The 922,746-nt window shown below is 42.1% G+C and carries 866 protein-coding genes, 3 tRNA genes, 1 other RNA gene, 26 pseudogenes and 2 other annotated features (2 of these 898 only partly in view); of the genes and pseudogenes, 773 read left to right on the top strand and 123 right to left on the bottom strand.

Annotated elements, in window-relative coordinates; translation table 11 throughout:
- The 4 genes in view from RIL182_RS14560 to RIL182_RS14545 are tightly spaced (at most 15 nt apart) and all read left to right on the top strand, a layout consistent with a single transcriptional unit that may run on beyond the window.
- Positions 1-968, top strand: the final stretch of a protein-coding gene (locus tag RIL182_RS14560; protein ID WP_006857025.1) for a methyl-accepting chemotaxis protein. The gene continues 1,015 nt to the left of window position 1, outside the view; 968 of the gene's 1,983 nt are visible here — the last part of the coding sequence; its start codon lies beyond the left edge, outside the window; it ends in the stop codon at positions 966-968.
- Between the two features lie 15 nt (positions 969-983).
- Positions 984-1,958: a sugar ABC transporter substrate-binding protein gene (locus RIL182_RS14555; RefSeq protein WP_006857026.1), complete on the top strand. Its 975-nt coding sequence runs from the start codon at positions 984-986 to the stop codon at positions 1,956-1,958.
- Between the two features lie 14 nt (positions 1,959-1,972).
- Positions 1,973-2,521: a DNA-deoxyinosine glycosylase gene (locus tag RIL182_RS14550; protein ID WP_006857027.1), complete on the top strand. Its 549-nt coding sequence runs from the start codon at positions 1,973-1,975 to the stop codon at positions 2,519-2,521.
- Complete coding sequence (locus RIL182_RS14545) at positions 2,493-2,918, top strand: hypothetical protein (protein WP_044998977.1); 426 nt, start codon at positions 2,493-2,495, stop codon at positions 2,916-2,918. Before RIL182_RS14550 ends, RIL182_RS14545 begins: the two co-directional genes overlap by 29 nt.
- A 95-nt stretch (positions 2,919-3,013) precedes the next feature.
- Here RIL182_RS14545 and RIL182_RS14540 read toward each other — a convergent pair whose 3' ends face one another.
- Positions 3,014-3,217: a helix-turn-helix domain-containing protein gene (locus RIL182_RS14540; RefSeq protein WP_006857028.1), complete on the bottom strand. Its 204-nt coding sequence runs from the start codon at positions 3,215-3,217 to the stop codon at positions 3,014-3,016.
- A gap of 116 nt (positions 3,218-3,333) precedes the next feature.
- Here RIL182_RS14540 and RIL182_RS14535 point away from each other — a divergent pair, with 116 nt between their 5' ends.
- From RIL182_RS14535 to RIL182_RS14520, 4 genes are all read left to right on the top strand, one after another.
- On the top strand, positions 3,334-5,835 hold the full coding sequence (locus RIL182_RS14535) for a leucine-rich repeat domain-containing protein (protein ID WP_006857067.1): 2,502 nt from the start codon (positions 3,334-3,336) through the stop codon (positions 5,833-5,835).
- A gap of 12 nt (positions 5,836-5,847) precedes the next feature.
- Positions 5,848-8,907 (top strand): leucine-rich repeat protein, encoded by a 3,060-nt coding sequence (locus tag RIL182_RS14530; protein ID WP_134523389.1) that lies wholly within the window; start codon positions 5,848-5,850, stop codon positions 8,905-8,907.
- A 511-nt stretch (positions 8,908-9,418) separates the two neighbouring features.
- Positions 9,419-10,309: an RpnC/YadD family protein gene (locus RIL182_RS14525; protein WP_006857029.1), complete on the top strand. Its 891-nt coding sequence runs from the start codon at positions 9,419-9,421 to the stop codon at positions 10,307-10,309.
- A gap of 198 nt (positions 10,310-10,507) precedes the next feature.
- Entirely contained in the window at positions 10,508-11,224 is a 717-nt protein-coding gene (locus RIL182_RS14520) for an ABC transporter ATP-binding protein (protein ID WP_006857030.1), read from the top strand.
- 187 nt (positions 11,225-11,411) lie between these two features.
- Here the strand turns inward: RIL182_RS14520 and RIL182_RS14515 are convergent, their stop codons facing one another.
- Positions 11,412-12,581, bottom strand: coding sequence for an IS110 family RNA-guided transposase (locus tag RIL182_RS14515; protein WP_118592507.1), 1,170 nt, complete (start codon positions 12,579-12,581; stop codon positions 11,412-11,414).
- A 277-nt stretch (positions 12,582-12,858) separates the two neighbouring features.
- On the opposite strand from RIL182_RS14515, the gene RIL182_RS14510 reads away from it, so the two are divergent.
- The 8 genes from RIL182_RS14510 (at position 12,859) to RIL182_RS14480 (ending at position 23,321) form a co-directional block, all read left to right on the top strand.
- On the top strand, positions 12,859-15,660 hold the full coding sequence (locus RIL182_RS14510; RefSeq protein ID WP_006856862.1) for an ABC transporter permease: 2,802 nt from the start codon (positions 12,859-12,861) through the stop codon (positions 15,658-15,660).
- Between the two features lie 769 nt (positions 15,661-16,429).
- A complete protein-coding gene (locus RIL182_RS21765) occupies positions 16,430-16,939 on the top strand; it encodes an ATP-binding cassette domain-containing protein (RefSeq protein WP_006856919.1) in 510 nt (169 codons plus the stop codon).
- A gap of 12 nt (positions 16,940-16,951) precedes the next feature.
- Positions 16,952-17,338: an ATP-binding cassette domain-containing protein gene (locus tag RIL182_RS21760; RefSeq protein ID WP_006856863.1), complete on the top strand. Its 387-nt coding sequence runs from the start codon at positions 16,952-16,954 to the stop codon at positions 17,336-17,338.
- 45 nt (positions 17,339-17,383) lie between these two features.
- Positions 17,384-17,866, top strand: coding sequence for a GNAT family N-acetyltransferase (locus tag RIL182_RS14500; protein ID WP_006856864.1), 483 nt, complete (start codon positions 17,384-17,386; stop codon positions 17,864-17,866).
- An 86-nt stretch (positions 17,867-17,952) separates the two neighbouring features.
- The gene (locus tag RIL182_RS14495; RefSeq protein WP_006856865.1) at positions 17,953-18,843 is read left to right on the top strand and encodes a TrmH family RNA methyltransferase; all 891 of its coding nucleotides are present in this window, start codon (positions 17,953-17,955) and stop codon (positions 18,841-18,843) included.
- Positions 18,844-18,914: 71 nt separating this feature from the next.
- Positions 18,915-20,036 (top strand): glycerate kinase family protein, encoded by a 1,122-nt coding sequence (locus RIL182_RS14490; RefSeq protein WP_044998931.1) that lies wholly within the window; start codon positions 18,915-18,917, stop codon positions 20,034-20,036.
- A 332-nt stretch (positions 20,037-20,368) separates the two neighbouring features.
- Positions 20,369-22,399, top strand: a complete 2,031-nt coding sequence (locus tag RIL182_RS14485; RefSeq protein ID WP_044998933.1) for an ABC-F family ATP-binding cassette domain-containing protein — start codon at positions 20,369-20,371, stop codon at positions 22,397-22,399.
- 10 nt (positions 22,400-22,409) lie between these two features.
- Positions 22,410-23,321, top strand: a complete 912-nt coding sequence (locus RIL182_RS14480; protein WP_006856866.1) for a hypothetical protein — start codon at positions 22,410-22,412, stop codon at positions 23,319-23,321.
- Here RIL182_RS14480 and RIL182_RS14475 read toward each other — a convergent pair.
- Entirely contained in the window at positions 23,318-24,919 is a 1,602-nt protein-coding gene (locus RIL182_RS14475) for a sensor domain-containing diguanylate cyclase (protein WP_006856867.1), read from the bottom strand. The genes RIL182_RS14480 and RIL182_RS14475 overlap by 4 nt on opposite strands.
- A 270-nt stretch (positions 24,920-25,189) precedes the next feature.
- Here RIL182_RS14475 and RIL182_RS14470 point away from each other — a divergent pair, with 270 nt between their 5' ends.
- From RIL182_RS14470 to RIL182_RS14460, 3 genes are read left to right on the top strand one after another with little or no spacing between them, the layout of a single operon-like run.
- Entirely contained in the window at positions 25,190-26,314 is a 1,125-nt protein-coding gene (locus tag RIL182_RS14470; RefSeq protein WP_006856922.1) for an MFS transporter, read from the top strand.
- A 57-nt stretch (positions 26,315-26,371) separates the two neighbouring features.
- Positions 26,372-27,754, top strand: a complete 1,383-nt coding sequence (locus tag RIL182_RS14465; protein WP_330573271.1) for a sodium-dependent transporter — start codon at positions 26,372-26,374, stop codon at positions 27,752-27,754.
- A gap of 16 nt (positions 27,755-27,770) precedes the next feature.
- On the top strand, positions 27,771-29,759 hold the full coding sequence (locus RIL182_RS14460; RefSeq protein WP_044998935.1) for a RecQ family ATP-dependent DNA helicase: 1,989 nt from the start codon (positions 27,771-27,773) through the stop codon (positions 29,757-29,759).
- On the opposite strand, the gene RIL182_RS14455 is transcribed toward RIL182_RS14460, so the two are convergent.
- Positions 29,719-31,083, bottom strand: coding sequence for an MATE family efflux transporter (locus tag RIL182_RS14455; protein ID WP_044998937.1), 1,365 nt, complete (start codon positions 31,081-31,083; stop codon positions 29,719-29,721). The two genes, RIL182_RS14460 and RIL182_RS14455, sit on opposite strands and share 41 nt — an antisense overlap.
- A 137-nt stretch (positions 31,084-31,220) precedes the next feature.
- Here RIL182_RS14455 and RIL182_RS14450 point away from each other — a divergent pair, with 137 nt between their 5' ends.
- From RIL182_RS14450 to RIL182_RS14410, 8 genes are all read left to right on the top strand, one after another.
- Positions 31,221-32,090 carry a LysR family transcriptional regulator gene (locus tag RIL182_RS14450; protein WP_006856869.1) on the top strand — a complete coding sequence of 290 codons (870 nt, stop codon included), beginning with the start codon at positions 31,221-31,223 and terminating at the stop codon, positions 32,088-32,090.
- Position 32,091: 1 nt separating this feature from the next.
- The gene (locus RIL182_RS14445) at positions 32,092-32,358 is read left to right on the top strand and encodes an SGNH/GDSL hydrolase family protein (protein ID WP_006856870.1); all 267 of its coding nucleotides are present in this window, start codon (positions 32,092-32,094) and stop codon (positions 32,356-32,358) included.
- 260 nt (positions 32,359-32,618) lie between these two features.
- A complete protein-coding gene (locus tag RIL182_RS14440; protein WP_134523387.1) occupies positions 32,619-36,419 on the top strand; it encodes an HAD-IA family hydrolase in 3,801 nt (1,266 codons plus the stop codon).
- 253 nt (positions 36,420-36,672) lie between these two features.
- The gene (locus RIL182_RS14435; RefSeq protein ID WP_006859401.1) at positions 36,673-37,503 is read left to right on the top strand and encodes an AIM24 family protein; all 831 of its coding nucleotides are present in this window, start codon (positions 36,673-36,675) and stop codon (positions 37,501-37,503) included.
- Between the two features lie 17 nt (positions 37,504-37,520).
- On the top strand, positions 37,521-37,781 hold the full coding sequence (locus RIL182_RS14430; RefSeq protein ID WP_006859400.1) for a DUF3990 domain-containing protein: 261 nt from the start codon (positions 37,521-37,523) through the stop codon (positions 37,779-37,781).
- Entirely contained in the window at positions 37,741-38,178 is a 438-nt protein-coding gene (locus RIL182_RS14425; protein ID WP_006859399.1) for a hypothetical protein, read from the top strand. Before RIL182_RS14430 ends, RIL182_RS14425 begins: the two co-directional genes overlap by 41 nt.
- A 375-nt stretch (positions 38,179-38,553) precedes the next feature.
- The gene (locus tag RIL182_RS14415) at positions 38,554-38,997 is read left to right on the top strand and encodes a tyrosine-type recombinase/integrase (protein ID WP_006859397.1); all 444 of its coding nucleotides are present in this window, start codon (positions 38,554-38,556) and stop codon (positions 38,995-38,997) included.
- 24 nt (positions 38,998-39,021) lie between these two features.
- Positions 39,022-39,300 (top strand): hypothetical protein, encoded by a 279-nt coding sequence (locus RIL182_RS14410; RefSeq protein ID WP_006859396.1) that lies wholly within the window; start codon positions 39,022-39,024, stop codon positions 39,298-39,300.
- Between the two features lie 171 nt (positions 39,301-39,471).
- Here the strand turns inward: RIL182_RS14410 and RIL182_RS14405 are convergent.
- Positions 39,472-39,792: pseudogene (locus RIL182_RS14405) on the bottom strand (tyrosine-type recombinase/integrase); the annotation flags it as partial.
- 311 nt (positions 39,793-40,103) lie between these two features.
- Between RIL182_RS14405 and RIL182_RS14400 the strand changes: the two are divergent.
- Together RIL182_RS14400 and RIL182_RS14395 are read left to right on the top strand one after the other, a co-directional pair.
- On the top strand, positions 40,104-41,297 hold the full coding sequence (locus tag RIL182_RS14400; RefSeq protein ID WP_243128698.1) for a transposase: 1,194 nt from the start codon (positions 40,104-40,106) through the stop codon (positions 41,295-41,297).
- Between the two features lie 368 nt (positions 41,298-41,665).
- On the top strand, positions 41,666-42,430 hold the full coding sequence (locus RIL182_RS14395; RefSeq protein ID WP_015560288.1) for a class I SAM-dependent methyltransferase: 765 nt from the start codon (positions 41,666-41,668) through the stop codon (positions 42,428-42,430).
- 65 nt (positions 42,431-42,495) lie between these two features.
- Here the strand turns inward: RIL182_RS14395 and RIL182_RS14390 are convergent, their stop codons facing one another.
- Positions 42,496-42,873: a TnpV protein gene (locus tag RIL182_RS14390; protein ID WP_006859135.1), complete on the bottom strand. Its 378-nt coding sequence runs from the start codon at positions 42,871-42,873 to the stop codon at positions 42,496-42,498.
- Positions 42,874-43,585: 712 nt separating this feature from the next.
- On the opposite strand from RIL182_RS14390, the gene RIL182_RS14385 reads away from it, so the two are divergent.
- From RIL182_RS14385 to pdxR, 14 genes are all read left to right on the top strand, one after another.
- Complete coding sequence (locus tag RIL182_RS14385) at positions 43,586-46,294, top strand: M64 family metallopeptidase (protein WP_044999545.1); 2,709 nt, start codon at positions 43,586-43,588, stop codon at positions 46,292-46,294.
- A gap of 172 nt (positions 46,295-46,466) precedes the next feature.
- Positions 46,467-47,471, top strand: coding sequence for a helix-turn-helix domain-containing protein (locus tag RIL182_RS14380; protein WP_006859134.1), 1,005 nt, complete (start codon positions 46,467-46,469; stop codon positions 47,469-47,471).
- Positions 47,472-47,597: 126 nt separating this feature from the next.
- Positions 47,598-47,747, top strand: a complete 150-nt coding sequence (locus tag RIL182_RS21345) for a hypothetical protein (protein ID WP_172606719.1) — start codon at positions 47,598-47,600, stop codon at positions 47,745-47,747.
- Between the two features lie 102 nt (positions 47,748-47,849).
- Positions 47,850-49,355 carry a transcription termination factor Rho gene (rho, locus tag RIL182_RS14370; RefSeq protein ID WP_006859132.1) on the top strand — a complete coding sequence of 502 codons (1,506 nt, stop codon included), beginning with the start codon at positions 47,850-47,852 and terminating at the stop codon, positions 49,353-49,355.
- A 158-nt stretch (positions 49,356-49,513) separates the two neighbouring features.
- Positions 49,514-49,717 (top strand): 50S ribosomal protein L31, encoded by a 204-nt coding sequence (rpmE, locus tag RIL182_RS14365; protein ID WP_006859131.1) that lies wholly within the window; start codon positions 49,514-49,516, stop codon positions 49,715-49,717.
- 158 nt (positions 49,718-49,875) lie between these two features.
- Positions 49,876-50,856 carry a DUF1385 domain-containing protein gene (locus tag RIL182_RS14360; RefSeq protein WP_172606746.1) on the top strand — a complete coding sequence of 327 codons (981 nt, stop codon included), beginning with the start codon at positions 49,876-49,878 and terminating at the stop codon, positions 50,854-50,856.
- Entirely contained in the window at positions 50,834-51,679 is an 846-nt protein-coding gene (prmC, locus tag RIL182_RS14355) for a peptide chain release factor N(5)-glutamine methyltransferase (protein WP_006859130.1), read from the top strand. The genes RIL182_RS14360 and prmC overlap by 23 nt, the downstream gene beginning before the upstream one ends.
- Complete coding sequence (prfA, locus tag RIL182_RS14350) at positions 51,664-52,737, top strand: peptide chain release factor 1 (RefSeq protein ID WP_006859129.1); 1,074 nt, start codon at positions 51,664-51,666, stop codon at positions 52,735-52,737. Before prmC ends, prfA begins: the two co-directional genes overlap by 16 nt.
- Before the next feature lie 307 nt (positions 52,738-53,044).
- The gene (locus RIL182_RS14345; protein WP_015560294.1) at positions 53,045-53,422 is read left to right on the top strand and encodes a hypothetical protein; all 378 of its coding nucleotides are present in this window, start codon (positions 53,045-53,047) and stop codon (positions 53,420-53,422) included.
- Complete coding sequence (locus RIL182_RS14340; protein WP_006859128.1) at positions 53,407-53,754, top strand: hypothetical protein; 348 nt, start codon at positions 53,407-53,409, stop codon at positions 53,752-53,754. The genes RIL182_RS14345 and RIL182_RS14340 overlap by 16 nt, the downstream gene beginning before the upstream one ends.
- A 146-nt stretch (positions 53,755-53,900) precedes the next feature.
- Complete coding sequence (locus RIL182_RS14335) at positions 53,901-55,337, top strand: AlbA family DNA-binding domain-containing protein (RefSeq protein ID WP_044999543.1); 1,437 nt, start codon at positions 53,901-53,903, stop codon at positions 55,335-55,337.
- A gap of 151 nt (positions 55,338-55,488) precedes the next feature.
- Positions 55,489-57,177: a glutamine--tRNA ligase/YqeY domain fusion protein gene (locus RIL182_RS14330; protein ID WP_006859127.1), complete on the top strand. Its 1,689-nt coding sequence runs from the start codon at positions 55,489-55,491 to the stop codon at positions 57,175-57,177.
- Positions 57,178-57,239: 62 nt separating this feature from the next.
- Complete coding sequence (locus tag RIL182_RS14325) at positions 57,240-58,091, top strand: DUF2225 domain-containing protein (RefSeq protein ID WP_006859126.1); 852 nt, start codon at positions 57,240-57,242, stop codon at positions 58,089-58,091.
- A gap of 11 nt (positions 58,092-58,102) precedes the next feature.
- Positions 58,103-59,593: a MocR-like pyridoxine biosynthesis transcription factor PdxR gene (pdxR, locus tag RIL182_RS14320; protein WP_006859125.1), complete on the top strand. Its 1,491-nt coding sequence runs from the start codon at positions 58,103-58,105 to the stop codon at positions 59,591-59,593.
- On the opposite strand, the gene RIL182_RS14315 is transcribed toward pdxR, so the two are convergent.
- Positions 59,586-60,227, bottom strand: coding sequence for a peptidase C39 (locus RIL182_RS14315; protein ID WP_006859124.1), 642 nt, complete (start codon positions 60,225-60,227; stop codon positions 59,586-59,588). The two genes, pdxR and RIL182_RS14315, sit on opposite strands and share 8 nt — an antisense overlap.
- Before the next feature lie 210 nt (positions 60,228-60,437).
- Between RIL182_RS14315 and RIL182_RS14310 the strand changes: the two genes are divergently transcribed.
- The 6 genes from RIL182_RS14310 (at position 60,438) to RIL182_RS14285 (ending at position 67,252) form a co-directional block, all read left to right on the top strand.
- Complete coding sequence (locus RIL182_RS14310) at positions 60,438-62,099, top strand: ABC transporter substrate-binding protein (protein ID WP_134523385.1); 1,662 nt, start codon at positions 60,438-60,440, stop codon at positions 62,097-62,099.
- A gap of 15 nt (positions 62,100-62,114) precedes the next feature.
- Positions 62,115-63,083: an ABC transporter ATP-binding protein gene (locus tag RIL182_RS14305; RefSeq protein WP_015560300.1), complete on the top strand. Its 969-nt coding sequence runs from the start codon at positions 62,115-62,117 to the stop codon at positions 63,081-63,083.
- Between the two features lie 7 nt (positions 63,084-63,090).
- A complete protein-coding gene (locus tag RIL182_RS14300; RefSeq protein WP_006859120.1) occupies positions 63,091-64,098 on the top strand; it encodes an ABC transporter ATP-binding protein in 1,008 nt (335 codons plus the stop codon).
- A gap of 33 nt (positions 64,099-64,131) precedes the next feature.
- Positions 64,132-65,079, top strand: coding sequence for an ABC transporter permease (locus RIL182_RS14295; RefSeq protein WP_015520260.1), 948 nt, complete (start codon positions 64,132-64,134; stop codon positions 65,077-65,079).
- A 15-nt stretch (positions 65,080-65,094) separates the two neighbouring features.
- The gene (locus RIL182_RS14290; protein WP_015520261.1) at positions 65,095-65,970 is read left to right on the top strand and encodes an ABC transporter permease; all 876 of its coding nucleotides are present in this window, start codon (positions 65,095-65,097) and stop codon (positions 65,968-65,970) included.
- A 148-nt stretch (positions 65,971-66,118) separates the two neighbouring features.
- Positions 66,119-67,252 (top strand): amidohydrolase, encoded by a 1,134-nt coding sequence (locus tag RIL182_RS14285; protein ID WP_242655615.1) that lies wholly within the window; start codon positions 66,119-66,121, stop codon positions 67,250-67,252.
- A 158-nt stretch (positions 67,253-67,410) separates the two neighbouring features.
- On the opposite strand, the gene RIL182_RS14280 is transcribed toward RIL182_RS14285, so the two are convergent.
- Entirely contained in the window at positions 67,411-68,643 is a 1,233-nt protein-coding gene (locus RIL182_RS14280; RefSeq protein WP_006858406.1) for an argininosuccinate synthase, read from the bottom strand.
- Positions 68,644-69,032: 389 nt separating this feature from the next.
- On the opposite strand from RIL182_RS14280, the gene argC reads away from it, so the two are divergent.
- The 12 genes from argC (at position 69,033) to holA (ending at position 83,022) form a co-directional block, all read left to right on the top strand.
- A complete protein-coding gene (gene argC / locus RIL182_RS14275; protein ID WP_044999422.1) occupies positions 69,033-70,088 on the top strand; it encodes an N-acetyl-gamma-glutamyl-phosphate reductase in 1,056 nt (351 codons plus the stop codon).
- Between the two features lie 152 nt (positions 70,089-70,240).
- Entirely contained in the window at positions 70,241-70,702 is a 462-nt protein-coding gene (locus RIL182_RS14270) for a GNAT family N-acetyltransferase (RefSeq protein WP_006858405.1), read from the top strand.
- 123 nt (positions 70,703-70,825) lie between these two features.
- On the top strand, positions 70,826-72,049 hold the full coding sequence (gene argJ / locus RIL182_RS14265) for a bifunctional glutamate N-acetyltransferase/amino-acid acetyltransferase ArgJ (RefSeq protein ID WP_044999421.1): 1,224 nt from the start codon (positions 70,826-70,828) through the stop codon (positions 72,047-72,049).
- A 125-nt stretch (positions 72,050-72,174) separates the two neighbouring features.
- Positions 72,175-73,074, top strand: coding sequence for an acetylglutamate kinase (gene argB, locus RIL182_RS14260; RefSeq protein ID WP_006858404.1), 900 nt, complete (start codon positions 72,175-72,177; stop codon positions 73,072-73,074).
- Positions 73,067-74,260 carry an aspartate aminotransferase family protein gene (locus RIL182_RS14255; protein WP_006858403.1) on the top strand — a complete coding sequence of 398 codons (1,194 nt, stop codon included), beginning with the start codon at positions 73,067-73,069 and terminating at the stop codon, positions 74,258-74,260. The genes argB and RIL182_RS14255 overlap by 8 nt, the downstream gene beginning before the upstream one ends.
- Positions 74,261-74,328: 68 nt before the next feature.
- Complete coding sequence (locus tag RIL182_RS14250) at positions 74,329-75,534, top strand: type 2 periplasmic-binding domain-containing protein (protein ID WP_006858420.1); 1,206 nt, start codon at positions 74,329-74,331, stop codon at positions 75,532-75,534.
- A 119-nt stretch (positions 75,535-75,653) separates the two neighbouring features.
- Positions 75,654-76,295, top strand: coding sequence for a helix-hairpin-helix domain-containing protein (locus RIL182_RS14245; protein ID WP_015560308.1), 642 nt, complete (start codon positions 75,654-75,656; stop codon positions 76,293-76,295).
- Between the two features lies 1 nt (position 76,296).
- The gene (locus RIL182_RS14240; protein WP_006858401.1) at positions 76,297-76,989 is read left to right on the top strand and encodes a response regulator transcription factor; all 693 of its coding nucleotides are present in this window, start codon (positions 76,297-76,299) and stop codon (positions 76,987-76,989) included.
- A gap of 12 nt (positions 76,990-77,001) precedes the next feature.
- Positions 77,002-78,444 carry a sensor histidine kinase gene (locus RIL182_RS14235; protein WP_015520268.1) on the top strand — a complete coding sequence of 481 codons (1,443 nt, stop codon included), beginning with the start codon at positions 77,002-77,004 and terminating at the stop codon, positions 78,442-78,444.
- Between the two features lie 34 nt (positions 78,445-78,478).
- Positions 78,479-79,426, top strand: a complete 948-nt coding sequence (locus tag RIL182_RS14230) for a GerMN domain-containing protein (protein ID WP_242655614.1) — start codon at positions 78,479-78,481, stop codon at positions 79,424-79,426.
- Between the two features lies 1 nt (position 79,427).
- A complete protein-coding gene (locus RIL182_RS14225) occupies positions 79,428-81,893 on the top strand; it encodes a DNA internalization-related competence protein ComEC/Rec2 (protein ID WP_242655613.1) in 2,466 nt (821 codons plus the stop codon).
- A gap of 142 nt (positions 81,894-82,035) precedes the next feature.
- Entirely contained in the window at positions 82,036-83,022 is a 987-nt protein-coding gene (gene holA / locus RIL182_RS14220; RefSeq protein ID WP_022112070.1) for a DNA polymerase III subunit delta, read from the top strand.
- A 216-nt stretch (positions 83,023-83,238) separates the two neighbouring features.
- Here the strand turns inward: holA and rpsT are convergent, their stop codons facing one another.
- Positions 83,239-83,502, bottom strand: coding sequence for a 30S ribosomal protein S20 (rpsT, locus tag RIL182_RS14210; protein WP_022112069.1), 264 nt, complete (start codon positions 83,500-83,502; stop codon positions 83,239-83,241).
- Positions 83,503-83,732: 230 nt separating this feature from the next.
- Between rpsT and gpr the strand changes: the two genes are divergently transcribed.
- From gpr to RIL182_RS14195, 3 genes are all read left to right on the top strand, one after another.
- Positions 83,733-84,692, top strand: coding sequence for a GPR endopeptidase (gene gpr, locus RIL182_RS14205; RefSeq protein ID WP_006858398.1), 960 nt, complete (start codon positions 83,733-83,735; stop codon positions 84,690-84,692).
- A gap of 112 nt (positions 84,693-84,804) precedes the next feature.
- Positions 84,805-86,187, top strand: a complete 1,383-nt coding sequence (locus RIL182_RS14200; RefSeq protein WP_006858397.1) for a stage II sporulation protein P — start codon at positions 84,805-84,807, stop codon at positions 86,185-86,187.
- 48 nt (positions 86,188-86,235) lie between these two features.
- Complete coding sequence (locus RIL182_RS14195; protein ID WP_006858396.1) at positions 86,236-86,781, top strand: phosphatase PAP2 family protein; 546 nt, start codon at positions 86,236-86,238, stop codon at positions 86,779-86,781.
- Positions 86,782-86,832: 51 nt separating this feature from the next.
- Here RIL182_RS14195 and asnB read toward each other — a convergent pair whose 3' ends face one another.
- Positions 86,833-88,680: an asparagine synthase (glutamine-hydrolyzing) gene (asnB, locus tag RIL182_RS14190; RefSeq protein WP_044999414.1), complete on the bottom strand. Its 1,848-nt coding sequence runs from the start codon at positions 88,678-88,680 to the stop codon at positions 86,833-86,835.
- Positions 88,681-88,937: 257 nt separating this feature from the next.
- On the opposite strand from asnB, the gene RIL182_RS14185 reads away from it, so the two are divergent.
- From RIL182_RS14185 to RIL182_RS14045, 29 genes are all read left to right on the top strand, one after another.
- Positions 88,938-91,331, top strand: coding sequence for a histidine kinase N-terminal 7TM domain-containing diguanylate cyclase/phosphohydrolase (locus RIL182_RS14185; RefSeq protein WP_044999413.1), 2,394 nt, complete (start codon positions 88,938-88,940; stop codon positions 91,329-91,331).
- Between the two features lie 101 nt (positions 91,332-91,432).
- Positions 91,433-92,131: a DUF975 family protein gene (locus tag RIL182_RS14180; RefSeq protein ID WP_006858395.1), complete on the top strand. Its 699-nt coding sequence runs from the start codon at positions 91,433-91,435 to the stop codon at positions 92,129-92,131.
- 77 nt (positions 92,132-92,208) lie between these two features.
- Positions 92,209-94,038 carry a S8 family peptidase gene (locus RIL182_RS14175; RefSeq protein ID WP_134523380.1) on the top strand — a complete coding sequence of 610 codons (1,830 nt, stop codon included), beginning with the start codon at positions 92,209-92,211 and terminating at the stop codon, positions 94,036-94,038.
- Between the two features lie 411 nt (positions 94,039-94,449).
- A complete protein-coding gene (locus tag RIL182_RS14170) occupies positions 94,450-95,139 on the top strand; it encodes a ParA family protein (RefSeq protein ID WP_006858391.1) in 690 nt (229 codons plus the stop codon).
- Between the two features lie 249 nt (positions 95,140-95,388).
- Complete coding sequence (locus tag RIL182_RS14165; protein WP_006858390.1) at positions 95,389-95,730, top strand: helix-turn-helix domain-containing protein; 342 nt, start codon at positions 95,389-95,391, stop codon at positions 95,728-95,730.
- A 24-nt stretch (positions 95,731-95,754) separates the two neighbouring features.
- A complete protein-coding gene (locus RIL182_RS14160) occupies positions 95,755-96,471 on the top strand; it encodes a LytR/AlgR family response regulator transcription factor (protein WP_006858389.1) in 717 nt (238 codons plus the stop codon).
- Positions 96,472-96,738: 267 nt separating this feature from the next.
- On the top strand, positions 96,739-97,767 hold the full coding sequence (locus tag RIL182_RS14155; RefSeq protein WP_015520279.1) for an ATP-binding protein: 1,029 nt from the start codon (positions 96,739-96,741) through the stop codon (positions 97,765-97,767).
- 160 nt (positions 97,768-97,927) lie between these two features.
- A complete protein-coding gene (locus tag RIL182_RS14150) occupies positions 97,928-98,080 on the top strand; it encodes a cyclic lactone autoinducer peptide (RefSeq protein ID WP_241070752.1) in 153 nt (50 codons plus the stop codon).
- Positions 98,077-98,676, top strand: a complete 600-nt coding sequence (locus RIL182_RS14145; protein ID WP_006858386.1) for an accessory gene regulator B family protein — start codon at positions 98,077-98,079, stop codon at positions 98,674-98,676. The genes RIL182_RS14150 and RIL182_RS14145 overlap by 4 nt, the downstream gene beginning before the upstream one ends.
- Positions 98,648-100,405 (top strand): vWA domain-containing protein, encoded by a 1,758-nt coding sequence (locus tag RIL182_RS14140; RefSeq protein WP_006858385.1) that lies wholly within the window; start codon positions 98,648-98,650, stop codon positions 100,403-100,405. The genes RIL182_RS14145 and RIL182_RS14140 overlap by 29 nt, the downstream gene beginning before the upstream one ends.
- Before the next feature lie 11 nt (positions 100,406-100,416).
- Positions 100,417-102,597, top strand: coding sequence for a hypothetical protein (locus RIL182_RS14135; RefSeq protein WP_006858384.1), 2,181 nt, complete (start codon positions 100,417-100,419; stop codon positions 102,595-102,597).
- 34 nt (positions 102,598-102,631) lie between these two features.
- The gene (locus tag RIL182_RS14130; RefSeq protein WP_006858383.1) at positions 102,632-103,060 is read left to right on the top strand and encodes a hypothetical protein; all 429 of its coding nucleotides are present in this window, start codon (positions 102,632-102,634) and stop codon (positions 103,058-103,060) included.
- Positions 103,061-103,077: 17 nt separating this feature from the next.
- Positions 103,078-103,503, top strand: coding sequence for a hypothetical protein (locus RIL182_RS14125; RefSeq protein ID WP_006858382.1), 426 nt, complete (start codon positions 103,078-103,080; stop codon positions 103,501-103,503).
- Positions 103,504-103,611: 108 nt separating this feature from the next.
- A complete protein-coding gene (locus tag RIL182_RS14120) occupies positions 103,612-104,055 on the top strand; it encodes a J domain-containing protein (protein WP_006858381.1) in 444 nt (147 codons plus the stop codon).
- A 52-nt stretch (positions 104,056-104,107) separates the two neighbouring features.
- Positions 104,108-104,644 carry an FHA domain-containing protein gene (locus tag RIL182_RS14115; RefSeq protein ID WP_055193079.1) on the top strand — a complete coding sequence of 179 codons (537 nt, stop codon included), beginning with the start codon at positions 104,108-104,110 and terminating at the stop codon, positions 104,642-104,644.
- Between the two features lie 23 nt (positions 104,645-104,667).
- Positions 104,668-105,174 carry an FHA domain-containing protein gene (locus RIL182_RS14110; protein WP_006858377.1) on the top strand — a complete coding sequence of 169 codons (507 nt, stop codon included), beginning with the start codon at positions 104,668-104,670 and terminating at the stop codon, positions 105,172-105,174.
- A complete protein-coding gene (locus RIL182_RS14105) occupies positions 105,171-106,001 on the top strand; it encodes a PP2C family protein-serine/threonine phosphatase (protein ID WP_006858376.1) in 831 nt (276 codons plus the stop codon). Before RIL182_RS14110 ends, RIL182_RS14105 begins: the two co-directional genes overlap by 4 nt.
- The gene (locus tag RIL182_RS14100; protein WP_006858375.1) at positions 105,998-107,749 is read left to right on the top strand and encodes a hypothetical protein; all 1,752 of its coding nucleotides are present in this window, start codon (positions 105,998-106,000) and stop codon (positions 107,747-107,749) included. Before RIL182_RS14105 ends, RIL182_RS14100 begins: the two co-directional genes overlap by 4 nt.
- A gap of 5 nt (positions 107,750-107,754) precedes the next feature.
- Positions 107,755-108,999 (top strand): hypothetical protein, encoded by a 1,245-nt coding sequence (locus RIL182_RS14095; RefSeq protein WP_006858374.1) that lies wholly within the window; start codon positions 107,755-107,757, stop codon positions 108,997-108,999.
- 74 nt (positions 109,000-109,073) lie between these two features.
- Entirely contained in the window at positions 109,074-109,766 is a 693-nt protein-coding gene (locus RIL182_RS14090; RefSeq protein WP_006858373.1) for a hypothetical protein, read from the top strand.
- Between the two features lie 17 nt (positions 109,767-109,783).
- Complete coding sequence (locus tag RIL182_RS14085; protein WP_006858372.1) at positions 109,784-112,375, top strand: acetate and sugar kinases/Hsc70/actin family protein; 2,592 nt, start codon at positions 109,784-109,786, stop codon at positions 112,373-112,375.
- Between the two features lie 14 nt (positions 112,376-112,389).
- A complete protein-coding gene (locus RIL182_RS14080; protein WP_006858371.1) occupies positions 112,390-113,163 on the top strand; it encodes a hypothetical protein in 774 nt (257 codons plus the stop codon).
- A gap of 10 nt (positions 113,164-113,173) precedes the next feature.
- Positions 113,174-113,665, top strand: a complete 492-nt coding sequence (locus RIL182_RS14075; RefSeq protein WP_006858411.1) for a hypothetical protein — start codon at positions 113,174-113,176, stop codon at positions 113,663-113,665.
- Positions 113,662-115,053, top strand: coding sequence for a hypothetical protein (locus RIL182_RS14070; RefSeq protein WP_006858370.1), 1,392 nt, complete (start codon positions 113,662-113,664; stop codon positions 115,051-115,053). Before RIL182_RS14075 ends, RIL182_RS14070 begins: the two co-directional genes overlap by 4 nt.
- A 15-nt stretch (positions 115,054-115,068) precedes the next feature.
- On the top strand, positions 115,069-115,728 hold the full coding sequence (locus RIL182_RS14065; protein WP_006858369.1) for a hypothetical protein: 660 nt from the start codon (positions 115,069-115,071) through the stop codon (positions 115,726-115,728).
- Complete coding sequence (locus tag RIL182_RS14060; RefSeq protein ID WP_242655612.1) at positions 115,676-116,230, top strand: hypothetical protein; 555 nt, start codon at positions 115,676-115,678, stop codon at positions 116,228-116,230. Before RIL182_RS14065 ends, RIL182_RS14060 begins: the two co-directional genes overlap by 53 nt.
- The gene (locus RIL182_RS14055; RefSeq protein ID WP_006858368.1) at positions 116,227-116,763 is read left to right on the top strand and encodes a hypothetical protein; all 537 of its coding nucleotides are present in this window, start codon (positions 116,227-116,229) and stop codon (positions 116,761-116,763) included. The genes RIL182_RS14060 and RIL182_RS14055 overlap by 4 nt, the downstream gene beginning before the upstream one ends.
- Positions 116,764-116,773: 10 nt before the next feature.
- Complete coding sequence (locus RIL182_RS14050; RefSeq protein WP_006858367.1) at positions 116,774-117,436, top strand: DUF4280 domain-containing protein; 663 nt, start codon at positions 116,774-116,776, stop codon at positions 117,434-117,436.
- Between the two features lie 15 nt (positions 117,437-117,451).
- Positions 117,452-120,004 (top strand): hypothetical protein, encoded by a 2,553-nt coding sequence (locus RIL182_RS14045; RefSeq protein WP_330370604.1) that lies wholly within the window; start codon positions 117,452-117,454, stop codon positions 120,002-120,004.
- Between the two features lie 253 nt (positions 120,005-120,257).
- Here RIL182_RS14045 and RIL182_RS14040 read toward each other — a convergent pair.
- Positions 120,258-121,635, bottom strand: a pseudogene (locus tag RIL182_RS14040) (transposase).
- 167 nt (positions 121,636-121,802) lie between these two features.
- Between RIL182_RS14040 and RIL182_RS14035 the strand changes: the two are divergent.
- The 15 genes from RIL182_RS14035 (at position 121,803) to RIL182_RS13950 (ending at position 138,945) form a co-directional block, all read left to right on the top strand.
- A complete protein-coding gene (locus RIL182_RS14035) occupies positions 121,803-123,014 on the top strand; it encodes a PoNe immunity protein domain-containing protein (RefSeq protein WP_006858364.1) in 1,212 nt (403 codons plus the stop codon).
- Positions 123,015-123,032: 18 nt separating this feature from the next.
- Positions 123,033-123,590, top strand: coding sequence for a DUF4280 domain-containing protein (locus RIL182_RS14030; RefSeq protein ID WP_242655610.1), 558 nt, complete (start codon positions 123,033-123,035; stop codon positions 123,588-123,590).
- 9 nt (positions 123,591-123,599) lie between these two features.
- Positions 123,600-125,993, top strand: coding sequence for a hypothetical protein (locus tag RIL182_RS21340; RefSeq protein WP_009860919.1), 2,394 nt, complete (start codon positions 123,600-123,602; stop codon positions 125,991-125,993).
- 88 nt (positions 125,994-126,081) lie between these two features.
- Complete coding sequence (locus RIL182_RS14015) at positions 126,082-126,978, top strand: DUF7919 family protein (protein ID WP_009860918.1); 897 nt, start codon at positions 126,082-126,084, stop codon at positions 126,976-126,978.
- A 397-nt stretch (positions 126,979-127,375) separates the two neighbouring features.
- Positions 127,376-127,681, top strand: coding sequence for a hypothetical protein (locus RIL182_RS21335; RefSeq protein ID WP_055040063.1), 306 nt, complete (start codon positions 127,376-127,378; stop codon positions 127,679-127,681).
- A complete protein-coding gene (locus RIL182_RS14010) occupies positions 127,660-129,678 on the top strand; it encodes an HNH/ENDO VII family nuclease (protein ID WP_172606718.1) in 2,019 nt (672 codons plus the stop codon). Before RIL182_RS21335 ends, RIL182_RS14010 begins: the two co-directional genes overlap by 22 nt.
- Positions 129,679-129,689: 11 nt before the next feature.
- A complete protein-coding gene (locus RIL182_RS14005) occupies positions 129,690-130,160 on the top strand; it encodes an SMI1/KNR4 family protein (protein ID WP_157579726.1) in 471 nt (156 codons plus the stop codon).
- A 420-nt stretch (positions 130,161-130,580) separates the two neighbouring features.
- Positions 130,581-132,878 carry a hypothetical protein gene (locus tag RIL182_RS13995; RefSeq protein WP_243128696.1) on the top strand — a complete coding sequence of 766 codons (2,298 nt, stop codon included), beginning with the start codon at positions 130,581-130,583 and terminating at the stop codon, positions 132,876-132,878.
- A gap of 15 nt (positions 132,879-132,893) precedes the next feature.
- Positions 132,894-133,262, top strand: coding sequence for a DUF7674 family protein (locus tag RIL182_RS13990; protein WP_044999797.1), 369 nt, complete (start codon positions 132,894-132,896; stop codon positions 133,260-133,262).
- A gap of 373 nt (positions 133,263-133,635) precedes the next feature.
- Positions 133,636-135,150: an MFS transporter gene (locus tag RIL182_RS13980; RefSeq protein ID WP_243128695.1), complete on the top strand. Its 1,515-nt coding sequence runs from the start codon at positions 133,636-133,638 to the stop codon at positions 135,148-135,150.
- A 1-nt stretch (position 135,151) separates the two neighbouring features.
- Positions 135,152-135,502, top strand: a complete 351-nt coding sequence (locus RIL182_RS21755; protein ID WP_243096767.1) for a hypothetical protein — start codon at positions 135,152-135,154, stop codon at positions 135,500-135,502.
- A gap of 54 nt (positions 135,503-135,556) precedes the next feature.
- Positions 135,557-136,555 carry a hypothetical protein gene (locus RIL182_RS13970; RefSeq protein WP_134523371.1) on the top strand — a complete coding sequence of 333 codons (999 nt, stop codon included), beginning with the start codon at positions 135,557-135,559 and terminating at the stop codon, positions 136,553-136,555.
- Positions 136,556-136,563: 8 nt separating this feature from the next.
- Complete coding sequence (locus RIL182_RS13965; protein WP_006859652.1) at positions 136,564-136,941, top strand: hypothetical protein; 378 nt, start codon at positions 136,564-136,566, stop codon at positions 136,939-136,941.
- A 674-nt stretch (positions 136,942-137,615) separates the two neighbouring features.
- The gene (locus tag RIL182_RS13955) at positions 137,616-138,065 is read left to right on the top strand and encodes a hypothetical protein (protein WP_118592536.1); all 450 of its coding nucleotides are present in this window, start codon (positions 137,616-137,618) and stop codon (positions 138,063-138,065) included.
- 88 nt (positions 138,066-138,153) lie between these two features.
- Positions 138,154-138,945 (top strand): DUF7919 family protein, encoded by a 792-nt coding sequence (locus RIL182_RS13950; RefSeq protein WP_243128694.1) that lies wholly within the window; start codon positions 138,154-138,156, stop codon positions 138,943-138,945.
- Positions 138,946-139,046: 101 nt separating this feature from the next.
- On the opposite strand, the gene RIL182_RS13945 is transcribed toward RIL182_RS13950, so the two are convergent.
- Complete coding sequence (locus RIL182_RS13945; protein ID WP_055196078.1) at positions 139,047-140,216, bottom strand: IS110 family RNA-guided transposase; 1,170 nt, start codon at positions 140,214-140,216, stop codon at positions 139,047-139,049.
- 277 nt (positions 140,217-140,493) lie between these two features.
- On the opposite strand from RIL182_RS13945, the gene RIL182_RS13940 reads away from it, so the two are divergent.
- From RIL182_RS13940 to RIL182_RS13910, 6 genes and pseudogenes are all read left to right on the top strand, one after another.
- Positions 140,494-141,003 (top strand): ankyrin repeat domain-containing protein, encoded by a 510-nt coding sequence (locus RIL182_RS13940; RefSeq protein ID WP_006859443.1) that lies wholly within the window; start codon positions 140,494-140,496, stop codon positions 141,001-141,003.
- Entirely contained in the window at positions 140,996-141,328 is a 333-nt protein-coding gene (locus RIL182_RS13935; protein WP_006859444.1) for a DUF2185 domain-containing protein, read from the top strand. Before RIL182_RS13940 ends, RIL182_RS13935 begins: the two co-directional genes overlap by 8 nt.
- Before the next feature lie 62 nt (positions 141,329-141,390).
- Positions 141,391-143,889 (top strand): polymorphic toxin type 15 domain-containing protein, encoded by a 2,499-nt coding sequence (locus RIL182_RS21750; RefSeq protein WP_243128693.1) that lies wholly within the window; start codon positions 141,391-141,393, stop codon positions 143,887-143,889.
- Between the two features lies 1 nt (position 143,890).
- Positions 143,891-144,427: a T6SS immunity protein Tdi1 domain-containing protein gene (locus RIL182_RS13920; RefSeq protein WP_006859730.1), complete on the top strand. Its 537-nt coding sequence runs from the start codon at positions 143,891-143,893 to the stop codon at positions 144,425-144,427.
- A 224-nt stretch (positions 144,428-144,651) separates the two neighbouring features.
- Positions 144,652-145,059 (top strand): annotated as a pseudogene (locus RIL182_RS13915) (IS4 family transposase); the annotation flags it as partial.
- A 417-nt stretch (positions 145,060-145,476) separates the two neighbouring features.
- Positions 145,477-145,740, top strand: a pseudogene (locus tag RIL182_RS13910) (transposase); the annotation flags it as partial.
- 48 nt (positions 145,741-145,788) lie between these two features.
- On the opposite strand, the gene tnpC (RIL182_RS13905) reads toward RIL182_RS13910, so the two are convergent.
- From tnpC (RIL182_RS13905) to tnpA (RIL182_RS13895), 3 genes are all read right to left on the bottom strand, one after another.
- Positions 145,789-147,435 (bottom strand): IS66 family transposase, encoded by a 1,647-nt coding sequence (tnpC, locus tag RIL182_RS13905; protein ID WP_134523047.1) that lies wholly within the window; start codon positions 147,433-147,435, stop codon positions 145,789-145,791.
- A gap of 146 nt (positions 147,436-147,581) precedes the next feature.
- Entirely contained in the window at positions 147,582-147,935 is a 354-nt protein-coding gene (gene tnpB / locus RIL182_RS13900; RefSeq protein WP_006855325.1) for an IS66 family insertion sequence element accessory protein TnpB, read from the bottom strand.
- Positions 147,928-148,266, bottom strand: coding sequence for an IS66 family insertion sequence element accessory protein TnpA (gene tnpA, locus RIL182_RS13895; RefSeq protein ID WP_006855327.1), 339 nt, complete (start codon positions 148,264-148,266; stop codon positions 147,928-147,930). The genes tnpB (RIL182_RS13900) and tnpA (RIL182_RS13895) overlap by 8 nt, the downstream gene beginning before the upstream one ends.
- 91 nt (positions 148,267-148,357) lie before the next feature.
- Here tnpA (RIL182_RS13895) and RIL182_RS13890 point away from each other — a divergent pair.
- The 5 genes and pseudogenes from RIL182_RS13890 to RIL182_RS13860 form a co-directional block, all read left to right on the top strand.
- Positions 148,358-149,203, top strand: a pseudogene (locus RIL182_RS13890) (IS3 family transposase); the annotation flags it as partial.
- Between the two features lie 802 nt (positions 149,204-150,005).
- Positions 150,006-150,635: a DarT1-associated NADAR antitoxin family protein gene (locus tag RIL182_RS13875; protein ID WP_006859662.1), complete on the top strand. Its 630-nt coding sequence runs from the start codon at positions 150,006-150,008 to the stop codon at positions 150,633-150,635.
- Positions 150,636-150,754: 119 nt separating this feature from the next.
- Positions 150,755-151,087 (top strand): RHS repeat-associated core domain-containing protein, encoded by a 333-nt coding sequence (locus RIL182_RS13870; RefSeq protein ID WP_006859661.1) that lies wholly within the window; start codon positions 150,755-150,757, stop codon positions 151,085-151,087.
- A 92-nt stretch (positions 151,088-151,179) separates the two neighbouring features.
- Positions 151,180-151,344 (top strand): PDDEXK family nuclease, encoded by a 165-nt coding sequence (locus RIL182_RS13865; RefSeq protein WP_242655673.1) that lies wholly within the window; start codon positions 151,180-151,182, stop codon positions 151,342-151,344.
- Positions 151,345-151,550: 206 nt separating this feature from the next.
- Positions 151,551-153,977 (top strand): glycoside hydrolase family 3 protein, encoded by a 2,427-nt coding sequence (locus RIL182_RS13860; protein WP_006859659.1) that lies wholly within the window; start codon positions 151,551-151,553, stop codon positions 153,975-153,977.
- Here the strand turns inward: RIL182_RS13860 and RIL182_RS13855 are convergent.
- Positions 153,969-155,171 carry a helix-turn-helix domain-containing protein gene (locus tag RIL182_RS13855; RefSeq protein WP_006859658.1) on the bottom strand — a complete coding sequence of 401 codons (1,203 nt, stop codon included), beginning with the start codon at positions 155,169-155,171 and terminating at the stop codon, positions 153,969-153,971. The two genes, RIL182_RS13860 and RIL182_RS13855, sit on opposite strands and share 9 nt — an antisense overlap.
- A gap of 165 nt (positions 155,172-155,336) precedes the next feature.
- Between RIL182_RS13855 and RIL182_RS13850 the strand changes: the two genes are divergently transcribed.
- From RIL182_RS13850 to RIL182_RS13815, 11 genes are all read left to right on the top strand, one after another.
- Entirely contained in the window at positions 155,337-157,769 is a 2,433-nt protein-coding gene (locus RIL182_RS13850) for a hypothetical protein (RefSeq protein WP_243091609.1), read from the top strand.
- 62 nt (positions 157,770-157,831) lie between these two features.
- Positions 157,832-160,168: a GH36-type glycosyl hydrolase domain-containing protein gene (locus RIL182_RS13845; protein ID WP_015520309.1), complete on the top strand. Its 2,337-nt coding sequence runs from the start codon at positions 157,832-157,834 to the stop codon at positions 160,166-160,168.
- Between the two features lie 91 nt (positions 160,169-160,259).
- Entirely contained in the window at positions 160,260-161,690 is a 1,431-nt protein-coding gene (locus RIL182_RS13840) for an MFS transporter (protein ID WP_006859599.1), read from the top strand.
- A gap of 148 nt (positions 161,691-161,838) precedes the next feature.
- A complete protein-coding gene (locus RIL182_RS13835; RefSeq protein WP_006859598.1) occupies positions 161,839-164,580 on the top strand; it encodes a family 78 glycoside hydrolase catalytic domain in 2,742 nt (913 codons plus the stop codon).
- A 16-nt stretch (positions 164,581-164,596) separates the two neighbouring features.
- Positions 164,597-167,056: a glycoside hydrolase family 3 N-terminal domain-containing protein gene (locus RIL182_RS13830; RefSeq protein WP_015520310.1), complete on the top strand. Its 2,460-nt coding sequence runs from the start codon at positions 164,597-164,599 to the stop codon at positions 167,054-167,056.
- Positions 167,057-167,127: 71 nt separating this feature from the next.
- On the top strand, positions 167,128-169,638 hold the full coding sequence (locus RIL182_RS13825) for a glycoside hydrolase family 3 protein (protein WP_006859594.1): 2,511 nt from the start codon (positions 167,128-167,130) through the stop codon (positions 169,636-169,638).
- Between the two features lie 55 nt (positions 169,639-169,693).
- Complete coding sequence (locus RIL182_RS21330; protein WP_006859593.1) at positions 169,694-169,834, top strand: hypothetical protein; 141 nt, start codon at positions 169,694-169,696, stop codon at positions 169,832-169,834.
- A 27-nt stretch (positions 169,835-169,861) separates the two neighbouring features.
- The gene (locus tag RIL182_RS21325) at positions 169,862-170,326 is read left to right on the top strand and encodes a beta-galactosidase (RefSeq protein ID WP_015520311.1); all 465 of its coding nucleotides are present in this window, start codon (positions 169,862-169,864) and stop codon (positions 170,324-170,326) included.
- Positions 170,250-170,978 (top strand): DUF5597 domain-containing protein, encoded by a 729-nt coding sequence (locus RIL182_RS21320; protein ID WP_242655666.1) that lies wholly within the window; start codon positions 170,250-170,252, stop codon positions 170,976-170,978. Before RIL182_RS21325 ends, RIL182_RS21320 begins: the two co-directional genes overlap by 77 nt.
- A gap of 333 nt (positions 170,979-171,311) precedes the next feature.
- A complete protein-coding gene (locus RIL182_RS21315) occupies positions 171,312-171,449 on the top strand; it encodes a phospholipase D-like domain-containing protein (protein WP_006859590.1) in 138 nt (45 codons plus the stop codon).
- A gap of 167 nt (positions 171,450-171,616) precedes the next feature.
- A complete protein-coding gene (locus RIL182_RS13815) occupies positions 171,617-171,820 on the top strand; it encodes a hypothetical protein (protein ID WP_044999686.1) in 204 nt (67 codons plus the stop codon).
- A gap of 249 nt (positions 171,821-172,069) precedes the next feature.
- Here the strand turns inward: RIL182_RS13815 and RIL182_RS13810 are convergent, their stop codons facing one another.
- Entirely contained in the window at positions 172,070-173,068 is a 999-nt protein-coding gene (locus tag RIL182_RS13810) for an IS5 family transposase (RefSeq protein WP_006857367.1), read from the bottom strand.
- A 132-nt stretch (positions 173,069-173,200) separates the two neighbouring features.
- Here RIL182_RS13810 and RIL182_RS13805 point away from each other — a divergent pair, with 132 nt between their 5' ends.
- Positions 173,201-173,635 carry a hypothetical protein gene (locus RIL182_RS13805; protein WP_006857978.1) on the top strand — a complete coding sequence of 145 codons (435 nt, stop codon included), beginning with the start codon at positions 173,201-173,203 and terminating at the stop codon, positions 173,633-173,635.
- A gap of 89 nt (positions 173,636-173,724) precedes the next feature.
- On the opposite strand, the pseudogene RIL182_RS13800 reads toward RIL182_RS13805, so the two are convergent.
- Positions 173,725-174,096, bottom strand: a pseudogene (locus RIL182_RS13800) (IS4 family transposase); the annotation flags it as partial.
- Between the two features lie 379 nt (positions 174,097-174,475).
- On the opposite strand from RIL182_RS13800, the gene RIL182_RS13790 reads away from it, so the two are divergent.
- The 8 genes from RIL182_RS13790 (at position 174,476) to RIL182_RS13755 (ending at position 181,763) form a co-directional block, all read left to right on the top strand.
- Positions 174,476-174,802 carry a hypothetical protein gene (locus RIL182_RS13790; RefSeq protein WP_227970751.1) on the top strand — a complete coding sequence of 109 codons (327 nt, stop codon included), beginning with the start codon at positions 174,476-174,478 and terminating at the stop codon, positions 174,800-174,802.
- A 226-nt stretch (positions 174,803-175,028) separates the two neighbouring features.
- A complete protein-coding gene (locus RIL182_RS13785) occupies positions 175,029-175,448 on the top strand; it encodes a hypothetical protein (RefSeq protein ID WP_006857975.1) in 420 nt (139 codons plus the stop codon).
- 170 nt (positions 175,449-175,618) lie between these two features.
- Entirely contained in the window at positions 175,619-175,921 is a 303-nt protein-coding gene (locus RIL182_RS13780; protein ID WP_242655597.1) for a helix-turn-helix domain-containing protein, read from the top strand.
- Between the two features lie 63 nt (positions 175,922-175,984).
- Positions 175,985-176,584, top strand: a complete 600-nt coding sequence (locus RIL182_RS13775) for a LytR/AlgR family response regulator transcription factor (RefSeq protein ID WP_006857973.1) — start codon at positions 175,985-175,987, stop codon at positions 176,582-176,584.
- 128 nt (positions 176,585-176,712) lie between these two features.
- The gene (locus tag RIL182_RS13770) at positions 176,713-178,002 is read left to right on the top strand and encodes a GHKL domain-containing protein (RefSeq protein ID WP_006857971.1); all 1,290 of its coding nucleotides are present in this window, start codon (positions 176,713-176,715) and stop codon (positions 178,000-178,002) included.
- Positions 178,003-178,631: 629 nt separating this feature from the next.
- Entirely contained in the window at positions 178,632-178,862 is a 231-nt protein-coding gene (locus tag RIL182_RS13765) for an RNA polymerase sigma factor (RefSeq protein WP_243128692.1), read from the top strand.
- Positions 178,863-179,119: 257 nt separating this feature from the next.
- Positions 179,120-180,058: a tyrosine-type recombinase/integrase gene (locus tag RIL182_RS13760; protein ID WP_015560349.1), complete on the top strand. Its 939-nt coding sequence runs from the start codon at positions 179,120-179,122 to the stop codon at positions 180,056-180,058.
- A 226-nt stretch (positions 180,059-180,284) separates the two neighbouring features.
- Entirely contained in the window at positions 180,285-181,763 is a 1,479-nt protein-coding gene (locus tag RIL182_RS13755; RefSeq protein WP_006857968.1) for a toll/interleukin-1 receptor domain-containing protein, read from the top strand.
- Between the two features lie 89 nt (positions 181,764-181,852).
- On the opposite strand, the gene RIL182_RS13750 is transcribed toward RIL182_RS13755, so the two are convergent.
- Positions 181,853-182,938, bottom strand: coding sequence for a radical SAM protein (locus RIL182_RS13750; protein ID WP_134523521.1), 1,086 nt, complete (start codon positions 182,936-182,938; stop codon positions 181,853-181,855).
- 685 nt (positions 182,939-183,623) lie between these two features.
- On the opposite strand from RIL182_RS13750, the gene RIL182_RS13740 reads away from it, so the two are divergent.
- The 8 genes from RIL182_RS13740 to RIL182_RS13710 all read left to right on the top strand — a co-directional run bounded on the left by RIL182_RS13740 (position 183,624) and on the right by RIL182_RS13710 (position 192,562).
- Positions 183,624-185,633 (top strand): ATP-dependent DNA helicase, encoded by a 2,010-nt coding sequence (locus tag RIL182_RS13740; RefSeq protein ID WP_006857967.1) that lies wholly within the window; start codon positions 183,624-183,626, stop codon positions 185,631-185,633.
- Complete coding sequence (locus tag RIL182_RS21990; RefSeq protein WP_006857966.1) at positions 185,630-185,758, top strand: hypothetical protein; 129 nt, start codon at positions 185,630-185,632, stop codon at positions 185,756-185,758. Before RIL182_RS13740 ends, RIL182_RS21990 begins: the two co-directional genes overlap by 4 nt.
- A gap of 91 nt (positions 185,759-185,849) precedes the next feature.
- A complete protein-coding gene (locus RIL182_RS13735) occupies positions 185,850-186,119 on the top strand; it encodes a DUF6870 family protein (protein ID WP_006857965.1) in 270 nt (89 codons plus the stop codon).
- Positions 186,120-186,252: 133 nt separating this feature from the next.
- Positions 186,253-187,938 (top strand): recombinase family protein, encoded by a 1,686-nt coding sequence (locus RIL182_RS13730; protein WP_134523364.1) that lies wholly within the window; start codon positions 186,253-186,255, stop codon positions 187,936-187,938.
- Positions 187,939-187,940: 2 nt separating this feature from the next.
- Positions 187,941-189,677, top strand: a complete 1,737-nt coding sequence (locus tag RIL182_RS13725; protein ID WP_242655594.1) for a recombinase family protein — start codon at positions 187,941-187,943, stop codon at positions 189,675-189,677.
- Entirely contained in the window at positions 189,674-191,254 is a 1,581-nt protein-coding gene (locus RIL182_RS13720; protein WP_006857963.1) for a recombinase family protein, read from the top strand. The genes RIL182_RS13725 and RIL182_RS13720 overlap by 4 nt, the downstream gene beginning before the upstream one ends.
- Positions 191,255-191,464: 210 nt before the next feature.
- Complete coding sequence (locus tag RIL182_RS13715; RefSeq protein WP_022112018.1) at positions 191,465-191,884, top strand: hypothetical protein; 420 nt, start codon at positions 191,465-191,467, stop codon at positions 191,882-191,884.
- 165 nt (positions 191,885-192,049) lie between these two features.
- Positions 192,050-192,562 carry an NUDIX hydrolase gene (locus RIL182_RS13710; RefSeq protein WP_172606717.1) on the top strand — a complete coding sequence of 171 codons (513 nt, stop codon included), beginning with the start codon at positions 192,050-192,052 and terminating at the stop codon, positions 192,560-192,562.
- Here the strand turns inward: RIL182_RS13710 and RIL182_RS13705 are convergent.
- Positions 192,559-193,944 (bottom strand): MATE family efflux transporter, encoded by a 1,386-nt coding sequence (locus tag RIL182_RS13705; protein WP_015520320.1) that lies wholly within the window; start codon positions 193,942-193,944, stop codon positions 192,559-192,561. The genes RIL182_RS13710 and RIL182_RS13705 overlap by 4 nt on opposite strands.
- Before the next feature lie 172 nt (positions 193,945-194,116).
- On the opposite strand from RIL182_RS13705, the gene feoB (RIL182_RS13700) reads away from it, so the two are divergent.
- The 3 genes from feoB (RIL182_RS13700) to RIL182_RS13690 all read left to right on the top strand — a co-directional run bounded on the left by feoB (RIL182_RS13700) (position 194,117) and on the right by RIL182_RS13690 (position 198,353).
- A complete protein-coding gene (gene feoB, locus RIL182_RS13700) occupies positions 194,117-196,453 on the top strand; it encodes a ferrous iron transport protein B (protein WP_006857960.1) in 2,337 nt (778 codons plus the stop codon).
- 100 nt (positions 196,454-196,553) lie between these two features.
- Positions 196,554-197,192 (top strand): polysaccharide deacetylase family protein, encoded by a 639-nt coding sequence (locus RIL182_RS13695; protein WP_006857959.1) that lies wholly within the window; start codon positions 196,554-196,556, stop codon positions 197,190-197,192.
- Positions 197,193-197,399: 207 nt separating this feature from the next.
- Positions 197,400-198,353 (top strand): DnaJ C-terminal domain-containing protein, encoded by a 954-nt coding sequence (locus tag RIL182_RS13690; protein WP_015520323.1) that lies wholly within the window; start codon positions 197,400-197,402, stop codon positions 198,351-198,353.
- Positions 198,354-198,419: 66 nt separating this feature from the next.
- On the opposite strand, the gene RIL182_RS13685 is transcribed toward RIL182_RS13690, so the two are convergent.
- Positions 198,420-199,787 (bottom strand): polysaccharide biosynthesis protein, encoded by a 1,368-nt coding sequence (locus RIL182_RS13685; protein WP_006857957.1) that lies wholly within the window; start codon positions 199,785-199,787, stop codon positions 198,420-198,422.
- Positions 199,788-199,858: 71 nt separating this feature from the next.
- On the opposite strand from RIL182_RS13685, the gene RIL182_RS13680 reads away from it, so the two are divergent.
- The 3 genes from RIL182_RS13680 to RIL182_RS13670 all read left to right on the top strand — a co-directional run bounded on the left by RIL182_RS13680 (position 199,859) and on the right by RIL182_RS13670 (position 202,813).
- Positions 199,859-201,019 carry a cysteine desulfurase family protein gene (locus tag RIL182_RS13680; protein WP_006857956.1) on the top strand — a complete coding sequence of 387 codons (1,161 nt, stop codon included), beginning with the start codon at positions 199,859-199,861 and terminating at the stop codon, positions 201,017-201,019.
- Between the two features lie 113 nt (positions 201,020-201,132).
- Positions 201,133-201,810 carry an HAD family hydrolase gene (locus RIL182_RS13675; RefSeq protein ID WP_044999257.1) on the top strand — a complete coding sequence of 226 codons (678 nt, stop codon included), beginning with the start codon at positions 201,133-201,135 and terminating at the stop codon, positions 201,808-201,810.
- A 133-nt stretch (positions 201,811-201,943) separates the two neighbouring features.
- Positions 201,944-202,813, top strand: coding sequence for a hypothetical protein (locus tag RIL182_RS13670; RefSeq protein WP_015560359.1), 870 nt, complete (start codon positions 201,944-201,946; stop codon positions 202,811-202,813).
- Positions 202,814-202,864: 51 nt separating this feature from the next.
- Here RIL182_RS13670 and RIL182_RS13665 read toward each other — a convergent pair whose 3' ends face one another.
- Entirely contained in the window at positions 202,865-204,505 is a 1,641-nt protein-coding gene (locus tag RIL182_RS13665; RefSeq protein ID WP_006857955.1) for an ABC-F family ATP-binding cassette domain-containing protein, read from the bottom strand.
- A gap of 327 nt (positions 204,506-204,832) precedes the next feature.
- Between RIL182_RS13665 and RIL182_RS13660 the strand changes: the two genes are divergently transcribed.
- The 9 genes from RIL182_RS13660 (at position 204,833) to RIL182_RS13620 (ending at position 220,083) form a co-directional block, all read left to right on the top strand.
- Complete coding sequence (locus RIL182_RS13660) at positions 204,833-207,973, top strand: bifunctional diguanylate cyclase/phosphodiesterase (protein ID WP_006857954.1); 3,141 nt, start codon at positions 204,833-204,835, stop codon at positions 207,971-207,973.
- Between the two features lie 162 nt (positions 207,974-208,135).
- On the top strand, positions 208,136-211,681 hold the full coding sequence (gene nifJ / locus RIL182_RS13655; protein WP_006857953.1) for a pyruvate:ferredoxin (flavodoxin) oxidoreductase: 3,546 nt from the start codon (positions 208,136-208,138) through the stop codon (positions 211,679-211,681).
- Between the two features lie 415 nt (positions 211,682-212,096).
- Positions 212,097-213,710 carry a phosphoenolpyruvate--protein phosphotransferase gene (gene ptsP, locus RIL182_RS13650; RefSeq protein ID WP_006857952.1) on the top strand — a complete coding sequence of 538 codons (1,614 nt, stop codon included), beginning with the start codon at positions 212,097-212,099 and terminating at the stop codon, positions 213,708-213,710.
- A gap of 23 nt (positions 213,711-213,733) precedes the next feature.
- A complete protein-coding gene (locus tag RIL182_RS13645; protein WP_006857951.1) occupies positions 213,734-213,991 on the top strand; it encodes an HPr family phosphocarrier protein in 258 nt (85 codons plus the stop codon).
- Positions 213,992-214,229: 238 nt separating this feature from the next.
- Positions 214,230-215,063, top strand: a complete 834-nt coding sequence (licT, locus tag RIL182_RS13640; RefSeq protein WP_006857950.1) for a BglG family transcription antiterminator LicT — start codon at positions 214,230-214,232, stop codon at positions 215,061-215,063.
- 35 nt (positions 215,064-215,098) lie between these two features.
- Positions 215,099-215,581, top strand: coding sequence for a PTS sugar transporter subunit IIA (locus RIL182_RS13635; protein ID WP_022112008.1), 483 nt, complete (start codon positions 215,099-215,101; stop codon positions 215,579-215,581).
- Between the two features lie 138 nt (positions 215,582-215,719).
- Positions 215,720-217,189, top strand: a complete 1,470-nt coding sequence (gene nagE / locus RIL182_RS13630) for an N-acetylglucosamine-specific PTS transporter subunit IIBC (RefSeq protein ID WP_334295701.1) — start codon at positions 215,720-215,722, stop codon at positions 217,187-217,189.
- 325 nt (positions 217,190-217,514) lie between these two features.
- Positions 217,515-218,303, top strand: a complete 789-nt coding sequence (locus RIL182_RS13625; RefSeq protein ID WP_243128691.1) for a hypothetical protein — start codon at positions 217,515-217,517, stop codon at positions 218,301-218,303.
- A 121-nt stretch (positions 218,304-218,424) separates the two neighbouring features.
- Complete coding sequence (locus RIL182_RS13620) at positions 218,425-220,083, top strand: putative manganese-dependent inorganic diphosphatase (protein WP_006857948.1); 1,659 nt, start codon at positions 218,425-218,427, stop codon at positions 220,081-220,083.
- 48 nt (positions 220,084-220,131) lie between these two features.
- Here RIL182_RS13620 and RIL182_RS13615 read toward each other — a convergent pair whose 3' ends face one another.
- Positions 220,132-220,980: a helix-turn-helix domain-containing protein gene (locus RIL182_RS13615; RefSeq protein WP_006857947.1), complete on the bottom strand. Its 849-nt coding sequence runs from the start codon at positions 220,978-220,980 to the stop codon at positions 220,132-220,134.
- Positions 220,981-221,239: 259 nt separating this feature from the next.
- Here RIL182_RS13615 and RIL182_RS13610 point away from each other — a divergent pair, with 259 nt between their 5' ends.
- The 22 genes from RIL182_RS13610 to RIL182_RS13505 all read left to right on the top strand — a co-directional run bounded on the left by RIL182_RS13610 (position 221,240) and on the right by RIL182_RS13505 (position 253,564).
- Positions 221,240-222,424 carry a trans-sulfuration enzyme family protein gene (locus RIL182_RS13610; RefSeq protein WP_006857946.1) on the top strand — a complete coding sequence of 395 codons (1,185 nt, stop codon included), beginning with the start codon at positions 221,240-221,242 and terminating at the stop codon, positions 222,422-222,424.
- A gap of 27 nt (positions 222,425-222,451) precedes the next feature.
- Complete coding sequence (dapF, locus tag RIL182_RS13605) at positions 222,452-223,306, top strand: diaminopimelate epimerase (RefSeq protein ID WP_044999254.1); 855 nt, start codon at positions 222,452-222,454, stop codon at positions 223,304-223,306.
- Positions 223,307-223,547: 241 nt separating this feature from the next.
- Positions 223,548-225,068 carry a UDP-N-acetylmuramoyl-L-alanyl-D-glutamate--2,6-diaminopimelate ligase gene (locus RIL182_RS13600; RefSeq protein WP_006857945.1) on the top strand — a complete coding sequence of 507 codons (1,521 nt, stop codon included), beginning with the start codon at positions 223,548-223,550 and terminating at the stop codon, positions 225,066-225,068.
- Between the two features lie 123 nt (positions 225,069-225,191).
- Positions 225,192-226,343, top strand: coding sequence for an ATP-binding protein (locus tag RIL182_RS13595; protein WP_082241371.1), 1,152 nt, complete (start codon positions 225,192-225,194; stop codon positions 226,341-226,343).
- Positions 226,344-226,953: 610 nt separating this feature from the next.
- The gene (gene ltrA, locus RIL182_RS13590; RefSeq protein ID WP_157351184.1) at positions 226,954-228,237 is read left to right on the top strand and encodes a group II intron reverse transcriptase/maturase; all 1,284 of its coding nucleotides are present in this window, start codon (positions 226,954-226,956) and stop codon (positions 228,235-228,237) included.
- 232 nt (positions 228,238-228,469) lie between these two features.
- Positions 228,470-230,794, top strand: a complete 2,325-nt coding sequence (locus tag RIL182_RS13585) for a WD40/YVTN/BNR-like repeat-containing protein (RefSeq protein WP_044999431.1) — start codon at positions 228,470-228,472, stop codon at positions 230,792-230,794.
- A gap of 121 nt (positions 230,795-230,915) precedes the next feature.
- Positions 230,916-232,985 (top strand): glycoside hydrolase family 31 protein, encoded by a 2,070-nt coding sequence (locus RIL182_RS13580; protein ID WP_006858484.1) that lies wholly within the window; start codon positions 230,916-230,918, stop codon positions 232,983-232,985.
- Positions 232,986-233,368: 383 nt separating this feature from the next.
- Positions 233,369-235,180, top strand: coding sequence for a translation elongation factor 4 (gene lepA, locus RIL182_RS13575; protein WP_044999432.1), 1,812 nt, complete (start codon positions 233,369-233,371; stop codon positions 235,178-235,180).
- A gap of 2 nt (positions 235,181-235,182) precedes the next feature.
- Positions 235,183-236,412: a radical SAM family heme chaperone HemW gene (gene hemW / locus RIL182_RS13570; RefSeq protein ID WP_006858485.1), complete on the top strand. Its 1,230-nt coding sequence runs from the start codon at positions 235,183-235,185 to the stop codon at positions 236,410-236,412.
- A 317-nt stretch (positions 236,413-236,729) separates the two neighbouring features.
- Positions 236,730-238,262, top strand: coding sequence for an N-acetylmuramoyl-L-alanine amidase (locus RIL182_RS13565; RefSeq protein WP_242655619.1), 1,533 nt, complete (start codon positions 236,730-236,732; stop codon positions 238,260-238,262).
- A 269-nt stretch (positions 238,263-238,531) separates the two neighbouring features.
- On the top strand, positions 238,532-241,123 hold the full coding sequence (locus RIL182_RS13560; RefSeq protein ID WP_172606716.1) for a leucine-rich repeat domain-containing protein: 2,592 nt from the start codon (positions 238,532-238,534) through the stop codon (positions 241,121-241,123).
- 370 nt (positions 241,124-241,493) lie between these two features.
- A complete protein-coding gene (locus RIL182_RS13555; RefSeq protein ID WP_006858487.1) occupies positions 241,494-242,141 on the top strand; it encodes a DUF3990 domain-containing protein in 648 nt (215 codons plus the stop codon).
- The gene (locus RIL182_RS13550) at positions 242,119-242,568 is read left to right on the top strand and encodes a hypothetical protein (RefSeq protein WP_006858524.1); all 450 of its coding nucleotides are present in this window, start codon (positions 242,119-242,121) and stop codon (positions 242,566-242,568) included. Before RIL182_RS13555 ends, RIL182_RS13550 begins: the two co-directional genes overlap by 23 nt.
- 1 nt (position 242,569) lies before the next feature.
- Entirely contained in the window at positions 242,570-243,043 is a 474-nt protein-coding gene (locus RIL182_RS13545) for an NADAR family protein (protein WP_006858488.1), read from the top strand.
- Positions 243,044-243,415: 372 nt separating this feature from the next.
- Positions 243,416-244,096, top strand: a complete 681-nt coding sequence (gene hypB, locus RIL182_RS13540; protein ID WP_044999435.1) for a hydrogenase nickel incorporation protein HypB — start codon at positions 243,416-243,418, stop codon at positions 244,094-244,096.
- Entirely contained in the window at positions 244,093-246,822 is a 2,730-nt protein-coding gene (locus tag RIL182_RS13535; protein ID WP_006858489.1) for an FAD-dependent oxidoreductase, read from the top strand. The genes hypB and RIL182_RS13535 overlap by 4 nt, the downstream gene beginning before the upstream one ends.
- Before the next feature lie 5 nt (positions 246,823-246,827).
- The gene (locus tag RIL182_RS13530; RefSeq protein ID WP_006858490.1) at positions 246,828-247,190 is read left to right on the top strand and encodes a hydrogenase maturation nickel metallochaperone HypA; all 363 of its coding nucleotides are present in this window, start codon (positions 246,828-246,830) and stop codon (positions 247,188-247,190) included.
- A gap of 590 nt (positions 247,191-247,780) precedes the next feature.
- Positions 247,781-248,035 carry a TM1266 family iron-only hydrogenase system putative regulator gene (locus RIL182_RS13525; RefSeq protein ID WP_006858492.1) on the top strand — a complete coding sequence of 85 codons (255 nt, stop codon included), beginning with the start codon at positions 247,781-247,783 and terminating at the stop codon, positions 248,033-248,035.
- Between the two features lie 114 nt (positions 248,036-248,149).
- Entirely contained in the window at positions 248,150-249,253 is a 1,104-nt protein-coding gene (gene hydE / locus RIL182_RS13520) for a [FeFe] hydrogenase H-cluster radical SAM maturase HydE (protein ID WP_006858493.1), read from the top strand.
- 216 nt (positions 249,254-249,469) lie between these two features.
- On the top strand, positions 249,470-250,891 hold the full coding sequence (gene hydG / locus RIL182_RS13515) for a [FeFe] hydrogenase H-cluster radical SAM maturase HydG (RefSeq protein ID WP_134523360.1): 1,422 nt from the start codon (positions 249,470-249,472) through the stop codon (positions 250,889-250,891).
- Positions 250,892-250,908: 17 nt separating this feature from the next.
- A complete protein-coding gene (gene hydF, locus RIL182_RS13510; protein ID WP_006858497.1) occupies positions 250,909-252,192 on the top strand; it encodes a [FeFe] hydrogenase H-cluster maturation GTPase HydF in 1,284 nt (427 codons plus the stop codon).
- A 193-nt stretch (positions 252,193-252,385) separates the two neighbouring features.
- The gene (locus RIL182_RS13505) at positions 252,386-253,564 is read left to right on the top strand and encodes an iron-containing alcohol dehydrogenase (RefSeq protein ID WP_044999436.1); all 1,179 of its coding nucleotides are present in this window, start codon (positions 252,386-252,388) and stop codon (positions 253,562-253,564) included.
- 104 nt (positions 253,565-253,668) lie between these two features.
- Here the strand turns inward: RIL182_RS13505 and htpG are convergent, their stop codons facing one another.
- Complete coding sequence (htpG, locus tag RIL182_RS13500) at positions 253,669-255,771, bottom strand: molecular chaperone HtpG (protein WP_015520349.1); 2,103 nt, start codon at positions 255,769-255,771, stop codon at positions 253,669-253,671.
- A gap of 281 nt (positions 255,772-256,052) precedes the next feature.
- On the opposite strand from htpG, the gene RIL182_RS13495 reads away from it, so the two are divergent.
- The 50 genes and pseudogenes from RIL182_RS13495 to RIL182_RS13245 all read left to right on the top strand — a co-directional run.
- The gene (locus RIL182_RS13495; RefSeq protein WP_006858500.1) at positions 256,053-257,111 is read left to right on the top strand and encodes a Stealth CR1 domain-containing protein; all 1,059 of its coding nucleotides are present in this window, start codon (positions 256,053-256,055) and stop codon (positions 257,109-257,111) included.
- Between the two features lie 3 nt (positions 257,112-257,114).
- Positions 257,115-259,856, top strand: coding sequence for a hypothetical protein (locus tag RIL182_RS13490; protein ID WP_006858529.1), 2,742 nt, complete (start codon positions 257,115-257,117; stop codon positions 259,854-259,856).
- 202 nt (positions 259,857-260,058) lie between these two features.
- Positions 260,059-261,276 (top strand): iron-containing alcohol dehydrogenase, encoded by a 1,218-nt coding sequence (locus RIL182_RS13485; protein ID WP_006858501.1) that lies wholly within the window; start codon positions 260,059-260,061, stop codon positions 261,274-261,276.
- Between the two features lie 296 nt (positions 261,277-261,572).
- Positions 261,573-262,625: a transglutaminase-like domain-containing protein gene (locus RIL182_RS21745; protein WP_006858502.1), complete on the top strand. Its 1,053-nt coding sequence runs from the start codon at positions 261,573-261,575 to the stop codon at positions 262,623-262,625.
- A 52-nt stretch (positions 262,626-262,677) separates the two neighbouring features.
- On the top strand, positions 262,678-263,925 hold the full coding sequence (locus RIL182_RS21740; protein WP_243128690.1) for a leucine-rich repeat protein: 1,248 nt from the start codon (positions 262,678-262,680) through the stop codon (positions 263,923-263,925).
- A gap of 216 nt (positions 263,926-264,141) precedes the next feature.
- Complete coding sequence (ppdK, locus tag RIL182_RS13475; protein ID WP_134523355.1) at positions 264,142-266,784, top strand: pyruvate, phosphate dikinase; 2,643 nt, start codon at positions 264,142-264,144, stop codon at positions 266,782-266,784.
- Between the two features lie 261 nt (positions 266,785-267,045).
- Positions 267,046-267,519, top strand: a complete 474-nt coding sequence (locus tag RIL182_RS13470) for a DUF6075 family protein (RefSeq protein ID WP_006858504.1) — start codon at positions 267,046-267,048, stop codon at positions 267,517-267,519.
- The gene (locus tag RIL182_RS13465; protein WP_006858505.1) at positions 267,519-267,698 is read left to right on the top strand and encodes a hypothetical protein; all 180 of its coding nucleotides are present in this window, start codon (positions 267,519-267,521) and stop codon (positions 267,696-267,698) included. The genes RIL182_RS13470 and RIL182_RS13465 overlap by 1 nt, the downstream gene beginning before the upstream one ends.
- Before the next feature lie 32 nt (positions 267,699-267,730).
- Positions 267,731-268,513 carry a ParA family protein gene (locus RIL182_RS13460; protein WP_006858506.1) on the top strand — a complete coding sequence of 261 codons (783 nt, stop codon included), beginning with the start codon at positions 267,731-267,733 and terminating at the stop codon, positions 268,511-268,513.
- Complete coding sequence (locus RIL182_RS13455) at positions 268,506-269,393, top strand: ParB/RepB/Spo0J family partition protein (protein WP_006858508.1); 888 nt, start codon at positions 268,506-268,508, stop codon at positions 269,391-269,393. The genes RIL182_RS13460 and RIL182_RS13455 overlap by 8 nt, the downstream gene beginning before the upstream one ends.
- A gap of 22 nt (positions 269,394-269,415) precedes the next feature.
- Complete coding sequence (locus tag RIL182_RS13450; RefSeq protein WP_044999437.1) at positions 269,416-270,480, top strand: DUF6017 domain-containing protein; 1,065 nt, start codon at positions 269,416-269,418, stop codon at positions 270,478-270,480.
- Positions 270,461-270,808: a DUF6050 family protein gene (locus RIL182_RS13445; RefSeq protein ID WP_006858509.1), complete on the top strand. Its 348-nt coding sequence runs from the start codon at positions 270,461-270,463 to the stop codon at positions 270,806-270,808. Before RIL182_RS13450 ends, RIL182_RS13445 begins: the two co-directional genes overlap by 20 nt.
- A 137-nt stretch (positions 270,809-270,945) precedes the next feature.
- A complete protein-coding gene (locus tag RIL182_RS13440; RefSeq protein WP_006858510.1) occupies positions 270,946-271,596 on the top strand; it encodes a hypothetical protein in 651 nt (216 codons plus the stop codon).
- A 71-nt stretch (positions 271,597-271,667) separates the two neighbouring features.
- Positions 271,668-272,090 (top strand): hypothetical protein, encoded by a 423-nt coding sequence (locus RIL182_RS13435; RefSeq protein ID WP_006858511.1) that lies wholly within the window; start codon positions 271,668-271,670, stop codon positions 272,088-272,090.
- A gap of 36 nt (positions 272,091-272,126) precedes the next feature.
- A complete protein-coding gene (locus tag RIL182_RS13430) occupies positions 272,127-272,885 on the top strand; it encodes a hypothetical protein (RefSeq protein WP_006858512.1) in 759 nt (252 codons plus the stop codon).
- A gap of 114 nt (positions 272,886-272,999) precedes the next feature.
- Complete coding sequence (locus tag RIL182_RS13425) at positions 273,000-273,185, top strand: hypothetical protein (protein WP_006858513.1); 186 nt, start codon at positions 273,000-273,002, stop codon at positions 273,183-273,185.
- 80 nt (positions 273,186-273,265) lie between these two features.
- Positions 273,266-273,739, top strand: coding sequence for a PcfB family protein (locus tag RIL182_RS13420; RefSeq protein ID WP_006858514.1), 474 nt, complete (start codon positions 273,266-273,268; stop codon positions 273,737-273,739).
- A 146-nt stretch (positions 273,740-273,885) separates the two neighbouring features.
- The gene (locus tag RIL182_RS13415; protein WP_408638720.1) at positions 273,886-276,732 is read left to right on the top strand and encodes a DUF4368 domain-containing protein; all 2,847 of its coding nucleotides are present in this window, start codon (positions 273,886-273,888) and stop codon (positions 276,730-276,732) included.
- Positions 276,729-277,073 carry a TnpV protein gene (locus RIL182_RS13410; protein WP_004845299.1) on the top strand — a complete coding sequence of 115 codons (345 nt, stop codon included), beginning with the start codon at positions 276,729-276,731 and terminating at the stop codon, positions 277,071-277,073. Before RIL182_RS13415 ends, RIL182_RS13410 begins: the two co-directional genes overlap by 4 nt.
- A gap of 215 nt (positions 277,074-277,288) precedes the next feature.
- A complete protein-coding gene (locus RIL182_RS13400; protein WP_004845300.1) occupies positions 277,289-279,253 on the top strand; it encodes a bacteriocin-associated integral membrane family protein in 1,965 nt (654 codons plus the stop codon).
- Positions 279,250-279,858 (top strand): ATP-binding cassette domain-containing protein, encoded by a 609-nt coding sequence (locus RIL182_RS13395; RefSeq protein ID WP_002593328.1) that lies wholly within the window; start codon positions 279,250-279,252, stop codon positions 279,856-279,858. Before RIL182_RS13400 ends, RIL182_RS13395 begins: the two co-directional genes overlap by 4 nt.
- Positions 279,859-279,878: 20 nt before the next feature.
- Positions 279,879-280,196, top strand: coding sequence for a hypothetical protein (locus tag RIL182_RS13390; RefSeq protein WP_242886412.1), 318 nt, complete (start codon positions 279,879-279,881; stop codon positions 280,194-280,196).
- A 44-nt stretch (positions 280,197-280,240) separates the two neighbouring features.
- Positions 280,241-280,600 carry a DUF3847 domain-containing protein gene (locus RIL182_RS13385; RefSeq protein WP_003500140.1) on the top strand — a complete coding sequence of 120 codons (360 nt, stop codon included), beginning with the start codon at positions 280,241-280,243 and terminating at the stop codon, positions 280,598-280,600.
- Positions 280,566-282,062, top strand: a complete 1,497-nt coding sequence (gene mobQ, locus RIL182_RS13380; RefSeq protein WP_006858516.1) for a MobQ family relaxase — start codon at positions 280,566-280,568, stop codon at positions 282,060-282,062. Before RIL182_RS13385 ends, mobQ begins: the two co-directional genes overlap by 35 nt.
- A complete protein-coding gene (locus RIL182_RS13375; protein WP_004845308.1) occupies positions 282,059-283,930 on the top strand; it encodes an AAA family ATPase in 1,872 nt (623 codons plus the stop codon). The genes mobQ and RIL182_RS13375 overlap by 4 nt, the downstream gene beginning before the upstream one ends.
- Before the next feature lie 142 nt (positions 283,931-284,072).
- Entirely contained in the window at positions 284,073-284,231 is a 159-nt protein-coding gene (locus tag RIL182_RS13370; protein ID WP_004845310.1) for a transposon-encoded TnpW family protein, read from the top strand.
- A 41-nt stretch (positions 284,232-284,272) separates the two neighbouring features.
- Positions 284,273-285,127: pseudogene (locus tag RIL182_RS13365) on the top strand (VirD4-like conjugal transfer protein, CD1115 family); the annotation flags it as partial.
- A gap of 69 nt (positions 285,128-285,196) precedes the next feature.
- On the top strand, positions 285,197-285,334 hold the full coding sequence (locus RIL182_RS13360; RefSeq protein WP_006859708.1) for a Maff2 family mobile element protein: 138 nt from the start codon (positions 285,197-285,199) through the stop codon (positions 285,332-285,334).
- Positions 285,335-285,568: 234 nt separating this feature from the next.
- Positions 285,569-285,688 carry a helix-turn-helix transcriptional regulator gene (locus RIL182_RS13355; RefSeq protein ID WP_006859709.1) on the top strand — a complete coding sequence of 40 codons (120 nt, stop codon included), beginning with the start codon at positions 285,569-285,571 and terminating at the stop codon, positions 285,686-285,688.
- 289 nt (positions 285,689-285,977) lie between these two features.
- Positions 285,978-286,157: a hypothetical protein gene (locus RIL182_RS13350; RefSeq protein ID WP_005360223.1), complete on the top strand. Its 180-nt coding sequence runs from the start codon at positions 285,978-285,980 to the stop codon at positions 286,155-286,157.
- A gap of 58 nt (positions 286,158-286,215) precedes the next feature.
- Complete coding sequence (locus tag RIL182_RS13345; protein ID WP_085980129.1) at positions 286,216-287,136, top strand: ParM/StbA family protein; 921 nt, start codon at positions 286,216-286,218, stop codon at positions 287,134-287,136.
- Positions 287,137-287,147: 11 nt separating this feature from the next.
- Positions 287,148-287,594 (top strand): ATP-binding protein, encoded by a 447-nt coding sequence (locus tag RIL182_RS13340; protein WP_227701501.1) that lies wholly within the window; start codon positions 287,148-287,150, stop codon positions 287,592-287,594.
- A gap of 5 nt (positions 287,595-287,599) precedes the next feature.
- Positions 287,600-287,773, top strand: coding sequence for a hypothetical protein (locus RIL182_RS13335; protein WP_015516967.1), 174 nt, complete (start codon positions 287,600-287,602; stop codon positions 287,771-287,773).
- A 161-nt stretch (positions 287,774-287,934) separates the two neighbouring features.
- Complete coding sequence (locus RIL182_RS22335) at positions 287,935-288,162, top strand: LPXTG cell wall anchor domain-containing protein (RefSeq protein WP_081021251.1); 228 nt, start codon at positions 287,935-287,937, stop codon at positions 288,160-288,162.
- A gap of 73 nt (positions 288,163-288,235) precedes the next feature.
- Complete coding sequence (locus tag RIL182_RS13325; RefSeq protein WP_006859713.1) at positions 288,236-289,231, top strand: DUF5688 family protein; 996 nt, start codon at positions 288,236-288,238, stop codon at positions 289,229-289,231.
- Between the two features lie 109 nt (positions 289,232-289,340).
- The gene (locus RIL182_RS13320) at positions 289,341-289,880 is read left to right on the top strand and encodes a JAB domain-containing protein (RefSeq protein WP_004611525.1); all 540 of its coding nucleotides are present in this window, start codon (positions 289,341-289,343) and stop codon (positions 289,878-289,880) included.
- 4 nt (positions 289,881-289,884) lie between these two features.
- On the top strand, positions 289,885-290,862 hold the full coding sequence (locus RIL182_RS13315) for a DUF3991 and TOPRIM domain-containing protein (RefSeq protein ID WP_134523351.1): 978 nt from the start codon (positions 289,885-289,887) through the stop codon (positions 290,860-290,862).
- A 393-nt stretch (positions 290,863-291,255) separates the two neighbouring features.
- Entirely contained in the window at positions 291,256-291,777 is a 522-nt protein-coding gene (locus RIL182_RS13305; protein WP_006858863.1) for a hypothetical protein, read from the top strand.
- A gap of 4 nt (positions 291,778-291,781) precedes the next feature.
- The gene (locus RIL182_RS13300; protein WP_006858891.1) at positions 291,782-292,114 is read left to right on the top strand and encodes a plasmid mobilization protein; all 333 of its coding nucleotides are present in this window, start codon (positions 291,782-291,784) and stop codon (positions 292,112-292,114) included.
- A gap of 10 nt (positions 292,115-292,124) precedes the next feature.
- Entirely contained in the window at positions 292,125-293,543 is a 1,419-nt protein-coding gene (locus tag RIL182_RS13295) for a relaxase/mobilization nuclease domain-containing protein (RefSeq protein ID WP_006858892.1), read from the top strand.
- A gap of 29 nt (positions 293,544-293,572) precedes the next feature.
- A complete protein-coding gene (locus RIL182_RS13290) occupies positions 293,573-294,757 on the top strand; it encodes a hypothetical protein (protein ID WP_006858864.1) in 1,185 nt (394 codons plus the stop codon).
- 9 nt (positions 294,758-294,766) lie between these two features.
- Positions 294,767-295,171: a hypothetical protein gene (locus RIL182_RS13285; protein WP_006858865.1), complete on the top strand. Its 405-nt coding sequence runs from the start codon at positions 294,767-294,769 to the stop codon at positions 295,169-295,171.
- The gene (locus RIL182_RS13280; protein WP_015567849.1) at positions 295,171-296,289 is read left to right on the top strand and encodes a PcfB family protein; all 1,119 of its coding nucleotides are present in this window, start codon (positions 295,171-295,173) and stop codon (positions 296,287-296,289) included. Before RIL182_RS13285 ends, RIL182_RS13280 begins: the two co-directional genes overlap by 1 nt.
- Positions 296,290-296,295: 6 nt before the next feature.
- On the top strand, positions 296,296-298,488 hold the full coding sequence (locus tag RIL182_RS13275; protein WP_006858867.1) for a VirD4-like conjugal transfer protein, CD1115 family: 2,193 nt from the start codon (positions 296,296-296,298) through the stop codon (positions 298,486-298,488).
- A gap of 69 nt (positions 298,489-298,557) precedes the next feature.
- The gene (locus RIL182_RS13270) at positions 298,558-299,337 is read left to right on the top strand and encodes a hypothetical protein (RefSeq protein WP_006858868.1); all 780 of its coding nucleotides are present in this window, start codon (positions 298,558-298,560) and stop codon (positions 299,335-299,337) included.
- A gap of 197 nt (positions 299,338-299,534) precedes the next feature.
- Positions 299,535-299,912, top strand: a complete 378-nt coding sequence (locus tag RIL182_RS13265) for a hypothetical protein (RefSeq protein ID WP_006858869.1) — start codon at positions 299,535-299,537, stop codon at positions 299,910-299,912.
- A 54-nt stretch (positions 299,913-299,966) separates the two neighbouring features.
- A complete protein-coding gene (locus RIL182_RS13260; protein ID WP_006858870.1) occupies positions 299,967-300,809 on the top strand; it encodes a hypothetical protein in 843 nt (280 codons plus the stop codon).
- Between the two features lie 12 nt (positions 300,810-300,821).
- Positions 300,822-301,232: a DUF4313 domain-containing protein gene (locus tag RIL182_RS13255; protein WP_006858871.1), complete on the top strand. Its 411-nt coding sequence runs from the start codon at positions 300,822-300,824 to the stop codon at positions 301,230-301,232.
- A 12-nt stretch (positions 301,233-301,244) separates the two neighbouring features.
- Complete coding sequence (locus RIL182_RS13250; RefSeq protein ID WP_006858872.1) at positions 301,245-301,757, top strand: PrgI family protein; 513 nt, start codon at positions 301,245-301,247, stop codon at positions 301,755-301,757.
- A 198-nt stretch (positions 301,758-301,955) separates the two neighbouring features.
- A pseudogene (locus tag RIL182_RS13245) lies at positions 301,956-303,515 on the top strand (VirB4-like conjugal transfer ATPase, CD1110 family); the annotation flags it as partial.
- 18 nt (positions 303,516-303,533) lie between these two features.
- On the opposite strand, the gene RIL182_RS13240 reads toward RIL182_RS13245, so the two are convergent.
- Positions 303,534-304,666 (bottom strand): IS3 family transposase gene (locus RIL182_RS13240; protein WP_118772524.1). Its coding sequence is split into 2 segments (ribosomal slippage): positions 303,534-304,399 and positions 304,399-304,666, totalling 1,134 coding nucleotides; the frame shifts between segments, so codons are not numbered across the junction.
- Between RIL182_RS13240 and RIL182_RS13235 the strand changes: the two genes are divergently transcribed.
- From RIL182_RS13235 to RIL182_RS13180, 12 genes and pseudogenes are all read left to right on the top strand, one after another.
- A complete protein-coding gene (locus RIL182_RS13235) occupies positions 304,548-305,558 on the top strand; it encodes a VirB4-like conjugal transfer ATPase, CD1110 family (protein ID WP_408638644.1) in 1,011 nt (336 codons plus the stop codon). The two genes, RIL182_RS13240 and RIL182_RS13235, sit on opposite strands and share 119 nt — an antisense overlap.
- Before the next feature lie 252 nt (positions 305,559-305,810).
- Complete coding sequence (locus tag RIL182_RS13230) at positions 305,811-306,380, top strand: PBECR4 domain-containing protein (protein WP_006859616.1); 570 nt, start codon at positions 305,811-305,813, stop codon at positions 306,378-306,380.
- Between the two features lie 119 nt (positions 306,381-306,499).
- Positions 306,500-308,260, top strand: coding sequence for a hypothetical protein (locus RIL182_RS13225; protein WP_044999704.1), 1,761 nt, complete (start codon positions 306,500-306,502; stop codon positions 308,258-308,260).
- 58 nt (positions 308,261-308,318) lie between these two features.
- A protein-coding gene (locus RIL182_RS13220; RefSeq protein ID WP_118772524.1) for an IS3 family transposase occupies positions 308,319-309,451 on the top strand; the annotation gives its coding sequence in 2 pieces (ribosomal slippage) (positions 308,319-308,586 and positions 308,586-309,451; 1,134 coding nt in all).
- Between the two features lie 18 nt (positions 309,452-309,469).
- Positions 309,470-309,667: pseudogene (locus RIL182_RS13215) on the top strand (NlpC/P60 family protein); the annotation flags it as partial.
- A gap of 50 nt (positions 309,668-309,717) precedes the next feature.
- Positions 309,718-310,614, top strand: coding sequence for a hypothetical protein (locus RIL182_RS13210; RefSeq protein ID WP_006859704.1), 897 nt, complete (start codon positions 309,718-309,720; stop codon positions 310,612-310,614).
- A 27-nt stretch (positions 310,615-310,641) separates the two neighbouring features.
- On the top strand, positions 310,642-310,860 hold the full coding sequence (locus RIL182_RS13205) for a DpnD/PcfM family protein (RefSeq protein WP_015567852.1): 219 nt from the start codon (positions 310,642-310,644) through the stop codon (positions 310,858-310,860).
- Positions 310,857-311,225: a hypothetical protein gene (locus RIL182_RS13200; protein ID WP_015567853.1), complete on the top strand. Its 369-nt coding sequence runs from the start codon at positions 310,857-310,859 to the stop codon at positions 311,223-311,225. Before RIL182_RS13205 ends, RIL182_RS13200 begins: the two co-directional genes overlap by 4 nt.
- Positions 311,226-311,239: 14 nt before the next feature.
- Positions 311,240-311,524: pseudogene (locus RIL182_RS13195) on the top strand (hypothetical protein); the annotation flags it as partial.
- 76 nt (positions 311,525-311,600) lie between these two features.
- Positions 311,601-312,733 (top strand): IS3 family transposase gene (locus RIL182_RS13190; RefSeq protein WP_118772524.1). Its coding sequence is split into 2 segments (ribosomal slippage): positions 311,601-311,868 and positions 311,868-312,733, totalling 1,134 coding nucleotides; the frame shifts between segments, so codons are not numbered across the junction.
- Between the two features lie 520 nt (positions 312,734-313,253).
- Entirely contained in the window at positions 313,254-313,613 is a 360-nt protein-coding gene (locus tag RIL182_RS13185) for a TnpV protein (protein WP_044999767.1), read from the top strand.
- Complete coding sequence (locus RIL182_RS13180; protein WP_243128688.1) at positions 313,538-319,432, top strand: helicase-related protein; 5,895 nt, start codon at positions 313,538-313,540, stop codon at positions 319,430-319,432. The genes RIL182_RS13185 and RIL182_RS13180 overlap by 76 nt, the downstream gene beginning before the upstream one ends.
- Here the strand turns inward: RIL182_RS13180 and RIL182_RS13175 are convergent.
- A protein-coding gene (locus tag RIL182_RS13175) for an IS3 family transposase (protein ID WP_085980126.1) occupies positions 319,415-320,544 on the bottom strand; the annotation gives its coding sequence in 2 pieces (ribosomal slippage) (positions 319,415-320,277 and positions 320,277-320,544; 1,131 coding nt in all). The genes RIL182_RS13180 and RIL182_RS13175 overlap by 18 nt on opposite strands.
- A gap of 157 nt (positions 320,545-320,701) precedes the next feature.
- On the opposite strand from RIL182_RS13175, the gene RIL182_RS13170 reads away from it, so the two are divergent.
- From RIL182_RS13170 to ltrA (RIL182_RS13140), 7 genes and pseudogenes are all read left to right on the top strand, one after another.
- Positions 320,702-321,349, top strand: coding sequence for a hypothetical protein (locus RIL182_RS13170; RefSeq protein WP_044999593.1), 648 nt, complete (start codon positions 320,702-320,704; stop codon positions 321,347-321,349).
- A gap of 13 nt (positions 321,350-321,362) precedes the next feature.
- Positions 321,363-321,980: a class D sortase gene (locus RIL182_RS13165; protein ID WP_015567855.1), complete on the top strand. Its 618-nt coding sequence runs from the start codon at positions 321,363-321,365 to the stop codon at positions 321,978-321,980.
- Complete coding sequence (locus tag RIL182_RS13160) at positions 321,973-322,371, top strand: hypothetical protein (protein WP_015567856.1); 399 nt, start codon at positions 321,973-321,975, stop codon at positions 322,369-322,371. Before RIL182_RS13165 ends, RIL182_RS13160 begins: the two co-directional genes overlap by 8 nt.
- A 3-nt stretch (positions 322,372-322,374) precedes the next feature.
- A complete protein-coding gene (locus RIL182_RS13155; RefSeq protein WP_006859391.1) occupies positions 322,375-323,064 on the top strand; it encodes a SpoVG family protein in 690 nt (229 codons plus the stop codon).
- Between the two features lie 60 nt (positions 323,065-323,124).
- Positions 323,125-324,045 (top strand): DUF6674 family protein, encoded by a 921-nt coding sequence (locus tag RIL182_RS13150; protein ID WP_006859392.1) that lies wholly within the window; start codon positions 323,125-323,127, stop codon positions 324,043-324,045.
- Between the two features lie 116 nt (positions 324,046-324,161).
- Positions 324,162-325,814, top strand: a pseudogene (locus RIL182_RS13145) (recombinase family protein).
- Between the two features lie 533 nt (positions 325,815-326,347).
- A complete protein-coding gene (gene ltrA, locus RIL182_RS13140) occupies positions 326,348-327,631 on the top strand; it encodes a group II intron reverse transcriptase/maturase (protein WP_157579721.1) in 1,284 nt (427 codons plus the stop codon).
- 241 nt (positions 327,632-327,872) lie between these two features.
- Here the strand turns inward: ltrA (RIL182_RS13140) and RIL182_RS13135 are convergent, their stop codons facing one another.
- From RIL182_RS13135 to RIL182_RS13110, 6 genes are read right to left on the bottom strand one after another with little or no spacing between them, the layout of a single operon-like run.
- A complete protein-coding gene (locus RIL182_RS13135; RefSeq protein WP_015560923.1) occupies positions 327,873-329,060 on the bottom strand; it encodes an MFS transporter in 1,188 nt (395 codons plus the stop codon).
- Positions 329,061-329,081: 21 nt separating this feature from the next.
- Positions 329,082-329,984, bottom strand: coding sequence for a DUF1848 domain-containing protein (locus tag RIL182_RS13130; RefSeq protein ID WP_015560924.1), 903 nt, complete (start codon positions 329,982-329,984; stop codon positions 329,082-329,084).
- An 11-nt stretch (positions 329,985-329,995) separates the two neighbouring features.
- A complete protein-coding gene (locus tag RIL182_RS13125) occupies positions 329,996-330,514 on the bottom strand; it encodes an SLOG cluster 4 domain-containing protein (RefSeq protein ID WP_006859478.1) in 519 nt (172 codons plus the stop codon).
- The gene (locus tag RIL182_RS13120) at positions 330,511-330,831 is read right to left on the bottom strand and encodes a pyrophosphohydrolase domain-containing protein (protein WP_006859479.1); all 321 of its coding nucleotides are present in this window, start codon (positions 330,829-330,831) and stop codon (positions 330,511-330,513) included. Before RIL182_RS13120 ends, RIL182_RS13125 begins: the two co-directional genes overlap by 4 nt.
- 2 nt (positions 330,832-330,833) lie before the next feature.
- Positions 330,834-331,487, bottom strand: coding sequence for a class I SAM-dependent DNA methyltransferase (locus RIL182_RS13115; protein WP_006859480.1), 654 nt, complete (start codon positions 331,485-331,487; stop codon positions 330,834-330,836).
- A gap of 31 nt (positions 331,488-331,518) precedes the next feature.
- Positions 331,519-332,292 (bottom strand): class I SAM-dependent methyltransferase, encoded by a 774-nt coding sequence (locus RIL182_RS13110; protein WP_006859481.1) that lies wholly within the window; start codon positions 332,290-332,292, stop codon positions 331,519-331,521.
- Between the two features lie 263 nt (positions 332,293-332,555).
- Here RIL182_RS13110 and RIL182_RS22385 point away from each other — a divergent pair.
- From RIL182_RS22385 to RIL182_RS12925, 32 genes and pseudogenes are all read left to right on the top strand, one after another.
- Positions 332,556-332,807 (top strand): annotated as a pseudogene (locus RIL182_RS22385) (IS110 family transposase); the annotation flags it as partial.
- A 526-nt stretch (positions 332,808-333,333) separates the two neighbouring features.
- Positions 333,334-333,705 (top strand): annotated as a pseudogene (locus RIL182_RS13095) (methyl-accepting chemotaxis protein); the annotation flags it as partial.
- 346 nt (positions 333,706-334,051) lie between these two features.
- Positions 334,052-334,168, top strand: coding sequence for a cyclic lactone autoinducer peptide (locus tag RIL182_RS13090; RefSeq protein WP_015560929.1), 117 nt, complete (start codon positions 334,052-334,054; stop codon positions 334,166-334,168).
- A 112-nt stretch (positions 334,169-334,280) separates the two neighbouring features.
- The gene (locus tag RIL182_RS13085) at positions 334,281-335,054 is read left to right on the top strand and encodes a DUF6033 family protein (protein ID WP_006859485.1); all 774 of its coding nucleotides are present in this window, start codon (positions 334,281-334,283) and stop codon (positions 335,052-335,054) included.
- A gap of 69 nt (positions 335,055-335,123) precedes the next feature.
- Positions 335,124-335,306, top strand: a complete 183-nt coding sequence (locus RIL182_RS22330) for a CLI_3235 family bacteriocin precursor (protein WP_081021248.1) — start codon at positions 335,124-335,126, stop codon at positions 335,304-335,306.
- An 86-nt stretch (positions 335,307-335,392) separates the two neighbouring features.
- Positions 335,393-336,802 carry a Cys-rich peptide radical SAM maturase CcpM gene (gene ccpM, locus RIL182_RS13075; RefSeq protein ID WP_006859487.1) on the top strand — a complete coding sequence of 470 codons (1,410 nt, stop codon included), beginning with the start codon at positions 335,393-335,395 and terminating at the stop codon, positions 336,800-336,802.
- Positions 336,803-336,815: 13 nt separating this feature from the next.
- Positions 336,816-337,922, top strand: coding sequence for a TIGR04066 family peptide maturation system protein (locus tag RIL182_RS13070; protein WP_015567857.1), 1,107 nt, complete (start codon positions 336,816-336,818; stop codon positions 337,920-337,922).
- 17 nt (positions 337,923-337,939) lie between these two features.
- Entirely contained in the window at positions 337,940-338,212 is a 273-nt protein-coding gene (locus RIL182_RS13065) for a peptide maturation system acyl carrier-related protein (RefSeq protein WP_006859489.1), read from the top strand.
- A gap of 123 nt (positions 338,213-338,335) precedes the next feature.
- Positions 338,336-339,772, top strand: coding sequence for a S8 family serine peptidase (locus RIL182_RS13060; protein WP_006859490.1), 1,437 nt, complete (start codon positions 338,336-338,338; stop codon positions 339,770-339,772).
- On the top strand, positions 339,765-341,471 hold the full coding sequence (locus RIL182_RS13055) for an ABC transporter ATP-binding protein (RefSeq protein ID WP_006859491.1): 1,707 nt from the start codon (positions 339,765-339,767) through the stop codon (positions 341,469-341,471). Before RIL182_RS13060 ends, RIL182_RS13055 begins: the two co-directional genes overlap by 8 nt.
- A gap of 401 nt (positions 341,472-341,872) precedes the next feature.
- On the top strand, positions 341,873-342,247 hold the full coding sequence (locus RIL182_RS13050; protein WP_006859492.1) for an MmcQ/YjbR family DNA-binding protein: 375 nt from the start codon (positions 341,873-341,875) through the stop codon (positions 342,245-342,247).
- A 717-nt stretch (positions 342,248-342,964) separates the two neighbouring features.
- Positions 342,965-343,330 (top strand): helix-turn-helix domain-containing protein, encoded by a 366-nt coding sequence (locus RIL182_RS13040; RefSeq protein ID WP_006859493.1) that lies wholly within the window; start codon positions 342,965-342,967, stop codon positions 343,328-343,330.
- Positions 343,331-343,374: 44 nt separating this feature from the next.
- Entirely contained in the window at positions 343,375-344,082 is a 708-nt protein-coding gene (locus RIL182_RS13035; protein WP_005602856.1) for a LytR/AlgR family response regulator transcription factor, read from the top strand.
- A 2-nt stretch (positions 344,083-344,084) separates the two neighbouring features.
- Complete coding sequence (locus RIL182_RS13030) at positions 344,085-345,371, top strand: ATP-binding protein (RefSeq protein ID WP_015567859.1); 1,287 nt, start codon at positions 344,085-344,087, stop codon at positions 345,369-345,371.
- 103 nt (positions 345,372-345,474) lie between these two features.
- On the top strand, positions 345,475-345,639 hold the full coding sequence (locus RIL182_RS13025) for a cyclic lactone autoinducer peptide (protein ID WP_006859755.1): 165 nt from the start codon (positions 345,475-345,477) through the stop codon (positions 345,637-345,639).
- A gap of 14 nt (positions 345,640-345,653) precedes the next feature.
- Entirely contained in the window at positions 345,654-346,238 is a 585-nt protein-coding gene (locus RIL182_RS13020) for an accessory gene regulator B family protein (protein WP_015567860.1), read from the top strand.
- Positions 346,239-346,609: 371 nt separating this feature from the next.
- A complete protein-coding gene (locus RIL182_RS13015) occupies positions 346,610-347,344 on the top strand; it encodes a LytR/AlgR family response regulator transcription factor (protein ID WP_006859748.1) in 735 nt (244 codons plus the stop codon).
- Between the two features lie 284 nt (positions 347,345-347,628).
- Positions 347,629-348,138 (top strand): helix-turn-helix domain-containing protein, encoded by a 510-nt coding sequence (locus RIL182_RS13005; RefSeq protein ID WP_006855777.1) that lies wholly within the window; start codon positions 347,629-347,631, stop codon positions 348,136-348,138.
- Positions 348,108-348,779, top strand: coding sequence for an IS630 family transposase (locus RIL182_RS13000; protein ID WP_134523031.1), 672 nt, complete (start codon positions 348,108-348,110; stop codon positions 348,777-348,779). The genes RIL182_RS13005 and RIL182_RS13000 overlap by 31 nt, the downstream gene beginning before the upstream one ends.
- Positions 348,780-349,159: 380 nt before the next feature.
- Positions 349,160-349,924: an ATP-binding protein gene (locus RIL182_RS12995; RefSeq protein ID WP_243128687.1), complete on the top strand. Its 765-nt coding sequence runs from the start codon at positions 349,160-349,162 to the stop codon at positions 349,922-349,924.
- A 289-nt stretch (positions 349,925-350,213) separates the two neighbouring features.
- Positions 350,214-350,699 (top strand): hypothetical protein, encoded by a 486-nt coding sequence (locus tag RIL182_RS12990; RefSeq protein WP_006859568.1) that lies wholly within the window; start codon positions 350,214-350,216, stop codon positions 350,697-350,699.
- Between the two features lie 119 nt (positions 350,700-350,818).
- On the top strand, positions 350,819-351,403 hold the full coding sequence (locus RIL182_RS12985; protein ID WP_015517456.1) for a hypothetical protein: 585 nt from the start codon (positions 350,819-350,821) through the stop codon (positions 351,401-351,403).
- Between the two features lie 9 nt (positions 351,404-351,412).
- Positions 351,413-352,000: a hypothetical protein gene (locus RIL182_RS12980; protein ID WP_015567863.1), complete on the top strand. Its 588-nt coding sequence runs from the start codon at positions 351,413-351,415 to the stop codon at positions 351,998-352,000.
- 44 nt (positions 352,001-352,044) lie between these two features.
- Entirely contained in the window at positions 352,045-352,551 is a 507-nt protein-coding gene (locus RIL182_RS12975; protein ID WP_015559315.1) for a hypothetical protein, read from the top strand.
- Positions 352,552-352,957: 406 nt separating this feature from the next.
- Entirely contained in the window at positions 352,958-354,016 is a 1,059-nt protein-coding gene (locus RIL182_RS12970) for a hypothetical protein (RefSeq protein WP_006859574.1), read from the top strand.
- A 415-nt stretch (positions 354,017-354,431) separates the two neighbouring features.
- Positions 354,432-354,578, top strand: coding sequence for a cyclic lactone autoinducer peptide (locus RIL182_RS12960; RefSeq protein WP_006859576.1), 147 nt, complete (start codon positions 354,432-354,434; stop codon positions 354,576-354,578).
- 9 nt (positions 354,579-354,587) lie between these two features.
- A complete protein-coding gene (locus tag RIL182_RS12955; RefSeq protein WP_006859577.1) occupies positions 354,588-355,166 on the top strand; it encodes an accessory gene regulator ArgB-like protein in 579 nt (192 codons plus the stop codon).
- Between the two features lie 246 nt (positions 355,167-355,412).
- Complete coding sequence (locus RIL182_RS12945; RefSeq protein WP_006859579.1) at positions 355,413-355,553, top strand: cyclic lactone autoinducer peptide; 141 nt, start codon at positions 355,413-355,415, stop codon at positions 355,551-355,553.
- Positions 355,554-355,616: 63 nt separating this feature from the next.
- Positions 355,617-357,062 carry a hypothetical protein gene (locus tag RIL182_RS12940; protein WP_006859580.1) on the top strand — a complete coding sequence of 482 codons (1,446 nt, stop codon included), beginning with the start codon at positions 355,617-355,619 and terminating at the stop codon, positions 357,060-357,062.
- Between the two features lie 88 nt (positions 357,063-357,150).
- A complete protein-coding gene (locus RIL182_RS12935; RefSeq protein WP_006859581.1) occupies positions 357,151-358,083 on the top strand; it encodes a hypothetical protein in 933 nt (310 codons plus the stop codon).
- Positions 358,067-358,300 (top strand): hypothetical protein, encoded by a 234-nt coding sequence (locus tag RIL182_RS12930; protein ID WP_006859582.1) that lies wholly within the window; start codon positions 358,067-358,069, stop codon positions 358,298-358,300. Before RIL182_RS12935 ends, RIL182_RS12930 begins: the two co-directional genes overlap by 17 nt.
- Positions 358,301-358,404: 104 nt before the next feature.
- Positions 358,405-358,749, top strand: coding sequence for a helix-turn-helix domain-containing protein (locus RIL182_RS12925; RefSeq protein WP_006859583.1), 345 nt, complete (start codon positions 358,405-358,407; stop codon positions 358,747-358,749).
- Positions 358,750-358,773: 24 nt separating this feature from the next.
- Here RIL182_RS12925 and RIL182_RS12920 read toward each other — a convergent pair whose 3' ends face one another.
- Positions 358,774-359,007, bottom strand: a complete 234-nt coding sequence (locus tag RIL182_RS12920) for a hypothetical protein (RefSeq protein ID WP_044999568.1) — start codon at positions 359,005-359,007, stop codon at positions 358,774-358,776.
- 248 nt (positions 359,008-359,255) lie between these two features.
- Between RIL182_RS12920 and RIL182_RS12915 the strand changes: the two genes are divergently transcribed.
- From RIL182_RS12915 to RIL182_RS12740, 36 genes and pseudogenes are all read left to right on the top strand, one after another.
- Positions 359,256-359,468, top strand: a complete 213-nt coding sequence (locus tag RIL182_RS12915; protein WP_014081251.1) for a helix-turn-helix domain-containing protein — start codon at positions 359,256-359,258, stop codon at positions 359,466-359,468.
- Between the two features lie 193 nt (positions 359,469-359,661).
- Complete coding sequence (locus RIL182_RS12910; protein WP_006859334.1) at positions 359,662-359,985, top strand: helix-turn-helix domain-containing protein; 324 nt, start codon at positions 359,662-359,664, stop codon at positions 359,983-359,985.
- A gap of 651 nt (positions 359,986-360,636) precedes the next feature.
- Positions 360,637-361,059 (top strand): hypothetical protein, encoded by a 423-nt coding sequence (locus RIL182_RS12905; RefSeq protein ID WP_006859323.1) that lies wholly within the window; start codon positions 360,637-360,639, stop codon positions 361,057-361,059.
- A gap of 8 nt (positions 361,060-361,067) precedes the next feature.
- Positions 361,068-361,454 carry a hypothetical protein gene (locus RIL182_RS12900; RefSeq protein ID WP_006859322.1) on the top strand — a complete coding sequence of 129 codons (387 nt, stop codon included), beginning with the start codon at positions 361,068-361,070 and terminating at the stop codon, positions 361,452-361,454.
- A gap of 419 nt (positions 361,455-361,873) precedes the next feature.
- On the top strand, positions 361,874-363,157 hold the full coding sequence (gene ltrA, locus RIL182_RS12895) for a group II intron reverse transcriptase/maturase (RefSeq protein ID WP_015559317.1): 1,284 nt from the start codon (positions 361,874-361,876) through the stop codon (positions 363,155-363,157).
- 96 nt (positions 363,158-363,253) lie between these two features.
- Positions 363,254-363,391, top strand: a complete 138-nt coding sequence (locus tag RIL182_RS21310) for a hypothetical protein (RefSeq protein ID WP_006859332.1) — start codon at positions 363,254-363,256, stop codon at positions 363,389-363,391.
- Between the two features lie 5 nt (positions 363,392-363,396).
- Positions 363,397-363,783, top strand: coding sequence for a type II toxin-antitoxin system PemK/MazF family toxin (locus tag RIL182_RS12890; RefSeq protein ID WP_006859319.1), 387 nt, complete (start codon positions 363,397-363,399; stop codon positions 363,781-363,783).
- An 83-nt stretch (positions 363,784-363,866) separates the two neighbouring features.
- Complete coding sequence (locus tag RIL182_RS12885; RefSeq protein WP_015559318.1) at positions 363,867-364,115, top strand: DUF6870 family protein; 249 nt, start codon at positions 363,867-363,869, stop codon at positions 364,113-364,115.
- 139 nt (positions 364,116-364,254) lie between these two features.
- Positions 364,255-365,946, top strand: a complete 1,692-nt coding sequence (locus RIL182_RS12880; RefSeq protein WP_006859318.1) for a recombinase family protein — start codon at positions 364,255-364,257, stop codon at positions 365,944-365,946.
- Position 365,947: 1 nt separating this feature from the next.
- On the top strand, positions 365,948-367,630 hold the full coding sequence (locus RIL182_RS12875; RefSeq protein WP_006859317.1) for a recombinase family protein: 1,683 nt from the start codon (positions 365,948-365,950) through the stop codon (positions 367,628-367,630).
- Positions 367,623-369,173: a recombinase family protein gene (locus tag RIL182_RS12870; RefSeq protein WP_006859316.1), complete on the top strand. Its 1,551-nt coding sequence runs from the start codon at positions 367,623-367,625 to the stop codon at positions 369,171-369,173. Before RIL182_RS12875 ends, RIL182_RS12870 begins: the two co-directional genes overlap by 8 nt.
- Before the next feature lie 151 nt (positions 369,174-369,324).
- Positions 369,325-369,678 carry a hypothetical protein gene (locus RIL182_RS12865; RefSeq protein WP_006859315.1) on the top strand — a complete coding sequence of 118 codons (354 nt, stop codon included), beginning with the start codon at positions 369,325-369,327 and terminating at the stop codon, positions 369,676-369,678.
- Between the two features lie 163 nt (positions 369,679-369,841).
- Entirely contained in the window at positions 369,842-370,285 is a 444-nt protein-coding gene (locus RIL182_RS12855) for an RNA polymerase sigma factor (RefSeq protein WP_006859314.1), read from the top strand.
- Positions 370,278-370,478, top strand: a complete 201-nt coding sequence (locus tag RIL182_RS12850) for a helix-turn-helix domain-containing protein (RefSeq protein ID WP_006859313.1) — start codon at positions 370,278-370,280, stop codon at positions 370,476-370,478. The genes RIL182_RS12855 and RIL182_RS12850 overlap by 8 nt, the downstream gene beginning before the upstream one ends.
- Before the next feature lie 62 nt (positions 370,479-370,540).
- A complete protein-coding gene (locus RIL182_RS21305) occupies positions 370,541-370,705 on the top strand; it encodes a hypothetical protein (protein ID WP_167535107.1) in 165 nt (54 codons plus the stop codon).
- Between the two features lie 612 nt (positions 370,706-371,317).
- The gene (locus tag RIL182_RS12840) at positions 371,318-371,713 is read left to right on the top strand and encodes a plasmid mobilization protein (RefSeq protein WP_009255338.1); all 396 of its coding nucleotides are present in this window, start codon (positions 371,318-371,320) and stop codon (positions 371,711-371,713) included.
- Complete coding sequence (locus tag RIL182_RS12835) at positions 371,685-373,307, top strand: relaxase/mobilization nuclease domain-containing protein (protein WP_044983951.1); 1,623 nt, start codon at positions 371,685-371,687, stop codon at positions 373,305-373,307. Before RIL182_RS12840 ends, RIL182_RS12835 begins: the two co-directional genes overlap by 29 nt.
- A gap of 188 nt (positions 373,308-373,495) precedes the next feature.
- Positions 373,496-373,702, top strand: a complete 207-nt coding sequence (locus tag RIL182_RS21730; RefSeq protein ID WP_009255336.1) for a hypothetical protein — start codon at positions 373,496-373,498, stop codon at positions 373,700-373,702.
- Positions 373,692-374,066 (top strand): annotated as a pseudogene (locus RIL182_RS12825) (phage replisome organizer N-terminal domain-containing protein); the annotation flags it as partial. The gene RIL182_RS21730 and the pseudogene RIL182_RS12825, both read left to right, overlap by 11 nt.
- A 78-nt stretch (positions 374,067-374,144) precedes the next feature.
- Positions 374,145-375,274, top strand: a protein-coding gene (locus RIL182_RS12820; RefSeq protein WP_085980126.1) for an IS3 family transposase whose coding sequence is annotated in 2 segments (ribosomal slippage) — positions 374,145-374,412 and positions 374,412-375,274 — 1,131 coding nt in all. Because the reading frame shifts where the segments join, the coding sequence is not laid out codon by codon here.
- Between the two features lie 178 nt (positions 375,275-375,452).
- Complete coding sequence (locus tag RIL182_RS12815) at positions 375,453-376,451, top strand: DUF5688 family protein (RefSeq protein WP_005603529.1); 999 nt, start codon at positions 375,453-375,455, stop codon at positions 376,449-376,451.
- A gap of 9 nt (positions 376,452-376,460) precedes the next feature.
- A complete protein-coding gene (locus RIL182_RS21985) occupies positions 376,461-376,589 on the top strand; it encodes a hypothetical protein (RefSeq protein WP_005603527.1) in 129 nt (42 codons plus the stop codon).
- Positions 376,561-377,100, top strand: a complete 540-nt coding sequence (locus RIL182_RS12810) for a JAB domain-containing protein (RefSeq protein ID WP_005603525.1) — start codon at positions 376,561-376,563, stop codon at positions 377,098-377,100. The genes RIL182_RS21985 and RIL182_RS12810 overlap by 29 nt, the downstream gene beginning before the upstream one ends.
- A 4-nt stretch (positions 377,101-377,104) precedes the next feature.
- A complete protein-coding gene (locus RIL182_RS12805) occupies positions 377,105-378,088 on the top strand; it encodes a DUF3991 and TOPRIM domain-containing protein (RefSeq protein WP_005603523.1) in 984 nt (327 codons plus the stop codon).
- A gap of 370 nt (positions 378,089-378,458) precedes the next feature.
- Complete coding sequence (locus RIL182_RS12795; RefSeq protein WP_044999536.1) at positions 378,459-378,989, top strand: multidrug transporter; 531 nt, start codon at positions 378,459-378,461, stop codon at positions 378,987-378,989.
- 4 nt (positions 378,990-378,993) lie between these two features.
- Positions 378,994-379,326, top strand: a complete 333-nt coding sequence (locus RIL182_RS12790; RefSeq protein ID WP_005603517.1) for a plasmid mobilization protein — start codon at positions 378,994-378,996, stop codon at positions 379,324-379,326.
- A gap of 10 nt (positions 379,327-379,336) precedes the next feature.
- Complete coding sequence (locus tag RIL182_RS12785; protein WP_005603515.1) at positions 379,337-380,761, top strand: relaxase/mobilization nuclease domain-containing protein; 1,425 nt, start codon at positions 379,337-379,339, stop codon at positions 380,759-380,761.
- Between the two features lie 30 nt (positions 380,762-380,791).
- Positions 380,792-381,985 (top strand): hypothetical protein, encoded by a 1,194-nt coding sequence (locus tag RIL182_RS12780; protein ID WP_005603513.1) that lies wholly within the window; start codon positions 380,792-380,794, stop codon positions 381,983-381,985.
- A 9-nt stretch (positions 381,986-381,994) separates the two neighbouring features.
- A complete protein-coding gene (locus RIL182_RS12775; RefSeq protein ID WP_005603511.1) occupies positions 381,995-382,399 on the top strand; it encodes a hypothetical protein in 405 nt (134 codons plus the stop codon).
- Positions 382,399-383,517, top strand: a complete 1,119-nt coding sequence (locus RIL182_RS12770) for a PcfB family protein (RefSeq protein WP_005603509.1) — start codon at positions 382,399-382,401, stop codon at positions 383,515-383,517. Before RIL182_RS12775 ends, RIL182_RS12770 begins: the two co-directional genes overlap by 1 nt.
- 6 nt (positions 383,518-383,523) lie before the next feature.
- Positions 383,524-385,704: a VirD4-like conjugal transfer protein, CD1115 family gene (locus RIL182_RS12765; RefSeq protein WP_006859093.1), complete on the top strand. Its 2,181-nt coding sequence runs from the start codon at positions 383,524-383,526 to the stop codon at positions 385,702-385,704.
- Positions 385,705-385,800: 96 nt separating this feature from the next.
- Positions 385,801-386,457 carry a hypothetical protein gene (locus tag RIL182_RS12760; RefSeq protein ID WP_005603505.1) on the top strand — a complete coding sequence of 219 codons (657 nt, stop codon included), beginning with the start codon at positions 385,801-385,803 and terminating at the stop codon, positions 386,455-386,457.
- Between the two features lie 243 nt (positions 386,458-386,700).
- Positions 386,701-387,078: a hypothetical protein gene (locus tag RIL182_RS12755; RefSeq protein WP_005602927.1), complete on the top strand. Its 378-nt coding sequence runs from the start codon at positions 386,701-386,703 to the stop codon at positions 387,076-387,078.
- A gap of 54 nt (positions 387,079-387,132) precedes the next feature.
- Positions 387,133-387,975 (top strand): hypothetical protein, encoded by an 843-nt coding sequence (locus tag RIL182_RS12750; protein WP_015520989.1) that lies wholly within the window; start codon positions 387,133-387,135, stop codon positions 387,973-387,975.
- A gap of 12 nt (positions 387,976-387,987) precedes the next feature.
- A complete protein-coding gene (locus RIL182_RS12745) occupies positions 387,988-388,398 on the top strand; it encodes a DUF4313 domain-containing protein (RefSeq protein WP_005602919.1) in 411 nt (136 codons plus the stop codon).
- A gap of 13 nt (positions 388,399-388,411) precedes the next feature.
- A complete protein-coding gene (locus RIL182_RS12740) occupies positions 388,412-388,924 on the top strand; it encodes a PrgI family protein (protein ID WP_005602918.1) in 513 nt (170 codons plus the stop codon).
- A 27-nt stretch (positions 388,925-388,951) separates the two neighbouring features.
- Here RIL182_RS12740 and RIL182_RS12735 read toward each other — a convergent pair whose 3' ends face one another.
- Both RIL182_RS12735 and RIL182_RS12730 read right to left on the bottom strand, forming a co-directional pair.
- Positions 388,952-389,284, bottom strand: a complete 333-nt coding sequence (locus RIL182_RS12735; RefSeq protein ID WP_006859091.1) for a type II toxin-antitoxin system RelE/ParE family toxin — start codon at positions 389,282-389,284, stop codon at positions 388,952-388,954.
- Positions 389,281-389,544, bottom strand: a complete 264-nt coding sequence (locus tag RIL182_RS12730) for a type II toxin-antitoxin system prevent-host-death family antitoxin (protein ID WP_006859090.1) — start codon at positions 389,542-389,544, stop codon at positions 389,281-389,283. Before RIL182_RS12730 ends, RIL182_RS12735 begins: the two co-directional genes overlap by 4 nt.
- A gap of 185 nt (positions 389,545-389,729) precedes the next feature.
- On the opposite strand from RIL182_RS12730, the pseudogene RIL182_RS12725 reads away from it, so the two are divergent.
- Positions 389,730-390,236 (top strand): annotated as a pseudogene (locus RIL182_RS12725) (VirB4-like conjugal transfer ATPase, CD1110 family); the annotation flags it as partial.
- A gap of 11 nt (positions 390,237-390,247) precedes the next feature.
- Here RIL182_RS12725 and RIL182_RS12720 read toward each other — a convergent pair.
- Positions 390,248-391,377 (bottom strand): IS3 family transposase gene (locus tag RIL182_RS12720; RefSeq protein ID WP_085980126.1). Its coding sequence is split into 2 segments (ribosomal slippage): positions 390,248-391,110 and positions 391,110-391,377, totalling 1,131 coding nucleotides; the frame shifts between segments, so codons are not numbered across the junction.
- Positions 391,378-391,454: 77 nt separating this feature from the next.
- Here RIL182_RS12720 and RIL182_RS12715 point away from each other — a divergent pair.
- The 11 genes and pseudogenes from RIL182_RS12715 to RIL182_RS12670 all read left to right on the top strand — a co-directional run.
- Positions 391,455-393,335, top strand: a pseudogene (locus RIL182_RS12715) (VirB4-like conjugal transfer ATPase, CD1110 family); the annotation flags it as partial.
- A gap of 114 nt (positions 393,336-393,449) precedes the next feature.
- On the top strand, positions 393,450-395,381 hold the full coding sequence (locus RIL182_RS12710; protein WP_134523517.1) for a C40 family peptidase: 1,932 nt from the start codon (positions 393,450-393,452) through the stop codon (positions 395,379-395,381).
- A 47-nt stretch (positions 395,382-395,428) separates the two neighbouring features.
- A complete protein-coding gene (locus RIL182_RS12705; RefSeq protein WP_006859557.1) occupies positions 395,429-396,319 on the top strand; it encodes a hypothetical protein in 891 nt (296 codons plus the stop codon).
- Between the two features lie 29 nt (positions 396,320-396,348).
- A complete protein-coding gene (locus RIL182_RS12700) occupies positions 396,349-396,567 on the top strand; it encodes a DpnD/PcfM family protein (RefSeq protein ID WP_005602909.1) in 219 nt (72 codons plus the stop codon).
- A complete protein-coding gene (locus RIL182_RS12695) occupies positions 396,564-396,932 on the top strand; it encodes a hypothetical protein (protein ID WP_005602908.1) in 369 nt (122 codons plus the stop codon). The genes RIL182_RS12700 and RIL182_RS12695 overlap by 4 nt, the downstream gene beginning before the upstream one ends.
- Positions 396,933-397,658: 726 nt before the next feature.
- Positions 397,659-398,090 (top strand): TnpV protein, encoded by a 432-nt coding sequence (locus tag RIL182_RS22185; protein ID WP_306723541.1) that lies wholly within the window; start codon positions 397,659-397,661, stop codon positions 398,088-398,090.
- Between the two features lie 155 nt (positions 398,091-398,245).
- Entirely contained in the window at positions 398,246-404,392 is a 6,147-nt protein-coding gene (locus RIL182_RS22065) for a helicase-related protein (protein WP_334295700.1), read from the top strand.
- Between the two features lie 12 nt (positions 404,393-404,404).
- Positions 404,405-404,746, top strand: a complete 342-nt coding sequence (locus RIL182_RS12685) for a hypothetical protein (protein WP_006859551.1) — start codon at positions 404,405-404,407, stop codon at positions 404,744-404,746.
- Between the two features lie 11 nt (positions 404,747-404,757).
- Complete coding sequence (locus tag RIL182_RS12680; protein ID WP_006859550.1) at positions 404,758-405,147, top strand: hypothetical protein; 390 nt, start codon at positions 404,758-404,760, stop codon at positions 405,145-405,147.
- Between the two features lie 18 nt (positions 405,148-405,165).
- Complete coding sequence (locus tag RIL182_RS12675) at positions 405,166-405,849, top strand: SpoVG family protein (protein WP_006859549.1); 684 nt, start codon at positions 405,166-405,168, stop codon at positions 405,847-405,849.
- A gap of 51 nt (positions 405,850-405,900) precedes the next feature.
- Entirely contained in the window at positions 405,901-406,797 is an 897-nt protein-coding gene (locus RIL182_RS12670; protein WP_006859548.1) for a DUF6674 family protein, read from the top strand.
- A 196-nt stretch (positions 406,798-406,993) separates the two neighbouring features.
- On the opposite strand, the gene RIL182_RS12665 is transcribed toward RIL182_RS12670, so the two are convergent.
- On the bottom strand, positions 406,994-408,307 hold the full coding sequence (locus tag RIL182_RS12665) for an IS4 family transposase (RefSeq protein ID WP_022111922.1): 1,314 nt from the start codon (positions 408,305-408,307) through the stop codon (positions 406,994-406,996).
- A gap of 388 nt (positions 408,308-408,695) precedes the next feature.
- On the opposite strand from RIL182_RS12665, the gene RIL182_RS21455 reads away from it, so the two are divergent.
- The 4 genes and pseudogenes from RIL182_RS21455 to RIL182_RS22060 all read left to right on the top strand — a co-directional run bounded on the left by RIL182_RS21455 (position 408,696) and on the right by RIL182_RS22060 (position 411,633).
- Complete coding sequence (locus RIL182_RS21455) at positions 408,696-409,001, top strand: hypothetical protein (protein ID WP_197730447.1); 306 nt, start codon at positions 408,696-408,698, stop codon at positions 408,999-409,001.
- A gap of 117 nt (positions 409,002-409,118) precedes the next feature.
- A complete protein-coding gene (locus RIL182_RS12655) occupies positions 409,119-410,825 on the top strand; it encodes a methyl-accepting chemotaxis protein (protein WP_242655664.1) in 1,707 nt (568 codons plus the stop codon).
- A 37-nt stretch (positions 410,826-410,862) separates the two neighbouring features.
- On the top strand, positions 410,863-411,168 hold the full coding sequence (locus RIL182_RS12650; RefSeq protein WP_015568725.1) for a hypothetical protein: 306 nt from the start codon (positions 410,863-410,865) through the stop codon (positions 411,166-411,168).
- Positions 411,169-411,256: 88 nt separating this feature from the next.
- Positions 411,257-411,633 (top strand): annotated as a pseudogene (locus tag RIL182_RS22060) (DUF6483 family protein).
- Positions 411,634-411,738: 105 nt separating this feature from the next.
- Here the strand turns inward: RIL182_RS22060 and RIL182_RS12635 are convergent.
- The 6 genes from RIL182_RS12635 to RIL182_RS12610 all read right to left on the bottom strand — a co-directional run bounded on the left by RIL182_RS12635 (position 411,739) and on the right by RIL182_RS12610 (position 415,554).
- Complete coding sequence (locus RIL182_RS12635) at positions 411,739-412,023, bottom strand: hypothetical protein (protein ID WP_243128686.1); 285 nt, start codon at positions 412,021-412,023, stop codon at positions 411,739-411,741.
- 47 nt (positions 412,024-412,070) lie between these two features.
- Positions 412,071-412,595, bottom strand: a complete 525-nt coding sequence (locus RIL182_RS12630) for a hypothetical protein (protein ID WP_005602883.1) — start codon at positions 412,593-412,595, stop codon at positions 412,071-412,073.
- A 283-nt stretch (positions 412,596-412,878) separates the two neighbouring features.
- Entirely contained in the window at positions 412,879-413,310 is a 432-nt protein-coding gene (locus RIL182_RS12625; RefSeq protein ID WP_005602881.1) for a hypothetical protein, read from the bottom strand.
- 137 nt (positions 413,311-413,447) lie between these two features.
- Positions 413,448-414,059: a GNAT family N-acetyltransferase gene (locus RIL182_RS12620; RefSeq protein ID WP_005602880.1), complete on the bottom strand. Its 612-nt coding sequence runs from the start codon at positions 414,057-414,059 to the stop codon at positions 413,448-413,450.
- A 48-nt stretch (positions 414,060-414,107) separates the two neighbouring features.
- Positions 414,108-415,040: a DUF4367 domain-containing protein gene (locus tag RIL182_RS12615; RefSeq protein WP_015561001.1), complete on the bottom strand. Its 933-nt coding sequence runs from the start codon at positions 415,038-415,040 to the stop codon at positions 414,108-414,110.
- A gap of 4 nt (positions 415,041-415,044) precedes the next feature.
- Entirely contained in the window at positions 415,045-415,554 is a 510-nt protein-coding gene (locus RIL182_RS12610; RefSeq protein ID WP_243128684.1) for an RNA polymerase sigma factor, read from the bottom strand.
- Between the two features lie 465 nt (positions 415,555-416,019).
- Here RIL182_RS12610 and RIL182_RS12605 point away from each other — a divergent pair, with 465 nt between their 5' ends.
- Both RIL182_RS12605 and RIL182_RS12600 read left to right on the top strand, forming a co-directional pair.
- Complete coding sequence (locus RIL182_RS12605; RefSeq protein ID WP_005602877.1) at positions 416,020-417,129, top strand: hypothetical protein; 1,110 nt, start codon at positions 416,020-416,022, stop codon at positions 417,127-417,129.
- Positions 417,130-417,144: 15 nt separating this feature from the next.
- Complete coding sequence (locus tag RIL182_RS12600; RefSeq protein WP_005602876.1) at positions 417,145-417,570, top strand: LptM family lipoprotein; 426 nt, start codon at positions 417,145-417,147, stop codon at positions 417,568-417,570.
- Positions 417,571-417,652: 82 nt separating this feature from the next.
- Here the strand turns inward: RIL182_RS12600 and RIL182_RS12595 are convergent, their stop codons facing one another.
- Positions 417,653-417,901, bottom strand: coding sequence for a transposon-transfer assisting family protein (locus tag RIL182_RS12595; protein WP_005602875.1), 249 nt, complete (start codon positions 417,899-417,901; stop codon positions 417,653-417,655).
- 363 nt (positions 417,902-418,264) lie between these two features.
- Between RIL182_RS12595 and RIL182_RS22180 the strand changes: the two are divergent.
- The 22 genes and pseudogenes from RIL182_RS22180 to RIL182_RS12485 all read left to right on the top strand — a co-directional run.
- Positions 418,265-418,339 (top strand): annotated as a pseudogene (locus tag RIL182_RS22180) (MmcQ/YjbR family DNA-binding protein); the annotation flags it as partial.
- A 19-nt stretch (positions 418,340-418,358) separates the two neighbouring features.
- Positions 418,359-419,246, top strand: a pseudogene (locus RIL182_RS12585) (MFS transporter); the annotation flags it as partial.
- 66 nt (positions 419,247-419,312) lie between these two features.
- Positions 419,313-421,214: a glycoside hydrolase family 2 TIM barrel-domain containing protein gene (locus RIL182_RS12580; RefSeq protein ID WP_006859544.1), complete on the top strand. Its 1,902-nt coding sequence runs from the start codon at positions 419,313-419,315 to the stop codon at positions 421,212-421,214.
- Positions 421,198-422,151: a beta-galactosidase small subunit gene (locus RIL182_RS12575; RefSeq protein ID WP_005602861.1), complete on the top strand. Its 954-nt coding sequence runs from the start codon at positions 421,198-421,200 to the stop codon at positions 422,149-422,151. Before RIL182_RS12580 ends, RIL182_RS12575 begins: the two co-directional genes overlap by 17 nt.
- A gap of 24 nt (positions 422,152-422,175) precedes the next feature.
- Positions 422,176-422,997 carry an AraC family transcriptional regulator gene (locus tag RIL182_RS12570; RefSeq protein WP_006859543.1) on the top strand — a complete coding sequence of 274 codons (822 nt, stop codon included), beginning with the start codon at positions 422,176-422,178 and terminating at the stop codon, positions 422,995-422,997.
- Complete coding sequence (locus RIL182_RS12565; protein WP_005602859.1) at positions 422,994-423,464, top strand: methylglyoxal synthase; 471 nt, start codon at positions 422,994-422,996, stop codon at positions 423,462-423,464. The genes RIL182_RS12570 and RIL182_RS12565 overlap by 4 nt, the downstream gene beginning before the upstream one ends.
- A gap of 188 nt (positions 423,465-423,652) precedes the next feature.
- Positions 423,653-424,018: a helix-turn-helix domain-containing protein gene (locus tag RIL182_RS12560; RefSeq protein ID WP_006859493.1), complete on the top strand. Its 366-nt coding sequence runs from the start codon at positions 423,653-423,655 to the stop codon at positions 424,016-424,018.
- A gap of 44 nt (positions 424,019-424,062) precedes the next feature.
- Entirely contained in the window at positions 424,063-424,770 is a 708-nt protein-coding gene (locus RIL182_RS12555; RefSeq protein ID WP_134523343.1) for a LytR/AlgR family response regulator transcription factor, read from the top strand.
- Between the two features lie 2 nt (positions 424,771-424,772).
- Positions 424,773-426,059 (top strand): ATP-binding protein, encoded by a 1,287-nt coding sequence (locus tag RIL182_RS12550; protein ID WP_134523341.1) that lies wholly within the window; start codon positions 424,773-424,775, stop codon positions 426,057-426,059.
- 103 nt (positions 426,060-426,162) lie between these two features.
- Positions 426,163-426,327, top strand: a complete 165-nt coding sequence (locus tag RIL182_RS12545) for a cyclic lactone autoinducer peptide (RefSeq protein ID WP_006859328.1) — start codon at positions 426,163-426,165, stop codon at positions 426,325-426,327.
- Positions 426,328-426,341: 14 nt separating this feature from the next.
- A complete protein-coding gene (locus tag RIL182_RS12540; RefSeq protein ID WP_055039401.1) occupies positions 426,342-426,926 on the top strand; it encodes an accessory gene regulator B family protein in 585 nt (194 codons plus the stop codon).
- 171 nt (positions 426,927-427,097) lie between these two features.
- Positions 427,098-427,841, top strand: a complete 744-nt coding sequence (locus RIL182_RS12535; protein ID WP_330573266.1) for a LytTR family DNA-binding domain-containing protein — start codon at positions 427,098-427,100, stop codon at positions 427,839-427,841.
- Entirely contained in the window at positions 427,842-429,146 is a 1,305-nt protein-coding gene (locus RIL182_RS12530; RefSeq protein ID WP_006859325.1) for a sensor histidine kinase, read from the top strand.
- Positions 429,147-429,283: 137 nt separating this feature from the next.
- On the top strand, positions 429,284-429,865 hold the full coding sequence (locus RIL182_RS12525; protein WP_005602844.1) for an accessory gene regulator B family protein: 582 nt from the start codon (positions 429,284-429,286) through the stop codon (positions 429,863-429,865).
- Positions 429,862-430,011, top strand: a complete 150-nt coding sequence (locus RIL182_RS12520; RefSeq protein WP_005602841.1) for an AgrD family cyclic lactone autoinducer peptide — start codon at positions 429,862-429,864, stop codon at positions 430,009-430,011. The genes RIL182_RS12525 and RIL182_RS12520 overlap by 4 nt, the downstream gene beginning before the upstream one ends.
- A 150-nt stretch (positions 430,012-430,161) precedes the next feature.
- A complete protein-coding gene (locus RIL182_RS12515; RefSeq protein ID WP_015521441.1) occupies positions 430,162-430,644 on the top strand; it encodes a hypothetical protein in 483 nt (160 codons plus the stop codon).
- Between the two features lie 52 nt (positions 430,645-430,696).
- Positions 430,697-431,224 carry a hypothetical protein gene (locus tag RIL182_RS12510; protein WP_005602838.1) on the top strand — a complete coding sequence of 176 codons (528 nt, stop codon included), beginning with the start codon at positions 430,697-430,699 and terminating at the stop codon, positions 431,222-431,224.
- Between the two features lie 65 nt (positions 431,225-431,289).
- Complete coding sequence (locus tag RIL182_RS12505; protein WP_015521442.1) at positions 431,290-431,829, top strand: hypothetical protein; 540 nt, start codon at positions 431,290-431,292, stop codon at positions 431,827-431,829.
- Positions 431,830-431,881: 52 nt separating this feature from the next.
- A complete protein-coding gene (locus tag RIL182_RS12500; protein WP_005602834.1) occupies positions 431,882-432,655 on the top strand; it encodes a hypothetical protein in 774 nt (257 codons plus the stop codon).
- Positions 432,656-433,143: 488 nt separating this feature from the next.
- A complete protein-coding gene (locus tag RIL182_RS12495; RefSeq protein WP_005602830.1) occupies positions 433,144-433,407 on the top strand; it encodes a hypothetical protein in 264 nt (87 codons plus the stop codon).
- A 6-nt stretch (positions 433,408-433,413) separates the two neighbouring features.
- The gene (locus tag RIL182_RS12490) at positions 433,414-434,028 is read left to right on the top strand and encodes a hypothetical protein (protein WP_005602828.1); all 615 of its coding nucleotides are present in this window, start codon (positions 433,414-433,416) and stop codon (positions 434,026-434,028) included.
- Between the two features lie 260 nt (positions 434,029-434,288).
- On the top strand, positions 434,289-434,633 hold the full coding sequence (locus RIL182_RS12485) for a helix-turn-helix domain-containing protein (RefSeq protein WP_005602826.1): 345 nt from the start codon (positions 434,289-434,291) through the stop codon (positions 434,631-434,633).
- 24 nt (positions 434,634-434,657) lie between these two features.
- Here RIL182_RS12485 and RIL182_RS12480 read toward each other — a convergent pair whose 3' ends face one another.
- The gene (locus RIL182_RS12480; RefSeq protein WP_005602824.1) at positions 434,658-434,891 is read right to left on the bottom strand and encodes a hypothetical protein; all 234 of its coding nucleotides are present in this window, start codon (positions 434,889-434,891) and stop codon (positions 434,658-434,660) included.
- Between the two features lie 248 nt (positions 434,892-435,139).
- On the opposite strand from RIL182_RS12480, the gene RIL182_RS12475 reads away from it, so the two are divergent.
- The 8 genes and pseudogenes from RIL182_RS12475 to RIL182_RS12445 form a co-directional block, all read left to right on the top strand.
- Positions 435,140-435,352: a helix-turn-helix domain-containing protein gene (locus RIL182_RS12475; protein ID WP_014081251.1), complete on the top strand. Its 213-nt coding sequence runs from the start codon at positions 435,140-435,142 to the stop codon at positions 435,350-435,352.
- Positions 435,353-435,544: 192 nt separating this feature from the next.
- The gene (locus RIL182_RS12470) at positions 435,545-435,868 is read left to right on the top strand and encodes a helix-turn-helix domain-containing protein (protein WP_005602820.1); all 324 of its coding nucleotides are present in this window, start codon (positions 435,545-435,547) and stop codon (positions 435,866-435,868) included.
- 652 nt (positions 435,869-436,520) lie between these two features.
- Positions 436,521-436,943: a hypothetical protein gene (locus RIL182_RS12465; RefSeq protein ID WP_172606715.1), complete on the top strand. Its 423-nt coding sequence runs from the start codon at positions 436,521-436,523 to the stop codon at positions 436,941-436,943.
- A gap of 8 nt (positions 436,944-436,951) precedes the next feature.
- Positions 436,952-437,272: a hypothetical protein gene (locus RIL182_RS12460; RefSeq protein WP_005602809.1), complete on the top strand. Its 321-nt coding sequence runs from the start codon at positions 436,952-436,954 to the stop codon at positions 437,270-437,272.
- A complete protein-coding gene (locus RIL182_RS21705; RefSeq protein WP_005602807.1) occupies positions 437,262-437,429 on the top strand; it encodes a hypothetical protein in 168 nt (55 codons plus the stop codon). The genes RIL182_RS12460 and RIL182_RS21705 overlap by 11 nt, the downstream gene beginning before the upstream one ends.
- On the top strand, positions 437,422-437,808 hold the full coding sequence (locus RIL182_RS12455; RefSeq protein ID WP_005602806.1) for a type II toxin-antitoxin system PemK/MazF family toxin: 387 nt from the start codon (positions 437,422-437,424) through the stop codon (positions 437,806-437,808). Before RIL182_RS21705 ends, RIL182_RS12455 begins: the two co-directional genes overlap by 8 nt.
- 77 nt (positions 437,809-437,885) lie before the next feature.
- Entirely contained in the window at positions 437,886-438,134 is a 249-nt protein-coding gene (locus RIL182_RS12450) for a DUF6870 family protein (RefSeq protein ID WP_005602804.1), read from the top strand.
- 159 nt (positions 438,135-438,293) lie between these two features.
- Positions 438,294-438,494, top strand: a pseudogene (locus tag RIL182_RS12445) (recombinase family protein); the annotation flags it as partial.
- A 63-nt stretch (positions 438,495-438,557) separates the two neighbouring features.
- On the opposite strand, the gene RIL182_RS12440 reads toward RIL182_RS12445, so the two are convergent.
- The 6 genes from RIL182_RS12440 to RIL182_RS12400 all read right to left on the bottom strand — a co-directional run bounded on the left by RIL182_RS12440 (position 438,558) and on the right by RIL182_RS12400 (position 443,361).
- Positions 438,558-440,234, bottom strand: a complete 1,677-nt coding sequence (locus RIL182_RS12440) for a recombinase family protein (RefSeq protein ID WP_002569190.1) — start codon at positions 440,232-440,234, stop codon at positions 438,558-438,560.
- Positions 440,235-440,334: 100 nt separating this feature from the next.
- The gene (locus RIL182_RS12435) at positions 440,335-440,502 is read right to left on the bottom strand and encodes a transposon-encoded TnpW family protein (protein WP_022621154.1); all 168 of its coding nucleotides are present in this window, start codon (positions 440,500-440,502) and stop codon (positions 440,335-440,337) included.
- Between the two features lie 474 nt (positions 440,503-440,976).
- Complete coding sequence (locus RIL182_RS12420) at positions 440,977-441,237, bottom strand: helix-turn-helix domain-containing protein (RefSeq protein ID WP_002590583.1); 261 nt, start codon at positions 441,235-441,237, stop codon at positions 440,977-440,979.
- Positions 441,218-441,649: an RNA polymerase sigma factor gene (locus RIL182_RS12415; RefSeq protein ID WP_009255547.1), complete on the bottom strand. Its 432-nt coding sequence runs from the start codon at positions 441,647-441,649 to the stop codon at positions 441,218-441,220. The genes RIL182_RS12420 and RIL182_RS12415 overlap by 20 nt, the downstream gene beginning before the upstream one ends.
- Before the next feature lie 536 nt (positions 441,650-442,185).
- Positions 442,186-443,175, bottom strand: a complete 990-nt coding sequence (gene rlmN / locus RIL182_RS12405; protein ID WP_004607971.1) for a 23S rRNA (adenine(2503)-C(2))-methyltransferase RlmN — start codon at positions 443,173-443,175, stop codon at positions 442,186-442,188.
- On the bottom strand, positions 443,176-443,361 hold the full coding sequence (locus RIL182_RS12400) for a cysteine-rich KTR domain-containing protein (RefSeq protein WP_004607970.1): 186 nt from the start codon (positions 443,359-443,361) through the stop codon (positions 443,176-443,178).
- Between the two features lie 381 nt (positions 443,362-443,742).
- Between RIL182_RS12400 and RIL182_RS12395 the strand changes: the two genes are divergently transcribed.
- The 4 genes from RIL182_RS12395 (at position 443,743) to RIL182_RS12380 (ending at position 446,309) form a co-directional block, all read left to right on the top strand.
- Positions 443,743-444,096 carry a helix-turn-helix transcriptional regulator gene (locus RIL182_RS12395; RefSeq protein WP_004607969.1) on the top strand — a complete coding sequence of 118 codons (354 nt, stop codon included), beginning with the start codon at positions 443,743-443,745 and terminating at the stop codon, positions 444,094-444,096.
- A gap of 261 nt (positions 444,097-444,357) precedes the next feature.
- Positions 444,358-444,687 carry a plasmid mobilization protein gene (locus tag RIL182_RS12390; RefSeq protein WP_002585086.1) on the top strand — a complete coding sequence of 110 codons (330 nt, stop codon included), beginning with the start codon at positions 444,358-444,360 and terminating at the stop codon, positions 444,685-444,687.
- On the top strand, positions 444,648-445,994 hold the full coding sequence (locus tag RIL182_RS12385; RefSeq protein ID WP_002585087.1) for a relaxase/mobilization nuclease domain-containing protein: 1,347 nt from the start codon (positions 444,648-444,650) through the stop codon (positions 445,992-445,994). The genes RIL182_RS12390 and RIL182_RS12385 overlap by 40 nt, the downstream gene beginning before the upstream one ends.
- A gap of 63 nt (positions 445,995-446,057) precedes the next feature.
- Positions 446,058-446,309 (top strand): helix-turn-helix domain-containing protein, encoded by a 252-nt coding sequence (locus RIL182_RS12380; RefSeq protein ID WP_002585088.1) that lies wholly within the window; start codon positions 446,058-446,060, stop codon positions 446,307-446,309.
- Positions 446,310-446,486: 177 nt separating this feature from the next.
- On the opposite strand, the gene RIL182_RS12375 is transcribed toward RIL182_RS12380, so the two are convergent.
- The 18 genes from RIL182_RS12375 to RIL182_RS12290 form a co-directional block, all read right to left on the bottom strand.
- Positions 446,487-446,852 carry a cysteine-rich VLP domain-containing protein gene (locus RIL182_RS12375; RefSeq protein WP_002585089.1) on the bottom strand — a complete coding sequence of 122 codons (366 nt, stop codon included), beginning with the start codon at positions 446,850-446,852 and terminating at the stop codon, positions 446,487-446,489.
- Entirely contained in the window at positions 446,849-447,061 is a 213-nt protein-coding gene (locus tag RIL182_RS12370; protein WP_004607965.1) for a transposon-transfer assisting family protein, read from the bottom strand. Before RIL182_RS12370 ends, RIL182_RS12375 begins: the two co-directional genes overlap by 4 nt.
- Positions 447,058-448,011 (bottom strand): hypothetical protein, encoded by a 954-nt coding sequence (locus RIL182_RS12365; protein WP_002585090.1) that lies wholly within the window; start codon positions 448,009-448,011, stop codon positions 447,058-447,060. The genes RIL182_RS12370 and RIL182_RS12365 overlap by 4 nt, the downstream gene beginning before the upstream one ends.
- 3 nt (positions 448,012-448,014) lie before the next feature.
- Positions 448,015-451,341, bottom strand: coding sequence for an antirestriction protein ArdA (locus RIL182_RS12360; protein WP_006859298.1), 3,327 nt, complete (start codon positions 451,339-451,341; stop codon positions 448,015-448,017).
- 227 nt (positions 451,342-451,568) lie between these two features.
- Positions 451,569-453,665 carry a DNA topoisomerase 3 gene (locus RIL182_RS12355; protein ID WP_134523338.1) on the bottom strand — a complete coding sequence of 699 codons (2,097 nt, stop codon included), beginning with the start codon at positions 453,663-453,665 and terminating at the stop codon, positions 451,569-451,571.
- Positions 453,662-454,363, bottom strand: a complete 702-nt coding sequence (locus tag RIL182_RS12350; RefSeq protein ID WP_044999564.1) for a DUF4366 domain-containing protein — start codon at positions 454,361-454,363, stop codon at positions 453,662-453,664. Before RIL182_RS12350 ends, RIL182_RS12355 begins: the two co-directional genes overlap by 4 nt.
- Positions 454,353-454,610 (bottom strand): DUF4315 family protein, encoded by a 258-nt coding sequence (locus RIL182_RS12345; RefSeq protein ID WP_006859297.1) that lies wholly within the window; start codon positions 454,608-454,610, stop codon positions 454,353-454,355. The genes RIL182_RS12350 and RIL182_RS12345 overlap by 11 nt, the downstream gene beginning before the upstream one ends.
- A 43-nt stretch (positions 454,611-454,653) precedes the next feature.
- Positions 454,654-456,720 (bottom strand): C40 family peptidase, encoded by a 2,067-nt coding sequence (locus RIL182_RS12340; protein ID WP_134523515.1) that lies wholly within the window; start codon positions 456,718-456,720, stop codon positions 454,654-454,656.
- A 38-nt stretch (positions 456,721-456,758) separates the two neighbouring features.
- Complete coding sequence (locus RIL182_RS12335) at positions 456,759-457,640, bottom strand: DNA-methyltransferase (protein WP_134523336.1); 882 nt, start codon at positions 457,638-457,640, stop codon at positions 456,759-456,761.
- The gene (locus RIL182_RS12330; RefSeq protein ID WP_134523513.1) at positions 457,637-460,066 is read right to left on the bottom strand and encodes a VirB4-like conjugal transfer ATPase, CD1110 family; all 2,430 of its coding nucleotides are present in this window, start codon (positions 460,064-460,066) and stop codon (positions 457,637-457,639) included. Before RIL182_RS12330 ends, RIL182_RS12335 begins: the two co-directional genes overlap by 4 nt.
- Positions 460,014-460,424, bottom strand: a complete 411-nt coding sequence (locus RIL182_RS12325; protein WP_006859294.1) for a PrgI family protein — start codon at positions 460,422-460,424, stop codon at positions 460,014-460,016. Before RIL182_RS12325 ends, RIL182_RS12330 begins: the two co-directional genes overlap by 53 nt.
- A gap of 21 nt (positions 460,425-460,445) precedes the next feature.
- Positions 460,446-461,315: a VirB6/TrbL-like conjugal transfer protein, CD1112 family gene (locus RIL182_RS12320; RefSeq protein ID WP_006859293.1), complete on the bottom strand. Its 870-nt coding sequence runs from the start codon at positions 461,313-461,315 to the stop codon at positions 460,446-460,448.
- Between the two features lie 16 nt (positions 461,316-461,331).
- Positions 461,332-461,547 (bottom strand): Maff2 family mobile element protein, encoded by a 216-nt coding sequence (locus RIL182_RS12315; RefSeq protein WP_005928550.1) that lies wholly within the window; start codon positions 461,545-461,547, stop codon positions 461,332-461,334.
- Between the two features lie 209 nt (positions 461,548-461,756).
- Complete coding sequence (locus RIL182_RS12310) at positions 461,757-461,969, bottom strand: hypothetical protein (protein ID WP_006859292.1); 213 nt, start codon at positions 461,967-461,969, stop codon at positions 461,757-461,759.
- A complete protein-coding gene (locus RIL182_RS12305) occupies positions 461,966-463,747 on the bottom strand; it encodes a VirD4-like conjugal transfer protein, CD1115 family (protein ID WP_006859291.1) in 1,782 nt (593 codons plus the stop codon). Before RIL182_RS12305 ends, RIL182_RS12310 begins: the two co-directional genes overlap by 4 nt.
- Positions 463,744-464,220 (bottom strand): PcfB family protein, encoded by a 477-nt coding sequence (locus RIL182_RS12300; RefSeq protein WP_134523334.1) that lies wholly within the window; start codon positions 464,218-464,220, stop codon positions 463,744-463,746. Before RIL182_RS12300 ends, RIL182_RS12305 begins: the two co-directional genes overlap by 4 nt.
- 94 nt (positions 464,221-464,314) lie before the next feature.
- On the bottom strand, positions 464,315-464,533 hold the full coding sequence (locus RIL182_RS12295; RefSeq protein WP_005422968.1) for a DUF5348 domain-containing protein: 219 nt from the start codon (positions 464,531-464,533) through the stop codon (positions 464,315-464,317).
- Between the two features lie 23 nt (positions 464,534-464,556).
- Positions 464,557-465,540, bottom strand: a complete 984-nt coding sequence (locus tag RIL182_RS12290; RefSeq protein ID WP_006859289.1) for a DUF6017 domain-containing protein — start codon at positions 465,538-465,540, stop codon at positions 464,557-464,559.
- Positions 465,541-465,775: 235 nt separating this feature from the next.
- On the opposite strand from RIL182_RS12290, the gene RIL182_RS12285 reads away from it, so the two are divergent.
- The 55 genes and pseudogenes from RIL182_RS12285 (at position 465,776) to RIL182_RS12015 (ending at position 525,252) form a co-directional block, all read left to right on the top strand.
- Positions 465,776-467,305, top strand: coding sequence for a recombinase family protein (locus tag RIL182_RS12285; RefSeq protein ID WP_330369154.1), 1,530 nt, complete (start codon positions 465,776-465,778; stop codon positions 467,303-467,305).
- Positions 467,306-468,949: a recombinase family protein gene (locus tag RIL182_RS12280; protein ID WP_006859287.1), complete on the top strand. Its 1,644-nt coding sequence runs from the start codon at positions 467,306-467,308 to the stop codon at positions 468,947-468,949. It abuts the gene before it with no gap.
- The gene (locus tag RIL182_RS12275) at positions 468,949-470,223 is read left to right on the top strand and encodes a recombinase family protein (RefSeq protein ID WP_243128682.1); all 1,275 of its coding nucleotides are present in this window, start codon (positions 468,949-468,951) and stop codon (positions 470,221-470,223) included. The genes RIL182_RS12280 and RIL182_RS12275 overlap by 1 nt, the downstream gene beginning before the upstream one ends.
- Before the next feature lie 69 nt (positions 470,224-470,292).
- A protein-coding gene (locus RIL182_RS12270; RefSeq protein ID WP_118772524.1) for an IS3 family transposase occupies positions 470,293-471,425 on the top strand; the annotation gives its coding sequence in 2 pieces (ribosomal slippage) (positions 470,293-470,560 and positions 470,560-471,425; 1,134 coding nt in all).
- 85 nt (positions 471,426-471,510) lie between these two features.
- Positions 471,511-471,759 (top strand): hypothetical protein, encoded by a 249-nt coding sequence (locus RIL182_RS12265; RefSeq protein ID WP_242655674.1) that lies wholly within the window; start codon positions 471,511-471,513, stop codon positions 471,757-471,759.
- Between the two features lie 126 nt (positions 471,760-471,885).
- Positions 471,886-472,563: an EFR1 family ferrodoxin gene (locus tag RIL182_RS12260; RefSeq protein ID WP_044999750.1), complete on the top strand. Its 678-nt coding sequence runs from the start codon at positions 471,886-471,888 to the stop codon at positions 472,561-472,563.
- Positions 472,564-472,663: 100 nt separating this feature from the next.
- Positions 472,664-473,959 carry an erythromycin esterase family protein gene (locus tag RIL182_RS12255; RefSeq protein ID WP_242655675.1) on the top strand — a complete coding sequence of 432 codons (1,296 nt, stop codon included), beginning with the start codon at positions 472,664-472,666 and terminating at the stop codon, positions 473,957-473,959.
- Positions 473,956-474,366 carry a metal-sensing transcriptional repressor gene (locus RIL182_RS12250; protein WP_172606743.1) on the top strand — a complete coding sequence of 137 codons (411 nt, stop codon included), beginning with the start codon at positions 473,956-473,958 and terminating at the stop codon, positions 474,364-474,366. Before RIL182_RS12255 ends, RIL182_RS12250 begins: the two co-directional genes overlap by 4 nt.
- 149 nt (positions 474,367-474,515) lie before the next feature.
- Positions 474,516-475,715 carry an exonuclease SbcCD subunit D gene (locus RIL182_RS12245; protein ID WP_134523332.1) on the top strand — a complete coding sequence of 400 codons (1,200 nt, stop codon included), beginning with the start codon at positions 474,516-474,518 and terminating at the stop codon, positions 475,713-475,715.
- Between the two features lie 110 nt (positions 475,716-475,825).
- Entirely contained in the window at positions 475,826-479,728 is a 3,903-nt protein-coding gene (locus tag RIL182_RS12240; protein WP_134523330.1) for an AAA family ATPase, read from the top strand.
- 176 nt (positions 479,729-479,904) lie between these two features.
- A complete protein-coding gene (locus RIL182_RS12235) occupies positions 479,905-481,278 on the top strand; it encodes a TrpB-like pyridoxal phosphate-dependent enzyme (RefSeq protein WP_006856828.1) in 1,374 nt (457 codons plus the stop codon).
- Between the two features lie 41 nt (positions 481,279-481,319).
- On the top strand, positions 481,320-481,457 hold the full coding sequence (locus tag RIL182_RS21300) for a hypothetical protein (protein ID WP_006856829.1): 138 nt from the start codon (positions 481,320-481,322) through the stop codon (positions 481,455-481,457).
- A 191-nt stretch (positions 481,458-481,648) separates the two neighbouring features.
- Positions 481,649-482,149 carry a MarR family winged helix-turn-helix transcriptional regulator gene (locus RIL182_RS12230; RefSeq protein ID WP_015560390.1) on the top strand — a complete coding sequence of 167 codons (501 nt, stop codon included), beginning with the start codon at positions 481,649-481,651 and terminating at the stop codon, positions 482,147-482,149.
- Positions 482,142-483,971 (top strand): ABC transporter ATP-binding protein, encoded by a 1,830-nt coding sequence (locus RIL182_RS12225; protein ID WP_055195620.1) that lies wholly within the window; start codon positions 482,142-482,144, stop codon positions 483,969-483,971. Before RIL182_RS12230 ends, RIL182_RS12225 begins: the two co-directional genes overlap by 8 nt.
- Positions 483,971-485,644, top strand: a complete 1,674-nt coding sequence (locus RIL182_RS12220; protein ID WP_015520363.1) for an ABC transporter ATP-binding protein — start codon at positions 483,971-483,973, stop codon at positions 485,642-485,644. Before RIL182_RS12225 ends, RIL182_RS12220 begins: the two co-directional genes overlap by 1 nt.
- A 276-nt stretch (positions 485,645-485,920) precedes the next feature.
- Entirely contained in the window at positions 485,921-486,358 is a 438-nt protein-coding gene (locus RIL182_RS12215) for a MarR family winged helix-turn-helix transcriptional regulator (protein WP_006856831.1), read from the top strand.
- Position 486,359: 1 nt separating this feature from the next.
- Complete coding sequence (locus RIL182_RS12210) at positions 486,360-487,124, top strand: sulfite exporter TauE/SafE family protein (RefSeq protein ID WP_006856832.1); 765 nt, start codon at positions 486,360-486,362, stop codon at positions 487,122-487,124.
- Positions 487,117-487,263 (top strand): annotated as a pseudogene (locus RIL182_RS22325) (aldo/keto reductase); the annotation flags it as partial. The gene RIL182_RS12210 and the pseudogene RIL182_RS22325, both read left to right, overlap by 8 nt.
- A gap of 376 nt (positions 487,264-487,639) precedes the next feature.
- Positions 487,640-488,776, top strand: coding sequence for a TRAP transporter substrate-binding protein (locus RIL182_RS12195; RefSeq protein WP_006856833.1), 1,137 nt, complete (start codon positions 487,640-487,642; stop codon positions 488,774-488,776).
- Positions 488,777-488,868: 92 nt separating this feature from the next.
- Positions 488,869-489,390, top strand: coding sequence for a TRAP transporter small permease (locus tag RIL182_RS12190; protein WP_015520365.1), 522 nt, complete (start codon positions 488,869-488,871; stop codon positions 489,388-489,390).
- On the top strand, positions 489,390-490,694 hold the full coding sequence (locus tag RIL182_RS12185; RefSeq protein WP_006856836.1) for a TRAP transporter large permease: 1,305 nt from the start codon (positions 489,390-489,392) through the stop codon (positions 490,692-490,694). Before RIL182_RS12190 ends, RIL182_RS12185 begins: the two co-directional genes overlap by 1 nt.
- A 25-nt stretch (positions 490,695-490,719) precedes the next feature.
- Complete coding sequence (locus tag RIL182_RS12180; protein ID WP_044998923.1) at positions 490,720-491,193, top strand: YcxB family protein; 474 nt, start codon at positions 490,720-490,722, stop codon at positions 491,191-491,193.
- Between the two features lie 61 nt (positions 491,194-491,254).
- On the top strand, positions 491,255-492,772 hold the full coding sequence (locus RIL182_RS12175; protein ID WP_242655549.1) for a sensor histidine kinase: 1,518 nt from the start codon (positions 491,255-491,257) through the stop codon (positions 492,770-492,772).
- Entirely contained in the window at positions 492,744-493,571 is an 828-nt protein-coding gene (locus tag RIL182_RS12170; RefSeq protein WP_172606742.1) for a response regulator transcription factor, read from the top strand. The genes RIL182_RS12175 and RIL182_RS12170 overlap by 29 nt, the downstream gene beginning before the upstream one ends.
- Positions 493,572-494,579, top strand: a complete 1,008-nt coding sequence (locus RIL182_RS12165; RefSeq protein WP_006856837.1) for a TRAP transporter substrate-binding protein — start codon at positions 493,572-493,574, stop codon at positions 494,577-494,579.
- A gap of 10 nt (positions 494,580-494,589) precedes the next feature.
- Complete coding sequence (locus tag RIL182_RS12160; protein WP_242655550.1) at positions 494,590-495,759, top strand: MFS transporter; 1,170 nt, start codon at positions 494,590-494,592, stop codon at positions 495,757-495,759.
- Between the two features lie 22 nt (positions 495,760-495,781).
- A complete protein-coding gene (locus RIL182_RS12155) occupies positions 495,782-496,135 on the top strand; it encodes a cupin domain-containing protein (protein WP_006856839.1) in 354 nt (117 codons plus the stop codon).
- A 28-nt stretch (positions 496,136-496,163) separates the two neighbouring features.
- Positions 496,164-496,397 (top strand) — a binding site (T-box leader).
- Positions 496,398-496,514: 117 nt separating this feature from the next.
- Positions 496,515-498,218 (top strand): proline--tRNA ligase, encoded by a 1,704-nt coding sequence (locus tag RIL182_RS12150; protein ID WP_134523328.1) that lies wholly within the window; start codon positions 496,515-496,517, stop codon positions 498,216-498,218.
- Between the two features lie 173 nt (positions 498,219-498,391).
- The gene (locus RIL182_RS21295) at positions 498,392-498,949 is read left to right on the top strand and encodes an AlbA family DNA-binding domain-containing protein (protein WP_006856904.1); all 558 of its coding nucleotides are present in this window, start codon (positions 498,392-498,394) and stop codon (positions 498,947-498,949) included.
- Between the two features lie 240 nt (positions 498,950-499,189).
- Positions 499,190-499,657: an ATP-binding protein gene (locus RIL182_RS21290; RefSeq protein ID WP_022112052.1), complete on the top strand. Its 468-nt coding sequence runs from the start codon at positions 499,190-499,192 to the stop codon at positions 499,655-499,657.
- Positions 499,658-499,704: 47 nt separating this feature from the next.
- Positions 499,705-499,848: an HTH domain-containing protein gene (locus tag RIL182_RS22175; RefSeq protein ID WP_006856906.1), complete on the top strand. Its 144-nt coding sequence runs from the start codon at positions 499,705-499,707 to the stop codon at positions 499,846-499,848.
- Positions 499,849-499,871: 23 nt separating this feature from the next.
- The gene (locus RIL182_RS12135; RefSeq protein WP_015560399.1) at positions 499,872-500,096 is read left to right on the top strand and encodes a hypothetical protein; all 225 of its coding nucleotides are present in this window, start codon (positions 499,872-499,874) and stop codon (positions 500,094-500,096) included.
- A 7-nt stretch (positions 500,097-500,103) separates the two neighbouring features.
- Positions 500,104-500,298 carry a hypothetical protein gene (locus tag RIL182_RS12130; RefSeq protein ID WP_006856841.1) on the top strand — a complete coding sequence of 65 codons (195 nt, stop codon included), beginning with the start codon at positions 500,104-500,106 and terminating at the stop codon, positions 500,296-500,298.
- 130 nt (positions 500,299-500,428) lie between these two features.
- Positions 500,429-501,058 (top strand): hypothetical protein, encoded by a 630-nt coding sequence (locus RIL182_RS12125; RefSeq protein ID WP_006856842.1) that lies wholly within the window; start codon positions 500,429-500,431, stop codon positions 501,056-501,058.
- Positions 501,059-501,175: 117 nt separating this feature from the next.
- Positions 501,176-502,216 (top strand): hypothetical protein, encoded by a 1,041-nt coding sequence (locus RIL182_RS12120; RefSeq protein ID WP_006856843.1) that lies wholly within the window; start codon positions 501,176-501,178, stop codon positions 502,214-502,216.
- 227 nt (positions 502,217-502,443) lie between these two features.
- A complete protein-coding gene (locus RIL182_RS12115) occupies positions 502,444-503,214 on the top strand; it encodes a hypothetical protein (protein ID WP_006856844.1) in 771 nt (256 codons plus the stop codon).
- Positions 503,215-503,440: 226 nt separating this feature from the next.
- A complete protein-coding gene (locus RIL182_RS12110; RefSeq protein WP_022112054.1) occupies positions 503,441-505,204 on the top strand; it encodes an Ig-like domain-containing protein in 1,764 nt (587 codons plus the stop codon).
- A gap of 454 nt (positions 505,205-505,658) precedes the next feature.
- Positions 505,659-507,500 (top strand): precorrin-8X methylmutase, encoded by a 1,842-nt coding sequence (locus RIL182_RS22055; protein ID WP_330573265.1) that lies wholly within the window; start codon positions 505,659-505,661, stop codon positions 507,498-507,500.
- 9 nt (positions 507,501-507,509) lie between these two features.
- Positions 507,510-508,718 carry a cobalt-precorrin-5B (C(1))-methyltransferase CbiD gene (gene cbiD / locus RIL182_RS12095; RefSeq protein WP_118772546.1) on the top strand — a complete coding sequence of 403 codons (1,209 nt, stop codon included), beginning with the start codon at positions 507,510-507,512 and terminating at the stop codon, positions 508,716-508,718.
- Positions 508,715-509,473, top strand: coding sequence for a precorrin-4 C(11)-methyltransferase (cobM, locus tag RIL182_RS12090; RefSeq protein ID WP_006856846.1), 759 nt, complete (start codon positions 508,715-508,717; stop codon positions 509,471-509,473). Before cbiD ends, cobM begins: the two co-directional genes overlap by 4 nt.
- A 3-nt stretch (positions 509,474-509,476) precedes the next feature.
- Positions 509,477-510,817, top strand: coding sequence for a cobalt-precorrin 5A hydrolase (locus RIL182_RS12085; RefSeq protein WP_006856847.1), 1,341 nt, complete (start codon positions 509,477-509,479; stop codon positions 510,815-510,817).
- Complete coding sequence (cobJ, locus tag RIL182_RS12080) at positions 510,807-511,538, top strand: precorrin-3B C(17)-methyltransferase (RefSeq protein WP_006856848.1); 732 nt, start codon at positions 510,807-510,809, stop codon at positions 511,536-511,538. Before RIL182_RS12085 ends, cobJ begins: the two co-directional genes overlap by 11 nt.
- Positions 511,535-513,598 (top strand): bifunctional cobalt-precorrin-7 (C(5))-methyltransferase/cobalt-precorrin-6B (C(15))-methyltransferase, encoded by a 2,064-nt coding sequence (locus RIL182_RS12075; RefSeq protein WP_006856849.1) that lies wholly within the window; start codon positions 511,535-511,537, stop codon positions 513,596-513,598. The genes cobJ and RIL182_RS12075 overlap by 4 nt, the downstream gene beginning before the upstream one ends.
- Positions 513,595-515,001 carry a cobyrinate a,c-diamide synthase gene (locus RIL182_RS12070; protein WP_006856850.1) on the top strand — a complete coding sequence of 469 codons (1,407 nt, stop codon included), beginning with the start codon at positions 513,595-513,597 and terminating at the stop codon, positions 514,999-515,001. Before RIL182_RS12075 ends, RIL182_RS12070 begins: the two co-directional genes overlap by 4 nt.
- A gap of 104 nt (positions 515,002-515,105) precedes the next feature.
- The gene (gene cobI / locus RIL182_RS12065) at positions 515,106-515,816 is read left to right on the top strand and encodes a precorrin-2 C(20)-methyltransferase (RefSeq protein WP_006856851.1); all 711 of its coding nucleotides are present in this window, start codon (positions 515,106-515,108) and stop codon (positions 515,814-515,816) included.
- Positions 515,817-515,818: 2 nt separating this feature from the next.
- On the top strand, positions 515,819-516,076 hold the full coding sequence (locus RIL182_RS12060; protein ID WP_006856852.1) for a cysteine-rich small domain-containing protein: 258 nt from the start codon (positions 515,819-515,821) through the stop codon (positions 516,074-516,076).
- Complete coding sequence (locus tag RIL182_RS12055) at positions 516,077-516,784, top strand: hypothetical protein (protein ID WP_006856853.1); 708 nt, start codon at positions 516,077-516,079, stop codon at positions 516,782-516,784. It abuts the gene before it with no gap.
- A 322-nt stretch (positions 516,785-517,106) separates the two neighbouring features.
- Positions 517,107-517,862 carry a cell wall hydrolase gene (locus RIL182_RS12050; RefSeq protein WP_006856855.1) on the top strand — a complete coding sequence of 252 codons (756 nt, stop codon included), beginning with the start codon at positions 517,107-517,109 and terminating at the stop codon, positions 517,860-517,862.
- 229 nt (positions 517,863-518,091) lie between these two features.
- A complete protein-coding gene (locus tag RIL182_RS12045; RefSeq protein ID WP_055195576.1) occupies positions 518,092-518,802 on the top strand; it encodes a tRNA lysidine(34) synthetase in 711 nt (236 codons plus the stop codon).
- A gap of 131 nt (positions 518,803-518,933) precedes the next feature.
- On the top strand, positions 518,934-520,523 hold the full coding sequence (locus RIL182_RS12040; protein ID WP_006856857.1) for an ATP-binding protein: 1,590 nt from the start codon (positions 518,934-518,936) through the stop codon (positions 520,521-520,523).
- Positions 520,524-520,623: 100 nt separating this feature from the next.
- Complete coding sequence (locus RIL182_RS12035; RefSeq protein ID WP_015520385.1) at positions 520,624-520,809, top strand: hypothetical protein; 186 nt, start codon at positions 520,624-520,626, stop codon at positions 520,807-520,809.
- A 23-nt stretch (positions 520,810-520,832) separates the two neighbouring features.
- A complete protein-coding gene (locus RIL182_RS12030; RefSeq protein ID WP_006856858.1) occupies positions 520,833-521,105 on the top strand; it encodes a spore coat protein in 273 nt (90 codons plus the stop codon).
- A gap of 253 nt (positions 521,106-521,358) precedes the next feature.
- A complete protein-coding gene (locus RIL182_RS12025) occupies positions 521,359-521,712 on the top strand; it encodes a nitrous oxide-stimulated promoter family protein (RefSeq protein WP_006856859.1) in 354 nt (117 codons plus the stop codon).
- Between the two features lie 46 nt (positions 521,713-521,758).
- Entirely contained in the window at positions 521,759-523,504 is a 1,746-nt protein-coding gene (locus tag RIL182_RS12020; protein ID WP_044998930.1) for an ABC transporter ATP-binding protein/permease, read from the top strand.
- The gene (locus RIL182_RS12015; RefSeq protein ID WP_006856860.1) at positions 523,504-525,252 is read left to right on the top strand and encodes an amino acid ABC transporter ATP-binding/permease protein; all 1,749 of its coding nucleotides are present in this window, start codon (positions 523,504-523,506) and stop codon (positions 525,250-525,252) included. The genes RIL182_RS12020 and RIL182_RS12015 overlap by 1 nt, the downstream gene beginning before the upstream one ends.
- Before the next feature lie 454 nt (positions 525,253-525,706).
- Here RIL182_RS12015 and RIL182_RS12010 read toward each other — a convergent pair whose 3' ends face one another.
- Complete coding sequence (locus RIL182_RS12010) at positions 525,707-526,876, bottom strand: IS110 family RNA-guided transposase (protein ID WP_134523052.1); 1,170 nt, start codon at positions 526,874-526,876, stop codon at positions 525,707-525,709.
- Positions 526,877-527,154: 278 nt separating this feature from the next.
- Here RIL182_RS12010 and RIL182_RS12005 point away from each other — a divergent pair, with 278 nt between their 5' ends.
- From RIL182_RS12005 to RIL182_RS11990, 4 genes are all read left to right on the top strand, one after another.
- Entirely contained in the window at positions 527,155-528,807 is a 1,653-nt protein-coding gene (locus tag RIL182_RS12005; RefSeq protein ID WP_006858810.1) for a Na+/H+ antiporter NhaC family protein, read from the top strand.
- Positions 528,808-528,906: 99 nt separating this feature from the next.
- The gene (locus RIL182_RS12000) at positions 528,907-529,209 is read left to right on the top strand and encodes a Dabb family protein (RefSeq protein ID WP_006858809.1); all 303 of its coding nucleotides are present in this window, start codon (positions 528,907-528,909) and stop codon (positions 529,207-529,209) included.
- A gap of 22 nt (positions 529,210-529,231) precedes the next feature.
- Complete coding sequence (locus RIL182_RS11995) at positions 529,232-529,705, top strand: YbaK/EbsC family protein (RefSeq protein ID WP_044999494.1); 474 nt, start codon at positions 529,232-529,234, stop codon at positions 529,703-529,705.
- 73 nt (positions 529,706-529,778) lie between these two features.
- Positions 529,779-531,146: a GNAT family N-acetyltransferase gene (locus tag RIL182_RS11990; protein ID WP_006858807.1), complete on the top strand. Its 1,368-nt coding sequence runs from the start codon at positions 529,779-529,781 to the stop codon at positions 531,144-531,146.
- Positions 531,147-531,186: 40 nt separating this feature from the next.
- Here RIL182_RS11990 and RIL182_RS11985 read toward each other — a convergent pair whose 3' ends face one another.
- Positions 531,187-532,089 carry a DegV family protein gene (locus RIL182_RS11985; RefSeq protein WP_134523325.1) on the bottom strand — a complete coding sequence of 301 codons (903 nt, stop codon included), beginning with the start codon at positions 532,087-532,089 and terminating at the stop codon, positions 531,187-531,189.
- A 180-nt stretch (positions 532,090-532,269) separates the two neighbouring features.
- On the opposite strand from RIL182_RS11985, the gene RIL182_RS11980 reads away from it, so the two are divergent.
- From RIL182_RS11980 to RIL182_RS11970, 3 genes are read left to right on the top strand one after another with little or no spacing between them, the layout of a single operon-like run.
- Positions 532,270-532,896, top strand: a complete 627-nt coding sequence (locus RIL182_RS11980; RefSeq protein WP_006858804.1) for a hypothetical protein — start codon at positions 532,270-532,272, stop codon at positions 532,894-532,896.
- Positions 532,872-533,249 (top strand): SdpI family protein, encoded by a 378-nt coding sequence (locus RIL182_RS11975; RefSeq protein ID WP_006858803.1) that lies wholly within the window; start codon positions 532,872-532,874, stop codon positions 533,247-533,249. The genes RIL182_RS11980 and RIL182_RS11975 overlap by 25 nt, the downstream gene beginning before the upstream one ends.
- Positions 533,250-533,281: 32 nt before the next feature.
- Positions 533,282-534,151, top strand: coding sequence for an SPL family radical SAM protein (locus RIL182_RS11970; RefSeq protein WP_006858802.1), 870 nt, complete (start codon positions 533,282-533,284; stop codon positions 534,149-534,151).
- Here RIL182_RS11970 and RIL182_RS22320 read toward each other — a convergent pair.
- Positions 534,069-534,293, bottom strand: a complete 225-nt coding sequence (locus tag RIL182_RS22320; protein ID WP_157579714.1) for a helix-turn-helix domain-containing protein — start codon at positions 534,291-534,293, stop codon at positions 534,069-534,071. The genes RIL182_RS11970 and RIL182_RS22320 overlap by 83 nt on opposite strands.
- 92 nt (positions 534,294-534,385) lie before the next feature.
- On the opposite strand from RIL182_RS22320, the gene RIL182_RS22315 reads away from it, so the two are divergent.
- From RIL182_RS22315 to RIL182_RS11945, 4 genes are all read left to right on the top strand, one after another.
- A complete protein-coding gene (locus tag RIL182_RS22315; protein WP_118413090.1) occupies positions 534,386-534,520 on the top strand; it encodes a GNAT family N-acetyltransferase in 135 nt (44 codons plus the stop codon).
- A gap of 180 nt (positions 534,521-534,700) precedes the next feature.
- The gene (locus RIL182_RS11955; protein ID WP_006858801.1) at positions 534,701-535,405 is read left to right on the top strand and encodes a response regulator transcription factor; all 705 of its coding nucleotides are present in this window, start codon (positions 534,701-534,703) and stop codon (positions 535,403-535,405) included.
- Positions 535,374-537,731, top strand: a complete 2,358-nt coding sequence (locus RIL182_RS11950; RefSeq protein WP_006858800.1) for a sensor histidine kinase — start codon at positions 535,374-535,376, stop codon at positions 537,729-537,731. Before RIL182_RS11955 ends, RIL182_RS11950 begins: the two co-directional genes overlap by 32 nt.
- Before the next feature lie 66 nt (positions 537,732-537,797).
- Positions 537,798-539,795 carry an alpha-L-arabinofuranosidase C-terminal domain-containing protein gene (locus tag RIL182_RS11945; RefSeq protein WP_044999490.1) on the top strand — a complete coding sequence of 666 codons (1,998 nt, stop codon included), beginning with the start codon at positions 537,798-537,800 and terminating at the stop codon, positions 539,793-539,795.
- 48 nt (positions 539,796-539,843) lie between these two features.
- On the opposite strand, the gene RIL182_RS11940 is transcribed toward RIL182_RS11945, so the two are convergent.
- Both RIL182_RS11940 and RIL182_RS11935 read right to left on the bottom strand, forming a co-directional pair.
- Positions 539,844-541,670 carry a sensor histidine kinase gene (locus RIL182_RS11940; protein ID WP_015560417.1) on the bottom strand — a complete coding sequence of 609 codons (1,827 nt, stop codon included), beginning with the start codon at positions 541,668-541,670 and terminating at the stop codon, positions 539,844-539,846.
- A 12-nt stretch (positions 541,671-541,682) separates the two neighbouring features.
- A complete protein-coding gene (locus tag RIL182_RS11935) occupies positions 541,683-543,281 on the bottom strand; it encodes a response regulator (protein ID WP_006858797.1) in 1,599 nt (532 codons plus the stop codon).
- A gap of 253 nt (positions 543,282-543,534) precedes the next feature.
- Between RIL182_RS11935 and RIL182_RS11930 the strand changes: the two genes are divergently transcribed.
- From RIL182_RS11930 to RIL182_RS11865, 14 genes are all read left to right on the top strand, one after another.
- The gene (locus RIL182_RS11930; RefSeq protein WP_006858796.1) at positions 543,535-544,953 is read left to right on the top strand and encodes an ABC transporter substrate-binding protein; all 1,419 of its coding nucleotides are present in this window, start codon (positions 543,535-543,537) and stop codon (positions 544,951-544,953) included.
- Between the two features lie 171 nt (positions 544,954-545,124).
- Complete coding sequence (locus RIL182_RS11925; RefSeq protein WP_015520396.1) at positions 545,125-546,081, top strand: carbohydrate ABC transporter permease; 957 nt, start codon at positions 545,125-545,127, stop codon at positions 546,079-546,081.
- A gap of 13 nt (positions 546,082-546,094) precedes the next feature.
- Complete coding sequence (locus tag RIL182_RS11920; RefSeq protein ID WP_015560419.1) at positions 546,095-546,973, top strand: carbohydrate ABC transporter permease; 879 nt, start codon at positions 546,095-546,097, stop codon at positions 546,971-546,973.
- A gap of 2 nt (positions 546,974-546,975) precedes the next feature.
- Positions 546,976-547,224: a NifU family protein gene (locus RIL182_RS11915; protein ID WP_006858793.1), complete on the top strand. Its 249-nt coding sequence runs from the start codon at positions 546,976-546,978 to the stop codon at positions 547,222-547,224.
- Between the two features lie 13 nt (positions 547,225-547,237).
- Positions 547,238-550,324, top strand: coding sequence for an alpha-mannosidase (locus RIL182_RS11910; RefSeq protein ID WP_015520397.1), 3,087 nt, complete (start codon positions 547,238-547,240; stop codon positions 550,322-550,324).
- Positions 550,325-550,350: 26 nt separating this feature from the next.
- On the top strand, positions 550,351-553,431 hold the full coding sequence (locus RIL182_RS11905; protein ID WP_242655632.1) for a glycoside hydrolase family 2 TIM barrel-domain containing protein: 3,081 nt from the start codon (positions 550,351-550,353) through the stop codon (positions 553,429-553,431).
- A 268-nt stretch (positions 553,432-553,699) separates the two neighbouring features.
- A complete protein-coding gene (locus RIL182_RS11900) occupies positions 553,700-553,912 on the top strand; it encodes a FeoA family protein (RefSeq protein WP_006858789.1) in 213 nt (70 codons plus the stop codon).
- A 52-nt stretch (positions 553,913-553,964) separates the two neighbouring features.
- Positions 553,965-554,186, top strand: coding sequence for a FeoA family protein (locus RIL182_RS11895; RefSeq protein WP_015560421.1), 222 nt, complete (start codon positions 553,965-553,967; stop codon positions 554,184-554,186).
- 133 nt (positions 554,187-554,319) lie between these two features.
- Positions 554,320-556,512 (top strand): ferrous iron transport protein B, encoded by a 2,193-nt coding sequence (gene feoB / locus RIL182_RS11890; protein ID WP_006858787.1) that lies wholly within the window; start codon positions 554,320-554,322, stop codon positions 556,510-556,512.
- Positions 556,513-556,592: 80 nt separating this feature from the next.
- Positions 556,593-556,730 (top strand): FeoB-associated Cys-rich membrane protein, encoded by a 138-nt coding sequence (locus RIL182_RS11885; protein WP_006858786.1) that lies wholly within the window; start codon positions 556,593-556,595, stop codon positions 556,728-556,730.
- A gap of 14 nt (positions 556,731-556,744) precedes the next feature.
- Positions 556,745-557,227, top strand: coding sequence for a Fur family transcriptional regulator (locus RIL182_RS11880; protein ID WP_006858785.1), 483 nt, complete (start codon positions 556,745-556,747; stop codon positions 557,225-557,227).
- Positions 557,228-557,244: 17 nt separating this feature from the next.
- Positions 557,245-557,499: a heavy-metal-associated domain-containing protein gene (locus RIL182_RS11875; RefSeq protein WP_006858784.1), complete on the top strand. Its 255-nt coding sequence runs from the start codon at positions 557,245-557,247 to the stop codon at positions 557,497-557,499.
- 291 nt (positions 557,500-557,790) lie between these two features.
- The gene (locus RIL182_RS11870) at positions 557,791-560,205 is read left to right on the top strand and encodes a GH36-type glycosyl hydrolase domain-containing protein (protein WP_044999487.1); all 2,415 of its coding nucleotides are present in this window, start codon (positions 557,791-557,793) and stop codon (positions 560,203-560,205) included.
- 31 nt (positions 560,206-560,236) lie between these two features.
- On the top strand, positions 560,237-562,945 hold the full coding sequence (locus tag RIL182_RS11865; RefSeq protein ID WP_006858783.1) for a GH36-type glycosyl hydrolase domain-containing protein: 2,709 nt from the start codon (positions 560,237-560,239) through the stop codon (positions 562,943-562,945).
- Between the two features lie 74 nt (positions 562,946-563,019).
- Here RIL182_RS11865 and RIL182_RS11860 read toward each other — a convergent pair whose 3' ends face one another.
- A complete protein-coding gene (locus RIL182_RS11860; protein ID WP_006858782.1) occupies positions 563,020-563,760 on the bottom strand; it encodes a helix-turn-helix domain-containing protein in 741 nt (246 codons plus the stop codon).
- A 171-nt stretch (positions 563,761-563,931) separates the two neighbouring features.
- Between RIL182_RS11860 and RIL182_RS11855 the strand changes: the two genes are divergently transcribed.
- The 10 genes from RIL182_RS11855 to RIL182_RS11810 all read left to right on the top strand — a co-directional run bounded on the left by RIL182_RS11855 (position 563,932) and on the right by RIL182_RS11810 (position 575,443).
- Positions 563,932-565,344 (top strand): carbohydrate ABC transporter substrate-binding protein, encoded by a 1,413-nt coding sequence (locus tag RIL182_RS11855; protein WP_118599195.1) that lies wholly within the window; start codon positions 563,932-563,934, stop codon positions 565,342-565,344.
- A 229-nt stretch (positions 565,345-565,573) separates the two neighbouring features.
- Positions 565,574-566,488, top strand: coding sequence for a carbohydrate ABC transporter permease (locus tag RIL182_RS11850; protein WP_015560427.1), 915 nt, complete (start codon positions 565,574-565,576; stop codon positions 566,486-566,488).
- A gap of 5 nt (positions 566,489-566,493) precedes the next feature.
- Positions 566,494-567,354 (top strand): carbohydrate ABC transporter permease, encoded by an 861-nt coding sequence (locus tag RIL182_RS11845; protein WP_006858779.1) that lies wholly within the window; start codon positions 566,494-566,496, stop codon positions 567,352-567,354.
- Positions 567,355-567,515: 161 nt separating this feature from the next.
- Complete coding sequence (locus tag RIL182_RS11840) at positions 567,516-568,325, top strand: SDR family NAD(P)-dependent oxidoreductase (RefSeq protein WP_006858813.1); 810 nt, start codon at positions 567,516-567,518, stop codon at positions 568,323-568,325.
- Between the two features lie 264 nt (positions 568,326-568,589).
- Positions 568,590-568,949 (top strand): ArsR/SmtB family transcription factor, encoded by a 360-nt coding sequence (locus tag RIL182_RS11835; protein WP_006858778.1) that lies wholly within the window; start codon positions 568,590-568,592, stop codon positions 568,947-568,949.
- Positions 568,950-568,993: 44 nt separating this feature from the next.
- Positions 568,994-569,212, top strand: a complete 219-nt coding sequence (locus tag RIL182_RS11830; RefSeq protein ID WP_015560429.1) for a cation transporter — start codon at positions 568,994-568,996, stop codon at positions 569,210-569,212.
- Positions 569,213-569,447: 235 nt separating this feature from the next.
- The gene (locus RIL182_RS11825) at positions 569,448-571,331 is read left to right on the top strand and encodes a heavy metal translocating P-type ATPase (RefSeq protein WP_134523323.1); all 1,884 of its coding nucleotides are present in this window, start codon (positions 569,448-569,450) and stop codon (positions 571,329-571,331) included.
- A gap of 200 nt (positions 571,332-571,531) precedes the next feature.
- The gene (locus RIL182_RS11820; protein WP_006857815.1) at positions 571,532-571,855 is read left to right on the top strand and encodes a DUF6110 family protein; all 324 of its coding nucleotides are present in this window, start codon (positions 571,532-571,534) and stop codon (positions 571,853-571,855) included.
- 130 nt (positions 571,856-571,985) lie between these two features.
- Positions 571,986-574,061 (top strand): heavy metal translocating P-type ATPase, encoded by a 2,076-nt coding sequence (locus tag RIL182_RS11815; RefSeq protein ID WP_044999213.1) that lies wholly within the window; start codon positions 571,986-571,988, stop codon positions 574,059-574,061.
- Between the two features lie 239 nt (positions 574,062-574,300).
- A complete protein-coding gene (locus RIL182_RS11810; protein WP_006857816.1) occupies positions 574,301-575,443 on the top strand; it encodes a hypothetical protein in 1,143 nt (380 codons plus the stop codon).
- Here the strand turns inward: RIL182_RS11810 and RIL182_RS11805 are convergent.
- Positions 575,440-576,375: an alpha/beta hydrolase gene (locus RIL182_RS11805; protein WP_006857817.1), complete on the bottom strand. Its 936-nt coding sequence runs from the start codon at positions 576,373-576,375 to the stop codon at positions 575,440-575,442. The two genes, RIL182_RS11810 and RIL182_RS11805, sit on opposite strands and share 4 nt — an antisense overlap.
- Positions 576,372-577,496 (bottom strand): GGDEF domain-containing protein, encoded by a 1,125-nt coding sequence (locus tag RIL182_RS11800; RefSeq protein WP_006857818.1) that lies wholly within the window; start codon positions 577,494-577,496, stop codon positions 576,372-576,374. The genes RIL182_RS11805 and RIL182_RS11800 overlap by 4 nt, the downstream gene beginning before the upstream one ends.
- Before the next feature lie 237 nt (positions 577,497-577,733).
- Between RIL182_RS11800 and RIL182_RS11795 the strand changes: the two genes are divergently transcribed.
- The 5 genes from RIL182_RS11795 to groL all read left to right on the top strand — a co-directional run bounded on the left by RIL182_RS11795 (position 577,734) and on the right by groL (position 583,542).
- On the top strand, positions 577,734-579,182 hold the full coding sequence (locus RIL182_RS11795; protein WP_015560436.1) for a 4Fe-4S dicluster domain-containing protein: 1,449 nt from the start codon (positions 577,734-577,736) through the stop codon (positions 579,180-579,182).
- Between the two features lie 231 nt (positions 579,183-579,413).
- Complete coding sequence (locus tag RIL182_RS11790) at positions 579,414-580,196, top strand: Cof-type HAD-IIB family hydrolase (RefSeq protein WP_006857821.1); 783 nt, start codon at positions 579,414-579,416, stop codon at positions 580,194-580,196.
- Positions 580,197-580,217: 21 nt separating this feature from the next.
- Positions 580,218-581,363, top strand: a complete 1,146-nt coding sequence (locus RIL182_RS11785) for a DUF2974 domain-containing protein (protein ID WP_006857822.1) — start codon at positions 580,218-580,220, stop codon at positions 581,361-581,363.
- Between the two features lie 227 nt (positions 581,364-581,590).
- A complete protein-coding gene (gene groES, locus RIL182_RS11780) occupies positions 581,591-581,875 on the top strand; it encodes a co-chaperone GroES (RefSeq protein ID WP_006857823.1) in 285 nt (94 codons plus the stop codon).
- 44 nt (positions 581,876-581,919) lie between these two features.
- Positions 581,920-583,542 (top strand): chaperonin GroEL, encoded by a 1,623-nt coding sequence (gene groL / locus RIL182_RS11775; protein ID WP_015520416.1) that lies wholly within the window; start codon positions 581,920-581,922, stop codon positions 583,540-583,542.
- Positions 583,543-583,736: 194 nt separating this feature from the next.
- Here the strand turns inward: groL and RIL182_RS11770 are convergent, their stop codons facing one another.
- On the bottom strand, positions 583,737-584,825 hold the full coding sequence (locus RIL182_RS11770; RefSeq protein WP_006857824.1) for a pyridoxal phosphate-dependent aminotransferase: 1,089 nt from the start codon (positions 584,823-584,825) through the stop codon (positions 583,737-583,739).
- Between the two features lie 46 nt (positions 584,826-584,871).
- Here RIL182_RS11770 and RIL182_RS11765 point away from each other — a divergent pair, with 46 nt between their 5' ends.
- From RIL182_RS11765 to RIL182_RS11750, 4 genes are read left to right on the top strand one after another with little or no spacing between them, the layout of a single operon-like run.
- Positions 584,872-588,459 carry a DUF5717 family protein gene (locus RIL182_RS11765; RefSeq protein WP_243128681.1) on the top strand — a complete coding sequence of 1,196 codons (3,588 nt, stop codon included), beginning with the start codon at positions 584,872-584,874 and terminating at the stop codon, positions 588,457-588,459.
- 15 nt (positions 588,460-588,474) lie between these two features.
- Positions 588,475-589,722, top strand: a complete 1,248-nt coding sequence (locus RIL182_RS11760) for a DUF5716 family protein (RefSeq protein ID WP_022112332.1) — start codon at positions 588,475-588,477, stop codon at positions 589,720-589,722.
- Between the two features lie 24 nt (positions 589,723-589,746).
- Positions 589,747-590,556, top strand: coding sequence for a hypothetical protein (locus tag RIL182_RS11755; protein ID WP_006857827.1), 810 nt, complete (start codon positions 589,747-589,749; stop codon positions 590,554-590,556).
- On the top strand, positions 590,557-591,723 hold the full coding sequence (locus tag RIL182_RS11750) for a hypothetical protein (protein ID WP_006857828.1): 1,167 nt from the start codon (positions 590,557-590,559) through the stop codon (positions 591,721-591,723).
- A gap of 184 nt (positions 591,724-591,907) precedes the next feature.
- On the opposite strand, the pseudogene RIL182_RS22170 reads toward RIL182_RS11750, so the two are convergent.
- A pseudogene (locus tag RIL182_RS22170) lies at positions 591,908-592,123 on the bottom strand (manganese catalase family protein); the annotation flags it as partial.
- Positions 592,124-592,257: 134 nt separating this feature from the next.
- On the opposite strand from RIL182_RS22170, the gene RIL182_RS11740 reads away from it, so the two are divergent.
- From RIL182_RS11740 to RIL182_RS11720, 5 genes and pseudogenes are all read left to right on the top strand, one after another.
- Positions 592,258-595,311, top strand: coding sequence for a VaFE repeat-containing surface-anchored protein (locus RIL182_RS11740; RefSeq protein WP_006857830.1), 3,054 nt, complete (start codon positions 592,258-592,260; stop codon positions 595,309-595,311).
- Between the two features lie 177 nt (positions 595,312-595,488).
- On the top strand, positions 595,489-595,812 hold the full coding sequence (locus RIL182_RS11735) for a YdcP family protein (protein ID WP_006857831.1): 324 nt from the start codon (positions 595,489-595,491) through the stop codon (positions 595,810-595,812).
- A gap of 15 nt (positions 595,813-595,827) precedes the next feature.
- Positions 595,828-596,211, top strand: a complete 384-nt coding sequence (locus RIL182_RS11730) for a YdcP family protein (RefSeq protein WP_005423181.1) — start codon at positions 595,828-595,830, stop codon at positions 596,209-596,211.
- Between the two features lie 13 nt (positions 596,212-596,224).
- The gene (locus tag RIL182_RS11725; protein ID WP_006857893.1) at positions 596,225-597,616 is read left to right on the top strand and encodes an FtsK/SpoIIIE domain-containing protein; all 1,392 of its coding nucleotides are present in this window, start codon (positions 596,225-596,227) and stop codon (positions 597,614-597,616) included.
- 184 nt (positions 597,617-597,800) lie between these two features.
- Positions 597,801-598,511, top strand: a pseudogene (locus RIL182_RS11720) (replication initiation factor domain-containing protein); the annotation flags it as partial.
- 17 nt (positions 598,512-598,528) lie between these two features.
- Here the strand turns inward: RIL182_RS11720 and RIL182_RS11715 are convergent.
- Positions 598,529-599,661, bottom strand: a protein-coding gene (locus RIL182_RS11715) for an IS3 family transposase (RefSeq protein ID WP_118772524.1) whose coding sequence is annotated in 2 segments (ribosomal slippage) — positions 598,529-599,394 and positions 599,394-599,661 — 1,134 coding nt in all. Because the reading frame shifts where the segments join, the coding sequence is not laid out codon by codon here.
- Between the two features lie 48 nt (positions 599,662-599,709).
- Here RIL182_RS11715 and tcpF point away from each other — a divergent pair.
- The 13 genes from tcpF to RIL182_RS11650 all read left to right on the top strand — a co-directional run bounded on the left by tcpF (position 599,710) and on the right by RIL182_RS11650 (position 611,500).
- On the top strand, positions 599,710-602,169 hold the full coding sequence (gene tcpF / locus RIL182_RS11710; protein WP_044999719.1) for a conjugal transfer ATPase TcpF: 2,460 nt from the start codon (positions 599,710-599,712) through the stop codon (positions 602,167-602,169).
- Positions 602,166-604,304, top strand: a complete 2,139-nt coding sequence (locus RIL182_RS11705) for a CD3337/EF1877 family mobilome membrane protein (RefSeq protein WP_006859645.1) — start codon at positions 602,166-602,168, stop codon at positions 604,302-604,304. Before tcpF ends, RIL182_RS11705 begins: the two co-directional genes overlap by 4 nt.
- Positions 604,301-605,308, top strand: a complete 1,008-nt coding sequence (locus tag RIL182_RS11700; RefSeq protein ID WP_055158653.1) for a bifunctional lytic transglycosylase/C40 family peptidase — start codon at positions 604,301-604,303, stop codon at positions 605,306-605,308. The genes RIL182_RS11705 and RIL182_RS11700 overlap by 4 nt, the downstream gene beginning before the upstream one ends.
- Before the next feature lie 14 nt (positions 605,309-605,322).
- The gene (locus RIL182_RS11695; protein ID WP_006857581.1) at positions 605,323-606,225 is read left to right on the top strand and encodes a conjugal transfer protein; all 903 of its coding nucleotides are present in this window, start codon (positions 605,323-605,325) and stop codon (positions 606,223-606,225) included.
- Positions 606,226-606,337: 112 nt separating this feature from the next.
- Positions 606,338-606,562: a hypothetical protein gene (locus RIL182_RS11690; RefSeq protein ID WP_006857580.1), complete on the top strand. Its 225-nt coding sequence runs from the start codon at positions 606,338-606,340 to the stop codon at positions 606,560-606,562.
- A gap of 117 nt (positions 606,563-606,679) precedes the next feature.
- Positions 606,680-607,129: a LytTR family DNA-binding domain-containing protein gene (locus RIL182_RS11685; RefSeq protein WP_044999138.1), complete on the top strand. Its 450-nt coding sequence runs from the start codon at positions 606,680-606,682 to the stop codon at positions 607,127-607,129.
- Positions 607,122-607,535 (top strand): hypothetical protein, encoded by a 414-nt coding sequence (locus RIL182_RS11680; RefSeq protein ID WP_006857579.1) that lies wholly within the window; start codon positions 607,122-607,124, stop codon positions 607,533-607,535. Before RIL182_RS11685 ends, RIL182_RS11680 begins: the two co-directional genes overlap by 8 nt.
- A gap of 5 nt (positions 607,536-607,540) precedes the next feature.
- On the top strand, positions 607,541-608,152 hold the full coding sequence (locus RIL182_RS11675) for a methyltransferase family protein (protein WP_006857578.1): 612 nt from the start codon (positions 607,541-607,543) through the stop codon (positions 608,150-608,152).
- 115 nt (positions 608,153-608,267) lie between these two features.
- Positions 608,268-608,453, top strand: coding sequence for a cysteine-rich KTR domain-containing protein (locus RIL182_RS11670; protein ID WP_081021270.1), 186 nt, complete (start codon positions 608,268-608,270; stop codon positions 608,451-608,453).
- Positions 608,454-608,747: 294 nt separating this feature from the next.
- On the top strand, positions 608,748-609,422 hold the full coding sequence (locus tag RIL182_RS11665; RefSeq protein WP_020994080.1) for a response regulator transcription factor: 675 nt from the start codon (positions 608,748-608,750) through the stop codon (positions 609,420-609,422).
- Complete coding sequence (locus tag RIL182_RS11660) at positions 609,410-610,744, top strand: HAMP domain-containing sensor histidine kinase (protein ID WP_006857577.1); 1,335 nt, start codon at positions 609,410-609,412, stop codon at positions 610,742-610,744. Before RIL182_RS11665 ends, RIL182_RS11660 begins: the two co-directional genes overlap by 13 nt.
- Before the next feature lie 50 nt (positions 610,745-610,794).
- On the top strand, positions 610,795-611,307 hold the full coding sequence (locus RIL182_RS11655) for a membrane lipoprotein lipid attachment site-containing protein (RefSeq protein WP_006857576.1): 513 nt from the start codon (positions 610,795-610,797) through the stop codon (positions 611,305-611,307).
- 19 nt (positions 611,308-611,326) lie between these two features.
- Entirely contained in the window at positions 611,327-611,500 is a 174-nt protein-coding gene (locus RIL182_RS11650; RefSeq protein WP_008704154.1) for a cysteine-rich KTR domain-containing protein, read from the top strand.
- A 108-nt stretch (positions 611,501-611,608) separates the two neighbouring features.
- Here the strand turns inward: RIL182_RS11650 and RIL182_RS11645 are convergent, their stop codons facing one another.
- Complete coding sequence (locus tag RIL182_RS11645; protein WP_006857575.1) at positions 611,609-611,965, bottom strand: helix-turn-helix domain-containing protein; 357 nt, start codon at positions 611,963-611,965, stop codon at positions 611,609-611,611.
- A gap of 145 nt (positions 611,966-612,110) precedes the next feature.
- Between RIL182_RS11645 and RIL182_RS11640 the strand changes: the two genes are divergently transcribed.
- The 5 genes from RIL182_RS11640 to RIL182_RS11625 all read left to right on the top strand — a co-directional run bounded on the left by RIL182_RS11640 (position 612,111) and on the right by RIL182_RS11625 (position 616,935).
- Positions 612,111-613,412, top strand: coding sequence for a transposase (locus RIL182_RS11640; RefSeq protein ID WP_006857610.1), 1,302 nt, complete (start codon positions 612,111-612,113; stop codon positions 613,410-613,412).
- Between the two features lie 685 nt (positions 613,413-614,097).
- On the top strand, positions 614,098-614,517 hold the full coding sequence (locus RIL182_RS11635; protein ID WP_008704153.1) for an RNA polymerase sigma factor: 420 nt from the start codon (positions 614,098-614,100) through the stop codon (positions 614,515-614,517).
- 1 nt (position 614,518) lies between these two features.
- The gene (locus RIL182_RS11630) at positions 614,519-614,758 is read left to right on the top strand and encodes a helix-turn-helix domain-containing protein (RefSeq protein ID WP_006857574.1); all 240 of its coding nucleotides are present in this window, start codon (positions 614,519-614,521) and stop codon (positions 614,756-614,758) included.
- A 383-nt stretch (positions 614,759-615,141) separates the two neighbouring features.
- Positions 615,142-615,285: a hypothetical protein gene (locus RIL182_RS21285; RefSeq protein ID WP_006857573.1), complete on the top strand. Its 144-nt coding sequence runs from the start codon at positions 615,142-615,144 to the stop codon at positions 615,283-615,285.
- 81 nt (positions 615,286-615,366) lie between these two features.
- A complete protein-coding gene (locus RIL182_RS11625; RefSeq protein ID WP_006857572.1) occupies positions 615,367-616,935 on the top strand; it encodes a recombinase family protein in 1,569 nt (522 codons plus the stop codon).
- 83 nt (positions 616,936-617,018) lie between these two features.
- On the opposite strand, the pseudogene RIL182_RS11620 reads toward RIL182_RS11625, so the two are convergent.
- The 6 genes and pseudogenes from RIL182_RS11620 to RIL182_RS11595 all read right to left on the bottom strand — a co-directional run.
- A pseudogene (locus RIL182_RS11620) lies at positions 617,019-617,240 on the bottom strand (manganese catalase family protein); the annotation flags it as partial.
- A gap of 19 nt (positions 617,241-617,259) precedes the next feature.
- A complete protein-coding gene (locus RIL182_RS11615) occupies positions 617,260-618,831 on the bottom strand; it encodes a recombinase family protein (protein WP_044999116.1) in 1,572 nt (523 codons plus the stop codon).
- A gap of 367 nt (positions 618,832-619,198) precedes the next feature.
- A complete protein-coding gene (locus tag RIL182_RS11610) occupies positions 619,199-619,753 on the bottom strand; it encodes a hypothetical protein (RefSeq protein ID WP_006857570.1) in 555 nt (184 codons plus the stop codon).
- A 33-nt stretch (positions 619,754-619,786) separates the two neighbouring features.
- On the bottom strand, positions 619,787-620,629 hold the full coding sequence (locus tag RIL182_RS11605; protein WP_006857569.1) for a restriction endonuclease: 843 nt from the start codon (positions 620,627-620,629) through the stop codon (positions 619,787-619,789).
- An 18-nt stretch (positions 620,630-620,647) separates the two neighbouring features.
- Entirely contained in the window at positions 620,648-621,103 is a 456-nt protein-coding gene (locus tag RIL182_RS11600) for an ImmA/IrrE family metallo-endopeptidase (protein WP_006857568.1), read from the bottom strand.
- Positions 621,104-621,154: 51 nt separating this feature from the next.
- The gene (locus RIL182_RS11595) at positions 621,155-621,643 is read right to left on the bottom strand and encodes a helix-turn-helix domain-containing protein (protein WP_006857567.1); all 489 of its coding nucleotides are present in this window, start codon (positions 621,641-621,643) and stop codon (positions 621,155-621,157) included.
- Positions 621,644-621,819: 176 nt separating this feature from the next.
- Here RIL182_RS11595 and RIL182_RS11590 point away from each other — a divergent pair, with 176 nt between their 5' ends.
- Entirely contained in the window at positions 621,820-622,029 is a 210-nt protein-coding gene (locus RIL182_RS11590; protein ID WP_172606714.1) for a helix-turn-helix domain-containing protein, read from the top strand.
- A gap of 34 nt (positions 622,030-622,063) precedes the next feature.
- Here the strand turns inward: RIL182_RS11590 and RIL182_RS11585 are convergent, their stop codons facing one another.
- On the bottom strand, positions 622,064-622,270 hold the full coding sequence (locus RIL182_RS11585) for a hypothetical protein (protein ID WP_172606713.1): 207 nt from the start codon (positions 622,268-622,270) through the stop codon (positions 622,064-622,066).
- Between the two features lie 163 nt (positions 622,271-622,433).
- Between RIL182_RS11585 and RIL182_RS11580 the strand changes: the two genes are divergently transcribed.
- Positions 622,434-622,619, top strand: coding sequence for a hypothetical protein (locus RIL182_RS11580; protein ID WP_006857564.1), 186 nt, complete (start codon positions 622,434-622,436; stop codon positions 622,617-622,619).
- Here the strand turns inward: RIL182_RS11580 and RIL182_RS11575 are convergent.
- Both RIL182_RS11575 and RIL182_RS11570 read right to left on the bottom strand, forming a co-directional pair.
- Positions 622,616-622,798 (bottom strand): hypothetical protein, encoded by a 183-nt coding sequence (locus RIL182_RS11575; protein WP_006857563.1) that lies wholly within the window; start codon positions 622,796-622,798, stop codon positions 622,616-622,618. The genes RIL182_RS11580 and RIL182_RS11575 overlap by 4 nt on opposite strands.
- 235 nt (positions 622,799-623,033) lie before the next feature.
- The gene (locus RIL182_RS11570; protein WP_006857562.1) at positions 623,034-623,306 is read right to left on the bottom strand and encodes a hypothetical protein; all 273 of its coding nucleotides are present in this window, start codon (positions 623,304-623,306) and stop codon (positions 623,034-623,036) included.
- 375 nt (positions 623,307-623,681) lie between these two features.
- Between RIL182_RS11570 and RIL182_RS21280 the strand changes: the two genes are divergently transcribed.
- The 25 genes from RIL182_RS21280 (at position 623,682) to RIL182_RS11465 (ending at position 634,799) form a co-directional block, all read left to right on the top strand.
- Entirely contained in the window at positions 623,682-623,858 is a 177-nt protein-coding gene (locus RIL182_RS21280; protein WP_006857561.1) for a hypothetical protein, read from the top strand.
- An 11-nt stretch (positions 623,859-623,869) separates the two neighbouring features.
- Positions 623,870-624,166 (top strand): lectin-1, encoded by a 297-nt coding sequence (locus RIL182_RS11565; protein WP_242655575.1) that lies wholly within the window; start codon positions 623,870-623,872, stop codon positions 624,164-624,166.
- Positions 624,166-624,339 carry a hypothetical protein gene (locus RIL182_RS21275; protein ID WP_006857560.1) on the top strand — a complete coding sequence of 58 codons (174 nt, stop codon included), beginning with the start codon at positions 624,166-624,168 and terminating at the stop codon, positions 624,337-624,339. Before RIL182_RS11565 ends, RIL182_RS21275 begins: the two co-directional genes overlap by 1 nt.
- Positions 624,323-624,757 (top strand): hypothetical protein, encoded by a 435-nt coding sequence (locus tag RIL182_RS11560; RefSeq protein WP_006857559.1) that lies wholly within the window; start codon positions 624,323-624,325, stop codon positions 624,755-624,757. Before RIL182_RS21275 ends, RIL182_RS11560 begins: the two co-directional genes overlap by 17 nt.
- A complete protein-coding gene (locus RIL182_RS11555) occupies positions 624,750-624,989 on the top strand; it encodes a hypothetical protein (RefSeq protein WP_006857558.1) in 240 nt (79 codons plus the stop codon). The genes RIL182_RS11560 and RIL182_RS11555 overlap by 8 nt, the downstream gene beginning before the upstream one ends.
- Positions 624,989-625,147 carry a hypothetical protein gene (locus tag RIL182_RS21270; protein ID WP_006857557.1) on the top strand — a complete coding sequence of 53 codons (159 nt, stop codon included), beginning with the start codon at positions 624,989-624,991 and terminating at the stop codon, positions 625,145-625,147. Before RIL182_RS11555 ends, RIL182_RS21270 begins: the two co-directional genes overlap by 1 nt.
- A 2-nt stretch (positions 625,148-625,149) precedes the next feature.
- Positions 625,150-625,611 carry a siphovirus Gp157 family protein gene (locus RIL182_RS11550; protein WP_006857604.1) on the top strand — a complete coding sequence of 154 codons (462 nt, stop codon included), beginning with the start codon at positions 625,150-625,152 and terminating at the stop codon, positions 625,609-625,611.
- A gap of 51 nt (positions 625,612-625,662) precedes the next feature.
- Positions 625,663-625,878, top strand: coding sequence for a hypothetical protein (locus RIL182_RS11545; RefSeq protein WP_006857556.1), 216 nt, complete (start codon positions 625,663-625,665; stop codon positions 625,876-625,878).
- A complete protein-coding gene (locus RIL182_RS11540; protein ID WP_006857555.1) occupies positions 625,878-626,534 on the top strand; it encodes an AAA family ATPase in 657 nt (218 codons plus the stop codon). The genes RIL182_RS11545 and RIL182_RS11540 overlap by 1 nt, the downstream gene beginning before the upstream one ends.
- Positions 626,518-627,132 carry a hypothetical protein gene (locus tag RIL182_RS11535; protein WP_006857554.1) on the top strand — a complete coding sequence of 205 codons (615 nt, stop codon included), beginning with the start codon at positions 626,518-626,520 and terminating at the stop codon, positions 627,130-627,132. Before RIL182_RS11540 ends, RIL182_RS11535 begins: the two co-directional genes overlap by 17 nt.
- Before the next feature lie 14 nt (positions 627,133-627,146).
- Positions 627,147-627,653: an ERCC4 domain-containing protein gene (locus RIL182_RS11530; RefSeq protein WP_006857553.1), complete on the top strand. Its 507-nt coding sequence runs from the start codon at positions 627,147-627,149 to the stop codon at positions 627,651-627,653.
- Positions 627,640-628,140, top strand: a complete 501-nt coding sequence (locus tag RIL182_RS11525; RefSeq protein WP_006857552.1) for a CHC2 zinc finger domain-containing protein — start codon at positions 627,640-627,642, stop codon at positions 628,138-628,140. Before RIL182_RS11530 ends, RIL182_RS11525 begins: the two co-directional genes overlap by 14 nt.
- Entirely contained in the window at positions 628,137-630,020 is a 1,884-nt protein-coding gene (locus tag RIL182_RS11520; RefSeq protein ID WP_006857551.1) for a DUF927 domain-containing protein, read from the top strand. Before RIL182_RS11525 ends, RIL182_RS11520 begins: the two co-directional genes overlap by 4 nt.
- A 258-nt stretch (positions 630,021-630,278) precedes the next feature.
- Positions 630,279-630,479, top strand: a complete 201-nt coding sequence (locus RIL182_RS11515; RefSeq protein ID WP_134523321.1) for a hypothetical protein — start codon at positions 630,279-630,281, stop codon at positions 630,477-630,479.
- Positions 630,472-631,086: a hypothetical protein gene (locus RIL182_RS11510; RefSeq protein WP_006857550.1), complete on the top strand. Its 615-nt coding sequence runs from the start codon at positions 630,472-630,474 to the stop codon at positions 631,084-631,086. Before RIL182_RS11515 ends, RIL182_RS11510 begins: the two co-directional genes overlap by 8 nt.
- Positions 631,087-631,096: 10 nt before the next feature.
- A complete protein-coding gene (locus tag RIL182_RS21265; RefSeq protein WP_157579704.1) occupies positions 631,097-631,252 on the top strand; it encodes a hypothetical protein in 156 nt (51 codons plus the stop codon).
- A complete protein-coding gene (locus tag RIL182_RS11505) occupies positions 631,242-631,643 on the top strand; it encodes a hypothetical protein (protein ID WP_006857549.1) in 402 nt (133 codons plus the stop codon). The genes RIL182_RS21265 and RIL182_RS11505 overlap by 11 nt, the downstream gene beginning before the upstream one ends.
- Positions 631,624-632,148, top strand: coding sequence for a DUF551 domain-containing protein (locus tag RIL182_RS11500; RefSeq protein ID WP_006857548.1), 525 nt, complete (start codon positions 631,624-631,626; stop codon positions 632,146-632,148). The genes RIL182_RS11505 and RIL182_RS11500 overlap by 20 nt, the downstream gene beginning before the upstream one ends.
- A 1-nt stretch (position 632,149) precedes the next feature.
- Positions 632,150-632,623: a hypothetical protein gene (locus RIL182_RS11495; protein ID WP_006857547.1), complete on the top strand. Its 474-nt coding sequence runs from the start codon at positions 632,150-632,152 to the stop codon at positions 632,621-632,623.
- 143 nt (positions 632,624-632,766) lie between these two features.
- On the top strand, positions 632,767-633,018 hold the full coding sequence (locus RIL182_RS11490; protein ID WP_242655574.1) for a hypothetical protein: 252 nt from the start codon (positions 632,767-632,769) through the stop codon (positions 633,016-633,018).
- The gene (locus RIL182_RS11485) at positions 633,018-633,410 is read left to right on the top strand and encodes a YopX family protein (RefSeq protein ID WP_006857546.1); all 393 of its coding nucleotides are present in this window, start codon (positions 633,018-633,020) and stop codon (positions 633,408-633,410) included. Before RIL182_RS11490 ends, RIL182_RS11485 begins: the two co-directional genes overlap by 1 nt.
- A gap of 2 nt (positions 633,411-633,412) precedes the next feature.
- Positions 633,413-633,706 (top strand): hypothetical protein, encoded by a 294-nt coding sequence (locus RIL182_RS11480; RefSeq protein ID WP_006857545.1) that lies wholly within the window; start codon positions 633,413-633,415, stop codon positions 633,704-633,706.
- Complete coding sequence (locus tag RIL182_RS11475) at positions 633,703-633,954, top strand: Lar family restriction alleviation protein (RefSeq protein ID WP_006857544.1); 252 nt, start codon at positions 633,703-633,705, stop codon at positions 633,952-633,954. Before RIL182_RS11480 ends, RIL182_RS11475 begins: the two co-directional genes overlap by 4 nt.
- Positions 633,941-634,195, top strand: a complete 255-nt coding sequence (locus RIL182_RS11470; RefSeq protein WP_134523319.1) for a hypothetical protein — start codon at positions 633,941-633,943, stop codon at positions 634,193-634,195. Before RIL182_RS11475 ends, RIL182_RS11470 begins: the two co-directional genes overlap by 14 nt.
- The gene (locus RIL182_RS11465; RefSeq protein WP_006857543.1) at positions 634,185-634,799 is read left to right on the top strand and encodes a hypothetical protein; all 615 of its coding nucleotides are present in this window, start codon (positions 634,185-634,187) and stop codon (positions 634,797-634,799) included. Before RIL182_RS11470 ends, RIL182_RS11465 begins: the two co-directional genes overlap by 11 nt.
- A 133-nt stretch (positions 634,800-634,932) precedes the next feature.
- Here RIL182_RS11465 and RIL182_RS11460 read toward each other — a convergent pair whose 3' ends face one another.
- Positions 634,933-635,721, bottom strand: coding sequence for a DUF4393 domain-containing protein (locus tag RIL182_RS11460; RefSeq protein WP_006857542.1), 789 nt, complete (start codon positions 635,719-635,721; stop codon positions 634,933-634,935).
- A 121-nt stretch (positions 635,722-635,842) separates the two neighbouring features.
- On the opposite strand from RIL182_RS11460, the gene RIL182_RS11455 reads away from it, so the two are divergent.
- From RIL182_RS11455 to RIL182_RS11310, 31 genes are all read left to right on the top strand, one after another.
- The gene (locus tag RIL182_RS11455; protein WP_044999132.1) at positions 635,843-637,546 is read left to right on the top strand and encodes a DNA cytosine methyltransferase; all 1,704 of its coding nucleotides are present in this window, start codon (positions 635,843-635,845) and stop codon (positions 637,544-637,546) included.
- Positions 637,547-637,613: 67 nt separating this feature from the next.
- Entirely contained in the window at positions 637,614-637,862 is a 249-nt protein-coding gene (locus RIL182_RS11450) for a hypothetical protein (RefSeq protein ID WP_172606712.1), read from the top strand.
- 4 nt (positions 637,863-637,866) lie between these two features.
- Positions 637,867-638,115: a DUF6440 family protein gene (locus tag RIL182_RS21685; RefSeq protein ID WP_044999112.1), complete on the top strand. Its 249-nt coding sequence runs from the start codon at positions 637,867-637,869 to the stop codon at positions 638,113-638,115.
- A gap of 23 nt (positions 638,116-638,138) precedes the next feature.
- Positions 638,139-638,393 carry a hypothetical protein gene (locus tag RIL182_RS11440; RefSeq protein WP_006857600.1) on the top strand — a complete coding sequence of 85 codons (255 nt, stop codon included), beginning with the start codon at positions 638,139-638,141 and terminating at the stop codon, positions 638,391-638,393.
- A gap of 86 nt (positions 638,394-638,479) precedes the next feature.
- Entirely contained in the window at positions 638,480-639,112 is a 633-nt protein-coding gene (locus RIL182_RS11435; protein ID WP_006857539.1) for a DUF4417 domain-containing protein, read from the top strand.
- A complete protein-coding gene (locus tag RIL182_RS11430; protein WP_134523317.1) occupies positions 639,106-639,378 on the top strand; it encodes an ETC complex I subunit in 273 nt (90 codons plus the stop codon). Before RIL182_RS11435 ends, RIL182_RS11430 begins: the two co-directional genes overlap by 7 nt.
- Positions 639,379-639,389: 11 nt before the next feature.
- Positions 639,390-639,785, top strand: a complete 396-nt coding sequence (locus RIL182_RS11425) for a hypothetical protein (protein ID WP_006857538.1) — start codon at positions 639,390-639,392, stop codon at positions 639,783-639,785.
- A gap of 191 nt (positions 639,786-639,976) precedes the next feature.
- Positions 639,977-641,893: a phage terminase large subunit gene (locus RIL182_RS11420; RefSeq protein WP_049938251.1), complete on the top strand. Its 1,917-nt coding sequence runs from the start codon at positions 639,977-639,979 to the stop codon at positions 641,891-641,893.
- A complete protein-coding gene (locus RIL182_RS11415) occupies positions 641,874-642,233 on the top strand; it encodes a hypothetical protein (protein ID WP_006857537.1) in 360 nt (119 codons plus the stop codon). The genes RIL182_RS11420 and RIL182_RS11415 overlap by 20 nt, the downstream gene beginning before the upstream one ends.
- A 44-nt stretch (positions 642,234-642,277) precedes the next feature.
- Complete coding sequence (locus tag RIL182_RS11410; protein WP_134523315.1) at positions 642,278-643,714, top strand: phage portal protein; 1,437 nt, start codon at positions 642,278-642,280, stop codon at positions 643,712-643,714.
- Between the two features lie 2 nt (positions 643,715-643,716).
- Positions 643,717-643,860, top strand: coding sequence for a hypothetical protein (locus RIL182_RS21260; RefSeq protein WP_006857535.1), 144 nt, complete (start codon positions 643,717-643,719; stop codon positions 643,858-643,860).
- Positions 643,861-644,271, top strand: coding sequence for a minor capsid protein (locus RIL182_RS11405; RefSeq protein ID WP_006857534.1), 411 nt, complete (start codon positions 643,861-643,863; stop codon positions 644,269-644,271).
- Positions 644,271-646,118: a phage minor capsid protein gene (locus RIL182_RS11400; protein ID WP_006857533.1), complete on the top strand. Its 1,848-nt coding sequence runs from the start codon at positions 644,271-644,273 to the stop codon at positions 646,116-646,118. The genes RIL182_RS11405 and RIL182_RS11400 overlap by 1 nt, the downstream gene beginning before the upstream one ends.
- A complete protein-coding gene (locus RIL182_RS11395) occupies positions 646,105-646,371 on the top strand; it encodes a hypothetical protein (RefSeq protein ID WP_006857532.1) in 267 nt (88 codons plus the stop codon). The genes RIL182_RS11400 and RIL182_RS11395 overlap by 14 nt, the downstream gene beginning before the upstream one ends.
- 391 nt (positions 646,372-646,762) lie before the next feature.
- Complete coding sequence (locus RIL182_RS11390) at positions 646,763-647,413, top strand: hypothetical protein (RefSeq protein ID WP_006857531.1); 651 nt, start codon at positions 646,763-646,765, stop codon at positions 647,411-647,413.
- Complete coding sequence (locus tag RIL182_RS11385) at positions 647,414-648,466, top strand: major capsid protein (RefSeq protein WP_006857530.1); 1,053 nt, start codon at positions 647,414-647,416, stop codon at positions 648,464-648,466.
- A 19-nt stretch (positions 648,467-648,485) separates the two neighbouring features.
- The gene (locus RIL182_RS11380) at positions 648,486-648,893 is read left to right on the top strand and encodes a head-tail connector protein (RefSeq protein WP_006857529.1); all 408 of its coding nucleotides are present in this window, start codon (positions 648,486-648,488) and stop codon (positions 648,891-648,893) included.
- Entirely contained in the window at positions 648,890-649,318 is a 429-nt protein-coding gene (locus RIL182_RS11375; RefSeq protein WP_006857597.1) for a hypothetical protein, read from the top strand. Before RIL182_RS11380 ends, RIL182_RS11375 begins: the two co-directional genes overlap by 4 nt.
- Positions 649,319-649,774, top strand: a complete 456-nt coding sequence (locus RIL182_RS11370; RefSeq protein ID WP_134523313.1) for a hypothetical protein — start codon at positions 649,319-649,321, stop codon at positions 649,772-649,774.
- A 14-nt stretch (positions 649,775-649,788) separates the two neighbouring features.
- A complete protein-coding gene (locus RIL182_RS11365) occupies positions 649,789-650,316 on the top strand; it encodes a hypothetical protein (RefSeq protein ID WP_006857527.1) in 528 nt (175 codons plus the stop codon).
- Positions 650,317-650,395: 79 nt separating this feature from the next.
- Positions 650,396-650,863 (top strand): hypothetical protein, encoded by a 468-nt coding sequence (locus RIL182_RS11360; protein ID WP_006857526.1) that lies wholly within the window; start codon positions 650,396-650,398, stop codon positions 650,861-650,863.
- A complete protein-coding gene (locus RIL182_RS11355; protein ID WP_006857525.1) occupies positions 650,860-651,477 on the top strand; it encodes a Gp15 family bacteriophage protein in 618 nt (205 codons plus the stop codon). The genes RIL182_RS11360 and RIL182_RS11355 overlap by 4 nt, the downstream gene beginning before the upstream one ends.
- Before the next feature lie 16 nt (positions 651,478-651,493).
- Entirely contained in the window at positions 651,494-654,100 is a 2,607-nt protein-coding gene (locus tag RIL182_RS11350; RefSeq protein ID WP_006857524.1) for a phage tail protein, read from the top strand.
- A 15-nt stretch (positions 654,101-654,115) separates the two neighbouring features.
- Entirely contained in the window at positions 654,116-654,535 is a 420-nt protein-coding gene (locus RIL182_RS11345) for a DUF6711 family protein (RefSeq protein ID WP_006857523.1), read from the top strand.
- Complete coding sequence (locus tag RIL182_RS11340; RefSeq protein ID WP_006857522.1) at positions 654,532-657,039, top strand: tail fiber domain-containing protein; 2,508 nt, start codon at positions 654,532-654,534, stop codon at positions 657,037-657,039. Before RIL182_RS11345 ends, RIL182_RS11340 begins: the two co-directional genes overlap by 4 nt.
- Positions 657,036-657,236 carry a hypothetical protein gene (locus RIL182_RS11335; protein WP_006857521.1) on the top strand — a complete coding sequence of 67 codons (201 nt, stop codon included), beginning with the start codon at positions 657,036-657,038 and terminating at the stop codon, positions 657,234-657,236. Before RIL182_RS11340 ends, RIL182_RS11335 begins: the two co-directional genes overlap by 4 nt.
- Complete coding sequence (locus tag RIL182_RS11330) at positions 657,229-659,760, top strand: tail fiber domain-containing protein (RefSeq protein ID WP_134523311.1); 2,532 nt, start codon at positions 657,229-657,231, stop codon at positions 659,758-659,760. Before RIL182_RS11335 ends, RIL182_RS11330 begins: the two co-directional genes overlap by 8 nt.
- An 80-nt stretch (positions 659,761-659,840) precedes the next feature.
- Complete coding sequence (locus RIL182_RS11325) at positions 659,841-660,302, top strand: phage holin family protein (protein WP_006857518.1); 462 nt, start codon at positions 659,841-659,843, stop codon at positions 660,300-660,302.
- 2 nt (positions 660,303-660,304) lie between these two features.
- Positions 660,305-660,985 (top strand): glycoside hydrolase family protein, encoded by a 681-nt coding sequence (locus RIL182_RS11320; RefSeq protein WP_006857517.1) that lies wholly within the window; start codon positions 660,305-660,307, stop codon positions 660,983-660,985.
- A gap of 326 nt (positions 660,986-661,311) precedes the next feature.
- Positions 661,312-662,211: a hypothetical protein gene (locus tag RIL182_RS11315; protein ID WP_006857516.1), complete on the top strand. Its 900-nt coding sequence runs from the start codon at positions 661,312-661,314 to the stop codon at positions 662,209-662,211.
- Between the two features lie 8 nt (positions 662,212-662,219).
- On the top strand, positions 662,220-662,786 hold the full coding sequence (locus tag RIL182_RS11310; protein ID WP_006857515.1) for a hypothetical protein: 567 nt from the start codon (positions 662,220-662,222) through the stop codon (positions 662,784-662,786).
- Between the two features lie 66 nt (positions 662,787-662,852).
- On the opposite strand, the pseudogene RIL182_RS11305 reads toward RIL182_RS11310, so the two are convergent.
- The 3 genes and pseudogenes from RIL182_RS11305 to RIL182_RS21680 all read right to left on the bottom strand — a co-directional run.
- Positions 662,853-663,050, bottom strand: a pseudogene (locus RIL182_RS11305) (manganese catalase family protein); the annotation flags it as partial.
- On the bottom strand, positions 663,050-663,322 hold the full coding sequence (locus tag RIL182_RS11300) for a spore coat protein CotJB (RefSeq protein ID WP_006857595.1): 273 nt from the start codon (positions 663,320-663,322) through the stop codon (positions 663,050-663,052). The pseudogene RIL182_RS11305 and the gene RIL182_RS11300, both read right to left, overlap by 1 nt.
- Positions 663,313-663,438: a spore coat associated protein CotJA gene (locus tag RIL182_RS21680; protein WP_242655576.1), complete on the bottom strand. Its 126-nt coding sequence runs from the start codon at positions 663,436-663,438 to the stop codon at positions 663,313-663,315. The genes RIL182_RS11300 and RIL182_RS21680 overlap by 10 nt, the downstream gene beginning before the upstream one ends.
- Positions 663,439-663,813: 375 nt before the next feature.
- On the opposite strand from RIL182_RS21680, the gene RIL182_RS11290 reads away from it, so the two are divergent.
- From RIL182_RS11290 to RIL182_RS11275, 4 genes are all read left to right on the top strand, one after another.
- The gene (locus RIL182_RS11290; protein ID WP_006857512.1) at positions 663,814-665,130 is read left to right on the top strand and encodes an extracellular solute-binding protein; all 1,317 of its coding nucleotides are present in this window, start codon (positions 663,814-663,816) and stop codon (positions 665,128-665,130) included.
- Positions 665,131-665,152: 22 nt separating this feature from the next.
- A complete protein-coding gene (locus RIL182_RS11285) occupies positions 665,153-666,886 on the top strand; it encodes a methyl-accepting chemotaxis protein (protein WP_006857511.1) in 1,734 nt (577 codons plus the stop codon).
- Positions 666,887-667,074: 188 nt separating this feature from the next.
- On the top strand, positions 667,075-668,526 hold the full coding sequence (gltX, locus tag RIL182_RS11280; RefSeq protein WP_015520425.1) for a glutamate--tRNA ligase: 1,452 nt from the start codon (positions 667,075-667,077) through the stop codon (positions 668,524-668,526).
- Positions 668,527-668,594: 68 nt separating this feature from the next.
- Complete coding sequence (locus tag RIL182_RS11275; protein WP_006857509.1) at positions 668,595-670,436, top strand: ATP-dependent helicase; 1,842 nt, start codon at positions 668,595-668,597, stop codon at positions 670,434-670,436.
- On the opposite strand, the gene RIL182_RS11270 is transcribed toward RIL182_RS11275, so the two are convergent.
- Positions 670,433-670,744 carry a DUF1292 domain-containing protein gene (locus RIL182_RS11270; protein WP_044999111.1) on the bottom strand — a complete coding sequence of 104 codons (312 nt, stop codon included), beginning with the start codon at positions 670,742-670,744 and terminating at the stop codon, positions 670,433-670,435. The genes RIL182_RS11275 and RIL182_RS11270 overlap by 4 nt on opposite strands.
- 162 nt (positions 670,745-670,906) lie before the next feature.
- Between RIL182_RS11270 and RIL182_RS11265 the strand changes: the two genes are divergently transcribed.
- The gene (locus RIL182_RS11265) at positions 670,907-672,781 is read left to right on the top strand and encodes an alpha-amylase family glycosyl hydrolase (protein WP_006857508.1); all 1,875 of its coding nucleotides are present in this window, start codon (positions 670,907-670,909) and stop codon (positions 672,779-672,781) included.
- Positions 672,782-672,805: 24 nt separating this feature from the next.
- Positions 672,806-673,444, top strand: coding sequence for a DUF5662 family protein (locus tag RIL182_RS11260; protein ID WP_006857507.1), 639 nt, complete (start codon positions 672,806-672,808; stop codon positions 673,442-673,444).
- Here the strand turns inward: RIL182_RS11260 and RIL182_RS11255 are convergent.
- Positions 673,392-674,285, bottom strand: coding sequence for an RluA family pseudouridine synthase (locus tag RIL182_RS11255; protein ID WP_044999123.1), 894 nt, complete (start codon positions 674,283-674,285; stop codon positions 673,392-673,394). The two genes, RIL182_RS11260 and RIL182_RS11255, sit on opposite strands and share 53 nt — an antisense overlap.
- Positions 674,286-674,385: 100 nt before the next feature.
- On the opposite strand from RIL182_RS11255, the gene sigK reads away from it, so the two are divergent.
- From sigK to tsf, 46 genes are all read left to right on the top strand, one after another.
- Positions 674,386-675,009, top strand: a complete 624-nt coding sequence (gene sigK, locus RIL182_RS11250) for an RNA polymerase sporulation sigma factor SigK (protein ID WP_006857506.1) — start codon at positions 674,386-674,388, stop codon at positions 675,007-675,009.
- A 211-nt stretch (positions 675,010-675,220) separates the two neighbouring features.
- Complete coding sequence (locus RIL182_RS11245; RefSeq protein WP_022112324.1) at positions 675,221-676,750, top strand: YifB family Mg chelatase-like AAA ATPase; 1,530 nt, start codon at positions 675,221-675,223, stop codon at positions 676,748-676,750.
- On the top strand, positions 676,747-677,832 hold the full coding sequence (dprA, locus tag RIL182_RS11240; protein ID WP_006857505.1) for a DNA-processing protein DprA: 1,086 nt from the start codon (positions 676,747-676,749) through the stop codon (positions 677,830-677,832). The genes RIL182_RS11245 and dprA overlap by 4 nt, the downstream gene beginning before the upstream one ends.
- A gap of 115 nt (positions 677,833-677,947) precedes the next feature.
- Positions 677,948-680,035, top strand: coding sequence for a type I DNA topoisomerase (gene topA, locus RIL182_RS11235; RefSeq protein WP_006857504.1), 2,088 nt, complete (start codon positions 677,948-677,950; stop codon positions 680,033-680,035).
- Between the two features lie 106 nt (positions 680,036-680,141).
- Entirely contained in the window at positions 680,142-680,927 is a 786-nt protein-coding gene (codY, locus tag RIL182_RS11230) for a GTP-sensing pleiotropic transcriptional regulator CodY (protein WP_006857503.1), read from the top strand.
- Positions 680,928-681,349: 422 nt separating this feature from the next.
- Positions 681,350-681,745: a flagellar basal body rod protein FlgB gene (gene flgB / locus RIL182_RS11225; RefSeq protein ID WP_006857501.1), complete on the top strand. Its 396-nt coding sequence runs from the start codon at positions 681,350-681,352 to the stop codon at positions 681,743-681,745.
- A gap of 74 nt (positions 681,746-681,819) precedes the next feature.
- Positions 681,820-682,260, top strand: coding sequence for a flagellar basal body rod protein FlgC (gene flgC, locus RIL182_RS11220; protein ID WP_006857500.1), 441 nt, complete (start codon positions 681,820-681,822; stop codon positions 682,258-682,260).
- An 18-nt stretch (positions 682,261-682,278) separates the two neighbouring features.
- Entirely contained in the window at positions 682,279-682,590 is a 312-nt protein-coding gene (fliE, locus tag RIL182_RS11215; protein ID WP_006857499.1) for a flagellar hook-basal body complex protein FliE, read from the top strand.
- A gap of 3 nt (positions 682,591-682,593) precedes the next feature.
- Positions 682,594-684,207: a flagellar basal-body MS-ring/collar protein FliF gene (gene fliF, locus RIL182_RS11210; protein WP_006857589.1), complete on the top strand. Its 1,614-nt coding sequence runs from the start codon at positions 682,594-682,596 to the stop codon at positions 684,205-684,207.
- A gap of 3 nt (positions 684,208-684,210) precedes the next feature.
- On the top strand, positions 684,211-685,224 hold the full coding sequence (gene fliG / locus RIL182_RS11205) for a flagellar motor switch protein FliG (protein WP_006857498.1): 1,014 nt from the start codon (positions 684,211-684,213) through the stop codon (positions 685,222-685,224).
- A 91-nt stretch (positions 685,225-685,315) separates the two neighbouring features.
- A complete protein-coding gene (locus tag RIL182_RS11200) occupies positions 685,316-686,011 on the top strand; it encodes a FliH/SctL family protein (protein ID WP_243128679.1) in 696 nt (231 codons plus the stop codon).
- A gap of 15 nt (positions 686,012-686,026) precedes the next feature.
- Positions 686,027-687,334 carry a flagellar protein export ATPase FliI gene (fliI, locus tag RIL182_RS11195; RefSeq protein WP_006857495.1) on the top strand — a complete coding sequence of 436 codons (1,308 nt, stop codon included), beginning with the start codon at positions 686,027-686,029 and terminating at the stop codon, positions 687,332-687,334.
- Positions 687,335-687,348: 14 nt separating this feature from the next.
- Positions 687,349-687,801: a flagellar export protein FliJ gene (gene fliJ / locus RIL182_RS11190; protein WP_006857494.1), complete on the top strand. Its 453-nt coding sequence runs from the start codon at positions 687,349-687,351 to the stop codon at positions 687,799-687,801.
- A 26-nt stretch (positions 687,802-687,827) separates the two neighbouring features.
- The gene (locus tag RIL182_RS11185; RefSeq protein WP_006857493.1) at positions 687,828-688,661 is read left to right on the top strand and encodes a MotE family protein; all 834 of its coding nucleotides are present in this window, start codon (positions 687,828-687,830) and stop codon (positions 688,659-688,661) included.
- A 47-nt stretch (positions 688,662-688,708) separates the two neighbouring features.
- Positions 688,709-690,190, top strand: a complete 1,482-nt coding sequence (locus RIL182_RS11180) for a flagellar hook-length control protein FliK (RefSeq protein WP_006857492.1) — start codon at positions 688,709-688,711, stop codon at positions 690,188-690,190.
- A gap of 21 nt (positions 690,191-690,211) precedes the next feature.
- The gene (locus tag RIL182_RS11175) at positions 690,212-690,967 is read left to right on the top strand and encodes a flagellar hook assembly protein FlgD (protein ID WP_006857491.1); all 756 of its coding nucleotides are present in this window, start codon (positions 690,212-690,214) and stop codon (positions 690,965-690,967) included.
- Positions 690,968-690,992: 25 nt separating this feature from the next.
- Complete coding sequence (locus RIL182_RS11170) at positions 690,993-691,388, top strand: TIGR02530 family flagellar biosynthesis protein (RefSeq protein WP_006857490.1); 396 nt, start codon at positions 690,993-690,995, stop codon at positions 691,386-691,388.
- A gap of 80 nt (positions 691,389-691,468) precedes the next feature.
- On the top strand, positions 691,469-693,124 hold the full coding sequence (locus RIL182_RS11165; protein WP_006857489.1) for a flagellar hook protein FlgE: 1,656 nt from the start codon (positions 691,469-691,471) through the stop codon (positions 693,122-693,124).
- Between the two features lie 163 nt (positions 693,125-693,287).
- Positions 693,288-693,491: a flagellar FlbD family protein gene (locus RIL182_RS11160; protein WP_006857488.1), complete on the top strand. Its 204-nt coding sequence runs from the start codon at positions 693,288-693,290 to the stop codon at positions 693,489-693,491.
- A 54-nt stretch (positions 693,492-693,545) separates the two neighbouring features.
- Positions 693,546-694,340 carry a motility protein A gene (locus tag RIL182_RS11155; RefSeq protein ID WP_044999119.1) on the top strand — a complete coding sequence of 265 codons (795 nt, stop codon included), beginning with the start codon at positions 693,546-693,548 and terminating at the stop codon, positions 694,338-694,340.
- Positions 694,340-695,143, top strand: a complete 804-nt coding sequence (locus RIL182_RS11150; protein ID WP_006857486.1) for an OmpA/MotB family protein — start codon at positions 694,340-694,342, stop codon at positions 695,141-695,143. The genes RIL182_RS11155 and RIL182_RS11150 overlap by 1 nt, the downstream gene beginning before the upstream one ends.
- Positions 695,144-695,159: 16 nt before the next feature.
- Positions 695,160-695,687 (top strand): flagellar basal body-associated FliL family protein, encoded by a 528-nt coding sequence (locus RIL182_RS11145; protein ID WP_006857485.1) that lies wholly within the window; start codon positions 695,160-695,162, stop codon positions 695,685-695,687.
- A gap of 31 nt (positions 695,688-695,718) precedes the next feature.
- Entirely contained in the window at positions 695,719-696,699 is a 981-nt protein-coding gene (gene fliM / locus RIL182_RS11140; protein ID WP_006857484.1) for a flagellar motor switch protein FliM, read from the top strand.
- Between the two features lies 1 nt (position 696,700).
- Positions 696,701-697,879 carry a flagellar motor switch phosphatase FliY gene (fliY, locus tag RIL182_RS11135; RefSeq protein ID WP_006857483.1) on the top strand — a complete coding sequence of 393 codons (1,179 nt, stop codon included), beginning with the start codon at positions 696,701-696,703 and terminating at the stop codon, positions 697,877-697,879.
- 38 nt (positions 697,880-697,917) lie between these two features.
- Positions 697,918-698,277 carry a response regulator gene (locus RIL182_RS11130; protein WP_006857482.1) on the top strand — a complete coding sequence of 120 codons (360 nt, stop codon included), beginning with the start codon at positions 697,918-697,920 and terminating at the stop codon, positions 698,275-698,277.
- A 1-nt stretch (position 698,278) separates the two neighbouring features.
- Positions 698,279-698,650 carry a flagellar biosynthetic protein FliO gene (locus tag RIL182_RS11125; RefSeq protein ID WP_022112313.1) on the top strand — a complete coding sequence of 124 codons (372 nt, stop codon included), beginning with the start codon at positions 698,279-698,281 and terminating at the stop codon, positions 698,648-698,650.
- Between the two features lie 7 nt (positions 698,651-698,657).
- Entirely contained in the window at positions 698,658-699,557 is a 900-nt protein-coding gene (gene fliP, locus RIL182_RS11120) for a flagellar type III secretion system pore protein FliP (RefSeq protein ID WP_006857481.1), read from the top strand.
- An 83-nt stretch (positions 699,558-699,640) separates the two neighbouring features.
- Positions 699,641-699,910: a flagellar biosynthesis protein FliQ gene (gene fliQ, locus RIL182_RS11115; protein WP_006857480.1), complete on the top strand. Its 270-nt coding sequence runs from the start codon at positions 699,641-699,643 to the stop codon at positions 699,908-699,910.
- Between the two features lie 8 nt (positions 699,911-699,918).
- The gene (gene fliR, locus RIL182_RS11110) at positions 699,919-700,698 is read left to right on the top strand and encodes a flagellar biosynthetic protein FliR (RefSeq protein ID WP_006857479.1); all 780 of its coding nucleotides are present in this window, start codon (positions 699,919-699,921) and stop codon (positions 700,696-700,698) included.
- Between the two features lies 1 nt (position 700,699).
- Complete coding sequence (gene flhB / locus RIL182_RS11105) at positions 700,700-701,839, top strand: flagellar biosynthesis protein FlhB (protein WP_006857478.1); 1,140 nt, start codon at positions 700,700-700,702, stop codon at positions 701,837-701,839.
- On the top strand, positions 701,836-703,881 hold the full coding sequence (flhA, locus tag RIL182_RS11100) for a flagellar biosynthesis protein FlhA (RefSeq protein WP_015560458.1): 2,046 nt from the start codon (positions 701,836-701,838) through the stop codon (positions 703,879-703,881). Before flhB ends, flhA begins: the two co-directional genes overlap by 4 nt.
- 1 nt (position 703,882) lies before the next feature.
- Positions 703,883-705,133: a flagellar biosynthesis protein FlhF gene (gene flhF, locus RIL182_RS11095; RefSeq protein WP_006857475.1), complete on the top strand. Its 1,251-nt coding sequence runs from the start codon at positions 703,883-703,885 to the stop codon at positions 705,131-705,133.
- A 4-nt stretch (positions 705,134-705,137) separates the two neighbouring features.
- Positions 705,138-706,016: a MinD/ParA family protein gene (locus tag RIL182_RS11090; RefSeq protein ID WP_022112312.1), complete on the top strand. Its 879-nt coding sequence runs from the start codon at positions 705,138-705,140 to the stop codon at positions 706,014-706,016.
- A 12-nt stretch (positions 706,017-706,028) separates the two neighbouring features.
- Positions 706,029-706,790, top strand: a complete 762-nt coding sequence (locus RIL182_RS11085; protein ID WP_022112311.1) for a flagellar brake protein — start codon at positions 706,029-706,031, stop codon at positions 706,788-706,790.
- Positions 706,787-707,851 carry a protein-glutamate methylesterase/protein-glutamine glutaminase gene (locus RIL182_RS11080; protein WP_006857473.1) on the top strand — a complete coding sequence of 355 codons (1,065 nt, stop codon included), beginning with the start codon at positions 706,787-706,789 and terminating at the stop codon, positions 707,849-707,851. Before RIL182_RS11085 ends, RIL182_RS11080 begins: the two co-directional genes overlap by 4 nt.
- Before the next feature lies 1 nt (position 707,852).
- Entirely contained in the window at positions 707,853-709,967 is a 2,115-nt protein-coding gene (locus RIL182_RS11075; RefSeq protein ID WP_015520447.1) for a chemotaxis protein CheA, read from the top strand.
- Positions 709,968-709,982: 15 nt separating this feature from the next.
- Positions 709,983-710,429, top strand: a complete 447-nt coding sequence (locus RIL182_RS11070) for a chemotaxis protein CheW (RefSeq protein ID WP_006857472.1) — start codon at positions 709,983-709,985, stop codon at positions 710,427-710,429.
- A gap of 81 nt (positions 710,430-710,510) precedes the next feature.
- The gene (locus tag RIL182_RS11065; RefSeq protein ID WP_006857471.1) at positions 710,511-711,131 is read left to right on the top strand and encodes a chemotaxis protein CheC; all 621 of its coding nucleotides are present in this window, start codon (positions 710,511-710,513) and stop codon (positions 711,129-711,131) included.
- A gap of 12 nt (positions 711,132-711,143) precedes the next feature.
- A complete protein-coding gene (locus tag RIL182_RS11060; RefSeq protein ID WP_006857470.1) occupies positions 711,144-711,629 on the top strand; it encodes a chemotaxis protein CheD in 486 nt (161 codons plus the stop codon).
- Between the two features lie 20 nt (positions 711,630-711,649).
- A complete protein-coding gene (locus tag RIL182_RS11055; RefSeq protein WP_006857469.1) occupies positions 711,650-711,925 on the top strand; it encodes a hypothetical protein in 276 nt (91 codons plus the stop codon).
- Positions 711,926-711,945: 20 nt separating this feature from the next.
- Positions 711,946-712,710, top strand: coding sequence for a FliA/WhiG family RNA polymerase sigma factor (locus RIL182_RS11050; RefSeq protein ID WP_006857468.1), 765 nt, complete (start codon positions 711,946-711,948; stop codon positions 712,708-712,710).
- Between the two features lie 24 nt (positions 712,711-712,734).
- A complete protein-coding gene (locus RIL182_RS11045; RefSeq protein WP_006857467.1) occupies positions 712,735-713,058 on the top strand; it encodes a hypothetical protein in 324 nt (107 codons plus the stop codon).
- Positions 713,059-713,078: 20 nt separating this feature from the next.
- A complete protein-coding gene (locus tag RIL182_RS11040) occupies positions 713,079-713,753 on the top strand; it encodes a DUF6115 domain-containing protein (protein ID WP_243128678.1) in 675 nt (224 codons plus the stop codon).
- Positions 713,750-714,331, top strand: coding sequence for an MltG/YceG/YrrL family protein (locus RIL182_RS11035; RefSeq protein WP_006857465.1), 582 nt, complete (start codon positions 713,750-713,752; stop codon positions 714,329-714,331). The genes RIL182_RS11040 and RIL182_RS11035 overlap by 4 nt, the downstream gene beginning before the upstream one ends.
- A 235-nt stretch (positions 714,332-714,566) precedes the next feature.
- Positions 714,567-715,310, top strand: coding sequence for a 30S ribosomal protein S2 (gene rpsB / locus RIL182_RS11030; RefSeq protein WP_022112309.1), 744 nt, complete (start codon positions 714,567-714,569; stop codon positions 715,308-715,310).
- An 83-nt stretch (positions 715,311-715,393) separates the two neighbouring features.
- Positions 715,394-716,329, top strand: a complete 936-nt coding sequence (gene tsf, locus RIL182_RS11025) for a translation elongation factor Ts (RefSeq protein ID WP_006857464.1) — start codon at positions 715,394-715,396, stop codon at positions 716,327-716,329.
- 74 nt (positions 716,330-716,403) lie between these two features.
- On the opposite strand, the gene RIL182_RS22310 is transcribed toward tsf, so the two are convergent.
- Complete coding sequence (locus RIL182_RS22310) at positions 716,404-716,568, bottom strand: group II intron maturase-specific domain-containing protein (protein ID WP_154253351.1); 165 nt, start codon at positions 716,566-716,568, stop codon at positions 716,404-716,406.
- Between the two features lie 92 nt (positions 716,569-716,660).
- On the opposite strand from RIL182_RS22310, the gene RIL182_RS11015 reads away from it, so the two are divergent.
- Positions 716,661-717,131 (top strand): GNAT family N-acetyltransferase, encoded by a 471-nt coding sequence (locus RIL182_RS11015; protein WP_015554185.1) that lies wholly within the window; start codon positions 716,661-716,663, stop codon positions 717,129-717,131.
- A 49-nt stretch (positions 717,132-717,180) separates the two neighbouring features.
- A complete protein-coding gene (locus RIL182_RS11010; RefSeq protein ID WP_005335687.1) occupies positions 717,181-717,432 on the top strand; it encodes a hypothetical protein in 252 nt (83 codons plus the stop codon).
- A gap of 50 nt (positions 717,433-717,482) precedes the next feature.
- Here RIL182_RS11010 and RIL182_RS11005 read toward each other — a convergent pair whose 3' ends face one another.
- Positions 717,483-717,791, bottom strand: a complete 309-nt coding sequence (locus tag RIL182_RS11005; RefSeq protein ID WP_006426016.1) for a hypothetical protein — start codon at positions 717,789-717,791, stop codon at positions 717,483-717,485.
- A gap of 113 nt (positions 717,792-717,904) precedes the next feature.
- On the opposite strand from RIL182_RS11005, the gene RIL182_RS11000 reads away from it, so the two are divergent.
- Positions 717,905-718,120: a helix-turn-helix domain-containing protein gene (locus tag RIL182_RS11000; protein ID WP_005335690.1), complete on the top strand. Its 216-nt coding sequence runs from the start codon at positions 717,905-717,907 to the stop codon at positions 718,118-718,120.
- A gap of 192 nt (positions 718,121-718,312) precedes the next feature.
- On the opposite strand, the gene RIL182_RS10995 is transcribed toward RIL182_RS11000, so the two are convergent.
- On the bottom strand, positions 718,313-718,996 hold the full coding sequence (locus RIL182_RS10995) for a helix-turn-helix domain-containing protein (RefSeq protein ID WP_015554186.1): 684 nt from the start codon (positions 718,994-718,996) through the stop codon (positions 718,313-718,315).
- Positions 718,997-719,245: 249 nt separating this feature from the next.
- Here RIL182_RS10995 and RIL182_RS10990 point away from each other — a divergent pair, with 249 nt between their 5' ends.
- From RIL182_RS10990 to RIL182_RS10975, 4 genes are all read left to right on the top strand, one after another.
- Entirely contained in the window at positions 719,246-719,575 is a 330-nt protein-coding gene (locus tag RIL182_RS10990) for a hypothetical protein (RefSeq protein WP_005335695.1), read from the top strand.
- 58 nt (positions 719,576-719,633) lie between these two features.
- The gene (locus tag RIL182_RS10985; RefSeq protein WP_006857463.1) at positions 719,634-720,743 is read left to right on the top strand and encodes a replication initiation factor domain-containing protein; all 1,110 of its coding nucleotides are present in this window, start codon (positions 719,634-719,636) and stop codon (positions 720,741-720,743) included.
- Between the two features lie 4 nt (positions 720,744-720,747).
- A complete protein-coding gene (locus tag RIL182_RS22165; RefSeq protein ID WP_080543107.1) occupies positions 720,748-720,927 on the top strand; it encodes an excisionase in 180 nt (59 codons plus the stop codon).
- Positions 720,928-721,032: 105 nt separating this feature from the next.
- Positions 721,033-722,271 carry a tyrosine-type recombinase/integrase gene (locus RIL182_RS10975; RefSeq protein ID WP_005330087.1) on the top strand — a complete coding sequence of 413 codons (1,239 nt, stop codon included), beginning with the start codon at positions 721,033-721,035 and terminating at the stop codon, positions 722,269-722,271.
- A 296-nt stretch (positions 722,272-722,567) separates the two neighbouring features.
- Here RIL182_RS10975 and RIL182_RS10970 read toward each other — a convergent pair whose 3' ends face one another.
- Complete coding sequence (locus RIL182_RS10970) at positions 722,568-723,452, bottom strand: AraC family transcriptional regulator (RefSeq protein ID WP_006857462.1); 885 nt, start codon at positions 723,450-723,452, stop codon at positions 722,568-722,570.
- A gap of 1,094 nt (positions 723,453-724,546) precedes the next feature.
- Here RIL182_RS10970 and RIL182_RS10965 point away from each other — a divergent pair.
- The 13 genes from RIL182_RS10965 (at position 724,547) to RIL182_RS10905 (ending at position 741,902) form a co-directional block, all read left to right on the top strand.
- Entirely contained in the window at positions 724,547-726,229 is a 1,683-nt protein-coding gene (locus tag RIL182_RS10965; RefSeq protein ID WP_006858903.1) for a glycoside hydrolase family 13 protein, read from the top strand.
- A gap of 188 nt (positions 726,230-726,417) precedes the next feature.
- On the top strand, positions 726,418-728,055 hold the full coding sequence (locus tag RIL182_RS10960) for a Na/Pi cotransporter family protein (RefSeq protein WP_044999512.1): 1,638 nt from the start codon (positions 726,418-726,420) through the stop codon (positions 728,053-728,055).
- A gap of 19 nt (positions 728,056-728,074) precedes the next feature.
- Positions 728,075-728,920, top strand: coding sequence for a DUF368 domain-containing protein (locus RIL182_RS10955; protein ID WP_242655637.1), 846 nt, complete (start codon positions 728,075-728,077; stop codon positions 728,918-728,920).
- Positions 728,921-729,063: 143 nt separating this feature from the next.
- Positions 729,064-730,056 carry a polysaccharide deacetylase family protein gene (locus tag RIL182_RS10950; RefSeq protein WP_118412279.1) on the top strand — a complete coding sequence of 331 codons (993 nt, stop codon included), beginning with the start codon at positions 729,064-729,066 and terminating at the stop codon, positions 730,054-730,056.
- A 24-nt stretch (positions 730,057-730,080) separates the two neighbouring features.
- A complete protein-coding gene (locus RIL182_RS10945) occupies positions 730,081-730,950 on the top strand; it encodes a polymer-forming cytoskeletal protein (RefSeq protein WP_015520458.1) in 870 nt (289 codons plus the stop codon).
- A 6-nt stretch (positions 730,951-730,956) separates the two neighbouring features.
- Positions 730,957-731,652 carry a UMP kinase gene (pyrH, locus tag RIL182_RS10940; protein ID WP_006858906.1) on the top strand — a complete coding sequence of 232 codons (696 nt, stop codon included), beginning with the start codon at positions 730,957-730,959 and terminating at the stop codon, positions 731,650-731,652.
- Between the two features lie 31 nt (positions 731,653-731,683).
- Positions 731,684-732,238, top strand: coding sequence for a ribosome recycling factor (frr, locus tag RIL182_RS10935; RefSeq protein WP_006858907.1), 555 nt, complete (start codon positions 731,684-731,686; stop codon positions 732,236-732,238).
- Between the two features lie 115 nt (positions 732,239-732,353).
- On the top strand, positions 732,354-733,067 hold the full coding sequence (locus RIL182_RS10930) for an isoprenyl transferase (RefSeq protein ID WP_015560466.1): 714 nt from the start codon (positions 732,354-732,356) through the stop codon (positions 733,065-733,067).
- Positions 733,068-733,097: 30 nt separating this feature from the next.
- Positions 733,098-733,904 (top strand): phosphatidate cytidylyltransferase, encoded by an 807-nt coding sequence (locus RIL182_RS10925; RefSeq protein ID WP_006858908.1) that lies wholly within the window; start codon positions 733,098-733,100, stop codon positions 733,902-733,904.
- 168 nt (positions 733,905-734,072) lie between these two features.
- Complete coding sequence (locus tag RIL182_RS10920; protein ID WP_055193106.1) at positions 734,073-735,218, top strand: 1-deoxy-D-xylulose-5-phosphate reductoisomerase; 1,146 nt, start codon at positions 734,073-734,075, stop codon at positions 735,216-735,218.
- A gap of 28 nt (positions 735,219-735,246) precedes the next feature.
- Complete coding sequence (gene rseP / locus RIL182_RS10915; RefSeq protein WP_006858911.1) at positions 735,247-736,278, top strand: RIP metalloprotease RseP; 1,032 nt, start codon at positions 735,247-735,249, stop codon at positions 736,276-736,278.
- 13 nt (positions 736,279-736,291) lie between these two features.
- Positions 736,292-737,341, top strand: coding sequence for a flavodoxin-dependent (E)-4-hydroxy-3-methylbut-2-enyl-diphosphate synthase (ispG, locus tag RIL182_RS10910; protein ID WP_022112518.1), 1,050 nt, complete (start codon positions 736,292-736,294; stop codon positions 737,339-737,341).
- Positions 737,342-737,405: 64 nt separating this feature from the next.
- The gene (locus RIL182_RS10905) at positions 737,406-741,902 is read left to right on the top strand and encodes a PolC-type DNA polymerase III (RefSeq protein ID WP_134523308.1); all 4,497 of its coding nucleotides are present in this window, start codon (positions 737,406-737,408) and stop codon (positions 741,900-741,902) included.
- Positions 741,903-741,976: 74 nt separating this feature from the next.
- Here RIL182_RS10905 and RIL182_RS10900 read toward each other — a convergent pair whose 3' ends face one another.
- Positions 741,977-743,008 carry a DUF5050 domain-containing protein gene (locus RIL182_RS10900; protein ID WP_006858915.1) on the bottom strand — a complete coding sequence of 344 codons (1,032 nt, stop codon included), beginning with the start codon at positions 743,006-743,008 and terminating at the stop codon, positions 741,977-741,979.
- A gap of 191 nt (positions 743,009-743,199) precedes the next feature.
- On the opposite strand from RIL182_RS10900, the gene pheA reads away from it, so the two are divergent.
- The 5 genes from pheA to RIL182_RS10875 are packed head-to-tail and all read left to right on the top strand — an operon-like array spanning position 743,200 to position 750,237.
- Positions 743,200-744,330, top strand: a complete 1,131-nt coding sequence (pheA, locus tag RIL182_RS10895) for a prephenate dehydratase (protein ID WP_118597014.1) — start codon at positions 743,200-743,202, stop codon at positions 744,328-744,330.
- Between the two features lie 53 nt (positions 744,331-744,383).
- Complete coding sequence (locus tag RIL182_RS10890; protein WP_015520465.1) at positions 744,384-745,679, top strand: ATP-binding protein; 1,296 nt, start codon at positions 744,384-744,386, stop codon at positions 745,677-745,679.
- Between the two features lie 29 nt (positions 745,680-745,708).
- Positions 745,709-747,241 carry a Ppx/GppA phosphatase family protein gene (locus RIL182_RS10885; protein WP_006858918.1) on the top strand — a complete coding sequence of 511 codons (1,533 nt, stop codon included), beginning with the start codon at positions 745,709-745,711 and terminating at the stop codon, positions 747,239-747,241.
- Between the two features lie 12 nt (positions 747,242-747,253).
- Positions 747,254-749,392 (top strand): RNA degradosome polyphosphate kinase, encoded by a 2,139-nt coding sequence (locus RIL182_RS10880; protein ID WP_022113049.1) that lies wholly within the window; start codon positions 747,254-747,256, stop codon positions 749,390-749,392.
- A gap of 32 nt (positions 749,393-749,424) precedes the next feature.
- A complete protein-coding gene (locus RIL182_RS10875; protein ID WP_015520466.1) occupies positions 749,425-750,237 on the top strand; it encodes a Cof-type HAD-IIB family hydrolase in 813 nt (270 codons plus the stop codon).
- A 32-nt stretch (positions 750,238-750,269) separates the two neighbouring features.
- Here the strand turns inward: RIL182_RS10875 and RIL182_RS10870 are convergent, their stop codons facing one another.
- Positions 750,270-751,139 (bottom strand): PHP domain-containing protein, encoded by an 870-nt coding sequence (locus RIL182_RS10870; protein ID WP_134523305.1) that lies wholly within the window; start codon positions 751,137-751,139, stop codon positions 750,270-750,272.
- A gap of 197 nt (positions 751,140-751,336) precedes the next feature.
- On the opposite strand from RIL182_RS10870, the gene RIL182_RS10865 reads away from it, so the two are divergent.
- From RIL182_RS10865 to RIL182_RS10840, 6 genes are all read left to right on the top strand, one after another.
- A complete protein-coding gene (locus tag RIL182_RS10865) occupies positions 751,337-751,780 on the top strand; it encodes a chemotaxis protein CheW (RefSeq protein ID WP_015560470.1) in 444 nt (147 codons plus the stop codon).
- 41 nt (positions 751,781-751,821) lie between these two features.
- Positions 751,822-753,522, top strand: coding sequence for a methyl-accepting chemotaxis protein (locus RIL182_RS10860; protein ID WP_006858926.1), 1,701 nt, complete (start codon positions 751,822-751,824; stop codon positions 753,520-753,522).
- A gap of 313 nt (positions 753,523-753,835) precedes the next feature.
- Positions 753,836-754,333, top strand: coding sequence for a translation initiation factor IF-3 (infC, locus tag RIL182_RS10855; RefSeq protein ID WP_006858927.1), 498 nt, complete (start codon positions 753,836-753,838; stop codon positions 754,331-754,333).
- Between the two features lie 19 nt (positions 754,334-754,352).
- Positions 754,353-754,550: a 50S ribosomal protein L35 gene (gene rpmI / locus RIL182_RS10850; protein ID WP_006858928.1), complete on the top strand. Its 198-nt coding sequence runs from the start codon at positions 754,353-754,355 to the stop codon at positions 754,548-754,550.
- 25 nt (positions 754,551-754,575) lie between these two features.
- Entirely contained in the window at positions 754,576-754,932 is a 357-nt protein-coding gene (rplT, locus tag RIL182_RS10845) for a 50S ribosomal protein L20 (RefSeq protein ID WP_006858929.1), read from the top strand.
- A gap of 92 nt (positions 754,933-755,024) precedes the next feature.
- Positions 755,025-755,747, top strand: coding sequence for a PHP domain-containing protein (locus RIL182_RS10840; protein ID WP_006858930.1), 723 nt, complete (start codon positions 755,025-755,027; stop codon positions 755,745-755,747).
- Here the strand turns inward: RIL182_RS10840 and RIL182_RS10835 are convergent.
- Positions 755,744-756,577 carry an AraC family transcriptional regulator gene (locus tag RIL182_RS10835; protein ID WP_006858931.1) on the bottom strand — a complete coding sequence of 278 codons (834 nt, stop codon included), beginning with the start codon at positions 756,575-756,577 and terminating at the stop codon, positions 755,744-755,746. The two genes, RIL182_RS10840 and RIL182_RS10835, sit on opposite strands and share 4 nt — an antisense overlap.
- A 232-nt stretch (positions 756,578-756,809) precedes the next feature.
- On the opposite strand from RIL182_RS10835, the gene galE reads away from it, so the two are divergent.
- From galE to RIL182_RS10750, 17 genes are all read left to right on the top strand, one after another.
- On the top strand, positions 756,810-757,826 hold the full coding sequence (galE, locus tag RIL182_RS10830) for a UDP-glucose 4-epimerase GalE (RefSeq protein ID WP_015560473.1): 1,017 nt from the start codon (positions 756,810-756,812) through the stop codon (positions 757,824-757,826).
- Between the two features lie 257 nt (positions 757,827-758,083).
- Complete coding sequence (locus tag RIL182_RS10825; RefSeq protein ID WP_006858933.1) at positions 758,084-759,169, top strand: NAD(P)H-dependent flavin oxidoreductase; 1,086 nt, start codon at positions 758,084-758,086, stop codon at positions 759,167-759,169.
- A gap of 117 nt (positions 759,170-759,286) precedes the next feature.
- A tRNA-Glu gene (locus tag RIL182_RS10820) sits at positions 759,287-759,358 on the top strand.
- Between the two features lie 35 nt (positions 759,359-759,393).
- Positions 759,394-759,465, top strand: a tRNA-Glu gene (locus RIL182_RS10815).
- 35 nt (positions 759,466-759,500) lie between these two features.
- A tRNA-Glu gene (locus RIL182_RS10810) sits at positions 759,501-759,572 on the top strand.
- A 285-nt stretch (positions 759,573-759,857) separates the two neighbouring features.
- Positions 759,858-760,325, top strand: a complete 468-nt coding sequence (gene rimP, locus RIL182_RS10805; protein ID WP_134523303.1) for a ribosome maturation factor RimP — start codon at positions 759,858-759,860, stop codon at positions 760,323-760,325.
- Between the two features lie 120 nt (positions 760,326-760,445).
- Positions 760,446-761,669, top strand: a complete 1,224-nt coding sequence (nusA, locus tag RIL182_RS10800) for a transcription termination factor NusA (RefSeq protein ID WP_022113042.1) — start codon at positions 760,446-760,448, stop codon at positions 761,667-761,669.
- Positions 761,670-761,684: 15 nt separating this feature from the next.
- The gene (gene rnpM, locus RIL182_RS10795; protein ID WP_006858061.1) at positions 761,685-761,975 is read left to right on the top strand and encodes an RNase P modulator RnpM; all 291 of its coding nucleotides are present in this window, start codon (positions 761,685-761,687) and stop codon (positions 761,973-761,975) included.
- 10 nt (positions 761,976-761,985) lie between these two features.
- On the top strand, positions 761,986-762,294 hold the full coding sequence (locus tag RIL182_RS10790; protein ID WP_006858090.1) for a L7Ae/L30e/S12e/Gadd45 family ribosomal protein: 309 nt from the start codon (positions 761,986-761,988) through the stop codon (positions 762,292-762,294).
- A 5-nt stretch (positions 762,295-762,299) separates the two neighbouring features.
- Positions 762,300-765,260 carry a translation initiation factor IF-2 gene (infB, locus tag RIL182_RS10785; protein ID WP_006858060.1) on the top strand — a complete coding sequence of 987 codons (2,961 nt, stop codon included), beginning with the start codon at positions 762,300-762,302 and terminating at the stop codon, positions 765,258-765,260.
- Between the two features lie 11 nt (positions 765,261-765,271).
- On the top strand, positions 765,272-765,652 hold the full coding sequence (gene rbfA, locus RIL182_RS10780; protein WP_006858059.1) for a 30S ribosome-binding factor RbfA: 381 nt from the start codon (positions 765,272-765,274) through the stop codon (positions 765,650-765,652).
- Positions 765,653-765,690: 38 nt separating this feature from the next.
- Complete coding sequence (locus RIL182_RS10775; protein WP_015560477.1) at positions 765,691-766,644, top strand: DHH family phosphoesterase; 954 nt, start codon at positions 765,691-765,693, stop codon at positions 766,642-766,644.
- A gap of 66 nt (positions 766,645-766,710) precedes the next feature.
- Positions 766,711-767,646, top strand: coding sequence for a tRNA pseudouridine(55) synthase TruB (truB, locus tag RIL182_RS10770; protein ID WP_044999320.1), 936 nt, complete (start codon positions 766,711-766,713; stop codon positions 767,644-767,646).
- Positions 767,643-768,572 (top strand): bifunctional riboflavin kinase/FAD synthetase, encoded by a 930-nt coding sequence (locus tag RIL182_RS10765; protein ID WP_006858057.1) that lies wholly within the window; start codon positions 767,643-767,645, stop codon positions 768,570-768,572. The genes truB and RIL182_RS10765 overlap by 4 nt, the downstream gene beginning before the upstream one ends.
- Positions 768,573-768,679: 107 nt before the next feature.
- Positions 768,680-769,891: a C40 family peptidase gene (locus RIL182_RS10760; protein ID WP_044999303.1), complete on the top strand. Its 1,212-nt coding sequence runs from the start codon at positions 768,680-768,682 to the stop codon at positions 769,889-769,891.
- Between the two features lie 151 nt (positions 769,892-770,042).
- The gene (rpsO, locus tag RIL182_RS10755; RefSeq protein WP_006858056.1) at positions 770,043-770,309 is read left to right on the top strand and encodes a 30S ribosomal protein S15; all 267 of its coding nucleotides are present in this window, start codon (positions 770,043-770,045) and stop codon (positions 770,307-770,309) included.
- Between the two features lie 257 nt (positions 770,310-770,566).
- A complete protein-coding gene (locus RIL182_RS10750) occupies positions 770,567-772,660 on the top strand; it encodes a polyribonucleotide nucleotidyltransferase (RefSeq protein ID WP_015560481.1) in 2,094 nt (697 codons plus the stop codon).
- A 139-nt stretch (positions 772,661-772,799) separates the two neighbouring features.
- On the opposite strand, the gene RIL182_RS10745 is transcribed toward RIL182_RS10750, so the two are convergent.
- Together RIL182_RS10745 and RIL182_RS10740 are read right to left on the bottom strand one after the other, a co-directional pair.
- On the bottom strand, positions 772,800-773,495 hold the full coding sequence (locus RIL182_RS10745; protein WP_134523301.1) for a hypothetical protein: 696 nt from the start codon (positions 773,493-773,495) through the stop codon (positions 772,800-772,802).
- A 2-nt stretch (positions 773,496-773,497) separates the two neighbouring features.
- Complete coding sequence (locus RIL182_RS10740) at positions 773,498-775,021, bottom strand: DUF1538 domain-containing protein (RefSeq protein ID WP_006858053.1); 1,524 nt, start codon at positions 775,019-775,021, stop codon at positions 773,498-773,500.
- Positions 775,022-775,229: 208 nt separating this feature from the next.
- On the opposite strand from RIL182_RS10740, the gene RIL182_RS10735 reads away from it, so the two are divergent.
- Together RIL182_RS10735 and cls are read left to right on the top strand one after the other, a co-directional pair.
- Positions 775,230-776,150 (top strand): S8 family peptidase, encoded by a 921-nt coding sequence (locus RIL182_RS10735; protein WP_044999318.1) that lies wholly within the window; start codon positions 775,230-775,232, stop codon positions 776,148-776,150.
- A gap of 111 nt (positions 776,151-776,261) precedes the next feature.
- Positions 776,262-777,797, top strand: coding sequence for a cardiolipin synthase (gene cls, locus RIL182_RS10730; protein WP_015560483.1), 1,536 nt, complete (start codon positions 776,262-776,264; stop codon positions 777,795-777,797).
- Positions 777,798-777,891: 94 nt separating this feature from the next.
- On the opposite strand, the gene RIL182_RS10725 is transcribed toward cls, so the two are convergent.
- Positions 777,892-778,938, bottom strand: coding sequence for a D-alanyl-D-alanine carboxypeptidase family protein (locus RIL182_RS10725; protein WP_044999316.1), 1,047 nt, complete (start codon positions 778,936-778,938; stop codon positions 777,892-777,894).
- Positions 778,939-779,241: 303 nt separating this feature from the next.
- Here RIL182_RS10725 and RIL182_RS10720 point away from each other — a divergent pair, with 303 nt between their 5' ends.
- From RIL182_RS10720 to RIL182_RS10645, 16 genes are all read left to right on the top strand, one after another.
- Positions 779,242-779,991 carry a segregation and condensation protein A gene (locus RIL182_RS10720; protein WP_006858051.1) on the top strand — a complete coding sequence of 250 codons (750 nt, stop codon included), beginning with the start codon at positions 779,242-779,244 and terminating at the stop codon, positions 779,989-779,991.
- A gap of 66 nt (positions 779,992-780,057) precedes the next feature.
- Positions 780,058-780,627 (top strand): SMC-Scp complex subunit ScpB, encoded by a 570-nt coding sequence (scpB, locus tag RIL182_RS10715; protein WP_022113034.1) that lies wholly within the window; start codon positions 780,058-780,060, stop codon positions 780,625-780,627.
- A 94-nt stretch (positions 780,628-780,721) separates the two neighbouring features.
- Positions 780,722-781,966, top strand: coding sequence for a D-alanyl-D-alanine carboxypeptidase family protein (locus RIL182_RS10710; protein ID WP_006858050.1), 1,245 nt, complete (start codon positions 780,722-780,724; stop codon positions 781,964-781,966).
- A 177-nt stretch (positions 781,967-782,143) separates the two neighbouring features.
- Positions 782,144-783,577, top strand: coding sequence for an acyl-CoA carboxylase subunit beta (locus tag RIL182_RS10705; RefSeq protein WP_022113033.1), 1,434 nt, complete (start codon positions 782,144-782,146; stop codon positions 783,575-783,577).
- 12 nt (positions 783,578-783,589) lie between these two features.
- Positions 783,590-784,330 carry an OadG family transporter subunit gene (locus tag RIL182_RS10700; protein WP_006858049.1) on the top strand — a complete coding sequence of 247 codons (741 nt, stop codon included), beginning with the start codon at positions 783,590-783,592 and terminating at the stop codon, positions 784,328-784,330.
- Positions 784,331-784,395: 65 nt separating this feature from the next.
- A complete protein-coding gene (locus RIL182_RS10695) occupies positions 784,396-784,767 on the top strand; it encodes a biotin/lipoyl-containing protein (RefSeq protein ID WP_006858048.1) in 372 nt (123 codons plus the stop codon).
- Between the two features lie 16 nt (positions 784,768-784,783).
- Complete coding sequence (locus RIL182_RS10690) at positions 784,784-785,932, top strand: sodium ion-translocating decarboxylase subunit beta (protein ID WP_134523298.1); 1,149 nt, start codon at positions 784,784-784,786, stop codon at positions 785,930-785,932.
- Between the two features lie 45 nt (positions 785,933-785,977).
- Entirely contained in the window at positions 785,978-787,396 is a 1,419-nt protein-coding gene (locus RIL182_RS10685) for an oxaloacetate decarboxylase subunit alpha (RefSeq protein WP_006858046.1), read from the top strand.
- Positions 787,397-787,529: 133 nt separating this feature from the next.
- Complete coding sequence (locus tag RIL182_RS10680; RefSeq protein WP_006858045.1) at positions 787,530-789,335, top strand: ABC transporter ATP-binding protein; 1,806 nt, start codon at positions 787,530-787,532, stop codon at positions 789,333-789,335.
- Between the two features lie 95 nt (positions 789,336-789,430).
- Positions 789,431-790,363 (top strand): MurR/RpiR family transcriptional regulator, encoded by a 933-nt coding sequence (locus tag RIL182_RS10675; protein ID WP_006858044.1) that lies wholly within the window; start codon positions 789,431-789,433, stop codon positions 790,361-790,363.
- A complete protein-coding gene (locus RIL182_RS10670; protein WP_006858043.1) occupies positions 790,356-791,621 on the top strand; it encodes a BaiN/RdsA family NAD(P)/FAD-dependent oxidoreductase in 1,266 nt (421 codons plus the stop codon). The genes RIL182_RS10675 and RIL182_RS10670 overlap by 8 nt, the downstream gene beginning before the upstream one ends.
- Positions 791,622-791,711: 90 nt before the next feature.
- Positions 791,712-792,377, top strand: coding sequence for a (d)CMP kinase (cmk, locus tag RIL182_RS10665; RefSeq protein WP_006858042.1), 666 nt, complete (start codon positions 791,712-791,714; stop codon positions 792,375-792,377).
- Positions 792,378-792,390: 13 nt separating this feature from the next.
- Positions 792,391-793,260 carry a 4-hydroxy-3-methylbut-2-enyl diphosphate reductase gene (gene ispH, locus RIL182_RS10660; RefSeq protein WP_006858041.1) on the top strand — a complete coding sequence of 290 codons (870 nt, stop codon included), beginning with the start codon at positions 792,391-792,393 and terminating at the stop codon, positions 793,258-793,260.
- Entirely contained in the window at positions 793,241-794,365 is a 1,125-nt protein-coding gene (gene rpsA / locus RIL182_RS10655) for a 30S ribosomal protein S1 (protein ID WP_006858040.1), read from the top strand. The genes ispH and rpsA overlap by 20 nt, the downstream gene beginning before the upstream one ends.
- A 130-nt stretch (positions 794,366-794,495) precedes the next feature.
- Entirely contained in the window at positions 794,496-795,278 is a 783-nt protein-coding gene (locus RIL182_RS10650; protein ID WP_006858039.1) for a CheR family methyltransferase, read from the top strand.
- 64 nt (positions 795,279-795,342) lie between these two features.
- Complete coding sequence (locus RIL182_RS10645) at positions 795,343-798,090, top strand: fibronectin type III domain-containing protein (protein WP_134523296.1); 2,748 nt, start codon at positions 795,343-795,345, stop codon at positions 798,088-798,090.
- 17 nt (positions 798,091-798,107) lie between these two features.
- Here the strand turns inward: RIL182_RS10645 and RIL182_RS10640 are convergent, their stop codons facing one another.
- Positions 798,108-799,211 carry a ribonuclease H-like domain-containing protein gene (locus tag RIL182_RS10640; protein WP_006858038.1) on the bottom strand — a complete coding sequence of 368 codons (1,104 nt, stop codon included), beginning with the start codon at positions 799,209-799,211 and terminating at the stop codon, positions 798,108-798,110.
- A gap of 238 nt (positions 799,212-799,449) precedes the next feature.
- Between RIL182_RS10640 and rsxC the strand changes: the two genes are divergently transcribed.
- The 7 genes from rsxC to RIL182_RS10605 all read left to right on the top strand — a co-directional run bounded on the left by rsxC (position 799,450) and on the right by RIL182_RS10605 (position 806,641).
- Positions 799,450-800,775, top strand: a complete 1,326-nt coding sequence (gene rsxC, locus RIL182_RS10635) for an electron transport complex subunit RsxC (protein WP_006858037.1) — start codon at positions 799,450-799,452, stop codon at positions 800,773-800,775.
- 50 nt (positions 800,776-800,825) lie between these two features.
- Positions 800,826-801,776 carry an RnfABCDGE type electron transport complex subunit D gene (locus tag RIL182_RS10630; RefSeq protein WP_022113026.1) on the top strand — a complete coding sequence of 317 codons (951 nt, stop codon included), beginning with the start codon at positions 800,826-800,828 and terminating at the stop codon, positions 801,774-801,776.
- A gap of 1 nt (position 801,777) precedes the next feature.
- Positions 801,778-802,389, top strand: a complete 612-nt coding sequence (locus RIL182_RS10625) for an RnfABCDGE type electron transport complex subunit G (RefSeq protein ID WP_006858036.1) — start codon at positions 801,778-801,780, stop codon at positions 802,387-802,389.
- Positions 802,389-803,111, top strand: a complete 723-nt coding sequence (gene rsxE / locus RIL182_RS10620) for an electron transport complex subunit RsxE (RefSeq protein WP_006858035.1) — start codon at positions 802,389-802,391, stop codon at positions 803,109-803,111. The genes RIL182_RS10625 and rsxE overlap by 1 nt, the downstream gene beginning before the upstream one ends.
- Before the next feature lie 14 nt (positions 803,112-803,125).
- Complete coding sequence (locus RIL182_RS10615) at positions 803,126-803,722, top strand: electron transport complex protein RnfA (RefSeq protein ID WP_006858034.1); 597 nt, start codon at positions 803,126-803,128, stop codon at positions 803,720-803,722.
- A gap of 13 nt (positions 803,723-803,735) precedes the next feature.
- Positions 803,736-804,527, top strand: a complete 792-nt coding sequence (locus RIL182_RS10610; RefSeq protein ID WP_006858033.1) for an RnfABCDGE type electron transport complex subunit B — start codon at positions 803,736-803,738, stop codon at positions 804,525-804,527.
- Between the two features lie 185 nt (positions 804,528-804,712).
- The gene (locus RIL182_RS10605; RefSeq protein WP_006858032.1) at positions 804,713-806,641 is read left to right on the top strand and encodes a [Fe-Fe] hydrogenase large subunit C-terminal domain-containing protein; all 1,929 of its coding nucleotides are present in this window, start codon (positions 804,713-804,715) and stop codon (positions 806,639-806,641) included.
- A 126-nt stretch (positions 806,642-806,767) separates the two neighbouring features.
- Here RIL182_RS10605 and RIL182_RS10600 read toward each other — a convergent pair whose 3' ends face one another.
- Both RIL182_RS10600 and RIL182_RS10595 read right to left on the bottom strand, forming a co-directional pair.
- Positions 806,768-808,237 carry a methyl-accepting chemotaxis protein gene (locus tag RIL182_RS10600; RefSeq protein ID WP_006858031.1) on the bottom strand — a complete coding sequence of 490 codons (1,470 nt, stop codon included), beginning with the start codon at positions 808,235-808,237 and terminating at the stop codon, positions 806,768-806,770.
- 94 nt (positions 808,238-808,331) lie between these two features.
- The gene (locus RIL182_RS10595; protein ID WP_006858030.1) at positions 808,332-809,141 is read right to left on the bottom strand and encodes a hypothetical protein; all 810 of its coding nucleotides are present in this window, start codon (positions 809,139-809,141) and stop codon (positions 808,332-808,334) included.
- A gap of 261 nt (positions 809,142-809,402) precedes the next feature.
- On the opposite strand from RIL182_RS10595, the gene thrC reads away from it, so the two are divergent.
- Positions 809,403-810,893, top strand: coding sequence for a threonine synthase (gene thrC / locus RIL182_RS10590; RefSeq protein WP_006858029.1), 1,491 nt, complete (start codon positions 809,403-809,405; stop codon positions 810,891-810,893).
- 86 nt (positions 810,894-810,979) lie between these two features.
- Here thrC and RIL182_RS10585 read toward each other — a convergent pair whose 3' ends face one another.
- Both RIL182_RS10585 and RIL182_RS10580 read right to left on the bottom strand, forming a co-directional pair.
- A complete protein-coding gene (locus tag RIL182_RS10585) occupies positions 810,980-811,873 on the bottom strand; it encodes a chemotaxis protein CheX (protein ID WP_006858028.1) in 894 nt (297 codons plus the stop codon).
- A 2-nt stretch (positions 811,874-811,875) separates the two neighbouring features.
- Positions 811,876-812,253, bottom strand: coding sequence for a response regulator (locus RIL182_RS10580; protein WP_006858027.1), 378 nt, complete (start codon positions 812,251-812,253; stop codon positions 811,876-811,878).
- A gap of 205 nt (positions 812,254-812,458) precedes the next feature.
- Between RIL182_RS10580 and RIL182_RS10575 the strand changes: the two genes are divergently transcribed.
- The 3 genes from RIL182_RS10575 to RIL182_RS10565 all read left to right on the top strand — a co-directional run bounded on the left by RIL182_RS10575 (position 812,459) and on the right by RIL182_RS10565 (position 815,127).
- Positions 812,459-812,800 carry a hypothetical protein gene (locus RIL182_RS10575; RefSeq protein WP_006858025.1) on the top strand — a complete coding sequence of 114 codons (342 nt, stop codon included), beginning with the start codon at positions 812,459-812,461 and terminating at the stop codon, positions 812,798-812,800.
- A gap of 94 nt (positions 812,801-812,894) precedes the next feature.
- Positions 812,895-813,569 carry a response regulator transcription factor gene (locus tag RIL182_RS10570; protein WP_015560501.1) on the top strand — a complete coding sequence of 225 codons (675 nt, stop codon included), beginning with the start codon at positions 812,895-812,897 and terminating at the stop codon, positions 813,567-813,569.
- Positions 813,559-815,127 (top strand): sensor histidine kinase, encoded by a 1,569-nt coding sequence (locus RIL182_RS10565; RefSeq protein WP_134523294.1) that lies wholly within the window; start codon positions 813,559-813,561, stop codon positions 815,125-815,127. The genes RIL182_RS10570 and RIL182_RS10565 overlap by 11 nt, the downstream gene beginning before the upstream one ends.
- A 25-nt stretch (positions 815,128-815,152) precedes the next feature.
- On the opposite strand, the gene RIL182_RS10560 is transcribed toward RIL182_RS10565, so the two are convergent.
- Positions 815,153-816,517 carry a citrate/2-methylcitrate synthase gene (locus tag RIL182_RS10560; protein ID WP_006858023.1) on the bottom strand — a complete coding sequence of 455 codons (1,365 nt, stop codon included), beginning with the start codon at positions 816,515-816,517 and terminating at the stop codon, positions 815,153-815,155.
- Between the two features lie 179 nt (positions 816,518-816,696).
- Here RIL182_RS10560 and RIL182_RS10555 point away from each other — a divergent pair, with 179 nt between their 5' ends.
- The 12 genes from RIL182_RS10555 to RIL182_RS10500 all read left to right on the top strand — a co-directional run bounded on the left by RIL182_RS10555 (position 816,697) and on the right by RIL182_RS10500 (position 831,204).
- Positions 816,697-817,116, top strand: a complete 420-nt coding sequence (locus RIL182_RS10555) for a cytidine deaminase (RefSeq protein WP_006858022.1) — start codon at positions 816,697-816,699, stop codon at positions 817,114-817,116.
- Positions 817,117-817,215: 99 nt separating this feature from the next.
- Positions 817,216-818,268 carry an FIST signal transduction protein gene (locus tag RIL182_RS10550; protein WP_006858021.1) on the top strand — a complete coding sequence of 351 codons (1,053 nt, stop codon included), beginning with the start codon at positions 817,216-817,218 and terminating at the stop codon, positions 818,266-818,268.
- Positions 818,269-818,281: 13 nt separating this feature from the next.
- A complete protein-coding gene (locus RIL182_RS10545) occupies positions 818,282-819,238 on the top strand; it encodes a methyl-accepting chemotaxis protein (protein WP_044999298.1) in 957 nt (318 codons plus the stop codon).
- 113 nt (positions 819,239-819,351) lie between these two features.
- Positions 819,352-820,956, top strand: coding sequence for a phosphoenolpyruvate carboxykinase (ATP) (gene pckA / locus RIL182_RS10540; RefSeq protein WP_006858020.1), 1,605 nt, complete (start codon positions 819,352-819,354; stop codon positions 820,954-820,956).
- Between the two features lie 252 nt (positions 820,957-821,208).
- Positions 821,209-822,282 carry a 5' nucleotidase, NT5C type gene (locus tag RIL182_RS10535; protein ID WP_044999296.1) on the top strand — a complete coding sequence of 358 codons (1,074 nt, stop codon included), beginning with the start codon at positions 821,209-821,211 and terminating at the stop codon, positions 822,280-822,282.
- Positions 822,283-822,348: 66 nt separating this feature from the next.
- Positions 822,349-822,541: non-coding RNA, 6S RNA (ssrS, locus tag RIL182_RS10530), on the top strand.
- A gap of 224 nt (positions 822,542-822,765) precedes the next feature.
- The gene (locus tag RIL182_RS21675; RefSeq protein ID WP_243091392.1) at positions 822,766-825,021 is read left to right on the top strand and encodes a SpoIID/LytB domain-containing protein; all 2,256 of its coding nucleotides are present in this window, start codon (positions 822,766-822,768) and stop codon (positions 825,019-825,021) included.
- Positions 825,018-825,875 carry a YihY/virulence factor BrkB family protein gene (locus tag RIL182_RS10520; RefSeq protein WP_006858019.1) on the top strand — a complete coding sequence of 286 codons (858 nt, stop codon included), beginning with the start codon at positions 825,018-825,020 and terminating at the stop codon, positions 825,873-825,875. Before RIL182_RS21675 ends, RIL182_RS10520 begins: the two co-directional genes overlap by 4 nt.
- A 47-nt stretch (positions 825,876-825,922) precedes the next feature.
- Positions 825,923-826,152: a binding site (T-box leader), on the top strand.
- A gap of 112 nt (positions 826,153-826,264) precedes the next feature.
- On the top strand, positions 826,265-827,284 hold the full coding sequence (gene pheS / locus RIL182_RS10515) for a phenylalanine--tRNA ligase subunit alpha (RefSeq protein WP_015560506.1): 1,020 nt from the start codon (positions 826,265-826,267) through the stop codon (positions 827,282-827,284).
- Positions 827,285-827,309: 25 nt separating this feature from the next.
- The gene (gene pheT / locus RIL182_RS10510) at positions 827,310-829,727 is read left to right on the top strand and encodes a phenylalanine--tRNA ligase subunit beta (protein ID WP_118590119.1); all 2,418 of its coding nucleotides are present in this window, start codon (positions 827,310-827,312) and stop codon (positions 829,725-829,727) included.
- Positions 829,728-829,738: 11 nt separating this feature from the next.
- Positions 829,739-830,776: a tRNA preQ1(34) S-adenosylmethionine ribosyltransferase-isomerase QueA gene (gene queA / locus RIL182_RS10505; protein WP_006858017.1), complete on the top strand. Its 1,038-nt coding sequence runs from the start codon at positions 829,739-829,741 to the stop codon at positions 830,774-830,776.
- Positions 830,777-830,862: 86 nt separating this feature from the next.
- A complete protein-coding gene (locus tag RIL182_RS10500) occupies positions 830,863-831,204 on the top strand; it encodes a PilZ domain-containing protein (RefSeq protein WP_022113013.1) in 342 nt (113 codons plus the stop codon).
- Between the two features lie 189 nt (positions 831,205-831,393).
- Here RIL182_RS10500 and RIL182_RS10495 read toward each other — a convergent pair whose 3' ends face one another.
- Both RIL182_RS10495 and RIL182_RS10490 read right to left on the bottom strand, forming a co-directional pair.
- Positions 831,394-831,720 carry a hypothetical protein gene (locus RIL182_RS10495; RefSeq protein WP_022113012.1) on the bottom strand — a complete coding sequence of 109 codons (327 nt, stop codon included), beginning with the start codon at positions 831,718-831,720 and terminating at the stop codon, positions 831,394-831,396.
- A complete protein-coding gene (locus tag RIL182_RS10490) occupies positions 831,665-832,546 on the bottom strand; it encodes a hypothetical protein (RefSeq protein WP_006858015.1) in 882 nt (293 codons plus the stop codon). The genes RIL182_RS10495 and RIL182_RS10490 overlap by 56 nt, the downstream gene beginning before the upstream one ends.
- Before the next feature lie 439 nt (positions 832,547-832,985).
- Here RIL182_RS10490 and RIL182_RS21255 point away from each other — a divergent pair, with 439 nt between their 5' ends.
- From RIL182_RS21255 to RIL182_RS10260, 47 genes and pseudogenes are all read left to right on the top strand, one after another.
- Positions 832,986-833,147 carry a hypothetical protein gene (locus RIL182_RS21255; RefSeq protein ID WP_006858071.1) on the top strand — a complete coding sequence of 54 codons (162 nt, stop codon included), beginning with the start codon at positions 832,986-832,988 and terminating at the stop codon, positions 833,145-833,147.
- 229 nt (positions 833,148-833,376) lie between these two features.
- Positions 833,377-833,841, top strand: coding sequence for a DUF6075 family protein (locus RIL182_RS10485; protein WP_044999289.1), 465 nt, complete (start codon positions 833,377-833,379; stop codon positions 833,839-833,841).
- Positions 833,841-834,014, top strand: coding sequence for a hypothetical protein (locus RIL182_RS21250; RefSeq protein WP_006858014.1), 174 nt, complete (start codon positions 833,841-833,843; stop codon positions 834,012-834,014). The genes RIL182_RS10485 and RIL182_RS21250 overlap by 1 nt, the downstream gene beginning before the upstream one ends.
- 25 nt (positions 834,015-834,039) lie before the next feature.
- Entirely contained in the window at positions 834,040-834,822 is a 783-nt protein-coding gene (locus RIL182_RS10480) for a ParA family protein (protein WP_055237909.1), read from the top strand.
- Positions 834,815-835,693, top strand: a complete 879-nt coding sequence (locus RIL182_RS10475) for a ParB/RepB/Spo0J family partition protein (protein WP_006858011.1) — start codon at positions 834,815-834,817, stop codon at positions 835,691-835,693. The genes RIL182_RS10480 and RIL182_RS10475 overlap by 8 nt, the downstream gene beginning before the upstream one ends.
- Positions 835,694-835,709: 16 nt before the next feature.
- The gene (locus tag RIL182_RS10470; protein WP_006858010.1) at positions 835,710-836,798 is read left to right on the top strand and encodes a DUF6017 domain-containing protein; all 1,089 of its coding nucleotides are present in this window, start codon (positions 835,710-835,712) and stop codon (positions 836,796-836,798) included.
- Complete coding sequence (locus RIL182_RS10465) at positions 836,779-837,105, top strand: DUF6050 family protein (RefSeq protein ID WP_006858009.1); 327 nt, start codon at positions 836,779-836,781, stop codon at positions 837,103-837,105. Before RIL182_RS10470 ends, RIL182_RS10465 begins: the two co-directional genes overlap by 20 nt.
- Before the next feature lie 17 nt (positions 837,106-837,122).
- Positions 837,123-837,869, top strand: a complete 747-nt coding sequence (locus tag RIL182_RS10460) for a hypothetical protein (RefSeq protein WP_006858008.1) — start codon at positions 837,123-837,125, stop codon at positions 837,867-837,869.
- 35 nt (positions 837,870-837,904) lie between these two features.
- The gene (locus RIL182_RS10455) at positions 837,905-838,324 is read left to right on the top strand and encodes a methionyl-tRNA formyltransferase (RefSeq protein ID WP_085980127.1); all 420 of its coding nucleotides are present in this window, start codon (positions 837,905-837,907) and stop codon (positions 838,322-838,324) included.
- A 121-nt stretch (positions 838,325-838,445) separates the two neighbouring features.
- Positions 838,446-838,634: a hypothetical protein gene (locus RIL182_RS10450; RefSeq protein ID WP_044999310.1), complete on the top strand. Its 189-nt coding sequence runs from the start codon at positions 838,446-838,448 to the stop codon at positions 838,632-838,634.
- An 81-nt stretch (positions 838,635-838,715) separates the two neighbouring features.
- Entirely contained in the window at positions 838,716-839,189 is a 474-nt protein-coding gene (locus RIL182_RS10445; RefSeq protein WP_006858007.1) for a PcfB family protein, read from the top strand.
- Positions 839,190-839,281: 92 nt separating this feature from the next.
- Positions 839,282-841,027, top strand: a complete 1,746-nt coding sequence (locus RIL182_RS10440; protein ID WP_408638717.1) for a VirD4-like conjugal transfer protein, CD1115 family — start codon at positions 839,282-839,284, stop codon at positions 841,025-841,027.
- A gap of 134 nt (positions 841,028-841,161) precedes the next feature.
- Positions 841,162-841,302 (top strand): Maff2 family mobile element protein, encoded by a 141-nt coding sequence (locus RIL182_RS10435; protein ID WP_002594237.1) that lies wholly within the window; start codon positions 841,162-841,164, stop codon positions 841,300-841,302.
- Positions 841,303-841,925: 623 nt separating this feature from the next.
- The gene (gene tet(O), locus RIL182_RS10425) at positions 841,926-843,845 is read left to right on the top strand and encodes a tetracycline resistance ribosomal protection protein Tet(O) (protein ID WP_006858004.1); all 1,920 of its coding nucleotides are present in this window, start codon (positions 841,926-841,928) and stop codon (positions 843,843-843,845) included.
- Positions 843,846-843,914: 69 nt separating this feature from the next.
- Positions 843,915-845,135, top strand: a complete 1,221-nt coding sequence (gene tet(40) / locus RIL182_RS10420; RefSeq protein ID WP_044999308.1) for a tetracycline efflux MFS transporter Tet(40) — start codon at positions 843,915-843,917, stop codon at positions 845,133-845,135.
- 183 nt (positions 845,136-845,318) lie between these two features.
- Positions 845,319-845,483, top strand: a complete 165-nt coding sequence (locus RIL182_RS10415; protein ID WP_006858066.1) for an RNA polymerase sigma factor — start codon at positions 845,319-845,321, stop codon at positions 845,481-845,483.
- Positions 845,476-845,676 carry a helix-turn-helix domain-containing protein gene (locus RIL182_RS10410; protein WP_006858003.1) on the top strand — a complete coding sequence of 67 codons (201 nt, stop codon included), beginning with the start codon at positions 845,476-845,478 and terminating at the stop codon, positions 845,674-845,676. The genes RIL182_RS10415 and RIL182_RS10410 overlap by 8 nt, the downstream gene beginning before the upstream one ends.
- A 586-nt stretch (positions 845,677-846,262) precedes the next feature.
- Positions 846,263-846,658: a plasmid mobilization protein gene (locus RIL182_RS10405; RefSeq protein ID WP_109056364.1), complete on the top strand. Its 396-nt coding sequence runs from the start codon at positions 846,263-846,265 to the stop codon at positions 846,656-846,658.
- Positions 846,630-848,252, top strand: a complete 1,623-nt coding sequence (locus tag RIL182_RS10400) for a relaxase/mobilization nuclease domain-containing protein (RefSeq protein WP_117566072.1) — start codon at positions 846,630-846,632, stop codon at positions 848,250-848,252. The genes RIL182_RS10405 and RIL182_RS10400 overlap by 29 nt, the downstream gene beginning before the upstream one ends.
- Before the next feature lie 184 nt (positions 848,253-848,436).
- Entirely contained in the window at positions 848,437-848,649 is a 213-nt protein-coding gene (locus tag RIL182_RS10390) for a hypothetical protein (protein ID WP_005927784.1), read from the top strand.
- Positions 848,639-849,388 carry a phage replisome organizer N-terminal domain-containing protein gene (locus RIL182_RS10385; RefSeq protein ID WP_006859736.1) on the top strand — a complete coding sequence of 250 codons (750 nt, stop codon included), beginning with the start codon at positions 848,639-848,641 and terminating at the stop codon, positions 849,386-849,388. The genes RIL182_RS10390 and RIL182_RS10385 overlap by 11 nt, the downstream gene beginning before the upstream one ends.
- The gene (locus RIL182_RS10380) at positions 849,385-850,242 is read left to right on the top strand and encodes an ATP-binding protein (RefSeq protein WP_006859737.1); all 858 of its coding nucleotides are present in this window, start codon (positions 849,385-849,387) and stop codon (positions 850,240-850,242) included. The genes RIL182_RS10385 and RIL182_RS10380 overlap by 4 nt, the downstream gene beginning before the upstream one ends.
- Positions 850,239-850,436, top strand: coding sequence for a transposon-encoded TnpW family protein (locus tag RIL182_RS10375; protein WP_006859738.1), 198 nt, complete (start codon positions 850,239-850,241; stop codon positions 850,434-850,436). Before RIL182_RS10380 ends, RIL182_RS10375 begins: the two co-directional genes overlap by 4 nt.
- Positions 850,437-850,570: 134 nt before the next feature.
- On the top strand, positions 850,571-852,178 hold the full coding sequence (locus RIL182_RS10370; protein WP_134523290.1) for a recombinase family protein: 1,608 nt from the start codon (positions 850,571-850,573) through the stop codon (positions 852,176-852,178).
- A 36-nt stretch (positions 852,179-852,214) separates the two neighbouring features.
- Positions 852,215-852,361, top strand: a complete 147-nt coding sequence (locus tag RIL182_RS22305) for a Maff2 family mobile element protein (RefSeq protein WP_082241409.1) — start codon at positions 852,215-852,217, stop codon at positions 852,359-852,361.
- A 3-nt stretch (positions 852,362-852,364) separates the two neighbouring features.
- Entirely contained in the window at positions 852,365-853,237 is an 873-nt protein-coding gene (locus RIL182_RS10360; protein WP_117831473.1) for a VirB6/TrbL-like conjugal transfer protein, CD1112 family, read from the top strand.
- Between the two features lie 12 nt (positions 853,238-853,249).
- A complete protein-coding gene (locus RIL182_RS10355) occupies positions 853,250-853,657 on the top strand; it encodes a PrgI family protein (protein WP_134523288.1) in 408 nt (135 codons plus the stop codon).
- Positions 853,605-856,076, top strand: a complete 2,472-nt coding sequence (locus RIL182_RS10350; RefSeq protein WP_134523286.1) for a VirB4-like conjugal transfer ATPase, CD1110 family — start codon at positions 853,605-853,607, stop codon at positions 856,074-856,076. Before RIL182_RS10355 ends, RIL182_RS10350 begins: the two co-directional genes overlap by 53 nt.
- A 1-nt stretch (position 856,077) precedes the next feature.
- On the top strand, positions 856,078-858,768 hold the full coding sequence (locus tag RIL182_RS10345; RefSeq protein WP_006859506.1) for a CD1108 family mobile element protein: 2,691 nt from the start codon (positions 856,078-856,080) through the stop codon (positions 858,766-858,768).
- Positions 858,769-858,786: 18 nt separating this feature from the next.
- Positions 858,787-859,050 (top strand): DUF4315 family protein, encoded by a 264-nt coding sequence (locus RIL182_RS10340; RefSeq protein WP_006859507.1) that lies wholly within the window; start codon positions 858,787-858,789, stop codon positions 859,048-859,050.
- On the top strand, positions 859,025-860,779 hold the full coding sequence (locus RIL182_RS10335) for a CD1107 family mobile element protein (protein ID WP_134523284.1): 1,755 nt from the start codon (positions 859,025-859,027) through the stop codon (positions 860,777-860,779). The genes RIL182_RS10340 and RIL182_RS10335 overlap by 26 nt, the downstream gene beginning before the upstream one ends.
- Before the next feature lie 2 nt (positions 860,780-860,781).
- Entirely contained in the window at positions 860,782-862,899 is a 2,118-nt protein-coding gene (locus RIL182_RS10330) for a type IA DNA topoisomerase (RefSeq protein WP_134523282.1), read from the top strand.
- Between the two features lie 16 nt (positions 862,900-862,915).
- A complete protein-coding gene (locus RIL182_RS10325) occupies positions 862,916-863,182 on the top strand; it encodes a hypothetical protein (protein WP_006859511.1) in 267 nt (88 codons plus the stop codon).
- A gap of 14 nt (positions 863,183-863,196) precedes the next feature.
- A complete protein-coding gene (locus RIL182_RS21970) occupies positions 863,197-863,331 on the top strand; it encodes a hypothetical protein (protein WP_006859512.1) in 135 nt (44 codons plus the stop codon).
- Positions 863,331-864,434, top strand: coding sequence for a DUF5688 family protein (locus RIL182_RS10320; RefSeq protein ID WP_006859513.1), 1,104 nt, complete (start codon positions 863,331-863,333; stop codon positions 864,432-864,434). The genes RIL182_RS21970 and RIL182_RS10320 overlap by 1 nt, the downstream gene beginning before the upstream one ends.
- Before the next feature lie 12 nt (positions 864,435-864,446).
- A complete protein-coding gene (locus RIL182_RS10315; protein ID WP_006859514.1) occupies positions 864,447-864,782 on the top strand; it encodes a helix-turn-helix domain-containing protein in 336 nt (111 codons plus the stop codon).
- A 72-nt stretch (positions 864,783-864,854) separates the two neighbouring features.
- Positions 864,855-873,224, top strand: a complete 8,370-nt coding sequence (locus tag RIL182_RS21240; RefSeq protein ID WP_134523280.1) for a DEAD/DEAH box helicase family protein — start codon at positions 864,855-864,857, stop codon at positions 873,222-873,224.
- Between the two features lie 9 nt (positions 873,225-873,233).
- The gene (locus RIL182_RS10305; protein WP_006856820.1) at positions 873,234-874,067 is read left to right on the top strand and encodes a DUF6674 family protein; all 834 of its coding nucleotides are present in this window, start codon (positions 873,234-873,236) and stop codon (positions 874,065-874,067) included.
- Positions 874,068-874,396: 329 nt separating this feature from the next.
- A complete protein-coding gene (locus tag RIL182_RS10300) occupies positions 874,397-875,701 on the top strand; it encodes an IS30 family transposase (protein WP_015516100.1) in 1,305 nt (434 codons plus the stop codon).
- A gap of 387 nt (positions 875,702-876,088) precedes the next feature.
- Entirely contained in the window at positions 876,089-876,799 is a 711-nt protein-coding gene (locus RIL182_RS10295; protein ID WP_006856822.1) for a LytR/AlgR family response regulator transcription factor, read from the top strand.
- Positions 876,800-876,803: 4 nt separating this feature from the next.
- Positions 876,804-878,123 (top strand): sensor histidine kinase, encoded by a 1,320-nt coding sequence (locus tag RIL182_RS10290; RefSeq protein ID WP_006856823.1) that lies wholly within the window; start codon positions 876,804-876,806, stop codon positions 878,121-878,123.
- A gap of 72 nt (positions 878,124-878,195) precedes the next feature.
- Positions 878,196-878,702 carry a hypothetical protein gene (locus tag RIL182_RS10285; RefSeq protein ID WP_044998913.1) on the top strand — a complete coding sequence of 169 codons (507 nt, stop codon included), beginning with the start codon at positions 878,196-878,198 and terminating at the stop codon, positions 878,700-878,702.
- A gap of 125 nt (positions 878,703-878,827) precedes the next feature.
- Positions 878,828-878,941, top strand: a pseudogene (locus RIL182_RS22155) (ACT domain-containing protein); the annotation flags it as partial.
- 77 nt (positions 878,942-879,018) lie between these two features.
- Positions 879,019-879,360, top strand: a complete 342-nt coding sequence (locus tag RIL182_RS10275; protein ID WP_006856824.1) for a transposase — start codon at positions 879,019-879,021, stop codon at positions 879,358-879,360.
- Positions 879,360-880,265, top strand: coding sequence for an IS3 family transposase (locus RIL182_RS10270; RefSeq protein ID WP_006856825.1), 906 nt, complete (start codon positions 879,360-879,362; stop codon positions 880,263-880,265). Before RIL182_RS10275 ends, RIL182_RS10270 begins: the two co-directional genes overlap by 1 nt.
- Positions 880,266-880,301: 36 nt before the next feature.
- On the top strand, positions 880,302-880,418 hold the full coding sequence (locus RIL182_RS22295; RefSeq protein ID WP_197730454.1) for an ACT domain-containing protein: 117 nt from the start codon (positions 880,302-880,304) through the stop codon (positions 880,416-880,418).
- A 105-nt stretch (positions 880,419-880,523) separates the two neighbouring features.
- Positions 880,524-881,027 (top strand): winged helix-turn-helix domain-containing protein, encoded by a 504-nt coding sequence (locus tag RIL182_RS10260; RefSeq protein ID WP_006856826.1) that lies wholly within the window; start codon positions 880,524-880,526, stop codon positions 881,025-881,027.
- A gap of 339 nt (positions 881,028-881,366) precedes the next feature.
- On the opposite strand, the gene RIL182_RS10255 is transcribed toward RIL182_RS10260, so the two are convergent.
- Positions 881,367-882,536, bottom strand: a complete 1,170-nt coding sequence (locus RIL182_RS10255; protein WP_118592507.1) for an IS110 family RNA-guided transposase — start codon at positions 882,534-882,536, stop codon at positions 881,367-881,369.
- 279 nt (positions 882,537-882,815) lie between these two features.
- Here RIL182_RS10255 and RIL182_RS21665 point away from each other — a divergent pair, with 279 nt between their 5' ends.
- From RIL182_RS21665 to RIL182_RS10235, 3 genes are all read left to right on the top strand, one after another.
- On the top strand, positions 882,816-887,684 hold the full coding sequence (locus RIL182_RS21665) for a YodL domain-containing protein (protein WP_243128752.1): 4,869 nt from the start codon (positions 882,816-882,818) through the stop codon (positions 887,682-887,684).
- Between the two features lie 4 nt (positions 887,685-887,688).
- Positions 887,689-887,898 (top strand): transposon-transfer assisting family protein, encoded by a 210-nt coding sequence (locus tag RIL182_RS10240; RefSeq protein WP_006859244.1) that lies wholly within the window; start codon positions 887,689-887,691, stop codon positions 887,896-887,898.
- 182 nt (positions 887,899-888,080) lie between these two features.
- The gene (locus tag RIL182_RS10235) at positions 888,081-889,130 is read left to right on the top strand and encodes a PDDEXK nuclease domain-containing protein (RefSeq protein WP_044999559.1); all 1,050 of its coding nucleotides are present in this window, start codon (positions 888,081-888,083) and stop codon (positions 889,128-889,130) included.
- 42 nt (positions 889,131-889,172) lie between these two features.
- Here the strand turns inward: RIL182_RS10235 and RIL182_RS10230 are convergent, their stop codons facing one another.
- Positions 889,173-890,543, bottom strand: a complete 1,371-nt coding sequence (locus tag RIL182_RS10230; protein WP_044999558.1) for a relaxase/mobilization nuclease domain-containing protein — start codon at positions 890,541-890,543, stop codon at positions 889,173-889,175.
- Positions 890,492-890,833 carry a MobC family plasmid mobilization relaxosome protein gene (locus RIL182_RS10225; RefSeq protein WP_006859242.1) on the bottom strand — a complete coding sequence of 114 codons (342 nt, stop codon included), beginning with the start codon at positions 890,831-890,833 and terminating at the stop codon, positions 890,492-890,494. The genes RIL182_RS10230 and RIL182_RS10225 overlap by 52 nt, the downstream gene beginning before the upstream one ends.
- Positions 890,834-891,312: 479 nt before the next feature.
- Between RIL182_RS10225 and RIL182_RS10220 the strand changes: the two genes are divergently transcribed.
- The 10 genes from RIL182_RS10220 (at position 891,313) to RIL182_RS10175 (ending at position 898,243) form a co-directional block, all read left to right on the top strand.
- Positions 891,313-892,023 (top strand): LytR/AlgR family response regulator transcription factor, encoded by a 711-nt coding sequence (locus RIL182_RS10220; protein WP_006859240.1) that lies wholly within the window; start codon positions 891,313-891,315, stop codon positions 892,021-892,023.
- 11 nt (positions 892,024-892,034) lie between these two features.
- Positions 892,035-893,441 carry a sensor histidine kinase gene (locus RIL182_RS10215; protein WP_006859239.1) on the top strand — a complete coding sequence of 469 codons (1,407 nt, stop codon included), beginning with the start codon at positions 892,035-892,037 and terminating at the stop codon, positions 893,439-893,441.
- Entirely contained in the window at positions 893,431-894,264 is an 834-nt protein-coding gene (locus RIL182_RS10210; RefSeq protein WP_006859238.1) for a hypothetical protein, read from the top strand. The genes RIL182_RS10215 and RIL182_RS10210 overlap by 11 nt, the downstream gene beginning before the upstream one ends.
- A gap of 18 nt (positions 894,265-894,282) precedes the next feature.
- Complete coding sequence (locus RIL182_RS10205; RefSeq protein ID WP_006859237.1) at positions 894,283-894,843, top strand: hypothetical protein; 561 nt, start codon at positions 894,283-894,285, stop codon at positions 894,841-894,843.
- 132 nt (positions 894,844-894,975) lie between these two features.
- Positions 894,976-895,467, top strand: coding sequence for a hypothetical protein (locus RIL182_RS10200; protein WP_055306800.1), 492 nt, complete (start codon positions 894,976-894,978; stop codon positions 895,465-895,467).
- A 60-nt stretch (positions 895,468-895,527) separates the two neighbouring features.
- Entirely contained in the window at positions 895,528-896,145 is a 618-nt protein-coding gene (locus tag RIL182_RS10195; RefSeq protein WP_006859236.1) for a hypothetical protein, read from the top strand.
- Positions 896,146-896,164: 19 nt separating this feature from the next.
- Positions 896,165-896,611 (top strand): hypothetical protein, encoded by a 447-nt coding sequence (locus RIL182_RS10190; RefSeq protein ID WP_006859235.1) that lies wholly within the window; start codon positions 896,165-896,167, stop codon positions 896,609-896,611.
- A gap of 80 nt (positions 896,612-896,691) precedes the next feature.
- On the top strand, positions 896,692-897,375 hold the full coding sequence (locus RIL182_RS10185; protein WP_006859234.1) for a DUF3879 family protein: 684 nt from the start codon (positions 896,692-896,694) through the stop codon (positions 897,373-897,375).
- A gap of 50 nt (positions 897,376-897,425) precedes the next feature.
- Positions 897,426-897,704, top strand: coding sequence for a hypothetical protein (locus RIL182_RS10180; RefSeq protein WP_006859250.1), 279 nt, complete (start codon positions 897,426-897,428; stop codon positions 897,702-897,704).
- 116 nt (positions 897,705-897,820) lie between these two features.
- Positions 897,821-898,243: a winged helix-turn-helix domain-containing protein gene (locus RIL182_RS10175; protein ID WP_006859233.1), complete on the top strand. Its 423-nt coding sequence runs from the start codon at positions 897,821-897,823 to the stop codon at positions 898,241-898,243.
- Between the two features lie 21 nt (positions 898,244-898,264).
- Here RIL182_RS10175 and RIL182_RS10170 read toward each other — a convergent pair whose 3' ends face one another.
- Positions 898,265-898,522, bottom strand: coding sequence for a helix-turn-helix domain-containing protein (locus tag RIL182_RS10170; RefSeq protein ID WP_006859232.1), 258 nt, complete (start codon positions 898,520-898,522; stop codon positions 898,265-898,267).
- Between the two features lie 169 nt (positions 898,523-898,691).
- Between RIL182_RS10170 and RIL182_RS10165 the strand changes: the two genes are divergently transcribed.
- A complete protein-coding gene (locus RIL182_RS10165; RefSeq protein ID WP_006859231.1) occupies positions 898,692-899,027 on the top strand; it encodes a hypothetical protein in 336 nt (111 codons plus the stop codon).
- 93 nt (positions 899,028-899,120) lie between these two features.
- On the opposite strand, the gene RIL182_RS10160 is transcribed toward RIL182_RS10165, so the two are convergent.
- A complete protein-coding gene (locus RIL182_RS10160) occupies positions 899,121-899,471 on the bottom strand; it encodes a helix-turn-helix domain-containing protein (protein ID WP_002593580.1) in 351 nt (116 codons plus the stop codon).
- A 525-nt stretch (positions 899,472-899,996) separates the two neighbouring features.
- Here RIL182_RS10160 and RIL182_RS10155 point away from each other — a divergent pair.
- From RIL182_RS10155 to tnpC (RIL182_RS10105), 11 genes are all read left to right on the top strand, one after another.
- On the top strand, positions 899,997-900,437 hold the full coding sequence (locus RIL182_RS10155; RefSeq protein WP_006859230.1) for a sigma-70 family RNA polymerase sigma factor: 441 nt from the start codon (positions 899,997-899,999) through the stop codon (positions 900,435-900,437).
- Entirely contained in the window at positions 900,421-900,669 is a 249-nt protein-coding gene (locus tag RIL182_RS10150; RefSeq protein ID WP_006859229.1) for a helix-turn-helix domain-containing protein, read from the top strand. The genes RIL182_RS10155 and RIL182_RS10150 overlap by 17 nt, the downstream gene beginning before the upstream one ends.
- A 444-nt stretch (positions 900,670-901,113) precedes the next feature.
- Complete coding sequence (locus RIL182_RS10145; protein ID WP_006859228.1) at positions 901,114-901,308, top strand: DUF6462 family protein; 195 nt, start codon at positions 901,114-901,116, stop codon at positions 901,306-901,308.
- Positions 901,309-901,409: 101 nt separating this feature from the next.
- Positions 901,410-901,589 carry a hypothetical protein gene (locus RIL182_RS10140; RefSeq protein WP_227700698.1) on the top strand — a complete coding sequence of 60 codons (180 nt, stop codon included), beginning with the start codon at positions 901,410-901,412 and terminating at the stop codon, positions 901,587-901,589.
- Positions 901,590-901,626: 37 nt separating this feature from the next.
- Positions 901,627-902,868 carry a tyrosine-type recombinase/integrase gene (locus RIL182_RS10135; RefSeq protein WP_006859226.1) on the top strand — a complete coding sequence of 414 codons (1,242 nt, stop codon included), beginning with the start codon at positions 901,627-901,629 and terminating at the stop codon, positions 902,866-902,868.
- 381 nt (positions 902,869-903,249) lie between these two features.
- Positions 903,250-907,566 carry a fibronectin type III domain-containing protein gene (locus tag RIL182_RS10130; RefSeq protein WP_134523278.1) on the top strand — a complete coding sequence of 1,439 codons (4,317 nt, stop codon included), beginning with the start codon at positions 903,250-903,252 and terminating at the stop codon, positions 907,564-907,566.
- Between the two features lie 217 nt (positions 907,567-907,783).
- Positions 907,784-908,911: an AAA family ATPase gene (locus RIL182_RS10125; protein WP_006859224.1), complete on the top strand. Its 1,128-nt coding sequence runs from the start codon at positions 907,784-907,786 to the stop codon at positions 908,909-908,911.
- Positions 908,912-909,397, top strand: a complete 486-nt coding sequence (locus tag RIL182_RS10120; protein ID WP_134523276.1) for a hypothetical protein — start codon at positions 908,912-908,914, stop codon at positions 909,395-909,397. It abuts the gene before it with no gap.
- An 81-nt stretch (positions 909,398-909,478) separates the two neighbouring features.
- On the top strand, positions 909,479-909,817 hold the full coding sequence (gene tnpA, locus RIL182_RS10115) for an IS66 family insertion sequence element accessory protein TnpA (protein WP_022112634.1): 339 nt from the start codon (positions 909,479-909,481) through the stop codon (positions 909,815-909,817).
- Entirely contained in the window at positions 909,810-910,163 is a 354-nt protein-coding gene (gene tnpB, locus RIL182_RS10110; RefSeq protein WP_022112633.1) for an IS66 family insertion sequence element accessory protein TnpB, read from the top strand. Before tnpA (RIL182_RS10115) ends, tnpB (RIL182_RS10110) begins: the two co-directional genes overlap by 8 nt.
- Positions 910,164-910,309: 146 nt before the next feature.
- Positions 910,310-911,956, top strand: a complete 1,647-nt coding sequence (gene tnpC / locus RIL182_RS10105) for an IS66 family transposase (protein WP_055195231.1) — start codon at positions 910,310-910,312, stop codon at positions 911,954-911,956.
- A 334-nt stretch (positions 911,957-912,290) separates the two neighbouring features.
- Here the strand turns inward: tnpC (RIL182_RS10105) and RIL182_RS10095 are convergent, their stop codons facing one another.
- Entirely contained in the window at positions 912,291-913,388 is a 1,098-nt protein-coding gene (locus tag RIL182_RS10095) for a prephenate dehydrogenase (RefSeq protein ID WP_006859353.1), read from the bottom strand.
- 348 nt (positions 913,389-913,736) lie between these two features.
- Between RIL182_RS10095 and RIL182_RS10090 the strand changes: the two genes are divergently transcribed.
- Positions 913,737-915,830 carry an elongation factor G gene (locus RIL182_RS10090; protein ID WP_022113009.1) on the top strand — a complete coding sequence of 698 codons (2,094 nt, stop codon included), beginning with the start codon at positions 913,737-913,739 and terminating at the stop codon, positions 915,828-915,830.
- 107 nt (positions 915,831-915,937) lie between these two features.
- On the top strand, positions 915,938-917,263 hold the full coding sequence (locus tag RIL182_RS10085; RefSeq protein WP_242655649.1) for an InlB B-repeat-containing protein: 1,326 nt from the start codon (positions 915,938-915,940) through the stop codon (positions 917,261-917,263).
- A gap of 76 nt (positions 917,264-917,339) precedes the next feature.
- On the opposite strand, the gene RIL182_RS10080 is transcribed toward RIL182_RS10085, so the two are convergent.
- Positions 917,340-917,618, bottom strand: coding sequence for a hypothetical protein (locus RIL182_RS10080; RefSeq protein WP_006859351.1), 279 nt, complete (start codon positions 917,616-917,618; stop codon positions 917,340-917,342).
- Between the two features lie 58 nt (positions 917,619-917,676).
- Positions 917,677-918,003 carry a hypothetical protein gene (locus RIL182_RS10075; RefSeq protein WP_006859350.1) on the bottom strand — a complete coding sequence of 109 codons (327 nt, stop codon included), beginning with the start codon at positions 918,001-918,003 and terminating at the stop codon, positions 917,677-917,679.
- A gap of 131 nt (positions 918,004-918,134) precedes the next feature.
- Between RIL182_RS10075 and RIL182_RS10070 the strand changes: the two genes are divergently transcribed.
- Positions 918,135-918,299 (top strand): hypothetical protein, encoded by a 165-nt coding sequence (locus tag RIL182_RS10070; protein WP_015560517.1) that lies wholly within the window; start codon positions 918,135-918,137, stop codon positions 918,297-918,299.
- 112 nt (positions 918,300-918,411) lie between these two features.
- Here the strand turns inward: RIL182_RS10070 and RIL182_RS10065 are convergent, their stop codons facing one another.
- A complete protein-coding gene (locus tag RIL182_RS10065; RefSeq protein WP_006859349.1) occupies positions 918,412-918,636 on the bottom strand; it encodes a hypothetical protein in 225 nt (74 codons plus the stop codon).
- 291 nt (positions 918,637-918,927) lie between these two features.
- Between RIL182_RS10065 and RIL182_RS10060 the strand changes: the two genes are divergently transcribed.
- The 4 genes in view from RIL182_RS10060 to RIL182_RS10045 are tightly spaced (at most 14 nt apart) and all read left to right on the top strand, a layout consistent with a single transcriptional unit that may run on beyond the window.
- Positions 918,928-920,316 carry a beta/alpha barrel domain-containing protein gene (locus tag RIL182_RS10060; RefSeq protein ID WP_015560518.1) on the top strand — a complete coding sequence of 463 codons (1,389 nt, stop codon included), beginning with the start codon at positions 918,928-918,930 and terminating at the stop codon, positions 920,314-920,316.
- A gap of 10 nt (positions 920,317-920,326) precedes the next feature.
- On the top strand, positions 920,327-920,986 hold the full coding sequence (locus RIL182_RS10055) for a GntR family transcriptional regulator (protein WP_006859347.1): 660 nt from the start codon (positions 920,327-920,329) through the stop codon (positions 920,984-920,986).
- Between the two features lie 14 nt (positions 920,987-921,000).
- Complete coding sequence (locus tag RIL182_RS10050; protein ID WP_015560519.1) at positions 921,001-922,212, top strand: NADP-dependent isocitrate dehydrogenase; 1,212 nt, start codon at positions 921,001-921,003, stop codon at positions 922,210-922,212.
- Positions 922,209-922,746: the 5' portion of an ABC-F family ATP-binding cassette domain-containing protein gene (locus tag RIL182_RS10045; protein WP_134523274.1), read on the top strand. It continues 1,406 nt past the right edge of the window; 538 of the gene's 1,944 nt are visible here — the first part of the coding sequence; its start codon is at positions 922,209-922,211; its stop codon lies beyond the right edge, outside the window. Before RIL182_RS10050 ends, RIL182_RS10045 begins: the two co-directional genes overlap by 4 nt.

Below are 922,746 nucleotides of genomic sequence, written 5' to 3'. Positions count from 1 at the left end.
TGAGCCAAAGTGTGGAGAAGTTTATTGCTTCCATGAAACAGATGATCTCCGAAATGGGAAATGTTTCCGGCAAGTTGAAGAATCAGGCTGACTCAAGTAAGGGTGTTTCCGGTGAGATGAGTTCTGCAGCGGGAATCCAGTCACAGTCGATGAGCGAGCTGAATGCAACAGTCGACCAGTTATCGGTATCTGTAAATGAGATTGCACAGAATGCGACACAGCTTGCAGGTGTGGCAGCAGATACAAAGAGTGACAGTGACATTGTCGAGAGCAGGATGCAGGAGACAGTTGCTGTTTCTGAAAAAGGCAGAAAAGATATGGAGCGTGTCGGCGAGGCACTTTCTGATATTGAAGTCTCCATCCATAATTTAGAGGAAGCCGTTAATAAGGTAGGAACAGCTTCCGGCGAGATCGTGCAGATCATCCAACTGATTGGCGATATTGCTGACGAGACGAACCTGTTATCTTTAAATGCATCAATTGAGGCTGCACGCGCAGGCGAAGCAGGAAGAGGATTTGCAGTTGTTGCAGCTGAGATTGGTACACTTGCAAAGAACAGTGCGGATTCGGTAGCACATATCACAGAGCTGATCACTGAAATCAACAATCTGGTAGAAGATGCCGTCAGACAGGCAGGAAACAGTGCACAGGATATTTCCGGCAGTGCAGAGCTGATCCATACAGCAGTTGATACATTTGATACGATCTTTAAGAATATCCAGGAGACAAGCACACTGATCGGCAATGTGGTTGATAAGATCAATCAGGTAGATCAGGTTGCTACGAATGTTGCAGCTATTTCGGAAGAACAGGCGGCAAGTTCCGATGAGATCCTTGCAACATCAGAATCCATGTTACAGCAGGCAAAGAATATTTCAAAGAACAGTGACCAGGTAGAACAGGAAGCAGATAACCTTGCTGTTTCTGCAGATCAACTTGCAGAACAGGTAAAACAGTTCCGGATATAGAGAGGAGATCGTGCGATGAAGAAATTAATAAGTACTATCATGTGTCTGGCATTGCTTGTAGGATGCCTTGCCGGATGTGGTGGAAATACACAGACAGGCGCAGCTGATGGAAAAGGTTTAAAAATGCTGCTGTCGTTATCACAGGCGGATACCTTCCGAAATGTACTTGTGGCACAGGCACAGCAGACTGCGGAAGAGTGTGGGGCACAGCTGGATGTATTTGATGCAGAAAATTCCATTGAAAACCAGGTGGAACATATCAAAAAGGCGGTCAGTGAGAATTATGATGTGATTTTATGCGGACCGGTTGATGCCGACACAGCGCTGGAGTTAGAAGCACTTGCAGGTGATATACCAATCGTATTTTTTAACAGCTGCCCGGATGAGTCGAGACTTCAGGCTGGGAAATATATTTATGTTGGATCGGATGAATATGTGGCAGGACAGTATCAGGCAGAGTACATTCTAGATAAATTTGCTTCTGCGGATGAGATTAATGTGGTGTTGTTAAAAGGACCGAAAAAACATTCCGCGACAAAAGGAAGATCTGAGTCATTAAAGGATACTTTAAATGCATCAGGGAAAAAGATCAATTATGTCTTTGAAGATAACGCCGACTGGGAGCAGGATCGTGCGAAAGAGATGTTCAATATATTTTTAAAGACAGGACAGAAGTGTGACGTTGCTGTCTGCAACAACGACTCTATGGCACTTGGTATCATTGATGCCTGTGATGCAGCAGGAATCAGTGATGTGACGGTACTTGGAATCGATGCAACTGCAGACGGATGCAAAGCGATTGAAGATGGAAAGATGGACTTTACCGTATACCAGTCCGCAGTTGGACAGGGTGAGAGTGCTGTTTATGCAGCAATCGCACTTGCAACCGGAAAAGATGTCACGACCTTAGAGGGTGCTACGGAAGATGGTTTATATGTCTGGGTACCATTTGAAAAAGTAGACAGCTCCAATGTCAAAAATTATGAATAGAAAGCGGGTATAAAATGGAATATACACATGTAAAACATACGTTTTTACCTGTATACAATGAGGAATCCAGGATATTGATCCTGGGTTCCTTTCCGTCTGTAAAGTCGCGGGAAAACCAGTTCTATTACGGGCATCCGCAAAACCGGTTCTGGAAGGTGATTGCAGGGATTTTCAAGGAACCTCTGCCACAGACGATCGATGAAAAGAAGGATCTTCTGCTAAGACATCGCATAGCAGTGTGGGATGTGATCGATTCCTGTGATATCGTTGGATCTTCCGACAGCTCCATCAGAAATGTGGTGCCAAACGATATGGATCTGATCTTATCAAATGCAAAAATACAGGGAATTTTTGCAAATGGTGGAAAAGCACATCAGCTTTTTGTAAAATACTGTCATAAAGAGGGAATGCCGCCGCTTGGAAAACTGCCGTCCACAAGCCCCGCAAATGCGGCGTGGAATTTAGAGCGGCTGACGGAGGAATGGAAAACGGCATTTGAAACATATTTAGAAATAACAGAACAGGAGAAAACATTTGAAAAAAGAAGAAATGACAACGGTTGATTTCCTGCTTGAAGCAGTGGGAATCGTGGCTGCACTGGTCTATCTTGGACTGCAGATCTACTATGGAATCGTATATGGAGTATCATTTACCGGGATTATTTTAAATGCGGCAATCCTGATCCTTGTATATGTTGGACTGACGCTGCTTGCACGTTATCCGGAAAGGGTAAATAACCTGCCGAAAGAAATATGTAGTGGGAAAATAAGAAAATATACGATTCATATGGTGCGCGCAGTCAAGCTGATCTTCGTGCTCAGTCTTTTATTTACCAGTATCTGTGATGTCGCCGGAGTGCAGATCAATAAAGGGTATAGTCTGGTGACGGTTGCATTGATCGTTATTGTGACAGTGGTGTATGAGGGGAAGATCATTAAGCTGCTGCGTGGGAAAAAATAAGCATATATTATAAAGAAAAGACGATTCTGAGTGGAATCGTCTTTTCTTTATATATAGTGATCAATGTCTGCGGAGTAGGCATTTTGTGTATTATATTACTTCGTATCAACCCGTCCAACCAGATAATCAATTGAGCAGTGATAAATATCTGCTAACTTTATGAGAATGTCAATTGGAAAATCACGAAGCCCTTTTTCATAACGGGAATAAACATCCCGGTGCAGACCAAGCATGGCAGAGATTTCTTTTATAGTAAGATCGTTGTCTATTCTCAAGTCCTGAATTCTTTGAAACTTCACGTGAGTGTCTCCTCTAACTTAATAGACAAATTATAATCAAAATGCTATAATTTAATTCATAATAAGACCGTTTGGTCGTATTGTAAGGAATGAGATATCTGTGAAAGGAGAAAGTTATGAAAAAACGAATGATAGCATGGCTGCTTTGTGCCTGTATGACGTTTACGGCAGCACCGGAAATGCTGCTGGCGGATGTGGCAGGGAATGCACAGCAGACACAGGAAGAAAACAGTTTTAAAGAGAAAGGGACTGTGGAAACACAGACTGTAGAACAGGATGATGAAAAGTCAGCAGTGACAGAGAAAAAAGAAACAGACCAGGCAGATGAAGAAGATCATAATGCCGGACGTCTGGCAGAGGAAGAGTCCGGGGCGGCCGGGACGGAAATTGTCACGGAAGAGACAGAAGAGCCAGAGACGACGATCGTCACGGAAGAGACAGAAGAGCCAGAAACGAAGGTTGTTACAGAAGAAACAGAGGAGACTGAAACAAAGAATGTCACAGAAGAGCCAGAACAGGCTGAAACAGAGAACGTTACGGAAGAAACGGAGAGTACAGAGGAGATTTTAAAAAGGGCATTATCAGGTGATGAGATCAGCCGTATCGACTGGGTACAGGAACTGGTAACATTATTTGATCTTACGGTAGATGAGGATAATTATCCGGATAATTATTACAGTGACATATCAACGGATGATTCGTTTTATCGTGATGTGATGGTGGCATGCGAGTTCGGAATGATCGATCTTGAGGCAGGAGAAGAATTTCGACCGGAAGATGCAGTGACGCGTGAATTTGCAGCGCAGACCATGAATACGATGCTTGGCTTTGTGCCGGAAACAGACAGTTATACTTATCAGGATACAGCAGATGTTACATATAAGGAAGCAGCACAGATCGCAATCGACAGAGGATGGGTTACGGTTGCTGCCGGTAAATTTCTCCCGGAACAGTCACTTACCACGGAAGAGCATGATGCAATGATCGCGGATGCAAAAAAGGTTTTGGCAGATGCGCAGATAGAGACCGGAAAAGAAAATACCTGTACATTTGCGTCCGGAGTAGTTGTTGTACCAAAGGGAACAGCCGTATCTATTGATGTGGATGGAATAGTTATGATCGAAAACTGTCCGGTTACGATCAAACAGGGAACAACATTTGCCGTGTATGTTAACGATATTGTCATGGCATATAAGGCAGAAAGTGTACGGACAGACGGAACTACAACATATATTACAACCTCAGATGCGGATGATGGCGCGGTTTTAAATGTTGACCAGCAGGGCGAACTGGATGTTGATATGACGGAATTTATTCCGGCAGATGAAGAAACATATGTGGCAAATGGTGTTACAGTCACAGAAGGTATGACAAGGGGGATATCCTATAAAAACAATACCCTGCGTGCAGATAAAACGATTTCCGTCTCAGATGATGTCACAGCGACAGTAAGTGTTGTGATTTCAAACATGAAAGTAAATTACAGTCTGAATAATAATGACTATTATTTTTCAGTCAGCGGAGATATGGAATACTCCTGCAATGTAAAAGGGGATGCATTTAAAGATATTAACCACACACTGACGTTAGGGGCAGTGCCGCTCGGCGGTGTTGGTATGTTGACACTGGCAATGGAATATAATCTTTCCGGGGAAGCAACGCTTACCGTGGAAAAGGAATTTGAAGCCGGATTTGCGTATTCGGACGGATTCCGTATAGTTGGAAACAGTCATAAAAAAGGATTTTCCTTTTCAGCAGAAGCAGATTTGACCACAGGTATTGTACTCTCTGCAAAAGCAACGCTCGGAATTGTCAGCGGAGATATTTATGCAAAAACCGGTGCACGTATGAACATCAAATACGTAAGGTACAGTTCCGGAACACCGACATACTGCGCGTCACAGGCTGCATATCTGTATGCATCGGTGGGGGCAAGTGCAAAGATCGGAGTTGGTATTGCATCAAAGACCTTTAGCAAAAGTATAGAGATCTGGGGAAAGAATAACAGTCCGGTGCGCGTGTACTATCATATTGAGGACGGCGTACTTCGGACATCATGCACGCGTGGAAAAGAATTTGCCGCGCAGGGAGGCTGGACAAGTTATTGGACATCTCCAGGTTCGAGATATTTCAATCCGGCGGGCGCAGGAAGCTATTTTGATGCAGGAGCAGGTGCAGGCGGTGCAATCGTACCGATTTATACCTATACACTTGACGATGCAAACAGGGCTACGATCACAGGATATAGTGGAAATGCGACGGCACTTTATATTCCGGGGGAGATTGACGGGCATGAGGTTGTTGCAATCGGAGATAGGGCATTTGAGAACCGGACGGATTTGAGGACGGTGATGATACCGGATAGCGTGGAAAAAATAGAATTTGAAGCATTTTATAACTGCATAAATTTAAAAATTGTCGATTTGTCTTCAAACTTGACAACAATTGGTTACGACGTGTTTGGAAATTGCAAATCAATTAGTAAAATAGAGATACCTAAAAGCTTAAAGAAATTTGATGGTACGTGGGGAAGAGGCACAAATTTGTCATATGGGGCATTTGGTGGTTGTAGTAATTTAAAAACTGTTAATTTCGAAGCAGGAAGCACCATAGTATGAGCAGCGTTGTTTATGGGATGTGATGGCATTGAAGAAATAGAACTGCCAGATACTATTACGGAAATAGGAGACAGTGCCTTTAAAAGTTGTAAAAATCTGAATAAAGTTATAATTCCTGAAAGTGTGACAAAAATAGATGGTGACGCATTTGCTGAATGCAGTGGATTAGTAGATATAAAAATGCATGAGGGTATAAATACAATAGGTTCAAGAGCATTTTATAAATGTGACAGATTATTGGATATTGTTATACCAGATAGCGTGGAAAAAATAGAATTTGAAGCATTTCGCGGATGCGACAAACTGGAAAATATAAAGTTATCAGAGAATCTTACGATTGTTGGATATGGAGTATTTGGAGATTGCAAATCAATTAGTAAAATAGAGATGCCTAAAAGCTTAAAGAAATTTGATGGTACATGGGGAAGAGGCACAAATTTGTCATATGGGGCATTTGGTGGTTGTAGTAATTTAAAAACTGTTAATTTCGAAGCAGGAAGCACCATAGTATGTGCAGCGTTGTTTATGGGATGTGATGGTATTGAAGAAATAGAACTGCCAGATACTATTACGGAAATAGGAGACAGTGCCTTTAAAAGTTGTAAAAATCTGAATAAAGTTATAATTCCTGAAAGTGTGACAAAAATAGATGGTGACGCATTTGCTGAATGCAGTGGATTAATAGATATAAAAATGCATGAGGGTATAAATACAATAGGTTCAAGAGCATTTTATAAATGTGACAGATTATTGGATATTGTTATACCAGATAGCGTGGAAAAAATAGAATTTGAAGCATTTCGCGGATGCGACAAACTGGAAAATATAAAGTTATCAGAGAATCTTACGATTGTTGGATATGGAGTATTTGGAGATTGCAAATCAATTAGTAAAATAGAGATACCTAAAAGCTTAAAGAAATTTGATGGTACATGGGGAAGTGGCACAAATTTGTCATATGGGGCATTTGGTGGTTGTAGTAATTTAAAAACTGTTAATTTCGAAGCAGGAAGTACCATAGTATGTGCAGCGTTGTTTATGGGATGTGATGGCATTGAAGAAATAGAACTGTCAGATACTATTACGGAAATAGGAGATAGTGCGTTTAAAAATTGTAAAAATCTTGATAGGATTACAATGAATAACGGGATAGAAATACTGGAAAGTTCTGCATTTGAGGATTGTTTCTCATTAACAACGATAAATATTCCGAATACTGTTAAAGCAATTAGTAATTCAACTTTTCAAGATTGCACCAGTCTGACAGAGGTGCATTTGTCAAATATCCTTAAAGAAATACCAGCAAGCACGTTTTCCGGCTGCAAAAAGTTAACCACCATCAACTTCCCATCCACCCTGACCACGATCGGGAACTCCGCGTTTTCCGGCTGTGAATCTTTGCCGGAAGCAATACTTCCATCCGGGGTGGAAAAAATAGAAAGCAACGCATTTAAAAACTGTAAAGCCATGAAAAAGGCAGTGGTACCGGATACCGTTTCGTCCGTTGGAAGTTCTGCATTTTATGGCTGTGAAGCTCTGGCCGACATTACATTAGGCAGCAAATTAAAGAAAATTGAGAGCCAGACATTCTACGGCTGCACAGTTCTGCCATCCATCGTGCTTCCTTACAATGTGACCACGATCGGTGACAGTGCCTTTGTCAACTGCACGAAGCTGACGCAGATCACAGTCCCGCGCAACACAACTTCGATCGCATCAAATGCATTTTCCTATCCAAAGAAAATGACGATGTACGGTCCGTCTGATTGCTATGCCCAGACTTATGCAAGCGGAAAAGGAATCAAGTATGTCACACAGGATATTCATGCAATCTCAGTCAGTCTGGATATTACAGAAAAAACGACGGAGCGCTATGATGATTTCCAACTGACAGCGACGATCGCACCTTTGAATTTCACAGATGCAGTGGTATGGACAAGTTCCAATGAAGAGGTTGCTGCTGTTTCGGATACCGGATATGTGGAGATCTGTGGTGTTGGAACAGCAGTCATTACGGTAACGGCTGGAAATGTAAAAGCTGCCTGTAAGATAACCGTACCGCAGCTGATAGACTGGATCGAATTTGATGAGGATGAGATTGAATTAAAAGCTGGTGAAACCTATCAGTTGAAACCATATATTTCACCTTCGGATGCAACAAATAAGAAACTCAAATATACTTCTTCTGATACGAAAGTGGCAGAGGTTTCTGCAAGCGGACTTGTCACTGCAAAATCGGAGGGTGAAGCAAAAATCCGGGCGGCGGCAACGGATGGCAGTGATGAATATGCAGTCTGCTATGTGACTGTTACCGGAAAGGCGAAAGTAACAGGAATAACTTTAGACCGGACATCAGCAGAGGTAAAAAGAGGAGAGAAGCTCACCTTAAATGCAACCGTATCACCATCTTATGCCTCCAACAAAAAGGTAGTCTGGAAATCCGCAAATACAAAGATTGCCACCGTGGATGGCAACGGCAGTGTGACAGCAAAGGCACCGGGCAGAACGAAGATCACGGTGACTTCGTCTGAAAATAGTAGTTATCAGGCATCCTGTACGGTTACAGTACCATATAAAATTACCTACAAACTGAATAAAGGTAAAAACAATGCCTCGAATCCGTCAACTTATTATGGAAAGAAAGTAACACTGAAAAACCCGTCCCGCAAAGGATACGCATTTGCAGGCTGGTATACGGATGCAAAATTTAAAAAGAAGATCACAAGTATCAGCAGCAGCGCAAAATCCGATTACATTTTGTATGCAAAGTGGACAAAAGTAAAAGTGGCGAAGGCTTCTCTTACGTCTGCGAAAAACAGCAAGAGTAAACAGATCTTACTGAAATATAAGAAAGTATCCGGCGCAAAAGGTTACGAGATTTCTTACAGTACGGATAAAAAATTCAAAAAGGCGGTCACAAAGAAAAACACGGCGAAGACATCCTATACCATAAGTAAACTGAAAAAAGGAAAGATATACTATGTGCGCATCCGGGCTTATAAAATGGATTCCACGGGCAAAAAAGTGTATGGAAAACATTCATCCATGAAAAAAGTTAAGGTCAGTAAATAGAAAAATTTAAAGTGTGTAACTGTCAGAAAATGACAGGGAAGACAGTGTCCGGATTGATATTCAGCCGGACACTGTCTTTCTTTAAAAATAGCAGCTTGTTTTGTTACTGTTCACTCGGCACCTGAACACTTTGCTGTTCAGGTGCGTATGAACGTGATGTGGGGGTGAGCAGCCCCTTTTGCGAAGCAAAACTTTACATGGGGCTGCGAAGTTACAGTCCGCAGGGTAACCTGTGAACAGTAACTTTGTTTTTGTACAACCTGCACAAGAAATTTCAAATTGGTTGCATACTAAGGATGACGTATGATAAAATAACTCAAAGCATATTTCTACGATGCAGACATCTATCCGGTGCTATAATTACGAATCCGGCAATTCTGTCTGTATGACTATCAGGATGTATATATCCGTCTAAAATTCAAAAAAACATTTCAGAAATCTATGCTTTTTATCCACAGAAATGAAAAGCAGGAGATCTGGATGAGCCTCCTGCACACAGGAGGAACTGAATATGAAGAAGAGTGAGCAGGTATCAGAAAAGACGCCGACAGCCAACCGTCAGTACAAAGACACTGTATTCCGCATGCTGTTTTCAGAGAAAGAAAATCTCTTATCCCTGTACAACGCAGTGACCGGAAGCCATTATCAGAATGCGGAAGCCCTTAAGATCGTCACGTTGGAAAACGCAATCTATATGGGAATGAAAAATGATCTGGCATTTATGTTAGAGACGAATATTTATCTCTATGAGCATCAGTCGACGATCAATCCCAATATACCATTGCGGGATCTGATCTATATTGGAATCGAGTATCAGCAGTATCTGAATGATAAGTCACTGTATTCGTCAAAGTTGCAGAAGATTCCGGCACCGAAGTTTATGGTGTTTTACAATGGAACCGATGACGTAGAAGACCGTATGGAACTGAAACTTTCATCAGCATATGAGCATCTGGCTGGAGAGCCGGATTTAGAGTTAAAAGTTCTGATGTTAAATGTGAACGAAGGACACAACAAAGAACTGATGGAGCAGTGCCAGACATTGAAGGAATATGCCATTTATGTTGCGAGAGTCCGAAAATATGCATCAGAGCTGAATCTGAATGATGCAGTTGAAAGGGCGATCACGGAATGCATCAAAGAAGGAATTTTAGTGGAATTTCTTCGGAAGAATCGTTCGGAGGTAAAGATGGTGAGTATATTAGAGTATGATAAAGAGTGGGAAGAAAAGAAACTCCGAAAGGCAGAATATGAAGCTGGTAAAAGTGATGGGATCGAGATTGGCAGAGATAAAGCTATAGCAGAAATCATCTGTAATATGATCAAGTCCGGTTTCACAATAGAGAAAATCATAGAAGTGACAGGAAAGCCAGTTTCAGAAATAGAACAATATTTACAGTGAAACAGACAGTAAAGACATAATAGTAAGGCAAAAAGACGATTCTGACAAAAGGAATCGTCTTTTTGCTTGTAATCTGGAAAAGCTGTGATATAATACAAACAAAAGTTAGATAACACTAACAAAAGTAAGGAAAGACTTTAATACCATTCAGAATAGATAAGGATATAAGAACAATTCCGTAATGGGAAAGGGGAGCATATGTCAGAAGAAGAAAGAAAATTTTTGGAAATTGTTGATCTGAAAAAAGGGTTTGGAAGCGGGGAGACCCGTCAGGAGGTGTTGCGTGGAATGAATTTTTCCGTGGCAAAAGGAGAATTTTGTGTGCTGCTTGGACCATCCGGTTCCGGAAAGTCGACGCTTCTCAATATTATCGGTGGAATCGATAGTGCGGACTCCGGTTATATTTCCATCAACGGCGATAAGTTAGAAGAACTCGGAGAGAAGAAGCTGACACAGTACCGCAGAAAACATTTAGGTTATGTATTTCAGATGTATAACCTGATCGCAAATTTAAATGTCAAGGAAAATATTGAGGTTGGTGCATATTTATCAGACAGTCCGCTCGATATTGACGATCTGTTACATACGCTGGGACTTTATGAACACAGGCATAAACTGCCGAACCAGCTTTCCGGCGGCCAGCAGCAGAGGGTTTCCATCGGGCGAGCCATTGTGAAAAATCCGGATATCCTGCTTTGTGATGAGCCGACCGGAGCGCTCGATTACAATACCTCCAAGGAAATATTAAAGCTGATTGAGGATGTCAATGTCAAATATGGTAATACAGTTATCATGGTTACACATAACGAGGCAATCCGGCATATGGCAGACCATGTCATCAAACTCCGTGACGGGGCAGTGCGTCATAACGATATCAATGAACATAAAATTTCAGCGGCAGATCTGGAGTGGTAGGGAGCTGTACTGGCGCACAAACTTGTGATGCGCTTAAAAACAGCGCAAGAATGGAGACCAGCTATGAAAAGTCAACCATAAATTAGCAAAAAATTTCTTTTTCATATCGGTGGTAAAAAAGGGTAACTTTAATAGAGCTCCCTTAGGGTGCTTTTTCAAAATCTATCGATATTGGTATACAGACCTCTTATTCGAGGTTGAATTCTACTTCGCCAGTGAGCATCTTCCAGATGACTCTGACAAGCTTGCCGGCACAGTGCCCAAGTGCATTGTAGTGAGACCGGCCTTCAGCCCTCTTGGCATCATAATAAGCCTTGAAGGTTGCGTTGTTTCTGACAACGTTCCAAGCTGCATTTACAAGGGCATATCGTAAAACACGAGAGCCACGTTTGGACATCCTTGTTGTCTTAGCCTGAAAGTTACCAGACTGATAAACAGAAGGATCCAAACCGGCAAAAGCAAGCAGCTTGTTAGGATTGGAGAAACGGTGAATATCACCTATTTCACCAAGAATCATTCCACCATTGATATAACCGATACCAGGAATGGTCATGATGACAGAATCGTTGAATTTCATGATATCCGTCATCTCAGCTTCAATCTTTTCTAATTGGCTATCCAGTAACTCGATTTGTTGAATGGTTTGAGTTATCTGAATAGATATAGCGCTGTCGTTAGCACCGACAGACTTCTGTGCGAGAACTCTTAATTCTTTGGCCTGTTCTTTGGTAAAGTGTCCGTGTGAGTTCACTTTGAGCAGATTTGCCAGATGAGTCATATGCATGGAAGCAATCTCTTTTGGAGAAGGTGCTTCTTTTAATAAAGCATAGACAGCGTGTTGATGCAGACCGGATTTGAAAAAGTATTGAATCTCCGGAAAGACCTGATCAACATAGGTTGTCAGTTGAATTTTCAATCGGGTACGTTGCTTTATGGTTTTCTGACGGAAACGTCCCAATGCCTTAAGATCCATCATATCGAGATCGAAGAAGCTGACGAATCTGAGGTTGTCCTGCATCATAAGAGTTTTAGCAATCACGTAAGTGTCGACCTTATCTGTCTTAGTTTTGCGAACGTTATTTTTTCGCATTTGACAGGTTTTGATGGGGTTCAACACACACACTTGGTAAAGCTCAGTAACAAGGTATCGAACAAGGTTGTCACCGTAGTGTGCCGTTGACTCAAGACCGATGATGAGGCTGTTCTTATCGAATGATTCGAGTTTAGAGACCAGCAGTTGGAAGCCATCAGCGTCATTTGTGAATTTGAACGGCTCAATGATTATTTCACCGTCGGAAGAAATCGCAGCGGCGAAATGATTAAGTTTGGCAATATCAATGCCTACGTAAATTTTCATGAGGTTGTACCTCCCTTTCCTAAAGTCTGATACCATGATGTCCACCAACGATTATCATCGTAGACTTGATAGAAATAAGTACTCTGAGTGAAAAACACTCCGGCAACATCCAGCTAATAAACAATTCAGATAAAGGTAGTGGCAATACACTCCAGTTGAGTAGTCAAGCTACAGAAAACAAATCAAAAGTCCATAGTATCTGAATTGTATTGAACCACGATATTAAAAGAAAGGAAATATGTGATAATTAACTTCCTAATTATCATACAAGATTAGTATGAAAAAGAAAAGAATCAAAAATCCGCTTATCAGACGAATACCGAGAGAACTGACAGGAGACTGGAAAAAGTATCTTGTGGTAAGTCTGTTCCTGATTCTGATGATCGGTTTTGTGTCAGGCATGTATGTTGCAAACGAGAGTATGATGACAGCGGCTGATGAGGGTGTTGGCAGATACAAGCTGGAAGACGGACACTTTGAATTAAAAAAGAAAGCAGACGAAACACTGCTTGATGCAATTAAGACAGGCGATAAAGCAGATGTCAGACAGTATTACATTGATGAGGCAAAAAAGAAGCTGGATAAAAAGTTCGATAGTGAATTTGAAGAAAAGTTCAAAAAAGAATTTGATGAGAAGTTTGAAACAGAATTTAAGGAAAAATTTGATGCAGAGTTCCAGTCAGAATTTGATGTTTCTTTTAATGCACAGATAAAGCAGATGCTGATGGCGCAGGGACTTGATGAAACAACTGCGGGAGTTATGCTTGATACAGCAGTGGCACAGGCAAAACAGTCCGGGCAGTACAACAAAGCCTATGATACAGCATATGAAAAAGCATATCCTAAGGCACATGACGAGGCGTATGAGAAAGCGTTTGATGAGGCACATGACGAGGTATATGAGAAAGCATACGACGAAGCCTGGAACAAGGTTTTAGATGAGATCAATGAGAAATATGCGGATGCAGAAGAAAAATATGAATTGAACGATCCTGATTTTAAGGAAACTCCGGTTCATCTGTATGAAAATTTTTACAGGGATGAAGAGGAAGATCATGACAACGACGGAACTTCGGATGGAACAGTCCGTGTTTTTGCAAAGACAGATGATATCAATTTTGCATGCCTGATGGACGGAAGTTTCCCGGAAAAAGAGGATGAAATTGCCATTGACCGTATGCATGCTGACAATGTCGGGATAAAAGTCGGCGATGAGATCACAGTCGGAGAAGAAAAATATCAGGTCGTTGGTCTGATCGCATATGTCAACTATTCCACACTGCACGAAAAAAGCACGGATCTGATGTTTGATGCCTTAAAGTTTAACGTTGCAATGGTAACAGATGAGGGATTTGCAAAGTTACATAAGACGATTCATTACGATTATGCATGGAAGTATGAAAATGAGCCGTCAGATGAAAAAGATGAGAAAAACCAGTCGGATGATTTTATGCGGGCGTTGCTCACACAGACCGTGGTAAATGACAATGAGATTGAAGATTATGTGCCAAAATATGCGAATCCGGCGATTCATTTTGCAACCGACGACATGGGCTCTGATGAGGCAATGGGAGGTGTGCTGCTTGATATTCTGATTGTCATCATCGCATTTATTTTTGCAGTTACGATCAGCAATACGATCACAAAAGAGTCATCTGCAATCGGAACATTGCGTGCGTCCGGCTATACGAAAGGGGAGCTGGTACGCCATTATCTGTCTATGCCGGTTATCGTTACCCTGATTTCCGCATTAGTCGGAAATGTGCTTGGCTATACGGTATTTAAAGATGTTGTGGTATCCATGTATTATAACAGTTACAGCCTTCCGACCTATGAGACGATCTGGAATCCGGATGCATTTTTTAAGACAACCCTGATACCGGTCGTGCTGATGTTTATGGTCAATCTGATCGTCATTATTAAAATGATGCAGCATACACCGTTACAGTTTCTGAGGCATGATCTGAAAAAAACAAAACGCAAAAAAGCAATGCGGCTGCCACATTTTAAATTTTTTAACAGATTCCGTCTGCGCATCATGTTTCAGAATGTGGCAAATTATCTGATTCTGTTTGTGGGAATTTTCTTTATCATGGTGATGCTTGCAATGGCAGTGGGAATGCCGGATACGCTTTCTTATTACAAAGAAAATGCAAAAAATATGATGTTTGCAAAGTATCAGTATGTTCTGAAATCTTTTGAGGATGAAGATGGAAATGTACTGACGACGGACAATAAAGACGCAGAAAAATTCAGTATGTGTTCTTTGCAGAAAAAAAGCGATGTAATAGATGAGGAAGTCTCTGTTTACGGTATTTCAGACGATAGTAAGTATGTAGAAATAAAAGGTATGCAGTCCCTGCAGGAAGATGAAGTTTATATTTCCAGATCATTTTCAGAAAAATATGAACTTAATGTCGGGGATACCGTTTCACTGGATGAAAAATATGAAAACAAACAGTATACGTTTACGGTAGCCGGAATTTATGACCAGTGCGTAAACATTGCAGTATTTATGCCGATTGAAAATTACCGCATGGTATTTGAGCTGGATGAAGAGGCATTCAGTGGATATTTTTCAAATGAAGAGCTTACAGATCTGTCGGAAGATGATATTGCAACGGTGATCACCGAGCGTGATATCACAAAGATGTGTGACCAGTTAGATCATTCCATGGGATCTTATATGGATTATTTCCAGATACTTTGTATCCTGCTTTCCGCAGTTTTGATCTATCTTCTGACAAAGCTGATCATTGAGAAAAATGAGAATGCAATTTCAATGACAAAGATTCTTGGATATGAGAATAAAGAAATCGCCAGCCTGTATCTGCTTTCCACAACGATCATGGTTGTGATCGAAGATGCGGTCAGTGTTGTACTTGGAGCGTTTGTTATGAATCTGGCATGGAAGGCGATCTTGTTTAGTTACAGTGGATGGTTTGCATTTGTGATCCAGCCAGCCGGATATGTGAAAATGTTTGCATTTGTGCTGATCGGATATCTGTTTGTAATGATACTGGACTTTATGCGTATCAAAAAGATCCCGATGGATCAGGCATTAAAAAATGTGGAGTAGAGATTGCTGCTGTGCATATTTATTGTGTGACCGGTAACGAAAGATTTTTCGTAAAAATTTTTGGTTGCATTAAAAATGGCATTGTGCTACTATTGCAATAGAAATTTAAAGGAGAGGAACCAATGCGGAGATAATTTACTTTTGAAACATGAAAGAAAACAGAGTCAGCAAGAGAATGTGTGTCATATATGGCATACGTTTGTCTGCTGATTCGGGATGATACATGGCATATATTGCACCGGTATAAGGAATAAAGTGCATGATATGTTGTGTAAATCTGAAGTTACAGCAGTATTGCAGAGGTGCAGTACTGCATATCATGTTGCCAAAAGTGGATTTGATTCTTGTATCCTCTCTTTTTTGTGTTAAAAAATGGCGGAAACGGACATTTTGTTGTCCGGGACAATCGATTTTATCTTACAATGTGCAATCTATTGTCTGCCAGATGTGATCATAAAATATGTGAGGTGTAAGAAAAATCCCATGGCAGCATGGGATTTTTTTAATTCATAGGAAATTACGTCCTATGAATTAAAAGCCCTCCGGGCGGGATGCGCATCTCGCAGAGTAGAAGTTAGCTGTAAACAGCACCGCTCGAGCGCGAAAGAGTCGCAAGCGACTCTTTGTTCTAGGAGGAAAATCCTCTGCTCGCCAGTGGGTTCGCATTTTGCTCCGCAAAACTAGGAGGATAGTGCGAAAAATAAGATTTTTCACACGCAAGATTTGTGCTTACGCACAAACTTGAGATGCGCTTGAAAGCAGTGCAAGAATGGAGATTTTTATGTCACAGATTCAGGTAACAGATCTCACATATGGTTATGAGGGAAGTTTTGATACGGTTTTTGAAAACGTATCTTTTGGGATTGATACGGACTGGAAGTTAGGTCTGATCGGGAGAAATGGAAAAGGAAAAACAACTTTTTTAAATCTGCGCGGGAAAAAAGGGTTTATCCTGATATCGCATGACAGGGATATTTTAGATGCCTGCATTGATCATGTGCTGGTTTTAAACCGAAAGACGATCGAGGTACAGAGCGGCAATTTTTCAAGCTGGTGGGAAAACAAGACGCGGATGGATCATTTTGCGATGGAGGAAAATGAAAAACATTTGAAAGAAATCGCATCTTTAAAACAGGCGGCGGCAAGAAGCCGAAAGTGGGCAGATAAAAACGAGGCGACGAAAATAGGCTATGATCCTGTCAAAGAGCATGACCGCTCGGTTGCAACGAGAGCATATATCGGTGCGAAGACAAAAAAGATGCAGAGCCGCGTGACATAGTACGAACGCCGGATGGAACGGGAAATACAGGAAAAAGAGGGTCTTTTGCAGGATATCGAACAGCCTGTCAGTTTAAAAATTATGCCGCTTTCCTATCATAAGGAACGTCTGATTTCCTGCCAGGAACTTTCGGTGCGGTATGAAGGTGCAGAGGACAATGTATTGAAAAATCTGACCTTTGAACTGGTGCAGGGGGAGCGTGTCTTTTTACATGGAGAAAACGGATGTGGAAAATCGACGCTGATCAAGACGATTCTGCAGCAGGTAAATATCGGACAGGCAGGTTATGAGAGGAAAAATGTGCAGCAGATCAATACACAGCAGTTATGCAAAATTGCTTGTGACAGACGGAGAAATCCGAACAGCTTCAACGCGTGTCGTGGAACTGTAAAGCTGTGATCCGACCGTTTTTGTAATCTGGCGATCAGAAGAGGAGGATAAAAAATGTTAGAACGGATTGAAAATGTAAATGAACAGGTAATAAAAAAAATGTTTTTATTATATGCAGAATCCATGGCGGATATGGAGAGGGAATTTAAAGATCGTGATGAAATGGAGGCATCATATGCGGCATTTTTAAAGGAGTTTATCGAAAATCCAAAGCAGATGGTGTTTGTTGAAACCGCAGAAAAACAGTGGGTATGCGGACTCAGGGCAGTTGAGTCAGAGCCGGGGAAATGGTTTCTTGAGGCAGTTGAGACGATGCCGGGGCATAGAAACAGAGGATATGGTAAAAAACTGATACGTCATGTAACGGAGTTTTTGAAAGGCATAGGCGCAAAAAAGATAGATTGCATTATAGGAAAAAGTAATTTATCATCAATAAAAATACATTCGGATTGTGGATTTAAAGAAACGAAGGAGCCGCCGGTAAATTGTTGGGGAGAGCTTGAGGAGGGAAGAATTCTTTTCCGGCTTGAAATTTGATCATGTGCCATTTTGCACATGGTATAATCAATGAATTTATCTGCCATATGCTCAAGCGCTGATACAGGAGAGAAAAGAGGAACACAATGATAAATATTATAGAAATCAAAGATCTGGATGCCCCGGAGCTGCAGATTTATTACAATTTAAATGAAGCACAGCTTTTTCACTATTTTGAGCCGAAGCCGGGGATTTTCATTGCGGAAAGTCCGAAGGTGATCGAGCGTGCCTTAGATGCCGGCTGTGTGCCGATGTCATTTTTGATGGAAAAAAAACATGTGGAGACACAGGCAAAAGAAATCCTTGCGCGCTGTGATAAATTACAAAGCCGAGATCTTACACAGGAGTCTTTGGTTTATAGGGAGGATGAGCATGTAATCCCGGTTTATGTGGCAGAAGTTGAAATGCTTGCAAAAATCACAGGATATCAGCTGACACGCGGCATGCTCTGTGCCATGTACCGTCCGGCACTGTCTTCGGTGGAGCAGCTTTGCAAGAATGCAAGGCGTGTTGCAATTTTGGAAAATGTGGTAAATCCAACAAATGTCGGAGCAATTTTCCGTTCTGCGGCGGCACTTGGAATGGATGCAGTTCTTTTGACACCAGCCTGTGCAGATCCGCTGTACCGGAGAGCAAGCCGTGTCAGCATGGGAACAGTATTCCAGATACCGTGGACATATTTTGATAAAAATGCATGCTGGCCGGACGGTGCGATGGATGTGCTGCATAAGCTTGGATATAAAACGGCGGCAATGGCACTTCGGGATGACTCCGTGTGTATAGATGATGAAAAAATGATGTCGGAGGAAAAGTTAGCAATCGTTCTCGGAACGGAAGGTGACGGACTGGCAGATCACACGATCGCAGACTGTGACTATACGGTGAAAATTCCGATGACACATGGTGTGGATTCACTGAACGTGGCGGCTGCAAGTGCGGTGGCATTCTGGCAGCTTGGGATGAAGTGCGAACAGTAACAAACTAACTTCTTAGAGAAAGATGGAAGTGTGAAAAATAAGATTTTTCACACGCAAGAATGGAGATTTATATGAAAGTAGTAGCAGCAATCGATTCATTTAAGGGAAGCATGACGTCCATGGAGGCTGGAAATGCTGTAAAGAAAGGTATTCTGGCAGCAAAACCGGATGCAGAAGTAGTGGTAAATCCGCTCGCGGATGGCGGAGAAGGAACCGTGGATGCACTGATCGAAGGCTTGGGAGCAGAAAAAATACCGGTTACTGTGGCAGGACCGCTTGGAGAAAAAGTGTCGTGTTATTACGGTTTTTTAGAAGAGACAAAAACGGCTGTCATGGAAATGGCATCTGCTGCGGGAATCACGCTTGTGATAAAGAAAGATCCATTGCGTGCATCTACCTATGGAGTGGGGGAGATGATTGCAGATGCCCTGAAACGCGGCTGTAAAAATTTCATGATTGGAATTGGTGGAAGTGCAACCAACGATGGAGGCATCGGAATGTTAAAGGCACTTGGATTTGAATTTTTTGATGAAGATGGAAATGATGTGGGAGAGGGCGCGGCAGCGCTTGTAAAGATTGAGGTGATCCGGACTGAAAATAAAAATCCGCTGCTTTCCGGTGCAAAATTTCAGATTGCCTGTGATGTGAAAAATCCGCTTTGCGGCAAACAGGGTGCAACTTACATATTTGGGTCACAAAAAGGTGTGACGGAAGAGCAGAAAGATCAGATCGATGAAGCAATGAGACATTATGCGGATGTGACCAAAGAAAGTCTTGGATGTGACTTTGCGGACTGCGAGGGCGCCGGTGCAGCGGGAGGACTCGGATACGCGTTCCTTTCGTATCTTGCGGGAGAACTGATACCGGGTGTGGAACTGATTTTGCATGCAACCGGTCTGGAAGAAAAAATGAAAAATGCAGATGTTGTGGTGACCGGAGAGGGACGTCTGGATGCACAGACGGTCATGGGGAAAGCACCGGTTGGTGTTGCTGCGCTGGCAAAAAAATATAATGCGAAAGTCATTGCATTTGCAGGGAGCGTTGCACCGGAAGCGAAAGTCTGTAACCGGGCGGGAATCGATGCATTTTTCCCGATCGTAAGAGGCGTGGCAACATTAGAAGAAGCAATGAAAAAAGAAAATGCAATGGAAAATATAGCCGCCACGGCAGAGCAGGTATTTCGGCTGCTGTGAGGGAAAAGAATGGAGATTTGTGTGAAAATACATTTTTTCACACGCAAGAAAGGGGGTTAATATGATTCGTTTTGAAGAAATTACAACAAAAAATGTCTGGGATGTATGTATGATGATGGTCTTTTGATTGGTTTTGTGATGCTGGGCTATGGGAAGACCGGCCATGAAGATGATCCTGAAATAGCAGAGAATAACTACTGCCTGTGCCTCACTTTGAATTGACGGAGTACTGGGCAAATGAATTACTTCGGCTGGTGTTAGAAGGTAGGTAGTCTATCAAAGATAGAGGAGTTAGTGTAAAAGTAAGATTTTACGCAGGAATGGAGATAAATATGAGATATAAGATCAGTCATGCCCTCGTGCAGTTTGGCGGAGATGTGATCTTACGTGATGTCAATTTTGAGGTGCATGATAAAGAAAAAATCGCCATTGTAGGACGAAACGGCTGTGGAAAGACCACGCTGCTGCGTCTGATCGCGGGCGATATTTCGATGAATAATTTAGACAGCGATGAAGAATGTGGTATTACGATGGCAGGAAAACAGGAGATTGGTTTCCTGCGTCAGGTTAATTTTACGGAAAAAGATGTGACCGTGGAAGAGGAAATCAAGAAAGTATTTGAGCCGGTGTTTGCGTGTGAAAAGCGGATGAGGGAACTTGAAAATGAGATGAAAACTTCCGCGGACAAACAGCTTTTGCGCGAATATGACAACTTACAAAGCCGTATGGAGGCAATGCGGGGATATTCGTGGCAGCAGGATATGGAGACTATGTTTCAGCGGTTCGGGGTTGCGTTAGAAGATCTGAAACGCCCGATCGGAAGTTTTTCCGGTGGACAGCAGACGAAAGTGGCATTTATCAAACTGCTGTTAAAACGTCCGGATATCATGCTGCTCGATGAGCCGACCAACCATCTGGATCTTCCGACAATCGAGTGGTTAGAAGGATATTTAAAGACTTATGATAAGGCGGTCATCATTGTTTCACATGACCGTATGTTTTTAGACAAAGTGATCGATGTGACCTACGAGATCGAATATCATGAGATCAAGCGTTATACCGGCAATTACACGGCATTTATGAAGCAAAAAGAAGAGGCACTGATCAAACAGGAAAAAGACTATGAGGAGCAGCAAAAGGAGATCAAACGTCTGACGGACTGGATCGAAAAATGGAAAAATACGCCGACGAAAGTGGCGGCGACACGTTCAAAGCGCATGGCGATCGAACACATGGTAAAAATCGAAAAGCCGAGACATTTTGATACGAAAGCATTTCATGCGAGATATGTACCGCGCATGGAAAGCTACACGAATGTGATTCATGCCAAAAATCTTGAGATCGGTTACGATACCGTCTTAAGTAAAGTCTCATTTCTGCTTCAAAAGAAAGACAGACTTGCAATCATTGGGGAGAACGGTAAAGGAAAATCCACACTTTTGAAAACCTTAGTCGGCGAACTGCCTGCGTTAGGTGGTGAATTTTCATTTGGACAAAATGTAGAATGGAGTTATTTTGACCAGCAGAAAGCAGTGCAGGAGCATTTCCGGGAAGATCAGACCGTGCTTGAAAATTTCTGGGAGGAATATCCTTCCTATATGAGGGAGGAAGTCCGCAGTGCACTGGGGGGATTTTTATTTTCCGGAGAAGATGTAGAAAAGAAGATGGGACAGCTTTCCGGCGGAGAAAAAGTCCGTCTCGCACTCTGTAAAATGCTGCAGACCAAACCGAATCTTTTGATCTTAGATGAGCCGACGAACCATATGGATATTGTTGGAAAAGAGGCGTTAGAACAGATGTTAAGAGAGTACGAGGGAACAGTACTTTTCGTCTCACATGACCGTTATTTTATCAGCAGGATCGCAACCGGGATTTTGGAGTTTTCCGAGAGTGGTGTGAAACAATATACCATGAGCTATGAGGAGTATCTTGCAGAAAAACAAAAAGAGATAGAGATTTCCGGAAAAGGGCGAGGAATGTCACAGAGTGCGAGGTATGTGTCAGGAAATGATACACAAAATTCTGTGGGGAATGAGAAACACAATCAGCATCAGAGTGGCATAAAAACAGACGCAGATGTTCCTACTTTAACGGATGTGTTTGACAAAAAAACTTATTACAATCCGGGCAAAATCCGTTCAAGACTGCATCACCAGTTAGAAAAATATGAAAAAATGTTAGAGGAGAGCGAAGAAAAACTTGCTGAAATAAAAATGCAGTTCATGGATCCGGAGCTTGCCAGTGACTATCCGAAGCTGATGGAACTGCAGAATGCACTTGACGCAGAGGAAAAGAACCAGGAGAGTCTGTTAGAGCGGATGCTTGAGACGGAGACAGAACTTGCAGAATTTGAGGAGGATTGAGAATACAGACATGAATCAATTAAAAAAGAACACAGCATACTACCATCTTCCGGGTTTGTTTGAGTTTTATGAATTGTACCATGTGTTTCTGCCATTATTCCGGGAACACAGAGAATACTTTTACGACTGGTGTGAGATAGGCTCTGTCTATGGTGCTCCGTCAGATTGTATCTGGGGTGGAGGCCGTACTTCGTTCGGGGATCACGATCCGCAGGAGGTTTTTGCGTTGATGCAGGAATACGGAATCTCAGCGCGGCTTACATTCAGCAATTCCCTGCTTGGGCAGGAACATCTTTGGGATAAGAAATGCAATCATCTCTGCACTTTATTTGAGAAAAGTGAGGGTGTCAGAAATGGTGTCATTATCTATTCGGACCTGTTGCTGGAATATCTGAAAAAAAATTATCCGGGATTTTATTTTGTTTCCTCCACCACCAAGGTTCTGACGGATTTTGAGCAGTTCGTAAGGGAAGTAAACAGGGAAGAGTTTCTTTATGTCGTACCGGATTTCCGGTTGAATAAGGTTTTTGATAAATTAAGTACATTGACAGGGGCACAGAAAGACAAAGTGGAATTCTTATGTAATGAATGCTGCTGGTTTGGCTGCGGGGACAGGAAAATCTGTTATGAAGCTGTCAGCCGCAAAAACCTTGGAGAAAATGGTCCGGATCACCGCTGTGCAGCTGCGGATGCAGGGAATGGCTATCGTTTTTCGAAGGCAATGGAAAATCCCGGGTTTATTGGAGTGGATGATATGAAAAACAGCTATCTGCCGATGGGATTTTCCAATTTTAAAATCGAAGGCAGGGGACTTGGCAGCGCCCTGATTCTGGAGTTTCTGCTCTATTATATGACAAAACCTGAGTATCAGCTGCAGGTCAGAGAGGAGATATATCTGGATAATATGCTGGATCTTTTTTAAATAAGTCCCTTTAACACTTTCTTGTTATGGTACATCATCTCATCTGCACGTTCACGCACTTTTTCTATGTCGGCATCATCCGGTGTGGCTAACGCATATCCGCATGCGATTCCAACTTCGGTTGGAATGATATTTTTATTATTGAGTATCGCAATATCCTGCTGCATCTTTTGGATAAAACGTTCTATCTGGAATTCTGCCGCATCCGGGATGAGGCAGCAGAATTCGTCGCCTCCGATACGGTAACATTTGCCAAACCGATCAAAAGTGGTTTCTATGATATGTGCAGAATGAATGATATAGGCATCCCCCGAACTGTGACCGTAGTTGTCGTTGCACATCTTGAGATTGTTAAGATCAAACGTTACCACCATATAATTTTTAATATTCTTTTCATTATATATAAAGTAGTCATAGGCATTTCTGTTGTAAAATCCTGTCATGGAATCATTCAGTGCAAATTGTTCGAGTTCCTCTATCCTGCGCCCTTTTTTCAAACTGGCGACAGCCTGTCTTGCGGACTCTAAACCGAGGATTATAATAAATACAAGGAAAGATAATCTTCCCCAAATTCCGGAATTATTTCCTGTTTTGTAATAACCGGCAATATCCACAATAGTTGCAATGACGACGAAGGCAAGAGCTGCCATGCAGACTTTCAGTCTCTGGTCAGCCTGTTTTTTTATAATTTTATATATGATAACTGTGATCAGATAAATCAGCACTATACAAATGGAAAGGTGAGTGATCCAGACGCTTCTTCGAAACTCATAGAATCCGGTAAAGTGCAGCAAGCTGCAGACAACTGTCTGAAGCATACACAGATTGCAGAAGATCTTCCAGATTTTATCATCATTGATCTCAAGGAAGCTCTTTACAAACATCAAAAATGGGATAGGCATTATCGTCAGAAACATAAAAGCAGCAAAAGCAGATGATCTTCTGTTTAGGAGCATCAGAGAACAAACATCTGTCTCATTGGTGGCCCAGAGTCCAAGCAATATGGAGAATATCCCCAGATAAAAAAGAGTTCCGTCTATATGGCTGCTGTTGTGAATAAACACCCAGTAACACGTGATAAAAAAACCGGCTAACAGAATAAATACACTCGCTATAAAAGTGGGCATAGACTGACGCAATATGCCTGTATAGATTTCATTTCCGGTTCCTATATAATATTGTTCAATTTGACCGGCTGTTTCCGGATAACAGGGTTTCAGCCTGACTATGACTGTTTCTGTATATGCCGGCAGTTTTACAAAATTCCAGACATTTCCTGTTGTATGCCCCCATATTCCACCGGAATCATCCAAATTGTATATTACGTTGTTTTTAGTAAAAACGGTCACATGCTGATGTGAGGTAAAAAATACAAGTGAGCCTCTGCTGTTTTCATTGCGGTTAATGTTAAAACTAAGCAGTACCATTCCATCATCCAGGTATTGTATTTTGTCAGGCTGACGTGCTTTGAGTTTGCTTACAGAGGCTGCATCCTGATTTGTAAATATGGTACAAAGCAGGAGCATGATAAATAATGTCAAAATTACGCCTGTCAACATTTGCTGTGCGTTTTTTTCTTTATTTTGTCTTAAGTTCATCTATGATCAGATCTCCACAAATAATATTTTTACTTTATTTTACCATGTTATGGGATAATATTCTATAATATTGCGTGGATTTTTGATGGCGTTCAAGATATAATAAGACTGCCGGGCGAAGCTCGTGTAGATCATGATCATGAAGCATTGCTTCAAGATATAATAAGACTGCCGGGCGAAGCGAGTCAAGATACTTGTATAAGTGGCAAACGGCGAATTGGATAAATAAAGGAGCAAAAAATGTACACACTATTATTACTGTTAATTTACATGGCATTTATAAGTCTTGGCTTACCGGACTCTCTGCTTGGTTCGGCATGGCCGATCATGCATGAGGCATTTTCGGTGCCGCTGTCCTATGCGGGACTGGTCACAATGATCATCTCTGCAGGGACGATCTGTTCAAGTTTAATGTCGGAACGCCTGACAAAGAAATTTGGAACACAGATCGTTACGGTATGCAGTGTCCTGTTAACGGCAGCTGCCTTGTTTGGTTTTTCGACGTCGAGCGCATTTTACATGTTGTGCCTGTGGGCGATTCCGTATGGACTTGGCGCAGGAGCTATCGATGTGGCACTCAATAACTATGTTGCATTGCATTATTCATCAAAACATATGAGCTGGCTGCATTGTTTCTGGGGCGTGGGAACAATCATCAGCCCGTACATAATGAGCTATGCACTGACCACCTCATCCTGGCAGAACGGTTACCGCATGGTATCTTTTCTTCAGATGGGGATCACAATGATTCTGTTTGTGACACTTCCGGTCTGGAAAGTCAACAAAACGGCAGAACAGCAGGAAGAGCAGCACGAGGTGATTGGAATACGCGGTGCAGTGAAGATCAAAGGCGTACCACAGCTCTTGCTTGGATTTTTCTCTTACTGTGCATTGGAATCTACACTGATCCTCTGGTCAAGCAGTTATCTGGTCGGTGCAAAAGGTATCTCTGCGGAGCGTGCGGCGGCATATGCGGCATTGTTCTGCAGCGGTATCACGCTCGGAAGATTTTTGGCAGGATTTGTGACGGAAAAATTAGGTGATCATAAGATGATCAGGCTTGGCACAACTATTTTACTGGCTGGCTGTGCTGCAGTACTTCTGCCGATTCCGTCTGACACGGCAGCTCTGGCAGGACTTGTCGTGATGGGGATTGGATGTGCACCGGTCTACCCATCGATCATTCACGCAACACCGGCAAATTTTGGAGAGAAAAATTCCCAGGCAATCATCGGTATCCAGATGGCGAGTGCTTATGTCGGCTCTACATTTATGCCGCCGGTTTTTGGACTGATCGCAAATCATATTTCCATCACACTGCTGCCGGTCTATGTGCTGATTTTCATTGTGTTAATGTTTTTCATGGTGGAAAAGACATTCCGGCTGGTGCGGTAATAGAGAAGAAAACAAAAAATGAAGGGAGACTGTTTCACAAACCGTGAACAAAAAGATATGAGCAATTTACACACACACGACAACAAAAGAAGTTCTTTTTCCGGGAAACTGGGTTATGTACTGTCCGCCGCAGGTGCGTCCGTAGGACTTGGAAATATCTGGAGATTTCCATATCTGGCGGCAAAATACGGTGGAGGGATTTTTCTTCTGATCTATATTTTACTGGCACTGACGTTTGGATATACGATGATCATGGCTGAGTCGGCACTTGGACGCATGACAAGGAAAAGTCCGGTGGGAGCGTTTCAGGCATTTGGAAAAGCCGGATGGCTGTCAGCCGGTGGATGGATCAATGCGATCATCCCGGTATTGATCGTGCCGTATTATTCCGTGATCGGCGGCTGGGTGATCAAATACCTGATCGAGTATATCAGGGGAAATGGAAAAATGCTGGCGGCAGACGGATATTTTTCGGAGTTTATCTCAGATGGAGTATCCACGGAACTCTGTTTTATCCTGTTCTGTCTGTTCACTCTGACGATCATTTACGCAGGGGTGCGAAACGGAATCGAACGTGTATCGAAATTTATGATGCCGATACTGATCGTGTTATCCGTCCTGATTGCGGTGTATTCCGTGACAAGACCGGGCGCCATGGAGGGAGTAAAATATTTTCTTGTGCCAAATGTGAAAAACTTTTCCTGGATGACGGTGGTAGCGGCGATGGGACAGATGTTTTATTCGCTGTCGATTGCAATGGGAATCCTCATTACCTTTGGATCCTATATGAAAAAAGAAACATCACTGGAAGATTCCACAAGAAATGTGGAAGTGTTTGACACGGCGATTGCTATTATGGCGGGACTGATGATCATTCCGGCGGTGTTCTCATTTTCGGGCGGCGACCCGGATACTCTGCAGGCGGGACCGGCATTGATGTTTATTACGATTCCAAAAGTGTTTGAGAATATGGGATTTGGGACAGTAGTTGGAATCCTATTTTTCCTGCTAGTACTGTTTGCAGCAGTAACAAGTTCTATCGCATTGACTGAGAGCGCGGTTTCTACCTTTGAGGATGAGCTGGGATGGAGCAGAAGAAGAGCAACGGTTTTAGTCGGAGTGATCATGATCGCGCTTGGAAGTTTATCTTCACTGGGATATGGACCGTTAGTAGGCATTAAAATTATCGGCATGCAGTTTTTGGATTTCTTTGATTTTCTGACGAACTCTGTGATGATGCCGATTGCGGCAATGCTCACAAGCCTGTTTGTATCGAGAATCGTCGGAATGAAGCGGATGGAAGAGGAGATCATGCACGGAGAGAGCACATTCCGCAGGAAAAAGATTTTTATTGTGATGATCAAATATCTGTGCCCGGTCTTTGCACTGATCATACTGATCAGTTCCGTGGCAAATGCATTTGGCTGGATAGCAATGTAAAAAGGAGAAACAAATTTTGAATTTATATCAGACACTCAAACACTATTTTGGATACGACACCCTCCGGCCTGGTCAGCAGGACTTGATGGAAGGCATCTTAAATGGCAGCGACGTCCTCGGCATCATGCCGACCGGCGCCGGAAAATCACTCTGTTATCAGGTTCCGGCACTGATGCTGCCCGGTATCACGATCGTGATCTCACCGCTCATCTCCTTGATGTCTGACCAGGTCAAGGCACTGAACCAGGCAGGCGTACATGCGGCATACATCAACAGCTCACTGACGGAAAATCAGATCCGGGCGGCGCTTTTGTATGCGGCACAGGGACAGTACAAGATCATCTACGTCGCGCCGGAGCGGTTAAATACCATGCGTTTTTTAGATTTTGCATGCCGGGCAGACATTTCGATGGTGACAGTGGATGAGGCACACTGTATTTCCCAGTGGGGACAGGATTTCAGGCCAAGCTATTTAGAGATTGCAGATTTTCTTGCAAGACTGCCGAGACGCCCTGTGGTCAGCGCATTTACAGCGACAGCGACCGAGCGTGTCAAACAGGATATCACGGGAAGTCTGCACCTGCAGAATCCGGTGACTGTCGTGACCGGATTTGACCGGCCGAATCTTTTCTTCCGTGTCGTAAAGCGAAAAGGTGGAAAAGAGACGGACAACAGTATTTTAAATTATGTCAAAAGGCATGAGGATGAGAGCGGGATCATCTACTGTGCGACAAAAAAGAATGTGGATAGTGTCTGTGAACTTTTATTGCAGCACGGCATTCTGGCAGGGCGGTACCATGCGGGGCTTTCTTTGGAAGAACGGAAAGAGAGTCAGGATGATTTTACCTATGACAGGATCCGTGTGATGGTTGCAACCAACGCATTTGGAATGGGGATCGACAAATCCAATGTGCGTTATGTTCTCCATTATAATATGCCGCAAAGCCTTGAATATTATTACCAGGAGGCGGGAAGAGCCGGGCGCGACGGGGAGGAAGCGGAGTGTGTGCTTTTCTTTTCCAAACAGGATATCATGATCAACAAACGGCTGCTTGACTATAAGGCATCAGAGGGCGGTTATACGGCAGGAGATCCGGCAGTCCGGGCAAATGAACAGCGGAAACTGAATCAGATGATTCACTACTGTGAGACAGATGAGTGTCTGCGCCAGTATATCCTGAACTATTTTGGGGATCACAGTCCGTGCATCTGTGAAAAATGCAGTAACTGTGTTGTGACAGAGGACGAGGCGGAGGAAAATTATATCGAGACCGGACGTGCAAAGAAAAAGACAGCAGAACTTGCAGATTTAACGGAAGAAGGGCAGGAGCTGTTTGAGAAACTGCGCAAATGCCGGTCAGAACTTGCTGCAAAACAGGGTGTGCCGCCGTTTATCATCTGTTCCGATAAGACGTTGAAAGATATGTGTGCCAGATGTCCGGCAGATAAAACACAGATGGCGGATGTATACGGAATGGGTGCACAGAAGATTGCAAGCTACGGGGAAAGTTTTACAGAGATCATCCGGATGTTTTTACAGACACATGAAGTAAAAAATATGACGACAGGAAAGACAGAAGGAGCTGCGACAGTAGAGACTGTGTCGAAAGCTCCGGCGAGAAAAAAGAAACAGCCGTTTTATATTGCACCGGAAAAACTAGATCAGGTAACGTTATCCGATGCCTGCATGGTATCGGAACTGACCGACCGGATCAATGCGCTCTGTGAGGAAAAAGACCGCAAAAAGCTGACGGCTGCTTTTGTCAATGATCTGCTCGTACAAAAAGGCTATTTGAAGGAAGAGGAACAGGACGAAACCCGCATCAGACGTGTGACCGAAAAAGGCATTGCAGCGGGAATATGCGAAGAGGAAAGACGGTCAAAATTTGGCGGCGGGCATTATTATGCACTGATCCACACGAGGGAGAGTCAGGAAATGATCGTGGCGGAGCTGAAAGCATATTTTACTGATTTTCCATCCGGTTCAGTTCCGGCAGAACCGTAAACAGCATTGTGATAAAACACAGACTGCCACCGATCACATTTGATACGGGTTCTGCAAGAAATACGCCGTCCGTTCCCATGTGGAAAGTGTATGGCAGAAGATAGGTCAGCGGTACAACGATAAACACCTTGCGCAGCAGGGAAAAGAAGATCGCCTGTTTCCGTTTGTTTAAAGATTTGAAAACAGTCTGACCGATATACTGCAGATCCATAAAGATAAATGCAGCAAAATACAGTTTTAATGCGGGAACGGCATCTGCTGACAGTGCTGTATCCGAACTGAAAACACTAATTAAATATTCCGGGGCGAGAATGATCACGCTCCACATGAGGCCGGTATAGACGAGCGCCATAAGAGCCATCGTGATGCCGGCTTTTTTGACGCGCGCGGGGCGGAGGGCACCATAGTTGTAGCTTATGATTGGGGAGGAACCTTCCGTGATCGCATAGATCGGAGTTTCCACCATCTGGCGGACACTTGAGACAATTGTCATGACAGAGACGTACACATCGCCACCGGTGACGGAGAGTACATGATTGCAGCAGATGGAGACGAGACTGTTGGCGAGCTGCATGATAAAACCGGATGTACCGAGGCTGATGATACTTTTCGCGAGAGGAATGCAGGAGGAAAGTTCATTTTTTCGAAGCAGGCGGACTTTGATCTCCGCTTTGCGGCGCAGAAAATGAAACACAAACAGTGCAGATAAAATCTGTGACAATACAGTGGCGGCCGCTGCACCGTTTACGCCCAGATGGAAGGTAAAAATAAAGAGCGGATCCAGGAGAATGTTTGCGATTGCACCGATTGCCACGGAAAACATCCCGGTTGTGGAATAACCCTGTGCATTGATAAAAGGGTTCATGCCGGTAGCAATCATGGATGGAAGTGTACCGAGCAGATACAGCATCATATAAGGTCTGGCAAAAGTCAGAGCATTTTTTGAGGCACCAAAAAGAATGAGAAGCGGTTTTGCAAAGAGAAGACCGGTTCCCATCAGGAGGAGTGCACTGGCACATACCATGGAAAAAGAGGTATTTAAGATCCTGTTTGCCTGTTCTTTATCACCTTTTCCACGGTTGATCGAAAAAAGCGGTGCGCCGCCGCTCCCGAACAGATTGCTGCAAGCCGTGATGATCATAATAAGCGGAAAACAAAGTCCGACAGCACCAAGCGCTGTGGTCCCGATATTCGGGATACGACCAATATAAATGCGGTCTACAATGTTATAGAGCAGACTTAAAATCTGAGCTGCAAGCATAGGGAGGGCAGCGCTTAATATATTTTCAGTTACGGTTCCGTTTTCAAAATCAATGCGTTTCATGGTAATCCTCATTTTTGTGAAAAATTTAATTCTTGAAAACCAGTATAGCATAAATTATAATATATAAAAAATATTTATTTTATATCATAAAACAATATTTTTTATATATACTGACAAAAACAGGAGAAGAGGGAAACATGGAAATCAGACAGTTGGAATATTTTCGTGCAGTGGTGGAAGAGGGAACGGTGAGTGGTGCTGCGAAAGTTCTTAAAATGACACAGCCACCGGTCAGTTATCAGATGAAAATGCTTGAAGAAGAACTTAATGTACAGCTTTTTTTTCGTGGAACAAAGAAAATTACATTGACAGAAGCTGGAAAGGTGTTGTATGCAAGGTCTGGCAGCATTTTAAAAATGTTAGATGTTACAAAGCGTGAGGTGGTCAAGGCAAGCCAGTCTGCAACGATACATATTGGTATTACACCATCTACGGTTCTGATGATGTCAGAATATATTGAGAGGTTTTCAAAACAATATCCGGGGATTCATTTTGATATTCATGAGGGATCGACATTCAATTTAAAAGAACAATTAGAAAAGCACATGATAGATATCACAACACTGCGTACGCCGATCACGCTGAACGGTTGTAAGACAAAGAGGCTGATTCGGGAAAAACTGGCTGCCGTGGCAGCAGATGGATATGAGGGAATAGAGGGATTCAGGAAAAAGGATGGATCACAGATTAGTTTGAGAGAATTGTCAAAGGAACATCTGATATTATCACACCGGTATCGGAATTATATTATTTCAGCGTTTGAGGCTGTTGGACTGACCTGCGATATCTATTATGAATGTGAGGATGCAAGAACAGCGATGACAATTGCAGAAAAAGGGATTGGAGTGGCAATTTTGCCAGAGTCCATGCGTGTGTCTGACTCGATGAGTGTTTATGGCATTACGGACGCTGATCTTACAACCGAGATATTGTTAGCATGGCGCGAGGAACGTTTGCCGGCAGAAGTGGAAGCATTTATTAAGGAAATGGAATTCGAGGAGGATTAACATGACGAAAGAAGAAAAAATTGCACGTTACAGTAAATTGAATCAGGAAGTGGTACCGGGGAAAAATGCGATGGCAAATAAGGCAGTGCAGGAGCTTGCGGAAAGACATCATGCAAAATATATAGATATCAATGATCCGTTAAAAGACCGGGATGGAAATCTAAAAGCAGAGTATACGATTGAGGGAATGCATATCAAGGAAGAAGGCTACCGTGCGATCTTTGATCTGTTTATGGGGTATGCAAAAGAGCCACGATGGAACGTCTGAAATATAGTTTGTCTTGTATGCAGGTCATAAAGATACATAGTCTTTTGCTTCCTCTGTGACAGTTTCGTATGCGAAAAGAATCATTTTCAAAAGATTTTGGCTCTGCCATCCGTCAGAATGTATCAGCCATTCGAAATAGCGTTGTCGTGTGAAAATAAATGTGTTAAAATATTCTAATTCACGACAATAGTTCTGTCTGGGATTTATGTAGCCGGTTGTTGTATAATTGAGGTAATGGTTCGGGATAGAAGAGGAAAAACATGAATATAAAAAAGATAAAAGCAGTAATTTTTGACATGGACGGCACATTGATCGATACGGAAAAATATTACCGCATGTTCTGGCCAAAGGCATTAGCGCATTTTGGATATGAGATGACGGACGAGCAGGCACTTACCATGCGGTCACTCGGACAGCCGTATGCACCACAGCATTTAAAAGAAATGTTTCATGATCCGGATCTGGATTATATTGCGATCCGAAACTACCGCAAACAGATTATGGGAGAATATCTGGAGAAAAACGGAATTGAAATCAAAAAAGGTGCAATCGAACTTCTTGATTATTTAAAGGCACAGGGTATTCGCCGTGCAATCGCGACGGCGACAGATCAGGTGCGTACGGAACAGTATTTAAAGCAGCTTGGTCTTTACGGTTATTTTGATCAGATCATCTGTGCAACGATGGTGGAACATGGAAAGCCTTCACCGGATATCTATCAGTATGCATGCAGACAGCTTGCGCTTTTGCCGGAGGAATGTATCGCAGTTGAGGATTCCCCAAACGGTGTATGCAGTGCTTATGGTGCAGGCTGTAATGTTGTGATGGTGCCGGATCAGACCGAACCGGATGAGGCATTGCGTGGGAAGCTGGCAGCGAGGGTGGATTCGTTAGATGAGATCATAAAGCTGTTTAAGAAATTCCCTGGTCTGACAAAGGAAGACGAGGAGCATCAGCTCAGTAAAATCATAGAGATTGCGCAGGATAATTTAGATCATGCGAAAGAAGATATCCGGAAGATCAATGAAGATCTTGCCGATCTCCTCGAAGTCTACGATGCAAAGGATAAGGAAGGACTGGCACTCTGGAACAATGCAACCGCGCGGTTAAAGGAGGATGAACGGGAACTGGTGCGCTATGAAAAGGCGCGTAAGAAGCCGTATTTTGGGCGCATTGATTTCAGGGATCCAAAGGCGAAAGCGGATGAGGCTTATTATATTGGAAGAGTCGGCATCACGGACAGCAGCTCTGATCCGGTCGTGCTCGACTGGCGGGCACCGATTGCATCAGTATACTATGAGAGCAGGATGGGAACATGCCAGTATACCGTGAGCTCTGAGGGGACATTTGAGATTGATCTGAAACGCAAGCGCACTTACGAGATTGAAAATGACCGGTTAAAAGATTTCTTTGATTCGGATGTGGTCGCCAACGATGAACTGCTGACAAAATACCTTGCCAAAAATAAAAAGGCAGTTTTGGGCGAGATCATTGCGACGATCCAGAAAGAGCAGAACCTCATTATCCGCCGTTCGCCGAAAACGAACATCATTGTGCAGGGTGTCGCCGGTTCCGGAAAAACGACAGTGGCGATGCACCGTATTTCCTATATTCTATATAATTATAAAGATGATTTCCGCCCGGAGGACTTTTATATTATAGGAAGCAACCGGATTCTTTTGAATTATATCACAAGTGTTCTGCCGGAACTTGATGTGTATGGAATCCGTCAGATGACGATGGAGCAGCTTTTCATCCGCCTTTTGTATGAGGATTGGGACGAGACGCGGTTTTCTTACCACAATATCGACAAGACAGATGCAAAAAACAGCATCAAGGGCGGCACGGCGTGGTTTCTGGATTTAGAAAAATTCTGCCAGAACTATGAGAATCAGTCGATCGCAAAAGAAGACATTTATATGGAAAAGACTGGAAATCTCCTGTTATCAAAGGAGCAGATCGGACGTTATTTAAAAAATAATCCGAAAGTTTCCATGCAGAGCAAGATACTCATGTTAAATGAGATTTTGTATGCAAAATATGAAAATGAGGTTTCCGGGAAGTCCGTGACTTTTCCGCCAAAAGAGAAAAAGATTTTAGACAAAAAATACGCGTCTTATTTTGGGGATGGAAAATGGAGAGAATCTGTATTTACTTTTTACAGAGAATTTTTACTTGCGCAGCAGGAGGCAGGAAAAGAAGTCGATGTGCCGGAAAACTCGTTTGATGTCTATGATCTTGCGGCGCTTGCATATATTTACAAGAGGATCAAAGAGACGGATCCGGTGCGTGAGGCGAGCCATGTAGTGATTGATGAGGCGCAGGACTTTGGCATGATGTCATACAGATGCCTGCATTACTGTCTGTATGGCTGTACTTACACGATCATGGGTGATACATCCCAGAATATTCATTTTGAGTATGGTTTAAACGACTGGGAAGAGTTGAAAAAACTGATTTTGACCGGGATCTTCGATGCGTTTGGACTTCTTAGGAAAAGTTACCGCAACACGGTGGAGATTTCAGAGTATGCAAACGAGATCCTGCGCCATGGAGACTTTTCCATTTATCCGGTAGAGCCGATTATCCGTCACGGAAATCCGGTGCAGACGGTGGCATGTCCGGATGAAAATAAATTGCTGGCAGATACCGTCACCACGATCAAAAAATGGCAGCAGGACGGTTATGAGACGATCGCTGTGATCTGTCGTGATGAGGCGGAAGCGGCACAGGTTGCGGAAGAACTAAAGAAATATGTAAAAATTGTAGAAACAGATCTGGAAAAAGCCGAGTTCGGGGATGGCGTCATGGTGCTTCCTGTCTCCTACACGAAAGGACTTGAATTTGATGCTGTGCTGCTGTTTGATCCGACGCAGGAAAAATACCCGTCGGATAACGGGCATGTCAAACTTCTGTATGTGGCTGCGACCCGCGCACTGCATGAACTTGTGGTTTTGTACCGTGGAAAACTGACCGGGATCCTTGCCGACAAAGTCCAGGAAGGAAAACATATGAAAGAGTTTGCGGCAGAAACCTTGACAAAAGCAGCGGAATTTGAACGGGTGCAGCACACGGAAAAAGAGATCGAACAGCAGCGCAGGATCGAGGGCGCAAAGGATATGGCAGAGCGCGAGTATATCGGTCCGAAGCGCATTGTCATTAAACCGCAGGGGAAAGAAAATGAGGCTGAGGCAAGAGGAAAAACATTGACAGGGCAGAAAATGGCATCTGCCTATAAGAGAGCTGTGGCAGCGCCAGTCAGAAAAGCAGCAGACAGCGCTGGAAAAAACGAAGAAAACCATACGGAGGAAATCATCCTGTCTCCGTACGAATTTGGCGCGATCCCGGACAATGCGATCCTCCGTGTTAAAGGCCATTCCCGAAACAATTTTGCCATCAAATGGATCAAAAAGACAAAAAGCTATGTGGAACTTTCCAGTATGTACGGACTTTTACGCATCACACCGATCACACCGGAGGTGATCCGGGTCAGTTTCGTGAAGGGTGTCACGGAAAAAATTGGCGATACAGCATGGAAAGGAAAGGCGGATACAGCATTTTCATGGAGTGCAAAGGAATCCAAAACGCTGGTGGAAATTGCAACGGAAAAAGTTACCGTGCGCATTGCAAAAAATAATGGAGCGGTCTGTTTTTACAATGAGAAAAAGCAACTGTTGCTTGCGGAAAAAGCGGAGGAGCCAAGGTTTCAGGAAGGCAGATGTAACTGGATATTTTTTGACTGGGAAAAGTCCGAACATTTGAAAGCAAAGGGACTGCTTGCTGCTGATTTTATGGATGTGACAGCAAAAGCAAAATATATTTCCCATGGAGGAAAAAAGTTAAGAATGCCGCTTGTAATATCGGAAAAGGGATACGGGCTTGCCGTAGCATCAAAAGGAACCGTGCTGTTTTGTGGGATACGGACTTTTGGACCTTATATCATGGCAGAGGGGAGTCAGAGCGATTATTATTTTATCAGCGAAAAGAACCGTGAAAAATTGGTTGAGATCTACCAGAGAACATTGACTTTACGCTACTGTTCACAGGCAGGCATTTTCTGAACTGAAAATGCCGTATGATACAGTGGTGGCAGCAGATTTTGCCGATTTGGAATGCGAAGCATCGGCAAAATCCGTTACTGGAACGAGGTACGAGTGAACAGTAACGACTTTACAACTGAAGATTTAAACATGATACGGATATTGATTGAATCAGAAAAGCGGTTTGTTTTATAATGGAGCGGATAAGAAAGAATAGGAGATCAGTGTGCAAAACTTGTTTTCATTAGAAAGCAGCGCAGGAAAGGGAGTTTAAATGAATATAAAAAATTTAGAAAACAACGCAAGAAAATATGTGAGCAGTCTTGGAAATTTTCATGTATTAGAGTATCAGTCAGACGCCTCCGTTGCGCCGGAAAATGCGAGAAATGAGTACTTTATGAGTAAAATGGGTGTCCGCAGACGCCAGATCGTTATTGAACTAAACGGAAAAGAGTCTGCCATTATCCAGGCGGGCAGCATGCAGTGGATGGCAGGTCATGTGAAAGCAACCACAGGGATCAAGGGAGTCGGTGATTTTGTCGGCAAGATGGTCAAAGGTGCGATCACAAAGGAGACAGCAGTCAAACCGGAATACGTCGGCAACGGCATTCTGGTGTTAGAACCTACCTATAAATATCTGATCTTAGTGGATGTCGGATCCTGGGGTGAAAAGGGCATGACGATTGAGGATGGCATATTTTATGCCTGTTCCGGAACCGTAAAAAATAAGCTGACGGCGCGGAAAACAATCTCATCGACCGTGCTTGGCAAAGAAGGATTTTTCAACTTAAGTCTGGTCGGGGAAGGTGTCGCAGCATTGGAGAGTAACGTGCCGTATGAAGAACTGATTGAGGTGGAACTTGACAATGATGAATTAAAAATTGACGGAAATCTTGCAGTCTGCTGGTCCTCTGGTCTGGAATTTACTGTGGAGAGATCGACGAAAACGCTTGTGGGTTCGGCAGTCAGCGGTGAAGGATTCGTCAATGTGTACCGCGGAACCGGAAAAGTGCTCATGAGCCCGGTCGCACCGACGGCGTCACTCTATGAGGCAACACATACGGTGGAGGCAAAGCCGGGAGTGGAGATGCATGAGGCGGAGTAGAAGAAAGAGTAGACATTATGGCGAAAAGGACAGTTTATCATGGTGGTTATACACCCGTTGAAGACCCGGAAATCTGCGTAGGACGCAACATAAAAGATTTTGGCGTTGGTTTTTATTGCACGATCATAAAAGAACAGGCGCAGAGATGGGCAAGACGCTATGATGCAAAAATTGTGTCGATTTATGACGTGCGTTTAAATCAGGATTTAAACATCAAAGAATTTCGCGAGATGACAGATGAATGGCTGGATTTTATTTTTTGTATGTGGTCTGATTGATTATATTGCAAGAAAAACAAAAAATAAGAGAGCTGATATTGTAAACTGGCTTGGTAAAGACTGGCTGCAGAAAATCTATGATCTGGCAGATGTTTATCATTGTGACAATATTGACAGGGTATGCGAAGATTTTATAGAAGAAGCGAAAATCCCGGATGGAACATTTGATAATGTAGCGGATTGCAGATATGCGATTCCTTCGCATTGGGATATTGCAAAAGTATACAAACGTTTGATCAAACAGGTGGCACAGGAAAAACAAATTGGTATCGTGGATGCGCTGATAAAAGTATATAATTCTTTTCTCAGTGCAAAGATTGATGATTATAACAGCAGCCTTTATTATGAAAATCCATCTTATTTGCTGGAGTGCTACTTGGAAAATACAATTCTATAAATTAAATTTGGATAGTAACGTCGATCTGAAGAAAACGCTAGAATAAAATGAGCAAATTATATATAAAGGATATTTTATTCGTTAGCATTAAAACTTATTCCTGAATTAGTTGAGATAGCAGATGTAATGCATATCTATGATAATACGTCTGTTCCATATAGAATTTTTAAGAAGAGAAAAACAGAATATTTTGTATGGGCAAATGATAATTGGGATGAAGAAGCAATAAAAAAATTAGTTGGCTTAAAATGATGTAGAACCTATGTGATTTTTAAAATTGCATAGGTTTGTTTTATAAAATTGTAAAACGAAAAAATAAAATTTTGACAGTTATGTTGGGGCAGGATGTTGGTATGAAAGGAATAGAGTACCAACATGGATGAAAAATTAGTATGCATATTAAATGAAATGGCAGATTTTTTGAGCATTGCACAGACGAAAAAATTACAGGAAGTGCTGCTTAAAAATTTATCCAGTGAAGCACCGCAGAGAGAGCAGACATCTAATGAAACATATTTAAATATTAATAGCTGTCATGACGATAATCCTGCATTATTTACAACTTTAGATGCTCCATATGACAGATTAAAAATCAGCGGTGTGGAAATCCGGGTTCGTGAGCTTGGCAGAAAAATAAGCATGGAGAGAATACATCCGCACAAGTTCCGGCGAACGATGGCAACGAGGGCGATTGATAAGGGAATGCCGATAGAACAGGTACAGAAAATTTTGGGACATTCTCAGATAGACACGACAATGCAGTATGCAATCGTAAACCAGAATAATGTGAAAGCGTCGCATCGAAAGTATATTGCATAGACTTGTGAATGAAGGAAAGTTTAGATGAAAAACTGGATTGAAACTTACCAATTAGAAAATGGCGATTTTGATATTTCGGATGTGAATAAAGAATTAGTGAGCCAGATCCCGTCAGTAATACAGATGGGGAAAGTATATCAGCGATTGATTGTTGATACGGCTCTTTGGAATGAAAATTATGTTGATGAAATATATAGGGTTTATAATAGTGATATTTGTGATATAATAGATAATTATAATTGTAGCGCATATTATGAACCATCCTATATTATTGCCAGAGCATATCAAAAGGGTGGGTTTTAAGGGAATAAATAAGGCTTTTTATCTTACAATCTGATCCCATAAATTCGGATTTATCTAATCAATCCTCCGAAACCCTTGTATTTTCAAGGAAAATCAGCAATTTAATACTCGTTCCTTATGTATTTTCCCTTGTTTTTGCCCTTATGAGCCGAAACAAGGGAAATTTTTTGTTTAGGCTTCCCCGACCACCTTATCAAGCAGTCTTGCGGAAGTTCGTTTCGCTTCCCTTTTAGAGTGAGCGTAGATGTTCATTGTGGTACTTACGTCAGCGTGTCCAAGCAGTTCCTGCACATCCTTTGGTGCTGCACCATTGGAGAGCAGATTACTGGTGAATGTGTGTCTCGGCATATGAAAATGGAAATCTTCAAATCCTTCCAGCTTCTTTTTTGCCGACCTTGTCATAACACCAACTGTACTCGGTGACTCGTATGCTCCGTCAGATCTCAGGCAGACAAAGGATATTTCCTTGTACCCGTCGGGTACTTCCTCTGTTCTCGGAATGCACCGCAGGGCAACCTGCCTTGCGGTCTTACATAGACAAATTTGACTGAAAACCAATGGCAAGAATTATGTTTTGAAATATATCACTTTCAGAGATTTCGCTTTAAAAAATAAAAGCCCCTGTTCTGCCTGTGAATTCCAGGCAAAGCAGGGGATATCAATTTTGGGTATCAAATTACTGTTTTTTTCTGTATAATCACTCAAAAAGGACACCTTTTATTGTATAATTATGTTATGGAACAAAACATACGAAAGAAGGTGTCCTGAATGAAAAATTAGCATTGAAGAAACTGCTAACTTATATGAAGAGTGTATATAAAATCCCGCAAAAAATCAAGTGTTTAACGGACGAAAGAAAAAGAAAATCTATTCCATTGTTTAACATTGTCATGCCGGTACTGCTTTTTCTGATGCTGCAGTATGAAAGTTTCCATACCATTTTTTCAGCCCCTGAAAGCATGTCGAAAAGACTGAAAAACTGTATCAGTGGAAGGATTCCAAAAGTTGATGCAGTCCGCGACCTTCTCTCCAGAATAAACCCGGATGAAATACGCAGCATACATGAAGAAATGATTGATATCATAAAACGTAACCGGGTATTCCGGGAAGGAACGATAGGCGGATATGTTGTGGCAGGTCTCGATGGTGTGGAATTATTCAGCAGTACAAAAAAATCCTGTCCGAACTGTCTGAGCCGAAAAAAACACACAGGGGAAACCGAATACTTTTACCGGAGTGTGGTGTGCATGATTATAGGTAAATCGCCACACGTAATTCTGGGGCAGGAAATGTTAAAACCAAGGGATGGTTCTGGGAAAGACGAAGGAGAACTGACAGGCGGAAAAAGGTTGATTGAGCGGCTGAAGAAACGGCATGGACATTTTGCGGATGTGATTGTGGCGGATGCGTTATATCTGAATGCTCCATTTATCAACACTCTGAAGGAAAATGGTCTGGAAGGGGTGATACGCCTGAAAGACGAAAGAAGAATGATTTTTCAGGATGCAGAGCGTCTGTTCAAACAGGATGAGGGAAAAAAGGCATCTTTCTGGAAAGGGAAAAAGAAGATTGAAGTATGGGATCTTTCTGGTTTTAAGATGGAAGGGTGTCCATATAAACTGCGTGTGGTGCGGTATCATGAGCAGTGGGAAGAAAATGGAAAAGAAACAGAGCGTTTCATGTGGCTTGTAACGACTCTGGAAGCGGCAGACTACCGAGTCTTATGGGAAATGATGCACCGCAGGTGGGACATTGAGGAGAATGGTTTCCATCAATTGAAAACGTATTACCACGCAAAGCACTGTTACTGTCGAGATGCGGTTGAAACCATATTTAATCTGATAATCATAGGCTTTAATGTAAGAGAGTTATATTTGTACCGAAGAAGCCGGAACTTTGCAGGAAGTGGTATAAGCCGAAAGAGCATAAACCGGATTTTTTGCGATGAGCTGCTAACAGAAAAAGTGAAACAGATTTTATGTGAAAAAGGCGGATAGAAAATCAGCAGAAAAAATATATAGGGAAAAAGCAGGGGGAATTTTGCGCGTATTGACCAGGAACGAAGGGTAACCGCAGATGGAATGCTGATAACTGGATTATTTATAAAAATGCATAGATAAAAAAGTTAAAAGCGAAATCCCTGTATCACTTTAAGGATACTTTCTTTTTTGTTCAAAAAGTGATATACTGAACAAAGCAATTCGAAAGGCGGTGAACTCACACAATGAGACTTATTCGAGGTAACTACTCGGTGCAGTTGTAAATCTGGCAACAGATTGTATCGAGCTTATTTTATGATGTTGTCAGTTGGCTGCGCCTATAATTGATGTACAAAACAAAAATATTCAAAATAGGAGTAGTTACGATGAAAGAAAAAGAATTGATAGACATTTGGAAAAGAGAAGAAAGTGTTGCACATATCCACGGATGGGATTTTTCTCACATCGAGGGAAAATATACGGAAGAAACGGACTTGCCTTGGAATTATCAAAACATCATACTGGATTACTTAAAACCAGAAATGAAACTGCTGGATATAGATACTGGTGGTGGTGAATTCTTGTTATCTCTCCGCCATCCTTATGTAAAAACAAGTGCAACCGAAGCCTATCCCCCAAATATTCAGCTGTGCAAAGAAACCTTGCTCCCTCTCGGAATTGATTTTCGTGCAGGTGATGGAAAGGATATGTTGCCATTTGATGATTATGAATTTGATATTGTCATTAATCGTCACGGTGATTTTAATACCAAAGAAATACATCGTGTTTTGAAATGTGGAGGAATTTTTATCACTGAACAGGTTGGGGCTGAAAATGACCGTGAATTAGTGGAACTTCTCTTAGGGAAAACTGAACTTCCATTTCCAGAACAGTATCTTGATATAGTTAAAAAACGATTTTGTGATGTAGGTTTTGACATTTTGGATGGACAGGAATGCTTCAGACCAATCAAATTTTTTGATATAGGTGCACTTGTTTGGTTTGCGCATATTATAGAGTGGGAATTTCCTAATTTCTCTGTAGATAATTGCAAGAACAGATTACTGTATGCACAACAAATTTTAGAGAAAAATGGTTGTATTGAAGGAAAAATTCATCGTTTTTTATTGGTACTACGCAAGGCGAAATAAAAATTGACTATAAAAAAACAAGGGCGAAGATGTGTAGAAGCATCTTCGCCCTCGTATCATTAATCCTATGAAAAAATTATTTCGTTATTCACAATCTCTCTTGCACAAGCCTGTATGTTATTCATCAATCCTATCCATTCCATAGGCTGTTTTGCTTTTAACTGTTCTGTCACACCCTGCTTTTGAGCCATTTCTTCAATCAATCTGTGGAACATTTGCTCCGCCTGTTGGTTAATATCTGCAAGATAGCGGTTCAGTGTTCCCTCAATCAACATTGTGGTGTAAACGATGTGCCTATGCTCTTTTAGGTACTGCTTGTGGTGTTGCCCCCATAAGCCGATAGGCTGTGTTTCTTCTTCGGAAAGTATCAGACAAGGGATATAATAATCTTCCTGCAATTCATACCATAAGCCGTTGATTTCATCAAAAATGTACTTGTCCATATAATAAATCCTCCAGTATAATATATTCGCACATATGCCACAGTTCTCAGATTGCCACATTCTGTTATATCTTGTTATCAGATTTTCTTGCCCTTGTGTTTGCCCTTATCAGCTTCCAAGGGAAGAATAAAACAGTGTGAAACCGTATAATAAGTTAAGGTGAGCATTTTGCGATAAACCCTTTATTTTCAAGGCTTTTGGAGGATTTTATTAAAACCCTGTGAGGGTTAATAACCACTTATAAAATTGTGGTTTTCAAATTCAAGTTTATCGACGAAATGAGCATAATTAAAAATAGAATATATGTTTGACATAAAAGCGGTGGAATGTTAATATAATATCAAAAGGTGCTGCCGATAGACGGTTAGCCCAGTAGATAATTGGTAAAAAATAACCGCTTGGTCTGGCAGGACATGGGGCGGTTATTTTTGTGTTTTGTCATTGCTCTTAGAACCAACGGTATAACCAAGATTAAAACAGGTAATGCATAAGCTGATAATGGCTATAAAAAGTTCCGTTGTAAGCATAAGAAAATCCTCCTTTTGCAGATTAATATGGATTCGGCAAGAAGGATTATGAGTATTGTGGACGGCATCAAGCGCAATTCCGAGGAAACTGCGTGAAAAATCTGATAGCGAAGAAAAATCTCATTCAACAAAAGGTGAAGTATATGAAAAGAAAAATAAAACGAATACAAGCAGTATGTATCTATATGATGTTATTATTATTGTTGCTTTTGCCACAAACAGCAATGGCAAAAAATACAGAAAAATCCAAAACCACATTTCCGGTTCAGGTAATTCATAAGACTGGTGATGATAAAGAAAACTTTGTGATCGTGATCATGGGAGATGGCTATACCGCCGGTCAGCAGGATCAGTTTTTGGAAGATGCCACCCAAAAGGCGCGTGGAATGCTGACATGGTCACCATATAGGGAATATTCTGACCGTATTAATATTTACGCTGTGCAGGCAGTTTCTAACGAGCCAGGCATTGGAGTGTATGGCGGTAAGAGTCCGGATACATATTTTCATGTCAAAGTATATGGAAAGGCAGCCGGATTTACCAATGGCGGGGATGAAAGGGCGAAAGCGTTAAGAACGGAACTGGAAGAAAATTATCTGGATGAAGGTGCAAATGTTGGAACGATTCATATACTTTGTAATGATACAGGAAGCTATGGTGCATCAGTAAATCCATTATTTTCTTTTTCTACAAATTCTGAGGATAATAGTGATGGAACAGCCATGGCTCATGAAATCGCCCATAGTATAGGTAGACTGGGAGATGAATATGAGAGATACACCAATAAACCAAATACTTCCGATACAGCGAATCCAGATACGATCAAGTGGAGTAAAATGTTAGGATTTCGTGGAATCGGAATCACTACCGCCGGAACGGATACCGCATTTGCGCCCAGCCGTGAATGTATGATGAGAAGGCTTGGACAGCCGTTTTGCGAGGTCTGCAAGATGGAACTGGCAAGAAAACTCAATAATACGGATTATGTCAGCAGACCGGCAGCTCTTTATATCAGTGATCCGGAAGTTTCCATTGCTCACAGCAAAACGGCGACACTTGACAGGGATAGTGAGAAATACAGGATTACCGAGTCTAACATTACGAAAGCCAATGATGATGATTTAGAATTTCGCACGGTAGTGCAAAATATGGTAAATAAAGAACAACATCTTAAGATGAGTTTTCGCATTATTGGTGCAGATGGCATAACTGTAAAATATAGTGAAGAACAAGAATTTACCATTCCTGCCCTTACAAATTCATATAACCCGGATGCTGCAAGAGAGTCTCTTTCCATTGTACTTCATGATGTGTATGGTCTGACAAAAGGTGACAGACTGGATGGAAAAATTGTGGACATGGATACGCAGGAAGTTTTAGCTACCGATAAAACAGCGAATCAGGCATGGAGCACGGTAAATATTCATTACCAGTTAAAGTCAGAAGATGGAACAAAACAAAATATTCCGAATACAGAAACATCCATTGTATATGTACCGCAAAACTCTACATATACCTTAAGAAATCCGGAATTAGCCGGTTATACCTGTATTGGAAACAGTCTGGATCAGGATAAGGTAAAGATCACGGAAAGCAGCATGGATATTACTTATTATTATCAGGAGAAAAATGATTCCATGGAGGATAAGGATCCTGCAGAGTGTACGGTAAACCCGGTTATAGTACCTTATGATTCGAATCCCCATACATTTGATATTACGCCAGGAAAAGGTGTGGAGCTTCGTTATAGTATGAATGCGGACGGTCCTTATACGATCGAAGAACTTCCTGCCTATACGGATGCAGGAAAATATACCATTTATTTTGAGGCATCTTCTGATTCTGCAAAATCCTGTTATGGAGAGGCAACTTTGGAAATTACAAAAGCGGTTACAGAATTAAATCTTCTTGCAACACCAGAGGGATTAGAGGGCGCTGGCAGCGTAACACTTAAAGTTTTAAAACAGGGAATCAGCGCAGATGAACCGGTGGATATTACTTGCAATGATTCCAGCATTACACTGGTTAAGAAGGAAAATGATCAGTGGACGGTATCGCTTCCGAACAAGACAAAGACGTATCTATTTACTGCCAGATATAACGGTAATGCAAACTATGCGGGGAGTAAAGCTGCCTGTCAGGTTACTGTGAAAGAAAAGAAGTCACAAACTGGGGGAGGGACATTGATTCCCCCGGAAAAACCGACACCAGAAGAACCAACCCCGGAGAAACCGGCACCAGAAGAACCGACCCCGGAGAAACCGGCACCGGAGAAACCAACACCAGAAAAACCGGCACCAGAGAAGCCGAATCCGGGAGAAACAGAAGTGGTTCCAAATGTAACACCTGTGCCAGAACTTGAAAGCAAGACAGATAAAACAATAAAGAATAAGACCGTCACAATAAAATGTAAATCCAGGAAAGGGAAAAAACAGGTTTTAAAACTTGATAAATCAACGATTAATTACCTTATCAAAAAAGAGGCAAAAGCACTGCAATTGGAATTTGGAAATGTTGCAGTTATCATGGACCGCAATGCCTTAAAAGAAATAAAAAAACAGATGAATTCAGATGTGTATTTTCATGTTAAGAAATTAGATAAACGCATTCTTTCTTCAAAGGCAGGTAAAATTGTCAAAAAACGTCCAATGTATGAAATTTCGGTTACAGGTGCAAAGAAAAAAACGTTAGGAAAATTGAAAAAGGGAAAGGTTACCGTAAAGATCCATTATAAGATTTCTAAGAAAGAAAAAAAGAAAGATCTTTTTGCATACACCATCAGCAAAAAAGGAAATGTCAAAAAGATTTCAAAATCTTATTATGATTCTAAGAAACAGACAGTGAACTTTACAACAAAGAGCTTTTCTAAATTTGCAGTGGGCGGTCGTTTGTGAGAGTGATAAAAAGTTCCTGAATCAAAAAATACAGGAAAATGCCTAAATTGCGGGAATTGCAACCATCAGTTGACAGATTGACAGGCACATTTGGTAGCCTGCAACCGGTCAAAATGGGTATGATGGAGGCGTAACAAAGATCACATCATTGAAAAAGAAAAGAGGATGAGTTATGATTTTAGCTGAAAAAATTATGGAAGAGCGAAAAAAGAACGGATGGTCGCAGGAAGAACTGGCAGAGAAACTTTCCGTCTCCAGACAGGCGGTGTCAAAATGGGAGAGTGCCCAGTCAATACCGGATCTTCAGAGGGTGATCCAGCTGTCAGAGATTTTGGGGGTGAGTACAGACTACCTTTTAAAAGATGAATGTGAGACACCGCAGCTCATTGAGGGAGTGGAACCTTCCAACAAAGATTTTCCGTTAAAAAAGGTTTCAATGGAAGAGGCAAATGATTTTATGGAAATCCGGAAGAAAAATGCACCGAAGATCGCGGCTGCAGTTGCAGCCTGCATCGTCAGTCCGTCAGTTCTGATATTTTTGGCAGGATTATCGGAGACGCAGATTGGAAATATTTCCGAGGGTGTGGCTGTATCGGTTGGACTGGTATGCCTGTTTGGATTTGTGGCTGCAGCGGTATTTACATTTATTTTCTGCGGTATGCAGACAAAAAGATTCGAGTTTCTGGAAAACGAATGTTTTGAAACCGCCTATGGGGTAGAAGGGCTTGCAAAGGAAAAATTAAAAAATTATGAGGGAACCTTTACCGGAGGAATCGCCGTTGGCGTGGTGCTCTGCATCGTTGCGGCAATCCCGCTTTTGGTGGCAGCCTGTATGGATGCGCCGGATGTTGTATGTACCAGCTTTGTATCGCTGCTTTTAATTCTGGTAGCATGTGGCGTGTATATGATAATCCGTGTCGGTATGATAAAAGGAAGTTATGATATTCTTTTGCAGGAGGGAGATTATACTATTTCAGAAAAGAAACTGAAAAAGAAGTTAGATGCATTTAGCGGAGCTTACTGGTGTATTGCCACTGCAATTTATCTGGGATGGAGTTTCTGGACAATGCGTTGGGATTTTACATGGATCATCTGGCCGGTGGCAGGGGTACTTTTTGCTGCGGTATCAGGCATTTTTCGTGCAGTTATGCAAAATGAAAAGAAAAAAATAGAATGAAATACGGATACAGGGCTTTATTTCTTGCAGTTTTCATTCTGATGTCATCTGCCTGTGTAAATGGATTAATCTACAATAAAGAGGTATTTGACAAAGCCGGTTTTACAGACACGCCGAAATTGATCGATGAGTTTCTGGGCATTAAAGGCAGATTTTACTGTTTCCGGTTATTACAGTGTATATTATTATATGCAGGAACAGGGATTTGAACATTTTCGTAGTATCTGCTTTTTTGCGATTAGGGAGAAAAATCAAGAATTAGGACTTCCTATTTAGAAAAAGATGTAGTATAATAGCCACATCGAAAAATTCAATTGTCACATCAGACATCATTTCCGCAGACGATTCCAACAGGTGAAAAAAGTAAGGAGTTTATGAATGAGAGAAAAATATGAGAGTTTATCATTAGTCGTTTTGCGTGATCTGGCAAAGGCACGGGGACTGAAGAATATTTCTTCCATGAAGAAGAGCGATTTGGTCAATCGTATGCTTGAAGAAGATGCACGCAAACAAAAAGAGACGGAGAGTATGCAGACGCAGGAAGAGCGCGGGGAGCGTGTGAAAGCAAAAGAGGGCACAGAGCGTTCGAAAGATCATGCACAGCCGAAAGAATATTCCAGAAAAAGGACGGAATATGTACCAAGGGAACGCGGAACAGATGCAGATCGTCAGACAAAAGAAAAGGCAGAAGAGCCGGTAGAAACACAGGAAAATCAGACGGCATCTGCAGCGGCAGATGATACCATGATGAGTCTTGACAGTGGAATTACGGCAAATGGTATTTTAGAGGTTATGCCGGATGGATACGGATTTATCCGCTGTGAGAATTATCTTCCGGGTGAGCATGATGTGTATGTTTCACCATCACAGATCCGAAAGTTTAATTTAAAAACGGGAGATATTGTCTGTGGTAATACAAGAATCAAGACACAGCAGGAAAAGTTTTCGGCACTTTTATATGTGACTACAATTAACGGCTATCACCCGAGTGTAGCCCAGAAGAGAAAAAGTTTTGAAGATCTGACACCGATTTTTCCGAATGAGAGGATACGTTTAGAACGCCCGGGATGCAGTGTTGCGATGCGTATTGTAGATCTTGTTTCCCCAATCGGTAAGGGACAGCGTGGTATGATCGTTTCCCAGCCTAAGGCAGGAAAAACAACACTTTTAAAAGAAATCGCCAAATCAGTAACATCAGGAAATCCGAATATGCACCTGATCATCCTTCTGATCGATGAGAGACCGGAGGAGGTTACAGATATCAAGGAAGCCATTGCGGGCGATAATGTTGAGGTAATTTACTCTACTTTTGATGAACTCCCGGAACATCACAAACGTGTATCGGAGATGGTGCTTGGCCGTGCAAAACGTCTGGTAGAGCACGGCAAAGATGTCATGATCCTTCTTGACAGTATCACAAGACTTGCAAGGGCATATAACCTTACGGTTCCACCAAGTGGACGTACCTTATCCGGAGGTCTTGATCCGGCGGCACTCCATATGCCAAAAAGATTCTTTGGTGCAGCGAGAAATATGCGTGAGGGAGGAAGCCTTACAATCCTTGCGACAGCGCTGGTTGATACCGGAAGCAAGATGGATGATGTTGTATTTGAGGAATTTAAGGGAACCGGTAACATGGAACTCGTGCTCGACAGAAAACTTTCGGAAAAGCGTGTATTCCCGGCAATCGATATCGTGAAATCGGGAACCAGAAGAGAAGATCTGCTGCTTGATTCCGAAGAACAGGAAGCAGTTGACATCATGCGAAAAGCAATCAATGGAATGCGCAAAGATGATGCCGTGGAGAATATTTTGAATATGTTTGCACGCACCAAAAATAATCGCGAATATATTAATATGGTAAAAAAGAACAGAATTATTTAAAAATATCTTGATTTTTTTGAAATCGTATGTTACACTGATTAAGCTGTTTATCGGGACTTTCCTTTGGAGTAAGTACCATATGCGGATCGGGCATACGGGTATAAAAGGATTGAACAGGCGAAACTAAATAACGATAAGAACATAAAGAGGTGAAAATCATGAGAGAAGGAATCCATCCAGATTATTATCAGGCAACAGTTACATGTAACTGCGGTAACACATTCGTAACAGGTTCTACAAAAGAGGATATCCACGTAGAAATTTGTTCCAAATGCCATCCGTTCTACACAGGACAGCAGAAATCTGCAAGAACTGACGGACGTATCGATAAGTTCAACAAGAAGTACGGCATTAACAAATAGTACGCAAGTGAACATGGTTAAAGATAAGGTTGAGGTTTATTTAATCTCAACCTTTTTTTAGAGCGTCGGATGATTTTATTCGTTAATTTCGTGAAAACCGACAGGAATGGAAAACAGTGTGAAAATCTTCTTTTTCACACATAAGAATGGAGATTAACATGAGATATTCCGGGATTGGCGGACAGGCAGTCATGGAAGGTGTGATGATGAAAAATCAGGAAAAATACGCCGTAGCTGTCAGAAAGCCAGATGGGGAAATTGCACTTGAGGTTTCCGAATATAAAGGTATTATAAAAAATAAGAAAATCAGAAACATGCCGATCTTACGCGGTGTGTTCAGTTTTATAGAGTCGTTGTACCTGGGTGTTGCAACGTTGACGTTTTCCGCTTCTTTTTTTGAGGAAGAAGAAACGGACCAGAAAGAAAAGACAAAGAAACAGCGTGAGAAAAAAGTATTGACAGAAGAGCAGCAGAAAAGACAGGACAGCCTGATGATGGGGGGGACGGTTGCATTTTCCATTGTTCTTGCTGTCGCGATATTTATGATTCTTCCATATTATATATCTGTATTTTTTCAGAAGTTTACAGATTCCTATATGCTGATCGCTGTTTTAGAGGGGCTGATCCGTCTGGCAATTTTTATCGGGTATGTGGCAGCGATTTCGCTGATGCCTGATATTAAACGGGTTTACATGTATCATGGTGCGGAGCATAAGTGCATTAACTGTATTGAACATGGGATGGATCTTACGGTGGAGAACGTGAGAAAGAGTTCCAGATTACATAAGCGTTGTGGAACCAGTTTCCTGCTGATCGTTATGATCATCAGTATTTTCTTTTTTATGTTCATCCATGTGGATTCAAGAGTGTTAAGACTGGTACTTCGTCTTGTGCTGATCCCGGTGATCGCGGGTGTGTCTTTTGAATTTATAAGACTTGCAGGACGCAGCGATAATGCGCTTATTAATCTGCTCAGTAAACCGGGACTTCTGCTGCAGCATATCACGACGAAGGAGCCGGAGGATGATATGATCGAGGTGGGGATTGCATCTGTGGAAGCTGTGTTTGACTGGAAGACTTATGTGGAAGAAATAAGACAAGAGGACAGTAGAGAACATGACATATCGGGAAGCAATTAATCTCGGCGAAAAGGTTTTAAATATGGCAGATGTGGCAGATGCAAAAATTGATGCATGGCTGCTTTTGGAGATGGTCTGCAAGATCGACCGCAGCTTTTATTATCTGCATATGGAGGATGAGGTCGCTGAGGAACAGTTAAGTGAATATGAGATTGCATTGCGCAAACGTGCAGAACATGTGCCGTTACAATATATTGTCGGTGAAGCAGAGTTTATGGGATTGAAATTTAAGGTCAATTCCAATGTGCTGATTCCGAGACAGGATACGGAGACTCTGGTGGAAGAAGCATTAAAAGTCGTAAAACCGGGAATGAAAGTACTTGATTTGTGCACCGGTTCCGGCTGTATTATTGTCAGTATTGTGCATAATGTACCGGAGGTGGAAGGGACAGCGACGGATATTTCCAAACAGGCACTTCTTGTGGCAAAGGAAAATGCAAAGCTGAACCAGGTTTCGGTCACGTTTGAGCGCAGTGATCTGTTTGACAATGTGACAGGGACATATGATGTGATCGTTTCAAACCCGCCTTATATAAGAACCGGGGAAGTGGTAAAACTCATGCCGGAGGTGCAGGAGTTTGAACCGATGGAGGCTTTAGACGGCAAAGAGGACGGTTTATATTTTTATAGAAAGATTATCAAAGAATGTAAGGCATATCTGAAACCGGGAGGACACATTTTGTTTGAAATCGGTTACGATCAGGGCGAAGCAGTGTCCGGGCTTTTAAAAGAAGCTGGATTTAAAAATGTGACGGTTATCAAAGATTTGGCACACAATGATCGTGTTGTGACAGGAATGGAGGATATATGTTTGATAAATTAGAGGATTTACTGATCCGTTTTGAGGAATTAATGAGTGAATTAAGTGAGCCGGATGTGGCAAATGATCCGGTGCGTTTCCGTAAGCTGATGAAAGAGCAGAGTGACCTGACTCCGATCGTAAATGCATATAAGGAATATAAACAGTGCAAACAGAACATCGAGGATTCCCTTGCTTTGCTTGAGGAAGAGTCTGATGAGGAGATGCGTGAACTTGCGAAAGAAGAGTTAAACGATTCTAAGGCAAGAGTGGAAGAGTTGGAAAAAGAGTTAAAGATCTTATTACTTCCGAAAGACCCGAACGATGACAAGAACGTTATCGTTGAGATCCGCGCAGGCGCCGGCGGTGACGAGGCTGCTTTATTTGCTGCTGAAATTTATCGTATGTATCTGCATTATGCAGAAAGCAGAAACTGGAAGACGGAGATCATGGAAGCAGATGAAACCGGCATCGGCGGTATGAAGAGTGTTACTTTTATGCTGAGCGGACAGGGAGCCTACTCCGTTATGAAATATGAGTCCGGTGTACACCGTGTACAGCGTGTCCCGGAGACAGAGTCCGGCGGACGTATCCATACTTCCACTATCACAGTTGCAGTGATGCCGGAGGCTGAGGAAGTGGATGTGCAGATCGATGACAAAGATATCCGTATCGATGTCTGCCGTGCATCCGGTGCCGGTGGCCAGTGTGTCAATACGACAGACTCTGCCGTGCGTCTGACACATATCCCGACCGGAATCGTGATCTACAGCCAGACGGAAAAATCACAGATCCAGAATAAGGCAAAAGCGTTCGCCCTGCTGCGTACCAAATTATACGACTTAGAGCAGCAGAAAGCCCACGATGCGGAAGCAGAGCTTCGTAAGAGTCAGGTCGGAACAGGAGACCGTTCTGAGAAGATCCGTACCTACAACTTCCCACAGGGACGTGTGACGGATCACAGAATCAATCTTACACTGTACAAACTCGATAAGATCATGAACGGAGATATCCAGGAGATCATTGACGCATGTATCGCAGCAGACCAGGCAGCGAAGCTGGCGAAGATGAATGAGAATTAAGGATAGATGTTGTAAATATAGTTGGTATTTTCCGCCAGTTAGAGAATTATCAGAGTAAATTATAATATGATTAGAGTGGAGCAGAGTCAGTCGGAAGGCTGGCTCTGATTTTTGCCCTTTTTTGCAGACTGGTGTGAATAACGGTGTAGTTTATGTAACTTTCTACGAAGATTTCATTGTTTCTGATGTTTAAATGGAAAATGTAAAAATGTTCTTGATATGAGAACTGGAGTATGATATTTTATAAATAGAACGTGCGTTCGTGTTCGAGAATAGGGGAAACATAATTGACGAGTGGGGGAAGATAATGAAAATTGAAAACATTATGAAAATGTTAGAAGTGTTTTGGCCAATTGCTATTGCAATTTATGGTTTTTTTATTTACAAATTTATTCCATATATGAAAACAAAAATTTTTATAAATGAATATCATAATTTTGAAGAATCATTTTTTTTGATGGAATACGAATTAGTAGGAACTATTGTAGCACAGGTATTGGTTATATTTTTAATTGTAGCATTTGGAAAATCGACGTGGTCTAATATTATAATAAATGAATATTTTTTTGCTTTAAGTGTCATTGGATTAATATATAGTTTTGGTATAAGTTTAATTGTAAAATTAAAAACAAAAAAACAAAAAAACAAAAAAAGAAATATGTCGTCAATATGTTTTTTGGAATAGTGGTTTACTTTGTAATTTCAATGCAAGGTTTAGCAATCTTAAAAAATTTATATAACAAACAGTATGATAGAGATATTTATTTTGTAGTTATTAGTTGCATTATTCTTCAAGTTTTGGCAAATATTAAGGCTGAAAAAGTACGGAATGTAAAGTATATAGTTATAACACAAAAAGAAACATATAAAACATTATTTGAACCAGTAAAAAGAGGAAAGTATTATTTTATAAGGATTACAGATAAAAATGAAGTTGAGAAGAAAAGAGTACAGATAGCAGAAGAAAGAATTGAGAAAATAGAGTATATTATTGAAAAAGTAGAAGAGCATGAATAATAGAATGGTAACAAAAACATAGTGAAATTGAATGATATAGACTATGTAGAGATATCAGATATATTAGGAGAAGTTATGATACTATTAGCTAAATGATTTAAGGAAAGTCAGTGTAATGGATTTTGTCTTGGAAAGGTGGTATGCGTATGACAGCAGACGAGTTGAAAAAGATAATTCAGTCCGGCGAAAAAATAGATGTGGAATTCAAACAGTCAGAAAATGATCTGACAAAGGATGTGTATCAATCGGTCTGTTCGTTTAATAACCGCAATGGAGGACATATTGTTCTTGGTGTAGTTGATAAGACAAAAGAGATTCGGGGTGTTAATTTCCAAAAAGTAGATAAGATACTCAAAGATTTTACGACATCTATTAATAATGCAAATAAGCTGAATCCACCGATGTATCTTACACCAGAGGTTTTTGAGATAGATGGAAAGATACTTGTCTATATCTGGGTGCCTGAGGGAACACAGCTTAGACGTTTGAATGGCAGAATCTGGGATAGAACACATGAAGGTGATATTGATATAACAGACAATGCAGAATTAGTGTATAAGATGTATGCGAGAAAGCAGAGCACTTATTTTGTGAATAAAGTTTATCCAAGACTTGGACTGGAGTATCTTGATCTTGACGTGATCCGAAGAGCGAAGCAGATGGCACTTTCAAGAGTAGACAATCACCCATGGGCAAATATGGATGAGAAAGAAATACTTAGAAGCACAGGACTTATTCTGACTGACCCGGATACGGGAAAGGAAGGAATAACACTTGCTGCGATTCTATTATTTGGAAAAGATAATACGATTATGTCTGTGTTGCCACAATATAAGACAGACGCTATTTATCGTGTGAAAAATCTGGACCGCTATGATGACCGCGAAGTTATTATCACGAATTTAATAGATAGCTACCGCAGATTGATGGATTTTGGAAAAAAACATTTGAATGATACTTTTGTGTTGGATGGAGATCAGAGCGTGAGTGCTAGAGATAAGATTTTGCGTGAAATTATATCAAATATTCTGGCACATCGGGATTATTCCAATGCATATACGGCACAATTTGTGATTGAAAGTAACCGAATCTATACGAAAAACAGTAATCTTCCACATGGTCATGGAGAACTGAAATTGAATCAGTTTGAGCCATTTCCAAAGAACCCGCCGATTTCGAAAGTGTTTCGGGAAATTGGATATGCGGATGAATTGGGCTCTGGGATGAGAAATACGAATAAATATACGAAATTATACTCTGGTGGAACCCCCATTTTTTTGGAAGACAATATTTTTCAAATAGTGATACCGATGGAATCCGTTGCTGATTTGCAAGTTGGACCAGACAACGTTAAAAAGGTGACTGAAAAGGTGACTGAAAAGGTGACTGAAAAGGTGACTGAAAAAGAGCAGGAGGTTCTTGCATTGCTATTAGAGAATGCAAATTATACCATGCCTCAACTTGCAGAAAAATTAAAGATAAGCAGAAAAACAATAGCGGTGCGGTTGAAGTCATTGAAGGAAAAAAATGTGATAGAACGAGTGGGATCAGACAGAAAAGGTTATTGGAAAATAAATAAATGATACAGAAAAGTTTATATCAGGGGAACAAATCGAACGAAAAAATATTTTCTTACCCAAAACCGCTAATTCATGCTATATTATACTTGCACCCAGACGGTGTATCATGTATGATATAGCATGAGTTGCTTTATTTAAGAGGAGGACAGACATCATGGAAAACGAGAATGTCTCAAAGAATTTTATTGAACAGTTTATTGATCAGGATATAGAGGAAGGACATTGCAAAACCGTCCATACAAGATTTCCACCGGAGCCAAACGGATATCTTCATATCGGACATGCCAAGTCCATACTTTTAAATTCAGGTCTTGCGCAGAAATACAATGGAAAATTTAATTTAAGATTTGACGATACGAACCCGACAAAAGAGAAGACAGAGTTTGTTGAGGCAATCAAAGAGGATATCAAATGGCTTGGTGCTGACTGGGAGGACAGACTGTTCTTCGCGTCCGACTATTTTGATCAGATGTATGAAGCAGCAGTAAAGCTGATCAAAAAAGGAAAAGCATACGTTTCTGATCTGAGTGCAGATGAGATCCGTGAGTACCGCGGTACACTGACAGAACCGGGAAAAGAAGATCCTGCGGGCAGCAGAAGTGTGGAAGAGAATCTTGCTTTATTTGAAGATATGAAAAACGGTAAATTTGCCGACGGAGAGAAAGTGCTCCGCGCAAGAATCGATATGACATCTTCAAACATCAATATGAGAGATCCGGTTATTTACCGTGTGGCGCATATGACACACCACAGAACCGGAGACAAATGGTGCATTTATCCGATGTACGATTTTGCACATCCATTAGAGGATGCCATTGAGGGAATTACCCATTCGATCTGTACACTCGAGTTTGAGGATCACAGACCGCTGTACAACTGGGTGATCGATGAGGTTGGCAAAGATATGATTCCGGATAAGGATGAGATGCCGCCGAGACAGATCGAGTTTGCAAAATTATATTTAACAAACGTAGTGACAGGAAAAAGATATATCAAGCGTCTTGTGGAGGAAGGTATCGTAGACGGATGGGATGATCCACGCCTTGTATCGATTGCTGCACTCCGCAGAAGAGGATTTACACCGGAATCTTTAAAAATGTTTGTGGAACTCTGCGGTATTTCCAAGGCAAACAGCTCTGTGGATTATGCCATGTTAGAGTACTGTATCCGTGAAGATTTAAAGATGAAACGTCCCCGTATGATGGCGATCTTAGATCCGGTCAAAGTTGTGATCGACAACTATCCGGAGGGAGAGACAGAGTATCTTGAGGTAGTCAATAACCTTGAAAATGAGGAACTTGGTGTGCGTAAAGTTCCATTTTCACGCGAACTTTATATTGACCGTGAAGACTTTATGGAAGAGCCGCCAAAGAAATATTTCCGTATGTTTCCGGGCAACGAAGTACGTCTGATGAACGCATACTTTGTGACCTGCAACAGTTTCGTAAAAGATGAAAATGGCGTGGTGACGGAGATCCACTGTACTTATGATCCGGCATCTAAAGGTGGAAACAGCCCGGACGGACGAAAAGTAAAAGGAACCATCCAGTGGGTATCTGCAGCACAGGCAGTTCCGGCTGAAATTCGTCTCTATGAAAACATTGTAGATGAGGAAAAAGGAGTGTATAATGAGGACGGAAGTCTGAATCTGAATCCAAATTCCCTCACTGTTTTAAAAAACTGTGTTGTTGAGGAAAATTTAAAAGATGCAAAAGCATATGACAGTTTCCAGTTCGTAAGACAGGGATTTTTCTGTGTGGATGCGAAAGATTCGACCGCAGATCATCTGGTATTTAACCGGATCGTTTCACTTAAGAGCTCATTTAAACTGCCTAATGCATAGCATTGTAATGATTTGCATTTTTGCCCTGAAACGGGCGTAACAGGAAAGGATATGAAATACAAATGAATTTATTTGCAGGATTGGAAAAATTTGGTATTAAAGCAGATAACACAACGGATCTGTTTGAGGATGAAAAAAAGCCGGCAGCATCCGCTGATGGTGGAAAAACAGAGGCTGCTCCGACAGAGGACAGTTTTCTGTTAGACAAGGCAATCCGTTGTACTGTCTGTGACAAGGTATTTAAGACAAAAATGATCAAGAACGGACGAATCAAACGTTTAGAGCCGGATCTGGATCTGCGTCCGCGTTTCGAATACATTGACACTTTAAAATATGATGTGGCATCCTGCCCGTATTGCGGATATACAGCGATGAACCGTTATTTCGAGCATGTGACATCAGGACAGATCAAACTGATCAAGGAACAGGTTTGTGCCAATTTCAAACCAACAGGTTCCGATGAACCTGCCGTCTTAGACTATGATCAGGCAATCGAGCGTTATAAGCTTGCACTTTTCAATACGATCGTCAAAAAAGGAAAGACCAGTGAGAAGGCCTATTCATGTTTAAAACTTTCCTGGCTGTATCGTGGGAAGGCAGAGGAGTTAAAAGGAACAGATCCGGAGACCTTAGAGAAGAAAAAAGAGGCAAAAGAGCAGGAAGAGGCATTTTACCAGCAGGCATATGAGGGATTTATGAAAGCAATGTCTACAGAGATGTTTCCAATGTGTGGAATGGATCAGTGTACCGTAGATTATCTTCTTGCGGCAATGGCATATCATTTCAAAAAATATGATGTGGCTTCTAAGTGTATTTCAAGAATCCAGGCTACACCTTCTGCATCGAAAAAGATGAAAGACCGTGCATATGATTTAAAAGAAAAGATCGTGGCAGAGATCAAAAACAGCAAATAGGCAAAATTATTATGATTGAAATAATGATTGATTTACAGGGGGGAGCGAAAGCTCCCCTCTATGAAAAAATATACGAATATATCAAACGGGATGTCATTGAGGGAAAAATTCCTGTTGGGGAAAAGCTTCCGTCGACAAGACTTTTGGCAAAGCATTTGTCGGTAAGCAGAAGTACCGTCGAAATGGCATATGAACAGCTCCTTGCAGAGGGATACATCAAAGCAGAACCTTGCAGGGGTTTTTTTGTGTGTGATATTACAGAGCTGTATGAGTTTGGGCATATAGAAAAAGATTTCAAACATACATTTACATTTGGAAAAAAAGAGCAGGAAGAGACAGCTTGCAGCCATGTTATTGATTTTTCCCCATATGCAATCGATACCATGCATTTCCCATATAATGTGTGGAGAAAATTAAACAAAAATGCACTGTTAGATGACAGGGAAGAATTGCTGTTATCCGGGGATGGACAGGGGGACTATGGGCTTCGAAAGGCGATTGCAGCATATCTGCATCAGGCGCGAGGTGTGAACTGTCAGCCCGATCAGCTGATCATCGGAGCAGGAAATGAATATCTTGAGATTTTACTGACACAGATTTTAGGAAGAAATAAGCGGGTTCTCATGGAAAATCCAACTTATTTGCAGGCATATCATACATTTTTAAATATGGGATATCAGATGACGCTTGTTTCGGTGGAAGAAGATGGAATAGATCCACAAAAGGTCAGAAATTATGATCCGGATGTTGTCTATATCATGCCTTCCCATCAGTTCCCTCTTGGAACGGTCATGCCGTTAAAACAAAGGCTGGAATTGTTGAAATGGGCATTGGAGAAAGAGGAACGCTATCTGATCGAGGACGATCACGACAGTGAGTACCGTTACCGTGGAAAGCCGATCCCGTCGCTGCAAAGCGTGGATCATTTTGAAAAAGTGATTTATATTGGAACTTTTTCTAAGAGCATTGCGCCGTCACTTCGAATCAGTTATATGGTGCTTCCACCGGAATTGTTAAAACGTTATCATGAAAAATGTGGATTTTATTCTACGACCGTTCCCAAAATTCAGCAGGAGATACTGCGTGCCTTTATTGAAGAGGGACATTTTGAACGTCATTTGAATAAGATGAGGGGGATCTACCGTGCAAAACATGATTTCCTGCTTGCAGAGTTAAAAAAGAGAAGCTGGGTAGAAAAAATTTACGGAGATCATGCAGGACTGCATGTTTTAGTACAGGTAAATACTGAAAAAAAAGAAACAGAGATATGTGATCTGGCGGAAAAACAAGGAATCCGTATCTATGGAATCAGTGAATATGTTGTACGGAAATCGGAGCAGAGCTGTAATGAAACTGTGAGAAATAAAAATGCTTCCATAGAAAGTGAAAAAAACAATTTTGCCGGAACTGTACCACATAAACCGATTCTTTTACTTGGCTATGGAAGACTGGGTGAAGATGAGATCCAGAAAGGTCTTTTGATATTAGATACTATTATATGATATATTCAATACTGTTTTCCGGTGTTTTTCGGGTGTTTGTATTGAACAGGATCACTGCTTCTCGTTCCTTATATGGTCCCATTTCATAAAAACCGACGCCGGTGCCGGAAAGCCGTGTGATGGAGATCAGGCGGTTGGCACGTTTTGGCTGATCTGTGATAAAGGTGATGCCTTCCTCAAAGAATTCTTTGTCGAGTTCCGGATCATCCGGTTCTTCATAATAAGGATCGAACACATAGATATCACTGCCCGAAATACCGGTCAGAAGAATATAATGAGGAACTTCCAGGTAAACACGCAGCAAAACGGCACCGCCCTGCTGTAAGGCACCGATAATGCGGCTGTTTTCAGAGAGTACAACCTCGTCCTTAGCGAGAAAATTGCAGGAGATCGGGAAGTTTTTTACCTGTCCGAACTGTGTGAGCCAGTTGCTCAAAAACATCATGGCAGATGCGGATGTACCGCGTTTTCCAACTTCGCCTGCTTCATTATAAGAATCAAGACAATAGAGCATAATATATTTGACGATATCCGGGTAAATTTCTTCGCGGTCAAAGAGATAGCGGATGGCATTTGTCAGTGTGGTCGGACCGCAGTCATATTCGGTGGATTGGTAAATTAGCAGATTCTTCATGTGTATTGCCTCTTTTCTTTATTCTAAGCAATACTATAATCAGCCATGAATTTTTTGTCAATCTTTCAACAAAAAAGGATTGACAATTTAAAACATAGAAAATATAATTTACCTAATTCCTAGTGGATTACTAGAAATAATATGCGAAAAGTACTATTATATATGCTAAAAGCGGGCATACGGGAGTTTTTCGCAGAAAGTGAGGAAATTATGAGAAAAGAAAGAAGATGGAAAAAGGTCCTGTCAGCACTGGTGCTCGCAGCTGCGATGGGAGTTACGGCTGTTGGATGTGGAACTTCCGGCGGCAATACAGGCAGTCAGCCGCAGGGGGAAAATGCGGCGGCAACAGAGACAGCAGAGGTTTCGGATGATATTGTAAATATCGGTGTGACCAATACACTTGGAACGTTAAATCCGCTTTTGATGGATGGCGGAGAGACCAATAAATATGCGACCAGCCTGATGTTTCTTCCACTGGTAGAATTAAATTCGAATCTGGAATTTGAGGGAGAAATCGCGGATTCTGTTACGACGGAAGATAACAAAAATTTTATCGTGCATATCGATGAGAAAGCATCCTGGTCGGATGGCGAGAAGATCACGGCGGATGATGTCGTATACACGGCACTGCGCCTGACATCGCCAGTCATTGGCAATACTTCCATGATGTATTATGTATTTGAGGGTGTGGGCGATGACGGCTTTACCGAGGAGGGAGCAGAGAGCATTGATGGTATCAAAGCGATCGATGATGCGACCGTACAGTTCACCACAAAAGAGGAGATGTCTCTGACCACATTTGAGAATTCTTATGCGCGTTATCTGATGACACTTCCAAAACATGTGATCGAGCAGTACACGGAAGAAGAGTTAAAGACTGCAGAATGGTTCAATCACCCGGATGTCGTCAGCGGACCATATATGGTAACAGATTTCGATGTCGACCATTATATTTCTTATAAAGCAAATGAAAATTATTGGAAAGGTGCACCGAAGATCGCAAAACTCAATATCAAGATCGTGAGCGGCAGCCAGCTTTATGCAGGATTACAGTCCGGCGAGATTGATATTACACAGCCGACAATGAGTGTCATCCCGGAGGAAGATTATGATAGTGTTGAGGCACTTTCCAATGTAAATGTTGTATACGGAGAACCGGTGACCAACCAGTCCGTATTTATCCAGACAAAAAATGTTCCGGATGTGCGTGTGCGTCAGGCAATGTTATATGCAATCGACCGTAAGATGGTATTAGAACAGCTTTTAAAAGGAAAAGGGGAAGTTGCAGATGGATTTCTGTCTTCTGCAAGTCCTTTCTATGATGACAGTATCGTTCCGGTAGAGCAGGATGTAGAGAAAGCAAAAGAACTGTTAGCGGAAGCCGGATGGGACGGATCACAGACCTTACGCTTTTATGTGAACTCTGGTGACAGTGCATTTGTAAATGCTGCGAATGTATTTGTGGCACAGTGGGCTGCAGTCGGCATTAAAGTGGAAGTGCAGACTGTAGATTTTGCAACACTGATGTCCGTCGCAGGCACCAATGACTATGATATTTTAGCAGTACAGTACACCTATGCACCGGTTGATCCATATCCGGATGTGGCATGGCTGTTAGGCGGCGAGGACAGCTGGACCGGATACGGGGATGACAGCGTCAATGAAGCACTTGCAAAGACACAGACAACAAGTGATATGGATGAGATCAAAGGGCTTTACTCCGTTGTGGATCAGAAGGTACAGGAAGATGTTCCGATGTTCTCTGCTTATATTGTCAGCGCACAGGCTGCTGTCAACAAACGTCTTTCAAATGCCACACCAAGTGTGTACGGTTTCTTTAACAATGTGGAACAGTGGGAAATTACGAAATAAGGAACGGGAAAATCAATGTCAAAATTATTACAGGTAAATGATCTGACCACAGAGTTTACCGGGGATTTTGGGAAAAAAATCAGTGTGGATCATGTCAGTTTTGATGTCGCAGAAGGAGAGACGGTTTGTATCGTTGGTGAGTCCGGCTGTGGCAAGAGTGTGACATCACTGTCTATTATGGGATTATTAGGAAGGGGCGGAGCTGTCGTTGACGGCTCTGTCCTCTTTGCAAACAAAAATCTGCTGGATATGGATGAAAAACAGTTAGATACGATCCGCGGAAATCAGATGACGATGATTTTTCAGGATCCTTTAACATCGTTAAACCCGGTGTTTACGATCGGAAGCCAGATCACGGAGAGCATCCGGATTCATATGCATCTGCCAAAAAAAGAAGCAGGAGAGCGTGCGGTCACGATCTTAGAGAAAGTCGGTATGCCGGATGCGCGTGCTGCAATGAAAAAATATCCGCATATGCTTTCCGGCGGAATGCGTCAGCGAGTGATGATCGCGATGGCACTTTGCTGTAATCCAAAACTTTTGATCGCAGATGAGCCGACGACGGCACTTGACGTGACGATCCAGGCGCAGATCATGGAACTGATACGGGATCTGCAAAAAGAGATTGGGATGTCTGTGATCCTGATCACACACGATATCGGACTTGTGGCGCAGATGGCGGACCGTGTGTTTGTCATGTATGCGGGACAGATCATCGAGATGGCATCTGTGAAGGATCTTTTTTATCATCCGGCACATCCGTATACGAAAGCACTGCTTGATACGGTTCCGGGCATTTACGATGAGAGCGGAAGGACGCTTGCATCGATTCCGGGAATCGTACCGGAAAATTATGACCAGATTCCGGGATGCAGGTTTGCGGACCGCTGTGCATTTGCCGGGGAAGGCTGTGAAAAGAAGCAGGAGATGAGGGAGATAGAAAAGGATCATTTCGTGCGCTGCCATAAGGCTGACAGGAGTTAAAACAGGAATGGATAAAGAACTGATCAGAGTAGAGAATTTAAAAAAATATTATGATATCAAGGGCGGTATCATTACCCATACCGTCAGTCAGATACAGGCCGTGGACGGCATTGATTTTTCAATAAAAAAGGGCGAGACCCTTGGACTGGTTGGAGAATCAGGCTGTGGAAAGTCCACGATCGGCCAGCTTTTGGTGGGACTGCTCTCGCCGACTGACGGTGCGATTTATTATCATGGGGAAAAAATAGGTGGAAAATCTCTCACACGCGGTGAAAAAAAGGCACGAAAACAGGCGGGAACCAATCTTCAGATGATCTTTCAGGATTCCTATTCTTCACTCAATCCACGAAAACATATTTATGATATTTTAGCACAGCCGATGCTATATCATGGTGTATCCGATAAGAAAACGATCGATACAGACTTAAAACAGCTTCTGGATATGGTTGGTCTGCCTCAAAGTGCACTTCTAAAATACCCGCATGAATTTTCAGGTGGTCAGAGACAGCGTATCGGAATTGCAAAAGCGTTGTCCTTAAAGCCGGAGTTTATCGTGTGTGACGAACCGGTCAGTGCGCTTGATGTGTCGATCCAGGCACAGATATTAAACCTGATCCGCGACCTGCAGAACGAACTGGGACTGACGAGTCTGTTCGTCGGTCATGGGCTTGGTGCAGTCCGTTATGTCAGTGACCGGATCGCAGTCATGTATCTGGGAAAGATCGTTGAGATTGCAGATGCCGGAGAGGTATTTATGCATCCGGTACATCCGTATACAAAAGCACTGACACAGGCAGCACCGGTTGCAGATCCGGGACGGCGGGAAGAAAAGTCAGCCGTTTTGACAGGTGAGGTTGCCTCTGCAGTACATCCGCCGAAGGGATGCAGGTTTCATCCGAGATGCCCGTATGCGAGAGAAGACTGCAGTGTGAGTGAGCCGATGCTTCTGCCGATGGCGGAAAAACCGGATCATCTGGTGGCGTGTCCTTATTACGAGGGGACAGAAACTGCGTAACATACATTTTTTCATCCAGGAATGAGGAATATTATGACGAAATATATTATCAAACGTATCCTGATCGCAATTCCGGTTTTGCTCGGCATTACCGTGATCGATTATGCGATTATGTGCATGGCGGGGAGTCCGCTTGAAATGCTGCAGGGACCACGCGTCTCGGAGGCTGCTGTACAGGCAAAAGCGATAGCATTAGGGCTCGACAAACCATTTTATGTACAGTATTTTGTATGGCTGGGGCAGCTTCTGCATGGAAATATGGGATATTCCATTAAAAATTACCAGCCGGTTGCTGCTATGATCACGAGTCATCTTGGACCGACCCTGCTTCTGATGGGAGTGTCACTGCTTGTCAGCATCCTGCTTGCGGTTCCGGCAGGGATCTACAGCGCAATCCATCAGTATTCGAAAGGCGATTATACGGTGGTAACATTATCGTTCCTTGGCAGCAGTATTCCGGGATTTTTCCTTGCCATGCTCCTTATTTATCTGTTTACGGTAAAATTGGGCTGGCTGCCTTCCGGAGGAATGACGACACTTGGAACATCCGGGGGAGCGGCGGACGTGGCGGTACACATGGTTATGCCGGTCATTGTGCTTGCAGTTTCCATGGCAGGAACCAATATCCGATATATCCGCAGCGCGGTGCTTGAAATTTTACAGCAGGATTATCTGCGCACAGCGCGGGCAAAGGGAATCGGTCATTTCCTGGTCATCAATAAACATGCGCTGCGCAACGCTTTAGTTCCGATCGTGACAGTCATTGGAATGGAGATACCGGTACTGTTTGGCGGATCGATCATCGTGGAGCAGGTCTTTTCCTGGCCGGGTCTTGGACTTATGACAATGAGTGCGATCACAAACCGTGATTATCCGGTCATCATGGGCGTCTGTCTGCTCTCGGCGATCGTGGTACTGCTCGGCAATCTTCTGACGGATATTTTATATGCGGTGGTAGATCCGACGATAAAACTTCAGTAAAGAGGTTGAACTTATATGAGAAAAAAGAAAAAAGTTAATGCAAATGAAACATACATGCAGACTGTGATGCGGCGTTTCCGTGCACATCATCTTGCAAAGATCAGCCTTGTGATACTGGTGGTTGTCGGTCTGGCTGCTCTGTTTGCGCCGGTTGTTGCGCCTTATGATCCGGATGCGATCGTCGGAACTTTCAGCGGTGCACCGTGTAAGGAATTTATCCTTGGAACGGATCAGATCGGCAGGGATGTGTTCAGCAGACTTTTATACGCAACCAGAATTTCTCTGCTTGTAGGAATCCTTGCAACAGTGATCTCCACGGTAATCGGAGTGGTACTCGGTCTGATCGCGGGATATTTTGGCGGTGTGGCGGATATGATCCTGATGCGTTTTACGGATATGGTGATGTCATTTCCTTATATCCTTCTTGTGCTCGTTGCGGCTGCAATCTTTAAACCGGGTTTGTGGAGCATTATCCTGATCCTTGGATTTGTAGACTGGCCGGGTGTGGCGAGACTGGTGCGTGGAAATGTTTTAAGTCTGCGTGAAACAAATTTTGTCAAGGGAAATGTGGTGGCAGGGATGCCGCTTCGTCATATCTTATTTTCAGAAATTTTACCAAACACAGTTGCACCGATCCTCGTATATGCAACATCTGTTATGGCGATCTCCATGCTGGATGAGGCGGCTTTAAGTTTCCTTGGCATGGGTGTACAGCCGCCGATGGCAAGCCTTGGAAATATGTTAAACGGGGCGCAGTCTATCACGGTATTGACTTCACAGCCGTGGCTGTGGCTTCCACCGGGAATTATGATCGTTGTGCTGGTAGTTTCCATCAACTTTGTCGGCGATGCATTGCGTGATGCATTTGATCCATCCGGTGGACGCAGGTAGGCGGCGGATGAAAGCGAATAAAAATTTAAACCACAGAAATGATGAGAGGGATAACAGATAGAACGTTTGCGGAGCATGCAGGCGATCGTTTGTTATAATAGACGGCGTTGCGGGCAGAACGTGAGAATGTGTAGAAATGGAGAAGAGTATGGAACGAAAGGCATTAGAACAGAAACTTACCGGTTTTTTTGAGGAACTTCATATGCATCCGGAGCTGTCTTATGAGGAATATGAGACGACAGAGCGGATCAAACGGGAACTTGCGGCGGCAGGCATTGAGATTTTGCAGATACCGCTAAAGACCGGTGTGACCGCCATCGTGCGCGGCGCAAAACCGGGAAAAACTTATGGACTGCGCTGTGACATTGATGCACTGCCGATCGAGGAGGAAACCGATCTTCCCTATAAATCAAAAACTCCGGGGAAAATGCATGCCTGCGGACATGATTTTCATACGGCGGCGGTGTTTGGAGCAGCATTGCTGTTACAGGAGAGGAAAGAGGAGTTACAGGGAACTGTAAAAATTCTGTTCCAGCCGGCAGAGGAATCTTCCCATGGTGCGGAGACAGTTCTTGAAACCGGTGTGCTCTCGGATGTAACAGCAATCTTTGGACTGCATACGGCGGCATATCTTCCGGTTGGAACGCTGGGAATCCGCGCGGGCAGTGTCATGGCTGCAGTAGACCGGTTTGAGTTAAATATCACGGGAACAGGCTGCCATGGAGGACACCCGAATGAGGGCGTGGACACGATCCTGGTAGCTGCATCTGTGATACAGGCGTTCCAGAGTATTGTCGGCAGAAACTTAAATCCGTTCCATACAGGTGTTGTCAGTGTGACGAGGATTAATGGCGGCAATACCTGGAATGTGATCCCGGATAAGGTGGAACTGGAGGGTACCGTGCGTTCCATGGAAAAAGACGATCGTATCTTTATAGAAAGACGCATGCGTGAGATTGCGGAACACACAGCAGCGGCATATGGCGCAAATGCGGAATTGTTGTGGTATCCGGGGCCGCCTGCAACCGTCAATGAGAAAGCGTGGAGTGCGTTTGCACAAAAAGTGGCAGAAGAGAGTGGCTTTGAGGTTGTTCCACAGCGTAATTCGACAGGTGGAGAGGATTTTGCTTTTTATCTCGAAAAGATTCCGGGCTGTTTTATCAACGTGGGAACGGGAGTCGGTTATCCGAACCATCATCCAAAGTTTTATGCGGATGAGGCGGCACTTACACCGGCAGCAGAGTATCTTGAAAAATTGTTGGTAGAAGCACTGAGACAGTGAGAATCATAGATGTCAGAGGCACAGTCACAATCAGGTCCTTTCATGGATGGTAGAACAAGGCAGTATAAAGTAAAAAAACAGGGGCATAAGCTCCTGTTTTTTTACTTCATAGGAAATTGTCCGCTATGAATTAATAGAACCATAATCACATCCTGTGATTAGTCCTCATATTTATTTTTCTCACCGATCTCCTGCATCTTCATAGCGCGAACTTTTAATGGAAGTCCGAACAGTGTGATGAATCCGGAAGCATCGTGATGATCGTAAAGATCACCGGTTGTAAAGCTTGCGAGTGACTCACTGTACAGAGAGTATTTAGAAGTTGTTCCGGCTTTGATGATGTTGCCTTTGTATAATTTGAATTTAACTTCACCGGTTACATATTCCTGCGTGGAGGTAACGAAAGCTCTGACTGCATCACATAAAGGTGTGAACCATTTTCCTTCGTAAACGATCTGGGCAAGTTTGTTACCCATATCTTTCTTCACTTCCATGGTTGCACGGTCTAAAACGAGCTCCTCTAACTGCTGGTGAGCTTCCATTAAGATCGTTCCGCCAGGAGTCTCATATACACCGCGGGATTTCATACCAACAACACGGTTCTCTACGATATCGATGATGCCAACACCATGTTTACCGCCAAGACGGTTTAACTCACGGATGATATCGGAAACTTTCATTTCTTTTCCGTTTACGGAAGTCGGAACACCTTTCTCAAATGTCATGGTTACATATTCGCCTTCTTCCGGAGCTTTTTCCGGGGAAACACCGAGAACTAACAGGTGATCATAGTTTGGCTCACATGCAGGATCCTCTAACTCAAGGCCTTCATGGCTGATGTGCCAGATGTTACGGTCACGGCTGTAGCTTGTGTCAGCGGAGAATGGAAGATGAATACCATGTGCTTTGCAGTATTCGATTTCTGACTCACGGGAATCCATGGTCCATTTTGAATCTCTCCATGCAGCGATGATCTTTAAGTCAGGGGCAAGTGCTTTGATGCCGAGCTCGAAACGGATCTGGTCGTTTCCTTTACCGGTAGCACCGTGGCAGATTGCAGTAGCGCCTTCTTTTCTTGCAATTTCAACTAATTTCTTAGCGATCAGAGGACGTGCCATAGAGGTTCCGAGTAAGTATTTGTTTTCATAAATGGCATTTGCCTGAACACATGGCATGATGTAATCGTCACAGAATTCATCGATGATATCTACGATGTATAATTTGGAAGCTCCACAGGAGATAGCTCTTTCTTCAAGACCGTCTAACTCTTCTTCCTGACCGCAGTCGATACAGCAGCAGATAACTTCATAATCATAATTTTCCTTTAACCATGGAATAATGGCGGTGGTATCAAGTCCGCCGGAGTACGCTAAAATAACTTTTTCCTTCATGTGATACAGCCCTTTCTGTTATGTATATTTGACCCATTTGTATGCCGGATCATTAACTAAAGACAATATACAACAAAAAATGTAGAAACGCAAGTGAAAAATTATACATTCATTATTCATAAAAATACATAAAGATTATACAAAATGGAGAAAATAGTTAAGTATAATACATATTATAGGAAAAAGACAAAAAATAGTATTGCATAAAAAACAAAATGAATGTATAATTATGCAATATCGAACAGCGCACGAAAAAAGATACTTTACGACTGCGATGAGGTGTATTAATATAGGAAGAAAGATGCTTATGCAGGTATGCCTGTATACAATAATGGGCTGAAAAGTGCAGAAATCATGTGAGATAAGCATGAGCGGAAAGGATGAGAAAAATGATAAAAGCAGGAATCATCGGTGCAACCGGATATGCAGGAAATGAACTGGTCCGTATTTTAATGGGACATAAAGAAGTGGAGATTAAATGGTATGGATCCCGCAGCTACATAGATAAAAAATATGCAGAAGTTTACCAGAATATGTTTGAGATCGTGGATGACGTATGCTTAGATGATAATATGGATGAGCTTGCAAGCCAGGTGGACGTGATCTTTACAGCAACCCCGCAGGGATTTTTGGCAGGTGTACTGACAGAGGATATATTAAATAAGGTAAAAATCATAGATTTAAGCGCTGATTTCAGAATCAAAGATGTTTCCGTCTATGAGAAATGGTACAAGATCGAGCACAAGAGTCCGCAGTTTATAGAGGAAGCTGTCTATGGTCTCTGCGAGATCAATCGTGATAAAGTAAAAGGAGCAAGACTTATCGCCAATCCGGGCTGCTATACGACCTGTTCCATTCTGACCGCTTATCCGCTGGTAAAAGAGGGGCTGATCGACCCGAATACGCTGATCATTGATGCAAAATCAGGAACTTCCGGTGCAGGGCGGGGTGCAAAGCTGCCGAACCTGTTCTGTGAGGTCAATGAAAATATGAAAGCGTACGGAGTGACAAATCACCGTCATACGCCAGAGATTGAGGAGCAGCTCGGTTATGCGGCAGGCAAAGAGATCGTTGTTAATTTTACCCCGCACCTTGTTCCGATGAATCGCGGTATCCTCGCAACCGAGTATGCAGCACTGGTAAAAAAAGCAGATGGCAGCCTTCCTTCTTATGAGGAAGTAAAGGCAGTCTATGATAAATATTATGGCAAAGAAAAATTTGTCCGTGTGCTGGAAAAAGATGTCTGCCCGGAGACAAAATGGGTAGAGGGCAGTAATTATGTAGATGTTAATTTTAAGATTGACGAGAGAACCGGACGTATCGTGATGATGGGCGCACTTGACAATCTGGTAAAAGGTGCAGCAGGACAGGCGGTACAGAACATGAACCTGTTATTCGGTTTTGATGAGACAGAGGGCTTAAATATGGTTCCGATGTTCCCGTAAGCATCATAGATAGATGCATAGTAATTAAAGATTACATAGTAATAAAGATTACATAGTAATAAAGATTACATAGTAATACACTGAATTATATTTTTAATAAGAGGTAAAAAGTAACTGGACGAAACAGTTATGCTGGAAAAGGAATCAAAGACATGGAAGAGAAAAAAGTAAACATCCGTGAGATGACAATGGAGGATTTTGAGGAGGTACATGCACTGTGGATGGGGATTCACGGGTTTGGAATCCGGAGTATTGATGATTCGAAAGAAGGTGTGGAACGCTTTATCAGACGAAATCCGACCACGAGTATGGTGGCGTGTGAAAACGACAGAATCATCGGTGCAATCCTGTGCGGTCATGACGGCAGACGCGGATGTTTATATCATGTCTGCGTTCATGAGGATTACAGAAAGCAGGGCATCGGACAGAAGATGGTGGAAGCGTGCCTTGCGGCTTTAAAGCGTGAACATGTCAACAAGGTCAATCTGATTGCATTTAAGAAAAATGACATCGGAAACCACTTCTGGCAGGGAATGGGATGGACGTTCCGCGAGGATGTCAATTATTATGAATATGTCACAAACGAAGAAAACCAGACCGTATTTAATCCGTAAAACACAGGAACAGACAGTGCGAAAAATACAATTTTTACATGAAGGATTTGAGTTACGCACAAACTTGAGATGCAAATGAAAATTTTGTTTACATTAGAAAGCAGTGCAGGAATGGAGGTTACAATGAAACAGATCAAAGGCGGCGTGACCGCAGCAAAAGGATTTAAGGCAGCAAGTACAGCAGCAGGAATCAAATATAAAGACAGAACAGATATGGCAATGATCTACAGTGAAGTACCATGTGCAGTGGCAGGAACATTTACCACAAACATTGTAAAAGCTGCCCCGGTCAAATGGGATCAGCATGTAGTATATGACAGTAAAAAGGCACAGGCAGTCATTGTCAATGCAGGTATTGCAAATGCATGTACCGGAGAAGAGGGGATGGGTTACTGCAAAGCAACTGCAGAAAAAGTAAACAAACTGCTTCAGATCCCAACCGATGAGGTGCTTGTGGCATCGACCGGAGTCATCGGTATGCAGCTTCCGATCGACCGCATCTGTGCGGGAGTTGAAACGATGGTCCCACAATTAAATGGCGATATCGAGAGCGGACATAATGCAGCACTTGCGATTATGACGACCGATACACATGAAAAAGAAGTAGCTGTTGAGATTGAGCTTTCCGGCAAAACCGTCACAATCGGCGGCATGTGCAAAGGTTCCGGCATGATCCATCCGAATATGTGTACCATGTTAAGTTTTGTGACAACCGATGCTGCAATTTCACAGGAGCTGCTGTTAGAGGCATTAAAAGCGGACGTGGAAGATACCTATAACATGATCTCCGTGGACGGCGATACCTCCACAAATGATACCTGTCTCCTGTTGGCAAACGGAATGGCAGAGAACACAAAAATTACTGAGAAAAATGCGGATTATGAGACCTTTACAAAGGCGCTCCGATTTGTCAATGAGACACTCGCAAAACAGATGGCAGGAGATGGAGAGGGAGCAACTGCGTTGTTTGAGGTAAAAGTAATCGGTGCCGAGACAAAAGAGCAGGCAAAGATCTTAAGCAAATCCGTCATCACATCAAGCCTCACCAAAGCAGCCATCTACGGACACGATGCAAACTGGGGCAGAATCCTCTGTGCCATGGGCTACTCCGGCGCACAGTTTGATCCGGAAAAAGTAGACTTATTCTTCGAGAGTGCTGCAGGAAAAATGCAGATCATCAAAGACGGAGTCGCCGTCGACTACAGCGAAGAAGAAGCAACCAAAATCTTATCCGAACCCGCAGTCACCGCCATCGCCGACATCAAAATGGGTGCTGCACAGGCTACCGCCTGGGGCTGCGACTTAACCTACGACTATGTAAAAATTAACGCCGATTACCGCTCATAGGCAGGCAGATATGAGGCCAACGCGAAACTCTTCAAAAAACTGGCGCTGCTGCGGCCACAGCAAACACAACCTGAATCAGAGTTTCGTACGGCAATATCAAGATTTTATAGAGGAGAACCAAACTAATGGAAGATAACAATATGAAGGAACTTTTGCAGAAAGCCGAAGTGCTCATCGAAGCACTTCCATACATACAGCGTTTCAACCGTAAGATCATTGTGGTAAAATATGGTGGAAGCGCCATGGTAGATGAAGAATTAAAAAAACACGTCATCCAGGATGTCACCCTGTTAAAACTGGTTGGATTCAAGCCGATCATCGTGCATGGCGGTGGCAAAGAAATCAGTAAATGGGTTGGCAAAGTCGGCATGGAGCCTGTATTTATCAATGGACTCCGCAAAACGGACGAGGCAACCATGGAGATCGCCGAGATGGTGTTAAATAAGGTCAATAAATCACTGGTGACACTGGTACAGGAGCTTGGCGTCAATGCAGTCGGCATCAGCGGAAAAGACGGTGGACTGTTAAAAGTAGAAAAGAAATACTCAAATGGTGAGGATATCGGTTTTGTCGGTGAGATCACAGAGGTAAATCCGCAGATTTTATATGATCTGCTGGAAAAAGATTTTCTCCCGATCATCTGCCCGGTAGGAATGGATGCAGAATACAACAGCTATAATATCAATGCCGATGATGCGGCATGTGCGATCGCAAAAGCGGTAAAAGCTGAAAAACTTGCATTTTTAACCGATATCGAGGGCGTTTACAAAGATCCGAAAGACAAAGATACACTGATCTCCGAGCTTCGTGTATCAGAGGCGAGAGAACTGATCGGGGACGGATTTATCGGCGGCGGCATGCTTCCGAAGTTAAACAACTGTATCGATGCGATCGAGAACGGTGTTTCAAGAGTACATATCTTAGACGGACGTATCGCACACTGCCTGCTTCTTGAAATCTTTACGAACCGCGGAATTGGAACTGCCATTTTAGGAGATAAGGAGACGAAGTTTTATCATGAATAAAGAAGGATATATCAATGAGGCGGAGGAAAATATCCTCCACACATACAATCGTTTTTCACTGGTATTAGACCACGGTGAGGGTGTTTATCTGTATGATACAGACGGAAAAGAATATCTGGATTTTGCGGCAGGCATCGCAGTGCAGGCATTTGGATACGGCAACAAAGAGTATGGGGATGCCTTAAAAGCACAGATCGATAAGATTATGCATACATCAAACCTGTATTATAATGTGCCAATCATCCATGCAGCAGAGCGTGTGAAAAAAGCGAGCGGGATGGATCGTGTGTTCTTTACCAACAGTGGTACAGAGGCAATCGAAGGTGCAATCAAGGCAGCAAAAAAATACGCTTACACGAGAGACGGACATGCAGGACATGAGATCATTGCAATGAATCATTCTTTCCATGGAAGAAGTATCGGAGCACTCTCCGTCACCGGAAATAAACATTATCAGGAACCGTTTGAACCGTTAATGCCGGGTGTGAAATTTGCAGACTACAATGACCTTGACAGCGTGAAAAAACGGATCACGGACAAGACATGCGCGATCCTGTTTGAGACAGTACAGGGCGAGGGCGGTATTTATCCGGCAACAAAAGAATTTATGGAAGGTGTCCGGAAACTCTGCGATGAGCATGATATTCTTCTGATCTTAGATGAGATCCAGTGCGGTATGGGACGGACCGGTGAGATGTTTGCATGGCAGCATTACGGTGTGAAACCGGATATCATGACAAGTGCAAAAGCGCTTGGCTGCGGTGTTCCGGTCGGAGCATTCCTGATGACCGAAAAGGTGGCAGAAAAATCTTTAAAACCGGGCGATCATGGAACGACTTACGGCGGAAACCCATTTGTCGGTGCTGCAGTTGATAAGGTGCTTGAGATGATGGAGCGCGACCACATCACAGACCATGTGAAAGAAATCACACCATATCTGGAAGAAAAATTAGATGAACTGGTAGCTTCCTACGATTTTCTGACAGCACGCAGGGGACTTGGACTGATGCAGGGTGTGGTATCCGAAAAGCCGGTCGGACAGATCGCTGCAAAGGCACTGGAGGAAGGACTGATTGTGATCACGGCAGGTTCAGACGTACTCCGTTTTGTACCACCGCTCATCATCGAGAAACAACATGTGGATGAGATGATCGGAAAACTGAAAAAAGCATTGGATCAGATGTAAGGAATCATAGACTGCACGCGGATGTGTGCAGTCTGTTGTCGTAAAACGAGGGATAGGAAAATGGGATTATGAAGAACATACAAAAGAGAAGTGTAATTGCAGCCATAGTGGTTTGCGCAGGAGCAGCCATTATGGCTGGTGTCGTTTCAAAACAGCCTGTAAAAGAGACGACATTTCCGTTGCAGGCAGAAGAACCGGGCACAGAAGGAAAACAGCCGGATGTGAAAACAGATGCATACGATCTGGCAGATACAGACCTGACCGTGTGGTATGAAGATCCATCTTATGAAGATTTTTTTGAATATGCAGCCAGACAGTATTTTGAACAGACGGGTGTGAAGGCAGCTTTCAAATGTCAGGATACTCTGGATTATATCGGGATGATTTACGACAATACCATGCAGGGAGAGGATTTTCCGGATGTTTATCTGTTAAATGGCGATGAGCTTGAGGAGGCATATTTATATGGTCTTGCCATGGAAAATGAGGATGGAGGATCTTATGAAGGGGCATCCCAAAAGTCAGTGAAAGCTTCCACCTATGAGGATAAAATGATTGGATATCCGCTCAGTTACGATGCAAATGTGTTTGTTTATCAGAACGGATATTTTGAAAACCAGCCGGAGTCACTGCAGGCGATCATTGATTATTCTAATGAGAATGAACCGGGAGAAAATGTGGAATACCTGTTAGAGTGGGATGTAAATGATGCATTTTACGATTTCCCGTTCGTTGGAAACAGTGTAACGTTTGAGAAAACGGCGCCGGAAACGATGAATGTGGCCTATGATGAAGATCTGTATCAGAAAGATCTTGAATACTTTGAAACCATTTTAGGATCATTTTCCTTAGACATCAATTCAGTCTCCATGGACAGCATTTTAGAACATTTTAAATCCGGAAAAACACTCTGTGCGTTTGTAAACACAGATTCCCTGCAAAAATTAGACGATATATCTTATTCTGTGATGGAGATCCCGGCACTGAATGAGGAACTTCCTTCTATCGGATGTGCATCTACGGATATGTTTGTTGTCAATGATTTTTCAAAAAATACGGATCAGGCAGCGGATTTTGCAGATTTTGTAACAGTGCGGCTTACAGACAGACTGCATGATATGAGTGGTCATTATTCGGTATTTTTATCACAGACTGCAGATGATGCGGAAAAAACCGCTTATCAGGCATACGAGGATGCCGTTTTACTGCCGGATTCCCAGGATGCAAAAGATTTCTGGGTAGGGTTAAAGGAAAAAATTGCCGAATATTTTTAAATTTTGTAAAAATAAATGAAATAAATTTTATACACTCTTGTAATAAATGAAAAATTTCGTTAAAATATAGAGAGTGGGCATTGAGGACTCCTTCTGGAATAATGAAGAAGGAGACGCTTATGACGAAAAAATTTATAAAAGTACTATGTTTTTCATGCATTTGCCTGTTGGCAGCTGCATGTGGAGAGAAAGAAAACGTCTATTTTCAATCGGAGACATCCGTGGCAGAAACGCAGCGGAGTGAGGCAGTACCTGAGACGGATGACACGCAGATATCGGAGGAGAACGGCATACAGACTGAAAAATGTTTTGTATATATCTGCGGGGCGGTAAATACACCGGGAGTTTATGAGGTCACGCAAAATGCGAGACTCTATGAGGTAATTGAGGCAGCCGGCGGTCTGACGGAGGATGCGGCAGAGGAGTCTGTCAATCAGGCGCGGGAGATCGTGGACGGAGAGATGGTACGCATTCTGACGCAGGAGGAAGCTGCTAAGGATGGTTTAGAAGAAGCAGGGGAACGAACGGAGACGGGAGTGGATGGCGAAACAGCCCAAGATTCAGATGGCAGAATAGATCTTAATCTGGCAACTGCAGCGGAGCTTATGACGCTTTCCGGAATCGGTCAGACCAAGGCGGACAGTATTATCCGTTACCGTGAGAAAAATGGTTCTTTTTCTTCTGTGGAGGAGATCAAGCAGGTAGAGGGGATCAAAGAGGGCGTTTATAATCGAATAAAAGATCATATAAAGGTGAAGTAAAATGGCAAAAAAGGTTCTTGTTGTAGATGATGAAAAGTTAATTGTAAAGGGAATCCGGTTCAGTCTTGAGCAGGACGGAATGGAAGTGGACTGCGCATATGACGGGGAGGAAGCATTAAAGATGGCAACGGAAAATGCCTATGACATGGTGCTTCTTGATATCATGCTTCCGAAGATGGATGGATTTGAGGTATGCCAGCATATCAGGGAGTTTTCGAATATGCCGATCGTCATGCTCACCGCAAAGGGAGATGACATGGATAAGATCTTAGGGTTAGAGTACGGTGCAGATGATTACATCACAAAACCGTTTAATATCCTTGAGGTAAAGGCAAGAATTAAAGCGATCATGCGGCGTACTGCGGCGAGCCAGCCGAAAAAAGAGGACAGCAAAGTCATAGAAGCAGGTGATCTGAAATTAGACTGTGAGAGCAGAAGACTCTTTATTTTAGGGAAAGAAGTGAATCTTACCGCGAAAGAGTTTGATCTGTTAGAGCTTCTTGTCAACAACCCGAACAAAGTCTACGGCAGGGAGAATCTTTTGAATCTTGTGTGGGGATACGAATATCCGGGAGATGTGCGTACGGTAGATGTTCATGTGCGGCGTCTGAGAGAAAAGATCGAGAGCAATCCGAGCGAGCCGAAGTATGTGCATACCAAATGGGGCGTTGGGTATTATTATTCTCAGAATTAGTAAGGTGCAGCCATGACAAAATTAAAAAAATTTACAGATTTTATGAACAGCCTGAGATTCAGGCTGGTTCTTTTACTTATTCTTATAGGCGTGATCCCATGTGTTCTTTTGCGGATCGGGATGCTCAATTCTTATGAAAACAGGGCTGTTTCACTTCGAACCAGCGAAATCTTAAGCCAGGCAAAGATTTTAGCGAATCAGATCGTGTCAAATGATTATCTGGAAAATTCCGGTTCTCCTACCATTAACGCACAGCTCGAGCAGCTTTCCACTATCTATGACGGGCGTGTCATGATCATCAGTGACACCTTTCAGGTAGTGAAAGATACTTATAAGCTTGATGAAAAAAAGACGATCATCTCAGAGGAAGTCATCAAAAGCTTTTACGGGGAGGAGATTACGAAATATGATTCAAAATATCGTTATATTGAGATGACAATACCACTTGTGCGCACGGATCAGGAAAATGAAAGCAGACAGGTGATAGGTGTCATGATGGTGAGCGTGTCAACGGACAGTATCAGCCTGAACCTGGATTATCTTGCAACGAACACGAGGATCATTGAACTGATCTGCATTTTTACAGTTATTTTCGCAAGCGTCATCATTGCAGGACAGATGGTAAGACCGTTTCATAAGATGTCAAAATCAATTGATGAGATCCAGACGGGTTATGGCGAGGATGCGCTTTCTGTCAATGATTATACAGAGACGAAGCTGATCAGTGAGAAATTTAATAAAATGCTTGGAAGAATGAAGGTGCTAGATGATTCCAGACAGGAGTTTGTGTCGAATGTGTCACATGAATTAAAAACACCACTTACTTCCATGAAGGTGCTGGCGGATTCCATCAACAGCATGGAGGATGCCCCGATCGAACTCTACAAAGAGTTTATGGGAGATATTGGCAATGAGGTGGACCGTGAGACGAAGATCATCAATGACCTGCTTTCATTAGTCAAGATGGACAAGGCAGCGGGAGATCTGAATATCACAAATATCAATATCAATGAACTGTTAGAGCAGATCTTAAAACGTCTGCGTCCGATCGCGGACAAGCAGAAAGTGGAGCTTGTGCTTGAAAGTTTCCGCCCGGTCAGCGCAGATGTTGACGAGGTAAAGATTACTCTGGCGTTTACCAATTTGATTGAAAATGCGATCAAATACAACAAGGAAGACGGCTGGGTACATGTTTCGCTGAATGCGGATCATCAATATTTTTACCTGAAAGTAGAAGATTCCGGAATCGGAATACCGGAAGATTCGTTAGGACATATTTATGAACGTTTTTACCGTGTGGACAAGTCACACTCCAGGGAGATCGGTGGAACCGGACTTGGTCTTGCCATCACGCGGAATGCAGTACTGATGCACCGTGGTGCGATCAAGGTGTTCAGTACAGAGGGAGAGGGAACGATCTTTAATGTTCGTATTCCGCTCAATTATATTTCATAACAGATTGGATCTATTGAAAATGAAAGGTCAGATTATGGATAAAAAAATCATTGTGCTGTTGTCAGGATGTATCCTGGCAGTCTTTTTGCTGGCTGGATGCGGAAATGATGAAGTGAGCAGCGAATATAATATCGAATATCTGAATAAGGACAAAACAAAGATCGTAGATGTTCCCTATGAGCCGGAGGCTTCGGATACGGATGGGATGATCAAAGAATTTTTAGCAAAGTTAAGCTCAGATTCTGACAATGTTGAGTACCGCAAACCGATACCAAACGGGGTGGAGGTTACCGATTATTCGCTTGACGGCGTGATGCTCTCGATCCATTTTGATGCGGATTACAGCAGTATGACGGAGGTTGAAGAAGTATTGTGCCGTGCTGCGGTGGTTCTTACCATGACACAGATTCCAGGGGTGGACTGTGTATCATTTTATGTGGCAGATGCACCGCTTACGGATATCAGGGGCAATATTGTCGGAAGCATGAATCAGGACAGTTTTATTGAGAATCCGGGAGAACAGATCAATTCAATCCAATGTACGACATTAAAACTTTATTTTGCAAATGAAACCGGTGACGGACTGGTGGAGGAGACAAGAAGCGATGTCTATTACAGCAGCAACGTGTCGATGGAAAAATTGATCATGGAACAGCTTTTGGAGGGACCGCAGACAGAGGGGGCAAAATCTGCGATTCCGGCGGGAACGAAACTGATCAATGTATCCGTGGTGGACGGTGTCTGCTATGTGAGTCTGGATGAAAACTTTAAAAATCAGGATTATCAGGTGAATGAGGCGGTTGTCATCTATTCAATCGTGGATTCCCTGACAGAATTGTCTACGATCAGTAAAGTACAGATCTCGGTCAATGGGGATACCAGTGGCACTTACCGTGATAATTTTAAATTGAGCGACATGTATGACAGAAATCTTGATTACGTCGTTTCATTGGAAGAGACAGGAGTAACAGAGGAGGAATAAATTGGGGAAAAGACCATTTCTTGAAATGGCAGCAGGGTTTATCTGCGGTATTTCCATTGCCGTGTATGGAAAGCCATGGACGCTTTGGCTTTTATTTTCTGGAATTCTGCTCTGGCCTGCAATCGTGACAGGACATGACAGAGGGATGCCGGAGAGTGACAGATATCCGGTTCGGAAACGGCGGTGGTGTATGGCGGTATGTTCTGTCGCAGCATTATTTTTGGGCTGGCATCACTGCGGGGTTGTGCAGGCGGAACAAAATCAATATCTGCCGTATTTGGAAGATGGGGAAGAGATCCTTTTAAAGGGGAAACTCACCGGCAAAGAGCAAAAAAACGAACAGTATTTATACAATCTATCATCCTGTCAGATCAGACAGGATTCTAAAATCAGTGAATGGCAGCGCATATCTGCAAGCATCATCATCTATGGTGAGTCCGACACCTGTTCTATCGGACAAACGCTTGTTTTACATGGAAAAATAAAATTATTTAACCGGGCACGCAATGAGGGAAACTTTGATCAGGCGGCTTATTATAAGGCGCGTGGGACCGCATTTGCCGTAAGTGATGTGGATGGAGTGTCTGCATACGGAAAAGCGAATCTTATTGCGGAGAAAATGTATCAATGGAAATATCATCTGGCAGGGTTGTATGAACAGGCACTTGGCGTGCGGGAGGGTGGAGTTTTAAGTACGATGCTGCTCGGAGAAAAAAATCTTCTGGATGCGGAGGTAAAACAGCTTTACCGCACTGCCGGGATCTCACATATTCTGGCGATATCGGGATTACATATCGCAGTGATCGGCATGACATTGTACCGATTGCTGCGAAAAGGGAACTTTGGTTTCTGGGGATCGGGAATTTTTGCGGCAGTGTTTATGATCTTATATGGCATGATGACCGGAATGGGATATTCGTCGTTCCGTGCGGTCAGTATGTTTTGCATTCTTCTGCTTGGGCAGGCGGTGGGGCGAAGTTATGATTCCCTAAATGCAATGGGTTTTACCGCACTGCTCATTTTATGGAAGCAGCCGTTTGCATTATATGATGCGGGATTTCAGCTTTCTTTTATTGCGGTGCTTGGTGTGGTATGGGCTGGAAAAATTGTGCAGAGCGCATACCAGGGGTATGCGGTGCTGCAAAAAATTGGTACAGGATTCGTGCTTCAGCTTGTGATACTGCCGGTTACGGCATGGTATTTTTATGAAATCCCGGTATATGCGATGCTGCTGAATCTGCTTGTGCTGCCGTTTGTTGGAATTGTACTGGCGTCCGGAATTGCCGGGGGTCTGCTGGGGTGTGCGGTGATGCCGCAGGCAGTACTCGTGCATATCGTATTGCTGCCGTGCCATGTGATTTTAAGCGGTTATGAAAAAATTTGTACGATCGCATCGGGTCTGCCTCATGCGTTGCTGATTACCGGAAAACCATCCGCAGTAAAAATTACCGTATACTATCTGCTGCTTGCCGTGGGACTTTTTTTGCTTTCTCATGTGACAAAGCGCCAGAAAGAAATGCAGCAGATGACAGAAGAAAACGGAAGGCAAAAGAGAAGAAAGAGTTACCGTGGAATGGAGTGGAGTTTGTTTGCCTGTGGGTTGGGACTGCTTGTTTTTTTGTTTACACCAGTTTCACAAGGGATGAAACTTACTGTGCTTGATGTCGGACAGGGAGACGGGATTTATCTGCATACAGACAGCGGCTATGATATTTTTATAGATGGTGGCAGTACAAATGTGCAGAGTGTGGGAAAGTACCGTATCCTGCCGTATTTAAAGTCAAACGGTGTGAATGAGATCGATTACTGGTTTGTTTCCCATACGGATCTGGATCATATCTCAGGTCTGTTGGAGATTTTCGATGAGGGATACCGGATCAGGAATCTGGTGCTCTTCCGGGGGATGATGCGGGATGAGAGCTATGAGAAACTGGTCTCACTGGCAAAAGAACATGGAACAGAAATCTGTATGATGAGCCGGAAAGATACACTTTTTTCTGGAAGCGCAAAGATAACAGCTATTTCGCCGGAGTACCATGTGGGAGATGAACAGAGAAGTGAAATAAGTACTGATAAGAATGGGGAATCACTGGTATTATTGTATGAGGAAAAAGGTTTTTCAGCATTATTTACCGGAGATATCGGGGAGGAGCAGGAAAAACAGATCCTAAAATGGGGTGGAATCAATGACATAGATTTTTACAAGGCGGCGCACCATGGTTCAAAATATTCAAACACAAAAAGTTTTCTGGATGCGGTTTCGCCACGGATTTCGGTCATTTCCTGCGCAGAAAAGAATCGATACGGACATCCGGGCAGAGCGGCGGTTGAAAATATCCGGGATACGGGGAGTGCACTGTTTTACACGATGGAGGGTGGACAGATCACAGTGACCCGGTTAAAGAAAAATAAGCTGGCAGTACAAAAATTTTTACTTCCGGACAAGCGGTTTGTATTTGTCAGGTAATGTATGCTATACTGTGGTATGCAGCTTAGTACAAAGCTGCGTAGTGCAGCGCTGCGTAATTCGATGTAGCGAAAATGCAGCGAAGTGTAATGCAATATCAGTGCTTTGTATCTGGATAAGTGATAAAAAGGAATCAGATAAAATGAAAACGATCGATGATGATATCAGAAGCGGAAATTTCAAACAGATCTACCTGCTGTATGGAACGGAAGCATATTTAAAAAAGCAGTATAAAGACAAATTGAAAAATGCAATGGCAGCGCCGGATGACAACATGAATTTTACGACGTTTGAGGGAAAGAATATCAATCCGAAAGAAGTGATTGATCTTGCCGAAACACTGCCTTTTTTTGCAGACCGGAGAGTGATATTGATCGAGGACAGCGGATTTTTTAAAAGTTCCTGTGAGGATCTTGCTGAATATCTCACGCAGGTGGCACCGGCGACACATTTTATTTTTGTGGAAGAGGAAGTGGACAAGCGTTCGAAGATGTATAAAACGGTCAAGAATAATGGGAAGATCGTAGAGTTTTCAGCACAGAGCGAGGAACTTTTGACGCGCTGGATCTTGACCAGATTAAAAAAAGAAGGAAAAAACATCACCGGATCCGTGATGCAGCTTTTTTTAAGCAGGACAGGAACGGATATGGGAAATATTGACAGGGAGTTAGAAAAGCTGATCTGTTATGCCTTAGACCGGGATGTGATCACAGCGGAAGATGTGATGGCAGTCACGACGGAACAGACGACCAATAAGATATTTGAGATGGTCAATGCAATCGCCGAGCATAACCAGCGGAAGGCACTGGATCTGTATTATGATCTTCTGACATTAAAAGAACCTCCGATGCGCATTATGTTTCTGATTACCAGACAGTTTCAGATCCTTTTAAATGTGCGTGATATGGCAGGGCGTGGAATGGACAATCAGTCGATTGCCAAAAATGCGGGAATCCCGCCGTTTGCGGTAAAACGGAATATTTCACAGGCAAAAGGATTTACAATGGCGCAGTTAAAGAGGGCGCTTTATGATGGAGCTGACTTAGAGGAGTCCGTAAAAACAGGACGCATGAATGATCAGATGGCGGTAGAGCTTTTTATTATGAAGTACAGCCGGTCAGAAAAATAACATAAAAAGAATTCTGTTTCACAGGATTCCCCGCCTGCGGCGGGTCGCTTTGCGACATAATTCATCTCCGACGCAGTGCGATCCCGCCCGGAGGGCTTTTTGATTCATAGGACGTAAATTCCTATGAATCAAAAAAACACCAGTATGACGGTACTGGTGTTTTTATTATGCGGCTGGGTTAAGGCCGCATATATGTTTTTATCTATGTTTCAAAAATTAAGCTAAACCGTTAACAAGTTTTGTTAAACGGGAAACTTTTCTGGCAGAATTGTTCTTGTGGTAAATTCCTTTAGAAGAAGCGCTCTCGATAGTTGAGATAGCAACTGTTAAAGCAGCTTTTGCAGCCTCTTTATCGTTTGCAGCTACTGCAGCCTCAACTTTTTTAATAGAAGTTTTCACTTCGCTTCTGATCGCTTTGTTTCTAGCAGCTCTTGTCTCTGTTACTAAAATTCTTTTTTTTGCAGATTTAATGTTAGCCAATCCGTACACCTCCAATTTGTAATCGTTATTGTTCATGATTGTTACATTAAAGCCGGACACGGACAGTTCAATGTAAACATACTGGTATATTATAGGGCAGGTTTTTGTGGTTGTCAAGTGTAAAACAGTAAAATAATGAGAAATTATGGATAATTTTTTTTCAGACCAGAAATAATATAGGCAAAGATAACAGATGTCGGAGCAGGGCATTGGAATATGGGGGAAAATTTATGTATCAGATACGAACGGATTTAGCGCTTGAAACGCAGGAAAAAATGCAGGAAGATCATGTTGATCTGAAGGGAGTCCGTTTCTTAGAAGAGAAAGTTGACAAAAATATCACAGTCAGCACAGTGGTCATTGAGACGGAAAACGGTGCAAAGACGATGGGAAAACCCAAGGGAACCTATATAACGATCGAGGCGGGAAATATGGATGAGGAGGATGAAGACTATCACAGAGAGATATCCGTACAGCTTGCGAAGATCATCCGTCAGTTGATCCAGGAAAAAAATGAGGAGCTGTCGGTGCTGGTCGTTGGACTTGGAAACCGTGAAGTTACGCCGGATGCACTAGGCCCGCGTGTGGTGGACAATCTTTTTATCACAAGACACATTGTAAAAGAGTATGGAAAGTATGCTTTCGGAGAAAAAAATGTGAACCGGATCAGCAGTATTGTCCCGGGAGTTATGGCGCAGACGGGAATGGAAAGTCTTGAGATCATTCATGGAATCATCGATGAGACAAAACCTGATCTGGTCATTGTCATTGATGCGTTGGCGGCGCGCAGCACCAAGCGGTTAAACCGGACGATTCAGGTCACGGATACCGGGATCAATCCGGGCAGCGGGGTTGGAAACCATAGACACGGACTGAATAAAAAAAGCCTTGGGATTCCCGTGATATCAATCGGGATACCGACAGTTGTGGATGCTGCAACGATCGTCAATGACACAATGTTTAACCTGATCGCTGCGATGAGCCAGAGCAAGGCATTTGATATGCTTGGGGATTCGTTAAAAGAGTTAAACGATGGAGAAAAATATGAACTGATCCGGGAACTTCTCTCACCGAATTTAAATGCGATGTTTGTGACGCCAAAAGATATTGATGAGTCGGTCAAAAGATTAAGCTACACGATCTCGGAAGGCATCAATATTGCATTTATGGGGGAAGGACTGCCGGCATAATAGACAGGCGGGATTATAGTAAAATAAGACTGCCGGGCGAAACTCATGCAGATCACGATCAAGAAGCAGAGCTTCATGGTATAATGAAAAATAGAAGTGCATACAGTGTAGTATGTATGCTTATCGTTATCGACATTTAAAAAAGAAAAAAATAAATGGTGCCGTCTGGCTGGGGGGATTGCTGCTGGCTGTCATTGGAATACTTTTACAGACAAACAGATCTTTCTTTGCAAAGCTTGGAGAAGAGGGGGCAAAAAGCTGCTGCGAAAAAGTACTTGATTTTTATCTGCCCGGTTTGTCTTACAGTGTAAAAGATGAGACGGAGTGGTCTTTTGTGGAGAAAGTGATCGATGTGCTTTTTTCCGGGGAAAATTATGAACCTGAAAGTGGATCATACCAGACGCAGATCGAGAGTGATCTCTCTTATGAGGCAATTCTGGCGCGGGAGGCTGCAGATGAAAATTATGTGGATGAAAAGACGGGGGAAGTGATACCATCGGTCGGAAGCGCAGATGGTACGAGCCTGTCAGATGAAAAAGATGCAGGAGGACAGACGGCGGATGCAGGTGCAGCAGAGAATACCGGAGGGCAGCCGGCAGAGCCAGGTGTGGCGGAGAACACCGGAGAGCAGCCGGCAGAGGCAGATGCAGCAGAAAATCAGCAGGCACAGATTGCAGAGGCAGGTGCAGCAGAAAGTCAGGCAGCTTCCGCTGTGGCAGACATCAAAGCAGTGACATTTGCAAGGGAAAAGCTGAATGATTTTGATTATCTGATCCAGAATTTTTATCAGGTGGACAATACGACGACGATCGGGAGCACACAGCTCAATGCGGATGCCCTGCTCGGAAAGGATGTACGTTTGAGCCATGATGCGTCCACACCGCAGATACTGATCTATCATACGCATTCACAGGAAGGGTATGCGGATTCCGTTCCGGGTGATGCATCCATGTCGGTCGTCGGTGTCGGTGATTATCTGACGGAGCTTCTGACACAAAAATATGGCTTTTCCGTAATCCATCACACCGGGCAGTATGATGTCGGAGACCGCGATCATGCCTATGCAAAAGCAGGCCCTGCGTTAGAACAGATCTTAGCGGAAAATAAAAGCATTGAGGTTGTGATCGATCTGCACCGTGACGGAGTCGGAAACAATACGAGACTGGTTACGGAACAAAACGGCATGCCGATGGCGCAGATCATGTTTTTTAATGGATTGAGCCGCACGACGAAAACAGGCGATATCGAATATCTTTATAATCCTTATATTGCAGATAATCTGGCGATATCGTTCCAGATGCAGTTAAAGGCGGCAGAATATTACCCGGGATTTACCAGAAGAATTTATCTGAAGGGATACCGCTACAATATGCACTATTGCCCGAAGACACTTCTGATCGAGGTGGGGGCGCAGACAAATACACTGGCGGAGGCAAAAAATGCGATGGTACCGCTTGCCGATCTGCTCAACAAAGTATTGACGGGGCAGCAGTAGAAACATAAAATGTATGTAAAAACATAAAAAAACGGGGTAATACATAAGATGGATGTTTTATTGCAGTTAGATGGGAATATTTTATTGTGGATCCAGGAGCATGTGAGGAATGCTGTTCTGACGCCGGTCATGACATTTATTACGCATTTAGGCGATGCGGGATGGACCTGGATTGCTCTTGCAATCGTATTTTTACTTGTAAAAAAGATGCGGAGAACAGGTGTGCTCATGACGTGTTCCCTGTTGGGATCTCTGATCGTTAATAATCTCATTTTAAAAAATCTGGTCGCCAGAACAAGGCCTTATGAGGCTGTGGATGGACTGCAGCGTATCATAGAAGCGCAGAGGGATCTTTCATTTCCATCCGGGCATACCGGCAGTTCTTTTGCAGCGGCTGTTGTGATCTTTCTGACATGCCCAGGGAAGATCGGGGTGCCGGCTTTGATCCTGGCATTTCTGATCATGTTTTCAAGACTTTATGTCGGAGTGCATTATCCGACGGACGTTCTTGCCGGAATGATCACGGGGACACTGATCGCAGTGCTGGTATGCAGGGTGTATCAGAAAAAACACAGAAAAGTTTTAGAATCATAATATACAAAAAACACCCCGGACAAAGTAAAAGTGCCGGAGTGTTTTTTTCTGTCACACAGAAAGATGATATTTCTCCATCCAGTAATTGAGCTGGATAAAATAGGCCAGAAGCTGTGGACCCGCCATAAGCTGCCCGAACCACGGCTTTCCGTATTCTTTTGGTGCTTCCATAAATTTTTTCGCTTTCTTTTTATCGATAAGCGGAAGGATAGAAGCATTGCTGTCTGCTAAAATATCCGTCATCCGCGCGATCAGGATCTTTTCATAACCCGGATGGTAGGTTTTCGGGTAAGGACTTTTTTTGCGGTGCAATAGTTCCGGCGGCAGAAGATCGCGGAAGGCATCACGAAGCAGAGCCTTTTCCACACCGTTCTGGTATTTCATTTTCCATGGAACATTGTACACATAGTCGATGATACGGTGGTCAGCAAAGGGGACTCTCGCCTCAAGACCGGAATACATGCTGGTGCGGTCCATGCGGTCGAGCAGTGTCTGCATAAACCATTTGATATTCAGGTAGGCGATCTCACGGCGTCTGTATTCTTCGGCGGTTTCATCCGGAAGATGCGGTGTTTTTTTCAGGGATTCTTCATACCTTGCATGGGAGTAAGAAGAGAGATCAAGGCTTTTCATAACATCATCATCAAGAAAGGCAGTACGGGCATCGATATCCGCAGACCACGGAAAACCATCCCGGTTCATCAGTTCCGGGCGGTAAAACCACGGGTATCCGCCGAAGATTTCATCGGCACATTCCCCGGTCAGTGTGACCTTGTTTTGTTTTTTGACCAGAGAACAAAAGTAAAGTAAGGAGGCATCGACATCTGTCATGCCAGGCATATCCTTTGCGTCCACGGCAGCATAGAGCATGTCGGCGAGCGTCTCCTGGGTGCATTCCAGGTAAGTATGACTGGTTTTACAGTGCTCTAACATGCAGTTTACATAGGGAAGATCGCGTTCCGGCTGAAAGGAATTGGATTGAAAATAAATATCATTTTCCGTAAAGTCAAAGGAAAACGTATTTAAGACTTCACCGTGTTCCCTCTGGTAAGCGGCAGCAAGGGCTGTGACGATGCTTGAATCGATGCCCCCGGATAAAAAGGTACAGACCGGCACATCGGAAATCATCTGCCGTTTTACGGTATCGCGCATGAGAAAAGATACATGTGCCACGGTGTCCTCGTAGGAGTCCGTGTGGGGCAGACATTTCAGATCCCAGTAGGTGGTATCGGAGAGCCCCATGGCATCAAAACACAGGTAATGTCCGGGTAGAACTTCATAGATATCCTGAAAAACCCCACATCCGGGGGTGCGCGCCGGCCCGACTGCAAGCAGTTCTCTCAGGCTGTTTTCGGTAATAGCGGGTGAAAGATCCGGAAAGCAGAACAGTGCTTTTGGCTCTGAGGCAAAGACAAGCTCACCGTCTTTTGCGTGATAAAAAAGCGGCTTTGTCCCTACTCTGTCGCGGTAGAGAAAAAGCTGTTTTGCGGCACCGTCCCAGATGGCAAAGGAAAAGATTCCATTTAAGCGGGAGACAAAGGAAGCACCGAAATGCATGTAGGCATATAAGATCACTTCCGTGTCGGATGTTGTGAGAAAATTATATCCGGCAGCAGTAAGCTCCGGGATCAGTTCATCGGTATTATAGATCTCCCCATTGTAGACGATGGCATAATCTGCCCCGTCCCGGTGACGTATCATAGGCTGTGCACCGTGCGTGATATCACGGATAGAAAGTCTCTGATGTGACAGACCGGCATGAGGTGTCAGATAAATGCCGGAAGCATCACCGCCGCGGTGGATGAGTTTTTCGTGCATGGACACCAGTATATTTTCCCAAAAGGACTGTCTGTCCGTATAACAGCGTTTCAGGCTGCAAAATCCTGCAATTCCGCACATAAGGTCACTCCATTAAAAAACAGATTTAATCCCTGTTAGTGTATGCAAATCCATCAAAAAGATGATGGATTCCCATCAAAAAGATGATGGATGATGGAAAAAAATGGAATTGCAGGTTAAAATATGCTATAATGAACGAGAGAGAGTCAACATGCTTGTATGATTGACGAATTGTGAATTGGATCATGTGCCGATTTTGCACATGAATATAATGATTGATTTTGAAAAATTTTACATTCAATTTGGAGGAAACGGCTTTGACGCTGGATAGTTTATATATTGGAGTTCCAATCGGAGCGTTTTTCTGTTTTTTATTTATATTTTTTTCATTCCTGAATGCCGGGGATGCAAAACCGGTCAGGTATTTCAGACAGATTCTTTTATCCTGTCTGATCTGGACTGGCGGTGTAGTAATGATGCGTATGCAGATCATGCCGGGGATGCGGTTCTGGTTTCATGTGTCGGTATTCGGATTTTTGACGGTACCGATTTTTATGTATGCATTTTTATTTTATATGTTGGAGATCAAAAAGAATGGTTTCCTGACCGGATATTGCATAGCTACTGTGGTGGCAATGGGGATCAATGTTGTCACAGAAGTATTTATCCCGGAACCGGATATTATCCGGTATGCAGATGAAAGCATTGGATATGCCTGTCATCTATCTTGGGGAAGTTATTTATTTGCAGCTGCGGAGGCAGTTGTGATCGTCTATACGACAGTTTTGGCGCACAGGGCAATCGGCAATAAATTTGAAAAACGAAAGAAATTATTTCCACTGCTGCTTGGAACAGTTGCAATTTTGACAGGCAATCTTTTTGTTGCACTGCCGGGTAATTTTTTCCCGTATGATATGCTGGGCGGTATTTTTATGGCATTGTGCCTGTTATATATCATGTGGCACAAGTATCTGTTTGATATCTCGAACCGTATCGTGATCGGATGTATCTACTCGGTTGCACTGGCGGTCAGTCTTCTTCCTGTGTTCAATTTTAATCACAATGCGGAGTGGTATCTTGGCAGTGTATTGCCGGAAATACAGCAAAAAGTTATAGTGCTCGTACTTGGATTTACAGGATGGTCGTTGTTTGTATTTTATCTGGCAAGAAAAATGGCAGAGGGAATCATGCAGAGGCAGAACAGAAAGCAGATCGAGGTATTACGTCGTTTTCAGAATGAGTCGGCGTCTATATTGCGGCAGGAAGATCTGTTTAAGCTGCTGATTGGTGTGGTAAATGAGATGTTTCCGGTAAAGGACATCTTTGTTTTTATCAAAAATGGAGAAAAGTTTACGGTTGTAAAAACAGCCGGTGGACAGATGCCGGATCAGGCAGAGCAGGATGAAATCACGGCTATGCTGGAAAGATCGGGGGCAGGTGAGTGCTCTGAGATTTCATTGATGAAGTATGATGATGAGATACAGGGATTTATCTATATAAAATCGGAGAAAAGAACCAGATTAAATTATTTAGAGAGAGATTACTACTGGAGAATTGGTGTGTATGCGGGTGTGTGCCTTAAGAATATCCGTACTTATCAGGAAGTATATCAGATATCGATCCATGATGAACTGACAGGACTTTATAACAGGGGATATTTTAAAAAGTTTCTGGCGGAGAACTGGAAAGAAGAGCAGAAGATAGCCCTGGTGTATCTTGATCTGGATGATTTTAAGCTTTTTAATGAGCTGTACGGGGAAGAATGTGGGGATCGTATCTTAAAATGGTGCGGACATATCATAGAGAATACCGTAGGATGTCAGGGAAATACGTTCCGGTTTGGATCAAATGAATATGTGGTGCTGATAAATTCGGATGAAAAGAAAAAGGTGGCACAGATTGCGGCGAAGATACAGAAGAATTTTCTGCTCGCGGATGAAGAAAAACCGGATGTTCTACAACCGGTGACTGCAAGTGTCGGAATTGCATTTTATCCGGATACGGCTTCGGGAGCGGATGAGCTGCTCAGTCAGGCAGAACGTGCAAATTTTTATGCAAAACGGGACGGAAAAAACTGTATTAAAATTTATGGAGCACATACAGAAGATGAACTTGAGGATCAGCAGGTACAAAAGCATTATGAACAGATTGCACCAACGATTTACGCACTGACTGCAGCAATCGATGCAAAGGATTCTTATACCTTTGAACATTCCTGCCATGTATCGGATTATGCGGTTCTTCTCGCAAAAAAAATAGGTCTTGAGCCGAATGACATTGAAATTGCAAAGGAGGCAGGACTGCTTCACGATATCGGAAAGATTGGTATTCCTGAGAGTATCTTAAAAAAACAGGGCAGGTTAAATGATGAGGAATATGAGATCATGAAAACACATGTCACGAATTCCATTGAGATGATTCATTTTCTGCCGAATATGAACTATGTGATACCGGCTGTATTATCGCATCATGAGAGATATGACGGAAAGGGATATCCGAGAGGCCTGAAAGGAGAAGATATTCCACTGTTAGGGCGTATTCTTGCGGTATGTGATTCGTTTGATGCGATGACAACAAAGCGTACCTACAAGGAAGCTATGTCGATCGATTATGCAATCAGTGAGTTAGAACACAATAAGGGAACACAGTTTGATCCAAAACTGGCAGAGGCATTTATTGAATTGTTAAAAGAAGGGAAAATTGAGGTCTAATTCTTAAGATTTTCTGAGAATTTTTGTTTGAGGGATGACAAAAAAACGTTAATGTGTTAAACTGCAAAAGTGTAAAATGTTTTTATCAGGAGGAGTTTAACATGTGGAACAGAAGTGAGTTAAAAAGCAATGCAAAGCTGGCATTGAAGGCGAATTACTGGAAAGCAGTGCTGGTGGGACTGATTCTGTCATTTATTTTAGGTTCAGGCTCAACAGCTGCCCAAAATTCGGCAAGGTCATCAACGGATGGATTGACGGATATAGATCCGGTAATGGTATTTACTGTGATTGGGATTATACTGGCAGCAGTATTTGTTGCCATGGTGATCAGCATCCTGCTCAGTATTTTTATCTGGAATCCGCTTGAAGTGGGATGTCAGAAATTTTTCATTAACTGTAAGTATGGTAACGCGGAATTAGGCGATATTGCATACGGATTTAAAAACGGATATGCGCACATCGGCATGATCATGTTCCTGCGGGGGCTGTTTACAGGACTCTGGATGTTATTATTTATCATTCCGGGTATCGTGAAAAGTTATGAGTATATGATGATCCCATATCTTTTAGCAGAGCATCCGGAGATGACCAGACAGGAAGCCTTTGCAGAAAGTAAACAGATGATGGATGGAAACAAATGGGATGCATTTGTGTTAGATCTTTCATTTATCGGCTGGACGCTGTTAGGTGTCTGCACATTTGGTATTCTTCTTGTTTTTTATGTAGAACCTTACATATATCTGACACGCGCAGAACTGTATCATGCATTAAAAAATAATAATAAGTCGGTAGAATTTTAAATTTACCCCAAAAGAGTCATAAAATCCCCCCAAGCTGCATTTCTAATAAGTAAGGAGTGCGTTTGCGGGGGATTTTTATGTCCAATGAGAAAATGGAAAATCTGTTAAATCTTGCACTCGATGCGACAGAGCGGGAGAGGGAAAAATCGTTAGATCTCGATACCGGGTATGACAGAGCGGAACGGACCTGGGAAGTTATCGTAAAATTCGGAGGCACGGAAGAAGCGTTGAGGGGACTGTTTGCAGAAAAATTTCCGGAGGAGTATGACCGGATCAGGATTACAAATCTGCGGAATGAATATGCGATCCTGCTTTTGCCAGAGCATATTGTGGAACTGGTGGCGGCACTGACAGAGATCGAATACATGGAGAAACCGAAACTTTTGTTTTTTGCAGTGAATAACGGCAGACGTGTATCATGCATCAATCAGCTGCAGACGGTGGGGACGGAGCAGGGAACATTGTCGTCTGGCAGAAATTTAAGTGGAACCGGCGTGATCGTGGCAGTGATCGATTCCGGCATCGATTATACACACCCGGATTTTCGGAATGCAGACGGAACCACCCGGATTTTAAATCTGTGGGATCAGACGATACCAGCAGACAGCGTGGCAGATCCGTTTCCTGCGGAGAATGGAGAAACGTCATTTTTAGGGGCACCGTCAGGGTACTTTCTTGGAACTGAATTTACGAGAGCGGTGATAGACCGCGCTTTAGAGCAGACAACGGAGAGAGAGCGGTTTGCGTTGTGCCCCAGCCGTGACATCTCCGGGCATGGCACCCATGTGACGGGGATCGCAGCCGGAAATGGCAGAGCCTCACAGGGAAGATACCGCGGAGTGGCATATGAAAGTCCGCTTCTGATCGTAAAATTGGGAACGCCGGGGGAACGGTCTTTTCCAAGAACGACGGAACTGATGCAGGCAGTAGATTACTGTATCAGAAAAGCCCAGGAATACGGGATGCCCATTGTTATAAATTTGAGCTTTGGGAATAACTATGGTTCCCACTCCGGCAACTCCCTGTTAGAGAGTTATCTTGATGATATGGCGAATTACTGGCGGACGTCGATTGTTGCCGGCAGCGGAAATGAGGGGGCGTCGGCGGTGCATGCGTCTGGAACCCTGCGGGAAAATATCACGAAAGATGTGGAAATCGCCGTGAGCAGTTATGAGCCGTCTTTAAATCTTCAAATTTGGAAAAATTATTCCGATGAGATTGCGGTCTCGCTGATTCATCCGAATGGTACGAGAGTGGAACCAGTCCGGCAGATTTTAGGTCCGCAGCGTTTTAGGCTGGGGAATACAGATATTCTGCTTTATTACGGAGAACCGAGTCCCTACAGTCCTTATCAGGAAATTTATTTTGACCTGCTTCCGGTAAACGAGTATATTGACAGCGGCGTCTGGACGATACAGCTTGTACCACAGAGAATTGCAGCCGGAAATTATGATATGTGGCTTCCAGCGGGCGGTGTTTTAAACGAAGGTACGGGCTTTTTGATGCCGTCGGAGGAGACAACACTGACGATTCCGTCGACGGCGGCGCGGGTGATCACCGTCGGAGCCTACGACGGATATTTTGACCGCGCGGCGGCATTTTCCGGGCGCGGGTATACGCGGGAGACCAATCAGGTCAAACCAGATCTGGTCGCACCGGGGGTGGATATTACTTCCTGTGCGCCGGGCGGCGGGTATGTGACAAGAAGCGGAACATCGATGGCGGCTCCCTTTGTGACTGGCGGGGCAGCACTTCTGATGCAATGGGGGATCGTGGATAAAAATGATCCATATCTGTATGGGGAAAAAATGAAAGCGTATCTGATCAAGGGGGCAAGAAGGCTTCCGGCGATGCGGGACTATCCGAATCCGGTGTTTGGGGATAATGGTATTATAGTGTCAAGTTAGTGAGAAGCCAGTAAAATCAAGGGGTTCCGCTGATTTCGTCCAAAACAGAAATTGCTGTGAAAACGGCAAATTGGGATGAAAACAACCTGGTTTTCATTCTGAAAAAGGAAAATCGGATAACTTGACACTAAAATACCATAAGGAGTTAAAAATCTATTTTTCAAATGTATTTCAAATTTACCATTTCTAATCAATCTCAGTTTTAGTGCAAAATCTATTTTCCAAATTGTAACCGATAGTGTTCTTACATGGAAGGAGGTAAGTGAACAGTCCTACTTTTATCCAAGTGTCATATGAAATTGATACCATGGCAGTCGCCAAGGTTCAGCAAGCCTGGCCTTGGCTCGCTGCCTGCATGAGAATCCAATGTAACCAAAATAACAAATTCAACAAGAGAAAGGAAGCAAACGTATGGGCAAGGTTTTAGGAATTGTAAACAGAAAGGGCGGAGTAGGTAAGACCACGACCGCCACAGCCCTGTCATATCTGCTGTCTAAGGAGGGCTGTAAGGTCGCATTGATTGACTTTGACGGGCAGAGGCACACAACAAAACTTTGCGGAGTGACCGCACCAGAGCAGCTTTCCGTGACAATTTATGACATTTTGAAGTGTATCGTGATGAACGAAGAACTGCCGGATAAAGGGTCCTACATGATAAGGACAGAGACAGGAGTAGATTTAATTCCAGCGAATAACAAGCTGGATAACTTTGATAAGCTGATGTGTGATACTGATTTTGCAGAATACAAGCTGAAAGAGTTTGTGGACACCATTAAGGAGCAGTATGACTACATCCTCATTGACGGTATGCCGAAGATGGGGACAGCTATGATAAACGTGATGATATGCTGTGACAGTCTGATTATTCCGGTACAGTCGGAAACACTGGCGGTAGAGGAAATGGCAGAGTTTCTAAGAGCTTTCCACAGAATCAAGAGCCACGCAAATGCAGAGACGCAGCAGGAGAAAACTAAGCAATGTCAAAGGAAACAGACTGATAAAAAGGAGATTTGCAGAACAGACACAGCGTATGGAAGAGTGGACGAAAGAGACACCTTTTGGGGGTGGACTGGGGAGGAGGTCAGTTTGATACCACCTTGAACGTTCATTTTAACTAAAAGACTAAAAAGTGAAAAAAAGTATTTAGGATAAAATAGAAATATAGTCTGGTTACACATTGGTAATAAACGTAAAATGACGTATATGTTAAGCTTAAAATGATAATTTTGCAAATAAAATAAAAAATTTCTTGTAGATTATTAAACCATAGCAAAATAAATTAGCATATAAAGCATTCTTAAATAGTCAAAGAAAAGATATGATAAAGGAAAATGAGTTTCGGAGATAGAAATGAAATTAGACTATTGCGCAATAGGTATGAGAATAAAAGAGCGTCGGACGAAGAAAGAATGGTCGCAGGAGATGCTGGCATCTACTGTTGGAAATTCTAATCCACATATGAGTAATATAGAGTGGGGAAAGACAAAAGTAAGCTTGGCAACTTTGATAGATATTGCAAACGCTCTGGATACGACATTGGACGCATTGATTTGTGATAATCTGGTGAAAGGGAAAGCTGTTTTTGATGAAGAAATTTCACAGGAATTGGAAGAATGCAGTGAAGAAGACATCAGAATTGTTTATGATATGGTAAAAGCTTTGGTTAAGAGTCTGGCAAAACGGCAACATTAGTTGTTACAGTGGGGGCAAAGATATATGATAAGGATCGGGATTTGTGATGATTTAGTAGAACAACTTCAGATACAGGAAGAGATGGTTAGGAATATCGTTTGCCGTTTGGGGCTGAATACAGAAATAAAATGTTTTCAAAGCGGAGAAGATTTGCTATGGGAAATGGAACAAAAAGGCAATATGGATATCATTCTTTTGGATATTGAAATGGGCGGGATAAACGGAGTTGAAACGGCAAGACGGATTCGGGAAAAGGATAACAGGGCAATTTTGTTCTTCATTTCCTACTATGAACAGTATTGTAAGGAAATCATTAATGTACAGCCATTTCGGTTTATAGACAAGCCTGTTTCGGAGGAGGAACTGGATCGTGGGTTTAGAGAAGCGTTTAAGGCGATGAGTCAAAAAGAAGAAATTTTTGAGTATACATATAAAAAAGTTCCATATAAGATTTTGGTAAATAAAATTCGTTATTTTGAGAGTGATAAGCGACAGGTGAATCTTTACAGTACAGACGGTGTTTCTTCCTTTTATAAAAAACTGGATGAAGTAGAAGCACAGTTAGAACAGATGAATATCAAGTTTTTAAGGATTAGTAAATCTTATCTGGTCAATGTGAACTATGTAAAGGAATTTCGGTATGAAAAAGTAGTGATGGATGACGGCAAAGAATTTAAAATAGGTCCCAGATATAAGGATAAAATACGAAAAAGTTATATTGAATTGATGAGGATAAGCTAAATGATGAAAGTAATGCTGGCAGCCATTGAAATTTTTTCTTTAGTGTATCAGAGAATTTTTGCACAAAAAGTCCTGACACAAAGAAAGCATGGCAGAGTGTGGGAGTGTTTTGTATGGGGAATGTATTTTGTTATTTCTAATTTTTTTACTTACAGTTTTGCAAAAAGTGCGTGGGACAATACAGGAATATTTGTTGTCTCATTTTTTTTTGCTTTACGTATTTTATATATAGATTCTGCATGGGTTTTATCGGCAGTTACTGCTTTTATGGCAATTAGCGGAGCATTATCAGAAGTATTGACTTATTATGGATGGCAGATATTTGTTCAGAAAAGTGGAGTCAAAGTAGATACGGCAAATGAGGATTACTTACTATTGCTGGTTTCCAAGCTAGTTATGTTTTTCTTTATAAAAATATTGCTGGCGCTTATCAAGCGGCATAAAAATATCAGGTTGAATACACAGGAATGGGTTGAAATTTTTATGATTCCCGGAGGAAGCATTGTCATTTTAGCTGAAATGATCTGTCAAAAGGAAAGCATGAGCGAGACATTGGATTTTGTGGCAGCGCTTATGGTAATGCTGATAAATATTTTTACATATTATTTGTATGATAAAATTGGAGAAACAGCAGAAAAAAGAGTACGGGAAGAGGTTTTACAGGAGCAAAGTGAATATTATCTCAGACAGTACAATGAAAACATGAATCTGTGGGTAGAAATGAGTGAGTTCCGCCATAATATGACGGAACGGTATCTGATGGAGAAAATGTATCTGGAGAAAGGAGACTATGAGGCACTCAAAAAATATTGCGATAATTCTTTAGAAAAGTTACATAAGCAGAGAAAAGTATCTAATACAGGGTGTTTCTATTTTGACAGTATTATTAACTATAAAGCGGCGGTTGCTGAGACATTTGATATTAAATTTGAAACAAAGCTGATGATACCGAGAGATTTAAAAGTGGAAACAGAAGATATCTGTATCTGTCTTGGAAATTTGTTGGATAATGCGATAGAGGCATCCAAAAAAGTGAAAGCAGAAGAACGTAGTGTTTGCGTAGAAATACGAGTGGATAGAAGAAACCTTATGATGATGGTTTCTAACCATTACGAAGAAGAACGGAAAAAGAGCGGAAATCATTATATGACAACAAAAAAAGAAAAACACAGGCATGGATTTGGACTGAATATAATAAGGAAGATAGCCAGACGGTATGATGGGGAGGTTATCATTGATGATGGGAATCATCAATTTGTGGTGACAGTATTATTGTATGAGATTTTTTCTATGTAAAGAAATGTAAAGGGAAATAAGAGATGCGTGAGTGAGAGACAGGCGTCTCTTTTTTTTGCATAAAAATAAAAAAGTTACAGATAACCATACGATTCTTGACGTTTTGAAGATTCTGTGTCAAAAAATGGTATTATTAGGAAAAAAGAGAGGGGGAATCAAGATGAGAAATCTGTTAAACCGCTATTTGAGCAATTTAATGACATTTGGTCTGGAGAAAGTAGCAACAGGCGCTGCAACAAAATGCTGCTATTTTATTCTGCATCAGCCCAAGGTGCCGGAAAATCTCAAAAAGTTTTCTGAGAGTAAGAAATGAGAAAACTTTTTGAAAGAATCGTAGACTTCATGGAAGAAAATGGAAGCATTCAATCGGAGTACAGGGATATATATCTATTCGCGTTGCAGACCGTTGCTGTATATGCTTTCAATATTGGAACGGGTGTTGTCATTGGCGCGGCCTTTGGGGAATTGTTATATTGCATGATATTTCTGATTGCATTTATGCTGTTGCGGCAGGAAGCAGGAGGATATCACGCACCGGGATGGATGAGCTGCTATTTTCTTTCATGTGGGATTCTGGTTTTAACCTTGTTATGGATAAAAGCAGAATTTGCTTATCAGACCTGTCTTACAATCGCTGCGGCGTTGGCTGCAGGGATGGGGATATTTCTATTTGCTCCCCTGGAGGATAAAAATAAGCCTCTGGAGGAAGCAGAAAAGAAAGTAATCGGAAAAAAGGCGCGAATCATAGTTGTAACAGAGCTGATACTCGGAATGGTATTCTTAGCGGTAAATCAGAGAGCTGCATATGCGGTTTTGGGCGCAGTTATCTGGTGTGGAGTGAGTTATCTGGCATGGTCAGTAAAAAGATATACGGAGAAAAATGGGAAAAGTAGAGAAGATAACAATTAAATTGGCAATGCTGTTCATAGGGCTTTCTTTGCTGTTTCCGGCAAGGGTTTTGGCAGCGGAGAAGAATGAAATCAATGAAATCACCGAAAAAAAGCAGATTATATTTTTGTTGGATGCAAGTAAGTCCATGCAGGGAGATGGACAATGGATAGAGGCGGCAGACAGTGCATGTATGATAGCGTCGGCGTTGCCGAAAGAATACGAAGTGGCATTGCTGGTATATAACACGGAAATTGTTTATGAGGAAGATTTCGGAAACATTAATCAGAAAACCAGACATGCACTCGAGACGGTAGAACTGCAGGGCTACACCACCCCAGCGGTGGCGTTGGAAACGGCGGCTGATATGTTTGACAGTGCGGCGGCAGATAAAAGAGTGGTATTTATTTCCGACGGGGAAATTTCTCTGCGGGATCAAAGCGAAACAGAAACTGCAATCAGGCAGTTTGAAAATATGGTGGATCAGATTGCAGAACAGGGAATAAAAATTGACATGTTTGCAATCCCCAATGATAAGACGGAGAATGAGGTTTCGTATGGAACGAAAGTGACGTCAGGAGAGCAGTATACAGTAGGCGAAAACCAGACGATTGAAGAAATCACTGCAAAATATCTGTTCCAGACGTTACAGATAGAAAAAATAGAACTTGGCGAGGCGGTTTCCGGAGAAGGAAATATGACAGTGGATCTGCAGGATACTTATATGCAGAATGCAAAGATACTTCTCGTGTCAGGGGAAAACATCGAGGATTTTCATGTTGCGGGACAGTGTGAGAGCCTGAATATGCTTCAGGGAAACAAGTTTGCGGTTGCTGAATTGGAAAATCCATTGGAACGGCAGATTACAATGGACTATTCTCTGGAAAACAGAGGAAATGTCCATACTTATCTGATAAAAGAATATTTTTTAAAAGCTGATATGGAGAAATCCTATACATCAGAGGAAGGGACATTTACCCTGAAGGTAAATGTTGTAAACCATCAGGAGAAGCCGGTTTTGGATTCGGAAACTTTAAAAGACAGTATTTCTGTTTTGATTAATGGCAAGGAAGCGTCTTACCGTGTGGAAAATGGCACGGCGATGGTTCCGTATCAGACAGACGAGACGGCAAAAGTGAATGTGGAAATTGCAATTCAGCCGTCGGAAAATGTGGTTCATTACATAAAAACGGCAGATACGGTGGAATTGACAGTTCCGGTTGTAGAGGAGGAACCTGATTATACGGTTCTTTGGATTGTAATTATATCTTTATGTGCAGTGGTACTTTTGCTCTCTGTTTTATATGAAAGGAAAAAGCAAAAAAAAAACGATGGTGAGACGGGTTCCATTATCATAGAGAAATCGGAACCTCCTGTGCTGCCGAAATATGATTTCTCGGGACAGTTGGCGGTATATTTGTTAAAGGGGGAGCAGGAAGAAGACGTTGCGCCCTGCAGTATTAAGTTATTCGGAAAATCACGAAAAAGTATATCCTTTGACTGGATCAAAGACCGCTGCGGGATTGACTATAAATTATCGGATGCAGATAAAATCAGGTTTACTGGCGGAAAAGACCATGCACTGTGTTTCAAAAACAGTGGTTATGCAACAATTGTAAAAGAAAACCAGATTTTGAAACGGGAGAGAAAGTATTCTTTATACTATGGAGAAAAAATATTGCTGATTTTTAATAATGGAGGAACAGAAATTGAACTTCATTATAAAAATATGAAACCAAGCGAAAGGTAAGGAGGAACAAAGTGAATACAATAACACAGACAAACAGGACGATTCTCTTTGAGGAAATCAATCCGGAAAAGCTGAATCTTCTGACACTTGTTGGAGACGTCAGGGGGGTAAACAGCGTAAGTGACGACAAAATCAAAGAAATAAACGATGCCTTGCTGGTGAGAAGTTTTGACGAATTTTTGGAGAAATTTGAGCCGGTGGTGTATTCGTATTTTGACGCAAACAATCAGAAAGTAATCTATACGCTGAAAAAACCGGAAACGATTGAAGATGAGTTACTGAGTGAAATTCATCTGAACCGCCAGAATGATTATCTGAAAATGCTGATGACGCTTGTTGAGGCAAAGCGGGCGGAGGGAAGCATCAACGTAGATTTTAAATTTGAGAAACTGACGGATATGATTTCACCCAAAAAGGTCATGGACGATATCCGACAGAACCGAAAAGAACTTCAGTATACCTACAGTGAATATGCGAAACTTGAGGACGGCGATCCGAAGAAGTTAGATACGGCAGATAAGCTGAATCTGATGTTTGAAGAAGCAAGTGTCAATTACAACAATGTAATGGCAATGCTGCCGCTTGCGATAGAGGATATCAAGACAAGGCTGTTGTTGGGCGATGGACAGAAGAAAAAAGACGAAGCGCCGTTAAGCATTGGCGTGCTCAGTATGGATGAACACGGAGAACTTAAGATTTTAGAGGCGCCGAAGGAAAACAAAAAAGAGCTGATGGTATTAGACGACAATGCCAACGCCGGACTGATTCAGGCAATCGAGAAAGACTATATGGATTTGAACGAGGACGGAAATGAGTATGTTATGTCGTTGGTTGCAAGAACTTTCTGTCCGCTGGCATCTACGATGGAGAGTGTGGTAGATATTGAGAAAGAAGTAGCGAACTACAATTCTTACCTTGAGTTCTACAAGCGGAGCAAGGATGATTTTATCAAGACAGTAAAACCGTTGGTGGAAAAAATCATGGGGGTATGGGCTTTCTTCGAGCAGTATCCGAGAAACTGCAAGGGAATGAAACCTTCTCTGGTGGTATCGAATGTGAGCAACGATATGCTGGCAAAGAGCAGCAACATTCCGCGACTTTTAGCATATCTCAATACGGTAAACGCAAAAAATGATTTTGAGAATACCATCTGGTATGCCATTGTTCCGTCGGTTTCCTTAAACAGCAGTTCTAAGCTGAAGGCGGTAAAGGAGCGTTTTAAAGGAAATGAGAACGTAGAGAAAGAGGATGTGAACAGCATGGAATCGCTGGTTCGGATTCTGGATGCGCTGAAAGATTATGAAGTGCAGTGTTTCTTCAGCTATGAGACGGGGGACAAGACCACCTTTAATGTTATGGCGACAGAGGGAATTGAAAAATATGAAACAAAATGCACGCAGTTGATTGGCAAGCCTTTTAGTGAATATGCAATTCCCTGTATCCCGAATTTTACCGTAATACCAAAAGACAAGTCCGGCGTCATTCTGGATAACAAAATGTACATTACAGAGCAGAATACGGCAGCGCTGTCTAAAGAAAAAGAAGATGTTATGAAAATCTGGATTGATGGTGTCTACATAGGAGCTGCTTATGTGGCAGCCGGTTTGGTGGCAGCTTACCAGAGTCCGGACTACTTAAAAGAAGTGTTTAAGAAAAACGTGGACGATGAGCTTCCGGGTGTCCGGTTTGACATTGAGTCAGGAGATCACGCACTGCAGGTTCGGACTACCATGGCAAAAGAGATTACAGGATACACCAACGATATCAAGAGCGATATCAACCGGAAGAATTTCGGATTTGTATTTTCTTCCGAAAATGCAGTGCTTAAGGATATGAATATCCAGAACATTATGGTCTACAAGGCACGTAACCTGCTGACAGACGGAAAGAGTTATGAGCCAATCTATAAGACACAGGTGACTACTTACATTCAGAGAGTGATGCGTTTAGCGACAGGCGATTTTAAGCAGGAAAATATTGTGGAGTTTTTCTCCAGCAAGCCTACCAGCCAGAGAAGCAGATGGATGGAGAAGAAGGATTGCATCAATGCGATTATCGGAAACGGAGACGATATCCGGTATTCCATCGACGAGGCAGCGGGATACTGCACGCTTGATATCGCATTTAACGGTAACGTGAAGAATCTCGAAATCGAGATTAACCGGGTCAACAGCGAGGACAGAACATTTTAAATAAAGTCTAAAAGAAAAGAAGGAGGAAACGAACATGGGTTTTAGATTAGCAGTGAGTGGAGGCGCAGAGAACATCAATCTGGACGAGAAAACTATCCAGAAAGTTACGTTCAGTTCCGATTCCGCAACAGATTCCAACGCAAGGGCTACAGATTTTGGCATTGCAGTAAAGATTACCGGAAAAATGTTGTATAAGGTGGGAGCAGACGGAGAAGACGGAACACTTGGATTATCCAAATGGTCTCAGGTTCCGTCCGAGCAGGCAGACTGCTACAGAAATGCACAGATCGATGTTGTATCAGCAGGACAGGTGGTAAGAAAGTACACAATCCCCAATGCGTTTGTCATGGAATATGAGGAGCATATGGATGATGAAACCGGTGTGGGTACATTTTACCTCCACATCAAGCAGAAAAAGGACGAGAATGATGCGGTGAAGATCGAAGGCGGCTACGGTGAATAAAGAAAGGAGAGGAAATTATGTCATTTTTAGTAAAAGTCGAAGGAAGCGAGAGCTTTGAAGTGGCGAAGGAATGTGTCAGAAGCGTAAAGGTTACTACTGATATTCCGCTGGATTCTAATGCGAGAACGAAGGATGTCGGCGCAACTATGGTAATTACCGGAAAGATTTTAGCGGCTTTGGACGGGGATATTACTGACAGTACCAGGAAGCTGGCATTATGGTCCGTTGTTCCGGCGGAGAAAGTGGACTGTTATCGGAAGGTGACAGTAGAGCATGTGGCAGGCGGTGTAATGGAGAGAAAATATTGTTTCCCAAACGCATTCGTGCTTGACTACAAAGAAGAGTTTGGCGATGTAGAGGGAACCGGAACCTTCACATTAGTACTCAGACAGAAGAAAGACAAAATCGCTTCTGTAGCGGTAGAAGGAAATTATTCAGCATAACAGCAGGGCGCAGATTGTCAGCAAATAGGACAGCCTGCGCCTTAAATCGGCAATAGAAAGCGCATTTTACGGGCTTTCTATTGCCATGAACGAAAGGTTGGAACAAATATGAATCCATATCAGGTATTAGGGGTTTCGCAAACGGCTGATGAGGACACCATAAAAAAGGCATATAGAAAAGCGGCAAAAGAATGCCACCCCGATACACATCCGGGAGATAAGCGGGCAGAGGAACGGTTTAAGGAAATCGGAGAGGCATACCGGATTCTGAGCGATAAACAAAAGAGGGAAGAGTACAACGCTAGGGCAGCGCAGAAAGAACAGAAAAGTGCGGCAGGAAGGAACAGCGCTGGGACAGGAAGGAACGGTGCTGGGACGGGCAGAAAGAATACCGGAGGAGGAACGATTGATCCGGGAGATATTGAAAAGGAATTTGAACGATTTTTTTCCATGGGAAAGCAGAGTGAGAAAAAGGAGAATCGCACGCAACAAAAGATTAATCCCATGGATGTGACAGATTTATTTGAACGTTATATGGGATTGAAACGTTGAGAAAGACGATTTGATTTTTCAGACGCAGATTTGCGGTGATATTGAGGTGAAAATGAATAAGAAAAATTTCATGGACATGATGATATGCAGTCTTTCCGCTGCAATTATAATTCTATGTTTTACATATATGGAGCAGAGCAGGGGGCGGGATACGCTTATGGCTGTCTGCGGGATTGTATTTCTGGCATTTTTGCTGCTGGCAGTGACGGATTCTCTGTCCGGCAGACAGAAAAAAAGAGGAAATGGGCGGGGAATACAGGAACTGTTGCTGTTAGATGAAGAGGGAAACGAAATATCAGCCTGGCATATTGGCGGAAAGACGTCCCTTTTAATCGGACGGGACGAGCATAAGGAAAACGTGGACATTAATCTTCAGAATACAGAGTATGGCGGAATGGCAGACCGTCAGCACGCTGTGTTAAATTATGCGGCGGGGCAGTGGTATATTGAAGATTTAGGAAGCAGAAACGGTGTAAGAATCCAGGATGCGAAGGATGGCAAAGTGTATCAGGTGTCAAGGGAGCATCCCTGCCGGATTAACGCAGGCGATATTATTTTTATCGGGAATACCAGATTAGGGGCAAAATAGCGTGTACATATGGAGGAAAAAACATGAGTGGAAATTTAATTCGCTGTCAGAACGGACATCTTTTTTCAAGCAGGAGATATGGAACAGTGTGTCCGTACTGCAATATTGAGACAGCCACGAAAGAAAAAAAGTCAGTGGAAAAATCGCAGGAAGAAATTGAGGACATTCTTTTTCTGGAGGAGGAGAATCCGGTCTGCGGCTGGATTGTATGCGTAAAAGGTCCGAGAAGAGGCAAAGATTACCGGGTCATGGACGGAAAGAATTTTGTGGGACGGGCAGATGATATGGATATTCAGATTCTGGGGGATAACAAAATCGCACGGAGAAATCATGCGGTGATTGTATTTGATGCGAAGAAACGGGAGAACATGATTTTACCGGGAGACAGCAACGGTCTGGTCTATCTGAACGGTGAAGCGGTCTATCTGCCGCAGCCGTTAAGCGCATATGACGTGATTGAGATGGGGGAGAGCACATTCCTTTTTGTTCCTTTCTGCGGGGAGCATTATATGTGGGAGGACGATAAATGAGTGTCCCGTACCTGACAGTCTGTATCTTATGCGCTTTCTTAGGAATTGCATTTTTGTACCGTTTTTGTCTGGTATTCCGGAGCAGCAGAGAGGGATATGAGACGGGAGCCTGCAAGACCATCGGCAGCCGTGAAATACAGATGGATTACTTTACAATAGAAGAAAATGAGAATGGTTTACTGGCGGTTTTAGCAGACGGAATGGGAAAAGAAGCGGGCGGCAGAATTGCTGCTAAGACAGTCATTCGGGTTTTTAAAGAAATTTTTGAAACGTACAACATGGCAGACCACCCGTCCTATTTTTTTAAGAAAGCGTTTCAGACGGCAAACCGGGAAATTTTAAAACAGATGGATGAGGGAAGAGGAATGGCGGCAGTCAGCGCCGTTATGATACAGGGAGGATTTCTGTTTTACGGGATTGTCGGGAATGTAAAGATTGCAGTATTCCGAAATGAGGAATTGATTCCCCTTGGAACGGGACACACCGTAGATGTGCTGGCACAGGATAAGTATGTGGAAGGCATTCTGACAAGAGAAGATGCCCTGTCTATGCTGCAGGAAAAAAGAATTTACAATTACCTGGGAAAAGACGGTTTTAAGGAAATACAGTTCTACGACAAGCCGGTTCGCTTACAGGAAGGGGATGTGGTGGCAGTTTTCAGTAATGGAATGCAGGAGAGCGTGACATGGAAAGAGATGGAAGACTGCTTAGCCCGGAAGAAAAGCTGTAAGAGAATGGCATTTGATTTGGTGGAACTGGTAAATCAGAAAAAAGGCGATAAGGATAATGCCAGCGTAATTCTGATAAGAGTTGGAGAAATGACATGAGAAAACAGAACAGTGATTTTGAGGCACGGTTTATTTCCGAAGAGGGAAGCAGGTTAAAAAACAGAGATTATTTTGGGTATGTGGAATTAGATGAGTTCGCCTGCTATGTCATCGCAGACGGAATTACGGAGGTCACGGATGTAGAAAGCGCAAGGCTTGCCATTGAGACAGTCATTCTTAGTTTTCAGGAAAATCCATCTCTGTCAAAGCGGGCTGTAAAGAGATTGTTAAAGCGGGCAAACCGGGCATTGTTAGGAAAAGAAAGTGACAGACGGTTAAAGGCATCTATTACAGTGGTTGTAACGGATTACCAGAAGATGAGATATGGATATGTGGGGAACACAAGGCTCCGCATGTACCGGGGAGGGGCGGTTTACCGTCAGACGAGGGATATGTCTCTTGCCCAGGAGATGGTGGAGCAGGAGAAAATTGCCAAAGATGAGTTGATGCAGCATGAAGAGAGGAATAATCTTTATGCCTATCTGGGACAGAAAAATTTTAAGCCCGTGGTTTCAAAGAAGATAAAGCTGGCGGAAACCGACATGATTGCTCTGTATACAAGGGGAATCTGGGAGAATGTGGACGAGGCGGAACTGGATGATGTCTTTGCAGAAGCTGACAACGAAGTGCAGACAACGGTGGATAATATCGAGGACTTACTGCTTTCAAGACAGCCGGAGAATCTGGACAACTATACGCTGGCAGTTATTTTTGTAAATAAAGTATACCAAAATCCAGAGAAGCGGAAACGGATAAAAAAAATAGTGATGATTACGTTTATTGTTGTCATAGCGGCAATCGTTATCGGTGTGGTGCTGTGGTTTCTGCGTGATAGAAAAGTGCAGCGTACTGAGGATATGAATTATCATTTTACCAATACGGTGGAATATATCAATACCGGAAATTATGTCAGGGCAAAGGAGGAATGCGAGCAGGCGCAGAAACTGGCAGAAAAGCTGAAAAACAGCAGTATGAGAAACCGTCTGCAGGAATATTCCTTTGTGATAGAGACTGTGATACTGGCAGATGAAAGCTACAGCAGCGCAGATTATGAAGCGGCCGAAGAATACTATCTTTCTGCATTGGATCGCACCAGATATGCGGACAATGTAGGGACGGATTACATAGAAAATAAGCTGGAGAATATCAGCGTATTCCTGTCGGTGGAGGATTATATAAACCTTGGAGATTCCCTGTTAGAGCAGGGCGATTATGATGGGGCGGAAGAGAAGTATCTGCTGGCAAAAAAAGCCGCGTTGTCCGTACATGATGCGGAGGGCAAACAGACTGCTATGGATTCGCTGGAAAAGCTTTATGAGGAAAAGGCAGATGCCGAGAGCGCGGCACAGGAAGAAGCAGACAGTCAGGCACAGCAGACAGTTGCCGCAGCGGAGATGGTGGCAGCAGGAGATAAGGCATGTCTGGAAAAAGATTATGTTGGGGCGAAAGTTTATTATACGATGGCAGTTGCCAAGTATGGTGAAGTAGCGGATACGGCGGGACAGGAAGATGCACAGAAAAAATTGGATGCCGTAGAAGAAAAGTTAAGTGAACAGGAGGAACAGAAAAATACGGCGGCTGCCTATGAAAGCCAGGGAGAAGCCTGCCGGCAGTCCGGGGATTTGTGGGGAGCAAAATCACAGTATCTGTCTGCAAAATCGATTTATCAGGAACTGGGGAGCGATGAAGATGTGCAGAGGATTGAGGAGATTTTAAGTGATATTGATATGCAGATCACAGAGGGGTAAATATTGTGGAAAGTATTACAGATTTACAGCAGCACATACGAAAAAGGCTGACAGAAATAGAGGATTTAGGCGAACGGAAGGATGCAAGGGAAATATTGTTGGAAGGTCTTGTGCCCATTTTTGAACTGATGGAAAAACGGTATCTGGATTTGGAAAATCAAATCAAACGGGAAATAGAGATTCCAAATGAGAAATATGCAGTCTCTATGACGGTTATCACCCAGAAAGATTATGACCCTATCAACGGAACACTGTACCCGGTTGTTCCGGCATTACTGCAGGAGGATAAGGAGCAGGAGAAGCAGGAAGCAATGCCCTGCATTATCTATTTTGCGGGCAGTTATCAAAAGAAAGCAGAATTTGAAAAAGCAGCAGATTTTCAAGGGGTCGATGACAGCGGCAAATCCTATACCGTCCGGGTGCGCAAAGCAAAATGTTATCAGCAGGCGTTGTCGGAGCTGTATCAGGTATTCGTCTATAACAAGATATGCTGGACAACAGTCAATACGGGATATCTGGATAGATTTTATGAAATAGATACGGACGGGGAAACGGATGGAAACGGTTTGAAAATAGATTTTGGCAGCTATGAGGAAGATATTAAAAATGATATGCTGCTGTTATGGAATATAGAAAAGTTCACATTTCAGTGCCGTAAATTTATGGTCCCGTGTATGGATGAGAAATATTATGAACATGAACTGGATTTAAAAAACTATGATTTGGACAGCGGATATATGCTTGGGATCAATGAGGATGTTCTTAAGGTCAGGCATGAAAAAGACAAAATTATTATGACGTCGCTGAAAGAATCTTTTCGGGATTGGGAAGTATACCGTTTCATTGAAAAGACAGATACAAGTTCCCATGGGTATACCTGCGAAATGTTAAGCAACAGCAGAAAAAGCAGTTTTTTTCAAAATTACAGAGAACGGCAGGAAAGTTCCCTTGGCAGCCGGACAGAGTTGTTTTGGATGGTACAGAGCTTTGAACATAATGTTTATGTAGAGTTAGAAAAGTGTGAGGTGCTTGAAACACCACCGGAGTCCTGTCTGGAAGGGGATATGAATCCATTTTTGGGAAATACCGTTTTCCCGATGGAGACAAGAAAAACGTTGGCATTGTATTTCACACGAAAGGGACAGAAAAAGAACTTTTGCGAAGATATGGTACGTTTTTTCGTGTCACAGATACAGCTATCTGTCTGTGAATATAAGTGTGTTGGTATTCTGATGGATTCGCACCTTTAACCATTTTATGTTAGGCGGTACAGCCTTGTAAAACGACAGGGAGACAGGACATAGGACAAAGGAGTTTAAATTTTATGCAGTATATCTGGGAGGTTGTGCTGGCAGCGGAAAAAAACGGAATCAGGGAAGCTGATTTGCAGTATGAGGTGCCAGAGGTACGAAGTCCGTATCTGGAGGTATCCTTTTACGATTTAAATACGCAGACAGTGGAGCAGACTGCCGTAGAGGTGAATCCATTTTACCGCTTTTTTGATATTTTCAGCGGGGTGTTGGATATTAATCAGAAAGAATATGGAAAAACAAAGGAAATCTTTGTGGATGCGGTATTTCATTATCTGGCGCTGACGGACTTAAGGATGGGCATGAGCAGGAAGGATTATTATTTTAAGTTCCTGGTGGAGGAATTGGAAAGCGGGCAGTTTGGGAGGAAGGCAAAGGCGGCTATACAGTTATTTTCATCCTATGAAAAAAAATATATTGTATTGGCGCTCATGGATGTCATATCTTCTCGTAACTATCGTGAGATTTTCAAGTGGCTGTTTCAAGAGATATATCAAGACTCTATTATATATAAAAGCATGGATTGTGCCAATGAACTTTATATTTACGTTGGAAGTGCAGAAACGCAGGAAGAAAGGAAAAGGGTTCAATTTTTATTAGACACTTTTTTACCGATAGGAGTGAGGACAGAAGTTTTTTATCAGGAACATTTCGGAATTTTGGAAGTAGAAGAAACTATGATATTAGATAAGGTACTTTTAATATAGAGGCGGAGGTGATAGGTATGAAGGCGACCGGAACAGATACGATGAAAAACGAAATAAAATATGAAAAATCAGAACTGGAGTTGATGACGACCTATCAGCTAAGAGAAATCTGCCGTCGTGAAAAAATCATGAACGGTGTCATACACCCTCTCGATAAAGAAGAACTGATCCAGACCATTATGCGTTATATGGGAAAAAGACAGGACTTCTTTATCTGTGACAAGAAAAAAGGGGGAGAAGAGCGGGTAGAGGAATTTTTAAAAAAGACCAGAATTGTGATAAAGCCTTGCAAAGAATTATACTGCCAGTCCCAGATTTTAGCTTATGAGGGACTGTCCATCGAGTATTATGACGGCTATACCATTCCTTATAAGAAAGAACTGTCAGGAACAAATGCCTTTTTAATGGGAAGCGATATGACACTCTGTGCAATTTTAAATCTCAAAGAGCACGGAGAGAGACAGGAAAAATTGTATCTGACCAAGGCTGCGGAGTTAGAGATACGGGAGACACAGAGAAAAGATTACAGAATTTTCTGTATGGGACGTCAGACATCGGAGAGCTTGTATCATTTGTATTATGGTGAGCACACAATATTGCCGGAGCACATCGAGGTTTACAGTATACCACTGATTGATTTTGTGGTGAGAAAACCTGTCACACTGATGCTGCCCATGGCGATTGATTTTGGTTCTGTAAATACCACTGCCGGGGTGTATCTGGATTCTGCTTATTTTGAAAATGTCGGAGAGCAGGCTGCGGTAAAAAATTGCAGGGAAAATGAGATAAATTATACAGCTTTTGAGGACGGCGCAGGGGAAAGTATGCTATTACCCAGCGTGATAGGAGTATTGGCAGTGGAGGAAGAAGACGATAAGCTGCTGTTCGGTTATGATGCCATAAGGCTGGCAAATGCGAGTTATGTAGACGAGGGTTTTTGTGTCTTTTATGATGTGAAACGCTGGATTGGGGAATACGAGAAAGAGGAAGAAATTGTTGACAGACAGGGACGGCGGAGGCTGGTAAAGCGGGCGGAGATTTTACGTCGATTTTTCCTGTATATCATAAGAAAAACGGAGAACCGTTTTAAATGCCGCATTTCTCAGGTACATATCTCAAGTCCGGTGAAGCAGAAGCATTATTTCCGCAGAATGTTCCGGGAAATACTGCCGGAATATATGATCAATCAGGAGATTATGTTAGATGAGGGAATGGCTGTATTATATAACACCATTTCGAATATGTTAGAGCAGGATACTTTGGAAGAAAACGAAGAATATGAAGCGCTTATCATAGACTGTGGAGGAGGGACAACAGATTTATGTTCTTATCGTTTTCGTATTCAGGACCGCAGAGCCGCTTACAAAATCTATATGGAAACTACATACGAAAACGGCGATACGGACTTTGGCGGAAATAACATAACGTACCGCATTATGCAGATATTGAAAATCGCACTGGTGCGGGCAACTGGAAATCAGAATGTAAGCAGTGTGAAAGAAATCCTGGAATACATGGATACGGATATTTACCGTTTTATTGATTCGCATGGAGTAAAGGAGTTTTATCAGTATTTAGAGCAGGAATATCAAAAAGCGGAAGAGACACTTCCGACGCGTTTTGCCGATTTTGAAAGATATAACCGCAGCGAGTATTACAAGGTGAAAAATAATTTTTATACCTTGTTCAATACAGCAGAGCAGATAAAAAAATTATTTTACGGAAAAGTCGGAGCATTGGAGGTCACAGTTACTTCGGAACAAAAAGGACAGCGGGAAAATACTGTTTTATTGGATAAATGGAAACTGTCTTTCTGGAAAGGGAACAGCCTTACAGTGGAAAAGATGATACCGGAAGTGATGATGAACTATTTTGAGATAGAGCTGCTGTTATCCGGCGAGATATACGGCATTGTACAGAAATTTATGGAGGAATTATACCACAGCGGAAGAATACAGGATTTTTCCTTTATTAAGCTGACGGGGCAGTCCTGCAAGATTGATTTGTTCAAGGATGCGTTAAAAGAGTTCGTTCCGGGGAGAATGATACAGTTTCGGAAAAGGGCGAATATTGATGCGGCAGATTTTGAATTAAAGATGACTTGTGTGGACGGGGCGCTGAAATATCTGCGTGACCGGAAATATGGGCTGGCAGATATTCACCTGAACAATGGAAAAGCTGTGCTCCCCTATCGGATTACCGCTTATACCCACAATGGAAAAGAAGTGGTACTGGTGGATGGTTTTAAAGACTGGGATACGGCGGGAACTATTTCGAGGAATATGGAGGATTTGATTCTTCCGCTGTATTTGAAAAATACGGACGGGGAGGAACATTGCCGTTTTCAGTATGTATGCAGGCAAGAAGATTTTTCACAGAAAAGCTATGAGGAGATTGAGGCGGTTTATGGTTCCCATATTCTACAGAAAGAGACGGACAGTATTGAGAATGGAGATGTGAAGTTCTTCGTATGGGCAGAACAGGAGGAATGGGGATTTCAGGTTGTTCCGGTTTACTGTGAAATGGATGAACTTTATCTGGGGAAAGCAGAATTTTTCAGTTTCGAGAGTGATAACTGGGTGAACAGTTTTTTTGACGGGAAGAAATAGGAGTGTGAAGTTTCATGGAAATCAGGGTTCCGGTGTTTGCGGGCAGGCGTATTTTGAAAAAAGAAAGTTTGTGGGATATCAGGGATTACACCTATGCAGGATGGCAGTTGTATTATGCGGATTATACGGATGGCCTGTTAAAGGGCTGTGAGATACATGCAGAAGATGGTCGGCTTGTCATCGGGAAAGGGATGTTGAAATTTCACGATTTTATCTATTTGCTGATGGAAGAGGAAGAGGTAGCTTATCAGCCCAAGAACAGGTGGCAGGTTTTGAAAGCCGAATTTTTGGAGGATGATACAAATTTAGACTACAAGGCATACCGTGTCAGATTTTTTCTGGATGAGGAGCTGGAACTGGGCGAGAACCAGATGGAAATGTGCCGCTTCTATCTGCGGGAAGGTTCGGCACTGCGTGACAGTTATAAGAATTTTGCGGATATGTCAACCGAGTACGATACGGTAAATCTGATCTGTGCTACGGTGGCGGGAATTGGGGAGAAAACGCTGCATCCGTTGGTGGTTAAGCAGTTTGGAGAAGAAATTTGGAATGCGAAAGAGAAGGAGACTTCTGATTTTGCTTTTTCATATATGATTGCAAGTAGCAAGGGAAAGATAGAGCGTCAGTCTATTATAAGGTATTTGCAGGATAAAGGCAGGAAGGAAAGCGAAAAAATTTTATCTGAATGGGATAACAATATGATTTATGCAGAGATGGAACGAATATTAAGGCACAGAGGTACTGGACATGGAAAGGGCTATGATAGAAAGATGATTTATGTAGAGTGAGGTGGAGACGATGGAAATGGTATATGAGAAGGTAAAACTGTTTAGAAAACAGATGGAAATTTTAATTCCGGAAGGATTTAAGGATATGCCGGATTATGTTGCCAAAAAGAAATATCCATCAAAGCACAGACCGCCGGTAATATTGATGGATAAGAATAACATGGTTAATTTTACATTTCATTTAATGGACATGACGCTTGCAGAGGGGCAGTTAAACAAGGCGGCAGAGGGATTTGTTAAAAGCATGAAGCAAGTGTATGTAAATGCAAAATTTCAGGAATTACAATATGGTGAACGGAATGATGGCGGTAAAATAGCATGGCTTGCATATGAAACAATGGCGATTGATGCAGATATTTTTAATATCATGTTTATTACTCCATTAGAAGGAAAACTGCTGTATGGTTCATTTAACTGCATTTTGGGAATGCAGGATGAGTGGGAAGAAATCGCAATGTACTGTATTAGGACGATTACGAAGGTAGAGGAGGAGCAGCAATGAGAGCAGTTCGTATTGAGACATCTCCGTTTCAGATTCTATCATTGGTGGAATTTGAAAGCATATTAAAAAAGAATCAGCATGGCTGCGCTAAGATATCCGGTTATATATCTGCGGAAGAAAAAAATCGGATAATGGCTATGATATCGGAAGAAACATGGGCGCATATCTGGTTTTATGATGAAACCGAAGGGAAAAATATTTTATTTTGCGGGTATATCGAGGATTTGAGAATCCATGCGGAGGCGGACACATTTTTGTTGACGGCACTTTTAAAAACGGGGACAGGTAAGATGGATATGGGAGAGCATATTGGGGTGTATCAGAATGGGACCACTTCCTGTCAGAAAATACTTGAAACTATAGTACAGGGATACGCTGACGGAAAGCTTCTCATGGGAACGGAAGCAGGAAACATAGGAAAAATGGTTGTTCAGTATAAGGAGACAGACTGGGAATTTGCAAAGCGTCTGGCAGCTCAAAAAAATACTGTATTAATGGCAAATGAGAAGAGCGCCGGTGTGAAATATACTTTTGGAATTATAGAAGAAGCGGGGCGTGAATTGTTATCCTATGAATCGTATTCCATCGTAAATCTGATTGGGGAATATCAGATAAAGAAGAATTGCGGCATGACGGAAAGTGATGCTGTGGCGTATAAAGTAAAGACTCGGGAAATATTTTATCTGGGAGATGCCGTTTGCTTCCTTGGAAAAAATTATGTTGTTGGAGAAGTGGAGCGGAAATGGGAAGGAAACGAAATATATAACTACTATCTGCTGGAAACCAAGGGAGAATTACGGCAGATGCCGTATGGCAACAAGAAGATTATTGGTGCATCCTTGAAGGGAAACGTGACATCTGTAAAGAAGGATACAGTAAAAGTTGTACTGATGGAGGATGAAACAGGAGGATGGGCAGGACAGAAATGGTTTGCTTATTCTACAATCTATTCTTCGCCTGATGGGACCGGCTGGTATTGTATGCCGGAGAAAGGTGATAGTGTCCGTCTTTATTTCCCAAATGAGAATGAAGCTGAGGCATATGTGAATAGTTCTGTGAATGAACAGTCATCTGACAGTTCGGCACGCAGCAATCCGGATGAGAAGTCTATAAAGAATAAGCAGGGAAAAGAAGTTTTGTTTCAGCCGGACCGGCTGATTCTCACAAATAACAATGGGATGTCGGTCAAGATCATAGACGATGAAGGAATCATAATAGAAAGTGATAAGAGTATCACAATCAGGGCAAAAGAAAATATAGGAATTATCAGCATGGAGCAGGGAGTGGAAATGTCTGCGCCTGAAAAGATTGCATTTCAGCAGGGCAACACCATGCTGGAGCTTGCGGATGATATCAATGTGCAGGGCGGACGTGTAAATATGCAGTAATACAGAGGAACGATAATGGAAAAATTTCTTGATGAACTGATATTAAGTGAGCGTAAAAAGAGGAAAGAAAAGGTTCTTGATAAGCAGATTGATCTGGAAAGAGATCTGCCGGAGCAATATCTTCAAACGGTAGTAATGTCAGACAAAGCGACCAGTATAAAGATTCCGGCTTTTATGAAAGATTTACCGGAAAAATTGGTGGAACAAAAATATGAATTTGACCCAAAGCCGCAGATTATTAAAAGCACACAAAACGGAAGCGTTAATTTTACGTTTTCACTGCTTGATGTATCAGTGGAACCGGGACAGCTTGGAGAAATTTGCCAGGGCTGCAAGCGGGCATGGAGAAGAATTTTACCGGAAATCATTTTTTATGAGGAAGGGGAGGAGGACATTAACGGCATCAGGGTTCATTGGATGGAATATTCCAATCATGCGGCAGGAGGAAAGCTATATAATTTCCTGTTTTATGCAGCAACCGAGCGGACACTGACAGGAAGTATGAATTGTCCTTATGGAAAGCATGAGGTCTGGGTAAAAATAGCAAAACTTTGTATGAGGACGTTAAGGGGAAAAGGATATGACGGAGAGACAGCAGCAGATCATGGAAATCGGGAAAGGGATGATGGAACCCATATTTATGGGACAGCTTCCGGAATTGATGAAGAATTATAAGGATGGGGAAACAGAAATATTGACAGGCTTGGAAGAAAAGCTGCAGGTAGTGTTTCAAAAAGCACAGCAAATGCAAAAAGCTGATAGAAAAGGAAAGATTTGCACAATGGGGATCAGCTATCTGCAAAGCAGTGTATTGACAGAAAATTATGAGCTGCGAATTGATTTATACGATAAAGAGTTTTATTTGGACAGTGCAGAATGCTGTACATACTGGAAACCGGAATTTGTTACAGGGTACCTGTTACAGGACGTGGAGTACTTAAAAAAAGAAATCCGTTTTAAGATACCACAGATAAAGACATATGAGCTGCAGCAGTTTATAGACGGCTATCTGTTAAATTATATGTATTTACTGGCGCAGTTTTTTCAACAAATATTGCCACAGGTTTTGGATAAGACAAAAACTTTGTTTCAGGAAGTGGCTGAGGAGAACATGAGCGTGACTTTTGGGGAATATATGGGTAAAGGGATTGTTGTTGTGGGAGAAAGAGAAGAATGAGAAGAATGAGGTATTATCTGCTGAATTGGGAGGAAACAGGGAATCCGGTGCCGAGGATTCGAAATTGGATGGAGAGACTGGATTATCAGGCAGTTCAAAGAAGAGAATTGGCGAAGTTACCGGAGCGAACCATTCTTTTTTTGGAAGAAAATCAGCATACACTGTTTTCTGATGTGATAGAAAAACCGTTTTTGCTGGTGTCAAAAATGTTTTGGGATGTATCAAAAATGTATGAAGTGCCGGTCAGGGGAAAAGAAATGGTTTTGCTTGATGGAGTGAACGGCTTTGCAGAAATTTATTATATGCCAGTGTATCCCCAATATCATTGTCTTTCAGAAGAAACCGTTTTTAATAATGATTATTCTGTGATTCAGGAATTGATATTGGATAAAGAGAAGATAAAATATGTACCTCCGGTTTTTGAAGTGGCAGAAGTAGAAAAAGACTATCTCATCTGCCGGTTGGACTTTATAGAAAGTATTTTGCGAAGAGGTGCAAAAGGAATTAAACTAGCAGAGCTTAAGGTGGAATAGGAGGAGCTGAATGTCAAAAGGAGATAATTTTGCGAATGGCGCATTGGTGACACGGGCAGGAAATGCGAAAAAATCGTCAGAAGAGTTAAATGGTATATCAGAAAGTGCACAGGAACAGCATGAGATGGAGCTGCAGGCATTATTTGACCAATTGGAATTGGAGGAGGGCGAAGAGGTGCAGTTCCCGTATTTGGTTCGGGGAGCGGAGCTTTACTGTAATTGCGGGACGCATAAAAGGAGATTAAATTTGCCAATATGCCATGGGGTGTATACAAACGGGAAGCCTATGATGCACGAAGAAGATTGTGAGGTTGGGGATGACAAAAATATTCCATCTTTTGGAATTTGCCAAAGCGAAGAGAATCCGGTGAACAAATCATGGTTTGCCAAAGCAGGGGACAAGATCAAGGATTTTTTTACCGGAGAGGAGGACACGGATGATGCGGAAAAGATCATCCTAAAGACGGAGGACGGACAGAACGTGAAAGGCTATCCCTGCACGCCTTGCATTGTGGGAACATGGAAGGATGCATATGAGACGGAAAAAATTGTCCGGAATCATACGGACGGAACAGATGAGGGAGACCGGCTGTGTGCGCTGACACAGAGATCCTTCCTGGTCTGTGCCTATGGCGGACTGATCGAGCCGGTGACATCCGGTCAGGAGGAATGACAGGGAGGAATGGTTATGGCACAGGGGGTACAGAAGAAAACAGAATACGCCGGATTACAGTTTCTGGGGGTGTCTGCAGTAAAAAAGCTTCTGGGATTTGAGATACGGGAAGCCCCCGGGGAGCATGCCAGGGGAAAATTCCGTGTGCTCCTGTCAGAAGAAGCGCCGGTTGTCTGTGAAAGGAATGTTCCCGTGCAGCTGCGGGAGGAGGGAAACCGGGCAGAAGCCCTGTTCTGCGGATACCCGCAGAGGACAGAGACCATGACAGAGCACGGCTGGCGGATTGCGGAAATCGAGGCAGTGTCAGGGACAGTGCTTCTGGATATGGAAAAGCGAAGCCGCGTATTCCAGGACAGGAGGCAAACCTACCTCGGAATTGCGGGTGCGGTCACGGCGGAAACGGGGCACAGCGCCTGCATTCTCGCCGGGGACGACCGGGAGACGGGCGGAACACTCATCCAGTACGGGGAGACAGACTGGAAATTCCTCAAGAGAATGGCGTCCCGGATGGGACTGCCCCTGGTGCCGGACACGGGGTATTATTACCCGCGGTTTTACATGGGGCTGCCGGAGGGGGAGAAAAAGGAGCTCGGGGAGGTTCTCTCCTGCGGGATCTGCTTTGACGGGCGTTATTATGCGGTCAGCGGGAGATGTACCGTTGATAGAAAGGATTTCATCTGCTATGATGTGGTCACGGGGACAAGGCTGTCGTTAGGTGACAGGGTCACATACGAAGGCAGGGAGCTGACGGTTTCCCGGAAAAAAACAGAACTGGTACGAGGGGAGGTTCTGTTTACCTACCGCCTTGCGGGAGAGAGCTACACACGGGTTGCACCGGAAGAGAACCCGGATTACACGGGGATGTCGTTCGTGGGGGAAGTGACGGCAGCATGCGGGGAACGCGTGGAGCTGGCATTTGACATGGACAGGGCATCGGCAGGGGGAAACAGCTACGGCTTTGCCCCTGCAACGGGAAACCTGATGTACTGCATGCCGCAGGTGGGGACAAAGGCGGCGCTGTATCTGGGAAGCGGGAACGAGGCGCAGGGCGTGGTGTCAGGCTGCATCCGGACGAACGGCGCTTCGTGCGAGGGAACGGGCAGCCCGGAAAAGAAAGGCTTCTGCTCGGAGCACGGCAAGGGAATGAGCCTGTATCCCCAGAGCATGGGAATGGACGGCGGGGAAGCAGGAAAGCTTACGATGGAGGACGGGAGCGGAACGCTTCTGGGAAGCAGCGGGAGTCTGCTCCTGCTGGCAAAAGAGGGAATCCGCCTGGAGAGCATGACGGGAATCGCCGTGCATGGAGTGTCGGACATCATGGTACTCTGCGGGGCAGGAACATCGAGCCTCTGTGTGAACGGCAGTGTGGACATGATGGGCGCTCTTACGGGACTGGGAGGCAGTACATACAGAAACTATGCGCCGTATGCAGACGCCCCGGAGGAGGGGAAATTTGACTGGGGAGGTTTTACGAGAAACCTTGTCATGGGACTTGCAGTCGGTGCGGCGTGCATCGCAATGAGCCTTCTGCTTCCGGGAATCGGAACCATAGCAGCGGGAGCGCTGATGGGAGCAGGGATCGGTGCAGTTTCCGCAAGTGTGGCAGGAGCGGTTGGCGATTACAGCAGCGGGAATGTGCGGAGTGCAGAGGAAGCCATAAGAGATGTGGCGATTGCAGCCATCAGCGGTGCAATCACGGGAGCCATCGGGGTGAAATTTCCTGGGATGAACCGTCTGGTGGAAGGCGGTGTGGATACTACAGTGGCAACTGTGGAGCGCGCCGCATATGCGGCACTGGACGGGGACATGACGCTGGAAGAAAAGCTTGCGTATATCTTTGATCCGGGGCAGATGGCTGTGGATTTTGTGACAGGTGTTTTCATAGGCGAGGCGGTTGACGGGATTGCGAAAAAACTGCCGGGTGGATGGAAGAATAGAGGAGGGAGTGAACTCAATAATCTTGATGCCCAGGGTATCAGTTCAAAGTCGGCAAAAGGCAGTGACACATTTAAGCAAAATGGTAATTTACCGAATGGCGTAAGAACTGAGATTTCCGGTTCCGATTTACGGCATAGCAATGGATTTGAGGGATTTGATGTTATAAATGCTAGTTCAAAGCAAAAAGGAAATTTTGGCGAATTTAAGGCGGATGATAATTTGGTTAATAATCAGGGGCTTAAAGATGCAGGATATGATTTGAAATCTGTAGGGAGAAATGCACCTTCATGTCCAGATGACAAAATAGTAAAGGGTATTGATGGATTGTATGAAAATTTAAATCAGAATTCAAATGTTGAGTATATCATTGATGAGGCGAAGTTTGGTAAGGCGCAACTAGGAAAGACAGATGATGGGAAACAGATGTCAGATGATTGGCTGCTAGGAAGTGTTACTGGAAACAATAGGATTTTAGACGCTGTAGACGGAGATGAGGAATTAGCATATAAAATTATGGAGGCATTGAAAAAGGGGCAGGTAGAAAGGGTGCTAAGTAAAGTAGATGCGGATGGGAATGTAGTTACATATCGATTAGATTCGCAGGGAAATATCATCGGAATCTGGCCATAGAAATTAGTGTAATAGTAGGTAATTGCGAAACAAGTTCGCAATCTTGATTGAAAACAAGGATAGAATCCTGCAATGCAGGATTCTTGGAATGGAAGGTGGCAGTCATTCATTTAGGGCATGACAAAAAGGCTTCATAGTTAGTATGAAGCAGAAAAATTTATAAAATCTCAATTTTAAGCAATCAAAGGCTTAAGACTTCGAATGTATTGATGTTGATGAATTTTATCAGCAACAATTACTGTAACAAGTTGAGCTATGCCAGCCAAAAGTAAATCGGCATGAAGCGTTTTTTCGTTCTGGGTTTTACGATTAGCTACGCAAAAGCTGTCTTTAAAGTGGTTGATAGATTTTTCAACGTTTACACGGATTTTATATGTTTCTTCCCATTCTGCTGAACCTCGTTCCACTCCGGGATAGGCACGAAGATTCTTTTCTGGATAAATGTAAATCATTCTTCCACAGGAAGATGTTGTGCAGGGATTATCACAATGGCATACACAGCGTTTGGTTTTATCTGCTTTATTGTATTCCCATTTCATTTTCGGGCAGACAAATTTCATTGTAGGAATTTTGCTTTTTAAGTGTGATTTACTACCTTCTCTTTTCATAGGAAGCGAAGAATCATGCGGACAACAGGGAACACCATTTTCGTTAATGGTATAACCATTATCTTCCATAGAAAGTTTTACACGGAGAGGAATAAATGCTTTTTCAAATCCAATTTCATCGAAAAGGGCTTTGTAGATTTCAATCGTGTCAAAAGCAGCATCACCAAGAAAAGTCTTAGGGGCGATAAGCGGATGCTTCTGAAAGAAATCAATCAGAACAGGAAGCAGGGCCTTTGAATCGGCAAGAGATTTATCCTCATCAGGAGAGTCAGATTTCTTTTCCACAACGATATCCGGATGAGCCTTTAGGAACTCTTTGTTATAGAAAGTGATATCACGGACAATGCCAAGCCCATTGGTTACAATGCCGAACTTATAGGCATAGCAGAAATGTCCATTGATATACATCTGTTGGATTGCCTGATTCGAAGCAGCATGCGTAGGCATGGAACCATAAGCAGCCTTATAAGGATCATAGCTTTTATCAAGGTTGTTTGCCTTTGCAAAAGCTTTTAACTGTTTGATAATACGGTTTGCGTATTTTGGATTATTTTCAGTTACCCAGGCTTCAATGCCAGAGGTATCGAAGATAGTCATAGTTGCCAGATGAGGGTCAAGTTTTTGGCAGATCGGTTCGGTCATATCAACCATGTGATTGAACATAGATTGTAAGTCCATCAGGAAATCCTGTTTAAAACGGGTAAATTTTGAGGCATCCGGTACAACATCAAAGCCACAGAAGTCACGCAGTTCCTGAGAGTATTTCAAGAACACAATCAGAAGTGTGTCAGTCGGGATTGAGAAAATACGCTGGAGCAGAAGTGCTTTGAGCATTGGATAAAGCTGGTGCTTGCGAGGTCTTCCGGTTGAAGCGTGAAAATGAGAAACAAAAGAAACAGGAACAATTTCATCAAGGTTAATGGTTTCATCAAGAAGTGAAAGGAACTGGTATTTGTCATTGTCGAATTTATTTTGGCAATCATCAAAAATTTCTGCCAAAGTGAGCTGCTTATGTGTTATCATGTAGGTATATCTCCTTTAGGTGGATTGGTTGATAGTTTCTCGCAACTCTATTTTACCATAAACCTTGAGGAGATATTTTATTTTAACAACAAAAAAATGCCGTATTTATGCGGCTTGTGGCGTTTCGCAAACGCCTATAGTGTAATAGAAAGAGAAGGAGACGTCAAATGAGAGACACTTTATGTAATGAGGACTATTTAAAAAAGAAAATTATACTTAATGAAAATTATATTAGAAAAAATATTGAGGAAATTGTTGTATTACAAGAGGATATTAAAAATGGAATACAGCGCTATCCAAGGGAAAATAGTGAAATTATTTATGATACGAAATTGATGCTGTTTCAGATGATTTATAGTTCGATTTGTGCAAAATATTCATTGGGTTTATCATGTGACAGCTTTGAAGAAATGTATTTGCTTGGTGTAAAAATGATTTCAGATATCGGCTATAGAAGGATTGGCTATGTTCATATGATTCAGTTTTTTTCTATAGGAATGTTGCTTGAAATATCAGCGAAAGAGATGCAGAAGCTGATAGAAAAAGCAGACGAAGAAGAACAGGATGATATTTTGTTTGATTTTCTTGTAAGTGCATGCGGATGGGAGAGGAATATAAATTCCTCACAGTTTCAAAAAGAAAGCCCGTATAGTAAAACACTGGAAATTATAAAATTGGCAGCAGAAAACCGGGAGGCGGCCAATATTAGATTAAAGAAATATGTGGAAAAAGAGTGGCTAGAGGGACATGCTAGTTATGGGTGGAAGACCGCACATAAAAAAGTTGGATATGTGGGATTATGGAGTTTTGAGTCAGCTGCATTAGCAAAGATTTTGGCATTAAATGACGAGAAGTTAAAGAGCAGTAGTCATTATCCATATGATTTGGCTCATTATAAATCGAACAAGAGATTTTCTGTAAAAGCGATAGAGACAGTGGAGAAGAATAGGCGTAAAGATGAGACTGGTGAAGGGATTGTATCAAATCGGGAATTGGAATGTATTGTTCCTGCACAATTCCAGAATATGGTAAATACAGCCATTATGGATTATGACAAATTAGAAGATGAAGAGTTTTGGAACAAATATAAGTTGAGTGAAATTTGGTATACATTAGAGATGTATGAGGATGATAAGAAAAAAGCAATACTTTTAGGAACAATTCTTGTTAACTTATTGGTAGATAAAGGATACATTATACAAATTGACTATAAAGAAGATATTGAGGATTATATAGATAATATAAAAAATTTTTGGGGGGAACAGGAGATTAAGTTGGTCCGGTTTGAGTTGGAGAATGACCAAAATTATTATGCAAAGGTTCCTAGGATATCAAATGTCAAGAATATGTACGAAGTACATATTCTTGACGAGAGATAATTGGTGATAAGACAATATTTGAAAAATGAAGTATATAATACATGCTTTGCGCAGCTGGAGCTGGAGAAAGGCGAGGAGATCCAGTTTCCGTACCTAGTGCGGGGAGCAGAGCTGTACTGCAGCTGCGGAACACATAAAAGGAAACTGAATCTGCCAATATGCCATGGGGTGTATACAAACGGGAAGCCTATGATGCACGAAGAAGATTGTGAGGTTGGGGATGACAAAAATATTCCATCTTTTGGAATTTGCCAAAGCGAAGAGAATCCGTTAAATAAATCATGGCTTGCTAAGACTGCAGAAAAAATAAAAAATTTTTTCACAGGAGAGGAGGAAGATGAGGACGCGGATAAAATTATTCTGCAGACAGAAGATGGGCAGAATGTAAAAGGATATCCATGTACACCCTGTATTGTGGGAACATGGAAGGATGTATATGAGTCAGAGAAAATTCTTAGAAATAACGCAGATGCAACAAGTGAAGGAGATAAGCTGTCTGCATTGACACAGAGATCATTTCTTGTTTGTGCCTATGGAGGATTAATAGAACCCATTTCATCAGGTCAGGAAGAATAGGAGAGGTTTATGGCAGAAGGATTACAAAGGAAAATTGAATATTCCGATTTAAAATTTACCAGCTCCTTTGCCAGAGAAAAGATCCTTGATTTTCAGACATGGGAGGTGCCAGGGGAACATGCCAGAGGAAACTTTCGACTTCTGTTGTCAGAAAACGAGACAGGCATAAACAGCATGAATGCACCCATACAGCTTTTGGGGCAGGGGAATACTGCGGGAGCGTTGTTCAGCGGATATCCGGAAAAGGTGGAAATCAAAGAAGAAAGAGGATACAGGATTGCAGACATACAGGCTGTGTCAGGAACCATTCTTTTAGATCAGAAAAAAAGTAACCGGGTATTTCAGAAAAAAGTACAGACTTATATGGGGATTGCCAGTGCCGTAACAGCCGATACCGATCACTGCGCCTGCATACTGCCGGGGAGCGACATGCGAACAGGAGGGACACTGATACAGTATCAGGAAACAGACTGGAGATTTCTGAAAAGAATGGCGTCCCAGCTTGGGCTTCCATTAGTGCCGGATACCAGCTATTATTATCCCCGCTTTTACCTTGGATTGCCGGAAGGTGAAAAAAGGGAATTGGGAGAAATCATTTCCTGTGATCTCTGTTTTGATGGGAGATATTATGCAGTCAGTGGAAAATGCCTTGTTGATAGGGAAGATTTCATTTGTTATGATGTTGTTACGAGGACAAGCCTGTCGCTGGGGGACAGAGTAACATATGAAGGAAGGGAGCTGCTTGTTTCTCGGAAAAAAACAGAACTGGCAGGAGGGGAGGTCATCTTTACATACCGCCTTGCGGGAAACAGTTATACGTGGATTCCATGGGAGGATAACCCGGACTATACGGGAATGTCATTTGTCGGATCCATTGTCGGAACACAGGGAGAGCAGGTAGAAGTAGCATTTGACATTGACAAGACTGCGGCGGGTGGAAACCGTTATGGATTTGCCCCGGTGACAGGTAACCTGATGTACTGTATGCCACAGAAGGGAACGAAAACAGCATTATATATAGGAAATGGAGATGAGGCGCAGGGAATAGCAACAGGGTGTATCCGTACCAATGGAAGTACCTGTGAGGGGACGGGAAGTCCCGAGAAAAAAAGTTTCCGGTCAGAGCACGGAAAAGGAATGGATCTGTATCCGCAGCGAATGGGATTGGATGGTGGTGAAACGGGAAAGATTACATTTGAGGATGAAACGGGGACTACCATAGAAAGCAATGGCGGGCTTGTTCTGATGGCAAAAGAAGGAATCCGGCTGGAGAGCATGACAGGGATTGCCATGCAGGGAATGTCAGATATCATGGCATTGTATGCAGAAGGGGCATCCAGTCTTTGTGTGAACGGCAGTGTGGATATGCTGGGCATGAGAACAGGTCTGGCGGGAACGGTATATCAGGGGTATGATCCATATGAGGATGCACCTCAGAAGGGTGAATTTGACTGGGGCGGATTTGCAAGAAATCTTGTAATGGGTCTTGCGGTAGGAGCCGCCTGCATAGCTTTAGCTGTATTTTTGCCGGGGATAGGAACAGTTGTTGCAGGTGCATTGTTTGGTGCAGGAATGGGAGCAATTTCAGCATCAGTTGTAGGAGCGGTGAATGATTACTCCAGTGGAAATGTCAGAAGTCTGGGAGAAGCAACTAGAGATATGGAGATTTCCATGGTTACTGGGGCGATTACTGGCGCAATTGGTGCGGCATTTCCAGCATTAAATTGGGTTGGAGAAGGGCTGGTAGATCTTGGAAGTGGTGTACTGACTAGAGGAATGTATGCGCTTGTTGATTCCAACATGTCTATAGAGGAGAAACTAGCGTATGCGTTTGACTGGAAACAGATGGGGGCAGATTTTCTTACTGGTGTGGCAATACACTTTGTATTTAAAGGCATAGATGAACTAAGGACTGGTAAAAAAACGGCATATCGTGGTCAGTATTCATTTGATATGAACGGAAATGAGGTTTCTTGCATATCTGATTTTTATGACATTGAAAATTTGGCAGCTATAGAGGATGCAAGATTTTATAATGAACCTACATTTTATAAGGTAGAAGTTGGTGGTAATCAAAGTGTATATGTTTCGACAGGGAATATAAGACAAAGTCAATTTGCGGAAATTGTAAATCAATCTTCTGGAGATATTTCAATAGTTTCTGGTATGCATGGAGGACCAGATGGATCATTACTGAGCGAGTATAATGGTGTTTCGGGAAAACAATTATTGAACGAAGATTTAAAAGTATGGGGGGATTCACTAAATATAAAAATATACGATGTAAGTAAATTGAGCTCAGAAGAATTGAAATCAGTTATAAAATCAAGTGACATTACAATATGTGGTTGGTGTTTTAGCGAAAGAAGCAAATTATTATTAGAAGCACTTGGTTGCTTATAACGCGAAATGATAGATACTTTTCTTTTGGTGAGTGCTATTTTATGTTAAATTATATAAATATCTGATTTGTATACGAGGAGAGAGAATAATGAATTCTGATATGACAAAGTATTGTTATCAACATTTTGAAAATGCATACAATATTGGGTGGAATGTAAATTTTGATAGTACAGTGGAAAGTAAAGAGACATTTGATTCAATATTCATAGAAAAGCTGACTTTATATTGTGAGAATCCATTAAATAGCGATTTGAATGGTGTATGTCGTGAAACAGAGATTGATGGAAAAAAGTATGTAAAAGGGTTTGGAGAAATACGCATCATTGATTTAAAAAAGAAAATAAGATATGCGGCGCCAAATGTTATTATAGATGATATATTAAATGGAAAATATATACCGCCAATAGAATTTGTCGATGCAGTTTTAACAGGACCGACTTTTGATTCTGAAGAATATCAGGAATTTTATTTAAATTATTCGGAAAAAAACTTTTGGGGAGAAAACGAAGAAAATTTAAAAAAAATAGTTAAGGTATTGGAATTGGCAGGAGATTTTGAAGGCTTTAAAGATTATATTTTGAATAACGATTTGATAAATATAGTTGTCCCTAAAGGTTCGTTACTTAATTATACAATCACAGAAGGGAAAGAAAAGGAAGCACTTTGGCTTATTGAAAATGGTATAGATATTAATGCTTTTGACGGTTTGGAACTTATGACGGCAATAAAAAAGAACAACAATATAATTGCAAAAAAATTAATAGATGAAGGTATTGTTATTAACAGTAGAGAGATGAAAGATAATCCTTTAGTTAGTGCGATTCGTTTTTCAAATGCCTTTCTTGTAGAGGAACTTATGAAAAATTACAGGAATTTGATAGTAACTTATTCAAACGAATATGTAAGAAATTGTAGTGTTTTAGATATTGCTGAAAGAACGAAAAATGAAAAAATAATAAATATAGTTAAGAAGTATTTAGTATGATCTATTGATGTTAATATAAATTCAAAAAAATTGATAATAGTTGTTTTTCAGGTTTAAGTTCGTAAGAGAATAATAATTTTTTGATATGTTTATAAGTTTGGAGAACCAGTGACAACTGATATTCCAATGTTACGTGATGGAACAGTTTATGAAGTTTATATTATAAGAAAAAATGGTGATTGTAGTAAAAATGAAATTAAAGCGATTGAGAAATTATGTAATGTAAATTATATCAAAGCGAGGGTAAATTGGTAGACAAAGTGTTTTTAGTGCGGAAGGGGACGCATATAAGATGAAAGATTTGAACCAAGCAATATCAATTTATGAAGTAAGACCTTGGTACTCATACTAATATATTTTACCTGCTTCGTTAGGTCAGGAAGAATAGGAGAGGTTTATGGCAGAAGGATTACAAAGGAGAATTGAATATTCCGATTTAAAATTTATCAGTTCCTTTGCCATGGAAAAGATCCTTGATTTTCAGACATGGGAGGTGCCAAGGGAACATGCCAGAGGAAACTTTCGACTTCTGTTGTCAGAAAATGAGACAGGCATAAACAGCATGAATGCACCCATACAGCTCTTGGGGCAGGGGAATACTGCGGGAGCGTTGTTCAGCGGATATCCGGAAAGGTGGAAATCAAAGAAGAAAGAGGATACAGGATTGCAGACATACAGGCTGTGTCAGGAACAATTCTTTTAGATCAGAAAAAAAGTAACCGGGTATTTCAGAAAAAAGTACAGACTTATATGGGGATTGCCAGTGCCGTAACAGCCGATACCGATCACAGCGCCTGCATACTGCCGGGGAGCGACATGCGAACCGGAGGGACGCTGATACAGTATCAGGAAACAGACTGGAGATTTCTGAAAAGAATGGCGTCCCAGCTTGGGCTTCCATTAGTGCCGGATACCAGCTATTATTATCCCCGCTTTTACCTTGGATTGCCGGAAGGTGAAAAAAGGGAATTGGGAGAAATCATTTCCTGTGATCTCTGTTTTGATGGGAGATATTATGCAGTCAGTGGAAAATGCCTTGTTGATAGGGAAGATTTCATTTGTTATGATGTTGTTACGAGGACAAGCCTGTCGCTGGGGGACAGGGTAACATATGAAGGAAGGGAGCTGCTTGTTTCTCGGAAAAAAACAGAACTGGCAGGAGGGGAGGTCATTTTTACATACCGCCTTGCGGGAAACAGTTATGCGTGGGTTCCATGGGAGGATAACCCGGACTATACGGGAATGTCATTTGTCGGATCCATTGTCGGAACGCAGGGGGAGCAGGTAGAAGTAGCATTTGATATTGATAAAAGTGCGGCAGGTGGAAACAGTTATGGATTTGCTCCGGCGACGGGAAACCTGATGTACTGTATGCCGCAGAAGGGAACAAAAACATCATTATATATAGGAAATGGAGATGAGGCGCAGGGAATAGCGACAGGGTGTATCCGTACTAATGGAAGCACCTGTGAGGGGACGGGAAGTCCCGAGAAAAAAAGTTTCCGGTCAGAGCACGGAAAAGGAATGGATCTGTATCCGCAGCGAATGGGATTGGATGGCGGTGAAACGGGAAAGATTACATTTGAGGATGAAACGGGGACTACCATAGAAAGCAATGGCGGGCTTGTTCTGATGGCAAAAGAGGGAATCCGGCTGGAGAGCATGACAGGGATTGCCATGCAGGGAATGTCGGATATCATGGCATTGTACGCAGAAGGGGCATCCAGTCTTTGTGTGAACGGCAGTGTGGATATGCTGGGCAGGCTGGCAGGAATATCAGCCAGTAAGTATACTGGGTATCCGCCCTATGATGATGCACCTAAGGAGGGTGAATTTGACTGGGATGGATTTACGAGAAACCTTGCAATCGGTCTTGGAGTAGTTGCAGTATGTGCCATTGGTGCCGCAATTAGTATAGCAACGCTTGGTGCTGGAAGTATTTTAGCCGGGGCGTTTATAGGTGCGGGTATTGGTGCATTATCTACGACAGCGATGAAAGCAGGAGAGGAGATAGCAACCGGAAATGTCCGAAGTGCGAAAGAAGCTTTTCGGGATGTAGGAATATCAGCTGCCAGCGGTTTTGTAACGGGGGCATTTGGAGCAAAATTTCCGAGAGCACATCGTTTGGCTGAAGGTGTTGTAGATACGGCGGTATCGGCAGGTGAAAGACTTGCGTATGCAGTCTTTGATGACAGTATGTCATGGGATGAGAAGTGGGCATATGCTTTTGATCCAGGACAGATGGTGGCAGATTTTGTAACAGGTGTTGTCATAGGAGAAATCCTTGATGGGATAATGGCAGCAACACAGAATAAGTTAAGAAGTATTTTTGCAAATAATGATGCTGCGATGCGTGAGGCTCTTGGGAGTGGTAAAAAAACTGTTGTTGTAAATGGAAAAACTGTTACTATGGATAATAGTATATTTGATCCCAATTTTGTGGACAGACAAGGGAGGACTAATATTCAGAGAATGGAGCAAGGACTAGCTCCGATTGGAACAGATGGGAAATCGATTAATATACATCACATTGACCAAACAAATAATGGACCAGTGATGGAAATAATGGCGACGGAACATCAGCAGAATTACAGTAAATTACATACTAATATAGGTCAGGCTCCCTCTCAGATCAATAGAAGTGAGTTTAACAGTTGGAGAAGAGGATACTGGGAGTGGCGAAGTCATAATTTAGATTAATGGAGGAACATATGAGTTATACAAATTTTATTAAAGCAATGGAATTGGCACCGAAATGTAAATTTTATACAACTGCTGGTGGAAAAAGCGAAGAAGAAATTGATATGTCAGAAAAAAAATTAGGTATATCTTTTTCGCCTCAGTGTAAAGAGTTTTATAAAAAGTATGGGTATTTGTCCTTTTTCGGTAATGAAATATATGGAATTGATCCAGAGGATGATTCGGGAATATTAGAGGGAAATTCAGTTGCATATGCACTGAATGACAGAGAAGAATATAATTTACCTAAGGAATGGATACCTATATATGATTTTGGTGATGGAAATATGGCATATTTGGATTATTCTTCTTTAAATATGGAAAAGGAACCTAGTGTTATTATGGCATTTTATAATGGAGATAAATATGAAATTAATGAAACATTAGCAGAAGATTTAGGTGATTTCCTTTTGCAATTGGTGCAAGAACAGTTAGAAAATTAAAAAACATATAATGGGAGATGTTCCATTAATGCTACAAGTTATGGGGCATTTCCCATTTTTAATAGTTGCAATATATAAATAGGGAAAAAGCATAGTAGATTGGTGAATATTAGGAAAATAAATATAATTCAAGAAGATTCTTTTTAAAGAAAAGGTAGAGATAATTGTAAAAACAGCTTTGGGGTTTGATAGCAAATCTTTTATAGAATACACAGTTATTTTAAGCAGGTAACCGTATTTATATGGAAAAACTCTGAACGGAACGGCTGTGAAGTGGCACAGATATGAGTACAAAATAACGCAGATGCAACAAGTGAAAGAGATAAGCTGTCTGCATTGACACAGAGATCATTTCTTGTTTGTGCCTATGGAGGATTGATAGAACCCATATCATCCGGTCAGGAAGAATAGGAGAGGTTTATGGCAGAAGGATTACAAAGGAGAATTGAATATTCCGATTTAAAATTTATCAGTTCCTTTGCCATGGAAAAGATCCTTGATTTTCAGACATGGGAGGTGCCAGGGGAACATGCCAGAGGAAACTTTCGACTTCTGTTGTCAGAAAATGAGACAGGCATAAACAGCATGGATGCACCCATACAGCTTTTGGGGCAGGGGAATACTGCGGGAGCGTTGTTCAGCGGATATCCGGAAAAGGTGGAAATCAAAGAAGAAAGAGGATACAGGATTGCAGACATACAGGCTGTGTCAGGAACAATTCTTTTAGATCAGAAAAAAAGTAACCGGGTATTTCAGAAAAAAGTACAGACTTATATGGGGATTGCCAGTGCCGTAACAGCAGATACCGAGCACAGTGCCTGCATACTGCCAGGGAGCGACATGCGGACCGGAGGGACGCTGATACAGTATCAGGAAACGGACTGGAGATTTCTGAAAAGAATGGCGTCCCAGCTTGGGCTTTCATTAGTGCCGGATACCAGCTATTATTATCCCCGCTTTTACCTTGGATTGCCGGAAGGTGAAAAAAGGGAATTGGGAGAAATCATTGCCTGTGATCTCTGTTTTGATGGGAGATATTATGCAGTCAGTGGAAAATGCCTTGTTGATAGGGAAGATTTCATTTGCTATGATGTTGTTACGAGGACAAGCCTGTCGCTGGGGGACAGGGTCACATATGAAGGCAGGGAGCTGCTTGTTTCTCGGAAAAAAACAGAACTGGCAGGAGGGGAGGTCATTTTTACATACCGCCTTGCGGGAAACAGTTATGCGTGGGTTCCATGGGAGGATAACCCGGACTATACGGGAATGTCATTTGTCGGATCCATTGTCGGAACGCAGGGGGAGCAGGTAGAAGTAGCATTTGATATTGATAAAAGTGCGGCAGGTGGAAACAGTTATGGATTTGCCCCGGCGACAGGAAACCTGATGTACTGTATGCCGCAGAAGGGAACAAAAACAGCATTATATATAGGAAATGGAGATGAGGCGCAGGGAATAGCGACAGGGTGTATCCGTACTAATGGAAGCACCTGTGAGGGGACGGGAAGTCCCGAGAAAAAAAGTTTCCGGTCAGAGCACGGAAAAGGAATGGATCTGTATCCGCAGCGAATGGGATTGGATGGCGGTGAAACCGGAAAGATTACATTTGAGGATGAAACGGGGACTACCATAGAAAGTAATGGCGGACTGGTTCTGATGGCAAAAGAGGGAATCCGGTTGGAGAGTATGACCGGGATTGCCATGCAGGGAATGTCGGATATTATGGCGCTGTATTCAGAAGGGGCATCCAGTCTTTGTGTGAATGGTAGTGTGGACATGCTTGGCATGAGAACAGGTCTGGCGGGAACGGTATATCAAGGGTATGATCCATTTGAGGATGCGCCTCAGAAGGGCGAGTTTGACTGGGGCGGATTTGCAAGAAATCTTGCTATTGGATTGGGAGTTGCGATTGCTTGTGTGGGACTGGCTTTAATTCCAGGAATTGGTCCCATCGTAACGGGAGCATTGATAGGGGCGGCGATAGGAACATTCTGCCAAACAGTATATAAAGCAAATGAAGAGTGGCAGAGTGGCAATGTTAGAAGTACGATAGAAACTGTGAGGGATGTTGTAATTTCAGCAGCAGCAGGTGGATTTACTGGAGCATGTGTAGTTGCTTTTCCAGTAACGGTGCTTTTTAGTGGAGAGATTTATGCAGGAGTTAGTCTGACTGGTCGTGCAGCGTGGGCTCTTGGAGATAGTTCCATGAATAATGAGAAAAAGATGGCTTATATTTTTGATACGAAACAGATGGCAGTAGACTTCTCTATAGGAGCACTTATCGGAATAATTGTACCTGGAGCTGTGGCAAGAAAAGTTGCAAGTAATGAGGCAAAAAATCCAGTCCTTGATGAGACAAGAAATTCGCATATAAATGGTAATTATGGAAGTCCCGATAAAGTTGATAATCTTTTGAGTGGAAGACCTGAATTATCAGGATCTTCGAGAGATAAATTATTGACTACAGTGCAAAATTCAGAATTAAGAAAAATAGTGAATGAACTTTATAGACCAGGGGCATCTGTAGGAGATGGAGGGACAGCAGCCATACTCGTAGAGGAGTTTAACAATGGCTCATCAACACATTTAATAAAAGCAATAGAAAGATTAAAACAACTAAGAAATTTGGCAAGTTCAGGTAAATTAGGATTTAATGATTTAGATGTAGTAGAGGCACTGATAGATGATTTAGAATATGCCGTAAGTTTATTTGATTGATTGGAGGATATAAATGTGAGTAAAAATGTAAGAGAGTTTTTTGAAAAAATGCAAGAATTTTTTCCTTCAACGAAGAATGCATACATTGAAAGCGTAGAAGAATATGGAGAAGTATTAGAAACAGTTGTAATAGAAGATATTTTTATGCCGGAGCTTTTAACATTATTAGCTAAAAATGAAGATGCTGAATTATTAAGTAATATATTTAATTATTTTGAAGAAATAATAAAGAAGAATGATTCACATTTGATTAATATTTTTTCTGTTACTGTGTTAGAAATTTTAGGAAATGATAAGGCAGTTCTAAAGGTGGCTAAGCAATATATGGGGGAAAAAACTACATTGCTCCAAATGAAAGCTGATAAAGAATTGGGAAGATTATAAAAAAAGAATGGCGTCCTAGCTTGGACTTCCGTTGGTGCCGGACACCAGCTATTATTATCCCCGTTTTTATCTTGGCCTGTCGGAAGGTGAGAAAAGGGAACCGGGAGAAATTCCCTCCTGTGATATGTGTTTTGACGGACGCTATTATGCAGTCAGTGGAAAATGCCTTGTTAATAGGTGAGATTTCATTTGTTATGATGTTGTTACGAGGACAAGCCTGTCGCTGGGGGACAGGGTCACATATGAAGGCAGGGAGCTGCTTGTTTCTCGGAAAAAAACAGAACTGGCAGGAGGGGAGGTCATCTTTACATACCGCCTTGCGGGAAACGGTTATACGTGGGTTCCATGGGAGGATAACCCGGACTATACGGGAATGTCATTTGTCGGATCCATTGTCGGAACGCAGGGGGAGCAGGTAGAAGTAGCATTTGACATTGACAAGACTGCGGCGGGCGGGAACCGTTATGGATTTGCCCCGGCGACGGGAAACCTGATGTACTGTATGCCGCAGAAGGGAACAAAAACATCATTATATATAGAAAATGGAGATGAGGCGCAGGGAATAGCGACAGGGTGTATCCGTACTAATGGAAGCACCTGTGAGGGGACGGGAAGTCCAGAGAAGAAAAGTTTCCGGTCAGAGCATGGGAAAGGAATGGACCTGTATCCGCAGAGCATGGGATTAGATGGCGGGGAGACAGGAAAGATTACCTTTGAGGATGAAACAGGAACCACCATAGAAAGTAATGGCGGACTGGTTCTGATGGCAAAAGAGGGAATCCGGTTGGAGAGTATGACCGGGATTGTCATGCAGGGAATGTCGGATATCATGGCACTGTATTCAGAAGGAGCATCCAGTCTTTGTGTGAATGGCAGTGTGGACATGCTTGGCATGAGAACAGGTCTGGCGGGAACGGTATATCAGGGGTATGATCCATTTGAGGATGTACCTCAGAAGGGTGAGTTTGACTGGGGCGGATTTGCAAGAAATCTTGTAATGGGTCTTGCGGTAGGAGCCGCCTGCATAGCTTTGGCTGTATTTTTGCCGGGAATAGGAACTGTTGCTGCAGGAGCACTATTTGGTGCAGGAATGGGGGCAATTTCAGCATCAGTAGCCGGGGCAGTAAGCGATTATTCCAGTGGAAATGTGCGAAGTCTTGGAGAAGCCACAAAAGATATGGTAATTTCAATGATTACCGGAGCGATTACCGGAGCAATCGGCGCAGCATTTCCGGCAATGAAGTGGTTTGGAGAAGGGCTAATAGATGTAGGAAGTGGCATATTGACCAGAGGAATGTATGCCCTTTTGAATCCGGATATGTCTACGGAGGAAAAGTTAGCGTATGTGTTTGACCTGAAACAGATGGGAGTAGACTTTATTACTGGTGTGGCAATGCACTTTGCGTTTAAAGGTGTTTCGGCGGTAAGGGAGAAGTTGCCTTGGAATAAGGGTGGTTCATATTCTGTTGGAGATGCTACATTTATGGATTCTGATGATAGTTTTTTTAGGTATATTCAGAAACGAGCAGATGTTGATGCCAATGGATATTATGATATTATAGCACATGGTACACCCAATGGAATACAAATCACTCATAATGGTCAACATATGATTGTTGATCATAGAACCGCGGCAAGATTAATTCAAAATGCAGATGGATATAATGGTCAAGGAATTAGATTATTATCTTGCAATACAGGTGCTCTGGATGATGGATTTGCACAAAACTTAGCAAATCAACTTAATGTGGAGGTTTACGCGCCAACAAATTATTTATGGGCGACACAAGATGGAAATTATTTTGTGGCAGGAATGACAAATCAAAAAGGTCCTAATATGAGCGAATTGGGCATATTTAAATTATTTATACCAGGAGGAAGCCAATAAAATGCTATGTGAAAAATGTAAAACAAATATGATTCATGTTTGTGAGAATTCAGTACAAGGATGGTCATGTCCGGTTTGTGGGTGGGGAACATTAACAACATATATTGATAAAATACATCAAGATATGACAGAATATAGTATATGTACAAAAAGTATTACGAATATTGATAAAGATAAAATCAAGGTAATTTCCAAAATAGCAGGAGTTAATTATATTGTGGCTAAACAAATGCTTGAAAAAGAAGGTATTTGTATATTAAAAGCAAAAGCTGTAGATATAAAAAAAGCAATATGTGAATTAGAAAATGTAAATATACCGTTTGAAGTAATCCCTGAATTTAATTACTGCTAAAAATTCTGGTTAATTTTCTATTGCAGTAATTGTAGTCAGGGAATGTCGGATATCATGGCACTGTATGCAGAAGGGGCATCCAGTCTTTGTGTGAATGGCAGTGTGGATATGCTGGGCAGGCTGGCAGGAATATCAGCCAGTAAGTATACTGGGTATCCGCCCTATGATGATGCACCTAAGGAGGGTGAATTTGACTGGGAAGGATTTACGAGAAACCTTGCAATCGGTCTTGGAGTAGTTGCAGTATGTGCCATTGGTGCCGCAATTAGTATAGCAACGCTTGGAGCTGGAAGTATTTTAGCCGGGGCGTTTATAGGTGCGGGTATTGGTGCATTATCTACGACAGCGATGAAAGCAGGAGAGGAGATTTCGACTGGAAATGTCCGAAGTGCGAAAGAAGCTTTTCGGGATGTAAGAATATCAGCTGCCAGCGGTTTTATAACGGGGGCATTTGGAGCAAAATTTCCGGGAGCACATCGTTTGACTGAAGGTGTTGTAGATACGGCGGTATCAACAGGTGAAAGACTTGCGTATGCAGTCTTTGATGACAGTATGTCATGGGATGAGAAGTGGGCATATGCTTTTGATCCAGGACAGATGGTGGCAGATTTTGTAACAGGTGTTGTCATAGGAGAAATCCTTGATGGGATAATGGCAGCAACACAGAATAAGTTAAGAAGTATTTTTGCAAATAATGATGCTGCGATGCGTGAGGCTCTTGGGAGTGGTAGTAATACTCATGTACCAAGTGCTAATACGCAAGTAGTGCGACATCCAGAAATAAAATCACCTAATCAAGTGAAGATGAGTGATGTGACAAATTATTGGGACGATTATTTGGGTAGTAATCAAACCAATATACATCCAAGGACAGGATTAGTGGATAATGATAGAATTTTTTCTGCTGATGGAACAAAGAGTATACGATTCGGTAATCATGAAATGGATAGTATGGGAACAACTAAGTTCCATTTTCATCTAGAAGAATGGAAATATGATCCAGTGAATGATGTTATGGAATACTTTAATACACTTGTTAGGATTAAGAGGTAGATGGTAAAATGAAAATAGTTATTGACAAAATATTAGATGAGAACATTTATTTTTCTACTGATTACGGTATGGCAAAGGGAATATGGAAAGGGGCTAATAGACCAATCCAGAAGGAATATTATGTTGAGTTGGACATTGACGGACTATATAGTTATGATAATGTATTTGTAAACAATACAAAAGAATATCAGATGAGAATAATCGATGGAAAAAATCAACTCACTTTATTATTGCTTGAATATGATGAAGATGGATGTGCCACTTTTCAATTAGGTGATTCAATTATAGAAATTGAAACTGCTTATGATGAGCGTTTTTATGCATTAATGAATTCATATATAACGCTATTTGTAGAAAAAATAAATGTTTATGATGAAAACTTATAGGTAGATAATAATGCTTTAATTATGTATCCGCTTAAGGACATTTGAAATCAAACTGAATAGTAAGTATTTGTCCACTGGAATTGCACCTCGGAATTATAAAATTGGTTGCTTATCATTAGCTCTGTATCTTCTTTATGGGGAACTTTCTGAAAGTAGTAACCCTTATTCATAAAATTCTGCCCCAGTTTCATCTTCATGATATGTTCCGCATCTGCCCTATTGAAAGTGCTATTTGACTTCGGCGGAGTACTTCTACAGTAATATAAAAATGGGTATTCTGCGTTCTGTAGGTAGTCAGCCACTTTCTTGTGGAAAGGCTGATATTTGTAACCAGTAACAGCACAAGTATGCTCTGAACCGATGTAGGGCACATCCAGAAGTAGCAGCTTTTCTGTATCATCGTTTTTTAAATATCCGAGACAGTCCTGCTGTGTAATGACAGAATTCTGCAACTTCAAGTGTGCTGGTAAGAATCTGAAGACTCGTTCTATGATTTTGCCAGCCCTTTCCATCATTGCTTTATGTCTATAGAGGAGAAACTAGCGTATGCGTTTGACTGGAAACAGATGGGGGGCAGATTTTCTTACTGGTGTGGCAATACACTTTGTATTTAAAGGCATGGATGAACTCAGGACTGGTAAAAAACGGCATATCGTGGTCAGTATTCATTTGATATGAACGGAAATGAGGTTTCTTGCATATCTGATTTTTATGACATTGAAAATTTGGCAGCTATAGAGGATACAAGATTTTATAATGAACCTACATTTTATAAGGTCGAAGTTGGTGGTAATCAAAGTGTATATGTTTCGACAGGGAATATAAGGCAAAGTCAATTTGCGGAAATTGTAAATCAATCTTCTGGAGATATTTCAATAGTTTCTGGTATGCATGGAGGACCAGATGGATCATTACTGAGCGAGTATAATGGTGTTTCAGGAAAACAATTATTGAATGAAGATTTAAAAGTATGGGGGGATTCACTAAATATAAAAATATACAATGTAAGTAAATTGAGCTCAGAAGAATTGAAATCAGTTATAAAATCAAGTGACATTACAATATGTGGTTGGTGTTTTAGCGAAAGAAGCAAATTATTATTAGAAGCACTTGGTTGCTTATAACGCGAAATGATAGATACTTTTCTTTTGGTGAGTGCTATTTTATGTTAAATTATATAAATATCTGATTTGTATACGAGGAGAGAGAATAATGAATTCTGATATGACAAAGTATTGTTATCAACATTTTGAAAATGCATACAATATTGGGTGGAATGTAAATTTTGATAGTACAGTGGAAAGTAAAGAGACATTTGATTCAATATTCATAGAAAAGCTGACTTTATATTGTGAGAATCCATTAAATAGCGATTTGAATGGTGTATGTCGTGAAACAGAGATTGATGGAAAAAAGTATGTAAAAGGGTTTGGAGAAATACGCATCATTGATTTAAAAAAGAAAATAAGATATGCGGCGCCAAATGTTATTATAGATGACATATTAAATGGAAAATATATACCGCCAATAGAATTTGTCGATGCAGTTTTAACAGGACCGACTTTTGATTCTGAAGAATATCAGGAATTTTATTTAAATTATTCGGAAAAAAACTTTTGGGGAGAAAACGAAGAAAATTTAAAAAAAATAGTTAAGGTATTGGAATTGGCAGGAGATTTTGAAGGCTTTAAAGATTATATTTTGAATAACGATTTGATAAATATAGTTGTCCCTAAAGGTTCGTTACTTAATTATACAATCACAGAAGGGAAAGAAAAGGAAGCACTTTGGCTTATTGAAAATGGTATAGATATTAATGCTTTTGACGGTTTGGAACTTATGACGGCAATAAAAAAGAACAACAATATAATTGCAAAAAAATTAATAGATGAAGGTATTGTTATTAACAGTAGAGAGATGAAAGATAATCCTTTAGTTAGTGCGATTCGTTTTTCAAATGCCTTTCTTGTAGAGACCAGCTATGAAAAGTCAACCATAAATTAGTAAAAAATTTCTTTTTCATATCGGTGGTAAAAAAGGGTAACTTTAATAGAGCTCCCTTAGGGTGCTTTTTCAAAATCTATCGATATTGGTATACAGACCTCTTATTTGAGGTTAAATTCGACATTGTCGGTGAGCATCTTCCAGATGACTCTGACAAGTTTGCCGGAACAATGCCCAAGTGCATTGTAATGAGACCGGCCTTCAGCCCTCTTGGCATCATAATAAGCCTTGAAGGTTGCGTTGTTTCTGACAACGTTCCAAGCTGCATTTACAAGGGCATATCGTAATACACGAGAGCCACGTTTGGACATCCTTGTTGTCTTAGCCTGAAAGTTACCAGACTGATAAACAGAAGGATCCAGACCAGCAAAAGCAAGCAGCTTGTTTGGATTGGAGAAACGGTGAATATCACCTATTTCACCAAGAATCATTCCACCATTGATATAACCGATACCAGGAATGGTCATGATGACAGAATCGTTGAATTTCATGATATCCGTCATCTCAGCTTCAATCTTTTCTAATTGGCTATCCAGTAACTCGATTTGTTGAATGGTTTGAGTTATCTGAATAGATATAGCGCTGTCGTTAGCACCGACAGACTTCTGTGCGAGAACTCTTAATTCTTTGGCCTGTTCTTTGGTAAAGTGTCCGTGTGAGTTCACTTTGAGCAGATTAGCCAGATGAGTCATATGCATGGAAGCAATCTCTTTTGGAGAAGGTGCTTCTTTTAATAAAGCATAGACAGCGTGTTGATGCAGACCGGATTTGAAAAAGTATTGAATCTCCGGAAAGACCTGATCAACATAGGTTGTCAGTTGAATTTTCAATCGGGTACGTTGCTTTATGGTTTTCTGACGGAAACGTCCCAATGCCTTAAGATCCATCATATCGAGATCAAAGAAGCTGACGAATCTGAGGTTGTCCTGCATCATAAGAGTTTTAGCAATCACGTAAGTGTCGACCTTATCTGTCTTAGTTTTGCGAACGTTATTTTTTCGCATTTGACAGGTTTTGATGGGGTTCAACACACACACTTGGTAAAGCTCAGTAACAAGGAATCGAACAAGGTTGTCACCGTAGTGTGCCGTTGACTCAAGACCGATGATGAGGCTGTTCTTATCGAATGATTCGAGTTTAGAGACCAGCAGTTGGAAGCCATCAGCGTCATTTGTGAATTTGAACGGCTCAATGATTATTTCACCGTCGGAAGAAATCGCAGCGGCGAAATGATTAAGTTTGGCAATATCAATGCCTACGTAAATTTTCATGAGGTTGTACCTCCCTTTCCTAAAGTCTGATACCATGATGTCCACCAACGATTATCATCGTAGACTTGATAGAAATAAGTACTCTGAGTGAAAAACACTCCGGCAACATCCAGCTAATAAACAATTCAGATAAAGGTAGTGGCAATACACTCCAGTTGAGTAGTCAAGCTACAGAAAACAAATCAAAAGTCCATAGTATCTGAATTGTATTGAACCACGATATTAAAAGAAAGGAAATATGTGATAATTAACTTCCTAATTATCATACAAGAAATCAATGGATATAAGTTTAGTAGCTAAAATGAAAAAATATGATGAGTTTATTTCTTGTTATAACGAAGGAGATGAGAAAAAATTATATAAAGGAAAATCATTATTATTTTATTCATTATCTAATAATGATGCAGAAAGCCGTTATTTAATAACAGATTTTTTACTTAATAAAGGTGCTGAAACTAATGTGATAAATGAATGTGGCGAAAATTTATTACATATTCTGTTGTCAAGGACAAATCACAATATAAAACAAACTGCAGAGTTGTGCCAAAGATTAATTAAAAATGGAGTAGATATTAATCAATTAGATAAAAAGGATAGATTGCCATTACAATATGTGGTTAATATGAAATATACTGATGAGGAACTCGAGCCATTATATCAAATTTGGTTTTCACAAAATAATGTTTTAGTTAATCACAAGAATGCGTGGGGAAAAACACCATTGGAAATTGCGGAGAAAATGCCTTATAGAGCAAGTTTACTAGAAAGGATGAAAAAGTATGAGTGAATTAGTAACTTTTATTTCTAATGCTGGTGGAAGTATTGTTTCAAAAAATATATTATCCCATAAGGGAAAGTTGAGATGGTGTGTTAGAGAAGAAGCTATAAATGATGTAGATAATGGATGGAGGTTTTTTGCGGATATTGATACAGAAGAATATTTGAGTAAAGCTGATAATATGTGTATATGTGATTTTAATACTGTAGCAAATATAGAACCAGCAATTTTGGCAATATATGATTGCAAAGTTGGAACTGATATAGAATTGATAGAGGAGAATGGAAAGAAAGTTTTTTTAGATAGTAATACGGGAGAAAGAATTAAATCATAGTATTTACTTTTGAATAACTATTAATAAATTCAAAATTATATATATGTCTATTGGAGCGGCTTATGGCAGAAGGATTACAAAGGAGAATTGAATATTCCGATTTAAAATTTATCAGTTCCTTTGCCATGGAAAAGATCCTTGATTTTCAGACATGGGAGGTTCCAGGGGAACATGCCAGAGGAAACTTTCGACTTCTGTTGTCAGAAAATGAGATAGGCATAAACAGCATGAATGCACCCATACAGCTTTTGGGGCAGGGGAATACTGCGGGAGCTTTGTTCAGCGGATATCCGGAAAAGGTGGAAATCAAAGAAGAAAGAGGATACAGGATTGCAGACATACAGGCTGTGTCAGGAACAATTCTTTTAGATCAGAAAAAAAGTAACCGGGTATTTCAGAAAAAAGTACAGACTTATATGGGGATTGCCAGTGCCGTAACAGCAGATACCGAGCACAGTGCCTGCATACTGCCAGGGAGCGACATGCGGACCGGAGGGACGCTGATACAGTATCAGGAAACGGACTGGAGATTTCTGAAAAGAATGGCGTCCCAGCTTGGGCTTCCATTAGTGCCGGATACCAGCTATTATTATCCCCGCTTTTACCTTGGATTGCCGGAAGGTGAAAAAAGGGAATTGGGAGAAATCATTTTCTGTGATCTCTGTTTTGATGGGAGATATTATGCAGTCAGTGGAAAATGCCTTGTTGATAGGGAAGATTTCATTTGTTATGATGTTGTTACGAGGACAAGCCTGTCGCTGGGGGACAGAGTAACATATGAAGGAAGGGAGCTGCTTGTTTCTCGGAAAAAAACAGAACTGGCAGGAGGGGAGGTCATTTTTACATACCGCCTTGCGGGAAACAGTTATACGTGGGTTCCATGGGAGGATAACCCGGACTATACGGGAATGTCATTTGTCGGATCCATTGTCGGAACGCAGGGGGAGCAGGTAGAAGTAGCATTTGATATTGATAAAAGTGCGGCAGGTGGAAACAGTTATGGATTTGCTCCGGCGACAGGAAACCTGATGTACTGTATGCCGCAGAAGGGAACAAAAACAGCATTATATATAGGAAATGGAGATGAGGCGCAGGGAATAGCGACAGGGTGTATCCGTACTAATGGAAGCACCTGTGAGGGGACGGGAAGTCCCGAGAAAAAAAGTTTCCGGTCAGAGCACGGAAAAGGAATGGATCTGTATCCGCAGCGAATGGGATTGGATGGCGGTGAAACGGGAAAGATTACATTTGAGGATGAAACGGGGACTACCATAGAAAGCAATGGCGGGCTTGTTCTGATGGCAAAAGAAGGAATCCGGCTGGAGAGCATGACAGGGATTGCCATGCAGGGAATGTCAGATATCATGGCATTGTATGCAGAAGGGGCATCCAGTCTTTGTGTGAACGGCAGTGTGGATATGCTGGGCAGGCTGGCAGGAATATCAGCCAGTAAGTATACTGGGTATCCGCCCTATGATGATGCACCTAAGGAGGGTGAATTTGACTGGGAAGGATTTACGAGAAACCTTGCAATCGGTCTTGGAGTAGTTGCAGTATGTGCCATTGGTGCCGCAATTAGTATAGCAACGCTTGGAGCTGGAAGTATTTTAGCCGGGGCGTTTATAGGTGCGGGTATTGGTGCATTATCTACGACAGCGATGAAAGCAGGAGAGGAGATTTCGACTGGAAATGTCCGAAGTGCGAAAGAAGCTTTTCGAGATGTAGGAATATCAGCTGCCAGCGGTTTTATAACGGGGGCATTTGGAGCAAAATTTCCGGGAGCACATCGTTTGACTGAAGGTGTTGTAGATACAGCGGTATCAGCAGGTGAAAGACTTGCGTATGCAGTCTTTGATGACAGTATGTCATGGGATGAGAAGTGGGCATATGCTTTTGATCCAGGACAGATGGTGGCAGATTTTGTAACAGGTGTTGTCATAGGAGAAATCCTTGATGGGATAATGGCAGCAACACAGAATAAGTTAAGAAGTATTTTTGCAAATTATGATGCTACGATGCGTGAGGCTCTTGAGAGTGGTGAAGATGTACTTGATGAGATTAAAAGAATTGACGAAATAGAGGTTGAATTTAATTATAATTCAAAATTTGATGAAGCTGAGTTTGCCCGACAATTAGCAGATCAGCAAAAGGGTATGAATGAATTGACAGTTCGGGAATATCTCGATAATCGTCAAAAGTATATTGAACAAGGGCGTGCAATAGAAAGCAATGCGGCACAGCAGGCAGCAAGAGAAAAGGCATTTGTAGATAAAGTAGACGAATTACAGGATGCAGGATTATCTTTAAAAGAAGCAGAAGAACAGGCTGAAAAATGGTTGGATACGCAGGCAGCTTTACACAACCCCGATCAAGTGGCTGGTGGTTATGCAAGTAATGTCGGTGGTGTTGGAGATAAAGGTGTTAACTCTTCAATCGGTTCACAGTGGCGTTATAGAATTGATGGTGTTGATGCACAAATAAAAAAAATGGCAGAGAGTATGTCTGAAGCAGAGAAAAATTCAACATATCTTAATGTAAAGCTGGCACATAAAGGAGACTAATATGTTGCAAATTGAAAAAGGTCAAGATATAAAACAGGAATTACTTCACAGATATAAAACAATATTACCTGATGAATTAATAAAAATATGGGAAGATAATGGATTGGCAAGATTGATGGGAGAATATCTAAAAGCAGTAAATCCAGAAGATTATCAGGAACTGCTTAAGGAAACATATTTTAGAGGAAATATTTCGATTCCGATACTAGTGACGGCTTTTGGGGATATAGTAACATTTGAAGAAGGCCAATATATTGGTATGGTGAAGTACAAAAATGGTAATTTCGTCATGCTCGCAAAAAATTTTAAACGTTTTATACAAAACCTTGGAGATGACTATTTTTTAGAAAAGTATTTTCAGATACCCCAGTATATAGAAGCAGTAAATAAATTAGGTAAACTGGAGCAGGATGAGTGCTTTGGTTATGTGCCATTATTGGGATTAGGTGGTAGCGAAAAGATTCAAAATCTGAAAAAAGTAAAAATTAGAGAATACATTGAATTAATATCACAGCTGGTGGGAAAAATTGGAATGTAGTAATGTTTATAAAGGAAAAATAGTTTAAAATAAGTATTTGATCTAGATGAGTTGTTTAGATTTGATAAATGCAGATGTATTTTATAGTAACTCAAACTTCGCACATTAAAATGTGCTTATGCACCTTGAAAATTCAATAATAACTGGCATAAAAATAGCATGAAACCAATGGTTTTGGTATAATTGAGTTGCCGAAAAACAATTACAAACCGGAGGCTCATGCTATGAATAAAAGTATAACACAAGCGACTCAAAATGATAAGCAGATTTCTAAATCTATCAAACGATTTTTCACAAGGTTTCATATTTCCTCAGCCTTGAAAACTGCCAATGCCTATAAAAGGAAAGACACTCCTGTAACGGAGATTTTTCAATACATGTTTCTGCTGATTTTCTCCAACAGAAGTATGTATATGAGTCTGCTTACTGGAAAAAATACTCCTGATTTTGCAAAAGATATCGTGTATCGTTTCATGAAGATGGTTCAAATTAACTGGATGCGTTTTACTACAATACTTGCATCCAGAATCATAAACAACGCTATTCTTTCACTGGATTCGGAAGATCGTGCCAATGTTCTTATTATTGATGATTCCATGTTTGAACGTAACCGTTCTAAAAAGGTAATCTTATAGTTGGACTTGAGTGAATGTAGAAACTATTTTAAAAAAGTAAAACTGATAAAAAATACATTATATGATGTCTCCGAATTCTGATTGATTATGCCAGCGAAACTCTGGCATTGAAGTTTGACAAGTAAATATTATCCGAAATTGAAAATAAGAGTACAAGAAATAGACATAGTACTGTTGTAATACCGAAAAATAAGGTATGATATCTATAGGATTATGCTACATTCAAAACCAACTTTCTGAGGGGAATTCAAATGGCAGATTCCATGCATCCAGATGCTGTAACATCAGGATGTGATAGAGGCGGCAGTACCACATCTTAGTAGAGCGGTGTCTGCCGCTGGATAGGTTACAATTAACTGGACAGATTTTTTAAGGTCATATAATCTATAATAAATACACGAAGGAGCACTCTTTATGACCGAACAAAAACAACGACGAAAACCTCGCAAATATACAGATGAATTTAAACAGCAACTGGTGGAACTATATCGTTCCGGCAAACGCAGATGTGATATCTGCCGTGAATATGACATTGCTACTTCCCTGTTTGACAAGTGGGTAAAGCAGGCATCCAATTCCGGTTCTTTCCATGAAAAAGATAACCGGACTCCGGAGCAGGAAGAACTGATCCGGCTTCGGAAAGAAAACCAGCAGCTAAGAAGTAAGTACGTAATCATCTGTACCTTGCCTTTTTAAAAAACATGCCGCCCATCAGGGCGGCACATTTTATTTCTTCTTTTTGGTTCGAAATCCTTCCGGTAATTCATTTGACCATGGCAAAAGCCGATTTAGATCATCCGGCTTTGGAAAAGGTCCCATTTTACGAAGCTCGTCTAATACATAGGAAAGATATACATACGGCTTCAGACCATTCAGCAGGGCTGTTTCTGCGATACTATAAACAACAGCACTGGCATCTGCACCACGGATACTCTTGGCAAACAGCCAATTCCGGCGGCCTACTGCAAAATTTTTGATTGCACGCTCCGCACTATTATTATCAATGCTCAGATGCCCGTCATCCAAGTACCTGCGAAGATAGTTTTCCTGATTCAGCGTATATAAAATGGCATCACCAATAAGGGAAGATCTGTCTACAGAATCTTCCATCGAATGCAGCCATTCAAACAGAGCTTCCACTACTGGACGCGACTGCTTCTGGCGTTCCTGATACCGTTCTTCCAGTGTCTTATCTTTGATCAGTTCCTCTACTTTATACAGGATTCCGATCCTCGTCATTGCCTGATATGCAACTGTTTCTTTCAGCTGCTCCTTTGTGAAATCCTTTTTTAATGCCGTGAGCGCAGCATCAAAACGGCGTCTCGCATGGGTAAAGCATCCTGTTACGGTAATGGAATCGTTCAGTCCATGATACGCCTGGTATCCATCACACGTCAGATATCCATGAAATGTATCTCCAAGGAAGTTTACCGGGTGATATCCGGCACGCGTTCTCTCATAATCAAAGAGAACCATCTGTGGGGATTCACTGTAATGATCTGTCAGATATACCCACATCCAGTTTTGAGATGATCCTTTCTGATCCGGTTCATCAATTACCTGAATCCTGGTCTCATCACAATGGATGTATCTGCTCTTTAGGAATTCTTCCTTCATCTGCCTATAAAGCAGTCCCAGATACCGGTCTGCACAGCTGATGATCCAGTTTGCCATTGTTTTTGTTGAAAGATTTAAGTCATACCTTGCGAATTCCCGTTCCTGTCTTGCCAGCGGCATGCCATTGACATACTTTGCATTCATGATTCCGGCAACCAGCGAAGGTGTAGCAATGCTTCCCTTGATCAGCGGAAACTCTTTTTCCGGCCGGATCATAGCACCACATTTTGGACAACTGTATACATAGGTTACTTCTTCAACCACTTCAAAGGTGGAGGGGATGAATTTCAGTCGTTTTACGACTTCTTTTGTGACGACTTTATACTTTGTTCCACAGTCCGGACAATAGCGGTCTTCGCCGGTCAGTTTATATTCGATTGTTTCTGTTACTTCGAAATTAGAGAGATCTTCTTCTTTTTTGCCGGTGCGTTTTTTCCGTTTGTGCGATGGAATCACGATTTCCTCTTCAATCTCAGCAGTATCCATATCTGCATTGACTTCAGCCTCATTAAACAGATCCATCTGTTCATATCCATCTGCGTATTTTTCACTGGAAGAACCGAAACGTCTTCTTTGTGCAAGCGCAAGACGGTCTGAAAGCATTGCGTTCATAAATTCCAGTTCTTTCTGCTTGTCTTTCAGAAGCTGTACCTCGGTCTCTTTTTTTTGAACCTGATTCTGCATGATTCGCATAACTTCCATCATGTTTTCACGGCTCATGTTATTCAGCTGTTCCTCTGTAAAAAACGGATCCATCCGGCAATCTCCAAACTCTTATATGATAATTCCAGTATAGCATAGAAAGTCCAGCTGTTCGAGAAAAATCAACGTTTTACTGTGTAGGAATATATACCGATATCCACGAGTATTTCGTGCTTTTTGCGAATTGACAAATCCGTTCTTTATACAACAATCTTTGGATGTCTTTCTTCAAAAGCTCCCTTCGGAGTAAGTGAAAGACCATCACACAGCCAATGCATCTCTTTCAGGGTCACTTTCTGTAATTCATCCGGAGTATCCGGCCAGTGAAAGGAATCTTTGTCAAGCCTCTTCATCAGAATCCAGAAACCGGATCCGTCCCATTGCAGAATCTTAATAGAAGTCCGCCTGCGGTTGCAGAACGCAAACATGCAGCGCGAATAGGGATCAAGTTTGAATTTTAGCTTGATAATTGCAGCCAGTCCGTGATAGCTTTTTCTCAGATCGGTAGCTCCACAGGCAAGGTAAACGGTTGTGCCACCTGCCAGATCAAGCATGATCTTTCAGCCCCTGGATCAGAACACGAAAAAATTCCGGCGGGCATTCAGGCATCACTTCAATCCGAATAGCGTTTGTGATAAAAATGCGGACTGGAGACGGGCTGATATTCAAAGTCTCATTCTTTGAAATCTCTTTTTCCGTTGGCATTTTTGCAAAAATCATATCTGTATCTGATTGTTCGTCCAATTTTTTCAGCTTGCGCATCCAATAATTCATTGTAGAGACTGGAACGTGATGTTCCTGACACCATGTTTTGCAAGTCTGCCCACTGAATTGAAATTCATGGATTCGTTCAGACCACAGCGTGATTTTTTCATCTGTTTTCATAATGATACAGTTTCCTTTCTTTGTTATGAAAAGAGTGTATCAGAAAAATATAGTTGCTGACAGATACGAATGATTACGTACTTACCTTAGGACGAAAGTAAATGTGATTAAAGCAAATGCCCACAAATACTCTGTATCAGCAATGTGTCGCGTCCTACAGGTAAACAGAAGCACCTATTATTATGAAGCAGCAGCAAAAAAAGATGAATCAGAACTCACTGCAGACATTCAGGAAATTTTTAGAAAAAGCCGGAACCATTATGGTACACGAAAGATCAAGAAAGAACTGGCGGATTGCGGGAAACAGGTATCAAGACGCAGGATTGGACGGATTATGAAACAGGAAGGTCTGGTATCAAGCTATACTACAGCACAGTTTAAACCGCAAAAAGACAGATGTAATGAATCAAAAGTAGAGAATGTGTTGAACCGACAATTTCAAAACCAGCCATACCGCAATGTAGTGGTAAGTGATTTGACCTACGTAAGGGTAGGAAACCGCTGGAATTATATTTGTGTACTGATTGATCTTTTTAACAGGGAGATTATTGGATACAGTGCAGGAGAACATAAAACAGCAGAACTTGTAAAACAGGCATTTATGAAAGTAGACGGAAATCTGTCGGAAATCCATATTTTCCACACAGACCGTGGAAATGAATTTAAAAACGAGACAATTGAAGAACTGTTAGAAACGTTCCATATGGAACGCTCCCTGAGCCATAAGGGATGTCCTTATGACAATGCAGTGGCAGAAGCTACGTTCAAGATTATAAAAACAGAATTTGTATGGAATGAAACATTCCATACGCAGGAAGAACTGAAGATAAAACTATGGGATTATGTAAACTGGTATAATCATCACCGCATACATTCTTCCTTAGGGTATCAAACGCCTGTACAATATCGGAAAAATAACCTAAAAAAATTTGTCTGAAAAAGTGTTGACAATCCACGCTTTCTAATTTGAAGTCTATTTTCTCACGCTTATTCGAGCGTTCAGCAGAAGTTCTTGCATTGTATTTTTTTCTTTTACGTTGCCACGCGGCGGTATATTTATAAGACGTGGATTGGCTTTCATAGCCAGATGGACGGTTCTTTCGTACTTTGAATCAGAACATGGGGATTCACAGGAACAGCCATATTTGTAGCTTGCCAACGGTCATCATAACTTGATTCTTGTTTTCGAAATTTCAACACCATCATGATTCATTTTTCTTCCAGTTTTGCAGACAGGGATAACGGATAGATTTTAAGCTGTACAATCCAGTCAGTCAAAGATGTAATTTTAAAATCAATGGAAAGAAGATAAGAATGCTGCATACAGGAAGGAGTTCTTAGGGCAGGACCATACTTGGAATATTTATTCAGTATCAGTTCATCTGTGTATGAAAAATCCAAGTTCCTAAAACGGTCAATGAGGTCTTAGGTGTCGCTGAAAATGGCATCTGGATCAGGATAATATTTACAGAGATTTTCAAAAAGAAAGTTTTGATAGTTAAAATGACAGATGTAATTATCTGACAATAAAAATCGCCTTCAATCAAAAATTTACCGGCTGTGCTAGAACAAATATGCTTTCTGATTAAACAGGCGCAATGCGCCGCATTTTTGAGGCTGTTTATCAAGTGTTTTTTGATAAAAAGTGGGGGATTTTAATAAAAATGGAATCTGAAAGCCTTATGTTTAGTGGCTTGGAGATACCGAGAGATTATTTATGAAAAAAGGAGGTTATCAATATGGCAAAACGCCCTGCATGGAGTGTTCAAGATGATGTTGTTATATGTGAAAATTTTGATTTTATGTGGAGTGGAGGATTTTCGATAACACAAAAACAAAAAAATATTAGAGCGTTACATCAGTCTATCTATGAAATGAAACATGAAAAGGCATTGGAAGTGTCAAGCAAGAGTGAGGTACGGGTTGGAAAAGAGATAGGAGCATTTTCTTTGGAATTAGATGGTATTTTTTTGGAAAATGTTTTTCAAGCAGCAAAGCAATATGAGAATGGGGGACCATATTTAGATTTGTTAAACGTGTCTCCGAAACAGGCAAAGAGAGATGAACGACACTGTAATTCTGGAAAGTTGGTGGGATTTGTGAGAAATGATGAAATATGGACGTTAGAGCCCAAAACAGCATTTTATGATTATATATATATTTCTGCTTTAATAAAAAATTTTGGCTATGACTTGAATATATCTGAATATCAGTGGTTTACAGACATAGAATTTAATCCACAAAAGTCAATTAATTGTCAAGCGAGAGCAGTGGCAATATATGTAGCATTACAGAAAACAGCTTTATTTAATTCATTAAAAAGCAAGGATAGTTGGATTACTTTCCATGAGAGACATGTAAAAGGTTAGGTTCTTATTGGACTAAAGTAAAAATTATTTATGTAATTGTATTTTGGTTCTAGATATTCTATGGGGGGTGCAAAAACAGGTGAAAAAGAATTTTATTCCATCTCGTTTCCAAGGGCAGTATGAGGATAAGAAAGAAAATCGGTCTGTATTATAATCGTTTCCGCTACTATGATCCAAGTCTTGGTCAGTATACGCAACAGGATCCGATAGGGCTGGCAGGTGGAAATCCAACATTGTATGGGTATGTTTTTAATACAATGTGGGAACTTGATCCGTTTGGATTGGCTTGGAAAGATCTTTTAGAGACTGGATTAGGGCATCACCTTTTCCCAAGGTCTGTTGCGAAAAAATTAGGAATTGAGGAGTGGGCTAAACTGACGGCATATTCATGGTATCCATATGAGACAGCTGGATCGGGGGCACTTTGCCTGGAGAATAGTTTCCCAAAGTGAGAATGTTGTAGATATAAGGAAAACATGCTATGGCATATACAGTGTGTAAAGAGGAACAAAGAAAAAATAGAAAGCGTGGTCAAGCAGAAAAAATGAAGTACGAACATATCACAGAGGGTCGTTTCATAGACCGTCCCAATCGGTTTATTGCACATGTGGAGATCAATGGGCAGGTGGAAACGGTTCATGTAAAGAATACAGGCAGGTGCAGGGAATTTTTGGTCCCGGGTACACTAAAGCTTGTTTTTACTAAATAGTATTTTCTGTAATATAAAAGATATTGCAGAATACTTCTTATAAAAGTAAAATTCCGCATGGATTTGCTTTTCCACACAAAAAGTAAAATTTTGACTTTTATAGATATTAATTTACAATTCTATCCACTATTTTGAAAGATTCCCCAAAGCACTTTTGATAAAATATCTGCAGTAAATGAACTTTTGCAGAAAGGAGAGCATGCTTTATGGAACTTCAGAAATACGAACAGGAGCATCTGGATATACTGCGGCCGCTTCTTCCTGAGTGTACAGTACTTCTCAAGAAGAACGGCGATTTCCCCCTTGGTAAGCCGGGAAAGATTGCACTGTATGGTAACGGTGTGCGTAAGACAGTAAAAGGAGGAACCGGTTCCGGAGAGGTGAATTCCCGATTCTTTGAGATAGTAGAGGATGGATTTCAGAAAGCTGGGTTTGAAATTGTTTCCAGAGACTGGCTTGATGCCTATGACGAAATATATGACAAAGCGCAGGCTGGTTTTACAGAAGAAATCCGAAGAAGGGCGCAGGAGCATCATACACATCCCGTAATCGAAGGGATGGGAGCTGTCATGCCGGAGCCGGAATATGATCTGCCACTGAATGTAAAAGGTGAGACAGCCATTTATGTCCTTGCAAGGATATCAGGAGAGGGAAATGACAGGGAAGCGAGGGAAGGCGATATTTTCCTGACAGAAAGCGAGAGACGGACAATCCTTGAGCTGAAACGGCAGTACAGAAGGTTTATGCTGGTTCTGAATGTAGGAGGTCCGGTAGATCTTTCACCTGTCATGGAAGTGGAGAATATCCTGATTCTGTCGCAGCTTGGAGTGCAGACAGGAAGCGCTCTTGCGGATCTTGTTCTTGGGAAAACATATCCCTCCGGCAAATTGACGACTACCTGGACAAAATGGAAGGATTATCCGGATTTTGCGTCATTTGGAGAACAGGATGATACCCGGTATCAGGAAGGAATTTATGTGGGATACCGATATTTTGACAGTGTGGATAAAGAGGTACTGTTTCCGTTTGGATACGGTGTCTCCTATACAAATTTTGAAGTCCGTTTTAAGGGTCTGAAACTGGATAAAATGACTGCCGAAATAGGTGCAGAAGTGGTGAATATAGGTGATTTCTGTGGAAAAGAGGTCGTACAGTTATACGTTTCTGTGCCGGAAGGAAAGCTGGATCAGCCTTATCAGACTCTGGCTTCATGGAAAAAGACAGAAGAATTAAAACCGGGGGAGAAACAGACAGTTGAACTTTCATTCTTACTGACGGATCTGGCATCTTACGACGAAGAACAGGCGGCATGGATTCTGGAACAAGGGGAATATACCCTCCGAATGGGAAACAGCAGCAGAGATACGGAAGTCTGCGGTGTCATATCAGTACCGGAAACTTTGGTTATAAAATCAGTAAAAAACTGTTTTGGAAAACCGGATTTCACAGACTGGAAGCCGGAAAGAAAGAGAAAGGACAGAGTAGGAAAAAAGATACAATCTTTGGAAGCAGATATTTCCAGCGTGGATATAGTGAAAGTAGTCTATGAGCATAAAGATGAGCCAATGCCGGAGATGGAGGGATTTTCCGATGAAGAACTGATTAGCCTGAATGTGGGTGCTTTCGTTGCAGGAGGCGGAGTGACAGGCATCATCGGTAATGCTTCTATGTCGGTTGCAGGCGCGGCAGGCGAGACGGCAAAAGTGGGAGAAATCCCCGTGATCGTTATGGCAGACGGACCGGCAGGACTGCGGCTTTCTCAAAAGTGCTTCCGGGATGAGAATGGAATACATAGTCTGGGGAGTACAATGCCGGAGACAATGCAGAATCTTCTGACCGAGGATGAGCGCGCATATATGAACAGCATGATTCCGCAGCCCGGAGAGGACAGTGAGATCTTTGAGCAGTATGCGACGGCAATTCCCATCGGCACCGCGATCGCCCAAAGCTGGAATCCATTGCTTGCAGAACGCTGCGGGGATATCGTAGGAAGCGAAATGGAGCGGTTTGGCATTCATCTGTGGCTGGCTCCAGCTCTTAACATCCATCGGTCCATACGATGCGGCAGGAATTATGAATATTTTTCAGAAGACCCGCTGATAAGCGGCGTATTCGCGGCAGCACTTACGAAAGGGGTGCAGAGCCATCCCGGATGTGGGGTTACCATCAAGCATTTTGCGGCGAATAATCAGGAGACAAATCGGTATAACAATAACAGTATAGTCAGTGAACGTGCGCTGAGGGAAATCTATCTAAAAGGGTTTGAAATCTGTGTTCGTCTGGCACAGCCTAAAGCCCTGATGACATCTTATAATCTGTTAAACGGGAAGCATACCTCTGAGCATAGAGAACTTCTTGAGGATGTGCTCCGCTGTGAATTTGAATTTGACGGCATTGTAATGACAGACTGGGTAACATCCTCTGATATATTAAGTGCTGATGCGAAATATCCTGCACCCGAGGCATACAAGGTGGCTCTCGCAGGAAATGATCTTTTTATGCCGGGAAGCCAGCAGGAAATTGATAACCTTACGGCAGCTCTCAAGAACGGTCATATTACAAGAGAGGAATTGATAAAAAATGCCATCCGGATCTGCCGGATGGCTGTGGAACTCGCAGGCGCTTCAGTTTGACCGTCCTTTTGTCTGTTTCCGGTATTGGAGCGGTGTGACACCGTATTGCTTTTTGAATACATTCTGAAAATAGGACTGGCTGGAAAAGCAGAGATAGCTGCTGATTTCAGCCAGACTTTTTTCGCTGTAGGTCAGAAGACTTTTTGCTTCTTCCAGCTTGCAGCGCATAATGTAAGCGCCCATCCGGATGCCGAGTTCACCTTTAAAGTGTTTCATCATATAAGAGGCACTGCGCCCTGTATGAGCGGCGGCAGCTTCTACAGAGATAGGCTCATTTGTGTGGTTCCGGATATAGGTCATACATTGATAGACATCCGGGGAGATACCTTCCGGGATGCGTGTTTCTTCGGCACGCTGACAGAAATCCAGAAGCATGACATACTGGAGCTGATTGATTTTCTCAATTGTGCGCAGCTGTTCACACTCTTGAATGTAATAGTCTATGAGCTGGTATGTTTTTTCGATATCCACACCGCCCGGGATTGCACCCATGATACCGGCTTTTACTACAGCGCTGATAAAGAGGTTTTTGGCATGCCGCAAGGGTGCGCCTGCCATCTTCCCTTCCTTGAGGGGAGCACGGGTGGCAGAGAGAAATTTCTTCAGGGCGTCTGTATTCCCATTCTTGATTATCTGATACAATTCCAGTTCAAAATAGTAGGTGTTATGAACATTTCCTTCTTCCTTATCTTCTACCATTTGATCCGTCTGTTGGTTAAAGCGCTCCAGTGTGAGCTTGTCATTTTCCAGAAAGAGCTGTTCTGCGGGGACAGTCTTGTGGTTGATGCACTGATGGAGAAATACCAGATAATTGGCAAACTGTGCCTGACCAAGCAGGGGGATTGCATAGAGCAATTCTGCGTACTGTTCCCTGTTCTCTAAAGAGACTCCACTCTCTCTGGAGGAATAGCGAATTAGTTCTTCGGTGACAGGAACGTTGAATACCGGGCCGAGAATCAGATTATAGTCGGTATTCTCGATTAAAAGGCGTCCGTAGCCGATATCCGGAGAATCACTGCAAAAGGTCGGATTATGATCGCTCATGGGAAAGAGATCCTCACGGAAGTATGCAGGAGATGTGCCAGTGATATCATTAAAAGAAGTATAGACTGCATATTTGCCTTTCAGTAATGTGACCGGGATTTTTGTCGCCGCATAAAAATTCTTACACATAGATAGATAATCTGTTTCCATAGGTCATTCTCTCCTTAAACTAAAATTATATATTCTATTTTACAATAATTAAAAGAATATTACAATATTTATAAATTGTCATGTGATAGTCTGACATCAGAAAGGTTGCTGTGCAAGAAAAATGATAAGGTAGCAGGAGCCGGAAGAGATAGGAGGAAGATCAGAATGAAACAACGAATCAGGATACACAAGGCAGAACCGAATACGGGAGTCCTCAATTACTCTCATCTGCTGGATGCGCCTGCGGGAAAACATGGGTTTGTCGAAGCGAAAAAGGGGCATCTTTATTTTGAAGATGGTACGAGAGCGCGGTTTTTAGGATTCAATGTGGCGGCGCGTTCCAATACGCCGGATCATGAGACGGCGGACAGAATGGCGGAACGGTTCGCCAGCATGGGAGTGAACATCATCCGTCTCCATGCGGCGGACGCCCCTGTGGGAGAGGAGCCGGGAAGCTGGAGCAGCTGCAAGGAAGCACCTCTTCTGGACTATGCATCCGGTACCAGCAGGAAATTCAACCCGGATGGGTTGGACCGGTTCGATTACTTTGCGGCGAAGCTGAAAGAGAAGGGCATCTATCTCCATATAGACCTGATTGTAGCGAGAAAGTTTGAAGAGGGAGACGGCATGGAGTATCCGGGCGGTGCACCCTCCTGTATCAAACGGTACTGTCTGTACAACCAGCGGATGATTGAACTACAGAAAGAGTATGCAAAGGAGCTACTCTGCCATGTGAATCCCTATACGGGACTGGCGCTTATCGATGATCCGGCGGTAGTGACAATCCAAATCAACAACGAGGACACTGCTATCAAGGGTAATATGGGCGACGATGCAGGGGAAGAGATGAAACCCTACCGGGCAGAAGTACAGGAGCGCTTTAACGACTTCCTGCTGATGAAGTACCACACACGGGAGCATCTGGAAGAAGCGTGGACAAAGGACGGTTGCTGCGCACTGGGGGAGGAAGAAGATCCGGCTCGGGGAACCGTCCGGGGGATTGAAGGCAGTTTCTACCAGCCGGTCAGCGACCCGGAAGGAGAGTGGGATGCACCGGAAGGACCGGCAAGATATGCCGACTTTATGGAGTTCGGCATCTATATGAACCGGAAGTTCTATCAGGATATGAAAGACTATATCCATTTCCTCGGGGCAAAAGTTCCTGTCGTTACCAGCAATTTAATTGCCGGGGCAGCGGATGTGTATGGGCATACAGACGGCGACCTGATGGAGAATAACAGCTATTTTAACCATCCTCTCCTTCCGGTAGAGAATAATACATACCTGGTGGCCGGCCCCATGGAATATGTCTCTACGAATCCTCTGACCATGCAGACCGGCGTGGGATCGGCGGCAACAACCCTTTTAAGTCTGGGATCACTGGCGATTGTGAAAGGAAAACCTTTTATGCTCAGCGAGTGGAACGAGTATGGGGAGCATCCTTTCCATTCCACGGCGTTTGTGCAGATGGCAGCATATGCCTGCTTAAACGACTGGGACGGACTGATCCTTTATAATCACCATACCTCCGAGAACTGGGATGACCAGCCGGCAGATGAGATACTGAATGTTTTCGATGTATATAACGATCCGGCAGTAATCTGTCAGTGGGGATTCATGGTCTCTGTTTTCCTGAAGGGGCTTGTATCCGTGGCAAAGAACTGCGTGGATGTGGTCTACACACAGAATGACCTGAAAACGCTGCCTCTTTTCCATGCAATGCCGACTACATTTTTCCCGTATATCACGTCCATGCGCAATGTATTTCTGGACGGAGGAGACAAGTATCAGGGCAATGCGGACATAGCGGTAAATGCCGGGTTCTTAAACGGAGCTGATCTCTCAGATGCGGAACATGGAGTATATTATGCATGGTCTGAGTACAGGGATGCGTTCCGGTGTTATAAAGAAGAAAACCGTCTGGAAAATGCTGTGAAAGACACGAAAGAGATTCAGCCGGGAGTGCATCTTGGAGAAAAAGCACTTGTGTTCGACCGGATCAGAGAGACATCGGGCAACGGAGATTACCGGACGTTTGCCGAAATCATGGACAGTGCGATGAAAGAGTGGGGTATTCTGCCGGAAGATACCGGCTATGTGGAAGGAAGGCTGATTTCAGACACAAAAGAAATCGTTTTTGACCCGGATCACGCACGCTTCTCTATCCACACACCTTACTGCGGCTATTTCAGCGGCGCACCGGAAGAAGAGATTTCCCTTTCTGACAAGATCTGTGTGGAGGCGGAAAACGAAAGGATTACACTGGCTCTGATCGCAAAAGATGAAATTAAGATGGATGGCGCGTCAGAATATATTTTGACGGCAATGGGGACAACCGGTATGGACGAGACAACATTTGGCAAAGGACCGGAGCTGATGGGGATTCCGTTTGCCGCTGTGGAGTTCAAAGGCAAACTGTACGCAGAGACACTGGAAGGCTGCATCCGTGTGAAAGCGGAGAATGCGAAACTGGAGGTGTTAAATCCGATCGGGGAAGTAATTGCCGAAATGAATGGAGAAAAAACAGGAGATGAAATACGGTTTGCAATGGACGGTTCTGTTCCGGGCATCCAGTACAGACTTGTGGTCGGTGAATAAGCATAGTTCCCAAGGGAGTGCTTTGAGATTACAAAATAATAAAACAGGAGATTGAAAGAAAGATGAATTCTGAGTTAAAGAAAAGTGCACAAAATGGATTGTATGAGTTCGCACCGGACGGGAACGGCTGCCGGATCTATCATGCGGAAACACCGCGTTATTGGTATAATTACCTGTGGAATGAAGACCGCTACTGCGCTCAGATATCACAGGTAGGACACGGGCGCAGTTATTATCTGAGCGAAAAAGCAGATATGTGTATGATCAACCGGGATGATGCCAGATACGTATATTTAAGAGATGATGCAGACGGAACATGCTGGAATATCGGGAAGGGGCCGCTTAACACAGAGGTGGAAGACTACTGCTGTACACATAGTATCGGGCACACACAGATTTGCTCAAGGAAAAACGGAATCGAGGGATCCTGGAGGATTTTCGTGCCCAAGAAAGGGTTTCATGAGGTGTGGACACTGAAACTTCGCAATACAGCAGAGCAAGAGAAAAGGTTAAGCATGTTCTCTGCGGTCAGTTTCTATCTGGAAGGCTTCTCTTATCCCAGATACTACGAAATGTACCGCTGCATGAAGACAGAATTCAAACGGGAACTGAACGGAATCTACTGTGATTCCGCCCATCCCTTCGCGCCCCATGAACTGTATCATGGGTTTCTGGCCTCATCCGAGCCGGTTTATGCATGGGACGGTGACCTGACGAAGTTCTGCGGTTCCACAAGTACACTGACACTTCCGGATGCATCGACCTGCGCCCTGTTCCAGCGACCGGATATTGTCGTGAATGGAAAAGACTGTACAAATTCCGAAGCCTCGCTGTTCATTCTTGGCGGGGTGCTGCAGCATAAGATCACGCTGATGCCGGGAGAGGAGAAAGAGATTCAGGTGGTATTCGGGATCAGCTCTTCCTGTGAAGAGGCATGCAGTGCAGTAAAACGGTATGCAGATGCAGAATCCACAGAACGGGAGTTCGCAGAGTCGGAGGCGTATAACTATGAGAAGATTAGCTCTTTGTCTGTGAAAACACCGGACCAAAAGATTAATCATATGATGAACAACTGGGTAAAAAAGCAGGCAGATTTCTGTATCGTAGGAAAGAAAGGTGTCCGTGACAACCTGCAGATTTCTGTAGCGCTGTTGAATTACCGTCAGGAGAAAGCAAAAGAAGAAATCCTGGAATGTCTGCGCCATCAGTTCCAGGACGGGCACGGAGTGCTTACATGGTATCCCTATGATGATATGCGTTATTCAGACCAACCATTCTGGATCATCTGGGCGGTGTGCGAACTGATCAAGGAGACGGGAGATCTGTCAATTCTTGATACGGAGATTGAATGGCAGGACGGCGGCAAAGCATCCGTGCTGGAACATGTAAAGGCTGCGGTTAATCGCTTAATTCTTGATAAAGGGGAGCATGGTTTGGTGAAGATTTATTTCGCCGACTGGAATGACGCCTTAAATATTACGGATGATCCGGAGGCAGAGTCTGTGATGCTGTCCCACCAGTTCTGTCTGGCTCTGAGAGAATTAAAGAGAATGATGGAGTATGCGGGGGATACACAATATGCCGGATTTCTGGAGAAGGAATATGAACAGCTGAAGGAAGATATCAACCGCTATGCATGGGATGGGAAATGGTATGCTAGGGCCTTAAGCAGCAAGGGAAACGTAGGAACGCAGGACAGCGCCGGAAGCAAAATCTATTTGAACGCACAAACATGGGCTGTACTGGCAGGAGTCGCGGACAGAGAAAGGCTGGCCTACGTGTTGGAAGCTGTGGACAGCATGGAGCAGGATTTTGGCTTCCCCTTAAATCTGCCGCCGTACCCGGAGTATGATGCCCATGTGGGAAGGATGTCCGGTATGCTGCCGGGACTTTTTGAGAACGGTGGAGTGTACTGTCATGCTACCGGCTTTAAGATCCTCATGGATTGCTGTACAGGCAGAGGGGAAAAGGCACTGAAAACGCTGAAAAAGATTATGCCTGACAGCGAAGAGAACCCGTCGGCGAAGTCCGGGGCAGAACCTTATGTATTTACCAACTGCTATTCCACGAACCCGGAATATTACGGAAAATCCTATCAGTCATGGACAACAGGAACTTCCGCATGGTGCATGATGGGGCTGTATGAAGGTATTCTGGGTGTAAAACGGGATTATGAAGGGCTTAGGATCAGTCCCTGCTTTCCGGAAGAATGGGAAGAGGCAGAAGTGACGAGATACTTCAGAGGTGCGGATTATCATATTATCATCCGCAATCCCGAACATATTAAGAATGGAAAAGCCGAGGTTTATGCTGACGGTTCAATCTGCGATTCCGGGCTGATACCAGACTATCAGGATGCTAAGCAGCATAGGATAGACGTTTTAATAAAACGAGGATGAAATTTACAATTTTGTAAATTAATTTACAATAATTATCTATAGAAAAACAGTATAGTAAACCTATCATCAATGATACAGGAGGAGAGTAAAGATGGCAAAAGACAAAAACGCACCCCGTTACGACAAGCAGGGCGCAAGGCGCGTAATGCGCAAAAGAGATTATTTGGCAGATCTCGGCGGACAGCTCGCATTAGGGCTGATGGCGAATCTGGTCGGACAGCTCAATTATTTCTACACGGACAAGGTAGGACTGGCTGTCGGAAGTGTTGGTATTGTATTGGCAATCTCAAAGGTGATTGATGCATTCACGGATGTGATTGCGGGGAATTTTATCGATCATTCAAAAGGAGGCGACCATAAGTATTTCAGATGGATCCTGCCGCAGATTATTCCGGCAGCCTTGATTATGGTTCTGATGTTTACCGTACCGATTCAGGCAGGACAGATTCCGGGCGTAATCTACGCGCTGATTACGAATCTGGTATTGTCCGCAGGTCTTTATACCTTTATTGCGACCCCGTTTGCGGCAGTTATGACTGTACGAAGCAGAAGCTTGAGCGAGAGAGGAAGTATCGGGCTGTTCCGTGCGGTTGCCAATTATGGCGCTGGAATGCTGATCTCCATTCTCACGATCCCGGTGACAAATATGCTGGGCGGCACACAGTCCGCATGGATCAAATACGGCGTGGTACTTGGTGTACTGGTATTTGTTCTGTTTGCAATCTGCTGCCATAACGGCCGCAAAGCCAAATTTGCATGTGATTACGAAGAAGAAGAAACCGAGGGAGCTGCTGAAGAAGAGGAAGAGCCGGTTCCTTTCAAAGAAGCAATGACAATGCTTCTGAAGAATAAATACTGGGTGATCATCCTGCTCTTTAACTTGACCACAAGTGTTACGAGCGGTATCGCGGCATCTGGCAGTATATACTACTGTAAATGGATTTTCGGAAATGATAATCTGGTCGGAATAATCGGAGCAGCAGGTATGTTGGCTACCGTAGTGGGATTCATCTTATCCAAGCCGATTATTGCTGGACTTGGAATCAAGAGGACAATCTCCATCGGGCTCTTAGGAGCGGCGATACTCGCAGGCATTCGCTGCTTTATACCGACGAACTTTACAGTTTGTGTGGTGACCGGTCTATTAGGCAGCTTTGTACAGATTCCGATGATGAGTCTGTATGGCGTGCTGACATCCATGACCATTGATTACAATGAGTGGAAATATGATAAGAAGCTGGTGGCAATGTCGGGCGGAGCAATCGGCTTTGGCAGTAAGGTTGGAAATGGCCTTGGTGCAGCAATACTGTCGGCGTTCCTGGCAATCGGTGCATATGATGCCACGCTGGAAGTCGCAAGTACATCCATGATATATTCCATCTATGGATTCTCAAATTATCTTCCGGTTGTGATCAACCTTGTGATGTTTGTAATCTTCCTGAAATTCGATCTGGAAGAAAAGCTGCCGAAGATGCGCGAGGAAATCGCTGCGCGCAGAGCAGGAAAGACCATTGAAAAATAAGAAACAGATATTATCAAGAAGCAGGCAAAGCTGAAAGAAACATTGTAATTATGAGAGCCGGCGCTTCCGTCGGAATCGGAGCGCCGGCTTGAGTTATAGGCGGAAAATAGTAATAGGGAAATGGACAGGCAGGAAGGAGAAGACAAGAATGAAAATTTATGATTTCAGGATAGAATACAGGGAACAGCCCAAAGGACTGGCTGTGAAGATTCCCCGCTTTTCATGGAAGATCGCATCAGGTGACAACAATGTGGTGCAGACAGCATGGCATCTGATTGTGAGCAGTGCAGAAAAATGCTTCTGGGACAGTGGAAAGATTGAGAGTGATCAGTCTGTGCTGGTTCCTTATGCCGGACAAGCGCTTACCAGAGAACAGGAGTATCAGGTTTCTCTCGAAATCTGGGACAATTATGGAAATAGAGCAAAAGCAGAAACAGCTTTTACAACAGGTATTTTTGATACCGGAGATTTTCAGGCTAAGATGATCACACATGATTTCCCTCCTGAGGAGACGGCGTGCCCGGTATTCTTCCGGAAATTTTCTTCGGACAAGGAAGTATCATCTGCCTGCATTTACGCCACGGCACTTGGTGTTTATGAGATTACTCTGAACGGAAAAAGGGTAGAAGATTATTACATGGCACCCGGCTGGACAGATTACCATAAGATTTTGCAGTATCAATATTATGATGTGACAGACAGGCTGCAAGGGACAGGAAAGGAAAATGTCCTGGAATTGACCGTGGGCAATGGCTGGTATAAAGGGATTCTCAGCTTTGACTGTAAGCCGGACAGGTATGGGGATCGGACTGCTGTTTGGGCAGAGCTTCATGTGCGTTATACAGACGGGACAGAAGAGGTAATTACTACGGATGAGACATGGCATGTGCGTACTGGCCAGATTCGTTACAGTGAGATTTACATGGGAGAGACAATTGATACAAATGCCCCTGATATCAGAGAGGGAAAAGTATCTGCCGTGCCAGAAGCCGTATTTCATTCGACTGTATTGACGCCGCAGCTAAATGAACCGGTGCGGGTGACTGAGTGCTTGAAGGCAAAGAGTGTTTTCACGGATCCCAAAGGGAATATACTTGTAGATTTCGGCCAGAACCTTACAGGTCTTGTAGAAATCAGAATCCGGGGAGAAAAAGGCCAGAAAATCACTGTCCGCCATGCGGAGACTCTGGATCAGGACGGTGTATTTTACCCGGACACTCTGCGGACGGCAAAATCCGAGGACACCTATATCCTAAACGGGGAAGAACAGGTTCTCATGCCCCACTTTACATTCCATGGATTCCGGTATGCTGCCGTGGAGGGAATAGAGAATCCCCGACCTGAGATGTTTACAGCCTGCGTAATGCATTCAGATATGAGAAAGACCGGGGAGTTCCACTGCTCCAATGAAAAAGTGAACCAGCTCCAGAGCAATATTTCCTGGAGTCTGCGTGATAATTTCTTTGATATCCCCTCCGACTGTCCTCAAAGGGATGAGCGGCTTGGATGGATGGGAGATGCGCAGGTATTCTCGTGGACAGCAGCGTTCAACCGGGAGACGGCTCTGTTTTTTACAAAATGGATGAGGGATGTATCGGCGGCATCTTCACTGGAACGGGGAGTGCCTCATATAGTACCGGACATACAGGAAACTTACAGTTCCGCGGCGTGGAGCGATGCGGCAGTGATCATACCATGGGTAGTCTACCAGACGTATGGAGACACACGTATTTTAGAAGAATCATGGAAATGTATGCACGAGTGGGTAGATTATATTCACAATCATGTAAATGAAAACGGGCTGTGGATGACCAATTACCAGTATGGCGACTGGCTGGCACTGGATCGTGAGATGGGAGATAAAAGCGTTGGAGCTACAGATGTTTACTTTGTGGCAAACGCTTACTATATATACGTCACAGAGCTTGTGGCAAAGACGGCTCATGTGCTGGGAAAATATGAAGAGGCGGCATATTATGAAGTGCTCCGTGAAAAGACGCTGGACTCTTTCAGGAAAGAATATTACACCGCAAGAGGCAGGATCGTCAGCGAGACTCAGACTGCATGCGCGCTGTCTCTCTATTTTAACCTGGCATATGAAAAGGATAGGGAAAATATTGTACAAATGCTGGTGAGCAATATAGAAGATCATCAGAATCATTTGACCACAGGATTTGTAGGGACGCCGTATTTATGTCATGCCTTGTCTGAGAACAAAGCGCATGATACGGCCGGACTCCTGTTTATGAGAGAGGATCTGCCATCATGGCTGTATGCTGTGAATAAGGGCGCGACGACGCTTTGGGAGAGGTGGGACGCCGTCCTGCCGGACGGCACCATGCAGGATCCGGGGCTTAATTCTATGAACCACTATGCAAATGGAGCGATCGGCGATTGGATGTATCGGAAAATCGGCGGTATAAACCAGACGAAAGCCGGATACAGGAGATTTTATGTAAAGCCGATGTTTGTAAGGGGAATCGAAGAGGCAAGGACAGAGCTGGAGTCTCCTTACGGAAAGATTGTTTCCTGTTGGAGCTGCCGCAATGGAAAGATCCGTGTGGAGGTCAGCGTACCTGCCAATACGAGGGCGGATCTGTTCCTGCCGGAAAAAGAGGAATCCTTTGAGGTGGGATCGGGAACACATGTGTATGAATATGACACAAACACAAGTTTAAAAGAGCTGAAATTCACTCTGGACAGTACACTGGGAGAGATTCTGGACGAACCTCTTGGCATGAAGATGATGGAAGAGATGCTGCCGGAGCTTGTACACAATCCAATGATCGAGTATGCAAGGCAAATGACTCTGGCTGAAGGAATCAGCTCTGCCCCAGAGGTAAAAGCGGTTTATGAAGCCGTACTAAAAGAATTGAATGCGCAGATGTAAAAGGAGAAGAAAGTAAATGGTACAGCAGAAGGTAAAATATACAGACACCGAGAGAACTCCGGCTGAACGGGCACGGGCACTTCTCGAAGAAATGACTTTAGACGAGAAGATGGCGCAGCTTGGCTGCATTTTCCCATTTGGCGACAGCTATGATGATATGGAACAGCAGGCTTTGGAGATGCCTTACGGGATTGGACAGGTGAGTACTCTGGAAATGCGCAGGATAGGCACGCTGGAAGAGGCCGCCGGATGGCAGAGGAAGATGCAGGAGACTGTGATGAGACAAAGCCCTCATCATATCCCGGCAATCTTTCATATGGAGGGACTGTGCGGAGCATTTATTCAGGAAGGAACCAGTTTCCCATCCGGAATCGCCAGAGGCTCAGGATGGGATCCGGAGCTGGAAGAGAAGATAGCCAAAGTGGTGGCAAAACAGGAAGCAGCCTGCGGCATCACTCACATTCTGGCTCCGGTGCTGGATATTTCAAGGGATTCCCGCATGGGAAGACAGGGAGAGACCTACGGGGAAGACCCGGCTCTGGCGGCAGCTCTGGGAGCGGCATATACGAAAGGAATCCAGACAACAGAGGCAGGCGGAAGAAGACCGGAAAGTGTCGCCAAGCATTTTCTCGGATTTCACAATTCACAGGGCGGTATTCACGGAACGAACAGTGATACGCCGTCCCGGCTCATGGAAGAAATATACGGCAAGCCTTTCCAGTCTGCGATTTCTGAATCCGAGCTGAAAGGGGTCATGCCCTGTTATAATTCTATCGATGGCGAGCCGGCTTCCGTTTCACACAGGCTGCTCACGGAACTTCTCAGAGAAAAGATGGGGTTTGACGGTCTGTGTGTCAGCGACTACGGCGGCATTAACAATGCCCACGAGGTCCAGCGAATCGGGGAGACTATCGGAGAAACAGGGCTTCTTGCCATGGAAGCAGGGATGGACATAGAGATGCCGAAAGCGACCGGATATGGAGAAGAACTCAAAGAAATGTTCCGAAGCGGGCAGGCGGATACAGAACTGTTGGACCGGACCGTTCTGCGGGTGTTGGAAGCCAAGTTCCGCATGGGTCTGTTTGAGCATCCGTTCGCCATGGATGGTGAGTCCTGTCAAAAGATTTTTGAAGAGAAAGAGGGGGCGGAGTTATCTTTCCGGTCAGCAAGAGAGTCCATGGTACTCCTGAAAAACAACGGGATACTTCCTTTGTCAGGTAAGATAAAGAAGCTTGCCCTGATCGGGCCTCATGCAGACTGTGCCCGAAAGTTCTTCGGCGGATATACCCATCTGTGCATGATGGAGTCGGTCTACGCTGTCGCAAGCTCCATCGCAGGGGTAGAGGGCAGCCCGGAGTCCGGGCAGATCAGCGGAGCAATGCTGCCAAATGGTGAGCCGGTGAATTATGTCCCAGGTACAAAGATCCAGTCAGACGAAGCGGAGCTTTTTGATGATATCCTGCGCCTGCAGAAGCCGGACTGCAGAAGCCTGTTAGAAGAACTGAAGGAGCGGATGACAGACACGGAGATTCTGTATGCATACGGGTATCCGGTTGCCGGAAAGGATCAGGGCAGATTTGAAGAAGCGCTGCAGGCAGTCAGGGAAGCAGATGCTGTGATCCTGACTCTGGGAGGAAAGCACGGCACATGCTCTATGGCGACCATGGGCGAAGGTGTGGACGCTGCCGACATCAATCTGCCGGAATGTCAGGATGCATTTATTCAGGCTGCCGCTGCATGTGGTAAGCCTTTGATTGGGGTTCATTTTGATGGAAGACCAATCTCCAGTGACACAGCAGACCAATATCTGGATGCCATCATAGAAGCCTGGAACCCAGCGGAAACGGGAGCGCAGGCTGTGGCGGATGTCCTGCTGGGTGCATATAACCCGGGCGGTAAGCTGCCGGTATCCGTGGCATATCACGCCGGACAGATTCCAATTTATTATAATCACCCGAACGGTTCTGCATGGCACCAGCAGGAGAGTATCGGATTTGTCAACTATGTGGATCTTCCCCATACACCGCGATATTGCTTCGGGCATGGATTGTCTTATACACGGTTTGAGTATTCAGAAATTCATATATCGGCAGCAGAGATTGGAGCAGAAGAATCGGTACAGATTAGCTGTGTGGTAAAGAATGCAGGAAACTGTGCCGGGGATGAGGTAGTACAGCTTTATCTCAGGGACAGATTCGCAAGTATGACACGTCCGGTGAAAGAGCTTGCCGGATTTAAGCGGATCCATATGGAGCCGGAAGAAAAAGTGCGGGTCACATTTACAGTGCAGGCGGATCAGTCAGCATTTCTTGACAGGCAGATGCGCTGGAAGGTGGAAAAAGGGGATATAGATGCAGAAATTGGAAGTTCTTCTGAGGATATCCGGTTAAAAGGAACATACCGAATCACAGAAGATAAATGGATCAATGGAATGGAAAGGGCATTTTATGCGAAAGCACGGGAAGTAAGACTATAAATCCGTTAGATTTATACAGCAGGTCGGCTGTCAGGTTCGGCAGGAAATGAGAAAACAGGAGAGGATAAAAAATGGATAAAAAAAAGATTGCCAGAAAAATAGCAGAAGAATCGATTGTTCTGCTTAAAAATGCGGATCATATACTCCCTTTAAAAGAGAAGAAAGAGATTACATTTTTCGGAAGGACACAGATAGGCACTTTGTATTCCGGAAATGGATCCGGTGGTGCTAATATAGCCGGGTGCGGCACAATTCTGGAAGAATGTGAAAAGAGAGGGATAAAACCTGAATCGCTGCTGAAAGAATTTTATGAGTATAAAGCAAGTGCAGAACAGGTAACGGAAGAGGATGAGTTTGACTGGACGAAGGTCAGCGAAATGGTAAACAGCGGAATCATGTACGAAATATTTGGGAAATACAAGGCTCCGCTTGATGAATATGATGTGCCGGAGACACTTATCTTTCAGGCGGCGGAAAAAACAGACACAGCAATCTTCGTGATCGGCAGAAACTCCGGTGGAGAAGAGTGTGACCGTCATCTGCCGGAGGATTATTACCTGACCAGATCAGAAGAAAGCCTGTTAAAGGATATTTGTACCCATTTTGCTAATGTAGTGATAGTCCTGAATGTAAACGGACTGATTGATCTGTCGTGGATGAAAAAATATGCGAGCATAAAAAGCCTTCTGTTTATTGGAATCCCGGGGGAAGAAGGGGCTTCTGCGCTGGCTGGTATTTTGACAGGGGAGATTAATCCTTCCGGGAAACTGGCGGTGACTATAGCGGAACACTATGAAGATTATCCGTCGGCAGATCATTTCTCGTGGGATAAGGAGCATCTGGAGAATATTCTGGACTATGAGAGTTACGGTCTTTCGTCAGAAGAAAACGGAAGTACAGGTTTTACGAAGAGTCCGGTAACCGTGTATTGGGAAGATATATATACGGGATATCGTTATTTCGATACATTCGGAAAACAAGTGCTTTACCCCTTTGGTTATGGACTATCTTACACTGCATTTGCGATCAGCGATGCATTGGTCAAGAAGCAAAACGGCGGTATTCTGGTGACAGCCGATGTGAAAAATATTGGGGAAATGTCGGGGAAAGAGGTAATCCAGATTTATCTGTCTAAGGTATATCCAGCAGAGGGCGTGGAGCGTCCTTATCAGGAATTGAAAGGATTCGAGAAAACGTCTGACCTCGCTCCGGGTGAAAAAGAGCAGGTTAAGATCTGGATCCCATGGAGAGAACTGGCGGTTTATGATGAGGAAAGAGCCGCTTGGGTCATCGAGTCAGGCGATTATCTCCTGAAGATGGGAAATTCTTCCAGAGATACGTTTGTAAAAGGATTGATTTGCGTAGAAAAAACAATCCTTGCAGAACAGTGTACAAACTGCCTTAATATTACAGAGTGCAACAATGGTAAGATTGAATTTCTGACACAAAAAGAAAACGATGCAGAGATGGCTTCTGTTTTGAATATAACTGAACAAAACAAAGATGTATCCGGCCAAAACATAATTTTTGTTACACCGGAGGACGTTCATGATGTTCAGGAAAATAGAAAGTGCGGCAAGGAGACTATATCGAAAGCAGAAACGACCGTTTCCGAAAGGGAAAAAGAACGGAATCTGGCAGAATTGTCGATTAAAGAACTGGCCGCTCTCTGTGTGGGCTATGGACCGGGCACACCCTTTGCAGCTGTCGGTGACCGCAGTGATCCATCTACAATTTTTGATGATGAAGGAAAACCTATGACAACAAACAGCCATCCGACAGGATACCCGGGATATGTTTCACCGGCAATTGAGGAAAAAGGAATCAAGTCCGTTTTCTATAAAGACGGCCCTGCCGGGATTGGCGGTGTTGCATGGCCAACAGAGATGCTCATTGCGTGCTCCTTTGACAAAAAACTGTGGCAGATGTTTGGAGATGCAGTAGGGAAAGAATGTGAAGAACAGCAGGTGAATGTCTGGCTTGCTCCTGCTGTGAATCTCCACAGGAATCCGCTGTGCGGAAGAAATTTTGAATATTTTTCTGAAGATCCGTACCTGACAGGGGTCTGCGCCTGCGAGATTACAAAAGGCGTACAGAATAGCCGTCCGGTTATTGTGTGCCCGAAGCACTTCGCGGCAAATGAGCAGGAGACATTCCGCCGCGGAAATGCAGGGAAAAATGTAGATGCAGTGGACTCAATCCTGACAGAAAGGGCACTTAGAGAACAGTATTTAAAGCCGTTCGAGATGTTAGTCAAAGATGCCGGGATCGCATGCATCATGACCTCCTTCAATAAGATCAACGGGTCATTTTCCGGCGGCAGCCATGACCTGTGCACACATATCCTGCGTGAGGAATGGGGATTTGAAGGGGCTGTTGTAACGGATTGGGGAGATATGGATATGGTTGTGGACGGCGCGGACGCTGTTGCGGCAGGAAACGATATCGTAATGCCCGGCGGTCCTCCGGTAATCCGCCAGATATTAAAAGGATACGAAGAAGGCAGAGTGACGAGAGAAGAATTGGAACAGGCAGTGCGTCATCTGCTGATTATGATAAAGAGAATCAGGCTGGCAGATTGATGGTTAGGGTAACGAGTAAATGTGATAATAGGATGTAGATGAAACAGGTAGGTATATGGAAGAAAAAATGTATCATACAGTGAAAAGTTCAGGAATCATGAATATCGTGGCAGGAGCATTTGCGATCGCAGTTGGGATTTCTGCGCTTATAAGTGGAATACGCCTTTGGCTTGCCCGTACTAAGATTCTTTTCTAAAGAAAGGAAAATAATGGAATGAAGCACATGGCAGAGATAAGAAATGACAACGGAATTTCTACATTATATGTAGACGGTCAACCCTTTCAGGCATTTGCAGGCGAGGTACATAATTCCGCTGCGTATGATCCGGAAAGGATGGAAATAGAAATCTGGGAGAAGATGGAGCAGAGTAATCTGAATACGCTGATTGTGCCGGTGTATTGGGAAACGCTGGAGCCGGAAGAAGGAAAGTTTGATTTCACCCTTGTGGATGCGCTTATAAAGCAGGCGGACAAATATAAAAAGAAATTGATCCTGCTCTGGTTCGGTCTCTGGAAGAACGCAGAGTCCGCTTCCCTGCTTTACGAACGTATGGCTGAAGCAGTTTCCGTGGTATCCGGGTTCCTATCCGTCCGGAGGACCGGTAGAGGATATGCTGTGGGTATGGAAAGCAGCGGCGCCTTCACTTTTTACCATCGGTCCGGACATCTATGTGCCATATGTCTCTGACATCATGAAGACGTACAGCCGGCCGGATAATCCGCTTTTAATCCCCGAAGTGCGGAAAGATGCAGTTACAGCTTCCTATGCCCTTTATGCATTCCTGCATTTTCATGCGTTATGCTATGCGCCTTTTGGAGTGGAAGATCTGTGGGCAGACCAGCCTTCGGATCTTTCGGCAGAAGTGATAGACGCTCTGAAACTGGATCCGCTTTCCTTTAATCTGAGCGGGACTAAAGAGACATTGGGCGAGGTGTACCGGCTACTGGAAGAGATCAGACCGCTGTACTTGAAATACCGTGGGACAGAACATATGAAGTGTTTTCTGAAACAGTCAGATGGAGAGCAGGGATGCTATCTGAAGTTTAAGAACTATGATATAGAAATACAGTATCTCCCGAGGACAGACGGTGCACCGGCAGCCGCAGGAGTCGTCTTTGAACTGGATGAAAATACGTTTCTGATCATAGGAATGATGTGCAGTATCCGTTTCCATACGAAACCCGGGGATCATAGGAGAGTAGACTTTCTCACAAAAGAAGCAGGGACTTTCCATGTTGGTAAATGGGTATGTGAGCAGAGACAGAACGGCGATGAAAAAATCGTATCAGTCTTATATAATATGCCGGGATGTTTTAGAATAGAGACATTTAAATACTAATTTTCTATACTTTAAAGAGAGATATACAGAGGACTGGAGTATGGCAAATTGTTTATTACAGCATTAGATGAAAAATGAAAACCGTCTGGAGATATTGTGTTAATCAGAGATGAGATGGCGGCATATGTAAACGGAGAGGAAGTTCCAATTTTTCCCAGGTAGTTTAATGTTTTATATCGGAAGTGAAAGAAAATGTTGTCTGTGTGACAGTTCGGGATTCTGGTTGCGGAATGGACAAAGAGACTGCAGAGAGCAAAAGTAAGTGTAATTCTAACAAAGCCAGAAAATAGATGCTATGGGAATACAGATTTTTATCTGATTTTGATAGAAAAAATGAATTTGTTAGGCAAAGTGGACGCATGGGATAATCTGATAAGAATTAAATCAGAAAGCATTGTACAGGAATTGATGGGAATGATACTGAAAGAATTTTGTGACAATGACGTAACATCCTCCCCACTTACTTTGTGACAATTATATAACGTCCTCTATACAGAAATATGCGGTTTTAAGCCATTTTCGTGGTAAAAAAGCCGCATATTTTTTGTAGCAATGACTTGACATCCTCGGGGGCGCTTCATCAAAAACTTCATCGTCTTCTTATTGAGCAAGGAGTACCTTTCCACGGAAGCAAATTTATGGGAACACTGGAAGATTTTTGGGAGCTAGGAGACAAAGCTTATGAGAGTATTGATGTTAAGGGGTATCTAAAGGTTCCATTTAGCAAGAATTCTAAGATTTATAACGACTTGACACCACAGGGAAGCATTGAGGAAAATAAGAGAATTACAGGAAGCACAAAAAGCACAAAAAGCTTCTGTAAAAGTAAATTATTAATATAAAAGGAGAAGTGCTATGGATAGGATTTTAAGTACATATAGTTATGGTATTTGTTTATTTTCAATGGAAGTTCTACAAGATTTTTTGAAAAAAGAAAAAATTAGGGAAACGCTGATTAATTAGCTTTGTTTTCAGCATTATCCCAGTTTGTCAAGTTTTTATAAAAACCAAGAGGATTTTTTCCTCATATACCTGTTATATCCTCTTGCTATTTATCCTTTTTTGAGGATATTTCCCCAAAATGGACACAGTTATACTGTGCACCCAACAAAGTCTTTTGTTCTGCCAGCTCTGCTACACATTAACAGATTTGCACTGGCAAACAACATATGGAATCGATGCATGTTTTTTGCGATTCCACGATATACAACTTTTGAGTATCCCATCTGTTTCTTTACAATGAGAAATGGATGCTCGACTTTACAGCGAACTGCGGACTTTTCATGTTCCATTTTTTTGTCCCAGTTAAGACCTTTAAAATCATCTGCCATTTTGAGGCTGGAAGGACGCTTATTTATTCGGAATTCAATCCTTGATTTCTTCTCGTCATCCTTAATTGCGGGTTGATTAACAGCTCCAAGATAACCGGAGTCACCATATACAACCTCATCATCTTCTCTGATAAGATTTGCAGTTTCTGAAACATCATGCATATTTGCAGATGTACCGGTTATTGTATGAACATACCCACTGCCTGCATCAACACCGGCATGTACCTTCATTCCGAAGTACCATTCATTGCCCTTCTTTGTCTGATGCATTTCAGGATCACGCTTGCCATTCTGGTTTTTAGTGGATTTAGGTGCTGCTATAAGGCTGGCGTCAACAATAGTGCCACCATGCATCATAAGGCCTGCTTTGTCGAGACGATTGTTGACATCAGCAAAAATCTTCTCACCAAGTTTATTTGCTTCAAGCATATGTCTGAACTTAAGCAATGTAGTTGCATCCGGTACTTGTTGTTCATTGAAATCTATATGCATAAATGAACGCATGGCGTAACTGTCGTAGATAGAATCCTCGATTCCTTCATCGGACAGATTAAACCAAATCTGCATGAGATACATGCGAAGCATGGTTTCAATACCAATAGGTTTGCGACCGCGCTTGTTAGCGAAATAATATGGGCGAATCATTTCTACCCAATATGACCATGGGATGATTTCTTCCATGGCATCAAGAAATTCCTCACGCTTGGTTTTCTTCTTGCGGTTGGAGTATTCCATGTCGGAAAATGTTAGTTGATTCATAGGTATACGACCTTTCAGTTGATACCTATATTATATCAAAAATCACAAGGAGATGCATGAATTAATCAGCGTTTCCTTAGATCAAAAAAATTATTACATAAATTTCAAAAGGATAAAAAATTATATTTAGCTATGCAAAAAGAAGGGATTTGGTTTCCTATTTCGAAAATAAATTCGGGACAACATCTTATTAAACTGGAAGGATATGATAATACATTTAATGATGAGTGGGAACAAAAGTTTGAGATTGAAGGATTTAATTTAAAAATAGAAGGTGGACTTTGGATTTCAGATATAGGTTCCTTCTATACATTCAATGAAGGTGAATTTTGTGGGGAAGCAATATCGTTTAAGACGGGGGATGGTGACATACAATATTCAGATTTTAAATATGATGTTCCTGCCGGAAAATACTTATTATCAGTAAAAGGTTTTTTGAGAAAGGAAAAAAAAGGATTTCCTAATCCAAATTCAGGATTTTTATTTTCTCTTGTAAAAGTTGATGAGTTTAGCGGATTTAAAAATCCAAGAGAGGACATTTACAATTTCAATGTGACTAATATGTAACACCTTATAAATTAGATACTAAGACTTCCCATACCTAAAATGGGGTTCGTACCTTGAAAATTCAATATTTCAGCTAACAAAATAGTAATTTATGCCATTGCAATCTCTGGGTGGAGTGCATTGCGCAGATATTCTGGTAATCTTGCTTCAAAATCAGCAGTAAAAGCAGTCAGTTGTTCGTCACTGAGCTTTAAGATTTCCTGAAGGCTTGCCATTAAGGCAGCCATCAGAATACCAAGTGATCTGTTGAAAGTAATATCTGCCATTTCATCGACAAGAAGGAAGAACAACTTCCCAAGCGTTCTCTGATCTTTATTTTGACGTTGCTCCATTGCAAGTAACATATATCTGGTAAACACAATGGCCACATGGGCTGTCAGTGCATCATAAGATAAGCTGTGGCATTCTCCAATCAGGTTCAGCATGGATTTACAGGTTTTGAAGAAAACCTCGATCTGCCATATGCCGATATCTGCATAACGCTCCAGCGGTAAAGGTAAGGATATGGCTACCAAGCAAGGTAATAGAAGATTGCAAGCGACGATATACTTTTTTGCGGTTCAGATGATACAGATATCCTCAAAGGGTACACCCATCCAGCTTTTTGTGCGTATTACGAGAAGCGTAAAGAAGAAGGTAAATCAGTATTATATATGGAATGTTAAAAAGTGGTATGGAGTACCAACTGCCAGCAGTGGAAAATGTTGGCGAAAATATATGATGAAAATGGCAGATATGTGATATTATTTTAAGCAGATGGAACGGTATTCGGACAATTTACGATAAAGTAAGGAGAGTGATATAATTAGAGATTTCTTGTTGTTTTTTAATGAGAACATCGTGATTGAGTACTCAGAAGATTTGTATAATGATTTTATCATGCAATTAGGTGGAAAAAGATTTGGACATGGGCTGTTTAATTCATTTTCAAAGGATAATGTAAAGAAATGGACAGAAATTGTCAGTGAAGCATATCCAGAATTCCAGAATTTGTTTAAAATTTTTGGTTATGATTGGCTTGGACGTTGTTTTGGAATTGATTTAAGGAAAAGTACATATGGAAATATTTTGATGTTTGAAATAGGAACTAATGATGTATTAGAAATTCCTTGTACATTTGACAAATTTCTTAATGAGGAAATTCCATTATATGCTGATGTATGTTAAGGCCACCAACCACCTAAAAATTAATCACGGTCATTAAATTAATCGGAATGGCTCTCACCGAAGGTGATGTAATCCATGTAGATTAATTTGAAGACCCTAGGGCGAAATTTTCCATTTGGGTGCACTTAAGGACATCCGAAATCAAAACTGAATATTTAGTTCCAATAAGCTGATATTAACGCACTACTTTCAAAACAATTTTTTGTTGCGAAAGAGCTGCGTTTTTATGCGTGTAAGAAAAATGAATCAAGTTGACGTGAAACTACATGATTTAACCAAAGTAAAATTGAAAAAATATCGGCTGAATTGGGAAGAAACAGGGAATCCGGTGCCGAGGATCCGAAACTGGATGGAGAGACTGGATTATCAGGCAGTTCAAAGAAGAGAATTGGCGAAGTTACCGGAGCGAACCATTCTTTTTTTGGAAGAAAATCAGGATACACTGTTTTCTGATGTGATAGAAAAACCGTTTTTGCTGGTGTCGAAAATGTTTTGGGATGTATCAAAAATGTATAAAGTGCCGGTCAGGGGAAAAGAAATGGTTTTGCTTGATGGAGTGAACGGCTTTGCAGAAATTTATTGTATGCCAGTGTATCCACGATATCGTTGTCTTTCAGAAGAAAGGACGAAAGAGTGGAAAAAATGAATATGTTGGTTATTCTGACTTTTAAATTATTAGGTTGAACTAGAAGATTAGAACAAGCTACTTTGCAATCTTTAATATACAACCCAAAATGGCAACAATATATCTACTTATTAATCATATCATACCATCAAATTGGGCAGTATAATAGACACAGATGGGTAGGTGTTAGGGTGGATATACAAGGTAGAATACGTGAATTAATGGAAGAGCGCAGTTGGACGGAATACCGCTTAGCCAAAGAAGCAAATTTGTCGCATTCCACAGTGGCAAATATGTTTAACCGGAACAATGCGCCGACTTTTCCAACATTAGAAGCAATATGCAACGCATTTCAAATGACGTTATCTCAATTTTTCTGCGAAGATGGAAATCTAATTGAATTAACAGACGAAGAGAAAGAACTGATTTCAAGATGGAAACAGTTGAGCGCAGAACAGAGGAAAGTGTTATTGGAATTGATGGGTGTAATATAAAGCCTGCACGGTGTGAGTGTTAGGCTTTTTTTGTTGTATCAAAGATTAAAGTGGTGAGGAAATATGTTGAGGATAGGTATTTGTGATGACATAAGAGAAGAGGTTGAAAAACAGGAAAAACAGGTACGGCAAATTACATATCAGATAGGAATCCGGGCAGACATCAGAAAATGTTATTCAGGTATGGATCTTTTGATGGAAATAGAACTGAGCGGACAATTCGATATTATCTTGCTGGATATTGAACTTGGTGGGATGAATGGCATTGAGACGGCACGCCAGATCAGGGAGAGCGATGTAAATTGTAATATTATTTTCATCACGTCCTTTGAACAATACAGTAAGGAAGCAATCAGCGTACACCCCTTTGCATTTGTTGATAAACCTATTACATATGCACAAATGGAAAAGCTTATCAGTGATGTTTACGAAAAATTACAGATTGATGATAAATTTGCCTTTAAATCTAACAAAACATACTACAATATTAGTCTGAATAAAATTATGTATTTTATAAGTGAAAAAACAATTACAAATGTATATTTTATAGATAAAATTTGTACATTTTATGGTAAAATGAATGATGTAGAAATAAATTTGAGGAAGAAGCAGGTGGACTTCTGGAGGATACATCATTCGTTTTGGTTAATCCGAGGTATATAGAAGAGTACCATTACGACAAAGTTGTTCTGCAGAATGGCATATCATTGGAAATCAGCAGGGCAAAGAGGGAGAATACACGTTTGATGTACATGAGGAAACTTGGAAAATAGGGAGAGAGAGGAAGGAAAATGACAATCGCATTAATATTGGTAGAAATATTTACAGTGATTATGCAGAGAAATGTATGTGAAAAAGCATTTGACCGAAAACCGGCAGGAACAGCGGTACAGGTCATGGTATGGGCAGCTTTTTATATCATTTCAAATGTGACTACATATTTTTTTGAATTGCCGTCATGGCTAAATATGGTAATTTTTTCAGTGACCTTTTTTGGCGTTTTAACCTGGTTATATGAAGGTTCTATTAGAATCAAACTTGTGCTGGTTCTGTTTTTGTGTCTGATAGGAATGCTGTCAGAGGTGATGGTTTGCTTCATCGGAATTTTGTGCGGCATAGATATTATACATATGATGGGAAATACAGAGGTCGCAATCATGTATACGATTTTATCAAAATTAGTCTGGTTTGTTGAAATCAAGATTGCGCTGCTGTTTTTGAAAAAGAATAAAAATATAGTAATCAGAAATATGGACTGGCTAGAGGTGTTTATTGTTCCGGTGAGCAGTATTTTTATTGTTATGGCGATATTTGTACCATTGACAGATGAGTATGTATGGGCGAAATTGATTGCATCCATATTGATATTGATTGTAAATCTTTTTACATTTTATAATTATAATGAATTACAGGAAAAAGCATTGTATCAGGCGGAAAGGCAGTTCTTGACGCAGCAGGTGGAAAATTATGCGGTTCAGCTTCAGGAAATGAGTAAAACATGGCAGCAGGCACGGGAGTACCGTCATGATATGAAGCAAAGGTATCTTTTGATTGAATCCTATTTAAATCGAAATGAATATGAAAAGATACGGGAACTATATCAGCAAAGTGTAGAGACTTTAACAGAAGAGGACAATCTTGCAAAGACAGGGAATGTAAGTTTTGACACAATAGTCAATTACAAGGCTGCAGTTGCGCAGAAGAACCATATAAATGTAAAATTGGATACCATGATTCCGTATGATATGAAATTAGAGGACGTCGATTTATACAGTCTGTTGGGAAATCTGTTTGATAATGCGATTGAAGCAGCTAGTAAAGTAGACATAGAAGAGCGAGAGATAAAACTGCTGGCAAAAATGTCTGGAAATAATTTGTATTTGGAAATGGAGAACCCCTATACTGGCAATCTGAGAAAACAGGGGCAGAATTATCTTACAACAAAAGGGGATAAGAATGAACATGGATTGGGGCTTAGAATTGTAGAAAATATTATCAACCGTCATAGCGGTCAAATGATTATAGATGATAAAGAGAATTATTTTAGAATAAAAGTGCTTCTTTATAATATTGGAAAATAGTATTAGAAATAAGAGCGACTGTCGTAATATGTGTGTTGCGGAACCCAGGTGTTGAAATCAAGCAGATTTTGGCACCTGTTTTTTTGCCTGAAAACAAAAAGTTACAAGTAACAATGAAGTTTTTTACAAAAATAGGGAGAAAAACAAGAAAGCCATATACTTTGGGATATACGCAGTAACCTACAGAAGAAAAATGGAGGAAAATGCAGCATATCCCAGTAAACATGAGAAGACTGATAAAAAGTACTGCTCAAAAAGCGGTGTATGAGATATGGAAGAAACAAGTAAAAAGGCAAATGCCAAAATGCTTGTTAATTTCATCATACACTGCTTTTTTTGTTTGACATAAGAGTGGCTCGCGAAGCGTGTCACTCGTTGTTTTTCATGAAGTTCATGAAGTGTAATATCCGGGCGCTGCCCTTTTCGATTTTGAAAATTTACAAAATCGGAAAGGAGCAAGTCAAAGATGGCAGAAAGAGAAAAATATTATATCGGATTGAACGGACAAATCTTTGAAGTCAGTAAGGAACTTTACGAGACATATTACAAAGGGTAGCGCTAGGAGAAATACTTTACCCATGATCTGAAGCAGGAACATACAAAGGTGGATAAGGAAACCGGAGAGATGATTGTCATTCCCAGCAGGGAAGATTCTTATGAGCGGCTTCTGGAAACAGTTTGCCGAGGATGCCGAAGAGGTAGAGGATGCGGCAGTTCGGGCAGTTATGCTGGAGAGACTGAATGAGGCACTACATACACTTACGGGTGAGGAGGCAGCAATCATCCATGACCTATTCTATAAGGAAATCAGTGAGGTGGAACTGGCGAAAAGATTAGGAATAGCCAGAACAACCTTATAGTCACGAAAATATAAGATTTTAGAGAAATTGAGAAAATTATTGTAAACTATTGCCTCTTCATTTATTGGCTAAGTAGATGAAGGGGCAATAATCAGTTATATAATAAATCAGCAGATTCTTGATGGTAATTCAATTATAAAGACAATTACCATGCTGAAAATATAAAGAATATGGAAGCTAAAAATGTATGATTGCAGACATATATACAAAATATTACCATATGTCTTATATACAAAATAAAACAGGAGGTTTTTGCAATGCTTTTAAAAGAAGAAATCAATAAATATTTGAACTATTGTAAATTTCAAAAGGAACTTAAGGATAAGACGATAAAGGCATATAAGGCGGATTTGGAACAGTTTATTACAGTGATAGGAGAAAATAATCCAGATAAAGAAGTGCTGAATGCATATCTTGTATACCTTCACCGTATGTATAAGCAAAAAACAGTCAAGAGGAAAATTGCCAGCGTGAAGGCACTGTTTCATTATTTAGAGGAAGAAGAACTGATAGAGATAAATCCATTCCATAAAGTAAAGACAAAGTTTCGGGAGGAAGTGATTTTACCCAAAATTATTCCGAGAGATATTATAGAGCAGTTGCTGAATCATCTTTATAAGGAAAGAAGTATTAAAGAATATTCAGAGTGGCGTAAAAAAATCATTTTAAGAGATATCGCAGTAGTGGAGACGCTTTTTTCTACAGGGCTGCGCATCTCGGAATTGTGCCATTTGCAAAATAAATATGTAGACTTAAAAAACGGTGTGTTGTGTATTCAGGGCAAGGGAGGAAAGGAGCGATATCTTCAAATAGGAAATAATGACGTACTGTCTATACTGAATGCCTACAAAAAGTCCTTTGAAGATGAGATAAAGAAGCAGGGATATTTTTTTGTCAATCGTTATGGAAATGCGCTGTCTGAGCAATCAGCCAGGAGCATGATACATAAATATGCCGGTGAAATTCAGGCAGATATAAATATTACACCGCATATGTTCCGGCATTCCTTTGCGACCTATCTGATGGAGGAGGACGTAAATATCAGATACATACAAAAAATGCTGGGACATGCTTCGATTACCACAACGCAGATATATACATATGTAACGACTGAGAAGGAAAAAGAGATACTGCAGACAAGACATCCGAGAAATAAGATAAATATAGGAGAAAATTTCGATAATTTGGTATATTAAGATTGCTAAATCTTGGGAAAATTTGTATAATTAATATGGTAATGATAATTAGGAATTATTGGGTGGATTTCAGCAATCAAGTAGATGAGATGGAAGACAATCTATCGTTAGCTGTTGGAAATACAATAGAATTTCGATATAAGATAATACACAATTATTCTTTATTGATGAAAAGAAAGATAATTTAGCTTTTAGGAATAAAACATGGTTAATGTAGAGGTTCAATATGTTCGATGCTTTTATATCACATTCGTCAAAAGATAAAGAGAAAATCGTGCTTGAATTAGTGCAAAAATTAGAAAAAAATAATATTGATGTTTGGCTAGATGCTAACGAAATATTAGCAGGAGATACTATCTTGGATGCAGTGGAAAAAGGGGTAGCAACAGCATTATGCACAATCCTTATCATTACACCCGCTTTTTTTGAAAGTTTTTGGACACCTGTCGAAATTGGTCTTGCAATAGGACAAAATAATAATCATAAATTAATTCCTGTATTATGTAATGTTTCAGTTGAAGATATTGCCCAACGATTTCCTATGCTGCTGTCGTTGAAATACATCAAATTAGATCCCGATAACATAGATCTTTGCGTCGATGAATTATGTAGTAATATCATTCAGATTAAGAAAAAATATGAAAAAGATTTTCCCGAAATATCTTTCCACAAAGCTGTAAAAAAATTTCATTCATGTGATACGCCTACAGCAAACACCATTAGCATACTGTTAAGTGAATATGAACAAATTGTTGAGATAAATGTACGCACTGCTGTTTTACATGCATCTCAAATAGCAATTACTATTATCAATGATTTATTTATGCGTCTCCCGATTAAAGGAAATTCTGTTGATACGACAATTGGAAAATTAGATTTAATAAAAGTTTCATCTATCGGGTTAACAGAAAATGTATATGAGCATTTAAAACTTTTAAGCACTCCGGCATTAGATACAAATATGTCATTATTGACTAATGATTTGGATCGCAGAAAGCTTGCTGAAATGAGCATGACGGCAATCCTGGAATGGTACTCAAAATATTTATTGCATAACAAAATAATACCTCAAGACAGATTTGAAATAGTATGGCCTGATGACCTTTCATATGAAGATTTCATTACCATGTATGAAATTGATTGTTTAGTTCTTAGAGAAGATTTAATTGCTCCACCTAGTATTACATATGCTTGGTATCAGTATAATAATTATACACATATTGCCGTTCGTAGTACAGAAACAAATAGAATTGTTGGATATTTTACGGTCCTCCCGGTGACAGATCAGCTTTATGAGGATATACAGTCAGGTTATTTTAAAGATAATGATTTAAATACTGATAATTTAAGAAAATATGATGTCCCTGATTTTTATAAATTGTATATTGCATGCGTATGTATACACCCGGATTATCAAAATACTTCCGCTTTTCGAAAATTATATAATGCGCTATTGCAAATGATGATGGACCTGGCGGTTGAAAGAGAAATTTATATCACAAATATTATAACAGAAGCCTCAACCCTGCAAGGAGAGAAATTTTGTAAAATATTAGGTTTGAATTGTATGCTTAACACGGAAATTGAAACAAAAATATATGGTGCAACATTATTACCGCCCTCATGGCAGTTAAGATCTTCTTTTGGAAGTAAATTAATGAAATATTATAAGGAAAAATATGAAGAATTAAAAGACCTTTTTTGACACTGATACTCAGTACAATCTACGAAAAAACAGATAATACCTCAAATTACCGTTTAGGCTAATCTGAGGTATTGTCTGTATTGTTTTTGTCATGGTGTAAATTCTGTGTATTCCAATATCCAATTTTCTAATTCATCTTTGAATGTAGGATTTCGTTCTATTATTTGTTCCAAAAGTTCTTTGTTATTCAGGAAAAGTTTAAACATAGCTTGATTCATTTGACAATAATCATTAATATGCTCTATTGAAAATTCTACGTGCATTCTTCCGCATCTTCCCATGCAAAGAGAGCGATAAGGACATTTGTTGCATTTAAATTCAGTCAGTTTATGATGTGGAAGAGTCACTCCTTTATGAATATCTCCCATATAATGAACGTTTCCTTCAACATTATCACTACATGCATAACACATTCCATTTGTTTGAATATAAATCATCCCTCGGCTATAACCGCAAGAAAATTCATTATCATTTCTATCATGAAAAAACATGAATTTTAAAACAGCCATAAAAGGAATATATTTAAGCATAACTCCTTGTTCTAAATATTTAAGCCAATATTCAAATGTTTTTTCTACTTCATATATGTATGTATTCTTAAATACGGTTGCATTGTTAAAAGTGTCGCAGTTCTCAATCTGCCAATAAACATAATCAAAAAAATTACTTACTTGTAAAAGTTCAGTAAATATACTTGTCTTTTCTGTAACAGTGAGACGGGCAATAATAGGTATGGGTCTTCTTTCCTTTATCGATAAAGCGTTATCAATAATAGTAGAAAAATAACTCGGATGTAGGATATGATGCGGAATTTTTTCATAGTTTATAGAAAACATTATTAGTGTTAATTCATTGAGAATTTTATCCGGCAAAACATCAAGACGTAATCCATTTGTATGCAGTACAAACTTTAAAGAAAAACTAGATAATTCCTTTTTTGCAATATCAATGAGTCTTTCTATGTCATCATATTCCAGTGATGGTTCTCCACCAAAAAAATATATAGAAATTTCATTATCTCCAGTTAACATCTGCGTCTGTTTTATAAATTCTATAAGTTCACCATTACTGTATGCAGGCTTAATTGGCAGGTTGTTTTTTTCACAATCCAGTAAAACAGAGCAATATTCACATTTTAAATTGCAGTCGTTTGTCATATAAACAAAATATTCCATGTTAGCCCTCCCACGTAAAACTGTAAACAATGAAATTAGATAATTGTGTATTATCTTATATCGAAATTCTATTGTATTTCCAACAGATAACGATAGATTCTCTCCCATCTCATCTACATGATTGCTGAAATCCACCCCATAATTCCTAATTATCGTTACCATATTAAAATAAAATGAAAATTTTTTCGGCAGCCCCCTTTACCTAGCGGCGAATTAGGTGAAGGGGTTTTCTTTTGTCTAAAATATTCCCCTTTTACTGCACTTTGACAACTTCATATCTGTGCATCAGGCACACATCCGACCGGCCGGAGAGCCGGAAAGCACAAGTCAGGATACGCCATGACGGATCAGTGTGAAAAGAACCGCACTATCCTGAGCGGGAACTACCTGTGGCTTTACTGCCCGTGGTGGGGCAGGATGCGATGATACCGGTCGGAAATAATGATACTTCCACGCCAGTGGCCCGCATAAGTGACGGGAAAATGCACACCCACGTTTGAGAAAGAATGTGGGCGGCTTTTATGATGCCTGCTTACCGGCAGGATGGCTGATGCACCTTTTTATAAAGCAGTAGAAATCATGGGCTGGATGGAAGCTCATTTTTGTTAGTAAAAAGCCAAACCGATACCTTCCAGCCTATTCCTGTGCTGCTTTATGGCACTAAGAAATTTTAGGAGGCGTAACGATGGCAAAGAGTGCAGAAGAATTATTAATTTATTTATTTGATGAGATTTTACCGAAACATGGAATGAATCTGAGGGTAAAGCAGAAAGAACTTTCTCTTGAAATGCTCCGGGTATTGCAGGAAAACAAACTGGCTTTATGTGAGGCGGAAGTGGGGACAGGAAAAACTCACGCATATATCCTTGCACTGACGGTACATAACATTTATTCAGATAAGAAGATTCCGGCAGTCATATCAACATCCACCATAGCCCTGCAGAAAGCATTGACAGAGGAATACATACCGCAGATATCCGGGATCCTTTTAGAACACCATATAATTGACAAACCATTATCTTTTGTGGTGCGGAAAGGAAAACGGCATTATGTCTGTGACTCCAGATTGAAGATATATGAGACATCCATAAAAAAATTGCAGAGAGAAGTGGATGCCAATCTGATACTGGAACTGGCAAGGCTTAGGGAGCAGGAATTTGACAGGATTGATTTGGATGATGCCGTGCTGACACCATATGTAAAAGGCAGAATCAACGTGTTTCGCTGCAATAAGTCATGTCCTTATTCGCTTTTATGCAGATTTATGAATTTTAAGAAAAAGTGCATGACGGATAATTTTGATTTTCAGATTACGAACCATAATTATATCCTTGCCGATCTGATTGGACAGAAGCAGGGCAGAAAACCTCTTTTTCCGGGATATGGGGCAATGGTGTTTGATGAGTCCCACAAGCTGATAGATGCCGCAAGACAGATGTACAGCACAGTCTGGGACGAGCAGGATGCGGAATTTATCGTGGGTTTGAGTGAAGTGAACAGAAGAACCACAGGCATGGATGAACTTACTGTATTGCGGAGTCAGCTTGCGGAATATAACAGACAGATATTTGACAGACTGGCGGGAGATTTAGCAGGAAACCACACCAGAGAGGGAAGCAGGATTGAAATAGTGATAGGTTCCATGGAAAAAATTTACATAAGGCACATGGCAAAGGCTTTAGAGCAGCTTCCCTTATCCTATCAGGAAAACAGCGGACAAAAAATGCGGATGCAGGGCCTGAAAAAGCGTTGTCAGGAGCTGACGGACAAGCTGACCGTATTTCTAAACAGCGGAAATTCAATCTGCTGGATGGAAAAGAGGGAGAACGGCAGGCTTGCCCTGTGTGCGGTTCCAATGGAACTGGAACAGGTTTTATTCCGTGACATCTGGAGCAGACCGATACCGGTTATTATTACGTCCGGCACAATGTCAGTCCGGGGGGATTTTGGGCACTTTAAGAGAATGACAGGGCTTTCCTTTGCAGCTTTATCAAGAATCATGGAAACCAGCAAGCCCTCACCCTTTGATTTTCAGAGTAACGGTCTGCTCTATATACCGGAGCGTATGCCGTTTCCGAATATCTGGGATGACAGTTACATACAGGCGGTCATGGCGGAAATATTGCAGATAGTGTCTGCCACTCATGGGCATACCCTGATCCTTTTTACATCCTATTGGCTCATGGAAAGGGTGTTCTATGGTCTGAAGGAGCAGCTTTCTGATTATCCGTTGTTTCTTATGGGCAGAGGCAGACTGGATGTAATAAGTAGCTTTAGAAGAAGCGGAAACGGAGTGCTGTTTGCCAGTGACAGTGCCGGAGAGGAAATTGACCTTGCAGGGGATATACTTTCCAGCCTAATTGTAGTAAAACTGCCGTTTCCCGTGCCGGATCCGGTCATGGAATACCAGAGAAACCTGTATGAGGACTTTGATTTATACCGCAGGGACATCATCATCCCGGAAATGCTGATTAAACTAAGGCAGTGGTTCGGGCGCGGTATCCGCAGGGAAAAGGATACAGCGGTATTTTCCATTTTAGACAGCAGGGCATCCCTGCGTGGCAGATACCGGGCGGAAATTCTGAATACCCTGCCGACCATGCCGGTCACGGACAGGCTCATGGATGTGGCAGACTTTATTATAAGGAAGAAAGCAGACAGTTATTTTATGGATAAGGAGTGGGAAGAAGAATGAAAATCGTGTTGATCGTTGTGGGCGCTGCAGCAGGCGCCCTTGCTGTTATGTTTCTGGCGGCCTGTATTGCAGTTGCTGGGGCTATAGAATGTATGAGAGCATTGGAAGAAATAACAGGGATGTAATGCTGTGAAAAATGCTATAGCATAGGACAATCCGGTAAAAGAATAGACTTAGATAGCAGCAAGATTATGCTGTCCGGAAAGGAGAGAAGCCTTGGAACTGACAAAGGAAAGACTTGAAGAAATGGCTGCCGTGGATATAAGGACGGTAGATATTTCCACTCTGACTGATTTGAGGGACATAGAGATTGATACATCCCTGCCTGTGGAGAAGAAGCTGGATGCGTTTGCAAGGCAGACGAACAATGTCTATGTCAATCGGATCGGTGATTATGTAGTTAAGGTCAGGTTCCAAAAAGACGGAGCCAGCATAGATGATAAAATGGCGGAATATCTGCAAAGGTTATCCGAAATTCATATTTGAAAAATTTATATTTGGATTGAAAAATCCTCTTATCTATGCTAACCTAATATCAGGACAAATCAGCGTAACTCCTGATTTTATGGAATGGAAAAGCCACCGGCTTCCCCCTAACAAAAAAGTCAGGAGTGATAACATGAAAGAACAATCTAAATTCTTTGCCGCCATGTATCTGCGTCTTTCCAGAGATGACAATGTGAAAGCGGAGCATGATGGCAACGCCATGATAAATGGCGTATCTAAAGCCGAAAGCAACAGCATAGGAAGTCAGAGGGAGTTGATCCGTTCCTTTTTAAATGAACAGGAGGATATGGAACTCTATGACATTTATGTAGATGATGGCTTTTCCGGCAGTAATTTCGACAGACCAGAATTTAACAGAATGATGAAAGATATTGAAGCGGGCAGGGTTAACTGCGTGGTTGTGAAAGACCTGTCCCGTTTTGGGCGCGATTACATTGAAGCCGGGAGGTATCTGGAAAAGATATTCCCGGTTCTTGGTGTGCGTTTCATTGCCTTAACTGATCATTACGACAGCATATCGGCAGACACCGGAGAACGCCAGATCGTGATTCCGGTCAAGAATTTTATCAATGATTCTTATTGCCGGGACATTTCCACCAAGGTAAAAAGCCAGCTTGCAGTGAAACGGAAAGCCGGGGAATGCTTATCACCTTTTGCCGCATATGGCTATCGCAAGTCTCCGGAGAATAAGAACAAGCTGGTGGTGGATGATTATGCGGCAGAGATTGTACGCAGGATATTCCGGTGGAAAATTGAGGGAATGGCGGTGTCTGCCATTGCAAAGAAGCTGAACGAGCTGCACATTCTTTCCCCGAAAGAATATAAAAAGTCTACGGGGCTTAACTACCGGGGCGGGTTTACCGGCGGCTCCGGTTCACAGTGGAGCAGTTCATCGGTAAAGCGTATCCTGACCAATGAAGTTTATCTGGGGCACCTGCTGCAAGGCAAGACAGAGAAAGTCAATTATAAGGTGAAAAAGAGTGTTGAGAAACCAAAGGAAGAATGGGTGCGTGCGGAAAATACCCATGAGCCTATTATTTCAGACAGTGATTTTGAAGCGGTACAGAATCTTCTTCAGACGGACGGACGGGTAAGCCCGGAAAGCAAAAGCTTAAGTCCATTCATGGGACTTCTGTTTTGCGGGGACTGCGGAGAACAGATGGTGCGGCGCAGAGTCCGGTATAAGGAATCCAATAAGGTGTACTATATCTGTTCCACAAAAAACCGGGGCGAGGGATGCAGCCGCCACAGCATAGAGGAAAATACTTTAAAGGAATTGGTGGGCATTGCGGTTCGCAGATATGCCAATGACTTTTTAGCGCAGAGTAAACTTTTTGAACAGGCGAAAGAAAAAGAGACAAATCTGGAAGCAGTTGCGGGATGCCAGAAGGAGCTTACACGGCTGAAACAGGAGCAGGATAAGTATTACGGTCTCTGCGCAGGACTCTATGACGATCTAAGGCAGAATGTCGTAACAAAGGAAGAATTTGAACGTCTGCACAAGGAGTTTCAGCGCAAGGCACAAGAACTGGAGAAAGCACAGGAACAGCAACAGGACATGATACGGCGGATGCTGCAGAAAGGTGTAGTCAGTGCTTCAAGGCTGGCAAAATTTCAGGATTCCCTGAAGCTTGCTGAAATTGACCGGCATACTTTGACGAGTCTGGTAAAGCGGATTTATGTGTTCGAGGATAAAAGACTTGAGATAGAGTTTTATTTTCGGGATGAATACCGGATCATGCAGGAATATGTCACTGCACTTTCGGGGCAGGAAAGCGGCAGGGAAAGGAGTGCATGAGTATGGGAAGAACATCAAAGAGGCAGTCAGCGGGAAAAGGTTCGGACACACCCACGAGTGCTGCTAAGAATCAAAAGAGCAGGCAGTATAAGGCTGGTATTTATGCCAGACTCTCCGCAGATATAGACAAAAAAGTTTGCAGGCAAACTTCAAAGAATGAATCAGTAGAGGTGCAGATAGAGATCGCCAGGAAATTCATTGAGGAATGGAACGGAGAACATACGGATAAAATCGAAGTTGTAGACTGTTATATCGACTTGGGAAAGACGGGAACCAATTTTAACCGGGGTGCGTTTCAGCGGCTGATGCAGGATGTCCGCATGGGAGACATTAACTGTGTGATCGTAAAAGACCTGTCCCGTTTTGGCAGAAATTATCTGGAAGCCGGAAATTATATAGAGAAGATTTTCCCGTTCCTTGGTGTGCGTTTCATAGCCGTGGCGGATGGCTTTGATACCGGGGCAGGCGGCAATGAAACGAAACAGATGGTATCGGAAATCAAGAATCTGGTAAATGATATGTATGCTAAGGATTTTTCCGTGAAAGCGAAAGCTTCTCTGGCACAGAGAAGAAAAGAAGGCTCCTATGTGGGCGGTCCTGCACCTTATGGGTATAAGGCAGTCTGGGAGGGCAAAGTACGCAGGCTGATACCGGATGAAAATACGGAGGAGATTGTCAGATACATTTTTCAGAAATTTATTGAGACGGAAAGCTATACGGCAGTTGCGGATGATCTGAACACTCGTAAGATCAATCCGCCGGCGGTCTATCACAAAACGGGAGAGGTCTACTGCCCACCGGATGCAGCTTACAAAGGATGGGATAAAAGTGGTGTGGAACGCATTATTAAAAGTGACACTTACGCTGGAAAGCTGGTACAGGGAAAGACCAGCATTACTGCAAGGGATGAAAATAACCGCATTCACAAGCCGGAAGATGACTGGGTGGTAAAAGAAGAAGCCCATGAGCCGCTGATCACGCCGGAGATTGGGAAGGAAGCGGCCGGAGTAAGGAAGAAACTGCGGGAGCAGACAAAAAGCCATGCTCATCCAACGGAAGGCTGCCCAATCGGAGAAAATATTTTTGACAAGGTGCTGTACTGTGGTGTATGCGGGCGGAAAATGACAAGACACAGCTATGTGAAGCACTATGCGGATGATAGTAAAAACCGTATGGATGGTTATTTTTGTAGGAATGGCGGAGCAACCAAAACAGATAACTGTCCGTCCTCTAACCGTATCTCGAAAAATGCGTTGACGGATATCCTTTTTGTACTGTTTGAAAAAGAATTTGATGTGGACTTGAAAAAACAGAGAATGTATTTAGATACTGCAAGAGCAATCATCCGGCAAAAAAAGCAGGAACTGGAGCAGAGCCTTCATGCCGTGGTCTGCACAAAGCTCCGGCTTGCAGAGGAAGAAAGCGGGAAGTATATGGCATACCGCACGGGCGGTCTTTCGCAGAAAGACTATGTGGAGTATAAAATGTGTAAGGAAAACAGGCTGCGGGATTTGGAGAAGCAGGAGAAGAACTTCAGAGAGCAGGAAGTAAGCCTTGAGCGTGACGGAGAAACCTATCTGAAAGCAGTCCGTGCATTGATAAAACTAAAGAATGAACAGGTACTTACCAGGGAGCTTATTGAATCGCTGATAGATAAAATCTATGTGTATCCGGGGAAAATGGTGGAAGTCTTATTTACATACAGTGATGCACTGATGGAAAGGCAGGTGAAAAAATGACAGACAGCAGGAAGATTGCAATCTATCTCCGCCTTTCCATAGAGGATGATGCCCTGGACGGTAAAGCTTCCACAGAGCAGCGGGAAAGCAACAGTATTTCCAATCAGCGGAAAATGCTTTTAGATTATATCAGAAATGATGCTGAACTAATGGGACAGGAGGTTGCAGAATTTTGTGATGACGGTTTTTCCGGTACGAATATGGACAGACCGGGGCTGCAGGAGATGTTAAAACAGGTAAAGCAGAGTAAAATCAGTTGTATTCTGGTAAAGGATATGTCCCGGTTTGCAAGGGATTACATAGAACTGGGTGATTATCTCAACCAGATTTTCCCCTTTATGGGAGTGCGGTTCATTGCCGTAAATGACCATTATGACAGCAGGGAGCATGAAGGAAGTACCACCCCGCTGGATACTGCTTTCCAGACGCTTCTCTATGACCTTTACAGTAAGGATATATCGGTCAAAGTAAAAACATCATTTCAAAATAAATGTGCAAATGGGGAATATGTATTCGGACAGGTTCCTTTTGGTTATGCCAAGAGTGAAATTGAAAAAAATACGGTGATTGTCAATGAAAAGGAGGCAGAAATCGTCCGCCATATCTTCTCATTGGCAGAAAAAGGAATGAGCAGTACGCAGATAGCAAAGGAGCTGATTGCCAAGCAGACGCCGACTGTTACACAGATGCGTCATCCTGAGAGGAAAATGGAAAGGGAGCATCATACATGGAGCAATACGGCAGTGAGGAGAATCCTGAATAATCGTTTCTATCTGGGCGAAATGGCTTACGGTAAATCAGTCCGCAAGTCTGTTGGAAGTAAAAACGGGATTGCTGTGCCAAAGGAGGAGTGGAAAGTAATTACGGATCATCACGAGCCGCTGGTAACGCCGGAGGTATTTGCACTTGCATCTGCTTACCGCCCGGAACAGTCCACGAAAAGGAAACGGGAAAAACACCCACTGACAGGGAAAATATATTGTGGCGGGTGTGGATATGCGATCAACTATAAACCGCAGAGAAACAATGGTAAGATGCCAAATCATTTCTGGTGCAGGAAACATTCCCTGCTGCAGATACCGGACTGCTGTACTTATTTTAGGGCAGACATTCTGGAAGAGATTGTGTTGACGGAATTGTACCGGGAGTTGATGCGCCGTGGAGATTTGATAAAACAGCGTGAGAGTCTTGAACAATTTCAGAAAGTGGAATTGAGCAGACTAAATAAAGAGCTGGGTAATTATCGGATGCAGTATCGGAGTTTGCAGACAGAGAAAGATACATTGTACGAAAACTATGCTGTAAAGCAGATAGAAGCAGGAGAATACTGCAGCAGGGCGGATGGAATCGCTTTACAGATGGAGGAGCTGTCATGTAAAATAGAAGAAGCAGAGCTTGCATTTGGCAGGTTTACGGAGGAATACAACCGACCGAAACAGGATATAAAAGAGATTATCCGGTTTTCTCAGATGGAAAAGCTGACGCAGGAAGCGGTGGATGTATTCATTAAAAAGGTTATCATATACAGGGATAAGAGAGTAGAGATTGAATGGAATTATGCTTTTGGGGAGGAGTAAACCTCCCCAAAGCAACTTGACACTAATTTACCACCAATTCACTCTGACTTGACACTAACTTACCATAACCCCAACGAAGTTATGCGGCTTTCAGCTATTTTGACTCAAAAAAGTTGTTGACATTAACTTGACATAAGAGGGCTGGGGTGCACTCTGCGTAGCACAGAGTCTGCCGGGGTGACACAGGAGGTTTTGGGAAGGGAGACCAGTATGAATATAACATTTATTTTACTGGGGATAATCGGGGTAGTGTATGGGACACTGTTAGTTGGAATCGAATTTCGGAAATGGCGTGCGCGCATCCATTGCAGGGTGCCTGTGGATGCGGTATTTGAGAAAACAGTGACAAAGAAAATGGGCGATCGTGTCAGAACGTATGCGCTGTTTTCCTATCATTATCAGGAAAAAAAATTCCGCCAGTGCACGATGGAGAGGATTACGCGGAAAGAAAAAAAATCGCTGGAAAAAGGAAAAATTTATACGATCCGGATTAATGAGGAGAATCCAAAAAAACTGTGTTATCTGCGGAAAAATTTTCAGATGGAAGATCTGCTGACCTTTATTTTAGGCATGGCGTTCTGGCTGAGTGGTATTTTTTATCTGATCGGTGAATTTGTTTTTTTTAAATAAGTTGCCGAAACCGGATTTTTGTTTATAATAGAGATAAGGGCACTTTGACGTGCTACCGTGTGATAGTAACGGGATATAAAATAACAGATCTGTCTGAGGGACGTGAGGTTTGTTATGATAAAAATATCGAAGCAGCACGAGAAAAATGAAATGAGGAAAATACAGATGACAGAAAAACAGGAATTCTGGGATATTTACAATGAAAAAAAAGAGCGCACCGGCAGAACGATGAAACGGAATGACTGGTGTTTAAAGGATGGCGAATATCATCTAACCGTACTTGGCGTGATAAAAAGAACGGATGGACGTTTCCTGATCACCAAACGCGTTATGACAAAAGCGTGGGCACCGGGCTGCTGGGAGGTTTCCGGCGGTGCTGCGATGGCGGGAGAGGATTCTAAGACTGCAGTACTCCGTGAGATCAGGGAGGAGACCGGACTGGATGTTGCTGCGTGGGATGGCGGATATCTGTTTACCTACCGTAGAGATAATCCGGGAGAAGGGGATAACTATTTTGTGGATGTGTATCGTTTTTCTGCTGATTTTGACGAGTCAGATCTCAAGCTCCAGGAGGAAGAAACAGATGGATATCTGTTTGCTTCCGCTGAGGAGATCAAAAAACTTGGGGAGGAAGGAAAATTCCTTCATTATGACAGCATCAGACAGGCGTTTGTTTAGTCGATAATGTGGTGGTTTAACCATTTCCTTCCGTGGAAGCGTATCGAAAATACGATGGCGCGGAGCGTCCAGTCGGCAAACATACCGATCCAGACTGCAATCGGGCCAAATCCCCAAACACGGCAGAGATAGACACAAAGGCTCACACGGCAGAGCCACATGGTGCAGCAGGAGGTGATCATGGAGAATTTGACATCTCCGGCTGCACGCATGCCGTATGCCGGGATAAAAGATAATACCCAGGAGATCGGTTTGGTAATCGTGATAAAGATGACCATTTTAAAACACAGGTCAGCACTTTCCGCTTCCATGCCGCCTAACAGGGTGATTGGTTTTGTCAGGGCAAGCACAGTAAGACAGCTGATCACGATCGCTGCCTCGGCGAGCCAGGAAAGTTTTTTGATGTAATAAATGACCTCGTCTTTTCTGCCGGCACCGAGACACTGTCCAACCACAGTCATCAGTCCAATGCCGACACCGATTGCGGCGACACCGTTTAGATTTTCGAGGATATTTGTCATTGCCTGTGCAGCGATGGCGACGGTTCCAAGTGTGGAGACCGTAGACTGGATCGCGAGTTTACCGAACTGGAACATACTGTTTTCGATCCCGGACGGGATGCCGATGAACAGTATTTTTTTGATGAGTGAAAAATCAGGACGGATTGCGGCATAATTTTTAATAAAGATCGGTTCCTCTTCACTGCGCAGCTTGTAGATCACGACAACAGCGCAGAAGATGCGGGATACGAGGGTTGAAATTGCGGCACCCTCCACGCCCATCCCGAAAACAAAAATCAAAATAGCATTTCCACCGATGTTTAAGAAATTGGAAATGATGGAAATGATCATTGGTTCCCTGCTGTTATTCTGGGCGCGCATGATCGAGGCCCCGGCATCATACAGTCCGATAAAAGGAAAGGATAACAGGGTAAATAGAAAATAAATTTGAGAATTTGTCATGACATCTGTCTCCACGGCACCGAAAATGGCGTGAAGCAGCGGACCACGGAATAAAAGGCAGATGGCAGACAATGTCACGGAAAAAACGGTCATGACAAAAAGCACCTGTCTGGCCGATTCATTGGCAGCTTTTTTGTTGCTGCTCCCAAGATACTGGGAACACAGGATCGCACCTCCTGCAGCGAGTGCGGAGAGTGCCTGAATGACTAAAATATTGATGGAATCCACGAGGGATACTGCAGAAATGGCGGCAGAGCCGACGTTGCTGACCATCATTGTGTCGGCAGTTCCCATCAGGGAGGAAAGCAGCTGCTCAACGATGATCGGAACCAATAGTTTCCGCAGATCCTGATTGCTGTATAAATGTGCATCAGATGTACTCGTTTTCGTAAAGATCTTATTTTTCACACCAATCTCCATATCTATATGATTTTTTGAAAGACAAATTTCTTCCTTATATATTTTCCGAAGGTTATTCTAGCACCTTAGTCACGGTTTTTCCATAATAATAAAAAAATAATTCTTTGTTTTTTCATGGAAACAGTGTATAATCGATAAAGATTATCAATATCAACACGAAGGATAAAGAAAAATGACGCTAAAAGAATTAGAAATCGGAAAAAGTGCTGTGATTAAAGTAGTCGGGGGAGAAGGGGCATTAAGACAGCATTTTTTAGATATGGGAGTAATACCGGGGGCAGAGGTAACCGTCATTAAATTTGCACCGATGGGAGATCCGATGGAACTGCAGATTCATGGATATGAGCTGACACTGCGGCTTTCGGATGCGGAGCAGATTGAAATTGAACTGATCAGTGAGCGCTCGCGCAGACATGAAGGTGCAAAAAACATCAATCAGTCCGTGCATCCGGGACTCGGAGAAGAGGGGAAATACCATGTGAAGGGAGATGGAAGACCACTGCCGGAGCAGGAAAAACTGACCTATGCACTTGTCGGTAACCAGAATTGTGGAAAAACTACATTGTTTAATCAGTTAACCGGTTCAAACCAGCATATCGGAAATTTCCCGGGAGTGACAGTTGACCGAAAGGACGGGGCGATAAAAGGGCATCCGAATACCTCGGTGACAGATCTTCCGGGTATTTATTCGATGTCGCCATATAGCAGTGAGGAGATCGTTTCGAGGAATTTTGTACTTGATGATAAGCCAAAGGCGATGATCAATATCATTGATGCGACAAACATTGAACGAAATCTATATCTGACCATGCAGCTTTTAGAGATGGATATTCCGATGGTCATCGCATTAAATATGATGGATGAGATGACCGGGAATTCGGGTTCCGTGGATGTCAACGGGATGGAGGCAATGCTTGGAGTGCCGGTCGTACCGATCTCAGCGGCAAAAAATGAAGGTGTGGATGAGCTGGTACGTCATGCGCTTCACATTGCAAAATATCAGGAACGTCCGGGAAGGCAGGATTTTTGTGATGAGAGTGACTTTGGAGGAGCCGTGCACCGCTGTATCCATGCAGTTTCGCATCTGATCGAGGACCATGCAAAAGAGGCACAGATCCCGATCCGTTTTGCAGCATCAAAAATCATTGAGGGAGATCACCTGATCTTAGAAAAACTTCGCCTGGATGAAAACGAAAAAGAAGCGATCGAACATCTGATCGTACAGATGGAAAAAGAGCGCGGACTTGACCGGAGTGCGGCTATTGCCGATATGCGGTTTACATTTATTGAAAAAGTCTGTGAAAAGACGGTGGTGAAACCAAAAGAGAGCAGAGAGCGGATACGAAGTGAGAAGATTGACCGAATTCTGACTGGAAAATATACAGCAATCCCATGTTTTATCGGTATCATGCTGATCGTATTTTATCTGACGTTTCATGTGATAGGCGCCGGACTTCAGAATCTTTTACAGATGGGGATTGATGCGCTGACAGCAGCAGTGGATCAGCTCCTTTCTGCTGCAGGTGTCAATGAAGTGTTGCATGACCTTATAATTGATGGTATTTTTACAGGAGTTGGAAGCATTTTAAGTTTTCTTCCGATCGTTGTGACGCTGTTTTTCTTCCTGTCTCTGATGGAGGACAGTGGATATATTGCCCGTGTTGCATTTTTTATGGATAAGTTATTACGAAAGATCGGACTCTCTGGAAGAAGTATCGTTCCGATGCTGATCGGTTTTGGCTGTACGGTTCCGGCAGTAATGGCGACACGTACACTGCCAAGTGAGCGTGACAGAAAGATGACGATTCTGCTTACACCATTTATGAGCTGTTCGGCAAAACTTCCGATCTATGCGTTTTTCGTCAGCGCATTTTTCCCGGAGTATGGAGCACTTGTGATGTGTGCACTGTATTTAGGCGGAATTGTGATCGGTATTTTGGTGGCACTGCTTTACCGCAAGACACTGTTTCGCGGGGATGCGGTTCCGTTTGTCATGGAACTGCCGAATTACCGTCTGCCGGGGTTAAAAAATGTCATGCAGCTTTTATGGGAAAAAGCAAAAGACTTTTTACAGAAAGCGTTTACGGTTATTTTCCTTGCAACGATCTGTATCTGGTTTTTGCAGAAATTTGATATCCACTTTAATATCGTGGCCGATTCAAAGGACAGCATGCTTGCGCTGATATCGAACGGCCTTGTACCGCTGTTTGCCCCGTTGGGACTGGGGGACTGGCGTATCTGTACATCCCTGATCAGTGGTGTGATGGCAAAGGAGAGTGTGATCTCAACGCTTGAGATTTTATTTGGAGGTAATGTGCAGGCAGCGCTATCTGATGCGGCAGCAGCATCACTTCTGGTATTCAGTCTGCTTTATACACCGTGTGTTGCGGCACTTGCGTCAATCCGCCGTGAACTTGGAAGAAAATGGGTGGCAGGTGTGATCGTATGGCAGTGCCTTGTCGCCTGGGTGGCAGCATTTCTCGTGCACGGGCTTGCTCTGCTTTTCTAAGAAAGTGGATTGCAGTCTGTGTGAGACTGTATTAATATATGGTATAGAAAAGGCGAGAATGAGGCAGTAGTGTGTAAATGGCTCAGAAAAGAGGAGTTGTATGACGGAGAAAAAATTTGTGGCACTGACCTTTGATGACGGACCGACACCGGGAATTACGGATCAGGTATTGGATGTGCTTAAGGAAAACGATATCGTGGCAAGTTTTTTTCTGATTGGACAGAAAATTACAGAGCAGTCGGAGTACCTGATCCGGCGTGCATATGATATGGGGTGTTCAATCGAAAATCACTCCAAAACGCATCCGGGGATGCCGGAACTTAATGACCGGGAGATTTTGGACGAGGTCAGCTATACGACGGAACAGATCGTGCGTATTACGGGAGAAAAACCGGAGTTCTTCCGGCCTCCGTATATCAGTTATAACCAGAAAATGTATGATCTGATTGATCTTACTTTTATCTGCGGATATGGCTGTGAGGACTGGGAGCCTTCTGTGACAGCGAAAGAGCGGGCAGACAGGATCCTTCGGGATGCGAAGCCCGGATTTATTATCTTACTGCATGATATGGAAGGCAATACGCAGACAGTTGAGGCAATAAAGACGATCATTCCTGCTTTAAAAGAACAGGGCTATGAATTTGTCACAGTCAGGGATCTGTTTCGAAAGAGCGGCATTGTTCCACAGAGAAATGTGATCTATATGGGTGCGGATGAAGTGAGAAATAATTATGAATAAAATATTTATAAACTATTAGCACTCTCTATTGACGAGTGCTAAAACAAGTGCTATAGTATGATTGCAATAAAAATAAAAACTAAAATCCCAAACAGGAAAGCGAAGCACATCGCCATGGGAGAGATAGATTACCGGGATGACCGGGGAAAACAGAGAGGCGATGCGTGATGTCTCTCTGTTTTTGTTTTGATTGGAGGTAGTGCGATCATGAAAAGAGATTATTATGAGGTACTTGGAATTGATAAAAATGCGGATGCGTCCGCGATAAAGAAAGCATATCGGAAACTTGCAAAAAAATATCATCCGGATACGAATAAAGACGATCCGAACGCAGAACAGAAGTTTAAGGAAGTCACGGAAGCATATTCTGTGTTAAATGATCCGGAGAAAAAGAAACTTTACGATCAGTACGGAATGGCTGCATTTGAGGAAGGATTCTCGGAGGAGCAGGCAAGGCGTGCTGCAAATGGAGGAGGATTTTCCGGGTTTCATTTTGAAAACGGCGAGGCGGGTGATTTCTGGGACGATATGTTTGGCCAGTTCTTTGGAGGAAACAGCAGGGGTAATGCATCGGGGCATGGCTTTGGCGGAGACAGGTTTTACCGGGAATTTACCGGAGGAAACAGCGGCAGCCACTTTCGCGGAGGGCGCGATGTGGAAGCGGAGGTGACGGTGGATTTTGATGAGGCAGCACTTGGCTGTGAGAAGGTCATAAGATTAAGTGGCAGTGACGGAAAAATCCAGTCATTTAAAGTGCGCATACCGGCGGGCATGGATGACGGGGAACAGTTAAGGCTGAAAGGCAAAGGTCATACCGGTGCTGACGGTACCACCGGCGATCTGTTCTTAAAGATAAAGATCCGTCCAAAGAATGGCTGCGAGCGGAAAGGACTTGATGTTTATACGACCGTTACGATCCCGTATGTGACAGCAGCACTTGGCGGAAAAGCAAGAATCCATACACTCTACGGGGATGTGGACTGCAATATCAAGGGCGGAACGCAGGATGGAAGCAAGATCAGGCTGCGCGGAAAAGGGATCGTTTCCAGAAAGAATCCGTCCATACACGGAGACCAGTATGTGAAAGTACAGATCCAGGTTCCGAAATACTTAAGCCCGGAGGCAAAGAAAAAATTACAGGAATACAGCATGATGTGTTAAAGAAAACAGCTGTTAGTCCGACATATGGTTTGACAAAAATGCCGCACGGTTTACCAGACTGTGCGGTTATTTTTGTGTCTTTATATTATTCCTGCCGAATGTGTATCCGGCGGTTTTCCTTAAAAGTATAAAGATGGACAACAGTGCCGTGACCGCCTGACTGACAAGGATTCCCCAAAGATAGCTTCTGATTCCCCAGACCGGGACAGCGAGCAGGACAAACAGGATCCGGATCGTGCAGGAGACCAGGTTTAATTCAAAGGTGATGCCGGGATGACCAAGCCCATGCAGGATACTGCTTAAGGTAGAACTGAGATACAGAAACGGACAGAGCCAGCCGAGCGTTGCGATAAAGGTCCCGACAAGCGCATTGTTAAATAAAAAATTGCCGAGAAAATTTCCGGTGACAAGAAATCCCGCGGTCGAGAGAAAGCCAAGTAAAAGGCAGGACTCGATCGTTTTTTTTATGGTGTAGAGGATCTTATTTCTTTTCCCGGCGGCCTGTGCCTCTGATATCGTCGGGAGCAGAAGAACAGACACGGAGTTTGTGATCACGGACGGAAACATGATGACAGACATTGCCATTCCGGTGAGAATCCCATAAACACTGAGTGCTTCCGACTGGGTATAGCCGAAAGCTAACAGGCGGTTTGGCAGCATGACATTTTCAAACCCTGCAAATAAATTTAGAACGATCCTGTTTGAGGTTAAGGGAACTGCCATGGAGAGCAGATTTTTGGTGCAGGTATAGAGATTTTTCCTGCTTTTGCCGGGGGTGCGCCGGTTTCCATCGGAGATCCGGAAAACACTGACCGATACCAGTGTGCTCGCCGCCTCGCCGCAGACGATTCCCCAGACGACCATGGAAAGCGTTAAAGATTTTCCTTGGCTGACGGCGATCTGGTACATCAGGTAAACGCTTCCAACGCGGGCGAACTGTTCGGTCAACTGGCAGAGTGAAGGGACAGCCGTTTTTTTCAGACCATAATAATAACCGTTGATACAGGCATGGATACAGCATGGGATAAAGGAAAAGGAGAGCACAGCAAGGAGCGGCGTGCACCGCTTATCACCAAGCCAGGAAACAGCAATAAAATCCGCATAATGATAGAGAAAAAAGCTGCAGAGTGTGGAAAGGCATAAGGAGATAAAAAGCCCGATCGAAAGATAGGTTTTGGCACCGGCATCATTTTTTCTTCCAACTTCCATGGAAACGAATTTGGATATGGAGGTCTGGATCCCTGCAGCGGTAAATGCAAAACAGATGGCGGTTACAGGAGCGATGAGCTGATAAATGCCGAGACCTTCTGCACCAATGGTACGCGATAAGAATATCCTATAGAAGAAACCTATAATGCGGGTGAGGATTCCGGCGAGGGTGAGAAAGAGGGTTCCGGTTAAAAGCGTACTTTTGGTGGAATATAATTTTTTCAATAGAAACCTCCAAAGTCTGCCGGAAAATCCGGACTTAGTTCATTTTAATATATGAAGGAAGTGGAGAGAAAATGAGTTCGATTGAAAATAAAGGAAAGGTAATTTATTTAGATAATGCCGCGACAACAAAGATGTCAGAGGAAGTAAAAGAGGCGATGGATCCGTATCTGGAAGAAAAATTTGGAAACGCATCCACAATGTATGGATATGGGGAAACATCAAGACAGGCGTTAGAAAAGGCAAGGAAAACAATTGCCGGTACACTGGAGGCAAAACCGTCAGAAATTTTTTTTACATCCGGTGGTTCGGAGTCGGACAACTGGGCAGTAAAATGTATTGCAGGAGAGTATAAGCACAAGGGAAAACACATCATTACAAGCAAAATAGAACATCATGCAATCTTAAATTCCTGTAAATATTTAGAGGAACTAGGATATGAAGTGACCTATCTGGACGTGGATGAATATGGAATGGTATCACCGGAAGCAGTATATCGTGCAATCCGGGAGGATACGACACTGATTACGATCATGTTTGGAAATAATGAGGTGGGGACGATCGAACCGGTTTTTTCTATCGGCAAAATCGCGCGGGAAAAGGATGTACTGTTTCACACGGATGCCGTGCAGGCATATGCGCAGGTGCCAATCTCAGTGCGTCATTATCCGGTGGATCTTTTGAGTGCGAGTGCCCATAAATTTCACGGGCCAAAAGGTGTTGGGTTTTTATATATCAGGGAAGGCGTGCAGATCCCATCCTTTATCCACGGTGGTTCACAGGAAAAAGGAAAACGTGCCGGAACGGAGAATATTGCCGGGATCGTCGGGATGGGGAAGGCGGCGGAGCTTGCTGCGAAAGGTATGCGGGCCGGAATGTACCGGGAGACGATGCTGCGTAATTATCTGATCGAAAAGATCGTGCATGAGATTCCGGATGTCCGTGTCAACGGTCACAGGACGAAAAGACTTCCCGGAAATGTATCTGTCAGTTTCAAGGGAGTGGACGGGGCATCTTTGCTGATCCTTTTAGATGAGGATGGGATCTGTGCCTCCGGGGGTTCTGCATGTAATACAGGTGAAAGCAGGATTTCTTATGTGATAAAAGAACTTGGGGTGCCGGAGGATTATGCAGCAGGAACGGTCAGGATGACACTCAGCAGAGATACGGGTCGGTCGGATATCGATGCGGCGGTAGAGTCCTTGAAACGCAATATCGATAGACTGAGAGACTAAAAAATAAGACTTTTCACATGTACGAATGGAGATTAAAATGAAAATGTAAAAAAACGGACAGAAAAGAGCTGTGTATGTTACAATAGAACAAACAAAAGAGGATGGAGAGCAGAATGAGACCGGAATATATTTTTATGGATCTGGATGGAACGATTTCAGATCCGAAAGAGGGAATCACAAAGGCGGTGGCACATGCACTTTCGTATTATGGAATCCAGGTTGAAAATTTAGATACATTAGAGAAGTTTATTGGACCACCGCTTCTGGATTCTTTTCAGGATTTTTATGGATTTTCAGAGGAACAGAGCCGGGAGGCAGTCGGAAAATACAGGGAATATTTCGGCAGCCAGGGGCTTTTTGAAAATGTTTTGTACGACGGAATGAAAGAATTGCTTGCAGCAGTTGTTTCACACGGAAAAAAGATCGCGATTGCCACATCGAAGCCGGAAGTATATACTGTACAGATCCTTAAGTATTTTGAAATTGAGCAATATTTTTATTTTGTTGCAGGAAGTACATTAGACGGCAGCAGAAGTAAAAAAGGTGATGTGATCCGCTACGCCCTGGATTCACTTAAAATCACTGCTGATCAGGCAGTAATGGTGGGAGACAGAAAACATGATGTGATTGGTGCAAAAGAAAATGGCATGTATGTGATCGGTGTTTTGTATGGCTATGGTGACAGAATGGAACTTGAAACTGCCGGGGCAGACTGTATTGTTGCGGATGTGAATGAATTGAAAGTAAAATTAGCTAAAATCACAACTAAATATATGGGAAAATGGTACTGAATCATATAAAAGAACTTGACGGCAGCAGAGTACTGTGGTAAAATGAAAATGATTATTTACAAAACAAGGAGGAAAATCCTCTGCTCCTGCAAAGGCAGTCGCATTTTGCTCCGCAAAACAAGGAGGATTGGTTATGAAAACCAGAAAAACATTTTTTCACAGAGCTGTTTGCATGTTTTTGACAGCAGTTATGGCAGTTACGTTATTTACAGTGGCAGCTCCGACAGAAGCACAGGCAGCCGGACTTTCTTTTAAAGGGAATGGAAAGTCTACAGTTACAATTAAAGATACACAGTGTTATAGCGGACGGAATTTGAAGGTAAATTATATCAAATTCAAACCATCCGTGACTGGTACGGTAACTTTAAAGTTTGACTGCAGTTCTTCTTATTACAATAATTCCCAGGGGTATGTTACATTTTGCAATAAAAATAAAAAGACGATCGGTCAGAAAAATGAAATCTGGAGAAATGATTATGCCGGCAAGATTTACAATACCACAACGTATGGTGTAAAGAAGAATACTACATATTATTTTGCAGTGCAGTGTAATGCAGGTACAAAAATCACAGCTACTGTAAAAGCTATTAAAGATTCATCTGCAAGTTCAAAATCAAAAGCAAAAACACTTTCAAAAGGAAAGAAAGTGACAGGTGTTATTGCATACGGTGACAGTAAGGCAGACTGGTATAAAATCAAACTGACTAAGAGTGCTAAATTGAATCTGTATTATCTCGCAAACACAAATGGAACAAATGAAAAAAATGGTTTTAAGATAACTTTCTATAATAAAGATGGAAAAGTATTTTCTGGTAAAAACAATGGAAAAAAAGTTTCTGCTATTTCAAAAGTTACCAGATTATATCCGGAAGATGGATGGTATATCAGTTTGGCAAATGGTGGAACAAAATTTGATCTGCCGTCTGGTACATACTACATCAAGGTAGAGCGTATGAGCAAAGCGTCATCTGGTTCTTATACATTAAAATGGACCACATTTTAGGAAAAATTAAAAACAGCACTGCCAGATCTTATTCTGGTCAGTGCTATTTTTTTAGTTATCGTTCTCATCGTCAGAAGACATATTATATACCTGACGTTTTCTTGCCATCTCATCATTTTCAAGATACTCATCGTAAGTAGAAACTTTATCGATGAATGTTCCGTCCGGCAGGAACTCGATGATCCTGTTTGCAGTTGTCTGAACGACCTGATGGTCACGGGAAGCAAAAAGTACAACACCCGGGAATTTGATCAGTCCGTTGTTTAATGCGGTGATAGATTCCATATCCAGATGGTCAGTCGGCTCATCTAAGATCAGGACGTTCGTAGCCATGATCATCATGCGGGAGAGCAGTACACGCACCTTCTCACCACCGGAGAGAACACGCATCTTTTTCGTTCCGTCTTCGCCTGCGAAAAGCATACGGCCAAGGAATCCACGTACATAAGTTGCATCTTTGATTTCGGAGTATTGTGTCAGCCAGTCAACGATCAGAAGATCGGTATCAAAGATCTCTGTGTTATCTTTCGGGAAATAGGACTGGCTTGTGGTAACACCCCATTTGTAAGAACCGGAATCCGGCTCCATTTCACCGGTCAGGATCTTAAATAGTGTTGTTTTTGCAAGCTCGTTGCCGCCGACAAAGGCGATCTTGTCATCGTGTCCAACGATAAAAGATACATTATCAAGAACTTTAACACCATCGATGGTTTTTGTGATGCCTTCTACCGACAAAACCTCATTACCGATCTCACGGCTCGGACGGAAATCGATGTATGGATATTTACGGCTGGAAGGACGGATCTCATCTAACTGGATCTTCTCTAAAGCACGTTTTCTGGAAGTAGCCTGTTTGGATTTGGAAGCGTTTGCAGAGAAACGGGAGATAAAGTCCTGTAACTCTTTGATTTTTTCTTCTTTCTTCTTGTTGGCTTCTTTCATCTGTTTTACAAGAAGCTGGCTGGACTCATACCAGAAATCGTAGTTACCTGCATACAGCTGGATCTTGCCGTAATCAATATCTGCAATATTGGTGCAGACTTTGTTTAAGAAATAACGGTCATGGGATACCACGATGACTGTATTTTCGAAGTTGATCAAAAACTCCTCTAACCAGTTGATCGCATCGAGATCTAAGTGGTTGGTCGGCTCATCTAAAAGAAGGATATCCGGATTACCGAACAATGCCTGTGCGAGTAAGACCTTGACTTTTAAAGGACCAGGCATATCGCCCATCTGTGTATAATGTTCTTCGGTCGGAATACCAAGACCGTTGAGAAGTGTTGCAGCGTCAGATTCTGCATTCCATCCGTCCATATCGGCAAACTCTGCTTCAAGTTCACTCGCACGGATACCATCCTCATCCGTAAAGTCTTCTTTCATGTAAATGGCATCTTTTTCTTTCATGATGTCATAGAGGCGTTTGTTACCCATGATGACAGTATCGAGAACCGTATATTCATCATATTTGAAGTGATCCTGCTGCAGGAAAGAAAGACGCTGGCCGGGTGTGATCGTAACGTCACCTCCGGTTGGTTCTAACTGACCGGATAAAATTTTTAAAAAGGTGGACTTTCCGGCACCGTTTGCACCGATAAGACCGTAACAGTTTCCCTCAGTAAACTTAATATTGACGTCCTCGAACAGGGCTTTTTTGCCGATCCGAAGCGTAACGTTATTTGCACTGATCATAGTTGTTATTCTCCTGATTTGTTAATATTGATTGTGCGGATGCTGTTGCAAACCGCCATTATACCGTAATTGCACCAATTCGTATCATACTAGAAAAGTGGGGAGATTGCAACCGAAACTTCCTATTTTTATGGGAAAACACCAAGTTTTGGAAATTACATGGATTTTGGAAGAAGGATGATATATAATGAACGCAAGAGAGTCAACATGCCTGCATGATTGACGAACGGTGAATGGGATCATGTGCTGGTTCTGCGCATGATATAATGAACGCAAGAGAGTCAACATGCTTGAAAACAGGTTTTTACATACGCGAATGGAGAAAAAATGGAGAAGGAAAATAGAAAGGGACTGATCTATGAGTTTCCGATGGGGGTTGCAGTATTAAAAGGTGGACATTCATTGCAGATCGATATCGCAAATGCGGAGTTTATGAAGGCGATAGGACATGGGGAACAGGCGGAACCGGACAGGAACCGTGACTTTTACGACTGTGTTTATCTGCAGGATGCAGGTGCCTTTGAAGACATGATTGAAAAATGCCGGGAACAGAAAAGGGCGGAAGAGATCGAGGTAAGAATTATTTCAGGGCAGGGGCAGATCTGCTGGGTAAAATTCTGGTGCAGTATCTATTATTATAAGGATGCCGTGCCGTATTACCTTTTGATCTGTAAGAATACCAATGACAGGAAAGAACTGGAAGATGAGCTGCTTTTATTAAATGAACAGTATTCCATGTTAGAGGAAGTGACGGATGATGTACCTTTTGAGTACGATGTGAAAGGAAAAAGATTCCGGATTCCGCACAAATACCATATCAATGGACGTCTGCAAAAAGATGATCAGGATTATATGGAAATTGAAAAGTGGCTTGCTTTTATCCATAAAGATGAACAGACGTTATACCGGGAAGTGATTCAGAATGCATCCGAAAGGGAGATGTCAGGTTCATTTGACTACCGGATGAATACAGCCCTTGGAGGAGGAATACCACAATATTGCTGGTACCGGACCGTGTACCGGAGTATCCGGGGCACAAACGGAAAAATTTTAAAGATCATTGGAAGAAGTTATGATATCAGTTCTGACAGAAAGATACAGGAGCAGCTTTCCGAAGAGATGCGCAGAGATCCGCTGACGCATCTTTACAATAAAGTTGCAACCGGTGAGGAAGCGGAGAGAATACTGAAGGAGTATCCGGAAGGAACACATGTATTGTTTCTGATCGATATCGATAATTTTAAAAGTATTAATGATACGTTCGGACATACGGTGGGGGATACGGTGATTTCAGATATTGCTTCGGCTTTAGAAGAACAGTTTCCGGATCATAAACTGGTGGGAAGAGTCGGCGGGGATGAATTTCTTGTACTGATGGATAATACGACTTTAAAACAGGCGGAACAAAAGGCAAAAGAACTCTGCAGACATGGAGAAAAAAAACTGGTCGGGGATGATGCGGTCATACATGTGACGATGAGTGTGGGACTTGCGGTGTCCGGGCAGGATGGAAATTGTTATACAGAGCTGTTTGACCAGGCAGACCGTGCAATGTACGCGATCAAACGTAGTGGAAAAAGCAATTATGCATTTGCGGGGAAAAATAAGACAGTTCATATGAAACGCAATATTGATACCTGTGGGAAAGATGTAGATTATGAAAAAAAGCAGGGGATGGACAAAGAATTTTTAAATACGGCATTTCTGCTTTTATCTCATGCGAGAGATATGAATGGTTCCCTGAATGTGCTGCTTGAAAGAATCGGCAGGCGGTATCATCTGGATATGGTGGCAGTTTTTGAATATGATGAAAAAATTTCGCAGATGACGCTGACCAATTACTGGAGTACATTTGGACAGATTTATGAAAAAAATGTTATAAAGCCGATTCGTACCGAAGTTGTGGAAGCGGGCAGCGGAGATTTTGTCATACTGAATGATACGGATGAAACACACTATAAAAGATTGTCGTTTGAAAACTGGAATACAGGAGAAAACCGTATCACGCAGATTGCAGTAGCAAAATTTGAATATTCCGGCAGCAAGACAGGAGGATTGTATTTTGGTGTGCAAAACAGACAGAATTATTTTGAGAGTGCGGACAGAACAACGTTTTGTGAACTTGCCAGAGTAACATCCGTTTTTGTATCACTGCGCAATAAGTTAAGGGATGATCAGAAAGAAATCCGTCATCTGCAGGATCGTGACCAGCTTACCGGACTGTACAATTTAGAGGCGTTTAAATATAGACTGAAAAATATTTTAGCAGAAGCAAAACAGGGGCAGGAACACTATGCTCTCGTCCATATAGATATTGATAAGTTTTCATATGTAAATGAAAACTACGGACAACAGACCGGAGATGCCATCTTAAAAGATTTTGCTGGGGGTATACAGACAAATGAAAGAGTGCTTTTGGCATGCCGGATGTATTCTGACTATTTTATCCTCCTTTTAAAAGGAAAAGATCAGAGTGAAATAGAAAAACTCGTTGCATGGAGCACAGAACATTACGAGGAAAAATTAAAAAAACGCTATCCTTCCGGCACGCTGAGACTTTCGGTAGGAATTTGTCATATTGAAAATCTGAATGAAAAATTTGATACGATATTGGAGAGCGCAAATCTGGCGCGTAAACTGGTAAAAGAACAGGGTGGCTCCGGAATCTGTGTATATAGGGAAGAAATGCGAGCGAAACGCGATGATGCGATCCAGATTACAGGACGTTTTTATGGTGCCATGCAGCAAGGGGAACTTGAAGTTTATCTGCAGCCGAAATTTAATCTGGAAGAACGTAAAATATATGGGGCAGAAGCATTAGCAAGATGGCGTACAAAGACCGGTGAGATGATCATGCCGGGAAGATTTGTACCTCCGCTTGAGAACATCGGATATGTGGTGGATCTTGATTTTTACATTTATGAGCAGCTTCTGCGTGCGATGAAAAGATGGAAAAAGGCAGGAAAAGAACTGTTTACGATATCTACCAATTTTTCGAGACGCAACTTTGAAAGCGGTGGAAAAAATTTTGCCGGACGCTTAAAACGCATGGCGGATCATTATGGAATCGATCCGAAGTATATTGAGGTGGAAGTTACGGAGAGCGTTGTGGTAGAAAATGTAGATGAGTTAAAAAGGGTGCTTTCAGAACTTGAAAAATTCGGTTTCCGCATTGCGATCGATGATTTTGGAACAGGATACTCCTCGCTTGGCGTGCTGCTTGAGATACCGGCGGATGTGGTGAAAATCGATAAAAGTTTTACCGACCGCATTAATTTAAAAGAACAGCGGAATTTTGTTTCACAGATGGGAAACTTTATCCACTCTGCAAAAGAAGAAGTGATATTTGAAGGGATTGAAACGGAAGAGCAGCTTCAGTTTTTGCGTGGCTGTGGATTTTTGTACGGACAGGGATATTTATTTGACAGACCGATTCCACTGGAAGAATTTGAAAGAAAATATATGTGAGATTGCACTTGTTTTTGTACAGTCAAAGACCTTTTCTTTTGGTGAATTCTATGCTAAAATATGACTCAAGTCGATAAATTGTATCATTTTGTGCTTTTCACACAGGAGTATGGGGTGATGCAGTATCACATTTATTTTTTCAAAAATAAGGAGGAATAAGTAATGTCCAGAGCAAAACAGTCAATGGACGGTAATACAGCCGCAGCTCATGTAGCTTATGCGTTTACTGATGTTGCAGCTATTTACCCAATTACACCATCCAGCCCGATGGCAGATACCGTAGATCAGTGGTCTGCAGCAGGACAGGAGAACATTTTTGGTAATCAGGTAAAAGTCGTAGAGATGGAGTCTGAGGCAGGTGCTGCAGGTGCCGTTCACGGTTCTCTTGCTGCAGGTGCTTTAACAACTACATTTACAGCTTCACAGGGTCTTTTATTAATGATCCCGAATATGTACAAAATCGCAGGTGAGCAGCTTCCATGTGTATTCGATGTATCTGCACGTACAGTTGCTACACAGTCTTTAAATATTTTTGGTGATCACAGTGACGTATATGCCTGCCGTCAGACAGGTTTCGCTATGTTATGTGAGACCAACCCACAGGAAGTTATGGACTTAAGCCCGGTTGCACATCTTGCAACAATCGAAGGAAAAGTTCCATTCATCAACTTCTTCGATGGTTTCCGTACATCCCACGAGATCCAGAAGATCGAGAAATGGGATTACGCTGACTTAAAAGAAATGTGCAACATGGACGCAGTTGAAGCATTCCGTGCACATGCATTAAATCCGGAGCATCCGGCTATGCGTGGTTCTCATGAGAACGGAGACGTTTTCTTCCAGCATCGTGAGGCTTGTAACACAGCTTACAACGAGTTACCGGCAATCGTTGAAAAATACATGGCTAAGATCAACGAGAAATTAGGAACAAACTACGATTTATTCAACTACTACGGAGCAGAAGATGCTGACCGTGTTATCGTAGCTATGGGTTCTGTTAATGATGTAGCTGAAGAGGTAATTGATTACTTAACAGCTAAGGGCGAGAAAGTCGGTCTTATCAAAGTTCGTTTATATCGTCCATGGGTATCTGAGGCATTCTTAAAAGTTCTTCCTAAGACAGCTAAGAAAGTTGCTGTTCTTGACAGAACAAAAGAGCCAGGTGCACTCGGTGATCCGTTATACTTAGACGTAGCAACCACACTTCGTGAGGCAGGTCTTGATACAATCGTATTAACAGGCGGCCGTTACGGATTAGGTTCTAAAGATACACCACCTTCAAGCTTATTCGCAGTATACAAAGAGTTAGAGAAAGATGCTCCAAAGAGCAGATTTACTATCGGTATCGTTGATGATGTTACAAACTTAAGCTTACCGGAAGTAAAACCGGCTCCAATCACTGCAGCAGAAGGTACAGTTGAGTGTAAATTCTGGGGTCTCGGCGGAGATGGTACTGTAGGTGCTAACAAGAACTCTACCAAGATCATCGGTGACCACACAGATAAATACATCCAGGCATACTTCCAGTATGACTCTAAGAAAACTGGTGGTATCACAATTTCTCACTTAAGATTTGGTGACAAGCCAATCAGAAGCCCGTATTACATCAATCAGGCTGACTTCGTAGCATGCCACAACCCATCTTATGTAACAAAAGGATTCAAGATGGTACAGGATGTAAAACCAGGCGGAGTATTCATGATCAACTGCCAGTGGTCAGATGAAGAATTAGAGCATCATTTAAATGCTGCTGCTAAGAAATACATCGCTGACAACAACATTCAGTTATACACCATCAACGCTATCGATAAAGCTATCGAGATCGGTATGGGTAAACGTACAAACACAATCTTACAGTCCGCATTCTTCAAATTAGCAAACGTAATGCCAATCGAAGAGGCTGTAGATTTCATGAAACAGGCTGCTAAGAAATCCTATGGTAAGAAGGGTGATGCAGTCGTAGAGATGAACTACAAAGCAATCGACGCTGGTGTTGATGCAGTTCATAAAGTAGAGGTTCCGGCTTCCTGGTCTAACCCGGCAGCAGATCCGGCTCCTAAGAAATTAACAGGTCGTCCAGAGACAGTTAAGATGGTAGAAGATTTAATGAACCCGATCTCCTTAATGGATGGTGATTCATTACCAGTTTCTGCATTCATGGGCAACCCTGATGGACAGTTCGAGCATGGTGCAGCAGCATACGAGAAACGTGGTACAGCTGTAACAGTTCCTACATGGAATGCAGAGAAATGTATCCAGTGTAACCAGTGTGCATTTGTATGTTCTCATGCAACAATCCGTCCGTTCATGTTAAGTGAGGATGAAGTAAAAGCAGCTCCTTCCAATATCAAAGTTGCTGATACAAAACCAAAGGCAAGCGAGTACAAATACACAATGAGCGTATCTCCATTAGACTGTATGGGATGCGGCGAGTGTATCACAGTATGTCCGGTTGGTGCTATCGAGATGGTTCCACAGGAATCTCAGGCAGACGAGCAGCCAGTATTCGATTACTTAGTTGCTAACGTAAGCAAGAAACCTGGTATGCCAGCAGACAACACTGTAAAAGGTTCTCAGTTCAACCAGCCATTACTTGAGTTCTCAGGTTCTTGTGCAGGATGTGCAGAGACATCATACGCTCGTTTAATTACTCAGTTATTTGGTGAGCATATGTACATCTCCAACGCAACAGGATGTTCCTCTATCTGGGGTGGTCCGGCTGCTACATCACCATATACAGTAAACAAAGACAGCAAAAAAGGACCGGCCTGGGCTAACTCCTTATTCGAGGATAACGCTGAGCATGGTTTAGGTATGCAGATCGGTCAGGAAGTATTACGTGATCAGGCTATCGCAAGCGCTGAGAAATGTGCTGCTTCTGACAAAGCAAGCGCTGAGTTAAAGGCTGCATTTGATAAATTCGTTGAGACAAAGAACGATACAAAAGCAAATACACCTGCAACAGAAGCTCTTGTAGCAGAGTTAGAGAAAGCTGCAGCAGCTGGATGCCCAGACGCTAAGGCAGCTCTTGATAAGAAAGATTACCTCGCTAAGAAGTCCGTATGGATCTTCGGTGGTGATGGTTGGGCATATGATATCGGATTCGGTGGATTAGACCATGTTCTTGCTTCCGGACATAATGTAAACGTTATGGTATTCGATACTGAGATGTACTCCAATACAGGTGGTCAGGCTTCTAAAGCTTCCAACATCGGTGAAGTTTGTCAGTTCGCTGCTGCTGGTAAAGATATCGGCAAGAAGAGCCTTGCAGAGATCGCTATGAGCTATGGCTATGTATATGTAGCACAGATCGCTCTTGGTGCAAACATGGCTCAGGCTGTTAAAGTATTAGCTGAAGCAGAGGCTTACAACGGACCTTCTTTAATCATCGGTTATGCTCCATGTGAGTTACACGGTGTTAAAGGTGGAATGAACCACTGCCAGGATGAGATGAAGAAAGCAGTAGCTGCTGGTTACTGGAACTTATTCTCCTTCAATCCTGCACTCAAAGCAGAAGGAAAGAACCCATTCACACTGACATCTAAGCCAGGTGATGGTTCTTACCAGGATTTCCTGAACAACGAAACACGTTACAGCCGTCTGACAAGATCCTTCCCAGAGAGAGCACAGAAACTCTTTGCTGCATCTGAGGAAGCTGCAAAGGCTCGTTATGAGCACTTACAGAGACTGGTTGAGCTTTACAAATAAGCTGCAGATCTTGTCTGAATTGATGTAAATTTCCAAAGCCCGGAAAGGTATAAGCCTTTTCGGGCTTTTTGTAAGTCAGAAGCTGGTGATAAAATAAACTTTTGGTTACAGGATTATAACTGGAGCATGGAACAGATAGCAGGCGGTCCGATAGATAAGATATATCTGTGAAAATATGTCGAAAATTATATCATAATTGTATACAAAGTATATAATTAGCATAATACGAAATTGTGTATTGACAAAAACAGGGTAAAAACGTATAATAAAAATACATATAGAGGGTAGTTCACATGCAAATGTACTAAACCGAAAAAGTAAGACGCTTATGATTGCGTGTGCTTTTTCGGTTTTTTTGATTTTGAATGCAGATGTGGTGGAGTAATGTGACTTGTTGTTTAGAGGGGGGAAACAAATGCAGCAAATTAATGGAAAGATTGCATTCGGAGGAATTGCGATTGGAAAAATCAAAGAAGTTTTTAAAGAAAACAATGTGGTAAGACGTGTGAAAATTGATGACACACAGGCAGAAATTTCACGTTTTAGAGCAGCCAAAGATCAGGCAACAGAAGAATTAAAGGCACTTTATGACAAGGCAGTCAAAGAAGTTGGTGAAGCAAATGCAGCAATTTTTGAAGTACATCAGATGATGTTAGAGGATGAAGATTATCTGGATTCTATTTGTAATATCATAGCAGTGCAGTCTGTGAACGCAGAATTTGCTGTAGCGACGACGGGAGATAATTTTGCAAGGATGTTTGCGGATATGGATGACGATTATATGAAAGAACGTGCAGCAGATGTAAAAGATATTTCTGAACGTGTGATCCGTATTTTATCCCGGAAAGAAGAAACTGTGCATGCGGACGATGAAGAAAAATATATTATAGCAGCGGACGACCTTGCTCCAAGCGAGACAATTCAGTTAGAACGTGAGAGAGTGCTTGCATTTGTGACAAGACAAGGTTCTACCAATTCTCATACAGCCATTCTTGCCAGAACGATGAATATTCCGGCATTGGTATCAGCGGCAATTCCAAAAGGAGTGAATGGAAAGTATGCAATTATAGATGGATTTAAGGGTATTTTGATCCTTGATCCAGAGGAAGAAATATTAAAAGAATACGAGAAAAAACAGCAGAATGAGAAGAAACGTCAGGAATTATTACAGCAGTTAAAGGGAAAACCGACTGTTACAAAAGATGGAAAAGAGATCAAACTCTATGCTAATATTGGTGAGGTAAAAGATTTAGGAGCTGTTTTACAGAATGATGCAGCCGGAATCGGACTTTTCAGAAGTGAGTTTTTATATTTGCAGAGTGATCATTTCCCAACAGAGGAAGAACAGTTCCAGGCCTATAAAACGGTTGCAGAAGTGATGGCTGGAAAAAAGGTGATCATCCGCACATTAGATATCGGAGCAGACAAGAAGATAGATTATTTTGGGCTTGATCGTGAGGATAATCCGGCATTGGGATATCGTGCAGTAAGAATCTGCCTGAACCGGCCGGAAATTTTTAAAACACAGTTAAGAGCGTTGCTGCGTGCAAGCATGTTTGGCAATATTTCCATTATGGTTCCTATGATCGCATCTGTATGGGAAGTGAAAAAAGTAAAAGAAATCATGGAGGAAGTGAAAACGGAATTGTCAACAGAGGGATTGCCATATAAAGAAGTTGAATTTGGAGTTATGATCGAGACTCCTGCAGCAGTTATGATCGCAGATGATCTAGCAAAAGAGGTGGATTTCTTTAGTATTGGAACCAATGACCTGACACAGTATACGCTTGCTATTGACAGGCAGAATGCAAAACTTGACCGTTTCTATGATTCACATCATCCGGCAGTACTCAAAATGATCCAGATGGTTATTGACAGTGCCCATGAAGAAGGAATCTGGGCAGGAATTTGCGGAGAACTTGGAGCAGACCTGACTTTGACAGAAACATTTGTGAAAATGGGTATTGATGAATTATCGGTATCACCTGCAATGGTGCTGCCTGTAAGAAATAAAATAATAAATGCATAATCTAAGCATAGGAGGAAATTAAAATGAAATCATTCAGTTACACAGTAAAGGACGAGTTGGGTATTCATGCAAGACCGGCGGGAATGCTCGTAAAAGAGGTTAAAAATTTTAAAAGTAAAGTAACTCTCGAAAAAGACGGAAAAGTAATTGATGCAACCCGTCTGATGGCAGTTATGAGTATGGGAGTAAAAAAAGACCAGACTGTGACTATAACAGTGGAAGGTGCTGACGAAGATGCGGCATATGATGCATTAAAATCTTTCTTTGAAACAAATTTGTGAGATAATTAGTTATTGTGTACAGGTTTTTGAAAAAAGTATGGTGGATATTAACAAAAAAACAAAAATAATAAGAATAAAACTTGACATAATAAACAATGAATGCTACAATTTATTTAGATAGAAACAGAGTACATTGGATTGTTACTGGTAAGCAGGCAAAACCAAATTTTACATATCTGGCTTAGATTTTGTAAAATTTGGTTTTTTTAAATTTTTAGGGACAAAAACGGAGTGGAATATGGTTATCCAGAAAGTGATTAATAACAATGTAATATCAGCATATGATGTGAATCAGCAGGAAATTGTTATCATGGGTAAGGGAATCGGGTTTAAGGCGCATACGGGAGAACTGATTGATGAAAGCAAAATCGAGAAGGTTTTTCGTATTGAGAATGAGAATCTTTCCAGACAGTTTCAGGAACTTTTAGAAAATATTCCATTAGAGCACATGCAGCTTACCAGTGATATTATATCCTACGCAATAAAGAATCTGAATGTACAACTGAATCAGAATATATACATCACTTTGACAGATCATATTAATTTTGCAATCCAGAGACAGTCGCAGGGGATTCAATTGAAGAATGCATTACTTTGGGAGACTAAGAAGTTTTACCATCAGGAATATCTGATGGGAAAATATGCAGTTGATCTTTTGAATGAGAAGCTGGGTACAGAGTTTACGGAAGATGAAGCAGGATTTATAGCCCTGCATTTTGTGAATGCAGAATACAACACGACGATCAATGATACATTTGAAATGACGAATATGATTCAGAAGATTTTAGAACTGGTCAGGCTGGAAATGGGAATTGAGTTTGATGAGGAATCTCTGCATTATGAGAGATTTATCACTCATCTTAAGTTTTTGGTACAGCGCCTTTACCGGCATGAATTGTTGAAAGATGAGGAGATTGAATTTGCAAGGATGATGGAAAATAAGTATCCGAAGGAATATGAATGCAGTAAACATATTGCTGAATATATTGAAAAGGAATATGGCAGCGGAATTGCCAGCGAGGAAATCATGTTTCTGGCGATACATATAAAACGTGTGTGTATGGCAGGATAAACCTGACAATAATACAGCAGAAAAGAGGTGTGGAAATGTTTGATTTTTTTAAGAAAAAAGAAAAAGGGATTGAGATAGGTTCACCAGTAAAAGGAAAAACGGTTGCGATCAGTAATGTAAGTGATCCAACTTTTGGAGAGGAGATTTTAGGAAAAGGTGTTGCAATTATTCCTGCGGAAGGCAGGATATATGCACCGGCCGATGGTACGATTGAGATGTTATTTGATACGATGCATGCAGTAAGTATGACGACTTCAGAAGGTGTAGAACTGCTCATACACATAGGACTTGATACGGTTGCATTAAAGGGAGAACATTTTACTGCATATAAAGGCAATGGTGATTCTGTGAAAAAGGGAGAACTGTTGATAGAGGCTGATCTTGATGCAGTAAAAAAAGCCGGTTATGACGTGATCACGCCTGTGGTTGTGTGCAATACATCAGATTATCAGACAGTGGAAACAGTGACAGATCAGGAAGTAGAACCTGGCGACACAGTATTGATTCTAAATAAATAAAGCGCAATATACAGTTGTTAGTGTGAAAAATAAGATTTTTCACACGCAAGAATGGAGATTAAAATGTATTTTAGCCGTACTTATAACGGCATAAAATAAAATGAAAAGGGATAAAAAAAAGGAGGAGCTTTTATTATGATGAAGTATTTACAGAAATTGGGAAAAGCATTAATGCTTCCTGTAGCGTGTCTTCCAATCTGTGGTATCTTAATGGGTATTGGATATGCGCTATGTCCATCTACCATGCAGGGGGGCGATGTTTCCGGTATCGTTCAGATGATCGGTTTCTTCCTTGTAAAAGCAGGAGGAGCTTTGATCGATAACATGGCAATTCTTTTTGTTATCGGTGTCGGCGTTGGTATGGCAGATGATAATGATGGTACAGCAGCTCTTGCAGCTTTGGCATCATGGTTAATGATGACAAACCTTCTTTCTACAGGGGTTGTTACAACGTTAATGCCGGTAATTGCAGAGAATGAGACAAAAGTGCTTGCATTCAGTAAGATTGCAAACCCATTTATCGGTATCCTTGCCGGTATCATCGGTGCAACATGCTACAACAAATTCAAAGGTACAAAATTACCTGACTGGTTATCATTCTTCAGTGGTAAGCGTTGTGTAGCAATCGTTGCAGGCGTTGTTTCTATCATTGTATCCGCAATCTTATTATTCATCTGGCCTTTATTATTTGGAGCATTAGTTTCAATCGGTGAAGGAATTGTTGGATTTGGTCCTGTTGGTGCAGGTATTTATGCATTCTTAAACAGATTGCTGATTCCAACCGGATTACATCATGCACTGAACAATGTATTCTGGTTTGATACGATCGGACTTGGGGATTTACAACATTTCTGGGCAGGCGAGACGTCGGCAGATGTAACATGGGATTTAGGTATGTATATGTCTGGATTCTTCCCATGTATGATGTTCGGTGTTCCGGGTGCAGCTCTTGCTATGATTCAGACGGCTAAGAGTAATAAGAAGAAAGTTGCAATCGGTCTGGTTGCCTCCGCAGCTGTCTGTGCATTTGTCTGTGGTGTTACAGAGCCATTTGAGTTTGGGTTCATGTTCCTTGCACCGGCACTTTATGTTGTATACGCATTATTATATGGTATCTTCACAGTGATCACGGTATTAGTTGGATTTAGAGCAGGTTTTAGTTTCTCTGCTGGAGCAACAGACCTTCTTTTCTCTGCAACCCTTCCGGCAGCGAAGAATACCTGGATGATCATTCCACTTGGTATTGCAGCATTTATTGTATTTTATGTTGTATTCCGTTTCGCTATCACAAAGTTTGATCTGAAAACTCCTGGTAGAGAAGACGATGATGTGGAAGCAGAGAAAAATGTCGACCTTGGGAGCAGTGATTATACAACTGTAGCGGCAGCAATTTTAGAAGGCGTTGGTGGTGCAGCAAATATTAAAAGTATTGATAACTGTATTACAAGACTTCGGCTTGAAGTAAAAGACAGTTCTTTAGTAGATGAGAAGAAAATCAAATCAGCAGGGGCTGCTGGTGTTATCAGACCAAGTAAAACAGCTGTTCAGGTTGTCATTGGAACAAAAGTCCAGTTCGTAGCTGATGAGTTCAAAAAATTATGTAGATAATCAAAAACATAATATTTGTGAAATGAAATCATATTTAAGAAAAAATAATCCCTTTTTTGACAGAGGCGGTTCCGGTTGGAATCGCTTCTTTGTCATCTATACGATTTTTAATGAAAATATAAAGTTTCACAGTCCACATGTTTAACATAATGGAAAATAATTTATTGTTTACAAAGAAAAATGATAATGATAGAATAACCATGATATATTGCGAAAAAAATCAGAAAGGGGGAAGAAGTGAACACAGATGGCTGGTTTATGGCAGATGGTATTCAGACAGCTTCAACCCCGGAAAAAGCGGATGGTGCCGCAGAATGTACGACTTTTGAACCGGAATAAGCCGGAAGAGAGTGGACAGATGCACACGCAGGAACAGGAAAGGACACAAAAGGACGTGGAAAATGAAGATTTACTGATCAGTCAGATCGATGAGTTTCGCGAGAAAGCAAAACAGCTTCAGGTGCTTTTAGAGGCAAAGGAGAGTAAGGCAGCGGAACTGCAGTCACTTGTGGATGAGAGAGCCGGCAAAGCACAGGAGTTAGAACATATTTTAACAGAACGTCAGGAAGAGGCGGACAAGATCGTTACTGAGTTTGGAAGAAAGGTAGATGCGCTTGCGGATAAAGTGACGACGAAAATGGCTGAGATTGAGGCAGGTCTTAGCGGACAGGTGGCTGATATCCGAAAGACCAGTGAGGAACAGATTGCCTTAAATCGCAGGATGAATGAGGAACAGACAGCTTCTAACCGGAAATTAAATGAAGAACAGATCGCTGCGAACAAACAGTTCTTAGAGGAACAGGCGATTGCAAATAAGAAGCTCAGCGAGGGACAGATTGCGGAGGTCAAAGAACTGTTAGAGAATGCAACGTCACAGTTGGAGTCCATTAAGACGGATCTTTCTGAAAAAGTACACACGGAAAATGTCAAATGTTATCGCAACATACAGGATCTGTTCAATGAGTTTGATTCCAAGATCGAAAAAATGGACGAGATGGAGGGTGGTGTGGACTCTGTCAAAGGTTATGTGAAGCTGTTGTCCTGGTTTTCAATCTTAAATTTTGTAGTATTGATTATTTTTATTTTATACTCTATGGGAGTATTTCACTTTTAATGGTATACAACATGACGCCGGCATTGCCAGCGTCTGTTTCTTTCTTTTTTAAAATAAGAAAAGTGAATTTTGCAGCAATCAATATAATAGCTGCTATTTTTTAGGTAAAGAGAGGAATTTCATGAGCGCAGAAAAGAGAAAAGTTTGGGTTGTAGGGCACAAAAATCCTGATACGGATTCTATTTGTGCAGCTCTCTCTTATGCATATTTAAAAAATCAGACAGAAAACGATAAAACCTATGTGGCAAAACGTGCCGGAGCAGTAAATGCGGAGACACATTATGTGCTGGATTATTTTGGAGCACAGGAGCCGGAGTTAGTCACCTATGCGGGAACACAGATTAAGGATATCAATTTTAGAAGAACGGCAGGCGTAAGCAGCCAGATTTCCTTAAGACGTGCATGGGAGACCATGAAAAAATTAGAGGTTGTAACACTTCCGGTAACCAATCAGTTTGGAAAACTCGAAGGAATCATTGTTACGAAGGATATTGCAACGTCTTACATGGACGTTTTTGATAATCATGTGTTATCCCAGGCACGAACACAGTATAAAAATATTGCCGCAACATTAGATGGAACGATTATTGTAGGAAATGAACATGCCTATTTTGTAAAGGGAAAGGTAGTGGTAGCTACTTCAAATCCGGAATATATGGCAGACTATATCGAGGATGATGATATGGTAATCTTAGGTGACCGGGAAGAGGCGCAGAAGCAGGCAATCGAGTCAAATGCGAGCTGTCTGATCATCGGTGGAGGAATCGAAGTCGGCGAGGACGTGCGCACTTTGGCAGAAAAACATGACTGCATCATTATTACGACACCGTTTGATACTTTTTCTGTGGCACGTCTTATTAATCAGAGTATGCCGATCAAACAGTTTATGACACAGAAAAATATCATCACATTCGGAATTGAAGACTATGTCGATGAAGTGCGGGAGACGATGTCAAAAATCAGACACCGTGATTTCCCAATCTTAAATGAAAACGGTAATTATGCCGGAATGGTTTCACGCCGTAATTTGATGAATATGCAGAAAAAACAGGTGATACTTGTTGATCATAATGAGAAGGCGCAGGCGGTAGACGGGATTGACGAGGCTGAGATCTTAGAGATCATTGATCACCATCGTCTCGGCAGTCTTGAGACAGTTTCACCGGTATATTTTAGAAACCAGCCGCTTGGATGTACATCTACGATCATTTATCAGATGTATCAGGAAAAGAGTGTGGATGTGCCGAAACAGATCGCAGGTCTTTTATTGTCTGCAATTATTTCCGATACGCTGATGTTCCGTTCACCGACATGTACTCCGTTAGATAAATCAGTTGCGGAGGCTCTTGCAGTGATCGCGGAAGTGGATATTGAGACTTATGCGAAAAATATGTTCCAGGCGGGCAGTAATTTCAGTGGGAAAACGACAGAAGAGATTTTTTATCAGGATTTCAAAATTTTCCATACCGATGACTGTGATTTTGGCGTAGCGCAGATCAGTGCCATGAGCCGGGAAGAGTTAGACAAAGTAGCAGAGCAGATACGTCCGTTTATGGTGCAGGTGCTTGCAGAAAAGAAGATCGATATGGTCTATGTTATGCTGACAGATATCTTAGAGGAATCTTCAAAGATTATTTTTGACGGGGAAAATGCAGGCAAAATTTTAGGAGCTGCGTTCCGCAAAGAAGAACGCAGTGAGGGCATTTTATTAGAGGGAATCGTTTCAAGAAAGAAACAGTTCATACCGACGCTCATGAATGAGATGGCAGAGCGCCAGTAAGATGCAAACGCTGTTGTTCATACAATAAGTGTGAGAAAAAGTTAGATGCTAGGATTTCAGGTTTTGGAGAGACTCGCGTGGGGCCTCTCCAAAACTTTTTTTGTATGCGCGCGAAAAGGTCGAATAATTCTTAAAACCGCATGCATAGCAGACCTCGGTGATCGGTGCCCCTTCCGCAATCAGATCCTTTGCAAGAAGCAGTCTTTTGGTCGAGAGATAATTGCCGATCGTGTAGCCGGTCTGCTCTTTGAATGTGTGCATCAGATAAGAGCGGCTTAGGAAAAAATGCGCAGACAAAGTATCAATGGAGATGTCTTCCGTCAGATGTTCGCCAAGATAATTTAACACAGCGATAATTTTTTCGTCGGAGGCAGAATCATTGATAAATTCAATGCCATCATGCATGGCGGCACGGTTTAACTGTATCATAAATTCCAAAAATAAAATTTCCTGATGCAGGGAAGCTGCAAAATCTTTATCGTTTTTAGCATGGTCAAGTGACTGTATCGCTGTCTTTAACTTTGCAGCACGCGAGCCGTGAAAACGCAGAACGTGGGACTGCTCAGCAGCAGCCTGTTTCAGACAATGTGAAAGATCACAGTCCGGCTCCTTGTATTTTTTCAAAAAGTCCGGCGAAACATAGATGATAATACGCTCATAAGGAGACTCCGACTGGATGATCGGCCGGTGCACCTCCCCCGCGTGAACCAGCACGATATCATTCGGGGCAAGCTGGTAAGAACGTCCCTCAATACAATAAGTGATATCACCATTCAACAGGATCAGGATCTTGTGAAAATCGTGATAGTGATAGGAAAACTCCTTTTTATTCTGATCTTTCAAGTGAAATAATTTAAAACTCGATGTCAGATAACCGACTTTTTTATATTCCGGCATATAGGCACTCCTTCCGAATTAGATGAATAAAATGCTGTCAGGAAAAACAAACTGCCATTCAGGGAACTTTAATCCACCTTTTCCCCTGACATCAATCCAACCCTAACACAAAAAAGCACAATTTGCAATATACACAGCACTAGACGAGTATATATTTTAAAAAGTGTTTTATATAATAGAACCATATGAAAGAGACCAGTTACAGGAAATAAATGTTTTATAAACTTGAAATAATAAGATAGAAAAGAAGGAGAACGGCATGAAGAATTTCAGCAATTACAACGATTACAGTACAAAAGAAGAGTTACATTTTGAATCAAAAGCAGTACACGGAGCACTTGGTACGGAGCCGCTTACCGGAGCCGTCAGCATGCCGATCTTTCAGACGGCAACTTTCCGTCATCCGGAACTTGGGGAATCCACAGGATTTGCGTACAGTCGTCTTGAGAATCCGACCAGACAGGAATTAGAGCGTACCATGGCAATCTTAGAGGGTGGGATCAAAGGATTTGCATTTTCCAGCGGACAGGCAGCTAATATGGCAGTATTTTCCCTGTTAAATCCGGGAGATCATGTGATCTTATCTGACGATATTTATGGTGGAACATTCCGTATCATCGGCGATGTTTTTGGAAAATACGGAATCGAGCACACTTATGTGGATATGTCGGAACTTGATGAGGTAAAGGTAGCAATCCGCCCGAATACAAAGATGTTCTTCATTGAGACACCAACCAACCCGATGATGAAAGTGGCAGATATCCATGCACTTTCTGAGATCGCAAAGGGTATCGGAGCACTTACGGTTGTAGATAATACGTTTTTGACACCGTATTTCCAGAAACCGTTACAGCTTGGAGCAGATATCGTAACACACAGTTCCACGAAATATTTAGGAGGACACAATGATACGATTTCCGGTATCGTAGTTGTAAAGGATAACGAGGAGATCGCAGAAAAGATCCATGTTCACATTAAATCCCATGGCAGTCAGCTTGCACCGCTTGACAGCTGGCTGATCTTAAGAGGAATCAAGACTCTGGCAGTCCGTATGGACAGACATAATGAAAATGCAAAGAAAGTTGCGGAGTGGCTCAGAACACAGCCGAAAGTACAGAAAGTATATTATGTGGGATTTGAGGATCACAAGGATTATGCAGTGACCAAAAAACAGACGACGGGTTTTGGCGGAATGATTTCATTTACCGTTGACAGCTTTGAAACAGTAAAGAAAATCTTAAAGGGTGTTGATATGATCATGTTTGCAGAGAGCCTTGGCGGAACAGAGACACTGATCACTTATCCGACCACGCAGACACATGAAGATACACCACTTGATATCAAGGAAAAACTTGGCATCACAGATTGTTTCCTTCGTATGTCAGTCGGAATCGAGAATGCAGATGATATCATCGCAGATCTTGACCGTGCAATGAATGCGTAAAAACGAGGCGCAGAAATGAGGATTACCATGAAATTTACAAAAATGCAGGCATTTGGAAATGATTATGTATATATTGATGCCATTCATCAGAATATTACAAATTTACCGGAGCTGGCACGTTTTGTCAGTGACAGACATTTTGCAATCGGATCGGACGGTATGGTTTTAATCTGTCCGTCTGATAAGGGAGATTTCCGGATGCGGATGTTTAACCCGGACGGTTCAGAAGGCGAAATGTGTGGCAACGCACTTCGTTCTGTCGGGAAATATGTCTATGACCATAAACTGACGGATAAGACAGAACTTGTGATCGAAACACTTGGTGGAATGCAGCATTTGAACCTGACTGTGACGGATGGATTAGTATCTAATATCCGGGCGGATATCGGGGAGCCGAGACTGAATACGAAAGTAATTCCTGTAAATACAAATTTAGATCAGTTCGTGGAACAGCCGGTGGAGGTCTTAGATAAAACATTCCATATTACAGCAGTATCTTGGGGTAATCCACACTGTGCAATGTTTGTGGATTCTGTTGCAGACCTTGATGTGGAGCGTTACGGAAAGACGATCGAACATATGACATCCCTGTTTCCAAGCAAGACGAACGTCACATTTGCTGAGTTTGTAAAACGTGATTATATCAAGATCCGTGAGTGGGAGCGTGGAACCGGCGAGACGATCGGATGTGGGACAGGCTGTTCGACAGCGGTTGTCGCAGGTGTTTTAACTGGAAGAACAGACCGCAAAGTTACTGTGGAGCAGATCGGCGGACCGCTTTTGATCGAGTGGGATGAAAAAACGAACCATCTGTTTATGACGGGACCATCACACACCGTATTTGAAGCGGAGATTGATGCGTCACATATTTTAGAAAAATAAAAGAAATTGTTACTGTTCACGCGGGGACTTGGCATCTGCTGTCAGGTTGTGCGCCAGAGACTGAATTTTGTGAACAGCAGCAGAAATTTGATATCGGGGCTGCCGTGCAGAATGTACGGCGGCTTTTCATGGTTTGAAGTTGTACATTAAGAATAAGGACGATTTATCATAATGATTGCCGGAAATGAAAATTAAAAAATGATATCTTTTCTGTTTTAAATTGTCCGGAACCGGAGGAAAAATGAAATTAAGTAAGATTTGTGAAAAGATAAAATATGAATGTTTACAGGGAAGCATGGATGCAGAGGTCAGGGACATCATCTATGATTCGAGAAAGATTGCAAAAGAAACCATGTTTGTCTGCATGGTGGGAGCAGTGACGGATGGTCATAAATATATTCCGGATGCGGTGGAAAAGGGAGCAAGCGTCATTGTTGTGGAGCGCGATGAAGAAGCTGCTCAGATCCCGGGTACGATCACGGTGTTAAAAGTGGAGTCTGCCCGCTATGCACTGGCACTGATGTCAGCAGCGCTGTTTGACTATCCGGCAGAAAAACTGATTACGATCGGACTGACCGGTACAAAAGGAAAGACAACCACAACATACATGATCAAAAATGTGTTGGAAGCGGCCGGCAAAAAAGTTGGACTTATCGGAACGATCGGTGCAATGATCGGAGATGAAAAGATTCCGTCTAAAAACACAACGCCGGAATCCTACGAACTGCACCGCATGTTTGCATCTATGGTGGAGGCAGGCTGCGAGTATGCGGTGATGGAGGTATCATCCCAGGGACTTAAGATGGACCGTACAGCGGGAATCATGTTTGATTATGGTGTGTTTACCAACCTTTCCCCGGATCATATCGGACCAAATGAACATGCATCTTTTGAGGAATATTTAGAATGTAAGAGCATGCTATTCCGCCAGTGCAAGATTGGTATTTTAAATGCGGATGATGAGCACAGCGAGGCAGTTGCAGCAAACCATACCTGTGAGATCCACAGTTTTGGCGTAGAGGATAATAATGAAAAAACATTTCTTGGGAAGCCGCTTGATCTGGTTGCAGCGGATCTTGGATTTATCAAGGAGAATGGAAAACTCGGTATGTATTTTCATGTAAAAGGCTGCATGGACTGTGAGGCAAGAGTGCACATTCCGGGTAGATTTTCGGTATACAATTCACTGGTGACCATGTTGGTATGTCATCTGGCAGGAATTTCGGATCAGGCGATCTTAGATGGTTTAAACAAGGTACAGGTTAAAGGCCGTGTGGAAATGCTTCCGGTATCAAAAGATTATTACCTGATTATTGACTATGCACACAACGAAGTCAGCACCAGAAGCGTGCTTACAACATTGATGGAATATCATCCGAAACGCCTGATCTGTGTGTATGGCGGCGGTGGAAACCGTTCAAAACTGCGCCGTTATGATATGGGAGAGGTGACCGGTGAGATGGCGGATCTCTGTGTACTGACCTGCGATAATCCGAGAGACGAAGAAATCCGTGATATCAATAACGATATTAAAGTCGGACTGGCAAAGAGCAATGGAAAGTATATCGAGATCGACGACAGAAAAGAAGCAATCGCTTACTGCATGGTAAATGCCCAGCCGGGAGATATGATCGTACTGCTCGGAAAAGGGCATGAGGATTATCAGGAAATCCGTGGCGTGAAGTATCATTTTGATGAACGTGAGGCAGTGGCTGAGATCTTAGAGGAGATCAAAGAAGGAAAACGTGTACGCATGGTGTAATTGCTGATAACAGGAAGTGTGTGGAACATGCAATCGATGGATTGGAACAACGGGTTTGCCCGAAAAGCGGGAAAATATTTTATTGTAATACCACACGAAGTGAACGAAATTGGAGGAAATATTTTGAATACAATTACTGTAGAAGAACTGGCACAGAACGGAACAGAGGGACTGCAGCTTATAGATGTCCGTCCGGAAAATGATTTCTCGCACGGAGCGATCGAGGGCGCTGTTAATCTTCCATTAGAAAAGATTGAAGCGGGTGAGACAGCTATTTTAAAAAAAGATCAGCCTGTTTATCTGTACTGCCATGTGGGTGAAAACAGCCGTGATGCAGCTGAAATATTAGAGGACGATGGGTTTACGACTGTCAATTTAGAGGGTGGTTACCGCGCATGGTTAAGATATCAGCTCACGCGCGTGACAATGGAGGACGATTCAAGAAAAGAGCGCACGGAGCAGATTGAAAAAAGCCTGATCAAAAAATTCAGAAAACCAATCTGGAGCCGTTTCACCAAAGCACTGCATGATTATGAAATGATAAAGGACGGCGATAAGATTGCAGTGTGTATTTCCGGTGGAAAAGATTCCATGCTTTTGGCAAAACTGTTTCAGGAATTATACCGACACGGAAAACGCAATTTTGGACTTGTTTTTTTGTGCATGAATCCGGGTTACAACGAGGAAAACTGGCGTATTATTCAGGAAAATGCAAAACTTCTTGATATTCCGCTCACGACATTTGAAACACAGATCTTTGATTCTGTTGCGGAGGTGGATAAGAATCCGTGTTACCTGTGTGCAAGAATGAGAAGAGGATATCTGTACTCCAAGGCAAAAGAGTTAGGCTGTAACAAGATCGCGCTGGGACATCATTTTGACGATGTGATCGAGACGATCCTGATGGGAATGTTGTACAGCGGCAAAGTGGAGACTATGATGCCAAAACTTCACAGCCAGAACTTTGAGGGCATGGAACTGATCCGTCCGCTGTATCTTGTCAAAGAAGAGGATATCAAGGCATGGCGTGATTACAACCGCCTGCAGTTTATCCAGTGTGCATGCCGTTTTACTGAAAACTGTACAAGCTGTGGCGGGGCAAAAGGTTCGAAACGTGAGGAGATGAAAGATCTTGTGACGGAACTTCGCAAAAAGAGTGAGTTCATCGACAGTAATATTTTCAATAGTGTCAGCAATGTGAATTTAAAGACCATCATTGGTTATAAGAAAGATGGAGAGTATCACAATTTCCTGGATAATTATGATGCTGAGTAAAAGCGGATTTTTCGGGTAAAAGTGGGCGAATAAATATGGTAGAAAATCGAGGCGAAAATCCTTACTTTTAAAGTAGGGATTCGTTTGGTGTTGAGAAAGGAATCCTGCGTTGCGGGGTTCCTTTTTTGGTTTGCGCGCCATGGGCGCGCTCTAATGGGTGAAAGTCCCGAACACGCCTAGGCAACGAGGAAGTGTATAGCAGAACAGCAAGGGTGTCCATCGTGAGGTGGAATCTGAAGGAAGCTGTAAGCAAACTCTTGGTCCGACGGACAGAAATCACATATAAGGCTCGGAAATACGGATAAGTCTGCCAAAAGAGATGAAGTCCTAAAGTTGCTGGAAGTACGAGTAGATGTGGCGGATAGATGAGAGGAAAGAGCGTGCACCTTAAGCGTGGAGGTCTCACAGGGGTTTCATTAGCCTAGTAACAACGAACTGTGAGAAGTCAGCCGAGCCCATAGTAGTGAAGAAGTCTCTGTAATGGAGATAGAGCAAAGGGGCGAACAATCAATAAGTTTGAGTATGTCTCGTATTGCAGAAGAGATAACATCTGCCGTAACCAATCGGGTAAAAGATGGTCAAATCAAGCGGGACGGAAAGGAAAGAACGCATGGACACAAGTAGTCTAATGGAGCAGATACTATCTAACGATAATCTCAACAGAGCATATCTGCAAGTCGTACGAAACAAAGGTGCCGAGGGAGTAGACGGAATGAAGTACACAGAACTCAAGGAATATCTTGCAAAGAACGGCGAAATTATCAAGGAACAGTTGAGGATAAGAAAATATAAACCTCAACCAGTACGAAGAGTGGAGATACCAAAGCCTGATGGTGGTGTCAGAAACCTGGGAGTACCGACAGTAACAGACAGATTCATACAACAAGCTATTGCACAGGTTTTAACACCAATCTATGAGGAACAATTCCATGACCATAGCTATGGATTCAGACCGAACAGATGTGCACAGCAAGCAATCCTTACAGCACTCGATATGATGAATGACGGAAATGATTGGATTGTAGACATTGACTTGGAAAAGTTCTTTGACACAGTAAATCATGACAAACTTATGACTATCATAGGTAGAACTATTAAAGATGGAGATGTTATCTCTATTGTCAGAAAATACCTAGTCAGTGGAATCATGATTGACGATGAGTATGAGGATTCTATCGTGGGAACACCTCAAGGTGGAAATCTCTCGCCATTATTGGCAAATATTATGCTGAACGAACTAGACAAGGAAATGGAAAAGAGAGGACTTAACTTTGTACGGTATGCGGATGACTGTATCATTATGGTCGGAAGTGAAATGTCTGCGAATAGAGTTATGAGAAATATCTCACGATTCATTGAGGAAAAACTAGGACTTAAAGTCAATATGACGAAGAGCAAAGTAGATAGACCAAGAGGAATTAAATACCTTGGGTTTGGATTCTACTACGATACAAGTGCACAGCAATTCAAGGCGAAACCACATGCAAAATCAGTAATGAAGTATAAGAAGAGGATGAGGGAACTCACTTGTCGTAGCTGGGGCGTTAGCAACAGCTATAAAGTAGAGAGACTTAATCAGCTTATCAGAGGATGGATTAACTACTTTAAGATAGGTAGTATGAAAACTCTCTGTAGAGAACTTGATGGAAACATTAGATATAGAATACGCATGTGTATTTGGAAACATTGGAAAACACCACAAAACAAAGAGAAGAATTTGGTTAAACTCGGCGTTCCAAGATGGGCGGCACATAAAGTGGCAAATACTGGCAATCGGTATGCACACATGTGTCACAATGGATGGATACAAAAGGCTATAAGCACAAAGAGACTAACTTCATTTGGATTAGTCTCAATGTTAGATTACTACACCGAAAGGTGTGTTACTTGTTAAGTTGATTGAACCGCCGTGTACCGAACGGTACGCACGGTGGTGTGAGAGGTCGGGAAATCACTCAGATTTCCCTCCTACTCGATCGTGGAGGATTTGTAATGAAGCGGTGCGTGGGTGTGGCTGTCAGCCCCCCCCAGGTTCGCCATTCCAGCCCCAAAAGAGCCCCGCACCTTACATGCAAAATGAATCCCCCTACCCCAAAAACCACCCACGAAAGGAGTTCACCTATACAATGAAAGCCCACAAAACAATCACCTACGAATACAAAAACGCCCCAATCCCCGGCGGCGGCTACGTCACCGGTTTATTGTACCACCCAAAACAGCCCGGCATCCTCTATGCCAGAACAGACATCGGAGGCGTTTACCGGTATGAATACGAAAAAAAGTGCTGGAAAAGCCTCATCGACAGTGTGAGCATGGCGGACATCTCCGAAACATTTCCAATCGCATGCGCACTCGATGAAAAGAAACCGGAGCGCCTGTACATCATGAGCGGCATTAACGGACAGGGCTATGGAAAATTTTCAATTTCAGAGAATTATGGAGAGACATTTATTCACAAAAAAATCCCGGTGACCGTTCATGGCAATCTTTGCGGAAGAGGAACCGGATACCGTCTGGTGGTAGATAAAAAAGATGAAAACACACTTTATTTTGCAAGCCAGTTAGATGGTCTCTGGAAAACCACGGACAGAGGAGATACCTGGGAACGGCTTCCTTTAGAGGAAAATTACATGACCTGTGTCTGGGTATCGGATGATTCGAAAACAATTGTTGCAGGAACCGCAGGATATACGACAAGGGAGAGTGATACGCTTCGCGGTCACAGCCTGTATGTTTCCTATGATGCAGGGCAGACGTTTGAAAAACTGATGCAGCCGGAAAATGTCATGATTCATGACAGTAAAATGAACGGTCTTGTGGCATCGCGCTATGACTATGATGGAACATACCTTTATGTGACGATGAATGTCACTGGAAGATGGAATTATGTGGTCGACCTTGGATATAGCTGTGATTCCGGGGATGTGATCGGCGGGAAAGTGCTGCGGTATTATTTTTCAGACGGGAAAATTGCAGGGTATGATGACATTACACCGGATGAGGATGGCACGCTGACAGCAGAATTTTTAAATTATGGTTTTGGCGGTATTTCTTCCTGTAAAACAATGCCGGGACTTCTGGTGTGTTCAACGCTCTGCAGGGAAAAAGAGAGCGATGAAATCGTATATCTTTCGAAAGATTATGGCAGCAGCTGGAGCGTGAGTCTCTGCGGACTGGAAAAGGGGGATTTATATTTTAATACTTCCTACATGAAACCGGAGTATAACGGAAACCATTGTCTGCTGCACTGGCTGAGTGATATTAAGATCAATCCGTTTGATCCGGATGAGGTATGGTTTAATTCGGGAACCGGCGTTTTTATGACGGATGCGCTGCTCAGTGAGCATCCGCGCTATCATGATGCGTGTACCGGAATCGAGGAGACCGTTCATCTGAATGTATATGCGCCGGTTGATGGAGAGGTACAGCTTGTGGATATCGTTGGAGACCTCGGCGGATTTGCATTCCGGAATCTTGATGAACCCTGTAAAAATTCTTTTGATGACAGCGAGGGCAACCGTTACATTACCTGTATCAACGCAGATATTTCCGATGCGGACAGTAATCTTGGCATTGTGACGGCGCGGGGAAACTGGAAAGGAAAAACCAAAGGCGGTCTGGTGCGCACGTGCGATAATTTTAAAACATTTGACCGGATCGGCATGCCGTTTGGTATCAATGCAGAGATCGACAAGAAACTGCATGAGATCGAAAACCCGAATGTCAATGCCGGATGGGTGGCAGTGTCACCGGATGGCGTCAATATTGTATGGTCGGTTGCGGATGGGATAAGGCTTCCGGTGGAACTGGTGCTTGTCAGCAATGGTGGAGGACACAGTTTTCAAAAAGCAGGAGTGTTTGATCTGGCGGGGCAGCCTGTTGAGACGGGATATCTGAAAGTATTTTCCGACCGCAGCAGGAAAGATCTGTTTTATGGTTTTGGCGGTGCGTCCGAAATCTATGTGAGCAGGGATGGAGGAAGAAACTTTTATCAGAAACAGCCGAAAGAGGCATTTCCGGTCTGTGATTTTGGCTATATTGATACTGCAAATAAGACGGAAGTGCGCGGTGAGGGCGGAAAGACTGGCATATTTTACCTGGCATTGGGCGATGCAGGACTTTATAAACTCTGTTATGACACGAAAACAGAAGAAATCCATGTGAAACGCCTGACGGACACAGGGGATGCCTGCTACCGGATGGGACTTGGTGTGATCGGAGAGGACAGGGATTATCTGACAGAGGAAAAAGCAATTTATTTCTGCGGACGCCTTGAAGGGGAATATGGTTTTTACCGCACGTTTGATGAGGGAAAATCGTATGAGCGGCTGAATCAGGATAACCAGATGTACGGCGAGATCAACAGTATCGATGGGGATAAAAGAAAGTTTGGCAGATTTTTTCTGGCGACCGGGTCACGCGGTGTTTTGTATGGGGAGATGAAACGTTAGAGTCGGAAAATATAATATAGCAGAAAGATAAATTTTGGGAGAGAAGAATTCATTTACCGGATTTATCAGGTGTAAAGACAAACGTAAGAATATATCTATATATTAAGAAAGGAAAAGTTAGATGAGAGTTTACGAAGAAAACAACAGACTTGTAATTGCAGATGGAACATTGACATTATGGTTAGAACCATGGGGAGAAAATTCCTTCCGTGTGCGCATGACCAAAGAGGCACAGATGGATGCACATGACTGGGCGCTGACCGAGGAGGTAAAAATGTGTCCGCTTCAGGTGGAGTGTAAAGAAGTTGATACGACGGATCCATGGTACAAAGGCGAGGAGTTTGCAAAATATCATCAGACCGGAAAAGTTTACACCGTTAAAAATGGAAAAATCACGGCCGTGATCTCCCCGGAGGGATGGATCAGCTATTATAATCAGAAGGGAGAACTTCTGACCGAAGAGTACTGGAGAAACAGAAACCGGATCAACCGCTACTGTGTGCCGCTGCGCATTGATGCGAGAGAGTTAAAACCGATCCCGGGCAGTACGGATTACGAACTGACTATGCGTTTTGAGGCGTTTGATGATGAAAAAATATTTGGTATGGGACAGTACCAGGAGAAAAATCTGAATAAAAAAGGTGCAATGTTAGAACTGGCGCACAGAAACAGTCAGGCGAGCGTGCCGTTTATGGTCTCAAGCAGAGGCTATGGATTTTTCTGGAACAACCCGGCAATCGGAACAGCAGTTTTTGGTGCAAACAAGACAGAGTGGTACGCAAAGAGCACAAAAAAACTGGACTACTTTATTACGGCAGGAGATACACCGTTTGAAATCGAGGAACAGTATTCTGCGGCAACCGGAAGGACTCCGATGATGCCGGAATATGGTATGGGATACTGGCAGTGCAAACTGCGCTACCGCAACCAGGATGAAATCCTTGCAGTTGCCAGAGAACACAAAAAGCGCGGACTTCCGATGGATGCGATCGTGATCGACTTTTTCCACTGGACAATGCAGGGCGAGTTTAAATTTGAGCCGAGAGACTGGCCGGACCCGAAAGCGATGGTGGATGAGTTAAAGAGCATGGGAATCGAGACGGTTGTCTCTGTCTGGCCGACCGTGGATGAGCGCAGCGAAAACTATGGCGAGATGAACGACCGCGGATATCTTGTCACACCGGATCGTGGACTTTCCTATCATATGAGCTGGATGGGAAATACCGTATTTTACGATGCGACCAATCCGGGCGCGCAGAAATTTGTATGGGAAAAATGTAAGGAAAATTACTATAAAAACGGAATTCGCTGTTTCTGGTTAGATGAAGCGGAACCGGAGTATGGACCATATGATTTTGATAATTACCGCTATTATGAGGGACCGGCACTGCAGTGCAGCAACGTTTATCCGGTTGGCTATGCGAAAGGATTTTATGACGGATTGAAAGCGGAGGGAGAAAAAGATATCATGAGTCTGGTGCGCTGTGCATGGGCAGGCAGCCAGAAATATGGCGTTCTTACCTGGTCCGGGGATGTGTACTCGTCCTTCCGCTCCATGAGAGAGCAGCTGCAGGCAGGACTTAATATGTGCGTGGCTGGTATTCCGTGGTGGACATCGGATATCGGAGGCTTTCTTGGCGGGGATATCAAAGATCCGGCATTTAAAGAACTTCTGGTGCGCTGGTTTGCCTGGGGTGCATTCTGCCCGGTATTCCGTATGCATGGGGAGCGTTCTCCGTGGTACGAGAGAGAGCAGGAGTTTATCGATGGTGTGCGCCAGCTTACTTCCGGTCAGGATAATGAAGTGTGGAGTTTTGGGGAGGACAATTATGAGATCCTGAAAAAATATCTGTTTATCCGTGAACGTCTGCGACTATACATCCGTAGTTGCATGGAACAGGCAAGTAAAACGGGTGCACCGGTGATGCGTCCACTGTTCTTTGATTTTGCGGAGGATAAAGAGAGCTGGAACGTGGAGGATGCGTATATGTTCGGACCAGATCTTTTAGTGGCACCGGTCATGGAGGCAGGTGCGACAGAGCGCAGGGTATATCTCCCAGCAGGTACAAAATGGACGGATGCCTACACGAAAAAGGTATACGAGGGCGGAAATTATGTGACAGTACCGGCACCGATCGATGTGATTCCGGTATTTATGAGAGAGGGAATCTCTTATCCGATTTATGAATAAAAGTAAGAGTTCAATGAAATAATAAGATAGCCGAGTGAAGCAAGTGTAGATCACGATCATGTGCTGGTTTTGCACATGATATAAAAAATCCCCCACGCAGTGTTTGCAGCCACTGCGTGGGGGATTTTCATATTAAGAAGGGGGTTTTGTCATATTGACGATAGAAACCCAGCTGTTAAATATTTAACAGCAAGTCTATTATGTACCCAAAAGTACTAAAAATCCAGTGAACATATTGTGAATTTTTGTATTTTAATTGTTAATAAATGAAAATGAAACATGAAAGAGGATTGCGGATGACTTGACGTTTCCTTTGCTTTTCCCGTATAATAAAAACGTATGGGCATATGCCCGGCGTATTTTTTTTTGAAATGGAGAGTAATATGTCAATAGATCAGAGTAAAATCAGAAATTTTTGTATTATAGCACATATCGATCACGGTAAATCGACACTTGCCGATCGTATCATAGAACGTACAGGAACTTTGACCAGCCGTGAGATGCAGGCGCAGGTTCTTGACAATATGGATTTAGAGCGTGAGCGTGGAATTACGATCAAGTCACAGGCAGTCCGTATCATTTATAAGGCAAATGACGGGGAAGAGTATATTTTTAACCTGATCGACACACCTGGGCACGTCGATTTTAACTATGAGGTATCACGAAGCCTTGCAGCCTGCGACGGTGCGATCCTGGTTGTGGATGCAGCACAGGGAGTGGAAGCACAGACACTGGCAAATGTATATCTCGCATTAGATCATGATCTTGATGTCATGCCTGTCATCAACAAGATCGATCTTCCGAGTGCACAGCCGGATGAAGTGGTAAAAGAAATCGAGGATGTGATCGGGATTGAGGCGGAGGATGCACCGCGTATTTCTGCTAAGACCGGCTTAAATATCGATCAGGTATTAGAGCAGATCGTAACAAAGATCCCGGCCCCGACTGGAGATAAAGAAGCACCGCTTCAGGCGCTGATCTTTGATGCACTTTACGACTCTTACAAGGGTGTTATCGTATTCTGCCGTATCAAAGAGGGAACGGTAAAAGTGGGAGATACCATCCGCATGATGGCAACCGGTGCACAGTCCGAGGTCACAGAGGTCGGATATTTTGGTGCCGGACAGTTTATCCCGTGTGATGAGCTTGCAGCGGGAATGGTAGGTTATCTCTGTGCAAGTATCAAAAATGTCCGCGATACCCGTGTCGGTGATACCGTGACAAATGCCGACCGCCCATGCAGTGAGCCGCTTCCGGGTTACAAAAAGGTCAATCCGATGGTGTACTGCGGTATGTATCCGGCTGACAGTGCAAAATATCCGGATCTCCGTGATGCATTGGAAAAATTACAGATCAACGATGCTTCCTTGCAGTATGAGCCGGAGACATCGTTAGCGCTTGGTTTTGGTTTCCGCTGCGGATTTTTAGGCCTGCTTCATTTAGAAATCATTCAGGAGCGTTTAGAGCGTGAGTTTAATTTAGATCTTGTGACAACAGCTCCGGGGGTTATTTACAAAGTGCACAAGACAAACGGAGAGGTCATGGATCTGACAAACCCGTCAAACCTGCCGGATCCGTCTGAGATCGAATACATGGAAGAACCTGTCGTATCGGCAGAAATCATGGTGACGAGTGAGTATGTCGGTGCAATCATGAAACTGTGCCAGGAGCGCCGCGGTGTTTATTTAAGTATGGAATACTTAGAGGAAACGCGTGCACTGATCAAGTATGATCTGCCGTTAAATGAGATCATTTACGATTTCTTTGATGCATTGAAGTCACGTTCGAGGGGTTATGCGTCCTTTGATTATGAATTAAAGGGATATGAGCGCTCCGAGCTGGTAAAACTTGATATCCTGATCAACAAAGAACAGGTCGATGCCCTTTCCTTTATCGTATTCAAAGACAGTGCGTATGAGCGTGGAAGAAAGATGTGCGAAAAATTAAAGGAGGAGATTCCAAGACATTTATTCGAGATCCCGATTCAGGCGGCTGTTGGCGGTAAAGTCATTGCGAGAGAGACCGTCAAGGCAATGCGTAAGGACGTGCTTGCAAAATGTTACGGTGGCGATATTTCCCGAAAGAAAAAACTGTTAGAGAAACAGAAAGAAGGAAAGAAGCGTATGCGTCAGGTCGGAAATGTCGAGATCCCGCAGGAAGCATTTATGAGTGTTTTAAAACTGGATGAGGATTAAATATGGAAAAAAAGGAACTGGAATTATATATACATATCCCGTTCTGTGTCCGGAAATGTAATTATTGTGATTTCCTTTCTTTCCCGGCAGATGAAGATACACAGAGACAATATGTGAAGGCACTTTGCAAAGAAATTTTCTATTATGGGGCACATTGCAGGGATTATGTGGTTTCAACAGTCTATATTGGTGGCGGCACGCCATCGTGGCTGTGGGAGTCGGATATGGCAGAGATCATGGATGCCGTGCATAAAAATTTTGCGCTGCTGCCGGATGCGGAAGTCTCTGTTGAGTGCAATCCCGGAACTGTTACAGCGCAGAAATTTGCAGTGTACAGACAGTCCGGGATCAACCGGATCAGTTTGGGATTGCAGTCTGCACAGAATGTTGAACTGAAAATGTTAGGGCGTATCCATACATGGGAACAGTTCCTGAAAACTTATGAACTTGCAAGAGCAGGGGGATTTTCCAATATTAATGTGGATCTAATGAGCTCACTGCCGGGACAGCACACGGCAACTTATGCGGATTCCCTGCAGAAAGTCTGCCGTCTGAAACCGGAACATATTTCTGCCTATTCGCTGATCATTGAAAAAGGAACTCCGTTTTATGATCTGTATAAATTTGATGCGGTTAAACAACGTGCAGGAATGGCGACGGATGCACTGCCGACAGAAGATGAAGTCTATGAGATGACACAGCTGACCGAGCAGATGCTTAAGGAAAACGGCTATGTGCATTATGAGGTTTCAAATTTTGCACAGCCTGGTTATGCGTGCAGACATAATATAGGTTACTGGACGCGTGTCAATTATCTTGGTCTGGGACTTGGTGCGTCGTCATTGATGGAAAATATACGTTACACTAACACCAGAGATTTATATACTTATCTGGAGCAGGTCGAAGTCATCCGGGAAGGCATCTGGGAAAATAAACATGACGACGGAACAGTGGAACAGCTCCCGGCAACCAATCTGCACGCCTCTGCTGAGTCAGTTGGCAAATATGCGCAGATGGAAGAATTTATGTATTTAGGACTTCGTATGATCGACGGAGTTTCAAGGGATGATTTTATGCACAGCTTTGGGATGCCCATCGAGGCAGTGTATCAGAAAGTTTTGAATCATCTACAGGAGGAGGAGCTCTTAGAGCGCCGCGCAGGAAGAATATACCTGACACCCAAGGGACAGGATGTCAGCAATTATGCACTGTCGCAGTTCCTGTTTGATTGAAACATCATAAAATATTAAGAAAATGTTTTATGGTCTTTTACATGTGGATAGGATATAATGTGCGTAGGCAGTGAGCGGTGCCAAATAAGAGAAATACAAAAAATGACTGCTTGCAGGCATTTTTTGTGTTTTTCTTATTTGATAGGGCGGTGCTAGGTGCCGGTGGCACCTGTTTAGCACGGACCGAAGTGGAACGTAGATGCCCGTCAGTCCAGTGGCACTGCGGATGAAAGAATTTGAAAAATTAAAATAGATAAGATAGAGAGTGAACGGATTTGAATGCAGAGAAGCGAAGAAAAAAACGACTGAGAAACCTGGTGTGCATAGTATATTGTTCGCTGCAGCTTCTGATCGTTCTTGCGTTATTTCAGGGGATGGGGAGTCTGCTGCACAAGCTGGTTCCGGCAGGCATCGACCTTTCGCAGATTGAGGGGAAGATCGTGGTTGTTGACGACGAGCAGGAGAATAAGGATAAGTTAGATGAGAATAAACTGATCGTATGCTTAGATGCCGGACATGGCGGAAAGGATAACGGGTCTGATTACAGGCTTCGTTATGAGAAAAATGATAATTTAAAAATCACACAGGCAGTGGCGGCATATCTTGCTGACAAAGAAAATATTCAGGTCATTATGACACGTTCCGATGATACATTTTTATCATTGGAGGAACGGACATCTTTTGCAAATCAGAATAATGCCGATTATTTTGTGTCACTGCATCGCAATACGGGTGAAGGAAATGGTGTGGAGACCTGGATCCGCAGTGACGCGGATGACAAGACACAGGCGCTTGCAAAAAATATTATGGATAACCTGGATGCTGCAGGGATCTCGAGAAACCGTGGTGTAAAAAAAGGGACACAAAAGAGCGAGAGCAAAGATTATTATGTAAATCTGCACACGAACATGCCGGCATGTATTGTCGAACTTGGTTTTATGAACAGTCCGACGGATAATCAGCTGTTTGATGCAAACATTGACAGTTATGCAAAGGCGATCGGGGATGCTGTGTTAAAAACGTATGAGTCTTATGGAAAAGACGGAGCAGATGCTAAAGAATCCGTCGAGGATGTTCCAGGCACGGAAGAGCAGACGAGTACGGAAACGGGCACAGGTACGACAGGACAGGTATTGCAGAACACACCGATTGAAAATGTATCCTCATTGGATGCCACCAGCCATGACTGGGGACTTGGCAGCCATACAGATGATGAAAACCGTCCGTTAGATGCCATCAATGCGCAGGAGACATATGGAAAATACAATGCCTGCTTTATTGGTGATGACACGAAAGACATTTATCTGACCTTTGATGAAGGCTATGAATACGGACAGACGGAGAGCATCTTAAATACCTTAAAGGAAAAAGGGGTATCTGCCACATTTTTTGTGACAGAACCGTATGCGAAAGAGAATCCGGATCTGGTAAGACGAATGATCGATGAAGGACATGTGTTAGGAAACCACAGTGTGACGCATCCTTCCGCAGGTATGCCTTCTTTATCATTAGATAAACAGGAAAATGAGGTAACAGAGAATCATGCCTATATCAAAGAAAATTTTGGATATGATATGTATCTGTTCCGTTACCCGACAGGAAGATTCAGTGAGCAGTCACTTGCCCTGTTAAATAACTGTAATTACAAGAGTATTTTCTGGAGTTTTGCATATCTGGATTATGATGTCAATAATCAGCCGGATCATGCATCGAGTCTGCAGAAGATGAAAGATAAACTTCATCCGGGTGCAATTTATCTGCTCCATGCGGAGTCAGAGACAAATGCAGCAGTGCTGGGAGATTTTATTGATGCCGTGAGAGCTGCAGGGTATGGGTTTAAGAATTTTTAATAGAATATTTTCAGGAGAAAGCAGGGAACGTCAGAATGATTTGACGCTCCCTGCTTTTTTCAGAAATGTGGGTTGTCAGTTTAGCTAGCATCACTTTACCTTGATAACCATTTATTTTGATAAAGTGATGACACGCAGTATAAAAAATGATACAATATTTTTGTATGCATATATGTACGCTTAGAATTTTCTAAATGAAGAATTCTAGGAGTACATGAAAAAAGGGAAATGAAATAAAAAAGAAGGCGCTGAATTTGAAAGTGACAAAAATGATAAGCAGGAAAATGGCAGGCGGCATATTATTGGGCTTTCTGGCTGTGGCAGGCATTGTGACAGGCAGTCAGGGAAGTGTGACAGTTTATGCGGCAGAGGAATTACAGGGAAGTGGAACAGCAGAAGATCCGTATGTGATCACCGGTTCGGAGGATCTGTGGAAGTTTGCAGAGATCGTAAAAGCATCCTCGGATAGAAATGAATGTGCGAAAGTTGCAGATGGTGTAACAGAGATCGATACAACAGTACGTGGAGAAAAGAAAGACTTAACATGGAATCCGATCGGAGATTCCTCCGGTTCCTATAAAGGAGTCTTCGATGGTAACGGAGCAGAGATCACGATCCATGCGGACAGAAGCATTAACAATAATGCCGGTTTGTTTGGCATACTAGGCAGTGGCGGAGAGATAAGAAATGTCACCACTGCAGGAAGTTCTAAAGGCTGGGATAGTGTAGGAGGTATCTGTGGTCAGGCATGTAGTGATGCAAAAATCGTAAACTGTAACAATAAAGCAGATATAACCGCACAAGGAGGTCAGGCAGGAGGTTTGGCTGGATATGCAAGCAGTGCACAGATCGAATCCGATACCTCGATCAGTAATACAGGTGCAGTTACAGGGACAGCGAATGTAGGTGGACTTGTCGGTCAGGCTAGTGGTGGAATGAAGGTGATCGTCCATGAGGGTATTCTCAATTCTGGAGCTATAACTGCTAAATCAAGTGGATATGTCGGAGGTTTGATCGGATATGCAGATCTTGCGTCCATTCAAGCGGATGCGGATATTATCAATACGGGTAAGATATCTAGTATGGGAAGCAATACTTCTATGGGAGCAGGAGGATTGATCGGATATGGAATTGATATATCTATAATTTCCCGGAATGGAATGTTACAGAATAAAGGAGAAGTGACAGCAGCAATTACAAGTGTTGGTGGTATTGGAGGGCATATGACAAGTTCTGATAACAGTAACTGTCAAATTCAGGCAGCAAAGGGCGTGATCAATACCGGCAGGATCACAGGTAAAAATAGTGTCGGTGGAGTTGTCGGGGAGTATGCATATTCTGCACCGATGACTTCTATGGATGGATTTATTTTAAATAGGGGAGCTGTGGAAGGAAATGGAGATAATGTCGGCGGTGTGATCGGAAGAATGGGCAGCAATTCAGATGGTAGTAAGTATGGAAATATGGGAGATGTCACGAATACAGGTAAGTATACCGGCGGCGTGATCGGATCATGGGACAGCAATACCAGTCTGGAAAATTCGTTCAATATAGGAAATGTGGTAGTAACAGGTGAAGATGCTGCAGACGTTGGTGGTATTGCAGGAAGATTTACGGGTGTCAATATTAAGAATTGCTATCATACAACGGAGTATCCGCTGATCGGTAACGGAGAAGCTGAGAAAGACGAGATCACCGGCAAGATATCGAATTGTTACTGTATGGAGAAGAATACGTTACCATGGGACGGCGAGATTACAAAGACAACGAAAGCATTCACGGATGGAGAGGTTGCATATCTTCTGGATGGAAGTGGAGATAGCAGGAGGGCTGAATTGATCTGGGGACAGAAAATCGGAACAGATCAGACTCCGGTATTGGGCGGTATGACTGTATATCAGGATGGCAGCATATACAGTAATGCAGACGGACATCACTATGGTGCACCACAGTATACATGGAGCGAGAGCGATATGAGCTGTACGGCACGCAGGATATGTGAGGGATGTGAAAATGAAGAAAGCGAAACTGTAACTGCATCTTATACAGAGGAAAAAGCAGGATGTGAAACAAACGGCAAGAAAGAGTACAAAGCAGAATTTAAAAATCCATCATTTGAGGTTCAGACAAAGACGATCATGACGGATTCACTTGGACATGATGTAACAGATGCAGTCTGGTCAAAGGATGAAAAGGCACATTGGAAAGATTGTAAAAATGGATGTGGAAAGAAATTAGAACAGGCAGAGCATACATTTCAGACGATCATCGACCGGCAGGCAACAGAAAGTACCGAAGGCAGCAGCCATGAGGAATGCAGCGTATGCGGCTATCAGAAAGCAGCAGTTGTGATCCCGGTGACCGGGAAGGAAGAAACAACAAATGAACAGCCGTCCAATACAAATACACTTACCGTCGGACAGGTTGTTGTGAATAAGGCAGATGGATCGTTCTATACCATCAAGAAGAATGCCGGTAAAGTCCATGAGGTAGAATACAAGGCACCGAAAAACAAAAAACAGACAAAGATCGCTGTGCCGGATTCTATCAAAATTAATGGTGCGACCTATAAAGTAACATCGATCGCAAAGAGTGCATTTAAGAATAATAAGAAACTAAAGACGGTTACGATCGGTAAGAATGTATCAAAGATCGGAGAAAATGTCTTTTCCGGATGCAAGAAGTTAAAGACAATTACGATAAAATCTACAAAACTGAAAGCAAAGACACTTTCTAAGAGTACATTTAAAGGAATCACAAAAGCAACCACGGTCAAAGTACCGAAGAAGAAATTATCCGCTTATAAGAAATTATTTAAGAGCAGGGGACTTTCTTCCAAAGTAAAAGTAAAGGCATATTAAAGTAAGACAGACAACGTTACAGTATACAGGTTTTCCTGCGGACTGTAGCGTTGTTTTTTTCTGGTGCAATCTATGGCAGGATAGGTATAGAATATTTTCAGAAGAAATGGTAAAATGAAATCGGTCAATCCGTGCAGAGATGCGTGTGGCTCCGGCTGCATTACCTGCGACACTTTTTTCAATAGCGTAGGCTTAGCGGTGTTATCGTGAGGTAGCGGATGACCTTTTTATGTATTGCTCTAGGAAAAGAGGTAGATCAGGCAATCAAAGAGGGGAATAAAGCATTATTGGGTACGCTAAAAGAACTTAGCTTAAAAAAGCGGAACAGATTGCAATTTCTAAATTATGTTTGTATAGGGAGGATGACGATATGGGTAAGATTATCTTGTATCATGGGAGTCCTGACAAAGAAATAAAGCCAGCTTTTGGATTGGGAGAAAACCGGCATGATTACGGAAAAGGCTTTTATTTGACGGAAAATATTGATCTTGCAAAAGAATGGGCGGTTTGCAGACCGGATGAGACAAATGGCTGGGTTCATAAATATGAGTTGGATATGGAAGGACTGAAAGTACTTGATTTCCAGAAATATAGCATTTTATCATGGCTGGCTGAATTAATGAAACACAGGGATGCAGCAGACTCTAAGCGTTACAGAATGTTGTCGCAGAAGTTTATTGCAAAATATGGTATCGAAACAAGCGGATATGATGTGATAAAAGGATGGAGAGCGGATGCATCGTACTTTTATATTGCAAAAGCGTTTGTCAGAGATGAAATTGATGTGGAAATTTTAGAAGAGCTCCTTTTGTTGGGAGGTTTGGGAATACAGTATTGTATTAAATCAGAACTGGCATATTCGAGGCTGTCTGAGAGAAAAGAAGAACTTATTTCCGTGGAATATGACGAGTTTAATGAAAAATACAATGAACGCGATGTGACAGCAAGGAAAAGGATGAAAGAATTGATTGACTCTGATGCAAATAAAGTAACCAATGTGTTTAGTACACTTTTATGAGGAGAGAAAAATGCGGGCATATTCAGAGACATATTTAGATGATGTGGTAGAGAGTCAGGGAAAACTGTTTGATTTTGTAGCGCAGACATTTCCTGAAAATGATACAACGGATTTTATAGAAGCGTATATGAAAAGTAAAACCAGAAAATATATCGATGAGTCGATGGCGTATGTTAATACCATGGATGCTAAAGAATTATGGAGATATTTTTCGGATACAGAAAAGTATAAATTGAAAGCTGGAAAGGCTTTAGAAGGGTTTATGCCGGACTGGATTGGCGAGTTTTATGCGTATTATCAATGGTACTATAATATTCCAAGCTCGGAGGTGATAGAAAAAGTACCGTTAAATTTTTTGATGAAAGCGTATCACGGACTGCATGACTTAGAGCTTGATCTGGCAGTAAAAAAGGTAGGTGCAGCATAAAATGGATATTTTATGTTTTCATAATCCTGATGAGGAAAATGGATACTTGAGTAACTGGTATATGTCACAGTTTGATGTAAATGGAATCGGATTTTCATCTATGGAGCAATATATGATGTATAAAAAGGCAGTTTGTTTCAGAGACGATGTGATTGCTGAAAAGATATTGGAAACAGATGAGGTTGGATCTATAAAAGAACTGGGACGTATGGTGGCAGGCTATAATGAAAATTACTGGAATGGTATAAGGCAGATTGTAGTTTATGAAGGGCTTATAGCAAAATTTTCCCAAAATGATAAATTGAGGGAAGGTTTGTTACATACGAAAGATCAAATCCTTGCAGAATGTGCGGTAAAAGACAGAATTTGGGGGATTGGATTATCTATGAAAGATCCAGATCGGATGGATTTGAGCAAATGGAGAGGTCAAAACTTATTAGGATACACATTGATGATGATAAGAGACAGGTTGTAAATGTTATTACTTATCTGAAATATTCTTATGAAGAAGGATATGTAAAAGTAAAGGCATACTAAAGTAAGACAGACAACGTTACAGTATACAGGTTTTTCTGCGGACTGTAGTGTTGTTTTTTTAATTCATAGGATTCGGGTGTCAAAATTTGGAAGCCACCTTTTGACACCCGAATCTTCATAGGAAAATTACGTCCATGAATTAAAAAATCTTCGCATTCCTGTGATAGCAATCAGACAATTCTAAACAAATTCTAAAAAATTGGCACACTGGTATGACCAGAATTTATTGACACAACCACCCTAAAATGATAGAATTTATCTATAAGTAACAGATAAGGCGAAAAATGTTACAAAAGAAATGGAGATTATCATGGGAAATGTACGGATTCTGGAAGTAAAACAGAGCATTTTCGAGAGCAATGACAAGCAGGCAGCATTGCTTCGCGAAGAACTGAAAAAAGACGGCGTGTTCTTGTTGAACCTGATGTCATCGCCTGGATCAGGCAAGACAACGACGCTGACACGCACGATCGAGGCACTGAAAGATGACTTGAAGATCGGTGTCATGGAGGCAGATATCGACTCTGACGTGGATGCGGAAACAATTTTAAAGACCGGAGCAAAGGCAATCCAGCTTCATACAGGCGGCATGTGTCATCTGGATGCAGATATGACGAGACAGGGATTAAAAGGACTTGGAACAGATGATGTGGAACTGGTTATTTTAGAGAATGTCGGCAATCTGGTATGTCCAGCGGAGTTCGATACGGGTGCAGTGAAAAATGCGATGATCTTATCCGTACCGGAAGGACATGACAAACCTTTAAAATACCCGCTGATGTTTTCCATCTGCGATGTCGTGCTGATCAACAAGATCGATGTGATGCCATATTTTGATTTTGACTTAGAGCAGTGTAAAAAGAACATCCTGATGCGCAATCCGAATGCAAAGATCATCCCGATCTGTGCAAAGACAGGTGAAGGTATGGAAGAATGGGCAGACTGGCTGAAAAAAGAGACCGCTGCATGGAGAGAGGAGGAACACGCATGAAAAAGTTTGAGTACACACCACCGGAACAGCCGAGAGAGCTGATCTTAAAATTAGGACAGAAGATCACCGACCGTATCGGTCATACAGTGACAGCCGAAGATCCGGAATATTATGGACTAGAAGCACTTGTGACGGACGAGATGGCAGAGGTTGCATTGAAAATGAAAGTGCGCAAACCGATGACATTAGCACAGATTGTAAAAGCAACCGGAAAAGAAGAGAAAGTGTTAGAAGAATTGTTGCAGGAGATGAGCAATATCGGTCTTTTGGAATACAACTGGGAAAATCCAAAGCATGAGAAACAGTATGTTCTTCCGATGTATGTACCGGGAAGTGCAGAGTTCTTTAATATGAAGTTAGACCAGATCAAAGAGCACCCGGAAGTTGCATCATTCTTTGAGCGCATGGCATTTTTACCATTGCAGAAAGTAACACCGATGGTACCGCCAGGAGGCGCTGGAATCGGTATGCACGTTATCCCGGTTGAGAAAGCGATCGAGACGGAAAATGAGTCTGTCAGTGTCGAGCATATTTCCCACTGGCTGGATAAATATGATGGAAAATATGCAGCAGGTCCGTGTTCCTGCCGTTATTCCCGCGGTGTTTTGGGCGAGGGATGCGCGGATGATCCGGAAGACTGGTGTATCGGTGTCGGCGATATGGCTGACTATTTAGTCGAGACAAACAAGGGACATTACATTACACGTGAAAAGGTAATGGAAATCTTACAGCGTGCGGAGGACAACGGATTTGTTCATCAGATCACAAACATTGACGGCGAGGACAAGATTTTTGCCATCTGTAACTGTAATGTAAATATCTGTAATGCACTTCGTACTTCACAGTTATTTAACACACCGAACATGTCACGTTCTGCTTATGTGGCAAAGGTTGAAACAAAGGACTGTGTTGCATGTGGACGCTGCGTAGAGTACTGTCCGGCGGGTGCCGTAAAAATGGGTCAGAAACTCTGTACGAAAGATGGAACCATCACCTATCCGAAACACGAGCTGCCGGATAATACCAAGTGGGGACCGGAAAAATGGGATATGGATTACCGTGATAACAACCGCATCAACTGTTATGATACCGGAACGGCACCGTGTAAGACGGCATGTCCGGCACATATCGCAGTACAGGGATACTTAAAGATGGCGGCACAGGGACGATACACAGATGCCCTTGCCCTGATCAAAAAGGAAAATCCGTTCCCGGCAGTCTGCGGCCGTGTCTGCAACCACCGCTGTGAGGATGCATGTACAAGAGGAACTGTGGACCAGGCAGTTGCGATCGATGATGTCAAGAAATTTATCGCAGAACTTGATCTGAATTCAGATACACGTTACATTCCACCGGTCGTACAGCCGTCAAACCGTGGAACTTTCCCACAGAAGATTGCAATCATTGGTGGTGGTCCGGCTGGTTTAAGCTGTGCGTTTTATTTGGCAACCAGAGGTTACAAACCGACTGTATTTGAGAAAAATCAGCGCCCGGGCGGTATGCTCGTTTACGGTATTCCTTCTTTTAAATTAGAGAAAAATGTTGTGGATGCTGAAATCGAAGTGATGCGTGAACTTGGTGTGGATATCAAATGCGGCGTGGAAGTTGGAAAAGATATTTCGTTAGACGAACTGCGCGCGCAGGGATATCAGGCATTTTATATTGCAATCGGCTGCCAGGGAAGCCGCAAAGCAGGCATTCCGGGCGAGGATGCCGCGGGTGTAATGAGTGCGGTTGATTTCTTACATATCGTATCCGGTGGAAACGAAGACTACCGCGTGGATGGCAGATCTGTTGTCATCGGTGGCGGTAACGTGGCAATCGATGTGGCACGTACAGCGGCACGCTGTGGTTCCAACGAAGTTTCCATGTTCTGCTTAGAGTCTGAAAAAGAGATGCCGGCATCCAAAGATGAGGTGGAAGAAGTCAAAGAAGAGGGAGCTGCCGTTCACTGTGGCTGGGGTCCGAAAGAGATTTTGACAGAAAACGGTAAAGTGCGTGGCATCGTGCTGAAAAAATGTGTTTCCGTCAAAGATGAGACTGGACGTTTTAACCCACAGTTCGATGAGAATGAGACAATGACCGTGGAATGTGAGCATGTATACTTAAGTATTGGACAGAGCATTCTCTGGGGTGACCTTTTGGCAGGCTCTAAAGTGGAACTTGGAAGAGGAAACGGAGCAGTAGCAGATCCGCTTACTTACCAGACCGCAGAACCGGATATCTTTGTCGGTGGAGATGTCTATACCGGACCGAGTTTTGCAATCAATGCGATCGCAGACGGAAAAGAAGGTGCAGAGTCCATTCACCGTTTTGTACATGAAAACGCAAGCATGACGATCGGAAGAAACCGCCGTCAGTTTATCGAACTGGATAAGGAAAATCTTGCCCTGGAAGGATATGACAATGCAAAGAGACAGCGTCCTGCCATGGATGACAAGATTGATGCGCACAGATCATTCCGCGATGCACACAGGACACTGACCGAGGAGCAGGTGAAGATCGAGACCGCGCGTTGTCTTGGATGTGGAGCTTCCGTGGTCGATCCGAACAAGTGTATCGGCTGTGGTGTCTGCACGACAAAGTGTGAATTTGATGCGATCCATCTGCACCGCGAGCTGCCGGAGTGCAGCCGCATGGTAAAAGCGGAGGACAAGATGAAGGCAATTCTTCCTTATATGTTAAAACGTGAAGTGAAGATCCGTTTTGGAAAAAAGGAGAAATAAAGCGAATGCATGAACTTGGAATCGTATTTCATGTGATCAAAAGCGTGGAGGAGATCGCGCAGGAAAATGAACTGACAAAGGTTTCGGCTGTGACACTTTCCATCGGGGAAGTGTCCGGCATCGTGCCGTCTTATCTCACAGACTGCTGGCGCTGGGCGGCGGACCGCACAGAGGTTTTATCCGGCAGTGAGTTAAATATCGAGACAATCCATGCAGTGACACATTGTGATGACTGTGGCTGCGAATATGATACCGTAGCACATGGTAAGATCTGCCCGGAGTGCGGCGGGGAACATACCTGGCTTTTATGTGGAAATGAGACGATGATCAAAGAGATCGAGGTGCCGGAGGAAGAGCCGGTGCCGTAAAGAGTAACATTTTTGTTACTGTTCACTCGCAAGCTTGACACTTGCTGTCAAGCTGTGCGCCAAAGACTATATCATGCCAGATTACAGCCCCATGCATCGAAGATGCATTTAAAATGGGCTGTAATCGTTACTGCTCACACAGTATGTGTGAACAGTAACACATTTTTTGTATTTTATATCGTACAGAATCGAAACATAATTGCAATTCTTAAAAAATCATGATACCCTTTGTATACATAATACTTATATAGGCAAAAAATTTTGCTGTATAATTTTTGTGTATGCAGAGGGTATTGTTATAATAAGAAATTTGCCCGTAAAATGCATCTAAATTGAGATTGTAAATCTTTGCAAAGAGCACACGTAAAGTCCTTTTTGCACAAGATTGTTTATTAGAAAAAGAAAAGACGCTGACATCAAAAGAATCACTTGAGATGAAAGGTATGGCATAAATGGAAAATGTAAGAGGCGCAATGCGACTCTTATTAGGCTGTACCTGAAATTAGGGGTACAGTTTTTTTTATTCCAAAATCTGTATCATAGATTCGTGTATGAAAATCATATAAATTTGATAATCAGGGAGGAAACGAATGGATACAAGAGTAGCTTTGATCGGGATCATCGTTGAAAATATGGATTCCACGCCGGAATTAAATAAACTTTTGCATGAATACGGCTCGTATATTATCGGACGGATGGGTCTGCCATACCGTGAGCGGAATGTGCATATCATCAGCGTTGCAATCGATGCGCCGCAGGATGTTATCAATGCACTTTCCGGGAAAATTGGCAGACTTGATGGAATCACGGCAAAGACGGTGTATTCGAATGTTGGCATGGCATAAGCTGGCGTGGATATGAATTGAAAATATACACATTGGGCAAAATCAAAAGAAATATATGTCGGATGCCCAATCTCACTAGCAGAAAGACCATTATGATCGGACAGGGATAAATTTATGTTACAAAACCAGAGAACACCAGACAAAAACAAACAGAAAAACTATGGCATGTCAGCGCAGAATTTTAAAAATCTGCCAGAGACAATAGAAAAGACAGCAGATATCACAAAAGAACAGCTTGCATTTCTTCTTGCCACAGAGGACGATGCGATGATACAGGATTTAAAACAGCGTGCGCGGAACACAGGTGACCGCATCTATGGAAAAAATGTCTACATCCGCGGACTGATTGAGTTCACAAATTACTGCAAAAATGACTGCCTTTACTGTGGAATCCGCAGAAGTAACTGCCACGCAGACCGCTACCGGCTGACGGAAGAAGAGATTCTTTCCTGCTGTAAAATCGGATATGAGCTGGGATTTTGCACCTTTGTACTGCAGGGTGGGGAGGATGGATTTTATACCGATGAAAAGATCTGTCAGATCGTTTCAAAGATCAAGGCAGAATATCCTGATTGTGCGGTGACACTTTCTATCGGAGAAAAATCAAGAGAGAGCTATCAGGCATATTTTGATGTGGGGGCAGACCGGTATCTGCTGCGCCACGAGACGGCAGATGAGGCACATTATAAGAAACTGCACCCGGTAGAGATGTCCTATCAGAACCGGATGCGCTGTCTTAGAGATTTAAAAGAAATCGGATATCAGACCGGATGCGGATTTATGGTAGGTTCGCCTTATCAGACCGTAGATACCCTGTGGGAAGATCTGCAGTTTATCCGTAGATTGAAACCGCAGATGGTCGGTATTGGTCCGTTTATCCCGCAGAAAGATACGCCGTTTGGTACTGAGACAGCGGGCACTATGGAGATGACACTGCGGCTGCTTTCCATTATCAGACTGATCCATCCGCATGTACTTCTCCCGGCGACCACAGCGCTTGGAACGATTCATCCTAAGGGCAGGGAGCTTGGAATTTTAGCGGGAGCAAATGTCGTCATGCCGAATTTATCCCCGGTTGCCGTGCGGGAGAAATATAAATTATATGATAATAAGATCTGCACCGGTGACGAGGCAGCAGAGTGCCGCTTCTGCATGCAGAAACGAATGGAAAGCATTGGCTATCAGGTAGCCGTAAACAGGGGCGATTTTCAGCCATAAGGAAGCAGAATGGAAAGTATCAGCCATCTGTGAGACAGAACGGGCGGACATAAGATAACTTCAGAAATCACAAATTGACAAAAAGCCAGCAGACTTAAGGCGGATCTACTGGTTTTATACGACAGTTCTGCAAAAAGAGCAGTCTGTCGTCCATATAAAAATACACTAACCGGAAAGCAAGCGGGCGCAAACTGACCGGAAAGAAAGGAAGAATGTATGTATAGCGCAAAATCATTAAAAGCAGAAGAGTTTATTTCAGATGAGGAGATCAGAGAGACACTTGCCTATGCAGATGCCAACAAGGACAATGTGGCACTGATCGATGAGATCATCGAGAAGGCAAAATTAAGAAAGGGCTTAAATCATAGGGAGGCATCTGTCCTATTAGCATGTGAGATTCCTGAAAAAATCCAGGAAGTTTATGCACTTGCAGAGCAGATCAAAAAAGATTTTTACGGAAACCGTATCGTATTGTTTGCACCGCTTTATTTGTCAAACTACTGCGTGAACGGCTGTGTATACTGTCCGTATCATCTGAAAAACAAACACATTGCAAGAAAGAAACTGACGCAGGAAGACATCGTAAAAGAAGTTACTGCATTGCAGGATATGGGACATAAACGTCTTGCCATTGAGGCGGGCGAAGATCCGGTCAACAACCCGATCGAATATATCTTAGAGTGCATCAAGACCATCTACAGCATCAAACATAAAAACGGTGCAATCCGCCGTGTCAATGTCAATATTGCTGCAACGACCGTGGAAAATTACCGCAAATTAAAAGAAGCTGGAATCGGAACTTATATCCTGTTTCAGGAGACTTACCATAAAGAAAGCTATGAAAAGCTGCATCCGACCGGACCGAAACACGATTACGCATATCACACAGAAGCGATGGACCGTGCAATGGAGGGCGGAATTGATGATGTAGGACTTGGCGTATTGTTTGGACTTGACCTTTACCGTTATGAGTTTGCAGGACTTTTGATGCACGCAGAACACTTAGAGGCAGTACATGGAGTCGGACCGCATACTATCAGTGTACCGCGAATCAAGCATGCAGATGACATTGATCCGTCTGCATTTGACAATGGCATCTCTGACGACACATTTGCAAAGATCTGTGCTCTGATCCGTGTTTCCGTGCCATATACCGGAATGATCATCTCAACAAGAGAGAGCCAGGAAGTGAGAAACAAAGTCCTTCCGCTTGGCGTTTCCCAGATCAGCGGTGCATCAAAAACAAGCGTCGGCGGCTACGCAGAGCCGGAAAAAGAAGGAGAAGTGACCAGTGAGCAGTTTGATGTCAGCGACCAGAGAACCTTAGATGAAGTTGTGAACTGGCTGATCAAACTGGGGTATATCCCAAGTTTCTGTACTGCATGTTACCGCGAGGGAAGAACCGGTGACCGTTTTATGGCACTTTGTAAAAACATGCAGATCTTAAACTGCTGTCACCCGAATGCGCTGATGACATTAAAAGAATATCTGGAAGATTATGCAAGCGAAGAGACAAAACGTCTTGGTATGGAGCTGATCGACAGAGAACTTAAAAAAATTCCGAATCCGAAAGTAAAACAGACTGCATACGAGCACATCCACGATATCGCAGAGGGAAAACGTGATTTCAGATTCTAAGGGAAATGAGGAGTACTATGGCAGGAACACTGAATGATACACCAGGCAGCAACCGTCTGCATATTGGTGTGTTCGGGAAAACAAACAGCGGGAAATCTTCTTTTATCAACGCCTTCACACATCAGGAAGTCTCCATTGTTGCAGATGTTGCCGGAACGACGACGGATCCGGTCTATAAGCCGATGGAGATCAGTCCGCTTGGTCCCTGTGTGATTATTGACACAGCGGGATTTGATGATGAGACTGAGCTTGGGGAACGCCGTGTGGAGAAAACGAAACTGGCAGCGGAAAAGGCGGATATCGCTGTGATCGTGGTATCTGGCGCGGATGCCTGCAGAGAGGATGCTTCAGAGACGAAAGATGCAAAAGAAAAATTACAACAGTCGTCCGAGAAAAATCAGGAGAACTTACCGGATCTCACAGAAGAATTAAAGTGGTATCAGTTTCTGAAAGAAAAAAATACGCCTGTTTTATTCCTCGTCGGGAAAGCAGATATTGATCCGCATACGGACGAACTTGCTTCTTATATCAAAGAAAAAACAGGAAAACAGGCGCTCACAGTCAGTGCCAAAACGGGGGCAGGGATCGACACAGTCAGGGAAGAACTCGCCCGCCTTGTGCCGGAAAATTACGGAGATAGGCTGATCACGGGAGATCTCGTCACAGAAGAAGATTTCGTCTTACTGGTCATGCCGCAGGATATCCAGGCGCCGAAAGGACGTCTGATCCTGCCGCAGGTGCAGACATTACGGGAACTTTTGGATAAAAAGTGCCTGGTCATGAGTGTGACAACAGATAAACTATTGCCGGCACTTGCAGCCTTAAAAGAACCGCCGAAACTGATCATCACAGACTCACAGGTATTCGGCTATGTGTATGAGCACAAGCCGAAAGAGAGCATGCTGACCTCATTTTCTGTTTTGTTTGCAGCGTATAAAGGAGATCTTCCTTACTATGTGGAAGGTGCAAAAATGTTAGATTCCCTGACAAATGAATCGCATGTTCTGATCGCAGAATGCTGCAGCCATGCGCCACTGCAGGAAGATATCGGAAGAGTCAAAATCCCGCGCATGTTAAAAAAGCGCGCAGGAGAGAGCATTACCGTAGACATCATGAGTGGAACGGATTTTCCACAGGATTTATCCGGCTATGATCTGATCATCCAGTGCGGTGCATGCATGTTTAACCGCAAATATGTGATGTCGCGGATCGACCGTGCCAAAAAACAGCAGGTTCCGATGACAAATTATGGGGTGACGATCGCACATCTGACCGGAATACTTGATAAAATTTCAATGTAGATAGTTTGTCAGACAGATATATAATAAGAAGATACGATAAGAGAGTGTAAGCCCGCAGAGAACCGGTGATGGTTTCCTGCGAGCTTGTTCAGACTAAAGCAGATACGTTTTCTTACCGATAATAGCTTATATAACTAGAAGTAGTTATGAAAAGAGGAAATAAGAACTTTTACATGTGGGAATGAGGAGCAAAATGAACGATTTTAATTATTATGCACCGACAAAAGTTGTTTTCGGAAAAGGTGCGGAACAAAAAGTTGGAAACCTGATAAAAGAACAGAACTGTAAAAAGGTTCTCATCCATTATGGAAGCGGCAGTGCCAGACGCTCCGGTCTGTTAGACAGGATCGAGGCGATCTTTGATAAAGAGGGGATCACTTACGTCGAATTGGGCGGTGTCGTTCCAAACCCGAGACTTTCTCTGGTGTATGAAGGAATCGCACTCTGTAAAAAAGAAAATGTCGATTTCATCCTTGCCGTCGGCGGCGGAAGTGTCATTGATTCCGCAAAGGCGATCGGATATGGTGTTGCAAATGAAGGAGACGTGTGGGATTTCTTTGATTTTAAACGGAAACCGACTGCATGTCTGCCGATCGGTGTAGTGCTTACGATCGCGGCGGCGGGAAGTGAGATGAGCGGTTCCTGCGTAATAACAAAGGAAGATGGCGGTATGAAGAGAGGATGCACGACCGATTACAGCCGATTAAAGTTTGCTGTTTTAGATCCGGAGCTTACGATGACGCTTCCACCGTATCAGACAGCATGCGGATGCACGGATATCCTGATGCATACGATGGAACGCTATTTCAACCACGGTGAAAACATGGAACTGACGGATGGAATCAGTGAAGCACTGATGCGCACGGTGATCAGAAATGCAAAAATCCTTGTAAAAGAGCCGGAAAATTATGATGCGCGCGCGGAAGTCATGTGGGCGGGAAGTCTTTCCCATAATGGACTGACCGGCTGCGGAACGGATGGTGGTGACTGGGCAACGCACAAATTAGAACACGAGCTTGGTGGAATGTTTGATGTGGCACATGGAGCAGGGCTTGCCGCAATCTGGGGAAGCTGGGCACGCTATGTCTGCGGGGAGCGTATTGAACGATTTGTGCAGTTTGCAGAGCACGTTATGGGTGTGGAGCCGCAGGAGACAGAACAGAAGACGGCAGAGGCAGGCATTGCTGCAATGGAGGATTTTTACCGGGAAATCCATATGCCGACATCATTAACGGAACTTGGCATTGCGCCGACAGAAGAACAGATAAAAGAACTGGCAGAAAAGTGTAATGCGGCAGTCAGAGGCAATCTTGGAAAAGTAAAGCATCTGGATGTGGAAGATATGATCGCAATCTATACGGCAGCAAAATAATATTTTTATAGAAATTCAGGTATAAACACGATAAAAAACAGCATGAGAAAACCCCTGCAAAACTCGTATCTACAGGTTTTGTAGGGGCTTGTATTCTGTAAAAATTATTTTGCAAGAAGCATCATGATCTGATTGCTGCGCTGTACAAATTTTGCCATAGCGTCAACAGACAGCGGCTGGTTGGAAAGCATTGCAAGATCGTAAAGCTGTTCACAGAACATCGGAACATGCTCGGAATCTTTGTGCTCAAAGATATATTTTACAAGTTCATTGTTTGCGTTTAAGGTCAGGGTCTGATCCGCAGCAAACATGTTCGGATCCATGCCGCCCATGCCGTTCATTGCATACATCTTCATCATATCCTGCATACGTCTGCCTTCCTCGGAAAGCGTGATGACAGAAGCGATATCCGCATTTTTCAGCTTCTCAACTTTGACAGTCAGTTTATCGTTGTTTAAAGCTTTTTTAAACACATCCGTCAGGGTATCTGTCTCAGCCTTTAAGTCCTCAGCGGAAGTCTCGTCCTTTAAGGATTCTGTGACATCTGCATCAATACGCATGAATTTATAATGCTCATTGCGCTGCTCAAGCTGTGAGATGAAGGAAGTATCAATGTTGTGGTCTAAGATGACAGCGTCCATGTTCTGCTCTTTGAACATCTTAATGTACTGACCCTGCTGAAGTTTGTCAGTTACATAGTAGATTACCTTGCGCTCATCTTTTTTCTCAGTATTCTCATCTGCTGCATCGGTGCTTTCCTTTTTGATCGGATTGCCGTCAGCATCTAATACCTCAGCTTCATCTTTGTTTTCGTCTTTCTTTTCTTCCTCTTTGACTAAGAGTTCCGGAAGAGTGAGATATTTGTCATCCAGATTCTTGAACAGGATGTAATCGTTCATCTTGTCACAGAATTTGGTATCTTTCAGACAGCCGAATTTGATGAACGGGCTGATGTCGTCCCAGTATTTCTCGTAATTTTCTTTATCCGTCTTGCACATACCGATCAGCTTGTCAGCTACTTTCTTGGTGATGTACTCGGAGATCTTCTTTACAAAACCATCGTTCTGCAGTGCACTTCTGGATACGTTAAGCGGCAGATCCGGGCAGTCGATCACACCTTTTAAGAGCATTAAGAATTCAGGAATGACTTCCTTGATGTTATCGGCGATAAATACTTGGTTGTTGTAAAGTTTGATGGTTCCCTCGATGGAATCATACTCGGTATTGATCTTCGGGAAGTACAGGATACCTTTTAAATTAAACGGATAGTCCATATTTAAGTGGATCCAGAACAACGGTTCTTTGTAGTCTAAGAATACTTTGCGGTAAAATGCTTTGTATTCTTCGTCGGTGCATTCGTTCGGACTCTTTGCCCAGAGAGGGTTGGTATCGTTTAATGAAACCGGACGCTTTACGATCTTTAATTTATCTTTTGCAGGAGAAACTTCAACGACTTCTTTTTCGCCGTTTTCGTTTTCTTTCTCCTCTGTTTTTGCCTCCTCATGGATCGTCTCAACGACAGTGTCTGTGTCTAATTTATCAGCGGCGTCGATCGTCTCATATTCTGTCTCAGCGTTTGCCTTCTCAAGGAAGATCGGAGTCGGCATGAAAGAGCAGTACTTTTCGATGACTTCTCTTGCACGGTACTCGTTGGAAAATTCAACGGAATCCTCGTTTAAGAAAAGGGTGATTTCTGTACCGACGCCTTCTTTGGTGCCATCAGCCATATCAAATTCAGTACCGCCGTCGCAGGACCAGTGAACAGCCGTTGCGCCGTCTTTGTAGGATAATGTATCGATCGTTACCTGATCAGCTACCATGAATGCGGAATAGAAGCCAAGTCCGAAGTGACCGATGATCTGATCGTCGTTTGCTTTGTCTTTGTATTTTTCAATGAAATCTGTTGCGCCGGAAAATGCGATCTGGTTGATGTATTCCTCAACCTCGTCTGCGGTCATACCAAGACCATTATCGATAAATTTTAAGGTTTTTTCTTCCGGATTTACAACAACGTGGATCTCCGGTTTGTAGTCAGACGGTAATGTATATTCGCCCATCATTTCGAGTTTTTTTAATTTTGTGATCGCATCACATCCGTTACTGATCAGCTCACGGAAGAAGATGTCGTGATCGGAATATAACCATTTTTTGATAATCGGGAACAGATTATCGCTGTTAATTGAAAGATTTCCATGTTTCTCTGCCATATTCAAACACTCCTTTATAATCGTAATAAAATGCAGTGGGCAGATCCGCCTCGCTGCTGCCTGAATCTAATATTATAACCGCAAATTTCAAAAGTCAATAGAAAATCAGCACTCTTTTTTAATGAGTGCTAACAAAAGAAACGGAAATGCCTTAAAACAGGGAAAAACCAGTATTTCTAAAAAAAATATAAATTAAGCAGATAAATGGGATTTTCATTTTGCAGGATTTGTTTTATCATGATAACAGTGAAATTTATTAAGCAGATGAAAAAACTGTTTTTATGAAAATCAGGACAGGGATGGAGAGTTTTATGAAGCAGGACAATAATATTCCGGAAATTGATTTTGTGATCACATGGGTGGATGGAAATGATCCGGACTGGCAGAAACAGAAAATGGAGTACAGTATGCAGCCGGATCTGTCGCAGAAACAGGATGACAGAAAAGAGAGATACAGAGACTGGGATCTGCTGAGGTACTGGTTTCGTGGTGTGGAGCGTTTTGCACCATGGGTGCGCAGGATACACTTTGTTACATGGGGGCATCTGCCATCCTGGTTAAATAAAGAACATCCGAAGTTAAATATTGTAAATCATAAAGATTTTATTCCAGAAAAATATCTGCCGACATTTAATTCACATGCCATTGAGTGGAATATGCACAGAATCCCAGGTCTGGCAGAGAATTTTGTATATTTTAATGATGATATGTTTCTGATAAAAAAGGTCAGACCGGAACAGTATTTTAAAAATGATCTTCCGGTGGATATGCTGGCTCTTCAGCCTGATGTGGCAAATACAAAAGATCAGGTCATGCCATATATTTACCTGAATAATACCATGCTTCTGGCAAAATATTTTGACAAACGTGAAAATATGAAAAAACAGCCGGGAGCATATTTCCATCCCGGTTATCCGTTTATGTATTTTATTTATAATATGTTAGAACTGGCGTTCCCGTTGTTTACAGGATTTTACACGGTTCATGGGCCGTCTCCTTTTAAAAAGAGTACTTTTGTGAAAATGTGGGAATTAGAGCCGGAGTTGTTAAACGAGGTGTGCAGCCATAAATTCCGTCAGAAAGAGGATGTCAGCCAGTATGTGCTCAGGGAGTATCAGAAACTGACTGGCGGTTTTGTTCCCGGCAATGTAAGAAGACTCTGCCGGTATTATGATGTCTCAAATGATAACAGCAGGATTGTGGCTGATATAGGTCATCAGAAGAGTGGAAGCGTCTGTTTGAATGACAGCAATCAGGAGATTGATTTTGAGTGGGCAAAAGAAGAACTTCATATGGGTTTTGCGCAGATCTTGAAGGAAAAATCTGCATTTGAAAAGTAAGAGGTGAAAAAAGTGATCGTATTAAAAGCAGATAGCGAATTAAAAATGACATTTGAACGGCTGATAAAGACCATGCATGCAAATGTAAACTGGACAGGTCTTTTTGTGGCACTTGATAATTATCTCATTTTACAGGGGGAAGTGCGCTCCCTGTTTTTTCATTTTGACAGTAGAAAAGTGGCGGAAAATATTGTAGATCTGCCGATCAAAGAAGATGAGATCAAAGATACCGATGAGGCAGCAGTACGGGATGTGATCAATATGATCCTGTATGCATTTGGAAAATGGGGAACGATCCAGGGACTTCGTGTGGAAAAAAATACGGAGCAGCTGAATACTCTTTTCGAGCATGTGCTTGCAGGAATCTATATTGAACCGGAATATACCACGCAGTATTTTCGTTTTTATCATGCAGGAAAGCGTATTACCTATGAAGATGTGATACAGGCGGCACTTGAGGCAAAAGAAGCAGTGCAGAAGGAAGAGGAAGCAGACGAGGAACAGGGACTCTGGCATAAAGTTGAATGGAAGATGGCGCATACTGTTTTTGAGAGAACAGAACTTTCACTGTCAGAAAGAGCAAAAGGCAGGATTGGCAATAACTTTTATAAAGTTGGTTACCGCTGCCCAAAATGCAAAGGAAATCTGCATATGATCATGTATCCGAAAGGAAAAGAGTTTCGAATCGAGACGCCTGAGGGAGTAGTCCTTTTGGCAAAAGCATGTACCTGTGCAGCGTGTCACAGATTTTATACGCCGCGCCCATGGAAACTTCTTGGAGACGGCGATATTTATCTGATGGATTTTGAGGAGGATAAAAAGGCATACGAAGATTATCTTGAGCTGATGGGGCGTAACGGCGAGCATGAGGCAAACAGCCGTTATAATGAGTATGAGGACGGCAGAAAGCCGGCGGGTGTCGAGGACGAGCAGCAGCCACTTGAGGAACTGTGCGAGGATCTGCCGGAATATTCAGATGCAGACTTTGAGGAATTATTAAATAAGATAGAAGAGGGATTTTTCCCGGAAAGCAGTATTGCAGCCTGCGAACCTGCCATACAGGAGGAAAAAAAGCGTCGTAAAAAGTTAAAGAGTACGCCTGCATCAGATCAGGACGAAGTCACAGATGATGAAGAAGAGCAGGATGAGAGCAAGAACCGGCACGCAGAAAAACAGCATGGAAATGAAAGCGCGGGTGAAAGTGGATGGAAGCGGAATGAGAACGAAAGGCTGTATGCAGATGCACGTCAGGATGAAACCGAACGACGCCATGTGAAAGGTTCCCGATATGAGAGTGACAGCAGGCAGCCGCACGAAGCTGGGCAGATTGGTGGGGAATCGTCCGATGAAAAATATGCACAGGTAAATAATGCGGAGGCACAGAAAGCCCGTGAAACTTATCAGGCTAAATTTGGAGTCGCAGACCGTATGTCAGAGCGCCAGCTTTCTGAATTAAAACACCAGCTCATGCATGAAACAAGAATTTCGCCCGAAGAGCGGAAACAATACCTGGATGTGTTAGAGGAAAAAGAACAGGACAGAAAGCTTGCCGCGTTAAATAAAAAGGCAGAGAGCTGCGCAGATAAAAATTATGCCGTGATGCGCCGTGTCTATGACGAGATTGCAGAGGAAAAGCTGCCGCAGGAGAAAAAACAGAATCTGCTTTTAAATCTGAAACAGAAAATGCAGACACAGGCAGAGCGGGAAGTCGCAGAGCTAGTTGGGAAAATGCCGCCTAATATGGACAGGGCACGTTACCATGCACTTCGGGAGAAATTAAAAGAATACGAAGGAGTAGATTTAACCCCATATCAGGAACGGTTAGAATCGCAGAAAAATCTTGCCGAACAGCAGGAAATAAAAAATATGATCCGCCAGTCGAGAAAAATCACCAGAGATGATCTGACAGAGCTTAAGGAGCGTCTGAAAGAAAAGGAGTTTGAGCCGGGGCTGGTTTTGCCGTATTTTGAGCAGATCGAGAATAAAATCCGTCAGATGGATGAAAATGAGATCGCAGAAATTACCGGTGATCCGGCACACATGTCCTTTGATGAGGGAATGGATGCGTATCAGAAGATTGCAGAAGGACCATATTTACCGGATTTAAAGGATAATGCATTAGAACTTTTAAGCAGGCGTCTTTCCAAGATCAAGACGGATGAGTGTGAACAGCTTGTAAATAAGCTGAAAAATGAACTGGAAGAGGCGGGAATCACAGAAAGCCAGAAACATTATTTTTACCCGGCGAGAAAAGTGCTGTTAAAGCAGGCAGCGCCGCAGGAAACAGAGGTTATCGATTATGCCATGGCATCCTATGCCGCAGGAAACGGTCTGTTTGAATATCCGATTTTTGTGGTGGACACATCGAGAAACAACAGTGGAAAAGAGGGGATTATCCTGACACCGGAACATCTATATTACAGCACACTGATGACATCTTACCGTATTGATGTTCCGTCCATAGATGAGATCACTGCATCCACAGGACTTTTAAACCGTGGTGTGTATGTGACAGAGAAAAATGGGAAAAAGACGAAAATTCCATATGCGGTAGAAAATAAGCAGCTCACGGCATATGCCGGGGTATTGAATGAATTTATTCATTATTTACAGGAAAAACCGGATTCGCGAAATATTTCTTATCTGGCGAAAGAAAAACATGATACGATCTGCTGCTTCCGCTGTGGTTATGTATATAAGGGAGGAAATATCTGTCCAAAATGTGGATTTAAAAACAATGCTTAGAAAATATTAAGAATTATTAAAAATGTATAAAAATGCTTCTTATTTTTGAAAGATATGATATAATGTTACCATACATATTGTTATTTAATTAACAAAATATGTGATGGTTATATAAAAGTTGCACACAGTAAATGACACAAAAAATACAGGCATGTGTATGTGTCAGGGGGCGGCCTTTTGATGGCGGCAGATTGGAGGAAAGATGGCAAGATTTACATTACCACGCGATTTGTATCACGGAAAAGGGGCATTGGAAGCATTAAAGACGTTTGAAGGCAAAAAGGCGATTATCTGCGTAGGCGGTGGTTCCATGAAACGTTTCGGTTTTCTTGACCGCGCAAAACAGTATCTGGAAGAAGCCGGCATGGAAGTACAGCTTTTTGAAGGAATTGAGCCGGATCCATCGGTGGAGACCGTAATGAAGGGCGCAAAGGCGATGGAAGAGTTTGGTCCGGACTGGATCGTTGCGATCGGAGGAGGTTCGCCGATCGATGCGGCAAAGGCTATGTGGATCAAATACGAATATCCGGATATCACATTTGAGGATATGTGCAAGGTGTTTGGTATTCCAAAACTTCGTAAGAAAGCGCATTTCTGTGCGATTTCCTCAACTTCGGGAACTGCAACAGAGGTAACTGCATTTTCCATCATCACCGATTATGAGAAAGGTATCAAATATCCGATCGCTGACTTTGAGATCACACCGGATGTTGCAATCGTTGATCCGGAACTTGCAGAGACAATGCCACAGAAACTGGTAGCACATACCGGAATGGATGCGATGACACATGCAATCGAGGCATATGTATCGACAGCGAACTGTGATTTCACAGATCCGCTTGCCCTGCATGCAATCAAGATGATCCAGCGTGATCTGGTAGGATCTTATAACGGGGATATGGAAAAGAGAGATAACATGCATAATGCACAGTGTCTTGCCGGTATGGCATTTTCCAATGCACTGCTTGGTATCGTACATTCCATGGCACATAAGACCGGTGCTGCATTTGCGGATTACGGCGCACATATCATCCACGGTGCAGCCAACGCAATGTATCTGCCGAAAGTGATCGCATTTAACGCCAAAGATGAAACTGCAAAGAAACGTTATGGTGAGATCGCAGATTTCATGGGACTTGGCGGTGATTCATTAGACGAGAAAGTGGAACTTCTGATCAAATATCTGCGTGGTATGAATGATGACTTAAAGATTCCGCACTGTATTAAGAATTATGGTGCAGACAGTTATCCGACCGAGCAGGGCTTTGTACCGGAAGAAGTGTTCTTAGAGAGACTGCCGGAGATCGCAGCCAATGCAATCTTAGATGCATGTACAGGATCAAACCCGAGACAGCCGAGCCAGGAGGAGATGGAAAAGCTGTTGAAATGCTGTTACTATGACACGGAAGTAGATTTCTAGGATTTTTCGAAGCGGAGAATAAAAAGAAAAAGACAGACGGATTATTCCTGTTGGGTGGGAATGATCCGTCTGTTTTTCATTCATAGGAAATTACGTCCTATGAATGAAAACGCCCTCCGGGCGGGATGCGCACCTCGCGGAGGAGAAGAAAAATATTTTGAAGTATGTACAGGCAGATAGTCTGCGGAGATATGATAGAAATGATTTCGCAAACAATTGAAAATAGTCGTATTGCGGTTATAATATAGAAAAGGTAATGTAACATAGCGGTACAAATGAAGGAGGAGTTTTAGTTTATGAAAGGAGGGATGAAAAAAGCTTTTACGGCATTGCTGGCTGCGACTGTTTTGGTTGGTGGGATGCCGGTAAATATGCAGGCGAATGTGATTGCAGAGACAGAAAAAGCGGAATCGGCATCAGAGAAAGTAAATGAAAAATATGCGGATACGGAAGAACTGGATCTGATGGATCGTGAACGTCAGGAGACACAGGCAGGCGAACAGGAGAAACGGGAGAATACGGAACAGCCAGAGTCGGAAGAAACAGAACAGCCAGACACAGAAGAACAGTCAGAGGAGACAGAGCAGCCAGACACAGAAGAACAGCCGGAGGAGACAGAGCAGCCAGACACAGAAACAGAACTGCCGGAAATGGAAGAAGAAACAGAAGAACGGGAAGAAACTTCAATCAAGGGGGACGCAAGTGAAGAGCAGATTGCAGCGGAACAGAAGGCCTGGACTCTGATTAATAAATATGCAGACCCGGATTACTTTTTAACAGATCCTGAAAGGAATGCTATAACAGATGCCCAGTTTGAGGAATTAAGACAGGCTGCATTACAGGCTGTAGCCGGGTGTACTACACAGTATGAGAAAATAAAAGCGATTATGGCATTTGTTGCGGACAGAACTTATTATGATTATTATGCCTATTATAATAATAAGCCAAGTTATTGGTCACCGTATGAGGTGTACGAGCAAAAGCGTGCTATGTGTTCGGGTTATGCAAGCCTTATGAGAACATTGTGCATTTCCATTGGAATTCCGTGCATGGATTTAGAGGGGCATGCCCATGAATACAATGCTGTTTATGACAGTGAAAATGGAAAATGGATTTTTGCAGATGCTACATGGTGCAGCCGCAACTCTTATTCGGTAGATAAAGAATGGGAGTATCAGGGGTATTCTGACGGGTATTTTGACCTGTCCCCGGAGGAGATTGCAGAATTATCAAATCATCAGATATATAGAGTTGATGGCTTGCTGAAGGATGGATTGTATTACAGTCTGATTTCTTATAGATGGAGCAGAGGAAACTGGTATTTCGACTTAGCTGCTGTAAAAAAATAAAAACATCCGTCAGGTAAAGTGTGGCGGATTTGAAGATATTGACGTGCTGGAAGTGAATGATGGAACGGGTGTGTTTGCAGACTGCACGCTGTTGGAAGAAGCAGATTTGTCACAGACAGGGATAACGGAATTGGAAGGAACATTTGAGGGGTGCAGTGCATTGGAAACGGTGAAATTGCCAGAGAATATAACGAAAATTGGATTTGGCACATTTACAGGCTGCAGTTCACTGGAGAAAATGGATTTATCCCAGACTTTGGTTACAGAAATAGGCGGTAGTGCATTTTCTGCCTGCAGTGGGTTAAAAACCGTGAAATTCCCCAAAACATTAACGGCGATTGACAGTTATGCTTTTTTATCCTGTAAAAATTTAACGGGGGAACTTGATCTTTCCCAGACCGCGGTAAAAACAATCGGAATCTGTGCGTTTTATAAGGACGGCGGCGTGCTTGGGAAGATAAGGCTGCCAAAGACGATTACAGAGATTGGCAGCGAAGCATTTTCCTGGGAAACGACAGACGGACCTGAAAAAATATATGTAATAACCAGTCTCTCCAAAGATAAAATCAATGCAGAAGCATTTAAGAGGAATGTTCCGGTTGTCGTGTGTCCATATCTTTATACAATAAAATTTGACGGCAATGGCGCAGCAAAAGGGAAAATGAGTGAGAGAGCATGTGCGGCGGGTCAGAAGGAAAAACTTTCAAAAAATAAGTTTGAAAAGAAAGGATATACATTTGCAGGCTGGAATACGCAGCCAGATGGGAAGGGAACCTTTTATGAGGAAAATGCCTATGTAAAAAATCTGACAAAAAAAGCAGATGAGGTCGTAACTTTATATGCCCAGTGGAAAGCAGCACAGTATCAGATTACATATAACCTGAATGGAGGCAAAAATAATAAGAAGAATCCCAAAACATATAAAATCACTTCAAAGACGATAAAACTTTCAAATCCGTCAAAAAAAGGGTATGTGTTTAAAGGATGGTATTGTGATAAAAAATGTACCAAAAAGGTAACCTCTATTAAAAAGGGCAGTACCGGAAAAGTAACACTGTATGCAAAATGGGCAAAGGAAAAGTACACCATTACCTACAAATTAAACGGAGGCAAAAATAATAAGAAAAATCCGAAAACATATACCATTACTTCAAAGATGATAAAACTGGCAGCACCAACAAGAAAAGGGTATGTGTTTAAAGGATGGTACCGTGATAAAAAATGTACCAGAAAGGTAACCTCTATTAAGAAAGGCAGCACGGGGAAAATCACACTGTATGCAAAATGGAAAAAGAAATAAACAAATCCAAAATGTTCCACATAACGGAACAAAGTTTTACATTGTGAAAATGTTACAAAAAAACAGGGAAAAACAGTAAAAAAAATGTTGCTATTTAGACAAAATATGTTAGAATAAATATGTGCGTTTTAGAAAGGCACATAACATGGCTTGATTATGGAAACAAATACGGTGTCCATAATTACATAGTAATTTATTTTAGGAGGAATTATCAAAATGGCAAACAAATGGGTGTATATGTTTAGCGAAGGCGACATGACCATGCGTAACCTGCTTGGCGGTAAAGGTGCCAACCTTGCAGAGATGACAAGCATCGGACTTCCTGTACCACAGGGATTCACAATCACAACAGAGGCTTGTACACAGTACTATGAAGATGGTCGCAAGATCAACGACGAGATCATGGCTCAGGCTATGGAAGGCGTTAAGAAAATGGAAGAGATCAACGGAAAGAAATTCGGCGATCTTGAGAATCCGTTATTAGTATCTGTTCGTTCAGGAGCAAGAGCTTCCATGCCAGGTATGATGGATACCATCTTAAACCTTGGTTTAAATGACGAAGTAGTTGCTGCAATGATCAAAGGTAATCCGGATCCTGCATTCGAGCGTTTCGTATATGACTCATATAGACGTTTCATTCAGATGTTCTCAGATGTAGTTATGGAAGTTGGTAAAAAATACTTTGAGCAGCTCATCGACAAGATGAAAGAAGAGAGAGGCGTTAAATTTGATATCGACCTTACAGCAGCTGACTTAAAAGAGTTAGCAGAGCAGTTCAAGACTGAGTACAAGAACCAGTTAGGTACAGATTTCCCTTCAGATCCTGTTGAGCAGTTAAAACTTGCTATCGAGGCTGTATTCCGTTCATGGGACAACCCACGTGCAAACGTATATCGTCGTGATAACGATATCCCATATTCCTGGGGTACTGCAGTTAACGTAATGCCTATGGTATTCGGTAACTTAAATAACGAGTCCGGTACAGGTGTTGCATTTACACGTGATCCGGCAACTGGCGAGAACAAACTGATGGGTGAGTTCTTAATCAATGCACAGGGTGAGGACGTAGTTGCAGGTGTTCGTACACCTATGCCAATCGCTCAGATGGAGAAAGAATTCCCTGAGGCATATGCAGACTTCTTAAAAGTTTGTGAGACTCTTGAGAATCATTATCATGATATGCAGGATATGGAGTTCACCGTTGAGAACAAGAAGTTATACATGCTTCAGTGCCGTAACGGTAAGAGAACAGCTCCGGCTGCACTTAAGATCGCTTGCGATTTAGTAGACGAGGGACATAAGACTCCGGAAGAGGCAGTTGCTATGATCGATCCTCGTAACCTTGATACATTACTTCATCCACAGTTCGATGCTGCTGCATTAAAAGCTGCTACACCGATCGGAAAAGGACTTGGTGCTTCTCCGGGTGCTGCATGTGGTAAGATCGTATTTACAGCAGAGGATGCTGAAGAGTGGAATGCAAGAGGAGAGAAAGTCGTATTAGTACGTCTTGAGACATCTCCAGAGGATATCACTGGTATGAAAGCTTCCCAGGGTATCTTAACAGTTCGTGGTGGTATGACATCTCACGCAGCCGTAGTTGCACGTGGTATGGGTACCTGCTGTGTATCCGGATGTGGCGATATCGCTATGGACGAAGAAAATAAGAAATTTACATTAGCTGGCAAAGAGTTCCATGAGGGAGATTACATCTCAATCGATGGTACAACCGGTAACATCTACGATGGAGCAATTAAGACTGTTGATGCTACAATCGCTGGTGAGTTCGGACGTGTTATGGCTTGGGCTGATCAGTTCAGAACTCTTAAAGTTCGTACAAACGCAGATACTCCTGCAGATGCTAAGAAAGCTCGTGAGCTTGGTGCAGAAGGTATCGGTCTCTGCCGTACAGAGCATATGTTCTTCGAGGAAGACAGAATCGCTGCTTTCCGTGAGATGATCTGCTCCGATACTGTAGAAGAGAGAGAAGCTGCATTAGAGAAGATCCTGCCATATCAGCAGGGAGACTTCGAAGCATTATACGAAGCTCTGGAAGGTAACCCAGTTACAATCCGTTTCTTAGATCCACCTCTTCATGAGTTCGTTCCGACTGAGGAAGCTGACATTGAGAAACTTGCAAAAGCTCAGGGTAAATCTGTTGAGACCATCAAGAACATCATCGCTTCTTTACATGAGTTCAACCCAATGATGGGACACAGAGGATGCCGTCTTGCAGTTACCTATCCGGAAATTGCTAAGATGCAGACAAAAGCTGTTATCCGTGCAGCAATCAACGTTCAGAAGAAACATGCTGACTGGACTGTAAAACCTGAGATCATGATCCCATTGGTTTGCGAAGTAAAAGAGTTAAAATATGTAAAAGATGTTGTTGTTGAGACAGCAGATGCTGAGATCGCAGCAGCAGGTATCAAACTTGAGTATGAAGTAGGTACTATGATCGAGATTCCAAGAGCTGCTCTTACAGCTGATGAGATCGCAAAAGAAGCTGATTTCTTCTGCTTCGGTACAAACGACTTAACACAGATGACATATGGTTTCTCTCGTGATGATGCTGGTAAGTTCTTAAATGCTTACTATGATAAGAAAATTTTCGAGAACGATCCATTTGCAAAACTTGACCAGACAGGTGTTGGTAAGTTAATGGAGACAGCTATTAAACTTGGAAAACCGGTTAATCCGAAACTCCATGTTGGTATCTGTGGTGAGCACGGTGGAGATCCTTCATCTGTTGAGTTCTGCCACAAGATTGGTCTGGATTATGTATCCTGTTCACCATTCCGTGTGCCGATCGCTCGTTTGGCTGCAGCACAGGCTGCAATTGCCAATGCAGGAAAGTAGAAGAGCGTAAATATTTTTACTTCACAACGCTGATTGTTACAAGGGATGATGTGAATGAGTACATGAAATATCATGCTGAGTACACGAAAGCGAACCGATTTAAAGATATTGTTTGCAAAATCTATATATAACTCGAAAGGGAAGCGCAATGCTTCCCTTTCTTATATCTCTCGATTAGGACTAAATCCTTAAAGCTATGGCTTAAAAAGGACTTAGTCCTTTTTTATATGCAAAATAAAAATTTTTTAAAGGAGGTTCACTATGAACAGTACAGCGTTAGGAGCAGAAAACAAAAAGAAACAGACAATCAATTTTATTAGTGAAGCACATGAAAAATTCTACTATGAAAAATTAAAAGAGGTACGCTATCAGGATGTGTACCACAAGGCACTTTGCTATTGCCTTGGTATCAGTGATGATACGAGAAGAAATATCAATAGCATCTATGATTTTAAGACGGGATGTGTAAAAACTGAGTGTCTGCATGAAGGCTGGCAGACCAGTGGCAGTATGAAGGTGGTGCGAATGGCATTTAACCTGTATTGCAACGGCACACCGAGTGTAGATGATTACACAAAAACAGAGGAACAGGTAAACGAGTGCAGGCAGTATACAGTGGAGGACTTGTTCTGCTGTGCCTATGCACCTTTCTTTTGGCAGGCGATACAGATCCGCTATCCGGAGTATGCGACCTATAACCGAGAACTGTATGCCTTAATTGGAGGAACAGACTAATGTTAAAAGTCAGATTGATGGGAACAAAGAATGACATTGTATGGTTTCAGAAAATTTTACAGCGTCATCCTAAAATTGAAGTATTAGAAATATCAGAGCTTTATAGCAACAAAGGAACAAGCAAATATTACAGAGCTTATGCGGAAGTGCAGAAAAGCAATATAAAGAGCAGCAGATAAAAGAAAAATAGTAGAGAATAGGAGAATTTATCATGTGTAAAGTAATAGCAATCGCAAATCAGAAGGGTGGAGTTGGAAAGACTACCACAACAAGCAATTTAGGAATCGGACTGGCAAAACAGGGAAAGAAAGTTTTACTGATAGATGCAGATGCGCAGGGCAGTCTTACGGCAAGTCTTGGCATTCAGGAGCCGGACAGACTGGAAATTACACTTGCAACCATTATGGCAGCCATTATCAATGATGAGGAAATAAAACCGGAGTACGGCATTTTAAGACATGAGGAAGGTGTGGATTTCATGCCGGGAAATATCGAGCTTTCCGGTTTGGAAACCTCACTTGTGAATGTTATGAGCAGGGAGACGGTGCTTCGTACCTACATAGAACAGCAGAAAGACCGCTATGATTACATTCTGATTGACTGTATGCCATCACTCGGCATGATTACGATAAATGCTTTTACCAGTGCGGATAGTATCTTAATTCCGGTACAGGCGGCATATCTGCCGGTAAAAGGTCTGGAACAGCTTATTAAGACGATTGGAAAGGTAAAGCGTCAGATCAACCCGAAACTGGAGATAGAGGGTATTCTGCTGACAATGGTTGATAATCGTACCAATTATGCTAGGGACATCAGCAATCTGTTGATTGAAAATTATGGAAGCAGAGTGCGGATATTTGAAAACAGTATTCCAATGTCGGTAAGAGCTGCGGAGATTTCTGCAGAAGGTGTAAGCATTTATAAGCACGATCCGAATGGCAAGGTGGCAAGTGCCTATCAATCACTGACGGAGGAGGTGCTTGGTAATGAGTAAGACTGGAAGTGCCGCAAAGGTAAAGTTGAACAGATTTGATGATTTATTTGGAACAGAAAAGCTACAGATAGGAACAGAACAGGTACAGGAAATCGCATTGTCAGAACTGCATGAGTTCAAAGGACACCCGTTTAAGGTACTGGATGATGAAAAGATGCAGGAAACGGTGGAAAGCATTAAGGAGCATGGAGTGTTGATGCCAGGAATCGCCAGACCGATGAAGGACGGCGGTTATGAGATTATTGCCGGACACCGCAGGAGACACGCCTGTGAGATTGTCGGACTTGCTACAATGCCGATGTTCATCCGTGATTATACGGATGATGAAGCTACAATTATCATGGTGGACAGCAATATTCAGAGGGAAGATATTCTTCCTAGTGAAAAGGCAAAAGCTTATTTTATGAAATATGAAGCTGTAAAACATCAGGGAAAAAGGGGAAAAGGCAACAGTCTGGATGAGGTTGGAGAAACTGCTGGAGAGAGTGCAAAAACAGTACAAAGATATATTTACCTTGCCCACTTATCGGATGCACTTTTAGATATGGTCGATAAAAAGAAAATTGGAATTTTGCAGGGTGTAGAGCTGTCATTTCTGACAGAACAGCAACAGGAGTGGGTGCAGGTTGTTCTTGAAGAAACAGGGATGATCATTTCAACAGTACAGGCATCAAGGCTGAAGGAGCATGGAAAAAGTGATGAACTGACATTACCGATGGTAAGGCTGATTCTGACAGAACCGAAACCGATAGAGCGAAAAGTAACCATCAAGGCAGACAAGATCAGCAGATATTTTCCAGAAGATTATTCCAATGAGCAGATTGAAAATGTTATCTATCAGCTATTGGATAAGTGGAATAGTTCAAACAGTGAGAAATAAGCAGCAAAGGAGGCATGAAAAAGTGGACGAGAATACAAAATTTGATTACTACTATGGAATTGAAGCAGACCAGTTCTCTTTTTATCGTGTCCCCCGGCTGTTGATTAAGGATGAGCGGTTCAAGGGGCTTAGCAGCGATGCCAAGCTCCTGTATGGCTTGATGCTCGATCGGATGTCACTGTCTATGAAAAATGGATGGCTGGACGAGGAAAACAGGGCGTATATCATCTATACGGTGGATGCGATTATGGAAGATTTGGGATGTGCGAAAGCAACCTGTGTCAAGATTATGAAAGAGCTGGATTCCGAAAAAGGGATTGGGTTGATTGAAAAAAAGCGCAGAGGTCTTGGCAAACCGGATATTATCTATGTGAAAAACTTTGCCACAATGTCAGCGGAACAGGAGGTAAAAGAGCCAGAGAATACTGGAAAATCCACAGAAGTTCAAAATTTGAACTTCAAGAAGTCTAATATTGATACTTCAAGAAGTTCAGAAATTGAACTTCAGAAGGTACAGAAGCTGAACTACCAGAAGTATAAAAAGCAGACTTCAAGAGGTTCAGAAACTGAACTTGCAGAGGTTCAGGATTTAGCCCCTATTTATACTAACTATAATAAGACTGATATAAATTATACTGATATGAGTTATACCAATCCAATCTATCCATCTGGTGAAGGAAAGCAGACCGATGATAGGATGGATGGAGCAGATGCATACATAGAGATTATCAAAGAAAATATTGAGTACGATCATCACATGAAATATGATGAAATAAATGACAGGGAACTGTATGATGAATTATTTGAATTGATCTGTGAGGTTGTATGTGTAAAGCGGACTACGATACGGATTGCGGGGGAGGAGTATCCCTATGAGCTTGTAAAGTCAAAATTCTTAAAGCTGAGGAGCAGTCATCTGGAGTATGTGATGGGGTGTATGAAAGACACAACAACAAAAATTTCAAACATTAAGGCATACATGATTACGGCACTGTATAATGCGCCATCAACAATAAATCATTATTATCAGCAGGAAGTGCAGCATGATATGTATGGGGGAGGCTGGAATGAAAAGGGTATTGTTTAAGATTATCGTTCCGGTACTGATACTTGTTTTATGGATACTGATGTGTTATCCGGTATGCCAACAGGAAAACGGATTTGATTACTTCCTTTTTTGGATTATGGTAGGTTTTCCCTATGGGATTCGGAAAATGTGTATGTTCCTCATCCCTAAAAATTTTGGAATTGCCGGAAGCATTGGGGTGTTGGCATTCAATGGCGTCATTGGTGGTCTGATAGGTGGTATCATTGTAATTGCAAGGATGATCGCAGTATTTGTGGAGATAATAAAGATAATCGCAGGCACTTCTGGTCACGATGTCCAAAAGTGTGATCGCAGAGATATAATGTAAAAAACGAAGGGACATATTTTTAAAGGTGGCTGAAATGGAATAATAAAGATTAACAGCGGTAGGGCGGTTATGGGAGAAATCTTATAGCTGTCCTTTTTTACTTTTGGACATTGTGACCAGAAGTAGGAGGAGAGATTATGGAACCAATGAGAGATATCAATAGAGTAATGGAACGAGAAATTGCAAAGGGGAGCAGTCCTTTAAAGCTGGATCATATTGAATTTGGGGATTATTCGTATCAGGAGATAACATCAGAGAAAAAATTGGAAGATGTGTTATTCTATTTGTTAAGAATAAGGGATTTCAGACAATATGCCGGAAAAACTATTCTGAATAATGTGTATATGGATTTGCGTGGAAGAAAACCTGTATTCAAGAGGACTCGAACAGCAATCGAAAGAAATAATATATTTGCAACAATTAAAAGGTATGCAAAGAAGTTAATGCCGCAGTATAATGGAGATGTATATTTGGAAACAGTCAGATGCTATTTCGATATGTCACAAGAAAATCTGGAGAAGTACCGATATACATATCAGGGAAATGAAACATACGCCTTTGTGTTATCAGATAAATATATTATGGCATTGTATACACATTGTTTGGTGGCAAGAAAAGTGGCAGCCTTTGAAAATATAGAACTGAATGGTCTTTCAAAAGTAGAGATTTCTATGGTAAAATTAAAAAGTGTCCGGGAAGTGTTATTCCAGGTATTGTTACTTGATGATGTGAAATTTGATGATGGAAAGATGTATGCGGAACTATGTACGATATATTTGAATGCATAGAAGTATATAGAAAAATATCACTTTTAGGGCTATAATATAGATGAAATACTAAAAAGTTTGGAAAGTGAGTTATGGATATGTCGTTAGATTTTTCAGAAATATATATATCACTTGTATCAAATATTATTGGAATTGATTTAAAACAAATAAAAAGAGTCTTAGATAAGGAAAAACTAAGAAAATCGGGACAAGTAGAAATCTCTGACAGTATTGATGTGGTATCTAAAAAGCTAGAGGAATCAAAGAACATAATTGATAATGCACTTTTAGAAATGGAAAAGCAAAAGAAATTATTTGTGCAGATGAAGAAAGATGCAGAAATAAGTCAGCAAGTTTCAGAGATGAATAAGCAGCAAGTTGAGGCATTAAATGTTTTATTGGAGAACACATTAAATAAGCAGGAAAAAAAATCGTTTCCTAAAACTTTTCTCTGGAATCTTTTCTTTTGTATATTAAGTGCAATATTAGGTTTTGTATTAGGAAAATATTTATAGTACATAGATGCGTTATAAATTTTAAGGAGATAAGGAATGGATATTGGTATTAGTGAGCAATTTAAAGGAAGATACGATGGATATATGCTGTTAAAATTCACATCATGTCAAGAATTTCAGCAAGACTTTCTTGATGGAAAATTGTTTTTTAATACCGCAGATTTTTTTGCACAATGTGATAATCTTGGACGTGGAGATGAGAATGAGGGAAATACTTTTTTGATTGAGCATAACAACCCGGATTTTATGTCTGCAAATTTGGAGTCTGTTGATGGTAAGATGATGATTGTGGTTCGAGATTATACAAATAATCCAGAAAATTATAAACCAGGGACAATTGAAAACTTTTCAAGAGGAGAGAACAGATGTAGAAAAATAATATCGTTATATACGGCATATGTTAATGTCTCAAAAGAAATTATTTCGCCATTCCCTGCTAAAATGGGTGAAGAATTTGGAGAATATGGTGTTTTAGTGTTGGATAGGAAAAAGTTTTTTGAACGAGTGTGTAACGCATTAAGGCAACATAGCGAAATATCAAAAGCACAGCTTGGTTTTGTAGATTATATGAAATCTGAAGATGTGCATGGATTTATAGAATGGAATCCGTTTTTGAAAATGCCACAATACGAATACCAAAATGAATTTAGAATTTCTTTTATAAATGATACACAGAAACCGTTAAAACTGGATTTAGGTGTGAGCTTGCGTGATATTGCATTTCCAATCAAAGCAAGTGATCTAGGGGAGATTTTTTTCAAAGATAATTTGTTATATTATCCATTATATAAATAAATAGAATTATTACAGCGCAAAGGCAGTTATAGACCGTAAAGGTTTGTAGCTGCCTTTTTTGTATGTATTTATGGGACTTTTGGACAAAATGTCCAAAAGTGGAAAGGGACAAAAATGAGTAGAAAAAATGGAAAGAATTTGTTAATTGTGATTGCAGTAGGGGCAGTTGTAGTAAAGGCAGTGAGGGATGTAATAAAGGCAAAAAAGCAGGAGGAAGAGCTCAGGTCTGCTTTGGATGATTTTTATGAGGAAGAACTGAACTGGTGGGACAGGGAACATGAGGAAGGAGAGGACTTGTAAATATGGGAATGAAAATACAACTCCACAGGCTGTTGGTTCCGCCCTGATAAAAAGAGTGAAGATCAGGAAGGAGGTACACTGTGCAGGAGGAAACAACACAAAAAACGATTGCCCTTGCAATCAAAACATCCAAACTGACCGCAAGTGTTCTCCAGAAGGCGATGAAGATGTATCTGGAACATCAGAAGCATAAAGAGCCTTCCCACGGGAAAATACCGGTGAAAAAGCTGGTCGGTCAGGGAGCAGGTGCGAAGTCCATAGAGGTCACGGATGATAACATTAAGGCTTTTGAGCGTGTAGCGAGAAAGTACAATGTAGATTTTGCTGTGAAGCGGGATAAGACCACGGAGCCGCCAAAATACCTTGTATTTTTTAAGGGTAAGGATGCCGATGTGATTGCACAGGCGTTCAAGGAATTTGTAAAAGTTAATGAGAAAAAGCAGCAGCGTCCGTCATTACGGCAGAAACTGAAAGGACTTCAGAAGATGATCGCACAGAATAATAACAGGGAGCGGAGCAGAGAGAAAAACAAAGACAGGGGACAGAGCCTATAAGCAAGGTCATTGACGGGATTGTAAAGGATTTGCAGTCAATCCCGAAAACTCTCAAAGAAAAGTGCAGAGGGGTAAATGGGAAGCAGCTTGCCCTCAAATGTGCTCCCTATGTGATATTTGGATATGTCTTTAATAAGGTTTCATGGCTGTATGGACAGCAGGCAGGAGATAACACATTACAGAAGGTGTTGGACACGATCAATGGGATGGGAGGTGCGTTTGTAAACCCGTTTCCCAGTTTTATGCCGAGGGATTTACTGGTTGGCGTGGGATGCGGGATAGGATTTCGTATGGTAGTATATTATAAAGCGAAAAATGCAAAGAAATTCCGGCAGGGAGTAGAATACGGTTCGGCAAGGTGGGGAACTGCCAAAGACATAGAGCCTTATGTCGATCCGGTATTTGAAAACAACGTGCTTTTAACGGCAACAGAGCGTCTTATGATGTCCGGCAGACCAAAGCAGCCGAAGTATGCAAGGAATAAAAACATTCTTGTGATCGGTGGTTCCGGCTCCGGTAAGACACGCTTTTTTGTGAAGCCGAACCTTATGCAGATGCACAGTTCCTATGTGGTAACTGATCCGAAAGGCACTGTGCTGGTCGAATGCGGCAGGATGCTGTCTAAGAATGATTACCGGATTAAGGTGCTTAATACCATTAACTTTGCAAAATCAATGCATTACAACCCTTTCGCTTACATCCGGAGCGAAAAGGACATTCTGAAACTCGTAAACACAATCATTGTAAATACTAAAGGGGAAGGACAGCAAGCCTCTGAGGATTTCTGGGTGAAAGCCGAAAAGCTCTATTACACGGCACTGATCGCATATATCTGGTACGAAGCACCGGAGGAAGAACAGAATTTTTCCATGCTGATTGATCTGGTGGATGCCAGTGAAGCAAGGGAAGATGATGAAAATTTCAAAAATGCGGTAGACCTGCTGTTTGAGGAGCTGGAGCAGAAGAACCCGAACCACTTTGCGGTAAGACAGTATAAGAAATATAAACTTGCCGCAGGTGTTGTATGCTCTAAAAGACTTCTTAATCAAGCGGTTGGGAAGTCTCTTAGAACACACAACCTAAAACCGAAGAAAGGAGCGCAAGTTATGAGAAAAAACGAGAAAATCACTGCTCTGTACGAACGACTGAGCCGTGATGACTTTGGCAAAGATGATGACCAGCAGCGTGAGAGCAACTCCATATCCAATCAAAAAGCAATGTTGGAGGAGTTCGCCGCACGGCAGGGTTTTACAAACATTGTCCATTTCACGGACGATGGCATTAGCGGCACCTGCTTTGACCGTCCCGGATTTTTAGCAATGATGAAAGAAGTGGAAGCCGGGAATGTGGAGTACCTGTGTATCAAGGACATGAGCCGCATGGGTCGTGACTATCTGAAAGTCGGTCAGATTATGGAAATCCTGCGTCAGCGTGGCGTTCGCCTTATCGCCATCAATGACGGCGTGGACAGTGCCAGAGGGGACGATGATTTTACCCCTTTCCGCAACATTATGAACGAGTATTACGCCAGAGACACCAGCCGTAAAATCCGTTCCACTTTCCAGTCCAAAGGCAAGTCCGGCAAGCACCTCACAGGCACAGTCATTTACGGCTATCTCTGGAACGAAGCCAGAGACCAATGGTTGGTTGACCCCGAAGCCGCAGAGGTGGTCAAGCGTATCTTTGCCATGACGATTGAGGGCTACGGTCCGTATCAGATCGCCAGCAAGCTGAAAGAAGAAAAAATCCTCATTCCGTCCGCTTACCTTGCCCAGCACGGCGAGGGCGTGAACAAGAATAAGACTTTCAAAGATGTGTACGGCTGGGGTTCTTCCACCATCTGCAACCTTCTTGAAAAGCGTGAATATCTGGGACACACCATCAATTTCAAGACCCGAAAGCACTTCAAGGACAAGAAAAGCCATTATGTCCCGGAGGACGAATGGACGATTTTCGAGAATACCCATGAAGCTATCATTGACCAGCAGACCTTTGACCTTGTGCAGAAAATCCGTGGGAATGTCAGACGCTACCCGGACGGCTGGGGCGAAGCAGCTCCCCTCACAGGCTTGCTTTATTGCGCCGATTGCGGCGGCAAGATGTATGTCCACCGCACCAACAACGGCAAGCGTATCTCTCAATATACCTGCTCACAGTACAGCAAAATCCCGGTCGGAAAGCTCTGCGCCACACAGCACCGTATCAATGAAGATGTGGTGCTGTCCCTTGTCTCTGAAATGCTGAAAGCCATTGCAGAATATGCCAAGCATGACCGAGCCGAGTTTGTCCGTGTGGTGCAGGAAGCACAGTCCAGCCAGCAGACCACAGAGGTCAGGAAACAGCGGACACGCCTTGCCGCCGCAAAGCAGAGAGTTTCCGATCTGGAAGTTCTGCTCTGCAAAATCTATGAGGACAACATTTTAGGAAAGCTGTCCGACAGCAGATACGCCACTCTGGACGCTCAATACGCAAAGGAGCAAGCCGAGCTTACCGATGAAATCTCTGCTCTGGAAAAGGCTATCAGGAGTTATGAAAAGCACGAAAAGGACGCTGACCGTTTTATCGCTCTGATTGACAAATACGAGAACTTCGACAAGCTGACCATTGCCATGCTCAACGAGTTTATCGAGAAAATCCTTGTGCATGAGCGTGACCGCAAAGGCAGTATACAGACCACACAGGAGGTCGAGATTTACTTCAATTTTGTTGGGCGATTCGTTCCCCCGGCGTTTGGAGAAGCGGAGCTTACCCCGGAGGAATTAGAGGAAATCCGCAAGCGTGAGGAACGCAAGGACAGGCTTCATCAGAACTACTTGAAGCGGAAAGCCAGCGGAGCGCAGAAGCGATACGAGGACAAAATCAAGGGGAGAAAAAAGGCAGAAATCGAAGCCAAGAAAGCCGCTATTCGTGCGGAGGATATTGCAAAGGGAGTGTTCGTCCCTGTCAGCAGTTTACCGCAGAGAGAGCCGATGAAAGGAGTACAAACAGCATGAATATCACTTATACACAGAACGGCGATTATCTTATCCCGAACATCGTTATCCGCAAGACCAAGCCCCTCGGACACTACGGCAGACTTCGCAAGGCGTATCTGGAAATGCACCGTCCGATACTGTTCAATGAGCTGGTGCTATCCGACAAGCTCTTTGAGCATTGCGCCGAGATTGACGAAGCGGCACGAAACCGCATGGAGCTGATCGTGCGGTCACTGGCAGAGCAAAACGGCGTGACCGAGCAACTAAAAGCCAAAAACCAAATGGAATGGGTGCGGCAGATGAACGCTTGCAAGGCACAGGCAGAGGAGATTGTGAAAGCGGAATTGATTTATGATTGAGCGAGGAAGTCCGGGCAGAAAACTGTTCGGACTTTTCTCATGTAGTCCAAAGTTGCGGTAGAATTGTTCACGAGTTTTATGGTACAATTTATGCGAATAAAGAAAACGGAAAATTAGAATCTAACAAGAGAATGTGGTTGTATGAAAAAATCCATATTAGTATTTTGGGCAATCGTGTGTCTGTTACCTATTCAAAGGAGGTTTAAGAATTTCAAATGAAACATATAAGAAATATATTGCTGTTGATTACGATTATTTTTGCTTTTGTTATGCAAGCTGAAGTATATCAAAATATGCTCTGGAACTTTAATGGTGCTTATTATTTATCGTCCAGATACACAACTACTAATGACGATATGGATTCATTTTTAGCCAATGCAGAAGATACAGCTGAGAAGCATGGTGTTCATATTTTTTCGACTTTTAATCAGAGAGTTTCTAATTATCAGACAAGACTTTATATTTATGGTGATGATACCGTTGTTCGGGATAGTCTTAAAAGCACAATGGATATTGAGGAAAAAACATATACGGCTTTGATAGGTGGAATCACCGTAATAGAATTTGAAGATTTTAGAGAAGCAAAAAACACAGGCAATGGACAGGAAATAATGGTCAGCTATATCGGTGATGATGATGACATTATTGCCACATATCAAGATTTGGCAAAAGAATATTCTATATCGCAGCCAGAGTTTTGGCAATCAACCGAAACTGATATGATGTTCATTGTTTGGGGCCTGGTTGCCATATTGATGATTGTACTTAATATGATTGAGGTGATACGCAGGCAAAAGGAAGTAGTTGTACGAGCTTCTCTGGGCGAAAATGCTGCTGTGATTGCTCTAAAAGCTGTAGTGGCTGATATGATTTCATATGCTGCATTATTCGTCTTAGCAAAGTTGCTTGTTTCTCAATTTATATCGGGAGCGTATGAAGATCATCTCATTTTGGCAGTGTATTGTGCCGGAGCAGTTCTTTCCGTAATTCCTTATGCTGCTTTTGTCCGCTTTGATGTAAAAAAAGCCTTTGCCAATGCTTCAGATAAAAAAGGTATGTTTTATCTTCTGAACGGTCTTAAAGTATTTGCTACTGCTATGACAATTTTTACAATAACTACAAATCTCAGTAGCATTCAAGGTAATTTACTTACAAACACTACTCTTTTAGAAAATCATTATAATGATTATTATTTTGGAGTTATGCAGATTGAACCTCCTTTTGAAGAAAATGAGGAGGAATCCAAAGAGAGCAAATTTTGGAATGACCTTTACGAAAATGAATACAACACGATAAATCCGGTGGTCTGCATAGGCAGCCGGATAAGCGATACGGATAATTATATTTTTGTAAATCATAATGCCAGAGATATGCTACAAGGGTTTTCTGATATGCTTACTGAAGATGATGAAAAAGAGGATATCGTGGTCTTCGTGCCAAAGGGAAGAAATGCGGAATCATACAAAGATATCGCAAAAGAGGAAATTGGCTCTCTTACCCAAAATGCAGAAGAACTGCGTGTTGTTTATAAAGAATATTCTGGCAGAGAACAATTTTATTATCTCAATTCGAACAGAGAAGAGGCTATTGACGGATTGTCAAGAGTAACAAATCCGATTGTGATTTATCAGGCAAATGAGGCTGTTGCTTTAAATGGAAGTTATATCGAAACAGGAACATATAATGGTGAGGTAATCTACGGATGCGATGAAAGCACAATTCGCAGTGTTGCGAAAAAATATTCAGAACAGCTTGGTTCACACTATTTTATGCTGACGAATGTCGGAGAGGATTACATTTATAGTCATAGTTTCCTCGTGAAACTGATTGGCTTTATAAGCTCTCTTTGCGTATTAGTATTGCTGTTAGATATCGCTATCATCATATCTGAAGTGAAAATGGAATTTAGACTTAATGCGATGGAAATCTCCCTCAAAAAGGTTTTGGGCTATCGCTTTTATGAAAGGCACAAAAGATTTATTTCCGTTAATCTCTTAGAAAATATAGCCGTTGTGATATTGATTTGCATTGTTTCAATTTTTATATCTAACGCAAGTGTCGGGATTGCTTTACTGATTGGAGCGTTGCTCACCATTATTGAAATGGCAATCATTTTCACAAATATTATGTGGGTTGAAAAAACAAATATCTCAAAGTCATTGAAGGGAGGATGTTTATGATTATAATTCGTGGCTTAAATAAAGCATTTGGAGAGAAAATAATTTTCTCTAACTTTAATTTAGAAATTCCGGATGGAAGTTTTGTAGTAATCAGCGGCGATAGCGGCAGTGGAAAAAGCACTTTACTCAATATGATTGGTGGTATCGAAAAACCGGATAGCGGCAGTATCATAATCGAAGGGCTGAATATTACCCGGCTTAAAAATAAAAACAGTTTTTTTGCGGATACAGTGGGGTTTCTTTTTCAGAATTTTGCACTGCTTGAAAATAAGACAGTTAAAGAAAATTTAAGTTTGATTAAAAAATCAAGCCGAACTAAAGTATCACTTAAAGAAGCTCTTAATCGTGTGGGGTTATCAAAGGAAGTTAACAAAAAAGTTTATCAGCTTTCCGGTGGTGAACAACAGAGAGTTGCTTTAGCTCGTCTTATGATGAAAAAATGTTCTGTTGTTTTGGCAGATGAACCTACTGGCTCACTTGACAAGAAAAATAGAGATATTGTTATGAGGTTATTGCACGAACTCAATGAAGAAGGTAAAACGGTTATCATTGTTACCCACGATCAGGGTATTATTGAAGATGAACCTTATGTTGTGAAAATCTGAGAGTACCTCTTAGAAATGTCTTGATCTACATTTTATATAATTTGGGTCAGAAGAAAATCCCTTTAGGAACTAAAGGGCGCACTTCTATACTCTCCTATCGGGAGTATGTGCGTCCTGCGGAGCTTCATTCTCTGTCAGCAGAAGAAAACTGCCCGACCGAGAAAGTTGCGTCACTTCGTTCCGTCAAGGTGGCTACACCCCCTTGCGCCGCTAATGCGGCTATCCCCTGTGGACTTGCCGTCCGCAAACAGCATAAAATGCTGTTCGCCGCCAGCAAGTTTGGAAAAATAAATACCGAAAATCAGACCGTTGACTGGTCGCACTATGCGAAAAGTTGACGGTCTTTTTTTATCCCCAAAATCAAAAAAGGAGGTCAATCACAATGACAAAACCGAAAACCCTTGACCAGCTCCGAGCCGAAAAGGAACGAGCCGAGACGCAGCTTGCACAGGAACAACACAAGCTGGAGCGTCTGGAGAATAGAAAGAAGTATCTGGAGAAAGGCGAACGCACCAAGCGCACCCACCGCCTTTGCAATCTGGGCGGCACGATTGAGAGCCTTGCCCCGGAGGTCAAAGATCTCACACGCACCGAAATGACAGAGCTGATGGAACACATCTTTTCCCTGTCCGAAGTCCAGCGAGCCGTCCGTCACATGGCGATTACTCATATCAGCCAAGCAAACAGAGAAAAGGAGTTGAAAGCCGATGGCACTATTTCATCTGAGCGTCACGCAGACTAAGCGAAGCGCAGGACAGTCCGCTATCGCTTCTGCCGCCTACCGAGCCGGGGAGCGATTGTATAGCGAGTATTACGGCGAATACAGCGACTACACCCGCAAGGGCGGCGTGATCTGCTCTGACATTCTCCTGCCGTCCCATGCACCGCCCGAATACGCAGACCGCCAGACCCTATGGAACGCCGTGGAAAAAGCCGAGCGTGGAAAGAACGCCCAGCTTGCATACAGCTTTGACATTGCCTTGCAGAATGAATTTTCCCTTGAGGAAAACATCGCTCTTGCAAGGCAATTTTTGTTGGAGAACTTTGTGAGCCGGGGCATGGTGGTTGACTTCGCCGTACACCAGCCCGACCGGGAGGACGGCGGCATACCAAACCCACACTTCCATGTGCTTTGCCCCATCCGTCCCATCGAGCAGAACGGCAAATGGGGACTAAAGCAACGCCGGGTGTACGAGCTGGACGAGGACGGCAACCGTATCCGAGACCAGAACGGCGAGTTTGTTTTCAACGCCGTTCCCACTACCGACTGGGGCAGTCCCGAAACGCTGGAACATTGGCGTGAAGCATGGGCGGAGCTATGCAATGCCAAGTTTGCGGAAAAAGGTATTGATGTTCGTATCGACCACCGGAGCTATGAGCGTCAGGGCGTGGAGCTTCTTCCCACTATCCACGAGGGCGCAACCGTCCGGGCAATGGAGAAGAAAGGCATACGCACCGAGAAAGGCGAGTTCAACCGCTGGATCAAAGCCACCAATGCCGTTATCCGGGACATCAAGAAGAAAATCACTCTCCTGTTTGATTGGATTGCCGAAGCAAAAGCAGAGCTTGCCAAGCCGCAGGCACCCGACCTTGTTTCGCTGCTGAACGCCTATTACACCCAGCGCAGAGCCGGGGCGTATTCGCAGAAAGGCAAGGTCAGCAACCTAAAGGAGATGAACGAGACTTTCAATTATCTCCGGGCAAACGGCATTTACACTCTTGAAGATTTGGAAAGCCGTGTCAGCGAACACAGTGCTGCCACAGAGAGCTTGAAGAAAACGCTGGACGAACAGACCGCCCGAATGAAAGCAATTAAGCAGCTCTATGACAGCTCTGCTGCTTTCCAGAGCTTGAAGCCTGTCTATGACGGCTTGCAGAAAATCAAGTTTGAGAAGCCCAGAGCCAAGTACAAGGCAGAGCATGAAGCGGAACTGAAACAGTTCTACGCCGCCAGACGCAAGCTGACCGGAGAGTTCCCGGACGGCAAGGTGGATATGAAAAAGCTGACCGAAGAGTATGACGAGCTGGAACAGGCGCACAACACCACCTATGGCGAGTTTAAGACCGTCAGAGACGATTTACATCGCCTTTGGAAGGTTAAGTCATGCGTAGGTACTGCCGCCCGATTTAACGAGCGCACAGAGGAACAAAAGCTCCAAAATCGACCCCAAACACGACAGAAAAAGGAGGAACTATCCCGATGAATTACACCCAAGCGCAGATTGACCGGGCAAACGCCGTCAGTCTGGAAGATTTTCTCCGCACACAGGGAGAGACGCTTATCAAAAGCGGACGGGAATACCGCTGGAAAGAACATGACAGCCTGACCGTCCGGGGAAACAAGTGGTTTCGCCACAGCCAGAGCAAGGGCGGCTATCCCATTGATTTCGTCATGGAGTTTTACGGCAAGTCCTTTCCCGAAGCTGTCCAGATGTTGACAGGCGAAAACGGCGAGGGACAGACCGAAGCCACCACAGCACCGCCCACAGCGTTCCACTTGCCCTTGCACAACAGAACAGCCGACAGAGCAATTCAATATCTTTGCGAAAGCCGAGGTCTCAACAAAACGCTTGTTGAGGATTTTCTTCTTTCCGGGGATATTTACGAGGACGCAAAGCGGCACAATGTTGTGTTTGTCGGCAGAGACCGAAGCGGTACGCCGAGATACGCCCATGTGCGAGGAACGGCAGACCCATTCAGACAGGACATTGCCGGGTCTGACAAATCCTATCCGTTCCACTATGAGGGAAACGGCAACCAGCTCTTTGTCTTTGAAGCACCGATTGACCTTTTGTCCTTTATCTGCCTTTATCCGCAGGACTGGCGGACAAGGAGCTACCTTGCCCTGGGCGGCGTTTCAGGCAAAGCCCTTGACCGTTTCCTTTCTGAACGCAAGGACACCCGAAAAGTGTTCCTCTGCCTTGACAGCGACACCGCAGGAAGTGAAGCCTGCACCCGGCTGGCACAGGACATTCCCGGCGAGATCGCCGTCATTCGCCTTGTCCCGGCAAGGAAAGACTGGAACGATGTTCTCCGTCAGCAAGGGGACATTCCCAGCCGCAAATTCATAGCCGAGACAATCACGCTGCGAGAGCTGCCCACCGCCCAGCCTGTCCCCATGCTCCGTATGGCAGATGTGGAGCTGACGAGCGTGGATTGGCTATGGTTTCCGTATATCCCCTTTGGAAAGCTGACGATTATACAGGGCAACCCCGGCGAGGGCAAGACCTACTTTGCCATGCGTCTTGCGGCGGCTTGCACCAACCGAAAGCCTTTACCCGGTATGGAGACCCTTGAGCCTTTCAACATCATCTACCAGACCGCAGAGGACGGTCTGGGCGATACCGTCAAGCCCCGGCTGATGGAAGCAGACGCAGACCTTGAAAAAGTGCTTGTCATTGACGATAGAGACACACCACTGACCCTTGCCGATAAACGCATAGCAAGGGCAATCCGGGAAAACAACGCAAGGCTGGTTATCATTGACCCGGTACAGGCGTTTCTGGGCGCAGATGTGGACATGAACCGGGCAAACGAGGTGCGCCCGATATTCCGCAGTCTGGGAGACATTGCACAGGCTACCGGGTGCGCTATCGTGCTGATCGGACACCTCAACAAAGCCGCAGGAACGCAAAGCACCTACCGGGGATTAGGGTCTATCGACATTACGGCGGCAGTCCGCAGTCTGCTCTTTATCGGCAAGCTGAAGGACAGCCCCACAACAAGGGTACTTATCCATGAGAAAAGCTCCCTTGCGCCGCCCGGACAGTCCCTTGCCTTTTCTCTGGGAGACGAGAAAGGCTTTGAGTGGATAGGGGCTTATGACATTACCGCTGACGAGCTTCTTGCCGGGGCAGACAACACCAAGACCGAAAGCAAGACCGCACAGGCGCAAATGCTCATTCTGGAACTGCTTGCAGACGGAAAGCGTATGCCAAGCGCAGAGCTGGAAAAGACGGTCAATGAGCGTGGGATTTCCTCACGCACCATGAGAACGGCAAAGAGCCGTATCGGGGACAGACTTGTGACCGAGAAAGACGGCACAGCATGGGTCTGCTATCTCCGAAACTGACAACAGGAACACGGCAAGCGTGGCAAAGACGGCAAGGTTTTTATAGATACCTTAATGTTGCCGCCTTGCCTTGTTCCCTCATACCGACACCGCCCGATGATGAACCGTCACCGGACATTTTTCATTTACAGGAGGATTTTGAATGAACAATACCGCAACCAACACCGCCACTTGCCCGACTGTCAGAAAGCAGATCGGCAAGACCACCTATATCGTCCGTGTCCATTTCAGCCAGACCGCAAAAGAGACAATGGAGGACAAAATCAAGCGTATGCTCCGTGAGGAAGTCCGCAAAATGTGACTTCTTTGTGAATTTGATGAAAAAGTCCTTGACTTTTCGTCTCTGGAAAGACAGCAAAATCTATATTGATTAGCTGTGGTGCAAGACTGGCACCATTTGATATTAAAGAGCTGCGGGACCTGATGGAATATGACGAACTGGAGCTTGATACGATTGGCGAGAAAAAGACAGCGTTATTTGTCATTATTTCCGATACGGATGCCACATTTAATTTCGTGGTGTCGATTATGTATTCCCAACTCTTTAACCTGCTTTGTGACAAGGCAGATGATGTATATAACGGGAGACTCCCGGTTCATGTGCGTATGCTCCTTGATGAGTTTGCGAACATCGGGCAGATTCCACAGTTTGAGAAGCTGATTGCTACAATCCGTAGCCGTGAAATATCAGCTTCTATTATTTTGCAGTCAAAGTCCCAGCTCAAGGCGATTTATAAGGACAACGCTGACACGATTGAAGGCAACTGTGATACCACACTATTCCTCGGTGGGAAGGAAAAGACTACGCTCAAAGAGCTGGCAGAAGTTCTGGGTAAGGAAACGATTGACCTTTACAATACCTCGGATACAAGAGGTACAAGCCAGTCCTACGGTCTGAATTACCAGAAAACCGGAAAAGAGCTTATGAGTCAGGATGAGATTGCGGTCATGGACGGCGGAAAATGTATCATGCAGCTTAGGGGCGTGAGACCTTTTTTCTCAGACAAATTTGATATAACGAAGCACAAAAGATACAGGGAGCTGTCCGATTATGACCAGAAAAATGCCTTTGGTATTGAGAAATATGTGAAGCATCTGCATCACATGAAAGTCACTCCAAATACACAGGTGGATGAAGCCTTTGACTGTGGGGAGGTAAACGGGCAGGAGGAGCATTCCTCAAATACAACTGAATAAAGAAACATGAACCTTTGGACACAATGTCCAGAAGCAAAAATAATCTAAGAAAAGAAAGAGGTAAATTGAATGGCATTTTTTACAACAGCAGTAACAGGACTTAAAACAGTAGTAACCGCAATCGGTGCAGGTGTGGCAGTATGGGGTGTGATCAATCTTCTGGAGGGTTACGGAAACGATAATCCGGGTGCAAATGCTCATGTGTGATAAAGTAACACAACTAAAATAAAGAAAGACAGCCCACTATTCCGTAAAATAATGGAGTAATAGAGAAAACGTTTTTTCTATGCTAAAATAGGCATATAAAGTAGAATGACAATCAAGATATACAAGAAAGCACTTAAACTCTACCGTTTGTCATGTAATTGTATAGCTTACTTGCTAGAGTGCAAATGAGTATTTTGATAAGATTTATACACAAAATCAAAAGGAGGAACACATATGGAGTTCGCAGAAAAACTTATAACACTACGCAAAAGTAGAGAATTAACACAGGAACAACTGGCTGAGCAGCTTAATGTTTCAAGACAATCTATTTCAAAATGGGAAAGTGGTGTTTGAGTTATAATAGGACCAAGTTAGATGAAACCCAGTAAAATCAAGGGGTTATGCCTAATTTAGTCCTTATTTTTATACCATTTTAGCGGTAAAGATAGGGCAGCGCTGCAATATTAAACCGAAAATCCAAGTCAGTATCACAGATGTCCGCAATCAGTCTGAGAGTGAATCTGTGTGCTTAGATTAGGTACAATTTTATATCAAAAACATTTAGTGAGGACTAAATTAGCACTTGAGATGGAATACTCCATCAGCTGGTTTGGTCCTCTTTTTATTTGAGAGGAGTGGTCGAATGGGCAAGGTGTTAATTTGGTTCGTAATCATTATTAGTACAGTGGTTCTCTACTGTCTTATGAAAGTTAAGGCAGAGAGTGATGAACTGTATGAGGAATTAATGAGAAAGCATTTTTATGGCAGGTCAGATGATATTCCTGCATCTGACAAAACTGAGCACTTGAAAGGGTGTGGGTAATTATATGAAATTTTGCAAAACAATAATGCAGACAATACAGAAAAGGAGTGAAAGGAACATGAATAACAAATTAGAAGTAATCGGCATTGATCATGGCTGGTCAATGATGAAAACAATCTCTCAGGTATTTGTCACAGGTGTTAAGGAGATTACAACAACTCCGGCACTTTTCGGCGATGTACTTGAGTATGAAGGAAAGTTCTATAAGGTTGGAACTGTGAGGCAGGAAGTAAAGGATACCAAGGTTGAAGATGACAGCTTTTATCTTCTCACTCTTGCAACAGTTGCTAAGGAACTTAAAAGAAGAGGTCTTGAAGAGGCAAAAGTATTCCTTGCTGTAGGACTTCCACTTACAAGATTTGGAGCTGAGAAGAATGATTTTATCAAGTACCTGACAAAGAATAAGCGTGTAAGCTTCAAATATGAGAATGAGTCATATCATATTGAAATTGATGATGTGGCAGTATTTCCTCAGTGCTATGCAGCAGTAGTGGACAAGATTCCTACAATGGCAAAGAAAACGCTGATAGTAGATATCGGTAGCTGGACAATCGACATTATGCCGGTAATCAACAAGTCACCGGATGAATCAAAGTGTGTGACGATTCCAAAAGGTCTTATTACCTGTATGCGTTCTATCAATGAGCAGTGTGTAAGACAGCTTAACGGAGAGGTAGACGAGTCAGAGATACAGAATATCATGCGATATGGCAGGTCAGATATTGATGATGAATACTTTGCCATTATCAAGGCAGAGATAGAGGATTTTGTCGATAAGGTATATAACTCAATCCGTGAGTTTGGGTATAACTTAAAAACTACACCGATTGTATTTGTCGGAGGCGGGGCAGTTGTGATGAAGAATTTTGGTAGTCATGATGCTAAGAACATTTCCTATAACCTTGATGTAAAGGCAAATGCAAGAGGATATGAGCAGCTTGCCACAATGGGACTTAAAAGCACTAAGCGATTATCATAAGGAGGCAGATGATGGGAAGAAGACTTGAATATGAAGTAAAAACTTCTGTCCGCCTCAACATGAGCAATCCTCAGCATGTGAAAATCAATGATGTGATTCAGAACCTTGATCCGAAGATTTTCAAATCTAAGAACCAGTTCATCATAGATGCGATTCAGTTCTATATTGATAATTATGGAAAAGAAACCTTTGTTATCAAGAAGAAGGAAAAAGAGAGGGCTGAATATATCCGGTCAGAAGATATTGAGGATATTAAGGAAGAAGTCATTGAAGTAGCAACCAATGAGGCTAGGAAAGAGGTCATAAGGCTGTTAGGCGGAGTGATATCCGGGATGAATGTTGGTCAGCCGGTAATAATGCAGGCAGCCAATAGTGAAGCACAAGAACCTACAGAAGATGTTATGGACGATGCAGATGTTGCAGGACTTGCAATGGGATGGATGTCGAAAGGAGACTGATTATTATGAGAAGAGTTATGGGAGCCGTAGGAACAGTAATTTTAGAGATACTCAAGTGGATATTAAGGATAATTCTTGGAGCGTTGAAGCTGGTCTTAGGACTTGCCAGAATAATTCTTCTTCTATTCGCTATGGTGGCAAGGATATTTCTTTCATTCGTAAGAATGGGCACATTCTGAGAGGAGGTGAGCGTATGCAGGTAAAGGGTTTATTCTTAAATTATAAGAAAAACAGAAGACTTATGCAGTATTTCTTTAAAATAAGAGAGCTGGTATAATGAAAGGAGTTTAAGATGCACAGAATACGGGACAGTCCTATGTGTCCCGTGCATTACAGATAAATAGTTCACTGCAAGGGTGGATGGCACGATGTAACACTTCGATATGATGATAATGCACCGGATGTTGTTGTAGCAACTCTTAAGCTTGTCAATGTACCGACAGAGCCTAAGCTTCCACAGACAGGAGACAATGCAAATCCGCTTCTTTATCTTGGAATTGGTGCACTTGCACTTATTACAGGTGTTGGAGTCGGACTTCGTGGAAGAAAGAAAAAGAATAAACAGTAACAATTAACCTTGCGGGGAATGTAAGCCAGTGACTTATGTTCCCCGCTTTTTTAGATTAAGGAGGAACCGTAATATGATGAATTACGAGATTTTTAAGGAAGTAGTAAAAGAAAAGTTTATGGATTATATGCCAGAGAAGTTCAAAGGAATGGAGCTTGTGGTAGAACCCGTGGAAAAGGTGAATGTGACTCTTGATGGCATCATCTTAAGAGAGGAAGGCAGGAATATTTCGCCTACGATTTATATCAATGACATGTATAAGAAGTATCAGGACTGTGGCGATCTTGAGGAAACACTTATGGCTGCATGTGACTTCATGGAAAGGGCATATGAGCAGGCTCTGGTTGTTGATGTGGACAGCATTATGAGGGATGCTAACGAGAAGATTGTATTCCAGCTCATCAATACAGAGCAGAATAAAACATTTTTGGAACAGGTGCCTCACAGGGAGTTCCAGGATCTTTCTATTGTGTATAAGGTAATAATCAGTGCAGATAAGGATGCGGTGCAGAGTTCAAAAATTACAAATGAATTTGCGAAAAGACTTGGAATGAGCGAGGAACAGCTCTTTAAGTGTGCAGTGGAAAACACAAGAAGACTCTTTCCACCTGTCGTTCGTAGCATGAATGACATTATGAAAGAAATGTTCGCAAGGGATGGGATGCCACAGGAGATTGCAGAGATGATGATAGCTGAGATTCCACCAGAGCAGACGATGTGGGTGATTTCCAATGAAAAGGGTATCAATGGTGCAGCATCCATGCTTTATGAGAATGAGCTTCATGAGCTGGCAGAGAGTTTAGAGAGTGACCTTTATATTCTCCCTTCGAGCGTGCATGAGGTTATTGCAGTATCTTCAGATATGGGAAGCCCTGAGATGCTTGCACAGATGGTAGTCGAGGTAAATATGCAGGAGGTGTCTTTGGACGAGAGACTTTCCAATCAGGTATATCACTATGATAAGGATTTAAGAAAACTCACCCTTGCAACTGATACACCAAACAAGAGACTTGATGGTATCGTTGCAGAACCTCCCCTTGTATATGATGCGAAGGAAAAGTCCAGATAGGAGGCAGTTATGGAGCAGGAACTTACAATGGAAGAACTCATTGCTCTCATAAACAGCCAGAAAGGTGACTTTGTTATCCGTGTCGAGTCTGGAGAGGAGGCGGTGTCTGATGCCAAAGAAGAATGACTTCAAGCTTGATGTGGTTTCGGTAAGACTTGTAAAGGATGCTCCGATTTATTCGGAGCACACCTTTAACAATCCGGCGGATATAGCTGCTGTCATGGGAGACTGTATGTGCCAGTTTGACAGGGAAGTAGTGTGTGTGGTCAATCTAAGGTCAGATTTAAAACCTATCAATGTGCATTTTGCAAGTGTTGGTTCTTTAAATGAGGCAATGGCACATCCGAGAGAGCTGTTTAAATCAAGTATCTTAAGCAATGCTGCAAGCATGATGTTAATCCATTGTCATCCATCCGGAAATGTATTCCCAAGCAAGGCAGACACGATGATGACAGACCGCATGAACAAGCTGTGTGAACTGATGGGAATACCGCTCATTGACCATATCATAGTCGGTGGAGACAATCGTGAATTTTTCAGTTTCAGGGAAAAAGGCATGATTGATAATCCTAAGATTACCCTAAGCACAGATTACCGGACACTTGATATCAAGTCACCGCTTGTAGCAGAGCAGGGAAAGGCAAGGTGAAAGCATGGATGGAAGATTTACGGATGAAGAGCTTGCCATAGCAAAGAGTGTTGACCTGTGTGCAGTTGCTGAAAGCCTTGGGTATACAGTAAAGAGGATTGGCAAATACCACACTTTAAAGGAGATGGATTCCATCCGTATCTATAACAGAAGCCATTGGTACAGATGGTCAAGGCAGTTTGACAAAGGCAACAATGGCGGCTCACAGATAGATTTCTTACGGGTATTTTGTGGAATGAGTGTAAAAGAGGCTGTGTTCTGGCTTTTAGATTTCGCAGGATACAAAAGAATTGAGAAGCCTGTAAAGCAGCCTCTTGTTCATCAGGTATCGCAGAAGCAGGCAGAAGAGAGAAAGCCATTTGTCCTACCGGAACCGGCAGGAGATAATTCCTATCTTATTTCCTATCTGAATCAGGAGAGAGGAATCAGCAGAGCAGTCATAGATCTGTTTTTAAAAGAAGGACTGATTTATGAGAGCAGGCATTACCACAATGTTGTTTTCAAAGGAAATGATAAAAATGGAGTGACAAGATTTGCAAGTATGCGTGGAGTGTTTGATAAGCAGGGCAAGCCATTCAAGTGTGATGTCACAGGAAATGATAAGAACTATGGATTTAATGTGGTAAATGAAAACAGTACAGAGCTTGTAGTATTTGAGGCAGCAATCGACCTTATGAGTTATGTTGATATCTTCACGGATTATGAATCAAATAAGCTGGCACTTGGTATGCTTGCAGATGCACCACTTGAAACATTTCTTCGGGAACATCCGCAGATAACTTCCATCCGGTTCTGTCTTGATGGAGATGAGCCGGGAAGAAATGCGGCAGTTGAACTTATGAGAAAGTATTATGAGCTTGGATATGAGGTGGAAGACTGCCCGCCTCCAGCCGGATATAAGGATTACAACGAGTGGCTTGTAGCGGCAAAGCTTAATCTGAACAGGATGAATAAGCGAGCAGATGAACCAGTCAGGGCATGAGAAACCGGATTTTGATGTGTGGGGGCAGAAAGCGCCCCCAAAACAGCAAAGTGGGGGCAGAAAGCGCCCCCAAAATGTCAAAGTGGGGGCAAAAAGTGCCCCCGCAATTTGGACACGACAAAATCCGGACTGAAGTAAAAATAAAAGTGGGGGCAGAAAGCGCCCCCAAAATAACAAAATGGGGGCAGAAAGCGCCCCCAAAGTAGCAAAGTGGGGGCAAAAAGCGCCCCCACTTTCATAAACAGAGGGTTTTAGGGAGATTTTCTCCCTAACTAGATGGCATTAGGACAGAGATGTCTCTAATGCGTATCTAGCCGTAAACCTAAGAGATTCAGACAGGCGTGTGGGTGGAAGAGATATACAAAACACGGATAAGGGAGGTGCAGGAAAGCAATGGATAAAGAACTTACAATAATCGCAGAACCAGAGGAACTTATTGCCTGGGCAGACACATTTGATATCTTACTAAACCCTTCGATAGAAGATGCTGCAATTCTGCTTAACTATATGGAAGGACATGATTATGCCATTGGCATAGATTCAGATGGGAAGATGTACAGGCAGGATGTAGCTGAGGAGAATGGTGAAATTGAACCATACCCGATAGATGATGTTATAGATATTGTCTGTGAATGGAACTATGAACTGATACTTGATGCGGAAGCACACAGGAGTGATCCAAAGGATTTTAACGACTATAACGAGTATCAGAGCAGGTATGAAAGTCTGAAAGCAGATGAAAAGAGACTGGACAGATTGTTTGATAAAACCAGTTATGGTAAGGAACTTATAGAAGTTGCCACAGAGCTTGCAGACAGGGTTATTGCCCAGCTGGGTAATAAAGAACTGGAAAAAGCTGCTGTAACAGTAGCAGAAGGAGTAAGAGAATACAGTACGGGTAAGAGAGGAAGGTGATCCTATGGCAGATAAAGTTCATTGTATAAGGAAAACACTAAGACTTATGCCACAGGAAGCGAAGGTGCTTTCTGATAAGGCAAAGGCAAATGGAATGAATGAAGCCGAATATATCAGGCTTCTAATCAGTCAGAAACCAAATGATTATCCGGAAGTAAGGAAACTTCTTAAAGAGCTTATTAATGAGGTAAACCGTATCGGCATTAACATCAATCAGATTGTATTTAACAGCAATGCACAGCTGTATTCCAAGAAAGATAAGGAACAGCTTGTGGCATATATGAAAAAGCTGAATCAGTCTGTCAGCGAGGCGGTGGTAAAGATTGGCAATCAGTAAGATACTTCACATGAAGGACAGCGGGAATTCTTTTCATGCAAGGCATTTAAAGCGGGCACTGGATTATGTGATGAATCCTGAGAAAACGCAGGGAGGAAGACTTGTGGGAGCCATAAACTGCCAGACAGATATGGCTTTTGAGCAGATGATGGATACAAAGAAGCAGTTTGGAAAAACAGACAAGCGACAGGGGTATCATATCATTCTTTCTTTCAAAGAGGATGAGGTGGAACCGGACAGGGCTTTTGAGATAACACAGAAGTTTGTAGCAGAATATCTTGGTGATGCCTATGAAGCGGTATTTGTGGTTCATGATAATACAGACCATGTTCATTCACACATTGTATTTAACAGTGTAAGCTTTGTGGATGGGAAAAAGTATCGCTATGAGAAAGGTGACTGGGCAAAGTATATCCAGCCAATTACCAATAAGCTGTGTCAGGAGTATGGTCTTTCCATTATAGATGTGGAGGATGGCAGCAAAGAGAAACAGCATGAGAATTATAAGGACTGGAGCGAATATCGTGAAGGCAGCTTTGTGTGGGCAGATATGATAAAAAGAGATTTGGATGCCTGCATTTTACAGGCAAATGATTTCAGTGGATTTCTGGAGCTGCTGTCGGAAAAAGGATATGAGGTCAAGCAGGGAAAGTATCTGGCAGTCAGACCACAGGGGATGACAAGATTCAGAAGATGTAAGACTCTTGGCGAGAATTATTCACAGGAAGCTATTGTGGAGCGTATTGCTAAGGAAGATTTATCTTTTTACCAGTCACAGAATGAGGAAAAACAGGCAGCGATAGTAAAGTGCTATGTCAAAAGATACCACAGGGCGAAGATGTCAGGCTTGCAGAAAAGATATTATGCAAAGCTTTACCGGATTGGAAAGCTGAAAAAGAAGCCATACAGTCAGGTATGGAAGTATAGGGATGATATCCGAAAGATGCATAAGCTGCAGGAGCAGTATCTATTTCTGGTAAGGCATAAGATTGAGAGTGCGGAAGAACTTGTGTCGGTACTTGATAATCTGACGGATAAGAAGAAAGAAGCATCAAAGGAAAAGAGTAAGACCTATAAGGCTAAGGAAAGATTCAAAGATATTTTTGACAAGGCTGAACAAATCCGGGAGCTTAATGATGCGGAATCGTGTTATCAGAGTGGGGATACCTTCTTTGAAGATGAGCACAATGCATGGGAAAGGCTTAACACTGAACTTTTAGCACAGGGATACAGTGTGGAAGAGGTCGAGAGTCTTAGAAAGAAATATGAGAGCAAGTATGCACAAGACTGTAAGGCAGAACGGGCGGTATCAAAGGAACTTAGCCTTGGAAGATCAATATGGAAGGAACTTACTGTATCAGCTTCGGCAGAAGAGAAGCAGTATGACAAAGAAACAATAAGAGACAGAAAAGAACAGCCGATACGTTAGGCTGTTTTTTTAGTGGTTAGGAGGCATATATGGAAGAAAAAAGAGAGCCATTAAGTGAAATGGCGATTGAGAGAAAGATACAGATTCTTCGTAATAAGCATATGGACAGTGAGGTTATTGCTCTTGTCAAAAGCGATTATGAATATGGACTGACTGATGATGAAATCGGTCTGTATCTTAACAAAAGTTATGACATTGAGCAGATGAAGGTGTTATCAAAATGTCTGCATAAGGGTGTATCAGAAGAGTTGTTAACGCTGCTGAAAGATAGCAGGATGGCAGCACCTAAGATGCAGACAGCATTGGATTACTATGAAAAAGGTGTGCCGATTGATGCAATCAGAGAGGTAGTCCAAAAAGATGATACAGCAGTAAACATGCGCAGGATGTTTGATGTCGTATTAGATAAGCTTAATAAAGCTAAAGAGCAGGTGCCACAGGATTTAGAGTATGTGAAAAGTCTTGTAGCCCAGATGGATGAAGTGGTCGAAAAAATCAATCACCAGAATGAAAGGTATGATGCCCTGAATAAGAAGCTTTCTGAAATAGAAACTTCCAAAGATGATGAGGAAGTCAGGGAGCGTCTGGTCAAGGAGAACCAGGATAAGGATGCTCTTATCAACAGTCAGCAGAATGAACTGAATAAGGCAAGCAGTACGATTGCAAGACTCAGGGATGATATTGAGAAAAAGGATAAGGAGATAAAGCGTATGGGAGACAGAATAGAGTCATTGGAAGATAAGATCATAAGTGTTGCCACAGAGAATAAGAAAGAGGCAGAAAGTAAGGCAGAGCCGCAGGAAAGCCAGTCCGTACCACAGGCAGAAAAAAAGATGGTTGATACAGTTGCAGTTCCGCAGAATATGCAGGCTGTGGCAAACGGGATTCCGGTCTATTATCAGATTCCGGTAGTTGATGGTACTGGAAATGTGGTGCAGAGACTTCCGATTGAGCGAAGTGTGAGAAAGAGCAGCAACAGCGGAGTGGCAAGTCTTTTTGCAAGACTGTCATTTAAGAAAAAGTCAAGAGCAGACATTGTAAAGCTGGTTGCATCGGGAGACCTTGTTCCGGCGCAGCTTGTGCAGATTAAGAGTGCAATAGAAAAGGGACTTACTGAGTCACAGCTTGTAGAGCTCATAAACAACAACATTTCAGCGGAAAAGATGAAGGAGATCATTGAGATTGCTGTGCTTGAAAACAGTATGGCAGATTAGGAGGAACTTATGAATTTAGCAGTAGTAAATGAAGCAGTAACAGAGATGAATGGTGTGGAGCATCAGTTTACAGAGGAAGAGAAAAACTTTGTTGTCCAGTTCGCATTCAGAAGTGGCAGCAAGGAAGACACGATTTCTCTTATTGAAGCTTTGGCACATTCAGCGGATAAGGCTGAGTCGGACGAGATTATGGTCACATACAGGTCTAAATATGATATGAAGCCTGCATGGGTGGAACAGGTGGAAAACCTGCTTGTGGCACTTGAAATGTATCGTATCGAGGAGGAGAAAGCAATCAATCATCTGGCAGATATTTTGACTGCTTATGGTATTGATGTATCAGCCGAGGAAATCCGTACTACAGAGACAGAAACGCTTAAAACAACAGTCAGAGAGAAAGTGGAGGTGCGATAATGGCAGAAGAGATTCAGGAAGCGGTGCAGATCATCCGTGTAGCTTATGATGGCATTGAGATTGCCATGAAGGTAGGAAGCGGCGGCATTGCTGCCATGCAGAAGGCAATAGATTTCTTAAAAGGGATGCTTGATTATGAAAAGTCACTTGGCAAGACATCCATGAGAAAGCTGATCTTAAAAGGTGGCGATTTACAGGTGTTGCAGTTTAATACCGAAGATATGAAAAAGGTTGAAAAGATGGCAAAGAAGTATGGAATCCTGTATTCGGTACTTCCAGACTGTAACAGGAAAGATGGACTGAGTGAGGTAATCTTTCATACAGAGGCAGTTCCCCGTGTGAATATGATGATACAGAAGCTCAAGTTTGGTAAGATTGCCACATTTGACGATTATCTGAAGAATGGAGATGAAAAATCCCTTGGCAAGCTGATGGATTTTTTGAAGAAACAGCAGGGAAACGAGAAAAGCCACACGATAGAAGGGGATAGGGTTAATACCGCTATTGACGGACTGATCGAAAAGGTCGGAATGTTTGCAATGGAAAAGAAAGCTATCAGTGTGGATCAGGTCAAGGAGAATTTCAGTATCAATGGTGAGCAGGCTGAAAGTGTTATCAAACAGCTTGAGACAATCGGTGTGCTTGGAAAGAAAAATGAGGATGGCACCCATACAGTCATGATGGACAAGGATGCATTTATCAACCGTGTCAGAGGCTATCAGGACCTTGCTGAGAGAATGAGGGCAGTTGCAGCATCAAAAAATGCGAACCTGTCAGATGTGACAATCAGCAAGAAGCTGATTATCGAAGAAAATGACCATGCTGTTAAGACCAGAGTTCCCGGCACATGGGGAGAAGAGGCAAGATATGTATGGCTCCGTAAGGAAAACATCATGGAGATTCATGGTGGAAAGACAATGCTTACCTTCCTTGATTCCACCAAGGATTATAAGCTCTACGATGAGCAGAATCGTGTGGTGACAACCCAGAAAGGAACCGAGCTTTATACTCACTACGACAAGGTGGAGTTATCTGTCAGGGAGCGTTACGAGAAAGTGCAGAAGCAGCAGAAAAAGACCACACAGAAGAAAACTGTTACCACAAAGAAAGCGAGGTAGCAGCCTATGCAGACAACAAAGAAAAAGCCGTCACTGATATTCATCCTTGTGGGTGCAGTGTTAGCAGGGTATCTTGGTTATCTGATAAATGGTGCGTGGACGGAAGGGATTGCCTTTAATGAATTTATGGACAGATTCAATGAAGTATGTGCTGTTCCTTTTGCCAATTATTACAATTCAAATACAGTAAAAGCAGTAGCCATTGCATTAGGTATCTATGCGATGGCTATTGTCATGTATTACACCAGTCAGAGAAACTATATGCCTGGCAAAGAATTTGGTACGGCAAGATTTGAAAATCCGAAGCAGGTCAACAAGATACTTGCAGATAAGGATGAAAATTTCAACCGGATACTCAGCCAGAATGTGAAGATGTCGCTGGATTTCAGGAGACTCAAGCTCAATGGAAATATCCTTATCTGTGGTGGTTCCGGAGCAGGAAAAACATTTTATGAAGTAAAGCCGAATCTTATGCAGATGCCGCATAACTGTTCCTTTATCTGTACCGATCCAAAGGGAGAAATCCTTAGAAGCTGCGGGCAGATGTTAAAAAATAACGGATATAACCTGAAAGTCATTAATCTGTTAGAGATGGATAAATCAGACTGTTACAATCCATTTTCTTATATCAGAGAGGAAACAGATGTGGTCAAGCTGATTACAAATCTTATCAGCAATACGACACCAAAGGGAGCGACACCAAGTGATCCGTTCTGGGAAAAAGCGGAAGGATTGTTCTTACAGGCTATCTTTTATTATGTGTGGCTGGAGGTACAGCCGGCAAAGAGAAACTTTGAGACAGTACTTAAACTTCTTGGAGAGGCAGAGGTTACAGAACAGGGAAAAGCATCAAAGCTGGATGTGCGTATGAAGTTTTTAGAGGAAAGTTCTCCGCTTGGAGCTAATCATCCGGCAGTAAAGCAGTACAACAAATGTATGAGAGGTGCAGGAGATACCGTCCGTTCCATTATCATCAGTGCCAACTCAAGACTTGCATTTCTTGAGAATAAGCAGGTTTTACGATTACTCTCAAAAGATGAGCTTAATCTGTCAGATATCGGTATTGGAGTGAATGGGGATGGAGAGACAAAGACAGCACTGTTTTGTGTAATCCCGGATAGTGACAAATCCTATAACTTTATTATTGGACTACTTTATACGCAGATATTTCAGGAACTGTACTATCAGGCGGACTTTAACTGTGGCGGCAGACTTCCAATTCATGTGACCTTTATGTTAGACGAATTTGCGAATGTCGCATTGCCGGATGACTACTGTTCATTGTTATCGACAATGCGAAGCAGAGAGATTTCAAGTATTATCATCATACAGAACTTTGCCCAGTTAAAGGCACTTTTTAAGGACACCTGGGAGACAATTCCAGGCAACTGCGATACTTTCATCTACCTTGGCGGCAACGAGCAGTCAACGCATAAGTACGTCTCAGAGCTGCTTGGAAAAGGTACGATTGATAAGAAGTCAAGCGGAGAGACAAAGGGCAGACAGGGAAGCTCTTCAAGAAATTATGATGTATTAGGAAGAGAACTGTTTACACCCGATGAAGTCAGAAAGCTGGATAACAAAAAGTGTATTATCTTTATCCGTGGATTTGATCCTATCATGGACAATAAGTTCATACCATTCAATCATCCGATGTTTAACCAGACAGCAGATGGCAAGGGAGAGCCTTATGTTCATCAGATAAGAGGAGCAGATAATCTTATCGGTCCGCCATTTGAGATTCTTTCAGGCAAGGCGGTTAAGTATTATGAAAAACTGAAGGATAAGGGCGAGAATGTGTATATTGATTCTCTTACCTATGAGCAGTTTATGATGCTTGGTGATGCGGAATTAAGCAGAAGATTTTCCATGCAGGATGAAGCAGAGCAGAAAGCAAAGATAGACAGGGAGCAGGCAAATGAGCTTGAGTATGTTGATGAATCACAGAAGTCAGATGCTGCAGAAAGTGCCAATGCATCTAATGGAAGTGCTGGTGGTAAGCCTGTAAGGAATCCTGAGAGGGAAAAGCCTAAGTGGGAGGATACCATCACAAATCGAATGCTGCACTGGTCGTATACACCGGAGCAGAAGGAAGAGCTTAGGAAAGCACTTGCTGTAGGAGTTCCGAAAGCAACGATTCTTACTTACTTCTATCCGGATGTTACAGTGGAGAAGATGAGTTCATACAGAAAGAAGTAGTAAGTGTTATTGTATAGGTACAGGAATATGGTATAATGTGCCTATACGATAAAAAGGAGATTTAAATCAATGGATGTTGGAAATGCAACAATAATTGCGGCAGCAATTGCAGCAGCCGTATCATTAGGATCGTCAGTATTTGCATGGTGTGCTGCAAACAAGTCAAATAAAGCAGCAGCACAAAGCAATGAAGTGACTAATAGAACAAATAGAGAAATAGCTGTGTTTGAGCAGGATGAAGAAAATAAAAGAAATGAAAGTCAAATAGATGCAAATATTGTATGGTCAGCAAGAGTTGAGTGGATACAAAATGTAAGAAGGGCGACTGCTGATTTACTCACAGCAATAAATAATTATATTTATTCTGACGAAAATGATGTTGATTTGGTAAAAATGAATTTAATGTCTGTAAGGGAAAAGAGTAATTTATTAATTCTTTATTTTGGACCAGATAAAGTGGAAAATGATAAAGTTGATTTATTAAATAAGGGTGATAATATTTCTAAAAATCAGCATATAGTCAAGTTGATAGAAGATATATATATAGGATGTTGTAGTTATTTTATCAATATCAAGACAATGAAAACATGTAATGATTTGGATTCACTATGTAAGTCATGCCGTAAATCGGGAAGTGAATATGAGAATTGCAATATATATAATGAGCATTATTCAAATCAACAACAAGAAAATGAGTGTAGCTCTTTTATAAATGGCAATCTTGCAAAATGTCAGTGTGTTGCTGAACAGAATAATAAATTATTTAGTGATGTGGATATGTTAACTAATGCAATGAGGATATATCTTAAAATTGAATGGAATAGAACAAAAGAGAGAAAAGATAATTAATATACAAGCACTTTAGCCAATATGGTTAAGGTGCTTTTTTCACCTTGAAAGGAGGTGGTTACAGCTAAACACATCGGGGAAAGCCCGATTTAATCATTACAACAGGCATTGCCTGATCATATAGAGTAACTTTTAACAGCCAGTTAGGGATTATATCCCTGCTGGCTTATTTTTTTATCGAAAAGGAGATAAACGACATGAGAAAAGAACAGATTATTACGACAAATAACAAACAGATGGAGGAGAAAGGCATGAAGAACAGATTCATTCACTTTAAAAAGAGATTCGTTCCGGCATTATCCGGGGCACTTATGGGAGTAATGCTTATGAGCACTACTTGTTTTGCAGCAGGTACAGGTACTTCCGCAGTAACACAGCCGCTTGAGAACTTAAAGACACTTATCATTGCAGTCATTGGTGCTGTTGGTGTCATTATTCTTGCAAAGAATGTTATGGAGTTCGCACAAGCCTACCAGCAGCAGGATTCATCTACCATGAACTCCGCTCTGAAAGGAATTGTAGCAGGTGTCATGATGGCTGGTATTTCAACAGTTCTGACATTCTTAGGCTTCTAAGATTGGGGAAATGCAATTTCCCTTTTAGTAAAAGGAAAGAGGTGAACAACAAGTATGGATATTTTTAAGCTTGGAGACAAGATCCTTGCACTTCTTGAGGCAGTGTTTGGGTTTTGGAACAATCAGATATCCCTGGTCTTTGCAATGCTTGGACAGTCACCGGTCAGTTTCAAGGGCGGAGGTCCCTGGGCAGTCATTGAGGGTATTGAGCCGGTCTTTGTAGCGGTCGGTTCATCCCTCGTTGTGCTGTTCTTTGTTATCGGTTTCTGCTCGGAAAGCATAGATGTAAAAGATGAGATGAGGTTTGAATCAATCCTGCGTATGCTTATCCGACTGGGACTTGCAGAATGGTTTGTTGCAAATAATGTCACGATTATGAAAGCGTTTTTTACTTCCATAGGAAATCTGGTGGGACTTATATCTGCCGGGACAACGACGCAGCTTGCCATTGACAGGACACAGGCAGACATCATTAAGGGACTCGGATTTGGTGAGAGTCTGGTAATGCTGATACTCACAGCTTTGCTTGCAATCATCATTATTATCTGTGGATTCTTTATCATCTACACAGTGTATTTCAGGTTCTTAAAAATCCTGATTATTGTGCCGCTCGGTGCGATTGCATGCTCCACAATGGCAGGAAACAGAATGGTCAGTCATACAATGGCTACCTACTGCAAATATTTTCTTTCGTGTGTATTTGAGGCAGTAACGATGGCACTTGCGATTGTGGTATGTAATGCATTTATCAATGCAGGACTTCCGGCATTTACAGGAAGTTATGCTGACTGGGCACAGACGCTTATATGTCTGTGTGAAATGACATTTACGATTGCAATGACTGTCGGAAGCGTGAAGGGTGCACAGACACTTACAAGCAAGGCATTTGGATTATAGAAGGAGGCAGAAATGGATAATGAAAAGAAACAGGTTACTTATAATTCAAGTATAACCGGAGAAACGCAGGTGACATTTGATATCCAGCAGTATATGAATAACAGGGCAATGTTTATTGGTCTTATGTGTAATGAAGATGGATATGAGGAGCCTTTTGGGGATGTGACTGTGAATTTGTCGGTTGCAGCACCAAATTACTGCGGATATCTGAATGTGAATGACATGCCGGATATTGAAAAGTTTATTACAGATAACGACCTTGGAGAGTTTACAGGATTCACGCAAAGGAGCGGTTTCTGCGAATATCCGCTTTATCTGTTCAATGTAGATAAGCTTAGAGAACTGTGTCCGGATGGAATGGATAAGTATGAGGCAAATATCGGAATGACAAGAAAGCCGGAGACAAAGGATTTATCAAGATAGGAGGCAGGGACAATGGTAATCGAAGTAAACAAGGATATTGACCGCTATCAGGAATCGGTTGCAATGGGACTTACTGCAAGGCAGCTTATATTTTCCATTGCAAGCGTAGTGGTTGGTGGCGGTATCGTCCTTCTTCTTTACAAGTATATCGGTCTTACGGGTTCTGCTTATGTGGCAATTCCCTGTGTGGCACCGATTGCACTTGGTGGTTTCTATTCCTTTAACGGGATGAATTTCTACGAGTATATGGGAAAGAAACTGCATTTTATGTTTGGAAACAGGGCACTTACTTATGTGTCAACTGAGGGAGAGCCTGCAATAAAGCAGTTAGAAGCAGAACAGAATGAACAGGTAAAGAAGAAAGGCAGAAAGGCTGAACCGGAGACGGTAACAGCTGATTCGGCTGTAAAGAAGCAGGAGGAGTTTGAAGCGATGAAGAAAAAGACAAGAAATATGCTGCTTGGTCTTGTTGCAGTCATTGTGGCGGCAGCAGCAGGCATTGCAGCATATAAGGCGATGCATTAGATAAAAAGTATCTGACCGAAAGGTCGGGAACACAGCCCGCAGGGTGAAGTTCCCGGCGGGCTTCAGTGCTCTGAAAAATCAGAGCAGATGCTCCGCAGGATTGCAGAAATGCACAGAGGAAAATCATGCATTGCATGATGTGCATTTCGCAGCATGAATGCAAGCATTCATGATAAAAAAGAAAGCGAGGTTAGAGACATGGGTTTATTTACAGACGGATTTAAGTTATTAAAGAAGGCGAGTGAGCCTTTGTATAAGACACCTAAATCCATTCAGGAAACCATAGAGATTATGGCGGTAGCTGAAAACGGCATTTTTGAAGTAAGCAAAAATAAGTATTCCAAATGCTACCGCTTTCAGGACATCAATTACACGACAGCAACGGAGGATGAGCAGATTGGCATATTTGAAAGATACTGCAAGTTCTTAAATTCGCTGGACTGTAATTATAAGATTACGATCAACAATAAGAACAAAAATATGGATGACCTCCGTGATAAGGTTCTGATTGCTGAGAAAAATGATGGCTTCAATAATTACAGAAGAATCTATAATGACATCATTGAGGAGAAGATTATTGAGGGCAGACAGGGGATTGAGCAGGAGAGATACCTGACGATCACGATTGAGAGAAAGAACTTTGAGGAGGCAAAGGCACAGTTTGCAACCCTTGAGGCAACGATACACAAGGCTTTCATTGAGCTTGGTGCAGACATTGTACCACTTAATGGAAATGAGAGACTGAAAGTGCTCTATGACTATTATCATCTTGGAGATGAGGGCAGTTTTGATTTTGATATCAAAAAGGCTAAGAAGGTCGGGCCAGATTTTAGAAATGATCTATGTAATGGAATGGTGAAATATTTCCCGGACCATTTTGAGGATGAGAGTAAATTCTGCAAGGCACTTTTTATCAAAAAGTATCCGAGCAGTTTGTCAGACAGATTCATCAATGAGATTACTTCCCTTCCGGTTCATTCCATCACGAGCATTGATGTGGTGCCCGTACCAAAGGATCTGACCACAAAGGTGCTTCAGAAGAAATACCTTGGTATTGAGTCGGATATCATTAAGCAGCAGAGAGTCCGTAATAAGAATAACGATTTTTCTACGGAAATCTCATATGCCAAGAGAACGGAGAAAAAGGAGATTGAGGAAATCATGGATGATGTCCGTGAGAATGACCAGTGCCTTTTCTTTGTGGGAGTAACCATTATTCTTATGGCAGAAAGCAAGAAGGAGCTTGAGAGTGTATGTGAGACTGTGGAGACTATCGGAAAGCGTAACAGTTGCACGATTGATACACACTACTTAAAGCAGAGGGAAGCACTCAACACAGCACTTCCGATTGGTGTAAGACAGGTGGAGACAATGCGTACACTTCTTACCCAGTCACTTGCGGTGCTTATGCCATTTAATGTGCAGGAATTAAATGACAGCACAGGAAACTATTATGGCATCAACCAGATCAGCAAGAATGTGAATATCGGCAACAGAAAGAAGCTCATTAATGGAAATGGCTTTGTATTTGGTGTGCCGGGTTCCGGTAAATCCTTCTTCTGCAAGATGGAGATGGGCAGCGTATTCTTGTCGGGTGATGATGAGATAATCGTCATAGATCCAATGAACGAATACTTTGATATTGCTGAGACTTATGGCGGAACTGTAGTAAATATGTCTACTTACACGGATAACTATGTGAATCCGCTGGAGATGGATGTGTGGAGCCTTGACCCGAATGATTCAAAGGGAATGGTATGGATTGTCAACACTTTTTCAGACAAATTTTTTTAGGTTATTTTTCCGATATTGTACAGGCGTTTGATACCCTAAGGAAGAATGTATGCGGTGATGATTATACCAGTTTACATAATCCCATAGTTTTATCTTCAGTTCTTCCTGCGTATGGAATGTTTCATTCCATACAAATTCTGTTTTTATAATCTTGAACGTAGCTTCTGCCACTGCATTGTCATAAGGACATCCCTTATGGCTCAGGGAGCGTTCCATATGGAACGTTTCTAACAGTTCTTCAATTGTCTCGTTTTTAAATTCATTTCCACGGTCTGTGTGGAAAATATGGATTTCCGACAGATTTCCGTCTACTTTCATAAATGCCTGTTTTACAAGTTCTGCTGTTTTATGTTCTCCTGCACTGTATCCAATAATCTCCCTGTTAAAAAGATCAATCAGTACACAAATATAATTCCAGCGGTTTCCTACCCTTACGTAGGTCAAATCACTTACCACTACATTGCGGTATGGCTGGTTTTGAAATTGTCGGTTCAACACATTCTCTACTTTTGATTCATTACATCTGTCTTTTTGCGGTTTAAACTGTGCTGTAGTATAGCTTGATACCAGACCTTCCTGTTTCATAATCCGTCCAATCCTGCGTCTTGATACCTGTTTCCCGCAATCAGCCAGTTCTTTCTTGATCTTTCGTGTACCATAATGGTTCCGGCTTTTTCTAAAAATTTCCTGAATGTCTGCAGTGAGTTCTGATTCATCTTTTTTTGCTGCTGCTTCATAATAATAGGTGCTTCTGTTTACCTGTAGGACGCGACACATTGCTGATACAGAGTATTTGTGGGCATTTGCTTTAATCACATTTACTTTCGTCCTAAGATCAGCGCCGCTTGTTTTAAAATATCATTTTCCATTCTTAACTGCTGGTTTTCTTTCCGAAGCCGGATCAGTTCTTCCTGCTCCGGAGTCCGGTTATCTTTTTCATGGAAAGAACCGGAATTGGATGCCTGCTTTACCCACTTGTCAAACAGGGAAGTAGCAATGTCATATTCACGGCAGATATCACATCTGCGTTTGCCGGAACGATATAGTTCCACCAGTTGCTGTTTAAATTCATCTGTATATTTGCGAGGTTTTCGTCGTTGTTTTTGTTCGGTCATAAAGAGTGCTCCTTCGTGTATTTATTATAGATTATATGACCTTAAAAAATCTGTCCAGTTAATTGTAACCTATCCAGTAAGAGAAAAAGGCGAGTTTATGCTTGGACTTTGTGAGCAGTGTATCGGAGACAGTTTAAATTCAAGACAGAAGTCAATCATTGACCGCTGTGTGAGAAAGCTGTATATCGACATTGCAAGGAGCAAAGAGAAGTATATCCCTGTAATGAGTGACTTTTACGATATCCTTATGGCACAGCCGGAGGACGAGGCAAAGGACATTGCATTGTCATTGGAGCTTTTTGTAAATGGTTCACTTAACATCTTCAACCATCAGACAAATGTGGATGTGGATAACAGATTCACAGTATATGGCATCAGGGACTTAGGTACAGAGCTTAGTCCTATCACAATGCTTGTCATGATGGAGTCCATTCAGAACAGGATTGTTGAGAATGGTAAGAGAGGCAAGGCAACATGGCTCTATATTGATGAGTTCCATGTCTTACTTAATTCCGAGTATTCTGCAAAATATCTGCAGCAGCTCTGGAAGAAAGTGAGAAAACAGGGAGGTCTTTGTACCGGTATCACGCAAAATGTAGTCGATCTGTTGCAGAATTACACAGCAACCACAATGCTTGCAAACTCTGAGTTTGTGGCACTTTTAAAGCAGGCGAATACAGACAGTTCCAAGATGGCGGAGGTTATCGGAGTATCAGAGGCACAGCTTAGATTTGTAACCAATACTGCATCTGGAATGGGACTTATCAAGTGTGGTTCTGTGGTGATTCCGTTTGATAATCAGATAAGTAAGGATACGGATTTGTATAAGCTGTACAATACCAACATTCACGAGATAATTGAGATGAAAAAGCATGCAAATGAAAAATGTTAATTCTTTATGAAGTCATGAATTTTGGATTGACATATTTTCATATGACAGGTAATATAATATTAAAGACAGGCAACTTGAGTGTCTGCCAAGCGGCAAAGTAAGGTGTTGTGCCAGAGAGCAGTGCCTTATGAGCTTTATAAGGGTTTGACATTTACCACAATCTGGCTAGAGGTTAATCCTCGAAAGAAAATGTTAGAAGGGCTCTGCTTATGCAGAGCCTTTCTTAATCTAAGGATGTAGTGGAGAACTGTAATGAGGAATGTTTTAGATTGCATAAATGCATTTATTCCGCTATTATCAACCGAATATGAGCTTGTACTAGGGAGAAAAGGTGTTTCAGTTACATTAAGAATTTCATTTGATAAAAAAGATTGTTTTCATCTTATGGGATTACAATATCTGGTAGACAGACCTGAATTGAGCCGAGACAGAGGCAGAGTATTTGATGAGATAGCAGATGGAACAATTACAATTGAAAAAATAGAGTCATCAGATTTTTATAATAAGATAGAGCAAAGAGTTCATTTCCTGCCATTGCTTGAACAAATGATTGATAGTAATGATACTGTGTTTAAGTATAATAAGAAAGCAAATATGTATTCAATGATTGAGGCTGATTATCTTATGGAAAACAACGTGGAGAGCAGGAATCTATTTTTGTTTTTATCTAATGATGAAGGAGATAATTATTTCTGTCGTTCATTTTTTCCAGAGGAAAAGATGGATTATTCAAAAAATCAAGCATCGTGGACACTTCTTTATAAGAAAAAGATTGATTTATCAACCAGAATAGAGACAGTTCTTTACAATAGAATTAAATAGATTTTTACATAAGCCATTTGGACTAATCATCCAGATGGCTATTTTTTTACCCATTTTTGGGTAATGGATGTAGAAAGAAGGTGAGAACATTGAAGATAAAAAAGGTGGATGATAAGCCTATGGTCATTCACACCAAGGAGAAAGCCAAGATTCATGCCCACGAGCCAAAGGGTGCCAAGATTAAAGGCAGCAACATCTATACAGTAGAGAGAGGTCCGAAAGTGCATGATGCTAAAGCCAATGAAATGGATAAAAAAGCATCTGCAAAATTAATGCTTCAGAAAAGTGCTGGTGGAAAGCGTACTTATAGAAAGAGTACCATTCATCAATCGGAGGCTAAGGATAAAGGTCTTTCTAGGTTTAAGCGTAACATCAGAGAGTCAGGAACTTCCATCAAGACCAAGAACACCAATCTTCACATTGCAGGAAGAACAGGTGTACTTGCAGCCGGGGCAGTAACGGAGCAGGTGGAAGGCGGGTATGAGGTATCGCAGGCAGCATATCTTGCATATGAAGCAAGCCAACCTGTTACCGGAACTGCTTCCAAGGGGGCAGCACTTTTCAGGAAAAAGGCGGCAGCCGAGGCAAAGAAGCGTATCAAGAAGGTAGAGGCAGGAAAGAAGCTGGCAAAAAAGACAGCAAAGAAAGCTGTCAAAGATACAGCCAAGACGGTAGCTAAAGAGACGGCAAAAGAAACAGCCAAGACAACTGCCAAGGTTGCAACAAAAACTGCGACAAAGGCAGCTGCTACCGCGGCAGGAACAGCGGTTGCACCGGGAGTTGGTACTGCAATCGGCATGGCAGCCGGATATGCTGCAGGTGTGTCCATAGAGGTCAAGGATGAAAAGATGACCAACCGGAGCAGGAAGATAAAATTCTTTCTGGATAAGATGAAAGCACAGGAGAATCAGACAGACAGCGTGGCAAAACTGGTAAAGGATCTGATTGTGCGAAAAGCGATTACCTGGGTAAAGGCAGCTGCACCGATTATCGGATTGGTGCTTTTATTACTTGTTCTTGTAGTTGCCATGATTGCGGTTCCGGTTATAGCGGTGATAGCAATCCTTTACAATTCTCCATTTGCTTTATTTCTGCCACCACTTGAATCAGGAGATACCGTGCAGACAGTAACGAGTGCTTATGTGCAGGAGTTTAACCGGGATGTGAATACGAAAGTGAATGAGCATACCGGATATGACCTTGGAGAGCTTGTATATGTGGATTATGAAGGTATGGAAGAAAACCCAAGCAATTACTATGACATCATGGCAGTCTATATGGTCAAGCATGGTATCGGAGATACTGCAACAGTCATGAATGACATTTCAAAAGGCTGGCTGCAGGCAGTAGTAAATGATATGTGTTCATACACCACAAGCACAGGAACAAAGGATGTGGAAGAAACAGATGCAGACGGTAATGTAACTACTGTCACGAAGTCGGTTCTGTATGTGAATGTCACACTGAAATCGTACAGAGATATGATTTCGGTCTATGGATTTAATTCTGATCAGGTGGAAATGCTTGAGCAGATCATGAGTCCGGAGTTTATGGGACAGCTTGGATATGCCGGAAGCGGAAGTGGCGGCGGAGGCGGAAGTCCGGGAGTAAGCTCCATGACTGAGGATGAAATCAATGCCATCCTTAGTGGAATTACAGACAGCAGGCAGAAAACAGTCTGCTCCTATGCACTTCACAGAGTTGGCTTTCCTTATAGTCAAGATTTAAGAGATAGCGGTAACTATTATGACTGCAGCTCCTTAGCCTATTATTCATGGAAGGATGCAGGTGTGGATATTAGTTACGGCGGTGCAACCACAGCGGCAGCGGAGGCACAGGGACTGGATGAAGCCGGAAAGACATGGATAGGTTACAATTAACTGGACAGATTTTTTAAGGTCATATAATCTATAATAAATACACGAAGGAGCACTCTTTATGACCGAACAAAAACAACGACGAAAACCTCGCAAATATACAGATGAATTTAAACAGCAACTGGTGGAACTATATCGTTCCGGCAAACGCAGATGTGATATCTGCCGTGAATATGACATTGCTACTTCCCTGTTTGACAAGTGGGTAAAGCAGGCATCCAATTCCGGTTCTTTCCATGAAAAAGATAACCGGACTCCGGAGCAGGAAGAACTGATCCGGCTTCGGAAAGAAAACCAGCAGTTAAGAATGGAAAATGATATTTTAAAACAAGCGGCGCTGATCTTAGGACGAAAGTAAATGTGATTAAAGCAAATGCCCACAAATACTCTGTATCAGCAATGTGTCGCGTCCTACAGGTAAACAGAAGCACCTATTATTATGAAGCAGCAGCAAAAAAAGATGAATCAGAACTCACTGCAGACATTCAGGAAATTTTTAGAAAAAGCCGGAACCATTATGGTACACGAAAGATCAAGAAAGAACTGGCTGATTGCGGGAAACAGGTATCAAGACGCAGGATTGGACGGATTATGAAACAGGAAGGTCTGGTATCAAGCTATACTACAGCACAGTTTAAACCGCAAAAAGACAGATGTAATGAATCAAAAGTAGAGAATGTGTTGAACCGACAATTTCAAAACCAGCCATACCGCAATGTAGTGGTAAGTGATTTGACCTACGTAAGGGTAGGAAACCGCTGGAATTATATTTGTGTACTGATTGATCTTTTTAACAGGGAGATTATTGGATACAGTGCAGGAGAACATAAAACAGCAGAACTTGTAAAACAGGCATTTATGAAAGTAGACGGAAATCTGTCGGAAATCCATATTTTCCACACAGACCGTGGAAATGAATTTAAAAACGAGACAATTGAAGAACTGTTAGAAACGTTCCATATGGAACGCTCCCTGAGCCATAAGGGATGTCCTTATGACAATGCAGTGGCAGAAGCTACGTTCAAGATTATAAAAACAGAATTTGTATGGAATGAAACATTCCATACGCAGGAAGAACTGAAGATAAAACTATGGGATTATGTAAACTGGTATAATCATCACCGCATACATTCTTCCTTAGGGTATCAAACGCCTGTACAATATCGGAAAAATAACCTAAAAAAATTTGTCTGAAAAAGTGTTGACAATCCAACAGTCTCCTTTGATGAGTTACAGCCGGGAGACCTTATTTTCTACAGTTTTACAAGCAACGGAAGATATAAGAACATCAGCCATGTGGCAGTATATGTCGGAAATGGCAAGGTGGTAGAGGCACTTAATGAAAGTCTTGGTGTGGTCTACAGAGATGTGGCAAGCACAGGAAAGATTGTTGTGATAGGAAGACCATAACAGGAAATTTGCAGAGAGGGCATAGTCCCTCTCTGAGACTGGAGGTAAGAATGGATTTAAAAGATATGATACTGGTAACAGAAAACGACAGGGGAACAGAGACAAATATGCTGATGACTCTGGATGATTATAAGAGTTTTATAGCAGTTGATGACATGTCAGAGCTTGCAGATAATTTGTTGCAGCTTGGAAGAACACTTGGTGAAGCAGAAAACTTCGCAGAGTATTACAGGGCAGCAAATGTAACTTTATCTGCGAGATTCTGTCTGGATGATATTCAGCTGGGACATTTTCTTCAGGGGTTTTATAACGATTCCAAAGAATTTCGGTTTGATAAAGAAGCCAGTTCTTCTGAATGTGTTGCAAAGCTTAAGGAGATTGGAATGACCGATAAGGGCTGGGTGGATGATTTTAACCTGCATTATGAAATGGAGAACCGCTCATTTGAAAGGGGACAGACATTTCATAATTTCAATGACCATGATTACATGGTGCTTGAAGCATTATCACCAAGGAATCTCGTGGTGATGGATATGAAGTCAGGTTCTCTTACAATCGCCCTTGGTGCGACAGAGTATAAGCGTTATCCGAAGGATGAGAAGCCTACAAAGGACAATACCACAATCGGAGTATCGTGGGAGCATGGCATTTATCTTGGTTCCACACTCTCAACCACGAATTTCAAGGCATACAAGAGGGAGTATGGCACACCGGAAAAGATAGAGGATATCTATGATTACAGGGCAAAGCTAAAGCAGAAGTTCTATTTTTATCAGGATATGTCAAAGGATGATGATGTACCAAAGAAGCTGCAGAATGACTTCCTTCACCAGATGTATGAGGATTTTGGAACGATTGAAGAGGACTGTTTTTACGACAGGCTGGAAGATGGAAAGTACGATGAAGGCTTTAAGGAAAGACAGGTAAAGGAAGAAAAGAGCCGGTGATGAGATTTTTACAGGAGGCGATATCATATGGAACAGGAATTTGATGTTGAGATAAAAGAAGTGCTTTCACGAGTACAGAAAGTAAAGGCAGAGTCGCTTGACGATGCCATCAATAAGGCAATGGATATGTATTATGCAGAGCAGATAGTCCTTGGAGCAGAGGACATGAAGGGAGTTGATTTTGCACCTATCAGCGAAAGTCAGCTCCCTTCTTCATTAAAAGAAAACGGAGGAAGAGCAAGATGACAAGTGATTCAACAACAGTAATTAAGAACATGGAGTTTTTAGTAAAGGAACTTCATAAGGAGTGGGACAGATCGGGTGCTTCTAAGGCATCCGTTATTATTTCCATTGAGGAAGTAGATGGTATTAATGATAAGTTAAAAGAGATTATCTATCAGACACAGAAGTCAGTCGATGAGGATGAGCTGACATTTAAACAGAGCATGGCAAAGTCAAAGGAGTGCTATGTGCTTCTTCGTGTGGTGCGTAAGATTGCAAAGAAAAAGGATAAATGCGAAAAACAGGCAATCGACAATGAATTTGCAATCGAGCTGGATAAGGATGAGTTAAAGCTATTTAAGGGATTGTTTGCAGAGATGTTTAAGTAGAGGAGGACAAAGGTATGGGCGTTGATATGAAGGTCAAAGCGATATACGATTCTGAGATTGGTAACATCACCAGATCAGAAAAGAACTGGAAGGATGTGTTAAAGGTCGCAGGTCAGTTATACCGCTATGAATTTGACAATATCGTTATGGTAACAGCTCAGAGACCTCCGGAAAAAAGCACACTCATGGCAGATTATGATACCTGGAAAAAGGTGGGAAGATATGTAAAGCGTGGTGCGAAAGGCTGCGCCATCTTCCCGTCAAGGGCACTGAATCCACGCATGAGGTATATCTTTGATTGGATAGGTTACAATTAACTGGACAGATTTTTTAAGGTCATATAATCTATAATAAATACACGAAGGAGCACTCTTTATGACCGAACAAAAACAACGACGAAAACCTCGCAAATATACAGATGAATTTAAACAGCAACTGGTGGAACTATATCGTTCCGGCAAACGCAGATGTGATATCTGCCGTGAATATGACATTGCTACTTCCCTGTTTGACAAGTGGGTAAAGCAGGCATCCAATTCCGGTTCTTTCCATGAAAAAGATAACCGGACTCCGGAGCAGGAAGAACTGATCCGGCTTCGGAAAGAAAACCAGCAGTTAAGAATGGAAAATGATATTTTAAAACAAGCGGCGCTGATCTTAGGACGAAAGTAAATGTGATTAAAGCAAATGCCCACAAATACTCTGTATCAGCAATGTGTCGCGTCCTACAGGTAAACAGAAGCACCTATTATTATGAAGCAGCAGCAAAAAAAGATGAATCAGAACTCACTGCAGACATTCAGGAAATTTTTAGAAAAAGCCGGAACCATTATGGTACACGAAAGATCAAGAAAGAACTGGCTGATTGCGGGAAACAGGTATCAAGACGCAGGATTGGACGGATTATGAAACAGGAAGGTCTGGTATCAAGCTATACTACAGCACAGTTTAAACCGCAAAAAGACAGATGTAATGAATCAAAAGTAGAGAATGTGTTGAACCGACAATTTCAAAACCAGCCATACCGCAATGTAGTGGTAAGTGATTTGACCTACGTAAGGGTAGGAAACCGCTGGAATTATATTTGTGTACTGATTGATCTTTTTAACAGGGAGATTATTGGATACAGTGCAGGAGAACATAAAACAGCAGAACTTGTAAAACAGGCATTTATGAAAGTAGACGGAAATCTGTCGGAAATCCATATTTTCCACACAGACCGTGGAAATGAATTTAAAAACGAGACAATTGAAGAACTGTTAGAAACGTTCCATATGGAACGCTCCCTGAGCCATAAGGGATGTCCTTATGACAATGCAGTGGCAGAAGCTACGTTCAAGATTATAAAAACAGAATTTGTATGGAATGAAACATTCCATACGCAGGAAGAACTGAAGATAAAACTATGGGATTATGTAAACTGGTATAATCATCACCGCATACATTCTTCCTTAGGGTATCAAACGCCTGTACAATATCGGAAAAATAACCTAAAAAAATTTGTCTGAAAAAGTGTTGACAATCCAGATATCAGTGATACCGGAGGGAAGAATGTTAAGCTGACATGGGACCTTGAGGGAGAAAATCTTAAGGATTATGTGGATTTTCTTGTGTCAGAAGGTCAGATTGAGCAGTACGATAACAGCGACAGGGAGTCTCTAAAAAATATATTAAAACAGTTTACAGGAACAGATGTTTGGCTTATAATAAAAGAAGAGTTCGGAGACCGAATGACCGAGCTCATGCAGCTATCAGGTAGTGTGATAAAGGAAGAAAGTAAGAAACGCAATGGCTTACAGCAGGAAATGGACATGGAGCAGCTTGTATATGCAAGTGTCATGTATGCTGTAGGGACGAGATGCGGATTTGACTTATCTGTGCAAGAACAGGATTTCAGTCAGATCGTAAATATCAAAGACGAAGAGATCATTTACCGTCTTGGTTCCATTGTATGCGATGTCTCCTGTAGTGTTCTTAGAGAATTTAGTCGTAACTTAAAGGCAATCGAGAGCGAAAGGAGAATTGGATATGTTAGAAGAAATGACTTACAAGGAAGTGGACGGACTGCTTTATCCGCAGATAGAGATGCCGGACGAGACGGAGGATCTCACGAAGCTGGGCAAATACGGAAGGATGGCGATGAACTATCTCAAAGAGAACGAGCCGGCAAGATACAAGACGCTGATGAGATTCGGGAAGATGTACGAGAAGATGTCAGCGGTAGAGGAGGAAGCGAATCAGCTGTACGACCAGTTAGAGATGCAGTATCTGGCGAAGCACAAGCCACAGGATCCGTCATCGACAATGGAGATGTGGAAGATAAGAGAGCAGGCGAAGATGCAGGCAGAGGAAGTGGTACTGAATCAGATAGTGATGCGATTCCACTAGAATCAGATGATACAGAACTGAATAGGGAACTTGATGAAATCAATTCATTGGGTGTCAGTAAGGAAGCCGAATATACACAGGCTTCCTTTTTTTTCGACCAGAACGGGCAGGCAAGCATTGGCACCATTCATACTGAGGACGAAAACAATAATCAGTTTATGCGTCAGTTCGAGCAGGACAGAAAAGCTGCATTAGCAGGTAAATACAATTACCTGAATCCCAAAAAGTCTGCAACAGTACCAGGTGAGTATATCAAACAGGTGCTTATGGGAGGTACAGGTTTTATCGGTGGTAAGGGCAGGGTATGCAAGATTTTTGAAACAGAGATTGATGCAGGAACCAGGGCAAAGCGTATCAAAGCAGAATATGGTCAGGGAGGTGCAGGCTGGCCGGTTGACGGACTGGGACTGCACGGATATGACACATTTCATGGGAACGGACTGCGTTTTCAGTGGCGAGATGAGGATGGAGAGGTTGAAGGATATGTTTCATGGAAAGATATCGAAAAAGAGCTTGGTGTCCTTATTCTTACAGGGGAATACCAGCCTGAGACACCTCGTATTGATGAGCTTGCGATGGACGGACTCCGTGAGGATGATGAGGTCATTGATGCCGAATATCGGGAAGTGGAACCGGAAGAGGCAGAATCAGAGATTGATGATTATGCAATACCGGATGAGCCGGAGAGCTATGCTTCTAACAGAGATTATGTAAGTGCAAAAGGCATGACACCACAGGAAGCTGCCGATGAAGACCGCATGGTAACACAGGCAGAATATGGTGCCGAGATAGAAGCTGAAACATCTGAAAAAGATCCATCAGAGCTTAAGTATATTACACCGATTGATTATGCCAAGCGTATTGCAGAGCTTGATGAAGACCTGCGTGATGCGGCGGAGATTCTTGTAACAGATTGCAGCTGCTACACTCCGTTTAGGGCATTCCTTATGGATGTGGTGCAGTCTGATTTTGCATTTATGCCAAATAAACTTGACCTTATCAGGGATATTGCATTAGGGACAGATAATGCAGAAAGAAAGGCATATTCCAACAATAAGTATGGTCTTGTGGAGTACTCAATCAGAAGCGGATATGTGAAGATCAGCTATAAGAACAGGAATGGTGTGCGTAAAGAAGGTGCTCTCGATTGGCGTGAGTTATATGAAATCTTATCTTATATGGTAAAACAGCCATTTTACTGCGGAGAAGACCAGAAGAAGTATTATCAGGAGACAAAGCAGAAGGCTGACAGGGATAAGATGAATCCGGTCTATAAGAGATTCTTTGATATCGAGGATAGTGTAAAAGCCAATCGTCTTGAAACCAGGGAAAGAGCAATAGCGAATGGCTGGGAAACCAAGATTGATGAGAATGGACATGTGGTTTCAGATGATGCAGTATCAGTATCTGTGGATGATATTCAGGCTGATACAGAATCACAGGAAACTGTAGATTTTACACCAAAGCAGGAACCAGTACAGCAAGTAGAAAGTCTTGAAAATGAGAAGAATGTTGCCGGGCAGACGAAACACAATTTCCACTATAACCTCTGGGAAATGGAAAAAGGCGGTGCTAAGACCAGATACCAGTGGAATATGGATGCAATCCGCACTTTAAAGCAGATTGAATCAGAGAACAGGCTTGCCACACCTGAGGAACAGAAAACTCTGTCGAAGTTTGTCGGATGGGGCGGACTGTCACAGGCATTTGATGAGAATAACGCAGGCTGGAGCAAAGAATATGCAGAGCTGAAAGACCTTTTATCTGATGAGGAATACAGTGCTGCAAGGGCAACAGTAAATAACGCCTTTTATACTTCACCGGAGATTGCCATGTGCATAAATTCGGCACTTGTCCAGTTTGGTTTCAGAGGCGGCAATGTATTAGAGCCATCTATGGGTATCGGTAACTTCTTTGGAAGTATGCCGGCACCAATGCAGAGAAGCAAGCTGTATGGGGTGGAGATTGACAGCATTTCAGGAAGAATTGCAAAGCAGCTTTATCAGAATGCCAATATCAGTATCACAGGATTTGAGAATACCACATATCCGGATAACTTCTTTGATGTGGTTGTCGGAAATGTGCCATTTGGTGATTATAAGGTATTTGATCCAAAGTACAACAAGTATAACTTCCGTATCCACGATTATTTTCTGGCAAAAGCACTTGATCAGGTAAGACCGGGAGGCATGGTTGCAGTAATCACCACAAAGGGAACACTTGATAAGGCAAATCCTACTATCCGAAAGTATCTGGCTGAAAGAGCAGAGCTTGTGGGAGCAGTAAGACTTCCGAATACTGCATTTAAAGATAATGCAGGAACCGAAGTGACAGCAGATATCCTGTTTTTGCAGAAGAGGGAGAGAAAGATTGATATTGAACCTGACTGGGTACACCTTGGTGTAACTGAGAATGGCATTGCAGTCAACTCTTATTTTGCAGAGCATCCGGAGATGATGCTTGGATCTATGGAATATGACACAAGGATTTACGGACAGGACAGCAGATATACAGTCTGTGTGAATAATGATGAGAACTTCAATATGTATGAGACTCTCAATAAGGCTATCGGTAATATCAAAGCCCAGATGACAGATTTTGAGAGAGTGGCAGATGAGGCGGAGCAGACGGAGGAAGTTATCCCGGCTGATCCGGATGTGAGAAACTACACTTACACATTTTTTGAAGGAAAACTCTATTACAGGGAAAATTCCGAGATGGTAAAAAAAGAAGTATCACAGACTGCCGAGGAGCGAATCCGAAGCCTTGATGAAATCAGACAGATAACAAGAGAGCTGATTGATATCCAGATGGATGGCTGCAGCGAGGAGGAGCTTTCTGATAAGCAGAGACTTCTTAATGTAAAATATGATGCCTTCGTAAAGCAGTATGGAGCCATTACTTCAAAAGCAAACAGAATAGCATTCAGGGATGACAGCGATTACCCGCTTCTTTGCAGTCTTGAGGAAGTAAACGAAGATGGGGAGGTGAAAAAAGCGGATATGTTTTATAAGCAGACGATTAAGGCAAAGACAGTCATAGACAGAGTGGAGACCGCTGTGGAAGCATTAAATGTATCCGTCAATGAATTTGGATATGTAAATCTTGCCTATATGCTTTCTATCTATGAGCCGGATATTACAAATGCAAAGGAAGAACTTGCAGAAAAGTCCGGACAGACAGTGGATGAGATAACGCTAAGTGATGATGCATTAGCAGAGATTAGAAGGGCAGTCCTTGTGGAAGAGCTGGACGGACTGGTTTTCCTAAATCCAGACCGCTACAACGAGAACAATCCCGACATCGGCTGGGAGACAGCAGACGAGTATCTTTCGGGAAATGTGAGAGACAAACTTCGTGTAGCAAAGGCTATGGCGGCTGATACAGACAATCCGCAGGCAGAAAGATTTGCAGGAAATGTGGCAGCACTTGAAAAGGTGCAGCCGGAATGGATTGAAGCCTCGGATATTGATGTAAAGATTGGTACGACATGGATTGAGTCGCTTGATTATGAGCAGTTTATCTATGAGCTTCTCAATACACCAAGAAGAGCAAGGGCAGTCAGAAGCCAGTTTTACAATACAGGCATTCAGGTACACTTAAATAAGATGAGCATGGAATGGTTCATCGAGAATAAGAGCATGGATAAGCATTCAGTGGCAGCTACTAAGACTTATGGTACAAGCCGCATGGATGCTTATTCTATTTTTGAGGATACGCTGAATCTTAAAACTGTAACAGTAAGGGACAGGATTGATGACGGTGATGGCAAATATCATTACGAAGTCAATAAGAACGAGACAATGCTTGCAAGGGAAAAGCAGAACATGATCAAGGAGAAGTTCAAGGAATGGCTGTTTGCAGAGCCGGAGCGAAGACAGAAATATGTGGAGTATTACAACGAGACATTCAATAACATCCGTCTGCGTGAGTATGACGGAAGTCACTTACAGTTTCCGGGAATGAATCCGGCGATTGAGTTAAAGCCACATCAGAAGAATGCGGTGGCAAGAATCCTTCTTGGAGGAAACACCCTGTTGGCACACTGCGTTGGTGCCGGAAAGTCCTTTGAGATGATGGCTGCCTGTATGGAGCAGAAGAGACTCGGACTTGCCAATAAGACGATCATGGTTGTTCCAAAGCCACTTATCGGTCAGACGGCATCAGAGTTTTTAAGGCTTTATCCGTCAGCAAATATCCTGGTTGCCACAGAGCGTGATTTTGAAAAGAGCCGCAGGAAGCAGTTCGTATCAAGGATTGCAACAGGTGACTATGACTGTATCATCATGTCGCACTCGCAGTTTGAAAAAATCCCGATCTCAGCAGAGAGAAAGGAAAGAATGCTCAATGAGCAGATTGATGAGATCAGCTATGCGATTGATGAGATGAAGGAGCGTAACGGAGAGAGATGGACTGTAAAACAGATGGAAAGCCAGAAGAAAAAGCTGGAGGAACAGCTGAAATCTCTATCTGATGAGAGCAGAAAGGATGACCTTATAACCTTTGAGGAGCTGGGTGTGGACTCTATCATGGTGGACGAGGCACATAATTTTAAGAATCTTGCGATTTTTTCCAAGATGAATAATGTGTCAGGTATCAGCAGCAGTGGAGCAAAGAAGTCAACAGATATGCAGCTTAAATGTCAGTATTTATCAGAGATAAATGATGGCAGAGGCATTGTATTTGCAACAGGTACACCGATATCCAATACCATGTGTGAGATGTATGTCATGCAGCTTTACTTACAGAAAGCGGCACTTGAAGAGATGGGGATTTATCACTTTGATTCATGGGCAGCGAACTTTGGTGAAGTGACAACAGCACTGGAGCTTACTGTAGAGGGAAGCGGATTCCGTTTCAAGAGCAGATTCAATAAATTTACCAATCTTCCGGAGCTTATGAATATCTTCCGTGAGGTAGCAGATGTGCAGACTGCCGATATGCTGGACTTAGATGTACCGGCACTAAGGGGCGGCAAGCCTATTATTGTGGAGTCGGAGCCTGACTGGTATGTAAAGCAGGTCATGGAAGATTTTGTTGTGAGGGCAGAGCGTATCAGAGGAGGTGGAGTAGATCCAAGCGTGGACAACTTCCTAAAGATTACTCATGAGGCAAGATTACTCGGAACAGATGCAAGGCTGATTGATAAGGACGCACCAAGTAATCCTGACGGAAAGCTCAATAAGGTAGCAGAAAATGTGTGGAAAGAATATGAGAAAGGAAATGTTGACGGTCATATAGGCTGTCAGCTTATTTTTTCAGATATCGGCACACCGGGACCGGATAAGGACTTTACCATCTACGATTATCTGAAGGAAACACTTATCCAGTATGGTATTCCGGCAGAGGAGATAGCTTTTATCCATGATGCTAAGACTGACGCACAGAGGGATGCACTTTTTAAGGAGATGAGGACAGGTAAAAAGAAGGTTCTTATCGGTTCAACAGATAAGTGTGGAACAGGTGTCAATGTGCAGACACACCTTGTAGCAATGCATCATGTGGACTGTCCGTGGAAGCCAAGCTCCATTGAACAGAGGGAAGGACGAGGCATACGACAGGGCAACGAAAATGAAGAGGTTGCAATCTACAGATATGTCACCAAAGGAACCTTTGATGCATACAACTGGTCGCTCATCGAAAATAAGCAGCGATTCATCAGTCAGGTCATGACAAGCAAGGCAGTAAGCCGAAGCTGTGAGGACATCGACGAGGCAACACTTTCCTATGCAGAGATTAAGGCAGTCGCCACAGGCAATCCTCTTATTCGTGAGAAGATGGAGTGGATTGTCAACACTTTTTCAGACAAATTTTTTTAGGTTATTTTTCCGATATTGTACAGGCGTTTGATACCCTAAGGAAGAATGTATGCGGTGATGATTATACCAGTTTACATAATCCCATAGTTTTATCTTCAGTTCTTCCTGCGTATGGAATGTTTCATTCCATACAAATTCTGTTTTTATAATCTTGAACGTAGCTTCTGCCACTGCATTGTCATAAGGACATCCCTTATGGCTCAGGGAGCGTTCCATATGGAACGTTTCTAACAGTTCTTCAATTGTCTCGTTTTTAAATTCATTTCCACGGTCTGTGTGGAAAATATGGATTTCCGACAGATTTCCGTCTACTTTCATAAATGCCTGTTTTACAAGTTCTGCTGTTTTATGTTCTCCTGCACTGTATCCAATAATCTCCCTGTTAAAAAGATCAATCAGTACACAAATATAATTCCAGCGGTTTCCTACCCTTACGTAGGTCAAATCACTTACCACTACATTGCGGTATGGCTGGTTTTGAAATTGTCGGTTCAACACATTCTCTACTTTTGATTCATTACATCTGTCTTTTTGCGGTTTAAACTGTGCTGTAGTATAGCTTGATACCAGACCTTCCTGTTTCATAATCCGTCCAATCCTGCGTCTTGATACCTGTTTCCCGCAATCAGCCAGTTCTTTCTTGATCTTTCGTGTACCATAATGGTTCCGGCTTTTTCTAAAAATTTCCTGAATGTCTGCAGTGAGTTCTGATTCATCTTTTTTTGCTGCTTCATAATAATAGGTGCTTCTGTTTACCTGTAGGACGCGGCACATTGCTGATACAGAGTATTTGTGGGCATTTGCTTTGATCACATTTACTTTCGTCCTAAGATCAGCGCCGCTTGTTTTAAAATATCATTTTCCATTCTTAACTGCTGGTTTTCTTTCCGAAGCCGGATCAGTTCTTCCTGCTCCGGAGTCCGGTTATCTTTTTCATGGAAAGAACCGGAATTGGATGCCTGCTTTACCCACTTGTCAAACAGGGACGTAGCAATGTCATATTCACGGCAGATATCACATCTGCGTTTGCCGGAACGATATAGTTCCACCAGTTGCTGTTTAAATTCGTCTGTATATTTGCGAGGTTTTCGTCGTTGTTTTTGTTCGGTCATAAAGAGTGCTCCTTCGTGTATTTATTATAGATTATATGACCTTAAAAAATCTGTCCAGTTAATTGTAACCTATCCAGAGATTGACAATGATGTCCAGAGATTAAAGCTTTTGAAGGCTTCCTATGACAACCAGAGATATGGCTTGCAGGATAACTTTATGATTAAGTACCCAAAGCTGATTAAGACAGCAACTGAAAAGCTTGCCAATGTCCGTGAGGATGTAAAGGCAAGGGATAAAGAGCTGATTGATAATCCGGAATTTGCCATTACTATAGGCAAAGCAACCTACACAGAGCGTGTGGATGGAGGAACGATGATGCTTGAAGCAATCAGCAAATGTAAGACCGGAGAGACAACTGCAATCGGCAAGTTCCATGGATTTGAGCTGCTTGTGGAAAAGAACTTCCTTGGTATCAATTATATGGTGCTTCGTGGAAAGACTGAGTACAAGGCAGAACTTTCCACAAGTCCGGTCGGCAGCATGGTAAAGCTGGAAAACCTGTTCAATGGACTCCATGAGAACATTGATTTCTTAGAAAAGAAGATTGAGCAGTACCAGAATGACCTTGAAGCATCAAAGGCAGAGTATGACAAGCCATTTGCATACAGCAAGGAACTGGAAGAAAAGCTGGCAAGGCAGTGTGAACTGAATGCCCAGCTTGACCTTGAGAACGCAAAGGCTGTGGATGCAGACCTGAGCGGACCGGAGGAAGAAAGAGAAGCAGATGACAGGATGGAATCTGCAGCAATTGTAGCAGAGGATAAAGGTGCTTATCAAGCCGACAGAGAGGGCAGAACACGATAGGAGAGTGAATAATATGAGCATAAGAAAAGTGGTCGCAGGACTACTGATTGCAGCAGGGATTGCCATTATGGCAGTCCCTTTTTTCTGGAGGACAACCGGAGAAAAACAGACAGAACAGCTCATAAGTGAATTTGAGCAGACATTGGAGGATGATTACGATGAAGAAACAGATGTGGAGGAAGAGCAAACCTCCATTAGTGAAGAGGATGAAGCCATTCTTAAAGAAGGCGGTGTTATCGGCATCATTGAGATACCGGGCTTAAATATCAGGTATCCGGTAATGGAAGGTACCGCAAGTAAAGTGCTTAATGCCGGGATCGGTCATATAGAAGAAACAGCAGGAATCGGAGAAAGTGGCAACTGTGTATTGTGCGGTCATAATGGCAGCAGATATGGCACATTTTTTACACCACTAAGTCAGATATCCATAGGTGATGAAATAATGATAACCGACAAAAATGGGCTGAAGCATATCTATGAGGTAACAGAGACAGAGATAGTAAATCCGTATGATAACAGCATCAAGACACAGGGAGATGAAAAAGAACTAACTCTTTTTACCTGTTCCCAGAAAGGAACCATGCGTTTTGTGGTCAGGTGCATTTATAAGGAGGCGGTGATGGATGAATAAGAGATACCGGTTAGGTGAGATAGAAGAGGCAGTATCAGAAATGGAAGAGCTAATCGACATCGAGGATGATATTGCAGAGATTGATGATGACTTTCAGATAGTCGTAAGCGGCTGGTCTGTGTATGTCGAAAGCCTGAATCTGACACTCAGACAGGGAATAGCCTGTGTATGGGATGCAGAGGAAGGATTATTCATGCCTGATTTTGATGTGACCATCGTGTATGAGGGGAACATTGAAACACAGGAGTGGCTCTATTATGAGCAGGATGGAATGGTTGTTACACTTGGCAACTGGCTTAATGGCAGATTGTCTTGTGAACAGATAGAGCAGCTTTGGTGTGAGCTTATCATACCGGAGAAAAACAAAGAACAAAAAGAAAGCGAGGAATAGCATATGAAGTATTCAATTAAGGTAAACGAAGTAAGAGCAAAAGAGGGCAGCAATATCAAAGGATTTGCAACAGTAGTATTTGGTGATTCATTCAAGATTACCAATATAGCAATCCTTGAGAATAAGGACAAGGGAGAGTTTTTCGTATCAATGCCTAGATACCGCTCCAATGAGCGTGATGAAAGCAATGGCGTGATCTATAAGGATGTGTGCAATCCTATCACAGCAGAGTTTCGAGAGGAACTCTATACTAATATCCTTGATGCCTATGCAAGAATCAAAGAACCGGAGAAAGAGGAGACACAGAAGCAGGACAGAACACAGGAAATGCCTGAGTTTTCCGTAACTGTGACACCTTATGAGAGGGAAGGCAGTAACATCAAAGGACTTGCCCGCATTTACTTTGAAAACAGTTTCATTGTAAATAATATCAATATCGTGCAGGGAAAAGAGAAAATCTTTGTATCAATGCCTTCTTATAAGACAAAGCAGGTGGACGAGCAGGGCAAGCCAATCTATCAGGATGTCTGCTATCCGGTCACAAAGGATTTCAGGGAAAAACTCTATAATGAGATTATCTCGGAATATGAGAAAGCAAAGGATAAGAGCAACGAAAAGGCGAGGGAGAGTGCAGAGAAACATCATGGCAATCCTGATAAAGATAAGGACAAAGAGGCAACACCCTTTCGATAATTAGTAATCAAGGTACAGGGGCGGCCAAGGCTGCCCCATTTACAGAATGGAGGAAACAGAATGGATATGGAAGCAGGAAAAACACTTACCAATGAGGAGGTTATAAGGGAACTTCTCGAATTATTAAAGAAAAATGCCATGAAAGAGCAGGCAAACGATGTATTTGAGATATGCAGCTATGTGGATGGACTGGAGAAAAAGATTGATTCCATGACGGAAGAACTTACCAATATGCAGAACCAGATCAAAGAAATGCAGGAAGACACACTTGTTAATAATGCAAAAAAGGCATTGTCAGAAGCACAGGAGCGACTTAATGTCAGATGTGAGCAGATAAAGTCACAGGTATTGGAAGTGAAAGCACAGGTCAAATCTACAGCAAAGAGCATAGTTGATGAAGCAAAGGCAAAGGGAAGAGCTGCATTATACAGGGTGTCGGAGTTCTTAGAAATTAAGAAAAGACTTCTTGATATCCGGGAAAATGTAAGAGGTGCAATCAAGACCACGGATAAGGATATAGCAAAGACAGCACTTCTTGCAAAAGGATTTCGTGAAGCAGGGCAGACAGCAGCCAATGCATTCCGCACTTTTGCTGACAAATCGGAGGTAGATTACTCACAGAAAGAGCAGAAACATCCCATTACAAAGGCGGTGCTTGCACCTATGAAAGCAGTGAGAAAATTGTTTGTGTTAATGGAACTGCATCTGGACGCTTCGATTGATAAGCTGGATAATCTCGCTATGAATGTGCAACTTGATAAGGAAAAGCATATGGAGAATGCGAAAGCACAGGAACAGACAGAGCCGGAGATGGCAGAAGCTGAGAGAGTGGAAGCAGAGATTGTATACGCACCGATGGTCGCTGAACCACAGGAGTATCAGTATAATGCAGATGCATTTGAGGCTAGAAAGACATCAGAGGGAAAGCAGGAAAAGGCAGGAAAGGCTCTGCCAAAGGTTAGTGAAGATAAAGTTAGATAAATAATAAAGGCGTATCATCAGAAATGGTGGTACGCCTTGTTAAAGTAGAAAAATTTGGATGTATATGTTATAATATTCCAATCGAACTTATTTTTTGAAATGAATGGAAGAACACTATGAGCAGGAAAAAACAAGTTAATCAGAAAATCACAGCTCTTTACTGCCGTATCTCTCTGGAGGATGGCGGCGATAATGAAAGCATGAGCATCAGCAACCAGAAACTTATGCTCCGGGACTTTGCCGAAAAAAACGGGATGTTCCAGTATGAGTATTATGTAGATGACGGTTATACAGGCCGTAACTTCAACCGTCCTTCTTTTCAGCGCATGATTGCTGATATTGAGGCGGGAAAGATCGGCTGCGTCATCACCAAAGATCTGTCCAGACTGGGCAGAAATTATATTGAAGCTGGCAGCTATATTGAAATCTTTTTTCCAAAGCACAATGTACGATATATTGCCATTACAGACGGAGTGGACAGTCTGACCCGTCAGGAAATGGACATTACACCTTTTAAGAATATCCTGAACGATATGTACAGCCGGGATATTTCCAAAAAGGTGCTGGCAGGGCGTATGACCCGTTCCAGACAGGGAAAATTTTGCGGCGGACAACCGCCTCTCGGTTTGATGCGTGACCCGGAGGATAAGGGGCATTTGATCCTTGACCCGGAAACTGCGCCGGTGATTCGCAAAATCTATGATATGGCGCTGGATGGATGGGGCTGTATGCGGATCGCAAAGCAGCTTATGGATGATAAAGTCCCGATTACCAGAGTAAAGAGCAACACAGAATGTGACGTGAATTACTATTCATGGGGAAGTGCAAGAATCAGCCATATCCTGCGAAACCCTTTTTATAAGGGCGCACATCTGGTCTGCCGGACACATCAGAAAGGGATTCGCTCCAACACCTATGACATTATCCCTCGTGAGGATTGGGAAATTATCGAGGATTGCCATGAAGCAATCATATCCCCGGAAGAATGGGAGCAGGTACGGGAAATCATTGACCGTAGACCAACTATTATGAAAGGCAATTCCTGTCCTTTTTACAATCTGTTCCACGGCATCATTTACTGTGCGACCTGTGGAAAATCCATGCAGGTGCGGTATGAAAAGGTTGGAAGAACCGGAAAGAACCGTTTTACCGGCGAGATTCGGGAGCCGATTGATAAGGCGTATTATATTTGCTAGACCTACAACCGGCTGGGCAAGAATGCCTGCACCAGCCACAAGATTGAAGCCAGAGATTTATATAACCTTGTGCTGAAAGATATTCAGGAACTGGCAAAGACTGCATTCAAAGATGCCGATGCTTTTTATCAGCGGCTGAGCAGTCGGATGGAACGGCGGTATCTGCTAGATGCTTCCCAGACACAGAAGGAATGTCAGCGGCTGGAAAGCAGGAATCAGGAAATTGACGGGATGTTCCTGAGCCTATATACCGATAAGGCGAAAGGAATCCTGACTGAGCAGCGTTTTATGAAGCTGACAGCAACGCTGGAACAGGAGCAGGAAGCCAACCAGAAGCGCCTGCAAGACCTGATGTTGATGATGCGCCACTCTGACGAACAGGAAAATGAGGTCCGCACCTTCATCAAAGAAATCCGGCGCTATGCAACCATTGAGGAACTGGACGAAGCGGTGTTGAACCGACTCATCAGCAAGATTCTGGTGAGTGAAGTCAAGAAAATTGACGGACAGAAAGTACAGGAAGTCAGAATCATTTATAACTTTGTCGGAGAAATACCGGAAATTATTGTATAATAGTGAATCCCCATCTCTCAATTAACGAGGGATGGGGATTTTTAGTTTGCGCGCCATGGGCGCGCTCTAACGGGTGAAAGTCCCGAACACGCCCAGATAGTGGGAAGTGTATAGCTGAACAGCAAGGGTGTCTATCGTGAGGTGGAATCTGAAGGAAGCTGTAAGCAAATCTCTGGTCTGACGTACAGAAATCACATATAAGGCTAGGCTGCGAGAGATAAGTTGGCTAAAAGCAACGAAGTCTAATAACTATCACTTTTGTAGTAGCAGAGTAAATGTGGCGGATATATGGAGAGAAAGAGCGTGCACCTTAAGCGTGGAGGTCTCATAGGGGTTCCATTAGCCTAGTAACAACGAACTGTGAGAAGTCAGCCGAGCCCATAGTAGTGAAGAAGTCTCTGTAATGGAGATGGAGCAAAGGGGTGAACAATCAATAAGTTTGAGTATGTCTCGTATTGCAGAAATGACAACATCTGCTGTAACCAATCGGGTAAAGGATGGTCAAATCAAGCGAGGCGGAAAGGAAAGAACGCATGGACACAAGTAGTCTAATGGAGCAGATATTATCTAGCGATAACCTCAACAGGGCATATCTGCAAGTCGTACGAAACAAAGGTGCAGAAGGAGTGGACGGAATGAAGTACACAGAACTCAAAGAACATCTTGCAAAGAACGGCGAAAACATCAAGGAACAGTTGAGGGCAAGAAAATATAAACCTCAACCAGTACGAAGAGTGGAGATACCAAAACCAGATGGTGGTGTCAGAAACCTAGGAGTACCAACAGTAACAGACAGATTTATACAACAAGCCATTGCACAGGTTTTAACGCCAATCTATGAGGAACAGTTTCATGACCACAGTTATGGATTTAGACCTAATAGATGTGCACAACAGGCAATCCTAACAGCACTAGACATGATGAATGATGGCAATGACTGGATTGTAGATATTGACTTGGAAAAGTTCTTTGACACAGTGAATCATGACAAGCTTATGACTATCATAGGTAGAACTATTAAAGATGGAGATGTCATCTCTATTATTAGAAAATATCTTGTTAGTGGAATCATGATTGACAACGAATACGAGGATTCTATTGTGGGTACACCACAAGGAGGAAACCTCTCGCCACTATTGGCAAATATCATGCTAAATGAACTTGATAAGGAAATGGAGAAGCGAGGGCTTAACTTCGTACGATATGCGGATGACTGTATAATTATGGTCGGAAGCGAAATGTCTGCCAATCGTGTAATGAGAAACATATCTCGTTTTATTGAAGAGAAACTAGGACTCAAAGTTAACATGACCAAGAGCGAAGTAGATAGACCAAGTGGATTGAAATATCTGGGTTTCGGATTCTACTTTGATTCAAGAGCACACCAATTTAAGGCAAAACCACATGCAAAATCAGTAGCAAAGTTCAAGAGGCGAATGAAAGAACTCACTTGTCGTAGCTGGGGCGTTAGTAACAGCTATAAGGTTGAGAAAATTAATCAGCTTATCAGAGGATGGATTAACTACTTTAAAATAGGTAGTATGAAGGTGTTATGTGCCACGCTCGACCAAAATATAAGATTTCGATTGCGCATGTGTATATGGAAACATTGGAAAACTCCACAGAATCGCGCGAAGAACTTAATAAAGCTAGGGGTATATAAGAAACTAGCGTACTCAACGGCTTATAATGGTGCGAGAATCGCACACTGCTGTCAAGGCGGTGCCATGAATGTAGCCGTTACAAAAGAAAGACTAACCCGTTTTGGATTAGTCTCAATGTTAGATTACTACACCGAAAGGTGTGTTACTTGTTAAGTTGATTGAACCGCCGTGTACCGAACGGTACGCACGGTGGTGTGAGAGGTCGAAAATTTCTCATTTTTTGAGAAATTTTCTCCTACTCGATTTTACGGAACACTTGCTTGGAAAACGTAAACGCTCTATAGCGAGTACCTTTTTTGCATGATAAATAGTAGACTATCTCTTTTCTTGAATTTCTAATTTATTTCGTAACAAAAAACACTTCGGGGCAGGATGGCTCGAAGTGTTTTTTGTGCTACACTTTGTTTTCACGATAAATTTTCCATATCCAAATAGACAATATTGCTATAAATGCTCCAACTAAAATCAAAAGAATATCAACGGAAATTGTATTACCTATTATTCCGAAAACAGTAATTCCTATTGTCGTAGAAATTGTAGATAATATATTTAAGTTAGCAAAAACGCGTCCTAACATCTCTTTTTTTACATTTTCTTGTATTAAAACAGTATTTGATGTATTGAACAAAGGAAGAGATATTCCTGAGCATAGCATAAAAAGAATATATATACTAAAAATATTTGACGCCCCTAAAAGACAAATAAAACCTCCAAAAAGCAATGCTGATATTGCCATGAATTTTAGTTTATTAAACTCTTTAAAAGAACAAATCAAAATCCCGCCTAACATAGTTCCTAATGACCATACAAATTCATTGATTGCCAAAGCATTAACACTACTGCTAAATTTAAGATTTACCAATACTGGCGTTAAAAAAGCTGGTGCTGACATAAAGAAATAAAAAAGCAAATAAAATAAAATCAATCTTCCTAAGAAAATGTGCTGCTTGAAATATTTTACTCCCTCCAAAAAATCAGACAGTGTACTTGTATCCTTGTTAGAACTTATTGTGTTCTTATATTTTAGCTTTAATAGTACAATAATCGCCAATAGTGCTGTGATACAGTCAATAAAGAGGGTATGTCCAAAATCCATTACATTTAATAAAACACCTGCCATAGCAGGAGATAAAATATTGATTGCTGATGAAGCAGTAGCATAGATTCCATTTATTTTTGTTAATTTTTCTTCAGGGCAAATCAGCGGTAAAAAGGCGTGTTCTAATGGTGTTTGTATTCCTGAACCAACCGATCTCAACGCACAAGCACCGTATAGTAGGTATAATGAATCAAAACCATTTATAAATAAAATTGCTAGTATCAATGTAGAAATACCAGTAATCGTATCGCCTATTATAATTAGATTTTTTTTGTTGAATTTATCCCCCCACGTTCCTGAAAACATAGAAATAACAATCTGCGGCATATAAGTACAAACTATAGATATTGCAAGAGCCATTGTTGATGATGTTTTTAGTGTTATATACCAAACAATAGAATAAGACACTATGGCAGAGCCAAATAAGGAGATTATTTGACTGGTAAGAAAGACTGAAACACGCGTTAAACTTTTATCTTTCATTTTCCACCTCTCCCTCTAAATTTATAACTTTTTCATTTTGCGTACTTTTATAATATCTTTGCCAAAATCCAATTTGTCGCATAGAATTTGACTATTTTTATCATAACACTTTTGTTTAGTTTTCAGTCGTTTATAATCGGTAGCATAGCAATATATGCACCCATTCAAACAGGTATGATAAGCACCTATATCAACACTTTCTGCACAAAGACAGTTTTTTCTTTGTCCAGTCGCCTTTTTTAATAGTAATGGGCGATTACAGATTTCTTCTAATAGAACACTGTCAATACAAGCACCTTTAGTTATTCCAAATTTCGTCAAATCATAATTTTCGCAACAAGTCTTTATCGGAAGTTTATACTTTGCGCCTATTTCTCCAAACGCTTGTGCAAGATGTGTTATTTCATCTGTACTTAATTCGTATAACCTATATCCTCTATTTTTCTGGTATAAATCAATAAAGCTAATAACAACATGATTTACTGCCGTATATAACAAACTACACATTTCTTCAAATAGTTCAATATGCCGATTTACAGTATAAGTATCATTAAGTAAAATAGGATCATATCTCCATACGATTCGTTTTTTTTCGATTTTTTCGGATAATTCCAATACATTTTTTATAATGTCGCTTTTATCAGATATATTCTTTTCAAGAGTATTATCGTATGGGGTAATGGTGTACTGGAACATATACATATATCCCATACGATTTAATTCCTCTAAATAGTCCATAAATGGTACTGCATTTTTAGTCCAAAAAACAATACACTCAATAAAATCTGGCGAAAGATTTATCTGGCTAACCTGATGAAAATTCATCGGATTCCTAGTCATAACATATTTGTCACGCAACCGATTCATAAACCATTCTGGATAGCAGCCCGGAATATCCGTTCTCCTTGACACGGATAATATCATTTCTTTCTCCTCTAGTTTTGTAAAATATTTTTGGAATTGAGTTTTTCAATCATACTTTGCGCTGAATTAAAAAACTCGATTTCAACATTTTTCCGTTTATCAATATATTTTCCCTCATATAGAAAATTTTTTAAACGACAAATCATTTCGCTGCTATCTTCCAAAACCCATATAGGTATATTATTAAGGTATGCAAGGGTTATTTCGTTTAATGTGCCATTACACCCACCTATAACAATAAGAAGGTCGCTGGACTTTACAGCCAATACACTTCGCCCGTCCCAACCCATTTCAGTCGCCACGCGAAAAGTAGCTGGTTCATGTCCGCCTTCACAATGCCCCTCATTACTATATGCAATACTTATTCCGTTTACAGCTAATGCTCCATGCGTAGCAGAATTAGGGATTCCTGTTCCTCCGCCAGTAATTATTATATGTTTTTTTTCGGCGGCAACTTTAGCAATTTGAAACGCTGAGGACAACAAGTTTTCATTTGTTTCGTCCCATGCTCCGGCTATCATAATTTTCATTCTTTCTCCTCCAACTCAGTAATCAAACGGCTATGACCGTTTCCGTCTGTTCTCGCTTTCATTTTCAAAAGCCTATCTAACTTTTCTGATGTTAATTTAATAATATCAATATCGTATGCCACACAATTTCCTAATAACAAAATCAGTAAATCGGCGTGTTCTTCTTTAAAATTAGGTTTTTGCTTTGTGAGAGCGTCACAAATCTCGCCTAATTCTTCCATAAGCAACGCCATTCTAAAATACTTATCTTCCCCACCGTTATTCTTAAAATCATTTTGTATGTGTAATAATCTTACTTTTTCTAAAAGCTGCTCCATTTTTACTTCCCCTTTCTCAATGCGAATAAATAATGATTATAGTCTTTACTAATTCCTAATTTTTTCAATTCGACAAGTTCAAAAGGAGAACTTTCGATTAAGTCAACCATTTCCGCACAAGTCTTATACATAGCAGGGGCGCCATGTTCATACTTTATACTATGTGCATTAAAATCTGCGTTATTAGCTAATATCTTCATATTTGGAATCAAATCCACAAGTATAAACATTCCACCGTTGACTAAACACTCTGCAATTTTTGAGAGAAGAATGTCCTGCCCTTTTACGCTATGGAACATAAATGCTGAATATACAAAAGCATATTGTTCGGTATATAAATGTTCATCTGCACTCCCTAAATACAAATGATTATATACTGCCTTTTCTTTTGATCTTTTCAACATTTCCGAAGATATATCTAAGCCGTCAATTTCTGTGCTTGGCACAAGACTTTTTACACGTTCTCCTAATACTCCTGTTCCTACACCTAATTCTAAGATAGATTTTTTATCCATAGACTTGTCATAATATGAAAGTATTGTCTTTGCTAACTCATCATAGCTATATCCTCTTAAATCTAATTTAGGAACAACATCACTTTCATATGTAGTTGCCCAATCATCAAACGCACTTTTTACTTTTTTGTAGTAATTCATAATATCTCCTTTCTGCTACAAGGCATACAATTTATTTCTTTTTAAGTGTTATGTAACTATAATTAAAATCTACTGACAAAGTTTCCTCTTTGCTAAATAGATTTTTGAATACAGTAATTAGCTTTAGTGCATATTCGTATTCGCCTTTATAATTGAATATTTTCTGTAAACTACCAATGGCATAAAGAAACATAAAATACTCGTATAGTGAATTAAATGTGGCAAGGCTATTAACGTGCTGTATTTCGACTACTTGTAAAGGCAAATCTTTTATATACTCGTAGATCATCGAATCATCAATTCTACCTAACAAATCTGTAATAGGATTAAACGGCAAAATGCTTTTCTGATAACCGTCATTTGGTGTCATTATAATAATGACTCCATTTGGATTTAAGTAACCAGCTAATTTTTTCAAAACTTGCTCTCTTGATACAATATGATGTAATACCTGTTTCATTACGATAATGTCATATTTATTGTCATCAATAAAATTTTCTACACTATCATTTATTAACCGAACAGGATTTTTAAATCTTAATGTATCTATTTGCTGGAGCATATCGCTACTCATTTCAACTCCAGTTAATTCAATGCCAAAAGTTAGTGCGTCAATCTGACTTAACAATTTTCCAGTCCCACAACCAACTTCCAAAATCTTTGATGTTGAGGTTATATATTTCTTGATTGTAGGAATCATCATATTATCATTACCGTTAAGGCTGTTAATATAGCGTGACTTTTTCTCCCATTCTTCGGCTATATTACCTGAAAATACAGATTGAACATCAGAACTATCAAACATAAAAATTCCCCCTTATTACCCAAAATACACAAAAAAATAGTAAGTAGCTGTCGATATATGTATTTTACAACTTCCTATGTAGAGATTCAATATGCACGATACACATTTTTCTTTGGACTTCGGGGCAGATTGTCCCGAAGTTTAAAACCACTCTGTAAAGTATTACCTTGTACCTGTTGAGTTTCACTAGAGAATTTGTTATTGTTCGTAAGAGGGCATATATATTTTCACTAGAGATTATTGATACGATTAAATCTACGGCACGGGTAATTCATACACTGACTTTACAAAGTATCAGTACATCCCGTACAGGAGCTGCCAAGAATCCGGTGCTTCGCGATTATTACCTCAAAAAATGCAGTTCAAAACCAAAGCTTGTAGCAATGGGTGCCGTTTCCCATAAAGTACGCAACATAATCTATGCAATACTCAGAGATAGCAAGTCTTTTGAAATCATTACGCCACAGGAGCACATCAAACAATACAATGCTGCTAAATGCGACATAGCCGCATAAAATACTGCAAATCCAACGAATCAATATCTTTTTGAAAAATAATATTTTCACCAAGGGGAAAGTCTACCCTTTTTTAGAGGAAAAATATTTTTCATTTATCTATTGACATTTATTAGCTGGACTTTTTGAGTCTCTATTTGATTAAGTATAACCGATATAAAGTTTTCATTCTCTATGATTTACATGAGATTATTAAGGTTTTCCTAATGGCTTATAGCGCCGATCTGTTGGATTCTCCGCAGTTTTTGGAATCAGCCAAGCACCAGCCATCTTCACAGCGCCGGGAATACGCCCGCCGACACACCATGTGAGATGTCATGCCCTATTTCTCGGCACCCACTTTCAATGTCATATAGTCCATTTCGCACCTTCACAAAATATATTACAATTCTCTCGCTCGAACAATACAAGACAGAAAACATGAATAAAAATAAGGTGAAAATAGGGCAAGCACTACGAAAGATAGCTTTCTTTGATGGTGTTTGACCTTTTTGAATTTACCACTTGACATTGTGGTAAAGGTTTTGCTGTTGTTGCGGATCAGATCAGAAACCTTGCAGAACAGAGTGCAAAATCAGCGGTGGATTCAAAAGCACTTATTGAAGCAGCTATTCATGAGGTTGGAGATGGAAATATGTATGCAGAGAAAGCCTCAACTTCATTGAGAGAAGTTGTGGATGGTATACAGGCGATTGCAGACAGTGCGAAAAAAATAAAAGAAATTTCCATTGAACAGGCAGACAGTATGGAACAGGTAGAGGTAACCGCAGAAAGAATTGCTGAAGTTGTTCAGAATAATTCGGCTGCGGCACAGGAAACATCAGCGACGAGTGAAGAACTTACAGCTCAGGCTACAACACTTAGCGGTATGGTTTCGGTATTCAAATTAAGACAATAAGAATAGACAGAGTTTTTAGTGGATGGTTGTTTTTTACACAGTTAAAGAATAATCGTCCACTTTTCTGTTTTGGGCAAGAAAATGTTTTTTACTTTTAGTTCGGTTATATGGTTATTTATAATAAAAATATAGAAACAATGCGTCGTTTAATAGATGAAATATGAAGTATATGTTGAGTTTTCTTGAGCTGAAATATAGGTCATGAGTTTTTTATAATAAGAATAACTTTATGCTTTTTTGAATAAAAAAGTCTTACTTCGTGCAAAAAAATCTTACTTCGTGCAGAAAAGGTGAAATGTTGTAAGATACTTGCCGATAAAAAAGAAAAATAAGGAGGTTTTCAAATATGAAAAAGCTTAATGATGTAGCACTGAGATTACTTGCAAAAGCAGCATATGTTAATGCCAAAAAGGAAGCAGACTCAGCATGTTTGTTTATTGGTTATCAGCCTAAAATGCCATAGAATGTAAAAGAGCTGTTATTCCAATAAATCAATTAAAGGTTACTGCTTGGGCTTCGGATGGAGAGAGCAGGTACGGTTCTGACTGACAGAAGAACCGTGGAAAGGAGTTAATATGGGATTAGGCATTGAAAATTCAGTTAATGCTTATAATCAGAATTATAGGTATCAACAGAATAAGACGACAGGGCAAGCCAATCATTTAGATTTCAATAAGATTTTATCTGCTAAAGAGGGTGATAATACAGAGAAAGTACAGAAGCCAAATGAAAATAGTGTTTCAAAAGTAGATACCTACACTGAATATTTAAAGGCTAAGTATGGGAATATAATGATCCAAAATGTTGGAAGTGATCAAAAGAGTATGGATTCATTGGGGACGGGGACATATGGGATGAATAATATTGTGATTGCACCCAATGTTTTGGAAACAATGGCAAATGATCCCAAAAAAGCAGCTTATTACGAAAAGATGATACAGGATTTTTTTGCTTCGCAGTCAACTGTGAAGGCGCAGATGGCAGTCGGGGGGTTTGAGATTCAATCTTATGGTATGGTTATTCACCCGGATGGAACTGCACACTATTATGTTTGTGGAGATGTTTCACCAGAAAAAAAAGCAAAGATAGAGGCGCAAATGAAAGCTGAAGATGAAGAGAAGGCTAAACGGCGTAGACAATATTTAGAGCGCAGTGAGGAGGCGGCAGAAAAGCGCAGACAGATAGAAGAGATTAATATGCAAAAGAGTAAAAAAGATGCGGCTTTTAATGATAATATATCGGCTGTTAATGTATTATCGGAAGTAGATAGGGCGGTTGCCATAGCTGCTTATGAAAATATTGCCAATACTTTTAATGAAAACATAATAAAAAGTACAATTGATAATTGAGGACTTTACTGACTATATCAACTTATAATAATCGATATATAATATTATGCGCTGAAAGGAGGTGAGAATATGAAGAAGTTGGTAAAGCGTAGCGATGTTATGCAGGAAACATTGGAGGCATATTGCAGTTGCAGTTGCAGTTGTTATGGAACTTGCTCTTGTAGCACTGGACAGACAAATAATTCAGCAGCTTTGTTTCAGGCTAGATACACCCAATTTTACATGGACTTTGTAGCAATTCGTATGGTGTAAGAACATAGCAATGCAGCGGAAGATGGGTATGACAATATGCTTTGGGCATATTGTCATGCCTGTTTAATAATTAGGGAGGAAATAGTATGCCGGTTTTTCATACATTTACTGCTGGTGGGAAGAGGTATATGTTTGATGCAAATACAAATGTAATTATAAATCTTAAAGAGGATTTGTATTTTGAACTTGAGAAATATATGCAAAGTGGATATAAAGAGATCACACCAGCTATAGAAAAATTAAGAGATAGAGGATATTTAAAAGATAGAGCAGATTTTGAAATGGTGCATCCGATGGATTCTACATTGGAATATTCTTTGGAGCGTTGTATAGGTACAATTGCGTTACAAGTCACACAGGGGTGCAATTTGCGTTGTAAATATTGTGCTTATTCTGGTAGTTATGATAATCGTGTCCATAGTAGTAAGAGAATGAGTAAGGAAATTGCATTTAAGGCAATTGATTTTCTTTTTGATCATTCTATAGATCGTGATAGGGTTTCTCTTGGATTTTACGGTGGAGAACCATTACTTGAATTAGATTTGATAAAGGAATGTGTTAAGTATGCAAAGAAAAAGAGCATAGGTAAAGAATTGATGTTTAATATAACTTCAAATACAACACTTATAACAGATGAAGTTTTGAAATTTCTATATGATAATGAGTTTAGCTTAACGGTGAGTTTAGATGGAGATCGACAGGCTCATGATAAAAATAGAGTATTTGCTGCAAATGGTGCTGGTACATTTAGTGTAGTAATGCAAATTCTTGAAAAAATACAAACACAGTATCCAGATTATATGGAAAGAGTACATATTAATGCTGTTATAGATCCGACTACAGATTTTGATTGTACTAGTAATTTCTTTTCTGATTATAAAACAGTTAAAGACTTTTATATACAGGCAAATCTTATTTCTGAATATTATCGTAAGGATGAAGTGGCAACAGATGAAGAGTATAGGGAAAAATTTAGTTATGAAATATTTAAAATGTATCTTCAAAAATTAGGAAGATTGGAGAATGGAAGCGTATCAAAACTTGTTTCACATGGTTTTCATAGTTTGAAGGAAATACATGATAAAACAAAAATGCCATCTTCTTTAACAATAAAAAGAGATCATCATTCTGGACCATGTGTACCAGGTATACAGAGACTATTTGTTGATGTAGAAGGAAACTTATATCCTTGTGAACGAGTGAGCGAAGCGTCAAAGGCAGTAAGAATGGGACATATAGATACAGGTTTTGATATTGATAAAGCTAGAGCTTTATTGAATATTGGAAAATTAACTGAAAAAGAATGCAAGCAATGTTGGGCATTTAGGTTTTGTTCTGCTTGTGCAGTTCAAGCAGATAATTTGGAAGAACTGTCTGCTGAAAAAAAGTTACAAAACTGTGCATTAATTCGTGGTCACATAGATAACATGATGAGAGATTATTGTGTTATGAGAGATTTAGGATGTAATTTTGATAAGGAAAAATTGTTTGTTTAGAGAAGGAGATATTATGAAAAGGAAAGCTATAATTTTCCCTTATAATGCAGAATGTGCTTCTCTTGTACGAAATAGAGAGTTGTTGTTAAACCATGAAATTGTGGCTTGCGTGTCTCCAATTGGTTATGGATTACAAGGAAAAGATGCTGCATATGCATATGGAGGAGAAAATACAGGGATTGTTATCTCAGATAAGAAAATAAGTGAAATAAATTTTGATGATTTGTTAGTATGTGAGTCATCTAGTGATTTTGATACATTTATAATGCCACAAGTAAAACTTGCAGCAGAATGTGGGAAAAATGTTATTTTTTTATATAATATTTCTCAGCAACAGAAGAAAGAAGCAGAAGAAACGTGTAAAAAAAAGAACGTAAAATGTGTTGTTCTTACAAATCGGAGAATGGATACAGATAAATTATTTGAGCATGAAATTATACCATTATCCGTTCCAGTGGTCTTTGTAGCCAGTGTTATTGAAAATACTAATAAATTTGATGTGCAATTAGGGCTGAGAAAATTTCTGCAGGAAGAAGGATATAAAGTTAGCCAGATTGGAACAAAAGAATATTGTGAGTTATTTGGTTTTCATGCAATACCTGAATTTATGTACGCAAATCAATTGAGTGAAGCTGACAAGATTGTATGGTTCAATCGAATTTGTAAAAGCATTGAACTACAGGAAAAGCCCGATATTTTTATTATTGGTGTGCCGGGAGCCACAATGGTATTCAATGAAACAATTACAAATAATTTTGGCATAACTGCCTTTGAGATTGCAAATGCCGTTAGACCAGATACAGCTATCATGTGTGTTCCATATGAAGGTTATGATTCCGGTTTCCTTAAAATGATACAGACATCATCAAAATATAAGTTAGATATGCAGGTTGATTGCTTTAACATGGCAAACAAACATTTTGATGTAGCAAGGAGCAAAGAAGAAAAGAAATTGTCTTTTATAACAACAGGTGCAGACTTGGTGGATAAAAGGATAGAGGATTTAAAGAGAGATACTGAAATCCCAATTTACAACTCGTTGAACGTTACAAGTGCTTTAGAGATGTATAGTTATATTGTAAATAAACTGAGTGAAAGTGATTTTGGAACTGTAAGTTAAGAAGGGAGGAGAAGAATGTGGATGCTGAAAATATAAGGGCTAAAGTCAAAAAAGTTTTTTTTGATTTATTTCAGAAAGATGAAAGCAAGATTCAGGATAGTTATTGCACTGATAATTTCTTTGGTAGTAAAATGGGATTATTGCCGGGAGATGTAGTTGCTTATTTGTATGCTGTTGAGAAAGAATTTAATTTGCAGATTCCGTCCTCATATATACAAGAGGGGAAATTTAATACACTAGATAATGTCACAAACATTATTTGTGAGGTACTTCAAAAGAAAGATGATTAAGGAGTTTTAAGACTAAAACGGAATCTGTTATTTTATAGTCAATAGTATGTAATAAGGGCGTTTATCTTCTATCAAAAAGTAGGTTGATTGAGATTTATGTCCTTTTATTTGTAGAGGTGCGGTATGAGTCTTGAAATTCAAATTGCTGTAATAGATAGCGGATTAAATGAAAAGCTATTGGATAGGAAAAAAATTAGAAATCGGTTTGAAGTGGATGAAAATAATGATTTTATTGAAGAACGCTCGATGTCGAAAGCTAGTGATTTTCTTCATGGTACAATATGTGCTATAATAATAGAAAAGTATTGTCCTGATGCTGTGTTTAACAGTATTCGCATTCTTAATCAGAACGGAACAGGTGGGGTTGAAAAGCTAGAGCCTGCTTTAGAATGGTGTTGCAAAAATAATATAAAAATTGTCAATCTTAGTTTGGGGACTACACATTTTAAAGAAAAAGATATTTTAAAAAAACTAATTAATAGGTATACATATAAAGGACTGGTATTTGTTGCGGCTATATCGAATATAGGATATTTTACTTTCCCGGCAAGTTTTACTAATGTTATAGGTGTTGCAAATGTGGAAAGTCCTCTATCCTATTCCAAAGATTATATACATTTAGGGATAGATACAGTTACAATTTCAGAACATATAATTATGTTAGAAAATAAGGAACACAAAACTTCACCGAGTAACAGCTATGCAGCTCCTTATATATGTGCATTGATTGCAAATAAACTAAGCAATGACAAAACTCTCGATATAGTAAAATTAAAGAGATATGCTAAAGAGCAAAGCCATATTGAAATGACAGTGGATAGTTATGAGCCGGACTGGATTTACAGGGCGTATATATCGGGCAGAGGAACTATGAGCAGGGCAGAGTATTATTTTGAAACAGTTACAGGGGTGTATGATGAAATACAGGGGAAAATAGATACTGTAATAGCTTATTCTATGGCAGAATTAGAAAATTTGGATATAAGGAATAAGAACTTAATATATCTTGGTCATGAGGATATTCATAATATAGATGTTCAGGGGTTCATTTGGAGCAAGGAAACAAGGCAACGGCAAATTAAGCATAATCATTATCAGGGAAATGGTCTTGAAGTTCCGGTAGTGATACTGGCAGTGGAAGATGTAATAGACAAGTTCTATATACTCACAGAACTAAAGAGGGCATTTGCTAATGGTGGTTATAACGCATATACAATAGGAATGGAGCCGGAGTGTGTATTATATGCATTAGAATATATGCCGGAGCCAGTATCAGATATTGATGCTTGGAAAAATTTTATAGAGAGCCAGACTTTTTATAAACAGAGTGATTTGGTCATATGGTGCATTCCGGTGGAAGAACAGGATAAATATTTGAAAGTATATCCTGATTGTGATGTACAGATCAGTCTTTGCAATGAGGGAGATATAAATATTGTCCGGTTTTCTTTTGAAGGAGAAAAGATTGAGAAAAAAATATCTGGACTGATTGACAGAAAAGATGTTGAGAAAATATATCATATTATAGAAGCGAAACTGACGGAGGAAGAAGATGGATAACAAAGAGGCTGTAAAAAGATTACTTCTGTTACTAGGCAGATACAAAAAAACAATAGTTGTAATTGTCGGTTGTTTGCTTGTTTCTACCGGGTTAAATCTATGCGTTCCGCTGATCAGCAGGCGAATCATGGACGATGGCTTTATTGGCGGAAATAAGAAATTATTGATAGAGCTGGTCTTGGTGTCTATGGTAATCTACACTATAAATTCCCTCATAGATATAGTCAAGGAAAAGAAACGTGTAGATATTTCAGCAAAGATACAATATTTTCTTTCGGAACAGTCTTTTTCACATCTTATGAAGCTGCGGGTAAACTATTTCAATAACACAAACTATGCGGAGACTTTGAATAATATCAACACGGATATTAACCAGATGACATCTATTGCTGACAGCAGTGTTTTTTTCGTAATTACGCAGGCGTTTAGCATGACAGGCGGCATAATAGGTTTATTCATAATAGATTTCAGAATGACGGTACTGGTTCTTCTGTTTATACCTATTAAGTGTGTGGTAATGAAATACTTTGCAAAAAAGCAAAAACAGATTATGGACGAGTTCATAAAAAGGAATCAGGAGTACGCAAAATGGTTTGGAGATACTGTTGGAGGGGTACGAGAAGTCAAGCTGTTTAATATCTTGGATAAAAAGCATGAGGAGTTTGTACTTAACCAGAACAATATTATAGAGAAACAAAAGCAGATGAATATGTTAGGGCAGTGGAATACGATAATAGATAGTATCATGGTACAGTTTCTTTCTACATTGTTATATATACTGGGCGCAAATTTAGTGTTTGATATGAAACTTTCAGTAGGTAGTGTGTTCGCTTTCATTACATATAGTGCTTATGTTACCGGACCGATTTCTGCAATCCTAAATATAGGATACCTGTTATCAGGGATTATTCCGTCAACAAAAAGATATTATGCGTTTATGGAATTGGAAGAAGAAACGGATAATGGAAAGAAAACGGATCTATGTCCAAATGATTTGAGATTGCAGAAGGTTTCTTTTGTGTATGAAAGGGATAAGTGCATTTTGAAGAATATTGATATATTATTTGCAAAATCCAGCAAGACAGCTATAATTGGGCGCAATGGTTCGGGAAAGACGACAATCATCAATCTTCTTACGAGAATGTATGAGCCGACAAGTGGTGAAATACTGTTGGGAGCAGAAAATATTTCAGAGCTGCCATTGCCAGAATACCGAAATATGGTATCAGTTGTGAGCCAACAAATCTATTTATTCAATGACACAATAAGGAATAATATCTGTCTGGATAAACAAATAGATGATACGGTGATAGAAGCTGCCTGCAAGGACAGCGGACTTGAAGATTTTATAAAAGAGGTTTCCTTAGATCATGTGGTAGGACAGAATGGGGCAATGCTCTCCGGCGGGCAAAAGCAGAAAATAGCCCTTGCAAGGGCATTGGTGCATGACAAGCCGATTATTATATTTGATGAAGCTACTTCAAACACAGATGCTTATTCAGAACAGCAGATAAACGGACTGCTTGATACTCGGCTAAAAGACAAAACAGTGATAGTGATAACACATAAGAAAGAGGTATTGAGCAAAGTGGATCAGATCGTTGTACTGAAGGAGGGAGTGGTTGCAGATTTAGGGAGATATGATGATTTGGTAGGGAAAAGTGATGAACTAAATGTTATGTTGGAAAAAGCAGAATAAATATAAGAAAATCTTTTCAGAGTAGCAAGTCTTTTTTGCTTTTGGGACAAAAAGTATTATTTCTGGCAGAAAATGTGAAATATTATTAGATGCTTGTCGATAAAAAAGAAAAATAGAGAGAATTTGCATCATGCAGGTTAATTCTAATTATTCTATGTATGGTGTGCCGTATGAAACTTAAATAGGATAATATTCCTCCATATTAGTGCGGAATATGCTGTACATGAAAGTTAAAATCCCAAAGATGCAGAGATGTATATTATCAACAATTATACATTTCTGCATCTTTTTATTTTGAGCATTCCAATAGTAATACGCTAAATCTTAAATAACTGTATATGAGGAAAATATGATATGATTATATTCAAATATGAAATTACAGGATCAGAGGTATACACAGTATGTACAGAGACACTATATTTCAATATGTAAAAAAACAATATGGAACAATTCCAGAATATCTGTGGAATGATTTACCAGATAGTGCAATACTTCGTAATGACAATGGAAAATGGTATGCAGTATTTATGAATTTGGAAGGCTTTAAAATCGGATTGGATACAAAAGATAGGGTTGATATTATGGTTGTAAAATGTAAGCCGGATATGATAAGTGTTATGACACACATGAAAGGCTTCCTGCCGGGATATCACATGGATAAAAGTAATTGGATCACAATTCTTCTGGATGGGACAGTCCAGGAGGCAAAGATATTAGATTTTCTTGATATGAGTTATGATTTGACGGATGGGCGAATCGAGGAAAGTATTGAATGATATTTAAAAACGATAAAATCCTCTTGTGAAGAAAGTTGCATAAAAGCTAAGTATATTTTCAATAAAGTTGTGAAGTTTATTTTTCATGGAAGTTTATCTTCTTTCGTTTTCCTATGGCTATTACCATAATGTTCTGCAAGATCTGTTTGTGGGACAACTGCATATTACATAGGGTAAAATCTGTGTGTGAAAAAGTTTGCATAAAAGCTAAGTAAGTTTTCAATAAAGTTGTGGAATTTGTTTCTCATGGAAGTTCATCTCCTTTCTGTTTACGCTGTCATTATAAAACACGAAGGGGGATATTACTTGCCAAAATAAAAAAATAAATAGACAAAAATTGCAACGGGCAGAAAGTGTGTAAATATTCTCTGTCCGTTGCAGTTTCTTATATATTTTTGCTATACCGATTGCTAATAATATTGCGACAGCGGATTTTATGATTCATTCCACACTTATGAATGAACAGTATTCACATCAGATTGAAAATTTTAAAAATACAGTGGATGTCAGAGTAAAAGAAATGCAGTGATGGATATGATAAATAGCCAAAAAACGTCCGCTAATAGGATTTACAACAGAATATAAAGCAGATAAAGACGAATGGTATCAGATGTGCCATTCGTTTTTTTAATAAAAGCACAAATTAACCTACTTACGAGCATAAAATGATGTGCGTTGGGTTGTTTTCTGGACTATGAGAATCAAAGTCCCATTGATATGATTAACATGGAAAAGAGGTGCAAAATCTTGGACACAGGAAGAAAAGATGCCAATATACAGATAGGAAAGAGACTAAGAGAGGCAAGACTGAATATGAACCTTGAAAAGTCAGAAATTGCGGATGTATTGGGTGTTACAGTAGAACATTATCGAAAACTTGAAGCAGGTGTAACTGGAATATCTGTAGATAAAGTATTGACACTCTATCATAAATATGGAATTGATCCTACATATCTTATAACAGGCGAGAGCAGCAACATAAAAGATTTTAATTTGGATTACTATGTTGCGAACAGCACAAAAGAGCAGAGAAATGATTTTTTTGACCGTGTGCTGGCGTATTTATCTAAGTTGATTAGATAAATTGAAGTGCTTCCTGCTTCCAAGCTCGAAAAGGAGGAAGTGTTATGCTTAATATTGCGGTCTGTGATGACAGCAGAACAGATGTAGAAATGCTGGAAAGTGCTTTTGATAAGTTAGCACAGTACCAGTTTTCTTATGAAGTGTATTTTACAGCGAAGGAGTTGCTGAAGCATGTTATAGATTATGGAGAAATGTATCATCTGTATATATTTGACATTGAAATGCCGGAGATGAATGGTTTGCAGCTTGCAAAAGAAATCCGGAAAATAGATGCCAAAGCATTGTTTGTATTCCTGACTGGATATACTCAGTATGTTATGGATGTTTTTGAGGTTATTACCTTTGACTATATTTCTAAACCGATTACAGTGGAAAAGCTGGAGTCCGTTCTTTTAAAAGCCATGCAGTATCTTCATATGATAAAGCGTGACTTTGTCTTTCAGTTCCGAAAAAATCAGTTTCGTATTAGCTGCGATGATATTGTGTATTTTGAGAAGAAAGGTCGTCAGGCAGTGATACATACGATTTCAGAAAATTTCAAGGCAAATATGACAACTGAAGAAATATGGAAACAGCTTGATGATAAGGTCTTTGCCCATATTCATGTATCATATATCATCAATCTTGGGCATATCAGGGCGATTGATGGAGATGAAGTAGTGATGGACAATGAAGAAAGACTTCTGATTGCCCGTTCCCATAAGCAGAATTTAAAAGAAAAACATATGGAGTTTGTAAGGAGGATGGTTTAAGGATGGAATATGTGATACGCTTTGCCATCAGCCTGTTTGATCTGGCAGTGTTTATGTATTATTTTCATTCCAATAAGAAAATGAAACCAGTATCAAAGGTATGGATATGGGCTGGATTTACCATTGCTGCAGTTATATGGACATTTGTCAGTAGCATAAAAAATCCGTATCTGAATCTTGCGACTCTTTTGATTGTGCTTATACTGTTATCATTTTATTATGAATCAGGAATGTGGACGAGAATTATAAATATTGTGACATTCATGGGTATTGGAATGCTGTTTGAACCTGTAGCCTTGCTGTTACTCCATGCGATGAATTTTCATGTGGGCGAAAGTTATAAATATTATTTTGTAATGGTAATATGCAGCTTTGTTCGTGGAAATGTGATGTATATTCTGTCAAAATTGATTTCAAAGAAAGGGATGCAGATTGCCGACTTTCCAAGAGAAATTTTGGGTGTGCTGGTTATGGTATTTACCTTTACGGTGTTGAATTGTTGCTTTGTTATTCTTTTGTCATTGGAAGCTGGCAGTGAAAAAAGCCTGCTTATGTGTGCCAGTATTGTAATTTCCATTGTCCTGACAGATTATTTTATGCTGTATATGATGGAACGTTTTAATTATCTTGTGCAAAAACAGTATGAGGATGCAATGTACAGGGAAGAAATGCACTATAAAGACATCTATTATGAAGAAGCAGAAAAACAGAATAAGGAAGTGCAGAAGTTAAAGCACGATATGAAACATAAATTGCATGAACTGTATCATCTGGTGGAAAATAGTGATGGGCAGGAACTTTCAGAGAAAATCGGTGCGATGTGCATGGAATTTGAGCAGATAGATGAAAAGCAGTATTCTGATAATCCAATCGTAGATTCTGTGCTCCGCATTAAATTTGGCAGGGCAAAGGCAAGGGGAATAAAAGTAGAAACATCTATTCGTATTCCAAAGCAGATGCAGCTTGATCACGGGGATATAGGTGTATTGTATGGAAATCTTGTGGATAATGCGGTAGAAGCCTGCAGCAAGGTGCCGGAGGGACAGCGTTTTGTAAAGATTGAAAATAAGTACCAGTCCGGGATTTTGCTTCTTATAATAACAAACAGCAAAACAGGAAAGAAAAATAAAAGCCTGAAAACAACCAAGAAAGATAATATCAGACATGGGCATGGTGTTCAGAGTGTTCGTAAAGTGGTAGAAAAATACAATGGAACGGTCAGTTTTACAGATAAAGGGGATATATTTGAGGTTTCTGCAATGCTCTATGGAATTGAAGTGAAGGAATAAATGCAAAGCGTTACACTTAAATGTCAATCTGTTACACTTTGACGGATTTTCCCATAAAGTATGATATAGTGCATTCATCAAATGAAAAGGAGGACATACATATATGTCAAAATTAAGAAGATTGATGAACCGACTCAGTCATGGAGCATTAAGCAGCGTGGCAGCACTTGCCCTTACGGTAACTGCAACAAATATGAACCGTTGCTGCTGGTTTATTTTCGGACAGGACAAGTTACCGGATAATGCGAAAAAACTTAGAAAATTTTAAGGTGGTAACAGGGTATGATTGCTAAATTTGCAAAGAAGATAAATGAAATATTGATACAAAAGGGGATTGTGCAAAAAGAGGATGCAGAACTGTACCAATATGGGATAGAAAATGGCATTGTTGTTGCAGGAAACCTTTTGGCTTCTGGAATATTTGGCATTGTGACGGGGAGACCGGGACTTGTTCTGGTCTTCCTGTTATTTTATGCCTCGTTGAGAAGCTATAGTGGGGGCAGCCACTGTAAGAGTAGAATCGGCTGTTTTTTGATATCAATGGCAATTTTATTTATTCCGGTTTATACATATGAGCCTGTAATGAAAAATGTTCCTAATGCCGTGATTTTATTGATCGGAGTTCTTGCCGTGGTAATTATTATTGTCCTTGCCCCAGTGGAAAGTATCAATAAACCGCTTGATGAGGAAGAAAGAAGGTATTATGCAAGGGTAACACATTGCATAACGGCATTGCAGGTATGTGTTCTTATCATTTTGTTTTGTCTGGATCTGCAAGATTATTTTTATGCTGGGTATGTAAGTATAGTCCTGGTAGCAGTATTTATGGTTATGGGAAAGATTGCAGTGAAACGATATGTGCAATAGAAAATCCTCTTAAAATGATATATTAAATTTGTGACTGCTTTTACATAAGATTGGCTAAGATGGGGAGAAATTTACGTTTTGTCGTATTTTGTGTTGAAAAAATCGTACTTCGTGCAAGATATATTGAAAAAAGTAGGAAAAATGATATGGTTATGGTGAAGTAGTAAAAAAGTTATCAATAGTATTTGTAATCGTCTGTATAATTGATTTTTTGACAGCAAAATCAACAATGAAAAATGTGCCGTCAAGATGATGGCACATTTTCTATATATATGATATTTATTTAGATAATATGCGGAGTGCTTTATATTTATTTAATGGAAAGATAAAAATTACCGATATAGTAGGAAGATAGGAAGAAGGTGAATAATATGCTGGAAATTGCTGTTTGTGATGACGATATAGCAGATCTTGAGTGTGCAGTGAATATGCTGCATAAGATTTTTACAAGTCAAAAGATTGCTTATCATATAGAGAAATTTATGTCTGCAAATCAAATGCTTGAAAATATCAGTCGTATTGATATCGGAATTTTAGATATTTCGATGGAAGAACTGAATGGTATTAAACTGGGGAGAAAATTGAAAGAAAAATTTCCAGATGTGAAATTAGTGTATATTACGAGTTATGAAGAATATTGTATGCAGGTCATTAACGAAGTTCATGCATTTTCATTTCTATGTAAACCACTGGAATATGATAAATTGGAATTGCAGATATTGGAACTTCTGAATCAACTGCCGGACGCCATAGTAGAAAAGAATTTTTATAAAGTGACTGATAGCAATGGAAAAGGGTATCTGTCGATCAAACTGAAACTGAGGGATATTTTATATTTTGAATACATAAAAAGATCCAGAAAAGTACTGATAGCATTGTCTGATATTACATATGAGTATGATTGTATCTTTGAAAAACTGGTTGAAGAACTGCAACCATATGATTTTGTTGTGAATTGTAGAGGAAATCTGGTTAATTTAAGGCATATTGAAAAAATAAAGGGCTTTATTATTTATATGGATAATGGAAAAGAACTTCAGATTGCACAAAGGAGAAGCAACGATTTTAGAGAAGAAGTAAATAAATTTTTGCAGAGAAATTCATAGGAGGAAAAATGAATACGATTTTACTGGTATTATGTAATGCACTTTCATGTTTTATAATAAGTACGATATTATTTCAGTTTATGAATGGAAAGTATAAAAAGAGTAGTCGAAATAGATATGTATATATTGTGATTGAGACTACCACAGTAATATTTACATTCTGTATAAATATGCTCAATCATTCCATATTAAATCTAGTGTACTGACATATTGATATTTAGTTAAATATTTCTGGCTGTTATTGCCGTTTTATGGTACAATAAAAGAAACGGCGGTGATATCCTATGGCAAGACCAAAAAAGTACAAAATCAAACTTACGGATGATGAATTAAAAGAATTTAAATCTGTCATCCGAAAAAATAAAACATCCAAAACAATCCGATGCAGATGCCAGATTATTATTGACCTGGATGAGTCCCACGGAAAAGTATTGACTCATGAGCAGTCTGCAAAATCAAATGGTGTATGTCTGGCAACAGTAACCAATACTGTGAAAAAATATTTTGAGGGTGGTATTGATGCAGTAACTGAGTTTAAGCGTAATGTTAATTCTGATAATGCAAGGCGTGTGCTCGATGGACGTGCTGAAGCCCGTATCATTGAACTTGCCTGTGGTCCGGTGCCGGAAGGACATTCAAGGTGGACCATCCGGCTGCTGGAAGAGAAATCAAAAATTGTTCTTGATACTCCGGTCAGCCGTGAGGCAATCCGAAGAGCCTTAAAAAAAACAAACTTCGACCTCACAAAAACGACTACTGGTGCATCCCCAAAAAAGATGATGCCGAATTTATAGCATGTATGGAAGATGTCCTTGATGTATATGAACTCCCATACAATCCTGAAAGACCAGTTGTATGCATGGACGAAAAGCCTTACCAGTTACTGGGCGATGCAAGGAAACCACTGCCCATGCGTCCGGGTGACAATCAGAAAACAGATTCGGAATATGTCAGGAATGGTACCTGCAGCATATTTGCTTTTGTCGAACCGCTTGGAGGCACTCATCATGTCAGCGTGCGAGAACAACGTACTGCCTTTGACTGGGCAGAAGAGATAAAATATCTCGTTGATGTCATGTATCCTGATGCAGAAAAAGTAATTCTTGTTATGGATAACCTTAACACCCATAAAACGGCGTCCTTGTATAAAAGGTATCCAGCAGATGAGGCAAGACGAATTATCAAGCGTTTGGAAATTCACTATACACCCAAACATGGAAGCTGGCTTGACATTGCAGAAATAGAACTGAATGTAATGACCAGACAGTGTTTGTCACGAAGGATTGAAAACATTGCAAAACTTCGTGGAGAGTTAGCTGCGTGGGAAGTCGAGCGTAATACAGTCGCAGCAAAAGTTAATTGGCAGTTCCGAACTGCCGATGCAAGAGTGAAGTTGAGTTCATTGTATCCTAGGTTTACAACAGCTTCCGAATAGGAAGTTGTTGTAATGCTAAAAATCAATGTGCCAATACACTAGTAGTCTGGGGAGTTTTGACGGGGATTATAGCATATGTTCTGTATTATGAGGATATAGATAAACCCTTAAGACGTATTATTGAATGTGAAGCATTAGTATTTTGTATGTCTGTCTGTGAATCATTAGGAGTTATTCTTTTACAATGTATTTTACAAGCCGCAGATATAAAAAATGTGAATGAAACTATGCTTTATTGCCTTGAGGTAACATTTTCAAAGGTGATACTTATTTTTTTGTATTACACATTCATAAACAGGTTTGTGAAAAAAAGTGATGTCCCTTATTCAAATACACGGTACATCATGTATGGAATTATACTTCTATACAGTCTGATTAACATGAGTGTAATTGTAGAGAATTTTAAAAATGGAGAAGAAAATTATTTGTGTGCAGTCAACATGGGATGTATTGTTCTGGCAGATTTATACCTTTTATATTTTGTAAAAATGGCAGATGAAAAGAACTATTACGAAAAGCAGTTGATCGCATTAGAGCAGCAGGCAAAGGTACAATACGAATACTATTTGACCCAGACAAAAAAGTATGATCAAACCATTCAGATATTACATGATGTAAATAAGCATATTAAAGCAATCGAAGGGTTATATGGTGCAGAGCAGGAAAAAACGGCAGGAGAATATGCAACAAAGATCAGAGAGTTGTTGAAGCCGCTCATTCCGGTTCAATACACAGAAAATCCGATCTTGAATATACTTCTTACTGATAAAGAATCTGTTATGAGAGAAAAGGGGATTTCAGTAACAATAAAGATAGATAATGTGAATTTGAATTTCATTGAACCAATCGACATTACAACTATTTTTGGAAATTTATTAGATAATGCGATTGAAGCAACAGAAAAGCTGAAAGGCGAGAAATATATTTGCATTAAGATTGGCTCATATCATAAGATGATAGTTGTCAGCATTGAAAATAATTGTAATGAAGTAAAGTGGAAAAATGGTTTTCCAGTATCAAATAAAGGAAAAAATGGTGGAATAGGACTGCTGAATGTTCAGAGCAGTATAAAAAAATATGATGGAGATTTAACATTGAAGAATGATGGAAATAAATTTGCTGCTGAGTTATTCCTTAATTCATAAAAGAGCATTTTTGGCTATTTTTTTGTAAAAAGTCTTACTTCGTGCAAAAAAATCGTACTTGGTGCAGAAAAGGTAAAATATCAGAAGGGGTGTGTCGATAGAAAAAAATAAAGTGGATGATACATATAAAAAATTTAATGATGGGAGGTTTCGCTTATGTCAAGAATTACGGACTACGGTTTACACACTTGACAATATTCCTTTGAGGCGAACAATGATCCGAATGTTGCTGCAAAGGGAAGATAAAATAGCAGAAAATTGTAATGGATAAAAAAGGACACCTATAAAAATGGAGGAAAAATACATGAAGAAAATATTTAAAATAATATCATTAGTTATGATGATGGTAATGTGCTTTTCAGTAACGGCATTTGCCGCAGAAACAGATGAAACAAGTAATTTAAAGGTTTCTTTTACGGATGAAGGAATGATAAATACAGTTGATGAAGATGTGACACCTGGAATTTCAGTTCGAGCTCCTGCACCAGCAGTGTCGAGCGTAAAGGTAGTTGCAGCGCAAATAAAAAGTGATGGATATGTGTATGTTACAGTGCAGGTAGCTGGATATGGGAAAAATATTTATGCGACATATGATGGATCGCAATGCTATGTATCTTCAACAACTTCTGTTGGAAAGCCGATTGTGACAGGATATCTATATGAAGTAAAATGTGCTAAGGCAGTTGTTGGTTCACATAATTTTACATTTAGAATTACATCTGTAAACTCACCGTGGAATACAATGTCTACAAGTTCAATAATAACAGTAAAATAAAAAACGAAAGTGTGTATAATAGGTGTCCTTTTATAAAAAGCAATAAATCACTTGGACCGTTATGGAGAGTGAGTAGATTCCGAATGACAGAGGAATGAAAATAATTGGAGGAAACGAAAATGAGTATAGCAGGAATTAACGGTTATAATTATTCAAATTATTATACAGGAACAAAAAGAAACACTGCGAAAGCGAACGGTATGAATTCCGGTTTGTTATCAAATGTAAGCAGTACATCTTCTAATATTACATTACATATGTCGGGAACAGAAGATAGTGGAAATGCATTAACAGCAGTAGGATTTCCGGATGGCAGTAGTGCATCTGTATATAAATCAGATGCATATGATTCGGCAAACCCAGAATACAGGGTAAGATATTGGGACAAAGAAGGAAATTACACAGATACAAATGTACAGATAAATGATGTTGATCCAAGAAATGCAAGTTATTTGGAAATGCTTGCATATACAACATATAGTGATGTAGAAGGCTTTACGAAAAATGCTTTTGGAGATTTCATGAATGCGGCTGGTGGTGTGAATGGCAACATCACTTATGATTCTGACAGCATAAATGAAAAGAAAGACTATATGAGCATGATTAAAGAATTTATGCAGTTACAATATGATTCGAACAACTTATCAGGTTATCTGTCATATAAGGAATTGTATGATTACATAAATGACAGAACAGAGAGGTGATTCAATTAAATGGAAATATCAAATAATTATAGCACAGCAAAAGTGTGGAACACATCGAATAAAAATGTTTCTAAATCTTCTAAAAAAAACAAATGGAAATTAACGGATTCTTTAAAAGAGAAGATTGTTGATCTGGCAAAAAAAGATGCACAGGACAATGTATATATGGGAAATGCATTTATGAATTTGAGAAAGACGGAAGTAAGCAAAGTAGCCCCGAATAGAGCTGCTTTAATTGGAAAGTTTAGTCAATCAATGAATTCAGGTAATATGTCAGCAGTGAAAGAAGTTGAGGAAGCAGACAAAAAATGGCTCTGTATGCTGTTTGGAATACCTTATGAGGCAAAATATCAGGGAACAGGGACAGGCTCGGCAATTCATGTATACAATGAAGAGGGCGAAGAAGTTTTGACCTATACAGGGGGAGTAGGCTGGCAGGAAAAAGAAACAAAAGCAGAGTCACAGGTTCATTCAGCATTAAAAATGACATATTATGAGGCATTTAGTGAGGCGAGAAAAGCATTAAATAGTGAAGAAAAGACTGGTAGTGTAGGTGAAAACATAATATTGCAAGATAATTTTGATATGAAGGCATGAAGTATGCAATTAAAATAAGGTCTATAATTTGGAGGAAAATATCTATGTTTAATTTAAGCAAAAAGAAAATAAATAAAATAATGGCATTTGCTATAGCATTTACGATGCTGTTTGCATCTCAGGTAACAGCTTTTGCAGCAACTACATCATCAAAAACTGTTACATCATCAAAGGCAATGTCTGTTGCATTGTTACCAGGAGTTACTGGAAATTCTAATACCATCACATTTAATTTTAACAGCTTACCAGATAAAGCGATAGTAAAAGAAGTTGAAATTGACTGTTCAAATGCATCTGTTATTGGAGGAAAAGGAGCAATATTGGCAAAGAGCCTTACAATTACAAGTCCTAGTGGTGAAACACATACAGTTAGTTGGGGAAAAGGAAATGTAACGACAACCAACTTGTTCATTGCAGAAAAAGCAGCAGGTACATGGTCTGTGTATATGACGGGAACTAATATTGCGTCGCCAAATCTTGGCTCGGCATTTATTGGAGGTACAAAATATTCATCTGTAAAAATGAAAGTATCTTATATTTTAGAAGATTAAAATTATAAAGTACATTGGATATTTATAAGTTGCTTATGGAGAATACCAAATAATGTAAAAATATTGGATTCCAGAATATGTTTGACATTGTGACAGGGAGATTAGGAGTTGTTCTGATTTCCCTGTTATTTTATGTCTTGCTGAGAAATTGTAATAAAAAAATTCGTAGTAAGTGCAAAATTGTTGTTTTATTAAGTTAAATGGAATTTTTGTTTATTCTGTTTTGTATATGAGTTGTGAGTTTGTAATGAATATATTTAAAAAAGTAGAAAAAACTGGTATAATATAATAAAAAATTGGTTGTTGTTGAATGAAATCTCAGAATTTAAAAAAGTAGGCAGTGTTGTATTATGGTAATAATTATAGTAGTCTGCTGTACTAAATAAAACGCAAAGGGGGAAAAGTTATGTTTAAGAAGATGCCGGTATGTAGATTAATGATTTCCTGTCCTTCCGATGTGAAAACAGAGATAGAGATTATCAACAGAGTTGTGGATAATATAAATGATTCCATTGGTTTTTCTATGAATATTTTTGTTAAGACATTGTATTGGTCAAAGAATGTTATGCCAGAAGCAGGAGAGTATCCACAAAGCATTATTAATAAACAGATTTTAGATAAATCGGATGCAATTATTGCTATATTTGGTAATAGAATAGGAAGTCCTACACAACATTATGAATCAGGGACAATAGAAGAAATTGAATTGATGATACAGAAGGGAAAACAGGTATTTGTATATTTTTCTGATAAGCCAGTACGAAAAAGTGAAATTGATATGGAAGCGGAGACAAAGATACAGGCATTTAAGGAGAAATACAAGGACAGAGGAATATATGTTGTTTATGCTTCTGATGAGGAATTTAATGATTATGTCAGTATGCACCTTACACGCTATCTTACAACGGAACTTGCAAATGAAGTAAATCGTGTGAATGAGCATACAAGATTTGACGATTCTATATCACAGAGAAAAGAAGTTGATTTAATTTACGATTATACTAAGTTTTATGATATAAAACAGGTTAGTTCTTATACTGATTCAAATATTATGAAAATAAGAACACATAAAGATAGTTTTGAAATGGATATTGACATAATCAATGTAAATAAAATAGAAAATAAGGAATTTGCAATGGCATTATTTGAATATGCTCCATGTGATAACTGGTCAGCTTTTTTTGAAGCAGGATATTTTTTTGAATTTGATGCGGCAAGTAGTGGCGATATAAGAGCTTTTCAATTGGAAATAAAAGATGATATACGAAATAAGGTAATTGATAGAACATTACAGGTTAGCTGCGAGGAAGAACATTTCCGAATATGGATTCCTTCTACAACAAGAGATTCAACTGCGTGGAAAAAAATATCGCAGGTTTGTTTTGTTGTATTTTTCAATAGTACATATATTGATGGAGAAAAAGGTCTGTTGACAATCAGAAATCTTAAAATGGTGCCCCGATAGGATAATACTTTGAAAGTATGCAGAAAAGTCTGAAAGATATCGAGGAAAATCATGTAAGAGGTAATGATAGACTTATTTAGGTAGGTAAGCAATTTTCGGATTTAAAGCAGTAACAGAAAATTAAAATTGTAGATAAGCAAATAAAATAATAGAAAAAATTATATGCATCTAATCCATTTGTGGTTTAGGTGCTATTTTTTTGACAATATGAATGCGATCGCTCGTAATATCAATATGTTTATCAATAAAAATATATGAAGTAACAAAACAGATGATATTATATTCATCAGCATTTTGGCTTTTTAATAAGTGAAAAGTCTTACTTCGTGCAAAAAAATCGTACTTGGTGCAAAAAAGGTAAAATTTTATAAGATGCTTGTCGATAGAAAAAGAAAAAATAAGGAGGTTTTCAAGCATGAAAAAACTTAATGATGTAGCATTGAAATTACTTGCAAAAGCAGCATATGCAAACGCAGAGAAAGAGGCAAATTCAGCGTGCCTGTTTATTGGCTATCAGCCTAAAATGCCACAGAAAGTAAAAGAACTGAAAGAAAGAAAATAATATTTTCCTATGGACAAATTGCTGAAAAATGTTCTATCTTGCATGAGGACAAAAGGACTTCTGGATGAAAATGAGGAAGATGTATATCGCTTTGGCTTAGAATGCTTATTGTTAGAGGTGGTACATTACTTGTCATACATAGTAATTGGTTTTGCTATGCGAATGATAATGCCCATGATTGTAACTGCAATGGTGTTAATACCATTGCGTAGAAAATCGGGTGGCTTTCATGCGAGAACAAGGAGTGGATGCTATTTATTTTCATGTTCCATAGTTGTTGCGGTATGTTTATTGGATAAAATCATTTTTCCACTATGGTTATGTACTATAACTACATTTGGGGCAAATGCAATTATATTTGCATTTGCTCCAATAGAAAATGAAAATCGAACATTAGATCAAGAGGAACAGAAAAAATTTAGAAAACAGGCGTTAATAATTTTAGTATTGGCAGATATGGCAATTATTATATCACACAAAATTCATATTGAAGTATGCCAGTGGTTATTAAACGGTATGATAGTTGCTGCACTACTGAATTTGTGTGGAAAAATTCAGACAAAATGCAAATTAGAAAAAATATGGTAGGAACTATTGCTAAAGAGTGGAAAAAGGTAACAAAAAATTGTTTCCAATAAAAAATTATCGTTGTGTTGGAACAAACATACTTGTATAGACGAGAAGTTTTGAAATCGCTTTACAGGAGGGGCATAATACTTGGTTGTGTTATGTTAGAGACAGATAGGGTTTACATTAGTTACATGGCAATAGCTGTTATATTATGTGCAGCTTTGCTGTGTATAGCAAAAATTTTTAAACAGGAGGTGAGAGAGAATGAAGCAGGTTAATAAGAAAGTGTTGAAGGTTGTAGAACGTGTCATGAGAAAAGAAGCTGTATATGGGATAGATGGATTTCCACCTGCGTGTTTAGGAATATGGCATCAGCCGAAACGTCCGAACATTAAAAAAAGGTAAAAGGTTATTGAAAATAATGTTCAAATTGTTGTACAAAATAAGCTTAGAAAGGCGGGAATTGATATGAAAAATAAATTTATAACAACAGTGGTTGCGACAGCATTGGCATTAACAATGACATTTTCATTGGCTAATGGAATGGATGTTAAAGCAGCAGAAATCACAGAGGATTCTTTAGTCGCAGCAGAAGATACTAATGTTGGAAATGAATCGGTGGATATCCAGCAACAGGAACCTGTAGAAATTTCAGAATTGGAAACAACCGAAAATAATGACTTATCGAAATCGTCAGAAAGTATTACAGTAGATGAAAGTATTGCAGAGGATATTTTGGCTACACAAGCTGATACTGCGGTTGTAGTCGGTACGGTTAGTGACTATTTGACAGCAAAGGGCGATGCAAAACTTTATAATATTAATTTGCCAGCAGGGGTATATTTGCAAGCACAGTTAACAACGCCTGCTAATGCAGATTTGGATTACGATTTGTATTTATTGGATGCAGAAGGCAATATTTTAACGGGCTCAGATTATTATACTTATATTAATGGCACCGCAGGTACATTGCCGGAAGCGTTAGGCTATATAACATCAGGTGATACAGCAACATATTATTTGTATGTATTAGCATCTGAGGGCGGAAGTGTAAGTGAATCATTCACATTGGATTATTCAGTAAGTACAGCGTGTGATTCTTATGAGATTGACGAGTCTGTAAGACAGGCATTAGCATTTACATATGGAGCAGGAGGGGCTTATATTGAATCAAGAAATTTAAGTTCTCCGATTGATAATGATTGGTATGTAATTACAGTGCCAAGCAGTAGAATTTATGACAAATTAAAAATTTCTGCTACTACAGCTTCAACAAATACCTGTTCTGTAGAAGTATATCAGAATGTTGCATCAGAAGGGTATCAAATGAAACGAGTAGGCAGCGGAAACACTATTTCTGTTTCGTCAGGAAAATATTATATTAGAGTTTCCAATGCAAAAACTATGGAGAATTTTGATGATTTGGACATTCAGAATTATAAATTGTCTATTACTCCTATTTTGAAGGCTACAGGTATTGTTATAACTGATCTTAAAGGTTCAGAAGGGTTAAATAAGGTTGTTAATTATCCTGGATATGGAGCACATTTCAGAACGCAGGGATCTGGAACATTAACTGTTTATGGAGTGCTGACAGCAACAGACAGTTCGACGGGTGTAACGTATGCAGTTGGGGGAGAGCAGATTAACGGATTATATTATAGTCCGGCATGGGAGGCTAATAATACCTCTGCGAATGCAATAAGGCGAGGTACAGGTACTACAGACTCAAGTGGTAAATTTGAAATTGATATTTCTTTACCACCTGGAATTGGTGTATATTCGTATTATGGTTCAACATCCACTCATTATTTTGATATATGTGGAGTTTCTGTATCGCCAAGTGATGATAGTAGCATAAGTGCTTCAGAGACTATTTTCCATTTGGCATATACTATGTATCATCCGTTTTAATGTGTAAATTGTAACTAAGAAAATATAAAAATAGGTTGTCACACGATTTGGTGTGTCAACCTATTATGCAAAATACAGGAGGGTTAAAATGAAGATAGCTACCCAACATTATCAGGACAGCGTGATCACTCCGTATGGTAATAATCACTGGAATGGAAAAGAGAAAATTGATATTTCTAAGGAAAAAGATGATGCGGTTATTCTGGAAATAAGTGCAAAAGGTAAAAGAGCAATACAGCTAAAAGAGAAAAACGAATTTGAGCAGAATATTGTTCAAGTGGATAAAAGTGCAGATGATTTACCAGCATATTCAGGAATGTATGATGTTGACAAGACGATATCGTCTTCTCTTGAAAATTGTAGCAAAGAGGAACAGGGATTTGTATATGATATTATCCGCGAAAATTTTCTTATTGGAAATGGCAGCTCTGTGAGTGAGGAGGAGCGTCAGGCTAATATATCATTAGGAATGAAAAAAGCGGAATATGCTGCAAATAATTTTATATCAGAAGATAAAAAAAGTTCCTTTTTGGATGCAATGGAATCTATAGCAAAGCTGGCAAGTGCCGGAAAGATGAATGCAGATGGAAATATGGATTACGGGGTAAAAAAAGGAAATTATTTAGGACATGGTAGTAATCTTGTTTACACTACAGATGGTCTTGATATGATGAGGTCAATGGATTCAGGTGCATATGATGAATATCAAAGGATCAGTAGAGAAAGTAGTAATTCTGATAGACAGCTTAACACTTTAAAATACTTGACAAATTGGTATTCTAATGCTGTAACGAAAAATCCGCATATGGTAGAGAAATATGAAGCTAAATCGGATGAGTATATTGAAAAAAATGTAAAAAATCAAAAAGTAGATTCAATTTTTTCGGATTTGAAAACAGAAAGTAAGTCTGCTTTTATTGAAAGTTTGAAAGCATTTCAAGCACAGAATCCTAATTTCTTATCCAATATCGTTAATAAGGAATTGTCAAGAAAGTATTGGGCATATGGTATTATCGCCTAAGGGTGAGGATAAATATGAGATGAAGTATGTTCCGGAAGATTTTGACAGGTATGATCAAGGATTTTTTGGAAGAGCGAAACCAGAATATATTATTGTTAAGGGAGAGTGTTTGGAAAAATTAAAACAGCAAGGGTATGAAATGGACTGTTGGCAAAAAGGTATTCCGTTGGCGATAAATAATAAACATCCTGATAGCATAAAATTAAAGGGATTTTGACAGAATATGCAAAGTATTACACGAAAATGTCAAAGGATTACAGTTTACCAAAACCCATAATAGTTTCTGATATAATGCGATAAGTCAGAAAGGATGATGGGGCTATGGGGAAAAGAGAGCACATATACGAAATTATTGCAGAGAATATCAGAAAAGAACGCAGAAGGCTTGGAATTACGCAGGCAGAGCTTGCAGAACGGGCGGATGTATCATTGGATACTATCAAAAGTGTTGAAAATGGCAGAAGGGCAATGAGTCTTGATACATATTTGAATATTGTTCATGCATTGGAGTCATCGCCTACGGTTCTGATGAGCCAGCAGCACCCAGAAAAACACATTGAGCGTTTTGCATTTATGATGAATCGGTGTGACGAAAGAGAAATAGAATTTGCATTACATATGATTGAACAAATATTAAGAGGACAGGAAGATTATCTGAGTGAATAGACGGGTAGTTATCCTGTCCTTTGTCTATGACTCTTTTGCAAATTTTTCAGCGAGATGGTATATGATTTCTTCAATGGTGGGAGTTTCATTATCACATGGAAAGTCTGTCCAGAAGCGTTGCATTTGTGGATCAGGGCTTTTTAAAGCAATGGAAACTGCCCGCCCAATTTCCTGTTGGACTTCTTCTTTTGTGATTCCTTCTTTTTCGGCAATGATTTCCAAATATTTATCAACAGAGTATGTGTTTTTATCATTCATAGTGTTGTTGTGAATCCTTTCTGAAAAGGGTATCTGCGGGCAAATTGTCAGGTGCTCGAATTGTCCCGGTTGAATACCATAAAAGTAAAACAGATAATCCGTTCTATATTACATAATAACCTTGAGAGCTGTTTTCTATGCAGATTATGGCTATTTTCTATTCTATCATATACATACAGCATGGTGCATACACGCACCATATCATTATAGGACACTCTTGCGTAGAATACAAGGAGGAGGTCTTTGTAATGATAGTATATGACAGGTTATGGATTACACTCAAGAAGAAAAATATTAGCCAGTATGCACTAATTAAAGATTATGGAATAGATAAAGCACAGTTACAGCGATTGCGAAAGAATATGGTCGTAAAAACGGTAATCCTTAACAGATTATGTTCCATACTTGATTGTAAGATAGAGGACATCATGGAGTTTGTGCCGGATGAGGATATTAAGTAAAGAGATATTTCCAAAATGTAATGAGAGTTTGGAAATATCTCTTTTTTTAATCTGCGAATATTTATATTCTTGGTATTAAGGTGTACAATATTCCACTTGAAATAGCTGGTTTAGTCACTCTGACAAAAGATTCGCTTACGGTACAATGAATACAGCTTAAGCAAATATATAAGGTGCCGGAAAAGAGTGGAAGGTGTACTACGATATTGTTAATAGTGGAGAAAGAATAAAAGAGTTGCGTGCGGCAAGAAGAATGACAAGACAGCAGCTTGCCGAGCAGATTGGATTGTCAGTGGATGCTCTGCGGAAAATTGAAGCTGGTGTAAATGGAGCAAAAATAGATACTTTGATTAGTATTGCTGAATTGTTTCATATATCGTTGGATTATCTTGTGTGTGGGTGTGAAAGAAAGGCAGAAGTCGATGATCTGCTGGTTGGTCTGAAGGAGAAGGAAGTACAGTTTATCCGGAATATGGTATTAAATGCCGTTGACAATATGAAACTTCTGACAGAATAAAAAAGTCGGATTGCATTTTTGATGATGCAGTCCGGCTTTTTTTATAAGGATTTGGAACAGGTGGGAGTGTTACTCTTAGTTCAAAAGAGTGTCGGTTACTGTAGAAGATGCGTGGTGTCAGTTATACTCTGTTCAGGTTCTGAGAAAAGAACCGTTGAATATTGAAAACAGAATAGGACACGCATATCCCACGAGCTTATATCGCCTTGTCTATGACAGGGTGGCAGAATCCCATTTCGTGCGATGACTATCCTCAGAGCTGTAGCCGATTATGAGAAACGTAACAGCAGGAGCCTTTAAGGATAAGAGCAGAGGGTTGTGCCTACCGGGTTAGCAGCCGGAGGTAATGAGATAATAAGTGCACCTGAATTTCAGCAAAACGCATTTTCAGAGAGTGGCTACTTTCGTAAGTCCAGATGGGCAGGAAACTACGAAGTGATTGTGGCTGGCAAAGGATATGTTACCCGATACGGGGATGGTTAAGAAACCGGGAAGATAGTATTTTATCTTCCCACACAAACTGATTTATGGTCACCGACAGAAAAGAAATGTTTAGGTGTGATGGTGTGGAGAGTACAGATAAGTCAGCTTATGTGAGGAGATAAAGTGCGCACAGTATCAAATCAATATTATTTATAAGGAGATTTTAAGATGGAAAGAGCAATTATATATTATGCAAAAACAGGATTAGAGGCTACAGATCATTTTGTGCCGAAGTTGCTTGAAAAGTATTGTCAGGATAATGGCTATGAAATTGTAGCTATGCTTTCAGAGCCTGCTTCTACAGAAGGAGTTTCATTTCCGATGAAATATGCCATTATCGGTTTAAATATGGAAGAAGATGTTAATACAATCATAACACTTTCAAAGGATATGATTGGTGCAACAGATGAGAACGTTATTGATACACTTGGAAAACTCAGCGAATATGATATCTATGTGGAGGATATTAATGGAGAACTTGAAGAGTGTTATGAGATGATGTACAAAGAGCCTGTTCAGGAAAGTGATATAAGAGGGCTGGTGCTTGATACGGTATCAAAGTTCTATCATAACATCAGGAACGGCAGATAGGAGGCAATATGCAGGATTCCAGAGAAAAAAAGCGGTGTCTGATATTTGCAAGGAATAATGCAAATGATACAGCTGACCGTATCGAGGCATATGCAAAAAAGTCCGGCATGGAAGTTGTTGAGACAATTTTCAATACAGATAAAAAAGCGGTTGAACGATTAAGATATTATATTGAAAGAGATGCCATTATATGTGTGCTAGTAAGAGATGTGGTAGACATTTCAATGGAACTTAATGAGATTAAAGCTGTAATGACACTTGCAGCGGAACATGGAATCAGTATTAATGCAGAGAGCAGGGGCTATGAACCTGCTCTCATTTCTTTGTTTGCGCGCCATGGGCGCGCTCTAACGGGTGTAAGTCCCGAACATGCCCAGGTAGTGGGAAATGTATAGCCGAACAGCAAGGGTGTCTACTGTGAGGTGGAATCTGAAGGAAGCTGTAAGCGAATCTCTGGTCCGACGGACAGAAATCGCATATAAGGCTAGGCTTCGAGTGATAAGCTGGCAAAGAACAGTGAAGTCTAATAACTACCACGTTTGTAGAAGCAGAGTAAATGCGGCGGATATATGGAGAGAAAGAGCGTGCACCTTAAGCGTGGAGGTCTCACAGAGGTTTCATTAGCCTAGTAACAACGAACTGTGAGAAGTCAGCCGAGCCCATAGTAGTGAAGAAGTCTCTGTAATGGGGATGGAGCGAAGGGGCGAACAATCAATCAGTTTGAGTATGTCTCGTATTGCAGAAATGACAACATCTGCCGTAACCAATCGGGTAAAAGGTGGTCAAATCAAGCGAGACGGAAAGGAAAGAACGCATGGACACAAGTAATCTAATGGAGCAGATATTATCTAGTGATAATCTCAACAGAGCATATCTGCAAGTCGTACGAAACAAAGGTGCTGAGGGAGTGGACGGAATGAAGTACACAGAACTGAAGGAACACCTTGCAAAGAACGGCGAAACCATCAAGGGACAGTTGAGGACAAGAAAATATAAGCCTCAGCCAGCACGAAGAGTGGAGATACCAAAGCCTGATGGCGGTGTCAGAAACCTGGGAGTACCAACAGTAACAGACAGATTCATACAACAAGCCATCGCACAGGTGTTAACACCAATCTATGAGGAACAGTTCCATGACCACAGTTACGGATTCAGACCTAATAGATGTGCACAGCAGGCAATTCTAACGGCACTCAATATAATGAATGACGGAAATGACTGGATTGTAGACATCGACTTGGAAAAGTTCTTTGACACAGTAAACCATGATAAGCTAATGACTTTAATTGGAAGAACAATTAAGGACGGGGATGTCATCTCTATTGTAAGGAAGTATCTAGTGAGCGGAATTATGATAGACGATGAGTATGAGGATTCCATTGTAGGAACTCCACAAGGAGGCAACCTTTCTCCATTGCTGGCAAACATCATGCTCAATGAACTTGATAAGGAAATGGAAAAGAGAGGGCTTAACTTTGTACGATATGCAGATGACTGTATTATCATGGTCGGAAGTGAAATGTCTGCGAATAGAGTTATGAGAAATATCTCACGATTCATCGAAGAAAAGCTAGGGCTCAAGGTCAACATGACTAAGAGTAAAGTAGACAGACCAAGCGGACTTAAATACCTTGGATTTGGGTTCTACTTTGATCCAAGAGCACATCAGTTTAAGGCAAAACCACATGCTAAATCAGTAGCGAAGTTTAAGAAGAGAATGAAAGAACTCACATGCCGTAGTTGGGGTGTTAGCAACAGCTATAAAGTGGAGAAGCTTAATCAGCTCATAAGAGGTTGGATTAACTACTTCAAGATAGGCAGTATGAAAACACTATGCAAGGAATTAGATTCAAGAATCCGTTATCGGCTTCGCATGTGCATTTGGAAACAATGGAAAACACCGCAGAATCAAGAGAAGAACCTTGTAAAACTTGGAATAGACAGAAACACAGCTAGACGAGTTGCATACACAGGTAAAAGAATAGCTTATGTATGTAACAAAGGCGCAGTAAATGTTGCTATAAGTAACAAAAGATTAGCCTCATTTGGACTAATTTCAATGTTAGATTACTACATCGAAAAGTGTGTTACTTGTTAAGTTGATTGAACCGCCGTATACGGAACCGTACGTACGGTGGTGTGAGAGGTCGGAATTTCTCAATTAAGAGAAATTCTTCCTACTCGATTGAATGATATGACAGAAGAAAATAGAAAATTAAAACTGATTATATTTCCGGGCGAAACAGTAGTGATTGATGAATATGGGAAACGGATTGTTGCCTGTCCGACAGAGGATGAGGCAGAAGAATATATCAGGGAACAGGAGGAATGACATAGATGAAACTGAACAGGGGCGATATTGTTATTGCAAATCTGGAGTCAGTAAGTAAAGGGAGCATTCAGAAGTATACAAGACCTTATATTATTATCTCAAATAACAAAGCAAATCAGTATTCACCGGTTGTCACAGCAGTAGCCATGTCCACAAAAACATGGAAAAAGAAATATCTGCCAACCCACTGTCCAATACCGGCTGCAAAGGTAAAGGTTACTGACACAGATTTTGAGGTATTTGACAGTATGGCATTATGTGAGCAGATTGTATCCATTGATGTAAATGTCCAGATTGAGAGGGTAGTTGCTTCAATTTCAGATACGGAACTACTTGATAAGATTACTGAATGTGTAAAAATCCAGATTGGGGCATATGAAAAGTACAATTAAATATTACCGGGGCATTTGCTCCGGGTTACATAGCCACCTGTATTTTATGGGTGGCATTTTTACTGAAAGGGGGGATAGATTTTATGACAGCAGAAGAATACAGAGCATTGCTTGATACTGATTTTAGTGATGTCAAGATTAATGAAATGCCCGATATGGCATCTTATCATGCTGATCTGAATGATACGATTGAAAAGAGACAGCAGAAGTTTATAAGAAAAGTTGGGAATCCCTATATGATGAGAGTGGGGAAGATGAAAGTTAAAGTAAGCTTTGCCAATAATGGAGTTTCCATAGAAGAAGCTTTCAAGAATATGCTGCTTACAGTTTAGAATCTTTTTTCAGAATCATATGGAAAATGATAGGGAGTTGTGCTATGATATGTTCAAGGACTAAATGAATATGGCATAACTTCCTTTGATATTTTAGTTGGGTACATCTGACGTAGAATATTTAAAGGAGTGTTGCGATATGAGTAAACAAATCTCAAAAATCTATCATGCAGCCATCTACGTTAGATTATCTAAGGAGGATGGCGATGTTTCTACCAGCGCAAAAGCTGAGAGTAATAGTATTTCAAATCAAAAGGATTTCATCCGAAATTTCCTTGCAGACAAAAAGGACATTAGAATAGTTAAAGAATATGTGGATGATGGTTATTCCGGCTCTAATTTTGACCGTCCGTCTTTTCAGACGATGATGGAAGATATTAAGCGAGGAGTAATTGATTGTGTGGTGGTAAAGGATCTTTCACGTTTTGGACGCGAGTATATTGATTCAGGTCGATACATCGAAAGATTATTTCCGGCTCTTGGTGTAAGGTTTATTGCAATCAATGATAACTATGACAGTGTGACTGGAAAGTCACAGGGGGATGAGATTATTATTCCGTTTAAAAACCTGATCAATGATGCATATTGCAGGGATATCAGTATAAAGATACGAAGCCATTTGGATGTAAAGAGAAAAAATGGTGAGTATATCGGTGCATTTGTTCCCTATGGGTATGAAAAATCGGATGATGATAAACATAAGCTGGTTATTGATATTTATGCAGCCGGTATTGTGAAGGAAATTTTTCGGCTAAAGCTTCACGGAATGAGTCAGGATGCAATAGCAACACAGTTGAATAATGAGGGTGTGCTTGCACCTATGGAATATAAGCAGAGCACAGGGAGCGGTTATCAGACCGGATTTTTACAGAATGAAAAATCGGTATGGAGTTCAGTCACGGTCCGCAGGATTCTTGAAAATGAGATTTACATTGGAAATCTTGTTCAAGGCAAAAGAACGACACCAAATCATAAAGTGAAGCAGGAGGTTGTTAAGCCGGAATCTGACTGGATAAGAATCGAAAAAAATCATGAGCCGATTATTAGTGACAGGGATTTTGAGATTGTTCAAAGGTTGTTGGGAATGGATACGAGAATATCTCCGGATTCAGATATGGTCTATAATCTTTCAGGTATTGCAGTATGTGCAGACTGTGGTTCACCAATGACAAGAAAAATTACAACAGCAGGTGATAAGAAATACGCTTACTATATCTGCTCTAATCATAAATTGACAAAGCAGTGTTCACAGCACTCAATATCAGTATCGTTATTAGAGGATACGGTGCTTGAAATGTTAAAGCTTCATATCAAAAACGTAATGAATCTGGAAGAAATACTTGATTATATTGGAACAATTCCTTTCCAGCAGCTTGATGTAAAAAGTCTTGAAGCAAGAAAACAGAAAAAACTTGAGGAAGTTGAGAAGTGTAAAAGACTGAAAACTTCACTGTATGAAGATATGAAGGACGGAATTCTTACTAAAGAAGAATATCTTGAACTTCATGAGGCATATCTGAAAAAAGCAAAAGAGGGAGAAGAAATAATTCGCCAGATTGAGAGAGACATTGCTTTAATTCTTGAGGAGAAGGATGATAAGCATCTCTGGATGAATTATTTTACCGAATACAAGGATATTAAGGAACTGACCAGGGACGTGGTTGTAAAACTGATTTGTGAAGTAAGAGTTTCAGAGAATAAAGAGGTTGAGATCGTATTTGATTTTGATGATTGTTATAAGCAGTTATTAGAATCGGTCGAAAAACTGGGTTATCAAGTAGATAAAGAACCGGGTGGACAATTAAATATCAGCAGAAGGGAGGCTGTGTAATATGGCAAGAAAAAGCAGAAAAAATATGATGCTACAGGAAAACACAGCCTTACCGGATAAAGAGAAGAAGGTTCTTTTTAAGGCTGGATTATATGCAAGACTGTCCCATGAAAAGGAAGAGAACATTGAGAGAGGGACAATCGAAACACAGATGGAACTTATGAAGAATTATGTCAAAGATCACGAAGATATTGTAATTGAAGAGGAATATTATGATGCCTCCTTTACCGGTACTAATTTTGAAAGACCGGATTTTAAGCGAATGCTTGAGGATGCAAAAACAGGAAGAATTAACTGTATTATTGTTAAGGATTTATCGAGACTTGGAAGAAATTATGTGGAGATGGGGAACTACATTGAAAGAGTGTTTCCTTTTCTCAATGTAAGATTCATTGCTGTTACGGATGATTTTGACTCGTTCAGACCGGGCACAGACCTTATGATGCCTTTGAAAAATATCGTAAATGAGTTTTATGCAAAGGATATTTCCAAGAAAGTTTCAACTGCACATCGTAGAAAATGGACTACGGATGAATATATGTGCGGTTTTGCTCCATATGGATATCTGAAATCCAAGACGGAGAAGAACAGAATTGTTGTGGATGAAGCAACTGCTGGAAATGTCAGGCTTATTTATAAATTGTTTTTAGATGGCAAAGGTTACACACCAATTGCAAAATATCTGAATGAGCAAGGAATAATGTCACCATTGATGTATTTAAAATCTCTTGGTTACCAGCAGAATGTAAAAACCAATGGTGTATGGACCAAAACAACAGTTAAGTCAATACTGACAAATCAGGCATACATTGGTTCGGCGGTGCATGGGAAAGTAGTAATTGAGAAATACAATAATATTCCACTCCATGCAACAGATCCAAGTGAATGGGTCATTGTTGAAAATACGCATGAGCCACTTGTTGACAAAGAGACATTTGAAAAGGCACAGGAAAGAGTAAAGGAAATCTCGGATGCTTATTTTGCAAAAGAGTTTACAAAACACCCACCTAATGAAAAGAATTTACTAAAGGGAAAAATTGTATGCGGAGACTGTGGCAAGGGTATGAGACTTTCTCCAAGAACAACAAAATCGTATGTATATTTTTGTGGAACTTTTTCAGATGGTATTAATCCGGCATGTTCAAGACACAAAATTAATCAGGAGGATGTCAACAACGCTGTCTTTGCTCAGATTTCAAATCATATGCGTTGCTGTATTGACGCATTAAGAGTAATAAGGGAATTAAATGCAAGAAGCAGCGGACTGAAAAAATACGATGTGTATGAAAAAGCCATTACCAGACAGCGCAGGGAACTGGAGAAGGTAAACCGCAAGTTCTCTGAGTTATATGGAGATTATTCAGAACATTTGATTAATGAGAGTGAATATCTGACATTAAAGCAGCAGTATCTTTTAAAAAGCGAAGCTTTGAAGAAGGAGATAGATAATCTTTTAATATCTCAGAACTTGTATTCAAAGAATTATAAGATTGATGCGGACTGGGAAAATCTTATCAATAAATATCTGAAATGCAGAAAACTCAACAAAGAGCTGGCAGATGCATTTGTTGACAAGGTACAGGTGTTTGAAGGTGGCAGAATTTCCGTAAATCTGGTTTATGATGATTGTCTGGAAGAACTGTTACAGGTAAAAAATAAGAGAGAAGGTGATTTGAATGAGTAAGATAACTGCTATGTATATTCGCCTTTCTATGGAAGATGAAGATGTATCATTAAATCGGAAAGAGGAGAGTAACAGTATATCCAGCCAGCGGGAATTGTTAAAAGCATATATTGAAAATCATTCGGAGCTTAAGGATACGAAGGTACAGGAATACTGTGATGATGGATTTACTGGAACAAAATTTGAAAGACCAGGCTATATGAAGCTTATGGAGGATATCCGGGCTGAAAAAATATCATGCATTGTTGTAAAGGATTTATCCAGACTCGGAAGGGATTATATTGAAGTTGGAAGTCTTTTGGAGCAGATACTTCCACTTTATCAGGTACGGGTTATTGCAGTTAATGATAATTATGACAGCAATAACTATGATGGTTCCACCGGTGGTATGAATGTTGCGTTTAAGAATTTAATTTATATGCTTTATAGCAGGGACTTATCCAATAAAATATGTTCTGCAAAGCACACAAGGATACTGAATGGGGAGAACATTAGTGGTCAGTTAAGGTATGGATATGTCAAAGACCCAAGTGATAAGCATAAGATTATTGTAGATCCGGAAGCAGCAGAAGTGGTCAAGCTGATATTTGAACTGACCGCACAGGGCAAAAGAAAAACGGAAGTGGCAAATTACTTAAATGCTCAGGGTATTGATACACCATCTGCATATAAAAAGAGAAAAGGAAGCAGAAACGTTTTTCATGCAGTTGAAGTAAAAAGTCTGTGGAGTACTTCTTCTATCCGGGATATATTAAACGATGAAGTTTATCTTGGAAAACTGATATGGAATAAAACTAAGAAGAGGATAGGCAGCAATAACACTTCAAGCTATGTTCCTAAAGACGAATGGATGGTGATAGAAAATTGCCATGAACCCATTATTACTCAGGAATTATTTGATATGGCACACGCTAATTCAAAAAAATGTGTTCGTTTAAAGCGTGGTAAGAGAAACTATAATCCGTTTTATTATTGTGGTGTGTGTGGCAGAGCCTTGGTACCCAGCAAAAGGGTAAAAGGTGACATTCTTCTTTGTTACTCGTCCAGAATTGAGGAAAATTCTCCATGCAAAAACAACAGGGTGGAAGTTGCCAAGGTTGAAGATGCAATCATGAAAATTGTAAATATGTATGCAACAGCTTATCTGGATGAGAAAGGAATAAAGAAAGCTGGTAAATCGAAAGAAGTATCTCCGGAAGAAAAGATTGCAACACTTGAAAAGAAGGTGAAGAGCCTCAGCAGTAAAAAGATGATGTTGTATTCTGATTATAAGGATGACAAGCTCACAAGAGAAGAGTATGTCAAGCGTTCAAAGGCGATGGTGGAGCAGATTGATGAATTGCATCAGGAAATCGAACAGCTTAAAACAGAAATACCGCCAGAAGATAATTCTTCTAGTAAGTTTGAGACACAGTTAGAAAGTATCATCAATATGGAATCTTTTGACAGAGAGAAAATCCAGAAGGTAATCAAAAAAGTGATTATCAATGGAGAGGACAATATAGAGATTGTATGGAATACAGATGATCCATTTTTCAAGTAAGATGGATGCTTATGGAGTTTGGAGTGTCGAGAAAATATGGCACTCCTTTCTTCTGCAGGCATAAGTATTGCTTTCAATATACAGCGATAGCAGGTATAATAGAAAGTGATATTTGAGGGTACAAAAAAATTAAATTTTTTTTGGTCTAGGGTTGACACGAGCAGGGCAGGTCATACCCGAAGTAGAAAAGATTGTTGAACTAAGCAAAGTATTCGATGTTACCGTGGATTATCTGTTAAAACCATCAGAGATAGATGAATTATCGGTTAAAACAGAAATTCTGGAACAACAACAGAAACAGATGTTAGTTAGGGAACAGAAACGCACTCAAATTTCCAAAAATATTATGTATTCGATTGGAATTTATTTGATTTTTTTTGCGGTCTATTTCATTGGGCATTTCTATTTTGAAATATGGAATGCTTCTGTAATTCTTGCGGAATTACTCATTGCAACCGCGATTGTAGTTTTTGTTTGGGTAAGGAGTTTTTCCGACAAATCTTAAAGAGATAGAATTTGTAGCAAACCCAGCCGAGCCAGTCAACGGTAAAATGAACGGGCTTCGCCCGCCGTTGACAGCCCCGACTGTCCTTGCTGGTGGGTAATCAAGGGGCGACAGCAAAAAGTGCTGCCGCCCTTTCCCATAATCGAAGAAAGGGGGATTTTCCATGACTGAATACGAAGCCTATCAAGAACATATCCGCTATACCCATGATACCTATTGCCGGATTGTTATTCGTCATGCGTCCTTTGACGCTGCCCGTATGCTGGCGGCGAGGTGGAAACGGGAAATCTCCCTTGAATACTTGACCGAAGAAAAGTTTGTCCCACTAAGCACCACAGACGAGTATTTTCAAGTGCCGGACTATGGCGAAACTTATCCGTTCTCTGTCCGGGGGCAGACGATACTTTTAGATAGCTGCTCTCTTGCGGCGGCTCTTGCCAGGCTGCCGGAACAGACACAGGAGGAAATCTTTTTGTACTACTTGCAGCACTTGACGCAGAAAGAAATCGGAGAACAAAGCGGCTGGACACGCAGCACAATCGGGCGGCATATACGGCTTGCCTTGAAGCGGCTGAAAGAGGAAATGGAGGTGCTGTCCCATGAGTAACCGACTTCTCCCCTATGACACTATCATAAAGGCACATGAGGGCGACCCCATAGCGATACAAGCCGTCCTTGACCGATACGCTGGATATATCCGCTACTTCTCTAAGATGAACGGCTATTATAACTCTGATATGGAGGACTACATCACAACAAAACTAATTGAAAGCCTGTTCAAGTTCCGGCTTGACCGTTGAATTTGGATTGACGATATGATAAAATCATTTTAGCAAATTTGAAGTTGTGGAGGAAAAGCATTATGAAAAAAATTATGTTTGGTAACAGTTTAATGCTCTTAGGTATTGCAATAATGATTCTTGCAGGTTTAGAGCTGATATACATTGGTATTATGTGGGCGTCTTTTCTTTTAATACCTGTAGGATTTATTATGGCTGTTATAGGGTTTTTTAGCAAAGACAGTTAAATTCCAGTTTGTCACACTGAACCACCATAAAAACTGAATATCCCATCGCCCATCACAGCGGCACACGAAGCAGTAAATCCGAAAAAGATTTGCTGCTTTTTTTGCGCCCATTTTTGGCAAATTTCCAAATGTTCCGTATTAGACAGTGAAGCCAAAAAAGATTGCCGTTTTTTTCAGACAGCGGGCAAAACACAGCTTCCAAAACGCCTTATTGTCGGGAAAGACTACGCCGCCGGAAAAGTTCTTGCCGGAAAGTCCGTCATTTTTGCTTTTTGCGGTGTTGTAGGGAGTAAGGGGAGAACGCCACCCGCAGCCTTTTATAAAAAAGCTGGTTGCGATTTTCTGAAAAAGTGGCAGTAGGAAGTGAACGGCAGTCCGGCAGTTTCTTAGAGCAAGATTCTACCGCAGTACCAAATTTCGCTTATCGCTCATTTTGTCCTTGCGGGAATCTTGTTGGGGAGTGCCTTCCCCAAACCCTGCTTATGCGGCTTACGCCGCTTGAAAAATTCCCGCAAATTCTTTTCGGATTATTTCAAAAACAGTTCCGCTACACACCCCGTTTTTCTCCTATTAGTGAGAGGACACCACGCACAGAAAGGAGGTCAACCACCTATGAAACGATATAACATGCCCCACCGCAGCAGGGTAGTCAAGACCCGGCTGACCGATGAAGAATACGCCGACTTTACCGCCCGGCTTGCCCCTTATGGTATGAGCCAGTCCGAATTTATCCGGCAAGCCATTACACGGGCAACCATACGCCCCATTGTTACCGTTTCCCCGGTCAATGATGAATTGCTTGCCGCTGTCGGGAAGCTGACCGCCGAATACGGCAGGATCGGCGGCAACCTCAATCAGATTGCCCGGTATCTGAACGAATACGGCGTACCGTATAACGCCCTGTCCGGCGAAGTCCGAGCCGCCATTTCCGACCTTGCAGCCTTGAAGTTTGAAGTCTTGCAGAAAGTGGGTGAAGCTGTTGGCAACATTCAAACATATCAGCTCTAAAAATGCCGACTACGGAGCAGCGGAAGCCTACCTCACTTTTGAGCATGACGAGTTTACCATGAAACCCACCCTTGATGAAAACGGGCGGCTTGTTCCCCGTGAGGGCTACCGCCTTGCCACGCTGAACTGCGGCGAAGAAGATTTTGCTGTTGCCTGTCTGCGCTCCAATCTCCGCTATGGCAAGAACCAAAAACGGGAAGATGTGAAATCCCACCACTATATCATCAGCTTTGACCCACGGGACGGAACGGACAACGGTCTGACCGTTGATAAGGCGCAGTCGCTGGGCGAGGAATTTTGCAACGAGCATTTCCCCGGACACCAAGCCATTGTCTGCACCCACCCGGACGGGCACAATCACTCTGGCAACATTCATGTGCATATCGTCATAAACAGCTTGCGGATTGAAGCCGTCCCGCTTCTGCCCTACATGGACAGACCAGCGGACACGAAGGACGGCTGCAAGCACCGCTGCACAGACGCAGCTATGGAATATTTCAAGTCCGAAGTCATGGAGATGTGCCACCGGGAAAATCTGTATCAGATTGACCTTTTGCATGGCAGCAAGAACCGAGTGACCGAGCGTGAATACTGGGCGCAGAAGAAAGGGCAGCTTGCCCTTGATAAAGAGAACGCCGCCAGAGAAGCCACCGGACAGCCGACCAAGCCCACCAAGTTTGAAACGGACAAGGCGAAGCTGCGCCGGACGATACGGCAGGCACTTTCCCAAGCTGGCAGCTTTGACGAGTTTGCTTCCCTGCTTTTGCGGGAGGGCGTAACTGTCAAGGAGAGCCGGGGGCGGCTTTCCTACCTCACGCCGGACAGGACAAAGCCTATCACAGCCCGGAAGCTGGGGGACGATTTTGACAAGGCTGCTGTCCTTGCCCTGCTCACGCAGAACGCCCACAGAGCCGCCGAACAGACCACAGCCATACCCGAATACCCCCACACCCAAAAGGAACGCTTGCGAGAGGAAAAAACCGCAAAAACCGCCCCGGCAGACAACACCTTGCAGCGCATGGTTGACCGGGAAGCCAAGCGAGCTGAGGGCAAGGGCGTGGGCTATGACCGTTGGGCTTCCCTGCACAACCTCAAACAGATGGCGGCTACCCACAACTTCCTCATGGAGAACGAACTGCTTGACCTTGACAAGCTGGACGCAGCCGTGGAGAGCAGCCGGAAAGCTCTTTCCGAAGCAAGGGAAAGTCTGCGGGGCATTGAGCAGAGCATTTCCGACAAGAAAAGTCTGCGAAAGGTTGTCAACGATTACCGCCGCACCCGCCCCACCATTGACGCTCATAAAAAGCTGTCCGGCAGAAAAGCGGAGAACTACCGCCAGTCCCACGAAGCGGAATTTATCATCTATGAAGCTGCCCTGCGCCAGCTAAAGGTGCTTGCACCGGGAAAGAAGCTGCCCGCCACTTCCAAGCTGAATACGGAGATTGAAGCCCTCATTTCCGAGAAAAACGCAGCTTACAACACCTACCGCACCGCAAAAGCCGAGTATGAGCAGCTTGCCACCGCCAAACGGAACGCAGAGCAGATACTACACGGCACACCGAGCCGACAGAAAAAGCATGAACAGGAGCGTTAAAAACCGCCCCGAAATGATACCGAAACCATACAAAAGGCAGGGGGGTATGCCATACCCTATCCGCAATACCCCTGACCTTTCCAACGGGGCTTACAGGGCAGATTTTTCCCGAAAATGGCACCGGGAACATACAGATTTTGCCCCTGTCCCCTCATACCCGACCAAACCGAAGAAAGGAGCGTTTTTTCATGCCGAGAATGAGCAAGAAGCGGCGGCTGGAATGGGCGTTCTTCCTCAATGAGCGAAACCGCATTACTTTCAATGCCCTTTGCCGGGGCTGTACCCATGACTGCAAGCAGAGTTTTAGGGCTATCGTGGTACTCTGCCCCCGGTATTATTCAAAGAGATGGAAAGCCCGCCCCACAGATAAGGAGAACCAAGATTATGTCAGATAACCGCAAATATTATTACCTCAAACTGAAAGAAAGCTATTTTGACGATGACGCTATCGTGCTGCTGGAAAGTATGCAGGACGGTATGCTGTATTCCAATATCCTCTTGAAGCTGTACTTAAAATCGCTGAAATACGGCGGCACTTTGCAGCTTGACGAAAATATCCCCTACACCGCCCAAATGATAGCCACCATTACCCGCCAGCAGGTCGGCACAGTCGAGAGGGCTTTGCAAATCTTTATGAAACTGGGGCTTGTTGAACCGCTGGACAACGGGGCTTTGTATATGAGCAATATCGAGCTTTTCATCGGTCAGTCCTCTACCGAGGGGGAGCGTAAGCGCAGGGCAAGAATGAAGATTTCAGAGCATGGATAGGTTACAATTAACTGGACAGATTTTTTAAGGTCATATAATCTATAATAAATACACGAAGGAGCACTCTTTATGACCGAACAAAAACAACGACGAAAACCTCGCAAATATACAGACGAATTTAAACAGCAACTGGTGGAACTATATCGTTCCGGCAAACGCAGATGTGATATCTGCCGTGAATATGACATTGCTACGTCCCTGTTTGACAAGTGGGTAAAGCAGGCATCCAATTCCGGTTCTTTCCATGAAAAAGATAACCGGACTCCGGAGCAGGAAGAACTGATCCGGCTTCGGAAAGAAAACCAGCAGTTAAGAATGGAAAATGATATTTTAAAACAAGCGGCGCTGATCTTAGGACGAAAGTAAATGTGATCAAAGCAAATGCCCACAAATACTCTGTATCAGCAATGTGCCGCGTCCTACAGGTAAACAGAAGCACCTATTATTATGAAGCAGCAAAAAAAGATGAATCAGAACTCACTGCAGACATTCAGGAAATTTTTAGAAAAAGCCGGAACCATTATGGTACACGAAAGATCAAGAAAGAACTGGCTGATTGCGGGAAACAGGTATCAAGACGCAGGATTGGACGGATTATGAAACAGGAAGGTCTGGTATCAAGCTATACTACAGCACAGTTTAAACCGCAAAAAGACAGATGTAATGAATCAAAAGTAGAGAATGTGTTGAACCGACAATTTCAAAACCAGCCATACCGCAATGTAGTGGTAAGTGATTTGACCTACGTAAGGGTAGGAAACCGCTGGAATTATATTTGTGTACTGATTGATCTTTTTAACAGGGAGATTATTGGATACAGTGCAGGAGAACATAAAACAGCAGAACTTGTAAAACAGGCATTTATGAAAGTAGACGGAAATCTGTCGGAAATCCATATTTTCCACACAGACCGTGGAAATGAATTTAAAAACGAGACAATTGAAGAACTGTTAGAAACGTTCCATATGGAACGCTCCCTGAGCCATAAGGGATGTCCTTATGACAATGCAGTGGCAGAAGCTACGTTCAAGATTATAAAAACAGAATTTGTATGGAATGAAACATTCCATACGCAGGAAGAACTGAAGATAAAACTATGGGATTATGTAAACTGGTATAATCATCACCGCATACATTCTTCCTTAGGGTATCAAACGCCTGTACAATATCGGAAAAATAACCTAAAAAAATTTGTCTGAAAAAGTGTTGACAATCCAAATTGTTATAATCAAGGAGGTTAAAATGCACAGAATACGGGATTGTCCGGAATGAGCTGACGGGTATATCAAAGAGAAAATAAAAACGATCAACCTTGCGGGGGAATGTAAGCCAATGACTTATGTTCCCCCGCTTTTTTTATTTGGAGGATAAGCAGATATGATGAATTATGAGATTTTTAAGGAAGTAGTAAAAGAAAAGTTTATGGACTATATGCCCGACAGTTTTAAAGGTATGGAGCTTATAGTTAGACCTGCGGAAAAGGTAAATATGACATATGATGCTATCAATATTAGAGGGGAAGATACTACTATTTCTCCTACTATTTATATCAACGATATGTATGAGAAATATCAGAGCTGTGGTGATCTGGAGGAAACACTGATGGCGGCATGTGACCTTATGGCAATGGAGTTTGCAAAGACACCGCAAGTTGTTGATGTTGACAGCTTATACAAAGATGCAGATGAAAAGGTAGTATTCCAGCTTATCAATACGGAACAGAACAAGTCATTTCTGGAGCAGGTGCCACATAGAGAATTTCAGGATCTTTCCATTATCTATAAACTTGTGGTAAATGCGGATACTGAAAGTATTCAGAGTATAAAGGTTACGAACAGCCTTGCGGAAAGACTTGGAATGAATGAGGAGCAGCTTTTTAAATATGCGGCTGAGAACACAAGAAGAATCTTACCGCCAAGAATAAGAAATATGAATGATGTTATGAAAGAGATGTTTTTAAGTGACGGGATGCCGGAGGAGATAGCAGAGATGATGATCAGGGAAGTTCCACCGGAGCAGACTCTGTGGATAATCTCCAATAACAGGGGAATTGACGGTGCAGTATCAATGCTTTATGAGAATGAGCTTCACGAACTGGCAGAAAACCTTGAAAGTGATCTGTATATCCTGCCTTCAAGTGTGCACGAAGTTCTTGCGGTGTCTACTGAGCTGACCGAACCGGAGGAGCTTGCACAGATGGTGGCAGAGGTGAATATGCAGAAGGTGGCATTGGAAGAACGACTTTCCAATCAGGTGTATCACTATGATAAAGATTTAAGGAAACTCACACTTGCAACGGATACACCGAACAAGAGACTGGACGGTATCGTGGCAGAGCCGCAGCTTGTATATGACGCAAAGGAAAAGGCGAGATAGGAGGCAGTTATGGAGCAGGAACTTACCGTAGAAGAACTGATTGCTCTTGTAAACAGCCAGAAAGGTGACTTTATTATCCGTATTGAGTTTGGAGAGGAGGCGGATTCCTGTGACAGAGAAGAACGACTTCAAACTTGATGTTGTATCCATAAGGCTTGTAAAGGAGGCTCCGATTTATTCGGAGCAGTCCTTTAACAAGCCGGAAGAAGTAGCTGCCGTAATGGGAGAATGTATGTGCCAGTTCGACAGGGAAGTGGTGTGTGTTGTAAATCTCAGCTCCGACCTAAAGCCTATTAATGTGCATTTTGCAAGTGTGGGTTCGTTGAATGAAGCAATGGCACACCCAAGAGAATTATTTAAGTCAAGTATTTTAAGTAATGCTGCCAGTATGATGTTGATCCACTGCCACCCGTCGGGAAATATATTTCCCAGCAAGGCAGACACGATGATGACGGACCGTATGAATAAGCTGTGTGAGCTTATTGGAATCCCTCTTTTGGATCATATCATCGTGGGAGGGGATAACCGTGCCTTCTTCAGTTTCAAGGAAAAGGGAATGATTGATAATCCAAGAATTACACTCAGTACGGATTACAGGAACCTTGATATTAAGTCACCGCTTGTGGCAGAGCAGGGAAAGGCAAGGTGAGAGTATGGAAGGAAGATTTACAGAGGAGGAACTTGCCATAGCAAAGAGCGTAGATCTTTGTGCCGTTGCAGAAAGTCTCGGTTATACCGTAAAGAGGATTGGAAAATATCACACCTTAAAGGAAATGGACTCAATCCGTATCTATGACCGCAGTCATTGGTACAGATGGTCAAGGCAGTTTGATAAGGGAAATAATGGCGGCTCACAGATAGATTTCCTCCGTGTATTTGGCGGAATGAGTGTAAAAGAGGCTGTATTCTGGCTCTTGGATTTTGCCGGATACCGGAGAATTGAAAGCACGGGAAAGCAGCCGCTTGTTCATCAGGTCACAAAGAAACAGCCACAGGAAAGAAAGCCTTTTGTGCTTCCGCAGCCAGCAGGGGATAATTCCTACCTGATATCCTATCTTAACAATGAGCGTGGAATCAGTAAGGCAGTGATAGAACTGTTTTTAAAGGAAAATCTCATATATGAGAGCAGGCATTATCACAATATTGTCTTTAAAGGAAATGACAAGAATGGAGTAACCAGATTTGCAAGTATGCGTGGTGTATTTGATAAACAGGGAAAACCATTCAAGTGTGATGTGGAGGGGAATGATAAGAACTATGGATTTAATGTGGTGAATGTAAACAGTACAGAGCTTGTTGTATTCGAGGCAGCAATCGACCTTATGAGCTATGTGGATATATTTGCCGACCATGAATCAAATAAGCTGGCTCTTGGAATGCTTGCAGATGCCCCGCTTGCAACTTTTCTCAGGGAACACCCACAGATTTCTTTTATCCGTTTCTGCCTTGATGGGGATTCACCGGGCAGGAAAGCAGCCGCAGAACTTATGGGAAAATACTATGGACTGGGCTATGAGGTTGAGGACTGTCCGCCACCAGCAGGCTATAAGGATTACAATGAATGGCTTGTTGCAACAAAACTTAATCTTGCAGATCAGAAAAAGGAGCAGATGACCATAGCCGGACAGTGCCATTAAAAAGTGGTGGTAAAAAGCAGTGGTTTTTACGGAAGATGGTGGAACAAAGCGGTGGTTTTTTCAAAAAGTGATAGAACAAAGTACCACCACTTTCCGATGCTGTTTTTTCCTATGAATATAAATTATAAAAAGTGGTGGCATAAAGCGGTGGTTTTTACCGGAAATGGTGGAACAAAGCGGTGGTTTTATTCAAAAGTGGTGGAACAAAGTGCCACCACTCTATATTTGGCAGGGGTATTAGGGGAATGTTCCCCTAACTAGATGGCATTAGGACAGAGATGTCTCTAATGCGTATCTAGCAGTCGCCGGGGACTTACCGGTGACTGGAGCCATAGTGAATATCTACGAAACACGGATAAGGAGGTGCAAGGTGGCAGAGAACAGGGAAATAACACTTTTTTCAGAACCAGAGGAACTGATTGCCTGGGCAGAAGTATATGATAAGCAAATCAACCCTTCGATAGAAGATGCTGCACTTCTTCTTAATTATATGGAAGGACATGATTATGCAATCGGAATGGATGCAGAGGGGAAGATGTACAGACGGGATATGGCAGAGGAAAACGGTGAGATAGAGCCATTTCCGATAGATGATGTGATTGATAAGGTGTGTGAGTGGAATTATGATCTGATACTTCACGCAGAGGCAAAGAAAGATGATCCGAAAGATTTTCAGGAATATTGCGAATTTCAGAAAAAGTATGACAGTTTAAAGGCAGATGAGAGGGTGTTAGACCGATTATTTGATAAAACCAGTCATGCAAAGGAGATTGATGCTGTTGCAACGGCACTGGTGGAAGCGTTTATCAGTAATCTGGAGGGCAAGGGTGATTTGGAAAAGGCGGCAGCCACGATAGCACAAGGAATAAAGGATTACAGTACAGATAAGAGGGGAAGGTGAGCGTATGGCAGATAAAATCCACTGTATCAGGAAAACGCTCCGTCTTATGCCGCAGGAGGCAGAAATGCTTGCAAAAAAGGCAGGGGAGAGCGGAATGTGTGAAGCAGATTATTTAAGACTGCTCATCAGCCAGAAACCGAATGATTACCCGGAAGTCAGGGAACTCTTAAAAGAGCTTATCAATGAAGTGAACCGTATTGGAATCAATATCAATCAGATCGTATTCAATAACAATGCAGGACTTTATTCCAAAGAGGATAAAACACAGCTTGTTGCCTATATGCGTAAACTGAACAAGAAAGTAAATGAGGCGGTGGTGCAGATTGGCAATCAGTAAAATCCTTAATATGAAAGATTGTGGCGGGCATTTTCACGGAAAACATTTAAAGCGGGCACTTGATTATGTGATGAACCCGGACAAAACACAGGATGGCAGACTGGTGGGTGCAATAAACTGTCAGGTCGATACCGCATTTGAGCAGATGAAGGAAACCAAGCGTAATTTTGGAAAAATTGATAAGCGTCAGGGGTATCATATCATACTTTCCTTTAAGGAAAATGAGGTAAATCCGGATACGGCATTTGAAATTACACAGAAATTTGTGGAGGAATATCTTGGTAAGTCATACGAAGCGGTGTTTGTGGTACACGATAATACAGCCCATGTTCATTCCCATATCGTATTTAACAGCGTGAGTTTTGTGGACGGTAAAAAGTACCGTTACGAAAAAGGGGACTGGGCAAAGTATATCCAGCCTATCACGAACAGGCTGTGTCAGGAATATGGACTCTCCATTATTGATGTGGATGATGAGAAAAAGGAGAGGCAGCACGAAAGCTATAAGGAATGGAGTGAGTACAGGGAGGGTAATTTTGTATGGTCCGATATGATAAAAAGAGACTTGGATGCCTGTATTTTGCAGGCGAAGGACTATGAGGAATTTCTCGAACTGCTGTCTGAAAAGGGATATCAGATAAAGCAGGGAAAACATCTGGCAATCAAGCCACAGGGTATGACAAGGTTCAGAAGGTGCAAATCTCTTGGGGATATGTATTGTGAGGAAGCAATCCGGGACAGGATTGTAAAAGAGGATATTGCGTTTTATAAGAGTAAACAGGATATACCGAAAGTTTCCATTGTAAAGTGCAGAGTTAAAAGATACCGCAGGGCAGGCTTGTCAGGACTTCAGAAAAAGCATTATGCGAAGCTGTACCGGGTGGGAAAACTCAAAAAAAGACCATACAGTCAGGTATGGAAGTACAGGGAGGATATCCGTAAAATGCACAAGCTGCAGGAACAGTATTTGTTCCTTGCAAGGCATAATATCCATTCAGCAGAAGAACTTGTGGGGACGATAGCTTCTCTTACGGATAAGAAAAAAGAGACTTCGGCAGAAAAGAGCCGGATTTATAAAGCAAGGGAAAGGAGCATGGAACTTTTTACTGCGGCTGATGAGATGGAAAACTTAAAGCCAGCAGAGCAGTCATACAGGCTTGGAGATATCTTCTTTGAAGATGAGCATAGGAAGTGGGTGGCACTGGAGCAGGAATTACAGGCACAGGGATATTCGCTTGAGGAAGTGCAGGCTTTAAGAAGACATTACAAAGAGGAGTATTCAGAAGTGTGTGCGAGAGAAAAGGTTGTATGCAGGGAACTGAATACGGGTAAGGCAATATTAAACAGCATGATTCCAGACAGTATTTCAGATGGAAGAAAGACCGAATACAACAGAGAGATTATAAGAGACAGAAAAGAGCAGCCAGTAAGATAGGCTGTTTTTTTACGCAGTTAGGAGGAGCATATGGAACAAAATCTGAATGACAAGCCGTTAAGCAATATGCAGATTGCCAGATATATTGAGTCATTGAGAAAAGAAATGAATTTCGATGATGAGGTGTACGGGCTTGTAAAAAGTGATCTTGAGGATGGACTTACGCAGGAGCAGACGGAAAAGTATTTGGATAAGAATTTTAACATCGGACAGATGAGAGTGTTATCGGAAGGTCTGCATAAGGGGATTCCGGAGGAACTTTTTAATATCCTTCACAATAATAAGCTCTCCGGCAATCAGATGAAGGTATCACTGGAATTTTATGAAAAGGGAGTTCCGGTTGAAACCATACAGGAAGCTGTGGCAAGGGGAGAGAAGCCCGTTGTGATGAGAAGATTATATGAAGAAGTTCTGGCACAGCTTTCAAAGGCTGCGGAGCAGTATACGCAGGACTCAGAGTATGTGAAAGAACTGATTGCACAGATGGAAATGGTAGTGGAGAAAATCAACTATCAGGAGGAAAGATACGATGCCCTTAATAAAAAATTATCCGATGTTGAAGTATTAAAGGAAGATAAGGAAGTCACGGAAAGGCTTGTAAAGGAAAATGAGGACAAGGATGGAATTATCAGCCATCAGCAGGATGAACTTAATAAGGCAAGCAGCACGATTGCAAGATTAAGAGATAGCATTGAGCATAAGGACAAGGAGATGGAGCGTATGAGAGACAGGATAGAATCTCTTGAGGATAAGATTATGAGTGCGGCATCTGATGATCAGAAGGTTGCGGAAAAAGAGGAAAAGGCTGGACCGTCAGAGGTTTTGGCAGCTACTGATAATAAGGAAACAGTGAAAACACTTGCAGATTCACAGGCAGTGCCACCTATGTACAATGGAATACCCGTGTATTATCAGATACCTGTTACGGACTCTGCCGGGCGTGTAATCCAGCATCTTCCAGTTGAGCGTACAGAAAGAAAATCAAATGGTGGTATTGCGGCACTTTTTGCCAGACTTTCATTTAAAAAGAAGTCAAGAGCCGACATTGTAAAGCTGGTTGCAAGCGGTGATCTTGTGCCTGCACAGCTTGTCCAGATAAAAAGTGCCATAGAAAAGGGACTGACAGAAGGGCAGCTTGTGGAACTTATCAATAATAATGTCTCAGCAGAAAAGATGAAAGAGATTATTGAGATTGCCGTGCTTGAAAACAGTATGGCAGGTTAGGAGGTACTTATGAATTTAGCAGTAGTCAATGAGGCGGTAACAGGGATGAACGGTGTAGAACACGAGTTCACGGAAGAAGAAAAAAACTTTGTGGTGCAGTTTGCTTTCCGAAGCGGCAGTAAGGAAGATACGATTTCCCTGATCGAAGCTCTGGCACATTCCACGGATAAGGTACAGTCCGAGGAGATTATGGTCACATACAGGTCAAAGTACGATATAAAGCCTGCGTGGGTGGAACAGGTCGAAAACCTGCTTGTGGCACTTGAGATGTACCGGATAGAGGAGGAAAAAGCAATCAGTCATCTGTCTGATATTTTAACAGCATATGGTATTGATGTTTCAGCAGAGGAAATCCGCAGTACAAAGGCGGAAGAAATAAGGACAACAATAAGAGAGAAAGCGGAGGTGCGATAATGGCAGAGGAAATTCAGGAAGCGGTACAGATTATCCGTGTCGCATATGACGGGATAGAGATTGCTATGAAAGTAGGCAGTGGCGGTATTGCCGCCATGCAGAAGGCAATCGACTTTTTAAAGGGGATGCTTGATTATGAAAAGTCGTTGGGAAAAACATCTATGAGAAAGCTGCTCTTAAAGGGCGGGGATTTGCAGGTATTGCAGTTTAAAACGGAAGATATGAGAAAGGTTGAGAGAATGGCAAAGAAATACGGAATCCTGTATTCGGTTCTTCCAGACTGTAACAAGACAGACGGTATGAGTGAGGTCATCTTTCATACAGAGGCAGTTCCCCGTGTGAATATGATGATACAGAAGCTGAAATTTGGCAGGATTGCCACCTTTGATGACTATCTGAAGAATGGAGATGAAAAGTCCCTCGGCAAGCTGATGGATTTTTTGAGAAAACAGCAGGGAAACGAGAAAAGCCACACGGTAGAAGGGGATAAGGTAAATTCTGCCATAGACGGACTCATTGAAAAAGTGGGAATGTTTGCTATGGAAAAACAGGCTATCAGTGTGGAGCAGGTCAAGGAGAATTTCAGCATCAATGGGGAGCAGGCAGAAAATGTAATAAAACAGCTTGAGACAATCGGGGTGCTTGGCGGCAGGAGTGAGGATGGTACACACAAGGTAATGATGGATAAGGAGGCTTTCACTAACCGGATCAGAGGGTATCAGAGCCTTGCGGACAGAATGAGGGCAATATCTGCCTCAAAAAATACGAACCTGTCAGATGTTACGATCAGTAAGAAACTTATTGCAGAAGAAAACGACCATGCAGTAAAGACCAGAGTTCCGGGAACATGGGGAAAAGATGTCAGATATGTGTGGCTGCATAAGGAGAACGTTATGGATATCCATAATGGAAAGACAATGCTCACATTCCTTGATACCAGCAAGGATTACAAACTCTATGATGAGCAGAACCGTGTGGTAACTACGAAAAAGGGAGACGAACTTTATACGCATTATGATAAGGTAGAATCATCTGTCAGGGAGCGATATGAAAAGGTTCAGAAAGAACAGAAAAAGACCACAAAGAAGAAAACGGTTACTACCAGAAAAGAGAGGTAGGAGCCTATGCAGACAACGAAGAAAAAACCGTCACTGATATTTATTTTAGTGGGTGCAGTGTTATCCGGGTATCTTGGTTATCTGATAAATGGTGCATGGACAGAAGGGATTGCCTTTAATGACTTTATGAACAGGTTCAATGAAGTGTGTGCAGTTCCTTTTGCCAATTATTACAATTCAAATACAGTAAACGCAGTAGCCATTGCATTATGTATCTATGCAATGGCTATTATTATGTATTACACCAGCCAGAGAAACTATATGCCCGGCAAAGAATATGGTACAGCAAGATTTGAAAATCCGAAGCAGGTCAATAAGATACTGGCGGATAAAGATGAGAATTTCAACCGGATACTCAGTCAGAATGTGAAGATGTCGCTGGATTTCCGAAGGCTGAAGCTCAACGGAAATATACTTATCTGCGGCGGTTCCGGAGCAGGAAAGACATTTTATGAAGTAAAACCGAATCTTATGCAGATGCCGCATAACTGTTCTTTTATCTGCACCGATCCAAAGGGAGAGATATTAAGAAGCTGTGGGCAGATGTTAAAGGATAACGGGTACAATGTAAAAGTTATCAATCTTTTGGAGATGGATAAATCAGACTGTTACAATCCATTTTCCTATATCAGAGAGGAAACTGATGTGGTGAAGCTGATTACCAATCTTATCAGTAATACCACACCAAAAGGCTCAACACCGAGTGATCCGTTCTGGGAGAAAGCGGAAGGCTTGTTTTTACAGGCAATTTTCTATTATGTGTGGCTGGAGGTGCAGCCTGCAAAGCGAAACTTTGAGACAGTTTTGAAGCTGCTTGGAGAAGCAGAGGTCAAGGAACCGGGAAAGGCTTCAAAGCTGGATGTCCGTATGAAGTTTTTAGAGGAGAGTTCGCCGCTTGGAGCAAACCATCCGGCAGTCAAACAGTATAACAAATGTATGAGGGGTGCCGGAGATACTGTCCGTTCCATTATCATCAGTGCAAACTCAAGACTTGCATTTCTTGAAAATAAGCAGGTTTTACGCCTGCTCTCCAAAGATGAACTGAACCTGTCTGATATCGGCATTGGAGTCAATGGAGATGGGGAGACAAAGACAGCACTGTTCTGTGTAATCCCGGATAGTGATAAATCCTATAACTTTATTATCGGTATGCTGTACACACAGATATTTCAGGAATTGTACTATCAGGCAGACTTTAACTGCGGTGGCAGACTGCCAATTCACGTCACCTTTATGTTAGACGAATTTGCGAATGTCGCATTGCCTGATGACTTCTGTTCGTTGTTATCGACAATGCGAAGCCGGGAGATTTCAAGTATTATCATCATTCAGAATTTCGCCCAGCTAAAGGCACTTTTCAAAGATACTTGGGAAACAATCCCCGGCAACTGCGATACCTTCATATATCTTGGAGGCAATGAGCAGAGTACACACAAGTATGTCTCGGAGCTTTTGGGTAAAGGCACGATTGATAAAAAATCAAGCGGAGAGACAAAGGGCAGACAGGGAAGCTCATCAAGGAATTATGATGTTTTAGGCAGGGAACTGTTTACACCCGATGAGGTCAGAAAGCTGGATAATAAGAAATGTATTATTTTTATCCGTGGTTTTGATCCGATAATGGACAATAAGTATATTCCATTCCGACACCCGATGTTTAATCAGACAGCGGACGGAAAGGGAAAAGCCTATGTCCATAAGACACAGGGAGCTGATCGTATCATTGGACCGCCATTTGAGATTTTGTCGGAAAAAGCCATTAAGCATTATGAAAAAATGAAGGATAAGGGCGAAAATGTGTATATTGATACACTGACCTATGAGCAGTTTATGCTGCTTGGGGATAAGGAATTAAGCAGGAGATTTTCAATGCAGGATGAGGCAGAGCAGAAGGCGAAAATCGACAGGGAGCAGGCAAATGAGTTTGAATATGCCGATGAGTCGCAGAAAGCGGAGAACTCCGACAGTACCAATGGAGGAGAGAAGCCTGTAAGAAATCCTGAAAGGGAGAAGCCGAAGTGGGAGGATACAATCACAAACCGAATGATGCACTGGTCATATACAGCGGAGCAGAAGGAGGAAGTGAAGAAAGCACTTGCGGCAGGTGTTCCAAAAGCAACGATACTTACTTATTTTTATCCGGAAGTGACGGTGGAGAAGATGAGTTCGTACCGGAAGGAGCAGTAAAGGTGTCGCATAGGCACAGGAGCTGTGGTATAATGTGCCTATGCGAAATTAAAGAGTTTCGTAAATCGGTATTTGAGAGGGGATGGAATATGAATTATGAATAAGGAATGGTCTGAACTTAATAAAACAATGCAGGCTCAAATAAAAAAGAAAGATACTTATAAGATGGGCATTGATACTTTATTTAATTTGCGAAGACAGTTAATGCAAACTTTGGTATCTTTCAAAGAAGATTTATGCAGAGAAGATTTTAATGCAATCCCCTTTATAAACGCTGATGGTTACCATAGCAAGACGATTGCCTATTCAATTTGGCATATTTTTCGTATTGAAGATATTGTTGCGCATACAGTGATAACTGAAGATGAACAGGTATTTTTTACTGGCAATTATCAAGTGCGTATCAATTCACCAATCATCACAACCGGAAATGAACTCGTTAAACAGCAGATTGCCGATTTTTCAAAGCAGCTTAATCTGGAAGAGCTATATTCGTATATTTTTGAAGTACGAGAAAGCACCGAGAAAATACTTGAACGGTTTTCTTATGATGAGTTGAAATGGAAAATTCCAGACGAAAGAAAAGGCTATTTAAAATCGCTGAATGTAGTAAACTGTGATGAAAAAGCAATTTGGCTGATTGATTATTGGTGTAGTAAAGATATTCGTGGACTAATTCAAATGCCGTTTTCAAGACATTGGATTATGCACACAGAAGCCTGTCTGCGCATAAAGAACAAGATGCATTCATAAATAAAAATTCAAGTTTGTCTGACACTAAAATATTTTAATAACGAACTCATATAAGCACTTTAGCCAATTATAGTTAAGGTGCTTTTTTGTGCCATAAAAGGAGGTGGTAACAGCAAAACATATCGGGGAAAGCCCGGTTTTATCATTACAACAGGCTATGCCTGATCATATAAAGCAACTTTTAACAGCCAGTTAGGGATAAACCCTGCTGGCTATTTTTTTATCGAAAAGGAGACAACCAATATGAGAAAAGAACAGATTATTACGACAACCAACAACAATCAGATGGAGGAAAAAGGTATGAAGCAGAGATTTATTCATTTTAAGAGAAAATTTGTTCCGGCATTATCCGGAGCCATTATGGGAGTAATGCTTATGAGCACTACCTGCTTTGCGGCAGGAGGCACTTCGGCAGTAACACAGCCGCTTGAGAACTTAAAAACGCTTGTGATCGCAGTTATCGGTGCAGTCGGTGTCATTATCCTTGCAAAAAATGTTATGGAATTTGCACAGGCATACCAGCAGCAGGATTCATCTACTATGAACTCAGCTTTAAAGGGAGTTGTGGCAGGTATTATCATGGCAGGTATTTCTACTGTACTCACTTTCTTAGGCTTCTAAGATAGGGAAAAAATAATCCCTGTTGCAATAGAAGAAAAGAGGTGAATAACAGGTATGGATATTTTTAAGCTGGGAGACAAAATACTTGCTCTCCTTGAAGCTATGTTTGGATTTTGGAATAATCAGATATCTTTGGTTTTTGCAATGCTTGGACAATCGCCCGTCAGTTTTAAGGGCGGTGGTCCGTGGGCAGTCATTGAGGGAATAGAGCCAATCTTTGTAGCAGTTGGTTCTTCCCTTGTGGTACTGTTCTTTGTTATCGGTTTCTGTTCGGAAAGTATAGATGTGAAAGATGAAATGAGGTTTGAATCAATCCTGCGTATGCTTATCCGATTAGGACTTGCAGAATGGTTTGTTGCCAATAATGTCACGATTATGAAAGCATTTTTTACTTCCATCGGAAATCTGGTAGGGCTTATTTCGGCAGGAACAACAACACAGCTTGCCATTGACAGTGCACAGGCAGATGTCATTAAGGAACTTGGATTTGGTGAAAGTCTGGTAATGCTGATCCTTACGGCACTGCTTGCAATCATCATTATTATCTGTGGTTTCTTTATCATTTACACCGTGTATTTCAGATTCTTAAAAATATTGATCATTGTGCCGCTTGGAGCAATCGCCTGCTCTACAATGGCAGGAAACAGAATGGTAAGTCATACGATGTCAACTTACTGTAAGTATTTCTTATCCTGTGTGTTTGAGGCGGTAACAATGGCACTTGCGATTGTGGTATGCAATGCATTTATCAATGCAGGGCTGCCTTCCTTTACGGGAAGTTATGCAGACTGGGCACAGACACTTATTTATCTGTGTGAAATGACATTTACCATAGCAATGACGGTTGGAAGTGTGAAGGGAGCACAGACACTTACAAGTAAGGCATTCGGATTATAGAAGGAGGCATTTATGGATAATGAAAAGAAACAGGTGACTTATAATTCCAGTTTTTCCGGGGAGACACAGGTAACACTCGATATTCAGCAGTATATGAATAACAAGGCAATGTATATCGGGCTTATGTGTAATGAAGATGGATACGATGAGCCGTTTGGTGATGTGACCGTAAATTTGTCTGTTGCTGCACCGAATTACTGCGGATATCTGAATGTGAATGATATGCCGGATATTGAGAAATTCATCACAGAAAATGAGCTTGGGGAGTTTACAGGATTTACACAGAGGAGTGGTTATTGTGAATATCCTCTTTATCTGTTCAATGTCGATAAGCTGAGAGAACTGTGTCCGGATGGAATGGATATGTATGAGGCAAATATCGGTATGGCAAGAAAGCCGGAGACAAAGGAGTTAGCAAGATAGGGGGCAGAGGACAATGGTTATTGAAATAAACAAAGACATTGACCGTTATCAGGAATCGGTGGCAATGGGACTTACAGCAAAACAGCTTGTATTTTCTATTGCCAGTGTGATAGTCGGTGGCGGTATCGTATTACTTCTTTATAGATATATTGGTCTTACGGGTTCTGCTTATGTGGCGATTCCGTGTGTAGCTCCGATAGCACTTGGAGGATTTTATTCTTTTAATGGAATGAATTTCTACGAGTATATGGGAAAGAAACTGCATTTTATGTTTGGAAATAAGGCTCTTACCTATGTATCTACTGAGGGAGAGCCGATTATCAAGGCTTTTGAAATGGAGCAGAACGGACAGGTAAAGAAGAAAGGTAAAAAAACTCAATCAGAGATTACAACATCTGAGTCAGCAGTAAAGAAACAGGAGGAATTTGAAGAAATGAAGAAAAAGACAAGAAACATGATGTTTGGACTGGCAGCCGTGTTTGTGCTGGCGGTAGCGGGTGTGGCTGCTTATAAAGCAATGCACTAAAAAGGAACCTGCATAAAAACAGATTCCTTAAATGAGGGAAAATCCCTGTCGAAGAATGGAAGTCCAGTTACTTTTCTGATAGAGAAATCGGACTATGATTACAGTCTGCTTTTCTTCATCAATCGTATAAAAGGCAAGGTAATTATTGATTATCACAAAACGAATGCCCCAGCTTGCCAGTACCGGATCATCTACCAGACAGAACTTCTGTGGCAGGTCGGCTAGTGAGCTTATCTGCTCAGTCGCAGCATCTAACAGATTATCTGCGGCATCAGGATTTTTGAGGGTAAATTCGATGTAATCCGCAGCACGCATAATATCGTGTTCTGCGGTGGAAGTGATATGAACCTGATAGCTCATCGACTGCGGCGGCTCCTGATATCAGCCATAGCTTCGGAAAATGGTCTGGTGTTGCCTGTGACAATATCGTCCATTCCTTCCTTGATCTGGCTGTAAAGTTCAAAGCGGCTGGTCAGTTCTTCGTAGGCTTCAATGCTCATAACGGCAAGGTCGCCTTTTCCATTCTTCGTGATGAAAACTGGTTCAGGATAATTATGACAAAATGTAGAAATTTCATTGTAATTATTCCTTAAATCAGCACTTGATTTGATTGCTGGCATAAAAACACCTCCTTATTTGATAACAAAATTATACACAAATTTTGTTATGAAGTCAATGGATATACCATTAGTGTTAGCAGGATAAACACAACTATTCATATGTATCTGACCGTGAGGTCGGGAACAAGCCCGTTGGGTGACGTTCCCGGCGGGCTTTCACAGATAAGAAAGCGAGGTTAGAGACAATGGGTTTATTTACGGACGGATTTAAGCTCTTGAAAAAGGCAAGTGAGCCTTTGTATAAGACACCGAAATCCATTCAGGAAACCATAGAAATTATGGCGGTGGCTGAAAACGGTATTTTTGAAGTAAGCAGGAATAAGTATTCCAAGTGTTACCGCTTTCAGGACATCAATTACACAACGGCAACGGAGGATGAGCAGATCGGCATTTTTGAAAGATACTGCAAATTCTTAAATTCGCTGGACTGTAATTATAAGATTACGATTAACAATAAGAACAAAAATATGGAGGATCTCCGTGATAAGGTTCTTATTACAGAAAAAAACGATGGCTTCAATAATTACCGAAGAATCTACAATGACATTATTGAGGAGAAGATTATTGAGGGCAGACAGGGGATTGAACAGGAAAGATACCTGACGATCACGATTGAGAGAAAGAACTTTGAGGAGGCAAAGGCACAGTTTGCCACACTTGAGGCAACAATACACAAGGCTTTCATTGGATTGTCAACACTTTTTCAGACAAATTTTTTTAGGTTATTTTTCCGATATTGTACAGGCGTTTGATACCCTAAGGAAGAATGTATGCGGTGATGATTATACCAGTTTACATAATCCCATAGTTTTATCTTCAGTTCTTCCTGCGTATGGAATGTTTCATTCCATACAAATTCTGTTTTTATAATCTTGAACGTAGCTTCTGCCACTGCATTGTCATAAGGACATCCCTTATGGCTCAGGGAGCGTTCCATATGGAACGTTTCTAACAGTTCTTCAATTGTCTCGTTTTTAAATTCATTTCCACGGTCTGTGTGGAAAATATGGATTTCCGACAGATTTCCGTCTACTTTCATAAATGCCTGTTTTACAAGTTCTGCTGTTTTATGTTCTCCTGCACTGTATCCAATAATCTCCCTGTTAAAAAGATCAATCAGTACACAAATATAATTCCAGCGGTTTCCTACCCTTACGTAGGTCAAATCACTTACCACTACATTGCGGTATGGCTGGTTTTGAAATTGTCGGTTCAACACATTCTCTACTTTTGATTCATTACATCTGTCTTTTTGCGGTTTAAACTGTGCTGTAGTATAGCTTGATACCAGACCTTCCTGTTTCATAATCCGTCCAATCCTGCGTCTTGATACCTGTTTCCCGCAATCAGCCAGTTCTTTCTTGATCTTTCGTGTACCATAATGGTTCCGGCTTTTTCTAAAAATTTCCTGAATGTCTGCAGTGAGTTCTGATTCATCTTTTTTTGCTGCTTCATAATAATAGGTGCTTCTGTTTACCTGTAGGACGCGGCACATTGCTGATACAGAGTATTTGTGGGCATTTGCTTTGATCACATTTACTTTCGTCCTAAGATCAGCGCCGCTTGTTTTAAAATATCATTTTCCATTCTTAACTGCTGGTTTTCTTTCCGAAGCCGGATCAGTTCTTCCTGCTCCGGAGTCCGGTTATCTTTTTCATGGAAAGAACCGGAATTGGATGCCTGCTTTACCCACTTGTCAAACAGGGACGTAGCAATGTCATATTCACGGCAGATATCACATCTGCGTTTGCCGGAACGATATAGTTCCACCAGTTGCTGTTTAAATTCGTCTGTATATTTGCGAGGTTTTCGTCGTTGTTTTTGTTCGGTCATAAAGAGTGCTCCTTCGTGTATTTATTATAGATTATATGACCTTAAAAAATCTGTCCAGTTAATTGTAACCTATCCACATTGAACTGGGGGCGGAGATTGTGCCGCTTAACGGCAATGAAAGGCTGAAAGTGCTCTATGACTATTACCATCTTGGCGATGAGGGCAGTTTTGATTTTGATATCAAAAAGGCAAAGAAGGTCGGAGCAGATTTTAAGAATGATTTATGTAATGGTATGGTGAAATATTTCCCAGACCATTTTGAGGACGAGAGTAAATACTGCAAGGCACTTTTCATTAAGAAGTATCCCAGCAGTTTATCTGACAGATTTATCAATGAGATTACTTCCCTTCCGGTACACTCCATTACCAGTATTGATGTAGTGCCTGTGCCAAAGGATTTGACCACAAAGGTGCTTCAGAAGAAATATCTTGGTATTGAATCGGATATTATCAAGCAGCAGAGAGTCCGTAATAAGAACAATGACTTCTCCACAGAAATCTCTTATGCAAAGAGAACGGAGAAAAAAGAGATTGAGGCAATTATGGATGATGTTCGTGAGAATGACCAGTGTCTTTTCTTTGTAGGAGTTACCATTATCCTTATGGCAGAAAGTAAGAAGGAGCTTGAGAGTGTCTGCGAAACAGTAGAAACAATCGGAAAACGTAACAGTTGTACGATTGATACACACTACTTAAAGCAGAGGGAAGCACTCAACACGGCACTTCCGATTGGTGTAAGACAGGTGGAAACAATGCGTACCCTTCTTACCCAGTCGCTTGCGGTGCTTATGCCGTTCAATGTGCAGGAACTGAATGACAGTACAGGTAATTATTACGGTATAAACCAGATCAGTAAGAATGTGAATATTGGCAACAGAAAGAAGCTCATCAACGGAAATGGCTTTGTATTCGGAGTGCCGGGTTCCGGCAAATCATTCTTCTGTAAGATGGAAATGGGCAGCGTATTTTTATCGGGGGATGATGAGATTATCGTCATTGATCCGATGAACGAATATTTTGATATTGCACAGACTTATGGCGGAACCGTGGTAAATATGTCCACATACACGGACAACTATGTAAATCCGCTTGAGATGGATGTGTGGAGTCTTGATCCGAATGATTCAAAGGGAATGATAAGGGAAAAAGGGGAATTTATGCTTGGTCTTTGTGAGCAGTGTATCGGGGACAGCTTAAATTCCAGACAGAAATCAATCATTGACCGCTGCGTGAGAAAGATGTATATCGACATCGCAAGGGGCAGGGAAAAGTATATTCCGGTAATGAGTGACTTCTACGATATCCTTATGGAACAGCCGGAGGACGAAGCAAAGGATATCGCATTGTCTTTGGAACTTTTTGTAAATGGTTCCCTCAATATCTTTAACCATCAGACAAATGTTGATGTAGATAACCGATTCACGGTATATGGTATCAGGGACTTAGGCACGGAACTTAGTCCTATCACAATGCTTGTTATGATGGAGTCCATTCAGAACAGAATTGTAGAAAACGGGCAGAAGGGCAAGGCAACCTGGCTCTATATTGATGAGTTCCACGTCCTGCTTAATTCGGAGTATTCTGCAAAATATTTACAGCAGCTCTGGAAGAAGGTGAGGAAACAAGGTGGACTGTGCACGGGTATCACTCAGAACGTCGTGGATCTTTTACAGAACTACACCGCCACTACAATGCTTGCAAACTCGGAGTTTGTTGCACTCTTAAAGCAGGCGAATACAGACAGTTCCAAGATGGCAGAGGTTATCGGTGTATCAGAGGCACAGCTTCGTTTCGTAACCAATACTGCATCGGGAATGGGACTTATCAAGTGTGGTTCCGTGGTAATTCCGTTTGATAACCAGATCAGCAAGGACACTGACCTTTACAGACTGTATAACACCAATATCCACGAAAAGATTGCGGAGCAGAAGAAAAGGGAGGCAAAATTTGCTGATTAGAATTGCAATGTATCAGCCATTTGGACTAAGTTCCGGATGGCTACTTTTTACCTTTTTTAAGGATACAGAAAGAAGGTGGGAACATTGAAGATAAAAAAAGTGGATGACAAGCCTATGGTCATTCACACTAAGAAAAAAGCTAAGATTCATATGCATGAACCGAAGAAAGCTAAAATTAAGGGCAGTAACATTTACACTGTACAGCGTGGTCCGAAAATTGCCAGTGCAAAGATAAATGATACAGGTAAAAAGAAGTCTTATCGTAAGAGTACCATTCATCAGGCAGAGAAGAAAGAAAAGGAACCTTCAAAATTTAAGAGAAATATACGGGAGTCCAATACTTCTATCAAGACGAAGAATACCAATCTTCATATAGCAGGAAGAACGGGAGCACTTGCGACTGGAGCAGTTACAGAGCAGGTGGAAGGCGGGCAGGAAGTGTCACAGGCAGCTTATCTTGCATATGAAGCAAGCCGTCCGGTTACGGGAACTGCTTCAAGGGGAGCGTCACTTTTCAGAAAGAAAGCGGCAGCCGAAGCAAAGAGGCGTATCAAGAAGGTAGAAACAGGAAAGAAGCTGGCAAAAAAGATGGGAAAGAAAGCTGCCAGTGATACGGCAAAAAAGGTTGCCGGTGACACGACAAAGACAGCAGCGAAAGAAACTGCGAAAGAAACTGCGAAAGAAACTGCCAAGAACACTGCAAAAGAAACTGCCAAAACTACGGCAAAAGCGGCAACCACAGCGGCAGGTACAGCGGTTGCACCGGGAGCAGGTACAGCAGTCGGCATGGCGGCAGGCTATGCCACGGGTGTATCTATTGAGGCGAAGGATGTGAAAGCAGCGAACCGTAGCAGAAAGATTAAATTTTTTCTGGATAAGATGAAAGAACAGGAAAATCAGACGGACAGTGTTGTAAAACTGGTAAAAGATCTGATTGTAAAAAAGGCAGTTCTCTGGATAAAGGCGGCAGCTCCGATTATCGGACTTGTACTTTTGCTGTTGGTTCTTTTAGTGGTAATCGTTGCAGTTCCGGTTATTGCTGTGATAGCGATTCTTTATAATTCACCATTTGCCTTATTTTTACCGCCGCTGGAGTCAGGAGATACAGTGCAGACAGTTACAAGTGCTTATGTGTCTGAATTTAACCGTGATGTGAATACCAAAGTGAATGAACATACCGGATATGACTTTGGCGAACTGGTGTATGTAGATTATGAGGGAATGGATGAAAATCCAAGTAACTACTACGACATTATGGCGGTCTACATGGTCAAGTATGGTGTAGGCGATACTGCAACAATTATGAATGATATATCAAAGGGGTGGTTGCAGACTGTAGTAAATGATATGTGTTCTTATACTACAAGTAGTGGAACAAAAGATGTGGAGGAAACAGACGCAGATGGCAATGTAACAACTGTTACGAAGTCGGTACTGTATGTAAATGTTACGCTCAAATCATACAGAGATATGATTTCCGTTTATGGATTTAATTCTGATCAGGTAGAAATGCTTGAGCAGATCATGAGTCCTGAGTTTATGGGACAGCTTGGATATGCTGGAAGTGGAAGCGGTGGAGGCGGTGGAAGCCCCGGAGTAAGTTCCATGACAGAGGATGAAATAAATGCAATCCTCAGTGGTATTACAGATAGCAGGCAGAAAGCAGTCTGCTCTTATGCCCTTCACAGAGTGGGTTATCCTTACAGTCAGGAACTAAGAGATAGTGGCAATTATTATGATTGCAGTTCACTTGCGTATTATTCATGGAAGGATGCAGGTGTGAATATCAGTTATGGAGGAGCAACTACAGCAGCGGCAGAAGCACAGGGACTTGATGAAGCAGGAAAGACCGTATCTTATGATGAAATGCAGCCTGGTGATCTTATCTTTTACAGTTTCACAAACAACGGAAGATATAAGAATATCAGCCATGTGGCAGTATATGTCGGCAATGGCAAGGTGGTAGAAGCCCTGAATGAAAGAGTTGGCGTAGTTTACCGTGATGTGGCAAGTGTCGGAAAGATTGTAGTAATTGGCAGACCATAGAAAATTGGCAGAGAGGGCGAAAGTCCTCTCTGGGACAGGAGGTAAGAATGGATTTAAAGGATATGATTCTTGTAATGGAGAATTATAAGGGAACAGAAAGAAATATGCTTATGACTTTGGAAGATTATAAGAAGTTCGTTGCCATTGATGATATGTCAGAGCTTGCAGATCAGATGCTGCTTCTTGGAAGAACGCTTGCGGAAGGTTTTACAGAGTATTACAGGGCAGCAAATGTTACAGTTTTTGCAAAATTCTGTAGAGATGATGTGGAACTGGGACGCTTTTTGCAAGGATATTATAATGATTCAAAGAAATTTTACTTTGATAAGGCAACAAGTTCCCCAGAGTGTATTACAAAGATGGATGAGATTGGAATGACGGATAGAGGCTGGATAGATGACTTTATCCTGCATTATGAAAAATGCGACAGGACATTTGAAAGGGGGCAGACATTTCATAATTTTAATGACCACGATTATATGGTACTTGAAGCATTATCTCCACGCAATCTTGTGGTAATGGATATGAAAAGCGGCTCTCTCACGATTGCTCTTGGAGCAACAGAGTATAAGCGATATCCGAAAGACGAGGAGCCAACTAAGGATAACACAACGATTGGGGTATCGTGGGAGCACGGGATTTATCTTGGTTCCACACTTTCGCAGACCAACTTTAAGGCATATAAAAGAGAATACGGGACACCTGAAAAGATAAAAGATGTTTATGATTACAGGGCGAAACTCAAGCAGAAGTTTTATTTTTATCAGGATTTGTCAAAGGATGATGATATTCCAAAAAATATGCAGAATGATTTCCTGCACCAGATGTATAAGGAATTTGGAACGATAGAGGAGGAATATTTTTATGACAGGCTTGAAGATGGAAAGTATGATGAAGGTTTTAAGGAAAGACAGGTAAAAGAAAAAAAGAGCCGATGAGGAAAAATGGAATTGGAGGCTGATATCGAATGGAAAAAGAATTTGATATTGAGATAAAAGAAGTTCTCTCAAGGGTAGAGACAGTAAAGGCAGAGTCACTTGACGATGCCATAAACAAGGCAATGGATATGTATTATTCAGAACAGATAGTCCTTGATGCGGAGGATATGAAGGGAGTTGATTTTTCGCCATACAGCGAAGAACAGCTCCCTTCTTCATTAAAGGAAAATGGAGGAAAGACACGATGAAAAATGAGCAGACAGCAGTTATTAAGGATATGGAATTTTTATTAAACGAACTTCATAAGGAATGGGAAAGACCGGGAGAGGTAAAATCGTCTGTCAGTATTCCATATGAGAAAGTTGAGGAAATCAGCAGAAAGCTGAATGTGATTGTCTATGAGACACAGCAGTCGGCTGACAGCGACGGACTTGCCTTTAAGCAGAGCATAGCCAAGTCAAAGCAGTGTTATGTGCTTCTCAGGATTATGCGAAAGATTGTAAAAGGAAAGGGCAAATGTGATAGACAGGCGGTTGATGCAGAATTTGTGATTGAGCTTGACGGGGAGGAGTCAAAGCTCTTTAAGGAAATGTTTGCAGAATTACTGAAGTAAAAGGAGGGTGACACATGAGTGTTGATATGAAGGTCAAAGCGATATATGATTCAGAAATCAGCAACATCACCCGTTCTGAAAAGAACTGGAAAGATGTATTAAAAGTTGCTGGTCAGTTATACCGCTATGAATTTGATAATATCGTTATGGTAACAGCTCAGAGATCACCGGAGAAAAGTACCCTTATGGCAGATTATGACACTTGGAAGAAAGTGGGAAGATATGTAAAGCGTGGAGCAAAGGGCTGTGCTATCTTCCCCTCAAGGGCACTTAATCCCCGTATGAGATATATTTTCGATATCAGTGATACAGGCGGAAAGAATGTGAAGCTGACTTGGGATCTGGAGGGGGAAAACCTGAAAAGTTATGCAGACTTTCTGGTATCGGAAGGACAGATGGAGCGGTATAAAAGCGATGACAGGGAATCACTAAAAAATACGCTAAAACAGTTTACAGGAACAAATGTTTGGAATATAATAAAAGAGGAGTTCGGGGATAGAATGTCCGAACTAATGCAGCTATCAGGTAGTGTGATAAAGGAATTCAACGAAAAACGCAAGGGCTTACAGCAGGATAGCGATATGGAGCAGTTAGTATATTCCAGTGTTATGTATGCTGTAGGGACGAGATGTGGATTTGACTTATCTGTGCAAGAACAGGATTTCAGTCAGATTGTAAACATCAAAGATGAGGAGATAGTTTACCGTCTTGGTTCCCTTGTATGCGATGTCTCCTGTAGTGTTCTTAGAGAATTTAGTAGGAATTTACAAACGATTGAGAGCGAAAGGAGAATATCATATGTTAGAAGCAATGACTTACAAGGAAGTGGACGGACTGCTGTATCCGGAGCTGACAATGCCGGACGAGACAGAGGATTTAACGAAGCTGGGCAGATACGGGAGAATGGCAATGAAGTATCTTCTGGAGAACGAACCGGCAAGGTACAAGACACTGATGAGATTCGGGAAGATGTACGAGAAGATGTCGGCAGTAGAGGAGGAAGCAAACCAGCTTTACGACCAGTTGGAGGAACAGTATCTAATGAAGCACAAGCCACAGAATCCATCATCGACAATGGAGATGTGGAAGATAAGAGAGCAGGCGAAGATGCAGGCAGAGGAAGTAGTGCTCCACCAGATCGTGATGAAGTTTCATTAGAAATACAGGAAGAATTAAATAGAGAGCTTGATGAGATTAACTCATTGGGTGTCAGTAAGGAAGCCGAATATACACAGGCTTCCTTTTTTTTCGACCAAAACGGGCAGGCTAGTTTTGGTGTGAAGCAGTCAGAGAAAACCAGACACAATGAATTTATGCGTCAGTATGAGGAGGACAGAAAGACTGCCCTTGCAGGAAAATATAACTATCTCAATCCGAAAAAGGCAGAAAGTGTACCAAGTGAGTATGTAAAACAAATACTTATGAGAGGGACTGGCTTTGTCGGTGGAAAAGGCAGAGTGTGTGAAATTTACCGCACAGAGATAGATGCTGGAACCAGAGCAAAGCGTATCAAGGCAGAATATGGTCAGGGTGGTGCAAGCTGGCCGCTTGACGGTCTGGGCTTGCACGGGTATGACACATTTCACGGTTCGGGACTTCGTATCCAATGGAAAGATCAAGATGGAGAAGTAGAAGGATATGTTTCGTGGAAGAATGTCGAAAAGGAAATCGGTGTACTTATCCTTACCGGAGAATACCAGTCGGAGACACCTCGTATTGATGAGCTTGCAATGGACGGACTTCGTGAAGATGATGAAGTCATTGACGCAGAGTACCGTGAAGTTGATACGCAGGAGGAAAAATCAGAAATTGATGATTATGCTATTCCTGATGAGCCTGACAGTTATGCTGTAAACAGAAAGGCGGCTGAGTTACGGTATATCAAGCCGATTGATTATGCTGACCGTGTAGCTGCAATGGATGAAGATTTAAGAGATGCCATTGAGATACTTGTGTCAGAATGTAGCTGTTACACACCATTCCGTGCTTTCCTTATGGATGTGGTGCAATCGGATTTTGCATTTATGCCGAATAAGCTGGAACTGATCTGTGAGATAGCGATGGGAAATGTTCAGGGTGAGAGAAAGGCATATTGCAATAATCAGTATGGACTCACAGAATACACTTTAAGCAGTGCAGATGTGAAAGTAAGCTACAAAAACAGAAATGGAGAGAGGGCAGGGGATACCGTATCATGGCGTGAGGTATATGAAATCTTATCCTATATGGTAAAACAGCCATTTTACTGTGGAGAGGACCAGAAGGCAATCTATCAGACCATAAAAAATAAGATTGACAGGGAAAAGATGAATCCTGTTTACCGCAAGTTCTTTGATATTGAGGACAGTGTGAGAGAAAGCCGTCTTAAAACCAGAGAACGGGCGATTGCATATGGCTTGAATACCAAGATTGACACGGATGGTCGTATAATTTCTGATGAGGATAAGAATGTATCGGCAGATATTCCACAGAAGGATACCGAACCACAGGAGGCTGCCCCTGAAACACCTGCACAGGAAGTATTACCGCCAGTGGAAGGTCTGCGTGGAAAAGAAAAAACACAAGACCAGACAAAACTCAATTTCCATTATAACCTGTGGGAAACAGAAAAGGGTGGTGCAAAGACCAGATACCAGTGGAACATTGATGCAATCTGTACACTAAAGCAGATTGAAGCAGAAAACAGACTTGCAACACAGGAGGAGCAGACTGTTTTATCAAAGTTTGTCGGCTGGGGAGGCTTGTCACAGGCATTTGATGAGAATAATGCTGCGTGGAGCAAAGAGTATGCAGAACTGAAAGAGCTTCTTTCCGATGAGGAATACAGTGCGGCAAGAGCAACTGTAAATAATGCCTTTTACACTTCGCCGGAGATTGCAACGTGTATCAATTCAGCCCTTGTGCAGTTTGGGTTTAAAGGCGGAAATGTCTTGGAGCCGTCTATGGGTATCGGTAATTTCTTCGGAAGTATGCCAGCACCAATGCAGCAAAGCAGGCTGTACGGAGTGGAGCTGGACAGCATATCGGGAAGAATAGCAAAACAGCTTTACCAGAATGCCAATATCAGTATTACAGGATTTGAAAACACCACATATCCGGATAACTTCTTTGATGTTGTTATGGGAAATGTGCCATTTGGAGATTATAAGATATTCGATCCAAAGTACAACAAGTATAACTTCCGTATTCACGATTATTTTCTGGCAAAAGCACTCGATCAGGCAAGACCGGGAGGTATGGTTGCAGTGATTACCACAAAGGGAACACTGGATAAGAGCAATCCGACTATACGAAAGTATCTGGCTGAGAGGGCAGAACTTGTGGGAGCAATCCGACTTCCGAATACTGCATTTAAGGATAATGCAGGAACTGAGGTGACTGCGGACATTCTTTTTTTACAGAAAAGAGAGCGAAAAATTGATATAGAGCCTGACTGGGTACATCTTGGTGTCACAGGTGATGGCATAGCAGTCAATTCCTATTTTGCAGAGCACCCGGAGATGATGCTTGGTACAATGCAGTATGATACAAGGATGTTCGGACAGGACAGCAAATATACCGTCTGTGTGAATAATGATGAGAACTTCAATCTGTATGAAGCACTCAATAAGGCAATCAGTAACATCAAAGCACAGATGACAGATTTTGAGAGACTGGCAGATAATGAGGAACAGACAGAGGAAGTCATTCCCGCTGATCCGGATGTCAGAAATTATACTTACACATTCTTTGAAGGAAAACTTTACTACAGGGAAAATTCAGAGATGGTAAGGCAGAAAGTATCACCGACAGCGGAGGGGCGTATTAAGAGCCTTGATGAAATCAGACAGATAACAAGAGAGCTGATTGATATCCAGATGGAGGGCTGTAGTGATGAGGAGCTTGCAGACAAACAGCAGCTTTTGAATGTAAAATATGATAAATTCGTTGGAAAGTATGGAGCAATCACTTCCAAAGCAAACCGTACAGCGTTCAGGGATGACAGCGATTATCCGCTTCTTTGCAGTCTGGAAGAAGTAAATGAGGACGGGGAGGTGAAGAAGGCTGATATGTTTTATAAGCAGACGATTAAAGCAAAGTCCGTGGTGGACAGGGTAGAAACTGCAGTTGAGGCTCTTAATGTATCGGTCAATGAGTTTGGATATGTAAATATTCCTTATATGCTCTCCATTTATGAAACAGACAGGGATACTCTCATAAAGGAACTCGATGGAATTATTTTTCTTAATCCTGACCGTTACAATGAAAATAACCCGGACGCAGGCTGGGAGACAGCAGATGAATATCTGTCAGGCAATGTAAGGGATAAGCTGCGTGTTGCAAAGGCAATGGCGGCTGATACCGACGATCCACAGGCAGAAAGATTTGCCGCCAATGCCGCAGCCTTAGAGAAAGTTCAGCCGGAATGGATTGAAGCCTCGGATATAGATGTAAAGATTGGTACAACTTGGATTGAACCGCTTGATTATGAACAGTTTATCTATGAGCTGCTTAATACACCAAAAAGGGCAAGGGCAATCAGAACGGAGTATTATAATTCCGGTATTCAGGTACACTTGAATAAAATGAATATGGAATGGTTCATTGAGAACAAAAGTATGGATAAACATTCCGTGGCGGCAACGAAAACCTATGGTACAAGCCGGATGGATGCTTATTCTATTTTTGAGGAAACATTGAATTTAAAAACGGTCACTGTCAGGGACAGGATTGATGACGGTGATGGCAAGTACCATTATGAAGTCAATAAGAATGAGACAATGCTTGCAAGGGAAAAGCAGAATATGATCAAGGAGAAGTTCAAGGAATGGCTGTTTGCAGAACCGGAACGCAGACAGAAGTATGTGGAGTATTATAATGAAACCTTCAATAATATCCGCCTGCGTGAGTATGACGGAAGCCACTTGCAGTTTCCGGGAATGAACCCTGAAATTGAATTAAAACCGCACCAGAAAAATGCGGTGGCACGAATCCTTATGGGAGGAAATACCCTGCTTGCCCACTGTGTCGGTGCCGGAAAGTCGTTTGAGATGATGGCTGCGTGTATGGAACAGAAAAGGCTCGGACTTGCCAATAAGACAATTATGGTAGTGCCAAAGCCGCTTATCGGGCAGACAGCAAGTGAATTTTTAAGGCTTTACCCGTCAGCAAACATCTTGGTTGCAACGGAGCGTGATTTTGAAAAGAGCCGAAGAAAGCAGTTTGTATCAAGGATTGCGACAGGCGATTATGACTGCATCATTATGTCGCACTCGCAATTTGAGAAAATTCCAATTTCGGCAGAGAGAAAGGAGCGAATGCTTAATGAACAGATAAATGAGATCACCTATGCGATTGATGATATGAAGGAGCGGAATGGGGAACGCTGGACCGTAAAGCAGATGGAAAGCCAGAAGAAAAAGCTGGAGGAACAGCTTAAATCCCTGACCGATGAGAGCAGGAAAGATGACCTCATTACCTTTGAGGAGCTGGGTGTTGACTCTATTATGGTAGACGAAGCACACAATTTTAAGAACCTCGCCACATTTTCAAAGATGAATAATGTGGCGGGAATCAGCAGTAGTGGGGCTAAAAAGTCAACGGATATGCAGCTTAAATGCCAGTATTTATCAGAGATAAATGATGGCAGGGGCATTGTATTTGCTACCGGAACACCGATAAGCAATACGATGTGTGAGATGTATGTTATGCAGCTTTATTTGCAGAAATCGGCACTTGAGGAGATGGGAATTCATCATTTCGACTCGTGGGCGGCTAACTTCGGAGAAGTAACAACGGCATTGGAGCTTACGGTTGAGGGCAGTGGTTTCCGTTTCAAGAGCAGGTTCAATAAGTTTACCAATCTGCCGGAGCTTATGAACATCTTCCGTGAGGTCGCCGATGTGCAGACAGCGGATATGCTTGACCTTGATGTGCCTGCACTCCGTGGCGGCAAGCCTATTATCGTGGAGTCGGAGCCGGACTGGTATGTGAAGCAGGTAATGGAAGAATTTGTTGTAAGGGCAGAAAGGATAAGGGGTGGGGGTGTTGATCCAAGTGTTGACAACTTCTTAAAGATTACGCACGAAGCAAGACTTCTTGGAACAGACGCAAGACTGATTGATAAGGACGCACCGAACAACCCGGACGGAAAGCTCAATAAGGTAGCGGAAAATGTCTGGAAAGAATATGTAAAAGGAAATGCTGATGGTCATATAGGCTGTCAGCTTATTTTTTCGGATATTGGAACACCGGGACCGGACAAGGACTTTACGATTTATGATTATCTGAAGGAGTCACTTATCAAGTATGGTATCCCTGCGGAGGAGATAGCATTTATTCACGATGCAAAAACAGACGCACAGAGGGATGCACTCTTTAAGGAAATGAGGACAGGTAAGAAAAAAGTCCTTATCGGTTCGACAGATAAGTGCGGAACCGGAGTTAATGTACAGACACACCTTGTTGCAATGCACCATGTCGATTGCCCGTGGAAGCCTTCTTCCATTGAACAGAGGGAAGGCAGAGGTATCCGACAGGGAAATAAAAACGATGAGGTGGCAATCTACCGATATGTTACAAAACAAACCTTTGATGCATACAACTGGTCACTTGTGGAAAACAAGCAGCGTTTCATCAGTCAGGTTATGACAAGCAAGGCAGTGAGCCGAAGCTGTGAGGACATTGATGAGGCAACACTTTCTTATGCGGAGATTAAGGCGGTTGCGACAGGCAACCCTTTAATCAGGGAAAAGATGGAGGTTGACAATGATGTCCAGAGATTAAAGCTCTTAAAAGCGTCGTATGATAATCAGAGATACGGATTGCAGGATAATTTTATGATCAAATATCCAAAACTCATCAAAACTGCGACAGAGAAACTTGCCAATGTCAGGGAGGATATAAAGGCAAGGGATAAGGAATTGATTGATAACCCGGATTTTGCCATTACCATAGGCAATGCAACTTATACAGAGCGAGTGGATGGTGGAACCGTAATGCTTGAAGCAATCAGCAAATGTAAGACAGGCGAAACCACTCCAGTCGGTAAGTTCCACGGCTTTGAGCTTCTGGTGGAAAAGAATTTCCTCAGTATCAACTATATGGTGCTTCGTGGAAAGACGGAATACAAGGCGGAACTTTCCACAAGTCCGGTGGGAAGTATGGTAAAGCTGGAGAACCTGTTCAACGGACTTCACGAAAATGTTGATTTTCTGGAAAAGAAGATTGAACAGTACCAAAATGATCTTGAGGCTTCAAAGGCGGAGTATGACAAGCCGTTTGCATATAGTGCAGAACTGGAAGAAAAACTTGCAAGGCAGTATGAATTAAATGCCCAGCTTGACCTTGAGAACGCAAAGGCTATGGATGCAGATCTTGGCGGACCGGACGAAGAAAAGTCTGAGGACAGAATAGAAAATGCGGGTATTGTTGCAGAGGATAAGGGAATCTATATGCCAGACAGAAACAGGAAAAGATAGGAGTGAAACTCTATGAGTATAAGGAAAGTGGTCGCAGGACTACTGATTACAGCAGGGATTGCCATTATGGCAGTCCCTTTTTTCTGGTGTACAACCGGAGAGAGAAACACGAACCAGCTCATAAATGAATTTGAGCAGACATTGGAGGAGAAGCAGGATGAAAGGACAGAGGTTGAGAAAGAGCAAACCACCGTTAGTAAAGAGGAGAAAGCCATTCTTAAAGAAGGCAGTATCATCGGCATTATTGAGATACCGGGAATAGATATCAGATACCCGGTAATGGAAGAAACCGGAAGTGAAATGCTGAATGCCGGGACAGGGAACAATGCGTTTTGTTGTCAGGTGCAGATATAAGGAGGCGGCAGATGAATAAGAGATACCGACTGGGGGAGATAGAAGAAGCTGTATCGGAAATGGAGGAGCTGATCGACACTCAGGATGATATTGCAGAGATTGATGATGACTTTCAGATTGTCGTAAGCGGCTGGTCTGTGTATGTCGAAAGCCTGAATCTGACACTCAGACAGGGAGTTGCCTGTATCTGGGATACGGAGGCAGGATTATTTATGCCTGATTTTGATGTGACTATCGTGTATGAGGGAAACATCGAAACACAGGAATGGCTCTACTATGAGCAGGACGGAATGGTTGTTACACTTGGCAACTGGTTAAATGGCAGATTGTCTTGTGAACAGATAGAACAGCTTTGGTGTGGGCTTATCATACCAGAAAACAATGATAATTCAGAAGTATAAGAAAGAGAGGAACAGCGTATGAAGTATTCAATTAAGGTAAACGAGGTAAGAGCAAGAGATGGCAGCAATATCAAGGGTTTTGCGACCGTGGTATTTGGTGATTCATTCAAGATTACCAATATCGCAATCCTTGAAAATAAGGAAAAGGGAGAGCTTTTTGTATCAATGCCAAGATACCGTTCCAATGAGCGTGATGAGAAAAACAGCGTGATTTATAAGGATGTATGCAATCCTATCACGGCAGAGTTTCGTGAGGAACTCTATACTAATATCCTTGGGGCTTATGCAAAAATCAGGGAGCCGGAGAAAGCAGAAACACAGACACAGGGAAAAACTCAGGAAATGCCGGAGTTTTCCGTGACGGTAACACCTTATGAAAGGGAAGGCAGTAATATCAAGGGACTTGCCCGTATTTACTTTGAAAACAGCTTCATTGTAAATAATGTAAATATCCTTCAGGGCAAAGAAAAAATCTTTGTGTCAATGCCTTCTTATAAGACAAAGCAGGTGGACGAGAATGGCAAACCGATTTATCAGGATGTCTGCTATCCGGTCACAAAGGATTTCAGGGAGAAGCTCTATAATGAGATTATTGCAGAATATGAGAAAGCAAAGGATAAGAGCAACGAAAAAGCAAGGGAGAATGCCGAACAGAACCACGGAAATCCCGACAAGGATAAAAAGGATACACCCTTTCGATAATTAAGGCTAAGGGGCGGCATATGCTGCCCCGTTTATAAGGAGGAAAAGCAGATGGAAGCAGAAAAGACACTTACTAATGAGGAGATCATAAGAGAACTTCTCGATTTATTAAAAAAGAATACTATGAAAGAACAGGCAAATGATGTATTTGAGATATGCACCTATGTGGACGGTCTGGAAAAAAAGATTGTGTCTATGACAGAAGAACTTACCAGTATGCAGGACCAGATCAAGAAAATGCAGGAAGATACCCTTATCAATAATGCAAAAAAAGCATTAACAGAAGCACAGGAGCGACTCAATGCCAGATGTGAGCAGATAAAGTCACAGGTATCTGAGATAAAGGTACAGGTAAAATCTACTGCCAAGAATATTGTTGATGAAACAAAGGCAAAGGGCAGGGCGGCACTTTACAGGGTGACAGAATTTGTAGGAATTAAGAAAAGACTTCTCAATGTCAGAACAGTGGTAAAAGATACGATTGTATCTACAGACAGGGATATTGCAAGGACAGCACTTCTTGCAAAGGGACTCCGAAAAGCCGGGCAGACCGTAAACAATGCGTTCCGTACCTTTGCAGATAAGCCGGAGGTGGATTATTCACAGAAAGAACAGAAACACCATCTCACAAAGGCTGTACTTGCCCCTATGAAAGCAGTGAGAAAACTGCTTGTATCAATGGAGATGCATCTGGACGCCTCGATTGATAAGCTGGATAATCTGGCTATGAATGTGCAGTTTGATAAGGAAAAGCGTATGGAGCAGACAAAGGATAAGGAACAGAAAGCACCGGATACAGAAAGAGAGATCATCTACTCACCGATGGTAGCTGAACCACAGGAGTACAAGTATAATGCAGATGCTTTTGCGGCAAGAAAAACATCGGAGGCAAAGCAGGAAACGGCAGGGAAGGAGCTGCCAAAAGTCAGAGAAGATAAAGCCAGATAAGTTTAGGGGCGTGGGAGTAAAATCCCAATGTCATTTAGATAAGGATTGCTTTATAGTCAGAAATTCTTATACAGCGGATAAACATTTTGTTTATCTGCTGTATTTCTATCTTATAACACTTTTAACATAATAAATTTGCACAACAAACAGACAGATGCTTTCATCTGCCTTAAAAATGGTATATACTAATATTTGTTTAAGCTGCTCTATATAGAAAGCTTATCGCCGACTGGGGCTTGACTTTGCGAGGGTCTGTTCTCCCAGGACGTATAGGAAGAAGCTCATGTCCGATTAGATATTCTACATCGGGTGGAGCTTTTTCTTTTTTAATCGATAGAAAGTAACAGCAAATCCGAATTGCTCGGGTATAGTTGAGCTGATATGTATGTTTACAGCCTTTTTTCTCATTTATAACAACATTAGTTGCTATAATTTCACAGAAATTATACAGAGTCATTCTTGACCATATTTCCTGCATAATATATTCTGGTTTCTTTGAATGAAAACGTGTTAGTCCTAAGGCATATTTCAATTCTCGAAAAGAGGTTTCTATTCCCCAACGTTTTGCATATAACCGTTTGATTTCATCAGAATTAAATTTATCTTGTGGCAGATTTGTAATAATGCATTCATAAGAACCTTGAGGTATTGGAAAACGTATCACTCTCATTTTCATTTCGTAAAAATTATTAAAATGCAGATCAAGATAATCAAAAGGCGTTTTCTTATCAATAACTCTGTATTTTTTGGGATTTGCTTTTACTTCATTTGTCTGCTTTTTAGTAAGCGTAACATTAACCCATTCATCAAATTCCCCACTCTCTGGAAGCATTGTAAGTTTTGAAGTTATACCATTACTTGTTATATCTTTGACACGAATTAAATAATACATTCCTTTGTGTTCCACATGGGCAAATATATTATAATTCTCATAACCCCTGTCTGCGATAAAAATAGCTGATGTATCATTGTATCGGTCAATCATTTCACACATTGCACGTCTTTCATTCGCCAAGCGTGAAGGCTGGATAATTGCATCTGTGTATTGGCGGCTGCATAAATCATAAAAAGCATTTAAATGCAATAGGTTGTACCCTTTTCTGTCAGGAAGAGTTTGAAAATAGGTTGTTTCATCTTGGGGATTGTGTGCAATGCACAAATCCGAGCCATCACATGCAATCAGTCTAAGACCATTATATGTAACATTATCCGTAAAAGACTTTGTAAATTCTTGGAATAAAAATTCAAATGCTTCAGGCAATATCTGTGCTCTACGCTGATTGAATGAAGAATTTGATGGTGTAGTATTATCAAATTCAAAATATTCCAACAGTTCATCTCTTAATGCTTTGCCTTCCATTGTAAGCATGAACTTCATAACCTCTTCAAATGACCATTTCTTTTTACGGGAAAAGTCCGTTTTTGGATGCTTTGTAAATAGCCAATAGTAAGAATCCATTTTTGTAATAATTGATAGTAATTTTTGTTTTACCTCTGTAGAATAATTCATCGTGTAATTCTCCTTGCAATCAAGATATTTTCTTAATTACAAGGGTCGCTCTAACTATCTTAAAAAAGATAGTTAGAGCGACCGCACATTTTGATTATCATGTCAAGTGCTTAACATAATTTTACAAAAAAAGAACAGGGTACATATTTCTATATACACTGTTCTTTGTATAATCCTTATCTAAATGACATTGAGTAAAATCCTGCGTCCTTTTTATTTGTTTTAATAGCAGGCAAAAAATGGCGAAAATATAAAAAAATGCAAGAAATGGCGAGTAATTTATCGAGGAATAAGTTATCCTTTGAGTAAGATAGATGGACTGTGGTTATGTATAAAATTTTGCAAGTAACAAATTTTATATGAAAAAACACAGAAAGGGGTTGCATATATGCAGGCTGATACATATAATCTCGACAGACAGACAGACAGACAGACAGACAGACAGACAGACAGACAGACAGACAGACAGACAGACAGACAGACAGACAGACAGACAGACAGACAGACAGACAGACAGACAGACAGACAGACAGACAGACAGACAGACAGACAGACAGACAGACAGACAGACAGACAGACAGACAGACAGACAGACAGACAGACAGACAGACAGACAGACAGACAGGATAAGTCTGTTTTCTTTTGGCATGATCTGATTGTATATGGCACATTTTGGTTATGCGTTAGTGCATAATTGAAATGTGCCTTTTATATTGAAACCACCTTGATGTACGGTCATATATTGACTTGTATATACATATTGATGGGACAACAAAGAACCATTTTATCCATTAGGAAGGAGACAAGACAAATGTTTAAGAAACTTAACAAAATGAAGATTGGTGCACGACTGAAAAAATCTTTCAGACAGATTATTCTCATTTTTGGAATATTATCAGCACTGGTTGTAGTGATTATGCTTTATACGATAAACAACTATGGAACGATACTGGATAATTATGCGTATCCACAGGGAGACATTGCTATGGCAATGAATGAATCAGCGGAAGTAAGGGCTGCCTCAAGAGGTATTGTAGGTTATGATTCAGATAGTCTCATTGAAAGTATGAAAGAACAGCATGAACAGGCTGTTAAATCGTTTGAGGAATATTTGGAAAAAATACGCCCAACAATGATAACAAAAGAGGGAACTGCCTGCATGGACGCTATTGATAAAGCATGGGCAGAGTATAAGGAAGTGGATGCAAAAGTAATTGAGGTCGGTGCAACGACTGATACTGCGAAATCATTACAGGCTCAGCGGATGATGACCGATGAAGCAGCACCAAAGTATCAGGCGTTGGATGATGCTTTACAGAAACTTATGGCTTTGAATATTTCACTTGGAAACGCTAAACGTGCACAGTTGAGAACGGTTATGATAGCTGCATTGACAATTATAATAATTGTAATTGCAGTATCAACGATTTATTCAAACAGTCTTTCCGTTGCAATATCAAAGAGCATTGAAAAACCATTAAATGAATTAAAGGACAGATTTATTACATTTGCAGAGGGTGACATAGATTCTCCACTTCCAACGGTTGAGTCTGAGGATGAAATTAAGGAACTTGTATCTGGTGTATCTGCAATGTCAGACAGAATTAGAGTTATAATTAAAGATTCTGGCAGAATGTTAAATGAAATGTCAGAAGGTAATTTTGCGATTGATACAGAGTGTGAGGAAGTATATACAGGAGCATTTACCGATTTGCTGACAGGCATAAGAAAAATGAATGAGGAGATTGATACAACTGTAAGAGGGGTAGATGATGCATCGGGGCAGGTTCTTACAGGTTCCACAAACCTTGCAGAAGCGGCACAGTCTTTAGCAGAAGGCGCAACGGATCAGGCGGCATCGGTTGAGGAAATGCAGGCAACTATCAATGAACTTACAAGCGGAATAAAAACAACAGCAGAAGAATTAGGAACAGCTTACGATGAAGCCTATAAGTATGCGGAGATTGCAGAAGGCAGTCGTGGAGATATGGAAGTATTAGTGCAGGCTATGTCACGCATAAATGAAACCTCTGAGAAGATAGGAGCAATTATCACACAGATTGAAGATATTGCAAGCCAGACAAATCTTCTTTCATTAAATGCTTCGATTGAGGCAGCAAGAGCTGGAGAAGCCGGAAAAGGTTTTGCTGTTGTTGCGGATCAGATCAGAAACCTTGCAGAACAGAGTGCAAAATCAGCGGTGGATTCAAAAGCACTTATTGAAGCGGCTATTCATGAGGTTGGAGATGGAAATATGTATGCAGAGAAAGCCTCAACTTCATTGAGAGAAGTTGTGGATGGCATACAGGCGATTGCAGACAGTGCGAAAAAGATAAAAGAAATTTCCATTGAACAGGCAGACAGTATGGAACAGGTAGAGGCAACCGCAGAAAGAATTGCTGAAGTTGTTCAGAATAATTCGGCTGCGGCACAGGAAACATCAGCGACGAGTGAAGAACTTACAGCTCAGGCTACAACACTTAGCGGTATGGTTTCGGTATTTAAATTAAGACAATAAGAATTCCCGAAACAAATAATTGATGGAGGAATATATTATGATAGGTTTTAGTATAATGATGTGGTTTAGTTCTGCTCTTCTCATATTTTTTAGTATTTCTCTGTTAAAAGGAAATTACTCTTCTGTTCATGGTAAAGTATTTGAAACCACAAATGACAAAAATGGATATGCGAAAGCATTAGGAAAGCCTGTTTTGTTGATAGGAATTTGTGTTTTGTTATCTGGAGTAATTGCAGTTGTATTACCGAAAGATTATGCCATTTCTATTGCGGTTGTGTTTATATTATTTATAGCTGTTGTCGCTGGGATATGGTTGTATAAGATTCAAAAGAGATTTTCGTAAATTTCAGTTTTATAAGTCGACTTATATTTACAATACAGTTAGTTTATATGTCCCAAACAATTAGAATGGCATTTAAGGAGATGGAAAAATGAATTTTACCGATGAGAAAGATTACATCATGCGAATGATAAAAGAAATGGTTAGAGTATTATTTTCATTAGCCTTTGGGAAAGAGTATGTTTCTGTTGAACTTGAAAAAGAAAACAAGTATGAAGTATCGGGAAAAAATTTCTTGATATGATTGATTTAGGAAAAATTAACGAAGCAGAGAACATACTTTTAGATAGCATTGACTATACAAACAATAACGAGGTAATAGAGGTGGCTCTTTTTTATCAGTACCTTAGTGAAAAAGATAATAAGTTTTTGGAAAACAACAATTATACAAAAGAAGAAGTGCTTTCTGGTTTCAAACAATTACTTATGAAGTCGGGATATAGCGATTTGCTTTATTTGCTCAAATGATGAGTAATATTATAAAAATTCACCTTTTTAAAAACGCCCGTATCGGCATTACTGCTGATACGGGCGTAGCCTTTTTCTGCCAGAGGGAAGATTACAAATTTGAGGTCAGATACTATCCTCTCTGAGAATCAGATTGTTCTCGACAGTAATGCTGAAATCGGAGAATAATGATGAGCCTTTGAGAATTGCAAAGGAGCAAGTATCTACGTTTGCACACATTGGTAAATGATTTATTTTTATATCCAATTTTGTACCACGAGAATTAAGCAAACCTTTACACAGGTTTTGCTCTAATTCATTTTTGGGTACACGAAAAGAAATCATCACTTTTCCGGTGTCTAACAGACAGATTTGTGCTTTAAATTCAATTCCTTTGTATTCAAACTCCACATCTGTAAAATGAGGTGGCTTTTCCTCGATAATAAGTACAGACATAATCAATAAGTCAGAGAAGATGATACATCAGGTGCGGTAAAAGAAACTCCTTTAGCATCAATCATAAAACCGCTGAGTGTTGCCGTATTGGTTCCACGCTTTGTTGTTACTCCCATGATGTTGCCAGAAGCACTTCCGTCAAACTCAATATCTCCAAGCAAGTAAAATCCTCCACGATTCGTGGTAACATCTCCTGCAAAAGTCATAAGTCCTTTGGTATAAGAAGTAATGCCCCAATAAATTTGTGAACGGTTAACCCAATAAATGGCTGCTGTTCCTGCATCACCGTATGCTGTTGAATAAGGAATGACTTCCGTTTCTGGATCATAAACAATAGTTTCGCCATCCTCATTGATGTAAAAGTGAACAATAGAAATCTCGGAGTTTGGATCAGGCGCAGGTGCATCATCAGGCAGCCAAGATGGTAATGTTTGCGACGGTGCTCCTTTTGTATCTGCGGCAAAGGCGGTAACACTCATGGAGAGTAGCATAACAACGGATAACAGGACACATAATGCTTTTTTCATAGATTAACTCCTTTCGTTTGGTATCAATGCCCATTGAGAGCATGGAAAATTAGTAGATAAAACCATCGGCAGCGCATAACCTAAACATCGACTATATAAGCTATGCGCTTGTCCTGCTGATTTTAAGTCGCAGCCTCCATAGTGGGCAAGAGAAATAAGCAGACCCACACAAATGCTCCCATAAAGTATTTACCGTTGCCATCGCTTATTTCACCTCCTGTTTTGTGGATTTACTTGTATAACGGACAGACACAGAAAAAGGGACAATCTTTTTCTAAATTTTTTAGACGGTGCGTTCGGTAGAAGTTGCATCAATCTTGTCTACCCCAGTTGTGACAACTACTCTGGTGCGGTATGTAATACCCATTGTGCCGGTGTAAGTTTTGGTAATGCTAACCGATCCAGTTCCATCAATCGACCATGAGGTGACGGGTGTCCAACCATTCCCAACTTTCTTTTCCAGATAGAGGGTACCTACGGATGATGTCGTCGATTTTTTTGGTGAAATGTATACCGACACAGAAATCTGCTTGCCAGAGATTGAGATAGACGGGACAACAACATTGGTGCTTTCCCATCGGGGAGTAATGGTTTGTATCGAACCTGTTTGCGACATACTCTCAGGCGCATTTGATGCCGCCGATGCGGGTACGGCATGAGCGGTCATCAGTAGAGCGGTAGTTAGTGCCAATGTGACAATTTCTTTTTTCTTCATAAATAAAATCCTCCTTGTGCATTATTGGTATCACCCATATAACGCACAAGGAGGAAAAAAGGGACAATGCTTTCGTGTTCCCATAAAACAGTATTTGCAAATGCTCCCGCAATGGGGAAGATTGGGCGCGACTTCGGTCACGCCTTTTCTTTTGCTTCCAAATCATCCAGAGGGATATATACTCCTCTGTTAATTGTCCAATAATCCTTATAAGCGTAACCGTCCATTGTCCCAACCAACAGCTTCGTTGACTTCTTAAATCCTACTCTTTTCATTGCTTCAATTCTTTCAACTGCATAAACAGGAACTTTTGTAATTATTTCCTCGCACTCAAACAAATCAAATGTAGGTGGTACAATAAGATTCATAATTGTAAAAATTTCTTCTGAAGTTTCATATTCACTTTTCAAATCAAGTCTAAGAACACCCACATGATTAAAGTTGTCGTTTGCACTACGATGAAACACTTCAATCGTGCCGATAGCTTCATGCTTTTCTTTGTCAATAATTGTCCACCTGACAAACCATTTGGATGAATAGGAACTAAGCCAAAACTTAATAGCTTGTCTCATTCGATCTTCATTTGGATAATAGAAATTATCTCCATGACAATTATCGCTGTTGAAAAACGGTAGTGCATTTTTATCACTATACACGCTTACAAGATCCTCGGCATCATCAAGTTGCGAAAACCTCAGTAGAAATTTATCATTTTCAAAAGCTGGACAGTTTTCATATACGTCTGACATTTTATTATACCTCCTGAAATTTTGATTTGTTCAGCTAAGATGAGTATATCATTCTGTTGTTATACCAGCGGCAATTTTTATCAGTTCGTCCATATCAATAGAGCCATATATAGAAAAGAAATCGCCATCCCGCTCATAGCAAATATAATTCAAATCATCTTTCTTGAAGTAGTAGCCAATCACACCATCCTTGTCAAACGATTCAATTTCTGTATTTTCTGCGTCGGCGTAAATCCTTGTATCTGATTTACTAAGAAGAATATTAAAATAACTCGATTCGTTGATGGCATATTCATAGGCAAGCATTTCCGGCTGTTCAACCGTATTCTTCAATTCCGCCCCGTCGGGAAGATAGGTAGGCTTATAGCTCTGCAAATCGGGCTTTGTGTTTTCCCCGTCGCTTTGCAGTTCAAAGATACTGTATTTTTCAAATGTCTCGACTATCCACGCAATCACTTTTTCCCTGATCTTTGCATTAGTTACCATAGCCGTTGAGAACAACAGGGTTATGGTAATTGCTGCGACTGCAACAGCTTTGCCGAACCGTCTGAACACAATATGCGTTCGGCTCTTTCCGGTACTACTTACAGCAGCATCCTCTTTTAGCTCCGTGCGTAAATAGTCTTTCATAGCAATTTTACAGGCGCGATTGAGAGAAGCATCCGAAATCACTTGCTCCGAGCTAAGCCCCATGCTTGTAGAAAGTAGTTCACGGTAAAAGCGGAAGCGACCCTTTGCATTTTTCATTTGGAAAAACTTTTCAGTTTCTTGGGGAGATAGCCGGAAGCAGTATCTACTAAATAATAGAACAATTCCCTGATGCGGCAAGTGCAGAATCTTTTCGCTTAATTCTCGGATCTTTGCTTTCGGTAAATCTACACAGGAGTAGGCGTCATTATCGGCGGCAGAGCGAACTTCTATATCCTTTTCAAAGCTGGCATTTGCTGCTTCATGCAGCATGGTTTGCCAATTCATATCCATATCGTCACCTTTCCTCATACAGTTTTTGGAGCTTCTTGACGAGCCGCTGCCCACGTTTTTTTGCGGCATCCTCCGAAATGTTCAGCAATTCACCAATCTCTCTATATCCCATTTCCAGCGTATAGCGAAGATAGATAAAATGCCGATCATCGGGATTAAGCTGATCTATTACCTCAGTCAGCCTATGTACATCTGCATTGTGAATACATTCATCTTCAATATCGTCCGTGTCCTCGTCCGAAATATTGTCCCAGTAATCAATGTGAACACTCTGTTGTAATTGACGTAGTACGTCAATAGAAGCATTTTTCACTATGGTAACGCAGAAAGCGGTCATTTGGGGACAGGGTAAATCAGAAATTTTTTCGATGTTGTCCATGATTTTTATAAATGCAGTGGACACGACATCCTCTGCGGCTTCCTCTGACTTCACAATATTAAACGAAATGCGCTGGAAGTGGATATGATGCTCATGGAATATCCGCTCTACCAGCGCACGTTGTTCATCATTCAAAACACTAAATAGGAGTATCATCATATAAGTTTCCTCATGGATAGCCCTGCAGCCATCCATTCTAAGTGAGCAAGTAAATTTATTCTTGCACATTATGGGTATTCGTTACAGCGTCTGCTTGTTTCAAATTATACCACAAGAATGTTGCGCAGGAAAGTGGCAACCCATTAACAAGGTATGAATCAAAAATAATCAAAAATAATTTCAAAAAAGTTTGTCCCTTTTTTTGATCTTGACCGTTATATGAGTAAAAGGACACGACAGGAGGTGAAATAAGCGATGACACAGGTTACTACTCTGCATAGGATTATGCGCGGGGCTGCTTATTTCTCCTGCCCACTATGGAGGCTGCGACTTAAAATCAGCAGGATAGGAGCATAGTTTATACATGAAATATTGCTATGCGCATATTTAGGAAAGACAAAGCAGGATGTTTTCAGATAATTAAGTGAAAGGAGACTTATAATGAAAAAGATATTAAGTGTTTTGCTTGCTTCTTTATTATTGCTTTCGACAAGTGCCACCGCTTTTGCTATGGAAACTGAGACTAATGCAGATAATTGGTTGGTCAGTGCGAATCAGCATCAAATCATTCATAACGCTAAGATTGCTGCAGAAACAGGTCAAAATGTTACTCTGACAACAAAGATTCTGTCGGATCTAAGTGATAATCATTTTGAACTTGTCGAAGTGGGTGATACAGGATATATGATTTTCGACCCACAATCAGGCAAGTATTTGGAAGAAGCATTAGATTCGCCTTCTCCATATTTGGGACTTTCAGAAAACTTATACTACTTTGGACCCCTTAACTATTATCAACTGTCGGGTGATAAATTTGTTCACACAGTAATTCATAACGAATACGATATGTCTTTTGCTGAATGCCGTTCTTTACAATCTGCATTTGATACGGCATTACAAAACTCTCGTACACAGAAAGATACAGAAGTATTAGCCCTTATGCAAACGAATCTAAATTCGAGGGCAAGTGTTAATAGACTGCAATCTCATTTTTCAGCACGTGCAACAAATAAGTATATTCCAAACTACAAATATATCAAAAATGCAATTTATCCTGCAAACGAGAATAACACCTGTGGATATACAGCAGCGTGTTTGATTTTGAATTACTGGCATAAAGTTAAGGGAAATGTCATTGACAGTTCATTCCTTGATTCTAATGGTAATTTAAAAACTACTGGAAACACTTTGCAAGACAAGTTACTCTCTTATGGAAAATCGAATTCCTCTTGGGGATTAACTATTCGAGATGTCTTAATCGACTATTGCAATGAGTATGGAGTTGCGGCAACTTCAACATACTATGTAACAAATTTCGATATTTTTGCAGAAGTTGGTCGAAACCGTCCAGTAATTGTATTCGGATATTTTCCTGATTCTCCTGGGCAAGTTCAAAGTCGTGGAAAAGTATTTCATGCAGTTACCGCTTATGGAACATCAACAAGCGGGCTTGTTACTAAACTAATTGTCCATTACGGATGGTCTGGTTACAGTCACGTCACATTAGACGGTGGTTTAGTCGGTTCAAGTACACAGTTTGTATTAAATTAAAAAAGGAAGTTAAGTATGAAGAAAGTCTTTACATTTTTTCTCGCAATGGCAATTATATTTGGAATTTCTGGTTGTGGAAAGAAAGAATATATTGTTTTTCCTTTTTCTGCATCAGATGTTGTGAAAATTGAAACGTACTATTCTAACTCAGAGGCAGACACCAAGGAAAAAACGCTAACAGAAGAAGCGGATATTGACTACCTATATACGTTTTTTTCTGAGCTGCCTGTGAAAGATGCAAATTCAGATTCTACTAACGACGGTAGTACAATAAAATTCGTGTTTGATCTTTCAGATGGGACGAATTACGAACTTGTTTACATTGGTATTGCAACAAAAAAGGGATACCTACAATCTGAAACTTCTGATTTTTATTATTTTACATCTTCTGACATCATTGGTGTTTGGGCAAACTTATCTAAGATGCGGCTTGACTTTTAACAATCCCTACGATTGGAAACAGCTTAGCACAAAAAACGCGGGGCGCAGCAGTCATCATCGGCTGCCGCGCCCGCGTCATCTTTTACTCTGCGTCTGAAAGCGTCATGGTGAACTGCGCTTCCTCAAATGCTGCGTCGGTTATGTTTTGCAGTTTATGGATCGTCTGCTCTGCCAGCGGACGCATAGCTGCGTCCATATCCGGCAGTGCGTCGGAAATCGCCGCAATCGTTCTGCGGCAGTCGTGCTTGTGGTAAATGCAGATGGTTGATTGAATACGTTCTTTTACTTCTGATGCGGAAACACCTTGTTGATGTGCAATCGCTTTAAACACCTGTTTTGTATCACGTTTTTTGATACCAAATATCTAACCACAATCTTTTTGACTAAATTATTTCCATTTGGTAATACCCCAAAAACGTGAACAGAAAAAGACGCTAATGTATATACTATTCTAATTACTAACTAGGATGGGATTGATGATGCCCATATATATTATGTGAATAGGAAAGAGTATGTTGATTGGGCAGTTAAGGTGCTTACAGTCGTTCGAAGCGTATGGAGCACGTTTTCAGGTGAAGGAGCGAGCGAATGGAGAGAATCGGTTCACAAAGAATTTATAAAAACAGGAATAACTCCTAAAGATTATTTGGATTTTGTATGTAGTATTTTGCACATAAGCAGAAAAGTAAAAATAATTCTTCTGGATGGGACAGTCCAAGAGGCAAAGATATTAGATTTTCTTGATATGAGTTATGATTTGACGGATGGGCGAATCGAGGAAAGTATTGAATCTGGTCATCCAGTCTGTTACTGTTGGTGCAGTAGAAATGTTTGGTGGCGGTGCAGCCGCATGGAGAACTATCGCATTTATTTACTGTATTATAGGTATTATTACCAATACACTTGCTGTATTTTCGGTAAAAGAGCTGTCAGATGAAGAATTAAAAGATGACAGTGTGGCAGGAGAGGAAGATGACAAACTTTCTTTTAAGCAGACAATAAAACTTCTCTTTAGTAATAAATATTTTTCAATGATTTGTGTGATCTATATTCTTCAGCAGCTTCGTGCTTCTATGGTGAATGTAGGAATCTTTTTTATGACATATGTATTGCTGAATAAGAATTTGTTCGGTGTATTTTCATGGGCGAATAATATTCCTTTGATCATTGCACTTGCCGTTACACCTGCACTGGTTTCAAAAATGAAAGGAATGTATAAGTTAAACAAGTATAGTTATATGCTTGCTACAGTATGCCGTTTGATGGTTGCAGTGGCAGGTTATCTGGGAAGTGTTCCGCTGATGCTGTTATTTACAGTTCTTACATCCCTCGGAGAAGGACCGTGGCAGGGAGACATGAGTGCAGTAATTGCACAGTGTTCAGAACATACTTATTTAAAGAGTGGAAAGCGGATTGACGGTTCCATGTTCTCCTGTACTTCATTAGGTGTAAAGCTCGGTGGAGGTATTGGTGTTGCACTTTCAGGCTGGCTGCTTGACATAAGTGGATATATTAACCTTGATAATGCGGTTCAGCCGGATAGCTGTATCAATATGATGTATTTTATGTATCTGTGGCTTCCGTTTATATTTGACATTATTATTACAGTCATTCTTTCATTCCTTAATGTAGAGAGTGCAAATATGAAATTAAAAGAAAATATGCAGAATCAGTAATGAAAATAGCCCCTGGAGTTTGACTTTAGGGGCTATATAGAAAATAAGAAAAAAAGGAGAATTATTATGAACGCTGATATGAAATGGTTAGACAATCCGGAAGTGTTCCGTGTAAACCAGTTGGACGCACACAGCGACCATTGTTACTATATGGATTATGCAGATATGGAAAAATCAGAAAATCCTTTGATGCAGTCATTAAATGGACAATGGGAGTTTGCTTTTAGCAAAAATGTAATGGACAGACCGGAAAATTTCTATGAGGAAAATTTTGATGCATCTTCATTTGATAAGATTATGGTTCCGGGGCATATCGAACTGGCAGGCTATGACAAAATACGCTATATCAATACGATGTATCCGTGGGAGGGAAAAGAATATCACAGGGGTGCGTATAGTATGGAGAGTACCGGGGACGAGGCAGGAATGTTTTCCGAGGCAGAGTATAATCCTGTCGGATCTTATATCAAACGATTTGATTTGAGTGAGCAAATGCGTGAAAAGAAAATCCGTATCTGTTTTGAAGGTGTGGAAGAAGCGATGTATCTGTGGCTGAATGGTCAGTTTGTAGGATATGCGGAGGATAGTTTTACACCGTCAGAATTTGATCTGACACCATTTATCAGAGAAAAAGGAAATGTGCTGGCAGTTCAGGTTCACAAAATGAGTACGGCAGCATTTTTGGAGGATCAGGACTTTTTCCGATTTTTTGGAATTTTTAGAAATGTAACTTTAAAAGCAGTGCCAGAGGTGCATTTGGAAGATGTATGGTTTCAGCCAACACTAAACAAGGACAATATAAGCGGCAGGGTATCGGTAAAGATGAAAGTATCTGCTCCAGAAGGAAAGAAAGTATCTGCCCATTTGGTTTTAAAAGACAGAGAGAATAATCAGGTGGCAGAGGACAATATCACCTTAGAGGAAAAAGCTGGAAGTCTTGTAGGAGTGATAGATACTGAGGTTGGAAGTGTTAAGGCATGGGATAATTACTGCCCATATCTGTATCACGCATATGTAGAGCTTAGAGGCGAAGATGGAGAAATATTAGAGATAATTCCATATGACATAGGTTTCAGAAGACTGGAAATGATTGACAAGGTAATCTATTTAAATGGTAAACGTCTTGTCATTACCGGAGTAAACCGTCATGAGTGGAGTGCAAAGACAGGAAGAAGCATCAGTATGGATGAAATGACAGCAGACATTGATTGTATGATTAGAAATAATATCAATGCAGTACGCACATGCCATTATCCGGATCAGATACCGTGGTATTACCTGTGTGATAAAGCTGGTATTTATGTAATGGCAGAAACGAATATGGAAAGTCATGGAACATTCCAGAAACTTGGTGCGATTGAACCATCGTGCAGCGTACCTTGTTCTATTCCGCAATGGCGGGAGGCTGTTGTTGACAGGGCTAGGAGTAATTTTGAAACTTTTAAAAACCATACAGCAATTCTTTTCTGGTCTTTAGGAAATGAATCTTATGCGGGTGATGACATAGAAGCAATGAATACTTACTTCAAGGAAAAGCAGGATGGCAGATTTGTTCATTATGAAAGCTCTTTCTATGACCGTAATTATGAGGAAACCATATCAGATGTAGAGAGCAGGATGTATGCAAAGCCTTATGAAGTGGAGGAATATTTAAATAATAATCCAAAGAAACCGTATCTTTTGTGTGAGTATATGCATGATATGGGTAATTCGATGGGAGGACTTGGTACTTATATGAAGTTAATAGATAAGTATGAGATGTACCACGGTGGATTTATCTGGGATTTCATTGATCAGGCACTTCTCGTGAAAGATGAAGTGACAGGAAAAGAAGTTTTGCGTTATGGCGGGGACTTTGATGATAAGCCTTCTGATTATGAGTTTTCAGGAAATGGAATTGTATTTGCAGACCGTAAGGAAAAACCAGCTATGCAGGAAGTGAGGTATTACTATGGCTTATACAGATAAGAATAAATTGAGAGTTGTATATGGAGATTATACACTTGGTGTACATGGAGATGGGTTTGACTATATATTCTCTTATTCACAGGGCGGTTTGGAGTCTATAGTAAAAAACGGTTATGAATGGCTGTATCGTTGTCCAAAGCCTACTTTTTGGAGAGCATTAACAGATAATGACAGAGGCAGCAGGTTTCACATTAAAAGTGGAAGCTGGCTCGCATCGGATATGTTCATTGACTGTAAAAAAACTGAAGTTATTATGGATGGTGAATTGCAAAAGCAGTATGCTCCGGACAATAACAGCTATGGCGGTGATGTGGCTGCCGGGGAAATAATTGTGAAATATACTTATGAGACTGTCAGCAATCCAGTAACAACAGTCATTGTATCTTATACCATTGATGTAACTGGAAATATCAAGGTGGATGTGGATTACACAGGAGTAAAGGGACTGCCGGAACTTCCGGTATTCGGAATGAGGTTTATTATGCCGACACTTGCAGATAAATATATGTACAAGGGATTATCGGGGGAAACCTATCCGGACAGAAAGGCAGGGGCAGAAAAAGGAATTTATGAGGTATCAGATTTGAGCCTGACACCATATCTGGTTCCACAGGAATGTGGTATGAGAATGGATACAGAGTGGCTGGAGATTACAAGACATACAAGTCTTGATAATAGCAGAACGGATAGTTCACCACAGACATTAAGAATAGAAGAAAACGACAAGGCATTTGCTTTTTCGTGCCTGCCTTATACAGCATCAGAGATTGAAAACGCAACACACCATGAGGAACTGCCACCAGCAAGAAGAACAGTCCTTTGTGTCTATGGTGCAGTAAGAGGAGTCGGTGGAATTGATAGCTGGGGAAGTGATGTGGAAGATGATTATCGGATTAGTGCAGAAAAAGACATTCACTATTCCTTCATTATCCGCTAAGTTTGTTTGAGGAGTTGCTTGCAAGTGTTATTGGTATATGAGAACAGAACTGATGGAATAGTGGTAGAGTGGAAGAAAACAGTGCATTTTCCACCACATTTACATGAAGCAATAGAGGTAGTGTATGTAACGGATGGGGATATTGAACTTGGAGTTGGACAAGAATTGTATCACATGGATGAGGGTGATTTTGCAATCGTGTTTCCAAACGTAATACATCATTATCAAGTATTTGGGAAAAAAGAAAACAAGGTAATATACCTGTATCTTGATCCGACACTGTTTCCTTCCTATTATAAAGAGTTGCAGATATACAGCCCGAAGAACCCGGTTGTAAAAAAAGAGCAAGTGCATCCTGATGTAGTAAATGCCATAAAATATCTGGCAGGAATAACAGAGGGGAATCCCATGCTGATACAGGCTTATGTACAGATGATTCTTGCCCATGTTTTCGCAGAAATGCCAATGGTTGATAAAAGCACAGTAGGGAGTGATGACCTGATTTATAATGCGGTAGAATATGTAGCTAAAAATTTTAGAGAGAAAATCAGTCTTGAAAAAATGGCATACGATTTGTGTGTAAGCAAATATGTGTTATCAAGAATGTTTGCAAAAACATTTCACTGTAATTTTAGTAAATATGTGAATGGAGTCCGGTTAAATTATGCAGTTGCGGCACTGGAAAACACAATGGATTCCATTACAAATATATGTCTTGATTGTGGGTTTGAAAGTCAAAGAACTTTTAACCGTGTTTTTAAGGATAGATACAAGATTACACCAAGAGAGTACAGAAAAAGGATGGAACACAATAATAGAAACGGCAGCTTGGGGGTACGCAGATGATTAAATATCTTACAATGACGATTGAAAAACAAAAAAACATAGCTTTGATTGCTCATGATGGGAAAAAACAGGATATGTTGAAATGGTGTATGGACAATAAAGAAATTTTACAGCAACATAATCTGTCAGGAACCGGAACGACTGCGAGAATGATAGCAGATCATGTAGGATTAAAGATAAAAGGATATAACAGTGGTCCATTAGGTGGAGATCAGCAGATAGGGGCAAAAATTGTAGAGGGAAATATCGACATGGTTATTTTCTTCTCCGATCCACTGGCAGCACAGCCACATGATCCAGATGTTAAGGCACTTCTTAGAATTGCACAGGTGTATGATATACCGATTGCAAATAATATTGCGACAGCGGATTTTATGATTCATTCCACACTTATGAATGAACAGTATTCACATCAGATTGAAAATTTTAAAAATACAGTGGATGTCAGAGTAAAAGAAATGCAGTGATGGATATGATAAATAGCCAAAAGCTGTCCGCTAATAGAATTTACAACAGAATATAAAGCAGATAAAGACGAATGGCATCAGGTGTGCCATTCGTTTTTTTAATAAAAGCACAAATTAACCTACTCACGAGCATAAAATGATGTGCATTGGGTTGTTTTCTGGACTATGAGAATCAAAGTCCCATTGATATGATTAACATGGAAAAGAGGTGCAAAATCTTGGACACAGGAAGAAAAGATGCCAATATACAGATAGGAAAGAGACTAAGAGAGGCAAGACTGAATATGAACCTTGAAAAGTCAGAAATTGCGGATGTATTGGGTGTTACAGTAGAACATTATCGAAAACTTGAAGCAGGTGTAACTGGAATATCTGTAGATAAAGTATTGACACTCTATCATAAATATGGAATTGATCCTACATATCTTATAACAGGCGAGAGCAGCAACATAAAAGATTTTAATTTGGATTACTATGTTGCGAACAGCACAAAAGAGCAGAGAAATGATTTTTTTGACCGTGTGCTGGCGTATTTATCTAAGTTGATTAGATAAATTGAAGTGCTTCCTGCTTCCAAGCTCGAAAAGGAGGAAGTGTTATGCTTAATATTGCGGTCTGTGATGACAGCAGAACAGATGTAGAAATGCTGGAAAGTGCTTTTGATAAGTTAGCACAGTACCAGTTTTCTTATGAAGTGTATTTTACAGCGAAGGAGTTGCTGAAGCATGTTATAGATTATGGAGAAATGTATCATCTGTATATATTTGACATTGAAATGCCGGAGATGAATGGTTTGCAGCTTGCAAAAGAAATCCGGAAAATAGATGCCAAAGCATTGTTTGTATTCCTGACTGGATATACGCAGTATGTTATGGATGTTTTTGAGGTTATTACCTTTGACTATATTTCTAAACCGATTACAGTGGAAAAGCTGGAGTCCGTTCTTTTAAAAGCCATGCAGTATCTTCATATGATAAAGCGTGACTTTGTCTTTCAGTTCCGAAAAAATCAGTTTCGTATTAGCTGCGATGATATTGTGTATTTTGAGAAGAAAGGTCGTCATGCAGTGATACATACGATTTCAGAAAATTTCAAGGCAAATATGACAACTGAAGAAATATGGAAACAGCTTGATGATAAGGTCTTTGCCCATATTCATGTATCATATATCATCAATCTTGGGCATATCAGGGCGATTGATGGAGATGAAGTAGTGATGGACAATGAAGAAAGACTTCTGATTGCCCGCTCCCATAAGCAGAATTTAAAAGAAAAACATATGGAGTTTGTAAGGAGGATGGTTTAAGGATGGAATATGTGATACGCTTTGCCATCAGCCTGTTTGATCTGGCAGTGTTTATGTATTATTTTCATTCCAATAAGAAAATGAAACCAGTATCAAAGGTATGGATATGGGCTGGATTTACCATTGCTGCAATTATATGGACATTTGTCAGTAGCATAAAAAATCCGTATCTGAATCTTGCGACTCTTTTGATTGTGCTTATACTGTTATCATTTTATTATGAATCAGGAATGTGGACGAGAATTATAAATATTGTGACATTCATGGGTATTGGAATGCTGTTTGAACCTGTAGCCTTGCTGTTACTCCATGCTATGAATTTTCATATGGGAGAAAGTTATAAATATTATTTTGTAATGGTAATATGCAGCTTTGTTCGTGGAAATGTGATGTATATTCTGTCAAAATTGATTTCAAAGAAAGGGATGCAGATTGCTGATTTTCCGAAAGAAATTTTGGGTGTGCTTGTTATGGTATTTGCCTTTACGGTGTTGAACTGCTGCTTTGTTATTCTTTTGTCATTGGAAGCTGGCAGTGAAAAAAGCCTGCTTATGTGTGCCAGTATTGTAATTTCCATTGTCCTGACAGATTATTTTATGCTGTATATGATGGAACGTTTTAATTATCTTGTGCAAAAACAGTATGAGGATGCAATGTACAGGGAAGAAATGCACTATAAAGACATCTATTATGAAGAAGCAGAAAAACAGAATAAGGAAGTGCAGAAGTTAAAGCACGATATGAAACATAAATTGCATGAACTGTATCATCTGTTGGAAAATAGTGATGGGCATGAACTTTCAGAGAAAATCGGTGCGATGTGCATAGAATTTGAGCAGATAGATGAAAAGCAGTATTCTGATAATCCAATCGTAGATTCTGTGCTCCGTATTAAATTTGGCAGGGCAAAGGCAAGGGGAATAAAAGTAGAAACATCTATTCGTATTCCAAAGCAGATGCAGCTTGATCACGGGGATATAGGTGTATTGTATGGAAATCTTGTGGATAATGCGGTAGAAGCCTGTAGCAAGGTGCCGGAGGGACAGCGTTTTGTAAAGATTGAAAATAAGTACCAGTCGGGGATTTTGCTTCTTGTAATAACAAACAGCAAAACAGGAAAGAAAAATAAAAGCCTGAAAACAACCAAGAAAGATAATATCCGACATGGGCATGGTGTTCAGAGTGTTCGTAAAGTGGTAGAAAAATACAATGGAACGGTCAGTTTTACAGATAAAGGGGATATATTTGAGGTTTCAGCAATGCTCTATGGAATTGAAGTGAAGGAATAAATGCAAAGCGTTACACTTAAATGTCAATCTGTTACACTTTGCCGGATTTTCCCATAAAGTATGATATAGTGCATTCATCAAATGTAAAGGAGGACATATACATATGTCAAAATTAAGAAAATTGATGAACCGACTCAGTCATGGAGCATTAACCAGCGTGGCAGCACTTGCCCTTACGGTAACTGCAACCAATATGAACCGTTGCTGCTGGTTTATTTTCGGACAGGAAAAGTTACCGGATAATGCGAAAAAACTTAGAAAATTTTAAGGTGGTAACAGGGTATGATTGCTAAATTTGCAAAGAAGATAAATGAAATATTGATACAAAAGGGGATTGTGCAAAAAGAGGATGCAGAACTGTACCGATATGGGATAGAAAATGGCATTGTTGTTGCAGGAAACCTTTTGGCTTCTGGAATATTTGGCATTGTGACGGGGAGACCGGGACTTGTTCTGGTCTTCCTGTTATTTTATGCCTCGTTGAGAAGCTATAGTGGGGGCAGCCACTGTAAGAGTAGAATCGGCTGTTTTTTGATATCAATGGCAATTTTATTTATTCCGGTTTATACATATGAGCCTGTAATGAAAAATGTTCCTAATGCCGTGATTTTATTGATCGGAGTTCTTGCAGTGGTAATTATTATTGTCCTTGCCCCAGTGGAAAGTATCAATAAACCGCTTGATGAGGAAGAAAGAAGGTATTATGCAAGGGTAACACATTGCATAACGGCATTACAGGTATGTGTTCTTATAATTTTGTTTTGTCTGGATCTGCAAGATTATTTTTATGCTGGGTATGTGAGTATAGTCCTAATAGCAGTATTTATGGTTATGGGAAAGATTGCAGTGAAACGATATGTGCAATAGCAAAATGTATAAAAAATAGGTATTGATATATAATTTTGTAGACGAACATGGGATATTACAAATATAGAGTAGTGGTTAAAATTTTGGATAAAGATGCCGAAATATAATAAAAAATAGGAAAATATACAAAAAATAATCCAACCAAATGAAAGAAGTATGTCAAATTTGTGTGTGGAAGGGGATGAGCATATGTTCAGAATTGCTATATGTGATGATGAAAGACAATTTAGAAAACGCATTCATGATATTTTAATAGAATATATGAATGAAAATGATATATTATACGAAATTGATGAATTTGAATCAGGAAAGGATTTTATAAGTTTAGGTATCAATCTGGCAAAGTATGATATTGTTTTTTTGGATGTAAATATGGATGAACTGGATGGAATGGAAACTGCGCAGAAAATAAGAAAAGTCAGCAATGATGTTTTTATAGTTTTTGTTACAGCATTTATTACATGTGCCCCTCAAGGATACAGCGTAGGAGCTATAAGATATATTTTGAAAAATAATGTAAATTTTCCGGAACTAATATTTGAGTGTATGGATGCAATCAGCTTGAATATGAATTATGTAGCCCAAAAGAAGAAATTTAACTTTAATGAGGGTACAAAGATTGTAGCATTAGAGCGTTTATTATACATAGAGAGCAGATTGCATAAACTGGAATTTTACATTATGGAGGACAAGTTAAAAAAATATTCAATATATGGCAAACTAGATGAGCTGGAAAAAGAGTTGCAAGGTAATGATTTTATCCGGATACATCAAAGTTATCTGGTTAATATGAAGCATATTGAGAAAGTCAGCCGGTATGAGGCGTTATTGAACAATGGTATTAAATTAGAAATTCCAAAAGCACGATATAAATTTGTTGAAGAAACATTTGTTTCGTATAAAGGAGAAATATAGATGTTGGTTAATTACATTCAAAGTATAATGCTGACGGTATTGGAAATAATATGCTGCAAAATATTTTTTGAAAGTTTTGCTGAAAAGAGATCCGAAAATAATTGGAGAAACTGTAGTATTATTTTAGGAACGGTAATATGTGGATATATAATAGCTTTGTTATTTTATGATCAGTTTGTCCTAAAGCAGATGTTAGCTATTGTTGTCATTGCGCTGTTTATGAGCTTTTATTTTAAAATCCATTTAAAAAAAGCAATAATCTTATCATTATTATTTCAAGCATTACTGCTTTCTGTAGACTATTTTACACTTTGGATAAATGTCTCTCTCTTTCATAGTGTAGCAGAAATTAATGAGTCACATTTTGTAGGTGGAAGTTTAATAACAGTTTTGGCAAAAATAATTCTTTTTCTAGTTGTTCTGCTTATCAGGAAAAAAATAGGAGGGGAGTCCTCGGATGTTTTAAGAAGTACAGATTGGCTTCGATTTATCTTTTTTCCACTTTTTACAATCTTCACAGTTATTGCATTGATCATAACATCTGGAAGCATTGAGAATCAAAAGCAGGAAAATGTATTCTTGGTTATAGCATTGTGTCTGGCAGGGATGAATATAGTTGTGTTCTATATGATAAATGATATATTAAAACGTGAAATTAAGATTCGTGAAAATGAAGTGTTTCAACTGAAAGCACGAAATCAGACAGACATGTACCGTTCTATTTCAGAAAATTTTGTTAAACAACGGAAAAAAACACATGAATATAAGAATCAGATTATGTGCATTGAGTCTTTGATAGAGATGGAAAATTATGATGAACTAAAGGATTATGTGAGAAGTATAAGCGGAAATTTGAGTACAGAGTTAGACTATATTAAAACAAATAATGTGATTATCGATGCTATATTAAATAGCAAATATAAGGAAACATTGGATAAAGGAATTGTATTTATCTTTCAAATCAATGATCTATCAGGAATTAAAATGCGTGATGAGGATATTGTTGTTATTTTATCGAATCTTTTGAATAATGCAATAGAGGCTTGTGAAAAGTGCTCAGGCAAAAAAGTTATGAAAATGAAACTGGTTAAAGAGAAAGACAACATCATTATATCTGTAAAGAATACATATGATGGTAAACTTAATATTAAAGATGGAGAAATACAGACCTCAAAGAAATATGAAATGGATGAGCATGGGGTTGGAATAAAAAATATAATTGAGGTTATAACAAAATATCAAGGCTCTTATGCTATACGAAATGATAATAATGAGTTCTACTTCTCAGTTATATTGCCAAACTAAGATGAACCTTAAAAAAGTGATTTGCTGCAAGCAAATCACTTTTTTTTGTCATTTTCTGCAAAAAAAGGTCACTTTCTGCAATGGATATTGTTTTGTAAACAGATAAAGTTATACTTAATTTGGCAGGAGGCATAACTATGATTGAAAAAATAGCTGATGATTTAATTGGTCAGATGACTGAAGCAAGGTTAATTGACAAAGAGATGGAAGCAAGATATGTTTATGTTTTTATCTGTTGGATAGAGAAATTTATTACTGTTGGCAGTATTATCGTAATCAGTTTGATGTTTCACAAGCTGCTCCCAACTATATTTTTTCTTGTGTTTTTTTTAGAATTAAGAAAGAGAACTGGCGGATATCATCTGGACAAGTTTTATAGATGTTATTTAGCATCCATTGTTTCTTATTTAGTTATCGTGATTATAAGTGAAAAATTGTCAGAACATCCACAATGGTTATTTGCAATAGTACTACTTGCTATAACAGGGATAGGATTGATTGGTACAGCGAATCATCCTAATATGCACATGACATCAGATGAATTGATGGAATCGAAAAAATCTGCGAGGACTATTGTTTTACTTGAGGGGTGCATAATACTTGGCTGTGTTCTGTTAGATGCAGATATGGTTTACGTTAGTTATATGGCAATAGCTGTTATATTATGTGCAGCTTTGCTGTGTATAGCAAAAATTTTTAAACAGGAGGTGAAAGAATGAAGAAGGTTAATAAGAAAGTGTTGAAGGTTGTAGAACATGTCATGAGAAATGAAGCTGTATATGGAATAGATAGATTCCCACCTGCATGCATGGGAATATTTCATCAGCCGAAACGTCCGATTATCCAGAAGAAAAGTGAAAGATAGTTAACTGGCGTGTTTTACTATTATATCTGTAGCCATAGATGCTATAGGAACTTAATTGTTTATTCCAAGATGACAAGTATAAAAAGGAGGTACTGATATGTTAAAAAAATTAAGAAAGTTATTGCATTTGCATTAGCATTGACTATGTTAATGGGTATGGGAACAATGGTGTCAGCAGCAGAAAAGGAGAGTAGTATTCCTGAATATTCTGAAACCAATGATGGTGGAATGACGGTGAATATTGCAGGAGATCAGGAAGGAACAATAGTTGAAGGCAGTGGTAATGAGGAAGGGATTAATCCGCTATGGTGGCCTGGAGATGGACCGGCTCCGCAGGTGACAAGCATTTCACTTTATAAATATGGCTGGCTTACAAATGGAAATTTTGGCGTTACGATCAAGGTATATGGATATGGCAGCGATACTACAACATTTGATGGAAGAAGTATTTCGTGGATACATCAGGAGCCATTTATTATATCTGGTACAGGCGCAGATGGCTTCTATTATACATATGATTGTGGTCCGATTACGCAAGCGGGAAGTTATAGATTTAATACAACTTTCAGGTCAACAAACTTCCCTAATACTACACGTTCCTTTTCAACGGTATTCACGTTTAGTGCAAACTAATATATGTTAATTCATATAAATAACATATTATAATGCGAATGGAGGTGGTTAAATGCGTATTGGTTCGGGAGTGCAGAGTGTATCTGAATTATTTGGAAAGCGACAAAACAATAGCAAAACATCTGTTAACGGAAATGAGGCATTTCCTCAGACATCAATGAAAGTGTATTTAAAGACGGATGATATGTTGTTTTCAGGCGGAAATGGAACCGGTCTTTCGTTTTATATTAAGTATGCAGAAGAGTCAACAGATGATAATCCTGTAGTGATAGCCAAAGGGATTGATGAAAATGGAAAAGAATTTGAAGAAAAGATTAATATTAACGATATTGATTTGAGAAATGCTTCTTATGTCGAAATGAGTGCTTTGGAGGCATATTATGATGTTGATAGGGGTAATAGTCTCAGCTCTTTTCCACAAGAAACTGGTCACATGGGATTAAATGAAAGATGTGACCTTATATCCAGCTTTGAAAAGGTTATTCAGGATATGAACAAATTAGGAAAGTATGATTTGCAGATGTTTTATATGCGAAATATGAATACTTATCTAAATCTGGAAAGACAGAAAAAAGCATAAAGTTGTTTATAGATTCCTGTTGGAATGAAAATTTATACGATGTTAATTTGAAAGGAGATTTTAAAATGAAGAAAGTAAAAAGTTTAAAGGCGTTGGTGTTGAGTTTGATGTTATGTTTGGCAATGGGAACAACTGCGTTTGCAAGTGAAGTATCCACTCAGGGACAGGCTGCCCCTAATGCAAATAAGGCAGTAGAAGTAAGCGATTGTGGCGATTTGGACGTAGTACCTGCTTATGATGACGCCGTTGCTCTTGCAGATACGATTCAGTATGATGCAAATAGAACCATTACAAGAAGCAATTCCAGAAGCGGTGTATTCAACGGAAATTATTATTACACCATTAATAACTCAAGCGTTACAAAGTTGTGCTTAAATGTTTATATGCCTAATGAAAGTGGAACAGATTATCTTCAGGGAACAATTACTCTTGTAGGAAATGACGGAACAAGTGCACCGGTACAAATTGCTAACTATTCAGGAGATTCATGGACACTGACATTTACAGGTGTTAAGGTAGGCGTTAGATACCATTTCCATTATGAGTTGTATTCTGTTGGGTCTTCGCAGGTAGGCTATATTGCTTCTGCTGCTTATGCACAATAATAGCTGCTTGAATATGGGATATTAAGCAAGCGCAACAGAATATTTTCATTGTATGTTGCATTTTATAGCAATCTGGCATAAAGTGCAACATACTATAATAAGAAAATTAGATTATATTGCTGCTGGAGGGATTATAAATATGGTAAATATGGTAAATACCGCTGTAAATAACAATATTTACGCAGGAAGAAAATCAGGTTCAAAATATAACCAATCAAAGGCTTTTCAACAAAAGGAAGTGTTAGAGACACCGGATGTTGCAGCAGTTAACAAATATGCAAATGTTCAAGAAATTTATGAGGCACTAAAGTGTAACGTGTCATGTAGAGGATATGAACAGGGGCAGGATGAAATTGCTGAGAAAGAAATTCAAAATGATGAACCAGAAATAAGCAATGATTCCAGTGAAAAAATGACAGTATGGTATCAGGGTGTTCCTTTGGAAGAGTGGGCATTAACTGATCCTAAATACACGGATTCAGAAACGGGAATTTCATGGTATATTAGAGATGGAAAATATCCGTATATGGTAGGTGAGGATGCAGAAAAGTTCCGAAAACTTTGTGAAGAATCCGGGGAGTTTGCGCTAAAGAAATTTGCGGAAATGACGGGATTAATACAGAAATTAGATGACAATACAGTAGCGTATGTGGGTGATAACGGAATTGCAGTTAAATCTAAAGATGGGAAAGAGATGTTTGTGGACACATCAGGCTTATCATATGATATTGTTATGGATATGTTCAGAAATTTGCCTAGAAATGGGAATTTTTTCAGCAATAAGTATTGGTCAGACAATATACAGAAAGCACAGGCTCGGAGCTGATGATACGTTATATTGCAAGAGTGTGTATGCTTGGACTCCGATAGGAGAAAGCAGATTGGTTCTGATTGACAGAAGAATCATATGATTTCATCATTAATTTGGCAGGCAATAATATTCAAATTATTGCCTGCTAAATTTTTACCAAAATTCTTCTAATACCGTTTTTAGACTAGGAAATATTGTTGAAAGCGTACTCTCAATATATTCTTTAGAGCAGAACTGTAGCTTTGAAATAGTATCAATGCTGTGTTTTTTACTTGATTTCTGAGTAATTTTTGTTCTGTTGGTCATTTTCTGCAAAAACAGGTCACTTTCTGCATAGGATATTTTCTTTTGCTTTGATTCCTGCTATTCTTAGAATATACAACAGATTGCTCTATATGGCACATTGAATACTGAGGAAAGGAGAAGTAAATATAATTATGAATATGCTTATAGAATGATCTGCATATAACGACAAAATGATATTAAAATAGGGGGTGATTTTGATGAAAGATTTTCATTTGAAGATTTTAGCTATAATAATGATAATTTTTGGCATATTTGGTTTAAGTACGCTTCCGTTTCTTTCCATTATTGTCCAATATATTGACTCAATAACTGGATTTAGTTCAGGAAATGGATATCTTACCAATAACATGGATTATCTTTTTAAAAGTCCTCTTATTTATATTGGTGGCTTTTTTGTTTTTAGTATCATTTTGGCAATTATTTATCTGGTTTATAGTTTTTTTAAAGCAAAGCGGGGGTGACTTCTAATGAAAAAAATAATTAGTATGGTTTTAAGTTTTATATTGATTTTGGGGTGCTCGACAACAGCGTTTGCTGCGGAGACTCATAACTATGACACTGAAAATTTGCCTCATGATGGAGCTGATTATTTTGAAACGGAAATTAAAGCTGATGAGGAAAATGAAGAACGCATTTCTGATTTTGTTACCGTATATGGTTATCAATATACCAAAGGTAGTTTAAAAAGTGGTGCATGGAGAAATGGCACGAGTGGTGGTAGTTCTACATCTAGCGCAAAATTATCATTGAATTACACTCAAGATACTTCTTATAATATTTCCTTTAAAGCTTCAGTTTCCGGTGGATATACAAATGGTGGAACTATAGGAAGTGAGTTGGGTGTTACACTAGGTGCATCAAAATCATATTCTTTAGGTAGCGGATACTCCGTAACTGTTCCAAAAGGATCTCATTATTTAATCAAATATCGTCCTATGTATTATACATATAAGGTCGTTGAGACAAAATATAAAGAAAGATATAATGAAGCATTAGGCGGCATGGAGAGATATGTGGTTGAAACAAAAACCTGCTATGTAGACGTATTTTCGCACTGGGATTTTACACATGTAGCTAAGTAAAGGTGTATGTTACACTAAATAAAAGCAGGGAACTATCTATATCCATGCTTCAAACTGGAGATAAAGCTCGTGGATCTGCCACGGGCTTTTCTCATGTTGTTATATACATTTTGCTGAAATTTTAAATTTCAGTGTAAAAGTAGATTGGTGTTTAGAAGGAATATGCAAAGTATTACACGAAAATGTCAAAGGATTACAGTTTCCTAAAACCCATAATAATTTCTGATATAATGCGATAAGTCAGAAAGGATGATGGGGCTATGGGGAAAAGAGAGCACATATACGAAATTATTGCAGAGAATATCAGAAAAGAACGCAGAAGGCTTGGAATTACACAGGCAGAGCTTGCAGAACGGGCAGATGTATCATTGGATACTATCAAAAGTGTTGAAAATGGCAGAAGGGCAATGAGTCTTGATACATATTTGAATATTGTTCATGCATTGGAGTCATCGCCTATGGTTTTGATGAGCCAGCAGCACCCAGAAAAACACATTGAGCGTTTTGCATTTATGATGAATCGATGTGACGAAAGAGAAATAGAATTTGCATTACATATGATTGAACAAATATTAAGAGGACAGGAAGATTATCTGAGTGAATAGACGGGTAGTTATCCTGTCCTTTGTCTATGACTCTTTTGCAAATTTTTCAGCGAGATGGTATATGATTTCTTCAATGGTGGGAGTATCATTTTCACATGGAAAGTCTGTCCAGAAGCGTTGCATTTTTGGATCAGGGCTTTTTAAAGCAATGGAAACTGCCCGCCCAATTTCCTGTTGGACTTCTTCTTTTGTGATTCCTTCTTTTTCGGCAATGATTTCCAAATATTTATCAACAGAGTATGTGTTTTTATCATTCATAGTGTTGTTGTGAATCCTTTCTGAGAAGGGTATTTGCGGTCAAATTGTCAGGTGCTTGAATTGTCCCGGTTGAATACCATAAAAGTAAAACAGATAATCCGTTCTATATTACATAATAACCTTGAGAGCTGTTTTCTATGCAGATTATGGCTATTTTCTATTCTATCATATACATACAGTATGGTGCATACACGCACCATATCATTATAGGACACTCTTGCGTAGAATACAAGGAGGAGGTCTTTGTAATGATAGTATATGACAGGTTATGGATCACACTCAAGAAGAAAAATATTAGCCAGTATGCACTAATTAAAGATTATGGAATAGATAAAGCACAGTTACAGCGATTGCGAAAGAATATGGTCGTAAAAACGGTAATCCTTAACAGATTATGTTCCATACTTGATTGTAAGATAGAGGACATCATGGAGTTTGTGCCGGATGAGGATATTAAGTAAAGAGATATTTCCAAAATGTAATGAGAGTTTGGAAATATCTCTTTTTTAATCCGCAAATATTTATATTCTTGGTATTAAGGTGTACAATATTCCACCTGAAATAGCTGGTTTAGTCACTCTTACAAAAGATTCGCTTACGGTACAATGAATACAGCTTAAGCAAATATATAAGGTGCCGGAAAAGAGTGGAAGGTGTACTACGATATTGTTAATAGTGGAGAAAGAATAAAAGAGTTGCGTGCGGCAAGAAGAATGACAAGACAGCAGCTTGCCGAGCAGATTGGATTGTCAGTGGATGCTCTGCGGAAAATTGAAGCTGGTGTAAATGGAGCAAAAATAGATACGCTGATTAGTATTGCTGAATTGTTTCATATAACGTTGGATTATCTTGTGTGTGGGTGTGAAAGAAAGGCAGAAGTCGATGATCTGCTGGTTGGTCTGAAGGAGAAGGAAGTACAGTTTATCCGGAATATGGTATTAAATGCCGTTGACAATATGAAACTTCTGACAGAATAAAAAAGTCGGATTGCATTTTTGATAATGCAGTCCGGCTTTTTTTATAAGGATTTGGAACAGGTGGGAGTGTTACTCTTAGTTCAAAAGAGTGTCGGTTACTGTAGAAGATGCGTGGTGTCAGTTATACTTTGTTCAGGTTCTGAGAAAAGAGCCGTTGAATATTGAAAACAGAATAGGACACGCATATCCCACGAGCTTATATCGCCTTGTCTATGACAGGGTGGCAGAATCCCATTTCGTGCGATGACTATCCTCAGAGCTGTAGCCGATTATGAGAAACGTAACAGCAGGAGCCTTTAAGGATAAGAGCAGAGGGTTGTGCCTACCGGGTTAGCAGCCGGAGGTAATGAGATAATAAGTGCACCTGAATTTCAGCAAAACGCATTTTCAGAGAGTGGCTACTTTCGTAAGTCCAGATGGGCAGGAAACTACGAAGTGATTGTGGCTGGCAAAGGATATGTTACCCGATACGGGGATGGTTAAGAAACCGGGAAGATAGTATTTTATCTTCCCACACAAACTGATTTGCAGTAACCAGCAGACAACAACGGGGCTTATAAGTACAGAGAGCATTGGCAGGTCAGTTTATGTGAGGAGATAAAGTGTGCACAGGATATCAAATCAAAATAAAAACAGGAATGGAGATTTTAAAATGAATAAAGCAGTTATATATTTTGGAGCAACAGGAAATGAGGCAGCGGATCAGATGGTAATGCAGGTTCTTGAGGAGTATTGCGCTGTGAATGGATATGAGGTGGTTGCAGTCATTTCGGAGAACGCAAGACCGGAGGGAATGACATTTCCTATGAAGTTTGCCTTTGTCGGTATGGCAGAAGTAGAAGATGTTGATGTGGTTGTTACTCTTATGAGTGATATGGTGGGCGATTGTGAAGAAACAATTATGGATAACATCATTATGCTCGGAGAGCACGGCATTACGGTTGAGACAGCAAACGATGATATGGCTGGATATTATCAGAAGATGGAGCAGGCAGGGAAAAAGGAAGATAACGGTATTGTTTCACTTGCTGATTTTATGGCAGTATTTTTCAAGCGTCTCAGAGCCGACAGATAGGAGGCTCTATGAGTAAGTGTTGTGTTATCTGCGTAGGCAGAAATGCCGACAGAGCCGCAGACAGGATAGAAGCATATGCGAAGAAAGCGGATTTTGAGATTGTAGAAACAATCTTTAAAGATACGAAGTCTGTGGAAAGACTTAAATTTTATATCGAAAGAGATTCCATTATCAGTATTCTGGTAAGCAGTATCTATGATGTCTCATCGGATAAAGATGTGGTGAAAGGTATCATGGAACTTGCAGCAGAGCACGGGATCAGCATTAACGACGAGAGCAGGGGCTATGAACCTGCTCTCATCTCATTTGAGGAGGACAATGCCGGATAAAAAGGAATTAAGCATAGTGACATTTTCATCAGAAACCGTGGTGTTTGATGGGAAAGGAGACAGAGTTGTTGCCTGTCCTACGGAACAGGAAGCTGTCGAATATATCCGTGGGCAGGAAATACCAGTTGACAGACAAGGAAGTGAATATTATGAGTGAAATAAGACGGGGCGATATCTGGATGGTTGATTTTGGAGTACCGGAAGATGAGAATGACCACAAGCTGCACGGTATCAGACCAGTAGTGATTGTGAGCAATGACAGTGCAAACAGACACAGCACGGTATTCCATGCAGTACCGCTTACAAGTAAGATTCATAAAAAGACATATCTGCCAACACATATTTTTATCAGTTCGTTTAAGGCTGTTGGATTAAGAACGAACAGTATCGCTCAGTGTGAGCAGTTATGTGATGTGAAAGATACGGACCTGATAGAAAAAATCGGGAAAGTAAGCAAAAACCAGTTAAGACAGATAACAAAAGGTATGCAGATCCAGTTGGGTATGAGTACAAAACATAATAATCCAATTGCATAAATTCCAGCCGGGGCGAAAGCTCCGGTGTTACATAGCCGTCAGCATATCTGGCGGCTTAATTTGATTGGAGGGATAGGATGACAGTTGAACAGTTGGACAAAATATCGGCACAGAGATTAGAAGATGTGGATATTGATACATTGGTGGAAGTAAACAGCATAAAGTACGCTGACGGAATGCCTGTGGAAAAGAAGGTTGCGGGAATGATTGCAAAGACAGGTAATCCGTATTTCCGCAGGTCAGGAAAGAGCAAGATTAAGATTTCATTTTCCGATAATGGGGAAAGCCTGAAAGACAATTATATTGCTATGCTTGCCAATGTATAGAGCAGTCAGCCAAAATTAGGGGTGGAAATTCAGATGGATTTGTGATATCATTACAGACAAATAAGGACATCTAACCCGAAAGGGTATCAATTTCATATTTATGTTTCCATTCCTCTTGATTTGGGACTTCTAACTTAGAAAATCGAAGGAGTGGTGGACATGAACAATTCTAAAAGAATTTACAGAGCAGCCATCTATGTTAGATTATCTAAGGAAGATGGCGATCTTGATGATGTGAGAAAAGCTGAAAGTAACAGTATCTCAAATCAGAAATCCCTGATACTTAATTATTTAAAAGACAAAGAAGATATTGAAATAGTATCAATCCGTGAGGATGACGGCTATTCAGGGGCAACTTTTGTTGAGGTAAGATAACGATACCTTTTTTGCAGAGGGTGTTATCTTACCTCTTTTTGATGTATGTTAGATAGCATAACTCTTTACGTCGGCTCCTATCTGTCTGAAATAGGAGATACTTTCAGTAGGCTTGTCGCCTGTATCAACTCTGCCGACAAAGCTATAAAAGATTTCGATTTTGCGGGTGTTCGTTTCCTTATCCAGTTCGTGAATAAGAATACGGTCAATAAATTCATGGACGTTTTCGTAGGTCAGTTCTTCAATCGCTGTGTATCTGCGTACCAGTGCGACAAACCTTTTTACGTCCGCGCTGCGCTCGGTGGCGTTGTCGATTTCCTGTGACAGCTCCGCAATCCTCCGGGTCAGCGTCTTTTTTTCTTCATCATAGCCGGAAGTCAGAAAAGCAAATTGTTCATCTGAAAGTTTCCCTAAAGCGTTGTCCTCGTAGAGCTTGCGGAATAAGATGTTCAGCTCGTTAATACGGTTCTGCGCCTTGTCAAGTTCTTTCCGCTGCTGTGTCAGCGTCTTTTGTACTGCCTTTGCGCTGCACTCGTTGGCGGTTTCGATAAACTCCTGTTCATGCTCTTTCACATAAGACGTTACTCGCTGCAAGTCTGCAAGGACAAGTTCTTTCAATACGCTTTTGCGGATATAATGCGTAGTGCAGAGCATATCATTTCTTGCCCGGTTGCGGTAGTTGCCGCAAGTGTAGGCGTGTTTCCGTTCAAGCGTCCCGGCTCCGCGTACTGCATACATTTTGTAGCCGCAGTCCCCACAAAAGAGCAGCCCGGAAAACAGGTCAATTTCATCAACCTTTGTCGGGCGTTGCCGGGTGGCAATCCGCTTCTGTGCAAGTTCAAAGGTTTCTTCATCAATCAAAGGTTCGTGAGTGTTGGGGAAGAAATACCTTTTTTCCTCCGGGTTCTTTTTCGTCTTTTTCGACTTATAAGATACCTTGTAGGTTTTCCCGGTTATGGTATGCCCTAAATACTCTTTCCTTGTCAGAATGTCGTACAGTGTCTTATCCGGCCAGTTGTACCATGCGTTGAGCTGTGGGCGGGGGTGGCGTTTGCTCCCTGTCCTGCGGTAGCGCAGTTCCCCGACGGTCAATATCTCATTGTCCCGCAGCCAGTTCTGGATTTCACACATACGGTCGCCCCGTACATACATTGCAAAAATCTGTTTTACGACGTGTGCCGTTTCCGGGTCGGGTATCAGATGATTGCGGTTATCCGGGTCGATAAGGTAGCCGTAAGGAGCTTCGCCGTTGACGCGCTCGCCTTTCTGTGCCTTTGCCTGTTTGACAGCCCGGATTTTCTTTGAGGTGTCGCGGGCGTAAAACTCGTTGAACCAGTTCCGCAGAGGGGTAAACTCGTTATCTTCCCTCGCTGTGTCTACACCGTCGTTAATGGCAATGTAGCGCACTTCGTATTCGGGGAAAACAATCTCTATCAGTTCGCCGGTTTTCAGATAATTACGTCCCAGACGGGAAAGGTCTTTTGTTATGACGGTCGCCACGTTCCCGGCTTCAACCTCATGCAGCATGGCTTGAAGCCCCTCACGCTCAAAGCTCACGCCGGAAAATCCGTCGTCTACAAAAAAGCGTGTGTTGAAAAAGTGGTGTTCGTCAGCATACTTTTGTAAAATCAGTTTTTGGTTCTGTATGCTTTCGCTTTCCCCGGCTTGCATATCTTCCTGGCTCAATCTGCAATATAAAGCGGTAATCTTGTCTGTCTGTAACATTTTGTCCTCCTTTCCGACGACAGACAAGCATGGTATTTGTACTGTCTATATTATACCACATACCGCTGCCTGTGTCATGTATAAAATGTGAAGAAACGCCCTATTTCCGGGCGTTTGCGGGGTTCAGCTCCATGTCCTTGCGAATGAGCTTCTTTATCTTTTTATCCAGTGTGTCCGTTGCGCGTTCACTTGCGGACGAACATACAAGGTAAGTAACTTTTCCGATTTTATGCTCCGTTGTGGTAACGGGCGTCTGGTTTTGCGTCAAAGAAAATCCCCCTTTCTTTCGCAAACATATAATACAGTCTATGAATAGCAGCAAGTCCACTATTCAAGAAAACAAAGGCTTTAATCGGACGGTTATTAGCATAACCTCATGGGAATTTCACCCCGGCATGGTTCTCATGCAGCCCTACCCATTGCCTGCGACGCTCTTAACGCTCGGACTGTGGCTGTAAGGAAGTATCATTGTATATTTTGCGTGTCGTCGCCCGCAAGCCGCTACACTTGCTTTCCGGCGCGGTGTTGGTCGCTCGGCTGTCCGGGCGGGGATAACCTCACCCGGATAGCGTCATGGCGCACCCACCGTATGGCTCGGCGCAAAAGGAACGTATCCGATTTGCCCTATGCTGCGCCGCCGTTATCTTGCGCCGCTTTCTTTGTCAAGGTTCAGAATGGCTTTGCTGCCGCGTCAGCAGCGGAACGGAAAAGGGGGAGAGAGAAAGCGTCCCGCCGCTGCGGTTTATTCCTCTGCCTTAAAGGTGAGGACAGCCATCATCAGTTTTGCTTGCAGCCGTTCCCGAATGTCGTGGTCTACGCCAAAATAGACGTTCCCGCGCTCGTCGTACAGCTTCCGCATGGAGAGGCGGGCTATGTAGCCGCTGAAATGCTGCAAGACAATCTTCATAGCGTCCGGGTCGCCCTTTGTCGCTGCCAAAATGACAGGATAGGGAACAAGGGCTTTTTCCGGGTAGCCGGGTTCGTTACCATTCGTCCCATTCATCAGCATTTTCCTCCAGATATTTTTTTAGCAGCTCAAAAGAGCTTGTCCGCCTGTACTGTATCGTGCTTCTCGACGTATCGAACAGCTCCGCAATCTCGGTGTCGTTCATTCCCTCGAAATAGTACAGGAGTACGGCTTTGCGCTTTTCTTCCGGCAAAGTACGGATTGCTTCAAGAAGCAGCTTCGGCGTGATTTTCTTCCCGGCTCTTTCAAAGGCGATTTCCCCTTTGAAATATTCATCAAAGGTATGAAGCTGCCGCGCTTCTTCTAAGGTCAAGTCGGAAAAGGTAATCTCCCTTGCCTTATGCCTGTGCAGCTCTTTGTGAGCGTCACACGCTTCATTGTGCAGTACCGTATTACAAAACTTCTGGAAAGCGCACTGTTTTATAAACTCCCTGCGATTAGGTTCCACATTCTCACCCCCTTTCTCGTTGGAAAGTTGGTGGTGCTTCCCCCTTTTCGCGGGGCAATACTGCCTTTTGAAAAAAACGCCGAAGATTTTCGGATTTTTTTCAAAAAATTTTTTGAGCAGCAAAATACGCCTGTCCGAAAAGCCCGGACAGACGTATAGGTATTGTAAGCGGTATTCAGATGATTAGACAGTTCATATTGATAGACGTAGTTTTCCCCGGCGGTGGTCGGGCTTTTTTTGATGTGTCAATGACCGTCGGATTTTGTCGATATGGTATGTGCTTCATGGCGGCTACCTCCTTTTAGCCGCCGCTTTTAACAGTGATACCGCGTCATTTCATTAGAAGATAAAAAGAAACGGCGGCTTTGGTTTTTCAAAGCTGCTGCGGAAATCAAAGAACGACAAGCAACAGTTCTGATTTTGCTCCAATATGGTTATTGGGGGCACAAATTAAATCAAAAAAGAGGCGATAACAGCAGTATTTCAAACTGCATATTATCGGCTCTGCGTCTGTGCGTCTGGCTCTTTTAATTAAATTATTTTTGTTGTTTTTTGGCTTTATTATATGTATTAGCTAACTGTCCACAAGCTGCTTTAATCTCTCTACCATGAGAAACTCTCATGGTAACTTCAAGTCCTGTTTGCTCTAATTGATGTTTGAACGCAACCATTTCTTGTTTTTGTGGTGCTCTAATTTTTGAATTACTCGTCGGGTTGTATTGCAGCACGTTAATCATAACATTTTTGCCCTTAAACCATTTTGCAAGTTGCCTTATATCTGAGGAACGGTCATTTATACCTGGTAAAAGCAAATACGCAAATACCACTTTTCGATTATGCCTTTGTGAATAGGACAATGCTTGCTTAACAACATCTTCAATAGCGTACATGTGCATATGAGGAATGATGCAGTTTCTCGCAGCCTGTGTTGCTGCATGTAAAGATATTGTCAACTGAATTTTTAGATGTTCTTCGCGCAATTTTTTTAATTGATTAACTGGACCAACTGTTGATACGGTAATGCCGTCGGTTGGAAAGTTAAGTCCATTTCTATCTCGAAGAATATGGATTGCTGCAATCAAGTTGTCGTAATTGAATAAAGGTTCTCCCATTCCCATAAAAACGATACGATTTACTTTTTGACGTATCAATATGACCTGTTGCACAATTTCAGATGGTGTTAGATTACGAACGAAACCATTGCGTCCGGACTCACAAAAAATACAGCCAACAGAACAACCAACTTGCGTACTTACGCAAACAGTCCCACCATCTCGCCGTTTAATAAAAACCGTTTCGATATACCTGTTGTCTTTCAATTCATAAACATACTTTTCAGTATCGCTACTTTTATAGACTTTTTTTGTTGATATTGATAGATTTTTTTTGTGAAATGGCTGTTTATACAATTCCGCATATAAGGCTCTTGCTTTATCCTCTCCAATTACTTCCGACATTTCTTTGTAAGTAAATCCGTATGGGTCATTCAATATTTCCGTAAGTGTACTTTTAGGTAAGTGTTTCATTTAATATCCTTCCTTTTGTTTTTCAGAGTTTTTGATTATGATTTCTAATTTTTCAACATCAATGATATGTGTTAATTTACATTTAGGGCAGAAAAGAGGAAAATTTCTTAATACCGTATTATAAAATACTTGAACCCTCGTCTTTCCGTTACAAATTGGACATTTTATCCAATATTTTTCAAGCATAATATTTCTCCTTTTGTGCAAAAAAATACAGGTCAATTCTCAACATGAGCATTGACCTGCATTTATACATATAACACTACAACAAAATTAAGGCATAGTTTTTATACTATGTCTATACATCGTTAGTTTTGTTGTATAGCATACGCAAAATAAGCATGACAAAAAAGCCCATATTGAAAATGGGAAAAATCTTTTTTGATTTCAATGCTTATCGAATACGCATGCTATGTAACATAAACATTTCCCCCTTTTAATAATACTATACAAAAAAAGCGGCTAATTGTCAACATATACATATGAATTATTTTGGCTAACTGATTGAATTGTGTAGACATATCCAAGAAGAAAGGGGAACAGTAAAATGTAACAGGGTGAATAACTATGGCAAAAAGACCAGTACCGAAATACGATTTCAAGGCTTTTGGGGCAGCGATAAAGGCGGCGCGGACAGGGCGCAAGGAGAGCCGCAAGAAAGTGAGCGACGAAATGTTTATCTCGCCGCGCTACCTTGCGAACATTGAGAACAAGGGGCAGCACCCAAGTTTACAGATTTTCTTTGAGCTTATGCTCCGCTACAATATATCCGTAGACCAGTTTCTTTTGGAAACGCCGCCAGAGAAGAACACGCAGCGGCGGCAGCTTGACGCGCTTCTTGACGGTATGAGCGATACAGGCATACGGATTGTGAGCGCAACGGCAAAGGAGATAGCGGAAGTCGAAACAGAGGGCAGATAAGAAGTGTCCGTCAGAATTGAATAAGGTTTAGAGAGCGTTGTAATCTTTTTTTGAGGATTGCAGCGTTTTTCTTTTGCGGAAGTTTGGCAAAACCGGGCATAGCTCCGTAGTAAGGCATAAGGGATAAAAACATTCGTAGCAAGCATAGGAAGCGGGTACCCACTTCCGTATTTTCCCCTCCCGCGCTGCGGCGCGTCGGTTGAAAATTGCTTGTTGGGAAGTGTCCCAAACCCTCGGAACGGAAAGGAAAGGAGCGAATACATGAACGGACGCAAAAGAACGGTGCAAATCAAATTCAGAGTGACGGAAGCGGAACGGGATTTAATACTGGAAAAAATGAAGCTCGTACCCACCCGGAACATGGCGGCATATCTGCGGAAGATTGCCATTGACGGGTATATCATTCAGATAGACCATGCCGATATAAAGGCAATGACCGCAGAGATACAGAAAATCGGTGTCAACGTCAACCAGATAGCACGCCGCGTAAACGCGACGGGGAACGCATACCAAGAGGACATAGAGGAAATAAAGGGGGTGCTTGCGGAGATATGGCGGTTACAAAGATTAAGCCTATTAAAAGCACTCTAAGCAAAGCCCTTGACTATATCGAAAACCCGGACAAGACGGACGGAAAAATGCTTGTGTCCTCTTTCGGCTGCTCCTATGAAACGGCAGATATTGAATTTGAATATACCTTGTCCCAAGCACTCCAAAAGGGGAACAATTTAGCCTTTCATCTGATACAGTCCTTTGAGCCGGGGGAAGTCGATTATCAGAAAGCCCATGAAATCGGAAAGCAGCTTGCCGACGCGGTAACAAAGGGGCAGCATGAATATGTACTCACGACGCACATTGACAAAGGACACGTCCACAATCACATTATTTTCTGCGCCGTAAATTTCGTAGACCACCGCAAATATAATTCCAACAAAAGGAGCTATTACGGCATACGGAACATGAGCGACAAGCTGTGTCGGGAAAATGGCTTGTCCGTCGTCGTTCCCGGCAAGGGCAGCAAGGGAAAGAGCTATGCGGAGTACCAGGCAGAAAAGACGGGTACAAGTTGGAAAGGCAAGCTAAAGATTGCCGTTGACGCGCTTATCCCCCAAGTTTCCAGTTTTGAGGAATTGTTGCAGCGGTTACAGGCGGCGGGCTATGAGATAAAGCCGGGGAAATATGTGTCATGCCGCGCCCCCGGACAGGAACGCTTCACCCGTCTTAAAACCCTCGGCGCGGATTATACAGAGGAAGCCATAAGGGAACGGATAGCGGGCAGACGGGCAAAGGCGGCGAAAGCCCCCAGAGAGCAGCGCGGCGTTTCGCTGCTTATCGACATTGAGAACAGTATCAAGGCGGCGCAGAGTAAGGGCTATGAACAGTGGGCGAAAATCCACAATCTGAAACAGGCAGCAAAGACCATGAATTTCTTGACGGAACATAAGATTGAACAGTACGCGGATTTAGTCAGCCGGATTGAAGAAATGGCAGCGGAAAGCGGACAGGCGGCAGACGCATTGAAGGACGCGGAAAAGCGGCTTGCGGACATGGCGGTGCTTATCAAGAATGTTTCCACCTACCAAAAGACAAAGCCCGTCTATGACGCATACCGCAAGGCAAGGAACAGGGAGAAGTACCGCGCCGGACAGGAACAGGCGATTATCCTACATGAAGCCGCCGCAAGGTCGCTGAAAGCGGCGGGCATTGCAAAGCTCCCGAACCTTGCCGCGCTGCAATCGGAATATGAAGCCCTCCAAGCGCAGAAAGAAGCCCTTTATGCCGACTATGGGAAGCTGAAAAAGAAAGTCCGGGAATACGATATTATCAAGCAGAACATTGACAGCATTTTACAGGCAGACAGGCAGCCGGAACGGGAAAAGGGAACAGAGCGCGGATAAGGATAGCAAAATCCCCGCCGCTGTGCTATGATAGGGCTATCAAAAAGCAGAGGAGCGTTGAGCATGGAAAACCAGAAAATGCCGGAATATGAAACCATACGCGCCGCCGTTGCCGGGGAAAAATGGGCGGTGGAGAAAGTCGTGGAGTGCTACAAGGACGAAATCGACAGGCTATCGACGGTAGCGGTCAGACAGCCGGACGGAAGCACGAAACAGGAAATCAACGAAGATATGCGCCAGTCCATCACAAAGAAGCTGATAGAAGCCCTCCCGCAGTTCCCGCTTGAAGAAATGGAAAAGGGAAATGTCAGATAGGCAAAAAAAGAACAGGGCGCGGAAGCCAGTATATGACTTCCGCGCCCTGTCTTTTTATGGGTGCTGTTTTCGTGAATGTTACGCAGTAGAACGCCATTTTTGGGGGTAAAGGTATAAAGTATCGCCTATCCGATTTTCACGCCCGGAAAGCCCTGTAAATCAAGGGATTTTCCGCGCCTACTGCGTAACAGGGGCGCGTCTTTTCCTCATGCGCTCGGCGGCTTGTCTGCGGGTGATACGTTTCCGGCAGACGGGGCAGTATTTGACACTGTTAGAGGTTGACGCAAAGAACGCGCCGCACTCGGTACATTTCTTCTTATCCCCTGTCTGGTAAAGCTCCGCATAAAGCAGCCTGTCGGCGGGAAGCACCGCAACCCGGAACCACTTGCAGAGAAGCGAATAGGAAATGAGCTGCGGACATACGCACTCGTCCCCGTCGTCCAGTAAGATACAGTTCCCGTTATCATAATTGCAGCACGTCCGGCGCACAAGGGCGTTGACTTTCCGGCTCTGGGGCGGCGTCAGCCGCTTAACCCCGTTCATACTTCATCAGCGGCGTAAATGGGAAGCTCTGCAAATTCCGCTTCGGTCAAAGCGTCCACTTTGGAAAGGGTGCGCTTTGCAAGCTCCCGCATATCCGCGTCCATGTAGGGCAGCGCGGCGTTGACATTCTCAATCAAAGCCCGCTTGCCGCCCTCGTTGTAAATGCTCAAAAGGTTTGTTTCTTCAACAGTCAGTCTAATCATGCTCATACCTCCATATCGTGATTTTTTGTTTTTGCCGCCGCCTTTTTCGGGGCGGTCTTTGCCTTGTCTGCTTTAAGCTGCGCCCGGATAGAGGGGCGGGGCTTCCTTATCTCCCTGTCCCGGTTCTCCCCCTTGTCAATCAGCGCATACGTCCCATGTCTGCCCTCGATTTTGGAAAAGGAAAGGGTCTTGTAGGGCAGCATGGAGAAAAGGCGGTCAGTGTCCTTTGTGGCTGCAAGCCGCATGAACGCCGGGGAAAGCTCTGCCATGAAATGGGTCTTGTTCGGGCTGTTCGGCTCGTAATGCCGCTTCATTTCCCGCACAATGCGCCGCGCTTCCGTTTCAATCAGCCCGTCCCGCAAAGCGGCAATATGCGCCTTGAAATCCCCCGGCGAAAGCTGCTCCCGGCTGCGCCGTTCTTCCTGTAAGAGCGATTGCAGCGCGTCCGGGTCGTTGGGTACGGCTTCAAAGCGTTCAAATTTCCCAAGCTGCGGGTCTGGGGTTCCGTCAAAATATCTCCCGGCTTCCTGTACCCTTTCCCCATGCTCATAAATCAGCTTCACCGTATCGGCGGGCAGCTCCTTTTCCTTGACGCGCTCATAATGTTTAGAGTAGTCCAGTTCGTACAGATTGCCCTTGATTTTCCCGCGCTCCTTTCCCGTCAGCTCGATTGCATAGGCAAGAACGCGGTCGCTTGTCTGCTCCATGTAGAAACGCCATGTGTTGTGGGGCGCGGTGTCTTTGAGGAAAACGTCGCGCTCCCGGAAACAGTGCGTCCCGGACGGGCGGCAGAACCACAAAAGTGTTTTGTCCTCCCTGTGGGGGCTTGCCGCCGCCTTTGCGATAATCTCTTTGTCAATGTCTAAGTCGCTCTGGTAAAAGCCTGTGTTCTGCTTCATAATCGCTTCAAGGGAAGCAAACAAATCCATGTTTTCAAATTTGCTCTGTTCCGGCATGGGTCAGCTCCTTTCCAAGTCCTGTGACTTCTGCTTTGCGTTTTTCTTCTGTGCCTTTTCCTTGTCGGCTCTAAGCTGCGCCCGGATAGAGGGTTTCTTTTCCGGCTTCGCTCCCTTGCCGCGCTCCTTGTCGGCTTTGACAGCGTTAGCCAGGTCAACAAGGGAAATCTGCTCGCCCGCCTTTACCTTTGCTTCCAGTTCGTCAACGGTGGGGGTGTTGTTGATGATACCGTCAATCATGTTCCCGTTCTGCTCTGTGGTCTGCTCGGCGGTTTTCAAGGGATTGTCCCGCTGCGCCTGTTCTGCGGCAACGGCAAACGCCCGCGTCCCATTCCCCATAATCAGATACTTTCCGTCGTCCGACTGGTGGTGAAAGCCATATCCGGCGGCTTCTATCTGCTCCCGGCTCATGGCGGTCACATGGAAAGTCCCCCTCGGTGTCTTGACAGTTTCGCCCGTTTCCAAGTCGTCCGGGGTAAGCTGCTTTTGCTCCTGTAAAAACTCCGGCACTTCCCGAAAACCTACACTGTCAACGAAATGCGCCGCGTCCTGTCCGTCCTGATGAAGCACTACCACGTCGGAAACGGAAAGGCTGTGTCCCTTAAAATCTTTGGGGTGGTCGATATTGAAACAGGTGTAAATATCTTCAAGGGAAGTTTCCGGCGCAAGGGGCGCGGAATAGACAAGCTCATAGTTCGCCCTGTCAACCACATTTCCCGCCGCCTGCAGGCGGTCGTATGGCTCAAAGCGGAAATCCCTTGTTTCGTCCCCGCCCTTTATCTGGTAAATGGAAAAGGTGTCTTTGTCCTGTCCGGCGGTCTGCGCCGTTTCCTGTGCCTTTGCGTAAAGCTGCTTCACGTCGCCCTCGGTCAGCTCGCCGCTTTTGAGCTGCCCCATAAGCTCGCGGCATTTCTCCGGCGTTCCCGTATAAAGCACGTCGCCCATTTTCGCCCGCCCGTTCTCCTGTGTCACATAGGCTTGCAAGAGGTAGCTGTTTTCCCGGCTGTCGCTGTAAGGGTTCCGGCGCACTCTGTAAATCGTTTCCGGGGTAAAGGCTTCTTTCGGGGCTGCGCCCGCTTTTTCCTGTGCGCCGGATTTTCCCGGTGCGGCTGCTTCCGGATCCGGCTTCTCCGGCGCGGCTTCCTGTCCCTCTCTGGTGGGCTGCTCCTGTCCGGCGGTCTGCTCCTTGTCCTGTGCCTTTTGCAGCTCCGCTAAGTTCTCGTCTATGGAATTGATAATCTCGGCGGCTGCGCTGCGTATCGTTTCAAGGGAGCTTTTCAGCTCGGACAGCTCCCGCCCGCTGCTCCACCCGGCGACATAGCCGAAAGAGTAGTCCGACGTGTCAAGCCCGTAATGTTGGCAGACAGTATAGGCGACGCTTTCCGCTTCGACTTCGCGGGTGCGGCGGTCAACGTGGGGCTGCTGCTCGTCCTTTGGCGCGTTGAGGTCAATGTCGTGCAGCTTCGCATGGGCGATTTCGTGAATAGCGGTCTTTAAGGTCTGTAATTCGCTCATGCCCTCGTTGATAGCAATGCGCTTGTCCTCCAAGTGGTAGTAGCCATGAGAGCCGCCCTCGATATTCTCAAAGGCGATAGGAACGGGGGAAGTCTTTTCAAGGGCTGCGAAAAAATCCTTGTAGCGGTCAACGTCGCCTGTCAGCTCGTCAACCGCAATGTCCGGCAGCTCCTTTCCCTCGGTCTGGGAAACGTCAAAGACGGATACCACCTTGTAGGCGGGTATGGTGACTTCCTTTTCCTCGGTGACGGGCTTCCCGTCCTTGCCGATAACGGGCTTCTGCGTGTGCGGGTCGATTTTCTGCATTTCCTGTTTGATTTTATAGGGTGACGGAGCAATGATTTTAATTCCCTTTTGCCCTTTCATCACGTTTCGTTCAAAGTTGTTCTTCCAAGCGGAAAAGCCCGCCACAAGGGAAGCGTCCGGCTTCTGCATGGCGATAAGGACGGTGTTTCGGAAGCTGTAATTATGGAATTTTGACATGACTTTCAGATATTCCCGGTAACGCTCGCTGTCAAAGAGTTCCGCAATACCCTGTTCCAGACGGTCGGTAATCTCTTTGAGCTTTTCGGCGGGCTTCTCGCTCGTCAGCACGATAGGGATAACCGGGCGCGGCTCCTGTGGCTGCTCTGCGGTCTGCGCCGTTCTCTGCCCCGGCGCGGCTGCGTCCATTTCTACCTTTGACGGGTCGGGTCTTTCCGGCTGCGGGGGCTGCGGCGTTACCCGGTATTCCTCCGGCACGTCGCGCCCGTCGTACCATTCTGTAAAGGTGTTGCGGTTGTTGTAGATATAGCCCTTTTCGGTAAACATACCGTCGTCGTTAATGGAAGCGTCCCGCCCGTATTCCTCATACATGAAATACTTTTTCGCTTCTTCGGGAAGTTCCGGTTCTTCCAGTTCATCAACCAGATAACGCCCGTATTCTTCTTCATTGTGGACGGACGGATAAATCCAGTAGCAGTCAAGGTTCTGTGCAAGGTTGATAATGTCCTGTAAGCTGTCGGCATGGTCGCCGTATTCAATGGCTGCAATGAATTTCTCCCGGTCGTCGTCAAACTGCATTTCCAAGAGCTTCCCTAAATAGTTCAGCTCGTCGGGGTGGGAATACTCGCTTAAATGCTCCGTCAAGCCGGGGATAGTGGATTGAAATTCTGTGAAATGCCATTCCTCATAGTGCTTGAAGTCAATCCCGATACGGTCAAAGACTTCTTTCAGATGTTCGGCAGTCGTGGGGAATGTCACCCATTCGCCCGCGGGTCTGCCCTCGGTGTACTTCCCAAGATTGGAAAGATAGCCGCTTAAAATCGGTTCTGCCATTTGTTCGCTCCTTTCTTTTTCAATCATGCGGTGCATAAGCTCAAAATCCTCAATGCTCATGCTCCCGTCAAATACATAGGGGTTAAAATCCTCCCCGTCCCGGTAGGGCTTTTCGGAAAAGGGAAGCCCCGCTTCATGGGCGGCTGCCCTCGCTTCCTCGATAACCTCCGGGGGAAGCCTGTCGTCATGCGCTCCGATAAAACCGTCAATGTCGTTCATGCTGTTTTCGTAGTGGTAACGCACTCCGGCGGTCAGCTCGTCAAGGCTCATGTCCTCGCCTAAATGCCCGCAATAGTAGCCGTTTAAGATAACGGCGGCGGGGTCAATGCTTTTTATTTCCTCTAACCGGCTCCTGTCCTCCGGGTAGAGCGTATCGTCCATATCAAGATGAAAATATTCCGCGTTCCATGAACGCCCCTGTTTCCAGAACGCCACCCATGCGATACCGTCCCTAAGCTCGTCTTGATAGTCCTTTACGGTGTCCCGTAAACTTGCCATAGTGAAAAACCTCCTTTCTCTGCGGCAGCGTCATAAGCTGCATTTTTTGGCTGCATGGTCTACTACGGGTACGCCCGCATTTCTGCCAAATATTTTTGAAAATTTTTAGAGGGTGAAGCCCTCCGCAAAAGAGGGTTTGGGAAACTTCCCAACAAGCAAAATCCCCGTCCGGCGCGTCAGCGTCGCAACGGGGATTTACGGAAGTGGGTACCCGCTTCCTATGCTTGCTATTCCAGTTCTTTGTCCTTTGAAATGGTTACTTTGTAATTCACATACTTACCGCCCGTGTCGGCTAAAAGCACCGTTCCGTCGTAGGTTTTGCCCGTTTTCGGAGAGTACAGCCTTTTGACTTTTGCCTTGCCGGATTTCAAGAGTGCAGCGGCAATCTTCGGGGTAAAGGCGGTTTTTCGTTCCTCAAAGAAGCGGTCATTTTTCCACATGGTAAAGCTGCACTCCTTGTTGGAACAGTAGTAGTTTTTCTTCCCCTCATAGACCGGGGATTTGCAGCGGGGACACTTCCCAAGCTCTGTTTTCTCTGTCTTGAAAAGCTCCGGCTTCTCGCCCAGTACGGAAGCATAGGTTTTCACAAGCTCACTTGCCATAGCTTCGATACCCTGCATGAAAGCGTCCGGCTCTGCCTGTCCCTTTGCAATCTGCGTCAGATTGTTTTCCCATGCAGCCGTAAGCTGCGGAGAAGTTAAGCTGTCCGGCAGGACGCAGACAAGGTTTGTGCCGTCTTTGGTGGGAAGTAGCTGCTTGCCCTTGCGCTCCACAAAGCCGCCTCCCACTAACTTTTCAATGACAGCGGCGCGGGTAGCGGGCGTCCCAAGCCCCCGGCGTTCTGCGTCCGGGTCGGTGTCCTCATTCCCGGCGCGTTCCATAGCAGAAAGTAAGGACGCTTCATTGTGGGGCTTCGGCGGCGTCGTTTCATGCTCCGTAACCTTTGCAGCAGGGTTTTCAAAGGTCTGTCCCTCGGTAAAGTCCGGCACATCTAAAACAAGTTCGTTTTCGTCGTCGCTGTCCGGCTTCTTTTTGAGGGTCGCCCGGTAAAGCCGTTCAATCTCTTTCCACCCGGCAGCGATTACCGCCTTTCCCTTTGCCGTAAATTCATGGTCGGCGCAGGAGAAAACCGCCGTTACCGCTTCAAAACTGTACGGCTCGGCGGTCGCCATAAGCAGACGCGCCCCGGCAAGGGTAAGGATATTGCGCTCGCTTTCCGGCAGCGCGGTAAGGTCAGCCTTTGCAAGCTCCATAGTGGGAATGATTGCGTGGTGGTCTGATACCTTTTTACTGTTCAGCACCTTTGCAATCTCCGGCGAAAAATCCGCGCCCTCCATAAAGGAAAGTTTCTCACAAAGCACCTTGATAATGTCCGTCGCTGTTTCTCCCATGTCGTCGGTCAGATAGTTGCTGTCCGTTCTCGGATAGGTCAAGAGCTTCTTTTCGTAAAGGGTCTGTGCAAGGTCAAGGGTCTGCTTCGCTGTGTACCCGTAGATACGGTTTGCTTCCCGCTGTAAACTGGTAAGGTCAAAGAGCTTCGGTGGGGCAATGGTTTTCTTTTCACGGGTCAAGGAAGTGCAGACAGCCGCCGACGCTTCGCAGGCCGCTTTCAGTTTGCCCGCTTCATCAGCGGCGCAGATCTTCGCGCTTGCCGCTTCTGCGCCGGGGAGCATAAGGCGCACATGGTAGTAGGTTTCTTTCTTGAAGTTTGTAATGGCAGCGTCCCGGTCTACAAGCATTTTTAGGGTCGGGGTCTGGACGCGCCCCACGTTCAAGGTCTTTCCATACAGGCAGGAGAAAAGGCGGGTCGCGTTAATACCGATAAGCCAGTCAGCCTTTGCCCTGCATAATGCGGAATGATAGAGGGCGTCATACCCACGCCCGTCCTTCAGATTGTCAAAGCCGCTTTGGATTGCGCCCGTTTCCATTGAGGAAATCCAAAGACGGGTAAAGGGTTTTTTGCAGCCTGCCATTTCATAAACGAAACGGAAAATCAATTCTCCCTCGCGTCCTGCGTCGCAGGCGTTCACGACTTCTGAAACGTCGGCGCGGTGCATGAGGTCTTTTAGGATTTTGAATTGTTTTCCCTTGTCGGCGGCTACGGTGTACTGCCATTCCTGCGGCAGAATGGGTAAGCTGTCATAGCTCCATTTTCTGTACTGCTCCCCATAGGCGGCAGCTTCGGAAAGCTGTACCAAATGCCCGATACACCAAGAAATGATGTACTTGTCATTTTCGATATATCCGTCTTTCTTACCCGTAACGCCAAGGGCGGCGGCAACCGCCGCCCCGACGCTGGGTTTCTCACAAATCACAAGTTTCATTCTTCCTCGTCCTCCTGTTCGGTGTCTGCGATGTCAGTTTCTTCCTCCGGCTCGTCCTCGTCGTATTCGTCAAAATCGAACTCGTCAAGGTCGGTGCTGCCTTTTACGTTCTGCTTCGGTTTCATAAACTTAACGTAGTAGAGGGCTGCACCGCCGCCAAGAAGTCCCACAACAAGGAAAATCAAAAGCCCGCCCATGCCGTTTTGGGGCTGCTCCTGCCCGGTGGGTTCCTCCGGCGCGGCTTCCTTGCCTGTGCAGCTATCCATGTTGACAGAGCAGACGGGGCAGGCGGTGTTTACTTCGCCCGCCTTGCATTTCTCGGTACAGTTGCAGACAGCCGGGGGCTGCTCGGTCTGTTCCTCCCCGATAATCGCCATAAGGTCGCTTTCGTCTACTTGATTTAAGAAGTGGACGGAATTTTCCCCCTCGGCTGCCCGGTCAACGATAATGTAAAAATAGTTGCCGCCTTTGCTTTTCACGACGATAAACTGCTTATCCTCGGCAGCGTCCCCGTCGATGTCGTCCACAAGGGTCATGTTGCCCTCCGGGGTAAGGGGCTGCGGTTCGGTTTCCACGATTACGCCGCTGTCGTCGGTTTCCTCCGTCGGGGTCTGCGCGTAGGCAGTAACAGAAAAGCCGCCCACAAGGACAAGGGCAGCGCAAAGTGCGGTAAGGCTTGCAAGGATTTTATTCTTCATCTGCATTGTCCTCCTGTTCCTCATAGTCTGCGGGGATAGGGGCAATGCCCGGAATACCGTTGCCGGAAAGCATAGCGGTAAGCTCCTGCGGGGTCAGGCGCATGGAGCGCACGAGCTGAACGATTTGCAGATTTTCCGCTTCGGTTTTCTGTGCTTCCAGTCCGCGCAGCTTGTTCTGATACTCCGTGATTTTCTCACGGGTCTTTTGGATTTCCTTTTCAATTCTTTCGATTTTACTCATAGCCATAATGATTTTTCTCCTTTCGATTTTCAAATGTGTTTGTTGTATGTCAGTTCCAGTTCATCAGCCCGTACCCTTTGATACAGGCATAGTCAAGGGGATAGCTCTTAATCTTGCAGGCGTCGCCGGAATTGCCCTCAACGGTATAGACGCGGCTTTCGTCCCTGCCGATAACAAGCCCAACATGGTCTGCGCTGCCGTCTAAGTCCCAGTCAAAAAAGATAGCGTCGCCGGGGGCAATGTTTTCATAGCCCCGCGCTCCCCATTGTCCGTGAGAGGTAAACCACGGAATACCCTGCGACTGGCAGGCGGCAAAGCGCGGTTCGGAAAGCCCCATTTGCCCGTAGCACCAGGACACAAAACAGGCGCACCATTCCACGCGGGAGTTGAAGCCGTACCAGCTCCAATACGGATAGCCGCCCACATTTCCGACTTGCTGCTTTGCAAGGTCAACGATAGCGGTATTACCGGGGCGCGTTCCGTTTACAAAGTCCACGCCGCTTAAATCCTCGGACGCGGAAGTGTCGGGAGAGCCGCCGCCAAAGATAAGGGGCTTGTTCCCGCTTGTCTGCAAGTACACCCGGTACATTTCCAGTTGTTCCGGGGTCAGATTATTTTCCGCAATGGTGGATAGCGGGGTGTTCGTCAGCTTGACGTTTAAGATGTAATACTCATAAGGCACTTGTACCGTGTAGGTGTCCGTATGCTCGTTGCCGTCCTCGTCTGTCCATGTGTCGGTGCGTTCTTCCTCCCGGTAGCGTATTTCCACTTCCTCGGTCAGCGTCAGCTTGTATTGCTGATTGAAAATCCGTTGTAATTCGCTCTGTACCTCGGCGCGGGTGTAGCTTTGGTATTTTGCGGTCAGATAGGACGCTAATTCGTGGGGGTTATGCCCGATATTTGCAAGGTCATAGCGGTACTCGTCATAGCCGGGGTGGGTGCTTTCGATAGCGTCAATCTCGTTTTGCAGCCCGCTTTCCAGTCCGGCATAGGCATTTTCCACTTCCACAAGGTCGCTGTCCTCGGACGTATAAGACGTTCCAAGCACGCCGTTTAACGTGCCGGAAAACATTGCACCACAAGAGGACAGCCCGGACATAACCATGATAAAGAGCAGCAGCACCCCGACAGCGATTGCCACACCCGCCGGGTGCCTTGCCACAAATGCTGCGGTCTGCTTTGTTTTCTCGGCGGCTTTGGCTGCCGCCTTGCGGGTGCGTTCTGCCGCGCCCTTGATACCCTTTGCGGTATTGCGGGCTTCCTTTGCATACTGCCGCTTGATTTTCTGCTTCTGCCAAAACCGGGAAATGGGGTTAGAGGTAAGCTGCGGATTGTCGTGCAGCGTTTTGTGATACTGAAAATCCACATTCGCCTTAAACGCCGCCTTTTCTGCCTTTGCCGCTTCCCGGTAGGGTTTCAGCTTATGGCTGCGGTAGCCCTGCTTGATTTTCCGCGCCCCGTACTTCAATCCCCGTTCTGCGGTTTCCTCGCTCTTGTGTGCGCCCTCCACGCCGGAATTGTCCTTTTCGACAGAATGGATTTTGTTATGTACCAAAATCCCGGCTTCCTGTGCGGGGCGGGATAGCGGGCTGTGTTTTTCCTTAAATCCGGGCGGCTTGTCCTGTTCCTCAAAGTGCAGGCGGGTTTTGCCTTTCCCGGTGGCTTCATCAAAGGTGCGCTCTTTTACCAGTTTCTTTTCTTTGGGGATAGCTGCCTTTGCCTTATCCAAGCGGTCGGCGGCTTTGTCGGATTTCTTGATATACTTTTCAAGCTCCGGGGCAGCGCGTTCCTCGTCGGTAAATTGCAGCCGGGAAGATTTCGTCCCGGCGGTAGCTTCTGCCTGTGCCTTTCGTACCGCTTTTTTAGACGCTTTACGGGTATGGGCGGCTTCGATATGCTCCATGACGCGCTCCGTTTTGCCTGTGTCCGCTTTGGGGGCAGCTCCCGGCACATGGGGCAAGGGAGAAGTCGGGGAAGCTGCACCTTGTAGCTGCGCTGCGTCCTGTGCTGCCTGTTGCTCCGGCGTTTTCTGTAACTCTGCGTCCTGTGTCCGTTTGCTGATACGTTCTGTTTCGCCCGTCGTTTGATTTTCTGTGATAGCTCCGTCGCGGGTCATTTTCTGCGTGATTTTGTCACGGGGCTTTAATGGGTCTTTCAAGTGTTACCACCTCCAATCCGCGCCCCTGCAAGGGCACAATACTCGGCGTTCAGTTCAATGCCGATATAGCGGCGGTCAAGGCTTTTCGCTGCAAGCCCGGTGGTGCCGCTTCCAAAGAAAGGGTCAAGGACAACGCCGCCTGCCGGACAGCCCGCCAGTATGCACGTTTCCGCGAGCTTCGGGGGATAGGCGGCAAAATGCCCGCCCTTATACGGTACGGTATTGATAAGCCAAACGTCCCGCTTGTTCCTTGTGGTCGGCATAAGAGCGTCGTCATAATAGCCGCCGCTGCGGGTTTTATTGATACCCTGTACCTTGCCCTGTCCGGGTACTTCCTCGGCATATTTGTGTCCTGCGCCGCGCCCCTGTCGGTACCGCGCAGCCGTTCCCGGCGCAATCGGCTCTGCAATGGCGGCAGCGTCATAGTAGTATTTCTTTGATTTCGTCAGTAAAAAGATATGCTCATAGCAGCGGCTCGGTCGGTCGCGGCAGCTCTCCGGCATAGGATTTTCTTTCAGCCAGATAATATCGCTGCGTAAATACCACCCGTCAGAGCGCAGGGCAAAAGCTAAAAGCCACGGAATACCGATTAAGTCCTTTTGCTTGCAGCCCGCTTTCATGCCTGTGCCGCAGTAGGTATCTGCGATATTCAGCCAAAACGTCCCGTCGTCTTTGAGTACCCGGCGCAGTTCCCGGAATACTTCTACAAGCCTGTCAATGTACTGCTCCGGCGTGTCCTCCTGTCCGATCTGCGCGTCAAGCCCGTAGTCCCTAAGTCCATAATAGGGCGGGCTTGTGACGCAGCAGTTCACGCTTTCACTCGGTAGCTCCCGCAGGGCATAGAGGGCGTCGCGGTTGATGATTACGTCCGTTTTCATGCTTTGCTCACTTCCTCCGGCTTTGTCGTAAGCAGACGGTAAAGCTCGGTATCCGTCGGGAAGCGGTCAATGAACGGCAGCACCACATTTCCGTAAAAGATAAGTCCCTCGCCCGCTTCGGTGTGGGTCACATACTTCATCTGCTGTGGGGAGATATTAAGCTGCTTTGCAAGGATAGCCCGGTCGCCCTGTGCCTGATTGAGCATGAGGACAAAATCGGAATTTTCAAAGATATTCTCGACTTCGCGGCTTGATAAAAGGTCTTTGACGTTCTGTGTGATTGCCGTCGGTATACCGCCCCATTTACGAAAACGCTTCCAAATCTCCACGGAATAGGCTGCGGTCTGTTCCTCTTTCAAAAGCAAATGAAACTCGTCCATATAGTAACGGGTCGCTTTTTTCTCTGCGCGGTTGACGGTAACGCGGTTCCACACCTGGTCTTGCACAATGAGCATACCTAACTTTTTGAGTTGCTTCCCAAGCTGCTTAATATCAAAGCAGACAAGACGGTTTGAAAGCTCCACGTTGGTACGGTGGTTAAAGACGTTCAGAGAGCCGGAAACATAAAGCTCCAATGCCGCCGCAATGCGGGCAGCTTCCGGCTCCGGCTGTTTCAGCAGTTCGTTGTAGAGGTCGCCCAAAATCGGCATTTTTGCCGGGTCGGGTTCTGCAAGGAAAGGTCGGTACACATTCCTAACAGCGCGGTCAATGACTGTCTTTTCTACGGGCTGCAAGCCCTCTTTTCCACCGATAACAAGCTCGCAGAGGGAAAGGATAAAGTCGGATTTCAAGGCAAGCGGGTTGTCGTCCTCGGAGTAGTTGAGGTTAATATCCATAGGGTTCACATACTGGGGCTTGCCGTCCATGCCTTTTCCTGTTGGCGACAGGCGTATCACTTGCCCGCCCAAACGCTGCACAAGGGAAAAATATTCTGCTTCCGGGTCGCAGATAATAATATCGTCGTCGGTAATGAGAAAGGCGTTTGTCATTTCCCGCTTTGCCGCAAAGGATTTACCGCTTCCCGGTGTTCCAAGAATAAGCCCGTTGGGGTTTTTCAGCTGCTTGCGGTCGCAGAGTATCATGTTGTTACTAAGGGCATTTAAGCCGTAGTAAAGGGCTGCACCCTTTTGGAAAAGCTCCTGTGTGATGAACGGGATAAAAATAGCGGTGCTACTGGTCGTAAGCCCTCTTTGAATGGGGATAAGGTTCTCCCCAAGAGGAATAGAGGACATAAAGCCCGCTTCCTGCAAATAGTCAAGGCGGGTCAGAGCGCAGTTGTTTTTCTGTGCAAAGCCCGCCGTAGCAAATACGTCATTATCCAGTTTCCGTTTTGTGTCTGCCATGTTTACCACAAGGAACGTCAGCAGAAACATTCGCTCGTTGCGGCTCTGTAAATCCTGCAACAGATTTTTTGCTTCGCTGCCGAAAGTAGCAAGGTCGGACGGAATTATATCCATGTCATACCCGCTGCGTACCGCTTTTTTCTGTTCCTCAATCTTCATCTTGTCGAGGTCGGTTATCTTGCGCTTGATAGTCTTGATTGCTTCGCTCTGGTCGATACTGCGGATATGCAGATTGACGATTATCCCGTTTTCAAGGTCGAGAATGTCCGAAAGCATACGGTCATTCAGCTCCGGCGCGAGGATTTCAAGGAAACTAACCGCGCCGAGCTTACGCCCCATGCGAAATGTCCTGCCGTCGCCAAAACGGAACGAGGACGGGGCGATAAAGTCCTTTGTAGAGAGCCCCGACGGTACAAGCCAGTCCCAAGAGAAGCGGAACGGCTCGCCCTCCGGGTGGAAAATCCCATGTAGCACGTTCAAGCGTTCCTGTCCGTTCATGGGGCGGGCGGTTACGCCAAGCACCTTAAAATTATTGAGTACGTCGGTTTCGATACGGGACAGGCGGGCTTTTGCTGCTGCAAGATTATCCGCTTCAATGGAAAACGTGATGTACTTGCACTTTTCCAGTCCGTTGTTGCCTTTTTCAAGCTGATTTTTCAGCATATCCGCGTACTCTTTGCGGATAGAGTTAAAAGCGTCGTCCTGTGCCGGGATTTCGATAGCTGCCTGTGCCTTTTCCTTTCTTGCGCCCTGATTGATGAAAGAGAGCTGCACCGATACGGAAGCGTCAAAGTAGTTGAGAAAATCGCACCAGTTTTCAAAAATGGCGGTCTTATCGTCTGCCTGTGCAAGCTGATAGTTAATATCTTCAAAGACAAGGCTTTTACTGTATTTCTTTTCCGTTACCCTGCAAATCCCGTCCGGGTACATCTGCAAGTAGGGAATGGTCTGCTGTGCGGTGTGGGGCTTCCCGTCGCCTTTTGCTGCCTGTATCACGGCGGCAATTTCTTTCTTTTCTGCGCGGGTCAGCTTACGCTTCACGGGTTTTTTTACCGCGCGGGTCATGGTTTTTCGTTCTGCCATTGACAATAGCCGATACCTCCTTTTCCAGTTTTCGTTGTTTTTCTATGACGGCATAAAAATTTTCCGTCTGATAGGGGCGTTCCTTTGGTCGGATTAACTTTGTCTGAATGACGTTTTTTATCACGACTTCAAGGGGCTGCCCGTGTTTTTCATACATTGCCAAGAGGAAGCAGGGAAGCATAACGACAATCATTGCAAATGCCGCCATGCTTGTTCCCGCGCTGTCTTTGAGCAAAAAGAAAAGCGGTAGTCCCATAGCGAGGGCTGCCGCAAAACATATAATCTGCCGCTTTGTCAGATTAAAAGCGACTTTCGTTTTGATTTTTGATAAGTCTTTGGGTACGGGTACATACGCCAAGTGAAAACCTCCTTTCGGTCTTTAATGGGCGTTAAAGATTGACTTCGCAAGTGCGCCTGTTTTGAATAGGGAGAAGCACAAAATCACGGTGTAGGCTGCAAGGGAAAAAATCGCGCTGTGCAGGTTGTCCGCTACAATCATGCTGCCAACCAAAACCGCATAAATGCCGACGCATATCATTATGAGGAAGCCTTGAAAACCGAGGGCGAACAGGGCTTTTAAGTAGTTGTTGCCTATCTGCCCCCACTCTCTGTTGGTCATAGTTGCAAACGGGATAGGCGATACCGAACAGTAAAGGTAAATCTCTATCATTCTGCCGTACAGGATAACCGTGATAAGCACCGACATGATTTTCATGCAAAGGCTCACAAGGCTTGTTTCCATAACGAGCAGTAACAGTTCGGGGATTTCCATAGCGTCAAGTCCGGCTTGCATGGACGAGAGGGCGGCGTCAACATCGATATTCGTATCGCCGCCGATCACGCCCGCCGCGCCGGAAACAACGTGCTGCGCCATATCGAACACCGCCATAGTGATAGTAAAGGTGTGGGTAACGAGATACACCGCTACCCACGCCTTGAAAAACCACTTAAAGAACATGAACGTGTCAATATCGTGCATATTGTTCTTTTCCGTTACCATGCTGATAAGCTCCACGCATAGAACGTAGGTAATGACAAGCCCCGCAATGGGTACAATCACATTTTCCGACAAGCTCTGTATCATGGAAAATATGCCTGCGTTCCACCCCTGCGGGGTTTGTCCTACCTCTGCGGCGATAGTTCCGACTTTTTCGTTTACGTCCCCGAACATAGTTGACAGATTACCGTTAATGGCTCCAATGAGGATTTCCTTTATCCATTCGTTAATCGCGTCAAGTATGCTCTCCATAGGCTATACCCGCCTATTAACCGAACAAGCCGGAAAGCAGAGGTACAAGGGTGCCGCCGATAAGGGCAACGCCGCCGCCCGCCATGAGCTGTTTCATACCCTGGCTTTTCGCGCCGGGGTTATCATTGCCGTAGCCCTCCAAGAGGTTGATAACGCCCCAAATGCCAAGACCTGCTCCGAGAGCGATAACGAGTGTCTGCAAAACTCCTACTGCGCTGTTGAAAAATGCCATATAAAAACTCCTTTCTGCCGCTGTGCGGCTGCCCGAAAAAGGGCATAAAAAACGGCGGTCAGTTTTCATAACTGCCGCGGTCATAAGTCCCCGCGCTGCGTATGTTTCTGCGGCGCGGCGGTATTCAGTTGTAAGGGTGCGGCTTCCTGCCGCGATACGCGCAAGGAGTAGGGGCGCGTACCATGTAGCCCGTGTTTATTGTTTTTACTTTAAGCTCCCTCCTTTTCAAAAAGTGGTGTGTAGACAGGCATAATGCCGTACTGCCGTTCCCGGACAGCTTCGATATACTTGATATAGGAAATACCCGCCTGTCTTGTCCTGCGTTCCTGTTCCCGCTGCATTTCCTCGGCTGCTTCCACAAGCCCGCTGATAGCCCGGATTAACTGCTGTTTGTTCTTTTTCTTTCTGATACGCTTATTCATTCTGCGTCCTCCTGCAAATCTGCTTTGTCAACTTCGTAATAATCAAATACTTCGTCCAGCTTTACGATTGCAGGACGGCGGCGCAAGTGCTTTTCCATGTCAAAGGCGTTTTTCTTGTCAAAGTCGGAAAGGTACTTGTACTTCGGGTGTTTGGTAATATCGTATTTTTCGGAGAAGAACGGGCGCACCCCGCGTAGCTGCAAGATACATTTTCCGCCGTCCATGACCGCAATTTCATCTTCACTCATAAGCTGCTTGCCTAATTTCTGATAGTTCAGCCCGTGGGAAAGCTCCCGTCCTCTTGTTTCGGAAGTATTGAAGCTGTCAATCGTTTCTTTCCCCAAGATTTCCGACATTTCTTTGAGTGTCGTTTTCTCCTTGCCGCCCAAGAACAGGGTCGTATCGCAGTTGCCGACAATGGTATCGGCGTTGTCCTTGTAGATAGCCTTTAGCTGCGACTGGCTCTGCAAGATGATGGACGCGGAGATTTCGCGGCTTCGGATAGTAGCAATGAGCTTTTCAAACTTCGGTATCTGCCCGATATTTGCAAACTCGTCAAGCAGACAGCGCACATGAACAGGTAACCGCCCGCCGTACACATCATCTGCTTTGTCGCACAAGAGATTGAAAAGCTGCGTGTAAAGGATTGATACAACAAAGTTAAAGGTATCGTCGGTGTCGGATATGATAACAAAAAGGGCGGTTTTTCTATCGCCCAAGGTGTCAAGCTCCATTTCGTCGGTTTCCATAAGCTCGCGCAGTTCCCGAATGTCAAAGGGGGCAAGACGCGCACCGCAGGAAATGAGGATAGAGCTTCTTGTTTTTCCGGCAGACAGCAAAAACTTCTTGTACTGGCGCACCGCAAAATGTTCCGGGTCTTTTTCCTCCAAGCGTTCAAACATGAGGTCAACGGGGGATTGAAATTCCGGGTCGTCCTCGCGGGCTTCCGACGCATTTATCATTTCAAGCAGCGTCGTAAAGTTTTTCTCGTTCTCCGGGGCTTCGTACCAGATGTAGCCGATAAGGGCGCAGTAAAAAAGCCGTTCCGATTTCACCCAAAAATCCTCGCCGGATTTTTCCCCGTCGCCTTTGGTGTTGGCGATAATGGTATTTACCAGTTTCAAAATATCCTTTTCGCTGCGCAGATAGGCAAAGGGATTGTACCGCATGGATTTCTTGAAATTGATGGTGTTTAACACCTTGATTTTGTACCCGCCCCGCTGCAAGAGCTTCCCACACTCGATTAAAACCGTTCCTTTCGGGTCAGTTACAACATAGCTGCTGTGCATTTGCATAAGGTTAGGCTTAACGAAAAATCTTGTTTTGCCGCTGCCGGAGCCGCCGATTACAAGCACATTTTTGTTTCGTGCATACTTCGGGTGCTTCGGGCGGCTGCTCATCATCAGTCTTTCGGTCTGCGTCAGCAGCACGTTATTTTCAAATATGGGGTCGATATACGGCTTTATATCTTCGGCATTGCCCCAACGTGCAGAGCCGTACTCCATGCCCTTACGGTATTTCTTTGCGTTCTTGCCTTTCACATAGACCGCAAGCCTGATAACGACAGCCCCGACAATGCCGATAAGCAAATCCATAGGGGCAAAGCTCGGCAGGGCATTTGAAAAGGCGGCAGAAAAGCCGCTGCCAATGGAAAGCAGCTTGCCGGAGAGGTCAGCCCCCGGAGAGAGCCGCACCGCCTGTCCGACTTTATCAAAGAGATACACAAAGAGCAGATAGGGGGCGTTTAGGATAAGCAGCTTCTTGATATTCGGCTTCATAGCGATACCTCCCTGTCCTTGTGTTTTGTCTTTTGACGGTTCGCGTTAAGCTGCTTTGCTGCTTCCCGGAATGTGGCAAGTGCCTTTCGGATAGAGGGCTTTTGCTCCTGTGTCAGCTTCTTTGCGGAAAACTCCTTAAAGGCTGCGGTCAGAGCGTCCGCGTCCCGCCCTTTGAAAAAGACGAGATAACGGGGCGGCGTTTCGGTGCTGTCTTTCTTTAAGGCAAAGTCGATACCGTATTTTTTCGCCGTCTGCTCAAAGGCTTTGATATTGCCCTCGGTTATCTCAATGTTGGATAGCCCCGCGTTCTGCTTCGCAAGCTGCTTTAGGGTCTGCTTCCCGTGGGGCTGTTTTTCCTGCTGTTTTTTTGCCTGTGCAAGCATGGCTTTGATTGCCTTTTGCAGCATTTCAGCGGTCAGCTTTGCTCCCTTGACAGAGAGCGCAACCACTTTTTCGTTGATTTCATCTTGCAATGTTTACCGTCCTCCTTTCCCGGTAGTGATAGTGTTAAGGTGGTACGCCGCTTTTGAGTGTGAAAAAAGGGCGTCCGTTCTTCACGTCGCCCCGTTAAATCCGTACCCGCAGCCCGTTCAAATCCTCGGCGCGGATACCCACAAGATACCAGTTGTCCCCGTATTCAATGCGGGTAGGCTTCCATTTGCCGCCTGTGAATACGTCCATACACTCGCCGCAATGCAAGCCGCCGTAATAGTCGGCAATATCAAAGCGAATGTCGTAGCGGTCAGCGGTTTCGTCAAAAATCAAAGCTCCTGTTTTCTGTGCCATGTGGTAAATCCTCCTTTTTTCGTTTACAGGCTTTCGCCCTCGTTGTAGGTGTAATAGTCCGGGTCGCCGTACTTCGGCTTCCTCGGTGCAAGTGCGCCGCTTGCCATATCGTGAGCCACAAGGGAAGTGTAATAGCTGTCAATGGTAGACGGGGCATTGAAAAGCACCGCCTTTAGGTACTGCTTGATGTTGCGGATTTTCGTGGTGTTCTCCTGCATACAGTCAAGCACAAAGCGGATATGTTCGCTGCTGAGCTTCATAAACTTTGACTTCACAAGCTCTGCGGGGTAATCGTCCCCGGCAATACGGATTTTCTTTCTTGCCGTACAGACGGTTTCAAGCATAATGTCAACAATCTCATTCAGACGGTCATGGTCAAACTTCATATCCTGCAAGAGAATGTCATACTCGATATTGTCCTTAATGATTTCCTCATACACTCTGTAAGCGTCGTTCCTTTCCGTTCTTTTCCGTTCCGGCGGCTCTGCCGCTTCGTCCTCGCCATAAGGCAAGGGATTTAGGGAATGGATAGGAATGGAATGGGTACTTGATAAATCTGTAATTGATTTTTCTGTTTTTGGTAAGTTAGTTCTTGATATATCTTTATTTAATTGCGTTGGATTTTCCGACGTCGGATTATCCGTTGTCGGATTTTCCAATATCGGGTTATCCGCTGTTGGATTTTCCAATACCGGGTAATCCAATCCCGGCGGCTGCGGCTGTTCGTAAATGGTGTACTCGATAGCGGTCATTTTGCCTTTCTCGTCGCGTCCCTGTCGTCTTGTGATATATCCGGCTTTTTCAAGCTCCCAAACTGCGGTACGGATAGCGTCGATACTTTCCCGGTTGATGTAGGACAGCCCCGCAAGGGTGTAGTCCCAATCCTCCGGCAATGACAGCATTTGTGAAAGCAGCCCCTTTGCCTTTAAGGAAAGCTCCTTATTGCGTAAGTGGTGGTTGCTCATTACGGTGTAGCCTGTCGTTCTTTCCACACGGAAAACTGCCATAGCTTCATCACTCCTTTGCTGTGGATTTGTTACGCAGTAGAACGGCGATTTTGAGGGAAAAGGTATAAACCCCTTGCCGTGTCAAAAATGCGTCCGCAAAACTGCTTGTAGCAAGGCTTTTTCAGCCCCTACTGCGTAACAAAGGGCATGAAAAAAGCGGCGTTCCTGTTCTTCCGGGTGGAAGTGAGAAACGCCGCTTGTGCGGTGCAATATTTAGTTATAGTACAAACCATGCTTGTCCGTTGTCCGAAAAACCTTGATTTTACTGTGTTTCAAAAAGTATCGTTATCTAACCTCATCTTTTGACCGTCCGGCATTTAAACTTATGTTGCAGGATGTGAAAGACGGTATTATAGACTGTATCGTTGTAAAAGATCTTTCGAGGTTTGCAAGAGAGTATATCGACGCAGGGCGATACATTGAGCGGATGTTTCCTGCAATGGGGATACGATTTATAGCGATCAATGATGCCTATGACAGTGCAGATACACAGGCACAGGGAAACGAGATAATCATTCCGTTTAAGAATCTTATCAATGACGCTTATTGCAGGGATATTTCCATAAAAATCCGAAGCCACCTTGAAACAAAGAGACAGAACGGAGAATTTGTAGGAAATTACTGTGTCTATGGCTACAAGAAATCTGAGATTGACCATAATGTGATTGTCCCGGACGAATATGCAGGTCATGTGGTACAGGACATTTTCCGCTGGATAAAGAACGGAATGAGCCTTGATGCCATAAGCGATAAGCTGAATGTTCTTGGTATCCTGTCACCTATGGCATACAAACTCAGCAATGGCGAAAATTATAAGACAGCATTTCAGAAGAAAGACGAGCTGCTGTGGACTCCTGTTGCGGTAAGGCGTATCGCAACGAATATTATTTATACAGGAACACTTGTACAGGGAAAATTTACAACACCAAACCATAAGGTTAAAACAAAGATATTAAAGCCACAGGAGAAATGGGCAGTATGCCACAACAATCACGAGGCACTGGTATCTTTAAGGACTTTCCAGATTGTACAGCGTCTGTTGTCAGTGGATATGAGAATGGCACCGGGAAAAGATTCTATCTATCTTTTATCCGGAATAGCAGTATGTGCCGACTGTGGGGCACTTATGACACGAAAGGTGTCTACGGTAAATGGAAAAAAGTATGTTTACTATATGTGTTCCAATAACAAGAAGAATAAGAAGTGCAGCTCCCATAGGATAAAAGAGGCAGACTTGGAAAGCCGTGTATTTGATACCTTGAGGGATATGACAGCAATACTTCTGGATGCAGATGAGGTAATAAAGGAAGCTGGCAATAGTGCCAATTTCAGAATAGACCAGAAAAAGACAAAAGAGAGGATCAGTGCAAAAGAGAAAGAGATAACCAAATACAACCAGATGCTTGTTTCGCTTTATGAGGATTACCGAGATGGAATTGTTGATAAATCAGATTTTGCGATTATCAAGGAGAGTTTTGAGGTAAAAAGAGCAGAGGCGGAAAAGGCAATCGACAGGTTGCAGAAGGAAGCGGAAAACATTGCTGCCGGGATTGAAAGAGATACCGAGTGGCTGGAAGAACACAGGAAATGGAAAACAATGCCTTCTCTTACCCGTAATGTGGTAGTGAGCCTTATACAGTCTGTAAAGGTATATGAGGGCGGTGATATAGAAATCGTACTGGACTGTGACGATGAATACAGAAAAATCGTTGCAAGAGCCGGGGAGCTGGAAAGACAGCATGATGCGGAAAGGCTGGTGGTTTAAATGGCAAGGAAGTCAAGAACACAGCCGAAACAGTCCACGGATACGCTGAAGGCTTTATCCAAAGTGTATAAGACTGCCATATATGTGAGGTTATCTGCGGAAAAAGATGAAACGAGAGACAGAAAAACCCTGATCAATCAGAGAAATCTCATTAAGAACTTTGTGGATCAGCAGATGGACATGGAAGTTTATGACATCTATATGGACGATGAAATTTCCGGTACAACATTCGACAGACCGGAATTTGAGCGTATGATGTCGGATATGAGGGCAGGAAGGATCAACTGCATTGTCGTAAAGGATTTGTCCCGCTTGGGTAGAGATTACATTGAAACGGGCAATCTGGTAGAGCGTGTATTCCCGATGATGAATATCCGCTTTGTAGCGATTACGGATAATTATGATTCCTCAAAGAAAGACGCAGACCTTATGGTTGCGGTCACGAATATAGCCAATGATCTGTATGCTAAGGATATTTCAAAGAAAATATCTGCCAGTAAGCAGGAAGCGATGGAAAAAGGTATTCCGACTGGAAATGTGGCTTATGGCTATAAGGTAGTCTTTAATGAAAATAAAGTCAAGGTAATGGTTGAGGATAAGGAAGCCGCAGATGTTGTAAGGTGGATTTTTAATGAGGCAGAAAAAGGTACACTGCATTCTGTGATAGCGGCAGAACTGAATGCGAAGCATATCCTTACACCTGCCCAGTACAGAGTAAGGCATAATATAGAGAAACTTGAAAAGCTGAGTGGAGTTAAGTGGACTGTTGATACATTGTCACAGATTTTAAAGAATGAAGTCTATATTGGAAGATATGTGACTGGTAAAGACAGGGTATGCCTGTACAGACACGAAAAGAGGCATACTACCAATAAAGATGAGTGGTATGTTTTTGAAAATCATCATATTGCACTTATCACAAAGGAACAGTTCTATGCGGTGCAGAAGAACAAAAGAAAGGTAATAAAGCCAGCAAAAAAGCAGACCGTGAATATGCTGAAAGGCAAAATCACCTGCGGCTGTTGTGGAAGCAGTATCCATATCCACCCTGAGAAATATGGAAAGGTTTATATGTGTACGCATAGAAAAAGATATGGAAAGGACAGTTGCAACTGCCTGCCTGTAAAGGTAGACGATATATATGCAGCGGTGCTTGCTGTTATAAAGGAGCAGATACAGGTCTTTATTGACAGGGAAAAAATATTAAAGGAACATCACAATGACAGCAGTGTAATCAGACAGGAACAGGTATATACGGAAGCTGTGAATAAGTGTGTCAAGGAAATGGACAGACTTATGGAATTAAAGAGCGGTCTGTATGCTGATTACACGGAAGATTTGCTTGATGAAAAGGAATATCTGCAACTGAACAGGGAGTATTCACAGCGTATTGAGAAATTGAAGATACAGGCTGATGAATACAGGCAGGCGGCAAGTCAGTATGAAAGTGCTGAAAAGACCGTTGCCCAGTTAAAAGCTGAAATGCTCCGTTTTAAAGGAAAACGCAAGTTGACGCAGGAAATGGTCGATTTGTTTGTTGCACAGGTACGCATATACGAAAACAAGAATCTTGAGATCGTTTTGAACTATGAAGATGAACTGAAAAAATTCGCAGAACTGAATATGGAAAGAGAGGCAGGATAATGGCTGAGAAAAGAAAATTAGCCTTTTATATCCGTCTCTCGGATGCGGATGAGGAGGTAAAAGAAGGAACAAAAGACGAAAGTAACAGTATTACAGGACAGAGAAAACTCTTGTATGCGTATATCAAGAAAACAGAGGAATTTGCAGGTTTTGAGGTACTGGAATACTTTGATGACGGATATTCGGGAACAATGTTCAATAACAGGGCAGAATTCCAAAGGCTCATACAGGACGCAGAGCTTGGAAGATTTGAATGTATCATAGTAAAAGACTTTTCACGATTTGGAAGGGATTACCTTGAAGTAGGCAACTATCTGGAGTTTGTATTCCCTGCAATGGGAATGAGGTTTATTTCTGTCAACGATAATTATGACAGTGACAGAAACTTTGGTGTTACCGGAGGAATGGATGTAGCTTATAAGAATCTGATTTACCAGCTTTACAGTATGGATTTATCAAGAAAGGTAAAGAGTGCCAGAAGGACAAGAAATCTGAGCGGCGAATACACGGCATCATTTGTCTGCTATGGATACAAGAAAGATCCAGACGATAAGCATAAGCTGATAATAGATGAAGAAGCTGCAAAGGTTGTTGTGGAGATATTTTCACTGATCATTGCAGGATATAATGCAAGTGAGGTTGCCCGCATATTAAATGAGAGAAAAATCCCGACAAGAGTTCAAAACCAGTGGAAGAATGGAATCAATTATGTTCCGGTTCATAATAAAGGGGATTATATGTGGGATAATTCAGAAGTTATAGCGATTGTCCAGAATGAGCAGTACAAAGGAATAATGATCCAGAATAAATGTGAAACTGTTGGTTTTGGAGATAATAAGAAGGTTCGCAAACGAAATAAAGAGGACTGGTCTGTTGTAGAAGGTGCAATACCAAGAATAGTAAGCGATGAAATGTTTGATGAAGTCAATAAAATGCTACGGGTTGAAGCCAGAGGGATTGAAAAGAGTACAAAGAAACGTAAGAAAAATCTTTTTATCTGTCCCTATTGTGGAAGAAAGCTGATGAATTCCAGTGCAGTATGTACACCGAAGCTCCTCTGTCCAAAACGCAGGATGGTAAGGACTGGCGAATGTCAGCAGATTTTTATGCTGAAGTCAGAAGCACAGGACAAGGTGCTGGAAATCACAAAGGAAATCTGTAGAACACTTATACAGGAAGAAGAACTTAAAAAGGCATCAAAGGATAAAAGGAAGGTGACAAGCGATGAGTATTTGATTAGTGAGCTTAAAGCGGAGTATGACAGAATTGGATAGGTTACAATTAACTGGACAGATTTTTTAAGGTCATATAATCTATAATAAATACACGAAGGAGCACTCTTTATGACCGAACAAAAACAACGACGAAAACCTCGCAAATATACAGATGAATTTAAACAGCAACTGGTGGAACTATATCGTTCCGGCAAACGCAGATGTGATATCTGCCGTGAATATGACATTGCTACTTCCCTGTTTGACAAGTGGGTAAAGCAGGCATCCAATTCCGGTTCTTTCCATGAAAAAGATAACCGGACTCCGGAGCAGGAAGAACTGATCCGGCTTCGGAAAGAAAACCAGCAGTTAAGAATGGAAAATGATATTTTAAAACAAGCGGCGCTGATCTTAGGACGAAAGTAAATGTGATTAAAGCAAATGCCCACAAATACTCTGTATCAGCAATGTGTCGCGTCCTACAGGTAAACAGAAGCACCTATTATTATGAAGCAGCAGCAAAAAAAGATGAATCAGAACTCACTGCAGACATTCAGGAAATTTTTAGAAAAAGCCGGAACCATTATGGTACACGAAAGATCAAGAAAGAACTGGCTGATTGCGGGAAACAGGTATCAAGACGCAGGATTGGACGGATTATGAAACAGGAAGGTCTGGTATCAAGCTATACTACAGCACAGTTTAAACCGCAAAAAGACAGATGTAATGAATCAAAAGTAGAGAATGTGTTGAACCGACAATTTCAAAACCAGCCATACCGCAATGTAGTGGTAAGTGATTTGACCTACGTAAGGGTAGGAAACCGCTGGAATTATATTTGTGTACTGATTGATCTTTTTAACAGGGAGATTATTGGATACAGTGCAGGAGAACATAAAACAGCAGAACTTGTAAAACAGGCATTTATGAAAGTAGACGGAAATCTGTCGGAAATCCATATTTTCCACACAGACCGTGGAAATGAATTTAAAAACGAGACAATTGAAGAACTGTTAGAAACGTTCCATATGGAACGCTCCCTGAGCCATAAGGGATGTCCTTATGACAATGCAGTGGCAGAAGCTACGTTCAAGATTATAAAAACAGAATTTGTATGGAATGAAACATTCCATACGCAGGAAGAACTGAAGATAAAACTATGGGATTATGTAAACTGGTATAATCATCACCGCATACATTCTTCCTTAGGGTATCAAACGCCTGTACAATATCGGAAAAATAACCTAAAAAAATTTGTCTGAAAAAGTGTTGACAATCCAAATATCAAACAGCACAGTTTCTTGTTATCAGTCATACAGAGAGGGAAAGTACACAAAAGAAGAATATGTGCAGCTAAGAAAAACAAACCAAGAGCTGTTAGCTGATCTGGAGAATCAGATATCAGATTTGCAGGAGAAAGTTGCAAATCAGGAGCCTGACGCAGAGGAGAAGATAGAACAGCTAACCCAGTATAGTATGCTGGAGCAGTATGACGGAGATGTACTTTCTAACATAATTGATAAGGTGCTCATTTACAACGACAAAGACATAGAGGTTGTGTTTAAGGGTGAGAACTTTATCCGAAATGCAGTGTAGTAAACAAAATGAGTAATATAGAAAGCCAGTAGTGAAAAAGCTGCTGGCTTCTTCTATGGGTAGTAACGAAAAGGTTAAGAGTAATAAACTATTCTGTACTTTAAAAATCAGTAAGGGTTTGATAGAATATGTACAGAAAAAAATAAAATTTTTTTTGTCCCAGTCTTGACAGATGCAGGGTATCCGACGCAGTTTTCGAATGCACCATACATGGTAAGAGATTTTATCCAAATGCATGCCTCTTTATGGAAAGGCAGGAAAATGATATGTGTCGCGACCATGGGAGCATTTAGCGGGGACGGCTCCGGATGTGCAGCAAGACTTCTGAAAAAATATGGAGCAGAGATTCTTAGCGGTGTGCATATTAAAATGCCCGATTCCGTGTGCGACAGTAAGCTGTTGAAAAGGCAGATGGAAGAAAATAAAAAGATCATTGAAAAAGCTGACAGAAAGATTTATGAAGCTGCAAAACGGATAAAACAGGGGGATTATCCGAAAGAGGGACTGACAATTTTCTCACATATAGCAGGACTTTTTGGACAAAGGCTCTGGTTTTATAAAAAGACAGCGGGATATACCGATCAATTAAAAATAAATGAGGATTGTACGGGGTGTGGTATGTGTGCGGAAATTTGTCCCATGAAAAATATAATCATGGAAAAAGGAAAACCCCACCCAGGGGATCAGTGTACCATGTGTTACCGCTGTATCTGTAATTGTCCGAAACAGGCAATCACTCTTTTGGGAAGTAAAGTTATAGAACAGTATAAATTTGAAAACTATATAAATCTTACAAAAATGTAAGATACATCAGGGAAAATGTAAGCTAATGAAATGGCAGAACATTTTCCCTTTTGTTAATATTGGAGTATCGAATAAGAAAAACAGATTTGGGGGAGATTTTATGGAAAAGAAAAATAAGAAGAAAAAACGGACATGGATTTTGATAACCGCAGGTATGGTATTAGCAGGTATTGTTGCCGCCGGCAGCATATCTTCCCATTTTGGAGGATTTGGAACCGGACCGTGTGCAGATACAACGGAATTTGCACAATATGCAGAGCAGGTGGAGGACTTAAAGATACCGGAGAAAACAAAAATTGTGGCACTGGGGGAGGCATCCCATGGAAATGCAGAGTTTCAGCAGTTAAAACTTTCCGTATTTCAAAATCTGGTGGAAAATGCCGGGATAAGAGCATTTGCACTGGAGGGAGACTACGGTGGATGCGAGTATGTGAACCGCTACATTCACGGTGGGGAAGGAACGGCAGAGCAGGCTGCCGCGGCGATTGGCTTTGCAATATACAGAACTGATGAGATGTCAGATCTGATCTCTTATATGCGAAAATACAATGAGACTGCAAAAGATGGAGATGATTTAAGGTTTTATGGGTTTGACATGCAAAGATGGTCCTATAATCTGCAGTATCTGATTGAAGCATGTGAAAAGGCGGGGATAGATGTGACAGAACTGAAGAAACTGGAGGATACAGAAGAACAGCACAGTGAGTATGATGTTGAACAGCAGAGCAGAGTGATCACAGAAATAAAAGAAGAATTACAAAAATCAGATGTAAAGGACATTGTACAGGCGGATCATCTGGCAGATACGCTGCTGCAGAATATTTCTCTTGGGAAAGTGATCAATTCTGCCGTAGAAGGAAATGTGCTCAGAGACCAATTGATGGCAGAAAATGTGCTGTGGATCCTTTCTATGGAAGAGCAGAGGGGCAATTCCTGTATTTTTATTTCAGGTCACAATGGGCATATAGAGCGGTTTGGAAATTATGGCGCAGGTACAAGAGTGATGGGGAATATTCTTTCCGATGAACTGGGGGACGGATATTTTGCGATTGGAACGGATTTTTACAAGACGAACTGCAATCTTCCGAAAAATGATGGAAAGCGTATCACGCACACGTTTTATTCCTATGATCCTCTAGCGAAAGCCGCGAAGAAAGCCGGTTATGATATGAGCTGGCTGGATTTTTCAAAGGTTCCGGAAAATTCACAACTGAAAGAGCAGATTACAGATCATGTTTCTATGGGATCGTTAGGAGAGGGCTACAGTGCAATTTTTATGGGACTTTTCCCACGCAGTTACCGCACATCACAATCGCCGGAAAAATTGTATGATGGAATGATCTTTGTTACCGATGCGCATCCGATAGAGATACGGGAAGAGATAAGTGAAAAATAAGACTGTCAAAAATCATTGGTCAGGTACAGGCAATCGACCGTATGGTTGACGAGGATGTGCCGTGTGAGGATGTCTTAGCGCAGATTACCTTGCCGGCGGAACAGAAAAAAGCGGATATCGGAATTGCGATGGGCGGTGTTGGAAGTGATATTGCGTTGGATGTAGCAGATATTGCGCTGGTGGATGATGAAGTAAAAGAACTGCCGCATCTGATTGCATTATCCAGGCGGATGATGATCACGATCAAATGCAATATGAGTTTTTCGATGGGGCTTAACTTTGTGGCGATCGTGCTTGCAATCATCGGAATTTTAAATCCGGTCGTGGGAGCATTGGTACATAATGCAGGTTCTGTGCTCGTCATCATCAATTCGGCATTGCTGTTACAATGGAAACAAAATAAATAGAAAAATGGATCTCCAGAAAGTGGTTTTTATTTTCTGAGATCTGTTTTTTTGTGAAAAAGCAACAAAAACAAAACATATGTTTGTATTTCGGGACGCTATATGGTATAGTTAAGTAAAGTATTACGAATGAAATAGTATAGGAGGAGAGCATGAAATTTCTTCATATCTCGGATTTGCATATTGGAAAAAGAGTCAATGAGTTTTCCATGATCGAAGATCAGAAATATATTTTACGGCAGATCAAAGAGATCGCATTGGAAAAACAGGTGGATGCGGTTATGATCGCGGGGGATATCTATGATAAGCCGGTTCCGTCTGCGGAGGCGGTACAGTTGTTTGATCAGTTTCTCACGGGACTTGCTGATTGCGGGAAAAAGGTGTTTGCAGTCAGTGGAAATCATGATTCCGCGGAACGTATTGCATTTGGTGCACAGCTTATGAGCAGCCGGGAAGTCTATGTTTCACCGGTTTATGATGGAGAGGTGAGGTGTGTTACATGTCAGGATGCATATGGGGAACTCTGCATCTGGCTGCTGCCGTTTATCCGCCCGGCGGTCGTGCGCCATGCGTGGAGGAAAGTGACAGAGGGGATATCCATTGGAAAAAAAGATGCCGGGACAAAACAGGATCTGGCACAGGAAGATGATGTGGAGACAGTGGAAACATATCAGGATGCCCTGCAGTTTGTCGTATCTCATATGCCGGTGGACGCATCAAAGCGGAATATATTAGTGGCACATCAGTTTGTGACAGGGGCTTCGCGCTGTGAGTCGGAGGAAGTTTCGGTGGGTGGATTAGACCAGATTGGGGCGGAAGTGTTTGATGTTTTTGATTATGTTGCATTAGGGCACATTCACAGTCCACAGCATATCGAGAGGGAGACACTGCGCTATTGCGGGACTCCGCTCAAATATTCTTTCTCCGAAGCGGAACAGAAAAAGTCTGTTGTTGTCATGGAGATAAAGGAAAAGGGAGATATCTTCATTGAAAAAGTTCCGTTAAAACCGCTTCGTGATCTGAGAAAGATCCGGGGAACATACATGGAACTGATGTCGAAAGATTTTTATGAGGGCACAGAAACAGACGATTATCTGCAGATCACACTGACCGATGAGGAGGATGTGCCGGATGGAATGGCAAAGCTTCGGACGGTATACCCGAATCTGATGCAGCTTGTCTATGATAACAGCAGGACCAGACAGAGCAGGCAGGTTGAGGTGACCGAACATGTGGAGCAAAAATCAGAGATGGAACTGTTTGAAGAATTTTACGAGATACAGAATAATCAGCCGATGAGTGAAGAACAGCAGGATTTTGTCAGAGAACTGATGGAAGAGCTGGTGCATTGACAAGTTCCTGAAAAAATAGTTTGAGAAGCAAATACAGGAAAACTGATGTTTCAGGGAACGAGATATTTGGGATTTGAGAGAAAATAGGAGCGGCAGGAAAGGAACGATTTATGAAACCAGTCAGTCTTACAATAAGTGCATTTGGCCCGTATGCGGGGGAGCAGACCATAGATTTTGAAAGGCTTGGATCGCAGGGATTATTTCTGATCACAGGGGATACCGGGGCAGGAAAGACCACGATCTTTGATGCAATCACGTTTGCGCTGTACGGGGAAGCCAGTGGTGATGTGCGCAAAGCGGATATGTTCCGCAGCAAATATGCAAAAGATGACGTGAAAACATTCGTGCGTCTGACATTTGAGTACGCAAATAAACGGTATACAGTAGAGCGTAACCCGGAATATATGCGTCCGAAGGGACGTGGAACGGGAATGACAACGGAAAAGGCAAATGCCACACTAGAATACCCGGATGACAGAGAACCAGTGACAAAAAGCAGAGAGGTCACACGCGCCATCACAGAGCTGATCGGTTTAGACTGCAGACAGTTTACCCAGATAGCAATGATCGCACAGGGGGATTTTCAGAAAGTATTGTTTGCCAATACGGAGGAGAGAGGAAAGATTTTTCGTCAGATATTCGGGACGGATATTTATCGTGTGCTGCAGGACAAACTGAAAGATGCCGTAAAAAAACAATGGAAAGAATATGATGAACTGCGGCGCAGCATCAATCAGTATATGGAGGGAATTGTCTGTGAGAGTGACTCTCTGGATGAAGAAGGGACAAGGATCGCAGAAAAAATAAATCTTTTAAAAAAGGAAAAATTTGACGGCAGGATCGAGGAGGGAATCTCACTTTTAGAAGAACTTTGTAAAGCGGAAGAATCTGCGTTGGAGTGCCTGCAAAAGAAAAAAGAGGCGCTGGATCAGCAAATAAAAAATATGGATGAACTTAGCGGGAAAGTGCGTGAAAATGCAGACAGAAGGCGGTTGTTGGAAGAAAAACAGCAGAAGCTGAAGGACTTAGAAGCGCTTCTGGTGCAGGCAAAAGCGGATATGGACAGGGCAGGAGAGGAAGCGGAATGCTGTGAAAAATTAGGCAGAACGATTGAAGAATATAAACAGAAGCTGGTGTTGTTTGAAAAAATACAGGAAATTGGTCTGTCGCAGGAAAAGAAGCACCAGGATATGGAAGAAAAGGTTCAGAAAAAACGGCAGGATGAACAGAGACGAACAGAACTGGAGGGAAAACTGCAGCAGGAAAAAGAGACCTTAAAATCTTATGAGGGCATTACTGCGGAAATACAACGCATAGAGCATGAAATGCGACTGATCACAGAAAAAATGGATACGCTGAAAAATCAGAGAGACAGGAGCCGTGCGCTGGAGGAGCATATTTCAGATCAAAAGGAAAAACTTGATTTAAAAAAGAAAGCAGAAAACAGTCTTTTAGAACAGCGGCAACTGTTAAAAGAAGAACAGGAGCAGAACAAGGATGCGGCAGGACAGGAGATTGCCTATGAGAAGGAAGTAAAAGAAATCCGACAGAAAATACAGGATCTGACAGAGATTGCAGAACAGTTGAACACATCAGAAAGAGAAGTAAAGAGACTTGGTACAGAACTGGAAAACGTACAGAAATCATATGAGGTAAAAAGCAGGGACTTACAGCAGCAAAAAGAAACGTGGGAGCAGCTTTCCGGTGCAGACAGCAGGGGAGAACAGGCAGAGAAAGCAATATTGGAAGTATCAGAGAGGATACGCAGGCTCGAAGAGCTGGAAAACAGGTTAGAGGATTGGGAGAAAGTCAGCAGAGAAAGGGAGAAAACTCAAAAACAGTATCAGAAAGCAGCCGCAGAGCAGAAACAGATCAGTGAACAATACCGGAGGATAGAACAGCAATTCTGGGATGCACAGGCGGGAATGCTGGCGCAGGGATTAAAGGAAGACGAACCCTGTCCGGTCTGTGGAGCCATACATCATCCGACACTGGCAGTCATACCACAGGAAACTCCGGATCGGGAAGTGTTAAAACAGGCAAAAGCGGAGGATGAAAAGGCAAGGGAGTCAGTCAGCAGACTGAGTGAAAAAGCGCATCAGCTCGTGACACAGGAAAATGAGAAAATGTCAGCAGTCCTAAAGGATGCAGGAGAACTGCTTGGTGAGCCTGATGTCAGAATGTCTTTAAATGAAATAAAGACGGAGACAAAAAGGCAAAAGAGTGCTGATGAGGCGAGAAGGGAAGAATATAAAGATCAGAAAGAAAAAGCGAAAAAAGATCTGGATGTCAAGCATGTATTAGAAGAACAGATGCAGTCTGCGCAGGATGAACTGGTTATGTTAAACGAACAGAACATTAATCTTGGACAGATGCTTGCCACGGCGACAGAACGGTGCACACAGCAGAAACAGCAGTGGAAGAAAAACGTTGCAGACTGTGGAACTGGCATAGAGCAGACAGAGGATCAAAAAACTGTTTTTGCACAGCTTATGCAGATTGAAAACGAACGGAACACGCAGTTTTTACAGGCAAAAAATAACAGGAAACGTGCAGAGCAGATCAAAGATGAATTAAAAGAAAGCGAAGAAACAATACAAAAGATAAGAGGAACAATCAGCAGTATTCAGGAAGAAATTGCAAAATTGACCGGAAACAGGGAAACTGCCGAAAAGCAGATCAGTGACGATATAAAATCTGCATGTAATTTAATTACGGGTGCTCTGATTACAAGTAATATAATTACATGTAATATAATTACATGTAATCAGAGCACTTTAACTGGAGATACAGATGTCAATACATTACAGACCATAAAAAACGCTGATGGGAGTCAGGTTTTGTCAATAGAAGATTTTGATGCAAAATCATACCATGTACAGTCTGTGATTACTATGCTGCAAAGAGCAGCCGATGAGAAAAAAGCGGAACTTTCCAAAAAACAGGAAGACGAACGAAAAAAGACTGCCTTAGAAAAAAAGATTCCGCTCGATGAAACAGAAATAAAAACACTTGCCGACCAGATCAATGTGGCAGAACAGGAGCTGGTACGTCTGCAGACAGAGTACGCAAATGAAGAAAAGAATCTCAATGAGCTGAAAGAGCAGGTAAGGGATGTAACAAAAGAGGGGGTACAGACACAGATAAACGAGTTTACCCTGAAAAAAAGAAATTTAGAAGAGAACAGAGAAAAGACAAGAGAAGCGTATCATAATTACGAAAAAAACAGAGAGACGGAAAAGGGCGTCATTCAGATGCTGCTTCGTCAGATTGAGGAAACAGAGAAAGCAATATCGTTTCCGGAAGAAGAGATCGAAAAGCAGGCGGGAGAACTGCGTGAAAAAAGAAATGAGATGGAAGAAAACAGGGCTTCAAAATATACATCTTATTGTACTAATAGGGAAATCTGTAAAAATGTCAACAAAAAACAAAAAGATATCGCACAGACCGAACAAAAGTATGTCTGGATGAAATCTCTTTCCGATACGGCAAGTGGAATGTTAAACGGTAAGGCAAAGATTGAACTGGAAACTTATGTGCAGATGGCTTATTTTGACAGGATACTGATCCGAGCAAACCGGAGGATGCTTACGATGAGCAGCGGGCAGTATGAATTAAAACGTGAGGAAGAGACAGGAAGCCGCAAGGAAAAAGCAGGATTGGAACTTTGTGTGATTGATCATTATAACGGGACAAAGCGCAGTGTAAAGACGCTTTCCGGTGGGGAGTCTTTCCAGGCATCATTGTCACTTGCGCTTGGACTGTCGGATGAGATACAGTCTTATGCGGGTGGAATCCGTATGGATTCCATGTTTGTGGACGAGGGATTTGGATCACTCGATGAGGATGCCTTAGAACAGGCGTTAAAAGCATTGCTGCAGCTCACCGAGGGAAATCGTCTGGTAGGAATTATTTCACATGTATCTGAATTAAAAGACCAGATCGACAAAAAAATAATTGTGACAAAGCAGCGGACGCCGGAGGGTGTCAGCAGTGTTGCAAGAGTGGAATAAAAAGAAACGCAATTTGGGGTAAACAGGTGTTACGGCTTTCGTCGATGCCGATATTAAGATCCAAAGTTATTGACTGCGACACTTCAATGTGCTAACATACTAAAATATAGATAAAATCATGAATCAGAGAATCATAACAGTAAAGTAACGATAAAAGTTGCGGAAAAGAGGAGAAGATGAGCGAAAAGAAAATACCGTATAAAATTTATCTGGAAGAGAATGAGATGCCGACACAATGGTACAATGTGCGCGCTGATATGAAGAACAAACCAGCACCGCTTTTGAACCCGGCAACTCTAAAACCGATGACCGCGGAGGAACTGGGGCATGTATTCTGTGATGAACTGGTAAAACAGGAACTCGATGATACCAACCCATACATCGATATTCCACAGGAGATCCGTGATTTTTACCGCATGTACCGTCCGTCACCACTGGTGAGAGCATATTGTCTGGAAAAAAAACTGGGGACTCCGGCAAAGATCTACTATAAATTTGAGGGAAACAATACAAGTGGAAGCCATAAATTAAACTCTGCGATTGCACAGGCATATTATGCAAAGAAGCAGGGATTAAAAGGTGTGACAACAGAGACAGGTGCTGGACAGTGGGGAACTGCACTTTCTATGGCGTGTGCTTATTTTGATCTTGACTGTAAAGTCTATATGGTAAAAGTTTCCTATGAACAGAAACCATTCCGCCGTGAGGTAATGCGCACATATGGAGCAAGTGTAACCCCGTCACCGTCTGAGACAACAGAAGTCGGCAGAAAGATTTTAGCAGAGCATCCGGGCACAACAGGAAGTCTTGGCTGTGCAATCTCCGAGGCAGTAGAAGCTGCAACGACGAGAGAAGGATATCGTTATGTATTGGGAAGTGTGTTAAATCAGGTATTGTTACATCAGTCAGTCATTGGACTTGAGACAAAAGCTGCTCTGGAAAAGTATGATATTACGCCGGATATCATTATCGGATGTGCAGGCGGCGGTTCCAATCTTGGGGGTCTGATCTCTCCGTTTATGGGAGAAAAGCTGCGTGGTGAAAAAGACTATCAATTTATCGCAGTCGAACCGGCATCCTGTCCGAGTCTTACGAGAGGCCGCTATGCATATGATTTCTGTGATACCGGAAGGGTCTGTCCGTTAGCAAAGATGTATACACTTGGCAGCGGATTTATTCCATCTGCAAACCATGCCGGAGGACTTCGCTATCACGGCATGAGTTCAACTCTGTCACAGCTTTATGATGACGGACTGATGGAGGCAAGGAGTGTAGAGCAGACTTCTGTATTTGAAGCAGCAGAGCAGTTTGCAAGAATAGAGGGAATCCTTCCGGCACCGGAGAGTTCTCATGCGATTCGTGTTGCCATTGACGAGGCGTTGAAATGTAAAGAAACCGGAGAAGAAAAGACTATCGTTTTTGGACTTACCGGAACCGGCTATTTTGATATGGTTGCATATGAGAAGTTTAACAATGGAGAGATGACAGACTATATTCCGACCGATGAAGAGCTTGCAGTGGGATTTGCAGGGCTGCCGAAGGTGGAGTAAAAATAGCAGAAACATGGGTTAGTGTACTGGCATATTGATATTTGCTGCCGGTACTGATATTACCAAATCTGCTTGGAATGGACGGAGTCTGGCTGTCGATCACAACGGGCGAGATACTCAGTATGATCATGAGTATTTACTATTTTATGAAATATAGAAAAATCTGGAGTGAGAAGTAAGAAAGATTTCATTGATGAATCAAATCAGGAAAAAGTTTTTTCCTGAGCAAAGTAAGAAAAAGATAAATTGACACACAAAAATAGATGTACTATCATCTGGTTAGATGCAGGTACATCTATTTTTTGTATGCTAATTGGAAAGTCATAAGTTAGATTTTAATTTTCAGAGTTGGTTAGGAGTGGAGATCGCAATGGACGAGTCAGGAAGAAAAATCACAAAGATCGCGCGTGAAGCGGGCAAGTTTACATTAAAGATGATGAAAGAGGAAGGAATCGGAACGGCAGAATTTGATTTTATCCATTTCATCCGGCACAATCCCGGCGTCACACAGGCGAAAGTCAGAGAGCAGTTAAAGATTGATAAAGGGGCTGCTGCAAGGCGTGCGGCTAATTTAGAGAGCAAAGGATATCTTTACCGGAAACCGAACCCGGAGGATGGAAGAAGCCAGCTTTTGTATGCGACAGAGAAAGCGGAACAGTTAAAAAATTCAAAGGCGTCCATTGAGAGCGTGTTTTATGAGTGGCTTTTAGCGGAGCTGCCCAAGGAGGAAAAAGCGGCATTTCTTGAGACGTTAGATAAACTTTACTGGCGGTCGAAGGAACAGCGGCGGGCAGAGTTTTGCGATGTGTCAAAACTCGTGCAGTCCGGTTCAGACGACAGGATGGAAATGGATGGTGAGTCAGATGAGTGATAAGTACGACAGAAAAAATGCTGGAAGTGAAAAACAAAAATTTGAGGCAGACCATGTGATTTCCTATTTTAAAATGGAGTGGAAAGTTCTTCTTGCGGTGACAGTCTCCGGGTTGATTTACAATTTAGGACTCCTTGCCGGACCATGGTTTGAGGGAAAAATGGCGGGCTGTCTGGTGGATATCCTTGGCGGCAGGGCAGGATTTCCTGATATGGGAAAACTGGTCGCAGCCTATGTGATCGCAATCGCAGTGGTGCAGAGTTCCAGATATATCAAGCGTTTTTATGTGAGACGTTTTGCAAACAATGTCAACCGGCGCATGAAACATGTTCTGTATGACAGCCTTGTGCATAAAAGCCGGGCAGAACTGGAAGAGGAAGGCGCCGGAAATGTCATGACAAAAGCGATTCTGGATGTGGATGACTGTGCGGAGGGCATGCGGAAATTTACCACGGAGATATTTGATACAGGGGTAGCTTTGCTTGCATATGCCGGAATGCTTCTCTTTTATGACTGGAGACTTGCGCTTTTAAGCATGCTGTTCCCGCCGGTTTCGTATTTTCTGGCAGAGAAGATGAAAGGAATTGTGCAGAGAACCGGGGCAGCCTATAAGGAGCAGTCCGGGATCTTAAGTGCCGCCACCTTAGACCGGGCATCCAATGCGGTCACCTATCGTGTTTATGGATGCGAGCAGGAGCGAAAAGATGCGTATGAGAAAAATCTTTCAGCTTACGAAAAATCTGCGGTGCGGGCGAATATATGGAGCGCGGCATTTCCGCCGATCTACCGTGTCATCTCGATGGCGGGTGTCATTTTCATTTTATATTTTGGAAGTAAAAACGTGCTTGGAAGTGGCTGGAGAGTCTGGGATGTTGCGGCATTTACCACATTTCTTACCTGTTTTACCAAACTTTCGGTAAAATCATCGAGTGCGGCAAAACTTTTTAACGCAGTTCACAAGGCACAGGTTTCCTGGAAGAGGATCAAACCCCTCATGAAATGTGTGGAACATGAAAGTGAAAGCAGAGTGCAAAAACAGGCAGAGCTTACGGTTTCCCATTTGAGTTTTGCATATCCGGGCGGGACAGATATTTATGAGGATATCACATTTTCTGCAAAACCGGGACAGATCATTGGTGTTACCGGTGCCGTTGCGTCCGGCAAGTCTACGTTTGGAAAGACATTTCTGTGCGAATATCCTTATCAGGGAAGTATCCGTTTTGCAGGCAGAGAGTTAAACGAGATGGGAAATAGTGTGTTGACCGGAACCATTGGTTATTTAGGACACGACCCGGAATTATTTGATGACAGTATAAAAAACAATATTCTGATGGGAGAAAATGAGGATACAGAAACTTATTTGAAAGCAGTATGTTTTGATAGAGAAGTTGCAGAGATGGAACAGGGACCTGACACGGTTGTGGGAAGTGGAGGAGTCAGACTTTCCGGTGGTCAGGCAAAGCGTCTTGCACTTGCGAGAACTTTGTGCCATAAAAGACCGGTGCTGATCTTAGATGATCCTTTCTCCGCACTTGACCGGAATACGGAACAGGAAGTATATACCAATTTAAAGGCGATGACGTCAGACAGCATCGTGATCCTGTTATCCCACAGACTCTATCTTTTCCCGGAAATGGATCAGGTGATCTGGATGGAGCATGGGCATGCGGCGGTCGGCACACATGAGGAGATCATGGAAAAATACCCGGAATATGCAAGACTTTATGAGGAGCAGACGAAGGGAAGTACGGCGGAGAAAGTAAATGCAGGAAAATGTGCTGAAACAGAACAAGGCAGAAAAGAAAGGGGGCGTGCAGAATAATGCATAGCGGGACGTGCAGCAAATTGAACAGCGGGACGCATAGCAGTAAAAATGTAGGCAGTGTCATGTGGCGGACGATAAAAAAACAGAAGTGGCTTTCCGCCGGGATCGTGTGTGCAGTGGCCGGTGCAATCCTGACAGCGCTTCTTCCACCGCTCATTCTTGGAACTATTATAGATACCATGACGACGGGAAATGTGGTATCATTTTATCTGATCTTGGCATATTTTGGATTTACACTGCTCATGGGGGCACTGGAAAGTTCAAGGGAAGGACTGCTGATTGTGTTCGGGCAGAAAATCACGCACGCACTACGAAGCAGCCTGATGGATAAATATACGGATCTGACGGCAGATGCACTGACACATCAGGAGCCGGGGTCAGTGGTTTCCCGGTTCGTCGGGGATGTTGATACGGTGGAAAACCTGTTTACATCAGGCATTATCAGCATGTTTTCCGATGCATGCAAGATCGTCAGTATTCTTGCCGTCATCTGGTTTCGGAACAAGGGGCTTGCCATTGTGCTTTTGGTGTTGCTGCCGTTTCTGTTCTGGTTTACGCGCATCGTGCAGAAAAATATGCTGACCGCGCAGATCGAAAACCGCCGTGCTGTCAGCCGTGCCCTGGGCCATGTTCCGCAGACGCTTCACAACATCAGAACGATCCGGAGTCTCGGCAAAGAAAACTATATGGCAGAGCGTTATGATACCTGCATCGGCGAGAGCTACCGGGCGATGGAGCAGACAAATTTTTATGATGCAGTCTATTCACCAGTCATTCTGATCCTGAATGCGGTGGTTGTGGCGGTTGTCATGCTTTTTTCGGCTTCCGGCAATGCGAATGTATTAAGTCTGTTTGGAATGTCGGCTGGTACGGCGGTCGCTGTCATGAACTATATTTCGCAGATCTTTTCCCCGGTGGAGAGCCTTGGAATGGAGATCCAGACCATACAGTCTGCTGTGGCGGGCGTGCACAGGATCAATGAATTTTTCAGTCTGGAACAATTACCGGAAAAGACTGATTACAGAAAAGAGAGTACACAAAAGAAAGATAACGTATTTGTGGAATTTCAGAATGTGACATTTGCCTACGAAGAACAAAATGTGCTAAATGGTCTCAGTTTTCAGGTAAAAGAAGGAGAACAGGTTACACTTTCCGGTCGCACCGGCGCAGGCAAAAGTACGATATTCAAGCTGCTGCTGGGACTTTATGAGCCAAAGGAGGGCAGCGTGCTGATACAGGGAGTTCCGGCACAAGATATCCCGGATGCAGAGAAACGGCATCTTTTTGGCTATGTGGAGCAGGCTTTTCATATGGTTCCGGGAACGGTAAAAGAGCAGATCACGCTGTACGATCCGTCGATCACTATGGAGGATGTCCGTGCGGCGGCACAGATGACAGGGCTTTCGGATACGATCATGAGTCTGGAAAACGGGTACGATACGCCATGTTCCGATGAAATCTTTTCACAGGGACAGTGGCAGCTATTGTCGATCGCCCGTGCAGCGGCGGCAAAGCCGAAACTGCTCCTTTTAGATGAGATCACGGCAAACCTGGATGCACAGACCGAAAAAGAAGTTTTGCAGGCATTAATGCGGGTAAGTGAGAACCGGACGGTGATCTCCATCTCGCACAGGGTGAATGCGACGACCGGCAGGGTGATTCAAATCTGAAAACGTAGTTTGTTCCCGCAGACCGGCTGCTCACAAAGGATTTCTGGAAGCGCTTGCATTAAAAATCCCTGTCATGGTGGTATACTGCATTGTCAATCTGGATGAGATCGTGAAGATACCGGCGGTTTATCTGCATTATAAAAAGTATATCTGGGTGAGAAATATCACAAGGGAGGAAGATTAAGAGAGAAAAATCCAGTCTTGACATTTTGGAAAAATGCTATATAATTACTTCAAAAATGAACAATACAAAAAAGAAGTAAATGGAGGCGGATCATGATAAATATGAGTATTGAATTTGCCCACAAAATGTCACTGGCGTACAGTGCAACCTGCAAGACACTCTGCAGGGAACTGAAACTGCCACAGACTGCGTTTGATATACTGATGTTTCTGGCAAATAACCCGGATTATAAAACGGCGAGTGATATTGTGGAAGTACGGAAAATAAAGGCGAACCTTGTCTCTGTCAATGTTGAGAAGTTGGTGCGGGATGGATACCTTGAGAGGAAAGCAGTGGAGGGTGATCGGAGAAAAGTCGAGCTGATCTGCACGAAAAAAGCAGAGCCTGTGATCGAAAACGGGAAAAAACTGCAGCAGGATTTTGTGGAACAGATACTGTCTGGCGTGGATGAGGAGAAACGGAAAAAGATGGCAGAGATCCTCAACCAGATGGAAAAGAATCTGGATGAAATGCTGAAAGGGGAGCACTGACATGAACATGTTACTTACAATAATCGTTACTTTTTTTGCAGGTATGGGGGCAGGGCTTGGAACCGGTTTTGCGGGAATGAGCGCCGCGGCGGTCATCAGTCCAATGCTGATCACATTTCTAGGGATGGATCCGTATATGGCGGTGGGAATCGCATTATCCTCGGACGTTCTTGCAAGTGCGGTGTCGGCGTATACATACGGAAAAAATAAAAATCTCGATATCCGAAACGGTATCATCATGATGGTAAGCGTACTTTTATTTACCGTTTTTGGAAGCTATGTGTCAAGTCTGGTCCCATCTGCGGCCATGGGGAACTTTTCAGTCTTTATGACATTCCTTTTAGGAATTAAATTTATCGTGCGCCCGGTCATGACCACAAAAGAGGCGATGCAGGGAGTGTCGGCGGAGAAGCGGGCAGTGCAGTCTGTTATATGCGGTGTCCTCATAGGATTTATCTGTGGTTTTGTCGGTGCGGGCGGCGGCATGATGATGCTTCTGATCCTGACCTCTGTGCTTGGATATGAATTAAAGACAGCCGTTGGAACGAGTGTGTTTATCATGACCTTTACGGCACTTACCGGAGCGGCTTCGCACTTTGCAATCGGTGGTGCACCGGACTGGACCGTATTGATTTTGTGTGTTGTATTTACCCTGATCTGGGCGAGAATCGCGGCTGTTTTTGCCAACAAAGCAACGCCGAAGACCTTAAACCGTGCAACGGGTGTGATACTGGTTATTTTAGGACTTGTGGTAATGCTTTTTTAGTACGGCAAACGGATATTCCGCAGGAACGCGCGAGGAATATTCAGGACAGGCGCTCAAAAAGAATATTGCCCGTGACAAAGTTGTAAGCGCCTCTAAGGTATATTTCAATCCAGACAGATTATCGTCACAAGAGTGCATGAACTTTCGGAACGTCACGGTGTGAAAATGCAGCAGATCGCGCTTGCATGGCACTGGGCAAAAGGTGTTGCATCACCGATAGCTGGTGCAATCGACCATAATCCGGCGGAGGGTGTGATGCTTTTGGATGAGAAGAAATGATGATGTATAGGATTTTGTTTAGTTTCACATATAAAAAAGCAAAAAAATATCTACATACTGTACAAAAATATCAAGAAAATATTAATAAAATCTAAAAAATGTTAAGAATGTGCTAACAATACAAAAATAATACGGTTTTCTTTGTACAAGATTCTGCCTATAATTAAATCATAAAGTTGCAGCGGCAAAGAGGGGCAGCGCAGCAAACAAATTAACCAATTACAGGAGGGTTTCTTATGAAGAAAAAAGTTTTATCCGCAATCGTATGTGCAGCAATGGTATTTTCCATGACAGCGTGTGGCTTACAGTCACCAAATACAGGTGGAAACAGCGGCGGAACAACAAATGCAGCATCAACATCTAATGCGTCCGCAACATCAGATGCAGCAGAAGCAGAAACAACAACTGAGGCAGCATCCTCAGGGGACAGCGCAACAGAACCGGTCGGACCGGCGGTCACACTGGTTTATGCAGAGGTTAACCCGTTAGAGGGAACCATCGTTGGACAGACAGCAACCGCTTTCAAAGACAAAGTCGAAGAGCTTTCCGGCGGAAGCATCACGATCGATATTCAGGCAAACGGTGTATTAGGAGCTGAGTCAGATGTCTTAGATACCATGCTTGGCGGCGGCGGTACGATCGATATGGCACGTATCTCTGCATTCGCACTGACAAGCTACGGCGGAGAAAAATCCAGTCTTTTATCTGTACCGTTCACATTCGTAAACAGAGATCATTTCTGGAATTTCGCTACATCAGATCTGGCACAGGAATTTTTACTTGAGCCGCATGAGAATGGAAGCGGTATCCGCGGACTGTTCTACGGAGAGGAAGGTTTCCGTCATTTCTTTACCGTAAAACCGGTTTCCGGAATGGAAGATCTTGCAGGCATGAAGATCCGTGTATCAAATGACCCGATCATGACAGGCATGGTTGAGGCACTTGGAGCAAACCCGACCGTTGTTGCTATGGGTGAGTTATACTCCGCATTACAGACAGGTGTTGTTGATGCAGCAGAGCAGCCGATCGCAAACTATCAGGCAAATGCATTCCCGGAAGTTGCAAACAACCTGATCTTAGATGGACATACATTAGGAGCAATTCAGGTAGTTATCACAGATGAGGCATGGGATAAATTAACACCGGAACAGCAGGATGTATTAACAGAAGCTGGTGAGTACGCTTCCCAGTACAACCGCAAGATCTCTGAGGAGACAGAAAACAAGATCTTAGACGAGTTAAAAGCAGATGGATGCAACGTTGTTGAAGTAGAGGATATCACACCATGGCAGGATGCATGTAAAGATGTGATCGAAGAGGCAACAAAAGATAACAAAGAGTTATATCAGCAGATTCTTGATATGGCAAACTAAAAGACTGATGTATCAAAGGAGCACAGAGAGAATACCTGCTCTCTGTGCTCCTTTTCTAAAGATGGCTATTTTTAAAGGAGGAAGATGAGTTTATGCCAAAATTTTTTCAGACCGTTGATAAAATAAAACCGGCATATGACATTACATATAAGATCGTTTTATTCATATGTAAATTATTGCTGACGGCAGATCTTGTGATCACAAGCGTCTGCGTTGTCGGAAGATACGTTCCGTTTGTGCCGGATCCGGCATGGAGCGAGGAAGTCGTTCTGACACTGATGTCCTACATGGCAGTATTGTCCGCAGCACTTGCAATCAGAAGAAATGCACATATCCGTATGACGGCATTTGACCAGTATCTGCCAAAATCCGTGATCCGTGCACTGGATATTTTAGCAGATGTGGCAGTATTAATCCTTGGTGTGGTAATGATTACAGTAGGATTTTCCTATGCAGTCCAGATCGGTGCAAAAGGAAATTATGTAAGTATGCCAAGTGTTTCAAAATTCTGGATGTATTTCCCAATCCCACTTGCAGGAATTGCAATGGTGGTATTTGAGATTGAAGCAGTTTATAACCATATCAAAGGAATTTTTGTAAAGGAGGAAAAATAATGAGCGCACAAGGAATTGCAATCGCAGTATTGCTGATCAGCTTTTTAGTAATGATACTCCTTAGATTTCCGATTGCATATGCAGTTGCATTGTCATCATTACTTTGTTTACTGACACAGGGATTGCCGCTTACCACGATCTGTCAGCAGATGGTAAAAGGAATCAGTTCTTTCAGTCTGATGGCAGTGCCATTCTTTATCACGATGGGTGTACTGATGGGCACCGGTGGTATCTCAGAAAAACTGATTGCACTTGCCAATGCCTGCGTCGGATGGATGACTGGTGGTATGGCAATGGTAAATATCGTAGCATCTTATTTTTTCGGTGGAATTTCCGGTTCTGCATCTGCTGATACTGCTTCTATCGGAAGTATCATGATCCCAATGATGGTAGATCAGGGATATGATGATGATTTTTCTACCGCAGTTACCATTACTTCTTCCTGTGAGGGACTTTTGGTTCCGCCAAGCCACAACATGGTTATCTATGCAATGTCAGCAGGTGGTATTTCCGTAGGAAGTTTATTCCTTGCAGGATATCTGCCGGGTGCTTTACTTGCAGTTTCCCTGATGGTAGGTTCTTACATTATCTCAAAGAAGAAACATTATCCAAAGGGAGATAAGTTCAGCTTTAAGGGATTATTGAAACAGATTGGTATTTCTATCTGGGCACTTGCAGCGGTTGTTATCGTAGTTATCGGTGTAGTTGCCGGATGGTTCACCGCAACAGAGTCCGCAGCAATCGCTGTATTTTACAGCCTGATTGTCAGTGTATATATTTACAAAGGACTTGACTGGAAAGGTGTATGGAAATGTTTAGAACAGTGTATCGATACCTTATCGATCGTATTGATCCTGATTTCTACTTCGAGTATTTTCGGTTACTGCCTTACCACATTACATGTACCGGATATGGTAGCAAATGCGATCGTAGGATTTTCAACAAACCCGATCGTGATTGCACTTTTAATTGACTTGATTCTTCTGTTCCTTGGCTGTATCATGGATATGGCACCGATTATCCTGATCGCAACACCGATCTTACTTCCGATCGCAACATCAATCGGCATTGATCCGGTACAGTTCGGTATCATTATGGTATTAAACTGTGGTATCGGTCTTTTGACACCACCGGTTGGATCCGTATTATTTATCGGTTCCGCAGTCAGCGGTGTAAAAATGGAACGTGTCGTAAAGGCAACACTTCCATTCTATATCTGTATGATCATTGTATTAATGTTACTTACATTCATTCCGGAAGTAAGCCTTCTGTTACCGAGAGTATTTGGCGGCTACGGCGGATGATTTTAGAATTACGGGAGGAAATGGCATGACATATCAATTTAAGAGCGAAGTGACCGCAGGAGATTTCTGGAAACTGACAATGAGCCGGACATATCGTTCGGTGGCGGGAGTCTGCAACATGGTCTTTACGGTGGCGATGATTTTATTTACAGCAAAATTTTTCCGTACCTCAGGGGATCTGATGCAGATGCTGATGCTCTTTGGATGTCTGCTGTTTCCGGTGATCCAGCCGATCGCGATCTATCTGAAAGCCAAAGGGCAGGCAAAAACGATGCCGAAAGATGTAGAACTTTCCTTTGACGATGCGGGACTCCATGTGACTGTGGGGAAAGAAAAGGAAAGCATTGGATGGAAAAAGCTGCGGGTGGCAAACGAGCCTGGCATGATGATCGTTTTTTCCGATGCAAGACATGGATATATGCTTACAAACCGTATTTTGGGAGCACAGAAAGAACCATTTTTTGCATTTGCAAAAGAAAGGATCGCAGAGGCGAATTAGTGTATGCGGGCTGGCAGATCAGACAGCTAAATGGAGAAAGAAGCAGGATGGGACAAACAGCTTGAAGAAAAGGATAAAAAAGTGGTGGCAGGAGCTTACCATTCAAAAGAAAATAGCAGTGTTTACCGGGATGGTCTGTGTGACCATCCTGCTTTCCGTTGTTTTTAATGTCTGGGTTGTCCGGTTTTCACTGACCGATTTTAATGGTATTTTGCAGGACAATGCAAAGTGCAGTGAACTGATCCAGGCATTAGAGCAGGAGAGCACACTGTTTGAAAGCTATATGAGAAATCCGGATACGGAGAAAAAAGAAGCGTTAGAGCGTTCCATGAAACGTACAAAACATGCGGTTTATGATCTGCCATTCCAGTATCGCAGGATCGGGGAACTCCGCTATGCAAAAACATGGTCGATCCGCAGCAGCTATGAAGTTTATTGCACTAAAAGAGATGCAATCCTGTCCATGGAAGATAATGTGACAGATTATGTCAGCAGGCTGTATGAAGTTTATGACATGCAGGACTACTTAAAGGATTATGCCGGAACACTTATGAATTATACGATCGAGGAGGGAGATGTTTCGTACCAGAAAAAGGTTCCGACACTGATCAGTGTTCCGCTGGTGGTAATTTTTGCAGGAATCCTGCTTCTTTTTGGAATTGCAGAGATGGCGGCACTGATGAAAGAAACGATCATGGCACCGATTTTTAAACTGGTACATGCATCACAGAAAATTGCTGCAAATGATTTCTTTATCAGGGATGTTGAGGTGGACAACAAGGATGAGCTTGGTGAACTGGTCCGGGCGTTCAATAAAATGAAATACGCCACAGGAGAGTACATTCAGGCACTGGAGGAAAAAAGAAAGACCTTAGATCTTTTGCATGAGGAGGAGCTTGAAAAGTTAGAGACGGAAAAGCGTCTGGAGATGACAAAGCTTGAACTTCTAAAAAGCCAGATCAATCCGCATTTTCTGTTCAATACCTTAAATGTCATCGGTGGAATGGCAAGCCTTGAGGAAGCGGAAACTACTGAAAAAATGATCCGTGCATTGTCGGCACTTTTCCGCTATAACCTGAAAAATCAGGACACGGAGGTGTGCCTGTCACAGGAATTAAAAATTATGGAAGATTATATGTATCTGCAGCAGATGCGTTTCGGAGACAGAATCACATACCGAAAGGATTGCAGCGTGGATGCAGATAAAGTCATTGTTCCGGCATTTACATTTCAGCCGCTGGTGGAAAATGCCATCATTCATGGACTTTCGAAAAAAGAAGAAGGTGGGACTGTCCGGGTACATATCTGGCAGAAAGATGGATTTACGTTTATTACCATTGGGGATAACGGGCTTGGAATGGACGAAGCAGCACTTATGCATCTGCGGGGAGAACTGGAAAAAGAAGATGGAAAGACAGGTATTGGCCTTGGCAATATTTTCCGGCGGATCCGTGCAATGTATCAGGATGGAAATGTAGAAATCTACAGTAAAAAAGATGTGGGGACTGTGGTAAAAATACAGATCAGACATAAGGAAGTGGGGGAGCATGATGTACCGTGTGTTGGTGGCGGACGATGAGCCGATAGAGAGAATGATTGTGGGGAGAACGATAAAAAAATATTTTTCCGGACAGTTAGAAGTTGTGGAAGCCGTAAACGGCAGGGAGGCGGCAAAGTTTTTTACAGAAAAAGATTGTAAGATCGCGCTGCTTGACATTGAGATGCCGGGTGTGAATGGTTTGGAGGCAGCGGAGCAGATCCGGGAGAAAGACAGGGATTGCAGCATTATTTTTCTGACTGCATTTGATGAATTCAGTTATGCAAAACGTGCGATCTCCGTACATGCACTGGATTATCTGCTGAAACCAGGGACTGAGGAAGAACTGGTAGCGGTGCTTGAGGAAGCAATACGGCTGCTTGAGGAAAAGGCAGATGGATCGCAGAAAAATGTCCGGGAAAAGCCTGTGGATATGCAGGAAAAAAAGAAGGATGCAGAACTGGAAAATGGCAATGTCAGGATGAGCGCTGTGGCAGAAAATATCAGACAGTATATTGACATGCACTATAAAGAAGATATTTCTTTACAGAGTGTAGCAGAGGAGATGAATTATTCAGACGCATATTTCTGCAAAATATTCAAACAGTGTTTTGATAAAAGTTTCATTGGATATCTGACTGAGTACCGGCTGGAGAGGGCAAAGCAGCTTCTTGCCGATGTCCGTATCAATGTAAAAGATATCAGCGTAAATGTGGGATACCGGGATTCAAATTATTTTACAAAAGTATTTAAGCGTGCCATGGGAAGTACTCCTACGGAATACCGCATGGAGATTTTAAAACAGATGAACAAAGGGAACACTGCCGGAGGATTGGGATAAATGAAAAAAAGACGAATCTTGATCTTGTTTGCCGCAGTGGTTTTGACCGCTGGATTTTTTCTGTATCACAGGCTGCGCAGCGTGAGAGCTCCCGAATTTGTCCTGTCCTATGCGGAGAACCAGACGGAGGATTATCCGACAACACTTGGGGCAAAAAAGTTTGCCGAGCTGGTCGAGAAGGAGAGCAGCGGAAGAATAAAGATTTTAGTTCAGGCAGAAGGGGAACTTGGTGCAGAGAGCGGTGTGATCGCACAGATGCAGTATGGAGGCATTGATTTTGCAAGGGTTTCCCTGTCGCAGTTAGCAGAGTACATACCGGAATTAAATGTTTTGCAGATGCCATATCTGTATTCTGATTCGGATCATATGTGGAAAGTGTTAGATGGCAGGATCGGTAGTGACTTTTTGGAGAAAGTAAGTAAAAGCGAACTGATTGGCCTTTCCTGGTATGATGCGGGAGCAAGAAATTTTTATAATTCTAAAAAGCCGATCACCTGTCTTGAGGATATGGCAGGTATGCGTATCCGTGTGCAGGAATCGGAGGTGATGGTCGATATGGTGGAGGCACTTGGCGCGACGGCACTGCCGATTCCCTATGCGGATGTTTATTCCGCATTAGAGCGCGGAACGGTGGACGGGGCGGAGAATAACTGGCCTTCTTATGAAGCGATGAATCATTATGAGGTGGCGAAATATTATACAGTTGATGAACACAACCGGGTACCGGAGATGCAGATCTGTTCGAAACATACATGGAACAAGCTTTCGGAAGATGACCGTCAGATGATCTTAGAGTGCGCAAAAGAATCTGCGCTGTATGAGAGAAAGTTGTGGAAAGAACGTGAGGCGGATTCTAAGGAGATCGCTTTGAAACAGGGTGTGGAAGTGGTAGAACTTTCTGCGGCAGAAAAAAAGCGTTTTCAGGAGGCGGTCATGGGCGTGTATGAAAAGTATTGCGCGGACTACATGGACGTGATCGAACAGATTATCGAAGAAAATAATGAGTGAGGAGAAACAGATGGATTTTTTACAGGATAAAATAAAAAAGAAACAGTTTTTATGCAACTACAGTGTTTTTTTGCTGAATGGAATGCTGGCACTTTCGATTGGATCCCTGCTTCCTTTTATCAGGGATGCAAGAGGACTAGATTATGCATTTTGCGGATTGATCGTAAGTCTGCATTCTGTGGGAAATCTGTTTTCTAGTTTTACCGCAGGATTGCTGCCGGTCGCGATTGGAAGAAAAAAGAGTATTTTGTTTTTTAATCTGTTTTTTGCACTTTCGTATGTGCTGATCATTTTCGGAAATCACAACTGGTGCATTGCAATGGCATTTTTCCTGACAGGTGTTGCGAGAGGAGCAACGAGTAATTTCTGTAACACGGCAATCAACAGTTTAGCACCGGGAAAAGCATGGACGATCAATGGACTGCATGCGATGTTCTCTGTCGGGGCATTTTTATTCCCGATTCTTCTGACACTGTTTACGGCAACAGGGGAATCCGGCTGGATCACAGCGTGTTATTTTATGCTTGCGATGGGAATTTTAAGCTGGATATTATACGCAATGATCCCAATGGAAAATGACCGGGTGGAAAAAGAGAAAAAAGACGGCAGTTTCGGATTCTTCTCAGAACCGCTGTTTTATCTGTGCGTTGCAACATTATTTTTCTATCTCTGCGCGGAGCAGGGTGTCATCGGATGGATGATCACATATTTTAAGGATACAGGATTTCTGCCGGCATCCCTATCCCAGATGACGGCGAGTGTACTCTGGGTGATGATTTTAGCAGGACGTCTGACGACAGCCTGGCTGTCCACCAGAATGCAAAAAGAAAAACTGCTGCCGATCATGGGTGCAGGACTTGTATGCTTTTTCTTTTTACTGTTATTCAGCCGCAGTACCGTATGGATCGTGATCGGTATCATGGGTTTCGGGTACAGCATGGCGGGAATTTATCCGACGACGGTTTCCTTTGCAGGAAATCTCATTGAAAAATATCCGATCGCGTGGAGTTTTATTTTAACAATTGCAAGTATCGGTTCGATCGTAATGCCGTCGATCATTGGGAAGATCGCAGAGACAGCAGGTATCTTTTATGGAATGGGATCGATTGTGGTCGTTGTGTTTATCGATATGGTCTGTATTTTAGCGCTGGTGCGTTATCTGAAAAAACAAAATCAATAATATTATACGAGGGGGATTTCATATGAAAACGAAAAAAAATCAGATCTGGAACTTTAACAATGAAATTGATGCAGAAGTTTGCGGCGAGGGCGTGAAGCGCAAAATATTAGCGTACGCCGATGAGATGATGTGTGTGGAGAATCATTTTGAAAAAGGTGCCATCGGTGCACTGCATCATCACCCGCACACCCAGATCACCTATGTGGTGTCCGGTCAGTTTGAATTTACAATCAACGGAGAAAAGAAGATCGTAAATCCTGGCGATGCCCTGTTAAAGAGAGATTCCATCGAGCACGGCTGTGTCTGCCTGAAAGAGGGAATCCTCTTAGATATTTTTACACCGATGCGGGAAGAATTTGTGCAGGATCAGGATTGACAATCCGCGCACAAAATGCTAAAGTACGGTTAATGCGAGGAAGTGAAATAGTAATCATGGAAAGTGTCCAGAGAGAGGACGGCAGGTGCGAGTCTTTCACGGAACATGATGAACCGGTCATGGAGCTGCATACCGAATGGAAACATCAGGCTATGCCGGGTTCTCCCGTTACAGAGATAAGGTATCAATGAAAATTTGTACCGGAGTGCAGGAACATCCTGAAATTAGGTGGTACCGCGGATTAAGATAATTCGTCCTAAGCTGTATTTAGTTGCAGCTTGGGACTTTTTTAATGTACAGGATTCGGATATCAAAAGATGAAAAACACATCTTTTGATATCATCATCTTCCATTTATGCAAACAAAAAGGAGGCAGACAATGAAATTAGAAAAATTAATCGGAGAACGTTTTCGTGAGAGACCGGCAGACTGCGTGATCGACAGCCATGCCCTGATGGTAAAAGGCGGCTACATGAAATACATGGCAAACGGCATTTACTCTTCCTACCTTCCACTCAAACGGATCACATGCAAAATCGAGCAGATCCTGCGTGAGGAGATGGATAAATTAGACGGACAGGAAGTATCCTTTCCAGTTGTGATGCCGGCATCCCTTTGGGAAGAATCCGGCCGTTATGAGAGCGTGGGAGAAGAATTATTACGTTTTACTGACCGGAACAATGCAAAGATGGTGCTTGGAATGACACATGAAGAGGCAGCCGTACATTTAGTGCGCGAATACGCCAAAAGTTACAACAAATACCCATTTATGATCTACCAGATCCAGACAAAATTCCGGGATGAGGCAAGACCGAGAGCCGGATTGATCCGCGTGCGCGAGTTTACAATGAAAGATGCGTATTCCTTCCACACCAGTCAGGAAGATTTAAACCAGTACTACGAAAAATGCCACAAAGCATACGAGCGTATTTTTGAGAGAGCAGGCATCCCGGAGGTCGTATCGGTGGCTTCAGATTCCGGTATGATGGGTGGAAGCCTTTCCCATGAGTTCATGCTTCTTACCCCGGTCGGTGAGGATTCTATCGTGCTGTGTAATGAATGTGATTTCCGCGCAAATATGGAAGCGGCAGAAAATATCTCTGATATAGCAAGAGATGCAGTGCCCGCAGAACTTGAAAAAGTGCATACGCCGGACATTCATACGATCGAGGATATCTGTAAATTTTTCGGGGATGAAACCTGCAATTCCTGTAAGGCAGTTGTATACCAGAAAAATTCGGATGACACCTATGTGGTCGTATTTATCCGCGGCGATCTTGAAATTAATGAGACAAAACTGGTCAACTATTTGAAAGATGAGATACATCCAGCCATCATCACCGAAGAGTGCGGATTAAACGCAGGTTATATCGGACCGGTCGGACTGAAAATAAATGGAGATGCCATCGTTTTATATGACAGATCATTAGAAAACAGAAATAACCTTTCCTGTGGTGCAAATGAGGACGAGTACCATTATAAGGGACTTGATATGCAAAGAGATGTGCCGGATGCAGAATATCATGATTTTGCAAAGGCATATGAGGGCGGTATCTGCCCGAAATGCGGAAAAAAGACGATCCGTATTTCCAGAGGAATCGAGGTCGGAAACATCTTCCAGCTTGGAGATAAATATACGAAAGCCATGAAGATGACTTATGTGGATCAGAACGGAGAGAGCAAAACACCAATCATGGGCTGTTATGGCATTGGTGTCGGCAGACTTGCCGCCGCTGTCTGCGAGGCACATCATGATGAGTACGGACCGATCTGGCCAAAATCAATCGCGCCGTGGCAGGTGCATCTGTGTGCGGTAAGAGCGGACAATGAGGAAGTCAGAAAGTTTGCGGATGATTTGTATGAGAAATTGCAGGAGATGGGGATCGAGGTTATTTATGATGACAGAACCGTGAGTGCCGGTGTCATGTTCTCCGATGCCGACTTGCTCGGTATCCCGCTCCGTGTTATTGTGAGCCCGAGAAATATGAAACAGGGAGTCGTCGAGGTGGCTTCCCGTGACAAGACGCTTCAGACACAGGTAAAAATGGAGGAAGCGGCAGAGCAGGTGAAGAAGTATCTGTGATAAGGTGATATTATTCTGGATAGGAACCCCAATGATTGAGAAAGAGAAAAAGTGGTTTATGAGCCTGATAAGAGGTATACTATTGTTAGTGATGCAGGCTAATTCATGACAATAGAATGTTTGCGGAGCGTGCATTCTATTGTTTATACTGTAGATTGAATAGGAGTGACAGAATGGTAAAAGGTACAATGTTTTCCGGTGAATCAAAAAATATAGAGTCTAAAGTTTCATTACCAGACAAAAGTGAAAAGTACGTGAAAACAATCGTAGCTTTTGCTAATACGCAGGGCGGCAAGCTGATTGTCGGTGTAGATGATAAAAACCATCAGGTTATTGGTGTGGAAAATGATATATTATTTCAGACCATGGATGCGATAGCAACTGCAGTTTCAGATTCATGTATGCCACAGATCATTCCAGATATTGAACCACAGACAGTGGAAGGAAAGACGATTATTATAGTATCTGTCGAGGCTGGAAAAAATCGACCATATTATCTGAAATCAAAGGGAAAAGAAAATGGTACCTATATACGTGTAGCAGGGACATCCAGACAGGCATTTCCAGAAAAGATAAAAGAACTGGAAATGGAGGGTGCTAGAATTTCATGGGATGAACTTACATGTGTGGGATATACAGTTACTGAAGAAGCGACAGAAAAACTTTGTCAGGATATCGAAGTTTTTCGGAAAAAAGCGGGAATGTCAGAATATTCTGTTAAGAAGGAGTAGCTTATTAATTGGAAGATTCTCAAGCAGAGTGAGGGACAATTATTGGCGACAAATGCCTATGCGTTGCTGACATCCGGGTATTTTCCGTTTTCTAAAACACAATGTGCTGTATTTAAGGGGACGGGTCCAGCAGTATTTTTAGATAAGCGGGAGTTTACAGGTCCTATATATACACAGATATAGGAAACGGTAGATTTTGTATTGAGAAATATAAGGCTTGGAGCAACGATTGAGGGATTAGTGAGAAAAGAAAAATATGAGCTTCCACCAGAAGCAATCCGGGAAATGATTATTAATGCCCATTGCCACCGAAATATTTTAGATGAATCTTGTATTCAGGTTGCGATTTATGATGATCGTTTGGAAGTAACATCTCCGGGAGGTTTATATAATGGACTGACTTATGAAGAAGTTATGAATGGTCATTCAAAAATCAGAAACAAAGGAATTGCTAACATATTCAGCCAGATGGGGCTTATAGAGGCATGGGGCAGTGGAATTAAAAGAATTCTAAATGCAGCAGAAAAGTATGGACTTCCAAAGCCGAGAATTCAGGAATTTGATAATATGTTTCGTGTAGAACTTTTCAGAAAGAATTCTTTGACAAAGCGAGAAAGAATTGATTTCATAGATGAATTAGAATTGGGACGGAGAAGAGACGGAGAAAGTTCGGAGAAGGGACGGAGAAGAATCGCCATATTGAACTGAACGATACGCAGAAGAGAATTCTTAACTTTCTTTCTGATGATCCTAATTTGTCCGCAGTAAGATTAGCAGAGCAATTAGGAATCAGTAGTCGAAATGTAGAAAAGAATATAAAAAAACTAAAAGAATACGGTATTCTTATTCGACATGGCTCGCCAAAGAATGGATACTGGGAGATTGTTGTTGAAAATTAAAAAAGAAATTTATGGAGAAAATCATGGAAATAAAAAGCATACTGATCAAAGACACCACAAGAGAAGAAAGAATCCGCATAGTACAGGAAGGCTTGAACCAGTGCGGGGGAGCCTGCGATTTCTGCAATGGCTGTGACAATTTAGGCGGCGGTTCTGTTGATGCATTTTACGAGCCATACATCAATGGCGAGAAGGAACTGCGCGAGATCAATGAAGAATACAGAAGCAACTCCGGTCTGGTAAAGTAGGTGCAGTATGAGACCGCCAGAGATAGCATCTTCCACAGAAGAGGAAAGAAGACAGTATATCAAAGATACCTTTCCGTGTATCGCAGACTGCGATATGTGTGGACTTTGCACCGTATTTAAGGGCAAAGATCCGGAACGTGCACATGCAGATTATATCAGCGGAAAACGAAGTTATCTGGAGGTGTCTGCGGATTACAGGTAAATAGCTGCTGAAAGAATAAAGAAATGATTTAAGAACCATACACTTTTTTGCTTAAACAAAATGGCAGAAATGACGATATTAACAAAAGAAACAATGATGTTAAGATTTATTTGTAATACCGGGGGTAAAAATGAGTTATACGATCAATTTTTCAAAACAAATGTCTGGGATTTTACATCCGAATCCGAATATGTTAAAGAGCACGAAAGAAAAAATGGAGAGACAGTCAGAGCGGGACAGTAAAGTTGCATTTTTTGAGGCACAGAAAGAAAATCTGAAAAATATGAAAACCGAAACGGTGGAGGATATTGCCAAAAAACTGGAAATGTTCCATACCTATGAGGATGAGATCGCTGCGGCAAAGCAGGAGTATAACAGTTCGCAGATGTTTCATATCATGGATGAGGCGGAGGAAGAGGCTGAGAAAAGAGCCAAAGAGGCAGAGAAGAATAAGCCAAAGACCGAGGAAGAAAGAAAAGAAGAAGCTGTGGATGAGGCGCTTGGAACAGACGATGACAAGGGAATGCTTGCTGAAAATATGGAGAAGCTGTCAGAGATCACAGATCAGATGACAGAAGAAATGACCGGTGACCTGACGGAAAACATCGAAGCACTGCCAACGGAGAAAGCACCAGAAGAAACTGCAGAGAAAGAATTATCAGGACAGAAATTATCAACGAAGGAACTGTCAACCGAGGAAAAATTACAGCAGGATGCCATAGAGAAAAAAGCATATCACCCGTTTGACATGCGCGCATAAGAATCCGTAAAGGACTGGGGGAAATGGTTAAAGCAGCCGATAAATAAAGTAACCACTCGGTCCTTTCAGGGGAGTGGAGCAGTCCCGACTGACAGACGGACTGCAGAAAGGAGAAAAATGACAGTTAACGGGGTAGGAAGTTATGGAACATTTGCTGTATCCGGCAGTTCCGGGAGAAACGTAAAGTCCGGACAATCGGTTCGTTTTAATTTTCAGGCTGCAGGCGAGAAGGCTGATAATCTGCTTGCCGGAATGAAAGAACTAGATACCGGAAAAAGAAGTTCTGACAGGAGTATATTGGAGGACAGCGGTTGCTTTGACAGCAGTTATTGGTCCGAAAATATGAAGAAAGCGGCAGAAACGGCAGATTCAGAGCAATCTGTCACAGATTTACGGGAAGAATATGCCAGGCTTTTAAAAGAAAAATCTGAGGAGATCTTTACAAAAATCAAAAATGGTGAAACGGAAAATTCCTATCAGATCGGGTCACAGTCCTTTACAGAGAAAGAGTGGGATGAATTTCTCAGCAAATTCGATTCCTTAGAAGATGCGATCCGGAAACTGATGGAGGAAGAACAGGAAAAAAGAGCGGCAGAAGAGCTGGGAAAGGAGAAGGAAACATCTGTGGAAGAAGCATCCATGGAAAAAGTATCCATGGAAAAAGGGTTCCAGACGGAAGGTGATCTGCTCACGGCAGATTCCACATCCTGTACATATCCTGCCGATCAGCCGGATAAAGAGGATATCCGCTATATCACCTGGTATACCGAGGAGGGTATTTTCTGCCGGAAAGCGGGACAGACAGAAGGCTATGAGTGGTCTATTTCTTTTGAGAACAGGGAACAGTATGAAAAGGTCATGTCATTGATCGGTCAGCTTCCGTCCGACTGGAATCTGCGTTTCGAGGCGCATGAAAATTTCTGGAGAGATTTTTTAGATGATAAGATCGACGTGGATGATTTTATGGATTTTATGCGCAGCATCAATCAGGGTGAAAAGATATTCTGCCGGTATCCGGGAGGTACTTTGTATACCGCCGATGAGATCGATTCACTGATGTTTGAACAGTATTTAAAGGAAAACCATATGACACTGGAAGATTACCACGCCAGCCAGGAAGCCTTTCGGGCAAAGCATGGATATCCGGGATATTATTAAAAAGATTCGGGGGTCAAAAAATTGAAAACCACCTTTTGCCTCCCGAATCTTAAAAATTATTAGCAGGTGCCGTCTGTAACACAAAAAATTGTGTACAGGCGGCACTTTGTGTTATACTCTGAATACGAAAGATGTATCTGAGTTTTTAGAATGTCAAATCACACAAAGTATCGCTTTGTTTTGTTCGAATATCTGAAAATAAAAGAACAGATTATAGAAAGTGAGATATGAAGAAATGCAGTACCACGGAGGAGACATATACAGTAATCGAGAAAAAAGGACAATCAATAAATATAGAAAGGGAAAGTGATATGCAAGAAAATATAAATTTTATTGTGGCAATAGTTACGTCTCTTATTACAATGTGCACATTAATATATAATACTTTTTTTAAGGGTGGTTTTAAACGGGAAAAACAATATTATAATAAGATATTGATTCCATTTATTGAAGCGTTAAAAGCTGGAAATGAAAATGCGTTACAAGAGATAAAAGATCAGATAAACCATACCGATGAATGTGTTCCAAAATATGTTATACATTTGATAAATACATCTCAAATCCAAACGGATAATACGATAACAGATAAAAAGTTATTAAAAGTATTTATATATGATTACTTGGATATTTATCCTAATGATGATAACAGGATGGATCAATTACCATGTATAATTCTTAAAATTTTTACATATTTTAAATTTTTTCTAGCATTTTTGTTCCTTATGGTAGGTAATATGTATTTGTTTATAATCATAAATAGTTTTTTGCAATATGGAATGGATAATGGATTTATTTCATCTTTTACATCAAATATTAGAAGAATAGATTGTTTTGAAATATTAAGGGCTGTAATTTGCTATGGATTATATGTGGCTGTTATTTTTTGGGCGAAAAATTCTAATATAGATAGATATACAACTCGAAAGAAGAAAATTGAAAAAATGATTTGCAGGAAAGTTAAGGCTTATGATAAAAGAAATGACAAGTATGTATATTAAAAAACAAATAAGAAAGAAAGCAACGCGCTAGGACAGTTATGAATCAAGCAGTTTGTAGCTGGCTGTTTGCTTTTTAGATTTAATTTCCAAAAGTGAGAAAAGTTATGAAATATTTATTCAAAACTTCGTACCCAGCATGTTATAATTGATGTAGTTGAATATGAAGGCTACAGAAAGGTTACTCACCGTGAGGAGATTTTATATTTATAATGAGGAGAAAAGGATTATGATTAAATTAGAGAAAAAGAAAAGTTGCATTATATGGATTCTTATGACAGTGATATGCACATTTTTTGTTTGTATGATCGGAAATGTAAGCGTAGAAGCAAAAACTGTAACAAAGGATATTACAATAGGGAAAGGAAAAACATATGCCATTGAGCAGACTTTTAGCGGAAAGGCAACATTTAAGACTAGCAACAAAAAGATTGCTGTAATAAAGAATGGAAAAATCATAGGAAAATCGATTGGAAAAGCTAAAATTACGATAAAGGACAAAGGAAATACATATATATATAAAATTACTGTTGCGAAAGCATACTTAAACCAAAATGAAATTATAGTTAATGTTGGAAAAACTGTAAATCTTAAAATAAAAGGCATGAAAGGGAAAGTAAAATGGAGTTCCTTGAATAAAAAGGTAGCGACTGTAAAAAATGGTAAAGTTACTGGAAAGAAAACAGGTAAAACGGTTATTCAGGCAAAAATAAATGGTACTATCTTGAAATGTAATGTTAAAGTGGAAAAACCGGAGCTCAGCAAGAAGAAAGTCACTATCGAGAGTGGAAAATCGTATATATTGAAAGTAAAAGGTACAAGCAGGAAAGTGGTTTGGACGTCTTCGAATAGAAATGTTGTTACAGTAAAAAACGGTAAGATTACTGGAAAGAAACAGGGAAATACGACAGTCATTGCAAAAGTAAACGGATCTGTATTAAAATGTAACATAAGGGTTACAGCTGCAAAGAAGCCGCATAAAGATGATGCACAAAATACTGAGAGTACAGAAGATAAAAAGCCTGATAATAATGACAGCATTGAGACAAAAACACCAAAATTAAGCACTACATCTATTACTTGGAAATTTGGTGATGGGGATGATGGAACGTATTTAACATTGAATAATGCAGATTGTGATGATGTTATATGGAATACGTCAGATGAAAAAATAGTGCGTATATATCCTGAAGGAAATAGTGCTGTAATATATAATAATTTAAAAGGTGGAAAAGCTATTGTAACAGCAACTTATAAAGGAAAGACATATTCTTGCAATGTAGTAAGTTATAGCTTGTATAAAACCAATATTTCACGCGAAGAAGGAACGGGATTTGATTATGATGAATCAGCGAAAAATATGGATGAACTCGTAAATACGGAAAACTTTTTAGGAGTTTCTTTGGATTGGACGTGGAATAGAACTGATTTGGTTCAGAAAAAGACTACACCAGATGGATCATACACACATTATATTGTGGAGGATAGCGGAACAACGGAAGTTACAGGAATTTCCAAGGATGGCTTCACGAAAGCTGTGATAACAATTAATAGTTATGGAAAATACATTGATAAAAAGGGTACTTATGATGAGAAGCTTACAAATGAGGTCTTTGAATTGTTGAAAACAGAGGAAACCAGGAATACAGACAAAAATTCATCGTTTTATTCTATGCCGAACGACCAGTTAGAATTTTTACTTTTTACAGCAGATAAATGGTATAAAGGAGAGATATCAGATAGAAAAAGAGTAAATTTGTTTCGCTATACGCCATTTGAAAATGCAATGTGTTCGTATTCGCCATATGGAGAAAGAGAATATATGGGGGGAGCCAATAGTAAGGTTATAGAAATAAGTGGTAAAAATACGGCAAAAGAAGTGGTTGAAGAAATAAATAATTCGATGGGAGACAAAAATTGGTCAAGACCATTATTATTTATTAAAATACATAAAGATAAAGAAAAAATATATGTGTATTTGGTGCAAGGTTAAAACATCTGTAGTGTTGGAAATACATAATAAAATAGAAATGAAGAGAACTGTAAAATATAAACTTGGTAAAGGTTTCGCTCTTAATATAAGGGTGAAGCCTTTTTATATTGTAAAGGTTTCAAGTTCTGTTTCAAGATCATTAATTCGCTTTAATAGATAAAGTCTTACCTTTTCATCTGGCGTGTGATCAGCTTCATATTTTAACTTATTTATAGTATTCTGTTTATTCGCCCATTCTTTTAGAAAGTTTTGTAAATCAGGAGAATTAAAAGAATAGATTACAAAGTGCCGTCTGTAACACAAAAAATTGTGTACAGATGGCACTTTGTGTTATACTCTGAATACGAAAGATATATCTATATTTTTGGAACGACAAATCACACAAAGCGTGGTTTCGTTTTGTTTCAATGTCCGAAAATAAAAGAACAGACTACAGAAAGAGAGAAATAAAGGAATGCAGTACCACGGAGGAGATATATACCGCAATCAGATAAGACTGGATTTTTCGGTGAACACCAATCCGCTTGGAATGCCGGACTCGGTAAGGGAAGCACTTCATCAGGCGGTGGAGGAGGCGGAACATTACCCGGATATCCATGCACAGGAACTTGCAAATGCAGTTGCAGAACAGCTGCGGATATCAGAGAAAAAGCTTGTGTTTGGAAATGGTGCGTCAGAATTGTTCCATGCCGTTTTACACGCAGTAAAACCATCGAAAATACTGATCCCGGTGCCGTCCTTTTTAGGATATGAAGAGGCGGCAAAGGCGCTGGACTGTGAAGTTATTTTTTATGAGATGAAAAAAGAGGAAAAATTCTGCCTGACCGAACGGATCCTTGATGCACTAGATGAGAGCATTTCTCTGGTGTTTCTGGCAAATCCAAATAACCCGGTCGGAAATCTGGTTGAGCCGGAACTGATATTTAAAATTGCAGAAAAATGCAGACAATGTGACATTACACTGGTGCTGGATGAGTGTTTTATGGAACTGACCGGAAAAGAACAGAAATATTCCTTTTTAAGTTATTTAGAAGAATTTCCGAATGTGGTCGTGGTGCGTGCATTTACCAAATTATATGCGATTCCGGGGGTGCGGCTTGGGTATCTGGTCTGTGAACAGACTCTGGCGGAAAAGATCAGATTGCAGCTGCCGGAGTGGAATCTTTCGGTATTCGCCCAGAGGGCAGGAGTCGCTGCAATCAAAGAGCAGGGATATGTTGCACGCACTGTGACCTGTATACAGACGCAAAGGCTGTTTTTGCGTGAAGAATTAAAGGCGGCAGGATGCATTGTGTATGATTCCGATGCAGATTATCTGTTGTTTTACAGTGAAAAAAAGCTGGATGAACTTTTTTTACAGCGTGGTATTTTGATTCGTGACTGTAGTAATTTCCGGGGACTCCAGAGCGGTTATTACCGGATCGCGGTAAAATCGGAAGAACAGAACCGGATATTTGCAGAGGTGTTGAGAGAGATCCATGGAAATGCGCAGGCAGTAGAATGCATTGACCGGATGAAAGAGAAGTCAGAAGAACGAATTGACAGAGTAAAAGAGGATTCGAAAGAGCAAAGTGATAGAGCAAAAAGGCAGGAGTGCGCCGATAAAGTTGGAACAACAGCCCAACTGGTACACAAAACAGGCGCAGTAGAATTTGTACTGCCGGGAGAGATCGAGGGGCGCAGTTTTGCAATTATTACAAAAGAACTGGAAGAACGCGGTATTGTGATCCCGAAAGAGCAGGAGCCGGTGACAAAAAGAGTGATCCACACGAGTGCGGATTTCGGATATGCAGATACACTTACTTTTTCGGAGAATGCAGTGGAGATTGCAAAACACCTGATCCGCACAGGAGCGGATATCGTGACAGACACAAATATGGCGCTCTCCGGTGTCAACAAAAAAGTGCTTGAGGCACATGGTGGAATGGCGCGTTGTTTTATGGCGGACGAGGAGGTTGCAGGAGAGGCAAAAGAACGCAAGGTGACAAGGGCGGTCGTTTCCATGGAACATGCAGCAAAACTGGACAAGCCGGTCATATTTGCCATCGGCAACGCACCAACGGCACTGATCCGTTTGTATGAGCTGATTTGTGATGGAATTTACCGTCCTGCATTTATCATCGGAGTTCCGGTCGGATTCGTCAATGTGGAGGTGGCAAAGGAAATGATCCTGCACACAGATGTGCCATGTATCGTGAACCGGGGAAGAAAAGGAGGCAGCAATGTGGCTGCTGCGATCTGTAATGCACTTTTGTATGAAGTGCGGCGGGAGGATGCAGCGAAAAAGGTGGATTGATATTTACAAATGGAAATGGAGATACCTATGCGTTACGGATTTACGACCGGAAGCTGTGCGGCAGCGGCGGCAAAAGCGGCGGCATATATGCTGATCACCGGAAAAATAAAAAATGAGATAGAGATCGAGACGCCAAAAGGGATTCGGTATCATGCTGAAATCACGGATATCCGGCGAAGTGAAACTGCAGTGAGCTGTGCCGTGATCAAAGATGGCGGAGATGATCCTGACATTACGACGGGCGCACATATCGTGGCAGAGGTTTCAAGGATTGACGGCGGCATACAGCAAAAAGAACCGTCCGTGCATCGGCAAAAGAGTACGATGGATGGCAGCATGCAGCAAAAAGGGCAGTCCGCGCATTTACAGAGAATCGTAATCGACGGGGGATATGGTGTCGGACGTGTTACAAAACCGGGATTAGACCAGCCGGTCGGAAATGCAGCCATCAATCATGTGCCGCGTGAGATGATCGAAAAAGAGGTGCGGGAAGTCTGTGCGCTCACGGATGAAACGGCAGATCTTCTGGTGGAAATTTCCGTGCCGGAGGGGGAGACGCTTGCGGCACAGACGTTTAATCCGAGACTTGGCATCACAGGCGGAATCTCCATCCTTGGGACGAGCGGTATTGTGGAGCCGATGAGCAGCAGGGCACTGCTTGAAACAATCCGGGTAGAGTTAAATCAGAAGCGTGCCATGGGGTATTCCATTGTGGCAGTCTCACCGGGAAATTACGGACTGGATTATATGAAACGGACTTATGGTTATGATCTCGATAAGAGTGTAAAATGCAGTAATTTTATCGGAGATACGATCGATATGGCGGTGGAAAATGGATTTGAAGCCATGCTTCTGACCGGTCATATCGGCAAGCTGATAAAAGTCGCCGGCGGCATCATGAACACACACTCGCAGGAAGGAGACTGCCGGATGGAACTGATCACGTCATCTGCTCTGTCAGCGGGTGCCGATGCAGATACGGCACGTCAGATCCTTTCCTGCGTGACAACGGAAGAGGCGGTTAATGTGTTGAAAAAAGCCGGATTGTGCGAAAAGACGATGGAACTGATCATGCAAAAGATAATGTTTTACCTGAATAAAAGAGCCGCAGGGAAAATTGCGGTCGCGTGTATTTTGTATTCCAACGAGCACGGAGGACTTGGAGAGAGTGCAGGGGCGGCAGAGCTGCTTGCGAGACTGAAGGAGGAGAAAAGATGATTTATTTTGCAGGTGCCGGCTGTGGGGCGGCGGATCTGATCACGGTGCGTGGAATGAAACTGTTAGAAAAGGCGGATGTGGTGATCTATGCAGGATCACTGGTAAATCCGGAGCTGCTTTCCTATACCAAAGAGGCATGTGAGATATATAATAGTGCCACGATGACGTTAGAGGAAGTGATCGAAGTGATGAGAAAGGCAGAGTCGGAGAGCAAGATGGTAGTGCGCCTGCATACCGGGGAGCCAAGTCTTTACGGCGCAGTCAGGGAGCAGATGGACTGTCTCGATGAACTTGGAATTTCTTATGAGAGCTGTCCGGGAGTTTCCGCCTGCTTTGGTGCAGCTGCATCTCTGCAGATCGAATATACACTGCCGGAGGTCTCACAGAGCCTTATTATTACCCGTATGGCAGGAAAAACATCGGTGCCGGAAAAAGAGAGTATCGAGAGTTTTGCAGCACATCAGGCATCCATGGCGATCTACTTAAGTACCGGTATGTTAGAGGAACTTTCCAGACGTCTTGTGGCAGGTGGGTATACGAAAGACACCCCGGCAGCGTTAGTGTATAAGGCGAGCTGGCCGGAAGAAGAAGCATACCTGTGTACAGTGGAAACATTGCCGTTAGTTGCAAAGAAACATAATATTACGAAAACAGCACTGGTTCTGGTGGGAAATGTTCTTGCAAATAAACGCTGCGCGCGCTCAAAACTGTATGCGCCGGATTTTGAAACGGAATTCCGTAAAAAGAAGGAGTAACACATGCAGATCGATATCATGAGTTTTACCAGGCGCGGGATAGAACTCTCGGCAAAGATACGGGAATGTCTGTATTCGTGTGGGAAAGGGTACGAAGTGTGTCTGTATACAAAGTATGGCAGATATCAGGAAATATCAGATGCAGAGATACAGACTGAGTGGATCCGGGAACACAATCGTGCCAATGGCAAAAATCCGGTTTATGTCAAAGAAAGCATCTACGACTGGATGCGCGCGCGTTTCGAACAAAACAGAAATGGGAAAAAGACAGCAGTCATCTGGATCGGCGCATGCGGAATCGCGGTGCGCGCCATGGCACCTTCTCTGCGTGATAAACTGACAGACATCCCGGTTCTGGTGGTGGACGAGGCGGGACAGTTTGTTATCCCGGTTTTGTCCGGACATTATGGCGGAGCAAATGAACTTGCAGGACTGCTTGCAAAACGGATCGGTGCAGTGCCTGTCATAACAACGGCAACCGATGTCAATCATGCGTTTGCCGTGGATGTTTTTGCGAAAGAAAATGGACTTTTCATACAGAATAAAGAGGAAATTGCAGGAATTTCGTCGAAAATTCTCGATGGAAAGAAGATTATGATAATGACAGGCGGGCGGGTGGAAGGAGAGATACCAAAATCGGTACTGATATCTGACATAACAACATGTGAAGAAAATCCGCCACAAAAGTGGTCGGTGAAAAAAGAACAGGACCATATATCTATGCCGGATGTTGTGATTTCTGCAAGGTATCCGGTAAAAAATATTCCAAAGAGTCAGGTCATAGATGAACAGGTGGATGTTAAAACGCATACAGATCCGCTCTGGCTGATCCCCCGCACCATCATCCTTGGCATGGGCTGTAAAAAGGGAAAATCCTGTGAGGAGATCGGGCAGTTTGTCTTAGAGACATTAGAACAGGAACAGATATCCATACAGGCAGTTACAGCGCTTGCCACGATCGATCTGAAAAAAGAAGAACCGGGATTTTTAGAATTTGTAAAAAAATATGGGCTGGACTTTCTGACGTATCCGAAAGAAGTCTTAAAAGAAGTGCCGGGAACCTTCAGCGGTTCGGCATTTGTGTCACAGACAGTCGGCGTGGACAATGTGTGTGAACGCGCAGCGCTTGCAGCATGCAGGAAAGAAGATAAAGAGAAAATAAAGCAGCCTGGATGTGGCAGTGAGGGAAAAGAAAAATCGTATATGCAGCAAAATTGTGACAGCAGGGAAAATCAGAAAAAAATGTTAGTACAGGGCAGGTTACTGCTCAAAAAGAAGGCAAAAGACGGAATGACGCTTGCGATAGCTGAGCGGGAATGGAGTGTAAGATTTGATGAAACATAAAATATATATTGTGGGAATGGGACCGGGAGAAGAAGCAATGATGACGATGCAGGCGTATGATACACTGCTGGCATGCGATACGATCATCGGCTATCAGGTTTATTTAAAACTGTTAGGCGAAGCATTTGCGGAAAAAGAGCAGCTTTCTACACCGATGAAGCAGGAGCGGGAGCGCTGCATCCTCTGTTTTGAGAAGGCGAGGGAAGGGAAAAAAGTATCCCTGATCTGCAGTGGGGATGCGGGGGTCTATGGAATGGCATCTTTGATGTATGAGATCGGGGAAAGTTACCCGGACTGTGAACTTAGTGTCGTGCCGGGCGTCACCGCTGCACTCAGCGGGGCTGCGTGCCTTGGAGCACCATTAAACCATGATTTCTGCGTAATCAGCTTAAGTGACTTACTGACGCCGTGGGAAAAAATAGAAAAACGTTTAAGAGCGGCGGCGGATGGGGATTTTGCGATTGCGATCTACAACCCGTCCAGCAGAAAACGTGCGGACTATCTGATGCGTGCCTGTGATATTCTGTTAGAGACAGTTGAGGAGACACGCCCGTGCGGATATGTGGAAAATATCGGAAGAGATGAGTCAAAAATGGAACTTTGCACGTTAAAAGAATTGCGGGATCGTCAGGTCAACATGTTTACGACCGTGTTTATCGGTAATTCAGAAACAAAGATCATAGACGGACATCTCGTCACTAAAAGAGGATATCATATATGAAACGGATATTGATTTTTTCCGGCACCACAGAGGGCAGACAGTTAGCGGATATCTTAGATGCATCCGGGATCTGCGCGGATGTCTGTGTCGCCACGGGATATGGGCATGAGGTCATGACCGAGGGGCAGTATCGGAATATTTACACCGGAAGACTTACGGAAGAAGAAATGAAAGAATTCATGCAAAAGGGAGACTATGCTGCAATCGTTGATGCAACGCATCCCTATGCGGTCGTGGTTTCTTCTAATATCAGGCAGGCGTCCGCACAGGCAGGACTTCCGTATTATCGTCTGCGGCGGACACTGCAGTCGGCTGGAGATGACAGCGATGTAATTTATGTAAAGTCACAGCAGGAATGTGTCCGCGCGTTAGAGCAGACCAGTGGAAATATTCTTCTTACAACGGGAAGTAAGGAACTGCACTGTTACTGCGAAAATGAGACATTGAGGGAGCGGCTGTTTGTCCGTGTCCTGCCAGGGACAGAGAGCATAGAGATCTGTCATAAAAACGGCATTTTAGGGAGACAGATCATTGCCATGCAGGGCCCGTTTTCCGAGGAAATGAACCTTGCACTTCTCCATCAGTATCAGATCCGTTATATGGTCACAAAAGAGAGCGGTGCGTCCGGTGGATTTTCAGAGAAGATCAGTGCCGCGAAAAAGGCAGGGGTATCAGTATTTGTGATCGAAAACCCGGAGGCGGAGAACGGGGAGCAAAAGGAAAACCTAGAGGAAATTCTTCAGGAAATAGAACGTTTGACCGGTAAACACATTCGAAGAAAACAGATGCAGGTATCTCTTGTCGGGATCGGCATGGGAAATACAAAACTGATCACAGAGGAAGCGGCGGAGCGTATAAAAGGCGCAGATCTGTTATTCGGGGCAAAAAGACTGCTGGATGCGGTGCCGGCGCAATGGAATGTAGCTGCGGAACGACTGCCGTATTATCTGGCAAAAGACATTCTTCCATGCCTTGATGATGCAGGTGAAAAAAGTGGGAAAGCCATTTTCCATGCAGTCATTTTATTTTCCGGCGATACCGGATTCTACAGCGGCGCAGAAAAAATGATGCAGGCATTGCAGGGCAGGGAGAACACGGAGGTGTCCGTCTGTCCTGGGATTTCCTCGGTTTCTTATCTGGCTGCGCGCAGTGGTAACAGCTGGCAGGATGCTAAAATCGTCAGCCTGCATGGGACAGACCAGATGGAGCGTTTGATAAAAAAGGCAGGGATGAGAGAAAAAGTGTTTGTTATTACATCCGGTGTTTCGGATGTCCGCGAAATCGGGAAGCGGCTGATCGAATGTGGATTAAAAGAGACGACTGTGACGGTCGGATATGCGCTGTCCTATCCGGCGGAACAGATAAAAACATTGTCTCCGGAAGAATGTATGCAGCTTACCGACGAGGGACTTTATACCTGTCTGATCCAGAATCAGAGGATTTCGGGAGAAAAAAAGAATTCTGATCCAAAATTCCTGACGCATGGTCTGCCGGATGACGCATTTTGCCGGGATAAGGTGCCGATGACAAAGGAGGAAGTCCGGGAGGCGGCAATCTGTAAAATGCACCTGACACCCGACGCGGTGGTTTATGATATCGGAAGCGGGACAGGCTCAATCGCGGTCGAGATGGCAAGGCTGTCAGACAATCTTACCGTCTATGCCATTGAGCGAAAACAGGAGGCTGTCGCACTGATCGAAAAGAACTGCACAAAGTATGGACTTGCCAATGTAAAAGTGATCTGTGGGGAGGCACCCGGGGCACTTACAGGGCTTCCGGTTCCAACTCATGCATTTATCGGTGGAAGCAATGGCAGTTTAAAGGAGATATTAACGGATTTATACCGGAAAAATCCGCGTATGCGTGTGGTAGTGACGGCAATTACGTTAGAGACGGTTGGGGCTGTTTCTTCTATATTAAATGAGTTTCCGGTGGAACAGGAAGAAATCATCCAGATGTCAGTCAGCCGTGCGAAAAAGGCGGGACGTTACCATCTGATGCAGGCGGAAAATCCGGTGTTTATCCTGTCGTTTTATTTTGCAGGAGGGACGGAGTCATGAGGACACCAAGAATACTGATTGGCGCGACAGGAAGTGGAAGCGGAAAGACTACGATCACCTGTGCACTGCTTGAAATATTAAAAAGACAGGGGAAAAAAGTACAGGCATTTAAGTGTGGACCAGATTATATCGATCCGATGTTTCACCGCACGGTACTTGGAATACCATCGAAAAATCTGGATACGTTTTTTACCGGGGAGAAAATGACGGCAGAACTGTTTATGGAGTCTGCAGTAAATGCAGATATCTCTGTGATGGAAGGCGTAATGGGACTGTATGACGGGTTAGGCGGGATCCGGAAAGAAGGATCTGCCTATGACCTTGCGACGGTGACAGACACGCCGGTCATTTTAGTCATCGATGCGCACGGAATGGGGAGGAGCATTCTTCCGCTGATCGCCGGTTTTCTTTCCTATGATACGATTCATCTGATCCGTGGAATTATTTTAAACCGCACCTCCGGCGCATTTTTTGAGACGATACGGCCGGAGATCGAGAAGAGTTTTCCGGTAGAAGTTCTTGGATATTTTCCAAACCAGAAGGAGATTCTTTTAGAGAGCAGACATTTGGGACTTAAACGCCCGGAAGAAGTAGAAAAGATGGCGGAACTGCTGGCAAAAACGGCGGATATGTTAGAAAAGACCGTCGATATAGACAGGCTTTTCGCAATCGCGGAGGGGGCATCAGAACTGCCGGAAGGCAGCACATTAGAAAAAGACAGTTACGGTAAGCAGAAAGTACATTTGCAAAAAAGCGGAAAAAGACCCGTGATTGCCGTGGCACGCGATGAAGCGTTCTGTTTTTATTATGAGGACAACTTAAAGGCACTTGAAAAAGCCGGCGCAGAGATTGTATTTTTTTCACCGCTTCATGATGGAAGTGTGCCAAAAGAAGCGGACGGTCTATTGCTTCCGGGAGGGTACCCTGAACTCTATGCGAAAGAATTATCTGAAAATAAGACGATGCTTGCGGATATCAGGGAAAAGGCGGAACTCGCGATGCCGATCGTTGCTGAGTGTGGCGGATTTATGTATCTGCATCAGACGATGGAAGATACAGAGCATCATGTTTATGAGATGGCAGGCGTTGTGCCGGGAGACTGCTTTTACACAGGGAAACTGGTTCGTTTCGGGTACATCGAACTTACGGAAAAAGAATCAAACTTTCTGCCGGAAAATGGCAGCATAAAAGGGCATGAATTTCATTATTTCGACAGTACCGCAAACGGTGATGACTGTGTGGCATTAAAACCGGTAAGTGGGAAAAAATATGACTGTGTTTTTGATAAAAATTCATGCTTTGTGGGATTTCCGCATCTTTATTATCCATCTGCGCCGCAATTTGTGGAAAATTTTGTAAAAAAAGCAAAAAATTATGCGGACAGGTCAGAAGTAAATAGCTAAGGAAGCATTTTAATGCAGCAGGATAAATAAATTGTTGTGAAATACAAAAAATATGAAGTGAAAACACAGGAACAGAATTTAAGTAAAAACAGGGGAATACAACCGTGAAAAATACAGAAAAAACAGGGATACTCTACGGAATCGGCGTCGGACCTGGTGACCCGGAGCTGGTCACATTAAAAGCGGTACGGATCGTTGGAGAGTGCGATACCGTGATACTCCCGGCAAAAAGCAAAGAGGACTGCATCGCCTACGGAATCATGAAAGAGGCATGTGGGAAAATTGCAGAAAAAGAATTGATATGTATGCCCTTTCCGATGACAAAGGATGAGAGCAGACTTACTGCGGCGCATGAGCAGATCTGTCTTGAGATAAAAAAATTGTTAGATAACGGCAGACAGGTGGCTTTTTTGACGATCGGAGATCCGACGGTTTACTCCACTTACCAGTATATCCATAAACGTGTGGTAAAAGGCGGCTATGAGGCACATATCGTAAACGGAGTCCCGTCTTTTTGTGCGGCGGCGGGGGCACTTGGAATATCGTTAGCGGACAATAAAGAAGAGATCCATGTGATACCGGCATCCTATGAGATAGGAAAAACAGCAGAATTTTCCGGAACCAGAATTTATATGAAGTCCGGGAAGAAATTAGGAGAATTAAAGCAGATGCTGCAAAAACAGCAAAAAGATAGCAGACTGGAAGTGTATTCGGTAGAAAACTGTGGTATGATGAATGAAAAAATAACCACAGAGGTGGAAAAGTTAGATGATACCTCCGGTTATCTTACCATTGTGATCGTAAAGGAGCATTGACCTTGGAAAATTCCTATCGTTATTTTGAAAACAGGGCATGTAAATATTATCCGTGTCATGAGGTGGAAAATGATGAGATGAACTGCCTGTTCTGTTTTTGTCCGCTGTATGAGAGAGAACACTGTCCGGGCAATCCGGAATATATTAACAGTAAGGGCAGAGTCATCAAATCCTGCATGCACTGCACATTTCCCCACGAAGCGGAAAATTATGATATTATCATGCAGTTTTTAAAAAAGAAAGCAGAGACGGAAAAATAAGTGACAGAAGAGAAATTTATTCATACTAATTTAAAAAACGAACTGACACACGATTTCCTTGTGGAAATTTTAAAGCATTACCATTATGAGCAAAAAGATATGGAAATGCTAAAGGAAGTTGCAGGGGAACTGCGCGAATGCCTTGCCGGGGAGGAAGGATTTTACTGCATGACGAGGCGTCAGTGTGAACAGATCCTGAATCTGTGCAGAGAAGAAAATTATGCAATCGGGATATTTACGCTGGGGAGCAGGGTAGATGAGCTCGAGAACCGTTATAGCAGCACAGAGCGTTTAAGAGAAGCATATGCAGTTGAGACGATCTGCTGGGAGCTTTTGCGGAAAGGATATGACATGTTTCAGAGGTGGGCAGAGGCACATTTGAAACAGCGCCTTGAATCTTATCATTTTTTTGGCTCGGAGGAGGGGCTTCCTTTTGAAAAAATGGCACAGCTTTTAGCAGAGATGGGACAGAATCGGATTACCTGCAATCAGGCATACTGCATGGAACCCAAAAAAAGCGTGATGTTTTTAGCGGAATTTTCCGGTGGAAGTCTGAAAGTGGAATCTAAGCGGAATTTCCGGGAAAAATCCGGGAAAAGTTCCGGTGCAGGAGTAAAATGGAATGCTGCTGAAACAGAAAAATGTGGTGACAAAAGTACCGGAATCTGTGCATCCTGCAGCAATAAAGAATGTGCTTATCGAAGATAAAAAGATTGTTTTTTATAAAAAACATCCGAAAAACGTAGTAACAAATTTGGCAATTATTTCAAAAAACATCCGAAAAAACGGGTGTTTTTTTGTTTACCTGGTCAGTTCTACTTTATTCGAACATAATTTCGGATGGATGAATGGCTGATAAAAAACAGGACACATATCAAAAAATTGAGTAAAAATAAGCAAATTTTTTTTCGGGAAAACATGTATAAAAAATTTGACTTTTGGATATAACCTAAGTATGATATGTGCCTGTATCAAATGACGGCATTCGTCATGTTGACATATATGTATCATTCTTGAGGAAAGGAGCAAAATGAGAAAGAGAATATTGGGCGCGGCAGTGCTGTTTAGTTTTATCGTCAGTCTGACTGCAGCATCCAACATGAAAGAAGACGTAAAGATCAAAGAAGTTCCGGCAATGGAGGGACTTGCAGCAGGATCAATACGTTTTGCACATTCATTTACGCCAGAATCAGATGAAAAAACAGGAATCGAAAAAAAAGAAAGTATGATAGTAACATCTGCATATGATGATGATCTGATGCAGGAAAAAATAAGAACCACAAAAGAAACACAGATGGAGGAAACTGCACAGGCGGTGCAGGAAACTCCGGCAGAGCAGAATGCACAAACAGTGCAGGAAGCTCCGGCAGAGCAGGATGCACAAATCGTGCAGGAGACTCAGGCGGCACCGGCCACACCGGAAAACCGCTGGCATATCACTTTATCGCCGGATGAAACAGAGCTGCTTGCCAGGATCGTCTGGTTAGAATCACAGGGAGAACCGGTGAAAGGACAGCAGGCGGTTGTGGAGGTTGTGTTTAACCGTATGAGAAGTGATGTGTATCCGGATACACTTTATGAGGTTTTAAGCCAGAAAAATCCGGTACAGTTCTGTTCTTTTAAAAACAGGGACAGGGCAAAACCGACACAGAAGGAATATGACTCCATCCAGCAGGTGCTGGACGGAAAAACCAGAATATTAAGAGATGATACAATGTATTTTTCCACATTTCCGCTGACGGAACATGTGGAGGTCAAAATTGGTGGGCATTATTTTTGCTATTAGCACAACGGAAAAAGAACGGAACGGTCATGAAAATTTTTCAGACCGGGAAGTTCTTTTTTTGATATTAGAAATTGACTTCCCTCTGCGGAGAAATTATACTGATTCTTGGCACCGGAATGTCTGGGGAACGCGCATTCGATTGTTTATTGTTCCTGATGACAGTGTGTTTAGAACGTGTACAATTTATTATAGAGTGAATTTTCAGCAAAAAAACAAGAATGGAGTTTCCATGGGAGATACAAGAAAAGAAGAAGCGGAGTTTAGTCTTCGCAAAAAATATCATAAGACAATATTTTCACGTTTTGCAAGAGCAATCAACACCTACCGGTTAGTGGAAGACGGCGATCATGTTGCAGTCTGTATTGCACAGGGCGGGAATGGACTGATCCTTGCAAAATGTTTTCAGGAGATAAAACGCCACAGAAAGATTGATTTCGAGGTGGATTTTTTTTCATTCGAAGAGGAGAATAACGGAAAATTTATCCGGATTGCAGAAGAGACTGGTATTCCGGTGCAAAAACTCCACTCTGTGGATGACGTAAAAAACTCCGGCTGTAATAAGTTAGCGGTGGCAGACTGCTATGAGGATGTGATAGAAATGATACTTACGGGCGTACTGTATAGGGGAGAAATCAGTACTCTGATGCCAAAAGAAAAGGAGCGTGACTTTGGCGGCATAGAGGTTATCCGCCCGTTTTATCTGGTGCATAAGCAGGATCTGAAAGAATGGAATATGGAGTTTGGAATGGTAACAGGAACGAAAGAGGACTTTTCAGACCAGCAGGAAGAAGTAAAACGTCTGCTGGAGGAATTTGAAAACATAAATCCCGGAATTGCGGCAAATATCTTTAAAAGTGTGGAAAATGTAAATTTAAATACTGTGATTGCATATCATACAGGTATGGGACTTCACAGTTTTCTGGAAGATTACGAACAGTAACAAAAATAGGACTTTAGATACAGTTTATTTTGGTTTTCTATTTAAAACAGGAAATAAAACTGTTATAATAAAAAACAGGTTTCATAAAATCAGAGCAGCACAGTGAAAATGGATCGGAAAAGGAACATACTATGGAAAAACAGCGGGCAATTTTGGAGAGCGTTATAAAAGAAGAAATTGATTTTATTTCATATGTAGATCTGGAAGATGGGATGGTACATACCATTGTTACCAATGAGGATGCGGATGTTATGCCGCCGATTGATGGGGATTACCAGAAGGTCAATGATGTGACAATTCCAAAGTATGTACATCCGGAAGACAGAGAAATGTGCGAGAGGGAGTTTAGGCTGGAACGTCTGCAAGAAAATTTACAGAAAAAAGAACGTTTCGTCATTAATTACCGTTTGTTGTGCGGCGGGGAATACCGTCGGAAATCAATGAATATCCACTATTATGACAAGACAAAAATGACCCTTGTTTTTGTGCGCAGAGATGTTACGGATAATTATGAAGAAGAACAGAATCGCCAGAGAGAGATTTATGATGCAATGCTGGCGGCAAAGCGTGCGGATCGTTCCAAGAGTGAATTTTTAGAGCGCATGAGCCATGAAATCCGTACGCCCCTTAATTCAATTATCGGACTTTCCTATCTGAGCAGGGCAAATCTTGGCGATGAAAAAAAGGTTCTGGAAAATTTTGACAAGATTGAGATGTCGGCACAGTTTCTGCGTTCCTGTATGGATGATATTTTAAACCTTTCGCTCTTAGAGAGCGGCCGTGTTGCATTCCATGAGGAAAGTACGGATTTTGAAGCATTCCTCACACATATCGAGAAAGAGTTTTCAGATAAGGCGCAGGAGAAGAAGATTTCTTTTTCTGTACAGAGACGTGGTTCATTTGCGGATCAATATCTGTTTGACCGTGAAAAATTAAATGAGGCGCTGTCAGCGATTTTAGAAAACGCTGTAAAATATACACAGCCGGAGGGAAGCGTATTTTTTATTATAGAGCTTTTTACCAGAGGAGAACAGGAAACGATCTTCCGTTTCGAGATCCGGGATAATGGAATCGGTATGGAACAGAATTTTCTGCCGCACATTTTTGATGCATTTGCACAGGAAGATGACAGAAATACGACGTTAAGCGGTGGAACCGGATTAGGACTTACCATTTCCAAAAATATTATTGATTTTATGGGCGGTAAGATTGATGTGTACAGTGAGAAAGGAAAAGGCTCCGCGTTTGTCGTGACGGTTCCATTAAAGACTGCAAAAGAGGACAGACGGAGGACAGAGCGGACGACTTATCAGGAATATGATTTTTCCGGGAAAAGGGCATTGCTTGTCGAAGATAATGAAATCAATATTGAAATTACAAGAAACATTCTGATACATAAGAATTTTATGGTGGATATCGCTGAGAACGGAAAAGCGGGCGTGGAACAGTTTTTGAAGCATGAACCGGGATATTATGATGTGATCCTGATGGATATCCGGATGCCGGTCATGGATGGACTTGCTGCCACACGCTGTATCCGTGAATCGGATCATTCGGACAGTAAAACGGTACCGATTGTTGCGATGACCGCAAATGTATTTGAGGAGGATGTAAAAAAATCATTTGATGCAGGAATGAATGCCCACTTAAGTAAGCCGGTAGATATTAAACAGATGTATGCTGTTTTAGATGAGCTGGTAACTGGTGATGGATTACTTTAAATGAGATGCATAATCTGACAGGTTCTGACCACACTATTGTTTAGGCGAGTCAATGTCAAGACGATATGCCGACGATAGATTTAAAATATGGAGGTGGAACATGAGCCAGTTATCAGAAAAAGAGTTATCCGTGTTAAATGATCTGCTGACCGAGGAGGATCTTCTGATCAAAAAATTCCAGATGCTTGCAGAACACACAGAGGATCAGGAAATCAGTGCAAAATTTACGGAGATTTCCCAGAAACATCAGGGACATTTTAACTCCCTGTATGCACAGTTAAGCTAAGGAATAAGAGAGGGAGGAAGATCATGACTGAGCAGATTTATACAGACAAAGAGATCTTAGCCGATGCACTCACGGCTGAGAAGGCGGCAACAAATAACTATAATGCATTTGCAAATGAATGTGTGCACGACAGTGTGAGGGATGCGATCCTTCACTGTTTAGAGCAGGAACACTGCATCCAGGAAGATGTGTTTAACATGATGCATCAGAGAGGGCTTTATCCGACACCAGATGCCGATGCAAACAAAGTAGAAAATGCAAAACAGAAGTTTTCACAGTGTGTGAAGACAGTGTAAAACAAAACAATAGATCAACGCTTTGCGGGCAGATCTATGATTAGAAATGAAAAGGCGCAGATCCGGTAAGGATCTGCGTCTTTTCTACTTTATGGAAACCGTTTTTTCTTGACAAGCACTTATATATTAGGTTAGACTAACGGGGCAAAGTTAGTTCAGCCTAATAGAAAGAAACAACGGATGGGATACTTTGCGGACAGAAATGTTGTCAGGAATAAAAGCAGAGAGGGCAGATTTGAAAAGATAAGCGGATATGAAAACAGAAACAAAAAAGATACAGGACAAACGCAAAAAGGAGGTAGAGACGGTTTCATCCATGATAGAGATCTACTGCCATGGCAGTCACGGGACAAAACGTGGGGAGCTGTGCGGGCAGTGTGAAAAGTTAAAGGAGTATACGACAGCGCGCACCATGCATTGTCCGTTTATGGAGACAAAGACGTTCTGCAGTGCATGTAAAGTACACTGTTATTCAAAAGAAATGCAGGAAGAAATAAGAAAAGTGATGCGCTATGCAGGACCGAGAATGTTGTTTGTGCATCCGGTACTTGCGATCCGTCATGTGAAAGTGACTTTGCAGAATAAGAGGAAACAGGCGGATTCATAAAAGAAAAGTATCTGTGACAGGATAGAGCGCAAGAATGGAGAATAACATGTTTCATAAGAGACTAATGAAGGAATTTAAGGAGAATCAGAAGTATGTGGCAGGAATGGTCGCCGCACAGTGGGGCTCACTGCTCTGTAATGTGGCGCTGATGTATGCCATCGGCGTTTTTCTGGAAAAACTGCTTCTGGGGAACAAAAACGTTGGAGAGGGAGATATCGCGAAGCTGTTTATTGTCTTTGCGGCAGTTTATATCGGACGTGCAGTGTTTACAGGCATCGGAAGCCGGTTGTCTTTTGCTGCCTCGACGCAGGTGAAAAGAAAGCTGCGAGAGCTTGTCTATGAGAAATTAATGAAGCTCGGCAGCTCTTACCACGCACATTTTGCAACATCTGAGATCGTCCAGATCAGCACGGAGGGCGTGGAGCAGTTAGAGATTTATTTTGGAAAGTATGTGCCGCAGTTTTTCTACAGCCTGCTTGCACCCCTGACACTGTTTTGCATTGTTGGAAGCATGAGCCTCAAAACGGCGGTCGTGCTGCTCCTCTGTGTTCCTTTGATCCCGGTTTCCATCGTTGCCGTGCAGAAGTTTGCGAAAAAGCTTCTGGCAAAGTACTGGGGCAGCTACACGGAACTCGGGGATTCTTTTCTGGAAAATTTACAGGGACTGACCACCTTAAAAATTTATCAGGCGGATGAGCGCTATGCAAAAAAGATGGATGAGGAGGCAGAGCAGTTCCGCAGGGTAACGATGCGTGTGCTGATCATGCAGCTCAATTCCATCAGCATCATGGATCTCGTTGCGTATGGCGGAGCGGGGATCGGGATTGTCTTTAGTGTGCTGGAACTTCGGGCTTTGCATATCACGCTGGCACAATGTATTTTTATCATACTGATCTCAGCAGAATTTTTCCTGCCGCTGCGCCTTTTAGGTTCTTTTTTTCATATCGCGATGAATGGAAATGCGGCTGCGGACAAGATTTTTAAATTGCTCGATGAGCCGCTGCCGCAGTGCGGGACGAATACAAAGATGGAGGGAGACGATATTGTATTTTCCGATGTGTCATTTGCCTACGAACCGGAAAAGCCTGTTTTAAAAGGTATTTCTTTTACGGCAAAAGAGGGTGAGTTTACGGCTCTCGTCGGAGTGTCCGGCTGTGGAAAGAGTACGGCGGCATCTCTGATGATGGGTGAAGGAGATGGTGCAGATATTTTTTCCGGCACAGTCACAGTCGGCGGTGTCAATATCCGCGAAATTGCACCGGATGCACTGTATCAGAAAATTACGGGAGTGCGCCATGACAGTTATCTCTTTGCGGGAACCGTGCGTGAAAATCTCAGTATGGGATGTGCGGATGCAACAGAGGATGAGATGCAAACGGCATTGAAGGCGGTTGACCTCTATGATACGATTTTCGAAAAAGGCGGATTATCGATGGAGATCACGGAGAAAGCATCTAATCTGTCCGGCGGGCAGAAACAGCGTCTTGCGCTTGCGCGGGCACTGCTGCACGACAGTGACATTTACATATTTGATGAGGCAACCTCAAATGTGGACGTGGAGAGCGAGAATAAGATCATGGAGGTTATCCGTGAGCTCGCACATAAGAAAACGGTAATCTTAATTTCCCACCGCCTTGCGAACGTGGTGGATGCAGACCAGATCCTTGTCATGAAAGACGGCGTGATCGAGGAAGCAGGAACTCATGATGAGCTGATGGAGAGAAAGGGATATTACTGCAGCCTTTATGAGACACAGCAGGAATTAGAACGATATGCAAAGGAGGCAGTCTGATGCAGAGAGAAGAGAAAAAAAGGGCACGCAGCGGTGTAAAAGTCATGGCGGGGCTGATCGGTATGATAAAACCGCTGCTTCCGTTTATGTTTGCTGCAATTTTAATGGGATGTGCCGGGAATCTGATGGCGACATTCATCACGATCTTAGGAGGGTTTGGTGTCCGTCAGGTTTTAGGACTCTATCAGGGCATGACGCTTTCACATATTTTTATTTCGATTGCGGTGTTTGCAGTGCTGAGGGGAATCCTGCGCTATGCGGAGCAGGCAAGCAACCACTATATTGCGTTTAAGCTGTTAGCACAGATCCGCCACAAAGTATTTGCCGCGCTGCGGAGACTCTGCCCGGCAAAATTAGACGGCAGTGAAAAGGGAAATCTGATCTCCATTATCACAAGTGATATTGAGCTGCTTGAGGTATTTTATGCGCACACGATCTCCCCGATCGCGATTGCTATACTCACATCTGGCTTTATGGTGTGGTTTATCGGGCGGATTCATCCGGCAGCGGGAGCTCTTGCAGCCGTATTTTATCTGACCGTCGGTGCAGTGATCCCGATCATCAATGGAAAACGCGGCGCTGAGAACGGGCGTATTTACCGTGACAGCTTTGGAAAATTAAATACTGTCGTTCTGGATAACCTGTATGGGCTGGATGAAATTTTGCAGTATGGACAGCAGGAAAAACGTCTGAGAGAAATGAACAGCCAGACAGAACAGTTAGAGCAGAAAAACCAGAAGTTAAAGATGGCAGAAAATATACAGCGCATCGTGACTGACGGAGTGATCCTGATCGCGGGTGTCCTTATGGCAGCAGTCTGCGGGCATTTTGCAGAGCAGGGGACGGTGAGCGCGGATCAGGCAATGGTCGCGGTGATCGCAATGATCAGCTCCTTTGGTCCGACGGCGGCACTTTCCGCACTTTCGAATAACTTACAGCACACACTTGCGAGTGGAAACCGTGTGTTGGACATTTTAGAGGAAGAGCCACTGGTGGAAGATGTTTTGGGCGGAAGTACAGTGTGTGAAGGTGATATATCCTGTGAGCATGTATCTTTTGCATATGAGTCTGCGCTGACAAAAGAGGGGCAAAAAGGAGCACAGGCTGAGTTTACAAAAGAGGATAAAGTGGAAATACAGGCTGAGTATAAAAAAAGTCCAAACGGAGTATTAGAGAACTTTGATCATGTATTTGCCGAACATAAGATCCACGGAATCTTAGGAAAGAGCGGATGCGGCAAATCAACCCTTTTAAAACTTCTGATGCGTTTTTATGAGACATCGGAGGGAGACATCCGTTATGGAAAAACGAATGTCGGTGAGATTTCGACTGCGGCACTGCGCAGCAGCATTTCCTACGTCACACAGGAGACATTCCTGTTTGAGGATACGATCGAAAATAACATCAAAGTTGCAAAAGAGGATGCAAGCAGGGAAGAAGTTGTTGCAGCGGCAAAAAAAGCGGCACTGCATGAATTTATCCTGTCACTGCCGGATGGCTATGACACGAAGTTAGCGGAGTTAGGAGACTCGGTCTCCGGCGGGGAGCGTCAGCGCATCGGTATTGCGCGTGCATTTTTACATGACGGGGACATGATATTTTTGGATGAACCGACCAGCAATATCGACAGTTTAAATGAGGGAATCATTTTAAGAAGTCTTGACAGGGAAAAAGAAAATAAAACAATTCTTCTGGTATCGCATCGGAAATCTACGATGGCGATTGCAGATGACGTAGTGGCAATGTAAGAGGGGGAGTATCATTTCACAGATCACAGTGGAATGATACTCTTTTGTTACTGTTCACAGGCAGGCATTTTCTGAACTGAAAATGCCGTATGATACAGTGGTGGCAGCAGATTTTGCCGATTTGGAATGCGAAGCATCGGTAAAATCCGTTACTGGAACGAGGTACGAGTGAACAGTAATACTCTTTTATAATATTGCATGATTATGCATAAAATGTTTGAAAAATTGCAGAAGAAACGCTACACTATAAAACGTATGGAAATACAGAAATATGGAAAGTTCTGATTGATTGTTGACAGACAAAAAATCAGTAATGTTTGGAGACCAGCTATGAAAAGTCAACCATAAATTAGTAAAAAATTTCTTTTTCATATCGGTGGTAAAAAAGGGTAACTTTAATAGAGCTCCCTTAGGGTGCTTTTTCAAAATCTATCGATATTGGTATACAGACCTCTTATTTGAGGTTAAATTCGACATTGTCGGTGAGCATCTTCCAGATGACTCTGACAAGTTTGCCGGAACAATGCCCAAGTGCATTGTAGTGAGACCGGCCTTCAGCTCTCTTGGCATCATAATAAGCCTTGAAGGTTGCGTTGTTTCTGACAACGTTCCAAGCTGCATTTACAAGGGCATATCGTAAAACACGAGAGCCACGTTTGGACATCCTTGTTGTCTTAGCCTGAAAGTTACCAGACTGATAAACAGAAGGATCCAGACCAGCAAAAGCAAGCAGCTTGTTTGGATTGGAGAAACGGTGAATATCACCTATTTCACCAAGAATCATTCCACCATTGATATAACCGATACCAGGAATGGTCATGATGACAGAATCGTTGAATTTCATGATATCCGTCATCTCAGCTTCAATCTTTTCTAATTGGCTATCCAGTAACTCGATTTGTTGAATGGTTTGAGTTATCTGAATAGATATAGCGCTGTCGTTAGCACCGACAGACTTCTGTGCGAGAACTCTTAATTCTTTGGCCTGTTCTTTGGTAAAGTGTCCGTGTGAGTTCACTTTGAGCAGATTTGCCAGATGAGTCATATGCATGGAAGCAATCTCTTTTGGAGAAGGTGCTTCTTTTAATAAAGCATAGACAGCGTGTTGATGCAGACCGGATTTGAAAAAGTATTGAATCTCCGGAAAGACCTGATCAACATAGGTTGTCAGTTGAATTTTCAATCGGGTACGTTGCTTTATGGTTTTCTGACGGAAACGTCCCAATGCCTTAAGATCCATCATATCGAGATCGAAGAAGCTGACGAATCTGAGGTTGTCCTGTATCATAAGAGTTTTAGCAATCACGTAAGTGTCGACCTTATCTGTCTTAGTTTTGCGAACGTTATTTTTTCGCATTTGACAGGTTTTGATGGGGTTCAACACACACACTTGGTAAAGCTCAGTAACAAGGTATCGAACAAGGTTGTCACCGTAGTGTGCCGTTGACTCAAGACCGATGATGAGGCTGTTCTTATCGAATGATTCGAGTTTAGAGACCAGCAGTTGGAAGCCATCAGCGTCATTTGTGAATTTGAACGGCTCAATGATTATTTCACCGTCGGAAGAAATCGCAGCGGCGAAATGATTAAGTTTGGCAATATCAATGCCTACGTAAATTTTCATGAGGTTGTACCTCCCTTTCCTAAAGTCTGATACCATGATGTCCACCAACGATTATCATCGTAGACTTGATAGAAATAAGTACTCTGAGTGAAAAACACTCCGGCAACATCCAGCTAATAAACAATTCAGATAAAGGTAGTGGCAATACACTCCAGTTGAGTAGTCAAGCTACAGAAAACAAATCAAAAGTCCATAGTATCTGAATTGTATTGAACCACGATATTAAAAGAAAGGAAATATGTGATAATTAACTTCCTAATTATCATACAAGGAAACATATGAAAAGAAAACAGATCGGAATGCTTATTTTTCTTGCAGTGATCGTGATATTACTGTTTGTAACGGCAAATACATCCGGGGTGATCACAGATCCGGAAAATTACCAGTGCGGTGTATATGCGACGGTATTTGCGCTGCTGCCGCCGGTCATTGCGATCGGTCTGGCACTCATCACGAAAGAGGTATATACGTCCCTTTTAGCCGGGATCATCACCGGAGGACTGTTATATTCCAATTTTAATTTAGAACTGATGATCAACACGATCTTCTTTCAGGAAGACGGGGGTATGGTGTATAAACTTGCGGACGCCTGGAATGTGGGTATCCTTGTATTTTTAGTCATGCTTGGAATTCTTGTCTCGATGCTTAACAAAGCGGGCGGTTCTGCTGCGTTTGGAAAATGGGCATCAAAGCATATTAAGACAAGGATCGGTGCGCAGATTTCCGTTATGATCCTTGGAGTGCTGATCTTTGTAGATGATTATTTTAACTGCCTTACGGTGGGAAGTGTGATGCGTCCGGTCACAGACCGGCACAAAGTATCCCGCGCAAAATTATCCTATATCATTGATGCGACTGCAGCTCCGGTGTGCATCATTGCGCCGATCAGTTCGTGGGCGGCGGCAGTGACATCCTCGGTGCCGGAAGATTCCGGAATCAACGGTTTTGCTGTATTTTTACAGACGATCCCGTATAACCTGTATGCGATACTGACACTGGTCATGGTTTTACTTGTGACGGTACTCAGGGTTGACTTTGGACCGATGAAAAAACATGAGATGAATGCAATCGCAGGAGATCTGTTTACCACGCCGGGAAGACCTTATGAGGGAAATGAAGAAGAGGTCATCAATGAGAAAGCACATGTGCTGGATCTGATTCTTCCGGTTGCGGTTCTCATCGCAAGCTGTATTGTGGCAATGGTTTATACCGGTGGATTTTTTGAGGGTGCTTCCTTTGTCGATGCGTTTGCAGCTTCGGATGCATCGGTGGGACTGGTGCTTGGCGGTGCGGTCACGCTGGTATTTACATTTATCTATTATATGATGCGTGATGTGCTGTCCTTTGAAGAGTTTGCAAAATGTATCCCGGAGGGATTCCAGTCCATGATCGCGCCGATTCTGATCCTTACGATGGCGTGGACGTTATCGGGTATGACAAACCTGCTCGGTGCAAAATATTTTGTGGCAGATCTTGTGGCAAATTCTGCATCTGCGATGCAGGGATTTCTTCCGATGATCATTTTCCTGGTTGCTGCGTTTCTGGCATTTGCAACCGGAACATCCTGGGGAACATTCAGCATTCTGATCCCGATCGTGATCGGGGTATTTCCGGAAGGACAGATGATGGTTATCTCCATCGCATCCTGTCTGGCGGGTGCAGTCTGCGGAGACCACTGTTCACCGATCTCCGACACGACGATCATGGCATCTGCCGGTGGTCACTGTGAACACGTCAACCATGTGGTGACACAGCTTCCGTATGTGCTTGTTGTGGGAAGTGTATGTATGGTTGGATATCTTCTGATCGGTATTTTTAAGGTAGTGGGACTTGACGCCATTGTATGGCTGACACTTCCAATCTGCATCGTGCTTCTTTGTGTGGTTCTCTTTGTGATCCGGACAAAAAACGGCGGCAAAGAGGAAATTTGAGTTTTGCGGGTACGAAGGATGATCCGTAATTGCAAAAATAAATAAGAGGACTAAAATAGTGGTATCAGGTCTATAACGCCTGAAGAAAGGAAAAACAAAATGGTAAAACATATTATTTTATGGAAACTGAAAGAGGAATTTTCAGAGGAGGAGAAAAAACAGATCAAAGCAGGGATCAAGGAAGGATTAGAAGGTCTTGCCGGTCAGATCCCGGGAATGACAGAAATCAAAGTGCGCATCGACTGTCTGCCGAGTTCAACCGTGGATGTCATGCTAGATTCCACATTTGAGAGTGCGGAAGCATTAAAAACTTACAGTACACATCCGAAACATGTGGCAGTCGCAGACAGTAAAGTCAGACCGTATACGGCGGTGAGATCCTGCATGGACTATGAGATATAAACGGACAGAAAAGAGGATTTATATGTCATTAGAAAAAGCGAAAGCATATTTGGAGAATAAAGGATTTTTGGATCATGTGATCGAGCTGGCTGATTCCACGGCAACCGTTGCGATGGCGGCGGAAGCACTTGGGGTGGAGCCGGGCATGATCGCAAAGACGATGTCCTTTTTACAGGGAGAGCAGGCGGTGCTGATTCTGACGGAAGGCACGGCGAAAGTCGATAACCGCAAATACAAGGATACATTTCATGTGAAAGCGAAGATGATTCCGTCTGATGCGGTTGAGGAAGTGATCGGTCATGCGCCGGGCGGGGTGTGCCCGTTTGGAATCAACGATGGTGTGGAAGTGTATCTCGACGAAAGTCTGAAAAAATTTACTATCGTATATCCGGCAGCGGGAAATGACCACAGTGCAGTGAAACTCACGATCCCGGAACTTGAGCAGATCGCCGGGGCAAAAGGCTGGGTCGATGTCTGCAAGGAAGAAAATGTTTAGACAGACCGTAGTGTGAAAAATTAAATTTTCACATGTAAGAATGGCGGTTAAATGAAAGGAAAGATACTTTGGAATGAAAGTTGGAGTAATTGCAGATATTCACAGCAACCAGACCGCATTCCGGGCATGTGTGGACTATATGGTAAATGCCGGATGTGAGGAATTTCTGCTTCTGGGAGATTTTATTTCGGATACCGCCGGTGCAAGGCAGACGATGGAACTTCTCTATGAATTAATGGAACAGTTCCCATGTCATGTGCTGCGCGGAAACCGGGAAGAATATATGATAGAACAGCGTAAGATTCGGGAGAAGGAGGAAGAAGAAAAATTCTGGCTTGCCAATTCCGCCAGCGGCAATCTTTTGTATACTTACAGGCAGCTCACGGAAAGAGATCTGGATTTTTTTGAGAGCCTTCCGATCACGTTTCGTTATGAAAAGGAAGGATATCCGGCGTTTACCTGCTGTCACGGTTCTCCGGTCAATACAAGAGAACTGCTCCAGCTTGACAGTGACCGCACAAAAGAGGTATTAGAAGAGATCGATACTGACTATCTGCTTGCAGCCCATACACATTTTCCGGGTATCAGCAGATATCAGGGAAAAACCTATATGAATACCGGTTCCTGTGGAATTGCGATCGGAGATCCGGGATACGCGCATGCCATCATCTTAGAGTCCGGTCAAAATGAATGGAAACCGGAATTTTTGCGGATCCCTTACGATAGCAATCAGGTGATACTGGATATTTTTACATCGGGACTTTATGATATGGCGCCATGGTTTTTAAATAACAATCTGCACATTTTACTGACTGGAACAGATCTGACACCGGAACTTGTTAATCTGGCAGCGAAACTGCAGGAAGAAAATGATATGGGAGCAAAGCGCTGGCCGCATATCGAAGAAAAATATTTTGCACAGGCAGCGGATTCATTGAAAATTCCGGATTACACATTTTTGCGCTATATCCGCCCCGCTGTAAAAGAAGATACCGGGAAAATCTTAGAATTGTACCATTCCATGATCGGCGGAGCGGCAGGCTGGAATGAGTACTATCCTGGAATTGACACAATAGAATCCGATCTTTCCAGAAATGCGCTTTTTGTGATGGAAAATGAAGACGGGGAACTGCTGGCGTCGATCTCCATAGATGCAGACGAGGCAGTGGACAGCTTAAAATGCTGGAATCAGACGTTGCTTCCGGGTGCCGAACTGGCAAGGCTCTGTATCCGGAAAGAGTATCAGAATAAAAAACTGGCAAGGATGATGATGGCGTATGCCATGAATGTCCTGAGGAAACAGGGAAAGAGATCTGTTCATATTTTGGTGCATGAAGGGCATGAGGTGGCAATGCGTGCTTATATGCATCTGGGATATGAGAAAGTGGGGGAATGTAGTCTTTATGATATGCGGTTTGTGTGCATGGAAAGGGCGCTGTAGTGAAAAATGAAATAGAGAATAATTGCTGGTCAGGGCAGGCTTATTTGCCTGCCCCTAATTCTCTGTCTTTTGCCATAAAGAACAAGGCGATGGTATCCGGACCCACATGGCTTCCGGTACAGAAATCGTAAGAAGTATTGATAAATTCCCGCACAGAGATTTTTTCCTGAATTTTATCCATGACATAGAGCGAGTCTTCGTAGGCATCGGCATGTGCAATTCCGATGATCTGTTTTTCCGGTTCCACGATATTGTCACAGACAAGAGAGATGAGCTCGTTCAACGCAGCTTTTCTTCCGCGGCATTTCTTGTACTGGACAATAAAACCGTCTTTGTTTCCGCGCAGGATCGGTTTGATACTCAAAAGGTTGCCGACGAGAGCAGTTGCGCCGCTCAAACGTCCGGTTCTGGAAAGATATTTTAAATCACCGACGGTAAATACACCGTTCATCTTTGCAGGGTACGTTTCTAAGATATCTGCTACTTCATCAATCTCCATACCTTTATCACGCATTTCACTTGCGTAGATCGCTAAAATTCCCTGTGCTAAAGAAGCATTGAGTGAATCGATCAGACGGATTTTTCTGCCGTTTACCGGATCATGCATCAGATCTTCTGCGGCGAGTCTTGCGGAGTTGAAATTTCCGCTGATATTTTTGCTAAGCGAGAAATACAGCACATCTTCGTTATTTTCCATGGCACTGCGGAATGCATCTTCAAATATAGCAGTGCTGATCAGACCGGTCTTTACATCTGCACCCTGGCGTACGGCATCGTAATATTCATGACCTTTCTGACGTTCCTCTTCCGGGGATAATTCCGGATCAAAACAGGTGACTTCTTTTCCATTTACAAAGTTGATAAAAGAAAGAACTTTGATCTTATATTTTTTTACAAGTTCTGCGGGAATATTTGCCGCAGAGTCAACGATAATCTGAAACATGATGTTCTCCAATCCTGTTAAATAGTTATAGTATACAGTGTAAGCGGTTTTGAAAACTATGTCAAGTGGTTTTGGAACGTTTTCCTCTTTATTTTATAAAAGAGAATAATAGTATCATTGACGCTGACCATGTGGTATACTGCATTTAAGTAAATCGGTGTTTGGGAGGAAAATTCTTTTATGAAAGTGAAGTGTGTTTGGGAACATAATGGCGATGACAGTATTCTGTATGCGTCCAATTTCATTGGTGCATTTACAAGAGGTAAATCTAAGTGTGAAGCTATTGGGAAGATGTCGTCTGAAATTTCAGCTTACCTGAAGTGGAAAGGAGCTTTAACTTGGGATGTTCCGGAACCTGAGATCATTCAAGAAAAAGTGTCAACACTTACCATTTCTGATGCAGACTCAGATGTGCTTTTTGACGAGGAGAAAAAGCCATTAAGCATGGCGGAATATGAAGAATTAAAATCACTTGCCCTGAAATCTGCACGGGATTTCCTGACGATGTACGAAGCGGTACCGGATAAAGATAAAAGTGTTTTACCGGTCAGACAAACCTTTTACGGTGAGATTCCACGCTCAGCATATGAAATGTATGAGCATACGAAGAATGTGAATGCTTACTATTTTGGAGAAATTGGTGTTCAGGCAGATAATAACGGAACTATCGAAGAATGCAGGAAACGAGGATTTGAACTGTTAGCGCATCAGCCGGAATTTTTGGAGAATAAAGTTTATCTTGGAAGCTATGATGAAGAATGGTCATTGCGGGAGGTGGCAATATGTGGTTCTGGTGGTTTATTTTGATATGCGATTGTATTATTCCAGCGATTATGATAATTGTGGGCAGAATGATGTGGAAACATTGTCCAAAGAAGATCAATGGAGTTGTGGGATACCAAACTAAGATGTCAATGATAAATATGGATACCTGGAGATTTGCACATGACCATGCAGGAAAACTTTGGTGGAAAGTCGGTATTGGTCTGTTGGGACCTACAATGCTTATACATATTCCTTTTTATGGAGCAAGTGACGATACAATGGGAATTTTGAGTATTATTATCATTGTAATACAACTGGTGTTTTTGATTGGGCCTATTTTTCTAACGGAAAAGGCATTAAAAAATAATTTCAATGAGGATGGGACAAAGCGATAGATTCCAATTTGTAGAATTAGGGGAGAGTACATATGCATTTTGTAGAAGCAAAGGGAATTCTTTCAAGTAATAATGGAATGAATATATACAGAGGCTGTACGCATGGCTGCATTTATTGCGACAGCAGGAGTAACTGCTATGGATTTACACATGAATTTGAGGATATAGAGGTAAAAGCAAATGCTCCACAGCTTCTTGAAAAGGCATTAAAATCCAAACGCAAAAAATGTATGATAGGAACCGGTGCTATGTGCGATCCTTATCTTCAAGCAGAAGAAAAATTAAAACTGACCAGAAGATGTTTGGAGCTGATTGACAAATATGAATATGGTGTTGCAATTCAGACAAAATCTACCAGAATATTGCGGGATATGGATATTTTAAAATCAATCAACGCGAAAGCAAAAGCTGTTGTACAGATGACAATGACTACTTATGACGAAACACTCTGCAAGATTTTAGAGCCGAATGTTTCTACAACCCATGAGAGATTTGAAGCACTTATGCAATTTAAAAAGGCAGGGATTCCAACTGTCGTGTGGCTGACACCTATATTACCTTTTATAAATGATACAAAGGAAAACATCAATGGTATTCTTGATTACTGTATGGAAGCTGGCGTAAAAGGAATCATATGCTTCAACATGGGAGTTACATTAAGGGATGGAGACAGGGAATATTTTTATCAGGCATTGGACAGATATTTTTCAGGGCTTAAGAAAAAATACATCTATACATATGGAAATGCATATGATCTGGCAAGCCCTGATAACGAGAAACTTATGGATATGTTCAGAAAAAGATGCGCCGAAAATGGAATTATCTATGATCCAAATGAGTGTTTCCGGTATCTTCATGAGTTACCGGATAAATATGTTCAGATGTTTTTGAATTTGACATAATAACAGAATGATAATGTCTCTTAAAAAGTTTGGAAAAATAGTTGTTGTCGTCAAAACCACAGTCCGTTGCAATTTCCTGTATGTTATTTTCTGTATTAACCAGTAGCTGAGCAGCTTTTTGTAGCCTGTAGATCTTCGACAAATTCTTATAAATAATAAAATTGGTCCTAGTGTTATTGCGCGTGGGGTGCAGTAATTAAGGAAGACGTTCCGTTTTGTTTCTTCAAAACTCCAATGTACGGATATATAGTTGATGTATATTGTATTCCTGAAAAAAGAAGAAACGGTTATTCTTCAAAAATAATAGAAGAGTTACTACAATGGTTAAAAATCAAAGGTGTTCATATGTTTATAGAATCAACTTTCTAAGGCTGCCTCACCTCTCAAGTGCGATAGCCTTTCTTCATATAACAGGAAATGAATAGCAAAAAGGGAGAAAAATAATAAGAACGGTGGGAAATTGTAAGAAATCTGTAAGAAATATCCCACTTTTTTTGTAAGAAGCCCCGGATAAGATAGACATAGGCTTTAAGGAGGAGTAAATACAGCATGAGTGAATGTATATTAGTCGTGGATGACGACCGCGAGATCGTAAGGGCAATCGCAATACTTTTGGAAAAGGAGGGATATCAGGTATTAAAAGCGTATGATGGCATGCAGGCATTAGAGCTCATAGCGGAGCAGAAGGTACATCTGGTGATCATGGATGTCATGATGCCAAAACTCGACGGATTATCTGCGGTATTGAAAATACGCGAGCGAAAAAACATTCCGATCATTGTGCTCAGTGCAAAGAGTGAGGACACAGACAAAGTCTTAGGACTGTCCATGGGAGCGGATGATTATGTGGCAAAACCTTACAATCCACAGGAGTTAGCAGCGCGTGTGAAAAGTCATCTCCGCAGGTATACAAGTCTTGGGGATATCCATAAAGCAGATGATGATGGATGTATCACGAATGGCAGGCTGGAGTTCCATACGAATGAGCGAGTGCTTTATGTGGACAAAGAGCCGGTCAGGCTGACTGCGACGGAGACAAAGATCATGGAGCTTCTGATGAAATATCCGGGACGCGTTTTCCCGGCGGAGGAAATTTATGAGCGTGTCTGGAATGAGCAGGGGTATGCATGCGAAAATACGGTCATGGTACATATCAGGCGCATCCGTGAAAAAATTGAACTCAATCCAAAAGAGCCGGAATACTTAAAGGTGGTGTGGGGAATTGGCTATAAAATCGAAAAAATGGAAAAATAGGATTGTATTTTTAGTGTTCTTTATCGGAATCAGTATGCTGATGGCAGGAATCGGCAGATTTGCATATGAGAGCTATTCTGTCGGTGTGGATGAGGTCTGTGCGGAACTGAAAGAAAAGGACTATCAGGAGTCTAAAGAATTTAGAAACACCGTGCTGAACAGATTTTATACGTTTCTTGATGTGGCGACTGGAAACTATCATGGGGACAGCGGATATAGCGGCAGTGCTGTGAACGAGGAAAATATTGACGATTATCTGTCATCGGGAGGAAATTTTTTTGATAGGCTGTTTGGAACAAATAACGGAATTTCGGAGTATGTAGTGGGCACGGCTGCGACGTCGGACATTTATGAAAACCCGGATGCAGCAGAGACTGCGGGCACAGATGAGAACTCTTCCACGACGTATGAGGAGGTGTCAGACACGGAACATATTTATATGGCGTCTGACGACAGTACCGGTTATCAGGAAAAAAGCGAAGAAGAATATTTTGCGGACGTTAATAAGGATCATAATTTTTTCTATGAGATCTGCTATGACGGAAAAATAATGTATTCAAATATGCCTGATGATGTGACAGATGCTACATCATCAGATGGCGCATCCTCTGATGGGAAAAACAACACGGCTGCTTTGTTAAAAAATCTTCCGGAGGGGTATAATTATGCATTTCATTTTGATGGAAAAAAAGTGACGATCGAAAAAGACGGAGTGGAGCAGGATGTCTATGGAGATGGCATTTACCGCGAGGGAGAGGACTGGTATGTACCGGGTTTTCAAAACCTGATGGAAAAAGAATCCTGGGAGAAAGCGGATATCCGGATCATCATAGCAAAAGATCCGGTGCAGTATATGGGAGAAGATGATGCTGGAAATTCCTGGATCTGTAATTCTTTTTACGATCTTAACACACGGTGGACGCAGCAGCATAAACGCTATATACAGGCAATTTATTTTATCATTGCAGGCATTCTTTGTCTGTGTGCCAGCAGATTTTTCAAAGATGCAAAGAAACAGGAAGATAGCGTGATCGCCGCCCTGAGTGCGAAAATCTGGTTTGAATGGAAAATCTTAGCTACGATTCTGGTGCTGCTTCTTGTCTTGAGGATACAGTATGATTTTCCGGGTCTGGTGGAACTGCCGGTGATTTTTTGGCTCTGTTATTTCTGGATCAATGATGCAAAATATAATAAAAAAATCTGGCAAAATGGATTTTTCGGAAAACTGCTCGCACAGGCAGAGACAAAAAATATGTCCCTGCCATTTGCAAAACGGCTGGTAAGGGCTCTGTATGGGATCATTGGAATTACGGTATTTGGGCTGGCGGTAACTTGTGTGATGCTTGTTTTACTGCTGATCGTAAATTACAGACTGGCAAATTTTATTTACTGGCTGTTACTGCTGACCGGGTTTGCAGGGGTATTTTGTATCCTGCTTGGTATGGAATATTTCTATCAGAAAAGAAACCGGAATTTGGCAAGATCTTTAGAACAGCTTTCAAAAAGGATTACAGAGATCAGTAGTGGACATTATGAACCGGCAGATATGGTGAAAGCAGAAGACAGTGATATCCGCGCCATGGAAGAAGCATTAGAGCAGATCGGACAGGGAATGGAAACTGCGATAGAGGAGCGTATCAAGAGCGAGCGCATGAAAGTGGAACTGGTGGCGAATGTGTCCCATGATATTAAAACACCACTGACCTCCATTATCAGTTATATTGAGCTGCTAAAACAGGAGGAAAATCTGTCACCGGAGATTCAGGATTATATCCGGATTCTGGAAGAAAAATCGGAGCGGCTGAAAAATATGGTGCAGGATGTATTTTCTGTCAGCAAAGCGGCATCCGGACAGCTTGCGGTTGAGATGGAAGAAATTGATTTTGGAAAGCTTCTGCGGCAGACACTTGCAGATATGGACGGTGAGATTCAAAAGAGCCCGTACAAATTCAAAATTGATATACCTAAGGAGGCGGTCATGGTATATGCCGACGGAGACCGGATGTACCGGGTATTCCAGAATCTGATCGGTAATGCACTCAAATATTCGCTGGAGGGTTCACGGATCTATATTTCATTAAAAACAGAGAAAAATGCTGCAGTTGCAGATATTCGCAATACATCGCGCAGTGAATTAAAACAGGATGTGGATTTTACCGCACGTTTTACAAGAGGGGATGAGAGCCGTACCGATGGCGGAAGCGGGCTGGGACTTTCGATTGCGAAAAGTTTTACGGAGGCCTGTGGTGGAACATTTGAAGTGGAGACGATGGCGGATCTGTTTACGGTAAAGGTCAGTTTTGAACAAAAAAAGTGCAATGTTTGACATGGAAACCTCTTCGAAAGTGCAGTACAATAAAAAAATTAAATCATGTATATAAGGAGAGGAAATATGAAGATTACAATTTCACAGAGAAAACGTGCGGATATCATGCCGGATATGATGGGACTGTTTTTTGAGGATATCAATTATGCGGCGGATGGAGGTCTGTATGCAGAGATGCTGGAAAACAGGGCATTTGAGTTTGTCGACTGTTATGGGGATAAGGCAGATTATTATACTGAATTTGACGGACTGTATGGCTGGGAATGTTATCCGAAAGAGAAAAATGCCAGAATGCGGTGTGTCATGGGAAGCCCGGTTGCGGAAGAAAATCCGCATTATTTAAGATTTACGGCGGAGGAATCGCAGGCGGGTTTTAAAAATCAGGCTTATGACGGGATCGTATTGAAAAAGGATGCGCAGTATGAGGTATCGTTTTATGCGAGAAGTATTTCTTACCAGGGCAGAATACAGATATCAGTACAAAAGGACGGGATTATTGCCGCATCCGGTGAAACAGAACTTTTGCCCGGCAAAAAACAGGAGCCGCATAACTGGAAAAAATATCATCTTTTACTTACTGCAAAAGAAGATGTAAAAGGCGGAGATTTTGCTGTCATGTTAGAACAGACAGGTGTTGTGGAGTTTGATTTCTTTTCCATGATGCCAAAAGATGCCGTGTGTGGTATCTTCCGACGGGATCTGTTTGAATTATTAAAGGATCTGCAGCCTGGATTTATCCGGTTTCCGGGTGGGTGTATTATTGAAGGCAATACATTGTCTAACCGGTACCGGTTCAAGGAGACACTAAAACCGGTAGAGCATCGCAGATCCAACTGGAATCGCTGGGCAGTGCATCTGGTAAATGAGGAAAACGGATATCACAGTGTATTTTCACATTATAACCAGACACTTGGAATGGGATATTATGAATTTTTCCTGCTCTGCGAGGCACTTGGTGCGAAACCGCTTCCTGTGTTAAACGTCGGACTGGCATGCCAGTATCAGTCTTATGAGATGGTACAGCCCGGGACGGAGGCGTTTGGGCAGTACTTACAGGATGCACTGGATCTGATCGAGTTTGCAAATGGTGCGGAAGACGGCAGATGGGGCAGTGTGCGCGTGGCAATGGGACATAAAGAACCGTTCCATCTTACAATGCTTGGAATTGGCAATGAACAGTGGGAGACAGAGAAGTCCGGATTTTTTGAGAGGTATCGTCTGTTTGAAGAATGCATTCATGCAAAATATCCGGAGATCCGGCTGATCGGTTCTGCAGGACCGGATATCACATCAGAACGTTATGAAAAGGCATGGAAATATTATCATGGCGCAGTAAAAACACAGAAAAATTATGTATATGCAGTAGATGAACATTATTATGTGGAACCGGACTGGTTTTATGCGCATACAGATTTTTACGATGAATATCCAAGAGATGTCAAAGTATTTGCAGGGGAATATGCAGCGCACCCGGGGCACACTGAATTGATGGAACAGAAAAACTGTCTTGGAGGGGCATTAGCAGAGGCTGCATTTTTAACCGGAGTGGAAAGAAATGCAGATGTGGTCGTACTGGCGTCTTATGCACCATTATTTGCCAGACTTGGATTTACACAGTGGGCGCCGGATATGATCTGGTTTGACGGAGAAACATCGTACGCAACGCCGAATTATTATGTGCAAAAGATGTTTTCATGCATGAAAGGGACATCGGTGTTAGATACTCTTGGGGAAGAAAAGAAAACACAGATGGAGCAGGTCTATTATAATCCGGTAAGAGATGATGCGACAGGCGCAGTTTATTGCAAAATCGTGAATGCGTCGGAGAAGGAAAAACAGCTTACCATTTGTGATGAGACTGGAAAACCGTATCAGGTTGAGCGTGTATGGCTGTTGGGCGGAATGGAAAAAGAAGCTTTTAATTCCCTGGAGAAGCCGGATCGGGTGGCAATCCGGGAGATGGAACAGAAAGCCGGGGAAGAAAGAGGGGTAATAACCCTCGAAAAGAACACATTTGCAGTGTTACAGCTGATAGCGCCGGTGCCTGAGATATCTTTATGTTAAGAATAAAACCGCTGGATGGCGAGTACATCGCTGCCCAGCGGTTTTTTGTCAGTCACATTCATTCTGTGTTTCACAGAAATTCTGATAAGGAAAACGGATCAGAATTTTATTTTCGTAAAAAGGAATGGAAGAAAATGTAATGTCTGTTTTTCCGTAAAAGGAGTTGAGACGATGGTAAATATTGTGAAGTCCGACATGATGTCTGCCGTCTGCATCTGTCCCTGAACCATACATGATTTCTTTGGCGTGCTCTATATCTATGCCGGCACCGTTGTCTGTGATGGCGATACTTAAGGTGTCAGGCTCTCTCCAGATGGAAATATCGATCATGGGAGCAATCGGGAAATAGACACTGCTGTCGATGGAAAAACCGTGCTTTAAGGCATTTTCAACCAGAGGCTGTAAAATGGATTTTAAAATCTTCATGGAGAGCAGATCACCGTCAATATTGGTGGTCAGATGGATACTGTGCCGAAAACGGTAATTCATGATATTGACGTAGGCTTTGACCTGGTCGACCTCCTGGCTGATCAGATGCTGGCTGTTTCCGTAAGATAAGCTGATGCGGAGGTAGCCGCCGAGGTTTGACAGCATCGAGGAGGCAGTATCATTATGATGATTGTAGATTTCCATATTAATACATTCCAGTGTATTGTAAAGAAAATGTGGATTGATCTGCTCGGAGAGCAGCCGCAGTTCCATCTGGAAATTCTCCCGTTCATCCTGTTTGATCTGCCGGAACTGCTGCTGGATTGTCTGATACATGGAATCGATGGAGCGGCTTAACTGACCGATCTCGTCGGCAGGAGGGATTCCGTCAGCCGGTTTTTCATAGGTCCCTATTTCAATCTCCTGTACGGACTGCATCAGGAGTTTCAGCGGTTTTGTGACAAAACGTGTCACAAAAAACAGCAGGAACGGAATCAGTAAAAACATGACCAGAGCGATCGATAAGAGCATAAGGTCAAGGCTGCGGATCCTGGTATAAACCGCATATTCCGGCAGGATATTTGCCAGATACAGGTCGCTGTTTGCAATCGGCACGAGAAGGATATAGCGGTCACCGGTGTGCAGTAATTTATTGCCGGTACCGGACAGATAGCGGATGCCGCGCTGGATGGCTGTGTCCGTGGCGATGGCATAATTGTCATCCGCAGAGGACAGGCTGATGGGAGTACCGGAGCCGTCGGTAAGGTAGAGCAGGACATCCGAGGTGCTTCCGTTGTAATAAAGAGCCAGATAATCCTGGATATGCTGTGCATTCAGGAAAAAATATAAAACAGCATCACAGTTTTCGTAGGAGTCAGCTAACAATACCATCCGCTCACTCGGATTGACGGTAAGAAGGTAAGTAATGACAACCATGTCCGACTGGCCGCGGAAAGGACTTTGTGTGGCAGGATGAATGCAGATGGAGGGGGCGCCGGACAGTGCATATGTGTCCGTCGGCGAAAAGGTGTCATCGCGCAGTCTTGATTTATAGGAGTAGAAAAGCTGGCCTTTGGTGTCGGAAAACATGGCAGTGTGGATCAGTGAGCTGCTGTCCGTATAAAGGGAGAGCTGTGACTGCAGACTCGTATTTAAGTTCATGTACTCTTTGGTGTGTGGTACGGACACATCACACATGAGCTGGTAGGAGTCCGCAGATGCCGTATGGCTGACAAAACGTTTTAAAATATTTTCATATTCCTCGGAAAATGCGTCGGCAGCGTAGGTTGTATCGCGTGTGGCATTCCGCAGGGTTTCGTTTGCCACATAGTGGCGGAAAAATATTTCTAATGCGATGCCTACGACAAGCAGGATTGCAATAACAGTCAGCATGATATAAAGCCAGATCTTCATGGCTAATTTTGTGGAAAATATAGAGTGTTTCATAAGGAAGTCCTTTCATGGGGAAGTATTTTTGCTGGCGGCATTTAAATATTCGGAGGGCGACATGCCGACGGTATTTTTAAATGCGCGGGAAAAGGAGCGGTAATCCTGGTAACCGATCTGGTAAGCGATTTCCGTGATCGAACAGTTTTGTGCACAGATCAGGGATTTTGCGTACTCCATTTTCTCGGACAGGATATAGTCACGGAAGTTCACACCAGAGTGATTCTTAAAATATATGGTAAAGTACGCTTCACTCAGCCCGACAAGTGCTGCGACATCCTTCGCCTTGATATTGCAGTCAAGATGTGACCGGATATACTCCTTTGCCTGACGGATGATCTGGTCATGGCCGTTATGGCTTGCAGTCAGAAGCTCGGAATAATTCAGAAAGAAATCAATGAGCCAGTCCTTAAGTTCAGATACAGATGGGAGGATATTTAAGTCATCAAAGGTAAATTCCGGAAAAGAGACTGGATGACTGGATTTGATGGCGATATCTTTCTGGACGTTGGAAATCAGAAATAAAAACATCCCGAATATGTAGTTTGGTGGTGGCATGCGCACAAAAAACAGCGAATCAAAAAATGCCGAGCAGTAATCTTTGATCCGCGTGGTATCACCGTTTAAAATGGCATCAGCAAGTGGTGCGGAATCGATACTGCGGGGCGATTCCTGGGGCAGCTGGTGGCAGATGATGCCGGAATCAAAGATTTTTGTGTCTGTTCCGTAAATGCGGTAGGACAGTGCGGAGAGGGCTGCCTGATAAGAGGCAGAGCACTGGCACAGTTCCGGTACAATCGTTCCGACCGCAGCTAAAAAAGAAAGTCCGTTTTTTTTCTGCAGGCCGGTGAGACAGGCTTTGATCCTTGCAAGCAGAAGATCTTCGTTTCCGGCAGAAAGATTGATGATACATACGATCTGCTGTTCCTGATAGAGAAACGCCTCATAAAAAAATGTTTTTAAGACCGGATGGATGGTATGTGTGATGATAGATGCAAAGTCGGTCTCAAAATCGGAGTCAGAGTTTTCCGGTGTCAGTATGACAGCCACGGAGGAATCGGGACCAAGGTTTATATGCAGAAAATTTAAGCGTGCATTTGTCACGTCGGCAGAGGAAATCTCACCCTGCAGAAGCTGTGCAAGAAAATAGGAACGCGAAGATTCCATCAGGCTGCTCAGTTCGTCCGTGCTGATTGTATCGGATGCAGATTTTGCGCGTGTGGCAAGGACATCCTGGTATTCGGCGGAAAGTGCCTGCCTGAATTCCGGGATATTTAAAGGTTTTAAAAAATATCCGTGGACATTGTAGCGGATCGCTTCCTGTGCATAGGAAAAGTCATTATAACCGCTCAGGATCAGAAAGTGAGTGGTAAGTCCGGCATCTCTTGCCCTGCGGATCACTTCCAGTCCGTCCATGCCCGGCATGCGGATATCCATGATCGCAATGTCAGGGCTGGAAGAGAGAAGGAGTGCAAAGGCATCCATGCCGTTCCCGGCAGTTCCAATCAGTTTCAGGGGCAGGTCAGAATCCGAAACAATTTCTTTTAAGCCTCTCAATATGAAGGATTCATCATCTGCGATCATCAGTGTGACATCCATATGTTCGTTCATTGTGTAATCCCCCTTTCATCAATCATATATTGCGCTGCAATTGTAATGATATACAAAAATAAAAAAGTTTTATTAAAATACTTGTATATATTAACATGGAGATATGGAAAGCAAAAGGGGCAGTTTGTATAAGTTTTATGACCGGATATTAGAAAGTGTTACATTGTTCGTGGAAACTGCCGTTGTTCGGAAATGAAAAATCTGGCATGATAGTCACAACAGAAAACACCTGAAACAAAGGAAGGAGAAAACTATGAAAAAGAAAGTGATTAGTGCAATGCTTGCAGCGGCAATGATAATTTCTGTTACAGGCTGCGGAAACAATGGGGGAACAGAAAGTGCGAAAGATACGACCGCTTCAGGAACAGAGACAGCAGTATCGGATACGAAGAAAGACGGTGCAGCGACGATTGAATTCTGGACAAACAACCGTCATGACGAGGCATATATGAATGAGATGATCGATTCTTTCAATGCGAGCCACAGTGATATACAGATCAATTACACGATACTGACAGATGACTGGGCCAATTCCATCCAGCTTGCCTATCAGGGCGGAACGGCACCGGACATTATCAGCATCCAGGCATCCGATAACATGACATTACAGACATATGTGGATGCCGGTATCTTCTATAACATCAAAGACTATATCGCAGGGGACGAAGAATTTCAGAAAGTAACGGAGGCATATGACCATAAATACGAGGGACTTACCTCCTTTGGGGATGATATCTACTGGGTTCCAAACGGTGTCCGTACCGGAACAAGGATTGAGTGGAACAAAGATCTGGTAAATGCTGCCGGGGCAACAGAGATACCGTCAAAATTATCAGATTTCGTGGAGCTTGCCAAAGCAGCTACCAATGATTCCACTTACGGGATCGCATTCACTTCATCCAGTCCGTTTTCAAGATGGTTAGAGGGATGTGGTGAGATGAGCGGCGCAACTCCTGGCGGATATGATTATGCCAATGGCGTATATGATTTTAGCAGCTGGAAAGAGATCGTGGAGGAAGCGGCAAAACTTTATGCAGATGGTTCTGTGCTTCCAGGCTCTGAAAATCAGGGCGTAGATAACAGCCGTGCATTATTTGCACAGGGTGCATTTGCACTCTGGGGAAATGCATCCCAGGAAGCAGGTGTATTTACCGATCAGTTCCCGTGCTCCTTTGACTGGGGTGTAGCAGAACTGCCAACTCTGACCGGTGAAGTCAAAGGCGCGCTGAGCTGCTCACCGAACGGCGGATATGTCATGCTAAGTTCCTGTGAAAATAAAGATGCAGCATGGGAAGTCATCAAATATTTTTCAAGTGAAGATTTCTTAAAGGGATATTTTGAGGGTGGTTACAGCATTCCGTTATCCGGTTATATGAGCAACATTGTCGATACAAGCAATATTGGCAGACTTGCAGATTTTGAACTTCAGGATTACGAGGATGTTTATCCGGCAACACCGGCAGTCAGCGTAGAGGGAGATGACTGGAAGACCGTGTTATGGAATGTAGTACTTGGATATGTCAGTGCAGATGAAGCCATCGAAGATCTGAATACACGCTATAATGCAGCACTTGAGAGCGGACTTTCCAATGGAACATGCAAACGTGTCATTGTTGAGAACTATGATCCGCTTCAGCCGTCAGCAGGAACCGTTACCTATAAAACAGAGTAAAACGCTGTCCTGGTATGGATGCAGGAAAGAAAAGGATGCCTGCATCCATATGGACCCGTTGCCATGGAAGGATAGCGCCATGGAAAGACAGGAGTATATGGATGCAGGCAGCATAAAAATGGAGGGCAGTGTGAAAAGTGGGATTTTTCACACGCAGGAATGGAGAGTCATATGAGTAAAAATAATACGACAGTGATAAAAACAAAAAAGAACCTTAGTTTTGCGGAACGGCTGAAACGCGCAAAAAACAAGGGAGATATTGCGGCAGGTCTTATGCTTTTGCCGGCGGTCATTATGTTACTGGTAGTCTCAGTATACCCGTTTTGCTGGATTTTCCGATATGTATGTTACGAGTACAATGGATTGACGGCGACGTATACCGGAATGCACAATTTTGAGCGTATGCTTACCGATACGACGTTCTGGCAGAGTGTGCTGCACACATTTGAATATGCGGTGCTCAAAATTATATTTATCATTCCGCTGGCACTGATTATGGCAGTTTTTCTGAACCAGAAATTAAGGGGCAGCTCCTTTTTCCGGGGGGTCTATTTTATGCCGACGATCATTTCTACCGCAGTGTCAAGTATGGTATTCGGATTTATCTTTGCGGCGTATAATGGCGTTTTAAACGGCGTGTTAAAGGCGATCGGCGTGATAGGGCAGAATGTTAACTGGTTAGGGGATGCAAAGACCGCCATGTGGTCGGTTCTGATTGTTGCACTCTGGGCAGGTTTTGGTAATTATATGATCTATTTTATCTCAGGAATGTCGAGCATTTCGGAGGACGTATATGAGTCGGCAAAAATCGACGGGGCAAATGGAATTCAGACATTTTTTAAGATCACACTGCCGATGTTAAGCCCGATGTTAAAAATTATTTTAATGCTGGCGATCACCGGGGCATTTAAGGATTATGAGTCAATCATGGTACTTACAAACGGCGGACCGAACAACCGTACACAGGTCATGTTTTTATATATTTACCAGCTTATTTTTGGAAAAGATGTCGGGACAAACCCACAGATCGGTTATGCGACCGTGTTAAGCTTGGTTGCTGCGCTGATCATTGGTATCGTGACAGCTGTTTATATGTATTTTGCAAGAAAACTTGATGAGGTGGTATAAGGAGGTTTTACAGATGAAAATGCGAAAGAAAAATGACACGGCAGTATATTCTACCGGCACAAAGGTCATCCGTTTCCTGGTAGTTCTGCTCATGTCGTTTGTGGCGTTCCTGACGCTGTACCCTATTTTTTATGTAGTGCTGGGGGCGTTTAAGAAGAACCAGGAATTACTTACAGGCGGGATCAATATTTTCCCATCTGAATGGATCGTACAGAATTTTATTGATGCGTGGAATTCTGCAAACTTTGCGGTGTACACAGGAAACAGTATATTCCTTGCTTTAAGTGTCATGATCCTGACCTTAGTTGTCACAAGCATGGCAGGATATGTATTTGCCCGTAAAAATTTCAGGGGCAAGGAACTGATCTATGGTCTGTTTGTGGCATTTATGTTTGTAAATGTAGGATCGGTAACACTGCGTCCACTGTTTGAACTGGCGGTAAAAATCCATATGAATACGTCTCTCTGGAGCGTTGTGTTCATCTCGGCGGGAACTGCACAGGCAACTTATATTTTCCTGATCCGCGGCTATATGAATTCGGTCCCGAAGGAACTCGATGAGGCGGCAAAAATCGATGGATGCACATTTTTCCAGACATTTTATAAGATCATTCTTCCGGTATTAAAGCCGATCCTTGCAACCGTGGCGCTATTGTCTTTCCGCGGAGGCTGGAACGAATATATCCTTCCGCTGGTATTTACAATGACGGATGCCTCAAAGCGTCCCCTGACAGTCGGGGTGACCATGTTAAAGAATGCGGGCGATGGTGCAGCAGCATGGAATATCATGTTTGCCGGGGCGACCATCGCGATCGTTCCGATTCTGGTCATTTACATTTTTGCAAGTAAATATTTTATCAATGGTATGACAGCAGGAGCAGTAAAGGGATAAAAATGGACGAGAGATTAAAAAAATATGTGGATGAAGTGATAGCCCCTAAATTGCAGGGGGATGGCGGTTTTATTGATCTTACCGGAACTGATGGAAATGTTTTACATGTCAGGCTGCAGGGGGAATGTTCGAAGTGTGCGATCGTACCACGCTGTATGAGCTGGATCGAGGAAGAAATAAAAAGAGATCTTGGGATAGACGTCACGGTTTTTGCAGAACGGAAAAAACCGTTTTTCTGGGATACGATTTAAGGAGGAAGAGGCAATGGCATTTGTACAGGTAGTCCGCAGAAGCATGAGACCGGAGGAGTATACGGATCTGCGAGCCGGATGGCTGAAACGGTTTTTATATGAAAGTAAATATGAGATTACAGATATTGAAATTACGGATGCGAGACAGACGGGAGAGAACACTTATGAGTATTATCCGGGTGGTTATCGCAGATTAAAAAAGGGCGATATTTATTTTACGCCCGACGGAACGGTTTTTTTTAAGGCAAAAGTGACCGTGCCAAAAGAGATGCAGGGAAAAGAGCTGTGGCTTTCCATGTGGACGGCGGCGGAGATCATTGTAAAGGTCAATGGGGTTTATGTGGGCGGCATGGATCCAAACCGTGACCGTGTACTGCTCAGTCCTTACATTGACAGCGGGGAACTCCTGATCGAGATGGAGGGGTACAACCGTTCAAAGCCGGATGATGAGCGAAATCCGGATTCCATGAAATTAAAGGGGTGCAGACAGGAATTTCAGGGATTATATCTTGCAACAGTAAATCAGGATGCACTGAGCCTTTTTTATGATCTGCAGCTTCTTCTGGATGTTTCAAAAAGTACCTATTTTAATGAAGATTACAGAAAATTCTTAAATCAGGAATTAAATAATGCCTTAAACGAGATTGACTTTGAGACACTGAGGGAATGCATCGGACAAAATCAGGAGTCGCCATCCATGGAGCGGGAGAAGTATGAATATGTCAATGAGGGAATCCGCGCGGCATCTGCTTACATAGAGAAACATATCTATGAAAATGGTGATTTCCGCGGCAGCGGCAATGTGGCATTAGTAGGGCATTCGCATCTTGATATTGCCTATTACTGGCGCAGGATCCATGCGGTACAGAAGAATGCGCGCACCGTGCTGATTCAGATGCGGCTGATGGACCGGTACCCGGATTTTCATTACACGCATACACAGGCGTATACCTATGAACTTCTGGAAAAATATTACCCGGAACTGTTTGAGGAATTAAAGGAAAAGATCGCGGCGGGCAATTTCGAACCGGTCGGGGCGATGTATATTGAGCCGGACTGCAATATCCCGTCGGCGGAAAGTCTGATCCGCCAGTGTCTGTATGGACAGATGTATTTCCGCAGCCGGTTCGGTAAGACTGTCAATAATGCATGGCTGCCGGATGTTTTTGGAAACAGCTGGATACTGCCGCAGATCTTGAAAAAGAGCGGAGTGGAGTATTTTGTGTCAAATAAAATGTCCACATGGAACGATACCAACCGTTTTCCGCACAATAATTTTATATGGCGCGGGATCGATGGCACAGATGTCTATGCATGTGTTCCTCCAACACACTTTATCACCTGGAATATGCCAAGCCAGATCCAGGAGAACTGGGAGGCATATCAGGATAAGGAGAGCGGCGGACAGACGTTGTCCATGTTTGGATATGGCGATGGGGGCAGCGGTGCTACGGAGGAGATGATCGAACTGATGCACCGGTTTGACAAACTGTCTGTCATGCCAAAGACCGAGCAGACCGGGGGCACAAGTTTTCTGGAAAAGAATTTAAAGGGAAATGAAAATCTTGCTGTGTGGGATGGTGAATTATATCTGGAAATGCACAGGGGGACATTCACAACGAAATCCAACCTGAAACGTGAGAACCGGGAGCTGGAATTTGCCCTGCGCGAGGCAGAACTGTTATTGTCCCTGCGCTGCCTTTCGGGAGAAACTTATCCTGCAGAACAGGTGCGGGATATATATAAGAAGTTTCTGGTCAATCAGTTCCATGATATCCTGCCGGGAAGTCATATCCATCCGGTCTACGAGGATGCGATGGAGGACTATAAAAAAGTGAGGGAATGTGTGGATTCCCTGATTGGAACAGGGGATACCTATTTTAACTCGTTAGGGCAGGAGCGGACGGAAGTTACCTTTGTTGAGATGGAGGATGGACCGGTTCTGCGGAAAGGAAAAAAAGGTGCATTTGTGTGCCCGCAGATGGCACCGTTTGAGACCATGGATGCAGGGCAGATGGAGAAAAAGGCACGGCTTCTGGCAGAAAGACCGGCAGACTGGATTACAGTCAAATATGTAGATGAGCCGTATCGGGTCCGGGTAGAAACCGCGCATGCGAAAATCTGTTTTGCGAAAGACGGGAGCATGGAAAGTTTTTATGACAGGGATCTTGACCGTGAATGGACGGATGGTGCGTTTCACAAACTGCACATTTATCAGGATCTGCCGGGTGTTTATGACGCATGGGATATTCTGCCGAACTACAAAGAGAAAGAGCTTGAGATCACTGTGAAAAAACCGCTTCATCTGGTGGTGGCAGATGGTGCATGTGCATTGTTTGAGGTGGTGCTTGGCACAGAGGCGAGCAGCTGGAAGATGCAGATACGGCTGTTTGCGGACAGCAACGAGATCGAAGTGGAACATCTGGTGGACTGGCATGAGAAACACAAACTTGCGAAGATGGAATTTGGGATGAATCTGGTGTCCAGAGAACTGGTGTGCGATACCAGCGCCGGATTTATACGCAGGGAGACCCATAAGAATACTTCCTGGCAGCAGGCAAGATTTGAGGTGTGTATGCATAAATGGTGCGATATGGCAGAGTCGGACGGCGGAATTGCGATCTTAAACGATGGAAAATATGGTGTCGGGGTCGATGAAAATCATATTACATTAAGTCTGCTGCGCGCGACGATCCGTCCGGATATTACCTCAGATATGGGAAAACATGATTTTTGTTACCGGATCGTTCCACATGCAGGAAACCATCTGGATGCAGGGATCAACCGCAGGGCGTTTGAATTTAATGTACCACTTAAAAAGACTGCCTTGCCGCAGCAGTTCGACGGACGTATCGATGCGGTCATACAGAAGGCAGCAGAGAAAAAAACACTTTATGTGCAGGCGGTAAAGATGAGTGAGGACGAAAAAAATATCATCATCCGTCTGAGTGAACAGGATGGTACAAGAGGAAAACTGGTGCTGCCATTTGCGGTACAGCCGGTAAATCTGCTGGAGGACAGCGAGGGAGAGAGGACAGATGTGATCGTTTATCATCCATTCGAGCTTGTGTCATTTGCCATTCCTGTCCTGCCGGAGTAATGCGTGATGCAGAAAGGAAAATTTCTATGAGACTGGAAAAATATTTTGAAGACCCGGAGATTTTACATGTGGGGACGGAGGAGACGAGATGCTGCTGCGAGCCACAGGATGAAAACGGAGAGAGTCGCAGAAACTGTCTTTCCGGAAACTGGAAATTTCATTATTTTTCCAGTGCGGCAGAAGTGTTTGCAGGCATTGCCGGTGAGGGAAAGGGCGCGGACATAACGGATGTCTGCCGGCATATAAATGAGGGGGGATGGGACAGTATACCGGTTCCATCCTGTTGGCAGAACCATGGATATGACAGCCACCAGTATATCAATGTGCGGTTTCCGATCCCGTTCGATCCGCCCTATGTCCCGGATGAAAATCCGTGCGGGCTGTACGAAACAGAATTTTTGAGAGAGTCACAGACACAGTCGCGCAGTTATCTTTATTTTGAGGGTGTGGATTCCTGCTTTTATGTGTGGGTAAACGGAACATTTGCAGGTTACAGTCAGGTTTCCCATTCGCCGAGTGAATTTGAAGTGACAGAGCTGCTGGCCGACGGCACAAACCGTCTGGATGTTCTCGTGTTAAAATGGTGTGACGGTACATATCTGGAAGATCAGGATAAGTTCCGGATGTCCGGTATTTTCCGGGATGTCTGGCTGATCGAACGCCCATGTGACTTTGTGCGTGATTACACAGTGACGACCGGGATCACGTTTGGGGAAGATCAGGTAACACCGCAGAGCGCGGAGGTCTGTCTTTCCCTTTCCCGCTCGACGGGCGGCAGCAGGCGGGAGCTTTTCGTGCGTGCCATACTAAGAGATGCTTCCGGCAGCGTGGAAGCAGAGGGGCAGACAACACTGGTGTCGAATGGAAGTGAGGCAAAGCTTGTGTTTCCGGTAAAACATCCCAGGTTATGGAGCGCGGAGACGCCGTATCTGTATACGCTTGAGATTCGGACGGAAAACGAAATCCTGCATCAGAATGTGGGCATACGGGAAATCCACATTGAGTCATCCGTAGTGAAACTAAATGGGAGACCGATCAAGATACGCGGTGTGAACCGCCATGACAGCAATGCAAAGACAGGCTATACCATAAGCAGGGAACAGTTGGAGGAAGACCTCAAATTGATGAAATCGCATAATATTAATGCGATCCGCACCAGCCATTATCCCAATGCACCGTGGTTTCCGGAGTACTGTGACAGATACGGTTTTTATGTGATCGCAGAGGCGGATATTGAGATGCACGGAGTAACTTCTTTTTATGGGGGCTCTTCAAAAAAGACTTTTTGTACGCTGGCAATGGATCCGATGTTTGATAAGGCAGTAATAGACCGCGTGGAGCGCTGTGTAAAGCGGGATAAAAATGCACCCTGTATCCTGATCTGGTCGCTTGGGAACGAGTCCGGTTACGGAAATTCGTTTGAGAAAGCAGGACGTTGGGTCAAGGCATATGACCCGACACGCCTGACACATTACGAGGGGGCGGTTTATGAAGCAGAAGGTCACGTAAACGACACATCCATGATCGATCTTTACAGCAGAATGTACCCGCATGTGGAATGGATTGATGAGTATTTTGCAGATCCGGGAAACAAAAAGCCTTATTTTATGTGTGAGTTTGTCCATGCAATGGGAAATGGACCGGGCGGTATCCGCGCCTATATGGACCGAATGTACCGTTATGAGGGATTTTTAGGGGGCTGTGTCTGGGAATGGTGCGATCATGCCATTTATGACGGTGTGGCAGAGAACGGAAAAGAGCGCTATCTGTATGGGGGCGATCACGGGGAACGCTTTCACGACGGCAATTTCTGTGTCGATGGGCTGCTCTATCCAGACCGTACACCGCACACGGGACTTCGGGAATGGAAAAATGCGATCTGTCCGGTTTTTGTCACAGAGATCGATGCAGCCAATGGTATGTTCCTGGTGGAAAACAGGTTTGATTTTCTTGAGGCATCCGGCGAGGCAGAGCTGTGTTATGAGATCAAAGCGGGGGGAAGTGCACAGGACGAAACAGTCATTCTTGCAGATGGAACAAAAGAGTTGCCACATCTGCTGCCGCATGAGAAAGCAGCCTTGACGATCCCGGTGCCAAAGCTGCCGGAAAACATGGATGTGTATGTAAAACTGACGTTTATCCGGAAAAAAGCGGTGGAATATGCAGCGTGCAGCAGTACGTTTGGATTTGCACAGTTTTGCATGCAGGAGCGGAAAGTATCGGTTTTGCAGAGGGAAAACAGAGCGGAACATGAGGTCGTACTTGTGGAGGAGCCGGAGGAATGGATCGTATTATGCGGTACACTTCGTGTTGCCTTTGGGAAGAAGACCGGAGCGCCGACCGGCATTTTCAAAGATGGAAAATCTATTCTCTGGGGACATGCGGGATATCAGATTTACCGTGCACCCACAGACAATGACATCCAGATCAAGGAGAAGTGGAAAGAGGCAGGCTACGATGCGGCAATGACCAAAGTATATCATTCCGATGCATTCTGTCTGGACGGGGAGGCACATTATGTGGCAGATATAGGGATTGCAGCCATATACCGTCAGCCGGCAGTGCACCTTCATGCCGACTGGTGTGTGAACCGCTGGGGCAGGGTCATAGTAACGCTTGATGCGCACAAAGATATGGCGATGCCGCCGCTGCCACGGCTTGGGATCATGCTGCCGGTTGAGCGCTCTATGCGTCATGTTACTTATTACGGCTATGGACCGGATGAAAGCTATATTGATAAAAGGGAACACTGTTATGTCGATATGTTTCAGGCAGAGGTAGAAGACCTGCATGAAAATTATATCAGACCACAGGAGAATGGAAGCCATTATCACTGCCGATATGTCTCACTTGAAAATGAAAAATACCGTCTGCTTGCGGAGGCAGATAATTATCTGGATTTTAACGTTTCGGATTACACGGTGGAAGAACTGGCAGGAAAAAGGCATAATTTTGAACTGGAACCGGCGTCTGGTTCCTTACTGTCGCTGGATGCGCGGATGATGGGCATTGGAAGTAATTCCTGTGGACCGGATCTGCCGGAAGAGTTTTTGCGCGATGAGGCGCATACCGTGTGGAAGGTACAATTACAGATAGAAGAACTGTAAAAATTATAATACATAAAACGGATAGGATAGAGAAACTGCAATTTCATGTCAGACTGAAAGTCAAATGACTTGAAATTTTCATACTTTATTGTGCAATTTGACGATAAACTGTGAAAAAAGTCTCTGTAATATCCGTTTTTTTCCATGAAATGAAAATTAATGAGAAAAAATATCAATAATGTTATTGACATCTAATGAACGTTAGAATATACTAACCAACGTAAGAAATGAAAATCATTATCAATACAGTAGGAGAAAAGAGGAAGAAATGATGCCGCTTACTATGTTAAACACAGGAGAACCGAGTACGATTAAAAAAGTCGGTGGAAAAGAAGAAACCAGAAGATTTTTAGAGAATCTTGGCTTTGTTCCAGGCGGAGAAGTTACAGTCATATCAGAGATCGACGGTAATATGATCGTCAACATCAAGGATTCAAGAGTTGCGATCGGAAAAGACATGGCGAATAAAATTATGGTATAAAACTGTTGCAACAGCGCAGTTTCATGATACAAAAATGAAAAGGAGCGAAACGATGAAGACGTTGAAAGAAGTAGCCTGCGGCAGTACCGTAAAGGTCAAAAAACTGACTGGCGAGGGCCCGGTCAAGAGAAGAATTATGGACATGGGCATCACAAAGGGTGTTGATATCTATGTAAGAAAAGTTGCACCGCTTGGTGATCCGATCGAAGTAACTGTAAGAGGATATGAATTATCCTTAAGAAAAGCAGATGCTGAGATGATCGAGGTAGAGTAATTTTTTTGCCCTGGCGTTAGCAAATGCTAACAAAAGACAGAAAAGACAAACTAAAGCAAGCTATAGCAAACGAAAGCAAGCAGCAGCAAACAAAAGCAAGTTGCAGCAAACTAAAAATAAAAGGAGAAAAGTTATGGCAGTAAAAATTGCACTCGCAGGTAACCCAAACTGCGGAAAAACAACTTTATTTAATGCTTTGACTGGCTCTAACCAATTCGTAGGTAACTGGCCTGGAGTAACAGTAGAAAAAAAAGAAGGTAAATTAAAGGGACATAAGGATGTTGTCATCATGGACTTACCGGGTATTTATTCCTTATCCCCATATACGCTTGAGGAGGTCGTAGCCCGTAATTACTTAATCGGAGACAGACCGGACGCTATCTTAAATATCGTAGATGGTACAAACATTGAGCGTAACCTTTACCTGTCCACACAGTTGATGGAACTTGGCATTCCGGTTATTATGGCAATCAACATGATGGATCTTGTTGAGAAGAACGGTGATAAGATACATATTGACAAATTAAGCAAAAAGCTTGGGTGTGAAGTCGTTGAGATTTCTGCATTAAAGGGAACCGGTATCCAGAAAGCAGCTGAGAAGGCAGTTGCACTTGCACAGCAGAAGAAGAACATGGTTCCGGTACATGAGTTCTCTAAAGATGCAGAAGATGTGATCACAGAGGTTGAGAACAAACTGAGCGGTATTGTTTCAGAGGATCAGAAACGTTTCTTTGCGATCAAGTTATTAGAGAAAGATGACAAGATCAAAGAGCAGATGAAATCTGTTCCGGATGTATCATATGAGATCAAGGAAATGGAAGATAAGTTTGATGATGATACTGAGAGTATTATTACAAACGAGCGTTATGTATACATTTCATCCATCATTGGCGAATGTGTTTCAAAGAGCAGCAAAGAGAAACTTACAACTTCCGATAAGATCGACCGTATCGTGACAAACCGCTGGCTTGCAATTCCGATCTTTGCAGTTGTAATGTTTTTGGTATATTATGTATCTGTAACAACGATTGGTTCTATCTTAACAGACTGGACAAATGATACGCTGTTTGGTGAATGGATCATCCCTGGTGCACAGAGTTTATTTGAAAACATCGGATGTGCTGACTGGCTGACAGGTCTGATCGTAGATGGTGTGATCTCCGGTGTAGGTGCAGTACTTGGTTTCGTACCGCAGATGTTAGTACTGTTCCTGTTCCTTGCATTCTTAGAGTCCTGTGGTTACATGGCACGTGTCGCATTCATCATGGATCGTGTATTTCGCAAATTCGGACTTTCAGGAAAATCATTCATTCCGATGCTGATCGGTAGTGGATGTGGTGTTCCTGGTGTTATGGCATCAAGAACAATTGAGAGCGACCGTGACCGTAAAATGACGATCATGACAACAACCTTTATTCCTTGCGGAGCAAAACTCCCAATTATCGCTTTGATCGCAGGTGCTTTCTTCGACAATGCAGGATGGGTTGCATGGAGCGCATACTTCGTAGGTGTGGCAGCAATCGTATGCTCCGGTATTATTTTAAAGAAAACAAAAATGTTCGCTGGCGATCCGGCACCATTCGTTATGGAGCTTCCGGCATATCACTGGCCGACAGTTGGCAACGTATTAAGAAGTATGTGGGAGCGTGGCTGGTCTTTCATCAAAAAAGCTGGTACGATCATCACGTTATCAACCATCATCTTATGGTTCTTGATGAACTTCGGATGGACAGATGCAGGCTTTGGTATGTTAAGTTTCGATGGACTTGAGGGTGCTGCTCTTGAGGCTGCCCAGGCAGAATGTATCCTTGCAAAGATCGGTTCTGCAATCGGCTGGATCTTTACTCCGCTTGGATGGACACAGAGTGGTAACGGCTGGAAGATGGCAGTTGCAGCAATCAGCGGTCTGATCGCAAAAGAGAACGTCGTAGCAACATTCGGTATGTTATTTGGTTTCGCAGAAGTTGCAGAAGATGGTACTGAATTCTGGGGCAATCTTGCCGCTGTTATGACTCCGGTAGCTGCATACGGCTATCTGGTATTCAACCTCTTATGCGCACCTTGCTTCGCTGCAATGGGAGCTATCAAGAGAGAGATGAACAATACAAAATGGTTCTGGTTTGCAATCGGATATCAGTGTGGTTTAGCATATGTAGTATCCTTATGTATCTACCAGATCGGTACATTGATCACAACCGGTACATTCGGTATTGGAACTGTTGTTGCTTTCGTACTTGTAATCGGTCTTTTATATCTGTTATTCAGACCTTACAAAGAGAGCGATACATTAAAAGTAAATGTAAAAGGCATGGCAGGCGCAAGATAAGCACTGCTTCTAAGGTGGCTGCCGTGTGTTGACACGGCAGCCATATTTATAACAAGGAGGAAAACAAGGAGGATTATCTTATGGGAACAGTTGTAACGGGAGCAGTAGTTGTGGTAATTGTGGGACTTATCATCCGCAGCATGGTTCGCGATAAGAAAAACGGAAAATCCCTTCAGTGCGGAGGCGATTGTGGGAAGTGCGGAGGGCACTGTCATTAATATAGGAGGAGACCATGACGGCAGGAGTAAACAGTCAGAAAAAGAAAAATCATGAGACGGCAAATTACCACAGAACCCAGATGCAGAAAGAAATTGTCATTCAAAGATTGAGAGAACAGGGTTGTCGTATTACCAAGCAGCGTCTGATGCTGTTGGACGTGATTCTCAATGAAGATTGTTCTTGCTGCAAGGAAATCTATTACAGAGCAGCAGAAGTTGATCCGGGAATCGGGGCGGCAACTGTTTATCGCATGGTCAATTTATTAGAAGAAATCGGGGCTATCAGTAGAAAAAATATGTATCGTATCGCATGTGGGGCGGTATGTGATAGAGAAAAGGCATGTACGATCGAGCTTGATGATGATACCATAAAGGAATTATCGGCAAAAAGCTGGAATGCGGTAGTGCTTGCAGGTTTGAAAGCATGTGGTTATATCGATAAACAAAGAATTAAAAGCGTCGTAGTACAGTCCTGCGACTGTGAGGAAGCGGGCTGACAGATCAGGGAGTAAATATGTTAAAGATTACAGTGGATGTAGATGGAATGCAGTGCGGAATGTGCGAAAATCATGTAAATGAAGCGGTTCGTGGCGCATTTCCGGTCAAAAAAGTATCTTCCTCTCACAGTAAAAAACAGACCGTGATCATCACGGAGCAGGATATTGATGAGCAGGAATTAAAGGCTGTCATTGACGGAACAGGATATGAGTCAGGTGCAGTCAGAAAAGAACCATATGAGAAAAAAGGGCTGTTTGGATTTATGAAATAACAGAAGAAAACAGCCATTGCATAGAAAAATGGAAAACGCGGGAATCTGCAGAGAGGATTCCTGCGTTTTTTATAAGAAATTACGTCTTATAAATTAAAAAGCACACAAAAATATCCGGTAATTTTCTGATATATTGAAAATTTTTTTGACCATAGTATATCTGCAAAGGACAGGTCATGAATCTGTTATTTTAAGGACATATTTTGTATAACTATTTTCAGATAACCTTTATAGTTAAGGTATCATAGCAATAGAAAGCAGGAATGAAATAGTATAATTATGGAGGGCAGTATGAAATACGGATATTTTGATGAAAGTAAAAAAGAATATGTGATCACAAGACCGGATACACCGGCACCATGGGTCAACTACCTTGGTTCGCCGGAGTATGGAGCAATTATATCCAATAATGCAGGGGGATATAGTTTTGCAAAATCAGGAGCAAACGGAAGAATTTTAAGGTATGTCTTTAACCAGTTTGATGAACCGGGCAGATATATTTATATCAGGGATAATGAAAACAGAGATTACTGGTCTGCATCATGGCAGCCGGTTGGAAAAAGTTTAGATACTTATAAGAGCGAGTGCCATCATGGCACTGCATATACAAAGATGAAAGCTGTGTATGACGGTATCAGTTCAGAAGTGCGGTACTATGTTCCGTTAGATCAGTCATATGAAGTGTGGAATCTTGGCATTACAAACGATTCTGACCGGGAAAGGGAGCTGACCGTGACCGGTTATGCGGAATTTACGAATAACAGTAATTATGAGCAGGATCAGGTAAATCTCCAATATTCACAGTTTATCACAAGGACAGTTTTCTGTGAAAACCGCATCCGCCAGATGATCCATGCAAATCTTGATAAGATTGAAAATGGAAAAGAAATTGACCATAAGACCGTGATCAACCGGTTTTTCGGACTTGCCGGGGCAAAAGCTGATTCCTGGTGTGGAGAAAAAGAAGAATTCCTTGGCAGATATCATGGATATGGAAATCCCAAAGGGGTAGAAGACGGCGTTTTAAATAACAGGGGAAATTATAATGAAAACGGCTGCGGAGCCATTTCCACCGTACTTCATCTGAAACCGGGAGAAACCAGGGAAATCGCGTTTCTTGTGGGAATGAAAGAAGACGATGAGGCGGCTGAAATTGTAGCAGGATATGAGAACACAGAGGAAGTATGTAAAAAAGAACTGGAAGAACTGACGGCATACTGGCATGGAAAACTTTCCCATTTCCAGGTTAAGACACCGAGCAAGGAATTTGACACTATGATCAATACCTGGAATGCATATAACTGCTTTATGACATTTATCTGGTCAAGAGCGGCATCTTTTACTTATTGCGGTTTAAGAAACGGATATGGTTACCGCGATACGGTACAGGATATTCAGGGTGTGATTCATCTGGCACCGGAAATGGCAGTAGATAAAATCCGTTTTATGCTCTCCGCACAGGTGGATAACGGAGGAGGACTTCCGCTGGTTAAATTTACACACAATCCAGGACATGAAGATACACCGGACGATGCTTCTTATGTACAGGAAACAGGACATCCGGCTTACCGGGCAGATGATGCACTCTGGCTGTTCCCGACAGTATACAAATATGTATCAGAAACGGGCGATACTGCATTTATGGATGAGGTAATTCCATTTGCAAATAAAGATGAAGGAACGGTTTATGAACATTTGAAACGTGCGATTGATTTTTCCATGAACCATCTAGGAAAGCACAGCATGCCAGCCGGACTCTATGCAGACTGGAATGACTGTTTAAGACTTGGAAAAGATGGAGAGTCAACGTTTGTTGCATTTCAGTTTTATTATGCAATGACAATTTTACGCATTTTTGCAGAACATAAAAAGGATACGGAATACATTGCATTTCTGGATGAAAACCAGAAAAAGTTAGGAAATCTGATCCAGGAACTCTGCTGGGATGAAGACAGATTTATCCGTGGATTTACGGAGAGTGGAGAGACGATTGGAAAACGTACTGATCCGGAAGCAAATATGTGGTTAAACCCTCAGAGCTGGGCGGTGATCAGCGGACTTGCAGATGAGAAACAGGCAGACTGTGCATTACAGCAGGTTTATGACAGGTTAAACACGGAATATGGAGCAATCTTAATGGATCCTCCATACCATGAACATGCATTTGACGGGGCTCTTGCAGTTATTTACAATGCCGGAACAAAAGAAAATGCCGGTATTTTTTCGCAGTCGCAGGGCTGGATCATTTTAGCGGAAGCATTAAGAGGACATGGGGAGAGGGCATTTACTTATTTTATGGAGAACGCTCCGGCAGCGCAGAATGACAAGGCAGAGATCCGCAGATTAGAGCCATACTGTTATGGGCAGTTTACGGAAGGGAAAGACAGTCCGAATTTTGGACGATCCCATGTACACTGGCTGACTGGGACAGCATCAACGGTTATGGTGGGCTGTGTGGAGGGAATCCTTGGCATGCGTCCTGACCTTTATGGACTTCGCATTGCACCGTCGATTCCGAAAGAATGGGAGATGTTTGAGATAGATAAAGATTTCAGGGGATGTCATCTGCATATTACCGTAAAAAATCCGGGACATGCCGAGAGCGGCTGCAAAAAACTTTTCGTGAATGGACAGGAGATGAAAGATAATTATATTCCGCAGACTGTGCTTACTGATGAGACAGACATAGAACTGATTATGTCGTAAAAAAAATGTCATGTAAAGAAGGGAGAGTCTTATGAACAAGATAGAATTTACAGATAAAAATGGAACCTTCCGTATCCATAATCCGGAAAATTACAGCGGGCTGTATCTTCCGCTGGCAGGTGAAACAGGGTTAAAATCCAGTATCACGCCAAATCTCGGAGGAGACAGCAAGACAGATCAGAATCATTTTCTGTTAGAACCTGTCAGTATTGAAAATTTACATAATAACCGCAATACGAGAAATTTTTGGTGTCGTATTGAAAATAAGGGCAGCTGGTCCGTCTGTGGTTCTTCGGCAAAGCAGGAAGCGGCAAAATTTACAAAGGATCAGGATGAAAGCATATTAGAAGCTGGTTTTATGTGGCAGAAACTGACGAGAATATCCAGAGAATATGAAATGAAAGCAGAAACCACTTCCTTTGTTACGATAGATGGGACAATGGAAGTAATGATGACAGAACTGACCAATACAGCGGATCAGGAACAGAAGATTACACCGGTTGCTGTGATTCCGCTTTATGGACGGAGTGCAGACAATATCAGGGATCATCGTCATGTGACGTCGCTGCTGCACAGAATTGAAACAAAAACGTATGGCGTGGAGGTGTGCCCGGTGCTTTCCTTTGATGAGAGGGGCCATCAGAAAAATCAGACGGTCTATTTTGTATATGGATCTACAGGAGAGGGAGAGGCGCCGGAAAAATTCTATCCGACAACGGAAATGTTTATCGGGGAAGGGGGAAGTTACCTGAATCCCGAAGCGGTAAGAATGGATAAGGACGGTGTTCTGGCAGGAACAAAACTGCAGGGAAAAGAGGCAGCAGGTGGAATGCGTTTCGCACCGGTTACCTTAAAACCACAGGAGACAGTCACGTATCTGGTACTTGCAGGGGTTTCCGGGGAAAAACAGAATATTGAGAAAATGACATCTGCTTACCGTACGAAAAAACAGATCGAGAAGGCATTTGAAGCCGTAAAAAAACACTGGACGGACAAAGTAAATGTTGATTTTTCAACGGGTGATACAAACATTGATAATTATTTAAAATGGATCTGTTTTCAGCCGGTTCTGCGCCGCATTTATGGCTGTTCATTTTTACCATATCATGATTATGGCAAAGGAGGACGTGGCTGGAGAGATCTCTGGCAGGACTGTCTTGCTCTGCTGATCATGGAGCCGTCAGTAGTACGCCAGATGATCGTTGACAATTATGGCGGTGTAAGGATGGATGGAACGAACGCAACGATCATTGGCAGCAGACAGGGAGAATTTATTGCAGACCGCAATAACATTACACGCGTATGGATGGATCATGCATTCTGGCCGTTTGTGACGACAAAATTATATCTGGATCAGACAGGAGATCTTGATATTTTGCTGGAGAAGGTAACCTATTTCAAAGATCTGCAGACAAAAAGAGGTACTGCACATGATAATAACTGGGATCATGCATATGGAAATAAACAGCGCACAGCAGGTGGAAATATTTATTTTGGAACAATTTTAGAACATATTTTACTGCAGAATCTATGTGCTTTTTATGATGTCGGAGAGCATAATGAGATGAGACTGCACGGTGCGGACTGGAATGATGCACTTGACATGGCATGGGAAAAAGGCGAGAGTGTGGCATTTACGTGTGCATATGCTGGAAATTTAAAAGACATTGCAGATTGTCTGAAGCATATGGAAGAGAAAACCGGGATCAGTAAAATTGAAATGGCAGAAGAGATGAAATGTCTGCTTGCGGAAGGAACAGAATTATATGAAAGTCCGGACAGAAAGCAGAAACTGCTGGACGAATATACCAGCCTCTGCGAACATAATGTAAAAGGAGGCATGATCCTGGTTTCCACAGAACAGATACGAAAGAATCTGGTGGAGAAGGCAGAGTGGCTGATGCAGCATATCAGAGAGAAAGAATGGATCAGTGCCGGGGATGATATGGGTTGGTTTAACGGATATTATGACAATCATGGAAATGCGGTTGAGTACAGTAAAAAGGATGAAGTCCGCATGATGCTGACAGGACAGGTGTTCGCAGTCATGAGCAAAACTGCGGGAGAGGAACAGGTAAAAGAAATCTGCAGGAGTGCAGACAAATTTCTGTTTGATCAGAAAGCCGGTGGATATCGTCTGAATACAGATTTTAAAGAGGAGAAATTTGATCTCGGAAGAATGTTTGGATTTGCCTATGGGGAAAAAGAAAATGGTGCAGTGTTTTCCCATATGACAGTCATGTATGCGAATGCACTGTATCAGAGAGGATTTATCCGGGAGGGACATAAAGTTCTGCAGACACTTTTAGAAGCCGCAATGAATTTTGAAAACAGTAAAATGTACCCGGGACTGCCGGAGTATTTTGATAATGAAGGCAGAGGACTTTATGCATATCTGACAGGTGCGGCGAGCTGGTATATGCTGACGATGATCACAGAGGTATTTGGTGTAAAAGGAGATCTTGGAGATCTGGTGATCGCACCATCTCTGCTGCCGGAACAGTTTGATGAAAAAGGCAGTGCTGGATTGAAGCTGGAATTTGCCAGGAAGAAATTTGAGATCATAATGCATAATCCGGAAAAGAAGGACTTAAGAATAGAGCAGATCAGACGGGCAGTGTGCGATGAGAAAGTCGTATTGGAACCGGAGCCGGAATATGGTGTACGGTTAAGGAAGAGTGTGATTGAAACACTTGACCCAAAAAAATGTCACAGAATTGATGTGTTTTTTCAAGAGTAACATGTAAAAATGACTGATAGGGTGAGAGAAGCAGCATACAGATTTTGTATGCTGCTTTTTTTAGAAAACATGCATTACCACATGGATTTATAATATTTATCCCGGTATTTTTTGGGCGTCAGTCCGGTATAGTTTTCAAAAATCTGAATGAAATGACTCTGTGAGGAGAAAGAAAGATAGTTTGCGATGTCGACGATCGGTTTGTCAGAATACCGCAGCAGATGAGTTGCCTTTTCAATCTTTTTTTCACGGATATAATCGCTGATGGATATGCCGAGGTTCTGTTTGAAAACGCGCGAGAGATAACTTTCAGACAGATCGGTATATTCAGCTAAAGTGGTTATGGTAATGCGTTCTTTGATGTGTGTATAGATGTAATCCACACATTGCATGACCGGTTTCGAGAGTATAGAACTTTTTTTCTGTAAAATCATTTTTCCGGTAAAATCTTTTACCATTTCATGATGCAGATCTGCCACCTGCCGGACGGTGGTACACGAATCCATCCTTAAAATATAAAAATCACTCAGGCGGTAAGCCTGCTCCGGCTCTAATCCGCCATCAATACAATAGCGCGTGATCATAGCGGTAGTGACAACAAAATGATATTTAATATTTGTAAGCGGATTACGGGAAAGGACACCGGTACCCTTTAAGTCGATGAAGGCATCTTCCTTACAGTTTCGTATCACAGAATCCATGTCACCGGTTTTGACTGCATTGTAAAAAGAATATTCAACAGTCGGGGAACGGTGCAGCATATCGTATTCACTGTTGGCTAATTCTGTGTGATACCATTCTTTTGAAAGTTCCATAGCATTACTCCTGTTTTTTATTTTCGCATTATTATGTCATGAATCTGATATTTTTTCAAGTGATTTAATATAATGCAGAGCTGAAATCCGGTAATATATCACTTGTAAACAAGACAGGAACACAAAAGATAAAGTGTTCCAAAGGTGCTTATAAAAAGGGAGGAAAAGTAAATGAAACGAAGAATCGTAAGTATGATGCTTGTGGCAGCAATGGGGACAGCTTTACTGGCAGGCTGTGGAGGAAATACAGCAAACAGCAGCACAGCAGAGAAATCCAATGACACAGCAAAAGAAGACACTGCGCCGGTAACAGAGACAGCAGGTACAGACGCAGAGACAGGTACTTCTGATGAGGGAAAAGTATTGAATATCTACTGCTGGAATGAGGAGTTCAAGAGTCGTCTGACAGATCATTATCCTGGATATACAGAGGTAGATGCAACCACAGGTACGATCGGTGATGTAACAGTAAAATGGAACATTACCCCGAGTGATGATATGGCATATCAGAATAACCTGGATGCAGCCTTATTAAAGCAGTCTGATGCAGCAGCAGATGATAAAATTGATATCTTCCTGGTAGAAGCTGATTATGCATTGAAATATGTTGATACCGATTACACAATGGCAGTGACAGACCTTGGTATTACCGATGAAGATCTTTCTAAACAGTATCAGTACACCAAAGATGTTGTTACCAATTCTGATGGTGTATTAAAAGGTCTTTCATGGCAGGGCTGTCCTGGCGTATTATTCTATAACAGAGATGCAGCAAAAGCAGTATTAGGTTCTGATGATCCGGCAGAGGTTCAGAATTATGTGAAAGACTGGGATACATTTAATGATACAGCAAAGAAGATGAAAGATGCCGGCTACACCATCACATCTTCCGTAAATGATACATACCGTGTATATTCCAACAACGTTTCTTCCAAATGGGTTGTTGATGGCAAAATCAATATTGATGACAACATTATGAAATGGGTTGATGATTCCAAAGAGCTTGTTGATGCGGGAGAAACAGGAACATATGATATGTGGAGCGATGACTGGAAGAAAGGCTTCTATCCGGAAGGAAATGTATTCTGCTACTTTGGACCTGCATGGTTAGTAAACTTCTCAATGGCAGCAGATACCGAAGGCAGTATCGGTTACAACGGCGGCTGGGGTGCAACCGAAGGACCACAGGGCTTTTTCTGGGGTGGTACATGGATCTGTGCAGCAACAGGAACGGATAACCAGAGTCTTGTAAAAGATATCTTGCTTCAGATGACAACCAATGATGATGTTATGAGAGAGATCATCGAGAAAGATGATGACTTTGTAAACAATCAGGATGTAATCGTTGAGATGGCAGACAGCTCTTACGCAAGTAAAATCTTAGGCGGACAGAATCCACTTGGTATTTATAATGAGGGTGTATCCAAACTTGATTTAAGTAATCTTTCTTCATACGATCAGGGATGCAACGAAGAATTTCAGCATGCAATGAAGAACTATTTTGAAGGAAGTGCAACGAAAGAAGAGGCATTAGACTTGTTTTACAAATCAGTTTTAGAGAAATATCCGGAATTAACATATTAAGAAGATGAATGATCTAAAAATAACAATGGAAAGCACGCTCTGCGGATATTCTGTTGTTATGAATGAAAAGCTGCGCCTGCCGGAATGCAATAAGGAAGGCAGGTGCGGTTTATTCAGGTTAAAATGCCAAGCGCAGAGCTGACAGCATGTTTACACAGGATAAAGGTGAAGGATGCTGTGAGCTCTGTGGATGAAAATAATACACTCTGAAAAAGGAGGTCAGATTATCATGAAAAAAAGTAGTGGAAAGGTAGTAAGGTACAATAAATGGGGGTATATCTTTTTGATTCCATTTATTGTAGTATACGTTATTTTTCAGCTGATCCCATTAGTCAGCACTATTTACAACAGTTTCTTTGAAAACTATATGTCAGGACTGACACAGGTCGGACCAAAGTTTGTCGGACTTGCAAACTATCAAAAACTCTTTTCTGATGGAGATATCTGGGTTTATACAAAAAATACTATGGTATTATGGATCATGTGTTTCGTGCCGCAGATCATTTTATCACTGGTACTTGGCGCCTGGTTCTCCGATGTACGTCTTAAATTAAAAGGAACCCGTTTCTTTAAAACAGTTGTATATCTGCCGAATCTGATCATGGCATCTGCATTTTCCATGTTGTTCTTTACGTTGTTCTCTGATGGAGGACCCATCAACTCAATGCTGATGCAGATTGGATTGGTTGATACACCGTATAAATTTTTATCGAATGTAGGAAGTGCAAGAGGGTTGATCGCATTGATGAACTGTCTGATGTGGTTTGGTAATACGACGATCCTTCTGATGGCAGGCATGATGGGTATCGATACCTCTCTGTTTGAGGCAGCAGAGGTCGATGGGGCAACTTCTTCGCAGGTATTCTGGCAGATCACACTGCCGCTGTTACGCCCAATCCTTGTATATGTGGTTATCACATCTCTGATCGGTGGTTTACAGTTATTTGATGTGCCACAGATCTTAACCAATGGAACCGGTGACCCGATGCGTTCTACCATGACGCTGATCATGTTCTTAAATAAACATCTCTATAGTAAGAACTATGGTATGGCTGGTGCACTGTCAGTTGTTCTGTTTATCATTACAGGTATTTTAAGTCTGGTAGTATTTAAGATAACCGGCAATGATAAGAGGAAGGGGTGAAAAGTATGAATGAGAACCGTAATTTAAAAAAAGGTGTAGGAATTCATGCAAGAAGATTTATTGCATATGTTGTATTAGCGATTGTCTCTGTTTTGTGTTTATTCTGGTTTTATGTGCTGTTTATCAATGCGACCAGATCAAACGGTGAGTTGCAGTCAGGTTTTACATTGATTCCGAGCAGCCATCTTTGGGAAAACTGGAAAAACTTAAGGAATGGAACACTTCCGGTGTGGAACGGTATGATCAACAGTCTGATCGTTTCCTCCCTTAGTGCAGTACTCAGTGTATATTTTTCGACGATGACAGCTTATGCGATCCATGCATATGATTTCAAACTGAAAAAATATATTTATCCGTTTATCCTGATGATTATGATGATCCCGACACAGGTAACGGCACTTGGATTTATCAAACTTGTTTCCAGCATGAAATTAGAGGATTCCTTCATTCCTCTGATCGTACCGGCAATTGCCGCTCCGGTTACGTTTTTCTACATGAAACAGTACATGGAAAGTACATTGCCGTTGTCACTGATCGAAGCAGCGCGCATTGATGGATCAGGAGAATTTCATACATTTAATACTATCGTAATGCCGTTGATGAAACCTGCTATCGCAGTGCAGATGATCTTTACTTTTGTAAGCAGTTGGAATAATTATTTCACACCAGCGCTGGTTTTACATGATGACAGGAAAAAGACACTTCCTATCCTGATCGCACAGTTACGTGGAGCTGACTGGCTCAAGTTTGACATGGGGCAGGTATATGTGATGATCGCATTTTCCATCTTCCCGGTTATCATTGTATATCTGATCTTATCCAAACACATTGTACAGGGTGTTGCACTTGGCAGTGTAAAGGGTTAACAGATTCTGGTTAAGAAATTCTGGTTAATCAGAAAAATTACTTTATTATATAAAAATGAGACTACTGTACAGGTGGTCTCATTTTTATTTTTTGCCCGCCGTATCAGTGCACAATGACTGTGAGAAAGGAAAAAAATTTGTTATAATTATAAATTATAAAAATGCTTAATGATCAGGATATCAGGAAAGGAATAGTGCCTATGAAAATAGCAATCGTAACAGGGGCGTCAAGCGGGCTTGGCAGTGAGTTTGTCAGACAGATCAGGAAACAGGAAAAACTAGATGAAATATGGGTGGTCGCGCGCAGAAAAGACCGCCTGACGGCATTAGAAAAAGAACTTCAGACACATCTTAGGATCATTACCGGGGATCTGACAAAGGCGGAGACACTGCATGAAATAGAGGCGATGCTCTGGAAAGAAAAACCGGATGTACGCATCTTGATCAATGCGGCGGGATACGGAAAGATCGGTTCCTGGCGGGATATCAAAAGAGTGGATGTGGATGGCATGATCGACTTAAACTGCAAGGCGGCAGTTGCCATGACACAGATTTCTCTGCCATTTATGAAACGTGGGGCGCGTATTTTGCAGATTTGTTCGACTGCGGCATTTCAGCCGTTCCAATATCTGAGTGTTTATGCAGCAACGAAAGCATTTTTATATCGTTACAGCAGGGCGCTGCGCGTGGAACTTTACGGTACGGGAATCCGTGTGACCGCTGTCTGTCCTTACTGGATCAAGGACACCGAGTTCATCGGGCGGGCAAAGAAGAGCAGTGACAGTTCTTATATTCACAGTTTTCCGCTTGCTTCCCGACAGAAAAATGTGGCGCGTCATGCACTGCTGGATGCAAAACTTGGGCTGGCAGTATCCACACCGGGTATCGTATGTACCCTGCACCGGGCAGCAGCAAAGATTGTTCCGGCAGATCTGATGATGGGGGCGTGGGCTTTGATACGGAGAATATAAAGTTACTGTTTACAGGCAGGCATTTTCTGAACTGAAAATGCCGTATGATACAGTGGTGGTAGCAGATTTTGCCGATTTGGAATGCGAAGCATCGGCAAAATCCGTTACTGGAACGAAGTACGAGTGGACAGTAACAATATAAAACGCAAAGAATGAAAATTATATTCTAATCTCTTGACAAATCCACATACCAGTACTATCATAAACATATGAACAGATAAGAATATGTTCAAATGATAATGTGAAAGACTGGAGGTGTAAGATTTGGCAATAGACGATGTACCGTGCTGTGAGGCATATGAAGTTCATGAAGATAAGATCAGAGCGGCAAATGAACAGATGCCTGACGAAGATGAATTATATGATCTCGCCGAACTGTTCAAAGTGTTTGGAGATTCCACAAGAATCCGGATTCTGTTCGTACTGTTTCAGTCGGAGATGTGTGTATGCGATCTGGCACAGTCACTGAATATGAACCAGTCGGCGATTTCACATCAGCTTAAGATTTTAAAACAGGCGAAGCTTGTGACCGGACGGCGCGAAGGAAAGTCCGTGATTTATTCACTGGCAGATGAGCATGTAAGAACGATCATCGATCAGGGAAGAGAACATATCGAAGAGTAAGTAAAAACAAAATTTATATCAAAAAGAAAATGGAGGATTCAATTATGAAAAAGAAATTCAAACTTGAGGATCTTGACTGTGCAAACTGCGCAGCAAAAATGGAAGAGGCTATCAAAAAAATCGAGGGTGTCAACGATGCAAATGTCAGCTTTATGACACAGAAAATGATGGTAGATGCAGTGGATGACAAATTCGATGACATCATGAAAGAAGTCGTAAAAGTCTGTGCAAAGGTTGAGCCGGACTGCAAGATTTTAATGTAAAAAAATCAGGTAAAACAAAAACATAGTTGTATGTGACAGTCAGTCTCATACATGGAAAGCCCGGTTATGCAAAAGGAGTGCTGCACGTGATCATATATCTGCACGAAATAAAAATGCTGCAGGAAAAAAGAGATCAGGCAGTACAGGGTTGAAAACAGATGCATACCGGGCTTACAAAAAAGAAAACATATGAATACATGAACATATGAAATAAATGAAGAAAAGAGGAATCAATATGACATCAAAACAGAAAAAAATGCTGTACCGTATTATCACTGCATTTGTGCTGTTTGTAGTGTTAATGGTTTTAGAGCATACTGGAGTGTTAGAGCAGTTACCGAGCCAGTGGCTTGTATTCCTGATCTATCTGATCCCGTATCTGGTGATCGGTTATGACATTGTCTATAAGGCAGTCAGAAACATCAGTCACGGACAGGTGTTTGATGAAAACTTCCTGATGATGGTCGCAACTTTTGGCGCGTTTGGCGTGAAAGAATATTCCGAGGCAGTTGCCGTTATGCTGTTTTATCAGGTTGGAGAGCTGTTCCAGAATTATGCGGTCGGCAAATCCAGACAGTCCATTTCCGATATGATGAATATCTGTCCGGAATACGCCAACATTGAGGAAGATGGTGTGCTGACGCAGGTTGATCCGGATGATGTGGAAGTTGGAACGATCATCGTTGTAAAACCGGGCGAGCGCATTCCGCTTGATGGAATCGTGACGGAGGGAACCTCCATGATCGACACCGCAGCGCTGACCGGTGAATCTGTACCGCGCAGGGCAACAGTCGGAGATGAGATCATCAGCGGATGTGTCAACGGTAGCAGTACGATCAAAGTAAAAGTAACAAAAGCATTTGAGGATTCTACGGTAGCCCGTATCTTAGAACTGGTAGAAAATGCAAGCAGTAAGAAAGCCAAAGTAGAAAACTTTATCACAAGATTTGCAAAATATTATACACCGGTTGTCACCATCGGTGCAGTGATCTTAGCTATTTTACCTCCGTTGATCTTAGGCGGTGGCTGGGCAGACTGGATCCAGAGAGCATGTATCTTTTTGGTTATTTCCTGCCCGTGTGCACTTGTCATTTCTGTTCCGCTTGGTTTCTTCGGTGGAATCGGTGCTTCCTCTAAGATCGGTATTCTGGTCAAAGGAAGCAACTATTTAGAGGCAGTTGCCGAGATGACAACGATCGTGTTTGACAAGACCGGTACACTGACCAAGGGTGAATTTAAGGTTTCGGAAGTACAGCCTTCCGCGGACAAAAACAACACAATCGGAAAAGAAGAATTGTTGGAGATCGCAGCGTACGGCGAGGGTTATTCCAACCATCCGATCGCGAACTCTATCCGCGAAGCATATGGAAAAACACTTTCCATGGAGCGCGTCACAGATACGGAGGAGATCGCAGGACACGGAATCCATACATTTATTGATGGCAGGGAAGTATACCTTGGCAATGCAAAACTGATGGACGCGCAGAATATCGCTTACACGGAAAACAAGACTGCCGGAACGGTTGTCTATGTGGTATGCAACAACGTGTTTGCCGGAAGTATCGTGATCTCCGATACTGTCAAAGAGGGCAGCAAAGATGCGATCCGCGATATGAAACAGGTCGGTGTGAAAAAGACAGTTATGCTGACCGGAGACAGACAGGCGGCTGCAGATGCCGTTGCCGCAGAACTTGGCATTGATGAAGTGCATGCAGAACTGCTCCCGGCAGACAAAGTCGGTCAGGTGGAGAAACTGTTGGGTGCACAGAATGAAAAAGAGAGACTGGCATTCGTCGGTGATGGTATCAACGATGCACCGGTACTCACAAGAGCAGATATCGGAATCGCCATGGGAAGCATGGGTTCGGATGCTGCGATCGAGGCAGCGGACATCGTACTGATGGATGATGATATCCGAAAAATTGCATCACTGGTCAAAATCGCAAGAAAGACACTTGGCATCGTAAAACAGAATATTGTATTTGCACTTGCAGTCAAAGCTCTGGTATTATTATTAGGTGCCCTTGGTATGGCAAATATGTGGGAAGCAGTATTCGCGGATGTCGGAGTTTCTGTAATCGCGATCTTAAACTCCATGCGCACGCTCAATACGAAATAGAAAAAAGTTCATAAATATATGAAAAAACGGGCAAATGATAAATTTTATCATTTGCCCGTTTTTTTATTGAAAATTGGAAAAATCAGGTATATAATCGTGAAAATGTCATAGAGAGGGCAGTTGATTTTGTAGAAAATAGTCAGATTCTGACCAAAAATGACAGCTAATACAAATAATTAAATCCACAGGAGGTACATAAGATGTTAGATTGTTTGAAAGCGATTAACTGGAAGAAAACAGGTGTTTTTGCAGCAGGAGTATTATTTGGAACCGCAGGTATCAAAGTTCTCTCAAGCAAGGATGCAAAGAAAGTTTACACAAACTGTACAGCAGCAGTTCTCCGCGCAAAAGAGTGCGTGATGAACACAGTTACAACTGTTCAGGAAAATGCTGGTGACATTTACGAGGAAGCTAAGAACATCAACGAGGAGCGCGCTGCAGCAGCAGAGGCGGCAGCATTCGCAGATGAGGCAGCGGAAGCAGAGGACAGCACAGCAGAGAACGAAGCAGCAGAAGAAGCATAAAACAATAGATTACACGTTTCGCGGTCTTGATATCGCCATGATAAAGAATGTGGCGATATCAAGACCGCGACAGGAAGCACCGGGAAAAATACCCTGGTGCTTTCCTTTACTATTGATTGGAGTGAGAAAAATGAAGTTTGTCATCAAACATGAGATCAAAGGGCGTATGCGTATCCATGTGTCTCAGTACCGGATGAGCTATGAGCAGGCAGATACGCTCCTTTATTTTTTACATAGCAATAAATATGTGACATTTGCGAAAGTATATGAGCGCACCGGGGACGCTGTGATCTCCTATGTCGGAGACCGTACAGAGATGATCCGCACATTACAGCAGTTTTCCTATGAAAAAGTGGATGTTCCGGCAGGAGTGATTGAAAATTCCGGCCGTGAGTTAAATGCAAAATATCAGGAAAAACTGATCGGAAAGATCGTCTGTCGTTATGCGGGCAGGATGTTTTTACCGTACCCATTCCGGGCATGTGTCACGACCGTCAAATCCGTGAAATATCTCTGGAAAGGTTTACAGTGCTTATGGCGGCGGAAGATTGAAGTGCCGGTACTGGATGCAACTGCGATTGGGGTATCCATTTTCAGAAATGATATCGAGACAGCCGGTTCTGTCATGTTCTTACTTGGCATCGGTGAACTCTTAGAGGAGTGGACACACAAGAAATCTGTGGACGATCTGGCGCGCACGATGTCTTTAAATGTAGGAAAAGTATGGTTAAAACGCGAAGATCAGGAAGTACTTGTACAAACCTCTGAAATCCGTCCGGGAGATGAGGTTGTTGTCCATATGGGCAATGTCATCCCATTTGACGGTATAGTCAGCGACGGTGAGGCAATGGTCAATCAGGCATCCTTAACCGGAGAATCTGTTCCTGTCAGAAGAATTGTGGAAAATTCTGTTTATGCCGGCACCGTGGTAGAAGAGGGAGAGCTTACCGTTCTTGTCAAAGAAGTCGGCGGTTCAAGCCGCTTTGAGAAGATCGTTACTATGATTGAGGAGTCCGAGAAATTAAAATCGGCACTGGAAGGAAAAGCAGAGCATTTAGCAGACAAATTAGTACCGTATTCATTAGGCGGTACAGCATTGACTTATCTGCTGACCAGAAATGTAAATAAAGCGATATCCGTACTGATGGTCGATTTTTCCTGTGCATTAAAACTTGCAATGCCGATCTCGGTACTTTCCGCAATCCGTGAGGCGAGTCTTTACCATGTGACCGTCAAGGGTGGAAAATACTTAGAGGCTGTTGCAGATGCAGACACGATCGTGTTTGATAAGACGGGAACACTCACAAAAGCGAAACCGACTGTTGTGGATGTTGTATCATTTAACGGTGCAGAACCGGATGAGTTACTGCGTATTGCAGCATGTTTAGAAGAGCATTTCCCGCATTCGATGGCAAAAGCAGTCGTGGATGCTGCACAGCAGAAAAATCTTGCACACGAGGAAATGCATACCAAAGTGGAATATATCGTAGCACATGGTATTTCCACGACGATCGATGGAAAACGTGCAGTCATCGGAAGCAGCCACTTTGTGTTTGAAGATGAAAACTGTACGATCCCGGAAGGAAAACAGGAATTGTTTGATTCTCTCCCGAAAGAATATTCACACCTGTATCTTGCAATCGAAGGAAAGTTAGCAGGCGTAATCTGTATCGAAGATCCTCTTCGTGAGGAAGCAGAGGCAGTCGTCAATTCATTAAAGCGTGCCGGGATCACGAAAGTTGTTATGATGACGGGCGACAGTGAGCGTACCGCAGCAGCAATCGCAAAGCGTGTTGGCGTGGATGAGTATTACTCGGAAGTATTGCCGGAGGATAAAGCCGGATTTATTGAGAAAGAAAAGGCGGCCGGAAGAAAAGTTATCATGATCGGTGACGGAATCAATGATTCACCGGCACTTTCTGCAGCGAATGTCGGTATTGCGATCAGTGATGGTGCTGAGATCGCAAGAGAGATCGCTGATATTACAGTTGGTTCGGATGATCTTTATCAGATCGTAACATTAAAGCTGTTATCGGACAGCCTGATGAAACGGATCCGCGGCAATTACCGCTTTATCGTAAGTTTCAATTTGGGATTAATATTATGTGGTGTTGCAGGAATTTTACAGCCGACCACATCGGCGTTACTGCATAATACATCAACACTTTTGATCAGTTTAAAGAGTATGCAGAATCTGTTGGATTAGAAAACAGAACAGACAGGCAGGAGAGCGCTCCGGTGTTACTTGGATGTAATACCGGGGCGTTTTTATTGTATAGAGGCTTATTGTACGGATGAAAACATTGTATTAGAAAGCAGCACAAATGGAAATAAAAATAGTTGAAAACAGGTTTACAAGGCATGAAAAAAAGAATAAAATAAACCGGATAAAAAGAAAACGGGAAAAATGAATTTGATATTTCAGGATCTAAATGGAGGCTTACAATGGAAAAGCAAAATGATCATAAAAAATTTTCAAAGAAAATATGGGTGCTGTCTGCGGGAATTATTGTAATCCTGGCAATCGTACTGTTTGCAGGGATAAAGAATGGTTTCTTTTTAAGAAAAGGTGATAAGATTTTATATGCAGCATATCATACGATCAAGGATCAGCCGGAAACCGCAGATGTTTCAAAGGATGAGGATTACACCGTTTCGATGGACGGACAATGGAAAGAGCAGAAAATCCAGGCAGAATATGCATCCGTTTCCGATCAGAAACAGTTAAAGGGAACGATAGATTTAGATAAGCTGCCGGATCTGGAATTTGTAATGACACTGGATGAAAAAGAGCTGAAAACACAGCTTCCGTCACTGAGCTCGAAAGTATTTACATACGATTATAAGAATGGTGGAAAAAGTGGATATCTTGCGAAAAAGATCGGTTCGGAAAAGCTGGAACGTTTCGATACCATTTTGGAAGAACTATATGGTGGAAATGAGCAGAAAACGATCGGAACAGATATATTAAAAGAGGCGCGGAAAGAATTTAACAAACTGAAAATAAAGAAAACAGAAAAAAAAGAATTTAAAATTGATGGTCAGAAAAGAAACTGTGCGGGGTATCAGTTTACAATCAGCAAGGATAATGCCCAAAATGTATTAGATGCAGCGGAGAAGGCTGTGAAGAAAAAGTACGGGGACGGGACAAAAATATCTGCGGATCCGGTGGGAAAAGTTTTTATGGTATTTTATGATAAAATATCTGCGGCCGGGGAGATGGAATGCAGTGTATATTTGTATCAGAATAAGCTGGCATCTGTTTCTGTCAATTATGAGGATGATGAAAATGCACAGAATATAGATGTTCTGTTCCTGGGAGGTGATTTCCGGACACAGAATATGAAAATCGCATTTTTGACGGGGGAGAAAACGACAACGATTCAGACAAATATTAGCGGAAACCTTGCAGCAAAGGACGGAACAATTACGTTTGAATCGGATGATACGGACAGTCTGAGTGGCAGGATCTCTGTGCAAAAAGGCTGCCAGATATCTGAACTGACGGGAGAGGAATGTAATCTTATGAAGCTAAACGGCTTTGAGCTGTTAGAATTATTTGGAGAGTTTGCCGGTTTTGGGTTTTAAATCTTTATTCCGGATTCTTTGAGAAAATTCATGATCTCCCGTTCATAGGAATCAAAATCAGCCATTGCGTTGACAGCGTGCTGGGAGCCTGTAATGATCAGTTTTTTCTTTCTGGATGCACAGGCATCATAAAGTTCGTCGCACATTTTTGGTGGAACGATGGAATCATGATCCCCATGGATAAAGAGAATGGGCAGTTTTGTCTGTTTTACGGCAGATAATGCGGTTGATTCACTGAGATTGAAGTGCCCGAAAATGCGTGCGCCAAAGTGCAGCAGGGCATAACAGAAAGAAACCGGCAGATGAAAAGACCGTATGGTTTCTTTGATAATTTCGGCAGGGGCAGTGTATCCGCAGTCGCAGATCAGGGCTTTCACAGAAGACGGCAGGGAGAGAACAGATGCCATCATGACAGAAGCAGAACCCATAGATACACCGGATAAGATCAGGGATTTTTCCGGAAAGCGTTTTGCAGCGTAATCTGCCCAGCATTTTACATCCTTGCATTCCCGGATACCAAAGGTAATGATCTGGTCGGCACTTTTCCCGTGGCTGCGCTCATCGACTACAAGAAGGTTGATATGATTTTTCCTGCAGAAGCGAAAAGATCCCAGACCATCCCAGAGAAAAGTTCCATGATATCCATGAAAAAAGAGCATAAGCGGTGCATCCGGACGAAACAGATAAAGTCTGCCGCACAGAGACAGACCATCCTGTGACCGGATAGAAACTTCTTCATAGGGAGTCTGCTCCATTTCATGGAGAAGATGGAGCATAGCATTTTTATAAGGGGCATAGAGCATGTCATCCGGTATCTGGTACGGGTCGACATGCTTTTTTTGCGGATAATAAAAGACACCGCGATATAGCAGATAGGAAGTGAAAAACAAAAGAAATACCAAAACTAAACATGCTGTAAGAATATAGATCATGATCTGCCCTCCTTGCTCTTTGCCTTGTCTGAATACATGGCGGCATCTGCTTTTTTTACAAGTGAACGGATATCGGCTCCACATCCTTCTGCCGAACCGACTGCAGCAAGGATACGGAGACCGGTAGTGCCAGTGCCGGAAGAGAGTTCCGTTTTTACCTGTTGTATGATCCGGTTTATTTCACCAGGTGCCGGATCATCAAGGATCAGCAGAAATTCATCACCGCCGACACGGTAAGTACGGCATCTTTCATTGGAAACGGCAAGCAATTTCTCTGACATGGTCTGGATCAGGGAATCGCCAACAGCATGTCCAAAGTTATCATTGATCATTTTTAAATTGTTCAGATCCCAGAATGCAACGGCAATATATCCGACGGATGGATAATAATTTACAGCCATATCTTCGTATTTATTCTTATTATAAAGTTTTGTGCGGGCATCCATATCCTTGCGATAGGTAAGCTCTGCAATCCTAAGGGCATCATTGTGACTCCTGATGATAGTATACTGAAGCATGATCGTAAAAATAAGCAGGATCAGTGTACGCGGCAAAACTTCAAAGACGGCAATGATAAACATAGGATTTTCATTAAAAGGAATCTGCAGAAAAGAACCGGTCATAGTCTGCAGGTACCAGTTTCTTGTATGGGTGCTCTCTAAGAGCAGATTCAGGTCACACAGTCCGTAATAAAATCCCACATAGGAACTGATAAACATGGTAATCGTGTTAAAAATAAAGGAAAACCAGAGCGCCTGACGTTTCCGGTACTGGATCGCAAATAACAGTGGCATAACGAAAATCAAAACTGCATGATAGGTAAGCAGTGCGGTAATGATCGAGCAGATGATACTGATCAATGCCAGAAATAAATATTTGATCCATGGACTTGAGAGATCGGTCTTTTTATAGATAATGACAGGAGGAATGAGTAAGAGTACCGTAAATCCCAGTGAAAGACTGATTAAAAATTTACTGATCAGAAAGAAATTGATCATGGTTAAAACCCAGACAAGCAGCAGTGTCAGGAAAAACCAGCAAAACCCCATTAAAGTCCGTTTATTTGATTTGATCTCCTGATTGTGCAATTCTGTATCGTAAAGTTTGGAAAATGTATTCATAAAAATCTCCGGTTTTGTACAGGTAGTACCTTCTTAGTCCTTTGTAAAATGTATGATCGTCAGGCAGACGAACAGCTTAATTATAGCATGAAAGGCGCTTTTTCTCAATAAGAGGTGAAAAACTTACTGTGTTTCTCAATAAAAACATGCGAAGTACTTGAATTTCCATACAGATAATATATAATGTCTAAGATGGTTAAAAAGTTAACAAAGATAAGATGAGCGAGGTAAAACACGATGTATGCAGATGAAAATGTGATTAAAATCAAACACGATGTACTCTACACAGTCGCAAAGCTTGCATTTGAAGGCAGACTTGAAGAAGAGAGAGACCACATCGCAACAGAACTCATTCCAGGTCCGACACCGCAGTTTCGCTGTTGTATTTATAAAGAGAGGGAGATCATCCGTCAGAGAGTCCGTTTAGCAGAGGGCAAGGCACCGGGTGCAGAGGATGATGGAAATGTGATCCAGGTTATCAGTTCCGCATGTGAGGATTGCCCGATTTCCAGTTATACAGTAACAGAAAACTGTCAGAATTGTCTTGGAAAAGCATGTGTCAATGCATGTAAATTTGGCGCAATTGAGCCGGGAAGAGACCGCTCCCATATTGATCCTTCCAAATGTAAAGAGTGTGGAAGATGTGCACAGGCATGTCCTTACAATGCAATCGCACATTTAAAGAGACCATGTAAATTCAGCTGTCCGGTTAATGCGATTACATACAATGAGTATGGCATTTCCGTGATCGACAAAGAAAAATGTATCCGCTGCGGTAAATGTATCCACAGCTGTCCGTTTGGAGCAATCGCATCCAAAACATTTATTGTACCGGTTATCGAGGCTTTAAAAGCAGGTAAGCATATATATGCAATGGCAGCTCCGGCAACAGAAGGTCAGTTTGGTGTTGATATCACCATGGCAAGCTGGAAGAAAGCCATGAAAGAGATGGGATTTACAGATTTCTATGATGTAGGTCTTGGCGGAGATATGACGGCAGCTTATGAGGCAGAAGAGTGGGCTGAGGCATATAAAGAGGGAAATAAGAAAGTTACTTCCTGTTGTCCGGCATTCGTAAATATGGTGCGTTTACATTATCCGGAATTAGCAGAGTGCGTGTCCACAACAGTGTCTCCGATGTGTGCAGTTTCACGTCTGATCAAAGCAAAAGATCCGGAAGCAATCACTGTATTTATCGGACCTTGTGTTGCCAAGAAGTCTGAAGTGGCAGATCAGAAGATCGAGGGAAATGCAGATTATGTATTAACATACAGCGAGATCCGTGCAATGATGAAAGCAAAAGGTGTTGAGTTACAGCCATGTGCAAACGATGACCAGACAGCTTCTACATTTGGTAAACGTTTTGCAAACTCCGGCGGTGTAACAGCTGCAGTACTTGAGAGTTTAAAAGAGTCTAACGATGAGATCGCAGCAACCGTATGCAAGGCAAACGGTGCGGCAGAGTGTAAGAAAGCATTACTTCTGTTAAAAGCAGCAAGACTGCCGGAAGACTTCATCGAAGGTATGGCATGTGAAGGCGGCTGTGTCGGTGGTCCAAGTGCATTCAATGATCAGGTTTCTTCCAAGAAGAATCGTGATACACTGATCGGACAGGCAGACGACCGTACGATCCATGACAACTTAAAGAATTATGACATGGAAAGCTTCTCCATGCACCGCGAGTAAAACGAGCGGAGCATTGCATCGCGAATAATATGAGCGGGGCATTGCATCGCGAGTAGAATCATGTGCATATTTATGCCGCGTGACCTGTAATAGAGTTGCGCGGCATTTTTGTGTCTGAACAGCAGCCGTCCATTTCAGGTTTCGTGTTTCAGACAGGAAAAGACTTTGCTTAAGGAATGAATTCTGTTAGAATAAAAAACAACACAGCAGAAAGGGAAAAGATAATCGACAATGAAAAAAGCAGTATTTTTTGATATAGATGGTACTTTGTGGGATTTTAAAATGAATATTCCGGAAAGTACAAAAAAAGCATTAAAAGAGCTCAGAAAAAATGGTTATTATGCATTTCTATGCAGTGGAAGAAGCCGGTCAAATATTAAAAGTCCCAAATTACTTGCACTTGGATTTGACGGAATCGTGGCAGCGTGCGGCACACATATCGAGTTTGATGGGGAAAAGCTGTTTGAACTGCTGCTGACGAAAGAACAGATCGGGCATATCCTTGCAGTGCTGCGGAAACATCAGATCCCGATGGTCTTAGAGGGACCGAACTATATTTATGTGGATGAAAAAGATTTTGCCGACGATCCATATGTCATTTATCTGAGAAATGAGCTTGGGGAAAACTTAAAAAGTATTACCGGGACTGCACAATATGAGGTAAATAAGCTGAGTGCGGAACTTGGAAATGCAGATGTAGAACTTGTCAGAAAAGAACTGGGAACGGAGTTTGATATGATCGTCCATGAGCCGGATGGAATATTAGAGATCGGGCAGGCGGGGCATTCAAAGGCAAGCGGCATTGAGCGCCTCTGTGCGTCTCTTGGAATCGCAAAGGAAGATACCTATGCATTCGGGGATAGCGCTAATGATGTGGAAATGCTTGAATTTGTGGCACATGGGATTGCCATGGGAAATGGTACGGATGTGGCAAAGAATGCGGCAGAATTTGTTACCACAGATATCCATAAAGATGGGATCTGGAACGGACTGAAACATTATGGGCTGATTTAAATAAAAGACAGGGGGAAAACAATGGCAAATATCATGGATTATATGGACTGGCGTGGTGATTTATCGTTTGAGGCAGATGAATTTAATGAAGTTGATAATCTGATTTTAGCGCAGCTTGCATATGTTGATTTTGAGGGGATCGTTACTGCAGAGGAAAATGCGCCGGCAGTACCGCTTAAGGAGGCATCCGGACAATTTTGGGAAAAGAATGATAAAGACGAAATCTTAGCGCGGGTATCCATGACGAAATCGGCTCCGTTTGTTATGGAGAAAATGGCAGAAACAAAACGTTTTTCGAATGTAAAACTACGCTGCTATGTCAACGAGATCCGGGATGAGGAACAGTTTCAGTTTTCGGCGGTCTGTGTGGAACTGCCGGATGACAGCCTGTATGTGGCATTTCGTGGAACGGACAACACGATCACGGGCTGGCGGGAAGATTTTAATATGGGTTATCTGTCAGAAACGCCGGGACAGCTCCGGGCAGTGGAATATTTGAACCGTGCAGTGACAGACAAAAAGCAGAGGGTGCGTGTCGGCGGCCATTCAAAGGGTGGAAATTTTGCCGTGTATGCCTCCGTAAAATGTGATCCGCAGATCCAGAACCAGATTTTAAATGTGTACAGCAATGATGGTCCGGGATTCCGGAGCGATATGGTGGAAAGCACAGAGTACCAGCGCATGCTGCCAAAGCTGCACACGATCCTGCCGGAATCTTCCATTGTCGGAATGCTCTTAGAGCATCAGGAGTCGTTTGAAGTTGTCAAGAGCTCAAACAGCGGGATCCAGCAGCACGATGCCATGTCATGGGAGGTACTCGGAAGATCTTTTGTACATGTAGATCAGGTTGCGGCGCAGAGCCTGTTGCTGGATGAAACGATGAAATCATGGATTTACCAGTTAGACGAGGAAGAGAGAGCACAGATCGTAGAGACAGCATTTGATATGATCGAAAAAGTCGGGATCCGTACGGTAGATGATTTTTACCACAGTAAATGGAAGAAAATACAGGAACTGATGAAGGAAACCAGTAAACTTTCACCGGAGCGGCAGAAACTGTTTTCAAGAGCCTTAAAACTGCTTTGGACGGAAGGAAATAAAGCAATGAAGGAGACGGTAAAACAGACCGTAAAACGCACGGTAAAACAGTCTCCGTTGAAAAAATAAAAAAAGTATAAAATCACAGAAAATGAGTGAACTTATAAAAAAACGAGAAAAAGAGAGAAAAAATAAGAAAATATTGGAATAAATAATTATAAATAGAAATATATTTGGTTGCAGATTCAAATATAAAAATCTATTATATGAACCATAAGTTAGCACTCAAAAGAAATGAGTGCTAATAACTACTCAAAAGAAATAAAACAGATGATCATAAGCAGGAGGTAAGCAACATGAAATTAGTTCCATTAAGCGACAGAGTCGTATTAAAACAGTGTGAGGCAGAGGAGACTACAAAATCAGGTATCATCCTTACAAGCAGTGCACAGGAAAAACCACAGGAGGCAGAGGTTATAGCAGTTGGTCCTGGCGGAATGGTTGATGGAAAAGAAGTTACCATGCAGGTAAAAGCAGGTCAGAAGGTAATTTATTCGAAATACGCAGGAACAGAAGTAAAATTAGACGGAGAAGAATACATCATTGTAAAACAGAATGATATTCTCGCAGTTGTAGAGTAAAACATATTTTTATCATTAATAAATTCAGAAAGAGGTAGACAGATATGGCAAAGGAAATTAAATATGGCACAGAAGCAAGAGCAGCATTAGGTGCAGGTGTAGATAAACTGGCAAATACCGTAAGAGTAACATTAGGACCGAAAGGAAGAAACGTAGTACTTGACAAATCCTACGGTGCTCCACTGATCACAAACGATGGTGTTACGATCGCAAAAGAGATCGAGTTAGAAGATGCATTCGAGAACATGGGTGCACAGCTTGTAAAAGAAGTTGCAACAAAGACAAACGATGTTGCAGGTGATGGTACCACAACAGCAACTGTTTTAGCACAGGCAATGGTACAGGAAGGTATGAAGAACCTTGAAGCAGGTGCAAACCCGATCATCCTTCGCCGTGGTATGAAGAAAGCAACAGATAAAGCTGTAGAAGCAATCCTTGCAATGTCTTCCAAAGTAAACGGAAAAGACCAGATCGCAAAAGTAGCTGCAATCTCTGCAGGAGATGAGAACGTAGGTAACATGGTAGCCGACGCGATGGAAAAAGTTTCCAACGATGGTGTTATCACAATCGAGGAATCTAAGACAATGCAGACAGAGCTTGACTTAGTAGAAGGTATGCAGTTTGATCGTGGTTATGTATCTGCTTACATGTGCACAGATATGGACAAAATGGAAGCAGTATTAGATGATCCTTACATCTTAATTACAGATAAGAAGATCAGCAACATTCAGGAGATTCTTCCTCTGTTAGAGCAGATCGTACAGAGCGGCGCAAGATTACTCATCATCGCTGAGGACATCGAGGGTGAGGCACTTACCACATTGATTGTCAACAAATTGCGTGGTACATTCAACGTAGTAGCTGTCAAAGCACCTGGTTATGGTGACAGAAGAAAAGCAATGCTTGAAGATATCGCAATCTTAACAGGTGGTCAGGTAATCAGCTCTGATCTTGGTCTGGAATTAAAAGACACAACGATGGATCAGTTAGGCCGTGCAAAATCTGTCAAAGTTCAGAAAGAGAACACAGTAATCGTTGACGGTGCCGGTGACAAAGATGCAATCGCAAGCAGAGTAAACCAGATCCGTGGACAGATCGAGGAGACAACATCTGAGTTCGATAAAGAGAAATTACAGGAGAGACTTGCTAAATTAGCAGGCGGTGTCGCAGTCATCCGTGTCGGTGCAGCAACTGAGACAGAGATGAAAGAAGCAAAACTTCGTATGGAAGATGCTTTAAATGCAACAAGAGCAGCAGTAGAAGAAGGTATCATCGCAGGCGGCGGTTCTGCATATATCCATGCAACCAAAGCTGTTGCAGAGTTAGCTGACACCTTAGAGGGTGATGAGAAGACCGGTGCAAAGGTTATCTTAAAAGCTCTCGAAGCTCCGTTATACTACATTTCTGCAAACGCAGGTCTTGAGGGTGCTGTTATCATCAACAAAGTAAAAGAGTCCAAAGACGGTATCGGATTCAACGCAGCAACCGAAGAATATGTAGATATGGTTGAGAATGGTATCCTTGACCCGGTTAAAGTTACAAGAACAGCATTACAGAACGCAACATCTGTTGCATCTACACTGCTTACAACAGAGTCTGTTGTTGCAAACATCAAAGAAGATGTTCCGGCAGTTCCAGCAGGTAACCCGGGCATGGGAATGATGTAATTACAGGGGAAAAAAGAATCGATGGTATGGATTCGACAGGAATCTATGGTCATGAAAAAACGGCAGATCGTACGGTCTGTCGTTTTTTATGTCCCAAAATAATAAAATGCACGCTCCGCGAACATTCTATTATCATGAATAAAAGGAAGCTTTGGGGTTGTCCCAAAACTTCCCTGCTAATACTTAATGAATACTTAACGGAGCAGACATGCAAGCAGTCTGTCGTTGTCCTCCGGATTCATGATGCAAAGCCGGATGTACTTGTTGTCTAAAAATGGAAAGGTGGAGCAGTCGCGGATCATCATTTTCTCGCGAATTGCGCGGTCAAAGAGATCCTGTGAAGTGAGATCATCTTTTAAAATGCGTATCAGCATGAAATTGCCGCTCGGTTCATACACTTTAAAATCAGGACTTTTCTGGAATGTCCGGTAGATCCTTGCTCGCTCGGAAGAAATCAGATCTTTGGTGGCTTTGATATATGCAGTGTCACGGAACATCGTCTCTCCGGCAACGACAGCAAGGGAGTTGATCGTCCACGGATTTTTCCTGGTATTGATTGATTTGATCAGGTCACGGTTGCCTGTGATCGCATAGCCGAGACGAAGACCCGGTGCTGCAAAAAACTTTGAGGTGCCGCGCAGGATAACGATGTTGTTATAATAGTTTGTCAGCGGCACGGCTGAGATTTCAGCCATATTATCAGCAAATTCCACATAAGTTTCATCCACCATAACGTAAATGTCATGTTCCTTGCAGGCATCTAAGATATGGCGCATTTCCGTTCTGGTGATGCAGGATGAAGTAGGGTTGTTCGGGTTGCAGATGACGATCAGGTCAATACTTTCATTTAAATGGGAGATAAAATCGTCGACATCTAAGCGGAAGTTGTCCTTTTCACGGAGCGGATAGTAGAGTGTTGTGCCTCCGCCGAGTGAAATCTCTCTCTCATATTCGGAATAAGTAGGTCCGATGACCATCGCTTTTTTCGGGTGCTCGATCTGTATAAAAAGAGAGATCAGTTCCGTGGAACCATTTCCTACGATGACGTTTTCGTATTCGGTGCCGCAGTATTCTGCAATGCATTTGCGCAGGGAGGTATATTCCCTGTCAGGGTATGTCGTGATCACATCGATCTGCTCGGAGAGAGCGGTCCGAAGAAGCGGTGATACGCCAAGCGGATTGACATTTGCGGAAAAACTGACGATCTCTTCTTTTTTGATGCCGTAAATCTGTTCTATTTTTTCTAAATCACTTCCGTGAAAATGGTCTTTGTGTTTTATCATTGCGAACTCCTCCAAATTGGTTTATAATCTATTATAATGATTGTCATTGAAAAAGCAAGCAATTAAGAGAGAAAAAGCAGGTGTCGATTTGCGAAGACGGATACAACAACTGGCAAGGGGAAAATTCGAACACTTAAAGCCGTCTCTTTCAATTTCTGTGGATAAGATTGACATCACAGCAATGGAAGGTAATGATATTTCGGGGGATTTCGTGATCACAAGCACAAATCATGTGCCGATGCGTGGAATCGTATATTCTTCCAATCCGAGGATGGAATGTCTGACACCGCAGTTTGAAGGGGAAGAAATAAGGATTCGTTACCAATTTCATAGTTATGGTCTGATCGAAGGTGATATTCAAAAAGGAGAGTTCTGTATCGTAGTAGAACAGGGTGAATATAACCTTTCTTTTGTTGTGTCTGTTTCAAAACTGTATGCAGAATCCTCGGTTGGCAAAGTGAAAAATTTATCCGATTTTGCCAGATTATCAGAAAACGACTTTGACGAGGCATTTCATCTGTTTTATTCGGGCAAGTTTAAAAACATATTTCATCCGGATGAAAAAAGGGAGATGCTTTTATATGAGGGTTTGTCGAAAGGAACACCATCCGGACAGAAAGTGGAGGAGTTTTTGATCGGAATCCACAAAAAGAAGCGGACTGTGGTTTCATTGGAAGAAAGCAGTGCCATATTTTACCAGGTGCATGAAAACAGACTTGAAACTTTTCAGGTGAACAGAAACCAGCATGGATATCTTGAAATCAGAGTCCATTCGGATGCAGAATTTCTGGTTTTAAAGAAACCACGGGTCACCGATGAGATGTTTGTGGGAAGTATCTGTGATGTGGAATATTATATTGTGGCAGAAAAAATGCATGCGGGAAGGAATTTTGGAAAGATCCGTCTGGAGATACCGGGACAGAAACCATTGATCTATACGGTGTGTGCCACGACTAAGCAGGAAAATAAAACGAAGGATGAACCTGTTTTTTTTGATATCCAGAAATCACGCATAAAATTAATGCAGCTTTATCTGGAATACCGCCTGAAACGGATTGTGACCGGAGTATGGGCAAACCAGTCGGGGGTTATTTTGGATCATCTTTCCGTTTTGTGTGAGAATGAAAAGATTTATGGACTGATGAAGGCACAGACGCTGATCATCAACCGCCAGAGACAGGAGGCATCCTGGATATTAGATGATTTTAAACGGACGTGTGAGGATCATGAAAGTCCGGAATGGGGGTATTATCTTTATCTGTGCACATTGATGGAGCGGGAGCCGTCCTATGTGGATCGTCTGACGACGGAAGTGGAACAGATTTTTAAACTGCATCCGGATAATTCGATGTTGTTCTGGGTGCTGTTATTTTTAAAAGAAGAGTATTATCAGAAGCCGGCAGAAAGGTTAGAAGCAATTCGTGACTGGATGCGTTATGATAACAGCCCGTATTTTTATCTGGAGGCATATTATCTGATCTGGCAGGATCCATATTTACTGGCGAGACTTGGATCATTTGAGGTTCGCATATTATACTGGACTGCAAGATGGGGCATTATGACACGGGATATAGCAATACAGGTGGCCGGGCTTATTTCAGAAAAAAAAGAATATCATCCGTTTTTATACCATATTTTAGAGGCGTGTTATGAGGTGAAACCGGATGATGAAATGCTGACGGCGGTGTTAGGATATCTGATCCGCAGCCAGTGCTTTGGTGCAAAGTATCATCACTGGTATGAACTTGGAATTGAACGTGAGATCCGCATCACGAGCCTGTATGAAGCGTATCTTTTATCACTGGATGGAAGAAAATTAGAACGTGTACCAAAGATGCTTCAGCTGTATTTTCAGTATGACAGTGGATTGTCCTGGCAGCAGAAAGCGGTTTTATTTGTCAATATTATTGCGGCAAAAAAGGTGCAGCCTGAGGTATATCAGAAATATCTGCCGATCATGGAACGGTTTGCGATGGAGCAGATGGAGGCTGGTCATATCGATGATAATCTGGCCGTGATATATGATGAAATGTTTGAACAGGGGATTATAAATAGTGATATTGCGCATTGGGCAGCTGAAATTCTTTTTACGCACAAGATGATCTGTACGGATCCACAGGCAGCAAAGATAGAAGTTTATGAATATGCATGCAGCCCAGCATGCAATCATGTGAATAACAGGGAATCCGTGATTCGGAACGGGGCTGCATACTTTACTGTATATACAAAGGATTACTGCCTGATCATGGAGGACATTTATGGTAATCGTTTCTGTGAGGAAATCGGTTGTTGTGAAGAGCCGCTGATGGATATTAACCATTGTGTGAAAAAGTGTACAGAACTTGCACAGGGAGAATTATCCTATATTCTATATTCCATGCAGCAAAAAGTTGCGGATGGAGTGGATGATTCAGATTTTCCGGGTGTGTGGACTGTTTTAAAAGCACCGCAGGTGAGTGACCGCTATAAAAGGGAAATTGCAGAACAGATCATATCATTTTACCGGAAAAGAAAGTATGAGGCGGGCTGTCTGACCGGTCTGGATCATAAATTGTTATCTGCAGCTGCGCGCCGTATGCTGATGCAGTACCTGACGGAAGAACATTTGTATGAAACTGCGTATCGCATGGCAGAAGAGTGTGGGTATGAGCACATGGATACGGCTGCATGCGTTTCTCTGTGCAGTTATGCGATTCATACAGCAGGGTTTGAGGAAGATGATTTCCTTCTTGGGTTTGCAGAGCATGTATTTTACAGAGGCACTTATAATGATGTGATCCTTATCTATCTTTGTAAATATTATAATGGTGCAACAAAGACGATGGCGGAGATCTGGAAAGCTGCGGGAGCATTTGATATTGACACGTTTGATCTTGAGGAACGTATTTTAAGCCAGATGCTGTATTCGACTGATTATATTGCGGATATTGAAGAGATCTACGAGAGTTATGTAAAAGGCGGGGGAAGGGAACTGATCTGTATGGCATATTTATCGTATTTTGCAGATGCATGGCTGGTGAGGAATATGGTGGTACCGGAGTATGTATTTGAACAGATCTTTGCCCGTTATCAGGAAGGAAATCCTCTCAACGATGCGTGTAAACTGGGGCTGCTGAAATATTTCTCAGAGAAAGAGCATTTATCAGATGCGATGTATCAGGTGGCAGATGAATTGTTGGAAGAGTACACGTCTAAGAACCGCTGCTTTGCATTTTTCCTGGAGTTTGAGAAAGAATTACGTTTAAAGTATCATTTGTATGACAAAGCGTTTGTGGAATATCATACAGATCCGGGACAAAAAATTATGATTCATTTTAGCCTGGATGGAGAACATTACGAGCAGTCACTGTTAAATGAGGTCTATGATGGTGTTTTTGTCAAGGAATTTGTCTTATTTTTTGGCGAGTCTGTACTTTATTATATGACAGAGCAGGAAAAGGCGGAGGAGAAGATAACGGAAAGTGCCTGCTTAAATTGCCGAAATGTACCGGACGAAGAATCTCATGGAAGGTATGAAATGTTGAATGACATGCTGATGCATCACGCGATGGGAGAACGTGAGATGCAAAAGAGAGAAATGAAACAATACTATGGAATGCAGATGGTAACGAATGAGGTATTCCGTATTTTATAAGTAAGAGGGAGAAAAGTGGAAAAAACGTCGTATTATCTTGGCATTGATCTTGATAATGACAATGCCGTGATCAGTTATTTCCAATTGAATATGAAAGAACCGGAGACTGTCAGCACAGTGGCAGGCAGTGAAGTATACCAGATTCCTCTGATACTTGCCAAAAAACATGGGATCGGTCAGTGGTTTATCGGTGAGGAGGCAAAACGTCTGGCACTTTTGCAGGGAGAGGAAGCAGTATCCGGTCTGCTGCAGGCAGCTCTTGCGGGAAAAGAGTTTTTCATAGAGGGGGAAACTTATAAGGCACAGGAACTGTTAGCACTCTACATAAAAAAGCTGGTATATCTTGCGGGAAAACTGGGGAATCCTGTGATACCTGACTTTTTGGTTATCACGCTTGAACAGCTGTCGCGGGAGGTGACGGAGCTCTTTCTTCAGGTAGCAGAAAGAATTGGAATACCGGAGGGAAAGCTGACACTCATTGACAGGAGAGAGAGTTTTTATTATTTCGCATTCAGCCAGCAAAAAGAATTATGGCTGCATGATGTGTGTCTGTTTGACAACCGGGGAGATGAGGTCTGGTGCAGGAGATTGGAACGGGATCAAAGAACCATGCCGCAGCTTGTCACGATCAGTGAGGAACAGCGGAATATAGACCGGGCAAATAAAGATGCCAGCTTTTTAAAAATCGTATCAGAAGTGACAGGAGGGCATATTGTTTCGGCAGTTTACCTGACCGGAGACGGTTTTGATGGTGAATGGATGAAGGAGTCCCTTTCTTTTTTGTGCAAAGGTCGCAGGGTTTTTATGGGGAAAAATCTTTATTCCAAGGGTGCCTGTTATGCAGCGGCAAGAAAGTGTATGACGGAAGAAAACAGCTGGCAGTTTGTCTATATGGGCGATAATGAGATGAAAGTGAATGTAAGCCTGAAAGTGCAGAGCCAGGGAAAAACAGAGTTTTTTACGCTGATCAGTGCAGGAGATAACTGGTACGAGACTGTTGGAGAATGCGAAGTATTGCTGGATGGATCAAACGAGATCGATTTCTGGCTGCAGCTGCCAAACAGCAAGGAAGCGAAGATTGAGAAACTCACGCTTGCAGATCTTCCCGAACGTCCGCCACGCACAACGCGTCTTCGCATCAAAGCACAGCCGGTTTCCGACATGGAAGTAAAGATCAGGATCAAAGACCTTGGCTTTGGGGAGATATTTAAGAGTTCTGACAAAACATGGGAATATATGATGTCACTGGAAAATGTACAGTAGACAAAGGAGAGGCAGGAGAAACGAATGGGCGAATTGATCTTATGCAGCCAGCAGTTAGCGGCGATGCCCTATTATATTGAAAATGTATCGTTAAATGTTTATTCGCTGGATGAACTGTGCTATTATATTAAAAATAATACCTGTCTATTGGATGCAGACTTTATGGATGACGAGTTGTGTGACTGGGTGGAAAATGAACAGCATTTGCCGGATATTGCACAGAATCTAAGGAATATCAAGGCTGGCGGAGGTGTTTTGTCTGAATTTACCGGCTGTCTGATGTCAGCGTGTGGTTATTGTACGAAAGAGGAACAAAAGCAGATCCGGAATACACTTCAGGAAATGGAACATAAGTCGGCATTTGAATGTGGGAAAATCAAAGCTGACCGTTTTCTGGAGAACCGGAAATACATCAGCAGTATTGCAGAATACAGAAAACTTCTGCAATCGTGTGAAACTGAAATGCCACAGATGGTTGGCGCAGTGTGGCACAATCTTGGTACCGCATATGCGAGGCTGTTTTTGTTTGAACAGGCAGCTGACTGCTATGCTAGGGCATATGAAAAAAGCAGTGATAAAGAGTCCTTGAAAGAGTGCCTGATGGCATGCCGCTGTAATCATGATGAGCGGGCATTTGAACGCAGGAGGGAATATTTTAAAATAGCATCGGAGGAAGCAAAAAAGATTGCAGATGAATTGAGCAGCTGCAGTAGAAGTGATGCGATATGTCAGTTTGAGACAATGCTTGATGAGTGGGATCCGGGGGATGAAAATGTGTGGGAGACGCAGCTTGAGGAATGGAAAAAACAGTATAGGAAGGATTGTATGGTATAAATGAAATTTTTTGACAGATGGAAAAAACGCAGTTTTGAAGAAAAAATGGATGATCTGAGCCAGACTGTGCTGACGGAAAATAACATAAAAGATCCGAAACAGGTGGAGCAGTATGTTGTGGAACGATTAGAGCAGATGATCGATATCACAAGGGAAATCGAGGAGGAAAAATCGGAGTACCGAACAGTCACGTCTTATCTGAATGATGTCCAGAAATTAGAAGATCTTCCGGAACCTGAAAAGAAAAAAATTGCGGATGTGGCACAGAATGTCGTTCAGTTAAACAGTGCGAGAAATATTTTCCTTAATTCAGAAAAAAAACTGACAGATGCACAGTTTACGCAGCTTCAGCAGGAAGAAAAAACCATGCCGGATGCAATCAAACGCCTTAGCTCGAATGAAATCTATCAGGATACTATAAAAAAGGATATGAAATATCTTGAACGGGAAAAATCCAGATGGCTTTTACACCGTGAATATCTGATGCACCAGCAGAAAAGTTTAAAGAATTTATTATACATCATTCTTGCAATTGTGGCAGCAGTGGCAGTGACACTTATCACGTTACAGCTTGGATTTAAGGTTGATACATATTATGCATGGATGGTACTTATTTTTGTCACTGCAGTGGCGGTGTGTGCCGATTATTTAAAGATGCTGCACAATGACTCTGAGATCAAGTTAGCGGAACGAAGTGCAAATAAGGCAATTCTTTTACTTAATAAGGTAAAGTTTAAATATGTCAATATCACGAATGCCATTGATTATGCCTGTGAGAAGTATCATGTAAGAAGAGCTTCAGAATTAAATCAGCTGTGGCAGTATTATATGGATGCAGTGCGTGAACGTGAAAAATATCAACGCACAAATGAGGATCTTGAATACTTTAATGGCAGACTGGTGCGGGCATTGAACCAGTATCAGTTATATGATGCACAGGTCTGGATCACGCAGGCAGCAGCCCTGATTGATCCCAGGGAAATGGTTGAGGTGAAGCACGGCCTAATCCTGCGCAGACAGAAATTAAGGGATCGGATGGAATATAATGTCGAAGAAATGAAAAATCAGAGGGAGGAAGCGTTAAAACTTTCTTCAAAGGCTGGAAGCATGAAACCACAAATCGATGAGATCATCAATGCAATTGACCGGTTGATGGAAACGATGTAAGTTTCTGTCCGGTGTGTCAGGTCTGCCTGTGTAATGTTTGATTTGAATAAGTTGTGGTATGATGAGAAATATATGGATACTGCGTACAAATGCCGGAGGGGCATATTGTACGCAGTATTTTATTCATGCTAATAGAATGCAAAATGTTGTTTGTGACAACAAGCCGGCTTGCAGAACATGCAGTCTATTTGCCACATCCCAGATCAAATTCCGGGTTGCACATATAAAAGTTTTTGCTGTCAAGTTCTTCCTGAACCAGGCGGAGGCCTTCACCGAAACGCTGGAAATGCACGATTTCGCGCTGGCGCAGAAAACGGATCGGTTCACAGACTTCCGGATCTTTGACAAGACGTAAAATATTATCGTAGGTGGTGCGGGCTTTCTGCTCTGGGGCGACTTCGTAAGAACAACATTACACAATATAATATGAAGATAAAACAAGCTATCCTACATAGTTCCAGTGTTTTCGATATTTAGGCGTTCAGAAATGAGCGTCTTTTTTCATACCCAAAATCGAAAGGAGAAAGAGAAAATATGAATAAGCTAGTAAAGCGATTGCTAACAGGAACGCTTGCTTTTGCAACCATTCTCACGGCATTACCAGTGACGGCGGTTCATGCTTCCGGCAATCAATACTGGACAGAATCAGCAGAACGTGTCGGCTACATTGAACACGTTATGAATGATGGTTCTATCAAATCTACATTCAATGAGGGACACATGAAAGTTGAGGGCGAAACTGCCTACTGCGTGGATATCAATACCAGTTTTAAGAATGGATATAAAACACGTTCTGACGCAAGCTCCCGTATGAGTAGCGATCAGATTGCGGACGTTGCTCTTTCCTTAGAGTACGTCAAGCAATATACCGCTTCTCATACGAACTTGAATTACAAACAGGGATACTTGCTGGAACAGTGTGTTGTCTGGCAGAGGTTGAGTGAACAGCTCGGCTGGCAGTGCGATAACGTCAGAGCTTCCTATAATGAAATCTCACAGGCAGTACAGAATGAAGTTTACGCTGGTGCGAAAGCATTTGTGAAAGCAAATAAGGGACGCTATGAATGTGGCGGTTACATTTATACTGGCGAAGGACAGGACATCGGACAGTTCTGGGCAAAGTTAAATGTAGGAAATGCAAAGGTCAAAAAGACTTCTTCCAATCCCACGGTCACAGATGACAACGCCAACTATTCCTTTGAGGGTGCGACATTTGGTGTCTATTCTGATAAGGGCTGTAACAGCCAGCTTGCCACACTTACTGCCGATGGAAACGGCGATACCAAAGAAGTTGAGGTAAAAGCAGGAACAATTTACATCAAAGAGCTTTCTGCTCCAAAGGGTTATAAGCTGGATTCTATTGTCCATGCCTTAAATGTGGAAGTTGGAAAAACAGCTACATTGACTGTTACTGACACTCCAAAGGTCACAGAGACTTTGATTGATTTATTCAAAATTGACATGGAAACAGGAAAATCTACTCCACAGGGAACTGCTTCTTTAGAGGGTGCAGAGTTCACATGGAGCTATTATGACGGATACTACAATGCAGATAATCTACCTGCAAAAGCTACCCGTACATGGACAACCAAAACCGTTGCCGAAAAAGACAGTGACGGAACTATCCGTTATGTATCCAGACTTGCCGACAGCTACAAAGTATCCGGCGACAGCTTCTATACACAGGACGGTAAAAATGTACTGCCACTTGGTACACTCACTGTCACAGAAACAAAAGCACCAAACGGCTACTTATTAGATGGTGCATATATGCAGGCTGACGGAAATTCCGAACAAATTAAGGGAACATACCTTACACAGATTTCCGAAGATGGCGAACTTGCCGTACTTTCTGGAAGCAATCAGTATTCCGTATCCGACAAAGTTATCCGTGGCGGTGTAAAAATCCAGAAACGTGACCTTGAAACAAAGGATACCAAAGCACAGGGAAGTGCGACCTTACAGTACACAGAGTTCAATATCATTTCTTTAAATGACAGTCCTGTACTGGTTGAGGGAAAATTATACAACAAGAATGAAACCGTAAAGAAGATTCAGACAGGAATTGACGGAATCGCTTCTACTTCTGCTGACTTGCTCCCTTACGGAAATTACAGATTAGAAGAAAGCAAAGCACCAGAGGGCTACTTGACAGACGGTGCAAAAACAATCGACTTTTCTATCACGGAAGATGGAAAAATCGTGGACTTGACTGACAAATCTCACTCTGTCTACAACCAGATTAAGCGTGGCGATATTGAGGGTGTAAAAATCGGTGCAGGTACACACAAACGCCTTGCAGGTGTTCCATTCAGAATCACAAGCAAGACAACGGGAGAATCCCATATTGTAGTTACTGACAAAAACGGTCAGTTTTCCACTGCTTCAAGCTGGGCTTCCCACAAGGTCAATACCAATGCCGGAAAATCCAGTGAGGACGGTGTATGGTTTGGTACATCTGAACCAGACGACAGCAAAGGTGCATTACTTTATGATACCTATGTGATTGAGGAATTAAAGTGTGATTCCAACGCCGGATTTAAGCTGATTCCAGCTTTTGAGGTAGTCGTATCCAGAAATAAAGTGACCGTAGATTTAGGGACACTGACCGATGAATACGAAAAAGAAATCACAATCCATACCACAGCTACCGACAAGAGAACAGGCGAAAAAATGATTGTTGCCGGAAAAGACATCAAGATCGTGGACAAAGTCACACTTGATGGCTTGGAAGTTGGAACAAAATATAAACTTTCCGGCTGGCAGATGTTAAAGGAAGAAAACGCCGAACTTCTGATTGACGGGAAACGTGTAGACAGTGATTACACATTCACTGCTGACAGCGAAAAAATGACAGTTGAGATTACTTACAGTTTTGATGGTTCAGCTCTTGGCGGTCAGAACCTTGTTACATTTGAGGAATTGTACGATATGAGCAATCCGAAAGAGCCTGTCAAGGTTGCCGAACATAAAGACATCAACGATGATGGACAGACGGTTCTTATCACGGAACGTATCATCACAATCCATACTACTGCTACGGACAAGAACGGCAAGAAAGAAATCGAAGCCGGAAAAGATGTAACGATTGTGGATAAAGTCACATTAGATGGTCTGGAAGTTGGAAGAAAATACAAACTTTCCGGCTGGCAGATGTTAAAAGAGGAAAATGCAGAACTTCTGATTGATGGAAAGAAAGTATCCAATGATTATGAGTTCACAGCCGACAGTGAAAAAATGACGGTAGAAATTGCCTTTACCTTTGATGGTTTTTCTCTTGGTGGCAAGAGCCTTGTCACATTTGAGGAATTATACGATATGAGCAATCCAGACGAACCAAAGAAAGTGACAGAACATAAGGACATCACAGACGATGGACAGACTGTGACAATCAAGGAAGTGCCGGAAGTCCCAGATACACCAAAGGATACCGACACGCCGGATACACCATCTACGGTTACTAAGACAAGTGACAGTCCAAAAACAGGCGACAATGCCAATATCTATGCTTATCTTGCCATGCTCGGTCTTTCCTGTGTAGGGCTTGGCGGTATGCTTTACTTCAAACGCCGTAGAAAGAAATCATAAAGCGGTAATGTAGCGGTTGGTAAAGCGTTCAAGGTCGCCACCCTTTTTGCAACTTCACGCTCCCGTGAAGCTCTGATTTACGGGAGCGTGAAGTCAACTAGGGGCGTGGGGAGTGTAGCTCCCCACAAAGTACAGCAGGAAAGAAACTAAAACAGAAAGAAAAGAGGTCAATCATTTATGGAATTAAGATTTGTCGTACCAAACATGGAAAAGACATTCGGGAACTTGGAGTTTGCCGGAGAAAATACTACGGAACAGCAGAGAATCAACGGGCGTATGGCTGTCATTAACAGAAGCTACAACCTGTATTCCGATGTGCAGAGAGCTGATGATGTAGTTGTGACGCTTCCTGCCAAAGCCGGCGAAAAACATTTCTTGCCGGAGCAGAAAGTAAAACTTATCAATCCACGAATTACTACCGATGGTTATAAAATCGGGGAACGTGGATTTGTCAATTATATCCTGCTTGCAGACGATATGTTACCAGCAGAAAGTAAATAAGGGGGTATTCAGATTATGAGATTAGCAAATGGAATCGTCATTGATAAAGAAAAGACTTTTGGAGTGTTGAAGTTCTCCGCATTACGCCGTGAGGTTCATGTACAGAATGAAGATGGAACAGTCAGTGAAGAAATCAAGGAACGCACCTATGATTTAAAATGCAACACACAGGGACGCATGATACAGGTATCCGTTCCAGCGACTGTTCCGTTAAAGGACTATGACTACAACGCCGAAGTGGAACTTATCAATCCTGTTGCAGATACGGTAGCCAATGCGAATTACCGTGGTGCAGATGTGGACTGGTATGTAAAGGCAGACGATATTGTTTTGAAGAACAAAGGCACTCATGCCGGAAATCCACAGAACAATGCTCCACAGCAACCGCCGAAGAAATAAGAGGTGTTAGCGTATGACGTGGAAAAAGAAAGGTAACAGGATTCGTGCCAGTGACAAATCGCTGGTCTATCACTTCTGTATCGGTTGGCTGTTGCTCTTGTTCGTTGCGGTGTTCCTGCTACTGAATCTGCGACAGCTCCTTGTTATAGACTGGAAAGATTTTAACCTGCTCCATGCCGGAATTACTTGGACTGTCTACAATTCTATTACGGTTCTGATAGCGACTGGTGTTTGTGCATTGGTCGCTTTTCTCTACTATCGTTACGGATATGACCGTATCAAGCGGTTGTTACACAGACAAAAGTTGGCTCGTATGGTGCTGGAAAATAAATGGTATGAAGCAGAAAACACCAAAGACAGCGTTTTTTTCACTGACCTGCAAAGCAGATCAAGAGAAAAAATCGTGTGGTTTCCAAAGATTTATTACCAGATGGAAAAGGGACTGCTTCATATCTGCTGTGAAATCACAATGGGAAAATATCAAGAACAGCTCCTGTCCTTAGAGGATAAACTGGAATCGGGGCTGTACTGTGAGCTGACCGACAAGACACTGCATGACGGATACATCGAATACACCCTGCTCTATGATATGATAGCGAACCGTATTTCGATTGATGAAGTGATTGCCGAAAACGGCGGTCTGCGGTTAATGAAAAATCTGGTGTGGGAATACGATTCACTTCCCCATGCCCTTATCTGCGGTGGTACAGGTGGTGGAAAAACCTATTTTCTGCTGACCATCATTGAAGCCTTGCTTAGAACCAATGCGGATTTATACATTCTTGACCCGAAGAACGCTGACCTTGCAGACTTGGGAATGGTCATGGAAAATGTCTACCACACGAAAGACGATATGATTGACTGCGTCAATGCCTTTTATGAGGGCATGGTCACACGCTCGGAAGAAATGAAACTGCACCCGAACTATCGCACAGGGGAAAACTATGCCTATCTGGGGCTTGCTCCACAGTTCCTTATCTTTGATGAATATGTGGCGTTCTTGGAAATGCTCACGACAAAAGAAAGCACAGCCCTGTTAAGCCAGCTAAAGAAAATCGTCATGCTCGGCAGACAGGCTGGATACTTTCTGATTGTAGCTTGCCAGCGTCCAGACGCAAAGTATTTCGGGGACGGTATCAGAGATAATTTCAACTTCCGTGTGGGACTTGGTCGCATGAGTGAACTCGGTTACGGTATGCTCTTTGGAAGTGATGTAAAAAAACAGTTCTTCCAGAAGCGAATCAAAGGGCGTGGATATTGTGATGTGGGAACAAGTGTCATATCTGAATTTTACACTCCCCTTGTACCCAAAGGATATGATTTCTTAGGTACGATTGGGAAACTTGCACACATAAGGCAGGACGGACAGGTGGCGTGCGAAGCGAAAGCCACAGGTACGGACTAGCCTTGCTGGTGTGGCGGTAGCCACGCCAGCATATATCAAGCCCCTCGGTATCTAACAGAGGGGCACAAATCACAAGGAAACATACACAAAAGTTACCGATTCTTGGCTGAAATCAAGCATTTGGTAGCTTTTTTTACTGCTGTAACATCGGATATAAAATGTCACAGTTTTTCGTAAAGGGGGTATCGCACTGAATGATACAGAGTGGATACAGGATTTTGCAGACAGGCGTTTGCAGTACGGTGTATCCCAGACGAAACTTGCGGTCATGGCTGGAATCAGCCGTGAACATTTAAGCCGTATCGAATCCGGCAAGGTGGCGGTCACAGAAGAAATGAAAGTGAAACTTTTGGAAGCTCTGGAAAAATTCAATCCAGAAGCACCGCTTACCATGCTGTTTGATTATGTGAGGATACGGTTTCCAACACTGGATATTGGACACATCATTAAGGACATCTTACAGCTCAATATCCAGTACATGATACATGAGGACTTCGGGCATTACAGCTACACGGAACACTACTACATCGGAGATATTTTCGTATATACTTCTCCCGATGAAGAAAAAGGTGTCCTGCTGGAACTGAAAGGAAAAGGCTGTCGCCAGTTTGAAAGTTATCTGCTGGCACAGGAACGGAGCTGGTATGACTTCCTTATGGACGCTCTGGTGGACGGTGGTGTGATGAAACGCCTTGACCTTGCCATCAATGACCATACGGGAATGTTGGATATTCCAGAACTGACCGAAAAATGCCGGAATGAGGAATGTGTATCGGTGTTCCGTTCCTTTAAGTCCTATGCTTCCGGCGAACTGGTCAAGCATGAGGAACAGGACAAGGCTGGTATGGGCTATACGCTTTATATCGGTTCACTGAAAAGTGAGGTGTACTTCTGTGGATTGTCAACACTTTTTCAGACAAATTTTTTTAGGTTATTTTTCCGATATTGTACAGGCGTTTGATACCCTAAGGAAGAATGTATGCGGTGATGATTATACCAGTTTACATAATCCCATAGTTTTATCTTCAGTTCTTCCTGCGTATGGAATGTTTCATTCCATACAAATTCTGTTTTTATAATCTTGAACGTAGCTTCTGCCACTGCATTGTCATAAGGACATCCCTTATGGCTCAGGGAGCGTTCCATATGGAACGTTTCTAACAGTTCTTCAATTGTCTCGTTTTTAAATTCATTTCCACGGTCTGTGTGGAAAATATGGATTTCCGACAGATTTCCGTCTACTTTCATAAATGCCTGTTTTACAAGTTCTGCTGTTTTATGTTCTCCTGCACTGTATCCAATAATCTCCCTGTTAAAAAGATCAATCAGTACACAAATATAATTCCAGCGGTTTCCTACCCTTACGTAGGTCAAATCACTTACCACTACATTGCGGTATGGCTGGTTTTGAAATTGTCGGTTCAACACATTCTCTACTTTTGATTCATTACATCTGTCTTTTTGCGGTTTAAACTGTGCTGTAGTATAGCTTGATACCAGACCTTCCTGTTTCATAATCCGTCCAATCCTGCGTCTTGATACCTGTTTCCCGCAATCAGCCAGTTCTTTCTTGATCTTTCGTGTACCATAATGGTTCCGGCTTTTTCTAAAAATTTCCTGAATGTCTGCAGTGAGTTCTGATTCATCTTTTTTTGCTGCTGCTTCATAATAATAGGTGCTTCTGTTTACCTGTAGGACGCGACACATTGCTGATACAGAGTATTTGTGGGCATTTGCTTTAATCACATTTACTTTCGTCCTAAGATCAGCGCCGCTTGTTTTAAAATATCATTTTCCATTCTTAACTGCTGGTTTTCTTTCCGAAGCCGGATCAGTTCTTCCTGCTCCGGAGTCCGGTTATCTTTTTCATGGAAAGAACCGGAATTGGATGCCTGCTTTACCCACTTGTCAAACAGGGAAGTAGCAATGTCATATTCACGGCAGATATCACATCTGCGTTTGCCGGAACGATATAGTTCCACCAGTTGCTGTTTAAATTCATCTGTATATTTGCGAGGTTTTCGTCGTTGTTTTTGTTCGGTCATAAAGAGTGCTCCTTCGTGTATTTATTATAGATTATATGACCTTAAAAAATCTGTCCAGTTAATTGTAACCTATCCAACAATAACCTTGTCTGGAATAAGGACAATGAGGTGTTCGCCTACTATGAGCTGATACCGTACAATTATTCATTCTTATCCCCAGAACAGAAATACCTTGTGCATGACAGCTTCCGTCAGCTTATCGCACAGTCCCGTGAGGGAAAGATTCATGCGTTGCAGATTGCAACCGAAAGCTCAATCCGAAGCATACAGGAACAGTCCAAAAAGCTGGTCACTGGAAAGCTCCGTGAGGTAGCAATCCAAAAGATAGACGACCAGACCGAAGCCCTTGTATCCATGATAGGCGACAATCAAGTGGATTACCGTTTCTTTCTGGGATTCAAGCTCATGGTCACAGAGGACGAAGTCAATCTGAAGAACATCAAAAAATCGGTATTTCTGACATTCCGTGAGTTTTTGAATGAGGTAAGACACACGCTGATGAATGACTTTGTTTCCATGAACAATGATGAAATCAACCGTTATGTGAAGATGGAAAAACTGCTGGAAAACAAAATCTCCCGTAGGTTCAAAATCCGCCGACTGGAAGCCAAAGACTTTGCGTATCTGATGGAACACCTCTACGGCAGGGACGGGATAGCCTATGAAGATTATGTGTATCCTCTGCCAAAAAGAAAATTAAAAAGGGAAACACTGATTAAGTATTATGACCTTATCCGTCCTACCCGTTGCGTGGTGGAAGAAAGCCAGCGATATTTGCGTCTGGAACATGAGGACAGCGAAAGTTATGTGTCCTACTTTACGGTCAATGCCATTGTCGGGGAGCTGGACTTCCCATCATCGGAAATCTTTTATTTCCAGCAACAGCAGTTCACATTCCCTGTGGATACTTCCATGAATGTTGAGATTGTGGGAAATAAGAAAGCCTTAACCACTGTCCGTAACAAGAAAAAGGAATTAAAGGACTTGGATAATCACGCCTATCAAGCTGGAAATGAAACAAGTTCAAATGTAGTGGAAGCCTTAGACAGTGTCGATGAACTGGAAACAGATTTAGACCAGAGCAAGGAAAGTATGTATAAGTTAAGTTACGTCATACGGGTGTCTGCACCCGATCTTGACGAACTGAAACGCCGTTGTGATGAAGTCAAGGACTTTTACGATGATTTGAATGTGAAACTGGTTCGCCCTGCCGGAGATATGATGGGACTGCATGGAGAGTTTCTTCCTGCCAGCAAGCGTTATATCAATGATTATATCCAGTATGTGAAATCCGATTTTTTAGCCGGACTTGGCTTCGGTGCTACCCAGATGTTGGGCGAAAATACAGGAATCTATATCGGATATTCCGTGGATACAGGAAGAAATGTCTACCTGCAACCGTCCCTTGCCAGTCAAGGGGTAAAAGGTACGGTCACAAATGCGTTGGCTTCTGCTTTTGTGGGTTCGCTTGGCGGTGGAAAGTCATTCTGTAATAACCTGCTGGTATATTATTCCGTCCTGTTCGGTGGACAGGCAGTTATCCTAGACCCGAAAAGTGAGCGTGGAAACTGGAAAGCAACACTGCCGGAGATTGCAGAGGAAATCAACATTGTAAACATTACCAGTGATTCCAGCAATCAAGGGCTGTTAGACCCGTATGTGATTATGAAAGATGTCAAGGACGCTGAAAGTCTTGCCATCGACATTCTGACATTCCTTACAGGAATTTCTTCAAGGGACGGTGAAAAGTTCCCTGTCCTTAGAAAAGCTGTCCGCACGGTATCCCAGAATCAGAACCACGGGCTGTTGCAGGTCATTGAGGAACTGCGAAAAGAGGATACCGCCGTATCCCGTAACATTGCAGACCATATCGAAAGTTTTACTGACTATGATTTTGCACAGCTCCTGTTCTCGGACGGTTCGGTGGAAAATGCAATCAGTCTGGATAACCAGCTCAACATCATACAGGTTGCAGATTTGGTTCTGCCGGATAAGGATACTACCTTTGAGGAATACACGACCATTGAACTGTTGTCGGTATCCATCTTAATTGTTATCAGTACCTTTGCCCTTGACTTTATTCACAGTGACCGAAGCATTTTTAAAATCGTGGATTTGGACGAAGCATGGGCGTTCTTAAATGTGGCACAAGGAGAAACACTCTCAAATAAACTGGTGCGTGCTGGTAGAGCCATGAACGCCGGAATCTATTTCGTGACACAATCCTCTGGGGACGTATCGAAAGAAAGTCTGAAAAATAACATCGGTTTAAAGTTTGCGTTCCGCTCCACAGATACCAATGAAATCAAGCAGACCTTAGAGTTTTTCGGGCTGGACAGTGAGGACGAAAACAACCAGAAACGGTTGAGGGATTTGGAGAACGGACAATGCTTAATGCAGGATTTATACGGGCGTGTCGGTGTGGTACAGATACACCCTGTCTTTGTAGAACTGCTCCATGCCTTTGATACCAGACCGCCGATAAAAAGTGAGGTGGATTTGGAATGATAAAATCTATCACAAGAGAAAAGGTATTCCATGTACTGAAACTGGTACTGCTTGCCGTGACCGTTACGCTGGTACTGCTGTCCCTGCTTGGGACGGTAGCTCATGCGTCTGGACTGGTCGATGATACGGTCAATGCAGACAACCTGTATTCAAAGTATCCGCTTTCCAACTATCAGCTTGATTTCTATGTGGACAATAGCTGGTCTTGGCTACCGTGGAACTGGCTGGACGGCATTGGAAAATCAGTGCAGTACGGGCTTTACTGTATCACAAATTTTGTCTGGACAATCAGCCTGTATCTTAGCAATGCCACAGGATATGTGGTGCAACAGGCGTATAAGCTGGACTTCATCAATGACATGGCAGACAGTATCGGGAAAAGTATCCAGACACTTGCCGGAGTGACCGAAAACGGATTTTCCAGCAGTGGATTCTATGTGGGATTCCTGCTCATTATCATTCTGATTGTAGGTGTTTATACCGCCTATACAGGGCTTCTCAAAAGGGAAACCAGCAAGGCACTTCACGCTGTTATCAACTTTGTGGTGGTGTTCATTGTGTCTGCGTCCTTTATTGCTTATGCTCCCAATTATATCCAGAAAATCAATGATTTCAGTTCGGACATCAGCACCGCTTCTCTGGACTTGGGGACAAAAATCATGCTCCCCGATTCACAAAGCAAAGGCAAGGACAGCGTAGACCTTATCCGTGACAGCCTTTTTGCGATACAGGTAGAAAAACCGTGGCTGTTGTTGCAGTTCGGGAACAGCGATACCGAAGAAATCGGGACTGACCGTGTGGAAGCTCTGGTATCTGCCAGTCCGTCAGACGAAGATGGGGAAACAAGGGAAAAGGTTGTCAAAACAGAGATTGAGGATAACGACAATGACAATCTTACCATTCCACAGGTCGTAAACCGTCTTGGCATGGTGTTCTTCCTGCTCATTTTCAATCTCGGTATCACAATCTTTATCTTCCTGCTTACTGGCATGATGTTGTTTTCCCAGATACTCTTTATCATATATGCCATATTTTTACCTGTCAGTTTTTTACTGTCCATGATACCGACCTATGAGAACATGGCGAAACAGGCAGTTGTCCGTGTGTTCAATGCCATTATGACAAGAGCCGGAATCACACTGATTGTGACCGTGGCATTTTCAATTTCCAGTATGTTTTACAACATTTCCACAGACTATCCGTTCTTCATGGTGGCATTTTTGCAGATAATCTGTTTTGCCGGAATCTACATGAAGCTCGGAGAACTAATGAGTATGTTCAGCCTGAATGCTAATGACAGTCAGCAGATAGGTCGCCGGATTTTCCGTAGACCGATGGTGTTCATGCGACACAGGGCAAGACGTATGGAACGCCGAATTGCAAGGGCTGTCGGTGCTGGAAGTGTTGCAGGTGCGGTGGCTGGTGCAAGTGTTGCCAGAGCCGGAAAGCCAGCAACGAACCAACCGCCAAAGAAACGGGAAAATACTTCTGCCAGCATGGGAAGCCGTGTCGGTTCTGCTGTCGGTGCTGTGATGGATACGAAAAATAAAGTCCGTGACAGTGCTTCTTCTCTGAAAGAAAATGTGAAAGACTTGCCGACACAGGCTGGTTATGCTGTCCACTCTGCCAAACAAAAAGCAAAGGATAACGTATCTGACTTTAAGCGTGGCGTTGTGGAAGAACGGGAAAACCGACAGGAACAGCGTACACAGAAACGTAACCTGCACAGGGAAAATATCTCACAGAAAAAGCAGGAATTACAGAAAGCACAGGAAGCAAGGCAGACAGTTCATGCGAATGGATCAGCGACAGCCGGAGCTACCAGAAGCCATAAACGCCCTGTTGCCACACCTGTTCCAAAAACAGCACAGACCGATACGGTCATAAAGCCGGATATGAAGCGTCCTGCTACTTCCCCTGTGATAAAAAATGCAGAAATCAAGGCTGGAAAAGAAACTGTCCGAACCAACATCAGACAGGAACAGCAGGTCAAATCGGTTGCCAAAACGAACCAGCCAAACGTAGCGGAAACTATCAGTAATCATAAGAAATCTACGGTACAGAAAACACAGGTCAATGGGAAATCTGCCCGTAAAACTGTTACGAAACATTCAGAGAAAGGACGGAAAAAATGAGATTAAAGCGTATCCTTATCATAGGTACGATATTTCCTGTCCTTTTCTCCATCGTTCTCTTTTTCGGGATATTGATTTCCGGCGAAGATGACGACAATTCAAACAGCTATTCGCCTGTTTATTCTGGCATGAACCTGTCAGCCGATGTCCTCAAACATCAGCCGATGGTAGAAAAATACGCCAGAGAAAACGGTATTTCGGAGTATGTAAACGTCCTGCTTGCCATCATACAGGTGGAAAGTGGCGGTACGGCTACCGATGTCATGCAGTCCAGTGAAAGTCTGGGGTTACCGCCGAACTCATTAAGTACAGAGGAATCTATCAAGCAGGGGTGTAAATATTTTGCGTCCCTGCTTTCTTCCTGTAAAGGGAAAGGTATGACAGACATTAACGTGGTCATTCAGTCTTATAACTATGGCGGTGGCTATGCTGACTATGTGGCGAAGAATGGGAAAAAGCACAGTTTCAATCTTGCAGAGAATTTCGCAAGAAACAAATCTGGCGGTACAAAAGTGACCTATACCAATCCGATAGCTGTCAGTAAAAATGGTGGCTGGCGTTATAACTACGGAAATATGTTTTATGTGGAGCTGGTCAACCAATATCTGACCGTGAAGCAGTTCAGCAACGAAACGGTACAGGCGGTTATGAATGAAGCATTGAAATATCAAGGCTGGAAATATGTCTATGGTGGCAGTAATCCGAACACCTCTTTTGACTGTTCTGGTCTTACCCAGTGGTGCTACGGAAAAGCCGGAATCAGCCTGCCACGAACTGCACAGGCACAGTATGACGCAACCCAGCATATCCCATTGTCACAGGCACAGGCTGGCGATTTGGTCTTTTTCCATTCCACTTATAATACCAGTGACTATGTTACCCATGTAGGAATCTATGTGGGAAACAATCAGATGTATCATGCCGGAAATCCAATCGGCTATACCGATTTGACCTCTGCCTACTGGCAACAGCACATCATTTGTGCCGGAAGAATCAAACAATAGAAAGGACTTGAAATATGTTTAAGAAAAAAGAAAAAACAGAGAAAGCACCTAAGAATAAGAAAGTGCGTACCATGAAAGTCGGGACACATAAGAAATCTGTCCTGCTGTTGTGGGCGGTGCTTCTGGCAAGCACCAGCTTTGGTGTGTATAAGAACTTTACCGCCATTGACACCCACACGGTACATGAAAAAGAAATCATTCAGCTAAGATTGAACGATACCAACGGTATTGAGAATTTCGTCAAGAACTTTGCGAAAGCCTACTACTCATGGGATACCAGCAAGGAAGCCATTGAAGCAAGGACAACAGAAATCAGTAAATACCTTACCAAAGAATTACAGGACTTGAACGCTGATACCATCAGAACGGACATACCAACCAGTGTTACGGTTACAAATGTGCTGGTCTGGAATGTGGAACAGTCTGGAATGAACGATTTTACCGTTGCCTACGAAGTAGATCAGCAGGTAAAAGAGGGAGAACAGACACAGGCAGTCACAGAAAACTACACCGTGACCGTTCATGTGGATAAGGACGGTGCAATGGTCATTACCCAGAATCCAACCCTTGCTCCGGCGGTACAGAAATCAAAGTATGAACCGAAAGTACAGGAAGCAGATGTCAGTGTCAGTTCCGACACAGTCAAGGACGCTACCGCTTTCTTGGAAACATTCTTTAAGCTGTATCCGACAGCTACGGAAAAAGAACTTGCCTATTACGTCAAAGACGGTGTGCTTGCTCCTGTTTCCGGCGACTATGTATTTTCGGAACTGGTAAACCCTGTCTTTACCAAAGACGGCGATAACCTCAAGGTCAGTGTGTCTGTGAAGTATCTGGATAACAAGTCGAAAATGACACAAATCTCACAGTATGAGCTTATGCTTCATAAGGACGATAACTGGAAGATTGTAGAATAAATAATCAAGGCTTGCGTCATAAACTGTATAGTATGCTCCGCAAGCCTTATTTCCATTCCGGATTAGTATTTACAAAATTTGCAAAATAAGATGCGAATAGGAGTTAAAAGATATGATAGGGCTAAAAAAGAGAAATATTAAAAAAATGTTGAAACTTGGTGCTAAGGCTGGTGGAGTATCGTTTGCTGATGTTCAGACTGATATAGAAGCTACTATTGATGAAGCAATGACCAGTACAGACCCACAAGTACAGGAAAATTTCAAAAAGTTGTTTGGAAGTAAGCGTCCCACGTCAGAAGAATATATCTATAAAATTGCAAAGAAAACAAAACTTTAATTGGCTAAAGTAAAATTTGGGTATTTTAAATGCTGTTAAGGGTATTTGAACTTAAAGTGCTTGCGATTGTTTTGGAGAAATATTAAACTTCTATTAAAGTACATGGAGGAAAGCATATTGAAACTGCAACTATTGGAAAAAAAAGATTTGGCTGAACCGGAAATAGATATACGATATTCAAGTATGACCCAACCTTTAAATCGGATTGTTCAATATATCCGTCAACAAGAATATCTTATACAAGGAATTTTTGAAAAAAAGCTGTATCAGATACCATTAAATGAAGTCTTGTATTTTGAAACTGTTGATAAAAAAACATTTATGTACACTCAACAAAAAATATTTGAATGTAAAAAGACACTTTCTGCTATTGAACAAGATTTAATAAGGTCAAATGTTGTAAGGATAAGCAAAACAGTCTTATTGAATATTTCTTGTCTGGTCTGTGTTAAACCTTACCCTAACCACAGATTATTGGCAGAACTTAACAATGAAGAAAATCTAATTGTTTCAAGAAAATATATTCCTATTCTAAGAGATAAGATAAGGAGTGGCTATTATGAATAAATTTTTAAGGACATATCTTCCTGCATTTTCTATGGCATTTACATTTATTATTTTGTATGCAACGATAAGCAATATTATAGCAGGATATTCTAAAGACAGATTTTGTTTCTTTATTTTGCAGGTGTTTGTTTATCTTATGGTGTCAGTGATTGTCGATTGGCTTCTATCATTTATAGATTTTAGCAAATATATATATCACTTTATTGCTGAAATGATTATATTATATCCAATAACCATTGGTGTGGCATTTATAGGTAAATGGTTTGCGTTTAGTGCAATTAACATTACATGGTATTCATGTGTCTATATTTTAATTATGATAGCTATTCATTGCTATTTTTATCATATTTCCAAAAGACAAGCTGATGAAATAAACAATTTTTTAAAATTAAGGAATAAGAGGTAATAGTAATGGGCGATATGACAAAATTTAATAGTGCTATTGAATATTATATATTTAATGTGTTGCTAATGTGTTTACTTATTTCCGAAATATTTATTTTCTTTTATACACGTTCAAAGCAAAATAGAACTGAAAAAATTGACACTAGAGATTTAGGAACGAAATGGTTGTTATATTTAAATTTTGTATTTTGTTTGATAATTAGTTTTCTATGTATCAGTCAAAAAGCTCCATTTTGCATAAGAGAATTGACGTTGCCTGCTTACTTTGCAAAAATTGGTATGTTAATTACAGCAGTCGGGATTTGTATTCGTATAAAAGCTGTTTTAACTTTAAAAAAGGCATTTACATTAAATGTTCAGATTAGTAAAGAACAACAGCTAATAACAAATGGTATGTATAAATTTGTCCGCCACCCTGCCTACACTGGAAGTATTCTGTCATTATTGGGCGTGAGTATTGCGTTAAAGAATATCCCTGCTATATTGATAGTTGCTATTTGTAGCTTTGTTTGCTATCAAATAAGAATAAATGTTGAAGAAGCAGTTTTACAAAAATATTTCAAAGAATATAACTTATATAAAGAAAAAACATATAAACTTTTTCCGTATATATATTAAAATTGCTGATGTCTTGGAGATAACTTTAGTAATGGTATTGACTAGTTATTTTTTATGAAAAAATAAAATTTGTAGAATAAATTTGTAAGATTAAGCGAATATGAGAGGAGCTTTTATGAGTAATCAATCATGGGTGTTTTGCCCTATTTGTAACAATAAGACACGAACCAAAATACGGAACGATACAGAACTGATAAATTTTCCGTTATTCTGTCCGAAGTGCAAACAAGAAACTATAATCAATATGAAACGTGGAAATATAATTATCAGAGAGCCAGACGCTAAGACGCAGAGCCGATAATTTGTAAGTTATTGTAACTTATAGATTGTCGGCTCATTTTTTGAAACAAAAAAGTGGAGATTTTATTTTTTCTCCACTTCCTTTGACTTAATAATTCCATCATCAACACTTTCAATAATAATTAAGTCTTCGGTATGATTTGCAAGCTGATTAATATAGTTGTTACATTTCGTTTAAGAGATTATAATAATTAAAATAGCTAAAATCTATCAATTTTTAACAGTAGTATGTGGACATAGTTGATAAAAAATTGCTTTTTCAATGATAAGATATATTTCTAAGGAGGAACGAGATATGGCACAGAGCATTTTGATTGTAGACGACGAAAGAGATATTGTATCAATGCTAAATCAATATTTTTGCAAAATTGGTTATGTAGTATACACAGCAATTAACGGAAAAGAAGCACTGAATGCAATCACAAAACATCCAGATATTATTTTATTAGATATAAATATGCCAGATATGAATGGTTTTACAATTTGTGAAAAAATCAGGAATTTTGTGTCCTGTCCTATTATTTTTTTAACAGCTCGGATTGAGGACTGTGATAAAATCAAAGGATTTGCTGTCGGTGGTGACGACTATGTTGTAAAGCCTTTCTCCGTTGATGAATTAGAAGCCAGAGTTGCTGCACATTTGCGGAGAGAAAAAAGACATGGTTCGTCCGCAATAGTTCAGTTCGATAATAATATAGTAATTGATTATTCATCACGAGTTGTTTTTTATAGAAATGCTGAAATAAATTTTACGAAGAAAGAGTTTGATATTATTGAATTTCTTTCACAAAACAAGGGGATTATTTTTGATCGTGAGACAATTTATGAAAAAGTATGGGGCTTAGATGGTTCTGGCGACAATTCTGTTATTACAGAACATATACGCCGGATAAGAACAAAATTCCTTTCTATAGGCGACAATCCTTATATAGAAACTGTCTGGGGGTGCGGATATAAATGGAAAAAGTAAGGCGAAAAAATTCAAGGCATTATATTGACAACATGAGTATTAAAAATTCGTTTGTTTTTTATGCTCTTATTTCCTTAGTGATTGGTATTGTAATAGGTGTTATATCTATTACTCTTGTAGATGATTACAGAATAAACCTTAACTATAAATATGAGGACATGACAACAAGGTATGATATACCTGAAAATGGTTCATTTACAGCGAAATATAACAAAGACCAAACAGAATACACAATATATAATGCAAGTGAAAAGGAAGTATGTAATTTTGTTGTAGACTATCAAAAGGAACGTCCAGTACAAGAATATATTTATCCTAATCATGTTTCTTACATTGAAGTTTCACCAAAGTTTACTAAACATGATAGAATTGTGGATTCTGCTCTAGGTGTGGTTAATATTGTCACCATTCCTATTGTTCTTTCAATTAGCATGATTCTTTGTGTGACTATCTTTGTAAACCGAAAATTAGTAAGACCCATAAAGTTACTGACGAATGCATACAGAAAAGTCGAAAACAACGAACTGGATTTTACGTTGCCTTACCCTTATAAAGACGAGATGGGGAGGCTGTGTCTTGCATTTGAGAAGATGAAAAATTGTTTATATCAAAACAACCAAAAAATGATACGGCAATTTACTGAACAAAGGAGATTAAATGCTGCTTTTTCACATGATTTACGCACGCCTTTAACAATACTAAAAGGACATACCACAATGTTGTTATCATTTATTCCCAAAGGATTAGTTTCTCAACAGGAGGTACTCGACGAATTATCAACAGTACGCAACAATGTGGAACGGCTTGAAAAATACGTTAGTGCTATGACAAACTTATACCGTTTAGAAGATATAGAAATCGAAAAAGAAAACATAAACTTTGACTTCTTATTAAAAACCTTATCAAATACAACGGAAATGCTCTGTTCTGATATAGAATATACGATTAAAACAAATTGTAATAAACAGCAAACTCTATTTATCAATCTTGAAATTATCATACAAATTTATGAAAACCTGTTGTCTAATAGCATTAGATATGCTAAGTCGATGATAGCTATTGATGTAAATAAACAGGAGGAATTTTTATTGATTACGGTCTCTGACGATGGCTGTGGTTTCAAAAGTACGGATATAGAACGTGTAACATTACCATTTTATAAACCATCGCAAGATACTACGTCTGAACATCTAGGTCTGGGATTAAACATTTGTAAAATATTATGTGAAAGGCATGGAGGTACAATAAAAATTTCAAATAATCATAAGGGGGGAGCCTGTGTTACAGCTTGTATAAAAATTGCATATGTTGATGAAAAATAGACATTTTCCCCATATAATTGCATTAAGCACTTATAAAGGAGGTTTCGATTATGAAAAAAATTATCTGTATTATTTTAATAACTGTCACAAGCATTTTGTCCGGGTGCAATTCAACATCAGATGAAGAAATAATATCATCACAGGATTTCAAAGAGAATTATGAGGTTTCGTCCTATGGAACTGAGGAAAAAATTAATACTTTATCAGATGTTGAGCTTACATCAAGTGAAAAAGAGTATTCTGACTTAGAAAACGCAAAATTTTTTTTAGAAAATAACTCCAACAAAGAGTATCATTATTCTAAAGCCTATTTTGAAATTGAAGCGGAGCAATCAGAAACATGGTATCAATTAACTCAACTTTATGACCCATCAAAAGATAACGAAGATGATGCAGTTATAAATCCCACCGAAAGATTAAGTTTACCATTTGATATTTCCTCGGTTTATGGCGAACTCCCATCAGGGCACTATAGAATAATAGTAAGTATTTCTTATTTCGAATCCCCTAAAGATTGGGATTATGACACTTATTATTTGGCATGTGAATTTACATTAAAATAGTATATCAGAAAGGAAACAAATGGGAACAGCAAAATGGATATACTGTCCTATATGCAAGAATAAAACAAGAACAAAAATCAGAACGGATACTAAGTTGATAAATTTTCCACTGTATTGTCCAAAATGCAAACAGGAAAACCTAATTAATGCCAGCAAATTAAAAATAACAGTAATCAAAGAGCCAGACACTTAGATGCAGAGCCGATAATTCAGAGGATTTCATATCTCATAGATTATCGGCTCATTTTTATTACCTATCACCATATCCCGTATGATTGGCAGGCAAATAAAAATGGAGGAACTAATCTTCCCCCACTTCCTTTGATTTGATGATACCAGCAGCGACGCTCTCCATGACAACCATATCTTTGTCGTCGAAAGTATCAAGCTGTTGTTCCAACTGTCTGCGGCGAGTGCTTTTTACTTTGTCACTGGTCGGCAGGAAAATTTCATCAACAGACACATTAAGTAGAGTTACAAGGTCATAAAACACCTGTAAACTTGGGTGCTGCCCTTTATTCTCAATATTCGTCAGATAGCGTGGGTCAATTTCAATTTTTGCTCCCACCTGTTCACGGGTCAGACCTTGTTTCATCCTTGCCGCTTTGATGGCAAGACCAAAGGCTCTGAAATCGTATTTATCTTCTGTTTTACGCATAATTAATCACCTCACTACATTTTACTGTTCCTAGCCATGAGCAAAACTCCACATACTCAGTATTTATGCATGTTTGCGAGGCATGGCAATCTCTTTTATCACTCCAAATTTATAGTAACAACCAGCTCCAAATGGTATAATTAAGTTGTCAAAATCAATTCACCGAGAGGAGCTGATTGTTATCTATCGTCAAGAAATTTTGAAAGACATCCGTCTTTTCACTTCACAACCAGTTGCAAAGTTTTACGATTCACTTTTTCTGAATCTCGATTTATCCTTTGTCCCTGAATTCTCTAAAACCGGACGAAAAGGCTTTTCCAATCATGCCATGATTTGTTCGTTTATCGTTATGAAATGTGAAGGCTTTTCAATGATTACGGATCTTGTTGATTATCTTAACAACAACCTTCTAATCGCCCATTACTGCGGTTTTGATATTTCTGCTCCGTTGCCTTCTTACTGGACGTTTGATCGTTTTCTAAAACAGCTTGATAACGATGTACTTTCATCCATTATGAAATCCCAGGTTCTTTATCTTTCAAAACAAGGTATTGTTGATACATCTTTTATTGGTTTGGACTCTACTCCGATTGCTGCAAACACTTCACAGAATAATCCTAAATCTTTTCTATCCAACAAATTTAAGCCTGATAACCAGCCCAAAGCAGATACTGATTGCAAACTTGGCGTACATACTGCTTCTAACCAAACAAACGAGAAAAAGTATGAATTCTACTGGGGTTACAAAAACCACGTCCTTGTTGACTGTATTTCAGGTCTTCCCATTTATGAACTGACCACTACCGCCAATGTCCATGATTCCACTGTTGCGCTTGATATTTTGGCTGACACACATACCTTTCTGCCGATAACCGAATGTACCTTCCTTGCTGATAAAGGCTATGATGTTAAAAATATCTATAATCAGGTACAGGAACTCTACCAAGGCGAATGTATTATTCCATTAAACAAACGATCCACCAAAAATCCAAAACTTCTTCCACAGGGAAATCCTGTCTGCGATGCCGGGCTTGCCATGTGGAAGGATGGTAAATTTTCTGATAATGGATGTACACGCCAAAAATTCTGCTGCCCACTAAAATCAAGCAAAGACGCTGATTGTCCCTGCCATCACAAAAATTTTTACAACGGCAAGAAGCATCGCGGCTGTACAAAATACATCACCATTCCCGATGATTTAAGACTCTCCGTCGACAGAGACAGCAAATATTTCAAAAGTAATTACTCTCTTCGTACAGAATGTGAAAGATACAATTCACGTTTCAAAAATACAGGGCAGGAACGTATGTGGGTAAGAAATAAATCATCTGTTACCAACTTGAATACAATTGCCCATATAAGTCTGTTAGCGGTTGCTGTTGCGGCAATCACCACCGGCACAGGGCAATCCTATCGTAAGCTTAAAGCTGTAAAGCGAATCGCATAATAAAGAGCTATTCATATCTCCCCATTTGCGTAGGTGCTGGACTTACGTCAGCTTTGCTATGTCATAAATTCCCATTCTTTCCGATTTACAAAAGCTAACTGCCAAATCCAACTTTTAAATCAATTCGTTTTGCTCATCTCTCTTTACTGTTCCTAAAGAATTTGTAACAGGTACAGTAAAACGTATTGCAAGGTTTATCAGTTCCTATGAACAGGTAAATAACAATATATGCTGCTTGGCGGTAAAAAAAAAACCGTTGTCAGCAGTAATGCTTTTATACGTCCTTTTAGATAGAACGACGGTTCATACAGCCGCCGTTTTATTTTTGTCCAACGGTGGACAAACTACTGGTTGGTTTTGTTTTAGCGGCTTCAGGAGGTAGCCGCATGGAATGCCTATACATTCAACAACATTCGACCATTGGTAGCTTGTTAAAAAAATCCGTTTAACTTTTGCGGATTATATCGCTCTTGTATATGGTTTTTCACATCACATAGCAGGAACAATTTATAAGGCACAAGAACAGCACGTCAGTATTGCTCTTGTGCTTTTTTGCTACTTTAAAAAATTTTTTGATTTTTTTCTGATTCGGGTTACAAATCACCCCTCCGTGTTGAGTGTTAGTGCGGAAAGAGGTAAAAAGCCTTTTCGCTTTAGCAACTTCAACTTGAAAGGAGGTGAGATTATGAAACCTTCTTCATTTGAGAACGCTATAAGACTTCAATTTGACTGTCTGGCTCGTAAGGTGATTGGCAGAACTGTAAAGAACTACAACAAAGAACTTGCCAGACGTGCAAAGCATGAAATATCTTTCTGTGAAATACCAGAGCTGGAATTAAACCAGTTGGGTGTATCGGACGAATACTCGCTTGAATTTACTTCCTTTGATGTGTTCGGTACAGAAGTTCGTGTCTATGATGAGAAATTATGTGAAGCAATCAAAAAATTAAGTGAAAGACGACGCAATGTTGTGTTGATGTTCTACTTTCTGGAATTACCAGACGCAGAAATCGCAGAGATTTTGGATATTTCCAGAAACTCTGTTTATAGAAACAGAATGTGTTCACTAAAGCTCATTAGAGATATGTACGAGGAGGAATTATAACATGATGAAGTCTACAAAAAAGTGTCCTCTATTCTCCACAATCAGTTTAGCTGCTGATGGCGACGAAGTGGCAATAGAGAAAATTTTAAATCACTATGACGCTTACATATCAAAAGCAAGTTTACGCCCGTTCTATGATGAACACGGAAATATGTATATTGTGGTCGATATGGAACTGAAAGGCAGAATTAGAGCTGCCCTTATTAAAGCAATTCTAGGTTTTGAAGTCAGAGTGAAATAAGCGAATATATACGGAGTGTGATACCACCTCATTCCAGCTCCGTTTTACAAGTGTTCTTTGAAAATTGAATAAAGTAATCAGATACGTTTGATATGCGGTGAGCCGACGGACTGGAACGCCATGACCCATGAAAAGGAGGGATAAAGAAGCGAGCGACCACGCCAGTGATCCGTAAGCGACTGTTGGAAAAGTTGCTGCCATGACCCGTATATCAGAATAATGATACACTCGCATGGTGCGGTTCACCCATCAGAATGGGAATGGTGAAATTCCAGTGGAGCTTTCCAAAGCCATCTGATTACTTCTTACTTTATAGACAAATTCTTTCATAATGTACAAGCATTTTTGCATACTTTGTAAATATATTGTAGTGAGGTGGTTCAATGGCAAATGACGCAAAGGTAGTTTGCAAGAATGTTTTTAAAAATTGTGATAAAGCGGCGTTTACAAAAGCATTTACTCTAAAATGGATAGAGTTGATAAATCAATATGAAAAAAATAAAGGAAGGGCAACTCCTGCCAGATGATAGACAAACTATCCTACAAGATGTTATAATAACATTATGTAGAGATAGTTTGTTTCGTCTTCTCAAAAAGGAGAACGAAGCATGATAGAATCAAAATCAAGAGTTGCTATTTATTGCCGCTTATCAGAGGAAGATAGAAACAAACAATCAGAAACAGACGACAGTAACAGTATTCAGAATCAAAAGTCAATGTTACTTCAATACTCATTAGAGCATGGTTGGGAAGTCTACAACATATACAGTGATGATGATTACACTGGTTCTGACAGACGACGACCAGAATTTAACAGGTTGTTGGAGGACGCAAAGAATCGTAAATTTGATATTGTCCTTTGTAAGACACAATCCAGATTTACCAGAGAACTAGAATTAGTGGAAAAATATATCCACGGTCTTTTTCCTATTTGGGGTATTCGCTTCATCAGCATTGTTGATAATGCAGATACCGCTAATAAAGGAAATAAGAAATCAAGACAGATTAACGGTCTGGTGAATGAGTGGTACTTGGAGGATATGTCAGAGAACATTAAAAGCGTTCTCACTGACAGAAGAAAGAACGGACACCATATCGGTGCTTTTGCTCTGTATGGTTACAAAAAAGACCCTGACGTAAAAGGACATTTGATTATTGATGAAGAAGCTGCGGAAGTTGTCAGAGAAGTTTTTACACTGTTTTCACAGGGATATGGAAAGACCGCCATTGCCCGTATGCTGAATGACAGAGGAATACCAAACCCTACGGAATACAAACGACTTCATGGTTTGCGTTACAAGCAGCCTAAAACGAAAAACAGTACCCTATGGAAATATTTTGCCATATCAGATATGTTGGTGAATGAAATCTATATCGGGAATATGGTTCAAGGGAAATATGGCAGCGTTTCTTATAAGACAAAGCAAAACAAACCCAGACCCAAAGACGAGTGGTACAGAGTTGAGGGTACACATGAGCCGATTATTGACCGTGAGTTATGGGATAGGGTTCAAGCATTGGTAGCTCAAAAGGCAAAACCTTTCACAGTTGGCACAATCGGTTTATTTGCCAGAAAAGCTCGCTGTATGAATTGTGGTTATACAATGCGTTCGTCAAAGAATCATGGTAAGCATTATTTACAATGCTCTAACCGCCATGTAGCAAAGGACGCTTGTATAGGTTCTTTCATTTCAGTAGACAAATTAGAAAAAGCTGTGATTGATGAACTTAATAAGTTATCCGCAGAATATCTTGACAAAGATGAGCTTGAACAAAATGTGCAATTCAACAATGACTTGCGAGGTCAAAAAGAAGCTCTGGAAACGGAGATTGCTGCTTATCAAAAAAAGATTGCGGAATATACAAAAGGAATCCGAGAATTATATTTAGATAAGGTAAAGGGTATTCTTTCCGAACTTGATTACTTGGATTTATCCAAAGACTTCTCAACACAAAAAGAAAGGCTCGAAAAACTGATGATTGATACGCAGAAACAGCTTGATGTTATTGAAAGAAAAATGCTGATTGGCGACAACAGACGACAGTTAATCGAGCAATATACAAATCTTGAACACTTAGACAGGGAAACGGTTGAAAAGCTGATTGATTATGTATTGGTTGGCAAAAAAGACCCTGTAACTAAGGAAGTACCTATTGAAATACATTGGAATTTCTAGGGTTCTCATATCTGGCAGCTAGTATGCCAGATTATCGGGAACTTTCTTTTAAAACCTCAATGTTGTCTTTATACAATCGCACCCTCCGCAGCCATATCTTCAAAAAGATCCGTGATCGCATCGCCTTTGCTCTGGAATTCACAGGCATTAAACGGAATACCGCCGGCTGCCTGCGGCCAGATCCCGGCCGTGTGATCGACATAGTAAGGAGCGAAACCGGCGGCCTCAAGTTCTTCAGCACTTAAGCCTTTGGTGAGCTGGCGGACGATGGCGGCAATCATTTCGAGATGGGCTAATTCATCGGTTCAGATATGTTGGATATGGTTATTTATATTGAATTTCCAGGGAAAAAACGTTCTCTATGTATCGCCCGATCCCTGCTTTTGACTCCATATTATTATAATATAAAATTTTGTCAACACAGGATTTTAAGAACCGGTTCTTCTCGGCTGCTGACAGCTCCGGATCATTCAGGGCATGGAGACAGTCCTTAAAACGTCTTATCTTTTCCTCATAATCAACAATGTCGGCTTTCTTTGCCCTGGCGTCCTCTAATGCAATGATCGTGGATGCGATATCCTGCTGTGTCCTAACATTCCGCTTTAAAAACTCTTCTTTGGAATAGATCCCGTCCTCGTAAGCATCTTTTTGCCTGGCGTCTTTTTCATTCAGCTTTTTCAGTTTGTTTTCCAGATTGACCACGATCGTTTTACTGATTGCCTGCGCCCTGCCGTCATCCGATTTCTGTGCCAATTCAAAGTCATTCAGAGTATCTTCCATAGAAGACATAAAACGCCTTAAAAAGGCAGAATAGAGCACGGATTTGGTATGGCAGTAAGCCTGATGGTTGCAGAGCATCATCTGAGAGACGGAATTGTGATTTTTGTAGATTTTAAGTGACATGGCATGGCCGCAGGTGCCACAGTAGAGCAGACCGGCAAACGGATTGCAGAGCTCTTTGTTCCTGCGCAGGCTCGGATTGGTCCCGCGTCTCGCCATGCAGGTATCGTATAATTCCTGGGTGATGATAGGCTCATGCAGCCCTTTATAATATTTCGCCTCAGTGTTTTGAGGGCGCGCTTTTGCCAACTGTCCTTCGTTAATGTATTTTACGACTTTCCGGTTGTTCCACCGGACCATGCCAAGATAGAGCGGGTTGCATAAGATCGAGCTGATGATCGCCGGTGTCCAGTGAGCGGCTTTCTTTGGCTTAATATGCATGGCGTCCAGCTTGTGCGCAATGTTTGTAAAGCCGATACCCTCCGGTGTGTAAGCGTAAAGTTCATGGATCAGTTTTACCGTATTGGCTTCCTCCGGGATAATTTCTAACGTGTGGCAGGTGACACCGTCTTTCTTTATGACGGTTTTCTTATAGCCGTATGGGTCCACAGAGCCGATATAATTCCCTTTGGCAACAGAAGCCTCACGCCCGCGCTTTAAGATACGCTTGGTGTATTCCAGGTAGTCATTGCCCCTGGTGATCTCCATTTCAAAAAACTTGCGCTCATATTCTTCCTGCAGGTTGAAAGAGTGCGTGAGTGTGAGAACCGTTGTATTTGTATACCGGAGAATATTGATCAGCCTGCCGCAGTCCTCAAGATCACCGCGGGACAAACGCTGTGGCTCCACAACAAGGACTGCCTTGAACTGCTCGGACTCGATCATTTTCAGCAGATTTTTCATCTGTGGCCTGGAATCGATCGTCTCGCCGGAGACGACCTCGCGGAAGATGTTCTTCTCCGGGATCGGAGAGTGGAAGTGCGTGGAGGCATATTGCTGGATCATTTCCTCATGCTTGCGGAGAACTTCCTCCACGGACATATCCGGGCTGTCGGACCGGGACTTGCGGAGATAGACTAAGATTTCATTTACAGTGAATGATTCGGTGTTTGGCATAAGGTATCACTCCTTTGTGAAAATGTATGTAAAAAAGAGTATAAAAATAACAGCCAGCGGGGAACGGGTGTTCCGCTTGCGTTTGGCTGCTCCGAATGATACAATATGCTTGCTTAGGGCTACCGTATCATCGGGAGCATTGCCGCCTTGCTTTACAGTGGGGCGGTTTTTATTTATCTAGAATCATATGGCACAAAATAATCATGTGACCGGATTATAATGTAAGTAACATTATAACGGAGATGTGCCAATGATAAAAAAACAATATACGTCAATCGATTGGTCTGATTATGATTCAAATAACGTAGTATGTATGGATACAAATAATTCTTATTTCACTGCCGAGTTGCCAGAGGATGAACGCGAATTATATGATAACGCTGAAACAGTTGGTATTGACGGAACTATCTAACTTTGCTACCTCGCAAATTGTGGACTGCATACAATCTTTAATCGAAATATGATATTGCGTTATGTTTTTCGCATAAATATCCTGTATTATTTTTCCATCAATAGTGCCACCTATGGTTAAAACTCTAGGAGTGGAAACAAGATGCGTTTCTAGCTTATAGGAGGTATTATCGCCAATAATTGCGGTATGCATTCGATTGTGTTCATCTCGTCCAATAACGAGAAATGAAGATTGTAAACGTTCTTGAGTGGTTTTGTCGCTAACTAAAAATGTGACCATATCAAGAAAATCATTTATGAAATAATTCTCCACGTCGCCGCCCATCTCTTGAATGCAATGATTGACAAAAGGCTCAATTCCACCTACAATTCCAGCGGATCCCAGTATAATATTGCTATTTATTTTTCTTGTCTTATTATAAAATTCTGAAAGACTTCCATTTTCGCCAGCGCGTCCATCACTCATGATAATAGCATTGTCTTTATTAGCATATCCCAGTATTAAACTCATGTATTCCTCCGATGGTGTAATCAAAGTGGCGTATTATTGAGTATTATTTGCTTTTTCAATTAATTCCTGTAACTTATCTCTATCCCAAAGTAAGACACCGTTATGTTCTGCCAGTTCTTTTGCACTTCTGGTAAAATACTGATTAGTTAATACAGCGGCAACATGGCAATCATAAAAGGTTTTGCCGGCAAACGCTTCTTGTACCGCTTTATTGCCTATGTTTTGGGAATAGCATTTGCATTGGATACCATATTTTACCCCATCTTTATAAGCAATAATATCAATACCTTGATCGCCACTTCCTCTTGTGACTTCAACATTTGAAAATTCATTTTTCTTTAATAGATCACCACAAAAATATTCAAACTCATGACCATCCATATTATCATATGGTTTGTTCAAATCCATCGTCCTTGCAGATGTAACTGTTGTGGATGAACTATAAGTAGTGGGGGTATGAGATGAGGAAACAGCTTTTTTTAAGCATAATCCCGAGCTATCTTTAAAAGAACCAGTTGCGATTCTAAATATATCTACGAGCCAACCAATTCCAAATAAACCCATGGTGAGAAGATATAAAATTCCTATTTTAGCTTTTCCAACATAAAAATAATGAGCACCAAAAAAACCGAGAAATATACACAATACAAGTGCAACTGTCTGGTTTTTCCCACTGACGGCAGGAGCCTGTATATAAGGACGGCTGACAGTTTGATTGGGTGTTGGTGTTTGCTGTGGTGCAGAGTAGTAATTATTAATTACGGTACTATTGGTTTGGTTATTTAATATGGTGTCAGGGGTGTTTCGCGGTAACTCACAACCACAGTATTCACAAAATTTCCCATTTCCTTCAGCTCCACAATTTGGACATTTCATAATATATTCCTCTTTTCTTTAGATTAATTCCATAACTCCTATATTCGGTTGAAAAAATATAACATAATTATCAACCTGTGTGCATACACCGTATTTATTTGTGTAGTATGTTAGGCTGTCGTTTAAAAACTCTTCGGTAACTCCAAGATATTCTGCTGTTTCAAACAGGTTTTTGCAGTTGTGCAAATATGCATCGATGATACCGCGAAGACCAACCTGTTTATTATAAGCAAGGATCCTACCTTGCATTTCCTGCTTTCGGTTTTCTATGGAAGATTGGTCAAGGATGTTACCAACGGCAGTATAATAATGTCCGAGCTCTTCTGCTAGTACACAGGCTTTTTCTGTTTCAGTCATGTCTTTTCGTATAGCAATTCGATTGCCCTTAATTCGCCCCTTACTGATTGGAAGCGGCTTTTCCTTTACAGTGAGATTGTTTGCATCTGCTTCTATAAGAAGTTCTTCATATGTCATGTGATTCACCTCCCGCAACAGTATAACATATTAAGTGTCCGATAAAACGGACTAGAAATCTTCATCAAGCATTTTTTCTTCTGCTGTTTTTAATTCATCCGGTGCACCCATGTAATCGTCGGCGTGCGCGGCATTAAGCTCATAATCAGAAGATTCTTTAACCGCCATAGGGACAATATTGTCGGACTTCTTCTTTTCTGCAATAGAGCGCTCATATTCTTTTTCCAGTGTGAAATCTACCATTTCTTTGCCATGTTCGTCGAGAGCATTATATTTTTCTAACAATTCCATTTCAGATGGCTTGATATGAAAATTCTTGCCTGGAACTTTTATTCCATATGCTTCCTCCATTAAAGACACAAAATCTAATTCGTATAACTCACATAGTGTTAAAAATGTATCCATATCTGGTTCTGTCACACCGTTTTCATAATTACTTAATGTGGTATTTTTAATGCCAGTTTCTTTGGACACATCACTTTGCTTTAAGCCTTTGTCTAAACGTCCCTTTCTTAATTGAGATACAAGGTATTCATTCATGGCTTTGCCCTCCCTTATTGGATTGATTTTATTATATTACGAAATTTTGGAATTGTAAAATAAAATTTCAAAAAAGTTAAAATTTGTTATTGACATTCCATGAAAAATGGAATATAGTTTAATCATTCCAGAAAACATGGAACGGAGGTGAAAAAAGAAAGATGGTTTTAGATTTTATGGAATTGAAAGACTTCATTGATAAGTCTGGACTAAAGCAAAAAGCAATCGCCGAAAAGTCTGGTGTGCCAGAGGTTCGGTTATGCTTAATTCTTCAGGGAAAAAGAAAATGTGAGGTAGGAGAGTATGCAAGCATCTGTGATGCCCTAGGAGTAAAGGTTGACAGATTTATCAGAAAAAGCTCCCATATGCCTGACAAAACAAAATGACCCCAAGCGCTGCGAACACTTAGGGTCATGTAGGCTATACAAGTTCAAAAACTACGTTACCGTTCACATAAGTGCGGCTGATGAAAATATAGCCTTCAGCTTCAAGCTCGTTGATAGCAACTTTGGCAGTTGCATTAGAAAAACCGTTTGAGATTAGGTCAGAATTTGAAAATTCTGTTTTTCCCGTTTCTGCTTGAAGAATCTCTAAAGCTTTCTCAGAAAGAGAAATCATATAAGCCACCTCCTTCCAAAGGCGAGATTTTCCTTTGAAAGCCTTTCAGTATGATGTGGCTAAAATAATTTTACTATTTTGTGAAGAAAAATTCAAGTATTCAAAATGAAATTTGTAGGAAACATCATCTGTCCAATAATCTGGACAGTAAATAAGAAGGGAGAGTGATCAGGTGAACAGATTACAACAGTACATTATCGGAAAGATTGGAAAGTTCAAGCATGAAATTGATATGGAAGCACATGCATATGACCGGCTTTATTGGATGGATTTGCGGCAGAGAGGGATGAAAAGAGACCTTGAAGATTTACAACAGAGAGTAAATGAACTGGAGAAAACCCGGCATAATGAAAGTTAGTATTTCTTAATTAAGTGACAGTTATTTATTCCATCTTCTGTTCCGTCGCATTTGATTTGAAAACGAAGAGGACAGTGATGAGAGATATCAACCTTTGCACCGTTTATCTCTTCATAGTAATGAGTAATTGTTACTTCGTGTTTGTTACGCGGACAATTTGTTTTTTCTTTTTCAAGCATATGTTACTCCGTTTCTTGCCGGGCATATAAAGAGTAACATCCAAAACAAATTATTTCAAGGTAACAATAGGAAGGAGAGTGAGAAGAAAGATATGAGAAAACCATTTCCGTTTAACAACGGGAAAGATGATTACAGTAGAGCATTAAATAGAGTGACGTTAATCTCAATTATTTCATTAGTGGTTGCAATAGTTGTTCTTATATTGAGATTGATTTCGTAGTTTAATTAATGTGCCTAATGCAGTATCAAACTGATTGCAGAAAGTATTAGAGCGATAATTGCAGTAATGGTTGTGAAATTTAATTGAAAATGTTTTTCCTGATATTCCTGTATTGCAGATCGTCCCTTGGAAGTTAACATATATACATTTGAATCATCAGAAAATTCATTGCTTAAATATTTTTCACGGACTGAAGATATAAAAAGTTCGGTACGGTTATCGTAATCATCCGTATATGAACCAGATAAGCTTATTTGTTTAAGAAAACGGTATTGGTTTGAATCCATATGTTATATACCTACCTCTTTTTCCAAGATTATAACATACGGGATAAAAGTAAATCAATGTGAACTAAATGTTACCACAACACAAGTTCAATAGAAGGGAGATGAGAGGAGATGAAGAAATGGACTTACAGACAAAAGAGAGACTTACTGGATAAGTTGGAATTACCGTTGACTGTCTTGTGTCAACTCGTAGCTTCTTTGTTGGGAGCAGCTTGTGGAATAGCTATCTGCTACTTTTTCTAAATGGTATGTAGTGGTTGCAGTAATAATTGAAACAATGAATGGGATTAGAAAATTTTTAATGAACTGCAAGGTAAGATAAAGAGTAACAAAGACAACCAGTACAGCATTAACTAAAGAAGAGGAGGTAATTTTATGGAATATCGCAGAGTGATTCAGGAGTTCCCGAACGGTACGAACATCAATCTGATCCCGATCCTGACGCCGGAAGAGGAAAAAGCAAGGCATCAGCGTTTAAATGATGCGGCTGTGGAGTTGCTGCTGGCACAGGAAAGGGCACACAAGGAAAAGCAAATGAAAACCGCCACATGAGGTGTGGCTTGATGGACAAGCAGGAAGGAGGAAGTGTGAGACGTTTATCTAAAATCATCATGGCAACCGGCGGCACCATATCAATGCTTGCCATGTGCTGCCTCGACAGTGATGGACTGTACATGTACTACGCCGGAGCAGTCTGTATCCTTGGCGGATTTATCGCCGGAGCTGGATATGGGTTGAGAGTTCTATCGGAGCGCAGAAGAGAGATGCAGATTGAGATGTTTTATTTTCATCAGGCGGACAAGCTGGATGGGGATATAGAACTGATCGATTGCAGTGACAGTATGAAGGAGGCGAGGTAGTGACAAATGCACAATGTTTAAGTGAGGAAGAGAATCCCAAAGTAGAGGATATGGCTGTTGGCATGATTATTGCAAAAGTGGGACTTGATTTCAATATCGAAGTTAATGCTGAAAGCTATGTGCCAATTTATCATCAGATGAAGGGATGGTTACTTAGTGAAAAAGAAAAATAGCACCCTGAACTTTGGCGAGGACAGGTGCTATTTACCAAGAGGATTTAGAAAAATCCTTTTGATGTATTTTAACATGAAAGTGAGGAAAAAACAAGTGGACGCAAGTATTGAGATGAAAGTGGTAGCCTTGGAAAAGGTTATTGAAACGCAGAAGCAGATTATCCAGATGAAAAAAGACTTGAATATCGATGTTTCGCTGAATGCAGATAAACGATTGCATGTTCTTTCGATGGATGATCTTATGGCGTATGCAGAGTATTTCGATGAACATGTTTCTGTTGAAGGGAGATATAGTTTTTCAGGTGTTTGGTATATATATGCATCTTTTTACCATTCAGGTACTGAAATATATACATTTCCTGATGAAGAGGAAGTAGAAAAATATATTAAGGAAGGGAAGATTGAGAATTATGAGTAAAAGAGATGAGTTAGAAGAGTTTAAATTGATCGCACAGGCAATCACACCGGCAATTAATTGTATTAAAAATACACTGGAGAATCACAAAATCGACAGCCTGTTGTCATTAACAATGTCAGCTGATGGTTACCTGAGTATGAATATTCATGAGATCAAGGATATTCAGCTGGCAAGATCGAGCAATAATGATGTTCTCAGAGTTGAGAAGTATGAGAGTTATGAGGTGCAGTAATGGAATATGTACCAGATAATGCAGATCTGTTTGATGAACAGGAAGTAGAGCAGGCAAGAATACATCGTTTATATGAACGTCTGGCCAGAGAGGAAGAAATGGCAGAGATGCGCTTGGATGAAGAAATGTACGAGAAATGGGAAAATGAAAGGTGGTAAATATGAATTTATTTGAGATTGAAAATGAAATCATGAACTGTTGGGATCAGGAGACAGGGGAGATCCTTGATTCTGATAGATTGGACCAGCTGGAAATGGAGCGTGACACGAAGATTGAGAATATCGCTCTTTATATTAAAAATTTGACAGCGGATGCTGAGGCATTAAAGGCAGAAAAGCAGTCATTTGCAGAGAGACAGAAAGCAGCGGAAAACAAGGTTGAATCGCTTAAGAAATACCTCGCAACTTATCTTGCCGGACAGAAATTTTCAACACCAAGGGTAGCAATTTCATTCAGAAAGACATCCAGTGTCAATGTTACTGATATTTCGCAGCTTCCAGAGGAATTTCTTAAATTTGCAGATCCGATGCCAGACAAAACTGCTATTAAGGCTGCGATAAAGGCAGGAACCAGTGTGGCAGGCGCAGAGATCGTAGAAGGAAAGAGCATGTCAATTAAATGAGCAGAAATGATAATGGGGCTGCCATTCTGGACAGCCAGATAGGAGAGAAAGATGGAAATAGTAATTAAAACAAAGAAAAAGACACAGCTTATTGCGAGAGATAAGGCAAAAGGCGGGGGAGTCATCCGGATTGATGAGGAAGCCTGCGATATTTTAGAGGGGATAGCTAAAAAACTGGAAGCAAGTGTCAGTATAAAAGAGTTAGCATCTTCCTTTATTAAAGCGGCTGCGGATAATGCGGTTATTAAAGAAGAGGAGGAAGAGTGATGGCGATCCCGGTACTTATTATTGGAAAATCCGGCATGGGAAAAAGCGCAAGCCTCAGAAACTGCGCAGGAAACCCGGACTGGAACCTTATAAGGGTTTTAAATAAACCACTTCCATTTAAAGGGAAGATCGACGGATGGAACACGGATGATTATCAGACGGTAATGAAGTGTTTGATCCAGTCCAAGGCAAAGAACATTGTGATTGATGATGCCGGATATCTGATCACAAATATGTTCATGAGCAAACATAGTGCTGCAGGTGGCGGTAATGGAGTTTTCACTTTATACAATCAGATCGGTGATCACTTCTGGAATCTGATCCAGTTCATTATTGAGAAGGTCCCGGCAGATAAGATTGTTTATGTGATCATGCATGAGGAAGCAAATGAACTCGGAGAGATTAAACCAAAAACCATTGGAAAGCTGTTAGACGAAAAGGTGTGCATCGAGGGTATGTTTACAATCGTGCTGCGGTGCATTGTAGAGTCAAATAAGCATTTATTTGTCACTCAGGCGGCAGATGGAGCAGTCAGCAAGTCGCCGATCGGCATGTTTGAGGATGCGGTCATTGATAATGACATGCTGTTAGTTGAAAAAGCAATCAGAGATTATTACGAAATCGGAGGTAAGGAAAATAATGCAGAAACCAAATAATTACGATGAGACACCGGCAGGCGGAGAGTTTACTCCGGTAGATCTTGGTGGACATAAACTGATCATTAAGCAGGTCAGTGAAACAAAATCGAAAAGTGGAAAAGATATGATTGTTGTACTTTTTGATTTTGCACCAGATGATGCGCAACCGGGGTATTTTACAGAGCAGTTTAAGAATGATATCCGCCCGGATAAGAAATGGCCTAACCAGGCAACACAGTACATTTTAACAGAAGATGCCGAAGGTAAGTGCAATCGTTCATTTAAGACATTTACAACCTGTGTAGAGCACAGCAATACCGGATTTACAACGCAGTGGGGCGATAACTTCGGTGCGCAGTTTAAAAATAAGAAGATCGGCGGAGTATTCGGTGAGCAGATGGATTTTTACAACGGGAAAGAGGTCAGAAAACGTGTGATGCGTTGGTTCGTATCGCTTGACAAGGTCGAGAAAGCCGGCATTCCAGAGACGACAGAAACAAAGGCTTATAAGGAATACAAAGGCAGCGCGCAGAGTTTTTATGATAAAGCTCCGAAAGATGCAGATGGTTTCATGAATATTCCCGATGGGATCGATGAAGAGTTGCCATTCAATTAAGGCAGGTGTTTTAGTTGCAGATACAAGTAGACACAAGGGAACATAAAAAAGAATGGGAACGGATCCGGACCCAGTTTGATGACATTGGAGTTAAATATTTCCGGTCCAAAATGTATGTAGGCGATTATCAGTCTCTGGATAACCCAAGACTGGTAATTGATCGCAAAAAAGACTTGAAGGAACTGTGCGGGAATGTCTGTCAGCAGCACGAACGTTTTAAAGCTGAACTGGTTCGGGCGATACAGCAGGATATTAAGATCGTGATTCTGGTGGAGCACGGGGAAGATATAAAAACATTAGAAGATGTTTACTTCTGGCAGAACCCAAGAAAACATGAAATCCGATGGAAGACCGTTAATGGGCGGAAGGTAAAAACAGTGTGCTCTGAAAAGGCGGTAGATGGAATGCAGCTATATAAAAGTCTGTGCACGATTAGAGATAGATACAATGTGGATTTTGTGTTCTGTGAGAAATCGGAAACGGGCAAAAAGATTGTGGAGATTTTAAATGACGGTAGATGAAATAAAACAGTCTCATTCCATGTGTGACATAGTTGAATCATATGGTTTTCATCCAAACAGGGCGGGATTTGTTCCCTGCCCGTTCCACACCGGTGATCATACGGCCAGCATGAAAATATATAAAGATTCGTACAACTGTTTTGGATGTGGAGCAAATGGGGACATTTTTTCATTCGTTCAAGGCATGGAACATTGTGATTTTAAGACAGCTTTTTACAGCCTTGGTGGAACTTATGAAAAACCAACAAAAGCATCTGAAATGACCATATATCACATGCAGAAAGCAAAGGAAAAAAGAAAACGCGAGGAAGAAAGTCTAAAAAGAAAAATCGATTTGAATAATCAGCTTATTGGCATATATGTTACATGGCTGAAAAAATCAGAACCTTTATCGGATGTATGGTGTGACTGTCAGAATGCGTTGATGGTCTGCCTGCACCATGATGAGGTATTACAAAAAGAATTGGAAAGGGGTGGCATAGGTTGAAATTACTGAAAGAGTATGATGCCGAATCTATTCTGTCAGAGGAAGTATTTACTGAAATATTTAATGAGCCGGATGAGATTCAAAAGGCAAGAATGCTCTTATCATTCCAGGAACGTGCAGAGCAGTTGGATAAAGAACATAAAGGCACATTGAAAAAATTCAATACCATGCTCCGGGCATATAAAAAGACATTCAAAGAAATTGAATCATCCAAGAAAAGCCATCCGCAGCAACTTGCAGATAATTACACACACTTTGATTATTTTGAAGATGGACATGAATTATACTCTGGATCCTGGATTGCAGATGATGACGGTGTAAGGACCTTTAACATGTTCGGAGAAGTACTTGCCTGTTATCATCCGATTCTTCCAGTAAAAAGGCTTAAGAATCTGGAAACCGGAGAAGAACAGATTGAAATCGCATATAAACGGAATGGGCGATGGTATACAAAAAAATTTCCCAAGACCGTCATCACGTCGGCAAGCAAGATTGTCCAGTTGTCCGGTGTAGGAATATCCGTAACAAGTGAAAATGCAAAGCACCTGGTCCGGTACATGTCAGACATTGAAAATATGAACGATTCACTGATCGAGGTGCAGAACTCCACCAGTAAACTTGGATGGAACGGGAACGATTTTATTCCATATGACCAGAATATTGTATTTGATGGTGACAGTCGGTTTAAAAGCCTGTTTGATGCGGTGCATGAACGCGGTAATGAAGATACCTGGTATGAACATGTGAAAGAACTTCGCAGAACCGGAAAAACAGAAATTAAATTTATGCTTGCTGCAGCCTTTGCATCCGTACTGATCGAACCGCTTGGAGGACTTCCATTTTTTGTGGACCTGTGGGGAGAAACTGAGGGCGGTAAATCTGTCAGTCTTATGCTCGCAGCATCTGTCTGGGCAAATCCGGACGAATCACAGTACATAGGAGATTTCAAGACAACGGATGTGGCACTGGAAGCAAAAGCAGATATGTTGAATCATCTGCCAATGATGCTTGATGATACCAGTAAAACATCATCGAGAATACGGGAGAATTTTGAAGGAATCGTTTATGATCTGTGTTCCGGCAAGGGAAAGAGCCGGAGTAACAAAGAGCTTGGAATCAACCGTGAGAACCGGTGGAAGAACTGCATCATAACAAACGGTGAACGGCCATTGAACAGTTATGTCAGCCAGGGCGGAGCAATCAACCGTATCTTAGAACTGGAATGTTCACAGAAAATCTATGATGATCCGCAGCGTACGGCTGAGATTCTCAAGAAAAACTATGGATTTGCCGGCAGGGTGTTTGTGGATGTTATTAAGGACATGGATAAAACAGAATTGCGGAACATACAAAAGGGATTTATGAACCGGTTAATGGATTCTGACAAAATGCAGAAGCAGGCAATGTCTCTCAGCATAATTCTCACAGCAGATAAAATCGCCACAGAAAGCATTTTTAAGGATGGGGTATATATTTCCTTGGATGAAGCAAAAGAAACACTTACGGACTATTCAGACGTGTCAGATAATCAGCGCTGTTATGAGTATATCCTTGGAATGATCGCTATGAACCAGACAAGGTTTGATGCGGCAACAGCCTGTGAGAAATGGGGCATTTTGGAAAATGGATATGCGGTGATCTATAACCCGGCATTTGACAGGATCTGTGAGGGCGGAGGATTTTCTAAAAAAGCATTTCTATCATGGGCGGACCGGCACGGCAAGATCCAGACCCAGGCAGGGCAGTATACGAAGCAGAAGAAGATCGAGGGAAAGAACTTCCGGTGTGTGTTTTTAAAACTGGATGACGGAATCGAGGTTGATAAGGATGGTTTCATGCAAATATCAGAGGATGAGCAGGAAGAGCTGCCATTTAAGTAGAATAAATTACAGATGTGAGGTAGCAAGTAACACAGGTAACATGCGATTTTCACTTTTTATATAGTTTAAAAATTTTTTTTACATGAAAAAATTGAGATAAAAAAATAATTTCTACGCGTAAAAAGATTGTTGTTACTTTGTTACCTTGTTACCAATCTCTGCAAGTATTGATTTTACTGAATTTGTTAGTAACAAAAGGTATCACAAGTTTACAAAAAGGATGTGATTTCTATTTTAAATAATGCACAACGTGAATGGTTGAATAAAAAGAAAGATTTTATCGATCAGCAGATCAGTAAGTTTTATCCGTTAACAGATGAACAATGGCAGCATGTCACAGATATCGTGGATGATACTGTAAAAAAAGCCAAGGGACATGAAGCGGAAGTAAGAAAAGAACTTTTTGATCTGATGGAAAAATGGGAAAGAAAAGAGAAAGAAGGTGTACGGGATGAGTAATGCACTGGCAAGAAAGAAAAAGCGGATGCAGCCACTTGGATATTCCAAGAGTGAACTGATCGGAATACAGAGACACGCCAAGGCACAAAGCAATGCGGATTATCTGATAGAGGAATCCTATTATAACGTCCGTATGATGGCATATCAGGCACTGCATGATAAGTTCGGATTCGGACACAAAAGAATCATAAAGGTTGAGCAGACTATTGATGCATATGTGGAGAATGCAAAGGATGGAACGACAGGCGAGGAACTTGGTTTTTATCTGAAAGATAAATGCAAGATTGACGTGAGAGAGGAAACTAATAAGATTCCGTATCGTGAAAGTTTTTATCTGGTAGAGAGAAAGATTGCACCGAACTGCATGATACAGGCAAATAAGTTTTTACTGGCACAGGTATTTAATTATTTTGCTATGTTGGGTGTCTGCCTTAAAACACAGTTTAAATTTTCGGGAAATCAGATCAGACAGGTTTATGAGAGAATCAGATATTTAATTAGCTGCCTTGCTACCGGATATGAAACCATGACAGGGATCGCAAGCGTATTGGAATGGGAATGTAAGTACATTGACAAGCGTTTTATCGGAAAGACGTATGAAATATAGGAGGTATAAATTGCACAGAGAAAGCAAAGAGAGACGCAGAATCATAGCAGAGATGGAAAACCGTCAGACGAGAATACCAAAGCATCCAAACCCGGATGCATTGAGAGATTTTAAAGAAGTACCGTATCAGTTGCGGTACGGGAAGGAGAAGAAGGATGCTGAATAAAGAGAAGTATGCCAAGGAGATCGCAGAAATTGCCTGTGATGGATATAAAGTAGCTATCGTTCATGGAAAACCGAAATCATGTGGAAAATGCATTGATTGTAATTTTTATGGTTGTAACGATTGTACAAAAAAATTAAGGGATTGGGCTGATAACGAATATGGCAAGCCACCTGTTGATTGGAGTAAAGTTCCTGTTGACACACCGATTTATGTTAGATACCGCAGCAGCGACGAATGGGAGAAAAAACATTTTGCTAAATTCGAGAACAATTATGTGTATGCGTGGAGCGATGGAAAAACATCATGGAGCACCACTAATGGATCTACAATGGTATGGGAGCATGCCAAACTGGCAGAGAGCGAGGATCAGAATGTCAATAAGCAGGATTAAGAACCGGATATCTGAGGCAGTAACAGAAGCCTGTGGGTATTCTCCACTAACAAAAGTGGTTTCAGAGGAAGAAATCAACAGGATTTTGGAGCAGGAAAGCGGATGGATTCCAGTAGATGAGCAGATTCCTAATACTGATAAATATATCCTGGTATCGTTTGAAAACTTTACTATTCCAGATATCGGAAGATATGAAACTGATGAAGATGGTAACGGTGCGTTTTATCCGGGGGATGATGACAAAAGCTATGCAAAATATGGATTATTTGTAAATGCTTGGATGCCACTGCCGGAGTCGTACAGCACAGATGCAGAAAAGCCACATATTGAAAAGCCACAGACCAATGCAGACCGGATCAGGAGCATGACGGATGATGAACTTTTAGATTTCCTTTGCTCAATCGAAACATATGAGCAGGGTAGTGTAAAGACCATTGAGGGCGGTGTAGCAATGTGTTCTGTTACAGAGGTGGAACAATGGCTTAAGGCAGAAAGTGAGGGATAGCATGGAGAGATTAACAATACGTTCAAAAAACAGTGATATGGTTTGGTTTAAGGATGCAGAGAATGGTAATGCACACCTTGAACCATGTGAAATGACTGCACATCATAACAGAATGGCACTTGATAAGCTTGCCACTTATGAGGATGCCGAGGAACAGGGAAGAATGATTATTTTCCCATGCAACAAAGGAGACAAGCTCTACGAGTTTTATCGTGAATGTGTAGAGGACAGATTAGGAGCCGGGGAGACACCGGAAGACATCATTGATGTGAGAAAAGTGTATGGTTTTGAATATGAGGATGATGTGTTGTATATCCGAGCTTCTTATCATTCAAACCATTCAGAACTCTGGGGCGGATATGGTGAAGATACGCCAGAGTTTCCGGTAAGTGAGATAGGTAAAACTGTTTTTCTTACATACGAGGAAGCCGAAGCCAAGTTGAAAGAAATGGAGGGGGAAAGCGATGTATTGTGATGGAAGATGTCAGTATTTGAATGAACGTAAACATAAATGTGAGTTGACCGGAGAAAAATTGACTTACATGAAGCAGACCGGAAGTATTTCATTTTCCGTGCATGAACATAGAGGATTTTGCAAAGGAAAAAAGGTGGAACGTGATGGGAGACGTAGTTAAACATATACCGAAAGATGATCTGTGCCCGTTCTGTAAAAAAAAGGAATCAACTTTGCTGTGCGACATGCCTGTAAATACAGTTATTACACATGCACGGGGAAGCGGATTTAAAAGTTATACCATGACCTGTGATAAGAAAATCTGCACGGAATGCACCACAAGAGTGAACGGGTTTGATTTCTGCCCGGATTGTGTGAAGAGGATCAAGATAACACCGAAGGGAGTGAAAGAGTGATGGAGAATAGATTTTTATCCCGTGGAAAGCGGATTGATAATGGCGAATGGATACAAGGATATTTATATGGTATCTGGGAGAGAAGATATATCCTATGGGGAATGATCAATGATATCCCGAACATGGCCGAAGTAGACCCAGAAACCGTCTGCCAGTGCACCGCAATGCCTGATAAGAACGGTAAGCTGATTTTTGAGAATGATATTCTTTCAGGGCATATCGACGTTGGGTTTCCAGAAGATGAGACGAGAAAGCGTGTCGTGTGGCATGAAAACGGATGGTGTACGAATGAGCTGCGCTGTGATGACTACGAGGAACTGGATGATTTTGATTCAGAGAATTTTGAAGTGATCGGAAACATGATTGATAACCCGGAACTGTTGGAGGTGTAGTCATGAATGAGAGCAAGGCAATAAAAATAATCAAGCAGGAAATGGGCTGGGAAAGTAAAAGCAGTACACTTAGAGCTTTTGAGGAAGCGATCAAGGCACTGGAAGAAGTTCAGCAGTACCGTGCAATCAGCACGACAGAAGAGTGCCGGGCGGCGATGGGGAAACAGACAGCGAAGCGACCGAGAATTATGGGAAACGCAATGATTTGTCCATCATGCCCAAGATGCTTTAAAAGTGCTAGTCCCACTTATTGCCCGAGTTGCGGTCAAATGATTGATTGGGGGAATGAAGAATGAACAAAGAACTTAAACCATGCCCGTTCTGCGGCGGAAAAGCAATGTTCTTTACCATTGTAAATAAGTCATCACATTCGGATGTTGGAGTAATGTTCAAAATCAAATGTATGAAATGCGGAACAGAACTTCCAAAAAGCTATGAATGTGAGATGTATATGGATCAGGACGGTGGAATCAGAACAGGAAAAGACGAGCGAACAAAAGCAACTACAGATTGGAACAGGAGGGCAAACAATGAGACTGATTGATGCGGATGCATTGGTAAAACGACTAGAAAAAAGTCATGAATATCACGCAAAAACAAGCAGAGAGGAAGTTTTACTTTTCCGTGATATCAGAATTATAAATGAACAGCCGACCGCCTACGACCTAGACAAGGTTGTAGAGCAGTTGAAAGAATTTCAGGGTGAAATGGAGCAATTCAGTTGTGATGGAATATTGACGGATATGATCGAGATTGTGAAAAGAGGTGGAGTAGATGCCGATTAAACCGATTTTATTCAATACCGATATGGTTCGGGCGATTCTGGACGGGAGAAAGAGTTGTACCCGGCGTATATGCAAAGATGCAAATGAGTATACCGTGCCGGATATGGAATTTTACAATGCCGACAAGAGAACTTATGCAGTACATAACTTTGTTGATAAGGAGCATACGGAACAGTTAAGTACAGCGGAGAGAACCTGTCCTATCTGTACGGGCGATATCCTGTATGTTCGTGAAACATGGAAAGAGGCACCGAAAGGATACTATTACTACGAAGATTGGCAAAGAAATGATATTGCAGATATTACAAAATGGAAACCATCCATCCACATGCCAAAAGAAGCCGCACGCATCTGGCTTAAGGTTATGAATGTGAGGGTGGAGCGGTTGCAAGAGATCAGCGCAGAAAGTGCGTTGGCAGAAGGAGCAGATAAGTATATCCACACAAATGGAGGACTTGATGAAAACATGACAATTACATCGTTTATAGGGATTTGGAACAGCACCATCAAGAAATCCGACCTTGACCGCTACGGTTGGGATGCGAATCCTTACGTTTGGGTGATATCGTTTGAGCGGTGCGAGAAACCGACGGAAATGAGGTGAATATATGAAATACTTTATAATTAATAATCTTTGTACAATCATCACTGCGTTAGTTGTAAATAAAATTGTAGCTATCTACTATATGAAAATAATAGATAGCTATGTAAATGATATCTTTGCAATGTTTAAAGAGTTAATCAGGACAACATATGTCGAGAAATGAAACGCCTAAAGGAGTTGGTTTTACTAAACGTTTTTGTAATTGAAATGTATAATCTGGATATTGATTTTGAATTTGTAGCATTTCATCACATTGCTCATATTTAAAATAAGCAGCGTCATCATGTATGGAGAGCGATGAAGGAATTTCAACTAGCCCTTGTTTAGATAGAAAACTGATGGAAAGAGATTGGCGTTCATATATAGTACATTCTGAGTTTTCTAAAAATATGTTTTGCAACACCACGGCATACAAAGATGGGTTATCAGATGTTCTAACAATATTGCAAATTGGTAACTGATAATTATCAAATATTAGTTTTAAGTTTTGAGCATCTAGTGGTGTCATGGTTTTTAATATATCCGAAAAAGAAGGGTGAACAATATCCTGTTTTTCAATATCAAGCGATGATGAAATTAAATTTGCAAACATTTCACGTAGACTTGGTTCTTCAACACAGTATTTTGCATTTTCTAATGCAGGCATTACTATTTGGGTATTTGCTTCGACACGATTTTCTTTTGGAATAGAAGTGATTTTTGAACTTAAGGATTGCTTAAATTCTTCTAAGTCTTTGGCATATTTTAATTTACGTTTTTCGGCTAATTGTGAAATACCGCCAAAGACTAAAAACCAACAATCAGATAATGTTTGACCGACATTTTTGGAAGGCAAATCTGTAAGATTTTTTAATGCATTATCAACTGATTCTGGCAAATCAGCATTTAAAACGCTGAAGTTATTAGTTATATCCTTAGACATAAAAATTCCTCCTTATGTGTAAATTAAAATCATTATACATCAAAGAGGTAAAAACTACAATAATATGAAAGGAGCCGGGACCTATCCGGATAAAAGGCGCGCCGGGTTCCTTTTGAAGAAAATGATACATGGAGAATTGATAGTTGACAATTTTGCCGGTGGGGGCGGCGCTTCCACTGGTATAGAAATGGCAACCGGATACAGTGTTGATATAGCCATCAACCATGATCCAGAAGCTATCAAGATGCACAAGGCGAACCATCCGAACACGAAGCATTACTGTGAAAACGTGTGGGCGGTCGATCCGGTAAAGGCATGTAACGGACATCCTGTAGCACTGGCTTGGTTTTCGCCTGATTGCAAACATTTTTCAAAAGCAAAAGGCGGAAAACCAAAAGATAAGTTTATTAGAGGTTTGGCATGGGTTGCTTGTAGATGGGCGGGACTTGTTCGACCGAGGGTAATTATGCTTGAAAATGTGGAAGAATTTAAAACCTGGGGACCACTTGGACGGCGACACCATCCGATTAAGGCAAAGCAGGGCGAAACATTTCAGAAATTCGTTCAGCAGCTCACGGATTTAGGATACGAAGTGCAATTCCGGGAGCTGATTGCCGCTGACTACGGAGCACCTACCATGCGAAAGAGATTTTTCATGATCGCCCGGTGTGACGGCAAGCCGATCGTCTGGCCGGAGCCGACACACGCACCGGCAGACAGTGAAGAGGTAAAGGCAGGATTGAAAAAACCTTATGTTGGAGCATATACACAGATTGATTTCAGCCGACCATGTCCGAGCATCTTTGATACTTCGGAAGAAATCAAGGAGAAATACGGCATCCGGGCGGTAAGACCACTGGCACAAAAGACGATGGACAGGATAGCCAGAGGATTTATAAAATTCGTTTTGAATAATCCAAAGCCTTTTATCATTCAGTGTAATCATGGCGGTGAGCGTAGACCGAATGATATCAGAGAGCCGATGCCTACCATAACCGGAAAGCACGGGTACGGGATTGTGGAGCCGTATATGGTGCAGATCGGGCAGACTGGATTTACAAAAGACCGAAGCAAGGATGTTAGAGAGCCGCTTACAACGATTGTGAGCAAAAACGAGCATTGCCTTATCAGTCCTACATTGATTCAGTACCATTCTGAAACTTCAAAAGATGGAGTAAGAGGACAGACTATAGAAGATCCGATCATGACAGTTGACAGCTCAAATAGATATGGACTGGTCACATCATTCCTGCATAAGTACTATGACGGAGGATATAAGGGTGCTGGGGAAACAGTAGAAAATCCGCTTCCGACAGTGACCGCATGGGATCATAACAGCGTTGTTACAGCAAATCTGATTCAGATGAATAATCATTGCGACGGAAAAGATATCAGACAGCCATTACCAACGATCACAGCCGGTGATGGACACTTTGGAGAGGTCAGAGCATTTCTGATTAAATACTATGGACAGGGAACAGGGCAGGATATCAAAGATCCGCTTGATACAGTCACAGCACAGGATCGCTTTGGACTTGTGACCATCAACGGCACTGATTACCAGATCGTAGATATCGGACTGCGGATGCTAGAGCCAAGGGAGTTATATGGATGTCAAGGATTCCCGGATGATTACATAATCGATCATGACTATACCGGAAAGATCTACCCACGGAGCGAACAGGTGCGCCGCTGCGGCAATGCAGTATGCCCACCGATACCTGCGGCACTGGTCAGAGCAAATTTGCCAGAATTGTGTGTTGCAGAGCGGATGCCGAATATGCAGATAGAAGCAGAGCAGACCGGACAGCTCCGGTTTGCGTAAACCTTAAATTTTGTGGAGGTGCTGCCATGATACAGACAGCAGAAGATGAGGAAAAACAATGAATGAAATGAAAATCAGAATATCATTATACTTTGAAATTAAGGATTCAGAAATGTTTGGCGGAGAGGGTTCCGTTGGATATGCAGAACGGAACATGGATTTCACAGTCACAGAAAAAAAACCAAGGATTTTTAAAGAAAGTGCATACGACTATGTGAAAAGAGCCATTGCAAACATGGCGAAAAGTTTAGGCGTGAGTGAGGAATGCATCAGGACCATCAGCAAAGAGGAATATGAGGAAAATACGGAGTACTAATGCAGTGCGAAAGAAACTTATAACAGCCATCATAACAGCAACACTTCTGATTGCCGGATGCAGTGATACAGCAAATGTCAGTGCGGGACAGGAAAACACAATGGTACTGGTGGGAAGTGGACAAGAATATCTTATTTATGCAGATAGTGACACAGGAGTGATGTATTTATATATCACAATAAGCACGGGCGGTGGTCTTACCGTTATGCTCAATGCTGATGGTACACCGAAGATCTGGCAGGGAGAAGAATAGAGTAATCAAGTTTTAAAGGGGGAATGTGTGTGGATGAAAAAGAAGTATACGAGATCTGCATGGGTGTGGACAGCATCATAGCTGACAAGCTGACAGAATCAATCGTTGTTGGTACCAGTTATGACATGCTGGAAGCACACTACGGTATTCTCCCGATCAGCAGACGGAGTTTTTACAGGAGAAAGGGCACAGCGCAGAGGCTTATGCGGCAGAGGATGGCGCATCTGGTGGAAGAAAAGAACGGACAGTATATGATTGTATGGGGAAGAGAGGAATAACAGCCTCTCTTTTATTATGCCCTAAAGTTGGCACAAATCCATGCTTGACCTGTCTTATAATTATGATATGAGGAAAGGACTATGCCATGTATAAAACACAGAGAAATTACGAAAATGCACAGAGGATGTTATTTGATGGAGTCGGTCAGTATGACATACCGGAGTTAGAGCCTGTACAATTTGATAATGCAGAATTTATCGGATTCAATTATGCGAGGAACGCAAAAGAACCGGAGAATAAGGCAGTACATTTCTTCCTGGATGATTACCAGTTTACCAGAGTATGGACAGACCCGGATAAGTACACGGCAATGTTGCAACGGTTTAAGTATGTGCTGACACCAGATTTCAGTCTGTATACGGATTTTCCAAAGTCGTTACAGATCTATAACCATTACCGTAAGCACTGGCTCGGCGCGTACTGGCAGATGCATGGAATTAATGTTATTCCTACGATTTGCTGGAGCGATCGGAAGTCGTTTGAATGGTGCTTTGATGGAGAACCTACACAGGGTGTTGTTGCGGTCTCTTCTGTCGGGACACAGAACAGCACAGAAAAGAAACAGCGGTTTTTGGATGGCTATCTTGAGATGGTAGAGAGATTACAGCCTACACAGATTATTTTTTATGGCAGAGTCCCAGATGAGTGTAAAGGAAATATTGTACATGTCAAACGGTTCAGCGAGAAGTGGCATGAGGTGGAGGTGGCGCAGTGGTAGTGAATTTACAATTTTTTGGTGGACGTGGTGGCTCTAGCGGATTTGGGAAATTAAGTGGAAATGTTGTCATAAGTAAGGAAAATACACCACATGGAACGGTGTACTATATGACTGGTACCAGAGATGTATTGTCACATTGGGATGATGAAGATAATTATCACGAAAAGCAAATCAAGATAAAAGAAAATGTTAGAAGTAGTTTTAAATCGAGAGAAGAAGCTGTTAAATATGCAAAGAAAAATGGCTATAAATATTTAAGTCTTTGAAAGGATACTGAATGGGTGGAAGAGGAGCAAGTAGTGGATTAAGCGAAAATAAAAATCCGTATGGCAGTCAGTATCATACGATATTAGAACATGAGAATGTCAAATTTGTAAAAGCAAATTCCAGAAACTCAGAATCACTTTTTGAAACGATGACGGAGGGCAGAGTGTATGTGACCGTGGGAGGGAATGATTTGCTGAAAATTACATATTACGATGAGCAGAATAAAAGAAAGAAACAAATAGATCTCAATCATCCACATAAAGGGATAAAACCACATGTGCATCATGGATATAATCATAACGAAAATGATAATTCCAAAGGAGCAACTGGATTATTACCCAAGGAAAAGAAGATGGTTGAGAAGGTAGAACGTATATGGTACAATCATATAAACAAGAAACAGTAGCTTAAATAAAAGCGGCGTCAACCAACGCATGGTTTCCGAGTGATCGGGGTGTTTCTTGTTAGCAAGCGTAGTATACTCTGGTGATTACGCCTTGATAGAGGAGAGTTCGGTTCGACTCCGAACACTTGCGACAATAAGGATGTACCATAACGGTACGTCCTTTTTTTATTGCCATGAAAGGAGATGATCGGTTGGCAGCAAAGAAAAATCCATTAGCTGATGAGGCATATGAACTGTATAAGGACGGCATGAAGCTGGTGGACATTGCTGACCAGCTTGGGAAACCGGAAGGAACAATCCGCAGATGGAAAAATACATATGACTGGGATAACGAACGTTCGGATTGCAAAGCGAACGAAAGCGAACGTCCAAAACGAACGAAAGATAAGAAAAACGGGAAGAAGTTGACGCCAAAGCAGGAAGCATTTGCTGCTGAATATATTAAGAACGGTGGAAACGCTACGCGAGCAGCAAAGGATGCGGGATACGCAGAAGCGCGAGCTGCTATCACAGGATCCGAGAATGTAAGGAAAAGTAATATTTCGGAAAGTATCGCCGAGCAGATGGAGCGTATCGAGAAAGAACAGCACCGTGACATTATGAGTCTTGCAGAAATACAGGAACGCAGAAGCATGATAGCAAAAGGTATGTTGAGGGATGGAGAGGGATATACACCGGAGTTCAAGGATCAACTTAAGGCAATGGATGGACTGGAAAAAGCACTGACAATAGCAGAAAAGCAGAGAATTGAACGGGAGGAGAAAGAAAAGCGGGAGAAAGCACCTCTGTGGACGATACCAATCACAGACATTACTTCCGATTTTGTGGAAATCTACCGGACAGTGCATGAAGCATTTGCCGGGGAGATAGACGTACATGAGATTGTGTCTAAGGGCGGTCGTGGTTCTATCAAGTCCAACTTCTGGGGAGACCTGGCATACGAGACCATCCGGCAAGATCCACAGGCACATATTGTATATACCAGACGATACAAGGTTGACTTGCGTGGATCTGTTTATAACCAGTTCATGAAGACTGTGATCCGGTACAATGATCTGGATAACTGGGATTTCAAACAGTCTCCTATGTGCGCGGTGTATAAGCCGACCGGACAGACGGTTATGTTCGTGGGAGCGGATAAGCCTATCAGTTTGAAGTCGTTTAACGTGCCTTTTGGCTATGTGAAGCTGCTGATCCATGAGGAGTGCGACGAGATGGCGGGCGTGGAGCAGATGGACAACATAGAGGATACCTTTCTACGATCTGACACGCCTGCGCTTGATATCAAGATATTCAACCCGCCGAAGTCAAAGAACAACTTTATGAACCAGTATGTGGAAGAATGCCGGAATAAGCCACAGACAAGGATCTGCCACAGTTATTATTACAATGTGCCGGTGAAGTGGCTCGGTAAGCGATTCTTCGAACGTGCTGAGTGGTTCAAGGTACATAAGCCGTTGTACTACCGCAATAATTACCTGGGAGAAGTAACCGGTACCGGTGGCGGCATCTTTGATAATGTGGAAGAGCGGACCATCACGGACGCAGAGATAGAGAATCTGCCATTTCTCTATTATGGCCTGGACTTTGGTTTTGAGCACCCGCAAACATTTGAAGTTGCCTACTATGACGAGGACACAGATACATTGTATTGCGTGTCGGAGGTATTTGCCAAGCGGTGCAAGAACAGCGCATTTGCCCGAAAGATTAAGGAATACATTACAGAAGAGATCATATGTGACTCGGCGCGGCCAGATGCCATTGCAGAGTTGCAGGATTGGGGATTTAATGCGATCGGTGCCAAAAAGCGTTGGGGTTCCGGCAAGGGAAGGGATTATTGCTGGGAATGGCTGCAGCAGACCACAAAGATTGTGGTTGATCCGGAACGATGCCCGCACCTTGCGCATGAGCTTACAACCTTGGAGCATGAGCAGTTGGCAGACGGTAGCTTTTCAGATGCGTACCCAAAGATTGGCGAGGACTGTGTAATGGCACTGATCTATGGATTGAACCGCGTGATTATGGAGAGTCGCCGCAACAATGGACTTTATGATGATGAGATAGACGAAGATGAGGAGGAAGAGGACGATGGAGAATATGAAGATTAATGTTCTCGGAACAGAATACAAAATTGAGACACACAAAGTATCAGAGGATAAGTATCTGGAAGAAAATAGCTTAGCCGGTTATTGTGGCGAAGAGAGCAAATTGATTGTTGTTGCGGATATGTCAGAAGAAAAATACTTTGACCTGAGTGAAGAAGAACAGAAGTCATACAGGAAAAAGACGTTGCGCCATGAAATTGTGCATGCATTTTTGAACGAGAGTGGATTATCAGATTCTTCAAACCAGTATAATGGCGGTTGGGCAAAAAATGAGGAAATGGTTGATTGGCTTGCTATTCAGTGGCACAAGATAGATGAAGTATATAAACAGCTTGGCATTTAAGGCGGTGGCATATGAACATATTCACACGAGTAAAGGAGTTTATCATGAATTTATTCAAAATAAGTGCAGAGAAAGAATTTAATGTTGATATTATTTCTTCTGATCTGATGGAGATGGCACAGATCGAGTGGCAGCACATCATTAAGGGTAGACCGTACTGGATGAGCAAGAACGTGCGCACGATCAACTTTGCAAAGTTTCTCTGCTATTACACCAGCAAAAAGACCTGTCTGGATCTCAATGTGACGATCAGTGGCAGCGACAGGGCGGATTATATCAATCAGTGCATTGGTGCAATGATCCAGAAGTCCATCCGGGATAAGGTAGAGGATGCCTGCGGCGCGGGCGGCATTATTTTTAAGCCGAGCGGTACATATAATCCGGCGGGAGCAATCGACTATGTAATGCCAGGCAGCTTTGCAGTGACAGAGAAGAACAGCAACGGGGATATCCTTGGGGTTATATTTATTGACCGGCAGATCAAGGGAGATAATTACTATACCAGATTGGAGTATCAGCACTTTACATCTTCAATCTCTGACGATGGAGAAGGAGTTGGAAGAACATACACCATTGAGAATAAGGCTTTCAGATCAAAGGGCAGCGACAGTCTGGGGCGCAGCATTGCACTGGCAGATGTACCGGAGTGGAAGAATATACCGGAATCAGTCACAATCTCCAATGTGGAAAAGCCATTGTTTGGGTATTTCAAGATGCCGTATAACAACACCATTGACTATACATCACCGGAGGGCGTGGCAGTATTTGCGAATTGTATCGAGGAACTGTGCAATCTGGATGTAGCGTGGAGTAGAAAAGATGATGAAGTCGATGATTCGCAGCATATTACATTTATTGATGAAAATGCATTGATGAAACGCGATAAGAATACTGGAGATAAGGAAAGACTTGAACTTCCAAGATTTGTAAAGGGATTGAGGATGGGGGTTGAAGCTTCTAATACGGTTAATGAACATGTACCAACACTGTTGACAGAACAGAGAGTTGCAGATATTAATTCCATTTTATCTATGATATCAACCAAGGCAGGATTCTCACAGGGGCAGTTTGTTCTTGACCGAAAAACTGGCATTGCTACAGCTACAGAGATTGAGAGTGACGATAGTGAGACTGTAGAGACAATCACAGATATCCGGAATGCACTTAAAACAGCTATTAAAGATCTGGTATATGCGCTGGATAAATACTGCGATGTATTTTTTAATATGCCGAGCGGGTACGTCAACGCACTGGATGAAAGTGTAGCGGATGAAGATGTATTTTATTTTAAGGATCTGCTGGCATCGTTTGAACAGGATCGAACCAGAGCATATCAGCTTATGATGAATGGTGTATACAGTAAACGAAAATACCTCAAAGAATATGAGGGATTTAATGATAAAGAGATTGATGAGATGTTTGCGGAGTGTGACGAAGAAAATGCAGGGGAGGACAAAGGCGGACTGTACGGGGAGGAATAAAGATGGTGCTAAAAATAATCATGCTTTTATTTTGTGTTTCATTTATAGAAGAAATGGATAAGGCAAGGAAAAAGAAAAAAATATGTGACACAATTTACTGGGGATTCTTAATGGTAAGTGCGGCGATTGCAGTATGGGGGATGTAAATGAGGTACGACAGGACCGTTGGTAACGTAAATATAAGGCTTGATACAAGCAGAATTGACGGAAATCTTAGACGCGCACAGGATAAACTGGACATGCAGGTCTTGAATGACATGATTCCATATATGCCGTTTCAACAGGGATCTATGGTAGGAGCGACGAATATTATTGAACCTGGATTGATTGAGACGGATGTGTCATATGCGCATTATCAGTATATGGGAGAATTGTATCTGACAGAGGATGGAAGATCATGGGCGCGCAGCGGAGAAAAGAAATATCCAACTGGCAGGCCATTGCACTACGATGCGAACGGGCATCCGAAAGCTACGGATCATTGGTTTGAGAGAGCGAAGGAAGCACATGGTCAGGAATGGGTTGATTTGGTTAAGAGAGAGGTAGGAAGAGGATAATGTTAACGCCGGATTATTTTTACGGAAAATCAGATAAACTGATAGAAATGTATCAGGAACTGGAAGATTGGATTATCAGTGATATAGCAATGCGTTTGATAAAATCCGGGGAAATGTCTGGCACTACTGATCGGGAACTTTGGAAACTCCAGCAGATGGGATTGCATCATACTGAAATTGTAAAAAGAATTTCAAAAATGACAGGAAAGAGTAGGGACGAAGTGCGGCGTTTATTGCGTGATAGTGTTATGACATCATTCTCTGATGATGCAGAGGTTTTAAAACGGCTTGGAGATGTTCAAACACCTTTGCAAAATAATGCAGCCATCATGGCAATGAATGCCGAAATGATGAAAACATTCGGAGAATTGAATAACCTTACGCGGACAACTATGTTGCAGACGCAGAGAGATTTACTCAATATGCTGAATGAGGTAGATTATCGTGTGGCATCTGGTATGCAGTCGTATAACAGTGCAATATGTGAAGTGCTTGACAGATATGCACAGAGCGGCGTTGTGATTGATTATCCGACGGGTGCCAGGCGCTCTTTAGAAGCGGCAGTGCGTTGTTGTGTTGTTACTTCTATGAATCAGACGGCTGCTCAGGTAACTAATCAATACATAGCACAAAAAGGAATAGAGTATGTTCTTGTATCGGCACATATGGGAGCGCGGCATAGCAAAAAGTTCCCGGATGGAATACCATCACACGATCATTGGCAGGGAAAAGTATATAAAATCGTCGGGAGTGATAAAGACACACCAAATCTGTTAGATGCAACCGGATACACCGTAGATCCAAAGACAGGACAGGGAAGAGTTGTAGATCCTCTTGGACTGCATGGATATAATTGCAGGCATTCCCATAAGCCGTGGGATAAGTCTCTGCGAAATCCTTATGTTGATGCAGATGGAAATCCTAAAATTAATGTGCACGAAAGCCAGGAATTGTATGAGAAACAACAGCAGCAGAGATCAATGGAGCGTGCTATTCGGCAGACCAAGCGCGAATTACTGACAAAACAGGCAGAGTTAAGCGGCATAGCAGAGACTGATGTAAAAGATATGTTGCAGCCACAATATGATAAACTTGCTTATAAACTGCGGATACAGAATCAACAGTATAAGCAATTCTGTGCGGATAATGGATTGCAGACACAGGCTGATAGAATTAAGGTAGCCGGATTTAAGAGGACACAGGCGTCAAAGGCAAACGGCAGGGCGACGGCTTATAGCAATTCTGTCAAAGTTCCGATGGAAAAAGCGAAGAATGCGGGTTATACTAAAAGAACAAAGGAAGAACTTGAGCAGACTGCACGACAGATAAAGGATGAGATAACGCAGTACTCTGACAGACCGTCGAAATGGAGTGGAAATATAAAAGTTGATAACACGCTGATAGAGGAACAAACGCTAGGGAGAAAGGAATGGTCATGCGATATTTCACTTGTGGATACGGTTGACGATGGGGTAGTGTGGCACGAGATGCTCCATTCTTGTTCTGCAAGCTATTATAAACCAGAGGTATATAGTGCAAACGAGTATATCGAAGAGGCAACAGTTGAATGGCTTAAGCAGCAAATATGCACGGAAAAGAATATTATAAATTTGCCGGCTTACGAAGATAAAACGATAGTCTTGCAGACACTGAATGAAAGTTTTTTATTTGGAACAGATATGGAGTTTGCAAAGGAAATATTTAACGTTCCACTTCCAGACCGGTATCAATGGTTAGAAAATAGGGTAGATGAATGTCTAAGACAAGTCAGAGCTTCATTTGAAGATTATAACGAGGTTATGGGATTTGTTGAAAGGCTGAAAGGTGGTAGAAATGGCGGACATTAAAGGTCTTATAAAAAAAATAGAAGAGTATAATAAAAAATATATGATTACTGAAAATTCAAGCGAAGCGGATAAATTGATTGCAAAAATGCACGAGAAAAAATACACAAAAGAAGAATATTTCGAGGTAGAAGAGGAAGTAAAAGCTTTTATGCAATCAGATGCATCCGAAGCAGATAAGCAAAAAGTAATGGGTTATACAGAATCATTATCTATGCTTTGCGCAGCGATCAGAGAGGGCAGACTTGATATTTAGAAGCAATATATCATTCTTTTATTTTGGCACAAATTATATCCCAATATGAGTTATTATAATATTGCCAGATGGGTTTCACCTATTCATTCTGAGCCTCCTTTCATGTAATACAGCACATGGCACCTTGAAATACAGGTGCTTTTTGTGCGCTTAAAAAATGGCACAAATCTATTCCATACTCATGATAAAATAATATTAACAAATAAATAAGCACCGGACGGAACGTAGGAAGCCGTCCGCTACCCTAGAAAAATTATAGGATGTTGTTAAGGCACGTCCTGTTTTTGGGCGTGCTTTTTTCTTTGTATTTTGCCAGCTATGGATCAAATAGCAACTCATTCGTGCCGGGCTGACCGGATTAAAAACTTTTAAGAAAGAGAGGAACTTGTAAATGAATATTATCGACAAACTGAAATCTCTTGGTGTTGAGATCACACCAGAAATCGAGAAAGCGTTTCCAGGGGAATTCGTATCGGATCTGGAAGTCCAGAAGAAAAACGATAAGATTGCAACCTTGGAAAATGAGAAGAAAGATCTTGAAACCAAACAGGAGAATCTTGAAAAGGAACTGCAGACCATGAAAGATGCCGCCCCAGATGCTGATGCACTGAATCAGAAAATTGCGGATTTGACTGCAACACTCGAGACTGAGCGCAAGGAACGCAAGGAAAAGGACGAGATTGCAAGACTTGACAGCCTTGTGACAGATTTCTTTGCAGACAAACATTTTGTTAATGCTATTACAGCGGATGCAATCAAGAAGCAGCTCGTTGAAACCCTTAATTCGGATGAAGCGAGAGGTAAGAGCGTTTCTGATCTGTTTGATGCAATTGTCAAGGATGAAAAGGGCAATTATAAGCCGGATATCCTCATTGACGACAAAACATTCCAGGCACAGCAGAACCGTAGCCAGATTGTCGGAAACAACATTGGCCAGCCGGACGGAGCAAAACTGTCTATGGCTGAACTTATGAAACTGAAAAATCAGAACCCGGATATGGACATTACACCATATCTGAGACGAGGAAAGGAGAAAAAATAAATGGCATTATTTGACTTAGTAAATTTTAATGGCGAAGTATTCGATGCTGCTGTGCGTGAGACACCGAACCTTCGTCTGAATGAACTGCTTCATTGCGGCGCGATCGTAGAGCGTGGCGAGTATGCATCTTTATTGCCGGACCAGAAGGGCGGTAACTTTATCACAACTCTGATTAAGGCGCGTTTATCTGGCAAGACCGTAAATTATGACGGCAAGACAGACATTACAGCAGAAGAGCGCGGCAATTACACTATGGGGCGTATCGTTGTCGGCAGGGCGCAGGGATGGACAGAGAAAGATTTTGTATCTGATATTTCGGGGGATGATTATTCTGCAGCAGCCGGAGAGGTCGCAGAGTTCTGGGATGATGTAGATCAGGATACGCTTCTTAGCATCCTTAAAGGTGTGTTCTCTATGAGTACCGGAGAGGGTAAGAAGTTCGTAGATGCGCACACCTACGATATTACTGCAGAAACAGAAAATACTTTCGGACCTACAACCCTTAACAATGCAATGCAGAAAGCACTGGGAGATAAGAAAGCAAACTTCTCACTTGCAATCATGCATTCTGTGGTCGCTACAAATCTGGAGAATCTTAAGCTGCTGGATTACATGAAATATACAGATGCCGATGGTATCGAACGTGATCTGGGGCTTGCTACCTTAAACGGCAGGATCGTACTTATTGACGATACGATGCCGACTGTGGAAGTTGCAGAATCTTCTAAGGGTGCGGGGGATGGATATACAAAATACACCACCTATGTTCTTGGCAACGGAGCAATCGAGTACACAAACTGCGGTGTAAAGGTTGCATCTGAAATGGATCGTAATCCGGCGAAGAATGGTGGAGAGACAACATTGTATACCAGACAGAGAAAAGTATTTGCTCCATACGGTATTTCGTGGAAGAACACAGGTGTGATCTCTCCGACCGGTGCACAGTTGGAGACAGGGACAAACTGGGAAATTGCGCAGAACAACTCTTCTGATAAACCGGATTACTTCCCGGCAAGAGTGATCAACATTGCGCAGATCATTACCAGGGGGTAAGAGAAAGGGGGGATTTCTGATGGGATACACCACATATGACTTCTACAAAGAAAAATATTATGGGGATTCTATCGGGGAATCCCTTTTCCCCAAGTGGGAAGATCGCGCATCCATGAAACTGGATCAACTGACCTATGGACACATCAATGATGATACCAGGGAAGAATTTGACGATAAAATCCAGAAAGCCACCTGTGCATTGGCTGATCTGCTCTATCAGATAGATTTCAAGACCAGTCATGCCAGTGACGAAAAGGGCGGCAATGTGAAGTCAATGTCCTCTGGCGGTCGGTCGATCAGCTTCGGAAGTAATGAAACGCTTATTGATAAGGTGCTTGGGGATAAGGTAGCGCAGAACCGGTTGTGTTATGACACGGTATGCGAATACCTGTCCGGCACCGGATTATTATATACGGGGTATGAATGATGGGATTCTTTGATAATAAGACAGTTACCATTTTCAATCGCTCATTCAACGCGGAAACCGAAGAGGAAACATATTATCCGACCCTGCTCGAGGGTGTAGACCTTGTGGAAACCAAGGGAGCAAATGTCTCCAAGAGCGGCATGGACAGCGCGGATGCAGTGAAACTGTATGTTGATTTTGGCAATATTGCCAAACCATACCTTCCCCCGAAAGAGTGGGAAAACATGCCGGGCAAATGCAAGCAGTACTTTTTGACATTTAATCCGGCACAGGATTTTTTTATCAAAGGGGATCATACGGGTACAATACTGCCGAAAAATGATGCCTATCAATGGCTGTTCGATCACTGTGACGATTGCTACAAGGTAACAACGATTGATAAATACGAGGATATTTTACCTCATTTTGAAGTAGGAGGCGTATAAATGGCAGAGCCAGAAAAACTTACCATCCGGGATGCAGAGAACGCACAGAAAGGCATTCTTGCACTTGCTCTGGCATACCCGGACTATCCAAATCTGTTTAAGGCTGACAATACGACGATAAGATGGAACTCCATCAAGACGGATAGATCCATTGGATTATTCCCCATACAGGGGGCGGTATATCTGAAAAAGTATGTCAGTGGCAGCTATGTGGCGCAGATGCCTTTTCAGATACTTTATAAGTGTTCACCGACTACCAACAGGGCGAGTATTGAAGCACAGGAGATGTTGAATAATCTTGCGGCATGGATGGAAGAGAGCGGAATTGAGTTTAAAGATCCACATCTGACATTACAGTCAATTACGAGGACATCCCCGGTATATGGTGGCGAGCAGGATGAAAAAACGGTTGTGTATGCCATTAATATACAGCTGAAGTATTTTTATAAAAAATAACAGGAGGAAGATACATGAAAACGAACTTACAGTTTTTTGCAGAAGATCGTACCAACATGGTGTCATTACTTGATATTGGTACTCTCATCGGCAGCACAGCCAAGATCGTAGAGATGGGCGATGGCTACAAAGAGATCACAGAGGACTGGGGACCGAATACAGAGTCAACCCAGTACGTCAACATGAAAAACGCAAATAACACGGTAAAGGGATATGAGTTTTCGACAACACCGGAGCGTGATTACATGTCTGATGATATGCAGACTGCAATCGACACGATGTTCAAAATGTTCCCGACTGGAAAGCAGTGTGAGACATATTATTACAGATATTACAAAACAGACATTACAAAAAATACAGGCGATTGCATCCGCGTCCCGGTTACGGTATGCCCGTCAAGCACAGGCGGCTCCGGCGGCGATACGCTGACATCTTCGATTCAGATCAACGGAAATGGTGCGGTAGAACTTGGAACGATCACGATCGCCGGTGATGGCACATTTACATGGGCGGCGAAAGCGTCCGGTACATCAGGAAAATAATAAACGGTGTTAATCAAAAATTAGCATAATCGGGTGGGTTCCTTTCAGTCCTGCCCGATTTCTGAAAGGGTGGTAATTTATGGAAGAATTAGTATTAGACAGTGGTGTCAGAAAAATTGCAATTAAAAATGAGGACGGGGATGTCATTACCGTGTTGAGCATCAATGTCGCAGATGCCGACACAGCCGAGCGATTCGGACAGGTCATCAACAAACTGGAAAGAATCTCCGAGAACTGTGAGAAAGAGGCGGCAGCATGGAAGAAAGAACATGCACAGGATGAGGTAGATTCTGACAACGTTGATGTTGAGTCGGTTTTACAGGCAAACAGAATCCGGGTGAAGTACCTGAAACAGATTGCAGCAGAGATCGACGGTCTGTTCGGGGAAGACACAGTAAAAAACGTGTATGGAGATTTCACGCCGGATGAGACGTCACTGGTGGAATTTGTCGAGAAGATCATCCCAGTCATGAATAAGCTCTTCGGCAAGCGTTACGAGATGACCAGAAAACGCTATAACTCCGGCAGAAAAGGAGCACAGGCATGATTAACGTCATGCTTGATCCGCTGCCTGAGGAATGGAACGGTTACAAGGTTAATACATCATTTCGTATCGGCATACAGGTATTCCTTGTGCAGTATGACAAAGAATTGAATGAGTATGAGAAGAGTGATGCACTGATCTATCTGCTGTTCGATGAACGGGAGCACCCGGACGGGGATGATCTTCGCCAGTGTGTGGAGTGGTTTCTAAATGGCTGGTTTCATGACAAGCCGGGATCATCAAAGGATAACCGCAGGCTGGTAGATTACGACATTGACCAGTGGCGTATCTATGCAGATTTCCGGCAGATATATGGGATCGATCTCTCCTTGGATGATATGCACTGGTGGATGTTCAATGGTCTGCTCTGGAACATGCCTTATAAGCAGTCATCATTCCAACAGGTTATAGAAATCCGCAGGAAGAAAATCACATCCAAGATGGGAAAGGAAGAGAGACAGGCGATTAAGGAAGCACAGGAAATGTATGCCTTAGAACAGCCGGAAGAAAAGAAAGAGTATACCGAGGATGAAAAAGCAAAGATTGAGGAATACGATCAGATGATGGCAGAGATCAGAGCAAAGAAGAAAGCAGAAAAGGAACTGGGATTAGTTTAGGGAGTGAGGATTGCATATGGCTGGTGGGTATGATGGAGAAATCAGAATCAATACAAGAATTAACACAAATGAGTTCAACACAGGAATAAACTCTATTGTGTCTAGTATTGGAAGAATTGCAAAAACATTAGGACTTGCTATATCAGCTACTGCATTTATAAGATTCGGAAAAGAAGCGATTGAACTTGCATCTGACTTAACAGAAGTTGACAACGTTGTGAATAAAGCATTTGGTAATATGCGCAGTGAAATGGATGCATTGGCAGAATCTGCTATCAAGAACCTTGGAATGAGCAGATTAATGGCATATCAGACTGGATCAACTTTTATGAGTATGGGAAAGTCAATGCTTACGAGTTCTGAGGATGCTAAGAATATGGCTCTGGAACTCACAAAGTTGACTGCTAATATGGCATCCTTTTTCAATGTATCACAGGATCTGGCAAGTATTGCCTTGAAATCCATATATACAGGGGAAACAGAAACTCTCAAGCAGTATGGCGTTGTCATGACCGAGGTAAACTTGAAACAGTTTGCACTTGAACAGGGAATAACAAAATCGTATTCTGCAATGTCACAGTCAGAGAAAGTGATGCTTCGTTATCAGTATGTTATGAGCCAGTTATCCTATATAGGTGATGATTTTATAGATACGCAGGATTCTTGGGCGAATCAGACAAGAATTTTGTCTGAACAGTGGAAAGAATTCATGGGTATCATTGGAAATGGACTGATTACAGTATTAACACCGGTTGTCCAATTTTTAAATAAAATTGTTGCTGCCCTTATTAATGTTGCAAATACAATCAGTGCGATTATGTCAAAAATATTTGGCATTCAAATGCAGCAGATGAGTACAACGGCGTCGGCTGCGGAAGATGTTGCTGATGGATATTCTGATGCAGCAGATTCTATGGATGACTATGCAAACTCTGTATCGAACGCTGCAAAGAAGGCAAAAGGCGCGCTTGCTTCCTTTGATGAATTGAATGTTATATCGAAAAATCAGACGTCTGGCAGTGGGTCTGGTGGATCTGGTGGCACCGGTGGAACGGAAATAAAACCATTTGATACGTCAACTCAGGAGAGTGTTATAGATCAGCTTGAAGGTAAGTATAAGAAGTTTTTCGACTATCTTAAAAAGTTAAAAGATGATTTTATTAATGGGTTTCAAACTTCTTGGAATAATTTAGATGTTGACTCACAGGTTGAAAGCATTAAAAAAAGTTTAGAGGGTATAAGAAAATCGCTTGTTGATATTTTTGCTGACAAAAGTGTATTGAGCGCAGCAGATAATTTTGCACAGACCGTTGTAACGTCTCTTGGCAGTATTAGTGCGTCTGTAATCAGTATTGGAACAACTATTGCAGAAAACTTTTTAGGGGGATTAAATAGCTATCTTGAAGAAAACTCTGGAAGAATAAAACAGTTTTTGATTAATTGTTTTAACATATCATCCGACATTACAACACTCATAGCTGAAGCATTTGAAACAATTGCAGATATTTTTTCTGTATTTGGAGATGAAAATGGACAGCAAATTACGGCGGATCTAATACAGATATTTGCTGATGCATTTTCTTTTATTACGGAAACTGCTTTAAAGTTTGTCAGAGACATGTTAGATATTCTCGTAACGCCAATTTCAGATAATAGTGAGAGTATTAAGAACACTTTGAATAATCTACTTGGATTTATCCAGCAGATAACAGGTGTTCTGAGTGATATTGTAAGACAAATAACAGATGGACTTACAGCTTTATATGATGAGCATTTAAAACCTTTTTTCGATTCCGTAAGAGACGGATTGTCAGAGATAATGGCAGAAGCGTTGAAGTTATGGGATGAATATATTCAACCAGTACTGAATTATATTGCGAAATTAGTAACTGAAACGTATGAACAGCATCTAAAACCTGTTATAGACAATTTGATGGGATTATTAGGGGCGGTCATAGATTTGATAAAAACTTTATGGGAAGTAGTGTTAAAGCCTCTCATCATATGGCTAATGAATACTCTTGCACCGAAAGTATCTGACATTGCAAAAAAAGTAAGTGGATTTGTTTCAGCAGCAGTTGATATCATTTTAGATTGCATTGGTTTCGTGCTGAAAAATGCAGAAAATCTTATAAAAATTGTCACAGCACTTATTAATGGAGATTGGAAGGGGGCATGGAATGCTGCAAGAGATTACGTTAAAGATGGAGCAAATGGAATTATAAAAATTATAGAAACAATGGTAAATAAAATCATTGATGGAATTAACACATTAACGAACGGATTTAATAGTATCGGTTTTGATGTTCCGGATTTCTTAGGAGGAGGCTCATGGCATCCTAGCATCCCGACAATTCCAAATGTAAATCTCCCACGTCTTGCCAACGGCGGTATCACAACCGGCAGCACTCTCGCAAACATCGGAGAAGCAGGACGCGAAGCAGTACTTCCGCTCGAAAATAACCTGTCTTACATGAAGCCGCTTGCAGAAATGATTGCAAGTGAGATGAAAGGCGTGCAGACGGTGCGGATCGTAGCGGACGAAGGAAAAATTTTTAAAATTGTACGGGAAGAGGCAAACGACTATTACCGGAGAACCGGAAGTCCGGCATTTGACTTTTAGGAGAGGAGCGTATAAATGGCATACAGCGGATTTTTAATAAAAGTAGGCAATTACACAGTTCCTTTCCGGTACATAGAGGCAAAGAAGTATAAATGTGGGATCAAGGGGCAGGATCTTGATTCTTACCGGGATGCGAACGGAGTATTGCACCGGGAGGCATTGAGCAATGTCTCAATTAAAACAGAATGGGAAACGCCGGGAGATATAGATGAGAAAGCGTTGCGTGCACTGATGGATAACATCAGATCCCAATATTCCCATGCAATCGAAAAGAAATCGCTTGTTACCGCATGGATGCCGGAAATCGGCAATTATGTAACGATGGACTGCTATATGCCCGACGTGGAGTATCAGATAGATTATGCAGATGAATGGACGGTCCAGTATGGATCATTCCGGCTGGCATTTATCGGATATGGAGGTGTAATTGGATGATTGATTTTAAATATGCTGATTTATTTAAACAGAATAGCGTTGATGTCCAGCTTGAAATTATTTCCGATGATGGGAAAATCCATATCACAAATACAGAATTTCATGAGGAAGAGTTTGAATTAACAGAAAGCCTGTGTTCACAGTCTGAATTGACTTTTGGTGCTGTCGAAGCCGGATCTGTAAAATTTAAGGTATCAAATATTTTTCTTCCAATGAAAGGGAGATGGATGACCGTCAAGATGATAATTGGCGGGCACACAGATCAACCCTTTTTGATAGGAAGATTCAAAGGTTATTCCGATACGCCGACTGCTGACAGAAAATACAGGGAAGTGGTCGCATACGATGCTCTTTATGACATTTTAAATGCGGATGTGGCAGCATGGTACAACACTGTTTTTCCATCCCACGAAGAGCAGCAGACAGACAAAGACGGGAATAAAACGACTGTTACAGTTTATGATCCGGTCACAATGAAACAGTTCCGGAACAGCTTTTTTAAGCACTTCGGGATCGAGCAGGCTGACATTGATCTTATCAATGACAACATGTCTATTGAAAAAACAGTTGCGGTCACGCCATCCAGTGAGACAAGTTCTGATACAGAGGAATCGAGCACCATAGGCGAATCTATGAGCGGCAAAGAAGTGTTGTCCTGCATTTGTGAGATCAATGGCTGCATGGGGCACATGGGGCGCGACGGGAAGTTTCATTATATATATCTGGAGCAGAATATACAGGGACTTTATCCGAGAAACGATCTTTATCCGGCAGATGATTTGTTCCCAAGAGATCCGAAAAGCAACCGTATCGGGAAGGATTTATATATAACGGCTGAGTATGAAGATTTTCTTGTTAAAACAATCAATAAGTTACAGATCCGGGAGCAGAAGAATGATATCGGCGTGATCGTAGGTACTGGAGACAATGCTTATGTGATCGAGGATAATTTTCTTGTATATGGCAAAGGCACAAAAGAACTGAAAGGCATTGCAAAAAATATCCTTTCCAAGATCAGAGGGATTGTTTACCGCCCGTTTACAGCGGACTGCAAAGGAAATCCGTGTCTTGAGGTCGGGGATGCAGTGCGGCTGCCGACCAGATATGAACTGATTGAGTCCTATATTCTGAAAAGAACCCTGAAAGGTATACAGGCTTTGCGTGATGATTTGGAAGCGGATGGGGAAGAGTACCGGACAAACGGGGCGAACGGAATACAGAAAAGTATTTTAAAGCTCAAAGGCAAGAGCAATGTGTTGGAGCGAACCATTGAAAAGACACAGAGCACGATAACTGATGTTGAGAAGGGATTGCAGTCACAGATCACGCAAACTGCAACCGAAATTCGCACAGAAGTTAAAAATACAACGGATGGTTTATCATCGAGAATCACGCAAAATGCGAGCAGTATTACAGCAGAAGTTAAAAGGGCACAGGGACAGGAAGTTGAACTTGCAGCAGCTATTAAAATTAATGAGGACAAGATTACAGCGGAAGTTACGAGAGCAAGCAAAGCAGAGGGCGATTTGTCCGGAAAGATAGAGGTAACTGCAACTAAGATACGGTCAGAAGTCAGTGCTTCGTTGAAGGCATGGAATATTGATGGCTATGATATTAATTATTATGGTTTTGGAAAACCCCAAGATACTTACCCTGCATCATCCAAATATAATGGACACAGTTTTTTAGATCAGGATAGTGGAAAATTGTATGGCTGCGATCCGGATGGCGGAATTAACAGCGGTAAATATAAATGGACATTGATAACCACGCTTAAGCAGCTTTCATCCAATATGTCCAGTGCGATTACGCAGACATCAAAGGGGATCGAAAGCAAAGTTACAAGAGACAGCGTCATTTCAGAAATCAACCAGTCAGCCGAGGGCATAAAAATCAAAGCAAAACTTTTGGAATTAAAAGGCTCTATGGAGATAACTGGCGGGTATGTGCATATTCAGACAGAAGAAAGCACAGCCAATTTGATTGAATTTAAAAGAAGCGGTACATGTGTGCAGATGGGAACAGATGGCTTTAAAACAGCAGAAGGAACACTTGAAAGTCCAAACCATCAATGTGTCGTTCAATATAATCATATCTCACTAAATAAGGGCGGAACAGACACGGACCACTGCATGATTAATCTGGATGGGGATACCGGTGTTGCTGGATTTAGAGGGGGTGTGATTGACGGCTCAGATAAAAGAATGAAAAATACAATTTCAGACTTGGACAAAAAACGATCATCGGAGTTTATTTATTCTTTAAGTGCAAAATCGTATCGTTATAATTTCGAAAAAGATGGGTTCCATCATGGATTTATTGCACAGGATGTTTTGGAAAGTGTGGAAGAAGGATGGAATATTTGCCCTCAAATTTTCTCAAACGGTAACGGAGAAAAGTATTACGGACTGAATTATACAGAGCTGATCGCTGATCTGGTTGCAACAGTGCAATTACAGCATGAAGAAATAAAAGAATTGAAGGAAACGGTAGGTATTCTATGATAAATGCAAAAATTCGTGAATTTGAAAACGACATTATAAATTATGCAAATTTGTGTGAGGATGTCCCAATCGAAGCTAAGTACCTAGTGTTTAAGGATATTCTGCAGCAGATTAAGGAAGAAGCAAACAGACATGTTATAGCCGAACGGGAGCAGATGAAGCTTGCAAAGGAAAGGGAGAGTGAGGATCATGAATAAAGCGCATATTGATATTAATTGGGAGAATTACCCGAGTGATGAAACACCGCTTAATGAAAGAAACCTCAATAAAATGGATGGCTCGATTGATATCATTGATGATCGTGTAATCACTCTCGATACCACAAAAGCAACCAAGGCGGAAGTGGCAACCCTTGTTGCGGATGTGACATTCGAGGAATCGACGGGAATTATCACAATCACGAAAAAGAACGGATCCAAGATTACAATCGACACGCAGATGGAGAAGATCGCGATCAACTTCGATTATAACCCGATTACACAGCAGATTATTTTGACTCTGATCGATGGTACGAAGCAGTACATAGACCTGTCGGCACTGATTACACAGTATGAGTTCCATGATTCTGATACGGTAGCTTTTTATATTGATAAGGATGGAAAAGTGTCTGCCATCGTCAAAGAGGGTAGCATCGAGGAAAAACACTTGGAGCCAAACTATCTTGCAAAAATTAAGGTGGAAGTGGCAAAGGCAGAGTCAAGCCAGCAGGCAGCGGCAAAGTCTGAAATAAACGCCAAAGCAAGTGAGAATGCCGCAAAAGCCAGTGAAACAGCGGCAAAAACATCCGAAACCAATGCCAAAGCGTCAGAGACAGCAGCGGCGAAGTCAGCCACGGCGGCAGCAATATCCGAGACTAACGCAAAAGCCAGTGAGACATCCGCCAGTCAGTCTGCAGCCACAGCCACAAGTGAAGCGGCATCTGCCAGCCAGTCCGCCAGTACCGCCATAGATAAAGCCACAATCGCAACGCAGAAAGCAACAGAGATCATCGGTAAAGCTGAATCTGCTGCAGAAAGTGCAGCCAAGGCGCAGAGTTATGCCGTGGGTGGCACCGGGAGCAGAGAGGGCGAGGATTCTGACAATGCGAAGTATTACTATCAGCAGGCAAAAGATGTATCAGAAGGACTTAAAGGTGGATTGCAGCCACACGGAACAGTTGCATTTGCAGATCTTCCGGCACTTGCGGATGTTAGCACAGGGTGGATGTTCAATATTTCAGACGAATTTACAACCACGGATGATTTTAAAGAGGGAGCCGGGAATGTAATTCCGGCAGGTGCCAATATTTATAAAACATCAGATGAAAAGTGGGACGTGCTGGCCGGAACTCCAGTTACCGGAATCAAAGGTGTAAATGAAGATTCTTTCCGTAGGGGCAATGTAGAACTCACAGCAGAAAACGTCGGTGCAGTGGCAACCGGTGGAGATACAGCAGAGAATACAGCAACTTTTACGAGTAGTGATGTGGCAGACGGATCAGCGTCAGCGTGGACGACTGTATCAAAATTATCAAGCGGCGAAAAACACTCTTCAATTTTTGCAAAGGTGTCACAGATGTTCAAGAATGTGCGGTATCTCTATAAAATGCTTGGAACGACAGACATTTCTAAGATTGGGAATGGTACTTGTACAGGGGCGATATCATCGTTAAACAGCAGTTTAGCAAACCACTTACCATTATCCGGCGGAACAATGACTGGCACTATTATTGGACAACATAAGTTACCAGGTAGTACGGCTTCAGATTCCAATGGAATGGTTCTCGGTGTTCAGACAACAGGCAATACAGGAATTTTTAATGGTAACGGAGATGGAAATGGGGCTGGCGTTGCAAATCTAATCATCAAATCATGGTACGGAGTTGGATTTGTAGACGGTTGTTCTGGTCAAGGAATGACTGTCGGAATAGATTGCAGGAGTGGAAACATTACATGCAATTCTATAACAATAAGAAATGTCGGAAGTGTGACAGATTTATTAAATTCCAAGTTATCAACGTCTGCATCCTGTAATAAAAACTGGAATTGGAGTGGTAAAAATGAAACCCCAGCCTGGATATGGGGTGGTAGCGATGGAACTAATATGTATGTCTATAATCCGACATATATCCTGGTTCAGGGAATAAGAAATAGAGTAACAAATAGAGCAATGACTATAACAAATGATAACCATGTTAGAACATATGAATCTAATGGTGTTGGAATGAACGGAGCTATTAGCCTTGGTTCTGCAAATTATAGATTTTCACAATTATACGTTACATCAAGTTCGATATCAACTTCTGATAAAAATTATAAAGATGATATTAAATCACTTACAGATAAGCATTTACAGTTTTTTATGAAATTACAGCCAGTATCATTTTTATTTAAAGATGGTACATCTGGCAGAACACATATCGGTTTTATAGCACAGGATGTAGAGCAGGCAATGTCAGAATGTGGCTTAACAGATCTCGATTTTGCTGGATTCTGCAAAGATCAAAAAATTGACAGTAAATTGGTTGATGGCGAAGAAGTCAACGAACCTATCTTAGATGAAAATGGCAATCCAGAGTATATTTATTCATTAAGGTATGAAGAATTTATCGCATTGAACACATATGTGATTCAGGAGTTGTGGAAACGTGTTGATGCAGTAGAAAAAGAAAACATAGAGACGAAAAATCAGATCAAATCAATGCAGCAGGATATTGCAGAATTGAAAAAAATAAGAGCCTAAGAGCCGATTACATGACCATGTGTTGTGTAGCCGGCTCTTTTAAATAACAAGCCTACGGGCAGAAAGAGAGGAAAAAGAAAATGAAAGAATTTGACAAAGTAAACATGATTTATGGAGTAATTGCCACAATAGGGGTGGCACTGTTCGGGAAGTACTGGTTCCTGTTTTTTGGATTTCTGGTATTAAATGCGGTTGATTACATTACCGGATACTGCAAGGCGAAGTTCTACAAAAAGAACGAGTCCAGTGCGATCGGTGCAAAAGGAATCTTAAAAAAAGTGTGGTACTGGATTGTAATTGGTATGGCATTTTTTGTTTCGATGAGTTTTGTACATATGGGGGAGATCATCGGCATTAATCTTTCGTTTGTGCAGCTCTTCGGATGGTTCACGCTGGCAACATATTTGATTAATGAGGTTCGCAGCATTTTGGAAAATCTGGTTGAAATGAATGTAAGGGTACCGGCGTTTTTGATTGCCGGACTCGATGTGACACAGAAATTACTTGACACCAAAACAGAGATTAAGGAAAGCGAGGAATAATTATGGCAAATAGAAGAATCGGACAGGCCGGTCTTGCACTTATTAAACAGTTTGAGAGTTGCCGGCTGATAGCCTATCAGTGTTCTGCAGGTGTGTGGACCATTGGATACGGTCATACAGTGGGCGTATACAAAGGGATGAAGATCACACAGAAAAAGGCGGAAGCCTATCTGTTGCAGGACGTGGCGAAGTTTGAAAAGTATATTAATAATCCGTCCTATGTCCCGTTTACGGCTCAGCTTAATCAGAATCAGTTTGATGCACTGGTCAGCTTTGCTTTCAACTTGGGACAGGGCAATGTGAAAAAACTGTGTACAGGCAGAGTAATGAATCAGATACCGTCTGCAATGCAGCGGTACTGTAAGGCTGCCGGTAAAACATTACCAGGATTACAGCGGAGAAGAAAAGCCGAGGCAGCTCTTTATAATAAGAAAGTAGAGAGTTGCACCGGTGCAACCACTACCACAGTGAAAGAAAGTGAGGATTACAGTATGAATACAATTAAAAAAGGCAGCAAGGGCAATGCAGTTAAGGTATGGCAGATCATCATCGGTACGACGGCGGATGGCATTTTCGGTAGCGGCACGGAGAACATGACAAAGACTTGGCAGAAGAACCATGGACTGATGGCTGATGGAATTGTTGGAAAGAACTCTTGGAAAACGGGGTTAGAGTCGTTATAAAAATTGCAGTTTATTTGAATGAGAGAGCCGGTGCGGAGAAATCTGTACCGGCTTTTGACATGCAAAGTGTGCAATATATAAGGGCTGCATTGATTTTGCAACACGTAGTATGAAAAATATTTGTTTATATTGCATATAGAACAAATGTTCTAAATATGATATTATAACAGCATAAAAAATAGCCCGGAACGTTGGGACGAAACCGAGCTATCTGACTTAATTAAGTTGTATATAATATAACATATTACGACAAATTTCTCAAGTTTTTCTTGTGAATTTATACTGGTGTAGTATAATGAAAGAAAAACGTTGGGAGCGTGAATTTTATGAATGTAACATTATATGCTTATAATTTGGTTGAAAAACGTGTTAGAGGAAAAGACATATTGGATGTCAATTGTTTTGAGAAAGATTTTATAAAATGTATTGAAATCTTGAACAAACAAAATCTAAAAAGCAAGAGCTATAAGTTGCTTAACAAAAATAAAATTATTTATATAGATCGGTATGAATATCTCAAGGATTCTCATATTTTGTTTATGGTGTTCAAATCTGCAGAATACGGTTTGATAAGGAAAGTAGTAAATACAGAAACAATGGAGGAACAGAAAAATAAGAAAAAAGGAAAGAAGGATGGTGATGAAGAAACAACATGTGTCGTAATTAAATTCGATGGAAAAGAAAACTCAAAAGAAGCAGTATGTCTCTTACAGGTTAATGCACATGGAGTTACAATGAGTAAAATATTTGAATATTTGAATATGAAAATAATAGCTATCCATAATGCGGATAATGATAATATTAAATATAGAATTAATCACTTTAATATTATATCGAAAGACTTCTTAAAAGCTTTAGAGAAGGCAAATAAAATAAAAACCGTTAAATTAGTTATTGATTCTGAACTGACAGGTAATTCTGAATTTAAAGATTATGCAAATGATAATGAGGATATATCAAATGAATTTGAAATTATTTATAAGCCCTCGAACAAAATCGGAATTGGGAAAAATACAGTAAAAAAGTTTTTTGAACTATACGGTAGAGAAGGAGCAGATATCAAAAAAATACGAGTAGATATGAATGTTGCTGATGGAAATCCATTATCATTTGATACAGAAAAAATGAAAGAGAAGGAATATGTTACAGTTACCGATACATTATCGCAAGAACCGAATGTGGATGAATTAAGGGTACAAATGATAGAAAAAATCAAAAGTTATTAGGAGGATATATGAAAGCGAATAGAAATCGAAAGAGATTTGAACTATTAGAATTATTAGATCCAATTAAAAAATTTTACAAAATGAATAGTTCAAAAGAAATTGGGTTTATGTGGGGTATACCGGTTATTGTAATGATTATTTCTCTTTTGGTTAGTGTATTACCAAATTTAAAGTTTAATACGAGTACGGACGCTTTCGCAAATGATATACTTGGCAGTTATATAACAATTATGACATTATTTGTAAGTTTTACAATGGGTTATTTATCTATTTTGATAACAAGTAATAGTGAAAATATTAACGAATTAAAAACAAAAGAATCAAAATATTTTGTTGATAAAAATGGAGATCCATATAAACTATTCCAAATTTTAATGTCCAATATTACGTATGCTGTTATCGTTGAAATTTTATTTTTAATATCGTCTGTAATGGAAAAATATCTTTTGACCTGTATAAATAGCCTGATTATAAAATGGATATGTGCTTTAGATGCAGGGATTTTCACACATATTGTTATCGTACTTTTGACTATAATAAAAAATATATATTATAGTTTTTGGAAACCAGAATAATGAAAAACAATTATTTTAAACCCAGCCTCTCCGGGCTGGGCCTTTTCATATCCAACATCTCCATCCCAATTCCTCCGTCCCAATATCTGTCAACAGTCCCGCTACTTTATTATATGGCATACTATACCTCTGTGACAGATAACGGAACGATGCGGCCGCCTCTCCATCTGGTCCTCCATACTGACTGATGATGATCTGTGCGATTTTGGCATTGGGTCTTGTAATGTTGACTGGGAATTGTAAACGTTTTTCATAATTCCACATTAACAGTCACCTCCTTCCCATGGCCATGGATCCGATGCCCAACGCCAGTAATTATCAGGATTTGCGGTGTCGATGGTAAGCGGAGTATAATTTTGCGCATATGCACGCAGTGCAGTGCGTCTTAAGTCAGCATAGTGATTGAAATATTTTAAAGCTTCTTCATCGTCAGGATGCGTGTCGAGATATTCTGTGATTTCTACGACAGCAAAGCTGACCATATCGATCCAGTGGAGGAGTTGGGACTGATTCATCTGACTGATCATCATCGGCATCTACCTCCGTTTGCGGCTAAAAATGGTTTATCCAGTTCTGGAAAAATAGTCCCGGCACTGAGTGAACGATCCGGTTCATAAACAGTAGAAAAATGCTGCCAGGGGACGTATGCCATGGCGAGTACATAATCAGGAATGGTTCTTATATTTTCTGAACAGGAAACAGAATCTGCACAGGATGCAGATTCTGTGCAAAAGTCCAGACCTGCACGGTGTGCAGGATGTGAAACAGATAAACGGTCGCAGGAACGATTGCTGTTCCCGGACATAGGATAAGGTCTCATAATAAGTTATTCCTTTCAATATCAGGTTTACAATAAGATATGTAAAAATGATGATTTTGGTTCATTTAGCAGACATCATATAAAAAGGTAAAAAATGCGTATTATCAAATCGAAAAAGAGCGCAAAAAATGTTGAAAAATATCAAAATGAGTATAAAATAAAAGATATTGGTATTAAAACAGCAGAAGACAGAGAAGGGGAATAAGAATGAATAAAAGAATTGTTGCAGGTATGCTGTTTACGACGGTTGTGTGTATGACGTTAGGAGGCTGCGGCTTCACAGCTGATAAAGAAAATGTAAAGAATAGTGGTGCTGTGGAATCGGTAATGCCGGGAGCAGAAGTATCTACGGAGATGACAGAAAGAGATGCTGAGGCGGATAATGGTGTGGTACAGCTTAAAGTATGGTCGGAAGAAGACAACTTCGACATGTTAAACCAGATGATAGACAGTTTTGAACAGAAATATGCAGGACAGGCAAAGTTTGAGATTACATTGGAACAAAATGCTGATTCTGATACAAAGGATATTCTTTTGGGAGATATTCATAACGGGGCGGATGTTTTCCCGTTTGCGGATGATCAGCTTTCTGCAATGGTTGCCGCTGGTGCATTATATCCGGTGCCAAATGCAGAAGAAGTAAAGAGTGCGAATTTAGAAGAGTCGGTTTCTGCTGCATCTATTAATGATATCTTATATGCTTATCCAATGACGGCAGATAACGGATACTTCCTCTATTATGATAAAAATGTTCTTTCCGATGAAGATGTCCAGACGATGGATGGCATGTTAGAGGCACTGAATGCTGCAGGCAGATCATTTTCCATGGAGCTTAATTCGGGCTGGTATCTGTATACATTTTTTGGTAATACGGGTCTGGAGTTTGGTATTAATGATGATGGCGTGACAAATTACTGTAACTGGAACGCCACAGATGGAGCAATTAAAGGCGTTGATGTGGCACAGGCCATTTTAAATATCACAACCAATCCGGCATTTATCAGCCAGCCGGATGGAGATTTCATTACAGGAGTACAGAATGGTACGGTTAGTGCGGGAATCAGTGGCGTATGGAATGCAGTTTCGGTCAGGGAAGCATGGGGCGATAATTACGGAGCCGTAAAACTTCCAACTTACACGGTGGCAGGACAGCAGGTACAGATGTCTTCTTTTACCGGCTATAAAATGATGGGCGTGAATGCATATTCCAAATATCCGGAATGGGCAGCAAAACTTGCAGACTGGCTTACAAATGAGGAAAACCAGACAATCCGTTTTGAAGAGAGGAATCAGGGACCTTCGAATACGAATGCAGCAGCTTCGGATGCAGTAAAACAGGTGCCGGCAATCCAGGCAGTTATTGCACAATCAGAATTTGGTAAACTGCAGCGGGTTGGAAACAGTTACTGGGATGCATGTTCTGCATTTAGTGATACGATGGCAGCTGGTAACCCATCCGGTCAGGATCTGCAGGAAATTATGGATACACTTGTTGAAGGAATAACAGCATCCGCAGCAAAATAAAGGATAGGAGACAGATCACATTATGAAAAAACAGGGACGTTTCAGCACGAAAATGATCATATTGATTCCGGTGTTTGTTATTGGAATTATATCTATTATTTCGAGTGTTCTGGCAGTAAAAAATATTCGTAAGGTTAATGAGAATGCAACACAGATTGCGAATGGTTATATGGTCTGTATCGCAGATTTGGGATCAATTCAGATAGAAACAGAAAAGATTCATCGGCTTGGATTGTCACATATTGTAGCAACAGATCTTGACTCAATGATCTCTCTTGTAGATGTCATACGTTCAGAACAGACGGTGCTTGATGAGTATCTGTCAGATTTTGAACAGTTTATAGATGATTCAGACCGCGAAAATTACGAGGCGATATTGTCAAATTATGAAGGTTTGAAATATGAAAATGCAAATCTTATGGCATACAGCGCCAATGGAAACAAAGAGGCTGCGTATGCTTTGGCAAACGGTGCAATTTCAGAGTATGCAGACAAGATAGATCAGAATATTACAGCAATCCAGGAAGTGGTAAATAATAATGCAGATACGGCAAAGCAGCAATTGACCAAGGTATATAAGTATTCTTTGACGGTCAGCTTCGTTACGATTGCTGTCAGCATGGCATCTTTGCTGTTTGCGGTATTTTCTGTACTGAAGATGGTAATCGTACCACTTTCTAAAACGAAGAATGAGATCAATGAGATTATTGATGATATAGACAGAAGAGAAGGAGACCTGACCAGACGAGTAACCATTATGGAGAATCAGGAAGTGGCAGCAGTCGGCAGTGGCATCAACCTTTTCATGGGAAAATTACAGGATATTTTTAAAACGATCATTCATAATTCAAAACGTATGGAAACGGTAGTCAATGAAGTCCGTGAAAGTGTTATGACATCAAACAGCAGTGTGTCTGATCTGTCTGCATTAACGGAGGAACTTTCAGCTACCATGCAGGAGATGTCAGATAATGCTGCTTTGATCAATTCCAATACGGAATCTGTTGCGGGAGAGGTAAATCAGATTGCGGAGCGTACAACTGAGATTAATAATTATACGAAAGAAATGAAAGGTCATGCGGATTCCATGGAATCTGCTGCGCGTTCTAATATGGAATCTACCGGCACGAAAGTCAATGAGATTCTTGAGGTATTAAACAGGGCGATTGAGGACAGTAACAGTGTAAATCAGGTAAATAGCCTGACGGATGATATTTTGAATATTGCAAGCCAGACAAACCTGCTAGCATTAAATGCATCTATTGAAGCAGCCAGAGCAGGGGATGCAGGACGCGGTTTTGCTGTTGTTGCAACAGAGATCAGTCAGCTTGCAGCTGCCAGTCAGGAAGCTGCAAACCGTATCCAGCAGATCAACAGTGTTGTGACTCAGGCAGTGCATAATTTAGCAGACAATGCAAATGGACTGGTACAATATATGAACGAGTCGATTCTTCCAGAGTTTGAAGAATTCGTAACGGCCGGAAGTGAATATAAAAATAAGGCGACCTACATAGAGAATGTCATGAACGAGTTTGAATCAAAGACAGATTCGTTGAAGAATACAATGGTTGAAATACAAAAGTCCATCAATACGATCGCACATGCCATCGAGGAGGGCGCAAAGGGAGTCAGCAATGCAGCAGACAGCACGCAGGTGCTGGTTACGGATATGGAAAATATCTCGAACCGTATGGATGAGAACTTTGAGATTGCAACCGATTTGAAGAAAGAAACTGCAATATTTACCAAAATATAATGTCGGCAAGGTATCTAATAATAAAATAATAGCTAGGCAGCGCAGGGACAGGAGAAAAATCCTGTCTCTGTTTTCAATTTGTAAGCTTGTCAGGCAGAAAAAATTGTTATATAATGACGTGTACGGCGTTTGAAAATCTTTTCCGGATTTATAAAACGGAAAATGAGAATACAGGAGGAAAACAAACAATGAGCAAAGTAAGAACAAGATTTGCACCAAGTCCTACAGGAAGAATGCATGTGGGAAATCTGCGTTCTGCATTATATGAGTTTTTAATTGCCAAACATGCGGGCGGAGATTTTATGCTTCGTATCGAAGATACGGATCAGGAGCGCTTTGTGGAAGGTGCAGTTGATATCATATATCACACATTAGAGGAGACAGGTCTGGTTCATGATGAGGGACCGGATAAGGATGGCGGTTATGGTCCTTATGTGCAGAGTGAACGTATGAAGACCGGCATCTACATGAAATATGCCAAAGAATTAGTAGAAAAAGGCGAAGCATACTACTGCTTCTGCGACAAGGAGCGTTTAGAGTCCTTAAAAACAGAAGTGGACGGTAAAGAGATCATGATGTATGACAAACACTGTCTGCATTTAAGTAAAGAAGAAGTGGAGGCAAATCTTGCTGCTGGCAAACCGTTTGTCATCCGTCAGAACATCCCGAACGAGGGAACAACGACCTTCCATGATGAGTTATACGGTGATATCACGGTAGATAATGCGGAACTTGATGATATGATCCTGATCAAATCCGATGGATATCCGACCTATAATTTTGCAAACGTGGTTGACGATCATACCATGAACATCACACATGTGGTACGTGGAAATGAGTATCTTTCCTCTTCGCCGAAATACCAGCGTCTGTATGATGCATTTGGCTGGGAATCACCGGTTTACATCCATCTGCCGCTGATCACGGATGAAAACCACAAGAAACTTTCTAAGAGAAGCGGACATTCTTCTTTTGAAGATCTATTAGAGCAGGGATTTTTAAGTGAAGCAGTTGTAAACTATATCTCACTGCTTGGCTGGAGTCCGGAAGATAACAGAGAAATTTTTACCTTAGATGAGCTGATCAAAGAATTTGATTACCACAGAATCAGCAAATCACCGGCAGTTTTTGATTACACAAAGTTAAAATGGATGAATGGCGAATACATCAAAGCTATGGATTTTGACAGTTTCTATGAAAAAGCAGAGCCATATATCCGCGAGGTGATCACAAAGGATCTTGATTTAAAGAAGATTGCAGCAATGGTAAAAACCAGAATCGAAGTATTCCCGGATATCAAAGAGCATATTGATTTCTTTGAGGCACTTCCGGAATATGATGTGGCAATGTACACACACAAGAAGATGAAGACAAATGCGGAAACTTCCTTAAAAGTATTAAAAGATGTACTTCCTCTGTTAGAGGCACAGGAAGATTACAGCAATGATGCATTATATGCCACATTGTTAAAATATGTGGAAGAGACCGGCGTGAAGAACGGTTATGTTATGTGGCCGATCCGTACGGCTGTTTCCGGCAAACAGATGACACCGGGCGGAGCGACAGAGCTGATGGAGGTACTTGGAAAAGAGGAGTCCATTGCCCGCATCAAAAAAGGTATTGAATTATTAGAGCAGTAAGAGTTTTTTATCAGGCAGGGAGATTTTCAATTTCCCTGCCGTTTCAAATCTATGAATTGAGGTAATCTATGAGCTTTAACGCATCACAGACACGGGCAATCCATCACAAAAACGGACCGATGCTCGTTCTTGCCGGACCGGGTTCCGGAAAAACCCTTGTAATCACAGAACGTACAAAATATCTGATCGAAGTGTGTGGGATAGATCCGGCACAGATCCTTGTCATTACGTTTACAAAAGCTGCGGCAACGGAGATGAAGCGAAGATTTCAGCGGAAAATGAACCGGTCATGTCCAGTGACATTTGGCACGTTTCATGCAGTATATTTTGCTATTTTAAAACATGCATATAATTACAGCGCAGACAATATTGCCAGGGAGGAACAGCGCTACCAGTGTATGCGTGAGATCATAGCGAAAGAACATCTGACCTATGAGGATGAGACGGAGTTTATCACATCTCTGTTAGGGGAGATCAGTCTGGTCAAAAATTCCGGGATAGAAATCGCCAACTATTATTCGAAAAACTGTGCGGAGACCGTGTTCCGAAAGGTTTATCGCCAATATCATGAATTTTTGTACAAAAACAGACTGATTGATTTTGATGACATGTTAGTATACACGAAGGAACTTTTTGAACAGCGTGCCGATATTCTTGCCGCATGGCAGAATAAATACCGCTATATTTTGATCGATGAGTTTCAGGACATCAACCGGATCCAGTATGACATTATAAAAATGTTAGCGGGTGAGCGGAAAAATCTGTTTATCGTGGGGGATGATGACCAGTCGATCTACCGTTTCCGGGGCGCAAAGCCGGAGATCATGTTACATTTTAAAGATGATTATCCGGAGGCGGAGAAGGTTCTTTTAGATGTGAATTACCGTTCCGTAAAAAACATTGTGACAAGTGCCGGATATCTCATCGGCCACAATAAGGAACGCTTTCAGAAAAAAATAGAGGCGGCGGATCAGGGGGATATCCCGGTTGAATGGCAGTTGTTTGAAAGCCAGCGCAAAGAAAATGCAAGAATCATCTGGGATATTCAGGAGGCGGTGGAGAAAGGCGCAAAATATGAAGAATTTGCAGTGCTTTTCCGCACCAATACACAGCCGCGACTTCTGATGGAACAGCTGATGGAGTATAATATTCCATTCCGAACGAGAGATACCGTGCCGAACTTATACGAGCACTGGATCGCAAAAGATATTTTTGCATACATAAGGATTGCGCTGGGAAGCAGGGAACGCAGGGATTTCCTGCAGATCATGAACCGTCCGAAACGCTATATCAGCCGGGAATCGCTAGACGAGGAGACCGTGGCATTTGATGTGTGGGAGTGGTACTATGAGGAACAGCCGTGGGTGGCAAAGCGCATCGAAAAATTAGAGGGCGATATCCGTATGTTAGAGAGATTAAGTCCGTATGCGGCGATCAATTACATCCGGAAGGCAATCGGATATGATGAGTTTTGTACAGAATATGCGGATTACAGACGTATTAAAGCGGATGATCTGTTTGATGTTTTGGATGAGCTCCTGGATGCAGCGAGGGAATATAAGACTTATGATGCGTGGTTTGACCACATTGAAAATTACACAAAAGAGCTGCAGGAATTTTACCGCGTGCAGAATCAGAACCCGAACAGTGTTGCGTTAGCAACATTACATAGTGCAAAAGGTCTGGAATATGAAAATGTCTATATCATTGACGTCAATGAGGGCGTCATGCCATACAAAAAAGCAGTGCTGGAACCGGAAGTGGAAGAAGAGCGAAGGATGTTTTATGTAGGAATGACGAGAGCAAAAAAAAATCTGCATCTTTTTTCAGTCAGACAACTGAACCATAAAGATGCAGAAATTTCCCGTTTTATCAAAGAAGCGCAGCCACCGGAAAAGAAGAAGGATTAATCATCCATCTCCTCGAAGGCTGCCTCGTCTAAAAGTTCGTCAAAACGGTCGGATACAGCTTCGTATTCTTCATCGTCCTCAATGTTATCAAGGGAAGGATTGCCTTCGCTGTCTTCAGAATAACGATAAATAAATACTTCGCCTGCCTCGTTTTCCTCGCCATTTTCATCCAATGGAAGAAGTGCGATGTAATCGCGTTCGCCAATTGTAAAAATGGTAAGAATCTCACATTCTACCTGACTTCCGTCGTCAAGATCAAGGGTTACAACGATATCTTCATCGTCATTGTTCTGGTTGAAATCGCTCATGCCGATACCTCTCTTTTTTATAGTGGTCCTAATAAAGACAATGACATCATAACATAATCGGATGTGATTGAACATATTTTTCTATACAAAATGTGAAAAAAAAGGTATACTATTTTTATTAGAAAAAGATACTGGGGTACGATAGAAAAGGTGGCAGACAGCATGGATTACACGATCAGAGAAGGCAATTACGAAAAGTTAGGAGTACAGAAAAAGGATGATGCAGTGATTTTTACGTTCGAAGGGGAAAAAGAAGAGAACTGCAGCATTCTTTTTTATGGGAAAAAAGCAGAACCTGTCTGCAAAATTTTAGTACCGGAGGAATATTGCCGGGGATCCGTGCGTTCTGTGGCCGTAACCGGTAAGTTATGGAAAAATTTAAGATACAATTATGAGATAAACGGAAAAATCATTACGGATACCTATGCAACCCGTATTATCGGCAGGGAAAAATGGAATGACAAAACCCGCAGTGAGAAGGATTATTTTATCTGTGGCGGTGCATATCCGCAGGCATTTGACTGGGAAAACGACAGACAGCCGGAGATTAAACGGCAGCAGATGGTTATGTATAAACTGCATGTGCGGGGATTTTCCATGGAGGATACATCCTGTCCGAGAAAAGAACGGGGGACATTCCGAGCGATTACAGATAAAATCCCATATCTGAAAAAACTTGGCATTACGACCATAGAGCTGATGCCTGCCTACGAGTTTGAGGAACAGGTGATCCCAAAGAAAACGGTACTGCCGGATTACCTTAAGTGGGAAAGTCACGGAGAAGATCTGATCAAACCGGAAAGTGTACAGCCGGTGGAAAAGATTAATTACTGGGGGTATGTTTCCGGCAATTATTTTGCACCGAAGGCATCCTACAGCAGCAGTGCAGATGCAGCGTCTGAGTTTCGGGAACTGGTACATACACTGCATGAGAACGGCATGGAATGTGTGATGGAATTTTATTTTGCGCCGGGGATGAACCAGAATGTGATTTTAGATGCACTTCGGTTCTGGGTTCGTGAGTATCATGTGGATGGATTTCATCTTCAGGGGGATTCACTGCCTGTTACGGCGGCGGCACAGGACCTTCTGCTCAGCCGGACAAAGCTGTTTTATACACATTTTGATCCGATCCTTTTGGAAAATGCAAAAAAATATCATCATTTATATGTATACAGTGATGAATACCTGTACCCGGCGAGAAAAATGCTGAACCATATGGAAGGAAACCTTAACGAGTTTTTCTGCCAGCAGAGAAAGCAAAACAGCGTGGAAGGGTTTGTCAATTACATTACTAATAATAATGGATTTACATTGTGGGATCTGTTTTCCTACTGTGAAAAACACAATCTGGAGAACGGGGAAGATAACTGTGATGGAAACAGTTTCAATTACAGCAGTAACTGTGGCGTGGAGGGAAATACCAGAAAAAGATACATTGATAATCTGCGGAAAAAACAGGTTAGAAATGCGTTGGCAATGGAGTTTCTGGCACAGGGTGTTCCATTGGTTTTAGGGGGCGATGAGTTCTTAAACTCACAGCAGGGTAATAACAATGCCTACTGTCAGGACAATAAGACCGGCTGGCTGAACTGGAAGAAACAAAAGAAGGAAACATGGCTGGCTGAATTTATAAAAAATCTGGCAGATTTCCGCAGGGAGCATCCGATCATCGCATCAGAACATCCGATGGAATTAAATGATTACGGCAGGAAAGGTTTCCCGGATCTTTCCTATCATGGGGAGAGCGCATGGATCTCTTCGATACCGGCTGACAGACAGGCGGCGGGGATTCTGTATTGCGGCGAATATGAAAAGAAGACAGATCAGACACCGGATGATTATATCTATATCGGCTATAATTTTCATAGCGGTCTGTCGCATCTTGCGCTGCCGAAACTTCCGCAGAACAAGAAATGGTATCTTTTGATGACTACGGCAGCGGAAAATTCGTTCCTGCCGGAAAAAGAAATCCTCGAGGATCAGCATCTTTTAGCAATCGAGGGTCAGTCGATCAATATTGTAATTGGAATATAAAAGTAGTAAAGAGGGTAAAAGAACATGATAAAGGCATGGAAACATTTATGCACGATCCTGCATCACAAAAATCTGGTCCGGGCAGGCTGTTTTAAGATCGGACTTTATAAGCAGGGACTGCTGCATGACATGTCGAAGTATACACCGACAGAATTTCTGGTGGGATGCAAATATTATCAGGGGACAATGAGTCCGAATAACGCAGAACGTGAAGATAAAGGGTATTCTGCGGCATGGCTTCACCATAAAGGACGAAATAAACATCATATGGAGTACTGGATTGATTATGGAGTCGGTGATGGAAGAGATGGACAAAAAACACATCGCGGGATCTGTGGCATGAAGATGCCGATTAAGTATGTAGCGGAGATGTATGTGGACCGCGTTTCTGCATCAAAGAATTATCAGCGTGATAAATTTAAACTGGACAGTCCGCTCCAGTATTATCTGAAGGGCAGAAAATATTATATTTTAAATGAAGACACAAAAGCCATGTTGGAATTATTACTGGTGATGCTGGCGGTAAAAGGGGAAGATGAAGTGAATCATTTCCTCAAATATGAGGTATTAAAGGGAAAAGTTCCCTATGAAAAAGAATACCTCATAAATCTCAGGAAAAATCTGGAAAAAGGCAGTGCATATCATCTGGAAGAGGAGCAGTGAGAACAAAAGATTCTCCTGTGATGGGATGCGAAAACGTTAAGCGGTAGGAGTGAAGTGCCTGCCGCTTTATTGTTGTGTCCGTCGGATTGTAAAGAAAATCCCCGATCAGCGGATGCCCAATTGATTTTAAGTGAACACGGATCTGATGGGTACGTCCGGTCTCTAAATGCAGCGATAACAGGGACAATCCGTCATGATAAGCAAGACGTCTGTAATGCGTGATGGCGCGTTCTCCGTTTTCAAAGTCAATCTGCCGTTTGATTGTCGATCCGGCAACACGTCCGATCGGAGCATCAATCGTTCCGGATTCGGGTGTTTTTCCGGAGGCAATGGCAATGTATTCTCTCGATATTTCACGTCTGGCTGCCGCGGTACTTAAAATAGCGGAACTTAACATGTGCTTTGCGATCAGAGTGAGTCCGGTCGTGTCACGGTCAAGGCGGTTGACGCAGCGGAAAGTATATGGAATCTCCTGGTCATTGTAATAGCCGCATACGGCATTTGCAAGCGTATGATCGTAATGATTCAGAGAAGGGTGAACGGGCATTTGAGCCGGCTTGTTTACGGCGAGGATATCCTCGTCCTCATAACAGATCGAAAGCGGCATGGAGACCGGTAAAATGTGCGCGGAGGAAGTGCTTTCTTCCAAGCGGATAAAAAGTTCATCTCCGGCGGATAACTTTGTGCGCATATAAGCCCATACGCCATTAAGCAGAACACTTTCGGGTGTTTTTTTCAGTTGTACAAATACTGCATTGGGATAGCCTTTTAATGAAAGGTATTCCCGAATGGTTAAGGAGTCGTATTCCGGTTCTATCCGGTATGTGAATTGTCGAATCATACGGACATTATATAATAAAACTTTGGAAAAATAAATGGGGAAAAGCACGCACACCCTGGTCAAAACATAGAATGTATTAATAAAGCTTTTAAGGTGCGTTTTGAAAACATTCTTATCCCCACTTACGCCAGAGCAGGAAAACGAATGCCTGAAAAAATTAAAAAAAGGTAGCCTTGAAGCAAGAAACGAACTGACACTTCACAATATGCGGCTGGTTGCACATGTTGCGAAAAAATATCAGAACTCAGAAGAAGATATGGAGGATCTGATCTCGATCGGAACGATAGGACTGATGAAGGCGATCGCAACCTACAAGGAAGATTACGGGAGCAGGCTTGCAACTTATGCAGCCAGGTGTATCGACAATGAACTTCTGATGTATTTTCGCGCAAAAAAGAAAGTGTCGCGTGAAGTATCATTATATGAACCGATCGGTATGGATAAAGAGGGAAACCAGATCCATCTGCTTGATATTGTAGAGAGTGAGGAGCCGGATGTTGTGGAGATGATGGAACGTACAAGACAGATTGAAAAGCTGCTTGGACTGGTTCCAAAAGTGCTGCAGGAACGGGAACTGTATATTGTTGTACACCGGTACGGATTATTTGGAAATAAGGCGATGACGCAGAGGGAAATTGCTTCCGCGGTTGGAATTTCGCGTTCTTACGTTTCGCGTATTGAAAAAAAGGCGCTGGATAAATTAAAAAAAAGTTTTTGCGAATAAGGTTGTACTTGCTACTATGAATGTGTTATACTTAGGCGACGGCGGATGTCGCCGCCTTATGTTCGGATTTGTATAAAGTCTAGGAAACTGAGCACAGACTGCTCAGTTGTCAGATGCACCGGCTGGCATATGCTGGTGCAGATCAGTTGCAGCATTTCTGCTGTGATCATCAGATAAATCAGAGGAAAAATGAATAAAAAGGAGGAGTACGTTGTATAGTATTGTATCAACGGCAATCATACACGGGATCCAGAGTGTACCGATTTCTGTGGAAGCAGATGTGAGTGATGGTCTGCCTGTGTTTGAAATGGTAGGATTTCTTGCTTCGGAAGTGCAGGAAGCCAAAGAGAGAGTGCGTACAGCATTGAAAAACTGTGGCTTTGCCCTGCCTCCAAAGCATATTACGATCAATTTTACGCCTGCGAATATCAGAAAATCCGGTTCCGGGTTTGACCTTCCGGTTGCGGTGGCAGTCCTTACCGCATTCGGGTATATCAGACAGGAAATGGTCAGGGAATATTTTGTAGCGGGAGAGGTTGGACTGAATGGAAAAGTACAACCGGTAAATGGAATTTTGCCAATGGTGGCGGAGGCAAAAGAAAGAGGAATGAAAAAATGTATGGTTCCATGGAAAAATGCAGGAGAGGCGGCATTGGTATCGGACATGCAGGTATTTGCCGTAAAAAATCTTGCGGATGCTGTGAATATCTTAAACGGAAATGGAGAATATTTTGATACTCCATATAATATAGAAGAAATGCAGACAGGGAGGATATTGGACTTTGCGGATGTGAGCGGTCAGGAGCTTGTAAAACGTGCCTGCGAAACGGCTGTTTCGGGAATGCATAACCTGCTTTTTGTCGGTCCTCCGGGAGCAGGAAAAACAATGATCGCAGAGCGGATCCCTGGAATTTTACCTTCGTTAAATACAAAAGAACGCATGGAACTTTCTAAGATATACAGTGTTTGCGGACTTTTAGAGCACAAAAGGGGACTGATGCAGGAAAGACCTTTTCGCGCGCCGCATCACACGATCACACCGCAGGGGCTTGCAGGAGGTGGTGCGGTGCCAAAACCGGGAGAAATTTCACTGGCGCATAAAGGAATCCTGTTTTTAGACGAACTGACAGAATTTCAGCGGGAAACTTTAGAGATATTAAGACAGCCGATGGAGGAGAAAAAAATCTGTATAGCAAGGCTGAATGCAAGTTATGAATATCCGGCTGATTTTATGCTTGTGGCAGCAATGAATCCCTGCAAATGCGGGTATTATCCGGACATGCAAAGATGTACCTGTACATCGGCTGCGATTGACCGGTATCTGCGGAAGGTCAGCAGACCGCTTTTGGATCGGATCGACATTTGTGTGGAAGTTCCACAGGTCAGATTTCGGGATCTTTACAATACCGGAAAAAGTGAAAAATCCGAAGAAATCCGAGCACGTGTTGTGCGCACGCAGGAAATACAAAAAATGCGGTATCGGGGAGAAAATTTTTGCTTTAACAGTCATATCCCGTCTTCGCGGATTTTTGAATATTGTAAACTTGACAAAAAACAGGAAATTTACATGGAACAAATGTATGACAAATTGAATCTGACTGCCCGCACGTACCATAAGATACTGCGTGTGGCGCGTACACTGGCGGATATGGATGAAAGCGAACAGATAAAAATGAGCCATTTAAACGAGGCGCTTTGCTACAGAAATATTGATAAAAAATTCTGGGAGGGGATGGATTGATCAATTATGCATACTGGCTTTCTAATATACCGGGAATTGGAATACGCACCAGAAACAGACTGATCGGTGCAGCGGGAAGTGCGCGGGAAGTTTATGGACTGACAGAAAAACAGCTTCTTCTGATACCAGGGGTGGAAGAAAAGCATGCTGCAGGGATTATGGAGAGTAAAAAAAGAGATTATGATACAGAGTACGAAAGCATGGCGGAAAGAGAAATTTTCTTCTTGTCCAGAGAAGAACAGCTATTTCCGCAACGTCTCGCCGCGATTCCGGATGCACCGTACAGTCTGTATGTAAAAGGGACTATTCCACAGGAGTGGAATAATAAGACAGTGGCGATCGTGGGGGCACGCCGCTGTTCCGCTTATGGCAGATCAGTGGCAGAGAAGATCGCAGGAAGGCTTGCTGCATCTGACGCGTGGGTTGTAAGCGGCATGGCATCAGGGGTTGATGGCAGTGGACATACAGGTGCACTGCGTAAAAACGGATATACATGCGCAGTGTTAGGCTGCGGGGTAGATATCTGTTATCCGAAGTCAAACAGCAGAATATATCAGGAGATACTTGAAAAAAACGGTGCGATCATTTCAGAATATCCACCGGGTACAAATCCGTCTGCGCCACTTTTCCCGGCAAGAAACAGGATCATTGCAGGTCTTGCTGATGTGGTAGTGATCGTTGAGGCAAAAATAAAAAGCGGATCGCTTATTACAGCGGATTATGCGTTAGAACAGGGAAAGGATATTTATGCGGTGCCGGGGCGTATGTATGATGCTTTGAGTGAGGGGTGTAACAATCTGATAAGACAGGGTGCCGGGATCATTTCTGACGTAGATGAATTTTTAAAAGAACTCGAATTACAGGGGGAGATAAATACCGGAGAAGATAATTTGAAAAATTTATTACTTGAAAAAGATGAGCGACTGGTGTATAGTTGTCTAAGTTTACGACCGAAAAACGTCGGGGAGCTTTTACAGAAGACTGGTATGTCAGTGCCGGAAATGATGGACATTCTTGCCAGACTTCTGCAAAAAGGTTTTATTACCGAGACGGTTAAAAATTATTATATCAGAAAAATCTAAAAGAAATTGTTAGATATGGCAATCCGTATAAGAAGAACAGGATTGTTGTCAGACGCAATAGGGATTGTGCGCATGGCGGACTGGTCTATTGTCAGAAATAAAAGGAGATGGATGCATGGCAAAGTATCTTGTTATTGTGGAGTCGCCCGCAAAGGTAAAGACAATAAAAAAATTTCTGGGAAAAAATTATGAGGTAGTAGCATCAAACGGACATGTGAGAGATCTGCCGAAAAGCCAGATGGGAATTGATATAGAGAATGATTTTGAACCAAAATATATTACGATTCGCGGAAAGGGAGATATTTTAGCAAAGCTGCGCAAGGAAGCAAAAAAAGCAGATAAAGTTTATCTCGCAACTGACCCCGACCGCGAGGGAGAGGCGATTTCATGGCATCTGAGCCAGGCACTGAAATTAGACGATAAAAATGCACAGAGAATCACTTTTAATGAGATTACACAGAATGCAGTGAAAGCATCCTTAAAAGAACCCCGTAAGATTGATATGAATCTTGTGGATGCACAGCAGACCAGAAGAATCCTGGATCGTCTGGTAGGATATGAGATCAGTCCGTTATTGTGGGCAAAAGTAAAAAGAGGACTTAGCGCCGGGCGTGTCCAGTCTGTTGCACTTCGCATTATCTGTGACCGTGAGGATGAAATTAACGCATTTATCCCGGAAGAATACTGGACACTGGATGCAGAATTATCTGTAAAAGGAGAGAGAAAGACACTGCTCGCAAAATTTTATGGAGATGAGAACGGAAAACTTACGATTTCCAGTAAAGAGCAGGCAGACCGCATCATGGCAGAGATGCAGAAAGAGGAGTTTCATGTTTTAGAAGTAAAAAAAGGAGAACGTGTGAAAAAGGCCCCATTGCCATTTACAACCAGTACGCTGCAGCAGGAAGCATCTAAGGCACTTAATTTCCCGATTTCAAAGACTATGCGGATTGCACAGCAGTTATACGAAGGTGTTGATGTCAAAGGACAGGGAACAGTTGGTCTTATCACTTACTTAAGGACGGATTCTGTTCGTATTTCGGAAGAGGCAGATGCACAGGCGCGGGAATATATTGCCGGAAATTATGGTGAAAACTATATCGCAGGCGAAAAAACGACGAAAAAGAACGGTGCCAAAATACAGGATGCACATGAGGCAATCCGCCCATCTGATATTAACCGTACTCCGGTCATGGTAAAAGAGTCATTGTCGCGTGATCAGTTCCGCCTTTACCAGTTGATCTGGAAACGTTTTACGGCAAGCAGAATGGCGCAGGCGGTTTACGAGACAACGAACGTAAAGATCGGAGCAGGAGAATACCGGTTTACAGTGTCTGCATCGAAAATAGCATTTGACGGATTTATGTCGGTGTATACAAGTGATGACGACGAAAAAGCAGAGAATAATGTTCTGGTAGGTTCTATTGATGAGAATACAGTGCTTAATTTAAAAGAGTTTGATGAAAAACAGCATTTTACACAGCCGCCGGCACATTATACAGAGGCATCTCTGGTAAAAACATTGGAGGAACTGGGAATTGGACGTCCTAGTACCTATTCTCCTACCATCACAACATTGCTCGGCAGACGTTATATTGTCAAGGAAGCGAAAAATTTATATGTGACAGAACTTGGAGAAGTGGTAAATCAGATTATGAAGGAATCATTTCCAAGTATTGTAGATGAACATTTTACTGCAAATATGGAATCGCTGCTGGATGGAGTTGAGGAAGGCAATGTAAACTGGAAAACAGTGGTGCGTAATTTCTATCCGGATCTTGATGAGGCGGTAAAAGCGGCACAGAAAGATCTGGAAAAAGTAAAAATAGAAGATGAAGTGACAGATGTTATCTGTGATGTCTGTGGCAGGAACATGGTAGTAAAATATGGGCCGCATGGTAAATTCCTTGCGTGCCCGGGATTTCCGGAATGCCGGAATACAAAACCTTATCTTGAAAAAATCGGGGTTACATGTCCGAAATGCGGCAAGGAGGTTGTACTCCGCAAAACGAAAAAAGGCAGAAAATATTTCGGGTGTGAGGATAATCCAGAATGCGATTTTATGAGCTGGTCAAGGCCTGTTGCGGAGAAATGTCCAAAATGTGGCGGTTATATGGTGATTAAAGGAAACAAAATTGTATGTGCAGATGAACAATGCGGTTATGTGACAGATCGTAAAAAAGTTGAAAAAGATTCCGAATAATGAAATAATTTTATGGAAAATATATTAGAATATTGAATTTTCAGAATTAACGTGATAAAATATAAGATATCATGAAAGACATATATGTAGTCAGGAGGCACGTATTATGAGTGTTCAGTTGTTAGATAAAACAAGAAAAATCAATAAATTGCTTCACAATAATAATTCTTCCAAAGTGGTATTTAATGATATATGTGATGTATTAAAAGAAATACTGGAATCAAATATCCTGGTCATCAGTAAAAAAGGAAAAGTACTTGGAACAGGAGTACTTCAGGGTGTGGAAGAGATCAATGAATTGATTGTGGACGAGGTAGGAGGTTTTATCGACCCGCTTTTAAATGAACGTTTGCTTGGAATCCTGTCCACAAAAGAAAATGTGAATCTTGAAACACTTGGATTTGTGGATGATGTAAAAAAATATACAGCAATCATCACACCGATTGATATTGCGGGAGAACGACTGGGAACATTATTTGTATATCGCGAGAACCGTCAATATGATATAGATGACATTATACTGAGTGAATATGGAACAACGGTGGTCGGACTTGAAATGATGCGTTCTGTAAATGAAGAAAATGCAGAAGAGACAAGAAAAGTACAGATTGTAAAATCTGCGATCAGTACATTGTCTTTTTCAGAATTAGAGGCAATCACACATATTTTTGATGAGATGGATGGCAAGGAAGGGATCCTTGTTGCGAGCAAGATTGCAGACCGTGTTGGGATTACAAGATCTGTAATCGTAAATGCACTACGGAAATTTGAAAGTGCAGGTGTGATCGAATCAAGATCTTCGGGAATGAAAGGAACATACATCAAAGTATTAAATGATGTTGTGTTTGATGAACTGGACAAAATAAAGAAAGAGAATCATAAGAATAGTTAAAACAAAAAGGAATTTGTTATGTTATTTGTTAAACATAGCGGATTCCTTTTTGAGTCGTACACCTGAAAGTGGAAAGAATACAGATGAATGCCATTCGTTGTATGAAACCTGCTGTTTCATATCCCTAAATTTGAAAAATCGAATGATAAGATAAAAATCTTCTTGAAAAATTTTCATTTTCGGGGATGTTTTTGCGGAAACGCTGGTGTTTCATCTGAAGAAGATGCGCGCAAAAACGCGGAAAATGTCGAAAAAGAGAGAAATATGAAAGATAAGGACAAATTGTAGTACACCAAATCATAAAATAATACAAAATACGGGAAAAAACTACGAAAAAAAAATAAAAAACTCTTGTGTTTTTTTGAGATATTTTATAATAAAATAGAATAATATAGAAAATAGTGCATGAAAGGAGCAACAGTATGTTTACAACAAATGTATTTGACTATACAAATATACTTGATAAAGCGGCTGATGCAAGCTGGATGCGTGAGAATGTGATAACCAATAATATTGCAAATATAGACACACCTGGATACAAGAGACAGGATGTTGACTTTGAGTCCGTATTGCAGAAAGCACTTGGCAAGACAAAATACAGCAGCCTTGATAAAAAGGTGAGGGAGCTGAATCAGGATCTGGGGAAACTTACAACGACATCTTATACAGATGCGGCAAATTATTCTTATCGACTTGACCGCAATAATGTGGATGAAAACACAGAAAATGCGGAGCTGGCTTCTGAATCACTGAGATATCAGCTTTTGACAACGGCGATAACAAATAATTTTTCGAGAATGCAGACGGTTCTAAAGTAATAGAATACATACTTTTACGAACATTTGACTGCCACGGATAAAAGATTGAAAATGGAACAAAGGATGGAAAGTATATGGGATTATTTCAGGCATTTGATATCAGCGCAAGTGGAATGACAGCAGAACGCTTTCGTATGGACACGATCGCACAGAATATTGCAAATATAAATACAACGAGGACGGAAGACGGTACACCATATCGGAGAAAGATCGTTACATTTGCAGAAAAGACAGAAACACCTTTTTCACAGTATTATGAGACTGCAAGAGCGAGAGCGGTTGGAAATGGCGTGAAGGTGACATCTGTAAAAGAGGATGATGAGACAGAGATGCGTATGGTTTATGATCCGTCTCATCCGGATGCAGACGAAAATGGATATGTTACATACCCGAATGTGAATACGGTAACTGAAATGACAAACCTGATTGATGCAACAAGAGCATATGAAGCAAATACAACAGCATTTGACGCGACGAAAAGTATGGTGCAGGCTGCACTGAATATCAGTAAGTAAGGAAAGGAATGACGGTAAATGGATATTACTTCATTAACAGGGATCACATCAGATTATATTGAAAAGGTGGCGGAACAGAACAGACTTGTAAATACTTCGGATGACAGCTTTCAGTCGGTGCTTGATTCGGCGATGAATGTATTGTCAGAAACGAGCGATTTACAGAATGATGCAGAAGCGGCCCAGATAGAATTTGCCCTTGGAAAGGCAGATAATCCGCATGATATGCAGATTGCGGCAAAGAAAGCACTTACAGCACTTCAGTATACAACAGCGGTAAGGGATAAAATGCTGGATGCATATAAAGAAATCATGAATATGCAAATTTAATGAATGGAGTCAGATAACATGCCGGAACAGGTGCAAAATATATTAAATAAGATTACAGAATGGTGGAAAAAGTTTAATACAAAGCAGAAAGCGTTATTGATCAGCATTGTCGCAGTGATCATTGTTGCGCTGGCAATACTGGCAGCGGTTGTCAGTAAACCCAATATGGTTACACTGCACGAGTGTCAGACAACAGCAGAGGCAGGTACAGTGAAGGATCTTCTGGATGGCGAGAGCATTTCTTATCAGATGTCTCAGGATGGACTGATCTTTTATGTAGATGCAAAAGATGAGGCGGCTGCTTCGATTCTGCTCGGAAAAAATGATATACCGAGCCAGGGCGCATCCATTGATAATGTTTTTGATGGTGGATTCAGTTCGACAGAGGCAGACAAGACAAAGAAATACAAAGTTTATCTGCAGAAATATTTTGCTGAACAGTTGGAAACCCTGTCAAATGTTGAAAGTGCTTCTGTAACACTCGATATTCCAAATGATGATGGAACAATTCTTGCAAAAGATCAGGATTCCTATGCAGCAGTGATTCTTACTTTAAACGGAGATATGGATGAGGATCAGGCAGCAGGTCTTGCAAAATACATAGCAACACAGCTTGGAAATAAAAATACAGATAATATTCAGATTTTAGATTCTAATTCGAATGTCTTATTCTCAGGAGACTCTTCTGATACCAATGTGGGAACTGCAAACAGCCAGCTCTCTGTAAAATCAAAAGCAGAAAACCTGGTAAAGAGTAAAGTGAAAGATGTTATGGTGGGTTCTTCTTTGTTTGACCATGTGGAAGTGGCACCGGAACTTGTGATGGATTTCGATACGTCAGAAGAAGCAACGCATGAATATTATGCACCGGACGGACAGACGAATGGTATGGTTGGCAGTAAGAGTGAATACGAATCAGAATCAGAAGGTGGTGCAGCTGCAACACCTGGAACAGATTCGAATGATGATACGTCTTATGTGATTGAAGATAACAATTACACACACAGTACTGTTACAGATACAACCACAAACTACCAGAACAATGAAAAGGTAACGAAAAAGTCATCAAATGGCGGAACTGTTAATTATGCAGACTCTTCCGTTTCTCTGGTAGCAACGAAATACCGCATTTACGATGAAGATACATTGCGTGCATCCGGAGCACTCGATAACATGACATTTGATGAGTATGTTGCAGCAAACAGTGATCCGACACCGATTACGGTTGATCAGGAATATATCACGATGATTTCAAATGCAACAGGAATCCCAACAGACAAGATTACCATCATTGCACAGGAAGAACCGGTTTTCCAGTATTCTTCCGGTGGAAGAAGTGCTTCTGATTATTTGCAGATCGTACTTGTAGTATTGATCCTTCTTCTTTTAGGCTATGTGGTGTTCCGCAGTACCAGAAAAGAGAAAGTGGCAGAGATCGAACCGGAGCTTTCTGTTGAAAGCCTGCTTGAGTCAACAAAAGAAAGCCAGGAAGAAATGCAGGATATTGGATATAATGAGAAGTCTGAGACACGTATCCTGATTGAAAAATTTGTGGAAGACAATCCAGAAGCGGCAGCATCATTATTGCGCAACTGGCTGAACGAGGAGTGGGAATAAGGTATGGCAACGAACACACAAGATTATACTGGAATACAAAAGGCAGCAATCCTTTTGATTGCTTTGGGACCGGAGCGGTCTGCAGATATCTTTAAGCATTTAAAAGAAGATGAAATTGAAGAACTGACACTTGAGATCGCGAACACCAGAAGTGTTTCACCACAGGTTAAGGAAGATGTTTTAAATGAATTTTATCAGATCTGTTTGGCACAGCAGTATATTGCAGAAGGCGGTATTGGATATGCAAAAGAGCTGCTGGATAAGGCTCTTGGTGAGGACAGGGCAAAGGAAGTTATCACAAAACTTACAGCGTCCCTGCAGGTACGTCCATTTGAATTTGTTCGAAAAACAGATCCAAGCCAGTTATTGAACTTTATTCAGGATGAACATCCACAGACAATCGCAATGATTTTGTCGTATCTGACATCAGCCCAGGCTGCACTTGTGATTGGAGCACTTCCGCCGGAAAAACAGGCAGATGTTGCAAAACGTATTGCAATGATGGATCGTACATCTCCGGATGTGATCAAAGAGGTAGAGCGTGTGCTGGAAAAGAAACTTTCTTCCCTTGTCAACCAGGATTACACCATTGTTGGCGGTGTGGATGCCATCGTAAACATTTTAAATACGGTAGACCGTACGACAGAAAAACATATTATGGAGTCTTTGGAGATCGAAGAACCGGAACTGGCAGACGAGATCCGCAAGAAGATGTTTGTATTCGAGGATATTTTGCTGCTTGATGACCGTGCAATCCAGAGAGTGCTTCGTGATGTCGATAATGCTGACCTTGGAGTTGCCTTAAAGGCTGCAAACGAAGAAGTACAGAACGTTATCTTTAAGAATCTTTCAAAACGACTGGCTGCAATGATCAAAGAGGATATGGAGTTTATGGGACCTGTCCGTATGAAAGATGTTGAGGAGGCTCAGCAGAAAGTTGTCAGTGTCATTCGTAAATTAGAGGATTCTGGAGAGATTGTAATCTCCAGAGGCGGAGGTGACGAGATCGTTGTCTAATCTTTACAAACCGTGGTTCGTGCATACAGAGAGTCAGAATACAAGGGTGATCGATTCAAATGATCATATACAGGAGTTTCTGAAACAACAGATGGTAAAACAAGACCGGCCTGTAGGACCGGATGGATTTGCGGAGGGGATTATTACTGACAAAACAGAGAATGTAATCCCTGTAGAAGAACCGGAACAGGATATGACTGCTGTGAATGAAAAAGCGGAGCAGATACTTTCGCAGGCAAGAGCACAGGCAGATGTGCTGATTGATGATGCAAGACAGGAAGCGGAAGCTATCCGTGATGAAGCAAAAAAACAGGGTTATCTGGAAGGACAGAATACATTAGAACAGGAGTATAACCAGAAAAAACAGCAGTTAGAACAGGAACAACAGCAGAAAAAAATACAGTTGCAGAATTCTTATCAGGAAAAACAAAAAAACATGGAAAAAGAACTGGTAGATGTGATATTAAATGTTTTTAATAAGGTTTTTCATATCCAGTTTGATGATAAGAAAGAGATCCTGCTTCATCTGATCAATAATGCTATCGCAAATATCGAAGATGAAAAGCATTTCCGGATTAAGGTTGCAGGAGACAATGTGTCATTTTTAGAAAAGCATAAAGATGAAATATTAGATTATGTCGGACATGACATAGAACTTGAAATTGTTCCTGATTATACACTGAATGAAAATGCGTGCACCATAGAGACTGACGCAGGAATATTTGACTGTGGTGTAGACGTACAGCTTGATAATCTGATGAAGGATATCAAAGCATTATGCTCATAGAGGTGAGGCGGCAGAATGGGTACATTTGATAAATATCTTCAGCTTGCCGATAAGACGTATTTTAACCGTTTAGGCAAGGTGACAAAGATTGTCGGTCTTACAATTGAATCTGTAGGACCAAATGCAAAACTGAATGATCTGTGCCGTATCATTATCGATCGGGAACAAAATATTTCAACGATGGCTGAAGTGGTCGGGTTCCGTGATAAACATTTACTCCTGATGCCGTTTGAAAGCGTAGAAGGAATTGGTGTTGGATGTATTGTAGAAAATACAGGACATCCTCTGACTGTGAAAGTTGGAGAAGAACTGTTAGGTCATACATTAGATGGAATAGGACGGCCAACCGATGTGGAAGAATTATTACTTCCGTATGATTATCCGGTTGAAGCATTGCCACCAGATCCGATGGCAAGAAAAATTATTGATGAAGTACTACCTTTGGGTGTGAAAGCAGTAGACGGTCTGATTACAGTAGGAAAAGGACAGAGAATCGGTATTTTCGCCGGATCCGGTGTTGGAAAAAGTACATTACTTGGTATGTTTGCGAGAAATACAAAAGCGGATATCAACGTGATTGCATTGATTGGCGAGCGTGGAAGAGAAGTAAGAGAGTTTGTGGAACGCGATCTTGGTGAAGAAGGCATGAAACGCTCCGTGGTTATTGTTGCGACATCCGATAAACCTGCATTGATAAGAAATAAAGCTGCAAAAACAGCAACAGCTATTGCTGAATACTTTAGAGATCAGGGGAAAGATGTGTTGCTGATGATGGATTCACTGACACGATTTTCTATGGCACAGCGGGAGATTGGGTTGGCATCCGGAGAGCCACCGGTAACAAGAGGATATCCACCAAGTGTGTATTCAGAAATGCCTAAACTTCTGGAACGTGCAGGAACTTCGGATAAGGGATCTATTACCGGACTTTACACCGTGCTTGTAGATGGTGATGATATGAATGAACCAATCACAGATACGGCGAGAAGTATTCTGGATGGACATATTATGTTATCCAGAAAATTAGGACAAAAGAATCATTATCCTGCAATTGATGTATTACAGAGTATTTCCCGTGTTATGAGTTCGATTGCTACAAGTGAGCATAAAGAGCTTGCCGGAAAATTAAGAAATGTTATGGCTACTTATAATGAGGCAGAAGACCTGATTAATATCGGGGCATATAAAAATGGAACCAATCGTGAAATTGATTATGCAATTCAAAAAAATCAAGCGGTAAATGAGTTCCTGATGCAAAAGACCGATGAAAAATTTGAATTCAACGAAGAGATTGACCTGCTGCGAAAACTGTTTGAAAACTAAGAAAGGTTTCTGGTATGGCAAAGTTCAGATACAGAATGCAGAACATTCTTGATATCAAAGAAAAAATGGAAAATCAGGCAAAGACAGCCTATGGTATGGCGAATGCAAAACTTGCGGCAGAACAGCAGAAACTTCAGGATATCCTGATCCGGAGAGCCGGTTATGAATCAAAAGCAAGGGAATTGGTGAGTGGCAGTATTAATGTTTTGGAAATTCGTGAATGCAGGAAGGCGATTGACGTCTTAAAAAGCAAACAGCGCAGCCAGATGATGAATGTACATGCTGCAGAACGTGATGTTGAATTGGCGAGAAAACAGTTGAATGAAGCAATGGTTGAACGCAAGACACATGAAAAACTGAAAGAAAAAGCTTTTGAGGAGTTTAAACAGGAACTTTTACATGAAGAGTCAAAAGAAATAGATGAGCTTGTCAGTTATACCTATCACGATAATGGACAGCGTAGTTAGGCAGTTTGAGCGGACAGGAGGAAAATATGGCAGAAGAAAAAGAAGAAGTTGTAGATAAAAAAGCTGAAGAAAAACAAAGAAAAAAAGAAGAGGCAAAGCAGAAGAAAGCACAGCATGCAGCAGAGAGCGATGAACTTGAAGAAGAAAGCGGCGGCAGCAAAGTTGCGGTATTTTTTGTTTCCCTTCTGATCATAGTTGTATGGTTTGCAATTATTGCCCTTCTGATTAAATGGGATGTTGGAGGATTTGGATCAGGCGTGCTTGCACCGATCCTGAAAGATGTCCCTTATGTAAATAAGATTTTACCGGATGATGCGGTGGAACAGGTTTCAACAGAGGACAGTGCTTATGCGTATGATACGATGGCAGATGCGGTTGAGCGCATTAAAGAACTTGAAAAAGAACTGGCAGATGCACAGAATGCATCGTCTGCAAATGCGGATTATATCAGCCAGTTAGAAGCTCAATCACAGGAATTACAGCAATATAAGGAAAACGAGGCAGAATTTGAAAAGGAAAAGCAGAGCTTCTATGAGGATGTTGTCTTTTCTGATGTAGCCCCGGATATTGAGGAATATAAGAAATATTACGAAAGCATCGATCCTGCAAATGCAGAAGTACTGTATAAGCAGGTAGTGGCACAGACGGCAGAGGATGAGCAGCTTGATGATTACATCAAAACATATTCATCCATGAAGCCAAAAGAGGCAGCAGCAATTTTTGATACCATGACAGACAACCTGAAACTGGTTGCACAGATTTTAGATGGTATGGATGCAGATTCAAGAGCTGCTATTCTTGGTAAAATGACTTCTGATACCGCTGCAAAGGTAACAGAGATCATGAAACCTTCAGAATAGATCATTAAGCGGCAGTACATGCAGCGAAAGGGAAAGGAGGAAGAAACATGGGAAGCACGCGCGTTTCAGAAGTGGCTGGAATTATGTCCATAGGACAGGGCGGCCAGACACTGACCGGAACAAAAGAAGGCGATCTGAAAGTTCAGTTTGCAGAAGTGATGAGCCAGATGACAACCCAGGTTGGAGGCGGTTACAATTATGGTGGACAGAACAGCAGACAGGATGTGGCAGCTGTAACCGGAAACAGTAGTGTGGCAGATGATTATGAACGTTATCAGAATGCTGCGGGCAGTATAAAAGATAATTCAGCAGGCAAAACGGACATTCAATCAGAAAATGCGGATGAAAAGTTAGCTGCATTTGATGAGGATGTGAGACAGGTTTTGAAAGATAAACTTGGTGTGACAGATGAAGAAATCGCAGATGCCATGCAGAAGTTAGGACTTACTGTTGCAGATCTGATACAGCCGAATCAGCTTGCGCAGCTTACAGCTGAACTCACAGGATGTGAAAATGTTGGAGAACTGCTGTGCAACAGTTCATTTATGGAAATTGTAAATGAAATTGGAGAGTTGTCACAGAACCTGTTAGATGAACTTGGAATGACACCGCAGATGTTTACTGAGATGGCTGCTGCAACAGACACAAATGTGAATGCAGAGCAGTTACCGGCGGATATTCAGGTGCCGGAAAATGACAACGCAGTACAGACGGCAGCAGATGCTGTGCCGGAGCAGATGATTTCAGATGCAAAAGATGATAAAACAGTACAGACAGTTTTAAATGCAGATGAAGTGGAAACACAGAAGCCGGAGGACAACATTGTTCTGCAGAAAGAAGTCGCAGATAATGTGAAGGATACCGATGACGTGAATGATGGTCTGATGCCGGAGAAAACAGAAGAACCGGATGTAAAGACAGAGTCAGATAAGGGACAGCAGACAGGCAGTAAAAATGAATCTGGGAATGCATCGGGTCAGACAGCATTTGTGAATCAGGAACATGTGGCAGATCCGGCAGCAGTAAAAACACCGGAAAATGTGCCGGAATTTTCAAGACAGCTTGACACTTTAGATCTGATCCGTCAGGTAACAGAATTTACAAAAATCACTGTCCGTGAAGCACAGACGACGATGGAGATGCAGTTGAACCCGGAACACCTTGGCAAGATTTATATCGAAGTAACGACCAAGGAAGGAAATGTATCTGCTCATATTATGACACAGAACGAACTGGTAAAAGAAGCGTTAGAAGCGCAGATGGCAGAACTCAAACAGAGTATGAACCAGGCAGGTGTGAAGGTGGATGCCGTAGAAGTTACGGTTGGAAGCCATGAGTTTGAAAAAAACTTAGAGCAGAATGCAAAACAGGAAGAGAGACAGGCAGAGGAGCAGGAAAAAGCTTCGCCAAAGACTAGAAGAATCAACTTAGATGAGTTAGATGAACTCTCCGGAGTCATGAGTGAGGAAGAAGCCCTTGTGGCGCAGATTATGGCAGATCACGGTAATTCCGTAGATTATACTGCTTAAAACAAAAGAAAGGAGAAAAAAATGGCATTAATTCAGCCCGTTGAAGACGGAAAAATACCAAAGGATACCAGTACTACAAGCAAATCGGATACCAGCAATGACCTTGGCTATGACCAGTTCTTACAGCTGTTATGTGCAGAGATGCAGTATCAGGATCCGTTAGAGCCTACCAGCAATACGGAGTATGTTGCACAGCTTGCTACATTTTCACAGATGGAAGCAACACTTGGTATGCAGAGTACAATCGAGAGCAGCAATGCAAATGCACTTGTTGGAAAATATGTTATTATCAAGACAACATCTTCGACTGGAGAAACAACAGCAACAGAGGGATTTGTTGATTATGTACAGAAAGAAAACGGTGAGCAGAAGATCTGTGTAAATGGGGTGTTATATTCACTTTCTGATGTATATCAGGTTGCAGATACCGAATACATGGAGGCAGAGACACTTGCTAAGACGTTTGCAGCAGCGGTTGCTAAATTGCCGAATGCAGCACAGCTTACATTAAGTGACAAAGATGATGTCAAGAATTTAAAGACATATTACGATAATCTGAATTCTTATCAGCAGTCAAAGATCGATACAGATACTTTGAAAAAATATCAGGAACTGCTTGCACAGATGGAAAAACTTGCAGGAAAAGACTGGTATAAAAGTACTTCATCATCGACAGGTACAACAACAGATACAAAAACAGATACAGATACAAAAACAGATACGACAACAGGAACAGATACAACAACAGACACAAAGACAGATACAGATAAAACCTGATATCTGACAGAAGGGAAATGCGATTATGAATAAGATCAGTAACCAGTTTGTTTCCATTGAGCAGGTAACTGACCAGTATCTGACTCGGAAAAGCACGGATGCGGTAACTTCGAGCGGTGTCTCCTTTGAAGATATTTTAAAGCAGAAGCAGGATGCAAAAGCAGGTGGGACACTCAAATTTTCCAAGCATGCCACGATGCGCCTGATGGATCGTAATATCAATCTGTCAGAGGAACAGAATGAACGACTTGAGACAGGCGTTTTTAAGGCTGGTGAAAAGGGAATCAGAGAATCGTTAGTAATTGTTGATTCACTCGCTTTTATCGTAAATGTTCCGAACAGGACAGTCGTTACAGCAATGGACCGGACAGAGTCCGATGATAATATTTATACCAATATTGATGGTGCTGTGATCACGTAGCCGGACCGAAATGGAGGCTAGATTCCCGGAATGACAGAAGGGAAGGCAGCACAAAAGAACTTAGGAGGTCAATTTCAACTATGATGAGATCAATGTACTCTGCTGTGTCAGGTCTTAAGACACATCAGACAAAAATGGACGTTATTGGTAACAATATCGCCAACGTAAACACAGTAGCTTTTAAATCATCCTCAGTTGTATTTCAGGATGTTTTATATCAGATGACAAGTAATGCATCCGGTGCGAACGCAGCAACAGGTACCGGTGGTGTGAATGCAAAACAGATCGGTCTTGGTGTTACGACCGGTGCAACAAACTTAAGCATCACAACTTCCGGTGCGGCTGAAACAACCGGACGTGCATTCGATATCCGTTTATCAGACCAGTCTACGACAAACTTTTTTGTAGTTAACAACGGTTCTGAGAACCTGTTTACCAGAGCCGGTTCTTTCTATGTAGATGGTGCCGGTAACTTATGTATGACATCCACCGGTTATACAGTTATGGGATGGCAGGTAGATCCGACAACAGGAAATATCAAGAAGGATACCGTATCTGCACTTCGTGTCATGCAGACATCCAACCTGACATCTGCTCCGGAGGCAACCACACAGGCAAATGTTTCCGGTATTATTGATAAAAATGATAAGGATGTATTGTCAGACAACGGACTTGTCAAAACACTGACTTTTTTTGATAATCTCGGTTATTCCTATACAGCGCGTTTTGCAATGAAATCTACCGGAACAGATGGAAAATATACGGTGGAACTGGAAAAGATTTTAAATAGTGATGGAACAACATTCTATGATCCGGAAACCAGCAAAGTTGATCTGAGTGATATATTTGGAGCAAAAACAACGAATGCTACACTTGGAACATACAGCCAGGTTCAGAGTGGTTATTACTATGATTCTGCTAGCAATAAATTCTATGTAGGAAGTGATGCAAATGGTACAGAAATCTCTTGGAATCAGGCAACAAATTCTTTTACGGATGGAAAAAATCCAGCAACTACATACAGCCTGAAACAGGTATATGGAATCCCAGATGCAATGGTTTCCAAGATTGCAAACAAGCAGGCAACAGCTGCAATCGCAAATGGAACTCTGACGATTTCCGGAGATGTAACTGATTACGCGATCGACTTCAGCACAAAAGATGGTACGTTTACAGGTGTTGGAGCAAGAACATCCAACAATAAGACAAATTCTGTTACACTTAATATGAGTAAGCTGGGAAATAATCCGACCCAGTTTGATGATATTACCATTGATTTTTCGGGACTGAAAGATGCAAACAACGGTGGTAAATCCACAGCGGTTATGTCTACAGGATCTATAGATGATGGTGTGACAGGAAAAGGAAAGAAATTAGGTGCCATGATCGGTATTTCCATCGATAACAATGGTCTTATCACAGGTATCTATGATAATGGTAATAAAGAGACACTTGGACAGATCGCTGTTGCACAGTTTGCAAATGCATCCGGTCTTGAAAAGGTTGGAGAGAACTGTTACCGTACAACCTTAAACTCAGGTGAATTTGATGGAATTGGTGATGAGATTTCTGCGGACGGAAGTTCCATGACATCCGGAGAACTTGAAATGTCTAACGTAGACTTGTCCACGGAGTTCACACAGATGATCATCACACAGCGTGGTTTCCAGGCAAACTCCCGTATCATCACAACATCAGATACCCTCTTAGAGGAACTGGTTAATCTGAAACGTTAATGTAAAGTAAGAAAAAGATAATATTTGCGTAAAACCTGTCTTAAAATGTTGAAACAGGTTTTACACAATCAGTTACATATGTTATACTGAACATTGTGACCGGTTTTTGAAAAAATCGGTCACAATAAAAACTGTTGATTAATAATGGAGGAATGATTACTTTATGATCGAAGTGACACGATTGAATGGAACAACAGTATTAATCAATTCGGATCTGATTGAAACGGTGGAGGAGACCCCGGATACAGTTATTTCTCTTACAACAGGTAAAAAGTTTATTGTAAAAGAAAGTAGACAAGAGGTCAAAAATTTAGTAAAATCATACAAAAGGGATATTTTTACAAATGGCCTTTTAAGAGAAGAATAAGTCCCACGGATGGGATTTTATAATCTGAAAAATCAAGGATGGTAGGTGGAAAAAGTGGATATAGCATCAATAGTAGGTATGTTATTAGGCGTTGTAATGTTTGTGTTTGGTGTACTTTCCAACGGAGGTGTTGCAAGTTTACACTCCATGTGGGATACGGCATCATTCATTATTACAATAGGAGGTTCCATTGCAGGTACGCTCGCATCTTTTAAATTGGCAGATTTTATCAATGGTGTAAAGTCAATAAAGCTGATTTTTAAGGATGAGGTTCAGGATCCGGCAGTTGTCATCAACCAGATTATCTCACTGTCGAATACTGCGAGAAAAGAAGGACTTCTGGCATTGGAAGAAGCAGCAAACGGGATTGAAGATGATTTTCTGAAAAAAGGAATTATGCTTGTTGTAGATGGTACAGATCCGGAACTGGTAAGAGGAATCATGGAGACTGACTTAGCCTGCGTTGAGAGCAGACATAAAGCTAAAATTGCTGTCTGGGAGAAATGGGCTGAATTAGGTCCTGCCTGGGGTATGATCGGTACACTGATTGGATTGATCCTCATGTTGAAGAACATGGAAGATGCATCAACAATCGGACCGGCGATGGCAACGGCGCTTGTTACAACATTGTATGGTTCATTACTTGCAAACTGGTTATGTAACCCGATTGCAGGTAAGTTAAAACTGAATAATGATAATGAAATGATGATGAAGGAAATTTCCGTGGAAGGTATTCTGTCGATCCAGGCAGGAGAAAATCCACGTGTTATAGAAGAAAAACTGAAATCATTCCTTGCACCTTCGGCGCGTAATACAGCGCAGGAAAGCGAGGCTGGAGGTGAAGAATAGTGAAAAGAAAGCCTGATGAACCAAAAGGATCACCGGCATGGATGAATACATTTGCAGATCTGATGAACCTACTGTTATGTTTCTTTGTATTGTTATTCTCTATGTCAACGGTAGATGCAGAAAAGTTTGAAAAAATGGTGGCTTCCTTTCAGAATACATTTAGTATTCTTCCCAATGGAGGATCTTCTATTGGAGATGGAACTCTGATATCATCCGGTGTGAGCCAGCTTGAAATGTTAGATTCTTATTATAAAGACAAAGCGAACTCTGAAACGGATCAGGAAACAGACGAAGAGAATGATGTAGTGGAAGAATATAAAGAACAGGCACTGGAAGAATCAGAAAAAATGTCTGAACAGCTGGAGGATGCCATTGCAAGATATGGAATCCAGGATCAGGTGGAAGTTGATTTCAATGCACAGTATGTCATGCTCAATATGAATGGAGCTCTTTTGTTTGACTCCGGGCATGCTGAAATCCGATCAGAGGCGTATCCGCTGATTGATAAGCTGGGTAAGCTGATCGAACCTTATCAGGATAATATCATAGAAGTAGAGGGACACACGGATAACGTGCCGATTCATTCTGCAAAATATGAAGATAATGATGTGCTTTCATTTTACAGGGCACGGGCGGTTACAGATTATCTGAGAGATATTACAACAGTGGAGCCCGCACATTTGAAGGCATCTGGAAGAGGTGAGTATGTACCTGTTGCAGATAATACAACGCAGGAGGGAAGATCAAGAAACCGCCGCGTTATTATAAAAATATATAATTCTTATAGTTCAGATTTTAATTGAACAGGAAGGTAGCATTATGAAAAAGAATTTGATAACCGTAATTATTCTGGCACTGGTTTTAGCAAATCTTATTTTAACTGCAATTCTTGTGTTCACGATTATTCCGCAGACAAAAAAATCGAATCAGCTGATCGATCAGGTATGCTCTGCTATTAATCTGGAACTTCAGAGTGGAGAAAATACGCCGGCTACACCGGAGGTGCCGATCGAAGATGTTGAGACTTATGCGATCACCGATGGATTTACCGTGAACTTAAAACAGGGCGAAGATGGCAAACAGCACTATGCTGTATTTTCAGTCAGTTTATCTTTGAATACAAAGAGTGACGGATACAAAACCTATGGTGGATCCGAAGGACTTGCTGCAAAAGTGACGATCATTCAGAGCGAGATTAATACCATTGTAAATGGATATACATTGGATGAGTTTAATGCAAATGGCTATCAGAATGTAAAAGATGATATATTGAAAACATTACAGGATATGTTTGGAGGTTCAGACTTCATCGTTGGTGTAAACTTCTCAAGCGTTCAGACGGAATAGACCCAAATATTGTGTTAGGTGGTGAGAAAGAATGGGTGAAGTCTTATCTCAAAATGAGATAGATAGTTTGCTCAAAGCGTTAAGCAGTGGTGAACTTGATGTAGATGAAATGAAAGATGAAGATAAAAAACAGGTCAAAAATTATGATTTTGCCCGTCCTGCAAAGTTTTCAAAGGAACATCTGCGAACGCTGGAGATTATCTTTGAACATTACGGAAGACTCTTGTCAACCAATCTTCCTGTTTATTTACGGAAAAATGTTCAGGTTGAGGTGATGAACTCAGAAGCAGTTACATATTCAGAATTTTCAAATGCGTTATCGAATCCTGTATTACTTGGAATTGTAAATGCATCTCCATTGAATGGAAGCATTGTCATTGAGATGGCACAAAATCTTGGATATGTTGTAGTAGACAGAATGTTAGGTGGAAAGGGAGTGCCTCTGGATAAACCGAGGGATTTCTCGGAGATAGAATTGCTGATCATTGAGCGGATATTTAATGTGGCAGTAGATCTTTTAGTGGAGCCGTGGGAGAATGTATGTGAGTTAGAACCCCGGTTAGAGCGTATTGAGACGAATTCGCAGTTCGCACAGATTATATCGCCGACGGAGATGATAGCTCTGGTAACGCTCAATGTTAAGATTGGCGATGTGGAGGGATTACTGAATGTATGCCTTCCATATCTGACTTTAGAGAGTATTATGGACAAACTGAATACCAAATACTGGTATTCGAGTCTGCAGGAAAAAGATGAACAACAGTATACAGAAACGATCGAGGCACTTATTTCAAAAGCACCAATGCCGATCAAAGCTGTACTTGGTAACAGTTCCATTTCAGTAAATGATTTTTTGGGACTGCAGGTAGGAGATATTATCCGGCTGGATACGAAGGTTGATCAGGAACTGAGTGTCTTTGTTGGAAGTATAAAAAAATTTACTGCTCTGCCGGGAGAAACCGGTGATGACTATGCAGTAAGAATTACATCAGTGATTAGGGAGGAGCAGTAAGATGGATGGAACGATGTCACAGGAAGAAATCAATGCTTTACTGAACAATCCTTCAGGTACAGATGAAAATCCGGAAAATACATTGACAGAACAGGAAAAAGATGCGATCGGTGAGATCTCGAATATCAGTATGGGAACAGCGGCAACTACACTGTTTTCACTGGTAAACCGTAAGGTTGAGATTTCCACCCCAGTGGTTGCGTTTGCAAACTGGAGTGATATATGTGACGCATATGAAAAGCCATGTGTATTTATACGAATTGCGTATACCGTGGGATTAGATGGAAGCAATATCCTTGTGTTAAAGGAACATGATGTAAAAGTTATCACGGACCTGATGATGGGCGGTGATGGAACAAATACGGATGGAGAACTTGGAGAACTTCACCTGAGTGCAATCAGCGAGGCAATGAACCAGATGATGGGCTCGGCAGCAACATCATTGTCTTCCATGCTGGACAAGGTAATTGATATCAGCCCGCCAAGTGCAGATCTGATAGATTTGCAACAGACAATTGATGAGAGTCAGATTGATGAGTTCCTTGCAGGTGAATTTGTAAAAATTTCATTCCGGTTAGAGATTGGTGATCTTGTTGATAGTGAGATCATGCAGTTATATCCTGTTTCTTTTGCAAAAGAAATGTGTGCAAATGTAACAAGCAATATGGAAGAAGACAGTAATTCCACTGCAGGAATGAGTGAAAAAGAGAACACCCAGAGTACACCGGCAGCTCAGCCGACACCTGCACCGCAGCCACAACCTCAGATGGCAGCACAGCAGCCAATGATGGGACAGCCGATGATGGGGCAGCCAATGATGGGTCAGCCGATGATGGGACAATCAATGATGGGTCAGGAGATGTCGCAGATGTATGGACAACAGCAGGTAAATGTACAGCCGGCACAATTCCAGGCATTTACTGGAGCAGTACCGGGGAATTTTCAACCGGAAAATATTGATTTGATTATGGATGTACCACTTGAAGTTACGGTAGAACTTGGAAGAACTTCCAAATCAATTAAAGAAATACTTGATTTTACACCGGGAACCATTATAGAATTAAACAGGATTGCCGGAGAACCGATTGATGTTCTGGTAAATGGTAAATTCGTAGCCAAAGGCGAGGTAGTAGTAATAGAAGAAAGCTATGGTATACGAATTACTGAAATTATAAAATAAAAAACAAAAAAGAAGAGTTAAAGATAGGAGAGAAAATTATGGCTAAGGTTATGATTTGTGATGATGCTGCATTTATGAGAATGATGATTAAGGACATTCTTACAAAGAATGGTTATGAGATTGCAGCGGAGGCTGAAAATGGTGCTATTGCAGTGGAGAAATATCCTGAAGCAAAACCGGATCTGGTATTAATGGATATTACTATGCCGGATATGGATGGTATCCAGGCATTAAAGAAGATCAAAGAGATTGATGCAAATGCAAATGTTATCATGTGTTCTGCAATGGGACAGCAGGCTATGGTTATTGAAGCAATTCAGTCAGGAGCAAAGGATTTTATTGTGAAGCCATTCCAGGCTGAGCGTGTACTTGAGGCAGTAAAAAAAGTAGTGGGTTAGTATGATTTTATTAAGCGCTTCTTTTCGAAGTCTGATGCAGCTGATTGGAGTACTGATCATATTTGTGTTTGTTTTGATTATTACCTACTTCACGACAAAGTGGGTAGGTGGTTTTCAAAAAATACAAATGTCCAAAGGAAATCTTATGGTTCTCGAAACAATCCGGATTGCAAATGGTAAATTTTTACAGCTTGTTAAGGCAGGAGAACAGTATTTTGTAATCGCTGTGGGTAAGGATGAAGTAACAAAAATTGCGGAACTTACAGAAGATCAGTTATCAGTCCAGACATCGGATGATATGAAAAATTCACAGGAAAATTTTCAGGAGATATTTAGTAGACTGAAAGATCATTTTCCGAAAAAGCAGGATTGATGGAATTATGACAAAATTAAAAAAGACATATTGTATACTGTCATTAATATTTGCAATAGCAGTGTTTGTGGCAGTGTTGTTTGCCTCACAAAACAGAACGACTGTTTATGCAGCTTCCATGGATCCGGACAGCATTGATTCGCTGGATAATACAGCAGCGAATACCAGCACAGGTTCAGGTAGTGAGTCAGACAGCAAAGGTGGTCTGTCCATCTCGATAAATAATGATGAGGCGGGGGTTGCTTCAGAAGTACGTGCATTATTGTTACTGACAATTATTGCAGTGTCACCATCGCTTTTGATTATGCTTACATCGTATACCAGAATTGTAATTGTACTTCATTTTTTAAGAACGGCAATTGGAACACAGACGGCACCGCCAAACCAGATTTTGATTGGACTGGCATTGTTTTTGACATTTTTTATCATGTGGCCGACGTTTCAGCAGATCAATGAGAATGCAATCCAGCCACTGGATAATGGAGATATTACCATAGAAGAGGCATTAAAAGAAGCGGAAGTGCCGATTCGCCAGTTTATGTATGGACAGGTACAGCGAAAGGATGTCAAGCTTTTCGTGGATATGGCTGGTGACAGTTATGATATTGACAGTGCTGCACTGGAAAAGGAATATGAGGAATCCGGGCAGAGTGCATATGATGCGATTCCGATGACAATTATGATTCCATCATTTGTAATCGGAGAACTGAGACAGGCGTTTATTATGGGATTTGTTATATATATCCCGTTTATTGTAATTGATATGGTAGTTGCATCCGTGCTTATGTCGATGGGTATGATGATGCTTCCACCGACAACAATCTCTTTGCCGTTTAAAATATTACTGTTTATACTGGCGGATGGATGGAATCTTGTAATAGGAAGCGTAGTAAAGACGTTTTATTGATGATAACAGAATGTTCGAAGAATGTGCATTCTGTTATAGATACAGATTAAAATGTATATAGATAGCAAAGAGGTGAGAACAAAATGACAGAAGGACAGGTACTTGATGTAGCAAAAGAAGCAATTTATACGATTATAATCTGTTCGGCTCCAATGTTGATCATTTCACTGGTTGTTGGTTTGATTGTCAGTATTTTCCAGACAGTTACATCTATTCAGGAGCAGACGCTGACGTTTGTTCCTAAAATTATTGCAGTATTTGTCGGACTTATGATTTTTGGATCATGGATTTTGACAAATCTGACAGAATTCGTGACGACATTATGGTCGAATTTTAGTATGTATCTCGGTTAGGACGATCTATGTTAGAATATACGTTTTCATTGGCTAATTTTGAAATACTGATATTAATATTGGTTCGCATATCCTGTTTTGTCTATATTGCACCTTTTTTTGGAACAAAAAATGCGCCCTCGCAGGCAAAGATAGGTTTTTCTTTTTTTGTTGCACTTCTGGTGTATGGTTTTGTTGATAAGACAGCAATCGAGTATACAGGTTTGATTGGGTATGCGATAATAGTGTTAAAAGAAGGAATTACAGGGTTGCTGATAGGGTTTGCTGCAAACATTTGTAATTCCATTATTTTATTTGCGGGAAATATTATTGATATGGATATTGGATTATCCATGGTGACTGAATTTGACCCGACAATGAATACGCAGGTAACAATTACCGGAAACCTGTACAATTATTTTATACTTCTTCTTTTGATTGCAACAGATATGCATCATGTGATTTTACAGGCTGTGGTAGATTCTTTTACCGTAATCCCAATCAATGGTCAGTTCTTTAACTGGGATTCACTTGCGGGTTCTATAACACAGTATATGACAGATCTGTTTGTAATAGGTTTCAGGATCTTTCTTCCAATATTTGCCTGTATGATGATTTTAAACTGTATTCTTGGTATTCTGGCAAAGGTTGCACCACAGATGAATATGTTTGCAGTTGGTATGCAGATGAAAATACTGGTTGGTTTTGGAGTTTTATTTCTTACAATTTCACTTTTGCCTGGAATCGCCAGTTTTATATTTACCGAAATGAAAAAGATGATGGTTTTATTTATAGAGGGAATGTACTAAGGTGGAATGGAAAGACAGATTACTATTTGCATATGACCTTCAGTGGTTCGCAAAAGATGGACCCGGAGGGGAAAAAACAGAGCCGGCAACAGAAAAGAAGTTAAGAGAAGCACGAGAGGATGGTAAGGTTGCAAAGAGTAAGGAACTTACCGCAGCATTTGATCTGATAGTATTGTTCCTCGTGTTGAAGGTTTTTATTTCGTTAATTGGCAATGGCTTTTTGGAAGTTTTTTATTATGTATATAAGCTGATGCCTGATTTTGTAAGTGTTAATGCGATGGAATCATCTACAAAGGAGATTACTTCGTTTTTACATAATGTGTATATAGAAATGTTCAAGATGGCTGCCCCGTTTTTTGTGTTTGGTGTTGCGGTGACAGCCCTTGTAAGTATCCTTCAGGTAGGGTGGAAAGTCACGGCTAAGCCGTTAAAACCTAAGGGGGATAAATTTAATCCGATCAATGGATTTAAACGTATTTTTTCAAAAGATTCATTATTTGAGCTGCTTAAATCTATTTTAAAAATAGGTTTGATCATATATGTTGCTTATACATCCATAAAGGGTGAGGCAAATGATATTTTTATTTTATATGACATACCGCTGAATCAGGCAGTTGTATTATGCGGGAATGTTATCATTAATGCAGGTTTTAAAATCAGCCTTGTTTATCTGGTGGTCGGAATTGCAGATTTTGTTTATCAGAAACATCGTTTCAATGAAGATATGAAGATGACCAAGCAGGAATTAAAGGATGAGTATAAAAATACTGAGGGAAATCCTGAGATCAAAGGAAGACAGAGACAACGTATGAGAGAAGCTTCTCAAAGGCGTATGATGCAGGATGTACCAAAGGCAGATGTGGTTATTACGAACCCGACACACCTGGCAGTTGCAATCAAATATGATGCCGAGGTGTCAAGAGCTCCGATCGTTATTGCAAAGGGAGAAGATTATCTTGCACAGAAAATTCGTGAAAAAGCAAAGGAAAACCACATTGAAATTGTTGAAAATAAACCGTTGGCAAGAATGTTATATGCGAATGTAGATATAGGGGCAGAAATACCGCCGGAATTGTATCAGGCAGTAGCGGAAATTCTTGCTATGGTATATAATCTGAGAAACAGGGAGGAGAGGTCATGAAGAAAGCTGACATAGGTGTTGCACTGTATCTACTGGCTGCAGTCATCTTTTTTATAGTGCCAATCAGTTCCAATTTACTCGACGTTATGCTGGCACTGAACATTTCAATCGCATTGATTGTTCTTTTTAATACATTGTTTGTAAAAGAAGTACTGGATATGTCTTTTTTTCCGACTTTACTTTTGTTTACGACAATCTTTCGAATTTCCTTGAACGTGTCTTCAACACGACTGATCTTAACAACCGGTAATCCGGGTAATGTCGTACAGACATTTGGACAGTTCGTCGGTGGTGGAGATCTGATCGTTGGTGCCATCGTATTCATTATTCTGGTTATTATCCAGTTTGTTGTTATCAATAAAGGTTCCGAGCGTGTCGCTGAGGTAACGGCGAGATTTACCCTTGATGCGATGCCTGGTAAGCAGATGGCGATTGATGCGGATTTAAATACCGGAGCGATCACGGAAAAACAGGCAAGGGAGCGGAGAAATAAGATTCAGGAAGAATCTGCGTTCTTTGGTTCCATGGATGGTGCTACCAAGTATGTAAAGGGAGATGCAGCAGCTGGTCTTATTATCACGTTTGTAAACCTTGCGGGTGGAACCATTATGGGTATACTGCGGGGCGGAATGACGTTTCAGGAGGCAATCGAACATTACGGTGTGCTAACGATTGGTGATGGACTTTCTTCCCAGATACCGTCCCTTCTGATTTCACTTGCAACCGGTATTCTTGTTACAAAAGCGTCGAAAGAAGCGGATTTTTCCAATATCCTTGTCAGTCAGTTATTTGGTATTCCCAAAGTACTTTATATTGTAGGTACTACGCTGGCGGTTTTAGGAATTGCAACACCGTTAAATACCTTATTGTTTCTTGCGTTTGGTGCAACTTTTATTATTGCAGGACGACAGGTCGACAAAAATATCGGTATTGAGAGTATAGAAGAAGAGGTCAATGCGGAGGAAACGGAAGCAGAAGAGGTACGAAAACCAGAGAATGTGGTGTCACTGCTTCAGGTTGATCCGATAGAACTTGAATTTGGATATGGTATCATTCCGTTAGCAGATGTAAATCAGGGAGGAGATCTTCTGGATCGTGTTGTTATGATACGAAGGCAGATTGCTCTTGAACTTGGTACTATAGTACCTATCATACGTTTGAGGGATAATATTCAATTAAATCCGAATCAGTATATCATTAAGATCAAAGGGGTGCAGGTGACAGAAGGAGAGATTCTTTTTGATCACTATATGGCAATGAATCCGGGATATGTGGAGGAAGAGATTACAGGTATCCCTACATTTGAACCGTCATTCCATCTCCCGGCGATCTGGATTACGGAAAGCCAGCGTGAACGTGCGGAGAGCCTTGGATATACGGTTGTTGATCCGCCATCAATTATTGCAACGCATTTGACAGAGGTAATCCGGTCACATATCGCAGAACTGCTTACCAGACAGGATGTGCAGAATCTTGTCAATAATCTGAAAGAGAGCAATCCGGTACTGGTGGACGAGCTGATTCCCAAGATGCTTGGACTTGGTGAGGTTCAGAAGGTGTTACAGAACCTGCTGGATGAGGGGATTTCTATCCGTGATCTCCTGACGATTTTTGAAACGCTTGCAGATCATGCAGCGACAACAAGAGATACAGATGTACTGACGGAGTACGTGCGCCAGAGTTTAAAGAGAGCCATTTCCAGCAAATATTTCCCGGCGAATGAGACAACCAGTGTTATTACACTTGATCCGAAGGTGGAACAGGAAATTATGGCTTCTGTGAAGCAGACAGAACAGGGGGCATATCTTACACTTGATCCGGAAACAACAAAGGCTATTATGAATTCTGTACAGAATGAAGTAACAAAGCTCGAAAACATGGGAAAAACACCAATTGTGATTACATCTCCAATTGTTCGAATGTACTTTAAAAAATTAACGGAAGATTATTTTAAGGATCTGATTGTAGTTTCCTACAATGAAATTGAGTCCAATGTAGAATTACAGTCAGTAGGTATAATCAGCAGGGACGGTGACAAGTAAAATGACCATAAATAAGTATCAGGGAAAAACAAAAGAAGAGGCAATCGAAAAAGCAAAACAGGAGCTTGGCGAAGGCGCGGTTGTAATGAATGTAAAGGAAATCAAACCGACAGGTATGTTTAAAGCCTGGAAGAGTTCTGTGTTTGAGGTTACAGCTGCAAGAGAAGAAAAAGAGAATTTTGTAGATCCGAGACAGGTTGCTGATCTGACAGCAAAAACTGTAAAAACATTGAATCTGGCAGCAGATGAAAATATCAGTCCAAAAGAATTTTTAAATGACAGAACATCCGACATCCTGTCAGGACATCTTACAAATGCGCCGGAACTGCACGCAAAAGACGGATTAGAGAAAAGACTGGAAAACCTTTCTAATATTCTGGAAAAACAACTGTCCGTAGAAGAAAGCAGACAGAAGGAAGTAAAGGAAGAAGAGAAAGAACGTCAGGTTGTAAATCCGGAGGGACTGCAGTTTATCAAGATGCTTTACAGAACACTGCTGGAAAATGAAGTGAATGAAAAATATGTCAACCAGATCTTAGACGAAGCAGAGAAAGTGATGCACAGTGGAAGTAGTGTGGATGCCATATTGTCAAATGTATATCAGAAGATGATCTTAAAACTGGGACAGCCGGATACAATTTGTGTTTCCGGGAAAAAACCAAGAATTATTTTCTTTGTGGGCCCGACGGGCGTCGGAAAGACAACTACGATTGCTAAGATTGCATCCAAGTACAAACTGGAAATGGGAATGAAGATTGCGTTCCTGACGGCGGATACTTATCGTATTGCGGCTACGGAACAGCTTCGTGTGTATGCAAATATTTTAGATGCACCAATGAGTATCATATACTCAGCAGAGGAAATGAATGCCGCAATCGAAAGAGTCAGTGAGTATGATCTTATTTTTGTTGATACGGCAGGTTTTTCCCATAAGAATGATGAACAGTGCAATGATATGAAAAAAATGCTTGCAGGTCTGGATGCAGCATATGAAAGAGAGGTATATCTGGTAGTCAGTGCAACAACCAAGTATAAAGATCTTTTGGAAATTGCTGACCGCTATAAGGAGATTGCCGATTATAAACTGATATTTACAAAGCTTGATGAAACGGAAGCGTATGGTAATATTTACAATATCAAGATGTATTCGGGAGCACCACTTTCCTATATGACAAACGGACAAAATGTACCGGATGACATAGAGGAATTTAATACACAAAAAATAGTAAAACAACTTCTGGGAGGCAGATAATGATATGGATCAGGCTCAAAATCTCAGAAATGTAATTAAAGTAAAAAATCAGAGCCGGAAACTGGATGCACGCGTGATTACCGTGACGAGTGGAAAAGGCGGAGTTGGAAAGTCAAATGTTGCAGTAAATCTTGCTGTGCAGATCAGTAAAATGGGAAAAAAAGTCCTGATTTTTGATGCTGATTTTGGTCTTGCCAATGTTGAAGTTATGTTTGGCGCAGTTCCACGTTATAATCTGGGAGATTTTCTGTTCCAGGGAAAAAGCATGACGGAGATTATAACAGAAGGTCCTATGGGAATAGGGTTTATCTCTGGCGGAGCAGGAATCTTGAGTATGAACCAGCTTGCGGATGAACAGATCAGATATCTGGTTCGCGGTCTGGCTGAATTAGATCGGTATGCAGATGTGATCCTGATTGATACAGGGGCAGGAATTTCAAACCAGGTTATGGAATTTGTAATGGCAAGTCCGGAAGTACTTGTTGTTACGACGCCGGAACCGAGTTCTTTGACAGATTCCTATTCATTATTGAAAGCATTGTATCATAATCCTTTATTTTCACGCGAACAGACAGATATCCGGATTGTGTCAAACCGGGTGATATCCAGTGAAGAAGGGCAGCAGGTATATGAAAAACTGAATTCTGTGGTAGAACAGTTTCTGGATGGTTCTGTAAATTATCTTGGAATGATCCCGCAGGATCACATGCTCGAACGTTCGGTAAGACAGCAGAAACCTGTTTCGTTGAATGCACCGTTGGCGAAGTCGGCAAGAGCGTTTGAAGTTATGGCTTCAAATCTGATTTTACAGGAAGAAAAATTACCGGATAAACGGTTGGGGCTTGCCAGAATGTTTTCAAATTTTTGGCAACAGAAATACTAAGGAGGAATGGATATGAAGGTTTCAGACATTATACGTATCGGCGATAAGATAGATATCCGTGTTCTTCAGGAAGTTGAACAGGCAGAAAAAACGGACGTCACAGTGAAAACATATAAAAGTAAGGTGCTTGATTTCTGCTCGAATGGAAATATGGAAATAGCCATGCCGATGGAGGCTGGTAAACTGGTGCTGTTACAGCTTGGAGTTCGTTATGAACTTGTATTTTTCTCACGCGAGTCATTGTATCGGACAGTTGGCCAGGTTAAGGAGCGGTATAAAAAAGATAATATATATATGCTTGAGATGGAATTGAAATCTCAGCCGGAAAAGTTTCAGCGAAGAGAATATTTCAGATATCCGTGTCTTCTGGATTTTAAATATTATGAACTGACAGCAGAACAGGCCATGCTTGACAGTGTGGATGCTATTTTTTCGGAAATCCGTGATGAACATTTTTATGAAAAAGAACGAAAAGGAAAAATCATGGATTTAAGTGGCGGAGGAATCCGTTTTACAACAGAACAGGAACAGAAACCGGATTCCTGGATTCTGGCAGAGCTGAGACTGAAAAGCCAGACAATGGATAATCAGTATTATATTGTTGCAAATGTGATTGAAACAAGTAAAATAGAATCAGCGGCAGAATACAGGTTTATGTCGCGTGCAAAATTCAGTATCAAGAATGATCGGGTAAGGGAAGAAATTATCCGTTACATCTTCGAAGAAGAGAGAAGAATGCGTCAGCAGAATAGCAGTGAGAGGATAAAAAAATGAAAAAAAATATTCTGGTTGTTGATGACTCTGCACTCATGAGAAGGGTGATCTGTGATATTATTAATTCAGATGAAACATTTCAGGCAATCGATACCTGCAGAGACGGTCTGGATGCACTTGAAAAATTAAGGGCAAAAAGATATGACGGCGTGGTGTTGGATGTTAATATGCCGCGGATGGATGGACTAGCTTTATTAGAGCAGCTTCAAAAAGAAAGAATCCGTGCAACGGTCATTATGGTCAGTACTACGACTACAAAGGATGCCGAAGTTACCATGCTTGCCATGGAACGGGGGGCAGTTGATTTTGTGCCGAAGCCGACGAATGTGATCGAGGCAAAAGGTGAAGCATTTAAGGGTAAACTTCTTGGAGTGCTGAATGCAGTTTTAAAAACACAGAAGATGGCTTTGGGCAGCAAATCGGCTGAAACACCGGAAAAAGTAGTCTTGCGCAGAAACACGGAGCCGGTTCGAAGCAGAAATAAATTAGTTGCATTGGCATGTTCGACGGGAGGTCCGAAAGCTCTTCAGAGTGTGATTCCATATCTTCCCAAAAATCTGGATGCACCAATGGTTTTAGTGCAGCATATGCCTGCAGGATTTACAAAATCCATGGCAGACAGACTTAACGAAGTCAGTGACATACATGTCAAAGAGGCGGAAGATGGAGATGTGCTCAAAAAGGGAACGATATATATTGCTCCCGGCGGAAAGCATATGGAAATAAAGAAAAGTCCTGACGGAAGCCATAAAATCAGACTCAATGATGAATTGCCTCCTATCGGCGGATTAAAACCGTGTGCAGACATTACTTATGATTCGTTGCGAACCTGTGGATATGATCAGATAGTGTGTGTTGTACTGACCGGTATGGGAGCAGATGGTACCAAGGGAATAAAATCCTTAGCAAAGAGTAAGCCGGTATATGTGATATCGCAGAATGCCGAGACTTGTGTGGTATACGGAATGCCTAAGTCGATTGCTGAAACCGGACTGGTAAATGAAGTGGTTCCTCTTACACAGGTTGCTCAAACAATAACAAAGAATGTGGGGGTACAGTAATATGGATGTAAGCCAATACCTTGAAATTTTTATTGATGAAACAGAAGAACATCTGCAGACTTTAAGTGACTGCATTATGGAACTTGAAAAAGAACCGGAAAATATGGATACTATAAATGAAATTTTCCGCGCAGCCCATTCCTTAAAGGGTATGGCAGGTACCATGGGATTTAAGCGCATGCAGCGACTGACCCATGATATGGAAAATGTTTTTCAGGAAGTCAGAAGTGATAAAGTTAAAGTTAACAGTAATATGATCGACCTGCTCTTTAAATGTCTGGATGCGATCGAGAGTTATCTGAACAATGTAAAGGCAAGTTCCGATGAGGGAACGGAAGACAACGAGCTGATCATTAAAGAACTGAATGATTTTATCGCCGGTGAGGAGAATGCGGAGAAGAAAGAGGAAGAAGCTCCGGCTCCTAAGAAAGAAAATACAGATGATGCGGCTAAGAACGGTGAAAAGAAATATTTTGAATTTGAACTGAACAGTTCAGACCGCACAAAGTTAAAAGAGGCAGAAAACAATGGTTTACATATTTATGGAATGACCGTATATATTCAGAAAGAATGTCTGTTAAAAGCTGCTCGTGCATTCTTAGTATTCAAGGCAGTAGAGGAATTTGGAGAAATCATTGTATACAATCCAACTTCACAGGAAATCGAAGATGAGCATTTTGATAATGATTTCAGTTTTTTCATCACGTCAGAAGAACCTTACGACAAGATTTTACAGGCAGCCCAGTCTGTATCTGAAATTGAAAAAGTAGTCGGTGAAGAAGTAAAATGTGAGGTGCTTGAAGAAAAACAGGCACAGGCAGAAAAAGCTGCAGCAGAGGAAGCCGCAAAGACAGAGGCTTCTGCACAGGCAGAAGCAGCACCGGCTCAGGAGACAAAACCTGCACCGGCAAAAGCACCTGCAACACAGAACAATAAGAAACAGACTGTTGCAAAACCGGTGACAAACCGTACTGTCCGTGTTGATATTGAAAAGCTGGATGCCTTGATGAACCAGGTATCTGAGCTTATCATTGCAAAGAACAGTCTTGTGGCAATCGGATCCACTGAGTCCGGTGATTTCCAGAACCAGACCTACCATGAGCAGATCGAGTATCTGGAGCGCATCACTACAAATCTGCATGAGTCAGTTATGAAAGTTCGAATGGTTCCAATCGAGAGCGTTGTAAATAAATTCCCTCGTATGATCCGTGATCTTTCAAGAAAGCTCAATAAGAAGATGGAACTTTACATGACTGGTGAAGATACAGAGCTTGACCGTACCGTTGTTGACCAGATCGGAGATCCGCTGCAGCATTTACTGCGTAACTCCGCAGACCATGGCCTTGAGGATAACGAGACACGTGTTGCCCTCGGTAAACCGGAAGTGGGAAGCATTTTCTTAAATGCATTCCAGGAAGGTAATAACGTAATCATCCAGGTAGGAGATGATGGTGCCGGTATCGATGTGGCTGCAGTACGTGATAAAGCGATTGAGAGAGGAATTATCACAGAAGAACAGGCTGAGAGCATGAGTCAGAAAGACATCATCAACATTTTGTTCCTGCCAAGTTTCTCTATGTCAAAGACGATTACCGATATTTCCGGACGAGGTGTTGGACTTGATGTAGTTAAGTCTAACATTGAGGCATTAGGCGGAGATGTTGAAGTTAAGACTGCAATGGGCGAAGGAACTACCTTTACGGTACGTCTGCCACTGACACTTGCAATTATCCAGGCCCTGATGGTAGAAGTAAGAGATGAAAAATACGCGATCGCACTTGGTTCCATCTCCAACATTGAAGATATTCCGGTTAAGGATATCAAATATGTGGAAGCTCAGGAAGTAATCCATCTGCGTGGCAAGGTTATTCCGTTAGTAAGACTTGACAATGTGCTTGATCTTGAGCCAAGGGAAGAGCCGGAGAGCCTGACCGTTGTTATTGTAACGAAAGGTGACAGTATGGCAGGTCTTGTGGTTGATAATCTGATCGGACAGCAGGAAATCGTAATCAAGTCGCTTGGAAAATACATTGACAATAACAAACTGATCAGCGGTGCAACGATTCTTGGAGATGGCGAAGTTGCATTGATCTTAGATGTGAATACGTTAATGTAATGGAGGGTACTTAGCATGGCAAATAATAATCTTGAAACAACGGAAAAAGAATCCAAACAATATATCGTTGTTATGGTGGGCAGTGAGCAGTATGGAATTGATATCAGCTATATTGATAACATTGTCCGCATGCAGAAAATTACAAGAGTTCCAAAAGTACAGACATATTTTAAAGGTGTAATTAACCTTCGTGGTGAGGTTGTTCCGGTTATGAGTGTACGTAAGAAAATGGGACTTGAAGATGATGTCCTGACAAATGCGAGCAGGATCATTATCTTAAAATTAGAAGAAAATGCTTCCCTGGGTGTCATCGTGGATGAGGTAAGAGAAGTTGTGAATTTAAGTGAGGATGAAATTGATAAAGTTTCCAATAAAGGAAGATTTATCAATGGAATCGGCAAGCATGGAGATCAGTTGATTTCTCTGCTTGAGATCAATGCACTGGTAGAAGAAAATAATTAATAAAAAGGTGGGATTTTATAGAATGTAAAGTCCCACCGGATTTTTACCTGGTGTGCAAAATGAGAGGAGAATCAGCAATTCATGGGAAATTTAACGTTGGAAGACGTAAATAATATGTATCTCGATGTCTTAAAAGAGATTGGCAATATCGGTGCAGGAAATGCAACTACGGCAATTGCAAATATGCTGGGCATGAAAATAGACATGAATGTTCCAAATGTAAAACTGATGGAAGTATCAAAATTGGGAACTGCTGTCGGTGCAGAGGATGAAACAATTGTTGGCATTTTCTTAGAGGTAATGAATGACATCGAGGGTAGTATGATGTTTCTGGTAGATATTCCATCGGCACGTTATCTTGTCAACAAACTGATGATGGAAGATGTGCCAGCGGACAAACCGTTTGACGAAATGGAACTATCCGCATTAAAAGAAATAGGAAACATCATTGCAGGTTCTTATTTGTCAGCTCTTTCTTCTATGACAAATCTTGTGATTTCTCCGTCTGTTCCATATATTGCGGTGGATATGGCAGCTTCTATCTTAAGTGTGCCGGCTATTGAGTTTGGACAGTTTGGTGATAATGCACTGCTGATTCAGACCGAGATCTGCGCAGACGTGGCGATCAACGGATATTTTATATTGATGCCGGAGCAGGGATCCTATGAAAAGATATTAACGTCACTTGGAATCTCATTGTAAGGAGAAGGATATATGAGCGAAGTAATAAAAGTGGGCATGGCAGATTTGAATGTATGTAAAGCCCCTGATGTTATTACAACTTTGGGATTGGGCTCGTGTATTGGTCTGGTATTTTATGATCCGGTATCAAAAGTTGGGGGAATGGTTCATTATATGCTCCCGGACAGTACAAAGGTCAGAAATAACAGTAATATCGCAAAGTTTGCAGATACGGGGATTGACGAATTATTACGTCGGGTAATTGCAGCAGGAGCAAATAAAGGCAGATTGATCGCTAAGATTGCCGGGGGTGCAAGAATGTTTGAGGTAAGTGGATTGTCAGATGTTGGTAATATCGGTGCGAGAAATGCAGAGGCAGCAAAAGCAAAATTAAAGCAGCTTGGAATCAGGCTTGTTGCAGAAGATACGGGACTTAATTATGGTCGCACAGTTGAACTTCATTGTGATACCGGGGAATTTTATATCAAGTCGGTAGGTAAACCGTTAAAGATTATCTGATAGAAAGGCATGGATGCATTATGAAAACAAAGCCGATACCAGCGATCGTTATGCTTGTGGCAGGACTTGTGGTCTGCATTGCAGGAATGGCGGGACATATGGAAACCGGCAGATTTGTAAAAATGCTGCTGGTTGTCCTGATTGTGTTTTATATCATTGGCGGAATTGTAAAACTGTTGATTGATAAGAATTTTAAGGATATGGAAGAAGAAACCACGGATGGTGAAGAAACTCCGGCAGAGGCAGAAGAGAAAGAAGAGCCAGAGCAGGAGAGCGATGAGCAGGATGAGAAATAACTGAAACGTGGGGGCTTCATATGAAAACGGTAGAAAAAGAAAAGCTCTGGGAAGAGTATCAGAAAAATCCTTCGGCAGAGCTGAGGGAGAAAATTATTATCGAGTATGCTCCGCTTGTACGGGTTGTGGCAGGGCGGCTTAGCATGTATCTCGGATATAACGTGGAGTATGAAGATCTGGTTAGCTATGGTATATTTGGACTGATAGACGCGATAGACAAATTTGATCGCGGAAAGGATGTAAAGTTCGAAACTTATGCAAGCTTAAGAATACGTGGATCCATATTAGACCAGATAAGAAAAATGGACTGGATTCCACGGACAGTGCGGCAAAAACGCAAGAAAATTGAGGAAGCGATCAAGCAGATTGAAACCAAAACAGGGCGAAATGCCTCGGACGAAGAAATAGCACAAGAATTAGGAATCGGTGAGGAAGAATTAAATGACTGGCAGACACAGTTGAATGTTACAAATGTTATCTCACTGAATGAATTTGTAGAACAGGGTGGAGAACCTGTGATGGATGCAAAAAACAATTCGCATTTTATTCAGCCTGAGGAGTCTGTTCAGGAAGAAGAACTAAAAAAGGTTTTAATGGAATCGCTGGAGCTTTTGACAGAAAAAGAGAAAAAGGTTATTTTGTTATATTATTATGAGGATCTGACGTTAAAAGAAATCAGCAGCATACTGGAAGTTTCGGAATCAAGGGTTTCACAGCTTCATACAAAAGCGTTGTTAAAAATGCGCAAAAAGATGGGAAACTATATGGGAATACTGATTGACTGACAGTAAGTCCGGAGGTGATATGTTATGTCGATAAGACCAGTTGATTTGAGCGGTATGATACAACGAACGCAGGATATTGGCAATATTAAGCATGCGGAGGATAGCAGACCGGTTGCAGATCAGTATAACATTGAAGTAAGGCAGGAAAAACAGGAATCTGATTTATCACACAAAGTACAGGATCCGGAACAGAAGGACAATCAGGAATTCCGATACGATGCCCGGGAAAAAGGGAATAACAGCTATAGCGGTAATGGAAAAAAGAAAAAAAAGCATGGCCAGCCGGATGAGGATGAAGGAAGTGTTCATATTAAGGAACGCAGGACCAGCTTTGATGTCAAAATATAATGAAAGGCATAACGGTTGATATGACTGGAATAGTATTTTTTTTGCTTCTGACGGGGGTTGTTTTTATGGTTGGAAGCTTTTTTATCACGGAACGTTTATCTCCTTCCGAATTAAATAAGATTACAGAATTAAGTAAAGATGAACTGGGCAGGATCATTGATGGTGCTTTAGCAGATGCTAAGAGCAAGGTAGAAGAGTCAATTGAGGCACAGATTGATGCTTCTTCAGAACAGGTGGAGAGGGCATTGGAAAAAGAAACAAATGAAAAAATCATGGCCATCAGCGAATATTCTGACACGGTTATGGAAAATATGAATAAGACGCATAATGAGATTATGTTTCTTTATAATATGCTGAATGACAAACACACAGAACTGACAGGTCTTGCTACGGATTTACAGAAGATTGCAGCAAATGTCAAGAGCATACAGGAAGGAATGGCAAAGAAAAAAGCAGCGGAGCCAGCACCTGTGCCAAAGCCGGAGCCGGCAGCAAAAAAAGTGGAGACAAAAGAGCAGGAAGTCCCGGTCTTAAAAAAGGAAGAAGAACCTGAAACGGAGGAAAACCATACAGGCAGGATCCTCGAAATGCGTAAAAAGGGAATGCAGAGTGTTGAGATTGCAAAGGCACTTGGGGTAGGACTCGGAGAGGTAAATCTTGTACTTGGACTTTATAAAGGGGATACAGATTCGTGAAACTAAAATATTATTTAAGAGGACTTGGCATAGGTATTATTGTCACAACGATCATTCTGGTAAGTTGTTTTTCGATGCAGAAGCCTAAAATGACGGATGAACAGATTATAGAAAAGGCTGCACAGCTTGGTATGATTATGCCGGAACAGAATAGTGCGGTAATTGCAGAAACAGAAACCACGGAACCGGAAGAGACGGAGCAAAAAAACGAACAGCAGATAGCTGCTGAGAAATTACAGCAGGAGACAGAAACACAGATGGAAGTGCCGAAGGAACCGGAAACAGAAACTCCGCAGGAGTCTGTGGTATCGGATACTGAAAATGCAGAAAACGCGGAACAGACACAGCAGGAACCGTTTACATTGGTTGTAAACCGTGGGGATGTGTGCAGAACAATGTGCGAAAATCTTGCAGCCAATGGTGTGATCGATGATTCGGAAGGACTGCGAAAATATTTAAGTGAGGTTGGTTATGCTTCCTTTATCAGTGCTGGAACCTACCAGATTCCATATCATGCATCTTATGAAGAAATTACAAATATTTTAAAAGCCGGTCCAATGGAACAACAGCAGCAATAAAACAGAGTAAATGAGAAAAATACGCCCTAATCAGAAAAAAGTACTTGATTCTGGTTGGGGCGTGTGTTATAATTTGCAAGGTTATGACGGAATAAAAGAATATTCCGAGTAAACACATGTGTGGACCGACAGGCTGGTGCCAGATGGTCGCCTGAAAGAATGAAACACATGGAAGCAACTTATAAAAAGCCGGACGCACAGCTTTTTATAACAACAAAAACCAGGAGGTAGAAACATGAGCGTTATTTCAATGAAACAGTTATTAGAGGCAGGTGTTCACTTTGGACATCAGACAAGAAGATGGAACCCTAAAATGGCTCCATACATCTACACAGAGAGAAACGGAATCTATATCATCGACTTACAGAAATCCGTTGGTAAAGTAGATGAGGCTTACAAAGCAGTATCTGATATCGCAGCAGCAGGTGGCACAATCCTTTTCGTAGGAACAAAGAAGCAGGCTCAGGATGCAATCAAAACTGAGGCAGAGCGTTGTGGAATGTTCTATGTAAATGAGAGATGGTTAGGTGGTATGCTGACCAACTTCAGAACTATCCAGAGCCGTATCGCAAGATTAAAAGAGATCGAGACAATGGCAACAGATGGTACTTTCGAAGTATTACCGAAAAAAGAAGTTATCGCACTGAAAAAAGAGTGGGAAAAATTAGAGAAAAACCTTGGTGGTATCAAAGAGATGAAGAAGATTCCGGATGCAATCTTCGTAGTAGATCCTAAGAAAGAAAGAATCTGTATCCAGGAAGCTCATACTTTAGGAATCAAATTAATCGGTATCGCTGATACAAACTGTGATCCGGAAGAGTTAGATTATGTGATCCCAGGTAATGATGATGCTATCAGAGCCGTTAAATTAATCGTATCTAAGATGGCAGATGCTGTTATTGAGGCAAATCAGGGTGCAGAGATGACTGCAGAAGAAGCAGAGTCTGCAGCAGCTGATGAGGCAGTAGAGGAAGCATAAGATTTGTCATTTGTGACAAAACAAAAGGGACGCAGGTTAACGTCCCTTTTATATCATAAAATATAATTTTGGAGGATTGAAAAATGGCTATTACAGCAGCTATGGTAAAAGAACTGCGTGAGATGACCGGCGCAGGTATGATGGATTGTAAAAAAGCATTAAACGAGACCAATGGAAACATGGACGAGGCTGTTGAGTTCTTAAGAAAGAACGGACAGGCTAAAGCTGAGAAGAAAGCAAGCAGAATCGCAGCAGAAGGTCTTTGCACCGTTGTTGTAAAAGATGATACGACAGCAGCAGTTGTAGAGGTTAACTCTGAGACTGACTTCGTTGCTAAGAATGAGACATTCCAGAGCTTCGTAAAAGCAGTAGCAGCACAGGCTGTAAACTCTGATGCAAAAGATATGGATGCATTTATGGCTGAGGCATGGAACGAGGATGCTTCTAAGACTGTTAATGATGCATTAGTAGAGAAAGTAGCTGTAATTGGAGAGAACTTAAAGATCCGTAGATTTGAAAAAGTTGTTGCAGAGCATGGCTGCGTCGTTTCTTATGTACATGGCGGCGGAAGAATTGGTGTTATCGTAGATGCTGATACAGATGTTGTCAATGACGCTGTAAAAGAAGCTATGGTTAATATCGCAATGCAGATCGCAGCTTTAAATCCAAAATACGTTTCCAGAGACGAAGTAAGCGCTGATTACATCGCACATGAGAAAGAGATCCTTTTAGCTCAGATCATGAACGATCCGAAAGAGTCCCAGAAACCGGAGAAAGTGATCAACGGTATGATCGAAGGACGTATCAGCAAAGAGTTAAAAGAAGTATGCTTAGTAGATCAGGTATACGTAAAAGCTGAGGATGGAAAACAGACAGTTGCTAAATACCTTGATGAGGTTTCTAAAGCAGTTGGATGTACTGTAAAAGTTAAGAGATTTGTTCGTTTCGAGACAGGTGAAGGTCTTGAGAAGAAACAGGAAGACTTTGCAGCAGAAGTTGCAGCTCAGATGGGAAACTAATTTATCAATCGCAAGACTGGTAAAAAGCAAATTAAATAGCGTATTTAAGCGGTTTCTGCCTATTTTGACAAGTGTTATGAACTACTGTAAAATCTCACAAAATATCGTGCTATTTTGGGTACAGATTGGGTAGGGTATTGGGTAAAGAAATTTACCCAACCTCTTAACGAGGAATTTACTTGTTGTTTAAAAATAGAAAGGGAACGCTGTGAGTGTTGAGGGTGTATTGCATTTTGCAATATGCCCTCAAATTTTTTAAAAAAATAATGTTAAAGATTGGGGAATATGCTAGAATAAGAGAAATAAACAAATTAGAATTTGAGGTGGAGATATGTATGAAATACGAAAAATACATAGCAATGAAGTAATGGAAGCCCTTGCTTTAGCATTAGAAGTGTTTTTACAATTTGAAGCACCGGACTATAAACCGGAGGGAATTGAAACATTCAAGCGAGATATAGTTGAAAATGATGAATTTATTTCAAAATGTCAACAAGGTATCTGCCCTATATATGCGGCGTTTGACAAGGGTAAAATGATTGGAATTATCGGTATGTATTCAAACAGGAAGCATATCAACTTAGCATTCACAAAGAAAGAATATCATCGTCAAGGTGTAGCTACTTCAATTTTTCAGTATCTTTTAGCAGATATTTTGAAAGATGCTCCAAAGTTGCACGAGATTACTTTAAATTCGTCACCATACGGTAAGCCATTTTATCTTCATATCGGATTTAAGCCACAATCAGACGAGCAAGAAATAGACGGGATTAGGTTTACCCCTATGAAGTACACAATCTGATAAACTTCAGTTTGTAAAATTGAAAAATGTGAATTTGGAGGATAATAGGATGTTAGAATTTAGATATGATACTCAACTTTTGATTGAAGGCGAAAATCTTGATGAAGATAAAATAAATGAATATTTCACAAATAATTTTAAAGGAGATTGCTTATTGGCGGTTGGAGATGAAGAATTGATTAAAATTCATTTTCATACAAATGAGCCATGGAAAGTGTTAGAATATTGTTCTCAAATCGGAGAAATCTATGATATTGTTATTGAAGATATGGATAGACAGGCGAGAGGGTTAAAGGGGTAAATTCCATATTATTGCAGACAGTTTTTTTATTGACTGTCTGCTTTTTCTTTTTAATTATAATTGATAGTGGTACTATAAAATGGTTCATATCCATTGCGAAAAGACCATTTAGAGTGATACAGATTGATTGTAAGAATAGTAGGAGTTCCGTTGATTTGATTATGTTCTGCTTCGATTTCCGCTATTACTTCATCTGTATTCCAGTATTGATATACAATAACTTGTAGTTCGGTATCACGATTAGCCCCATTGCTGAATGACATACTGTTAAATACAAGATAATCGGGCAAGCTAATGTAATAGAGAATGCCTGCAAGCAAGACTAGAATAATAGTGGCAAATAACAATTTCTTTTTCATTTTGATATACCTCTGTTTCTGTATAGTTATAGGGATAAGTATATAGTACCTCACTATATAGTGAATTACTACATAAAGATTTATTGAATATACTTTTATGTAGAGGTGAGGCAATGAAGTATGGACATTTGGAACTTCACATAGAGGAACTGCTGAAAGAAAAAGGAATTAGTAAGAATACCATTTGTAAGGAATTGGATATACCGAGGTCTAATTTTAATCGTTATTGCAGAAATGAATTTCAGAGATTAGACGCACAACTAATCTGTAAACTGTGCAGTTACTTGGAGTGTGGAATAGAAGAACTGATAGAGTATGTGAAAGAATGAGAGCCTGTCGGATTGAAGAAAATTCGTGCAGGCTTTTGTTGTGTCAAGAAAAAGAGAAAATGTAGTGAGGTCAAGGAACAAGGCGTAGCCGATACGCCGTAGGGCAGTCCTTGACGGAACGGACACAGCCAACAGCACCATGATACAGCAGAGGACTTGAAAGGTCGGAAACCTTGCAAGTCCTCTTGTCTGTTACTGGGCGTTATGCTTTAAGTAAAGTGCTTCTTTCTCCAGTTCCTTTTCAAATGCTTTTATGTGACCGTCTTGTATTCCGTTGTCGATATGAAAGCAGTCGTCAGTCTGTGAGTAGGAGAGCATGGTAACTTTCGGTTCATAGGTTGCTGTATCAATTCCATAATAGTAAATCGTGGCGGTTGTTAATACCATGTGAATGCTTTCAAAATCTCTTGTAAAAATTGTATGCCTGTCGGAATAAAAGAAATCAGACGGGCATTCATAGAATTGGGAACTATCCTCTTTCAAAAATAGTGGCAGTATGTGCATTGCATTTCCAGCACGATTGACAAGGACATAAAAGCGTGGAATGAGGGCGGCATATTGTGTCATCATGGCGATATATATATCATCTAAATCATCAAGAAGATACTCAGAGCAGGAGTTGTTATAAAAGACATATTGCAGGGCGTTATCGTTTTGACTTGTATGTTCCATAGGCACATTTTGTCCGTAAAGCCAACGCAAATCTACATCTAAGGAGTCGGCGATCAGTTCCATTTTATCGGCTTTGGGGTTGTATTGTCCCGAAAGATAGGAACTAAACGCCCCTTTGCTGATACCTGTATCTTTGACTATATCTACTTGTTTTTTATTTTTTGCTTTCATGGCAAATTTAATCCGTTCTGCGATTGTATTCATCTGAAAACCCTCTCTTTCCATATCTCGTTATAACTTTTCATATCTTATCGTCTAAGGACACTATACCACAAGTTCAGAAAAAAGAAAATAAAAAGTTTATAAAAAACTAAACTTCCTATTGCAAAACAAATATGTCTGTGCTAATATACAATTAAGTTCAGAAATAACTGAACCACAAACGACGTCGTAATAAGAAATTGAAAATATGAGAAACTGACCTATCGGTTCAACGGGGAGAAAGGAACGTGTATGCAGATTACATTGACAAAAGAACAGGTAAAAGAAGCATTTGGAGAACTTCGTTTCATGGGTGCGGATAACTGTTACCGCTATGATAAAGACAGTAAGAAGAAAACAGAGGAAGTGGAAGCCTTAAAACTTCATCTTGGAAGCATGAAGCTTGGGAACAGCGTGGATATTCGCTTGGAAGCAACGGAACTTCCGAAGATTGAGCCTTATGCGGTGGTGGAACTGGAAGAACCAGTATATGCCCCTTATGTGCAGAGAGGAAACTTTCCTGTATTAGTGGAGAAGATTACCTGTAAGGGTATCCGCCCTGTTGCAAACAAAAATATGTAGGCGGTCAAAGTTCCTGTCCTCGTTCTGACGTACCAAACGGCAGGTTGAGGGCAGGGCAATGGCAACGCCATTGCAGATAGGAGGTATGGTAAATTTGGAAGAAAGAAGCGGAAGTTTTCTTCCAGAACTCCCCTACACTAACAGGGGAGTAATACGACAGAAAGAAGCATTAAGTGCCTTGATAGACTGGTGTCAGATAACGATTAAGGAAGTTCCGTTAGAAGCAGTTATAGAAGATGTACTGAGAATACCTTTGGAACTTATGACCGTAACGGGTTATGAAAAGGGGATTGCAGGACATGAGGTTGTGGCAATCTTCGATAATATCAAGGTGCTAAAGCCGACAGGAAATGCACAGTATCAAGGCTTTCAGATTTTAATGAGTGGGAAAGGCTGTCGCAACTATGAGAATTTTTTACAACTCAATGAGGAAACATGGTTTGATTTCTTGAACAGAGTTTGCCAGTATCATATCAATGTTCCTCGGATTGATTTGGCGATAGATGATAGAAAACCTTATTTGAGTATTCCCGATTTGATTGTACGGACAAAAGAGGGATTGCTTTCCACAAAACTAAGGGAGATAGATTTTCACGACTCGGGAGAACTGAAAGAAGAAGTGTTTCAGAGTAAAGGTGGTAGTCTTTATCTCGGCAGTTCAGCCAGCAATTTGAGATTGGTATTTTATGAAAAAGGATATGAACAGAATAAAAAATATGGAACAGAATTAGACGAAAATTGGAATAGATATGAGTTGAGATTTCGGCAGGAAATGGCAGTTAGCGTAGTACAGGAATTATTGAGATATAGAGATGTGGCAGGACTGGCAATGGAAGTATTGAACAGCAAAATACGATTTTTAGAAAAGCCGACAGACAGCATGACAACACGAAAAAGGCTTTACCCAACCTATCAAGCGTGGGCGGAACTGATGAAAGATATAGGTAAGGTTAAACTTACCATGCAACCACAGAAGAAAAGTTTACAAAAGGTGTGGGAATGGTTAGAAAAGTATGTTGCTCCGTCTTTGAAACTGTTTGCAGAGGTTGGAAAGATAGAGAAAAGGGATTATATCGGTAATCTTGTAGCAAATGGAGAAATGAATATCACACAGAAACAGTTGTATGATGATTACATAAAAGCAAGAAGATTAGAGGAAAGGGGATAATCGTATAGAAAAAGCATTATTAAATTTAAAGGAAGTAAGTGAGTATCTTGGACTTGGAGAAACAAAGACAAGAGAACTCTTGAAAAGTAGAAACTGTCCGTTTTCCATGAAGATTGGGTATCGGTGGTATGCGAACAGAAGATTATTAGACACATGGCTAGAGCAACAAGCAAAAAGTTATTGAAGTTCTGATTGAAAAGGAGGCGAACTTATAGTAGTATATGGTTAAAATCACAGAAGTTCCCTTTTTATTTATCAAAATATTTGATTGATAGAAAGGGTAGAGATTATGGGTAAAGATTTAAAAGGAAAAGAATTAGGAACAGGTTTACGTCAAAGAAAGGACGGTAGATACGAAGCAAGAGCAAAGATAAACGGAATAGACATTAACTTGTATGATGTTGATTTGAAGAAATTAAAAATATTGTTTGAAAAGGCAAAAGAAGAAGCAAGAAATAATATTGATATGAAACGTCAGAAAATAACGCTGAATGAATGGTTTGAGGAATGGTTTGCAAATTATAAAATTCCTAATATCAAGGAAACAAGCGTGTTTCCTATGCGTAGCAAATATTATAATACATTTGGAAAAGCAATAGGGAATATGAAAGTGACAGATATACGGAACTTGGATATTCAACGTGTCATTAACGATATGAATAAGCAGGGGAGAGCGTCTTCCAGTATGCGAGATGCTTTAGGCAGAGTTCGGGAGTGTTTGGAGTCTGCAAAGAATAATCGTATTATAGACATCAATCCATGTTTTGAAATCAATGTACCTTGGGAAAATAAAACAGCAGAAAGACGTTTCTTATCAATGGCAGAGCAAACAAGGTTTTTGCAGGAAGTAGAGCATAACTGGTATAAAGAGATGTTTTACATTATGTTTCTGACGGGTATGCGAATTGGGGAAGTCGGTGGTCTGAAATGGGAAGATATAGACTGGAATAAGAAATGTATTAACATTCAAAGGTCTTTATCCTGTCAATATGAAAATGGAGTAAAGACTATGCGACTAACAAAGCCTAAAACACATAATTCATACAGAAGTATTCCGTTTATGGCAGAAACAGAAGAAATTCTGTTATCTCAAAAAGAAAAACAGAACAGGCAGAAAAAAGCCTATGGAAATCGTTGGCGTTCAAGTGGAGAATTTGATAACTTGGTGTTTACCACTTCTTTAGGAAGTCCAGTTATTCGGAATGTAGCAGAAAAAGAAATTAAGAAAGTAGTAAAAGCAATCAATTTTCAAGAAGCAATAGAAGCGGTAAAGGAAAACAGAGAGCCGATAGAATTTAAAGACCTTTATCCTCATGCAATCCGACATACATTTTGTAGCAGGTGCTTTGAAAAAGGAATGGACGCTAAAGTAGTGCAAATGCTAATGGGACATCAGCATTACAGTACAACGATTGACATATATACTCATGTGACAGAAACAAAATTTGAAGAAGAAATAGCAAAGTTTGGTAGCGTGAGTGAAAAACAGAAAGTTCAGAAAAATAAAAACTCTACCCAGTGTGCATAAAAGAGTACCCAACATAGCAAAATAAGAGAAATTTGCTTTCAACGGGAATGAAAAGTTTCTACCCAAAGGGAAATTGGGTAAAATGGAAGAGCAGAATTGAGGAAAGCGTAGAAAGCCTTATAAAATGGGCATTTGAGAAAACAGTAAATAAAAGTTGGCAAAACAGATGAACGCTTAATTTGGTTTTGCATTAAGTTTCTGAAAAGATTGATAACCCTTATAAATGGTGGTGACATCGTTTATAAGGGTTATTTTATGCTTCGATGTAAAAACATCTGTTTATGACAGGAAATCATCTAAACATTGATCTTCCGCTGAAAAGTTCCCGGTGTCATCCCATATTTTTCTTTAAATTCCCGGTGAAAATAGGACAGATTGTTAAATCCACAGGAGAGTGAGACCTCAAGCGAGGATTGTGCACCCTGTTCGAAGAGTTCTGCTGCTTTCGCCAACCGGACATTCCGTACATATTCCATGGCAGATTCTCCCATATATTTTTTGAAAAACCGCATAAAATGATATTCACTGAAACAGCAGACAGATGCGAGATCTGCGACCGATAACGGGTCAGCATAATGCTGCTCGATAAATTCTAACACAGCTTTTAATTTACTGGTATGTTCATTGGAAAGCTGGGAAAATGCAGAATCCTCCTGGCAGAAAGGGAGCAGGAGAGCAATCAGTTCTAAAAGGAGTGATTTGATCCTTAGCTCGTAGCCGATGGGTTTGGCGTGATAAAGCTGACTGATTTTATGGAATATTGACAGGGCATCCGCATAGACTGGATGTTCTTTTTTTATGATATAGGGCGGGATGATTTTTTGCATCGCAAGCGGTGTGAGATATTTTACTGCGCAGATGTCCGCATTTCCCATGCCAAGATAATTCATATGAAAGACAAATGTCTCGGAAGCCATTGCAGGATCGGTATTGGAATGGATGGAATGAAGAACCAGGGGAGGCACAAATATAAGATCTCCTGCATTGACAGGGTAGGGGCAAAGCTGTATCTGATAAGTGCAGTTTCCGTCTGTGATCATGGTAAATTCAGCCTCTTTATGCCAGTGTGCAGTGACTGCCGGATAAGTGGAGGAAAGATTTGTGATATAACGCTGCAATGGAAATAGCTGTTCGCCGTGTTTTGCTTTTTCTTTTTGGTCTAAAGATAAACTGATTGCCATAAAAACTCCATTCTGCCGGTGCAGATTTCGGTCTGTATATGCGAATCTGCTGCCAGCTTTTTTACTACCTGAAAATACACAATATATCCAAGCATGAGTTGCCCGACAAATGCTGGTTTGTGGGTGATATGAGTTTCCCTGTGTAGGGTGGTTCTGGGGGTTACGATTGGCAAATTGCATCAAGCCGGGACTGTTTTGTTTCGTTGTCCGAAAATAAGAAAGTCTAAGTATGCCTGATTCAGGTTGAGGCGGAGTGACGTGTGCGTCCTAAATGTGCCGTCCGGGCACATTAGGACTTGTGCTGCCGTCCGTGGCAGCACAACACTGTATTGTGAACAGGCATACAAAGACTTTCTAATTTTCTCCCAAAGTCACAAAACGAGTCCTGGCTTGATGCGATTTGCCAGCCACTAAGTTGTGAACCACCCTTCGCCGGAGAACTCATTTTACAACCTTGGGCGGTGCGTAAATTTTTAGTGTTTTTATGTCTGAATCTGTTAAAAAAATATTTCCAAATAACTATGTTTAATAGATTATTATTGGTTTGATAATACTGGAAAATTCGCACCTACGCCCCCAGATTTTGAGATGAACCGCCCACCCAAATGGTGTTCACAACCTGACGATTGGCATCTTGCACAAAGCCTGAGCTGATTTTGTGACTTTGGGAGAAAATTAGAAAATCTTAGTGTGTCTGTAGATACACAGTGATGTTCTGCCACGGATGGCAGAACAAGGCTTCACGAGCCACGGATGGCTCGTTGAACGCCGGTCACGTCACTCCGAGAAAATCTAACTCAGACACACTTAGACTTTTCTTATTTTCGTACAACGGAACCAAAATTAACTCCGGCTTTGCGCAAGATGCCACTCACAGACCTGCGACACACCATTGGGACGGGCGATTTATTTCATAAACAAACCAGCATTTGTCGGGCAACTATGATAGCAGTATTGTACAATATTATCCAACCATAATGCAAGAAAAACGAATAAAAATCAAATATAATATTTACATCAGCTGAAAAAGAAAACAGAATTATGCAAAAAATATAAAAAAGAATATTGAAATAAAATGTGTCAGGAGGAAAAAAATGAAAAGAAAATGGTGGCATGACAAGGTAGCATATCAGATCTATCCAAAGAGTTTTCTGGATACAAACGGAGACGGCATTGGTGATCTGAGAGGAATTATCTCAAAACTGGATTATTTAAAGGAACTTGGAATTGATATCATCTGGCTCTCTCCAATCTACAAATCGCCGTTTGTTGATCAGGGGTATGACATATCTGATTACTATAAAATCGCCGAAGAGTTCGGAACCATGGAAGAGTTTGATGAGCTGCTTGCCGAGGCGAAAAAGCGCGATATGTATATTGTGATGGATCTCGTGGTAAATCACTGTTCCAGTGAACATGAATACTTTAAGGCAGCGCTGGCCGACCCGGACGGGCCATATGCCGATTATTTTTATTTTGTAAAAGGAATAGATGGAAAAGAGCCGAGCAACTACCGTTCTTATTTTGGCGGAAAAGCGTGGGAGCCGGTGCCGGGATCAGATAAATATTATCTGCACATGTTTGCAAAAGAACAGCCGGACTGGAACTGGGAGAATAAAGAAGTCCGCGACAAGATCTATAAAATGATCAACTGGTGGTTAGATAAGGGACTTGGCGGATTCCGCATCGATGCAATCATTAATATCAAGAAAGATACGAGTTTCCCGTCCTATGAACCCGATGGGGATGATGGTCTGGTATCCTGTGTAAAAATGGTTGAGGAGACGGACGGCGTCGGAGAATTTTTAGAGGAGATGAAACATGAGACCTTCGAGAAATATGATGCTTTTACCGTCGGCGAAGTCTTTAATATGAAAGAGGACGAACTGCGGGAGTTTGTCGGAGATGATGGACATTTCTCAAGTATGTTTGATTTCTCCGCGCTTGAGCTGACTTACGGGGAACATGGCTGGTATGACAGCAAACCGGTGGATTTTAAGCGGTGGAGAGAGATTCTGTTTGCGTCCCAGAAGGAGATGGAGGGGATTGGATTCAAGGCAAATATCATTGAAAATCATGATGAGCCGAGAGGTGCAAGCCGTTATCTTCCGGAATATGCGCAGAATGAAATGGGCAAAAAAATGCTTGCTACGACTTCGATTCTGCTGCGTGGAATTCCGTTTATCTATCAGGGACAGGAAATCGGCATGACAAACTGTCATAGAAATGATATTTCAGAATATGATGATATCAGTACAAAAGATCAGTATCAGGTTGCAATCGACGCGGGCTGCACAAAAGAAGAAGCGTTGGCATGCTGCTATGAAAACAGCAGGGATAATGCGCGCACACCGATGCAGTGGAGTGCAGATGAAAATGGAGGTTTTAGCGCACATGCTCCGTGGCTTGCAGTGAATCCGAATTATAAAGAGATCAATGTCAGTGAGCAGGAGGGAAGGGCGGACTCTGTACTTTCCTATTATAAAGAACTGATTACACTGCGCAAATCACCGGAATACGAAGAAACATTTGTCTATGGAAATGTAGAGCCGGTTTACGAAGATACGGATACAGTGTTTGGATTTATGCGTATGGGTAAAGAAAACAGACAGAAAATACTCGTGGCAGCAAATTACGGAAAAGAGGCAGTAAGTCTGCCACTGCCTGGAACTGCCAAAAAACTTTTGCTGTCAAATGCCGGAAGGAGAAAACTGGCAGATGCAGATCATATTACATTAGAGAGCCTTGAAACAGCAGTCGTTCTGCTGAAGGCATAACATTCTATTGTTTACACAAAATTGACAAAAACTTCATAAAAACAATACAGGAAGCGTTAAGAATCCGATATCCCGGTTGACGGTAAAATATACGTCTGATATGTTGAGTGAGTATGTGGCAAAGCGGCAGTAAAGCGCCCGCAGGGACAGCAGAAAAATGCCGTAATAACGAAAAAAAGAGGGATAAAATGGGAGCAAAAGAATTTGCATCATTGTTAGGAGGCTTGGCGCTTTTTCTGTATGGAATGAATATGATGAGCCAGGGGATGGAGGCTGCTGCCGGGAACAAAATGAAACAGATCTTAGAACGCCTGACTACAAACCGGTATCTGGGTGTTTTAGTCGGAGCAGTGATCACTGCGATCATACAGTCATCCTCCGCGACAACAGTCATGGTTGTAGGTTTTGTTAATTCCGGAATGATGACACTGCGTCAGGCGGTGGGAGTGATCATGGGTGCCAATATCGGCACGACGATCACGGGACAGCTGATCGCACTTGATGCCGGAGCAATCGCACCGTTTATAGCATTTTTGGGTGTTGTGATGGTTGTTTTTCTAAAACAGCCGAAGGTAAGAAACATAGGAGGTATTTTAGCTGGTCTTGGTGTTCTTTTTATCGGAATGGAAATGATGAGCACCGCAATGATGCCGCTGCGGGATTCCAAAGCATTTATTGATATGATGACGAAGTTTTCAAATCCACTGCTTGGAATTATGGCAGGTGCCATTTTCACAGCACTGATCCAGTCTTCATCGGCATCGGTCGGAATCCTTCAGGCACTTGCAACAAGTGGGGCAATTTCTTTTTCCGGGGCGGTGTATGTGCTGTTTGGACAAAATATCGGTACCTGTATCACGGCAGTGTTAGCGTCCATTGGTACAGGGCGGAACGCAAAGCGGACGACAATCATCCATCTTTCGTTTAATATCATAGGAACTGCAGTTTTTACCATACTCTGTATGCTGACACCGCTGACATCCTGGGTTGGGGGATTTACACCGGCAAATCCGGCTGCGCAGATCGCCAACATGCATACGCTGTTTAATATCGTAACAACGATATTGCTGTTACCGGCAGGAAATCTATTGGCAAAACTGGCAGAAAAAATTCTGCCGGACGTGGACGAGCCTGAGGAAGGGATGTATTTAAAATATTTAAAAAATACAAAACCGGTGACAGAGGGAAAAATTGGTGTATCAGCGATCAATTTTGAACTGACACACAAAGAGATTGCAAGAATGCTTGAGATTGCAAAGAAAAATGTCGCAGACAGTTTTACGGCATTTTTAAACTGTGATGACGGGTTTATTCCAAAAGTGGAAGAAAAAGAAGAGTATGTGGACTTTTTAAACCGGGAGATCTCCAAGTACATATCCACAAATATGGCGCATGAGTCCAATACACGGGGGAGCAGGATTTTAAGTGCCTATTTTAAAGTGACCAGTAACGTAGAAAGAATCAGCGACCATGCAATGAATATCTGTGGATATTCAGAGTGGCTGAAAGAAAAAGATGTCAGGTTTTCACAGGAAGTACGGGAAGAAATCCTGCAGATGCAGCAGACCTGCGAAGAACTTCTGACTTTGCTTTTAAATGAAAATATGGAGGCACTCGACGAATTAAGCCGTGTCTCAGCACTCGAACAAAAGATGGATGACATGACAGAGGATTATAGAAATCGTATGATGCACCGGATACAGGAAGGAACGGCATCGGGTGAAGGGAGTGTTCTCTACACGGAAATGCTCACGGATTTTGAAAGAATCGGAGATCATGCATTAAACATTGCACAAGAGATGACAGAAGTAAGATTGGCAGAATAACAGGATTTGGAGGATGGATATGTCATTTTTAAAAGAGGTGCTGCGCGGAATTGCAATTGGTGTTGCCAATATCATTCCGGGTGTCAGCGGAGGAACCATGATGGTTTCTATGGGGATTTATGGGGATGTGATCGGGGCGGTAACGGGAATGCCAAAACATTTCTGGAAGAGCGTAAAGTTTTTGCTTCCCTATGCGATTGGCATGCTGATTGGAATCGGCGGACTGTCATTTGCAATCGGATATTTCTTTTTGGAATTTCCATTTGAGACGGCAATGCTGTTTATTGGACTGATCTTTGGCGGAGTACCGCTATTGCTGCCCAAAATCATGGGAAAGCGGATCACATTTTCAGAGACGCTGCTGTTTGTTTTGTTTTTTGGTCTGGTCGTCTGGATGCAGTTCTGGAAACAGGGAACAGATGTTGCCTTAAATCCGGGAATAAAAAACAGTATCTCGCTGTTTGTGGTTGGAACGGTAGCTGCGGCAACGATGGTGATTCCCGGGGTCAGTGGTTCAATGCTGTTGATGTCTCTGGGATATTATACACCGATCATAAACAGAATCAGCGGTTTTTTGGCAGCATTACCGGCTCTTAAGTGGGAGGAGCTGTTCGCCTGTGCAGCAGTGCTCATCCCATTTGGTATCGGTGTGGTGCTTGGAATATTTCTTGTATCAAAACTTGTGGAATATTTATTGGAGAAACAGGAGAGGAAAACGTATTTTGCAATTATGGGGCTGGTCACTTCATCGCCGATTGCAGTGTTATCCGGGATGAATATCGTTTCTATCGGTTTTGGACAGCTGCTGCTTGGAATATTACTCTTTATTGGCGGTTTTTTTATTGCAAACATACTTGGAAAATAAAATAGTACAATAGAAATAAAAATAATCAGACAATAATAAAAAAAGTGCGAAAAAATTAATCAATTTTTTTGCGCTTTTTTATTTGAAAAATAGAAAAATGTGTTACAATAGATAGGTACTAACGATTACCTTGGGGGTATTGTATGCAGGATAAAGATTCAGAAGTACTGAATTACCAGAGAAAGCGGAGAAAGCGGATCACGAAAATCCGATACAGTATCATACTGATTGTGGCAGGATGGATCGTTCTGTCCATGATATTGGTTGTGGTGCTATTTGTGAAGATGACGTCGCTGGAACATAAGCTGGATCAGCTGGTGACAAGCAGCAGTGAGCAGAACACGGATCAGATTAATGCCGGAGCGGCCGCAGATCTGAATGGTGGTGTGATAGCAGAGGAGACAGAGACAACAGAAGAGATGCAGACGGAGATGACATGGGATAAAGTAACACCTCCTGCATCCGGGATTTCCGATGAGGACAATCTGGCATCGGAAGGAGATTTACATAAAGTATACTTAACGTTTGATAATGTGCCATCGGAACACACATCTGAGATTCTGGATGTGCTGCAGGCATATGGCGTAAAAGCTACTTTTTTTGTGAATGGAAACCAGGATGAAGAAATGCTTTCTGTCTATCAACGTATTGTGGATGAGGGACATACACTTGGCATGAATTCGTATTCCAACCAGTATAGTGTGATCTACCAGTCGGAAGATGCGTTCGAACAGGATTATATGACATTGAAGAATTTTTTGAAACAGACCACAGGAGTGGATAGTCTTTACTATCGTTTTCCGGGAGGAAGCAGCAATCTCATCAGTAACGTACCGATGGATTACTTTATTCATTATCTTAATACACAGGGAATTATTTATTATGACTGGAATGTATCGGCAGGAGATGGCGCCTCGACCGCATATACTTCTGAGGAAATAGTTGAAAATGTGACAGATGATGTAGTAAAATATAAAACGTCGGTGGTATTACTGCATGACGGAACGGATAAGTCAGCAACGGTAGAAGCTTTAGGACCTTTGATTGAAGCTTTAGAGGGAATGGGCGCACAAATATTACCGATTGATGAAGATACACAGGTTATTCAGTATGTGAAAGCAGACACAGTGGAATAACTGAGAATAAATGGAGGAATGAACATGGGATTTTTCAAGGATTTTAAAGATGACTTCTCACAGGCAGTCAATGAACTGATGCCTGCAGATGACAACCTGGAAACCAGCACGAACGAAGATGACGTTGAGGTTAATACGTTAGAAGGCGAAGTGGATGTTGAGACAGAACTTTCCAAGCTGGATGGTCTGTTAGAACAGGTGACAAAGCAGGAAGCTGAGAAAGTTGCTGCAGCAAGAAGCGCCGCAGAGATGGCAGCAAGGAATGCAAGTGCCCCGACAGAAAGAGCAGCAGTACCTGTGCCTGCATCTGTACCTGAACCAGAAAGAAATGAAACAGTTTCAAATATTACAAAAGCAACCCAGGAGGAAAGAAAAATGGCTGACAATACAACAGCACCTGTAACTAATAACCAGAGCGCACCGGTATCTGATGAGGTATCCGTAATCACAGAGGGAACGATCATCAAAGGTGATATTGTATCAAACGGTTCCTTGGATGTAAGAGGACAGGTAGAAGGAAATGTGGGATGCAACGGCAAATTAGTTGTAACCGGCGTTGTAAATGGAAACAGCAGTGCATCTGAATTTTTTGCAGACGCTGCAAAGATTGAGGGAGAGGTTGTCAGTACAGGAACCATTAAGATCGGTCTTGGTTCTGTGATCATCGGTAATGTGACCTCTACTTCTGCAGTGATTGCCGGAGCCATCAAAGGTGATATTGATGTACAGGGACCGGTTGTTGTGGATACATCCGCAGTTGTTATGGGTAACATCAAATCACGTTCTGTACAGATCAACAATGGTGCGGTAATCGAAGGATTCTGCTCACAGTGCTATTCTGACGTGGATGTACAGAGCCTGTTCAATGGTAATGCTCAGAAAGGAAACGAGTAATCGAATATGAAGAGAGTATTCTTAAAATTAAGCGGTGAAGCTTTAGCCGGTGAAAAACATACCGGATTTGATGAACCGACTGTCACAGAAGTGGCAAGACAGGTAAAACAGATTACAGATCAGGGCATCCAGGTCGGCATCGTGATCGGCGGAGGTAATTTCTGGAGAGGAAGAACCAGTGAAACCATCGACCGTACAAAGGCAGACCAGATAGGAATGCTTGCAACAGTTATGAACTGTATCTATGTTTCTGAAATTTTCCGTTCCGTTGGAATGAAAACACAGATCCTGACACCATTTGAGTGTGGAAGCATGACAAAACTGTTTTCAAAGGATCGTGCAAATAAGTATTTTGAAAAAGGAATGGTCGTATTTTTTGCAGGAGGAACCGGACATCCGTATTTCTCCACAGATACAGGCATTGTGCTCCGTGCGATTGAGATGGAGGCAGAGGGCATCTATCTTGCAAAAGCAATCGATGGTGTCTACGACAGTGATCCAAAGATCAATCCTTCTGCTGTAAAATACAGCGAAGTATCCATACAGGAAGTGATCGATCGTAAACTTGCAGTGGTTGACCTGACTGCGTCGATCATGTGTATGGAAAATAAAATGCCGATGTTCGTTTTTGGACTGAACGAGGAAAACAGCATTGTAAAAGCCATGACTGGCGATTTTAACGGTACAAAAGTAACCGTGTAACAAAGAACCGTGAAAGGTATGGAGTAAAAATATGGATGAGAGATTAGTTCAGTTTGATGAAAAAATGCAGAAAACAATGAATAACCTGTCAGAGGAGTTCGGAAGCATCCGTGCAGGACGTGCCAATCCGCATGTCCTTGATAAGTTAAAAGTTGATTATTATGGAACACCGACTGCAATTCAGCAGGTGGCAAACGTCAATGTTCCGGAACCGAGAATGATTCAGATCCAGCCATGGGAAGCTTCTATGGTAAAAGAAATCGAGAAAGCGATCTTAACGTCAGATCTTGGAATCAATCCGACAAATGATGGAAAAGTGATTCGTCTTCTTTTCCCGGAACTCACTGAGGAAAGACGTAAAGAACTGGCAAAGGATGTTAAGAAAAAAGGCGAGAATGCAAAAGTAGCAATCCGTAATATCCGTCGTGATGCCAATGATTCTTTCAAGAAATTAAGCAAGTCTGCCGATGTGTCCGAGGACGAAGTGAAAGAGTTAGAGGACGGCGCACAGAAAATGACAGATAAATATATCACTGAGATCGACAAGGCTGTTGAGGCAAAAACAAAAGAGATCCTGACAGTTTAGGGATTTTTGTATAGAACATAGAGGTGAGGACATGACAATGGCGTGTCCTCATTTTCACTTTATGAATGAATGCAGGCACAAAGTATGCAGGTTATGGAAAGGCGTGGTGATTACAATGAAAATTCCGCAGCATGTAGCAATTATCCTTGACGGGAACGGAAGATGGGCAAAAAGTAAGGGAATGCCCAGAAACTATGGTCATACGGTTGGGGCAAAAAATGTGGAAACAGTCTGCAAAGCAGCACATGATATGGGAATTAAATATCTGACTATGTATGCTTTTTCGACAGAAAACTGGAACAGACCGGAGGGAGAGGTGGCAGCACTCATGAAGCTGCTGGAAAGTTATCTGAAGAACTGTATTAAAACAGCAGATAAAAATAATATGCGTGTACGCGTGATCGGGGATACCACACGTTTGAGTGCCCGGTTCCAGAAACAGATCGTGGAGCTGGAAGCAGCTTCTGCAAAAAATGATGGTCTGAACCTGCAGATCGCCATCAATTATGGAAGCAGGGATGAAATGATCCGCGCAATGAAAAAAATGTGTCAGGATATGGAGAATGGTACAAGGCAGGTTTCGGAATTAAATGAAGATCTGTTTGCCTCATATCTGGATACTGCAGGAATTCCGGATCCGGATCTTTTGATACGCACAAGCGGGGAGCAGCGCCTTTCGAACTATCTGTTATGGCAGCTTGCGTACAGTGAATTTTATTTTACCGATGTGCCATGGCCGGATTTTGGAAAAGAGGAATTAGAAAAAGCTGTGGAAGCGTATAATAAGAGAGACAGACGATTTGGCGGACTGGCAGAGGAAGCGAAATAGACCGAAAGAAGAAAGGGCAGGTTTTCATATATGTTTAAGACAAGACTGTTGAGCGGCATCGTGTTGGTGGCAGCCGCGTTAGTACTTATTATCACGGGGGGAGATGTGTTACTCTTTTCGACGTTACTTATTTCCTATATAGGAATGTTTGAGTTATTCCGCATTTTTCATGTGGAAAAAGAACTGCCGGGAATCGTGGGGTATCTTGCGGCGACCGTATTTTACTGTAATCTGAAATGGGCATTTCTGCCGGATCTTATGGTAGTCGTTTTAGGATTCCTGATGGCATTGATGTTTGTTTATGTATTTACTTATCCGAAATATAAGACGGAGCAGATGTTAGCTGTATTTTTCGGTGTGTTTTATGTGGCTGTGATGCTTTCTTATGTATATCAGACGAGAATGCTCACCGCGGGTGCCTATATCGTATGGCTGATCTTTTTGTGCTCCTGGGGATGTGATACCTGTGCGTACTGTGTTGGTATGCTGATTGGAAAACATAAAATGTCTCCGAAGTTAAGTCCGAAAAAATCTGTGGAAGGAGCAATCGGTGGAGTGGTCGGTGCTGCACTTTTAACTGTGATCTATGGCATGATCTTTAAAAATGCGATGGGTGTTACCACACAGCATGTATGGATCATGGCAGCGATCAGTGCGGTTGGAGCGTTGATCTCCATGGTAGGTGATCTGACTGCGTCTGCAATCAAGAGAAACTATGAGATCAAGGATTATGGAAAACTGATCCCGGGACACGGCGGTATCCTGGATCGCTTTGACAGTGTGATTTTTACGGCGCCGATGATTTATTTTCTTGCAGCAAATTTTATTGTATTGTAAACAGAGGATATTAGTGTGAAAAATAAGCTTGATAGCTTATTTTTCGCACGGCTATTTGTTTCTGAGCAAAACAAATAGCTTTGATGGCAAGGCATAAAAAATATGCCTCCGAGAATTTGAGATTCTCGTCGCCTCTTCGCAACAAGTTGCTTAGAAAAGAGGATTTGTATGAAAAAAATAGCAATCTTAGGCTCGACAGGTTCAATCGGAACACAGACACTTGATATCGTAAGAGAACAGAAAGATATCGAGGTCGTTGCACTTGCGGCAGGAAGTAATATTACATTATTAGAGCAGCAGATCAGGGAGTTTTCCCCGAAACTGGTATGTGTTTTCAAAGAGGAAGCCGCAGAAGCATTAAAGATTAAAATTGCGGATACGGACACAAAAGTGGTTTCAAAGATGGAAGGACTGATTGAAGTCGCAGTTCATCCGGAGAGTGAGATCTTAGTTACCGCGATCGTTGGCATGATGGGGATCCGTCCGACAGTTGCAGCAATCAAGGCTGGCAAAAAAATTGCACTTGCAAATAAAGAGACACTAGTGACGGCAGGACACATCATCATTCCGCTGGCAAAAGAATATCATGTGCCGATCCTTCCGGTGGACAGTGAACACAGCGCGATTTTCCAGTCACTGCAGGGCAATGAGAGCAACCGTATTGAAAAAATCCTTCTGACGGCATCCGGCGGACCATTTCGCGGAAAAAACGCGGAGGATCTTGCAGAGATGAAAGTGGAGGACGCCTTAAAACATCCGAACTGGTCGATGGGAAGAAAAATAACAATTGATTCCTCGACACTGGTCAACAAGGGACTTGAGGTCATGGAGGCAAAATGGCTTTTTGGTGTGGAATTAGATCAGATCGAAGTGGTCGTTCATCCGCAGAGTGTGATCCATTCTGCGGTGCAGTATGAGGATGGAGCAGTGATTGCCCAGCTTGGAACACCGGATATGCGTCTGCCGATCCAGTATGCACTCTATTATCCGGAGCGCAGAAAAATGTCAGGAAAGAGACTGGATCTTTTTGAACTGGGAAGTCTGACGTTTGAACGGCCGGATACAAAGACCTTCCGGGGACTGGCGTTAGCATACGATGCAATGAGAAAGGGTGGCAGTCAGCCAACCGTATTTAATGCGGCGAACGAGCGTGCAGTGGCAATGTTTTTAGACCGTAGGATCAGCTATCCGCAGATCACGGAGATCATTGAGGACTGCATGGAGCATGTGGCATATATCAGCGATCCGACTTTAGATCAGGTATTAGAAACAGAGCAGGCAGTATACGAATATATCGGGCAGAAATGGGCTTAGAGGCAGAATGGAAAGGAATTAAAAACGGATGAAAATTATTATCGCATTATTGATCTTCAGTATCATTATTATATTTCATGAACTTGGACATTTTTCACTGGCAAAGGCAAATGGGATCCGTGTCAATGAGTTCTGTCTCGGACTTGGACCGACGATTTTGGGCATGACGAAGGGAGAAACGAAATATTCCTTAAAACTGCTTCCGTTTGGAGGTGCCTGTATGATGGAGGGAGAAGACGGCGAGAGTACAGATGACCGGGCATTTGGCAAAAAGTCTGTCTGGGCAAGGATCAGTGTGGTTGCCGCCGGACCGGTGTTTAACTTTATCATGGCATTTGTCTTTTCTTTTATCCTTCTTTCCTGCAATGGATATGATGTCCCTAAGATCACAGAGGTCAGCGAGGGCTTTGCAGCGGAACAGGCAGGTATGCAGGCGGGGGATGTCATTGTAAAAATGAACGGAAAACATATTCATTTTTACCGGGAAGTCAGTTCTTACTCCATGTTCCATGCGGGGGAGACCGTGGAAGTGACTTATGAGCGTGACGGAAAAAGATATACGGCAGAGCTGACACCGCTGTATGATGAAGAACTTGGCAGATACCGCTATGGTTTTGTCGGCGGTGAAGTGGAGAAAGGAAATGTGTTTAAGAATCTTCTGTACAGTGGATATGAGGTAAAATACTGGATCGATACGACGTTTGGAAGCTTAAAAATGCTTGCAACAGGCGGTGTTACCTTAAATGATATGAGTGGTCCGGTCGGGCTTGTCGATGCGATCGGTGACAGCTATGAGGAGAGTGTTTCCTACGGTTATTATGCGGCATTTTTACAAATGCTCTATATCTGTATTCTGATCTCGGCAAACCTTGGTGTTATGAACCTGCTGCCGCTTCCGGCATTGGACGGTGGACGACTGGTGTTTCTGATCGTTGAGGCGATCCGGGGGAAAAAGGTTGATCCGGACAAAGAGGGCATGGTGCATTTTATAGGACTTATGCTTTTAATGCTTTTGATGGTGGTTGTAATGTTTAACGATATTCGAAAAATTTTCATGTAGAGGTGAAAGTACAGTGAAAACAAAAACAGTAAAAATCGGTTCGAAAGTGATCGGGGGCGGTAATCCGATCCTGATTCAGTCAATGACAAATACAAAGACAGAGGACATCGCTGCGACAGTGGCACAAATCAATAAACTTGCGGCAGCAGGCTGTGATATCATAAGATGTGCAGTGCCGACAATGGAAGCTGCCGAAGCATTGACAGAGATCAAAAAACAGGTGGAGATCCCGGTCGTGGCAGATATTCATTTTGATTACCGTCTGGCGATCGCAGCAATCGAGCACGGTGCAGATAAGATCCGTATCAATCCGGGAAACATCGGAAGCAGAGAGCGCGTACAGGCGGTCGTGGATGCGGCAAAAGAGCGGCAGATCCCGATTCGTGTCGGTGTCAACAGTGGTTCTTTAGAAAAAGATCTGGTAGAAAAATACCATGGCGTGACGGCAGAAGGAATCGTTGAGAGTGCGCTGGATAAAGTAAAAATGATTGAGGATATGGGATACGATAACCTTGTTATCAGCATCAAATCCTCGGACGTTATGATGTGTGTGAAAGCACATGAGCTGATCGCAGAAAAAACTGATCACCCGCTGCATGTAGGCATCACCGAAGCCGGAACGATCATCAGTGGAAATATCAAATCCGCAATCGGACTTGGACTGATTTTACATCAGGGCATCGGTGATACGATCCGTGTTTCACTGACCGGAGATCCGTTAGAGGAAATCAAATCCGCAAAGCTGATCTTAAAGACATTAGGACTGCGCAAGGGTGGTATTGAGGTCGTATCCTGTCCGACCTGTGGAAGAACCAGGATCGATCTGATCGGACTTGCAAACCAGGTCGAAAATATGGTTGCCGATATCCCGTTAGACATCAAAGTTGCCGTTATGGGCTGTGTGGTCAACGGACCGGGTGAGGCAAAAGAGGCGGATATCGGAATTGCCGGAGGTATCGGGGAAGGACTGATCATCAAACATGGAGAGGTCTACAAGAAAGTGCCGGAATCCGAACTGTTAGAGAGCCTTCGCTATGAACTGCTGCACTGGAATGAAAATTAGGTGTTACTGGTCACACGGAATGTGTGAACAAGCAACAATTAAGTAAGTTGGAGTTGGGTAAAACATGACAAAAATGTTTTTTGATGTATTTCCGACACTGGAAGTGAATGGAGATATGAAAAAACTGTTATCAGAGACGGAAGTTACCAAGGTCGGAATGAATCATGAGAAAGATCATATCCGTATCTATTTAAATGGAACACGTCTTATCCATAAAAAGAATATCTATCAGCTGGAAAAAAACATACATGATCAGATTTTTAAAAACCGGCATATGGACGTTAAAGTCATTGAAAAATACCAGTTGTCAGAGCAGTATACTGCAGAAAAACTGATGGATCTGTATAAGGACAGTATTTTAGAGGAATTAAAAAATTACAGTCTGATGGAATATAATCTGCTGCGCTCCGCCAAAATGGAGTTTACAGGAGATTCCCATCTGCTCCTGACTCTTGAAAACACGATCATTGCACAGACCAGATCACATGAGATCGTTGAATTTTTAGAGAAAGTGGTGTGTGAACGCTGTGGACTTGACCTTTCCGTAGAACTTGCTTTTGAGGAACCGAAAGAGAGCAAACACAAGAAAAACAGTGATTTACAGATCCAGTTTGAAATCAAAAATATTTTAAAACGTGTACAGCTTCATGAGGAGAGTGCACCGGCAAAGGCGGAAGAAGTACAGACGGCTGATACATCCATGAAAACTGCCACAAAGGAACAAAATCATTCAAAAGAATCTGCTGCAGGAAATAATGCAGGAAACGCGAACGGAAAGGGAGAAAATTCGTTTGGTAAAAAAGAATTCCGCAAAAAATATGATGGCGGATCCTACGGTGGATATAAAAAATCAGATAACCCGGATGTGCTCTATGGAAAAGATTTTGAAGATGAGACGATCCTAATCGAGAAGATTGTCGGGGAGATGGGAGAGGTTACGATACGCTGTCAGGTCATGACACTTGAGACGAGAGAGATCCGTAATGAAAAAACGATCGTGATCATGTCAGTCACGGATTTCACGGACTCCATTGTTTTAAAGATTTTTACCAGAAATGACCAGCTTCCGGAATTGCTTGAGGGGGTGAAAAAAGGTGCTTTCCTAAAGATCAAAGGCGTCACGACCATCGACAAATTTGACAGTGAGCTTACGATAGGTTCGATCGTCGGCATCAAAAAAATCCCGGATTTTACCTCAGTCCGTATGGATACGAGCCCGGAGAAACGCGTAGAGCTTCACTGTCATACCAAGATGAGCGATATGGATGGTGTCTCTGAGGTAAAAGATATCGTAAAGCGTGCGATGAAATGGGGTCATAAGGCGATTGCTATCACCGACCATGGGGATGTACAGGCGTTCCCGGATGCAAACCATGCGATCTCACCGGATGATGACTTCAAGGTGATCTATGGTGTGGAGGCATATTTGGTGGATGATTTAAAGGATATCATCACCAACTCAAAAAACCAGAATCTCGATGATACCTATGTGGTGTTTGACCTTGAGACGACCGGATTTTCGCCGGATAAAAATAAGATCATAGAGATCGGTGCAGTGAAAGTGGTGCACGGCGAGATCACAGAACGTTTTTCTACGTTCGTCAACCCGGAAGTGCCGATCCCGTACCGGATCGAGGAACTGACTTCCATCCGAGACGATATGGTGATCGATGCACCGAAGATAGAGACGATCCTGCCACAGTTTATGGAGTTCTGTGGGGATGCAATCATGGTCGCACACAATGCAGATTTTGATATGAGTTTTATCATCAAAAACTGTGAGAGACAGGGAATCGAGAAAGAGTTTACGATCATTGATACGGTTGCTTTAGCACGAATTTTGCTGCCACAGTTAAACCGTTTTAAACTCGATACTGTAGCAAAAGCGCTGGGAGTTTCTCTGGAGAATCACCACCGTGCCGTGGATGATGCGGGATGTACGGCGGAGATCTTTGTAAAATTTGTAAAGATGCTCCACGACCGTGGCATGGAAACCTTAGATCAGGTCAACCAGATGGGACAGGCTTCGCCGGAGACCATCATGAAAATGAACACTTATCATGCGATCATTCTTGCGACAAACGATATCGGGCGCATCAATCTGTACCGTCTGATTTCTCTGTCACATCTGACCTACTATAACAAGAGACCGCGTATTCCAAAGAGTGAGTTTGTAAAATACCGTGAAGGATTGCTGCTTGGATCAGCATGTGAGGCGGGAGAACTCTACCGTGCAATCGTGGGTGGACGGCCGGAGGAGGAAATCATAAGACTGGTAAAATTTTATGATTATTTAGAAATCCAGCCGCTTGGCAATAATGAGTTTATGTTAAAAAGCGACAAGGAATCCGTCAGCACGATCGAGGAACTGCAGGATATCAACCGCCGTATTGTAAAACTGGGAGAAACGTTTGGAAAACTGGTTGTTGCGACCTGTGACGTGCATTTCCTTGACCCGGAGGATGAGATTTACCGCCGTATCATCATGGCGGGAAAAGGATTTAAGGATGCGGATGACCAGGCGCCGCTTTACCTTCGAACGACAGAGGAGATGCTAAAGGAATTTGAATATCTTGGCTCGGCAAAAGCGGAGGAAGTCGTCATTACTAACCCGAACAAGATCGCGGATATGTGTGAGAAGATCGCACCTGTGCGCCCGGATAAATGTCCGCCGGTCATCGAAAATTCTGACCAGATGCTGCGTGATATCTGTTATACCAAGGCACACAGTATGTATGGCGAAGAGCTTCCTGCAATCGTAAAGGAGCGTCTGGATCGTGAGTTGAACTCTATTATTTCCAACGGATATGCGGTTATGTACATCATTGCACAGAAACTGGTATGGAAGTCAAACGAGGATGGATATCTGGTAGGATCGCGTGGTTCAGTAGGTTCGTCCTTTGCGGCGACAATGTCCGGTATCACGGAGGTCAATCCACTCCAGGCACATTATCGCTGCCCAAATTGTAAATACAGTGATTTTGATTCGCCGGAGGTCAAGGCATTTTCCGGCAGGAGCGGCTGTGATATGCCGGATAAGATTTGTCCGGTCTGCGGCGAAAAACTAGTCAAGGACGGATTTGATATCCCGTTTGAGACATTCCTTGGATTCAAGGGAAATAAGGAGCCGGATATCGACTTGAACTTCTCCGGTGAGTACCAGAGTAAAGCGCATGCGTACTGTGAGGTTATTTTCGGTTACGGACAGACCTTCCGTGCCGGTACGATCGGTACACTTGCCGATAAAACGGCATTCGGTTATATCAAGAATTATTACGAGGAGCGCGGCATCCACAAGAGAAACTGTGAGATCGACCGTATTGTACAGGGATGTGTCGGCGTCCGCAGAACGACCGGACAGCATCCGGGAGGTATCGTTGTACTTCCGGTGGGAGAGGAGATCAATACTTTTACCCCGGTACAGCATCCGGCAAACGATATGACGACTGCGACAGTCACCACACATTTTGATTACCACTCGATCGACCACAACCTGTTGAAACTCGATATTCTCGGGCACGATGATCCGACCATGATCCGTATGTTGCAGGACTTAACGGGAATCGATCCGGTTACGATCCCGCTTGATGATGAGGCGGTCATGTCTTTGTTTAAAAATACGTCAGCGCTTGGTGTTACGCCGGAGGATATCGGCGGGATCCCGCTTGGATGTCTCGGTATTCCGGAGTTTGGTACAGAGTTCGCCATGCAGATGGTTATCGATGCCAAGCCGCAGGAGTTTTCGGATCTGATCCGTATCTCCGGTCTGTCCCATGGTACAGACGTTTGGCTCGGCAATGCGCAGACTTTAATCGAACAGGGACTGGCAACGATTTCCACTGCGATCTGTACGCGAGATGATATCATGATCTATCTGATCCAGATGGGACTTGACAGTGAGCAGTCCTTTACGATCATGGAGTCGGTTCGAAAAGGAAAAGGACTAAAGGAAGAGTGGAAAGAAGAGATGCGTGCACATGACGTGCCGGAGTGGTACATTGATTCATGTTTAAAGATTAAATACATGTTCCCGAAAGCACATGCGGCGGCTTACGTTATGATGGCATGGCGTATCGCATACTGTAAAGTATATTATCCGCTTGCCTATTATGCGGCATATTTTTCAATCCGTGCGACTGGATTCAACTATGAGATCATGTGTCAGGGAAGAGAGCGCCTTACCTATTTCCAGAAAGATTATGAGCGCAGAAAAGATTCGCTTTCCAAGAAGGAACAGGATGTATACCGTGACATGAAGATTGTACAGGAAATGTATGCGCGGGGATTTGATTTCACACCGATCGATATTTACCGTGCAAAACCGGACCGTTTCCAGATCATTGACGGAAAACTGATGCCGGCATTAAATACGATCGACGGTATGGGAGATAATGCTGCGATCGCTGTGGCGGAAGCGGCAAAAGATGGAAAATTCTTATCCAGAGACGATTTCAGACAGAGAACAAAGGCAACTAAGACGGTCATTGATCTGATGGGAGATTTAGGACTGCTCGGTGATATGCCGGAGTCCAATCAGCTCTCACTGTTTGATTTTGCATAGAAAAAACACAGGGGATAACGGAAGTCCCCTGTGTTTTTTTGAACATAAAACGAAACTGTGGATCCGGTGCAGGATCATTTGTCAGAAGAACCAGTTCCCGGATTAAAGATCTCAACATCAGACGGATCAGCAATCGGTGTCTTATACATAACGCCGGAAGCAAAATCCCTGAAATAGACATCTGTTTCCGTCGCATTGATGTTGGTATAATTGCCTTCTGCGATCACGGTGTAATCACTGCCGTCGGTTTTCATCCGGCAGAGTGCCGGAGTGCTTGTACTGTTGCGCTGGAAATAAATATAGTTCCCTGTAATGTTATAACAGTCAATGCGGTCGTCGCTGAGTGTTGTGATGGCCGAACTGCCGGAGAGATCTGTGCTTGCAAGTGTATAATTATTTTCATTGTCCAAGAAAAAGATCGTATCACCGATTACGGCTGGCATGTAATAATTGCCTTTCAGAACGAGCTCCGAGGTGTCAGTAACAGTGTCAAAACGCCAGATATTGTGATCGTTTGATACGCCATTGAAATAAATGTACTGTCCGACGACGGAGCATGGACGGTACGGTGTCTTGTCTACCTGATGACTGTCTGCCCCGTCGATGCCGACTTCATAGAAAGTGGTAAAGTCTTTGTCATCATAGTGAAGGTAATAAACCTTATTTCCGACTAAAGAGGCATAAAGACTCGCGGAAGAATCAAGGAGAATGCTTTTTTTATGCTTGCTGCGGTCAAGCCGGCAGAGGCTGTCTGTGTTGATTGTCAAAAATGAAAATGGTTCTGTAAAAACCGGATTGTTGCGCACATAGTAAATATAATTGTCATCTGCATTGATAAAGGTGGCAACATCATCAGAAATCTTTGTAAGGTCTGAACCGTCGCTGTTCATTGAGTATAGTTTGCTGCTGTCGGAAGGGTTTGCAAAATAAATCGTGCCGTCGGCTGCTGTGCAGAAGATGCCGGCATTGTAGAGATTGCCAGCCGTGTTGCCGTTTATGTAATCGTCATTGAATTTTGTCTCGTTTGATTTGTGGTGGTAGACACCAAAACCGACACCGGCGGCGAGTACGAGGATAATTAAGAGAATCGTGATAACTTTTTTCATAAGGCCTCCATTCTGAGAGCATTTTATGCTGACGTGACAATGTGTTTGATTTGCTTCTCATCTGTGTTTATTATAGCATTTTCAGAGCACGAATACTATATTTTTCATATGGAATATGACTTTTTCTGCCCTTGATATTGCTACGTTAATGTAATATAGTAGAAGTAATACTAAAAATAAAGGTGGAATCCATGAAAGATTTAAAAGAATTAAGAGACCAGATCGATGTCATTGACAGACAGATCGTAGATTTATATCAGGAGAGAATGGAGATTGCTGCGGGTGTTGCAGAATATAAGATCAATACCGGCAAAAAAGTATTTGATAAAGAACGCGAAGATTCAAAACTTGCAACGCTGACAGCACTTGGCAAAACAGATTTTAATAAACACGGGATCCGTGAATTGTTTGAGCAGATTATGTCGATGAGCAGAAAACGCCAGTATCAGCTTTTGACAGCGCATGGAATGTATGAAAAACCGGATTTTACAGAAGTGGAAAGTTTAGATTATCACAATGCGCGTATTGTGTTTCAGGGGACAGAGGGTGCGTACAGCCAGCTTGCATTGAGAGAGTACTTTGGAGAGCAGACGGACAGTTATCATGTGGAAACCTGGCGTGATGCCATGGAGGCGATCAAAAACGGAGAGGCAGATTATGCGGTGCTTCCGATTGAGAATTCTTCAGCGGGCATCGTATCTGAAAATTATGACCTGATGGTAGAATACGATAACTGCATCGTCGGGGAGCAGATTATCCAGATCAATCATGCACTGCTTGGACTTCCGGATGCAGAACTTTCCGATATCACGGATGTCTATTCCCACCCGCAGGCACTGATGCAGTGCGGCAGATATCTTGAGAGCCACCGGGAATGGGAAAAACATAGTCTGAAAAATACTGCCATGGCGGCAAAAAAAGTAAAAGAGGACGGCAAAAAACATAAGGCGGCGATCGCAAGCAGCCTGACTGCTGATATCTATGGACTGAAAGTGCTGGATGAATGTATTCAGGATAATAGGATGAATGCAACCCGTTTTATTATCGTATCCGGCAAACGCGTTTTCACTTCAAAGGCGGAAAAGATCAGTATCTGCTTTGAAGGTATGCATGAGAGTGGTTCCCTTTACCATATGCTGTCCCATTTTATTTACAATGGCATCAACATGAACCACATTGAATCAAGACCGGTACAGGGGAAAAACTGGGAGTACCGTTTCTTTGTCGACTTTGAGGGTAATTTAAATGATGCAGCAGTGCAGAATGCCTTAAGAGGTCTGGCAGAGGAAACGCTTGGACTTAAGATTCTTGGAAATTATTAGAACGAAAGAAATGTGTGGAAATAAGATTTGCACACGAAGAAATGGAGCAAAACATGAAAAGTACAAAAAACCTGATCTTATATAAAAACTTTGAAAATGGAAAATTATTTTATAACATGGCATGGATCATGGAAAACTATGAGAATGAATATTATAACAGAGAGGATATCGAGGCACTGCTTTACGAATGTTTTAACCAGTTGTCCGAACTTGCAGTAAGTCATGGATTTAAAGGAAATCTCTGGCATAATTTTATTGCATTTATTCTGGTCAATAACGAGAACGCATACAGCCGTGGATGTGAGATCCGGGGTGGTATGGAAGGCTCCGTCAATCAGATTGCACTGCATGATTTTAAGATCATGAAAGATTTATTTGATTTTGATTTTACAGAGCTGGCAAAAGATTATGAGATCGACTGCATGGATGCACTGCTTCATTATGAGAGTGCAGGCGACAGCGGAAAGCTTTTTAATAAAAGAATCCGTGACCGTATCTGTGAACTGACAGTAAAATTAGAGCAGGCGGCAGATGCAGGTGATTTTAAGGATGCTGTTACAGAGTTCTACGGAGAATTTGGTGTTGGAAAATTAGGCTTACATAAAGCATTTCGTGTGCTGCATAAAGAGGATGGAGCACAGATCGTACCGATCACAAACATTGCACATGTAAAATTAGATGATCTGGTCGGATATGAGATCGCAAAACAGAAACTGATCGACAATACAGAGAGCTTTGTCCGCGGAAAGGAGGCAAATAACTGCCTGCTTTACGGAGATGCAGGAACAGGAAAGTCCACCAGTATTAAGGCAATCGCCAATCAGTATTATGACAGGGGACTGCGTCTGATCGAGGTGTACAAGCATCAGTTCTGCGACTTAAATGATGTGATCGCACAGATCAAAAACCGCAATTACAAATTTATCATTTATATGGATGATCTGTCATTTGAGGAATTTGAGATCGAGTATAAATACTTAAAAGCAGTGATCGAGGGAGGACTTGAGAAGAAACCGGACAATGTTTTGATCTATGCGACCTCAAACAGACGTCATCTGATCCGCGAGACATTCTCCGACAAAGAGGAAGTGAGAGAGGACATGCATACTTCCGATACCGTACAGGAAAAGTTGTCTCTGTATGCAAGATTTGGCGTTTCCATTTATTTTGGTGCACCGGGCAAAAAAGAATTCCAGCATATCGTGGTATCCCTTGCAGAGAAAAACGGTATCACCATGGATGAGGAGACACTTCTTGCCGAGGCAAATAAATGGGAACTTGCCCACGGCGGACTCTCCGGAAGAACAGCACAGCAGTTTATTAATTATCTGCTTGGAAAACAGGAATAACATGTACGCATGAAGCAGGAGGATAAAATATGGCAATTCATACATTTGCAGCGATTTATATCGGCTCTTATGAGGTGAGCCTGAAAATTTTTGAGATCTCTGCCAGAAAAAACATCCGCAAAATTGATTATATCAGAAGCAGGATCGAGCTTGGGCGGGATGCGTATTCACGCGGTGTGATCGGATATGAGCTGGTGGAAGCACTCTGTGACACGTTAGAGCAGTTCACGAAGATCATGAAAGAGTATCAGGTGGATGGCTACGAGGCATATGCGGCTGCAGCACTCCGCGATGTGAGCAATGAATTGTTCATCTTAGACCAGATCCGCATCCGTACCGGACTGACGGTACATGTTTTAAGCAACTCGGAACACCGCTTTATCAGCTACAAATCGGTTGCGATGCGAAGTGAGTTTGAGGAACTGATCAAAACGGGGGCAGCAGTCGTGGATGTCGGTGGCGGCGGCATGCAGATCACAATCTTTTCAAAGGGCAAAGTCATTACGACACAGCATCTTGGACTTGGCACCATACGCATGCAGGAACAGCTTGCAAAAAAAAGCTGCAGCTTAGAGCAGTATGAGCTGCAGATTGAAGAACTGGTAGAAAAAGAGTTAAATGTGTTTATGGCAATGTTCACGGAACAGGTGAAAGTGAAGAATCTGATCATAATCGGAGATTATATCATGGAGGTTGCCGGAAAAGTCACCGGGAAGAAACATGAAAATCTGATGGAAACCAATGATTTTCTGGCATTTCTGGATGATCTTGACAAAAAGACTGTGGAACAGATTTCGGAAGAATTAAATTTATCAAATGAAAATGATTCCCTGATCATTCCGTACATGATCATTTTTAAATGCATGGCGCGCAAAATGAAAGCCGAAAAAATCTGGGCACCGGGTGTCATTGTGAGCGATGGTATTGCATATGATTATGCACAGAAGCATAAGCTATGCAAACCGGTCCATGATTTTGATGCAGATGTCATCTCGGCTGCAAGGAATCTGTCCGCCCGCTATATGAGCTACTCACCGCATATTGATGCACTGACACAGATGGCAACGCTGATTTTTGACACAATGAAAAAAATCCATGGACTGGGAAAGAGAGAGCGGCTTTTACTTCAGGTGGCAGCAATCCTGCATGACTGCGGAAAGTATATCAGTCTTGCAAACGGACCGCTGTGTTCCTATGACATTATTATGGCGTCGGAAATCATCGGTCTTACACATATGGAACGTGAGATCGTGGCGTATACGGTTTTATACAATACCTATCCGCTGCCGGCCTATGAAGATTTTGAGAGTGATATCAGCCGTGAGAGTTATGTTGTCATTGCAAAACTTTCTGCAATTTTACGCGTATCCAATGCGATGGACCGCAGCCATAAGCAGAAATTCAAAAATGTGCGTGCAGCAGTAAAAGGAAAAGAACTGGTGATCACAATCGAGACAGATGATGATATCGCACTGGAAAAAGCACTGTTTGATGCGAAGGTTTCTTACTTTGAAAACATATTCAGCATAAAACCGGTGGTAAAGGAGAAACGTGTGTATTAAATGGAGGACACTATGGAAAAAGAAAAAGATTTTAAAAATCCACAGTATTACGAAAACAGAGAATTAAGCTGGTTAAAATTTGATAACCGCGTATTAAATGAAGCACGCGATAAGAGTATCCCGCTTTTGGAACGCCTGAAATTTGTCAGTATCACTTCCTCAAATCTGGATGAATTTTACATGGTGCGTGTTGCTTCCTTAAAAGATATGGTACATGCTAACTATAAGAAGAAAGACATTGCCGGAATGACGGCTTCAGAACAGCTTGCTGCCATCAACGAAAAAACAAGGGAGATGGTAGATCTGCAGTACAACACTTATAACAGGTCGCTGCTTCCGTTACTTAAGAAAGAACAGATCCATATTATAGATGCGTTTGAAGATCTGACTGAGGAACAGAAAAAGTTTGTGGACCGTTATTTTGAGGAAAATGTCTATCCGGTACTGACACCGATGGCGGTAGATGCATCGCGTCCGTTTCCGCTGATCCGCAATAAGACGTTAAATATTGCGGCACTTCTTTCTAAAAAGAATACAAAGAGCGAAAAACAGGAACTGGATTTTGCAACGGTACAGGTTCCGGGGGTCCTTCCGAGACTGGTACAGATCCCGTCAGAGGAAGAAAATGCAAAATGTTTTATTCTGTTAGAGCAGATCATCGAGAAAAATATTGACAAACTGTTCTTAAATTATGAAGTGCTCTGTGCTTATCCGTACCGTATCATGCGGAATGCCGATCTGACGATCGATGAGGACGAGGCGGAGGATCTGTTAAAAGAGATACAGAAACAGTTAAAAATGAGACAGTGGGGAGAAGTGATCCGTCTTGAGGTGGAGAGTGGAATTGACAAACGCCTGCTGCGTTTCTTAAAGGATGAACTGAAAGTTGCAGAAGAAGATATCTTCTGTATCCAGGGGCCGATCGATCTGACATTTCTGATGAAAATGTATGGACTTCCCGGCTGTGATCATCTGCGCTATAAACCGTATACGCCGCAGAAAAATCCAAAGATCGAACCGGGAGAAAATATCTTTGAATTGATCCGGAAGGGCGATATCTTCTTACATCATCCTTATCAGACCTTTGATCCGGTCGTTGATTTTATCCGTCAGGCGGCATCAGACCCGGATGTTCTTGCAATCAAACAGACACTTTACCGTGTCAGCGGCAATTCGCCGATCATTGCATCTTTGGCACAGGCAGCGGAAAATGGTAAACAGGTATCGGTTTTAGTGGAGTTAAAAGCACGTTTTGATGAGGAGAATAACATCGTCTGGGCAAAAAAACTTGAGCAGGCAGGCTGCCATGTTATCTATGGACTGGTGGGTCTGAAAACGCACAGTAAGATTGCGCTTGTTGTCCGCAGGGAGGAGGACGGTATCCGCAGATATGTTCATCTTGGAACCGGAAACTATAACGATTCGACGGCAAAATTATATACTGACTGTGGAATTTTTACCTGTAACGAGGCGATCGGCGAAGATGCGACAGCGGTATTTAACATGCTGTCCGGTTATTCCGAACCGCTTTCCTGGAATGAACTTTCCCTGGCACCGATCTGGCTTCGTAATAAATTTATGAAACTGATCGGCAGAGAGACAGCACATGCGAAATGCGGACAGCCGGCACGCATTGTCGCGAAAATGAATTCGCTCTGTGACCCGGGGATCATTGCGGCACTTTATGAGGCATCGGCAGCAGGGGTAAAAATTCAGCTGATCGTGCGTGGTATCTGTTGCTTAAAAGTTGGCATCAAGGGTGTGAGTGAAAATATAGAAGTGCGCTCGATTGTCGGAAATTTTTTAGAGCACAGCAGAATTTTCTGGTTTGAGAATAACGGGGCAGACGAGGTGTATATGGGAAGTGCGGACTGGATGCCGCGTAACTTGGACCGCCGTGTTGAAATATTGTTCCCTGTTCTGGATGATGAGGCAAAAAAATCTGCAAAACACATTCTCGAAGTTGAATTATCTGATAATACAAAGGCTCATCTCTTGAAATCAGATGGAAATTATGAGAAAATTGATAAAAGAGGAAAAGTTTTAGTCAATTCACAGATGCAGTTCTGTGAGGAAGCGGTTGCAGCAGTTCCGAAACAGGATCATGTGTACCGGGAACGGGTATTTATTCCGGCGGAACCTGCAGAATAGCAGTATTTTACCGATAAGAAGGGGAGAGGTTTATGAATCACAAAATTTTATGTGTGGATCTGGATGCCACATTATTGTGTGATGATAAAAGCATCACGCAAAAAAACCGTGAGGCTATCCACAGAATGTTAGAGGCGGGGCATTACATAGCACTTGCAACCGGAAGACCGGTTGAAACAGCAAGAGAAGTTGCAAGAGAACTGGGGTTAAACACACCGGGCTGCTATATGATCGCATTTAATGGCGCAGTACTTTATGACTGCGCAGCAGACCGTGTACTGTTAAAGCGTTCGCTGCCGATTGAGATTGTGCAGGAACTTTTTGATAAGGCAAAACGTGCGGGCCTGTATGTGCAGACATATAACAGCACGGATCTTATTACCACAAAGCATACGAAAGAACTGGATTACTATGTGAAACAGGCGCGTATTTCTTATAAGATATCACCAAATATCCTGGATGCTTTAGAGGAAGAACCACAGAAGGTTATGCTGATCTCATTAGATCAGAGAGACAAGTTAGAGCGTTTTCAAAAGAAAAATCTGAACTGGGAAAAGGGAAAATGTAACAGCTTTTTTTCCAGCAGTCAGTATTTAGAGTACAGTCCGAAAAATACGAGCAAGGCAACTGGTATTTTAGAACTGACAAAGATCCTTAATATGCCGATGGATGCGACGGTTGCAGTCGGGGATGAGGATAATGATGTGCCGATGATAAAGACGGCCTGTATCGGGGTCGCAGTGAAGAATGCCACCGAAAAAGCAAAGGCGGCAGCGGATTATGTCACAGTAAATGACAATAATCATGACGCCATTGCCGAGGTGATCGAGAAATTTATTTTATAGGACAGACATTTTTTGCAATCCGTGAAATGGTGTTACTTCCCGGCGCGTGCTTTGATATCGGCCAGGACAGAATATGGAATATAAAGATGCCCACGTCCGGTTCCAAGCTTTATTGCGGGTTTGTTTTCACCATGGAAATCAGAACCGCCGCTGATAAGCAGGTCGTTTTCTTTTGCAATGCGTTTGACAAGCTGTTCTTCCCCGGTGGTATAGGTAGAGTAGATTGCCTCGATGCCATCAAGTCCCACAGCTTTTAAGTCGTCAATCAGCAGCTGCAGCTGTTCTACACCCAGATGATAAAGCAGCGGGTGTGCAAGGATGGCAATCCCTCCGGTTCTTTTGATAAGGGAAACGGCTTCCATGGGAGATACTTTAAAACGTCCGACATAGCAGCGGCAGCCATCGCCGATGTATTTGTCGAAGGCTTCGGAAACGGATTTGATCCATCCATGTTCATAAAGGAAACGCGCGATGTTTGCACGCGTAATGACACTGTCCGGATTCGCTGCCAGAAGGGCTTCCATCGTAATTGGAAATCCTTCTTCCTGCAGGGCAGCGATCATTTTTTCATTGCGTTTATCCCGGCATTCGCGGAATTCAGCAGTCATTTTTAAGAGTTCCGGGTCATCCGGGTTAATGTAGAGACCGACGATGTGGATTTCCTTTTCCTGTTTTTTTCCCGGAAACGTGTAAGCAGTGGAAAGCTCAATGCCCGGGATCAGCTCGATACCGGCTTCCTTTGCGGCGCCCATAGCTTTTCTTATACCTGTGGCGGTATCATGGTCAGTCAGGGCGATAGCGGAAAGACCAGCTTTTTTGGCTTCTGCGATAACCTCAGTGGGAGTAAAGGTGCCATCTGATTCCGTGGAATGTACGTGCAGGTCAACAATTCTATTATCCATAGTCTGTAAGTCCTTTCATATTATTAATAAGTGACTGTAAAAACAGTCAGCAGATGGTGTTATCGTAGCATGAATGAAATATATTTGTCAAAAAATTAAAAAAAGTATAAAAAAATAGTTTACATATTTTACTAAAATGGTACAATAATCATAAGATGGTTTTTTATAGGCAAAAATACAGCAAAGAAGGTGAGAGAATGCAATTACTGACGTTTATGCTCAATAATGTCCGGTTTGGAATACCAGTGGATGATGTCGAGTCGATTGAAACAAGAATGAGTGTGGTAGGTGTTCCAAATGCACCTGCGCATATCGAAGGAATCGTGAATCTGCATGGTGATATCGTTCCGATATGTAATCTTGCTGACTATTTCGGATATCCAAAACAGGATATAAAAAATGTTATTGTGGCAAGTATGAATGGCATGAAGATTGGTCTTGAAGTAGAGAGTGTCCGTGAGATCATTGATGTAAATGAAAAACAGGTGATTCCGATGCCGACAATCATGAATGCCAATCAGAGCTGCTTTAATGATGTGGCATCCTATGATAAGCAGCTGATCGTGATGTTTGAGGTGTCAAAACTGATGCCACAGTCCGAGCAGCAGGGGATAAAGCAGCTTATCGATGACAATACCTGACAGACATAGTAAATAAAGCGCACAAACAGGAGGAAAAGATTATGTATAAGAATCTAAAAATTCAGGAACGGCTGAAAAAATGTTTCACAGTCGTTACACTGCTTGCATCCATTGCAGGTGTTATTGGAGCAATTATGATGCTTATTATATCTACGCAGTATAAACATGCACTTACTAATTATGGTTTTTCGCAGGGTGATATCGGAAAGGCAATGATCGTTTTTGCAGATGCGAGATCAGCAGCGCGCGGTGTGATTGGTTACAATGATACTGATATGATCGCAACCATGAAACAGATACATGATGAAAAGAAACAGAAGTTTGATGATTACTGGGCTATAGTTGCGAACACCTGTGTGACAGGCACTGAGAAAGATCTCTATGAGCAGGTGAACACACTTGTTCAGCAGTACTGGGATGCAGAAGCCCAAGCGATGGAGATCGGCGCTTCCACGGACAATGAAGACAGCATCAAAGCCCAGCAAATGATGAACGATACCGTAGATCCATTGTATGAGCAGGTTTACAGCCTTACAGCGGACTTGCTGGATGCAAACATAAACGAAGGAGACTCCCTTGCGGCAAGACTTTCTGCCATTAGTATTATTTTCCTTATTGTGATTGTTGCAAGTATTGTATTTGCATTTGCACAGGCAATGAGAATGGGAAGTTCCATTGCAAAAGGAATCGCAGTACCTCTTGGTGCGTTAAGCGACCGTTTTACAACATTTGCAAAAGGTAACCTCACAGATCCATTCCCGATAGTAGATACGCATGATGAGGTGGCTGACATAATCCAGACAGCAAATGAGATGAAAGAAACATTAAATATAGTTATCGCTGACTGTGGCAAACATCTTGCTGATATGGCAAGCGGTAACTTTGATATCAAATCAGACTGTCCGGAAGTATATCAGGGTGAATTTGAAAAATTACTTCTTGCCATGCGTGATATGAAGAATCAGATGATCGTTACATTACGTTCTATTGAAGATGCATCCAGCCAGGTATCTGCAGGATCTACAAACCTTGCAGAGGCATCACAGAGTCTTGCAGAGGGTGCTACTGAGCAGGCAGGTGCAGTAGAAGAGTTACAGGCTACGATCACAAGCATCACAGAGAACATTGAAAAAGCTGCAGATCAGGCACATGAGTCCTATGTACAGGCAAAACAGTATGCAGACGAAGCGGACAACAGCCGTGCGCAGATGACAGCAATGGTAGATGCAATGACACGCATCAACGAGACATCCAAAAATATCGAGAACATCATTTCTGAGATTGAGGATATCGCATCCCAGACAAACCTGCTTTCCTTAAATGCTTCCATTGAGGCAGCAAGAGCAGGAGAGGCAGGAAGAGGATTCGCGGTTGTTGCTGACCAGATCCGTCAGTTAGCAGAGCAGAGTACAAAATCTGCAGTAGATACCAGAGAACTGATCGAAGGATCCTTAGAGGAGATCGCAGAAGGAAACAAGGCGGCAGACAAAGCTGCAGCATCCATTGAAACGGTTGTAGAAGGAATCGGCAAGATTGCAGAGTCTTCCAAAAATATCAGCCAGGTATCCAGAGATCAGGCAACTGCCATGGATCAGGCAGAACAGGGTGTCAACCAGATTTCGGAGGTTGTTCAGGCAAACTCCGCAACCGCACAGGAGTCCTCTGCTACCAGTGAGGAGCTTTCTGCTCAGGCAGTATCCTTAGATGAACTGATCAGTAAATACATTCTTCCACAGGAATAATTAATATCAGGATAGAAAGTTTAAGAATGTCTTAGCAGGGGACATTCTTAAACTTTAAAAAGTACTTGACAGAGATTTTTTGAAGTGGTATAGTATAATAGTTGTTGAAAACAAAGTAGAGTATCCACTCTCACCGGAGCACCAGCATTCGTGTGACTCATGGTTTTATATTCAAGGCATCGGGAATATTCCTGTTGTTTGAAGTACCGCACCTTGCGAGTATTGAGTATTAAAAGTGGATAGTCTGCCTATCCACTTTTTTTAATGCAAGTAAAGAATAATATTTTGGAGGTGCAATACCATTAGCGAGTTAATGATTAATGAACAGATCAGAGACAGAGAAGTTCGTCTGATCGGAGAAAACGGAGAACAGCTTGGCATTATGTCAGTGAGAGAAGCAATGAAGCTGGCTGAGGAAGCAGAGCTTGATTTGGTCAAGATTGCTCCGACCGCAAAGCCGCCGGTATGTAAGATTATCGATTACGGTAAGTATCGTTATGAATTGGCGAGAAAAGAGAAAGAAGCCAGAAAAAAACAGAAAGTGGTCGAGTTAAAAGAGATTCGCCTGTCACCGAATATTGATTCAAATGATTTGAACACCAAAATGAATGCTGCAAAAAAATTCTTAAGCAAAGGTGATAAGGTAAAAATCACTTTAAGATTCCGTGGACGTGAGATGGCACATATGAATGCCAGCAAGCATATTCTGGATGACTTTGCTGAGAGTCTTGCAGAGGTTGCAGTAGTGGAAAAAGCACCAAAGGTTGAAGGCAGAAGCATCAGCATGGTGTTGGCAGAAAAAAAATCATAATTTTAAGGAGGAATATATCATGCCAAAAATGAAAACAAGCAGAGCAGCTGCAAAACGTTTCAAAGTAACAGGAACAGGAAAATTAAAGAGAAATAAAGCTTACAAGAGACATATCTTAACAAAGAAAACAACAAAGAATAAGAGAAATCTTAGAAAACCGGCTATCGTAGATGCTACAAACGTTAAGAATATGAAGAAGATTTTACCATACATGTAAGAAAGTTGTTAAGGAGGAATAGATCATGGCAAGAGTTAAAGGCGGTTTAGGCGCTAAAAAAAGACATAATAGAACATTAAAATTAGCAAAAGGTTACAGAGGAGCTCGTTCTAAACAGTACCGTGTTGCAAAACAGTCTGTTATGAGAGCCTTAACAAGTTCTTACGCAGGAAGAAAAGAGAGAAAGAGACAGTTCCGTCAGTTATGGATCGCTCGTATCAACGCAGCAGCAAGAATGAACGGAATCTCTTACAGCCAGATGATGCACGGCTTAAAAGTAGCTGGTGTTGACATCAACCGTAAAATGTTAGCAGAGATGGCTGTAAACGATGCAGCAGGATTTGCAGCATTAGCTGAGATTGCAAAGAAAGCAGTTGCTTAATTATAGGACAAGATGAGGGAGAACTTATTCCGGTGGGACAACCCCGGGGTAAGTTCTTTTTTCGCTTATGAAAGGTAAATTGGTGGTTTATCATGCAAATAAACGGATATTTATATGACACCCATGTGCACACATCAGAGGGAAGCGCATGTGGACAGAATACAGGAGCAGAGATGGCGAGAGCATATCAGAAAGCGGGATATGCCGGCATCGTCGTAACAGATCATTTCTTTTATGGAAATACGGCGGCGGACCGGAGCCTTCCATGGAAAGACTGGGTAGAACAGTTCTGTAAGGGATATGAACACGCAAAAGAAGAAGGCGATAAGATCGGACTCCAGATATTTTTTGGATGGGAGTCAGGATATCACGGAACAGAATTTTTAATTTATGGCTTAAACAAAGAATGGCTGTTAGAGCATCCTGAAATCAAAGATGCAGATGTGAAAGAACAGTATGAACTGGTACATGCCGGTGGTGGTATCGTCAGCCACGCGCATCCGTTCCGTGAGGAGGATTATATTCCGGAAATCCGCCTTTTCCCGGACTGTGTAGATGCAGTGGAGGGAATCAATGCCACGCATGAGAGTCCTGCGAGCACGTCGCATAAAAATATCCTGTATAATGAAAAAGCGATCGCCTATGCGAAAGAACATGGACTTCCGATTACGGCTGGCTCGGATCAGCATACCACCAGAATGATCGGTGGCGGCATGCTGTTTGACCGGAAGCTCTCCGATGAAAAAGATTTTTGCAGGGCAGTGCTTGCCGGGGAGGCAAAAGCATACTGGAACGGCAGTGAGTTTTATGGTTAGGAGGTACGGGAATGTGTCCGGTATTCTTTTGGGGACATTTGTTTTTGTTTGTGAAACGTTTTGGAAAAATATAAGCTGTTGTCAAAACCCAGTGAATTTGCAATCGCGGTGATGGACAGGCTGGAATGTTCTAACAGATAACACGCCTGTTTCATGCGAAAATCAGTCAGATATTCCTTTGGCGACTGACCAAGCACCGATTCAAAAGAACGGAACAGGTGGCTGCGGCTGACGCCGACATAGTCTGCGATATCCTCCACAGTAATTGCATAAGAATAATTGGAAGAGATATACTCGATGCCTTTCTGCACATAACTGTTGGCGGAATTTTGCTCCGTCGTATGGGAGGCGCCGTGTAAAAACATGGCAAGCATCGTATAGAGCCGTCCGGTCATTTCCACGGCATGCTCAAATTCATTTCCTCTGGCATCGTAAATATGGAGTATCTGGCGGTGGATATCACTTCCGTGCGGTGTCTCCCGTATGATCGGTTTTTCCGGCGAAAAATCCGTTGCCTTTAAGATCATGGAAGCGTCACTGCCCGTAAAACCCACCCATGCATACTCCCACGGGTCAGTCTCTGCAGCGTAATAGACAACCTCTGTATTTGGATACACCAAAAAAGAATCCCCCGCCTGCAATTCATAAGTTCTTTTTCCAATCTTGTAAAAACCTTTCCCCGAAATAATATAATGGATCAGATAATGATCCCGGATTCCCGGTCCCCACTGATAAAGCGAGTCACATCTCTGAAATCCCACGTTATAGACGGAAAGTGAAACCAGTTCTTTCTCTGTTACTTTGTAAGAATTTTTATATTTTTCGTACATGGCAATCCTCCATTATTCTCTGGTAATCCACTGCCAGCAGCTTCACACGGCCTGACGGCCACAACCCCACGGCGATGCACTAAATAATTATACCGGCCACTCGGTCAACATGCAACATTTTTACATATAATATACACATTTTTGGCTATACATTTTCCAAAGAATGGGGTAAGATGTACCCATAACGTTGAAGGAAAACAAAAAGATTTGTTATGGAAAGGTGGAAAAAACTATGGCAATTTTAGTTACCGGCGGTGCCGGATTCATTGGAAGTCACACATGCGTAGAACTGTTAAATGCGGGTTATGAGGTTGTTGTACTTGACAATCTGGTAAACGCATCTGAAAAATCATTAGAGCGTGTAAAAGCAATCACAGGAAAAGAAGTGACTTTTTATAAAGGCGATATCTTAGACCGCACAATTTTAAATGAGATTTTTGAAAAAGAAAAAATTGATAGCTGTATCCATTTCGCAGGATTAAAGGCTGTTGGTGAGTCTGTGCAGAAACCTTGGGAATATTACAACAACAATATTTCAGGAACATTGACTCTGGTGGATGTAATGCGTCAGCATAACTGCAAGAACATTATTTTCTCATCTTCAGCAACCGTATACGGTGATCCGGCAGAAATCCCGATCACAGAGAACTGCCCGAAGGGTCAGTGCACCAATCCTTATGGATGGACAAAATCCATGTTAGAGCAGGTACTGATGGATATCCAGAAAGCAGATCCGGAGTGGAACGTGATCTTACTCCGTTACTTTAACCCGATCGGTGCTCATAAGAGTGGAACCATGGGAGAGAATCCGAACGGTATCCCGAACAACCTGATGCCATACATTACACAGGTGGCAGTCGGCAAATTAAAAGAACTTGGCGTATTTGGTGACGATTATGACACGCCGGACGGAACAGGTGTCAGAGATTACATTCATGTAGTTGACCTTGCGCTCGGTCATGTAAAAGCATTAAAGAAGATCGATGAGAAATGCGGACTTGCAATCTATAACCTTGGAACAGGTCATGGTTACAGTGTGCTTGACATTGTCAAAAACTTCGAAGCTGCAACTGGCGTGAAGATTCCTTATTCCATCAAACCGAGACGTGCAGGTGATATTGCAACCTGTTACTGTGATCCTTCGAAGGCAGAGCGTGAGCTTGGCTGGAAGGCACAGTATGGTATCAAAGAGATGTGCGAAGATTCCTGGAGATGGCAGAAGAACAATCCGAACGGATATGACGATTGATCTGCATAGCTGAAACAGGGAAAGTTGTCAAAGGAAGAGATTGCAGACGGTGTGGGACTTACGATAGAAGAGGTCGATGTCTTTGCGCAGGAATAAATAATTTATAAATGATAAAAACACGGAAAACGACTGTAAACGTAAAAAATTTACAGTCGTTTTTCTTTACAAATAATAATATGGTTATTGTTGACATATTATATATTGAATGATACCATTATATATAGTAATAAAAACTATATACAATAGAGGGAAAGACAATGAAGAAAATTTTTTCAATGAATCGTTTTGAAGGATGGAATCTGAGTCTGCCGCTGATCCAGGGCGGCATGGGAGTTGGTGTGAGTTTAAGCGGCCTGGCTGGCGCGGTTGCATCGGAGGGCGGCATGGGCGTGATCTCCACGGCACAGATCGGATTTGAGGAACCGGATTTTGTGGGAAATGAAGAAGCGTGCAATCTGCGCAGTATCCGAAAGCATATCGTGCGTGCAAAAGAACTGGCATCTGGAAAAGGAATGATAGCAGTCAACGTCATGGTGGCATTACAGCAATACAGGGAGCATGTTAAAGAGGCGGTGCGTGCCGGGGCGGATGCGGTAATCTGCGGAGCCGGGCTTCCAGTGGATCTGCCGGAGCTGGTAGAAGCAGGAAAAGCAAAGATTGCACCGATAGTATCGTCAAGGCGCGCGGCGGCGCTGCTTTTAAAAACCTGGGATAAAAAATACGGCAGGACAGCAGACTTTATCGTCACAGAGGGGCCGGAGGCGGGCGGACATCTTGGATTTTCGAGGGAGCAGTTAGATGATATTTCAAAGATCCGTTTTGAGGAAGAGCTGACGGGGATCGTGGAAGAAAAGAAAAAGTACGAGGAGAAGTATGGAAAGCAGATCCCTGTTTTTGCAGCAGGCGGGATTTGGGATGCATCCGATGCAAAGCGGATCGAAGCACTCGGAGCAGACGGAGTTCAGGCAGCGACAAGATTTGTTGCGACAAAAGAGTGTGATGCTTCCTTAGGATATAAAAAAGCATATGTGAATGCAAAAGAAACTGATGTAAAAATCATCAAAAGTCCGGTCGGCATGCCGGGGCGTGCGTTAAACAATGCTTTTATCCAAAAGACAGAACGGGCGCCGGAGAGCGTGGAGCGCTGTTATCACTGCATTAAAAACTGTAAACCGGCGCAGATTCCGTACTGCATCACACAGGCGTTGATCCGTGCTGTGCATGGAGACGTTGAAAACGGACTTGTATTTTGTGGTTCGAATGTTGGAAAAATAGATCGGATTTCGACGGTGCGTGAAGTAATAGAGGATCTGATGTATGAAAAAGAGGTAAAAATGCCATGAAAATGGTGGGAAAAGCAGAATGAAATTGTGTAAATTGTTCATATTTTTAAAAAAATAAAAAAACTTCAAAAAAATACTTGCAAATAAAAAAAAACATGCTATAATAAGTATCAGTTCGGCTCGTTGGTCAAGCGGTTAAGACGCCGCCCTCTCACGGCGGAAACAGGGGTTCGATTCCCCTACGAGCTACTCTGTTTTTATAACAGAGATGAACAAATACTTATGGCCCGTTGGTCAAGCGGTTAAGACGCCGCCCTCTCACGGCGGAAACAGGGGTTCGATTCCCCTACGAGCTATTCTGTTTTATAACAGAGATAAATCAAATATTTGTGGCCCGTTGGTCAAGCGGTTAAGACGCCGCCCTCTCACGGCGGAAACAGGGGTTCGATTCCCCTACGAGCTACTCACTGTTATTTCGAAAGAGATAAACAGCCCAACCCGGAAGTTGTCAGTATGCCAGATGGTATATTGGCAATTTTTTATGTTGTATGATTTTATTGTTTGTCAGAAAAAAATGTAAAAGGCTTGCATTTTAAAGAGGAAAGTGTTACATTAATAAATGATAACACGATGACTTGATTGAGAGAGGACGAAAGCCCTCTCTCAATTCACGTTTAGGAGCCATGTATTTCTGCAACAGAAATGCATGCAGAAGTAAAACTGAATATGGAAGAAAGAAGGTGTACACATGTCAAAACGTGAAACATACGAAACGCGCACCGAAGAACTGATTACTCCGATTTTAGACCGCATGAATTTTGAGCTGGTCGATGTGGAGTATGTAAAGGAAGGCGGTGCCTGGTACTTAAGAGCCTATATCGACAAGGAAGGCGGCATTACCGTAAATGACTGTGAGGCAGTGGCGCGGGAGATGAACGAGATTTTAGACAGAGAAGATTTCGTTGAGGACTCCTATGTTTTTGAGGTCAGCTCTCCGGGACTTGGCAGACCGCTGAAAAAAGAAAAAGATTATATCCGCAGCATGGGAAAAGAAGTAGAGATACGAACATATCGTGCAATCAACCGTGAAAAGGAATTTTATGGTATTTTGTCTGCATATGATGAAAATACCGTGACGATAAAAACAGAGGACGGAACGGAAATGACGTTTGAAAAGAGCGATATCGCACTGATCCGTCTGGCATTTGACTTTTAAAGATGAACTAAAGGAGGAAAATCCTGCCCAGTGTGCTGGGCATTGCTCCCTGCAAGGGCACATGCTATGCAAAAACAGCATAGCAGGCATTTTGCTCCGCAAAACAAGGAGGATTTAATAATGAGTAATAATGAGTTGTTAGAAGCGTTAAATATACTGGAACAGGAGAAGAATATCAGCAAAGATACATTGCTTGAAGCGATTGAAAATTCTCTTGTAACAGCGTGCAAGAACCATTTTGGTTCATCCGATAACGTAAAAGTATCGATCGATCCGGAAACCTGTGAGTTTCATGTATTTCAGGAAAAGACAGTTGTTGAAACGGTAGAAGATCCGGTAGAGCAGATCAGTCTGGTCAATGCAAAGATGATCAATTCCAAATATGAGATCGGAGACGTTGTCAACATCGAGGTACAGTCTAAGGAATTCGGACGTATCGCAACACAGAATGCAAAGAACGTGATCTTACAGAAAATCCGTGAAGAAGAGCGTAAAGTTTTATACGATCAGTATTACAGCATGGAAAAAGATGTTGTGACCGGCGTGGTACAGCGTTATGTGGGAAGAAATGTCAGCATTAACTTAGGAAGGGTCGATGCGATCTTAACAGAGAATGAACAGGTAAAAGGCGAAGTGTTCCAGCCGACAGAGCGTATCAAGGTATATATCTTAGAGGTTAAGGCTACTTCTAAAGGACCGAAAGTGTTAGTTTCCAGAACACATCCGGAACTTGTAAAACGCCTGTTTGAGTCTGAGGTGGCTGAGGTCCGCGAGGGCATCGTAGAGATCAAGGCGATCGCGCGTGAAGCAGGAAGCAGAACAAAGATCGCAGTATGGTCAAACGATCCGGATGTCGATCCGGTTGGTGCATGTGTTGGTATGAATGGTGCCAGAGTCAATGCAATCGTTGGTGAACTGCGTGGTGAGAAGATTGATATCATCACCTGGAATGAGAATCCGGCAATGATGATCGAAAATGCATTAAGTCCGGCAAAAGTTATTTCTGTTATTGCGGATGCAGAAGAAAAATCTGCAAAAGTGGTTGTTCCGGATTACCAGCTTTCTCTTGCCATCGGAAAAGAAGGACAGAATGCAAGACTTGCAGCACGTCTGACAGGATTCAAGATCGATATCAAGAGCGAGACACAGGCGAGAGAGTCCGGCGATTTCTTAGATTACGAGAATGATTACGAGGAAGATGAGTATTACGATGAGGACGGCGGGTCCTATGAGGAGTACGAGGACGGCAGTGCACCGGCAGAGGAAGGCTATGAGGAAGACAGCTATGAGACTGACGGAGCAGAAGAAAACAATGCCGAAGCTGATGGTGAGGACAGAGAATAAGAGGTATTAAGAAGAATGTCAAATAAAAAGATTCCGATGAGGCAGTGTGTCGGCTGTCATGAGATGAAAGCCAAAAGAGATATGATCCGTGTGATCAAAACAGCGCCGACGGAAGAAGGGGAAACGGAGATCATTTTAGATGCAACTGGAAGAAAGAACGGAAGAGGTGCTTATATCTGCCCAAACCGTGAATGTCTTGCAATGGCGATAAAAAATAAAGGGTTAGAACGATCATTTAAAATGCCGATCCCGAAAGATGTATATGAAACGCTGACAAAGGAGATGGAACAGCTTGAAACCAGATAGAGTGTTATCTATGCTAGGAATTGCCGCAAAAGCCGGCAGTGTGGCGAGTGGAGAATTTTCTACGGAAAAGGCGGTAAAAGAGGGCAGGGCATATCTTGTCATCGTTGCACAGGATGCGTCAGACAATACGAAGAAAATGTTTCGAAATATGACAGATTTTTATCAGGTGCCAATGTATGAATATTCGGACAAAGAAATGCTCGGGCATTTCATCGGAAAAGAATTTCGTGCATCGCTTGCAGTCACAAACGAGGGACTGTCGCACTCGATCGAAGAGAGACTGAAACAGCAATCACAACTGAATAATGGGAGGAATTAAGATAAATGGCAAAAATGAGAGTATATGACCTTGCAAAAGAATTAGGAATAGAGAGTAAACAGATTATAGAAACATTAAATACGACGGAATATGCAGTGAAAGCAGCTTCCAGCAATATCGATGATCCGGCACAGGATATCGTGAGAAAGAAATTTGGAAAGTCTGCAGCAGCGGAGAATACTGCAAAGGCACAGAATAAAGAAAATGTGTCAGAGAGCAAACCTGCAGAGAACAAGACAGCGGCACCGGAAAATAAACCTGCACAGAAGCCACAGGCAAACGAGCAGAATAAACCGGCTGAGGGTGCAAAAACTGAGAACGCAGAGCAGCGCCCGAAGAAAAAATCAAGCATTACTGCTGTGTTCAATGCACAGTACAGCAAACAGGGCGGCGGCCGCGGCGGCAATAACAACAGACGTTCTGGAAATGGTGACAGACGCCAGGGGAATGGCGACCGCCGTCCACAGGGACAGAATCCAAACCGCGGCAATGCGCAGGCAAGACCGACATCCGGTTATGATGTAAGAAAAGCATTTGAACGCGCAATTAACCCGGAGGCAGCAAAAGCAGCGGAAGAGGCAGAGCATCTTGCAGCGGCAAAAGCAGCAGAGCTGAAGGCACAGAGAGAGGCAAAACCGGCAGCGGAAGAGCCGAAGAAAACGGTTGAAAAAGTACAGGTACAGACTCCAAGAGAAAATGTCTATGCACAGAATCCGGAGTACCGTCCGCAGAATAATGACCGCCGTCAGGGGAATAATAATGACAGACGCGACCGTAACAATAATGGTCAGCGCCGTCCGCAGGGAGATGGAAGAAACCAGAGAAACAATGGTGACAGACCACAGCGCCCGTACGGTGACAGAAACGGAAGAAACGATGGACAGCGTCCATACCAGAACAATGGCAGACCGGGACAGGGTCAGGGCGACAGAAATAACAACAGAAACAATGGCTTCCGTGGTGGAAATAATGGTGGCGGCAGACTTGACCGTGAGATCGACCGCTTCAATAAAGAGGCAGCTGCAGCAGCACCGGAGGAGTTAAGAGGAAAAGAATCCAGAGAGCGCGATAAGGACAGAAACAAAAACGCAAGACAGCGCAACGATTACGATGCACTTGGCGGAAAGAAACAGGAGCGCTTTATCAATCTTGAGAAGAACGGTGGCAAGAAGAAACCTCAGCAGCAGCCAAAACAGCAGCCGGAAGAGGATGTGATCCGCACACTGGTATTACCGGAGAAACTTACGATCAGAGAGTTAGCTGACAAGATGAAAGTACAGCCGTCTGTTATCGTAAAGAAACTGTTCTTAAAAGGAACGATGGTTACGGTAAACCAGGAAGTAGATTACGAGCAGGCAGAAGAAATCGCATTAGAGTTTAACTGCATCTGTGAGCCGGAAGAAAAAGTCGATGTGATCGCCGAACTCTTAAAAGAGGAAGAAGATCCGGAAGATACTTTAGTAGCACGTCCACCGGTTGTCTGTGTTATGGGCCACGTTGACCATGGTAAAACATCCTTGCTGGATGCAATCCGTTCTACCCGTGTGACAGACAGAGAGGCAGGCGGTATCACACAGCACATCGGTGCATCCGTGGTATCCATCAATGGTCAGAAGATCACATTCTTAGATACACCGGGACATGAGGCATTTACTGCAATGCGTATGCGTGGTGCAAATTCCACCGATATTGCGATCTTAGTCGTTGCAGCAGACGATGGTGTAATGCCACAGACCGTAGAGGCAATCAACCATGCAAAAGCAGCAGGTGTTGAGATCATCGTTGCGATCAACAAGATCGATAAGCCGAGTGCAAATATCGAGCGTGTAAAACAGGAGTTATCCGAGTATGAACTTATCCCGGAAGACTGGGGTGGAAGCACGATCTTCTGTCCGGTATCCGCACATACAAAAGAGGGTATCGACAACCTGCTTGAGATGATCCTTTTAACAGCAGAAGTACTTGAGTTAAAGGCAAATCCGAAACGTAATGCAAGAGGTCTTGTCATTGAGGCACAGCTTGATAAGGGCCGCGGTGCCGTTGCCACTGTTTTGGTGCAGAAAGGTACTTTAAAAGTTGGCCAGCCGGTAGCATGCGGAAGCTGCTATGGTAAAGTCCGTGCAATGATCGATGATCAGGGAAGACGTGTCAAAGAAGCTGGTCCTTCCATGCCGGTAGAGATCTTAGGTTTATCCTCTGTACCGGAAGCGGGCGAGACATTCGTTGCCATGGATACAGAAAAAGAGGCGAGAGCATTTGCTGAGACCTATATTTCCGAGGGCAAGAACCGTCTGATCGAAGATACAAAAGTGAAGATGTCCTTAGACGATCTGTTTTCACAGATCCAGTCCGGAAATGTCAAAGAACTCGATATCATCGTAAAAGCCGATGTACAGGGTTCCGTGGAGGCAGTAAAACAGAGTCTTGTAAAACTGTCGAACGAAGAAGTTGTTGTAAAAGTCATCCATGGTGGTGTTGGTGCGATCAACGAGTCTGATGTCAGCCTTGCATCTGCATCAAATGCGATCATCATCGGATTTAACGTCCGTCCGGATCCGACTGCAAAACTTACTGCAGATAAAGAAAACGTAGATATCCGTCTCTACAAAGTCATCTACAATGCAATTGAGGATGTAGAGGCAGCCATGAAGGGAATGTTAGACCCGGTATACGAAGAGAAAGTATTAGGCCATGCAGAGATCCGTCAGATCTTCAAGGCTTCCGGCGTCGGCAATATCGCAGGTTCTTATGTGCTTGACGGTATGTTCCAGAGAGGATGTAAAGTTCGTATTTCCCGCGAGGGCGAACAGATCTTTGAGGGTGATTTAGCTTCCTTAAAGAGATTTAAAGATGATGTCAAAGAAGTAAAAGCAGGATTTGAGTGCGGTCTTGTATTTGAAGGTTTCGGTGATTTCCAGGAATTAGATATCGTAGAAGCGTATACAATGGTTGAGGTACCGCGCTAAGAGGTTATAAAATGAGAAAAAACAGTATTAAAAATACCAGGATCAATGGAGAGGTGCAGCGCGAACTTTCCAATATCATCCGCGGGGAGATCAAAGACCCGCGGATCAACCCGCTGACAAGCGTTGTGGCAGTGGAAGTTGCACCGGATTTAAAAACATGTAAAGCATATATCAGTGTTTTAGGAGATGAAGAATCCCAGGCAAAAACACTTGCAGGGTTAAAGAGCGCGGAGGGATTTATCCGCAGCAAACTTGCGAAAACAGTAAATCTGCGCAATACACCGGAGATCCGTTTCGTGTTAGACCAGTCGATTGAATATGGTGTAAAGATGTCTAAAATGATCGACGAGGTCACAAAAGATATCAAAAGCGAAGATGACGCAGAGGAATAAGACAAACGAAAAGCGTATATTTGGGGATGGAGGAGAACATGAAAAGTCTCGATGAACTTTTCGCGGGAGTAAAAACAGCTGCCATTGCAGGTCATATCAGACCGGATGGGGACTGCGTAGGCTCCTGCCTTGCAACCTATAACTATATTACGACATATTACCCGCAGATCGAAGTCAGCCTGTATCTGCAGCCGATACCCAATATTTTCAAATTTATGAAAAATGCGGATAAGATCATAAGCGACTGCACTGCAGATAAAGAGTTTGATCTGTTTATCGCACAGGACTGCGGGGATCTGGGCAGACTTGGAGACGCGGCAAAATATTTTGAGCATGCAAAAAAAACAGCGTGTATCGATCATCATATCAGTAACCAGAGTTTTGCGGATGAAAACTATATTTTCCCGCAGGCGAGTTCTGCGTCGGAACTGGTATTTGAACTGATCCCGAGAGAACGTCTGACCAAAGAGATCGCAGAATGCATTTATACCGGAATCATCCATGATACCGGTGTGTTCCAGTATTCCTGCACATCGGAAAAAACGATGGAGGCAGCAGGTGTTCTGATGGGAATGGGCATTGATTTCCCGAAGATCGTGGATCAGACGTTTTTTACAAAAACCTATGAGCAGAACCGTATCATGGGACTTGCGCTGGTAAAAAGTAAGCTGCATCTGGATGGAAAATGCATCTCGAGTATCATAACTGCAGAGGAAATGAGAGAATACAATGTTCTTCCGAAACATTTAGACGGGATCGTCAGCCAGCTTCGCGTGACAAAGGACGTGGAAGCAGCAGTCTTTTTATACCAGACAGATGAAGAAAATTATAAAGTCAGCACTCGTTCTGCAAGTTATGTGGATGTTGCAAAGATCGCAGCAAAATATGGCGGTGGCGGACATGTCAGGGCAGCAGGTTTTTCCGTGGCGGGAGATCCAGAAAAACGGCTGAATGAAATTATTGAAGATATCAGAGAACAGATCACAGATTAACGATACAGGCAGCCTGAAATTTTCAGATTGCAGAAAATGACGGCTGTACATGAGACGGGAAAATTTATGATTAACGGAATTATCAATGTATACAAAGAAAAAGGATATACATCCTTTGATGTGGTCGCAAAACTAAGAGGTATTTTAAAAACAAAGAAAATCGGACACACAGGGACACTCGATCCGGATGCGGAGGGGGTGCTTCCTGTGTGTCTTGGTAAAGCGACAAAAGTCTGCGACCTTTTGACGGACAAAAACAAAGAATACGTTGCGGTGATGCTGCTTGGAAAGGTGACAGACACGCAGGATACCACGGGAACTGTTTTAGAGGAACATCCGGTAGAAGTAACGGAAGAGCAGGTAAAAGAGGCAGTTCTTTCTTTCACAGGGGAATACATGCAGGTTCCGCCGATGTATTCTGCATTAAAAGTGAACGGAAAGAAACTGTGCGATCTCGCAAGGGCCGGTGTGACGGTGGAACGTCAGGCAAGACCGGTTCAGCTCTATTCCATTGAGATTATTAAAATGGAACTGCCCCGGGTCTGTATGCGTGTGCGCTGCTCAAAGGGAACTTATATCCGTACATTATGTCAGGACATCGGTGAGAAACTTTCCTGTGGAGCATGTATGGAATCCTTGCTGCGCACAAAGGTATCTGAATTTTGTGTACAGGATGCGCTTCGCCTCTCAGAGATCGAAGAACGTGTACAAAAAGCGGCAGGACAGACACAGTCAGAACAGTGGAACGCAGAGATGTTTGATTTTATTTATGCGGTTGATTCCGTATTTTTACAGTATAAAAAAGCGGTGATCTGCAAAGAATGGAACAAACTGTTATATAATGGAAACCGGATGAAAAAAGACATGTTTGTTTCTTATCAGAAAGACTGGGAACAGCAGAAGGTCCGTATTTATGATGAAGAAGGGCGTTTTATCGGGATATATGAGTACTCCGAGATACACGGAGATTATAAACCGGTAAAATTGTTTATGGAAGCATGAAATATCTGAAAAACACAACCGAATTTTATATTGAAGAGCCAACCGTACTTTCACTTGGAAAATTTGACGGGATACACAGAGGCCATGAACTCCTGATGGAACATCTGGCATCCAAAAAGGAAGCGGGACTTGCAGCGGTCATATTCACATTTAATATTCCACCACGGAAAAGTGTGGAACAGGTTGAGGCGAAAGTTTTAACAACCAATGAAGAAAAAATGCATATCTTTGAGCAGATTGGGATCGACTATCTGGTCGAGTGTCCGTTTACAAAAGAGATCATGTGCATGGAACCAGAAGATTTCATTGCCAAGATCGTGCATCAGCTTCATGTAAAGTGTTTTGTGGTTGGTTCTGATTTCCACTTTGGGCACAATCGCAGGGGCGATTATCACATGTTGAAAGATTTATCGGACAAGTATGGCTATGAAGTGCTTGTGATCGATAAAATGCAGGAAGATAAGAGAGATATCAGCAGCACATTTGTCCGGGAAGAGATTGCAAAGGGCAATATTGAGAAGGCAAATCATCTGTTAGGGTATCACTATTTTGTGACAGGGGAGATCCTTCACGGAAGACATTTAGGCAGCACGAAACTTGGAATCCCGACGATCAACCAGATTCCGCCGGAGGAAAAACTGCTTCCGGAGAGTGGTGTCTATGTGACAGAAGTGCGGCTTGGCGACCGGAGCTACCGTGGCGTTACAAACGTTGGGGTGAAACCGACGATTGAAGGAAAAAATCCGGTCGGTGTTGAGACACATCTTCTGGATTTTGCCGGGGATCTTTACGGCAAAGTAGTGACGGTCGAGTTCTTGACAAGAATCCGGGAGGAACGGAAATTTTCATCCATCGAGGCTTTAAAAGAGGAAATGCAGAATAATATTGCATATGCGAGGGCATGGTTCGAGAAAAATGAATCCTAAATATTACGGAAATATTACATAAATATGTTGACATTGTAAAAAATGACTGCTATACTTGAGCGGTATTGATAAACGAAGTATTCAGGATTCTTTGGAAAGGTACGGATATGAAAGCAAAATGGGTTAAGGCAGCCGGACTTCTTGCAGCCGGTTCTCTTGTATTTTCAACAGCTTATATTGATGGAAAGCCGGGTGTGAAAGACACACAGGAAGTAATGGCAGAGAGCACAGATTCCCAGATACATGAAGTGTCTGCGGGGGTGTCTTCCACATTGGCAGAACAGATGGAAAATTATACAAAACAGGGTACGGATCTTGCATCCGGTGTTACTGATGTGATGTCGGATTACCTTTCTGTTACCGCAGCAGATATGGTCAGTGTTTCAGAATCCGACCGTGATATGACTGCATCCGGTCAGGAAGATGAGACACAAACAGAGGAAGAAAAACAGGCACAGGCGCTTGCAGAGGCAGCCAGTGCATTTGGATACACAAATCTGGGAATCGCACAGGCAGATGGCAATATTAATGTCCGTGAAGTTCCGGGAACAGAGGCAGAGATTGTTGGAAAGCTGCCAAACAATGCAGGATGTGAGATTATTGGAACAGATGGTGACTGGACACAGATCGAGTCCGGAAAAGTAAAAGGATATGTAAAATCAGAATATCTTCTGACCGGCGAAGCAGCGATCGCAAAGGCACAGGAAGTAAAGCAGACAGTTGCAACCGTAACGACGACCACGCTTTATGTCCGTGACGAGACAAACACAGACAGCCATGTCATCACCATGATGCCGGAGGGTGAGGAACTTGAGGTTCTTGAAGTCCTTGACGGCTGGGTAAAGATCAATGTCGACAGTGATGAGGGATATGTCTCTTCAGACTATGTCAGCATTGCAACCGAACTTCCGAAGGCACAGACTATGACAGAAGTCCGTTATGGACAGGGTGTATCGGATGTCCGTGTATCCCTTGTTTCCTATGCAACACAGTTTGTCGGAAACCCGTATGTATGGGGTGGAACCAGTCTGACAAGAGGGGCGGACTGTTCCGGATTTGTCATGAGCGTATTTGCCAACTATGGCATTTCACTTCCACATTCTTCAAGAGCACAGGCAAACTGTGGTACAAAGATTTCCGCATCGGATGCACAGCCGGGAGATCTTTTCTTCTACGGCAACGGAAGCAGTATCAATCATGTGGCTATTTATATTGGAGGCGGCCGTGTGGTACATGCAAGTTCACCGAAGTCCGGTATCAAGATCTCAGGAGCATACTATAGAACACCGGTCAAAGTAGTCCGTGTGATCAATAATTAAATTTAGGCATTTACAACAGAAACAACCCATGCTATAATAGCGGAGTATGAGTTTAGCCCATATTCGGTAGATGGACACTCCGACCTTTTACTGAGTATCATATCCCGGCACAGCCGGAACGGGCGTTTAATAAGAAAAGGAGGATCATAACATGATCGCAAAGGAAAAGAAACAGGCAATTATCGCAGAGTATGGCAGAACACCGGGAGATACAGGTTCACCGGAAGTTCAGATCGCTATCTTAACAGCACGTATCGAGGAGTTAAATGCTCATCTTGCTGAGAACAAAAACGACTATCATTCAAGACGTGGTCTTTTAAAGATGGTTGGTCAGAGACGTGGTTTACTGGCATACTTAAAGAAAGTTGATATCGAAAGATATCGTTCCTTAATTGAGCGCTTAGGTCTTAGAAAATAAGATCTTCTCCATACAGAGCCGCTTCCGCATGGAGGCTGGCATGTATGGATACCGTATGGAATCTGTTTTCATACGGTTTTATCGAGTGGAGACTTACTCCACTCGATTTTCAGTTAAAATAAGAAAGAATCCTGTGAAAACAGGTTCTTTGCCAAAGGCAGAAGTATATTTCCGAGACCACTGAAAAATGTATGAGAGGTCGTGGATTTTTCAGTAGTTTCGGTGCTTCTGTCTCCACAGAGAAAAGGAGAAAACGCATGTATAAAAGTTTTTCAATGGAACTTGCAGGCAGAACACTGACCGTAGATATCGGCAGAGTATGTGCCCAGGCAAACGGAGCCGCATTATTAAAATACGGTGAGACAACAGTTTTATCTACTGCTACCGCATCGGACAAGCCGAGAGACGGAGTCGATTTCTTCCCGCTCAGCGTTGAGTACGAAGAGAAAATGTATGCAGTCGGAAAAATCCCTGGTGGATTTAACAAGAGAGAAGGTAAGGCATCCGAGAATGCAATCCTTACTTCCCGTGTTATCGACCGCCCGATGCGTCCGTTATTCCCGAAGGATTACCGCAACGACGTTACCATCAACAACATGGTTATGTCTGTTGACCCGGAGTGCCGTCCGGAAGTTGTTGCAATGATCGGTTCCGCACTTGCAGTTACCATTTCTGATATCCCGTTTGCAGGTCCTTGTGCCATGACACAGATGGGTATGGTAGATGGCGAGTTTATTATCAATCCTTCCCAGAAAGTATGGGATACCGGTGATTTACAGCTTACCGTTGCATCTACCGCTGAGAAAGTCATCATGATCGAAGCTGGTGCAAATGAGATTCCGGAAGAGAAGATGATCGAGGCAATCTATAAATGTCATGATGTGAACCAGACAATCATCGCTTTCATCAACCATATCGTAGAAGAGGTTGGTAAGCCAAAACATGAGTATACAAGCTGTGCAATCCCGGAAGAGATGTTTGCTGCAATCAAAGAGATCGTAACACCGGAGCAGATGGAAGAAGCTGTATTTACCGATGAGAAACAGAAACGTGAAGAGAACATCCGTGAGATCACAGATAAACTTGCTGAGGCATTCGCAGATAACGAAGAGTGGTTGGCAGTGCTTGGCGAGGCTGTTTACCAGTATCAGAAAAAGACTGTCCGCAAGATGATCTTAAAAGACCACAAACGTCCGGATGGCCGTGCAATCAACCAGATCCGTCCGCTTGCAGCTGAGGTTGACCTGATTCCTAGAGTGCATGGTTCTGCAATGTTTACCCGTGGACAGACACAGATCTGTGATGTTGTCACATTAGCTCCGCTTTCTGAGGTACAGAAGATCGACGGATTAGATGAGAACATCACAACAAAGAGATATATCCATCAGTACAACTTCCCTGCATATTCTGTAGGTGAGACAAAAGTTTCCCGTGGACCGGGACGCCGTGAGATCGGTCACGGTGCACTGGCTGAGAAAGCACTTATGGCAGTACTTCCTTCTGAGGAGGAGTTCCCATATGCGATCCGTGCCGTATCCGAGACATTTGAGTCAAATGGATCTACTTCCATGGCTTCCACCTGTGCATCCTGTATGTCTTTAATGGCAGCAGGTGTTCCGTTAAAAGCAATGGTTGCAGGTATTTCCTGTGGTCTTGTTACCGGTGACACAGATGATGATTACCTTGTTCTTACGGATATCCAGGGTCTTGAGGATTTCTTCGGAGATATGGACTTTAAGGTAACCGGTACACACAAAGGTATCACAGCAATCCAGATGGATATCAAGATCCATGGTCTTACAAGACCGATCGTTGAGGAAGCAATCGGACGTGCGAGAGAGGCAAGAATCTACATCATGGATGAGGTTATGTCAAAAGCAATCGAGGAGCCGAGAAAAGAAGTCAGCACATTCGCACCGAAGATCGTTCAGATCCAGATCAATCCGGACAAGATCGGTGATGTAGTCGGACAGAGAGGAAAGACGATCAACGAGATCATTGACCGCACAGGCGTTAAGATCGACATTACCGATGACGGTGCTGTATCTGTATGTGGCACAGACGCAGAGATGATGAACAAAGCAATCGAAATGATCAAGATTATCACCACTGACTTTGCAGAGGGACAGATCTTTACTGGTACTGTTGTAAGCATCAAAGAATTTGGCGCATTTGTTGAATTTGCTCCGGGTAAAGAGGGAATGGTTCATATTTCCAAGATTTCCAAAGAGCGTATCAATCGTGTGGAGGATGTCCTGACATTAGGAGATAAAGTAAAAGTTGTCTGCCTTGGAAAAGACAAGATGGGACGCATCAGCTTCTCTATGAAGGATGTTCCGGCAGAGGCATAAGAAAAAACAAATAGTTTAAAAATTATAAATAATCTATATACAAGATATATGGATTTGAAAAAAGAACTGTATGTTAAAGATAGTTATTAACGTGCAGTTCTTTTTTGTAATACCTGACAATAGAATGGCCTCATCGGCATTACAATCCCATAATTCCGTCCACTGGCAGGGAAAAGGCAACACCATGGGCAGGAGAGTCCATTCCATGAGCAGAGCTGATCGCCTGCATGATCTCTGTTTTTTTATCTTTTGGTACAACGATTGCGACGATTTCCTGTTCTTCCTGGATCGTGATGCCGAAGATGACAGCCGATTTTCCGGGACTGCAGCGCAGACCTTTTAAGATCGTGCCTCCGGTTGCACCGGCAGCGCGCGCGGTGTTCATGACAGCGTCACTGTATCCCTGATTGATTGTTACAAGTATCATAGCATGTGTAATTGGTTCATTCATCTTTTTCACTTCCTTTTCAACTTCTTCGCCGTCTGATTCTGCGGTGTGCTCGTTTAAAAGTTTATATAGAAATCCCTGCATGCCGTTCATGGGAATACTGACGGCAATACCGGTTCCTTTTTTATGAAGGCTCAATGCCTGATTCATTTCAGCGAGCAGAATTTTTTTGCGTCCGTTTGGAATAAAACAGAGTGTGATACTTTTCTGGATACTTCCAAGACCGCATAATTCTAACCATTCTGAACTGGCTGTGCCGATCCCATGCATCTGATAGTAGACCGGTATATGGGAATCTGCTAAAAATTCGCATAATTGCTCTCTGATATGGGAGTCTGTGATAATTACAAGGCAGCGGTAAGCTTCTCGTTTTTTCTGTTCCTGCATCGTTAAAAATCCTCCTCAAAATCCAGAATTTCATTGTCGTCAATGCCAATGATGGCGGCGGCAGGGGTACTTGCTTTCTTTAATTTCATATTATAGGAGACACCCATGACCTGAACTGCAATAAGTGGTGCCATGGCAACCATCGCAACAACTCCGAAAGCATCTGTGACTACATTTCCTCCGATCGCGGTACATGCACCCATGGCAAGCGGGAGCAGAAAAGTGGAAGTCATAGGACCACTCGCAACACCGCCGGAGTCGAAGGCAATGCCGACAAATACTTTTGGTACAAATCTTGTCAGAATCAGTGCAATCAGGTATCCCGGGATTAAAAGCCAGTAAATGTTTAAACCGGTAAGAACACGAAGCAATGCAAGTGCAACGGAGGCAGATACACCGATCGACAGGCTTAAATTCATGGTATCTCTGGAAATAGAGCCGTTTGTGACGTCCTCAACCTGACGGTTTAATACCTGGACCGCAGGCTCTGCTTTTACGATATAGTAACCGATCAAGGCACCGATCGGGATTAAAATCCATTTCCACGGCTGGCCGGCAAGACTGCTTCCAAGAAGACTTCCAACAGGAGCAAATCCGACGTTTACACCGGTTAAGAAAAGGATCAGACCGATGATCGTGTAGAGTAAACCGATGATCATTTTGATCACCTGTGGCTTGTGATAACGTCTGGAAATAAGCTGGAAGATCAGAAATACGAAAATTACCGGAAGGATAGACAGCAGAACCTCTTTTGCATAATCCGGTATCATATGTACAAATTCGCGGATCACGTCCTGCATCGTGATTACGTCCGGGATTGTTGTCTCATTGTATGCGGCACCGGTTGGATGATAAAAAATGCCAAGCAGAAGGACCATTAAAACAGGACCTACACTGCAAAAAGAAATCAGACCAAAACTGTCACTCGAACCGTTTTTATCGTTTCTGGTTGCGGAGAGACCAACACCGATCGCCATAATAAAGGGAACTGTCATGGGACCTGTCGTCACGCCGCCGGAGTCAAATGCGACTGCAATAAAATCAGCAGGAGCCGCGAAAGAAAGAAAAAACAGTGCAATATAAAAAATGCACAAAAGAACTGGAAGACTGATCCGAAAGAGAATACGAAGTACGGCGATCACTAAGAATACGCCGACACCAAGTGCAACCGTAAAGATCAGGGTATTGTTCGGAATAGAAGGAACCTGATTTGCAAGAACCTGAAGATCGGGTTCTGCGAGGGTTATGATAATACCCATCAGAAAGCATACGCCGATTAAAACAGGAAGCTTTCTTGTTTTCATAATGGAAGAACCAACGCCTTCGCCGAGAGGTGTCATGGCAGTTTCTGCACCGAGCTGGAAAAAAGCCATGCCGATGATCAGCATAAATGCACCGACTAAGAACAGGGCGATCGTTCCGGTTTCCATGGGAACAACAAAAATGGAAAGCAGGAGCACGATCACCGTGATCGGCAGGACTGCATTTACGGATTCGTCAAATTTTTCTTTGAGTTTTTTGTTCAAGATGGCATCACACTACTTTCTTTTTTGATTTTAAAGCGAACCAAAATAGTTCACTAATTAACTATTATTTATTATAAGGAAAATCATGCCAAGTGTCAAACATTCTTCTGAATATTCAGAAAAATTTAACATTTTTTTATCATTTTTAGCAGAAAATAAATTTCTTCATATAATAATATGGAAGTTCTTTGACAGAATGGGAGAGACTATGGATCGGGTGAAGAAGATGATTCACACGGATTATGCATACAGATCAGGACTTAGCGGACAGAATGTTACCGTTGCAGTGATGGATACCGGTATTGTTGCACATCCGGATTTTGAGGACAGAATCATATATTTTCATGATTTTTGTTATGGGAGAAAGGAAATGTATGATGATAATGGTCACGGCACCCATGTTTCGGGGATTATTGCGGGAAACGGAAAAATGTCTGAGCAGTATCTGAAAGATACTGCACATAAGGTTCGGATATACAGTGGAGTTGCACCAAAATGCAGGATTATCATGTTAAAGGTTTTAGATGAAAATGGAAATGGAAATACGAAAAAAGTACTTGATGCAGTGATGTGGGTCAAAGAGAACAGGGAACGTTATCATATTAAGATATTAAATATATCGGTAGGAATGTTACCGGGCGCAGGTGTGGAGGAGCAGAGGAAGCTTTTATATGCGATCGATGAATTGTGGGATGCAGGGATCATGGTCGTTGCCGCTGCAGGAAATAACGGACCAAAAGAAAATACGGTGACGATTCCGGGTATTTCAAGAAAAGTACTGACGGTCGGAAGCAGTGATGATGATACCTATGACCGTGGGAGAAAAGTTTTAAAAACCGGATACAGCGGCAGGGGGCCGACTGCATGCTGCATCGTAAAGCCGGAAATCCTCGCACCCGGAACCGGTATTACAAGCTGCAGCAAGGATAAAAGCGGATATCAGGTAAAAAGCGGAACTTCCATGGCAGCACCGGTTGTCTCAGGGGCGCTTGCCCTTGCATTTGAGAAGTATCCATCATTTACTCCGGCAGAAATGAAGCTGCGCCTTTATGAGAGAGCATATCCGAGAAGTGCGCAGCTTGGCAGGATCGGATGGGGGATGATACATGTGGATCATCTCGTGCGTTGACTTTTGAGAGGAAAATTATTACAATAAGCACATATTTGTACTGTGGCACAAACTTGTGCAGATGAAAACGTTGCTTTCATTGAAAAGCGTGCAGGGAGAATGGAGATTTGTATGAAGAAAATATTACATCTCATATTTGGAAGATTTTTTGTGGTTGCCATGGCAATCATTTTACAGGTGTTATGGCTGTGTGTCGTATTGTGGCAGCTCAGTTACAAGTTTACGTATGTCAATTTGCTTGTGCGTGTGATAGCAATCATTGTTGTGCTTGTAATCGTCAATAAATGGACAAATCCGGCGAATAAACTCTCGTGGACGTTTTTGATCTTATTGTCGCCGATTTTTGGACTTATGGTATATTTCTTATTTGGAAGATCCGGTCTGACCAAACATACAAGAGAGAGAATGGATGCTGTCAACCGTCAGGTGGAAGCATTGTTTCAGAGAGATAGCGCAGTGGAGAAAGGCTTAGAAAAAGAAAGCCGGTCAGCATATCTGCAGTCATCTTATATTGATAAATGGGCGGGATTTCCATTATATCAGAACACGCAGACAAAATATTACAGCTGCGGGGAAGAAATGTTCCCGGATATGTTAGAGGCACTGCGCGGTGCAAAACATTTTATATTTCTCGAGTATTTTATCATTGAAGAAGGATATATGTTCAATACGATCCTTGATATTCTTGAGGAAAAGGCAAAGGCCGGAGTGGATGTGCGCTTTATCTATGATGATGTCGGCAGCATCAATTCTATTTCTTTTGGATATTATAAAAAGCTGCAGGAGAGAGGGATTCCCTGTGTGACATTCAATCCGTTTAAACCACTGATCTCTGTGGTGATGAACAACCGCGATCACCGTAAAATTTTTGTGGTGGATGGGTATATTGGATTTACAGGCGGTATCAATCTTGCCGATGAATATATCAATAAAGTCAAAAGGTTTGGATACTGGAAGGATACCGGAGTGCGGATTGAGGGAGAGGCAGTCTGGAGCCTTACGGCAATGTTTCTGGAAATGTGGAATTATATCAACCGTTCCACGGAAGATTACAGCAGATTCCTGCCGTCTGTTTACAGGGAGAAAGAATTTACCTCCGATGGCTTTGTACAGCCGTATGGTGACAGTCCGCTCGATAATGAAAACGTCGGAGAAAATATTTATCTGAATATCATAAACCGTGCGAAAAACTATGTGTATATTTTTACACCATATCTGATCATCGATCACGAAATGCTGATCTGTCTCTCAAATGCAGCAAAGAGCGGTGTGGATGTAAGGATCGTGACACCGGGTGTGCCGGATAAAAAGGCAGTATATCTTTTAACACAGTCTTATTATGAACCGCTTTTAAAGAATGGTGTGAAGATTTTTCAGTATACACCGGGATTTATCCATGCAAAATGTTTTGTCTGTGACGATGAGATCGCGACGGTCGGCAGTGTAAACCTTGACTACCGGAGTCTGTTTTTACACTTTGAATGTGGTGTATTTATGTACCGGTCTAAGGCAGTCATGCAGGTAAAGGAAGACTGCCTCAGGACATTTGAAGAGTCGGAGGAGATGGATGTTTCATTCTGCCGCAGACGAAGACTTCCGGTACGTATGGTTCAGAGCCTGATGCGTCTGTTTGCACCGTTGTTATAATATGAGAACAAATGTTCCACACCATCAGATCAGTGATATGTAATAACAGAATGTTTCATGACATCAAATCAGTGATACACCGGACTCTGTATTTTTAAGGAACAAAATATAACAGGGTGCGGCAAAAATAATCTTTATAATCTGCAGCATCGACTGTATCCGCATATACAATATTGACACTGCCGATCGGCGTTCCATTTAGAGAATAGACCGCCTTCCCGGCAGTGTTTCCTTTTTTTACTGGTGCTGTCACATTTTCCGGCAGTTCGATGCTTTTGGTAATGCCGGTAAGATCACTTCCGTCTGTTGTCATGTATTGAAAAGGTCTTTGGTAAATGATGCCTACAGAATCCGCAAGGCCTTTTTCAACCGGGAGATCGTCTAACTTATCTTCGTGGCTGTCACAGTAAATCCTGCATTTCCCAAACCCATAATTCAAAAGAGTCGTGGCATCCGCAGAGCGTGACTTGATATCAGGAGCCCCCATGATGACGGCGATCAGTTCCATATCATCTTTTTTGGCGGTTGCGGAAATACAGTACATGGCAGTGTTGGTAAATCCGGTTTTTAAGCCGGTGGCATACTGGTAATGTTTGATCAGCTTATTGGTGTTCGTCAGACCGAACTCCGAGGAACCTTTTGCGGTAGTGTGGGTGATATTTTCCATCCAGATTGTGCAGTAATCATGGATTTTCGGGTATTTTGTGATCAGTTCGCGCGACATCAGTGCAATGTCATTGGCGCTGGTCATATGTCCGTCGGCATCTAAACCACAGCAGTTGACGAAATTGGTGTCATTCATACCGAGTCCTTTTGCGCGTTCGTTCATCATGCGGACAAATTCTGATTCGGAACCGGCAACATGTTCTGCCATGGCAACACAGGCGTCATTGGCGCTCGCAACACTGATACATTTGATCATCGTTTCGACTGTCTGGGTTTCACCCGGTTCTAAAAACACCTGGGAACCGCCCATGCTTGCTGCATATTCGGAGACGGTCACCGTGTCATCTAAGGAAATCTGTTTGGATGAGAGTGCATCAAAAATCAGAAGCAGCGTCATAATCTTGGTGACACTTGCCGGATGCCTTGCCTCGTGGGAATTTTTTTCGTAGACGACGGCACCGGTGGAAGCCTCCATCAAAATGGCGCTTGGTGCGGAGATATTTAAGTCTGCAGCAGGTGCAGTATCTGTCTGGGCAGCAGGAGACAGGGGGATGGTTACATTCGGAATGAAACAGGAAGATGCAGGAAGTACCGTGCCCTGCACAAGGAGATTGAGACCGAGCAGAATGGAAACCATGAATTTCAAGAATATGCCCTCCGTAGGGTTCTGTTATAATTTATTTTAGATGCGAAGGATGTACATTATGCATAAAAATCTTGAATTTTGCGGGAATCCACGGTAAAATCAATATTTGTGGAATGAGAGGGTATGACATAGATGGAATTAACTGTAAAACTTCAGGTGTTTGAGGGGCCGTTAGATCTGCTTTTACATCTGTTAGAAAAAAATAAAGTCAATATATATGATATTCCAATCGTGGAGATCACAAACCAGTATATGGAATATATTGCCGAAATGCGCAGACAGGACTTAAATGTGATGAGCGAATTTCTCGTGATGGCGGCGACACTGCTTGATATCAAATCAAAAATGCTGCTCCCTGCAAAAGAAAGCGAGGATGAGGAAGAAGAAGATCCGAGAGCGGAACTTGTGCAGCAGCTGTTGGAATATAAAATGTATAAATGTATGGCATATGAACTCAGGGACCGTCAGATTGATGCGGAAAAAGTATGGTTTAAAGCACCGACAATCCCGCCCGAAGTTCTTGCATATGAAGAACCGGTTGATGTGAATGAACTGATGTCCGGGGTAACACTTGCGAGGCTGAATGATATTTTTCAGTCCATCATAAAGAAACAGGCGGATAAGATCGATCCGGTCCGTTCGAAGTTTGGAAGAATCGAGAAAGAGGAAGTGTCACTTCCTGATAAGATGACATATGTGGAAGAATACAGTCTGCATCACGGACATTTTTCGTTTCGGAGTCTTTTAGAAGCACAGTCCGGGAAAATGGAAGTGGTTGTGACATTTCTGGCAATATTAGAGCTGATGAAGATGGGAAAGATCGTTGTTTCCCAGGAATACACGTTTGATGATATAAAAATTGAATCAAAAATTGCGGCCTAGCTGTGTGACAGCAGAAATGAAATGGGATCTGTGTGGAATTTTTACACACCGGAATAGAGGGTTGGTATGGAAGAAAAAAAATATGAGGCAATCGTTGAGGCGATCCTGTTTACAATGGGAGAGTCTGTGGAATTAGAGCGTATAGCAAAAACACTGGAACTTGATACAGAACGGACAAAAAAGATCATAGAACATCTGATGCAGCGCTATGAGGATGATGGCGTCGGCGTTAAGATCATGGAACTGGACGGTTCTTATCAGATGTGTACGAAGGGCGAAATGTATGAATATCTGGTGAAAATCGCAAAGCAGCCGAAAAAGCATGTGCTTACCGACGTTCTGCTTGAAACCCTTTCGATCATTGCCTACAAGCAGCCGATTACAAAGGCGGAAATTGAAAAGATCAGAGGTGTTTCCTGCGATCATGCGGTAAACAAGCTGGTGGAGTACAATCTGGTATGTGAACTTGGAAGGCTGGATGCGCCGGGACGCCCGCTGCTTTTTGGCACAACGGAGGAATTCTTAAGGAGTTTTGGCGTTCAGTCAATCGATGAACTTCCCGTGTTAAGTCCGGTCCAGGTAGAAGAATTCAAACAGGAAGCGGAAGCGGAAATGCATATGAAACTGGATATCTGATCTGGTTTCGTATGCTTTTTTTTCACAAAAAATGAGCATTTTTTGCGTATTATATACATAAGGATTGATGAAATGCTTTTTTGGAGTCTGGTGTATGTGGAAAAAACTGCTGGCATGGATCCTTGTCACTGTGATCTTAACAGGATATGGGATACAGATCGTGGAGGCTTTTGATCAAAAAGAAAATGTGCGGATGGAGGAAGTGACAGAAAAGCCGGATCAAAATTCCCTGTATGCAAAAGCAGCTGTGCTTATGGATGCGGATTCCGGGCGTATCCTGTATGAAAAAAACGGGCACCAGGCGATGGCGAATGCCAGTACGACCAAAATACTGACATGTATCATTGCACTGGAAAACTGCGACCTGGACAGCGAAGTGACCGTGAGTACGCTTGCAGCGTCACAGCCGAAAGTTCATCTGGGTATGCGGGAGGGGCAGAAGTTTTATCTGAAAGATCTGCTGTACGGACTGATGTTGGAATCTTATAATGACTGCGCTGTGGCGATTGCAGAACACATTGCAGGCACGACGGGTGATTTTGCAAAACTTATGAACGATAAAGCAGAGGAGATCGGCTGTGAGGACAGTTATTTTATCACACCGAACGGACTGGATGCCAAAAATGAAAATGGCTTTCATCACACAACAGCGGCAGATCTTTCTTTGATCATGCGGTACTGCATCAAAACATCAGAAATGGCAGAGCAATTTCTTACAATCACAAGGGAAGGACAGTATCAGTTTTCTGATATAGATGGTAAAAACAGTTACACCTGCTGTAATCATAATGCATTTTTGCAGATGATGGACGGGGCATTGTCAGGCAAGACCGGTTTTACCGGTAATGCGGGATATTGTTATGTCGGGGCATTAAAACGTGATGACAGAACTTTTATCGTTGCACTGCTTGCCTGCGGGTGGCCGAATAACAAAACATATAAGTGGGCAGATACAAAAAAACTTATGCAGTATGGAATTTCCCGGTTCCGGAAAATAAGTCTGGATGAGATTGAACTGGACGCAGGGGAATATGCTCCGGTACAGGTGGTGGACGGACAGGGCACAAAGATCGGCGAAGAGGTAACAACAGAACTTGAAGTTGCGCCGGTGAAAGAAAATGTGGAACTATTGATCGAAAAAGACCAGGAAGTACACATAGAGTATCAATTATCCCGGAAACTTTATGCACCGGTAACGGAAGGAGATTTTATCGGTGAGATAACATACCTTCTGGGAGATGAGGTTCTGGCAAAACGTGTGGTCACAGTGAAGAATACGGTAAAAAGAATCGATTTTTGCTGGTGTGTAAAAAAAACAGCAGAATTATTTCCAATGTAAAAGCCCTAAATTCCTTGTATGCAAAAAAAAACTGTCAAAAAATTAACAATTCTCTTGAAAATTTGTCACTGACCATCTATAATTTATCCTAGCGGAATTTGTTATATTTTTACATTATTCACTATGTACCATGTCAAAAGATGTGGTAACAAACTTTATAGATGGAGGGCAAAAAGGATGAATAGTAGTAATGATAGCTTGGCAATGCAGCGTATTACCAAGTTAGTCGATGAGAACAGTTTCATGGAAATCGGTTCTCTCGTAACCGCAAGAAATACAGACTTTAATCTTGCAGACACAGATACACCGTCCGATGGTGTAATTACCGGACATGGTCTGGTGGATGGCAATCTGGTATTTGTATACAGCCAGAATGCAGCTGTATTAAACGGTACTATCGGAGAGATGCATGCAAAGAAGATTGCAGCCGTATATGACATGGCAATGAAAATGGGAGCACCGGTGATCGGATTTATCGATTGCGCCGGAATGCGTTTACAGGAATCTGTGGATGCGTTAAACGGATTTGGTGAGATCTACGCAAAGGAGGTTGCAGCATCCGGCGTTGTTCCGCAGATTTCCGCTATTTTCGGAAGCTGTGGCGGTGGACTTGCAGTAGTTCCTGCATTATCTGATTTCGCATTTATGGAGAGCAAAGGAAAAATGTTCATCAATTCCCCGAATGCGATCGAGGGTAACCGTATTGAAAAATGCGATACTTCTTCCGCAGAGTTCCAGAGTGAGAAAAACGGTTGTATCGATGCTGTTGGAACAGAGGATGAGATCATTGCAGAGATCCGCGAGTTAGTAAGCGTCCTTCCTTTAAATAATGAAGGAGATGTATACACATCTGAGTGTCAGGATGATTTAAACCGTGCATGTGAGAACATGGCAGCCATGAAAGGCGATCCAAGATATTTATTAAGTGAGATCTCAGACGGACATGTATTCTTTGAAACAAAGAAAAACTATGCAAAAGATATGGTAACCGGATTTATCCAGTTAAACGGAATGACAGTCGGCGCTGTTGCAAACTGCTCAGAAGTTTACGATGAAGAGGGCAAAAAAGCAGAGGAGTTCTCCGGAGCTCTGACAGCAAGAGGATGCAACAAGGCAGCAGAGTTCGTTAACTTCTGTGATGCGTTCGAGATCCCGGTATTGTCTTTAACAAACGTAAAAGGTTATGCAGCTACTGTCTGTGCAGAAAAAGGACTTGCAAAAGCACTTGCACGCATGACAATGGCATTCGCTGATGCAACCTGCCCGAAAGTAAACCTGATCACCGGAAATGCAATCGGAAGCGCTTATGTGACAATGAACTCCAAAGCAATCGGAGCAGACTTTACATATGCATGGGAAGATGCAAAGATCGGTATGATGGATGGCGAGCTTGCAGCAAAGATCATGTACGCAGATGCATCTGCAGATGAACTCGCAGCAAAAGCAAAAGAATATGATGCATTACAGTCAAGTGTTATGACTGCAGCAAGACGTGGTTATGTAGATCTTATTTTAGATCCGGCAGACACCAGAAAATACCTTGTAGATGCATTTGAATTATTATACACAAAATGTGCAGGTGTACCGGACAAGAAACATGGAACAAAATAGAAAGGTGAAGTTATGAAGAAAAAATTATCTCTTATGCTTTGTCTTTGCTTTATGGTTCTGGCAATGACAGCATGTGGAACGGATCCTAAGAGCGTTGATTATTTTGGTATGAGTTATTCTGATATCCAGGATAACATGGAGCAGACAGTATCTGCGCTTGTTTCGTTTTCAGATGAAGATATACAGAGTGGTGCAGAATATTATGACTCAAACGGAATGGATGCATTTGCCCACTTACTGACATCCTGGGGTGAAACAGTTTCAGATCTGGGTTCCTATCAGGGACTTGGAGATCTTACTGTGACAAAAGCACAGAAGACTGTGACTGCAGACCAGGTTTTACATTTCTCAGACAGAGATGTAGTTGTTTCTTATGTATATGAATACAATTACGAGACAGAAGCACCGGAACTTACAGATGCAAGTGCAGATCTTGTGTATTCACTTGGCGAGAAAATGGAAAAAGCCGGTATGAATACATTGATGGGAATGGGAACCGTATTTGTAGTTCTTATCCTGATCAGTCTGATCATCAGCTGCTTTAAAGTGATTCCGTATTTACAGAACAAAAAAGCAAATGCTGGTGCGAAGAAAGATGTGGCAGATCCGGTTGTAGAACAGATCGAGCAGCGTGAGGAGACATCCCAGCTTACTGATGATTTAGAACTGGTTGCAGTTATTTCTGCAGCAATCGCAGCAGCAGAAGGAACATCAGCAGATGGATTCGTAGTACGTTCTATCCATAGAAGATAGGCGAAGCAGACAAGTTATAATAAATATATGTCGTAAAAAAGTAATGATCACAGGAGGATGATTCAATGAAAAGCTATACAATTACCGTAAATGGAAATGTTTATGATGTTACTGTAGAAGAGAATGGTGCTGTAAGTGCACCGGCAGCAGCACCGAGACGTGCAGCAGCTCCGGCTCCGGCAGCAGCTCCGAAGGCAGCAGCACCGGCAGGTGGCGCAGGTAACGTAAAGATCGAAGCAGGTGCAGCAGGAAAAGTATTTAAGATCGAGTCTTCTGTAGGTGCATCTGTAAAGAAAGGTGACACAATCTTAGTTCTTGAAATCATGAAAATGGAGACACCGGTTGTTGCTACCGAAGATGGTACTGTAGCAAGCATCAACGTAAGCGTTGGTGATATGGTAGAAGCAGGTGCATTACTGGCAACTTTAAACAACTAATTTTAGGAGGATAACAATGAGTTATTTTACTGAGACAATGGGCAACCTCCTTCATCAGACTGCCTTTTTCAACCTGACATGGGGAAATTTCGTAATGATCTTAGTTGCATGTATTTTCCTGTATCTGGCTATTGCAAAAGGGTTTGAACCGTTGTTACTCGTTCCGATCGCATTTGGTATGCTTCTGGTAAATATTTATCCGGATATCTTTGCAGCTCCGGAACAGATGAGTAACGGTGTCGGTGGTTTATTCCATTATTTTTATACCTTAGATGAATGGTCAATCCTGCCATCCCTTATTTTCCTTGGCGTTGGTGCGATGACCGATTTTGGACCTCTGATCGCAAACCCGATCAGCTTCCTTTTAGGAGCAGCAGCACAGTTTGGTATTTTCGGCGCATATTTCCTTGCAATCCTGATGGGATTCAATGATAAAGCAGCAGCAGCCGTTTCTATCATCGGTGGTGCAGATGGTCCTACTTCCATTTTCCTTGCAGGAAAGCTTGGACAGTCCGGTCTTATGGGACCGATCGCTGTAGCAGCATATTCTTACATGGCACTGGTGCCGATCATTCAGCCGCCAATTATGAAGTTATTTACAACGAAAAAAGAACGCGCGATCAAGATGCAGAACTTACGTCCGGTATCCAAACTTGAGAAAATCTTATTCCCAATCGTGGTAACCGTTGTTGTATGTCTGATCCTTCCGACAACAGCCCCGCTCGTTGGTATGTTAATGCTCGGTAACCTGTTCCGTGAGTGTGGTGTGGTTCGTCAGTTATCTGAGACAGCATCTAATGCATTGATGTATATCGTAGTTATCTTACTTGGTACATCCGTTGGTGCATCCACAAGTGCAGAGGCTTTCTTAAATGCAACAACTTTAAAGATCGTTGCACTTGGACTCATCGCATTTATGTTTGGTACAGCAGCCGGAGTATTGTTCGGTAAATTACTTTGCTTCATTACAAAAGGCAAGATCAACCCACTCATCGGTTCTGCCGGTGTATCCACAGTTCCTATGGCTGCGCGTGTATCACAGAAAGTTGGTGCAGAGGAAGATCCTACGAACTTTTTACTTATGCATGCAATGGGACCAAACGTTGCCGGTGTTATCGGTACAGCAGTAGCAGCCGGTGTATTCATGGCAATCTTTGGAATTTAATCAGACGGCAGAACAAAAACAGGTTCGCTGTATAAGGAGGAAAAAATGGCTGAAGTTGTTAAAAAACCTTTAAAAATAACAGAGACAGTACTGCGTGATGCACATCAGTCTCTGATCGCAACAAGAATGACAACAGAGCAGATGCTTCCAATCGTAGATAAGATGGACAAGGTTGGATACTATGCTGTTGAGTGCTGGGGAGGCGCTACTTTCGATGCATCCCTTCGTTTCTTAAAAGAGGATCCATGGGATCGTCTTCGTAAATTAAGAGATGGTTTTAAAAATACGAAATTACAGATGTTATTCCGTGGACAGAATATCTTAGGATACCGTCCATATGCTGATGATGTAGTAGAGTATTTCGTACAGAAATCCATCGCAAACGGAATTGATATCATCCGTATTTTTGACTGTCTGAATGATCTTCGCAATCTTCAGACAGCAGTAAGCGCATGTAACAAAGAAAAAGGACATGCACAGGTGGCTTTATCTTATACACTCGGTGATGCTTATACCTTAGATTACTGGACAGATATGGCAAAAAGAGTAGAGGATATGGGAGCTGACTCTGTATGTATCAAAGATATGGCAGGACTTTTAGTTCCACAGAAAGCAGACGAGCTGGTACGTGCGATCAAAGAAGTGATCGATATCCCGTTAGAGTTACATACACACTATACATCAGGTGTTGCTTCCATGACATACATGAAAGCAGTAGAGGCAGGATGTGATATCATCGATACTGCAATGTCTCCATTTGCACTTGGAACATCCCAGCCGGCTACTGAGGTTATGGTAGAGGCATTCAAGGGAACCGAGTTTGATACAGGTTTAGACCAGAACAAACTTGCTGAGATCGCTGATTACTTCCGTCCGATGAGAGAGGAAGCATTAGAGAGCGGTCTGATGAACCCGAAAGTATTAGGTGTAAACATCAAGACTTTATTATATCAGGTACCGGGTGGTATGTTATCCAACCTGATCTCCCAGTTAAAAGAGCAGGGGAAAGAGGACAAATACGAGGAAGTACTTGCAGAAGTACCGCGTGTTCGTAAAGATCTTGGTGAGCCGCCGCTTGTTACACCTTCCTCACAGATCGTTGGTACACAGGCTGTATTCAACGTATTAATGGGTGAGCGTTACAAAGTAGCGACCAAAGAGACGAAAGATGTTCTCCTTGGAAAATACGGTCAGACTGTAAAACCGTTCAATCCGGAAGTTGTTGACAAAGTATTAGGCGATGAGAAGAAGAATGCAATTACCTGTCGTCCGGCAGATCTGTTAGAGCCAGAGCTTGACAAGATTGAAGCTGAGATGAAACAGTGGAAACAGCAGGATGAAGATGTATTATCTTACGCATTGTTCCCACAGGTTGCAACTGAGTTCTTCAAATACCGTGAAGCACAGCAGAAAAAAGTAGATGCAACAATTGCAGATACAAAGAATGGTGCATATCCGGTATAATTAGAATATGATTGATGAAATGCCACGGCAGTATTTTAGGATGCTGCTGTGGCATTTTTTGTTTTGCTGAAATATTGCTTTTTACAAAGAAAAGAATTAGAATCATCCTATAAATGATAAAGGATATAAGAAAATGGAAAATTTTGAACGGAAAACGTCGCCGAAAAATGGCATAGATACAGAAAACTGGTTTATAGAAAGTTATCGCAGATATAAAGGTCATCCGATACGGATTCTGATAGCACTGTACAAAGGAAATTATCATAAATTTGTTATGGCAGTTATCTGTTTTTTTATAAAGCATGCATGTGTGTGGGTACTTCCAATCATAACTGCAAATATCATCAATGATGTGACACAGAAGAATCCTGATACCGTGAGAAATATCTGGATCAGTGCAGCCCTTGAGATTGGTTTGATCGCACTTAATATACCAATGAATTATCTGTATACATCATATAAAAGCCTTGCAACACGTTACGCAGAAACAGGACTTCGTAAGGCATTGATCCGGAAACTTCAGCAGTTGTCGATCGCCTACCATGTGGAGACACAGTCTGGAAGGCTGCAGTCTAAGATTATGCGTGATGTGGAGGCGGTGGAGACACTTTCCACACAGATGTTCTTAAGCATTTTAAATATTGCACTGAATATCGGGGTTGCGCTGGTGGTCACAGCATCAAAAAGTAAGATCGTTTTTGTATTTTTTCTGTTGACAACTCCGGTTGCGGCAATCACGATGGTTTCGTTCCGCTCGGTCATGAAAAAAAGAAATACGGAATTTCGAAAAGAAATGGAAGAAACATCTGCGCGTGTGATGGAAATGGTGGAACTTGTCCCGGTGACAAGGGCACACGCATTGGAGGACGAAGAAGTACATAAGATGAGCGGACAGCTTTTTACAGTGGCGGAAAAGGGATATAAACTGGATCTGGTACAGGCATTATTTGGTTCAGTCGGATGGGCGGTATTCCAGGTGTTTCAGGTCGTCTGTCTGGCATTTACCGGCTATCTTGCGTTGCGTGGACGCATTATGGCGGGAGATATCACACTTTACCAGAGTTATTTTGCAACGGTGGTCAATCAGGTGTCTGCAATCGTTACATTGCTTCCGACAATCGCGAAAGGCATTGAATCTGTCAATTCCATTGGTGAGGTGCTCCTCTCAGAGGATGTGGAGCAGAATGAGGGGAAAAAGCAGTTAGAGGACGTAACTGGCATATTTGATTTTGAAGATGTTTCCTTTCATTATAAAAACAGTGACAAACCGGTGTTAAATCACCTGAACCTGCATGTAAAACAGGGGGAGACGATCGCATTAGTCGGGGAGTCAGGTGCAGGAAAATCGACTGTGTTAAATCTTGTGATCGGCTTTCATTTGGCGGACGGAGGGAAGGTCCTTTTAGATGGTAATGATATGAGGAAAATAGATCTGCGTACATACAGAAAACATCTTGCCGTTGTACCACAGACATCCATATTATTTTCAGGGACTATACGTGAAAACATTACTTACGGAAACGAACATGTTTCGGACGAAGAATTAGAACGTGTCATAAAGGCGGCAAATCTTACGGATCTGATGGAGAGCCTTCCAAATGGGGTTGATACCATGGTAGGAGAACATGGAGGAAAACTTTCCGGTGGACAAAGACAGCGCATTGCGATTGCGCGAGCACTGATCCGTGATCCGGAGGTGATCGTACTCGATGAGGCTACGTCTGCTTTAGACAGTATTTCTGAAAAACTGATACAGGAAGCTTTGGAAAATCTGACGAAGGGGAGGACGACATTTATTGTGGCACATCGGCTGTCAACAATTCGTGATGCAGATAAGATTGCCGTTCTTGCGGACGGACATTGTGTGGAATATGGTACGTTTGAGGAACTGATGGCACGAAAAGGTGAATTTTACAGAATGAAAATGATTCAAAGCTGACAAAAAGGAAAAGTTTTGATATAATAGAAATGTTGGTGTGCAAAGGCACATCATAAATTGCAGACGGTGTCATAAAATGACAGGAACGAGGGGTTATGGGCAGTAAGAATGATTTGAGTAATCGGATCAACGAGTCATACAGTAAATTGAGCAAGGGACAGAAACTGCTTGCCACCTATATCACAGATAACTATGATAAGGCAGTATTTTTGACGGCGGCAAAATTAGGTGAGGTGGTCGGAGTCAGCGAATCCACGGTTGTGCGCTTTGCCATGCATCTTGGATACCGGGGATATCCTGAATTTCAGAGTGCCTTAGAAGAACTGGTACGCAACAAATTAAACTCCATTCAGCGTATGGAAGTTACTTATGGCAGGATCAGCCAGTCAAAAATTTTAGAATCTGTTTTAAAGTCAGATGCGGAAAAAATCAACAGCACATTGGAAAAAATAGATCAGGCAGCATTTGAGATGGCAGTAGATACCATTTTGAATGCGAAACATATTTATATTATTGGAATCAGAAGCTGTGCGCCGCTTGCGTCGTTTATGGCATTTTATTTTACTTTGATGTTTGAAAATGTACGTCTGATACAGACGAGCAGTTCCAGTGAAATTTTTGAACAAATGGTTCGTATTGGTAAGGAAGATGTAATTATCGGAATCAGTTTTCCGAGATATTCCATGCGGACGTTAAAGGCTATGGAGTTTGCCAACAACCGCAGTGCAAAAGTGATTACATTAACAGACAGTGTGCATTCACCGATGAATTTGTATTCGTCCTGTAATCTGATCGCAGACAGTGATATGGCGTCTATTGTGGATTCACTGGTTGCACCACTCAGCGTGATCAATGCCCTGATCGTGGCACTCTGTATGAAAAAACAGAGAGATGTTGCGAAGACATTAGAAATGTTAGAAGGAATCTGGGATGAGTATCAGGTCTATGAAAATGATGAGATCAATGCGATTGACGATTCCATAAAAATGCGTTATGCAAAAATAGGAGACAGCGATTTTCATGAATAAAATCATTGTAATAGGCGGGGGACCGGCTGGAATGTTTGCTGCGATCGCCGCAGCGGAAACCGGCAGTCAGGTTATTCTGCTTGAAAAGAATGAAAAACTTGGGAAAAAACTTTTCATTACCGGAAAGGGACGATGCAATATTACCAATGCGGGAGATATGGATAATCTCTTTGCAAATGTTATGACCAATGCAAAGTTCTTATATAGCGCCTTTTATTCGTATGACAATCAAAGAGTCATTGATTTTTTTGAGAGAAACGGACTGAGGACAAAAACAGAGCGTGGCAACCGGGTATTTCCTGTTTCGGATCATTCCTCGGATGTGATCGCAACATTGCAGAAAGTGCTGAAAGAGAAAAAAGTAAAAGTAATGCTGCATACACAGGTACAAAGTCTGCTTATGGAATCATCCGGAGAAGATGCACCGGAAAACATTGTCACAGGCGTAAAGCTGACAGATGGAACCACAATGCCGGCAGATGCAGTAATCATTGCGACAGGCGGATTTTCCTATCAGACGACCGGCTCTACAGGGGATGGTTACCGTTTTGCAAAAGAAGCAGGACATACCGTCACGGACATCCGGCCGTCACTGGTACCGTTTCTCGCAAAAGAAGACTATGTCCGGCAGATGCAGGGACTTTCATTAAAAAATGTGGAAGTACGCATTTTAAATGAAAAAAAACTGCTGTATCAGGAGTTTGGCGAGATGCTGTTTACACACTTTGGTGTCAGCGGGCCGCTGCTTTTATCGGCGAGTGCAGCTATCAAACCGTCTCTTACGGCCGGAGAACTTTCTATGTTTATAGATTTAAAGCCGGCACTTACGGAAGAACAGTTAGATCACCGTCTGTTAAGAGAGTTTGATGAGGCGAAGAACAAGCAGTTCAAAAACTCCATTGGTGGGTTTTTCCCGGCTAAAATGATTCCGGTCATGCTGGATCTTAGCGGAATCGATCCGGAGAAAAAGGTCAATGAGATCACCAAAGAGGAACGCAGACATTTTATCGGACTGATCAAGGCATTCCCGGTCACACTGTGTGGACTCCGTGATTTTAACGAAGCGATCATCACGAAGGGCGGCGTGAAAGTAAAAGAAGTCAATCCGTCTACGATGGAATCAAAACTGGTGCCGCATTTATATTTTTGCGGAGAGGTGTTAGACCTGGATGCGATGACAGGTGGATATAATTTACAGATTGCATGGTCCACCGGTTATCTTGCGGGAATCTCAGCGGCGCAGCCGGATGAAAGATAACAGATGATAAAGCGTTATAAATCTATGGATTGTTATGGACAAAAGAATAGGAAATAAAAAACACAGCAAAATGTAAAAGGAGAATAAAACATGAGTATGAATATTGCAATTGACGGACCGGCAGGAGCAGGAAAGAGCACGATCGCAAAGCGGCTGGCGAAAAAACTTGGATTTATCTATGTGGACACGGGAGCAATGTACCGTGCGATGGCATATTATTTTTTACAGCATAATATTGATGCAAAAGATGAAAATGCGATCGCGGCAGCATGCCCGGACGTGGATGTCACGATCACTTATGAAAACGGAGAACAGCAGGTACTTTTAAATGGAGAGAATGTAAATGGTGTGATCCGCAATGAGGAAGTTGGAAATATGGCATCTTCCACAAGCGTCTATCCGGTGGTCCGCAAAAAGCTAGTGGAACTCCAGCGTCAGCTTGCAAAGTCTGCAGATGTCATCATGGATGGAAGAGATATTGGAACGTGTGTTCTTCCGGACGCACAGGTCAAAATCTATCTGACAGCAAGTTCTGCGACACGGGCAAAGAGAAGATACGATGAGCTGACGGAAAAAGGAGTAAGCTGTGATCTTGCAGAGATCGAAAAAGATATTATTGACCGTGATTACCGTGACATGCATCGTGAAACATCACCGCTTCGTCAGGCAGAGGATGCTGTTTTGGTTGACAGTTCGGAAATGAATATTGATGAAGTGGTAGATGCCATTTATCAGGTTTATTCAGAGGCAAGATAAGGAAACATAAAATATGAAGATAACATTGGCAAAAAGTGCAGGTTTCTGCTTTGGCGTAAAGCGCGCGGTCGATACCGTGTATGAGCAGCTTGAAATGAGTGCCGCAGAGAGACAGCCAATCTATACATTTGGTCCGATCATCCACAATGAAGAGGTGGTGCGTGATCTGGAAGAAAAAGGAGTGACTGTTTTAGAGAGCGTAGAAGAACTCGAAGAGAGGGCGGCGCATGGTGGAACGGTCATCATCCGTGCACACGGAGTGGAAAAGGGCATATCTGAAAAAATAAAAGAACTTGGCTATACATTGGTGGACGCAACCTGCCCGTTTGTGTTAAAGATACACCGCCTTGTGGAAAAACACAGTGCCGAAGGGGCGCAGATCGTAATTATCGGGAATGAAAAGCATCCGGAAGTAAAAGGAATCAAAAGCTGGTCGCTGAATCCGCATACGGCTGTGATCGCAACCCCGGAAGAGGCAGAAAAATATCAGGCAGAATCTGGGAAAAAGGTATGTATTGTAGCACAAACGACATTTAATTACAATAAATTTCAAGAATTAGTTGAAATTATAAATAAAAAAGGTTATGATATAATTGTTTTAAATACAATCTGCAATGCCACCGAGGAAAGACAGACTGAGGCAGCAAAGATTGCCCGTGATGTGGACGCCATGATTGTCATAGGGGGCAGAAATAGTTCCAATACGCAGAAGTTGTTTGAAATATGTAAAAACGAATGCAACAATACTTACTATATACAAACTGTAAAAGATTTGGATATCACATGTTTTGAGTCCATCGATAGCGTAGGTATTACCGCAGGGGCTTCTACCCCAAACAAAATTATTGAGGAGGTTCAAAAGAATGTCAGAAATGAGCTTTGAACAAATGCTGGAGGAATCATTTAAAACAATAAGAAATGGAGAGGTAGTTGAAGGTACCGTTATCGATGTAAAACCTGATGAGATCGTATTGAATATCGGCTACAAATCAGACGGAATCATTACTCGTAATGAATATACGAACGAAGCTAACGTTGATTTAACAACACTGGTATCTGTCGGCGACACCATGGAAGCAAAGGTTCTTAAGGTAAATGACGGTGAGGGACAGGTATTACTCACATACAAACGTCTCGCAGCAGAAAAAGGCAGCAAGAGATTAGAAGAGGCATTTGAAAACAAAGAAGTATTAACAGCAAAAGTAGCACAGGTATTAGACGGCGGTCTCTGCGTGATCGTGGATGAAACAAGAGTATTTATCCCGGCAAGCCTTGTATCTGATAGCTATGAGAAAGATTTATCCAAGTACAAAGATCAGGATATCGAGTTCGTGATCAGCGAGTTCAATCCAAAACGCAGAAGAATCATCGGCGACAGAAAACAGCTTTTAGTTGCTAAGAAATTAGAGCAGCAGAAAGAGCTGTTTGCAAAGATCAAAGTTGGTGATGTTATGGAAGGAACTGTTAAAAATGTAACAGACTTCGGTGCATTCATTGACCTTGGCGGAGCTGACGGACTGCTTCACATCTCTGAGATGTCATGGGGCAGAGTAGAGAGTCCGAAAAAAGTATTTAATGTTGGTGATCATGTGCGTGTATTCATCAAAGATATCAACGATACAAAAATTGCACTCAGCATGAAATTCCCGGCAGAGAATCCATGGAATGGTGCTGCAGAGAAATATGCGGTTGGAAACGTTGTAAAAGGAAAAGTGGCAAGAATGACAGATTTCGGTGCATTCGTAGAGCTTGCTCCGGGTGTTGACGCATTACTGCATGTTTCCCAGATTGCAAAAGAGCATATTGAGAAACCATCTGATGTATTAAAAGTAGGTCAGGAGATCGAAGCTAAGATCGTTGATTTCAACGAGGACGAGAAGAAGATCAGTCTTTCCATCAAAGCATTACTTGCTCCGGAGACAAATGAGTCAGAAGATGCTGATGTTGCAGATGTCGATATCGATGCAGTTGCAGCAGAAGAGAACTAAATTCCGTATACAGTAATATGGATAAAAATAGGCTTTCACGGAATGTGCAAAGCCTATTTTTGATATGGCATGAAAGTAAATCTGGTTTTACAGAACTTTTGTGCAAAAGGAAACAGGAGGAAAGTAGATTATGCTGGAAACCGATAATTATGAAAAATTTAAAAAGGACATTTTGCAGCTTGCCGGAATCGATCTGAATTCTTACAAGGAAAAACAGATGCGCCGCCGGATCAATACGCTGATCACGAAGAACAACGTTAAGACGTACAATGACTATGTAGCACTGATTAAGAAAGATAAAGAAAAATTTGATCAGTTCATCAATTTCCTGACAATCAATGTTTCTGAATTCTATCGTAATCCGGATCAGTGGAAGATATTAGAGGGACAGGTATTCCCGGAACTGATCAAAAAGTTTGGCAAGAACCTGAAAATCTGGAGTGCGGCATGTTCAACAGGAGATGAACCGTATTCCCTTGTCATGGCACTTTCAAGACAGGTTCCGCTTGCAAATATTAAGATCATTGCAACGGATATCGACAATCAGGTGCTTGATACGGCGAGAATGGGACTGTACAATGAAAAGAGTATTGCCTCTGTGCCGGATGATCTGAAAAAGAAGTATTTTACAAAAGTTGGTTCTTCCTATCAGATTTCAGATGAGATCAAAAAAAGGGTGGAATTTAAAAAGCATGACCTGTTAAAAGATCCCTATCCGAGTGGCTGCAATCTGATCGTCTGCCGTAATGTGGTTATTTATTTCACGGAAGAAGCAAAAGATGTGATCTATCAGAAGTTCCATAAAGCGCTTCAGCCGGGTGGTGTACTTTTCATTGGAAGTACAGAACAGATCATGAATTACAGAGAACTTGGATTTGACAGACATACATCCTTCTTCTTTGAGAAAAAGTAACAGTACATAATTAAAAACAGCTTATCAGGAAATGATAGGCTGTTTTATTATTTGGAGGTTGAAAATGAAAAAAATATATAAAAGAATATTGTCGCTTGGACTGGCTGTGGGTGTGATATTTAGCTTACAGGAAAGCGTACACATTTGTGCGCAGGAAAATACACAGACCACGGAGAGCATTTTTGCAGATTACGGTGATGAGAACGGTGGAGAAACGGATACTGCGGAGCAGATAACCGGGACGGGTGCAGAAGAAAACACGGAACAGACAACTGAGGAGACAGAAACCGGGAAAAATACGGAGCAGACAACCGAGGAGACGGAAACCGGGAAAAATACGGAGCAGACAACTGAGACAGAGACCGGGGAAATCATGGATGCTGATGATACAGAAGAAGCGGAAGAAAGTGTCTGGATGATGTACGATGGGACAGAAGAGCCAGAGGAACCGGACGAACCGGAACTGGATGAAGGATTTCATCAGGATGGCAGTGTAGCGATCAATGAAATGAATTTTCCGGATGATGAATTTCGCAAAAAAATCAAGAAATATGACACCAATAAAGATGGTCTCTTGGCAGATTCCGAAAACAGGAAGATTACAAAGCTGGAATTTGAGGAAAAAATACAAACGGAGGGAATAGAATATTTACGGTACCTGAAAAAAATTGTTTTGACAGATGGTATCTGCAGTATTATGAACAGCAGTTCGTTGGAAGAGATAGAGATATCGGATGCTTATAAAGTCGATCATTTGAGAGTTGCGTCGTTTTCTGGATGTACCGCATTAAAAAGCCTTTCTATAGATGCGGGTATAGATTTGGATGCAGGAATTGATTTTACAGGATGCCAAAAATTAGAAACACTGACAATAAAAGAATATATGGGAGCTGCATTAGATCTGAGTCCTTGTATTGCACTGAAAAAGCTTGACATTGAAAATCTGTACGGAAAGGATAGAAGTTCAATTGCTAAACTGGATTTGAACAGCCAACAGAAGATTTTGGAACTTTCGTTGAAAGCGGTAAAACTGAGTGAAGATTTTGTACTTCCAAAATCAGTTCAAAAAGTTCATGTTGAGGGGGTATCGTCAAAAAAACTGGATTTAAGTAATTATAAAAATTTAAAAGAGTTTTCGGTAGAAGGCTCCACGGAAAATTTACAATTAAACGGATGTGCGAATCTTGAAAAACTGGATATTGAAGATTATTATTTGAAAACCCTGAATTTGTCAGGATGTTCCGAACTGACTGAGTTTGATACTTTAGATCAGGATAATCTGAAAAATATAGATTTTACCGGCTGTAAAAGTCTGAAAAAGCTTCGTATCAGTTCTGGAGGTTTAAAAAAGCTAAATTTACAGGAGTGTAGTAAACTGAAAGAGTTAGAACTGAATGCCGGTAAACTGACTGATTTAAAATTGCCGAAAAAGATACAAAAAATAACTTTTGAAAATTTACTGCTGACTAGTCTCGATTTAAGTAAATATAACAAACTTGAGGAAGTGTATTTTGAGGGAGAGGCACCGAAACTAGAAAAAATAAAATGTGTGAATACATCGTTGAAAATTTTTGACGTGGATCGATTTGAAAAACTTGAGAAACTAAGAGAATTGGATCTGAGCAATAATAAGTATTTAAAAGAGGCTGAATTTGCCGCATATGGCTATGGAACATATGTTGATCCTGTAATTCCTAATATTGAAAGAATCAATCTCAGCAACTGTAAAAACCTTAAAACGTTTGCATGTCATAAGGCACCGAAATTAAAAACGGTTAACCTGACGGGATGTGTGAATCTCACAGAGCTTGATGTTGCATATACAGGGGTTGGAAGCATAGATATATCCAAATTTAAAAAATTAGTTACCTATCGCTGTGCAGGAAATAATCTTACGAAACTGGATGTGACAAAAAATAAAAAGTTGCGTACATTAGACTGCCAGAAAAACAGACTGAAATATTTGGATTTGAGAAAATCTACAAATCTGACCAATATAGAGCTGAACGGTAATGAACTTACCAGTTTTGATATTAGTAATATATCAGGGCTGGGATGGTATAAATTTGATAATCAGTATTATACAGTTGAAAAGGGGAAAAAGATCGATCTGGCAAAATTGCCGGGATTTGATATGTCAAAGATTGGAGAAGTAACAGGAGGAACCAGAAGTGATGGAGGATATGGTTCTGTTGTTACACTGACGGATAAAAAAACAAACACGGTTTCTTATGAATATGATGTTCAGAATGGCTGGTATCAGACATTTCATATAAAATTTGAAAATCCGGATAATTTAGCCAGCATAAAAAAAGCAAAATGTACACTCAATAAAAATACTTATACATACGATGGCAAAGCGAAGAAACCGTCTGTGACGGTTACATTGAAAGGGAAAAAATTAAAACAAGGCACTGATTATACCGTGAAGTATAAAAATAATAAAAAAAGCGGCATTGCAACAGTGATCGTCAGTGGAAAAGGTGCGTATATTGGAACAGTCACAAAAACATTTAAAATATTACCGAAAAAAACATCTTTTACGAAAAGTGTCAGCGTAAACGCCGGGGAGATAGAGCTATCCTGGAAAAAAGCAGATAGTGCCACCGGATATGAGATACGTTATAGTACTGATTCAAAGATGAAGAAAAATGTGCAGAAAAAAGTGATTACCAGAAATAAAAACACCACATTAAAAATAAAGAAACTGAAAAATAATGCGGTGTATTATGTACAGATACGAACATATAAGCTGGCAGATGGCAAAAAGGTTTATAGTGCATGGAGTAAGGTTGACCAGATCAAATTATAAATAAAAGGAATGACAGTTCACAATTTTTTCTTCCAGATAAACTGCAGTACATGCATACAATATTCTTTCTGCATTTCACTGGAAGCAACAAAATCTTCTGACAGTTCAAAATAACTTTTTTTATCTTTAAACATAAGACGGAATGCCGGTTTTTGTATTTCCTGATACTGGGGAACAAAAATGGCATTCTTTTTTTTATAGCAGGTTCCTGCGGTAGCTTTTTTTCTTCGTTCTTTTGGAATCGAGGCAGCAAGGCTTGAGGGAATGGCGAGATCTTCCTCAGGCAGATACCAGTAATTTTTATAATCAGAAAGAAAATATTTGAGTTCCCCTGTATATAAACGGACACAGAGTGTTGTCTGGTCTGTATCGACAACCAGATGGAAATCCTCATAATGACAGGAAACACGTTTAGGAACCGGAAAAATGTTTTGCATGGAAAAGAGAATCTCCCTGCAGGGTTTGCCGTCATAGGAGACAGATTCATTGGCACAGACGGATGTCACATTAAATGCGCCCTCAAACAGCTTTACATAGGACAGTACGGAGAGAAGCTTTGGCATATCGATAACATCCTCATAATTGTGCTGCTTTAAAAGAGAGATAAGTTTTTTATCTGGATTTTTCTGACATGCCTTGTATACATCTATCAGTTCACCACCGTTATATGCGTCCTCGCGTTCTAAACCAATGAATTGCTCTACCGTTTTCTGCTTTAAATTTGGAAGGGCAAAAAGAAAACGAAAGCCTGAGATCATTTTATAGATGTCAACATATTCATAAGCGGAAAATGGTTCTGGTATTTTGTACTTCTGACATTTGTTTGTCAGGTACGGAATATCAAAACCGATTCCGTTAAACGTGATGATCGTATCAAAATTTTGCAGATAATCCAAAAATGCATGCAGTACATCCGATTCATCTGCCGGAGTTTCTGCAAAAAACTGATCGACAATAAGCAGATTTTCTTTCCGCGCAGCGCATCCGATCAGATAGAGTGATGTGCGTGCAGCTGAAAATCCGGTTGTTTCTATATCAAAAAAAAGAGAATTCTCTGTAAATATCAGTTCTGCCAGTGAATCATCTGCTGTAAAAGGCATTTCTTCGTGCCAGTGTTTCATATAAATCCTCCCTGATTTCCTTCATAATAAACTATTTTATCACATATAAAAAGAAAAAGAAAATGCCATTAATTGATGGAATTATCTCAATAATTGTGAAAATTTTGTCAAAAGGTTCTAAAAAAAATACAAGGAATAGATGGAATATGTATCATTTTGTGGTATAATCAATAGGATAAATGTTCTATGAGACATATCATAGAATAGAATACAATTAAGAGAAAGTGGGGCACGAAAAATGGGTTTAAAGACATTTAAAGGTGGCGTCCATCCTTACGAAGGCAAGGAATTAGCAAAGGATGCGCCGATTGTGGAAGTTTTACCCAAGGGCGACCTGGTGTATCCGTTATCACAGCATATCGGAGCACCTGCAAGTCCGATAGTGGCGAAAGGCGACAGAGTATTAAAGGGACAGAAAATCGCAGAAGCGGGCGGTTTTGTATCATCTCCAATTTATGCATCTGCTTCCGGTACTGTAAAAGCTATTGAACCGCGTCGTGTGGCAGTTGGCGATATGGTCAATTCCATCGTGATCGAAAACGACGGAGCGTTCGAAGAGGTTTCTTATACGCCATGTGAAGATGTGACAGCTTTATCAAAAGAAGAGATCATTGGTAAAGTAAAAGAGGCCGGTGTTGTCGGCATGGGAGGTGCGGGTTTCCCGACTCATGTGAAGTTATCACCAAAAGAACCGGAAAAAATTGAGTATATCATTGCAAACTGTGCAGAGTGTGAACCATATCTGACCGCAGATTATCGGAGAATGTTAGAAAATCCGGAAGAGCTGATCGGAGGTATGAAGATCATTCTTCAGATTTTTGACAAGGCAAAGGGTGTATTCGGTATTGAGAATAACAAACCGGACTGTATTGAAAAACTGCAGGAACTTGTAAAGGATGAACCGCGTATTGAAGTATGTCCATTAGAAACAAAGTATCCGCAGGGTGGTGAGCGTCAGTTGATTTATGCTGTGACAGGACGTTCCATCAATTCCAAAATGCTTCCGGCAGATGCAGGATGCATCGTTGACAACGTTGAGACGATCATTGCCATCTACAATGCAGTTAAACTTGGCAAGCCGGTAACAAACCGTATTTCTACGATCACAGGTGATGCGGTAGAGCATCCAGGTAACTTTTTATATAATATTGGTACGAGTTATCAGGAACTTGTCGATGCGGCAGGTGGATTTAAAGTACAGCCTGAGAAGATTATTTCCGGTGGTCCGATGATGGGATTTGCCATGTTTGGATTAGACGTTCCGACCACAAAGACATCATCCTCCCTGTTATGTATGTCACAGGATGAGGTTGCTGCTGCAGAAAAGTTACAGACAGCATGTATCAACTGTGGACGCTGTGTAGAAGCATGTCCGGAGCAGTTGATTCCGTCGAGACTTGCGAAGTTCTCAGATAAGGGACTTTCCGAAGAATTTGAAAAATGGCATGGCTTAGAGTGTGTTGAGTGCGGAAGCTGCAGTTTTGCATGCCCGGCTAAGAGACAGCTTGCACAGTCTATCAAGACCATGAAAAAACAGGTTCTTGCAGCAAAACGCAAAAAATAATGGAAATATGAAAAATAAATTTTTAAAACTGAAGAAAGAGGTGGATTCCTGTGAGTGATTTATATCATGTTTCATCATCACCACATGTGCGTTCTAAAGATACGACGGAAAGAATCATGCTTTATGTAATTATTGCATTGCTTCCGACAACCTTATTTGGTATTTATAACTTTGGATACAGAGCACTGATTTTAATTTTAGTAACAATCGCATCCTGTGTTGCATCAGAGTGGATCTTCAATAAGATCGTACATAAAAAACAGACGATCAATGATTTAAGTGCTGTTGTAACCGGTCTGCTTTTAGCATTAAACCTTCCGGCTACACTTCCATGGTGGGAAGCAGTACTCGGCGGTGTATTTGCAATCGTGGTTGTAAAATGTATGTTCGGCGGATTAGGACAGAACTTCATGAACCCTGCTCTGGGTGCAAGATGTTTTCTTCTGATTGCATTTGCAGCTAACATGACGAACTTTACGATCGATTCCTATACCGGAGCAACGCCGCTTGCAGCAATGAGAAATGGTGATCCGGTCAATACGATGGATATGCTGATCGGACGTACAGCCGGAACAATCGGTGAGACTTCCGCGATCGCGATTCTGATTGGTGCAATTTTCCTGATTTTAATGGGTGTTATCGATCTTAGAATCCCGGCAAGCTATATTATCACATTTATTGTTTTCATGCTTCTTTTCAGCGGACATGGTGCTGACTGGACTTATATTACAGCACAGCTCTGCGGTGGTGGTCTCATGCTTGGTGCATTCTTTATGGCTACTGATTATGTTACTTCACCGATCACACCAATGGGACAGATCATCTTTGGTATCTGCTGTGGTATCTTTACCGGACTGTTCCGCTGCTTTGGTGCAAACGCTGAGGGCGTTTCCTTCGCAATCATCTTAAGTAACATTTTAGTTCCGATGATTGAGAAATACACGGTTCCGAGAGCATTTGGTATGGTAAAAGAAGCCAAAAAGCAGGAAGGAGGCAAATAAGATGAATAAGAAGATCGTTCATGACGCATTAATTTTATTTGCTTTTACAATCGTACTTGGACTTTTACTTGGAGTTGTGTACGGTGTCACAAAACCTTCAATTGACAAGGTAAATGAAGAAAAAACACAGAATGCCTACAAACAGGTATTTACAGATGCAGATCATTTTACAGATTATGCAGATTTTGATGCAGACGCAGCACAGGCTCTGTTAGATGAAAACGGATATTCCGATGAGATCGAGACCGTAGTTGCAGCACAGGATGCATCCGAAAATACACTTGGTTATGTATTTACGGTAACCGCAAAGGACGGAAGCCAGGGATCTATCACATTCTCCGTAGGTATCCAGAATGATGGAACTGTAAATGGTTATTCCATCACATCTATTTCTGAGACACCTGGTCTTGGTATGAAGGCGCAGGAAGAAGATTTCTACGGTCAGTTTGAAAACAAAAAAGTAGATTCCTTTACCGTTGTTAAGTCAGCTCCGTCAGCCGACAACGAGATCGAAGCAATTTCAGGTTCTACCATTACATCAAAAGCTATGGCTAACGGTGTAAATGCCTGCCTGACATACTTCCAGAATGTTTTAGCGGGAGGTACAAATTAATGAACAAAAATGTAGAACGTTTATATAACGGTATTATCAAGGAGAATCCTACCTTCGTTCTGATGCTTGGTATGTGTCCGACATTGGCGGTTACTTCCTCAGCAATCAATGGACTTGGTATGGGACTTTCCACAACAGTGGTACTTATTTTATCCAATATGCTGATTTCAGCATTCCGTAAAGTGATCCCGGATGGTGTCCGTATGCCGGCATTCATCGTAATCGTTGCATCACTTGTTACCATGGTTCAGTTTATCATGCAGGCATATACACCAAGCCTTTCCGAGTCTTTAGGTGTATATATTCCTCTTATCGTAGTAAACTGTATCATCCTTGGACGTGCAGAAAGCTATGCTTCTAAGAACCCGGTAATCCCGTCTATGTTTGATGGTATTGGTATGGGACTTGGATTTACATTTGGTCTTACCTGCATCGGTTTGATCCGTGAACTTTTAGGAGCAGGTCAGATCTTCGGATTCCAGATCTTATCCTTAAAATGGTTTACACCGATCACAATTTTCGTTATGGCTCCTGGTGCATTCTTAGTATTGTCCTGTCTGGTTGCTATTATGAACATTGTAAGAGCGAAGATGGAAGCAAAAGGAAAACCGTTAGCAGAGCCTGCAGGATGCTTGAGCGGCGACTGCTCCGGCTGCAGCCAGGCTGCACACTGCAGCGGTAAAGCAACTGTAAAAGCAGATGCTGCCGGAAAAGAAGAGTAGGAGGATAGGTACAGATGAAAGAATTACTTTTGATTGCAATCGGTTCTGCGATTGTAAATAACGTTGTATTAAGTCAGTTCCTTGGTATCTGTCCGTTCTTAGGAGTTTCCAAGAAAACAGAGACAGCAGCCGGAATGGGCGGTGCAGTTGTGTTCGTTATCACGATTTCCTCGTTTGTAACAGCACTGATCTATAAATTTATTCTTGCAAACAGCTATCTGATGAGCAAGGGGATCGATCTTACTTATTTACAGACGATCGTATTTATTCTTGTTATCGCAGCATTAGTACAGTTTGTTGAGATGTTCTTAAAGAAATCAATGCCGGCATTGTATCAGAGTTTAGGTGTATACCTTCCTCTTATCACTACAAACTGTGCCGTATTAGGTGTTGCATTAACAAACGTTACAAAAGAATATGGAATCTTAGAGAGTGTTGTAAATGGTTTTGCAACTGCATTCGGATTCCTGATCGCGATCGTTCTGATGGCAGGTCTGCGTGAAAAAATTGAATACAATGATATTCCAAAACCATTTCAGGGTACTGCGATCGTTCTGATCACAGCAGCTTTGATGTCTATCGCGTTTATGGGATTCTCAGGAATGATTTAGGAGGAAAAATAAGATGAACGTTACAGCAATATTAGTTGCAGCCCTTGTTGTGGGCGGCGTAGGTATCTTGATTGGATTTTTCCTTGGTATTTCCGGAGAAAAATTCAAAGTAGAAGTTGATGAGAAGGAAGTTGCCATCTTAGGCGAACTTCCAGGAAATAACTGTGGTGGTTGTGGTTATGCCGGATGTTCCGGACTTGCTGCAGCGATCGCAAAAGGTGAAGCACCAGTCAACCAGTGTCCGGTCGGCGGAGCTCCAGTTGCAGCTAAGATCGGTGCAATCATGGGTGTAGATGCAGGTGCAGGTGAGAAAAAAGTTGCTTTCGTAAAATGTGCAGGAACCTGTGACAAGACACAGAAAGATTACGAGTATACTGGTAATGAGGATTGTGCATCTATGATGTTCGTTCCAAACGGTGGACCAAAGGCATGTAACTATGGATGTTTAGGTTTTGGCTCCTGCGTAAAGGCATGTCCGTTTGATGCAATCCATATCGTAGATGGTATAGCGCTGGTTGATAAAGAAGTATGTAAGGCATGTGGTAAATGTGTGGCTGCCTGCCCGAAACACTTAATCGAGCTGGTTCCTTACTCAGCAAAACATATTGTTCAGTGTAGTTCTAAGGATGTCGGCAAGAATGTAATGAAGGCATGTTCCGTTGGATGTATCGGATGTCATCTCTGTGAGAAGAACTGTCCGAAGGATGCCGTACATGTCATTGACAATGTAGCATATATTGATCAGGAAAAATGTGTCGGATGTGGTATCTGTGCACAGAAATGTCCGAAGAAGATTATTCTTTAATTTAATTTAAGTACAATTAGAAGAACAAAAGAACAGGCTGCTCAAAGCGGTCTGTTCTTTTGTATATTATTTTATAAACATTCAAAAAAATAAGTGATAAAAAATTGTTATTAACACAAAAATATGATAAAATATCACTATAACAATATATTTTTTGTGAAAATTATACAAAGTGGGTGGACAAAATGGAACTTATTTACGCAAATGATAATTGTACCGGATGCAACAAATGTGTAAGAGATTGTCCGGTGCTGATCGCCAATGTTGCAACAGATGCAGGAAAGGTAATAGTTGACTCTGAAAAATGTATTGCATGTGGGGCATGTTTTGATGCATGTGAGCATAATGCCAGAGAATATCAGGATGACACAAAATCATTTTTTACAGCATTAGAAGCAGGAAAAAAGATTTCTGTTATTTTAGCTCCTGCATTTTTGGCAAATTATCCGCATGAGTATAAAAAGGTACTTGGATATCTGAAGGAAAAAGGTGTAAATCATATTTACAGTGTTTCTTTCGGTGCAGATATCACGACATGGGGATATTTAAAATATATTACAGAACATCAGTTTCTGGGTGGCATTTCCCAGCCATGTCCGGCAGTTGTCAATTATGTGGAAAAATATATTCCGGAATTACTGCCGAAAATGATGCCGATTCATAGTCCGATGATGTGTATGGCAATTTACATAAAAAAATATTTAAAATGTGATGATGAACTTGCATTTATCAGTCCTTGTATCGCAAAGAAGACAGAGATTACAGATCCAAATTGCTATGGCTATGTAAAATATAATGTGACATTTAAAAAGCTTTTTGAAACGATTGGAAATAAATATCAGGGCTGTAAGGAATATGAGGACGAACTGGAATATGGCATGGGTGCTCTTTATCCGATGCCGGGTGGTTTAAGAGAAAACGTAGAACATTTCCTTGGAAAAGAACAGGTGGTAAGACAGGTAGAAGGCGAAAAGGAAGCCTATCGCTATCTGCATGAGTATTTAGAACGTATCAAAAAGAATAAGAGACAGCCGTTTATGGTCGATATTTTAAACTGCTCTAAGGGATGCATCTATGGAACAGCTACTGAGTTAGAGCGCAATACGGATGATGTTATGCTCACACTCAGTGATATGAGAAACAAAACGGCAAATGCAGGAGCAGACGCGAAAAGAGGATTGTTTGGCAAGAAGACAAAGAATGGTTCACCATGGGACGAATCCGTACCGGAGAAGGATCGTTTGGTAAATCTGATGAAAGCATTTGAAGATTTAGATATCAATGATTTTGTACGCAAATATACAAACAAAAGTGTTGAGATTAAAGAGCCTGCGGAGCATGAAATGCAGGAGATTTTTGCTTCCATGAATAAGACGGATGCTGCCAGCCAGAAAATGAATTGTGAGTCCTGTGGTTATTCTTCCTGTCGCAATATGGCAAGGGCAATTTATAATGGTGTAAATGTCAAGGAAAACTGTGTACATTATGTCAAGAGTGTTGCGGAGAATGAAAAAGAAAAGATCCAGAATCTGATGGAAGAGGAACAGCAGAAACAAGAAATTCATAATCAGAAACTTGCCGATATTACAGAACAGTTTGTATCTTTGAGTGAAAATATTGATCAGCTGGGTGACGCGAATGAAACTTCGGCAAATGAGGCGACCACGCTTGCACAGCATATTCAGGAGATCTCCAATTTCTGTCAGGAGTTAAACAGTTCATTGGCAACGATGTCTGATTTTATCAATATTTATAAAGCAAGCAATGAGGATATTTCTTCCATAGCAGGGCAGACAAATCTTCTTTCCCTGAATGCTTCCATAGAGGCGGCAAGGGCTGGAGAGGCTGGACGTGGATTTGCAGTAGTTGCAAGTGAGATACGTGAATTGTCCGATTCGACGAAAAAACTGATTGTAGAGAACAATGCAAAAGCAGAAGAAATCATTCCTAAGATTAATGCAAGCATTGATTCTATCAAAGATCTGATTGAAAATATCAATGAAATGAATGAGAAGGTGGCAACGATTGCAGCAACATCGGAGGAAATTTCGTCACAGACATCCTGTGTACAGAGTATGGCAGATGAACTGCGTGATGCGGTAGAAAATATTTAAGCAAATAGAATTGGTTTGCATAAAAAGCAGTAAAAAGGTGACATTACGTTTCCTGCCAATATTATATGACATAAAAAACATCCGGCAACTAAAAAAGGTCTGCCGGATGTTTTTGATCAAATAGATTTAAAACTGATTTTGTGTAAATATTACAAGCTCCTGCATCTTTGAGGCAATAGTATCAAGGATATCTGTATTTTTATTTTCGGCTTCTAATGTTTCGTGTGCATGAGCAGTAAGCTCTTCTGAGATGGCAGAGAGTGTCTGGACGGAATCAGAAATGACCTGGTTTGCATCTTTTAACTCTGAGGTACTTACGGTCAGGTTCTGGATACCACTCTGAATGGAGAGCGTGTTTTCTTGAATCGAGGAGAAACTGTTTGCCGTGTTTTTAGCACTTTCTTTTTCCTGATTGATTCCATCGATCATTTGCTGGATGACTGTGACAACTTCGTTGATAGCTGAAGTAACATTCTGGATCAGTTCCGTGATCTTTACAGTTGCTTCTTTTGTCTGGGAAGCCATTCCGGTAATCTCTGATGCAACCACTGCAAATCCCTTCCCGGCATCTCCGGCTCTTGCAGCTTCAATACTTGCGTTTAATGCAAGCAGACTGGTCTGGGAAGTGATACCGCCGATCAGTTCCACGATAGAATGCATTTCTTCCATGTAATGGTTCAGAGTTTCTAACTTTGATGCGGCATCCACGCTGTTTTGGACAGAGGTATCTACCTGGCTGGCGAGAAGCTGCATGGAACTACTGCCTTCTGTCACGATATCTAAAGTGTGTTTCATGTTTGCATCGATCTGCTGTGTTACATCATTGACGATCACAATCTTATCCTGAATTTCCTGTGTCTGGGAACCCTGTTCCATTACGGCATTCGTTGCTTCGGCAGCACCGCTTGATACTTCCTGCATTGCATGCTGTGTGGTCTGAGCTGCAGTGCTCAATTTATCAAGCTCCTGATGGATGCTGTTGATCTTCTGATTGACGTGGTCTGATAATTCAGAGAGGTTTGCCAGCAGTTTTTCGGACTGTGACTGTGATTCCTCTGCATGCTGTATTTTCTGTGCCATATTGATATTTAATGTCTGTGATGTAAAATAAGAATAAATACCGACCATGATCATGATGACAACCTGGATCACGGCATTGTCCTGTCCGGAGTAGCCAAACTTTCCGGTCTGAGCCCCCATAATTGTAATGATGAGACTTTCGATGACTGTTCCGGTATTGATTATGAGAGAGTATTTGGCATCATTATAAACTGAGATGATTAAGATCATCGGGATAACAAATAAAAATACGAGACCGTTGGTTGCAGTGAAGATTGCAAAACTGTAAAAAACAGCGAAACCGATGGCAACAAGATGCTGGATCGCGGGTGTTTCATGTGACTTATTCCAAAAGAAAAACTCTGCAATAACCGGTCCAAAACCCAAAACTGCGAAGATAATGATATATCCCCAGGTTTGAAGTCCGGAAAGCGCCTGCAGGATACAGAAAAGTGTCATGATACTTGAATCAATCAGATGTGCATACATACAGGTTTTATTATTTCGTTCAAGATCGCTGAAAGTGGTTTGCTTCATAAATAAAGTCTCCTCTTATATATAGTTATTCAGTAGGAATAGTGAAAAAACTTTGGTTCTATTGTACTACTTTTAAGTGGAAGATACAAGAAACTTACGCTGGGCTATTTGAAAATTCTTCTAAATAGGAAAGATAACGTTCAGACAGCTTTACTTTCGTATAAACTTCTGCATATTCCTTTGGCGGGAGTGTATCAACATAATTTTCGGGAAAATCCTTTTTAATTCCGGCAGCCTTTGCGAGATCTACGGCTTTGTTATATGCCACGGCAGCCTTTTCCTCACTGGAATAAGTGCCGACAAGATAATTGCCATTGATGTGGATCATTGTGCGATATTTTGTGATCCCTTTCACGATATGACGCAAGACACCGTGAAAACGATTGATCACAAGAATATTGGCATAGCGATAGTCGTAAGAATCTCCATTTACAAACTGATAATCTCTTCCGGCAACCGCGTATGGACGGATCCCATAACGTGAAAGAATGGAATACTGCATTCCGTAATCACTGACAAAAAGATGTCCCTGCCGCTTCTGGATCTTATGGCTGGAATAATAAAAAAGATCATCAATATCAAATTTTAATTCCTCATGTTCGGAAAGAAAATAGCTGAAATATCCTTTGCGCAGATAGATCGGATTTTTAAAATAAAGTCCATTGTCCCGGAAATTAAGCAGAATGATGATTTTTTCATGAGGGAGAATATTTTTGTGTGAATAGACATTGTCAATGGTTATGACGGCGTCAGAAAGAGTCTGGGATGCTTCCTTATAAGCCAGATGCGCCATTTCTTCTGAAGCAAAACTTCCAAGGCTGATGTGTTTGCCGGAATAATTGATGCTTGTACGATAGTAGATGGTTCCATCTTTTTTTGTGGCAGGAAAAACGCCTTTTAACATAAGAATTCTCCATTTCAAAAAATGTTATGGTGCATTAGTGAGTTGTATTCAGCATATCACGTTTCGAAGCAGGATGCAACCGGCTGCAATTTTGGTAAAATAATATTTTCATACGTTAAAGCATTGACATGAAGCAATCGTTTCCTATATAATGTTTAGAAAGTATTGGGAATCATACGAAAACGTATTGATATAATACCGAACAGTATTAGAACCCCGAAATTTGATTACGATGAATAAAAAGATAAGAGGACGAAGAAAATGGAATTAATGTATGCAAGCACAAGAGACGCAAATGAAAAAGTGACAGCATCACAGGCAATTTTAAAAGGACTGGCAAATGATGGCGGTTTATATGTACCGACTGAGATTCCGTCTTTGGATGTAAGCATGGAAGAACTTTCTAAGATGACTTATCAGGAGACTGCCTATGAAGTGCTCAAACTGTTTCTGACAGATTATACAGAGGAGGAACTGAAAAACTGTATTAATGCTGCCTATGATAGTAAGTTTGATACAGAAGAGATTGCACCGTTGGTGGATGCGGATGGTGCGTATTATCTTGAATTGTTCCATGGTCCGACGATAGCTTTTAAAGATATGGCATTATCCATTCTGCCACATCTTCTGATCACTGCTGCAAGAAAGAACAATGTCAAAAATGATATTGTGATCCTGACTGCTACTTCCGGCGATACCGGAAAAGCAGCACTGGCAGGATTTGCAGATGTAAAGGGAACGAAGATCATTGTATTTTATCCAAAGAATGGTGTCAGCCCGGTACAGGAAAAACAGATGGTAACACAGAAAGGTGATAATACCTTTGTTGTCGGTATCCACGGTAACTTTGATCAGGCACAGACCGGCGTTAAGAAAATGTTTTCAGATACAGAGCTTGCAAAGGAGATGGATGCTGCAGGATATCAGTTTTCTTCTGCAAACTCGATCAATATTGGACGTCTGGTTCCGCAGATCGCATATTATGTCTATGCATATGCAAAATTATATGCAAACGGTGTGATCGCAAAAGATGAGAAGATCAATATTGTGGTTCCTACCGGTAACTTTGGAAATATCCTGGCTGCATTTTATGCAAAAAATATGGGAATCCCGGTTGCAAAACTGATCTGTGCTTCAAATGAGAACAAAGTCCTTTATGATTTCTTCTCCACAGGCACATATGATAAGAACCGTGAATTTATGCTGACAAGTTCTCCTTCTATGGATATTCTGATCTCCAGTAATTTAGAGCGTCTGATCTACCGTATTGCCGGAGAGGATGCAGCTAAGAATGCGGCATTGATGAAAGAACTTAATACAACTGGTAAATACGAGATTACATCAGAGATGAAAGAGAAACTTGCTGACTTTTACGGCAATTATGCGAGTGAGAAAGAAACTGCGGATACCATCCGCGATCTGTATGAGAAAACCGGTTATGTGATTGATACACACACAGCAGTTGCTGCATCCGTATATCACAAGTACAAAAAAGACACAAATGATGCGGAAACAAAGACTGTGATCGCTTCCACAGCCAGCCCATTTAAATTCAGCAGAAGTGTTATGGATGCCATTGATCCAAAATATGATTCTTTATCAGAGTTTGAATTAGTGGATGAATTAAGCAAGATCGGTAACGTAAAAATCCCGCAGGCAATTGAGGAGATCCGTAGTGCTGAGGTACGTCATAAGACGGTATGCGAAGTAGAAGAGATGCCAAAGGTTGTAAAACAGTTCCTCGGAATGTAAAAAGAATAGAAAACGGCTGTGCCCAAAGGCACAGCCGTTTTTACTGTTCATAATAACAGTCACTCTATTGTTTATGATGTACCTGTTTACAGTTCATTATGAATCAACTCAAATATAAAATGTATTGTTCCGAATGAATAAACAATCGGTAACATATATGCCTCGTGTTCAAATGTGACCAGTTCATCTGTGACAACATTTGGAACATCAAGCTGCAGTTCAAGCCCCTGTTCGTTTGACATATTAACGTTGAACAGACCATTATGGAGATTTAAGAAATCTTCGAGAGAAGACTGTACATATTCGTCAAAACTGTGAAAATCTTCATCGACATAACGGGATGCAAATGCAATGCAGGTGCTTTCCGGCATATCGATATAAGTACGAATGGAAAATTTACCATTGATCTGCTGCCTGATACAATAGTTTGTCGGATATTCTTTACAAAGTTCAGGGCGAACCGGTGAAAAATCATCCCCGATAAAACGAACGAGATCGTTAAATAAGAGATGCAGGAAAGAAAGCTCTCCAGGTGAAAGCGGACGCTCAGCAATAACAAAGAAATTTTCTACAAGGTGATCTACAATATCCTTCGTTTCAGCGGACATATCTGCATCGTAAAGTTCATTCTCAGACTGATAACCGATGATGAGAGACTGGAGCTGCTCATTATTAATAACACCATCATTTAATAATGCCTGACCAAGAAGTAAGAAATTAGGATTCTGTGTCTGCAGCAGCTCCGTAACCTGAGCTTCTGTCAGATAACCTTCCCGGATGGCAAGTTCACCGAAACGTTTGTCTTCATGTGTCTGCATGATAATTACGCGGTCCACTTCACTGGCTGACATATAGCCTGCATGCATGGCAAGGGTTCCTAATTTTGGATGTTCGTTATTTGCTTCCTGCATGGCATGCATCAGCTGTTCTTTTGTGATCCCGTGTGATAATAAATAGTTTCCGAAAAATTGAGCGTACATGTCTATCTCCCTTCAAATCTTGAAGTAATAATATGTTCGATCTGATCCGCATTGATCGGTTTCTGGATAAAATCACTGGCACCTGCCTCAATGGCTTCGCGGAGCTGGGACTGCGTACCAACAGAAGAGACAATAATGATAGTAGCATCTGGATCAAAATCAGTAATCTCATGTATGACAGCATTGCCATCTTTGATCGGCATAACGATGTCAAGAAATACAAGCGAAGGGGATTCCTTTTTGTAAATATCAATAGCATCCTGTCCGTTTGCAGCCTCTAAAAATGTTGGTGTGCCAAACTGGGAGAGGATATCCTTTAACTGTTTTCTTGCTAAAATAGAATCGTCACTGATGAGAATTTTTGTGTCATCAAATTTCATGGTTTTTTGCCCCCATCTATAAGTATGTTATTTTTATTTTACACTAATCGGCGCAAGAGTTCAATGTTTCTTGACCGAAAATATGGGATTTTATGTAAAAAAACAAAACAAAACGTTCAGTTGCACCAATTTTATATTGTGTTTATAATAAAAATATGGGACAAAAAGAATGTCAAAATAAGAATTTTTATACTGGAGGTTTAAAATGAAAGTAATGCTTGTATTTGACGCAGTGATTCTGCTTTTTGGGATTTATATGGTGATATCGTCACTTCAGATGAAAAAAAGCGGCAGGATCAATGCTATGGTGATCGCTGAGGAAGAGATGAAAAAATGTAAGGATACGGCGGGATTTATTGCATTTATTTACTGGAGAGAGGCGGTGTTTGGAGGAATCGTGGCACTGGTGGGACTGATTGGTATCATCAACGAACTCACAAATTTCTTAGGAAAACTGACGCTGCTGGAACTTGTGATTTTCCTTGGATCTTTTTTGTGGTTTCAGAACAGTTTAAAGACTGCCAGGGAAAAATTCCTGCATATTTAAGATGTTGATCAGATGGCAGTCACACAGCCATCACATAAGCCGGTTATAGTAATGAATAGAAAAAATGTCAATTTGTGGGAGAAAATGGGACGTTATGGAACGTATTTTAGTTGTAGACGATGAGGACAAGATCCGTGCGATCATTCGAAAATATGGGGAATTTGAAGGATATGAGATCGCGGAGGCACATGACGGAATGGAAGCAGTTGAAATCTGCCGGAAAGAAGATTTTGATCTGATCATACTGGATGTGATGATGCCGGAACTGGATGGCTTTTCCACCTGCCGGGAAATCCGCAAGTTCAAAGAGATCCCTGTCATTATGCTCTCGGCACGCGGCGAGGAGTATGACAAGATCCATGGATTTGAACTCGGAATCGACGATTATGTGGTAAAACCGTTTTCGCCACGTGAGCTTATGATGCGCGTAAAAGTTGTAATCAGCAGAAACAATAAAAAAGACGTACGGGGCGGACATGAGATCTTTCAGGCAGAAGGTCTGGTTGTTGATTTTACCGGACGAACTGTGACTGTGGATGGCAAGCGTGTGGAAATGTCGCCAAAAGAATACGAACTTTTGTTTTATTTAGTAAGAAACCGCAATATTGCACTTGACCGTGAAAAACTGATCACAGAGGTATGGGGGTATGATTATTATGGTGATGACAGGACCTTAGATACCCATATCAAACTTTTACGGAGCAGTCTGGGTGAATACCGCAAATTTTTAGTGACATTAAGAGGGGTGGGATACCGGTTTGAAGCATGAAAAAATCAGTATTAAATGGAGAGTATTTACCTATCTGCTTGTCTTTACCGGAATACTTCTTGTCGTGTTATGGCTGATCCAGATCTGTTATCTGGATTCATTCTACACCATGATCAAAAGCAGGGAAGCAGAGCAGGTCACGTCGGCGGTTGCAAATATACTGACCTCGGATGAGGATGATAAAGACACTCTGATCCATGACATTGCAGCGAAAAATAATATGGCAGTCTATGTGACAAATACGGATGGAGATGAGATTTGCAGCGCAGAGTATATTGTAAATTCCAGACTTGCGGATATGCCGTCGGAACAGGTACAGTATTATTATGAACAGGCAAAAGAACATGGCGGGATTTTTAAAATCGAATATGAGGGCGGGATCAATCCGGAATTCTGGAGTGAAAATATGCCGGAACCAGAAGATGTGGCAGAGGGAGATTTAAAGTGGGAAGATAAAGAAACAATGGAACCTGCCACAGAGGAGGGAACAGAAAACGGTAATGAAGCATATGGACCCGGATTCCACGGTTTTTTGCAGAAACGCGGACAGGAACACATCAAAAGTGTGATCTATGTAAAAATTGTAGAGTGTGACGGTCAGGAAGAGATTCTGCTGGTCAATACGCAGCTTACTCCGGTGGATGCAACTGTTAATACACTGCGGATCGAACTGATATGGATCACTGTGATCATGATCCTGCTTTCACTGGGGATCGCTTTTTTAATATCCAGACAGATTTCCAAGTCACTGATCCGGATCAATGAGTCGGCGAAAGCACTTGCCAAGGGAGATTTTGATGTGCGTTTTGAGGGGAAAGATTACCGTGAGGTGGCGGAACTGTCCGACACGCTCAATGCAACGGCGAAAGAACTTGGCAAAAATGAGTCCCTGCGGCGGGAACTGATCGCAAATGTATCGCACGATCTGCGGACACCGCTTACGATGATCATTGCCTATGCAGAGGTCATGCGGGATCTTCCGGGAGAAAATACACCGGAAAATGTCCAGGTAGTGATCGATGAGGCCGGACGCCTGACAAATCTCGTGAATGATATGCTTGATATGTCAAAACTTCAGGCTGGTGTTATGGAAAAAAATGACACAGTGTACAATCTGACAGAGAGCATCGAATCTGTTTTAGAGCGCTACAATAAATTAAAAGAGCAGGATGGCTACTGTATTCATTTCGAATATGACGGAAAAGTACAGGTAAAAGCAGATGAATACAAGATTTATCAGGTAATCTACAACCTGATCAACAATGCGATCAATTATACCGGGAAAGATAAAACGGTGTGGGTACGTCAGAAAATTTCAGGGGATAAGGTGCGGATCGAAGTGACAGACAGTGGGGATGGTATTGCAAAAGAGGCACTTCCTTATGTGTGGGACCGCTATTATAAGGTGGACAAGACACATAAACGTGCTGTGATGGGAACCGGTCTGGGACTTTCCATTGTAAAAAATATACTGGAACTTCATCATGCCGGATATGGTGTGGTAAGCGAACCGGGATGCGGTTCGACGTTCTGGTTTGAACTTAAGATAGAACGATAGCAGATAAAAAACGCTGACCGGCGGGTCAGCGTTTTTCCATTGGAATATATTCTTTGTGTTCTCCGATGTTTTTGTAAGCAGGCCGCATAATCTTGCCGTTGATGGCAACCTCTTCAAGACGATGGGCACTCCATCCGGCGATTCTGGCGATTGCAAAGATCGGTGTGTAAAGTTCCACCGGAAGTCCTAACATGCTGTAAGCAAAGCCACTGTAAAAATCGACGTTTGGGCTGACACCTTTATAAATCTGACGCTCGTCTGCGATAATTTTTGGTGCTAAGCGTGATACGGCATCATACAGAGCAAACTCTTTTTCATAGCCTTTTTCGGCAGACAATTTTTCTACAAAAGAACGGAAAATGCGGGCACGGGGATCTGAAAGGGAATATACAGCATGCCCCATGCCATAGATCAGACCGGCGTGATCAAAGGCTTCTTTATGTAATAAGGCTCTTAAATAACGACTGATTTCTTCCTCATCGCTCCAGTCGGAGAGATTCTCTTTCATATCCTCAAACATACGGACAACCTTGATGTTGGCACCGCCGTGTTTCGGACCTTTTAGGGAACCTAAGGAAGCAGCGATCACAGAATAGGTGTCCGTTCCGGATGACGATACCAGATGCGTGGTAAATGTGGAGTTATTTCCACCACCATGTTCCATGTGAAGGATCAGTGCGGTATCTAAAAGCTTTGCTTCTAAAGGAGTAAACTGGCTGTCCGGACGCAGAATATGCAGAATGTTTTCTGCGGTGGAATACTCAGCTTTTGGCGGATGGATAAAAAGGCTTGCACCGTCATGGTAATGTTTGTAAGCCTGATAACCGTATACCGAAAGAAGCGGGAACAGACTTATAAGCTGTAAACACTGTCTGAGTACATTCGGAAGCGAAATGTCATCCGCAAGGTCATCATAGGAATAAAGTGTGAGAACACTCCTTGCGAGTGTGTTCATCATATCTTTGCTTGGGGCTTTCATAATAATATCACGGACAAAACTGGTAGGAAGGGTACGATATTCACTGAGCATTTTCGTAAATTCCGTTAATTCCGTCCGGGCAGGAAGTTTCCCGAAAAGAAGCAGATAAGTGCATTCCTCAAAGCCAAAATGACTGTTTTCCGATGTGCCGTCGATAATATCTTTGACATTATAACCGCGGTAATAAAGCTCGCCGTCTGCCGGACGCAGCTTGCCGTCAATCATCTTTGTGGAGCATACATCAGAAATTTCTGTAAGACCGACTAAAACACCTTTACCGTTAATATCGCGGAGACCGCGTTTGACATCGTATTTTGCATAGAGAGCAGGATCAATTCTGGCACACTGCTCACTGAGCTTTGACAGATGCTGTAATTCGTGGGTGATTTCGCAGAAACGATTGGTAGTCATAAATAACCCTCCATGTTTTTTAATTCATTACTTTATAGCGATAAAGCATTTTAATCATCATATCATAAGTATTTCTTATGGCACAAGAGTTTTCTAAAAAAACTTTTCATGAAAGCCGTTTTCGGGTAAAATGAGAACAAATCATTGAATGTTATACATAAATCAGGAGGAAAAAACAGATGGATATAAAGAAACTGGCACAGGAATCGATTGCTGCAAAAGAATTTGCCTATACGCCGTATTCACATTTCAGGGTAGGAGCTGCACTTCTTACAAAGGATGGCGGGATATACCGGGGATGCAATATCGAAAATGCCGCATATACACCGACAAACTGTGCGGAGAGGACCGCTTTTTTTAAGGCTGTATCGGAGGGAAAAAAAGAATTTACTGCGATTGCGATCAATGGGGATGCCAATGACTATCTTTATCCGTGTGGAGTGTGCCGCCAGGTTATGGCAGAATTCTGTGATCCGGAAACATTTCAGGTAATCCTGGTAAATACGCCGGATGATTTTAAAATATTTACATTAGAAGAATTATTGCCGGGGGCATTCACAAAGCAGGATATTACAAAAGCCACCGGGAAAGAATTGTAAAATATATCAGGAAAACTTGACAGATGCTACGGAAAATAGGATAATTTTTGCGGATATGTTTGAAATCTGAAACAAAAGAGATAAAGGAGAAACAGACGGATGCAGGAGAGTTATGGAACAAGTCCCAGTGGAAATTTAAAAGAAGCTGTACGGGGCATCAGTAATCCGGCATTTTTGATTCTGATGTCGAACGCAGAACAGTTTGAAACACATGTAGCTGAACTTGAAGAATTATATCCGGGCGTACCAAGCATCGGATGCATTGGAATGAGTTACCAGACCAGTGTGACGGAAAAAGGTGTCAGTGTGACAGCATTTGAGGGTGTAGAGGCTGTGACGGATGTACTAGAGCAGGCATCCATTATGCCGGTGAAATATATAAGCAGGGTGGAAAAGGCGCTACAGAAGATAAATGCATCATCTGAGAATACTGTATGTATCGATTTTTGTACAGGAAACGATGCAGCAGTTCTTACGACTATGTACAGTATCCTTGAAAAAAAGAAAATATCACTGACCGGTGGAACCGGGGATGGTGGAAAGGTTTCCGTAAATGGCACAGTATATACAGATGCGGATGTGTTTGCATTTGTAAAAAATAATGGCGGCAAAGTCAGGGTTTACAAGGAAAATATTTATTATCCGAACCCACAGTACCGTTTTATTGCATCAAAGACAGACCGCAGCAAATACACAGTCGGCGAATTGAACGGAAAGCCGGCAAGACAGGCGTATCAGGATACGCTGGGAATCAGAGAACAGGATATTGTCAACCAGACATTTAAAAATCCGCTGGGCAAAAAGAACGGAAAGGATATCTGTATTATCTCTATCAAGGAAGTAGCAGGAAATGGTCTGTGCTGTTATCGCCAGGTCAATGATTCCGATGTACTTTATCTGCTTGAGACAAATGATTATCCTTCTATTGTCGAAGAAACAGTGCGACAGATCAAAGGAGATTTCGGAAGAATTTCCGGTATTTTTTCCATAAACTGTATTTTCCGCTATCTGTTCTTCTCCCAGGAACGTTATATGGATCAGTATTTAAAAACAATGGGAACACTTGGCATGCATGCAGGTCTGGTTGGCTTTGGAGAACACTACAACAGCCAGTTTGTAAACCAGACCATGTCCTGTGTGGTATTTGAGTAGGGGGGAAGTGCAGATGTTTCAATTCAAAAAACAGGTAAAAGAGACCAAAGAACAGGTGCTGCAGACGGAAGAAAAATTAAATCTGCATCCGTTGATACATGTATCGGACAGCCTGCTTGACTACCATAAAAAGTTATCATTGACGGAAGTAAATTCGCTGGACGAATTACAGGAGATCCAGAATACATTTCAGACCGTTCTAGAGGAAAACAAACAGCTGAAAGAGAAGCTTGGTTCTTTTCATGAGACGTTTGAGACAGTTGGTGAGACATCCGGACAGTTTGCCGGTGTAAGGGAAGATATCACAAAAGCGGTGGAAGAGGCACAACAGAAAGTTGGCAGCTTAAAGGAGAGTTCCGGGGAAGTGCAGGAACATTTTGACGAGATCCAGCGCACATTTGAAGATTTTCAGGCTTCTGTACAGAAAATCAAGCAATGTATGGGACAGATCATTTCAATTGCCAATCAGACCAATATGCTCGCACTGAATGCGTCAATTGAGGCGGCGCGTGCAGGAGAGCAGGGAAAAGGTTTTGCTGTTGTCGCAGAGGAAGTAAAAAATCTGGCAAGTGAGATCAAAAGTCTTGTCAGTTCCGTAGATGGAAGTATTGTCGAAGTGGAACAGGATACGGAAAATTTGAATCACAGTATCACAACATCGAAAGAATCGCTCGGGAAGAGTTTAGAGAGTGCAGATGAAACCTATGAAGTGTTTGACCGCATCACAACAGCAGCCGGCGGAGCAGATCAGGTGCAGCAGGAAATCGCAAAGGTGCTTGATGATTCAAGAGAAAAATTAGCCGATGTAAACGGTTCACTTGAGCGTGAAAAAGCAGAGTATGATACGGTGTGCCTACACATAGAACGTGCAAATGATCTTGGAACCCAAAAGAGTACCATGTTTGAAAATATGGAGAATTTACTGGTGCAGATCGCTCCGATTGTAAAAGAGTTGGAACGGAAGAATTGATGACATTATTTTACAAAAACTGATTGACAAAAAAATAACATTGTGTATATTTATATTAGCGGAATTTTTTAAAAAATACCCTGATTATTTTAAAGGAAAGAGGTTAAAGAGCAATGGCAAATATTGATTTAAGCAAGTATGGCATTACCGGAGTAACAGAGATCGTTCACAATCCTTCTTACGAGATGTTATTCGAGGAAGAGACCAAAGCAGGTCTTGAGGGTTATGAGGTTGGTAAGGAAACAGAACTTGGTACAGTTAACGTTATGACTGGTATCTATACAGGACGTTCCCCGAAAGATAAATATATCGTTATGGACGAGAATTCAAAAGACACTGTATGGTGGAATTCACAGGAATATCCAAACGATAACCATCCTATGTCAGAGGAAACATGGGCAGCAGTGAAAGATCTTGCAAAGAAAGAACTTTCAAACAAGAGACTGTTCGTAGTAGATGCTTTCTGTGGAGCAAATAAAGATACACGTATGGCAGTTCGTTTCATCGTTGAGGTTGCATGGCAGGCTCATTTCGTAACAAACATGTTCATCAAGCCAACAGCAGAAGAATTTGAGAACTTTGAGCCGGACTTTATCGTATACAATGCTTCAAAAGCAAAAGTTGAGAACTACAAAGAGTTAGGTCTTAACTCAGAGACATGTGTTGCATTCAACATTACATCCAAAGAGCAGGTTATCGTCAATACATGGTACGGTGGAGAGATGAAGAAAGGTATGTTCTCTATGATGAACTACTATCTCCCACTTAAAGGCATCGCTTCCATGCACTGTTCAGCAAACGCTGATATGAACGGCGAGAATACAGCAATCTTCTTCGGACTTTCCGGAACAGGAAAGACAACACTTTCTACAGATCCGAAACGTCTCTTAATCGGTGATGATGAGCACGGCTGGGATGACAACGGTGTATTCAACTTCGAGGGTGGATGCTATGCAAAGGTTATCGGTCTTGACAAAGAGTCTGAGCCGGATATCTACAATGCAATCAAACGTAACGCACTGTTAGAGAACGTTACTGTTGATGCAAACGGAAAGATTGATTTTGATGACAAGAGCGTTACAGAGAACACTCGTGTATCTTACCCAATCAACCACATTACAAATATTGTAAAACCTGTATCTTCTGCACCGGCTGCAAAGAACGTAATCTTCTTATCAGCAGATGCATTTGGAGTACTTCCTCCAGTATCTATCCTGACACCAGAGCAGACACAGTACTACTTCCTGTCTGGATTCACAGCAAAACTTGCTGGTACAGAGCGTGGAATCACAGAGCCGACACCTACATTCTCAGCTTGCTTCGGACAGGCATTCTTAGAGCTGCATCCTACAAAATATGCAGAAGAGCTTGTTAAGAAGATGGAGAAGAGCGGCGCTAAAGCATACCTTGTAAATACAGGATGGAATGGAACAGGAAAGAGAATCACAATCAAGGATACAAGAGGAATCATCGACGCTATCCTTTCTGGTGATATTCTTAAAGCTCCAACAAAGAAAATCCCAATGTTCAACTTCGAGGTTCCTACAGAGCTTCCAGGTGTAGATTCAGGTATTCTTGACCCACGTGACACATATGCAGATGCATCTGAGTGGGAGACAAAAGCAAAAGATCTTGCTGACAGATTCATCAAGAACTTTGCTAAATATGAAGGAAACGACGCTGGTAAAGCATTAGTTTCTGCAGGTCCTCAGAAATAAATCATATTGATGTGGATTTTGATCGGGTGTGACTGGTTCACACCCGATTTTTTAATTCATAGGAAATTACGTCCTATGAATTAAAAAGCCCTCCGGGCGTGATGCGCATCTCGCGGAGTAGAAGTTAGCTGTAAACAGCACCGCTCGAGCGCGAAAGAGTCGCAAGCGACTCTTTGTTACTTTTTGTTCTAAGGATGGGGTAAGTGTTAAAATAAATGACAGGAATTTTATGGAAAAGGGGGAATGATTGTTATGCTGACATATGGAATTGACTGGGATGACGTGATCTCGGATCTGAACACCCATGCGATACAGCTTGCCAATGGGGAACATGGTTTAGATCTGAAACTGGAAGATATCAATTCATGGGAAAATGTTGGCAAGGCATCGGTTATCAAGCAGTATTATCAGGACGAACGCATTTATCGAATGCAGACTGTGACCGATGAAGCCAGAAATTTCATACATGAATTGCAGAAAAAGGGGAAAGTATATATTATCACAGCAATCGCTCCACAGTTTATGAGTCTGCGGGCAAAACAGATATTGACGGCATTTCCTGATTTCCCGGAACAGAATATTATTATGGGTTTTCAGAAGTCACTGGTTCATTTTGATGTTACCCTGGATGACGGCCCGCATAATATTTTAAAGAGTTGTGCAAAATATCCGGTTTTAATGCGGCGCCCATGGAATGAATCACTCAGTGGGATTCTTTCCGTAAACCATTATGGAGAGTTTTTACAGCTGATCGATCAGATCAAAGAATCGATGCTGTTAGATAAAAAGCCGGTTTCTTTACCGTCTGTGATAGCTTTAGTCGGTCCATCCGGTTCTGGGAAAAATGAACTTGCAAAAAGACTTGAGAGGGCAGGAACAGGCAGGATTGTTCATTCTTATACGACGGGAACAGCAGATGGAATCCATCAGAGACTTTCCGCAGAAGAATTTAAAAATAAAAAAAATGATTTTGTGACAGTAACTGTGTATGCTGGCAATAAATATGGAATATCAGCATCAGATATTGCCAGAATGATAAAGGATGGGGTAAGTCCGATCGTACCGCTTGATATTGGAGGCGCGATATCCATGAAACGGCTGTTTGCGACCTCGATCTTATTTTGCAGAAGCAGCCGCGAAAAGATGATTTCAAGTATTTTAGAAAAAGATATCAGTAATCAGGAAAAGATGTACCGCTTATTATCGTTGGAAAATGAAATTGACAATGAGGAACTCTGTGACTTTTCCATACGGACAGATGATATGGAGGAAGCTGTTGAACAGGTAAAGCAGCTTTTGTCAATAGAGAAAATAGATAGAAAGTAAAACAAAATTTGGCACTAATTTATAGTTGCGAAATAGGGAATATTAAAGTATAATAAGACTATCAAAAACGGCCTGGGATGTGCGACACCCTACATTTTTGAACCTACATTTACTTTTATGGGATTCTTATATTCGAAGGCAGATGTCAAGCCATCAGTACTTCGGTACGTGAGCAGTGGAAGACAGAAACCAACGTGCGGTTACCCACCTAGCGGTCGCTAGGAGTCAAAAACGTAGGAAACGGCATTTTGGGTTTATACAAAAGATCATATGGTACAGAAGATTTTTAAAGTACAGAAGAAGTAAAGAGTACAAAAGAAAGTTTACTGTACAGAAGAATATTCGGTATACAGATGAAAAATCATTGATATACAAAGGAATATTTAAAAATACGAAGAGAAGCTGCTTTGAAATATAAGCAGCTTCTTTTATGTAATAAAATGACGGAAATCAAAGGTATTTGATACAGAAACGGAGATTAGCGTGAAAAAAAGAAATATGCCAAAAATTTCGGCAGTAATATTGGCGGTTTTAATTTGTGTGTTTGCAGGAATACTGATAGGAAAACTGAAGGAAAATTATGATCCGGAAATTTTTTCGGAAAATTATATCAGCGTTGATGAAGTAAAGCAGGAACTGATTTTTACCGTATATTCACAGGAAGAGTGGGACGAATGGTTTGAGGGCGGAAAAAAAGATTATCTGACAGGGGCAGTGCTGGATGAGCTGTTAAAAAGACTTGGAGTTTCGGAACAGATTGATTTTTCGGAAAAAAGAAAAAATGCTGCCGTTTCGCGTACAGAATGGAACCAGGTATATGCGCAGATCCTTGCGTTTCTTGATATGGAACAAAGCGTAAAAAAAGAAACACTGCTTGTGCTAAACCGTATGGAAATGGAAGATCAGACGGTTCTGGTCACGAATCAGGGAGATTTTTATACGAAACTGCAGAATACATATTTTACGGACTGGATGTCCTATGATGTTTATATAAAAGAGGATCAGTGCATTGGAATTGCACAGGTGTCAGAGCAGGAACAAACGATTGAAAATGCATATCTGAAATCCTGTCAGGATGAAAAAATCAGTTTTTTATTTGCAGGTGCCGTCTATGAAAAAGAGTTACAGGAGAGATGGATATCCTGTGAACCGGGAGTATGTGATCTGGTATTTCGGGATGGAGCGCTTACTGCAATCAAAACAAAACAGGATATCATACAGGGACAGATGTTATCCTATGATGATTCTGAGATCGAGATTGAAGATTATGGAAGAATCCACCACAATGGGAAGCTTCCGGTTTACCAGACCTATGGAGATGTGTCTGAAAAATCCATATCGGATGTCGTTTTGGGCAATATGAATGTGGCTTATGTGACTGCGGGAAAGGAAGTCTGCGCAATTCTTATTTTACAGCCGGCTGATATCAAAAATATCCGTGTTCTTCTGCTATCGGATGACGGAACAAATATCCGGAGCGATGTTTATCTGAAATGTTCGACAAATGCTAATATAACTTGTGGTGATGAAACGAAAAGCGCCGGATCTGAGGAACTCCTTCATCCGGCAGATACACTGACGATGGCACCGGGAAAAACCTATATCGTAAAACCGGAGTCGGAAGACGGTAAGATCTATCTGTGCAATGGAAATGGAACGGCTGTATCAAATGGTTATGCGGGGACGATTGAGGTGCGCAGCACAGAGAATGGATATACGGTTGTCAATGAACTGCCGTTAGAGGAATATCTGTATGCGGTCGTGCCGAGTGAGATGCCATCAAGCTTTTCTCCGGAAGCGCTTAAGACACAGGCGGTGTGTGCGCGCAGTTATGTCTATATGCAGCTGATGCGGGCGGATCTGGCGGCTTACGGTGCACATATCAATGACAGCACCTCCTACCAGGTTTATAACAAAGTAGAAAAGACAAAGGAATCTGTCGCCGCTGTGGATGCGACATGCGGGCAGGTGCTGACATGGAACGGAAAAGTTGTGGAGGCATATTATTTTTCGACTTCCATGGGTTACACAGACACCGCGGAGATCTGGAATGTGGATGATCCGTCGTCCTATGGCTATCTGAAAAAAGCATGCTTAAACCAGGCGGATGCTGACATAGATTTGTCGGATGAAACTGCATTTTCCAAGTACATCAAGAGCAGTGCGGATGGATATGACAGCGATATCCGTTATTACAGGTGGTTTGCAACGGCAGATTTATCGGATAAGACAGAAACGGTGAATGAGATCTTAGCGGCAAGACATTCCATTTCACCAAAAAATGTGTTATATTATGAATCTGACGGTACGACGGAGATGGATGTCGCCGCTGCCGGGGAGAAAATGGGAGCCATTACCGGAATGTCAGTGGAAGCAAGAAGCAGTTCCGGTTCGATTCTTACATTAGATCTTACTTATGAATGCGGCATTGTGAAAATAAAAACAGAGTACAACATCCGCAAGATTTTAGGCTGTATGGTGAAAAAAATTGTCTACGCAGATGCAACGGAATCAGAGAATATTACGATGCTGCCAAGTGCATTTTCAACCGTCGAGAAACAGGAAGACGGGACATATCTGCTGTCCGGCGGTGGTTATGGGCACGGACTCGGAATGAGCCAGAATGGGGCAAACGGAATGGCAAAAGCCGGTATGGGCTATCAGGATATCTTAAATTATTTTTATCAGGATATTACCGTGGAAACAATCGGAGAGATGGAAGGAAAAGAGACATTATGATCTGGAAGATTATAGGAAATGTGATGTCGTTTATGGGAAAATGTAAACGGGATAAGATCAATGCATATTCTGCGCAGTCTGCGTTTTTTATTATATTATCACTGATCCCGTTTCTTATGGTTTTCTCATCCCTGTTACAGTATACTTCCGTGACAGAGGGGACGCTTTTAAAAATCATCGAGAGAGTTATGCCGGAATACATAGCACCATTTCTTATTTCACTGATTGATGAGGTATACAACAGATCAGCAGGCATTATTTCCATTACGGCGATCGTTGCAATCTGGTCAGCAGCAAAAGGTGTGCAGTACATGACGGATGGACTCAATTCGGTCAATGATCTGGAGGAAACAAGAAATTGGCTTGTACTGCGGATGTGGGCAGTTGTGTATACGGTGATTTTTCTGGTAGCTATTGTGTTTACACTGTTAGTCATTGTTTTTGGTAATTCTCTCCAAAAACTGGCATCGCAGTATATCCCGTTACTGCGGCATGCGGTAGATCTTTTGGCACATTTTCGGGGACTTATCATGCTGGTCATGTTAATTGTTTTCTTTGATGTGATATTTACAGCACTGCCAAATAAAAAACTGACCTTTAAAAGCCAGCTTCCGGGCGCGGCGATCTGCGGTGTGGCATGGTATATTTTTTCTATCGGTGTTTCCATCTATGTGGATTATTTTAACGGTTTTTCCATGTATGGAAGCCTGACGACGATCGCCCTCATCATGCTGTGGCTTTATTTCTGTATGTATATCATGATGATGTCGGCGGAAGTAAATGTCATTTTCAATGACAGTATCCGCAAGTGGCTGCTCAAAGAGAAAGAGAAGAAAAAGAGAAAAAACTCTTGAACTAATAAATTTCCTGTGCTAAAATGCAATACAGAGTGAAAATAAAAGAAAAGGCATTGAACGTGATTAGTAGTGCACTATAATTCTTTCAGAGAGAGTGGGTCACCGGCTGAAAACCCATTTAAGACAAGGTAGGGAGCGAAGTTCGCACGGGAGCTGCATTTGTGAAATGACAGTAGCAGATGACGTCCATGCACGTTACGCATGTTAAGAGCTTTTTGTCAATATTCGTGGCAGAAAGAATCAGGGTGGTATCGCGGAATCATTCGTCCCTGGACGAATGACTCCGCGTTTTTTGTTGCTGAAACAAATCCACCACAGGAAATTGTGTCACAAAAATAATTTGTGAGACAAATATCTGAAAGAAATAATGCAGAATGGAGATTATCATGAAAGAAAAATTGCAGAAAATCAGAGAAGATGCGATCCGTCAGATCGAAGCATCCGGCGATCTGTCGAAATTGAATGATGTGCGTGTTGCAGTTCTTGGAAAAAAAGGAGAACTGACCGCTGTATTAAAGAGCATGAAGGATGTCAGCCCGGAGGAGCGCCCGTTAGTCGGACAGCTTGTCAATGAGACGAGAGAGAGCATCGAGAAGATTTTAGATGAGACAAAGAAAAAATTAGAGGCAGCGGAGTTAGATGCAAAACTGCGCAGAGAAGTCATCGATGTGACGCTTCCGGCAAAGAAAAATAATGTCGGACACCGTCATCCGAACACGATCGCTTTAGAAGAGGTAGAGCGCATCTTTACCGGAATGGGTTACGAAGTGGTAGAGGGACCGGAAGTAGAGTATGATTATTATAACTTTGAGGCTCTTAATATCCCGGCAAACCATCCGGCAAAGGACGAGCAGGATACGTTCTATATCAATGACAAGATCGTGCTCCGTACACAGACATCTCCGGTACAGGTCCGTGAGATGGAAAAAGGGCATCTCCCGATCCGTATGATCGCACCGGGCCGTGTATTCCGTGCCGATGAGGTAGATGCGACACATTCTCCGTCTTTCCATCAGATCGAGGGACTTGTCGTTGATAAAAACATTACGTTTTCTGATTTAAAGGGAACACTTGCAGAATTCGCAAGACAGTTATTCGGACAGGATACCAAAGTAAAATTCCGACCGCATCATTTTCCGTTTACAGAGCCATCTGCCGAGATGGACGTGACCTGTTTTAAATGCGGCGGGAAAGGATGCCGTTTCTGTAAGGGTGAAGGATGGATTGAGATTTTAGGCTGTGGTATGGTACATCCGCGTGTACTGCGCATGAGCGGCATTGATCCGGAAGAATACTCAGGATTTGCGTTCGGTATCGGATTAGAGCGTATTGCACTGCTCAAATATGAGATCGATGATATGCGTCTGCTCTATGAAAATGATCAGAGATTTTTAAATCAGTTCTAGGAAAAAGATAGGAGAATATAGCATTATGAATACTTCATTAAAGTGGATCAAAGACTTAGTTCCAGGTCTTGACTGTACACCACAGGAATATATGGATGCCATGACATTATCCGGCTCTAAGGTAGAAGGATATGAGAACATGGATGAGGATCTTGATAAAATTGTGATCGGACAGGTAAAAAGCATTGAGAAACATCCGGATGCGGACAAACTTGTGATCTGCCAGGTAGATATCGGAACGGAGACAATACAGATTGTGACAGGTGCTCCGAATGTGACTGAAGGGTGCAAAGTACCGGTTGTATTAGACGGTGGAAAAGTTGCCGGAGGTCATGACGGCAGCAAGACCGAGGGCGGTATTAAGATCAAAAAAGGAAAACTGCGCGGTGTGGAGTCAAACGGTATGATGTGCTCCATCGAGGAACTTGGTTCAAACAGAGATATGTTCCCACTTGCACCGGAAAACGGTTTATATATCCTGCCGGAAGATGCTCCGGTCGGAGAGAGCGCTATCAGTTATCTTGGATTAGATGACACGGTTGTGGAATATGAGATCACTTCAAACCGAGTAGACTGTTTCTCTATTTTAGGTATTGCGAGAGAGGCGGCAGCTACGTTCGGAAAAGAGTTTGTTCCTCCGGTTGTGACAGAAACAGGTAATAATGAAGATGTTAACGATTACATCAAAGTATCTGTAAAAGATGATAAGCTCTGTTCCCGTTACACCGCAAGAGTGGTAAAAAATATCAGGATCGCACCGTCGCCGGAATGGATGCAGTGCAGACTGCGTGCGCAGGGAATCCGCCCGATCAATAACATTGTAGATATCACAAACTATGTGATGGAAGAGTATGGACAGCCGATGCATGCCTATGACCTTGACACGATCGAGGACAGAGAGATCGTAGTAAGACGCGCTGCAAAGGGTGAGCAGTTTGTGACTTTAGACGGTCAGGAACGCACCTTAGATGACTCTGTATTAATGATCTGTGATGGAAGAAAAGCCATCGGTATTGCAGGTATCATGGGTGGAGAAAACTCCATGATCACGGACAATGTTAAAACAATGCTGTTTGAAGCTGCATGCTTCGATGGAACAAATATCCGTCTGTCAGGAAGAAAGATTGGTCTGCGTACAGATGCTTCCGCAAAATTTGAAAAAGGCTTAGATCCAAACACAGCGATCGAGGCAATGAACCGTGCATGCCAGCTTATAGAGGAACTTGGTGCCGGAGAAGTTGTCGGCGGCGTTGTGGATGTTTACCCGAATGCCAAAGGGGATAAACGTATTCCATTCGAGCCGGAGAAATACAACAAACTACTTGGAACGGACATTGCAAAAGAGACAATGCTGGCTTATTTCTCAAAGATCAACCTCGGCTATGATCCGGCTTCGAACGAAGTGATCGTTCCATCCTGGAGACAGGACTTAGAGTGTGACGCCGACCTTGCAGAGGAAGTGGCAAGATTCTTCGGTTATGATAAGATTCCGACCACACTGCCAAGCGGTGAGGCTACCACCGGAAAACTTACCTTCAAACTCCGCATCGAGGCAGTAGCAAGAGAGATCGCAGAGTTCTGCGGATTTTCACAGGGGATGACGTATTCCTTTGAGAGCCCGAAAGTATACGATAAATTATTACTGCCACAGGATTCACCGCTCCGCAAAGCGGTTGTGATCAGCAATCCGCTCGGAGAGGATTTCTCCATCATGAGAACTGTTTCCTTAAATGGTATGCTGACATCACTTTCCACAAACTTTAACCGCAGAAATAAAAATGTGCGTTTATACGAGCTTGGAAATATTTATCTGCCAAAACAGGTACCGGTGACAGAACTGCCGGAGGAGCGTATGCAGTTTACACTTGGAATGTATGGAGAGGGTGACTTCTTTACCATGAAGGGTGTTATCGAGGAGTTCCTTTATAAAGCAGGTATGAAACTGAAACCGGAATATGATCCTGAAGCCGGAAAACCATTCTTACATCCGGGACGTCAGGCAAATGTTGTTTATGATGGCACTGTGATCGGTTATCTCGGTGAGGTTCATCCGACCGTTGCTGCAAATTATGCAATCAAAGAGCGCGTTTATGTTGCAGTACTTGATATGCCAGAGATCGTATCCCACGCATCTTTCGACCACAAATATGAGGGAATCGCTAAATTCCCGGCTGCAGCCAGAGATATCTCCATGGTTGTTCCGAAGAAAGTGCTTGCAGGCGATATCGAGAAGATCTTCGATGAAAAGGGCGGTCAGTTCTTAGAGAAATACGATCTGTTTGATATCTATGAGGGAGCACAGATCAAACCGGGATATAAATCAATCGCATACTCCTTGTCTTTCCGTGCAAAGGACAGAAACTTAGAGGATGCCGATATCACTGGTGCAATGGATCGAATCGTGAAAGCACTTGAGCATGTTGGTGCGGAATTAAGAAAATAGGATTGAGAATCATGGACGTAAAAGATTTTTATTATGACCTGCCACAGGAGCTGATCGCACAGGACCCGTTAGAGGACCGTTCCAGTTCGCGGCTGATGGTATTGGATAAAAATACCGGTGAAGTGACACATCGTGTTTTTAAGGATATTACAGATTATTTAAGACCGGGAGACTGCCTTGTCATTAACAATACGAAAGTAATTCCTGCAAGACTGTACGGAGTAAAAGAGGGCACAGAGGCAAAGATCGAGATCCTTCTGTTGAAACGTAAGGAAAATGATATCTGGGAAACCCTTGTAAAACCGGGCAAAAAATGTAAAGTCGGAACAAAGATCAGTTTTGGCGATGGACTTCTGACCGGTGAGGTCATTGATATCGTGGAAGAGGGGAACCGTCTGATCCAGTTCCACTATGATGGAATTTTTGAGGAGATTTTAGACCAGCTTGGACAGATGCCGCTGCCGCCTTATATCACACATCAGCTTCAGGATAAAAACCGTTACCAGACGGTATATGCAAAGTATGATGGCTCTGCCGCTGCACCGACAGCGGGACTCCATTTTACACCGGAATTATTAAAAAAAGTAAAGGAAATGGGTGTGGAGATCGCAGAGGTGACACTTCATGTAGGGCTTGGTACATTCCGCCCGGTCAAGGAGACGGATGTATTAAAACACCATATGCATTCGGAATTTTACCGGATCGAACAGTCCGAGGCAGATAAGATCAACCATGCAAAAGAGACCGGACATCGTGTCATTGCGGTAGGAACGACCAGCACGCGTACTTTAGAGGCGGCATCGGACGAGAACGGTTTCCTGCGCGAGACAAGCGGATGGACAGAGATCTTTATTTATCCGGGTTACAGGTTTAAAGTCATTGATTCCCTGATTACCAATTTCCATTTGCCGGAATCCACACTGGTAATGTTAGTTTCAGCACTGGCAGGACGGGAACATGTGTTAAACGCATATGAAATTGCCGTGCAGGAGAAATATCGTTTCTTTAGCTTTGGGGATGCAATGCTGATAACGGATACAACAGTTTAAATGATCTGAAAAGATGCAACAGACAGCATGATTTACGGGCAAAATGATTGCTTGAAAAAATCACGAAAGAGAAGGAAAATTACGGAATGGAAGAGAAAAGACATCATAAGCGTTTAAAACTCGACGTTTCCATCCAGTTAGAACGTCTGACAGAAGATGGAACGACGACATATGATTACACGCAGGTTGTAGTTACGGATGTTTCGCGCGGCGGAATCGGCTTCCAGTCCGACGAACCTTTAGAAGTGGGGGGATATTATAATACCAGAATCCAGATATGGACGAAAGAGGTGATCGATGCAGTCATCGAGATCGTGCGTAAGCAGAAAATGGAAGATGGAACCGACAAATATGGGGCAACTTTTATTGGAATGTCGGATACAGATGCAATAAAAATAGATATTTATCAGGTGTTTCGTGAAGCATAAAAGTATAAGAGATGAAGTATGCTTTTGATGACAGGATAAATGCAAAAAATCGAAGAGAGCCAGATAGGTCACATCCTAAAATAAAGATGATCTGTCTGGCTCTTTTTATGTCTGTCATTCTTCGTCCATAAGCTATCATTTATGAAAGCATAGGTATACGAATAAATTATTTGTAAGTCATAAAATTAATTATGCTTCATAAGAACTTACGGTAATTGTATAATCGCTTGTACCTTCCACATAAGTGGTTCCATCAGAGCCTTTGACGGTAACGGTGTAGCCATCCTCATCTGTAATGGTTCCTTTGCAGGTTAAAGAGGAGAGAGTGCTGTCCCCATCAACGATCCAGGTAGAACTGCTGTCAATGGTCAGATTTGCATAACCGTCTCCGCCATTTCCGGCATTGCTTTCATCCTGAACAAAACTTCCGGTCCAGGTACTTTTATTTTCAAGGGAAACGTCAAGCTGGCTGATGCTGTCCCAGATGATCTCCGTAAAAACTGGACGAATCGCCATCGGTACTGTCGGAGGAAGTGCGGTCTAATGTGATATCTTTTAAAGTAACGTTTGCGCCATTTGAAACAAGAACCGCATTTTCATCGGATCCGGTGGAAGAGAAAGTCTCATCGGAAACTTCGGTATCTTCCGTATATTCGGTTACGGCATTGTAAGATTCCGGCTGGGAGGAAGCGCTGCCTCCCGGCGAGCCTCCGCCTGGAGTGTTACCTCCCGGCTGACCGCCGGCGTTGTCAGAGATCGTTACAGTTGCAGCGTTACCATCATCATCTAAGGTGATCGTTGCCATAGTACCTTCGGATAAAGCGGAAAGTGTTGTTTCTTTTCCATCTTTGTCATAGTAGACGGTGGAATCGGTCAGATTGATCGTCTCGGTTGACATATTGCCCATATCCGGGGCACCGCCGTTGTCGGAAGGGGCAGAATTGTTGTCTCCACTAGGCGGATTGCCAGGGGTTTCGGTGGAATCTGCGCCATCAGAGTCAGGTTTGCCAGGTGCCTCTGTTGAATCGTTGTTGTCAGAGTTCCCGTTGCCTGCTGGGGCACCACCGTTGTTATCGCTCGGTGGATTGCCCGGTGCTTCGCCCTGACCGCCGCCCGGCATGGCTGCAACTGTGATCGTGCTGTCGGTAATTTCGGAAATCATTCCGGTTACCGTGTTTTCATCTGATTTTGCATCAGTGTCCTCCGTAGATGTTTCCACTGTGCTTTCTACAGAAGAAGAGGTATTTGTGTTATTACCTGTACTATTGTTTGTGCTGCCGCATCCGGAAAAAATCAGTGTTCCTGCCAATGTGATACATAATAATGCTTTTTGATATTTCATAATGTTTGTCACTCCTTTTTTGTTGATAGCTGTATTCTATCGGGGGAATGTGACGGTTAGATGAAGCCGGGTTGGAAGTTGCATGAATTTACAGAGAAGTCTGTGTGGAATAGAAAAATTGGACGAAAAATGTGATTTAAAAAATTTTTTTTAAATTTATGAAATTTACTATTGTAGATTTTTGAAAAGTGTGCTAAACTATATTTGTATCCATGAACTAGTTTATAATGTAAACAGTTCAACTCAAGAAGCTGTATTCTGATTAACGTCAGAATATGGCTTTTTGACTGTCTGGAGTTCTTTTTGGGATGTTCTATAATCCGGCATTTCGCCATTTACCCCAAATTTGAAATACAAGTGTTATATTTATATAAGAAAAAATACAAATAAAATCTTATAATTGCAGGAATATTAATTGAAAGGGAGCGGAAACTTTTATATGGAGGGAGATAAAGTACCGGTAAGTTTAAAAGAAAATGTAATCAAAAAAGAAAATTGCAGGGAGGAATGGGTTATGTACAAAAGATTACTGGCAGGTCTGCTTGCTGTTACAGTGACCATGACGGGAATTTCATTTCCCGACAATGAAGTCATTGGATAAAAAAGACCAATAAAATCAAGGGTTTGCGGACTTCCAACTTGTATGGTACGACAGGAGTACGACAAAATAACCTATCTTAAAGGGTTAAAACAAACGATTTTAAATTAAAATCGAGTCAGTTCAAGTTCATATTTTGTACTATAAGGACATTTTTCTAAAAGAAATTTTAGAGGAATGTCCTTTTTTGTTATGGTCAACCGAACAAAATAAGAAAATGGAGGAAGTCAGTATGAACAGTACAGCGTTAGGAGCAGAAAAAGAAAATATTAACTTTATCAGTGAAGCACATGAGAAATTCTACTATGAAAAAATTCAGAAAGTTAGAGAAGCAGATGTATATCACAAGGCACTTTGCTATTGCATTGGAATGAACGAAGATACACGAAGAAATGTGGATAGAATTTATAATTTCAAGACTGGATGTGTAAAACCGGAGTGCCTGCATGAAGGCTGGCAGACCAGTGGAAGTGCAAAGGTTGTCAGAATGGCATTTAATCTGTATTGCAATGGGACACCGAGCGTGGATGATGAACAGGACACAGAGGAGCAGGTGGATGAGTGCCGGAGATATTCAGTAGAGGATTTGTTCTGCTGTTGCTATGCACCATATTTCTGGCAGGCAATACAGATTCGCTATCCGGAGTATGCCACATACAATAAAAATTTGTATGCAATGTTTGGAGGAAATGATTGATGTTAAAGATTCGGTTGATGGGAACAAAAAATGATATTACATGGTTCAAAAAAATCATGCAGAGACACCCAAAGGTAGAGGTTCTGGAAATGTCAGACCTCTATCCCAACAAGGGAACAGATAAATATTACAGATCGTATGTAGAAGTAAAAAAGAGCAATGTAAAAGAATAATAGTAGAATTTGGAGGAATTTCATCATGTGTAAAGTTATAGTAATCGGAAACCAGAAAGGTGGAGTTGGAAAGACCACCACAACAAGTAATCTAGGTATTGGACTTGCAAAAAAGGGGAAAAAGGTGCTTCTGATAGATGCGGATGCACAGGGAAGCCTGACAGCAAGTTTAGGCTTTCAGGAGCCGGATAAACTGGATGTATCTCTTGCAACCATTATGGCGAATATCATCAATGAAGAAGATATGGAGCCGGATTATGGCATCCTAAAGCACGACGAGGGTGTAGACCTTATGCCCGGCAATATAGAGTTGTCGGGATTGGAAGTATCACTGGTAAATGTCATGAGCAGGGAGCTTGTGCTTCGGACTTATATAGAACAGCAGAAAGAAAGGTATGATTACATTCTGATTGATTGTATGCCTTCCCTTGGCATGATTACCATAAATGCCTTTGCAAGTGCCGACGGCATCCTTATTCCGGTGCAGGCAGCATATCTGCCGGTAAAAGGTCTGGAACAGCTTATAAAGACCATAGGAAAGGTAAAAAGGCAGATCAATCCAAAATTGGAGATTGAAGGTATTCTGCTTACTATGGTTGATAACAGAACGAATTATGCAAAAGACATCAGTGCATTGGTTGTGGAGAATTATGGTAGCAAGGTAAGAATATTTGAAAACAGTATTCCGATGTCGGTAAGAGCTGCGGAGATTTCTGCTGAAGGTGTCAGCATTTATGAGCATGATCCAAATGGAAAAGTAGCGAGTGCCTATCAGTCATTGACAGAGGAGGTGCTTGCAGATGAATAAAACAGGAAGTGCCGCAAAGGTAAAACTGAACAGCTTCGATGATTTATTCGGAGATGGACAGCCACAGGCAGGAATAGAGCAGGTACAGGAAATTGCATTATCAGAACTGCATGAGTTCAAAGGTCACCCATTTAAGGTACTGGACGATGAAAAGATGCAGGAGACGGTGGAGAGTGTCAGAGAGCATGGCGTGCTGATGCCGGGTATTGCAAGACCAAGAGCTGAGGGCGGCTATGAAATTATTGCAGGACACCGAAGGAGACATGCGTGTGAGCTTGTAGGACTTGATACAATGCCGATGTTTATTCGTAATTATACGGACGATGAAGCCACGATTATCATGGTGGACAGCAATATTCAAAGAGAAGATATTCTTCCAAGCGAAAAAGCGAAGGCATATCGCATGAAATACGAAGCCATGAAGCATCAGGGAAGCAGAGCAGGTGGACTTACGCTGGACGAACTGGGAGGAGCTGCAGGAGAGAGTGCAAAAACTGTTCAAAGATATATATGGATTTCACGATTATCGGAACCGTTGCTTGATATGGTGGATTCGGGGAAAATAGGCATTATGCAGGCGGTGGACATCTCGTTTTTATCAGAGGATGCACAGCAATGGGTATTGGTTGCCATACAGGACACCAATGCTGTCATAACCAAACAGCAGAGTGCCATGCTGAAGGAAAGTGACAAAAAAGGAGAGTTGACCTTTCCAATGGTGCGTATGCTTCTGGAGAAAGAAAAGCCAGTAGAGCGTAAGGTTGTTATAAAAACAGAACGCATTAACAGTTATTTCCCGGATACATACAGCACAGATGATATAGAAAAAATAATATTTCAGCTATTAGATAACTGGAAAAATACGCAGTAGGAAGGAGGAGACGAGAATGGGAGAAATTTTGCAGCTAGACTATTATTACGGAATAGAAGCGGAACAGTTCTCATTCTATCGTGTTCCACGCCTGCTGATAAAGGACGAGAGATTTAAGAAGCTGTCCAGTGATGCAAAATTATTGTATGGACTTATGCTTGATCGTATGTCGCTGTCTATGAAAAATGAATGGTTTGACGATGAAAATCGTGCATACATCATTTATACCATAGACAGCATTATGGAGGATTTGGGATGCGCTAAGGAAAAAGCTGTTAAGGTATTGGCAGAGCTTGATTCTGTAAAAGGAATTGGTCTGGTAGAAAAGGTGCGCAGAGGACTTGGAAAACCGGATATAATTTATGTGAAAAATTTTGCTTCAATTTCAGAGCAGATGGACGAAAAAGAGCCTGCTAATGCTGATGAAATCACAGAAGTCGGAAAATCGAACTTCAAGAAGTCAGAAAATCGAACTTCTGGAAGTCAGAAAATCAAACTTCAAGAAGTCAGAAAATCGAACTTTCGGAAGTCAGAAAATCAAACCTCTGGAAGTTCGGAAATCGAACCTCAAGAAGTCGGAGAATCGAACCCTAATTATACTAACTATAATCAGACTTATATGAATCAGACTAATTATAACCATACTGAGGAGAGTTATAACAATCCTATCAATCAATCTGCAACAGAAAAGCCACAAGATGATGTGATTGATTCGATGGATGATGCACAGGCATACATAGAACTGATTAAAGAAAATATCAATTATGATCATCACATGAAGTATGATGGTTATGGTGAAAAAGAACTTTATGACGAATTATTTGGGATAATCTGCGAAGTAGTGTGCGTAAAGAGAAAATCAATCCGAGTTGCAGGTGAGGATTATCCGTATGAGCTTGTAAAATCCAGATTCTTGAAACTGAACAGCAGTCATCTGGAATATGTGATTGGTTGCATGAAAGAGACAACGACAAAGATTACAAATATCAAAGCGTATATGATAACAGCACTTTATAATGCACCAACTACGATAAATCATTTCTATCAGCAGGAAGTGCAGCATGATATGTATGGAGGTGGATGGCATGAAAAGGGTATTATTTAAGGTGATTTTGCCGCTGGCATTTGTTGCAGTATGGCTGAATATGTGTTACTGGATATGTCTGGGAGAGAACGGAGTAAACTGGTTTCAATTCTGGATTATGAGTGGATTTCCATTCGGCATACAAAAGATGCTCGTACTGCTGATACCTCGCAATTTTGGAATTGCAGGGAGCATTGGAGTGTTGGCACTTGACGCAGTCATAGGCGGCATGATCGGAGTGATTGTCCTTGCAATAAAAATTATTGCAATCATTAGGGAAGTAATCAATATCATAATGGAACTTGCAGGAAAGAGAATTTCTTGCTGAACAGGAGCAGGTATGAAATGAAAGTTTTTATACCTGCTTATTTTATAACTTCTGGTCACAGCGTCCAGAAGTGGAAAGGAACTGATATGGAATCAATGAGAGACACCAAGCGTATCATGGAGCGTGAAATCAAAAAAGGAAGCACACCATTATCTTTTGAACAAATGGAGATTGATACAAATAATTATCAAGAGATTACTTCTGTGGAGAAGCTGACACAGGTATTGCAGTACCTTCACAGGGTAGGCAATTACAAGTCTTTAGCGGGAAAAACGGTGATCAATAATGTTTACACTTTTATGCGTGGAAGGACACCTGATTTTACCAGAGCAAGAAGTATATTTGACCGGGAAAAGATATATCATCAGATGCTCCGGCAGGAAAGGAAGATGAGGCCTACTTATGAGGGAGACTGCTATATCGAAACAGCAAAGTGCTATTTTTCATTGCCGGAGGAATGGGAAAAGCATAAAATGATATATCTGAATAATGATGCGTATGGTTTTATCCTGTCGAATAAGTATATCTTGGGATTGTATAAGTATTGCAGGGAAGCAAGGCGGGATATTGCAATGGAAGCTCATGAAATACCGGAGAATACAAATACTGTTGTTCAACGGCTGATAAACATGGAAAATCTGGAAGTGTTATCACATTGTCTGCTGCTCGATGATGTATGGATAGAAGATAATCTGATCGGTGCAAAGATGTACACGATTTTCAAGTTAGGAATTTCTTCTCAAAGCACAGCTTTTCTGCTATAATGGGCATTAGCTTATTATGTCTGGAGGAAATGAATATGTGCGATGAAAATATGAATTTAGAAGAACAGGTTACTGAGCCTGTTGAGCCAAAGGTGGAAACAGAACCATTATTTGAGGAAATGGTGGATTTTGATACATTCAGCAAGTCAGATTTCCGTGTTGTAAAAGTAAAAGAATGTAGTGCTGTGAAGAAAAGCAAAAAGCTGTTACATTTTGTTTTAGATGATGGCACAGGAACAGACAGAATTATTCTCTCTGGAATCCATGCATATTATGAACCGGAGGAACTGGTCGGAAAGACATTACTTGCAATTACAAATTTACCACCTAGAAGTATGATGGGAATTGATTCCTGTGGTATGCTTTTATCCGCTGTTCATACAGTAAATGGAGAGGAAAAGCTTAATTTAGTTATGCTGGATGATGCAATTCCGGCAGGTGCAAAGCTCTACTAATCAAAAAGAATATAGAAAAATATACAGCGTTAAGGCAGATATGAGATCGAAAGATTTTGTATCTGTTTTTTTATTGCAACAACTTCTGGTCACGGCGTCCAGAAGTGGAAAGGAAAAGGAAATGAACAGAAAAGATGTGAAGAAATTATTGCTTGCTGTTATTGCTGTGGTAATTGTGGCAAAAATAGCAAGAGACATTATGAAAGCGAGAAAGCAGAAAGAAAATATTCCTGCTGATATATTCGAGGATTTTTATGAGGAAGAAATGAACTGGTGGGATAAAGACCTTGAGGAAGGGGAGGAGCAGTAAGTATGGCAATGAAAACACAGCTTCACAGGCTGTTGGTTCCACCCTAAATCAAGTTGGTGCAGATAAGGAAGGAGGTACACCGTGCAGGAGGAAACAACACAGAAAACCATTGCTCTTGCAATCAAGACTTCCAAACTGACCGCAAGCGTGTTACAGAAGGCGATGAAGATGTATCTGGAACACCAGAAGCATAAGGAGCCTTCCCATGGGAAAATCCCGGTAAAAAAGCTGGTCGGTCAGGGAGAGGGTGCAAAGTCCATTGAGGTTACGGATAGCAATATTAAATCCTTTGAGCGTGTTGCAAGGAAATATAATGTCGATTTCGCAGTAAAAAAGGATAAGACCATGGAACCACCCAAGTATCTTGTATTTTTCAAGGGCAAAGATGCCGATGTGATTGCACAGGCATTCAAGGAATTTGTAAAAGTTAATGAGAAAAAACAGCAGCGTCCGTCACTCAGACAGAAACTGAAAGGACTTCAGAAGATGATCGCACAGAATAAGAATAGGGAGCGAAGCAGAGAGAAAAATAAGGACAGGGGACAGAGCTTATAAGCAAGGTCATTGACGGGATTGTGAAAGATTTGCAGTCAATTCCGAAAACTCTCAAAGAAAAAACAAAAGGGGTAAATAAAAAGCAGCTTGCCCTGAAATGTGCTCCCTATGTGATCTTCGGGTATGTTCTGAATAAGGTTTCATGGCTGTATGGACAGCAGGCAGGTGATAACACCTTGCAGAAGGTGTTGGACACAATCAATGGGATTGGAGGTGCGTTCCATAATCCGCTACCAAGTTTTCTGCCGAGGGATTTACTGGTAGGAGTGGGATGCGGAATAGGATTTCGTATGGTAGTTTATTATAAAGCGAAAAATGCAAAGAAATTCCGGCAGGGAGTGGAGTACGGTTCGGCAAGGTGGGGAACTGCCAAAGACATAGAGCCTTATGTCGATCCGGTATTTGAAAACAACGTGCTTTTAACGGCAACGGAGCGTCTTATGATGTCCGGCAGACCAAAGCAGCCGAAGTATGCAAGGAATAAAAACATTCTTGTGATCGGTGGTTCCGGTTCCGGTAAGACACGCTTTTTTGTGAAGCCGAACCTTATGCAGATGCACAGTTCCTATGTGGTCACTGATCCGAAAGGCACTGTGCTGGTCGAATGCGGCAGGATGCTGTCTAAGAATGATTACCGGATTAAGGTGCTTAATACCATTAACTTTGCAAAATCAATGCATTACAACCCTTTCGCTTACATCCGGAGCGAAAAGGACATTCTGAAACTCGTAAACACAATCATTGTAAATACCAAAGGGGAAGGACAGCAAGCCTCTGAGGATTTCTGGGTAAAAGCCGAAAAGCTCTATTACACGGCACTGATCGCATATATCTGGTACGAAGCACCGGAGGAAGAACAGAATTTTTCCATGCTGATTGATCTGGTGGATGCCAGTGAAGCAAGGGAAGATGATGAAAATTTCAAAAATGCGGTTGACCTGCTGTTTGAGGAGCTGGAGCAGAAGAACCCAAACCATTTTGCGGTAAGGCAGTATAAGAAGTATAAACTTGCCGCAGGAAAGACAGCAAAATCTATTCTGATTAGCTGTGGTGCGAGGTTGGCACCATTTGACATCAAGGAGCTGCGTGACCTGACTGCTTATGATGAACTGGAGCTTGATACATTGGGGGAGAAAAAGACAGCACTGTTTGTCATTATCTCCGATACCGATGCCACATTCAATTTTATTGTAAGTATCATGTATTCGCAGTTATTCAACCTGCTTTGTGACAAGGCAGATGATGTATATAACGGGAGACTGCCGATCCACGTCCGGTGCTTACTGGATGAGTTTGCGAATATCGGGCAGATTCCACAGTTTGAGAAGCTGATTGCTACCATTCGTAGCAGGGAAATATCAGCTTCTATTATTTTGCAGTCAAAGTCACAGCTTAAGGCTCTGTACCGGGACAACGCTTCCACGATTGAAGGAAACTGCGACACAACCCTGTTTCTGGGAGGAAAAGAGAAAGATACTCTGAAAGACTTGGCAGAAATCCTTGGAAAAGAAACGATTGACCTTTATAATACCTCGGATACGAGAGGTACGAGCCAGTCCTACGGTCTGAATTATCAAAAGACTGGAAAGGAGTTAATGAGTCAGGACGAGATTGCGGTCATGGATGGCAGCAAGTGTATCATGCAGCTTAGAGGTGTGAGACCATTTTTCTCAGATAAATTTGATATAACGAAGCATAAGCAGTACCCACTGTTATCCGATTATGACAAAAAGAATGAATTTGACATTGAAAAATACGTGAAGAACCGCAACAGACTTCGTTTTAAGAGGAATGATGTGGTGGATGAGGTATGCGATGTCGGAGAAATTGCTGAGTAACTTCTGGTCACAATGTCCAGAAGTGACTTTACAACTAAATATTAGAACTATTGTTATGGGAGTTTTTCTGAAAAATCACAAATCAGAACAGCTCCCTTTTTTATTTTATTTTTCAAGAAAAAGGAGACAAACAAATGGGCTTTTTTACAACATCAGTAACAGGACTTAAAACAGTAGTAACTGCAATCGGAGCAGGTGTAGGCGTGTGGGGAGTTATCAATCTTCTCGAAGGATATGGAAACGATAATCCCGGTGCAAATGCTCATGTACGGTAAGGAAGCAAGCAACCGAAAACAAGAGATAGACCGCCAGCACTACACTATTCCGAACCAAAGACCAAAAGATAAGCATTGTGGGAAAATCTAAACTTTTGGATTTTCCTACAATGCCAACTACGGCGGAATCCCTCCCACTCCTTATATCTTTCTGTATACATTGAATTTGTATTTAGTAAAATGCAGACAACACCACGGATCGGCTTTTGGTTGGACAATTCCAACCAAACACCACAGCAGACAGCAGAAAACATTCTGAACGCTAGGAAGCCGGTATGATTGTTACATATAAGGGGAAGAAAAATTTCTTTTAGGTACTTGCTTTCCTAAAACTGATGTGATACAATGATTTAATCCAGAAAAGGAGTAAAAAATATGCGGCAAGGTATTCTTAAATAAACTGTCAATTTGATAGTGGGAACAAAAAGTAGCAGTCCCGTTTCACTTTTAATATGGGGCTTAGTTTTTTGTACCCAGTTTAAGAATACTTTTATCATGTAATTTTATATGCCCGAAAACATATAAGTGTTTTGGGGCTATTGGAGTTATTTACCCAGTGATAGGAGTATTTATCACTGGGTATTTTTATGCCCTTTTTTGGGTGTTGATAGGAGGAAAATCACATGAAAATAATTAACTTAGGCATTCTGGCTCACGTTGACGCAGGAAAGACAACATTAACGGAGAGTTTATTGTATACCAGTGGTGCAATTGCAGAACCAGGGAGCGTAGATAAAGGCACAACAAGGACAGATACAATGAATTTGGAGCGTCAAAGGGGAATCACTATCCAGACAGCAGTGACATCTTTTCAGTGGGAGGATGTAAAAGTCAACATTATAGATACGCCAGGCCATATGGATTTTTTGGCGGAAGTATACCGTTCTTTATCCGTATTAGACGGAGCAGTATTATTAGTTTCTGCAAAGGATGGCATACAGGCACAGACCCGTATACTGTTTCATGCACTACAGACAATGAAGATTCCGACAATTTTTTTCATCAATAAAATTGACCAAGAGGGGATTGATTTGCCAATGGTATATCAAGAAATGAAAGCAAAGCTTTCTTCGGAAATTATAGTGAAGCAAAAGGTTGGGCAGCATCCTCATATAAATGTAACGGACAATGACGATATGGAACAGTGGGATGCGGTAATTATGGGAAACGATGAACTATTAGAGAAATATATGTCAGGGAAACCGTTTAAAATGTCAGAACTGGAACAGGAAGAAAACAGGAGATTCCAAAACGGAACGTTATTTCCCGTTTATCACGGAAGCGCTAAAAACAATCTGGGGATTCGGCAGCTTATAGAAGTGATTGCCAGTAAGTTTTATTCATCAACGCCTGAAGGTCAATCTGAACTATGCGGGCAGGTTTTTAAGATTGAATATTCAGAGAAAAGGCGGCGTTTTGTTTATGTGCGTATATATAGCGGAACATTGCATTTGAGGGATGTTATTAAAATATCTGAAAAAGAGAAAATAAAAATCACAGAGATGTGTGTTCCGACAAACGGTGAATTATGTTCATCCGATACAGCCTGCTCTGGTGATATTGTAATTTTACCAAATGATGTTTTGCAGCTAAACAGTATTTTGGGGAACGAAATGCTGTTGCCGCAGAGAACATTTATTGAAAATCCTCTCCCTATGCTCCAAACAACGATTGCAGCAAAGAAATCTGAACAGCGGGAAATATTGCTTGGGGCACTTACAGAAATTTCAGATGGCGACCCTCTTTTAAAATATTATGTGGATACTACAACGCATGAGATTATACTTTCTTTTTTGGGGAAAGTGCAGATGGAAGTCATTTGTGCCATCCTTGAGGAAAAATATCATGTGGAGGCAGAAATAAAAGAGCCTACTGTTATATATATGGAAAGACCGCTTAGAAAAGCAGAATATACCATCCACATAGAAGTCCCGCCAAATCCTTTCTGGGCTTCTGTCGGGTTGTCCATAGAGCCGCTCCCTATTGGAAGCGGAGTGCAGTATGAAAGCAGAGTTTCACTTGGATATTTAAATCAATCGTTCCAAAATGCGGTTATGGAGGGGGTTCTTTATGGCTGCGAGCAGGGGCTGTATGGATGGAAAGTGACAGACTGTAAAATCTGTTTTGAATATGGATTGTATTATAGTCCTGTAAGTACCCCCGCAGACTTTCGGCTGCTTTCCCCTATCGTATTGGAGCAGGCTTTAAAAAAAGCAGGGACAGAACTATTAGAGCCATATCTCCACTTTGAAATTTATGCACCGCAGGAATATCTCTCACGGGCGTATCATGATGCTCCAAGGTATTGTGCAGATATTGTAAGTACTCAGATAAAGAATGACGAGGTCATTCTGAAAGGAGAAATCCCTGCTAGATGTATTCAAGAATACAGGAACGATTTAACTTATTTCACAAATGGGCAGGGAGTCTGCTTGACAGAGTTAAAAGGATACCAGCCAGCTATTGGTAAATTTATTTGCCAACCCCGCCGCCCGAATAGCCGTATAGATAAGGTTCGGCATATGTTCCACAAGTTAGCTTAACAGCTTGCAAAAGTCATATAAAATGAGATTTGAAAGGATTAGAGACTAATTATGATGAAATGTAACTTCATGTTTGCTAAAAATTCAAAGGCATATTCTGTCTACCTGCTGTTCCGATTTGTCTGTTCCCTGGCGGTTTCTATGTCCACAGTGCTTTCCATCGTGTACCACCTGGAGGTGGTGCAGCTGGATGCTTTCCAGCTTGTCCTGGTAGGGACGGTTCAGGAGACCTCCTGCTTTCTGTTCGAGATGCCCACCGGTGTGGTGGCGGATTTGTATAGCCGTCGGCGCTCGGTGCTGATTGGAATGTTCCTCTACGGCCTGGGCTTTCTGATGGAGGGTGCGCTACCGTGGTTCGCGCCGGTTCTGCTGGCCCAGGTTGTCTGGGGTTGCGGTGATACCTTCATCACCGGCGCTCTGGAGGCGTGGATTGCCTCGGAGGAAGAGGACAAACCCATAGACAAGGTGTTCCTGCGGGGCAGTCAAATGGGGCAAATCGGCGGCGTTCTGGGCGTGGTGCTGGGCACACTGCTGGGAAACATAAACCTGCAAATGCCTCTCATCTTGGGGGGCAGTTTGTGCTTGTTGTTGGGGCTGGTGATGGTTCGCATCATGCCAGAAACCAACTTCTCCCCTGCTATTGAGGAACGGCAGGGCTTGCTTAAAGACTTTGTCTGCCTGTTCAAGCTCAACCTGGGCTTTGTGAAAGGCGCACCTGTGTTGCTGGCGCTCTTAGCAATCACACTATGCGGGGGACTTGCCAGTGAAGGCTTTGACCGGCTCTCCACCGCTCATTTTCTGGATGACACGGTAATACCCGTTATCGGGCCGCTGAACAGCGTCACTTGGTTCGGTGTTATCAGTCTTATCGGCAGCGGCTTAGGTATTCTGGCTTCTCAGTTGCTCATCGCCCGCATGGAGAAAAAAGGGACTGTCAGCCGAACCAGTGTGGTCATGTCCACCAGCGCCGGGTATATCCTGTTCCTGGTTCTCTTCGCGGTGGGGCGGAGCTTTTGGTTCATGTTGTTGGTGTTCCTGCTGGCGGGGCTTATGCGCACCATCAAGGAGCCTGTGCTGGCCGCCTGGATGAACGACCATGTGGATGAGAAAATGCGCGCCACAGTCTTTTCCACCAGCGGACAGCTGGACTCTTTCGGGCAGATCATCGGCGGGCCTATTGTGGGGCTGGTAGCCCAGCAGGTGTCCATACCCTGGGGGCTGGTCTGTACCGCTTTCCTGCTGTTGCCCGCGCTGTTCTTAGTGCCGGTGGCGGGAAAGAAGCGGGATTGATATGGCATAGTTAAGTTTACTGACGAGCGGGAGATTACTTCCGCTCGTCTTCATTTAGTAGCGCAAAATTTGAGGACTCTTTATTTCCTTATTCGGTATAGCGGAGGCGGCTGTCAATTCGACATAATTTTCTTGTGATACTTTACCGTACATGAGCATTCTCTTGCGGCTGCTCTTGCCCGATTGCCGGAACAGACGCAGGAAGAAATCTTTTTGTACTACTTTCAGCACTTGACGCAGAAAGAAATCGGAGAACAAAGCGGCTGGACACGCAGCACAATCGGGCGGCATATACGGCTTGCCTTGAAGCGGCTGAAAGAGGAAATGGAGGTGCTGTCCCATGAGTAACCGACTTCTCCCCTATGACACTATCATAAAGGCACATGAGGGCGACCCCATAGCGATACAAGCCGTCCTTGACCGATACGCTGGATATATCCGCTACTTCTCTAAGATGAACGGCTATTACAACTCTGATATGGAGGACTACATCAGAACAAAGCTGATTGAAAGCCTGTTCAAGTTCCGGCTTGACCGATAACATAGAAACTGAATATCCCGCCGCCCCGCAGCGGCACATGAAGCAGTAAATCCGAAAAAGATTTGCTGCTTTTTTTGCGCTCATTTTTGGCAAATTTCCAAAAGTTCCGTATTAGATAGTGAAACCAAAAAAGGCTGCCGTTTTTTTTAGACAGCGGGCAAAACGCAGCTTCCGAAACGCCTTATTGTCGGGAAAGACCGAGCCGCCGGAAAAGTTCTTGCCGGAAAGTCCGTCATTTTTGCTTTTTGCGGTGTTGTAGGGAGTAAGAGGAAGAACGCCAGCCCGCAGCCTTTTATGAAAAAGCTGGTTATAGATTTTCTGAAAAAGTGGCAGTAGGAAGTGAACGGCAGTCCGGCAGTTTCTTAGAGCAAGATTCTACCGCAGTACCAAAATTCGCTTATCGCTCATTTTGCCCCTGCGGGAATCTTGTTGGGGAGTGCCTTCCCCAAACCCTGCCATGCGGCTTACGCCGCTTAAAAATCCCTCAAAATATTTTTTCGGATTTTTCAAAAACAGTTCCGCTTCACACCCTGTTTTTCTCCTATTAGTGAGAGGACACCATACACAGAAAGGAGGTCTGTCGACCATGAAACGATACAACACACCGCACCGCAGCCGGGTAGTCAAAACACGCATGACCGAGGAAGAATACGCCGAGTTTGCAGAAAGGCTTTCTGCCTACAACATGAGCCAAGCCGAGTTTATCCGGCAAGCCATAACCGGGGCAGCCATACGCCCCATCATAACCGTTTCTCCCGTCAATGATGAGCTGCTTGCCGCTGTTGGGAAGCTGACCGCCGAATACGGCAGGATCGGCGGCAACTTAAACCAGATAGCCCGGACGCTGAACGAGTGGCACAGCCCCTACCCGCAGCTTGCCGGGGAGGTACGGGCGGCGGTTTCCGACCTTGCTGCCCTAAAGTTTGAAATCTTGCAGAAAGTGGGTGACGCTGTTGGCAACATTCAAACATATCAGCTCTAAAAATGCCGACTATGGCGCAGCGGAAGCCTACCTCACATTTGAGCATGACGAGTTTACCATGAAGCCCACCCTTGATGGAAACGGGCGGCTGATACCGAGGGAGGATTACCGCATTTCTTCCCTCAACTGCGGGGGCGAGGATTTCGCTGTTGCCTGTATGCGGGCGAATCTCCGCTATGAGAAAAATCAAAAACGGGAAGATGTGAAAAGCCACCACTATATCATCAGCTTTGACCCACGGGACGGGACAGACAACGGCTTGACCGTAGACCAGGCGCAGGAGCTGGGCGAGAAGTTCTGTAAAGAGCATTTCCCCGGACACCAAGCCCTTGTATGCACCCACCCGGACGGGCATAACCACAGCGGCAATATCCATGTGCATATCGTCATCAACTCCCTGCGAATTTATGAAGTCCCGCTTCTGCCCTACATGGACAGACCAGCCGACACAAGGGCGGGCTGCAAGCACCGCTGCACCAATGCCGCTATGGAATATTTCAAGAGTGAAGTCATGGAGATGTGCCACCGGGAGGGGCTTTACCAAATCGACCTCTTGAACGGTAGCAAGGAACGGATAACAGAACGAGAGTACTGGGCGGCAAAGAAAGGGCAGCTTGCCCTTGATAAAGAGAACGCCACCAGAGAAGCCGCCGGACAGCCGACCAAGCCCACCAAGTTTGAAACGGACAAGGCGAAGCTGCGCCGGACGATACGGCAGGCACTTTCCCAAGCTACCAGCTTTGACGAGTTTTCTTCCCTTTTGCTGCGGGAGGGCGTGACCGTCAAGGAGAGCCGAGGGCGGCTTTCCTACCTCACGCCGGACAGGACAAAGCCTATCACAGCCCGGAAGCTTGGGGACGATTTTGACAAGGCTGCTGTCCTTGCCCTGCTTACACAGAACGCCCACAGAGCCGCCAAACAGACCAAAGCCATACCCGAATACCCTGTCGCAGTTAAAAAGCCGTCACAAGGGGAAAAACCCACAAAAACCACCCCGGCAGACAACACCTTGCAGCGCATGGTTGACCGGGAAGCCAAGCGAGCCGAGGGCAAGGGCGTGGGCTATGACCGCTGGGCGGCAAAGTACAATCTAAAGCAAATGGCGGCTACCGTTACCGCCTACCAGCAGTACGGCTTTTCTTCCCCGGAGGAACTGGACGAAGCCTGCTCTGCTGCCTATGCCGCCATGCAGGAAAGCCTTACAGAGCTGAAGCAGGTGGAAAAGACGCTGGACGGGAAAAAGGAGCTGCAACGGCAGGTGCTTGCCTATTCCAAGACCCGCCCTGTCCGGGACGGGCTGAAACAGCAGAAAAACGCCAAAGCAAAAGCAGCCTACCGACAGAAGCACGAAAGCGACTTTATCATAGCAGACGCAGCCGCCCGCTATTTCAAAGAAAACGGCATTTCCAAGCTGCCGGGCTATAAAGCCCTGCAAGCCGAGATTGAAAGCCTTATCCAAGAGAAAAACAGCGGCTACAACGATTACCGGGCAAAACGGGAGGAATACCGCCGCTTACAGACTGTCAAGGGCAATATCGACCAGATTTTACGCAGGGAACGCAAGCCTGTGAAAAAGCAGGAACAGGAGCGATAAAAACCGCCCCCAAATGTACCCGAACCCATACAGAACAAGGGGGCTGCCCCGTACCCTATCCGCAATACCAAAGGATTTTTTAACGGGCTTACAGGGCAGAAAAACCCCGAAAATGATACCGAGATGATACAGAATTACCGCCGATACCGTCACACCAGCGGAAACGGCAGAAAGGAGCGCACCCATGCCAAGAATGAGCAAGAAACGGCGGCTGGAATGGTCTTTTTTCCTGCGGCAAGTGAAAGTCGGGAATACCACCTGCGACCGTATCACATACAACGACCTCTGCCGGGGCTGTACCCATAGCTGCAAGCAGAGCTTCCGGGCGGTTATCATACTCTGCCCCCGCTACTACTCCAAACGCCGGAAAAAGGAGGACAGGGACAATGGCAGATAACCGCAAGTATTACTACCTCAAGCTGAAAGAGAACTTTTTTGACAGCGACTCCATTGTGCTGCTGGAAGATATGAAAGACGGGATTTTATATTCCAATATCCTCTTGAAGCTGTACTTAAAATCGCTGAAAAACGGCGGGAAGTTGCAGCTTGACGAGCATATCCCCTACACAGCGCAGATGATAGCGACACTGACCCGCCACCAGATAGGGACGGTTGAAAGGGCTTTAGAGATTTTCCGGCAGTTGGGGCTTGTGGAGCAGCTTGACAGCGGGGCTTTTTATATGACCGATATTGAGCTGATGATAGGACAGTCCTCTACCGAAGCCGAGCGAAAACGGGCTGCAAGGCTGGAAAACAAGGCACTTTTACCGTCTCGGACAAAAGGCGGACATTTGTCCGACATTCGTCCACCAGAGATAGAGATAGAGTTAGAGAAAGAGATAGAGATAGAAAAAGAGAGAGAGGGAGAAACGGGACACCCCGCCCCCGCCGCTTATGGCAGATACAACAATGTGATACTGACCGATACAGAGCTTTCCGGGCTGAAAACAGAGCTGCCCGACAAGTGGGAGTATTATATTGACCGGCTTTCCTGCCATATCGCTTCCACCGGGAAGCAGTACCACAGCCATGCAGCCACCATTTACAAGTGGGCGCAGGAGGACGCTGCCAAAGGCAAGGCTGCCCCGAAACAGGGCATACCCGATTATTCATGCAAGGAGGGTGAGAGCTTATGAGAAACGAGATTGAAGCTATGATTACGGACATTACAGCCACTACCGCCGAAGCGGAGGACTACACAGGCGAGGACGGGCTTTTATACTGCGGCAAGTGCCATACGCCCAAAGAAGCCTACTTTTCAAAAGAAACCGCCCAATGGTTAGGGCATGACCGACACCCGGCAGAGTGCGACTGCCAGCGGGCAGCCCGTGAAAAACGGGAAGCCGCTGAAAGCAGACAGAAGCACCTTGAAAAAGTGGAGGACTTGAAACGCCGGGGCTTTACCGACCCTGCTATGCGGAACTGGACATTTGAGCATGACAACGGCAGAAACCCGCAGACCGAAACCGCCCGCTTTTATGTGGAGAGCTGGGAAACCATGCAGGCTGAAAATATCGGCTACCTGTTTTGGGGCGGCGTGGGGAAAGGAAAAAGCTACCTTGCCGCCTGTATCGCCAACGCCCTTATGGAGAAAGAGGTTGCCGTCTGTATGACAAACTTTGCAACAATACTCAATGACCTTGCTGCCAGCTTTGAGGGCAGGAACGAATATATTTCCCGCCTTTGCAGCTATCCCCTGCTGATACTTGATGATTTCGGTATGGAGCGAGGGACAGAATACGGGCTGGAACAGGTTTACAGCGTGATTGACAGTCGTTACCGAAGCAGCAAGCCGCTGATCGCCACGACCAACCTCACGCTGGAGGAATTGCAGCACCCGCAGGACACGCCCCACGCCCGTATCTATGACAGGCTGACTTCCATGTGCGCCCCCGTCCGCTTCACGGGCAGCAATTTCCGAAAGGAAACCGCACAGGAAAAGCTGGAACGATTAAAGCAACTGACGAAGCAGCGAAAGGAGAGCCTATGACAGAAACCAAACAGACAAGCACCACCAAAACAGACCGCCGCCCGGACTGTGTAACGGAAATCCGCATGGGCAACTCCGTCCTTACCGTTTCCGGATTCTTCAAGCAGGGCGCAACCGACACCGCAGCCGACAAGATGATGAAAGTGCTGGAAGCGGAAGCCGCCGCAGGACACAAAGCCCAGCTTTCGCCTTAACGCTACAAGCCGCACAGAAAAATCGTCATTTTACCGGGCGGTAAAGAAGCAGAAGCCGCTATACAGACAGCCGCCCCATGTGGTATAATCGAAATACGGAATAGTGGGGCTGGCTGTCGGAAACGGAGGATTTTATGTTAAGACAGACCACCCAGAAAATCACTGCCCTTTATCCAAGACTATCCCATGAGGACGAGCTGCAAGGCGAGAGCAATTCCATTTCCAACCAGAAGCGTATTCTTGAAACCTATGCAAAGCAGAACGGCTTTTCCAATCTGCGCTGGTACACGGACGACGGTTATTCTGGTGCGAACTTTCAAAGACCCGGTTTTCAAGCCATGCTTGCGGACATTGAAGCCGGAAAAGTCGGGACAGTTATCGTAAAGGATATGTCGAGGTTAGGGCGAAACTACCTGCAAGTGGGAATGTACACGGAAATGATTTTCCCACAGAAAGGTGTCCGCTTCATCGCTATCAATGACGGAGTGGACAGCGCACAGGGCGACAATGACTTTGCCCCGCTGCGGAATATCTTTAACGAATGGCTGGTGAGAGATACGAGCAAGAAAATCAAAGCAGTAAAACGCTCAAAAGGCATGAGTGGCAAGCCCATCACAAGCAAGCCTGTGTATGGCTACCTCATGGACGAGGACGAAAATTTCATTATTGACGAGGAAGCTGCACCCGTAGTCAAGCAGATATACAACCTCTGCCTTGCCGGGAACGGTCCGACTAAGATAGCCCGTATGCTCACAGAGCAGCAAATCCCCACGCCGGGGACGCTGGAATACCGCAGGACGGGCAGCACCCGCCGCTACCACCCCGGCTATGAGTGCAAGTGGGCGACCAATACCGTTGTGCATATCCTTGAAAACCGGGAATACACGGGCTGCCTGGTAAACTTCAAGACGGAAAAACTCTCTTACAAAGTCAAGCACAGCGTAGAAAACCCGGAGGAAAAGCAAGCGATATTCGAGAACCACCACGAGCCTATCATAGACACCCAAACATGGGAACGGGTGCAGGAGCTTCGCAAGCAGCGCAAACGCCCCAACCGCTATGATGAAGTGGGCTTGTTCTCCGGCATACTGTTCTGTGCAGACTGCGGCAGTGTGATGTATCAGCAGCGATACCAGACGGACAAGCGCAAGCAGGACTGTTATATCTGCGGCAACTACAAGAAACGCACCCATGACTGTACGGCGCACTTTATCCGCACCGACCTCTTGACCGCTGGTGTACTCTCCAATCTGCGGAAAGTGACCAGCTATGCGGCAAAGCATGAAGCCCGGTTTATGAAGCTCCTGATTGAGCAGAACGAGGACGGGGGCAAGCGCAGGAACGCCGCCAAGAAAAAGGAGCTGGAAGCCACCGAGAAACGCATAGCCGAGTTATCCGCTATCTTCAAGCGGCTGTATGAGGACAGTGTGACCGGGCGCATATCAGACGAGCGTTTCACAGAGCTGTCGGCAGACTATGAAGCAGAACAACGGGAGCTGAAAGAAAGAGCCGCCGCTATCCAAGCGGAGCTTTCCAAAGCACAGGAAGCCACCGTGAACGCAGAAAAGTTTATGAATGTTGTCCGGCGGCATACCAGCTTTGAAGAACTTACCCCTACTCTGCTGCGGGAGTTTGTAGAGAAAATCGTTGTGCATGAGTGCAGCTATGACGAGAACAAGACCCGCAGACAGGACATTGAGATTTATTATTCTTTTGTTGGCAAGGTGGACTTGCCCGAATAACCGCCCGACCTATCCGACACAAGAGCTAAGTGCCGGATAGGAACGGCAAAATTTTTTACACTTCTATTACTTCTTTATCGCACATCAATAAAATCACAGGGCATCAAACAGCTTATGAGTGGCGGTGGCATCATCATTGTGGCACAGACGGTAATTCCACAGCTTACCACTCTGTTTTCATAATTCATGGGTGGGATCATTGATAAGATTACTGAATTCATAAAGGAACTGTTGCAGGGGTGGGTTCTGACCAACTTTGAAACCATGTTTACCGATGTTAATGACAAGGTAGGCACGATTGCAGGGGAGGTCAGCAAAACTCCCAGCACTTGGAACTCCGGTATTTTTGACATGATAAAAACCCTGTCCGATAACGTGATGATTCCCATAGCGGGAATGATCATCAGTTTTGTACTCGTCTACGAGCTTATTTCCATGGTTATTGACAAGAATAACCTGCATGACTTCAATACGGCAATTTTTATCCGTTTTTTTATGAAAGCGTGTATTGCAGTCATGCTGTTAAGCAAGACTTTTGACATTGTAATGGCGGTATTTGATGTGGGAAGCCACATCGTCAATTCCGCAGCGGCAGCAATCAGCGGGGAAACCAGTATTGATGTTTCAAGTACGCTGCAAACGATGTTCAATGAGCAGTTTTCGGAGATGAGCATAGGCGAGCTGTTAGGACTGGGGATGGAGACCATGATCGTCAGTTTATGTATGAAAATCATGTCAGTCCTTATCACCGTCATTCTTTATGGGCGAATGATTGAAATATATCTTTATGTATCAGTAGCACCCGTTCCCTGTGCAACCGTAACCAACCGGGAATGGGGAACGATAGGAACCAATTATTTTAAGGGACTTTGCGCCCTTGCATTTCAGGGATTTTTTATGATGGTGTGTGTCGCTATCTATGCAGTGCTTGTGGCTGGTGTGGCAGTATCCGACAACCTGCATACGGCACTCTGGTCGGTGGCAGCATATACCGTTATTTTATGCTTTTCCCTGTTTAAGACAGGTTCGTTGTCAAAATCTATCTGGAATGCGCACTAAGGGAGGAACGACATGGCAATATCTGTGCAGGTGCCAAAGGATTTGTCCGGTATCAAGACAAAAGTGGCACTGAATTTAACAAAGAGACAGATTATCTGTTTCAGTGGTGCGGCAGTAACGGGCATCCCGCTGTATTTTTTGACGAAGGGACTGATCGGGACATCAGCCGCATCACTTCTTATGATGGGAGCAATGCTTCCGTTCTTCTTTTTTGCGATGTATGAGAAAAACGGGTTTCCGGCGGAGAAGATTTTGTATTTTATGCTCCGGCAGAAGATACTCACACCGGGCATAAGACCATACCGGACAGAGAACTTATACAAGCAGTTGGAAGAGAAAGAAAAAATACGAAGGGAGGTTCGTTATCTTGAAGAAAAAGCAAAAGGCAGAACCGGAAAGCCGCAGAAAAAGCAGTTATAAAGGCAATAGCAGGAACAACAGTAAAAGTGGCGGTCTTACCTTTTCAGAAAAGAAGCGTCTTATACAGTTAAAGCATATTTTATCGGGAAAGAGCATTGAGAAAGAAAAGCCGACTACCGCACAAAGGACGATCACTTTTGAAAAGATGTTCCGTGATGGTATCTGTCAGGTCAGCCACCGTTATTATACAAAGATGGTGGATTTTTTTGATATAAACTATGAGCTTCTGGAAGTGGATGACCAGGCGGACATACTGGCACAGTACAGCAAGCTTATCAATTATTTTGATCCGTCTGTGAAGTTTGAACTGGTGCTTTTCAACAGGCAGGTCAACGAGCAGATGCTTACAGAACAGTTTGACATTCCGTGGCAGGAGGATGATTTTAACGACATCCGTGAGGAATACACGGAGATGTTAAAGAAGCAGGCGGCAAAGGGCAACAACGGTATCATCAAATCAAAATATCTGATTTTTGGTGTAGAAAGCAACGGCTACAAGGAAGCCAAGAGCCGCCTTAACAACATTGAAAAAGATGTCATACGGAACTTAAACAACATAGGAACCCTTGCGAGGGGACTGGACGGAAAGGAAAGACTGCGCATCCTGCATGAATATTTTAATCAGGATACGATGGAGCCTTTCCGTTTTTCATTTAAGGATTTGGCAGAATCCGGTAAGTCGGTCAAGGACTATATTGCACCGCCGGGATTTGATTTCCGCTATCCGAACCGCTTTAAGTCAGGGAATATGTATGGCTGTGTGTCCTATCTGGATATTATCGCACCGAAGTTTACGGACGAGCTGATCAAGCATCTTCTGGATATTGATGCTAATCTTACGATTTCCATGCACATGCAGACGGAAGATCCGGTAAAGGCAATCAAGAAGTTAAAAGCGGTCATTTCCAATATCCAGAAGATGAAGATTGAGGAGCAGAAAAAGGCAGTCCGAAGCGGTTACGATATGGATATTCTTCCAACGGATATTGTGACCTATGAAAAGGATACGCTGGAATTTCTGGATGATTTGAATACGAGCAATCAGAAGATGATCAATATGACATTCCTTATTACCTGTTATGGCAGAACCAAGCGGGAACTGGAGAGCTTAATGCAGAGAGTGTCCGGTATCATTCAGCAGGCAAACTGTGACCTCAGATGTTTACAGTATTTACAGGAGCAGGGCCTTATGGCATCTGCACCGATTGGGTGCAATGAAACCGGAATTGAGCGTACCCTTTCCACAAAGAGTACCGCAATCTTAGTACCATTCTGCACACAGGAATTATTTATGCCTGCACCGGCAATCTATTACGGATTAAATGCACTCAGCAACAACATGATCATGGCAGACCGCAAAAGGCTCCGTACACCAAACGGAGTTATCTTAGGTACTCCCGGAAGTGGTAAGAGTTTTAGTGCAAAGCGTGAGATTTTAAGCTGTTTTCTTATCACAAAGGACGATATTATCATCTGCGATCCGGAGGGAGAGTATTTTGCTCTTGTGGCAGCACTACATGGACAGGTGGTAAAACTTGCCACCAATTCCAAAGACTATCTGAACCCTATGGATATACAGTTATCCCATAAGGGGGATAAGGAAGCGTTAAAGCTGAAATCCGATTTTATCATTACATTGTGTGATCTGATTGCAGGTGGCAAGGACGGTCTGGAGAATGATGAGAAAGGTATCATCGACGAATGCATCCGTCATATTTACGATAAATATTTTGAAAATCCGGTGCCGGAAAATATGCCGCTGTTGGAGGATTTATATGATGCCCTGTTAGCACACAAAAATCCAAAGGCAGAGCGTATCGCAAACAGCCTTGTGCTGTATGTGCATGGTTCACAGAATTACTTCAACCACCATACCAATGTGGACAGCGGCAACCGTATCATGTGCTTTGACATCAGAGACTTGGGAAATCAGTTGAAAGAGCTGGGTATGTTAATCGTGCAGGATGCGGTTTGGAACAGGGTATCGCAGAACAGGGAGCGAAAGATTGCTACCCGTTATTACTGTGATGAGTTCCACCTTCTTCTGAAGGAGAAGCAGACAGCTATTTATTCCGTGGAAATCTGGAAGCGTTTCAGAAAATGGGGCGGTATTCCGACAGGTTTGACGCAGAACGTGGGCGATTTTCTTCGTTCTGAGGAGATTGAAGGTATTTTGGGTAACAGCGATTTTGTGTATCTGTTAAATCAGAATGCCAAAGATCAGGCAATTCTCGCTGATAAACTGGGACTATCTGATAAGCAGCTTTCCTATGTCACCAACTCCGAGCCGGGAAGTGGTCTGATACTGTTTGACAATGTGGTAATTCCATTTGTAGACAAATATCCGACAGACACCAAGACTTACAGAATTATGAATACCAAGCCGGAGGAATCGGTGCAGAAGGAGGACGCAATATAAAATGGCAGAAAAAAGACAGAAGAAGCAGGCAGTAAAGGCATTTGAAAAAGAGACATTTTCCAAGGATAAGGAAGTGACTGGAGCAAAACACACAGAACACAGGCAGGATAACACCTTTCCTACGGAAAATCATTTTCATGCCAATGAGAAGCCTGTGAGCAATCTGCCACGGGATGCGAACCATGGCAGTGATACAAAAAATGTAACTTCTGGTCACAATGTCCAAAAGTCGGAAACTGGAGCAGAGAGAAAAACGGGCAATAAAAAGAAATATTACCGTCAGTTGCAACAGCAACAGAACACTTCTGGTCACAATGTCCAGAAGTCAGAAGCCGATGCGGAAAAGGCATTCTTAAAGGAAAACAGTTTCATGCAGGAGGAACAGCCGGGGGATTCTGACAGCACGATGGAAAATGAGGTTCATGTCAGGGACACCTACCAACGGTCTGAGGAAAAAGGAAAATATCACAAAGGGCGTGTGCAGAGAGAACACGCACACAGAGAGCGTGCGAAGTCAGAAAATACAAAGCAGTCCGATTATGGAGATTTCCAGACAAAGGATGCCACATTTTCGCAGGGACAGGCGGAAGAATTTACCGACAAAAAAGTACAGAAGGCTTTTGATAAGTCGGAAAAGAGTCGTCAGAAGTTACAGAAAGCAAAGGACAAGATGCCGAAAAAGCGGCAGTATGAGATGAAACGTGTCTTTGATGAACAGACCGGAAAAGCAAAGTATGTGGTGGTTCCGGTGGAAGTGGAGAAGCCATTCAAGCCTGACGGACTTGGAAAAGCTGCGGTTCACAAACTCCAGACCGAAAATATGTATTTTGTGCATCGAAAGATTGCAGAGACAGAAAAGGATAATTCTGCTGTGGAGGGTGCACATAAGACAGAACAGCGTGCAGAAGATGTTTACCATTACATGAAATATCACCGCAAGAGCAAGGCACAGAGAAAGCGTGACCGATTAGAGCGATTGCAGAAAAAACAGGTCACAGCGGATATGAAGCTGGAGTATGAGAAATTCATCAGTGAAAATCCACATCTAAAGGGCAACAGTCCAAAGAAGCAGTTGCAAAGGCAGCTACAGAAACAGCGTATCAAGCGTGAGTATGCCAAGGCAAGGCGGGCAGGAGCAGAAGCCAAGACTGCAAAGGAAACATTTACAAAGACAGCCAATGCTGCAACCGGCATTGCAAAGAAGTTACAGGAGATTGCCACAAAAAATAAAACACTGATTATCACAGTGGGTATTTTTGCTCTTCTGCTTATTATGATCATGTCGGCATTATCAAGCTGCGGTTCCATGTTTACCGGAACTGTGACAACAACGATGGCAAGCACATATCTTAGCCTTCCGGCAGAGATTGATGCAGCAGATTTATCTTTTACAGAAAAGGAAATGGAGCTGCAAAACAAGATTGACCGGATTGAAACTGATTATCCGGGATATGATGAATACGATTATAACCTTGGTGCAATCGGGCATGATCCATATACACTGATCAGTTATCTTTCCGCAGTCCATACGGAATTTACTGCCGCAGAAATGGAGAGTGAAATTCAGGAATTATTTGATGCCATGTATTCCCTTACTACTGAGGAAGTGGAGGAGACACGGACAAGGACAGTCACAAAGACCGGAACCAGAACAGTTACAAATGCAGATGGAAGCATCAGTACCGAGGAATACGAGTATGAGGAGGAAGAAGAATATATCGTAACAATCCTTCGAGTCACTTTAACGGTCACACCTCTTGAGAGCATTGTTGCCGGACGTATGGATACGGAACAGGCAGAAATCTTTGCCGCCTACACGGAGACAAAAGGCGGGTTACAGGTATTTGGAACACCCGTGGATTACTACTGGTACTACTATATCAGCAGTTATTATGGCTACCGGAAAAATCCAAACACAGGAGACGAGGAGATTCACAGGGGTGTGGATATAGCAGTACCGACTGGAACCATGGTACATGCAGCACATGATGGAACGGTTATGGAAGCAGCTTACGATTCCTATTATGGGAATTATGTGGTGATTACGGACAGTAAGGGATATACCACAAAATATGCCCACATGGACAGCTTAAATGTGTCCGCAGGGCAGAGTGTAAAAAAAGGTGACAATATAGGTAAAAGCGGAAATACAGGAAGCAGTACCGGAAGCCACCTTCATATCGAGTGCTTGTATAACGGGGAGTATTATAACCCGTTATTTTATTTTGAAGCAGGAGAACAGACCATTTATGGAGAAACACCGGGCGGCACCGGAGGAGGAACCGGCAATGTGATACCACCGGAATCTTATGATGATGCAACCGTACAGACGCTTATGCGGGAAGCAAACAGGTATCTGGGAATGCCATACACCTTTGGAGGAACAGCTCCGGCAAGTTTTGATTGTTCTGGCTTTGTATGTTGGGTATTTACAAACAGCGGCGTACATAACCTGCCAAGAACCACCGCACAGGGCATTTATGACCAGTGTACTCCGGTATCAGCGGCAGACGCAAAGGCAGGGGATATTATCTTTTTTACCGGAACTTATAATGCGGGACGTCCGGTTACACACGTTGGCATTTACTGCGGAAACGGTACGATGGTGCATTGTGGCGATCCAATCCAGTACACCTCAATCAATACCTCTTACTGGCAGAGCCATTTTTATGGTTTTGGAAGATTGAATTAGCGAAGGGAGGAATTATTTTTGTCAGTAGAGCGAATCAATTCACAGCTTAAAAAGGTCAGGGAGCAGATAGCACAGCTACAGGCAAAGGAAAAAGACCTTGCAGAGCAGAAACAGATGGCGGAGGATGCCGAAGCCATGAAGATCATTCGGAAATATAAAATCTCATCCGAGCGATTGCAGATGCTTAATAAGCTCAGTGAGGATGAAGTCAGAAATCTATTACAGAAACGGGAACAGGAAAAGGAGGATTCGACTAATGAAAAACAGGAGATTATCGGCTAGGGCAGTGGTGTCCCTTATGCTATCGGCAATACTTTTTTGTATGCCGATTGGGGCATTTTTTGCCAACAGGGCAAATACTGTGGAGGTTCATGCGGAGGATACCGCAGAGCAGAAAACAGAGAGTGCGGCAGAAGAAGGCAGTGCAGAAAGCACAGCGTCCGGCACTGATAACAAGGACAGTTCCGGTAGTGGAGAAAATCATACAGAGCAGTCCACGGAGAATACAACAGAAAATTCCACAGAAGGCACAACTGAGGAGACACAGCCTGCCGCAAAATGCACCTGCAAGGAAAAATGCAGTCAGTATGCAGTAAATGAAGATTGTGAGGTGTGTGCAAAGGATTACAAGGAATGTGCCTATATCAATCCGAGTGTAAAAATCACAATCAATACACCGTCTGGATGGCATAATGATACCACTAAGGTAACTGTCAAGGTGGAAGATACGATAGTTTCCGGTAATTTTACCATTCAGACAGTAAAGGCAAAAGTCGGACAGAATGGAAGCTGGACGGACATTACCGAGGATATGCACATAGAGATTTCCGAGAACAGCACCATTTATGTGCAGGTCACAGACCAGAAGGGCAAGACCTACGAGAAAAACCGCTACATCAAGTGCTTTGATTTTACAAAGCCTACCTTAAATGCGGCAGTCAGCGACGGTCTTTTGAGCATTCAGGCACATGATACGGATTCCGGTATCAAGGCAATCTATGTCAATGGCTATGAGTTTACAGAGCATACGAATGGAGCCTTGAATATCCGTCTGCAACAGTTCGATGCAGGGTATCAGTATTTCACGATTTCTGCCATGGATAATGCAGGAAATACCTCTGAAATCTATAAAACAGCCAATCCGTATTACACCGATCCGGAGAATAAGGACAGCAGTGAAAAAGATCCGGCACAGCAGCTTCCGGTGGATGCGTCTGCAACCAAGCCAAGCTCTGCAACCGCACAGGTTACGGAGCATACGAAAACGGATGTGAATGGAAATACAGTTTCCCAGACAGGCAGTGGAACAACTTCAAGCAGTTCCGCAACAGCAAAGCAATCTCCAAGTACGGGAGATATTTCTAAGGATGCAGACCAGAGCAGTGACAGCCAGACCACAGAAAAAGGCAAGGAATTTTACACAATCCAGACTGCATCAGAAAAGGTATTTTATCTTGTGATTGATCGTGATGGGGAAGATGAAAAGGTGTATTTCCTTACAGAAGTCAGTGAAAACGACCTGCTGAATACCACAGCGGATAACAGCGAGACACTTCCGAAAAATTCAGCGGCATTGGAATCTGCAATCCCTACCAAAGACAGCGCATTATCAAACAATAATGCTGATACCACAGGAGATAAAACACAGGGAGCAGAAAGTGTTGAGGACAGCACCGAAGATAGCACGGAAGATACAAGTGAGCCGAAAGAGGATACCGCAAAAGCAGATGGTTCCGGCTTTACATATATTTTAATGGGCATTGCTGCGGTAGCTGTGATCGGAGTGGTATATGTTGTGAAATCCAAGAAGAAAAAGGAAAACTTCATTGATGAGGATGAAGATGAGGACGAGCTTGACGAGGACTACGATTATGATGACGAGGAAGAAACCGAGCAGGATTCCGACGAAGCATTCATAAATGGTGGTGATGATACAGAATCAGTAGACACAGACGAGAATGACAATGAAGATAACAACAACGAGAATGATGAAGAAAATGGGGAGGAATAGAGATGGAGCTTGTAATTGCAGAGAAGCCGAGTGTGGCACAGAGCATTGCGGCAGTTCTTGGTGCCACACAGCGTAAGGACGGATATTTGGAAGGCAATGAGTATCTGGTATCATGGTGTGTGGGACATCTGGTAGAACTGGCACAGCCGGAAAGCTATGAGGAAGCATGGAAGAAATGGAGCTATGAGAGCCTTCCAATCATTCCGCAGGAATGGCAGCATGAAGTGAAAAGTGATACAAAAGCACAGTATCAGATTTTGAAAAAGCTCATGCATGATGACAGGGTAGATGCTGTTGTGTGTGCAACCGATGCCGGAAGGGAGGGAGAATTGATTTTCCGCCTGACCTACAACATGGCAGGGTGCAGAAAACCGATGAAGCGGTTATGGATTTCTTCTATGGAGGAGAGTGCTATCCGTGACGGCTTCCATAATCTTCGCCCAGGCAGCGACTATGATAACTTGTATCATTCAGCATTATGCAGGCAGGAAGCAGACTGGCTTGTGGGTATCAATGGGACAAGACTTTTTACGGTATTATATGGCGGTAAGGCATTGAAGGTTGGCAGAGTGCAGACACCGACACTTGCCATGCTGGTGGATCGTGAAAGCAAAATCATGAATTTCAAGAAAGAAGCCTATTATATGGCTCACATCATGGGAAATGGTCTGGATGCGGTATCAGAGCATATCAGTGATAAAACGGAAGCAGAGAGGATTGCAGGAGCCTGTGAAAACGGACAGGCTCTTGTCACTTCCGTGGTAAAGGAAGAAAAGTGGGTAGCACCGCCGAAGCTCTATGACCTTACAACACTTCAGAGGGATGCAAACCGTCTGTTTGGTTTTACTGCCAAGCAGACATTGGAATATACGCAGAGCCTTTATGAGAAAAAGTTAGTGACTTATCCAAGAACAGACAGCCAGTATCTTTCCGATGACATGGAAGGTACTGCAAAAAATGTGATCGAAGCGATTTTCAATTCTCTGTTATTTGAGCAGAATATCATGTTCAATCCAGATATTAAAAGAATTTTGAACAGCAAGAAAGTGACGGACCACCACGCAATCATTCCTACCATGGAGATCATCAAGCAGGACTTAAAGGCAATCCCGGAGAGCGAAATGAAGATACTTTCCCTTTGTGCAAACCGTCTGCTGTGTGCGACCGGGGAGAAGCATATTTATAATTCCACAAAGGCAGTGATTACCTGCAACAATACTGTATTTAAGGTATCTGGCAAGGAAGTGTGGAAAAATGGATGGAAGGAATTTGAGGATTTCTTCAAAAATTCCTATAAAACCGCAGAGGATAAATCGGATGCAGAGGAAGAAAAGAAACTGCCGGAGCTTCATGAGGGCATGATGATTGCAGTGGAGCAGACAAAGGTTTCCGAGCATTTCACACAGCCGCCAAAACATTACACTGAAGATTCCCTTTTGTCTGCAATGGAACGAGCCGGAAACGAGGACATGACTGACGATGTGGAGCGCAAAGGACTCGGTACACCTGCCACCAGAGCAGACATTATAGAGAAGTTAGTCAAGGACGGTTTCGTGAAGCGTGAGAAAAAGCAGATCATACCGACAGAGGATGGAATGAAGCTGATTACGGTGCTTCCCGATGTGGTAAAGTCACCGAAACTTACCGCTGATTGGGAAAATGCCCTTACCCTTGTTGCAAAGGGAGAGATGGAGCGTGAGGACTTTATGGCAGATATTGAAACAATGGTATCTGACTTAATCCACACCTACCACGAAGTCAGTGACGAGCAGAAAAAGATGTTCGCACAGGAGCAGAAGGTACTTGGTAAATGTCCGAACTGCGGCGGAGAGGTGGTAAAGGGAAAATACGGAGCTTTCTGCAAGAATAAGTGCGGCATGAATGTAAGCCGGATCATGGGCGTTTCCCTGTCAGATGAACAGGTGGAAAGCCTGCTTGACGGGAAAAAGACGTTGCTAAAGGGGCTTACAAGCAAGGCGGGCAAGAAATACGATGCCTATATCATTCCGAGCGGTACGGAAGAATACCACTACACAAAGGACGGAGAAGAAAAGTCCGGAGTGCAGTTTAAGTTTGTCATGGAGTTTCCCAATAAGAAATTCACAGGAAAGAAAAAATAAAAGGAGGATGTAACAAATGGGAGCAGAAGAAACAAAGAAAATACAGGACAATGAGAGCAAGGCGGACAAGTTTGTCCGTCTTGGGGAGTATCGTGTGAACAAGGTCATTGATGCAATCGGCAGGCTTGAGAACCTTTCCAACCGCACCAATTATGAGTATACACAGGAGCAGGTGGAAGCCATGTTTTCCATTATGGAAAAAAGGCTTTTGGAAGTCAAAGGCAGATTTGCCCCGAAAAAGGAAAAAGAAGATACGTTTTCATTTGGAAGAAAAGCAGAATAGGGAGGAAAGTCAGAATGAAGCAGTTAGAAAAAGAAATCAATGTAACAAGCCAGAGAAACATGATGAAGAGGTACCAGATGTATGGTGCCACAGTATCAAAGCTGACAGAGAAATCACAGAATGACACCAAGAAGGGAGAGAGAAAGTAATGGAATATAGAGATTTTGTAGAACAGGTAAAAGAACAGATACAGGATTTCCTTCCTGAAAAGTTTGCAGATGCTGCAGTTGAGGTCAATCAGATTGTAAAGAATAATGACTGTGTTCTGGACGGTCTGATGGTAAGAACAGAGGAAAGCAATATTGCACCTACCATTTATCTGAATCCATATTTTGAGCAGATACAGGATGGTGCTGAATTGGATGATGTGTTAGCTCAGATTGCAAGTGTGTATCAGTCACATTATATAGATCATGATATAGATGTATCGGCAGTTACCGATTTTGACAAGATTAAGGAAAAAATTGTATGTAAGCTGATCAACGAGGAAGCAAATCAGCAGTTCCTTCAGGATAAACCGTACTCCAAGTTGGAAGATTTAGCAGTTGTGTATCAGATTTTAATGGATAAAACAGGAGAAGGAACTGCGACCATTACCATTACAGATAATCTGATGGATGGATATGGAATCACACTTGAAGAACTGCATGACCAGGCGTTGCAGAATATGGATACTTTGCAGCCACATAGTTTCAAAGGAATGAATGAGACGGTTGCGGAGATGATTGCAGTTGATATTGCAAGAGAACAAAATGTGGGTATGGATGAAGCAAAAGAAATGGCAATGCAGATGATGTCGGATATTCCCGATACCATGTATGTGCTGACAAATGATACAAAAGTAAATGGGGCGGCTGCAATTTTAAACGATGATATCAGACAGGAGATCGCTGAGAAGGTAGGAGATTTTTACATGCTGCCTTCTTCAATCCATGAAACGCTGATTATACCGAAAGATGCGGGAATGGAGTTTAAAGAACTTGAGCAGATGGTACAGGAAGTAAATCAGACACAGGTGGCGCCTGGAGAACGTCTTTCGGATCATGTATATGAGTATGATGCCAAAGAACATGAACTGTTCCGCAGTGACCGGGCAGAGGAACGTGCTAAGCAGAAAGAGGAAAAAGGAGATAACCGTCATGAGCGTGTTTCAGTAAAGGAGAAGCTTGCGGAGAAGAAGGATGCTGTTATTAAAATGAATGCCGGGAAAGAGCATTCTGCACCGGAAAAGAAAAAGGAAGCCGTAATATAGGAGGAGTGGGATATGTATACAACAGGAGATAAGCTATTAAACGTGATGAAAGAGGAAGAAATCGGGATTGCGGAGCTTTCCAAAATTTCCGGTGTGCCGGAGAGAATAATCCTTGACATTATGGCAGGAGTTAAGGAGCCGGAGCTTGGTGCTATGTGCAAGATTGCAGAGGGACTGGGTATCTGTGTCCATGAACTTCGTGCGGATGAGGAGAGTTATGCGGTATCCGTTCCGAAGGATACCCTTGCCAAGCTGATTGTTGTCAGCGAGATTAACGGAGTGGAACTTGAGGAACTGATTAACTGTATTCTGGAAAAAGGTATTGAGGAGCATGGTTTTTATGCCTGATGCCGATAAGTAACTGATCACAGGCTGTAGGGTGCTTAAAGTGCCTTACAGCCTTTTTTACGGAGGTTTACCATGAGAAAATATAAATTGATTTCCGCACTGGCAGAGGAAACAGCAAAAGAAGTCGTGCGGAATGAAGAAAACTGGAGGAGATACCTAAATACTGCTTCCAGATTGTATAAATATCCATTTAAGGAACAGCTTTTAATCTATGCCCAAAGACCGGAGGCAACCGCCTGTGCTTCCATAGAGATATGGAATGAAAAGATGCACTGCTGGGTAAACAAAGGTGCAAAGGGCATTGCACTGATAGATGAGGATAGTTTTTCCGGTTTGAAGTATGTCTTTGATATTTCAGATGTGCATAAGGCAAGAAGAATCGGACAATTCCCTAACCTTTGGGAAATGCGTGAGGAACACATGGAATCGGTGATTTCCCGTCTGGAAAAGACTTATGGGGATACCGACAGGGAAGCCGGGTTTGTGGGACGTATCCGGGAGATTGCCGGACGGATTGCAGAGGACTGTTATAAAGAGCTTGCTTCAGATATGGAATACTTAAAGGAAGGGAGCTTTTTAGAGGAACTGGACGAGCTGAACGTGGAAATAAGGATACGGGAAACCCTTGCCGACAGCATTGCCTATACTGTTTTAAAGCGTTGCGGCATGGAGGAGAGCGAGCTTGCCGAAGAAATAAACTTTCCTTATATCCATGAGTTTAACACAGTGGAAACACTGTCACAGCTTGGCAGCAATGTGTCTGATTTATCCAAGCCAATCCTTATGGAAATTGGAAAAGCAATCGGAGCGTATGACAGGCAGATTGCCCAAAATCGGGAAGAAACGAGAGTAGGCAGGGAACGTATCGACACCCATGAGAAAAATATCGAAAAAGGACTTGCAAATGCATCTGAAGCAGACTATAATGCGTTAAAGCGTGAAAGCGAAAGTCAAGACGAACAATCTATCACACAGACCGGAGAAGCCGGGGAAAGGAGCAAATATGATGAATCTGACATACGAGAAGAACGGGGATTATCAGATATCGATGGTAGCAATGGACGAACAGCCGAAGGAGGTACTGACAAAGTACGGACTGATGAGGAAGAAGTTCTTACAGGAGCACAAGAACGGAGTATATACGGGACTTCTTCTGAGCGGGAAGCTGAAGGAACACTTGTTGATGATACAGGAGCAGGCAGAGGAGAGAATGGAGCTTCTGACCAGACAGATGAAGGAGAGAGAGGGGATAACGGAGCAGATGAAAGCAGAGAATCAGATGCTCTGGGTAGCGAAGATGAACAGCATCGTACACTCGGCAGAGGAGATCGTGATGACGGAACTAATCTACAGTTAAATATCGAACAGCCGGAGGGAACCTATCAGCAGTTAAGCCTGTTTCCGAGCTTTGAGGAACAGGTTGGCACAATCGCAGCAGCGGAAGCAAGTATTCAATATACCATGCCCGCTGCTTTTTCTTTGCCACAGGAGCAGATTGACAGTATCTTGCGTAGTGGCGGCGGTAGGGATAACAGCAGAAAACGTATCTATGCCAAGTATCAGCAGGGTAAGACACCGGAAGAAATGGCAGAATTTTTAAAGAACGAGTATAAGACCACCGGAAAAGGTTTTGAGTTTGACGGAAATCCTGTTTCACTGTGGTTTGATGAAATGGGTATGCGTATCGGTTACGGTACATCGGCAAAGGAAAATACCCTTGCAGTGATGAGTTGGAGCGAAGTGGAGAGCCATATCCGTGTTATGGTGGAGAATGGTACTTATATGAGTGCCAACGAAGTATTCCTTGTGGATGCGGTGGAGCGTGAGAGAATTGCTACGGACATTAACAATTTCTTCCGTGACGGAATATCGGAAATGCCGGAGAGTCTGGAGCTTAAATTTTCCAATTACCCGGCAAGCATGGAAAAGTTGTGTGAGCTTTTAGCCACAACAGAAGGCAGAGAGCTGATTAAGGATGAGCTTGAAAAGGCAAAGGCACAGCTTGACAGCGGAGAAAAGCAGATTAAATGGCGGTATGTGAAAAGACCGGATTATTTATTAGAACAGCTTGCGGATTTAGGTGTGGAAAAGAAAGAATTTCCAGCACTTGATACGGTAGAGGTAAGGAATGAGGACTTTATCACACAGGACGAGATTGATTACAGGCTGGCAGGAGGAAGCGGTTTTGAACATGGAAAATTCCGTATCTATGAGTATTTCATGGAAGGGCATGACAAGAAAGATAACATTGCTTTTCTGAAAAATGAATATGGTACGGGCGGCAGCTCCCACGCACTTCCGGGAAGTGACAGAGCGCACGAGGATCACGATGCCAAAGGTATCCGTCTGGAGAAAGGTAACTATGGCAGTCCTTACGCAAAGGTGCTTTTAAACTGGAATGTAGTAGAGAAACGTATCCGGGAGCTTGTGCAGGCAGATAAATACCTTTCGCCGGAGGGAAAGGAAGCCTATGCACAGTATAAACAGGAACAGGCAGAGAAAGCCATGCAAAAAGAACAGGCGAAGTTGGAGGGTGGTGTAACCAATCAGGAATTAGATAGAGAAACAGGAACTGTTGCTGAAGGAGAACCAAAAGCACCGGAAACCGGAAAAACAGACATAGAGCAGTTAAATAAAAGGCTGTCTGAAATGTCGGCTGTGGTTAAAATCTGCGGAGCATTAGACCGGAAAGATGTGGTTGGCTGGAACGAGAAAACACAGGCAGTCACGATTGCTGACGATGAGCGAGCTTTGGAGGGAAAAGAGGTCTATGATTTCCTTTTTGCAGAAGCGGCAGACTATGTAATGATGCAGACAATCAGCGGCGAAACAGAAAAAGCTCTGGAGATGGACGGTCTGTTAAAGGATGCCGGACAGTATGCGGCACATTATGAGGGCGAGCCTGCCATAGAGCAGACAGAAGAACCGCCTTTGACTGCGGATGATGTTCAAAACCTTGTATTGATAGACCGGGAATATATCAGAGGTACACGAACAACAGTCTATGATTTTGAGTGTGATATTCGTGGGGAACATGATAAGCTGCAATATACGCTTGGATACCATGATGACGGAGAAGGCTTTACCATTCATACGGAGAAGGATGATATTTGGGAACGTATGCCGGAGCCTGAACTGGCACGATTGGAGGGCATTCTTGTCAGGGAAGCATTATATTTTAAGTACCATGATAAAATAGCCGGGGCAAAGAGCCTTGAGGACATGGAGGAGATTCGCTTCAGCATTATGGAAGAAGAATCTCCTTATTTTTCTGCTGTTTCCCAAAGAATATGGGGTGAATATGAACAGAAAAATGAAGAATTGTCCAATCCAATGCAAGAGAGTGAAGTGATTGCCGAACCAGAGCCGCAGAATGAAGCAGAAGCGCCAAAGGAACAGCCACAGATTGACAAATCGGGTGCAGTCAACTTCCACATTGCTCCGGAAACAGAGAAAAGTGACGGGAAAGGCTTTGCGGCAAAAGAAAAATTCCGTCAGAATGTGGAAGCAATCAGAACGCTTGAAAAGATTGAGGGCGAAAACCGTATTGCCACGCCAGAAGAACAGGAGATTTTAGCAAAATATGTGGGCTGGGGTGGTCTTGCTGATGCCTTTGATGAAACCAAAACGAATTGGGCAAGTGAATATCAGGAATTAAAGAGCCTGTTGTCAGCCGAGGAATACGATTCAGCAAGGGAAAGTACCTTAAATGCCCACTATACAAGCCCTGTGATCATCAAGGCTATTTATGATGCGATGGAACGAATGGGCTTTTCCAAAGGTAACATCTTGGAGCCGGCAATGGGTATCGGTAACTTTTTCGGTATGTTGCCGGAAAAAATGCAGGAGAGCAGGCTTTATGGTGTGGAGCTTGATGGAATTACCGGAAGAATTGCAAGGCAGCTATACCCGAATGCCGATGTGAAGATCACTGGCTTTGAAAAGACGGATTATCCCAATGATTTCTTTGATGTGGCAATCGGAAACGTGCCATTCGGTCAGTACAAGGTGGCAGACAGAGCCTACGATAAGCATAACTTCCTCATACATGATTACTTTTTCGCCAAAGCCTTAGATAAGGTCAGACCGGGCGGCGTGGTGGCATTTGTCACCTCAAAGGGAACAATGGATAAGAAAAGCCCGGAAGTCAGAAAGTACCTTGCGCAGAGAGCGGAGCTTCTTGGAGCGATCAGGCTTCCCAACACAGCCTTTAAGGAAAATGCAGGGACGGAGGTTACTTCGGACATTCTTTTCTTAAAGAAGCGTGACAGGGTAATCGACATCGAGCCGGATTGGGTGCATCTTTGTGAAAATGAAGATGGCATAGCCATGAACCAGTATTTTGCAGACCACCCGGAAATGATCATGGGAAAAATGGAAATGGTCAGCGGGCAGTTTGGCATGGAAGCCACCTGTACACCGGATACCACCATTTCATTATCCAAGCAGCTTGAAAAGGCTATATCCCATATCGAGGGCAGCATTGACGAGGTAGAGTTCGATGAGCTTGATGATGAGCTGGCAAGAGAAGCAATCCCCGCCGATCCAGGCGTGAAGAATTACAGTTACACTATCGTGGACGAGAGGGTGTATTACCGGGAAAATTCCATTATGAAGCCTGTGGACGTATCAGAAACGATGGAGCAGCGCATGAAAGGCATGGTGCAGATTCGTGACTGTACACAGGAGCTGATTGACTATCAGTTGAACGAATATCCGGAAGATATGATTAAGAGCAAGCAGGCAGAGCTTAATGAGCTGTATGATGCGTTTTCCAAGAAATACGGTCTGATCAATTCACAGACCAATAAGAGAGCGTTTAATCAGGATTCAAGCTATTGTCTGCTTTGTTCATTGGAGAAATTAGACGATGAGGGCAACTTCAAAGGCAAGGCTGATATGTTTTCCAAGCGAACCATTAAAAAGGCAGAGGTTGTTACAAGCGTGGATACCGCAAGTGAAGCACTGGCGGTGTCATTAGGGGAAAGGGCAAGGGTAGACCTAGCCTATATGTCGGAGCTTACGGGAAAAAGCGAGGAAGAAGTGGCAAAGGAGCTTGCCAGAGTGATCTTCCAGAACCCGGTCACAGAAAAGTGGGAAACCGCAGACGAGTATTTAAGCGGAAATGTCAGGGAGAAGCTGGCAACCGCAAGGGTATTTGCAGAGAACCGTCCAGAGTTTGCAATCAATGTCACAGCTCTTGAGGGCGTTCAGCCCAAGGAGCTTGATGCAAGCGAGATTGAGGTGCGTATCGGTGCCACATGGATTGAGCCTAAGTACATCGAGGATTTCATGCGGGAAACCTTTGAAACACCGGATTACCTCTTTGACCGTAACCTTGTCGGGGTGCAGTATTCCGATGTGACAGGACAGTGGAACGTAAAGGGCAAAAATGCGGATCGTGGCAATTCACTTGTCAATATGACCTACGGAACGAGCCGGGCAAATGCCTACCGTATTCTGGAGGATTCCTTAAACCTTCGTGATACCCGTATCTTTGATACGATAGAGGAAGATGGGAAGGAAAAGAGAGTTCTTAACAAAAAGGAGACCATGCTTGCCAGCCAGAAACAGGAAGCCATAAGGGAAGCCTTTAAGGACTGGGTATTTCGTGATCCGGAGCGCAGACAGACCTTGTGTGCCAAGTACAATGAGCTTTTCAATTCCACCAGACCGAGAGAGTATGACGGTTCCCACCTAAAGTTTCCGGGCATGACACCGGACATTACATTAAGACCGCATCAGCTTAATGCGGTGGCACACCAGCTTTACGGCGATAATACCCTGCTTGCCCATTGTGTGGGTGCGGGTAAGACCTTTGAAATGATTGCTGCAGCAATGGAGAGCAAGCGGTTAGGGCTTTGCCAAAAGAGCTTATTTGTTGTACCGAACCATTTAACAGAGCAGTGGGCGAGTGATTTCCTGCGCCTGTATCCGGGTGCAAATATTTTAGCTGCTACAAAGAAAGATTTTGAGCCTGCCAACCGTAAAAAGTTCTGTTCCCGTATTGCAACGGGAGATTATGATGCGGTCATCATCGGGCATACGCAGTTTGAAAAGATACCGCTTTCAATGGAAAGACAGGCTGCCATGATTGAGCGGCAGATAACGGAAATAGAAATGGCAATCGAAGCGGTCAAGGCGGAAAAGGGAGAGCGTTACACCATTAAGCAGATGGAAAAAACAAAAAAATCATTAGACGCAAGGCTGAGCCGATTGAACGATACTTCCCGCAAGGACAATGTAGTAACCTTTGAACAGCTTGGTGTTGACAGGCTGTTCGTAGATGAGAGCCACAATTATAAGAACCTTTTCTTATACACCAAGATGCGGAACGTGGCGGGCATTGCACAGACAGAAGCACAGAAGTCCTCGGATATGTTTGCAAAGTGTCAGTACATGGACGAGCTGACAGGCGGCAAGGGCATTATCTTTGCCACAGGTACACCGATTTCCAACAGTATGACGGAGCTTTATACGAATATGCGCTATCTGCAATACAGTACGCTCCAGAAACTTGGTCTTGGCAATTTCGACAGTTGGGCGGCTACTTTCGGAGAAACGCAGACAGCCATAGAGCTTGCACCGGAGGGAACCGGATACCGGGCAAAGACAAGGTTTGCCAAGTTCTTCAATCTGCCCGAGCTGATTTCACTTTTCAAGGAAAGTGCAGATATTCAGACACCGGATATGCTAAAACTGCCTGTACCGGAAGCAGAGTATGAAAATGTGGTGTTAAAGCCGAGTGAGTATCAGAAAGAAATGGTACAGTCCCTTGCGGATCGTGCGGAGGCTGTTCGTGATAGGAAGGTAGAGCCACACGTTGACAATATGCTCAAAATCACCAATGACGGTAGAAAACTTGCATTAGACCAGCGTTTAATCAACGATATGCTTCCCGATGAGGATAATTCTAAATCCACCACCTGTGTGGACAAGGCATTTGAGATATGGGAGGAAACAAAGGAACAGAAGTCGGCACAGCTTATCTTCTGTGACTTATCGACACCGAAAGGAGATGGTACATTCAATGTTTATGAGGACATTTGCAACAAGCTGAAAGAAAAGGGTGTCCCACCGGAAGAAATCGCATTTATCCATGATGCCAATACGGAGAAAAGAAAAGCGGAGCTGTTTGCAAAGGTAAGAAGCGGACAGGTTCGTTTTTTGTTGGGTTCTACTGCCAAAATGGGAGCCGGAACCAACGTACAGGACAGACTGATTGCATTACATCATCTGGATGTGCCCTGGCGTCCGTCTGACATTGAACAGCAGGAAGGTCGTATTTTACGACAGGGCAATATGAATGATAAGGTCAAGATTTTCCGGTATGTGACGGAAGGCACCTTCGACAGCTATTCATGGCAGCTCATTGAGAACAAGCAGAAGTTTATCGGGCAGATCATGACGAGCAAGTCCCCGGTGCGTTCCTGTGAGGACATTGACGAAGCGGCGCTCTCTTATGCAGAGGTCAAAGCACTTGCAACCGGAAACCCTTACATTAAGGAGAAGATGGATTTGGATATACAGGTTTCAAAGCTGAAGCTCTTAAAGGCAAACCACACAAGCCAGCGTTACCGTCTGGAGGACAATATCGCAAAGCATTACCCGATGCAGATCACAGCCTTAAAAGAAAGGCTTGAGGGATACCGGGCGGACATTCAGACCTATGCGGCGCATAAGCCTGTGGATAAGGACGCTTTTTCCATGAAGATAGGAAACCGTACCTATACGGACAAAAAGGAAGCGGGTGCGGCGTTGATTGATATGTGCCGGAGTGCCAAACAGCCAAACATGGCGGTCACAATCGGAGAATATCAGGGCTTTAAGATGAGCGTGTCTTTTGACTCGTTCTTCTCCAAGTTTACGATCAGCTTAAAAGGAAGTCTGAGCCATGAGGTGGAAATCGGAGCCGATCCACTTGGAAATCTGCAAAGACTGTCCAATGCGTTAGAGGGAATGACCGGGAAAATGGCAGACGTGGAGCAGAAGCTTTCTAACGTGGAACATCAGCTCGAAACTGCAAAGGTGGAAGTTACAAAACCTTTTGCGCAGGAGCAGGAACTGGCGGAGAAGCTAGAACGCCTTGCAGAGTTAAATGCGCTTCTGAATATGGACGAAAAGGGCGATAATGCACTGGATATGGGCGATGATGAGCCGGAGGACGAAAACGGAGAGCAGAGCGCACAGACGCAGGAAAGTGAGCCGAACAGGGCAGAAGATATACAGGCGGTGGCAGAGGAACCGTTAAAGCCTGTTGCAAGTTTCCTGATGTCGGAGCGTATCGCAGAGCATGACAAGGAACGGATGTTAGCAGACGGTTCCAGAGGGCGGGTATCCGTCAAGGAGAAACTTGCCGAGATGAAGCAGAAAATTTCCGATCAGAAGATGCCGGAGAAACCGGAGACTGTAAAGAGCAAAGGAAAAGAAGAAAGTTTATAGGAGGGTGCTATGGAAGCAAACGAACCAAAGAAAGAACAGAACACAGAGGAAATGGACGTTATGAAGCAGTTCATGGAGCTTTTGGGACAGCAGGGCATGAAAGAGCAGTCACAGGACTTTATGGAGGTCTTGCAGTATATCGCCGGGATGCAGTTACAGCTTTCCGCTATGGTGGACGAACTGCAAGGAGTACGGAAGCAGCTTGAAAGGATGCAGGAGAGCCAGCCGAAAGCAGCGGAAAGTCAGCTTTTGGATAAGGTGTCATACCTTCAGGAGAAGGTAAGCAGTCTTGCAGAACGCTTATCGGAATTGAAAGACCATTTGATTGACACCGCAGCACAGGCAGTAACCGCCTTTAAGGAAAAGGGAAGGGAGGAAATGAACAGGGTTCTTCAGAAAGGAATTTCCGGTGTGCAGTCGGTGCTTTCCGGATGCCGGGAGAAGATGGTTGATGTGCTTACCAGTTATGAAAAGACCGCCAACCAGATAGACAGTATCGGGGACGAGTTCAAGCAGATAGGGAACAGCGTAGCCAACGTGGGAAGGCTCTTAACCGGAAAAGGTACAAAGGAAGTGTCGGACGAAAAAGAGGGCGTTGCCCTTACAAGGGTACTGAATATGCCTGTAAAGAAGCATATCTCAGCCTTAAAGAAACAGGTGGAGCGGATTGACGGTGCAGTAGCGAAGCTGGATAAGATCTGTGCCGGACTGGATACCGGAAAGGATAAGGAAAAAAGCAGGGTGTCCGTCAAGGAAAAGCTGTCACAGATGAAAGTGAAATCGGAACAGCAGAAGAAAGAACCGGAAAAATCAAAGACCAAGAGTCAGGAAGCAAGTTTATAAAGGTTTATGGAAAGAGCAGGTAGCAATCTATCTGCTTTTTCCTGTTATGTGGTTATCGTAAGCAGAGAAGATTAAGTGACGAGCAGAGGAAACAGGCAAGGTTGCGATGGAGAAAATCAATTCAGACGAAAACAATAGGCAAATTTAAAGTTGATAAGAATTCACCGATATACCTCAATAGTTTTTTGAAATTCCCGTGTGAGGGGGAAAGTTGATTACAAACAGAATAAATTACAGCAGTGAAAGTGACGATACAAATGCAGGAAGAGCAGAAATGTTCTTCCTGTTTTTTAACAGAACTTCAGCAGCTGGCGGGGAAAGGAGACAGTATGGCAAAGTTCTTAAATTATGAGGACCGGCTGGAGATAGAAAGCGGACTAAAGGAGCACATGACTTTCACAGAGCTTGGAGAGAAACTGGGAAGGGACAGGACTACCATCACAAAGGAGATCAGGAACTATTCCATCGAACAGGACACCGGTTATGGAAGTTACCCGCATAATACCTGCAAGTACAGAAAAGCATGTAAGAGGAAAAAAGTATGTGGGACAAATGACTGCAGGCATCCACTGGTAGCTGTCTGTAAACAGTGTGAACTCATATGCAACCGTTACTGCGAGCATTATGAAGAAGAAATATGTACCCATCGCTTTAAACCGCCATATGTATGCAACGGATGCAGTGAAGTAAAGAAGTGTACGCTGACAAAAACTGTTTACGATGCTCTGGGAGCCCAGAGGCGGGCAACGGATAAGATATCGGAATCCCGAAGCGGGATCCTTGCTACGGAAGGGGAAATCGCCAGACTCAATGAAATCCTGGTGCCGTTGGTAAAACAGGGGCAGTCTATCCATCAGATCTACCTGACACATAAGGATGAACTGATGTGCAGTGAAAAGACCCTCTACAACTACGTGGATGGATGCCTGTTTGATATCAGGAACATAGACCTGCCAAGAAAGGTAAAGTACCGTCCGAGATATAAAAAACCGGAGCTGAAAGTAGACCGTGGATGCCGTGTGGGAAGGAATTATCATGATTACGAAGTATATATGGAACAGCATCCGGACACAGCAGTGGTGCAGATGGATTCCGTGATCGGCAGCAAGGGAGGGAAAGTCCTGCTGACGATATATTTTGTAAATGTGTCACTGATGCTGGGGTTCCTGCGGGAAGCGAACACCTCAAAGTCAGTGATAGATATTTATGATGAACTGTACCACCGGCTGGGAGGGCAGGATTTTAGGAAGCTGTTTCCGGTCATCCTGACGGATAACGGAAGTGAGTTTTCCAATCCCAGGTGTATAGAGAACGGACCGGATGGAAAAGGATTTCAAAGGACGAGGATCTATTACTGCAATCCAAGTGCGCCGTACCAGAAAGCAGAGATCGAGGTGGGACATGAATTTATACGCAGGATCCTGCCGAAAGGAAGAAGCTTTGATGAACTGACGCAGGCAGACGTAGAGCTGATGATGAACCATATCAATTCCTACCGGAGAAAGAAACTGAACGGAAAAAGTCCGTATGAAGCGTTCAGCTTTTATTATGGAGAAGACCTGGCGGAGAGGCTTAGATGCCACGAGGTTGCAGCCAAAGACATCAACCTCACCGCAAGACTTCTCAAAAAGTAACCAGAAGACAGAATAAAGCACAGACCGCCGGCTGAAATAGGAACAGCAGAAGACGTGAATTATGGCTTGCAAAATTTGTAAGCCAAAACTGACGTCCGGTTTTTGTGCAAAAAAATACTCTGCCATAAGGTGATTATATCATAAAAGCAAGGGAAAAAACGGGAAAGTCATTACAAAAGTGGAAAGTCGGGTACAAAATTTGCAGGTCGCTTTCAAAATGTGAAACTCGTTTACAAAACGGGAATCTCGGATGACTATTGAACTTCACCGATATATTTATTAGACTATTCAGCATTACACATCATTACAGTTACATTTCAAAGCATTATAATTGTTTCACTTGAGGATAGATGCTAAAATAAATTTTTTAAGGAAAGAGGTGGTCGTGTGATTAACATAGCAATTTGTGATGATGAAAAATACATATTAGATAAAATCAAAAAGCTGGTATTTGATTTTTTTCATAGAAAAAACGTAGAAATAACTGTTTCACAATTCGGGAGTGGTGAGGAATTACTGAGACACAACAAAAATATAGATATTCTGTTCTTAGATATTCAAATGGATGGAATAGATGGGATGGAAACTGCAAGGAAGATGCGTAGTCAAAATTATAAAGGATACCTAATTTTTATAACAGTTCTAAAGGAAATGGTGTTTCAATCCTTTGAAGTCCAGGCATATGATTATCTGGTAAAACCGATTGAAGAAGAATGCTTTGAAAAAACGATGGAGAGATTATTTTCTGCTATGCAAAATGCAAAAGACGCAAGTTTGCTTGTCCAAAAGGGATACGAGAGTAATATTATTGCCTTTGATGACATTGTTTTTTGTGAAATTATAGACAGAAAAATATATCTGCATCTAAAAACGGAGGAAGTTATTGATTACTATGACAGAATTGAAAATCTTGAAACAAAACTAGATGGGAGATTTTTTAAATGCCATAGAAGTTATTTAATTAATTTGAGCCATCTGAAAAGTTATAAAAATGGGATGGCGTATATGATAAATGACAAACAGATACCTGTATCACGCTTACGGAGCAAGGAATTTTCAAGTGTTGTTTTGAAATATATGAAGGAACGGAGAGTGTGAAAGAATGGATGGATTAGATATTTTCAATGTATATATTATGGGAAGCATTGAAATGTTGACGGTTTTTCATTTCTTTACCAGATTTCTTAAGAAAAAGGTAAAGTTTATTTATTATATATTGTTTGCCTTTCTTGGAATGACGATTATGATGTTTTTTCCAACCGGCAGTATTATGGAATTATTGGTATATGTTCTGCTGTTGATGGCAGGAGGATTTTTTATATGTAGAACATACAATATATTTGTCGGGTTATATGCAGTTGTAATGATTGAAATAATGCACTTATGCTATGGAGTTTTTAATTCGATTTCGTGTATTTTATCTCCCTTGTTTTTTCAGGAAAATCCTAAAGCGGTTAGCGTTTTATTTATGGTAATGAGCAGTATTTTAGCTCTTGTTACATCTGTTTTGTGTTATCAGGTCATAAATAAAAATTTTTCATATGATGAAAACGTTGGGGCAAAATATGTTCTTCTGATTTTAATACCGACTTTAGTGATTTTTTTGGTAAGTGAATATATTAGTTCAAATATTTATGGACATACGATTACGATACAAGCAGATGGGAGTTTACCTAGCATAAGTCCGTTTCCATTACTGTTTATACAGATATTGGGGATAGCCAGTCTGTTTTGCATCATGTTTGCGTATAAAAAATTAGTGGATAGTTTTAAATTGAGCAGAGAGCTATCTTTATTAGAACTGGAAAAACATTCTTTAAATCAGTATGTGGAAGAATCAAAAGTACGTTATGAGAAAACAAAAGCATTTCGACATGATGTGAAAAATCATATATCTATTGTCAAAGAATTGGTACAGAATGGCGATATAGATACAGCATTGCAGTATATGAGTGATATGGAAAATTTAACAGCAGATATGTCATTTCCGGTAAGTACAAATAACCCTGTACTTGATATTTTAATTGGAAATAAGTTAGGGATAGCTAAGAGCAATCAGATAGAAGTACAATGTTCATTTATTTCTCCATATCCATGTGGAATTGCTGATATTGACTTTTGTATTATTTTTTCTAATGCATTAGATAACGCTATCTCAGCTTGTAACCGAGTGCCCCATGATAATCAGAAATATATTCACATAACAGGAAAAGTGCAAGGTGATTTTCTTTTAATTGAAATAATTAATAGCCATAGTGGGAGAGGGAGCATTCGCAGTGGGACAGGACTTGCTAACATAAAAGCAGTTGCAGAAAAATATCATGGAGCAATGGAAGTAAGAATAGATGGAGATATATTTGTTTTAAGTGTTCTTTTAATCATTCCGCAACAATCAGAAAGCATTTCACAACAAATCTGTTAAAAACAGATATATGAATGACGAATAAGAGATTGTAAAAACATTATAGTGTATTAAAGAAAAGGAGGACGTTTTATGTCAATGGAAATAAGCAGTAATTATAAGGATTACAAAAATGAGTATTTAGATAGGGTACAGACAGGGCAGGATAAAGTAAAAGAAGCTTCACAAGATCAAAGGGGGGAGGATAAAAACGAAGGTATTCCCGTTCCAAAGGACGAGTATATTAGTAGCGAAAAATCTGGTAGCAAGCCAAGTGGTCTGTATCGTTTAGGGCAAGATGAAAATGGTAATCCAAAAGTAATGTATGATGATCCTAAGAGAGTCGCAAAGGCGAAAGATGTTCAACCAAAGGAGGAGCCAGCGAAAAAGGCAGAGAAATGTACGACAAATACAGATAATGTTGACAGAGAGATTGAGAAACTCAAGGAGGAAAAGGAACAGCTTGAACAGCAGATAAAGGCTGCGGCGGGGGACAAAGAAAAGGTTAAGGTATTGGAGAAAAAGCTGGCTCAGATTGAGGGGGAGTTAAGCCATAAAGATAATGATACATACAGGAGAAAGAATGCAGTAATTTCTTAAACAAATTATGAATATGAGTGGGTGAATAAGAGGGAAAGGCTTTATTCACTCCTTTTGCAAAAGGAAAGAAGTTCAGATTAAGAGTAATTGCAGAAAAGGATTTCGATTCTATATCTCAAGGAGGACAGAGAGATGATGAATGGAAGGCATTCAGAATACAGGGAACATTGGATTTTTCCTTAATCGGAATCCTTTTAAAAATATCTTGCCTGATGGCAGAAAATAATATAGGCATTTTTTGATGTTGTATCATAAAAGTTGACACCACATTCTCAAGGATTTTGATATAATCAATACGAGAACAGGAGAAAACATTATGGCACGAAATCAAAGAACCTATGACAACGAATACAAAGCACAGGCAGTTAAGCTTGCTCAGGAAATAGGCGGAGCCAAAGCAGCTAAAGAACTGGGCATACCAGATGGCACGATTTACTGCTGGGTAAAAGCATTTAAAGAAGGACGCCTTAGCGCTTCAGAAGCATCCCATACTCCTAAAAATGCTTTATCACTTAATGATGAGCTTATCGAACTCAGAAAACGTGTGAAAGAGCAGGATAAGGAAATCCGTCGTTTAAAGGAAGAAAATGAATTTCTTGAGGAAGCAAGTGCTTTTTTCGCAGCCAGCCGTCGGAAGTCAGCAAAAAACAGAGATTAATGTTTATTGCAATCAAAACGGATGACGGCAGGATCAAGGGTAAAAATTCTTTTTATTGCAGAGCACTTCATGTTTCCAGACAGGCATTCAATAAATATCTAAAAACAAAAGCGACTCCTTGGAAATATCAGCCGTTGGCAGATGCGATGGTTGCTATTTGCCGAGAAGATGAATGCAATGATACATATGGAAGGATCCGTATGTATCAGGCGTTGCAGCTCAAACAGCCGGAAGGAGTAGACATTCCTGGTGAGAGAACTGTTTATCGTGTCATGGAAGAAATTGGTCTTACTCATAAACCGAAGCGTAAGCCTAACGGTATTACCAAAGCAGATAAAGAAGCTCGGAAATCAGATGATTTAATTAAGCGGGACTTTTCAGCTGAGAAACCTCTCGAAAAGTGTATTACAGATATGACTGAAATAAAGGCTTCCGATGGAAAACTGTATGTTTCAGCTATCTTTGACTGCTACGATTTAGCAGTGTTAGGTCTGGCTATGGATACGAATATGAAAGCTACCCTTTGTGAACAAACCTTAGATAATGCCTATAAAGCATATCCGATGCTCCGGGGTGCCATTCTTCACAGTGACAGAGGTACACAGTATACTAGCGAGTTGTACCGTAACGCAATCAATAAATATGGCATTCTTCAAAGTATGAACAGTGCCGGTGGCAGATGCCATGACAATGCAAGATGTGAAAGTATGTGGGCACGATTCAAAGAAGAATTACTTTATGGACGCTACGACGCCACCTCAATGACTGTAGAAGAGTTAAAAACTCTTATTTGGAGATATTTTATCAGTTATTGGAATAATCGGAGAATCTGCTCTGCTAATGGTGGACTACCTCCGATGGTTAAGCGGCAACAATACTATACTTCACTACAAGAGGCAGCATAAAGTCGAACATCCTTGTGAAAAAAGTGTAAACCAATATTGACAATATCATTTGCTATATCTACGTTTAATACGGATTATGTTTTAATAAAATCAAAAAATTTTTCAAAAGCAATAGAGCTGTTGTCAAAAACAGGGTATAGAGTTGCAGAATAACAAATTGTTAAGAGGATAGCAGTTTGGAACAACCGGAAAAATAATTTCCTTTATAGCATATAGGAAAAATAAATAAGAAAGATCAAATAGCAAGTACCACATTGTTTGGTTGGATATAGGAATTATTCTTTTGTATTGACCAGAGCTTTAGCAGTAGATAAATGTAATAAGGCAGGTGATGTGTATGGGAAAATGTTAGTTCTGACATTTGAGGATAATGAGGATGCTATGATGAACCGCATACTATCGTTTATAAATACCAGAGATGAAATTACTCAGATGTCAGATTTGAATAATCATCTGTTGAATTTCAAAGGTCTTCTGATTGACGAGGTTCAACGGGTGATAATTCGGGAGAATCAGGAGATAGATCTTACCTATACCGAGTTTGAAATCTTGAAGCTTCTTGCAAAGCATTCGGGAATAGTGTTCAGCAAGGAACAGATTTATGACATTGTGTGGAAGGAATCCTATTCCGGTGATTACAACATCGTCATGAGCCATATCCGGAATATCCGGGAGAAGATAGAGGATAACCCAAGTAAGCCAATCTATATACAGACGGTATGGGGCGTCGGCTATCGTTTCAATAAAAATTTGATAGCATAGAAACAGGCAATTAAGAAACAAAATCTTGGTTGTCTTTTTTATTTGTAAAAAACATTTACAGCGACAGGTGCAGAAAGGAGACAGGAGTACATTGCAGAAATCAAAACGAATCAGGGCAGTAATAATAAAGATATAAGTGAATATCGTAATTGTGCAAGGGCAGTCAATAATGGCTGCCTTTTGTCATGCAAAAAATAAGCAGATGGAGACCAGCTATGAAAAGTCAACCATAAATTAGCAAAAAATTTCTTTTTCATATCGGTGGTAAAAAAGGGTAACTTTAATAGAGCTCCCTTAGGGTGCTTTTTCAAAATCTATCGATATTGGTATACAGACCTCTTATTCGAGGTTGAATTCTACTTCGCCAGTGAGCATCTTCCAGATGACTCTGACAAGCTTGCCGGCACAGTGCCCAAGTGCATTGTAGTGAGACCGGCCTTCAGCCCTCTTGGCATCATAATAAGCCTTGAAGGTTGCGTTGTTTCTGACAACGTTCCAAGCTGCATTTACAAGGGCATATCGTAAAACACGAGAGCCACGTTTGGACATCCTTGTTGTCTTAGCCTGAAAGTTACCAGACTGATAAACAGAAGGATCCAAACCGGCAAAAGCAAGCAGCTTGTTAGGATTGGAGAAACGGTGAATATCACCTATTTCACCAAGAATCATTCCACCATTGATATAACCGATACCAGGAATGGTCATGATGACAGAATCGTTGAATTTCATGATATCCGTCATCTCAGCTTCAATCTTTTCTAATTGGCTATCCAGTAACTCGATTTGTTGAATGGTTTGAGTTATCTGAATAGATATAGCGCTGTCGTTAGCACCGACAGACTTCTGTGCGAGAACTCTTAATTCTTTGGCCTGTTCTTTGGTAAAGTGTCCGTGTGAGTTCACTTTGAGCAGATTTGCCAGATGAGTCATATGCATGGAAGCAATCTCTTTTGGAGAAGGTGCTTCTTTTAATAAAGCATAGACAGCGTGTTGATGCAGACCGGATTTGAAAAAGTATTGAATCTCCGGAAAGACCTGATCAACATAGGTTGTCAGTTGAATTTTCAATCGGGTACGTTGCTTTATGGTTTTCTGACGGAAACGTCCCAATGCCTTAAGATCCATCATATCGAGATCGAAGAAGCTGACGAATCTGAGGTTGTCCTGCATCATAAGAGTTTTAGCAATCACGTAAGTGTCGACCTTATCTGTCTTAGTTTTGCGAACGTTATTTTTTCGCATTTGACAGGTTTTGATGGGGTTCAACACACACACTTGGTAAAGCTCAGTAACAAGGTATCGAACAAGGTTGTCACCGTAGTGTGCCGTTGACTCAAGACCGATGATGAGGCTGTTCTTATCGAATGATTCGAGTTTAGAGACCAGCAGTTGGAAGCCATCAGCGTCATTTGTGAATTTGAACGGCTCAATGATTATTTCACCGTCGGAAGAAATCGCAGCGGCGAAATGATTAAGTTTGGCAATATCAATGCCTACGTAAATTTTCATGAGGTTGTACCTCCCTTTCCTAAAGTCTGATACCATGATGTCCACCAACGATTATCATCGTAGACTTGATAGAAATAAGTACTCTGAGTGAAAAACACTCCGGCAACATCCAGCTAATAAACAATTCAGATAAAGGTAGTGGCAATACACTCCAGTTGAGTAGTCAAGCTACAGAAAACAAATCAAAAGTCCATAGTATCTGAATTGTATTGAACCACGATATTAAAAGAAAGGAAATATGTGATAATTAACTTCCTAATTATCATACAAGGAAATACAATGGCAGATGCTAAAACAGAAAAACAGAAAGTACAGGAAATAACGGAGAAGCTGGAGCAGGGTATCAAGGAGCTTTTTGAAAGCGAGAAGTACAAGACATATCTGAATACCATGTCAAAATTCCACAATTACAGCTTTAACAATACCATGTTAATCGCAATGCAAAAGCCTGACGCTACGTTAGTGGCCGGATTTAAGGCTTGGCAGAAGAATTTTGACAGGCACGTTAAGAAAGGGGAAAAGGGTATCCGTATCCTTGCTCCGGCACCGTACAAGATTAAGGAAGAACAGGAGAAACTTGATCCGGTAACGGGAGAGATTATGCTTGATAAGAACGGAATGCCCATTACGGAGGAAGTGGAGATTAAGATACCCGCCTTTCGTGTGGTTCCGGTCTTTGATGTGTCACAGACGGACGGAAAAGAGCTGCCGGATATAGGGGTAAATGAGCTTTCGGGAAGAGTGGAGGACTATGAGGATTTTATGCAGGCACTTACGGAGGTTTCCCCGGTTCCCATTACCTATGAAGATATAGAAGGGGAGGCAAAGGGATATTTCCACACCACAGACCACCGGATTGCCATACAGGAGGGCATGAGCCAGAGCCAGACCGTAAAGACCGCTATCCATGAGGTGGCACACGCAAAGCTCCATGACCGGGAACAGAATCAGGATATAGATGCGGTCTTAGACAAAGACCGCAACACAAAGGAAGTGGAAGCAGAGAGCGTTGCCTATACGGTGTGTCAGCACTTCGGCATTGATACCTCAGACTATTCCTTTGGGTATATCGCCGGATGGAGCAGTGACCGGGATATGAAAGAACTGAAATCTTCCCTTGATATCATACGAAAGACCGCTTCGGAGCTGATCACAGGCATTGAGGACAGGTTAGCAGAGTTACAGAAGGACAGGGCAGTGGAGCAGGAACAGAATAAGGAGAGTATTCTTCTGATACAGAATGATGATCTGACACAATACAGCCTTGTGAGTGTTGTGGGCATGGACAGACAGGAGCTTATGGACGTTCTTTCAGCCATGAGTGAGGACAATAAGCTGAGTATTCAAGCATATCTGGAGAGTAAAGGGGCATGGACTACCGAGATTGCCAACGAAGATACAAAAGAATTTGGAGAATACCACCTTGATGTCCGCTACAATACCGATACAGAGGAACTTGTGGATATGAAAGAACGAAAGGAAATCTATGATAGAGCAATGGAGCCTGTTGCTGCCGGAGATGTAGTGGTAAAATTCTCCGGTTCGATGGGAAGTGAATGGGAGATTTCCAAAATCACAAATATGTCCCCGGATGAAGTTAAAAAGCTGCTTTATGATATGGCGCTGCTTAACGAGAATGAGTGGGACGGAGATTATAATTTGTATCTGAAAGAACATGGGGCAGAAATGACTTTGATTAGTTCCAGTGCCGGACTGAATGAACACGCACCGCAGTTTTTTGATTTTGCATACGATGCAGATATAGGCGTGAGTGCATCAACGGAATTGTCTGCCATACAGCAGGCAGAGAACCTTATCAACCGCATGGAGCATGGGGCAACGGTCTTTACGGATGATGAGAGAAATCTGATTGTGAATTACAATTACAAGCTCGATGACATGGAAAAGACAAGAGAATTGGCGGAGAAACTTGCATACATGATAGAAAATCAGCCTGTCAATGAAGCGCTTACTGTCATAGATGCACAGGCGGAGATTGATGCACTTCCGGATGGCAGGATAGGTCTTTCTGAGATGCATGAGTATGGTTATTCCTGGAATGAAATGCTGCCTTTGACAAAGGATAAGGCAACAGAGCTTTTCGGGGAAGATGTGGCTGTGTATCAGCTCCATGAGGACGGTTCCGAAACGCTCATTGAAGATTTGGAAGAATTAAAGGAGCATGAGGGCATTTTCGGAGTGGAAAAGGACGATTGGAGTGCCTATCTGGAACACCAGAGTATGAAACAGGAGTTAGAGGAAAGCCCTGCAAACAGGGAAGCACAGCTTCTATTTGGCAGTGAGGACAGATTTGGCATATATCAGCTCAAAGATACAGAGGAAGCAAGGGACATTCACTTTATGGGAATGGACTATCTTGAAAGCAAGGGCATTGCGGTTACAAAGGAGAATTATGATCTGCTTTATACCGCACCGTTAGAGGGGGGCACAAACCTTGAAGATATTTACACCCGCTTTAATATAGATCGTCCGGCAGATTTTCGGGGACATTCCCTTTCCGTCAGTGATGTGGTGGTGCTTCATCAGAACGGAGAGAATACAAGCCATTATGTGGATTCCTTTGGTTACAGGGAAGTGCCGGAATTTACAAAGGAGCTTATGGCAGAGCATACACAAGAACAGACTTTGGTCATTGATGAAACAACGGAGATCCTTTCGGAGATAGCACAGGAACATGCAGACGATGAACCGGACAGGGAAAATGAAGTGTTCCTCGTCAATTACAACGAATGGCGTGAGGTCAGTATGCTTGACTTTGAACAGAATTACTTTGCCATTGACGATCCGTATGCAGACGGGGATTTCAGGCTTTTGCATTTGCAAAGCCAGATCAAGGACATCACACCAGCAGGAGTGCATTGCGATACCTATGAGGAAGCTGCGGCTGCTTTATATGAAGCAGAGCGGGAAATGGCGAATATGCCTTTCAACAAGGAAAATAACATTGGTTTCTACATGGTAAACGGAAGGACACAGCTTGAGCGCATCATGGAAGCAAGACAGCTTCAGAAGCATATGGATATTGATAATGACAAGGTATCCTACTATGTCATTGCCGATTTAAGCACATGGGCAGAGAACAGCTCAGAAAGGAGCAAGCTGGAGCGTTTTGACAGCATTTCTGAAGCAATGGAAGCCTTTCAGGCTTATCGTGGCAAAGATGCACAGTACAGCGATGACAAGGCAAGGACAACCTTTGGTGTCAGTGTGCATGGCATTGAATTTGATGTAATCCATGTAAAGAATAACGAAAACGTCCTTTCCCTTGATTTTACCCACAGCAGTGAAGCAAAGGAAAGTAAGCACTTCATGGACGATTTGCAGACGTTGAGTGACAGTATCGGCATCGACAAGGTAAGAGTACACCGGGATATGACACCGGAGGAAGTGAAAGACTTTGTGAAGCGGCGTTTTGAACATCAGTTGAAACAGGGCGGTCTTGATGATATTTCCCTTTATATGAGCCGGTTCGATACGCTCTATGAACAGGGCAAGATGGAGAAGTTAATGCCTACTGCCAACCAAAAGCACATCGAGGAAAATGTACCGATTACGGAGTGGGATAATCCGTATTTTGAGGTAAAAGAGCCGGAGCAGATGGCATTTTCCATAAAAGATAAATTTGTCAGCATACAGACCTGTACGGAGGGATATGATTATTCCGTTTTTGATGCGGATTATAAGCTGGTTGACGGTGGCGTGTATGATAATCCTGATATTTCCATTCATGCGGCGTTAAAGGACGTTCTGGAGGACTTTGGACTGTCGGAACAGGATAAGCGTATTCCGGTGGACTATGAGGAGCTTATGGAGAAAACAGAAGCGGTGGAGCGTGAACGGTTAAGCGAGCGTATCCGGGAGGAAGCAGACAGTGTTGTTGCTGATTTCAAGGCAAAGACAGAGGAATTATTTAACGGAATCAACGGACAGACACAGGACGATATAGAGCAGACGGTATGGGCATATCTGCAATCCAAGCTTGACGAGTATGAGATAGATGTTGAGCTTGTGGATGTGGTGGTGTCCGGAAGCAGATGCAGAGGTCTGGAGAAAGCAGGCTCCGATCTGGATGTGGTTGTGGAGTATAAGGGCAGGGAGCATGAAGATGATCTGTTCAATGTCTTTAACGAGGACGGTCTTATGATTGGCGGGGTAAAGGTTGACATCAATCCTATCACAGAGGGCAAGACCGGAACACTTGCAACTTATCTTCCGGAAGTGGAAAGCTATCTTGCAGAGAAACAGGCAATGCAGAAAGCGTCTGCTGTGGAAGCCATACCGGAGAAAACCATTACCTTAACGGTTGCAGAGTGCGGCGAATTTCACAGTCTGGGAGAGTTCCATGAGAATATCGCAAGCGTGGAGGAAGCAATCGCTGTGTGGAAAAGCATACCGCCGGAGCGCATGAATGGGATTCCGAGTATCGGCATTAACATACACACCGAGGGAACCGAGCGTTATGAGGACGTGGAAATGGATATTCTCTCCGGCAAGGTCATTGATCTGGAGGTTTTGGATTATGTACCGGACATAACAGACGAGCCGAAAGCAATCGAGGTCATAGCGGAGCTGATTGACAAGTTACCGGACATTGAGGTGCGTGGTTCACTGGAGAAGTGGCAGGCGGCTATCCTTGCTTCTCAGATAGACCAGTTTTCCTACGATTATGATACCTATCAGTATCAGGATACGGTTGAGGACAGGGAAGCACAGGTTGCTAACATCACTGAGGACATCAGAAACGGAAATACCGGGTATCTGAATGACTTTCTCAATGCGGTCATTTCTGAAGGCGTCAGAGAGGGTATAACGGACATTTTCGGAGAGGGTGTGGAGATTGATGACAGCGAAGCGGTTCAGACTGCGAGAAGGGCGAAGGAGCTGCTTGACAAGCTGGCAGAATACAAGCCGCTTGCAAAGGTGGAGGAGCTTGAAGAACAAAATTACAACATGATTGATAATGTCTTAAACAATGGAGCGGAGAAAAAGGAACAGGAGCAGATCAAAGGCAGAATTTCCATAAAAGAGAAGTTGGCAGAGAAAAAGGCAGTCATAGAGCAGAGGGATAAGGCGGAACGTACTTCACCGGAAAAGGAAACCGAGAAAAAATCACAGAGGGAGATGTAAGAAGATGAGTAAATTCACAGTAGAAGAAATCAATTTCATGTGTGTGTTTGAGACACAGGACAGGACGGATATGATTGGGCAGATCAGACAGGTAATGCCGCACATAAAGGACAGCGATATGGAGGAGCTTGGAGAGCAGGTGTTAGGTAAGCTCCAGAGCATCACCGATGAGGAATTTGCAGAAATTTCTCTGGAAGCGGCAGAAGATATGTAGGAAAGATAGGCAGTTGGCTGTATTGCTGGCTGCCTGCTTTTTTATTTTCTCAAAAAATATGGCATATAAAATTGATTGAGAAAAATGGTTTTGTAGGGTATAATTCTAATGCATATATTCCGATGTTAAAAATGGAACACAGTGTGTTCCGTTTTTTGAAATGTATTATTTGGGAGGTAGCAATGAAAAAGAATAACGAAATTATCACAAATGATATAGATAAATTCCCAGAATTTGAAAATATAAGAAATGCAATATTAGAAGCACGAGAGAAAGTAGCTACAACGGTTAACTTTGCTATGGTATCCGCTTATTGGACGATAGGAAAACAGTTACATGAAGCAATGAGTGGTGATGGTTCTATTTATGGAAAACAACTGATAAAGTATGTTTCGGTAAGGTTAAGTGAAGAATTTGGGCAAGGATTTGATGAAAGAAATTTGCGTAATATGCGACAGTTTTATGAGGTCTATCCAAAATGGAACACAGTGTGTTCCGAATTGAGTTGGTCGCATTACAGATTGCTTATGCGTATAAAGGAACAAGAAAAAAGAGAGTATTATCAAAATGAATGTGTAGAATGTGGATGGAGTGTACGACAGTTAGAACGTCAGATAAATTCATTTTATTATGAGAGAATATTAGCCACTAGCGAAGGTAAAAAAGCAGAAGTAAGGGGAGAAATCCAATCACTGGAGCCTAATACAGAACCAAAGCATTTATTAAAAGATCCGTATATTTTAGAGTTTTTGGGTTTAGAGGAAAATAAGACATACCTGGAGCATGAACTGGAGCAGGGATTGATTGATAATTTGCAGAATTTTTTACTTGAATTGGGAAAAGGCTTTTGTTTTGTAGCAAGACAAAAAAGAATTACTATAGATGGGGATCATTACTACATCGACTTGGTGTTCTATAATTACATTCTAAAGTGTTTTGTTTTGATTGACTTGAAAACACATAAGCTCACATATCAGGACATCGGTCAAATTGATTTTTATGTAAAATACTTTGAGGAAAACATTAAAACGGAAGGAGATAATCCTACGATTGGAATTGTTCTTTGCTCGGAGAAAAATGAAACAATGGTTAAGTATTCCGTATTAAATGAGAATGATCATTTATATGCTTCAAAATATAAGTTATATATGCCAACAGAAGAAGAATTGAAGAAAGAGATAGAGCGTGAACGATTTAATATTGAACAAAGACTTGATGATTCAGATGAATAATATCAAGGCAGATGTCCTGTGTTGGATATCTGCCTTGTATTATTATAAAGTCTGATTTTTACTTTTTTCCTGCTGTTCCTGTGCCGGATCGGGCTGTGTCCGTCCGAGATACTGATTGAGATTTTCCTGTTTCCGTTTCAGCTCACGCACTTCCTTTTCACAATTTTTATAGGTGGAAGTCAGCTCGCTTTTCTGCTTCATCAGTTTCTGATACTCAGCTTTTAGTTTATCGACATTCAATCCCTTTAAGCTTATGTCCGCCTGTTCAAGCATACGTCTGGCGCCGCCATAAAGAATAATCTGGCTTTCGTATCTGCGGAAATATGCGTCAGGGTTCTTGGCTTTTTTGTAGCCGATATGATAGGAGCGGTTGTCTTTGTACTGCTGTGCGTATTTGATGATTTCCGCAAGGTCTTTGATGCGGTGTTCCAGTTCCACCACGCTCTGCTTTGCAGACTTTCCGGCTTCGGTTTTCACTGCAATTTTGTGTTCCAGTTCTGCAAGGGAACCAACCTCATTATAGCTCTGTGCGGCAATCTTTAAATTCTCGATGGCAGCCCACCTTTGCAGTCCCGGACTGCTTTTGAATTTTTCGTCAGAGGTGTCAATGAGCCTGCGGGCAGAGTAGTCCCTTTTGGGAATCACTGCCTTTCGTTCCCGTTTCCTTTCAATGCGTTCCCTGATACGTTCCTTTGTGTATTCCTTACCCAAAGACTTCGCACTGCCACGCACAAAACGCTCTTTATCTAGAGGGCGGAATGAGATGTATTTGGCAGCTCCTTCTTCAAAAGTTTCCCCCTTGATTTCATACCCTTTGGCTCTCATCAGAAGCAGAAATTCTTCATAAGTGGAAGCCGACTTGATACAGAAATTGATGTCCTTTCTGATCTGCGTTTTCCATGCAGAACCATTCTGATCAGACTGCCATTCTTTGTATTTTCTGCCACGCTGATCACCCGGAATGATGACGGAAAGATTGTGCTCCCTGCACAGCTCATCACTCAGTTTCCGGATGTGATAATAGGACTGTTTGCAGTCGTGATATTTGTTATGTTCGATGTTGTCAGCAGCGCAAAAAATGATGTGATTATGAACGTGTCCTTTATCAATATGGGTGGTTACAATATACGAATATTTCCCCTCTAAAAGTTTATCTGCAAGTTCCTTTCCAATGCGGTGTGCTTCTTCAAAACCAACCTCTCCCGGAGCAAAAGCCTGTATCAGATGATAGGCTTTGTTGGGACTGTTTTCCCGGCAGTGGTCGAGAGTATATTTGAAGTCATAAGCTGCGGTTTCCGGAGAACAGGCATAAGAGGAAACGAACATTTTTTCATCGGTCTTTTCGGGGTTGCAGATGTAGTCTATCGCTTTATCAACGGTTGCTTTGATAGCATGGATTTTTGTGTACGCCATACCTCATTCATCAACTCCTTTACTTCGTCCATATCTTCCTGATAAATATTCCCGGTGCTGTTTATTCGCTTGGCAATCTGATTCAGATTTGAGCTGATACGTCCAAGCTCCGTATTATAATTTCTTAAATAACTGTAATCTACGTCATAGACATAGCCATACAAAATGAGCTTTCGCAAGAAAGCGGACTTGCTTTTCATTCCCGATAATCGGAACTTCTCGTCCAGGATATACTGTTCGTCATCATCGAGATAAAATTGCACAGGATTGGTGCGTTTTCTGTTTGCCATTTCTCTAACTCCTTCTTTTTTTGGGTACAAAAAAACTGCTGTAAAATGTTCGATGTTTTACAACAGTTTGTTTCAATGTGTATTCGATTTTTGGATAGAATTATCCAAGAAAAATTGTAGCAAAATTGCAGAAGAAGGTCAATGATTTTGCTGTGAAAAGTGGCTCAAAAAATATAAGAGGGTTAGGGATACTTCCCTATGGAAATTTACGGGTTATGCCTGCGGCATGAAAAGTAAATTTCAGCCTATGTGTCATGACATGGGCAGTGCTTGCTATGTGTGTTTTCGACACTCCAAAAGGGTGTGTCGGTGTTCCGATTGCTTAGGCAATCTGATTGGAACACATATCTTGGGCTGATAGAATTACTTTAGCTATTTTTTGTCCACTTGCGCTATTAAACTGTCCATTTGCGCTATCGGCTTCAGAAATTTTTATATAATTTCCGATATAATAATCGAAAAGAAAAAAGAGGTGGAACATGATAAGAATTGCAATATGTGATGATGAAAAGAACATACGAACCTATCTTTCATCACTTGTCAGGAAACAGAACATAGAATGTGAAATCACAGAGTATGCTTCCACTGATGAATACCTGTCAGATCAAAAGGAGCATGATTTGCTGTTTCTGGATATTGAAATGAAAAGCGTTGCGTCCGGTATGGACGGTATGAGCATGGCAAAACAGATCAGGGCAACGGAGCTTACAAAGCAGCCAATTATTATATTTGTTACAGGCTATGAAAAATATGTCTATGATGCTTTTGATGTAGGAGCATTTCAATACCTGTTAAAGCCTATTGATGAACAGAGATTTGCCCAAGTTTTCCGGCGGGCAGCCGAACAGATTATATCAGAAGCGGAGCAGCAGAAGAAAACGCTGGTTATCCAATATGCCAATACGAGCAAGGCTATACCGTTAGATCATATTTACTATCTGGAAAGCCAGAGCCACAAAGTTGTAATTCATATGAAAGAGGAAGAACTGGAATATTATGCAAAGCTCGGAGATTTGGAAGAAGAATTGCAGGGACAGTTTTTCCGTATTCATAAGGGATATTTAGTCAATCTTGCCTGCATAGATGAGTACAACAAGACAGAAGTAACGCTCGTCAATGGAGATAAGCTGCTGATTTCAAAATATAAATATCCGGACTTTGTAAAAGCATATCTCCGGTATATGCAGTAGGAGGACAGCGGATGAGTGAAACAGAGTTTGTGTTGTTCCAAAATATAATAGGCGGAATTGAAACTTTTTTATATGCAGTCTGTCTGACAGCTTTTTTCTATCCATTTATGACAGAAAAGAAAGAACGACAGGGAAGTAAATTAAAAAAGATACTAATAGTTTTTGGAAGTTATATAGCCATATCCCTTATTGGAAACTTTGTTCCTGCTTATGGGTGGTTAGGTTTGATGATTGTAATAATTTTATTGACGGCATCTTCTGGCTATTTAGGCATGAATAGAAATTTTACATTTTTTATGGGGATTATATTTTTCTGCATTAGAAATTTAAGTATGCTGATTGTGGAAAGTATAGATTTCTTTACAAGCAGATATTGGGTGCAGGAAAAAACATTAGTAGAGGATATTTTTCGTAATGCATCATTGAATTACATTTTTATTGCCGCATTTAGAATCTTCTTGTTTTTAATTATGCTTTTTGTTGTTGGACACCGATTAGGAAAACAAAAGATAGAACTGCAAATAAGGGAATTGTGCTATCTGATTTTGACACCGATAGTAGCAATTTTATTTGGAAATATTATTGTCCGGCTTTGGATAGTGGTGAAAGATGATTTGATTTTTCAACTTTATGAACAATATCCAATATTTCTGGGAATAGTGCCAGTAATTGCAATTTTATTCTATGCAGGAATTTTAATCACAATAGTGTCCTATCAGGAGATGGAAAAACTTCAGGAAGAAAAGAAAAAGCATTTTATTGAAGAACAACAGGTTCATTCAATACAGGAGCGAATGGAGGAAGTAGAGCAGTTTTATAACGGAATACGGCAGATGAAGCATGAAATGAGAAATCATTTGACGAATATCAAGGGACTTATGGAGAGTGGCAATTATGAGGATATGCAACAATATCTGTCAAAAATGGATGAGAGTATGAATGTGTTTGAGATAACTATTCAGACAGGCAATGCTGTTACGGATGTGATTGTAAATGATAAGCAGAAAGCAGCAAGCAAACAGGGAGTACAATTTCAATCAGAGTTCTCTTATCCGGTATCAGACAGATATGATGCGTATGATATTGGAATTATCGTCAACAATTTGTTGCAAAATGCACTTGAAGCCTGTGAAAAAATGAATACGGGGGAAAGATATATTACGCTGTCTGGAAAACAAAAAAGAAAATTTTTTCTGATAGAAGTAAGAAATTCTTTTGACGGGGAAATCAAGTTTGATAGCAATACAAATCTTCCAGTTTCCGATAAAGAAAAAGATATTTCCTTACATGGAATAGGATTATCCAATGTAAAGAGAGAAGTAGAGAAGTACATGGGAGATTTAGATATTAAGGTAAAGAAAAATGAGTTTAGTGTAACAATATTGTTACAAGAAAGGAGAACAGAAAATGAGTATTAGTGGTGTAAATGGTATTGGCGCAACTGCCTACGCTTATACGAATAGCAGTAAGAAAACAGTAGAGGAAAGTAATTTTGCAAGTGAAGTACAAAAGGCAGGGGAAAGTCAGAATACAACAGCAACTGCCTCTGCATGGGCGGGGGATATGGTTATTCCGTATCCGCCAAATTATAGTGGGTTTACATATGATAGCTCCATTTCCAATAAGTCGAAAGAGGAAATGACAATGGATGAATATAAGCAGTGGGTTATGAATGAAATGTCACAGATGCCTGTAAGTGCGTGGGTTCGTTCTACATATTCATCGGGAGCAACAGTGATTAAAGAAGAAGCATTTGAAAGGATGAAAAGTGATCCGGAGTATGAAAACTATGTTTTGAACCGGGTTCGTTCAGCATATTCAGTAAGCAGCCTGCCTGCCGGATCAAATAATGTCAGCTATGATGTTATCGGAGCATCGCCGGAAGAATGTTATGGATATGCAGGACCAGTAGGAAACAGTAGTTCCAATATTTCAGGTAATGAGAAATCGTGGTGGGAAAAACGACATGAAAAAATGGAAGAATTGTTAGCGGAGCAGGAAAAAGAAGCACTTAAAAGGGCACAGGCACGCAGGGCACAAGCACAGGAAAATTTTCTCCAAAGTCAGTTGGAAAGTAGGCAGAGATTGCAGAGTTTTTTCATGGAAAAAATGCAGAACGAGCAGGGCACTGTAAATATGTCGGCTTTTCAGTCAGCAAGTGTTTCTGCCTCCGCTGTATCAGCCTACGAGGATACAATAAGTACATTTAGTAAGAGCGTGATAGAAAGTCAAAAGCTTTAAACGAGGAGGTTTAAAAGTATGGATATACAGGCACTTGGAATGCTGAGTAATATAACAGCAATTGTGCAAAAACAAAATGTGAATACTATTTCAGGTGATATAAATGTAGAAAAGGATTTTTATGGGACTCTAAGGGAACAGCAGATAAACTGTGTAAAAGAAGATATATATAATAAATTTCATATTGATGTGGGGGCTGCAAATGGCTATTTTGAGTGCTACATTCCAAGTGATGTGCTGTACAGAATGAATACAGACACAGTATTAAGACAAAAAGTTTATGATATGCTTGCGGATTATAGCAGCGATAAATTTAAACTAACGATGCAGACACTTAATCCGCCTGTAAAAAAATGTACACTGGTTTTTGATGATAATGGAGAGGGAGTTGCCACATTAGAGCCGGATGTAGGTGGAGAGAAGGCTGCTTCGGAGAGATCAAAGAATACTGAAAAAGTAAGGATAATGAATGGGAGCGATATAAAAGCCTTATTGCAAAACGATATACAGGAGATGATTGAAGAGATAGAAAGACAAGGAGTTATGGCAACGGAATATAAAAAGAAAAGTATTTTATAAATAATGTAAAAAGAGAATGCTTGGACTCAAAAAGAGAAAGCATAAGCAATTCTGACTGACAGAGGAATTGCAGAAACAGGTAGCAGCCGGAAACGGAGTTTTAAGATATTGAATTGCAAGGTGGTGAATAAATTGAAAAAAATAGTTTTAACAATTACAAGCATTTTTATGATAATAATTAGGTTTTTAATAGCAAATGATATGGGTCAAAGCGCTTTAAGGCACGATGACACATCTATAACAAATAATATATTGAATAGTAAAGAGGAAACATTTCAAGGGGTAAAAAGTAATAAAGATAGCTATGAGAGTGACATAGGATATGCAGATAATGATTTGGTGTTTCGGGAGTATTCTTGGGGGTATCGTTTAGAAAAAGGATATGAGATACTAATTGAGCAAGATAAGATTATTGGTGAAGTAGAAAACACGCAAACAATAGTTGTATTTTGGAATGATAGTGTGTATAAAGAGTTTGCTTTTGATGGCAACGATATTGAGTTTGAAATAGATAAAAGTGGCAATTACAGTTTTTATGCAATTGATTCAGATGGTAACTCCTTTGATATTATGTCGATAGTAAAAGCGTATAAATCAGCAGATGGAGGTGTAATGCCATTGTAATCAGATGTGAGTATAAGTGATTCTAGCTGACAGAGGAATTGCAGAAAGGTTGAAAAAATTATGGATATACAGGCACTTGAAATACTGAGTAATTTAGCGGCAATTACAACAAAGCAAGGTTCAGGAGATGCCGAAGTTGTTTCTGGGGACTTTAGCAGACTCTTAAATGAAATAAATACTATGCAGAGTGTTAGCGATATGCAGGAGGAAATTTGCAAAAAGTTTAATGTTACACTTCATGTTGTAGATTATGCATGTAATACGACAGACCAAACTGCCGAAAATTTTGATCTAGCGATGCTTGACAGTGGGAAATTTTATGGAGCTGGAAATGTAGTCATTTCTAAGAAATCTCTATTGAGAATGCAAACAGATAGTAGGTTTAGGCAAAAAGTATATGAGTCAATAGAAGGATTGGGCTGTACGAGTAAAATGACAGGAGGAATTGTAAAAAGTACAGGAGTATTTATTCACGAAGATGGAACAGGCGGTTACTGGACGGAATTTGACTGGGGAGACGAGGAAGATAATGGAAAAGGGAAAAAACTGTTAATTAGTAAAAAGCCTTTAAATGAATTTTTTCAAGAGCGCAGCAATATAGGTTATCAGCTGACAGAAAATGATATAGAAAATATTATGCCACTCATGATAACGGGGTATTATAAAAAACAGGAGTAATATTTTTTGAGTTAGAGTAATGCTTGAAGATGCCTGTAAAGAAATGGGATTATCTGATGAAGCAGCAGAACAGATAACAACTGCATACGGTAAACAGGCAGAGGAGAAAATCAATAAAGTGAACAGTATGGTTGAGTTTGTTGCAAAGCAGGTAAAAATTGAAAGAGAGAAATTCTATCAGGAGCATGGAGAACCTGCTTACAGAGTGGGAAGCTCTCCGGCAAGGAATACGACAGGAAAAGACAGCGTGGAAGTAAATAAGGAATCGAACAGTGATATTTACAAGATGTTTGCAAATCTTGATGTAAGCAGCAAAGAAAACTTCAAAAGCAGCTTTGAAAATGCGCTGGCAGGGTTCGGAAATTATTTTGTTTCTGATCCGATTGAAAATTATAATGGAACAAGTCGGGAGCAGATGCAGTTAGATGAACTGGTGAAACGATTTCAGAACTTCTTAGAAGTATAGGCATCAATTTGGATATAAAGATTTAAAATTAGTTGTAATGAAACGGATTTCACATTTAATTTGACAAGGAGGTTGCAATTATGCCGAGAATTACAGATTACAGTTTCTTATTTCAGAGTATGTTTGGGACATCAAGGATGAATTTAGTCAACAACATTCAGTTGTCCCAAATTAACAGTAGCTCCGTACAGGCACAACTAAAAGCAGCAGGGATTGACACAAACAGTAAACAGTACAAAGCGGCACTTAGCGAAATGATGAAAAATGGAAATGGTGCAATGTTTACGAATGTTCAGGCGATCAAGAATCTAATGAGCCAGTATGATAAAAATGGAGATTGGGTTGATCCGAATACCGGATTAACAGGGCTTGCTGTAACTGATGAGAACAGAAATAGTTATAAACATATCATCTCTATTCCGGAGAGCAGCCGGGAAGAAATGTTTGAACTGGCAAAGAAGGAATTTTTAAGGGATAATGGCACTCTGAATGGTGATACCACAAAGAGGGAAGATGTATATGTTAACTTATATAGAAAAATGAACAAAGATGACCGTTTGTCAGCGGGATGGACAATGGAGCAATATGAACATCAATACAGGCAGGCATTTGCAGCAGCGGCGAAAGCTGCTGATCCCTCATGGAAAGCGGGTGATCCGATACCGTCTGGAGCATTGGATGGCATTACAAGAGAGTCTGTTGAAAGTACACTTGCAAATAGCGGAAGCGGTTTTGTGAAGAAATCAATAGATGTCAGTATTTAAAAACTGTAGCATTAAATAATGCTTGCGGAGCTGAGGGATAGGTGGCTTACATGGGTAAATATAAAGTATTAGATATTTTTTCTTTTTTACCTGCTAATGTGATAAGTTTAGAACAATTAGAAAAAATGTTTTTAGATAGCTTATCAGAAATATCTAATAATACAAAATTGGGTAATGAAGAAATTGTTGTTACTTGTAGTTCTCAATCTTGGTTTACTGAAAACATAAAAGAATGTGCCACAGAATTAAAGAGTGAGGGAAAGCAAGTAGCATATATCGTATGCAACGAAAAAGTAATTTCCGTTATAGGATATAGGGAAAATGAATAAGAAAAAACAAACAGCAGATAACATACTGCTTGGCTGGATATGGGAATCATTCTTTTGAATTTTCCAGAACTTAGGCAGTATATAAAAGTAATAAGGCAGGTGATGTGTATGGGAAAATGTTAGTTCTGACATTTGAAGATAATGAGGATGATATGATGAGCCACATATTATCGTTGATAAATACCAGAGAGGAAATCATTCAGATGTCAGGTTTGAATAATCATCTATTGAATTTCAAAGGTCTTAAGATTGATGAAGTTCAACGGGTGATCATTCGGGAAAATCAGGAGATAGAGCTTACTTATACGGAATTTGAGATTTTCAAGCTTCTTGCAAAGCATCCGGGAATAGTGTTCAGCAAGGAACAGATTTATGACATTGTGTGGAAGGAATCCTATTCCGGCGATTACAACATTGTCATGAGCCATATACGCAACATACGAGAAAAGATAGAGGATAACCCGAGCAAGCCTGTTTACATACAGACGGTATGGGGTGTAGGCTATCGTTTCAACAAAAATTTAAGCAGCGGTCTGTAAAGAACAAATACAGATCACTGCTTATTTTTCATTTCTGACACCTAAAAGATATTCACAAGATACATGAAAAAATTCAGCAAGGGCAACCACTTCATAATCCGGTACAAAGCGTGTCCCTTGTTCTATTCGTAATACGGTCAAATCGCTAAATTCATATCCGGCAAGCTGGAGCTGTTCTGCCAGTGCTTTTTGCGATAGCTGCCTTTCAGTTCGCAATTCCTTTACTCTCTGACCTATCAGATTTTTGGAATTGCTTTCTTTATTCCAGTAAATTTTCATATCATCACCAACTTTCTAAAGATGAAGTGCCACATGATTGATTTTACGGAATAATCTTGATAATATACTTCTAAAGATGAAGTACGAAAAAATATTGTTGTAAGAAATTTTAGGATTGATAATACTGCCTGTAAAATGCAATACTTATTTAGAGAAAGGTGGACACAAAATGAATGAAGTATTTGAAAGATTATCTGATGTTTTTGAGGAGCTTCGAAGCGATGCAGGCGAACGGGAGTATTCCATACAGACAGAGGAAGCAAAGAAGGCGGATAAGGAACTGAAAAAAGAAAACCGGGAATATGAAAAATTCTTATCTGACCTTTCTACAGAGCAGAGAAATTTTTTAGAAAACTATATGGATATTGTAGATCATGCGCACTTTCAGGAGCAACAGAGAGCCTATTATCAGGGTATCGTAGATGCAGTACAGATACTTGCCGGATTGGGGATTGTTAAAGAGAGTGTTAAGGTGAAAGAGTTACTGAATACAATAATGAAATAAGTAAGCAGGGTGGAGCGTTCAATCATGGAACTTCCACCCTGTTCTTCTCCAGAATAATTCAGAAACAATCCAGAAAAAATCGAAATCTTTCTGCTATTCTGTTTCATGGGTCTTATATGTACGAAGATAGGCTTCTACCAGTGCAAGAATGGTGGTTATCTGATCGTTTGTACATTCTGAAAGATAAACCAACAGTCTTTGGTAATCCAGATTATCAGTTGGAGCTGCCGGATAAAAGAACGGATCAGCAGAGATGTGTAAAGCTCGAATGAGCTGACCGAGTTTTTCAAGGCTTGGAACATTACCATGATTTTCGATCTCTTTGATATATCTTGATGAAACACCGGATTTTTCGGATAATTCATCATAAGTCAGCTTTTGGTCTAATCTGGCTTTCTTCAGGCGAAAACCCATGTCTTTATCAATTTTCTTAGATTTAGCCATGTCATGCACCTCCGTATATAGTGTATAGTTCACCATTTAAAAAGAAAATGAACTAATAACGCACTATATCAGAGGGATATAATGCACTTGAATAAAATAAGTAACTTTGGATATTGCATATAAAAAAACGCAGTATTCAAAGGTTTTTTCTCATGTTTTTATCCTTTGAATGTGTTTGGGAGAGTTATGGATTCTGAACCGTTGAAAGGATATTTTTGTATTTGGGAAATATTATCCTGCCCATTGCGTGGAAGGACAGCTAAATAGGTCGCATTTTAAGTAATGCGGCAAATTCTACAATTGAAAGTGTATTATATACACTCGTAGAATGTGGAGAAAATTTAATATCAGCTATAAACGGTGTCCTGTGGGTATATGCCCATAAGGGCGTTTTTTATATACAGAAAAATTTTCCTAAAAATTTTTCAATCCACCCGAACATCTTCCCAGTTTCATTTGGGAGATACACCGGAAGGGAAAAAGGGCAAAAGCCTTGGCATTCGGAACGGGAGGAGGTGAACTCGTATGGGGCAACCTTCTTCTAAGGATGAAATGACTATCCGGCACCAGTTTGACCGGTTATGCCAGATGGCATTAAAAGGCGAAGCTGTAAATTATTACAAACACATGGACTATCGCAGGAAACACGAAGTTACATTCTCTGAACTGTCGGAAAAGGAGTTGAGCAAATTATTTACTATGGATGAGTATGGAACAGAATATCATCATTTTGAAGTGCATGGCTATGACATTGAAGTAAAAAATACCCTGATTGCTGAAGCTTTGAAGGAACTTACAGAAAGAAAAAGGAATGTTATTTTACTTTCATATTTTATGGAAATGAGCGATGCGGATATTGCAAGAGAAATGAATCTGGTTCGCAGTACCATTCATGAACACAGGACACGCTCACTTGAAATTTTGAAGAAGATCATGGAAGGAATAGCAGATGAAAAAGATGTATAAAAGCAGAAATGAGGAAAATTTGTTGCCTTTCCATATTATAAAGGCAGCATCAGAGGGCGATGTAAGTGCCATCAATACAGTGTTAAAACACTATGAGGGATACATAATCAAATTGTCTACCAGAAAGTTATATGACGAAAGCGGACAGGTGCATTACTGCATTGATGAAACTCTGCGTCGCAGATTAGAAACAAAGCTGATCACAAAGATATTGGCTTTTGAAGTTGCATAACAGGCGGTTAGCATTGTCCCTTTCCATTCGCTGATTGCTGCGTATGCACCCTGTACCTTGACAACTGAATATTTTTTGCATACAGGACGTGAGGATATGTGGAGCCACTAGGTAGATTCGCCAAGATGTACCTGCTCTTTGATAGGAGTGAATGTGAGGAAATGTTGAAACATTACATTGAAGCAAAGGTATGGAGCGAGAAGATCTGACAAAATGTGTGGCAGTAACACAGGGCGATGAAGCATATCCGTGATAATGATACTTCCGGATTGTAAGGAAATTTGCAGTCCGGTCAATTTGAATGACGGTGCAAGACCGATGTGGGCAGAGTAATGATCTGTCACCTGTATTGCATTTTTATCTGCCTATGAGAGCCAGCAAGAGAATTGTGGGTTGTCATTGGCAGATATAAAATGCGTGTTAAATTTAAGGAGGATTTGAGTAATGCAGAGGATGCCAAAGGCAATAAATAAAAAAAGACTGGTCAGATATAAGGAAGGGGCAGAAATGTACAGCATGGGTATGAATAAATTTCAGACTCTTGCCAAAGATGCGGGAGCAATTCTGAAGATAGACAGAATGGTGTTAGTAGACCTTGATGTGTTTGACCAATATCTTGAGTCATTTCGGGTGAAATAAATTTTGCAGACAAGGAAAAAGATTTTGGTTTAACCAAAATTCACTTGACTTTTGGTTAAACAGAAAGTATAATGATTATGAAATGGATGGAGGTGTATATTGTGGCTAGAACAGGTAGACCGAAGTCTGATAATCCTAAAAAAACTCTTATCGGATTAAAACTGACGGAGGAAGAAGCTGCAAGACTGAAAGGATATGCGTCCAAACATGACATGACCATAACACAGGTGCTACAAAGAGGTATTGATATGCAGTATGCAATGGATAAACCGGCTGAGTAGCTAGTACAAAATCTCTTTCCTTGAGAGAGGAGACGAGATGGCGAAATCAAGAAAGGATAACAAAGGGAGAGTATTAAGAAAAGGCGAAACTCAACGCAGTTGCGATGGTAAGTATGTATATACTTATGTTGATCCGGAAGGAAAGCGCCGGAGCATCTATTCTAAGGACATCATGGAATTGCGGGAGAGAGAAGTTAAACTGATGAAAGATCAGCTTGATGGGTTGGATACGTATGCAGCCGGAACATCTACAATCAATTTTGTTTTTGACAGATATATATCGACAAAGGCAGAGTTGAGGGAAACAACAATGCGGAACTATAAATATATGTATGATCGCTTTATACGAGGTGGATTTGGCAAGAAGAAAATTGCCGCTGTGAAGTATTCTGATGTATTGCAGTTCTATCAGCATTTGTTGAAAGAGAAGGAAATGCAGATAAATACGCTAGAAACAATTCATACTGTTTTACACCCGACATTTCAGCTTGCTGTGCGTGATAACATCATTCGTGTTAATCCAAGCGATGGAGTAATGGCACAGATTAAAAAGCAACCGGGGAAAAATCATGGTGTGAGACACGCTTTGACAGTGGAACAACAGAGAGCCTTTATACGCTATATTGATGAAAGTCCTACATTTTACCACTGGGCATCATTTTTTAAGTTCCTACTTGGAACAGGTTGTCGAATTGGAGAAGCAATCGGTATCCGATGGGAAGACATTGATTTTGAAAAAAGGACGATCAGTATCAATCATAGCGTGGTTTATTACAGTAGAGAGTTCAAAGAACATCCGATATGTTCATTTGCTGTATCTCTTCCAAAGACAGAAGCTGGTATACGCACGATTCCGATGATGGATACGGTTTATGATGCACTCCAGATGGAATTGGATGACCAGAAGGAACATGGATTTAATGAAACAGTGATTGATGGGATGAAAGGATTTATCTTTATGAATCGTTTTGGCAATATCCATAATCCGCAAGCTGTAAACAGAGCAATCAAGCGTATATATGAAGCACACAATGCAGAAGAAGTGGTAAAAGCTGCAAAACAGCACAGAGAGCCTGTGATAATACCACATTTTTCATGTCATCATTTGCGACATACCTTTTGTTCAAGGTTTTGCGAAAATGAAACAAACTTAAAGGTAATTCAGTCTATTATGGGACACGCAAATATCGAAACAACCATGGATATTTATGCGGAAGTTACCGATACTAAAAAGCAGGAAGCAATTCAAAATTTAGCACACAATTTAGATGTATTTTAGGAAAGAGTCCGGCATGGACTGACGAGAGTACGACAAAATGTGTGCCATACGACAAGAGTACGACAAATTCGAGTGGTGTAATCAGCATAAATATGTTATTATAATAATGTTGGAACACCGAAAAAGGCTTTATTAAAGGAAAAAGCATTAAAGTAAATTAAATTGATGTGAAATCCGGACAGTGTATTTGCTGCGCAGGATGATACCGCAGTCATAAAGGAAGAAGAGACCGGGACAGAGAGCAGTGAAGTTACGGAAAGCGAAGAAACAGAAGAATCGGAAGAGACTCTGACAGAAAAGACCGGATCAGACGGTGAAACAGAACCGGACGAAACACAAGCGGCTGAAATCGTACAGACAGAGACGGACAATGAAGCAGATATGACAGAAACTGAGGAGACTGTCGAAATTAAAGAGACGGAAACAGAAGAGCAGACAGAGGAGTTACAGGAGACAGAGAAAACGGATGCCAGGGTTACCTCAGAATTGACGGTCAGAGGAACAGACAGTTTCGGATCAATGTTTGCACAGGAATTTTCTGGTGTTGCAGCCGAGCAGACTGAAAATAATGGATGCAATGTGTTTTCGATTGATATGAGCGGGAATCAGGCATCTGTTTCTTTTGAAACAACACAGGATGCAACACTTGTCGTTGCAGTATATGATGAGAACGGCAATCAGATGCTGGCTTCCGGGAAAAAGAACGTAACAAATACAGAGACAGAAACAACAGTAACGATCAATTCCGGCACGATTCCACAATATTATCTGGTGCGTGGATATCTAATCGAAACAGAGACACTTCGTCCAATCTGTACAGTATATGAATCCTCTATGTATACGCAGGAAATGCAGGAGTTTTTAGCAAAGACGACAGATGATTTTGACGAAGAAAAGGTGCTGAACCTGGATGACGATGATACGAACAATTTTGCAGTCTATGGAGACGATACCATTATTATTCCATCTGAAACGGGAAAAAATATTGTGGTGTCGGCAGATGATTCCACAAATACATATGTGATCAAAAATGCAGATACAGACATGACATCTTTGGAAGAAGGAGATATTTTTTCCTATGAATATGCAGATGGTCAGTTTATTATAACGAAAGTTGCATCGATTGATGTAAATGGAACAACGGTTACGATTACCGGTGATGACATCGAAATGGAGGATGTTTTTTCCTATGTCAAAATTGATGCATCAGATGATCTTGCAAACGCAACGATCGATCCGTCTGCCTGTGGGGATGGTGTCACATATGAGGGACTTTCGGATGAGCCGGAGAACAGTGAGTATAAAGCAGCCGACATCAGTGGAAGTGTCAAAAAGACAATGAAATTCAGATTGGATAAATCAGGAAAAGATTCTGATGGAAGTTACAGTATTTCAGGCGGTTTGTGGATGCGGATTACATATTCTGCAAAATTATATCTTACATTTTCCAAGTGTTATGTGGAATTAAAGCTGGATTATAAAGGCAGCCTTGATATTACAGCAAAAGGAAAATTTACAGCAACTGTACCGCTACCGTCTGTGGGATATATGTTTTATGGTATTATTGTGGAACTGACGCCGTCTATGATATATGAGTGGGAAATTAATGGTGCAGTCGGCGCTGATATCAGTGGTACTTTTGGCATTCAGGCAGATAACAATGGAATTACAAGCCTGACCACAATGCCAAAATGTACGCCTAAACTAAAAATCAGTGGAAGTTTTTACTGGGGGCTTTCTTTAGAACCGCGTGTAAAAATTTTGAGTAATAATGTTGCTTCTGCAAGCCTTACAGGTAAAGCGGGCATTAAGTTAAATGCATCATGGAAACCGGAAATCCTAAAACAGGAAAAGACGATTCACAGCTGCCAAAAATGTATTGAGGGAAAAATTAATGCAGAGCTTACGCTAAAAGCAGGCGTGAAAATGCTGAGTAAAATTTCCTATAATATAAATTTAATTGGGGAGTCGAAGAAAATCGCTGATTTTTATTATTCCATTGATCATAATGATTATGGTCTGACGAAGTGTCCGCATTTAAGTTATCGTTTGAATCTGGTTGTGGTTGACACAGATGGTAATCTGCTGCCGGATACTGTAGTAACGATTACGGATCAGACAGGACAGTTTGAGGAAGTAAAGAAAAAGACGGATATGCTTGGCAAATTATCAGTCTATCTGCCGGAAAGCCGGTATACGATCACTCCGGTAAAAGATGGGTATGTACCTACCAGAAGAAACATTGAAATCCATATGGATGAGACGATAGATGACTTGCGGATTACGTTATGTAAGACAGTTGGAGGGTGGACAGGAAATAAAATTGATACGGTCAGACCGGATTTGGGGTTAAATAGTTATTCACAGGTATTGAGCTCAGGCGTTAACTATATGGGTGTTATATCAGGAAATGGGAGTTTGTATATGTGGGGAAATAATGATTGTGGTCAATTAGGAGATGGAACAAAAACGTATCGAGATATACCTGTAAAAATAATGGACAATGTTGTTTCTATTAGTACAAGATGGGACTCAAGTGGTGCTATTACAAGAGATGGAAGTTTGTATATGTGGGGATGCAATGATTATGGTCAATTAGGAGATGGAACAAAAACAGATCGAGATATACCTGTAAAAATAATGGACAATGTTGTTTCTGTTAGTGTAGGAAGGTATGCAAGTGGTGCCATTACAAAAGATAGAAGTTTATATATGTGGGGGTATAATGCATGGGGACAATTAGGAAATGGAACAATTGTAGATGAAGTGATTCCAGTTAAAGTTTTAGATGATGTAGTTGCAGTGGGCACGAATGGTGCAACAAGTGCTGCAATTACTTCAAATGGCGATTTGTATATGTGGGGGGTAGACATATATGGCTATGAACCAACAAAGATAATGAGTAATGTAAGGGATATAAAGTTTGGAGATGATTGTTACGGAATAATTAAAGAAGATGGAAGTTTGTATATGTGGGGATGCAATGATTATGGTCAATTAGGGGATGGAACGACGGAAGGTAGATATGTGCCTGATGTGCCTGTAAAAATAATGGATAATGTTAGGAATGTTATTATGGGGGAATACAATATAAATGGTGCAATAACAAATAATGGAGAACTTTATCTATGGGGAACGGGACATTTAGAACCAGTCAGAATAATGGATAATGTTTTAGCAGCAAGTATATCGATGACCCTATATCTTAATAGTGGGGTATTAACAAAGGATGGAAGGTTGTATGAATGGGATGATAATGATATGATGGCATTTGGTGCGCCTACTGTAGAAATTACAATCCCCGGTGGCGTAGCCCTCCCCTCCGCCATATCCACACAATCCGAAGAATCATCCTCAGATTCCGTACCAGTTTTAACAGCAGCACCGGATTCCACACAGCAGGCATCCGAGTCTGAACCAGTAGATCAGCCGGAAGCACTCGAAGAAGAGGCAGTCTCCGTATTTAAAGCCGACGCCACCGAAACCAACACCGCCACCGGCACACAGACGGCATCTTTCAAAAACCTGACGCCGAACGATACCTACAATTTTTATGTGGCAAGATCCCTGACTGCAGATGACCTGCTCGCCTCTGACAATATTTTAGATATCCGTCAGGCAGTGGCAGGGGAAGATGGCAGGATGAGTGTGACCTACCAGCCGAGAGAGACGGACGATAATGCAGTTATTTTTGTTGTCGGAAGTACACCAAAAGATCTTTCCGGTGCGCAGATCACGATTGGAAACACCACATATAACGGTACGGCAAAAAGTGTGACAGCAGCGGTTGAATGTGATGGTAAAACATTAGTCGAGGGACGTGATTATCTGGTAACCGGTGGATTTGAAATTACCGGGTTAGGTACTTACACATTAACGATCATAGGTACAGGTATTTATACCGGAACGGCATCTAAAACATATACGGTGACCTGTCAGCACAATTATACGGAGAGCATAACGAAACAGCCGACCTGCACTGAACCGGGAAGAAAGACTTTAACCTGCAGTATCTGTGGGGCAGTCAAGGATACTACATCGATTCCAAAGACAGCGCATACTTATAAAAACAAAAAGGTGACAAAGCGTGCAACAACCAGTAAAAATGGTACATTTACAGCAGTATGTTCGGTATGTGGGGCAGAACAGACGGAAGTGATTTATGCTGCAAAAACGATAAAACTTTCCAAAACATCTATGACGTATAATGGAAAGAAGCAGAAACCATCTGTAACTATTACGGATGCGGCAGGAAAGAGGCTGAAAAACGGTACTGATTATAAGGTGACTTATCCGAAAAAGACACAAAATGTTGGAAAATATACAGTGACGGTGACATTAAAAGGCAATTATACCGGAACCGTAAAAAAGACATTTACGATTCTGCCAAAGAATACAGCCATTTCCAAACTGACAGCTTCAAAAAATACGGTCACAGTAAAATGGAAGAAGCAGACAAAACAGACCGCCGGTTATGAGATCCAGTATTCCACCAGCAGTAAATTCACAAAGAAAACCACAAAGACTGTAAAAGCTGCAAAGAACAGCATGACTTCCAAAAAGATTACAAAGCTGAAAGCAAAGAAAAAATATTATGTACGCATCCGGACGTATCAGACAGTCAAGGTTGGGAAAAAATCAACAAAGATTTATGCCAGCTGGTCGAAAGCAAAGACGGTTACAACGAAGAAAAGTTGACATTACTACCCGAAATTGATACTATAATTACAGAACAAGCGGTTGTAATAAAAAGTCCTCCGCCATAAGGCGGGGGACTTTTTTAGCACTATCAATATGCAATGTGAATAGTCATTGCATATTGATTTTAATGGAATTATAACAAAGGAAAAAGAGGTTATTTGTTCTCCTCATTCAAAATACTTAAGCAGAGTTGAAGAAAGGGAGGACATGTGAGGTGTTAAACGTGAAGCTGAAATGGATTGAATTCGAGAATTTAAGAACAGGACTAAAGATTGAACGTGTTGTATTTAATGATGATATCACATTGTTGGTTGGTCTGTCTGGTGTTGGTAAAACCCAGATATTAAATGCGATAGAATATTCTCTGAAATTGGCTGTAAATAAGAATTTACGTCTGGAACCATATAATACGACTTTATGTTTTCAAATTGGAGAGGAAGTATATGTATGGTCATATAGAATACAGCAGGATCATACAGAGGATATTTTTGAACCAAAAGAAATAAAGTATTTTTTTGCCTATGAAAAACTTCAGAATATAAAAGGTGATATACTGATGCAGCGTACACCTGATACGATTCAGGTGACAGGTTATGATAAGGTACCGACACCTAAAAAAGATGAAAGTTTATTAGTACAATATTCGGAAGATGCCTTTGTCAAACCAATAATTTCTGAAATGTTAAAATTATATCCAATAGAAATTGAAATGGATGTGAGAGGGGCAATTGCGCAGGAAAGTTTTAATATGTTTAAAGCAAAGATTAAAGAAAGCTTTAAGGAAAATGAAAAACAGCCTTTTGAAAAATTCAGCCATTTACCTGTTCCTCTAAAGATTTATATAACAAAAGAATATTATCCTCAAATGTACGCACAGATTTTTTCTGCGGTTAAGGAGCTGTTTATGGAGATTAACAGTATAGATATTGTTGAGGATCCTGATCGTGAAATATATATGGTGGCAATAGATGTATATGGAAAAAGATTATTGCAGCATGAAATATCCAATGGAATGTTAAAAACGATATACTATATTGTTGAGTTGATCACTATGTCAAAAAACTCTTTAGTATTAATAGATGAATTTGAGAATGGATTAGGGGTAAATTGTATAGATGTATTGGCAGAACTATTATTGGGGGAAAGAAGGGATTTACAGTTTGTTATTACCAGCCATCATCCTAAAATTATAAACCAGATTTCAAATAAGAAATGGAAGATCATTGAAAGAGACATTGCGACGGTAAAAAATTTTACAGCTGAAGAGTATGGAATCATGCATAGTCAGCATGATGCATATTTTAATTTGATAAACAGATGGGAATTTGAAGGTAAGATATAAATGAATTATTATTTTTTGCTTGAAGATGAAAAGTCCTTTATAAAGGTTTTGCCTGAATGGTTAAAATATATGGGGATACAAAACACCAGAGTGCAGGATATTACATATGTTCGGGAAAATAATTATGTGATGCAGAGCGGACAAGGTGTTACGCAGCTGATCACAAGAGTTTTATTCCAGACGATAGATACAATTCTGCTGAATCCGGGAAAAATAGATCAGTTAATAGTGATTTTGGATTCGGAAGAATATAATGAACAAGAACGAAAAAAACAGGTTGAAAACATTATCAAGGAATATATTGAAAAGAAGAATTGTGTTGTAGGTTTTTTATATAAAGTTTTTGTCTGCAATCATTGTTTTGAAACATGGCTTTTAGGAAATGGAAATTTATATCCGGATATTAGACCGGAAGGTGATTTTCAACCATATTACGACGAATATAATATAAAAGTAAATGATCCTGAATTAATGGCTGTGCCGTAAGTACGTAATCATTCGTATCTGTCCGCAACTATATTTTTCTGATACACTCTTTTCATAACAAAGGAAGGAAACTGTATCATTATGAAAACAGATGAAAAAATCACACTGTGGTCTGAACGAATCCATGAATTTCAATCCAGTGGGCAGACTTGCAAAACATGGTGTCAGGAACATCACGTTCCAGTCTCTACAATGAATTACTGGATGCACAAGCTGAAAACATTGGACGGACAATCGGATACAGATATGATTTTTGCAAAAATGCCAACGGAAACGGAAATTTCAAAGAATGGGACTTTGAACATCAGCCCATCTCCAGTCCGTATTTTTATCACAAACGCTATTCGGATTGAAGTGATGCCGGAATGCCCGCTGGAACTTTTTCATGTTCTAATACAGGGACTGAAAGATCATGCTTGATCTGGCAGGTGGCACAACCGTTTACCTTGCCTGTGGAGCTACCGATCTGAGAAAAAGCTATCACGGACTGGCTGCAATTATCAAGCTGAAATTCAAACTTGATCCCTATTCGCGCTGCATGTTTGCGTTCTGCAACCGCAGGCGGACTTCTATTAAGATTCTGCAATGGGACGGATCTGGTTTCTGGATTCTGATGAAGAGGCTTGACAGGGATTCCTTTCACTGGCCGGAAACTCCGGATGAATTACAGAAAGTGACCCTGAAAGAAATGCATTGGCTGTGTGATGGTCTTTCACTTACTCCGAAGGGAGCTTTTGAAGAACGTCATCCAAAGATTGTTGTATAAAGAACGGATTTGTCAATTCGCAAAAAACACGAAATACTCGTGGATATCGATATATATTCCTACACAGTAAAACGTTGATTTTTCTCGAATAACAGGCTTTTTTGTGTTATACTTGAATTATCATTTAAAAGTTTGGAGATTGCCGGATGGATCCGTTTTTTACAGAGGAACAGCTGAATAACATGAGCCGTGAAAACATGATGGAAGTTATGAGAATCATGCAGAATCAGGTTCAAAAAAAAGAGACCGAGGTACAGCTTCTGAAAGACAAGCAGAAAGAACTGGAATTTATGAATGCAATGCTTTCAGACCGTCTTGCGCTTGCACAAAGAAGACGTTTCGGTTCTTCCAGTGAAAAATACGCAGATGGATATGAACAGATGGATCTGTTTAATGAGGCTGAAGTCAATGCAGATATGGATACTGCTGAGATTGAAGAGGAAATCGTGATTCCATCGCACAAACGGAAAAAACGCACCGGCAAAAAAGAAGAAGATCTCTCTAATTTCGAAGTAACAGAAACAATCGAATATAAACTGACCGGCGAAAACCGCTATTGTCCGGACTGTGGAACAAAGTATAAAGTCGTCACAAAAGAAGTCGTAAAACGACTGAAATTCATCCCCTCCACCTTTGAAGTGGCTGAAGAAGTAACCTATGTATACAGTTGTCCAAAATGTGGTGCTATGATCCGGCCGGAAAAAGAGTTTCCGCTGATCAAGGGAAGCATTGCTACACCTTCGCTGGTTGCCGGAATCATGAATGCAAAGTATGTCAATGGCATGCCGCTGGCAAGACAGGAACGGGAATTCGCAAGGTATGACTTAAATCTTTCAACAAAAACAATGGCAAACTGGATCATCAGCTGTGCAGACCGGTATCTGGGACTGCTTTATAGGCAGATGAAGGAAGAATTCCTAAAGAGCAGATACATCCATTGTGATGAGACCAGGATTCAGGTAATTGATGAACCGGATCAGAAAGGATCATCTCAAAACTGGATGTGGGTATATCTGACAGATCATTACAGTGAATCCCCACAGATGGTTCTCTTTGATTATGAGAGAACGCGTGCCGGATATCACCCGGTAAACTTCCTTGGAGATACATTTCATGGATATCTGACGTGTGATGGATACCAGGCGTATCATGGACTGAACGATTCCATTACCGTAACAGGATGCTTTACCCATGCGAGACGCCGTTTTGATGCTGCGCTCACGGCATTAAAAAAGGATTTCACAAAGGAGCAGCTGAAAGAAACAGTTGCATATCAGGCAATGACGAGGATCGGAATCCTGTATAAAGTAGAGGAACTGATCAAAGATAAGACACTGGAAGAACGGTATCAGGAACGCCAGAAGCAGTCGCGTCCAGTAGTGGAAGCTCTGTTTGAATGGCTGCATTCGATGGAAGATTCTGTAGACAGATCTTCCCTTATTGGTGATGCCATTTTATATACGCTGAATCAGGAAAACTATCTTCGCAGGTACTTGGATGACGGGCATCTGAGCATTGATAATAATAGTGCGGAGCGTGCAATCAAAAATTTTGCAGTAGGCCGCCGGAATTGGCTGTTTGCCAAGAGTATCCGTGGTGCAGATGCCAGTGCTGTTGTTTATAGTATCGCAGAAACAGCCCTGCTGAATGGTCTGAAGCCGTATGTATATCTTTCCTATGTATTAGACGAGCTTCGTAAAATGGGACCTTTTCCAAAGCCGGATGATCTAAATCGGCTTTTGCCATGGTCAAATGAATTACCGGAAGGATTTCGAACCAAAAAGAAGAAATAAAATGTGCCGCCCTGATGGGCGGCATGTTTTTTAAAAAGGCAAGGTACAGATGATTACGTACTTACGCTGTGCCGGACGATATAAAAGAAACGATAGCTGTTTATCATTTCCATTATTTACATGAAATGTGCAGATATAACAGAGTACGGTACAGTAAGAAAAAACCTATGGAGATGGCAAAAAAAGTATACTTTGATGCTCTGGTATCAAGAATAGATAATAGTGATCACTTACATTCATTTGCTCAGTTTTATGAGTACTTTGTAAATGAACAAAAATGACTATTCAACCGATAATAAAATGCCGTACGATCAACCGACCGTACGGCATTTTCCTATCTTTCATAAATCGTATAATGATGTTTCTTAAGCAGTGCAACCGCCAGCGCTAATGATTCCCCGTCATACATTTCAAGTCTCAAAACACCGCCTTCAAACTCACGGTTATGAATGATCCCGATATTTTTAATACTTAAATTATTGCTCGCAAGGATCGTTGCGACGGTGGCGATCCCACCGGTCTCATCAATCAGGTCTAAGTACAGTTCGTAAACATTCTTCAAAGCACCTTTTGCCGTGATCGTGATGGAATCACGGTAATCTTTGGCTGCAGTAAAGGCATCTAACAGTGCAGGGGAATCTGCATCTGCAATGTTCGTGCGCATTACCTCTAATGTATGGATATAGTTGTCCAATAATTTTAAAATCTGTTCCTGATTGGATAAACAGATATTTTCCCACATGACAGGAGAAGAAGATGCGATACGCGTGATATCTTTAAAACCTCCGGCTGCGATGGTTTTCATGATCTCATTTTCATCGTCCGATTCCCGCACCAGGTTGACAAGGCTGTATGCGATCACATGCGGCAGATGACTGATCGCTGCGGTCGCATAATCGTGCTGCTCATAACCTAAAACCAGAGGAATTGCGCCGAGAGAGCGCACCAGCCCGGTCAGTTCTTCCACAGCAGGGGAAGGACTCTTTGTGGTCGGTGTGATAATATAGTAAGCATTTTCCAAAAGCGTCTCTGAAGCATTAGAAAGACCGGTCTTCTCAGAACCCGCCATCGGATGACCGCCGATAAAATTGGCTTCAAGACCGAGTCTTATCACTTCTCTGTGGATCTCCGTCTTGACACTGCCGACATCCGTGATGATGCAGTCCGGAGAAATTACATCTTTCAACTGCTGCAGATATTCAATATTTTTCCTGGTCGGCGTGCACAGAAAAATGTAATCGCAGTCTGCGAAATCCTTCAGTTCACATGGTGTATTGTTTATGATCAAATGTTCTTTATAAGCTTCGGCAACTGTTTCTGCATGGTGTGCAGTTGCAATCATTGTAAGTTCCGGATGAAGTGCATGCAGTTTTTTTGCAATGGAACCGCCGATGAGTCCGAGTCCGATAAAGCCTATTTTCTGAAGTGACATATATAAAAATCCCCCTGTTAGATGTTAAAATTCTATTCTCATAATTCTTTACCTATCATAGACATAAATCACAAGAAAGTCAACACGTTAAAGTATAAAAGTGCAGATTGCATGAAAAAATAATCAAAGTATGGATGAAATGTGAACACTATGTAAACATTCCATGCAAATGGTTATAAAATATTTAAAATGCATACATAATATATAAACAAATTTCAGGTAATATAAAAATAGTTAGTAAATATGAATAAATAAGTTGTAATAAACGTGTAAATTTAGTAAAATATAACCATACAACGAGTGCCGTTTAGAGGTATCGACTAAAAAATATGTATTGGAGGATTTACTATGAACGTTTACACAACTGACAAGATTCGTAATGTGGTTCTGCTTGGACATGGTGGATGTGGTAAAACAAGTCTCGCCGAGGCGATGGCTTATCTTGCGGGGATGACAACACGCATGGGAAAAGTTACCGATGGTAACACGATCAGCGATTATGACAAAGAAGAAATCAAACGTCATTTTTCCATCAACACAACTGTGATACCGATTGTCTGGGGTGATACCAAGATCAATATCCTTGATACACCTGGTTATTTTGATTTTGTAGGGGAGGTAGAAGAAGCAGTCAGTGCTGCGGATGCAGCAATTATCGTAGTATCCGGTAAGGCTGGCATTGAAGTCGGCACAAAGAAGGCATGGGAGTTATGTGAGACATACAAACTGCCGCGTATGGTATTTGTTACAGATATGGATATCGATGAGGCAAGTTACCGGCAGGTCGTAGAAGATTTACAGCAGCTATACGGCAAGCGGATCGCACCTTTTCATCTTCCGATCCGTGAAAACGGACAGTTCGTTGGTTATGTCAATGTATTACAGCAGCGGGCAAAACGCTGGAAAGATAACGGCGAAGTGGAAAAGGTAGAAGTGCCGGAGTATTCCAAAGAGAATCTTGGTATCTGCAGGGAAGCATTGATGGAGGCTGTTGCGGAGACGAGTGAAGAATTTATGGATCGTTATTTTGGAGGGGAAGAGTTCTCCGAGGATGAGATCCGCCAGGCACTCCGTGTCAATGTATCCGATGGAAGCATCGTTCCGGTGCTGATGGGTTCGAATGTTCTTGCACGCGGCATGTATACACTGATGGTCGACATTGTAAAATATCTTCCGAGTCCGGAAAAACGTTCCTGCACCGGAATCAATGCAAAGTCCAACGAGGTATACAATGCAGACTATGATTTTGCAAAACCAAAATCAGCTTATATTTTCAAAACGATTGCAGACCCGTTTATTGGGAAATATTCATTGATCAAAGTTAATTCGGGAGTTATCAAAACAGATGATCTTCTTTACAACCAGCATAAAGATACAGAGGAAAAAATCGGAAAGATCTATGTACTCTGTGGCAATAAGCCGGAGGAAGTAAAGGAACTGCATGCGGGAGATATCGGAGCGTTAGCGAAGCTGACTAAAGCAGCTACCACAGATTCCCTTTCTACCAAAGCGAACCCGATCCTGTATATAAGAACACAGATCTCCATACCATATACTTATAAACGTTATAAGGCAGTCAACAAAGGAGATGAAGATAAGATCTCGCAGGCATTGCAAAAGCTGATGCTCGAAGATCTTACATTAAAAACAGTCAATGACAGTGAAAATGGCCAGACATTACTTTACGGTATGGGAGACCAGCACCTTGATGTTGTGGCAAGCAAACTGTTAGAGAGGTACAAAGTTCAGATTGAACTGAAAAAACCAAAAGTAGCATTCCGGGAGACCATTCGTAAGAAAGCGGATGTGGAATACAAGTACAAAAAACAGTCCGGCGGTCATGGACAGTACGGTCACGTTAAGATGACCTTTGAACCTTCCGGGGATCTTGAAACACCATATGTATTTGAACAATGCGTTGTCGGCGGAGCAGTTCCAAAAAACTTCTTCCCGGCGGTGGAAAAAGGAATCCAGGAAGGAGTTGTGAAAGGACCGATGGCAGCTTATCCTGTGGTAGGAGTAAAGGCAGTATTATATGATGGATCCTATCATCCGGTAGACTCTTCTGAGATGGCATTTAAGGTTGCAGCTCTTCAGGCATTCAAAAAAGGCATTATGGAAGCATCACCGATTCTGTTAGAGCCGATCGCATCCTTAAAAGTTGTTGTACCTGACAAATACACAGGTGACATTATGGGAGACTTAAACAAACGCCGTGGACGTGTACTTGGAATGAATCCGACGGAACACGGTTATCAGGAGATCGTAGCTGATATTCCTTACATGGAATTATATGGATACAACACAGATTTACGATCCATGACCGGTGGAAGCGGAACATTTTCCTATGAGTTTGCAAGATATGAGCAGACACCTTCTGATATCCAGGAAAAGGAGATCGCAGAGAGGGCAGGCAAACTTGATAATACGGATAATTCATAAAACAGTTTCTGAAAGAAACAGGTCTTCCCGAAAGCAGGATAAAAACACAGACTGGATGTAACATTTTCCGGTGTGTGTAATTAAAAAGAAAACGGGGAGGAATGGATATGCGGTATGGCAGAAAAATTTGCAAAGAACTATTTGTAATTTTATATGTATTTATTTTTCTTGTAAGCGATCCGAAACTGGTTCGTGCCTGCAGTATGATCATCCTCCCTGATACTTCAAAGGAAACCATTACCAGTGATGATGTTACATTTGATTTTTTTGATACACAGGATCCGTCAGAGTATCACATTGTATATGAGGTAAATGGCGGTATTAACAGCAGCAATAATCAAAAAACAATCCAAAAAGAAGAACTTCCTTTTACACTGGACGTGCCGGTTAAAATGGGTTATAATTTTGCTGGCTGGTATGCAGACTGCAGCTATTCCAGAAAAGTTACGAAAATAAATGAAGACAGTCCGGCGAATATGGTTCTTTTTGCAAAATGGACAAAAAATATTGACAATCATTATAATGTGGAAATGTATTCTTATCAGACAGGCACGATTCGTGACAACAGTCAGAAAGAGTTAAAGGAATGTTCCTATACTTTTTTGGATGATCTTTCTATTCCGGGAATGCCTTCTACCAGGGAAAAAGACTATAAGGATAATCTGATCAGCAGTTCCAGCCAGTGTATGCAGGGACTTTGTTTCACACCGGATTATATTCTTATTACTGCATATTCGGAAGATCGCAAAAATCTTGGATCACTGATGGTGTTTGATCGTGAGAGCGGCGAATATCTGGTAACACTTGGCATGAAAAAAGAAAGTCATCTTGGCGGTATTGCTTTTGATGGCGAGAATGTCTGGATCTGCCATTCAAATTCCAATACCTTAGAGCGTATTTCCTATGAATATATTACAAAAATCGCACAGGATGCGCCGGAATATTGCATTGATGCATCGGCATTGTCAGACGAATACCGCCTGAAAAATACACCATCCTGCATTACCTGCTACGGTGGCAGACTCTGGGTTGCTACACACACCAGATTTTTTGATTCCGAGATGTATTCATACAGCTATGATAAAAAAGAAGATAAGCTGACGGCAGTCAGCAACTATAATCTTCCGAGTAAAGTGCAGGGAGTGGCATTCGATGATAACGGATCAATTTATTTAAGCACTTCCTATGGAAGAAATAATTCTTCTTATTTAAAAGTTTATTCTTCTCTTCTTTCATTGGACAAAAAACCAAATGAACCGAAGGTAAAAGTGGAGATGCCACCTTGTTCGGAAGAAGTTGCTATTGCAGATGGTACGGTGTTTGTTTTATTTGAATCGGCAAGTGCAAAATATTTTGAGGGTACAGATGGTATGGGAAAGAGTCCGGCGCCGATCGATAAATTATTAGAGGTAAGTGTAGCTTCCATCTGGTAGACTTGAGAAAATGTTAAGAAATCATAAATAAATATGCAGATACAAAAGGGGTGGAGTGTTCCATCCCTTTTATTAGTTAATTTTGCTTCCGGTCTTTCATGAGCCGGATAATTTTATCGGCCTTCTCAGATTCCTCTTTTGACATGTTTTGTTTTAGCAGGGTGACAAGCAGCTCTGTTTCGGGGTCTGTGAACTGGATATTATTTGTTTTTGCTGCATTCATGGTGCCAAGAAGAAACGGCATCATATCTTTAATGTTTGTTGGTTTTTCTTTTGATGCAAAATTCATTAAAAACTGCAGTTTTTCCGGGGACATATTTTTTAACCCCGGATTATTCCAGAAATCATTTTCCATCACTATTTATTCCTTTCAAAAATGTAATGCTTTGTTTTGGCAGTTTTCTTACAATATATTATGCAAAAATAGTCTCATAGGTTTCCATCATAGAGATCATATTTGTGATCATATCAAGTGTTTCAAGCTCTTTGTCTGTACAGAATTTCCGAAGGTCATTTAACATGGCAAGAGTAGAATTTTCATCCTCACTGACAGAGCACATGGACATGACTTTATCCTCCTGGTTGAATACTTGGATCGTATTCTGTAATTCCATATATTTGATCAGAATAGCAAATTGCTTTTTCTGGTCACCTTTCATATAGGGAATCGCAGTTTTTAACATTTGCAGTTCACGGGTCTGTGTCATATTATCAAAGGGCGTAAATGAATTTGGTTCCATAAAGATGCCTTTTTTCTTTTAGTTTATGAACCCGGAAAATAGATTATGCCAGATATCACATGGATGAGGGGACAGTTTTAGTGACGGTATCAGGCAGTCGGCATAAAATAAAACGGGAGGAGGAATCAAATATGCTGATTATTGATGGAAACAGTGTTTATGAGATAGATGAGGAATGTGTCAGAAAAAAGAAAGTGCCAAAGGAATGTGGAATCTACGAGAAGATGATGCAGCAGCAGAATCGGGAAAAAGACCGTGAGTATGCTGCACGGGATCAGAACACAAAGCGTCCGTAAATTCGGCTGACATACAAAAACGTCTCTTCCATAACAGGCAGAGACGTTTTTCTTTATAAATCTTATAGGGCGGCCGGAATATCCGACCGCCATTTCAGAACAGATGATCTGACTAGCAGAAACCACATCCATTGTTTCCGCCGCATCCGCCACAGCAGAAGAGAAGCAGGATGATCCAAAGACAATCATTGTTGCCTCCACATCCATTGTTTCCACCGCAGAAACCACCATTGCCGCCACAGCAGCATAATAAGATGATGATCCAGAGAATGGAATTGCATCCTCCCTCGTTACAGGAACATCCACCACCACAGTTTGTTGCAGCTAAATCACTCATATAAAACCTCCAGGTTTTTTCTTACACTGTATCTTATGTGAGCGCAGAATAAGTGTTACAGATTTGAATAAATTTTTTTGAATATATGATTATGTATACTTATAATTTCAGGTTATAGAAAATATAAAATTTTATGCCTTGACAAATAAGAGAAGAAATGTATAGAATATAGAAAAAGTATAATTGTATACAATTATGCATGAAAAAATATTCACTCTAAAAGTAAAAATATGCATTCATGGCACAGGTGTCAATGGCACAAGTGCCATGGCAGAAAGAAGGATTTACGTTATGAGAGAAGTTGTAATGAATAAGAAAACGAATCTGCTGCAGCTTGAAGAGCATTTTTATCAGTTGGCAGATGTAAAGGAACCAAATGTATTCCACAATCTGTTTCCGTATGATGAGATCCCGAAGATCGCATTCAACGATCGAATTGTTCCGCATAATATGCCGGAAAATATCTGGATCACAGATACGACATTTCGTGACGGTCAGCAGTCAAGGGCACCGTATACCACAGAGCAGATCGTGACGATCTACGATTATCTGCACCGCCTGGGCGGCCCAAAAGGTCTGATCCGCCAGAGTGAATTCTTTTTATATAGTAAAAAAGACAGAGATGCTGTTTACAAATGCCTGGAACGTGGTTATAAATTTCCGGAAGTTACCAGCTGGATCCGTGCAAGCAAACAGGATTTCCAGTTAGTAAAAGATATCGGTCTGCGTGAAACAGGTATTCTGGTAAGCTGCTCTGACTACCATATTTTCTATAAGATGAAAATGACAAGAAGAGAGGTTATGAATCTTTACTTAAGTGTCATCCGTGAGTGCTTAGAGACAGGTATCAGTCCACGTTGCCACTTGGAAGATATCACAAGATCTGATATTTACGGCTTTGTCATCCCGTTCTGTGTAGAACTTATGAAACTGATGGATGAATATAAGATCCCGATCAAGATCCGTGCCTGCGATACTATGGGTTATGGCGTTAACTTCCCGGGTGCCGTGATCCCGCGAAGCGTGCCGGGTATCATCTACGGTCTGACCACACATGCAGGTGTGCCTTCTGAACTGATCGAGTGGCATGGACACAACGATTTCTACAAGGCAGTTAACAACTCCACGACCGCATGGCTTTACGGTGCAAGCGGAGTCAACTGTTCCCTGTTTGGAATCGGAGAGCGTACCGGTAACACACCGCTTGAGGCAATGGTATTTGAATATGCACAGTTGAAGGGAACACTCGATGGCATGGACACTACCGTGATCACAGAACTGGCAGAGTATTTTGAGAAAGAATTAGGCTATGTACAGCCGAGCCGTACCCCGTTTGTCGGCAGCAACTTCAATGTCACAAGAGCCGGGATCCATGCGGACGGACTTCTCAAAAATGAGGAGATTTACAATATTTTTGATACTGGAAAATTTTTAAACAGACCACCATTAGTATCTGTTTCCAACACATCCGGTCTTGCCGGAATCGCTCTCTGGATCAACTCTTATTACCATCTTCCGAAAGATAAGAGCGTAGACAAAAACTCAGAGCTTGTGAAAAAAGTAAAAGTATGGGTAGATAAACAGTACGAGGATGGACGTGTTACGGTATTGACCGATAAAGAATTAGTGGAAGAAATTGAAAAATGCTGCAAGGAATTAAATGTAACAATAGGAGCATGAGGTGTCATATATGGGAGAGGATAATTATTCCTTAAGTTCCCGTGTGTTTCATACGATCCGTGAAAATATTTTGTCCGGAAAATATGCGACAGACGAGGAGTTAAAGGAAAAAAATATTGGTGAGGAGTTAGGTGTCAGCCGTACTCCGGTGCGTGAGGCACTCCGCCAGCTTGAACTTGAGGGACTGGTTACCATTATCCCGAATAAAGGTGCTTATGTCGTAGGTATTTCCAAAAAAGATATTCAGGATATCTACGAGATACGGTCGCGTCTGGAGGGACTGTGTGCAAAGTGGGCAGCGGATAAGATCACCAAAGAACAGTTAGATGAACTGGATGAAAATATATATCTGTCGGATTTTCATGCTGCAAAAGGAAATTCGGAACAGGTTGTGGAACTTGACAACCGTTTCCATGAAATTTTATACAATGCTTCCGACAGCAAAGAATTAAAACATGTGCTGCTTGATTTTCATCATTATGTACAACGCGTGCGAAAAATCACACTTGCAGATCCGAAGCGTTCCGTACAGTCAAATCAGGAACACAGACAGATCGTGGAGGCATTAAAGAAGCATGATGCCGGTCTGGCAGAGAAACTGGCGAATGAGCACATGATGAACACCATTCACAATATGGATAATTACGGATGGGACAATTTATTTCAATAGAAAAGGAGAACACAATGGAAAAAATCAAAATGACAACCCCACTGGTAGAGATGGACGGAGATGAGATGACAAGAATCCTCTGGAAAATGATCAAAGATGAGTTACTTCTTCCGTTTATTGATTTAAAGACAGAGTATTATGATCTTGGATTAGAGCATCGCAATGAAACAAATGACCAGGTAACCGTTGATTCTGCCAATGCCACAAAAAAATACGGTGTTGCTGTAAAATGTGCAACGATTACACCAAATGCAGCGCGTATGACTGAATACAACCTAAAAGAAATGTGGAAGAGTCCGAATGGTACGATCCGTGCCATGTTAGACGGTACGGTATTCCGTGCACCGATCGTTGTAAAAGGCATTGAGCCATGTGTCAAAAACTGGAAAAAGCCCATCACGATTGCACGTCATGCCTATGGTGATGTATACAAAGCATCCGAGATGAAGATTCCGGGAGCAGGTAAATGTGAGCTGGTTTATACTGCAGAGGACGGCACAGAAACAAGAGAACTGATTCATAACTTTACCGGAGCAGGTGTCGTTCAGGGACAGCACAACCTTTGCAATTCGATTGAAAGTTTTGCAAAGAGCTGCTTTAACTATGCACTTGATACAAAACAGGATCTGTGGTTTGCAACCAAAGACACGATCTCCAAAAAATACGATCACACATTTAAAGATATTTTCCAGGAGATCTTTGATGCAGAATACAAAGAAAAATTCGAAAAAGCAGGCATTACTTATTTCTATACTTTAATTGATGACGCGGTTGCCCGTGTGATGAAATCTGAAGGCGGTTATATCTGGGCATGTAAAAACTATGACGGAGATGTCATGAGTGATATGGTTTCAAGTGCATTTGGTTCGCTTGCCATGATGACTTCCGTGCTGGTTTCTCCGGATGGCTATTATGAGTATGAGGCTGCACACGGAACGGTACAGCGTCATTATTACAAACACTTAAAAGGTGAGGAAACATCCACGAACTCTGTTGCAACCATTTTTGCATGGACGGGAGCACTTAAGAAACGCGGAGAGCTTGATTCGAATGCTGCATTGTCCGATTTTGCAGAAAAACTCGAAAAGGCTTGTATTAAGACCATTGAAGATGGTAAAATGACAAAAGACCTTGCGCTGATTACTACGAATCCGAATCCGGTCGTATTAAACAGCGAAGATTTTATCAAGGCAATCAGAACGACGTTAGAGGAAAGTTTAAAATGATTTTGTCATGTCAGAGTATCTCAAAGTCTTTTGGAACAGATGAGATATTAAAAGATGTAAGTTTTCATATTGAAGCAAATGAAAAAGCAGCGATTGTCGGCATCAATGGTGCCGGCAAGTCTACGCTGCTTAAAATTATTATGGGCGAAGAAACGTCCGATGCCGGTGAAGTGATTCTTGCAAAGGATAAGACAATCGGCTACTTAGCACAGTATCAGGATGTATCCGGCCATAGAACCATCTATGATGAGGTTCTTTATGCAAGAACCGATATTCTGGAAATGGAACAGAAACTTCGTGATATGGAGTCTGAGATGAACAGCCGTACCGGTGAAGAATTAGAAAAGCTGATGGATATTTATCACCGCCAGAGCCATGAATTTGAACTGCAGGGCGGATATGCATACCGCAGTGAAGCGACCGGTATTTTAAAAGGACTTGGTTTTTCAGATGAAGATTTGAGCAAACAGATGAGCGAGTTATCCGGAGGACAGAAAACAAGAGTTTCCCTTGGCAAACTTTTAGTCACAAAGC

Source organism: Roseburia intestinalis L1-82 (assembly GCF_900537995.1).
GTDB lineage: Bacteria > Bacillota > Clostridia > Lachnospirales > Lachnospiraceae > Roseburia > Roseburia intestinalis.
The sequence above is the reverse complement of the archived record's forward strand: the minus strand, read 5'-3'. Positions and strand labels throughout refer to the sequence as shown.

Excerpts from the sequence above, each read along its gene's own strand:
- RIL182_RS12615 (WP_015561001.1), bottom strand. The coding sequence starts at position 415,040 with ATGGATATGAATTGGCAAACCATGCTGCATGAAGCAGCAAATGCCAGC.
- RIL182_RS11335 (WP_006857521.1), top strand. The coding sequence starts at position 657,036 with ATGATAAATGCAAAAATTCGTGAATTTGAAAACGACATTATAAATTAT.
- RIL182_RS11170 (WP_006857490.1), top strand. The coding sequence starts at position 690,993 with ATGAATAAGATCAGTAACCAGTTTGTTTCCATTGAGCAGGTAACTGAC.
- RIL182_RS14150 (WP_241070752.1), top strand. The coding sequence starts at position 97,928 with ATGAGAAATCTGTTAAACCGCTATTTGAGCAATTTAATGACATTTGGT.
- RIL182_RS12475 (WP_014081251.1), top strand. The coding sequence starts at position 435,140 with ATGATAGTATATGACAGGTTATGGATCACACTCAAGAAGAAAAATATT.
- RIL182_RS10890 (WP_015520465.1), top strand. The coding sequence starts at position 744,384 with ATGAAAAGTACAAAAAACCTGATCTTATATAAAAACTTTGAAAATGGA.
- RIL182_RS13680 (WP_006857956.1), top strand. The coding sequence starts at position 199,859 with ATGAGTTCGATTGAAAATAAAGGAAAGGTAATTTATTTAGATAATGCC.
- RIL182_RS10970 (WP_006857462.1), bottom strand. The coding sequence starts at position 723,452 with ATGGCAATCAGTTTATCTTTAGACCAAAAAGAAAAAGCAAAACACGGC.
- RIL182_RS12160 (WP_242655550.1), top strand. The coding sequence starts at position 494,590 with ATGGATTTTTTACAGGATAAAATAAAAAAGAAACAGTTTTTATGCAAC.
- RIL182_RS10090 (WP_022113009.1), top strand. The coding sequence starts at position 913,737 with ATGAACGTTTACACAACTGACAAGATTCGTAATGTGGTTCTGCTTGGA.
- fliE (WP_006857499.1), top strand. The coding sequence starts at position 682,279 with ATGGATATTACTTCATTAACAGGGATCACATCAGATTATATTGAAAAG.
- RIL182_RS12345 (WP_006859297.1), bottom strand. The coding sequence starts at position 454,610 with ATGGCTATGAGTAAAATCGAAAGAATTGAAAAGGAAATCCAAAAGACC.
- tnpC (WP_134523047.1), bottom strand. The coding sequence starts at position 147,435 with ATGGATCCGTTTTTTACAGAGGAACAGCTGAATAACATGAGCCGTGAA.
- RIL182_RS10580 (WP_006858027.1), bottom strand. The coding sequence starts at position 812,253 with ATGAAATTTGATGACACAAAAATTCTCATCAGTGACGATTCTATTTTA.
- rsxE (WP_006858035.1), top strand. The coding sequence starts at position 802,389 with ATGAACAAAAATGTAGAACGTTTATATAACGGTATTATCAAGGAGAAT.
- RIL182_RS11500 (WP_006857548.1), top strand. The coding sequence starts at position 631,624 with ATGTCAATAAGCAGGATTAAGAACCGGATATCTGAGGCAGTAACAGAA.
- RIL182_RS14290 (WP_015520261.1), top strand. The coding sequence starts at position 65,095 with ATGAGAAAAAAGAAAAAAGTTAATGCAAATGAAACATACATGCAGACT.
- RIL182_RS12685 (WP_006859551.1), top strand. The coding sequence starts at position 404,405 with ATGAGTATAAGGAAAGTGGTCGCAGGACTACTGATTACAGCAGGGATT.
- holA (WP_022112070.1), top strand. The coding sequence starts at position 82,036 with ATGAAAACGATCGATGATGATATCAGAAGCGGAAATTTCAAACAGATC.
- RIL182_RS11600 (WP_006857568.1), bottom strand. The coding sequence starts at position 621,103 with ATGACATATGAAGAACTTCTTATAGAAGCAGATGCAAACAATCTCACT.
- RIL182_RS11005 (WP_006426016.1), bottom strand. The coding sequence starts at position 717,791 with ATGAAAAAGAAATTGTTATTTGCCACTATTATTCTAGTCTTGCTTGCA.
- RIL182_RS11575 (WP_006857563.1), bottom strand. The coding sequence starts at position 622,798 with ATGCTTGAAAAAGAAAAAACAAATTGTCCGCGTAACAAACACGAAGTA.
- RIL182_RS14455 (WP_044998937.1), bottom strand. The coding sequence starts at position 31,083 with ATGAAACGCATTGATTTTGAAAACGGAACCGTAACTGAAAATATATTA.
- fliQ (WP_006857480.1), top strand. The coding sequence starts at position 699,641 with ATGACAGAAGGACAGGTACTTGATGTAGCAAAAGAAGCAATTTATACG.
- RIL182_RS22185 (WP_306723541.1), top strand. The coding sequence starts at position 397,659 with ATGTCTCCTGTAGTGTTCTTAGAGAATTTAGTAGGAATTTACAAACGA.
- rplT (WP_006858929.1), top strand. The coding sequence starts at position 754,576 with ATGGCAAGAGTTAAAGGCGGTTTAGGCGCTAAAAAAAGACATAATAGA.
- RIL182_RS14035 (WP_006858364.1), top strand. The coding sequence starts at position 121,803 with ATGAGAGACACTTTATGTAATGAGGACTATTTAAAAAAGAAAATTATA.
- tnpC (WP_055195231.1), top strand. The coding sequence starts at position 910,310 with ATGGATCCGTTTTTTACAGAGGAACAGCTGAATAACATGAGCCGTGAA.
- RIL182_RS10595 (WP_006858030.1), bottom strand. The coding sequence starts at position 809,141 with ATGTTAAAAGGCGTTTTTCCTGCCACAAAAAAAGATGGAACCATCTAC.
- RIL182_RS13260 (WP_006858870.1), top strand. The coding sequence starts at position 299,967 with ATGGATATTTTTAAGCTTGGAGACAAGATCCTTGCACTTCTTGAGGCA.
- hydG (WP_134523360.1), top strand. The coding sequence starts at position 249,470 with ATGTATAGCGCAAAATCATTAAAAGCAGAAGAGTTTATTTCAGATGAG.
- argB (WP_006858404.1), top strand. The coding sequence starts at position 72,175 with ATGGAAGATAACAATATGAAGGAACTTTTGCAGAAAGCCGAAGTGCTC.
- RIL182_RS12650 (WP_015568725.1), top strand. The coding sequence starts at position 410,863 with ATGATAGGTTTTAGTATAATGATGTGGTTTAGTTCTGCTCTTCTCATA.
- RIL182_RS12335 (WP_134523336.1), bottom strand. The coding sequence starts at position 457,640 with ATGAAAACGGACGTAATCATCAACCGCGACGCCCTCTATGCCCTGCGG.
- RIL182_RS10275 (WP_006856824.1), top strand. The coding sequence starts at position 879,019 with ATGGCACGAAATCAAAGAACCTATGACAACGAATACAAAGCACAGGCA.
- RIL182_RS13965 (WP_006859652.1), top strand. The coding sequence starts at position 136,564 with ATGAAAATAGTTATTGACAAAATATTAGATGAGAACATTTATTTTTCT.
- RIL182_RS11375 (WP_006857597.1), top strand. The coding sequence starts at position 648,890 with ATGATGGGATTCTTTGATAATAAGACAGTTACCATTTTCAATCGCTCA.
- RIL182_RS13600 (WP_006857945.1), top strand. The coding sequence starts at position 223,548 with ATGAAATTAAGTAAGATTTGTGAAAAGATAAAATATGAATGTTTACAG.
- RIL182_RS14475 (WP_006856867.1), bottom strand. The coding sequence starts at position 24,919 with ATGAACTTAAGACAAAATAAAGAAAAAAACGCACAGCAAATGTTGACA.
- RIL182_RS10840 (WP_006858930.1), top strand. The coding sequence starts at position 755,025 with ATGCAAATAAACGGATATTTATATGACACCCATGTGCACACATCAGAG.
- RIL182_RS12395 (WP_004607969.1), top strand. The coding sequence starts at position 443,743 with ATGGCAAAAAGACCAGTACCGAAATACGATTTCAAGGCTTTTGGGGCA.
- RIL182_RS11665 (WP_020994080.1), top strand. The coding sequence starts at position 608,748 with ATGGCACAGAGCATTTTGATTGTAGACGACGAAAGAGATATTGTATCA.
- RIL182_RS10335 (WP_134523284.1), top strand. The coding sequence starts at position 859,025 with ATGAAAAACAGGAGATTATCGGCTAGGGCAGTGGTGTCCCTTATGCTA.
- cbiD (WP_118772546.1), top strand. The coding sequence starts at position 507,510 with ATGGAAATGGAGATACCTATGCGTTACGGATTTACGACCGGAAGCTGT.
- RIL182_RS11485 (WP_006857546.1), top strand. The coding sequence starts at position 633,018 with ATGGAGAATAGATTTTTATCCCGTGGAAAGCGGATTGATAATGGCGAA.
- RIL182_RS11995 (WP_044999494.1), top strand. The coding sequence starts at position 529,232 with ATGTCATTAGAAAAAGCGAAAGCATATTTGGAGAATAAAGGATTTTTG.
- RIL182_RS13545 (WP_006858488.1), top strand. The coding sequence starts at position 242,570 with ATGGATATTTTATGTTTTCATAATCCTGATGAGGAAAATGGATACTTG.
- pheT (WP_118590119.1), top strand. The coding sequence starts at position 827,310 with ATGAATACTTCATTAAAGTGGATCAAAGACTTAGTTCCAGGTCTTGAC.
- RIL182_RS10700 (WP_006858049.1), top strand. The coding sequence starts at position 783,590 with ATGAAGAAAAAATTATCTCTTATGCTTTGTCTTTGCTTTATGGTTCTG.
- RIL182_RS13610 (WP_006857946.1), top strand. The coding sequence starts at position 221,240 with ATGAAGAATTTCAGCAATTACAACGATTACAGTACAAAAGAAGAGTTA.
- RIL182_RS13110 (WP_006859481.1), bottom strand. The coding sequence starts at position 332,292 with ATGTTTGATAGTTCTGATGTTCAATCTGTATTTTCAGGTAATATAGCC.
- RIL182_RS10210 (WP_006859238.1), top strand. The coding sequence starts at position 893,431 with ATGAGTATTAGTGGTGTAAATGGTATTGGCGCAACTGCCTACGCTTAT.
- RIL182_RS13670 (WP_015560359.1), top strand. The coding sequence starts at position 201,944 with ATGAAAACCAGAAAAACATTTTTTCACAGAGCTGTTTGCATGTTTTTG.
- RIL182_RS11770 (WP_006857824.1), bottom strand. The coding sequence starts at position 584,825 with ATGATAAAACACAAAGACCATTTTCACGGAAGTGATTTAGAAAAAATA.
- RIL182_RS11425 (WP_006857538.1), top strand. The coding sequence starts at position 639,390 with ATGGGTGGAAGAGGAGCAAGTAGTGGATTAAGCGAAAATAAAAATCCG.
- RIL182_RS14200 (WP_006858397.1), top strand. The coding sequence starts at position 84,805 with ATGTATGCTTATCGTTATCGACATTTAAAAAAGAAAAAAATAAATGGT.
- rpmE (WP_006859131.1), top strand. The coding sequence starts at position 49,514 with ATGAGAGAAGGAATCCATCCAGATTATTATCAGGCAACAGTTACATGT.
- rbfA (WP_006858059.1), top strand. The coding sequence starts at position 765,272 with ATGAGAAAAAACAGTATTAAAAATACCAGGATCAATGGAGAGGTGCAG.
- RIL182_RS10685 (WP_006858046.1), top strand. The coding sequence starts at position 785,978 with ATGGCTGAAGTTGTTAAAAAACCTTTAAAAATAACAGAGACAGTACTG.
- RIL182_RS12945 (WP_006859579.1), top strand. The coding sequence starts at position 355,413 with ATGAAGCAGGTTAATAAGAAAGTGTTGAAGGTTGTAGAACGTGTCATG.
- RIL182_RS11910 (WP_015520397.1), top strand. The coding sequence starts at position 547,238 with ATGGCATTTGTACAGGTAGTCCGCAGAAGCATGAGACCGGAGGAGTAT.
- RIL182_RS14395 (WP_015560288.1), top strand. The coding sequence starts at position 41,666 with ATGAAAGAAAAAGAATTGATAGACATTTGGAAAAGAGAAGAAAGTGTT.
- RIL182_RS11540 (WP_006857555.1), top strand. The coding sequence starts at position 625,878 with ATGGCGATCCCGGTACTTATTATTGGAAAATCCGGCATGGGAAAAAGC.
- RIL182_RS10725 (WP_044999316.1), bottom strand. The coding sequence starts at position 778,938 with ATGGAGGCTTCCACCGGTGCCGTCGTCTACGAAAAAAATTCCCACGAG.
- RIL182_RS14480 (WP_006856866.1), top strand. The coding sequence starts at position 22,410 with ATGAATCAATTAAAAAAGAACACAGCATACTACCATCTTCCGGGTTTG.
- RIL182_RS10410 (WP_006858003.1), top strand. The coding sequence starts at position 845,476 with ATGAGTAACCGACTTCTCCCCTATGACACTATCATAAAGGCACATGAG.
- RIL182_RS11455 (WP_044999132.1), top strand. The coding sequence starts at position 635,843 with ATGATACATGGAGAATTGATAGTTGACAATTTTGCCGGTGGGGGCGGC.
- RIL182_RS10075 (WP_006859350.1), bottom strand. The coding sequence starts at position 918,003 with ATGGAACCAAATTCATTTACGCCCTTTGATAATATGACACAGACCCGT.
- RIL182_RS14485 (WP_044998933.1), top strand. The coding sequence starts at position 20,369 with ATGAGATATAAGATCAGTCATGCCCTCGTGCAGTTTGGCGGAGATGTG.
- RIL182_RS12905 (WP_006859323.1), top strand. The coding sequence starts at position 360,637 with ATGGAAAGAGCAATTATATATTATGCAAAAACAGGATTAGAGGCTACA.
- RIL182_RS11885 (WP_006858786.1), top strand. The coding sequence starts at position 556,593 with ATGGGAACAGTTGTAACGGGAGCAGTAGTTGTGGTAATTGTGGGACTT.
- RIL182_RS13040 (WP_006859493.1), top strand. The coding sequence starts at position 342,965 with ATGATTAACATGGAAAAGAGGTGCAAAATCTTGGACACAGGAAGAAAA.
- RIL182_RS21455 (WP_197730447.1), top strand. The coding sequence starts at position 408,696 with ATGCAGGCTGATACATATAATCTCGACAGACAGACAGACAGACAGACA.
- RIL182_RS12665 (WP_022111922.1), bottom strand. The coding sequence starts at position 408,307 with ATGAATTATTCTACAGAGGTAAAACAAAAATTACTATCAATTATTACA.
- RIL182_RS10645 (WP_134523296.1), top strand. The coding sequence starts at position 795,343 with ATGAAAAAAATATATAAAAGAATATTGTCGCTTGGACTGGCTGTGGGT.
- RIL182_RS10080 (WP_006859351.1), bottom strand. The coding sequence starts at position 917,618 with ATGGAAAATGATTTCTGGAATAATCCGGGGTTAAAAAATATGTCCCCG.
- RIL182_RS14245 (WP_015560308.1), top strand. The coding sequence starts at position 75,654 with ATGACGAAAAAATTTATAAAAGTACTATGTTTTTCATGCATTTGCCTG.
- fliF (WP_006857589.1), top strand. The coding sequence starts at position 682,594 with ATGGAGTCAGATAACATGCCGGAACAGGTGCAAAATATATTAAATAAG.
- RIL182_RS13410 (WP_004845299.1), top strand. The coding sequence starts at position 276,729 with ATGAATATCACTTATACACAGAACGGCGATTATCTTATCCCGAACATC.
- truB (WP_044999320.1), top strand. The coding sequence starts at position 766,711 with ATGATTAACGGAATTATCAATGTATACAAAGAAAAAGGATATACATCC.
- RIL182_RS12355 (WP_134523338.1), bottom strand. The coding sequence starts at position 453,665 with ATGAAACTTGTGATTTGTGAGAAACCCAGCGTCGGGGCGGCGGTTGCC.
- RIL182_RS10355 (WP_134523288.1), top strand. The coding sequence starts at position 853,250 with ATGGCAATATCTGTGCAGGTGCCAAAGGATTTGTCCGGTATCAAGACA.
- RIL182_RS13070 (WP_015567857.1), top strand. The coding sequence starts at position 336,816 with ATGAAAAGGAAAGCTATAATTTTCCCTTATAATGCAGAATGTGCTTCT.
- RIL182_RS11130 (WP_006857482.1), top strand. The coding sequence starts at position 697,918 with ATGGCTAAGGTTATGATTTGTGATGATGCTGCATTTATGAGAATGATG.
- RIL182_RS12135 (WP_015560399.1), top strand. The coding sequence starts at position 499,872 with ATGGAAATAAAAAGCATACTGATCAAAGACACCACAAGAGAAGAAAGA.
- hemW (WP_006858485.1), top strand. The coding sequence starts at position 235,183 with ATGGAAAAAAAGGAACTGGAATTATATATACATATCCCGTTCTGTGTC.
- RIL182_RS10825 (WP_006858933.1), top strand. The coding sequence starts at position 758,084 with ATGAAGAAAATTTTTTCAATGAATCGTTTTGAAGGATGGAATCTGAGT.
- fliP (WP_006857481.1), top strand. The coding sequence starts at position 698,658 with ATGACAAAATTAAAAAAGACATATTGTATACTGTCATTAATATTTGCA.
- RIL182_RS13470 (WP_006858504.1), top strand. The coding sequence starts at position 267,046 with ATGAACAGTACAGCGTTAGGAGCAGAAAACAAAAAGAAACAGACAATC.
- RIL182_RS14165 (WP_006858390.1), top strand. The coding sequence starts at position 95,389 with ATGAAATTAGACTATTGCGCAATAGGTATGAGAATAAAAGAGCGTCGG.
- RIL182_RS10865 (WP_015560470.1), top strand. The coding sequence starts at position 751,337 with ATGCAATTACTGACGTTTATGCTCAATAATGTCCGGTTTGGAATACCA.
- flhA (WP_015560458.1), top strand. The coding sequence starts at position 701,836 with ATGAAGAAAGCTGACATAGGTGTTGCACTGTATCTACTGGCTGCAGTC.
- RIL182_RS10470 (WP_006858010.1), top strand. The coding sequence starts at position 835,710 with ATGGGAGAAATTTTGCAGCTAGACTATTATTACGGAATAGAAGCGGAA.
- nagE (WP_334295701.1), top strand. The coding sequence starts at position 215,720 with ATGAAGTATTTACAGAAATTGGGAAAAGCATTAATGCTTCCTGTAGCG.
- RIL182_RS11955 (WP_006858801.1), top strand. The coding sequence starts at position 534,701 with ATGAGTGAATGTATATTAGTCGTGGATGACGACCGCGAGATCGTAAGG.
- RIL182_RS12730 (WP_006859090.1), bottom strand. The coding sequence starts at position 389,544 with ATGCCAGCAATCAAATCAAGTGCTGATTTAAGGAATAATTACAATGAA.
- RIL182_RS11555 (WP_006857558.1), top strand. The coding sequence starts at position 624,750 with ATGAGTAAAAGAGATGAGTTAGAAGAGTTTAAATTGATCGCACAGGCA.
- RIL182_RS10385 (WP_006859736.1), top strand. The coding sequence starts at position 848,639 with ATGGCAGATAACCGCAAGTATTACTACCTCAAGCTGAAAGAGAACTTT.
- RIL182_RS13980 (WP_243128695.1), top strand. The coding sequence starts at position 133,636 with ATGTCATTTGTCGGATCCATTGTCGGAACGCAGGGGGAGCAGGTAGAA.
- hypB (WP_044999435.1), top strand. The coding sequence starts at position 243,416 with ATGGGAAATGTACGGATTCTGGAAGTAAAACAGAGCATTTTCGAGAGC.
- RIL182_RS14005 (WP_157579726.1), top strand. The coding sequence starts at position 129,690 with ATGAGTTATACAAATTTTATTAAAGCAATGGAATTGGCACCGAAATGT.
- RIL182_RS21345 (WP_172606719.1), top strand. The coding sequence starts at position 47,598 with ATGAGTTTCTGGGCATTAAAGGCAGATTTTACTGTTTCCGGTTATTAC.
- RIL182_RS11980 (WP_006858804.1), top strand. The coding sequence starts at position 532,270 with ATGAAAGTGAAGTGTGTTTGGGAACATAATGGCGATGACAGTATTCTG.
- RIL182_RS14450 (WP_006856869.1), top strand. The coding sequence starts at position 31,221 with ATGGAAATCAGACAGTTGGAATATTTTCGTGCAGTGGTGGAAGAGGGA.
- RIL182_RS11355 (WP_006857525.1), top strand. The coding sequence starts at position 650,860 with ATGATTAACGTCATGCTTGATCCGCTGCCTGAGGAATGGAACGGTTAC.
- RIL182_RS12350 (WP_044999564.1), bottom strand. The coding sequence starts at position 454,363 with ATGAAGAATAAAATCCTTGCAAGCCTTACCGCACTTTGCGCTGCCCTT.
- rlmN (WP_004607971.1), bottom strand. The coding sequence starts at position 443,175 with ATGAAACACTTACCTAAAAGTACACTTACGGAAATATTGAATGACCCA.
- RIL182_RS13695 (WP_006857959.1), top strand. The coding sequence starts at position 196,554 with ATGACGGAGAAAAAATTTGTGGCACTGACCTTTGATGACGGACCGACA.
- cls (WP_015560483.1), top strand. The coding sequence starts at position 776,262 with ATGAAGAAAATATTACATCTCATATTTGGAAGATTTTTTGTGGTTGCC.
- RIL182_RS12735 (WP_006859091.1), bottom strand. The coding sequence starts at position 389,284 with ATGAGCTATCAGGTTCATATCACTTCCACCGCAGAACACGATATTATG.
- infC (WP_006858927.1), top strand. The coding sequence starts at position 753,836 with ATGATTAATGAACAGATCAGAGACAGAGAAGTTCGTCTGATCGGAGAA.
- RIL182_RS11370 (WP_134523313.1), top strand. The coding sequence starts at position 649,319 with ATGGCAGAGCCAGAAAAACTTACCATCCGGGATGCAGAGAACGCACAG.
- RIL182_RS21250 (WP_006858014.1), top strand. The coding sequence starts at position 833,841 with ATGTTAAAGATTCGGTTGATGGGAACAAAAAATGATATTACATGGTTC.
- RIL182_RS10480 (WP_055237909.1), top strand. The coding sequence starts at position 834,040 with ATGTGTAAAGTTATAGTAATCGGAAACCAGAAAGGTGGAGTTGGAAAG.
- RIL182_RS11700 (WP_055158653.1), top strand. The coding sequence starts at position 604,301 with ATGAGATTAAAGCGTATCCTTATCATAGGTACGATATTTCCTGTCCTT.
- RIL182_RS11940 (WP_015560417.1), bottom strand. The coding sequence starts at position 541,670 with ATGAAACACTCTATATTTTCCACAAAATTAGCCATGAAGATCTGGCTT.
- RIL182_RS12480 (WP_005602824.1), bottom strand. The coding sequence starts at position 434,891 with ATGAATGATAAAAACACATACTCTGTTGATAAATATTTGGAAATCATT.
- RIL182_RS13550 (WP_006858524.1), top strand. The coding sequence starts at position 242,119 with ATGTGTTTAGTACACTTTTATGAGGAGAGAAAAATGCGGGCATATTCA.
- RIL182_RS12330 (WP_134523513.1), bottom strand. The coding sequence starts at position 460,066 with ATGGCAGAACGAAAAACCATGACCCGCGCGGTAAAAAAACCCGTGAAG.
- RIL182_RS10860 (WP_006858926.1), top strand. The coding sequence starts at position 751,822 with ATGTATAAGAATCTAAAAATTCAGGAACGGCTGAAAAAATGTTTCACA.
- RIL182_RS13830 (WP_015520310.1), top strand. The coding sequence starts at position 164,597 with ATGGTACAGCAGAAGGTAAAATATACAGACACCGAGAGAACTCCGGCT.
- RIL182_RS13270 (WP_006858868.1), top strand. The coding sequence starts at position 298,558 with ATGGATGTTGGAAATGCAACAATAATTGCGGCAGCAATTGCAGCAGCC.
- RIL182_RS21255 (WP_006858071.1), top strand. The coding sequence starts at position 832,986 with ATGGAGGGAGATAAAGTACCGGTAAGTTTAAAAGAAAATGTAATCAAA.
- RIL182_RS22330 (WP_081021248.1), top strand. The coding sequence starts at position 335,124 with ATGAAGAAGTTGGTAAAGCGTAGCGATGTTATGCAGGAAACATTGGAG.
- RIL182_RS10145 (WP_006859228.1), top strand. The coding sequence starts at position 901,114 with ATGCAGAGGATGCCAAAGGCAATAAATAAAAAAAGACTGGTCAGATAT.
- RIL182_RS13025 (WP_006859755.1), top strand. The coding sequence starts at position 345,475 with ATGTCAAAATTAAGAAGATTGATGAACCGACTCAGTCATGGAGCATTA.
- RIL182_RS13715 (WP_022112018.1), top strand. The coding sequence starts at position 191,465 with ATGAATATAACATTTATTTTACTGGGGATAATCGGGGTAGTGTATGGG.
- frr (WP_006858907.1), top strand. The coding sequence starts at position 731,684 with ATGGATGAGAGATTAGTTCAGTTTGATGAAAAAATGCAGAAAACAATG.
- RIL182_RS10775 (WP_015560477.1), top strand. The coding sequence starts at position 765,691 with ATGAAAAGTCTCGATGAACTTTTCGCGGGAGTAAAAACAGCTGCCATT.
- RIL182_RS11320 (WP_006857517.1), top strand. The coding sequence starts at position 660,305 with ATGGCAAATAGAAGAATCGGACAGGCCGGTCTTGCACTTATTAAACAG.
- RIL182_RS12875 (WP_006859317.1), top strand. The coding sequence starts at position 365,948 with ATGGCAAGAAAAAGCAGAAAAAATATGATGCTACAGGAAAACACAGCC.
- RIL182_RS11730 (WP_005423181.1), top strand. The coding sequence starts at position 595,828 with ATGAGATTAGCAAATGGAATCGTCATTGATAAAGAAAAGACTTTTGGA.
- RIL182_RS14170 (WP_006858391.1), top strand. The coding sequence starts at position 94,450 with ATGGGCAAGGTTTTAGGAATTGTAAACAGAAAGGGCGGAGTAGGTAAG.
- RIL182_RS11480 (WP_006857545.1), top strand. The coding sequence starts at position 633,413 with ATGAATGAGAGCAAGGCAATAAAAATAATCAAGCAGGAAATGGGCTGG.
- lepA (WP_044999432.1), top strand. The coding sequence starts at position 233,369 with ATGTCAATAGATCAGAGTAAAATCAGAAATTTTTGTATTATAGCACAT.
- flhF (WP_006857475.1), top strand. The coding sequence starts at position 703,883 with ATGACCATAAATAAGTATCAGGGAAAAACAAAAGAAGAGGCAATCGAA.
- RIL182_RS10520 (WP_006858019.1), top strand. The coding sequence starts at position 825,018 with ATGATCTGGAAGATTATAGGAAATGTGATGTCGTTTATGGGAAAATGT.
- pyrH (WP_006858906.1), top strand. The coding sequence starts at position 730,957 with ATGAAGAGAGTATTCTTAAAATTAAGCGGTGAAGCTTTAGCCGGTGAA.
- RIL182_RS22055 (WP_330573265.1), top strand. The coding sequence starts at position 505,659 with ATGCAGTACCACGGAGGAGATATATACCGCAATCAGATAAGACTGGAT.
- RIL182_RS10225 (WP_006859242.1), bottom strand. The coding sequence starts at position 890,833 with ATGGCAAACAGAAAACGCACCAATCCTGTGCAATTTTATCTCGATGAT.
- RIL182_RS21280 (WP_006857561.1), top strand. The coding sequence starts at position 623,682 with ATGGAATATCGCAGAGTGATTCAGGAGTTCCCGAACGGTACGAACATC.
- RIL182_RS10085 (WP_242655649.1), top strand. The coding sequence starts at position 915,938 with ATGCGGTATGGCAGAAAAATTTGCAAAGAACTATTTGTAATTTTATAT.
- RIL182_RS12695 (WP_005602908.1), top strand. The coding sequence starts at position 396,564 with ATGAAAAATGAGCAGACAGCAGTTATTAAGGATATGGAATTTTTATTA.
- RIL182_RS11165 (WP_006857489.1), top strand. The coding sequence starts at position 691,469 with ATGATGAGATCAATGTACTCTGCTGTGTCAGGTCTTAAGACACATCAG.
- prfA (WP_006859129.1), top strand. The coding sequence starts at position 51,664 with ATGTTTGATAAATTAGAGGATTTACTGATCCGTTTTGAGGAATTAATG.
- RIL182_RS10625 (WP_006858036.1), top strand. The coding sequence starts at position 801,778 with ATGAATAAGAAGATCGTTCATGACGCATTAATTTTATTTGCTTTTACA.
- RIL182_RS13300 (WP_006858891.1), top strand. The coding sequence starts at position 291,782 with ATGGCAGATAAAGTTCATTGTATAAGGAAAACACTAAGACTTATGCCA.
- RIL182_RS14090 (WP_006858373.1), top strand. The coding sequence starts at position 109,074 with ATGCAGTATATCTGGGAGGTTGTGCTGGCAGCGGAAAAAAACGGAATC.
- RIL182_RS13325 (WP_006859713.1), top strand. The coding sequence starts at position 288,236 with ATGATGAATTACGAGATTTTTAAGGAAGTAGTAAAAGAAAAGTTTATG.
- RIL182_RS21680 (WP_242655576.1), bottom strand. The coding sequence starts at position 663,438 with ATGGCATACGTCCCCTGGCAGCATTTTTCTACTGTTTATGAACCGGAT.
- RIL182_RS12455 (WP_005602806.1), top strand. The coding sequence starts at position 437,422 with ATGAGTGAAATAAGACGGGGCGATATCTGGATGGTTGATTTTGGAGTA.
- RIL182_RS12370 (WP_004607965.1), bottom strand. The coding sequence starts at position 447,061 with ATGAGCATGATTAGACTGACTGTTGAAGAAACAAACCTTTTGAGCATT.
- RIL182_RS12700 (WP_005602909.1), top strand. The coding sequence starts at position 396,349 with ATGGAAAAAGAATTTGATATTGAGATAAAAGAAGTTCTCTCAAGGGTA.
- argC (WP_044999422.1), top strand. The coding sequence starts at position 69,033 with ATGATAAAAGCAGGAATCATCGGTGCAACCGGATATGCAGGAAATGAA.
- RIL182_RS10095 (WP_006859353.1), bottom strand. The coding sequence starts at position 913,388 with ATGTCACTTCAGAAAATAGGCTTTATCGGACTCGGACTCATCGGCGGT.
- prmC (WP_006859130.1), top strand. The coding sequence starts at position 50,834 with ATGACATATCGGGAAGCAATTAATCTCGGCGAAAAGGTTTTAAATATG.
- RIL182_RS12045 (WP_055195576.1), top strand. The coding sequence starts at position 518,092 with ATGGGAGATACAAGAAAAGAAGAAGCGGAGTTTAGTCTTCGCAAAAAA.
- RIL182_RS11000 (WP_005335690.1), top strand. The coding sequence starts at position 717,905 with ATGAAGTATGGACATTTGGAACTTCACATAGAGGAACTGCTGAAAGAA.
- RIL182_RS14495 (WP_006856865.1), top strand. The coding sequence starts at position 17,953 with ATGATAAATATTATAGAAATCAAAGATCTGGATGCCCCGGAGCTGCAG.
- asnB (WP_044999414.1), bottom strand. The coding sequence starts at position 88,680 with ATGTGCGGAATTGCAGGATTTTGCAGCCTGAAACGCTGTTATACGGAC.
- RIL182_RS13050 (WP_006859492.1), top strand. The coding sequence starts at position 341,873 with ATGTACAGAGACACTATATTTCAATATGTAAAAAAACAATATGGAACA.
- RIL182_RS14400 (WP_243128698.1), top strand. The coding sequence starts at position 40,104 with ATGAAGAGTGTATATAAAATCCCGCAAAAAATCAAGTGTTTAACGGAC.
- RIL182_RS11545 (WP_006857556.1), top strand. The coding sequence starts at position 625,663 with ATGGAAATAGTAATTAAAACAAAGAAAAAGACACAGCTTATTGCGAGA.
- RIL182_RS12605 (WP_005602877.1), top strand. The coding sequence starts at position 416,020 with ATGAAAAAGATATTAAGTGTTTTGCTTGCTTCTTTATTATTGCTTTCG.
- RIL182_RS13205 (WP_015567852.1), top strand. The coding sequence starts at position 310,642 with ATGGAACAGGAATTTGATGTTGAGATAAAAGAAGTGCTTTCACGAGTA.
- RIL182_RS12850 (WP_006859313.1), top strand. The coding sequence starts at position 370,278 with ATGAGTAACCGACTTCTCCCCTATGACACTATCATAAAGGCACATGAG.
- RIL182_RS14255 (WP_006858403.1), top strand. The coding sequence starts at position 73,067 with ATGAATAAAGAAGGATATATCAATGAGGCGGAGGAAAATATCCTCCAC.
- RIL182_RS12040 (WP_006856857.1), top strand. The coding sequence starts at position 518,934 with ATGGAAAAACAGCGGGCAATTTTGGAGAGCGTTATAAAAGAAGAAATT.
- RIL182_RS14270 (WP_006858405.1), top strand. The coding sequence starts at position 70,241 with ATGGAAGAGAAAAAAGTAAACATCCGTGAGATGACAATGGAGGATTTT.
- RIL182_RS10950 (WP_118412279.1), top strand. The coding sequence starts at position 729,064 with ATGCAGGATAAAGATTCAGAAGTACTGAATTACCAGAGAAAGCGGAGA.
- RIL182_RS11065 (WP_006857471.1), top strand. The coding sequence starts at position 710,511 with ATGGGAAATTTAACGTTGGAAGACGTAAATAATATGTATCTCGATGTC.
- RIL182_RS13185 (WP_044999767.1), top strand. The coding sequence starts at position 313,254 with ATGTTAGAAGAAATGACTTACAAGGAAGTGGACGGACTGCTTTATCCG.
- RIL182_RS10735 (WP_044999318.1), top strand. The coding sequence starts at position 775,230 with ATGGATCGGGTGAAGAAGATGATTCACACGGATTATGCATACAGATCA.
- RIL182_RS13425 (WP_006858513.1), top strand. The coding sequence starts at position 273,000 with ATGAGTAGAAAAAATGGAAAGAATTTGTTAATTGTGATTGCAGTAGGG.
- RIL182_RS11645 (WP_006857575.1), bottom strand. The coding sequence starts at position 611,965 with ATGCGTAAAACAGAAGATAAATACGATTTCAGAGCCTTTGGTCTTGCC.
- RIL182_RS13290 (WP_006858864.1), top strand. The coding sequence starts at position 293,573 with ATGGAAGAAAAAAGAGAGCCATTAAGTGAAATGGCGATTGAGAGAAAG.
- RIL182_RS13255 (WP_006858871.1), top strand. The coding sequence starts at position 300,822 with ATGGATAATGAAAAGAAACAGGTTACTTATAATTCAAGTATAACCGGA.
- RIL182_RS13320 (WP_004611525.1), top strand. The coding sequence starts at position 289,341 with ATGCCAAAGAAGAATGACTTCAAGCTTGATGTGGTTTCGGTAAGACTT.
- RIL182_RS21765 (WP_006856919.1), top strand. The coding sequence starts at position 16,430 with ATGGAGATTTTTATGTCACAGATTCAGGTAACAGATCTCACATATGGT.
- RIL182_RS14500 (WP_006856864.1), top strand. The coding sequence starts at position 17,384 with ATGTTAGAACGGATTGAAAATGTAAATGAACAGGTAATAAAAAAAATG.
- RIL182_RS13505 (WP_044999436.1), top strand. The coding sequence starts at position 252,386 with ATGAACGATTTTAATTATTATGCACCGACAAAAGTTGTTTTCGGAAAA.
- rseP (WP_006858911.1), top strand. The coding sequence starts at position 735,247 with ATGAAAATTATTATCGCATTATTGATCTTCAGTATCATTATTATATTT.
- RIL182_RS13580 (WP_006858484.1), top strand. The coding sequence starts at position 230,916 with ATGAGAGTTTACGAAGAAAACAACAGACTTGTAATTGCAGATGGAACA.
- pckA (WP_006858020.1), top strand. The coding sequence starts at position 819,352 with ATGGCAAATATTGATTTAAGCAAGTATGGCATTACCGGAGTAACAGAG.
- RIL182_RS13445 (WP_006858509.1), top strand. The coding sequence starts at position 270,461 with ATGAAAAGGGTATTGTTTAAGATTATCGTTCCGGTACTGATACTTGTT.
- RIL182_RS12880 (WP_006859318.1), top strand. The coding sequence starts at position 364,255 with ATGAGTAAACAAATCTCAAAAATCTATCATGCAGCCATCTACGTTAGA.
- RIL182_RS10160 (WP_002593580.1), bottom strand. The coding sequence starts at position 899,471 with ATGGCTAAATCTAAGAAAATTGATAAAGACATGGGTTTTCGCCTGAAG.
- RIL182_RS10930 (WP_015560466.1), top strand. The coding sequence starts at position 732,354 with ATGAAAATTCCGCAGCATGTAGCAATTATCCTTGACGGGAACGGAAGA.
- RIL182_RS14380 (WP_006859134.1), top strand. The coding sequence starts at position 46,467 with ATGATTTTAGCTGAAAAAATTATGGAAGAGCGAAAAAAGAACGGATGG.
- RIL182_RS14085 (WP_006858372.1), top strand. The coding sequence starts at position 109,784 with ATGAAGGCGACCGGAACAGATACGATGAAAAACGAAATAAAATATGAA.
- RIL182_RS21270 (WP_006857557.1), top strand. The coding sequence starts at position 624,989 with ATGGAATATGTACCAGATAATGCAGATCTGTTTGATGAACAGGAAGTA.
- RIL182_RS10240 (WP_006859244.1), top strand. The coding sequence starts at position 887,689 with ATGAGTAAATTCACAGTAGAAGAAATCAATTTCATGTGTGTGTTTGAG.
- RIL182_RS14195 (WP_006858396.1), top strand. The coding sequence starts at position 86,236 with ATGGATGTTTTATTGCAGTTAGATGGGAATATTTTATTGTGGATCCAG.
- RIL182_RS11815 (WP_044999213.1), top strand. The coding sequence starts at position 571,986 with ATGAAGTTTGTCATCAAACATGAGATCAAAGGGCGTATGCGTATCCAT.
- RIL182_RS10790 (WP_006858090.1), top strand. The coding sequence starts at position 761,986 with ATGCTAGGAATTGCCGCAAAAGCCGGCAGTGTGGCGAGTGGAGAATTT.
- RIL182_RS11470 (WP_134523319.1), top strand. The coding sequence starts at position 633,941 with ATGAGACTGATTGATGCGGATGCATTGGTAAAACGACTAGAAAAAAGT.
- RIL182_RS10990 (WP_005335695.1), top strand. The coding sequence starts at position 719,246 with ATGCAGATTACATTGACAAAAGAACAGGTAAAAGAAGCATTTGGAGAA.
- RIL182_RS13465 (WP_006858505.1), top strand. The coding sequence starts at position 267,519 with ATGTTAAAAGTCAGATTGATGGGAACAAAGAATGACATTGTATGGTTT.
- RIL182_RS11900 (WP_006858789.1), top strand. The coding sequence starts at position 553,700 with ATGATGCCGCTTACTATGTTAAACACAGGAGAACCGAGTACGATTAAA.
- RIL182_RS12465 (WP_172606715.1), top strand. The coding sequence starts at position 436,521 with ATGAATAAAGCAGTTATATATTTTGGAGCAACAGGAAATGAGGCAGCG.
- RIL182_RS10975 (WP_005330087.1), top strand. The coding sequence starts at position 721,033 with ATGGGTAAAGATTTAAAAGGAAAAGAATTAGGAACAGGTTTACGTCAA.
- RIL182_RS13750 (WP_134523521.1), bottom strand. The coding sequence starts at position 182,938 with ATGGAATATTTTGTTTATATGACAAACGACTGCAATTTAAAATGTGAA.
- RIL182_RS12190 (WP_015520365.1), top strand. The coding sequence starts at position 488,869 with ATGCCAAAATTTTTTCAGACCGTTGATAAAATAAAACCGGCATATGAC.
- cmk (WP_006858042.1), top strand. The coding sequence starts at position 791,712 with ATGAGTATGAATATTGCAATTGACGGACCGGCAGGAGCAGGAAAGAGC.
- RIL182_RS12360 (WP_006859298.1), bottom strand. The coding sequence starts at position 451,341 with ATGGCAAGTTTACGGGACACCGTAAAGGACTATCAAGACGAGCTTAGG.
- fliG (WP_006857498.1), top strand. The coding sequence starts at position 684,211 with ATGGCAACGAACACACAAGATTATACTGGAATACAAAAGGCAGCAATC.
- RIL182_RS13665 (WP_006857955.1), bottom strand. The coding sequence starts at position 204,505 with ATGATCAGTGCAAATAACGTTACGCTTCGGATCGGCAAAAAAGCCCTG.
- RIL182_RS10130 (WP_134523278.1), top strand. The coding sequence starts at position 903,250 with ATGACAGAAACTGAGGAGACTGTCGAAATTAAAGAGACGGAAACAGAA.
- RIL182_RS10320 (WP_006859513.1), top strand. The coding sequence starts at position 863,331 with ATGGAATATAGAGATTTTGTAGAACAGGTAAAAGAACAGATACAGGAT.
- RIL182_RS11345 (WP_006857523.1), top strand. The coding sequence starts at position 654,116 with ATGGCATACAGCGGATTTTTAATAAAAGTAGGCAATTACACAGTTCCT.
- RIL182_RS21985 (WP_005603527.1), top strand. The coding sequence starts at position 376,461 with ATGGAGCAGGAACTTACCGTAGAAGAACTGATTGCTCTTGTAAACAGC.
- RIL182_RS12545 (WP_006859328.1), top strand. The coding sequence starts at position 426,163 with ATGTCAAAATTAAGAAAATTGATGAACCGACTCAGTCATGGAGCATTA.
- RIL182_RS11705 (WP_006859645.1), top strand. The coding sequence starts at position 602,166 with ATGATAAAATCTATCACAAGAGAAAAGGTATTCCATGTACTGAAACTG.
- RIL182_RS10710 (WP_006858050.1), top strand. The coding sequence starts at position 780,722 with ATGTGGAAAAAACTGCTGGCATGGATCCTTGTCACTGTGATCTTAACA.
- RIL182_RS11855 (WP_118599195.1), top strand. The coding sequence starts at position 563,932 with ATGAAACGAAGAATCGTAAGTATGATGCTTGTGGCAGCAATGGGGACA.
- RIL182_RS10495 (WP_022113012.1), bottom strand. The coding sequence starts at position 831,720 with ATGGCGATTCGTCCAGTTTTTACGGAGATCATCTGGGACAGCATCAGC.
- RIL182_RS12245 (WP_134523332.1), top strand. The coding sequence starts at position 474,516 with ATGAAATTTCTTCATATCTCGGATTTGCATATTGGAAAAAGAGTCAAT.
- RIL182_RS12770 (WP_005603509.1), top strand. The coding sequence starts at position 382,399 with ATGGCAGAGGAAATTCAGGAAGCGGTACAGATTATCCGTGTCGCATAT.
- RIL182_RS10760 (WP_044999303.1), top strand. The coding sequence starts at position 768,680 with ATGAAAGCAAAATGGGTTAAGGCAGCCGGACTTCTTGCAGCCGGTTCT.
- RIL182_RS12580 (WP_006859544.1), top strand. The coding sequence starts at position 419,313 with ATGAACGCTGATATGAAATGGTTAGACAATCCGGAAGTGTTCCGTGTA.
- RIL182_RS14305 (WP_015560300.1), top strand. The coding sequence starts at position 62,115 with ATGTCAAAATTATTACAGGTAAATGATCTGACCACAGAGTTTACCGGG.
- RIL182_RS11565 (WP_242655575.1), top strand. The coding sequence starts at position 623,870 with ATGGACAAGCAGGAAGGAGGAAGTGTGAGACGTTTATCTAAAATCATC.
- RIL182_RS12920 (WP_044999568.1), bottom strand. The coding sequence starts at position 359,007 with ATGAATGATAAAAACACATACTCTGTTGATAAATATTTGGAAATCATT.
- RIL182_RS14160 (WP_006858389.1), top strand. The coding sequence starts at position 95,755 with ATGATAAGGATCGGGATTTGTGATGATTTAGTAGAACAACTTCAGATA.
- RIL182_RS11840 (WP_006858813.1), top strand. The coding sequence starts at position 567,516 with ATGCTTAATGATCAGGATATCAGGAAAGGAATAGTGCCTATGAAAATA.
- RIL182_RS10670 (WP_006858043.1), top strand. The coding sequence starts at position 790,356 with ATGAATAAAATCATTGTAATAGGCGGGGGACCGGCTGGAATGTTTGCT.
- RIL182_RS13345 (WP_085980129.1), top strand. The coding sequence starts at position 286,216 with ATGAATAACAAATTAGAAGTAATCGGCATTGATCATGGCTGGTCAATG.
- RIL182_RS13615 (WP_006857947.1), bottom strand. The coding sequence starts at position 220,980 with ATGCCGGAATATAAAAAAGTCGGTTATCTGACATCGAGTTTTAAATTA.
- RIL182_RS13005 (WP_006855777.1), top strand. The coding sequence starts at position 347,629 with ATGGCAAGACCAAAAAAGTACAAAATCAAACTTACGGATGATGAATTA.
- RIL182_RS13200 (WP_015567853.1), top strand. The coding sequence starts at position 310,857 with ATGACAAGTGATTCAACAACAGTAATTAAGAACATGGAGTTTTTAGTA.
- RIL182_RS13775 (WP_006857973.1), top strand. The coding sequence starts at position 175,985 with ATGTTGAGGATAGGTATTTGTGATGACATAAGAGAAGAGGTTGAAAAA.
- RIL182_RS13855 (WP_006859658.1), bottom strand. The coding sequence starts at position 155,171 with ATGGAAACAGATTATCTATCTATGTGTAAGAATTTTTATGCGGCGACA.
- RIL182_RS13845 (WP_015520309.1), top strand. The coding sequence starts at position 157,832 with ATGAATTCTGAGTTAAAGAAAAGTGCACAAAATGGATTGTATGAGTTC.
- RIL182_RS13435 (WP_006858511.1), top strand. The coding sequence starts at position 271,668 with ATGGATATGTCGTTAGATTTTTCAGAAATATATATATCACTTGTATCA.
- RIL182_RS11590 (WP_172606714.1), top strand. The coding sequence starts at position 621,820 with ATGGAATTGAAAGACTTCATTGATAAGTCTGGACTAAAGCAAAAAGCA.
- RIL182_RS11010 (WP_005335687.1), top strand. The coding sequence starts at position 717,181 with ATGTTAGAATTTAGATATGATACTCAACTTTTGATTGAAGGCGAAAAT.
- RIL182_RS11310 (WP_006857515.1), top strand. The coding sequence starts at position 662,220 with ATGAAAGCGAATAGAAATCGAAAGAGATTTGAACTATTAGAATTATTA.
- RIL182_RS12120 (WP_006856843.1), top strand. The coding sequence starts at position 501,176 with ATGACAGTTAACGGGGTAGGAAGTTATGGAACATTTGCTGTATCCGGC.
- RIL182_RS13235 (WP_408638644.1), top strand. The coding sequence starts at position 304,548 with ATGTCATATTCACGGCAGATATCACATCTGCGTTTGCCGGAACGATAT.
- RIL182_RS13130 (WP_015560924.1), bottom strand. The coding sequence starts at position 329,984 with ATGATATTATCCGTGTCAAGGAGAACGGATATTCCGGGCTGCTATCCA.
- RIL182_RS13115 (WP_006859480.1), bottom strand. The coding sequence starts at position 331,487 with ATGAATTACTACAAAAAAGTAAAAAGTGCGTTTGATGATTGGGCAACT.
- ltrA (WP_157579721.1), top strand. The coding sequence starts at position 326,348 with ATGGACACAAGTAGTCTAATGGAGCAGATATTATCTAGCGATAACCTC.
- RIL182_RS21665 (WP_243128752.1), top strand. The coding sequence starts at position 882,816 with ATGGCAGATGCTAAAACAGAAAAACAGAAAGTACAGGAAATAACGGAG.
- RIL182_RS10235 (WP_044999559.1), top strand. The coding sequence starts at position 888,081 with ATGAAAAAGAATAACGAAATTATCACAAATGATATAGATAAATTCCCA.
- RIL182_RS13090 (WP_015560929.1), top strand. The coding sequence starts at position 334,052 with ATGAAAAAGCTTAATGATGTAGCACTGAGATTACTTGCAAAAGCAGCA.
- RIL182_RS11800 (WP_006857818.1), bottom strand. The coding sequence starts at position 577,496 with ATGAATACATTTTCCAAACTTTACGATACAGAATTGCACAATCAGGAG.
- tnpB (WP_022112633.1), top strand. The coding sequence starts at position 909,810 with ATGCTTGATCTGGCAGGTGGCACAACCGTTTACCTTGCCTGTGGAGCT.
- RIL182_RS10615 (WP_006858034.1), top strand. The coding sequence starts at position 803,126 with ATGAAAGAATTACTTTTGATTGCAATCGGTTCTGCGATTGTAAATAAC.
- RIL182_RS12560 (WP_006859493.1), top strand. The coding sequence starts at position 423,653 with ATGATTAACATGGAAAAGAGGTGCAAAATCTTGGACACAGGAAGAAAA.
- RIL182_RS10150 (WP_006859229.1), top strand. The coding sequence starts at position 900,421 with ATGAAAAAGATGTATAAAAGCAGAAATGAGGAAAATTTGTTGCCTTTC.
- RIL182_RS13120 (WP_006859479.1), bottom strand. The coding sequence starts at position 330,831 with ATGGAGCAGCTTTTAGAAAAAGTAAGATTATTACACATACAAAATGAT.
- RIL182_RS13020 (WP_015567860.1), top strand. The coding sequence starts at position 345,654 with ATGATTGCTAAATTTGCAAAGAAGATAAATGAAATATTGATACAAAAG.
- RIL182_RS12925 (WP_006859583.1), top strand. The coding sequence starts at position 358,405 with ATGGGGAAAAGAGAGCACATATACGAAATTATTGCAGAGAATATCAGA.
- groES (WP_006857823.1), top strand. The coding sequence starts at position 581,591 with ATGAAATTAGTTCCATTAAGCGACAGAGTCGTATTAAAACAGTGTGAG.
- RIL182_RS11660 (WP_006857577.1), top strand. The coding sequence starts at position 609,410 with ATGGAAAAAGTAAGGCGAAAAAATTCAAGGCATTATATTGACAACATG.
- RIL182_RS11460 (WP_006857542.1), bottom strand. The coding sequence starts at position 635,721 with ATGTCTAAGGATATAACTAATAACTTCAGCGTTTTAAATGCTGATTTG.
- RIL182_RS13660 (WP_006857954.1), top strand. The coding sequence starts at position 204,833 with ATGGAGAAGGAAAATAGAAAGGGACTGATCTATGAGTTTCCGATGGGG.
- RIL182_RS10920 (WP_055193106.1), top strand. The coding sequence starts at position 734,073 with ATGAAAAAAATAGCAATCTTAGGCTCGACAGGTTCAATCGGAACACAG.
- RIL182_RS12290 (WP_006859289.1), bottom strand. The coding sequence starts at position 465,540 with ATGGCAGTTTTCCGTGTGGAAAGAACGACAGGCTACACCGTAATGAGC.
- ppdK (WP_134523355.1), top strand. The coding sequence starts at position 264,142 with ATGGCAAACAAATGGGTGTATATGTTTAGCGAAGGCGACATGACCATG.
- RIL182_RS13835 (WP_006859598.1), top strand. The coding sequence starts at position 161,839 with ATGAAAATTTATGATTTCAGGATAGAATACAGGGAACAGCCCAAAGGA.
- RIL182_RS13125 (WP_006859478.1), bottom strand. The coding sequence starts at position 330,514 with ATGAAAATTATGATAGCCGGAGCATGGGACGAAACAAATGAAAACTTG.
- RIL182_RS13485 (WP_006858501.1), top strand. The coding sequence starts at position 260,059 with ATGGCAAGATTTACATTACCACGCGATTTGTATCACGGAAAAGGGGCA.
- RIL182_RS13035 (WP_005602856.1), top strand. The coding sequence starts at position 343,375 with ATGCTTAATATTGCGGTCTGTGATGACAGCAGAACAGATGTAGAAATG.
- RIL182_RS10545 (WP_044999298.1), top strand. The coding sequence starts at position 818,282 with ATGTTTCAATTCAAAAAACAGGTAAAAGAGACCAAAGAACAGGTGCTG.
- RIL182_RS10065 (WP_006859349.1), bottom strand. The coding sequence starts at position 918,636 with ATGAGTGATTTAGCTGCAACAAACTGTGGTGGTGGATGTTCCTGTAAC.
- RIL182_RS14155 (WP_015520279.1), top strand. The coding sequence starts at position 96,739 with ATGGCAATTAGCGGAGCATTATCAGAAGTATTGACTTATTATGGATGG.
- RIL182_RS14345 (WP_015560294.1), top strand. The coding sequence starts at position 53,045 with ATGAAAATTGAAAACATTATGAAAATGTTAGAAGTGTTTTGGCCAATT.
- infB (WP_006858060.1), top strand. The coding sequence starts at position 762,300 with ATGGCAAAAATGAGAGTATATGACCTTGCAAAAGAATTAGGAATAGAG.
- RIL182_RS10560 (WP_006858023.1), bottom strand. The coding sequence starts at position 816,517 with ATGACTACCAATCGTTTCTGCGAAATCACCCACGAATTACAGCATCTG.
- RIL182_RS12490 (WP_005602828.1), top strand. The coding sequence starts at position 433,414 with ATGAAAAAAATAATTAGTATGGTTTTAAGTTTTATATTGATTTTGGGG.
- RIL182_RS10960 (WP_044999512.1), top strand. The coding sequence starts at position 726,418 with ATGGGAGCAAAAGAATTTGCATCATTGTTAGGAGGCTTGGCGCTTTTT.
- RIL182_RS13225 (WP_044999704.1), top strand. The coding sequence starts at position 306,500 with ATGGTCATTCACACCAAGGAGAAAGCCAAGATTCATGCCCACGAGCCA.
- RIL182_RS13525 (WP_006858492.1), top strand. The coding sequence starts at position 247,781 with ATGGATACAAGAGTAGCTTTGATCGGGATCATCGTTGAAAATATGGAT.
- RIL182_RS10390 (WP_005927784.1), top strand. The coding sequence starts at position 848,437 with ATGCCAAGAATGAGCAAGAAACGGCGGCTGGAATGGTCTTTTTTCCTG.
- RIL182_RS21240 (WP_134523280.1), top strand. The coding sequence starts at position 864,855 with ATGAGAAAATATAAATTGATTTCCGCACTGGCAGAGGAAACAGCAAAA.
- RIL182_RS11390 (WP_006857531.1), top strand. The coding sequence starts at position 646,763 with ATGAATATTATCGACAAACTGAAATCTCTTGGTGTTGAGATCACACCA.
- RIL182_RS12340 (WP_134523515.1), bottom strand. The coding sequence starts at position 456,720 with ATGACCCGCGACGGAGCTATCACAGAAAATCAAACGACGGGCGAAACA.
- RIL182_RS12790 (WP_005603517.1), top strand. The coding sequence starts at position 378,994 with ATGGCAGATAAAATCCACTGTATCAGGAAAACGCTCCGTCTTATGCCG.
- RIL182_RS13460 (WP_006858506.1), top strand. The coding sequence starts at position 267,731 with ATGTGTAAAGTAATAGCAATCGCAAATCAGAAGGGTGGAGTTGGAAAG.
- RIL182_RS13875 (WP_006859662.1), top strand. The coding sequence starts at position 150,006 with ATGGCAAAACGCCCTGCATGGAGTGTTCAAGATGATGTTGTTATATGT.
- RIL182_RS10550 (WP_006858021.1), top strand. The coding sequence starts at position 817,216 with ATGCAGGAGAGTTATGGAACAAGTCCCAGTGGAAATTTAAAAGAAGCT.
- RIL182_RS11970 (WP_006858802.1), top strand. The coding sequence starts at position 533,282 with ATGCATTTTGTAGAAGCAAAGGGAATTCTTTCAAGTAATAATGGAATG.
- ltrA (WP_157351184.1), top strand. The coding sequence starts at position 226,954 with ATGGACACAAGTAGTCTAATGGAGCAGATACTATCTAACGATAATCTC.
- RIL182_RS11255 (WP_044999123.1), bottom strand. The coding sequence starts at position 674,285 with ATGATTCGACAATTCACATACCGGATAGAACCGGAATACGACTCCTTA.
- RIL182_RS13560 (WP_172606716.1), top strand. The coding sequence starts at position 238,532 with ATGATAAGCAGGAAAATGGCAGGCGGCATATTATTGGGCTTTCTGGCT.
- RIL182_RS12970 (WP_006859574.1), top strand. The coding sequence starts at position 352,958 with ATGTTTAAGAAGATGCCGGTATGTAGATTAATGATTTCCTGTCCTTCC.
- RIL182_RS11315 (WP_006857516.1), top strand. The coding sequence starts at position 661,312 with ATGAATGTAACATTATATGCTTATAATTTGGTTGAAAAACGTGTTAGA.
- RIL182_RS11365 (WP_006857527.1), top strand. The coding sequence starts at position 649,789 with ATGAAAACGAACTTACAGTTTTTTGCAGAAGATCGTACCAACATGGTG.
- mobQ (WP_006858516.1), top strand. The coding sequence starts at position 280,566 with ATGGCACTATTTCATCTGAGCGTCACGCAGACTAAGCGAAGCGCAGGA.
- RIL182_RS10205 (WP_006859237.1), top strand. The coding sequence starts at position 894,283 with ATGGATATACAGGCACTTGGAATGCTGAGTAATATAACAGCAATTGTG.
- RIL182_RS11870 (WP_044999487.1), top strand. The coding sequence starts at position 557,791 with ATGAAATACGGATATTTTGATGAAAGTAAAAAAGAATATGTGATCACA.
- RIL182_RS12750 (WP_015520989.1), top strand. The coding sequence starts at position 387,133 with ATGGATATTTTTAAGCTGGGAGACAAAATACTTGCTCTCCTTGAAGCT.
- RIL182_RS12785 (WP_005603515.1), top strand. The coding sequence starts at position 379,337 with ATGAAAGATTGTGGCGGGCATTTTCACGGAAAACATTTAAAGCGGGCA.
- RIL182_RS21340 (WP_009860919.1), top strand. The coding sequence starts at position 123,600 with ATGGCAGAAGGATTACAAAGGAAAATTGAATATTCCGATTTAAAATTT.
- RIL182_RS11865 (WP_006858783.1), top strand. The coding sequence starts at position 560,237 with ATGAACAAGATAGAATTTACAGATAAAAATGGAACCTTCCGTATCCAT.
- RIL182_RS14100 (WP_006858375.1), top strand. The coding sequence starts at position 105,998 with ATGAGAAAACAGAACAGTGATTTTGAGGCACGGTTTATTTCCGAAGAG.
- RIL182_RS14110 (WP_006858377.1), top strand. The coding sequence starts at position 104,668 with ATGAGTGGAAATTTAATTCGCTGTCAGAACGGACATCTTTTTTCAAGC.
- RIL182_RS11795 (WP_015560436.1), top strand. The coding sequence starts at position 577,734 with ATGTATGCAGATGAAAATGTGATTAAAATCAAACACGATGTACTCTAC.
- RIL182_RS10255 (WP_118592507.1), bottom strand. The coding sequence starts at position 882,536 with ATGAAAATTTACGTAGGCATTGATATTGCCAAACTTAATCATTTCGCC.
- RIL182_RS12070 (WP_006856850.1), top strand. The coding sequence starts at position 513,595 with ATGAGGACACCAAGAATACTGATTGGCGCGACAGGAAGTGGAAGCGGA.
- RIL182_RS10465 (WP_006858009.1), top strand. The coding sequence starts at position 836,779 with ATGAAAAGGGTATTATTTAAGGTGATTTTGCCGCTGGCATTTGTTGCA.
- RIL182_RS13275 (WP_006858867.1), top strand. The coding sequence starts at position 296,296 with ATGCAGACAACAAAGAAAAAGCCGTCACTGATATTCATCCTTGTGGGT.
- RIL182_RS13440 (WP_006858510.1), top strand. The coding sequence starts at position 270,946 with ATGGAACCAATGAGAGATATCAATAGAGTAATGGAACGAGAAATTGCA.
- RIL182_RS11925 (WP_015520396.1), top strand. The coding sequence starts at position 545,125 with ATGAGTAAAAATAATACGACAGTGATAAAAACAAAAAAGAACCTTAGT.
- RIL182_RS10290 (WP_006856823.1), top strand. The coding sequence starts at position 876,804 with ATGGATGGATTAGATATTTTCAATGTATATATTATGGGAAGCATTGAA.
- RIL182_RS14180 (WP_006858395.1), top strand. The coding sequence starts at position 91,433 with ATGTGGAACAGAAGTGAGTTAAAAAGCAATGCAAAGCTGGCATTGAAG.
- RIL182_RS14390 (WP_006859135.1), bottom strand. The coding sequence starts at position 42,873 with ATGGACAAGTACATTTTTGATGAAATCAACGGCTTATGGTATGAATTG.
- RIL182_RS11285 (WP_006857511.1), top strand. The coding sequence starts at position 665,153 with ATGAAAAAACAGGGACGTTTCAGCACGAAAATGATCATATTGATTCCG.
- RIL182_RS11495 (WP_006857547.1), top strand. The coding sequence starts at position 632,150 with ATGGAGAGATTAACAATACGTTCAAAAAACAGTGATATGGTTTGGTTT.
- RIL182_RS11360 (WP_006857526.1), top strand. The coding sequence starts at position 650,396 with ATGGAAGAATTAGTATTAGACAGTGGTGTCAGAAAAATTGCAATTAAA.
- RIL182_RS13865 (WP_242655673.1), top strand. The coding sequence starts at position 151,180 with ATGAAGTACGAACATATCACAGAGGGTCGTTTCATAGACCGTCCCAAT.
- RIL182_RS22065 (WP_334295700.1), top strand. The coding sequence starts at position 398,246 with ATGCGTCAGTATGAGGAGGACAGAAAGACTGCCCTTGCAGGAAAATAT.
- RIL182_RS11880 (WP_006858785.1), top strand. The coding sequence starts at position 556,745 with ATGACGGCAGGAGTAAACAGTCAGAAAAAGAAAAATCATGAGACGGCA.
- RIL182_RS13375 (WP_004845308.1), top strand. The coding sequence starts at position 282,059 with ATGAATTACACCCAAGCGCAGATTGACCGGGCAAACGCCGTCAGTCTG.
- RIL182_RS13740 (WP_006857967.1), top strand. The coding sequence starts at position 183,624 with ATGGCAAAGAGTGCAGAAGAATTATTAATTTATTTATTTGATGAGATT.
- RIL182_RS10360 (WP_117831473.1), top strand. The coding sequence starts at position 852,365 with ATGGGTGGGATCATTGATAAGATTACTGAATTCATAAAGGAACTGTTG.
- tnpA (WP_006855327.1), bottom strand. The coding sequence starts at position 148,266 with ATGAAAACAGATGAAAAAATCACGCTGTGGTCTGAACGAATCCATGAA.
- RIL182_RS14070 (WP_006858370.1), top strand. The coding sequence starts at position 113,662 with ATGAGAGCAGTTCGTATTGAGACATCTCCGTTTCAGATTCTATCATTG.
- rnpM (WP_006858061.1), top strand. The coding sequence starts at position 761,685 with ATGTCAAATAAAAAGATTCCGATGAGGCAGTGTGTCGGCTGTCATGAG.
- RIL182_RS13385 (WP_003500140.1), top strand. The coding sequence starts at position 280,241 with ATGACAAAACCGAAAACCCTTGACCAGCTCCGAGCCGAAAAGGAACGA.
- flgB (WP_006857501.1), top strand. The coding sequence starts at position 681,350 with ATGTTTACAACAAATGTATTTGACTATACAAATATACTTGATAAAGCG.
- RIL182_RS10535 (WP_044999296.1), top strand. The coding sequence starts at position 821,209 with ATGCTGACATATGGAATTGACTGGGATGACGTGATCTCGGATCTGAAC.
- RIL182_RS14555 (WP_006857026.1), top strand. The coding sequence starts at position 984 with ATGAAGAAATTAATAAGTACTATCATGTGTCTGGCATTGCTTGTAGGA.
- RIL182_RS10175 (WP_006859233.1), top strand. The coding sequence starts at position 897,821 with ATGTTAGTTCTGACATTTGAAGATAATGAGGATGATATGATGAGCCAC.
- codY (WP_006857503.1), top strand. The coding sequence starts at position 680,142 with ATGAGTGTTCAGTTGTTAGATAAAACAAGAAAAATCAATAAATTGCTT.
- RIL182_RS12705 (WP_006859557.1), top strand. The coding sequence starts at position 395,429 with ATGGATTTAAAGGATATGATTCTTGTAATGGAGAATTATAAGGGAACA.
- pdxR (WP_006859125.1), top strand. The coding sequence starts at position 58,103 with ATGATTGAAATAATGATTGATTTACAGGGGGGAGCGAAAGCTCCCCTC.
- RIL182_RS10955 (WP_242655637.1), top strand. The coding sequence starts at position 728,075 with ATGTCATTTTTAAAAGAGGTGCTGCGCGGAATTGCAATTGGTGTTGCC.
- groL (WP_015520416.1), top strand. The coding sequence starts at position 581,920 with ATGGCAAAGGAAATTAAATATGGCACAGAAGCAAGAGCAGCATTAGGT.
- RIL182_RS12740 (WP_005602918.1), top strand. The coding sequence starts at position 388,412 with ATGGTTATTGAAATAAACAAAGACATTGACCGTTATCAGGAATCGGTG.
- RIL182_RS11340 (WP_006857522.1), top strand. The coding sequence starts at position 654,532 with ATGATTGATTTTAAATATGCTGATTTATTTAAACAGAATAGCGTTGAT.
- RIL182_RS21745 (WP_006858502.1), top strand. The coding sequence starts at position 261,573 with ATGAAAGGAGGGATGAAAAAAGCTTTTACGGCATTGCTGGCTGCGACT.
- hydF (WP_006858497.1), top strand. The coding sequence starts at position 250,909 with ATGGCAGGAACACTGAATGATACACCAGGCAGCAACCGTCTGCATATT.
- RIL182_RS10945 (WP_015520458.1), top strand. The coding sequence starts at position 730,081 with ATGGGATTTTTCAAGGATTTTAAAGATGACTTCTCACAGGCAGTCAAT.
- RIL182_RS11490 (WP_242655574.1), top strand. The coding sequence starts at position 632,767 with ATGGGAGACGTAGTTAAACATATACCGAAAGATGATCTGTGCCCGTTC.
- RIL182_RS13810 (WP_006857367.1), bottom strand. The coding sequence starts at position 173,068 with ATGAATCAACTAACATTTTCCGACATGGAATACTCCAACCGCAAGAAG.
- RIL182_RS14440 (WP_134523387.1), top strand. The coding sequence starts at position 32,619 with ATGAATATAAAAAAGATAAAAGCAGTAATTTTTGACATGGACGGCACA.
- RIL182_RS10880 (WP_022113049.1), top strand. The coding sequence starts at position 747,254 with ATGGAAAAAGAAAAAGATTTTAAAAATCCACAGTATTACGAAAACAGA.
- RIL182_RS11830 (WP_015560429.1), top strand. The coding sequence starts at position 568,994 with ATGAAAAAGAAATTCAAACTTGAGGATCTTGACTGTGCAAACTGCGCA.
- RIL182_RS14415 (WP_006859397.1), top strand. The coding sequence starts at position 38,554 with ATGGATGAAAAATTAGTATGCATATTAAATGAAATGGCAGATTTTTTG.
- RIL182_RS11690 (WP_006857580.1), top strand. The coding sequence starts at position 606,338 with ATGATAGGGCTAAAAAAGAGAAATATTAAAAAAATGTTGAAACTTGGT.
- RIL182_RS13135 (WP_015560923.1), bottom strand. The coding sequence starts at position 329,060 with ATGAAAGATAAAAGTTTAACGCGTGTTTCAGTCTTTCTTACCAGTCAA.
- RIL182_RS13280 (WP_015567849.1), top strand. The coding sequence starts at position 295,171 with ATGGCAGAAGAGATTCAGGAAGCGGTGCAGATCATCCGTGTAGCTTAT.
- RIL182_RS11535 (WP_006857554.1), top strand. The coding sequence starts at position 626,518 with ATGCAGAAACCAAATAATTACGATGAGACACCGGCAGGCGGAGAGTTT.
- RIL182_RS12420 (WP_002590583.1), bottom strand. The coding sequence starts at position 441,237 with ATGAATGGGACGAATGGTAACGAACCCGGCTACCCGGAAAAAGCCCTT.
- RIL182_RS12035 (WP_015520385.1), top strand. The coding sequence starts at position 520,624 with ATGAGCCAGTTATCAGAAAAAGAGTTATCCGTGTTAAATGATCTGCTG.
- RIL182_RS13165 (WP_015567855.1), top strand. The coding sequence starts at position 321,363 with ATGAGCATAAGAAAAGTGGTCGCAGGACTACTGATTGCAGCAGGGATT.
- rsxC (WP_006858037.1), top strand. The coding sequence starts at position 799,450 with ATGGGTTTAAAGACATTTAAAGGTGGCGTCCATCCTTACGAAGGCAAG.
- RIL182_RS14430 (WP_006859400.1), top strand. The coding sequence starts at position 37,521 with ATGGCGAAAAGGACAGTTTATCATGGTGGTTATACACCCGTTGAAGAC.
- RIL182_RS11040 (WP_243128678.1), top strand. The coding sequence starts at position 713,079 with ATGACTGGAATAGTATTTTTTTTGCTTCTGACGGGGGTTGTTTTTATG.
- RIL182_RS11785 (WP_006857822.1), top strand. The coding sequence starts at position 580,218 with ATGGCAAATATCATGGATTATATGGACTGGCGTGGTGATTTATCGTTT.
- RIL182_RS13335 (WP_015516967.1), top strand. The coding sequence starts at position 287,600 with ATGAGAAGAGTTATGGGAGCCGTAGGAACAGTAATTTTAGAGATACTC.
- nifJ (WP_006857953.1), top strand. The coding sequence starts at position 208,136 with ATGTCCAGAGCAAAACAGTCAATGGACGGTAATACAGCCGCAGCTCAT.
- fliM (WP_006857484.1), top strand. The coding sequence starts at position 695,719 with ATGGGTGAAGTCTTATCTCAAAATGAGATAGATAGTTTGCTCAAAGCG.
- RIL182_RS11735 (WP_006857831.1), top strand. The coding sequence starts at position 595,489 with ATGGAATTAAGATTTGTCGTACCAAACATGGAAAAGACATTCGGGAAC.
- RIL182_RS11845 (WP_006858779.1), top strand. The coding sequence starts at position 566,494 with ATGAATGAGAACCGTAATTTAAAAAAAGGTGTAGGAATTCATGCAAGA.
- RIL182_RS12450 (WP_005602804.1), top strand. The coding sequence starts at position 437,886 with ATGACAGTTGAACAGTTGGACAAAATATCGGCACAGAGATTAGAAGAT.
- RIL182_RS10455 (WP_085980127.1), top strand. The coding sequence starts at position 837,905 with ATGTGCGATGAAAATATGAATTTAGAAGAACAGGTTACTGAGCCTGTT.
- RIL182_RS13530 (WP_006858490.1), top strand. The coding sequence starts at position 246,828 with ATGCATGAACTTGGAATCGTATTTCATGTGATCAAAAGCGTGGAGGAG.
- RIL182_RS12130 (WP_006856841.1), top strand. The coding sequence starts at position 500,104 with ATGAGACCGCCAGAGATAGCATCTTCCACAGAAGAGGAAAGAAGACAG.
- RIL182_RS14105 (WP_006858376.1), top strand. The coding sequence starts at position 105,171 with ATGAGTGTCCCGTACCTGACAGTCTGTATCTTATGCGCTTTCTTAGGA.
- RIL182_RS12380 (WP_002585088.1), top strand. The coding sequence starts at position 446,058 with ATGGAAAACCAGAAAATGCCGGAATATGAAACCATACGCGCCGCCGTT.
- RIL182_RS11125 (WP_022112313.1), top strand. The coding sequence starts at position 698,279 with ATGATTTTATTAAGCGCTTCTTTTCGAAGTCTGATGCAGCTGATTGGA.
- RIL182_RS10270 (WP_006856825.1), top strand. The coding sequence starts at position 879,360 with ATGTTTATTGCAATCAAAACGGATGACGGCAGGATCAAGGGTAAAAAT.
- RIL182_RS12275 (WP_243128682.1), top strand. The coding sequence starts at position 468,949 with ATGGCTGAGAAAAGAAAATTAGCCTTTTATATCCGTCTCTCGGATGCG.
- RIL182_RS13350 (WP_005360223.1), top strand. The coding sequence starts at position 285,978 with ATGGGCAAGGTGTTAATTTGGTTCGTAATCATTATTAGTACAGTGGTT.
- RIL182_RS11630 (WP_006857574.1), top strand. The coding sequence starts at position 614,519 with ATGATGAAGTCTACAAAAAAGTGTCCTCTATTCTCCACAATCAGTTTA.
- RIL182_RS12915 (WP_014081251.1), top strand. The coding sequence starts at position 359,256 with ATGATAGTATATGACAGGTTATGGATTACACTCAAGAAGAAAAATATT.
- RIL182_RS10300 (WP_015516100.1), top strand. The coding sequence starts at position 874,397 with ATGGCAAAGTTCTTAAATTATGAGGACCGGCTGGAGATAGAAAGCGGA.
- RIL182_RS10475 (WP_006858011.1), top strand. The coding sequence starts at position 834,815 with ATGAATAAAACAGGAAGTGCCGCAAAGGTAAAACTGAACAGCTTCGAT.
- RIL182_RS12515 (WP_015521441.1), top strand. The coding sequence starts at position 430,162 with ATGGGTATGGGAACAATGGTGTCAGCAGCAGAAAAGGAGAGTAGTATT.
- RIL182_RS10720 (WP_006858051.1), top strand. The coding sequence starts at position 779,242 with ATGGAATTAACTGTAAAACTTCAGGTGTTTGAGGGGCCGTTAGATCTG.
- galE (WP_015560473.1), top strand. The coding sequence starts at position 756,810 with ATGGCAATTTTAGTTACCGGCGGTGCCGGATTCATTGGAAGTCACACA.
- tnpA (WP_022112634.1), top strand. The coding sequence starts at position 909,479 with ATGAAAACAGATGAAAAAATCACACTGTGGTCTGAACGAATCCATGAA.
- RIL182_RS12305 (WP_006859291.1), bottom strand. The coding sequence starts at position 463,747 with ATGAAGCCGAATATCAAGAAGCTGCTTATCCTAAACGCCCCCTATCTG.
- RIL182_RS14280 (WP_006858406.1), bottom strand. The coding sequence starts at position 68,643 with ATGAAGGAAAAAGTTATTTTAGCGTACTCCGGCGGACTTGATACCACC.
- RIL182_RS12390 (WP_002585086.1), top strand. The coding sequence starts at position 444,358 with ATGAACGGACGCAAAAGAACGGTGCAAATCAAATTCAGAGTGACGGAA.
- RIL182_RS11610 (WP_006857570.1), bottom strand. The coding sequence starts at position 619,753 with ATGAGTTTAATACTGGGATATGCTAATAAAGACAATGCTATTATCATG.
- RIL182_RS14065 (WP_006858369.1), top strand. The coding sequence starts at position 115,069 with ATGGAAAAATTTCTTGATGAACTGATATTAAGTGAGCGTAAAAAGAGG.
- RIL182_RS10745 (WP_134523301.1), bottom strand. The coding sequence starts at position 773,495 with ATGCAGGAACAGAAAAAACGAGAAGCTTACCGCTGCCTTGTAATTATC.
- RIL182_RS13825 (WP_006859594.1), top strand. The coding sequence starts at position 167,128 with ATGGATAAAAAAAAGATTGCCAGAAAAATAGCAGAAGAATCGATTGTT.
- RIL182_RS10380 (WP_006859737.1), top strand. The coding sequence starts at position 849,385 with ATGAGAAACGAGATTGAAGCTATGATTACGGACATTACAGCCACTACC.
- RIL182_RS12780 (WP_005603513.1), top strand. The coding sequence starts at position 380,792 with ATGGAACAAAATCTGAATGACAAGCCGTTAAGCAATATGCAGATTGCC.
- RIL182_RS12960 (WP_006859576.1), top strand. The coding sequence starts at position 354,432 with ATGAAAAAACTTAATGATGTAGCATTGAAATTACTTGCAAAAGCAGCA.
- RIL182_RS11505 (WP_006857549.1), top strand. The coding sequence starts at position 631,242 with ATGCTGAATAAAGAGAAGTATGCCAAGGAGATCGCAGAAATTGCCTGT.
- RIL182_RS13155 (WP_006859391.1), top strand. The coding sequence starts at position 322,375 with ATGAAGTATTCAATTAAGGTAAACGAAGTAAGAGCAAAAGAGGGCAGC.
- RIL182_RS14490 (WP_044998931.1), top strand. The coding sequence starts at position 18,915 with ATGAAAGTAGTAGCAGCAATCGATTCATTTAAGGGAAGCATGACGTCC.
- RIL182_RS10190 (WP_006859235.1), top strand. The coding sequence starts at position 896,165 with ATGCTTGAAGATGCCTGTAAAGAAATGGGATTATCTGATGAAGCAGCA.
- RIL182_RS10370 (WP_134523290.1), top strand. The coding sequence starts at position 850,571 with ATGTTAAGACAGACCACCCAGAAAATCACTGCCCTTTATCCAAGACTA.
- ltrA (WP_015559317.1), top strand. The coding sequence starts at position 361,874 with ATGGACACAAGTAATCTAATGGAGCAGATATTATCTAGTGATAATCTC.
- RIL182_RS13805 (WP_006857978.1), top strand. The coding sequence starts at position 173,201 with ATGCAAAAAGAAGGGATTTGGTTTCCTATTTCGAAAATAAATTCGGGA.
- RIL182_RS13760 (WP_015560349.1), top strand. The coding sequence starts at position 179,120 with ATGCTTTTAAAAGAAGAAATCAATAAATATTTGAACTATTGTAAATTT.
- ccpM (WP_006859487.1), top strand. The coding sequence starts at position 335,393 with ATGCCGGTTTTTCATACATTTACTGCTGGTGGGAAGAGGTATATGTTT.
- RIL182_RS14235 (WP_015520268.1), top strand. The coding sequence starts at position 77,002 with ATGACAAAATTAAAAAAATTTACAGATTTTATGAACAGCCTGAGATTC.
- RIL182_RS14470 (WP_006856922.1), top strand. The coding sequence starts at position 25,190 with ATGGCATTTATAAGTCTTGGCTTACCGGACTCTCTGCTTGGTTCGGCA.
- RIL182_RS12365 (WP_002585090.1), bottom strand. The coding sequence starts at position 448,011 with ATGCCGGAACAGAGCAAATTTGAAAACATGGATTTGTTTGCTTCCCTT.
- RIL182_RS11400 (WP_006857533.1), top strand. The coding sequence starts at position 644,271 with ATGTTAACGCCGGATTATTTTTACGGAAAATCAGATAAACTGATAGAA.
- RIL182_RS13160 (WP_015567856.1), top strand. The coding sequence starts at position 321,973 with ATGAATAAGAGATACCGGTTAGGTGAGATAGAAGAGGCAGTATCAGAA.
- RIL182_RS13995 (WP_243128696.1), top strand. The coding sequence starts at position 130,581 with ATGGCAGAAGGATTACAAAGGAGAATTGAATATTCCGATTTAAAATTT.
- RIL182_RS12240 (WP_134523330.1), top strand. The coding sequence starts at position 475,826 with ATGAAACCAGTCAGTCTTACAATAAGTGCATTTGGCCCGTATGCGGGG.
- RIL182_RS12110 (WP_022112054.1), top strand. The coding sequence starts at position 503,441 with ATGATTAAATTAGAGAAAAAGAAAAGTTGCATTATATGGATTCTTATG.
- RIL182_RS11160 (WP_006857488.1), top strand. The coding sequence starts at position 693,288 with ATGATCGAAGTGACACGATTGAATGGAACAACAGTATTAATCAATTCG.
- RIL182_RS13055 (WP_006859491.1), top strand. The coding sequence starts at position 339,765 with ATGGATAACAAAGAGGCTGTAAAAAGATTACTTCTGTTACTAGGCAGA.
- RIL182_RS10435 (WP_002594237.1), top strand. The coding sequence starts at position 841,162 with ATGGGCTTTTTTACAACATCAGTAACAGGACTTAAAACAGTAGTAACT.
- RIL182_RS12710 (WP_134523517.1), top strand. The coding sequence starts at position 393,450 with ATGGTCATTCACACTAAGAAAAAAGCTAAGATTCATATGCATGAACCG.
- RIL182_RS13170 (WP_044999593.1), top strand. The coding sequence starts at position 320,702 with ATGATTAAGTACCCAAAGCTGATTAAGACAGCAACTGAAAAGCTTGCC.
- RIL182_RS12025 (WP_006856859.1), top strand. The coding sequence starts at position 521,359 with ATGAAAACAGAAACAAAAAAGATACAGGACAAACGCAAAAAGGAGGTA.
- RIL182_RS12315 (WP_005928550.1), bottom strand. The coding sequence starts at position 461,547 with ATGGCATTTTTCAACAGCGCAGTAGGAGTTTTGCAGACACTCGTTATC.
- RIL182_RS10325 (WP_006859511.1), top strand. The coding sequence starts at position 862,916 with ATGGGAGCAGAAGAAACAAAGAAAATACAGGACAATGAGAGCAAGGCG.
- RIL182_RS10765 (WP_006858057.1), top strand. The coding sequence starts at position 767,643 with ATGAAATATCTGAAAAACACAACCGAATTTTATATTGAAGAGCCAACC.
- RIL182_RS12930 (WP_006859582.1), top strand. The coding sequence starts at position 358,067 with ATGGTATTATCGCCTAAGGGTGAGGATAAATATGAGATGAAGTATGTT.
- RIL182_RS11525 (WP_006857552.1), top strand. The coding sequence starts at position 627,640 with ATGACGGTAGATGAAATAAAACAGTCTCATTCCATGTGTGACATAGTT.
- RIL182_RS10900 (WP_006858915.1), bottom strand. The coding sequence starts at position 743,008 with ATGAAAAAAGTTATCACGATTCTCTTAATTATCCTCGTACTCGCCGCC.
- RIL182_RS11595 (WP_006857567.1), bottom strand. The coding sequence starts at position 621,643 with ATGAATGAATACCTTGTATCTCAATTAAGAAAGGGACGTTTAGACAAA.
- ispH (WP_006858041.1), top strand. The coding sequence starts at position 792,391 with ATGAAGATAACATTGGCAAAAAGTGCAGGTTTCTGCTTTGGCGTAAAG.
- feoB (WP_006857960.1), top strand. The coding sequence starts at position 194,117 with ATGACGCTAAAAGAATTAGAAATCGGAAAAAGTGCTGTGATTAAAGTA.
- RIL182_RS21730 (WP_009255336.1), top strand. The coding sequence starts at position 373,496 with ATGCCGAGAATGAGCAAGAAGCGGCGGCTGGAATGGGCGTTCTTCCTC.
- RIL182_RS10460 (WP_006858008.1), top strand. The coding sequence starts at position 837,123 with ATGAAAGTTTTTATACCTGCTTATTTTATAACTTCTGGTCACAGCGTC.
- RIL182_RS12870 (WP_006859316.1), top strand. The coding sequence starts at position 367,623 with ATGAGTAAGATAACTGCTATGTATATTCGCCTTTCTATGGAAGATGAA.
- cobM (WP_006856846.1), top strand. The coding sequence starts at position 508,715 with ATGATTTATTTTGCAGGTGCCGGCTGTGGGGCGGCGGATCTGATCACG.
- RIL182_RS11380 (WP_006857529.1), top strand. The coding sequence starts at position 648,486 with ATGGGATACACCACATATGACTTCTACAAAGAAAAATATTATGGGGAT.
- RIL182_RS13355 (WP_006859709.1), top strand. The coding sequence starts at position 285,569 with ATGGAGTTCGCAGAAAAACTTATAACACTACGCAAAAGTAGAGAATTA.
- RIL182_RS12385 (WP_002585087.1), top strand. The coding sequence starts at position 444,648 with ATGGCGGTTACAAAGATTAAGCCTATTAAAAGCACTCTAAGCAAAGCC.
- RIL182_RS12855 (WP_006859314.1), top strand. The coding sequence starts at position 369,842 with ATGACTGAATACGAAGCCTATCAAGAACATATCCGCTATACCCATGAT.
- RIL182_RS10905 (WP_134523308.1), top strand. The coding sequence starts at position 737,406 with ATGACAAAAATGTTTTTTGATGTATTTCCGACACTGGAAGTGAATGGA.
- RIL182_RS11510 (WP_006857550.1), top strand. The coding sequence starts at position 630,472 with ATGAGTAATGCACTGGCAAGAAAGAAAAAGCGGATGCAGCCACTTGGA.
- RIL182_RS11755 (WP_006857827.1), top strand. The coding sequence starts at position 589,747 with ATGGGCGAATTGATCTTATGCAGCCAGCAGTTAGCGGCGATGCCCTAT.
- thrC (WP_006858029.1), top strand. The coding sequence starts at position 809,403 with ATGGAATTAATGTATGCAAGCACAAGAGACGCAAATGAAAAAGTGACA.
- RIL182_RS12015 (WP_006856860.1), top strand. The coding sequence starts at position 523,504 with ATGCAGAGAGAAGAGAAAAAAAGGGCACGCAGCGGTGTAAAAGTCATG.
- RIL182_RS12510 (WP_005602838.1), top strand. The coding sequence starts at position 430,697 with ATGCGTATTGGTTCGGGAGTGCAGAGTGTATCTGAATTATTTGGAAAG.
- RIL182_RS12975 (WP_015559315.1), top strand. The coding sequence starts at position 352,045 with ATGTTTAATTTAAGCAAAAAGAAAATAAATAAAATAATGGCATTTGCT.
- fliR (WP_006857479.1), top strand. The coding sequence starts at position 699,919 with ATGTTAGAATATACGTTTTCATTGGCTAATTTTGAAATACTGATATTA.
- RIL182_RS14445 (WP_006856870.1), top strand. The coding sequence starts at position 32,092 with ATGACGAAAGAAGAAAAAATTGCACGTTACAGTAAATTGAATCAGGAA.
- RIL182_RS14515 (WP_118592507.1), bottom strand. The coding sequence starts at position 12,581 with ATGAAAATTTACGTAGGCATTGATATTGCCAAACTTAATCATTTCGCC.
- feoB (WP_006858787.1), top strand. The coding sequence starts at position 554,320 with ATGGCAGTAAAAATTGCACTCGCAGGTAACCCAAACTGCGGAAAAACA.
- RIL182_RS11180 (WP_006857492.1), top strand. The coding sequence starts at position 688,709 with ATGGGAAGCACGCGCGTTTCAGAAGTGGCTGGAATTATGTCCATAGGA.
- RIL182_RS14060 (WP_242655612.1), top strand. The coding sequence starts at position 115,676 with ATGATGGAACCCATATTTATGGGACAGCTTCCGGAATTGATGAAGAAT.
- RIL182_RS12805 (WP_005603523.1), top strand. The coding sequence starts at position 377,105 with ATGGAAGGAAGATTTACAGAGGAGGAACTTGCCATAGCAAAGAGCGTA.
- gpr (WP_006858398.1), top strand. The coding sequence starts at position 83,733 with ATGTATCAGATACGAACGGATTTAGCGCTTGAAACGCAGGAAAAAATG.
- RIL182_RS12075 (WP_006856849.1), top strand. The coding sequence starts at position 511,535 with ATGAAACGGATATTGATTTTTTCCGGCACCACAGAGGGCAGACAGTTA.
- RIL182_RS13970 (WP_134523371.1), top strand. The coding sequence starts at position 135,557 with ATGGCACTGTATGCAGAAGGGGCATCCAGTCTTTGTGTGAATGGCAGT.
- RIL182_RS13755 (WP_006857968.1), top strand. The coding sequence starts at position 180,285 with ATGTTCGATGCTTTTATATCACATTCGTCAAAAGATAAAGAGAAAATC.
- RIL182_RS11935 (WP_006858797.1), bottom strand. The coding sequence starts at position 543,281 with ATGAACGAACATATGGATGTCACACTGATGATCGCAGATGATGAATCC.
- RIL182_RS21285 (WP_006857573.1), top strand. The coding sequence starts at position 615,142 with ATGGCAAATGACGCAAAGGTAGTTTGCAAGAATGTTTTTAAAAATTGT.
- RIL182_RS13340 (WP_227701501.1), top strand. The coding sequence starts at position 287,148 with ATGGGAAGAAGACTTGAATATGAAGTAAAAACTTCTGTCCGCCTCAAC.
- RIL182_RS13950 (WP_243128694.1), top strand. The coding sequence starts at position 138,154 with ATGAATTCTGATATGACAAAGTATTGTTATCAACATTTTGAAAATGCA.
- RIL182_RS21320 (WP_242655666.1), top strand. The coding sequence starts at position 170,250 with ATGCTGTGGGTATGGAAAGCAGCGGCGCCTTCACTTTTTACCATCGGT.
- RIL182_RS13285 (WP_006858865.1), top strand. The coding sequence starts at position 294,767 with ATGAATTTAGCAGTAGTAAATGAAGCAGTAACAGAGATGAATGGTGTG.
- RIL182_RS11410 (WP_134523315.1), top strand. The coding sequence starts at position 642,278 with ATGAATTTATTCAAAATAAGTGCAGAGAAAGAATTTAATGTTGATATT.
- RIL182_RS13210 (WP_006859704.1), top strand. The coding sequence starts at position 309,718 with ATGGATTTAAAAGATATGATACTGGTAACAGAAAACGACAGGGGAACA.
- RIL182_RS12990 (WP_006859568.1), top strand. The coding sequence starts at position 350,214 with ATGGAGGAAAAATACATGAAGAAAATATTTAAAATAATATCATTAGTT.
- RIL182_RS10875 (WP_015520466.1), top strand. The coding sequence starts at position 749,425 with ATGAATCACAAAATTTTATGTGTGGATCTGGATGCCACATTATTGTGT.
- RIL182_RS10405 (WP_109056364.1), top strand. The coding sequence starts at position 846,263 with ATGAAACGATACAACACACCGCACCGCAGCCGGGTAGTCAAAACACGC.
- RIL182_RS11805 (WP_006857817.1), bottom strand. The coding sequence starts at position 576,375 with ATGATCTATATTCTTACAGCATGTTTAGTTTTGGTATTTCTTTTGTTT.
- RIL182_RS14530 (WP_134523389.1), top strand. The coding sequence starts at position 5,848 with ATGGGATGTGATGGCATTGAAGAAATAGAACTGCCAGATACTATTACG.
- RIL182_RS11300 (WP_006857595.1), bottom strand. The coding sequence starts at position 663,322 with ATGCCGATGATGATCAGTCAGATGAATCAGTCCCAACTCCTCCACTGG.
- RIL182_RS13815 (WP_044999686.1), top strand. The coding sequence starts at position 171,617 with ATGGGAACACTGGAAGATTTTTGGGAGCTAGGAGACAAAGCTTATGAG.
- scpB (WP_022113034.1), top strand. The coding sequence starts at position 780,058 with ATGGAAGAAAAAAAATATGAGGCAATCGTTGAGGCGATCCTGTTTACA.
- pheA (WP_118597014.1), top strand. The coding sequence starts at position 743,200 with ATGAAAGATTTAAAAGAATTAAGAGACCAGATCGATGTCATTGACAGA.
- RIL182_RS11045 (WP_006857467.1), top strand. The coding sequence starts at position 712,735 with ATGTCGATAAGACCAGTTGATTTGAGCGGTATGATACAACGAACGCAG.
- RIL182_RS11350 (WP_006857524.1), top strand. The coding sequence starts at position 651,494 with ATGGCTGGTGGGTATGATGGAGAAATCAGAATCAATACAAGAATTAAC.
- RIL182_RS14325 (WP_006859126.1), top strand. The coding sequence starts at position 57,240 with ATGAATTTATTTGCAGGATTGGAAAAATTTGGTATTAAAGCAGATAAC.
- RIL182_RS21325 (WP_015520311.1), top strand. The coding sequence starts at position 169,862 with ATGGCAGAGATAAGAAATGACAACGGAATTTCTACATTATATGTAGAC.
- RIL182_RS11675 (WP_006857578.1), top strand. The coding sequence starts at position 607,541 with ATGGGCGATATGACAAAATTTAATAGTGCTATTGAATATTATATATTT.
- RIL182_RS10220 (WP_006859240.1), top strand. The coding sequence starts at position 891,313 with ATGATAAGAATTGCAATATGTGATGATGAAAAGAACATACGAACCTAT.
- gltX (WP_015520425.1), top strand. The coding sequence starts at position 667,075 with ATGAGCAAAGTAAGAACAAGATTTGCACCAAGTCCTACAGGAAGAATG.
- RIL182_RS13535 (WP_006858489.1), top strand. The coding sequence starts at position 244,093 with ATGAAAAAGTTTGAGTACACACCACCGGAACAGCCGAGAGAGCTGATC.
- RIL182_RS12995 (WP_243128687.1), top strand. The coding sequence starts at position 349,160 with ATGAGTGTAATTGTAGAGAATTTTAAAAATGGAGAAGAAAATTATTTG.
- RIL182_RS14130 (WP_006858383.1), top strand. The coding sequence starts at position 102,632 with ATGGGTTTTAGATTAGCAGTGAGTGGAGGCGCAGAGAACATCAATCTG.
- RIL182_RS13230 (WP_006859616.1), top strand. The coding sequence starts at position 305,811 with ATGAGGAATGTTTTAGATTGCATAAATGCATTTATTCCGCTATTATCA.
- RIL182_RS14055 (WP_006858368.1), top strand. The coding sequence starts at position 116,227 with ATGAGAAGAATGAGGTATTATCTGCTGAATTGGGAGGAAACAGGGAAT.
- tnpB (WP_006855325.1), bottom strand. The coding sequence starts at position 147,935 with ATGCTTGATCTGGCAGGTGGCACAACCGTTTACCTTGCCTGTGGAGCT.
- RIL182_RS10165 (WP_006859231.1), top strand. The coding sequence starts at position 898,692 with ATGAATGAAGTATTTGAAAGATTATCTGATGTTTTTGAGGAGCTTCGA.
- RIL182_RS10315 (WP_006859514.1), top strand. The coding sequence starts at position 864,447 with ATGTATACAACAGGAGATAAGCTATTAAACGTGATGAAAGAGGAAGAA.
- RIL182_RS13675 (WP_044999257.1), top strand. The coding sequence starts at position 201,133 with ATGAGACCGGAATATATTTTTATGGATCTGGATGGAACGATTTCAGAT.
- RIL182_RS11395 (WP_006857532.1), top strand. The coding sequence starts at position 646,105 with ATGGCGGACATTAAAGGTCTTATAAAAAAAATAGAAGAGTATAATAAA.
- RIL182_RS13295 (WP_006858892.1), top strand. The coding sequence starts at position 292,125 with ATGAAGGACAGCGGGAATTCTTTTCATGCAAGGCATTTAAAGCGGGCA.
- RIL182_RS11270 (WP_044999111.1), bottom strand. The coding sequence starts at position 670,744 with ATGAGCGATTTCAACCAGAACAATGACGATGAAGATATCGTTGTAACC.
- RIL182_RS10345 (WP_006859506.1), top strand. The coding sequence starts at position 856,078 with ATGGCAGAAAAAAGACAGAAGAAGCAGGCAGTAAAGGCATTTGAAAAA.
- RIL182_RS14230 (WP_242655614.1), top strand. The coding sequence starts at position 78,479 with ATGGATAAAAAAATCATTGTGCTGTTGTCAGGATGTATCCTGGCAGTC.
- RIL182_RS10885 (WP_006858918.1), top strand. The coding sequence starts at position 745,709 with ATGGCAATTCATACATTTGCAGCGATTTATATCGGCTCTTATGAGGTG.
- RIL182_RS12155 (WP_006856839.1), top strand. The coding sequence starts at position 495,782 with ATGAAAACGAAAAAAAATCAGATCTGGAACTTTAACAATGAAATTGAT.
- RIL182_RS12000 (WP_006858809.1), top strand. The coding sequence starts at position 528,907 with ATGGTAAAACATATTATTTTATGGAAACTGAAAGAGGAATTTTCAGAG.
- RIL182_RS10750 (WP_015560481.1), top strand. The coding sequence starts at position 770,567 with ATGTATAAAAGTTTTTCAATGGAACTTGCAGGCAGAACACTGACCGTA.
- RIL182_RS21315 (WP_006859590.1), top strand. The coding sequence starts at position 171,312 with ATGAATTTGTTAGGCAAAGTGGACGCATGGGATAATCTGATAAGAATT.
- rpsO (WP_006858056.1), top strand. The coding sequence starts at position 770,043 with ATGATCGCAAAGGAAAAGAAACAGGCAATTATCGCAGAGTATGGCAGA.
- RIL182_RS10605 (WP_006858032.1), top strand. The coding sequence starts at position 804,713 with ATGGAACTTATTTACGCAAATGATAATTGTACCGGATGCAACAAATGT.
- RIL182_RS13395 (WP_002593328.1), top strand. The coding sequence starts at position 279,250 with ATGATTATAATTCGTGGCTTAAATAAAGCATTTGGAGAGAAAATAATT.
- RIL182_RS10060 (WP_015560518.1), top strand. The coding sequence starts at position 918,928 with ATGAGAGAAGTTGTAATGAATAAGAAAACGAATCTGCTGCAGCTTGAA.
- RIL182_RS10375 (WP_006859738.1), top strand. The coding sequence starts at position 850,239 with ATGACAGAAACCAAACAGACAAGCACCACCAAAACAGACCGCCGCCCG.
- RIL182_RS10650 (WP_006858039.1), top strand. The coding sequence starts at position 794,496 with ATGCTGGAAACCGATAATTATGAAAAATTTAAAAAGGACATTTTGCAG.
- RIL182_RS12600 (WP_005602876.1), top strand. The coding sequence starts at position 417,145 with ATGAAGAAAGTCTTTACATTTTTTCTCGCAATGGCAATTATATTTGGA.
- RIL182_RS13955 (WP_118592536.1), top strand. The coding sequence starts at position 137,616 with ATGAACGGAAATGAGGTTTCTTGCATATCTGATTTTTATGACATTGAA.
- RIL182_RS14550 (WP_006857027.1), top strand. The coding sequence starts at position 1,973 with ATGGAATATACACATGTAAAACATACGTTTTTACCTGTATACAATGAG.
- nusA (WP_022113042.1), top strand. The coding sequence starts at position 760,446 with ATGAGTAATAATGAGTTGTTAGAAGCGTTAAATATACTGGAACAGGAG.
- RIL182_RS12185 (WP_006856836.1), top strand. The coding sequence starts at position 489,390 with ATGAGCGCACAAGGAATTGCAATCGCAGTATTGCTGATCAGCTTTTTA.
- RIL182_RS11570 (WP_006857562.1), bottom strand. The coding sequence starts at position 623,306 with ATGGATTCAAACCAATACCGTTTTCTTAAACAAATAAGCTTATCTGGT.
- RIL182_RS12500 (WP_005602834.1), top strand. The coding sequence starts at position 431,882 with ATGTTGCATTTTATAGCAATCTGGCATAAAGTGCAACATACTATAATA.
- RIL182_RS11465 (WP_006857543.1), top strand. The coding sequence starts at position 634,185 with ATGCCGATTAAACCGATTTTATTCAATACCGATATGGTTCGGGCGATT.
- RIL182_RS13085 (WP_006859485.1), top strand. The coding sequence starts at position 334,281 with ATGGGATTAGGCATTGAAAATTCAGTTAATGCTTATAATCAGAATTAT.
- RIL182_RS10500 (WP_022113013.1), top strand. The coding sequence starts at position 830,863 with ATGGAAGAGAAAAGACATCATAAGCGTTTAAAACTCGACGTTTCCATC.
- RIL182_RS11605 (WP_006857569.1), bottom strand. The coding sequence starts at position 620,629 with ATGAAATGTCCAAATTGTGGAGCTGAAGGAAATGGGAAATTTTGTGAA.
- RIL182_RS11015 (WP_015554185.1), top strand. The coding sequence starts at position 716,661 with ATGTATGAAATACGAAAAATACATAGCAATGAAGTAATGGAAGCCCTT.
- RIL182_RS10195 (WP_006859236.1), top strand. The coding sequence starts at position 895,528 with ATGGATATACAGGCACTTGAAATACTGAGTAATTTAGCGGCAATTACA.
- RIL182_RS11265 (WP_006857508.1), top strand. The coding sequence starts at position 670,907 with ATGGATTACACGATCAGAGAAGGCAATTACGAAAAGTTAGGAGTACAG.
- RIL182_RS13250 (WP_006858872.1), top strand. The coding sequence starts at position 301,245 with ATGGTAATCGAAGTAAACAAGGATATTGACCGCTATCAGGAATCGGTT.
- RIL182_RS14385 (WP_044999545.1), top strand. The coding sequence starts at position 43,586 with ATGATGTTATTATTATTGTTGCTTTTGCCACAAACAGCAATGGCAAAA.
- RIL182_RS11145 (WP_006857485.1), top strand. The coding sequence starts at position 695,160 with ATGAAAAAGAATTTGATAACCGTAATTATTCTGGCACTGGTTTTAGCA.
- RIL182_RS13725 (WP_242655594.1), top strand. The coding sequence starts at position 187,941 with ATGGGAAGAACATCAAAGAGGCAGTCAGCGGGAAAAGGTTCGGACACA.
- RIL182_RS11650 (WP_008704154.1), top strand. The coding sequence starts at position 611,327 with ATGGGAACAGCAAAATGGATATACTGTCCTATATGCAAGAATAAAACA.
- RIL182_RS12150 (WP_134523328.1), top strand. The coding sequence starts at position 496,515 with ATGAAATTAGAAAAATTAATCGGAGAACGTTTTCGTGAGAGACCGGCA.
- RIL182_RS10575 (WP_006858025.1), top strand. The coding sequence starts at position 812,459 with ATGAAAGTAATGCTTGTATTTGACGCAGTGATTCTGCTTTTTGGGATT.
- RIL182_RS11075 (WP_015520447.1), top strand. The coding sequence starts at position 707,853 with ATGGATGTAAGCCAATACCTTGAAATTTTTATTGATGAAACAGAAGAA.
- RIL182_RS10995 (WP_015554186.1), bottom strand. The coding sequence starts at position 718,996 with ATGAATACAATCGCAGAACGGATTAAATTTGCCATGAAAGCAAAAAAT.
- RIL182_RS14465 (WP_330573271.1), top strand. The coding sequence starts at position 26,372 with ATGAGCAATTTACACACACACGACAACAAAAGAAGTTCTTTTTCCGGG.
- RIL182_RS12320 (WP_006859293.1), bottom strand. The coding sequence starts at position 461,315 with ATGGAGAGCATACTTGACGCGATTAACGAATGGATAAAGGAAATCCTC.
- RIL182_RS10570 (WP_015560501.1), top strand. The coding sequence starts at position 812,895 with ATGGAACGTATTTTAGTTGTAGACGATGAGGACAAGATCCGTGCGATC.
- RIL182_RS13945 (WP_055196078.1), bottom strand. The coding sequence starts at position 140,216 with ATGAAAATTTACGTAGGCATTGATATTGCCAAACTTAATCATTTCGCC.
- RIL182_RS11655 (WP_006857576.1), top strand. The coding sequence starts at position 610,795 with ATGAAAAAAATTATCTGTATTATTTTAATAACTGTCACAAGCATTTTG.
- RIL182_RS21705 (WP_005602807.1), top strand. The coding sequence starts at position 437,262 with ATGCCGGATAAAAAGGAATTAAGCATAGTGACATTTTCATCAGAAACC.
- RIL182_RS12900 (WP_006859322.1), top strand. The coding sequence starts at position 361,068 with ATGCAGGATTCCAGAGAAAAAAAGCGGTGTCTGATATTTGCAAGGAAT.
- RIL182_RS13860 (WP_006859659.1), top strand. The coding sequence starts at position 151,551 with ATGGAACTTCAGAAATACGAACAGGAGCATCTGGATATACTGCGGCCG.
- RIL182_RS21305 (WP_167535107.1), top strand. The coding sequence starts at position 370,541 with ATGAAAAAAATTATGTTTGGTAACAGTTTAATGCTCTTAGGTATTGCA.
- RIL182_RS10170 (WP_006859232.1), bottom strand. The coding sequence starts at position 898,522 with ATGAAAATTTACTGGAATAAAGAAAGCAATTCCAAAAATCTGATAGGT.
- RIL182_RS11175 (WP_006857491.1), top strand. The coding sequence starts at position 690,212 with ATGGCATTAATTCAGCCCGTTGAAGACGGAAAAATACCAAAGGATACC.
- RIL182_RS12520 (WP_005602841.1), top strand. The coding sequence starts at position 429,862 with ATGAAGAAGGTTAATAAGAAAGTGTTGAAGGTTGTAGAACATGTCATG.
- RIL182_RS14125 (WP_006858382.1), top strand. The coding sequence starts at position 103,078 with ATGTCATTTTTAGTAAAAGTCGAAGGAAGCGAGAGCTTTGAAGTGGCG.
- queA (WP_006858017.1), top strand. The coding sequence starts at position 829,739 with ATGGACGTAAAAGATTTTTATTATGACCTGCCACAGGAGCTGATCGCA.
- RIL182_RS14250 (WP_006858420.1), top strand. The coding sequence starts at position 74,329 with ATGAAGAACATACAAAAGAGAAGTGTAATTGCAGCCATAGTGGTTTGC.
- RIL182_RS14240 (WP_006858401.1), top strand. The coding sequence starts at position 76,297 with ATGGCAAAAAAGGTTCTTGTTGTAGATGATGAAAAGTTAATTGTAAAG.
- RIL182_RS12980 (WP_015567863.1), top strand. The coding sequence starts at position 351,413 with ATGGAAATATCAAATAATTATAGCACAGCAAAAGTGTGGAACACATCG.
- RIL182_RS13430 (WP_006858512.1), top strand. The coding sequence starts at position 272,127 with ATGGATATTGGTATTAGTGAGCAATTTAAAGGAAGATACGATGGATAT.
- RIL182_RS10705 (WP_022113033.1), top strand. The coding sequence starts at position 782,144 with ATGAATAGTAGTAATGATAGCTTGGCAATGCAGCGTATTACCAAGTTA.
- RIL182_RS12840 (WP_009255338.1), top strand. The coding sequence starts at position 371,318 with ATGAAACGATATAACATGCCCCACCGCAGCAGGGTAGTCAAGACCCGG.
- RIL182_RS14335 (WP_044999543.1), top strand. The coding sequence starts at position 53,901 with ATGACAGCAGACGAGTTGAAAAAGATAATTCAGTCCGGCGAAAAAATA.
- RIL182_RS12310 (WP_006859292.1), bottom strand. The coding sequence starts at position 461,969 with ATGAATAAGCGTATCAGAAAGAAAAAGAACAAACAGCAGTTAATCCGG.
- RIL182_RS12485 (WP_005602826.1), top strand. The coding sequence starts at position 434,289 with ATGGGGAAAAGAGAGCACATATACGAAATTATTGCAGAGAATATCAGA.
- RIL182_RS10600 (WP_006858031.1), bottom strand. The coding sequence starts at position 808,237 with ATGAAGCAAACCACTTTCAGCGATCTTGAACGAAATAATAAAACCTGT.
- licT (WP_006857950.1), top strand. The coding sequence starts at position 214,230 with ATGGTTATCCAGAAAGTGATTAATAACAATGTAATATCAGCATATGAT.
- RIL182_RS12020 (WP_044998930.1), top strand. The coding sequence starts at position 521,759 with ATGTTTCATAAGAGACTAATGAAGGAATTTAAGGAGAATCAGAAGTAT.
- RIL182_RS12495 (WP_005602830.1), top strand. The coding sequence starts at position 433,144 with ATGAAAGATTTTCATTTGAAGATTTTAGCTATAATAATGATAATTTTT.
- RIL182_RS21310 (WP_006859332.1), top strand. The coding sequence starts at position 363,254 with ATGACAGAAGAAAATAGAAAATTAAAACTGATTATATTTCCGGGCGAA.
- RIL182_RS11850 (WP_015560427.1), top strand. The coding sequence starts at position 565,574 with ATGAAAAAAAGTAGTGGAAAGGTAGTAAGGTACAATAAATGGGGGTAT.
- RIL182_RS11330 (WP_134523311.1), top strand. The coding sequence starts at position 657,229 with ATGAATAAAGCGCATATTGATATTAATTGGGAGAATTACCCGAGTGAT.
- RIL182_RS10230 (WP_044999558.1), bottom strand. The coding sequence starts at position 890,543 with ATGGCGTACACAAAAATCCATGCTATCAAAGCAACCGTTGATAAAGCG.
- RIL182_RS14315 (WP_006859124.1), bottom strand. The coding sequence starts at position 60,227 with ATGAAGAATCTGCTAATTTACCAATCCACCGAATATGACTGCGGTCCG.
- RIL182_RS13400 (WP_004845300.1), top strand. The coding sequence starts at position 277,289 with ATGAAACATATAAGAAATATATTGCTGTTGATTACGATTATTTTTGCT.
- hydE (WP_006858493.1), top strand. The coding sequence starts at position 248,150 with ATGTTACAAAACCAGAGAACACCAGACAAAAACAAACAGAAAAACTAT.
- RIL182_RS12115 (WP_006856844.1), top strand. The coding sequence starts at position 502,444 with ATGAAGAAATGCAGTACCACGGAGGAGACATATACAGTAATCGAGAAA.
- RIL182_RS14300 (WP_006859120.1), top strand. The coding sequence starts at position 63,091 with ATGGATAAAGAACTGATCAGAGTAGAGAATTTAAAAAAATATTATGAT.
- RIL182_RS11740 (WP_006857830.1), top strand. The coding sequence starts at position 592,258 with ATGAATAAGCTAGTAAAGCGATTGCTAACAGGAACGCTTGCTTTTGCA.
- RIL182_RS13935 (WP_006859444.1), top strand. The coding sequence starts at position 140,996 with ATGAGTGAATTAGTAACTTTTATTTCTAATGCTGGTGGAAGTATTGTT.
- RIL182_RS11930 (WP_006858796.1), top strand. The coding sequence starts at position 543,535 with ATGAAAAAGAAAGTGATTAGTGCAATGCTTGCAGCGGCAATGATAATT.
- RIL182_RS14330 (WP_006859127.1), top strand. The coding sequence starts at position 55,489 with ATGGAAAACGAGAATGTCTCAAAGAATTTTATTGAACAGTTTATTGAT.
- RIL182_RS12885 (WP_015559318.1), top strand. The coding sequence starts at position 363,867 with ATGACAGCAGAAGAATACAGAGCATTGCTTGATACTGATTTTAGTGAT.
- RIL182_RS11475 (WP_006857544.1), top strand. The coding sequence starts at position 633,703 with ATGAACAAAGAACTTAAACCATGCCCGTTCTGCGGCGGAAAAGCAATG.
- RIL182_RS13455 (WP_006858508.1), top strand. The coding sequence starts at position 268,506 with ATGAGTAAGACTGGAAGTGCCGCAAAGGTAAAGTTGAACAGATTTGAT.
- RIL182_RS12375 (WP_002585089.1), bottom strand. The coding sequence starts at position 446,852 with ATGAACGGGGTTAAGCGGCTGACGCCGCCCCAGAGCCGGAAAGTCAAC.
- RIL182_RS13850 (WP_243091609.1), top strand. The coding sequence starts at position 155,337 with ATGAAACAACGAATCAGGATACACAAGGCAGAACCGAATACGGGAGTC.
- RIL182_RS12525 (WP_005602844.1), top strand. The coding sequence starts at position 429,284 with ATGATTGAAAAAATAGCTGATGATTTAATTGGTCAGATGACTGAAGCA.
- RIL182_RS11920 (WP_015560419.1), top strand. The coding sequence starts at position 546,095 with ATGAAAATGCGAAAGAAAAATGACACGGCAGTATATTCTACCGGCACA.
- RIL182_RS11985 (WP_134523325.1), bottom strand. The coding sequence starts at position 532,089 with ATGTTTCAGATTATCGTTGACTCTGCGGCAAATATTCCCGCAGAACTT.
- RIL182_RS12210 (WP_006856832.1), top strand. The coding sequence starts at position 486,360 with ATGAACATGTTACTTACAATAATCGTTACTTTTTTTGCAGGTATGGGG.
- RIL182_RS12230 (WP_015560390.1), top strand. The coding sequence starts at position 481,649 with ATGGACGAGTCAGGAAGAAAAATCACAAAGATCGCGCGTGAAGCGGGC.
- RIL182_RS12775 (WP_005603511.1), top strand. The coding sequence starts at position 381,995 with ATGAATTTAGCAGTAGTCAATGAGGCGGTAACAGGGATGAACGGTGTA.
- RIL182_RS12565 (WP_005602859.1), top strand. The coding sequence starts at position 422,994 with ATGATTAAATATCTTACAATGACGATTGAAAAACAAAAAAACATAGCT.
- RIL182_RS11440 (WP_006857600.1), top strand. The coding sequence starts at position 638,139 with ATGTGTGTGGATGAAAAAGAAGTATACGAGATCTGCATGGGTGTGGAC.
- RIL182_RS21260 (WP_006857535.1), top strand. The coding sequence starts at position 643,717 with ATGGTGCTAAAAATAATCATGCTTTTATTTTGTGTTTCATTTATAGAA.
- RIL182_RS11990 (WP_006858807.1), top strand. The coding sequence starts at position 529,779 with ATGAAAGTTGGAGTAATTGCAGATATTCACAGCAACCAGACCGCATTC.
- fliI (WP_006857495.1), top strand. The coding sequence starts at position 686,027 with ATGGGTACATTTGATAAATATCTTCAGCTTGCCGATAAGACGTATTTT.
- tsf (WP_006857464.1), top strand. The coding sequence starts at position 715,394 with ATGGCTATTACAGCAGCTATGGTAAAAGAACTGCGTGAGATGACCGGC.
- RIL182_RS12575 (WP_005602861.1), top strand. The coding sequence starts at position 421,198 with ATGGCTTATACAGATAAGAATAAATTGAGAGTTGTATATGGAGATTAT.
- RIL182_RS12005 (WP_006858810.1), top strand. The coding sequence starts at position 527,155 with ATGAAAAGAAAACAGATCGGAATGCTTATTTTTCTTGCAGTGATCGTG.
- RIL182_RS10120 (WP_134523276.1), top strand. The coding sequence starts at position 908,912 with ATGAATTATTATTTTTTGCTTGAAGATGAAAAGTCCTTTATAAAGGTT.
- RIL182_RS10680 (WP_006858045.1), top strand. The coding sequence starts at position 787,530 with ATGGAAAATTTTGAACGGAAAACGTCGCCGAAAAATGGCATAGATACA.
- RIL182_RS14115 (WP_055193079.1), top strand. The coding sequence starts at position 104,108 with ATGAATAAGAAAAATTTCATGGACATGATGATATGCAGTCTTTCCGCT.
- RIL182_RS12440 (WP_002569190.1), bottom strand. The coding sequence starts at position 440,234 with ATGTTACAGACAGACAAGATTACCGCTTTATATTGCAGATTGAGCCAG.
- RIL182_RS21295 (WP_006856904.1), top strand. The coding sequence starts at position 498,392 with ATGGTAAAAGGTACAATGTTTTCCGGTGAATCAAAAAATATAGAGTCT.
- RIL182_RS14285 (WP_242655615.1), top strand. The coding sequence starts at position 66,119 with ATGGAACGAAAGGCATTAGAACAGAAACTTACCGGTTTTTTTGAGGAA.
- RIL182_RS11975 (WP_006858803.1), top strand. The coding sequence starts at position 532,872 with ATGTGGTTCTGGTGGTTTATTTTGATATGCGATTGTATTATTCCAGCG.
- RIL182_RS11055 (WP_006857469.1), top strand. The coding sequence starts at position 711,650 with ATGAAAACAAAGCCGATACCAGCGATCGTTATGCTTGTGGCAGGACTT.
- RIL182_RS14510 (WP_006856862.1), top strand. The coding sequence starts at position 12,859 with ATGAAAAAGAAAAGAATCAAAAATCCGCTTATCAGACGAATACCGAGA.
- RIL182_RS11080 (WP_006857473.1), top strand. The coding sequence starts at position 706,787 with ATGAAAAAAAATATTCTGGTTGTTGATGACTCTGCACTCATGAGAAGG.
- RIL182_RS21760 (WP_006856863.1), top strand. The coding sequence starts at position 16,952 with ATGGAACGGGAAATACAGGAAAAAGAGGGTCTTTTGCAGGATATCGAA.
- RIL182_RS10835 (WP_006858931.1), bottom strand. The coding sequence starts at position 756,577 with ATGTACGAAAAATATAAAAATTCTTACAAAGTAACAGAGAAAGAACTG.
- RIL182_RS12225 (WP_055195620.1), top strand. The coding sequence starts at position 482,142 with ATGAGTGATAAGTACGACAGAAAAAATGCTGGAAGTGAAAAACAAAAA.
- RIL182_RS11680 (WP_006857579.1), top strand. The coding sequence starts at position 607,122 with ATGAATAAATTTTTAAGGACATATCTTCCTGCATTTTCTATGGCATTT.
- RIL182_RS13265 (WP_006858869.1), top strand. The coding sequence starts at position 299,535 with ATGAGAAAAGAACAGATTATTACGACAAATAACAAACAGATGGAGGAG.
- rimP (WP_134523303.1), top strand. The coding sequence starts at position 759,858 with ATGTCAAAACGTGAAACATACGAAACGCGCACCGAAGAACTGATTACT.
- RIL182_RS11905 (WP_242655632.1), top strand. The coding sequence starts at position 550,351 with ATGAGACTGGAAAAATATTTTGAAGACCCGGAGATTTTACATGTGGGG.
- RIL182_RS11090 (WP_022112312.1), top strand. The coding sequence starts at position 705,138 with ATGGATCAGGCTCAAAATCTCAGAAATGTAATTAAAGTAAAAAATCAG.
- RIL182_RS11200 (WP_243128679.1), top strand. The coding sequence starts at position 685,316 with ATGGTAAAACAAGACCGGCCTGTAGGACCGGATGGATTTGCGGAGGGG.
- RIL182_RS14175 (WP_134523380.1), top strand. The coding sequence starts at position 92,209 with ATGTCCAATGAGAAAATGGAAAATCTGTTAAATCTTGCACTCGATGCG.
- RIL182_RS21990 (WP_006857966.1), top strand. The coding sequence starts at position 185,630 with ATGAAAATCGTGTTGATCGTTGTGGGCGCTGCAGCAGGCGCCCTTGCT.
- RIL182_RS10695 (WP_006858048.1), top strand. The coding sequence starts at position 784,396 with ATGAAAAGCTATACAATTACCGTAAATGGAAATGTTTATGATGTTACT.
- RIL182_RS14295 (WP_015520260.1), top strand. The coding sequence starts at position 64,132 with ATGACGAAATATATTATCAAACGTATCCTGATCGCAATTCCGGTTTTG.
- RIL182_RS13495 (WP_006858500.1), top strand. The coding sequence starts at position 256,053 with ATGAAAATCAGGACAGGGATGGAGAGTTTTATGAAGCAGGACAATAAT.
- RIL182_RS10285 (WP_044998913.1), top strand. The coding sequence starts at position 878,196 with ATGTCAATGGAAATAAGCAGTAATTATAAGGATTACAAAAATGAGTAT.
- topA (WP_006857504.1), top strand. The coding sequence starts at position 677,948 with ATGGCAAAGTATCTTGTTATTGTGGAGTCGCCCGCAAAGGTAAAGACA.
- RIL182_RS11750 (WP_006857828.1), top strand. The coding sequence starts at position 590,557 with ATGAAATTTTTTGACAGATGGAAAAAACGCAGTTTTGAAGAAAAAATG.
- RIL182_RS10675 (WP_006858044.1), top strand. The coding sequence starts at position 789,431 with ATGGGCAGTAAGAATGATTTGAGTAATCGGATCAACGAGTCATACAGT.
- RIL182_RS12165 (WP_006856837.1), top strand. The coding sequence starts at position 493,572 with ATGAAAAAAAGACGAATCTTGATCTTGTTTGCCGCAGTGGTTTTGACC.
- RIL182_RS10050 (WP_015560519.1), top strand. The coding sequence starts at position 921,001 with ATGGAAAAAATCAAAATGACAACCCCACTGGTAGAGATGGACGGAGAT.
- RIL182_RS11810 (WP_006857816.1), top strand. The coding sequence starts at position 574,301 with ATGGAAAAGCAAAATGATCATAAAAAATTTTCAAAGAAAATATGGGTG.
- RIL182_RS14080 (WP_006858371.1), top strand. The coding sequence starts at position 112,390 with ATGGAAATCAGGGTTCCGGTGTTTGCGGGCAGGCGTATTTTGAAAAAA.
- RIL182_RS14145 (WP_006858386.1), top strand. The coding sequence starts at position 98,077 with ATGAGAAAACTTTTTGAAAGAATCGTAGACTTCATGGAAGAAAATGGA.
- RIL182_RS10925 (WP_006858908.1), top strand. The coding sequence starts at position 733,098 with ATGTTTAAGACAAGACTGTTGAGCGGCATCGTGTTGGTGGCAGCCGCG.
- RIL182_RS12030 (WP_006856858.1), top strand. The coding sequence starts at position 520,833 with ATGACTGAGCAGATTTATACAGACAAAGAGATCTTAGCCGATGCACTC.
- RIL182_RS14120 (WP_006858381.1), top strand. The coding sequence starts at position 103,612 with ATGAATCCATATCAGGTATTAGGGGTTTCGCAAACGGCTGATGAGGAC.
- RIL182_RS11070 (WP_006857472.1), top strand. The coding sequence starts at position 709,983 with ATGGCAAATAATAATCTTGAAACAACGGAAAAAGAATCCAAACAATAT.
- RIL182_RS10155 (WP_006859230.1), top strand. The coding sequence starts at position 899,997 with ATGGGGCAACCTTCTTCTAAGGATGAAATGACTATCCGGCACCAGTTT.
- RIL182_RS12755 (WP_005602927.1), top strand. The coding sequence starts at position 386,701 with ATGAGAAAAGAACAGATTATTACGACAACCAACAACAATCAGATGGAG.
- RIL182_RS11435 (WP_006857539.1), top strand. The coding sequence starts at position 638,480 with ATGTATAAAACACAGAGAAATTACGAAAATGCACAGAGGATGTTATTT.
- RIL182_RS13585 (WP_044999431.1), top strand. The coding sequence starts at position 228,470 with ATGAAAGCCCACAAAACAATCACCTACGAATACAAAAACGCCCCAATC.
- RIL182_RS14015 (WP_009860918.1), top strand. The coding sequence starts at position 126,082 with ATGAATTCTGATATGACAAAGTATTGTTATCAACATTTTGAAAATGCA.
- RIL182_RS12955 (WP_006859577.1), top strand. The coding sequence starts at position 354,588 with ATGGACAAATTGCTGAAAAATGTTCTATCTTGCATGAGGACAAAAGGA.
- RIL182_RS12550 (WP_134523341.1), top strand. The coding sequence starts at position 424,773 with ATGGAATATGTGATACGCTTTGCCATCAGCCTGTTTGATCTGGCAGTG.
- RIL182_RS13635 (WP_022112008.1), top strand. The coding sequence starts at position 215,099 with ATGTTTGATTTTTTTAAGAAAAAAGAAAAAGGGATTGAGATAGGTTCA.
- RIL182_RS12125 (WP_006856842.1), top strand. The coding sequence starts at position 500,429 with ATGAGTTATACGATCAATTTTTCAAAACAAATGTCTGGGATTTTACAT.
- RIL182_RS13370 (WP_004845310.1), top strand. The coding sequence starts at position 284,073 with ATGAACAATACCGCAACCAACACCGCCACTTGCCCGACTGTCAGAAAG.
- RIL182_RS14410 (WP_006859396.1), top strand. The coding sequence starts at position 39,022 with ATGAAAAACTGGATTGAAACTTACCAATTAGAAAATGGCGATTTTGAT.
- htpG (WP_015520349.1), bottom strand. The coding sequence starts at position 255,771 with ATGGCAGAGAAACATGGAAATCTTTCAATTAACAGCGATAATCTGTTC.
- RIL182_RS10870 (WP_134523305.1), bottom strand. The coding sequence starts at position 751,139 with ATGGATAATAGAATTGTTGACCTGCACGTACATTCCACGGAATCAGAT.
- RIL182_RS12170 (WP_172606742.1), top strand. The coding sequence starts at position 492,744 with ATGTACCGTGTGTTGGTGGCGGACGATGAGCCGATAGAGAGAATGATT.
- rpsB (WP_022112309.1), top strand. The coding sequence starts at position 714,567 with ATGAGCGTTATTTCAATGAAACAGTTATTAGAGGCAGGTGTTCACTTT.
- RIL182_RS13620 (WP_006857948.1), top strand. The coding sequence starts at position 218,425 with ATGAGCGCAGAAAAGAGAAAAGTTTGGGTTGTAGGGCACAAAAATCCT.
- RIL182_RS12620 (WP_005602880.1), bottom strand. The coding sequence starts at position 414,059 with ATGTCAGACGTATATGAAAACTGTCCAGCTTTTGAAAATGATAAATTT.
- RIL182_RS11060 (WP_006857470.1), top strand. The coding sequence starts at position 711,144 with ATGAGCGAAGTAATAAAAGTGGGCATGGCAGATTTGAATGTATGTAAA.
- RIL182_RS12890 (WP_006859319.1), top strand. The coding sequence starts at position 363,397 with ATGAAACTGAACAGGGGCGATATTGTTATTGCAAATCTGGAGTCAGTA.
- RIL182_RS11050 (WP_006857468.1), top strand. The coding sequence starts at position 711,946 with ATGAAAACGGTAGAAAAAGAAAAGCTCTGGGAAGAGTATCAGAAAAAT.
- RIL182_RS10450 (WP_044999310.1), top strand. The coding sequence starts at position 838,446 with ATGAACAGAAAAGATGTGAAGAAATTATTGCTTGCTGTTATTGCTGTG.
- RIL182_RS13015 (WP_006859748.1), top strand. The coding sequence starts at position 346,610 with ATGCTGGAAATTGCTGTTTGTGATGACGATATAGCAGATCTTGAGTGT.
- RIL182_RS11405 (WP_006857534.1), top strand. The coding sequence starts at position 643,861 with ATGAGGTACGACAGGACCGTTGGTAACGTAAATATAAGGCTTGATACA.
- RIL182_RS14360 (WP_172606746.1), top strand. The coding sequence starts at position 49,876 with ATGAGATATTCCGGGATTGGCGGACAGGCAGTCATGGAAGGTGTGATG.
- RIL182_RS10555 (WP_006858022.1), top strand. The coding sequence starts at position 816,697 with ATGGATATAAAGAAACTGGCACAGGAATCGATTGCTGCAAAAGAATTT.
- RIL182_RS12195 (WP_006856833.1), top strand. The coding sequence starts at position 487,640 with ATGAAGAAAAAAGTTTTATCCGCAATCGTATGTGCAGCAATGGTATTT.
- RIL182_RS22315 (WP_118413090.1), top strand. The coding sequence starts at position 534,386 with ATGTACGGATATATAGTTGATGTATATTGTATTCCTGAAAAAAGAAGA.
- RIL182_RS12555 (WP_134523343.1), top strand. The coding sequence starts at position 424,063 with ATGCTTAATATTGCGGTCTGTGATGACAGCAGAACAGATGTAGAAATG.
- RIL182_RS13730 (WP_134523364.1), top strand. The coding sequence starts at position 186,253 with ATGAAAGAACAATCTAAATTCTTTGCCGCCATGTATCTGCGTCTTTCC.
- fliJ (WP_006857494.1), top strand. The coding sequence starts at position 687,349 with ATGGCAAAGTTCAGATACAGAATGCAGAACATTCTTGATATCAAAGAA.
- RIL182_RS12655 (WP_242655664.1), top strand. The coding sequence starts at position 409,119 with ATGTTTAAGAAACTTAACAAAATGAAGATTGGTGCACGACTGAAAAAA.
- RIL182_RS10180 (WP_006859250.1), top strand. The coding sequence starts at position 897,426 with ATGGGTAAATATAAAGTATTAGATATTTTTTCTTTTTTACCTGCTAAT.
- RIL182_RS14140 (WP_006858385.1), top strand. The coding sequence starts at position 98,648 with ATGGGAAAAGTAGAGAAGATAACAATTAAATTGGCAATGCTGTTCATA.
- RIL182_RS14045 (WP_330370604.1), top strand. The coding sequence starts at position 117,452 with ATGGCACAGGGGGTACAGAAGAAAACAGAATACGCCGGATTACAGTTT.
- RIL182_RS10985 (WP_006857463.1), top strand. The coding sequence starts at position 719,634 with ATGGCAACGCCATTGCAGATAGGAGGTATGGTAAATTTGGAAGAAAGA.
- RIL182_RS10135 (WP_006859226.1), top strand. The coding sequence starts at position 901,627 with ATGGCGAAATCAAGAAAGGATAACAAAGGGAGAGTATTAAGAAAAGGC.
- RIL182_RS21755 (WP_243096767.1), top strand. The coding sequence starts at position 135,152 with ATGCTATGTGAAAAATGTAAAACAAATATGATTCATGTTTGTGAGAAT.
- RIL182_RS14075 (WP_006858411.1), top strand. The coding sequence starts at position 113,174 with ATGGAAATGGTATATGAGAAGGTAAAACTGTTTAGAAAACAGATGGAA.
- RIL182_RS13705 (WP_015520320.1), bottom strand. The coding sequence starts at position 193,944 with ATGGAGATTGGTGTGAAAAATAAGATCTTTACGAAAACGAGTACATCT.
- RIL182_RS13785 (WP_006857975.1), top strand. The coding sequence starts at position 175,029 with ATGCGTGTAAGAAAAATGAATCAAGTTGACGTGAAACTACATGATTTA.
- RIL182_RS11385 (WP_006857530.1), top strand. The coding sequence starts at position 647,414 with ATGGCATTATTTGACTTAGTAAATTTTAATGGCGAAGTATTCGATGCT.
- RIL182_RS12625 (WP_005602881.1), bottom strand. The coding sequence starts at position 413,310 with ATGAAGAAAAAAGAAATTGTCACATTGGCACTAACTACCGCTCTACTG.
- RIL182_RS10610 (WP_006858033.1), top strand. The coding sequence starts at position 803,736 with ATGAACGTTACAGCAATATTAGTTGCAGCCCTTGTTGTGGGCGGCGTA.
- RIL182_RS11550 (WP_006857604.1), top strand. The coding sequence starts at position 625,150 with ATGAATTTATTTGAGATTGAAAATGAAATCATGAACTGTTGGGATCAG.
- dapF (WP_044999254.1), top strand. The coding sequence starts at position 222,452 with ATGAAATTTACAAAAATGCAGGCATTTGGAAATGATTATGTATATATT.
- RIL182_RS12760 (WP_005603505.1), top strand. The coding sequence starts at position 385,801 with ATGAATAAGGAATGGTCTGAACTTAATAAAACAATGCAGGCTCAAATA.
- RIL182_RS10215 (WP_006859239.1), top strand. The coding sequence starts at position 892,035 with ATGAGTGAAACAGAGTTTGTGTTGTTCCAAAATATAATAGGCGGAATT.
- pheS (WP_015560506.1), top strand. The coding sequence starts at position 826,265 with ATGAAAGAAAAATTGCAGAAAATCAGAGAAGATGCGATCCGTCAGATC.
- RIL182_RS11085 (WP_022112311.1), top strand. The coding sequence starts at position 706,029 with ATGAAGGTTTCAGACATTATACGTATCGGCGATAAGATAGATATCCGT.
- RIL182_RS13920 (WP_006859730.1), top strand. The coding sequence starts at position 143,891 with ATGTTGCAAATTGAAAAAGGTCAAGATATAAAACAGGAATTACTTCAC.
- RIL182_RS11915 (WP_006858793.1), top strand. The coding sequence starts at position 546,976 with ATGGACGAGAGATTAAAAAAATATGTGGATGAAGTGATAGCCCCTAAA.
- RIL182_RS11260 (WP_006857507.1), top strand. The coding sequence starts at position 672,806 with ATGATAAAGGCATGGAAACATTTATGCACGATCCTGCATCACAAAAAT.
- RIL182_RS11275 (WP_006857509.1), top strand. The coding sequence starts at position 668,595 with ATGAGCTTTAACGCATCACAGACACGGGCAATCCATCACAAAAACGGA.
- RIL182_RS11415 (WP_006857537.1), top strand. The coding sequence starts at position 641,874 with ATGGAGAATATGAAGATTAATGTTCTCGGAACAGAATACAAAATTGAG.
- RIL182_RS21970 (WP_006859512.1), top strand. The coding sequence starts at position 863,197 with ATGAAGCAGTTAGAAAAAGAAATCAATGTAACAAGCCAGAGAAACATG.
- RIL182_RS12220 (WP_015520363.1), top strand. The coding sequence starts at position 483,971 with ATGCATAGCGGGACGTGCAGCAAATTGAACAGCGGGACGCATAGCAGT.
- rpsA (WP_006858040.1), top strand. The coding sequence starts at position 793,241 with ATGTCAGAAATGAGCTTTGAACAAATGCTGGAGGAATCATTTAAAACA.
- RIL182_RS12745 (WP_005602919.1), top strand. The coding sequence starts at position 387,988 with ATGGATAATGAAAAGAAACAGGTGACTTATAATTCCAGTTTTTCCGGG.
- RIL182_RS11695 (WP_006857581.1), top strand. The coding sequence starts at position 605,323 with ATGTTTAAGAAAAAAGAAAAAACAGAGAAAGCACCTAAGAATAAGAAA.
- RIL182_RS12050 (WP_006856855.1), top strand. The coding sequence starts at position 517,107 with ATGAGAAAGAGAATATTGGGCGCGGCAGTGCTGTTTAGTTTTATCGTC.
- RIL182_RS10330 (WP_134523282.1), top strand. The coding sequence starts at position 860,782 with ATGGAGCTTGTAATTGCAGAGAAGCCGAGTGTGGCACAGAGCATTGCG.
- cobJ (WP_006856848.1), top strand. The coding sequence starts at position 510,807 with ATGAAACATAAAATATATATTGTGGGAATGGGACCGGGAGAAGAAGCA.
- RIL182_RS11825 (WP_134523323.1), top strand. The coding sequence starts at position 569,448 with ATGACATCAAAACAGAAAAAAATGCTGTACCGTATTATCACTGCATTT.
- RIL182_RS12630 (WP_005602883.1), bottom strand. The coding sequence starts at position 412,595 with ATGAAAAAAGCATTATGTGTCCTGTTATCCGTTGTTATGCTACTCTCC.
- RIL182_RS13645 (WP_006857951.1), top strand. The coding sequence starts at position 213,734 with ATGAAATCATTCAGTTACACAGTAAAGGACGAGTTGGGTATTCATGCA.
- ptsP (WP_006857952.1), top strand. The coding sequence starts at position 212,097 with ATGCAGCAAATTAATGGAAAGATTGCATTCGGAGGAATTGCGATTGGA.
- RIL182_RS11185 (WP_006857493.1), top strand. The coding sequence starts at position 687,828 with ATGGCAGAAGAAAAAGAAGAAGTTGTAGATAAAAAAGCTGAAGAAAAA.
- RIL182_RS14340 (WP_006859128.1), top strand. The coding sequence starts at position 53,407 with ATGTTTTTTGGAATAGTGGTTTACTTTGTAATTTCAATGCAAGGTTTA.
- RIL182_RS12280 (WP_006859287.1), top strand. The coding sequence starts at position 467,306 with ATGGCAAGGAAGTCAAGAACACAGCCGAAACAGTCCACGGATACGCTG.
- RIL182_RS12935 (WP_006859581.1), top strand. The coding sequence starts at position 357,151 with ATGAAGATAGCTACCCAACATTATCAGGACAGCGTGATCACTCCGTAT.
- RIL182_RS14050 (WP_006858367.1), top strand. The coding sequence starts at position 116,774 with ATGTCAAAAGGAGATAATTTTGCGAATGGCGCATTGGTGACACGGGCA.
- RIL182_RS10690 (WP_134523298.1), top strand. The coding sequence starts at position 784,784 with ATGAGTTATTTTACTGAGACAATGGGCAACCTCCTTCATCAGACTGCC.
- RIL182_RS12085 (WP_006856847.1), top strand. The coding sequence starts at position 509,477 with ATGCAGATCGATATCATGAGTTTTACCAGGCGCGGGATAGAACTCTCG.
- RIL182_RS21750 (WP_243128693.1), top strand. The coding sequence starts at position 141,391 with ATGGCAGAAGGATTACAAAGGAGAATTGAATATTCCGATTTAAAATTT.
- RIL182_RS12530 (WP_006859325.1), top strand. The coding sequence starts at position 427,842 with ATGTTGGTTAATTACATTCAAAGTATAATGCTGACGGTATTGGAAATA.
- RIL182_RS11895 (WP_015560421.1), top strand. The coding sequence starts at position 553,965 with ATGAAGACGTTGAAAGAAGTAGCCTGCGGCAGTACCGTAAAGGTCAAA.
- RIL182_RS10305 (WP_006856820.1), top strand. The coding sequence starts at position 873,234 with ATGGAAGCAAACGAACCAAAGAAAGAACAGAACACAGAGGAAATGGAC.
- RIL182_RS11945 (WP_044999490.1), top strand. The coding sequence starts at position 537,798 with ATGAAGATTACAATTTCACAGAGAAAACGTGCGGATATCATGCCGGAT.
- RIL182_RS11725 (WP_006857893.1), top strand. The coding sequence starts at position 596,225 with ATGACGTGGAAAAAGAAAGGTAACAGGATTCGTGCCAGTGACAAATCG.
- RIL182_RS10055 (WP_006859347.1), top strand. The coding sequence starts at position 920,327 with ATGGGAGAGGATAATTATTCCTTAAGTTCCCGTGTGTTTCATACGATC.
- RIL182_RS14435 (WP_006859401.1), top strand. The coding sequence starts at position 36,673 with ATGAATATAAAAAATTTAGAAAACAACGCAAGAAAATATGTGAGCAGT.
- RIL182_RS13030 (WP_015567859.1), top strand. The coding sequence starts at position 344,085 with ATGGAATATGTGATACGCTTTGCCATCAGCCTGTTTGATCTGGCAGTG.
- RIL182_RS14525 (WP_006857029.1), top strand. The coding sequence starts at position 9,419 with ATGAAGAAGAGTGAGCAGGTATCAGAAAAGACGCCGACAGCCAACCGT.
- RIL182_RS11670 (WP_081021270.1), top strand. The coding sequence starts at position 608,268 with ATGAGTAATCAATCATGGGTGTTTTGCCCTATTTGTAACAATAAGACA.
- RIL182_RS12505 (WP_015521442.1), top strand. The coding sequence starts at position 431,290 with ATGAAGAAAGTAAAAAGTTTAAAGGCGTTGGTGTTGAGTTTGATGTTA.
- RIL182_RS11635 (WP_008704153.1), top strand. The coding sequence starts at position 614,098 with ATGAAACCTTCTTCATTTGAGAACGCTATAAGACTTCAATTTGACTGT.
- rho (WP_006859132.1), top strand. The coding sequence starts at position 47,850 with ATGAGAGAAAAATATGAGAGTTTATCATTAGTCGTTTTGCGTGATCTG.
- RIL182_RS13870 (WP_006859661.1), top strand. The coding sequence starts at position 150,755 with ATGAGGATAAGAAAGAAAATCGGTCTGTATTATAATCGTTTCCGCTAC.
- RIL182_RS11625 (WP_006857572.1), top strand. The coding sequence starts at position 615,367 with ATGATAGAATCAAAATCAAGAGTTGCTATTTATTGCCGCTTATCAGAG.
- RIL182_RS11875 (WP_006858784.1), top strand. The coding sequence starts at position 557,245 with ATGTTAAAGATTACAGTGGATGTAGATGGAATGCAGTGCGGAATGTGC.
- RIL182_RS10485 (WP_044999289.1), top strand. The coding sequence starts at position 833,377 with ATGAACAGTACAGCGTTAGGAGCAGAAAAAGAAAATATTAACTTTATC.
- RIL182_RS12680 (WP_006859550.1), top strand. The coding sequence starts at position 404,758 with ATGAATAAGAGATACCGACTGGGGGAGATAGAAGAAGCTGTATCGGAA.
- RIL182_RS10185 (WP_006859234.1), top strand. The coding sequence starts at position 896,692 with ATGCCGAGAATTACAGATTACAGTTTCTTATTTCAGAGTATGTTTGGG.
- RIL182_RS13305 (WP_006858863.1), top strand. The coding sequence starts at position 291,256 with ATGGATAAAGAACTTACAATAATCGCAGAACCAGAGGAACTTATTGCC.
- RIL182_RS14425 (WP_006859399.1), top strand. The coding sequence starts at position 37,741 with ATGAATGGCTGGATTTTATTTTTTGTATGTGGTCTGATTGATTATATT.
- RIL182_RS12765 (WP_006859093.1), top strand. The coding sequence starts at position 383,524 with ATGCAGACAACGAAGAAAAAACCGTCACTGATATTTATTTTAGTGGGT.
- RIL182_RS12460 (WP_005602809.1), top strand. The coding sequence starts at position 436,952 with ATGAGTAAGTGTTGTGTTATCTGCGTAGGCAGAAATGCCGACAGAGCC.
- RIL182_RS13720 (WP_006857963.1), top strand. The coding sequence starts at position 189,674 with ATGACAGACAGCAGGAAGATTGCAATCTATCTCCGCCTTTCCATAGAG.
- RIL182_RS10585 (WP_006858028.1), bottom strand. The coding sequence starts at position 811,873 with ATGTACGCTCAATTTTTCGGAAACTATTTATTATCACACGGGATCACA.
- RIL182_RS12675 (WP_006859549.1), top strand. The coding sequence starts at position 405,166 with ATGAAGTATTCAATTAAGGTAAACGAGGTAAGAGCAAGAGATGGCAGC.
- RIL182_RS12215 (WP_006856831.1), top strand. The coding sequence starts at position 485,921 with ATGATAAATATGAGTATTGAATTTGCCCACAAAATGTCACTGGCGTAC.
- RIL182_RS11450 (WP_172606712.1), top strand. The coding sequence starts at position 637,614 with ATGAAAATCAGAATATCATTATACTTTGAAATTAAGGATTCAGAAATG.
- RIL182_RS12400 (WP_004607970.1), bottom strand. The coding sequence starts at position 443,361 with ATGCTTGAAAAATATTGGATAAAATGTCCAATTTGTAACGGAAAGACG.
- RIL182_RS12010 (WP_134523052.1), bottom strand. The coding sequence starts at position 526,876 with ATGAAAATTTACGTAGGCATTGATATTGCCAAACTTAATCATTTCGCC.
- RIL182_RS10965 (WP_006858903.1), top strand. The coding sequence starts at position 724,547 with ATGAAAAGAAAATGGTGGCATGACAAGGTAGCATATCAGATCTATCCA.
- RIL182_RS12670 (WP_006859548.1), top strand. The coding sequence starts at position 405,901 with ATGGAAGCAGAAAAGACACTTACTAATGAGGAGATCATAAGAGAACTT.
- RIL182_RS14535 (WP_006857067.1), top strand. The coding sequence starts at position 3,334 with ATGAAAAAACGAATGATAGCATGGCTGCTTTGTGCCTGTATGACGTTT.
- RIL182_RS12940 (WP_006859580.1), top strand. The coding sequence starts at position 355,617 with ATGAAAAATAAATTTATAACAACAGTGGTTGCGACAGCATTGGCATTA.
- RIL182_RS13315 (WP_134523351.1), top strand. The coding sequence starts at position 289,885 with ATGGATGGAAGATTTACGGATGAAGAGCTTGCCATAGCAAAGAGTGTT.
- argJ (WP_044999421.1), top strand. The coding sequence starts at position 70,826 with ATGAAACAGATCAAAGGCGGCGTGACCGCAGCAAAAGGATTTAAGGCA.
- RIL182_RS11325 (WP_006857518.1), top strand. The coding sequence starts at position 659,841 with ATGAAAGAATTTGACAAAGTAAACATGATTTATGGAGTAATTGCCACA.
- RIL182_RS11790 (WP_006857821.1), top strand. The coding sequence starts at position 579,414 with ATGAAAAAAGCAGTATTTTTTGATATAGATGGTACTTTGTGGGATTTT.
- RIL182_RS12540 (WP_055039401.1), top strand. The coding sequence starts at position 426,342 with ATGATTGCTAAATTTGCAAAGAAGATAAATGAAATATTGATACAAAAG.
- flgC (WP_006857500.1), top strand. The coding sequence starts at position 681,820 with ATGGGATTATTTCAGGCATTTGATATCAGCGCAAGTGGAATGACAGCA.
- RIL182_RS21335 (WP_055040063.1), top strand. The coding sequence starts at position 127,376 with ATGGCAGAAGGATTACAAAGGAGAATTGAATATTCCGATTTAAAATTT.
- RIL182_RS10070 (WP_015560517.1), top strand. The coding sequence starts at position 918,135 with ATGCTGATTATTGATGGAAACAGTGTTTATGAGATAGATGAGGAATGT.
- RIL182_RS14520 (WP_006857030.1), top strand. The coding sequence starts at position 10,508 with ATGTCAGAAGAAGAAAGAAAATTTTTGGAAATTGTTGATCTGAAAAAA.
- RIL182_RS11820 (WP_006857815.1), top strand. The coding sequence starts at position 571,532 with ATGTTAGATTGTTTGAAAGCGATTAACTGGAAGAAAACAGGTGTTTTT.
- RIL182_RS13360 (WP_006859708.1), top strand. The coding sequence starts at position 285,197 with ATGGCATTTTTTACAACAGCAGTAACAGGACTTAAAACAGTAGTAACC.
- RIL182_RS12985 (WP_015517456.1), top strand. The coding sequence starts at position 350,819 with ATGAGTATAGCAGGAATTAACGGTTATAATTATTCAAATTATTATACA.
- RIL182_RS13840 (WP_006859599.1), top strand. The coding sequence starts at position 160,260 with ATGGCAAAAGACAAAAACGCACCCCGTTACGACAAGCAGGGCGCAAGG.
- RIL182_RS13060 (WP_006859490.1), top strand. The coding sequence starts at position 338,336 with ATGAGTCTTGAAATTCAAATTGCTGTAATAGATAGCGGATTAAATGAA.
- RIL182_RS13690 (WP_015520323.1), top strand. The coding sequence starts at position 197,400 with ATGAAAAGAGATTATTATGAGGTACTTGGAATTGATAAAAATGCGGAT.
- RIL182_RS11860 (WP_006858782.1), bottom strand. The coding sequence starts at position 563,760 with ATGGAACTTTCAAAAGAATGGTATCACACAGAATTAGCCAACAGTGAA.
- RIL182_RS10640 (WP_006858038.1), bottom strand. The coding sequence starts at position 799,211 with ATGAAACACTGGCACGAAGAAATGCCTTTTACAGCAGATGATTCACTG.
- RIL182_RS13710 (WP_172606717.1), top strand. The coding sequence starts at position 192,050 with ATGACAGAAAAACAGGAATTCTGGGATATTTACAATGAAAAAAAAGAG.
- RIL182_RS12235 (WP_006856828.1), top strand. The coding sequence starts at position 479,905 with ATGAGCGAAAAGAAAATACCGTATAAAATTTATCTGGAAGAGAATGAG.
- RIL182_RS12255 (WP_242655675.1), top strand. The coding sequence starts at position 472,664 with ATGGAAAAGAAAAATAAGAAGAAAAAACGGACATGGATTTTGATAACC.
- fliY (WP_006857483.1), top strand. The coding sequence starts at position 696,701 with ATGGATGGAACGATGTCACAGGAAGAAATCAATGCTTTACTGAACAAT.
- RIL182_RS13150 (WP_006859392.1), top strand. The coding sequence starts at position 323,125 with ATGGATATGGAAGCAGGAAAAACACTTACCAATGAGGAGGTTATAAGG.
- RIL182_RS11615 (WP_044999116.1), bottom strand. The coding sequence starts at position 618,831 with ATGCCAAACACCGAATCATTCACTGTAAATGAAATCTTAGTCTATCTC.
- RIL182_RS13770 (WP_006857971.1), top strand. The coding sequence starts at position 176,713 with ATGACAATCGCATTAATATTGGTAGAAATATTTACAGTGATTATGCAG.
- RIL182_RS14310 (WP_134523385.1), top strand. The coding sequence starts at position 60,438 with ATGAGAAAAGAAAGAAGATGGAAAAAGGTCCTGTCAGCACTGGTGCTC.
- RIL182_RS10490 (WP_006858015.1), bottom strand. The coding sequence starts at position 832,546 with ATGAAATATCAAAAAGCATTATTATGTATCACATTGGCAGGAACACTG.
- rpmI (WP_006858928.1), top strand. The coding sequence starts at position 754,353 with ATGCCAAAAATGAAAACAAGCAGAGCAGCTGCAAAACGTTTCAAAGTA.
- RIL182_RS21330 (WP_006859593.1), top strand. The coding sequence starts at position 169,694 with ATGGAAGAAAAAATGTATCATACAGTGAAAAGTTCAGGAATCATGAAT.
- RIL182_RS13940 (WP_006859443.1), top strand. The coding sequence starts at position 140,494 with ATGGATATAAGTTTAGTAGCTAAAATGAAAAAATATGATGAGTTTATT.
- RIL182_RS13555 (WP_006858487.1), top strand. The coding sequence starts at position 241,494 with ATGGGTAAGATTATCTTGTATCATGGGAGTCCTGACAAAGAAATAAAG.
- RIL182_RS12295 (WP_005422968.1), bottom strand. The coding sequence starts at position 464,533 with ATGGCACAGAAAACAGGAGCTTTGATTTTTGACGAAACCGCTGACCGC.
- RIL182_RS12180 (WP_044998923.1), top strand. The coding sequence starts at position 490,720 with ATGACATATCAATTTAAGAGCGAAGTGACCGCAGGAGATTTCTGGAAA.
- RIL182_RS11290 (WP_006857512.1), top strand. The coding sequence starts at position 663,814 with ATGAATAAAAGAATTGTTGCAGGTATGCTGTTTACGACGGTTGTGTGT.
- RIL182_RS12815 (WP_005603529.1), top strand. The coding sequence starts at position 375,453 with ATGATGAATTATGAGATTTTTAAGGAAGTAGTAAAAGAAAAGTTTATG.